The organism is Erwinia papayae (assembly GCF_058241465.1).
In genome coordinates this window covers 921,855-1,844,600 of record NZ_JBZCHT010000013.1, presented here as the reverse complement: position 1 = coordinate 1,844,600, position 922,746 = coordinate 921,855, and the positions used below count along the sequence as shown (strand labels likewise).

Annotated in this window: 826 protein-coding genes, 11 tRNA genes, 6 rRNA genes, 51 pseudogenes and 1 other annotated feature (2 of these 895 running past the window's edge); of the genes and pseudogenes, 333 read left to right on the top strand and 561 right to left on the bottom strand. The window is 52.6% G+C overall.

Translation table 11 applies throughout. From position 1 onward, the window contains the following. The 5 genes and pseudogenes from frdA to AC3RPL_RS24780 all read left to right on the top strand — a co-directional run. On the top strand, nt 1–1,236 hold the 3' portion of the coding sequence (gene frdA, locus AC3RPL_RS24800; protein ID WP_490741922.1) for a fumarate reductase (quinol) flavoprotein subunit. 549 nt of this gene lie to the left of the window's left edge; the window shows 1,236 of its 1,785 coding nt (coding positions 550–1,785); its start codon lies off the left edge, out of view; it ends in the stop codon at nt 1,234–1,236. After that, a pseudogene (locus tag AC3RPL_RS24795) lies at nt 1,229–1,963 on the top strand (succinate dehydrogenase/fumarate reductase iron-sulfur subunit). Before frdA ends, AC3RPL_RS24795 begins: the two are co-directional and overlap by 8 nt. A 10-nt stretch (nt 1,964–1,973) precedes the next feature. After that, entirely contained in the window at nt 1,974–2,378 is a 405-nt protein-coding gene (gene frdC / locus AC3RPL_RS24790) for a fumarate reductase subunit FrdC (RefSeq protein WP_379891137.1), read from the top strand. Continuing rightward, complete coding sequence (gene frdD / locus AC3RPL_RS24785) at nt 2,375–2,728, top strand: fumarate reductase subunit FrdD (RefSeq protein ID WP_490741921.1); 354 nt, start codon at nt 2,375–2,377, stop codon at nt 2,726–2,728. Before frdC ends, frdD begins: the two co-directional genes overlap by 4 nt. 74 nt (nt 2,729–2,802) lie before the next feature. Next, entirely contained in the window at nt 2,803–3,327 is a 525-nt protein-coding gene (locus tag AC3RPL_RS24780) for a lipocalin family protein (protein WP_034939961.1), read from the top strand. Nucleotides 3,328–3,362: 35 nt separating this feature from the next. Here the strand turns inward: AC3RPL_RS24780 and AC3RPL_RS24775 are convergent, their stop codons facing one another. The 3 genes from AC3RPL_RS24775 to efp all read right to left on the bottom strand — a co-directional run bounded on the left by AC3RPL_RS24775 (nt 3,363) and on the right by efp (nt 4,341). Then, entirely contained in the window at nt 3,363–3,497 is a 135-nt protein-coding gene (locus AC3RPL_RS24775; RefSeq protein WP_034939964.1) for an entericidin A/B family lipoprotein, read from the bottom strand. 90 nt (nt 3,498–3,587) lie between these two features. Next, a complete protein-coding gene (locus AC3RPL_RS24770; RefSeq protein WP_071995050.1) occupies nt 3,588–3,719 on the bottom strand; it encodes an entericidin A/B family lipoprotein in 132 nt (43 codons plus the stop codon). Nucleotides 3,720–3,774: 55 nt separating this feature from the next. Beyond that, nucleotides 3,775–4,341 (bottom strand): elongation factor P, encoded by a 567-nt coding sequence (efp, locus tag AC3RPL_RS24765; RefSeq protein ID WP_034939967.1) that lies wholly within the window; start codon nt 4,339–4,341, stop codon nt 3,775–3,777. A 41-nt stretch (nt 4,342–4,382) separates the two neighbouring features. Here efp and epmB point away from each other — a divergent pair, with 41 nt between their 5' ends. Further along, nucleotides 4,383–5,411, top strand: coding sequence for an EF-P beta-lysylation protein EpmB (epmB, locus tag AC3RPL_RS24760; protein WP_490741920.1), 1,029 nt, complete (start codon nt 4,383–4,385; stop codon nt 5,409–5,411). A gap of 87 nt (nt 5,412–5,498) precedes the next feature. Here the strand turns inward: epmB and AC3RPL_RS24755 are convergent, their stop codons facing one another. From AC3RPL_RS24755 to AC3RPL_RS24740, 4 genes are all read right to left on the bottom strand, one after another. Beyond that, nucleotides 5,499–5,849, bottom strand: a complete 351-nt coding sequence (locus AC3RPL_RS24755) for a DUF4156 domain-containing protein (RefSeq protein WP_034940039.1) — start codon at nt 5,847–5,849, stop codon at nt 5,499–5,501. Nucleotides 5,850–6,191: 342 nt separating this feature from the next. Next, complete coding sequence (gene groL / locus AC3RPL_RS24750) at nt 6,192–7,847, bottom strand: chaperonin GroEL (RefSeq protein WP_034939972.1); 1,656 nt, start codon at nt 7,845–7,847, stop codon at nt 6,192–6,194. Nucleotides 7,848–7,893: 46 nt separating this feature from the next. Beyond that, nucleotides 7,894–8,187, bottom strand: coding sequence for a co-chaperone GroES (locus tag AC3RPL_RS24745; RefSeq protein ID WP_016190751.1), 294 nt, complete (start codon nt 8,185–8,187; stop codon nt 7,894–7,896). A 213-nt stretch (nt 8,188–8,400) separates the two neighbouring features. After that, nucleotides 8,401–8,865, bottom strand: coding sequence for an FxsA family protein (locus AC3RPL_RS24740; RefSeq protein WP_034939976.1), 465 nt, complete (start codon nt 8,863–8,865; stop codon nt 8,401–8,403). A gap of 308 nt (nt 8,866–9,173) precedes the next feature. Between AC3RPL_RS24740 and aspA the strand changes: the two are divergent. From aspA to AC3RPL_RS24715, 5 genes and pseudogenes are all read left to right on the top strand, one after another. Then, a pseudogene (aspA, locus tag AC3RPL_RS24735) lies at nt 9,174–10,607 on the top strand (aspartate ammonia-lyase). A 115-nt stretch (nt 10,608–10,722) separates the two neighbouring features. After that, nucleotides 10,723–12,024, top strand: a complete 1,302-nt coding sequence (locus AC3RPL_RS24730; protein WP_490741919.1) for an anaerobic C4-dicarboxylate transporter — start codon at nt 10,723–10,725, stop codon at nt 12,022–12,024. A 177-nt stretch (nt 12,025–12,201) separates the two neighbouring features. Next, nucleotides 12,202–13,944 carry a protein-disulfide reductase DsbD gene (locus AC3RPL_RS24725; protein WP_490741918.1) on the top strand — a complete coding sequence of 581 codons (1,743 nt, stop codon included), beginning with the start codon at nt 12,202–12,204 and terminating at the stop codon, nt 13,942–13,944. Between the two features lie 62 nt (nt 13,945–14,006). Beyond that, nucleotides 14,007–14,585: a division control transcriptional repressor DicD gene (dicD, locus tag AC3RPL_RS24720; RefSeq protein ID WP_490741917.1), complete on the top strand. Its 579-nt coding sequence runs from the start codon at nt 14,007–14,009 to the stop codon at nt 14,583–14,585. Between the two features lie 110 nt (nt 14,586–14,695). After that, nucleotides 14,696–14,771: transfer RNA gene (locus AC3RPL_RS24715), tRNA-Phe, on the top strand. A 195-nt stretch (nt 14,772–14,966) separates the two neighbouring features. Here AC3RPL_RS24715 and AC3RPL_RS24710 read toward each other — a convergent pair. The 12 genes from AC3RPL_RS24710 to AC3RPL_RS24655 all read right to left on the bottom strand — a co-directional run bounded on the left by AC3RPL_RS24710 (nt 14,967) and on the right by AC3RPL_RS24655 (nt 25,290). Beyond that, nucleotides 14,967–15,998, bottom strand: a complete 1,032-nt coding sequence (locus tag AC3RPL_RS24710; protein WP_490741916.1) for a tyrosine-type recombinase/integrase — start codon at nt 15,996–15,998, stop codon at nt 14,967–14,969. 60 nt (nt 15,999–16,058) lie between these two features. Further along, nucleotides 16,059–17,678, bottom strand: coding sequence for a conjugal transfer nickase/helicase domain-containing protein (locus tag AC3RPL_RS24705; protein WP_490741915.1), 1,620 nt, complete (start codon nt 17,676–17,678; stop codon nt 16,059–16,061). Nucleotides 17,679–17,744: 66 nt separating this feature from the next. Then, nucleotides 17,745–19,253 (bottom strand): UvrD-helicase domain-containing protein, encoded by a 1,509-nt coding sequence (locus AC3RPL_RS24700; RefSeq protein WP_126521977.1) that lies wholly within the window; start codon nt 19,251–19,253, stop codon nt 17,745–17,747. Between the two features lie 127 nt (nt 19,254–19,380). Then, nucleotides 19,381–20,064, bottom strand: a complete 684-nt coding sequence (locus AC3RPL_RS24695; RefSeq protein ID WP_490741914.1) for an N-6 DNA methylase — start codon at nt 20,062–20,064, stop codon at nt 19,381–19,383. Nucleotides 20,065–20,171: 107 nt separating this feature from the next. Then, nucleotides 20,172–21,104 (bottom strand): DUF1281 domain-containing protein, encoded by a 933-nt coding sequence (locus AC3RPL_RS24690; protein WP_490741913.1) that lies wholly within the window; start codon nt 21,102–21,104, stop codon nt 20,172–20,174. Between the two features lie 105 nt (nt 21,105–21,209). Continuing rightward, nucleotides 21,210–22,196, bottom strand: coding sequence for an ArdC family protein (locus AC3RPL_RS24685; protein ID WP_490741912.1), 987 nt, complete (start codon nt 22,194–22,196; stop codon nt 21,210–21,212). Between the two features lie 81 nt (nt 22,197–22,277). After that, the gene (locus AC3RPL_RS24680; protein ID WP_029591441.1) at nt 22,278–22,625 is read right to left on the bottom strand and encodes a hypothetical protein; all 348 of its coding nucleotides are present in this window, start codon (nt 22,623–22,625) and stop codon (nt 22,278–22,280) included. Nucleotides 22,626–22,692: 67 nt separating this feature from the next. Next, a complete protein-coding gene (locus tag AC3RPL_RS24675; RefSeq protein WP_159195820.1) occupies nt 22,693–23,295 on the bottom strand; it encodes a DUF3085 domain-containing protein in 603 nt (200 codons plus the stop codon). 75 nt (nt 23,296–23,370) lie between these two features. Next, on the bottom strand, nt 23,371–24,018 hold the full coding sequence (locus AC3RPL_RS24670) for a hypothetical protein (protein ID WP_490741911.1): 648 nt from the start codon (nt 24,016–24,018) through the stop codon (nt 23,371–23,373). Between the two features lie 85 nt (nt 24,019–24,103). Then, nucleotides 24,104–24,469 carry a hypothetical protein gene (locus AC3RPL_RS24665; protein WP_006781400.1) on the bottom strand — a complete coding sequence of 122 codons (366 nt, stop codon included), beginning with the start codon at nt 24,467–24,469 and terminating at the stop codon, nt 24,104–24,106. A gap of 100 nt (nt 24,470–24,569) precedes the next feature. Next, on the bottom strand, nt 24,570–24,929 hold the full coding sequence (locus tag AC3RPL_RS24660) for a hypothetical protein (RefSeq protein WP_054176405.1): 360 nt from the start codon (nt 24,927–24,929) through the stop codon (nt 24,570–24,572). After that, the gene (locus AC3RPL_RS24655; protein WP_490741910.1) at nt 24,922–25,290 is read right to left on the bottom strand and encodes a hypothetical protein; all 369 of its coding nucleotides are present in this window, start codon (nt 25,288–25,290) and stop codon (nt 24,922–24,924) included. The genes AC3RPL_RS24660 and AC3RPL_RS24655 overlap by 8 nt, the downstream gene beginning before the upstream one ends. Before the next feature lie 433 nt (nt 25,291–25,723). Here AC3RPL_RS24655 and AC3RPL_RS24650 point away from each other — a divergent pair, with 433 nt between their 5' ends. After that, nucleotides 25,724–26,341, top strand: a complete 618-nt coding sequence (locus tag AC3RPL_RS24650) for a recombinase family protein (RefSeq protein ID WP_490741909.1) — start codon at nt 25,724–25,726, stop codon at nt 26,339–26,341. A gap of 65 nt (nt 26,342–26,406) precedes the next feature. Here AC3RPL_RS24650 and AC3RPL_RS24645 read toward each other — a convergent pair whose 3' ends face one another. Next, nucleotides 26,407–27,306: an integrase domain-containing protein gene (locus tag AC3RPL_RS24645; RefSeq protein ID WP_490741908.1), complete on the bottom strand. Its 900-nt coding sequence runs from the start codon at nt 27,304–27,306 to the stop codon at nt 26,407–26,409. 985 nt (nt 27,307–28,291) lie between these two features. Between AC3RPL_RS24645 and AC3RPL_RS24640 the strand changes: the two genes are divergently transcribed. Then, nucleotides 28,292–28,948 (top strand): CPBP family intramembrane glutamic endopeptidase, encoded by a 657-nt coding sequence (locus tag AC3RPL_RS24640; protein ID WP_490741907.1) that lies wholly within the window; start codon nt 28,292–28,294, stop codon nt 28,946–28,948. Between the two features lie 62 nt (nt 28,949–29,010). On the opposite strand, the gene AC3RPL_RS24635 is transcribed toward AC3RPL_RS24640, so the two are convergent. The 3 genes and pseudogenes from AC3RPL_RS24635 to umuD form a co-directional block, all read right to left on the bottom strand. Then, complete coding sequence (locus tag AC3RPL_RS24635) at nt 29,011–29,559, bottom strand: hypothetical protein (protein ID WP_490741906.1); 549 nt, start codon at nt 29,557–29,559, stop codon at nt 29,011–29,013. Nucleotides 29,560–29,704: 145 nt separating this feature from the next. Then, nucleotides 29,705–30,975: pseudogene (gene umuC / locus AC3RPL_RS24630) on the bottom strand (translesion error-prone DNA polymerase V subunit UmuC). Nucleotides 30,976–30,977: 2 nt separating this feature from the next. Further along, on the bottom strand, nt 30,978–31,415 hold the full coding sequence (gene umuD, locus AC3RPL_RS24625) for a translesion error-prone DNA polymerase V autoproteolytic subunit (RefSeq protein WP_420701362.1): 438 nt from the start codon (nt 31,413–31,415) through the stop codon (nt 30,978–30,980). Nucleotides 31,416–31,701: 286 nt separating this feature from the next. Here umuD and AC3RPL_RS24620 point away from each other — a divergent pair, with 286 nt between their 5' ends. Then, nucleotides 31,702–32,103, top strand: coding sequence for a hypothetical protein (locus tag AC3RPL_RS24620; protein WP_335226539.1), 402 nt, complete (start codon nt 31,702–31,704; stop codon nt 32,101–32,103). 23 nt (nt 32,104–32,126) lie between these two features. Here the strand turns inward: AC3RPL_RS24620 and AC3RPL_RS24615 are convergent, their stop codons facing one another. From AC3RPL_RS24615 to AC3RPL_RS24595, 5 genes are read right to left on the bottom strand one after another with little or no spacing between them, the layout of a single operon-like run. After that, nucleotides 32,127–33,647: a conjugal transfer protein TraG N-terminal domain-containing protein gene (locus AC3RPL_RS24615; RefSeq protein WP_420701350.1), complete on the bottom strand. Its 1,521-nt coding sequence runs from the start codon at nt 33,645–33,647 to the stop codon at nt 32,127–32,129. A gap of 2 nt (nt 33,648–33,649) precedes the next feature. Beyond that, nucleotides 33,650–33,988 (bottom strand): hypothetical protein, encoded by a 339-nt coding sequence (locus AC3RPL_RS24610; protein ID WP_004115513.1) that lies wholly within the window; start codon nt 33,986–33,988, stop codon nt 33,650–33,652. A gap of 10 nt (nt 33,989–33,998) precedes the next feature. Beyond that, nucleotides 33,999–35,474, bottom strand: a complete 1,476-nt coding sequence (locus AC3RPL_RS24605; protein WP_407207561.1) for an integrating conjugative element protein — start codon at nt 35,472–35,474, stop codon at nt 33,999–34,001. After that, nucleotides 35,474–36,463, bottom strand: a complete 990-nt coding sequence (locus AC3RPL_RS24600) for a TIGR03756 family integrating conjugative element protein (RefSeq protein ID WP_490741905.1) — start codon at nt 36,461–36,463, stop codon at nt 35,474–35,476. The genes AC3RPL_RS24605 and AC3RPL_RS24600 overlap by 1 nt, the downstream gene beginning before the upstream one ends. Next, nucleotides 36,463–36,861, bottom strand: a complete 399-nt coding sequence (locus AC3RPL_RS24595; RefSeq protein WP_490741904.1) for a TIGR03757 family integrating conjugative element protein — start codon at nt 36,859–36,861, stop codon at nt 36,463–36,465. The genes AC3RPL_RS24600 and AC3RPL_RS24595 overlap by 1 nt, the downstream gene beginning before the upstream one ends. Nucleotides 36,862–37,083: 222 nt before the next feature. On the opposite strand from AC3RPL_RS24595, the gene AC3RPL_RS24590 reads away from it, so the two are divergent. Further along, nucleotides 37,084–37,746, top strand: coding sequence for a hypothetical protein (locus tag AC3RPL_RS24590; RefSeq protein ID WP_490741903.1), 663 nt, complete (start codon nt 37,084–37,086; stop codon nt 37,744–37,746). Between the two features lie 123 nt (nt 37,747–37,869). On the opposite strand, the gene AC3RPL_RS24585 is transcribed toward AC3RPL_RS24590, so the two are convergent. Genes AC3RPL_RS24585 through AC3RPL_RS24535 form a run of 11 tightly spaced genes read right to left on the bottom strand, consistent with a single transcriptional unit; the run spans nt 37,870 to nt 46,348 of the window. Beyond that, nucleotides 37,870–38,247 carry an acetyltransferase gene (locus AC3RPL_RS24585; protein ID WP_490741902.1) on the bottom strand — a complete coding sequence of 126 codons (378 nt, stop codon included), beginning with the start codon at nt 38,245–38,247 and terminating at the stop codon, nt 37,870–37,872. Beyond that, entirely contained in the window at nt 38,244–41,084 is a 2,841-nt protein-coding gene (locus tag AC3RPL_RS24580; protein ID WP_490741901.1) for a conjugative transfer ATPase, read from the bottom strand. The genes AC3RPL_RS24585 and AC3RPL_RS24580 overlap by 4 nt, the downstream gene beginning before the upstream one ends. Beyond that, nucleotides 41,084–41,494, bottom strand: a complete 411-nt coding sequence (locus AC3RPL_RS24575) for a TIGR03751 family conjugal transfer lipoprotein (protein WP_006785978.1) — start codon at nt 41,492–41,494, stop codon at nt 41,084–41,086. Before AC3RPL_RS24575 ends, AC3RPL_RS24580 begins: the two co-directional genes overlap by 1 nt. Continuing rightward, nucleotides 41,494–41,862 (bottom strand): hypothetical protein, encoded by a 369-nt coding sequence (locus AC3RPL_RS24570; RefSeq protein ID WP_200091866.1) that lies wholly within the window; start codon nt 41,860–41,862, stop codon nt 41,494–41,496. The genes AC3RPL_RS24575 and AC3RPL_RS24570 overlap by 1 nt, the downstream gene beginning before the upstream one ends. A 10-nt stretch (nt 41,863–41,872) precedes the next feature. Continuing rightward, a complete protein-coding gene (locus tag AC3RPL_RS24565) occupies nt 41,873–43,372 on the bottom strand; it encodes a TIGR03752 family integrating conjugative element protein (protein ID WP_490741900.1) in 1,500 nt (499 codons plus the stop codon). Then, nucleotides 43,362–44,312 (bottom strand): TIGR03749 family integrating conjugative element protein, encoded by a 951-nt coding sequence (locus AC3RPL_RS24560; protein WP_490741899.1) that lies wholly within the window; start codon nt 44,310–44,312, stop codon nt 43,362–43,364. The genes AC3RPL_RS24565 and AC3RPL_RS24560 overlap by 11 nt, the downstream gene beginning before the upstream one ends. Beyond that, nucleotides 44,312–44,971, bottom strand: a complete 660-nt coding sequence (locus AC3RPL_RS24555) for a PFL_4703 family integrating conjugative element protein (RefSeq protein WP_490741898.1) — start codon at nt 44,969–44,971, stop codon at nt 44,312–44,314. The genes AC3RPL_RS24560 and AC3RPL_RS24555 overlap by 1 nt, the downstream gene beginning before the upstream one ends. Beyond that, a complete protein-coding gene (locus AC3RPL_RS24550; protein ID WP_200091859.1) occupies nt 44,968–45,324 on the bottom strand; it encodes a TIGR03750 family conjugal transfer protein in 357 nt (118 codons plus the stop codon). Before AC3RPL_RS24550 ends, AC3RPL_RS24555 begins: the two co-directional genes overlap by 4 nt. Before the next feature lie 12 nt (nt 45,325–45,336). Next, nucleotides 45,337–45,723 carry a TIGR03745 family integrating conjugative element membrane protein gene (locus AC3RPL_RS24545; RefSeq protein WP_490741897.1) on the bottom strand — a complete coding sequence of 129 codons (387 nt, stop codon included), beginning with the start codon at nt 45,721–45,723 and terminating at the stop codon, nt 45,337–45,339. A gap of 35 nt (nt 45,724–45,758) precedes the next feature. Next, the gene (locus AC3RPL_RS24540; protein ID WP_003029734.1) at nt 45,759–46,001 is read right to left on the bottom strand and encodes a TIGR03758 family integrating conjugative element protein; all 243 of its coding nucleotides are present in this window, start codon (nt 45,999–46,001) and stop codon (nt 45,759–45,761) included. After that, entirely contained in the window at nt 46,001–46,348 is a 348-nt protein-coding gene (locus AC3RPL_RS24535; RefSeq protein ID WP_420701330.1) for an integrative conjugative element protein, RAQPRD family, read from the bottom strand. Before AC3RPL_RS24535 ends, AC3RPL_RS24540 begins: the two co-directional genes overlap by 1 nt. Nucleotides 46,349–46,527: 179 nt before the next feature. Here AC3RPL_RS24535 and AC3RPL_RS24530 point away from each other — a divergent pair, with 179 nt between their 5' ends. Then, nucleotides 46,528–46,875 (top strand): FxLYD domain-containing protein, encoded by a 348-nt coding sequence (locus AC3RPL_RS24530; RefSeq protein ID WP_490741896.1) that lies wholly within the window; start codon nt 46,528–46,530, stop codon nt 46,873–46,875. A 96-nt stretch (nt 46,876–46,971) separates the two neighbouring features. On the opposite strand, the pseudogene AC3RPL_RS24525 reads toward AC3RPL_RS24530, so the two are convergent. The 16 genes and pseudogenes from AC3RPL_RS24525 to AC3RPL_RS24450 all read right to left on the bottom strand — a co-directional run bounded on the left by AC3RPL_RS24525 (nt 46,972) and on the right by AC3RPL_RS24450 (nt 59,865). After that, a pseudogene (locus tag AC3RPL_RS24525) lies at nt 46,972–47,730 on the bottom strand (TIGR03747 family integrating conjugative element membrane protein). Then, nucleotides 47,723–49,822 carry a type IV conjugative transfer system coupling protein TraD gene (gene traD, locus AC3RPL_RS24520; RefSeq protein WP_490741895.1) on the bottom strand — a complete coding sequence of 700 codons (2,100 nt, stop codon included), beginning with the start codon at nt 49,820–49,822 and terminating at the stop codon, nt 47,723–47,725. The pseudogene AC3RPL_RS24525 and the gene traD overlap by 8 nt, the downstream one beginning before the upstream one ends. Beyond that, the gene (locus AC3RPL_RS24515) at nt 49,815–50,303 is read right to left on the bottom strand and encodes a hypothetical protein (protein ID WP_420701323.1); all 489 of its coding nucleotides are present in this window, start codon (nt 50,301–50,303) and stop codon (nt 49,815–49,817) included. The genes traD and AC3RPL_RS24515 overlap by 8 nt, the downstream gene beginning before the upstream one ends. Nucleotides 50,304–50,313: 10 nt before the next feature. Continuing rightward, nucleotides 50,314–50,886 (bottom strand): restriction endonuclease, encoded by a 573-nt coding sequence (locus tag AC3RPL_RS24510; protein WP_490741894.1) that lies wholly within the window; start codon nt 50,884–50,886, stop codon nt 50,314–50,316. Then, a complete protein-coding gene (locus AC3RPL_RS24505) occupies nt 50,886–51,419 on the bottom strand; it encodes an integrating conjugative element protein (RefSeq protein ID WP_490741893.1) in 534 nt (177 codons plus the stop codon). Before AC3RPL_RS24505 ends, AC3RPL_RS24510 begins: the two co-directional genes overlap by 1 nt. A 5-nt stretch (nt 51,420–51,424) precedes the next feature. After that, a complete protein-coding gene (locus tag AC3RPL_RS24500; protein WP_490741892.1) occupies nt 51,425–52,060 on the bottom strand; it encodes a lysozyme family protein in 636 nt (211 codons plus the stop codon). After that, complete coding sequence (locus AC3RPL_RS24495; protein WP_490741891.1) at nt 52,039–52,761, bottom strand: TIGR03759 family integrating conjugative element protein; 723 nt, start codon at nt 52,759–52,761, stop codon at nt 52,039–52,041. Before AC3RPL_RS24495 ends, AC3RPL_RS24500 begins: the two co-directional genes overlap by 22 nt. Nucleotides 52,762–52,772: 11 nt before the next feature. Then, the gene (locus AC3RPL_RS24490) at nt 52,773–53,519 is read right to left on the bottom strand and encodes a hypothetical protein (RefSeq protein ID WP_490741890.1); all 747 of its coding nucleotides are present in this window, start codon (nt 53,517–53,519) and stop codon (nt 52,773–52,775) included. After that, nucleotides 53,516–54,180 (bottom strand): annotated as a pseudogene (gene pilL2 / locus AC3RPL_RS24485) (PFGI-1 class ICE element type IV pilus protein PilL2). The gene AC3RPL_RS24490 and the pseudogene pilL2 overlap by 4 nt, the downstream one beginning before the upstream one ends. 136 nt (nt 54,181–54,316) lie before the next feature. After that, nucleotides 54,317–54,565, bottom strand: coding sequence for a DUF2442 domain-containing protein (locus AC3RPL_RS24480; RefSeq protein WP_490741889.1), 249 nt, complete (start codon nt 54,563–54,565; stop codon nt 54,317–54,319). Next, nucleotides 54,549–54,791, bottom strand: a complete 243-nt coding sequence (locus AC3RPL_RS24475) for a DUF4160 domain-containing protein (RefSeq protein WP_016807972.1) — start codon at nt 54,789–54,791, stop codon at nt 54,549–54,551. Before AC3RPL_RS24475 ends, AC3RPL_RS24480 begins: the two co-directional genes overlap by 17 nt. A 64-nt stretch (nt 54,792–54,855) precedes the next feature. Next, complete coding sequence (locus tag AC3RPL_RS24470; RefSeq protein WP_029593101.1) at nt 54,856–55,392, bottom strand: single-stranded DNA-binding protein; 537 nt, start codon at nt 55,390–55,392, stop codon at nt 54,856–54,858. Nucleotides 55,393–55,453: 61 nt separating this feature from the next. After that, the gene (locus AC3RPL_RS24465; RefSeq protein WP_029593102.1) at nt 55,454–55,924 is read right to left on the bottom strand and encodes an STY4534 family ICE replication protein; all 471 of its coding nucleotides are present in this window, start codon (nt 55,922–55,924) and stop codon (nt 55,454–55,456) included. A 634-nt stretch (nt 55,925–56,558) separates the two neighbouring features. Beyond that, nucleotides 56,559–58,568 (bottom strand): DNA topoisomerase III, encoded by a 2,010-nt coding sequence (locus tag AC3RPL_RS24460; protein WP_490741888.1) that lies wholly within the window; start codon nt 58,566–58,568, stop codon nt 56,559–56,561. 15 nt (nt 58,569–58,583) lie between these two features. Then, nucleotides 58,584–59,138 carry a hypothetical protein gene (locus AC3RPL_RS24455; RefSeq protein ID WP_490741887.1) on the bottom strand — a complete coding sequence of 185 codons (555 nt, stop codon included), beginning with the start codon at nt 59,136–59,138 and terminating at the stop codon, nt 58,584–58,586. A 1-nt stretch (nt 59,139) separates the two neighbouring features. Beyond that, the gene (locus AC3RPL_RS24450) at nt 59,140–59,865 is read right to left on the bottom strand and encodes a PFL_4669 family integrating conjugative element protein (protein WP_490741886.1); all 726 of its coding nucleotides are present in this window, start codon (nt 59,863–59,865) and stop codon (nt 59,140–59,142) included. Between the two features lie 68 nt (nt 59,866–59,933). Here AC3RPL_RS24450 and AC3RPL_RS24445 point away from each other — a divergent pair, with 68 nt between their 5' ends. Further along, entirely contained in the window at nt 59,934–60,143 is a 210-nt protein-coding gene (locus tag AC3RPL_RS24445) for a hypothetical protein (protein WP_490741885.1), read from the top strand. Between the two features lie 12 nt (nt 60,144–60,155). Here the strand turns inward: AC3RPL_RS24445 and AC3RPL_RS24440 are convergent, their stop codons facing one another. The 7 genes from AC3RPL_RS24440 to AC3RPL_RS24410 form a co-directional block, all read right to left on the bottom strand. Further along, on the bottom strand, nt 60,156–61,394 hold the full coding sequence (locus AC3RPL_RS24440; protein WP_085519958.1) for an STY4528 family pathogenicity island replication protein: 1,239 nt from the start codon (nt 61,392–61,394) through the stop codon (nt 60,156–60,158). A 99-nt stretch (nt 61,395–61,493) separates the two neighbouring features. Further along, nucleotides 61,494–61,742 (bottom strand): ParE family toxin-like protein, encoded by a 249-nt coding sequence (locus tag AC3RPL_RS24435; RefSeq protein WP_004115572.1) that lies wholly within the window; start codon nt 61,740–61,742, stop codon nt 61,494–61,496. Further along, on the bottom strand, nt 61,739–62,329 hold the full coding sequence (locus AC3RPL_RS24430) for a DUF2857 domain-containing protein (RefSeq protein ID WP_006777722.1): 591 nt from the start codon (nt 62,327–62,329) through the stop codon (nt 61,739–61,741). Before AC3RPL_RS24430 ends, AC3RPL_RS24435 begins: the two co-directional genes overlap by 4 nt. A gap of 6 nt (nt 62,330–62,335) precedes the next feature. Continuing rightward, nucleotides 62,336–63,046, bottom strand: a complete 711-nt coding sequence (locus AC3RPL_RS24425) for a DUF2786 domain-containing protein (protein ID WP_490741884.1) — start codon at nt 63,044–63,046, stop codon at nt 62,336–62,338. Beyond that, entirely contained in the window at nt 63,039–64,739 is a 1,701-nt protein-coding gene (locus tag AC3RPL_RS24420) for a ParB family protein (RefSeq protein WP_490741883.1), read from the bottom strand. The genes AC3RPL_RS24425 and AC3RPL_RS24420 overlap by 8 nt, the downstream gene beginning before the upstream one ends. Then, nucleotides 64,736–66,106: an SPI-7-type island replicative DNA helicase gene (gene dnaB-PI, locus AC3RPL_RS24415; RefSeq protein WP_004115579.1), complete on the bottom strand. Its 1,371-nt coding sequence runs from the start codon at nt 66,104–66,106 to the stop codon at nt 64,736–64,738. Before dnaB-PI ends, AC3RPL_RS24420 begins: the two co-directional genes overlap by 4 nt. Further along, complete coding sequence (locus tag AC3RPL_RS24410) at nt 66,099–66,974, bottom strand: ParA family protein (RefSeq protein ID WP_016807981.1); 876 nt, start codon at nt 66,972–66,974, stop codon at nt 66,099–66,101. The genes dnaB-PI and AC3RPL_RS24410 overlap by 8 nt, the downstream gene beginning before the upstream one ends. Nucleotides 66,975–67,243: 269 nt before the next feature. Between AC3RPL_RS24410 and AC3RPL_RS24405 the strand changes: the two genes are divergently transcribed. Beyond that, a complete protein-coding gene (locus AC3RPL_RS24405; RefSeq protein ID WP_490741882.1) occupies nt 67,244–68,503 on the top strand; it encodes a tyrosine-type recombinase/integrase in 1,260 nt (419 codons plus the stop codon). Between the two features lie 905 nt (nt 68,504–69,408). On the opposite strand, the gene AC3RPL_RS24400 is transcribed toward AC3RPL_RS24405, so the two are convergent. Continuing rightward, nucleotides 69,409–69,630, bottom strand: coding sequence for a helix-turn-helix domain-containing protein (locus AC3RPL_RS24400; protein WP_010301503.1), 222 nt, complete (start codon nt 69,628–69,630; stop codon nt 69,409–69,411). Nucleotides 69,631–69,749: 119 nt separating this feature from the next. Here AC3RPL_RS24400 and AC3RPL_RS24395 point away from each other — a divergent pair, with 119 nt between their 5' ends. Beyond that, nucleotides 69,750–70,010, top strand: a complete 261-nt coding sequence (locus AC3RPL_RS24395; RefSeq protein ID WP_039477842.1) for a helix-turn-helix domain-containing protein — start codon at nt 69,750–69,752, stop codon at nt 70,008–70,010. 102 nt (nt 70,011–70,112) lie between these two features. Further along, nucleotides 70,113–70,403 (top strand): helix-turn-helix domain-containing protein, encoded by a 291-nt coding sequence (locus AC3RPL_RS24390; protein ID WP_490741881.1) that lies wholly within the window; start codon nt 70,113–70,115, stop codon nt 70,401–70,403. Here AC3RPL_RS24390 and AC3RPL_RS24385 read toward each other — a convergent pair. The 10 genes and pseudogenes from AC3RPL_RS24385 to AC3RPL_RS24340 all read right to left on the bottom strand — a co-directional run. Further along, nucleotides 70,304–71,041: a helicase HerA domain-containing protein gene (locus AC3RPL_RS24385; RefSeq protein ID WP_490741880.1), complete on the bottom strand. Its 738-nt coding sequence runs from the start codon at nt 71,039–71,041 to the stop codon at nt 70,304–70,306. The genes AC3RPL_RS24390 and AC3RPL_RS24385 overlap by 100 nt on opposite strands. Before the next feature lie 10 nt (nt 71,042–71,051). After that, entirely contained in the window at nt 71,052–72,065 is a 1,014-nt protein-coding gene (locus AC3RPL_RS24380) for an SIR2 family protein (RefSeq protein ID WP_490741879.1), read from the bottom strand. A 40-nt stretch (nt 72,066–72,105) separates the two neighbouring features. Beyond that, the gene (locus tag AC3RPL_RS24375; protein WP_490741878.1) at nt 72,106–74,136 is read right to left on the bottom strand and encodes an RNA/DNA-binding domain-containing protein; all 2,031 of its coding nucleotides are present in this window, start codon (nt 74,134–74,136) and stop codon (nt 72,106–72,108) included. Between the two features lie 98 nt (nt 74,137–74,234). Further along, nucleotides 74,235–75,383: a DUF3322 domain-containing protein gene (locus tag AC3RPL_RS24370; protein WP_490741877.1), complete on the bottom strand. Its 1,149-nt coding sequence runs from the start codon at nt 75,381–75,383 to the stop codon at nt 74,235–74,237. Between the two features lies 1 nt (nt 75,384). Continuing rightward, nucleotides 75,385–76,740 carry an SbcC/MukB-like Walker B domain-containing protein gene (locus AC3RPL_RS24365; RefSeq protein WP_490742133.1) on the bottom strand — a complete coding sequence of 452 codons (1,356 nt, stop codon included), beginning with the start codon at nt 76,738–76,740 and terminating at the stop codon, nt 75,385–75,387. Nucleotides 76,741–78,321: 1,581 nt separating this feature from the next. Further along, the gene (locus AC3RPL_RS24360) at nt 78,322–78,672 is read right to left on the bottom strand and encodes an ATP-binding protein (protein ID WP_490741876.1); all 351 of its coding nucleotides are present in this window, start codon (nt 78,670–78,672) and stop codon (nt 78,322–78,324) included. Then, nucleotides 78,669–79,418 (bottom strand): DUF4194 domain-containing protein, encoded by a 750-nt coding sequence (locus AC3RPL_RS24355; protein WP_490741875.1) that lies wholly within the window; start codon nt 79,416–79,418, stop codon nt 78,669–78,671. Before AC3RPL_RS24355 ends, AC3RPL_RS24360 begins: the two co-directional genes overlap by 4 nt. A 5-nt stretch (nt 79,419–79,423) precedes the next feature. Then, nucleotides 79,424–80,920, bottom strand: a complete 1,497-nt coding sequence (locus AC3RPL_RS24350) for a DUF3375 domain-containing protein (RefSeq protein WP_490741874.1) — start codon at nt 80,918–80,920, stop codon at nt 79,424–79,426. Between the two features lie 779 nt (nt 80,921–81,699). Beyond that, nucleotides 81,700–82,623, bottom strand: coding sequence for a tyrosine-type recombinase/integrase (locus AC3RPL_RS24345; RefSeq protein ID WP_490742132.1), 924 nt, complete (start codon nt 82,621–82,623; stop codon nt 81,700–81,702). Nucleotides 82,624–82,926: 303 nt separating this feature from the next. Next, nucleotides 82,927–83,061: pseudogene (locus AC3RPL_RS24340) on the bottom strand (hypothetical protein); the annotation flags it as partial. Between the two features lie 372 nt (nt 83,062–83,433). On the opposite strand from AC3RPL_RS24340, the gene AC3RPL_RS24335 reads away from it, so the two are divergent. Together AC3RPL_RS24335 and AC3RPL_RS24330 are read left to right on the top strand one after the other, a co-directional pair. Beyond that, nucleotides 83,434–83,814: a hypothetical protein gene (locus AC3RPL_RS24335; protein ID WP_490741873.1), complete on the top strand. Its 381-nt coding sequence runs from the start codon at nt 83,434–83,436 to the stop codon at nt 83,812–83,814. Nucleotides 83,815–84,304: 490 nt separating this feature from the next. Next, nucleotides 84,305–84,544, top strand: coding sequence for a hypothetical protein (locus tag AC3RPL_RS24330; protein WP_490741872.1), 240 nt, complete (start codon nt 84,305–84,307; stop codon nt 84,542–84,544). A gap of 142 nt (nt 84,545–84,686) precedes the next feature. On the opposite strand, the gene AC3RPL_RS24325 is transcribed toward AC3RPL_RS24330, so the two are convergent. The 6 genes and pseudogenes from AC3RPL_RS24325 to AC3RPL_RS24300 form a co-directional block, all read right to left on the bottom strand. Further along, a complete protein-coding gene (locus AC3RPL_RS24325; protein ID WP_490741871.1) occupies nt 84,687–84,932 on the bottom strand; it encodes a TIGR03758 family integrating conjugative element protein in 246 nt (81 codons plus the stop codon). Continuing rightward, complete coding sequence (locus tag AC3RPL_RS24320; RefSeq protein ID WP_490741869.1) at nt 84,923–85,237, bottom strand: integrative conjugative element protein, RAQPRD family; 315 nt, start codon at nt 85,235–85,237, stop codon at nt 84,923–84,925. The genes AC3RPL_RS24325 and AC3RPL_RS24320 overlap by 10 nt, the downstream gene beginning before the upstream one ends. 460 nt (nt 85,238–85,697) lie before the next feature. Beyond that, nucleotides 85,698–86,022, bottom strand: a pseudogene (locus tag AC3RPL_RS24315) (transposase). A 426-nt stretch (nt 86,023–86,448) separates the two neighbouring features. Next, complete coding sequence (locus tag AC3RPL_RS24310) at nt 86,449–87,948, bottom strand: hypothetical protein (protein WP_490741867.1); 1,500 nt, start codon at nt 87,946–87,948, stop codon at nt 86,449–86,451. A 652-nt stretch (nt 87,949–88,600) separates the two neighbouring features. Beyond that, nucleotides 88,601–89,242, bottom strand: a pseudogene (locus AC3RPL_RS24305) (TIGR03747 family integrating conjugative element membrane protein); the annotation flags it as partial. Beyond that, a pseudogene (locus AC3RPL_RS24300) lies at nt 89,229–89,465 on the bottom strand (type IV conjugative transfer system coupling protein TraD); the annotation flags it as partial. The pseudogenes AC3RPL_RS24300 and AC3RPL_RS24305, both read right to left, overlap by 14 nt. A 55-nt stretch (nt 89,466–89,520) precedes the next feature. Here AC3RPL_RS24300 and AC3RPL_RS24295 point away from each other — a divergent pair. After that, complete coding sequence (locus AC3RPL_RS24295; protein WP_490741866.1) at nt 89,521–89,703, top strand: hypothetical protein; 183 nt, start codon at nt 89,521–89,523, stop codon at nt 89,701–89,703. A gap of 255 nt (nt 89,704–89,958) precedes the next feature. Here AC3RPL_RS24295 and AC3RPL_RS24290 read toward each other — a convergent pair whose 3' ends face one another. Both AC3RPL_RS24290 and AC3RPL_RS24285 read right to left on the bottom strand, forming a co-directional pair. Further along, nucleotides 89,959–90,981: a substrate-binding domain-containing protein gene (locus AC3RPL_RS24290; protein ID WP_490741865.1), complete on the bottom strand. Its 1,023-nt coding sequence runs from the start codon at nt 90,979–90,981 to the stop codon at nt 89,959–89,961. A gap of 10 nt (nt 90,982–90,991) precedes the next feature. After that, the gene (locus AC3RPL_RS24285) at nt 90,992–92,599 is read right to left on the bottom strand and encodes a methyl-accepting chemotaxis protein (RefSeq protein WP_261641152.1); all 1,608 of its coding nucleotides are present in this window, start codon (nt 92,597–92,599) and stop codon (nt 90,992–90,994) included. 275 nt (nt 92,600–92,874) lie between these two features. On the opposite strand from AC3RPL_RS24285, the gene AC3RPL_RS24280 reads away from it, so the two are divergent. Then, nucleotides 92,875–93,186, top strand: coding sequence for a hypothetical protein (locus AC3RPL_RS24280; RefSeq protein WP_490741864.1), 312 nt, complete (start codon nt 92,875–92,877; stop codon nt 93,184–93,186). A gap of 289 nt (nt 93,187–93,475) precedes the next feature. Here AC3RPL_RS24280 and AC3RPL_RS24275 read toward each other — a convergent pair whose 3' ends face one another. After that, nucleotides 93,476–94,873, bottom strand: coding sequence for a VasL domain-containing protein (locus AC3RPL_RS24275; RefSeq protein WP_490741863.1), 1,398 nt, complete (start codon nt 94,871–94,873; stop codon nt 93,476–93,478). A gap of 223 nt (nt 94,874–95,096) precedes the next feature. Between AC3RPL_RS24275 and AC3RPL_RS24270 the strand changes: the two genes are divergently transcribed. Continuing rightward, a complete protein-coding gene (locus AC3RPL_RS24270) occupies nt 95,097–95,369 on the top strand; it encodes an SDR family oxidoreductase (RefSeq protein WP_490742131.1) in 273 nt (90 codons plus the stop codon). A 121-nt stretch (nt 95,370–95,490) separates the two neighbouring features. On the opposite strand, the gene AC3RPL_RS24265 is transcribed toward AC3RPL_RS24270, so the two are convergent. The 5 genes and pseudogenes from AC3RPL_RS24265 to AC3RPL_RS24245 all read right to left on the bottom strand — a co-directional run bounded on the left by AC3RPL_RS24265 (nt 95,491) and on the right by AC3RPL_RS24245 (nt 100,536). Further along, the gene (locus AC3RPL_RS24265) at nt 95,491–96,810 is read right to left on the bottom strand and encodes an NAD(P)/FAD-dependent oxidoreductase (RefSeq protein WP_490741862.1); all 1,320 of its coding nucleotides are present in this window, start codon (nt 96,808–96,810) and stop codon (nt 95,491–95,493) included. A gap of 259 nt (nt 96,811–97,069) precedes the next feature. Beyond that, nucleotides 97,070–97,759: a GntR family transcriptional regulator gene (locus AC3RPL_RS24260; RefSeq protein ID WP_490741861.1), complete on the bottom strand. Its 690-nt coding sequence runs from the start codon at nt 97,757–97,759 to the stop codon at nt 97,070–97,072. Between the two features lie 82 nt (nt 97,760–97,841). Continuing rightward, the gene (locus tag AC3RPL_RS24255) at nt 97,842–98,135 is read right to left on the bottom strand and encodes a hypothetical protein (protein WP_490741860.1); all 294 of its coding nucleotides are present in this window, start codon (nt 98,133–98,135) and stop codon (nt 97,842–97,844) included. Then, nucleotides 98,125–99,624: pseudogene (locus tag AC3RPL_RS24250) on the bottom strand (aldehyde dehydrogenase). The gene AC3RPL_RS24255 and the pseudogene AC3RPL_RS24250 overlap by 11 nt, the downstream one beginning before the upstream one ends. Nucleotides 99,625–99,633: 9 nt before the next feature. Continuing rightward, on the bottom strand, nt 99,634–100,536 hold the full coding sequence (locus AC3RPL_RS24245; RefSeq protein WP_490741858.1) for a dihydrodipicolinate synthase family protein: 903 nt from the start codon (nt 100,534–100,536) through the stop codon (nt 99,634–99,636). Nucleotides 100,537–100,927: 391 nt separating this feature from the next. On the opposite strand from AC3RPL_RS24245, the gene yddG reads away from it, so the two are divergent. Together yddG and AC3RPL_RS24235 are read left to right on the top strand one after the other, a co-directional pair. Further along, entirely contained in the window at nt 100,928–101,830 is a 903-nt protein-coding gene (gene yddG, locus AC3RPL_RS24240; RefSeq protein WP_490741857.1) for an aromatic amino acid DMT transporter YddG, read from the top strand. Nucleotides 101,831–102,117: 287 nt separating this feature from the next. After that, nucleotides 102,118–103,545 carry an MFS transporter gene (locus tag AC3RPL_RS24235; protein WP_490741856.1) on the top strand — a complete coding sequence of 476 codons (1,428 nt, stop codon included), beginning with the start codon at nt 102,118–102,120 and terminating at the stop codon, nt 103,543–103,545. Here AC3RPL_RS24235 and AC3RPL_RS24230 read toward each other — a convergent pair. Next, complete coding sequence (locus AC3RPL_RS24230; RefSeq protein WP_490741855.1) at nt 103,535–104,548, bottom strand: GlxA family transcriptional regulator; 1,014 nt, start codon at nt 104,546–104,548, stop codon at nt 103,535–103,537. The two genes, AC3RPL_RS24235 and AC3RPL_RS24230, sit on opposite strands and share 11 nt — an antisense overlap. 329 nt (nt 104,549–104,877) lie before the next feature. Here AC3RPL_RS24230 and AC3RPL_RS24225 point away from each other — a divergent pair, with 329 nt between their 5' ends. Both AC3RPL_RS24225 and AC3RPL_RS24220 read left to right on the top strand, forming a co-directional pair. Next, nucleotides 104,878–105,150, top strand: a complete 273-nt coding sequence (locus AC3RPL_RS24225; protein ID WP_490741854.1) for a hypothetical protein — start codon at nt 104,878–104,880, stop codon at nt 105,148–105,150. 20 nt (nt 105,151–105,170) lie between these two features. Continuing rightward, nucleotides 105,171–105,644: an NUDIX hydrolase gene (locus tag AC3RPL_RS24220; protein WP_490741853.1), complete on the top strand. Its 474-nt coding sequence runs from the start codon at nt 105,171–105,173 to the stop codon at nt 105,642–105,644. A gap of 277 nt (nt 105,645–105,921) precedes the next feature. On the opposite strand, the gene AC3RPL_RS24215 is transcribed toward AC3RPL_RS24220, so the two are convergent. Further along, the gene (locus AC3RPL_RS24215) at nt 105,922–106,944 is read right to left on the bottom strand and encodes a S66 family peptidase (RefSeq protein ID WP_490741852.1); all 1,023 of its coding nucleotides are present in this window, start codon (nt 106,942–106,944) and stop codon (nt 105,922–105,924) included. A gap of 574 nt (nt 106,945–107,518) precedes the next feature. On the opposite strand from AC3RPL_RS24215, the pseudogene AC3RPL_RS24210 reads away from it, so the two are divergent. From AC3RPL_RS24210 to AC3RPL_RS24180, 7 genes and pseudogenes are all read left to right on the top strand, one after another. Beyond that, nucleotides 107,519–107,653: pseudogene (locus AC3RPL_RS24210) on the top strand (leucine-rich repeat domain-containing protein); the annotation flags it as partial. A gap of 21 nt (nt 107,654–107,674) precedes the next feature. Then, nucleotides 107,675–108,034 carry a hypothetical protein gene (locus AC3RPL_RS24205; protein WP_490741851.1) on the top strand — a complete coding sequence of 120 codons (360 nt, stop codon included), beginning with the start codon at nt 107,675–107,677 and terminating at the stop codon, nt 108,032–108,034. 607 nt (nt 108,035–108,641) lie between these two features. Beyond that, on the top strand, nt 108,642–109,469 hold the full coding sequence (locus AC3RPL_RS24200; RefSeq protein WP_490741850.1) for a winged helix-turn-helix domain-containing protein: 828 nt from the start codon (nt 108,642–108,644) through the stop codon (nt 109,467–109,469). Continuing rightward, nucleotides 109,466–109,924 (top strand): YqeJ family protein, encoded by a 459-nt coding sequence (locus tag AC3RPL_RS24195; protein ID WP_490741849.1) that lies wholly within the window; start codon nt 109,466–109,468, stop codon nt 109,922–109,924. The genes AC3RPL_RS24200 and AC3RPL_RS24195 overlap by 4 nt, the downstream gene beginning before the upstream one ends. Nucleotides 109,925–110,175: 251 nt before the next feature. Then, a complete protein-coding gene (locus tag AC3RPL_RS24190) occupies nt 110,176–110,862 on the top strand; it encodes a DUF1120 domain-containing protein (RefSeq protein WP_490741848.1) in 687 nt (228 codons plus the stop codon). Between the two features lie 247 nt (nt 110,863–111,109). Then, nucleotides 111,110–113,422, top strand: coding sequence for a fimbria/pilus outer membrane usher protein (locus AC3RPL_RS24185; RefSeq protein WP_490741847.1), 2,313 nt, complete (start codon nt 111,110–111,112; stop codon nt 113,420–113,422). Between the two features lie 109 nt (nt 113,423–113,531). After that, entirely contained in the window at nt 113,532–114,098 is a 567-nt protein-coding gene (locus AC3RPL_RS24180; RefSeq protein WP_490742130.1) for a fimbria/pilus periplasmic chaperone, read from the top strand. 113 nt (nt 114,099–114,211) lie between these two features. Here AC3RPL_RS24180 and AC3RPL_RS24175 read toward each other — a convergent pair whose 3' ends face one another. Next, on the bottom strand, nt 114,212–115,201 hold the full coding sequence (locus tag AC3RPL_RS24175; RefSeq protein ID WP_490741846.1) for a tyrosine-type recombinase/integrase: 990 nt from the start codon (nt 115,199–115,201) through the stop codon (nt 114,212–114,214). An 810-nt stretch (nt 115,202–116,011) separates the two neighbouring features. Here AC3RPL_RS24175 and AC3RPL_RS24170 point away from each other — a divergent pair. From AC3RPL_RS24170 to AC3RPL_RS24150, 5 genes are all read left to right on the top strand, one after another. Beyond that, entirely contained in the window at nt 116,012–116,647 is a 636-nt protein-coding gene (locus tag AC3RPL_RS24170; protein ID WP_235192788.1) for a helix-turn-helix domain-containing protein, read from the top strand. Between the two features lie 6 nt (nt 116,648–116,653). Then, complete coding sequence (locus AC3RPL_RS24165; RefSeq protein WP_490741845.1) at nt 116,654–117,517, top strand: queuosine precursor transporter; 864 nt, start codon at nt 116,654–116,656, stop codon at nt 117,515–117,517. 10 nt (nt 117,518–117,527) lie between these two features. Beyond that, entirely contained in the window at nt 117,528–118,364 is an 837-nt protein-coding gene (queF, locus tag AC3RPL_RS24160; RefSeq protein WP_490742129.1) for an NADPH-dependent 7-cyano-7-deazaguanine reductase QueF, read from the top strand. A 146-nt stretch (nt 118,365–118,510) separates the two neighbouring features. Then, nucleotides 118,511–118,798, top strand: a complete 288-nt coding sequence (locus AC3RPL_RS24155; protein WP_034940309.1) for a chorismate mutase — start codon at nt 118,511–118,513, stop codon at nt 118,796–118,798. 180 nt (nt 118,799–118,978) lie between these two features. After that, nucleotides 118,979–119,410: an ASCH domain-containing protein gene (locus tag AC3RPL_RS24150; RefSeq protein ID WP_490741844.1), complete on the top strand. Its 432-nt coding sequence runs from the start codon at nt 118,979–118,981 to the stop codon at nt 119,408–119,410. A 256-nt stretch (nt 119,411–119,666) separates the two neighbouring features. Here AC3RPL_RS24150 and AC3RPL_RS24145 read toward each other — a convergent pair whose 3' ends face one another. Next, nucleotides 119,667–121,211, bottom strand: a complete 1,545-nt coding sequence (locus tag AC3RPL_RS24145; protein WP_490741843.1) for a methyl-accepting chemotaxis protein — start codon at nt 121,209–121,211, stop codon at nt 119,667–119,669. 597 nt (nt 121,212–121,808) lie between these two features. Here AC3RPL_RS24145 and AC3RPL_RS24140 point away from each other — a divergent pair. From AC3RPL_RS24140 to AC3RPL_RS24120, 5 genes are all read left to right on the top strand, one after another. Further along, nucleotides 121,809–122,477 carry a hypothetical protein gene (locus tag AC3RPL_RS24140; RefSeq protein WP_490741842.1) on the top strand — a complete coding sequence of 223 codons (669 nt, stop codon included), beginning with the start codon at nt 121,809–121,811 and terminating at the stop codon, nt 122,475–122,477. 54 nt (nt 122,478–122,531) lie between these two features. Further along, nucleotides 122,532–122,936: a hypothetical protein gene (locus AC3RPL_RS24135; protein ID WP_490741841.1), complete on the top strand. Its 405-nt coding sequence runs from the start codon at nt 122,532–122,534 to the stop codon at nt 122,934–122,936. After that, nucleotides 122,936–124,039 carry a hypothetical protein gene (locus tag AC3RPL_RS24130; protein WP_490741840.1) on the top strand — a complete coding sequence of 368 codons (1,104 nt, stop codon included), beginning with the start codon at nt 122,936–122,938 and terminating at the stop codon, nt 124,037–124,039. Before AC3RPL_RS24135 ends, AC3RPL_RS24130 begins: the two co-directional genes overlap by 1 nt. 50 nt (nt 124,040–124,089) lie before the next feature. Further along, the gene (locus AC3RPL_RS24125; RefSeq protein WP_490741839.1) at nt 124,090–124,584 is read left to right on the top strand and encodes a hypothetical protein; all 495 of its coding nucleotides are present in this window, start codon (nt 124,090–124,092) and stop codon (nt 124,582–124,584) included. 372 nt (nt 124,585–124,956) lie between these two features. Beyond that, nucleotides 124,957–125,751 carry a hypothetical protein gene (locus AC3RPL_RS24120; protein ID WP_490741838.1) on the top strand — a complete coding sequence of 265 codons (795 nt, stop codon included), beginning with the start codon at nt 124,957–124,959 and terminating at the stop codon, nt 125,749–125,751. A gap of 154 nt (nt 125,752–125,905) precedes the next feature. On the opposite strand, the gene AC3RPL_RS24115 is transcribed toward AC3RPL_RS24120, so the two are convergent. After that, nucleotides 125,906–126,331: a cupin domain-containing protein gene (locus AC3RPL_RS24115; RefSeq protein ID WP_490741837.1), complete on the bottom strand. Its 426-nt coding sequence runs from the start codon at nt 126,329–126,331 to the stop codon at nt 125,906–125,908. Between the two features lie 25 nt (nt 126,332–126,356). Further along, nucleotides 126,357–127,544 (bottom strand): cytochrome P450, encoded by a 1,188-nt coding sequence (locus AC3RPL_RS24110; protein WP_490741836.1) that lies wholly within the window; start codon nt 127,542–127,544, stop codon nt 126,357–126,359. Between the two features lie 477 nt (nt 127,545–128,021). Here AC3RPL_RS24110 and AC3RPL_RS24105 point away from each other — a divergent pair, with 477 nt between their 5' ends. Together AC3RPL_RS24105 and AC3RPL_RS24100 are read left to right on the top strand one after the other, a co-directional pair. Next, nucleotides 128,022–128,201 (top strand): hypothetical protein, encoded by a 180-nt coding sequence (locus AC3RPL_RS24105; RefSeq protein ID WP_490741835.1) that lies wholly within the window; start codon nt 128,022–128,024, stop codon nt 128,199–128,201. Between the two features lie 618 nt (nt 128,202–128,819). After that, complete coding sequence (locus AC3RPL_RS24100) at nt 128,820–129,494, top strand: hypothetical protein (protein WP_490741834.1); 675 nt, start codon at nt 128,820–128,822, stop codon at nt 129,492–129,494. A 131-nt stretch (nt 129,495–129,625) separates the two neighbouring features. Here the strand turns inward: AC3RPL_RS24100 and AC3RPL_RS24095 are convergent, their stop codons facing one another. Then, entirely contained in the window at nt 129,626–130,441 is an 816-nt protein-coding gene (locus AC3RPL_RS24095) for a DUF6694 family lipoprotein (RefSeq protein WP_490741833.1), read from the bottom strand. Between the two features lie 272 nt (nt 130,442–130,713). Here AC3RPL_RS24095 and AC3RPL_RS24090 point away from each other — a divergent pair. Continuing rightward, nucleotides 130,714–130,979, top strand: a pseudogene (locus AC3RPL_RS24090) (transposase); the annotation flags it as partial. On the opposite strand, the gene AC3RPL_RS24085 reads toward AC3RPL_RS24090, so the two are convergent. After that, entirely contained in the window at nt 130,958–131,068 is a 111-nt protein-coding gene (locus tag AC3RPL_RS24085; RefSeq protein WP_490742128.1) for a DUF4113 domain-containing protein, read from the bottom strand. The pseudogene AC3RPL_RS24090 and the gene AC3RPL_RS24085 overlap by 22 nt on opposite strands. A gap of 160 nt (nt 131,069–131,228) precedes the next feature. Beyond that, nucleotides 131,229–132,491 carry a hypothetical protein gene (locus AC3RPL_RS24080; protein WP_490741832.1) on the bottom strand — a complete coding sequence of 421 codons (1,263 nt, stop codon included), beginning with the start codon at nt 132,489–132,491 and terminating at the stop codon, nt 131,229–131,231. Nucleotides 132,492–132,676: 185 nt separating this feature from the next. Here AC3RPL_RS24080 and AC3RPL_RS24075 point away from each other — a divergent pair, with 185 nt between their 5' ends. The 4 genes from AC3RPL_RS24075 (at nt 132,677) to gloA (ending at nt 136,065) form a co-directional block, all read left to right on the top strand. Then, entirely contained in the window at nt 132,677–132,865 is a 189-nt protein-coding gene (locus AC3RPL_RS24075) for a hypothetical protein (protein WP_490741831.1), read from the top strand. A 180-nt stretch (nt 132,866–133,045) separates the two neighbouring features. Beyond that, nucleotides 133,046–134,686 carry a methyl-accepting chemotaxis protein gene (locus AC3RPL_RS24070; RefSeq protein WP_490741830.1) on the top strand — a complete coding sequence of 547 codons (1,641 nt, stop codon included), beginning with the start codon at nt 133,046–133,048 and terminating at the stop codon, nt 134,684–134,686. 672 nt (nt 134,687–135,358) lie between these two features. Then, a complete protein-coding gene (locus tag AC3RPL_RS24065) occupies nt 135,359–135,685 on the top strand; it encodes a putative quinol monooxygenase (protein WP_490741829.1) in 327 nt (108 codons plus the stop codon). Then, nucleotides 135,682–136,065 (top strand): lactoylglutathione lyase, encoded by a 384-nt coding sequence (gene gloA, locus AC3RPL_RS24060; RefSeq protein ID WP_490741828.1) that lies wholly within the window; start codon nt 135,682–135,684, stop codon nt 136,063–136,065. The genes AC3RPL_RS24065 and gloA overlap by 4 nt, the downstream gene beginning before the upstream one ends. Before the next feature lie 25 nt (nt 136,066–136,090). Here gloA and AC3RPL_RS24055 read toward each other — a convergent pair whose 3' ends face one another. The 11 genes from AC3RPL_RS24055 to AC3RPL_RS24005 form a co-directional block, all read right to left on the bottom strand. After that, nucleotides 136,091–136,954, bottom strand: coding sequence for a LysR family transcriptional regulator (locus tag AC3RPL_RS24055; RefSeq protein WP_490741827.1), 864 nt, complete (start codon nt 136,952–136,954; stop codon nt 136,091–136,093). Between the two features lie 348 nt (nt 136,955–137,302). Continuing rightward, nucleotides 137,303–137,752: an NUDIX hydrolase gene (locus AC3RPL_RS24050; protein WP_490741826.1), complete on the bottom strand. Its 450-nt coding sequence runs from the start codon at nt 137,750–137,752 to the stop codon at nt 137,303–137,305. Nucleotides 137,753–138,222: 470 nt separating this feature from the next. Further along, the gene (locus AC3RPL_RS24045; protein WP_490742127.1) at nt 138,223–140,127 is read right to left on the bottom strand and encodes a methyl-accepting chemotaxis protein; all 1,905 of its coding nucleotides are present in this window, start codon (nt 140,125–140,127) and stop codon (nt 138,223–138,225) included. Between the two features lie 495 nt (nt 140,128–140,622). After that, nucleotides 140,623–141,414 carry an MBL fold metallo-hydrolase gene (locus AC3RPL_RS24040; RefSeq protein WP_490741825.1) on the bottom strand — a complete coding sequence of 264 codons (792 nt, stop codon included), beginning with the start codon at nt 141,412–141,414 and terminating at the stop codon, nt 140,623–140,625. A 179-nt stretch (nt 141,415–141,593) separates the two neighbouring features. Next, on the bottom strand, nt 141,594–142,019 hold the full coding sequence (locus AC3RPL_RS24035) for a GFA family protein (RefSeq protein ID WP_490741824.1): 426 nt from the start codon (nt 142,017–142,019) through the stop codon (nt 141,594–141,596). Nucleotides 142,020–142,284: 265 nt separating this feature from the next. Next, on the bottom strand, nt 142,285–143,310 hold the full coding sequence (locus AC3RPL_RS24030) for a methionine synthase (RefSeq protein WP_490741823.1): 1,026 nt from the start codon (nt 143,308–143,310) through the stop codon (nt 142,285–142,287). A 26-nt stretch (nt 143,311–143,336) separates the two neighbouring features. Beyond that, nucleotides 143,337–144,320: a DUF1852 domain-containing protein gene (locus AC3RPL_RS24025; protein ID WP_490741822.1), complete on the bottom strand. Its 984-nt coding sequence runs from the start codon at nt 144,318–144,320 to the stop codon at nt 143,337–143,339. A gap of 396 nt (nt 144,321–144,716) precedes the next feature. After that, a complete protein-coding gene (locus AC3RPL_RS24020) occupies nt 144,717–145,886 on the bottom strand; it encodes a Gfo/Idh/MocA family protein (RefSeq protein WP_490741821.1) in 1,170 nt (389 codons plus the stop codon). 11 nt (nt 145,887–145,897) lie between these two features. Continuing rightward, nucleotides 145,898–146,821: a TIM barrel protein gene (locus AC3RPL_RS24015; protein ID WP_490741820.1), complete on the bottom strand. Its 924-nt coding sequence runs from the start codon at nt 146,819–146,821 to the stop codon at nt 145,898–145,900. Continuing rightward, entirely contained in the window at nt 146,818–148,272 is a 1,455-nt protein-coding gene (locus AC3RPL_RS24010) for a sugar porter family MFS transporter (protein WP_490741819.1), read from the bottom strand. Before AC3RPL_RS24010 ends, AC3RPL_RS24015 begins: the two co-directional genes overlap by 4 nt. Nucleotides 148,273–148,439: 167 nt before the next feature. Next, the gene (locus AC3RPL_RS24005; RefSeq protein WP_490741818.1) at nt 148,440–149,459 is read right to left on the bottom strand and encodes a LacI family DNA-binding transcriptional regulator; all 1,020 of its coding nucleotides are present in this window, start codon (nt 149,457–149,459) and stop codon (nt 148,440–148,442) included. Between the two features lie 377 nt (nt 149,460–149,836). Here AC3RPL_RS24005 and fliD point away from each other — a divergent pair, with 377 nt between their 5' ends. Further along, entirely contained in the window at nt 149,837–151,516 is a 1,680-nt protein-coding gene (gene fliD, locus AC3RPL_RS24000; RefSeq protein WP_490741817.1) for a flagellar filament capping protein FliD, read from the top strand. Nucleotides 151,517–151,853: 337 nt separating this feature from the next. Continuing rightward, nucleotides 151,854–153,524: a 2-isopropylmalate synthase gene (leuA, locus tag AC3RPL_RS23995; protein ID WP_490741816.1), complete on the top strand. Its 1,671-nt coding sequence runs from the start codon at nt 151,854–151,856 to the stop codon at nt 153,522–153,524. Here the strand turns inward: leuA (AC3RPL_RS23995) and AC3RPL_RS23990 are convergent. The 7 genes from AC3RPL_RS23990 to AC3RPL_RS23960 form a co-directional block, all read right to left on the bottom strand. Beyond that, nucleotides 153,511–154,275 (bottom strand): AraC family transcriptional regulator, encoded by a 765-nt coding sequence (locus AC3RPL_RS23990; protein ID WP_490741815.1) that lies wholly within the window; start codon nt 154,273–154,275, stop codon nt 153,511–153,513. The genes leuA (AC3RPL_RS23995) and AC3RPL_RS23990 overlap by 14 nt on opposite strands. Before the next feature lie 996 nt (nt 154,276–155,271). Then, a complete protein-coding gene (locus tag AC3RPL_RS23985) occupies nt 155,272–156,450 on the bottom strand; it encodes a type III PLP-dependent enzyme (RefSeq protein ID WP_490741814.1) in 1,179 nt (392 codons plus the stop codon). Next, nucleotides 156,447–158,204 (bottom strand): IucA/IucC family protein, encoded by a 1,758-nt coding sequence (locus AC3RPL_RS23980; protein WP_490741813.1) that lies wholly within the window; start codon nt 158,202–158,204, stop codon nt 156,447–156,449. Before AC3RPL_RS23980 ends, AC3RPL_RS23985 begins: the two co-directional genes overlap by 4 nt. Beyond that, entirely contained in the window at nt 158,179–159,336 is a 1,158-nt protein-coding gene (locus tag AC3RPL_RS23975; protein WP_490741812.1) for an MFS transporter, read from the bottom strand. The genes AC3RPL_RS23980 and AC3RPL_RS23975 overlap by 26 nt, the downstream gene beginning before the upstream one ends. Beyond that, a complete protein-coding gene (locus AC3RPL_RS23970; RefSeq protein ID WP_490741811.1) occupies nt 159,336–161,048 on the bottom strand; it encodes an IucA/IucC family protein in 1,713 nt (570 codons plus the stop codon). Before AC3RPL_RS23970 ends, AC3RPL_RS23975 begins: the two co-directional genes overlap by 1 nt. Beyond that, nucleotides 161,048–162,214, bottom strand: coding sequence for an ATP-grasp domain-containing protein (locus AC3RPL_RS23965; RefSeq protein ID WP_490741810.1), 1,167 nt, complete (start codon nt 162,212–162,214; stop codon nt 161,048–161,050). The genes AC3RPL_RS23970 and AC3RPL_RS23965 overlap by 1 nt, the downstream gene beginning before the upstream one ends. A gap of 24 nt (nt 162,215–162,238) precedes the next feature. Next, on the bottom strand, nt 162,239–163,006 hold the full coding sequence (locus tag AC3RPL_RS23960) for an HpcH/HpaI aldolase family protein (protein ID WP_490741809.1): 768 nt from the start codon (nt 163,004–163,006) through the stop codon (nt 162,239–162,241). Nucleotides 163,007–163,289: 283 nt separating this feature from the next. Here AC3RPL_RS23960 and AC3RPL_RS23955 point away from each other — a divergent pair, with 283 nt between their 5' ends. Beyond that, entirely contained in the window at nt 163,290–164,405 is a 1,116-nt protein-coding gene (locus AC3RPL_RS23955; protein ID WP_490741808.1) for an ABC transporter substrate-binding protein, read from the top strand. 30 nt (nt 164,406–164,435) lie between these two features. Here AC3RPL_RS23955 and AC3RPL_RS23950 read toward each other — a convergent pair whose 3' ends face one another. Together AC3RPL_RS23950 and AC3RPL_RS23945 are read right to left on the bottom strand one after the other, a co-directional pair. Next, nucleotides 164,436–166,502, bottom strand: a complete 2,067-nt coding sequence (locus AC3RPL_RS23950; RefSeq protein WP_490741807.1) for a TonB-dependent receptor family protein — start codon at nt 166,500–166,502, stop codon at nt 164,436–164,438. Between the two features lie 377 nt (nt 166,503–166,879). Then, complete coding sequence (locus AC3RPL_RS23945) at nt 166,880–167,554, bottom strand: GntR family transcriptional regulator (RefSeq protein ID WP_490741806.1); 675 nt, start codon at nt 167,552–167,554, stop codon at nt 166,880–166,882. Nucleotides 167,555–167,961: 407 nt separating this feature from the next. Here AC3RPL_RS23945 and AC3RPL_RS23940 point away from each other — a divergent pair, with 407 nt between their 5' ends. Together AC3RPL_RS23940 and AC3RPL_RS23935 are read left to right on the top strand one after the other, a co-directional pair. Continuing rightward, on the top strand, nt 167,962–168,690 hold the full coding sequence (locus AC3RPL_RS23940; RefSeq protein WP_490741805.1) for a DUF969 domain-containing protein: 729 nt from the start codon (nt 167,962–167,964) through the stop codon (nt 168,688–168,690). Continuing rightward, a complete protein-coding gene (locus tag AC3RPL_RS23935; RefSeq protein WP_490741804.1) occupies nt 168,690–169,703 on the top strand; it encodes a DUF979 domain-containing protein in 1,014 nt (337 codons plus the stop codon). The genes AC3RPL_RS23940 and AC3RPL_RS23935 overlap by 1 nt, the downstream gene beginning before the upstream one ends. A gap of 41 nt (nt 169,704–169,744) precedes the next feature. On the opposite strand, the gene AC3RPL_RS23930 is transcribed toward AC3RPL_RS23935, so the two are convergent. Genes AC3RPL_RS23930 through AC3RPL_RS23905 form a run of 6 tightly spaced genes read right to left on the bottom strand, consistent with a single transcriptional unit; the run spans nt 169,745 to nt 175,668 of the window. Continuing rightward, on the bottom strand, nt 169,745–170,026 hold the full coding sequence (locus AC3RPL_RS23930; RefSeq protein ID WP_490741803.1) for an MFS transporter: 282 nt from the start codon (nt 170,024–170,026) through the stop codon (nt 169,745–169,747). Beyond that, nucleotides 170,023–170,943, bottom strand: coding sequence for an MFS transporter (locus AC3RPL_RS23925; protein ID WP_490741802.1), 921 nt, complete (start codon nt 170,941–170,943; stop codon nt 170,023–170,025). Before AC3RPL_RS23925 ends, AC3RPL_RS23930 begins: the two co-directional genes overlap by 4 nt. A gap of 6 nt (nt 170,944–170,949) precedes the next feature. Next, the gene (locus tag AC3RPL_RS23920) at nt 170,950–172,203 is read right to left on the bottom strand and encodes a glutamate-5-semialdehyde dehydrogenase (RefSeq protein WP_490741801.1); all 1,254 of its coding nucleotides are present in this window, start codon (nt 172,201–172,203) and stop codon (nt 170,950–170,952) included. A 31-nt stretch (nt 172,204–172,234) separates the two neighbouring features. Further along, a complete protein-coding gene (locus AC3RPL_RS23915) occupies nt 172,235–173,530 on the bottom strand; it encodes an ATP-grasp domain-containing protein (protein ID WP_490741800.1) in 1,296 nt (431 codons plus the stop codon). A 4-nt stretch (nt 173,531–173,534) separates the two neighbouring features. Continuing rightward, entirely contained in the window at nt 173,535–174,227 is a 693-nt protein-coding gene (locus AC3RPL_RS23910) for a TauD/TfdA family dioxygenase (RefSeq protein WP_490741799.1), read from the bottom strand. Nucleotides 174,228–174,240: 13 nt separating this feature from the next. Continuing rightward, a complete protein-coding gene (locus AC3RPL_RS23905; protein ID WP_490741798.1) occupies nt 174,241–175,668 on the bottom strand; it encodes a GNAT family N-acetyltransferase in 1,428 nt (475 codons plus the stop codon). Between the two features lie 293 nt (nt 175,669–175,961). Between AC3RPL_RS23905 and AC3RPL_RS23900 the strand changes: the two genes are divergently transcribed. Continuing rightward, a complete protein-coding gene (locus AC3RPL_RS23900) occupies nt 175,962–176,369 on the top strand; it encodes a hypothetical protein (protein WP_490741797.1) in 408 nt (135 codons plus the stop codon). A gap of 82 nt (nt 176,370–176,451) precedes the next feature. On the opposite strand, the gene rcnR is transcribed toward AC3RPL_RS23900, so the two are convergent. Further along, entirely contained in the window at nt 176,452–176,724 is a 273-nt protein-coding gene (gene rcnR, locus AC3RPL_RS23895; protein ID WP_490741796.1) for a Ni(II)/Co(II)-binding transcriptional repressor RcnR, read from the bottom strand. 122 nt (nt 176,725–176,846) lie between these two features. Here rcnR and AC3RPL_RS23890 point away from each other — a divergent pair, with 122 nt between their 5' ends. Then, nucleotides 176,847–177,932, top strand: a complete 1,086-nt coding sequence (locus tag AC3RPL_RS23890; RefSeq protein ID WP_490741795.1) for a nickel/cobalt efflux protein RcnA — start codon at nt 176,847–176,849, stop codon at nt 177,930–177,932. Nucleotides 177,933–177,945: 13 nt separating this feature from the next. Here the strand turns inward: AC3RPL_RS23890 and AC3RPL_RS23885 are convergent. Then, nucleotides 177,946–178,092, bottom strand: a pseudogene (locus AC3RPL_RS23885) (alpha/beta hydrolase); the annotation flags it as partial. A gap of 516 nt (nt 178,093–178,608) precedes the next feature. On the opposite strand from AC3RPL_RS23885, the gene AC3RPL_RS23880 reads away from it, so the two are divergent. The 6 genes from AC3RPL_RS23880 (at nt 178,609) to AC3RPL_RS23855 (ending at nt 184,927) form a co-directional block, all read left to right on the top strand. Beyond that, entirely contained in the window at nt 178,609–179,613 is a 1,005-nt protein-coding gene (locus AC3RPL_RS23880) for an iron ABC transporter substrate-binding protein (protein WP_490741794.1), read from the top strand. Between the two features lie 16 nt (nt 179,614–179,629). Further along, on the top strand, nt 179,630–181,198 hold the full coding sequence (locus AC3RPL_RS23875) for an ABC transporter permease (protein WP_490741793.1): 1,569 nt from the start codon (nt 179,630–179,632) through the stop codon (nt 181,196–181,198). Between the two features lies 1 nt (nt 181,199). Continuing rightward, nucleotides 181,200–182,219 carry an ABC transporter ATP-binding protein gene (locus tag AC3RPL_RS23870; protein ID WP_490741792.1) on the top strand — a complete coding sequence of 340 codons (1,020 nt, stop codon included), beginning with the start codon at nt 181,200–181,202 and terminating at the stop codon, nt 182,217–182,219. A 717-nt stretch (nt 182,220–182,936) separates the two neighbouring features. After that, a complete protein-coding gene (locus tag AC3RPL_RS23865; protein WP_490741791.1) occupies nt 182,937–183,314 on the top strand; it encodes a TetR/AcrR family transcriptional regulator in 378 nt (125 codons plus the stop codon). Nucleotides 183,315–183,386: 72 nt separating this feature from the next. Next, nucleotides 183,387–183,515: a hypothetical protein gene (locus AC3RPL_RS23860; protein ID WP_490741790.1), complete on the top strand. Its 129-nt coding sequence runs from the start codon at nt 183,387–183,389 to the stop codon at nt 183,513–183,515. 302 nt (nt 183,516–183,817) lie between these two features. Beyond that, the gene (locus AC3RPL_RS23855) at nt 183,818–184,927 is read left to right on the top strand and encodes an iron-containing redox enzyme family protein (RefSeq protein WP_490741789.1); all 1,110 of its coding nucleotides are present in this window, start codon (nt 183,818–183,820) and stop codon (nt 184,925–184,927) included. A gap of 108 nt (nt 184,928–185,035) precedes the next feature. On the opposite strand, the gene AC3RPL_RS23850 is transcribed toward AC3RPL_RS23855, so the two are convergent. From AC3RPL_RS23850 to AC3RPL_RS23765, 18 genes are all read right to left on the bottom strand, one after another. Then, on the bottom strand, nt 185,036–185,509 hold the full coding sequence (locus AC3RPL_RS23850; RefSeq protein WP_490741788.1) for an OsmC family protein: 474 nt from the start codon (nt 185,507–185,509) through the stop codon (nt 185,036–185,038). A gap of 20 nt (nt 185,510–185,529) precedes the next feature. Continuing rightward, nucleotides 185,530–186,558 carry a C45 family autoproteolytic acyltransferase/hydrolase gene (locus AC3RPL_RS23845; RefSeq protein WP_490741787.1) on the bottom strand — a complete coding sequence of 343 codons (1,029 nt, stop codon included), beginning with the start codon at nt 186,556–186,558 and terminating at the stop codon, nt 185,530–185,532. Beyond that, nucleotides 186,555–187,166 (bottom strand): GNAT family N-acetyltransferase, encoded by a 612-nt coding sequence (locus AC3RPL_RS23840; RefSeq protein WP_490741786.1) that lies wholly within the window; start codon nt 187,164–187,166, stop codon nt 186,555–186,557. Before AC3RPL_RS23840 ends, AC3RPL_RS23845 begins: the two co-directional genes overlap by 4 nt. A gap of 24 nt (nt 187,167–187,190) precedes the next feature. Continuing rightward, nucleotides 187,191–187,463 (bottom strand): acyl carrier protein, encoded by a 273-nt coding sequence (locus AC3RPL_RS23835; protein WP_034940689.1) that lies wholly within the window; start codon nt 187,461–187,463, stop codon nt 187,191–187,193. Continuing rightward, nucleotides 187,453–188,967 carry an AMP-binding protein gene (locus AC3RPL_RS23830; RefSeq protein WP_490741785.1) on the bottom strand — a complete coding sequence of 505 codons (1,515 nt, stop codon included), beginning with the start codon at nt 188,965–188,967 and terminating at the stop codon, nt 187,453–187,455. The genes AC3RPL_RS23835 and AC3RPL_RS23830 overlap by 11 nt, the downstream gene beginning before the upstream one ends. Further along, entirely contained in the window at nt 188,964–192,218 is a 3,255-nt protein-coding gene (locus AC3RPL_RS23825; RefSeq protein WP_490741784.1) for a non-ribosomal peptide synthetase, read from the bottom strand. Before AC3RPL_RS23825 ends, AC3RPL_RS23830 begins: the two co-directional genes overlap by 4 nt. Next, a complete protein-coding gene (locus AC3RPL_RS23820) occupies nt 192,215–194,446 on the bottom strand; it encodes a class I tRNA ligase family protein (RefSeq protein WP_490741783.1) in 2,232 nt (743 codons plus the stop codon). Before AC3RPL_RS23820 ends, AC3RPL_RS23825 begins: the two co-directional genes overlap by 4 nt. A 2-nt stretch (nt 194,447–194,448) precedes the next feature. Further along, on the bottom strand, nt 194,449–195,504 hold the full coding sequence (locus AC3RPL_RS23815) for an NAD(P)/FAD-dependent oxidoreductase (RefSeq protein WP_490741782.1): 1,056 nt from the start codon (nt 195,502–195,504) through the stop codon (nt 194,449–194,451). A 35-nt stretch (nt 195,505–195,539) separates the two neighbouring features. Continuing rightward, entirely contained in the window at nt 195,540–196,904 is a 1,365-nt protein-coding gene (locus tag AC3RPL_RS23810; RefSeq protein WP_490741781.1) for a lysine N(6)-hydroxylase/L-ornithine N(5)-oxygenase family protein, read from the bottom strand. A 30-nt stretch (nt 196,905–196,934) separates the two neighbouring features. Further along, nucleotides 196,935–198,194: an MFS transporter gene (locus tag AC3RPL_RS23805; protein ID WP_490741780.1), complete on the bottom strand. Its 1,260-nt coding sequence runs from the start codon at nt 198,192–198,194 to the stop codon at nt 196,935–196,937. Next, nucleotides 198,187–199,509: an ATP-grasp domain-containing protein gene (locus AC3RPL_RS23800; RefSeq protein WP_490741779.1), complete on the bottom strand. Its 1,323-nt coding sequence runs from the start codon at nt 199,507–199,509 to the stop codon at nt 198,187–198,189. Before AC3RPL_RS23800 ends, AC3RPL_RS23805 begins: the two co-directional genes overlap by 8 nt. Nucleotides 199,510–199,528: 19 nt before the next feature. After that, nucleotides 199,529–200,668 (bottom strand): cytochrome P450, encoded by a 1,140-nt coding sequence (locus AC3RPL_RS23795; RefSeq protein WP_490741778.1) that lies wholly within the window; start codon nt 200,666–200,668, stop codon nt 199,529–199,531. Then, nucleotides 200,665–201,858, bottom strand: a complete 1,194-nt coding sequence (locus tag AC3RPL_RS23790; protein WP_490741777.1) for an acyl-CoA dehydrogenase family protein — start codon at nt 201,856–201,858, stop codon at nt 200,665–200,667. Before AC3RPL_RS23790 ends, AC3RPL_RS23795 begins: the two co-directional genes overlap by 4 nt. Before the next feature lie 62 nt (nt 201,859–201,920). Continuing rightward, nucleotides 201,921–204,110, bottom strand: coding sequence for an iron-containing redox enzyme family protein (locus tag AC3RPL_RS23785; protein WP_490741776.1), 2,190 nt, complete (start codon nt 204,108–204,110; stop codon nt 201,921–201,923). Next, nucleotides 204,107–205,033, bottom strand: a complete 927-nt coding sequence (locus AC3RPL_RS23780; RefSeq protein WP_490741775.1) for a hypothetical protein — start codon at nt 205,031–205,033, stop codon at nt 204,107–204,109. Before AC3RPL_RS23780 ends, AC3RPL_RS23785 begins: the two co-directional genes overlap by 4 nt. After that, nucleotides 205,033–205,896 carry an isocitrate lyase/PEP mutase family protein gene (locus AC3RPL_RS23775; protein WP_490741774.1) on the bottom strand — a complete coding sequence of 288 codons (864 nt, stop codon included), beginning with the start codon at nt 205,894–205,896 and terminating at the stop codon, nt 205,033–205,035. The genes AC3RPL_RS23780 and AC3RPL_RS23775 overlap by 1 nt, the downstream gene beginning before the upstream one ends. Nucleotides 205,897–205,924: 28 nt before the next feature. Then, entirely contained in the window at nt 205,925–206,551 is a 627-nt protein-coding gene (locus tag AC3RPL_RS23770) for a thioesterase II family protein (RefSeq protein ID WP_490742126.1), read from the bottom strand. 798 nt (nt 206,552–207,349) lie between these two features. Beyond that, nucleotides 207,350–208,399: a LacI family DNA-binding transcriptional regulator gene (locus AC3RPL_RS23765; RefSeq protein ID WP_490741773.1), complete on the bottom strand. Its 1,050-nt coding sequence runs from the start codon at nt 208,397–208,399 to the stop codon at nt 207,350–207,352. A gap of 218 nt (nt 208,400–208,617) precedes the next feature. On the opposite strand from AC3RPL_RS23765, the gene AC3RPL_RS23760 reads away from it, so the two are divergent. The 7 genes from AC3RPL_RS23760 to AC3RPL_RS23730 all read left to right on the top strand — a co-directional run bounded on the left by AC3RPL_RS23760 (nt 208,618) and on the right by AC3RPL_RS23730 (nt 213,413). Next, nucleotides 208,618–209,055 carry a PTS sugar transporter subunit IIA gene (locus AC3RPL_RS23760; protein ID WP_490741772.1) on the top strand — a complete coding sequence of 146 codons (438 nt, stop codon included), beginning with the start codon at nt 208,618–208,620 and terminating at the stop codon, nt 209,053–209,055. Nucleotides 209,056–209,068: 13 nt separating this feature from the next. Continuing rightward, nucleotides 209,069–209,335 (top strand): PTS sugar transporter subunit IIB, encoded by a 267-nt coding sequence (locus AC3RPL_RS23755; RefSeq protein ID WP_261641306.1) that lies wholly within the window; start codon nt 209,069–209,071, stop codon nt 209,333–209,335. Nucleotides 209,336–209,365: 30 nt separating this feature from the next. Beyond that, the gene (gene ulaA / locus AC3RPL_RS23750; protein WP_490741771.1) at nt 209,366–210,628 is read left to right on the top strand and encodes a PTS ascorbate transporter subunit IIC; all 1,263 of its coding nucleotides are present in this window, start codon (nt 209,366–209,368) and stop codon (nt 210,626–210,628) included. 23 nt (nt 210,629–210,651) lie between these two features. Further along, entirely contained in the window at nt 210,652–211,332 is a 681-nt protein-coding gene (gene alsE, locus AC3RPL_RS23745; protein WP_490741770.1) for a D-allulose 6-phosphate 3-epimerase, read from the top strand. 83 nt (nt 211,333–211,415) lie between these two features. Beyond that, complete coding sequence (locus AC3RPL_RS23740; protein WP_490741769.1) at nt 211,416–211,886, top strand: PTS sugar transporter subunit IIA; 471 nt, start codon at nt 211,416–211,418, stop codon at nt 211,884–211,886. A gap of 64 nt (nt 211,887–211,950) precedes the next feature. After that, nucleotides 211,951–212,262 carry a PTS fructose transporter subunit IIB gene (locus tag AC3RPL_RS23735; RefSeq protein ID WP_034940599.1) on the top strand — a complete coding sequence of 104 codons (312 nt, stop codon included), beginning with the start codon at nt 211,951–211,953 and terminating at the stop codon, nt 212,260–212,262. A gap of 44 nt (nt 212,263–212,306) precedes the next feature. After that, complete coding sequence (locus tag AC3RPL_RS23730; RefSeq protein WP_490741768.1) at nt 212,307–213,413, top strand: PTS fructose transporter subunit IIC; 1,107 nt, start codon at nt 212,307–212,309, stop codon at nt 213,411–213,413. Between the two features lie 137 nt (nt 213,414–213,550). On the opposite strand, the gene AC3RPL_RS23725 is transcribed toward AC3RPL_RS23730, so the two are convergent. The 6 genes from AC3RPL_RS23725 to AC3RPL_RS23700 all read right to left on the bottom strand — a co-directional run bounded on the left by AC3RPL_RS23725 (nt 213,551) and on the right by AC3RPL_RS23700 (nt 221,239). Continuing rightward, nucleotides 213,551–214,558: a substrate-binding domain-containing protein gene (locus AC3RPL_RS23725; RefSeq protein ID WP_490741767.1), complete on the bottom strand. Its 1,008-nt coding sequence runs from the start codon at nt 214,556–214,558 to the stop codon at nt 213,551–213,553. A gap of 29 nt (nt 214,559–214,587) precedes the next feature. After that, nucleotides 214,588–215,997 carry a sucrose-6-phosphate hydrolase gene (locus AC3RPL_RS23720; protein WP_490741766.1) on the bottom strand — a complete coding sequence of 470 codons (1,410 nt, stop codon included), beginning with the start codon at nt 215,995–215,997 and terminating at the stop codon, nt 214,588–214,590. Further along, nucleotides 215,997–217,367 carry a sucrose-specific PTS transporter subunit IIBC gene (locus AC3RPL_RS23715; protein ID WP_367167610.1) on the bottom strand — a complete coding sequence of 457 codons (1,371 nt, stop codon included), beginning with the start codon at nt 217,365–217,367 and terminating at the stop codon, nt 215,997–215,999. The genes AC3RPL_RS23720 and AC3RPL_RS23715 overlap by 1 nt, the downstream gene beginning before the upstream one ends. A gap of 193 nt (nt 217,368–217,560) precedes the next feature. After that, nucleotides 217,561–219,141, bottom strand: coding sequence for a carbohydrate porin (locus AC3RPL_RS23710; protein WP_490741765.1), 1,581 nt, complete (start codon nt 219,139–219,141; stop codon nt 217,561–217,563). A 152-nt stretch (nt 219,142–219,293) separates the two neighbouring features. Next, nucleotides 219,294–220,220 carry a fructokinase gene (gene cscK, locus AC3RPL_RS23705; protein ID WP_490741764.1) on the bottom strand — a complete coding sequence of 309 codons (927 nt, stop codon included), beginning with the start codon at nt 220,218–220,220 and terminating at the stop codon, nt 219,294–219,296. 404 nt (nt 220,221–220,624) lie between these two features. After that, nucleotides 220,625–221,239 (bottom strand): FMN-binding negative transcriptional regulator, encoded by a 615-nt coding sequence (locus AC3RPL_RS23700; RefSeq protein WP_490741763.1) that lies wholly within the window; start codon nt 221,237–221,239, stop codon nt 220,625–220,627. 272 nt (nt 221,240–221,511) lie between these two features. Between AC3RPL_RS23700 and AC3RPL_RS23695 the strand changes: the two genes are divergently transcribed. Continuing rightward, nucleotides 221,512–223,422, top strand: coding sequence for a GGDEF domain-containing protein (locus AC3RPL_RS23695; protein WP_490741762.1), 1,911 nt, complete (start codon nt 221,512–221,514; stop codon nt 223,420–223,422). Between the two features lie 118 nt (nt 223,423–223,540). On the opposite strand, the gene AC3RPL_RS23690 is transcribed toward AC3RPL_RS23695, so the two are convergent. After that, nucleotides 223,541–223,960 carry a type III secretion system chaperone gene (locus AC3RPL_RS23690; protein WP_034936486.1) on the bottom strand — a complete coding sequence of 140 codons (420 nt, stop codon included), beginning with the start codon at nt 223,958–223,960 and terminating at the stop codon, nt 223,541–223,543. Between the two features lie 55 nt (nt 223,961–224,015). Further along, entirely contained in the window at nt 224,016–229,691 is a 5,676-nt protein-coding gene (locus tag AC3RPL_RS23685) for an AvrE-family type 3 secretion system effector (RefSeq protein WP_490741761.1), read from the bottom strand. Nucleotides 229,692–229,891: 200 nt separating this feature from the next. Here AC3RPL_RS23685 and AC3RPL_RS23680 point away from each other — a divergent pair, with 200 nt between their 5' ends. Continuing rightward, nucleotides 229,892–231,301 carry a pectate lyase gene (locus AC3RPL_RS23680; RefSeq protein WP_490741760.1) on the top strand — a complete coding sequence of 470 codons (1,410 nt, stop codon included), beginning with the start codon at nt 229,892–229,894 and terminating at the stop codon, nt 231,299–231,301. Next, nucleotides 231,298–231,627: a DNA-binding protein gene (locus AC3RPL_RS23675; protein WP_490741759.1), complete on the top strand. Its 330-nt coding sequence runs from the start codon at nt 231,298–231,300 to the stop codon at nt 231,625–231,627. Before AC3RPL_RS23680 ends, AC3RPL_RS23675 begins: the two co-directional genes overlap by 4 nt. A 125-nt stretch (nt 231,628–231,752) precedes the next feature. Here the strand turns inward: AC3RPL_RS23675 and AC3RPL_RS23670 are convergent, their stop codons facing one another. From AC3RPL_RS23670 to AC3RPL_RS23660, 3 genes are all read right to left on the bottom strand, one after another. After that, nucleotides 231,753–232,991 carry a YopJ family acetyltransferase gene (locus AC3RPL_RS23670; RefSeq protein ID WP_490741758.1) on the bottom strand — a complete coding sequence of 413 codons (1,239 nt, stop codon included), beginning with the start codon at nt 232,989–232,991 and terminating at the stop codon, nt 231,753–231,755. Next, nucleotides 232,988–233,455: a type III secretion system chaperone gene (locus tag AC3RPL_RS23665; RefSeq protein WP_490741757.1), complete on the bottom strand. Its 468-nt coding sequence runs from the start codon at nt 233,453–233,455 to the stop codon at nt 232,988–232,990. The genes AC3RPL_RS23670 and AC3RPL_RS23665 overlap by 4 nt, the downstream gene beginning before the upstream one ends. A 110-nt stretch (nt 233,456–233,565) precedes the next feature. Beyond that, nucleotides 233,566–234,834 (bottom strand): type III secretion protein HrpN, encoded by a 1,269-nt coding sequence (locus tag AC3RPL_RS23660; RefSeq protein WP_490741756.1) that lies wholly within the window; start codon nt 234,832–234,834, stop codon nt 233,566–233,568. A 245-nt stretch (nt 234,835–235,079) separates the two neighbouring features. Here AC3RPL_RS23660 and AC3RPL_RS23655 point away from each other — a divergent pair, with 245 nt between their 5' ends. After that, on the top strand, nt 235,080–235,310 hold the full coding sequence (locus tag AC3RPL_RS23655) for a hypothetical protein (RefSeq protein WP_490741755.1): 231 nt from the start codon (nt 235,080–235,082) through the stop codon (nt 235,308–235,310). A 349-nt stretch (nt 235,311–235,659) separates the two neighbouring features. On the opposite strand, the gene hrpV is transcribed toward AC3RPL_RS23655, so the two are convergent. The 14 genes from hrpV to AC3RPL_RS23585 all read right to left on the bottom strand — a co-directional run bounded on the left by hrpV (nt 235,660) and on the right by AC3RPL_RS23585 (nt 246,010). Beyond that, nucleotides 235,660–236,010: an HrpV family type III secretion system protein gene (gene hrpV / locus AC3RPL_RS23650; RefSeq protein WP_490741754.1), complete on the bottom strand. Its 351-nt coding sequence runs from the start codon at nt 236,008–236,010 to the stop codon at nt 235,660–235,662. After that, the gene (hrpT, locus tag AC3RPL_RS23645; RefSeq protein ID WP_490741753.1) at nt 236,003–236,197 is read right to left on the bottom strand and encodes an HrpT family type III secretion system protein; all 195 of its coding nucleotides are present in this window, start codon (nt 236,195–236,197) and stop codon (nt 236,003–236,005) included. The genes hrpV and hrpT overlap by 8 nt, the downstream gene beginning before the upstream one ends. A gap of 13 nt (nt 236,198–236,210) precedes the next feature. Continuing rightward, entirely contained in the window at nt 236,211–238,250 is a 2,040-nt protein-coding gene (gene sctC, locus AC3RPL_RS23640) for a type III secretion system outer membrane ring subunit SctC (protein ID WP_490741752.1), read from the bottom strand. Further along, a complete protein-coding gene (locus AC3RPL_RS23635; RefSeq protein ID WP_490741751.1) occupies nt 238,243–238,659 on the bottom strand; it encodes a type III secretion system chaperone in 417 nt (138 codons plus the stop codon). Before AC3RPL_RS23635 ends, sctC begins: the two co-directional genes overlap by 8 nt. Nucleotide 238,660: 1 nt before the next feature. Beyond that, on the bottom strand, nt 238,661–238,885 hold the full coding sequence (locus tag AC3RPL_RS23630; RefSeq protein ID WP_034936520.1) for a serine kinase: 225 nt from the start codon (nt 238,883–238,885) through the stop codon (nt 238,661–238,663). 78 nt (nt 238,886–238,963) lie between these two features. Continuing rightward, on the bottom strand, nt 238,964–239,563 hold the full coding sequence (gene sctL / locus AC3RPL_RS23625; protein ID WP_490741750.1) for a type III secretion system stator protein SctL: 600 nt from the start codon (nt 239,561–239,563) through the stop codon (nt 238,964–238,966). Beyond that, entirely contained in the window at nt 239,557–240,147 is a 591-nt protein-coding gene (locus tag AC3RPL_RS23620) for a type III secretion system protein (RefSeq protein ID WP_490741749.1), read from the bottom strand. Before AC3RPL_RS23620 ends, sctL begins: the two co-directional genes overlap by 7 nt. Further along, the gene (sctJ, locus tag AC3RPL_RS23615; RefSeq protein ID WP_034936525.1) at nt 240,140–240,919 is read right to left on the bottom strand and encodes a type III secretion system inner membrane ring lipoprotein SctJ; all 780 of its coding nucleotides are present in this window, start codon (nt 240,917–240,919) and stop codon (nt 240,140–240,142) included. The genes AC3RPL_RS23620 and sctJ overlap by 8 nt, the downstream gene beginning before the upstream one ends. Nucleotides 240,920–240,925: 6 nt before the next feature. Beyond that, complete coding sequence (locus tag AC3RPL_RS23610) at nt 240,926–241,291, bottom strand: EscI/YscI/HrpB family type III secretion system inner rod protein (RefSeq protein ID WP_158150047.1); 366 nt, start codon at nt 241,289–241,291, stop codon at nt 240,926–240,928. 65 nt (nt 241,292–241,356) lie between these two features. Next, nucleotides 241,357–241,593 carry a type III secretion system major pilin HrpA gene (locus AC3RPL_RS23605; RefSeq protein WP_490741748.1) on the bottom strand — a complete coding sequence of 79 codons (237 nt, stop codon included), beginning with the start codon at nt 241,591–241,593 and terminating at the stop codon, nt 241,357–241,359. Between the two features lie 252 nt (nt 241,594–241,845). Next, on the bottom strand, nt 241,846–242,820 hold the full coding sequence (locus AC3RPL_RS23600) for a sigma 54-interacting transcriptional regulator (protein ID WP_034936533.1): 975 nt from the start codon (nt 242,818–242,820) through the stop codon (nt 241,846–241,848). Between the two features lie 361 nt (nt 242,821–243,181). Beyond that, a complete protein-coding gene (locus AC3RPL_RS23595) occupies nt 243,182–243,823 on the bottom strand; it encodes a response regulator (protein ID WP_490741747.1) in 642 nt (213 codons plus the stop codon). Between the two features lie 30 nt (nt 243,824–243,853). Then, nucleotides 243,854–245,314, bottom strand: coding sequence for a PAS domain-containing sensor histidine kinase (locus AC3RPL_RS23590; protein ID WP_490741746.1), 1,461 nt, complete (start codon nt 245,312–245,314; stop codon nt 243,854–243,856). 147 nt (nt 245,315–245,461) lie between these two features. After that, nucleotides 245,462–246,010 (bottom strand): RNA polymerase sigma factor, encoded by a 549-nt coding sequence (locus tag AC3RPL_RS23585; RefSeq protein ID WP_088518175.1) that lies wholly within the window; start codon nt 246,008–246,010, stop codon nt 245,462–245,464. Between the two features lie 278 nt (nt 246,011–246,288). Between AC3RPL_RS23585 and sctW the strand changes: the two genes are divergently transcribed. From sctW to AC3RPL_RS23515, 14 genes are all read left to right on the top strand, one after another. Continuing rightward, nucleotides 246,289–247,452, top strand: a complete 1,164-nt coding sequence (gene sctW / locus AC3RPL_RS23580) for a type III secretion system gatekeeper subunit SctW (RefSeq protein ID WP_261643660.1) — start codon at nt 246,289–246,291, stop codon at nt 247,450–247,452. Beyond that, the gene (gene sctV, locus AC3RPL_RS23575) at nt 247,453–249,606 is read left to right on the top strand and encodes a type III secretion system export apparatus subunit SctV (RefSeq protein WP_490741745.1); all 2,154 of its coding nucleotides are present in this window, start codon (nt 247,453–247,455) and stop codon (nt 249,604–249,606) included. Continuing rightward, nucleotides 249,585–250,511 carry a type III secretion system inner membrane ring subunit SctD gene (sctD, locus tag AC3RPL_RS23570; protein ID WP_490741744.1) on the top strand — a complete coding sequence of 309 codons (927 nt, stop codon included), beginning with the start codon at nt 249,585–249,587 and terminating at the stop codon, nt 250,509–250,511. The genes sctV and sctD overlap by 22 nt, the downstream gene beginning before the upstream one ends. After that, nucleotides 250,505–251,866 carry a type III secretion system ATPase SctN gene (sctN, locus tag AC3RPL_RS23565; protein ID WP_490741743.1) on the top strand — a complete coding sequence of 454 codons (1,362 nt, stop codon included), beginning with the start codon at nt 250,505–250,507 and terminating at the stop codon, nt 251,864–251,866. The genes sctD and sctN overlap by 7 nt, the downstream gene beginning before the upstream one ends. Continuing rightward, a complete protein-coding gene (locus tag AC3RPL_RS23560; protein ID WP_490741742.1) occupies nt 251,853–252,296 on the top strand; it encodes a type III secretion system protein in 444 nt (147 codons plus the stop codon). The genes sctN and AC3RPL_RS23560 overlap by 14 nt, the downstream gene beginning before the upstream one ends. Then, nucleotides 252,293–252,772, top strand: a complete 480-nt coding sequence (locus AC3RPL_RS23555; protein WP_034936554.1) for a type III secretion system HrpP C-terminal domain-containing protein — start codon at nt 252,293–252,295, stop codon at nt 252,770–252,772. The genes AC3RPL_RS23560 and AC3RPL_RS23555 overlap by 4 nt, the downstream gene beginning before the upstream one ends. Then, nucleotides 252,772–253,788 (top strand): type III secretion system cytoplasmic ring protein SctQ, encoded by a 1,017-nt coding sequence (sctQ, locus tag AC3RPL_RS23550; protein WP_490741741.1) that lies wholly within the window; start codon nt 252,772–252,774, stop codon nt 253,786–253,788. Before AC3RPL_RS23555 ends, sctQ begins: the two co-directional genes overlap by 1 nt. Then, on the top strand, nt 253,785–254,438 hold the full coding sequence (gene sctR, locus AC3RPL_RS23545; protein ID WP_034936559.1) for a type III secretion system export apparatus subunit SctR: 654 nt from the start codon (nt 253,785–253,787) through the stop codon (nt 254,436–254,438). The genes sctQ and sctR overlap by 4 nt, the downstream gene beginning before the upstream one ends. 7 nt (nt 254,439–254,445) lie before the next feature. Next, entirely contained in the window at nt 254,446–254,706 is a 261-nt protein-coding gene (gene sctS, locus AC3RPL_RS23540) for a type III secretion system export apparatus subunit SctS (RefSeq protein WP_031590837.1), read from the top strand. A 2-nt stretch (nt 254,707–254,708) separates the two neighbouring features. Then, nucleotides 254,709–255,506 (top strand): type III secretion system export apparatus subunit SctT, encoded by a 798-nt coding sequence (gene sctT / locus AC3RPL_RS23535; protein WP_034936562.1) that lies wholly within the window; start codon nt 254,709–254,711, stop codon nt 255,504–255,506. Between the two features lies 1 nt (nt 255,507). Next, entirely contained in the window at nt 255,508–256,590 is a 1,083-nt protein-coding gene (gene sctU / locus AC3RPL_RS23530; protein ID WP_034936564.1) for a type III secretion system export apparatus subunit SctU, read from the top strand. Between the two features lie 106 nt (nt 256,591–256,696). Then, nucleotides 256,697–257,143, top strand: coding sequence for a GNAT family N-acetyltransferase (locus AC3RPL_RS23525; RefSeq protein WP_490741740.1), 447 nt, complete (start codon nt 256,697–256,699; stop codon nt 257,141–257,143). Nucleotides 257,144–257,272: 129 nt separating this feature from the next. Further along, complete coding sequence (locus AC3RPL_RS23520; RefSeq protein WP_379890984.1) at nt 257,273–257,656, top strand: acyl-CoA thioesterase; 384 nt, start codon at nt 257,273–257,275, stop codon at nt 257,654–257,656. A gap of 293 nt (nt 257,657–257,949) precedes the next feature. Next, nucleotides 257,950–258,192 (top strand): hypothetical protein, encoded by a 243-nt coding sequence (locus AC3RPL_RS23515; protein WP_490741739.1) that lies wholly within the window; start codon nt 257,950–257,952, stop codon nt 258,190–258,192. A 261-nt stretch (nt 258,193–258,453) separates the two neighbouring features. Here AC3RPL_RS23515 and AC3RPL_RS23510 read toward each other — a convergent pair whose 3' ends face one another. Together AC3RPL_RS23510 and AC3RPL_RS23505 are read right to left on the bottom strand one after the other, a co-directional pair. Then, nucleotides 258,454–260,943: a type III effector HrpK domain-containing protein gene (locus tag AC3RPL_RS23510; protein WP_490741738.1), complete on the bottom strand. Its 2,490-nt coding sequence runs from the start codon at nt 260,941–260,943 to the stop codon at nt 258,454–258,456. Between the two features lie 153 nt (nt 260,944–261,096). Continuing rightward, entirely contained in the window at nt 261,097–261,261 is a 165-nt protein-coding gene (locus AC3RPL_RS23505; RefSeq protein ID WP_490741737.1) for a hypothetical protein, read from the bottom strand. Between the two features lie 228 nt (nt 261,262–261,489). On the opposite strand from AC3RPL_RS23505, the gene AC3RPL_RS23500 reads away from it, so the two are divergent. Continuing rightward, nucleotides 261,490–262,686 carry a diguanylate phosphodiesterase gene (locus tag AC3RPL_RS23500; protein WP_490741736.1) on the top strand — a complete coding sequence of 399 codons (1,197 nt, stop codon included), beginning with the start codon at nt 261,490–261,492 and terminating at the stop codon, nt 262,684–262,686. Between the two features lie 69 nt (nt 262,687–262,755). Here AC3RPL_RS23500 and AC3RPL_RS23495 read toward each other — a convergent pair whose 3' ends face one another. The 7 genes from AC3RPL_RS23495 to pdhR form a co-directional block, all read right to left on the bottom strand. After that, nucleotides 262,756–263,010 (bottom strand): biofilm development regulator YmgB/AriR family protein, encoded by a 255-nt coding sequence (locus AC3RPL_RS23495; RefSeq protein ID WP_034936573.1) that lies wholly within the window; start codon nt 263,008–263,010, stop codon nt 262,756–262,758. 57 nt (nt 263,011–263,067) lie between these two features. After that, nucleotides 263,068–263,343 carry a hypothetical protein gene (locus AC3RPL_RS23490; RefSeq protein WP_490741735.1) on the bottom strand — a complete coding sequence of 92 codons (276 nt, stop codon included), beginning with the start codon at nt 263,341–263,343 and terminating at the stop codon, nt 263,068–263,070. A gap of 62 nt (nt 263,344–263,405) precedes the next feature. Next, nucleotides 263,406–263,645 (bottom strand): regulatory protein YcgZ, encoded by a 240-nt coding sequence (gene ycgZ, locus AC3RPL_RS23485; protein WP_034936577.1) that lies wholly within the window; start codon nt 263,643–263,645, stop codon nt 263,406–263,408. A gap of 1,071 nt (nt 263,646–264,716) precedes the next feature. After that, complete coding sequence (gene lpdA, locus AC3RPL_RS23480; RefSeq protein ID WP_490741734.1) at nt 264,717–266,141, bottom strand: dihydrolipoyl dehydrogenase; 1,425 nt, start codon at nt 266,139–266,141, stop codon at nt 264,717–264,719. A 187-nt stretch (nt 266,142–266,328) separates the two neighbouring features. Continuing rightward, nucleotides 266,329–268,209 (bottom strand): pyruvate dehydrogenase complex dihydrolipoyllysine-residue acetyltransferase, encoded by a 1,881-nt coding sequence (aceF, locus tag AC3RPL_RS23475; RefSeq protein WP_490741733.1) that lies wholly within the window; start codon nt 268,207–268,209, stop codon nt 266,329–266,331. Nucleotides 268,210–268,223: 14 nt separating this feature from the next. Beyond that, nucleotides 268,224–270,887: a pyruvate dehydrogenase (acetyl-transferring), homodimeric type gene (gene aceE, locus AC3RPL_RS23470; protein ID WP_490741732.1), complete on the bottom strand. Its 2,664-nt coding sequence runs from the start codon at nt 270,885–270,887 to the stop codon at nt 268,224–268,226. Between the two features lie 151 nt (nt 270,888–271,038). Beyond that, a complete protein-coding gene (pdhR, locus tag AC3RPL_RS23465) occupies nt 271,039–271,803 on the bottom strand; it encodes a pyruvate dehydrogenase complex transcriptional repressor PdhR (RefSeq protein ID WP_034936587.1) in 765 nt (254 codons plus the stop codon). A 360-nt stretch (nt 271,804–272,163) separates the two neighbouring features. Here pdhR and aroP point away from each other — a divergent pair, with 360 nt between their 5' ends. Both aroP and AC3RPL_RS23455 read left to right on the top strand, forming a co-directional pair. Next, nucleotides 272,164–273,519 carry an aromatic amino acid transporter AroP gene (aroP, locus tag AC3RPL_RS23460; RefSeq protein WP_490741731.1) on the top strand — a complete coding sequence of 452 codons (1,356 nt, stop codon included), beginning with the start codon at nt 272,164–272,166 and terminating at the stop codon, nt 273,517–273,519. Between the two features lie 679 nt (nt 273,520–274,198). Beyond that, nucleotides 274,199–274,474, top strand: a complete 276-nt coding sequence (locus AC3RPL_RS23455; RefSeq protein WP_490741730.1) for a hypothetical protein — start codon at nt 274,199–274,201, stop codon at nt 274,472–274,474. Nucleotides 274,475–274,639: 165 nt separating this feature from the next. Here the strand turns inward: AC3RPL_RS23455 and ampE are convergent, their stop codons facing one another. Both ampE and ampD read right to left on the bottom strand, forming a co-directional pair. After that, the gene (gene ampE / locus AC3RPL_RS23450; protein WP_034936589.1) at nt 274,640–275,494 is read right to left on the bottom strand and encodes a beta-lactamase regulator AmpE; all 855 of its coding nucleotides are present in this window, start codon (nt 275,492–275,494) and stop codon (nt 274,640–274,642) included. Beyond that, nucleotides 275,491–276,066 carry a 1,6-anhydro-N-acetylmuramyl-L-alanine amidase AmpD gene (gene ampD / locus AC3RPL_RS23445; protein WP_034936591.1) on the bottom strand — a complete coding sequence of 192 codons (576 nt, stop codon included), beginning with the start codon at nt 276,064–276,066 and terminating at the stop codon, nt 275,491–275,493. Before ampD ends, ampE begins: the two co-directional genes overlap by 4 nt. Before the next feature lie 153 nt (nt 276,067–276,219). Here ampD and nadC point away from each other — a divergent pair, with 153 nt between their 5' ends. From nadC to hofC, 4 genes are all read left to right on the top strand, one after another. Further along, nucleotides 276,220–277,110: a carboxylating nicotinate-nucleotide diphosphorylase gene (nadC, locus tag AC3RPL_RS23440; protein ID WP_490741729.1), complete on the top strand. Its 891-nt coding sequence runs from the start codon at nt 276,220–276,222 to the stop codon at nt 277,108–277,110. 199 nt (nt 277,111–277,309) lie between these two features. Next, nucleotides 277,310–277,762, top strand: coding sequence for a prepilin peptidase-dependent pilin (gene ppdD, locus AC3RPL_RS23435; protein WP_490741728.1), 453 nt, complete (start codon nt 277,310–277,312; stop codon nt 277,760–277,762). Further along, on the top strand, nt 277,762–279,162 hold the full coding sequence (gene gspE, locus AC3RPL_RS23430) for a type II secretion system protein GspE (RefSeq protein WP_490742124.1): 1,401 nt from the start codon (nt 277,762–277,764) through the stop codon (nt 279,160–279,162). Before ppdD ends, gspE begins: the two co-directional genes overlap by 1 nt. Beyond that, nucleotides 279,155–280,354 (top strand): protein transport protein HofC, encoded by a 1,200-nt coding sequence (hofC, locus tag AC3RPL_RS23425; RefSeq protein ID WP_490741727.1) that lies wholly within the window; start codon nt 279,155–279,157, stop codon nt 280,352–280,354. The genes gspE and hofC overlap by 8 nt, the downstream gene beginning before the upstream one ends. A 101-nt stretch (nt 280,355–280,455) precedes the next feature. Here hofC and AC3RPL_RS23420 read toward each other — a convergent pair whose 3' ends face one another. Next, nucleotides 280,456–281,496 carry a GMP reductase gene (locus AC3RPL_RS23420; protein ID WP_490741726.1) on the bottom strand — a complete coding sequence of 347 codons (1,041 nt, stop codon included), beginning with the start codon at nt 281,494–281,496 and terminating at the stop codon, nt 280,456–280,458. 246 nt (nt 281,497–281,742) lie between these two features. On the opposite strand from AC3RPL_RS23420, the gene coaE reads away from it, so the two are divergent. Genes coaE through yacG form a run of 3 tightly spaced genes read left to right on the top strand, consistent with a single transcriptional unit; the run spans nt 281,743 to nt 283,319 of the window. Continuing rightward, on the top strand, nt 281,743–282,354 hold the full coding sequence (coaE, locus tag AC3RPL_RS23415; RefSeq protein ID WP_490741725.1) for a dephospho-CoA kinase: 612 nt from the start codon (nt 281,743–281,745) through the stop codon (nt 282,352–282,354). Nucleotides 282,355–282,358: 4 nt separating this feature from the next. Continuing rightward, a complete protein-coding gene (zapD, locus tag AC3RPL_RS23410; protein WP_490741724.1) occupies nt 282,359–283,102 on the top strand; it encodes a cell division protein ZapD in 744 nt (247 codons plus the stop codon). A 10-nt stretch (nt 283,103–283,112) separates the two neighbouring features. Then, a complete protein-coding gene (yacG, locus tag AC3RPL_RS23405; RefSeq protein ID WP_490741723.1) occupies nt 283,113–283,319 on the top strand; it encodes a DNA gyrase inhibitor YacG in 207 nt (68 codons plus the stop codon). Nucleotides 283,320–283,355: 36 nt separating this feature from the next. Here yacG and mutT read toward each other — a convergent pair whose 3' ends face one another. The 3 genes from mutT to secM all read right to left on the bottom strand — a co-directional run bounded on the left by mutT (nt 283,356) and on the right by secM (nt 287,210). Continuing rightward, nucleotides 283,356–283,751 carry an 8-oxo-dGTP diphosphatase MutT gene (gene mutT, locus AC3RPL_RS23400; protein ID WP_490741722.1) on the bottom strand — a complete coding sequence of 132 codons (396 nt, stop codon included), beginning with the start codon at nt 283,749–283,751 and terminating at the stop codon, nt 283,356–283,358. Nucleotides 283,752–283,929: 178 nt separating this feature from the next. Beyond that, complete coding sequence (secA, locus tag AC3RPL_RS23395; RefSeq protein WP_490741721.1) at nt 283,930–286,635, bottom strand: preprotein translocase subunit SecA; 2,706 nt, start codon at nt 286,633–286,635, stop codon at nt 283,930–283,932. A gap of 68 nt (nt 286,636–286,703) precedes the next feature. After that, the gene (gene secM, locus AC3RPL_RS23390; RefSeq protein WP_490741720.1) at nt 286,704–287,210 is read right to left on the bottom strand and encodes a secA translation cis-regulator SecM; all 507 of its coding nucleotides are present in this window, start codon (nt 287,208–287,210) and stop codon (nt 286,704–286,706) included. 21 nt (nt 287,211–287,231) lie between these two features. On the opposite strand from secM, the gene AC3RPL_RS23385 reads away from it, so the two are divergent. Further along, nucleotides 287,232–287,741, top strand: coding sequence for a DUF721 domain-containing protein (locus AC3RPL_RS23385; protein ID WP_490741719.1), 510 nt, complete (start codon nt 287,232–287,234; stop codon nt 287,739–287,741). Nucleotides 287,742–287,748: 7 nt separating this feature from the next. On the opposite strand, the gene lpxC is transcribed toward AC3RPL_RS23385, so the two are convergent. The 19 genes from lpxC to ilvI form a co-directional block, all read right to left on the bottom strand. Further along, entirely contained in the window at nt 287,749–288,666 is a 918-nt protein-coding gene (gene lpxC / locus AC3RPL_RS23380; RefSeq protein ID WP_034936341.1) for a UDP-3-O-acyl-N-acetylglucosamine deacetylase, read from the bottom strand. A 101-nt stretch (nt 288,667–288,767) separates the two neighbouring features. Then, nucleotides 288,768–289,922 carry a cell division protein FtsZ gene (ftsZ, locus tag AC3RPL_RS23375; RefSeq protein ID WP_034936342.1) on the bottom strand — a complete coding sequence of 385 codons (1,155 nt, stop codon included), beginning with the start codon at nt 289,920–289,922 and terminating at the stop codon, nt 288,768–288,770. Nucleotides 289,923–289,992: 70 nt separating this feature from the next. Continuing rightward, nucleotides 289,993–291,249 (bottom strand): cell division protein FtsA, encoded by a 1,257-nt coding sequence (ftsA, locus tag AC3RPL_RS23370; RefSeq protein WP_490741718.1) that lies wholly within the window; start codon nt 291,247–291,249, stop codon nt 289,993–289,995. Beyond that, on the bottom strand, nt 291,246–292,085 hold the full coding sequence (gene ftsQ / locus AC3RPL_RS23365; RefSeq protein ID WP_490741717.1) for a cell division protein FtsQ: 840 nt from the start codon (nt 292,083–292,085) through the stop codon (nt 291,246–291,248). The genes ftsA and ftsQ overlap by 4 nt, the downstream gene beginning before the upstream one ends. A gap of 1 nt (nt 292,086) precedes the next feature. Continuing rightward, the gene (locus AC3RPL_RS23360) at nt 292,087–293,007 is read right to left on the bottom strand and encodes a D-alanine--D-alanine ligase (RefSeq protein WP_490741716.1); all 921 of its coding nucleotides are present in this window, start codon (nt 293,005–293,007) and stop codon (nt 292,087–292,089) included. After that, entirely contained in the window at nt 293,000–294,475 is a 1,476-nt protein-coding gene (gene murC / locus AC3RPL_RS23355) for a UDP-N-acetylmuramate--L-alanine ligase (RefSeq protein WP_490741715.1), read from the bottom strand. The genes AC3RPL_RS23360 and murC overlap by 8 nt, the downstream gene beginning before the upstream one ends. 182 nt (nt 294,476–294,657) lie before the next feature. Continuing rightward, nucleotides 294,658–295,716: an undecaprenyldiphospho-muramoylpentapeptide beta-N-acetylglucosaminyltransferase gene (murG, locus tag AC3RPL_RS23350; RefSeq protein ID WP_490741714.1), complete on the bottom strand. Its 1,059-nt coding sequence runs from the start codon at nt 295,714–295,716 to the stop codon at nt 294,658–294,660. Then, nucleotides 295,713–296,927, bottom strand: coding sequence for a cell division protein FtsW (ftsW, locus tag AC3RPL_RS23345; protein ID WP_490742123.1), 1,215 nt, complete (start codon nt 296,925–296,927; stop codon nt 295,713–295,715). Before ftsW ends, murG begins: the two co-directional genes overlap by 4 nt. After that, on the bottom strand, nt 296,927–298,243 hold the full coding sequence (murD, locus tag AC3RPL_RS23340) for a UDP-N-acetylmuramoyl-L-alanine--D-glutamate ligase (protein ID WP_490741713.1): 1,317 nt from the start codon (nt 298,241–298,243) through the stop codon (nt 296,927–296,929). The genes ftsW and murD overlap by 1 nt, the downstream gene beginning before the upstream one ends. A 2-nt stretch (nt 298,244–298,245) precedes the next feature. Beyond that, entirely contained in the window at nt 298,246–299,328 is a 1,083-nt protein-coding gene (mraY, locus tag AC3RPL_RS23335) for a phospho-N-acetylmuramoyl-pentapeptide-transferase (RefSeq protein WP_034936358.1), read from the bottom strand. After that, complete coding sequence (murF, locus tag AC3RPL_RS23330; RefSeq protein ID WP_490741712.1) at nt 299,322–300,683, bottom strand: UDP-N-acetylmuramoyl-tripeptide--D-alanyl-D-alanine ligase; 1,362 nt, start codon at nt 300,681–300,683, stop codon at nt 299,322–299,324. Before murF ends, mraY begins: the two co-directional genes overlap by 7 nt. Further along, nucleotides 300,680–302,167 (bottom strand): UDP-N-acetylmuramoyl-L-alanyl-D-glutamate--2,6-diaminopimelate ligase, encoded by a 1,488-nt coding sequence (gene murE / locus AC3RPL_RS23325; RefSeq protein WP_490741711.1) that lies wholly within the window; start codon nt 302,165–302,167, stop codon nt 300,680–300,682. The genes murF and murE overlap by 4 nt, the downstream gene beginning before the upstream one ends. Continuing rightward, nucleotides 302,154–303,926 carry a peptidoglycan glycosyltransferase FtsI gene (locus AC3RPL_RS23320; RefSeq protein WP_490741710.1) on the bottom strand — a complete coding sequence of 591 codons (1,773 nt, stop codon included), beginning with the start codon at nt 303,924–303,926 and terminating at the stop codon, nt 302,154–302,156. Before AC3RPL_RS23320 ends, murE begins: the two co-directional genes overlap by 14 nt. 8 nt (nt 303,927–303,934) lie before the next feature. Continuing rightward, complete coding sequence (ftsL, locus tag AC3RPL_RS23315) at nt 303,935–304,255, bottom strand: cell division protein FtsL (protein ID WP_034936365.1); 321 nt, start codon at nt 304,253–304,255, stop codon at nt 303,935–303,937. After that, the gene (gene rsmH, locus AC3RPL_RS23310) at nt 304,252–305,193 is read right to left on the bottom strand and encodes a 16S rRNA (cytosine(1402)-N(4))-methyltransferase RsmH (RefSeq protein ID WP_490741709.1); all 942 of its coding nucleotides are present in this window, start codon (nt 305,191–305,193) and stop codon (nt 304,252–304,254) included. The genes ftsL and rsmH overlap by 4 nt, the downstream gene beginning before the upstream one ends. Before the next feature lie 2 nt (nt 305,194–305,195). Next, complete coding sequence (gene mraZ, locus AC3RPL_RS23305) at nt 305,196–305,654, bottom strand: division/cell wall cluster transcriptional repressor MraZ (protein WP_490741708.1); 459 nt, start codon at nt 305,652–305,654, stop codon at nt 305,196–305,198. Nucleotides 305,655–306,199: 545 nt separating this feature from the next. After that, on the bottom strand, nt 306,200–307,210 hold the full coding sequence (gene cra / locus AC3RPL_RS23300; RefSeq protein WP_490741707.1) for a catabolite repressor/activator: 1,011 nt from the start codon (nt 307,208–307,210) through the stop codon (nt 306,200–306,202). A gap of 199 nt (nt 307,211–307,409) precedes the next feature. Then, on the bottom strand, nt 307,410–307,901 hold the full coding sequence (gene ilvN / locus AC3RPL_RS23295; RefSeq protein WP_034936372.1) for an acetolactate synthase small subunit: 492 nt from the start codon (nt 307,899–307,901) through the stop codon (nt 307,410–307,412). Nucleotides 307,902–307,903: 2 nt separating this feature from the next. Further along, nucleotides 307,904–309,628, bottom strand: coding sequence for an acetolactate synthase 3 large subunit (ilvI, locus tag AC3RPL_RS23290; protein WP_490741706.1), 1,725 nt, complete (start codon nt 309,626–309,628; stop codon nt 307,904–307,906). 724 nt (nt 309,629–310,352) lie between these two features. On the opposite strand from ilvI, the gene leuL reads away from it, so the two are divergent. From leuL to leuD, 5 genes are all read left to right on the top strand, one after another. Further along, on the top strand, nt 310,353–310,439 hold the full coding sequence (gene leuL / locus AC3RPL_RS23285; RefSeq protein ID WP_490742122.1) for a leu operon leader peptide: 87 nt from the start codon (nt 310,353–310,355) through the stop codon (nt 310,437–310,439). Between the two features lie 90 nt (nt 310,440–310,529). Then, the gene (gene leuA, locus AC3RPL_RS23280) at nt 310,530–312,098 is read left to right on the top strand and encodes a 2-isopropylmalate synthase (RefSeq protein ID WP_490741705.1); all 1,569 of its coding nucleotides are present in this window, start codon (nt 310,530–310,532) and stop codon (nt 312,096–312,098) included. After that, nucleotides 312,098–313,189 carry a 3-isopropylmalate dehydrogenase gene (gene leuB, locus AC3RPL_RS23275; protein ID WP_490741704.1) on the top strand — a complete coding sequence of 364 codons (1,092 nt, stop codon included), beginning with the start codon at nt 312,098–312,100 and terminating at the stop codon, nt 313,187–313,189. The genes leuA (AC3RPL_RS23280) and leuB overlap by 1 nt, the downstream gene beginning before the upstream one ends. 2 nt (nt 313,190–313,191) lie before the next feature. After that, nucleotides 313,192–314,601: a 3-isopropylmalate dehydratase large subunit gene (leuC, locus tag AC3RPL_RS23270; protein ID WP_490741703.1), complete on the top strand. Its 1,410-nt coding sequence runs from the start codon at nt 313,192–313,194 to the stop codon at nt 314,599–314,601. A 9-nt stretch (nt 314,602–314,610) separates the two neighbouring features. Next, nucleotides 314,611–315,216: a 3-isopropylmalate dehydratase small subunit gene (leuD, locus tag AC3RPL_RS23265; protein WP_490741702.1), complete on the top strand. Its 606-nt coding sequence runs from the start codon at nt 314,611–314,613 to the stop codon at nt 315,214–315,216. A gap of 57 nt (nt 315,217–315,273) precedes the next feature. On the opposite strand, the gene AC3RPL_RS23260 is transcribed toward leuD, so the two are convergent. Both AC3RPL_RS23260 and AC3RPL_RS23255 read right to left on the bottom strand, forming a co-directional pair. After that, nucleotides 315,274–316,461, bottom strand: a complete 1,188-nt coding sequence (locus AC3RPL_RS23260) for a multidrug effflux MFS transporter (RefSeq protein ID WP_490741701.1) — start codon at nt 316,459–316,461, stop codon at nt 315,274–315,276. 128 nt (nt 316,462–316,589) lie between these two features. After that, a complete protein-coding gene (locus AC3RPL_RS23255) occupies nt 316,590–317,768 on the bottom strand; it encodes a sugar efflux transporter (protein WP_490741700.1) in 1,179 nt (392 codons plus the stop codon). Between the two features lie 247 nt (nt 317,769–318,015). Between AC3RPL_RS23255 and sgrR the strand changes: the two are divergent. From sgrR to thiQ, 4 genes and pseudogenes are all read left to right on the top strand, one after another. Next, a pseudogene (sgrR, locus tag AC3RPL_RS23250) lies at nt 318,016–319,677 on the top strand (HTH-type transcriptional regulator SgrR). A 320-nt stretch (nt 319,678–319,997) separates the two neighbouring features. Continuing rightward, entirely contained in the window at nt 319,998–320,984 is a 987-nt protein-coding gene (thiB, locus tag AC3RPL_RS23245) for a thiamine ABC transporter substrate binding subunit (protein ID WP_490741699.1), read from the top strand. After that, complete coding sequence (thiP, locus tag AC3RPL_RS23240) at nt 320,960–322,570, top strand: thiamine/thiamine pyrophosphate ABC transporter permease ThiP (RefSeq protein WP_490741698.1); 1,611 nt, start codon at nt 320,960–320,962, stop codon at nt 322,568–322,570. The genes thiB and thiP overlap by 25 nt, the downstream gene beginning before the upstream one ends. Continuing rightward, the gene (gene thiQ, locus AC3RPL_RS23235; protein WP_490741697.1) at nt 322,554–323,255 is read left to right on the top strand and encodes a thiamine ABC transporter ATP-binding protein ThiQ; all 702 of its coding nucleotides are present in this window, start codon (nt 322,554–322,556) and stop codon (nt 323,253–323,255) included. Before thiP ends, thiQ begins: the two co-directional genes overlap by 17 nt. Here the strand turns inward: thiQ and AC3RPL_RS23230 are convergent. Then, entirely contained in the window at nt 323,242–324,009 is a 768-nt protein-coding gene (locus AC3RPL_RS23230) for a DedA family protein (RefSeq protein WP_490742121.1), read from the bottom strand. The two genes, thiQ and AC3RPL_RS23230, sit on opposite strands and share 14 nt — an antisense overlap. 173 nt (nt 324,010–324,182) lie before the next feature. On the opposite strand from AC3RPL_RS23230, the gene polB reads away from it, so the two are divergent. The 3 genes and pseudogenes from polB (at nt 324,183) to rluA (ending at nt 330,384) form a co-directional block, all read left to right on the top strand. After that, a complete protein-coding gene (polB, locus tag AC3RPL_RS23225; RefSeq protein ID WP_490741696.1) occupies nt 324,183–326,543 on the top strand; it encodes a DNA polymerase II in 2,361 nt (786 codons plus the stop codon). 257 nt (nt 326,544–326,800) lie between these two features. Then, nucleotides 326,801–329,691: pseudogene (gene rapA, locus AC3RPL_RS23220) on the top strand (RNA polymerase-associated protein RapA). A 39-nt stretch (nt 329,692–329,730) separates the two neighbouring features. Further along, a complete protein-coding gene (gene rluA, locus AC3RPL_RS23215; RefSeq protein ID WP_490741695.1) occupies nt 329,731–330,384 on the top strand; it encodes a bifunctional tRNA pseudouridine(32) synthase/23S rRNA pseudouridine(746) synthase RluA in 654 nt (217 codons plus the stop codon). Between the two features lie 33 nt (nt 330,385–330,417). On the opposite strand, the gene AC3RPL_RS23210 is transcribed toward rluA, so the two are convergent. The 4 genes from AC3RPL_RS23210 to AC3RPL_RS23195 are packed head-to-tail and all read right to left on the bottom strand — an operon-like array spanning nt 330,418 to nt 334,409. Beyond that, nucleotides 330,418–331,374: a glycyl-radical enzyme activating protein gene (locus AC3RPL_RS23210; RefSeq protein WP_490741694.1), complete on the bottom strand. Its 957-nt coding sequence runs from the start codon at nt 331,372–331,374 to the stop codon at nt 330,418–330,420. Next, nucleotides 331,337–333,718 carry a choline trimethylamine-lyase gene (gene cutC / locus AC3RPL_RS23205; protein ID WP_490741693.1) on the bottom strand — a complete coding sequence of 794 codons (2,382 nt, stop codon included), beginning with the start codon at nt 333,716–333,718 and terminating at the stop codon, nt 331,337–331,339. The genes AC3RPL_RS23210 and cutC overlap by 38 nt, the downstream gene beginning before the upstream one ends. Then, nucleotides 333,715–334,044 (bottom strand): DMT family transporter, encoded by a 330-nt coding sequence (locus AC3RPL_RS23200; RefSeq protein WP_034936404.1) that lies wholly within the window; start codon nt 334,042–334,044, stop codon nt 333,715–333,717. The genes cutC and AC3RPL_RS23200 overlap by 4 nt, the downstream gene beginning before the upstream one ends. Further along, on the bottom strand, nt 334,044–334,409 hold the full coding sequence (locus AC3RPL_RS23195; protein ID WP_490741692.1) for a DMT family transporter: 366 nt from the start codon (nt 334,407–334,409) through the stop codon (nt 334,044–334,046). The genes AC3RPL_RS23200 and AC3RPL_RS23195 overlap by 1 nt, the downstream gene beginning before the upstream one ends. Nucleotides 334,410–334,823: 414 nt before the next feature. On the opposite strand from AC3RPL_RS23195, the gene AC3RPL_RS23190 reads away from it, so the two are divergent. Then, entirely contained in the window at nt 334,824–334,976 is a 153-nt protein-coding gene (locus AC3RPL_RS23190; RefSeq protein ID WP_490742144.1) for a hypothetical protein, read from the top strand. Between the two features lie 489 nt (nt 334,977–335,465). Here AC3RPL_RS23190 and djlA read toward each other — a convergent pair whose 3' ends face one another. Continuing rightward, nucleotides 335,466–336,293 carry a co-chaperone DjlA gene (gene djlA / locus AC3RPL_RS23185; RefSeq protein WP_490741691.1) on the bottom strand — a complete coding sequence of 276 codons (828 nt, stop codon included), beginning with the start codon at nt 336,291–336,293 and terminating at the stop codon, nt 335,466–335,468. A gap of 274 nt (nt 336,294–336,567) precedes the next feature. On the opposite strand from djlA, the gene lptD reads away from it, so the two are divergent. Genes lptD through apaH form a run of 6 tightly spaced genes read left to right on the top strand, consistent with a single transcriptional unit; the run spans nt 336,568 to nt 343,383 of the window. After that, a complete protein-coding gene (lptD, locus tag AC3RPL_RS23180) occupies nt 336,568–338,970 on the top strand; it encodes an LPS assembly protein LptD (protein WP_490741690.1) in 2,403 nt (800 codons plus the stop codon). 54 nt (nt 338,971–339,024) lie between these two features. Then, on the top strand, nt 339,025–340,320 hold the full coding sequence (surA, locus tag AC3RPL_RS23175) for a peptidylprolyl isomerase SurA (protein WP_490741689.1): 1,296 nt from the start codon (nt 339,025–339,027) through the stop codon (nt 340,318–340,320). Next, complete coding sequence (gene pdxA / locus AC3RPL_RS23170) at nt 340,310–341,296, top strand: 4-hydroxythreonine-4-phosphate dehydrogenase PdxA (RefSeq protein ID WP_490741688.1); 987 nt, start codon at nt 340,310–340,312, stop codon at nt 341,294–341,296. Before surA ends, pdxA begins: the two co-directional genes overlap by 11 nt. Further along, nucleotides 341,293–342,120 carry a 16S rRNA (adenine(1518)-N(6)/adenine(1519)-N(6))-dimethyltransferase RsmA gene (gene rsmA / locus AC3RPL_RS23165; RefSeq protein WP_490741687.1) on the top strand — a complete coding sequence of 276 codons (828 nt, stop codon included), beginning with the start codon at nt 341,293–341,295 and terminating at the stop codon, nt 342,118–342,120. The genes pdxA and rsmA overlap by 4 nt, the downstream gene beginning before the upstream one ends. A 4-nt stretch (nt 342,121–342,124) precedes the next feature. Continuing rightward, nucleotides 342,125–342,502 carry a Co2+/Mg2+ efflux facilitator ApaG/CorD gene (gene apaG / locus AC3RPL_RS23160; protein ID WP_490741686.1) on the top strand — a complete coding sequence of 126 codons (378 nt, stop codon included), beginning with the start codon at nt 342,125–342,127 and terminating at the stop codon, nt 342,500–342,502. Nucleotides 342,503–342,552: 50 nt separating this feature from the next. Next, nucleotides 342,553–343,383 (top strand): bis(5'-nucleosyl)-tetraphosphatase (symmetrical) ApaH, encoded by an 831-nt coding sequence (apaH, locus tag AC3RPL_RS23155; protein ID WP_490741685.1) that lies wholly within the window; start codon nt 342,553–342,555, stop codon nt 343,381–343,383. Between the two features lie 124 nt (nt 343,384–343,507). Here the strand turns inward: apaH and folA are convergent, their stop codons facing one another. The 12 genes from folA to ribF form a co-directional block, all read right to left on the bottom strand. Further along, on the bottom strand, nt 343,508–343,987 hold the full coding sequence (folA, locus tag AC3RPL_RS23150) for a type 3 dihydrofolate reductase (protein ID WP_490741684.1): 480 nt from the start codon (nt 343,985–343,987) through the stop codon (nt 343,508–343,510). Between the two features lie 389 nt (nt 343,988–344,376). Then, the gene (carB, locus tag AC3RPL_RS23145; RefSeq protein ID WP_490741683.1) at nt 344,377–347,601 is read right to left on the bottom strand and encodes a carbamoyl-phosphate synthase large subunit; all 3,225 of its coding nucleotides are present in this window, start codon (nt 347,599–347,601) and stop codon (nt 344,377–344,379) included. A gap of 14 nt (nt 347,602–347,615) precedes the next feature. After that, the gene (gene carA, locus AC3RPL_RS23140) at nt 347,616–348,761 is read right to left on the bottom strand and encodes a glutamine-hydrolyzing carbamoyl-phosphate synthase small subunit (RefSeq protein ID WP_490741682.1); all 1,146 of its coding nucleotides are present in this window, start codon (nt 348,759–348,761) and stop codon (nt 347,616–347,618) included. A 463-nt stretch (nt 348,762–349,224) separates the two neighbouring features. Beyond that, nucleotides 349,225–350,046, bottom strand: coding sequence for a 4-hydroxy-tetrahydrodipicolinate reductase (gene dapB, locus AC3RPL_RS23135; protein WP_490741681.1), 822 nt, complete (start codon nt 350,044–350,046; stop codon nt 349,225–349,227). A 234-nt stretch (nt 350,047–350,280) separates the two neighbouring features. After that, complete coding sequence (locus AC3RPL_RS23130) at nt 350,281–350,631, bottom strand: hypothetical protein (protein ID WP_490741680.1); 351 nt, start codon at nt 350,629–350,631, stop codon at nt 350,281–350,283. Nucleotides 350,632–350,743: 112 nt separating this feature from the next. Then, nucleotides 350,744–350,884 (bottom strand): hypothetical protein, encoded by a 141-nt coding sequence (locus tag AC3RPL_RS23125; RefSeq protein WP_490741679.1) that lies wholly within the window; start codon nt 350,882–350,884, stop codon nt 350,744–350,746. 569 nt (nt 350,885–351,453) lie between these two features. Continuing rightward, the gene (locus AC3RPL_RS23120; RefSeq protein ID WP_490741678.1) at nt 351,454–351,708 is read right to left on the bottom strand and encodes a hypothetical protein; all 255 of its coding nucleotides are present in this window, start codon (nt 351,706–351,708) and stop codon (nt 351,454–351,456) included. Between the two features lie 190 nt (nt 351,709–351,898). Further along, nucleotides 351,899–352,852 (bottom strand): 4-hydroxy-3-methylbut-2-enyl diphosphate reductase, encoded by a 954-nt coding sequence (gene ispH, locus AC3RPL_RS23115; RefSeq protein WP_490741677.1) that lies wholly within the window; start codon nt 352,850–352,852, stop codon nt 351,899–351,901. Continuing rightward, nucleotides 352,833–353,303 (bottom strand): FKBP-type peptidyl-prolyl cis-trans isomerase, encoded by a 471-nt coding sequence (gene fkpB / locus AC3RPL_RS23110; RefSeq protein ID WP_034936432.1) that lies wholly within the window; start codon nt 353,301–353,303, stop codon nt 352,833–352,835. Before fkpB ends, ispH begins: the two co-directional genes overlap by 20 nt. A 9-nt stretch (nt 353,304–353,312) precedes the next feature. Next, complete coding sequence (gene lspA, locus AC3RPL_RS23105) at nt 353,313–353,807, bottom strand: signal peptidase II (protein WP_490741676.1); 495 nt, start codon at nt 353,805–353,807, stop codon at nt 353,313–353,315. Next, nucleotides 353,807–356,623 carry an isoleucine--tRNA ligase gene (ileS, locus tag AC3RPL_RS23100; RefSeq protein WP_490741675.1) on the bottom strand — a complete coding sequence of 939 codons (2,817 nt, stop codon included), beginning with the start codon at nt 356,621–356,623 and terminating at the stop codon, nt 353,807–353,809. The genes lspA and ileS overlap by 1 nt, the downstream gene beginning before the upstream one ends. A 30-nt stretch (nt 356,624–356,653) precedes the next feature. Beyond that, entirely contained in the window at nt 356,654–357,592 is a 939-nt protein-coding gene (ribF, locus tag AC3RPL_RS23095) for a bifunctional riboflavin kinase/FAD synthetase (RefSeq protein WP_034936438.1), read from the bottom strand. Between the two features lie 312 nt (nt 357,593–357,904). Between ribF and rpsT the strand changes: the two genes are divergently transcribed. Next, complete coding sequence (gene rpsT / locus AC3RPL_RS23090) at nt 357,905–358,168, top strand: 30S ribosomal protein S20 (RefSeq protein ID WP_034936440.1); 264 nt, start codon at nt 357,905–357,907, stop codon at nt 358,166–358,168. A gap of 149 nt (nt 358,169–358,317) precedes the next feature. Here the strand turns inward: rpsT and nhaA are convergent, their stop codons facing one another. The 4 genes from nhaA to AC3RPL_RS23070 form a co-directional block, all read right to left on the bottom strand. Continuing rightward, nucleotides 358,318–359,478: a Na+/H+ antiporter NhaA gene (gene nhaA, locus AC3RPL_RS23085; RefSeq protein ID WP_490741674.1), complete on the bottom strand. Its 1,161-nt coding sequence runs from the start codon at nt 359,476–359,478 to the stop codon at nt 358,318–358,320. Nucleotides 359,479–359,986: 508 nt separating this feature from the next. After that, on the bottom strand, nt 359,987–361,123 hold the full coding sequence (dnaJ, locus tag AC3RPL_RS23080) for a molecular chaperone DnaJ (protein WP_034936443.1): 1,137 nt from the start codon (nt 361,121–361,123) through the stop codon (nt 359,987–359,989). A gap of 105 nt (nt 361,124–361,228) precedes the next feature. Further along, nucleotides 361,229–363,142 (bottom strand): molecular chaperone DnaK, encoded by a 1,914-nt coding sequence (dnaK, locus tag AC3RPL_RS23075; protein WP_034936444.1) that lies wholly within the window; start codon nt 363,140–363,142, stop codon nt 361,229–361,231. Nucleotides 363,143–363,153: 11 nt separating this feature from the next. Then, nucleotides 363,154–363,360: a hypothetical protein gene (locus AC3RPL_RS23070; protein WP_034936445.1), complete on the bottom strand. Its 207-nt coding sequence runs from the start codon at nt 363,358–363,360 to the stop codon at nt 363,154–363,156. Between the two features lie 102 nt (nt 363,361–363,462). Between AC3RPL_RS23070 and satP the strand changes: the two genes are divergently transcribed. Continuing rightward, a complete protein-coding gene (gene satP, locus AC3RPL_RS23065; RefSeq protein WP_261644260.1) occupies nt 363,463–364,026 on the top strand; it encodes an acetate uptake transporter in 564 nt (187 codons plus the stop codon). Nucleotides 364,027–364,112: 86 nt separating this feature from the next. On the opposite strand, the gene AC3RPL_RS23060 is transcribed toward satP, so the two are convergent. From AC3RPL_RS23060 to tal, 3 genes are all read right to left on the bottom strand, one after another. Beyond that, nucleotides 364,113–365,393: an MFS transporter gene (locus AC3RPL_RS23060; protein WP_490741673.1), complete on the bottom strand. Its 1,281-nt coding sequence runs from the start codon at nt 365,391–365,393 to the stop codon at nt 364,113–364,115. Between the two features lie 222 nt (nt 365,394–365,615). Next, on the bottom strand, nt 365,616–366,200 hold the full coding sequence (gene mog, locus AC3RPL_RS23055) for a molybdopterin adenylyltransferase (protein ID WP_490742120.1): 585 nt from the start codon (nt 366,198–366,200) through the stop codon (nt 365,616–365,618). Between the two features lie 134 nt (nt 366,201–366,334). Next, on the bottom strand, nt 366,335–367,288 hold the full coding sequence (gene tal, locus AC3RPL_RS23050) for a transaldolase (protein WP_367167446.1): 954 nt from the start codon (nt 367,286–367,288) through the stop codon (nt 366,335–366,337). A gap of 254 nt (nt 367,289–367,542) precedes the next feature. Here tal and yaaA point away from each other — a divergent pair, with 254 nt between their 5' ends. Then, nucleotides 367,543–368,319, top strand: a complete 777-nt coding sequence (gene yaaA / locus AC3RPL_RS23045) for a peroxide stress protein YaaA (RefSeq protein ID WP_490741672.1) — start codon at nt 367,543–367,545, stop codon at nt 368,317–368,319. A 46-nt stretch (nt 368,320–368,365) separates the two neighbouring features. On the opposite strand, the gene thrC is transcribed toward yaaA, so the two are convergent. The 3 genes from thrC to thrA are packed head-to-tail and all read right to left on the bottom strand — an operon-like array spanning nt 368,366 to nt 373,050. Beyond that, a complete protein-coding gene (thrC, locus tag AC3RPL_RS23040) occupies nt 368,366–369,652 on the bottom strand; it encodes a threonine synthase (RefSeq protein ID WP_490741671.1) in 1,287 nt (428 codons plus the stop codon). A gap of 3 nt (nt 369,653–369,655) precedes the next feature. Then, entirely contained in the window at nt 369,656–370,585 is a 930-nt protein-coding gene (gene thrB, locus AC3RPL_RS23035; RefSeq protein ID WP_490741670.1) for a homoserine kinase, read from the bottom strand. Nucleotides 370,586–370,587: 2 nt separating this feature from the next. Then, a complete protein-coding gene (gene thrA / locus AC3RPL_RS23030; protein WP_490741669.1) occupies nt 370,588–373,050 on the bottom strand; it encodes a bifunctional aspartate kinase/homoserine dehydrogenase I in 2,463 nt (820 codons plus the stop codon). 24 nt (nt 373,051–373,074) lie between these two features. Continuing rightward, nucleotides 373,075–373,189 (bottom strand) — a sequence feature (Thr leader region). A 1,124-nt stretch (nt 373,190–374,313) separates the two neighbouring features. Here thrA and arcA (AC3RPL_RS23025) point away from each other — a divergent pair. Beyond that, nucleotides 374,314–375,030 (top strand): two-component system response regulator ArcA, encoded by a 717-nt coding sequence (gene arcA / locus AC3RPL_RS23025; protein WP_034936458.1) that lies wholly within the window; start codon nt 374,314–374,316, stop codon nt 375,028–375,030. Nucleotides 375,031–375,080: 50 nt separating this feature from the next. Here the strand turns inward: arcA (AC3RPL_RS23025) and creA are convergent, their stop codons facing one another. Next, nucleotides 375,081–375,554 carry a protein CreA gene (gene creA, locus AC3RPL_RS23020; protein WP_490741668.1) on the bottom strand — a complete coding sequence of 158 codons (474 nt, stop codon included), beginning with the start codon at nt 375,552–375,554 and terminating at the stop codon, nt 375,081–375,083. A 191-nt stretch (nt 375,555–375,745) separates the two neighbouring features. On the opposite strand from creA, the pseudogene robA reads away from it, so the two are divergent. After that, nucleotides 375,746–376,637: pseudogene (gene robA, locus AC3RPL_RS23015) on the top strand (MDR efflux pump AcrAB transcriptional activator RobA). Between the two features lie 58 nt (nt 376,638–376,695). Here the strand turns inward: robA and gpmB are convergent. Further along, complete coding sequence (gene gpmB / locus AC3RPL_RS23010) at nt 376,696–377,343, bottom strand: 2,3-diphosphoglycerate-dependent phosphoglycerate mutase GpmB (RefSeq protein ID WP_490741667.1); 648 nt, start codon at nt 377,341–377,343, stop codon at nt 376,696–376,698. Between the two features lie 51 nt (nt 377,344–377,394). Here gpmB and yjjX point away from each other — a divergent pair, with 51 nt between their 5' ends. Then, entirely contained in the window at nt 377,395–377,937 is a 543-nt protein-coding gene (gene yjjX, locus AC3RPL_RS23005) for an inosine/xanthosine triphosphatase (RefSeq protein WP_261644268.1), read from the top strand. Here yjjX and trpR read toward each other — a convergent pair. Together trpR and sltY are read right to left on the bottom strand one after the other, a co-directional pair. Further along, nucleotides 377,923–378,252, bottom strand: a complete 330-nt coding sequence (gene trpR / locus AC3RPL_RS23000) for a trp operon repressor (RefSeq protein WP_490741666.1) — start codon at nt 378,250–378,252, stop codon at nt 377,923–377,925. The two genes, yjjX and trpR, sit on opposite strands and share 15 nt — an antisense overlap. 53 nt (nt 378,253–378,305) lie before the next feature. Continuing rightward, nucleotides 378,306–380,228 (bottom strand): murein transglycosylase, encoded by a 1,923-nt coding sequence (gene sltY / locus AC3RPL_RS22995; protein ID WP_490741665.1) that lies wholly within the window; start codon nt 380,226–380,228, stop codon nt 378,306–378,308. Nucleotides 380,229–380,478: 250 nt separating this feature from the next. Here sltY and AC3RPL_RS22990 point away from each other — a divergent pair. Both AC3RPL_RS22990 and AC3RPL_RS22985 read left to right on the top strand, forming a co-directional pair. Beyond that, nucleotides 380,479–383,169 (top strand): annotated as a pseudogene (locus AC3RPL_RS22990) (cation-transporting P-type ATPase). Then, a pseudogene (locus AC3RPL_RS22985) lies at nt 383,160–383,471 on the top strand (amidase family protein); the annotation flags it as partial. The pseudogenes AC3RPL_RS22990 and AC3RPL_RS22985, both read left to right, overlap by 10 nt. A 38-nt stretch (nt 383,472–383,509) precedes the next feature. On the opposite strand, the gene AC3RPL_RS22980 reads toward AC3RPL_RS22985, so the two are convergent. The 3 genes from AC3RPL_RS22980 to uxuA form a co-directional block, all read right to left on the bottom strand. Beyond that, nucleotides 383,510–383,755 (bottom strand): hypothetical protein, encoded by a 246-nt coding sequence (locus AC3RPL_RS22980; protein ID WP_490741664.1) that lies wholly within the window; start codon nt 383,753–383,755, stop codon nt 383,510–383,512. Nucleotides 383,756–383,759: 4 nt separating this feature from the next. Then, nucleotides 383,760–385,091, bottom strand: coding sequence for a gluconate:H+ symporter (locus tag AC3RPL_RS22975; RefSeq protein WP_490741663.1), 1,332 nt, complete (start codon nt 385,089–385,091; stop codon nt 383,760–383,762). A gap of 69 nt (nt 385,092–385,160) precedes the next feature. Further along, nucleotides 385,161–386,225 carry a mannonate dehydratase gene (uxuA, locus tag AC3RPL_RS22970; RefSeq protein ID WP_490741662.1) on the bottom strand — a complete coding sequence of 355 codons (1,065 nt, stop codon included), beginning with the start codon at nt 386,223–386,225 and terminating at the stop codon, nt 385,161–385,163. A gap of 272 nt (nt 386,226–386,497) precedes the next feature. On the opposite strand from uxuA, the gene deoR reads away from it, so the two are divergent. Together deoR and ettA are read left to right on the top strand one after the other, a co-directional pair. Further along, nucleotides 386,498–387,262, top strand: coding sequence for a DNA-binding transcriptional repressor DeoR (gene deoR / locus AC3RPL_RS22965; protein ID WP_490741661.1), 765 nt, complete (start codon nt 386,498–386,500; stop codon nt 387,260–387,262). A 203-nt stretch (nt 387,263–387,465) separates the two neighbouring features. After that, complete coding sequence (gene ettA / locus AC3RPL_RS22960; RefSeq protein WP_071995046.1) at nt 387,466–389,133, top strand: energy-dependent translational throttle protein EttA; 1,668 nt, start codon at nt 387,466–387,468, stop codon at nt 389,131–389,133. A gap of 78 nt (nt 389,134–389,211) precedes the next feature. Here the strand turns inward: ettA and AC3RPL_RS22955 are convergent, their stop codons facing one another. Beyond that, entirely contained in the window at nt 389,212–390,108 is an 897-nt protein-coding gene (locus tag AC3RPL_RS22955; protein WP_490742119.1) for a LysR family transcriptional regulator, read from the bottom strand. A 97-nt stretch (nt 390,109–390,205) separates the two neighbouring features. Between AC3RPL_RS22955 and AC3RPL_RS22950 the strand changes: the two genes are divergently transcribed. Continuing rightward, nucleotides 390,206–391,207, top strand: a complete 1,002-nt coding sequence (locus AC3RPL_RS22950) for a zinc-binding alcohol dehydrogenase family protein (protein WP_490741660.1) — start codon at nt 390,206–390,208, stop codon at nt 391,205–391,207. Between the two features lie 17 nt (nt 391,208–391,224). Here AC3RPL_RS22950 and nadR read toward each other — a convergent pair whose 3' ends face one another. The 3 genes from nadR to serB form a co-directional block, all read right to left on the bottom strand. Then, nucleotides 391,225–392,451 carry a multifunctional transcriptional regulator/nicotinamide-nucleotide adenylyltransferase/ribosylnicotinamide kinase NadR gene (gene nadR, locus AC3RPL_RS22945; RefSeq protein ID WP_490741659.1) on the bottom strand — a complete coding sequence of 409 codons (1,227 nt, stop codon included), beginning with the start codon at nt 392,449–392,451 and terminating at the stop codon, nt 391,225–391,227. Between the two features lie 104 nt (nt 392,452–392,555). Next, nucleotides 392,556–393,938, bottom strand: coding sequence for a DNA repair protein RadA (gene radA, locus AC3RPL_RS22940; RefSeq protein WP_490741658.1), 1,383 nt, complete (start codon nt 393,936–393,938; stop codon nt 392,556–392,558). 9 nt (nt 393,939–393,947) lie between these two features. Next, nucleotides 393,948–394,925 carry a phosphoserine phosphatase gene (gene serB, locus AC3RPL_RS22935; RefSeq protein WP_490741657.1) on the bottom strand — a complete coding sequence of 326 codons (978 nt, stop codon included), beginning with the start codon at nt 394,923–394,925 and terminating at the stop codon, nt 393,948–393,950. A gap of 116 nt (nt 394,926–395,041) precedes the next feature. Between serB and AC3RPL_RS22930 the strand changes: the two genes are divergently transcribed. Continuing rightward, nucleotides 395,042–395,710, top strand: a complete 669-nt coding sequence (locus AC3RPL_RS22930) for a YtjB family periplasmic protein (protein ID WP_490741656.1) — start codon at nt 395,042–395,044, stop codon at nt 395,708–395,710. 200 nt (nt 395,711–395,910) lie between these two features. Here the strand turns inward: AC3RPL_RS22930 and yjjJ are convergent, their stop codons facing one another. The 11 genes from yjjJ to AC3RPL_RS22875 all read right to left on the bottom strand — a co-directional run bounded on the left by yjjJ (nt 395,911) and on the right by AC3RPL_RS22875 (nt 407,542). After that, on the bottom strand, nt 395,911–397,242 hold the full coding sequence (gene yjjJ / locus AC3RPL_RS22925; protein WP_490741655.1) for a type II toxin-antitoxin system HipA family toxin YjjJ: 1,332 nt from the start codon (nt 397,240–397,242) through the stop codon (nt 395,911–395,913). Between the two features lie 177 nt (nt 397,243–397,419). Next, nucleotides 397,420–398,139, bottom strand: coding sequence for a purine-nucleoside phosphorylase (gene deoD, locus AC3RPL_RS22920; RefSeq protein ID WP_034939647.1), 720 nt, complete (start codon nt 398,137–398,139; stop codon nt 397,420–397,422). Between the two features lie 39 nt (nt 398,140–398,178). Continuing rightward, nucleotides 398,179–399,402 (bottom strand): phosphopentomutase, encoded by a 1,224-nt coding sequence (gene deoB / locus AC3RPL_RS22915; protein ID WP_034939645.1) that lies wholly within the window; start codon nt 399,400–399,402, stop codon nt 398,179–398,181. A 62-nt stretch (nt 399,403–399,464) separates the two neighbouring features. Further along, nucleotides 399,465–400,787, bottom strand: a complete 1,323-nt coding sequence (gene deoA / locus AC3RPL_RS22910; protein ID WP_490741654.1) for a thymidine phosphorylase — start codon at nt 400,785–400,787, stop codon at nt 399,465–399,467. A gap of 15 nt (nt 400,788–400,802) precedes the next feature. Further along, nucleotides 400,803–401,576, bottom strand: a complete 774-nt coding sequence (gene deoC, locus AC3RPL_RS22905) for a deoxyribose-phosphate aldolase (RefSeq protein WP_490741653.1) — start codon at nt 401,574–401,576, stop codon at nt 400,803–400,805. A gap of 269 nt (nt 401,577–401,845) precedes the next feature. After that, nucleotides 401,846–402,622: a TatD family hydrolase gene (locus AC3RPL_RS22900; RefSeq protein WP_490741652.1), complete on the bottom strand. Its 777-nt coding sequence runs from the start codon at nt 402,620–402,622 to the stop codon at nt 401,846–401,848. Then, nucleotides 402,619–403,671, bottom strand: coding sequence for a patatin-like phospholipase family protein (locus tag AC3RPL_RS22895; RefSeq protein ID WP_490741651.1), 1,053 nt, complete (start codon nt 403,669–403,671; stop codon nt 402,619–402,621). The genes AC3RPL_RS22900 and AC3RPL_RS22895 overlap by 4 nt, the downstream gene beginning before the upstream one ends. A 254-nt stretch (nt 403,672–403,925) precedes the next feature. Continuing rightward, nucleotides 403,926–404,087 carry a DUF1328 domain-containing protein gene (locus AC3RPL_RS22890; protein ID WP_071995045.1) on the bottom strand — a complete coding sequence of 54 codons (162 nt, stop codon included), beginning with the start codon at nt 404,085–404,087 and terminating at the stop codon, nt 403,926–403,928. A 123-nt stretch (nt 404,088–404,210) separates the two neighbouring features. Beyond that, a complete protein-coding gene (gene osmY, locus AC3RPL_RS22885; protein ID WP_490741650.1) occupies nt 404,211–404,825 on the bottom strand; it encodes a molecular chaperone OsmY in 615 nt (204 codons plus the stop codon). 286 nt (nt 404,826–405,111) lie between these two features. Next, nucleotides 405,112–406,701 carry a peptide chain release factor 3 gene (gene prfC, locus AC3RPL_RS22880; protein ID WP_490741649.1) on the bottom strand — a complete coding sequence of 530 codons (1,590 nt, stop codon included), beginning with the start codon at nt 406,699–406,701 and terminating at the stop codon, nt 405,112–405,114. A gap of 208 nt (nt 406,702–406,909) precedes the next feature. After that, nucleotides 406,910–407,542 (bottom strand): DNA-3-methyladenine glycosylase I, encoded by a 633-nt coding sequence (locus AC3RPL_RS22875; protein WP_490741648.1) that lies wholly within the window; start codon nt 407,540–407,542, stop codon nt 406,910–406,912. Nucleotides 407,543–407,706: 164 nt separating this feature from the next. Between AC3RPL_RS22875 and yghU the strand changes: the two are divergent. Next, nucleotides 407,707–408,489 (top strand): annotated as a pseudogene (yghU, locus tag AC3RPL_RS22870) (glutathione-dependent disulfide-bond oxidoreductase); the annotation flags it as partial. A gap of 98 nt (nt 408,490–408,587) precedes the next feature. On the opposite strand, the gene AC3RPL_RS22865 reads toward yghU, so the two are convergent. Further along, the gene (locus AC3RPL_RS22865) at nt 408,588–409,775 is read right to left on the bottom strand and encodes a phenylacetate--CoA ligase family protein (protein ID WP_490741647.1); all 1,188 of its coding nucleotides are present in this window, start codon (nt 409,773–409,775) and stop codon (nt 408,588–408,590) included. Between the two features lie 503 nt (nt 409,776–410,278). Here AC3RPL_RS22865 and AC3RPL_RS22860 point away from each other — a divergent pair. Continuing rightward, entirely contained in the window at nt 410,279–410,710 is a 432-nt protein-coding gene (locus AC3RPL_RS22860) for a GNAT family N-acetyltransferase (RefSeq protein ID WP_490741646.1), read from the top strand. Between the two features lie 633 nt (nt 410,711–411,343). On the opposite strand, the gene AC3RPL_RS22855 is transcribed toward AC3RPL_RS22860, so the two are convergent. The 38 genes and pseudogenes from AC3RPL_RS22855 to AC3RPL_RS22670 form a co-directional block, all read right to left on the bottom strand. After that, nucleotides 411,344–411,718 carry a UCP019853 family protein gene (locus AC3RPL_RS22855; RefSeq protein ID WP_490741645.1) on the bottom strand — a complete coding sequence of 125 codons (375 nt, stop codon included), beginning with the start codon at nt 411,716–411,718 and terminating at the stop codon, nt 411,344–411,346. A gap of 2 nt (nt 411,719–411,720) precedes the next feature. Then, nucleotides 411,721–416,244, bottom strand: a complete 4,524-nt coding sequence (locus tag AC3RPL_RS22850; RefSeq protein ID WP_490741644.1) for an RHS repeat-associated core domain-containing protein — start codon at nt 416,242–416,244, stop codon at nt 411,721–411,723. Between the two features lie 3 nt (nt 416,245–416,247). Then, nucleotides 416,248–416,679, bottom strand: a complete 432-nt coding sequence (locus AC3RPL_RS22845; RefSeq protein ID WP_490741643.1) for a DcrB-related protein — start codon at nt 416,677–416,679, stop codon at nt 416,248–416,250. Next, complete coding sequence (locus tag AC3RPL_RS22840; protein ID WP_490741642.1) at nt 416,676–418,607, bottom strand: type VI secretion system Vgr family protein; 1,932 nt, start codon at nt 418,605–418,607, stop codon at nt 416,676–416,678. The genes AC3RPL_RS22845 and AC3RPL_RS22840 overlap by 4 nt, the downstream gene beginning before the upstream one ends. A 559-nt stretch (nt 418,608–419,166) precedes the next feature. After that, nucleotides 419,167–419,934: a hypothetical protein gene (locus AC3RPL_RS22835; RefSeq protein ID WP_490741641.1), complete on the bottom strand. Its 768-nt coding sequence runs from the start codon at nt 419,932–419,934 to the stop codon at nt 419,167–419,169. A gap of 237 nt (nt 419,935–420,171) precedes the next feature. After that, entirely contained in the window at nt 420,172–421,647 is a 1,476-nt protein-coding gene (locus AC3RPL_RS22830) for a serine/threonine protein kinase (protein ID WP_490741640.1), read from the bottom strand. A gap of 28 nt (nt 421,648–421,675) precedes the next feature. Then, nucleotides 421,676–424,291: pseudogene (gene tssH / locus AC3RPL_RS22825) on the bottom strand (type VI secretion system ATPase TssH). A gap of 135 nt (nt 424,292–424,426) precedes the next feature. Beyond that, complete coding sequence (locus AC3RPL_RS22820) at nt 424,427–424,807, bottom strand: hypothetical protein (protein WP_490741639.1); 381 nt, start codon at nt 424,805–424,807, stop codon at nt 424,427–424,429. Between the two features lies 1 nt (nt 424,808). Further along, nucleotides 424,809–425,564 carry a DUF4225 domain-containing protein gene (locus AC3RPL_RS22815; RefSeq protein ID WP_490741638.1) on the bottom strand — a complete coding sequence of 252 codons (756 nt, stop codon included), beginning with the start codon at nt 425,562–425,564 and terminating at the stop codon, nt 424,809–424,811. Between the two features lie 37 nt (nt 425,565–425,601). Continuing rightward, nucleotides 425,602–426,657 (bottom strand): type VI secretion system baseplate subunit TssG, encoded by a 1,056-nt coding sequence (gene tssG, locus AC3RPL_RS22810; RefSeq protein ID WP_490741637.1) that lies wholly within the window; start codon nt 426,655–426,657, stop codon nt 425,602–425,604. Further along, nucleotides 426,654–428,525 (bottom strand): annotated as a pseudogene (tssF, locus tag AC3RPL_RS22805) (type VI secretion system baseplate subunit TssF). The gene tssG and the pseudogene tssF overlap by 4 nt, the downstream one beginning before the upstream one ends. Before the next feature lie 2 nt (nt 428,526–428,527). Continuing rightward, nucleotides 428,528–429,103: pseudogene (gene tssE, locus AC3RPL_RS22800) on the bottom strand (type VI secretion system baseplate subunit TssE). Continuing rightward, nucleotides 429,096–429,914 (bottom strand): type VI secretion system accessory protein TagJ, encoded by an 819-nt coding sequence (locus AC3RPL_RS22795; protein WP_490741636.1) that lies wholly within the window; start codon nt 429,912–429,914, stop codon nt 429,096–429,098. Before AC3RPL_RS22795 ends, tssE begins: the two are co-directional and overlap by 8 nt. 26 nt (nt 429,915–429,940) lie before the next feature. Further along, nucleotides 429,941–430,996, bottom strand: a complete 1,056-nt coding sequence (locus AC3RPL_RS22790) for a hypothetical protein (RefSeq protein ID WP_490741635.1) — start codon at nt 430,994–430,996, stop codon at nt 429,941–429,943. Between the two features lie 18 nt (nt 430,997–431,014). Then, complete coding sequence (locus AC3RPL_RS22785) at nt 431,015–431,809, bottom strand: PP2C family protein-serine/threonine phosphatase (RefSeq protein ID WP_034939609.1); 795 nt, start codon at nt 431,807–431,809, stop codon at nt 431,015–431,017. Then, nucleotides 431,809–433,680 carry a type VI secretion system-associated FHA domain protein TagH gene (tagH, locus tag AC3RPL_RS22780; protein ID WP_490741634.1) on the bottom strand — a complete coding sequence of 624 codons (1,872 nt, stop codon included), beginning with the start codon at nt 433,678–433,680 and terminating at the stop codon, nt 431,809–431,811. Before tagH ends, AC3RPL_RS22785 begins: the two co-directional genes overlap by 1 nt. 238 nt (nt 433,681–433,918) lie before the next feature. Continuing rightward, nucleotides 433,919–434,320 carry a lysozyme inhibitor LprI family protein gene (locus AC3RPL_RS22775; protein ID WP_490741633.1) on the bottom strand — a complete coding sequence of 134 codons (402 nt, stop codon included), beginning with the start codon at nt 434,318–434,320 and terminating at the stop codon, nt 433,919–433,921. A gap of 166 nt (nt 434,321–434,486) precedes the next feature. Beyond that, entirely contained in the window at nt 434,487–434,975 is a 489-nt protein-coding gene (locus AC3RPL_RS22770) for a hypothetical protein (protein ID WP_490741632.1), read from the bottom strand. A 143-nt stretch (nt 434,976–435,118) separates the two neighbouring features. After that, a complete protein-coding gene (locus AC3RPL_RS22765) occupies nt 435,119–435,514 on the bottom strand; it encodes a hypothetical protein (RefSeq protein WP_490741631.1) in 396 nt (131 codons plus the stop codon). Further along, the gene (locus AC3RPL_RS22760; RefSeq protein ID WP_152542815.1) at nt 435,486–435,788 is read right to left on the bottom strand and encodes a hypothetical protein; all 303 of its coding nucleotides are present in this window, start codon (nt 435,786–435,788) and stop codon (nt 435,486–435,488) included. The genes AC3RPL_RS22765 and AC3RPL_RS22760 overlap by 29 nt, the downstream gene beginning before the upstream one ends. 62 nt (nt 435,789–435,850) lie before the next feature. Then, nucleotides 435,851–436,060, bottom strand: coding sequence for a glycoside hydrolase family protein (locus AC3RPL_RS22755; RefSeq protein WP_490742118.1), 210 nt, complete (start codon nt 436,058–436,060; stop codon nt 435,851–435,853). A 24-nt stretch (nt 436,061–436,084) separates the two neighbouring features. Then, entirely contained in the window at nt 436,085–436,450 is a 366-nt protein-coding gene (locus AC3RPL_RS22750) for a flagellar basal body L-ring protein FlgH (protein WP_490741630.1), read from the bottom strand. A 30-nt stretch (nt 436,451–436,480) separates the two neighbouring features. After that, nucleotides 436,481–437,344, bottom strand: a complete 864-nt coding sequence (locus AC3RPL_RS22745) for a glycoside hydrolase family 73 protein (RefSeq protein ID WP_490741629.1) — start codon at nt 437,342–437,344, stop codon at nt 436,481–436,483. 566 nt (nt 437,345–437,910) lie between these two features. Further along, a complete protein-coding gene (locus AC3RPL_RS22740; protein ID WP_490741628.1) occupies nt 437,911–438,183 on the bottom strand; it encodes a peptidoglycan-binding domain-containing protein in 273 nt (90 codons plus the stop codon). A gap of 88 nt (nt 438,184–438,271) precedes the next feature. Continuing rightward, nucleotides 438,272–438,754, bottom strand: a complete 483-nt coding sequence (locus AC3RPL_RS22735) for an Hcp family type VI secretion system effector (protein WP_490741627.1) — start codon at nt 438,752–438,754, stop codon at nt 438,272–438,274. A gap of 335 nt (nt 438,755–439,089) precedes the next feature. Then, a complete protein-coding gene (locus tag AC3RPL_RS22730) occupies nt 439,090–439,254 on the bottom strand; it encodes a hypothetical protein (RefSeq protein WP_490741626.1) in 165 nt (54 codons plus the stop codon). A gap of 37 nt (nt 439,255–439,291) precedes the next feature. Beyond that, nucleotides 439,292–440,791: a type VI secretion system contractile sheath large subunit gene (gene tssC / locus AC3RPL_RS22725; protein WP_490741625.1), complete on the bottom strand. Its 1,500-nt coding sequence runs from the start codon at nt 440,789–440,791 to the stop codon at nt 439,292–439,294. Between the two features lie 3 nt (nt 440,792–440,794). Then, the gene (gene tssB, locus AC3RPL_RS22720) at nt 440,795–441,319 is read right to left on the bottom strand and encodes a type VI secretion system contractile sheath small subunit (protein ID WP_034939529.1); all 525 of its coding nucleotides are present in this window, start codon (nt 441,317–441,319) and stop codon (nt 440,795–440,797) included. A 47-nt stretch (nt 441,320–441,366) separates the two neighbouring features. Further along, complete coding sequence (tssA, locus tag AC3RPL_RS22715) at nt 441,367–442,386, bottom strand: type VI secretion system protein TssA (protein ID WP_490742117.1); 1,020 nt, start codon at nt 442,384–442,386, stop codon at nt 441,367–441,369. Nucleotides 442,387–442,401: 15 nt separating this feature from the next. Beyond that, on the bottom strand, nt 442,402–443,112 hold the full coding sequence (gene tagF / locus AC3RPL_RS22710) for a type VI secretion system-associated protein TagF (RefSeq protein WP_490741624.1): 711 nt from the start codon (nt 443,110–443,112) through the stop codon (nt 442,402–442,404). Between the two features lie 16 nt (nt 443,113–443,128). Beyond that, nucleotides 443,129–446,749, bottom strand: coding sequence for a type VI secretion system membrane subunit TssM (gene tssM / locus AC3RPL_RS22705; protein WP_490741623.1), 3,621 nt, complete (start codon nt 446,747–446,749; stop codon nt 443,129–443,131). Nucleotides 446,750–446,752: 3 nt separating this feature from the next. Continuing rightward, the gene (locus AC3RPL_RS22700) at nt 446,753–447,961 is read right to left on the bottom strand and encodes a DotU family type VI secretion system protein (protein ID WP_490741622.1); all 1,209 of its coding nucleotides are present in this window, start codon (nt 447,959–447,961) and stop codon (nt 446,753–446,755) included. Nucleotides 447,962–447,978: 17 nt separating this feature from the next. Then, nucleotides 447,979–449,287 (bottom strand): annotated as a pseudogene (gene tssK, locus AC3RPL_RS22695) (type VI secretion system baseplate subunit TssK). A 25-nt stretch (nt 449,288–449,312) separates the two neighbouring features. Further along, a pseudogene (gene tssJ, locus AC3RPL_RS22690) lies at nt 449,313–449,770 on the bottom strand (type VI secretion system lipoprotein TssJ). Between the two features lie 72 nt (nt 449,771–449,842). Next, a pseudogene (locus AC3RPL_RS22685) lies at nt 449,843–450,309 on the bottom strand (SH3 domain-containing protein). 916 nt (nt 450,310–451,225) lie between these two features. Continuing rightward, nucleotides 451,226–451,906 (bottom strand): pyrimidine 5'-nucleotidase, encoded by a 681-nt coding sequence (yjjG, locus tag AC3RPL_RS22680; RefSeq protein WP_490741621.1) that lies wholly within the window; start codon nt 451,904–451,906, stop codon nt 451,226–451,228. 62 nt (nt 451,907–451,968) lie between these two features. Beyond that, entirely contained in the window at nt 451,969–452,409 is a 441-nt protein-coding gene (gene rimI, locus AC3RPL_RS22675; protein WP_490741620.1) for a ribosomal protein S18-alanine N-acetyltransferase, read from the bottom strand. Continuing rightward, complete coding sequence (locus AC3RPL_RS22670; protein WP_490741619.1) at nt 452,354–452,794, bottom strand: DNA polymerase III subunit psi; 441 nt, start codon at nt 452,792–452,794, stop codon at nt 452,354–452,356. Before AC3RPL_RS22670 ends, rimI begins: the two co-directional genes overlap by 56 nt. A gap of 143 nt (nt 452,795–452,937) precedes the next feature. On the opposite strand from AC3RPL_RS22670, the gene rsmC reads away from it, so the two are divergent. Then, a complete protein-coding gene (gene rsmC, locus AC3RPL_RS22665; protein WP_034939505.1) occupies nt 452,938–453,966 on the top strand; it encodes a 16S rRNA (guanine(1207)-N(2))-methyltransferase RsmC in 1,029 nt (342 codons plus the stop codon). 213 nt (nt 453,967–454,179) lie between these two features. Here the strand turns inward: rsmC and AC3RPL_RS22660 are convergent, their stop codons facing one another. Both AC3RPL_RS22660 and AC3RPL_RS22655 read right to left on the bottom strand, forming a co-directional pair. After that, nucleotides 454,180–454,650, bottom strand: a complete 471-nt coding sequence (locus AC3RPL_RS22660) for an RluA family pseudouridine synthase (RefSeq protein ID WP_490741618.1) — start codon at nt 454,648–454,650, stop codon at nt 454,180–454,182. Beyond that, on the bottom strand, nt 454,619–454,837 hold the full coding sequence (locus AC3RPL_RS22655) for a hypothetical protein (protein WP_490741617.1): 219 nt from the start codon (nt 454,835–454,837) through the stop codon (nt 454,619–454,621). Before AC3RPL_RS22655 ends, AC3RPL_RS22660 begins: the two co-directional genes overlap by 32 nt. A 24-nt stretch (nt 454,838–454,861) precedes the next feature. On the opposite strand from AC3RPL_RS22655, the gene AC3RPL_RS22650 reads away from it, so the two are divergent. The 3 genes from AC3RPL_RS22650 to AC3RPL_RS22640 all read left to right on the top strand — a co-directional run bounded on the left by AC3RPL_RS22650 (nt 454,862) and on the right by AC3RPL_RS22640 (nt 455,181). Beyond that, nucleotides 454,862–454,948 (top strand) — tRNA-Leu (locus tag AC3RPL_RS22650). Nucleotides 454,949–454,978: 30 nt separating this feature from the next. Continuing rightward, nucleotides 454,979–455,065 (top strand) — tRNA-Leu (locus AC3RPL_RS22645). A gap of 29 nt (nt 455,066–455,094) precedes the next feature. Then, nucleotides 455,095–455,181 (top strand) — tRNA-Leu (locus AC3RPL_RS22640). 111 nt (nt 455,182–455,292) lie between these two features. Here the strand turns inward: AC3RPL_RS22640 and AC3RPL_RS22635 are convergent. Continuing rightward, complete coding sequence (locus AC3RPL_RS22635) at nt 455,293–455,568, bottom strand: DUF1435 domain-containing protein (protein WP_490741616.1); 276 nt, start codon at nt 455,566–455,568, stop codon at nt 455,293–455,295. A gap of 261 nt (nt 455,569–455,829) precedes the next feature. Between AC3RPL_RS22635 and AC3RPL_RS22630 the strand changes: the two genes are divergently transcribed. From AC3RPL_RS22630 to AC3RPL_RS22620, 3 genes are all read left to right on the top strand, one after another. Continuing rightward, entirely contained in the window at nt 455,830–456,921 is a 1,092-nt protein-coding gene (locus AC3RPL_RS22630) for a GGDEF domain-containing protein (RefSeq protein WP_490741615.1), read from the top strand. A gap of 417 nt (nt 456,922–457,338) precedes the next feature. After that, nucleotides 457,339–458,133 (top strand): siderophore-iron reductase FhuF, encoded by a 795-nt coding sequence (gene fhuF / locus AC3RPL_RS22625; RefSeq protein ID WP_490741614.1) that lies wholly within the window; start codon nt 457,339–457,341, stop codon nt 458,131–458,133. A 71-nt stretch (nt 458,134–458,204) separates the two neighbouring features. Next, a complete protein-coding gene (locus tag AC3RPL_RS22620) occupies nt 458,205–458,672 on the top strand; it encodes a YbaK/EbsC family protein (RefSeq protein ID WP_490741613.1) in 468 nt (155 codons plus the stop codon). 45 nt (nt 458,673–458,717) lie between these two features. Here AC3RPL_RS22620 and AC3RPL_RS22615 read toward each other — a convergent pair whose 3' ends face one another. After that, complete coding sequence (locus AC3RPL_RS22615) at nt 458,718–459,944, bottom strand: MFS transporter (protein WP_490741612.1); 1,227 nt, start codon at nt 459,942–459,944, stop codon at nt 458,718–458,720. A gap of 168 nt (nt 459,945–460,112) precedes the next feature. Here AC3RPL_RS22615 and AC3RPL_RS22610 point away from each other — a divergent pair, with 168 nt between their 5' ends. Together AC3RPL_RS22610 and AC3RPL_RS22605 are read left to right on the top strand one after the other, a co-directional pair. After that, nucleotides 460,113–460,598 (top strand): DUF2946 domain-containing protein, encoded by a 486-nt coding sequence (locus AC3RPL_RS22610; protein WP_490741611.1) that lies wholly within the window; start codon nt 460,113–460,115, stop codon nt 460,596–460,598. Nucleotides 460,599–460,654: 56 nt separating this feature from the next. Beyond that, the gene (locus AC3RPL_RS22605) at nt 460,655–462,106 is read left to right on the top strand and encodes a PepSY-associated TM helix domain-containing protein (protein WP_490741610.1); all 1,452 of its coding nucleotides are present in this window, start codon (nt 460,655–460,657) and stop codon (nt 462,104–462,106) included. A 59-nt stretch (nt 462,107–462,165) separates the two neighbouring features. On the opposite strand, the gene AC3RPL_RS22600 is transcribed toward AC3RPL_RS22605, so the two are convergent. From AC3RPL_RS22600 to AC3RPL_RS22590, 3 genes are read right to left on the bottom strand one after another with little or no spacing between them, the layout of a single operon-like run. Next, nucleotides 462,166–463,149 carry a nucleoside hydrolase gene (locus AC3RPL_RS22600; RefSeq protein WP_490741609.1) on the bottom strand — a complete coding sequence of 328 codons (984 nt, stop codon included), beginning with the start codon at nt 463,147–463,149 and terminating at the stop codon, nt 462,166–462,168. Further along, complete coding sequence (locus tag AC3RPL_RS22595; protein ID WP_490741608.1) at nt 463,146–464,192, bottom strand: LacI family DNA-binding transcriptional regulator; 1,047 nt, start codon at nt 464,190–464,192, stop codon at nt 463,146–463,148. Before AC3RPL_RS22595 ends, AC3RPL_RS22600 begins: the two co-directional genes overlap by 4 nt. A 52-nt stretch (nt 464,193–464,244) precedes the next feature. Continuing rightward, entirely contained in the window at nt 464,245–465,630 is a 1,386-nt protein-coding gene (locus AC3RPL_RS22590; RefSeq protein WP_490741607.1) for an MFS transporter, read from the bottom strand. Nucleotides 465,631–466,330: 700 nt separating this feature from the next. On the opposite strand from AC3RPL_RS22590, the gene AC3RPL_RS22585 reads away from it, so the two are divergent. Next, nucleotides 466,331–466,900: a histidine phosphatase family protein gene (locus AC3RPL_RS22585; protein ID WP_490741606.1), complete on the top strand. Its 570-nt coding sequence runs from the start codon at nt 466,331–466,333 to the stop codon at nt 466,898–466,900. A gap of 256 nt (nt 466,901–467,156) precedes the next feature. Further along, a tRNA-Ile gene (locus AC3RPL_RS22580) sits at nt 467,157–467,233 on the top strand. A gap of 646 nt (nt 467,234–467,879) precedes the next feature. Here the strand turns inward: AC3RPL_RS22580 and AC3RPL_RS22575 are convergent. The 18 genes and pseudogenes from AC3RPL_RS22575 to AC3RPL_RS22490 all read right to left on the bottom strand — a co-directional run bounded on the left by AC3RPL_RS22575 (nt 467,880) and on the right by AC3RPL_RS22490 (nt 480,608). After that, nucleotides 467,880–468,344 carry a DUF943 family protein gene (locus AC3RPL_RS22575; protein ID WP_490741605.1) on the bottom strand — a complete coding sequence of 155 codons (465 nt, stop codon included), beginning with the start codon at nt 468,342–468,344 and terminating at the stop codon, nt 467,880–467,882. Then, a complete protein-coding gene (locus tag AC3RPL_RS22570; RefSeq protein WP_490741604.1) occupies nt 468,334–469,179 on the bottom strand; it encodes a YPO3983 family protein in 846 nt (281 codons plus the stop codon). Before AC3RPL_RS22570 ends, AC3RPL_RS22575 begins: the two co-directional genes overlap by 11 nt. Nucleotides 469,180–469,615: 436 nt before the next feature. Beyond that, on the bottom strand, nt 469,616–469,855 hold the full coding sequence (locus AC3RPL_RS22565; protein ID WP_233592505.1) for a hypothetical protein: 240 nt from the start codon (nt 469,853–469,855) through the stop codon (nt 469,616–469,618). 671 nt (nt 469,856–470,526) lie between these two features. After that, nucleotides 470,527–472,673: pseudogene (locus AC3RPL_RS22560) on the bottom strand (DUF927 domain-containing protein). Between the two features lie 73 nt (nt 472,674–472,746). Beyond that, a pseudogene (locus AC3RPL_RS22555) lies at nt 472,747–472,911 on the bottom strand (hypothetical protein); the annotation flags it as partial. Then, nucleotides 472,908–473,087 (bottom strand): hypothetical protein, encoded by a 180-nt coding sequence (locus AC3RPL_RS22550; protein WP_490741603.1) that lies wholly within the window; start codon nt 473,085–473,087, stop codon nt 472,908–472,910. The gene AC3RPL_RS22550 and the pseudogene AC3RPL_RS22555, both read right to left, overlap by 4 nt. Nucleotides 473,088–473,282: 195 nt before the next feature. Continuing rightward, entirely contained in the window at nt 473,283–473,417 is a 135-nt protein-coding gene (locus tag AC3RPL_RS22545) for a DUF1493 family protein (RefSeq protein WP_490741602.1), read from the bottom strand. A gap of 49 nt (nt 473,418–473,466) precedes the next feature. Next, a pseudogene (locus AC3RPL_RS22540) lies at nt 473,467–473,574 on the bottom strand (DUF1493 family protein); the annotation flags it as partial. Between the two features lie 41 nt (nt 473,575–473,615). After that, nucleotides 473,616–474,074: pseudogene (locus tag AC3RPL_RS22535) on the bottom strand (STM2901 family protein). 444 nt (nt 474,075–474,518) lie between these two features. Then, nucleotides 474,519–475,232, bottom strand: a complete 714-nt coding sequence (locus AC3RPL_RS22530) for a phage tail sheath subtilisin-like domain-containing protein (protein ID WP_490741601.1) — start codon at nt 475,230–475,232, stop codon at nt 474,519–474,521. 120 nt (nt 475,233–475,352) lie between these two features. Further along, nucleotides 475,353–475,664, bottom strand: a complete 312-nt coding sequence (locus AC3RPL_RS22525; protein ID WP_490741600.1) for a DUF1493 family protein — start codon at nt 475,662–475,664, stop codon at nt 475,353–475,355. 275 nt (nt 475,665–475,939) lie between these two features. Next, nucleotides 475,940–476,656: a hypothetical protein gene (locus AC3RPL_RS22520; RefSeq protein WP_490741599.1), complete on the bottom strand. Its 717-nt coding sequence runs from the start codon at nt 476,654–476,656 to the stop codon at nt 475,940–475,942. A 171-nt stretch (nt 476,657–476,827) separates the two neighbouring features. Beyond that, nucleotides 476,828–477,262, bottom strand: a complete 435-nt coding sequence (locus AC3RPL_RS22515) for a tail fiber assembly protein (protein WP_490741598.1) — start codon at nt 477,260–477,262, stop codon at nt 476,828–476,830. Between the two features lies 1 nt (nt 477,263). Then, a complete protein-coding gene (locus AC3RPL_RS22510; RefSeq protein ID WP_490741597.1) occupies nt 477,264–478,289 on the bottom strand; it encodes a phage tail protein in 1,026 nt (341 codons plus the stop codon). Further along, entirely contained in the window at nt 478,286–478,894 is a 609-nt protein-coding gene (locus AC3RPL_RS22505; protein ID WP_490741596.1) for a phage tail protein I, read from the bottom strand. The genes AC3RPL_RS22510 and AC3RPL_RS22505 overlap by 4 nt, the downstream gene beginning before the upstream one ends. Next, complete coding sequence (locus AC3RPL_RS22500) at nt 478,887–479,669, bottom strand: baseplate J/gp47 family protein (protein WP_490741595.1); 783 nt, start codon at nt 479,667–479,669, stop codon at nt 478,887–478,889. The genes AC3RPL_RS22505 and AC3RPL_RS22500 overlap by 8 nt, the downstream gene beginning before the upstream one ends. A 1-nt stretch (nt 479,670) precedes the next feature. Then, on the bottom strand, nt 479,671–480,018 hold the full coding sequence (locus AC3RPL_RS22495) for a GPW/gp25 family protein (protein ID WP_490741594.1): 348 nt from the start codon (nt 480,016–480,018) through the stop codon (nt 479,671–479,673). Further along, complete coding sequence (locus AC3RPL_RS22490; RefSeq protein ID WP_490741593.1) at nt 480,015–480,608, bottom strand: phage baseplate assembly protein V; 594 nt, start codon at nt 480,606–480,608, stop codon at nt 480,015–480,017. The genes AC3RPL_RS22495 and AC3RPL_RS22490 overlap by 4 nt, the downstream gene beginning before the upstream one ends. A gap of 172 nt (nt 480,609–480,780) precedes the next feature. On the opposite strand from AC3RPL_RS22490, the gene AC3RPL_RS22485 reads away from it, so the two are divergent. Further along, nucleotides 480,781–481,155 carry a DUF6232 family protein gene (locus AC3RPL_RS22485; RefSeq protein WP_490741592.1) on the top strand — a complete coding sequence of 125 codons (375 nt, stop codon included), beginning with the start codon at nt 480,781–480,783 and terminating at the stop codon, nt 481,153–481,155. Nucleotides 481,156–481,273: 118 nt separating this feature from the next. After that, nucleotides 481,274–481,885, top strand: coding sequence for a hypothetical protein (locus AC3RPL_RS22480; protein WP_490741591.1), 612 nt, complete (start codon nt 481,274–481,276; stop codon nt 481,883–481,885). 11 nt (nt 481,886–481,896) lie between these two features. Here the strand turns inward: AC3RPL_RS22480 and AC3RPL_RS22475 are convergent, their stop codons facing one another. Further along, a complete protein-coding gene (locus AC3RPL_RS22475; protein ID WP_490742116.1) occupies nt 481,897–482,271 on the bottom strand; it encodes a phage virion morphogenesis protein in 375 nt (124 codons plus the stop codon). 21 nt (nt 482,272–482,292) lie between these two features. Between AC3RPL_RS22475 and AC3RPL_RS22470 the strand changes: the two are divergent. The 3 genes and pseudogenes from AC3RPL_RS22470 to AC3RPL_RS22460 form a co-directional block, all read left to right on the top strand. After that, nucleotides 482,293–483,090, top strand: a pseudogene (locus AC3RPL_RS22470) (McrB family protein); the annotation flags it as partial. Between the two features lie 3 nt (nt 483,091–483,093). Further along, on the top strand, nt 483,094–484,308 hold the full coding sequence (locus tag AC3RPL_RS22465; RefSeq protein WP_490741590.1) for an McrC family protein: 1,215 nt from the start codon (nt 483,094–483,096) through the stop codon (nt 484,306–484,308). A gap of 942 nt (nt 484,309–485,250) precedes the next feature. Then, nucleotides 485,251–485,553 carry a hypothetical protein gene (locus tag AC3RPL_RS22460; protein ID WP_490741589.1) on the top strand — a complete coding sequence of 101 codons (303 nt, stop codon included), beginning with the start codon at nt 485,251–485,253 and terminating at the stop codon, nt 485,551–485,553. A 300-nt stretch (nt 485,554–485,853) separates the two neighbouring features. On the opposite strand, the gene AC3RPL_RS22455 is transcribed toward AC3RPL_RS22460, so the two are convergent. The 7 genes and pseudogenes from AC3RPL_RS22455 to AC3RPL_RS22425 form a co-directional block, all read right to left on the bottom strand. Further along, nucleotides 485,854–486,471, bottom strand: coding sequence for a site-specific integrase (locus AC3RPL_RS22455; protein ID WP_490741588.1), 618 nt, complete (start codon nt 486,469–486,471; stop codon nt 485,854–485,856). A gap of 210 nt (nt 486,472–486,681) precedes the next feature. Next, nucleotides 486,682–487,500, bottom strand: coding sequence for a site-specific recombinase (locus AC3RPL_RS22450; protein ID WP_490742143.1), 819 nt, complete (start codon nt 487,498–487,500; stop codon nt 486,682–486,684). Nucleotides 487,501–487,575: 75 nt separating this feature from the next. Next, a pseudogene (locus AC3RPL_RS22445) lies at nt 487,576–487,749 on the bottom strand (DUF6538 domain-containing protein); the annotation flags it as partial. A gap of 313 nt (nt 487,750–488,062) precedes the next feature. Next, nucleotides 488,063–489,859: a DUF2326 domain-containing protein gene (locus AC3RPL_RS22440; RefSeq protein WP_490741587.1), complete on the bottom strand. Its 1,797-nt coding sequence runs from the start codon at nt 489,857–489,859 to the stop codon at nt 488,063–488,065. After that, a complete protein-coding gene (locus tag AC3RPL_RS22435) occupies nt 489,846–490,094 on the bottom strand; it encodes an ABC-three component system middle component 8 (protein WP_490741586.1) in 249 nt (82 codons plus the stop codon). Before AC3RPL_RS22435 ends, AC3RPL_RS22440 begins: the two co-directional genes overlap by 14 nt. Continuing rightward, nucleotides 490,063–491,043 carry an ABC-three component system protein gene (locus AC3RPL_RS22430; protein WP_490741585.1) on the bottom strand — a complete coding sequence of 327 codons (981 nt, stop codon included), beginning with the start codon at nt 491,041–491,043 and terminating at the stop codon, nt 490,063–490,065. Before AC3RPL_RS22430 ends, AC3RPL_RS22435 begins: the two co-directional genes overlap by 32 nt. A gap of 33 nt (nt 491,044–491,076) precedes the next feature. After that, entirely contained in the window at nt 491,077–491,358 is a 282-nt protein-coding gene (locus AC3RPL_RS22425) for a helix-turn-helix domain-containing protein (protein ID WP_490741584.1), read from the bottom strand. Between the two features lie 1,331 nt (nt 491,359–492,689). Here AC3RPL_RS22425 and AC3RPL_RS22420 point away from each other — a divergent pair. The 4 genes from AC3RPL_RS22420 (at nt 492,690) to AC3RPL_RS22405 (ending at nt 495,439) form a co-directional block, all read left to right on the top strand. Then, entirely contained in the window at nt 492,690–493,568 is an 879-nt protein-coding gene (locus tag AC3RPL_RS22420; RefSeq protein ID WP_490741583.1) for an integrase domain-containing protein, read from the top strand. 2 nt (nt 493,569–493,570) lie between these two features. Continuing rightward, nucleotides 493,571–493,792, top strand: coding sequence for a helix-turn-helix transcriptional regulator (locus AC3RPL_RS22415; RefSeq protein ID WP_490741582.1), 222 nt, complete (start codon nt 493,571–493,573; stop codon nt 493,790–493,792). Beyond that, nucleotides 493,785–494,864: a helicase RepA family protein gene (locus tag AC3RPL_RS22410; RefSeq protein WP_490741581.1), complete on the top strand. Its 1,080-nt coding sequence runs from the start codon at nt 493,785–493,787 to the stop codon at nt 494,862–494,864. Before AC3RPL_RS22415 ends, AC3RPL_RS22410 begins: the two co-directional genes overlap by 8 nt. A 314-nt stretch (nt 494,865–495,178) precedes the next feature. Next, nucleotides 495,179–495,439, top strand: a complete 261-nt coding sequence (locus AC3RPL_RS22405; RefSeq protein ID WP_490741580.1) for a helix-turn-helix transcriptional regulator — start codon at nt 495,179–495,181, stop codon at nt 495,437–495,439. 32 nt (nt 495,440–495,471) lie between these two features. Here AC3RPL_RS22405 and AC3RPL_RS22400 read toward each other — a convergent pair whose 3' ends face one another. Together AC3RPL_RS22400 and AC3RPL_RS22395 are read right to left on the bottom strand one after the other, a co-directional pair. Then, entirely contained in the window at nt 495,472–495,735 is a 264-nt protein-coding gene (locus AC3RPL_RS22400) for a DUF2442 domain-containing protein (protein ID WP_490741579.1), read from the bottom strand. Next, entirely contained in the window at nt 495,704–495,994 is a 291-nt protein-coding gene (locus tag AC3RPL_RS22395) for a helix-turn-helix domain-containing protein (RefSeq protein WP_490741578.1), read from the bottom strand. Before AC3RPL_RS22395 ends, AC3RPL_RS22400 begins: the two co-directional genes overlap by 32 nt. A 119-nt stretch (nt 495,995–496,113) precedes the next feature. On the opposite strand from AC3RPL_RS22395, the gene AC3RPL_RS22390 reads away from it, so the two are divergent. Further along, nucleotides 496,114–496,386: a helix-turn-helix transcriptional regulator gene (locus AC3RPL_RS22390; RefSeq protein ID WP_490741577.1), complete on the top strand. Its 273-nt coding sequence runs from the start codon at nt 496,114–496,116 to the stop codon at nt 496,384–496,386. Nucleotides 496,387–496,468: 82 nt separating this feature from the next. Here the strand turns inward: AC3RPL_RS22390 and AC3RPL_RS22385 are convergent, their stop codons facing one another. The 4 genes from AC3RPL_RS22385 to AC3RPL_RS22370 form a co-directional block, all read right to left on the bottom strand. Next, on the bottom strand, nt 496,469–497,416 hold the full coding sequence (locus AC3RPL_RS22385) for a hypothetical protein (protein ID WP_490741576.1): 948 nt from the start codon (nt 497,414–497,416) through the stop codon (nt 496,469–496,471). 51 nt (nt 497,417–497,467) lie between these two features. Continuing rightward, nucleotides 497,468–498,724, bottom strand: a complete 1,257-nt coding sequence (locus AC3RPL_RS22380; protein ID WP_490741575.1) for a tyrosine-type recombinase/integrase — start codon at nt 498,722–498,724, stop codon at nt 497,468–497,470. A gap of 218 nt (nt 498,725–498,942) precedes the next feature. Beyond that, a tRNA-Leu gene (locus AC3RPL_RS22375) sits at nt 498,943–499,027 on the bottom strand. Between the two features lie 126 nt (nt 499,028–499,153). Beyond that, the gene (locus AC3RPL_RS22370) at nt 499,154–499,402 is read right to left on the bottom strand and encodes a hypothetical protein (protein WP_490741574.1); all 249 of its coding nucleotides are present in this window, start codon (nt 499,400–499,402) and stop codon (nt 499,154–499,156) included. Nucleotides 499,403–499,593: 191 nt separating this feature from the next. Here AC3RPL_RS22370 and AC3RPL_RS22365 point away from each other — a divergent pair, with 191 nt between their 5' ends. Beyond that, nucleotides 499,594–500,091 carry a YjjA family protein gene (locus tag AC3RPL_RS22365; protein WP_034936852.1) on the top strand — a complete coding sequence of 166 codons (498 nt, stop codon included), beginning with the start codon at nt 499,594–499,596 and terminating at the stop codon, nt 500,089–500,091. Between the two features lie 187 nt (nt 500,092–500,278). On the opposite strand, the gene AC3RPL_RS22360 is transcribed toward AC3RPL_RS22365, so the two are convergent. After that, the gene (locus AC3RPL_RS22360; protein ID WP_490741573.1) at nt 500,279–500,899 is read right to left on the bottom strand and encodes a LysE family translocator; all 621 of its coding nucleotides are present in this window, start codon (nt 500,897–500,899) and stop codon (nt 500,279–500,281) included. A gap of 165 nt (nt 500,900–501,064) precedes the next feature. On the opposite strand from AC3RPL_RS22360, the gene AC3RPL_RS22355 reads away from it, so the two are divergent. Further along, nucleotides 501,065–502,579, top strand: a complete 1,515-nt coding sequence (locus AC3RPL_RS22355; protein WP_490741572.1) for an RNA-binding protein — start codon at nt 501,065–501,067, stop codon at nt 502,577–502,579. Nucleotides 502,580–502,601: 22 nt separating this feature from the next. Then, entirely contained in the window at nt 502,602–503,891 is a 1,290-nt protein-coding gene (locus AC3RPL_RS22350; protein ID WP_034936846.1) for a DUF445 domain-containing protein, read from the top strand. A gap of 155 nt (nt 503,892–504,046) precedes the next feature. On the opposite strand, the gene lptG is transcribed toward AC3RPL_RS22350, so the two are convergent. Both lptG and lptF read right to left on the bottom strand, forming a co-directional pair. Next, entirely contained in the window at nt 504,047–505,123 is a 1,077-nt protein-coding gene (gene lptG / locus AC3RPL_RS22345; protein WP_490741570.1) for an LPS export ABC transporter permease LptG, read from the bottom strand. Continuing rightward, the gene (gene lptF, locus AC3RPL_RS22340) at nt 505,123–506,223 is read right to left on the bottom strand and encodes an LPS export ABC transporter permease LptF (protein WP_490741569.1); all 1,101 of its coding nucleotides are present in this window, start codon (nt 506,221–506,223) and stop codon (nt 505,123–505,125) included. The genes lptG and lptF overlap by 1 nt, the downstream gene beginning before the upstream one ends. 286 nt (nt 506,224–506,509) lie before the next feature. On the opposite strand from lptF, the gene pepA reads away from it, so the two are divergent. The 3 genes from pepA to AC3RPL_RS22325 are packed head-to-tail and all read left to right on the top strand — an operon-like array spanning nt 506,510 to nt 511,341. Next, entirely contained in the window at nt 506,510–508,021 is a 1,512-nt protein-coding gene (gene pepA, locus AC3RPL_RS22335) for a leucyl aminopeptidase (RefSeq protein ID WP_034936838.1), read from the top strand. 3 nt (nt 508,022–508,024) lie between these two features. Further along, nucleotides 508,025–508,480 carry a DNA polymerase III subunit chi gene (locus AC3RPL_RS22330; protein WP_034936836.1) on the top strand — a complete coding sequence of 152 codons (456 nt, stop codon included), beginning with the start codon at nt 508,025–508,027 and terminating at the stop codon, nt 508,478–508,480. Nucleotides 508,481–508,485: 5 nt separating this feature from the next. Further along, nucleotides 508,486–511,341 (top strand): valine--tRNA ligase, encoded by a 2,856-nt coding sequence (locus AC3RPL_RS22325; protein ID WP_490741568.1) that lies wholly within the window; start codon nt 508,486–508,488, stop codon nt 511,339–511,341. 62 nt (nt 511,342–511,403) lie between these two features. Here AC3RPL_RS22325 and AC3RPL_RS22320 read toward each other — a convergent pair whose 3' ends face one another. Then, on the bottom strand, nt 511,404–511,964 hold the full coding sequence (locus tag AC3RPL_RS22320) for a hypothetical protein (RefSeq protein WP_490741567.1): 561 nt from the start codon (nt 511,962–511,964) through the stop codon (nt 511,404–511,406). Next, nucleotides 511,906–512,289: a hypothetical protein gene (locus AC3RPL_RS22315; protein WP_490741566.1), complete on the bottom strand. Its 384-nt coding sequence runs from the start codon at nt 512,287–512,289 to the stop codon at nt 511,906–511,908. Before AC3RPL_RS22315 ends, AC3RPL_RS22320 begins: the two co-directional genes overlap by 59 nt. Nucleotides 512,290–512,475: 186 nt before the next feature. Between AC3RPL_RS22315 and AC3RPL_RS22310 the strand changes: the two genes are divergently transcribed. After that, on the top strand, nt 512,476–512,979 hold the full coding sequence (locus AC3RPL_RS22310) for a GNAT family N-acetyltransferase (RefSeq protein WP_490741565.1): 504 nt from the start codon (nt 512,476–512,478) through the stop codon (nt 512,977–512,979). 14 nt (nt 512,980–512,993) lie between these two features. Here AC3RPL_RS22310 and miaE read toward each other — a convergent pair whose 3' ends face one another. Beyond that, entirely contained in the window at nt 512,994–513,764 is a 771-nt protein-coding gene (gene miaE, locus AC3RPL_RS22305; RefSeq protein WP_490741564.1) for a tRNA isopentenyl-2-thiomethyl-A-37 hydroxylase MiaE, read from the bottom strand. Between the two features lie 116 nt (nt 513,765–513,880). Next, nucleotides 513,881–514,297 carry a ribonuclease E inhibitor RraB gene (rraB, locus tag AC3RPL_RS22300; RefSeq protein WP_034936825.1) on the bottom strand — a complete coding sequence of 139 codons (417 nt, stop codon included), beginning with the start codon at nt 514,295–514,297 and terminating at the stop codon, nt 513,881–513,883. Nucleotides 514,298–514,455: 158 nt separating this feature from the next. Here rraB and argF (AC3RPL_RS22295) point away from each other — a divergent pair, with 158 nt between their 5' ends. Then, a complete protein-coding gene (gene argF / locus AC3RPL_RS22295; protein WP_490741563.1) occupies nt 514,456–515,466 on the top strand; it encodes an ornithine carbamoyltransferase in 1,011 nt (336 codons plus the stop codon). Nucleotides 515,467–515,525: 59 nt separating this feature from the next. Here the strand turns inward: argF (AC3RPL_RS22295) and AC3RPL_RS22290 are convergent, their stop codons facing one another. Continuing rightward, the gene (locus tag AC3RPL_RS22290) at nt 515,526–516,959 is read right to left on the bottom strand and encodes an alpha,alpha-trehalose-phosphate synthase (UDP-forming) (RefSeq protein WP_490741562.1); all 1,434 of its coding nucleotides are present in this window, start codon (nt 516,957–516,959) and stop codon (nt 515,526–515,528) included. A gap of 297 nt (nt 516,960–517,256) precedes the next feature. On the opposite strand from AC3RPL_RS22290, the gene kup (AC3RPL_RS22285) reads away from it, so the two are divergent. The 10 genes from kup (AC3RPL_RS22285) to AC3RPL_RS22240 all read left to right on the top strand — a co-directional run bounded on the left by kup (AC3RPL_RS22285) (nt 517,257) and on the right by AC3RPL_RS22240 (nt 529,097). Then, on the top strand, nt 517,257–519,122 hold the full coding sequence (kup, locus tag AC3RPL_RS22285; protein ID WP_490741561.1) for a low affinity potassium transporter Kup: 1,866 nt from the start codon (nt 517,257–517,259) through the stop codon (nt 519,120–519,122). A gap of 648 nt (nt 519,123–519,770) precedes the next feature. Continuing rightward, nucleotides 519,771–520,991 (top strand): arginine deiminase, encoded by a 1,221-nt coding sequence (arcA, locus tag AC3RPL_RS22280; RefSeq protein WP_490741560.1) that lies wholly within the window; start codon nt 519,771–519,773, stop codon nt 520,989–520,991. Nucleotides 520,992–521,006: 15 nt separating this feature from the next. Further along, nucleotides 521,007–521,930 carry a carbamate kinase gene (arcC, locus tag AC3RPL_RS22275; RefSeq protein WP_490741559.1) on the top strand — a complete coding sequence of 308 codons (924 nt, stop codon included), beginning with the start codon at nt 521,007–521,009 and terminating at the stop codon, nt 521,928–521,930. A 14-nt stretch (nt 521,931–521,944) separates the two neighbouring features. Beyond that, nucleotides 521,945–522,949, top strand: a complete 1,005-nt coding sequence (argF, locus tag AC3RPL_RS22270; RefSeq protein WP_490741558.1) for an ornithine carbamoyltransferase — start codon at nt 521,945–521,947, stop codon at nt 522,947–522,949. A 59-nt stretch (nt 522,950–523,008) separates the two neighbouring features. After that, the gene (locus tag AC3RPL_RS22265) at nt 523,009–524,415 is read left to right on the top strand and encodes a YfcC family protein (protein WP_490741557.1); all 1,407 of its coding nucleotides are present in this window, start codon (nt 523,009–523,011) and stop codon (nt 524,413–524,415) included. Between the two features lie 72 nt (nt 524,416–524,487). Continuing rightward, nucleotides 524,488–525,021: an arginine repressor gene (locus tag AC3RPL_RS22260; protein WP_490741556.1), complete on the top strand. Its 534-nt coding sequence runs from the start codon at nt 524,488–524,490 to the stop codon at nt 525,019–525,021. Nucleotides 525,022–525,228: 207 nt separating this feature from the next. Next, nucleotides 525,229–526,164: an aspartate carbamoyltransferase gene (pyrB, locus tag AC3RPL_RS22255; RefSeq protein WP_034936810.1), complete on the top strand. Its 936-nt coding sequence runs from the start codon at nt 525,229–525,231 to the stop codon at nt 526,162–526,164. Between the two features lie 9 nt (nt 526,165–526,173). After that, on the top strand, nt 526,174–526,638 hold the full coding sequence (gene pyrI / locus AC3RPL_RS22250) for an aspartate carbamoyltransferase regulatory subunit (RefSeq protein WP_034936808.1): 465 nt from the start codon (nt 526,174–526,176) through the stop codon (nt 526,636–526,638). 113 nt (nt 526,639–526,751) lie between these two features. Further along, complete coding sequence (gene ridA / locus AC3RPL_RS22245) at nt 526,752–527,138, top strand: 2-iminobutanoate/2-iminopropanoate deaminase (protein ID WP_261643880.1); 387 nt, start codon at nt 526,752–526,754, stop codon at nt 527,136–527,138. 300 nt (nt 527,139–527,438) lie between these two features. Next, nucleotides 527,439–529,097 carry an alpha,alpha-phosphotrehalase gene (locus AC3RPL_RS22240; protein WP_490741555.1) on the top strand — a complete coding sequence of 553 codons (1,659 nt, stop codon included), beginning with the start codon at nt 527,439–527,441 and terminating at the stop codon, nt 529,095–529,097. A 7-nt stretch (nt 529,098–529,104) separates the two neighbouring features. On the opposite strand, the gene AC3RPL_RS22235 is transcribed toward AC3RPL_RS22240, so the two are convergent. Beyond that, nucleotides 529,105–531,681 (bottom strand): DEAD/DEAH box helicase, encoded by a 2,577-nt coding sequence (locus AC3RPL_RS22235; RefSeq protein ID WP_490741554.1) that lies wholly within the window; start codon nt 531,679–531,681, stop codon nt 529,105–529,107. A gap of 269 nt (nt 531,682–531,950) precedes the next feature. Here AC3RPL_RS22235 and nrdD point away from each other — a divergent pair, with 269 nt between their 5' ends. Both nrdD and nrdG read left to right on the top strand, forming a co-directional pair. After that, nucleotides 531,951–534,089 (top strand): anaerobic ribonucleoside-triphosphate reductase, encoded by a 2,139-nt coding sequence (gene nrdD, locus AC3RPL_RS22230; RefSeq protein ID WP_490741553.1) that lies wholly within the window; start codon nt 531,951–531,953, stop codon nt 534,087–534,089. Next, entirely contained in the window at nt 534,086–534,550 is a 465-nt protein-coding gene (gene nrdG, locus AC3RPL_RS22225) for an anaerobic ribonucleoside-triphosphate reductase-activating protein (protein ID WP_490741552.1), read from the top strand. The genes nrdD and nrdG overlap by 4 nt, the downstream gene beginning before the upstream one ends. A 19-nt stretch (nt 534,551–534,569) precedes the next feature. Here the strand turns inward: nrdG and AC3RPL_RS22220 are convergent, their stop codons facing one another. Further along, nucleotides 534,570–534,995 carry a YhbP family protein gene (locus AC3RPL_RS22220; RefSeq protein WP_490741551.1) on the bottom strand — a complete coding sequence of 142 codons (426 nt, stop codon included), beginning with the start codon at nt 534,993–534,995 and terminating at the stop codon, nt 534,570–534,572. Between the two features lie 120 nt (nt 534,996–535,115). Between AC3RPL_RS22220 and AC3RPL_RS22215 the strand changes: the two genes are divergently transcribed. Beyond that, on the top strand, nt 535,116–535,421 hold the full coding sequence (locus tag AC3RPL_RS22215) for a GIY-YIG nuclease family protein (RefSeq protein ID WP_490741550.1): 306 nt from the start codon (nt 535,116–535,118) through the stop codon (nt 535,419–535,421). Here AC3RPL_RS22215 and AC3RPL_RS22210 read toward each other — a convergent pair. Both AC3RPL_RS22210 and ubiT read right to left on the bottom strand, forming a co-directional pair. Further along, complete coding sequence (locus AC3RPL_RS22210) at nt 535,408–535,911, bottom strand: GNAT family N-acetyltransferase (protein ID WP_490741549.1); 504 nt, start codon at nt 535,909–535,911, stop codon at nt 535,408–535,410. The two genes, AC3RPL_RS22215 and AC3RPL_RS22210, sit on opposite strands and share 14 nt — an antisense overlap. Continuing rightward, the gene (ubiT, locus tag AC3RPL_RS22205; protein WP_490741548.1) at nt 535,905–536,429 is read right to left on the bottom strand and encodes a ubiquinone anaerobic biosynthesis accessory factor UbiT; all 525 of its coding nucleotides are present in this window, start codon (nt 536,427–536,429) and stop codon (nt 535,905–535,907) included. The genes AC3RPL_RS22210 and ubiT overlap by 7 nt, the downstream gene beginning before the upstream one ends. 206 nt (nt 536,430–536,635) lie before the next feature. On the opposite strand from ubiT, the gene ubiU reads away from it, so the two are divergent. The 3 genes from ubiU (at nt 536,636) to AC3RPL_RS22190 (ending at nt 539,662) form a co-directional block, all read left to right on the top strand. Next, nucleotides 536,636–537,631: a ubiquinone anaerobic biosynthesis protein UbiU gene (gene ubiU / locus AC3RPL_RS22200; protein ID WP_490741547.1), complete on the top strand. Its 996-nt coding sequence runs from the start codon at nt 536,636–536,638 to the stop codon at nt 537,629–537,631. A gap of 10 nt (nt 537,632–537,641) precedes the next feature. Then, nucleotides 537,642–538,529: a U32 family peptidase gene (locus tag AC3RPL_RS22195; protein ID WP_490741546.1), complete on the top strand. Its 888-nt coding sequence runs from the start codon at nt 537,642–537,644 to the stop codon at nt 538,527–538,529. Between the two features lie 125 nt (nt 538,530–538,654). Further along, nucleotides 538,655–539,662, top strand: coding sequence for a luciferase-like monooxygenase (locus tag AC3RPL_RS22190; protein ID WP_490741545.1), 1,008 nt, complete (start codon nt 538,655–538,657; stop codon nt 539,660–539,662). A 124-nt stretch (nt 539,663–539,786) separates the two neighbouring features. Here the strand turns inward: AC3RPL_RS22190 and AC3RPL_RS22185 are convergent, their stop codons facing one another. The 17 genes from AC3RPL_RS22185 to rlmE all read right to left on the bottom strand — a co-directional run bounded on the left by AC3RPL_RS22185 (nt 539,787) and on the right by rlmE (nt 557,887). Beyond that, the gene (locus AC3RPL_RS22185; protein WP_490741544.1) at nt 539,787–541,673 is read right to left on the bottom strand and encodes a DEAD/DEAH family ATP-dependent RNA helicase; all 1,887 of its coding nucleotides are present in this window, start codon (nt 541,671–541,673) and stop codon (nt 539,787–539,789) included. A 16-nt stretch (nt 541,674–541,689) separates the two neighbouring features. Then, nucleotides 541,690–541,746, bottom strand: a complete 57-nt coding sequence (gene yrbN, locus AC3RPL_RS22180) for a protein YrbN (RefSeq protein ID WP_100229640.1) — start codon at nt 541,744–541,746, stop codon at nt 541,690–541,692. A 104-nt stretch (nt 541,747–541,850) separates the two neighbouring features. Continuing rightward, entirely contained in the window at nt 541,851–542,735 is an 885-nt protein-coding gene (gene nlpI, locus AC3RPL_RS22175; RefSeq protein ID WP_034936781.1) for a lipoprotein NlpI, read from the bottom strand. Nucleotides 542,736–542,866: 131 nt separating this feature from the next. Further along, nucleotides 542,867–544,996 (bottom strand): polyribonucleotide nucleotidyltransferase, encoded by a 2,130-nt coding sequence (gene pnp, locus AC3RPL_RS22170; RefSeq protein ID WP_490741543.1) that lies wholly within the window; start codon nt 544,994–544,996, stop codon nt 542,867–542,869. 303 nt (nt 544,997–545,299) lie between these two features. Next, a complete protein-coding gene (gene rpsO / locus AC3RPL_RS22165) occupies nt 545,300–545,569 on the bottom strand; it encodes a 30S ribosomal protein S15 (protein ID WP_367166939.1) in 270 nt (89 codons plus the stop codon). 108 nt (nt 545,570–545,677) lie between these two features. Continuing rightward, entirely contained in the window at nt 545,678–546,622 is a 945-nt protein-coding gene (truB, locus tag AC3RPL_RS22160) for a tRNA pseudouridine(55) synthase TruB (RefSeq protein ID WP_490741542.1), read from the bottom strand. Next, entirely contained in the window at nt 546,622–547,023 is a 402-nt protein-coding gene (gene rbfA / locus AC3RPL_RS22155; protein WP_034936774.1) for a 30S ribosome-binding factor RbfA, read from the bottom strand. The genes truB and rbfA overlap by 1 nt, the downstream gene beginning before the upstream one ends. 152 nt (nt 547,024–547,175) lie before the next feature. After that, a complete protein-coding gene (infB, locus tag AC3RPL_RS22150) occupies nt 547,176–549,866 on the bottom strand; it encodes a translation initiation factor IF-2 (protein ID WP_034936772.1) in 2,691 nt (896 codons plus the stop codon). A 24-nt stretch (nt 549,867–549,890) separates the two neighbouring features. Beyond that, nucleotides 549,891–551,396: a transcription termination factor NusA gene (gene nusA / locus AC3RPL_RS22145; RefSeq protein WP_034936771.1), complete on the bottom strand. Its 1,506-nt coding sequence runs from the start codon at nt 551,394–551,396 to the stop codon at nt 549,891–549,893. A gap of 24 nt (nt 551,397–551,420) precedes the next feature. Beyond that, nucleotides 551,421–551,873 carry a ribosome maturation factor RimP gene (gene rimP / locus AC3RPL_RS22140; RefSeq protein ID WP_034937370.1) on the bottom strand — a complete coding sequence of 151 codons (453 nt, stop codon included), beginning with the start codon at nt 551,871–551,873 and terminating at the stop codon, nt 551,421–551,423. A 211-nt stretch (nt 551,874–552,084) separates the two neighbouring features. After that, nucleotides 552,085–552,161: transfer RNA gene (locus AC3RPL_RS22135), tRNA-Met, on the bottom strand. A 59-nt stretch (nt 552,162–552,220) separates the two neighbouring features. Further along, nucleotides 552,221–552,307: transfer RNA gene (locus tag AC3RPL_RS22130), tRNA-Leu, on the bottom strand. A 56-nt stretch (nt 552,308–552,363) separates the two neighbouring features. Then, nucleotides 552,364–552,699: a preprotein translocase subunit SecG gene (gene secG, locus AC3RPL_RS22125; protein WP_490741541.1), complete on the bottom strand. Its 336-nt coding sequence runs from the start codon at nt 552,697–552,699 to the stop codon at nt 552,364–552,366. Between the two features lie 294 nt (nt 552,700–552,993). Next, on the bottom strand, nt 552,994–554,328 hold the full coding sequence (glmM, locus tag AC3RPL_RS22120) for a phosphoglucosamine mutase (RefSeq protein ID WP_034936767.1): 1,335 nt from the start codon (nt 554,326–554,328) through the stop codon (nt 552,994–552,996). Between the two features lie 4 nt (nt 554,329–554,332). Next, the gene (gene folP / locus AC3RPL_RS22115) at nt 554,333–555,169 is read right to left on the bottom strand and encodes a dihydropteroate synthase (protein ID WP_490741540.1); all 837 of its coding nucleotides are present in this window, start codon (nt 555,167–555,169) and stop codon (nt 554,333–554,335) included. 101 nt (nt 555,170–555,270) lie between these two features. After that, nucleotides 555,271–557,202: an ATP-dependent zinc metalloprotease FtsH gene (gene ftsH, locus AC3RPL_RS22110; RefSeq protein WP_490741539.1), complete on the bottom strand. Its 1,932-nt coding sequence runs from the start codon at nt 557,200–557,202 to the stop codon at nt 555,271–555,273. Between the two features lie 55 nt (nt 557,203–557,257). Beyond that, on the bottom strand, nt 557,258–557,887 hold the full coding sequence (rlmE, locus tag AC3RPL_RS22105) for a 23S rRNA (uridine(2552)-2'-O)-methyltransferase RlmE (protein ID WP_490741538.1): 630 nt from the start codon (nt 557,885–557,887) through the stop codon (nt 557,258–557,260). Nucleotides 557,888–558,014: 127 nt separating this feature from the next. Here rlmE and yhbY point away from each other — a divergent pair, with 127 nt between their 5' ends. Next, entirely contained in the window at nt 558,015–558,308 is a 294-nt protein-coding gene (yhbY, locus tag AC3RPL_RS22100; RefSeq protein WP_034936755.1) for a ribosome assembly RNA-binding protein YhbY, read from the top strand. Nucleotides 558,309–558,428: 120 nt separating this feature from the next. Here yhbY and greA read toward each other — a convergent pair whose 3' ends face one another. Further along, nucleotides 558,429–558,905, bottom strand: a complete 477-nt coding sequence (gene greA / locus AC3RPL_RS22095; RefSeq protein WP_034936753.1) for a transcription elongation factor GreA — start codon at nt 558,903–558,905, stop codon at nt 558,429–558,431. Nucleotides 558,906–559,154: 249 nt separating this feature from the next. Between greA and dacB the strand changes: the two genes are divergently transcribed. From dacB to pmrB, 3 genes and pseudogenes are all read left to right on the top strand, one after another. Beyond that, entirely contained in the window at nt 559,155–560,588 is a 1,434-nt protein-coding gene (gene dacB / locus AC3RPL_RS22090) for a serine-type D-Ala-D-Ala carboxypeptidase (protein WP_490742115.1), read from the top strand. 5 nt (nt 560,589–560,593) lie between these two features. Further along, nucleotides 560,594–561,256 carry a two-component system response regulator PmrA gene (gene pmrA, locus AC3RPL_RS22085; RefSeq protein WP_490741537.1) on the top strand — a complete coding sequence of 221 codons (663 nt, stop codon included), beginning with the start codon at nt 560,594–560,596 and terminating at the stop codon, nt 561,254–561,256. Continuing rightward, nucleotides 561,253–562,308 (top strand): annotated as a pseudogene (gene pmrB, locus AC3RPL_RS22080) (two-component system sensor histidine kinase PmrB). Before pmrA ends, pmrB begins: the two are co-directional and overlap by 4 nt. Nucleotides 562,309–562,356: 48 nt before the next feature. On the opposite strand, the gene cgtA reads toward pmrB, so the two are convergent. The 3 genes from cgtA to rplU form a co-directional block, all read right to left on the bottom strand. Continuing rightward, complete coding sequence (cgtA, locus tag AC3RPL_RS22075; protein WP_490741536.1) at nt 562,357–563,535, bottom strand: Obg family GTPase CgtA; 1,179 nt, start codon at nt 563,533–563,535, stop codon at nt 562,357–562,359. Between the two features lie 321 nt (nt 563,536–563,856). Then, nucleotides 563,857–564,114 carry a 50S ribosomal protein L27 gene (rpmA, locus tag AC3RPL_RS22070; protein ID WP_490741535.1) on the bottom strand — a complete coding sequence of 86 codons (258 nt, stop codon included), beginning with the start codon at nt 564,112–564,114 and terminating at the stop codon, nt 563,857–563,859. A gap of 15 nt (nt 564,115–564,129) precedes the next feature. After that, nucleotides 564,130–564,441, bottom strand: coding sequence for a 50S ribosomal protein L21 (gene rplU, locus AC3RPL_RS22065; protein WP_034936744.1), 312 nt, complete (start codon nt 564,439–564,441; stop codon nt 564,130–564,132). A gap of 257 nt (nt 564,442–564,698) precedes the next feature. On the opposite strand from rplU, the gene ispB reads away from it, so the two are divergent. Both ispB and AC3RPL_RS22055 read left to right on the top strand, forming a co-directional pair. After that, nucleotides 564,699–565,670: an octaprenyl diphosphate synthase gene (gene ispB / locus AC3RPL_RS22060; protein ID WP_490741534.1), complete on the top strand. Its 972-nt coding sequence runs from the start codon at nt 564,699–564,701 to the stop codon at nt 565,668–565,670. A 227-nt stretch (nt 565,671–565,897) separates the two neighbouring features. Beyond that, nucleotides 565,898–566,158 carry a helix-turn-helix domain-containing protein gene (locus AC3RPL_RS22055; RefSeq protein WP_034937367.1) on the top strand — a complete coding sequence of 87 codons (261 nt, stop codon included), beginning with the start codon at nt 565,898–565,900 and terminating at the stop codon, nt 566,156–566,158. 47 nt (nt 566,159–566,205) lie between these two features. Here the strand turns inward: AC3RPL_RS22055 and murA are convergent, their stop codons facing one another. From murA to mlaF, 7 genes are all read right to left on the bottom strand, one after another. Next, nucleotides 566,206–567,468 carry a UDP-N-acetylglucosamine 1-carboxyvinyltransferase gene (gene murA / locus AC3RPL_RS22050; protein ID WP_490741533.1) on the bottom strand — a complete coding sequence of 421 codons (1,263 nt, stop codon included), beginning with the start codon at nt 567,466–567,468 and terminating at the stop codon, nt 566,206–566,208. A 74-nt stretch (nt 567,469–567,542) separates the two neighbouring features. After that, nucleotides 567,543–567,797, bottom strand: coding sequence for a BolA family iron metabolism protein IbaG (gene ibaG, locus AC3RPL_RS22045; RefSeq protein ID WP_490741532.1), 255 nt, complete (start codon nt 567,795–567,797; stop codon nt 567,543–567,545). 125 nt (nt 567,798–567,922) lie between these two features. Then, entirely contained in the window at nt 567,923–568,219 is a 297-nt protein-coding gene (gene mlaB / locus AC3RPL_RS22040; protein WP_490741531.1) for a lipid asymmetry maintenance protein MlaB, read from the bottom strand. Continuing rightward, complete coding sequence (gene mlaC, locus AC3RPL_RS22035; RefSeq protein ID WP_490742114.1) at nt 568,219–568,854, bottom strand: phospholipid-binding protein MlaC; 636 nt, start codon at nt 568,852–568,854, stop codon at nt 568,219–568,221. Before mlaC ends, mlaB begins: the two co-directional genes overlap by 1 nt. Next, nucleotides 568,854–569,414, bottom strand: a complete 561-nt coding sequence (gene mlaD / locus AC3RPL_RS22030; protein WP_490741530.1) for an outer membrane lipid asymmetry maintenance protein MlaD — start codon at nt 569,412–569,414, stop codon at nt 568,854–568,856. The genes mlaC and mlaD overlap by 1 nt, the downstream gene beginning before the upstream one ends. Before the next feature lie 4 nt (nt 569,415–569,418). Continuing rightward, nucleotides 569,419–570,201 carry a lipid asymmetry maintenance ABC transporter permease subunit MlaE gene (gene mlaE / locus AC3RPL_RS22025; protein WP_490741529.1) on the bottom strand — a complete coding sequence of 261 codons (783 nt, stop codon included), beginning with the start codon at nt 570,199–570,201 and terminating at the stop codon, nt 569,419–569,421. 7 nt (nt 570,202–570,208) lie between these two features. Next, nucleotides 570,209–571,021, bottom strand: coding sequence for a phospholipid ABC transporter ATP-binding protein MlaF (gene mlaF / locus AC3RPL_RS22020; RefSeq protein ID WP_034936733.1), 813 nt, complete (start codon nt 571,019–571,021; stop codon nt 570,209–570,211). Nucleotides 571,022–571,246: 225 nt separating this feature from the next. Here mlaF and AC3RPL_RS22015 point away from each other — a divergent pair. The 11 genes and pseudogenes from AC3RPL_RS22015 (at nt 571,247) to npr (ending at nt 579,320) form a co-directional block, all read left to right on the top strand. Then, nucleotides 571,247–572,226 (top strand): annotated as a pseudogene (locus AC3RPL_RS22015) (calcium/sodium antiporter). A 15-nt stretch (nt 572,227–572,241) separates the two neighbouring features. After that, nucleotides 572,242–573,228 carry an arabinose-5-phosphate isomerase KdsD gene (gene kdsD / locus AC3RPL_RS22010; protein ID WP_034936730.1) on the top strand — a complete coding sequence of 329 codons (987 nt, stop codon included), beginning with the start codon at nt 572,242–572,244 and terminating at the stop codon, nt 573,226–573,228. A gap of 15 nt (nt 573,229–573,243) precedes the next feature. Continuing rightward, nucleotides 573,244–573,810 carry a 3-deoxy-manno-octulosonate-8-phosphatase KdsC gene (gene kdsC, locus AC3RPL_RS22005; RefSeq protein ID WP_490741528.1) on the top strand — a complete coding sequence of 189 codons (567 nt, stop codon included), beginning with the start codon at nt 573,244–573,246 and terminating at the stop codon, nt 573,808–573,810. Continuing rightward, nucleotides 573,807–574,382 (top strand): LPS export ABC transporter periplasmic protein LptC, encoded by a 576-nt coding sequence (gene lptC / locus AC3RPL_RS22000; RefSeq protein ID WP_261643843.1) that lies wholly within the window; start codon nt 573,807–573,809, stop codon nt 574,380–574,382. Before kdsC ends, lptC begins: the two co-directional genes overlap by 4 nt. After that, nucleotides 574,354–574,902 (top strand): lipopolysaccharide ABC transporter substrate-binding protein LptA, encoded by a 549-nt coding sequence (lptA, locus tag AC3RPL_RS21995; RefSeq protein ID WP_034936722.1) that lies wholly within the window; start codon nt 574,354–574,356, stop codon nt 574,900–574,902. Before lptC ends, lptA begins: the two co-directional genes overlap by 29 nt. A gap of 6 nt (nt 574,903–574,908) precedes the next feature. Further along, nucleotides 574,909–575,634, top strand: coding sequence for an LPS export ABC transporter ATP-binding protein (gene lptB, locus AC3RPL_RS21990; protein WP_034936719.1), 726 nt, complete (start codon nt 574,909–574,911; stop codon nt 575,632–575,634). Between the two features lie 47 nt (nt 575,635–575,681). Further along, complete coding sequence (gene rpoN / locus AC3RPL_RS21985; protein WP_261643840.1) at nt 575,682–577,115, top strand: RNA polymerase factor sigma-54; 1,434 nt, start codon at nt 575,682–575,684, stop codon at nt 577,113–577,115. Nucleotides 577,116–577,137: 22 nt separating this feature from the next. After that, on the top strand, nt 577,138–577,425 hold the full coding sequence (gene hpf, locus AC3RPL_RS21980; RefSeq protein WP_034936715.1) for a ribosome hibernation promoting factor: 288 nt from the start codon (nt 577,138–577,140) through the stop codon (nt 577,423–577,425). 205 nt (nt 577,426–577,630) lie between these two features. Next, complete coding sequence (ptsN, locus tag AC3RPL_RS21975) at nt 577,631–578,113, top strand: PTS IIA-like nitrogen regulatory protein PtsN (protein WP_490742113.1); 483 nt, start codon at nt 577,631–577,633, stop codon at nt 578,111–578,113. An 83-nt stretch (nt 578,114–578,196) separates the two neighbouring features. Further along, nucleotides 578,197–579,051: an RNase adapter RapZ gene (gene rapZ / locus AC3RPL_RS21970; protein WP_490741527.1), complete on the top strand. Its 855-nt coding sequence runs from the start codon at nt 578,197–578,199 to the stop codon at nt 579,049–579,051. Further along, a complete protein-coding gene (npr, locus tag AC3RPL_RS21965) occupies nt 579,048–579,320 on the top strand; it encodes a PTS phosphocarrier protein NPr (protein WP_158782055.1) in 273 nt (90 codons plus the stop codon). Before rapZ ends, npr begins: the two co-directional genes overlap by 4 nt. A gap of 45 nt (nt 579,321–579,365) precedes the next feature. Here npr and mtgA read toward each other — a convergent pair whose 3' ends face one another. Both mtgA and arcB read right to left on the bottom strand, forming a co-directional pair. Next, nucleotides 579,366–580,085 carry a monofunctional biosynthetic peptidoglycan transglycosylase gene (gene mtgA / locus AC3RPL_RS21960; protein ID WP_490741526.1) on the bottom strand — a complete coding sequence of 240 codons (720 nt, stop codon included), beginning with the start codon at nt 580,083–580,085 and terminating at the stop codon, nt 579,366–579,368. 871 nt (nt 580,086–580,956) lie between these two features. Next, nucleotides 580,957–583,293, bottom strand: coding sequence for an aerobic respiration two-component sensor histidine kinase ArcB (gene arcB, locus AC3RPL_RS21955; protein WP_490741525.1), 2,337 nt, complete (start codon nt 583,291–583,293; stop codon nt 580,957–580,959). Nucleotides 583,294–584,390: 1,097 nt separating this feature from the next. Between arcB and gltB the strand changes: the two genes are divergently transcribed. Both gltB and AC3RPL_RS21945 read left to right on the top strand, forming a co-directional pair. Continuing rightward, a complete protein-coding gene (gene gltB / locus AC3RPL_RS21950) occupies nt 584,391–588,848 on the top strand; it encodes a glutamate synthase large subunit (protein ID WP_490741524.1) in 4,458 nt (1,485 codons plus the stop codon). Between the two features lie 9 nt (nt 588,849–588,857). Next, the gene (locus AC3RPL_RS21945; RefSeq protein WP_490741523.1) at nt 588,858–590,276 is read left to right on the top strand and encodes a glutamate synthase small subunit; all 1,419 of its coding nucleotides are present in this window, start codon (nt 588,858–588,860) and stop codon (nt 590,274–590,276) included. A gap of 90 nt (nt 590,277–590,366) precedes the next feature. Here the strand turns inward: AC3RPL_RS21945 and sspB are convergent, their stop codons facing one another. The 5 genes from sspB to zapE all read right to left on the bottom strand — a co-directional run bounded on the left by sspB (nt 590,367) and on the right by zapE (nt 594,035). Further along, nucleotides 590,367–590,864 (bottom strand): ClpXP protease specificity-enhancing factor, encoded by a 498-nt coding sequence (gene sspB / locus AC3RPL_RS21940; protein WP_490741522.1) that lies wholly within the window; start codon nt 590,862–590,864, stop codon nt 590,367–590,369. A gap of 5 nt (nt 590,865–590,869) precedes the next feature. Further along, a complete protein-coding gene (gene sspA, locus AC3RPL_RS21935) occupies nt 590,870–591,511 on the bottom strand; it encodes a stringent starvation protein SspA (protein WP_490741521.1) in 642 nt (213 codons plus the stop codon). A gap of 315 nt (nt 591,512–591,826) precedes the next feature. Next, nucleotides 591,827–592,219 carry a 30S ribosomal protein S9 gene (rpsI, locus tag AC3RPL_RS21930; RefSeq protein ID WP_016190582.1) on the bottom strand — a complete coding sequence of 131 codons (393 nt, stop codon included), beginning with the start codon at nt 592,217–592,219 and terminating at the stop codon, nt 591,827–591,829. A gap of 15 nt (nt 592,220–592,234) precedes the next feature. After that, nucleotides 592,235–592,663, bottom strand: a complete 429-nt coding sequence (rplM, locus tag AC3RPL_RS21925; RefSeq protein WP_490741520.1) for a 50S ribosomal protein L13 — start codon at nt 592,661–592,663, stop codon at nt 592,235–592,237. A 244-nt stretch (nt 592,664–592,907) separates the two neighbouring features. Next, nucleotides 592,908–594,035, bottom strand: coding sequence for a cell division protein ZapE (gene zapE, locus AC3RPL_RS21920; protein ID WP_490741519.1), 1,128 nt, complete (start codon nt 594,033–594,035; stop codon nt 592,908–592,910). A 187-nt stretch (nt 594,036–594,222) separates the two neighbouring features. Here zapE and zapG point away from each other — a divergent pair, with 187 nt between their 5' ends. The 3 genes from zapG to degS all read left to right on the top strand — a co-directional run bounded on the left by zapG (nt 594,223) and on the right by degS (nt 597,264). Continuing rightward, the gene (gene zapG / locus AC3RPL_RS21915) at nt 594,223–594,627 is read left to right on the top strand and encodes a Z-ring associated protein ZapG (RefSeq protein ID WP_034936689.1); all 405 of its coding nucleotides are present in this window, start codon (nt 594,223–594,225) and stop codon (nt 594,625–594,627) included. Between the two features lie 122 nt (nt 594,628–594,749). After that, nucleotides 594,750–596,129, top strand: coding sequence for a serine endoprotease DegQ (gene degQ / locus AC3RPL_RS21910; protein WP_490741518.1), 1,380 nt, complete (start codon nt 594,750–594,752; stop codon nt 596,127–596,129). 76 nt (nt 596,130–596,205) lie between these two features. Next, nucleotides 596,206–597,264: an outer membrane-stress sensor serine endopeptidase DegS gene (gene degS, locus AC3RPL_RS21905; RefSeq protein WP_261643822.1), complete on the top strand. Its 1,059-nt coding sequence runs from the start codon at nt 596,206–596,208 to the stop codon at nt 597,262–597,264. Nucleotides 597,265–597,453: 189 nt separating this feature from the next. Here degS and mdh read toward each other — a convergent pair whose 3' ends face one another. Next, complete coding sequence (mdh, locus tag AC3RPL_RS21900) at nt 597,454–598,389, bottom strand: malate dehydrogenase (protein ID WP_490741517.1); 936 nt, start codon at nt 598,387–598,389, stop codon at nt 597,454–597,456. Between the two features lie 439 nt (nt 598,390–598,828). Here mdh and argR point away from each other — a divergent pair, with 439 nt between their 5' ends. The 3 genes and pseudogenes from argR to yhcN (AC3RPL_RS21885) all read left to right on the top strand — a co-directional run bounded on the left by argR (nt 598,829) and on the right by yhcN (AC3RPL_RS21885) (nt 600,856). Continuing rightward, nucleotides 598,829–599,299, top strand: coding sequence for a transcriptional regulator ArgR (gene argR, locus AC3RPL_RS21895; RefSeq protein ID WP_034936680.1), 471 nt, complete (start codon nt 598,829–598,831; stop codon nt 599,297–599,299). A gap of 908 nt (nt 599,300–600,207) precedes the next feature. Further along, a complete protein-coding gene (gene yhcN, locus AC3RPL_RS21890; RefSeq protein WP_034936678.1) occupies nt 600,208–600,471 on the top strand; it encodes a peroxide/acid stress response protein YhcN in 264 nt (87 codons plus the stop codon). A gap of 120 nt (nt 600,472–600,591) precedes the next feature. Further along, nucleotides 600,592–600,856, top strand: a pseudogene (gene yhcN, locus AC3RPL_RS21885) (peroxide/acid stress response protein YhcN). Nucleotides 600,857–600,947: 91 nt separating this feature from the next. Here the strand turns inward: yhcN (AC3RPL_RS21885) and AC3RPL_RS21880 are convergent. The 5 genes and pseudogenes from AC3RPL_RS21880 to aaeX all read right to left on the bottom strand — a co-directional run bounded on the left by AC3RPL_RS21880 (nt 600,948) and on the right by aaeX (nt 605,939). Further along, complete coding sequence (locus AC3RPL_RS21880; RefSeq protein WP_034937359.1) at nt 600,948–601,217, bottom strand: barstar family protein; 270 nt, start codon at nt 601,215–601,217, stop codon at nt 600,948–600,950. 53 nt (nt 601,218–601,270) lie between these two features. Beyond that, nucleotides 601,271–602,722, bottom strand: coding sequence for an NAD-dependent succinate-semialdehyde dehydrogenase (locus AC3RPL_RS21875; RefSeq protein WP_490741516.1), 1,452 nt, complete (start codon nt 602,720–602,722; stop codon nt 601,271–601,273). Nucleotides 602,723–602,842: 120 nt separating this feature from the next. Further along, nucleotides 602,843–604,801 (bottom strand): annotated as a pseudogene (aaeB, locus tag AC3RPL_RS21870) (p-hydroxybenzoic acid efflux pump subunit AaeB). Between the two features lie 4 nt (nt 604,802–604,805). Next, complete coding sequence (aaeA, locus tag AC3RPL_RS21865; protein WP_261643814.1) at nt 604,806–605,738, bottom strand: p-hydroxybenzoic acid efflux pump subunit AaeA; 933 nt, start codon at nt 605,736–605,738, stop codon at nt 604,806–604,808. 7 nt (nt 605,739–605,745) lie between these two features. Continuing rightward, nucleotides 605,746–605,939 (bottom strand): annotated as a pseudogene (gene aaeX / locus AC3RPL_RS21860) (p-hydroxybenzoic acid efflux pump operon protein AaeX). Between the two features lie 271 nt (nt 605,940–606,210). On the opposite strand from aaeX, the gene aaeR reads away from it, so the two are divergent. Next, entirely contained in the window at nt 606,211–607,128 is a 918-nt protein-coding gene (gene aaeR, locus AC3RPL_RS21855) for an HTH-type transcriptional activator AaeR (RefSeq protein WP_034936662.1), read from the top strand. A 33-nt stretch (nt 607,129–607,161) separates the two neighbouring features. On the opposite strand, the gene tldD is transcribed toward aaeR, so the two are convergent. The 8 genes and pseudogenes from tldD to csrD all read right to left on the bottom strand — a co-directional run bounded on the left by tldD (nt 607,162) and on the right by csrD (nt 619,591). Further along, nucleotides 607,162–608,607 (bottom strand): metalloprotease TldD, encoded by a 1,446-nt coding sequence (tldD, locus tag AC3RPL_RS21850; RefSeq protein ID WP_490741515.1) that lies wholly within the window; start codon nt 608,605–608,607, stop codon nt 607,162–607,164. Between the two features lie 194 nt (nt 608,608–608,801). Then, a complete protein-coding gene (gene yhdP / locus AC3RPL_RS21845) occupies nt 608,802–612,602 on the bottom strand; it encodes an AsmA2 domain-containing protein YhdP (protein WP_490741514.1) in 3,801 nt (1,266 codons plus the stop codon). Nucleotides 612,603–612,633: 31 nt separating this feature from the next. Further along, a complete protein-coding gene (gene rng, locus AC3RPL_RS21840; RefSeq protein ID WP_490741513.1) occupies nt 612,634–614,103 on the bottom strand; it encodes a ribonuclease G in 1,470 nt (489 codons plus the stop codon). After that, a pseudogene (locus AC3RPL_RS21835) lies at nt 614,093–614,689 on the bottom strand (Maf family protein). The gene rng and the pseudogene AC3RPL_RS21835 overlap by 11 nt, the downstream one beginning before the upstream one ends. Before the next feature lie 8 nt (nt 614,690–614,697). Next, nucleotides 614,698–615,186 (bottom strand): rod shape-determining protein MreD, encoded by a 489-nt coding sequence (gene mreD, locus AC3RPL_RS21830; protein ID WP_034936653.1) that lies wholly within the window; start codon nt 615,184–615,186, stop codon nt 614,698–614,700. Then, complete coding sequence (mreC, locus tag AC3RPL_RS21825; protein ID WP_261643806.1) at nt 615,183–616,214, bottom strand: rod shape-determining protein MreC; 1,032 nt, start codon at nt 616,212–616,214, stop codon at nt 615,183–615,185. The genes mreD and mreC overlap by 4 nt, the downstream gene beginning before the upstream one ends. Before the next feature lie 71 nt (nt 616,215–616,285). After that, nucleotides 616,286–617,329 (bottom strand): rod shape-determining protein MreB, encoded by a 1,044-nt coding sequence (mreB, locus tag AC3RPL_RS21820; protein ID WP_003855260.1) that lies wholly within the window; start codon nt 617,327–617,329, stop codon nt 616,286–616,288. A gap of 312 nt (nt 617,330–617,641) precedes the next feature. Further along, nucleotides 617,642–619,591: an RNase E specificity factor CsrD gene (gene csrD, locus AC3RPL_RS21815; protein WP_490741512.1), complete on the bottom strand. Its 1,950-nt coding sequence runs from the start codon at nt 619,589–619,591 to the stop codon at nt 617,642–617,644. A 191-nt stretch (nt 619,592–619,782) separates the two neighbouring features. Here csrD and acuI point away from each other — a divergent pair, with 191 nt between their 5' ends. The 18 genes and pseudogenes from acuI to AC3RPL_RS21725 form a co-directional block, all read left to right on the top strand. Further along, nucleotides 619,783–620,757: an acrylyl-CoA reductase (NADPH) gene (gene acuI, locus AC3RPL_RS21810; RefSeq protein ID WP_490741511.1), complete on the top strand. Its 975-nt coding sequence runs from the start codon at nt 619,783–619,785 to the stop codon at nt 620,755–620,757. Between the two features lie 140 nt (nt 620,758–620,897). Next, nucleotides 620,898–621,899 carry a protein-methionine-sulfoxide reductase catalytic subunit MsrP gene (msrP, locus tag AC3RPL_RS21805; protein WP_490741510.1) on the top strand — a complete coding sequence of 334 codons (1,002 nt, stop codon included), beginning with the start codon at nt 620,898–620,900 and terminating at the stop codon, nt 621,897–621,899. Further along, nucleotides 621,899–622,501, top strand: a complete 603-nt coding sequence (gene msrQ / locus AC3RPL_RS21800) for a protein-methionine-sulfoxide reductase heme-binding subunit MsrQ (RefSeq protein ID WP_490741509.1) — start codon at nt 621,899–621,901, stop codon at nt 622,499–622,501. Before msrP ends, msrQ begins: the two co-directional genes overlap by 1 nt. 238 nt (nt 622,502–622,739) lie before the next feature. Beyond that, nucleotides 622,740–623,192, top strand: a complete 453-nt coding sequence (gene aroQ / locus AC3RPL_RS21795) for a type II 3-dehydroquinate dehydratase (protein ID WP_034936644.1) — start codon at nt 622,740–622,742, stop codon at nt 623,190–623,192. A 21-nt stretch (nt 623,193–623,213) separates the two neighbouring features. After that, nucleotides 623,214–623,687: an acetyl-CoA carboxylase biotin carboxyl carrier protein gene (gene accB, locus AC3RPL_RS21790; RefSeq protein WP_034936641.1), complete on the top strand. Its 474-nt coding sequence runs from the start codon at nt 623,214–623,216 to the stop codon at nt 623,685–623,687. An 11-nt stretch (nt 623,688–623,698) separates the two neighbouring features. Beyond that, nucleotides 623,699–625,048: an acetyl-CoA carboxylase biotin carboxylase subunit gene (accC, locus tag AC3RPL_RS21785; RefSeq protein ID WP_034936638.1), complete on the top strand. Its 1,350-nt coding sequence runs from the start codon at nt 623,699–623,701 to the stop codon at nt 625,046–625,048. A 67-nt stretch (nt 625,049–625,115) separates the two neighbouring features. Then, nucleotides 625,116–625,352, top strand: a complete 237-nt coding sequence (locus AC3RPL_RS21780; protein WP_261643798.1) for a YhdT family protein — start codon at nt 625,116–625,118, stop codon at nt 625,350–625,352. Beyond that, nucleotides 625,349–626,803 carry a sodium/pantothenate symporter gene (gene panF, locus AC3RPL_RS21775; protein ID WP_490741508.1) on the top strand — a complete coding sequence of 485 codons (1,455 nt, stop codon included), beginning with the start codon at nt 625,349–625,351 and terminating at the stop codon, nt 626,801–626,803. Before AC3RPL_RS21780 ends, panF begins: the two co-directional genes overlap by 4 nt. A gap of 11 nt (nt 626,804–626,814) precedes the next feature. After that, nucleotides 626,815–627,696, top strand: a complete 882-nt coding sequence (gene prmA, locus AC3RPL_RS21770; protein WP_490741507.1) for a 50S ribosomal protein L11 methyltransferase — start codon at nt 626,815–626,817, stop codon at nt 627,694–627,696. Between the two features lie 141 nt (nt 627,697–627,837). Next, entirely contained in the window at nt 627,838–628,572 is a 735-nt protein-coding gene (locus AC3RPL_RS21765) for a carbonic anhydrase (RefSeq protein ID WP_490741506.1), read from the top strand. 319 nt (nt 628,573–628,891) lie between these two features. Next, nucleotides 628,892–629,857, top strand: a complete 966-nt coding sequence (gene dusB, locus AC3RPL_RS21760; protein ID WP_490741505.1) for a tRNA dihydrouridine synthase DusB — start codon at nt 628,892–628,894, stop codon at nt 629,855–629,857. 24 nt (nt 629,858–629,881) lie between these two features. Then, on the top strand, nt 629,882–630,178 hold the full coding sequence (gene fis / locus AC3RPL_RS21755) for a DNA-binding transcriptional regulator Fis (protein WP_000462905.1): 297 nt from the start codon (nt 629,882–629,884) through the stop codon (nt 630,176–630,178). Nucleotides 630,179–630,559: 381 nt separating this feature from the next. Continuing rightward, nucleotides 630,560–631,480, top strand: a complete 921-nt coding sequence (gene lpxP, locus AC3RPL_RS21750; protein ID WP_490741504.1) for a kdo(2)-lipid IV(A) palmitoleoyltransferase — start codon at nt 630,560–630,562, stop codon at nt 631,478–631,480. A 345-nt stretch (nt 631,481–631,825) separates the two neighbouring features. Beyond that, entirely contained in the window at nt 631,826–632,851 is a 1,026-nt protein-coding gene (locus AC3RPL_RS21745) for an amino acid ABC transporter substrate-binding protein (protein WP_261643790.1), read from the top strand. A 68-nt stretch (nt 632,852–632,919) separates the two neighbouring features. After that, nucleotides 632,920–634,098, top strand: a complete 1,179-nt coding sequence (locus AC3RPL_RS21740; RefSeq protein WP_490741503.1) for an amino acid ABC transporter permease — start codon at nt 632,920–632,922, stop codon at nt 634,096–634,098. A 15-nt stretch (nt 634,099–634,113) separates the two neighbouring features. Then, nucleotides 634,114–635,214, top strand: a complete 1,101-nt coding sequence (locus AC3RPL_RS21735; RefSeq protein WP_367166913.1) for an amino acid ABC transporter permease — start codon at nt 634,114–634,116, stop codon at nt 635,212–635,214. Between the two features lie 8 nt (nt 635,215–635,222). Continuing rightward, nucleotides 635,223–635,987: an amino acid ABC transporter ATP-binding protein gene (locus tag AC3RPL_RS21730; protein WP_276551520.1), complete on the top strand. Its 765-nt coding sequence runs from the start codon at nt 635,223–635,225 to the stop codon at nt 635,985–635,987. A gap of 641 nt (nt 635,988–636,628) precedes the next feature. Next, nucleotides 636,629–636,742: pseudogene (locus AC3RPL_RS21725) on the top strand (molybdopterin-guanine dinucleotide biosynthesis protein B); the annotation flags it as partial. 106 nt (nt 636,743–636,848) lie between these two features. Here the strand turns inward: AC3RPL_RS21725 and rrf (AC3RPL_RS21720) are convergent. The 5 genes from rrf (AC3RPL_RS21720) to AC3RPL_RS21700 all read right to left on the bottom strand — a co-directional run bounded on the left by rrf (AC3RPL_RS21720) (nt 636,849) and on the right by AC3RPL_RS21700 (nt 642,318). After that, nucleotides 636,849–636,964: ribosomal RNA gene (gene rrf, locus AC3RPL_RS21720) — 5S ribosomal RNA — on the bottom strand. A 205-nt stretch (nt 636,965–637,169) separates the two neighbouring features. Then, nucleotides 637,170–640,073 (bottom strand): 23S ribosomal RNA (locus AC3RPL_RS21715). Nucleotides 640,074–640,409: 336 nt separating this feature from the next. Further along, nucleotides 640,410–640,485 (bottom strand) — tRNA-Ala (locus tag AC3RPL_RS21710). Between the two features lie 140 nt (nt 640,486–640,625). Next, nucleotides 640,626–640,702, bottom strand: a tRNA-Ile gene (locus tag AC3RPL_RS21705). A gap of 74 nt (nt 640,703–640,776) precedes the next feature. Then, nucleotides 640,777–642,318 (bottom strand): 16S ribosomal RNA (locus AC3RPL_RS21700). The 16S, 23S and 5S rRNA genes sit together here with 2 tRNA genes alongside, the layout of an rRNA operon. Nucleotides 642,319–642,821: 503 nt before the next feature. On the opposite strand from AC3RPL_RS21700, the gene AC3RPL_RS21695 reads away from it, so the two are divergent. Continuing rightward, a complete protein-coding gene (locus AC3RPL_RS21695; protein WP_490741502.1) occupies nt 642,822–643,376 on the top strand; it encodes a gamma carbonic anhydrase family protein in 555 nt (184 codons plus the stop codon). On the opposite strand, the gene AC3RPL_RS21690 is transcribed toward AC3RPL_RS21695, so the two are convergent. From AC3RPL_RS21690 to dprA, 6 genes are read right to left on the bottom strand one after another with little or no spacing between them, the layout of a single operon-like run. After that, nucleotides 643,352–643,603: a DUF1488 family protein gene (locus AC3RPL_RS21690; protein WP_490741501.1), complete on the bottom strand. Its 252-nt coding sequence runs from the start codon at nt 643,601–643,603 to the stop codon at nt 643,352–643,354. The two genes, AC3RPL_RS21695 and AC3RPL_RS21690, sit on opposite strands and share 25 nt — an antisense overlap. Beyond that, nucleotides 643,600–644,421, bottom strand: coding sequence for a shikimate dehydrogenase (gene aroE, locus AC3RPL_RS21685; RefSeq protein WP_490741500.1), 822 nt, complete (start codon nt 644,419–644,421; stop codon nt 643,600–643,602). Before aroE ends, AC3RPL_RS21690 begins: the two co-directional genes overlap by 4 nt. Before the next feature lie 5 nt (nt 644,422–644,426). Further along, nucleotides 644,427–644,999, bottom strand: a complete 573-nt coding sequence (gene tsaC, locus AC3RPL_RS21680) for an L-threonylcarbamoyladenylate synthase type 1 TsaC (protein WP_490741499.1) — start codon at nt 644,997–644,999, stop codon at nt 644,427–644,429. After that, nucleotides 644,989–645,546, bottom strand: coding sequence for a DNA topoisomerase family protein (locus AC3RPL_RS21675; protein ID WP_490742112.1), 558 nt, complete (start codon nt 645,544–645,546; stop codon nt 644,989–644,991). The genes tsaC and AC3RPL_RS21675 overlap by 11 nt, the downstream gene beginning before the upstream one ends. Before the next feature lie 28 nt (nt 645,547–645,574). Continuing rightward, a complete protein-coding gene (gene smg / locus AC3RPL_RS21670) occupies nt 645,575–646,048 on the bottom strand; it encodes a DUF494 family protein Smg (protein WP_034933355.1) in 474 nt (157 codons plus the stop codon). Next, nucleotides 646,020–647,144 carry a DNA-protecting protein DprA gene (gene dprA, locus AC3RPL_RS21665; RefSeq protein ID WP_490741498.1) on the bottom strand — a complete coding sequence of 375 codons (1,125 nt, stop codon included), beginning with the start codon at nt 647,142–647,144 and terminating at the stop codon, nt 646,020–646,022. Before dprA ends, smg begins: the two co-directional genes overlap by 29 nt. A gap of 117 nt (nt 647,145–647,261) precedes the next feature. Between dprA and def the strand changes: the two genes are divergently transcribed. The 5 genes from def to mscL all read left to right on the top strand — a co-directional run bounded on the left by def (nt 647,262) and on the right by mscL (nt 652,052). Beyond that, nucleotides 647,262–647,771, top strand: coding sequence for a peptide deformylase (def, locus tag AC3RPL_RS21660; protein WP_034933363.1), 510 nt, complete (start codon nt 647,262–647,264; stop codon nt 647,769–647,771). Nucleotides 647,772–647,795: 24 nt separating this feature from the next. After that, entirely contained in the window at nt 647,796–648,737 is a 942-nt protein-coding gene (gene fmt, locus AC3RPL_RS21655; RefSeq protein WP_490741497.1) for a methionyl-tRNA formyltransferase, read from the top strand. Between the two features lie 47 nt (nt 648,738–648,784). Continuing rightward, nucleotides 648,785–650,074, top strand: coding sequence for a 16S rRNA (cytosine(967)-C(5))-methyltransferase RsmB (rsmB, locus tag AC3RPL_RS21650; RefSeq protein ID WP_490741496.1), 1,290 nt, complete (start codon nt 648,785–648,787; stop codon nt 650,072–650,074). A gap of 55 nt (nt 650,075–650,129) precedes the next feature. Further along, nucleotides 650,130–651,506: a Trk system potassium transporter TrkA gene (trkA, locus tag AC3RPL_RS21645; RefSeq protein WP_490741495.1), complete on the top strand. Its 1,377-nt coding sequence runs from the start codon at nt 650,130–650,132 to the stop codon at nt 651,504–651,506. A 129-nt stretch (nt 651,507–651,635) separates the two neighbouring features. After that, nucleotides 651,636–652,052 (top strand): large-conductance mechanosensitive channel protein MscL, encoded by a 417-nt coding sequence (gene mscL / locus AC3RPL_RS21640; RefSeq protein WP_490741494.1) that lies wholly within the window; start codon nt 651,636–651,638, stop codon nt 652,050–652,052. Between the two features lie 70 nt (nt 652,053–652,122). Here mscL and AC3RPL_RS21635 read toward each other — a convergent pair. From AC3RPL_RS21635 to fkpA, 43 genes and pseudogenes are all read right to left on the bottom strand, one after another. Then, nucleotides 652,123–652,311, bottom strand: a pseudogene (locus AC3RPL_RS21635) (alternative ribosome-rescue factor A); the annotation flags it as partial. Between the two features lie 42 nt (nt 652,312–652,353). Beyond that, the gene (zntR, locus tag AC3RPL_RS21630; RefSeq protein WP_490741493.1) at nt 652,354–652,776 is read right to left on the bottom strand and encodes a Zn(2+)-responsive transcriptional regulator; all 423 of its coding nucleotides are present in this window, start codon (nt 652,774–652,776) and stop codon (nt 652,354–652,356) included. Then, complete coding sequence (locus AC3RPL_RS21625; RefSeq protein ID WP_490741492.1) at nt 652,776–653,147, bottom strand: DnaJ family domain-containing protein; 372 nt, start codon at nt 653,145–653,147, stop codon at nt 652,776–652,778. The genes zntR and AC3RPL_RS21625 overlap by 1 nt, the downstream gene beginning before the upstream one ends. Nucleotides 653,148–653,261: 114 nt before the next feature. Next, nucleotides 653,262–653,645, bottom strand: coding sequence for a 50S ribosomal protein L17 (gene rplQ, locus AC3RPL_RS21620; RefSeq protein WP_490741491.1), 384 nt, complete (start codon nt 653,643–653,645; stop codon nt 653,262–653,264). A gap of 40 nt (nt 653,646–653,685) precedes the next feature. Continuing rightward, complete coding sequence (locus AC3RPL_RS21615; RefSeq protein WP_002919219.1) at nt 653,686–654,675, bottom strand: DNA-directed RNA polymerase subunit alpha; 990 nt, start codon at nt 654,673–654,675, stop codon at nt 653,686–653,688. 25 nt (nt 654,676–654,700) lie between these two features. After that, on the bottom strand, nt 654,701–655,321 hold the full coding sequence (gene rpsD, locus AC3RPL_RS21610) for a 30S ribosomal protein S4 (protein WP_004160561.1): 621 nt from the start codon (nt 655,319–655,321) through the stop codon (nt 654,701–654,703). 32 nt (nt 655,322–655,353) lie between these two features. Next, nucleotides 655,354–655,743 carry a 30S ribosomal protein S11 gene (rpsK, locus tag AC3RPL_RS21605; RefSeq protein WP_490741490.1) on the bottom strand — a complete coding sequence of 130 codons (390 nt, stop codon included), beginning with the start codon at nt 655,741–655,743 and terminating at the stop codon, nt 655,354–655,356. A 16-nt stretch (nt 655,744–655,759) separates the two neighbouring features. Further along, complete coding sequence (gene rpsM / locus AC3RPL_RS21600; RefSeq protein ID WP_034940898.1) at nt 655,760–656,116, bottom strand: 30S ribosomal protein S13; 357 nt, start codon at nt 656,114–656,116, stop codon at nt 655,760–655,762. Nucleotides 656,117–656,252: 136 nt separating this feature from the next. Next, nucleotides 656,253–656,369 carry a 50S ribosomal protein L36 gene (gene rpmJ / locus AC3RPL_RS21595; RefSeq protein WP_013204118.1) on the bottom strand — a complete coding sequence of 39 codons (117 nt, stop codon included), beginning with the start codon at nt 656,367–656,369 and terminating at the stop codon, nt 656,253–656,255. Between the two features lie 31 nt (nt 656,370–656,400). Further along, nucleotides 656,401–657,732 carry a preprotein translocase subunit SecY gene (gene secY / locus AC3RPL_RS21590; protein ID WP_124233601.1) on the bottom strand — a complete coding sequence of 444 codons (1,332 nt, stop codon included), beginning with the start codon at nt 657,730–657,732 and terminating at the stop codon, nt 656,401–656,403. Nucleotides 657,733–657,739: 7 nt separating this feature from the next. Next, a complete protein-coding gene (rplO, locus tag AC3RPL_RS21585; protein ID WP_490741489.1) occupies nt 657,740–658,174 on the bottom strand; it encodes a 50S ribosomal protein L15 in 435 nt (144 codons plus the stop codon). 3 nt (nt 658,175–658,177) lie between these two features. Next, entirely contained in the window at nt 658,178–658,357 is a 180-nt protein-coding gene (gene rpmD, locus AC3RPL_RS21580; protein WP_490741488.1) for a 50S ribosomal protein L30, read from the bottom strand. Nucleotides 658,358–658,362: 5 nt separating this feature from the next. Beyond that, entirely contained in the window at nt 658,363–658,863 is a 501-nt protein-coding gene (gene rpsE / locus AC3RPL_RS21575; protein ID WP_004160571.1) for a 30S ribosomal protein S5, read from the bottom strand. A 14-nt stretch (nt 658,864–658,877) separates the two neighbouring features. After that, nucleotides 658,878–659,231 (bottom strand): 50S ribosomal protein L18, encoded by a 354-nt coding sequence (gene rplR, locus AC3RPL_RS21570; protein ID WP_034940890.1) that lies wholly within the window; start codon nt 659,229–659,231, stop codon nt 658,878–658,880. Between the two features lie 9 nt (nt 659,232–659,240). After that, entirely contained in the window at nt 659,241–659,774 is a 534-nt protein-coding gene (gene rplF / locus AC3RPL_RS21565) for a 50S ribosomal protein L6 (RefSeq protein WP_034940888.1), read from the bottom strand. Between the two features lie 11 nt (nt 659,775–659,785). Further along, the gene (rpsH, locus tag AC3RPL_RS21560) at nt 659,786–660,178 is read right to left on the bottom strand and encodes a 30S ribosomal protein S8 (protein ID WP_034940885.1); all 393 of its coding nucleotides are present in this window, start codon (nt 660,176–660,178) and stop codon (nt 659,786–659,788) included. A gap of 31 nt (nt 660,179–660,209) precedes the next feature. Next, a complete protein-coding gene (gene rpsN, locus AC3RPL_RS21555) occupies nt 660,210–660,515 on the bottom strand; it encodes a 30S ribosomal protein S14 (protein ID WP_034940883.1) in 306 nt (101 codons plus the stop codon). A gap of 13 nt (nt 660,516–660,528) precedes the next feature. Next, nucleotides 660,529–661,068, bottom strand: coding sequence for a 50S ribosomal protein L5 (rplE, locus tag AC3RPL_RS21550; protein WP_034940880.1), 540 nt, complete (start codon nt 661,066–661,068; stop codon nt 660,529–660,531). A 14-nt stretch (nt 661,069–661,082) separates the two neighbouring features. Beyond that, nucleotides 661,083–661,397 carry a 50S ribosomal protein L24 gene (gene rplX / locus AC3RPL_RS21545; protein ID WP_024966583.1) on the bottom strand — a complete coding sequence of 105 codons (315 nt, stop codon included), beginning with the start codon at nt 661,395–661,397 and terminating at the stop codon, nt 661,083–661,085. A gap of 10 nt (nt 661,398–661,407) precedes the next feature. Continuing rightward, nucleotides 661,408–661,779, bottom strand: coding sequence for a 50S ribosomal protein L14 (gene rplN / locus AC3RPL_RS21540; protein ID WP_004160583.1), 372 nt, complete (start codon nt 661,777–661,779; stop codon nt 661,408–661,410). A gap of 293 nt (nt 661,780–662,072) precedes the next feature. After that, nucleotides 662,073–663,428 (bottom strand): 8-oxoguanine deaminase, encoded by a 1,356-nt coding sequence (locus tag AC3RPL_RS21535; RefSeq protein WP_490742111.1) that lies wholly within the window; start codon nt 663,426–663,428, stop codon nt 662,073–662,075. Nucleotides 663,429–663,937: 509 nt separating this feature from the next. After that, complete coding sequence (rpsQ, locus tag AC3RPL_RS21530) at nt 663,938–664,192, bottom strand: 30S ribosomal protein S17 (protein ID WP_034940875.1); 255 nt, start codon at nt 664,190–664,192, stop codon at nt 663,938–663,940. Beyond that, nucleotides 664,192–664,383 carry a 50S ribosomal protein L29 gene (rpmC, locus tag AC3RPL_RS21525; protein WP_034940873.1) on the bottom strand — a complete coding sequence of 64 codons (192 nt, stop codon included), beginning with the start codon at nt 664,381–664,383 and terminating at the stop codon, nt 664,192–664,194. Before rpmC ends, rpsQ begins: the two co-directional genes overlap by 1 nt. Then, nucleotides 664,383–664,793, bottom strand: coding sequence for a 50S ribosomal protein L16 (gene rplP / locus AC3RPL_RS21520; protein ID WP_002438716.1), 411 nt, complete (start codon nt 664,791–664,793; stop codon nt 664,383–664,385). The genes rpmC and rplP overlap by 1 nt, the downstream gene beginning before the upstream one ends. Before the next feature lie 12 nt (nt 664,794–664,805). Then, a complete protein-coding gene (gene rpsC, locus AC3RPL_RS21515) occupies nt 664,806–665,504 on the bottom strand; it encodes a 30S ribosomal protein S3 (protein ID WP_034940870.1) in 699 nt (232 codons plus the stop codon). A 17-nt stretch (nt 665,505–665,521) separates the two neighbouring features. After that, the gene (gene rplV / locus AC3RPL_RS21510; RefSeq protein ID WP_000447532.1) at nt 665,522–665,854 is read right to left on the bottom strand and encodes a 50S ribosomal protein L22; all 333 of its coding nucleotides are present in this window, start codon (nt 665,852–665,854) and stop codon (nt 665,522–665,524) included. Between the two features lie 12 nt (nt 665,855–665,866). After that, nucleotides 665,867–666,145, bottom strand: a complete 279-nt coding sequence (gene rpsS / locus AC3RPL_RS21505; protein ID WP_013204132.1) for a 30S ribosomal protein S19 — start codon at nt 666,143–666,145, stop codon at nt 665,867–665,869. Between the two features lie 16 nt (nt 666,146–666,161). Beyond that, nucleotides 666,162–666,983 carry a 50S ribosomal protein L2 gene (gene rplB, locus AC3RPL_RS21500; protein ID WP_034940867.1) on the bottom strand — a complete coding sequence of 274 codons (822 nt, stop codon included), beginning with the start codon at nt 666,981–666,983 and terminating at the stop codon, nt 666,162–666,164. 17 nt (nt 666,984–667,000) lie between these two features. After that, entirely contained in the window at nt 667,001–667,303 is a 303-nt protein-coding gene (gene rplW, locus AC3RPL_RS21495; protein ID WP_034940865.1) for a 50S ribosomal protein L23, read from the bottom strand. Further along, complete coding sequence (rplD, locus tag AC3RPL_RS21490; protein WP_261644486.1) at nt 667,300–667,905, bottom strand: 50S ribosomal protein L4; 606 nt, start codon at nt 667,903–667,905, stop codon at nt 667,300–667,302. Before rplD ends, rplW begins: the two co-directional genes overlap by 4 nt. Nucleotides 667,906–667,915: 10 nt before the next feature. Beyond that, entirely contained in the window at nt 667,916–668,545 is a 630-nt protein-coding gene (gene rplC / locus AC3RPL_RS21485; protein WP_490741487.1) for a 50S ribosomal protein L3, read from the bottom strand. A gap of 32 nt (nt 668,546–668,577) precedes the next feature. Then, nucleotides 668,578–668,889, bottom strand: coding sequence for a 30S ribosomal protein S10 (gene rpsJ / locus AC3RPL_RS21480; RefSeq protein WP_001181005.1), 312 nt, complete (start codon nt 668,887–668,889; stop codon nt 668,578–668,580). A 317-nt stretch (nt 668,890–669,206) separates the two neighbouring features. Then, nucleotides 669,207–669,677 (bottom strand): bacterioferritin, encoded by a 471-nt coding sequence (bfr, locus tag AC3RPL_RS21475; RefSeq protein WP_034940857.1) that lies wholly within the window; start codon nt 669,675–669,677, stop codon nt 669,207–669,209. Nucleotides 669,678–669,761: 84 nt separating this feature from the next. Continuing rightward, entirely contained in the window at nt 669,762–669,956 is a 195-nt protein-coding gene (gene bfd, locus AC3RPL_RS21470; protein ID WP_034940855.1) for a bacterioferritin-associated ferredoxin, read from the bottom strand. A gap of 190 nt (nt 669,957–670,146) precedes the next feature. Continuing rightward, on the bottom strand, nt 670,147–671,331 hold the full coding sequence (gene tuf, locus AC3RPL_RS21465) for an elongation factor Tu (protein WP_490741486.1): 1,185 nt from the start codon (nt 671,329–671,331) through the stop codon (nt 670,147–670,149). Between the two features lie 69 nt (nt 671,332–671,400). After that, nucleotides 671,401–673,515, bottom strand: coding sequence for an elongation factor G (gene fusA / locus AC3RPL_RS21460; protein ID WP_034934819.1), 2,115 nt, complete (start codon nt 673,513–673,515; stop codon nt 671,401–671,403). A gap of 87 nt (nt 673,516–673,602) precedes the next feature. Next, on the bottom strand, nt 673,603–674,073 hold the full coding sequence (gene rpsG, locus AC3RPL_RS21455; RefSeq protein WP_034934820.1) for a 30S ribosomal protein S7: 471 nt from the start codon (nt 674,071–674,073) through the stop codon (nt 673,603–673,605). A 96-nt stretch (nt 674,074–674,169) separates the two neighbouring features. Continuing rightward, on the bottom strand, nt 674,170–674,544 hold the full coding sequence (rpsL, locus tag AC3RPL_RS21450) for a 30S ribosomal protein S12 (RefSeq protein WP_013204141.1): 375 nt from the start codon (nt 674,542–674,544) through the stop codon (nt 674,170–674,172). A gap of 134 nt (nt 674,545–674,678) precedes the next feature. Beyond that, nucleotides 674,679–674,966 (bottom strand): sulfurtransferase complex subunit TusB, encoded by a 288-nt coding sequence (gene tusB, locus AC3RPL_RS21445; RefSeq protein ID WP_490741485.1) that lies wholly within the window; start codon nt 674,964–674,966, stop codon nt 674,679–674,681. Between the two features lie 7 nt (nt 674,967–674,973). Further along, entirely contained in the window at nt 674,974–675,339 is a 366-nt protein-coding gene (tusC, locus tag AC3RPL_RS21440) for a sulfurtransferase complex subunit TusC (protein WP_490742110.1), read from the bottom strand. Next, on the bottom strand, nt 675,333–675,719 hold the full coding sequence (gene tusD, locus AC3RPL_RS21435; protein WP_490741484.1) for a sulfurtransferase complex subunit TusD: 387 nt from the start codon (nt 675,717–675,719) through the stop codon (nt 675,333–675,335). Before tusD ends, tusC begins: the two co-directional genes overlap by 7 nt. Then, on the bottom strand, nt 675,719–676,441 hold the full coding sequence (locus AC3RPL_RS21430; protein ID WP_261642478.1) for a helix-turn-helix transcriptional regulator: 723 nt from the start codon (nt 676,439–676,441) through the stop codon (nt 675,719–675,721). The genes tusD and AC3RPL_RS21430 overlap by 1 nt, the downstream gene beginning before the upstream one ends. Nucleotides 676,442–676,632: 191 nt before the next feature. Beyond that, nucleotides 676,633–677,481: an FKBP-type peptidyl-prolyl cis-trans isomerase gene (gene fkpA / locus AC3RPL_RS21425; RefSeq protein WP_261642479.1), complete on the bottom strand. Its 849-nt coding sequence runs from the start codon at nt 677,479–677,481 to the stop codon at nt 676,633–676,635. A gap of 288 nt (nt 677,482–677,769) precedes the next feature. Between fkpA and AC3RPL_RS21420 the strand changes: the two genes are divergently transcribed. Then, nucleotides 677,770–677,985: a SlyX family protein gene (locus AC3RPL_RS21420; protein WP_034934830.1), complete on the top strand. Its 216-nt coding sequence runs from the start codon at nt 677,770–677,772 to the stop codon at nt 677,983–677,985. Nucleotides 677,986–678,119: 134 nt separating this feature from the next. Here the strand turns inward: AC3RPL_RS21420 and slyD are convergent, their stop codons facing one another. The 4 genes from slyD to kefG form a co-directional block, all read right to left on the bottom strand. Beyond that, complete coding sequence (slyD, locus tag AC3RPL_RS21415) at nt 678,120–678,668, bottom strand: peptidylprolyl isomerase (protein WP_490741483.1); 549 nt, start codon at nt 678,666–678,668, stop codon at nt 678,120–678,122. 137 nt (nt 678,669–678,805) lie between these two features. Then, complete coding sequence (locus tag AC3RPL_RS21410) at nt 678,806–679,006, bottom strand: YheV family putative zinc ribbon protein (protein ID WP_490742109.1); 201 nt, start codon at nt 679,004–679,006, stop codon at nt 678,806–678,808. Between the two features lie 2 nt (nt 679,007–679,008). After that, nucleotides 679,009–680,814: a glutathione-regulated potassium-efflux system protein KefB gene (gene kefB / locus AC3RPL_RS21405; protein ID WP_490741482.1), complete on the bottom strand. Its 1,806-nt coding sequence runs from the start codon at nt 680,812–680,814 to the stop codon at nt 679,009–679,011. After that, a complete protein-coding gene (gene kefG, locus AC3RPL_RS21400; protein WP_034934839.1) occupies nt 680,815–681,366 on the bottom strand; it encodes a glutathione-regulated potassium-efflux system ancillary protein KefG in 552 nt (183 codons plus the stop codon). A gap of 250 nt (nt 681,367–681,616) precedes the next feature. On the opposite strand from kefG, the gene AC3RPL_RS21395 reads away from it, so the two are divergent. Next, the gene (locus AC3RPL_RS21395) at nt 681,617–683,521 is read left to right on the top strand and encodes an ABC transporter ATP-binding protein (RefSeq protein ID WP_490741481.1); all 1,905 of its coding nucleotides are present in this window, start codon (nt 681,617–681,619) and stop codon (nt 683,519–683,521) included. Here AC3RPL_RS21395 and tauD read toward each other — a convergent pair. The 5 genes from tauD to AC3RPL_RS21370 form a co-directional block, all read right to left on the bottom strand. Further along, nucleotides 683,518–684,357 carry a taurine dioxygenase gene (tauD, locus tag AC3RPL_RS21390; protein WP_490741480.1) on the bottom strand — a complete coding sequence of 280 codons (840 nt, stop codon included), beginning with the start codon at nt 684,355–684,357 and terminating at the stop codon, nt 683,518–683,520. The two genes, AC3RPL_RS21395 and tauD, sit on opposite strands and share 4 nt — an antisense overlap. A 2-nt stretch (nt 684,358–684,359) precedes the next feature. Then, the gene (gene tauC / locus AC3RPL_RS21385; protein ID WP_490741479.1) at nt 684,360–685,181 is read right to left on the bottom strand and encodes a taurine ABC transporter permease TauC; all 822 of its coding nucleotides are present in this window, start codon (nt 685,179–685,181) and stop codon (nt 684,360–684,362) included. Continuing rightward, nucleotides 685,178–685,945: a taurine ABC transporter ATP-binding subunit gene (gene tauB, locus AC3RPL_RS21380; protein WP_490741478.1), complete on the bottom strand. Its 768-nt coding sequence runs from the start codon at nt 685,943–685,945 to the stop codon at nt 685,178–685,180. Before tauB ends, tauC begins: the two co-directional genes overlap by 4 nt. An 11-nt stretch (nt 685,946–685,956) precedes the next feature. Beyond that, complete coding sequence (gene tauA, locus AC3RPL_RS21375) at nt 685,957–686,940, bottom strand: taurine ABC transporter substrate-binding protein (RefSeq protein ID WP_490741477.1); 984 nt, start codon at nt 686,938–686,940, stop codon at nt 685,957–685,959. Between the two features lie 183 nt (nt 686,941–687,123). After that, complete coding sequence (locus tag AC3RPL_RS21370; protein WP_490741476.1) at nt 687,124–687,726, bottom strand: LysE family translocator; 603 nt, start codon at nt 687,724–687,726, stop codon at nt 687,124–687,126. Between the two features lie 78 nt (nt 687,727–687,804). Here AC3RPL_RS21370 and AC3RPL_RS21365 point away from each other — a divergent pair, with 78 nt between their 5' ends. The 4 genes and pseudogenes from AC3RPL_RS21365 (at nt 687,805) to AC3RPL_RS21350 (ending at nt 691,675) form a co-directional block, all read left to right on the top strand. Continuing rightward, a complete protein-coding gene (locus tag AC3RPL_RS21365) occupies nt 687,805–688,800 on the top strand; it encodes a hydrolase (RefSeq protein WP_490741475.1) in 996 nt (331 codons plus the stop codon). Between the two features lies 1 nt (nt 688,801). Beyond that, nucleotides 688,802–689,023: a YheU family protein gene (locus AC3RPL_RS21360; protein WP_490741474.1), complete on the top strand. Its 222-nt coding sequence runs from the start codon at nt 688,802–688,804 to the stop codon at nt 689,021–689,023. Between the two features lie 413 nt (nt 689,024–689,436). Continuing rightward, nucleotides 689,437–690,765 (top strand): SH3 domain-containing protein, encoded by a 1,329-nt coding sequence (locus AC3RPL_RS21355; protein ID WP_490742108.1) that lies wholly within the window; start codon nt 689,437–689,439, stop codon nt 690,763–690,765. 92 nt (nt 690,766–690,857) lie between these two features. Continuing rightward, nucleotides 690,858–691,675, top strand: a pseudogene (locus AC3RPL_RS21350) (phosphoribulokinase). A gap of 29 nt (nt 691,676–691,704) precedes the next feature. Here AC3RPL_RS21350 and AC3RPL_RS21345 read toward each other — a convergent pair. Further along, complete coding sequence (locus AC3RPL_RS21345; RefSeq protein WP_490741473.1) at nt 691,705–692,109, bottom strand: OsmC family protein; 405 nt, start codon at nt 692,107–692,109, stop codon at nt 691,705–691,707. Nucleotides 692,110–692,418: 309 nt separating this feature from the next. Between AC3RPL_RS21345 and crp the strand changes: the two genes are divergently transcribed. Next, nucleotides 692,419–693,051: a cAMP-activated global transcriptional regulator CRP gene (gene crp, locus AC3RPL_RS21340; RefSeq protein ID WP_034934863.1), complete on the top strand. Its 633-nt coding sequence runs from the start codon at nt 692,419–692,421 to the stop codon at nt 693,049–693,051. Between the two features lie 55 nt (nt 693,052–693,106). Continuing rightward, the gene (locus AC3RPL_RS21335; RefSeq protein ID WP_490741472.1) at nt 693,107–695,185 is read left to right on the top strand and encodes a YccS/YhfK family putative transporter; all 2,079 of its coding nucleotides are present in this window, start codon (nt 693,107–693,109) and stop codon (nt 695,183–695,185) included. 28 nt (nt 695,186–695,213) lie between these two features. On the opposite strand, the gene argD is transcribed toward AC3RPL_RS21335, so the two are convergent. The 3 genes from argD to ppiA all read right to left on the bottom strand — a co-directional run bounded on the left by argD (nt 695,214) and on the right by ppiA (nt 697,772). Then, nucleotides 695,214–696,434 carry a bifunctional acetylornithine/succinyldiaminopimelate transaminase gene (argD, locus tag AC3RPL_RS21330; protein WP_261642489.1) on the bottom strand — a complete coding sequence of 407 codons (1,221 nt, stop codon included), beginning with the start codon at nt 696,432–696,434 and terminating at the stop codon, nt 695,214–695,216. 84 nt (nt 696,435–696,518) lie between these two features. Beyond that, complete coding sequence (locus AC3RPL_RS21325) at nt 696,519–697,094, bottom strand: aminodeoxychorismate synthase component II (RefSeq protein ID WP_490741471.1); 576 nt, start codon at nt 697,092–697,094, stop codon at nt 696,519–696,521. A 105-nt stretch (nt 697,095–697,199) separates the two neighbouring features. Then, on the bottom strand, nt 697,200–697,772 hold the full coding sequence (ppiA, locus tag AC3RPL_RS21320) for a peptidylprolyl isomerase A (protein ID WP_034934872.1): 573 nt from the start codon (nt 697,770–697,772) through the stop codon (nt 697,200–697,202). A gap of 274 nt (nt 697,773–698,046) precedes the next feature. On the opposite strand from ppiA, the gene tsgA reads away from it, so the two are divergent. After that, nucleotides 698,047–699,231 (top strand): MFS transporter TsgA, encoded by a 1,185-nt coding sequence (gene tsgA, locus AC3RPL_RS21315; protein ID WP_490741470.1) that lies wholly within the window; start codon nt 698,047–698,049, stop codon nt 699,229–699,231. A gap of 40 nt (nt 699,232–699,271) precedes the next feature. On the opposite strand, the gene AC3RPL_RS21310 is transcribed toward tsgA, so the two are convergent. Continuing rightward, nucleotides 699,272–700,552: a cytosine deaminase gene (locus tag AC3RPL_RS21310; RefSeq protein ID WP_490741469.1), complete on the bottom strand. Its 1,281-nt coding sequence runs from the start codon at nt 700,550–700,552 to the stop codon at nt 699,272–699,274. A 241-nt stretch (nt 700,553–700,793) separates the two neighbouring features. On the opposite strand from AC3RPL_RS21310, the gene AC3RPL_RS21305 reads away from it, so the two are divergent. Continuing rightward, nucleotides 700,794–701,234, top strand: coding sequence for a hypothetical protein (locus AC3RPL_RS21305; RefSeq protein ID WP_490741468.1), 441 nt, complete (start codon nt 700,794–700,796; stop codon nt 701,232–701,234). Nucleotides 701,235–701,274: 40 nt separating this feature from the next. Here the strand turns inward: AC3RPL_RS21305 and trpS are convergent, their stop codons facing one another. The 12 genes from trpS to pilM all read right to left on the bottom strand — a co-directional run bounded on the left by trpS (nt 701,275) and on the right by pilM (nt 711,325). Then, entirely contained in the window at nt 701,275–702,279 is a 1,005-nt protein-coding gene (gene trpS / locus AC3RPL_RS21300) for a tryptophan--tRNA ligase (RefSeq protein WP_034934880.1), read from the bottom strand. 5 nt (nt 702,280–702,284) lie between these two features. After that, entirely contained in the window at nt 702,285–702,974 is a 690-nt protein-coding gene (locus tag AC3RPL_RS21295) for a phosphoglycolate phosphatase (protein ID WP_490741467.1), read from the bottom strand. After that, a complete protein-coding gene (gene rpe / locus AC3RPL_RS21290) occupies nt 702,958–703,644 on the bottom strand; it encodes a ribulose-phosphate 3-epimerase (protein ID WP_034934928.1) in 687 nt (228 codons plus the stop codon). The genes AC3RPL_RS21295 and rpe overlap by 17 nt, the downstream gene beginning before the upstream one ends. Before the next feature lie 55 nt (nt 703,645–703,699). Beyond that, nucleotides 703,700–704,521 carry an adenine-specific DNA-methyltransferase gene (gene dam, locus AC3RPL_RS21285; protein WP_490741466.1) on the bottom strand — a complete coding sequence of 274 codons (822 nt, stop codon included), beginning with the start codon at nt 704,519–704,521 and terminating at the stop codon, nt 703,700–703,702. A gap of 125 nt (nt 704,522–704,646) precedes the next feature. Further along, the gene (locus AC3RPL_RS21280) at nt 704,647–705,720 is read right to left on the bottom strand and encodes an SPOR domain-containing protein (RefSeq protein WP_490741465.1); all 1,074 of its coding nucleotides are present in this window, start codon (nt 705,718–705,720) and stop codon (nt 704,647–704,649) included. A gap of 87 nt (nt 705,721–705,807) precedes the next feature. Next, on the bottom strand, nt 705,808–706,896 hold the full coding sequence (gene aroB / locus AC3RPL_RS21275; protein WP_490741464.1) for a 3-dehydroquinate synthase: 1,089 nt from the start codon (nt 706,894–706,896) through the stop codon (nt 705,808–705,810). 49 nt (nt 706,897–706,945) lie between these two features. Further along, nucleotides 706,946–707,467, bottom strand: a complete 522-nt coding sequence (gene aroK / locus AC3RPL_RS21270) for a shikimate kinase AroK (protein WP_034934892.1) — start codon at nt 707,465–707,467, stop codon at nt 706,946–706,948. Nucleotides 707,468–707,852: 385 nt separating this feature from the next. Continuing rightward, nucleotides 707,853–709,109, bottom strand: coding sequence for a DNA uptake porin HofQ (hofQ, locus tag AC3RPL_RS21265; RefSeq protein ID WP_490741463.1), 1,257 nt, complete (start codon nt 709,107–709,109; stop codon nt 707,853–707,855). After that, nucleotides 709,015–709,449 carry a HofP DNA utilization family protein gene (locus AC3RPL_RS21260; protein ID WP_490741462.1) on the bottom strand — a complete coding sequence of 145 codons (435 nt, stop codon included), beginning with the start codon at nt 709,447–709,449 and terminating at the stop codon, nt 709,015–709,017. Before AC3RPL_RS21260 ends, hofQ begins: the two co-directional genes overlap by 95 nt. Further along, nucleotides 709,436–709,939 carry a HofO family protein gene (locus tag AC3RPL_RS21255; RefSeq protein WP_490741461.1) on the bottom strand — a complete coding sequence of 168 codons (504 nt, stop codon included), beginning with the start codon at nt 709,937–709,939 and terminating at the stop codon, nt 709,436–709,438. Before AC3RPL_RS21255 ends, AC3RPL_RS21260 begins: the two co-directional genes overlap by 14 nt. Then, nucleotides 709,929–710,501: a PilN domain-containing protein gene (locus AC3RPL_RS21250; RefSeq protein WP_490741460.1), complete on the bottom strand. Its 573-nt coding sequence runs from the start codon at nt 710,499–710,501 to the stop codon at nt 709,929–709,931. Before AC3RPL_RS21250 ends, AC3RPL_RS21255 begins: the two co-directional genes overlap by 11 nt. Next, nucleotides 710,501–711,325 carry a type IV pilus biogenesis protein PilM gene (gene pilM, locus AC3RPL_RS21245; RefSeq protein ID WP_490741459.1) on the bottom strand — a complete coding sequence of 275 codons (825 nt, stop codon included), beginning with the start codon at nt 711,323–711,325 and terminating at the stop codon, nt 710,501–710,503. The genes AC3RPL_RS21250 and pilM overlap by 1 nt, the downstream gene beginning before the upstream one ends. Before the next feature lie 151 nt (nt 711,326–711,476). Between pilM and mrcA the strand changes: the two genes are divergently transcribed. Continuing rightward, nucleotides 711,477–714,032, top strand: a complete 2,556-nt coding sequence (mrcA, locus tag AC3RPL_RS21240) for a peptidoglycan glycosyltransferase/peptidoglycan DD-transpeptidase MrcA (protein WP_490741458.1) — start codon at nt 711,477–711,479, stop codon at nt 714,030–714,032. Between the two features lie 89 nt (nt 714,033–714,121). Here the strand turns inward: mrcA and nudE are convergent, their stop codons facing one another. Further along, nucleotides 714,122–714,688, bottom strand: a complete 567-nt coding sequence (gene nudE / locus AC3RPL_RS21235; protein WP_261642501.1) for an ADP compounds hydrolase NudE — start codon at nt 714,686–714,688, stop codon at nt 714,122–714,124. 408 nt (nt 714,689–715,096) lie between these two features. On the opposite strand from nudE, the gene AC3RPL_RS21230 reads away from it, so the two are divergent. The 4 genes from AC3RPL_RS21230 (at nt 715,097) to pckA (ending at nt 720,668) form a co-directional block, all read left to right on the top strand. After that, entirely contained in the window at nt 715,097–717,235 is a 2,139-nt protein-coding gene (locus tag AC3RPL_RS21230) for an intracellular growth attenuator family protein (protein ID WP_490741457.1), read from the top strand. A 149-nt stretch (nt 717,236–717,384) separates the two neighbouring features. After that, nucleotides 717,385–717,786, top strand: a complete 402-nt coding sequence (gene hslR, locus AC3RPL_RS21225; RefSeq protein WP_034934909.1) for a ribosome-associated heat shock protein Hsp15 — start codon at nt 717,385–717,387, stop codon at nt 717,784–717,786. 28 nt (nt 717,787–717,814) lie between these two features. Then, the gene (gene hslO, locus AC3RPL_RS21220; protein WP_490741456.1) at nt 717,815–718,693 is read left to right on the top strand and encodes an Hsp33 family molecular chaperone HslO; all 879 of its coding nucleotides are present in this window, start codon (nt 717,815–717,817) and stop codon (nt 718,691–718,693) included. Between the two features lie 361 nt (nt 718,694–719,054). Beyond that, nucleotides 719,055–720,668, top strand: coding sequence for a phosphoenolpyruvate carboxykinase (ATP) (gene pckA, locus AC3RPL_RS21215; protein ID WP_490741455.1), 1,614 nt, complete (start codon nt 719,055–719,057; stop codon nt 720,666–720,668). An 83-nt stretch (nt 720,669–720,751) separates the two neighbouring features. On the opposite strand, the gene AC3RPL_RS21210 is transcribed toward pckA, so the two are convergent. The 3 genes from AC3RPL_RS21210 to ompR all read right to left on the bottom strand — a co-directional run bounded on the left by AC3RPL_RS21210 (nt 720,752) and on the right by ompR (nt 723,512). Continuing rightward, nucleotides 720,752–721,333 carry a hypothetical protein gene (locus tag AC3RPL_RS21210; RefSeq protein ID WP_490741454.1) on the bottom strand — a complete coding sequence of 194 codons (582 nt, stop codon included), beginning with the start codon at nt 721,331–721,333 and terminating at the stop codon, nt 720,752–720,754. A gap of 110 nt (nt 721,334–721,443) precedes the next feature. Further along, nucleotides 721,444–722,796: a two-component system sensor histidine kinase EnvZ gene (gene envZ, locus AC3RPL_RS21205; protein ID WP_490741453.1), complete on the bottom strand. Its 1,353-nt coding sequence runs from the start codon at nt 722,794–722,796 to the stop codon at nt 721,444–721,446. Continuing rightward, nucleotides 722,793–723,512: an osmolarity response regulator transcription factor OmpR gene (gene ompR, locus AC3RPL_RS21200; RefSeq protein ID WP_001157751.1), complete on the bottom strand. Its 720-nt coding sequence runs from the start codon at nt 723,510–723,512 to the stop codon at nt 722,793–722,795. The genes envZ and ompR overlap by 4 nt, the downstream gene beginning before the upstream one ends. A 303-nt stretch (nt 723,513–723,815) precedes the next feature. Here ompR and greB point away from each other — a divergent pair, with 303 nt between their 5' ends. From greB to AC3RPL_RS21175, 5 genes and pseudogenes are all read left to right on the top strand, one after another. Next, complete coding sequence (gene greB, locus AC3RPL_RS21195; protein WP_490741452.1) at nt 723,816–724,295, top strand: transcription elongation factor GreB; 480 nt, start codon at nt 723,816–723,818, stop codon at nt 724,293–724,295. An 81-nt stretch (nt 724,296–724,376) separates the two neighbouring features. Further along, complete coding sequence (locus AC3RPL_RS21190; protein ID WP_490741451.1) at nt 724,377–726,704, top strand: Tex family protein; 2,328 nt, start codon at nt 724,377–724,379, stop codon at nt 726,702–726,704. A 146-nt stretch (nt 726,705–726,850) separates the two neighbouring features. Next, entirely contained in the window at nt 726,851–727,075 is a 225-nt protein-coding gene (gene feoA, locus AC3RPL_RS21185; protein WP_034934919.1) for a ferrous iron transporter A, read from the top strand. Nucleotides 727,076–727,088: 13 nt separating this feature from the next. Next, nucleotides 727,089–729,383: pseudogene (gene feoB / locus AC3RPL_RS21180) on the top strand (Fe(2+) transporter permease subunit FeoB). Between the two features lie 153 nt (nt 729,384–729,536). Further along, nucleotides 729,537–731,242 (top strand): annotated as a pseudogene (locus AC3RPL_RS21175) (alpha-amylase family glycosyl hydrolase). Between the two features lie 39 nt (nt 731,243–731,281). On the opposite strand, the gene AC3RPL_RS21170 reads toward AC3RPL_RS21175, so the two are convergent. Beyond that, nucleotides 731,282–731,551, bottom strand: coding sequence for a YdgH/BhsA/McbA family protein (locus AC3RPL_RS21170; protein ID WP_034934921.1), 270 nt, complete (start codon nt 731,549–731,551; stop codon nt 731,282–731,284). Nucleotides 731,552–731,725: 174 nt separating this feature from the next. Further along, nucleotides 731,726–732,502: a pimeloyl-ACP methyl ester esterase BioH gene (gene bioH / locus AC3RPL_RS21165; RefSeq protein ID WP_490741450.1), complete on the bottom strand. Its 777-nt coding sequence runs from the start codon at nt 732,500–732,502 to the stop codon at nt 731,726–731,728. A 34-nt stretch (nt 732,503–732,536) separates the two neighbouring features. On the opposite strand from bioH, the gene gntX reads away from it, so the two are divergent. Both gntX and nfuA read left to right on the top strand, forming a co-directional pair. Continuing rightward, nucleotides 732,537–733,220 carry a DNA utilization protein GntX gene (gene gntX / locus AC3RPL_RS21160; RefSeq protein ID WP_490741449.1) on the top strand — a complete coding sequence of 228 codons (684 nt, stop codon included), beginning with the start codon at nt 732,537–732,539 and terminating at the stop codon, nt 733,218–733,220. 58 nt (nt 733,221–733,278) lie between these two features. Beyond that, entirely contained in the window at nt 733,279–733,854 is a 576-nt protein-coding gene (nfuA, locus tag AC3RPL_RS21155; RefSeq protein ID WP_034934228.1) for a Fe-S biogenesis protein NfuA, read from the top strand. A gap of 70 nt (nt 733,855–733,924) precedes the next feature. On the opposite strand, the gene malQ is transcribed toward nfuA, so the two are convergent. The 5 genes and pseudogenes from malQ to glpE all read right to left on the bottom strand — a co-directional run bounded on the left by malQ (nt 733,925) and on the right by glpE (nt 740,800). After that, nucleotides 733,925–736,003: a 4-alpha-glucanotransferase gene (gene malQ, locus AC3RPL_RS21150; protein WP_490741448.1), complete on the bottom strand. Its 2,079-nt coding sequence runs from the start codon at nt 736,001–736,003 to the stop codon at nt 733,925–733,927. A gap of 10 nt (nt 736,004–736,013) precedes the next feature. Then, nucleotides 736,014–738,416 (bottom strand): annotated as a pseudogene (gene malP / locus AC3RPL_RS21145) (maltodextrin phosphorylase). Nucleotides 738,417–738,615: 199 nt separating this feature from the next. Then, complete coding sequence (locus tag AC3RPL_RS21140; RefSeq protein ID WP_034934233.1) at nt 738,616–739,374, bottom strand: DeoR/GlpR family transcriptional regulator; 759 nt, start codon at nt 739,372–739,374, stop codon at nt 738,616–738,618. 39 nt (nt 739,375–739,413) lie between these two features. Continuing rightward, entirely contained in the window at nt 739,414–740,232 is an 819-nt protein-coding gene (glpG, locus tag AC3RPL_RS21135; protein WP_490742107.1) for a rhomboid family intramembrane serine protease GlpG, read from the bottom strand. Between the two features lie 238 nt (nt 740,233–740,470). Then, nucleotides 740,471–740,800, bottom strand: coding sequence for a thiosulfate sulfurtransferase GlpE (glpE, locus tag AC3RPL_RS21130; RefSeq protein ID WP_367168288.1), 330 nt, complete (start codon nt 740,798–740,800; stop codon nt 740,471–740,473). 831 nt (nt 740,801–741,631) lie between these two features. Between glpE and glpD the strand changes: the two genes are divergently transcribed. Beyond that, entirely contained in the window at nt 741,632–743,140 is a 1,509-nt protein-coding gene (glpD, locus tag AC3RPL_RS21125; protein ID WP_490741447.1) for a glycerol-3-phosphate dehydrogenase, read from the top strand. 215 nt (nt 743,141–743,355) lie between these two features. Further along, nucleotides 743,356–744,618 carry a PIN-like domain-containing protein gene (locus tag AC3RPL_RS21120; RefSeq protein WP_490741446.1) on the top strand — a complete coding sequence of 421 codons (1,263 nt, stop codon included), beginning with the start codon at nt 743,356–743,358 and terminating at the stop codon, nt 744,616–744,618. A gap of 229 nt (nt 744,619–744,847) precedes the next feature. Here the strand turns inward: AC3RPL_RS21120 and glgP are convergent, their stop codons facing one another. The 6 genes from glgP to asd all read right to left on the bottom strand — a co-directional run bounded on the left by glgP (nt 744,848) and on the right by asd (nt 755,955). Continuing rightward, entirely contained in the window at nt 744,848–747,295 is a 2,448-nt protein-coding gene (gene glgP, locus AC3RPL_RS21115; protein ID WP_261642527.1) for a glycogen phosphorylase, read from the bottom strand. A 21-nt stretch (nt 747,296–747,316) separates the two neighbouring features. Beyond that, nucleotides 747,317–748,750: a glycogen synthase GlgA gene (gene glgA / locus AC3RPL_RS21110; RefSeq protein WP_034934243.1), complete on the bottom strand. Its 1,434-nt coding sequence runs from the start codon at nt 748,748–748,750 to the stop codon at nt 747,317–747,319. An 83-nt stretch (nt 748,751–748,833) separates the two neighbouring features. Beyond that, nucleotides 748,834–750,120 carry a glucose-1-phosphate adenylyltransferase gene (gene glgC / locus AC3RPL_RS21105; RefSeq protein WP_490741445.1) on the bottom strand — a complete coding sequence of 429 codons (1,287 nt, stop codon included), beginning with the start codon at nt 750,118–750,120 and terminating at the stop codon, nt 748,834–748,836. Nucleotides 750,121–750,135: 15 nt separating this feature from the next. Beyond that, nucleotides 750,136–752,118 carry a glycogen debranching protein GlgX gene (glgX, locus tag AC3RPL_RS21100; protein WP_490741444.1) on the bottom strand — a complete coding sequence of 661 codons (1,983 nt, stop codon included), beginning with the start codon at nt 752,116–752,118 and terminating at the stop codon, nt 750,136–750,138. Then, nucleotides 752,115–754,301: a 1,4-alpha-glucan branching enzyme gene (gene glgB, locus AC3RPL_RS21095; RefSeq protein ID WP_490741443.1), complete on the bottom strand. Its 2,187-nt coding sequence runs from the start codon at nt 754,299–754,301 to the stop codon at nt 752,115–752,117. Before glgB ends, glgX begins: the two co-directional genes overlap by 4 nt. Nucleotides 754,302–754,845: 544 nt before the next feature. Next, the gene (gene asd, locus AC3RPL_RS21090) at nt 754,846–755,955 is read right to left on the bottom strand and encodes an aspartate-semialdehyde dehydrogenase (protein WP_490741442.1); all 1,110 of its coding nucleotides are present in this window, start codon (nt 755,953–755,955) and stop codon (nt 754,846–754,848) included. A 378-nt stretch (nt 755,956–756,333) separates the two neighbouring features. Here asd and AC3RPL_RS21085 point away from each other — a divergent pair, with 378 nt between their 5' ends. Beyond that, on the top strand, nt 756,334–756,927 hold the full coding sequence (locus tag AC3RPL_RS21085) for a YhgN family NAAT transporter (protein ID WP_490741441.1): 594 nt from the start codon (nt 756,334–756,336) through the stop codon (nt 756,925–756,927). A 137-nt stretch (nt 756,928–757,064) separates the two neighbouring features. Here the strand turns inward: AC3RPL_RS21085 and gntU are convergent, their stop codons facing one another. From gntU to AC3RPL_RS21065, 4 genes and pseudogenes are all read right to left on the bottom strand, one after another. Next, nucleotides 757,065–758,405, bottom strand: coding sequence for a gluconate transporter (gene gntU, locus AC3RPL_RS21080; RefSeq protein WP_034934252.1), 1,341 nt, complete (start codon nt 758,403–758,405; stop codon nt 757,065–757,067). A gap of 9 nt (nt 758,406–758,414) precedes the next feature. After that, entirely contained in the window at nt 758,415–758,948 is a 534-nt protein-coding gene (gene gntK, locus AC3RPL_RS21075) for a gluconokinase (protein ID WP_490741440.1), read from the bottom strand. 203 nt (nt 758,949–759,151) lie between these two features. After that, nucleotides 759,152–760,147 (bottom strand): annotated as a pseudogene (gntR, locus tag AC3RPL_RS21070) (gluconate operon transcriptional repressor GntR). Nucleotides 760,148–760,236: 89 nt separating this feature from the next. Then, on the bottom strand, nt 760,237–760,932 hold the full coding sequence (locus AC3RPL_RS21065) for a pirin family protein (RefSeq protein WP_490741439.1): 696 nt from the start codon (nt 760,930–760,932) through the stop codon (nt 760,237–760,239). 360 nt (nt 760,933–761,292) lie between these two features. Between AC3RPL_RS21065 and AC3RPL_RS21060 the strand changes: the two genes are divergently transcribed. Further along, the gene (locus AC3RPL_RS21060) at nt 761,293–761,790 is read left to right on the top strand and encodes a GNAT family N-acetyltransferase (protein ID WP_490741438.1); all 498 of its coding nucleotides are present in this window, start codon (nt 761,293–761,295) and stop codon (nt 761,788–761,790) included. Nucleotides 761,791–762,072: 282 nt separating this feature from the next. On the opposite strand, the gene AC3RPL_RS21055 is transcribed toward AC3RPL_RS21060, so the two are convergent. From AC3RPL_RS21055 to AC3RPL_RS21040, 4 genes are all read right to left on the bottom strand, one after another. Further along, complete coding sequence (locus tag AC3RPL_RS21055) at nt 762,073–762,699, bottom strand: AvrPphF family type III effector (protein WP_490741437.1); 627 nt, start codon at nt 762,697–762,699, stop codon at nt 762,073–762,075. A gap of 447 nt (nt 762,700–763,146) precedes the next feature. Further along, nucleotides 763,147–764,889, bottom strand: coding sequence for a gamma-glutamyltransferase (gene ggt, locus AC3RPL_RS21050; RefSeq protein WP_490742106.1), 1,743 nt, complete (start codon nt 764,887–764,889; stop codon nt 763,147–763,149). Nucleotides 764,890–765,547: 658 nt separating this feature from the next. Next, nucleotides 765,548–766,228 carry an AvrPphF family type III effector gene (locus tag AC3RPL_RS21045; RefSeq protein WP_490741436.1) on the bottom strand — a complete coding sequence of 227 codons (681 nt, stop codon included), beginning with the start codon at nt 766,226–766,228 and terminating at the stop codon, nt 765,548–765,550. Between the two features lie 4 nt (nt 766,229–766,232). Continuing rightward, nucleotides 766,233–766,637, bottom strand: coding sequence for a CesT family type III secretion system chaperone (locus AC3RPL_RS21040; RefSeq protein WP_490741435.1), 405 nt, complete (start codon nt 766,635–766,637; stop codon nt 766,233–766,235). 456 nt (nt 766,638–767,093) lie between these two features. Here AC3RPL_RS21040 and AC3RPL_RS21035 point away from each other — a divergent pair, with 456 nt between their 5' ends. After that, nucleotides 767,094–767,390, top strand: a complete 297-nt coding sequence (locus tag AC3RPL_RS21035; RefSeq protein ID WP_490741434.1) for a DUF2756 domain-containing protein — start codon at nt 767,094–767,096, stop codon at nt 767,388–767,390. A 94-nt stretch (nt 767,391–767,484) separates the two neighbouring features. On the opposite strand, the gene ugpQ is transcribed toward AC3RPL_RS21035, so the two are convergent. The 7 genes and pseudogenes from ugpQ to AC3RPL_RS21000 form a co-directional block, all read right to left on the bottom strand. Further along, on the bottom strand, nt 767,485–768,249 hold the full coding sequence (gene ugpQ / locus AC3RPL_RS21030; protein WP_490741433.1) for a glycerophosphodiester phosphodiesterase: 765 nt from the start codon (nt 768,247–768,249) through the stop codon (nt 767,485–767,487). Beyond that, nucleotides 768,246–769,319, bottom strand: a complete 1,074-nt coding sequence (locus AC3RPL_RS21025; protein ID WP_490741432.1) for a sn-glycerol-3-phosphate import ATP-binding protein UgpC — start codon at nt 769,317–769,319, stop codon at nt 768,246–768,248. Before AC3RPL_RS21025 ends, ugpQ begins: the two co-directional genes overlap by 4 nt. Before the next feature lie 3 nt (nt 769,320–769,322). Further along, nucleotides 769,323–770,168: a sn-glycerol-3-phosphate ABC transporter permease UgpE gene (ugpE, locus tag AC3RPL_RS21020; protein WP_367168302.1), complete on the bottom strand. Its 846-nt coding sequence runs from the start codon at nt 770,166–770,168 to the stop codon at nt 769,323–769,325. After that, nucleotides 770,165–771,052 carry a sn-glycerol-3-phosphate ABC transporter permease UgpA gene (ugpA, locus tag AC3RPL_RS21015; protein WP_490741431.1) on the bottom strand — a complete coding sequence of 296 codons (888 nt, stop codon included), beginning with the start codon at nt 771,050–771,052 and terminating at the stop codon, nt 770,165–770,167. The genes ugpE and ugpA overlap by 4 nt, the downstream gene beginning before the upstream one ends. A 71-nt stretch (nt 771,053–771,123) precedes the next feature. Further along, entirely contained in the window at nt 771,124–772,443 is a 1,320-nt protein-coding gene (ugpB, locus tag AC3RPL_RS21010; RefSeq protein WP_490741430.1) for a sn-glycerol-3-phosphate ABC transporter substrate-binding protein UgpB, read from the bottom strand. Between the two features lie 201 nt (nt 772,444–772,644). Further along, nucleotides 772,645–772,992, bottom strand: a complete 348-nt coding sequence (locus AC3RPL_RS21005) for a lysozyme inhibitor LprI family protein (RefSeq protein ID WP_490741429.1) — start codon at nt 772,990–772,992, stop codon at nt 772,645–772,647. A gap of 69 nt (nt 772,993–773,061) precedes the next feature. Then, nucleotides 773,062–773,663 (bottom strand): annotated as a pseudogene (locus AC3RPL_RS21000) (DUF8812 domain-containing protein). Nucleotides 773,664–774,007: 344 nt separating this feature from the next. Here AC3RPL_RS21000 and AC3RPL_RS20995 point away from each other — a divergent pair. Both AC3RPL_RS20995 and AC3RPL_RS20990 read left to right on the top strand, forming a co-directional pair. Then, on the top strand, nt 774,008–774,283 hold the full coding sequence (locus tag AC3RPL_RS20995) for a DUF8812 domain-containing protein (RefSeq protein WP_490741428.1): 276 nt from the start codon (nt 774,008–774,010) through the stop codon (nt 774,281–774,283). A gap of 335 nt (nt 774,284–774,618) precedes the next feature. Next, on the top strand, nt 774,619–774,897 hold the full coding sequence (locus AC3RPL_RS20990; RefSeq protein WP_490741427.1) for a hypothetical protein: 279 nt from the start codon (nt 774,619–774,621) through the stop codon (nt 774,895–774,897). 176 nt (nt 774,898–775,073) lie between these two features. On the opposite strand, the gene livF is transcribed toward AC3RPL_RS20990, so the two are convergent. The 5 genes from livF to AC3RPL_RS20965 all read right to left on the bottom strand — a co-directional run bounded on the left by livF (nt 775,074) and on the right by AC3RPL_RS20965 (nt 779,999). Next, nucleotides 775,074–775,781 carry a high-affinity branched-chain amino acid ABC transporter ATP-binding protein LivF gene (gene livF, locus AC3RPL_RS20985; protein ID WP_490741426.1) on the bottom strand — a complete coding sequence of 236 codons (708 nt, stop codon included), beginning with the start codon at nt 775,779–775,781 and terminating at the stop codon, nt 775,074–775,076. 1 nt (nt 775,782) lies between these two features. Next, nucleotides 775,783–776,550 (bottom strand): high-affinity branched-chain amino acid ABC transporter ATP-binding protein LivG, encoded by a 768-nt coding sequence (gene livG, locus AC3RPL_RS20980; RefSeq protein ID WP_490741425.1) that lies wholly within the window; start codon nt 776,548–776,550, stop codon nt 775,783–775,785. Further along, on the bottom strand, nt 776,547–777,821 hold the full coding sequence (locus AC3RPL_RS20975) for a high-affinity branched-chain amino acid ABC transporter permease LivM (protein WP_490741424.1): 1,275 nt from the start codon (nt 777,819–777,821) through the stop codon (nt 776,547–776,549). Before AC3RPL_RS20975 ends, livG begins: the two co-directional genes overlap by 4 nt. Beyond that, a complete protein-coding gene (gene livH, locus AC3RPL_RS20970) occupies nt 777,818–778,744 on the bottom strand; it encodes a high-affinity branched-chain amino acid ABC transporter permease LivH (protein WP_034934348.1) in 927 nt (308 codons plus the stop codon). Before livH ends, AC3RPL_RS20975 begins: the two co-directional genes overlap by 4 nt. A gap of 139 nt (nt 778,745–778,883) precedes the next feature. After that, on the bottom strand, nt 778,884–779,999 hold the full coding sequence (locus AC3RPL_RS20965; protein WP_034934287.1) for a branched-chain amino acid ABC transporter substrate-binding protein: 1,116 nt from the start codon (nt 779,997–779,999) through the stop codon (nt 778,884–778,886). 385 nt (nt 780,000–780,384) lie between these two features. Between AC3RPL_RS20965 and panM the strand changes: the two genes are divergently transcribed. Next, nucleotides 780,385–780,780: an aspartate 1-decarboxylase autocleavage activator PanM gene (gene panM / locus AC3RPL_RS20960; protein ID WP_490741423.1), complete on the top strand. Its 396-nt coding sequence runs from the start codon at nt 780,385–780,387 to the stop codon at nt 780,778–780,780. Between the two features lie 121 nt (nt 780,781–780,901). Here the strand turns inward: panM and rpoH are convergent, their stop codons facing one another. The 4 genes from rpoH to ftsY form a co-directional block, all read right to left on the bottom strand. Further along, the gene (gene rpoH, locus AC3RPL_RS20955; protein WP_034934291.1) at nt 780,902–781,756 is read right to left on the bottom strand and encodes an RNA polymerase sigma factor RpoH; all 855 of its coding nucleotides are present in this window, start codon (nt 781,754–781,756) and stop codon (nt 780,902–780,904) included. 262 nt (nt 781,757–782,018) lie between these two features. Continuing rightward, entirely contained in the window at nt 782,019–783,011 is a 993-nt protein-coding gene (ftsX, locus tag AC3RPL_RS20950) for a permease-like cell division protein FtsX (RefSeq protein WP_490741422.1), read from the bottom strand. Next, the gene (ftsE, locus tag AC3RPL_RS20945; protein WP_034934294.1) at nt 783,001–783,669 is read right to left on the bottom strand and encodes a cell division ATP-binding protein FtsE; all 669 of its coding nucleotides are present in this window, start codon (nt 783,667–783,669) and stop codon (nt 783,001–783,003) included. The genes ftsX and ftsE overlap by 11 nt, the downstream gene beginning before the upstream one ends. After that, nucleotides 783,656–785,194 carry a signal recognition particle-docking protein FtsY gene (ftsY, locus tag AC3RPL_RS20940; protein WP_490741421.1) on the bottom strand — a complete coding sequence of 513 codons (1,539 nt, stop codon included), beginning with the start codon at nt 785,192–785,194 and terminating at the stop codon, nt 783,656–783,658. Before ftsY ends, ftsE begins: the two co-directional genes overlap by 14 nt. A gap of 165 nt (nt 785,195–785,359) precedes the next feature. On the opposite strand from ftsY, the gene rsmD reads away from it, so the two are divergent. Then, nucleotides 785,360–785,965 (top strand): 16S rRNA (guanine(966)-N(2))-methyltransferase, encoded by a 606-nt coding sequence (gene rsmD / locus AC3RPL_RS20935; RefSeq protein WP_490741420.1) that lies wholly within the window; start codon nt 785,360–785,362, stop codon nt 785,963–785,965. Next, nucleotides 785,955–786,224, top strand: coding sequence for a DUF1145 family protein (locus AC3RPL_RS20930; protein ID WP_034934299.1), 270 nt, complete (start codon nt 785,955–785,957; stop codon nt 786,222–786,224). Before rsmD ends, AC3RPL_RS20930 begins: the two co-directional genes overlap by 11 nt. 61 nt (nt 786,225–786,285) lie before the next feature. On the opposite strand, the gene AC3RPL_RS20925 is transcribed toward AC3RPL_RS20930, so the two are convergent. Continuing rightward, entirely contained in the window at nt 786,286–786,642 is a 357-nt protein-coding gene (locus AC3RPL_RS20925) for a DUF2500 domain-containing protein (protein ID WP_490741419.1), read from the bottom strand. 229 nt (nt 786,643–786,871) lie between these two features. Here AC3RPL_RS20925 and AC3RPL_RS20920 point away from each other — a divergent pair, with 229 nt between their 5' ends. Then, on the top strand, nt 786,872–787,498 hold the full coding sequence (locus AC3RPL_RS20920; protein WP_034934302.1) for a lysoplasmalogenase: 627 nt from the start codon (nt 786,872–786,874) through the stop codon (nt 787,496–787,498). A 93-nt stretch (nt 787,499–787,591) separates the two neighbouring features. Then, the gene (locus AC3RPL_RS20915; RefSeq protein ID WP_490741418.1) at nt 787,592–789,865 is read left to right on the top strand and encodes a zinc/cadmium/mercury/lead-transporting ATPase; all 2,274 of its coding nucleotides are present in this window, start codon (nt 787,592–787,594) and stop codon (nt 789,863–789,865) included. A 312-nt stretch (nt 789,866–790,177) separates the two neighbouring features. Here the strand turns inward: AC3RPL_RS20915 and AC3RPL_RS20910 are convergent, their stop codons facing one another. The 3 genes from AC3RPL_RS20910 to tusA form a co-directional block, all read right to left on the bottom strand. Beyond that, nucleotides 790,178–790,384: a hypothetical protein gene (locus AC3RPL_RS20910; protein WP_490741417.1), complete on the bottom strand. Its 207-nt coding sequence runs from the start codon at nt 790,382–790,384 to the stop codon at nt 790,178–790,180. Between the two features lie 66 nt (nt 790,385–790,450). Beyond that, on the bottom strand, nt 790,451–790,732 hold the full coding sequence (locus tag AC3RPL_RS20905; protein ID WP_490741416.1) for a hypothetical protein: 282 nt from the start codon (nt 790,730–790,732) through the stop codon (nt 790,451–790,453). 257 nt (nt 790,733–790,989) lie between these two features. Beyond that, nucleotides 790,990–791,235 carry a sulfurtransferase TusA gene (tusA, locus tag AC3RPL_RS20900; RefSeq protein ID WP_490741415.1) on the bottom strand — a complete coding sequence of 82 codons (246 nt, stop codon included), beginning with the start codon at nt 791,233–791,235 and terminating at the stop codon, nt 790,990–790,992. A gap of 252 nt (nt 791,236–791,487) precedes the next feature. On the opposite strand from tusA, the gene AC3RPL_RS20895 reads away from it, so the two are divergent. Next, entirely contained in the window at nt 791,488–792,153 is a 666-nt protein-coding gene (locus tag AC3RPL_RS20895; protein WP_490741414.1) for a 7-cyano-7-deazaguanine/7-aminomethyl-7-deazaguanine transporter, read from the top strand. Nucleotides 792,154–792,396: 243 nt separating this feature from the next. Further along, entirely contained in the window at nt 792,397–792,954 is a 558-nt protein-coding gene (locus tag AC3RPL_RS20890) for a DcrB family lipoprotein (RefSeq protein ID WP_490741413.1), read from the top strand. Between the two features lie 106 nt (nt 792,955–793,060). Here AC3RPL_RS20890 and fdhF read toward each other — a convergent pair whose 3' ends face one another. From fdhF to AC3RPL_RS20875, 3 genes are read right to left on the bottom strand one after another with little or no spacing between them, the layout of a single operon-like run. After that, nucleotides 793,061–795,211, bottom strand: a complete 2,151-nt coding sequence (gene fdhF / locus AC3RPL_RS20885; protein WP_490741412.1) for a formate dehydrogenase subunit alpha — start codon at nt 795,209–795,211, stop codon at nt 793,061–793,063. Next, nucleotides 795,204–795,716 carry a 4Fe-4S dicluster domain-containing protein gene (locus AC3RPL_RS20880; RefSeq protein WP_490741411.1) on the bottom strand — a complete coding sequence of 171 codons (513 nt, stop codon included), beginning with the start codon at nt 795,714–795,716 and terminating at the stop codon, nt 795,204–795,206. Before AC3RPL_RS20880 ends, fdhF begins: the two co-directional genes overlap by 8 nt. Then, a complete protein-coding gene (locus tag AC3RPL_RS20875; RefSeq protein WP_490741410.1) occupies nt 795,713–797,650 on the bottom strand; it encodes an FAD-dependent oxidoreductase in 1,938 nt (645 codons plus the stop codon). The genes AC3RPL_RS20880 and AC3RPL_RS20875 overlap by 4 nt, the downstream gene beginning before the upstream one ends. Nucleotides 797,651–798,017: 367 nt before the next feature. On the opposite strand from AC3RPL_RS20875, the gene AC3RPL_RS20870 reads away from it, so the two are divergent. Genes AC3RPL_RS20870 through AC3RPL_RS20860 form a run of 3 tightly spaced genes read left to right on the top strand, consistent with a single transcriptional unit; the run spans nt 798,018 to nt 802,308 of the window. Further along, nucleotides 798,018–801,236 (top strand): molybdopterin cofactor-binding domain-containing protein, encoded by a 3,219-nt coding sequence (locus tag AC3RPL_RS20870; protein ID WP_490741409.1) that lies wholly within the window; start codon nt 798,018–798,020, stop codon nt 801,234–801,236. A gap of 10 nt (nt 801,237–801,246) precedes the next feature. Then, nucleotides 801,247–801,705 carry a (2Fe-2S)-binding protein gene (locus AC3RPL_RS20865; protein ID WP_034934320.1) on the top strand — a complete coding sequence of 153 codons (459 nt, stop codon included), beginning with the start codon at nt 801,247–801,249 and terminating at the stop codon, nt 801,703–801,705. Nucleotides 801,706–801,720: 15 nt separating this feature from the next. Then, complete coding sequence (locus AC3RPL_RS20860) at nt 801,721–802,308, top strand: NTP transferase domain-containing protein (protein WP_490741408.1); 588 nt, start codon at nt 801,721–801,723, stop codon at nt 802,306–802,308. Here the strand turns inward: AC3RPL_RS20860 and AC3RPL_RS20855 are convergent. Continuing rightward, a complete protein-coding gene (locus AC3RPL_RS20855; RefSeq protein ID WP_490741407.1) occupies nt 802,286–804,073 on the bottom strand; it encodes a sigma 54-interacting transcriptional regulator in 1,788 nt (595 codons plus the stop codon). The two genes, AC3RPL_RS20860 and AC3RPL_RS20855, sit on opposite strands and share 23 nt — an antisense overlap. Before the next feature lie 380 nt (nt 804,074–804,453). Between AC3RPL_RS20855 and ygeW the strand changes: the two genes are divergently transcribed. The 5 genes from ygeW to arcC (AC3RPL_RS20830) are packed head-to-tail and all read left to right on the top strand — an operon-like array spanning nt 804,454 to nt 810,457. After that, nucleotides 804,454–805,644, top strand: a complete 1,191-nt coding sequence (ygeW, locus tag AC3RPL_RS20850; protein WP_490741406.1) for a knotted carbamoyltransferase YgeW — start codon at nt 804,454–804,456, stop codon at nt 805,642–805,644. A gap of 13 nt (nt 805,645–805,657) precedes the next feature. Then, complete coding sequence (gene dpaL, locus AC3RPL_RS20845; protein ID WP_490741405.1) at nt 805,658–806,869, top strand: diaminopropionate ammonia-lyase; 1,212 nt, start codon at nt 805,658–805,660, stop codon at nt 806,867–806,869. A 3-nt stretch (nt 806,870–806,872) separates the two neighbouring features. After that, nucleotides 806,873–808,087 carry a YgeY family selenium metabolism-linked hydrolase gene (locus AC3RPL_RS20840; RefSeq protein WP_490741404.1) on the top strand — a complete coding sequence of 405 codons (1,215 nt, stop codon included), beginning with the start codon at nt 806,873–806,875 and terminating at the stop codon, nt 808,085–808,087. Nucleotides 808,088–808,139: 52 nt separating this feature from the next. Further along, nucleotides 808,140–809,528 carry a dihydropyrimidinase gene (gene hydA, locus AC3RPL_RS20835; protein ID WP_490741403.1) on the top strand — a complete coding sequence of 463 codons (1,389 nt, stop codon included), beginning with the start codon at nt 808,140–808,142 and terminating at the stop codon, nt 809,526–809,528. Continuing rightward, the gene (gene arcC, locus AC3RPL_RS20830) at nt 809,525–810,457 is read left to right on the top strand and encodes a carbamate kinase (RefSeq protein ID WP_490741402.1); all 933 of its coding nucleotides are present in this window, start codon (nt 809,525–809,527) and stop codon (nt 810,455–810,457) included. The genes hydA and arcC (AC3RPL_RS20830) overlap by 4 nt, the downstream gene beginning before the upstream one ends. On the opposite strand, the gene AC3RPL_RS20825 is transcribed toward arcC (AC3RPL_RS20830), so the two are convergent. Then, nucleotides 810,444–811,277, bottom strand: coding sequence for an XdhC family protein (locus AC3RPL_RS20825; protein ID WP_490741401.1), 834 nt, complete (start codon nt 811,275–811,277; stop codon nt 810,444–810,446). The two genes, arcC (AC3RPL_RS20830) and AC3RPL_RS20825, sit on opposite strands and share 14 nt — an antisense overlap. A 372-nt stretch (nt 811,278–811,649) precedes the next feature. Here AC3RPL_RS20825 and ygfK point away from each other — a divergent pair, with 372 nt between their 5' ends. The 3 genes from ygfK (at nt 811,650) to AC3RPL_RS20810 (ending at nt 818,032) form a co-directional block, all read left to right on the top strand. Beyond that, a complete protein-coding gene (gene ygfK, locus AC3RPL_RS20820; RefSeq protein WP_490741400.1) occupies nt 811,650–814,757 on the top strand; it encodes a putative selenate reductase subunit YgfK in 3,108 nt (1,035 codons plus the stop codon). A gap of 2 nt (nt 814,758–814,759) precedes the next feature. Continuing rightward, entirely contained in the window at nt 814,760–816,085 is a 1,326-nt protein-coding gene (gene ssnA / locus AC3RPL_RS20815; RefSeq protein WP_490741399.1) for a putative aminohydrolase SsnA, read from the top strand. Between the two features lie 465 nt (nt 816,086–816,550). After that, nucleotides 816,551–818,032 carry a nucleobase:cation symporter-2 family protein gene (locus tag AC3RPL_RS20810; protein WP_490741398.1) on the top strand — a complete coding sequence of 494 codons (1,482 nt, stop codon included), beginning with the start codon at nt 816,551–816,553 and terminating at the stop codon, nt 818,030–818,032. Here AC3RPL_RS20810 and AC3RPL_RS20805 read toward each other — a convergent pair. Then, a complete protein-coding gene (locus AC3RPL_RS20805; RefSeq protein WP_490741397.1) occupies nt 818,026–819,234 on the bottom strand; it encodes an MFS transporter in 1,209 nt (402 codons plus the stop codon). The genes AC3RPL_RS20810 and AC3RPL_RS20805 overlap by 7 nt on opposite strands. Before the next feature lie 160 nt (nt 819,235–819,394). Next, on the bottom strand, nt 819,395–819,724 hold the full coding sequence (locus AC3RPL_RS20800) for a DHCW motif cupin fold protein (protein ID WP_034934338.1): 330 nt from the start codon (nt 819,722–819,724) through the stop codon (nt 819,395–819,397). Nucleotides 819,725–820,150: 426 nt separating this feature from the next. On the opposite strand from AC3RPL_RS20800, the gene proP reads away from it, so the two are divergent. Beyond that, nucleotides 820,151–821,656 (top strand): glycine betaine/L-proline transporter ProP, encoded by a 1,506-nt coding sequence (gene proP, locus AC3RPL_RS20795; protein WP_034934339.1) that lies wholly within the window; start codon nt 820,151–820,153, stop codon nt 821,654–821,656. Nucleotides 821,657–821,782: 126 nt separating this feature from the next. On the opposite strand, the gene AC3RPL_RS20790 is transcribed toward proP, so the two are convergent. The 7 genes and pseudogenes from AC3RPL_RS20790 to AC3RPL_RS20760 form a co-directional block, all read right to left on the bottom strand. Next, nucleotides 821,783–822,910 (bottom strand): ABC transporter substrate-binding protein, encoded by a 1,128-nt coding sequence (locus AC3RPL_RS20790; protein WP_490741396.1) that lies wholly within the window; start codon nt 822,908–822,910, stop codon nt 821,783–821,785. Nucleotides 822,911–822,922: 12 nt separating this feature from the next. Next, nucleotides 822,923–825,058, bottom strand: a pseudogene (locus tag AC3RPL_RS20785) (TonB-dependent siderophore receptor). 196 nt (nt 825,059–825,254) lie between these two features. Beyond that, complete coding sequence (locus AC3RPL_RS20780; protein WP_490741395.1) at nt 825,255–828,563, bottom strand: autotransporter outer membrane beta-barrel domain-containing protein; 3,309 nt, start codon at nt 828,561–828,563, stop codon at nt 825,255–825,257. Nucleotides 828,564–829,488: 925 nt separating this feature from the next. After that, entirely contained in the window at nt 829,489–830,535 is a 1,047-nt protein-coding gene (locus tag AC3RPL_RS20775; RefSeq protein WP_490741394.1) for a hypothetical protein, read from the bottom strand. A 92-nt stretch (nt 830,536–830,627) separates the two neighbouring features. Then, entirely contained in the window at nt 830,628–833,417 is a 2,790-nt protein-coding gene (locus AC3RPL_RS20770; protein ID WP_490741393.1) for an inverse autotransporter beta domain-containing protein, read from the bottom strand. A 718-nt stretch (nt 833,418–834,135) separates the two neighbouring features. After that, nucleotides 834,136–836,232: a ferric-rhodotorulic acid/ferric-coprogen receptor FhuE gene (fhuE, locus tag AC3RPL_RS20765; RefSeq protein WP_490742105.1), complete on the bottom strand. Its 2,097-nt coding sequence runs from the start codon at nt 836,230–836,232 to the stop codon at nt 834,136–834,138. A 498-nt stretch (nt 836,233–836,730) separates the two neighbouring features. Beyond that, nucleotides 836,731–837,915 carry a BaiN/RdsA family NAD(P)/FAD-dependent oxidoreductase gene (locus AC3RPL_RS20760; RefSeq protein WP_490741392.1) on the bottom strand — a complete coding sequence of 395 codons (1,185 nt, stop codon included), beginning with the start codon at nt 837,913–837,915 and terminating at the stop codon, nt 836,731–836,733. Between the two features lie 232 nt (nt 837,916–838,147). Between AC3RPL_RS20760 and pitA the strand changes: the two genes are divergently transcribed. Further along, entirely contained in the window at nt 838,148–839,647 is a 1,500-nt protein-coding gene (pitA, locus tag AC3RPL_RS20755) for an inorganic phosphate transporter PitA (RefSeq protein WP_490741391.1), read from the top strand. Nucleotides 839,648–839,713: 66 nt separating this feature from the next. Here pitA and uspB read toward each other — a convergent pair whose 3' ends face one another. After that, nucleotides 839,714–840,049 carry a universal stress protein UspB gene (gene uspB, locus AC3RPL_RS20750; RefSeq protein WP_490741390.1) on the bottom strand — a complete coding sequence of 112 codons (336 nt, stop codon included), beginning with the start codon at nt 840,047–840,049 and terminating at the stop codon, nt 839,714–839,716. 344 nt (nt 840,050–840,393) lie between these two features. Here uspB and uspA point away from each other — a divergent pair, with 344 nt between their 5' ends. Further along, entirely contained in the window at nt 840,394–840,831 is a 438-nt protein-coding gene (gene uspA, locus AC3RPL_RS20745) for a universal stress protein UspA (RefSeq protein ID WP_034933287.1), read from the top strand. A gap of 156 nt (nt 840,832–840,987) precedes the next feature. Here uspA and rsmJ read toward each other — a convergent pair whose 3' ends face one another. Beyond that, on the bottom strand, nt 840,988–841,743 hold the full coding sequence (gene rsmJ, locus AC3RPL_RS20740; protein ID WP_490741389.1) for a 16S rRNA (guanine(1516)-N(2))-methyltransferase RsmJ: 756 nt from the start codon (nt 841,741–841,743) through the stop codon (nt 840,988–840,990). Beyond that, the gene (gene prlC / locus AC3RPL_RS20735) at nt 841,743–843,788 is read right to left on the bottom strand and encodes an oligopeptidase A (protein WP_490741388.1); all 2,046 of its coding nucleotides are present in this window, start codon (nt 843,786–843,788) and stop codon (nt 841,743–841,745) included. Before prlC ends, rsmJ begins: the two co-directional genes overlap by 1 nt. 179 nt (nt 843,789–843,967) lie before the next feature. On the opposite strand from prlC, the gene AC3RPL_RS20730 reads away from it, so the two are divergent. Together AC3RPL_RS20730 and AC3RPL_RS20725 are read left to right on the top strand one after the other, a co-directional pair. Continuing rightward, nucleotides 843,968–844,792 (top strand): CPBP family intramembrane glutamic endopeptidase, encoded by an 825-nt coding sequence (locus AC3RPL_RS20730; RefSeq protein WP_490741387.1) that lies wholly within the window; start codon nt 843,968–843,970, stop codon nt 844,790–844,792. Between the two features lie 106 nt (nt 844,793–844,898). Continuing rightward, nucleotides 844,899–845,237: pseudogene (locus AC3RPL_RS20725) on the top strand (primase-like DNA-binding domain-containing protein); the annotation flags it as partial. Nucleotides 845,238–845,532: 295 nt separating this feature from the next. On the opposite strand, the gene AC3RPL_RS20720 reads toward AC3RPL_RS20725, so the two are convergent. Then, nucleotides 845,533–845,952, bottom strand: a complete 420-nt coding sequence (locus tag AC3RPL_RS20720) for a hypothetical protein (RefSeq protein ID WP_490741386.1) — start codon at nt 845,950–845,952, stop codon at nt 845,533–845,535. Beyond that, nucleotides 845,949–846,640: pseudogene (locus AC3RPL_RS20715) on the bottom strand (hypothetical protein). Before AC3RPL_RS20715 ends, AC3RPL_RS20720 begins: the two are co-directional and overlap by 4 nt. Before the next feature lie 300 nt (nt 846,641–846,940). Here AC3RPL_RS20715 and AC3RPL_RS20710 point away from each other — a divergent pair. The 6 genes and pseudogenes from AC3RPL_RS20710 to AC3RPL_RS20685 form a co-directional block, all read left to right on the top strand. Further along, nucleotides 846,941–847,288 (top strand): annotated as a pseudogene (locus AC3RPL_RS20710) (hypothetical protein); the annotation flags it as partial. Nucleotides 847,289–847,290: 2 nt separating this feature from the next. Continuing rightward, nucleotides 847,291–847,515 (top strand): annotated as a pseudogene (locus tag AC3RPL_RS20705) (terminase TerL endonuclease subunit); the annotation flags it as partial. 584 nt (nt 847,516–848,099) lie between these two features. Continuing rightward, the gene (locus AC3RPL_RS20700; RefSeq protein WP_490740997.1) at nt 848,100–849,329 is read left to right on the top strand and encodes a tyrosine-type recombinase/integrase; all 1,230 of its coding nucleotides are present in this window, start codon (nt 848,100–848,102) and stop codon (nt 849,327–849,329) included. Further along, complete coding sequence (locus AC3RPL_RS20695) at nt 849,322–850,095, top strand: hypothetical protein (RefSeq protein ID WP_490740996.1); 774 nt, start codon at nt 849,322–849,324, stop codon at nt 850,093–850,095. Before AC3RPL_RS20700 ends, AC3RPL_RS20695 begins: the two co-directional genes overlap by 8 nt. Nucleotides 850,096–850,259: 164 nt before the next feature. Next, a complete protein-coding gene (locus tag AC3RPL_RS20690) occupies nt 850,260–850,562 on the top strand; it encodes a helix-turn-helix transcriptional regulator (RefSeq protein WP_490741385.1) in 303 nt (100 codons plus the stop codon). A 27-nt stretch (nt 850,563–850,589) separates the two neighbouring features. Next, nucleotides 850,590–851,333 (top strand): annotated as a pseudogene (locus AC3RPL_RS20685) (phage antirepressor KilAC domain-containing protein); the annotation flags it as partial. A gap of 330 nt (nt 851,334–851,663) precedes the next feature. On the opposite strand, the gene AC3RPL_RS20680 reads toward AC3RPL_RS20685, so the two are convergent. Further along, nucleotides 851,664–851,846 (bottom strand): DUF3950 domain-containing protein, encoded by a 183-nt coding sequence (locus tag AC3RPL_RS20680; protein ID WP_490740995.1) that lies wholly within the window; start codon nt 851,844–851,846, stop codon nt 851,664–851,666. 145 nt (nt 851,847–851,991) lie between these two features. On the opposite strand from AC3RPL_RS20680, the gene AC3RPL_RS20675 reads away from it, so the two are divergent. The 20 genes from AC3RPL_RS20675 to AC3RPL_RS20580 all read left to right on the top strand — a co-directional run bounded on the left by AC3RPL_RS20675 (nt 851,992) and on the right by AC3RPL_RS20580 (nt 864,626). Next, a complete protein-coding gene (locus tag AC3RPL_RS20675) occupies nt 851,992–852,195 on the top strand; it encodes a host cell division inhibitor Icd-like protein (protein WP_490738512.1) in 204 nt (67 codons plus the stop codon). Further along, the gene (locus tag AC3RPL_RS20670; protein WP_490738513.1) at nt 852,188–852,400 is read left to right on the top strand and encodes a hypothetical protein; all 213 of its coding nucleotides are present in this window, start codon (nt 852,188–852,190) and stop codon (nt 852,398–852,400) included. Before AC3RPL_RS20675 ends, AC3RPL_RS20670 begins: the two co-directional genes overlap by 8 nt. Continuing rightward, nucleotides 852,393–852,701, top strand: coding sequence for a hypothetical protein (locus AC3RPL_RS20665; protein WP_490738514.1), 309 nt, complete (start codon nt 852,393–852,395; stop codon nt 852,699–852,701). The genes AC3RPL_RS20670 and AC3RPL_RS20665 overlap by 8 nt, the downstream gene beginning before the upstream one ends. Beyond that, nucleotides 852,698–853,066, top strand: a complete 369-nt coding sequence (locus tag AC3RPL_RS20660) for a hypothetical protein (protein WP_490738515.1) — start codon at nt 852,698–852,700, stop codon at nt 853,064–853,066. The genes AC3RPL_RS20665 and AC3RPL_RS20660 overlap by 4 nt, the downstream gene beginning before the upstream one ends. Next, complete coding sequence (locus tag AC3RPL_RS20655; protein WP_490738516.1) at nt 853,063–854,835, top strand: DNA primase family protein; 1,773 nt, start codon at nt 853,063–853,065, stop codon at nt 854,833–854,835. Before AC3RPL_RS20660 ends, AC3RPL_RS20655 begins: the two co-directional genes overlap by 4 nt. 379 nt (nt 854,836–855,214) lie before the next feature. Further along, nucleotides 855,215–855,457, top strand: coding sequence for a hypothetical protein (locus tag AC3RPL_RS20650; RefSeq protein WP_490738517.1), 243 nt, complete (start codon nt 855,215–855,217; stop codon nt 855,455–855,457). 84 nt (nt 855,458–855,541) lie between these two features. Continuing rightward, nucleotides 855,542–855,988, top strand: a complete 447-nt coding sequence (locus tag AC3RPL_RS20645; RefSeq protein WP_490738518.1) for an STM2901 family protein — start codon at nt 855,542–855,544, stop codon at nt 855,986–855,988. Then, nucleotides 855,982–856,308 (top strand): DUF1493 family protein, encoded by a 327-nt coding sequence (locus AC3RPL_RS20640; RefSeq protein WP_490738519.1) that lies wholly within the window; start codon nt 855,982–855,984, stop codon nt 856,306–856,308. Before AC3RPL_RS20645 ends, AC3RPL_RS20640 begins: the two co-directional genes overlap by 7 nt. Nucleotides 856,309–856,558: 250 nt before the next feature. Beyond that, nucleotides 856,559–857,731 carry a phage major capsid protein gene (locus tag AC3RPL_RS20635; RefSeq protein WP_490738520.1) on the top strand — a complete coding sequence of 391 codons (1,173 nt, stop codon included), beginning with the start codon at nt 856,559–856,561 and terminating at the stop codon, nt 857,729–857,731. Nucleotides 857,732–857,782: 51 nt separating this feature from the next. Continuing rightward, nucleotides 857,783–858,346 carry an HK97 family phage prohead protease gene (locus tag AC3RPL_RS20630; RefSeq protein WP_490738521.1) on the top strand — a complete coding sequence of 188 codons (564 nt, stop codon included), beginning with the start codon at nt 857,783–857,785 and terminating at the stop codon, nt 858,344–858,346. A 1-nt stretch (nt 858,347) separates the two neighbouring features. Beyond that, complete coding sequence (locus AC3RPL_RS20625; RefSeq protein WP_490740994.1) at nt 858,348–859,562, top strand: phage portal protein; 1,215 nt, start codon at nt 858,348–858,350, stop codon at nt 859,560–859,562. Next, the gene (locus AC3RPL_RS20620; RefSeq protein WP_490738523.1) at nt 859,559–859,894 is read left to right on the top strand and encodes a phage head closure protein; all 336 of its coding nucleotides are present in this window, start codon (nt 859,559–859,561) and stop codon (nt 859,892–859,894) included. The genes AC3RPL_RS20625 and AC3RPL_RS20620 overlap by 4 nt, the downstream gene beginning before the upstream one ends. Further along, nucleotides 859,891–860,193: a head-tail connector protein gene (locus AC3RPL_RS20615; RefSeq protein WP_490738524.1), complete on the top strand. Its 303-nt coding sequence runs from the start codon at nt 859,891–859,893 to the stop codon at nt 860,191–860,193. The genes AC3RPL_RS20620 and AC3RPL_RS20615 overlap by 4 nt, the downstream gene beginning before the upstream one ends. Next, complete coding sequence (locus AC3RPL_RS20610) at nt 860,193–860,630, top strand: HNH endonuclease (protein WP_490738525.1); 438 nt, start codon at nt 860,193–860,195, stop codon at nt 860,628–860,630. Before AC3RPL_RS20615 ends, AC3RPL_RS20610 begins: the two co-directional genes overlap by 1 nt. Before the next feature lie 7 nt (nt 860,631–860,637). Further along, nucleotides 860,638–860,763 carry a hypothetical protein gene (locus AC3RPL_RS20605; protein ID WP_490738526.1) on the top strand — a complete coding sequence of 42 codons (126 nt, stop codon included), beginning with the start codon at nt 860,638–860,640 and terminating at the stop codon, nt 860,761–860,763. 175 nt (nt 860,764–860,938) lie between these two features. Further along, the gene (locus tag AC3RPL_RS20600; RefSeq protein WP_490738527.1) at nt 860,939–861,295 is read left to right on the top strand and encodes a phage terminase small subunit P27 family; all 357 of its coding nucleotides are present in this window, start codon (nt 860,939–860,941) and stop codon (nt 861,293–861,295) included. Continuing rightward, a complete protein-coding gene (locus tag AC3RPL_RS20595; RefSeq protein WP_490738528.1) occupies nt 861,273–862,940 on the top strand; it encodes a terminase large subunit in 1,668 nt (555 codons plus the stop codon). Before AC3RPL_RS20600 ends, AC3RPL_RS20595 begins: the two co-directional genes overlap by 23 nt. Nucleotides 862,941–862,949: 9 nt before the next feature. Next, the gene (locus tag AC3RPL_RS20590) at nt 862,950–863,144 is read left to right on the top strand and encodes a hypothetical protein (protein ID WP_490738529.1); all 195 of its coding nucleotides are present in this window, start codon (nt 862,950–862,952) and stop codon (nt 863,142–863,144) included. A gap of 65 nt (nt 863,145–863,209) precedes the next feature. Next, on the top strand, nt 863,210–863,515 hold the full coding sequence (locus AC3RPL_RS20585) for a DUF1889 family protein (protein WP_490738530.1): 306 nt from the start codon (nt 863,210–863,212) through the stop codon (nt 863,513–863,515). Nucleotides 863,516–863,783: 268 nt separating this feature from the next. After that, a complete protein-coding gene (locus AC3RPL_RS20580; protein WP_490741384.1) occupies nt 863,784–864,626 on the top strand; it encodes a 23S rRNA (adenine(2030)-N(6))-methyltransferase RlmJ in 843 nt (280 codons plus the stop codon). Between the two features lie 40 nt (nt 864,627–864,666). Here the strand turns inward: AC3RPL_RS20580 and rnz are convergent, their stop codons facing one another. Then, nucleotides 864,667–865,581 carry a ribonuclease Z gene (gene rnz / locus AC3RPL_RS20575; RefSeq protein ID WP_490741383.1) on the bottom strand — a complete coding sequence of 305 codons (915 nt, stop codon included), beginning with the start codon at nt 865,579–865,581 and terminating at the stop codon, nt 864,667–864,669. Nucleotides 865,582–865,737: 156 nt separating this feature from the next. Here rnz and gorA point away from each other — a divergent pair, with 156 nt between their 5' ends. From gorA to AC3RPL_RS20560, 3 genes are all read left to right on the top strand, one after another. After that, nucleotides 865,738–867,090, top strand: coding sequence for a glutathione-disulfide reductase (gene gorA / locus AC3RPL_RS20570; RefSeq protein WP_490741382.1), 1,353 nt, complete (start codon nt 865,738–865,740; stop codon nt 867,088–867,090). A 347-nt stretch (nt 867,091–867,437) separates the two neighbouring features. After that, entirely contained in the window at nt 867,438–869,618 is a 2,181-nt protein-coding gene (gene katG, locus AC3RPL_RS20565) for a catalase/peroxidase HPI (protein WP_490741381.1), read from the top strand. A 270-nt stretch (nt 869,619–869,888) separates the two neighbouring features. Then, entirely contained in the window at nt 869,889–870,710 is an 822-nt protein-coding gene (locus AC3RPL_RS20560) for an alpha/beta fold hydrolase (protein WP_490741380.1), read from the top strand. A gap of 116 nt (nt 870,711–870,826) precedes the next feature. Here the strand turns inward: AC3RPL_RS20560 and birA are convergent, their stop codons facing one another. The 6 genes from birA to AC3RPL_RS20530 all read right to left on the bottom strand — a co-directional run bounded on the left by birA (nt 870,827) and on the right by AC3RPL_RS20530 (nt 878,294). Then, nucleotides 870,827–871,792 carry a bifunctional biotin--[acetyl-CoA-carboxylase] ligase/biotin operon repressor BirA gene (gene birA / locus AC3RPL_RS20555; protein ID WP_490741379.1) on the bottom strand — a complete coding sequence of 322 codons (966 nt, stop codon included), beginning with the start codon at nt 871,790–871,792 and terminating at the stop codon, nt 870,827–870,829. Beyond that, complete coding sequence (murB, locus tag AC3RPL_RS20550) at nt 871,789–872,826, bottom strand: UDP-N-acetylmuramate dehydrogenase (protein WP_490741378.1); 1,038 nt, start codon at nt 872,824–872,826, stop codon at nt 871,789–871,791. The genes birA and murB overlap by 4 nt, the downstream gene beginning before the upstream one ends. 176 nt (nt 872,827–873,002) lie before the next feature. Then, nucleotides 873,003–873,118: ribosomal RNA gene (rrf, locus tag AC3RPL_RS20545) — 5S ribosomal RNA — on the bottom strand. 205 nt (nt 873,119–873,323) lie between these two features. Next, a 23S ribosomal RNA gene (locus AC3RPL_RS20540) occupies nt 873,324–876,227 on the bottom strand. A 361-nt stretch (nt 876,228–876,588) separates the two neighbouring features. Beyond that, nucleotides 876,589–876,663: transfer RNA gene (locus AC3RPL_RS20535), tRNA-Glu, on the bottom strand. Nucleotides 876,664–876,752: 89 nt separating this feature from the next. Then, a 16S ribosomal RNA gene (locus AC3RPL_RS20530) occupies nt 876,753–878,294 on the bottom strand. A 506-nt stretch (nt 878,295–878,800) separates the two neighbouring features. Between AC3RPL_RS20530 and mdtD the strand changes: the two genes are divergently transcribed. Then, nucleotides 878,801–880,204, top strand: coding sequence for a multidrug transporter subunit MdtD (mdtD, locus tag AC3RPL_RS20525; RefSeq protein WP_490741377.1), 1,404 nt, complete (start codon nt 878,801–878,803; stop codon nt 880,202–880,204). On the opposite strand, the gene rbsR is transcribed toward mdtD, so the two are convergent. The 9 genes from rbsR to budA all read right to left on the bottom strand — a co-directional run bounded on the left by rbsR (nt 880,201) and on the right by budA (nt 889,583). After that, entirely contained in the window at nt 880,201–881,202 is a 1,002-nt protein-coding gene (gene rbsR, locus AC3RPL_RS20520; protein WP_490741376.1) for a ribose operon transcriptional repressor RbsR, read from the bottom strand. The genes mdtD and rbsR overlap by 4 nt on opposite strands. 3 nt (nt 881,203–881,205) lie before the next feature. Beyond that, nucleotides 881,206–882,135 (bottom strand): ribokinase, encoded by a 930-nt coding sequence (gene rbsK, locus AC3RPL_RS20515; protein ID WP_490741375.1) that lies wholly within the window; start codon nt 882,133–882,135, stop codon nt 881,206–881,208. Between the two features lie 57 nt (nt 882,136–882,192). Then, entirely contained in the window at nt 882,193–883,074 is an 882-nt protein-coding gene (rbsB, locus tag AC3RPL_RS20510) for a ribose ABC transporter substrate-binding protein RbsB (RefSeq protein WP_420842945.1), read from the bottom strand. Nucleotides 883,075–883,096: 22 nt separating this feature from the next. Continuing rightward, nucleotides 883,097–884,065, bottom strand: coding sequence for a ribose ABC transporter permease (gene rbsC, locus AC3RPL_RS20505; RefSeq protein WP_490741374.1), 969 nt, complete (start codon nt 884,063–884,065; stop codon nt 883,097–883,099). A gap of 2 nt (nt 884,066–884,067) precedes the next feature. Then, a complete protein-coding gene (gene rbsA, locus AC3RPL_RS20500) occupies nt 884,068–885,573 on the bottom strand; it encodes a ribose ABC transporter ATP-binding protein RbsA (protein WP_490741373.1) in 1,506 nt (501 codons plus the stop codon). 7 nt (nt 885,574–885,580) lie between these two features. Continuing rightward, entirely contained in the window at nt 885,581–886,000 is a 420-nt protein-coding gene (gene rbsD, locus AC3RPL_RS20495) for a D-ribose pyranase (protein WP_490741372.1), read from the bottom strand. 308 nt (nt 886,001–886,308) lie between these two features. Continuing rightward, the gene (locus AC3RPL_RS20490) at nt 886,309–887,082 is read right to left on the bottom strand and encodes a (S)-acetoin forming diacetyl reductase (protein WP_490741371.1); all 774 of its coding nucleotides are present in this window, start codon (nt 887,080–887,082) and stop codon (nt 886,309–886,311) included. Between the two features lie 21 nt (nt 887,083–887,103). Beyond that, nucleotides 887,104–888,783 carry an acetolactate synthase AlsS gene (alsS, locus tag AC3RPL_RS20485; protein WP_490741370.1) on the bottom strand — a complete coding sequence of 560 codons (1,680 nt, stop codon included), beginning with the start codon at nt 888,781–888,783 and terminating at the stop codon, nt 887,104–887,106. Between the two features lie 17 nt (nt 888,784–888,800). Next, nucleotides 888,801–889,583: an acetolactate decarboxylase gene (budA, locus tag AC3RPL_RS20480; protein WP_490741369.1), complete on the bottom strand. Its 783-nt coding sequence runs from the start codon at nt 889,581–889,583 to the stop codon at nt 888,801–888,803. 105 nt (nt 889,584–889,688) lie between these two features. Here budA and AC3RPL_RS20475 point away from each other — a divergent pair, with 105 nt between their 5' ends. After that, nucleotides 889,689–890,588, top strand: coding sequence for a LysR substrate-binding domain-containing protein (locus tag AC3RPL_RS20475; protein ID WP_490741368.1), 900 nt, complete (start codon nt 889,689–889,691; stop codon nt 890,586–890,588). Here AC3RPL_RS20475 and AC3RPL_RS20470 read toward each other — a convergent pair. Beyond that, nucleotides 890,579–890,977 carry a YgiW/YdeI family stress tolerance OB fold protein gene (locus tag AC3RPL_RS20470; protein WP_261642005.1) on the bottom strand — a complete coding sequence of 133 codons (399 nt, stop codon included), beginning with the start codon at nt 890,975–890,977 and terminating at the stop codon, nt 890,579–890,581. The genes AC3RPL_RS20475 and AC3RPL_RS20470 overlap by 10 nt on opposite strands. 208 nt (nt 890,978–891,185) lie before the next feature. On the opposite strand from AC3RPL_RS20470, the gene qseB reads away from it, so the two are divergent. Both qseB and qseC read left to right on the top strand, forming a co-directional pair. After that, entirely contained in the window at nt 891,186–891,848 is a 663-nt protein-coding gene (gene qseB, locus AC3RPL_RS20465; RefSeq protein ID WP_367167897.1) for a quorum sensing response regulator transcription factor QseB, read from the top strand. Further along, nucleotides 891,845–893,182 (top strand): quorum sensing histidine kinase QseC, encoded by a 1,338-nt coding sequence (gene qseC / locus AC3RPL_RS20460; RefSeq protein ID WP_490741367.1) that lies wholly within the window; start codon nt 891,845–891,847, stop codon nt 893,180–893,182. Before qseB ends, qseC begins: the two co-directional genes overlap by 4 nt. 35 nt (nt 893,183–893,217) lie before the next feature. Here qseC and AC3RPL_RS20455 read toward each other — a convergent pair whose 3' ends face one another. The 3 genes from AC3RPL_RS20455 to kup (AC3RPL_RS20445) all read right to left on the bottom strand — a co-directional run bounded on the left by AC3RPL_RS20455 (nt 893,218) and on the right by kup (AC3RPL_RS20445) (nt 897,202). Beyond that, the gene (locus AC3RPL_RS20455; RefSeq protein ID WP_490741366.1) at nt 893,218–894,771 is read right to left on the bottom strand and encodes a UbiD family decarboxylase; all 1,554 of its coding nucleotides are present in this window, start codon (nt 894,769–894,771) and stop codon (nt 893,218–893,220) included. After that, nucleotides 894,768–895,175, bottom strand: a complete 408-nt coding sequence (locus tag AC3RPL_RS20450; protein WP_490741365.1) for an SRPBCC family protein — start codon at nt 895,173–895,175, stop codon at nt 894,768–894,770. Before AC3RPL_RS20450 ends, AC3RPL_RS20455 begins: the two co-directional genes overlap by 4 nt. Nucleotides 895,176–895,333: 158 nt before the next feature. Beyond that, nucleotides 895,334–897,202 (bottom strand): low affinity potassium transporter Kup, encoded by a 1,869-nt coding sequence (kup, locus tag AC3RPL_RS20445; RefSeq protein ID WP_261653609.1) that lies wholly within the window; start codon nt 897,200–897,202, stop codon nt 895,334–895,336. A 264-nt stretch (nt 897,203–897,466) separates the two neighbouring features. Between kup (AC3RPL_RS20445) and ravA the strand changes: the two genes are divergently transcribed. From ravA to ovoA, 3 genes are all read left to right on the top strand, one after another. Then, the gene (ravA, locus tag AC3RPL_RS20440; RefSeq protein ID WP_490741364.1) at nt 897,467–898,960 is read left to right on the top strand and encodes an ATPase RavA; all 1,494 of its coding nucleotides are present in this window, start codon (nt 897,467–897,469) and stop codon (nt 898,958–898,960) included. Further along, complete coding sequence (gene viaA / locus AC3RPL_RS20435) at nt 898,957–900,420, top strand: ATPase RavA stimulator ViaA (RefSeq protein WP_261653608.1); 1,464 nt, start codon at nt 898,957–898,959, stop codon at nt 900,418–900,420. Before ravA ends, viaA begins: the two co-directional genes overlap by 4 nt. An 83-nt stretch (nt 900,421–900,503) precedes the next feature. Beyond that, nucleotides 900,504–902,648 carry a 5-histidylcysteine sulfoxide synthase gene (gene ovoA, locus AC3RPL_RS20430; RefSeq protein ID WP_490741363.1) on the top strand — a complete coding sequence of 715 codons (2,145 nt, stop codon included), beginning with the start codon at nt 900,504–900,506 and terminating at the stop codon, nt 902,646–902,648. A 127-nt stretch (nt 902,649–902,775) separates the two neighbouring features. Here ovoA and AC3RPL_RS20425 read toward each other — a convergent pair whose 3' ends face one another. The 4 genes from AC3RPL_RS20425 to AC3RPL_RS20410 form a co-directional block, all read right to left on the bottom strand. Then, nucleotides 902,776–904,047, bottom strand: coding sequence for a hypothetical protein (locus AC3RPL_RS20425; protein WP_490741362.1), 1,272 nt, complete (start codon nt 904,045–904,047; stop codon nt 902,776–902,778). After that, nucleotides 904,044–906,473, bottom strand: coding sequence for a TcfC E-set like domain-containing protein (locus AC3RPL_RS20420; protein WP_490741361.1), 2,430 nt, complete (start codon nt 906,471–906,473; stop codon nt 904,044–904,046). The genes AC3RPL_RS20425 and AC3RPL_RS20420 overlap by 4 nt, the downstream gene beginning before the upstream one ends. 60 nt (nt 906,474–906,533) lie before the next feature. Next, on the bottom strand, nt 906,534–907,064 hold the full coding sequence (locus AC3RPL_RS20415) for a CS1 type fimbrial major subunit (protein WP_490741359.1): 531 nt from the start codon (nt 907,062–907,064) through the stop codon (nt 906,534–906,536). Between the two features lie 66 nt (nt 907,065–907,130). Continuing rightward, on the bottom strand, nt 907,131–907,871 hold the full coding sequence (locus AC3RPL_RS20410; RefSeq protein ID WP_490742104.1) for a hypothetical protein: 741 nt from the start codon (nt 907,869–907,871) through the stop codon (nt 907,131–907,133). 512 nt (nt 907,872–908,383) lie between these two features. Here AC3RPL_RS20410 and asnC point away from each other — a divergent pair. From asnC to atpD, 15 genes are all read left to right on the top strand, one after another. Then, nucleotides 908,384–908,845: a transcriptional regulator AsnC gene (asnC, locus tag AC3RPL_RS20405; RefSeq protein ID WP_261641986.1), complete on the top strand. Its 462-nt coding sequence runs from the start codon at nt 908,384–908,386 to the stop codon at nt 908,843–908,845. A gap of 311 nt (nt 908,846–909,156) precedes the next feature. After that, nucleotides 909,157–910,512: an MFS transporter gene (locus tag AC3RPL_RS20400; protein ID WP_490741358.1), complete on the top strand. Its 1,356-nt coding sequence runs from the start codon at nt 909,157–909,159 to the stop codon at nt 910,510–910,512. After that, entirely contained in the window at nt 910,490–911,827 is a 1,338-nt protein-coding gene (locus AC3RPL_RS20395) for an enolase C-terminal domain-like protein (RefSeq protein ID WP_490741357.1), read from the top strand. Before AC3RPL_RS20400 ends, AC3RPL_RS20395 begins: the two co-directional genes overlap by 23 nt. A 9-nt stretch (nt 911,828–911,836) precedes the next feature. After that, nucleotides 911,837–912,952 (top strand): lactonase family protein, encoded by a 1,116-nt coding sequence (locus AC3RPL_RS20390; protein ID WP_490741356.1) that lies wholly within the window; start codon nt 911,837–911,839, stop codon nt 912,950–912,952. Between the two features lie 242 nt (nt 912,953–913,194). Next, nucleotides 913,195–913,638, top strand: coding sequence for an FMN-binding protein MioC (mioC, locus tag AC3RPL_RS20385; RefSeq protein WP_261641980.1), 444 nt, complete (start codon nt 913,195–913,197; stop codon nt 913,636–913,638). Between the two features lie 433 nt (nt 913,639–914,071). After that, complete coding sequence (gene mnmG, locus AC3RPL_RS20380; RefSeq protein ID WP_490741355.1) at nt 914,072–915,961, top strand: tRNA uridine-5-carboxymethylaminomethyl(34) synthesis enzyme MnmG; 1,890 nt, start codon at nt 914,072–914,074, stop codon at nt 915,959–915,961. A gap of 70 nt (nt 915,962–916,031) precedes the next feature. Further along, nucleotides 916,032–916,652 (top strand): 16S rRNA (guanine(527)-N(7))-methyltransferase RsmG, encoded by a 621-nt coding sequence (gene rsmG / locus AC3RPL_RS20375; protein WP_490741354.1) that lies wholly within the window; start codon nt 916,032–916,034, stop codon nt 916,650–916,652. Between the two features lie 829 nt (nt 916,653–917,481). Next, nucleotides 917,482–917,862, top strand: a complete 381-nt coding sequence (gene atpI, locus AC3RPL_RS20370; RefSeq protein WP_490741353.1) for a F0F1 ATP synthase subunit I — start codon at nt 917,482–917,484, stop codon at nt 917,860–917,862. Between the two features lie 8 nt (nt 917,863–917,870). Continuing rightward, nucleotides 917,871–918,683, top strand: coding sequence for a F0F1 ATP synthase subunit A (gene atpB / locus AC3RPL_RS20365; protein ID WP_261641976.1), 813 nt, complete (start codon nt 917,871–917,873; stop codon nt 918,681–918,683). A 49-nt stretch (nt 918,684–918,732) separates the two neighbouring features. After that, complete coding sequence (atpE, locus tag AC3RPL_RS20360) at nt 918,733–918,972, top strand: F0F1 ATP synthase subunit C (protein ID WP_124232358.1); 240 nt, start codon at nt 918,733–918,735, stop codon at nt 918,970–918,972. A gap of 95 nt (nt 918,973–919,067) precedes the next feature. Further along, nucleotides 919,068–919,538 carry a F0F1 ATP synthase subunit B gene (atpF, locus tag AC3RPL_RS20355; RefSeq protein ID WP_490741352.1) on the top strand — a complete coding sequence of 157 codons (471 nt, stop codon included), beginning with the start codon at nt 919,068–919,070 and terminating at the stop codon, nt 919,536–919,538. A gap of 14 nt (nt 919,539–919,552) precedes the next feature. Beyond that, entirely contained in the window at nt 919,553–920,086 is a 534-nt protein-coding gene (gene atpH / locus AC3RPL_RS20350) for a F0F1 ATP synthase subunit delta (RefSeq protein WP_261641972.1), read from the top strand. A gap of 14 nt (nt 920,087–920,100) precedes the next feature. Further along, nucleotides 920,101–921,642 carry a F0F1 ATP synthase subunit alpha gene (atpA, locus tag AC3RPL_RS20345; protein WP_490741351.1) on the top strand — a complete coding sequence of 514 codons (1,542 nt, stop codon included), beginning with the start codon at nt 920,101–920,103 and terminating at the stop codon, nt 921,640–921,642. 54 nt (nt 921,643–921,696) lie between these two features. Further along, nucleotides 921,697–922,566 carry a F0F1 ATP synthase subunit gamma gene (gene atpG / locus AC3RPL_RS20340; RefSeq protein WP_261641969.1) on the top strand — a complete coding sequence of 290 codons (870 nt, stop codon included), beginning with the start codon at nt 921,697–921,699 and terminating at the stop codon, nt 922,564–922,566. Nucleotides 922,567–922,597: 31 nt separating this feature from the next. Continuing rightward, nucleotides 922,598–922,746 carry the beginning of a F0F1 ATP synthase subunit beta gene (atpD, locus tag AC3RPL_RS20335; RefSeq protein WP_261641967.1) on the top strand. The gene runs 1,234 nt beyond the window's last position, so the window shows 149 of its 1,383 coding nt (coding positions 1–149); its start codon is at nt 922,598–922,600; its stop codon lies off the right edge, out of view.

The window sequence follows — 922,746 nt, the reverse complement described above, 5'->3', positions numbered from 1 at the left end:
ATCCATGCGGGCGCGGTGGTACTGGCAACCGGCGGCGCAGGAAGGGTCTATCGCTACAACACCAACGGCGGCATTGTCACCGGGGACGGTATGGGGATGGCTTTACGTCATGGTATTGCGCTTCGTGACATGGAGTTTGTGCAGTATCACCCAACCGGCCTCCCAGGCTCTGGCATTCTGATGACCGAAGGCTGTCGCGGCGAAGGTGGCATCATGGTGAATAAGGACGGCTATCGTTATTTACAGGATTACGGCCTTGGCCCGGAAACGCCTCTCGGCCAACCTAAAAACAAATATATGGAGCTGGGACCAAGGGACAAAGTTTCTCAGGCTTTCTGGCACGAATCGCAAAAGGGACGCACCATCCATACCCCGCGTGGTGAAGTGGTTTATCTTGACCTCCGCCATCTTGGAGAGAAGAAACTACAGGAGCGCCTGCCGTTTATTTGCGAACTGAGTAAAGCCTACGGCGGCGTCGATCCGGTTACCAGCCCCATTCCCATCCGTCCCACAGCACACTACACGATGGGTGGCATCGAAACCGATGCCCGGTGTGAAACCCGAATCTGCGGCCTGTTTGCAGTGGGTGAATGTTCCTCGGTGGGACTGCACGGTGCCAATCGTCTTGGTTCTAATTCGCTGGCTGAACTGGTGGTCTTCGGGCGACTGGCCGGAGAGACTGCCGCCGCACGGGCGCTGGAAAACAACAAAACCGCGACGACCAGCCTGCAAGCCCAGGCCAGAGACTGTGAACGGCGGCTGAAAGGGCTGGTTAACCAGCAGGGGGACGAAAGCTGGTCCCGGCTTCGCGATGAGATGGGCCAGACCATGGAAGAAGGCTGCGGCATCTATCGCACCCCGGAGCTGATGGAAAAAACCATCAATAAACTGGCGGAGCTGAAAGAACGCTTCAGCCGGGTACGCATCAGCGATACTTCAAGCGTTTTCAACACCCAGTTGCTCTACAGCATTGAGCTGGGCCACGGGCTGGATGTCGCTGAATGCATGGCCCATTCTGCCTTCCAGCGTAAAGAGTTCCGTGGCGCGCATCAGCGGCTTGATGAAGGCTGCACACAACGCGACGACACGCATTTTCTCAAACATTCTCTCAGTTTCTTCAATCCACAGGGCGCACCCACCATTGCCTGGGACGAGGTCAATATTACCCGTCTGCCACCGGCAAAACGTGTCTACGGTGCCGAAGCAGAAAGTAAGGAGAGCAGTCAGCATGTCTGAACTACCTCGCTGTAAAATTGAAATCCAGCGCTACAACCCGGAAACAGACAAGGTCCCGCGCAGCGAATTTTTCGATGTGCCGTGGGACGAACAGACCTCACTGCTCGATGCGCTGGGTTATATCAAAGACAATCTGGCGTTTGATCTCTCTTATCGCTGGTCATGCAGGATGGCTATTTGCGGCTCCTGCGGCATGATGGTCGACAACGTGCCGAAGCTGGCCTGTAAGACCTTTTTGCGCCATTACCCGAACGGAATGCGTGTTGAGCCGCTGGCTCACTTTCCAGTCGAACGCGACCTGATCGTCGATATGAGCCGCTTTATTGAGAGTCTGGAAGCCATCAGACCTTATATTATCGGTAGCCATCAGGATGCCAGCCGTGGGCCGGGCAAGCAGACGCCTGCACAAATGGCTAAGTAGCATCAGTTTTCCAGCTGTATCAACTGCGGGCTGTGTTATGCGGCCTGTCCACAGTTTGGCCTGAATCCGGAATTTATTGGCCCTGCGGCCATCACCCTCGCCCACCGCTATAACCTTGACAGCCGCGATCGCGGCAAGCGTCAGCGTATGCCGCTGCTGAACAGCGACAATGGCGTCTGGCCCTGCACCTTTGTCGGCTACTGCTCTGAAGTCTGTCCGAAACACGCCGATCCGGCGGCAGCCATCCAACAGAGCAAAGTTGAAAGTGCCAAAGACTTTATGATTGCAACCCTGAGGCCTCAGTAAGGAGCGCGTGATGACCACCAAACGTAATGCTTATCATCGCCCAATGGCCGCCAGTTGGTGGCAAAAATCGGGCTTTTACCGTTTTTACATGCTACGAGAGGGCACCGCCATTCCGGCGCTGTGGTTCAGCATTGAGCTGATTAGCGGGCTGTTTGCACTTAAGCATGGCGCAGAAAGCTGGCAGGGTTTTGTCACCTTTCTTCAGCACCCGGTGGTACTGCTGCTGAATATCTTCTCGCTGGCGGCGGCACTGCTGCACAGTAAAACCTGGTTTGAGTTGGCACCTAAAGCGGCGGTAATCGTTATTGGTGATAAAAAACTATCGCCGGAACCGATCATTAAAGCGCTGTGGGCAGTAACGATCGTCGTCAGCGTTGTCGTGCTGACCGCGACTTTTCTCCAGGAGGTACGATGAAAACAACCACTACCCGTTCTGATGAACCGCTGTTCTGGGGCCTGTTTGGTGCCGGTGGCATGTGGGCAGCCATCGTTTCTCCGGTGCTGGTGCTGCTTATTGGCGTGCTGCTGCCGCTGGGTGTTGGCAGGCAGGCGCTGAGCTACGAACGTATTCTGGATTTTACCGGGAGCTGGCCGGGCCGGGGGCTGATTTTCCTCGCTATTGTGCTGCCCTTATGGTGCGCGCTCCACCGTCTTCATCACGCCATGCACGATCTGAAAATCCACATCCCGGCTGGCAAATGGGTATTTTACGGACTGGCCGCCATTCTGACCGTCGTTACCGTCATCGGCGTGTTAACCCTGTAAATCTCAGGCGGCACTCCTGCCGCCTGGGTGAAAAACACCTATACTCAGGCTGTTCAATAATAAAGGAATAGCTTATGTCTCTGTGGAAAATGCTGGCCGCAGGCGCTGGCGCACTGCTTTCCGTTGCCTGTAGCACCACCCCGCCGAAAGGCGTCGTCCCCATCGAAGGATTTAACGCCTCGCTCTATCTGGGTAGCTGGTACGAAATCGCCAGGCTCGACCACAGCTTTGAGCGCGGTCTGGAACAGGTGACGGCGACCTACAGCAAGCGCGACGACGGTGGCCTGAAGGTAGTAAATCGTGGCTATAACGTCAAAAAACAGCGCTGGCAGGAAAGCACGGGTAAAGCTTACTTTACGGCATCACCCAGCCGGGCATCACTTAAGGTGTCGTTTTTTGGTCCGTTTTATGGTGGCTACAACGTGATAGCGCTGGACAAAGACTATCAGTATGCACTGGTCTGCGGTCCGAATCGCAATTATCTGTGGATCCTTTCGCGACAGCCACAGCTGCCGGAGCAGGTCAAAGAGCAGCTGCTCACACAGGCCCGACAGGCCGGGTTTGACGTGACTAAATTGATTTGGGTAACACAGAAGTGAGATAACGCCGGTGCGATGAAAGCACCGGCGTTTTGCTACTGAGCGCTGCGCTGAATGGCACGACCACCGGCTGATACATCTTCACCCACACCACGCGTGGTGTTGCAGGCAGTCAGCGCCGATGAGAGCACCAGAACGGAAAAGATAGCCACAATACTTTTCTTCAACATGACAATGTCCTTTTAACCAGAAGTAAGATACAGCAACTAAAGCATAGCTGTAATTTGGTCGGACGCGCACATTGCGTACAGTAAAAGTGTTCAGCTGGCGGCGTGCGAAATAGCACCACCCAGATGCTGAACATCCTCACCAAAGCCATGAAAAGTGTTACAAGCGCTCAGCGCGCTGGAGATCATCATTGCCACTGCGATAAAGAGTATCCGCTTCGTCATCTGCTCAGACCCACATAGCCGTAAAAAGGGCCTGACAACAGGCCCGATCATGCGCTTATTTTACGCGAGAGACATATTCAGCAGAACGGGTGTCAACTTTGATCACTTCGCCAATCTGCACAAACAGGGGCACTTTGACCACGGCACCCGTAGAGAGGGTGGCAGGTTTACCGCCAGTACCAGCGGTGTCCCCTTTCAGACCTGGATCGGTATCCACAACTTCCAGCTCGACGAAGTTGGGCGGCAATACCTGGATAGGCTTACCATTCCACAGGGTCACGATACATTCGGCGTTGTCGAGCAGCCATTTCGCGGCATCACCTACGGTTTTAGCTTCAACAGGGTGCTGCTCGAAAGTTTCAGGATGCATAAAATGGTAGAACTCACCGTCGTTGTACAGGTAGTTCAGGTTGGTATCCACTACGTCAGCACCTTCAGCCGAATCGGTAGACTTAAAGGTCTTCTCAACGCGGGAACCGGTCAGCAGACGACGCATTTTCACACGAGCAAATGCCTGGCCTTTGCCGGGTTTGACGAACTCACTTGATTCGACAGCGTAAGGTTCGCCTTCGAACATGATTTTAAGACCGGGACGGAAATCGTTGCTAGAATAAGTCGCCATAAAGGCCCTCTACAATTTAATACTGGTACTTAGCCAAAAAAATGGCAGACATTGTAACCCTAAACATCCCTTCGCGAGAAGAATGGTTGCATCAACTTGCAGATGTAATCACCGATCCAAATGAATTACTGCAACTTTTAGGCCTCGATTCGCACCCGACGCTGGCGATGGGCAGTGACGCGCGCCGCCTTTTTGCCTTGCGGGTACCACGCGCCTTCGCCGCCAGAATGCAAAAAGGCGATCCACAAGATCCTCTCCTGCTTCAGGTGATCACCGCCCGTGAGGAATTTATTGATGCTCCGGGTTACAGCACCGATCCACTCGATGAGCAGAGCAGCGTTGTGCCGGGTTTGTTACATAAATATCGTAACCGTGCGCTGTTACTGGTTAAAGGCGGCTGCGCCGTTAATTGTCGCTACTGTTTCCGCCGCCATTTTCCTTACTCTGATAACCAGGGCAATAAGCGCAACTGGCATCAGGCGCTGGAGTATATCCGACACCAGCCGGAACTGGATGAGATTATTTTCTCCGGCGGCGATCCGTTAATGGCGAAAGATGCCGAGCTGAGCTGGTTAATAGCTGAACTGGAACAGATCCCACATATTAAGAGACTACGTATTCACAGCAGGCTGCCGGTGGTGATCCCCAGTCGTATCACCTTGTCGCTCTGTGAGCTTCTGGCGCAGTCCCGTCTGCAAGTGCTGCTGGTAACACATATCAACCATGCGCAGGAAATTGATGACGAGCTGAGGGACGCTCTGCAACAGTTAAAACGCGCCGGGGTGACGCTACTGAATCAAAGCGTTCTGCTGCGTGGCATCAACGACCAGGCCAGTATCCTCGCCGCGCTGAGTAATGCCCTCTTTGATGCAGGCGTGCTGCCCTACTACCTGCATGTACTGGATAAAGTACAGGGCGCGGCCCATTTTTGGGTTTCTGATGACGAAGCGCGAAGGATTGTGCGCGAACTGTTAGGGCAGGTTTCTGGCTATCTGGTTCCGAAGCTGGCCAGAGAGATTGGCGGAGAGCCGGCGAAAACGCCGCTCGATTTGCAGTTGCGTCAGGTCTGAACCACGTAAAATTGTGTGCCCGACAATCTGAAGGGGCGAGTGCAGATTGATTCGCCCCTTTAACATCCATTCAGCCTGCCCGGTTTATCACGGGCATTTGTAGACCTGGCCGCTCATTTTGCTGTCCAGCGGTGCGAAGCTTGACCAGATAGTTTGGGTGGGGCTGGTTGCGCCATAAATCACATTACCGCCCATTTCAGCAGCCCGGTTACGCAGGTCATTTGCCGCACCACGTAGGGAGCTGCTTTCACCGCCGCCAGCGCCACTCAACCAGTTACTTTGTGCACCGGTCACATTACCCAGCAACTGACAACCGGCGGCAGGTTGTTTGTCGGTAAAGGTCACTCGCTCTCCCGCAGGACTGAGCGTTTTGGAGCTGCTACAGCCTGCCAGCAGCATCGCCGCGACTGAAACTCCCAGCAAAATGTTAATCCGCATTTTTTTCCCCATTATTATCATCAGAGTTCCTGATCGTACCGAACGTCCCGGTTTTTACGTAAGCATCCATTGCTCAGCCAGCTGTCAGAGTATTATTCAGGTCTGTTATTACGCGCTAACTTAGCGCCAGGCCCACCAGGCTATTTTTTTGCCATTTTGAACCTGGGCAGTGCTCACAATCCTTCCGTACTACCTGTACGCTCCGGTTGTTCCGCGCTGTCCGTCTCCAGAGTGACTACAACAATACACGCCCGTTGGGACAGGCTTTTATACTATTTTCCCCGCAAAAAGAAAAACCCCCTGTCAGAGACAGAGGGTTTGTTCTTAGCAAGGTGGGGGGTATTACATCATGCCGCCCATGCCGCCCATTCCACCCATGCCGCCCATACCACCGCCTGCACCTAAGTCAGGCGCATCGCCTTTCGGCAGTTCGGTGATCATGCATTCAGTGGTGATCATCAGACCCGCAACGGATGCGGCGTATTGCAAAGCAGAACGGGTAACTTTGGTTGGATCCAGGATACCGAAGTCGATCATGTTGCCGTATTCTTCAGTCTGCGCGTTATAGCCGTAGTTGCCTTCGCCCGCTTTAACATTGTTAGCAACAACGGAAGGCTCTTCACCAGCGTTGGAGACGATCTGACGCAGAGGCGCTTCCATCGCACGCAGGGCAACTTTGATCCCCACGTTCTGATCTTCGTTCTGACCGGTCAGGCCTGCCAGCACGGCAGCAACGCGCACCAGCGCAACACCACCACCGGCAACCACGCCTTCTTCAACCGCAGCACGGGTTGCATGCAGAGCATCTTCAACGCGCGCTTTCTTCTCTTTCATTTCAACTTCAGTTGCTGCGCCCACTTTCAGCACGGCCACGCCGCCTGCCAGTTTAGCCACACGCTCCTGCAATTTCTCACGGTCGTAATCAGAAGTTGCCTCTTCAATCTGCTGGCGGATCTGAGTCACACGGCCAGAGATAGTCGCTTCTTCACCCACACCATCGATGATAGTGGTGGTGTCTTTGTTGATCACCACACGTTTAGCCTGGCCCAGGTCTTCCAGGGTGGCTTTTTCCAGTTCCATACCGATCTCTTCAGAGATAACAGTACCGCCAGTCAGTACCGCGATATCCTGAAGCATGGCTTTGCGACGGTCACCGAAACCTGGTGCTTTCACCGCAGCCACTTTCACGATGCCACGCATGGTGTTGACCACCAGCGTTGCCAGTGCTTCGCCTTCAACATCTTCTGCAATAATCAGCAGAGGTTTACCGGCTTTAGCGACCGCTTCCAGTACCGGCAGCATTTCACGGATGTTGGAGATTTTCTTGTCGGCCAGCAGAATGAACGGGCTTTCCAGCTCAACTGCACCGGTTTCAGCTTTGTTGATGAAGTAAGGGGAGAGGTAGCCACGGTCAAACTGCATACCTTCAACCACGTCCAGCTCGTCTTGCAGGCCGGTGCCTTCTTCAACGGTGATAACGCCTTCTTTACCGACTTTCTCCATTGCCTGGGCAATCAGTGTACCCACGCTCTCATCAGAGTTAGCAGAGATGGTGCCCACCTGAGCGATAGCTTTGGAGTCAGAGCAAGGAACAGAAAGTTTTTTCAGTTCTTCAACAGCAGCAACCACAGCTTTGTCGATACCGCGCTTCAAATCCATCGGGTTCATACCCGCAACAACGGCTTTCAGACCTTCGTTAACGATTGACTGAGCCAGAACGGTTGCCGTGGTGGTACCGTCGCCTGCCGCATCGTTGGCTTTAGAAGCAACTTCTTTCACCATCTGTGCGCCCATGTTTTCGAACTTATCTTCCAGCTCGATTTCACGCGCAACAGAAACGCCATCTTTAGTGATGGTAGGTGCACCAAAAGATTTATCCAGCACCACGTTACGGCCTTTCGGGCCAAGGGTCACTTTTACCGCGTCTGCCAGAACATTCACGCCACGCAACATTTTTACGCGAGCGTCATTACCGAATTTTACGTCTTTAGCTGCCATTATAAATATCCCTTAAGTTCTTTTCGTTCAGTGAGTCAGGTGCAAATCAGGCTTCAACAATTGCCAGGATGTCGCTTTCAGAAATGATCAGCACTTCCTGGTTGTCGATTTTCTCAGTTTTCGCACCGTAGCCTTCGTTGAAAATAACGACGTCGCCCACTTTAACGTCCAGTGGTTTGACTTCGCCACTTTCCAGAATGCGACCATTACCCACCGCCAGCACTTCGGCACGAGTTGATTTGCCTGCTGCGGAGCCGGTCAGAACAATGCCACCAGCTGATTTAGATTCCACTTCTTTACGCTTGACGATCACACGGTCGTGCAGTGGACGAATTTTCATTGATAGCTCTCCTTTGAGAAATCCAGATCTGTCTTTTGGGATGAACACCGGGCCTCACTGGCACGGTTTCGTGACGAAAGAGATAGGGACAGTGGCTGGGGCTTTCAAGGGCAAAAAAAGAATTTTTTTTCTTCTGTGTCACAAATGAACAAATATTGCGCACGGCTTCACATTAAAAAACAAAAAGGCGGAAAATTCCGCCTTTGAGATTGTTTACCTGTCATCACGGTTATCGTCGTGTTCAAGGCGTTTCGCATCCTTACGCTCATACTCGCCGTCGACGGTAAAGCCGCTCTCCGCACCGGCACCTTGCCCACCCCGCCAGACCCGCAGATGTGGCATCAGTTTCAATGTCAGATGTCGCTGCACCGGCGGCAACAGCAACAGCAAACCCAACAGGTCGGTGAAAAAGCCGGGAAGCAGCAGGAGAAAGCCGGCCAGAATCAGTGACACGCTTTTGATCATTTCGGCAGCCGGACTCTCGCCCGCTGCCAGCTTCTGCTGCATCAGCATGAAGTTTTTCATGCCCTGCTGTTTTACCAGTGAAATTCCCATGCAGGAGCTGACTATCACCAGCAGCATAGTGACCAGCACACCCAGCACATGTGCAACCTGGATAAAGAGGGTGATCTCAATCCACGCCAGAACAAAAAGCACAATAAACGGTATCAGACGCACCGTATTCTCCTGTCAGTCAGGGCCATTCCGCACGGGGCGTAAGGGCAAAAAAGGATAGTCATACTGCATGAGGTTGGCGCCTGAAAGGCATTTTTCAACCACCGCAGAGGAAATTCATGCCAACAGACTGAAACGGGCTTAACCACATAAGCGGCGACGTTATCGTTACAATTAAGCGAAGATAATCGTGTTCCGAAAATTCAAAATGGATAAAATGTTGCCCCGGCGACCTGTGATCGCTTTGTTCGTGATACCCCACTCGCCCAAAAGCGCTGAAAATGATGAAGGGCATTAATAAGAAGGTTCCCATGGCTAATGACATTCGTATCGAAGAAGACCTGCTAGGTATACGCGAAGTCCCGGCGGATGCTTACTACGGTGTTCATACTCTGCGTGCGATTGAAAACTTCTCTATCAGTAACAGTAAAATCAGTGATATACCCGAATTTGTTCGCGGTATGGTGATGGTCAAGCAGGCGGCTGCTATGGCTAACAAAGAATTAAAAACGCTGCCACGCAACATTGCCAATACCATCATTCAGGCCTGTGAAGAGGTGCTGAACAACGGTAAATGCATGGATCAGTTTCCGGTTGATGTTTATCAGGGGGGGGCAGGAACCTCGGTGAATATGAACACCAATGAGGTGCTGGCAAATATCGGTCTGGAACTGATGGGGCATCAGAAAGGGGAATACCAGTTTCTCAATCCAAATGACCACGTCAATAAATGTCAGTCCACCAACGATGCCTATCCGACCGGATTTCGCATTGCGGTTTACTCATCAATTCTGAAGCTTCTGGATGCGATTGGCCAACTGAGCGAAGGTTTTCAGCGCAAGGCCGTCGAATTTAACACCATCCTGAAAATGGGGCGCACCCAGTTGTAGGATGCCGTGCCGATGACCCTGGGCCAGGAATTTCACGCTTTTAATGTGCTGCTCAATGAAGAGATCAAAAACATTCTGCGCACCGCCGAGCTGCTGCTGGAAGTGAACCTGGGCGCCACCGCCATTGGTACGCGCCTCAACACGCCGGATGGGTATCAGCAACTGGCGGTGAAGAAGCTGGCTGAAGTCAGCAAACTGCCCTGCGTACCGGCGGAAGACCTGATTGAAGCCACGTCAGACTGCGGTGCCTACGTGATGGTGCACAGCGCCCTGAAACGTCTGGCGGTGAAATTGTCCAAAATCTGTAACGACCTGCGCCTGCTCTCTTCCGGGCCGCGTGCGGGTCTGAATGAGATCAATCTGCCGGAACTTCAGGCGGGTTCGTCGATCATGCCTGCCAAGGTGAATCCGGTCGTGCCAGAAGTGGTTAATCAGGTCTGTTTCAAGGTGATTGGCAATGACGTCACCGTGACCATGGCTTCCGAAGCGGGACAGTTGCAGCTTAACGTGATGGAACCGGTTATCGGCCAGGCGATGTTTGAATCCGTGGATATTCTGACCAATGCCTGTAGCAATCTGCTGAATAAATGTGTAGACGGCATCACCGCTAACAAAGCGGTATGTGAAGCCTATGTATTCAATTCTATTGGCATCGTGACCTACCTGAACCCGTATATCGGTCACCATAACGGCGATATCGTAGGCAAGATTTGCGCTGAGACGGGCAAAAGCGTTCGCGAAGTCGTACTGGAACGAGGCCTGCTGACCGAAGCGGAGCTCGATGACATCTTCTCTACCCACAATCTGATGTACCCGGCTTACAAGGCCAGACGTTATACAGATGAAGATGAGTAAATTGACAGGTTGAGCCAACCAGGCACGGGCGTTTTCAGAACGACGTGCCTTTTTTGTGGGCGTTTTCCACATATTTTTAACGGTTAATTAGCAAATACATGCAGGGAGAAAAACTATGGTTGTGCCGCAATTAATTATCGTGCTGGCAGCGATCTATCTTGGGGCCAGACTGGGCGGCATCGGTATCGGCTTTGCGGGGGGCGTGGGCACCTTAATCCTCACGCTGGGTTTCCAGATAAAACCCGGCGTCATCCCCAGTGAGGTGATTGAAATCATCATGGCGGTGATCGCCGCCATTGCTGCGATGCAGGTCGCGGGTGGGATGAATTATCTGGTAAGTCTTGCAGAAGGCCTGCTGCGCAGACACCCGAAGCACATTACCCTTGTCGCACCGTTGGTGACCTATGTCATGACCCTGCTGGCCGGTACAGGCCACACCGCCTTTTCAACCCTCCCGGTGATCGCCGAGGTGGCAAAGGAGCAGGGCGTACGCCCTTCCCGTCCGCTGTCGATCGCGGTGGTTGCGTCACAAATCGCCATTACCGCCTCACCAATTTCTGCTGCGGTGGTGTTTCTTTCCGGCATTCTCGAACCGCGAGGCGTCAGTTATCTGGACCTGCTGGCGGTCGCCATTCCATCAACCATGGTGGCTATTTTTCTTGCCGCACTGGTCACCAACTTTCTTGGTTGCGAGCTGAAAGATGATGCGGTTTATCAGCAGCGTCTGGCGGACGGCGAGACGGTGCTACGCGGCACACAGGATGTTGAACCACAGCCCGGTGCCCGGCGCGCCGTGATGCTGTTCCTGCTGGGTATCGTCGCGGTGGTTCTTTACGCCACCGCCATCAGCAAAAACGTTGGACTCATCGCCAACCCTGTATTGCCGCGCAACGACGCGATTGTGGTGTTTATGCTGACCACCGCCGCCCTGATTTGCCTGTGTTGCAAAGTGGATACCGCCAGGATCCTCTCGGCCAGTACCTTCAAATCCGGTATGAGCGCCTGCATTTGTGTGATGGGTGTGGCCTGGCTGGGGGATACCTTTGTAAAAGCGCACATCAGTGATATCCAACAGGTTGCCGGTGAACTGTTAAGTGATCATCCCTGGATGCTGGCAGTCATCCTGTTTTTTGCTTCCACGCTGCTTTATTCCCAGGCGGCCACCACTCAGGCGCTGATGCCCGCCGCCCTTCTGCTGGGTGTATCGCCCGTGACGGCGGTAGCCTCTTTCGCCGCTGTGTCAGCCCTGTTCGTATTACCTACCTATCCCACGCTGCTGGCAGCAGTCGAAATGGATGATACCGGCTCTACCCGGATTGGAAAATTTGTGTTCAATCACCCGTTTATCGTACCGGGTACGCTGGCCATTGTTCTGTCCGTCGCCTGCGGATTTCTGTTTGGCCACCTGTTTCTGTAAACGTTTAAAGATGAGGCGGTGCGCGCTGTCGTGCGGGTTACATCCTGAAAAACATCATCCGCCGCGCCGTGGTATATTTCCCTGCCGAAGGATGACCCTCTGAGCCATCCAGGGCGGCAGGGCCATATTCCTGCCGCCGGTTTACTCAGTTCAACATGGAGAATGTGGTTAACTGCCATGGCTAAATTCCTGACACTGTCTGTTTTTCTGCTACTGACCACGCTGTTCGGCATCCCGGCTGAAGCCTCGTTTTTTGCCCAAAATAACAACAGTCAATTCATTACTGCCAACCAGGCTTTTGCTTTCGACTTCAATCAGCAGGGCAACCAGCTGACGCTCAGCTGGCAAATTAAACCCGGTTACTACCTTTATCGTCAGCAGTTCAGCATTACCGTCAGGGACGCGCAGCTGGCGGAGTGGAGCCTGCCAGCAGGCAAGCCGCACGAAGATGAATTTTATGGCAAAACGCAGATCTATCCGGAGAGCCTGAAACTGCCCTTTACCCTGCTACAGGCGGCAAAAGGTTCAACCCTTACGGTAAGCTGGCAGGGCTGCGCCGCCGCCGGTTTTTGTTACCCTCCCGAAACCCGCACCCTGCCGTTGAATGAGTTCAGGGCCAGCACGTCGGTTGCTCCTGTCGCGTCCGCTACCGCACAGGACGATACGGCAACCAGGCAGCCGGAGATGCCGCAAAGCGCCCCGGTCGGCAAGCTGCCTTTCTCACCTCTGTGGGCGCTGCTGATTGGCATTGGCGTGGCTTTCACCCCCTGTGTACTGCCGATGTACCCACTGATTTCCGGCATTATTCTTGGAGGTCAACGCGCATATTCTTCAGCCCGACTGTTCGCACTGGCACTGTGCTATGTGCAGGGTATGGCGCTGACTTATACGCTGATGGGGATGATCGTCGCCGCCGCCGGACTGCGCTTTCAGGCTGCATTACAGTCGCCTGTATTACTTACTGGCCTGTCAGTGGTGTTTATTTTGCTGGCGTTGTCGATGTTCGGCCTGTTTACGCTGCAACTGCCCTCATCATTACAGACCCGTTTAACGCTGTGGAGCAACCGCCAGCAGGGCGGCTCTCTCTCCGGCGTGATGATGATGGGTGCGCTGGCTGGCCTGATTTGCTCGCCCTGCACTACCGCACCGCTCAGCGCTATCCTGCTGTATATCGCCCAGAGCGGTAATCTGCTGGCCGGAGCGGGTACTTTATATCTGTACGCACTGGGAATGGGGCTGCCGTTGATTGCGGTTACGCTTTTTGGTCACCGCCTGCTGCCCAAAAGCGGTGCCTGGATGCAGACCATCAAGGAAGGCTTTGGCTTCGTGATCCTCGCCCTGCCGGTTTTCCTGCTGGAGCGGGTTGTTGGCGAACTCTGGGGATTGCGATTGTGGAGTTTCTTAGGCGTGGCTTTTTTCAGCTGGGCATTTATCAGTCTGAAATCGTCCAATGGCTGGCTGCGTCTGGCACAAATCGTCATGCTGACCGCCGCACTGATTGCAGCCCGGCCATTGCAGGACTGGGCTTTTCCGGCATCGGTGAGCACAGCAAAGGTTAATACTCTGAACTTTCGTCCTGTCAGCGATATCAGTCAGCTCTCCCAGGCGTTGCAACAGAGTAATGGCCGCATCACCATGCTCGATCTTTATGCTGACTGGTGTGTTGCCTGTAAAGAGTTTGAAAAGTACACCTTCAGCCAGCCAGACGTACAGACTGCTCTGAAAAACACGCAGCTGCTCCAGGCCAATGTGACCCGCAACAGCGCCCAGGATAGCGCATTGCTGGCGCACCTTCAGGTGCTGGGCCTGCCGACACTGCTGTTTTTTGATGCCAGTGGTAAAGAGATCCCCCAGTCACGGGTAACCGGTTTTATGAATGCTGCCGAATTCAGGCAACATTTGCAGAAACTGACTCGTTAAACGACACTGTGTCAGGTTTTCCGCCGTGAAGACGGAAAAAATGCATTCAGGGGGAGAGTCATTTGCAACGTGAACAGGTACTTGAGCATGCACTGAACGTACTTGAGCAAAATGGCCTGGCCAGCTCAATGTCGTTTGCCATGATGGCCGAAGCCCTGGCATGCCGGGAAGAGGATTTACAGCGTTACTGGCCGGATCGTGAGGCTTTGCTGTATGACGCCCTGCGTTATCACAGCCAGCAAATTGACGTCTGGCGTCGTAAGCTGCTGCTGGACGAAACGTTGAATGCGGGACAAAAACTGTTGGCCCGTTATCAGGTACTGGAAGATGCGGTGCGCAACAATCGCTATCCGGGCTGTCTGTTTATTGCCGCCTGTAGTTTTTTCCCGCAGCCGGATCATCCCATCCATCAGGTCGCCGAACTGCAAAAACGGGCATCGTGGCAATATACCCATGACCTGCTGGCTGAACTGGAGACCGATAACCCCACGCTGGTGACACATCAGATGGAGTTAATCCTTGAAGGCTGTCTGAGCCGTCTGCTGGTGAAACGCAACCTACAGGAAGTGGAGACGGCGCGTGCGCTGGCGGAGGATGTGCTAAGTATTGCACTCTGTCGCAGGAATGGTGCCCTTACCTGAGTCGATTGCCGCGATGATGCATAAAAAGCACTCACTCAGTAGGTATTCCGGTATTTTTTATGACAAAGCCGTTGACGGCGGACGGCCTTTACGGTTTAATGCGCCCCGTTGCCCGGATAGCTCAGTCGGTAGAGCAGGGGATTGAAAATCCCCGTGTCCTTGGTTCGATTCCGAGTCCGGGCACCACTAATTTTGCATCAAAGCACGCTGGTTAAGAGATGAGAACCTTAACGGGCGGTTAATACAGGGGCCGGTCATTACGGAATGTCCTCCGGTGTAGGCGTATCTGCACTGGTTAACGTTTCTGAATCAGTCCCTCAAGTGAGGTAGCCTGTTCGCGCAGGCTCCCTTCTCTCGATCACTGGCAATAATCCCAGTCAATCAGTTTTGTGTCAATAGTTGTAATTCCCTTTCTACACAGAGATCTGTGTGCAGGGACAATTCTTCTTCCAGTGTTTTTCCCACAATGTCCATCTTGAGTTCCACATATTCCATTGTTGTGCTTACGCTACGATGACCCAGTAAATCTTTAACGAGCTGAAGATTCCTTTCCGGTGCTTTCATCAGTTCTGTAGCCAGGGTATGTCTGAAACGGTGCGGCGAAACGGCAAAACCACATTCCTTTGACAGACGGCGAAAAAAGGAGCGGATCTTTTGATGCATCACTGTCACATCATTTCTGTCAAATTTTGCTTTTTTCCCGGCAATGTAAAAACTGACATCGAAGAGGTTATCTTTTGGCCCGGCTCCAGCCTCCGTTGCCCGTGTAAGAAGAAGCTGTAGCCGCAAACGCAGCTGCTTAACAACGGGAACGCGCCATTCCCTGTGCGTTTTACTCCCCTCAAGGCGCAGATCTATATAGCCTTCTGTCAGATTGACGTCCCTGAGCTGAATATGCAGCAGTTGATTTTGCCTCATTCCCGTATATCTGAGCGTATCCAGGACGGTTATCCAGAACCAAGCCGGGTAAAGCGCACTCCGCCCGCCACGTGCGAAAATTTTCCGGTTGGATTCAATTTCAGCCTGCTGCATTATCAGATAAAGGCGGGTTAGCTGAGAGCGGTTTAAAGTCCGTTTTTTCTTTCTGTCCCGCTGTACAGTGCAGTTGTTAAAAGGGTTTTTGCCCGCAGGCAATAAACCACTTTCCATAGCATAGTTATAGAGGGCCCTGAGATGTGCAATTTTATTGTTCCAGGTCTGCGCCGATTGTTGTTTTTCTCTGAGTACATATCGCCGCCATCTTAGAACTTCATGATGAGTAATCATTGATGGGGTTATGTCAGCCCCCGTAAATTTCAGGAACCCCTTTACAACCTTTGCGTAGCTCCATTCTGTTGCAGCGCGCAGGTTTCGGGCGAAGAAGTACTCCTCAAGCAATTCTTCCCATGTCGTATAATGGTTTTTGTCAGACATACAGCATTTCCTTTTTCTAAATCAAGCTGCCCTTAAGGGCCCTCATGGACTGCCCCTCCTTCACAGGAAAGACAGAAGCCCGCTGTCTTCAGGGGAAGACGCTCCTCTGAAAAGGTGTGTAGTCTTGACAAGATATCCACTTACAGGTTTAAACGTGCCTTCTTTGCCAGGAGAGTGGTACAGTTTCGCTTTAATAAAACGCTCTCCCCGGCGTACCTTGTGAATATGCAGCTTCTCAAATTCCATTTGTATGGTATCCCTGCTTAGCTCTGCTCCGCTTTCTCTGATGTAAAGATAAAATATGTCCGGAACCCTGAGAAAGATGAACCCTGCAACTGCATGCGCCCTCGAATCAGGCTGATTAATGTCAATTCGCTTGCTCTTAAGTCCTTCAGAAAGCCACCTGAGAAATTCAGTGCCAGTCTGTTTTTTTATCACTGTTTTTTGTGCGTCAATGTTAATGCTGTGTAAAGGGATGTTATCCTCTACAGCGTGTTCAGGGAAAGAGTCTTCTGCTACTGTCTGATTTATCTCAGGCTTATCAGCATCTGGAAGTAGTTCATTAAGGGGGGAAAATTCTGGCTCATTTTCTGTTCTCGTACTGATTGAAGACTCTTCATCACATGCTTCAGTCCCGGTCATATCAGGCTCTTCAATGGCACTGAAAAGGCTTAGCAGCATCTCTGTATCAGCCTTCTCTGTTTCGTTTGGATCACATTCCGTAATCCCGCCTGCCTTTTCATTGCTGACGAGATTGCTGCCATCAGCCATCGGCACCGGTGCAATAGAAGATGCGAGTTGAATTCCCTGCAAATCTGCAGCTTCTGGCGATGTAGTTTTCAGTGTTGTTTCTACTGACGGTTCTAATTCAATCTCTTGATCAGACGGCGTTTGCGGAACTGAAAGAGCCGGCTCTATGAGGGTGTTAACTTTCTCATTTGCCCCGGATACCTCCAGCGAAGGCGATTCCACCTTTTCGGCAGCTTGCTTCATTAAGCTTCTGATAAGTGGCATCGCCGGATGCTGATTCCATAAGGAACCGGCAAGATTACCCAGAGCTTCGGGATTTTCTGCCAGCCATCCTGTAGCCTCTGCTGGCATAAGTTGTCCGGCTGCCAGCGCTGCAAAAGCTGAAGAGTTGTCAGCTTCACGTAAGCGAAATCGATAAGGTGAGTCCGGAACGGTTATTCCCGGAAGCCAGCGTTTACCGTCAAGCAACTCACCCTCCAGAGACGCCAGGAGCGGCAAATGCCAGAACAGTGCAGACCAGAAAATGACCGCATTCCACATCACGTTTTGCTCTGCCTGCTCTTCTGGCGCAGCGCCGGGTGGAAACATGTATCCTTTGGCCAGTCTGACCGCACAGGTTGTGAACTGCAGCGTAAGGTCCCCGAAGCCGTCTGACTGCGACCACTTTCCCTGCTGTGTTGCCGGCACATTCTGTACCCTGGCCAGTAAGCCATGCAGTGGCGTTATATAAAGCCGGTGATAAACATCCGCCGGAAGTGAGCTGTTTTCCCATATTTGTTGCAGGCAGGTTTTTCTTAACGGACTACGGCACAGCGTATCGACCGTACGCGGAGTGTGGTAGCCGGCAGGTGTGACAACGGATACATGATGTAATGGTTCCGGTTCACCTTTTGAAAACAGAAACCTCAGGGTCCTGATTCTGTCGCGCATGATTTTCTCCTGGTATAGGGCTGCCCAGTGTTGTGACACTCCCCGCGCTTCACCATAAAAAACCAGTTACTCACTCTCAGAAGTTTTTCCCGTTTCTTCGTGCCTGTCGGCGCTCTCTCCATTTCCGGACGGTACGGTTTCGTGCGTCGTCTCGCGGTTTTTCCCGCCTTCATCGCTCAGCCAGCGCATCAGTTCGTTAAGCACAAGCGTTCTTCTGGCCCGGGTGACAGCCACGTACAGCAGGTTAGTCTCATCCTGCCGCTCATCCTGCGAAAGAAGCGGGTCGGTAATGTCAGTAAAATCCTCACTCAGCATTACCACCGGCCATTCCAGCCCTTTGCTGCGGTGTGCGGTTGAAACCGTGACCTGAGCGTCTTTCTCATGGGTTACCACCTGACGGCGCATGATGGCCAGCTTTTGCGGTAGTGGGAAAAAGTCATCGAGCAGACGAATGGCCTGGTTCATCTCCACGTCCTGTGTGGCTTTTGCTATTGAGCAGTATTCATCAAAATCCCGATAGTCCCGGCTGAGGCGCGGGGACTGCATCTTTTCAGGCATATCGGCGGAGAACCAGTACAGGTCTTCCAGCTCCTCTGTTTTGTAGCCTTCAATCCCCCCGACCCAGAAGACATTTTTCTCCATAAGGCTTGCCGTCAGGGCACTGCCGATCACGCCGGATACCGTCCGGCTCAGTACAGCAATATGCTCAGCCCCTGCCGGAAGGCTGCTGACGACAGCATCCTGGCCCCCGTTACCTGTCACGCGCTTTTCCTCTCCGGCACGTTCAAGCAGGATGTTGGCCACACGCGCGACCTCAGGGCCAAACCGAAAACTCGCTGTCAGCCATAACCGGTCTGCCTGCGCCAGCTGCGGGGCACTCAGTGCATTATCTGCCCCGCGAAACCGATATATCTGCTGGTAACGGTCGCCGACCAGAATGACCCGGCAGGGCTGATTCAGTACAAATGCACTGGTCACCGGATTGGCGTCCTGTGCCTCGTCGAAGAGGATGGTGTCCCAGCGTTTTGACAGGTCAGGATGAGAGAGCTGGAACAGTTTAAGGTAGGTGTCGTGCGTGACGGGAAAGACTGAATCAGTACGGCTCATTTCATACCAGAGGATTTGGATTGCCCCCAGAATTTTACCTGCATCGAGACCGTGGCGATCATCCTCAGACGGCAGATGTATCAGCCCCGGTTCGGGGTCAGCACTACAGAGGAACATGTTCAGCCCGCTGAGCGCCAGCCGCGCCAGCGGCCAGTGGCGGGTATTGAGCTTTCTGGCCACATCCGTAATGCGCAGACTGGCTGTCAGCCGGTCACGGAAATGCCTGCCGAAACGGGCCCATGCAAGCTGATGCGACGTTTTACACTCTACGTTATAGGGGAATTTGCGTTCAGCCTCATCCCGCACAGCGCGATTATAGGCGAGGTAAAGCATCTTACTTTCCGGGTTGGCTTCAGCGTAGTTCACTAACGTAGAGGTTTTTCCTGTGCCTGCAAACGCATTTACCACAAGATGATTACCCTTCCATTCGATGATGGCGTTTTGTTCGGCTGTTGTTTTCCAGGTCACGGTGTTCTCCCGCAGCAGCTGATGTGAAAAAAACAGCCTGACAGCGGGAAGCGTTCACTACGATAAAAAACCAGATACCCTGCTTCAGAAATAAAAAACGCTCCCGGCCGGGAGCGTGTGGATGTGATTATGCCGCCTGAAAGTGCCGTGAACTCAGACGAACAGGCCAGCCGCCGAGATAATGCCCGGGTGTGTAAAGTATCCGGCGTCGTTCATTCACCAGGGTATTGCCTACCACCACTTCGCCGGCAATCCCGCACAGGGACAGCTGTATGTATGCCATTCCGGCCGCAAGCGGATCGATATCTGTCGCGGAGACCCACAGATACCGGTGCGGTGGCCACCCCGCTTTTCGCAGAACATCGGCAAATGCCAGTACCATGCAGCCGGCACCGCACGCAGGTTCACTCAGGGTGATGAAGGGTTTGTCACGGAACAGCGCTTCAGTGTCGCCCAGCTGCATGGCCGCCATCATTCTGGCCACGTCCCAGGGCGTGAAAAACTGCCCCCTGTATTTATCACCCAGCTCCAGCTGCATGAAGACGCGGCCTAGGAAGTCCCCGGACGCGTCACCCAGCCCGTTAACAACGTGGGCCAGCAGCTGCGCCATGCGCGTGACGTCCTCCTTTTCGTATCCACCGACTATACGCAAATACTTCTGCTCCCGGGCTTCACTGAAGCAAAGCCGGTTTTCCAGCGCGATGACGCTGCAGCTGATGAAGTCTTCGAACACTTTAAACCGGTGATGATACCGGGCCGTCTGACTGAACAACTTAACAAAGGCTTTTTCGTGGTTAATCATGCCAGGCATGCGTCTTCTCCATAAAAAAGGGAACACGCACCCTGACCAGGGGACGTGTCCCCTGAGGGTAGAAAGCCACGGCATTGCCGTGGCTGGGTTAACGGAGGAACAGGCTTTTACCCCCGGACCTCACGATATGATGCAGGTTCCTGAGCAGGTAACGCTGGCTCATCGCTGACGAGATAAAGCACCTGACCGGGCTGAGACGCGCCGGCCGCACCTTTATGTCCGTCGACATGTTCGCCGCCGTCATAGCAGTCGTAACCGCTGAGCCCGCTCACGGGCTCGCTGTAGCTGTGACGCACCTCGCAGTCAAACACCGCTGAGATTTCCCCGACAACCTCACCTGACGGCGGGAGCCAGGGCGTATCCATCTGCAGCGTAAGACTGTTTGGCGTATGGCGCTGCCAGGTGACATTGTGCCCGGCCGGCCACTCCATGCCGTACTGCCGGCAGTAGAGGCTGGTTGTGGTCGACACACCGGACATCAGCCCCCCGGCCCCGTTCAGCTCTGCAGCCAGACGGGAGGGTATGACGGCCAGCATATCGCAGGGCTGGGAGCGTTCAGGATACTGGCTGAGCCGCTCCCAGGCAGTTGCGGCATCAGACTCATCGCCGGCGCTGACCAGACCAAACCAGTCGGTATACTGTCTGGCAATCAGCTCCGCCATAATCTCACGTGCCGGGCCGGGAATATTCTCCCATTTCAGCGCGCCCAGACCTGACTGGTGATAAAGCCGGTCAATGGCCCGGATGGTTTCCGCATCGAGGACGGCATCCTTCAGCAACAATGCCAGCCAGCTTTCAAACGCCTGATTGGCCGCAGTGGAAAGTCCTGTGCCTGCACGGACCAGCCCCTGACAGGGCGGATACGACGTGGTGCGCACCGGCTTGAGTATCCCCGCCGCGCCGGCCAGAAACAGCTGAATGCTCTGCTGCACGGCGTGGCGGTGACGCGGTACGTCAGTTCCGTTTATCCACTGCAGCATGACATCGATGCAGACGGATTTACCGGTGATTTCCAGGCGGTTATGACACCATTCGGACATAGTTGATACTCCTCTTTCATAAAAAAAAGAGGACACAGCCCCGTGAGGAGCAGTGTCCTCACGGGACGGTGACAGTTACGGAATAACCGTCACCGGATAAGTTAATTACGCCGCCACAGCCTGACTTTCAGGCAGTGCCAGCAGATATTCCGACGCTTCCCGGGCATGCCGGCAGGCGCGGAACAGGGCCTTTTTGTCAGATTTCAGCACCTTCAGCCAGTGGTCCACATAGCTGTCGTGCTGAACCTCACCGAACACGCCGAGCTGGGCACACAAAAACGCGCTGCCCATTTCGGCGATGAGCTCCTCAAAGGCATACACCGGGTCCCCGAACTGCCGGGATGAGGAGGTTATCCCCTCCCGGTTAAGTCGCTTCGCATGACCGGTACTGTGTACCAGCTCATGCAACAGCGTGGACCAGCAGTCCGCCTCCGTAAAAAACTGCTCAGCCATCGGCATCACAATTTCATCCGTCAGCGGGCGATAATAAGCCCGGTTCTGAGGCAGCATCCGGTGTTTAACCCCTGTGGCGTTAAACATCCGGATCACCCTGTTCATCACGTCCGGACAGAGTATGCCGTCCTCATCCACAGTCGGGGGCTGTTCAGGAGAAGCCGCAACCTCTGCCGGCAATCCCTCACACTGCTCAGCGTTGAACAGCTGCAGGGGTTTGAGCATCGGCACGGTTTCCATCAGCGGTTTACCGTCACTGTCATAAAGGCGGTTGCCTTCGCGATCCTCCGCCTGCTTCGTCCAGTCCTTGTAAACCACCGCCAGGGTGGCTTTCTCACCTTTACGCACCTGCCCGCCAGCCTGCTGCGCCTGCCGGTAAGTCATCCAGCGGTTATTGTGAAAACCCTGCTCTTCCGCTGACATCCAGAGAAGCAGGACATTCACGCCGCTGTAGTGACGTCCGGTTGTGGCATTCAGGGGCAGACCGGCCAGACCGCTGCCGGCAGCCGCGCGCCACGGCTTACGCCAGGGCGCGACGCCGTTTTCCAGCGCGACAATAATGCGGTCGGTGATCTGACGATAAAGGTCAGTCTGTTTTGCCGGGCGGCGGCCCGCCTTGTGTGAAGTCGTTTTTTTCATGAGATATACCTTTAATCAGAGGCATACCCCTGCGCCGGCGGGCGCAGAGATACGCCCGTCGACGGGAAATTCAGAAGTCAGTTACCATGCGGCATAAAACCACAGGTATTCATGTTCAAAGTCAAAATCACTGAGCAGGCTTTCCAGCCTGTCACGCAGGGTGAAAACATACTGCAGCCGGCGCTGAAGAAGCGGATTATCCTCATTACCCTCTGTAAATGTCGCAATCGCACAGTCCAGCCTCTCTTTCAGTTGCTGAATATGCTCGCGTGACAGTTCCAGACAGGTCGCGTTTTCCACCTCACCGACATGCTTATCCACCCAGGTAATCAGTGAAAAATCGCGGCTCAGTTCACACACCGGATGATACGGTGCCGGTACTGCGACGATCTGCCGGTGCTGGCTGTAGAGAAAAATATCCAGTCCCATACGGGCCTCCTTCGGTTCAGAAAGAGGCAGGAACCTTTCCGGCAGGAAAAGTCCCTGCCGGGGTGAATTAACGTCCGGTTATTCGCAGCGCACCCTGCGGGGTCACCTGCGATAACCTGGCCTGCAGCCTGCCACAGGCGTTCAGAAAGGTTTGATGATCTTCAGGCTTCGCCCGCTTACAGCTGATGAAGGCCGCCTGCGTCAGCAGACGCACGGCGTTTTCACGCCAGCGGCAGAGTTCATCAGGCCCGACACAGGCACTGAAGTGACAGACTGCACTCGCCAAAAGCTGATCGGCCTTCTGGCGATACTGCGCCACTTTCACCCGGTCAGTCGCTGCGGTGAGCACCTGTATCTGTGTGTCGGTAATCAGGATCCTCAGGTCCGTCCTGCCGGACAGTACAGAGGTGGCGATCGCGTCGCTTATCGTCAGTGATTCAATGAAATCATCGCCGCCGGCAAGCAGGCGCGCCGTGTCGTACCAGTCCTCATTTTTCTGAGGGTGACACCCTGCGGCATACGCAATACGCGGCACCGGATCGTTGCCCTGCCAGGCACCGGTGGCCGGCATCAGATAAACACCCTCATCCTTTGCCAGATGAAGCTGGCCTCCCTGCATGCGGGCGGTCAGCAGGACGTTCGTCAGGTCTTTATTGTCGAAAAAAAGCATGGGGCTCTCCTGTAAAAACGGGAGAGCCGCTCCGTCCGGAGTCATCTCTCCCGACGGGGTTAAAGTCATTACTGTTTAAAACGAGTCAGATGTTTCCGCGACCCGCTTCAGTTCGTACAGATGGAATTCCGCCAGCACGAATGCGTTCCAGTCCTCATTGCTCAGCACCCGCTCACCACCGGAGAGCAGCTGCAGCAGCAGGGAATCAAACGCGCCCTCGCCTACCGGTGTTTTCAGTACCGGCTGAGGCGCGCTCAGCGTCGGTTGCTCAGGCAGGCCGAGATGTTGTTCAATCCAGCGTAACGGTAACGCCCAGCTGCGACCCTCGTCTGAAGAATGTATCCGGAAGCTGTCCGGACACAGGTTATGCAGCAGGACCATCACAACACGCGCAAAGAAATCGCAGGGCTGATGCTGAAAATCCAGCTCCTGGATACTCAGCGTATTGTGGCTGCGCTCCCGCTCAATGGTCATGTTGACCGGCCAGAAACAGCCGCCTGAATCGCCACAGAACGCCATGACATCAGCAACCGGAAACAGGTCAGCCGCGCGGTTAAGCGACGGCAGATACATATTTCCCGGACGCAGACGCACCGGCAATTGCCAGAAGGTTTCTGTTACGGTCAGAACGAAAGCATGCCAGTGACGCAACGGAACCGTGCTGACGTGCTCGATAGTGTAGACAACCGACATGGAAGCCGGGGAAGAAGACAGGTCTTTCATTGATAAATCCTCCGCGAAGAAAAAAAAGGGGGATTTATCCCCCGGACGGGAGTAAATCCCCGTCAGGGTGTGTTCTGTCTGCTGGTTACATCCGTTCGAGAGCCGCTATAGCCCGATCACACCGGGCATCCTGGATACCTTCATCCACGGCCTTCTCCCAGAAGGGCCGGTTAATTTCTTTTCCCAGCTCGTCCAGCGTGAAGAGCAGATTTTTAGACGTATCAGGCAAAGGCGGAATATCGCCTTCCCCAAGTAAAAAGACAAACCAGCCATAAGCTGTGCCGGTCCCAATGATGGAATCTTCCAGAAACGTCAGTTCATTCGGTTCATCCCGGTCCGTATGTAGATCGAGACGCTGAAATGCCCTGATGCTCAGGAGTTCACTCTCAAGCAGGCAAAGCCAGCTGAGCGTGTCCAGTGGAGTTTTAAGCGTATAAACGTCTGTGTGCATGGGTATATCCTCAGGTAAATAACGGGATATTCCCTCCGACGGAGAGATATCCCCGTCAGGGTCCACAACATTTTCGGCCGGCCTTCATCAGCCGATCAGTTCAGTGCCTCTGCTCCTGATACACATATTCAGGATTAAAGCGGAGGCGTTGCAGCACAGCTAACGACAGTGGATCAGCGAAATTTATGCCAGAAACGGCCACGCCATCCAGTATGTCGCCGGCCTTAACCCGGGAAGAATATCCGTAATACTGACACCAGACGCAAAGTTCGGGGTCAGCTGGATCACAATCACCGAGCGGTGCGACAAAAACCTGTTCGCCACAGGAGACGTTATCTCTGAGGATTTCGCCCCGGATGAAAACGCCACTTACGGGGCCATACTGAGCGGGACATACATCCCGTCGCGTCTCAGACATCGACAGAATACGGAAAGTGACATCGTGCAGTGCTTCAGTCATGAGAATGCCCTCCGGAAAGAAAACGATAGCGCAGGTGTGCCAGATGCTGTGCCTGACGGCAGGCATAGAGGTATGCGTTTCGACGACCTGTGATTCCCTCAGGAAAGGAAACCGGCAGGCGGTGAAATACATACTCAGCGCGGTGGCAACCTATACGAACGGTAAGAAAGACGTTAACGCCCTGATCTTTGACAGAAGAGATATGCGCACGGACGGCATAATTGCCCGAGCCGTTGACATACCAGCTGCTGTTGCGATGCAGGTAAATGAAAGATTTCAATCTCCGTACAACTGCGTCAGCAGACTGCTGAAGCTGAGTAAGGAGATGTTCAGGGAAAACCGCAGAAGAGATGACAGACATTGTGTTTCTCCATAAAAAAAGGAAACACCTGCCCGACCGGGAAGTGTTTCCCGTCGGGGAGTCAGAAAAGACAACATTCTGACTGTCTGGTTAGTACAGAAGGAACCTTTATCGTCGCGTCATAGTGCGCTTACATTGACGATATCTGCTCTCAAAGGTGTGCAGATTTACCAAAGTTTGCTCCCTTTCAGGTTGCAGGAGCTTTTTTGTAGCCACCCGAAGGCGATTCTCACAGGCTACTGAACCATTGGTGGTTGCAAAAGCAACGTATAAGCCTGTTCATTTTCAGAGCAAATGGAGCTTATGTCAACTGTGGTATCAAATGGGTATACCTGTAAAATACTGTCCAGTTTATTGACAGAATATAATTAAGTTACTATTCAAATGACACTGACTAAAAGGTGACTATCTTGATGTTACTACCGGAGGGACTTTGTTCATATTTGGATATCTTCGTGCTTCAACTCAGGAACAGGATGCGTTGCGTGCGAAAACGAGGCTCAAGGACTTTGCTCAATTACACAACCATCGCATAGCTGGCTGGTATGTTGAACATGCTTCAGGTGCAGCATTGCACCGACCGGAGCTGATGAGACTGCTTCAGGATACAGAGTCAGGGGATGCGATACTTATAGAACAAGTGGATCGGCTTTCACGCCTGGATGATAATGGCTGGGCATCTTTGAAAAAGATGATTAATGAAAAATCACTTTCAATAATAAGCCTTGACCTGCCTACAAGTCACCTTGCCCTTTCCACATCATCAACAGATGACTTTACCAGTAGTATGCTTCGTGCAGTGAATAATATGATGCTGGACATGTTAGCAGCAATAGCCCGTAAGGATTATGAAGATCGACGCAGAAGACAGATGGAGGGAATTAAAAGCGCCAGGGAAAAGGGGAAATACAGGGGAAGGCTGGCAGACAAGGAAAAACATGAATTAATAAGAACGCTTCGTAAGGAAAATGGAAAGTCAATAAACGAAACGGCAAGACTCGCTGGCGTATCACGTATGACAGTTATCAGAGCATGTAAGGATTCAGATTAGCCTTTAATAAGCCACAGCCCTGATTGTGCTGTGGCGTTACGTCCTGAAGTAAAGTGTAAAAACGTCTATTCTGTTTCCTCACGAAAATAGACCTGTTTGATATACCGCCCCCGGCCATCACCATGCCCTAAATCCATCGACACTAATGCCTCGGCTTCATCACGACTCATTCCATTTTTAATATGATGATTCACAGCATCGCGAGAGTAAGCATAACGTAAACTGTGCGGCGCATTTTTACCATTCATTCCTGCCTCTCTTACAATATTACGGTAGCGATCAATAGCTTTATGCAAAGAGGGTTTATCAATCAGTTTTCCGTTATGTTCACTGACATAATTAATTGCCTTATCAAGAATTGATAAAACTTTTTCGCGATTAAAAACTGTCGTTTCCCTTGGACGTCCGCCTTTAGTCCCGAAAACAACACGGACACGCTCATGATTATTAATCAGTGCCTGCCTCCATGTCTTTAAAGACTTTGCAGACTGAACGGTTTCTTCTGTTCTCAATCCGAGATATCGGGAAAGTTGCACAGCAAGAGCAACGCCTTCATCTTTTCTTTGAGCAAAACTGACCACCGCATTAAGTTTTTCGTCTGTAATAGGAAGTTTAGTTCCATCCCGGTTAGCACCAGAAATTCCGAGCGCCTGATTACTCAGGTTAGTGTGACTGGGATCGGCCAGTTTATTTCTTCCTGCTGACAATAAAACAGAACGGATAGCCGACATCTCATTCTGTAACGTCCTTAGAGACAAATTGTCTGCCTTCCTGCTCTCAATATACTTTTCAATATGGGAAGTTTTAATATGTTTTACGTCCCTGATCTGAATATTCAGTTCAGACAGTCGTTCAGAAAAACGTTCTGCAATTCTTGAACGGTCAGCCACCGTTTTATAACTTCCCCGCCCCTGACGGGCAAGAGTGACGAGTTGTTTGCACAGCTGTTTACTGAATCTGGACATTTCACCCTCTCCAAAGGCATACACGTCCCTCTGCTTGTAGAGAAGCAGACGGATCTGTAGACCAGCAATTCATTCCCCGACGACACGGTTGCTTTTGCGCTTCCTGCGTCTCGACTGGTATCTGTGCATCGGGGCGGCGAATTGTTGAGTTCTTGCGAGGCACCCCAGATCTCTGATCTGTTTGCTGCTTATGCAGAGCTGACTTACGTCAAGCTGCCTCCAACACTACTGCTCGTAGTGTCGCCATCGATACCGAGTCGATTTCCTCCTTACTGATAGTTGAACGTTCAGACGGCTTCCCGTCGTGCTTACGTTGATGTGAAAGTGATTTTAAAACCGTACTGACGCGGGCTACATGTTGGTCAGATGGTAGTAAAACGTTGAAAACCACGTCGTACGTGGGTTGAGACGTTATGCGCTGCGCGCGTCACTTGGTAGTGTCTTCGCCACTTCACAAGTGACGCCGCGCAGCTTCGTGCTCCTAATGCAACTCCGTAAGCGGCCAAATGTACCAAATGGCCTTATACGTCGGTGCAAAAGTCGTACGAAACTCAGGGCGTATCACTGCAAATGAGAAGACGTTGAACTGATGCCGTTCACAGAACGGAAGAGAATTGAAACTGGCAGATTTGCTACACAGTAAACCTTCATCGCCGCGTCATAGTGCGCTTTCATAGACGATATCTGCTTTCAAAGGTGAGCAGATTTGCCACATTTTTCATGTACTCCCTTTCAGGCTTAGAGAGTTTTATTGTGCAGTCACCCGAAGGCGCTCCTCACAGACTGCCGGAACATTGGTGGTCGCAGCTTAAGTGCGACTGTAGCCACCCGAAGGCGCTCATCACAGGCTACAAGAGCATTGGTGGTCGCCAGTGCGACAGTACAACAATTTGATAGTACCAACAGGGAAATACGACGTCAAATGGATGTAGACATCGTTGTTTGGGTGATTAATATGTAGTTTTCTCCGATAAAAGTGGTTGATATGGATATTTTAAAACAACGCCTTATGATTCTGATTTTCGGATTATCTAACTTTTTATTCTTTTATTTATTATTAACCTCCATTGATCTAAATATATTCTTAATGACTAGGCTTAATTTCTCAATATTACATTTGCAGATAACTAAGCCTCTGATGATGCTTTTAATTTTTTTATCCATAACTCACTTATTAAATAACACCTCACTTTACCAAGGATTAACCTGGGGGAAACCTAACAAGCAGTCATTTGTTTTTTTCTTGCTCATAATTATTGCTTACGCTGCTTCATACTACCTTACGCCGAAAGAACCCTTCGTTACAGAATTTACTAAAGGTTTGTCACATGAAATGGCAGCTGTAAAAATCGCAGCCACAATTATTATTTTCCCTCTACTGGAGGAACTGGTTTTCAGAGGAATTATCCTGAGTTCTTTTTTAAACGCCCTTGGTGAAAAGGCGGGCTATATCATCGGTGGGCTGACTGTTTCTGTTTTGTTTGCAGTTATACACACACAGTATTCATTGCCCACCAAAATCCAAATGTTTGCACTTTCATTAATTTTCTGTGGAGCAAGATATCAAAGCAGAGGGCTTCTTTTACCAATTCTACTGCATGCTTTTTGTATCGCGCTTGGCCTATATATTGAGTTAAAATAAACCAACTAAAAAAGGTAGTTGTCATTAACACATAATGATAACTACCTATTCCCGATAAAATATCACTCACCTATAGCCACGGAATGAATTTCCTTCATCAACTTCTGTACGCCAGATCCCGATAGCCTTTCTGCAGATGCCGATGAATATGTTATATAGAGTTTACTCCCATTCCCGTTTTTTTCAATTTCCACATCTAAATGATCGTTATCATTCCAGTCAGAGCCCATTTTATAATAGCTACCAGGTATTGCCTCCCAAACTGGATGTGCATTATCTTCAGCGGCCGCTTTCCATGCCCCGTCATTAGAGCTATTCCGTAAACTATCCAGCTCCTGACTTGACATAAACTTGTAATGTCTTTTTATTCTGGCAGCAGCAGTATCTACATCAACAGCCACAGTATAATTTTTAGACTTGGATTCTTTTTTTAATGACTGAGGTAAATGCATTGGTGTCGTAACATCAGTTGATGGGTTAGAATTTCCCCTCAAAGAGTTCATTATACCTGAAGCACCATCACTTATTTTCTTATTTGTATCTGCTATTTCCTGCATGCTACAGGCTGTGACAAGAGCAGGAATTATTAAAATGGCGGTAAGACTTCTCACGATCCGTATCCTCCAAACATATTTAATAAAAAAGCGGTCAATGAAAAGTACGCTTGACTTATTCACCATGTAACAGACTGTAAACCCTGCCGTATAGAGTTTGTAATGTCAATGGTGCGGTTTCGAGCAAATATAAAAAAGATGATTACCTTACTCTGACAATATCATCCAATCTGGTTGTAAAAGCGGGCGAAAGTCTTTCTCTTCGCATCTTCCAGCCTGTGGCATCACTTTTAATGCCCTGCCCTGCAAACCAGACTGAACCCTTACCAGAGCTGTTAATGCTGTCTATGAGTGTCATTAATTCATCGCTATTACGATGAGGCTGAAGGTCATCAAACAGGGTAAGTTGAGATACTGCCGCGCTGCGAAAATCGGTGAGAATTACACCTGCGCGTTGATAACGATGCCCCGGGATGAATATTGTTTCAAGAGCTCTTACAGCTGCCTTGATGATATCCCGTGAATCCCGGGCCGGAACAGCAAGCTCCGTTACAGCCTGATTTTATAGAACGACTCATTCTCTGCAAAGGGACTGGTACTGATGAACACCGCTACTCGTTTACAAAACTGGTGCTCTGCGCGTAACTTTTCCGCTGCACGTTCGGCATGAGCGCAGACGGCCTGATGGATGCTGAATTCATCTGTAGGTTTTTCTCCAAAGGAGCGGGAGCATATGATTTGCTCCTTTGGAGCTGTAAACTCTTCAAGGCCCAGGCAGGGCGTGCCGTTGAGTTCTCTTACTGTTCGTTCAACAACCACTGAAAATTGCTTACGAATAAATGAAGGAGACAGCTCAGACAGCTGGAGTGCATTGTTAATCCCCATCAACTGCAATTTTTTACCGAGCCGCCGTCCGATACCCCAGACCTCCTCAACTGGTACTAAAGCCATTAACTTACGCTGACGCTGTCTGTCACTGAGATCTACCACACCTCGCGTTGCGGGCCAGCGCTTACTTGCATATTGAGCCAGTTTGGCGAGCGTTTTTGTAGGGCCTATTCCCACTCCCACAGTCAGATGTGTTCTTCGCTTAATCTGATCACGTATCTGGTGGCCAAACACCTCAAGCGATAACAGATTACGCATACCCGTAAGATCACAAAAAGCTTCGTCGATACTGTAAATTTCCACTCGCGGAGTCAGTAACTGCAAAATAGTCATCACTCTGTCTGACATATCAGCATATAAGCTGTAATTACTTGAAAATGCTACAACCCCCTTTCTCTCAGCCTCACGACCAACCTTGAACCAGGGATCGCCCATTTTTAACCCAAGTGATTTTGCTGCTGAGGAGCGGGCTATTATGCAGCCATCGTTATTAGAGAGCACCACCACAGGTTTGCCACGGAGATCGGGTCTGAAAACTGTCTCGCAGGAAGCGTAAAATGAGTTAACATCGACCAGGGCGAACACTGTTAAGCGTCCTTGAACTTGAATGAATGCACAAGATGGCGTACCACACCGAAGACAACTGTTTCGATGTCATCAGTCAGGGGTATTGCTGAATATGCGGGATTAGCTGGCACCAGGGCTGGAGAAGGCAACAACTGCAGTCGTTTACAGGTAAATTCTCCATTTACAGCTGCAATGACAATATCACCGTGCCTGGCCTCACGAATACATTCAACTATTAATAAATCTCCATCTCTGATACCGGCGTTACGCATCGAGTCCCCTTCTGCTCGCACCAAGTAAGTACTTTCTGGATAGCGGATACAAAGGTCATCCAGGGAAAGACGCTTTTCGACATAATCCTGAGCGGGAGAAGGGAAACCACATGAAACCCCATCGCCAAACAACGGAACGCATGCCAGTGATGGATTGCTACCTGTAAGTCTGGCGATCGCCGCCATCATCAAAACCGGTGTGTTGGCTGAATTTTTCTGCGAAGTTTTATCCCAACACATCGTCTGTTCTAAAGGAATCGGCATGGTTCGCCCCTCAAATTATACTGTATATAAAAACAGTATAATGATGCATTTTTAGTGATGACAAGTCGTAACGCATCGGAAAAAATTAACCTGATGATTTTTAGAGAATTTATTAGGTAGCTCTGGGTACTGAAGCAGTAATTAGTAATTGCTCAAAAAATCCGCTATAGTCGCACAATAATTCTCTAACTCAGGACAGGAGCCTAAAATGCATCTGAACCAAGAGGAACGAGCCAGCCGCCGAGGCGAACGTATTGCGTTTTATTGGAAGTTCCTAAAAAGAAACTTCTTCCATTTGAATCATAAGTTTGTCTCATGGGCCACTAACCATAATATGCCCGGCTGGGTTGGAAATATCCCGGCGGTTTTATTATTTTCTCTAGTTATTTTAGCGTTTATATTATGCGGAATGCTTATCGCAGGCTCGGCACTACTTTTGGGAGGGCTAGTTTTTGTTGGCTCAGCTCTCTTATCTAGTTCATCAACAGCTAAGGATATGGATGAAAACAATCCCATATCCGGTCAAAAGCCAACTATGGAATACAGGACTCATGGAGATGCAGGTTCAGGATGGTATGCTTCTGGTATAAAACTTGAAGACGACGACTAAAGCATCAGTCGCCGTCTTATCTCTTATTTTCCTACTTTATTAACAACCAAATTTGCGCCCGCTTCGCCTAACTTCCCTCCTGAGTTTTTGCTTTCAGCCGTACCGCTTACAAAAGCATTGCTTAACGATTGAGCGATATTGACTCCTGCCCATGATAAAGCGCCTAGCCAAACAGCAGGCAGTACGATAAACATCGCTCCCATCACCAGATTCATAATGAGGTCATCTGAGCTGTTCTGCAGTCCCGCCATATTAAAGCGGCTGTGTGTATCTGAACTGTACAACGCTGTCAGGAGCCAGCTGTCGAGCCAGCGCGCCAGTTCCCACCAGAACGTCAGGAAGTTCAGAGCGAATATTACAAAAGTCAGCGTAATAACGGTCTTGAACTCGTAAGCAGCAAACGCCAGGATCAGCGGCAGCATGACATATATTGCCATCAGCAGGATAGCCTGCACCATTGGCAGCGCCTGTCGCATCGCATCGAACGCCGGGAACGCCGCCAGACTGCCGAGAGATGTCCCGCCAATAGCCGCCACGCGTGCCGCTGCATTATCCAGGGTAAAATCGGCGTTGCCGCCATAGCCGGCATACACGTGACCATTCTGTGAGACCGTCAGGCTTTCCGGGCTGACCAGACGACGGATGACGGCTTCCTGATAGTCACTGTCGTTAAAGCCTGACATTTTCATTGCGGCTGAGATACGCAGCCACATATCGGGGTCGGCCTGGTCCTTCACCCGTGCTTTCAGTCCGGTGTCCGCACTGCTCCACCACTCGCTGCAGGTGGGATAGCCTCCTCTTCCGGTATTGGGCCGGCCGCTGTCCCGGCTGTCGGTCCACGGGAACGCAGCCCGGGGCAGTTTGGACTGCAACGAAGGATAATACCGGCTCAGAAATGTACTGCTGCCAATCCATTCGATATCACGCAGCGTGGTTTTGTCCTTTGTCTGGCCCTGATCCTGTTGCTTCCACAGATACAACGCGACCGAATAGCAGTCGTTGGTGAAGTCCTGCAGCTCCTGCGCCAGCGCTTTGTTGTCGATACGCGTATGCTGCACTTCAAAGCGGATCTGACGCATGTCAGGGCGGCAGGGAATGGTCGCCACGGCCGCCTGGGTGACCCCTTTTGAGAGTTTATGAATCAGCACCCACCATACCGGTGCTGCAGCCGTCTGGTCGTTGAGACTGGTGACCACGCCGGCATAGCCGCTTTCATCCGGCGCTTTGGGCGTCCACACACCACAGCTCTTTGCCCGGGTTGTGTCGTACTGCATCGTACTGAGGCTGACATTAATCAGCGGTACGCAGCAGGCGATCATCACCAGGAAGCCGGCATACAGCGCGTTCTCGATACGGGGCAGCGACAGCATCCCCTTGTTGCCTTCATCCTCCCCCTCTTCACGGACCCTGAGCCAGATACCCACCACCTTAAACGCCAGCGGCAGGACAAAAAGGCCGGTGCTCAGCAGGACATTCCACAGACCGTTATTGATCACCCAGCCGAGCAGCGTGAGAAAATACTCAAGATAACTGTTTGTCGTCATCGTCAGACTCCCGGACCGGTAAACATCGCGTACTCACACAACGCGATAAAAAGCACACTGACCACACTGATGCGCAGCAGCGGCCGCCGATATGCCTCCCGGAAGCCCGGCGCATGCCGGATTTTCCAGAGGCCCCAGGCAACCAGCGCATACAGCGCCAGTCGCCACATCAGCCAGCCGTAACGCGTCGACTGCATCCAGCTCCGGAATGCAGCAGCTTCAGTCGGATGTTTCATGGCGGTGTCAGCCATCATCAGTGAGACCACCATGAACAGCGCCATGCAGGCGAGGAAGATGCCGGCACGGGTAAGGACTTTCCTGACAGTCGTTTTATTACGCATCCTTATTCCCTCATTCAGCCGACTGCGGCGCTGCCATCTGGTTGAAGCGACTGTCGGTATTGTCATCAGACTGGGTCTGCGGGTTGGTTTCGACGCGCTGGTTCTCCCTGTCGATAATGGTCAGCACCGAATTACGTGACAGTTCACGCTTCATCTCCATCTCGTTTTTCAGCGCCGCAATTTCCCGATCCAGCGCCTCAATACGCTGGCCGGCGGTATCAATGGCCTTTGGCTGGGCAGCGGCATTCGGCTCCGACATACCGGTGACCATCATGCGACGCATCAGCAGCGCCGTTTCCACCGTGTCAGACATGGCCAGTTCGCCTGCAAGGCGGGCGGTCAGGGCAGCATTATCCGGATCACGCTGCAGGGCTTTTATCACGCCGGCCGTCACCGGCAGCCCGCCTGTTTTCAGCTTCGCCAGATTCGCGGCCGTCGGCTTTTCCGTACCGTTGACGAGCCTGACCAGCTGCTCAGCGTTGGCTTTGGTTGCCTCCTCCAGCAGTGGGGCAAAGCCGGTGCCGGCAACGGTCGTACCGGGCTGGTCATCCGCATCACCGCTGGTACATTCGCTCGCGTTGGCACAGGTGCGCATCGAGCGATCGCCCAGCACCTTCACGGTCATGGCCGCCGCCTCTTCCGCGCTGCCGAATTTAGAGCATGCGCCACCGTTACAGCTGCTTTCGCCGACAGTCGAATCAGAGGTGACAGGTAAACCGTTCATCATGTTGTAGCCGGCAGCAACAAGGTCATGGGTGACACGGATGGCGGGCTGCCCCGCCCCCCCACGTTTCTGACCACCAATCCAGTTGTTGCCCGACGTGCCGGTGACTTTCCGCCCCGCCTCATCTGCACGAACCGCATCAGTATCTCCGCTGTTCACAACAGACTTGTATTCATCCATCATGGCCTGCTGCGTCCAGTTACTGCTGTCGCTGAAGTCCATCATCTTTTTCGCCATGTTCTGGCAGTTGAGTTGCGCCTTGTCGAATGACACATTGGCCTGAAGCACGCCGTTGGTGAGCATGTCATACAGACCGGGGTTGGCCCGCTGAATGACCATCGCCGGCAGACTGGCCACCGCGCCGGTGGCCCCCTGAATCACGTCGCCCATCAGGTTTTTAAAGCCGGATGTGACGCCGTTGAGCTGGTTGCCGACGGTGGTTTTCAGATCAAAATTGCCGCACATCAGGTCACTGCTCCAGCCGGTATTCAGCCCCAGCTTCTGCATATTGCCGCGCGTGGCCGGCTGGGAAATGACCGAGCCGCCGCCAAGGGTGTAGAACAGTTTGTCCGACACCGCACCATCGACGGACTTGCCGTAACCGATGGCGCTGTTGTTCACCTGCGGCAGGGACATGCCGAGGATGGTATTGTCATCATCGGCCGCGTGCGCGGCCGGGAGGACAGTCAGCAGGGAGCCGGTCAGCAGCAGGCTTACGCGAACGGCTGAAAATGAAGGTGATTTTTTCACGGTTTTCCTCATCAGATATCAGTGCTGCCCAGAAATTTCTGCCCGCGCTTTTTGCAGCAGCTGTAGGGCTGCCAGAGCGCAAAGGCTTCATTGTTATCGCTCGCTGCGGTATAGCCCCCGTCCGGGAAGACGGCACATGACTGTGTCATATGGGGGGCCAGCCGCTGCCATTTGTGATTGCGTGTGCCGGTGTTTTCCGTGACCTCGCCCGGTGGCCAGTACCCGTCATGGCGGTTGCCTTTGAGCACCTGATAAACATGGGGCTGCCCGACGCGGGTGATAATGTCTGCCACACGCTGCGCCACCACGGCAGAGGCTTTGTCATCATCGGTCTGGCTGATAAACCCGGAGCGGGGATAGATGTTGCCCCACATATTGGCTGCTGCCTGACTGCCGATTTCCCGCTGGCCAGGCACAAGCGCTTCCGGATACAGGGACTCCGGCACGCCCGTGCGCCAGGCCGCCGAATCCAGCGTGCTCAGGAAGTAAGGCATTAACGGGGTGGCAGCAGTATCACAGGAGTAGCCCGGAATACTGCCGCCAATGAGGGACGTGGCCGGGTGGCCAATCGCATCGGCATACTTGAAACGAACGGCAGACTTGCGCTGACCGGGATTTTTCATGTCGGCCGGATTGGCTCCTCCGGCAGAAACACCGGACAGCCCGCTGGTCACGGCACTCTCCAGCCCGCCGGCGGTCTGGCTGACAAACGCCATTTCCTGCCACGGATTGCCGCCCGGCGCGACATAGGTCGAAACGACTGTCTGAGGAATGAAGTGAGTGACTTTGACCGACGTGCGCACCTTGCAGCCAAAGGGGGTGCAGAACAGCCAGTAACAGATGCCACTCACACGCCAGCTGATACAGTTTTGCGACACGGCGCTGGCAATAATCTGCGCGGTGTTAAGTGCGGCAACAGCCGCTGGCGCGGTTGCCGTACCCAGTACCGTGGCAACCGCCAGCGAACACAGCGTGGTTCTGATGCGGGACGGTTTTGTCATCACTGACCACCTCCCCGGTTACGCAGGGAAGTGGCCATGGCCACATCCGTGGTGCCGTACACCACATCGCGGTCATCAAACACCACCGCCGGCACTTTTTTGATGCCCAGTTCCCAGGCCCGGACCACCTGGCGATAAGAATCATTCAGCTGCAGCTGTTTTTGTTGCCAGGCAGGAGACGCCATAGCCTGCCTGACCTGTGCTTCGGCCTGCTGCGGATCTGCAGGCAGTTCCCCGAACATGTCGGCCTGCAGCTGGTCAGGACCATCAAGAAGGACCACCGGCACGTCCGGCGGCAGGTTAGCCGGCAGATGCTGACTGTCGGTGAAGACGACCGTGCCGGCCAGTACGGATGCCGGCAGCAGAGCCGGCAGGAAAACAAGAGAAGTCAGTTTCATGAATCGGAACTCCGTCAGACTGAATCGCCTGACAGCGTGCCCGTGGCTGTTTATAAAAGCCGCATTAAACTCTATATCCGAACAAAAAAATTAATCATCGAATCTGTAGCATTTGTAGTAAGAAATGAGCACAACCATTTAGCTAATGATATAACTACAGACAGTTAAACTCGGCATAAAATACTAATCTGTAATCAATCAGCTAAATCGCCAGAGGTGATGATGAATATCAGGTATCTGTATGGAAAGGAGAAGATTCTTGGCCCCGTCATCCGCGACGAAGCTCCGATACGACTGTGTGACCTGACGCATTATCCACGCATGGAAAACGAAAAAATGCGCGATAATGAAATGGAAAAAATTTTCACTCCTGATCGTTATCAAGTTGCTATAAAAATTAATGGACGCACCCTTAACCCTGACGATATGACCGCAGATCCCATGTTTACGCTATCTCCTCGCCATTGTTATTGTATATGTTTAAGTAACCGGCAGGATGAGCCAGAACTCTATGCTGCTTTTAAAGCTGATATCTGCATCGCATTCGACGTTGATCTCCTCCAAAAAAGACTTTCTCTTTTAGACCACAGATTGCCGGGGATTGAAATTAAAGGGAAAGATGTGATCTATTACCATCCAGCAACGGCTCCAGGCAGCTTCACTCCTGAAGAGCTTGTTTTTTATAAACCAAATATATTTGCTCATGAAGCAGAGTACAGGATTGCGCTGTTTTATCCTCTGAACAAAACTGGTTTTGCATACGAGGGAGGCGTTTTACCTTTCAAAATGGAAGGTGAATCAATGTTCATGGAAATTTCACATCAGCAAAAAGGATTTATAAGTGAATGCGTTTCGAATGTTATGCAAAATAAATCTTCCTTTTGACCTCGTAATCATTTTTATGCCTTTCTATGATGTTACTTAGCAAAAAAACCGGCCCTGGCGGCCGGTGTGAAATATTGTTATTTTCTTTTTATAATCATGCCCCTGGTGAAGGCAAGTCTCTGGTTACACTTTAAGCCCGTTGATCCACAGCATCAGATACACCAGGTCAGCCGAATCCGGCACCGTTATATACCAGCGCGGATGCGCATACTCCTCTTCCTGGGGCCAGCTCGTCTGTCCCGTCACGGTAATAAGGATGTTCACCGCCTGCTTCAGCTTTCCCTCAAGGTAGATGGCCACGCTGCTGCTGAGTCCCACCCGGTGCGGGTGACAGGTCATTCTGACCGGGCCGGTTAGTCGCTGCCTGAGCATTGCCCGCAGCCTCATAAGGTGCTGATGGGTCGCCGGGAGCACGCCGGGCTCCCCCTGAGGCGACAGGATGAATAGCGCTGAGCCACTGTGCTCATGAATAGTGGGTTCGGGGTACTTCAGTGTCATCATACCGTGGCAGGCTCCTGTTGTTTCTCCGTCAGACCGCGCAGACGGTCCAGATTCAGTGCGACGCGTTTTGCCGCTTCCAGTTCGCTGCAGTGAAATTCATTCATCAGCGCCCGGCGTTCGGCTTTCTCTTCTTTTTCCGTCATGCCCAGTGCCAGGAAGAGACTGGGCGGCACAGCACGAAACAGCGCCTCGATCCGTTTCGCCAGCACCACGCCTTCCGTATAACAGCCCGACAGTTTACTGGCGGAAAGCAGCACTGATTCCTGCTCCGGCGTCAGCGCGCGGAAACGGCTGATGTCTTTAACCTCTTCCGGGGGCATGGTAAGACAAATCCACCATTCCGCCATGTTCAGCATTTTTTCGGCAATATCCGGGTAATCTTTAAGGTTCTGGGTGGCCAGCCACAGCCAGGCACCGAGCTTACGCCACATCTTGACCACCTTGGTCATGTAGGGTGACAGCAGCGGGTTGACCGTGACGATATGCGCCTCATCCACCGTAAAGACAATATCCCGGCCCAGAAACTGGTCACGCTCCGCGATGTTGTTAATCATGTTGGTCATCGAGACCATGGTCAGGGCCATCTGCGCCTCGTAGCCCTCCCGCGCCAGATGCCCCAGGTCAACCAGCGTCACATCCGCTTCCGGCCACAGCGCCCCTTCGCGGTTGAACAGCTCCGCTTCAAAGCTGCCAGCCTGGGTAAACATGCCCAGGGACTCCGCCATTTCCGCCGCTTTCGCCTTGCGCTGGGCATTGCGGACATTGATGACGCCCTCATCGTTGTCAGAGGCAATGTCATACAGCGCCTGTTGCAGGTCAGACGGCAGCATCTGCCGCCCTTCTTTATACGTGGCATGCGCCGCCATCAGCAGCGCCTCACGTATCATCGCCCTGTCTGCACGCTTAAGGTCAGCCTCTTCTTTCGGGTCGCCGCCGGTGATCATCATGCGCGCGGAGATTTCCATTTCACCGAGAATGTCACGCTTGTCATCCTCGCCCTCGTCGTCCGTATCGATATCCGGCAGGTCGCTCTCATCCACGGCCTGGGCGGCCAGGCCTTCTTCCACCAGTTTATGAGCATCAGCAAACGGCGGCAGACTGACGCCGCTCCCGGGTTTAACGCTGATTTTGTTTACCGTCAGCCCGAGGCTGTCAAAGAAATCGGCCAGCAGACCGAACGAGTTCCCGGCCTCCGCAATAAACAGCCGCGGACGGTGGACGGCCATCAGCTGGGAGAGCGCGGCACACAGCGTGGCCGACTTGCCCGCTCCGGTCGGGCCGAACAGCAGCAGATGCGCGTTCTGGGTGCGGTCGAGCTTGTTGAGCGGATCGAATGTCAGGGTATCCCCGCCGCGGTTGAAAAAGCTGAAGCCGGGGTGCCCCGTGCCGGTTTCCCGCCCGGTCACCGGCAAAAGACCGGCCAGGTGCTGAACCCAGGTCAGACGGGTATACCAGTGTTTTTTGTCACTGTCAGGGTCAAAGCACATCGGCAGCGCCCGCAGCCAGCTGTTCAGCGGACCTTCTTCAAATTCCGGACGTACCGGCTGCAGACCGGCCCCGAGCAGCACGGTGGACAGCTCCAGCCGCTTGCGCTTCAGGCTGGTCATGTCATCGCCGCGCAGCAGGAAGGTGATCCCCGCCCGGTACAGCTTGTGCCGGTTGCCCAGGTACTCCTTGACCGTCTTCACATCCTGGCGGACGCGACCCGATTCGGTATTTTCCCCGACCGCATTTTTCGACAGCCGGTTAAACTGCTCTTCAAGCCGGTCCTGGGGCTGGACCACCACGGTCATGCACACCATGGTCCCTTCCGGAAACATATCCATCAGGGCATTAATTTTCTTTTCACCCCGGCTTTTTTCCCCGGTCAGGGTGCCCGGCTCCGGCGGCGTACGCAGTTTTTCCACCGCCACCGCGCAGTGCGGTTTGTTGTCAATCCACCACACGCCGTTTTCCGGATCTGAAACCGGCGGCGTGAACCACAGGGTTTCGGCAAAATCATTGCTGACCGGCACGGTGCCTTCAGGCGTCTCGCGCGGGTCTGCGTAAGCGGCCTGACGATAAAGGGTGGTCTTATCCACCCAGTCCGGTGAGGGATTGAACAGCCGCAGCAGCCAGCCATGCACCTGCAGGCCGTTCTGCCGGGTACAGCGGATCCCCGACCCGCCCAGCGCATTAACGACCCGGTCGCAGACCTGGTTGAGCATCGCCACCGGCGGCATCGGATCCCGGCTTTTTCCCAGCCAGCGATAAATCACCATCCGGGTGCGGCGCTGCTGTCCACGCCACGGCTGGCCGGTAATCAGCGAGTCAGTAAAAAGGCCCTCAGGCCGGGAGATACTGCGAATATGGCGCTCCATTTCACCCAGCCAGGCGTCGGTAAATGCCGTGCGCTGGGCATGCGGTTTGACATACCCGCGCAGCCTGTCGAGGTACGCGTCAGTGTCGTCCTCGTCCTGGCAGAAGAACTGCACGACCCAGGGATTCACGTCATGTTCATCAAAGCTGTCCTGAAGTGCATCCTCAACCGAGTCACGGATCTGCTCCAGACGCTCTTCAGTTCGCCCTTCGGTCGCTACCGGTGTCACATCATAAACGGCCCCCACCGACACGCCGTCATCAAGCAGGAGACACTGCTCTTCATCGAGAAATTCCGCCCAGGGCAGAAAGTCAATGATGGACGGATTGGCGTGATAGACCTTCGCCTCGTCCTGGCGCGTCATTTTTCCCGGGCGTTTCAGCGCCTGGCGGCCATCAACGCCTCCATGAACGGAAATGTCGTCGTCAACCGGCGTCTGCCGGTCGGTGGCTTTGTTACGTGTAAACAGTGAAAGCATTACAGGGCCTCCGTACGCTCGCCAGGCATGGCATACTGCGTCTGGCTGTAGAACGGGAACACGGTGCTGTAACCAGGCACCGGCGTGTTACCGTCGGCCAGATGGGGATACAGGTACATCACCATGTCAGGGTTAGGCAGCCGGGGAAACTGCTGGGTGATTTCGCTTTCCTGAGTCCGGCTGTAGCTGCGGTCGGCCTGCGCGTCCGCCTGCGTTTCGCTGCCCGTCAGCGGGCGTCGCAGCGTGTCGCGGGCCGCCGCAGACTGACGGGAAGTACTGCCTCCCCCGTCCGCACCGTTCCACAGTTCAAGCATGGTGTTATCGCCCGCCGGCAGCATTTCCTCTTTGGAGGTTGAGCAGCCGCTGAGCATCACACAGCTCAGGGCCAGAATGAAAACCGTTCTGTACATTACCGGTATCTCCTTTGTGAGGCGGCCGGATCGTAACCGCCGCAGATGAAAACGAACGCACTGACATTCAGCAGATGACCCAGCTCCCGTAATGTCATACGCGGGCAGTAAAGCCGCCGCGGGATTTTCGGGCTGCGCCACGAAACGGCACAGTCCCGGGCACTGAGCGGCAGGGAGAACCTGCCGATATCCAGTAAAAGCAGACCATCGCGCCAGCGCAGTAAAGGTGCACCTGCTGGCAACAGCGCAACGGGTCGCAGCAACAGAACCGCAGAAGACGCAGGGATCACATCAATATGCCAGCCTGCCCCGTCGCTGAACGTCCAGCACACGGATGAAAGAGGGAAAAACGTTATCTGTCCCGCCATGGCCGTGTACTCAGTCCAGTCCGCCGTTGTCGCTGACGCCACCCGGCAGGGTGAAGTCGTAGCGCACCTTACGGCCCTTATCTTCATAATCAATGGCCAGCTGACGGGTGATATGCACGGCGAGACGGGCACCCGGCGGCACATAAATGGCATCAAACGTCATCCCGTAGCGTTGTTTGATCCAGTCCGTGGTTTCAGACATGCCGCCGGAAATGGCTTTCCCCAGCGCCGCCTGTCCGGCGTCGCCGGTCATGGTGGCGGAAATGCCATTCACGTTGTTCTGCGTGGTGTACTGCCCCTGGCTCATCGCTTCACCGGCCGCACCGGCAGCCGACAGGCCAAAGATGGTGGGCAGGTAGGTGGAGGCATTGGACTTACGTTCGCCGCCAATGCACGGGATGCCGTTTTCATCCGAGATCCAGCCGATACCGCCACCGGTGCCGGTATCCTGTTTAGCCTGAGCGTTATTATTCTGCCCGCCGGCGTTGTTACTGGTGTCTGGTCTGGGAAGGGTGCGCACCGTACCGTCGGAGAAGACAAACGTGACGCTGGTCACCTGGCCGCGCACGCAGGACAGCGTCCAGTCGCCGCTGGCCGTCCCGGAAACAATCGCCCCTTCAACGTCCGGCAGCTCGATACCGTTTGCCGTCAGGTTATCCTTACCGATAAGCACCTTAAACGGGTAAGGATCGGTCACGGTCCCGTTGATGGGGACACGGCCAAGCAGTGCCGTCATGGCCCGGCTGCCGACCAGCGTGGAGTTTTCCGGCAGGGTGTACACCGGCTCAGCGCTCTCTTCCGCGCCTTTTTCATTCGTACGTCCCTTCACTTTCTCCTCATAGGCCGCTTTCTGGCGGGTCAGCTCATTGTCCCCCAGAAACGAGGTCGGGAACTGAGGGGACGCTTTGCCGCTGGCCGCATCCCGCGGATCCGTCTCTTTCTGGTCTGTCGGCGCGACCCACATCATGCCGTCTGCGCCCTGAGACGCCGCCCCGCCAGTGTTGCTGCCCATACCGTCCAGGCCCAGCCCCAGCGGGATATCGCTGTCTGCCGCCTTTTTCTCAGCATCGGGGTGTTGCAGCTTGTCGGTCAGACTCTGGATCTTCGCCGTCAGACTGAGCTGCTCATCCTGCAGCTGTGCCTGGCGTTTGTCGTACTGCTCACGCAGGCCGTTAACGGCCTCATTCACCTGACCTGACACGTCCTGGTTGCGCTTACGCAGGCGCTCGTTCTCCTTCACTAACTCAGCATTCTGTTTATCCAGCGTTTTCTGACGGTCACGCACATCGTTCAGCCGCCCGATGAGCGTGCGCAGCGTGTCCTCCGGCGTGTCGCCTTCCACGCCCAGCGCCTTCAGTTCATCCGGCGAGAGGTTTTTCAGGGAGCCGCTTTGTTTTGCCTGAGGTTGTTCTGCCGGTTCGTTTTTACAGCTTTTAAGCCCCACGGCCAGCCCGGCAATCACCACGGCCGGCACGATAAACTTCACCAGGGCATTAGATTTAATCTGCATGGCGGGCCTCCTGTTTTGCCGTGCGGGCCGCTTTACGCAGCGCAGACGGCTCAGCGATAAATGCGCTCTCCGGACGACCGGCGGTCACCACATACACCGTGGTGGTGTCTTCCGGCGTGCCGGCGTGGCCGACCCAGCGGTGCTGGAAGGTGGCGGACACAAACTGTCCCTGTAGCGCACGCGGATCCAGAACGACTTTACGGCTGCCGGTATTCGTGAGCCTGAGTGCCACCACGCTGCGGTTTGCCACGCCCCAGCCAGCCAGCGGCGTGACCGTTAATGGTTCAGAGGGATACAGCGTGCTGACACGTCGGGGCAGATGAGGATTGACCGGATGAATCCCCGGGACCGCCTCGACCGTACGGGCCGGCGCATAAAGGCTCTGGGCGGCATAGCGGGTCAGCAGCACCGGTATGGGGGCGCTGTAACGGATTTTTTTACGTTTTGCCTGCGTGCCATCATCGCTGCCGGTGGTAGCCGGTGAGCCTGATCCGGAAGCAGCCCGGTCTGCACCACCTGGCTGACCGGCCGCATCGCCGGCGTGACTCAGCGTGCTGACATCACCGCTGTAGACCAGCCGGACCGGTTCGGTCGGCCCTTTTTCACCGGCGGCAATATCAAACAGCAGAACCTCGCCGCTTTCCACATCCTGCAGCTGCACCCGCGTCTGCGGGAAGGCGCTGTCGGCTTTCAGGTAGACGGCCCCGCCGGTGCTCTGCACCCGGAGTTTACCGTTAAGCGCCGGCGGAAAACCGACGCGGACGTTTTTGTCCACAAAGACCACCCGCTCCTGCCCCACCTTCAGGGGGATCTGCAGCGGAATACGCTCCCATTTCATCAGCTCATCTGCGCCGGCAGGACGTGATAACAGTGTCGCCAGAGGCAGCAGGGCGAAGGACAGCGCCATCAGCCCGGCGCGGTAGTGGGGTTTTTTACTCATCACTGAAACACTCCTGACTTCTCCGGTTTAGGTGCAGGCGGTGCCGCCTCCAGACGCTGGGGCACACCGGCATAACAGTCCAGCGCCAGACCGAACGGGTTACGCTCCGCATCGCCTTCCCAGCGCACCACTTTCAGCGGGTAACGCACCAGGGCGCGTTTGACCGGCTCGGCGTGGAAATATTCATCGGCCACCACGTCCAGGCGGGCAATCCAGTGATCGCGATCCTGTACGGTCACGCTCTGTGACTGGTAACCGCGGCCGGGCACCTCATACACCACGCGCACGCGGTCGGTGAGCTCCCCGGCGTCACCGCGTTTCTTTGCATCCGCTTTCAGGAAATCCTGACAGGACGGCGTCAGATACGGCGACAGCGCATTGATTTTGGCGGCATAGTCCACCTCGCCATTTTTCGGCCAGGCATTGAGCTGCTGAAAAATGTAGAACGCAAAGGAGTAGACCGTCGGGGGCGGCACTTCCCACCAGGGACGCGTGCTGCCGGTACGTAAATCCGGCGGGTTATATACGGTCAGCTTGCTGGGTGCCAGCATCCAGCCGGCACAGGTGAATAAAAGGAAAAAGACGAGCACGGCGCAGACGATGCGCAGCGTCTGAATATGCTGGTCGCGGTCTTTTACCGCATGGCGAAAACGGCTCATGAGGATCTCCTGTTTCGTTTCACTGACCAGCCCCGGGCATCCACAATCAGTTTCGGATTGCCCATCCCCAGCCGGCGTTTTTTCGTCTCGAGTCGCTGCCAGAGCCAGTTCTCGGGCTTACCGCGCTTGAGCCTGGCCATCCAGCGACCGCCAAACCAGACCAGCAGCAGAGGCATGACCAGCAGGCCGGTGGGAACGACAACCCAGCCGGCAAGCGGGATAAACGGCAGTGACAGGAGCAGACCCGCACCCGCGCCGGCAAGGGCAGCCAGCCCCATCTCATGGGTGGTGAATCCGCGAAACACCACGGGTTCACTGTTGAGACGGTCAGGTAAAAAACGAATGGTCTGCATCGTCGTGAACTCCTACAGAATGATTTCTGCGGACTTGCCCAGCAGCCAGATAACGGCAACCAGCAGCACCACACCCACCACGATGATGGAGCCAAATTTGGTCCAGGTTGCCCGCTCATTGCGGACTTCCGTGAAGGTATGGACGGCAGCAATCGCGACGTTGATGAAGGCGATGGCTGCCACAACCAGACCACCAATGACCACACCGTCCTGCAGGTAGCCCTTGATCTGACCCATCAGGCCGGTTCCGCCACTGGACTGAGGCGCTTCAACTCTTGGCAAATCCGCAAAGGCCGGCCTGCAGGTGATCCAGCCCAGAATGGCAAGCGTACCGGCGCGGTTCATCGTGCGGCTTGCGAGGCGGCGCAGACGGGCAACAACAGACTCAGATTGATGCATGGAATTAATCTCCTGACGTAACATTAATAATCGGGTTAACTGGCAAACATCCAGATACACACAAGCAACAGCAGCACGGTGCGGACAGCAAAACGCCCCAGGGCCGCGTCCCGCACTTTTGTGTTACTCCAGCCGGTCCAGACATCCGACAGCGCCCACGCGGCCCACAGAAAAAGAAACGCCAGCAGTGCCCCGATGCAGAGCAGATGAAGAATGTTCACATCAAGACTGCCGGAGCCGGCTTTAAACGCGTTCGTTTGTTCGGATGTCATGGGCATCAGGGCCGCTCCCGCCGGTAATTACCGGCCACAAAAGACGGGTCACGCGGTTGCGCGCGGGAGGGCTCCAGATAGCGGTCAATGCCGCTGCGGATGGTGTTGAGATCGGATGTGGCCTGACGGTAATCAAAGAAAAAGCGGCCACGGTCAGCCGGGTCGGCCTGTGCAGCCGCCACGCGGGCCCGCTCAAGCGACGCCTGCACCTGGTCCAGCTGACGCTGAACAGACGCAAGCTCGTCTTTCTCGGATGCCTGTGCAGCAGCTGACGCCAGACAGGTCAGCAGTACCAGGACCGTGATGCCCGGGACACGACGGTTGCGCCGCATGGCCGGACGATTTGAGTTCATACGCACCTCCAGAAGGATTAAGGGGTGCGGACAGGATGCGGAAGAGAGAGCGTCGGGTCAGCGATAAACCCTAAACAGGAATTTCAAAATTAATTGAGGCTCAGTGCCGGTGGCAGGTTTAGCTGTAAATAAGGATTTATTGTGATATTAAGAAAAACTCAACAGAAAACAGAGGGAAAATGAAAATGATGAAAACTGTTCTGAAGGCCGCGTTAATCACGGCACTGGTTACCGGCCCCGTAATTGCTGCTGATGGTACAGGCAAAGTTCAACTTTCTGACCTGCATTTCGCCACAGCAGCAAATGGTATACAGCAAGTAGAAGGCACGGGAACAAACGTGTCAGGCGGGCCTGTGAAGACTGTAATTGTCAAAATCAACTTGCTCCAGAACGGGACAGTGATAGGAAATACGGCAGCGATGGCTGAAAATCTGGAGCCGGGTCAGCAATGGAAAATACAGGCACCCTACGACAGCACAACTATCAAGCCAGACAGCTTTAAAGTGACAGAGCTGCTTGTAAACTGACACTGACACTGACGCGCCAGTAACAGTAGTTTCATGGCTTGTCTGCTGACGGCAGGCGCGCAAAACAAGTTTTGCACGCCTCCGTCCAGCCCTGATTTAAAGATACTTCTTGAATGAAGCCGTGGTCACGGTCACTGCGATCCCCAACAGGACAGCCGCCGGCAACAACAGCAGATTGGGGTAGACTGCAGTGGGCCAGGAGAGATACAGCATGGCGGGCACCACGGCTGCCGGTTTGACCAGCTTTTTGGCATGGTGATAGACAAAGGAGCTCTCGTACCCCGCCCCGTAACGCCGCAAATCACGCCGCCCCAGCCCCTCAACCAGAGCCACCACCACGACCAGCACAAACAGCGGCACGGACAGCACCAGGATGGTGACGCGGACCAGTGTGATAATGCTGATCCAGACCGTGGCCAGCAGGTATTCACGCAGGTAGCCCGCCAGCCAGCCGCTCCAGCTGTTGATTTCCCGGGTGACGGCATTGTCACTGTGCATCTGGTGTGCATACTGCTGACGGACCCAGTCCAGGAAGCCACTGTCCACAAAGGCCCACTGATAGGCAGTGCTCACCCAGCGCACAACCGTCACCTATGGCTCAGACAGCAGCAGGCTGCGGGTGAACTCTGTGGACAGCCACCCCAGCTCGGTGTTCATGACCGCTTCACTGTGCGCCGCCCCGGCTTCCGGCCAGAAGAAGGCGATGCCGATATATTCAATCAGCAGGCTCAGCAGCAGCGAGGACAGCACCACACCCACCAGGGCCCACGGCCAGCCCCAGAGCAGATTATACAGCATGCCGTGTTTGCGCTCCGGCAGCGTTTGCTGCTGTGGGGGACGTTTTACCTCAGCAATTCTCGCCTCCCGTGACCGGCACGTTCAGGACCGGACCGTCCCGCCACCAGGATTCACCGCTGTGATAGCTGCGCCGCATCTCCTCCGCGATTTTCTCAATACTTTCCGGCATCAGCACATCATCAGCATCCCCGGCAGGCAGCGGCATACGGATCTTCCACAGCTGCCCGCCCTCCAGCAGGGCAAACGCCTGCCCTTTCGGCAGCGTCACGATATCAGCCGGCTCCAGCAGCGGGACTTTTACCGTCCCGACGCGGTCCTGGGTGCTTGAGGTGAAGTCCTGGTCTGCATTGACATCGGCCGTGTCCTGGTGCCCGGAGACCAGCGTTTTGGTGTAAATTTCCACCTGCGGCAGCTGCGTGGTCAGCAGCTCGGCGGTGCGGTTTTCCCTGACGCGCAGCATAATCAGGTTATTAAAGTTACCCTGTACCTGGGCTGTTTTGGCCGCATTCCCGATGCGTGCTTCAATATCAGAAGACGTCTGGGTATAGGCCGTCACCTGCATGCCCGCACCGCCCCCCTTGTTGATGAGCGGGATAAACTCATCCCCCATCAGCTCGTTAAACTCATCGCAGTGCAGGTTAATCAGGGACTTCCCTTCTTTCGCGCCCGGCAGGCCCGCATTGATACCGTGTTTATAAATGTGTCCGGCCACGCTCACCAGATCGGCGAACATGGAATTACCGACCGCGCTCGCCACCATGCTGTCGCTGAGCGCATCAAGTCCCACATAGACCACGGCCTTTTTACGGATGATCTGCTCCCAGTCAAAAATGGGCCGTGAGTCATCCATATCAAGATAGTCGGGAGCCAGCAGTTCAGCGGTCTTGCCGGTGGTCAGTTTTTCCAGCAGCGGCAGCAGGGAGGCCACGATTTTGTCAAAGTAAGTGCGGTCATAACGCACCGCTGAGCGCAGCCCGTCGAGGATGGGATCATAGAGCTTCTTGCCTTCTTCTGAACTCAGGGCAACCTCGATGGCCCAGATGCGTAACGCATCCGGCTGTCCCTGCATATTACGGGGCACGTCATCCTCGCCCAGCACCTGCTGATTATTCTCAATCTGCGTCTGCAGCGCCGGCAGTTGCTCATGAATGATTTTCTCGGCGTAGCGGATATAGAGATCGGCGATATTGTTCACGTAGCGCATAATCAGCGTGTAGTCAGGGCGTTCACCCAGGGCGACCAGTGCACGGGCAATAATGTTGACGAACCGCCAGGCAAATTCACGAAAGGCGGCATTATTGCCGTCCCCTGAAAGCTGACCGGCCACGCGTGAAGCCACCTCTGACACGCGACCAAAACGCCCGACGGCATTATAACGGGCTGAAATTTCAGGCCAGCCGAGATGAAAGATATACAGCTCATCCCCGCGCCCGGCCCGGTGAGCCTCTGCCCAGACGCGTTTCATCAGGTCTGCGTCGCCTTTCGGATCAAACACGATGGTGACTTCCCCCCGCCGGATATCCTGTGTGACCAGCAGCTCTGCCAGCCGGGTCTTCCCGACGCGCGTGGTGCCGTACACCACCGTATGGCCAACCCTCTCCCCCAGGGCCAGGGTGACGTCTTTTTCATCGGGCTCGATGCCGTGCAGCGCCGGATTCCCGCCCACTGGCGGCAACGGCCGCACCGGGTTCAGCGGCGTATCAGCACTCAGCAGCTTACCCAGCCAGGGCAGACGATGCTCTGTCAGCATTTCAAGCTGACGCGCGCCCTGATAAAAGCGGTTCGGCTGCAGATAGCGGGCCACTTCCGGGCGCAGCGTATCCTGCAGGCGCTGGGTGTGTTTCTGGGTCCAGCGGAACCCCCGCCCGAGAAACAGACGACGATGGCTGACGGGGATCTGTTTAGTGCTCATAACATAGCGCGGCAGGCGGCGGAGATTGAGGCGGTAGCGAATAATCTTCATCCCCTGATGGGTGCGGGTGACAGCCAGCGCCGCAAACCCGGCCGCAGTGACATAACTGACAGAGGGGGCCAGGGCAACAGCCCAGGGTGCCTGCACACAGACATATGCTGCCATGCCCGACACCACGGCGGTATTCAGCTCCACGGCCGGACGCAACAGGGCTTCAATCACGTAACGGTTACTCATCGCCTGCCTCCTTTTTGAATTTACCGTCGGCCCTGCGGGTATACGTCCCCTTTGCGGAGCCGGCTTCCCTGCAGGACTGAGAGTGATAACGCAGGGCATCCGCCAGTAAGCGCCAGAGCACATACAGGACATTCGACAGAATGAAAAAAATGATCCATACGGCCCGCAATGACAGCAGGTAATTGTTCGCCGCGGTTTCTGTGGAAACGGCAGTGACGGTACAGGCTGCCGGCTTTGCATCAGGCGGAGCCGCATTATCAGGCACCGGGCATTCCTCCCACATGTAATGTCCGGGCGGCGCGGTGCGCCATGCCGTTGCCTCCTTCTGCAACTGGTCGTTCAGGTCACTGACCGGATGGCCGAAAACAAGCCAGGCGAGCAGGTAGACACCGCCGAAAGCAGCAGGCACGAAAACGGCATGACGGAATAAACAGAACACAAGCCACAACGCGTAGCGCAGGCTGTTCAGGAAGATGTGCATAAAAGATTCCTCAGAGATACTGCCGGACGTCCTGACCGGCGAGAATGGCCAGCAGGCGTTGCCCGCTGATGATGCGCAGACGCGGTGACGCCGTGCGAATGGTGCGGCTCATTTTTCCGGTACGGCCCGTGTGGACAAACAGCCCCCGGCGGCCGGACTGCAGGAGAAGCCGGTCGAAGTCCTCAACATGTGCGGGGGAAACAGCACGACTGTACCGTTTGGCCTGGATAAGCCAGTGCTCGCCGTCGATGATGACCTGGCCATCAAGGCCGCCGTCACCGCTGTAAGAGGCATTGCGCACTACGGTCAGTCCCTGACGTTCAAAGGCAGACAGCAACAGCTCTTCAAAGACATAGGGGCTGATTTTGCGCAAATAGGTCAGACGCTGCCCGTCTCCCGGCAGGCTGTTAAGCTTATTCAGTACCCGCCCCGCCGTTGCCCGGTATCGCCGGTGACGGCGGGTGCTGGCTTTCTCACGCCAGCGCAGGTTCAGAAAGGCCATCACCACCAGGAAAAGGACGATCAGTATGACCGCCCCATAAGGGTGTGCCATCAGCAGACCGTTGATATTTGGCGCGCTCATTACGGCTTAACCTGCTGCGTCAGGCCGGTATCGGTGATGAGTACCGGATAATGCGCAATCTGCAGGCGACGGGCCAGCTCGCTCCCGGAAGCCGGGGCCAGGCTGACACCGGGGGCCAGTTCGCGCAGCTCGCGCACGGTATCCATGTCTGTGACGTTGACTATCATCCCGGCCGCATGCTGTTCAGCCAGCGCGCCGGCATTGGCCTTCAGCCAGTCACGGGACAGAGCATCATCCCCGATCAGAAACAACGCCCCAATGCCGGGCAACTGCAGCGGCCGGTCTGCTGTATTCCCCGGGCTCAGTTCAGGTGTGTTAACGGGTAACATACCCGCCATCCCGTCAGCCAGCGGAACACCGTGGCCCGGCTGGCGTGAAGGCTGTACGTCACTGACGCCGGGCATGCCGGGCTGTTTATTAACGGCCTCAAAATACGGCGCAGCATCTTCACCGCCCAGATCAGCAATCACGTTCAGTTCAGCATGGCCGGTCAGGGGAAGGAGGGTAAACAGCAGTAAGGACAGCGTTTTCATCAGGGTTATCTCCCGGGTTCAGTCCAGACGAAGCCTGGATCGGGGGTGAGCGCAGCAACCGAGCGGGGCGCTTCAGCTGCCGGCGCAGAAATGCGGGGTGCAGGGCTGATTTTTGCCAGATGCCCTCTCACAATGGCGCGGTAACGTGCAGCAGGCTGACCACCTGCGGGATGGTGGTAGCAGCCGGCCGCATCCAGCCAGCTGCCTGGCTTACGCGCCCAGCACTCACGCAGAATGGTGGCGGCGGCGTTCAGGTTGGTGTAAGGGTCAAACGCATCCCACGTCGAGGCAAAATGATGACCGTTCCAGCCCAGATTGACCTGGGCAATACCGACATCGATGCGCTTCAGCGGGTGACGCTTCATAAAGACCTGCAGCGCCTGCCAGGCCTGCAGGCGCGTCTCATAGCGATACCCCTTCCCTGCCACATTAATGGTCCAGGGCCATGGCCGCACGCCGCGGGGAAGTTTGCGCGAAGACTCGCTAAGTGATACCGAGTAAAGCGCCTCCGGGGGCACGCCGTGCGCCATGGCCACGCGGACGTAACCCTCCGGCACCGTCTGGTCAGCATGGCCGTCAGGAACGGCCGCCATCAGTATGCCCAGCGCCAGCGCGCCGGTCAGAATGCTGCGATTGCCCATTTACCGTCTCCCGCCTGCTGCAGTAAAACCGGCATCAGGCCGTTACCAAAGCGCATCCACCGGCCGCCGTCGTGGTTAAGCGTGATCTGGCGCTTGCGGACCTTTTCCACGGGAATGTGATGGTCCCGCGCCCAGCTACGCAGGGCATCATCACGGCCCTGGCTGTCAACCAGATAGATGTCCACCGGCCGGTTATCAGCCAGCACGGCAGACAGTTTCGCATCGCAGGTGGCGCAGTCTTTTGACCTAACGAACAGTGCCAGCCGGCCGCCGCTGTCGTGCGCAACGCCGGAAGCGTTCCCCATATTGACCGGCAGTGCGCCCGGATACAGGCGCTGCCAGGCCGCGTTCACCTCACGCTGGAAATCCAGCTCCTTCTGGGTACGGGCAAATTCTTCCTTCACCCACTTTTCCGCAAACTTACGGCGCTCTGCCGGTGTCTGCGCCTCAATACCCAGGGTGGAAAGCGGATCGAGGCCCGGCGACTGGATACCACGGGGGCCCTTCATCAGCTGCTGATACCGCTGATAATCGTCTGCACTCAGTCCCCACTGACCGGCCTGCTGCTGCAGGTTTTGTTGTGCGGAGTCCGCCCGTTGTGTTGATTCCTGCCGGCTGACATCCGTCTGCCCTGATGAGGTCGCGGCCTGGGTCAGGGGACTCAGCAACATGGCGGCTAAAAAGGTATGTTTCAGTTTCATCATTCTCTCCGTTATTCTGCTCTGAGCACGGTCAGGCGGCCGTTAACCCGAAACGTCGCCTCACCATAACCGGCACTCACCAGCGTCCAGCCGGCAACGGTTTCGCCCTCTCCGACCAGGGCCACCTGCGCCAGGCTGCTGTAGCCCCGGGGCGCGATGGCAGCCCAGGACTCTGCCCCCCGCTTCTCCACGCCCGTCAGCACAAAAGGCGCGCTGCGGGCCACGCGGCGGGACGGAGCAGCAAGACGTGTGTCAGCGGGACGGGGCTTTTTTGCAGCAGGCTCAGTTTTTTTGACCGGTGCGGCGGGTGCGGGTGCCGGCTGTGATTTCAGCGCTGTCAGCTGCTCAGTCAGCGCACTCAGGCGGGTTTCCAGCCCCTGCTGGGCGTCCTGAAGGGTTCGCAATGACTGACGCACCACTTCGTCGCTGCCGGCCTGTTTCGCTGCTGCGCTCAGCTCCTGCTGCATCTCACCAAGTTTTTTCCGGGTATCCTGCAGACCGGTTTTGAGCGTGGTCACATCTGACTGCAGGGCCGCCACTGTCTCAACAGAGGCCGCTGTACTGCCCTGAGATTCAAGGCGTGTAAGGCGCTCATCAAGGTTCGATATGCCCAGACTGAAGGCGGTGTAGCCCAGCGCCAGAATGCCGGCCAGCGCCACACCTGCGGCAGCACCCCAGATGAGGCGGCGGCGGGGACGCCAGCTGAATTTTTTACGGGCCGGCGCGGGGTCCGTATGGAAGGGTTGCTGTTCGCTCATTTTCTCAGAAACCCTCCGCTGACAGGTTTAACGGGACGGGCTGGGGAGCGCTGATGGCCGGTTGTGACACGGCTGACGGTGCTGGCACGTACCCGCTGCTGACCGGCGGCGGAAGCTGAGAGACCGGCAGCTGATAGCCGTCGCGCAGGCTGTGGCAGACCACCCGCTGCACATCGTCCACTTCCAGTTGCCAGGCCGGACCGGCCAGGACCTGCAGGGCAGTACGCAGGCGCATAGGGCCCAGCTGGTACTGGACTGCCGGCAATGCCTGGCGGTAAAGCACGCCGTTAGCGGTGCCCGTCGCGCACAGGGAATAACCGGACTGGCGCAGGGCGTAACGCAGCGCATCCGCCACGGTAGGGTGCAGGGATGACGGGATGCGGATATCAATAATTTGGGAAAGAGGGTCGCGCTGGGCTGCCTGCGGATCGGTGCTGACCAGCAGGTAACGATCGTAGCGCACCACCTCCGGCGTCCGCGCGTACTCGTCCGGCGAGACCGGCTGAACGTTGCGGGTGACGGTAGTGCCGGGTGTCGGGTCGGCAGGCGCGCGTTGCTGCAACTTTTGCGGCTGGGAAACACAGCCCGCAAGGAGCAGCAGGGGAAGAACAGTGGCAAGCCTGCCTGGTGAAAATACGTTGTGAGAGGTGTTACGTTTCATCCGGAATTTTCCTGTACAGTGATAAAACAGCCCTCACTGTGCGGAATCGGTCCGGTTTCACTCAATTAACAACTGATTTTCCGTTGATGAAAAAAAACGCCGGCAAAAGCCAGCGTTTTTAACTAATAGCGCGCTGTCAGGCTACTTTATGGGGACGATGGGTCACATCGCCGCGGCCTTCAAGCAAACCCGCAATAGAAATGTCTTCGTCCAGCGCGTCCCAGTGGATACCACGGGGACTCAGATCATAGCTGTTAAGCTGTTCAGTTGAAGCATGCAACAGGCGTGGAAACCATGCCAGCGGCACACCGATGGTACGGGCGTCGTTGAGTTCAACCCACATCGTGGCCTCATCGAAGCTGACCCGTTTAGCTGAAATAGTCATTCCAGGCCTCCAGAAACAATGCTTGGTTATCTTCAACGATCCCCGTCAGTTCTTTCAATACCCGTGAATTAAACCCATCGTTACTGGCCAGTGCCACTGATGGCGTTAACCAGAATTTGGCTTCACTACCTGCTTTCATTACGTGAATGTGTGCAGGTTCGAGCGGGTTACCTTCATTAGAATAAAAAAAGAACCGGAAACCGTTGATCCTCAGTATAACAGGCATGTCAGTTATCCTTAAATGCTGACCGGATTATGTGTAAGTTCAGAGCAACTGCCATAAAGGCTGTTCAGAGTGCATGGATTGCCGATTTTGGTACTCCATACCCGAATCCAATGAACGGTATATCGTCATCGAAATCCATCGGTGGCGCACCGGCACTGCTGCCGGAAGCCTGGCCACTGTGAGTCGGTCCGGAAGGTTGATGAGGCTGGCCCCAGTCATTCCGGGAAGACGTATTCTGACCGCTGCCGGACTGCCGGCCGCCAAGCATCTGCATGGTGCCACCAATATTGACCACCACCTCTGTGGTGTATTTATCCTGGCCGGCCTGATCGGTCCATTTGCGTGTGCGCAGCTGGCCCTCGATGTAAACCTGGGAGCCTTTACGCAGATATTCACCCGCAATTTCTGCCAGCTTGCCGAAAATAACCACCCGGTGCCATTCGGTCACTTCTTTCTGTTCTCCGGACTGCTTATCGCGCCAGCTCTCAGACGTGGCCAGAGAAAGGGTGGCAACTGCACTGCCGTTGGGAATATAACGCACTTCAGGATCCTGGCCGAGATTTCCGACAAGGATAACCTTGTTAACGCCGCGTGAGGACATAATCATTTCTCCTGTAGGGAATAAAAGAAACACCCCGCGAACGGGGTGTGTCAGGTGCGCATCAGAATGAGTTCTCTGCGTAGTTTTGCTGTGCGGCAGAGCCATTCTGCGGCGGCACGGAGTCAGATTTTTCAGTCTTGTAAACCATGTCCTGGCCTATTTTTATCCAGTCCACCTTTATCAGGCGGGCTTTCAGACTGACGCGCTGTTCGCCGGCATGGTCGCCTTTGTTCAGCGTAAATATGTCCGTGGACGGGTTACTCAGGTTAAAGCCCAGCAGGACTTTCTTGTCTTCATCGACGGCTTTCTGGCAGCGGGCGATAAGGCTGGTTGCCTCTTTACCTGCGACAGAAATGTCAAAACGGACGTAGGCCGGATTATCAGTCGGACCACTCAGTGCATTGATTACGCAGCTGAGGAACGAGCCATTCTGATGGTTAACCTGGCGAATGTTGCTGAGATACCCGATGCCTTTGATAGTCAGGTTGAAGTACTCAGATTTTGCAGATGCAGAAGTGTTGTTTGCAGACATGATGTTTTCTCCATGGAGGTAAAAATAGGTACGACGGAGAAACCATCTGCCCTGACGGGAGTGGTTTCCCGTCGGGGTCAGGATCGGTTGAATCCTGAGAGTCTGGTATGTTGAAGGAACCTTCATCGCCGCGTCGTAATGCGCTTGTACAGGCGATATCTGCTTTCAAAGGTGCGCAGATGTACCAAAGTTTGCTCCCTTTCAGGTTACAGGAGCTTTCGCTGTAGCCACCCGAAGGCGATTCTCACAGGCTACTGAATCATTGGTGGTCGTATGAACGACGGTTTAGCACTTTTATAATTAAACCGTCCTCCCGGAATGTCAACGGTCAAAATGGAAAACGTGATCCGTAAAAATAAAAGGGCACCGTTTCCGGTGCCCTGGGGTCAGTGCCTTAACCTGCGGTCGTCTCATCTGTCTCCGGGGAATAATCCCGACGCGGTTTTCACGGAGTGCATGCGTCTTACAGGTCAGTTAGTGTGCAATAACTTCCTGCCAGGCCTGCTGCGGGTAAATCCCGTTAAAGTTTACCTTACAGCACCGTGGCCAGCGGGGCACCTATGCATCAAAGCCTGGCAACAATAGCAGAACCCGCCCCGGGGTTGTACAGTGAAATAGTTCAATACTGCGCGGATTATTCTGTTTTAGCCTTAACCGATGTTTTTTTACGCTTCGCTGCTTTCTTCTTACCTGTACTGATAATTCCCTCACAGTCCGGATAGCGTATGCACCCCCAGAAATCACCATTTTTACCTTTACGTTTACGTGTGGGGCCTTTACATAACGGGCAGGGAGGCGTGACGGGAGCGGTGATTTTCACACTGTCCTGGCGGCCTTTTTCGACAAGGTGACGGGTCCACTGCAGCTGCTTTTGCATAAAGACCGCAAGCGACATTTTCCCCTGCGAAATATCATCCAGTGCCTGCTCCCATAATGCGGTCATGCCCGGGCTCGTCAGCGTTTCCGGCAGGGCCGCAATCAGCTCCCGGGCCATCTGCGTTGAGTGGATGTGCTTCCCTTTTTTCTCCAGATAGTGTCGTTTGAAGAGGGTTTCAAGCACAGCCGCACGCGTCGCCTCTGTGCCCAGACCGGCGTTATCACGCAGCACTTTCTTCAGCTTCGGGTCACTGACGAAACTGGCCGCGTTCTTCATGGCAGCAATCAGCGTCCCCTCCGTGAACGGTTTGGGCGGACTGGTTTTCATATCCTTAACCTCAGAATCGGTGACAGCGCAAATATCCCCTTTTGCCAGCGCCGGCAGCGCCATACTGTCACCGTCGACGTCCTCTTCATCGTCATCTTTTTCAGCCTGAAACAATGACTTCCAGCCCGTCACCACACCGACTTTCCCGCGTGTACGGAACAGCTGGCCACCGATATTGAAAGACGCCTCCGTCACGTCAGATTCCTGCAGCGGAAGGAACTGGGCGAAATAATGCTGGCGTATCAGATGGTAGACCTTCAGCTCATCGGCGCTGAGGCGCGACAAATCAAATGCCTGTCGGGTGGGAATGATGGCATGGTGCGCGGTGATTTTCTTGTCATTCCAGACACGCGAGACAAACTGCCTGTCCAGCTGATTCAGTACCGGGGCCACAGCGGGATCGGATTTTGCCACTGCCGCCAGAACGTCGGGTATTTCCTGCTGCATTGAAGTTGGAAGGAAACCGCAGTCTGTCCGGGGGTAGGTGGTCGCTTTATGGGTTTCGTAAAGTGCCTGAGCAATGGCGAGCACATCATTTGCGCCCATGCCGAATTTTCGGGAACAGACCTGCTGAAGGGTGCCCAGGTCAAAACAGAGCGGCGCAGCCGTTTTCTCCCGCTTCTGGGTCACCTCCAGTACCGTAGTCCTGCCCTGCTGCTGACAAAGCTGTCCCACCGCCCGGGCTGCCTGAGGATTGATGCAACGCTTTTCCTCGTCACAGTACTGCTCAACGGGCACCCAGCCAGCCCGGAACCGGACGCCCTCTTTTTCAATAAGCGCATGTACCTGCCACCAGGGCTTTGGCACGAAGGACGTGATTTCATTATCCCGGTTAACCACCATGGCAAGCGTCGGCGTCTGTACCCGCCCGACGGACAGCACTTCTGACACCCCTGAGTCACGGGCTTTGAGAGTATAAAGGCGGGTCAGGTTCATACCGATGAGCCAGTCAGCCTGGCTACGGCCCTTGCCGGCATCATACAGCAGAGCTGTTTTTTCTCCGGGAAGAATATTGCCCAGTGCTTCCTTCACACTGGCCTCATCCAGGGCTGATAACCAGAGCCGGCGCACCGCGCCACTGTAGTGGCAGTATTCCAGCAGCTCACGCGCGATAACTTCTCCCTCGCGGTCGGCATCGGTGGCGATGACCACCTCAGACGCCTTTTTGAGCAGCTTACTGATAACGGTGAACTGCGATTTTGTCTGATCTTTGACGACCATTTTCCAGGCCTCAGGCAGCACAGGCAGAACATCGGCACGCCATGGCCTGCCATACTGCTCGCCATAGGCTTCAGGGCTGGCAGTTTCGAGTAAATGGCCGACCGCCCAAGTCACAACGATGTTACCGCCGCTGATAAATCCCTGCTCACGCTTGCTGATACCCAGTACGCGGGCAATATCCTTTGCCTGGGAGGGTTTTTCACACAGAAAGAGTTGCATGTGTTGCCTCCCGCATCAGCGTTTTTCACCCGCCGCAACAGCGCGGACATCATTCATCAGCTTCGTGACGCCGGATCCAGCCAGACGCTGTGCTGATGATGAGCGATAGACAACATAGAGCCTGCTGCCGGACCCGTTTTTCTCGATTTCGATATCCAGGTGATCACGTCCGTTCCAGTCGGAGCCCATTTTGTAGTATCTGCCCGGCATGGCATCCCAGACGGGATGCGCATCATCTTCAGCCGCCGCTTTCCAGTCCCCGTCATTTGCGGCCTGCCGCAGTGCCTCAAGCTCCTGCGTGGAGATAAATTTGTAATGGCGCTTCAGGCGGGCCGCCGCGGTATCCACATCGACCGGCACGGAGAACGTTTTATCGACGGACTGCAGGGCCTGTTGCCCCGCCGGGCTCATCAGAGGCATCCCGCCACTTTCTCCGCTGCTGTTGCCGCCCAACGTTTTTGTCAGGTTTGCGGCTGTGTCACTGACCTGTTTATTAATCGCAGCCCAGTCCGTTGTTGCGCATCCGCTCAGTAAAAAGAAGGAGGTGAGGAGGAACACAGGGCGAATCATATCATTCCTCCTCTGCTGTGGTGTTTTTAAGCGGAGGTGAGAACGAAGAACGTTTTTTACCGCTTAACACATCCGGATCAGGTTCGCCATTTCGCTCAATGGCAACAAGCCCTTGCGTGGTTTTTTCTGCAATATCACGGCGAGTCACTGCAAGTGTTCGGTAAGGCTGAATCACGCCATAGACCTGACGAACAGCATGGCCACCATTGTCCAGGATAGCGTCACGTTGCGAACGCGAAATCAGTCCGTAATGAAAAGCCTGGAAAGCTTTCATTGCTAACTGATCATATCCAACCAGAAGCCATACGCACCGGTATCCTAACGGTGAGCGGCTGAAAACGCTGACATTTAACGGCTCGGCTGATTCAACTTCCGAGAGCGTTACCCCTTTGGGTACGGCTGACAATATGGCATCCAGTGAACTGACGTTTTCATTGATTTTAAGTGTTGCTCGTTGCAGGGCTTCTTCGAGCCGTACCAGAGCCATATCGGCATAGGGATTATCTGCCGCTGAGTCTCGGGAAGCATTACCAGCTCGCGCAATGGCTTGCGGCATGCTGATTATTTCAGGCCTCTTTTTTTTCACCCCTGTCTCGTCCGGAGCATCACGTTTCCTGCCCTCCCAAAGCCGGATTGCATAATGTGTATGGAGCAGGATATTAACAGAGGACTGTAGGGCCCCCGCTCGTGAAGCGGTTGTTCCGCCCTTTGTTTTACCATCAGACATGTCTAACGCCTCTCTTTAGTGGGTAATGAGTTTTGACACGCTTGAGATAGTCCGGGCGAGAGGGGTATATGAACAACTTAAAACCAGATCGTCACCGTTACAAATTTGCAGAACCTTCATCTCTTTTATGGCGAAGAAGTATTGCCTGGCTTTCAACCAGTGTTGCCAGTGGCAACAGTGCTTACTTTTTAGCCAGCGTTACCACTGGCAACAGCGCTCACTTTTTAGCCAGCATTTTGCTGGCAAAAGTGCAAGACTTCATGCTCAGCTGCCTGTAAAAATCTGCAATCTCATGAATTTATGATTTTTTCCCGAATTTTCTTCACCAGATCCCTGATATTTTCCTCCGATACCGGGCGGGCAGAGGCGCGTGGTTCGGGTTTCCATTGTTGCTGTTCGGGACGCTGAACTGTTTTTTGCCCGACACTGTCAGATATATCGCCACCCTGACGGGGCGCGTATAACCTGCCCTCACGCGCCTTCTTCATCACGGCCAGCAACCAGCCAACCGGGTTGCTGAGCTGCTGGCGTGCCATCACCTTTTGCAGGCTGAGCAGCACAAGTTGTGCCTGTTCTTCAGGCAGCGCCTGCAGCTGTGCGGTCAGCATGGCAATATCTTCTGCCGGCACAAGTTCATGCAGACTGTCGGGAAGCACAGGTTTACCCGGTACGTACGTATTTTTATTCACACTGTGTGTGATACTACGTACGTAATGGTTCGGTTTCCGAACCCGGTCATAACTGCCTGTTTTTACTGGCAGTACGGATTCCGAACTCAGTGAATTGTTGTATCTTTCTGGGCTGAGTTCGGTATCCGAACCCTGTTTTTTAGCGACGATTCCTGGCCGTTTATGACTGAGTTCGGTTTCCGAACCCGGTGCGGGACAGGGTATTCGGTGATGATGTTTCGCCATCTGGCTGGGCGTCTGTGGGCGGTCCAGACGCGATTCGATCAGCGCAAGATGGCTGCGATAATGGCGCATGGTGGGGTCGTTTTTTATATCGTCGAGCACTTCGCGGGCGGTCTGGCTGATAGTCCGGTTTTTACTCAGGCAGGCATCCGCTACCGTATCAAGGAAGCGGGGGTCGAGCATTTCCGCATCGCTGAACGTCAGGGGCTCATCGTGCTGAGCATAGATATTCCCCCGCACCCGCCCTTTATCATCCCGCACGCGTTTACAGAGGCTGAGCCAGCCGGTTATTCGCAGCATAAGCAGGACGCGGCTTACCGTTTCCCTTGAGGCTTTCCCCTTTCCGGGTGAGGCAAGCTGCAGCTGCAGTTCGTCATAGCTGGGGAAAACCGCCCCCTCATTATTTTGTGCATACAGCCGGATCATCATCCAGCCCATCTTGTCCAGTGGTGACAGCCGCGTGTCGAGCAACAGCCGGCGGGGAATGGAATCATGCACATTTCCGGTAAACAGCAGGCCGTTACGTATCCTGCCATCATCCCGCCGGGGACTGGCCGCAAGTCGGGCATTCATTTTATCCAGCGTATAAGCAATCAGGCTTTCTGCAGGCAGACTCATTATTTTTCCTTTTCGGCCGCCATCACGGCCGTTCTGAACTGTCAGTATGCTTAGTACTGCACCCGCGTACGGGTGCAGGGTAAACAGGCTGTCATGCTGCTATTTCCGTATGGCGCTGTTATAGCGTTCGTGGCTGAGAAGAAGCCATGTCCGGCCTTCGTTGCGACTCAGCAGACGCCAGAACGGGCCGAGATCGATTTTGTAGTAACCGCAGCCTTTCTCATCGAGCCGGGTGTAATTACGCGCCCCCTGCCGGAAACGGCGAACCTGACGTAACGCCTTCTGACAGCATTGCGGCGGCGTACCATGGGGAGCCCGCAGGCCCGGCGCAACCATCCTGTATTTCATGCCGTCTTCCTTACCGGCGTTCGTGCCGGAGAAGGCTGCCGGGTCTTGTGCCAGCCACGGACCGCATGCCAGACCGACGTCAGCGAGACGTTCATCTGTTCTGCAGCCAGCATCATCACGTCCAGCCCGTCAGCACTTTCCGCATCTTCAACGCCGGACTTTTGCCACTGACGCCACAGGGCGGCGTTTTCCTCATCACCCAGTGCGTTACCGCGCCCCGGCCGGACATCGATACCGGCAATACGACGGCGGGCCGCCACGTCCGTACTGGAGAGCCCGAAGTAATTAGCCATCAGTTCAATGGAGCCGCCCAGCGCCAGCGCCCGATCGATACGCTGGAGTCGTTTCTGTTCAGTCCGGGCCTGCTGCAGCATGCGCACCAGATTGCCGTGATTGATGCCCACACTGATGATCGACACCTCACTGCCGGAAAGGTAGTGAAGCTCTTCGAGCGAGAGCCCCTGCAGCATCTGCATTTCCTCGCGGTTCAGTCCCAGCGATTCGCAGCGGCGCAGATAGCCACTTCTGAGATCCATAACCAGCTGCATCAGCAATCCGTTTGCAGCCTGCGATAAACTGTTCATCATTCCCCCTTAATCCTGACGGTAACCAATGGCTGCCGGCCCCCGGCCGCTGACACCCTGATGAAGACGGGCATTTTGTCTGGCTTCATACCCCTGATAACGTGCTGTATCCGCCCCGCGGCAGGCTTTCAGTTCACGGGTTGTGACTGTTTTCATACTGCGGCTTTCCAGCCAGTGGCTCATCACCTGCTCCTCCTCGCTGCTGATGTCAGTCGCCGATATCACCTCACGCACCCCACATACCCAGCCGTCACGAAACTGCTCCGCTCTCGCCCGGCGCGTGGCCAGTTTCAGCCGCTTACTCTGGGATTTGAGATAAGAATTTGTGGCATCTTTCAGCTGGCGCGTGAGTACATCAAAGGCATAGGCTGCTATCTCAGGTTTTTCACTGAATCCGTAAAAGGTTACCGAACGGCGATACCCGGCAGAGGTCTGACGCCATGAATAATAAGCGCGGCAGCCAAAGGCATGACAGACTCCCCAGACAAGGGTCACCATCCATTCCGGAACTTTTTCAGCATCCGAAGGGGCTGTGCGGGAAGACGCCTCCCGCACAGATGTAAGGCCGGCGTCAAGCTCGCTGATACCGTATCTGGCCATCAGCTTCTGGGCACGCTGCAGGGCCAGCCCTGCCTCATGGGCATTACTGTTGCTGCGGCCCAGCTTCAGCAGTTTCCTGATAAGATTCAGCAGTCGCAACTGTCGCTGTGAGTTATTCATCACTGTTATCCTCCCCGTACGTCAGGCCGCGTTGCAGCTCCCGGAGACGTCGCATAACGCGCATCAGGCGCAGCAGTTTCAGAGCATCTTCATCTGTCAGGGCAGGTGCCTCCCCCTCACCCGGTCCGCCGGTGAAAAGCTCCGGCAAACCACAATCCCCTGCCGCAGGATGTAGTGCAGGCGCTTCGCCGGTCAGGCCCAGCAGAAATGCGGCGGCTTCAGAACACACCTCACCTGCCGCGCCATAACCGGCAGACATGTCGTTGTCGCGTTGCGGTAGAATTTCATCTTCGCAGCCAAGGACCTCACCCAGCTCCCATGCCAGACGAAAAGCCGTATTCTGCAGGTGTTCGATATCGTCCTGATGGGCCGGCACATGCCAGATGCTGTCATTACTCACCGGCGCGTCATCCTGCAGGACAACTTCAGGTTCTGGTGTTAAAAGAGAAAGCAGGCCATCCTCCCCATTGTCCTCTTCTCCGCCATTCTCTTCTCCGTACCCATCGGAGAGGGTAACCAGCCCGCTAACATCCCCGCTCTCACCTGAAATAGCCGGCGCGGCACCGTACATATCTGGCTGAACCTCATGCCGGGGGGGCTCATTAATCGGTGTTTCAGAAGGAGAAGACGCATTACCCGGAACGGGCGTTACAGCCCCTCCTGAGACCTCAGGACGTGAACTGGAGACAGGTAGCGGGACGCCTTCACGCTCATCTGAGCCTGTGGTATGCAGGGCGTGATCAGCATTAACAGGCTTGTTTGCGGCGGGAAAGGCAACCGTCTCCGGCTCGCCAAAGTGATGTCTGCGGTTGCGTTCTTTAGGATCGAGTTCCATCATCCAGCGGTCATAGTCCAGTTCCGGATGGGGTAACGCCTGCAGTAAATCACCAATAAATTCATCGCGAAACATCTCCAGAGACCACAGTTCCGGGGAGTTGAAACGGCCACAACACTGGCCAAAAACGTCGCTGAAGGATTTGTCGCCTGTGTCTGAAATCAGGCAAAACTCATCCCACACGCGTTCCGCATCATGCCGGAGCGCCAGCAGTGACGTTATTTGTGGCCTGCCAAGCCCGGACTCAAGCAGGTCTGGGATCCACGGATAAAGATATTTCAGCGCATCTTCCATACGGCTGACTGTTGAGTAATGGACTGGCAAACCTTCACGGGTCAGTAGCTCTGACAACTGACGCAACGAAACCGTCTTTCCCATCTGCTCTTCATATATAGAGCGGGCTTTGTGGATCCCCTGCGCTTTTTCAATAAAACTCAGCTCCCCGCGCACTTCATTCTCTGCCAGATGGCCAATAACACACTGCAGCCGTCCCGGCCACGGCTTAAACAACACATGGACGCGGAAAAACCGGTCTTCTCCGGTTTCCTGCCACAGTTCTGACAGGATCTGATAACGTGTATTACCCCCGTCGCTGAAGATGTACATATCGGGCTCACCATCCGGGTCACGGGTGACTTTGGGCACGGTGTCCAGCCCGCGCGAACGGATGGAAGCCTTGATATCGTCATAACGCGGATTGCGTGATGTTCGCGGATTATCAGGATTCGGGCTTAACTGGTCGAGCGTCAGGACCATGGGCATTTCAGCCGCCGGCATGACGCTGATATTGCCGGCCGCCTGCGACTGGCGTCCGGGCTGCAGCATGGCAGCCCCCACATTAGAACTTTTACGGCTCATGCCTGTTTCCTCCCGCTGCGGTAACCGAAGTCATAGCTGCCTTCCTGAAACTCCGAAAAGAGGGTGTAACGCCCGTCAAATTTGACTTTTACCGTGCCGGTTGGCCCCTGCCGCTGCTTGCCGACAATGATCTCAGCCACCCCGGCATCAGGGGTGCCGGGGTTATAAACCTCATCCCGGTAAATAAACATGATGAGGTCCGCATCCTGCTCCAGCGCACCGGAGTCACGCAGGTCACCATTATTGGGGCGTTTATCGGCCCGCTGCTCCACCAGGCGGTTGAGCTGGGAAAGCGCCAGTACCGGACAGCCCAGCTCTTTACCGAGCGCCTTAAGCGAGCGGGAAATTTCCGCTATTTCCTGCGTGCGGTTTTCCTGCTCGGGGGAGCGGACAAGCTGCAGATAGTCCAGCATGATGAGAGAGGGTCTGCCGTATTTGCGGACATAGCGTCGGGCGCGGGCGCGCAGTGTGGCCGGGGTCTGGTAACTGGTATCATCAATGATCAGACGGTTTTTCCACTCAATAATGCGACCGGTTGCCTCGGACACGCGAGCCCAGTCTTCATCATCCATGTTGCCGCTGCGAAGCCGGGACAGTTCCACCCGGCCTTCCATCGCCAGCAGGCGCATCATCAGCTGCTCTGAGGGCATTTCAAGACTGAACACAAAGACGTGATCGTCAGGTTTTGCGCTCACGGCCGCTGTGCAGGCGGCCATGGCCAGCGACGTTTTCCCCATGGAAGGACGGGCGGCCAGCAGGGCCAGATCGCCGGGCTGGAGACCACAGGTCATCGCGTCCAGTTCACTGAACCCTGTCGGTGTCCCGGTGAGGCCGTCACTGGCGGACATGCTTTCCAGCTGCGTCAGCAGTTTATCCAGCGCCTCGTTAACGCCGGTCTCACTGTTGAGCTGCATGGCTCCCTGTTCGGCAATGTTAAACAACTTACCTTCGGCCGACTCAAGAATGCCCGCCGAGCTGGCTTTCGGGGCCTGCACATCGGAAAGAAGACTGTTACCTACCGTCATCAGCTGCCGCAGGCGGCTTTTCTCCGCCACCACCCCGGCGTAAGCCAGGATATTGGCTGCAGACGGCGTGTTTTTACTCATTTCAGCCAGATAAGCAAAGCCGCCACACTGTTCAAGGTCGCCTCTGTTCTCCAGCCGTTCCGTAATAGTGATGAGATCGAGCGGTAGCCCTTCTCCGGCCAGCTCGGCCATCACGCGAAAGACCATACGGTGCGGCCGGGAAAACAAATCTTCCGGGGAGATTTGCAGTATCACCTCATCCCACCGGTCGTTATCAAGCATTAGTCCGCCCAGTACGGCCTGCTCAGCCTCATAAGAGCAGGGCATCATCATCTCAGACATGACGCACCTCCCGGGTCAGAACGTCACTGAAATGGCTCTGCCACTCGGGGAACAGTTCAGACGCGAGGTCGTGCATGGTGACGGCTGCGGCCGGACCTTTGCGGCGTGTTTTGTATTCCAGACGATGCACGGGCTGCTGCTTGACGTGCCCTAGTTTGAAAATATCCAGCGCCTCGATACGGGTATCGAGTAAACGATAAACGTCACGGTTGCCCAGCGCAGAGGCGTCGTAATGTTTTTCGTTAATGATGGCGGCAAGACCGTCCATTGCTTCACGGTCAAGCAGAGTGTTTTCGATACAGTTGACGAGAATGGAAATATCAGGAAGGCGAATACCGTAATTTTCATAGGTTTTCAGGCGGGTAAGCATATGAAGGGAGCCGCGGATAAATTCACGGACATCCGGAAGGATGGGTTTAACAACGCCCATCACATTACCGGTAGAGGAAAGGAGGGAAAGCTCGGTCATGACGCCTGTTGCGCCTTTCGAATCCACAATAATGACGTCATAACGGTTAAAGAAAGGATGCTGAAGTATGTTACGCAGGCGAAGACGGCCATCTGCAGCGTGGAGCATCGCGGTCGGCAACAGTTCGTCCGGGTCGTTAGAGTAGATGACATCGAGATTTTTTATGGCGGTCTGCGAAATGCATTGCGTATGGTCACTGACCATCTGCATTAACAATTCATAGAGACCGAAAGGGGATTCATGCTCCAGCGCGAAGATACTGCTGGCTGTGGGCTGGGAATAGTCTGCATCCACAAGAAGGGTGTTCAGGCCGGCATCGGCAAGAAAACCGGCAAGGTAAGCAGCAAACGTGGATTTGCCTTCTCCACCTTTGGGAGAGATAACGGGAAGTATTTTCATTTTGCACACTCTTTACAGTATGCAAATACGCCTGTTTACAAACTATTAACTTTGACTCAGGGATTGAAAATCCCCGTGTCCTTGGTTCGATTCCGAGTCCGGGCACCACTATTTAGTTTCATGACGTTCCTATAAGTCCTGAAACGTTAAAAAATCAGTAAGTTAAAGAAACCTGATGGTGCTGAAAAGTTCCGTCAGGTTTTTTGACATCCAGAGTTTTTGGGGGCTTAATGGGGTCTGTTGGTTCGATAAACTCTGGAGCCCCCGCTATGCCCCTCACCGATACCGCCATTCGTAATGCCAAATCTATCGATAAACCTTACAAACTCAGCGACGCTCAGGGTCTGTACCTACTGGTTAAACCCAACGGCTCTAAACTCTGGCAACTCAAGTACCGCTTTGGCGGCAAGGAGAAGAAGCTGGCGTTTGGCGCTTACCCGACTGTCTCGCTGGCAAATGCCCGTAAACTGCGTGAAGAAGCCCGAACTATTCTCAGCGCAGGGGACGATCCCGGCGTAAAAAAACAGCACGACAAACAGGCGAAGAAAAACGGCAATACCTTTGAAGTCATTGCTCGTCAGTGGGTAGCCGCGAACATTCGCTGGAGTGAGGCACACGCCGCCAAAGTCCTTCGTTCACTGGAATTACACGTTTTCCCGCTGATCGGTAAGACCCCCCTTACCGACCTGAAAACCGCCGACTTACTGATCCCGCTGCGGGTAGCGGAGAAAAAGGGCTGTCTGGAAACGGCTGCACGGATACAGCAACGCACGACGGTCATCATGCGTTACGCCGTACAGGAAGGGCTGATTGCCAGCAATCCGGCCAATGATCTCTGCGGCGCTATCACCTCGCCGCCAAAAAACCATTACCCTGCCCTGCCGCTGGAAAAGTTGCCGGAACTGCTGGAAAGAATAGAAGGCTATTCAGGCAGACTGCTAACAAGGTTGGCGGTACAGCTTAATTTACTGATCTTTATCCGCTCCAGTGAATTGCGTTTTGCCCGTTGGACGGGGATCGATCTGGATAACGCCATGTGGACACTTCCCGCACAGCGGGAAGCTATCGCTGGCGTGCGTCACTCAGAGCGCGGCGCAAAAATGAAAACGCCGCATCTGGTGCCGCTGTCAAAACAAGCGGTAACGGTACTGAAGCAGCTAAAACTGTTGTCCGGCAACGGGGAATTACTCTTTCCCGGCGATCACGCTGCCCGTAAGCCAATGAGTGAGAACACCATCAACAAGGCGCTGCGCACAATGGGTTATGACACACAGGTGGATATCTGCGGACATGGCTTCCGCACGATAGCGTGTAGTGCGTTGATTGAATCAGGTCGTTGGTCAAAAGATGCCGTGGAGCGGCAGATGAGCCATCAGGAGCGCAATCACGTTCGCGCCGCCTATATTCACAAAGCGGAACACCTCGACGAACGCACGCAGATGATGCAATGGTGGTCAGATTATCTCGATGCCTGCCAGCATCAATTCATCCCGGCTTATCGCTTTGAGAAGTCGATTAAGGTTGCCTGAGCCAGACTGATATACCTATGGAATAAGTCGCTTCTAATCGAACAGAGGCGGCTTATCTTGTTTCTCTACGCCGCTGTTGTATCAGGGCTGAGGCGGAGCGCAGCAGAGCGAGCACCGAACATCCCTGATACAACAGCGGGATTCTGTCATCATCAAAATTACACGTGTTTAGAGGGACAAGCGATATGACAGGCCGCCCTTGTATGGCTTTTTAATGGATGCGAACAGCAGAAATTAAAAAGTGGCGTGAGGCGAGTAAATTCCATTTCGTAGAAATGGCTAATTTGCGTCGCCCGAACCCACCCGCGAGCGTTTCCCCCAAGGGAAACCGAGCAGGCCGGGGGGAGCCGAATAAATTTTGCCGCCCCAGCGAGCAAAAAGACGCGCCCACGCGTCGGTTTATTTGGGGGGCTTGCCCCGCACACCGTCGTCGCTAAGTCTCCGGCCACAAGCCGGTAGCGAGGCGCGACCAACCCATTTAAAGCAGCGTTTCCCGTTATTTCGCACCGAGCTTGCGAGAAAGAGAAATAACAGGCTAAAACGCGCGTCTTAAAGGGGTTGGTCGCGCGTAGCGTGCGACGGTGTGCCGCCGTTGACCTTGGGGGTTTTGGCGTGGCGTCCAGCCGCGACATTACCCCCATGCGACAGGCAATAAGGGCGTCCAGCCCGCATGAACTGGCGCACGCCGTTTTGTGCCGGGAAATGTATTTTCCGGCACAGGGCTGCATGGCTGCCACCGCATTCGCCTCATGCGCTCGCCGCATATACTTGCCCCATACCATGGGGCGAAGTCACGGGGTGAGAGCATGGGGCGAACAACAAAAGTAAACTGTCGCGCTTCGCTTGCCTTCTCCCGAACCGTTACCGATCTAGTTCGATAACGGTTCGGGAGATCCTGTTTTACTTTAACGATCTTCTGATTTGCGGTAACGGGAAGGCCAGATTTCCGCAGGTGAAACCCCCAGCGCTTCCGCAATCAGCTTTTCCCCTTTCGGCCAGTGTTTTGTTAACGCGTTTGCCAGCGTGGAAGATGCTAATCCCGCTTCTCGGGAAACGGCTGCCAGTGTTGTTCCCTTCTTTCTTAACCCGGCGATGATATCTGCCGGGTGCCAATCCTTATCAATCATCTCCATGATCCTTATTTTGTGGCCTCACATTAAACATCATTTGTTCAGATAGTCTAAACAACAACGATGTTAAGTAATGCTAAACACTAAGTCAATGTATGATCATTGATGGTGTAATGATGCTACCTACTCGTCTCAAAGCCGCCCGACTACGGGCTAATCTAACTCAGGAAAAATTGGGAGTTCTTGCTGGCATTGAAGAAGAAACTGCGCGTTCTCGCGTGTCTCAATATGAAGGAGGGATACATCGTCCAACATTTGAAATGATGTGTGCATTTGCAAAGGTACTTAATGTGCCGGAATGCTACTTTTACACCGTTAACGATGATTTTGCTGAGATGGTTCTGGAGCTTTACCTTAAACATCAGAGTCATTCTTAACGAATACAAATAAATCCCCTCCCTATTGTTCAGGAAGTCTAAGCAATCTACATGTAAAGTAGTGCTAAACATGCTATCAATATCCTTATTGATGGTGCCATCATGTTGCCCATTCGCCTTAAAACGGCTCGTTTACAAGCCAATCTCACTCAAGAAAAGCTAGGCGTACTGGCTGGCATTGAAGAAGCCACTGCACGATCACGCATATCCCAATATGAAAGCGGTATACATCGCCCAACATTTGAGATGATGTGCGCGTTTGCCAAGGTGCTTAATGTGCCAGAGTGTTATTTTTATACGGTTGATGATGATTTTGCTGAGGTTATTTTAAAGTTACATAATGGTGATATGGTCTTATTTTGTTCTACTTCTAAAGGACCTGCAACCTTATAGTGTTTAACACCCTGATAAGAAAGGGGGGAATATTCTCCATGAATATCAAAGACAATACCATTGGCAGATGGCAAACTAGCCATTTGCTCAATAATTTTTGCTGTCGTCCATGACTTGCCAGATCCCGTACTTCCACCAACAAAAGCGTGCCTCTGAAAAAATTTATTCCCATTCAAATACGCAGTAGCATTATCATCAAGCGTATATTTTCCTAACGTTAATGCATTACCCTGACTAGTCGCATTTGAAAGAACTCTCATAAATGCCGTTAATTCTTCCCCTTCAAGAGCAAAACAATTTGCGTCAATTTCTGGAACACTTTCTAAAGTACGACGAAAAACATTATACCTAGCCCCATCTCTATCAAGTAATGTACCGATCAATAAAATTTTACATAGATTCAGTTCATGATCTTCATCTTCAGATGAATCTAATATGTTGTTTATTTTCTTCCTTGTTACTTGTGTTATCAGACCAATTAAATGTTGCCCTGGCCTTGCACTTTGCAAGACAACAAGTCGATTAACCTGGAGCCGTTTTAGATATTCAGGTACTGCCACATCAATGATCACTGTTGTAGTATCAACCGATGCAACCTTACCTAATGCTTGTTCATCCTCAAACTCAAACAATGCCATATCCCCTCCGTTAGCACACCAATTTTAGATATCCTTTTAAGCTCCAATAGTCGTCATCAACAAAAACTGGGCTTGTAGCTTCCGAACTATAAATAACAGATCCTGAATGCCCTTTTCCACATTCTATCGCAAGAAAATTCTTTACTTTTCCACTCAGAAGAAAATCACGAGCAGAATTAGTTAAACCGTGAGTTATTAGTGTAATACAAGCATTCTCTCGCACACATTTTTCAACCAGTTTTTCCTGAATATGCTCATCATTAAATCCAAACCCTATACATAAATACGAAGTCGCATTTCGTATTGCATTGTCGGCTAGGTTAATAATAGTTCTAAAGGGCTCATGATATGTCGCTGAATATTTTTCAATGCCAGGCGTTACAATTTTGGGGATATAATTATCAGGGATTAGATTTAAATGACTATACCCTACGATATCATTTAGTGGGCTGATAAACCAATCCAAGCTACCATGCACCTTCAGGATTTTAACAATTCGATTACATCTAATGTGTTCAATTCCTTTCTGTGTGCGACAAAATCCATGTGAAAAACCCGTGTAGTGATGATGTCCCGCTTGCTCTACTGCATATTCAGCTAATCGGTCATAATTTGTTGTTGTGATATTTATTTCATTCAACGCACTTCTAAAAAGAGAAGAAACTAACTCTGACAATGGAAAGAAGTTTGACTGTTGAATTGACTGATTAAAGACATCAATATCTTGTGGATTTAATAGCTTCCATGTCAGATGAACAACTTGTTCTGTTAAATCTTCTGGTAACCTTACTTCATGTAGTGCTGTTTCAAGATCTTTTCCGTTATTTAGCATCTCAGAAAACTGTTGCCATTTATCTTTAGATGCCCCATCACTACGACTAAGATCTATAGATTGCAATAAATGCGTAGCTAAAGCCCCCATACCTGATAACCCAAATGCAGCAGATGCTCCACTACCTAAAATAATAGTAGGGGCTTGCTGGTAAAAACGCTGTGCCTGTTTTGCGTAATCAAGTTCACTCATATCCCATAAGCACTTATTAAAGATATTACATATCAGTTTTTCAAACAGCACTATACCCCTGCTTCGGGTCATTCTTATACTGCGGAAACGCCAACTTCAGTTCCCCTTGCTCCACCAACCGTTTTAGGTACTGCTGACGCAGCGCATTAGGGTTACGACTAAGGATCTGTCCCAGCGCAGCAACAGAAATATACTGCCCCTGACACACATTCAGGATAACACTCTTCATCAGCGCTTTATCCCCCAGACGCAACTTTTCACGAGGAACCGAAGCTAAAGTAAACAACGAATCCCGGAAAGCCTCGGTGAGATTATCAACATCATCAATATAGGGTCTTTCGATAAAGCGGTTAAGCAAACGTCCATACTCATCCCGGGACGCAGGTTGATCGTCCTCGGCTTTATATGTAGAACTTTCCTCGTTATGTGTGGACCTCTGCTCGTTATATGTGGAGTTACCCTCGTTATGTGTGGACCTCTGCTCGTTATATGCGGAGTTCCCCTCGTTATGTGTGGAGCTCACAACCGCTCCTAACGAGAAAACCTCATCCGGTGTCATGACCGATACGCCGGGCAAAGTGTAATATTTGCTTTTCTGCTCCCCCTCTGCGACCAGAAAACCTTTACTTTCCAGTCGGGGAAGCGTCAGCGTGACTTCGCGGGAGTGCCGTGTTGTTAACTGGCAGGCTCGTTCATGGTTGACCCAGCCTTCAATCGCTGCCGTTGCAACAATCACCTGTTCAAAATCATCAAGCAGATCGAAGGTCTCGCCAAATCGTTGATGCAGGTCATCCAGAACATTCTGCGGGATCAGGCTAGCGGTAGAAAGCTCTAATAGCGTCTGTGCAGGAAACGTTTTTTCCCAAAGTTTGGGGGTTCGCCAGTTAGCCGATTTCCAGCCGCTGAAAATCTTCGGCATCCCTGAACCCGCTTTCTCACCCAGACCAATAAGCAAAAACATCTGGTGTAGCAACCTGTTGCGGCAATCACTGACGCCACCCACAATCACATCCTCCAACGGCAGACGCATCAAGCCGGGATTGCGAAAGCCAAACATATCGGGACGTTTGACGATCAAAATAGAAACCCGGTCGGTAAAATCAGCATGGACCAGCGTGTTGACCAGCGCTTCGCGCAGCGCAATATGTACTGGCGTATCCGTTCTGCGCTGACCCTCTTCAAGAGTAAACGGGACTTTCAGATCGGCGACCAGCTTTTGGTATACCTTGCGATAAAAATCAAGCAGGTTTCCTGACCATGTCCCGTCCGGACATACCCGATCCACCCAACGCAGCTCCGTTTTGGCCTCGGGGCGTTCCTGATAATCCACCATGTAGTTAGGCGCAGCGGCAATAATCGCATCCCATTTACCAAACATGAGAACCCCAGCCAGCGTAATTCCCTCTTTTCCAGTTTCTCTGTCTTTACGCCATCCACCAACCATTTTAAATAGTTCAAACGGCTCGCAGGCCAGATAAGGATGCTGCGGGTTATTTGCCGAAAGCAGATTGCGGTAAACTTTCAGACTGTCCAGATCGATATCGTCCTGAAAGGTGTAGTGTTCAGAAAGCACTTCGTTATCACGGCTGTCGTGGATCTGCTCTGCAAGCATCCGCTTGACGGTGATATCATCACAAAGGCGATCGCCTTCGTGCAGACGTTGATAGGTGTTACCAAATGGGGACTTTTTCAGATGAACCGGCTTTTGTTTGCGCATCGCCTGTGGAATATGGATCGCCAGAACGTCCGTCCCCTGCAAAGAGACCTGTTGCACATCGTTTTCTGATTTCAGCACATTCACGCTAACCCGATCGCGATCGTTTAGCTGATTAAACAGATCGGTTTTTATCTTTTCAGGATCGATAACGCCAACGGGCGTGAACTTGCCTGCCTGCTCTTTTACGCCCAGAACCACCCAGCCACCTCGACCATTAGCCATTGCAGAATAGGTGGGCCAGAAGTCTTTCGGTAACTCGCCTTTGCCGTCTTTCCACCCTGCCAGTTTGAACTCTACCTGTTCCGATTCGACAAGGGTTTGCAGATCTATAATGTCTTTTATTTGCAAAGGCATAGGGGTTCCTCTGGCTGAAAAATATTCGGCTATATGATACCGCATCTACCGAATATCCGGTAGATTGCTAAGGGTACTGACGGATCTTTCAACCTTATTTATAATCCTTTTCGCCACATGACCAGCGCCTCTTCAACTATCCCCGCAGGCAAAAATTCCTGCTCCAGACGACCACGCGGTAAGCAGGTTAAGTAGCGATAAAAATCGATCTCTTCATTAAGCAAGCCATCAGGTATTGCTTGCTGCGCTTTTACCGGTTCAGAAACGGCGCTATGGCTGGCATATTGCTCAAACAACTCACGGTTCATAAGCAGAACATCAAGCGTCGGGCGACAGCGCCTGGCCCTCGCCAGCATCAGTAGCCCCCAGCTATCCATGTCCCCCCAATAGGCAACGCGTTTTTCATCCAGAACAGAGCTGGATAACCATTGCACGTCAAGGCCGCACCCTAAGATCGCGATAGTGTCAGATAATGCTGGAAGTTGATGCAGACACTGTTCATTTTCAATCACCAGAATACGCGACGCGGGCAATGTTGTTTCCGCCAGTTCCGCCGTCGTCACCCGGCATTTTTTAAAAGGGAGCAATCCGGGCGATAGCGGCACAACCAGAACCCAGTGACTGGACTCATCGAAGGCATCAAGAAAGGTCGTTAATCCATGCTCGCTGGCTTCGCCGGAAAAACGCACATCCAGCAGTCGGGTTAATAACGAAATATTATTCTCGATAAATTTGGTATCCACCCCTTGCCCGGAAAACAGCCTTAACGGTAGCCTTTTTGCGCAGCCTGGTTCTAATCGGCAGGCCAGCCTGGCTGCGCTGATGATGTCTTGTGGATCTTTGTGCCGCCAGAGAGAACGATGGCTGACCAACAGCGAATGAAAAATGGGATCGACATGCTCAATAATTCTCTCCAGCAAGCGAAATTCCCGACTCACCGCCGGATCCGCCGCTGCGTTGATCCAGTCAGAAGGTCCATTCAGTATCCAGCGTAACGGCATTAATACTGGCGTGTCGCTCGCCCGATAACTCACCTCTTCCCAATCCACACGCCCAACCGTTACTTGCCGCCATAACTGCACGTGCTGCAAAACGTACTGCGTTTGCTCTGCGAACATTCTGGCGGAAGGTTTGCCAATGGGCAGGCAGAGCGGCCAGCTACTTGGGGGAAGTAAGCGCTCAGCCCGAAGCTTTGTGTTATCCCACTGCCGGGCTAGTTTTTTACGCAGTTCCTCAGGAGAATACATTCTATGCGTTCTCCCGCCGCTGGTAGTGTTGTTCCAGTTCTTCCCAGCTCAGCGAGGCCATATTCGAATCCTGACCGCGCCGGTGGACGACAATCGCCGAGCGAGTATGGTCGCGCAGCAGGCGCATCTCTTTATTAGGAGTGATAAATACCGCATGTAAACCAAACTCTCTAAGCGCGGCAATGATCCTGCCCGCCACGGCATGAGAGCTACGGGAGAAAGCTTCATCAAGGACAATAGTGCCAAACAGCGGATAACGACTCCCCGCAGGGCATAGCGCGTAGCTAAGTGATGCGGTCAGCACGTAAGACGCGATAATCTCTTTTTCTCCACCGCTACCGCCCTGCGAGCCAGTACGCGACTCAATCACATTACCACTCTGGCGATCCATCACCGATACGGCGAACTCCAGACGAAAACGAGGATCCAGCAGCGCCTTCGCACCCAGGGTACGGTTTCGTTCACAGGCATCCCGCAGTTGCGCCACCAGCACCTGTAAGGCCTTATAATGGCTCTCGCCGTTATCATCAACAAACCGGGCGGCATTTAGCTGACGCTGTGCTTTTTCAAGCGTGCGCAGGCTTTCATGGACAACTTTTTTGGTATCCAGACGCAGGTAGCGATCCGGCTGAAAATCAACCCTGAACATGGTTTCATTGAGCTCGCTGAGTCGCGCTTCAATCACCAGCACCTCATGATCGATATGGCTGAGCAGTTGTGTTACGCCGTCGTCAGATGAACGATTCAGATAGTCGAGGAAGCGATTGAGCTTTTCCGGTAGGGCTTCTTCGGTCAGCTCCTGCAAGCGCTGTAAATAGGCAGGGTTATCGTCCAGATCGGCCCCTGCTTCTGCGAGCGCGCCGGTATCCAGACGTTTGGCTTCAGACATACGTTTGGTTAACTCAAGGTTCAGGCGATGCAATACGCCTTCAACCCCCTTAATTTCCTGCTGAATGACCTGCGCATGTTGACGTTCCAGATCCTGAATATCAGGCAGTTGCTCCAGAGTCACTACAGGAAAATGTGACGCGCACAACTCTCGCTCTTCATCCTGCATACCTTGTTGCGCGCTTTGTTCGGCTTTACGTTCTGCGGTCTGGGCTGATTTTAAAGCAGTATCCAGTTTGACCGTCGCTCTACTGGCCGCCTGACGCAGCTTATCAAGTTCAGACTCAACCGTTTGAGCCTCTTCAAGATTGGCTTTCGCCACGCTGGCGTCAGAATCCGGCCGGGTCAAATTGTCCAGTCGTTCCCGGAGTTGTTCCAGTTGGCGCATTGCACCAGGAACGTCAATGCTATCGTAATCAAGCTGCTGAATTTTATGGAACAAAGCCACCCTGTTTTGAAGCTGACTCATCTCACCTTTCACAAATTCCAGTTGCTGGCTTGCGGTTTTAAATTGCTCCTGAAGCGCGGCAATTTCTTTGGCAAGAAAGTTCAGGCGATCGCGGTTATCGAACCCCGTCAGCCAGTCTTCATCAAGGCGCTTCTGATCCTGCTTGTCATAAAAACGCTGCTTACCTGACATTAACCCCTGAACCGTCATAGCATGGGGCATGTCACGCAGCCGTTCAGGGCTGTCAACACAATGCCTGTCGCTTTCCGCCAGTAAGGCTTTGACGGCTTCCCGCCACGGATGCTCTTTCCACAACAGCTTGCGGGTAAAACCATCGTCGAAAAACCGGGCGGGAGAGTGCGGCAATTTGACTTCCAGCAGCCGCACATGCAGACGGTTATTACGCTGATTTATCCAGCGCAACGCTTCCGGTGCCGATTCAGGTGAAACAAGAATACGCAGCCTGTTACTCCCGACAGCGCGCTCAATCGCACCGCGCCACTGCGCCTCTTCCGGTTTAACCTGCATCAGTTCAGCGACGAAAGGTAGTTCAGACTCTTCAACGTTCAGCGCTTTTGCCAGCTCGCTGCGAAACGCCTGATCTTTCGCTGGAAGGTTAGAACCCGGGCGACGCGCAATCTCGGCGCTTTCCGTTTCCCGCTCCCTAAGCTCTGCGCTAATGTTATGGCTGAGCGCACCTTTTTGGTACACCTCGTCTTCTTTTCGCTTTATATCATCAGCAAGCTGCTCACACCAGGCTTTGGCCTCATGTTGGTTCGCCTCCAGCTGTGGTTGGCTCAGGTCAGGCAGTAATCCAAGATTACGGGTCAACTGTTGATACTGGCGCGCCAGCGTTTCTCGTTTACCGAGCGTTTGTTGCCAGTCATTGATGCGCTCATTCAGTTCATCAATATTGGCACCGCCGACCTGGAGGTAGCGTTGCAAACAGTCAGTCACGACCTTTTTCTGCAACTCAAACCGCGATTGGATCTGTTCTTCGCTGGCTTGTGCCTCACCAAGTTCGACCTCAAGACGACTGCCAGTTTCCCGCCAGAGCTGGCTTGCCTGCTGTGCAAACCAGACAGGTAGCAACGATTCCAGCATCTGCCCGTCAGTAAGATGTTGCTGCTGTTCCTGATACTTCGACCAGCTCAGAGCAACAGGTTGTAAAGAGTGCTGTTGTTTACGCGCCGTTTCGAGTTCCTGATGAATCTCAGTCAGAGCATCAAAACTATTGGCCACTTCTGTTGCACGATCGAAGGCGGAATGGTCGTCCAGCACCAGCTCGCGGAAAATCTCATCAATACTGTTGAGCTGTTTTAACCCTGCCGCCCGGTTTAACAACGTAAACGCGTTTTCCCCCACTTCGAAGAAATCCCGCAGGCGAGCCAGGTACTGTTTTTTATTCGGATATGTCCAGATGCCGGTCACTTCCTTTTCCATTTGCCGCAGCAAACGTGTGCCGCCATCATGGTAAACATTCAACCAGTGCTCCAGCGTCTGTCCGGGGTTATCGCTGAATAGCCAAAGCCTTTTCATATCCGTCACGCTGGAGCTGGTGGAATCAAACCACAACAGCGCCCCCAGACGTACCTGTTGCCCTTAGCGCTCCAGCGTAGCGGCAATGCCGGTCACGGTTTTACCCGGTCTGGCAATATGCGATTGGCCTTCACCTCCATCACCGGGGCCGGATACGCCGCGCACGTAGGAGATAAGATCCCTGTCACTTTCATGACCGCCGGTTGAGGCCAGGTTGTAACGGGGATTGGCGCAGAGTAGCGTCATCAAGGCATCGACCAGCGTGGTTTTTCCGCTCCCGGTTGGGCCAATAACGGCAGTCCCTTCATGATGGATTGCGGCCTGATGCAATCCATGAAAACCGCCCCAGTTGAACAACTCGATGTGGGTAAGAATGAAAGATTCCTTCCCAGTCAGACGAACCATCTGATTCATACGTCCTCCTCGCTGCTATCCTTTTCTGACGCGTTATCCGGGGAGGTTTGCCGGGCAATCTGTTCCCGCAGCCATGCCAGTAATGCCTGAAGATTTATCGGATCGGCAAGATGAGCAATAATCGGACGAATCACGATCCGCTCATGCGCATCCGGCGACGTGACCAGCCCATGACCCTTTAATTGATCCAACAGGGTAAGCAACCGGGTACGTTCTTTTGATTCACTCCCCGGATCGCCAAGGTAAATCTGGAGCTGAGGGAGAAGATCGTCGATAGCGATCTGCGCCTGGCTGGCGCCGGTTCCACTTTCTTGCTCCCAGGCAACAAAATGCTGACGCAATATGGCGACTAATAATGATTGTTCCAGATTAAGCCGTTGCCGTCTCACCAGAGGGTGTGACCATTCATCCTGTTCTGGCGTTTCGTCAAGTCTGACTTTGACATACAGCAGACCGCGGATCTCATCAATGCCAATATCCAGATCGAGAGGTTCCAGAATGCAAGTAACCTCTTCAGGGTGAGTCAGTACCACGCGGTACAGATTGGGTTTACTGGCCTCTTCCAGCAGGCCGTATTTGAGCAATTCCTGAGTCGCTTCGCGTATTTTTTTCAGTGTTCGCGTTTCGCTACTGGTTGCATTTTCCTCAACCAATGCTTCGGCAACTTCTTCATCCAACGATGAAGATTCACTGCCTGTATTTGCAGTAACGCTCCGGTTAATCAGTTTGTCAAAAAAGCCCGCCATGCCAACTACTCCCAATCAATATCCATTAATGCCTGACTTTCCAGACCGGTAATGGGCAGATTAAATCGCCAGAGACGACCTTCCCCATCACTAAGTTCAGCAAATTCGCGCTGTGAATCAATAACCTCAATGCCCGCTTCTCTCGCCATGCCAATCCAGACGGCGAACGTTTCGAGATCGTGAGCCGGGGGCAACAACGCCGCCAACTCGGCCAGACCAACGGGACGATTTTCTTTTGCCAGAAGCTGCAACGTTTGCTGAATCAACGCCTCACGATCGAGACCATTGAAAGCATCCCAGAAATCATCACCAATCTGCGTTAAATCCGCCGCATGATTACTGAGATCCAATGTCTGTTCCGCTTCATCGTCCACTTCTTTAAAACGCAAGCGCTCAATAGCAGGGACACCCGTTACTGCCACACCAATGGCAGGAAGCGGAACCTCTTGTTTGCGAATAACCTGGCGCTGCCAATCGAGTTTTAATGCCAGATTCAGAAATTCGTTAAGCAGATGGCCAACACGGTGATGTTCAGCCGCAAGACCCGTTTTCATAAAACCGCGAACATCGCGCTCGCTACGGGCGCGAGCCTGAAGTACGGTTTGCGATTCATCGACCAGGCGTTTAACCAGCCAGCGCAAATCATGACGCTGTAGACGGTTGAGCGCATCAGAAGCAGAAGGATGGCCAAGGATTACGCGCAGTCGCTCGCTCATTGCAGTCAGTTCAGCTGACTGGCGTAGCTGTTGCTGAAAACTGTCGAAGACTCTTCCCTCCGGTGTATTAAGCAGCGCGTCCTGATCGTTTAACAGGCGTTCTACTATATCACCACGGTGATATTGCTCACCGATAATGGATTGCCGAAGCGCACGGTCTGCCTCACACCAGGAATCTTCAACGCGACGAAAGTCAGCCCTCAGGCTGGAAGCTAAATTGAAGAGCTCACGAATATGTTCGACCGCCTGATACGTTTCCAGTACCTCAATATGTCCGGCTTCTGCCTCCTGTAATTCACGTTCCAGCTCGGTAATACGACGACGTAAGGTTGAAACCCGGTTTGCCGGGTTAGGGTTAAGCCGGGTTTCCAGATTTTCAATTTCTCGCTGTACGGTGGACAAACGGGAAGCCGTAGAGGTCATGAAACGATTATCCAACGACTCAACAAACGTAATCGCGACCTCAAGCGCATCGGTGGCGAAGATACGTCCATCCCGTTCGACAATTAAACGCCGTTTTATCAATTCTCGTAGTTCACGGCTGGCCTGAAGAGACGGATTTTCCTGATTAATCTCATACTGTTCCTGGCTCACATGCTCGACAAGAATGCCGGTAAGGGACTGAATCGCTTCCTCAAGAGGGATACCATCATGTGATTTTTCAAACAGCGTTTTCAGGCAACTCAGTATCAGCGGGGAACGACGAGTAGCAAGAAGTATCCAGGCAGGATGCTGGTTTTTCGCTGAAATATAATTTTCCGTACGCTGCCTTGTGTTTTCTTCCATGTAGCAGAGCCTTCAAAATGCTGGTTGAGGTACACAGACTACGATAATTCGCCGATGCGGATTTTTTCTCCAGTAGCCTGCCTTACTTTCTGATTTTTATCACAATATTTTCCCCAGTGACTTTTCTCCATTATCAGAAAAAATCCCGGAATCTGTGTGCTATGAATTCGGGCTAACGCATGAACTGATAACATCTAGTAATAGCTTTACAAGACAGGATGCTGAAAGGCGTGGTGGAAAAATGCGGAAATGGTGTTAACTCCCTACGATAAAAAACAACAACTCTGCTTCATAACAATGGTGAGTTTTATGGTATGGAACAAATCGCGTGTCGTAAGAGTGGGGGAGTGTGTCAATTACACTCCAATTTTTCGTGACAACCATCACAAAAACAAAGCGATTTTTTATGGGGGCCTTAGTGGGGGCGCTGTTTGTGATAAATCTCTACAAAACCAATAATAAACAGCATGTTAATCGTGGATACGATTCCGAGTCCGGCACCACTTCTTCAGAGCCTGTTCGTTAAGGGATGAGATCCTTAACGGGCAAGACAGTGGTCCCCAGCATGATGTTGGTAGTTCACTTACCACACCATTGTTGAACACGGGACTGTAAGTCCGGAGGATGTTCAAGCAGCCTCCGGACTTCTCACATCCATTAAAAATACTTCACGGACGTATTTATCCTCAGATCCTTTCTTTGTCAATCTTTTGTAAAGCGTTATGTCCTTTTTTTTCCGTATTGATAATCATCGACTTAGATTTGACTTAAGATTTATCCTATGCCGCATCCAGCTGTTCAAGCACGCTTCTGACCTTCTCGATATCACTTTCCACATACTGGAGTGTCACCGCCGGCGTCGAGTGTCCCAGCAGATCCTGCGCCATCTTGAGGTTACGTTCAGGCAGACTCATCAGGTTAGTGGCAATCGTATGTCTGAAACGGTGCTGGCTGACCACAAAACCACATTCGTTAGACAGCCTTCTGAAGAAAGCCCTCAGCGGCGGATGATCCATATTCTCACTCACCTCGTTCCGCCGACCGTCAAAGCGGGTGAGATTAAAAAGCTGGTCGTGCATCTTTGCATCGCGCTCAATCGAGAGATTGTAAAGCCTCTCCAGTCCGGGCCGGAGATGCCGGGTGATGGGGACGCGATGCTCCCGGTGATTTTTGGCCCCCTCCGGACGCAGGCTTATCCAGTTATGTTTTAAATTGACGTCGCAGAGCCTGATGTGGAGCAGCTGATTCCGTCTCATGCCTGTCCGGCGAAGAGTGTCCACAACGGTCAACCAGAACAAGGCCGGGCTCAGAGCATTTCTGCGTATTCCCGTTCGCCAGGTATATTCATCGGCAACTCTCGCCTCCATCAGCAAATAAATCCGTTTGATTTGCTCATCGGTCAGCGTTTTTTTGCGTTTAACATCCGGTCGCGCTATCGCGCCATTAAACGGATTATCCCTTGAAGATATAAATCCCTGACTGATGGCAAAATTAAATATTGCCCGCATGTGCGTCAGCTTATTATTCCAGGTGATTTTGGTCAGTCCCTCATCATTAATAACCCGACGCCGCCAGTTCAGTACCATACGTCTGTCCACATTCTCTGGCATAATATTTTCACCAACCCAGGTCGAAAAAGAACGGACACCCTCCTCGCACAGGCAATACCAGGCCTCATCGTCTTCCGCGTCCCATTTTTCCAGCGCCAGCTGACGGGTGATAACCGCTCCGTTCAGGCTGACGATGACCGGCGTGTAACGCACCAGATCACGAATTTCCTGGAGGCAGGTGAGGCGCTCCTGACTGCTCAGCGACTCGTACCATTCGCCTCTCACTGAGCAGCCCGGTACGACGGTTGTCATCTCATCAAGATCGTAGTGATAGCTCATTTCCCGTGTGTCCACCGACATCTGCCAGAGGTTTGAACGCCACAGCGTGCGGGCATGGGCCATAATCTGGCCCCGGCCCAGTCGGAAGCGGCCATAGGTGGCATCCCCCTCCTGATGTGGCGTGCCAAACCGACCAAAATAGCGTTTCACATCCTCATGGGAGGCAAAGCCCCGGCCATCGTCGCGGCAGACAAAGCCTTCGGCGGAGATCTCAACGCTCACCTGTTTCGCGCCGGCATCGACGCTGTTCATGATAAGTTCGATAACCGCCTTGCCGATGGAACCGGCCTGGCTGTAAATGATGTGATGAATAATCTGAGGGCCAGGTTCAAAGGGACAGCGCATGGAAAGACTCCGTTGTGGGGGTTCCGGCGCTATTTTCAGGATATGTGTCTGCGGTTATATAAAGAACTGTGACCGCAGATGTGAAAGAATCTGCAAAATGGTGGGACCGTTAATCGGTGGAAGGCGATTGCGCGTTAAAAAGTGCTGCTGATAAAATTCATTAAACAGCCAGTTGAAAAAAGACTATTCAAAGCTTAACGTTGCAGAGGAATGAATAACTGTTAAGAGTCTGAACTCTTTCTATAAGGCAAATGGAGACTGTAATAAATGGAATTAGGTATGATTGATATTAATCCCGATGAACCAGGTCAGTATTTTAATTTCAGAAATCCCCTGCCATACAACCAGTATTATGCTGTTAAACCACAGTACCATCCTCCATTGGGTGCTCAGCCTGTTGTTGATGATAATACAGGCCTCTGTATTGGCTATACGTTTGCTCAGGCACCAGGGTTATGGCAGGTATATGACTCTGAGGGACGGTTCATCACGCTTGAAGAAACCCCGCTGCAAACACCTCTTATCGATCCTGTAGATAAGAGGCCTGTTGGCATTCGGCGTTTTTCGCCTGTTGCGCAGCGGACGGGCAATACTGGATGTTGTTGCGGGAAAAAAAGTGGGTGTCGTACTGAGTGGAGCAACTCTGAGTATACTCCGTAGCCGCCTTAAAGTCGGCCTGTCTGTGCGTAATCTTAAATTTACTCACAAAACGGCTTCACATATGAGTAACCCTGGCAGATATATTCCTGTCCATATACTGGAAAAAGCAATCAGATATGGGGTTCGCAGTCCTGATGCAAGAAAAGTTGCCGGGCTCATAACTTACCGTATCCGTATGACACGATTGACCAGGGTACAGGTGGGTAACAAGATTGAGTACATCCACAAAGAATATACCTTGCTCGTCGTGGTCAGGGAACGCGACTGGACAATTATGCACTTCCATATCGATTGAGCGACGGGACAATAAATGTTTGAAATAAAGAATGAAGATACTCTCTTTCGCCTCTCATTCATCGAAAGAATTGAAGAACCTTAGGAGCCTCAGGAAGATGTGATAATGTGCTGGCTGGAGATAAATGGTTGCAGCATAAGCCTTCAATGTCAGTGTGAGCTTATACCCTATGATCTTGTAAGTCTGAAAAAAATAATGACGGACTTTTATCAATCACTGTCCGCAAACAAACGACCTGAGCCTGTAAGCTTCTCACCAAGAATGAGTACCTTCACCTGTGGATTTAATGTCATTGGTGGAAGTGATGCTGTGGGGTTCAGCTTCACTGCATCCCCGCAAATCTATGAAAGCTGGAAACTGACGGGAGGCATCATCATTGACCAGTCCTATTTTCCGGCGCTGATCAATGGAATTGAATCGATCCTGACAAACTGAACGCGGGCTCTTTGCCGCCTGCCCCCGCAACCTGCGGCTTACGCAGGCAGCAAACCGCGCTGCCCGCATAACCCACAGGCCCGTTTAACTGCACACCACGCCGCAGGCCACCCGGTCAATCTCCTTCAGCACCCACAGCATATCAGTGGAAAAAGAGAAAGAGGGTCAGAAGCCAGAGCACAATGAGGCGGATAAGCAGTTCGTTGAACTGCCGGAACGTAACGGCTTTGGTAGGCAGGCCACGATAGGCGTGGACCAGTGCCCAGGCACTGAACAGCAGCATAACCACGGCCAGGGTGCCCAGGATCAGGATATTAAGCTGCGCGGGGGTCAGACCGCTGCCGGTGTCCGCACTCCATCCGAAGACCTGAGAATCATTCATCGCCATGCCGGTTCCTCGGCGCGGTAACGCCCGGAGACGGACGAAGGTGCAGCTGGCTGCGCCCGTGAGGGCTCCATATAGGTGGCGATACCCTGCCTCATGGCAGCGATATCATGTGTGGCCTGCTGATAGTCGAAATAAAAGCGGGCATCCTGATTCTGGTTCGCCACCACGCGGGCGCGATCGAGCCCCGCCTGGACCTGATCGAGCTGACGCATCACCAGCGCCAGCTCGTCTTTCTCTGACGCCTGGCACTGTAAGGCGGGCAGCGAGGCCATCAGCAGGATAATAAGGGGTTTACTATGACGCATTCTGCGGCTCTCCCGGATAACTGGTGGTCGGCAGAGTGACGTAAAGCGGCAGGAGTTACAGCAGGAAATTGTTTATGGGGGAATGAAGATAAAGGACATTATGGATAAAATCAGGCGAGATTGGCATTTGCATTCGAAATGAGTCTGGGCTTCCGTTAAGTGCCAGGACGTTACTAACGCAACGGAGAGTTAAAATACGGGTAGCAAGGTCACGTCCTCTTAAAGGGGCTGGCGAGGTAGGGAAAGCGCTGCGCGCCAGAGCAATTACCAATATGCATCCAGATCAATTGTATCGCTCTCTGGTGCAAGTTCTTTCGATAACCTATCAATCTGTATTACTACTGGGGTGTGGAAAGCGGTACCAGATAGTACACATGCACCTGAATGTAGTGATGGTATTAAGGTACGAGATGAGTTATCGAGGTTGTTTAAAGAGTTTTTTAGCAAAAATATATCGTTATCATTGAATACACAGCGCGGGAGACACGTCCGCATCGTACATTTCCTTAAACGTGGCGACGATTTCGCGGGTCGTCATGCTTTTGGCGTACAGGGATAAAATCTTGCGTGATACGCGTCTGGCTTTTCTTTATCAGCTGTGGTTCGAAGGTGTTTTCGCAGTCACGCAGCGTGCTCAGTTCAATCTTACCATCGTCACAAAGTAATGTTTTTGACGAATAGCCATTAAGATCATAAGAAACTGATTTTGTGGAGTTTTCATTGAACACCAGATGGTCAGTTAACTCCGAATTGAGCGCTGTTTCGACGGTAAGCTTCGTCAACATACGGGAAAACTGATCGAGATCGGCTTTGGTTTTAAGGCCTTGAGCCAGTTCAGCCGCAAGGGTTTTGAGTTTTTTTTCGTCCATAATTTGCCTGTCTCCGTATCTGGAGTGAAGATATCAAAAACAGGCAGATATATAACTTAAATTACAGTCTCGGCTGAAACTGAGGTAACGATAATTTTGGCGGTTCCGGCGTAGAAAACCATAATAGTTTAGCCATCCATGCACCAACGCCCATAAATATCACTTACGCGATCGGCAATGAGTACTTTTCGCTCCGCGATCTGCATTATCAACACGTATAACTATACTCGATAATAGAAGTGACTTTAATTAAAAAATCCGCACTGCGATATTTAAATACGCAGCGCAGATCATGATTCATACGTTCGCTGACTTTACCTCTCGCCGAAGATGAGGTGGTATTTAAACTTCATAACCGGTAATGGTAAGATCCAGACTACCTCTTCCGCCATGTGTTATTCCGGTGCTTGTTACGGTGCTCCGAACGCCCTCAAATATATTGCTGCGAAAGAAACTACTATGGACAAGGGAATGGTGATTATCTACGCCACTATCGTTGAAGCTCCCTGCATTATAAAAACTAACACGACTTATCTTTACAAATCGATCATTTCCGTAATCGCGAATGTTAATGGTAATATCCAGGTTGTCACGTCCCTGACCTAACACCATCCGCAAGAAGATTACAACTTCCTCCCTTAACTGCGATACTCTATATGGAATGCTTAGGCTCATTTTACTTTTTATTAATCCATCACCCATAAAAAGAGAATCGCTATTTTCTCTGCGGACAACAAATAACGGATAGTCTGAGGCATTATGAATATTTAATGTCAGAGCCATTTCACGGGTAGGATGTCCTGAGTTTATGGCAGAGGCAATACTCATTGCGGCGGAAGCGAGAGAAATAATACCAGTAATTGCTCCAATGACCGAATAAGGTATCAGGGGGGAATTACCATTTCTTAAGTAACCCGCAAGTGTATCCTGACTGAACGTTCTGGCAGCATTTTCCACCTGGACATTGCGTATATCATACAGTGACTGTAAGTCAACCGGGGATGCCTCATCCATCGATATTAGCGGTATAATCTCCGGTAAAGGAACCAATGGAGGTGTAATATCTGGCATTCGAGGATTAATTGGTGGCGGTGGCTGGACAGGCCGGTCAAGATTAGTTTTGCCTGAAGGTGTAAATACTAATATGTTACTCACGACTTCATTGTTTTGTAAGTTCGAATATTGGGTTCCATAGAAAGCCATACCGAATGAGGCCTCTTTTGACTGACTCCTTCTTCTGTGAGTTGCATACATCAGATCGCTCGCTCCCCATGTTGTGGTGGGGTTAATTCTATCATTATCAACCTGAATGTATTCTATCTGCGTTCTGTTATGTGCCTGACTGGCAAGGCGAACACAAATTTCGATGCGCACTATTTCATTAAAATCAGGTAAGTTATCGGGTGAAACCAGTGTTGGATCGGTACTGATACCAAAAAAGACGAATCGGTGGAGACCACCAATTCTTCGGTTTACCTCAACACGATACTGACATTCCTCCCCGGGAAACAGCGGGCGGACTGCATGAGTAAAAAAAGCCCCTCGGGGTATGCCGACAGCCTGCCTTGGGCTCTGTATTGAAGCCGGAACGAGGATAAGCAGTGAATCATTTTTGAAGGTTAACTGATATGCGGCTCTGCCTGCTTCATGGGTAGGCGTGGGGAAATTAGCTGCCGAAGTACCTAAGCTTACTGATTCTGTAATAAGACCGATAATACTTTCAATAAATGAAAAGTTAAAATTTTCGCCTTGCTGTTGCAGAATTTTCTCAGAATATTTCAATCCGTCTGCAATATCATCACAGGCATCCAGTGAATTCATACCGATTAATAATCCTGACATATTTAATCCTCGTGTATAACAGCAGTGTTAAAATAATAAATAAGATATTAAATCTTTATGGTAAGGCTAATTTTAAGTGGGCGCCGAAAAAATCCACATCCATCGTGATGACATACTTGCCAATCTGCAGTAACTAACAGCTTTGTTGCACTGAGGCAGTATCAGGTAACAGTCTTTTTTTTCTAAGATGTTTCCTGATCATATCCCTGATCCGAAAATCTTTCCGACGCCTCCATTATCCCACCGATGTTATCGCAGCACTGTTGCAAAGTTTGCGAGGCACTGTTGTAAATTTTGCAATGAGGCAGCTTGTTTGTTATTGAAATACCCTAAATTTCAAAGACTCTGCTTAACAGAGGCGTTGGTGCATGGATGGCCAAACCATTATTATTAGGATCAGCTATTCTGAAATGTGTTAACGATGCCGCATAAACACAACGCCAAAAAGCTACACCATATGGCGTTTGTGCATGGATAGCTGAATTACAGCGTCCCCTTACCCACTGTAATTCAGACGGATTTCACCTGCTTACGGACAGAGTGGGGCCGTGCCACCGACAGCAGACGATTCAGAACCACCAACCCGATGGACACCTCTGTCTTCTGTGCCGCAAAACTCCTGGTACACAGGCGGGTTCCGATAAGCGTTTTCCAGCACCCCACCGACCAGCATCGCCGACGGCAGTAAAAACAGATTCGGCCAGACGGCGGTGGGCCAGGCGAGATACAGCATGCAGGGTCCATACAGCGCAGGTTTGATAAAGCGTTTGGCGTGGTGATAGACAAAGCTGGACTCATACCCTGCCCCGTAGCGCCGCAGGTCGCGCCGCACCAGACCATCAACAATGCCGGTGAGGATCACCAGCCCGAACAGCGGCAGACTCAGGAACAGGATCATCACCCGGATAATGAAAATCAGCGCCACCCACACCGTCGCCTGTAAATAGACGCCCAGCCAGCTGACCAGCGAAGCGCCCAGGCCGTTCAACGCGGGGATCAGCCCGGAGCCCTTCTCACTCAGCGCTTTAAATGACTGCATTCACTGGCTGAAGCCGCTGTCCACAAAGAGCCACTGCCAGGCCAGATACATCCAGCGACTGGTGGTCTGCACCGGGGCGGACATCAACAGACTGCGGGTGTAGCCCTCTGACAACCAGTGGCTTTCCGCCAGCATCACCTGATAACTGTGCGACGCACCCGCCTCCGGCCACAGCAGCGTGCCAAAAAAGCCTGACTGACGGGGCTGTGAAGGCGCACGGCGCTGCCTGTCGTTACTCCCCTCATTCTGCGACATTCATCCCTCCGGCATGGCCCACCTCACCGCCTGTCCACCACGTTTCCCCGCTGTGGTAGTTCTTCTCCATATCATCAGCCAGTTGCTTCAGGCTGGCAGGCATATGGAGGTCATCATGACCTGCCGGCAGCGGCATGCGGATTTTCCACAGACGCCCGCCTTCAAGTAGCGCGAATGCCTGCCCTTTGGGCAGATTGATGATGTCAGCGGGGCTTATCATCGGCACTTTAATCAGGCTACCCAAAATTGATGCCTGTAACAGGCAATCCGGCAGGGCGATGCAAACAGCTCTTCTGGAAGATATTGAAAAGTTTTTGCTACTTGAAGGCCAGCTAAACACTGTATTCAGCAACATCTATGGTGAATATTTTGAACCAGCCCTCTGGGGAACAACACCCTGTGATTTTTTAGTACTCGTGCGTGAGAGGGTAAAGCAGGCCATGCAGGGAAAAGGATGTTAACTGACGCGCTAAAAATAGCTGTGACGTGGCTTGTCTGCTGACGGCAGGCGCACAAAACGTGCTTTGTGCGCCTCCGTCCAGCCCCGGCCTGAAGGTCTTTTTCAGGTTATGACGTTAAGTAATTCATCAGCCATTTTATAAGTTTTGCTATTGGTGAGTGAGCACATCCTTCAGCCTCCCCCCCCTTATTTAAGAGACATGCCCTGCCAGGAAAACGTTTGCCGGACGGATAACGGGTAATGAGATTTTTCCGGTTTATTTAGCCCCGAAGCACGCATTCATGCCATCTGCCACTGTCCGACCGGGTACACCTTCAGCAGGCACGCCAGCAATCAGCACGCTACCGGTATTAACAAAACCACTCACTTTTTTTCCATGCCGGGCATAGGCAACGGCAGCATCCACGCCCATTGCAGCCATTGTCAGGGGATATTGCTGAGCAGTAGCGGCCATTTCTCCTCTGGCTATACTTTTGATGGCATCGCACCCGCCGTCAATCGACACTAAAAGCACCGACTTCTCTTTCCCCGCTTCCTTCAGAGCCTGAAAAGCACCGGCCGCCGCCGGTTCGTTGATGGTATAAACAAGGTTGATGTCAGGATGATCTTTCAGGCATCCCGCCATAACATCATGCCCCTGCTGTTTTGCACCCTGGGTACTGCCGGAGCACAAAATTTCTGAGCTTTGTGAAAGCTGATAAGATTCACTCCCTTCCGCCTTCAGCCCAAGACCGTTCATAAAGCCATTATGACGTCTGGCTCCCACCAGATTTCCCTCGGACAAATCCAGCGTGGCAATTTTTAATGGTTGTCCGGGAAATTTATGCGGCATAACGGCCCTGGCATACTGTCCGATAGCTTCTCCTGCCTGGTAGTTATCCGTTCCGAACAGCGCGTCAACGGCACTGGACGGATCGGTTGGCGAGTCGAGAGCAATCACCTGAACGCCTTTTGCCCTCGCCTGCTCAATTGCCGGCACGACGGCTTTTGCGTCACTGGGGGTGATCAACAACGTGGTGGCACCTGCTGCGACCATTGACTCAATTGCAGCCGTTTGCGAGGCGACATCACCGTCTACCTTGCCTGCGGCCGTAAGAAGTTTAATGTTATGAACAGTTGCCCCGAGTTGTGCTCCGGCCTTCATTTTTGCAAAGAAGGGGTTAGCATCGGTTTTAGTAATAAGTCCTACGGTGACAGGCGTTTCAGCAGAGGCGAAAGCCGCCAGCCCCATCTGTAAAGCCATCGCGGTGATAACCCAAATGATACGGTAACGTTTCACGGGAGGCTCCTTAGCTCACAGCTGAAAGAGAGAGAGGTCTGGCACCCGCACGCGATATATCAAAAGCGGCAATTTCCTGAAGCAGAAGTCTGGCCTGCCCTTCAAGGTTTGCGGTGGCCGCACTGCTTTCTTCGACCAGCGCCGCATTCTGCTGAGTGGCTTCATCCATTTGTATAACGGCTTTATTGACCTGCTCAATCCCGGTATGTTGCTCCCTGGAGGCTACGGTAATTTCCGCCATCAGCGTGGTCACACTGTTCACGGCATTGACGATTTCAGACATAGTGCTACCCGCGTTGCTCACCAGTCCGGAACCTGTACTCACCCGAAGCACAGAATCATCTATCAGGGATTTTATCTCTTTCGCTGCGAGGGCACTGCGTTGCGCCAGATTCCGAACCTCACCGGCAACCACCGCAAATCCCCTGCCCTGCTCACCAGCGCGCGCCGCCTCAACCGCCGCATTGAGTGCCAGAATATTGGTCTGAAATGCGATGCCCTCAATGACGTTGATAATCTGTGTTATTTGTCCGGAACTACTGGCTATGTCCTGCATGGTAGTCACCACCCGCGCCACCACCTCACCACCGCGCTGTGCGGTCTGAGATGCCCCGGTGGCCCTGTCATTGCCTTCCTGCGCACTCGCAGCGTTATTTTTTACCGTAGCCGTCAGCTGCTCCATACTGGCAGAGGTCTGCTCTAACGCCGATGCCTGAGCTTCAGTCCGACGACTGAGATCTTCATTCCCCTGATTAATTTCTTCCGCTGCTTTTAGAATATTCTCAGCTGAGTTCGCGACCTGGCTAATCAGTTGAGCCAGATTGTTTTGCATCATTCCTAATGCAGCAAGAACGCTTCCCTCAGGTGCCTGAGTCGCATTGGGGACAGGATTCAGATCGCCATCAGCAATACGTTGAACAACCTCTTTAAGCGTTGCGGGTTCTTCACCCAGCGCACGAAGTAGCGTTCGTATAATTATCCATCCGAGTAGTACTGAGGTGATTAGCGCTGCCAGGCTGACAAAAATAAACACCAGCCGCGTAGCCAGGTAGGTTTTCTGCGCACTCTCCAGTCTTTTAACTGACTGCTGTTTGCTGTAATCCAGATAACCGTCAGCAGCCTTGATAAGCATCTGTAGCCCAGGCCGCAGCTCACGGTTTAGCCTGTCGATCGCCTCAGCTTTTTTCTCTTCCAGAGCCAGAGAAATGATATGCCCTGCGACAGGACGGTATACCTTTTCAGCTTCAACGATAGAATTAACAAAGTTTCTGTCATTTTCTGTGGTATCCGCCTGAGAATTGACAGCCTGTTCCAACTGTTGAGTTGCAGCCACCATTCGTGCTTCTGCACCTGCAACCAGCTCCTTGCCTGCCACAATATCGGCAGGCTCACTGACCAGAACCAGTCCGTATATTTCGAGCGAGTTAGTTTTTACATCGCCCAGAATGGCATTCACCAGACTTTCTCTGGCCGAAACCTGTTCAACATGGTTTCTGAATGTATCGTTTGCACCGACAAGCGCCCTGACCGCCAGACATGCTATCAGAAGAACCATAACGACAAGGGATGCAAATCCCACTGTAAGCTGTGTACGTACAGATGCCCGGCTGAATTTCATGATTATCTTTCCCGTGCTGCAACGTGGATTTTTCGCAAAAAAAAGCAATGCCCTTCAGGCTACAGGTTAATATCGGCGGTTTATGGCGGGAACTTTATAACGCAGCAGGTTAAAAAATGATCGGCGTGATACAGATGGCAAATTAAAGATCCGTTCTTGTTGCAGCTCAGTGTTTATTGAGCAAACCCCTGGGAATCTTCCATTTAATCTAATAATTCTCCCTCCTGGGTAAGTTGTGCGAGGGGGGAAGTAAACAGCCTCTGTCTGGAGCATTTATGAAACTGCACAAAATAGATTCTGTGTTAATCGCATTGATTTTCATCGTGATATCCCCCTTTTATTTGACGGCTAAGGCTGATGACACTGCAAACAGCACTTCAACGGAACAACCTGTATTGCCACATGCCAGCAAAGATGGGGCAAACGGCAATGGTAATCATGCAGGAAACGGTGGAAAAGGCGGAGTTCCAGGCGCAGGCACAAAGGGTGGCAACGGCGGAAATGGAGGTAAAGGAGGAGACTCCGCCGCTGATGGTTCAGGAGGAAATGGCGGCGCAGGAGGAGCCGGTGGCAATGGTGGCGACTAAGTTAAGGCTATTTTTTTAATCCCTCTGGTGCTGAAGATATCCGGTTGTTTGCAGCCGGATGGCAGCTATTGCCGCGTTGACCTGTTCCTGGGATGCCACGTGGCTGGCAGGCCAGGAACGGTTTTATCAGCTGGCTGAGACCTTCTGACAACCTGTTTACTCAGGCAACGCTCTGCAACCAGCGTCAGCCAGCACCAATGTAAGGTCTGAGCATCACGGCAGCCCTGTTACAAACACTGTTAACAGACAGAGGCAAAACATCGGATCAGGATACTTTCACTGTGGCGTTTTAACACGATGAGGAATGAGGGTAACAGGCCTGCTGACCTGAAGTCACCCTCAGATAGCTGGTGATAAGCTGCTTCAAATGCTGCTCTGTCAGCATTTTTTGCGTAGAGGGGATCATCACTGGATTTTCCTGTATATTCATCTGCCGTAGCTGTTCTTCAACCGGCACGGTTTTACTGAATGACTGGGTTGCAGCAAACACCTGTGTTTTCAGCTCGCTGACGGTTATGTACCTTCCTTTCTGCCCATCCAGTGCATTCAGCTGGTTTGTCAGCTCCTGTAGTCTGAGCATCCCTTCGTGCCAGCCGTTCATTACATCCGCAGACAGTGCTGATGCATTTATCTGTTGCTGCCACTGTTGTATCAGAAGCTTAGCCTGATCCGGCCACAGTGCTTTTGCCTGTTCTGCGAGCTTTCTGGCGTAGGTGATATTCCAGCCAGCAGGTAACTTTTCCAGCCGGATAAGCTGCTGCTGTGTCCGGGCGATAAAGTCCTTTGGCAACCGGGCCTGCTGACGTAACGCATCTGACTCTTCTGCTGTGAGAGGTGCAGGTAATGGTGCCAGTGAAGCTGCAAGCTGAGTCTGTAGCGGATCAGGCCGGTTGAGGAGATGCCAGCCCGATACTGCAAAGGCACTTATCATCAGCATGGTACAGATCCCGGCTGCGAAGGATTTCCACTTTTTTACCGGAGCAGGCATTGCCGCCAATACTTCTGCATGCGCCTGACGCGGTGGCTGCGCAACGTACACCCACTTCACTGCGCTGTCAGGCGGACTACCAGCAAGGTCCCTCATGGGTGCTGTCGTATCATTTATCACGCTGGCAGGCAACACAACACCAGACTGAATGTCCGGCCCGGTGCTAGTTGTGTCATCGCTGTTTTTCAGCCGAACGGCATTGTTGTGCACCAGGGTACGCAATGTATCAAGCTGGCTGAGATGTTTAAGCTCCAGACGCTGTAATACCGCTGCCAGGCTGGTAAGCAGTTGCTCCGCCCGATACAACTGATTGAGGTCGTTGTCATTGAGCGGGAGCGAGCGCATCCGTTGCTGCAAACGCTGGCTCAGACTGCTGAGGATTGCCATGCGGGCATGTACCGACTGCGGCCAGAGTGCACTCCACTGATGGTTTATCAGGGCCTCCAGTATCGCCAGAACTTCATTAAGCCCGAACAATCCGGCCAGATGCGAACGTGCCAGGGTATACCAGGCTGCTGTCTGTAGCTCCACGCCATTTTGTTCGAAGAGAGAAAGGCAGAGTTTTTCAGCATGATGCCAGTTCACATCCGGACGCGCCGGATGTTTCAGCTTACTCAGTTCTTCACGCAGGGCAGCATAATCAGCCAGCTTGCGCGGGTCAGCACCGGTTTTCAGTTGTCGGGAAGGGGTGTCATTCATGACAGGTTATCGCTCCGGGGGGCGCGGGTCTGATCATCTCCAGTATGGCCGGGCATATGATGCCAGCGTTACCTCCTGAGCAGGATCACGCCCTGGCCTGGACACCGACAGAAGAATTACTCAGTCTGCCGTTTTTACAAGCTGATGCCGTTCCTGATACCCTGGTCGCTTATATGATTGCCAGGCGTGCAAACCATCTCCGGGTACAGGCGTCTGCTATCAGCTGGGGCGCCAGGGGGCGCGAGTCAACTCAATCAGCCCTGGCATTATCGTCACCCCGCTGGCAAAACATGAACTTGATTCAGAAATTGGTGATATTTATCGCGCAATGGTCGAGGCCTCACCCACTGGACGCATGGCTCCCCCGGAAGAAATTGCCGTGGCCGCCTCTTTCTTACTCGGTGCAGATGCGGGATTCATTACCGGTAGCGATCTGCTGATTGACGGTGGCGTTATTGCCGCAATGCGCGCGGGTAGACTGCAAACGCCAGGCTGATGCAAGGTCGCAGAATAAATGAAGCGGGTAACAAAAAAGCGCCTTCTGTTATCCCCGCGCAGTGGCGGGGCGATAGCATCGGCTTTGTTGCTGTGATCACTCCTGCTTTCAGTGACAAACACTACAATTCCAGCCCTGCACGATATTGTCCCCATTTCAGCACCGAGTTTACGCCGACCGACAAAAACGGCTGCGGCGGCGTTTTATTTGGCCCCGGAGACGCGCGGAGAAAATTGATTAACTCATTGTTTTCACCGGCAATCATATCCGCCAGCAGTTTACCGGTGGCCGTGCCGCGTGTGATCCCCAGCCCGTTACAGCACAGCGCCCCGTAGACGTTCGGTGCCAGCTGGCCGAAGAAGCCTTCGTGATTTTCTGACAGGCAGATTGCCCCACTCCAGGAGTATTCAAAATCGACATGATTGAGCGTTGGGAAGCGCCGCTCAAAGGACTTGCGATGTCTGGCAATAAAGCTCTTCAGATGATAGTCACGCGGGCGGCCATCCGGGTGGAAACTAAAACTGTTGCGCACCAGAATGCGGTTATCGACAGTGCGACGAACGGTGCTGCCAAACGGATGCGCGGGAATCACCCCCCACACCGGCTTGCCGCCGAGAAAAGCGTGCTCATCGCCAGTCAGAGGACGAGTCAGACTGCCGTACAGGAAGGTTGGCAACAAACGCCCGCGCAGGAAACCAAAGTGTGATGCGAAAGCGTTATTCGCCAGGATCAGCTTATCAGCGGTAATGCTGCCTTTATCATGCACCAGCGTCACTCTGTCGCCATAATGAATGGCGGTGATCGGCGTGTACTCGTAGAGCGTTACGTTTGAAGGCAGGCTGTTTGCCAGCCCTTTCACCAACGCTGAAGGCTGGAGCAGGATAGTGCCCGGAATATAAAGCGCCTGCTTATAGTAGGCAGTGCCGATATGATCAGGCAGATCCCTGCCTGCAATCATCTGCGTTTCACGACCTACCTTCTCCAGCCCACGTCGGTAGGCCTCCAGAATCGCCACCCCTTTTTCACCTACCGCCGCCTGGTATTTACCGGACTCGGACATCTGACACTCTATGCCGTGTTCCCTGACGATAGCGCGCAGATAGTTCTGACCCAGGGTGTTGAGCTTAAAAATCAGGCTGGCGGTTTTCACATCGCCAATGTAGTCCTTTGCCCCAATATCGTGCGGCACATCGATAGCAAAGCCCGCATTGCGTCCGGAAGGGCCGTACCCGACCTCCTGCGCCTCAACCAGCACGATTTCATCGTCGGGGAAGTGATGCGCCATCTGACGGGCAGCGGCAAGACCGGTCAGCCCGGCACCAACAATGACCCAGCGAGCATGTTTTTGCCCGACATGGGCGGGATGCGGAGTGCGCGATGGACTGGTGTGATACCACCCTGGCAGGGCGTCATCAGCAGGAAGTGAAGTGATCTTTTGCACGTTAGTTTACTCCGGTACGCTGCCATTTTTACTGTTGTTTGCTTGTGCTTTTCCACGCGAAAAGCGTTGCCGGAATGATGTTAGCCAGGATGAAAAAAAGGAATATGTGATGAATATCTAATGTATACAACAAGTATAAATTTAGTTAATTTTATGTTAAAAAAGGCGAGCGAAAGCCCCCGTACGAGCGGCGACAGGATGTGTTCTGGTGCAGAAATGACCTGCCAGCGGACGCCGGCAGGCGTACCCTCAGGCGAGGTTATTCAGATGACCGGACAGGGTCATCCGCTTTAAGTCCTTCAGGGGCAATAAATATCTCCATGTTCTCCCGCGACAGCGACCAGTGTTCAAAAACCAGCTCCACCACCGCCTGCTCGTCACGTGCTTCCAGTGCGGCGATAAACGCATCGTGATGATCGGCCGCCAGCGCCAGACGCCGCGCCATGTCATCATTCTGCGGTCGAAAAAAAGTGTGGCCTATGCGACAGTGGTCAATCAGCAAACGGCCAAGGCTCGGCTGCAAATAGGGGTTTGCCGCCATCTCTCCCATAATTTCGTGAAAGCGGTTATTTTCCAGCGCCAGCGCTTCTGCGTCCTTGCTGAGCATCGCTTTGCGAAAGCGCTTTTGCGTCTCTTTCAGCCCCTTTAACTGGGCTGGCTTGTAATGCTGTACCGCCAGTCGTCCAGTGGCCGCGTAAACCATTGGGGCCACCAGGAAGAAATTACGCAGTGTCGCATGGCTCAGGGGGATCACCCGGACACCACGCTTTACAACAATCTCAAGGTATCCTTCACCAGCCAGGCGCTGAAAGACTTCGCGCACCGGCGTCCGTGACAACCCGTATTGCGCGGTCAGACTGGCTTCATCCAGCAGCTCATCCGGAGCCAGTTCCATCGTTAAAATGTGTCGCTTGAGATCCTCATACAGCGCTGCCTTCCCCGTTCTCATTACCGCCTCCTGAATGTCGACCTGATATGCTGCTTAACCTACAGATAAAGGTGTACTACAGCAAAAATATCAGGCGCAGGGATCACGCTCTGCACATCTCTCTGGCGGTCTGGTAAATCATTATCAGGACGGGTTCCACATCCCGGTCGGGCGGATGGCGCAGTATTTCTCCGCGCAGCCAGACAATTTCACTGCTGGCGCGCTGCTGAAAAGCGGCATTTTGCCCGGCATTTTTCAGCCACTTCATAATAAAGGCGTTTTTCTGCCGCCCCGAAGCAATGCGTCCCTGCTTTCTTCTGATACTCAACGCCGCCAGAAGACAGAAATAGAAATGCGTTCTGTCTTCCAGGTCGTCAAAGAGGACTTCAGGCGTCATCTTCAGCAACATCAATCCAGATGGTCTTCAGTTCGGTGTACTGGTCGAGCGCGAACACCGATTTATCACGCCCGCCAAAGCCGGACTGCTTATAGCCGCCAAAAGGCGTTGTTGCATCGCCTTCACCAAAGCAGTTGACGGTGACAGTGCCGGCGCGAACAGCGCGCGATACGCGAATGGCACGACTGAGTTTGCCGGTATAGACCGACGCAGCCAGCCCATAAGGGGTGTCGTTCGCCAGGGCAATGGCTTCGGCTTCGGTTTTAAAAGGGGTGACACAGAGCACCGGTCCGAAAATCTCCTCCCTGAACAGGGCGCTTTCAGGCATGACGTCATCGATAATCGTTGGTTGCACGTAAGCGCCCCGCTCCGAGTTGCCGCCATGTAGCACCCGCAGCCCCTCCTGACGCGCTATGTCGAGGTAACCACTCACCTTACTGAAGTGTTCCGGCGAAACCATCGCGCCAAGCCGGTTGTTCGGGTCGAGTGGATCGCCCATCTTCCAGTCGCCAATCTGCTTTGCCATCTCCGCCAGCAACGCCTCTTTCACCCCTTCCTGCACCAGCAAACGTGAGGTGGCAGAGCAGTTCTCGCCCATGTTCCAGAAAGCACCGTTAAGCACATGTCCGGCTACTGCGGCTAAATCATCGGCATCGTTAAACACCAGCGCCGGGTTTTTTCCGCCGCATTCCAGCACCACCTTTTTAAGATTGGACTCCGCCGCGTAGTGCAGGAAACGACGTCCGGTGGCCGTGGAGCCGGTGAAGCTGACCATATCAATATCCGGATGCAAACCAATCGGTTCGCCCACCTCTTTCCCGGTTCCGGTGACAACATTCAGTACGCCCGCAGGCACTCCCGCAGCAAACGCCAGTTCCGCCACGCGCAGCGAGGTCAGCGAGGTCTGCTCTGCTGGCTTCACCACCAATTAACAGCCTGCCGCCAGCGCGGGGCCAATTTTCCAGGCGAGCATCAGCAGCGGAAAATTCCAGGGCAGGACGCAGCCCACCACCCCAACAGGCTCACGCACCACCAGCGCCAGAGCGTGACCTGCTAGTGCCGTATGATCGTAAAACTTGTCGATGGCTTCCGCGTGCCATTTCAGTACATGGATAGTCTCCGGCACGTCCACCGCCAGACATTCACTGACCGGTTTACCGCTGTCGAGGCTTTCCAGCACCGCCAGTGACTCAAGCTCCTGCTCCATCAGCGCCGCCAGCTTAAGCAGCACAGCTTTACGTTCCCCAGGAGCTCGCTTGCTCCAGCTGCCTGATTCAAAGGCCTTACGTGCCGCGCTCACTGCCGTGTAAACGTCGGAGGCATCACAGGCCGCAATATTGACGATTGCCTCACCGGTAGCCGGGTTGCGGGTCGTCAGCGTTTTACCGTTAACAGCGGCAGCAAAACGACCGTTAATAAACGCCTTGTCAGGAAACGAAAGATCATGCGCAAGGCGCGTGACGTCATTAAGCGTCTGAAGCTGTTTCATTCTGCCCCCTTATCCTTCTGTGACCTTAGCCACGTTGCGTTTTACATCGGCAATCGTCGCTTTCAGTTGGGCTTTCTCTTCTTCATTCAGGCCGTGCAGCGGCGCACGAACCTGACCGCAGCTCAGGCCATTCAGCTCACAGCCATAGCGGATGGACTGCACAAATTTGCCACCATCAAGGAAATTCATCAGCGGCATCATCGCAGCCATGATCTTACGTCCCTTTTCGAAGTCCTTTTCCACCACGCAGGCTTCATACAGCGCCACATGTTCGCGTGGAATAAAGTTTGAACCGGCACACACCCAGCTACGCGCTCCCCACGCGAAGAACTCCAGCGCCTGGTCATCCCAGCCGCAGGAAAGTGCAATATTGGGGAATTTGCAGGCCAGCAGATGCAAATTATTGAAATCAACCGAGCTTTCTTTAATGGCGACCACGTTTGACGAGCGACTCACCTGCTGAAAGTAGGTTTCACCCATTGAGATCCCCATCCGGCCCGGATAGTTGTAAAGCATGATCGGCAGCTGCGCGGCTTTATCTATCGTCAGCGCATGATGGGCGTTTTCCAGTTCGGTGGGCAGCGCGTAGGGCGGTGAAGTGACCAGGATCGCATCGGCTTTGATTTCGCGCGAATGCTTCGCGTAGTCCACCGCGTCTTCAGTGCGGATGGCCCCCGTACCGACGATCAGCGGCAGACGGTTGCCAATCACCTGACGCGCATGTTCAGCAAGTGCCTTACGCTCTTCCGGGCTCTGGGCATAGTATTCTCCCGTCGAACCGCCAATAATGATGCCGTGCACACGGCCTTCAATCAGGGACTCCAGTACATCGGCAAAGCGAGCGAAATCAATGCTGCCATCGGCTGCGTAAGGGGTAATTGCGGGGGTGTAGATACCATCAAATGTCAACACGATAACCTCCAGGGAAATTCACAACCATCAGTGTCTGTTCAGCAGCCCGGCAGACTGCGATTTGTTAAAAATTTGCACACAGAGGCGAAAGAGGTCAATGGGTGAATATTTTTTGTATACATTAAAAATACAACGCAAGGACTGCTAAATAGTAAATTCCTACATACATGTTAAATTTAATTATTTAAAATCAATTAATTAAAAATAATCCATTCGGTATTAATTTCCTGGATGATTTAAGATAGCGATCACATTCCGGAATTATTGCCTCAAAAGACGTATTTACAGCGTCCATGCGCAGGCATAGTTTTAAGGCGATATTTAACCAGTTATTAACAGTTCCACAGCCGATGAGCCGGTGGTTAACAACATTCAGACAGAGGTGCAGGGTATGCCCCAGAAGAAAGCGACACTCATCGGACTGATAGCTATCCTGTTGTGGAGCGCAATCGTTGGGTTAATCAAAAGCGTGAGCGAAGGCTTTGGCCCGGTAGCAGGCGCTGCGTTGATTTACACCTGTATCGCCATTCTGCTGCTGTTCACCGTTGGCTTTCCGAAGCTGCGGCAGTTTCCGTCAGGCTACCTGTTTTTCGGCAGCCTCCTGTTTGTGAGTTACGAACTCTGTCTGTCGCTGTCGCTTGGTTTCACCCACTCGGGCCGTCAGGCAATCGAAGTTGGAATGGTAAATTATCTCTGGCCTGCGATGACAATTTTGCTGGCGGTGGTGGTCAACCGCCAGAAGACCAGCCCGCTTATTATTCCGGGAATGCTGTTATCCGTGGCGGGAATATGTCTGGTGCTGGGCGGCGAGCGGGGTTTCTCATTTAATGAGATGACCAGCAATATAATGGAAAATCCGCTCAGCTTCGGCCTCGCATTGAGTGGCGCTGTTATTTGGGCAATCTATTGCGTGGTGACAAAAATTATTGCCAAAGGGAATAATGGCATCACGCTGTTCTTTATTTTAACCGCCCTGACATTATGGATAAAATATCTGACATCCCCGCAGCCAGACTTTGTTCTCTCCTGGCATACATGGCTTAGCCTGGCGCTGGCTGCCATTGCCATGGGCTTTGGCTACGCGGCATGGAATGTGGGTATTTTACATGGCAATGTGACCGTGCTGGCTGCCGCCTCCTATTTTATTCCCATTATCTCGGCGCTGCTGGCGGCCTTTATCCTGAACTCGCATCTGACGCTCTCATTCTGGCAGGGCACTGCGATGGTGAGCCTGGGCTCGCTGATCTGTTGGTGGTCTACCCGCAGCATAGCGCCAAAAAATTACCGGCAATAAATCAAAGTAAGTAAATACCAGATAATAAAAACATCTTACCCGCCTGCCCTGTACCAGAGGAGTCGTTGTTATGAATCAGCAGAAATAACAGAAATTACTCTCTATTGATTTTTCGGCATCGCTTTATCTGCTCTGGATAATGCTCTGACGATCTTACCTGACCTATATTAATTCCGTGATCGTTAAATTAACGGTATGGGTTTCGTCTGCCTGCAATACGCCTTTGTGGCTAATAAGGCCGGTTACCCCTGTTAATTTAACATCATCGGGGAAAGACAGGAGTTATCATGTCAAATACGCTTTCTGTAGAAGACCTTCCACTTAACCGCTTCCATCGATTGCTGACCGTGCGTTCAGGCGGGGGATCTTTTGTCGACGGTTATGTGCTGAGTATCATCGGCATCGCCATGATGCAGGTTTCCCCTACCCTGGGCCTCAACGCATTCTGGCAGGGCCTGATTGCCGCTTCGGCATTAATCGGCATCTTCTTCGGCGGCTTTATTGGCGGTGCGTTAACTGACCGTCTTGGGCGACGCCTGCTTTATTTCGTTGGCCCGACCCTGTTCATTTTCTGCTCACTGGCGCAATACTGGGTGCAGAGCGGCGAAATGCTGTTTGCCCTGCGCTTTATGAATGGCGTGGCGGTGGGGATTGAATATCCGGTAGCCACCGCCTTCCTGGTGGAGTTTTTGCCGAAGAAAAATCGCGGGCCCTGTCTCGCCACGCTCACCATCTTATGGTTCGCGGGAGCCGCCGCAGCTTATCTGACCGGTGAAACGATTCTCAATGTTGCCGGCCCTGGCGCCTGGCGTCTGACACTGGCCAGCACTGCCGTCATTGGCATCCTGCTGTTCATTGTGCGTATGGGCACCCCGGAGTCCCCACGCTGGTTGATGAGCAAGGGCCGCCACGCTGAGGCCGAAGCCATTATCCGCCGCGTTTACGGCCCGGAGTTTGGCCTGGACAATCTGCCGGTTCAGACCGAGAGCAAAAATCTCTCCTTTGCCAACCTGCTCCATTCCGGCTACGGCAGGCGCATGGCATTTGTCACGGTCTTCTGGACCTGCTCCGTCATTCCGGTATTTGCGGTCTACGCCTTTGCGCCCAAAGTGCTGGATGCGCTACATCTGAGCGGCCGCTGGGCTTCCTGGGGTTCGGTAAGCATCACCCTGCTGTTCGTGATCGGCTGCATTATTGCCACCCGCCTGATCAATACCCTGGGGCGTCGTAAGCTACTGCTGCACAGCTTCCTGTGGTCTGGTCTGGCACTGCTACTGTTAGGTTTGCTGCGTGACGGCCCCTCTTTGTTGATCCTGCTGATGTTTGGACTGTACGCGCTGTTTATTGGCGGTGCTCAGGTGTTGCAGTTGGTCTATCCGAACGAGATTTTCCCAACGGAGATCCGCGCCGGTGCGGTGGGCGTGGGCACCTCGCTGTCGCGTATTGGTGCGGCGGTGGGGACATGGCTGGTGCCCGTTTCTTTGCAAAATATCGGCATCGGCCCGACGATGTATATTGCAGCGGCAATTACCTTCTTTGGTCTGGCCGTCTCCTGGTTGCTGGCCCCGGAAACCAACGCCCGTAGCCTGGAAGATGCCTCTTCGCTGGATGACCAGCCACCAGCGGAAAAAGCCGCTGTACGAACGGTGCTGCCCAAACGACACAGTCTGTGGGATGAAAAGGGCGACGGGATGTCGCCCTTCTCTATTCCCTGACCAGCTTTTCGACTTCCCTGCGCCGTTTACGAAATGAGCTGGGCGTTTCGCCATACTGTTTGCGAAACCATGAAATCAGATGTGATGCATCTGAAAATCCGGTCGCGCTGGCGATGGCATTGATGCTGTTACCTGAATCCGCCATCAGCCTGCGCGCCTGCTCAAGGCGCATATTGCGCCAGTAAACAGACGCCGAATGGCCGGTGCAGCGGGTAAACATCAGATTCAACTGGCGGAAGGTCGCACCGGCAAAATCCGCGACTTCCGCCAGGGGGATCGGTGAATCAAGATGGTCTTTCATAAAGCCAATCACTTTACTGACCAGCGCATTTTCATAGACGGCGGGCGCGTTGAGGGTGCCTCGCTGCTTAGCCTTGCCTGCGCGTTGCGGAGTATCGTCAACCAACAGATATTTCAGCACTTTTTGCGAGCGCACCGCCCCGCAGTGCTGGCGAATCAAATCCGCAGCCAGATCAATCGCCGTCCCCCCCGGGCAGGAGATGATCCCGCCATCTTTTATATAGGTTTTGTCGATAACCGGAATGGCTTGCGGAAAACGCATACGAAATTCATCGCGGGTGGTGAAGTGGATAGCGCAGTAGCGCCCATCCAGCAGGCCGGCGTTTCCCACCACAAATGCCCCGCTACACAGGGTGATGATCGGGATATTTCGCGCATGCAGTTCACGCAGCGCCTGCAACAACCATTCTGGCGGATCCCGCGTCTCTTCAAGCAACCCGCCCGCCACGATGAAGTAGTCCCAGGATTTAGTGAAATCCAGCGTTGCCGTGGGTGAAACGGGCAATCCACAGCTGGCGATAACCGGCCGGTCATCACAGGTCATCCACTCCCAGCGGCAAAAAATCTGTCGGCTGGAGAAAGATTCGTCCGCCGCAAAGCGCAAAGACTCCACCAGCCCGGCGACAGAGGCAAGCGTGAACTGACGCATCAGCAAAAAGCCAATCGTTAAATCGGGTTTTGGCTCAGGGTGATTTATCGGCATTCATCGGGCTCCTTTCGTCCATTCGACATGTCCGGCAGGCTTTTCAGTTGGTTGCTCTGCTGTGTATGCGCCGCTGGGTAAACATCTTTCTGGCAGGCCTGTTCAGACTTCTGGCTTCAGGATGCGTCGCGCAAAATTACCTTCAATGGGCACCGTCAGTCATCACAGTGGCGGCTAACGCCCCTTGTGCATTAAAGCTGTTCAGGCTGTTTTAAGGCACTGAAGTAACATCTGATAAAAATCTGGTTGCCTGATTTTTGTTAAAGAGGTTAATTTATTTAATGGTTTATTACTAACTTGAAAACAATTTTCTGTCACAAAGAGGCAAAATGAAAAAAATCTCAGCCCTGCTCACTCTGCTTGCCTGCGGCTTTTCAGGAATGTCATGGGCTGGTGAAGCTCACGTCTGCCATTCACCGGCCGTTGCCACCAATTCAGCCGCTGCGATGCTGAGCGACAACACGGTATTTAATTGTGGTGAAAAGATAAGCGGAACCCTACCGCAGCTTGCCGCCCAGGGGTGGATCATCGTTCAGCAAACCGATCAGGTGGCTATCACCGATCCATCCTGGGTCTACGCTCAGTTAATTATCAGAAAATAAGCCGCACTCAGGGAGGTTTTTTGCGTACCCGTCCGTCATCGCGATTGATCATTTTTACTCCTGAGCATCGGGTTTTACTCTTTCATTTCTGCCATGAAGGTGATGCCCTGAGCGGCAAATCATACTGGGCAACGCCGGGCGGAGGGCTGGAGGATAACGAAACCTTTGAACAGGCCGCATTACGCGAGTTACGTGAAGAAACCGGGCTGATAAGACAGTCCGCAGGTCGGCAAATCGCCAGCAGAAGCTTTACCATGACCCTGCCTGACGGCGAAACCGTACAGGCAGATGAACGTTTTTTTATCATTCAGGCAGAAACCACTGAAACCTCCCTTTCAGGCTGGAGTGAAAATGAGCAGCAGGTGATTCGCGCTCTGCACTGGTGGTCTCTGGAGGAGCTGGTCATATCTGAGGAAACGATATTTCCCCGTGAGTTGCTTATTGAAATTATCAGCAGGCGGCCTGACCAACATCCGCATCAGCCCGCTCCATAAGAATGGCCTGACCAAAAGCAACGCAGGCTTCAGGCGTTACAGTCAGCAACGATATAACTCTTTGCCTGCAAAGCAAATACTCACCACCGCCGATAAGGCGGAAGAAGGCTGGCTTATCCCTGACCAGTCTTTATGAAATGGCCGTGGCGCGAAGGTTATGCAGAGACGCCAGCAGAATCGCTGACTGAAAGGCCCCCCTGCGCGGCATGGACATCGCCAGCGGGATCGGACCGTAATCTGTAAACCGGCCCAGTGTCATGCTGATGAATAAACCCCGTCAACGCAGGTATTGCCCGGTGACGGCAACGGTGCACTGGTCGAAATCAATGCACAACCGGACACCAAGGGGAAGAGTCAGCATAGGATGAGTGTGGCAACAGTCGAAACCATCAACCAGGGGCAAAGGCTTATCTGCCAGAACTTCATATAAAACGTCTGAAGGTTGCCGCCCGCTCCCTTCATCATTAAAGCGCTCGTGTTTACCTGAAATAATTGCACTGACTTTATCAAATATGCCGTTCAGCTTGAGCATAGAGAATGAACGCTCAACCGTCGCGATGTCTTTCAGACTGTCTTCGATAAATAATATATCGCCGTGCCGGATCTCAGGCATCCACGGGCTTCCCATAATTCCGGAAAGCGTATTAAGATTCCCGCCAATTACCCGCCCTTCGATTCTGCCCTTTCCGGCAAAACGACAGGTATTATCACAAAGTATTTTGGGCCTGACGGGTTCAACGGTGTCCCAGTTCAGCCGCTCATCCGTCCATTTTTCTGGCAAAGTGTAATGACGGGTTGCCGAATGAGGTTGCATCAGCATTTCATAAAAAGAGTGCCAGGTTTGATCCACTAACGGCGGAAATTCACCAAAAGACGCGACCAGCGCCGGACCATAAAAGGTAATTAACCCTGTTCTGGCGTAAATCCCTGCCAGCAGAGCGGTCGCATCAGAGTAGCCAATGATAATTTTAGGATCTTCCATCAGCGTCTTATAGTCGAGATATGGCAGGAGTGAATTACTGTTACTGCCCCCAATAGTGGACATGATGCAACGCACCTCAGGATCGCGAATCAGCGCGTTCAGCTCTTCAGCACGTTCTTTAATCGAACCTGAACGATAAAAGTCTGACCGGCCTGTCAGGCTACCCGCTTTGAGCCGGAAGCCCTTCTTTTCAAGAAACGATTTTGCGCGGTTAAAGCGGTTAGGGGCGGTCACTGTCACCGGGGATGATGGAGAGAAAAAACCGATCGTATCGCCAACGCTCAAAGCCGTGGACAACAGGGGTTGCCTGAAAGACATCTGTTTTCACCTCACCGTTGAATAAATTGTACAGACCCTGTAATGGCGTTCAGGGTAGTGAATATAAGTACAGGCTCCGGGCAAAACTGTCACTGCCCGTGTTGATACTGATAAGTATTTAATAATGCCCTTAATATTGGCAACGGATCATTGCCAGCCACAATCAACACCCCCACCACTCCCGCTGACGCCCGTCCTGCTACTTCGCCTGACATGCAGACATGGGAGAAAACAGCAGCGTTTTTCAGCCCTGGGCACCGGTCTGAAGCGCGCGAATGCATCCGCAAAATTTGTCACCCACCGGCAGATACAACGCCAGAACAGGTGGTCAACAGGTTTGCACAACTCAGGACCCTTGCCTGGCCAGGATGCAGAGAAAATATTCAGTCCGGACGGCATGGGGAGAATCACTTCTGTATTCCCGACGCCGACAGCAGGGAAATCCTGTCGTTAACCCTCGACAGTAACGATATCTGTAACGTTACCTGCGAAGTTCATGACCTCAATGAGGTCAGACAACATGAAGGAGAAGACGTAGAACACACATCATGGGGCAGAAGATCTCTCCACGGCAGATGTCCACGCTATAAAAACGCCACAGACTGCTGAAAATTATGAGGCCATCTGGTCAGCATGGGAAAGGAGTGCACCGCCTGAAGAAGCGAAAGACCGCGCTGCAGCATCGAAGCTAATGCGCCAGTGTCTGTAATCCCGCTCCACTCAATTTAAATTGCGTAACTTAAATATTTCTGTCCTGCCCGAGCATTTACCGCCATTTATTCAGGTATTAATCATCCATGAACTCCCACAGCCCCACCTGACGCGCCTGTCGCAGGGGCTGAAGGCGCTGTGGTTTAGAGGCACTAAACTGAGCCACCTGCCGCCACTACCACAGGGAATAAGGGATGTGATGCCTGACGGTGTGCCATTGCTCAGCCTGCCGGAGATGACCCTGGCCCCCGGCTATGCGGGCCCGAGGATAGAATTCCCTATGGCAGATCCTGACGTCAACCTGGAGCCCAGGGCACGGGACCTGGCAGTGGCAGACTGGCTGAAGCCCTGGATGTATCGGTGGCTGATGGCTGGCTGATACCCGACAGGGAGGGAACGTCTTTTGCCATGGCACCCGAGGATAACGCCATGCTAAGCCTGCCTGAGCTTAAACCGCCCAATTTCCGTTATGCATTCAGGCAAAATAAAAAACGCGTTTACCAGAATAAAGAGAGAATAAGAGCCTGTCCCGGCAGGTGTTATTGTCGCAGTCAGTCGGGACACGGACACGGACAGCGCGCAGAAACCGGAGCGGGGAGCGGACACGGACCAGGTGAGAATTTCGGGCACTGCCCGGGGTCAAAATGGCAGATAAACAGCCCTGATGGGCCTGGCTCTGAGTAAATGTTTATTTTACCCGACTAACGTAGCTGCGCCCGGGTAACAATTAAAAGGCGGCAAAGAATAAGCATCATCACGCTTTTCACGCCGGTGCGATTGACATGTTATGCACCCTGGAAACTTTTGTATAAAAGATGATTTTATTGGAAACTTTGTTACAATGGATAACATATTGATTCGCATGGCGATCTTTCAATAAACCTTTCCACATCATACTATTAAAAGTATAACTTACAGAGCATATAAAGCCATTATCGCAATAATGCTTCTTAAAAAATCCAGAAGATTGTAGTGAGGAGATATTCGTGAGCAGAAGAATAATGGTTAATAATATCGTCTGTTTTGAGCCAGAAAAAAAGAAAATCTCCGGAAAAAATGGAACATACTCTCTTAGTGCCTCGGCTGCATTATGTTTCGAACTGCTGCTGAATAATGCAGGAAACCTGGTATCCCATCAGGAATTTTATGAATACGCATGGCGACGGTTTGGCATGGAACCCACATCAACCTCTCTGTATCAAAATATCTCCACCCTGCGTAGCGCACTTAAAAAGTCAGGACTGACCACAGACATTATAAGAACAATGCCGCGCAGAGGATTTCTCCTCTCTCCGTTGACCGAGATAGTCAGAGAGCAACCAAAGAGCAATGAAAACACCGGGAAAGAAACGCAAGAAATTGCCGTTATGAAAAATAATGATGTCGCCATCACACCGGAATCATCGGTGAATGAAATCATCACTGAAAAAATGTCACCACCTGTAAAACCCTCCTCAGACAGAGCAAAAAAAAATGGCATAACGATGTTAATAACAGCCTTTGCCGGCGTTATGGTAGGCGGTTCATTCTTTTTCATAAAAAACGAACCCCAGGAAAAAAACCTGTTCACATCCGAAGCCATTAGTTTTTCAGGGTGCAAAATATTTACTAACAGAGATTCTGTTATCAATAAAGAGAAGGTGGTCAGCATCGCCTCAGCACAGGAATTACAATGCAACAAAACGCCTTATATCTATATGACCAGCTATAAGTACTCGGACAGACTCTCTCTCATTCTCTGTCAGCAACCGTTAAATGGCGAACACAATGCAAATTGTCATTCCCTGTATTACATAAAGAGCTTTCGCAAATGAAAAAGATAATAATTTTTCTTGTATTTTCTTTGGTGACATATTTCTGTTTCTTCGTTAAAAATCAATCCAGGCCAGAGGGTGAGTGTAAGGCTGAGATATCTTTTATAAAAGGAAATGAGCGTATGAATATCGTGTCATTTCAGAATCTTGATTCAGGTCAGGGAACCATATCCATCTCAGGAGTACTTTACAACGGCAAGAAGATCTCAGGATATCTGAGTAAAACAGTAAATTTCACCTATAAAAAGAACGGCGACAATTACCTTGTCAGATCAGATTTAATTCTCAACTCTCCTCAGATGACGCTGACCCCGGATGTTGAGAAGAGATGGTTACCCGATTTTTTCATTACCAAAGGACAATCACTCCTCTGGAAGATAAAGCATTTAAATAACAGGTCATGGCTGGTCTATTCTGAAACAGTACCGCTCTACTTACGTGAAAAAAACCAATAATCCCGCAACATACCATTTAAACAAAAAGTGCATTACACAATGCACTTTCACAAAACCTCTTAAAATCTCTTAAATCACAGTAGAAAACCAATCAATTTATTGATTTTTAACAACTTTTTTAACAGAAAAGATTTAATGAATTTTGATATTTATTAAGTCACACCTTATCGATTTTAAAGGTATCTTCTTTCCCGTTCCAGGCCGACCTGGCTTGTGTTCATTAGTTATATATTCAGATAAAGGAAGAAGACGTGTCTTTTAAAAAATTAGTGCTGATTTTTGGCTTCACCAGTAGTTCACTGTTATCCCATTCTGTCATGGCGGGAATGGATATTAACGTACATGGTATTATTGCTCCGAATGCCTGCACAGCAAATATTGTCGGAGGTGATGGACTGGATTGGGGTATTATGCAACATGAAAACCTCAAACAGACTTCGATTAATAATTTCCAGGCAAAACAGGTGACATTGCAGGTGAGTTGCCCATCTAATCAGAGCGTTGCTTTTTGGGCGACCGATCCTAATGAAAATAGCGCGATGGTTGGTGAGAACACTGACGGCAGAACTGGCCACGCTGATGCCAGCCGTATTTTTGGTCTGGGCATGGATCCGGTAACCGGAAATAAACTGGGTAACTTTACTCTCAACCCGGTTTCATCGACAGTGGATGGTGTCACTAACAGTACATCATTTGGCTATCAGAATGGTGGCGCGCACAATGGGACCTCATTTAGTAAAGTATTAAATGCAAACTGGAGTTATAAAAAAACAGAGGACTGGACGCCCTGGGACGAAACAAAAAATACGCCTTCAGCAGGAAAATCCTTCTCATGGGTATTTGACGTCGAGCCTCAACTTAACCGTGGGGATATGATCACTAACGCGCAACAAGTTGACTGGCAGGGAACTGCGCAGGTAAACGTGCGTTACTTCTGATTTAATACTTAAAGCCTGCCCCACCAGGCGTTATTGTCGCAGCCAGTCTGGACACGGACAGCGCGCAGAAACCGGAACGTACACGGAGTACGTGAGGATTTCGAGCATTGACCGGGATCAAATTGGCAAGTAAATAGCCCTGATGGGCCAGGATCTTAGAGTTGCAGCAGGCATCTCAATATGAGGTGCCTGGTTTTTTATGCGTAAAATATATTCTTTTTTTATTATATGCTCTCTGCTTTTCGCAATGACACCCGCGCTCAGTAAGCAGCTGAAGTTTGACCCAAACCTGATGTCGGCAAATGGCATCAGTGACATACAGCTTGATAACGCACTCAATCAACACGTATTACCTCAGGGTGATACCCAGGCGGAAATTTACATTAACGATCATTTTATCTCATCGGATAAAATATCATCAGTCAATGGAAAAGTAGTTTATTCAGATCTTTTTAAATCGAAGTCAGGCATAAAAAAAAGTCAATGGCGACGCTATAAAAAGACAGCTAACGGAAAATATTTCGTTCTCAACCCGGAAGTAAAGGAAGATTTCGACCGTAGCGATAATTCCTTACGTATTCAGATCCCGGTGACATATCTGATTAATCCTGACGGCAAGATGAGAACCAGCGGAGGCACCGGTGCGTTTATTAACTATAACACCTATGCATATCGGTTCTCCGGTTCTTCTGATGCACTTGAAAGCACCAATACAGAATATGAAGCTGGATTGAATATGAACAATACTATTTTACGATCCCACGGTTCTTACAGCTCATTTCGCAGCCGTGGCATTAATACGTCTGTAAACAGAGTACGTGATGGCTATATCGAGCGTAACGTTGCCAGCGTGAAAATTCGCGCTGGCCGAACCATGGTCAGTGATGGTGGATTTGGCACCGGTTATATTGATGGTGCCGTAATATCCTCTGCTGAGGGAAACGCCACGGCATTTGTTAATTTTACTTACGACACTGCGGAAGTTCTGCTGGTTGAATTCTGGCAGAACAATCTGTTGCTGTATAAACAGATGATTCAGAAAGGACATGCTGAACTGCGCAATATCCCGGTCTCCGGTTTTACTGGCGATGTCATGGTGTTAATTAAACGAAACGGTCAGATAGTGGATTCACGGGTGATTTCCCGTGGACAAATTACCACGGTGCGCGAGGGAGTGACTGGCTATTATGCTTTCGCCGGGCGGACAGCAACGGCAAGACGCAGCCTGGTCAGCGGTGCTGGTTTCAGCAAATACTTCAGCAAAAATATCAGCCCATCCGTTGCCCTCGTTTCGGCGTCAAAATACCGGGGGATCACGGTTAATAACACAACGTTAAACGGTAATTTCCGCTCTGCAAGCTGGCTGAGCGCCGTGCAGAATGAAAAAAATCAGAAGGGCCTGAGCCTGAATGTCACGGCCAGCTATAAAAATACCAGCCTGACTTACACACGCAACAGCCGTCATTTCAGCTACATCGATCAGGCGCTGATGGGCAGCTACAGCGCACAACAAAGCAGTATCGGCCTGAGCCAGACGCTGCAATTGCCAAAAGGGATAACGGGCAGTCTTTCACTGACACACTATCGTTTTTATAACGCCCCCAGTCAGGATTCACTGTCAGCGAGTATGAGTATACCGGTGGCTAAAGCCTCATTGGGTATGGGGGTTTCCTGGATGTCCCTCGCTCCCGGACATGCCCGGACAGACAAACTAAGCGTTAATCTGACCCTCAGCGTTCCGCTCAGTCTCAGAAACCGCAGCGTCAACTGGCGAAGCCAGTACTACAGATATGGTGAAAGAACACGTCTTTCCAATTCAGTAAGCGCTTCGGTTACCGACAATTACAGGCTTACTGCCAGTCAGATGCGCACGTCGGGATCGGGACGTTCAGAGACATACACGCTGGATAATGCCGTCACGACACCCTACACAACGGCGGATATTTCCCTGTCTCAGGGCAAAGAGGCGGGCGAGTCATCGCGGACTACAGCGGCTTATTTATCCGGTGCAGTAGCAATAAGTAAGGAAGGGGTTGTCTTTTCGCCAGGCCGCATTGGCGATACATGGGCGGTGGTTAATACCGGCGTTCATCATTTTCTCAATGTCACCTCACTGCAAAGCAGCTCGGTGACTAATCATGATGGTAAAGCCATTATCAGTCCCGTGGCAGAGCAGAGAGGCGACTTTATACGGGTAAATCCTGAAGGGCTGCCATCAGGGGTTATCATTAAAAACAACGTCAGAGAATTTTCTGCCGCTCACGGTTCAGTATCATATTTTAATTTTGACGCATCGAAAAATAGTTCATTGCTGATGAAGTGGAATCAAATGCCTGGCTGGGTCAATCAGAGCGATCTCTTTTACAATAAGAAAGGAAAATTAATTGCCCGATTTATTGATAAAAAAATTCTTCTGATTAATGAAGAAGATATTAAACTTCTGCAAGGAGAGGGAATGTCCTCCCCCAGCAGAACAGACACCACGTGTAAAATTTCAACCAAAAACATTCACAAAAAGGAGGACATAATTAATGTCAACTTTATCTGTAGTCACGCGTAATATTGTCATTTTTATTTTTATCGCATCGGGTCTGATAAACTTCGCCAGTGCAGAAATATTGCCTTCCTCTTCAGCCGTGCTGATTAAGTCAGGAAGTCAGTAGTCCACAATTGACATAAAAAACAATGGAAACAAAAGCGTTCTTCTTTACAGTAAAATCAGTCGACTACCCGATGATAATCTGGCGGGAGGCACGCTTTATACCGAACCACAGGCCATTGTGATGGCACCAGGTGATACTCAGAGCATCCGGGTTATTTATCGCACAAACACCCCTGATGCCGTTGAGCACATCGCCAGGGTTATTTTTACCGGCCTGCCACCGCAGGACGAAGTCAGCGAGGGAAAGGTAAAAATCCTCGTAGGACAGGATCTTCCGGTAGTGATCAATGTTCGGAAGGACCTGAAACAAAAAGATGTGTGGGAGCAGATAAAATACCGTACAGAGGCGAATCGTTTGTGCATGTATAATCCCACGGCTAAGGTTTTCCGCTTTTCACCCAATTTAAAAACTGATGAAAAAAATATTCAGATTACCTTCAGAAAACCCTATGCACTACCCGGAGAAGAATTGTGTGCTGAGACGACGCATTCACTCGCGCATGGAATGCATCTGAATATAACCAGCGTGAGTGATTATAATTATCTGTTAAAAACCAATAAGGTCATCCTGTGATTTTTAACGTCTGAAAATTTTTCTCCGGCCATCGTCAACATCACCCTCCGCCAAACGGGTTGCATCATGCAGACCGCTGGCGGGGCAATAAGTCAGGATGGCCTGACAAAAGATCACCCGCCGTTAGCTCTTTTTGCCGGTTTATCAACATATAACGACAGATCCTGTGCCAGCGTTCGGGCAGTAATCTCCCTGTTTACCGTCGTATTGCTGGTACTGCTGTGGTTGGGTAGCTCCTTTACCAGATGCAGATTACGCTCGGGGGATTTCAGTAGCGTGTGTCCTAACCGATGTGGTGTGACAAAAAATCCACATTCGTTTGACAGCCGTCTGAAAAAAGAACGTAGCGGTTGCAGCGAAGGAATAGAGGTAAGTTTTTCATGGTCACAGGGCATGGTAACAAAACGTTCGTAGTGAAACAGCCTGTCGCTAAGGGTTGCACCGCTGGCCTGTGCCCTGTCGATCAGCACCTTCAGCTGTGGCCGCAGATGACTGACAATTGGAAATGTCCACTCACGGCAGGTTTTACTGCCCTGTATGCTGAGTTCAATCGCACCTTCATTCATGCGAACATCCTTCAGGCGAATATGCAGAAGCTGATTCTGACGCATTCCGGTGAAGCGCAGCGTGTCGAGCACAATCCTCCAGTACCAGACCGGATACAGCGCGCAATTAGGGAGATCGCCCGCAGCACGTTTTTCCGCATCTTCAAACTGTTGCATGACAAGTGCAACGCGCGTCATCTGAGTGTCTGACAGCGTGTCTCTGATTTTCTCTGGCGATTTGACAGCAGTGCTGTTGAAAGGATTATCTTCAGAATCAATTAATTGCTGCCTGATCCAGAAATTGTACAATGCGCGCAGATAAGCAACTTTGTTATTCCATGTCTGTAAAGAAGCCCCCTGCTCCTCCAGCTCATGGTGTCGCCATGCCAGAACATCACATCGGGTTATATCCTGAGGCCCGCAAATCACTCCCGCATATTTTCTGAAATTATCGACAACCTTCACGTAGCTTAATTCAGTCTGCTCTTTCAGTTGCTTATGGAGAAAATATTTTTCCATAAGCAACTGCCAGCAACCATCAGCATTATCTCCGTTCATTCAGATTCCTTCCTTAATTTAAAATACAGCCTGATTTAACAAACGCCCGGGCAGATTCCTCAGGCGATAACGATGGCGGGCCTGCACGGCAATATCGCTGACCAATAACGGCGCAACACCGTAATCATGTATCTATGTCCAACGATGTTTTTATACGGCGGAAAATTTAGCGTCATCTTGCATTACTCATCAGAGCTTCAGGCTGAGACGTCGAAGATAAAGGCAATGGAAAACGTCATTTATCCTGATGCATTCAGGAAACTTGCCCCAAAACAGTAACGCGGTGAGTTGCTTACGCGTTGGCAAGTGAAATGAAACCTGTGGTTAATTCCACCTGTAAAATTTCCCTGATGCTGGCAAATGAGCTGCTGGCAATAAGCGTTAAAATTCTACGAAGCACGGCTCTCTGACCGGCTTTCTATTCTTCAGAAAAATCCTGACGCTTTGAGAAGTCAGGTAATATCGGCGCATTGATGTTTATTGCATAACAAATAATCTGTTGGTAAGCCTGATCATTAATTTTTGTTGTCAGATGGCCCTGTTCAGTCTCAGATTTGCCTGGTGTTGCCAAACATTTCCGTAAAACGACGCCAAAACTGTAATTTAACTAATGCATAATAGTCAACGAAAAAGTATACAAAAAAAGCTACAAAAACGTTAACTTATTGCATAATTAATTGTTTTTAAACACCTTATAAGAGTTGTAAAAAGAAACAAATCGCTTCTGCATATGTAAGCAACCCGGCGTTAAACTGGCCTGAAAATGAAATTTATGATATTTTTCGCATATGTTAAATTTGTGAACCACGAATGATGAAGACCTCAGGCATAAAAAGAAAAAGCAATATAATTAATAACATAGAGTATCTCATCAGAAAAACCGGCGAGAACAAGACTTCACTGGCACTCCATTCTGGTGTGACCAGAACCACGCTGTATAAGATCCTTGAAGGGAAAGTGAACAATGTTCAGAATTCCACTATCACCAGAATCGCAGATTTTTTCGGCGTTCAGTGCGATGTGATCGAACATTATGACATTGAAGAACTGGACAAAGTGGACAGTACCTTGTCAGTGGTGGGTAATCGTAATCCCGCCGCAGTCCCGATGATCCCTCAGTCACAATTGCTGCCCAGCATGGATATGCGCATAGGTCAGTTAGTGACACAATATCCGGTGACCTGGGCTTTTGAGGACGGTGCTAACTTAATAGCATTAGTTGTTGAGCAGGAAATACAAAAAACTTTTTTCCCTGGTGATATTCTCATCTTAAAACGCTACAGCACGCTTCAGGATAAACAGCCTTGCCTTTTTTATAATCCAGGTAAGGGTTTATATATCAGAGAACCTCATCACGCCAGACAGGAAATAGCTTTTTCCAGTGTTAACGACAAGTTAATTGGCACAATTATAGAAGAACGACTTCCTGAAAACATTACTGAGTAATAAATCATGGAAAAAAACAAGAAATACAAGCTACTTGGATTCAGCAGAATGACAGAATCGATAAAGGCTAATACTATGGTGCTGTCTACAGGTAAACACATCTCTCTGCCAATACAGGAACTGGAGAGTAGCGATATCTCAGAAGATCTTAACCGACACGAAATTAAAGAAATGTACAGAAGGCTATACGGCAAAAGTGATTTAGTCACAGCATACGATATGAAGGATCGCCAGGACAGATCATGGTTCGCCTATCAGTTAATCAGTCTCAGCCTGGCGGTGATCTATATATTCTGCACCATAACGGGTATTAAACCCGTAAACATAGGATTTCTCGATATTGTTGCGCCACCTGCCATATTTCTGTATCCATTGACTTTTATTCTTGTTGACATACTGAACGAATTTTATGGCCTGCGACTTGCGCGTCGGGCCATTTTTATATCTTTATTTACCAATATCCTGTTTGTCTGCGGTTTACTGGTTACTTCAGCACTACCCGGCATCAGTGAATGGGGCCTTGGAAAAGCCTATACTGAAATCGTTGACAGTATTGCAGCAGTATTGATTGCCTCTTCTCTGGCCTACGTCATTTCAGAAAATGCCAACTCCTGGTTGCTGTGCAAAATTAAAGAAATGACCAATTCACGCTGGCTTTTTATCCGGGTTTTGACCAGTTCCGTTGTAGCTGTAGCGCTGGACAGCGTTATATTTTGCACCCTGGCCTTTTATAACACATTGAGTTTTGACATTATAAAAACCATTATTCTTTCTCAGTTTTTCATTAAGATGACCTATGCCGTAATTGGTGTTTTCCCGATTTACGGAACTCGCTACCTTTTCAGAAAATATATCAACAAAAACATTTAAGGAATTTGATATGAATCCCGAAAATATTACTTTACTGGGAACAAAAACAGAATATATACAACATTATACACCCAGTATACTGGAGGCTATTCCTCGCAGCCTTAACCGGGAAGAAATTGGCATTAAAGACAATGTCCCTCTCCCTTTTTCAGGCACCGACCTCTGGACGGCATGGGAAATATCCTGGCTTAATGACAAAGGTAAACCGGTTGTTGCCATTGGCGAGTTTTTTATCCCGGCCAGCAGTCCCGATCTGATAGAGTCAAAATCATTTAAACTTTATCTTAACAGTTTTAATCAGAGCCGGTTCCCGGATGCTGAGCATGTTTCGGCGTTGATGAAAAAAGATCTTTCTGACGTTGCGGGTGCCCCGGTAGAATTAAAACTCTATACAGACATCAACAGTTATAATAATCACATAACGAACTTACCCGGTGAGTCGCTGGACGGCCTGGATATTGCCATTGAAAATTACGAATTCGATGCTTCTTTATTAAAAGGAAGCACCTCACCTTCTGGTGAAATAGTATCTGAAACGCTGCATTCAGACCTGCTGAAATCTAACTGCCTGGTGACTAATCAACCTGACTGGGGAAGTGTCATTATTCGTTATGAAGGTTGCAAAATAGACCGGGAAAAACTGCTGCGTTACATTATCTCGTTCAGAAATCACAATGAATTTCATGAGCAGTGCGTTGAGCGTATCTACAGCGACATAATGCTATATTGTCAGCCCACTAAGCTTACCGTATTTGCCCGCTACACTCGTCGTGGAGGATTAGATATTAATCCTTTCAGAAGTAACTGTGAACAGAACCTGCTGTCAGCCCGCTTAGTGCGTCAGTAAAAAATAATGCCACTGATTTTCAGCCAGTGGCATTTTTATATTTAATGAAGGTTAAAAATGGCAGGTAAACCAGCCCTGATGGGCCTGGCTTTTATTGCAAGAGTAGCCTTGATGGATTGCGTATGTGCTGATTAAGGAAATCAAAAATGACATTTTCATCCATTGAAGAAGTAAGAAAGCGTATCGACCAGATCGACAGCCGACTGGTTGAAACCATCGCTGAGCGAGCTGAATGTGTTAAAGCCGCCGCCGCTTTTAAAACTGACCATACAGCAGTTCGTGCGCCTGACCGGGTCGAGCAGGTGATTAATAAGGTCCGTGGTAAAGCCACTGAAGCAGGCGTGCCGGAAATCATTATTGAAAAAGTCTGGCGGGCGATGATCGATGCATTTATCGAATATGAGCTTGAACAGCACGACAGATTGAAACAGTAACAACAGCAGGTTCCCTTCAACCGCAACTAAAAGTTGCTCAGTGCCTTCTGTTTATTTCAGCATGACGGGCCTGGTTTCTGCATGGATGGTGGTGTACGAAGCGCCCGGAGCGGTAACGATTAATCCCTGCATCATGATGGCAATTGGGCGCTTAACCATACAATTCAGGCGGACTTAGTGATGAACATTATCGATAACTTAAAAGTTAAATATCCCGGTGCCAGTGCATGGTCATTTGGCGATACGTCAGAGATGGCTGATGCGCTGGCTGAGCGGGTTGTTAAAGGAATGAAAACGGCTACCTGTGGTTCACTGTCATCATTTCAACGTGAAGATGAATCATCTGCTATTGGCAGTTACTGCATTATTCTTGACGGCAGGGACCAGCCTGTGTGTGTCATCAGGATTATTTCAATACGCATAGTCCGCTTCTGTGAAGTAGATGAAGCACACGCACAGAAGGAAGGCGAAGGAGATCTCAGCCTCAGGTACTGGAGAGAAAGTCACAAAGAATTTTTCCAGAGAGAGGGAACCTACGATGAAACAATGGAACTGGTGGCGGAAGAATTTGAGTTGATCGAGATACTTCAGGAGCTGCATAGTCGCGCCTGACGCCCGACCTTATCATTTTGCGATAATCTGCATCGTCAGGATCTCAGTGCGAGGAATTGCATAAGCGATGTGCGGTATTGTCTGCTCCAAATTTCAGGCTGTAGCAACTCAGTTGGGTACAGCGGAAACAGGGCCATCAGGAAATCTCTTATGGCCCTGTGGTTGCAGACGTTGGCTGCGAAAAATTAACCCGGAAAGAAGTGTAATAACGCCTTAAATCTGGCGCAGATATTTGTCCCGCTCAGGCATCAGGCTCTCAGAGACGAAAGATTTCCACCATACCTCGCAGAGAATGCGCCTGTTCGGAGAGGGACTGAGAGGCAGAGGATGACTCCTCAACCAGCGCCGCATTATTTTGCGTGACGCCGTCCATCTGACTGACCGCCACGCTGACCTGCGAGATCCCCTGCATCTGCTCACTGGAGGCCAGCGCAATTTCGTCCATTGCGCCCGCCAGCTCCCCTACCATTCTGGTGATTTTAATAATGCTGGCCCCGGTGCCGCTGGCGACGGTAACGCCAGTTTCAACCTGCATCACCGCTTCCTCTATCAATGTTTTGATATCTTTAGCCGCCACGGCGCTGCGCTGGGCAAGGGTACGCACTTCACCCGCCACCACGGCAAAGCCACGTCCTCCTTCCCCGGCGCGGGCAGCCTCGACCGCTGCATTCAGTGCCAGAATGTTAGTCTGAAAAGCGATGCTCTCTATAACGCTGGTGATATCACGAATTTTTGCGGCACTGCCTGAAATGCTGTTCATCGTCACCGTCATTCTTTCAACATCACTCTCGCCACTGTGAGCAAGTGTCGCGGTACTGCGGGCTGAATCCGCCGTCTGGCGGGCACCGCTGGTATTATTCCGCACCGTGGCGGTCAGCTGCTCCATGCTGGCTGCGGTTTCCTGTAATGCAGCTGCCTGCTGTTCAGTACGCGAAGAGAGCTCGGTATTGCCCCGCGCGATTTCATCGGCGGCCAGCGCAACAGAAGCGGCAGTATCTTTGATTTGCGACACCAGCTGGCGCAGACGGTTCTGCATGACGTCGAGCGAGGCCAGCAGACTGGTGGTGTCACCCTTTTTCAGTGATACGGCGGTGGCCAGATTACCTTCAGCAATAGCTGCGGCAAGATGCTGCGCCTGAGACAGCTCCCCTCCTAACTGACGCATTAATATGCGGATAGTGAACAAACAGGTCCCGGCAGCAACCAGGATGGAGATGACCACCAATACGGTAAGCTCCAGCGTCGTTCTGCTGGTTTTCACACTATTTTCAGCCACGGTATCCTGGCTGAGCTTTTTTTCGACCCCGGTCAGTTCGTTCAACGCATCAAGCAGCGCAAACTGCGCGGGACGAGCCGTGACCATCAGATAAGACGTTGCCTGCGCCATCTGATTATCCATACCCAGCTTTCCTGCGGTCATCAGCGTGCTCATCGCCGCATCTTCTGCTGCCAGAACGCGGTCAAGGGCATGTTTACCCTGAGGAGAGACGTTTTCGGACATACTCGCCACCAGCTGCTGGCGCATTTTTTCATAAGACAGCTTCTGAGCCTGAAGCCGGTCCCACTCCGTTTTCATCTGCACCGGATTGGAGAGAAGAACCAGATTCCTCACCGCGATAGCCATATCTCTGACGCTGCTTCGCATATCCAGCACCAGCGTGAAACGCTTCATCTTGACGTTGACAGCATCATCCATTCCATCCCTTGCCTGATGAAGGGCATGAAGAGCGATCCCGGCGCATAAAGCAAACAGCAAAATAAGCAGGCCAAAGCCTGCCGTAAGACGGGTAGATATTTTCATTTTTGAAGGCCTTTGTGATAGTAAGCAGAAGTAATATCGGCAGCAAAAAGGCACATCAGAGACACAGCCCAGCTGTTTTTTTATAAAACAGAATTTTAAGCTATAAAACGCAGCTGTATCAGTCTGTTAGAAATTGTGTAACCTCAGGTTACGGTGTCAGGCTGTGGGACATGAGGTTGACCGATTTAAACGCTACAAAAAGTTCTTGCAGCGTTTTAAAAGAAGAAATTCTTCCGACGGTGAATAAAATATTCATCTGTACGGGTAAACAACGAAAAAACTATTCTTAAACTTCTTTGATACGGGAAAGGTAAATATTTCTTCACCTTTTGCCGATAACAAAATAGCATGCAGCTAAAGCTATACATCCCATAACAATGCCCCCAAAAGTGAGAAGAGGTAATGTCTCCCTTTGCGGGAACCCACTATCCAGCAGTATTCCTGACCCATGGGTCATTTCTGACTTACCCATAAAAAAATTTCGAAAAACCAATACAACATAATGCTCAGTCGCAGGCAGACAAGATGGGAAATAACAGTTATATCATTCAGGAAAACCTTCTTTCTTTACGAAGAAGCCTCCTGGCAGGAAACGAGATGGTAACCACTGAAATGGTTCCTCTTATCAATTCGCTTAAAGAGCACATACAAATTGCAGGGCTTGCGATCAATGGAACGCATGAGATTTGCGTTGTTCTGAACCGGTTCGATTCGTCGTTGAGTGTCATCAAGACCAGCATCGTGACCCTCGAAGGCATTCCGGGTCTGGACGTTGTCATTCCTGAATTAAGAACAATGCTGGGTCTGGCCGAAAAATTCCTCTCACCGCTTAAAAACACGTTGAGTACCCTGGACAATGATTTGCTGAAACCCGCCGACACACTTTTTCGAAAATTGCAGCAAGCCACCTCCACTCTGGATAACGCTTTATGTGAATTCTCACGCCATGTGCCTGAATATATTCATGCAATTAACTCCCTGTCAGCACTCACCAATGTCCTTAAGCTGTTTGAAGGATTTGCCGGTTCTGCCGCCGGAGAGGGACCGGTCGATAAGATTGAACGCGAGATTGCCGTGGCTATGGAAACGGCACACAAGAATATTGAGGCTGTCTGTGCTCTGGTGAAAAACGCCGTGTTGACAGGTAAAGATCTACTGGGAAGCCTGAGCGGACTAATGTCGCTTGCCCCGCAAATAACCAGCGTTCTTGACACAATTAAATCCGCAGTGGGATGGGTTTTACCGATTGCCGATGAAATAGCATAAGTTGAAGATGCTATTGCCCCTCTCAAGTTTATTCTCGACTCGGTCAGCTATGTGGTGAAAGTATTAATTGAGGAACCCGTTCAGAAGCTTTTAGATTTCCTGGGTCTTGAAGATAAACTGGAAGCTTTAACGGCGGAATTACTTAATGCATTAACCGGACCCGTCGATTTTCTCAAAAAGATAAAAGAACTTTTACCCACAGATTTGATTGAAAACGCTCTCGCAACAATCGGTGAAAAATGCACTGCGGCAATTTCCAGTGGCCTTCAGGAAGCCAGTCAGGCCATAACACCCTTTCTGTTGAACAACACAGAGTCATGGCGAGCAACCCTGAGCAAACTAACACATGATTGTATTGGTGTGGATATTGATAAAAATGGCAGGCTGGCGCTAAAAAGCTGGAGCGCTCCGGGGCTCGCGTCTGTTATGCCGCTTCAACCTGCACAAGGCTCTTTGTAATGGACGACTTAGTCACTATGCCATTACCCCTGCCCCGCATGGAGATGGAAAATAATGCTCAACGTTTTATTCAGTTACAAAGGGAGATGACAGATTATACCGTCAGGTTAATTTCTGAATGTGCTGAGGTAGAAATGCAGTCCCGAATATTCGGTGATGCAGCCACGCTGGTTGATGCCATACAGCAAATACTGCGATTTTTGGCGAAACTGAAGCTCATTCGATTGCAGACACGGGAGATCATTCACGGCCTTGAGATAAGCACCAACCATTTCCTGTCGCTTTTCCGTTCATTAAATGAATTTATTGAACATGCTTTCGTTGAGATAAAACAGTCGCTTGAGCTGCCGGTTGCCCATGCTGACTGTCACAGCCAGCTAGAAATTATCCGCGAGCGCGCATACCACTATTCAGTGCTCACGTTCGCTTTAGCGCATCCCTCACCGGGTGAGGATATGCATCAGGACCCCAGAATTACTCAGCTCCGGGATGACGCAAAGAAACTCAATGCTGAACAAAATGCATGGTGGGAACTTTATCAGCAAAGTAGCCAGGGCATCGCCATTCTGGAGAAAACAGCTGAAGCATTTTTAGCGGCAACAGAAGCTGTTGCAAAAAGTATGGGTGAAACCCGCCATCTGGCTGCACACTTTACATCCGTCCGCTCCGATCTGTGCCAGCATCTTTGTGCCATGGCGCTGTGTCTTGATTCGCTCGACACGGTTCTGTCTGCCCTTGGTATCAAGCTTACTCAGACCACGCCGTACAATGTTGATCCCTCTTCGCATACGGAAATGAACATCAATCCGCAGACAAATGAAACCGAACCGCATGCTGGCTGTGCAACGTCTGAGGATAATCAGGCTTCACAACCGGATGATGAAACTCGCTTTCTGGTTGAGCTTTTTACCAGGACTATTTCCACGGTATTGGATCTGGCATTACGGGGGCTGATCAATCATGCAACCTGTTCCGTCGCCAATTCACTTGCGCTTCTTAAATTGACCGCTGCGGAATACGCACTGAATCTGAACAATCTGAACCAAATCATTAATACGGCTGCCAGCCGCCCCATTCCTGATTTATCTGTTATGCCACGATAAACAGGCGACTTGTTACCCCAACCCCGTATACCAGCATAAGGATGACCACAATGAGTGAAACACAGGATCAAAACCCTGATACTTCTGCACCCTCTGAAAATGAAATACATCATTCGCAGTTAAATCAGTCAAAAATTATCGTTGACTCCATAGCCATTGTGCTGCGCTTGTCTGCGAATACAGCTTTACCTCAGATTAAAGACGCAAACGCGAGGGAGAACGTGGCGGCCATTATTCAGGGAATCGACAACTTTCTTGTGGCATTATCAAAAAGCTGCTCAGATGGAATGCAGACCCCCTCATTACTCAACGAAATTAAGGTGATGGATAATGCCCCCCTTATGGCCTGGACAGCACCTGTCGCCGGAGGTGGCGACTCTTTTGGTAAAACAATTTCTGAGATGAAGGAGCAGCTGATCCCCCTGCTTCTGATATTAAGTAAAAATATTATTAAACTGGATGATATTCGGGTAAAAGCGCTGTTCCAGGCCCTTGGCACGTTCACCACGGTTGCATCAGATAAAAATGTAAAAACGACTAATTAATCAGGCGTTCTCCCTTCACTCGCCCTAAAAGTTGTATTTACTTTGCTTTGCCAGCAGTAACTCAGGTAATAAAACAAACACGGCAACATTAATTACCCATGTTGCCGTGATTTCTTCTGGATTCATTGCGACATTCCGGCAGATTTACCGGGAAGTCAGTCACGCCAACTAAACAACAGCAGTACGCCCGTTGCAGCCTGCCACAAACCACAGCCCTCTTTCTTTATCACCATGCCCTGATGTGACCGATAAACTGATTTCTGAACATCGCTACTATTCATCACCCCGAAAACTGTTAACAAAGGCTCAAGTTTCCACGGGACGTTCCGATAATGATATTGCTTTTTTTTTACTCACTAAAGGGAGTGTCAAATGAGTAGCATCAGTACAACGGGCATGGCTCAGAGTGATGTTTTTAGCAAGCCAGTCAATACCGCCACATCCCTCGTTCTCTCTGAAGAAAAAATCAGCCAGATCAAGGCGGGAGAAACACCAGCAATCCAACTGAGTCAGGAGGCAACAGAAAAAAGTCAGAAAGCGCTGTTGCAGTCGAGAAACAGCATCATCGCCCTGACAAAAAGCCAGACCAATGCCGTCACCAACGATGTCGACACCTTCTTCTCAGGGATGCTGACCCACTCAACAGCGTCGTCAGCCGATATGGGCGGGCTTATTTCTGAAGCGCTTCAGACACCAGGCGGTTCCGGCAACTCCACGACCAATTCAATGGATCTGTCGCTTACCCAGGCAAAGCTGAACTATCTGGTTGAGAAATTTGTTCCTGCTGACTATCAGGCTGCAACCCGATCTGAAATCAACAATTACGTCACCACCAAAGCGACCGCGCAGGATGAAATATTAAAAGATATGACCAGCAGATCGCTGGCCATCGCACAGCAGTATGGCGATCAGGATGGGGTGAAAAACTTCAGTCAACAGCTGGATTTACTCAGCTCAGGCCAGCAAGAAACTCAGACTGAACGCAGCGCTATGCTGTCACTGACCAACAGCACCTCCAACAGTTCATCATGGTTTTCAGGTTTGCATCAGATGGTAAATGCGAACGACGATGCAGATTTTTTTAAAAGCATCGAATCCTCCCATATTACTCAGCTCCAGCAGCAGTGGGAAAAATTTACCAGTATGGTGAACAGCTTTTCTTCATGACGGTTGAAAATGGCAGGCTTCCTGCGACCGGGTTAATGCTTTTCAGTGACGACATAACCCGGCAGCTGAAGCCTGAAGTGACCGTGCAATAATATTTCCAGCTTCGCCGTGCTGAAACCGCTGCTGCCCGAACGAGCGAAATCAGGCCTGTCGGTTAGTTAAGTGACTTTGCACTCAGCACATCCCGATCCAGATCGGGCAACATCACCACCCCTTCCGGGTCGCAGGCATCGGTTCTGGCAATCACCACCGTCGCGCTGGCGTCTGTGGCATTGTAAGGAAGATGAGGAAGGTCAGCAGGGATATATAAAAAACTGCCTTCCGGCACCTCCAGATCGTGTTCCAGCTGTTCACCAAAGCGCACGCCGGTGGTGCCGCTGATGGCATAGATGGCGGTTTCATGGTGTTCATGTTTATGCGCCTTGCCCTGTGAACGGGCGGGGATAGTGGCAAGTTGCATATGGATGCCGACGGCACCGGTCGTCTGGCGGGACACGCCCGGCTGATAAAACAGCGCCTGTGGCCCGACGGAACCCGGTTGCGGTGTGACAAGACGACATGCGGTTTTTGTTTCTGGCATGATCCTTCTCCTTTTTATCTGATGTTTACCAGCTGACCGGCAACGCGCTGACACCACGCAGGTTTGCCCGCTGGTTGCGGCAAATGCCCTTTTTTATCAGCCGCATTTCCGGCAGGCGGGTCAGCAACACCTCCAGCGCAACCTCCATCTCGGCCAGCGCCAGCCGGTATCCCATACAGTGATGAATACCGCCGCCAAAAGAGAGGCAGCGCCCTTCCCGACGGCGGATGTTCAGCCTGTCCGGCATCGGGAACACCTCCGAATCATGGTTGGCGGCTCCCAGGCTGAGAAAAAGGCTGGTTCCACGAGGTATCAGCTGGCCTGCCAGCTCAATATCCTCATGCGCCGAGCGATAGAGCATCTGCACGGAGCTGTCGTAGCGCAGGCATTCCGTAATGGCGGCCGGTATCAGTGTGTGGTCCTGCTTCAGCTGTTCCAGCTGCTCAGGGTTGTCGTGCAGGGCCATCACCGTGTTGCACAGCATGTTTGAGGTGGTTTCATGCCCGGCAATAAACAACAAAATAACGTTGGCAATAATTTCATCGTCATCCAGCCTGTCGCCGTCGTTTCCGCTGCGCAGGAAAAGCGATACCAGGTCACTGGCGGTGCTGCCACGCCGGGAAATAATCAGCGTGCTGAAATAGTCTTCCAGTGCGGTGAACGCATCTTCGGCCTTCAGCAGGTCTTGCTGAGTGATCTGCGGGTCGAAGAGTCTGACCAGCGCAGATGCCGCGCCACCCAGTCTGGCCGCATCTGACTCCGGCACGTCCAGCATCCGGCAGATAATGCGCACCGGAAGCGGGAATGCAAACTCCTGAGCGAGGTCGCAGCCGTGGCGATCAATGAAGGAATCGACCAGTTCATTTGCCACCGTCAGGGCCATCTCCCTTAGCGGCTGGATCTCTTTGGTGCTGAAGGACTTCATCACCAGTCCTCTCAGTCGGGTATGTTCCGGCGGGTTCAGAACAAGAAACATTTTGCTCATGCCGCGAAATACCGGACGTGCAGCCGCTTCTTCGCCAAAACGCAGCCGGACGCTGGCCATGTAGTTTTTACCTGCCCGCCGATCGTTCAGCAGAGCATCCACCACGGCGTGGCTGCCGCTGATGATGTTTTCTCCGCTGCGGATCAGCGGCCCCTGTTGATGGAGCTTGCTGTACAGCGGAAAAGGATTTTCACAATAATCCGGGTTCATCAGTTCACTCAGCTGCATACCTTATCTCCAGATAATGCGCGACCGCGGGATGGTTGCCATAAAGAAAGTACTTCGATCATTTTTAACAAAATTCGTTACCATTATGTTATTCCGTCACTGTGCCACTGTTGAATAAGCGGCGATCAGAAGCGAAACATCAGCCAGTCTCACTAATAAAGAATGGAATTAACTTACACAAAAAAAATCACACAATGTGATTATTTTGTTTTCAGAATGTAAATTTTGATGTCGTGAACCAGGTGGCAGATTAAGAGGGCGTCTGGCGAAAAACAGCTGTAAGACTCAACGTCGGCTATGACCATCAGGAATACCTTCCAGCCCTTTACGACAGGTGATACATCATTTTCTTTAAAGATTTCTCTTTTACAGCCGTTACTTATAGCTGCAAGTGATTTGCATGGAATGAATACGCTCATCAGTCATCAGTCTGAGGGCGGTAGCATGTTGCTGATTTGACTTTTTACGGAGGAATGTATGGCATTACATCATTATAAATCTAAAGCCGCCCACCTGGCGGTAATGGCAGAGCTGGCATGGCGTGAATACAATGTGGCTATGCCGGAAATTGATATTGGTGACGATATATTCGCAGTTAAAGATTCGTCCGGGAACATGTGGAGATTACAGGTAAAATACAGCCAGGCAAAAAACTAAAGAAAGGATACTCAGGAACCTTTGGCGTGAGGCATGACCAACTTGTAAAACCAACCTCTCCAGAACTTTACTATGTTTTTGTTATAAAAAAAGAGTGTGGAAACTGGTTTTATTTAATCCTTCCCAGATTAACATTAGAAACTCATTTCACAAGCAATGGATTCGGCCATAGCTTCTTAAATAAAATCCTTAATAAAACATTCATAAATTTTCATATATTTTTCAATGATAATGGAGAAGTTAGTTACAGTACGGGGTCTAAGAAGAAATTTTTAACCACTCATCTTAATAACTGGGCCCAAATACCAGTCATTTAATCTTCATAAAAAAGAATATAATCACCTGTCAACCGAAAAAAGGACGCTGGCAACAGCAATTTTTCTGATGGCAGAATTAAAAAAACCACAGGTGTAAACGCTGTATTTCATCTACTCACCTTATCTTTTCAGGTGAACAATAACTGGCAGATATACAACTAAAATTAACTGAGGATGTTTACAGAAAAACCTCAGATTACCTCTGGCATTTACGATATTTATCATCAATCAATCCATACTATAAGCAGTTGAATTAAATATATCCCTCATCACAATTCAGGCCAATGGAATAGCAATAAACATGAACAGATTAGTCATTACAGGTGTATTATCTTTAGCATTTTTGACCGGCTGCGCAGGGAAAAACAATGCACACAAAGTGCAGGCCGCCAGTGGCAGCACGCTGGACGTCTCCAGTACTTTTGTATCCACAGATATGAACAATAATCTTTACCCGGATATAAAACTTCGCGTGGTATCACCTGTCACCACCGGTGCTTTGGTGGGGCTGTCAGTAATGACAGCGGTTCTGGGCGGAGGGATCGGTAGTGCTACATTCGACAAGAACCAGTATAAGGGCACATCAGTAGACACGATGCCGGAGCCGACATCCGGCTATTTTTCACCGCGAGCGGAAGTAAAAATTAAACACTGGCTGGACAAAAATGGTAATGGATATGTCTGGACCCAGCCGCTGTATATTGCGGCCGCGCAATGGTCACTGATTTATACCGATATGTCGGCCAGTAACAGCAACTATGATTTAACCTGGCGGCTGGTATTTTATAAACGTCCGGAAGGCGGAAATATACTGAGTGCATATATAATATCAGAGTGTTCGCCGACCCACGTCACCGCGCCGTTAAATGACTGGAAGGCCAACAATTACGCCAGAGTGACGCTGGAAACGCAAAAGATGATGGACAGCTGCCTTCTTGAGCTGGAAAACCAGCTGCCACGATTGTTAAAAAAATAACGCCGATCGCTGCCTGCCCTGATGATATGGGCAGGCAGGATAGCGGCTGGTGCTACATCATGAGGCCCTGCTGCCACGGCTTAACAGCTGAAGGGCGTCTCACTCATTGACCTTCCGCTGGCTCCCTGGCATCAGGGGGTTGCACCGGGATACTGCCCTTTTAGTTCCGCAAGGCGACTGGCATCACGTTCAGTAAAGTCAGCATCGCCAAATATCTGGTTTCCCTGGGGATCATCTATACGGATAACTGTAACCGTAAAGACGGCATCTGCCGGTGCCTTAACATTGCCCCAGTCAGACAAGGGACTGGGCGCGAGACTCCAGTCAGCTTTCTCTCCCGGTTCCAGACCACCAAGAATTTGATAGCTAAAGGTGTCTGTGTACCATGGCACCTGACGACCCGGGCTGGAAATTACGCCACGGAAATCGGCGCGGGAAACGGATTCAGACGTGCCATTCTCTACGCTCAGCGCAATAACAGGCTGGATGTTGCCATATTTTTTTTTCTCAAAATAAAAACGCGAGCGTGTGACCGCGAAAGCCTCAAGCTGTTTCAGGTTTGCCTGTGCATTAGCCTGTTTTTGTTCAAGCTCTGCGATTTCCTGGAGGGCCTGTGCCTTTTCTTTTTCAGCCCGTTCCTTGCGGATCATCTCAGCGTAGTTGATGACTTCCTGGCCGGTTTTTCCTGACAGGTCGCTTTTCATTTGCGCTTCAACACCCGCAGTGTTGTTCGTCATCCCCGCCTGCACGAGGTCTTTAACGTTCAGGTGGCTGAAAGCTACCACCTTAAGTGCATCATCATAAGATGCGCGCTTGTCTTCAGGCAGTGATTCTCTGACCTTTTGAACAGAGGACTTCATGCTCTCATCACTGGACGTATCAATTTTTGGCTGGTCACAGCCACTGAGCACCAATGTCACTGCCAGCGCGACCCAAACTTTTCTCATAACCATCCTTTACTCGTAACACTGCGGCAGGACGAATCCTAAACGCCACCAGAAATATTTGGAAGTATTTTGCGATAAAAAGATAAGAGAAAGTTTCAAAAAATTAACGCAGCCCAATGACTCTGGCTTTGCTGGATGCGCCTGGCCGACTGCAAACAGCCAGCAATAACGACAGAGTAGTTAATCATTATGCTGAACCCGTGGTCTGCCTGCCATTGATTAGTACACCGTGGTATGAGTAATGTCTTCACAAACCACATGAGGACATCCCCATGAAGAAGCGGTTTCCGACGAACAGATCATCAGTATTCTCCACGAGGCCGAAGCCGGGCTTTCAGCCCGGGAACTCTGCCGCAAACATGCCATTTCAGACGTTACCTTCTATACCTGGCACAAGAGGCCTGGCGACATTGAAGTCCCCGAAGTGAAGCAGCTCCAGTCGCCTGAAGAGGATAACGCCCGCCTCAGGAAGCTATGCTGGATAAGGAGGCCGCTTCAGGTGGCAGCAGTCGTCGTCTACGCTGGCGAGAGCATTTTACGCCTTATGGTCCAGGCGTTATCTACTCCCTGGCCCGCAAGCCAGACTGAGCCTTTACATGATTTATTAATATTATTGATGGCCCCCATTAAAGTATCGAAGTCAGAGAGAGCGAGATGCTCGCTGAACATATCCAACAGCGTGATACCTGAGCTGTAAAAATCGCCCAGTATGATTCCCGCCCGGGCCTACTGGTAACCATCTTTCCAGATGTGGTCGAGTACCTTCCTTGCGAGCTGTAGAATGCTATTACTCATCATCACCAAATAAATCAAAATCATCCTCCTGAAGTTTATCATCCGTTTTTTTTGCTTCATCATAATTAGCAATTTTTTTGTTTAGCTCTACTATTGCTGAGGTTATCTTTTCCTCAAATTTTCCATTTTTATAATTATCGCACCATTTCTTAAGATCATCTAATAAAAATAAAGGACCAATATTTACTTTTTCTGTTAAATTTAAAAATAGATCACTTTCAGCTTTCATAGCATCAAAATATTTGTTTTTATCGTCTTTTCTTTTCCCCAGCTTTATTTCAATTGCTGTTTTTTCATTTTTTATCTTGTCAATTATTTCATTGCGAGAAGATGTAAAATTTTCCCATTTTTTTATGAGCTCTGGATTACCAAGGAATTCACCTAATTGATTCTCGGAATTAACAGGAAGGGTTTTTGCGTTTTTAACAAAACCATCGAAAGCTGCTCCACTTTGAATTCCACTGCCAATGTATTTTGTGTAATCGACTCCAACTGTTCGCAAGGCTTTTACGAAAGTCTCTAATTCTGGTTTTTCAAAAAAGTCATTTAAATTTTCAGGGGAAGCCCTGAGTGTAATTTCTTGCTCCTGGCCCGCCATTGTATCTGGTGCTGAAAATGCTATTTTTTTATTTTTAATATTCTGTACAGTGCTATGAGCAACGACTCCTTTATATCCTTCACTTTTTGCCTTTAATGCAAATAATACCGCAACCTCAGCGGAAGGTGTGGTCGGTGTGTTACGCGCACTACCATCACTCCCTTTGTAAAGACTACCATCTACTAATGAAGTACCACGATATAATCTCTTTTTTTCTAACTCTGCTGAATATGGATTTGGCGGTAGTTGTTTCTTTTTCAGGATTTGTTCATAAATAATCTTAAGTGCCTTAACCCATTGTTCTTTATCATCTCCTTCCAAAACATCTTTGGGTATACAATTGATATATTCATTAAACTTAGCCTCCGCTTCGAAAGTGCTCAATTCATGTTTGTCTTCTGTTTCTTCCTCTTCTGACTCGCTTAGATGACCCTCACCATGAGAAACAAGTTGAATCGGAGCAGTTAAATCAGAATGGTTATTGATGTTTGCAATATTATTATTTTGAACTATATCTTCTCTCCCTCCGTTGTTTCGTAAAACAGATTGATGCCTACTATCTTCAAGGTAAAATCCTTGCTGACCGCTGTTATTATTTTTAGCAATAGAATTAGCATCTGACGTACTTTTATTCTGTTTAACTCTGTATTTATACATAAGCGTATCCTCATGTTAGGTGTCAAATCATTGGAGATGAATAGATGAACTGCGGCAGATCCATCTGGAAGATGATATAAACAGCATAAAGTTAACCAACGCTTTTTACCACTGAGTATTCAGTACCACCGCCAAAACTCACCTTTCATTTTCTCCCAGAACAGAATTGTGGACCGGGGACCAGATTGAACAAAATTGACTGCCTGCTACGCATCACCAGTGAAGGTGTAAGCGTCATGCTGGGCGACAGTGAGGCGGCACAACGGCCCTCCTGGCTTTTTGGCGCTTCACTTCGGTGCCTGACCGACGTTATACGATCACGATGGACGGGTAAAAAAGCTTTTCGCTATGGTGCGTGCGTTGAACCGAAATAATGACATTCCCAGCTGTAGAAGCCCCCAAAAACGATTTGTGAACTTTTTATGACAGTTGCCGATAGTAATGATACCGCGACCAAACTGCGGCAGTTCTAATCAGCACTTCCTTTTTTACTCGGAAGCTTCTCTGCGTCAGCAATGCGTATCACTGCTGATGCCTCACAGGATGGGTTCACTATGGGCAATATCAGAATCGGAGTTAGGCTTGGTGCCGCCTTTGGCTTTATGGCGCTGTTAGTTATTTTTATGGTGTTGATTGGAATCGTTAAAGCCAACTCTCTCGGCAGTGCAACTAATGAAATATCCGGTGGCCTCTACAGTAAAGCTTCGGCATCTCAGGCGCTGCGTTATTACATTTCAGATATGAGTCGGCTTACCATAAGTGCAATCCTTCTCCAGGACAGATCACTGAAAGAAAAAGCCATTAGTGATTACCGTAGTGAAGAACAGGAAGTCAGAAATCTGATTGCCAGTCTGAAAAAGCAGGTCAACTCACCGACGGGTCTGGAAATATTTTCCCGTCTCCGGGAACGAGCCGATCTTTTTCTGCCTTTCATTGATGAAGTCGCGGTACTTGCACAGCAAGGGAAAAATGATGAAGCCGTACATTTACTTTTCGGTTCACGTCATCAGACACAGGTCGACTTTTTAGATTCGTTAAAGGCGCTTCAGGAGCATCAGGAGGCGCGCATGATCGGCGCAGCTGAAAAGGCGCGGGAAGACAATTCCGACACCCTGCTCATACTTACGATTGCCGGCGTTATTGCTGTAATGCTTGCTGTTATATCCGCAGTGATTATCACAAGAAGCATCACTCGTCCGCTTAAGGCAGCAGTTGAAGCGGCAGTACGTGTCTCCAGGGGTGACCTGAGTATTGCCGTTGCTACAAACCGCAAGGATGAAACAGGCATACTGCTGGCCGCTATCCGTGATATGCAGGACTCGCTGGTAAACACGGTCAGTCAGGTAAGAAGTAATGCGGAAAGCGTTGCTTCAGCCAGTACCCAGATTGCACAGGGAAATGTTGACCTTTCTCAGCGGACAGAAGAGCAGGCCAGTGCGCTTGAACAGACGGCCGCGACCATGACACAACTGGGCATGACCGTGAAAAATAATGCTGAAAATGCACGTCAGGCGGCGCATCTGGCGGTGAATGTGCGCGATGTTGCCAACAAAGGCAGCAGTGCCACTCATGACATAACCGGGACAATGAAATCCATCAGCGAAAGTTCCGCTCGTATCGCTGAAATTACCGCCGTTATAGACGGTATTGCTTTTCAGACCAACATTCTTGCGCTTAATGCCGCTGTTGAAGCGGCCAGGGCAGGCGAGCATGGTCGTGGTTTTGCCGTCGTGGCGAGTGAAGTCAGGTCACTGGCGCAACGCAGTGCAAGTGCTTCCGGCGAAATTCGACAGCTGATTGAGTCAAATGCGAAGAGTGTTGAACAGGGTAACGGACTGGTGGTGCATGCTTCGGAGACGATGGCAGGTATCTTGTCTGCGGTGAGCAAACTCACCGATACGGTTGAGGAAATTACGTCAGCCAGCGCAGAGCAGGCGCGTGGTATTGAGCAGGTCGGTATTGCCGTGACGCAAATGGACAGCACAACACAGCAAAATGCTTCTCTGGTCGAAGAATCAGTATCCGCAGCAGCGAGCCTTAAGGATCAGGCTGAACGACTTCTCCAGGTTGTCTCCGTGTTCAGACTGGACTCACATGCTGTCCCTGCAATGCCGGTTACGTCCCTTGCTCTGTCTCGTCCCCTGGATATGAAAATCAGTTCAGCCGCGGCAGATGGTGGCTGGACCAATTTTTGATCACTGCACCGCGCCACAGCCTGTGGCGCGGCCTGGAAGTAACTTACCCGCGCGGTTGACCGGCCTGTCCGCTTTTCGCTCACGGCAGACCTTTTCTGATGCAACAGTCCGCTTTGTGTCAGTAGCGGACGTTACTAACTTTAATTAACTTGTATCGAGTTTACTGACCCATCTCCTGATACATATATCTGGAATTTACAGTCAGCATCGCGATAGCTTATCCATTTTTCTGGGCAAAAAGCAGCAGGTTCTATTGTTCACTGGAATAATTTTAAAGTCTTTTGATAAGTATTGTTTATCATTTTTCTGATTTTTTGTCGCCCGAAACAGACCGGTTCATTTCAGTCTGAGTGGGCGTATCGCCACAGTCGACCGTAATTGCCTGTGAATATGGTAAAAAAGTAACCCAACGAATTTATTCTTAGAAAATTATTTGGGCTTCGCGCACTAAATCACTTCGTATTTTAAAATGTAAGTATTACTTTTACCAGGTAGAATGCTTGCCAGTCATATCATCTATTGCATTGAAGAGAATAGTTAATTTTCTCAAGCGAGAACCCACTAAATTAAAATGGAACTTTTTGTTAATGCTGGGCTAAATATTAGTTAGTTTACCTATGGGGAAGCATAAGTAGAATGCGCTAACAATTTCACTAAAGATGGAAATTTTATATGGCATACCATGTTCTGGTTAAGTTTACCGTCCCGCAGGAAAACCGAAATACTTTTATTCTTGCAGGGCAAATTGACGCCTGTGACTCGCTAAAAAATGAGCCAGGGACGTTACAGTTTGAAATATTAGAAGATGAAACTAATCGCTCTGTTATTTATTTCCACGAGGTTTATCAGAGCAAAAAAGACTTTGAAGTTCACTGTCGCGGGCAAGCTTTTAAGATTTTCTTCGATGCTATTTCTGAATACTGCCCAGCTCCAGAATTTCTGTGTAAGGGTGTTCGTTTGACATGGAGAAAACCACAAATTGAAGGTATTACTAAATGAGAATTTTACACACAATGCTAAGATGTACAAACATTCAGGCATCCCTCGATTTCTACTGTAACGTGCTAAAAATGAGAGAACTCAGACGTGAGGAATTTCCTGACGGAAAATTCTCCCTGGTATATCTTGGTTACGGTGATGAAGCCTCCGTTTCTGTGCTGGAACTAACATATAACTGGGATACCAGCAGTTATGAAAAAGGAGGCGGTTATGGGCATATGGCGATTGGCTCTCAGAACATCAAGGATATTTGCGTTGAAGCTTCACAGCTTGGTTACAAAGTTGTCAGGCCAGCGGGACCAATGAAACTGAACCCCTCTCTTATCATTGCTTTTATAGAAGATCCAGACGGTTATTTGGTTGAACTTATTCAAGAATAGCCCTATTACCTATAGTCAGGGCGCTTTAAAAGCGCACCTGACCCGAAACATTCTTCATGAAACTCATCGTCAATTTTGAAAGCGAACTCTTCCTCCAGATAAAATATAAATCGCTAGTCTCTTTTATCATATCTGTGTGAAAATTAAAGTCTTCAACATTTTTAATGTTATTTCTAAAGCTTTCCGGAATAAATGCACACCCAAGATCCCTTTTTATACAGCTTAGCATAACCGGGTATGATTCAAACTCCATCATTATTCTGGGCTTCATGCCGGTAGAACAGATCCAGTTATCCACCTGATTTCTGTAAAAACAGTTATCTCCAAAAACGTACAGTTCACGTTCACTTAAAGTATCCTGAGATATCGTAGATAATTTTGATGAAGTGACCAGCATAAGATTTTCTTTAAACGCTAACATACTTTCCATTAAAGGGTGCTGGACCGGGCCGTCAGAAATTATTATGTCCATAGAACCCTCTAATAATGCATTTTCTAAATCAAAAGATTGACCTGTTCTGACATTAAATGCTACACTTGGCATCATTTCGCGGCATGCAGCAATCAAGTCTGGAAGCTGGTTACTTAACGCAGCATCCAGAGCACCTATGTTCAGGGTGCCTTTCTCAGAGTCAGAGGAAAATATCGACACCGTATGATCATGCAGTTCTATAATTTTTTTAGATTTTTCATAAAGGAGCCGTCCTTCAGGAGTGACATAAATACGGTTCTTTTCTCTGTAAAACAGCTCCACGCCTAAAAACCTTTCTAACTCTTTAATTCTGATGGTTATATTTGCAGCAACGCAATGGCATCTTGCGGCGGCCATTGCAATTGATTTTTCCTCAACTACTGCGCAGAAATAGACTATCTGAGATATTTTTAGCATGCGTTATTACATCCAATAAAATCATAATGAATATTGTAGATTATGACTCAAATACTAATTTTCAATCTGTACTGAGAGTATGCCATATTAACCCTTTCGAAAGACCCGCAGTCGGCATGGATTCGCTCATTATTTAGCTGCGTGGCCTCTATAGTCGGCAGACTTTATCGTAAGGAACCTGGTTCACTGTTCGCTCAAGCGGGTCGTTCGCAGTCTTAAGTTCGGTTATCGCTCATAGCGAACCCTGCCCTAAGTGCATGTCCGCTTCGTGCCAGAAGTGTATGCTAATGAATTACCGGCTTTAACTGTCTGACATCAGGAATCTTATAATTTAATTTATTCAAAAGGTTAGACCAAATACCCGGAGAGTATATCGATGATTAAATCGTGGGGAAAGATAGTTTGGTTCGTATCTCTAAGCTCTTCTAATGTCCACCAGTTGTGATTTTGAATGACGCTCTTTTCATTATCACTCCATCCCGAGCAGTCGATATCTGTCTTTTCCGCATGGATTATAAAAAAACGTTCTTCAGCAAGAACTGTCTCCCCATCAGGCAGCTGCATGGGAAAGGTTCGGGATGCAGCCACCGCTCCAGCAGAATCTCTTTTTAACCCGGTTTCTTCCTGCAACTCCCGTAGTGCGGCCTGTTCAAAGGATTCGTTCAATTCAAGCCCACCGCCGGGAGTCGCCCAGTATGACATGCCGCTTAAGGCGTCATTTTTATGAGAAAAATTAAACAGCAAAACATCGTTTTCAGGCGAAAGGATGATTAACCGGGATGATGGGCGAGTACGCATAAAGTTTCCTTCTGTACAGCATAAAGCTGATTTCCGTCTCACTAATTAAACATAAATAGCCGCCTGAATCGTTCAGTCCGATCTCTCACGTTTAGTTTGTTGAGCATTCGCTCTGATATGACAGCGTCTGCTATTCGCTCATAGCGGACTTTGCCTGATAAACATGTCCGCTATTTGCCCTTAAGCAGACGTTGCCAGGCTTACTGCGCGTTGATCACAGGAGGCGGGTCATTTTGAGGTAAATGGCCAGGTCAGAGTTTCTTAACTTCAGGATGGCGGTTGTAAGAAGTGCTCTCGTGCTCATGGATTAACCAGTCAACTGCTATTCCCGTTACTGTCAACGTTGGCAATTAAGCAGAAGCCTGACTTTTCAGCAAATAAATCACTCTTACACTGCATTTACCGGTAAGTGAGGCCGCTGGCGCGGCCTGTGATAATATCATCCGGAGCATATTTCAGCTCCTGTCACCTCAGAATGACTGCCAGTTTTCCGTTGAAGAGTGCGAGAGAGCCGCAACCGGTTTTTGCAGTTTTTTGATGGCAGCCGGTGGCACAGATGACACCAGAACAGATTTCGTTTTGAAGAACGCCACCGCCTGCTCCAGACGTCCGGCTTCTTCCTGAAGAGATCCTGCCGCTGCGGCTGACTGCTCAACCAGTGCGGCATTTTGCTGCGTGGTGGTATCCATTTCAGTCATCGCCTGACTGACCTGACCGATCCCCCGGTTTTGCTCATCGGAAGCGGTGGCGATTTCTTTCATCACCTCATTAACCTGAGCCACCGCATTAATGATGGATTGCATGGTTTTACCCGCATTTTCAACCTGTGCAGCGCCGGTATTGACCTGTCCGACAGACTCCTGAATAAGCCCTTCTATTTCCTTTGCAGCCGTTGCACTCCGCTGTGCCAGATTTCTGACTTCACCTGCGACGACGGCAAAACCTCTTCCATCTTCGCCCGCTCTGGCTGCTTCAACGGCGGCATTCAGCGCCAGAATATTGGTCTGAAAAGCGATGCCATTAATTACCTGGGTTATTTCAGAAATGCGTGAGGAGCTTTTCCTGATTTCTTCCATCGTATTAACCACCCCGCTGACAACCTGACCGCCTTGGGTGGCCTGCGATGATGCTTCTCCGGCCAGCTTGCTGGCACAAATCGCATTCTCGCTGTTAAGTTTTACCGTTGAGGTCAGTTGCTCAATACTGGCCGCTGTCTGCACAACCGCAGCAGCCTGCTGTTCTGTACGCGATGATAAATCTTCATTTCCCATCGCGATTTCTGAGGCGGCGCTGTTGACGTTCGACACGCCGTTGCGGACGTTACTGATTATTTCTTCAAGCTTAATCCTCATATCATCAAAAGCCTGCATCAACAACCCCAGCTCATCTTTGCGATCGCTTACCGTGGTCGGCGTCAGGTCGCCCTCAGAGATCCTGCGTGCCATGCTGAGCGTTTGCGACAACGGCCGCTTGATACTCAGGGTTATGCGCCAGGCAAATAAAACGCTGATGATGACGGCCAGTAACGACAGAGAGCCAATTTTAATCTGCGCCATTTTGATAAAATCAGAAGATATTTTCTTTTGATAATCAAACATTTTTGCCAGAGAGGCGTCAAAATCCTCACCCCGGCCTACCAGCGTTTTTGCCGCCGTATGATGCGCAGACCAGAGCGTTTCAAAGGGAGAAACTGAAGACAAAACCTTATCAATAATGTTAAGGGCCGATGAGGTGATTTCGGATAACGCCGGGTTTTTAGCCTCTTCAAGCATCACCGCCGTTTTTCTGGCATCGCCAAGGGCGGTGTTCAGCGCGGCTCTGCTGTTATCTTCCGGGACTTTGGTAAAAGCCAGGAGCAGTAGATTGACTTCTTTAAGCTGTGACGACAAACGCTCCAGTAAAGAGGAGGTATCAGCCGCCAGCGTTCCGCCTTCAACAACCGAATCCATGCTTTTTGCAAGACTGAGATACGGCAGTTGCTGCAAAGAGGCGGCCATTGCCATCATGCGCTGCATATAATCAACCAAGATGTTTCTTTGCGTTCCATAGCTGTTCATCGCTTCTTCAATGCCTTTAAGAAACGTATTTCCCTCTGAATCCCATTTAAACTGCGCCAGCTTATCGTACTGACTTCTCAGCTGTTTTAGCGCCTCGGCATTTTTATCAGCATACTGCTGCTCATTGGTGTACTGATACAGGGTGCGATTAAGGCGGGCCGTGCCAAATGTGCTGTTCATCTCGATGGTAAGACTTCGTCTTGCCGAGTTATCCTGAATGGTGTCAAGACAACCTGATGCAACCAGCGCCGTAATGATAAGGGCACCAATTACCACGAAAAAACCCACACCGAGTTTGGAGCCCACCTTAAAATTCATGAAATAACTGTTAAGTTTCAGATGATTCATTTTCATAACCCTATAATTTTAAATCATTTAAATTCTCTGCTTAAGATTTATCGATCCCGCTCATCATAGTTATCGGCATTAACTGGAAATCATTAAAATAATTTACAAATAACGGGCGTTTTAATTCAGAGGGTTTCTAACCTCTTCAAATGCCTGAGATCAGACCAGATGGATTTTAAAAATGCAGGTGATGTGGTTGCTAAAGGCTTCATACCCCAACACATCACTGCTTATTTGATGCTGACAACGTTCTGAGGAAGGTGCATGTTTTTTTATCAGAGAACACCCGCAGCAGCCGCTGCCACGATGTCATGTTGCGCACTAGGAATATCAGTGGGGGTGACCAGAACCTCAGCTTCACGCTCAGGGTCGTATCGGATAGCAGGTACGGGGCCCAGCAGCCACACGCCGGAAGCGGAGATTAACCTGCTACATTACCGGTAGCAGGTCATAGATATTCAGCGTTTATCTGAGACAGGAAATGTACTTTTCGCCTGAACGACGCACAATATCATCAGCATTTTCAGTGACATCATCGCCTTCAAACGCACCGTAGAGTTTCTTAAATTTCACCGAACTCAGCCGCCGGGTAATCTCGCTGACGGTTGTCGCTGGTAACGGCAGTAAATTGGGGTAGCTCCACATAAAAGAGACACCACGGGCGCCAGGGGTGACCTGGATGATATCGCCGGAAAGCACCTCGCCATCATCTCGCGCCCAGTGCAGTACACAACCACCGTCAAAGTGTCCACCAACTCGTATCACCCGCACGTCACGAGTCAGCTGGAGGGTGTCACCCTGCCAGAACGTTATCCAGCGGCTGTCGCGCATTACCCACTGGCTGTCACTGGCATGAAGATAAATCGGGGCGTTAAATTCTTCAGCCCAGTCCTGCATGGTGGTGTAGTAGTGAGGATGCGATATGGCGATAGCCTTCAGCCCGCCCAGGGACGTTATCAGCATTTTCGTGGCGTCGTCGAGCGTGGCAATGCAGTCCCACAGTATGTTGCCCTGCGGGGTGCGCAGGATAAAAGCGCGCTGACCAATTGCAAAATCAGGCACGGTACTGATGCTGAAGAGTGAGTCGTTATGCTGCTTCCACTTATTGGTGTGCGTAGCACACAGGGCGTCATAAGTGACCCATTCCTGCCCGGTCGCGGGAACATACTGCCGTTCGTCTTCACAGATGTTGCAGTGCTCTGGAGGGGTATCGGTTGTTTCAAAGGATGTGCCGCAGGTTTTGCATAAAGTGATCATTACGTCCTCTTCATTCTTACGCTTAAGCCAGCCGCGCGGGAATGCTGCGCGCCGTCAGGGCTGCGTATTTGATAATAAACACAGTCAGCCTGGCACACCGATACGTAAGGATGTGCACGTGAGTGCTACGACTACTTATCCCTCGTGGTGATTGTCAGCATCCACCACCGCAGCATGGTTTAAGATATACCCAGCTGCTTTAACAGCGATGCCAGCGAGGCTACCGGACCGCCATGATCCTCAGCCGAACGCGTTTTATCCCAGGGCATCGCATCGTCCGTGCAAAAATCGCCGACACACTCCATCTCAACAGCGTCATTCAGCAGGCCAACCGGCAGCCATAGATAAGGCAGGTTACGTAAGCTGTTTGGCACGGTCGAGCCGCACAATGAGCAGAAATCAGTGCGATAACCCGATGGTCGGCTCCATGAGGTGATGTTGCCCTCTCCTTTCATCCAGCAAAAATCATCACGCTTTACCAGCGTAGCCAGGTTATACCCCACGCCACTCTGCTTCCTGCACAGCGAACAGTGACAGCGGTAAAACTTCTGCGGTTTAACGTACAGGTCAAACTCCACCGCGCCACACAAACACGAGCCTTTCATTTGCATTACTCCGGGAACAGTTCAGACGCCCTCGCCGACCATAGCATTTGTTTGCGCGGTTAACAGCGGCATTCAATCGGGAAAGTTATTTGCATGAACATCGCAGAACAGAATAACGAGGTGGGGTGTGCGGTGAAAGTGTAGGTGGTGATTAATCAATGATTACTGCCGTATCGCCGGTCACTCAGTACACCAGGAAATGAAAAGGGTTGGTGATTAACCTTATCGCCAACCCGGACTACGTTGTTAAATCTGAGGGAATGACTCAGCCAAGCTCTTTTCGCACGATTTCGGCACCGCCACTTAATGCCTTCAGTTTGCCCATAGCGACATGACGCGGCAGCGGGATCATGCCGCAGTTAGTGCAGGGATAAAGCTTGTCGGCGTCAACAAACTGAAGCGCTTTACGAAGTGTGTTGGCGACCTCTTCCGGCGTCTCGATGGTATTGGTTGCCACATCAATCGCGCCAACCATCACTTTTTTCCCGCGAATCAGTTCAATCAGATCCATCGGAACATGCGAGTTCTGACATTCCAGTGAGACAATATCGATATTGGATTTTTGCAGTTTAGGAAAAATCTCTTCATATTGCCGCCACTCGGTGCCGAGCGTTTTTTTCCAGTCGGTATTGGCTTTAATGCCATAACCGTAGCAAATATGCACCGCCGTTTCGCACTTCAGCCCTTCAATGGCTCTTTCCAGCGTGGCGATGCCCCAGTCATTCACTTCATCAAAGAAAACGTTAAATGCCGGCTCATCAAACTGGATAATATCCACACCGGCAGCTTCCAATTCTTTGGCTTCCTGATTAAGGATCTTTGCGAATTCCCAGGCCAGTTTTTCACGGCTTTTATAGTGGCCGTCATACAGAGTATCGATCATCGTCATAGGCCCCGGCAGCGCCCATTTAATCGGCTGGCTGGTCTGTTGACGTAAAAAGCGGGCATCGTCGACAAACACCGGTTTCTGGCGAGCCACCTCGGCAAATACAGTAGGCACGCTGGCCTCATAGCGATCGCGAATTTTAACAATTTCACGTTTTTCAAAATCGACGCCGCTCAGGTGCTCAATAAAGGTGGTGACAAAATGCTGGCGTGTCTGCTCACCGTCACTAACGATATCAATCCCCGCCCGCAGCTGATCGTCCAGGCACAGACGCAGCGCATCCAGCTTGCCGTCGGTTAATTCTCTGTCCTGCAATTTCCAGGGTGACCAGAGTGTTTCAGGTTGTGCAAGCCACGAGGGTTTAGGTAAGCTGCCGGCAGTTGATGTGGGTAATAACTTCTTCATAACGAATAACCTTGTATTTTGTTTAATCAAAGAACGGCATTAGCAGACCATTGCTCAAGAACAGTTTGGTAAGGTTTAATAAAGTGCTCTTCAGTAAACTTCCCCTGCTCGACGGCTAAGCGACTACGCTCTTCGCGATCATAGACAATCTGAGTTAAAGAATAATCCTGGTAATTCAGGCTGGGCTGATAGCATTTTCCTGCGGCAGAATTGGCATTATAAATTTCAGGACGATAGATCTTCTGAAATGTCTCCATCGTGCTGATCGTAGCGATAAGTTCAAGGTTGGTGTAATCGTTAAGCAGATCGCCAACAAAATAAAATGCCAGAGGCGCAACGCTACCCTGCGGCATAAAATATCGAGCCTGAAGACCCATTTTATTAAAGTAGTGATCGGTCAGCGAAGACTCATCCTGTTGATATTCAACGCCCAGTACAGGATGTTCGTTACCGGTCCGGCGATAGGTATTTTTACTTGAAACGCTCAGACAGATAACCGGTGATTTTTTAAAGTTGTCCTGATAGGCATCTGACGTGATAAAGCGCTTAAATATATTGCCATGCAAATCGCCAAAATCATCTGGCGTACTGAAACCGGATTTATTTTTATTATGCTCAGACAACAACACGCTGAAATCATAATCGCGAACGTATGAAGAGAAGTTATTCCCCACGATACCTTCAATCTGTTGACTGGTTTTATGATCAACAATATTGGTTTTTAAGATCTCAATGACCGGAAAGCTGTCACTTTTGCCGTCACCTGCAATATTTAATTCAACCGAAATGATTTCCAGCCGGACAGAGTAACGATCCGCTTTGGGGTTATCCCAGTTTGCTAAGGCGTTGAAACGATTATCAATCATCGTCAGCGCATTGCGCAGGTTTTCCTGACGTTTTTCACCGCGGGCCAGATTAGCAAAGTTGGTAGTGATGCGCGTATTTTTGGACGGATTATAGTTTTCGTCGAAACACAGGCTCTTAACAGTAAAAGTAAACGCTTTAGTCATTGTAATCCGGCACCCTAATTTTTGATGTAAATCCTGAATCTGCTGACTGGCTGACAGAAGTTTCAAGGTTTAATTTCTCAGCTCATCTTTAACAATTCTTCATGTTATCTATAGTTGGTAACATTGAACGCCAGTCAGTAACATTGCACATGTTATGCCTGAGTCATCGCCTGAAAAAAAGTGATTTAATTTCACTGAACATGAAAAAAATTCATGTTCAGTGGGAGAGATGGATGCAGAACTGTGACAGAGATCCCGATGTGTGAGGCCTGATGCCGGTATAGCCTTGCTTTATGACACGAGGCACCCACGGGAGAGCGATTCGTTGTTGTTAAAGATGCTGCCACAGCTGCAGTGGCTTTACCAAATAAAATGGCGCCAAAAACCGCCAACGGTTCAGCAATCAACCCATACTGCCCCACCGTCGGCAGAACGCACGCAATTTTCCACCCAGCGAACCCCGGCCAGACCTGACTGTGCGTCCGGATACCAGAAATCAGCCAGGAAGTCCGTATCCCCCCGGTCTGTCGCAGCCATAGCCAGCGCAAAACGGCGATAAAGATTTGACCAGGCTTCGAACAACCCTTCCGCATGTCCCCCGCCAATACGGTCATCGGCAAGTGCCTGAGCACTGAGGTAACTCATACCACGCTCAAGAATACGCACCGGCTCACCCTGAACTTCATAACGCAACTGGTTTGGCTGCTCATCCCACCACTCAATACTGGCTTTCGAACCGACAATACGTACTTTCTGACCATGCATCGAAGCGCAGTTGACCGCCGACACCCACATGCTACCTACCGCACCGTTGTCATACTCCATCAGCACATAGGCATTATCCTCCAGCGGAGCACGACTTTTTACAAAACTCTGCCGTGAGCACAACAGGCGTTTCAGGCGGAGCTGCGGGGCCATGGTTTCAGCAATAAACAGAGGATGGGTAGCCAGATCGCCCAAAACGTATCCCGGTCCCGCGAAAAGGGGATCCACCCGCCAGCGGGTACTGGAATTATTTTGTTCGACTGCCTGATGATGAAAGCCGTGTGAAAACTGCATATTGACAATACGTATCTCACCCAGCAAACCTTCAGCAATCATCTCCCTCGCCTGATGGATAAGCTGATGACCGGCATAGCCATAGGTCACACCGATGATTTTATTTTTCTCAGCGCTGAGGCGAAACAGCAACTCCGCTTCTTCCGTGGTGAAGCACAGTGGTTTTTCGCATATCACATGCAGACCGGCCTCCAGCGCCGCGCGACAAATAGCGAAGTGGGTACTATTGGGTGTGGCGATGGACACCGCCTGAATACCATCGTCTCGCAGGCTTTCCGCAGCAAACATACTCTGGTAATCGGCATAGCAGCGCCCGACGGGCAGGCCCAGCGCCGTACCAAATGCCTGACCACGCCCGGCATCAATATCAAAGGCACCGGCCACCAGGCTAAAAACGCTGTCGCGCAGCGCCGCCGAGCGATGAATATAACCAATCTGACTGGTGCCGCCGCCGCCGACCATGCCCCAGCGCAGTGAATGTTCAAGAGGTTTAATACCGTTAATCATCTTGTTCTCCCTTAAAAACCGACCGATTGCAGATAGTGAAGACTTGCCGTGACATCGCGCAGACTGGTGTCGGCATGACGCGGATCCCTTTCCTGTTCGATAGTGACCCATCCCTGATAATTACGTTGCTGAATAAAATCCCGGATTTTCGGGTAGTCAATTGCCCCGCAACCCAGCGGACACATCACGCCTCTGGCACAGGCAGAGAAAAAATCCACTTCGCCTTCAATCACTTCCCGCCAGACCGACGGATTGATGTCCTTGAAGTGCAGATAATCGATCCGCTCCCAGTACCTGTCGAAGGTGGTAATCGGGTCCATGCCAGAGTAATAAAGATGCCCGGTATCCAGGCAAAGACCGGCGACCGTATGCGGTATATCCGCCACCAGCTTTTCCAGCTCATCAGCAAACTCAATACAGCCTCCGGCGTGGGGATGAATAACCGGGCGAACACCGTACTCTTTCCAGGCTATTTCACTGAGAACCACAATATGCTCGATCATCGCCCGCCATTGTTCTGCCGGAAGACGGGGAGAACGTTGCGGCTGACCAGCAAGCGCAGCCCGTTGCGGGTTACCAAAATCAATTATCACCAGGTAGGGTGGCGGCTGATCACTACCATGAATTTTCTCCGCAGTCGGCACGGCGTTGAGATTGCGGCAAATACGGTGGGTCAACTCAACCATCGCCGGGAAATTCTCTTCGCTGACCAAATCATCAAAAATCGTCCCCGCCACCAGCGAAAGGTCATGCTGCCTTAACGCAGCGGTTAATTGATCCGCCTGCACCGGCAGGTATCCCCACGGACCCAGCTCAATACTTCGGTAGCCCGCCTGCGCCGCTTCCAGCAGCACCTTCTGCCACGGCGGGAGATAAGGATTGTTAACATCATCAACACCCCAGCTACAGGGCGCACTGGCAACAGATACAGTCATAGGGTTTTCTCTTCAGATTTAACGAGGGAAGACTTCTCTTTACGGCTGGTCAGTGCAAAACGTTCAGCCACCAGCTGTTCCATTTTTTCCAGCGAAACACCTTTTGTTTCTGGCACATACCGACGGACAAACCACCAGGAAATCAGCGAGCAGAATGCAAAAATCAGCAAAGGAAAACCGCCGCCAAAGTGCGCCATCAGCCAGGGATTCTCATTCATCATCGGAAAACTCTGGCTGACCAGAAAATTGGATATCCACATGGCGCTGATGGAAAGCCCCATGCCCACAGCCCGCAGACGATTAGGGAAAATTTCGCCGATAACGGTCCACACCACCTGCGCCCAGGTCGCCCCGAATATCAGCATGAAACCAAACAGCCCGACGACAGAAGCGACGCCCTTAATGCCGCAATAAAAAGAGATAAAAGTCATCACCAGACAGAGTGCGGCTCCCCACGAACCCACCGACAGCAGGATTTTACGGCCAACCCGGTCAATCAGCGCCATGCCCACCATCACGCCAATAAACTGCATTACCGCCAGCCAGATGGTCATAAACATCGCCTCCTGCATACTGCCGGTGACATTTCTCAGCAGGGAAGGTCCAAAATACTGGATGACATTAATGCCGGTCAGCTGGTTGAAAATGGCCAGGCCAATTCCGACTACCAGAAAAATCATATTACGTTTATTAAAACGAATTTTTTCAGTGGGTTGTGGGTTCGGCCGCTCAGAGGCGCATAAGGAATCTTTAATTTCCTTCAGCACATTTTTTGCGTGAGCCTGACTGGAAATTCGGGTCAGCGTTTTCAGGGCGAGGCCATCATTACCAGCCATCACGTTCCAGCGCGGAGACTCCGGAATAAAGCTGATAAAAATAAAGAAAAGAAAGCAAGGAACGAATGCGGAGCCCAGCATCCAGCGCCAGCCGGTATCATTCAGCCAGCTGGCAGCGGCGTCTCTGGCAATCAGATAATTGGTCAGCAGCACCAACACCTGACCACCCACGCAGCAAATCATATGCATGGTCATCGCCCTTCCCCGGTAATCTTTCGGGGCCACTTCGGCGATATAGACCGGTGAAACCACCGACGCCATCCCGATACCCACTCCGCCAATGATGCGAAACACCACGAACAGCTCAAAAGTCGGTGCGAGAGAGGTTCCGATTACCGAGACAAGGAAAAGCACGGCGGTGAGGAGAAGCGTTTTTTTACGTCCGTAGCGGTCTGCAATCTGGCCGGCAATCAGACATCCCAGAACGCATCCGATAATGACATTCGACACAGCCCATCCGGTCTGGGCTGCGGAGAGTTGATAATGGTGGCTTAGCGGTTCAATCGCACCGGAAATAACCGACGAGTCATAGCCGAGCAGCAGCCCACCCAGGGCAGCGACGCAGCAGATAAACATAACGTAAGCGATATTATGGCGTTGATGAGAAACTGGCATGACAGCCCCCTACATTGAAAGTGCAGGCAGTATCAAACAAATATTTCGTCCGTCACAATAATGAAATTTTCATTCTTTGATAGAGATCATGAATTTTTTTGATCATTGAATGATATTTTTCTATCATTTTTTTTGCCATCAGCTTCACCACTGTGACCTGTACCTGTTCAGATATTTTCGCGAGTGACCAGGTCAAACGGCACGGTGATATGCAGCGCATTGCTGTCGTCAGAAGGGGTATTGATCATCAGGTGAATGATTTTTTCGGCCATGAAATCAATCCGATGCCTTATCATAACCGTAATATGTCCGGCAATAAGCGCCAGTTCATCACCAATAACCGGACCGTGGCATAACAGTTTTATCTGCCGCCGGTCACTTTCCTGTATCGCTTTGATAACCCCTTCAATTCCGCCGCACGGAGCGTAGATCATGGCCAGATTGCTGTTATCCGCCAGCAGCTGCCGGGTCACGGCATAGCCACCGTCAACGCTTTCATAGGTCATCGAAGGTTCAGACACCACGTAGTCACATTGCTTTTCGCGCAGATAAGAACGAAAACTGATTTCGCAACTTTCCTGACAGTTAAAACGATGATCGCCAATCAGCACACCAATCACATCCCCTGCCGCCAGCAGATTGTCGGCAAACCATCCGGCCGTCCTTCCCGCCTTCTGATTATCAAGGCCGATATACCCGGATAGTCCACAGGGCGAGAGGTTGGAAAAAAGCGCGTAAACCGCCACCCCGGCGGCGGTGATTTTTTTAATCGTGTGGCGGATTAACGGATGGTCAAGCGCAACCAGCCCGATAACATCCACGCGTTCGGCCAGCGCTTCCAGAGACACCACCATGCTCTGCACATCGTGAATATCAAGCCAGACAAACTCCGGTTGCTCCTGAACAGAGTCACCAGCCACGCGGGTTATTTGCTCTGCAAGCGACTGATAAAATGAATACTCCTTCGAAAGCAAAATAAACCCGGTGCGCACGGCAGATTTTGCCGGTTTTGCTTCGTAGGCCATCATCGTCAGCAGCTCTTCACGGTATCCCAGCTGTTCCGCAGCCTTCAGCACCCGTTCACGGGTTTCGCGTCGTACTGGTGCGCGGCCATTCAGCACCCGATCCACCGTTGCCACACCGACTCCGGCAGCTTTTGCCACGCCAGCCATAGAGATTTTTTTCATTGCCCTGACCTTAAATGATAGATAGCTATCATTATCATGCATATCACTGGGTAGCGATGCAAATCCGCTACGCCTGCGCCAACTTAACGGCCATTTCCCACTCCTGAAAAGCTTCAGGCAGACACGCCGTCATTTTCAGCAGTCTTCATCGATGGCAAAAGTTTTATTGACTCTCCCTTACAAAAAATACATTAATATTTCTTTATATTTACAAAAAGTGAGCAACTGCAAACACCCTCAATGCCACTGCGCCTTGCTCAGATAAGCAAAAATTGATTTGCGTTTATAACGCAAATTTTTACTGAAGTTCTCTCTGGTCATGCCGATAAGTTCAACTGCTACTAACTTCCTGTGTACAAAAACAACGAGGAAACATTATGAGCACAATATCATCGCTACCGGTCTCATCTGCGCTAAGCAGTTCGGCATTATCTGCCGCCACCGCAACCCCCTCTGTTGCTGATGATTCATCAACGCAAGCCGCAGCAACGGCGACCACATCGTCAGATGACTCGGCAGCAACCTCCACCACAACGACGCCCTCATCCTCCGGCACGACGTCATCGGCAACCCCCACCACGGCGACTACCACCTCAGAAAGTTCAACTACCGATTCCGGCACCACTGACAGCGGTATGAGTATGCTGGATGTCGGCTCGGGGCTGGATCTGAGCGGGATGCTCGACAAGCTTGAGGAGACGGAAAAGGCCGCGCTGACGCCTGTCACCCAGCAGCAGCAGTCCTGGACCGCAAAGCTGAGCGGTTATGGACAGCTGAAAAGTTCGCTGGAGACATTTCAGACCGCGAACCAGAAACTGACCGACCCTACGCTGTTCAACGCCACCAAAGCTGACAGCTCCAGCTCCGCCATCAGCACCACCACCACGGCAGGCGCTCAGGAAGGGAAATACAGCGTCAGCGTGTCACAACTTGCCCAGTCGCAAACCCTGACCTCCGGGATTGCGAAAGATACTGACGCGAAACTGGGTGACAGCGGCGTTGACAGCCGCACACTCACCATCACGCTGGCTGATGGTTCACACAAAGATATCAAGTTGAGCAGCGACCAGACCTCCATGTCCGGTATGCAGGATGCCATTAACCACGCCGATGCCGGGGTCACCGCCAGCGTGGTGAAAGTGGCGGATGGCAGCTATCGTCTGTCACTGACCGCCAGTGAAACGGGAACCTCCCACGCCATTACCTCGGTCAGTGCCGACGGAGACGACAAACTGGAAAAGTTTATTGGCTTCAGCGCGGGCGGTGGGGGCCTGAGCGAAAGTGTTAAAGCGCAGAATGCAAAACTCAGCGTGAATAATATTGATGTGGAAAGCAGTTCAAACTCCGTCAGCGACGCGCTGCCTGGGGTTACGCTGGATCTCAATGCCGTCACCTCAGGCAGTCAGACCGTTACCGTTTCCACCGACACAGACAGCGCAGAGCAGGCGGTCAGCGACTGGGTGGATGCCTATAACGCTCAGGTGGACACCTCTGCCAGCCTGACAAAATCAGCGGCGGCGGATGCCAGTGACAGCGATACCACCCAGTCTTCATCTGAAGACAGCAGCAACGGCCCGTTAGTGGGTGACGGCACCGTACGTACCATTCAACGCCAGCTCCAGAATGCCCTGACGGACAGCTCAGGATCGGATTCACTCCAGTCGTTGATCCAGGTCGGCATCACCACCGACCCGATGACCGGCAAGCTGAAGCTGGACAAGGATGCCTTGCATACCGCAATAACAGAAAGCCCGGAAGACGTCAGCAATCTGTTTGCCGGTAATGGCAAGAGCACCGGCACGGCAACCAGCATCGCCACACAGCTCACCAGCGCCCTTTCTGAGAACGGTTCGCTGGGAAATGCACAAAGTGCGGCAAGTAGCCGTCTTAGCACACTGCAACAGAGATACAGCGAGCAAAGCCAGCGCATCGACAACACGCTGGAACGCTATAAAAAGCAGTTCACTCAGCTGGACAGTGTGATAAGCCAGTTAAACAGTACCAGTTCTTTCCTGACGCAGCAGTTCAGCGCAACGCAGTCCGAGAGCACAAAATAGCCAGTTCAAAGGGCCTGATTGCAGGCCCTTTTCTTCCGCTACGACGAATAATTATCCTCACCTGGCCAGACGAAAGTCAGTCAGCCCCTTACAATCAGTCATTGCGCTGATATCCGCGATGCATTGCCACTCAGCAGCATCTGGCCCGTTAGAACCCCGCACTCTCTTACCAAAGGCACAGCACGTTTGCGTTTAAAATACCGACCGTCTGTTTTTTGCCGCCATAAGCCGGTTATTTTCGATTTTGTCACTTTTGCGTAATCGGTTGTCAGATATCGGTGAGCGCTGCCGCCCGGGTTTGCATAACACTGTCGATTCCCACTACAAGGAGTCCGGCATGTTAAACACCCCGTCGTCAAAATATAAAGCACACCCTCCCATTAACCTTGAGGGGCGTAAATGGCCTGACCGCACGCTGACCCGCCCGCCGCGCTGGCTGTCAACCGATCTGCGTGACGGTAATCAGGCGCTGGCGGAACCGATGGATGTGGCACGTAAACTGAAATTCTGGGAGCTGCTGATTGAGTGTGGATTTAAAGAGATCGAAGTCGCCTTTCCTTCCGCGTCGCAGACGGATTTTAACTTTGTCCGGCGGCTGATTGAGGAACAGCGCATTCCGCAGGATGTCACCATTCAGGTGCTGACCCCGGCGCGGGAAGATTTAATTACCCGCACCTTTGAAGCCTTACAAGGCGTCGGCCGCGCAACCGTCCATTTATATAACGCAACGGCACCTCTGTTCAGGGAGGTGGTGTTCCGCCAGACGCGGGAAGAGATCGTCCAGCTTGCTGCCAATGCCGCAAAACACATTCGCCGCTTAGCGGCTGAGGCTACGGAAACCGCCTGGACATTTCAGTACTCGCCCGAAACATTCTGTTTTACCGAGCCGGATTTTGCCTTACAGATAGCAGAAGCCGTAGCTGAAGTCTGGCAGCCCGGACCTGAGCGTCCGATGATTATCAATCTTCCGGCAACGGTCGAAGTCAGTATGCCGAATATTTATGCCGATCAGATTGAACATTTTTGTCGCCATTTTTCCCGCCGCGAACAGGTTAGTATCAGCGTGCATCCGCACAACGATCGCGGCACCGGCATTGCCTGTGCCGAACTGGCGATGCTGGCGGGGGCCGATCGCGTCGAAGGCTGTCTGTTTGGTAACGGCGAGCGCACCGGAAATGTCTGCCTGGTCACCCTGGCGATGAATCTTTACACCCAGGGGATCGCCCCCGGACTCGATTTCAGCCAGATGAAAAAAGTGGTGGAGCGGGTGGAAGAGTGTAACCAGCTGCCGGTCGCGCCGCGTCATCCCTATGCCGGAGAGCTGGTGTTCACGGCATTCTCCGGCTCTCACCAGGATGCGATCAAAAAAGGCTTTGCCGCCCGAGAGCGCTCATCCGATCCCTTCTGGCAAATCCCTTATCTGCCGCTCGATCCTGCCGATATTGGTTGCAGCTATGAGGCGGTGATCCGCGTCAACAGTCAGTCGGGTAAAAGCGGGCCGGCGTGGCTGCTGGAACAGAATCACGGCCTGCATCTGCCCCGTCAGCTGCAACAGGCCTTTAGCCAGCTGCTTCAGAACCGCGCGGATGCAGAAGGTAAAGAGATGTCGCAAATGGCCGTCTGGAACCTGTTCCGCGAAGCATACGGGCTGGTTGACCTGCCCCCGTTAAGCCTGACGCAATACAGCTGCACCAACCTGCCCGGCGAGCGCACCACGCTGACTGCCGAACTGATTTATCAGCAAAGAAGTCTGCATCTGCAAGGGTCAGGAAACGGTTTTCTCTCCGCAGCGCTGAGCGCGCTGTGTCGTGAGCTGAAAACCGATATGGAAATTGAGAGCTATCAGGAGCATACGCTGGGTAAACGCAGCGACAGCCGTTCTGTCGCCTATGTCTGCTGTCGTAACCGTGCCGGCGAATGCGGTTGGGGAGTCAGCATTGACAGCGATATCACCCGCGCTTCGCTCCAGGCGATGCTCAATGCCGCCGCACACTTCATGACGCCCTGAAGTAATCACCGGGCGAAACCCCCATCACCCGGCGAAACATGGCGCTGAACGCCCCGGGATTGGCATAGCCTGAATCCAGCGCCACCTGGGTCACCTGCTCGCCCTGCGCCAGACGCGTCAGGGCCAGCAGCAGACGGGCACGACGGACCCATTCACTGAACTGCATACCGGTTTGCTGATAAAAATGGCGGTTGAGCGTTCTGCCACTGACACAGACCTGACTGGCCGCGTTCGCCACGCTCCACTCCTGATGCGGGGCCTGCCGCACGGCGTCACACAGCTGTCTCAGTCGCTCTGAAACCGGTTCAGGCAAACTGAACGGCAGCGTATTCATCAAACGGATCTCATCAAGGATAAGTTCATAAATACGTTCCGCCCGACTACCGGATGAATACTCCGCGGGCAGATCCAGCGAGCTGACAATCAGCTCCCTTAACAGCGCGCTGATTGCCACCACCTGGCAGACCACCGGCAGATCTGCCCTGGCCAGCGGCTCAACAAACAGCACTCTGGCCTTAACTTCACCCACGATGTGCAGAGCATGAGGCGTATCTGAGGGTATCCACACCCCACGCGAGGGGGGCACCACCCAGATACCCTGCCGGGTCTCCAGGCGAACCACGCCACTTAGGGTATGAATTAACTGGGCGCAACTGTGCGTATGCCAGCTTTCATAATCCCCATGCTGATAATCATGCGCTAAGGGGATCAGGGGGCGATGGGAGAAATCAAAATCGCGTTGTCTTGTCACAGGTTATCTTCATTGCAGGCTGAGTAAGTAAGACACGTATGCTGGCATACAGGCTACCGTTATTCTTTTGACTGTGATTTTCAAATAAGCTCTGAAGATCGATGATAATAATCATTATAAATTAACCACCATAAAAAATAAATTATTTACATAACAAAAAAAAGAAAATAAAAAAACACCCTGATATTCTGATTTGAATCTGGAGAATTTTTTTCTGGTTTTTATCATTTTTTGACAGCATGAAAATATAAAAATAATCAGGGAAGATTAACCAGGGATGAAAAATGGCTGACAAACCGGGATATCATTCTTCCCTGTTGCATTTCAACCGCAAAGGAAAAGTTATTCATACAGAATAAATCTTCCTTTTTATCCTCAATATATAAATTCATGGGGAGAATTTACCATGCCCATCTCTGATACATCTGCACAGGAACATAATAAAGTTGCAGAACCTGATACGGCAATTGATCTGTTAAATTCAGACTTCGATAACAGATATATTATCAGCAACATGCATTCAGACAACAAGGGTGTTTATGGGATATATAACAAAATTTAAAAAGAATATTTTTGAATGACGAAACTTTTTCATCATCTGAAGGACTCACTCAGACTATTATTCATGAAATAACTCACTCAGTAGATACTGAAGATTACCTTTATTTTGACGTGAATTTGAAAATCAGGAAAAAGTATATCGGTCTGAAAAATAGATACTTGATCAATATGTATCAGCTATGATGCATGATACAAGTGCAGCAAGGATTTTTTCAACTTCCGCAGCAAAGCACCCTCTGAAGGACGACTTTATTAAAAATAACCTGATCTCAAAATCCTGAGCAGCTGGCTGATTGGGCTCAGCCGTTGGCTCAAGCTAAAAACCTGAAACAGGCGATGAAACTCACCTGATTACGGCACAATAAAAGGTATCCCCTCAGTCACCCCCTTGCAGGAAAGCAAGCGATGCCCGATGCATCGCCTGCTTCCATTACCTCACTTCAGCCAGAACATTTCAGGCGGTGAATGCATCAGGAAATTCTGGTGCGAAATATTCCATGCATAGGCTCCGGCAAGGCTGAACACCAGCCAGTCACCCGGTGCCAGCGCCGTAACCGGCTGCTGACGTGCCAGCACATCTTTCGGCGTACAGAGCTGGCCGACCAGCGTCACCTGTTGCCCGCTAATCCAGGGTGTGTTCTGCTCTCGCCGCAGTACGCTGAACGGATGGTTGTGACTCTGCGCCGCAGGCGTACGAAAGTGATGCGTGCCGCCGCGCCCGATAGCAAACCACTCCCCGAGGTTTTTCTTGATGTCCAGCACTTCCATCACATACCAGCCACACGGCGCGGTAATGTAGCGCCCACATTCAAAACGCAGCGTCCAGCCACGGGCCTGGCTCTGCTGAGTGATATCCGGCAGGCGCTGACAGAAAGCGGCCCAGTCAAAATGCTTCTCAGGGTCAAGGTAGTTGATCCCTATCCCACCGCCGACGTTGATTAAATCCACCGACAGCGACCAGCGCTGGCACCAGTCCTGCACCTTGTCCAGATAGAGCCGAATCAGGGCCAGATGATTATCCACATCCAGCTGATGTGACATCAGATGGAAGTGAAAGCCGCGCAGTTCAATCAATGGCGATGCGGCAATCTCCTGCAATGCGGCGGGCAACTCCAGCTCATCCAGACCAAAAGGCGTCGGTTTTCCGCCCATCATCAGGTGGGTGCCGCTGATGCCATCCAGTGCAATATTCATGCGCAGCAGCACCGCCACGCGGCGGTTTTCCTGTTGGGTAATGGCCGTCAGACGGCGCAGTTCCGTCAGGCTTTCAACATGCAGGGTGACCACCCCGCACTCTACTGCCTGGCGCAGTTCGCTCTCCATTTTACCCGGACCGCCGAAGATCAGCGGCTTATCGGGCACCTGCTGCCGCAGCCAGGCAAGCTCGCCGCCAGAGGCGGCTTCGAAGCCGTCAACAAACTCGCTCAGCGTGTGCAGCACCGCCGCTTCCGGATTGGCTTTAGCGGCATAGTACAGCTCACACCCTGCCGGTAGCGCACTGCGCATCTGCCGGATGTGCTGAGCCAGCGCGCTCAGATCGTAAACATAGGCACAAAAGGGTTCTGTGCGCTGTTGCTGCAACTGTTGCAGCGTCTCAAGTACCTGCGGCGTCACCGGGCGCTCCTCATTGGGTGTTGCATCATGGTGTAATCCGCATGTCGATCAGCCTGCTGCAACAAACGGATTTTCAGGTTGTTTTTCGACGGTATCGCGCCACCTGCCAGCATCGCGGCGATCTCCGGCTGATGCTGCCAGCGGGCCAGCTGAGTCGCCAGCCGATCCCACAGCTGCTGCTCCAGCTGACGATCGCCATCCGCCAGGCGGAACAGCACTTCTGACAGATGGTTGATAAACAGGCAGTAGGCAACGCGCCGCCAGCCCTGCTCACGGCTGTACCAGACAGACTGACGTGCCCGTTCCGACATCATCGCCAGATCCCCGGCTGACCAGCGTTCGGTGGTCAGCTTGGTGCCTTCCAGATCGCGTATCCAGATATCAGTCGGCAGCTCGCCGTTCATCGCCAGCAGCACATTTTGCAGATGCGGCTCAAACACCAGACCGTCGGTGAAGAAGGCATCCAGTACGCCAGGCAATAACACCGCCAGATAATGCTCCAGCCACAGCAGACTGGCCTGCTGCATGGTCAAGCCGCGCGCCGCACCGAGCTGTGAAATAACCGCCTGCAACGGGCTGTTGCCCTGATGGTCGAGAGCAAAGAGTGCCGCAGCCAGCCACGGCTGCTCATCGCGCAGGTTGTCGCGATAGAGGATGCCGAAACATTCCTGAAGATGGCGCACCTCATCCGCTTCCCCCTCCTCAGCAATGGCCGAGAAATCGAGGCTGCTGGCGGCGGGTTCACGCATAATGTGGAAACCTGGCGCACTGGCTTCCAGCCGGGCGAAATGGCGTTCCAGCAAGGCATTAAGCGCCACGGCGCTCTCCAGTTCGTACCAGGCATTTTTACGCACGCAGTTAGTCAGGCGCACATGAATGGAGAGCTTCAGGAAATACGGCAGCGACGCCAGGTACAGCGTCCGCACCGAAGAGGTCGCGGCAAAATCCGGCCCTACCTGCCCCAGCGGGGTGATCAGCCCGGCACGCAGCGCGCGCTGATAAACCGGTGAGCCGGTAATATGGCGCACCTCCCACGGATGGCACGGATAGCAGTCTGCGCCCTGCAACTGCGCCAGCACGGCGGAAACCGGCGCATCGCCGCTGACCTGCAACAGCGAAGGGTCAATGCGGAACCAGTACAGCGGAAAACGCGCCGAGACTTCCGGCGAACAGGCCAGCAGCGCTTCCGGCGTCACCCCCTGACGGCTTTTCGGGCTGGGATGCATCGGATGCCCCCACAGCAGGCTCTCTTCACTGCGAATATAACGATGTTCAGCCGTAGCGTGCGGCAGATGCGAAATAAATGACGCCATCACCTGTACGCTGTTTTCAATCTGATCCATCAGTTCAAGGTCCGGCAACTGACCGGTCTGGCGCACCATATCCCCGACCAGAAACGCCATCGCTTCGCTACAGCGCACCGCCCGCCACGGACGACCAAACTGCTTCACAAAGGGCGTACCGATAAAATCACCGCGCCCCAACAGGCTCCAGCGTTGCGCCCGAATAGCCAGCAGCGTACCCTCTGCCCCCCCGAATTCCAGCAGCACCACCTCGCCGGAGACCATCCGACTGGCGAGCGACAGCGGAATATTTCCCTGGCGTACCAGGCTGATGCTGCCTGCCGGACGGGCGAATTCACGGATATAGCAGTTCAGCAGCGCCGTCAGACCGGCAAATTCCGCCTGTTCCCGCTCTGGCGAGACTTTTGGCGTCAGCAGCGGATGTTTACGAACCGCGAGTGATACGGACATAACCTGATCCTCGTAAAGGTGAAGTAACAAAGATTAACGCGGCACAGAGAGCCGCAAAGGCAGACGCCAGCCAGGGCGTCTGCAAAGAGAAATGCACCACCAGCCAGCCTGCGCTGGTTCCGGCGGCAACCCCGGCCCATTTACCGGCAGCATCAATCTGACCAAACTGCTTACCGGCGCTGTGCTGACGGATCCGGTCACTGAGCATCTGATTCGCACCGCTGTAGGCCAGCAACATCCCCAGGCCAAACAGCGTTCGCGCCATCAGCAACGCGGCCTCCCCGGCCAGCTGCGTGTGCCACAGAGCAGACACGGCCATCAGCACCGTGCCCGGCAGGAAGTACAATGCGCGTCCCGCCAGCCGGTGCCACAGGGGTAACAGCAGCAGATAGATAAGGTGCGGCCAGCTGTAAAACACGCCAATTAACAGTTCCTGATGCAGCCAGCGGGCGGCATACGGCAGGAAATAGGGAAAGGTCACCACCATCGCGAAGTTAAACAGAAACTGCATTGCCCACAGATCCCGCAGCAGGTTTCTGCCCGCACCCACAGCGGCGGGAGCGGCTTTTTTGACCGTGACCTCATCAGCAGGCAGGCACAGGCTGAACAGCAATCCACACAGCGGCAGCAACGCCAGTCCCAGCCATAACCGCTGGCCGATGTGCGGAAACAGCATCAGAATTACGCCCATCAGCGGTGGAGCACTCAACAGCGCCAGCCTGGCTGAAAACTGCGTCCAGTTCAGCGCCTTCGCCAGCTCATCGCCGCGCAGATGAACCGACAGATAACCGTTGGCCGCCGCCAGCGTGCCACCTGCCAGGCCCTGCATCGCCAGCGCCACCATCAGCCAGGGTAGCGAAGGTGCCGCACCGGCAAGAAGAAACGCCAGCGTCAGCCCCACCAGCGCACGCTGGAGTGACAGCCGTCTGCCATAACGGTCGGCAAAGCGTCCCCACCAGGCCGAGGAGAGTGCAGTCATCACCGCCGGTAAGCTGAACAGCACGCCGGCCCACAGGCTTTGTTCTCCGATACCAAACGCCGTCAGTAAACGCGGCAGATAGAGCGGCACGCCCAGCACGGTAAACGCCGCCAGAAAGTGGCAGGCGAGCACCACCAGCAGCGTGCTGCGCATCAGCCGTTCCCCCGCCGCAGAAAGTTCGGCCCGCTTTGTCCATAGAACTTGTTGATATCCGCCGCGCCGGAAGCCTCTTTACTCAGCAGGCTGCCGCTCAGCAACAGGTATTTCACCGGCTGAGTGGGCGATGCAAACAGCTGCTGCCGGGCAAAGTCGGTAGCCACACCTTCCCGTTCCAGCTGCGTCAGGCTGTTCTCCAGCGCCGTGCGCAGCGTCTGATACGCCGCTTCTCTCTCCAGCAGTTTCGCTGCCGCCAGACTCTCCAGCACCGCCGCCAGACAGAGCTGAAGGGTGATGGTGATAAACATTTGTGCCAGCGCCAGGTCGTCCTGCACGCTGATTCGCGGATCGCGCAGTTGATCAACACGCGCGGCCAGCGACGGACAGGCGGTTTTGAAGCGCTCAGGCAGCAGGCGGGCGGCATCATTATCTTTCATCACCAGCGTCAGCGGTTCACCGGGTGTCAGACTCAGCACCGCATTTTGCTGGTTCGATTCCAGCGCAATGCCGAAGCGCAGCCACAGCATCAGATGCACATCGGCCATCAGCTGGCAGTATTCACGCCACCAGCTGGCAGCATCCGGCATCCCCGACTGTTGCAGCAATGACGCCAGCAGCAGACGTCCGTCCGGCAGGCGGCTGCCCAGCGCCGCCACCGGTAGCAGTGTTTCACCCGGGCGCGGGGCGGCATAGCGACGCAGCAGAAAGGCCAGCTGTTTATCCTCGGCAACATGCCCGCAGAAACGCTCGTCAACGTGACGATATTTCCCGCGCAGCAGCGGCTCCTGCTCACCGATCGCAGACAGCACTTCGGCAAACCACTGGCCGTCATATAGCGTGGAAGCTTTGATCAGACGGATATTCTTCTGTCCGAGGGTGCGCATACTCAGCGGCACCTTAAGGTGATCGGCAGGATGGTCCGCCAGCTGTACGGTGCGCACCGACAGCGTCGGATAAACCTCAAGCCACGATGCAGGCGCAATCACCGCTCCGGCAGGCAGCGCGGTGAGATGAGGCAGGGTCAGTGGATGCACCGGGACCAGCTCATAATCGGCCTGCATCCCGGCATCCAGTCCCACCTGCTGCGGCTGCGGCCACCATGTGGGTCTGGCGTCGGGCGCGGTCAGCCGCAGTTGCTCGCGCGACAGCGCCACCCAGCGCAGGCGGAACGGCTGGCAGAACTCCGGCGCGTACTGGCGCAGATCGGCCTCGCTGAAGCCAAACTTGGCGCGGGCGGTAGGGTAATAAGGATGATCGAGAAAGCTCGCCAGCTGATCGGCATGACGCAGTCGCTCGCCCCAATTCATTTCCGCTGGCGTACGCATTAACCTTGCCTGTTGCTGGACAAAGGCCGCCGCGCACAGCTCCCCCTGCGCCACTGCGGCATCCGCCTCTTCTTTATAGGTGGCAAACAGCTGACGGGTTTCCTCCTGCCCGTCGGGCATCAGCGCCGCCAGCCAGGCGGCGTAGCCTCTCTGCGGCTGCCATCCGGTGGCGGTTTCCACTTCCCAGCGCGGATGCAGCGCCTGCCAGTGCTGCATGTAGTCGCTGGCCGACACCGCCAGCCGCAGTTTTTGTCGGGCGGTCTGATAAATCAGCCAGCACTGCTGTTGCTCTTTAAGGATATGACCATTGCTGACCAGGCCGCTGACGTCTTCACGCAGACAGGCGTTAATAATGCGTAAGGTGATGTAATCCTGCTGGTCCATCAGGCAATCTCCCAGTTCAGCGTCGCCAGAGTACGGGTGCTGAGTTGCTCAAGCTGAACAGCATCGCAGGCTTCGAAATAGAGCACGCCAAGATAGTCTTTATTGGAGCAGGTCAGCTCAAGGCGTTCGCCCTGCGCTTTCAGCGCACGGTAGCGCAGGCCTGGCGCATCGGCAGGTTGCGGAGCCTGGCGCAGGATGCCGTTCTGTTCGGCCACCAGGTAGTGGATCAATGCTTCACCCACCGCCGGTTTGACCGGTGGCAACGGCTCGCCGAGATGCAGGCGCAGTATGGGCAGAAACCAGCCTTCCGGCAGCAGACGATCCAGCAGCATTTCGCGGCCATCTCCGATACTGCGGTAGTTGATCTCCACCAGCACCGGTCCCGCGTCCGTGACAATAAATTCGCTGTGGCAGACACCAAAACCCACGCCGAAATCGCGCAGCTGGGCCAGTGCCTGCTGCTTCCAGCGCGTGCTGTGCTCGCCCGCCCAACGCGCGGCGGTTTCAATAAAATGGGGCGGTGCGGAGAGTTCAACATCAAAGCCGCCCACCGCCACCAGCTCATTACCATCCCCCAGCGTCTCCAGGGTAAACAGTGGGCCGCTCATAAAGGCTTCCACCAGCAGCGTCTGACGTGATGGCAGCGAGGCCAGGTAGCGCTGACAGCTGGCAAGATCCTCCACCAGCCGCACATCCATTGAAGCCACGCCCTGGCCGGGTTTGATCACCACCGGCCACGGCCAGTCCGCCTGGGGTTGTGCGTCGGGCAGCAACTGCGTTGACCATACCGACGGTAATCCCTGCGCCTGCAACCGCTGGCGCATCCGCCACTTCTCTTTTGCCGCGTAGCAAATCTGCCAGTTTTTCGCCGGCAGCCCCAGCGCAGTGGCGGCAATCGCCGTCGCGGTTTGCAAATGGTCGCTGTTGGAGAACAGCGCGGCAGGGGTAATCCCCCATTCGGTCAGGGTGTCGAGGATCGACAGCGGATTGAACACCTCGCACTCAATCACATGGATGCTGTCATCCAGCAGCTGATTGTGCGCCATTGCATGGTCGGTGAGCAGCACCACCGGGTAACCCAGACGTTGTGCAGCGGGAATGAAACCTTCGGTCACCGCCGCATTAACGACGTGACTGACTATCACATAAGGCTTGTTATTAAGCATGTGCATACCTGTAGTAGGGAGAGTTCAGAGAGACTGGAGATCGGTCAAACGTTGTTTCAGGGTGCGGAATAAAAATCCCCGGTCTTCGCCGCATAACCAACAGTCAATCCCCTGGCTGTGCCAGTAGCGCTGCTGTTCCGGCGTTCGGGGATTGGCGCAGAAGGTTTTCCCTGCGGCCTGGCAACGAGCGGCGAGTAAACGAATTTGTGCCTCGACATCGGGATGCGACGGCTGCGGGCCGAGCTGCATACTCATCGCCAGATCCAGCGCCCCCTCCATTACCATCGTCACCTGCGCAATACGCAGCATCGCCTCAATGGACTCAATGCCCTGCGGCGTCTCGATCATCGGCACCAGCCACAGCTTTTCATTCGCCTGGCGGATGTAGTCACCAAGCGGCAGCGTGCCGAAACCGGTCACGCTACCGCCGGTAATGCCGCGTTTACCCAGCGGCGGAAAGAACATCGCATCGCGCAGCGCGCTTATCTGCTCTGCACTTTCCGCCCGTGACAGCACGATGCCGTGCGCCCCCATATCCAGAATGCGCCCGGCGCGGGGAATATCATCAACGGTAATACGCACCAGCGGAGTGCAGCCGTGAAGCTGTGCCAGCTGAATGCACTGACTGAGCAGGGTTTCATGATGTGGCAAATGTTCAAGATCCAGCAGGACGAAGTCATATCCTGCGGTGGCGATCATTTCGACAATGATGGGGTGCGGAACAGAGTTAAGGATGCCAAATAATCCTGATGCAGAGTGGCGACGCTCTCCCGGCGAGGTGTACGAAATCATACAAAATCCTGTTAGTTAATACTTATCATTTACATTATCATTACGATTATGCTGAAGTTTTTCAAATGATTTGACAAGCATTGTTAAATATTTTCAATAAGGAATTGTTAACAAATCGCCGTAAGCTGTGAAACCGGCTGAATAAATGACGTGAATATCGCGCTGAATTTATGGATTTTTTTGCTAAACACTGATGATTTAAACGTCATGCTGGCAAAAAATAACAGACGAAAATGATTAAATAAATTTTTACACCAGGATTATTCGGAAAGAGAAAAGATTAATGAAATGTAAATGGCCTGTGCTGTTCCTTATCCTGTTATGCCCACTGTTTGCTCTGGCACAAGCCATTAACGTGACCGATCTTGCCGGGCGCAACGTCACCCTGAAAGCCCCCGCCACGCGCATCATTCTGGCCGACAGCCGGATGCTGCTGCCGATGAGCCTGTTGCACCCCGGTGATGCACTGAAAGGCGTTGTGGCCTGGGATGATTCACTGCGAACCCGCGCCCCGGATATGGGACGCTATTTTTCCCGACAATTCCCGCAGTTAAACGCCATTCCGGTGTTTATCAATCCCTATCGCAGCACGTTCAACGTCGAGCAGGCGACCACGCTGAAACCGGATTTAATTGTGTTTGATATCGGCATAGTGGCGAAACTGCGCGGCGAAGGGACGCTGGCACTGCTGGAGAAAAGCGGTATTCCGCTGGTGTTTATTGATTTCCGCCAGAAGCCGTTAACCAACGCGCCGGTCAGTCTGCGCCTGCTGGGAGCGGTGACGGGTGAAACGGCCAATGCCGAACGCTTTATTGCACGCTGGCAACAGCTGCTGCAACGCACCCAACAGCGGGTGGCGAAAATCCCACCAGCGAGCTGGCCCGGCGTGGTGTTTGAGAACCATGCCGGGATGAACGGCATGAATTGCTGCGCGGTTTTTGGTGCTGACAGTTTTGGCGAATTTATCCCGGCGGCAGGAGGACGCAACCTGATGGCGGATAAAGTACCGCCACAGGGGGCGGAGGTCAGTGCAGAACTGCTGATCGTCGCCCGACCGGACGTCTGGCTGATGAGCGGCGCAGACTGGAGCCAGCGCGGTTCGCCCTCGCAGGCGGTGCCGCTCGGCTACGAAGCAACGCGCCAGAGCACCCTGCCGCGTTTGCAGGCGCTGATGCAGCGCCCGGTGGTCAGCGTCCTGCCGGTGGCGAGCAGCTCACGGGTGATGGCGATTTACCACCAGTTCTATGACAGTCCTTTTAACGTGGTGGCGCTGGAAGCGATGGCAAAGCTGTTCCATCCACAGCAGTTCAGTGACGTTGATCCCCAGGCTGACCTGGAAGCGTTATACCGCGATTACGTGAAAACGCCTTACAGCGGGCTGTTTTTCGTCCAGCCATAAAGGAAGACATCGGCCAACTCATCGTCACAATCAGAACTTCAGGCTGACCCCGGCGGTAACCGAACGTCCCGGCGCGGGCTGACGTCCCCATGGGCTGGTATCCACGCCGCGGAACCAGTAATCACGGTTAAAGAGGTTATTAACTCCCAGATAACCATTCAGCACGGTGCGGCCAGAATTATACAGATCGCGGCTGACCTGCGCGTTCCACACCCAGTAAGACGGCATCTGACCGACCGAACCGTTACTGTTTTCCGCCACCGTGTTGGCCGCATCCGCAAAGGATTTACTGAAGTAATACCCCGCCAGCGAGAAGGTGGTGTCGCGCCATTCGTAGCTGCCATCAAGCGTAAGCTGTGTACGCGAGGCATAGGGCACCTCTTTGCCACTGTTGACGCCGTTGCGCTGCTCTGCCTGGAGGTATGCGTAGCCCGCATGCAGCTTCAGACCTTCCACCGCCTGCGGACTCCAGAAGCCTTCCAGTTCAGCACCCTGATGTCGGGTACGACCAATGTTGAGATAACTGTCTGACACGCTGTCGTAAGAAATCTGATCTTTATAATCAATGCGATACAAACCAGCGTGCAGGCTGAGGTTCTCCGCCGGGGTATAACGCACGCCGCTTTCGTAGTTCCACGCCAGTTCTGAACTGACATCGCCGCCTTTAACAATCTGCGTCACCTGCACCGGGCGCAGGCTTTTCTGCATATCGGCATAGAGGAACCACTCCGGCGTCAGCTGATAGCCCACGGTCAAACCGGGCAGCCACTGCGTATCGGGTGCGCTGGTGCGTTGCCCGGTCTTTTTGTCGCTATATTTTTCGCTGACGTTCTCGTAACGCATCCCCGGCGTGATGGTCAGCTTGTCATCAATCAGTTTAATGGCGTTGCTGACATAGCCCGCCCAGGCCTTATCGTCAAAGCTCCAGTCGCGCGTCACGCTGGTCGCGCCAGTCGCCAGCGTCTGCTGGCTTACCTGATAATCCACTTTCTCGCTGACGAAACGGCCACCAATAATCCACTGCTGATTGACGCTGTCGCCATTGATATCCAGGCTGATTCGCGGCTCCGTGCCCCACACTTTGAAATTTCGCGGCGAGTTCTGCACGATATCGGCCGGTAACGCCGGATTAAAGCTCTGCCCCGGTACTTTACTCATCCCCACCTGAAATTCACGGTCTGACTGATGGCCAAAAAATGTCCAGTTGAATTCGGCCGAATCAATAAAACCGAGCGAACCCAGCAGCTGGTCATAAACCATGCTGTAGCGATTGGTGTGACCATCAAAATCGTCGTAAGGGCGGGTGCTCTGTCGGCGGTTGCTGAGGTAATCCGCCGTGGAGAGGGCACCGGCCAGATCGGCATGGGCGTTGTAGTGCTGATAAGAGAGGTTTAAGGTGGTGTTTTCGTTGATGTTCCACAGACCACGCAGCCGGAAATTTTCAACTTTACTGTCACTGTTTTCGCGGAAAGAGCTGCCTTTGACCTGGTTGGCTTCGACCTGAAGCCCGAAATCATCATTCAGCATCCCGCCGGTGCGCAGATAAGTGTCCCAGAGGTTGCGACCTTTACCGTAAAAGGTGGCGCGTTCGGCAATTTCGTTTTCCCACTTCACCGGTATGGGTTTGCTGATCAGATTAATCACGCCACCGACGTTATTCGGGCCGTACTGCACCGCCGCCCCACCCCGCACTACGTCAATGCGGTCAATAGTGGAAAAAGTCACCGGAAACAGCGACATCCCTTCCTGCCCGTAGGGGGCTAATACCAGCGGAATACCGTCTTCCAGGATTTGCGCGCGACCGCTGCGGCTGTCATACAGACCGCGCACGGCAATTTGCGGCAGTACGCCGGTGCCGGTTTCATCCTGAATTTTCACCCCTGGCACACGCTGTAGCGCATCATCCACGGTGCGGTTGGCACCTTTTGCCAGCTGATCGTTACTGATAACGGTACGGCTTCCGGCCCAGGTTTTGACCTCTTCGGCACGCGAATCACCGAGAATGTTGCCGGTCACCACCATGTTCTCTTCCGCTGCATAACTGAATTTTCCGGCCAGAATGACGGCCAGCGCTACGGCTACTTTAGTGCGTTTCATTGTCGACCCTGCATGACAGTGTAAGTTTTTTGTAATGATTGTGATAAATATTATCATTATCAAATACAACTTAACATTGCTTATCGGCAGGTAAATGAGTGACAAGCGACTAATCATGCTCACTTTTTTTGTCAGTATGCAGAGTATTGAACTGTTCGGCCTGAGTAAAACCCGCCCCGCCGTGGGTGCAGGGCATAATCATCACGGCAGCAGGCGGGATATTTGTTCAAATTTCATGAAATAAAAGGTGAGTTTTTTTGAAGAAAAACCGTCAGTTTTGCCGAAGGGCACCCTGGTCAGGCAGATGAAGATTCCGGTTCAACGCCGGGCAGGATATGCCACTCTGGCGGCCGACCATTTTCGTCGTCATCATTCCCTCACCCATCCCCGTCCCGGCGGGCAAAGGAGGCCAGCAGCACACGTTCGGATCTGTCGAGATACTCCTGAAGCATCCGGGCGGCTTCAGCGGCCTGCCCGGCTTCAACCAGCGATAACAACGCATTATTCATGCCGATAAAGGGAAAATGCAGATGCTCCGCATCGTTCAGCAGTCCGAATGCCAGACGCAACTCGGCCAGAATATGGCGGTAGAAGTCGCTTAGCCTCTGGCTGTCTGCCAGCTCCACGATGGCGCGATGAAAGGCCATATTTGCCGAACCCACTCCATCCCAGTCCTGTTTTTCTCCGCAGATCAGCGCTTCTTCAACGGCCTGTCGCATCAGCCTGACGGCCGGATGCCCTGGCCAGGCGCTGGCAACGGACTGGCATTCAATCATTTTGCGTACGCGATAAATATCGATAATGCGCATCATATCCGGCGTACTGACGAAAACACCGCGATTTGGGCGGTATTCCAGCAGTCTTTCCAGCGTCAGCATGCGGAAGGCCTCCCGCAGGGTATTTCTTGAAACCGCCAGTTTTTCACTCAACTGAGCTTCGGACAGACGCTGACCGGGGCGCAGCTGGCCCAAAGTAATCTGTTGCCGCAATCTTAGTGCCACACTCTCACTCAGGGAAAGCGCGTTATCTGATGCTGTTTTATCCGTTGCCATTCTCTCTGGCCTTGTTAACTGTTGATTCTGCCGTGAATAGTCACACAACTTTCACAACAGGGAAAGGCAGCGCCAGCATCAACCTGGCAGGCTTTTCCACCTTCCCATTCGCTTCGCCAGCGGTTTGCACCATAACAGGGAAAGCAGGCCCGACAACTCACCAGCATGGTGCATGTTTTTGCTGATTGCACCGGCCCGCGATAATCAATGAACAATCCTTAACAGGTTTTGCAGCAGCAGCTGATTATTGTTCAACAATTTTGTTAATTCTGCTGCGACAGTGATATTGACCGCTGTTGCGCTGGCACAGGTTTTGCTTAATAAACAGGCAACGCGTGCCGCAGCGGGAACGCGGCAGGCAACAATTGATCGAGGCTCAAAGCGGCCCGCTTTTAACCGGAGTGACTATGAACGAAGCAGTAAATTACTGGCCGCTAAGCGGAATTTTGGTGATTGTGGTGGGATTCCTGTGTCGCCTCAATCCGGTGCTGGTGGTGGTTATCGCCGGGATTGCTACCGGAGTCAGCGCCAGTATGCCGGTAAACCTGATTCTGGAAAATCTGGGATCGGGGTTCCTCAACACACGAAATCTGGCGCTGATCATTGTTTTGCCGCTGGTGGTCATTGGGCTGCTTGAAAGGCACGGACTGAAACACTGGGCGCAGATGTGGATTTCACGGATCCGCTCCGCCAGCGCCGGAAAATTGCTGACGGTTTATCTGCTGGTGCGCGAACTGGCGGCGGCGGCAGGGCTGACCAGCCTCGGCGGTCATCCGCAGATGGTGCGGCCAATGCTGGCTCCAATGGCAGAAGGCGCGGCGGAGAATTTTCATGGCGAACTCCCCGGTGACATCCGCATGAAGCTGCGTGCAATGGCTGCGGCGACAGACAACGTCGGCCTGTTCTTCGGTGAAGATATCTTCGTGGCCTTTGGCGGCGTGCTGTTTATGCATAACTTTATGGAACAGAGCGCCGGAATTCAGACCGAACCACTGCACATTGCCCTGTGGGGCCTGCCGACGGCCATTTGTGCTTTTATCATTCATGCCGTGCGCCTTCGTCGTCTGGACAAACGCATTGCCGCTGAACTGGGCACACTCAACAGCAATGCGCTGAAAGAAAAAGGAATATGCTAATGTTTCAGCAACAATATCTGAATGACCTGGCGGCACTCCTGTTACTGGTGGTCGCCATCATGTCCTGGCGCGACAGGGCCAATCCGCGCCGTCTCACCACCGGTCTGTTCTGGGGGCTGTATGCGCTGGTTTTCGCCATCGGAGACTGGACAAATCAGCTGGCGGCCCACCTGACCGGGGCAGAAAACGCCGCCAGCGCGGTGAACATCACCACCGGGGGGATTGTTATCGTCATGGCGCTGATTGCCGGGCTGGGCGGTGTCAAAATGGGCAGCTATCACACCCGTACGGATCAGCAACAGCGGGCCAGCGCCGCGCGTCTGCGCAACCGTCTTTTTCTTCCTGCGCTGGCTATCCCGGTGATTACCGTGCTGGGCATCCTTGCCTTCAATAATATTGCCGGCCTGCAACAATGGCTTTTCGGCGAAGGGAATCACGCCACCCTGGTCACGCTGTTTTCTATGTCGCTGGGTTGTATTGTCGGCTGGCTGATTGCCATCGCGCTGACCAGGGAGTCACCGGCACAATCGGTGCAGGAAGGACGTCGCCTGCTGGATGCTATTGGTTGGGCATTTATCCTGCCGCAAATCCTCGCGACTCTTGGCCTGCTGTTTGCCAAAGCCGGAGTGGGCACCGCCATCGCCCACCTTGTCGAGAGCTGGCTGGCAGTGGATAACCGGCTGGGGGCGGTGGTGCTCTATGTGCTCGGTATGGCGCTGCTCACCATGATTATGGGCAATGCCTTTGCCGCATTTCCGATTATTACCGCCGGGGTGGGTATTCCGATACTGATTCAGCATCTGGGGGCAAATCCGGCGGTGGTTGCCGCTATCGGGATGTTTTCTGGCTATTGCGGCACCCTGATGACGCCGATGGCCGCCAACTTCAATCTCGTCCCTGCCAGGCTGCTGGAGTTACCGGATCGTAATGCGGTGATTAAAGCCCAGACGCCGACAGGACTGATGCTGCTGCTGGTGAACATTGTTCTGCTGTGGGTTCTCGCCTTCCTGTAATGTACCGCGATGGGGCTGTCCGCAGGCAGAGCGCCCCACGCTCAGGCATTCTGACGGTAGTCAGCCTGTTGGCCGTTAACCCACTGCACCAGCAGCACGGCAAATCCGAGGGCGGACAGCACGGAAAACAAGGCGTTCACCCCGGCGTATTGCAGCAGAAATCCGCCCAGCAGCGGGGAAACCGCTGTCCCCAGGTACGCCATATTGGAGATGCCAAAAGTAATGCCCCGCTTACCGGCAGGCGCAAGCAGATCGGTGGCGATATTCAGCGTCGGCATGACGATTATCTCTCCCAGCGTTAACAGCAGGGTCGAGAAGATCATCTGCCACGCAGAACGGGTATCAGAGAAGAGAAAAGCCAGCTGGACAAGGTCAGTAAGAAGGTTCCGCTCACTATCCGGGTGGTTATTCCACTGCTGCGCATCAGCCACATCACCGGCTTCTGTAGCAGAATTACGCCCGCCGCATTGGCAATAAAAACCATTGCGGTGATTTCACCGGGATTAATGAGATTACTGAGATTGATATACTGAATCAGCGTGGTATCGAACACAGCGTAAATCAGCATCACAATAAAGTTGCAGAGCACAAAAACGGTAAATTTTTTATGCCGGAGCATAAAAGCAAACGCCTGCCAGAAGTTCTCTTCAGGCAAATCTCTTTCCGTTTTAAAGCGCCAGTCTGCGCCAAAAATCATCAGCAGCAGATAGATAAAATAGATAAAGGCCGTGGCATACATGATCGTTTCGCGATGATGGTTTGCCGCCAGAAGACCGGGTATCGGACCCAGCGCGCTGCCAATATTGATAATGTAATAGCGCAGATACTGTACCCGGGCTTTGCTCTCTGCATCACTCAGCATATCGCCAATCAGCGATTTGCTGCTGGATTCAATCAGCGCACGCCCGGCAGAAAGAAAGCATATGGCAACAATACAGGCGGTAAGAGAAGCGACCGCGCCCATCAGGATAAAGCTGATAATACTGATCAACAGCCCAAAGCAGATCACCGGATTCCTGCCTGACCTGTCCGAGTGATAGCCAAGAAAAATACTGACCGCCACACCAGACAAACTGGCGACAAAAAATATCGCCCCGACCATAAACAGGCTGACATGCAGGGTGTTATGCAGATAAAGAGAGAGAAAAGGCCACACCATAAAATAACCAATGCGGCTTAAAAACGTCCCGGTCAGCATTATTTTGATAGTGGGATTCAGGGAGTCCGTACTGAAAAGCATACTGTTTTAGTCTCTTATTAAACCATCACCCGACACGCGGTATTTATAGGTACAAAGCTGCTCAAGCCCCACCGGGCCTCGCGCATGAAGTTTTCCCGTCGCGATACCGATCTCCATGCCAAAGCCAAATTCGCCCCCGTCGGCAAACTGTGAGGAGACGTTGTGCATCACAATGCCGCTGTCAATGCAGCGCATAAATTTTTCTGCGGCGGATTTTTCTGCGGTAATGATGGCATCGGTGTGATGAGAGCCGAAATGATTAATATGCTCAACCGCCGCGTCAAGATTCTCCACTATTTTGCAACTCAACCGCATATCGAGGTACTCCATCCCCCAGTCACTCTCGTCGGCAGGCAGGATACGGGGATCGATAGTCATAATCTGTTCATCGCCTTTGATAATACAACCGGCGGCGATTAACGCGGTAATCAGCGCATGGGTGTACTCATCCGGCCAGCGTTTATCAATCAGCAGGGTTTCCATCGCGCCGCATATTCCGGGGCGACGGGCCTTGGCATTAACCGCCACTTTGATGGCCATGTCGGGCGTTGCAGCAGCATGAATATAGGTGTGACAGATACCATCCAGATGGCTGAAAACAGGGATGTGCGTATTATCCCGCACAAATTCAATCAGCCCCCGCCCTCCGCGCGGAATAATCACATCAATATAGCCTTCAGCTTTCAGCAGCTGAGACACTTTTTCACGCTGGTCAGAATTGATTAAATTCACACAGCCTGGGTGGATATGATGTATTTCGAGCGCTTTTGCGATCAGATGATAAAACGCCAGCGAGGTATTCAGCGCCTCTTTGCCCCCCCGTAAAATAACCGCATTGCGCGACTTGAGGCACAATACGGCAGCATCGACGGTCACGTTTGGCCGGGACTCATAAATCATCGCTATTACGCCGAAAGGACAGGCGACTTTTTCAATAAACAGACCATTCGGTTGCTGACCCGCAGACAGCACCCTGCCTGCCGGAGCAGGCATCTGTGCCACTTCCAGCACGGAAAGGGCAAGAGATTGCAGGCGCGACGTATTCAGCGTCAGCCGGTCAACTAAGGCCTGCGGAGACTTTGCCTGCTCAGCCTGTTGAATATCCTGCTGATTGGCAGCCAGCAATGTATCGGCTTCGCTCAGCATCAGCCGCGACAGCGTCCTGATAGCCTCATTAATTTGCTCATCCGGGTAATCCTGCAAAATTAATGCGGCCTGCCGGGCCTCCGTTGCCAAGGAAATAACGTCACTGCCTGTCATCACTGCCTCCGGGAATACTGATGGCGCAGATTCAGTTCTCAACCGTGTCGATACGGATTAAAGCGCTGAACCGGTTGACCGTCTCCTCAAGCGCAGCAAAATCCTCAGCCTGGAAAAGGACGTGGAGTGTGCTGCGGGTTGCCAGAGGGGCGCGATATGCAATGTCGCCAATATTGTCATAGATCTGATGCTCCACATAGTGCGGATCGCTGACAAAGAGGTTTTCACCATGGATCGCGGTGATCCTGCCCTGCTTCTGCGGAAACACCAGGCAGGTAATGACAGGACGTGCTGTTTTACGCGGGATATTAACCTCTTCGCGCATGGCGATAGCGATCTGCACCTCAATAAAATCAATGCCGGTTGAGGCAAGCAGAGAGTTATAGATGGCGGAGCCGCCCATTCTGACGCCAAATTCAATCAGTTTGATTTCATTCGCCAGCGTTCGGAATTCCGTATGCAACACATAAGCGCCAGCGCCCAGTGCCCGATGAATAGCCGAAACATAGGCTTTCGCCTGCTGTTGCAGCGCCTGTGGGATGCGGGTGGGGGTACTGAAGCAGACCTCTTCAAAGTGCGGGCCATTATTCGGCAACGGCTTATCATGAATAGCCAGCACCTCAACCTCGCCGTTGAAATAGACACTTTCAACGCTGATTTCGCCAACCCGGTAAGGCAGCCTGGTAGCAAAAAGTACCTCGCCGCCAATAATCTCCTCAACAATGAAGGGATATTCCCCTGAGAAGGTTTCTTTAAACTGCGAATCTCTGGAGAAGAGCGACACGGCATCGTCACTGAGTTGCGCAAAATCACTGACCAGCGATGGGTAATCATCATATCGCCTGACCAGCGATGAGCCGCTACCGATTAACGGCTTGGCAATCACCGGAAAGGTCAGTCGGGCAGCGTCGGTGATATTCTCCGAGGTCACCTGAACAAAATCGGGTACGGGGATCCCCAGTTCTCTGGAGAAAGCGCGCATGTTGTATTTGTTTCTCCCCACTTCCACCGCTTTCAGCGAGGGACCGGGCAGATTAAAGTGCGCACAAAGCTTTTGCTGCAACGGCAAAAAGGGTTCTGAAACATTGAGAATACCATCGGGTTGAAAGGTCGGCCCGAGAGTGCTGAGAATGGTATCGAGGTTTTCCGCGCTGTTTTCGATGGTGACGGAATAAGCCTGATGGGCAAACCTTTCGATATAATTTTTCGCCTCAACCTTTGCATATAAAATGGTGACATTATATTTATCTTTCAGGCTGTTAATTTTTCGCAGATGCGATAAACGACTGGCACTGTGTACATATAAAACCAGCAGATTTTTCTTCATTTCATCAGTCCTCTACCAGCCATACCCGGCGAAGTTCGCGATTATAATTACTGTATCCGCTACGTGAATGGACCAGTCTGAAATTATCCCAGATCAGCAGCGCATTTTTCTTCCAGGCAATTTTTATCGCGTTCGCATTAATAAATGTCATCAACTCGTCACGCAGGTCTGAAAAATCCGCTAACGCCGAATAATCCATACAGGTGTAAGAGAATCTGACCAGTGGCGTGCCGTCAGGCGCATGGCTGAGGAAAGGATGCCAGGCCTCTTTACCAATATTCTCCTCCTGGAGCCCCGCCGTGGAAAAATAGCGTAATGGAATATTCTCCAGCTCTTTCTTTTTGCCAGCAGGGATCATATCGAAAAATGGCATGAGATTACTGAGCCAGGTAAAACCTTCACCTTCATTACCTGGCTCTTTACACCACAAGGCTAAATAGCGTGGCGGCAGAGAGTTATATTCATAACACTCCGTATGCGGCATCAGCTCTTTGTTATTTTTTGAATGATAGGTATTTTCGAATCGTTTCTCAGCCTTGATACTCCAGACCAGCTGGTTATCGTACTGAGGAACAATTTTCCCCACATCCTGTACCACAGATAAAAATTCATCCTCAGTTCTGATGTCATTAATATAAACATAGCCTGTACTGATTAAGGCATTTTTCAATGCCTTCTTTTCTGCGTGGAGTGTCATGGTTTATGGGTCCTTAATTAGTCAACCAGACGCGCTTCAGCTCACGATTTCTGTCCTCAAATGCGGTACGCGAATGCACCAGCCGCTGGTTATCCCAGATGAGAAATGAATTCTTTTTCCAGTCGATACTCAGATGCTCTTTTTCAAATTTAGCCACCAGCTTATCGCCAATCTTTTCTACATCCGGTGAACAGTTCTCCACACAGTTACGACTGAATCTGATCAGCGGATTTTTGCCCTCGCTCTGCTCGGAGACAATCGGATGCAACGCTTTTTTACCCAACGCACTGGACTGAATACCGGAGCTGGAAACGAAGTTAATCTGCTCCTCAGTCAGTACTTTCTTCTCTTCTGTTGACAGTTCCTCAAAGAAAGAGAGCACGTCCAGCAGGGTGGTCTGGCCGCCGCCACATTCAGACGGCGTCACACACCACAGCGATAAATATTTTGGTGGTAATCCGGGATACTCATAGCATTCGGTATGCGGGCTCAATTTTTTGGTATTCAGAGAGTGGTAATGATTATCAAATTCCGGCTTTGGCCGAATAGACCAGACAAGGTTGCCATCATACTGTGGCAGCAGCTTGCCAAATTCCTGAGAAAAATAAAGGTGGTCAAATCCATCAGGCAGATCCTGAATAAACAGATAGCCTTTTTCAGCCAGCTCATTTTTAAAACCAGCGATTTCATTTTTGCTGTAGCCGTGATCTGTAAACATATTACCTCCAGTCAGAACAGATGTATAATTACGGGTTTTTGTTAATATCTCAGATTTAATGACTTCATTAAGATGAATATTACGACTCAGATTATTTTTGTAAAAAACGGACGAACTGATTATCTCTTCCGGATTATTGACCTCAATACTGAGCAGGCAGGTCACATCGCGCTCGGCACAGCTCTGTGCATTTTTATTTGCACCGCATCGACAGCATGTTGCAAAGGCCTGGCTGTCCCTGCCTCGCAAATAGCTGTAGGAAACCGGCAGCATATTAAATTTAATGCCTGACTTTAATGACTTCGACGTCTGATCTTTTTTAATTTTTGTTGAGGAAACAACTTGAAGACCCAGCTGTTTCGCCATAGTTAACATCGTCGACTTCAGCCGGGAATAAATACCCTTGCCGCGATATTCCCGGTCAATCCACGCACTGCTTATTTCGGCATAATTTGCCGACAGCCTGATTAAACTGACGGCCCCCACCAGCCGGTCAGCACAATAAGCGACCAGCAATCTGCCAGATAAAATACACCCGATAAAGTGACTGATGGGACGGCTTAACATATCGGCTTCCAGCGTACTCTCAATCGCCAGGCGTGTGGCGATATCGTGCAGACATGCCTTATCCTCAGGATCGGGCAGGAAAATGATAATATTTTCTTCAGGAAATGAATCAGCCGTAACCGGATAGTGCTCACAGGACATGGGACTGGTTTCCATTATCAGTTTTTCTTAATTCTTATTCTTTCATCCTGAATGTGAACAAAATGCCTTTCAAGTCAAATAATATTCCGCTGCGAAAAGCGCAACAGAAACAATATGCAACTTAATGAAATTTATTTGCTTTATTGTTTTTTTTGTTGTTTTTTTAAGATAATACTCAGGGAGAGCCTGATGGCAGCAGACAAATTAAACATAAGAATAAAGAATGTATTACGTAACCTGATGATATTTGTCATCGGGAAAAAGTATGACTCTTTTACATAAGCCTGAATTGAGTATTGGAATAACGGATGCGTATGCTTTACCCCGCAGGTAAAACCGGGCCTGCCAACCGTTCGGGCGGCATACCGTTTGTCGTCAGTCAAACTGAGAGAGAAATGATGAAAAAAGGCCTTATTGTTACTATCTGTAGTCTGTTACTGCTACCTGCGCTGGCCTCTGCGGCAGGCTGGCCGCCGGAAAGTGGTGCCAGAGTGCCGGGAAACGCACTGGAATACCCGACAAAACTGGAAGCGCTGAATCAGTCGCTGGAAAAACTGCTCAACGGTGGGGCAAAGATTGTCTCGGCCTCCCTCGGCAACGACGGCCCGGTGGTTATCCTTAACAACAAAAAGCAGTCGGTGATTTGTCTGGTGAAAGGCGCTGGCAGCGGGTCCGATCAGAACGTGGCAACCTCTCGCTGCTACGCCATGAACTGAATAAAAAAGCCCGGAAACATTCTGTCTCCGGGCCTGCCAGCGCCATATCTTTTGCCAGCTGAGCAGCGTCCTGTGGTCGGGCCTATTTGATGTAGGAGTCCAGCACCTTCAGTATCACCGCCAGATCCGCCTCGCGCTTTGCCCTCTCCTCTTCGTGAACAATATGCTCGGTCAGGTGCCCTTTGATCACCTCACGCATCAGGCCATTCACCGCACCACGAATCGCCGCAATCTGCTGCAATACCGCCGCACATTCATGGGGTTCATCCAGCATTTTTGTCAGGGCAGAAACCTGTCCCTGAATCTTATTTGCACGGGATTTCAGCTTCTGTTTATCACGAACGGTATGCGACATCTGCCACCCCATCGCCATAAATTCCGGAGGGAGATTATAACCATCGCATCTACTGGGGGGTAGTATTTTGTACTGGGGGGGAGTACCATCATTCGCTCCTGTAACTGTTGAGAATTATTCCTGTGAGCGACTTTTCAACCCTCCTCCAGCAGGGTAATGCGTGGTTTTTCATTCCCGGGGCGATCCTGCTGGGTGCCCTGCATGGGCTGGAGCCAGGTCATTCCAAGACCATGATGGCGGCATTTATCATCGCCATAAAAGGAAGCGTACGTCAGGCGGTGATGCTGGGGCTGGCCGCCACACTCTCTCACACCGCTGTCGTCTGGCTGATTGCTTTCGGCGGCATGTATATCAGCAATCGCTTTACCGCTGAATCCGCAGAGCCGTGGTTGCAGCTGATTTCCGCAGCCATCGTGCTTGGTACTGCGCTATGGATGTTCCGCACGGCCTGGCAGGATGAGAAAAACGCGCGTAAAGCGAGGCAGGAAACCGTGCAGCTGCGGTCCGACGAGAAGCTGATCGATACCGGTCACGGCAGAGTGGCGCTCTCCATCACCGGACAACCGCAGCAGGCACACTGGCATCTGCGGGTGTTATCCGGCAATCGCTGGCAGGCTGGCGAGGTATCACTGACGGCACGCTGCGGAAACGGCCCCTTTTCGCGGATTTTTAATTTTATCGACCACGGCGATTATCTGGAATCGGAACACCCGGTTCCCGAACCCCATAACATTAATGCCCGGCTTTCACTGGGCCATCGCGGTCACGTGCATGATTACGATGTGGTATTTGGTGAGTCGCATAATTCCGGTCCGGCAGCCGCAGAGGAGTACCAGGATGCCCACCAGCTGGCCCATGCCAGTGAGATTAAACGACGCTTTGATGGTAGAGCGGTGTCGAACGCGCAGATCCTGTTATTCGGCCTGACCGGCGGGCTGATCCCCTGCCCTGCGGCCATTACCGTGCTGTTGATTTGTTTGCAGCTGAAAGCGCTGGTGTTAGGTGCAACGATGGTGTTCTGTTTCAGCATCGGTCTGGCCCTGACGCTGGTGGCCGTCGGCGTGGGTGCCGCCCTCAGCGTGCGCAGGGTCGCTCACTGGCGCGGTTTCGATGCCATCGCCAGAAAAGCACCGCTGTTTTCCAGCCTGCTGATTGCCGCCGTGGGGCTGTATATGGGCCTCCACGGCTGGCTGGCTTTAACTCACTGACCTCTCAGGCGGATTACGGCGTTTTGCCGTAAAACTGCGTCAGTTTATCGACAGCCTGATCGACATAAGGCTGTTTCCAGTAAGTCTGAATATGGGTCGCGCCAGGGATCAGAAACAGCTCTTTGTCTTTGGCGTTGACCGCTTTTTTAAACGCATTGTCGTGTTAAAAAATTAAAGCAATAATACTGCCTTCGTCGAAGCACGGTTTTGCTGAACAATGAAAATCCCGCCTGATAAAATCTGCTATTGCGGTGATTTTTCAAAAAGGTAAATCAGTCATAAGGCCAGGAAAATAAACCAGAAGCCAGACAGTGTTATTAAAAAAAAAAGAACAAAGGAATATTTTATTTTTACTTTTCACGGATAAAAACCTGATATCAGCAGGGATAAAGAAATAACCAGCGGGCGTCATCATAACCTCACCAATAACAAAAAATCAGCAGCCAGCATACTTGTTTTTTAATATTAAGGTTATCTTAATCTTTGTCATAAAATTCTGCGCACCCGCCCCGCTCACGGATAAAGTAAAGCGATAAAGCCGGTCACCTTGCTGATACTCTGAACTCTGCAAATAAGAATAATTTTCGTTATCATTCTGATGCTTTTATATTAAATTGTCGCTGCTTTGAAGAATGGCTGTAACAAACTTGAATTGTCTTCTGAACAGGATGATGACATGAAACACTTTTCGCTTAAATCCCTTGTGCTTGCAGGTCTGTTTTCTTCTTTAACGTTATCTGCCCACGCCGCCGATGACACGCTGGTTATTTATAATGCGCAGCATGAAAATCTGGTGCAGTCATGGGTTGATGGCTTCACACATGACACCGGCATCAAAGTCACCCTGCGTAATGGCAGCGACAGCGAGCTGGCTAACCAGTTGGTGCAGGAAGGTAAAGCCTCGCCTGCCGACGTTTTTCTGACCGAGAACTCACCATCAATGGTGCTGGTGGATAATGCGGGCCTGTTCGCCCCACTGGAGAGCAACACGCTGGCGCAGGTGGATAAAGCGTACCGTCCTGCTCATGGCCGCTGGACAGGCATCGCCGCCCGCAGCACGGTGTTTGCTTATAACCCGGCGAAACTGAGCGATGCTCAGCTGCCACATTCGATCATGGATCTGGCAAAACCAGAATGGAAAGGCCGCTGGGCGGCATCCCCGACCGGGGCAGATTTCCAGGCCATTGTCAGCGCGATGCTGGCGCTGAAAGGCGAAAAAGCCACCCTTGACTGGCTCAAAGCGATGAAAACTAACGCGGTGCCTTACAAAGGCAACAGCACGGTGCTGAAGGCGATCAATGCCGGTCAGATCGACGGCGGAATCATTTATCACTACTACCGCTTTGTTGATCAGGCAAAAACCGGCGAAAACAGTAAAAATACCGCACTGCACTACTTCGGTCATCGCGATGCCGGTGCCTTCGTCAGCATCTCTGGCGGCGGCGTGCTGGCTTCCAGCAAACATGCCAAAGAGGCGCAGCAGTTCGTTAACTGGATAACCGGTAAAGCGGGTCAGCAACTGCTGAAAACCAACGATGCCTTTGAGTATGCGGTCGGTAAAAATGCGGCCTCCAATCCAAAACTGGTGCCGCTGAAGGATCTGAATGCCCCGGCAGTAGAGCCGTCGTCGCCCAACAATAAGAAAGTCATTGAATTAATGACCGAAGCCGGATTGCTGTAACAACGGAACTTTGTGGATGCAAAATCCTGCTTTTCATACGCCACCCGCAGGTGGCGTTAAGGCCCGCACGCCGGGCCTTTTGCTTATATTGCTGGCGGTGGTGATAACCCTGTGTTCACTACTGCCGCTGGCATTTGTCACCCAGGTTACCTTCAGCAGCGGCTGGCAGACCATCCGCACCCTGCTGTTTCGCCCGCGCGTGGCGGAACTGATGCTCAATACCACGCTGCTTAACCTCTGCACTCTGCCGCTTAATATTGCCGCAGGCACAGGACTGGCCTGGCTGACCGAGCGCACCGCCCTGCCGGGACGCCGGCTCTGGTCCCTGCTGTGCACCGCCCCGCTGGGCGTACCGGCGTTTATCCAGAGCTACGCCTGGATAAGCGTGCAACCCGCGATGTCCGGCCTGAGCGCGGCCGTCTTTCTCTCGCTGCTGGCCTACTTTCCCTTTATCTATCTTCCGGCAGCGGCGGTACTGCGGCGGCTCGATCCTGAACTGGAATATGTCGCAGCCTCGCTGGGCCTGACGCCGCTGGCGGTATTTTTCCGGGTGATCCTGCCGCAGATGAAGCTGGCGATCCTGGGGGGCGTGCTGCTGACTGTGCTGCACCTGCTGGCGGAATACGGGCTTTTCGCATTGATCCGCTTCGATTCTTTTACCACCGCCATTTTTGATCAGTTTCAGTCCACCTTTAACGGCCCCGCCGCCAACATGCTGGCAGGCGTGCTGACGCTGACCTGCCTGCTGTTTCTGCTGCTTGATATTAAAGTACGGGGGAAAACCCGCTATACGCGGGTCGGTGCAGGTGTACCGCAGCGGCAAAGACCAAAACCGCTGACGCTGCCGGTGAAGGTGGTGTGTACGCTGCTGCCGCTGACGCTGGTGGTACTGTCGCTCGGCGTGCCGCTGCTGTCACTGCTGCGCTGGCTGTGGCTGGGCGGAGTGGACGTGTGGCAACAGCCTGCTCTGTGGCGCGCTTTCCAACAGACATTAACCCTGGCGGTTACCGGTGCGGCGCTGACCACCGCCTGTGCCTTTCCACTCGCCTGGCTGTCGGTGCGCTATCCACAGCCGGTGTTTCGACTGATGGAGAGCTGCAACTACCTGACTGGCTCACTACCGGGGCTGGTAATAGCGCTGGCGCTGGTGACCTTCACCCTGCAACTTGCGCCGCCGCTGTATCAGACCGCCTTCACCCTGCTGCTGGCCTATGTGCTGCTGTATCTGCCCCGTGCGCTGATAAGTTTACGCGCCGGTATTGCTCAGGCTCCGGCCGAGCTGGAGAACGTCGCCGCCAGCCTGGGGCAGCCCCCGTTTCGGGTGCTGTGGCGGGTCACGCTGCGCCTGATTGCGCCAGCCGCCGCCTCCGGCGCGGCGCTGACCTTTATTGGTATTGCCAGTGAGCTGACCGCCACCCTGCTGCTCTCTCCGCTCGGCACCCGCACGCTGGCCAGCGGCTTCTGGTCACTGACCAGTGAAATCGACTACGTGGCCGCCTCGCCTTATGCGCTGCTGTTGATTCTGCTTTCACTTCCTTTAACCAGCCTGCTTTATCGTCAGGCTGGCCGCGCCGCAGGAATATAATATGTTAACGATCAAGGGATTAAATAAGTCCTGGCAGGGGACATCGGTGCTGCATGACGTGCAGTTAACGGTTGCGCCTGCTAACCGCACAGTAATTGTCGGCCCGTCCGGTTCAGGCAAATCGACCCTGCTGAAACTGATTGCGGGTTTTGAGCTGCCCGACAGCGGAGAGATTATTTTCGATAAGCGGTCGCTGACCGCTGGCCGGGTGCCGGTGCCTGCCCATCAGCGCGGCATTGGCTACGTCCCACAGGACGGCATGTTATTTCCTCATCTGACGGTGCGGGACAATATCGCTTTCGGCCTGCAAGGGCCGAAGTCCGGGCAGGATAGTACGGTGGCGGCCCTGCTGGAGAAGGTATCGCTGGCCTCCCACTTCGCACAACGCTGGCCGTATGAACTCTCCGGCGGGCAGCAGCAGCGCGTGGCGCTGGCCAGGGCGCTGGCGTTAAAACCACGGCTGATGCTGCTGGATGAACCCTTCTCCGCGCTGGATACCGGACTGCGGGCCGCCACCCGCGATGCGGTGAAGCAGATCCTCAGCGAAGCGGGCATTGCCTGCATTCTGGTGACGCACGATCAGGGAGAGGCGCTCTCCTTTGCCCAACAGCTGGCGGTAATGGAAGCGGGTCGCCTGATGCAGACCGGCCATCCGCGTGAACTTTATCACTACCCGGTGAATGAACAGACCGCCAGACTGCTGGGTGAGGCGGTGATCCTGCCGCTGCGCCAGCGACAGCAGGGTTACTGGTGTGCGCTGGGCGAGGTGACCCCGTTACGCAAGCCCGTCAGCGACAGCGCGCGCATTATGCTGCGCCCGGAGCAACTGAGCATAAGTGTCAGCCAGCAACCAACAGGCATCCTGTTGCAGGATTTCGCCTTTGCCGGGGACCGCTCACTGCTGACGGTTTATCTGGAGGAGGAGAAACAACAGCTGACGTTGCAGACGGCTTCCTCACAATGGCTGACGCCCGGCTGCTGGCTGCGACTTGAGGTACGCGAGGCGGTTCATCTGCTGTAACGGCCGCAGCTGCCGGGCTGCGGTGACAGAGATTGCCCTGATTTACTGGTTATCAGGTGCAGACGCGTTCGTTCCAACTGTCGCGATAAGTAATATTTCCCTCTGTCTACTTCCAGCTAATCGCCTCATAACGCAATTCAAGCGTTTTCAGCTGGATGGATGAGAATGTTTTTATCCAGAGTCAGCTTCATGCAATGGCGCAAAAAAGTATCAGCCCTTTTTGTGTCGTTAAAACTGAGCGCCCCCGACGGATTAGCAGCCGGGTTTCTGCCTGAGCGGATATTCGCGCGGCACCGACCCTGAAACAGGGTTATTGCGCGCACCGACCATGCCCGCATTTTGTGCAGCTGGCGCTTTGTAACATCTTCGCTATCCCTTCTGCTGTTAAACAATCAGGCAGGTTTGACCAGGGTAAAACAGCGACATTTTAAGCCTGCCAGATAACGAGGTAACGGCCGATTTTCGCCACTTGCCACAGATTATGCTGCTATCAGGCGTCATCTGCCTGCGGATAAAAATATCAGCTGGCAGCAAGCGGTTGCCGGGCGTTTTGTAACTAAAATTTAAATAATCGCGCTCAGCTGTTTTTTCAATACGCCAGTATACTTTTTACAATATATTCATTTAGTTACACTTGCAGTGCCAATATTTTTATCCATAAAATGCACATATGATATAATAAAAAGTTGGTATTTCAGTTTTATTACAGGCCGTCAGATGAAAGCAAAGCTACAAAATATTATCGATTCGTCAATGGTGCTTTTTAACCGCGAAGGCTATCAGTCTTCTACCATTGATAAGATTGCTGAAACATCTGGCGTTTCAAAAATGACCTTTTACCGTTATTTCCCGGATAAAGAGTCATTGATTAAAACCATTCTCGAAATAAAACATCAGCAGTTTATTAACGAACTGAAAGAAATTACCGAAGCAGAGACGGAAACCAAAGATAAACTTTTTTCTATCTTTAAATATTATAACAGCTGGTTCTATACCCCCGAATTTAACGGCTGCATGTTTAACCGGGTGGTTGTTGAATTTGGTGACAGCTCGGCGGTATTAAAAGAAATTAATATTAAATTCAGGGCCGATTAACAGGCGCTGATTTATGAGATTCTCTGTCAGTGCCTTAATCCTGAACCTGCCAGCCGCGTCTCCTTCACCATTATGATGCTGATTGATGGCGCTATCGCGGCCAGCCAGTCAGAGGGCATCGCTAATATTGAAAATTCCCCGGCACTTACTGCCTGGTCCACCACCAAAGCGCTGATTTTTTCAGAGGGCGGCGTCATTTAATTAAGCGGAAACAGCCGCGTTATTCTCCCTTCACAATGGCCTGTATCAGGGCCATTTTGCATTTTTCAGATTGACATAGCCTTAATCTGAAAACCATCAAATTGCAATCTGTTGTCATCTTAAAGCTGACAAAAAGATGTTAGATTCCGCTCACTCATCCCGATACAGCCTGTAATTTAATAACAGGTAAAGGGAAAATTCCTGTCAGAACAGGGGCTGAGTCAACGCGTTATTTTATAAAAACCTTCGGTGATATTTATATCCTGTCAAACAGCCATCGCCGCTTATATAAGGCCACGCCAATGAATATACACACGCAACAGGTCATCAATACACTGTGCCTGGACGAACACGATCAATTACCGCTGGCGGATATTATTCACGCTCTGGCCTGTGAAGATAATTTACCTGCCGTTTATCAGCATTATCCCCGGCTGGCAGAAAAACTGTCGGCGCAGGTGGCAGAGACGCTGAAGCTGGCACTAACCGGGCAGAATGCCGCTGCCCGGCGGGATATGCAGCTGGCGCTGTTTATCCTTTATCAGTCACACCTGGCCGAGCCGCTCTCGGCGCAGAGTCGCAATCAGTTCGATCCCCTGCTTATTCAGCTGCGCCAGACGCTGGAATCCGCCTGGCTGGAAAATGAAATCAACGCAGCCGCCATCCCGCTTCCGGATCTTTGTGTGGAGAATATGGTGGCGGAATTAACCGCCTTATGGTCCGCTCATCCCACGGCCCGTCATCCCCTGTTTGATTTCCTGGCCAGCGAGGCCAACGAAACCCAAATCAATTACTTTTTTAAAAGCGACAGCGCGCTGAATTTATTATTTTTCGATCTGGTGGCCATGACGCTGGTGGGGTCGTTTCCGGAGACGCGGGCTGAAATCAGCCATAACCTGTGGGATGAAATTGGTCAGGGCAGCAATGAGTTCACCCATGTCAATCTGTATAAAAACCTGCTGGAGCGACGCGGCATCGCCCTGCCCGATGACCATTTCACCCATCTGTATGAGTGGCAGGGGCTGGCCGGATATAACCTGTTTATGGCCGCAGGGGTGACGCGCCAGCACTATTATAAACTGACCGGCATGATGGCGATGACCGAACTGCTGGATCCGTCTCAGTATGAAAAGCTGGTGGTGGGATGTAAGCGTATCGGGTTGAGCGACAGGGATATCCATTACTACTCAGAGCACATCAGCGTTGACGTGGCCCATGCCGATGGCTGGCTGAACAATGTGATCGTGCCGGTTTGCGCCAGACACCCCGCCGCAATGGCAGAAATCTACAACGGGGCAATACTGCGACTGCAAACCTGTCAGCACTACTACGATTATCTGCTGGCGAAGCTCCGTTCGCTGTCAGCGCACACCACCTCTGAGGTTGCGCTGTCAGGCACGGCGGCCCGCTAACAGCACCGCGCCGGACCTAACGGCGGCGCAGGATAAAAACAGGCGCAGAGCGTGATGGCGAAGCCAGCAACCCTGCGCCTGCTGATAACCCGCTAACGCCGCGCCGCCTCAGGCCGACGGCTGGTGGTGAAAGGTGGCGTTGATGCTGATGGCAAACGCCAGCGAATTAGCAATGTAGCACTTGCTGTGGGCCAGCTCATGCAGCGACAACGCCAGCTCTGCATCATCCCCTTCCTTCAGCGTCACCTCTGGCCGAAGCTCTGCCGAGACAAATTTCCCGCTTTTTTCATTCATCGTCGCCACCGGTTTGTCGCTGTATTTCACCACGCACAGACCGGCATCGGCGCAGAGATGCAGATACCACAGCTGGTGGCAGGCAGAAATAGAAGCCAGCAGCAGCTCCTCCGGATTCCAGCAGCTTTCTTTGCCCAGAAAAGCCGGGTCGGCGGAACCGTTCAGCGTTTTCCCCGCCGTACCGTTGACCACAAATTCCCGCGTGTAGGATCGATAATCACGGGTGCCGACCCCAAGATTTCCCTGCCACTCCAGCGCGACCTGATAATGATGCAGTTTTTCAGCCATGTTGTTCTCCAGCAGCCAGATTAAAGAGAGAAAGAGTGTGTGGCAGAAAGCGCCGGATTACCAGCCCGCAGCAGCATCCGGCCCTGTTGCGGCAGTAGCACCACTGCCGCCACGGTGCGTTCGCGACGAATATCGCCATTATCCGCCACGCACACCGGCGGCGTACTGAACAGCCCAAAGCATCCCTCATCATCGATGGTCGGCTGCTGTAAAAATGCCCTGGTCTGATTCAGCCGCAGCTGTGAGGAGTTGCGCGCAAAGATATTGATCGCATCCTGCGCGATAAAATCAGCGTGGAGAAAATGGTTGGTATGGGCGGTCACCGCGCCCTGCTCCACCACACGCAGCTGATTATCGAGGCTCTCGACGCAGACTGCCCGCTGTGCATCGCACAGGGTGAAGGATCGCGAGCTGGAAAGAGGCAACGCGGCCAGCGCTTCCAGCGCCTCGCCCACATTCGCGCAGCTATCCAGCAGATGACGGATTGCCAGATAAGGCGGGATCCCCTCCTGCCAGCGTCCGCCCAGCACCATGTTCAGCCCGACAGCAAGCCCGCAACTGTTCATCCCCAGATAGCCCAGCAGCCCGGCGAAACTCAGCACCAGCGCATGTCGTTGCGGGGTATGCACATGCAGGACGCGAATAAAATCATCCAGATTGCCGTTGAGATCGACCGTCTGCGCCAGCAGCGGCTCACTTTTCAGCGACGCCAGCGTTGAGCAGTCCCCACCGGTGGTGATGCGGTTATAGCCCAGCACCTCGCGCCGCAGTTGCAGCAGCCAGGCCACATCGGCAGACAATCCCGCCCCCACCGCCAGCCCCTCAATTTCCGCCGCCATCTCCGGCAGCCAGCGGCTGACCAGCGTCCGGTAAGCGGCTATCTTCTCGCCGAGCGCCGCCAGCGACAGCGGCCTGTCACTCAGCGGTTGCAGACGGCACAGCCCGTCAGCGACAAACTGTTGCAGCGCAGCGCGGCACTGTTCACCATGCTGAATGCCCCGCGTCAGGGCATCGCCTTCCAGCCGGATCAGGAAATGATCGGCACTCATTTTGCTCCAGCCTGTAAAGCGGGCTGAGCGGCCTGCAACATCGCTTTCACCCCCGGCCATTCGTGCGCCAGCACGCTGTAAAAGATCGCGTCGCGGCGGCGGTTGTCCGGCATAAAGTTAAAGCTGCGCAGCGTGCCCTCTTCCGTCGCGCCAATCCCGCGCAGTCCGGCGCGGGCGCGGGTGTTCAGCACGTCGGTTTTGAACTCCACCCGAATCGCCTTCAGCGTTTCAAAGGCGTGCGCCATCAGCAGATATTTTGCCTGGCGGTTGATGCCCGTGCCGCGAAACGCCTCGCCCAGCCACGACCAGCCAATCTCCAGTCGCGCTTCCTGCTCCAGCATACTGCCGATGCTCATGCTACCGGCTATCTGTCCGCTGGCCTTATCAATCACCGCGAACACCGCCCGGCTGCCCGCCGCCTGATCGCGCAGCATGGCGTTAAAAAACGTCTCAAACTGCGCATCGTTATCGACGCGAAAGACAAAATATTGCCAAATCTGTCCGTCACGGGCCAGCTCACGCATCGCCTGCCTGTCGTCTTCCTGTACTGCTCTTAACAGCACCCGCTCATTCTGCAAGGTGGCGGAGGCTTTCTGGTTCCAGCTCATCTGTTCTGTCCTCTGGCTCGGCGTTTATTGGGCAAGTTGTTTATTCAGGATCCGACAGACATCGGCCAGGCTGTGCATGTTCGCCAGATCCTCTTCGGTAAGGCAGCCCAGACCGATCGCCATCTCATTACAGAGTGAGGTAATGAACAGGATTTTATTCAGCGACGTCAGCCCGTAAGCCTCACGCATATTCAGCGCCGGGTCGAGTTCATCGGCGCTCACCGGCGTCAGCAGCGTGGCAGAAAGCTGCCTGCGGGCGGTCAGTTCCAGTGGAGAGAGGGCAGTTTCAGTGTGCATATGCATTTTCCTTAACAGAGGTGACAAGTTGTTGCTGATAGCGCTCAAAAATCATTTTACGCAGAGGTTTGAACTGAGAAGTGAGCAGGCCGTTTTCGATACTGAAGGGTTCTGCGGCAATAATGTAACGGGCCACGTATTCATCTTTTTCCGCCGCCGCGTTAGCGTTGGAAACCCAGCGGGCGATCTGTTCCGCGTCGACGTTGGCGTTGACAGGTGAGATAACCGCCACCAGATCGGTCTGCTGCGGGCTGAAAATCACACATTCGGCAATCGCCTCGCTGTTTTTCAGCCGCGCCTCAATCGGCTGCACATCAATCTTTTTACCGTTATCCAGCACGATGACGTTATCGGCACGGCCTTTAATATAGAGATAGCCGTCCTCATCGACCCAGCCCAAATCGCCGGTGCGCACGCCGCCGTCGGCGGTAAACATCTTCTCCGTCGCGCCGGGCTGGGCATACAGATAGCGGGTATTCACCGGATGGAGGCTGTGCACGATAATCGCGCCTTCGCTGTCAATCTCCACCCGCTTCTCCGGCAGCACCTGTCCGACGCTGCCCGGCCGGCTGGCCCCCGGATAATTTTTGCTGACGATACAGGTTTCGTTCATGCCGTAGCCTTCATACAGCGGCAGTCCGAGCTGATGGAAAAGCCGCACTGTGGCCGGATCGGCAGGGGCAGATCCGGTCCACAGGTAGCGGATCTTACTGCCAAACAGTTTTTTGCCCTGCGCGGTCATCGCTGCCAGCTCTCCCTGCTGCTCGATATGGCGACGCGCCGCGTCAAAGAACGCCGGCACGCCCATCACCACGGTCGGCTCCAGCTGCGGCATCACGATAAAGGCCGACTGGAAATTGGTGAGGATGGTGTCATGACCGTATTTCAGCGCCGAGTAAATCCAGTAGCGCTGTTGCAACAGCGACAGCGGCAGGAACACCAGCAGGCTGTCCTGTGGACCGTGTTCAAACAGGGTCTGCACGTCGCGCAGGGAAGAGTCGATGCTGCCAACGGTGGCCGCCAGCCCCTTTGGCACGCCGGTGGAACCGGAGGTGAATTTTACCGTGGTGGTCTCTTCATCGGCATAGCCGACCGGCGGCAACTCTGCCTGTTGCCAGTCGGGAAAAAGCGATATGTCACTCAACGGGCGCAGGATGCTGCGGTCCGCGCCCAGCGGTTTATCGGTATACAGCCATTTCAGCTGGTAGCGTGCTGCCAGCTCGGGGGTGGCCTCGAATTTTGCCGGATCGAATCCGGCGGTGCGGACTTTAATCCGCAGGGCCGCCAGGTCCAGCAACACCCACTCCAGGCAGTTGTCGGCAAGAATGCCCAGCGTATCTCCGGCGCGAATGCCCTGCTCCAGCAGGCCATTCGCCACCTGCCCGGCCATCTGGTAAAGCTGCGTCAGTGGGATAGCTCTGCGGCCACTCAGGGTGGCGACAATCAGATTTCCGCCCTGACTGGGCGGATGATTAACAATGTCATTAATCAGGGAGCGACTCATAAACGGTTTCCTTGTGTGGCGATGTGTGCGGCCATCGCCTGCACCGTATTGAACTGATAGACCGACTCCAGCGGCAGCGAGACGCCGAAGGTTTTACGTACCTGGGTAAGAATGCGTAACGCACTCAGCGAGTTACCACCGGCGCTGAAGAAATCGTGGGTTTTCTCCACCCGGCCTGTCGGCAACACCGCCTGCCAGATCCCTTGCAACTGGTTTTCAATGGCGCTGTGCTGCCCGTCGTCAGCGGCAGGTTGCGCAGGCTCTGCGGCCAGCGGCAGCAGGCTCAGCGCCTTGCGATCGACCTTCAGGTTGCGGTTCAGCGGCAGCGCCGGATGCCAGCAGAAACGTGACGGGATCATATAATCCGGCAACTGCTGACTGAGCGCCTGACGCATCCGCGCCGGGTCCGGCGCGCGGTTATCCCCCACCAGATGGGCCACCAGAATATCGCCGCTGTCGCTTTTCGCCGCCACCACGGCAGCCTCGCTGATGCCCGCTTGTTTTACCAGCGCGGCCTCCACCTCGCCCGCTTCGATGCGATAGCCGTTCACCTTGATTTGCAAATCCACCCGGCCAAGGATCTCAATATTGCCGTCCGGCAGATAGCGCCCCAGATCGCCGGTACGGAAGTAACGTGGCTGCTCGCCTGCTGCCTCAATATAGCGTTCTGCGGTCCGCACCGGATCGCGCCAGTAACCCGGCGTGATGCCCGCGCCGCTGGCGAGGATTTCACCGGCCACCCAGTCAGGGCAGGGTGTTCCCTGTGGGGAAGCAATCAGGCACTGATTGTTAGCATTGGGTCGGCCATAGGGAATGGCATCCCTGGCGCAGTCTTCCGCTACGATCGCATGGCAGATATTCCAGATGGTGGTTTCAGTCGGGCCGCCGAGCGACCACTGTTCAATCTCCGGCTGCTGCGCCATGATCGCCGCAGGCAGATCCGGCGGGATACGATCGCCGCTCATCATCAGCAGTCGCAGCGATGATGGCATGGCATCCGCGTGATCGTGCATCATCCGCACAATGGCCGGGACCGAGTTCCACACGCTGACGCGGTATTCCCGACAGAGCTGCGCCCAGTGTTCCGGGTCGCCGCTACGGTCGGCATCCGGGAAAACCAGTGCGGCCCCGGCCGACAATGCGCCAAACAGATCCCATACCGAGAGATCAAAATTGAATGCGCTGATGGCAAAAAAGCGATCCTGCGGCTGAATAGCGAAACGCCGCTGGCAGTCATCCACCAGGTTAACCACGTTGCGATGGGTGACCATCACGCCCTTTGGCTGGCCGGTGGTGCCGGAGGTATAGAGCACATAGGCGAGATCGTCCGCTGAAGCCTCCACGTCACGCGGTGGCAGGGTGAAGGTTGCAGGCAGCGGCGCACGCAGATCAAACTGCGGCAGCTCACACGTCAGATCAACGTTGGTCAGCACCATGCTGACCTCGCCGTCCTGCAACATATAGTCACGCCGGGCGGCGGGCAGGTGGGCATCAATCGGCAGATAGGCCGCGCCCGCCAGCACAATCGCCAGGATGCCGATGACCTGCTCCGGCGAGCGTTCTGCCACCAGGCCCACCAGCGTGTTGCGTTGCACGCCCTGGGATTTCAGCCATTGCGCGGCTTCGGCCACCCGGTTGTACAGTTCGCCATAGCCGATCTGCCTGTCCAGCGTACAGAGCGCCAGCGCGTCAGGCTGCCGACGCGCCCGCTGGACAAAATCATCGCCCAGCAGACGCGCAGCCAGCGGCGTATCCGTGGCGTTGACCGCCGCGCGACGCTGGCGCTGATCGTCCGGCAGTAGATCAAACTGTTGCTGCTGCCAGCTGTGGGGCTGACAAAGCAATTCGAGCATCCGCTGGTAACCGGCGGCCAGCGCGCTGAGGAAACCGGCCGGGAAGGCGGACTCCACGCCGTCAAGACGGATAACCAGCGCACCATGCTGTTCAAAAACAAAAACATCCAGCAGCACCTGCGGGGTCTGGCTGAGGCTGAAAACTTCCTCGCCAAACAGCGTCAGCGCATCGCCGCTCACCCCTTCCATTGCGCCCAGCGTGCAGTTAAAGGTACAGGGCATACGGGCGGCAGCCAGCCCGCGCTGACGCGCCAGCTCCTGCATCACCTCAATGGCGGAAAAATGGCGATTATCGACATCCTGATGCAGGCGACGTTGCAGCGCCCGCGCCCGCTCAGGGAAGGTCAGCTGCTGCTCACGCGCGACTTCCAGCAGCAACGGCGCGGAAAAGGGGCCGACGGTGCGAAACGCCTGCGGGTGGATCGGACGACGCTCTGACACGGTGACATTCAGGGTGAAATGATCCCCGGCTCCCCAGCCAGAGAGCGTCTCGGCGTACGCCGCCATCAGCACCGTGGCCGGGGTTAGCTGCTGCGCACGGATCTGCGCCTGCAATCCCTGCCACGCCTGCGCCGTCAGCGACACCACCCGCTGGCTGAAACGCGCCGGTCCACTGGCGCTTTTCACCGCCTGCGGCAGCTCCGGGGCGGGCGGCAGCGTCGGGATCCGCGCCAGCCAGTAATCGCGTGAACGCTGCCAGGCGGCATTACCACGCTCCTTTTGCAACGCGTCGATATGTCGGTCAAAAGCCAGATAGTCAGCAGGCGCAACCTCGCCCTGATAGTGCTGGTGCCAGTGGTGAAACAGCAGAAACATGCTGATGCCATCGACAATCATCCCGTCGTGATTGATATACAGCACCATCTGCTCATCGCTCAGCAAAGCCAGGGAAACCTGCAACAGCGGGCCTTCCGGCGACAGCATCAGGTGGGATTTCTCTTCACGCAGCCGCGCCCGCTCGGCCTGCTGTTGCGGCCCGGTCAGCCCGCGCAGATCATGACGGACAATGCTCAGCGTCTCGTCGCTGATAAACTGGGCGTTATCGTCAACAATGCGCAGGCGCAGCGCGGGCTGCTCTGCCACCACCTGTTGCAGGGCCTGCTCCAGCCGCTCCGGCTGCCAGCACCCTTCCACCTCATGATAAACCTGATTCGCCACGCCACCGCCGTCAAACAGCGGCGAACGTCCGCGATAATAAGCCTGCTGGAGCGCGGTCAGCGGGAAGCTGGCCGCACGCTGACCCAGCCACGTCAGCAGCTCCGCTTTGTGCTCGCGCAGCTGCGCCACCAGCTCAGGGGCGATATTCTGCGTCGCCCCTTCCAGTTTCAGATTACCTTCCAGCAGGCTGATTTTCAGACCGGCCTGTTCAACCTGCCGTAACAGTTCAGCGGGGGTCATGCTGTTACTCCCTTCGCCGCCGTGGTCTGCTGGCGTTCAGCTTCACGGGCAACGTCGCCCAGCGGCTGCTCCAGCAGGAACGCCAGCGGGATATCCGCCTGCAATTCATTGAGCAGATAGTATTGCAGCGTCACCGCCATCAGCGAGGTCGCGCCCAGCTCAGCCAGCCGCTGTGACGGCTCAGGGGCGGCGTTGGGCAACAGCGTGACCAGCTTCTCCTTCAGCCATGCCCAGTGCTGCGGTTCCTGAGGCGCGTTGCCGTCGCTGAAAAAAGTGACCTGATGCAGGGTGATGGCGTTGCCCGGCGTGACGATCGCCGCCTGCTGCGGCCAGCGGCTGGCCGCTTCATTACCCAGCGCCGCTGCCAGACGGCTGGCAAAACGCGGCATCAGCGGCTGCGCAAGGCCCGACAGCAATTGGGCGGCCGCCAGCTCCAGCGCCAGCGAGGTGCGGTACTCATCTTTCCAGCCCGCAATGCCCGCCAGCCGCTGCTGGCTGCGGGAGAAGGTCAGGGTGTCCTGCACCAGGTTTTTCAGCTGCTGTGCCGCACGGCGCAGCGAGAAGCCATCGGCGTTCAGCGCGTCGGTGGTCTGTTGCAGATGACCATTCAGCTGCGCCCAGAAGGCCACCTGCTCTTTGGTCCAGGTCCCGGCGTCCGGTGCCTGACCGGCAAACAGCCTGGCGGTGCGTTCTCCCAGGTCATGCAGCCAGGTCTGCCACTGGCCGATTAAGGTCTGGCTCAGCTCCTGCTGATAAGCCGCCAGCTGGAAATTGGTCCGCTCCTGCTCAGGGCGGGTCAGACTGAGATAAAAGCGCACCGCATCGACGCTCTGCGGGGTGAGGATCTCTTTGCCCCATACCGCGTGACGGCGGCTGGTGGAGAATTTTTTCCCCTCCAGCAGGTAGAACTCATTGTGGTGATAGTCGATATCCGGTTGCCAGTCCGGGTAAGCCAGCTGATAGAGCACCGGATAGAGAATGCTGTGATAGAAGCTGTTGTCATAGCCGAAAAAGTGGACGATTTTCCAGCTGGCGTCCGGCTGGTCCGCTTTCCGCGGCTGGTTGACCTTTTTCCCCAGCTGTTCGATGTCCCACAGGAAGCCGTAGCTCATCTCCGGCCACACCCAGATAACCTGGCCTTCGCCTTCAGCCTCTGCCGGGGAGATCCCCCAGCTGGCCGGATGAGAAACCGGCACGTCCAGCGACGCACGGCTGAACACCCGCTGCGCCAGCTCGCGCATTCTCGCCGGGACGCGCCCCACTTTATGGTGCTGCGCCACCGTGGCAGCAAACTGATGCAGCGGCAGCATATAGCGTTTTACCGCACGGTTTTCCGGTGGCTGCTGACTGGCTTTGGTGATCGGCGCACCGAGGTCGGTGACCACGTTCGGCTCGCCGCACTCTTCACAGATATTGCCGTTGGTGGCGTTGCCACAGCCCGGACAGGCACCGGCCACATCCACTTCATACAGATAGTTGCCGTTCTCCCTGTCGCACAGCGCCGGTGCGTCACGCAGCTGCACCTCACCGCTCGCCACCAGGCGGCTGAAAAAGTGCTGTGCGCCTTCGGCATAGCCTTCGGCGTCGTTGGTCACCGTGTAGTGATCCAGCTCGATATCCATCATGCTCAGGGTCTGGCGAATTTCCCGTGAGTAGTGGCTCGCCACTTCCGCCGGGGTTTTGCCTTCGCGATGAGCCAGCGCCACCACATAGCTCTGAAAATCATCCGAGCCGGTCATATGCCAGGCCGGATTCCCCAACAGCCGCTGATAGCGCACAAAGGCATCCGCCCCCAGATACGGGCCGGAGAGGTGGCCGAGATGCAGGTCGCCGTTGGGCGTAGGCGGCGTGGAGAAGACGAACTGCGGGCGCTGCGGGTTCTGACGTTCCTGTGAGGCGCTCGAACGGGCGGCACTGGCGGCATCGCGGCGGTACTGTAAAAAGAACACCAGGTCCGTCTCGCCGCTGTTTTCCAGCACGTGAGATTCAAAGGGGGCAAACTGCGCCACGCTACCGGCTTTCACCGCATGGCGATGACCATCAACCAGCAGCGTGCCTTCACCGCTGACAATCACGAACATCTCGGTTTCATCGTGCTGGTGGCTGGCGGAGCGCTCGCCCGGTGCCACCCGGCCCCAGCCGGCGGGGAAATCCAGTCCGCCAAGATGACTGATGTCAATGTCAAACATCCGCGCCATTTCCGCATTTTCTAAATGATGAATCACCATGTTTATTTCTCCAGTCCTGACAGATTTGGAAGCAGATTGATTACGTCGGCGGCGATAGCCGGTGCCAGCCGGTAGCCGGAGCCGTTGCAGCCTGCGGCGAAAATGACCCCGTCATCGGCGCGGAAAACCGCCGGTTCGCTGTTGGGGCTGTAGGCGTCACAAAATACCCGGCCATCGTGAATCTGGTCGGCCAGCGCCGGGGCATATTTCGCCAGCGTTTCACGGGCGTTCGCGAGATCGGCAGAGTTCAGCGGCCCGACGGTTTCCGGGTTGACATCCCACTCTTTGCAGGTGTAGCTGAACAGCCACTGTTTGCGGTGATGGCAGGGCAGCAAAAAGGCGTCCTCTTCGTCGAAAACGGTAAGCGCAGCCTGCTTATCGGGCTGAACGTTGATGTGCGCCGCGACGATTTTTTTCACCCGCAGACCGCTGGCGGCGAGGGCATTGCGGCACAGCGGATGGGCAATCCACGGCCCTGGCACCACAATCGCCTGCCGCGCCTGCACGTTTACCCCGGACCACAATGACAGCCGGTAGCCGTCATCCTCACGCCCAATGGCCTCCACTTCCGTTCCTTCGAGGTAGTCCACCCGATTACGCAGCTGCTGCATATAGTGATTCACCAGCGCAAAGACATTGGCATAATTCGCCCCACTGCCTTTCAGCACCTGTAAATTGCCACCACCCGTGGCGCTGAGATCAATAAACTCGCTGCGGCATTTTTCAGTCTGATTAAATGCCACCAGCGGCAGATATCTTTTTTCCACCTGTGGACGATTGCCCGCGTCGGTAATTAATTCCATTTCCAGCGGATATATTGGCGCGCCTTCTGATATCTGCTGCTGATAATAATGGTGACTGTCGTGTGACATTTTTCTGACCCGCTCACTATTGCCTCGCGGAAAATGCACGCCCGCAGAATAAAAAGAGGCACCGGCACCCGAAAGTCTTTTATCAATAATTGAAATCTTTAACGCCGGGTATTTATTTAAAAGCTCTCTGGCGATGGTGGACCCAAGGATACCCCCACCGACAATAGCGATGTCATATTTCAACATGATGTTACGTTCCCAGGATGAGGCTTCGGCTTAACTCAGAAAGTGTGTGATATTCGCTTCCACTCTTTTTCATCAAAATCAATCTTCAGGTTTTCCAGCGTGCTGTTTTCCGCTGGCGGTGCCCAGTCGATAAAAGAAGGATGTTGATGAGCAGGATATTCGCCACACAGGCGGCCCATAATACGTTGCGCCCGCCATGCGTTCAGGCTGAGATTTAAATCCGGCAGGCCACGCTGTCCGCGAACCGCATTCTGCACGAAAATATTATTCTCTTTCGGCCCGTCCCACTGCACGGCAAAGTCTTCATCCACCACAAATTCCTCTTTTTCACGGTGGATACGATCGGAGAGCGTGCCGAGAAAATGTTTTTCCGTTGGCGCATAGCCGGTGGCCCAGACAATCACATCCGCTTCCTGCGTCTCCACCCCGGCGGAATCAAGGTGGCTGTACTCCACCAGCCAGCCGTTATTGGCGGTCGGCCTGACATTGCTGACCGAACGGCTGGTCTGCATGGCAATCTGCATCTTGCCTGGGGTAATGAAGTTCAGGCTGTAGAGCTTCTGATAAATCTGCCGCAGGGTGGACTCAGAAATGCCGTCGGAGGTCAGAATATTTTCCCGGTTGGTTCGCTGGCGCAGGTGTAACGGCAGCTTGTTGAAATAGTCTGAATAGCTGGGCATATAAAAGTCATTGGTGAAGGTCGAGTCATCAATGGGGAAGAAATTACGCCGCCGTGAAATCCAGTGGATGCTGGCCGGTCTTTCGCTGTCCGCTTTTGACAGCAGATCGAGAAACACTTCGGCACCCGACTGCCCGCCGCCAATCACCGTCACCCGTTTCCCGGCCACGCGGCTGTTTCTTTGCATGTACTGGCTGACATGGAATTGTGTCTGACCGATTTGTGCGGCGGCGAACTCCGGCACCCAGGGACGGGTGCCAACGCCGATGGCAATATTGTCGGCGGTCAGCTCTCTTTTATCGGTAACAATGCGGAATACCCGGTCAAAATCAATATTCAGCACCTTTTCACCAAACAGGACATTTTCATTTTTCTCTGCCGCCCAGGCTAAATAATTACGAAATTCCCGCCGGGGAATTTCATCAAACTGGGCATTAAGAAAATGATAAATACGCCCCTTCTCATGCAGATAAGCCAGAAAGGTAAATTTATTTGTGGGATCGGTCAGCGTGCTGAGATCTTTAAATAACGAAACCTGTAAGGTCGCGCCGTCAATCATTTGATCATCATGCCAGGAAAAAGCATTTTTTCCGTCGAGGAAAAGATTCTTTATTTCCGGTTTGCCATGCAGCAGTGACGCCAGGCTTAAATTGGCCGGTCCCGCACCAATTCCCAACAGCGTAAAATGTGACTGTACATCTTTTTTGCGCGATCCGGTCATGTTGTGTCCTTAATACAGAGTCAAAGATTATTATTCAGTAACCTTGCTTGCATCGATATTTTCAGTGCCATGCTGACGTTTAGTGGTAACGGTCTCCGTAGCGTAATAACCGCAAACGACTGCGGCGAAGAATGAACCGAGCGAAATAACCGGCCAGATACCGGTGCCAAGCTGCAAATAAAGCCAGCCGCCGACCACCGGACCTACCGCAATGCCCATGCTGAACATAAAGTGAAAACTGCCAAGGTAGTGCGCTTTAAGATGTTTCGGACCGGCATTGGCGGGGAAGGCAAAGAACGCCGGTCCGGAGATGATCTCGCCCAGCGACCAGACCAGCGTGCCAACGATCAGCGCCGCCGGGCCAATCGGCACGGCATAGAAGGCCACGCCGCTGCCAATCAGCGCAAATCCCAGCGCCAGCATCTTACGGCGGGCATAGTTCTGGGTAATTTTGGTGATTAACAGTTCAAAGCAGATAACGATAATGCCGTTCAGCGATACCGCCAGGGTGTACCAGAACAGGCCAATTTTCTGATCTTCCACATACATCGGCAGCGTGGTGATGTACTGCACGAACACCGCCGAGTGGCAGAGCGTCGCCAGTAAAAACAGCACAAAGCGGCGATCCGTCAGCACTTCCCGGTAGCCCCCGGCATGCGGCGTGGCAGTGATGTCGTCGTCACTCTGGCTGCGGCTTTTACCCGGCAGGGTCAGCATCGCCAGCAGCGCATAAAGTCCGGCGATGATCGCCTCGCCCCAGAACAGCCAGGTAAAGCTTTCGCCACCCCAGTGATAAAGGGCATAGCCAATCAGCGGTGCGCCGGTGGCCCCCAGGTTCAGTCCCAGGCGATAGATAGCAAAAATCATCGTCTGACGCTCCGCCGGGGTCTGCTGCGACAGCAGCGCCGACGAGGCCGGGCGAAACAGCTGGGCGCAAAGGCTGGCCAGCGCCACCACCAGCAGGATGGCGACAAAATTGTGCAGATAGAGCAGTGCGGCGGTCAGCACCGCCGTGGCCCCCATACTGATCATGCTGGCGGTGCGCGTTCCCAGCCGTTCGCTGAGGCTGCCGCCAATCAGCGCGCCGGTCACCGCCCCCAGACCATAAATGAACAACGCCACAATGGTCTGCTGATGGGAGTAGCCCAGTGAGATCAGAAACAGCACGATAAAGATCTGCAAAAAACCGGACAGACGGTTAATCATCACGCCAAACAGGATCACCTTTGATGATAAAGGGCTTTGCGCGAAGGTTTCCCACACGCCGGGCGTGGCGGAATGATCAGTCATGATTTTCCTCAATATCCAGGGTGATGGTGGCGCTGACTTCCGCTTCCAGCCTGTCGAGGTCGGCCTCGCAGCTGGCGTCAATAAAGAAGGTGACCGCACGGTCATCGGAAGAGCGCAGAGGGGTCAGCAGCTCGCCGCGCTTTTTATGCACAAATACCGCCCGCAGCGCGGGTGCGTCCTGCGGCTGGCCGGGCGCGATCTCAGGCCAGGTCTGGTTATCTTCAATCCAGCTGACCTCAACACCCGGCCAGCGCAGTTGCACATCTTTCAGCACGCCCGGACGGTGCTCCAGATAGACCTGCCGTGCCACGCGGTTGGCCGCCGGATAGCGTGCCTGCTCGCCCAGCATGATGCTGAGAATGGCCGACTCCAGCGGTTGTCCGCAGGCCAGACGGTAGAGCGGCAGAATGCCATCCCCCGGCGTACGGGCAGCAATTTCCATCAGGTACGGTTTGCCGTCGCTGGCAAGACGCCATTCGGAGTGAGCAATACCATTGCGAAAATCCAGTTTATTCAGCACCTGCCGCGCCGCACGCAGCAGCAGTGCATTTTCCGCGCCCGATCCGGGCACGGTGTGCGCCAGCTCAACAAAGGTGTTGCTGTGTTTATCGGTGGTGACTTTGTGGGTGACGGAAGAAAAAATAATATCCCCCTCCTGCACCAGCGACTCCACCGAGTACTCCTGCCCTTTCACCCGCTGTTCCAGCAGCAGGGTTTCATAATCCGGATAGTCCACCAGCGCGGCACGGGCCTGCTGTGCGTTATCAACCGAAATCACCCCGGATGAAGAGTGGCGGGTCGCCGGTTTGATAATCAGCGGCCACGGCAGGGAGTGCCAGTCAATCTCGTGGCGTTTTTCCGGGGCCACCACCTGTGACAGTGGGCTGAACTGTCCCAGGTAGAAGCGTTGCAGATATTTGCTGCGGCAGACGCGGGTGGCGCGCAGGCCGGGGCTGCGCAGGCCCAGCGCATCGGCAACGATGCCGGTCGGCTCAACCAGGGTTTCCCCCACCGCGAACGCGCCCACGATCTGATACTGCTGCTGCCACTGTTGCAGCGCGGCAATCACGCTGGGATTAAAGGAGGCTTCCCGGTCCAGCGCGCCCTGCACATAGGCAATATCGGCAATCAGCGCGGTGGCGCTCTGGCGGTCATTACGCGCCGCCTCGGCATCCTGGCGATAAGATGTCGGCGTGATCACCAGCACCGCGATTTCTCGCTTCGCCAGTTCACGCAGATAGAGCGAGTTGCGGCAAATGACCCAGAATGCGCCGGTCAGCACAAAAGCGCGGGGCAAAACTTTTTCAACGTTCATAAACAAACCTTGTCAGCCGTTAAACAGTGAGTTCAGGAATACGGGCATTGCCGGATGGCCGGTAACCGGTGCAGCGCAGCGTGGCGATGCTCCTGTCGTTATGAGCCCGTAGCGCGTCAATAAAACCGCTGGCAATAGTCACCGCCAGCGCCTGCCCCGGACAGCGATGACGTCCGTGGCTGAAGGTGAAGCAGCGGCTGTCGGCACGCTGGGGGATAAATTCATCAGCCTGCGGGTTTGCCTGCGGGTCGCGGTTGGCGGCCGCCAGCAGCAGCAATACCGCGTCGCCACGGGCAATCTCTGCACCCCGCCAGCTGAAAGGTTCAGCGGCAAAGCGGCGGGTGTTCTGAATGGGCGCATCAAAGCGCGCCACCTCGCCGATAAAGGCCTCCGGCGACGACGCGCTGAACGCCTGCGGCCAGCGCTGTGCCGCCAGCAGGGCGTTGCCGATAAGCCCCGCCGTGGCATCCCAGGTTTGTGACAGCAGGCCAATACCGTTGGCAATCAACGCCGCCTGATGCGGCCACTGGTCGGCCAGCGCCGCCTGCAACAGCGCGGTGAGCAACGAGCCCTCGCTGGCCTGCTCCAGCTGGCGGGCAAAGCGCGTCAACAGCTGCTCTGCCGCCCGACTGGCGCGCGCGCACTGCTCGGCGCTGGCCGTGGCAGGAATACAGAGCACAAATTCAGCGATCAGCGCGGTCATTTCCGGCAGCGCGTGGTCGGTAAAGCCGCAGAGCGCAGCCACCACCGTGGCCGGAACCGTGAACAGCAGGGTGTCTATCTCGTCGTGCTGACGCAGGCGGCTTAAGGTGGTATCAAAAGCCAGCTGGCGCACGCGTGGCATATCGCGGGTGCTCAGCGCCTGCACGATGATGCTTTTCAGCCGCTGCTGGTGCTCACCTTCACGCATGCGTACCAGATTGCCAAACACCTCTCCGGCGGCGGTGCCGACCAGGGCGGCCGGAACCGGTTCGGCCAGCGGTCGTACCTGAAGCTGCGGGGCTTCCAGCATCGCGGTAACCGATTGGGCATCGGCGGCGACCCACAGCTTCAGCTGCGAATCGAAATAAAAGGGCTTCTCGCGGGTTAACGCGCCGTACCAGCTGTACGGGTCGGCATGCCGGATAGCGCTGAGCGGATTTAACGGCGTGCTGCTCATTGCAGATCCTCCCGTTGCTGAAGGCGATGGCTGTCCAGCGCCGAGGCAATGTTCATCAGCAGCGCCTCTGACGCGCCCTCGTAGATGCGCAACGGACGGATCTGGCGATAGAGGCGTTCCATCTGGCTGTCTGCCACCACGCCCGCCGCGCCGAGCAGTTGCAGCGCCACATCGACGATGCGGCTGGCCTGCTCGGTAGCAAAGTGTTTTGCCATCGCCGAGCTTTTACCGAAGCGCGCATCACCCTGATCCAGCTGCCAGGCCGCGTGGGCGGTCATCAGCGTTGCCGCCGACAGGGTGATCTCCATTTTTGCCAGCGACGCTTTGACCAGCTGTAAATCAAGCAGCCGTCCCTGATAGATTTTCCGGCGCGAGGCGTGGCGCAGCGCGATATCCGCCGCCCGCCGGGCGAAACCGACGGCGGCGCTGGCGACCGTCATGCGAAACCTGTCGAGAATATCCAGCGCAATAATGAATCCCTGGCCTGCCCCGCCCAGCCGGTTTTCCACCGGTACCGGCACCTGGTCAAAATGGAGGTCGGCCCAGGCGCGCGGGGCGATGGCTTCCAGCGGGCGGGTCCGGATGCCCGGCAGCGCGGCATCAACGATAAAGGCGCTCAGCCCCAGCGGGCCGGGGCCTTCCCCCGTTCGGGCGATGACAATCAGGCAGTCAGCAATGTCGCCCTGGGCGATCCACGCCTTGTCGCCGCTGAGGAGAAAATGGTCGCCGTCACGTTCTGCACGCAGCGCCACGGCGGCCACATCCGATCCGGCTTCCGGTTCCGAAAGGGCAAACGCCCCGGCGTATTCGCCGCTGGCCAGCCTGGGCAGATAGCGCTGGCGCTGCGCCTCGTTGCCAAAACGGCGGATGACGCTGCCGCTGAGGCTCTGAATCGACCAGGCAAAATCGAGCAGATCGTGATGGTAAGCCAGCGTCTGGCGAAACAGACAGGCGCTGCGCGCATCGGCGGCCAGACTCGGTTCAGGGCCACTCAGATGTGCCAGCCAGCCCGCATGGCCCAGTAATTTCAGCAGATGTCTGCCCTGCCCGGCGGCATTTTCGCCGCCCGCTGGCGACGCCAGCGATTGTTGCTGACACCAGCTGTCCAGCGCCCTGACCTGCGCAATATGTTCCGGCTGATAAAAAGGCAGCGTCAGCATCGCCGCATCGTGACTGAATAGTTGACTCATAGAACAGCCCTGTCTCCATGCCGCGGCCTGAAGGCAGCGGCGGTTAATGTCGTGGCAGTGATTCAGATCAGTAGTTCGCTGTAATCGGTATTCTCAGCGACTTTTGCGGCGTTCGCCGTTTGCAGATCGGTTTCCAGCCAGAAGGCAAAGGAGGCATAACCGCGCCAGATGCGACGCCAGCGCTGCTGAAGCTCTTCCGCGCTGAGGCCCGGTTTACAGTCATCCAGATAATCAATAATCAGATCCACCGCCTGCCGTGAGTGACCGGCAGAAAAGTTATCAATGGTCAGGTGGGCTTCTTCATAGATGGTGTCGAAGCCGTGGCGGCGAAGCTTTTGAATCTCATGCATACGCATTTCGCCCAGCCCCAGCATTTCAATGCCGAGGTTATAGCCCAGCAGCTCCTCATAAAAGGTGTCCGGGAACTGCGACATCGCCAGCTGATGCAGGGAGAAATCGTAGATATCGGGCAGTTCATCCTGCTGGCAAAAGGCCTCGTCGCGAATGTGTGGCAGGGTGATATCCATGCTTTTCAGCACCCGCAGGATCAGGGTGATATGGTTTTTTTCATACTCCCCCAGCCCCATCTCGTCGGCGTAGATCGCCAGCATTTTGCCGTCTGCCCGTCGGTGGTTGCGCAGGGTGCCGCCAAAGCGATGCGCCCAGGCTCCGTCGATCATGCTGCCCAGTGCCATCAGTTTCTGGCCGAACAGCACGCTTTCGCGGTCGGGGATCTCGGTCAGCCGCTGATAAGGCTGCACCAGTTTTTCCCAGTAGATTTTTTCCATCCGCGCCAGCAGCGCCTCCGGGCTGTAACTGAAGTAGCTGGCGTCGGTATAGCGCCCGCCGCTACCGGTGGTGAACAGCACCTCTGCCTGTTGCAGCGTCTGTTCAACCCGCTCTTTCAGCAGCGCCAGATGGCTGGCGAAATGTTCAATATTGACCAGGCGATAAAACAGCTGGCGCGCGTCCGGCAGCTCCGCGCTTTGCCACACCACCCGCGCCTCCAGTGAGGTGGCACGGCAGCGGTGCAGCCAGCCTGCCGCCTGTTCACTGCCCGGCTGCGGAAAGTGGCTCAGCCGCACCTCATCACCAGGCGTTGAACCGGCGATCCAGCGCGCCATGACCGCCGCTTCCTGTGGGCTGAAGATGCCAAACATCGAGCCACCGAAACGCACCGCTTTCTGGAAACTGCATTCGCCCTGCCCTGATGGCGACTGGCGCAGATAAGGCGAGGCGCGCAGCGCGCGTAAAAAGTCGGCCATCTCAAAGGATTCATCTTCCGGCCACTCGGCCAGGCTGCGTTTCTCCAGACGAATACGCTGATGCTGCCTGCCCGCCAGCGGCAGATGACGACTGACAATTTCCGCCATGCGGTCATCCGGGGTGCGTCGGGCCAGCTGGCTTTTCAGCTCCAGCAGCATCTCGCTGTGCGCCAGCTCCAGCTCCACCGCCTGCGCCAGCGCCCTGAACATCCTTTTTTCACTCTGTGCGCCCGCCGCATCGTCGCGGCAATGGCGCAGAAAGGTGTCCAGCAGCCGGTCGAGCTCCGCCTGAGCAATGGGCGCTGGCAGGCCGAGCATCTGGTCGTCAAATCCCAGGCTGTAATAAGCGTAATGAAAGGCCACCACTTCCGGCAGATGGCTGGCCGACAGGCGGGAGAGCGCCAGCCAGAAAGCCGCCTGCCAGGCGGTCAGCTCAACGCTGCCCAGCGTGGCGACAATGCCTGCGGTATAGACTTCCGGAATGGCGATGCCCATCTCTGCAAACTGCCGGTAACGCTGCTTTTGCTGGCTGTCGGCAATTTCGCCCTCGCCTTTCAGGGCAAAGTTTTGCCCGCTGAGCAGACAGACCACTTCAGCCGGTTCGGTGGCGGGCTCGGAAACGTAATCCAGCCAGCATCCGGCGGTCAGCGACAGTAAGGCGCGTTGACGCAGGATCTGTTTGCCCTCTTCCCCCGCCACCTGCTTAAGCTGCTCTGCGCGCTGGCTGAGGGTGGCTTTTGCCGTGGCAAGATAAGCATGCAGCGTGGCGGCGGTGGGTGCCTCGGATCGCGTGGCAAACAGTGTTTCCAGCAGTTGCAGGGCTAACAGCTGCTGCGATTCGCTCTCGATATCCCCGGCAAAAATCCTGTAGAGCGCGCTGGCGGAACCCTGTTGCAGCCAGGCATCCAGCGTGCTTTTGGCCTGTGGAGAAAAATGGAAGCTCAGATCTGGCAGTGCTGTGGTGCTGTCCACGATGGCCGTAGTCACTCTTCTCTCCTTTTTTGCAGCAGAACGGCGGCGCGTGCGCCGGGAATACTGGCCGCCAGCTGGAAAATCCCCTGTTCAGGCAGCAGTTGGCGGCGGATGGCGTCAGTCAGGTTGATTAGCGGATCGGCAGAGAAACAGTGACCGATGCGTACAATATTGTCGGTAAACAGCTGTTGCTCTGTGTAGCCTGCCTGGCGTTCTTTTAAATTGCATAACGGTAAGAAGACATTGGTGTGAAACAGGCGGCTGACGTCAGCCAGGGTTATCTGCGTGTCGCGGAACAGCTGCTGATTGACGGCTGTAGCCAGCGCGGATGACAAGCCTTCAGGAATAAGCCTCAGGTCCTGCTGCTCCGCGCTGGCAAGAATATCGAAGCCGGGCCGGGGATCGTCGTGGCGCACCACCAGGCAACTGGCCGCGCCATCGGAAAACAGGGCAAAGTTTTCCAGCCGCTGCGCCGGATCCTCCATGCAGTCGCTGGCGACAAGCAGGATCTGTCTGGACTGCCCGCTGGCGATCCGCGCCTCAGCCAGCCGCAGGCCTTTCAGCAGGTTGGTGCAGCGGCCCAGGGTTACGCCAATGATTTCAGCATGATGTAGCGCCAGCGCATCCGCAAAGTCGCACAGCAGGCGGGTCTGCTGGTTGGCATCGGCGGGCAGCGACGAACTGCAAAAAATCACCGTATCCACCTGCTGTGCGGGGGTATCCGCCAGGGTTTTGCGGACGCTCGCCACCGCCAGCTGTATAAAAGAAGAGGTGGCCTGATGCACCGTTCCCCAGCCCCAGACCTGCGGCAGCGCAGGCAGCGAAAACGCCGTCGCGCGTTGCTGCCAGTCGGGGATCTGTTCGTAACTGAGGGGCTGTTCACCCAGCTGATAATCGGGGGCCACTATTCTGGCCTGGACGCATGGATGCTGAGCCATCACAGCTTTCCTTCTGTCAGCAGTTTCGCCACGTCAAAATAGCCAATGGCGTTGTCGAGGAAGTGACAGCTACCACCCTGCTGAAGCTCCTGCAAGGCAGAGAAAAAGCCACCCAGAGCGGCACGCGACAGGGCTGAGCCAAGACTGACCCGCGAGACGCCAAGCGCAAACAGCTCGGCGACCGTCAGACGGTTTCCCGCCCCCAGCAGCACGTTAACCGGCACATCCACCGCCCGGCAGACGGCTTTTATTGACTCCGCATCCGGCAGGGCCGGGGCGTAAACCACGTCAGCGCCCGCTCTGGCATAAGCCTGCAACCGGCTGATGGTGTCCTGCAAATCGTGAACGCCATAGAGGAAGTTTTCTGCGCGCGCGGTGAGGGTAAAGGGGAATGAGAGGCTTCTGGCTGCGTCAACCGCCGCTTCAACGCGCATCACCGAGCGGGCAAAGTCACGGATTGGCTGCTGCTCATCGCCGGAGTAATCCTCAATGGAGCAACCCACCGCGCCGGTGGCGGCAGCAGCACGGATATTGTTGCTGATGCCATCAGCATCGGCGGCAAAGCCATCTTCCAGATCGACAGAGAGCGGCAGGCTGCTAATGCTGGCGATCTGCGCGGCGTTGTCAAGGGTTTCCGCCAGCGTCACCGCCGCAGTACGATCGAGTTTGCCAAGGGAAAAAGCCAGACCGGCACTGGTGGTGCCCAGCGCGTGAAAGCCTGCTTTTTCCATTAATATTGCCGTGCCGCGATCCCAGGGATTGGGCATAACAAAAGGTGCGCCATCGCCGTGCAGGCGTTTAAATTTCTCACCTTTTATTTTTTGTGCAGTGATTAACTGACTCGTCTCATTATTGACAGTCATGGTTATATCCCGAAAATTTATTAAGGCGTTAAATAATCAGCGTCTGTGGTGTGCGCGCAGCAACCTGAGCGGTCACGCAATGTTTAATCACATCCGTCACCGATTGAGGATGCTGATTAAAATAAAAATGGTCACCCGGAACAATAAACGGGCTGAAGCTTCCCGATGTGACAGTGCGCCACTGTGCGGCGGCCTCCGGCGAGACATGTGGATCATCCTCACCCACCAGCGCATACAACGGCAGGGAGAGCCGTTGTTCAGGACGATACTGATAGCGGCCAATCAGCTCGAAGTCCTTTCTCAGCCTTCTCAGAAACAGGCTGATAAATTCCTCGCTGGCGGCCAGTTTTTCGTCCACGCCATTGAAAAAAACCATCTCTCTGGCGAATGTCTCGTCGCTCATGGCGTTCATTTTCACCACTCTGGCAGACGGGATGCTGGCCGGGGCCGCGCTGCCTGAGACGATTAACCCACGAGCGGACGTTTTCACTTTACCGGCCACTTCAAAAGCCAACACTGCGCCCATACTGTGACCAAACAGGTAGTAATCATCACAGTTAAGGCTGTCAATTTGCTGTGCAATTTCCGTTGTCAGGCTGTCAACAGAAACGGGATAAGGGGCTCGCCGAAGCGACGTCCTGTGCCTGGCAAACAGATGGCGTTCAGACAGACATCAGATAAAAGAAATTTCTGCCACTGCAAATAATCTTCTGCATTACCCCCGGCGTGAGAAAAGCAAAAAATTTGCGGAAGAGAGGGATTCCCTGTCGGACTTTTTTTGAACAAAACGTGATCTTTCATGAATCATCCTGTTCATAAATAATTGTGAATATTTTGTTTCAAAACCCTCCAGATTTGTTAACCAAATTATCACCGGGCTTTTTTTTCGTCAACACTAATTACATTTTTATCCTATGCCGTATCGTAAAAATGTTTGCTAAAAAGCGCAAAAAAGAATCATATTTTAAATAACAAAAAAAATAATACTCGAATATCAATGCTTTATAAGAATACCCATTCCAGGCATCAAAAATATCTCAAATCTTTAACTGTCCACCTCTGCTGAATTGTACTTGTTAGTACACTATTAATTTCTCTTTGGCATTAGCCCGGATGATAGGTGCAGGGGGAGGATACAAAGCCCATGCTAATGGTTAAACCGTGAGCAGAAATGCTGAGTGCGCGAAAAATGCTCAAAAAACAGGCTTGTGATTATTTTTAATGTCGCAAACGGGCGAGCGCTTCACGGCTACAGCCACCGCTCTGCTACTGAAAGAAAATAAAGAAAACGCAGAGAGGTGACAGAAAGATGAAAGTTTCGCCTGAGCGAATAATTGCGGTTACGTCAGAATAATGAAATTAAGAAAATGATGTTCTTCACGGCGATAATCATCATTCTGCAATAAATAACGGTATCGCCCGGCTTAAAAGGCGAACAGGAAATGACAGAAATTTAACGGGAGGTGCTTGCTCTGACGTTGAGTATTGACGGTATTTCAATGTATTTTTCACCCGGCATATCATTAAGAAGATCAAGCAGCGCTTTTCCTGCTCTGATCCCGGTTTCACGCCAGGGAAACTCAACGCTGGTCAGGGAGGGGGAGCAGACCATCGATAACGCCCCGCCGCCTAAACTGGCAACAGCCAGGGTGTGGGGAATTTTTATTCCCGCGCTGTGACAGGCCATCATACAGCCACAGACCATCTCATCCGAGGTACAAATTAACGCGTCCAGGTCATCCCAGGTAATCATCATATCGCGGAAAATATTCACCCCGGTGGTGATGGTGGATGGCAAATGGGTGGTCACAACCCGGTGTGGAGAGCGATTAAGCGCCAGCATCGCCGTATTCCAGCCGCTTAATACCTGGCGAAACATCGTATTGTTCGCGGGGGTACAGAGCAAGGCAATGTTTTTCAATGAGGCGTCGGCCAGATGGGTAACCAGCTTTTGCATCGCCCTGCCGTAATCAACACCAACACTTAAACCAATGGCTTCGCGATTTAACGCGCCAATATCAAGTATTGGCACATCAACATTCGACAGCAGCTGGGTACAACTTTCGATGGTGTCAGTATTGAACTGAACGATGGCGGCCGGATTGTAGGCGAGGATTTTTTCAAAGGTTTTTTGTTCGCTTTGCCCGTCATGGCCTGACTCCATAAACATCATGGTATAGCCGCGTGCGGGCAGGAGCGTTTGCAACGCTTCAGACACCGTCAAAAAACCGGGCGAAGAGAACGACGGGGTGACAACCAGAATAAGATCGGAGTGCACCGAAGCAAGATTACGTGCCTGAAGGTTAGGTACATAGCCCAGTTGAGTTACCGCCGCATCAATGCGGTTGCGCAGTTCAGGGTTCACTTTTTCAGGCATTCTTAATGCGCGTGAAACCGTCATGGCACTGACGCCAACGAACTCCGCCACTTCGCTGAGAGTAATCTTGCCCGTTCCCTTACGACGTTTTTCTTTCGGGTTATCATCTGCGTCTGTAATCTGCACAAAAATATCCAACCATTTGAAAAATAGTAAAATAGTAAAAGGTCATCTGTGATTTGTATTATAACTTAACACAGCCCAGGTGTATGCACAGCGGGCATTTTGTTAGCGGTAACGCGATTTTTAACATTTTTTCGTGTTAGCGCTAACTTGAGGGTTTGATCACGGTTGTGTTTTATCTGGCTGTTTATAGTTGCCCCTGTTGAGGTTATGGGGGAAATATGATTAGCGACTGGTTAACACTCGATAAAATAAGGGTTATCGACGCCATTGATCACTGGAGAAAGGCAGTTCTGCTTTGCGCAGAACCGTTGCTGGCACAAGGTTATGTGACCCCGGATTATATTGCAGCGATTTTTACAAGCCATGAAAAATCGGGTCCCTATTATGTATTAGCGCCGGGTTTAGCCATGCCACATGCCCGGCCGGAGCAGGGTGCGGTCAGGAATGGCTTGTCACTGCTTCATATCAGAGAGGGCGTCTCCTTTTCATCTGCTGATAATGACCCGATCTATGTGGTAATAATGCTTTGTGCTGTTTCCGGAGAGGAACATATCACCATGATCAGCGCGCTGGCAGAGATATTCAGTGATGAAGCCAGGTTAAATCAATTGTTAAACGCAGCCGACATTAATGCCATTCAGGCAGCCATTAACTGAAAGGAACAATCTGATGAAAAAAGTACTGATCGTATGTGGTAATGGTTTGGGCAGCAGTTTTATTGTTGAAATGAATGTAAAGAAAATCCTTAAAGAGCTTAATAAAGAAGCGGAGGTTAATCATACCGATATGACTTCGGCAAAAAGCGAAACCGCCGATATTATTCTCAGCGCAAAGGATATTGCTGAACACCTCAGCGGCCATTGCGCAAAAGTTTATGGCTTAAGCAACCTGCTGGACAATAATAAAATAAAAGAAATTTTAATAGAAAATATCTGAGCAACCCCTGTCTGATTGATGGAGTTTATTATGCTTCAGTTTATTATTTACGATGTACTGGGGACACCGGCGATTCTGGTCGGCCTGTTTTCGCTGATAGGCTTATTATTGCAAAAAAAGAGGGTGTCAGATGTTATTTCCGGCACGCTGAAAACCATCATGGGTTTTGTTATTCTGACGGCTGGCGCAGGGATTATCGCCACGACCTTAACCGTCTTCAGCCAGTTATTTGAACACTCCTTTCATATTCAGGGCGTTGTGCCTAATACTGATGCCATGGCGGCGCTGGCGCAGAAAAATTACGGTACAGCAACCGCGATGATTATGGTGCTGGGGATGCTGGTGAATATCGTCCTGGCACGATTAACCCCACTGAAATACATCTTTCTGACCGGACACCATACCCTCTATATGGCGGCGATGCTGGCGGTGATCCTGTCGGTAGGTGGACTATCGACGTTCTGGGTTGTCGCTGTCGGCGCAGTGGTTCTGGGCGCCATGATGGTGATTTCTCCTGCCATTTTGCAGCCATTTACCCGAAAAATTACCAACTCTGACGATCTTGCTCTGGGCCATTTTGGCTCCACCGGTTATCTGCTTTCCGCGCTCATTGGCAAAGTGACAGGTAAGGGAAGCCCGTCTGTTGAAGAAGTGAAAGTGCCTGCCTGTCTGAATTTTCTGCGTGATTCGTCCGTCGCTATCGCGCTAACCATGATGGTTCTTTTCCTCGTGCTGGTGTGCGCGGCGGGCAAATCCTTTGTGGAGGGGACGCTGAGCGCAGGTCAGAACTACATTATCTTCGCCATTATCCAGTCCCTCACCTTTGCCGCAGGCGTCTACATCATTCTGGCCGGCGTGCGCATGGTGATTGCCGAGATCGTTCCGGCTTTTAAAGGTATTGCTGACAAATTGGTGAAAGATGCGAAACCTGCGCTGGACTGCCCGACAGTCTTTCCCTTTGCCCCCAACGCGGTGATCGTCGGGCTTCTCGCCAGCTTTACGGCAGGGCTGGTCAGTATGTTCCTCTGCCCGCTGTTCGGTTTAAGCGTCATTGTGCCGGGTCTGGTTCCCCACTTCTTTTGCGGTGCAACGGCAGGGGTTTACGGCAACATCACCGGCGGACGTCGCGGTGCCGTTACCGGGGCCTTTGCCCACGGCCTGCTTATTTCGTTCCTGCCTGCCATCCTTCTGCCGATGATGGGCGATATGGGGCTGGCTTCCACCACCTTTGGTGACGCTGACTTCGGCGTCGCAGGGATCATTCTGAGTCATGTCATTGCATTTTTTTACTAACGGATTTGCATCGGAGGTCGTCGATGGACGCTAAATTTTCACCCTCATTAATGTGTATGGATTTGACACTGTTTAAAGAACAAATCACCGCCATGAATAACAAAGCGGATTTTTATCATGTCGATATTATGGATGGAAGTTACGTGCGTAATATCACTCTCTCGCCTTTTTTTATTGAGCATCTGAAAAAAATCACCACCGTACCGATTGATGTCCATCTGATGGTGGATCATCCGGAAGATATTATTCCCCTGTGTCTTGATGCCGGGGCTGACATTATCAGTTTCCACCCGGAGACAGCAAACAATAAGATATTCCGGCTGCTTAACCAGATCAGGGATGCGGGCAAAAAATGCGGTGTAGTGCTTAACCCGGCGACCCCGGCAGAAAGTATTACCGAATATGCGCATTTACTGGACAAGGTTACCGTCATGTCGGTTGACCCCGGTTATGCAGGGCAAAAATTTATTCCAGAATCCCTGAATAAAATAAAGAAGCTCATCTCTATGCGCGAAAAGCAGGGTTACCATTACCTGACGGAAATTGACGGCTCATGTAATGAAAAAACCTTCGGGCAGATTGCTGCATCCGGTGTGGATGTCTTTATCGTAGGCACCTCCGGCCTGTTTTCGTTAGATGCTGATGTCAGCCGGGCATGGGATAAGATGACAGATATTTTCTCTCGTGAAACGGTTGCCGCATAACATTTTATTTATACCTCAGAGCCTGGCCCACCAGGCGTGATGGGCCAGGCTTTTAATTTTCCCCTACGCTAACGAAGGTAACTATGGATATTTCGCAGGTACTGAATGTAAAAAACATCAAGCTAGAGATGACGGCGAAAAGCAAAGAAGAAGCCATTGAAGAGTTGACGGATTTACTGGTGCTGAATGGCGTGGTTGTTAATAAGGATGACTTTATTCGGGATGTCTGGCTGCGTGAGGAGCAGGGTTCCACCGGATTCGAAAATCATATTGCCATCCCGCACGGAAAATCGTCGGGCGTCGCCCATACCGCACTGGCCGTCGGACGTACTCGACATAAAATCCCCTGGGAAACGCTGGACGGCAGCGATGTTCGCTGCATTATTTTATTTGCCGTCTGTCTGGTCGACCAAAATACCACGCATATTCGTTTATTATCACAGGTTTCAGCGTCGCTGGCAGATGAGGAAATAGTTGCCAGACTGCTGGAAGTCAACGAGCCGCAAAAAATTATTGATATATTTAACGCACAATCTGAAGGCATGAGCGCGTAATACCGATCGACGTGACCATTATATGGCAGCGTTAAATATATCTGAGAAATAACGGAGAATAATGATGAATATTGTCGGCGTTACCGCCTGTACGGTGGGGATTGCTCACACCTATATTGCACAAAAGAAAATTGAAATGGCGGCAAAAAAAGCCGGGCATAATGTGAAAATTGAAACTCAGGGGACCATTGGCATTGAAAATCCCTTAACGGAGGAGGAAATTGCCCAGGCAGATATTGTGCTGTTAGCGGCTGATGTGAAAGTTTCCGGAGAAGAAAGATTCCTTGGCAAGAAAATAGTTAAAGTCTCAACGGAAACGGCGGTGAAATCGCCCAATAAACTTATTCAAAAGCTCAGTGAAATAGTGACGTCATAACCGCTCACCGATGCTTATCCGCTATAAATTAAAGGGTATAATTTATGAAGATAAAAGAAATATGGAAGGCAGCCAATCCCAAAGGTCATCTGCTGACCGCTATTTCATTTCTGATTCCGATTGTCTGCGGGGCCGGTTTTATTATTGCCATCGGCATGGGGCTGGGCGGTACGGTTCAGGATACGTTAGTCGCCGGGCAGTTTGATTTGTGGCAGGCGTTAGCCACGATGGGCGCTAAGGCACTCGGCCTTCTGCCGGTGGTTATTGCCGTCGGAATTTCCGGCTCGATTGCCGGTAAGCCCGGTATCGCGCCGGGTTTCGTTACCGGGCTGGCGGCAAATGCCATCAGCGCAGGGTTTATCGGCGGCATGATCGGTGGCTATCTTTCCGGCTATATGGCGCTGGCGGTGATTAAAAACATCAGGGTTCAGGACTGGGCCAGGGGCCTGATGCCGACGCTGATTGTTCCCTTTTTTGCTTCCATTATCAGCTGCCTGGTAATGGTCTATATCATCGGTACGCCGATTGGTCTGTTTACCGATGCCCTGACCTCGTTCCTGCGAAATATGGGCACCTCATCCAGTCTGGTTTTAGGGGCGGTTATTGGGGCTTTGTGTATTGTTGATTTTGGCGGACCACTCAATAAAACCTGCTTCGCCTTCGTCCTGACATTGCAGGCACAGGGGATCAATGAGCCGATTACGGCGCTTCAGTTAGTTAACACGGCAACACCGATCGGTTTCGGGCTGGCGTATTTTATTGGCAAGCTGCTGCGAAAAAATATTTATCATCGCGAAGAGATCGAAACCTTAAAGTCGGCCGTTCCTATGGGGATCGTGAATATTGTTGAAGGATCTATCCCGGTGGTGATGAATGATATCGTTCGCGGTATTTCTGCTGCCGCTATCGGTGGGGCTTGTGGTGGCGCTGTCACCATGATCTATGGTGCTGACGCCACGGTTCCTTTTGGTGGCGTGTTGATGATCCCAACCATGTCGCATCCGCTGGCGGGTATGATGGCACTGCTGGTTAATATTGTGGTAACGGGCACCGTTTATGCCGTTATTAAAAAAGACGTTCCACGCGATGTTGTTTTAAATAACGATAACGAAGAGGAAGACATCGATCTGGATGATATTAAAATAAGCTGAACATATTTAAAAACCAGGGCATATAAGAGCCTGTGCCACCAGGCTCTGAAAGAGACGGCAATAACCAAAAGCGCCTCTTTCCGTCACAACGTCAATAAATGGCTATCCGCATAACCCGCTGAAAGCATGGGTGCTGCCTATTCCGAACGGTAGCGCAGCGTTGCAGGCAGGCTGATTTGTTTTTCGGCTGGCTCCTCGCCCTGAATCAGCTGGGTCAGCATGGTGAAACACTCCTGCGCCAGACGCGGGACGTTCTGCTCGACGGTATCGATATTCAGCGAGAGGGAATCATACAGATAGTGATCGTCAAAGCTGGCAATATGTGTGTCGCTTGCCAGCAGATGGTGCTGGCTCATATAACGCAGCACCCCTTCCAGCAAACCACAGGCGGCGGTGAACAGCGCTTTCGGCGGCCGTCCCAGTCTGGCGCAAAGCGCGGCAAACATCTCATAGCCACTGCCGGGATGGTAGTTGCCGTGAATGATCCACTCGGGGCTGGTCGTCACCCCTGCCCGTTCAAGCCCCAGCATAAAGCCTGCCAGGCGATCCCGGGTCGGTGACAGGCGCGATTGCCCACCAAGAAAGTAGATTTCATCGGGATATTTGCGTGCCAGCCGTTCCACCAGATCGGCGGTGGGCGGCACCGAGTCAGTGACCACCAGCGGCAGCTGCGTATCGTTCATATAGCGGTCAAACAGCACCACCGGCAGTTGCTCACTCAGTTTCACATAGTCGCTGTCGTTGAGCATACTGGAGGCGACAATCAGCCCGTCTACCTGCCGCGCCACCAGGTTGTTGACCACCACCATTTCCTGCCCGGCGTTTTCATCGGTGCAGGCGATCAGCAGTTGCAGGCCCGCTTCGCGACACAATGTTTCCAGTTCGTGAGAGAAAACGGCAAAACCGTAGTTGGTGATTTCCGGCACCACCAGTCCCAGCGTATGGCTGCGATCATCACGCAGCAAACGGGCATGGATACTGGGCTGATAATGATTCTGCCGGGCAACGGTCATCACGCGTTCACGCGTCTCTTTAGCCACCCGCAGCTCTTTACCGCGACCGTTCAGTACCAGGCTGGCCGTGGCTTTCGACACCCCGGCCAGCGCAGCAATATCAGTAATGGTAACTCGCCTGGTTTTTTTCACGACGTCACATCGGTTAGTGAAACAGACACTTATTCTCCCATGCAGCGGCGTAACGACCAGTAGCGGGCCCGGACTTCTGCACTGCCACTCAGACGGAGATGCGCCGGTTGTGTCGGGAAGTAGCGGCTGCTCATCACCCCTTCGCCCCCGTTGATAAAGATCTCAACGCTGGAGTGGTCACAAAGAATTTGCAGACTCTGTGCCGCACCACACCAGTAGCGATACTGCCATTGGTTGGTTTCCAGACTGCGGCGACCAAGGCGCAGCTGATCCTGATGCCACTCCAGTACCAGCGTGTCGGCAAAATTAAGCGTCACCCCGGCCTCACCTTCCAGCAGCAGTTCCAGACGCTGTGCAGCAATGGATGGCGCAGCATCAGCGGAACCGCTGTAGTGTTGCTCCTCTTCGCGCAGCGCCTGCAACTCCACCACCGGCTGCTGATACAACCGGCCATTGCGTGAGCTGAGTTCGCGCAGGCAGGTCATCTGATGGATCCAGCCATGCTCAGTGGTCGGCTGGAGCATCTCTTCACCGTCGGGTACGCCCATCCAGCCCACCAGCAGGCGGCGGCCATCGTCGCTCAACGTGGTCTGCGGGGCATAAAATTCAAAGCCCGCGTCCAGCTCGTGGAATTCACCGTGCTGATAGCTGACCTGATGGTAATCCAGCGTGCCGCTGAGATAGGCACTGGCATGAACATTAAGGAAACGCTTCTCCTCACGGGTGATGCCCTGCGGACAGCAGATCAGATAGGTGCTGTCGCCAAGGGTGAACATATCCGGGCACTCCCACATATACCCGCTGTCACCCAGACCGCCCAGTCCGCTGCCTGCAATCTCGCCCAGGTTATGCCAGCTGTGCAGATCGTCTGACTGCAACAGCAGCACCTTGCCCTGTAACTGGTGGTCCTGCGCCGCCAGCACCATAAACCAGTGCTCGCCGTGCTTCCAGACTTTGGGATCGCGCACATGGCCGGTGTAACCCGCCGGTAGCGGGATAACCGGACCAAGCTTCTTAAAACCACCCTTGCGGTTCTGTACCGCCAGACACTGCCAGGCGGTACGACTGCCGTCGTTAAATTTAACGTTGCCGGTGTAGATCAACGTCAGCACGCCGTTGTTATCCACCGCGCTACCGGAGTAGCAGCCGCTACGGTCATATTTCTGCTCCGGCAGCAGCGCAATCGGCTCGTGCTGCCAGTGCAGCAGGTCCGCTGAGCTCCAGTGGCCCCAGCTTTTGTGCAGGTGCTGACAGCCGAGAGCATTCCACTGATAAAACAGATGGTAACGACCGTCAAACTGGATGAAGCCATTCGGGTCGTTAAGCAGTCCTGTTACCGGCGCAAGGTGCCAGCCAGGGTAGTGGCTGTCTTTACTTGCCACCGGTTGGCCCTTCATCACCGCCTGTAAAAAGGCGGTCAGAAGTGTTGAAGAAGACATTATTCAGAATCCGTTTTGTATTTAAGCAGGTAAGAAACTACGAAGGCGATGCTGAAGGCAATCACCATGCCAATCACATAATTAAGCAGTGAACTGGCCTGCACAATCGCCATGCCCGGTAAACCGGTCAGTCCGACGGCAGTCATATAGACGTGCACCGATACCACCCAGGCCCCCCCTACCGCACCGCCCACCAGGCCAGCGATAAAAGGTTTCATAAAGCGCAGGTTGATACCAAAAATCGCCGCTTCGGTGATACCTAACAGGCAGGAGAGCGCAGACGGCAGGGCTATCGCCTTGATTTTGACATCTTTGCTTTTCAGCCACACCGCCAGACAGGCTCCACCCTGCGCCACGTTAGCCATTGCCCAGATCGGCAGCAGGAAGTTCACGCCAATAGATGGATTCCCCAACAGCCCGGCTTCGATGGCGTGGAAGCTGTGATGCACGCCGGTGATCACAATCACCGAATAGAGGCCGCCAAACAACAATCCGGCCAGCCAGCCAGCATGGGCAATCAGCGTGCTGAGCACCATTGAGATACCATCACCCAACATGCGTCCCGCCGGACCGATGACCAGCAAGGCGACAAAGCCGGAAATGATCACCGTCAGGAAGGGGGTGAGGATCAGGTCCAGCGCATCGGGGATCACGCGTCGCAGCTGTTTCTCCAGCAGGCTCATAAACCAGACCGCCAGCAACACCGGGAATACCGTGCCCTGATAACCGATCATCGCCACTTCGATACCAAAGAAGTTCATGGTATGGAAGCCAGCCGCCACGCCCCAGGCGTTGGTCAGCGCCGGATGGGTGAGAATACCGCCGAGCGTCGCGCCCAGATAGGGGTTGCCGCCAAACTCACGCGCCGCGGTAAATCCAATCAGGATGGGCAGAATAATAAACGCCGCCGAGCTGCACATATCCAGCATGATATAGAGCGCGTTATCGGCATGAACCCAGCCGTAGGTTTTGATCATCCCCAGCAGGCCCATCAGCAGGCCGGAGGCGACGATAGCCGGAATGATCGGCACAAAAATATTCGACAGGGTGCGGGCGATACGCTGGAACGGATTCAGCTTGCGGGCGGCGATATCGGCGGCTTCCGACTTGCTCGACTCACCTATCCCCGCCTCTTTGATAAATGCAGCATGGACTTTATTGACCACGCCGGTGCCGAAAATGACCTGCAACTGTCCGGCATTGCGAAAACAGCCTTTTACGCCGTCGATTTTACCAATGGCATCCGTATCCGCTTTGGCGTCATCCACCAGCACCAGGCGCAAACGCGTGGCACAGTGAGCCGCGCTGGCGATGTTCTCCCTGCCTCCCAGTAATGGCAGCAGCGACCGGGAAATTTGTACAAAATCCATCATAACCTCTGTCTTATTGTCTTTGAGCCTGTCTCACCAGGCGTCATTGTTGCAGGTGGTACGGAGCGGCATAACGCTGGCGTGCGCGGGCGTTGTGTCGCTCCGATACGGGCAGATGAACCCGCCGCTGAAACTGGCGGTCAGCTACCCTGAGAGAACCGGATCGACTCTGGCCCCTCATGGGGCCAGTGCATCAGAACCAGGTTTCCATCTGGACACCGAAGTTCCATTCACCGCCGGCCTTGAAGCCGTTGCTGCCGAAGGCATCATCACCCGCGTAGTTGTCCAGGCGGTGATCCCAGTCCATCCAGGTGGCAAACAGTCGGATTTCAGGACGCTTCAGGAAGTCGCCCACGTCGCCCGCTTTCAGCGTTGGCGCGACGGTGAACTTATAGAAGCTGCCGCTGACCGCGTTGCGGTTGTTATAACCTTCCGGACGCAGGTCCATATACTGATAGCTGCCTTCGTACTGCATCTCGAAGTTCTGATTAATTTCCTGAATCAGGCGCAGGTTGGCGGTGGCCCACTGATAGCTGTCGCCTTTCACGTAGCGATCCTGGCTGGTTTGCGCCAGCACCGCCGGTGCGATATGCCAGCCGCCACCCAGCGGGGTGATGCCGTAAGTTGCCAGAAGCCAGGTGTCGGCTTCCGGCAGCAACGCCCCGTCAGAACCGACGGATTTCACTTCCGCACCCAGACCATGACCATAAAGCAGCGCGGTTTTTGACAGACCTTCGCGCAGGCCATAGAAGCTGTCGTTATGCAGGCCAACCAGCGCGTGAACGCCCTCATTTGCCGCATCGCTTTTCACTTTATTGCCTTCGAGATCGAGGCGGTCATCGTTATCTTTCGCCCGCATACCGCTGACCATTACCTGCAACGGACCGTAGAAGTTATTCGAGGTCAGAATGTAATTCTGCGCCGTGTTCTCGCTGTTTTCGATATCACCGAAGGTGCGGCCATAGACAGACAGGTTACTGTGTCCCTGATCGCTCCATTTCATATCGTAGATACCGGCACCGGTTCCGGCGAGGAACACCACATCGGAGTCAAGCCAGTGGATATCAAAGTTATCGCGGTCAAAACGTTTACCGGCCCAGACGGTGGAGTCCTTGAATGCGCCGGTAAAGGTCGGCAGATGACCGAGTTCAGCAAAAGCCTGGCGTACGTTGAGCGAACTGCTGTCGGCAGTCCAGTCGTTGTAGGTGCGCTGCCCGTCGGCCATCATCACCTTAAAGCGCGTGGTCGCGCCGTTAGCCAGCGTCTGCTTATGCTCAAGGTTCATTTCAACGTAGGTGTCCGGCTCGTTGCCCAGACGACCAACATGTCCACCGGTTTCACCCGCCGGAGTCATAGTCGGGCCACCCTGGGTTTTCGCCGCCGAGCTGTTCATCAGCAGACCGGAGCGAGCGTAGCCGTGGAATTCAAACCCTTCGTCAGCTGACTTTTGTGCCACCTGAGTGGCTTTTGGCTCAGCCTCAGTCACCGCTGGCTGAGGCCGGTTAGCCTGCTGTTCAAGCCGTGCGGTGCGCTGCTCGACCTGAACGGTGGACGTCTGATTCTGCTGCTGCGCAGCGGTCAGTTTTTGCGCCTGTTTTTCCGCAGCTTTCGCCCGGCTTTCCGCCACGTCAGCGCGGTGCTCAGCGGCCTCAAGGCGCTTTTCCATCGCGGCGAGGCGGGTTTCAATACGGCTCATATCAGAGGCCGCCCATACCGGGCTGGCCGCAGACATCAGACCAACAGTTACAGCAACAGCAAGCGTGCTTTTTTTCATTGTTTTGCATCCCTGGAGAGGAAAGGCTATCGTCACATTATTTTTGCTAAACCGGTTTAGGCGCACATCATAATCACGAGTAATTTCTTCCCGCAATGAAATTTGCTAAACCGACTTAGTGATTGTGAGACAGCTCGCAAAACGAAGCGGGATCAGCCCAGTTGCTCTTCCAGTTGCTGACGATAGGGCAGTGCGGTCATCGCCCCTTTGGCGGTGGTAGCCAGTGCGCCACAGATTTGTGCGCTGCCTAAGCGGGCAGCCAGCTGCGGTTCATTTTCTGGCAGACCATGCTGCGCCAGCCCCCACAGCAGCCCGGCGACAAAGGCATCTCCCGCGCCGGTGGTATCCACGCTGACGACCGGCAGCGTCGGATAGTGGTGAATCTCGCCGTTGTGCCACGCTTTCACTCCAGCTCTGCCCTGGGTCAGCATCAGCAGACGGATACTGAATTTTTCCGCCAGTTGCCGCAGGCTGTCGTCAGTTTCCGCAGAGCCACTGATAAACGTCAGCTCCTCTTCCGACAGTTTCACCACGTCGGCCAGTTGCAGCGCCTGATGCAGGCAGTGCCGCAGTAAAGTGGGGTCGGCCCACAGATCGTGCCGGATGTTCGGATCAAAGCTGACGTTGCCGCCTGCGGCTTTGACCTGCTCCATCGCGGTCAGGGTGGTGGAGCGCGAGGGTTCCGCCGCCAGCGCTATCGAGCAGCAGTGCAGCCACTCACCGGGCTGAAACGCCGGCAGATCCGCCTGTTCAATAAACAGGTCGGCCCCCGGACGCACCATAAAGGTAAATGAGCGCTCACCTTCTTCATCCAGCGCCACCACCACCGTGGAGGTGCGCTGCGCCGCATCCGCCCGCATAAAGGCGATATCCACCTGCTCGTCGGCCAGCGTCTGACGCATAAAGTGACCAAAGGGATCGTCACCCACCCGGCCAATAAAGCCACTGTTTCCCTGCAATCTGGCAATGCCCACTGCCACATTGGCGGGCGCACCGCCCGGACATTGCAGTAAACGTCCCTGCCCTTCTGGTATCAGATCCACCACGGCATCACCCAGGCACCATACCCGCACTGACATGACATATCTCCTGAATCAGATTTTGCTAAATCGGTTTAGCATTTTAGGTTTTCGATTATGCCTGTCTTCATCCCTACGGAAAAGTTTTATGTGTGAAAAATATGAAGGCGGTTCCATCCCGTCAGCAAATAAACGGCACAGAATGCGCCCTGGCTGGAGCGGGGAAATGGCTGATGGCATATTTCGTGACAGCACGGGTTCATCCGCTACGCGGTGAGGTGTAACGGTATCGGTGGCTGCTGAGCCACACCCGCAAGCTGTGCATGTCAGGATGACAGATACCGTTGAATAGCACCCCGGTTTGTAGAATTTAAACAGGCAATATCTGGCCAGTAAGCGTAAGACTGCGCTTTCGACCTGGCACATCCTGTGCTGGTAATGCGGCCACAGGATGCCGCATAAGGTTACTCGCCCGTGCCCTTCGCGTGTTTCAGCATATATTCCGCCAGCGCCCGGGCATCAGGGTGAGAGCTGTTCTGCAAACCTCTGAGCGTCCCTCTCTGGTCTGCGACCGGGCGGTGCTGTCCCAGCTTCTCCTTTGCCTCGAGCCTGCTGATATCCAGGCTGAAACCGACTATGCCCGCCAGCTGCCGTTGCCAGAATGCTTCCGGCATCAACTGCGGATGGTTTTGCAGCTCCGGCTCATAATGCTTAACCAGTTTCTGCATCATGGCTGCCAGCTCGCTGTCAGTGAGTTTCACCACCATCCCGTAACAGTGGATGGCGACATAGTTCCACGTCGGCACCGCCTGCTCAGTCTGATACCAGGTGGGCGATATGTAACTGTGCGGCCCCTGAAAACAGACCAGCACCTGCTGCCCTTCCAGTTCACGCCACTGCGCGTTGGCTTTTGCCAGATGAAAGTAAAGCCGGCCCTGTGGCCCTTCATCTCTTACCAGCAGAAAAGGCAGGTGGCTGGCTGCCAGCGAAGACGAAACCAGCATGGCAAAACCATTTTGCTCAAAATATTGGTAAATCTTATCGTTATCTTTCATCTTCATTGCTTCAGGGATATACATCTTTCGCTCCGGCAGGGACAGAAATTATCTCTCTGCATCATAACGATAAAATGCCTGCCGTGGGGGGGCTGCATCCCCTGTCTGGCAAACATGATGCCAGTGCGCCCCGGCACCCGGTCGGTTTTCAGCAACGACAAACTGCCACCCCGGCTAAAGATATAGCGCCCCTGACCGATAATTAATCGATATAACAACTCAACGATGGTTACTGACCAGATTTAACGTTAATTATTTCTATTTTGTCAGTTTTTTATGTTGCAAGGGGGAGTGAATTGATTAGTTTTCTGAAAGGCAAGACGGTAGCCAGTCAGGCCCTGCTGCTGGCCGCACTCCGCACCACTCTCGTTGTGGCGGTGGTGGGGTCTATTTCCTATTATTTTGATTACTCCACCATTCTTAAATCCAGCCAGACCCAGCTGTTAATATCGACTCAGCAGAAGATTTTCCGCGAAAGTCTTCCTTTTCAGGAAATTATCCAGACGGAAAAAAACTTCCTCGAAGAGTTTAAATATTTATATCATGAAGATAATAAAATTATAAATTACGAAAACTATTCCCAGGAGATATTCGTTAAACACGAAGATAACTCCTGGACCCAGAATGATAAAATGTATGGCGGCCATATTTTACCCGGCGGTCAATATATCTATGGCACCTCAGCTACCTATGCACCGGATATACAACCTGATGCAGATACGCGAAAACGGTTTGTGCTGGCCTATTTATTATCCCACAAATATGGCATGGTATTAAAAGACCGCTTTTTAAATTTTTACGGCGTGGTCCCTGAAAAAGGATTTACTATTTTTCAGAAAGAAGATATTGCCAAAGCCTTTCACTATTCCGGTGCTGATGCGCTGGATCTCTCTGGCTACGAATTTTACAGCAGAGGCTTTAAACAGAAAGGTGAGGATACTATCTTCACCAGCATCTATTACGATTATTCCAACAAAGCCTGGATGACCACCATTGCCACACCCGATACGCCTTCCGCAGATGGGAAGCATAAAATGATGGCCTGCGTCGATCTGCTGTTAACCAATTTAATGAAGAGAACCTCAGAGCCGGAAATCAAAGGCACTCGCAGTACCATTTTTGAAGTGACCCCGCAGGGAAAACTGATATCGGATGACAAATATCAAAAAGAGATCTTCTCCAGCCAGGGCTCGGCATCAATAAAATCACTGAAAATTGAGGATTATTATCCGCTTATCAACGCCACGCTGAATAACAAATCGGGCAAGGTCAGATTACTCAATTTAAAAAATGAGATTGTTGCGGTAGGGCAAATCCCCTCCACCCCGTGGGCCATTGCGGTACATTATCCAAAATCATTACTGTACACCGAAGTATTATTCAATATTAAGGTGATTATTTATCTGGCGATGACCACTCTGGCACTGGAGTTGATTATTCTCTCCAGCGTGTTAAAAAATAAAATAACCATACCGTTAAATAACCTGATTGAGCTCTCTTCAAGGGTGGTGCCTTCAGGAAAAGTCAGCCATTTTGCCAGTAAAAGAGATCATAAGGATGAGATTGAGCGGCTGCAATATGCCTATATTGACATGATGGACAGGGTTAAAAAATCGCAGGAATCGCTGGAAGAAAAAATTAATGAAAGAACTAAAGAGCTTGAGAAAGCCAATCAGGAGCTGTTCGTTATTTCTCATACCGATCCATTAACCAAAATCGGCAACCGCCGTTACTTCTTTAATCAGGGCGAAGGTTTATTATTAAAGCTGGGCGAGATAAAAGACCGGATACTGCTGGCGGTAATCGATTTTGACTTTTTCAAAAAATATAATGACTTCTACGGTCATCCCCAGGGAGATGAATGCCTGAGAATAGTCGCCAATATTCTTGCTGAAAATATCGAGGCCGAAACAGATATTCTCGCCAGAATCGGCGGCGAAGAGTTTGCGCTGATAAAAACCGTTTCGAATGAACGGGAAGCAGAGGAACAGATCAAAACACTCTGTGATTCCGTCGCGGCAAAGGCCATCCCGCACACCGCCTCAGAAACCGGTATCGTGACCATCAGTATCGGCTATGTGACAGAGAGTTACAGCAAAAACACCACGCTGGATTCACTGGTTTCAAGAGCCGATCGCGCGCTGTATGTCGCCAAAAACTCAGGCAGAAACACCGCGGTTAATTTCAGCAATATTAAGGAAGAATAATCTGTTGCTGCACACGGCAAAGCGCCTGGCGTGAGCCATTAACTAAAAGCTGAAAGGCCACAGCGCTGAACAGGCGGGGCCGGGATATATTTTCCCCGCTCCGCCTGTTCAGACAGCCTCAGGCCGCGCTGCGTCCGCCGATCTGCCCGATAAACTCGCGCACTTCAGCCGCCTGTTCGATAAAGCCGCTGACCACATGGCTGAAGGTGGCCTCATCAAGCTGCGTCAGCGCCTGCTGGAAGCAGAGACGCACTTTGTACTGCTCATCCATCGCCAGCCAGCAGCCCCGCATTGCGGCCATCTCAAAGTTCAGCTGCAACAACAGCGGATAGAGCGTCAGCGAGGACTGCGGATCGGTCTCAGTTAACTGACAGTGAATCAGCAGGCTGTCACTCTGTTCCGGCACCTCCAGCACTGCAGCTTCCTGCCCCTGAGCATCGTACAGGGCGCAGACCCCATCCTTCAGATGCAATGGCGTTTTGCAGCCCGCTGAGAAGTACTGTAAAAATTTTTCCACCTGCCGTTGTGATGCTGTCATCCTCTCGCTCCTTAATTCTCTGTTTAACGGTCTGCCCGGCGACGATTAACGGCGGTCAGCTTTTCATTTCAAACCCTTCTTTTCTCAGCTCAGAGAGAGCCGATGCCACTTCCGGATTGGCTTTAGCAATTTCTCCCTCAAGCGTGAAGCGCCGTGGCGTGTCCTGGTCCTGACCGTATTTGAAGTTAATGGTGCCGATATTGCGTTCCATACTGACGCCCGCGCTGTTGCTGGCGCCCAGTAACAGCGTCGGCGTGTTGAATCCTTCACTTTTGGTGACATTCTGGCTGACGCTGATTGAGCGGATGCGCAGGTTATTACGATCCTGGAACAGCAGCCCCAGCTCCTCGCGCCCTACTTTACCGTCAAGAATGGCTTTTTCCGTCTGATCGCGCAGGCCATCCTTCAGCTCCATCGAGACGCTGGCGCTACTGAACGGCGTGTTTTGCAACTGTTTGATCAACCCCTTCAGTACCGGATCGTTATCCATCATCGCGCTCAGACGGGTAGCATTAGTGGGTGGCAGGGCCGCGTTAAAATGCTGCTTCAGCATATCCACAATACCGTTCTCATCCAGCCGGGACAGATTGCTGTAAGAAGTACTGTGCCTGGCCGAGCCCAATCCCATCACGTTGGTTTCAGCAGCCTGCTGACGCAGTACCAGCTGTTCCAGGTTGCGTACCGCCTCATATCTGTCGTCACCGATGACCTTATTGCGGGTAAAATGGCGGTGTAACTCGCTCAGTTGCTTTGAGGGTTCAGGGTTTTCCTGTTTTTTCAGGTCGGCCAGCAGTTTGGTGCTCTCGCTGTCCTTGAAATGTTTGCCCAGCGTGGAGGTCAGCTCGCTGATATCGTTGCTGGTTACCGGATCGGCCTGCTTCATCTCCACGCTGATGCTTTGGGTGGTGCTGTTATCCATCGCCAGCGACACCGCCACGTTGGTCGAGGTAAAGGCCGGGAAAGTCCCGACCGATTTAGCCGGCTCTTTGGTGGCGTTGCCGGTGACCTTACCGTCATGAGTAAAACCGTGGGCGACCCCCACACTGAAGGTGAGGTTGGCCCCGACGTTGGCCGAGTTAAGGAAAGTCGCACGGTTGTCACTGGCCGCGACCGTGCTGCCAAACTCGTCTTTTTGCGTACTGCGTTCGCGTCTGGCGGTCATCAGGTTAGCCGAACCGCTTACCCCGGTGGAAACACGGGCGGTTACACCGTCAGGTTTTGCGCCGTCGTTGGTGATGTTAATCCCGGCACGCAAATCGAAAGCCGCTGAGGTATCGACGTTGAACACCAGTTTGGTGCCCTGCTTCATCTGATGCTCAATCCCTTTTTTCATCAGCTCGGTCGGCGTCAGCGTGCCGTGCGTCAGGCCATGCAGAAAATCAGGCAGCTCTTCTTCGGTCAGTTTGAAATTCAGACTGTTTTGCAGCGTCCCCTGGATGTTACTGCTGATGCTGCCGCCGATACGAAAATCCGGGCTGATCTTATGTTTTTTGCTCAGCCAGTCGCTGGCGTTTTCGGCGGTGGTTTTTTTGCCGGTCATGTAGGGCATCAAATCGTGGCCGGTGGCGACAGAGATGGTGCCGGTGGCCCCGCCGTCACGACCAAAGGTGACGTCCAGTCCGCCGCTGGTGCGGCCAAAGCTCAGGTTATAAGCCCTGTCCAGGGTGATCCCAGCGCCGGGCACAATCGGCACCGGGATTTTGTTCAGCGTCGGTACAAAAGCGGTGCTGAGGCTGCCGCCGTAGGCACGGCTGAAACTAATGCTCTCGCCGCCGTCCAGCGACAACAGCGTGTCTTTTAATTTTTTCTCCAGCTGAGCGTTGCCCTGGGTGTCCAGCACGGTGCGGGTGGTCAGGTTGACGCCGTGGTGCTCTTTCTTAAAGGCGTTGATAAAGGCTTTCACCGCATCGTAATTGGCCTCCAGCGGTGCGTTATGGCTGAAGCCCATGTCGGTAAACTGCTTAATCGGGTTAGCGCCATACTGCTTTTCACGCAGGGTATCGAACTGCTGACGTAACTGCTTGATCTGGCCGGGATCGGGCTGATGTCCTGATACCAGTGCCGCCTTATCCGCCAGCTGATGCAGATCGCCTATGGTAACGGTATCCAGAATCAGCCGCGATTTGGTGAGGGATGTTTCGTCGTTGGGATCGCGCTGACGTCCCATCGGTACGTCACCTTTCTGGTGACTCATGTTCACCCCGGCTTTGACGAAGTGGCTGAGCAGCGTTTGCAGCTTACTTTCTGGTGACGGCGCGGCTGAGCTGACCGCTTTTTCTAACGCTTTACTGAGGTCGCGCCCCGAACGGTTAACGTTGAAGCTCTGTATCACCGCCTTGCTGGCTGAGGGTTTAAACTCTTCGTTAATCTGACCGTTACTTTTCAACACCCCCTGATGCTGTCCCAGTTCGGTGGCCGAGCGAACGGCACTGTGCTCCAGCTCTTCACGGAACCGCTTCATATCATTCAGCAAGGCCGCACCGTGCTCACCTAAATCCAGCGCTTCCATTTTGCTGTGCAAATCCATTTGCGTGCCGCTGTTACGCACGTTGTGCGCTTCCAGCTGCTTAATCAGTGCGCCCTGCATTTCGTAAACTGAGCCCAGACCACGCCGTCCCTGCCAGTTGTGCTGCATATTGTAGGCCGCATTTTTGATCGGACGCGGCGTCGCCATGGTTGGATTGAAAATATAGGCGCGCACCCGATCGGTGAATTTACTGGTGATTTTGCGGTTTTCCATCCCGGTCTGCCCGCCGACCTGCGCGGTAAGCTGCATGTTCACGCCGGTTCCGGGGATCAGGCGGCCTTTGAGGCCCTGATTTAAGCGGGCAAATACCTGTTCCGAACCACGCTGGCCGACTTCCAGCGGCGCAGGCTCTGGTGCGGTATGCGCGTGCCACTCACCCTCCCGCAACTGATGCAGGGTGCCGTCGGTCATGGTGGCGACCGGTTGGTTTTCATGGTCCATTTCCAGGCGTTCCAGCTCACTTTCACTGTGCGGCATCGCCAGTTTTTGCCAGCTGCCGCCAGCTTCGCCGCTCTGCCACTGCTCACGCGGTTGATGGAAAATCTCGCCGTCGTGGTTTACGGCGTAAAGATTCTGCTGATGATCGACGTGAATATCCTTCAGGGTGCCGGTGATTCCTTCACGGCTGAGGGTTTGCGCCGGCCGCGCCAGTTGCTGGGTGCCAGGCTTAATCTGGAATGAGCGAATATCGCCTTTTTCCGACAGCGCCAGGTATTTATTCACCCCAATCACCGCCATCGCCTGAGCTTTATCGGCTTTATCCAGCCCCTGAAGGGCGCTTCCCGGCTCCGGCTTGTTGCGTACATGCGGCAGCGTAAAGAAGTTGTCTTTGCCCTGACTGAAGGAGGAGGTGCTCTGGTTAATATCCAGCCGCTTGACCTCACCCTCTTTGAGAATATATGCCGCGCCGTCCAGCCCTTTTTTCAGCTGCTGACAGTCTGATTCTGCGGCGGTCCAGCCTTTGGTCAACTGGTCGAAGTAGTGAACCTTCCCTTCCTGAAGCGTCAGGCTGCCTTCACGCCCCATATTGAGAATCTGGTGCGGTTCCGGGTTAACATTTTGCAGGCCAAGATGGCTGTTGATCACCAGCGTGTCGCTGAGGTTCCAGCCCGCATGGAACTGGTGATCGTCGCCCAACGGGCAGGCGTGCTGCTGCCTGAAGTTATCTTTCACCAGCGCATTCAACTGACCGTGATTGTCAGTGAAAAAGCCTTCAATACGGTGGTCATGTCCGAAATGCTGTTTGAGCACCTTTTGTGACATGCTCTTCATCGGCAGCTCGTTATCCCTGACCTGCGACAGTACGCCGCTGTAGAGTTTGCCCTCGCTATCGGCGGCGTACAGCTTGCCATTGCTGATACCAATCAATTGGGTTTCCAGATGCGGTTCACCGCGCTTCAGCATCTGCATGGTATCGGCAAGATGCAGGCTGAACTGGACACGCTCTTCCGGAGAAGCACTGGACGACGGCATCAGACAGATATGATGCGGGCTCTCAGTATCGGTCAATACGGCCACCTGCCCATGCTCACTGACGGCAAAGGATTTGATCTTATCGACGAATTTTTCGGAGGTATGGTTATCGGACAGGTTGTGTAACGTCCGGCTGTCCTGCACCGCATAGAGTTTGCCATCGGCCTGACGGGAAAGCTGGCCGTGCGACTCTTTGCCGGCGGTTTGCCAGGTGCCAATTTCCGGATTGAGAATATGGATCTTATCGTCATGCAGACGAATCGACTCTCCTTGCGGTTTCGCCCCGCCTGCCGGGTGCTGCCAGACGCCGCTGAGCAGGGATCGGTGAACATCGCCCGGCTGATTGACGCTCAGCTTATTCTTGCCGTCAGTACCGATGCTGATCTGAATTTTGCCGTTGTTATTTTCCAGACTGACTGGCGTATCGCCAACCTGCGCCAGCTTTGTCCTGATAGCAGAGGACTGGCTGTTATGCAGCACGCTGTAGCCGCTCTCGTGACTTTTGATATCAAACAGCCGCCCCTGCTTGTCCAACAGCAGATGCTGGCGACCATCGCTGCTGGCCGAATGGGCCAGATAGTGCTGATCCTCTTTACCCAGCGTTTGTGACAGTAACGTATTGATCGCCGGAGAATTGCTGGCGGCCAGCTGCAATTTACCGTTCGTCAGCGTCATGCCCAGTGGGGCGATGGGAGTGGTAGACAGCTTCGACGGTCCCTGCAGGGACGACGGTTTTATGCTGCTTTCCGTTTCCAACATACTCTCGGCAATCGGGGACAGGGTTGGCTGGAACTTACGGGATATTGGCGTTGGTACACCCAGCCGCGGCGGCTGCGTGGGGTTTTCCCGCTCGCGTGCCAGTCGCTGTTGATTCAGTTGCTCAAACTCACTGTCGTCATCTTCCTCGGTAATTTCTGAGGTGCCGGAAGGGGTGGCGGCAGTGGGCTGATGCGCTTCAATCTGCTGGTGGTGGCCATGACCGTGTGTTTCACCCGCACCGTGTGTCGTTTCGGGACTGCCTGGCGGCGTGGGTGGCAGCTCTTCGATTTCATGGTGACTACCGGGAATATGGGCCGTAGTCGGAGGGGAAAGCGGCTCTTCTTCAATCTCGTGGTGACTGACAGGGATATTGACCGGCGTCTGGCTGGCCGTGGTGGAAGAAGGCTGGTTGATTCTGCTCAGCATGTTCTGGCGCATCTGGCTGAAGTTTTGCAACTGTTGGTGCTTCAGATGCGTCGGCACGCTGTCGCTGTGGCCCTCTTTTACCATCGGCCGACCGTTCATATCCCCCAGGCTGTTGCGTTTCACACCACCGGAACGGGTCAGACGCGCGGCGGCGGGCGGCGCGGCGGTTTCAGGCTCATCTTCTGCCTGAGGCTCTGCCAGTAAATCCCCCAGGGTGGGACGTCGGCTGCGGCCAGCTTCGGGAGGTGCCGCGCTGGAGGTGGCGGTCTGTGCTGAGGTTTTCTCAGACTTTTTAAACCCGAACATGCTTTTCAGGCTGAACGATTTTTTCTGCTGGCGACCGGCGCTTTTGCCATCCTGCCCTGCGGGTTGTTGATGGACATCGGGCAGCTTTCCACGATTTTTACCATCGGTCGCCAGCGACCCGGCAGCGGCCTGCGGCGTACTGCTGCTGCCCTGTTGCAGCGCAGCGCCCTTTCCGGTTTTTTTCTGCTCAACGTTCTGTACTACGGATTTCTGTTCAGTTCCATGTAATCTCAACTTCATGACCTGCCCCCGTCCAACATCCCGCGTAAAACATTAATGAAAGTTATGTAGCGAGCTAAAGCCAAAGGTTCCCGCCAGAAGTAAAAAAACCCTGCCTTTACCGCACAAAATGAGGAACCTCAGAGACGCGCGTCCCACTCAACACTGGCAGCCGACGCTGCATGTTCTCGGGTAGTTAACCTTCAAAAAGGGGAAAATCCATGTCAACTCTGACACTTAACAGCGCTATCCCGTACTCACTGGGGCATTTGCAGCCCGGAGAGAACCACGGGCTTTCCACCGGTAATAACGCAAGTTCCTCCCAGGGCCAGCAGCCCTTTGATCAACAAACCATTGAACAGATGGCTCAGCTGTTGGCGGAGCTGTTAAAGCCCCTGCTCTCCTCCCAGAGCGGTGATTCCTCCAGTGATGCTAATGGGACCAGTCCGCTATCCGGGCTGGGTAACACCGGCGGGACCAGTGGCGCATCGGGCAACAGTCTGCTCTCCGGCCTGGGTGGCGCTGGTGGCCTGTCGGGCCAGAACGGCAGCGTCAGTGGCACATCACAGGATGACAGTCAGTCAACGCTGAATGATATGAGCAGCAACGGGCTGGATCAGAGCCTCAGTTCTGACGGTCAGGGCGGCGGTAATATCAGCGATAATCCGTTACTGAAAGCGTTACTGAAGCTTATCGCTCAGATGATGGATGGCATGAATGGCCAGTTTGGTCAGCCGGACGGCAGTGACGATTCATCTTCTTCCGGCGGCGGCACCTCGCTGGCGGATGGCTCGGGTGGCGGAGGATCGGCCGGCAGCTTTCCTTTTAGCGGTACTTCACTTGCCGATGGCTCTGGCGGCGGATTCTCTCCCAGCGCCTCAACGGTTTCCAGCGGTCAGGGTGGCACTTCGCTGCTTTCCGGCAATCCTGCTGTGGGTTCCACCACGCACACCCCGGTCAGCGATCAGGCCGATCCGCTGGGTAGCGCAGGCACCGGCGCAGCGCAGGATGTGGGCTTCCCCACCGCCAGCACCAAACCCAACGTGGTGCATGACACCATCGTCGTTCCAGCGGGCCAGGTATTTGATGGTAAAGGGCAGACCTTCACCGCCGGGAAAGAACTGGGCGATGGCAGCCAGTCCGAAAGCCAGAAACCGCTGTTCAAACTGGAAGATGGTGCCAGCCTGAAAAACGTGGTGATCGGTGATAACGGCGCAGATGGTATTCATCTGTACGGTGATGCCAAAATCGATAATCTGCATGTCACCAATGTTGGCGAGGATGCGATTACCGTGAAGGCCAATAAAGAGGGCAAGAAATCCAAGGTTGAAATCAGCAACAGCACCTTCCAGAACGCTTCAGATAAAATTCTGCAACTGAATGCGGATACCGACCTGACCGTTAACAATGTGAAAGCGAAAGATTTTGGCACCTTCGTCCGCACCAACGGCGGTCAGCAGGGCGACTGGGATCTGAATCTGAGCCATATCAGCGCGCAGAACGGCAAGTTCTCCTTTGTGAAAAGCGACAGCGAAGGGCTGAACGTCAATACCAGTGATGTCTCACTGGACAACGTTAAAAACCACTACAAGGTTCCGGCATCAGCGAAACTGACGGCGGTGGCATCATGATGACCTCTCAACAGCAACGCCCGGTCACTCGCTGGGTGGAGGTGGTGGATAATCAGCAACGTCTTACCCCGGCGCAGTATCAGGCCTTTCAGCAGGCGATTGCTCAGGTGAAGGAGCGGCTGCATCAGGTGTTGAGTCGTCCGACGCCGCAACGTCAGGGCCGCTTTGAGCTGAGCGCGTTTGTTGACAGTCTGCACGCCGATTTTCTGCACGGTGAGCAAGGCGCTGCCACGGACGTGGGCCAGACCGCCTGGTGGATCACCCGTTATCTGGCCGACCGGCTGCTGGAGCTGCAACAGTTAGAACAGGCACGCAGCAGGATGTAGTTGTGCCAGTGCGTCGGTCAGAGCCGACGCACTGGCATTATTCATGCGCCAATAAAAAAGCACCGGGAGTCACTCCGGTGCTTTTTTTACATCAAAAGTCAGGACGTCTGACCGACTTTCTGCGACTACTTTTTGCCTCTTTGCGCCGCCAGAAACTCACCGGCTCGCGCGATTTCCTGAAAGCGGAAGCCTTCAATCGAGGTGCTGTAGGCTTTATCAAAGCGCTGTGCACGGTAGGCCAGATTGCGGTGCAGCAGGGTTTCGGCATGCAGGCCGCCTTTGTCTTTCGAGACAATATCATTCTCACGCGGACCACCCTCGACATGAGATTTTGACTGCGCATGTTTAATGAACTCTGACGGTATGGGCACCTTTGATTCACCGGCATGCAGACGTGCAGTGTATTCATCATGGTGCTTATAGAGTTTCAGCGCATTATTTAACGCAAACATGGCGCAGTCCCATGATGAGGCCTGAACGATGTGACCTACCATCTTTACATTGGCCCCTTTTAATCCATGTTCAAGCCCCACCTTCATCGGTTCCATCATATGAGGCAGCGCAGACTCGACACAGATGATCGACGGGCGATGACCGGGGCGTAACTGCACATCCATCGCGATATGGTGATCCGGCATGCCTCTGCCTGGTGGAACGACCACGCGCATATTCTTCGGCTCTTTACTGCTCCAGACTTCTTTATTTTGTTCTTTGATCGCTTTGAAACACTCGTCCGGCCCCTTAAAGACATGCAGATTCAACCCCGGATGACGGGCATTCTCCGCATCGGCAATCAGCGGCAACATTTTTTTATCCATCCGGGTAAGCATCGCATCGGCACCGGCGTTTTCATTAACCAGGTTGGTCGCCATTTTGGCGTATTCATAGAGATCTTTATTCAGCTTCTTCAGCTGCGGCAGGTTAACGCTATTCATCTTCTGTTGAAGACGGTCCGGTGTTCTTTCCGGTTTTTCCGGCAGGGGGTCGTTACGCGACATTTTTACTGAAGCCTGCATCATGTCGTGGAACTGTGCCAGCTCGGTATTCTCACGACGGCCGCCCTGGCGAATCAGGCCCATTGATGGACCCGCCGATGAGCTGGCCTGACCTGCGGAGTGCGCCGACGAACTGCTGCCCTCGCCACGATGCCGGGAGGAGGCGCGAGCGTGCTCAGGCGTACTGGGCGTGGAACTGGCATTGTAACGGGTATCGTTGGACAGCGTAGCGTTCTGTCGCTGTAATCGTCCGGCCCGGCCTGCCGGTAACGGTGATGCAAGGGGGGATGCGAGAGGTGACGCCGTCGGGGTGCGTTCGGGCGTTCGGGTCGCGCTTTTATTACCGGTTATAGCACGAAAAATATTCATCGGATTTTCCCCGCCATATTCAAGGTTAATCCCTGTTGTGGCAGCATACGCGGGGCCGAAGATGACTCAGCCGTGCTGTGCAGTAACTTGTTTTGCCACACTTTTGCCACCTCAATCATCTGCACGCAGGCACTGACAAAGCTGGCTTCCTCCACTGAAGGCAGTTGAAAACGCTGAAACAGCAGCAGTTCGTCTTTCTCCTGATCCAGACCAAAGGCTGCTCCATCGCTGGTGCCGTAATGAAACAGATTGGCAGCCAGAATATCGGCTAACAGAACGCTGCCCTGTGCCGCAGAGAGTGAACCCACGTTGAGATAAACAAACAGCCAGTTCTGCTGTTCCATATACTCCAGTGTCATCTCAAGCGTGTTCACTTTCAGGCAGCAAAGTTGATTGGCATCCAGCGACAGTGAACCTGTCTCCAGACGTCTTGCCAGTGCGCCCAGTAAATCTTGTATTATCATGACCGTCCTCCACGGGTTAGCCTGATGTAATGCCCGGAATCAACTGGAGCTTTACAGCCGTTAACCCAATAAGGGAGGCGGACAGGCAGCACCTGCCCGCCCTGCGCAACTTATGCCGCGCTCAGTTTGCCCAGTGCCATATTGTTGATGGCATCACCGGCCAGCATCGCATCAATACCCAGCGACGCACCGCCTGCACCGCGTGCCTGGAGGTTAGTGTTGCCGGTATCGCCCGCCATCGCACTTTTGATCATGCCTTTGGCTTTGCTGAACTGCTCCATGCTGGATGGCGTCATACCGTCATCATCCGGCTTGCTCAGTGCTTCTGCCCAGGATTTGGTGTCGGTTTTGGCTTCTGAACCGGCACTTTTCTGGTACTGAGGTTTACCGAAGATTTCAGGATACTGGTCCATAAACTGACCGACTTCCTTCGCCATTCCACGATCTTCTTTGTTAACGAAACAACGGGTGCTGCTGTCGCTGTGCGTACCGATGTTGTTCAGCGCTTCGATACCCGCTTTCATACCGACACCGGTTCCCACCACATTGCCCAGCAGCTGGAAGTCAGCCGGACCGCTCAGGCTTTGCAGAGTCTTACCGCCCAGGCCGTTACCGCCACCCAGACTGTTACCCATGCTCTGGCTCAGGCCGCCACCCATCAGGGCAGTCAGTGCATCGGTAACGCCTTTGTTATAGGCATTTTGTTCTTCGGTGGTTGGCTGGCTACCGGTGCTGCTGCCCGATGATGAGCCATCCTGATCGCCAAACATGCTCTGCATGATTTCAGCGAAGATTTTCATTAACTGTTCCATCGGGCTCATGCCAGAACTGGAGTCAGAACCGGAAGTGGAGCTGTCGCCAGAGGAGGTTGGATCCAGACCCAGCGCCTGATCCAGTGCAGAACCCAGGTTCGATCCAGTATTGCCGCCCAGCGTTGAACCAGCGGTACCACCCAGCGTTGAGCCGAGCGATCCACCCACGGTCGCGCCCAGAGGCCCACCCAGCGCGCCGCCAGCAACGGTGCCTAAAACACCGCCCAGCGTGCTGCCCAGTTCACCACCCGCAGCAGTACCCAGACCGCCGCCCAGACCACCCAGACCGCCACCGAAACCGCCATTTGAACTGCTACCAGAGCCATTACCCAGCAGGCTGCTCAGACCACCGCCGCCCATGATGCTCATCATCATCATCATGCCGGTAAGCATACCTGCCAGCTGATTAATAGTGTCATTCTGGCTGTTACCGCCCAGACCCGGTGAAGAGTTCGAGCTTAATCCTGCATTCTGCAAACTTGTACCCAGCAACCCGTTGCTACCACCTGCACCACCGACGTTGAATTGCATCGTGGTCGCTCCCAGCGGACTTGTATTCAGACTCATACCATCTTCCTCTGTGAATTAATGAAAATTTACCCTGCGGACGAAGCACCTGATGCGTGCCATGCCAAAGCCTCTATTGAGTGCCGTGACAGCGGTGGCGGTTCCTCTGCAATGCGAAAAAATAAGCGATGGCGCAGGGACAGGAGCTGCCCACAAATCATTGATGTGTTTAAGTAAGATAAGACTGACCCGCGCATCAGGACTGTCCGTCAGGGGTTAATCGGGCTGAAATTGCGGCAGGATCCGTGTGGCTGAGTGATTATCTGAATGATTTTTATACCATTACCCTGGTGCTTTTCTGTCGCCTTTTAGCGCGAGGGCACTATGGTTATTCTTTGCCGGATTACCCGATGTCAGACATTCCGCACAGTGATACGGCCACATCGTCAGGCACCGCCATCACCCATTTTGCCTCTGCTCGCGACGCCCTGCTGGTCAGGCTGGCGCGACATGCTGCCTGCGACGAACAAAAATAAAATTCTGCTTGCTTTTTCTGTTCAAAAAAATAGCTTCGTCCCTTGTCCCGGGACAAGGGACAGGGCACTGAGGTAATATATGAAAGGTCAAGATATTATATTGTTGTTAAAACTGGTGTCGCTTGAACGCCATGAAAAAACGCTGAGCGGAAGTGAAGCGCTAAGGCCACTACCAGAAGTATGACAGGACTGGGAGAAGCATACTTAAAATCATACCTGAAGGCTCTGGTTTAAGTCTGACTATCGATTCAGATTGCGACAACTTGTTTCTTGCGGAATAAACGTATGCAGGATAATTGAAATAATTATCCCCAGACGCCTGTTAAATCCACGCGATTAAAAAAGCGCCTCAACCCGCCAGCTCGATGCCCGCCAGATTAAACAACTGCGCTATTTGCTGCCTGTCGTCTGCCGACGCTTCATCAAGTTGCCGCCAGCAGGAGAGATTTCGGTCAGCGTTAACACAGAGGTAGCAGCCATCATAACGCTCAGGCAGCTGCGCCCGACGGCGCAGCAGGCGTTGAAAAAGTCCGGACGGCAGGTGGGTCGGTTGCAGGTTGAGCATCACTTCCCGTCCACGCTCACCGCACAACACCAGCAGCTCCACCCCCTGTTGCACCGGCCAGCGACAGTTCTGGCGCAGTTGCAACAGGCTGAGCAGGGCCGCTAACGAGCCGACCTGCGGGCACGAATTACTCATTCACCGTGACCTGAGTAAAATCGGCCACGCCATTACGTAACTCTGGCTGCCACCAGATAACCAGCTGATGGGAAGCAGACTGTAGGCGGCAGTCCACGGAGGTACAGGACAATCCGTTATCCTGACGTTTGGCACAGCCGGTCAGCAGTAGCGCCAGACCCAGCAGGACGAAAGAGGCTTTTTTCATGATGTTCCTCTGCTCAGCGGCTGATTAAAGATTGACGTGATTCAGTCAACACGCGGTTTGGATTAAGTGCCATATACACCTCTGCCGATTGGCCCGGAGCCAGTGAACTGCGCGGCCATACCGCCACCGCCATCGTTCGTTTGCTGGCACAGTTGGACTCGTCAAAGCGCAACGGTTTGTTAGTGATATTGCGCACCACGCCCACGCTCAGTTGCACACTGCCGTTGGCCCCGGTGTACCACTGCGCACGGGAGTTATCGAACAGCAGCCCCGGCACTTTCTGGCAGACTTCACTTAAACGCGGCCCATACAGCTGCGACTGGAAACCGGCAGGCGTCTGGCGTTCGGCCAGGTCGCGCATGGCGTTCTCCACCACGTCGTGCAGATTGACATTGCTGTGACGGCGCTCGACACGCTCCATTGCATCGCTCAGTTGCTGACGATTATCGGCAGTCACATAGCGCGTTGGATCGGTCTGATCGCCAATCAGACGCGGCGTCAGAATAAATAAGCGCTGACGCTGGGAAATCTCATGGCGGGTCGAGGTAAGGAGTTTGCCGATCCACGGAATATCGCCCAACAACGGAATGCGCTGGCTACGATCGCCGCTCTCTTCCACATGGAAGCCACCCAGCACCAGCGCACGGTTTTCGCTGATCAGCGCCTGGGTGCTGACCGTGCCGCGTTTCACGCCGGTGGCCTGACCGTCGCTGTTGGTTTCCACATGACCATCTTCAATATCGATCATCAGCTGAATACTGTTGTGCCCGCTGCTTCCCACCGCGCGCGGCGTGACCTGAAGACTGGTGCCCGCCGTCACCGGCTGAATATCCGCCACGCGCTCACCGGTAGCGGTGATGTAAGCGGTCTGGCTGAAGTCAATCACTGCGGGCTGGTTTTCCAGCGTCAGCACCGAGGGATTCGCCACAATCGATGCGTTACCGTCCCCTTCCAGCGCCTGAATATCGGCAAAGAAGCGTTTGAAATCGCTGACAAACAGCGTGCCGCTGCCGGACATCAGCGAGGTGCCGCCGGTAACGCCACCCAGCGTCGCCTGCCAGTTCGCCTCCAGACGGTTCAGTGCGGTACGGTCGATATCAAGGATTACCGCATCGATTTCCACCAGATTCTGCGGCACGTCGATTTTGGCAATCAGCTGAGCATACTCATCGCGACGCTTGTCATCATCACGGATCAACAGCGCATTGTTACGCACGTCCGCCGAGATGCGGCCGCTGAGATCGTCAATGCTGCTGCCCCCGCTGTCCCGGTCAGACGGGCGGCTGGTGCCGTTGGTACGGCTGGAAAGGCGCGCCAGCAGTGACTGGGTGTTCTGCATCATTGCGTTGTTGTCAGGCACGCCGATACTGCCCTCAACGCCGCTGGCGCTGGTCGGTGCAGCCCGCTTGCCGTTCATCAGCTCGTTGAGCATGGTGGCCACACCGGGGATCACCAGCGTCTGATCGCGGTAATGAATGGTCCTGTCGGCCACCGAGGCATATTTCAGTGGGAAGGTCATCACTTTACGCCGGTCTTCTTTTTTCTCGCGCTGCTCACTGAAGCGCTTGACCAGCTCAAGATACTGCGGCGGTCCGGTGACCAGCACCACACCGTCATCCGGCAGCTCTCCCCAGCCAAAACGCGGGTCCAGCAGGCCGATGCCGCTCAGCGCCTGTTTGATATCAGGGGCAGCATCCGGCGAGATCTCCAGACGTTCTGAGCTTTGCTCATCCTGGGCACTGACATACAGAGTGTTGTTGTAGACGAACCACTGAAAACGGTGTTCCAGCGCCAGACGATCCAGAAAGGCGCTGGCGTTATCGGCGCGGATCTTGCCATTGACTTCGGTATCTTCGACGTTGCCCAACTGTAAATCGACACCGTGCCCGCTGGCAAAATCCTGAAGTACGGTGGATAACGGCGTGTGGTAGGCAGAATAGGCGTAGGACTGTTCTTTCCAGTCGGAGGGGGCCTGTGCCCCAGCCTGATGGGATACGCACAGCATTAATAACGCGCCCAGCAAAAGCCCGCGCGATTTAATCTTATCAACCATGGTTTCCCCTTGGTAAAAATGCCAGGCTGTGCAAGGGCACTGCGCCATGGGTTGCTGCTTTTTTTCGCTGCTGTTGCAGCATGGTTTGCCAGACGTCACGCTGATTCAGCAATGACTCCAGCTGTTCACACACCGCATCAGCATCAGCCTCGCGGAGGCTTAACACTAGTACCAGACTATTATCCTGTAAAGCAAGCGCAGCGGCATCGCGACCGAAATATCGCAGCGCCGGGGCTGTCAGCTGTAAAGCCCGCGCCAGAAAGGCCTCATCCAGCGGCGCAGTGACCGTCAGTTCGGCCAGTGCAAACAGCTGCCCTCCCCGTTGCTGCAACCAGAGGGTGCCCTCATCCACCACTAACCGCTGGTCTTCGCCAGGATTGTCCAGCCAGTGTTGCGCCCACTGCTGCAATTCAGTTGATCTCGTTAATGATGGCTTTCGCCAGCCCGTGCTTTACCGTCAGCTCCTGGCTGGCAGCCCAGCTGGCGTTGGACAATCCCATGCTGGCCTCAAAAAAAGCGAAACTGTCAGCCTGACTGTATCCCTCACTGGCATTCATGGTGGCATCGTCGAGTTGGTTTTGCGCCCGGTCAAACTGGCTGTCCAGACGGTGTTGCAGCGCACTGAGTGATGACATAGTTAAACTCTCTTATTGAGTGGACCTGTCATTGAGTGGCGTGGCGCGCGCGCGGGTTCCGTAGTGAAGCGAAGATTTTTACAGCAATGCTGACTCGCTTTGAGGCGGGAGCAACTGGCGTACCGCCTGCTGCCAGTCGAGGTGTAATTCACCCTGTGCGGTGACCAGTTTCAGGCTGTCAGCGGCAAGGGTTTCATCCGGTTGCAGTTGCCAGCTGAGATGGGAATGCGTGGCTAACCAGTCAGCAATCGGCTGTTGTTGTGACGGGTGACAGCAGAGGCTGGCCTGCTCGGCCTGCATTTTGTCGCGCAGCAGCTGCCGTAACAGCGCGCTGAGCCGCTGGGGTTCGGGCACCTCGGTCAGAAGCTGTCCCAGCGCCTGCGCCAGCACGCCGTCCATCACCGCCAGTACCTCTGATTCAATCTGCTGTTGCTGCTGCCGCCAGTCCGCTAACAGGCTGTCGGCCTGCTGCCAGAAATCCTGTTCAGCGCGCTGCTGTGCGCGCAGCTTACAGGCTTCCGCCTCCTGTTCAGCGGCGGCGAGGATCGCCTCTGCCTGCTGCTGTGCCTGCCGCAGAATATCCTCGCCCTGCTGCTGTATCACCAGCATGGCCTGCGAAATCACCGGGGCCAAATCGTCAGCGCCATTCAGCAGGGTGATTCTTTTGCGCGTCAACATAGTGGCTCCTGTGAGGCATACCATAAAACCGCCTGCCAGAGCGGTAACAGACGCGGCGGGAAGGCGTCAGGCTGTGGAAGCGATTCCATTCTGCGCACCTGCTCCGCCGGGAAAGCCAGCCGCATCCGTGGCCAGCTGCCCGGACCAGCGCGTAAACGCAGCAGCCACAGGCCGTTAATATCGCCGTCGTTAACCGGTAAACCTTCGGCTTCCGTCAGCCAGAGTCCTGGGCGCATCGCCTGAGCGATACGGCGGCACCAGCGTTGTTGCTCCGGCAACAGCAGCGCCTGGGTACAATCCCGCCAGCACACTTCTGCCGCCAGCCGCAGTGCCAGCTGGCGCTGTGCCTCCGGAAGATCCCGCCACGCCAGCAGTTCGTTGTCCGGCGCACTGACCACCGGACTCAGTTGCAGCTGCTGACAGATAACAGGATGGTGAGTCCGGGCCAGCGCCGCCAGGCGGGTATCATCCAGTTGATAAAATTCTGCCTGACGCCAGCTGGCATCGGCGCTCAGCCAGCATTCGATGCACCACCAGCGCAGCCAGCGCAGGGCGGCTTCATCGACCGGAGGCATTTCACTCATCTTGCGCTTCCGACTGCGACTTCTTGCCCTGACGAAGGCGTTTCAGATGCGGCCAGCCGAATACCCCGGCCACCACCAGCAGGATCAGCCCGCCAATCATGCCGCTCAGCCAGCTCAGTTGGGCAGAGCGCTCTGGCGTGACCATAAACGGGCCGAAAGAGACTTCCGGCGGCTTATCCTGATAGGTTTCAGCCGGAACAAAGACAATCGCCAGATCTTTGTCTGCCCGTCCTGCCAGTCCGGGCAGGCTGCTGGCGACCATCTGCCGGATACGAGGCTCGATCACATCGGGATCGAGGTCCGGACGGTATTTAATAAACACTGCCGCACTGGCGGGTTGCACTGGCTCACCCGGCGCGACGCGCTCCGGCAACACCACATGCACCCTGGCAACAATCACCCCGTCAATCTGACTGAGGGTGGCTTCCACTTCCTGCGACAGGGCATAAATGTAACGTGCCCGCTCTTCCAGCGGCGTGGAGATAACACCGTTTTTCTGGAACACTTCGCCCAGATTGGTACGCGCCGGACGTGGCAGACCAGCAGCGTCCAGAATATGCACGGCGCGGTTTAATTCAGCGGCATCCACCAGCACGGTGATCCCGTCTTTGTTGGTACGTTTTTCAGCCTGGATGTGATAACGCCCCAGCTCCGCCGCAACTTCGTTGGCGTCGTTTTCTGTCAGGCCGTGATTCAACTCGACCTGGTCATTACAGCCGAGCAACAGGAATACCGGCAGTAAGAGCAGTAACTTGAAAGATAATTTAGCCATAGGGAGTTACTGCAAGTTGGTGAGTTTTTCCAGACTCTGGACGCCTTTGCCAACCAGTTTTGCGTTGAGCAGGCTTTCCAGATAGTAGGAGGACAATGTACGGTTAGCATCCATCACAGTGCGGGAATCCAGACTGCGCGACGCTTTCGCCAGTGCCCTGTCAGCCTGATTAGACTGGCCGCTGGCCGCATCTGTCAGACTGGTGAGTTTGTTAATCCAGGATTGGTTGTCCTGGGTGTCCGCCTTTTTTTCAGGCGCCTGTAATGCTGCGCTGAACCAGGAAGCATCTGCCGTGTTGCCGGCAACAGAACTGAGGTCATTATCCCCGGTACTGATGGCTAAAGAGGGGGCGTTTCCGCTATTGATTTTCATGGCTCGTCCTCATCGTCAGCAAAAAAAACCGGGCGAAGGTGCTATACCTGCCGCCCGGTCACAAATCAGAACTGAATGGCTTTCGAGGCGTTGTGACCAGAGTTGATCTCTTTAGTCGCGGAGTCCATTTTTCCATCTAGGATAGAGTTCTGAGTATCCAGCTTCATTTTTGAAGCCTGAGCATTAGCAGAATCAGTCAGTGAACTGCCCATTGCATTTTCCAGCGTTTTCGATGCTGAAGAGCTTGCTCTAGTCAGTGAACTTCCGCCGAGGGTGGTAAAGCTGCTAAGAAGACCGCTCATATTAATCTCTCCAATTGTTTAGGTTTTTTTGTGCCCTGGAACATCACACAATGTTCGTATATTAGGTGGAGAGACGTCTGTATCGGTTCCAGGCTGGTGCCAGTTTTTTTCATTTTTTTTTGCGTTATTTTCACAACCTGCGTTGGCGGTGCAGTTTAACTGCCTTTTTCCCGCAGAATGGGGAGCGCACACGTTTGCTTATACGGGGATTTTCCGCCGACCCGGAGCGTTCCGGGCCGATGGAACAGGAGGTTATTGGGCGATAATGCGGTTGGTGGCGACGTTGAGTAGTTTAATGCGGTGATAGAGCGTGCGTAACGGCATCCCCAGCTCCTGGGCTGCATCATCAATGCTGTGACCATGGCGTACCAGACAGTCGTGGATCAGACTTTTTTCGATACGGCGCATCATCTCTTTCAGCTGTGGCCGCTGCTGATCGCCTTCGCCGGGGAGGTTAAGTGGCGGTAATCCCAGCGCGAAACGCTCAGCGGCCGCTTTCAGCTCACGGATATTGCCCGGCCAGCTGTAGCTGAGCAGCGACTCGTAGTGCTCCTGGGTCAGTTCCGGCGGAATGCATTGCAAGGCACAGGCCGCTTTGTCGGTGAACTGCCGGAACAGCGGGATGATCATTTCAATGCGTGAACGCAGTGGCTGTAACTGAATATTGACCGTATTGAGGCGGAAGTAGAGGTCGCGGCGGAAGGTGCCCCGCTCAACCAGTGTGAGTAATGGCGTCTGGGTTGCGACAATAACCCGCATGTCCACCGGCGTAAAACGGGTGCCACCCAGACGCTCAACGCCACGGTTTTCCAGTACGCGCAACATTTTGGCCTGTAACGACAGGGGCATACTGTCGATTTCATCGAGGAACAGAATGCCGTTATTCGCTTCTTCAACATAGCCTGCACGCGCCTGTCCTGCGCCAGTATAAGCACCGTTGTTGATACCAAAAAGCTCACTTTCCGCCAGCGTTTCCGGTATTGCCGCGCAGTTAACCGCTACCAGTTTTCCGGGGCAGCCAGAAAGTTGGTGAATTTTTCGTGCCAGAGTGTCTTTGCCGGTGCCGGTTTCCCCCTCCAGGACTAAATCAATTTTCAGCGGCGCAACGGTTTTAATCATCGCCGCCAGCGAATCGTGGATATCAATGGGTTGCTCTTCTGTCAAAGAGATGTGCTCCCCCTGTTCCGGCCATGACCGAAACGAGTGCTCACTATTCCTGGTATTCATAAAAAGTTACCCCTGCCCTATCCATTATTTTATTTAACGTCACTCACATTCACAGCAATGTTACAGTTATTGTATCGGTAACAATTAATTACAATTGCGACCTTATTATTTACTGTCAGCTTACACTGCCAGATAAGAATGGCCCATGCTAACGTTAAGAAACCATCATCATATGCTGAAGATTAAGTAAGGGATTTTCAGGGTTTCGGGTAGGGATCGCCTTACTTCTGGTCAGTAAAATGGTAGCGCTTACACACCGCAGCCATTTTATTGATTTGAAAAATAAGGAGATTTTTTTTGCGATTCTGAAGAGAATGAACAGCTACGACAGGTACTACCAGACAGCAATATAGGAGCAATCCTACGCGATCAGTCGGTGACTGATAGCATATTTCACGATATCGGCATTGGTGGTGAACATCATTTTGTCCATTAAGCGCGATTTATGGGTGCTGACGGTTTTGTTGCTGATGGCCAGTGCCTCAGCGATGTGGTTCACCCCTTCGCCGCGTGCCAGCATCAACATAATCTGCATCTCGCGCGCCGTCAGGCGCTCGTGCAGCACTTCGCCTGCCTGGGTGTATTCATCAAAGACAATCTGCTCGGCCAGTACATGGTCGATAAAACGCTGTCCACGCGCCACGCGATGGATGGCCGCCAGCAGCGTCTCGGGATCATTGTCTTTGGTGATATAGCCCAGCGCACCGCATTTCAGTACCCGGCGCGCAATTTGTGGTTCGCTGTACATAGTCAGAATTAAAATGGGCAGCTTGGGATATTGCAGGTGGATACGGGTGATCAAATCCTCACCACATAATCCAGGCATACTCATGTCCAGCAGCAGTAAATCAACCTGCTCACTGCGCAGGCCTTCCATCACCTGCGTGCCATTGCCCGCTTCAGCCACCACCACCAGACATTCGTCCAGCGAAAATATTTGTTTCAGCCCCTCACGCATGATGACATGGTCATCCACTACCATCAGGCGAATATTATTATCCATTGTACGATTCCAAATCCTCAATATTAGTGGTCACCTGTGGTTCAGTGGAATAGTCAGCGTTACCCTCGTCCCCACGGATGGGTGACTCTCAATTTCCACATTGCCCCCAAGCATCCGGCCCCGTTCTCTCATACCCATCAGGCCAAACGCATTGTCTTTACACTGATCGCAGTCAAAACCACGACCGTTGTCACGCACCGTCAACACCACGGAATTCGTGTGGCGAACAATCAGGATGATCACCTCGCTGGCCTGCGCGTGACGCGAAATGTTGGTCAGGGATTCCTGCGCCACACGAAAGGCCGCCGTCGCCTGCTCGTCATTCAGCCTTACTTCCTGTTCCGGGGCGATAAGCCGGCAGCAGCAGCCCATATGGCGGCTGATAAACTCATCACGCAGCCACTCCAGCGCCGGGGTCAGTCCCATATCCAGCACGTTTGGCCGCAGCCGCGTAGCAACGTTACGCACCACCTGAATGGTTTTATCCGCCAGCCCCATCAGATGCACCACCCGCTCATGCAGCAGCGGATTGTCCTTGCTGAACTGAATACGCAGCAGTGAAATGCCCATCCTCAGCGAGGTCAGATGTTGTCCCAGCTCATCATGGATCTCACGCGCGATGCGTTTACGTTCCTCTTCGCGGGAGACTTCACGCTGTCTGGCGAGCAGCCGCAGACGCATATGCGAATCTTCCAGCTTCTTCTCGGCATAATGAATTGCGGTGATATCGCGGCCAACCACCATCACCGACACCAGATTGCCGTGCTGGTCAAATTCAGGCACACAACGGGTATGGTTAATCACGGTTCCGCCAGTAAGTGGACTGTCGGACTCAACCAGTTCCCCCTCAGCCTCAATTTGCGTACTGACCACCTCTTTAATCAGACGTTCGATATGTCCGACACAGGAGAGATCCCCCAGCAGTTCACGCAGGCTGCGCCCGCGTAACTCTTCGGCCGACAGATGCAGATGACGCAATGCGGCCGGATTGGCGTACTGACATTTCAAATCGGTGTCAAAACGCACCACCATATCGGGTGAGTTCTCCACCAGAACGCGGAATTCCTGTTCCCGTACATGAGCCATCTGCTCAAGATGTTTGCGCTCTCTGATATCCTTTACCACGCACATGCTGTAATTGCTCTCTTCATAAACAAAAGGATTGGAACTGACCTCAACCGCGATCATCTCGCCTTGTTTGCTTTTGTGATAGGTTTCGAAGGTGAATGATCTGCCGCCGCTCTGTTCCCGCACCCGCTTCCACATGGCGAAGATATCGTCGATGGTCCATGCCGGATCAATATCGGAGACGGTCATATTCAGCAATTCTTCGTTGCTGTAGCCAAGCATGCGGCACGATTCATCATTGACGTAAAAGAAGCGGGTATCACTGTCTATCAGATAGACCGCGTCTCGTACCATGTTCAGTGCAAACTCGACCAATTTGAGCGGTTCATCACTGGTTTTTAAATGTCGCTCGGAAAATTGCATCTCGTCTCCTTTAAGTAAACATCGTTTACCCGTACTGGCGGCACATCTGCACGCAGGCAGAGTGACATCGAGTGAGTGTCCGGACAGCACAACAGGACACGCTGCAAATCACTTTACGATTTAGTGGATTTTTCGTCCATCCTGCTTTCAGGAAAATACTGACTGTTTTAACGATACGCGCACCCGCGACAGGCGCGAACGTACCGTACCAATGGGAATGTTCAAATCTTCGGCGATATCCTGATAGCTGCCGTCCTTCTCCACCAGCATACTCAGCAGGTGGCGGGTATCTTCCGGCAATACGGCAATCGAATTCAGCGTGGAGTTCAGGATGCGTTGATGTTCGGTGATCTGGCTGGGATCGTCGCCATGCGCCAGCACAATATCATCTTCCAGCTCGTCATAGCGCGGGCGGCCGGATTGCATCCGGAAATGGTTGCGCACTAAATTCAGGGCAATGCCAAACACCCAGGTTTCTGGCCGCGAGGCACCGGCAAACTTGTCACGATTACGAAACACTTCCAGCCAGGTCATCTGTACCAGATCTTCTGCATCTTCCCGGTGGGAAACACGCTTACGGATAAAATGGTGTACGCGTCGGCCATGCTCACGAAAAATCCGCTCCCAGTCGATGTTCATCGGAACAACATTATTGACTGACAACTGTTCGGTGTTCTGCAAGTGAATTTCTGACATAACAAGCTCCGTTACTTTACCCATTGATGCCCCAGCGGCTCAATGGCTATAGCAAGGCCTGTGCCAGGCGAAAAATAATTTATAATTAATTGAGATTATTAAATTATTTATTTTCACCCTGTCATTTTCTGGCAATTTCTTGCCAGGGATGTCGGGGGGAATTTGCAACTCTTTGCAAAGCCCGGTTTGGACTTTTTAAGAAGGCAAAATCATCAGGGAACCGCAGCGCCAATCACGCCACACACTTGCAACAGCTCTCATATTTGAGGTTCGCCAGGATGAAAATTGCTCCCGTTATACCCGGCATTCAACCGACGCTGCCGGTAGCCGCCAGCGTGGTGGATGATGTTCTGCCGCCGGTCAGTATTGCGCCCTCATCGGCGGGTGCATCATCACGTATGCCCACCTCTCCGCTGGAAGACTCGATGGAAGAAGTCTCGATGACCTTCGCGGAACACGTTGAGCGTAAAAGCAAGGCGTTGAATCAGCGGAAAGTGGTGGCACAGCCGGGTAGCCGGGCAATGCAACATATTGAACGCATTGAGAAGTTAGACGAGCTGATGAAGCTGCTGGAGCACCCGCAGCATGCCCAGCTGGAAACCCTGAATCAGAAGATGCAGACCCTGTTGCAACGCTCGCCCTCTCCGCATCTGGATGAGCTGCTGGAAGCCGCAGGCCATGACCCTGTGCGCTGTGACGTGGTGTTACGTCACACCCTGGTCCAGGCGCAGCGGGCGCAAAACACCGAACTGGCCAGCAGCGCAGTACAGAGTCTGGAGATGCTGCATAAGGAAAAAGGCGCCGAAGTCAGCGCCGGGCTGAATACCGCCAGCGCCATTGCCAGTTTCAGTACCGATCCGACCCAGAAACAGGCCATGCGCCAGCTCTACTATCAAACCATTGTCCACCTGCAATCAGGTAACGCGATGCTGGATGCGCTGCTGAACAGCTTTGGCAGCGTGCACTTTAATCAGGGATTACGCACCTTACAGCGCGCCTTGTCGGACGATCTTGCCGCGCGCAGTTCTTCCATCCCACGACGCGCGCTGCAAAAAATCCTCGCCAGCCTTCAGGATGCGGGCAATATCAGCCAGACGCTGACCGCCAGCAAAATTTTGCTCAAACGGCTGGGCGGCAAGCTGCCGGACGTCAACTTCAGCCCGTTGGAGCTGACCCGCCGCCTGCTGAATCTGAGCGGCAACGGTGCTTACCTGCGCGATCTGCAAAACCTCTCGCGCGATGTGGCCGGTCAGCAACCCCATCACCAGGTGCTGTTTCTTAGCGGGCTGGTGCCGCTGGTCTACCACCTGCCGCTGGGACTGTGGCGGGATGATAAAAGTAAAAACCGCCAGATGGCGTTAAATCTGCTGCGCACGGTGATCAGCGAATACGCTGCACATGAGCCGCGCGCCACTCTGTCACAACCCAGGGCGGCGTTATAAATGAGTTCTCTGTTTGTCTGGCTGAACCGTCTCGCCATCAGTGCGATGCAGCGCTCGGAAGTAGTGGGTGCCACCATTGTCATGTCGATTGTCTTCATGATGATCATCCCGCTGCCTACCGGCCTGATCGACGTGCTGATCGCGCTGAATATCTGCATTTCCTCGCTGCTGATCGTGCTGGCGATGTATCTGCCGAAACCGCTGGCCTTCTCGACGTTTCCGTCGGTGCTGCTGTTAACCACCATGTTCCGCCTGGCGCTGTCGATCTCCACCACCCGACAGATTCTGCTGCAACAGGATGCCGGTCATATTGTTGAAGCCTTTGGTAATTTCGTGGTTGGCGGCAATCTGGCGGTCGGTCTGGTTATCTTTTTAATCCTGACCGTGGTGAACTTTCTGGTGATCACCAAGGGCTCGGAGCGTGTGGCAGAAGTGGCCGCGCGTTTCACCCTTGATGCGATGCCGGGCAAACAGATGTCGATTGACAGTGACCTGCGTGCAGGACTGATTGAAGCGCACCAGGCGCGTCAGCGCAGGGAAAACCTGGCAAAAGAGAGCCAGCTGTTTGGTGCGATGGATGGCGCCATGAAGTTTGTCAAAGGGGATGCGATTGCCGGGCTGGTGATTGTGTTTATCAATATGATCGGCGGCTTCGCTATTGGCGTGCTGCAAAATGGCATGGACGCCAGCGCGGCGATGCATATCTACTCGGTACTGACCATCGGTGACGGCCTGATCGCCCAGATCCCGGCGCTGCTTATCTCACTGACCGCCGGGATGATCATCACCCGCGTGTCGGCTGACGGTCAGCAGGTGGATGCCAACATTGGTCGCGAAATTGCCGAGCAGCTGACCAGCCAGCCGAAGGCCTGGATTATGTCTGCCGCCGGGATGCTGGGCTTTGCCCTGCTGCCCGGCATGCCCACGGCGGTCTTTATTGTGATTAGTGCCGTGGCGCTCGGCAGCGGTTTGTTTCAGCTGTGGCGCACCAAACAGGAAACCACCCAGCAGGAGGCCAGCCAGCGCCAGGCGCAGCAGCTGGCCCCGGAGGAGAACGGTAATCAGGATTTGCGTCGCTTTAACCCGACCCGCGTCTATCTGTTGCAGTTCAGTCAGAGCCATCAGAACAGTGAAGCGTCCACGGCACTGATCCAGAATATCCGTCGGCTGCGTAACCGGCTGGTTTACCACTTTGGCTTTACCCTGCCCAGCTTCGACATTGAATTCTCGCCGATGCTGGCTGATGACGAATTCCGCTTCTGCGTTTATGAAATCCCGCTGGTCACCGCCACCTTTGCCGTTGAACATCTGGCGGTAAGAAAAAACAGCTTTGACGCCTGGCTCAGTGAACAGGCTGACGGTGCTGAGCATCCCATGATGCAGGGCGTGGCGGAGCGCGATGAAACGCACTGGTGCTGGCTGCCGCCTGACCATCCGCTGCTGCAACAGGATGACCAGCGGATGTGGAACGCCAGCGACCTGATTATGCTGCGCATGGAGCAGGCGATTCATCAGAGTGGATCGCAATTTATCGGCTTGCAGGAGAGCAAATCGATCCTCAACTGGCTGGAGAGCGAACAGCCGGAGCTGGCGCAGGAGCTGCAACGTATTATGCCGCTGTCGCGTTTTGCCGCCGTACTGCAACGGCTGGCCTCCGAACGCATGCCATTGCGTTCCGTGCGAACCATTGCGGAAACGCTGATCGAGCACGGCCAGCATGAGCGTGACAGCGCTGCGCTGACCGATTTCGTACGTATCGCACTGAAAGAACATATCTGCCACCAGTATCTGCAACCCAACGGGCTGGATGTCTGGCTGCTGACCCCGGAAACCGAAGAGCTGCTGCGTGACTCCCTGCGCCAGGCCCAGAGCGAAACCTTCTTCTCGCTGGCCCAGGATTACGGCATCAGCCTGCTGCATCAGATGCGCCAGGCCTTCCCGGCTTATGACAATAATCAGGCGCTGATCCTTGTCGCCCAGGATTTACGCAGCCCGCTGCGCGCGCTGCTGAAAGATGAGTTCCACGCCGTGCCGGTCCTGTCCTTTGCGGAATTAACCAGTAATGTTGCCATCAATGTGCTGGGACGGCTCGATTTACAACAGTCACCGCCAGACCTCCAGGAAAATGACTCATGCATGAATTACGCGTACTGACCGGGCTGCATCGCGGTGCAGCGTTGCCCCTGAGTGGCGAACAATGGTGGATAGGTGCCGCAGAGGATGCCGATCTGGCCCTGTACGACCCGGGGATCAAAGATCGCCACTGCCAGCTTCTTAAAACCGTGCAAGGCTGGGTGGTAAAGGCACTGGAGGGACCGCTGAACGACAATGAAGGCCAGCGGTGTGAAGAACTGAGCAACCTGCAACCGGGGACGGCTTTCGCCATCGGCCATATCTGGCTGAGCATCGTCAGCGCCGCCACGCCGTGGCCGGAAGAAGCCAGTGAGCCGCTAGCGGCAGAAGAAGCCCCGGTGCTGGCTGAACCGGCGGTAACGGCCGCTGCGGAGACCGCCCCGGCGGTGGTGACGCAGGAGAAAGAGCCGCTGCCGTTCTGGGCAAAAGTGATTTATGCGGTGCTGATCCTGCTGCTGGTGATGATGCTGGGAAGCTGGCTGCTGAACGCCAGCGTGGCCTCGCCTTCTGCGCCCCCTGCCCCGGGTAAACCGCAGCTGAACAGCGTGGGGCGCACGCGGCAGATCATCAACAGCATGCTGCTGGATCGCGGGCTGGAAAAACAGGTTGCTGTCGCTTCGGACAACAATAGCCTGACGTTAAGCGGCAACCTCTCCGACGACGATAATCAGCGTCTGCAACGCATAATGCGCACCTTCTATCACCACTATGATGTACGCCTGGCCATTCATAACAAGGCCAGCACCGTCAGCGCAAAACTGCCGTTTAACATCGTGCAGATCACCAGCGGCACACACGCCAATATCGTCACCGACGGCGGCCAGCGCATATTTATTGGCGATGAAGTTGACCAGCTGCGCCTGGTGGCGATTAACAGCGACAGCATTGAATTTGCCGGACGCGAAAACATCAGGGTGAAGTGGTAATGAGCGCGCTACGCCAGCAGCTGGCGCAGTGGGAAGAGCAGCAGCAGCGCCTTGGTCGCTATGCGCCGGTCAGGCGCTACGGTCGGGTGACCGGCATCAGCGGGATCCTGATCGAATGCAGCCTGCCCGATGCGCGCATTGGCGATCTGTGCCGTATCCTGCGCAGCGACGGCGGCAGCGTCCTCTCTGAGATTGTCGGTTTCAGCCCGCAGAAAATTCTGCTGTCGGCGCTGGGCGCGCTGGACGGTATTTCTCAGGGGGCGATCATTATTCCGCTCTATCTGCCGCACAGTATCTGCGTCAGCGACCAGCTGCTGGGCAGCGTGTTGGATGGCTTTGGTCGGGCGCTGGAGCCAGGCGGATGCAGCGCGTTTGCCGAACCGGGCAGCGCGGTCCGGTCGGTGCCGGTGCTGAACGATGCCCCGCCGCCTACCGAACGCCCACGCATCGACACCCCGCTACCGACCGGGCTGCGCGCCATTGACGGGCTGCTGACTATCGGTACGGGGCAGCGGGTAGGCATTTTCGCCGGGGCGGGCTGTGGTAAAACCACCCTGCTGGCAGAGCTGGCGCGTAACACGCCGTGCGATGCCATTGTTTTCGGACTGATTGGCGAACGTGGCCGTGAACTGCGCGAATTTCTCGATCACGAGCTGGATGATGAGCTGCGCAGTCGCACCGTGCTGCTGTGCGCCACCTCTGACCGCAGCAGTATGGAGCGCGCCAGAGCCGCGTTTACCGCCACTGCGATTGCCGAAGCGTTTCGTGCCGAAGGCAAAAGCGTGCTGCTGATTGTCGACTCCCTGACCCGTTTTGCCCGCGCCCAGCGCGAGATTGGCCTTGCTCTTGGCGAACCGCCGGGACGTGGCGGGCTGCCCCCGTCGGTTTACACCCTGCTGCCACGGCTGGTGGAGCGGGCGGGACAGACCCGCCAGGGGGCCATTACCGCGCTCTATTCGGTGCTGATTGAGCAGGACTCGATGAACGATCCGGTGGCTGATGAAGTCCGCTCGCTGATTGACGGCCATATCGTGCTCAGCCGCCGCCTGGCTGAACGTAACCACTACCCCGCCATTGATATCCTTGCCAGCCTCAGCCGAACCATGAGCAACGTGGTGGACCGCGAGCATATGATGCAGGCCGGACGTATTCGCAGCCTGATGGCGGCCTATAAGCAGGTGGAGATGCTGATCCGACTGGGAGAGTATCAGCCGGGCAACGACATCCTGACCGATGCCGCCGTCAATGCTAACGACGTGATTAATCACTATCTGCGCCAGTCAATGCGCGCCCCCGACCCGTTAGAACATATTCTCAGTCAACTTGCCGAGGTCAGCGCCCATGCCCCTGATTGAAGATGAGCTGGAACAACAGGACAGCCAGCTGGAAAGCCTGCAACAGGCGCTGAATGTGCTGATGCCAATCCGCCGCCAGCGTCTGAGTCGTGCGCAACGCCAGCAACGTCAGCATCAGACACGGCTGGCCGAGGCGCAGGCACAGCAGCAGGCAGAAGAAGAACAGCTGGTGCAGGACCAGCAGCACTATCAGTTGCAACGCGAACGCCTGCAACAGCAGCAATCCTCAAGGGAAAAACTGACCCGCCATGTCAACAATGAGCTGAGCGCCTTACAGGCGGTGGGTCAGCAGCAGCAGCAGTGTCAGCAGGCGGAACAGAGCTGTCATCAGGCCGCTTATGCGCTGGAACAGGCGACAGAATGGACGCGTGAGCAGCAAAAAGCGGTAGAGAAGCTGGAATATTTATCGGAACACCTGGAGGACGCGTGAAGAATACCAATACAACGGGATACCCGGACCGGGTGCCATCCCCTCAGCGCCAGGCTCAGCCGGATGAGCGCTATCGCGAGCGTATCCCGGCAACCCGCCTGCGTCAGCAGGAAAGCAGAGAGTCGCTGAGCGCGCTGGGTTCGCTGTTTTTTGCCAGCACCACCGAATTTATGCCTGAGCACCAGACGGTACAGGATGAAGCCCCCTCGCCGGACTGGCAGCAGCTGCACGAGGAGTTGCACGAGCGCATCGCCAACAATGCCGACGAGGATTGCGCCTTTACGCTGCTGTTGCCGGAGGCCGGTGAAGTCGATGTCACGCTGGCCCGTGGTCAACCGGCGGGCTGGGAGATTTCACTGCGTTTTTCGCCGCAGGTCTGGCGTCAGTGGCAGCGCCGGGAAATCCTCTGTCGCCGTCAGTTAAGTCAGTCGCTTAACGCCCCGGTACGGCTGAAAATTGAGCAGGGAAGCGCATAATGAGTGAGGTCACCCGGCTGCATTTTCCCCGTTTCACCCGCACGGCGGTCCGCTCACAGAACCTGCTGGCACGCGCGCACTGCTTTCCTTTCACTCTCGGTGACGAAGCCGGTGAGCTGTATCTGCTGCCGGGCGAGGCATCATCCCCGGCAACCTTCAGCCACTGGCGCTGTGCGCTGGGCCACTTTTCGCTGGCAGACGCCACACCGGTGCTTAATCTACTGTCGCTGTCGCCTTTCAGCGCCCTGCACAGCCTCTGCGCTGAGGATGAATGGCAGACAATATTATTTAATCAGTACCTCAGTCCGGAACTGGCGCGCTTATTTGGCGACATAACAGTAAGTGACGTGCAGGAACAGCATGAATTATGCGCCAGACTTCATGTCCGGCTGGGTGAGCGTCATGCAGAGTGCCCGCTACAGCTAAGCCATTCAGGGCTGGCACACTGGCTGAAGCAACCCGGCTGGCAGAAGAGCCACAGCACGCTGCCAGATACGCTGGTTTACAGCCAGCAGCTGGTTCTGGGGCGCATTACCCTGCATACGCCGCAGTTGCAGGCGTTGAGCGCAGGCGATGTGCTGGTTCCTCCGGTCAGCTATTTCACCCCGGAAGGTCAGGGCAGCCTGATCCTCGCCGGGCAGCAGTTACACGGCGAATTGCAGTTGCCTCACCACTTTTTGCTTACTCATATGGAGAGTACCGCCTTGGATCCTTATGCTGCTGATGAATTTGACGCTGTGTCCCAGCCTGAAACGCTTACCACCGATGAGAATACGCAGCTGGCCTCGCTGCCGCTGTCGCTGGAAGTGCGCTGTGGCCGTACCCGACTGACGCTGGGCGAACTGCAACAGTTACAGGCAGGCAGCGTACTGACGCTTGATAATGTGACGCCCGGCGAGGCCGGTTTGTACCACGGCGATACGCTGATCGCACACGGTGAGCTGGTGGATGTGGAAGGCCATCTTGGATTACAACTGACCCGGCTGCTGCTGACCTCGCAGCAGGAGGCCGGATGAATACCGAACAGTTCGATCCGATGACCTTTGCCCTGTTCCTTGGGGCATTGTCACTGATCCCGATGCTGATGATCGTCTGCACCTGCTTTTTGAAAATCTCGATGGTGCTGTTGATCACCCGCAATGCGATCGGTGTGCAGCAGGTGCCGCCGAACATGGCGCTGTATGGCATTGCGTTGGCGGCAACGCTGTTTGTGATGGCCCCGGTATTTAACCAGATGCAGCATCAGTTCAGCCAGGCTCCCGCCGATTTATCCAGTATGGATAACCTGAAAACCAGCGTCACCAACGGGGTGGCCCCGTTGCAGAAATTTATGACCCACAATACCGATCCGGACATCCTGATCCATTTGCAGGAAAACAGCGTGCGGATGTGGCCGAAAGAGATGTCGGACAACGTCAGCAAAGACAATCTGCTGCTGGTGATCCCGGCCTTCGTGCTGTCGGAATTGCAGGCCGGATTTAAAATCGGGTTCCTGATCTATATCCCGTTTATCGTTATCGACCTGATTGTCTCTAACGTACTGCTGGCACTGGGTATGCAGATGGTGGCCCCGATGACCCTGTCGCTGCCGCTGAAGATGCTGCTGTTTGTGTTGATTAATGGCTGGACCCGCCTGCTGGACGGCTTATTTTACAGTTACCTCTGAGGCAAGCATGGAAATACTGAATCTGTTCAAACAGGCGATGCTGCTGGTGGTACTGCTCTCCGCTCCGCCGCTGCTGGTGGCGGTGATTGTCGGGGTGCTGGTGTCATTGTTACAGGCGGTGATGCAGTTGCAGGATCAGACCCTGCCCTTTGCCATTAAGCTGGTGGCAGTGGGCATCGCGCTGGCGCTGAGCGGCCGCTGGATCGGCGTTGAGCTGCTTGAACTGGCCCAGCAGGCCTTCGCCATGATCCCACAGACCGGGGCATAGCAATGGCTAACGATGCCATCCACACCCTCTATCAATACCTGTTTGCCCTGACGCTGGGCACCGCGCGCATCTACCCCTGTCTGATTCTGGTTCCGGTATTTTCATTCAATATCCTGAAAGGCATGGTGCGCACCGGCGTAGTGCTGGCGCTGGCGCTGGTTCCGGCGCTGGGTTTACAGGCGCAGCTGGCGGTGCAGATGCCTGACTGGCCGCAGCTGATCGCGTTGATCCTGAAAGAGGTGGTGATTGGTATCCTGCTGGGGCTGATTATCGGGATGCCCTTCTGGCTGTTTCAGTCGGTGGGGGCACTGTTCGATAACCAGCGTGGCGCCCTGATTGGTGGCCAGCTCAACCCGGCGCTGGGCAGCGATGTCACCCCGCTCGGCCTGCTGCTGCAACAGACGCTGATTTTGCTGCTGATCCTTGGCGCGGGTTTAAGCGGCGTCACCCAGATTATCTGGGACAGCTACCGTATCTGGCCGGTGATGCAGTGGTTGCCGTTACCGCATCAACAGGGATTTGAGCAGTATCTGAGCCTGCTGGCCGACACCTTCAGCCATATCATCATTTACGCCGGCCCGCTGGTGGCGCTGCTGCTGATGTTGGATTTCAGTATCGCCATCCTCAGCCTCTACAGCCCGCAGTTGCAGGCGTTTGTGCTGTCCGTTCCGGCGAAATGCCTGGTCGGCCTGCTGTTTTTTGTGCTGTATATCCCCACGCTGAATGCGCTGGGAGAGGGACGTCTGGAACTGCTGCCCGATCTGAGCAAGATGATGCCACTGCTGCTGGGAGGTCATTAGCATGTCGGAAAAAACGGAAAAACCCACGGCGAAAAAGCTTCAGGATGCGCGTCGTAAAGGTCAGGTTCCGCAAAGTCAGGACGTTCCCAAACTGCTGATTTGCGCCGGGGTGGTGGAAACGGTGCTGGCGCTGGATGACGTCGGGATGCAGAAGCTCCAGGCACTGATGATGTTGCCGCTTGCACGCCTTAATCAACCTTTTGAGCTGGCGCTGAATGAAGTGGTCGGCAGCGCGCTGGTGCTGGTTGCCACCTTTTGCGGCCTGACGGTGGCGGTGGCGGCGCTGCTGCGTATTATCGGCGGCTGGGTGCAGTACGGCCCCCTGTTTGCCCCGGAAGCGCTGAAGCCCGATTTCAACCGACTTAACCCGATCAATCAGTTCAAGCAGATGTTTTCGGTTAAAAAACTCACCGATATGCTGAACAGCATCCTTAAAGCAGCCGCCATCTGTACCATTTTCTATCTGGTGCTGACGCCGGATCTCGAATCCCTTTCCCGGCTGGCTTACGGCGATCTGGACAGCTTCTGGCCTGCGGTAGAGGTGATGCTGACCCGCGTGTCACGTCAGACGCTGATGACGCTGCTGGTGCTGACCATGCTGGACTTTGGCCTGCAAAAATATTTTTTCCTCAAGCAGCAGCGGATGAGCCATCAGGATATTCGTGACGAGCACAAACAGTCCGAGGGCGATCCGCATATGAAAGGCCACCGTCATGCGGTAGCGCATGAGTTGCTGAACGCCCCGGCGGCCCCGGTAAAAAGCAAACCGGTCGAGGAGGCCGACCTGCTGCTGGTCAACCCCACCCACTATGCGGTGGCGCTCTATTACCGTCCGGAGCTGACGCCGCTGCCGCGCATTATCTGTAAAGGCGAGGATGGGGATGCCAAAGCGCTGATCGCCAGGGCGCAGAAAGCCAATATCCCGGTGATCCGCTTTATCTGGCTGGCACGAACGCTTTATCGTTCTGAGGAAGGCCAGATGATCCCCCGTCATACGTTGCAGGCGGTGGCGCAGGTTTATCGGGTGCTGCGTGAGCTGGACGATCAGATAACCGATGAGGTGATCGAGCTGGAAGCGGAATAGCGGGAACTTTTGTCTGTCGTACACCACCTATATGCTGAATGAGTCGGGCAGAGAGCCTGAAACATGCCGGGTCAAACCACAGCATATTGTGTAAGGAACATGGCCAATGAATATGATAATGACCGCCACACCCCACCCTGACGATGTTAATCAAATCCGCCAGAAACTGATGGCGTTCAATGCACAACATGTTGATGTTGGGCAGATAAAAGATATCGCCGTTTTTCTCAATGACGCTGAAGGCAACAAAATCGCCGGCCTGCTCGCCGTCACCTGGGGGAACTGGATGCATATTCATTTTTTGTGGGTCGATGAGGCGCTGCGCAGAACCGGTCATGGGGCCAGGCTGTTTCAGGCCGCCGAGCAGGAAGCTATCGTACGTGGCTGTCAGCGCGTTTGTGTCGATACCTTCAGTTTTCAGGCGCGGGAGTTCTATGAGAAGCAGGGCTACCGGCTGCAAATGACGCTGGAGCAGATGCCGCAGCATCATCGCCAGCATTATCTGGTTAAGCAGCTGGACGCTGCCAGCTGTGCGCTTTCCACCACGAATTAATCGCATCCGGACGCAGTCAGTGTGAAAACGGGTAGCGCGCAGGAACCGCAGCGTACATGCAGTACGTGAGGACTCCCGGCACTGCCCGGAGTCAGAATGACAAGAAAACCAGCCTGAGGGACAGGAACTATGTTTTGCAAACACTACACCGTCGACCCAAACCATGTTGATTTTCAGGGCGTGGTCGATGGTCTTTACTACCCGTTCTATCTGGAATGGGCACGCCATGCTTATATGGCTGAAGCGCTGGGACTGGATCTTGAAGAGGAATTTAAACAGGGGCGTATTCATATGCTGCTGGAGTATACCCTCAGCTTCAAAAAAAGCCTGAAGGCAGGTGACGAGCTGGTGGTGACCTGTCAGCCGGTAAAAAACGAAAAACGCAGCCGGGTGAATTTTTTCCAGCAGATTCTGGTTAACGATGTGGTGTATGCCGAAGCAACCTTTACCGCTACCTGTCTGACCAATGGCCGCCCCGGCGTTCCTGCCAGCCTTGCGGCTATCCTCGAATAATCTGTACTGTATACGGGCGCATCCGCGCCTGTATTCATCGTGAAAGATCAGCCAGTCATTAAGCCACGCTACCATTCTAATCCTTGCATTCAGGCCGTCATACAGCACTACGCTCTCTGAGTTTACCCGGCGATCTCACCCCGGTTTTGTCATTCCGTCCGGCATAGCAAAATTCAGACTCCCCTTGACTGAAAGCCTGTTTTTATCGGTTTTTGATATTTTTCCTCGCCGTTTTTTATCAAAGTTAATTTTCATAAAAAAAATGCTTACCAACTCGATAACCAGGAGATTTTATGAAAATAGCGAATTATTTATGCGCACATTTATTTCACAGTAGCAAGGCTGCTTTAAGGCTGACAATGACTGATACAAAATACCTTCCCATGGCGGAAGACATTATTTCAATAAAAAACCAGCATGCACACAAGCGACTTATGAAAGAAGGGGGCAGTGCAAATAAATACTTCAGGTTAAATTATAAAATCATGAAATATGAAAGTTTTTTGGAAAAAAAATTCATATATTACTCACGGTAGTAATGCCAGAAATGAAGAGATCGCTTTTGTCGATAAAGTCACAGGGGAGACGGTAATAAAAAAGAAATTTTATATTAACCACCAGGCTGATCAGGGTATTTCACCGCAGAGTTACAGAAATTTCAGTTCAAATAATTAAAGCATTTTTAGTTGCATGAAAAACATGGATGCGCCACAGCGATGTGCAAAAAATATAACGTATAAAAGACGTTAAGTTATTGCACATTGACTGTGGATCATATGTCAGATGTACCAGACATTTTAGTGCGCTTTCGGAATACCAAACTGATCCAGTACCGGATCAACGTTATGATCAAAGCGCTTCTGCTCTTTGTGCTTATTGACCGCGCTGACGATAGAACTGATGCCAAAACCAATCGCTATCGCGCCATCAACCACCCAGCCCACCGGACCGGCTGCGGCACCAATGGTGCTGGCTGCGGCCATCGCCGTGCCTTCTCCGGCAACCATCCCGACCGCACGTCCGGCCGCCATACCCGCCATACGACCAAAGCTGGCGGTGGCTTCGCGCCCGGTGCTCTTCAACGCAGTATCCACGCCCAGTTTAGCCAGTTCGCTACTGCCATGGACACCGTCGTAGATCGCTTTCGCGGCCCCGGCTTTGTTGCCGCTTGCCAGCATGCTGGATACGGAGAACAGCCCGGCCACCCCGGCTGCGCTGCTCATGCCGGTTTTCATCAGCCCTTTCATGCCGGTAGCGGGACCATCTTTATTCAGCGCTTTGTCTACTGAACTCAGCATCTCTTTACCGCTCATTTTTTTCACATCGCCAGAGAGCAGGCCAGCCTGCTTCAGAGTTTTCAGCATAGCCACTCCTCTCTTACCCACCTTCAGTGAATCCATTACCGCTTCGGTATAGCCGTCCTGCTTCAGGTTCGTCACTTCCTTTGGCAGAACCGATTCATACAGTGATTTTTTCATATCGGAGAGCTGAAGGATTTGCTGGGCATCGGCATGTTTGCCCTTGATGTTGTCTTTGACGTAGCCGCCCTGAGCAATCTGTTGCTGAAAAGAGGTGTTCAGTTGCTCGCTCAGCCCCGGTTGTCTGGCCACCACCTCTTTCGCCGTCGGCACGCTGTCACCACGCAGTGAATGCTGCAAACTCAGTTCATCTGTCAGCCCCTGAAGTGCATCGCTGTAATCCGGCGCAGACTTTTTATCCTTCTGTCCCGCCTGAATGCGCTGCATGTCGTCGCTGAGGGTTTTGCCTGAGGCCACCTCGCCATAACGCTGATCGAGCGCCTGACGCAGTCCCTTATCACCGTTAATCAGCGCTTTGCTCTGGGCCGGAACCGCCTTGTTCAGATAGGTATTCACCGCCGGATCTTTTTGTAGCTGATCGATCTTTTCGTTCAGTGCCTGTTCTGTTTTTGTGGTGTTGCGCAGGCTGCGCCCGGCCTGCACCGTTTTCAACGTCTGTTGCAGCTTAACCATCACCGCCGCTTTTTCTGCACCACTGTATTTATCAGGGTGGTCAAACACATCTTTATTCAGCCGACTGGTGTCAACATTGGCAGTGGCATTTACCAACGCCGCCTGATTGATCAACTGGGCAAAATCGCCCCCGTTGGTGGGTGCCTGTTTTTTAATCCAGTTATCAATATTTTTATTGCTGAAGCGACTGTCAGGACCGTGCTCGGCCAGTTTCTTTCCGGTGACACCGCCCTGATCAAGCTCGGCAAGCAGCCCAGGCGAGGAGAAACTGCGGGCAGCCTGACGCAGGGAACCGGACAGCCCTGGATTCTGTTTCACCAGGTTATTCAGGTCGTCAGCCGACATATCCTTACCGGCTTTACCGTTTTCCAGTCCCGCCACCCGCAATATTGGGCCATTGGCACGCAGCATTGCCGCCTCTGCCACCATCTGGCGGGAGCCTTCATCGGCATTCGGGTTCTTTTTCAGGTAGTCGGAAATGTCTTTATCCGCGGCATCCTGCGCTTTGTTCATCCGTGAAATAAAGCCTTTGTAATCGTCTTTGGTGACTTTGCCGTCCGGATTATCGCCATGTTTACCTGCATCAATGGCGTTTTTCAGCGCCGGATTGGCATCGATATAGGCCTGTGCCCGCTGCGCATCCGGGCCGCCGTCCAGTACCATTTGCGCGGCGGCCATCGGACGATTGAGCTCCTTTTCTGCCTGCAAACGTTGATCGGCTGGCAGGTTAGCCACCATCGGCTCCCATTTTTTCAGTTTATCCGGGGAGGAGAGCGGTGAGTTATCAAGAAAATCTCCCGAATGGTCCGCGCTGGCGACCTGACCTGAGGCCGAAGTCGTCTGCCCGCTGGTGGGTGCTACCGGCGCAGATACCGTTGAGGTCGGCTGGGCGGCTGCCGCCGCCGTGGCTGTCGGCGCTTCGTCGGTTGAACCTGCGGCGGTGGTGGTCGGCGCTGTGCCCGTGGTGCTGCCCGCGACAGCACCTGCTGACGGATTCGCAGTGCTGGTTGTCTGGCTGGTTTTGCCGGGCGCCGCAGGGGTACTGCCCTGCGGCGATTGTCTCAGAGCGGCAGGTGCTTTCGCTGCATCCCCTCTTTGCGCCACAACTGCCTGCAAAATAGAGCGGATCATCCCGGAAAGAGTTAACGCAACCGCAACATCCTGCTGCATTCCAGGCATAGCGCCAAACTGGATATTCTGACCCGCTGGCGTTTTAACCGCCGTCTGCTGCGAGGTTGTTTCAGGCGAAATAAGTGAGTTCTGACTGAATGATGATGGTGTTGACGAAACGCGCATGCTGACTTCCCCCAATAAAAAGGCCGTGTCGCTTACCACGGCGACAAAATTTCTTTACCGGGTTTATGTTGCCTGCTGTGAGACTGGGTTCCCGAAAAAATCTCATTCTGCTCTTTCCGGGACTTTATGCTGTGCCTGACTCAGGTTGTGGATTTAATAACCAGCCGGGCCGTTATTCATACTGGCCTGTCGCCACCCTGTTGGCATCGAGTGGCTTTCCGCCAGCGTATCCTGAAGCCGGAGAGTGATAAGTGATTCTGCTGCGTGACGGAAAGCGTTGCCGACTGTCGGAGAGCGGAGATGATGATTTAATGTCATGCTAAGTCCGGCGAAAAGTGAAAATTCTGGCCCCCATAGGTACACAGGGCACAGGGTCCGCTTAGCGCCAGCAAATTGTTCAAAAAAAATAATAACTTCACGTTAGTAACATGTTGATAAATATCACCATTTACCTTTTCTTCGGCCATATTTTAATTTCCCGGCACCATGTTCTGTATGCAGATTTAATGGTACTGTGAGCGCACGCCTGAATAACCGGAACGTCAGATGCTCACCACCCTGATTTATCGCAGCCATATTTCCGATTTTGTTCCCGTCAAAACCCTGCCCGCCATGGTTGAGGCAGCCAGTTTGCTCAATGCCTCTCATGATGTGACAGGTATTTTGCTGTTTAACGGCACCCATTTTTTCCAGCTGCTTGAAGGGCCGGAGGAGGGAGTGCTGGCGATTTATCGGCGCATTTGCAACGATCCCCGCCACCATAATGTGGTTGAGTTGTTGCGTGACTTTGCGCCTTCCCGGCGCTTTGGCAATGCCGGCATGGCGCTGTTTGATCTGCGTGAGCATCACCCTTCTTCCGTGCTTGAAGCCGTGCTGGATAAAGGAACATCGAGATATCGCCTGACTTATGACGACCGCGCACTGAAATTCCTGAGCACCTTTGTCGAGTCGCGGGAAAAGGAAAATTATTATGAGGTGCAATCGGCGGATCTGTGGGAATTCATTTCTGAGCAGCCGGATGACGAAGCGCACCTTACGGCGTCGATCCCCAAAGAGATAGCGCTGCATCCGGTGGTCGATCCGCTTGCCAGGCAGATCACTGCGCTGACGGTCAGTGCCCTGCGGGTTGAAGAACATGGTCAAACAGGCAATGAGCTGTATCAGGCTGATTTTGCGGCGCTGAAACAGGCGTTAGCAACAGCAGGAAAAATCTGTCCGACCGACACCACGCTTCATGTCAGTCTGTTGCCGATGACGCTGGTGGTTATTCCTGAGGCGGTACAGGCTATCGTTGCGGAGATTAAAGCCGCTGGTCTTGTTCCGGAGCAGGTGATGATTGGGGTGAGTGAAACCCGAGTTATTTCGCAGCTGGATACCTTTTCTGACGCCGTACGCGCACTGAAGGCCGCAGGTATCAGCCTTTCACTGGATAATTTCGGCAGTGGTCCGGCGGGGCTTTCACTGCTGACCCGTATCCAGCCAGACCGTATCAGCATTGACGCCAGTATTACCTGTAACGTTCATCACAGTGGCCCGAAGCAGGCGGTAGTACAGGCGATTGTCAGATGTTGTTCGGCGCTGGAAATTTCGGTGATGGTCACAGGTATCACCCGGGCAGAAGAGTGGATGTGGCTGGAAGCCACCGGGATTATTCACTTCCAGGGTGCCCTTTTCAGCGCTGATAACGCGCATTCTCCCTTAGCTGTCGCCTGGCCGGAGTATCGCGAACAGCCTGAGGCATAGACGTACGGCCGTTGCATGGTGTTCTGCATAGCGCAAGCGGGCTGCATTCGCTCGCAGAACACCCTGCGTTCAGAGATCCGGATTGCCCTGCGCGCAGCCGACCACCAGTTTCAGGCAGCTTCTGAGCAGTTCGAGATCGGCAGGATCGGTTGCGCTGTCCAGCTCACCGATCAGATAAATGATCAGGGTTTTACTGGTGATCTTTCCTTTCTGCGCCAGCAGCATTTTAATAATTTTTCCCAGAATTTCCTTTTCTGCTGCGTACTGATCACCGGCGGCCATGATGCAGCCGTGGATTTCTGTTGTAGAGGTTATCTGTTGCATGACTGTGTGTTCTCAGGATCTGTATTTTTTATAATCAGTCAGTTATCTGACGAAAGATCAATGTTTTATTGGTGCGGAAAGGTTAGCGGACATGCCAATCACGTTTTCCATCTCCAGGGTGATGCTGCTGGAAGTACCACGTGAGATCATCCCGGCTTTGACTTCCTCAATAGCCATCATCACTATGCGCGGATCGCTGTTACCAGCTTCCAGCATGGCCTGTAGCTTTTTGAGCAGCGAACTCCATGAAATGGCCTTATCCCCGGCCAGTAACTCCATTACGGCTTCGCCGATAAGGATGTCACAGAGTTTCTCGTCATCACTGTTTTTCATAACCTTTCTCTTAACGCCGTCCCGCTTGCCTGAGCGACGGGATTAAAACCTGTACTGCCGGATTACTTACGGAAAAGCAAATTAAACAGCTCGTGATAATGACGCTCTTCTTCCGGACCTGATGCCAGTTCAAAGCGTTTAAGCAGCTTACAGCAGATGGCTTTACGGTTAAGATTTTGACCTGCACGCAAAATCTCAACAACAATCGAACCCAACGTTTCCTGCTGTGAAGGCAATGAGACCTTACTGAAGTAAGCGGCAATATCGCTGGCAGAACTTGGAATACTGGTCGTCTGGCGAATAAATAGTTCCGGTTGTTTATAAAGTGATCGGTTGGTGTGAGATAAAGTTATACAAAACAGATTCTTTTGTACAGGAATTTCTGAAATTAATCACGCAAGTTACCTTATTTATATTATTTTTATTATATTTCATACAGTTAGATGAAGATAAAAATGGGAGCCTTGCTGGAAAAAGTGATACAAACATCCTCTTGCATCGGTTTTCATTGAAGAAGAGTCTGGCCAGACACCAGTATGCCATGGTGTGATCAGTGAGGACACGGACCGTGCCCATCACCAAAAGGAAAAGGTAGTAGATGAGGATAGTTAGTACTGCCCGCAGCCGAATGGTCAGCGAAATAGCCTGATGTCCAGGCCCTTAATGATTTATTTCACTTTTGGAAATAAGATAGCTGTTCACTTCGCTAAGTGAACATTCCTCATTTGATGCATCACTTTCAGTGATCACCTGCCAGCTGTTACCCTTTTTATCGTGAAAAATAAACCGATAGATTTGTGTATATGTATCGTTATTTTTTTCTCAGATGGCGGACGTTTTACTTTCGTCAAGGCGGATTATCCCGACAACACCCGTATTTTTTAACCAGACTTCAGCCATATTCATCGGCCAGGAATGATAGTCTGGTATTTTTGCCATTAAGAAAAATGGAATAAAAAAGAGGATCAAAGCCAAGCTTTTTATTTTTATCTGATCACCTCAACTTCGCGATCGCCACTGCTCCATATGGACTGCCTGATGTTAAATGGCATAATTATGCAACCATTTGATGCCATACCGGGATGTTTTGCGCTTTCACCATGAATCAGCAAGCCAGCCCTGCCATACATAATATTTCCATGAGCGGGTTGCAACGACCCGTCCATTTCAACTTAACTTTCCTGAGCTTTGTTGATATATCCAGGGCATATTTCATCCTTAAATACGCATATATAAAATCCCGGAGGCAGGCTACGCCGACTTTATAACCTGTGAAACAGATTTCGCCAGATAGCAATAAAAAACTGCACCTTAATTTGTTGGTCAGCCAACATTTAAGATGCAGTTTCGTTCAAGTAAGCTTATTGCTTAATTTATTTTTTCTTCGCTTTTGCGTTTGGCAGGTCGGTGATACTGCCTTCGAAGATTTCTGCCGCCAGACCGACGGATTCGTGCAGCGTCGGGTGCGCATGGATGGTCAGCGCGATATCTTCAGCATCACAACCCATCTCGATGGCCAGGCCAATTTCACCCAGCAGCTCGCCACCGTTGGTGCCAACAATCGCACCACCAATCACCCGATGAGACTCTTTGTCGAAAATCAGCTTGGTCATGCCGTCAGCACAATCGGAAGCGATAGCACGGCCTGATGCCGCCCACGGGAAGGTGGCCGTCTCGTAACTGATGCCTTTCTCTTTCGCTTCTTTCTCGGTCAGACCAACCCATGCCACTTCCGGCTCGGTGTAAGCAATAGATGGAATGACTTTCGGATCGAAGTAGTGTTTTTTACCGGAAATGACTTCAGCGGCAACGTGGCCTTCATGCACGCCTTTGTGTGCCAGCATCGGTTGGCCGACGATATCGCCAATAGCAAAAATGTGCGGCACGTTGGTACGCATCTGTTTGTCGACACGGATAAAACCACGGTCATCGACTTCAACGCCCGCTTTGCCCGCATCCAGACCTTTACCATTTGGCACGCGACCAATCGCCACCAGCACCGCATCATAACGCTGAGGCTCAGTTGGCGCTTTTTTGCCTTCCATGCTGACATAGATACCGTCTTCTTTTGCTTCAACGGCGGTCACTTTGGTTTCCAGCATCAGGTTGAACTGCTTGCTGATGCGTTTGGTGAACACTTTCACTACGTCTTTGTCGGCAGCCGGGATAACCTGGTCAAACATTTCGACCACATCAATCTCCGATCCCAGCGCATGATAAACGGTGCCCATTTCCAAACCGATAATACCGCCGCCCATTACCAGCAGGCGCTCCGGCACTTCTTTCAGCTCCAGCGCATCGGTGGAGTCCCAGACGCGGGGATCGTCATGCGGGATAAAGGGCAGCTGAATCGGACGGGAACCGGCTGCAATAATCGCATTGTCGAAGTTGATGGTAGTGGCACCGTTCTCACCTTCCACCACCAGGGTGTTGGCTCCGGTAAATTTACCCAGGCCAGTGACGACTTTCACTTTGCGGCCCTTCGCCATCCCCGCCAGACCGCCGGTCAGCTGGGTGATAACTTTTTCTTTCCAGCTACGAATTTTGGTGATGTCGGTCTGCGGCTTACCAAACACGATGCCGTGTTCTTCCAGCGCTTTAGCCTCTTCAATCACTTTTGCCACGTGCAACAGTGCTTTGGAAGGGATACAGCCTACGTTCAGACAAACCCCACCCAGGGTGCTGAAACGCTCAACGATGACGGTCTCAAGACCTAAATCAGCAGCGCGGAAGGCTGCGGAATAGCCTGCGGGACCTGCCCCAAGTACCACGACCTTAGTTTTAATTTCAGTACTCATCATGACCTCTTAGTTAACTGGGGGATGCCCCTCCCCCGGTTCGTATTCAGGGCAAGAGTTTACAGAATTGTTAACAGACTGCAAACAGCCTGGTTGCCCTGATTACCCGTATCCTGATCCATATCAGATTAACGTCACCGCTAAAGCCAATATGCGAGAAGGCCGGCATAAGCCGGCCTTGTTGCTGTTACATCACCAGACGGCGGATATCCGCCATGATGGTGGCAATATAAGCCGCAAAACGCGCACCCGCCGCGCCATCAATCACCCGATGGTCAAAGGAGAGTGACAGCGGCAGCATCAGGCGAGGAACAAACTCTTTACCGTTCCACACCGGCTCCATCGCCGATTTGGAGACGCCAAGAATTGCCACTTCCGGTGCGTTAACGATAGGCGTAAACGACGTCCCGCCAATGCCGCCCAGGCTGGAGATGGTGAAACAGCCACCCTGCATATCACCAGCGGTCAGTTTGCCATCACGCGCTTTCTTCGAAATCACCGCCAGTTCGTTGGACAGCTCAACAATGCCTTTCTTGTTGACGTCTTTGAACACCGGAACCACCAGACCGTTTGGCGTATCGACTGCCACGCCAATGTTGATGTATTTCTTCAGCGTCAGCTTCTGGCCATCTTCAGACAGGGAGCTGTTAAAGCGTGGGAACTCTTCCAACGCTTTGGCCGCCGCCTTCATGATGAACACCAGCGGCGTGATTTTCAGATCCTGCTTCTTCTTCGCCGCTTCGTCATTCTGCTGCTTACGGAAAGCTTCAACGTCAGTGATATCGGCTTTATCGTGCTGGGTAACATGTGGGATCACCACCCAGTTACGGCTGAGGTTGGCACCAGAAATTTTCTGGATGCGCCCCATTTCAACTTCTTCAATTTCACCAAACTTGCTGAAGTCAACTTTCGGCCACGGCAGCATGCCTGGCAGACCGCCGCCGCTTGCCGCTGCGGGCGCAGTCTCTGCGCGTTTTACCGCATCTTTAACATAAGCCTGAACGTCTTCTTTCAGGATACGACCTTTACGGCCGGTGCCTTTCACCTTCGCCAGGTTGACGCCAAATTCGCGGGCCAGACGGCGGATAACCGGAGTGGCATGGACGTAAGCGTCGTTTTCAGCGAACTCGCCTTTTGCTTCCGCTTTCGCCGGGGCAGCCTTCGCTTCCTGTTTCGGTGCAGGGGCAGGTGCCGCTTCTTTCTTCCCGGCTGGTGCTGCTGCCGGAGCCGCGCCTTCCACCTCAAAGACCATAATCAGCGAGCCGGTGCTGACTTTGTCGCCGGTAGCAATTTTGATCTCTTTTACCGTCCCGGCAAAGGGCGCCGGCACTTCCATTGACGCCTTGTCACCTTCAACGGTGATCAGCGACTGCTCAGCAGCCACTTTATCGCCCACTTTCACCATCACTTCGGTGACTTCGACTTCGTCGCCGCCGATATCCGGGACCTGAACCTCTTTCACGCCGCTGGCCGCTGCCGGTGCAGCTTCTTCTTTCGCTTCCGGCGCAGTTTCTGAAGTCGACGAGGAACCTGCCGTTTCGAAGATCATAATCAGCGAACCGGTGCTGACTTTGTCGCCGGTGGCGATTTTGATCTCTTTCACTTTACCGGCGAACGGCGCAGGCACTTCCATCGAGGCTTTGTCGCCTTCCACGGTGATCAGTGACTGCTCGGCTTCGACGGTGTCACCGGGTTTAACCAGGATCTCCGTGACTTCCACTTCGTCACCGCCAATGTCCGGCACGTTAACTTCTTTACTTTCTGCTTTGCCCGCCGCAGCCGGTTTCGCTTCTTCTTTTTTCTCTTCGGCTTTAGCCAGTGCCGCAGCGGCACCGTCAGCAGATTCAAAAATCATAATCAGTGAGCCGGTTTCCACTTTGTCACCGGTCGCGATTTTGATCTCTTTAACCACACCAGCTTCTGGCGAAGGGACTTCCATTGAAGCCTTGTCGCCTTCCACGGTGATCAGTGACTGTTCCGCTTCAATCTTGTCGCCGACCTTGACCAGGATTTCGGTGACTTCCACTTCGTCTGCACCGATATCCGGTACCTTGATTTCGATAGCCATTAATCTCTTACCTCTTATGCCAGACGTGGGTTGACTTTATCGGCATCGATATTGAATTTGGTGATGGCTTCCGCAACCACTTTTTTATCGATCTCACCACGTTTAGCCAGTTCACCCAGCGCCGCAACCACTACGTAAGATGCATCCACTTCAAAGTGGTGACGCAGGTTTTCACGGCTGTCCGAACGACCAAAACCATCCGTGCCCAGCACGCGGTACTCGCTGGCTGGCATGAAGGTACGGATCTGCTCGGCAAACAGTTTCATATAGTCGGTTGACGCCACGGCCGGTGCATCGCTCATCACCTGAGCAACGTATGGCACACGCGGTGCTTCTGTCGGGTGCAGCATGTTCCAGCGCTCACAGTCCTGACCATCACGGGCCAGTTCGGTGAAAGAGGTCACGCTGTAGACATCAGAGCCAACACCGTAGTCTTTCGCCAGGATCTGCGCCGCATCACGGACATGACGCAGGATGGAACCTGAGCCCAGCAGCTGCACTTTGCCTTTGCTGCCTTCAACCGTTTCCAGCTTGTAGATACCCTTACGGATACCCTCTTCCGCACCCTGCGGCATCGCAGGCATGTGGTAGTTTTCGTTCAGCGTGGTGATGTAGTAGTAAACGTTTTCCTGCGCTTCACCGTACATACGAACCAGACCGTCATGCATGATCACCGCCACTTCGTAGGCATAGGCCGGATCGTAAGAGATGCAGTTAGGAATAGTCAGCGACTGAATGTGGCTGTGACCATCTTCGTGCTGCAAGCCTTCACCGTTCAGCGTGGTACGTCCGGAGGTGCCGCCAACCAGGAAGCCGCGCGCCTGCTGGTCGCCTGCCGCCCAGCAGAGATCGCCAATACGCTGGAATCCGAACATCGAATAGTAGATGTAGAACGGGATCATCGGCAGGTTGTTGGTGCTGTAAGACGTCGCCGCCGCCAGCCAGGATGCGCCCGCACCCAGCTCGTTGATCCCTTCCTGAAGGATCTGGCCTTTCTCGTCTTCTTTGTAGTAAGCCACCTGCTCACGGTCCTGCGGGGTGTACTGCTGGCCGTTCGGGCTGTAGATACCAATCTGACGGAACAGACCTTCCATACCAAAGGTACGCGCTTCGTCAGCGATGATCGGCACCAGGCGATCTTTGATCGACGGGTTCTTCAGCATCACGTTCAGTGCACGCACAAAGGCGATAGTGGTGGAGATCTCTTTGTTCTGTTCATCCAGCAGCTGACGGAAATCTTCCAGCGCTGGCATCTCTAACTTCTCGCTGAAGTTGGGCTGGCGGGTTGGCAGGTAGCCACCCAGCTTCTCGCGCTGGCCGTGCAGGTATTTGTACTCTTCGGACTCTTTTTCGAAAGTCACATAAGGCAGATTTTCAATGTCGGCATCCTCTACCGGCACGTTGAAACGATCACGGATATAGCGCACGCCATCCATGTTCATTTTCTTCACCTGGTGAGCAATGTTTTTACCTTCTGCGGTGTCGCCCATACCATAACCTTTGATGGTATGCGCCAGAATCACCACCGGCTTACCTTTGGTGTCCTGGGCTTTTTTCAGCGCCGCGTAGATTTTCTTCGGATCGTGACCGCCACGGTTCAGCGCCCAAATCTCGTCGTCGGACATATCTTTCACCAGCGCAGCGGTTTCCGGATATTTACCGAAGAAGTGCTCACGCACATAAGCACCATCGCGTGATTTAAAGGTCTGGTAGTCGCCGTCAACGGTTTCGTTCATCAGCTGGACAAGCTTGCCGCTGGTATCTTTACGCAACAGCTCATCCCAGCGAGCGCCCCAGATCACCTTGATCACTTCCCAACCCGCGCCACCGAAGATGCCTTCGAGTTCGTTGATGATTTTACCGTTGCCGGTTACAGGTCCATCCAGACGTTGCAGGTTACAGTTGATAATGAAGACCAGGTTATCCAGTTTTTCACGGGTGGCGATAGTGATCGCCCCTTTGGATTCCGGTTCGTCCATTTCACCGTCGCCGAGGAAGGCATAAACGGTCTGCTGTGAGGTATCTTTCAGACCACGGTGTTCCAGATATTTCAGGAATTTTGCCTGATAGATTGCACCCAACGGACCGAGGCCCATAGAAACGGTCGGAAACTGCCAGAATTCAGGCATCAGTTTAGGATGCGGGTAAGAAGACAGCCCTTTGCCGTGAACTTCCTGACGGAAGTTGTTCATCTGCTCTTCAGTCAGACGTCCTTCCAGGAAGGCACGCGCATACACACCTGGCGAGATATGGCCCTGGAAGTAAACCAGATCGCCACCGTCTTTTTCGCTACGTGCGCGGAAGAAGTGGTTAAAACAGACTTCATAAACGGTTGCAGAAGACTGGAAGGAGGACATGTGGCCACCCAGTTCCAGGTCTTTTTTTGAGGCCCGCAACACGGTCATAATCGCGTTCCAGCGGATCGCAGAGCGAATGCGGCGTTCCAGTGAAGTATTGCCCGGATAGTCCGGCTCATCTTCAACGGCAATGGTGTTGATGTAGTTGCCAGCTCCAGTGCCTGCCGCTACTTTCACGCCACCTTTGCGTGCTTCGCTCAACACCTGGTCAATCAGGAACTGCGCACGCTCAACACCTTCTTCACGGATGACCGATTCGATCGCCTGTAGCCAGTCGCGGGTTTCGATCGGATCCACGTCATTATGTAGACGTTCTGACATGGGGGGATTCCTTATCTGTGTCTGATTCATTGAATTATCTGGAGCCTGTCTCTCTGGACTCTGCGTTGCAAAGCTCAGGGAGACAGGCCCATCGTTATACCCAACCTGCTGACGTGAATGACCTCAGTGGCGATTGGGCCAGGTTGCCGCGTTATTCCTCACGTTGTTGTAAACGCCGTAAGGAGCGCTCTCTGCGGCTCTGCTCCCGACTTCTGTCGAGCAGTATTTCCTCAATAAACGCCAGGTGACGGTGTGAGGCTTCGCGCGCCTGTTCAGGTTCGCGTGCCACTATCGCCTCAAAAATACTGGCGCGGTGACCGCTCACTTTCGCCAGCATTTCGCGGCGCGAGTAGAGCAATTCAAAATTCTGACGGACGTTTCTCTCAAGCATCGGTCCCATTGAACGGAGCAGATGCAGCAGCACCACATTATGCGCTGCTTCTGTGACGGCAATCTGATACTGCATTACCGCATCGGCTTCTGCGTCCAGATCGCCACTGTCCTGTGCCGCCTGAATCTGCACGTGGCAATGACGAATGCGTTCGATATCCTCTTCTGTACCGCGCAATGCCGCATAGTAAGCAGCCACACCTTCCAGCGCGTGGCGCGTTTCCAGCAGATCGAACTGAGTTTCAGGATGACAGGCCAGCAGCTCCACCAGCGGATCGCTGACGCTCTGCCACAAACTTTTCTGCACAAAGGTGCCGCCGCCCTGACGGCGCAGCAGCAGACCTTTAGCTTCCAGACGCTGAATGGCTTCACGCAGCGAAGGGCGGGAAACATCAAACTGTTTAGCCAGTTCACGCTCAGGGAGTAACTTTTCACCCGGACGCAGCGTCCCTTCCATAATCAGGGACTCAAGCTGTTGCTCGATGGCGTCGGATAGCTTTGGTTGGCGGATTTTGCTGTAGGCCATCATCCCTTCTTTATAAATGCGGATGCCTGAGTTAATTGGTAATACCAATTACATAAAGGTGCCCGTAAACTAACAAAGTATTCACCTCATGTCTATATGGCTGGCGGCCAAAAGTGAACGCCTGTCTCGTTTTAGTGCCTTAACCACGATGGCTGCACGCTGTTTTTTTCACCACTTCCACGCACAAAAATAGAAAGCGAGTGCATTGCGCAGCGCTTATCACTATTCTGGATGAGAAGATAGTATCACCCACTTTTTCTCGCCCTTATTACTGTACATATTTCGGTACAGCCAGGGATTACAGCGCCTGGCTAAGGCGCATCCTGAGTTAAAACAATAACGAAACCATGGGGTTTAGATATGGAACAACAGCACGGCGAAACGCTGAAGCGCGGGCTTAAAAACCGCCATATTCAGCTGATCGCATTAGGGGGTGCCGTCGGTACCGGCCTGTTTCTGGGAATTGCTGACACTATTAAAATGGCCGGTCCATCTGTTCTTCTGGGCTACGCTATCGGCGGTTTTATCGCTTTTATGATTATGCGCCAGCTGGGTGAAATGGTGGTTGAGGAGCCGGTGGCCGGTTCGTTCAGTCACTTTGCCTATAAATACTGGGGCAATTTTGCCGGGTTTGCCTCCGGCTGGAACTACTGGATCCTCTATGTGCTGGTGGCGATGGCGGAACTGACTGCCGTAGGCAAGTATATCCAGTACTGGTATCCGGATATTCCTACCTGGGTGTCGGCGGCGGTCTTTTTTCTGCTGATTAACGCTATCAATCTCACCAACGTAAAAGTCTACGGTGAGATGGAATTCTGGTTCGCTATTATCAAGGTTGTCGCCGTAATCGGCATGATCGTTTTTGGCGCCTGGCTGTTGTTTGGTGGTCATGCCGGTCCTGATGCCAGCGTGTCTAACCTCTGGAACAAGGGCGGATTTTTCCCGAACGGCGTCTCAGGCATGGTGATGGCGCTGGCAGTGATCATGTTTTCCTTTGGTGGTCTTGAACTGGTCGGTATTACCGCTGCCGAAGCGGATAATCCGGAAAAAAGCATTCCTAAAGCCACTAATCAGGTGCTGTTTCGTATTTTGATTTTCTATATTGGCTCTCTGACTATCCTGCTGTCGCTTTACCCCTGGACTAAAGTGATCGGCGGAGCCAGCCCGTTTGAGATGATTTTCCACGACCTTGGCGACAGCCTGGTGGCGAATGCGCTGAATGTGGTGATCCTGACCGCGGCCCTCTCGGTTTATAACAGCTGCGTTTACTGCAACAGCCGGATGTTATTCGGTCTGGCGCAGCAGGGTAACGGCCCGAAATCGCTGATGAAAGTTGACCGTCGTGGCGTGCCGGTGGTGGCCATCGGCGTTTCTGCTGCGGCAACCGCCATCTGCGTACTGATCAACTATCTGATGCCGGGTGAAGCCTTTGGCCTGCTGATGGCGCTGGTGGTTTCGGCGTTGGTGATTAACTGGGCGATGATCAGCCTGGCTCACCTGAAATTCCGTCGTAAGAAAGATCAGCAGGGCGTGCAGACACGTTTTAAAGCGCTGTTTTATCCTGCCGGTAACTGGATTTGCCTGCTGTTCCTCGCGGCAATTCTGGTGATTATGGCCATGACGCCAGGTATGGCAATCTCCGTCTGGCTGATCCCGGTCTGGCTGGTGATTCTGGCCGTTGGCTACGCGATTAAAAATCAGACGCAAAAGGCATGATGCACCAGGCCATGTCTCTGGCAGCCAGCTGACGGCAAGCTATCGCAGCTGGCCTGATGTATAAAAGTGGATCCGTAATGTTATTTTAAATTACGGATCCTCTCCGGCAGTTCTATGTTGAACGATTCTTTCCGATTCACCTCAGTCACCACTTTCACTTCCCCCACTACGTTTAAACGCAGGCTTATTTATCTGCTGTGATTATTTCATTTAACCGTCCGCCAGCATTAATCATGCAGTGATAGCTGATTTAATCTTCAGCAAAAAAAGGTTTTTCAATGATCGCAGTAGCCAGAAAAAACATCACCTTTATTGTTTAACACAGATGCTATTACCTGGCTTAATAATCAGGAAATATTAAAGCCTCTCAGTAATCCTGCTGACGATGAAGATACATATCTGTTACCCGCATTCCCTGACGGGCCTGCCATACCTGGCTGGCAATATGTCATAAATCGCAGAAAGCACCCACAGCGGCATGACATATAATACATCACTAATCTTTTTAATAAATAACCCTGAAAACTCCAGTTAATGATAAATATCTGAAACAATTTGATTCTGTTAGATTGATTTGCCACAATAAAAAGAAAAATTAAAAAATAAATGAATTGCGAAAATTCAAAAATCCATTCTAAGATCGCCGCGCTCACTTTGAGCATTAATAAGGAAATTAATAATGAGAGAACTCTCCATACAGGAAGTCGAAATGGTCAGCGGTTCAGGTGTCATTCGTGATACCACCAACTGGGTTGGCGGAGTCGCAGGTGATTTTATTGCCAGATCTATAGGCAGTCTGGTCACTGTTCCGGTGATTTCCACCATAGTTTCAGGCATTGCAGGCCCTGTCGGTAAACAAATTGGTTCACTGATTGGGGATGCCATTGGCGCGCTGATTGAAACCATTTTCGGCATAACAGACAGCAGCACAGACAGTAGTGAAACAGCAGCCTGACAGGGTTGTTGATATAAAAGGAGTATCCTGCCTGATGGCGGGATACTCCCTCAGATTAACCGGTTGAGAGGTCAAACCAACCACCACAGCAGTTGACGCTCACAGCATCTTTGTCATATCAGAACATTTGCTGTCCGGCAAATAACCAGCCTGAAAGGCGAAATCTCAGACCAGGGTACCGTAAATCGTCAGCAGCGCTACCACCACCACCACTACCAGCGAAACCTTCTTTGCCAGCGTTACCGCAACCTGCGGGGTGACGACCTTATCGCTGTGCGGATCGCGGGCCAGAGAGAACTGTGCCAGCGTGGTCAACACCTGATACTGCGGGGTGTGCCTGTCACCGAGCGAGGCGAACCAGGCAGGAAGCGCACGCTCACCGTGCCCAAGTAAGGCGTAGGCCACCCCGACCAGACGAACCGGTAGCCAGTCGATAATATGAAGCAGCGCATCCACGCCGGACTGAGAACGCTGTAATGGAGTGTGATGACGTGCCAGCCAGCTCTGCCATGCACGCAGAAAAGCATAGCCCACCAGCAGCACCGGGCCCCAGCTCCCTCCGACCACAAACCAGAACAGCGGCGCGAGATAAAACCGGTAGTTAATCCACAGCAGTGCATTTTGTAACTCACGCAGATATTCACGTTCGTCACACTCTACTGGCAGACCGTGGATTAGCGTCAGTTCCTCTGCCATCGCCGTGTGGGCGGCGATGTCATTATGACTGGCCGCCTTAAGATAGGCGTGATAATGCAACCTGACAGAACCCGCACCGATACATAACAACCCCACCATAATCCAGAAAATCAGCATGGGCAGACCAAAAAACAGCCCTCTCAACGCCAGCAGGCAAAGAGCGGTTATTGCCATCATCAGTAGCAACATAGTGATGGTGTGCATCAGGGAAAAGCGTTTACCTCTGCGAAAAAAACCAGACAAATGATGATCCAGCTGCCAGTGCTCTCCCATTTTGAACAGGCGTTCCCAACCTAATACCAGTAACAAACTAAAAAGTGTCATGCCTGTTGCTCCTGCGGTGAACCGTCTCCAGTCTCGTCCAGCGCCGACCGTAATCGAACCCAGTCGAATGCCGGGCCGGGATCGGTTTTCCTGCCCGGCGCAATATCACTGTGTCCAGTAATATTCCCGACAGGAAGCGGATAGTGACGGGCCAGCAGGCGGGCTATCTTTTCCAGCGTCTGATACTGCGCATCGGTGTAGGGCAAGGTATCCGTACCTTCCAGTTCGATACCAATGGAGAAATCATTACAGGCTTCGCGTCCCTGATAACAGGAGACCCCGGCATGCCATGCCCGCAGGTGAAAAGGGACATACTGGATAATTTCACCGTCGCGACGAATCAGACAATGTGCAGAAACGCGCAGATGGGCGATTCTGGCAAAATAGGGATCGGCAGCGGGATCGAGAGTGCCGGTAAACAGGGCATCAATCCACGGGCCGCCAAACTCACCCGGTGGCAGGCTAATATTGTGAATAACCAGCAGCGAGGGCATTTCATTTTCTGGTCGTTCGTTAAAGTGCGGGGATGGAACCTGCTTAACACCGGTTATCCAGCCTGATTGCAGCTGCATGCTCTGCTCTCCTTTGGGAAATATTTTTCAGAGTAGCATGATTCGTTGTTTCGCAAAGCAGATTGCATAAACGCTGAACAGCGCTGGCTGGCAAGCGGCAGGTAAACAGGCTAGCATAGCCGCACTCTCTATCCGACCTTTCGGAGTTTGATTATGACAACCCGTCGCTACGATCCGGACAGCCGCAGGAGCGCTCTGCTCAGACGCATCGAGGATGATATCCCGCCCGGCGTGGCTCAGGCCCTGCGTGAAGATTTAGGTGGCGAAGTAAACCCGGCCAATGATATCACCGCCAGTCTGCTACCCGCCGATACCTCTTCTCATGCCGTGGTTATTACCCGTGAACCGGGCATTTTTTGTGGTAAACGTTGGGTGGAAGAGGTGTTCATCCAGTTGGGAAACAAAACCCGGATCGGCTGGCACGTTGACGATGGCGACGGCATTGTGGCCGGGCAAACATTGTTTGAGGTCAGTGGCCCGGCCGCGCTGATCCTGACTGCGGAACGCACGGCTCTTAACTTCGTGCAGACACTTTCTGGCGTGGCGACCGAGGTCAGTCGCTACATGGCTCTTTTACAGGGAACAGGCACCCAACTGCTGGATACCCGCAAAACCCTGCCGGGACTGCGCACTGCGCTAAAGTATGCCGTGATGTGCGGCGGCGGCGGCAACCATCGCCTGGGTTTGTCCGATGCTTATCTGATCAAAGAAAACCATATCATCGCCACCGGTTCGATCCGCCAGGCGGTAGAAAAAGCCAACTGGCAGCATCCGGATGTACCTGTAGAGGTGGAGGTGGAGTCACTGGATGAACTGGAACAGGCCATTGCAGCAGGAGCGGATATCATCATGCTGGATAATTTCAGCGTTGAGCAAATGCGCGAAGCCGTTAAGCTGACCGCCGGTCGGGCGCTGCTGGAGGTTTCCGGCAATGTTACCGATCACACTCTGCGTATCTTTGCCGAAACGGGTGTCGACTACATCTCTGTTGGCGCACTGACCAAACATGTTCGAGCTCTTGATCTGTCGATGCGTTTTCGCTGAATCCTCAACGCCATCAGTCTGCTGATGGCGTGCTGCCATTTTCTCTTCGCTTTTTGCGACCTTCGCTGCATCACCTCTGCACCCTTATGCAACGGGCTGAATATCTTTCGCGTCGTGCTGGAAAACGGTTTTTAGCTGCTGGCACTGGCCGGTTTCCGGCGATACCTTGCCAGGCTCTTAATCAGCAAGGAGCTAAGCCATGAAGATGCAGCAAGGATTTACCCTGATTGAACTGATGATTGTCATTGCCATTATTGCCATCCTCAGTGCTATCGGGCTCCCCGCTTATCAGAACTACCTGCAAAAAGCCGCGCTGACAGACATGTTACAGACAGCCATGCCGTTCAAAACCGCCGTGGAAATTTGTGCGATTGAACTGGGCAGCACCAGCAACTGCACCGCTGGCAGCAATGGGGTCCCAACAGGGAAAGCCTCCCGTTACGTCTCGTCGGTGGCAACACAGGCAGGGAGCATAACGCTGGTCGGCCAGCAGAGTCTGAGCGGACTGACGGTTAATCTGAAGCCCATGTGGGATCAGGCAGAAGGCATGATTAGCTGGCAGCGAAGCTGTAACAGCTCTCAGACCACGCTTAAGGCGGCCTGTGAAGCAGTGTTCCGCTTTGATGATGATGCCGGTGGAGAAACATTATGATTTCCGAGGCTTCGCGACGAGCTGTCGGCAACATTTGCCAGCAGAACCAGGCGGTGATGCTGGAATTCACCCCGCAGCGACTGAGTATTGCTGCCTTGGGCCCCCTCAGTCCGGAGGCAATGACGGCGCTGCGCTTTGCTGCCCATGGCAACATGCATGTTCAGTACTGGCCCCCGGCACGGCTTGAGCAATTTCGTCAGCAGCAAAATGCCACTATCAATGGACAGACTGAAGCGGCAATAAACAGCAAAGAAACGGTGATAGAACGCGTTGATGACCTGCTGTTTCTGGCAATTCAGCAACGTGCCTCTGATATTCATATTGAACCCCAGGCGGATGGTCTGCGGATCCGCTTCAGGGTGGATGGCGTGTTACAGCCCGTCCCCACCTTAAACACGGATAACAGTTCCGCCCTGTTGGCGCGGCTGAAAATCCTCGCCAGTCTTGATATCACCGAGCGACGAATGCCGCAGGATGGACAGTTCATGCTGACGCTGAAAGGAAAATCGGCGTCGTTCCGGCTGTCAACAATACCGGTGCAGGCGGGCGAAAAAGCCGTTATCCGGCTATTGCAGAATGAGATGCAGTCTGTAGCGCTGGAAAACCTCGGGATGTCGCGGCGATCGCTCAGGCGTTTTCGTCATGCGCTCGCTCAGCCACAGGGGCTGATCCTGGTCACCGGACCAACCGGTAGCGGGAAAACCTTTACGCTTTACAGCGGACTCAGTTCGCTGAATCAACCTGGCCGAAATGTTTGCAGCGTGGAAGATCCCATTGAGATCCCGCTTGCCGGCATCAATCAAACTCAGATCCAGCCAAAAACAGGGCTGGATTTCAACCGGGTGCTGCGTGCACTGCTGCGTCAGGACCCTGACGTCGTTATGATTGGTGAGATCCGTGACGGTGAAACGGCCGAAATAGCCATTAAAGCCGCACAAACGGGCCATCTGGTTCTGTCCACGCTGCATACCAACTCCCCCGTTGAAACCATAACCCGGCTTGGACAGATTGGTATTCCCGGTTATTTGCTGGCTTCAGCGTTGAAACTGGTGATTGCACAGCGTCTGGTACGCCGCCTTTGCCCCCACTGTCGCGAACCTGCGGAAACTCTCGCCCATTTTCCACAAGGCCTGTGGCCTGGCACGGTGCAAAACTGGCGCGCGGTTGGTTGTTCACGCTGTTACTCCGGCTATTACGGGCGTCTGGCGCTGTTTGAGCTACTTACCATTACGGCTCCTTTGCAAAATGCTATTGCCGCAGGATGTTCCCAGGAAAAACTGTTGCTGCTTATACGGCAACAGGGGACCAATACGCTTTTTGTCGAAGGTCTGCACGCTGTCAATCGTGGTGATACCACTCTTGCTGAACTGAATCGTATTGCAGGGAGTGAAGATGGCTGACCTGATGCTGTTCCGCTGGCAGGGGACAGACGAAGATGGCAGGTTACTCCAGGGTGGGTTTTTCTGCCGTCACCGCCAGGAAGCAATGGAGAAACTGGTGGCGCAGCAGGTGGTTCCCCTGAAACTGACTGGCGGTCGTCGCTACCGTTCCAGCGACTGGCGATGGCAGGATAAAATCCGTTTCTTCCGGCAAATGGCTGTGTTACTCAGGGCCGGTATGTCTCTCTCTGCCTGTCTGAAAATGGCCAGCGATGGCCACAGTGATACGGCCTGGCAGGCTTTGCTTGACCACCTGCGGCAACGCATCAGCGATGGAATACCCTTTTCCGCTGCGTTGTCGGAATGGCCCGGCATTTTTCCTGCACTTTTTCCTGCTCTGATGCAGGTAGGTGAACTGACCGGGCGTCTGGATGAGTGTTGTATACAGCTGGCGCAGCAGCAGGAGCGGCAGCAGCAGTTGCATAAAAAAGTGACAAAGGCATTGCGCTATCCGCTGATGGTACTGGCACTTGCCCTGCTGGTGAGTACGGGAATGCTGGTGTTTGTTCTGCCAGAATTTGTGGCGGTCTATCATACGTTTGATGCTCCCCTGCCCTGGTTCACGGCTGCGGTGATCTCCTTGTCAGAATCTCTGGAACACCATGCTGCGCTCCTGTTGCCGGTAGCCTTAATTTTTTATACAGCCGGTCGCTGGCAATACCGGCGCTCACCTGACTGGCAGCAAAAATGCCAGCTAATCGTGCTGAAACTTCCCCTTGCCGGAGAATTAGTTCGTGGAGGGCAGCTCAGCAGAATATTTACGACGCTGGCACTGACGCAGCAGGCTGGACTGACGCTATTGCAAAGTTTACAGGCGGTTGAGAAAACGCTGCATCAGAAGCTGTGGCAAAAAGCAGTAGCTGAGCTGCAAGAGCATATCTCTGCGGGCTATCCTCTTTGTCAGGCTCTGGCAGGACACCGTTTGTTCCCCCCGCTCTGCTATCAGTTGATCAAAACAGGCGAGGAAGCAGGTTCACTGGATATGATGTTGTCCAGGCTGGGAGAACTTTATGAAAACATCACCCACGATCTGGCGGATAGCCTGGCCGCTGCACTGGAACCGGTGATGATGGTGGTGACGGGTATTATCGTTGGTGCGCTGGTGGTGGCAATGTATCTGCCCATTTTCAATCTGGGTAACGCGCTGGGATGAAAACTGCCGCACCAGGCAGCAGAAAAAATCTCGTCAGTGCTGACTCAGCACCGTGTTAAAGGCCCACTCAGCATGATACAAAGTGGGCGAATGGCAGATATCTAACGGTTAAACACCTGATTTTCCTGCTCTGCAACCCGTATAAAAGTGGTTCGTTTGGTCAGTTCTTTCAGACGCTCGGCCCCGACATAAGTACAGACCGAACGCAGGCCGCCCAGAATATCTCTGGCAGTATGCTCCACCGGGCCTCTTAGCGGCAGCTTAACGGTTTTACCCTCTGCTGCACGATATTCCGCGACGCCGCCGACATGAAGCTTCATCGCCGATTCAGAACTCATGCCATAAAACAGCATAAACTGTTCGCCGTTTTCTTCGACCACACTACCTTCACACTCATCGTGGGCAGCCAGCATACCGCCAAGCATAACAAAATCAGCGCCTCCGCCAAATGCTTTAGCCACATCTCCGGGTACCGAACAGCCGCCGTCACTAACGATCTGCCCGCCCAACCCATGCGCGGCGTCAGCACATTCAATCACCGCAGAAAGCTGGGGATACCCCACGCCAGTTTTTACTCGGGTGGTACAGACCGATCCGGGACCAATACCCACTTTGACAATATCAGCACCGGAAAGGATAAGCTCTTCGACCATCTCGCCAGTGACCACATTACCAGCACAGATAGTCTTTCCCGGACAAGCTTCACGAGCTCGCTTAAGAAAGCTGACGAAATGCTCGGAATAGCCATTGGCCACGTCGATACAGATAAAATTCAACATTGGCGACAATGCGAGGATCTGCTGTAGCTTGATAAAATCTGCATCAGAGGTTCCGGTAGACACCATCACATGTTTCAGTACAACCGAAGGAACACGGCCGATAAATGCCTGCCACTGTGCCACGCTGTAATGCTTATGAACAGCGGTCAGCAGATCAAATGACGCCAACGCTTCTGCCATGCTGAATGTGCCAACGGTATCCATATTCGCGGCAATAATTGGTACACCTGACCAGTCAAGACCGGAATGTTTGAAGGTAAACCGGCGTGCCAGTTCAACCTGTGAGCGGCTTTGTAGCGTAGAGCGCTTTGGCCGAATCAGAACATCTTTAAAGCCTAACTTAATATCTTCTTCAATACGCATAAATCCCTTCCTGGTTGATGGCGTAAATCTTAAGATTGGACGCTGCTGCCAGCAGCCGTGACGCTATCATACGCGGTAAAAACAGCCCGACAAGACTGCGAAAACAGTTTTATTTACGCTACAATTCTTCAGGTTTATCTGACACTCATTGATATGAATAAAGCCTCATTTTTATCGCTGCCTCAGGCCGTTCGGTGGCGGTAAAACATGAGGATTTTCATTGCAAAATCATATGATAAGAGGGTTATGCATTATATTGTGGCGTTAACTGGCGGAATAGGCAGTGGAAAGTCCACTATTGCCCATGCTTTTGCCAGGCGAGGCATAGATATCGTTGATGCCGATCTGATTGCCCGTCAGGTTGTGGAACCCGGACAACCTGCTCTTGCCGCGATTGCTGCTAAGTTTGGCGCTCATCTGTTACAACAGGATGGCACACTGGACCGTGCAGCATTGCGGCAACGTATTTTTGCCTGTCCGGCTGATAAAACCTGGCTGAACGCCCTGTTGCACCCGCTGATCCAGGCCGAGACTCGCCGTCAGCTGGCACTGACTCAATCCGAATGGTGTTTGTGGGTCGTGCCGTTGTTAGTAGAAAATAACTTACAGCATCTGGCAAACAGGGTGCTGGTTGTGGATGTTGATCGCGATACTCAGCTGGCGCGCACCATCAACCGCGACGGTATCAGCCGCGAACAGGCTGAACATATTCTGGCTGCACAGGCAACGCGTGAACAGCGACTAGCCGTGGCCGACGACATCATTGATAACAGCGGCCTGCCTGATGACATAGCCGCACACGTTGCTCTGTTGGACCAGCGCTATCGCCAGCTGGCCAGAGCAACAGACCAGGACTAACAGCATGAGCATAAGCGTTTTATTTGAGCATCCCCTGAATGAAAAAATGCGCACCTGGCTGCGAATTGAGTTTTTGATCAATCAGTTAGATCAGAGCAGGCATATAACTGATTCTCTCAGCGCGCTGACTTTTTTTCGCAATACGACAGAGCTGTTAGATGTGTTTGAACGTGGTGAGCTTCGCACCGAAATTGTTAAAGAACTGGACAGGCAGCAACAAAAACTGCGCTTGTGGTGCGAAGTACCCGGTGTGGACCGGGAACTTATTACAAGTCTGGGTAAGGATCTGAACGCCTGCGCCACTGTGCTGATGGCCGCTCCGCGTATGGGTCAGTTGCTGCGTGAAGATCGCCTGATTGCGCTGGTACGCCAGCGCCTGAGCATCCCCGGAGGCTGCTGTAGTTTTGACTTACCCACATTGCATATCTGGCTGCACATTGCGCAGGAGGTCCGGGATGCACAGGTCAACCTGTGGATGGATTCGCTGGCCCCCATTGGTGACTCGTTGAAGTTAATCCTTAATCTGATTCGACAGTCCGGTGAGTTCCACCTCCAGACCAGCCTGAATGGCTTCTTCCAGGATAACGCCGAAGGAGCAGACTTGCTACGCCTGCAGCTGGCGCTTGACGACTCGCTTTACCCTCAGGTTTCAGGTCATAAGAGCCGCTATGCTATTCGTTTTTTGCCACTCGACAGCGAACGTGGCGTGGTCCCGGCACGTCTCGATTTTCAACTCGCCTGCTGCTAAGGTTTTGCCGATGAATGAAGAAGTGACGATAGTTAACTGCCCAACCTGTTCAACCAGAGTAATCTGGGACGAACAGAGCCCATTTCGGCCTTTTTGCAGCAAACGTTGCCAGCTGATTGACCTTGGGGAATGGGCAAACGAAGAGAAGCGGATTGCCAGCGAAAGCGAGCATTCAGAGAGCGATGACTGGAGCGAACAGCTCAGGCTGAATGGTTGATTCACGCCCGCCCTGTTTAAGCAGCGAGCGGGGGAATTAACGCGCCTCTTTTATCAGTCGGGCAACAATCGGTATGTTAGCAGGTGGGAATTCAGTGGCGACTAAATCTCGTTGTGCCACCCAACGCTGAGGTTGCCCTTCGCGTCCCCAGGGTTCTCCCTGCCACTCTTCCACGATAAAAAAGTGCAACGTGACCTGAAGTTGACTGTCTGCATGTTCTGAGCGGTCCCAGGCAACAGCACTCACCACCTCAATCCCTGTCTCCTCGTGCAGTTCACGTTTTAGTGCCTGCTCTGGTGTTTCACCCGCTTCGATTTTTCCGCCAGGGAATTCCCACATGTTGCCCATATGAGAGCTTGCAGAACGTTTAGCCAGAAAGATGTTCTGATCTTTATCACGAATTATGCCCACGGCTACTTGCAGATGCTTCATTTACTTCTCTCTCTGAGTACAACAGACCATGTCACTATTCCAGCGTTACAGCCGGATAACAAGCCAGAATTATCCTTTGCCAGCAGATGTAAAACATAACGCTTCGGAACCTGCTGTTATGCTGGCAATAAAAAAGGCCGGGAATATCCCCAGCCCTTTTTTACTTTAAGCGTAATGATTATGCCAGACGCCCATGACACTGCTTATATTTCTTACCTGAACCGCAAGGACAGGGATCGTTACGGCCAATTTTACGTTCTCCACCCTGTTCTGCCAGGGCCGCAGCTGCTTCTGTTTCAGAGTCCACGTGACTTAATTGCTGCTGCTGGGCCAGACGTTCAGCTTCTTCACGACGCTGTTCTTCCATCGCTTCCACTTCTTCCGGCATACGCACCTGAACTTTACTCAGGGTGCTAATCACTTCATATTTCAGTGATTCCAGCATTGCTGCAAACATGGCAAAAGATTCGCGTTTGTACTCTTGTTTAGGATCTTTCTGCGCATAACCACGCAGGTGGATACCCTGCCGCAGATAGTCCATCGCCGCCAGATGCTCTTTCCACAGGCTGTCCAGCGTTTGCAGCATCACGCCTTTTTCGAAGTTGCGCATCATCTCAATGCCGACAACTTCTTCTTTTTGCTGATACTGCTCTTTTGCCTGCTCCATAATGCGCTCACGCAAGGTTTCTTCGTGCAGCTCTGGCTCTTTGTCCAGCCATTCAGCAATTGGCAATTGCAGGTCAAAGTCGTTATTCAGACGCTCCTGCAAACCTGGCACATCCCACATTTCCTCCAGCGACTGCGGTGGAATATAGCTGTCGATGGTGGATTTAAACACGTCCTCACGGATGCTGATAATGGTTTCAGATACATCGGAAACGTCCAGCAATTCATTACGCTGTGTATAGATTGCACGGCGTTGATCGTTAGCCACATCATCATATTCCAGCAACTGCTTACGGATATCAAAGTTGCGGCTCTCAACCTTGCGTTGAGCATTGGCAATCGCCTTGGTCACCCACGGATGTTCGATAGCTTCACCAGGTTTCATCCCCAGTTTCCGCATCATATTGGTAACGCGATCTGAAGCAAAAATACGCATCAGGGCATCTTCCATCGACAGATAGAAACGGGAAGAACCGTTATCACCCTGGCGACCAGAGCGGCCTCGCAGCTGGTTATCAATGCGTCGTGATTCATGACGCTCAGTACCAATAATGTGCAGACCACCAGAAGCAAGCACCGCATCATGGCGAACTTTCCAGGCACTCTTGATAGCGTCAATCTGCTCGTCTGTTGGGTCTTCCAGTTCAGCGATCTCTGCCTGCCAGCTGCCACCCAACACGATATCCGTACCGCGACCTGCCATATTGGTGGCAATAGTGACAGCGGCGGGCTGACCCGCCTGGGCAACGATATCCGCTTCGCGGGCATGGAATTTAGCGTTCAGTACCGCATGTTTGATACCAGCACGAGTCAGCTCGGCAGAAACAACTTCAGATTTCTCAATGGAGATGGTGCCCACCAGTATGGGCTGACCGTTGGCGGTACGCTCTTTGATATCTTCAATGATCGCATCAATCTTCTCTTTTTCAGTCATATAGACCAAATCCGGTAGATCTTTACGCACCATCGGGCGGTTGGTAGGGACGACAATGGTTTCCAGTTTGTAAATCGAGCTGAATTCAAACGCCTCGGTGTCAGCCGTACCGGTCATCCCGGCCAGTTTGTTGTAAAGGCGGAAGTAGTTCTGGAAGGTAATGGAAGCCAGCGTCTGGTTTTCGTTCTGAATTTCCACACCTTCTTTTGCTTCCACCGCCTGATGCAAACCATCTGACCAGCGACGCCCCTGCATGGTACGGCCTGTGTGCTCATCAACAATGATCACCTCACCGTCTTTCACGATGTAATCCACGTCGCGGGTAAAGAGCACATGCGCACGCAAGGCCGCGGTGACGTGGTGCATCATCATGATATTGGCCGGGGAATAGAGCGATTCGCCCTCTTCCATGATGCCTTCACTGACCAACAGCTCTTCAATGGCGACCAGACCACGTTCAGTCAGATGCACCTGCCGGGCTTTCTCATCGACAGAGAAATGTCCTTCTCCCTGGAAAGTATCAGAGTCTTCTTTTTCCTGGCGAATCAGGCCCGGAATGATTTTGTTAACTTTGATATATAAACCTGAACTGTCTTCTGCCGGGCCAGAAATAATCAGCGGCGTACGGGCTTCATCTATCAGAATCGAGTCCACTTCATCCACCAGCGCATAGTTCAACTTGCGCTGTACACGCTCTTCCGGACTGAAGGCCATATTGTCGCGCAGGTAGTCAAAACCATATTCGTTGTTCGTACCGTAAGTGATGTCCGCAGCATAAGCTTCGCGCTTGGCTGGCGCGGGCATGCCAGGCAGGTTGATACCTATAGTCAGGCCGAGAAATTCAAACAATCCACGGTTGTTTTCAGCATCGCGCTGGGCAAGATAGTCGTTCACGGTGACCACATGGACGCCTTTACCACTCAATGCATTAAGGTAGGCAGGAAGCGTTGCCGTCAACGTTTTACCTTCACCGGTGCGCATTTCCGCAATGCAGCGATCGTTCAGCACCATGCCGCCCAGTAACTGGACATCAAAGTGACGCATCCCAAAAACGCGTTTGCTGGCCTCGCGAACGGTGGCAAAGGCTTCAGGGATCAGATTTTCAAGCACTCCCCCCTTTTCCAGCCGGGCACGAAATTCACTGGTTTTCGCTTTCAGTTCGTCATCGGACAGTTTTTCAAAGTCCGGTTCCATTTTGTTGATCTGATCAACGACTTTACGCATGCGGCGCAGCGTACGATCGTTACTGCTACCAAAAATTTTTGTTAATACTTTTATGAACATAGTTGATAAATTCTCTCAGCCACCGCATCAGCGGTGAAGCACTAAACTTTGGGTACATGAACAAAATCTTACGACAGGAGGCAGGCAGGTCCGGCACGAATGCCCTCAACCTGTGCCAGCCAGAGGCCAGTCTGCCAGACAGGTTTGATGGCAAGCTGATGAGGCTCAGTCTGGCGAATGATCGCAGGCGGTCTTTCTTCATGAGTCAGCAACGCATTGAGCGTGTCCAACAACGCAAGCTTTTGCACTTCCAGCGGTGTGCTCTGCTCAGTAGTTGGCTGATTTGCAGGCGTCAGGGAAAAAGAAAGGTGGCGGATAACAGTGCGAATAGCATGCTGATGCCAGTAGTCAACGACTGGGTTTTGCCGGCGAACACTCTCCTGGAGCAGCGCGAGGCGATCGACATGTACGCCAAAGCTGATATTCAGACTGCGGGAATGCGTATCTGCTAAAGTTGGCTGATCGCCACCAGCAACGTAGGGCAGACCAAAACTCGCCGCGACCATCCCCAACAGGAGATGCGGCCAGAAATAACGTCTGCCAAATTGTCGCCAACGATTTAGAATACCGATCACTGTTTTCCGCCGGAGCCTGCCATGCGCGATAGTCGCCCGCAATCAATTGAGAATTTATTCGAAGCAACAGAGGGCAAAGGAATGCTGGAATCCATTCAGCAAAGAGCGGTTGTGCTGAATAAGTTAAACCGTGCTGTGCAGGGTATTCTCCCTGCACAGCTGCATCCCTGGTGCCGCGTGGCGAATTTTCGCCAGGGTATTCTGGTGCTCGAAACGGCTAATGCCAACTGGATGATGCGTTTACGCTATGAGCAATCCAGCCTGCTGTCAGCTTTACGAGCGCAAATATTACCATCATTAACGGCAATCGACATCAGGATAAATCCATCGTTAGCCGCAAAAGGGCATGAAAACGTATATCAAAGCGACAAACAGTCTGATGAACCTGTAGCAGGGCGTAAGCTGAGTGAACAGAGTGCAGAAATGTTGAGGGAGATTGCCAGCAGAAGTCCGGAAAAACTGAAGAGAATTATAGAACGACTGGCTTCACTGGCCGGAGAGAGTACCAGCTCAACCAGTCGTAATAAATGATTCTGGCTTATGCCAGAACCAGGTCAGGTGCTCTGAAGGTAACTGGCAGTTCAGCTTCGTCTTCGAAGGTTGCCCATTCCCAGGCTTCCTGTTTAGCCAGCACGGCCTGCAACAGCTTGTTATTCAAAGCGTGGCCCGATTTGAACGCGGTAAATGCACCAATGATGTTATGACCACACATAAACAGGTCACCAATAGCATCCAGCATTTTATGACGAACAAATTCGTCTTCAAAGCGTAAGCCATCTTCATTAAGTACACGATAATCATCTACCACGATGGCACAGTCAAAACTACCACCAAGGCACAGTCCACGGGACTGCAACGCTTCGATATCACGCATAAAGCCAAAAGTACGGGCGCGGCTAATCTGACGTGCAAAGGATTCAGCAGAAAAGTCCATTCTGTAGCGTTGCGAACTGGAATCAATCGCCGGATGGTTAAAGTCGATTGTAAAATCCAACGTAAAACCATTATGCGGAGAGAGTTCAGCCCATTTGTCGCCATCTTCAACCCTGACAGGTTTTTTGATACGCACAAATTTTTTCGCGCTGTTCAGTTCTTCAATGCCTGCATCCATCAGCAGATAAATAAAGGGGGCTGCGCTGCCGTCCATAATAGGAATTTCAGGCGCGTTCACTTCCACCACGATATTATCAATGCCAAGACCTGCCAGTGCTGCATTCAGATGCTCGACCGTTGAAATACGCACGTCATGCTCATTAACCAGGCAAGTACAGAGCATGGTATCACGTACGGATTTAGCATCTGCCGGAAAATCAACCGGGGGATTCAAGTCAGTGCGGCGATAGATGACCCCGGTATTAGCCGGCGCAGGGCGTAGTGTCAGCGTGACTTTTTTGCCGGTATGCAAACCGACACCAGTCGTCTGAACGATACGTTTTAATGTCCGTTGTTTGATCATCGCTTTATCTCGCAAAATTACTCATCCGACCGCCAGTATATCTTACCAGCGGGCCAACACTTTAGCACAAAGAGCGGAGAATCCCAATTCTCAGGTAATTCTTAGTCCGCCTGCTTGCGCAGGAAGGCCGGAATATCCAGATAGTCAGGCTCTTTGTTTGATTGTGCACCCTGATCGTTAACCACCTTCGCCGCAGGTTTCTGCTCCTGAGGTAATGGAGTCATACCATGCTGCTGATAGCGATGGTCCATCACCGGCTGGCTCTGCTGCTTATTGGTCACCAGCGTGATTTCCGGACGTTTGTCCATGCCAATACCCGTAGCAACCACAGTAACCCGCAGCTCATCATTCATTTCCGGGTCCAGTGAAGTCCCGATAACTACAGTTGCATTGTCAGAAGCAAACGCGCGGATGGTGTTACCTACCGTTTCGAACTCATCCAGACGCAGGTCAAAACCAGCGGTGATGTTAACCAGAACACCACGAGCGCCAGACAGATCGATGTCTTCCAACAGTGGGCTGGAAATCGCCATTTCAGCCGCTTCTTCAGCACGATCTTCGCCACATGCGACGCCGGAACCCATCATGGCATAACCCATTTCAGACATTACCGTGCGGACGTCTGCAAAGTCGACGTTCATCAGACCAGGACGGGTGATCAGCTCCGCGATGCCCTGTACCGCGCCTTTCAGTACGTCGTTGGCCGCGCCAAACGCATCCAGCAGAGAGATACCACGACCCAATACTTTAAGCAGTTTGTCGTTAGGAATAGTGATCAGAGAATCCACATGCCTTGAGAGCTCGGCAATACCCTGCTCAGCAAAAGCCATGCGCTTTTTACCTTCGAAATTAAAAGGCTTGGTGACAACCGCAACCGTCAGGATACCTAAATCCTTCGCCACTTCTGCCACGACTGGCGCAGCACCTGTACCCGTACCACCGCCCATGCCGGCCGCGATAAACACCATGTCTGCACCTTCCAGTGCCTGACGCAGTGCTTCACGGTCTTCTTCAGCAGAATTGCGGCCCACTTCCGGGTTTGCACCGGCACCCAGACCTTTGGTGATCCCGTTGCCGATCTGGATAGTCTGGCCCACTGCTGTTTTACGCAATGCCTGGGCATCGGTATTAACAGCAAAGAATTCCACGCCTTCGATGCGCTCACGCACCATATGCTCTACGGCATTGCCGCCGCCGCCGCCGACGCCGATGACTTTAATCACCGCGTCATTGGTCAATTCCATAGGTTCAAACATAGTTTCTCTCCGTTATGTGCCTGTCGCCTGGAGATCATAAAAAAATCGGGCATGATCCCCTTTTTCAAAATCAAAATTCTTTTCTCAGCCAGCTGTTGATTCGTTTAAACCAGTTGCCCACTGAGACTCTTTTTTCTACATCTGCCTCACCGCTAAGATGAGACTCTTTTCCGTAGTGCAGTAAGCCAACCGCTGTTGAGTAGTATGGCTCCTGCGCGTAATCCGTTAATCCGGTAATGTTAAGCGGTTGTCCGATACGCACCTGGGTATGAAACACCCGCTGAGCACACGCCGCCAGGCCTTCAATCTGTGCCGCGCCGCCGGTCAGAACAATGCCAGCGGCCAGATGATGCTTTACGCCCTGCTGACGCAGTTGTTCCTGCAATTGCAGAATCTCGTCGTTCACCAGATTCAGAAGTTCGGTATAGCGAGGTTCTATCACCTCAGCCAGGGTCTGGCGCTGCAAACTTCTGGGGGGACGGCCCCCTACACTTGGCACTTCGACATTTTCGTCTTTACCAACGATAGAACCCAACGCGCAACCATGACGGACTTTGATTGCTTCGGCATCCGTTGGCGGTGTACCAAAAGCATAGGCAATATCGCTGGTCACCACATTGCCGGCATACGGGATCACTTTGGTATGGCGCAATGCTCCGCCAGTATAAACCGCAATATCCATGGTGCCGCCGCCAACATCAACCACGCAGACGCCCAGTTCACGTTCATCTTCCGTCAACACGGCAAGGCTTGCAGCCAGTCCGGCAAAAATGAGTTGGTCAACTTTCAGGCCACATCGTTCAACGGCTTTGACAATGTTTTTTGCCATATCGTTGTGGCAGGTGATCAGGTGCACTTTTGCCTGCATCCTGACGCCGGACAGACCAACAGGATTCTTAATCCCTTCCTGATAATCAATCGCATACTCTTGTGGAATGACATGCAGGATGCGGTGTTCATCACGCACACGAACGGATTTCGCCGTGTGAACGACATTTTCCACATCTTCCTGGGTCACTTCCTCTTCGGAAATAGGAACCATCCCTATTTCGTTCTGACAACTGATGTGTTTGCCAGATAATGCAAGGTATACCGACGAAATCTGGCAATCGGCCATCAACTCTGCCTGATCGATGGCCCTTTGCACGCACTTCACGACGGATTCCAGATCGTTTACACCGCCTTTATCCATCCCACGGGAAGGACAGCTGCCCACGCCGATAATGTTAACCATGCCATCGGGCAGAATTTCTCCTACTAAAGCGGCGACTTTTGCCGTGCCGATTTCGAGTCCAACTACCAGTTTTCTGTCCGTCGCCTTGATCATTGTTGTTTAACCTGTACCTGATTCTGTTGCTTGTTACCGTCAGCGTTCTGGATGAGTGGCGCCGCCCAACCTACTGCCGCACCGGCGTCATATCGTAGATCAACGTAACTGACACGTTTGTTTTCCGTCTGCGCCTGCTGCTGCAGCGTTGGGTTCAACTGAATAAAGCGTTGCAATCGCTTCATATCATCATTACGCCCTAACTCCAGACGAACGTCGTCTGATAGCACCAGTTGCCACGAACGCCGGGCGGTCATGGACGCTGCCTTCAGCTTAAATTTGCTGGCCGCCAGTAAATCACTCATCTGGTGATATCCGGTCAATACTTCTGATTCGCTGCCCTCCGGGCCATAAAGCCCAGGCATCGCTTCTTTACCGATAAAACTGGCTGGCACACTGAAGGATTTTCCCTGTGCATCAACCATATGCAGATCATTCCAGCGTGCGACCGGCACATATTCGACCAGATGAATTTTTAATTCGTCAGGCCACTGCTTACGCACACTCACCTGCTGGATCAACGGCAGGCGCTCAATCTGCTGCTGAATAACATCCACGTTCTGCGACATGAATGTACCGGGCGGCCCCAATGACAGAATCGCCTGGCGAATATCATCATGGCTGGTGTAATGCATCTGTCCTGTTACCACCAGCCTCGACAATGGCAAACGGGATGCATCATTCATCCACTTCACCACCACCAAACCTCCGGCCAGCATGACACCTAACACCAGCATCAGAAAAATGATGCCTGCCAGCCGCGTACCGTTACTTCGTCCTGAGCCCGCTTTTTTTTGCGCTTCACGGTTGCGAACATTCATTGCCGCCTGAGACATATCAGTCGGCCAGCTCCAGAATGCGGACAACAAGTTGCGAGAAGCTCATCCCCGCCTGCTTAGCCGCCATTGGCACCAGACTGTGGCTGGTCATGCCCGGCGACGTATTCACTTCCAGCAGGTAAAATGCGCCATCACCGCCCATCATCACATCAACGCGGCCCCAGCCAGTGCAACCCAGTGCCCGCCATGCCTTTAATACTATTTCGCTCAGTTCAGCTTCTTTTTCCACCGAAAGGCCACTTGGGCAGAAGTACTGAGTATCGTCAGAAAAGTATTTTGCTTCATAGTCATAGAACTCTGACGCTACCTGAATTTTGATTGAGGGCAGGATATCGTCGCCAATCACGCCAACGGTGTATTCAGGGCCACTGAGAAACGCTTCAACCAGCACTTCGTCATCGTGACGAAACGCTTCATCAAGTGCAGCCTCAAGGGCATCGGCCTGATTCACACGAGATATACCGACGCTGGAGCCTTCACTGCTCGGCTTAACAAACAGCGGCAGGCCCAACGCAGCGATTTGCGCCTGTGTTTCCGGGCTCAGGCCCACATCCCTCTGCTTACGGGTAATCGCCACATACGGCGAAACCGGCAGGCCACAGCCCTGCCAGAGATATTTGGTGCGCAGCTTGTCCATAGTGATCGCGGAAGCCATCACACCGCTGCCGGTGTAGGGGAGAGAAAGAAACTCCAGCACACCCTGCAGCGTACCGTCCTCACCGCCACGCCCATGCAGCGCGATAAAGGCTTTATTGAAGCCCTCTTCTTTCAGGCGTGATACCGGAAAGTCGCGGGTATCCACCGCATGCGCATCGATGCCTGCTTCTTTCAGACCCGCCAGCACGGCGTTTCCTGACATCAATGACACATCACGTTCGGCAGAGGTGCCACCCAGCAAAACTGCAACTTTATCAGCCATGATGATCCCCTTCATTGCCCTGCGGTTGTAACTTTTGATCGGCCAGCTTGCGGGCAATACGCCCAACGTTACCCGCCCCCTGGATCAGGATTAAATCGTTGCCATTCAGTTTTGGTGCCAGCATCTCCAGCACCGCATCATGGTCTGAAACCAGTATCGGATCGACCTTGCCTCGCCCCCGAATGGTTCGGCATAGCGAACGGCTGTCTGCGCCTGGTATCGGCGTTTCACCGGCAGAATAAACATCCAGCAGCAACAGCACGTCAACCTGCGACAGGACGTTGGCAAAATAATCATAAAGATCGCGGGTGCGGGTATAACGATGCGGCTGGAAAACCATCACCAACTGACGGTCCGGCCACCCGGCACGTGCAGCTTTAATAGTCGCATCCACTTCAGTTGGATGATGACCATAATCATCAACCAGCATCGCCGTACCTTCTGTCCCGTTGACGTCCTGCAACGGAAACTCACCGAGGAAGTCAAAACGACGGCCAGTTCCCTGAAAACTCTCCAGTGCACTGAGGATCTCATCATCATCAATGCCTTCTTCCGTCGCTACTGCCACCGCAGCTGCCGCGTTCAACGCGTTATGTCGGCCAGGCGCATTCAGCGTCACCCGCATTAACGGTTTGTCGTGACGGGCCAGGGTGAAGTGTCCCTGAGCGCCATGCTGCTCGTAGCTGGCGATACGCACGTCTGCGTCTTCACTGAAGCCATAAGTCGTAATCTGCCTGCCAATACGTGGGATCAAATCGCGAATCACCGCATCGTCAACGCATAGCACGGCACGACCATAAAATGGCAGATTGTGCAGGAAGTTAATAAACGTCTGCTTCAGGTTCTCAAAGTCACCCTGATAGGTATCCATGTGATCGGCTTCAATGTTGGTGACAATCGCCACCATCGGCTGCAAATGCAAAAATGAGGCATCGCTCTCGTCCGCCTCTGCAATCAGATAACGGCTGCTGCCCAGCCGCGCATGTGTACCTGCCGCTTTAACCAGACCGCCATTCACAAAGGTCGGATCAAGCCCACCTTCCGCGTAAATGCTGGAAACCATCGCCGTGGTGGTGGTTTTACCATGCGTCCCTGCCACCGCAATGCCATGCCGAAAACGCATCAGCTCGGCCAGCATTTCTGCCCGACGGATTACCGGGATACGCGCCTCACGAGCCGCGATAATTTCCGGGTTATCCTGTGAAACCGCCGTAGAGACCACCACCACGCTGGCGTCACTGACATTTTCAGGACGATGGTTGAAATAGATAGTCGCCCCGAGATTAGTCAAATGACGGGTCACCGCATTCGGTGCCAGATCTGAACCACTGATTTCATACCCTTCATTGGCCAACACTTCGGCAATACCGCCCATGCCAGCACCGCCGATGCCGACAAAGTGAATGTGCCGAACGCGACGCATCTCGGGCACGATAGAACGCAGTTTTGCCAGTTGTTGTGTATTCATCTCTTCTGCCTGTCGGTATCCCTTAACCTTTCTCCTTGCCGGAAGTTCAGCTGACTTAAGGCCTCTGTTACTCAGTTAAGTTAGTAACGGGCTAAGTTGCCGTTTTCCTGCAACAGGAAATTCATCGGGATACATCTTGTATAACCATTCGGGGTCGGCCAGGCCAACCCGCTCTGTTCTGTTTACAGCGCGGCTCTGACTACTTCCGCTGCAACCCGTTCGGTTGCGTCAGGGATAGCCACCGCCCGTGCTTTTTCTGCCATGTTCAGTAACGCTGGACGATCCCATCCGGCCAGCGTTTCCGCCACAACCTCCGCAGTAAACTGCGGTTGTTCGTAAATTTTTGCTGCACCCGCTTTTTCCAGCGGCAGTGCATTCCAGTACTGTTGGCGATCTTTATGTTGGAATGGCACAAAGATAGCGGGTAAACCAGCAGCGGCCACCTCACTGACTGTCAGTGCCCCAGAGCGACAGACCACCACATCAGCCCAGGCGTAAGCCGCCGCCATATCGTCAATAAATTCTGTCACCTTATGTCCGGGCAGGTTCAGTTGCTGATAAGCCTGGTTAAGGCTCCCGGCAGCCCCTTTCCCTGACTGGTGCCATAAGTTGATTTTGTCACCCAGCTTAGCTGCAACCTGTGGCATGGTCTGGTTAAGCACCCGGGCACCCTGGCTCCCCCCCACCACCAGAACCCGAATCGGACCGGTGCGGCCAGCCAGACGCACTTCAGGCAGGGGCAGCGCCAGCACGTCGGTTCTGACCGGGTTCCCCACCACTTCTGCATCCGGGAAAGCGCCAGGAAAGGCCTGCATGACTTTTTTGGCTATTCTGGCAAGCCATTTGTTGGTTAACCCGGCGATGCCGTTCTGCTCATGCAGTACCACCGGCACCCCACTGCTCCAGGCTGCCAGACCGCCGGGACCCGATACATAGCCGCCCATGCCCAGCACCACATCGGGCTGCCAGCGCCTGATGATAGCTCTGGCCTGACATACCGCGCTGAAAATGCGCCAGGGGGCGGCGATTAATGCTTTTAATCCTTTGCCACGCAGACCGCTGATACGAATAAATTCAATATCTATCCCGTGCTTAGGAACCAGATCGGCTTCCATGCGATCCGCCGTGCCCAGCCAGCGCACCTGCCAGCCCTGAGCCATTAACTGGTGTGCCACAGCCAGGCCGGGAAAAACATGGCCTCCCGTGCCACCGGCCATCACCATCAGCCGTTTGCCTTTCATCGGCCGCTCCGTGTAAACGCCTGGGCTTTCGCCAGACGTGTTTCATAATCGATACGCAGTAAAAATACGATGGCTGTCGACATAATAATCAGACTGGAACCACCATAACTGATTAAAGGTAACGTCAGGCCTTTAGTCGGCAACATCCCAGCAGCCGCCCCGACATTAACCAGCGCCTGGAAGCTGAACCAGACGCCGATAGAGCAACCCAGAAAACCGGAAAAACGTTGGTCGATTTCCAGTGCGCGACGGCCAATGGACATCGCACGAAAAGCGACGAAGAATACCATCAGCAGCGCCAAAACCACACCGATATAACCCAGTTCTTCCCCGATAATGGAAAAGATAAAGTCGGTGTGTGCTTCCGGAAGATACTCCAGTTTTTGTACCGAATTGCCCAGCCCCTGCCCCCAGAATTCACCCCGTCCAAAAGCCATCAACGACTGCGTCAGCTGATAACCGCTGCCGAAGGGATCTTCCCAGGGGTTCCAGAAAGAGGTGACACGACGCATACGATAAGGCTCGGCGACGATCAGCAGACAGACGGCAAATATTCCGGAGCCGATAATCGCCAGAAACTGCCATAATTTTGCCCCTGCGAGAAACAGCATCGCCAGGGTAGTAACAAACAGTACCACCACGGTGCCTAAATCGGGCTGGGCCAGCAGCAGAACTGCCAGTACCACCATCACGCCCATCGGCTTACAGAATCCCCAAAAGTTGTTACGCACCTCATCTACCTTGCGCACCAGATAACTGGCGAGATAGCAGAACAGCGACAACTTAGAAAGTTCAGCAGGCTGGATGCGCAATGGTCCGAGTGCAATCCAGCGGGATGCACCGTTAACCGAGCTACCCACCACCAACACAATCAACAACATGACAATGGTTACCAGCAACATGATGTTGCTGTAGCGCTGCCAGAAATCCATTGGCACACGCAGCGTAACCAGCGAAATGCCCAACGCCAGCGCGATATAGAATGCATCGCGCTTGGCAAAATAGAAGGGATCGTCCGACAGACGCTGCCCGACGGGCATTGAGGCGGAGGTCACCATCACGAAACCAATAATCGCCAGCCCCAACGTCAGCCACAGCAGCGTGCGGTCGTAAAGCACCATTGAGGTCGCATCATTTTCACGCGACCCCATCACCCACTCTTTCAGGCGGTCAGACAGTCCGCCAGCAAGGCTCAGGCCTGGTATGCGTATCATCCCAGCTCCTTAGCGAGTTGCGTAAACACATCGCCGCGTTGCTCGAAGTTTTTGAACTGATCCAGGCTGGCGCAGGCCGGAGAAAGCAAAACAATATCGCCAGGCTGAACTTTTGCTGCAATCTGCGCCATCGCCTCTGCCATGGTTTCAGTTTGCACCGCTTTTTGCGGGGAAAGCTCAGCCAGCTCGGCGCCGTCGCGACCGAAGCAGTAAAGCTGCACGTTTGCAGCCTGCACGTATTGACTCAGCGGCGTGAAGTCAGCCGATTTACCGTCTCCGCCCAGCAGCAGCCAGAGTGTGCCTGACAGCTGTAATCCGCTTAGTGCTGCTTCGGTGCTACCCACATTGGTTGCTTTCGAATCATTAATCCAGCGCACACCATTATTTTCATGCGCAAGCTGGAAACGATGAGCCAGGCCGGTAAAAGTGGTCAACGCCTTCAGACTGGAGGTGCGCGGCAACCCGACAGCATCAGCCAGTGCAAGGGCAGCCAGCGCGTTGGTGTAATTATGCTGCCCGACCAGCGTCATCTCATCAGTATTGAGCACTTTCTCGCCATTGACTCTCAGCCAGATAGTGCCCTGCTGACGGTTAAGATGATAATCACCGACATCCACACCATAACTGACGCAGCGTTTATCCGCGCCACGAACGGGCATAGTCATCGCGTCATCGGCATTGACCACACAGACCCTGGCCTGCTCGTAAATACGCAGTTTTGCTGCCCGATACTGCTGCATGCCCAACGGATAGCGATCCATGTGATCTTCAGTGACGTTAAGAATTGTTGCTGCTGCGGCCTTCAGGCTGGAGGTGGTTTCCAACTGGAAACTGGAAAGCTCCAGCACATACAGCTGTGCCTGTTGTTCCAGCAGCATCAGCGCAGGCAGACCAATATTACCGCCCACACCAACCTGCCAGCCGGCGGCTTTCGCCATCTCGCCCACCAGCGTCGTCACCGTACTCTTACCGTTTGAGCCGGTAATGGCGACAACCGGAGCCTGAGCTTCGCGGCAAAACAGTTCTATATCACCGATGATTTCAACCCCGGCATCGGCGGCATCCATCAGCGAAGGATGCGCAAGCGACATCCCCGGACTGGCTATAATCAGGTCGGCAGCGAGCAGCCAGCGGTCGTTAAGTGAACCCAGCCAGCACTCCACACTATTGGGCAGCTTGTTCAGCCCTGGCGGCACGACACGGGTATCCATCACACGTGGTGTTACGCCACGTGCTAAAAAGAAATCAACACAGGAGAGACCGGTCAGCCCCAACCCGATGATGACGACTTTTTTACCCTGATAGTCAGCCATAGTTACCGTACCTTCAGCGTTGCAAGGCCAATCAGCACCAGCATCAGTGAAATGATCCAGAAGCGCACAATCACCCTGGGTTCAGGCCAGCCTTTCAGTTCGTAATGATGATGGATTGGAGCCATGCGGAAAATGCGCTGACCACGCAGTTTGAAGGAACCCACCTGTAAAACCACCGACAGGGTTTCCACCACAAAGACGCCGCCCATGATCACCAGCAAAAATTCCTGACGCAGCAGGACGGCGATGGTCCCGAGGGCCCCCCCGAGCGCCAGCGAGCCGACGTCGCCCATGAATACCTGTGCCGGATAGGTGTTGAACCACAAAAAGCCAAGGCCGGCACCGACAATAGCGGTGCAGACAATCACCAGTTCGCCCGCGTGGCGCAGATAGGGAATATGCAGATATTCAGCAAATTTCACGTTACCCGTAGCCCAGGCCACTAATGCAAAACCCGCCGCGACAAATACGGTAGGCATGATAGCAAGGCCATCAAGGCCATCGGTCAGGTTAACTGCGTTGCCGGTGCCGACAATAACGAAATAGGCTAATACCACATAGAACAAGCCCAGTTGCGGCATGATGTCTTTGAAGAACGGCACCACCAGCTGGGTGGCAGGCGTATCATAACCTGCTGCGTATAGCGCAAATGCCACCCCCAGCGAGATAACCGACATCCAGAAATACTTCCAGCGCGCAATCAGCCCCTTCGTATCTTTGCGTACCACCTTGCGGTAATCATCGATAAAACCAATGATGCCAAAGCCGATCAGTACAAACAGCACACACCAGACATAAGGGTTTGAGGGATAGGCCCACATCAGCACGGAAACGGTGATGGAAAACAGGATCATAATCCCGCCCATCGTTGGTGTGCCGCGTTTGCTGAAATGTGACTCAGGACCGTCGTTACGCACCACCTGACCAAAAGACATCTCCTGGAGACGGGCAATCATGCGCGGGCCCATCCATAAAGAGATGAACAGTGCTGTCAGCAGGCTGACGATGGCCCTGAACGTCAGATACGAAAAGACGTTAAAGCCAGAATATAAAGCGACCAAATGTTCGGCCAGCCAGACTAACATGTACCTTTCTCCTGTAAGCTTTGTACCACCTGCTCCATGGCAGCACTACGTGAACCTTTGACCAGAATGGTGATTGAGGCGTGTTGAGACAGCAGTGCCCTGAGTCGGGCGGTCAGCGCGGTTTTATCATTAAAGTGCTCGCCGACTCCGCTGGCATCGCTGAGCAATTGACTTAATATCCCCACGCTCAGAACTTTATCCAGCCCTGCCAGACGTGCAGCCTCTCCCACCTGGCGGTGGCATGCTTCAGCTTCATCGCCCAGTTCGGCCATATCACCCACAACCATCACCCGGTAGCCTGGCATTTCAGCCAGCACCTGCGCTGCCGCCGTCATGGATCCCACATTGGCATTGTAACTGTCATCCAGCAGCAGCTTGCCCTGCGCCAGCTGCACGGGAAAAAGACGGCCTGCAACGGCTTTCAGACTGGACAAGCCCTGCCGGATAGCGCTGAGTGGCGCACCGACGGATAGAGCCAGCGCCGCTGCCGCCAGTGCGTTGGCCACATTGTGTCGTCCCGGCAACGGCAACTGGACGGTGATACGTCCGGCTGGCGTGGTCATCACAAATTGCGTACCCTCGCCGTTTACCGCAATCTCACTGGCATTAAACTCACAGTCGGCATTTGCTTTCGCAGAGAAACGCCAGACATGCTTGTCATGCAACATGCTCTGCCAGTGTGGCCAGTCATGACTGTCAGCATTGATAATCGCCGTACCATCAGCAGGCAAACCCTGAAAAATTTCGCCTTTTGCTTTCGCCACGCCAGCCAGCGAGCCAAACCCTTCCAGATGAGCTGCCGCAAGATTATTCACCAGGGCGGCCTCAGGGCGGGCAAGGTCCGTCGTCCAGGCGATTTCCCCCTGATGATTAGCACCCAGTTCAATCACTGCATACTGATGATGTGCCGTCAGGCGCAGTAAAGTCAGAGGTACACCGATATCGTTATTCAGGTTCCCGGCGGTATAAAGGGTTTCACCGCATTCGCGAAGGATAGCGGCAGTCATCTCTTTTACTGAGGTTTTGCCTGAGGATCCGGTCAGCGCAACCACCCTGGCCGTCGATTGCCGACGAACCCAGCCCGCCAGTTGTCCCAGTGCGATGCGGGTATCCGCTACCACCACCTGAGGCACGGCAATGGGTAAGTGCTTGCTGACTAATGCAGCGGTGGCACCGGCGGTCAGGGCATCAGCAATGAAGTCATGCGCATCAAAACGTTCGCCTTTCAGAGCAATGAACAGGCAACCCGCGCTGACCTTACGTGTGTCAGTGGTCACTTCAGCAAAAGTCAGGTTGCCACCGAAGAGCTCGCCACCGGTCAGTTCTGCCAGAGTTTGTAGTGAAAGCGCAATCATGCCACCACCCCCAGCAATCCGGCGACGGTCAGCCGATCGGAATAGTCCAGACGCTGGTTGCCGATAATCTGATAATCTTCATGACCTTTGCCAGCCACCAGCACAATATCACCCTCCTGCGCCTGCATGACGGTGTGAGTAACCGCTTGTACACGGCCCGGCATCACGCGGGCACGCCCTGCGTCCAGCAGGCCAGTGAGCACATCGGCCACGATAGCCGCCGGATCTTCGCTGCGTGGATTGTCATCGGTGATCACCACCACATCGGAAAACTGTTCGGCAATGGCCCCCATCAATGGACGCTTACCTTTGTCACGATCGCCACCACAACCAAATACGCACCAGAGTTGCCCGTTGCAGTGCAGACGTGCAGCGGATAGCGCTTTTTCCAGGGCATCCGGTGTATGAGCATAATCAACCACCACGGTTGGCTTGCCTGGCGCAGTAAATACTTCCATTCGCCCTGTCACCGGTTGCAGATGGTTACTGGTAGCAATCAGCGCAGCGAGGGGATAACCCAGAGCGAGCAGCGTCGCCAGCGCAATCAGCAGATTGCTGACGTTAAATGCCCCCATCAGGCGGCTCTCGATAACGCCCGGCCCCCAACTGGAGTTGAATTCTATCGTTGCGCCATTGTCATGGAAATTGACATCTGTGGCTGTCAGCCAGCGGCCACGACAGCCCGGCTGGAGACGGTTTTCCATACTCACCGCCACGGCATCAGGCAGCTTTTGCAGCCAGCGGAAGCCGGTTTCATCATCCGCATTGATAATTGTCTGACCGATCTGATGTTCAGAAAACAGTAGCCATTTGGCATTTTCATAGCGGGTCATATCGCCGTGGTAATCCAGATGATCACGACTGAGATTAGTAAAGGCGGCGGCGGCAAAGGGTAACGCAGCAACACGATGCTGCACGAGGCCGTGGGAAGAGACCTCCATTGCTGCCAGCGTAGCCCCCTGTTCGACCAGGGTGCTTAACGTATGCTGAACGTCAACCGCTGAACCGGTGGTATTTTCGGCCGGGGCCAGATGACCATACAGACCATTCCCCACCGTGCCCATCACGGCTCCCGTCTCGCCCAGCAATTGCGCCCACTGGGCGAGCAGTTGCGTGGTTGTGGTCTTGCCGTTAGTACCGGTGACACCAACCAGACGTAATTTTTCTGCGGGTTGTTGATAAAAACGCCCCGCCAACGCAGAGAGACGCTGAGCAAGCTGAGTCAGGTAAATGACCGGCACGCCATGTACTTCTTTAATTTCACCGTCCTGCGCTTCACCTTCTGCTTCAGCAATGATCGCCGCCACGCCCTGAGCAACAGCCTGCGGAATAAAACGACGCCCATCCACCGCGTGGCCTTTTATCGCCACAAACAGATCGCCAGACGCTGCCAGTCGGCTGTCCAGTATCATTTCACGCAGCAGCCGTTCCGGCGCATCAGCCACCCACGGAGCCAGTAAGTTGCGCAGATTACGATCTGTCACTTGAAGCCTCACTTCTGTTTTGTACTATCTCGTTTTTATCACCCTGAGGCGCTGGCAGCGGCAGTGCATCAGGTTCAATGTTCATCGTGCGTAAAACGCCGCCCATAATGGCGCCAAATACCGGGGCAGAAACGGCACCGCCATAATATTTGCCTGCCTGAGGATCGTTAATTACCACCACTAACGCAAAACGAGGGCGGCTCGCCGGGGCCACACCAGCGGTATAGGCAATATATTTGTTAACGTATTTACCGTCCGGGCCGACTTTCTTGGCCGTACCGGTTTTAATCGCGATGCGATAGCCTTTAATCGCCGCCTTCACCCCGCCGCCGCCGGGCAATGCCACGCTTTCCATCATGTGCATCACCGTGCGCACCACGTCTTCAGAAAAAACGCGCTGCCCTGCTACGGGAGGATCGACTTTAGTGATCGACAGCGGGCGATACATGCCATAGCTGCCTATCGTTGCGTAGACTCGCGCTAACTGTAACGGTGTTACCATCAGCCCGTAGCCAAAAGAGAAGGTGGCCCTCTCTATGTCAGACCACCGTTGTTTTTGAGGATATAAGCCACTACTTTCTCCGACCAACCCCAAATTGGTCGCCTTACCCAGTCCAAAGTGCGTGTAAGTTTCTACCAGCGCTGAGGACGGCATCGCTAACGCCAGCCTGGAAACGCCGACGTTACTCGATTTTTGCAAAACCCCGGTCAGGGTCAACTCATTGTAACGGGCCACGTCTTTGATTTCGTGACCATTAATCCGGTATGGAACGGTATTCAGCACGCTGTTTTCTTTTACCACACCACGCTGTAACGCGGTCATCACTACCATCGGTTTTACCGTAGAACCCGGCTCAAAGATGTCAGTGATCGCCCGGTTCCGCATCACATCTTTGGTGGTGTTGGTCAGGTTATTGGGGTTGTAGGCCGGACTATTGGCCATCGCCAGCACTTCACCGGTATTCACATCCACCAGCACCGCCGTACCGGATTCTGCTTTATTAAAAGCCACGGCATTGTTCAGTTCGCGATATACCAACGCCTGTAAGCGCTCATCGATACTCAGCGCAAGGTTATGGGCCGCACGGCTGTCAACAGAAGAGATATCTTCAATCACCCGACCATTGCGATCGCGGCGTACGGTGCGCTCACCCGGCTGTCCGGTCAGCCATTTGTCAAAGCTTTTTTCAACGCCTTCAATGCCCTGGCCATCAATGTTGGTAAAGCCAATCAGGTGCGAGGTTACCTGCCCGGCCGGGTAGTAACGCCGTGACTCTTCACGCAGATTGATACCGGGAAGCTTAAGCTTTTTAACGTAATCACCAATGGCAGGATTGACCTGACGGGCAAGATAAACAAAGCGGCCTTTGGGATTGGCATTGACCCGTGCTGCCAGTTGATCAAGAGGAATGGAGAGGGCATCTGACAGTGCTTTCCAGCGGCTGTCCAGCGTGATCCCCCCCTTGTCGTGAAGTTCTTTCGGATCGGCCCAGACTGCATTGACAGGGACGCTGACCGCCAGAGGACGTCCGGCACGGTCGGTAATCATCCCGCGTGAAGTGGGTACAGCCTGTACACGCAAGGAGCGCATATCGCCTTCACGAACCAGCTTATCGGGATTAATAATCTGCAAATAGGCGACACGCGCCAGCAATCCCAGTAACGCCAGCAGGATGCAGCCACAAAGCAACGCAAAACGCCAGCTGACAAAGCTGGCCTGATTTTCCGGGCGTTTTAACTTCATGGCGACAATTTTCATTCAGTCTCTTATGGCTGTACCACTATATTTTCCTGCGATGGATCAACATGCTGCATTTGCAGTTTCTCCGTCGCCGTTCTCTCTACCCGGCTGTGATCGCCAAGGGCATTCTCTTCCAGAATCAGATTTCGCCATTCAATATCCAGCGCATCACGCTCCAGCACCAGTTGCTCACGCTGTGCGGTCAGCAAACGGGTTTTGTGCGCGGTGGTGACCACCAGAACCGACGAAACCAACACCGCTACCGCCAGGATGACCGGAATCTTGCCGTGACGCAGCAAATCGCTGGCAATAACACCGGGTAAACTGTGACGCTCATTGCCAATCATGACGCGGTCCTTTCAGCTATACGCAACACCGAGCTACGCGCTCTGGGATTTTCTGCCACTTCTGCATCACCGGGCATCATTTTGCCTGCCACTTTCAGCTGCCGACCGCCTAACTGGCTGAGCTGCGCTTCGGTCATCGGCAAGCCTGCCGGTACTTGTGGACCGCGGCTTTGTTCACGCATAAAGCGTTTCACAATGCGATCTTCCAGCGAGTGAAAGCTGATCACCGACAAACGTCCTGAAGGTGCCAGCGCCGTCAGCGCCCCTTGCAGAGCCTGTTCAATCTCTTCCAGCTCACTGTTAATCCAGATACGAATCGCCTGGAAACTGCGGGTCGCCGGGTGCTTAAATTTGTCCTTCACCGGCGTGGCGTTGTAAATCACTTCCGCCAGCTCTTTCGTACGTGTCATCGGCTGCTCGCGGTTACGCTGCACAATGGCATGAGCGATACGTTTGGCAAATCGCTCCTCTCCGAAGGTTTTCAGTACAAAAGCAATATCGTGCTCTTCGGCCTTGAGTAACCACTCCGCAGCCGATAATCCTTTAGTCGGATCCATACGCATATCCAGCGGTCCGTCACGCATAAACGAAAAACCGCGCTCTGCGTCATCCAGCTGTGGCGAGGAAACCCCCAAATCCAGCAAAATGCCAGCCACTTTCCCGGTCAGTCCGCGCGCTTCTACATAGTCAGCCAGCGCGGAAAAAGGGCCATGAATAATGGTAAAGCGTGGATCGGTAATTTCAGCAGCGGCGGCAATCGCTTGCGGATCGCGGTCAATAGCATAAAGCCGACCCTGTTCTCCCAGCTTTGCCAGAATCAAACGTGAATGGCCACCCCGGCCAAAAGTGCCATCGATGTAGATGCCGTCGGGTTGAATATTGAGCGCGTTAACTGCCTCGTCCAACAGCACCGTGGTATGTTTAAAATTTTCCTGCATAGCTATAACGACAAGTCCTGCAAACGCTCAGATAACGGTTCCTGAGTCGACTGCTCTGCGTCAATATCTTCCCTGACTTGTTGATACCAGGTCTGTTCATCCCACAATTCAAGTTTATTGAACTGCCCAACCAGCATCACTTCTTTGCTCAGTCTGGCGTGCTGGCGCAGCGTGTTCGCTACCAGCAGTCGACCAGCATTATCCATCTGACATTCACTGGCATGTCCAAGCAACAGGCGCTGAACACGGCGCTCTGCGGGGTTCATGCTGGATAAACGAGCCAGTTTGCGCTCAATAATTTCCCATTCAGGCAGGGTGTAAAGCAGCAGGCATGGCTGGTGGAGGTCAATGGTGCACACCATTTGCCCCTGTGATTCCCCGATCAGCGTTTCGCGATAGCGCGTAGGTACGGCAAGCCGCCCCTTGCTGTCGAGATTGACTAACGTTGCTCCACGGAACATGCCAGCCTCACCCTCCAGTTACCCTCTTTCACCACTTTCCACCACAAATTCCCACCAAAGGAGTTTACGGAGCGAAGGAAAACATTGTCAAGCCGCAGCAGGCGTCGAATAGGATTATTTCTTAACAGGTAAAAACGCAGATAAGTTTTAAAAACTACGATTTACCAGGGAGTTTAAAAATAAACTAATGAATAGTGACAGGAATTTCTGTGGGAATTTAACATTGCTCAAAAATATGCCAGTTTTTCGCTACAAAAATTTTCAGCCTTACTCTACGTCGCGGGAGGCATTTTAAGGTATTTCCTAACAAAATCCCAGTCTGGCCGCGTTACGTCAGGCCTTGCCTCACAGGCTGCCCATGCAATTACCGTCATTCTGACGATTTATATATATAAAGTCAGGGCGCTGAACCTTTACTTTTATTTACTCATTTCAGAAAAAATTAATGCCAGCAATTGAAGATATTTATCAGCATCTTCTGGCAGATAAAAAAGAGGAGAGTTAAAAAAGGCAGATGGGATTATCTGCCTTTTTTAAGTAAATGATTAACTGTCGTGACGACTTAATCGGCCGCGATGATAAAGGTTGCGGCGAATGCGGGTTAAACCGGGTTTTGGTTTACGTGGTTCATCCAGACTGGCCAGCACCAGCTCAAGTACCCGCTCCGCCACGTCGCGATGGCGTTGCCCTACTGCCAGTACAGGACATTCAAGAAAGTCCAGCAGCTCATGATCGCCAAAGGTGGCAATAGCCAGATCCGTTGGCAGACGGCCTTCACGACGGAGAGCGACATCCATTACCCCCTGAAGCAGTCCGAAAGAAGTGGTGAACAACGCATCGGGCATCGGATTATTTTCCAGCCAGCTTTCAAATCTGGCCGCAGCGGCACTCCGTTCGAAACTGTTGGCATAGATAAATTCAATCTTACGGGTGTCATCCTTCCATGCCTGGCGGAAGCCCATTTCGCGTAAAAAGCTTACCGACAGCTCAGGCAACGCCCCTAAGAAAAGCACGCTTTCAACCGCCTGCTTACTCAGCTCCGCCGCCAGCATCTCTGAGTCGTCCTGGTCGGCACCCACCACACTGGTGAAATGTTCACGGTCCAGCGCGCGATCTAAAGCGATAATCGGCAATGGATCGTTGATCCAGCGCTGATAGAAAGGATGCTCTGGTGGCAGCGACGTGGAAACAATAATGGCATCAACCTGCCGTTGCAGCAGATGTTCAACGCAACGCATTTCGTTATCAGGCTGATCTTCCGAGCAGGCGATCAGTAGCTGATAGCCGCGTTGACGCGCCTGCCGCTCAAGATAATTAGCAATGCGGGTATAACTTGTATTCTCCAGGTCCGGAATCACAAGCCCAATCGAACGCGTTCGGCCGGCACGCAGACCTGCGGCAACCGCATTAGGATGGTAGTTATGCTCTCGCACCACTGCCATCACCTTCTCAACAGTTTTGTCGCTGACACGATACTGCCGCGCTTTACCATTAATAACGTAGCTGGCCGTCGTGCGCGATACACCGGCAAGGCGCGCAATTTCATCCAGTTTCACATTAAACTCCACGCTGGCACCGCGAAGGCGCAAAAAAATAGCCACGTTTTGGCTATGGATAAGTCATTTATTACATCTAACAGTAGATCAGATTGGTGAGCAACTGCTTTTATTTCTGGGCGGGGCTTTTCCAGCAAAAATAAAAAAAACCCGGCATTACGCCGGGTTAGCAGGGGTCAATGACAATCACCCGCAGGAATTATCGCATAATGCGATCGCCCCTGGAGACGCCAACAATTCCTGAACGGGCAACTTCAACAATTTCTGCCACTTCACGCACGGTATTTAAAAAGGCGTCGAGTTTGTCGCTGGTGCCAGCCAGCTGAACCGTATAAAGCGACGGAGTAACATCCACTATCTGACCACGGAAGATTTCTGCACTGCGCTTCACCTCTTCGCGACCATACCCCGTGGCCTGAATTTTCACCAACATGACTTCGCGTTCAACAAAGGCTCCCTGCCCCAGTTCGCTGACACGCAGCACGTCGACCAGTTTGTGCAGTTGCTTTTCGATCTGTTCCAGCACCTTTTGATCGCCGACGGTCTGAATCGTCATCCGCGACAAGGTCGGATCGTCAGTAGGGGCGACCGTTAAGCTTTCAATGTTATAGCCGCGCTGAGAAAACAGCCCCACAACGCGCGATAATGCGCCGGATTCGTTTTCCAGCAGTACCGATAAAACACGACGCATAATTAAGTCCTCTCCGTTTTGCTCAACCACATTTCGTCCATTCCACCGCCACGAATTTGCATAGGGTATACGTGCTCGGTGCCATCAACATTCACATCCACAAAGACCAGCCGCCCTTTGCCTAATGCTTCCAGCGCCTCGGTCAGCTTTGCCTCCAGTTCATGTGGATGGTCAATGCCGATACCAACATGGCCATAGGCCTCCGCCAGACGGACAAAATCAGGCAGAGATTGCATGTAGGATTGCGAATGACGCCCGGAATAAATCATGTCCTGCCATTGTTTAACCATGCCGAGGAAACGGTTGTTCAGGCTCAGCACCAGCACCGGAAGGTCATACTGTAACGCCGTGGAAAGCTCCTGAATGTTCATCTGGATACTGCCATCGCCGGTGACACAAATCACCGTTTCTTCCGGCAGTGCCAGCTTAACGCCAAGCGCGGCAGGCAGACCAAACCCCATCGTGCCCAGACCACCCGAGTTAATCCAACGACGCGGCTTATCAAACTGATAATAGAGTGCAGCAAACATCTGGTGTTGTCCGACATCGGAAGTCACATACGCTTCACCTTTGGTCAGACGCCAGATGGTTTCAATTACCGCCTGCGGTTTAATCTTCTCGCTGGTCTGGTCCCAGGCCAGACAATGGCGTGCGCGCCACTGTTCGATGCTCTGCCACCAGTCACGCAGGCTGTCATAGTCCTGCTCCTTTTCACCCTGAGCCAGCAGTTCAAGCATCTGGTTCAGAACCTGCTTAGCATCCCCGACGATCGGAACATCTGCGGATACCGTTTTGGAAATTGACGTCGGATCGATATCAATATGCAATACGGTCGCGTTCGGGCAATATTTCGCCAGATTATTGGTGGTACGGTCATCAAATCGTACGCCGACAGCGAAAATGACATCAGCGTTGTGCATGGTCATGTTGGCTTCATAGGTGCCATGCATCCCCAACATCCCTACACACTGACGGTGCGACCCCGGAAAACCGCCCAGCCCCATCAGGGAGCAGGCCACCGGCAAGTTCAGCTGTTCAGCAATCTGGCGCAGCTCATCGTGGCAGGCCGCATTGATCACGCCGCCCCCGGCATAAATGACCGGTTTTTTTGCCGCAAGAAGCGTTTGCAGAGCGCGCTTAATCTGGCCTTTATGCCCCTGAGTGGTGGGGTTGTATGAACGCATACTGACTGACTCAGGCCAGGCATAAGGCAATTTGCTGGCAGGATTCATCACATCTTTTGGCAGATCGATCACCACCGGCCCGGGGCGACCGCTGGAAGCCAGCCAGAACGCTTTTTTCATCACGGTAGGAATGTCTTCGGCCTTTTTGACCATAAAACTGTGTTTCACTACCGGACGCGAAATACCCACCATGTCGCATTCCTGAAAGGCGTCATAGCCAATCAGCGTCGAGGGCACCTGCCCGGAGAGCACCACCATCGGCACTGAATCCATATAGGCAGTAGCAATCCCGGTAATCGCATTGGTCGCGCCAGGGCCAGAGGTAACCAGTACCACGCCCACTTCACCGGTTGAACGGGAATAACCATCCGCCATGTGCACCGCGCCCTGCTCATGACGGACCAGCACATGGTCAATACCGCCGACGGTTTGCAATGCATCATAGATATCGAGGACGGCCCCGCCGGGGTAGCCGAATACATGTTTAACTCCCTGGTCGATCAACGATCGAACGACCATCTCGGCTCCTGATAACATCTCCATTTTTGCCTCCAGGCTTTAACTTTAAGGTGCTGAGTTATCTGGCAGCACACCCTGTGGTTTACAGAAACAGGGTGCCGCCCGGATAAGGTCAAAACCAGTATTTAGTATCGGTAGGAAATCGTTTGCAAAAACCGTGCAGCAGACTGCACACCGGTATTTTGATTTTTTATGACCAGTACCATAACCGCAGACAACTTAGCAGGCAAACGGCATTCCCTATCCCGGTCTCTGCTGACGGGCAGCAAGGTACTGCTCATCATAGGAACTTAACGACAATTACACTGACCCCCCGGCGAAAGAAAAGCGCTTTCTACTAATGAAGGAAATATTTTCAGTGTGATCGTTTTGTTATAAAAACAAACTCGCAGACAAATTAAGTCAGGATGTTTTAATATTGTCGCCATTTTGGTTTTATATGCTGCATTTTTTCACAAAAAAAGAACAAGCCACTCACTCCAGGTGATTATTATTCTGGATAATTTATAAGTTTTACCTATATAACAGACTGATTAAAATAACTTTTATCCATTATACCGGGGACATTGACCTTTTTTTTACCGGTGATTTTCAGCGACGTTTTTACTGCTTTCTTTTGTTCTGCAACACCTCCGGGGACCAGCATTATTTTCCTTTGTGACTACGCAATAACCTCACAGCGGCAGTTGACATCGCCCCCCGGTTTCAAGTATCAATATTGGACAGAAAATTTTTAAGGTCTGATTCAATGATTCGTACCACCTACCTCCTCGGTCTACTACTACTAAACGCCTCTTTTGTGCGCGGTATACTTGTGGGCGGAGTGAATCACTGATTCAGGCTTGCAAAGCAAAAAAACCCGCGCCAGTCGCGGGTTTTTTTATGTCCGCAATCAGGGCAAAGCAAACACGACAAGGGATACACAATGAGCCAACAAGTCATTATTTTCGATACCACTCTGCGTGACGGCGAGCAGGCATTGCAGGCCAGCCTGAGTGTCAAAGAGAAATTGCAGATAGCGCTGGCGCTGGAGCGTATGGGCGTTGACGTGATGGAGGTCGGATTCCCCATCTCCTCTCCCGGCGACTTCGAATCAGTGCAAACCATTGCCCGTCAGATTAAAAACAGCCGTGTCTGCGCCCTGGCCCGCTGCGTTGAAAAAGATATTGATGCGGCTTACGAGTCGCTGAAAGTGGCTGATGCCTACCGCATCCACACCTTTCTGGCGACCTCGCCCATGCACATCGCCACCAAACTGAAAAGTACGTTGCCGGAAGTGATCGAACGGGCGACGACGATGATCAAACGCGCGCGCAATTACACCAACGATGTGGAATTTTCCTGTGAAGATGGTGGACGCACCCCCATCGACGATTTGTGCCGCGTGGTGGAAGCCGCAATCAATGCCGGAGCCACCACCATCAACATTCCGGATACCGTCGGCTATACGCTGCCCGGTGAGTACAGCAACATCTTCGCTCAGTTACGCAACCGCGTACCCAACATCGACAAAGCCATCCTTTCGGTACATACCCATGACGATCTGGGCATGGCGGTGGGTAATGCTCTGGCGGCAGTGCAGGCTGGCGCACGTCAGGTAGAGGGAACCCTGAACGGCCTGGGCGAGCGTGCAGGAAACTGTGCACTGGAAGAAGTGATTATGGCGATCAAGGTGCGTAACCAGTTGATGGGTGTGCACACCAACATTAATCACCACGAAATCTATCGCACCAGCCAGACAGTCAGCCAGATTTGCAACATGCCCATCCCGGCCAACAAAGCCGTGGTCGGCACCGGGGCCTTCGCCCACTCGTCCGGTATTCATCAGGACGGCGTGCTGAAGAACCGTGAAAACTACGAAATCATGACCCCGGAATCAATTGGCCTGAACCAGATACAGCTGAATCTGACCTCCCGTTCTGGCCGTGCTGCGGTAAAACATCGCATGGATGAGATGGGTTACAAAGAGGACGATTACAGCCTGGATGCGTTGTACGACGCTTTCCTGAAACTGGCGGACAAAAAAGGCCAGGTGTTCGACTACGATCTGGAAGCGCTGGCCTTTATCAACAAACAGAACGAAGACCCGGAATACTTCCGTCTGGATTATTTCAGCGTACAGTCCGGCTCCAGCGTGATGGCGACCGCCTCTGTCAAACTGGGTTGCGGTGAAGAGGTCAAAGCCGTAGCGGCAACAGGCAATGGCCCGGTTGACGCGGTATATCAGGCGATTAACCGCATTACCGATTTTGATGCCGAGCTGGTGAAATATCAGCTGACCGCCAAAGGCCACGGCAAAGACGCGCTGGGCCAGGTGGATATTGTGGTTAATTACAATGGCCGTAAATTTCATGGCGTCGGTCTGGCCACGGATATCGTCGAATCCTCCGCCAAAGCGATGATCAATGCGCTCAATAACATCTGGCGCGCCCGTCAGGTTGAGCAGGAACTGCAACGCAAATCAAAAACCAAAGACCAGAAGGAAACGGTGTAATGAACTCCAGGACTTATCATATTGCAGTATTACCCGGCGATGGCATCGGACCGGAAGTGATGGCGCAGGCAGGCAAAGTACTTGATGCGGTGCGCCAGCGTTTCGGTATGCGCATCACCACCAGTGAATACGATGTGGGCGGCGCGGCCATCGATCGCCACGGAGAGCCCCTGCCCCCGGCAACCATCGCCGGATGCGAGCAGGCCGATGCCATTCTGTTTGGCTCGGTGGGTGGACCGAAATGGGAGCATCTGCCTCCCGCCGAACAGCCAGAGCGCGGTGCGCTGCTGCCTTTGCGCAAACACTTTAAACTGTTCAGCAACCTGCGTCCGGCCAGTCTGCATCAGGGGCTGGAAGCCTTCTGCCCGCTGCGCAGCGATATCGCCGCCAGAGGGTTTGATATCCTGGTGGTGCGTGAGCTGACCGGGGGCATCTATTTCGGTCAGCCAAAAGGGCGTGAAGGCAGCGGTCAGCATGAACGCGCTTTTGATACCGAGGTTTACCACCGCTTTGAAATCGAACGCATCGCCCGTATCGCCTTTGAATCAGCCCGTAAACGTCGTAAAAAAGTCACCTCTGTCGACAAAGCCAACGTATTGCAGTCCTCAATCCTGTGGCGGCAGATTGTTAACGAAGTCGCGGCCGATTATCCGGATGTTGAGCTCAGCCATATGTACATCGACAACGCCACCATGCAGTTGATCAAAGAGCCTTCGCAGTTCGACGTGATGCTCTGCTCCAACCTGTTTGGCGACATACTTTCTGACGAATGCGCGATGATCACCGGCTCGATGGGTATGCTGCCTTCCGCCAGCCTTAACGAACAGGGTTTTGGTCTGTTTGAACCTGCCGGTGGCTCGGCCCCGGATATCGCCGGAAAAAACATCGCCAATCCGATTGCGCAAATCCTGTCGCTGTCGCTGCTGTTGCGCTTCAGTCTGGATGCAGCCGACGCTGCGGATGCGATTGAACAGGCGGTCAGCCGCGCGCTGGCAGAAGGCTATCGCACGGGTGACCTGGCGGGTGGCGGTAGCGCAACCACCACCGAAGAAATGGGCTCGATTATTGCCCGATTTATCAGCGAAACCTGATTATGAAAACATTATACGAGAAGCTGTTTGATGCCCATCTGGTACATGAAGCACCGGCAGAAACGCCGCTGCTGTACATTGACCGGCACCTGGTTCATGAAGTGACCTCGGCACAGGCTTTTGATGGCCTGCGGGCGCACGGACGCCCGGTGCGCCAGCCGTCTAAAACCTTCGCCACCATGGACCACAATGTCTCGACGCAAACCCGTGACATTAATGCCAGTGGCGAGATGGCCCGAATTCAGATGTCGCTGTTAATCAACAACTGTAAAGAGTTTGGCGTCACCCTGTACGATCTCCAGAACCCTAATCAGGGCATCGTCCATGTTATCGGACCAGAACTGGGTTTATCGCTGCCGGGCATGACCATTGTCTGCGGCGATTCACACACCTCCACCCACGGTGCCCTTGGCGCGCTGGCATTTGGTATTGGCACTTCAGAAGTGGAGCATGTTCTGGCCACACAGACGCTGAAACAGTCCCGCGCCAGAACCATGAAGGTTGAAGTTACCGGCCAGGTCGCGCCGGGCATCACGGCGAAAGATATCGCCCTCGCGGTGATCGGTAAAACCGGCAGCGGCGGCGGTAACGGCCATGTGGTGGAATTCTGCGGTCCGGCGATTGAGCAGCTGAGCATGGAAGGTCGGATGACCGTCTGCAATATGGCGATTGAACTGGGCGCAAAAGCAGGCCTGATTGCGCCGGACGACACCACATTTAACTACATCAAAGGCCGCAAGTTTGCCCCTCAGGGTGAAGCCTGGGAGCAGGCGGTGGCTTACTGGCGCACGCTGAAATCCGACAGCGATGCAAAATTCGATAAAGTGGTGACCCTTGACGCTGCGGATATCGCGCCGCAGGTCACCTGGGGAACCAACCCCGGGCAGGTGATTGCCGTTGACCAGCTTATTCCCGATCCGGCCTCTTTCAGCGATCCGGTGGAACGTGCCTCGGCTGAAAAAGCACTGGCCTATATGGATCTCAGGCCCGGAATCCGGCTGACCGAGGTCAGGATTGATAAAGTGTTTATCGGTTCCTGTACCAATTCCCGCATCGAAGACCTGCGGGCAGCAGCAGCGGTAGTCAAAGGGCAGAAAATTGCCACGGGCGTCCAGGCCTGGGTCGTGCCGGGCTCCGGTGCGGTGAAAGCACAGGCTGAAGCGGAAGGGCTGGATAAAATCTTTCTGGAAGCAGGATTCGAATGGCGTCTGCCCGGCTGTTCGATGTGTCTGGCGATGAATAACGATCGCCTCAGCCCCGGCGAACGCTGTGCCTCCACCAGCAATCGAAACTTTGAAGGTCGTCAGGGTCGCGGTGGACGAACCCATCTGCTCAGTCCGGCAATGGCAGCCGCTGCGGCAATAGCGGGTCACTTTGCCGATATCCGTCAACAGGCCGTAACGCCTCATTAAGGAGCCAGCATGGCGAAGAAATTTACCCGGCATACCGGCATCGTGGTGCCGATCGATACGGCAAACGTCGATACCGATGCGATCATTCCAAAACAGTTTTTGCAGATGGTGACCCGCACCGGCTTTGGCCGCAACCTGTTTTATGACTGGCGTTACAGTGATGCCGAAGGCCAGATCCCCAATGCGGATTTTGTCCTCAACCAGCCTGCCTTTCGCGGTGCCAGTATCATGCTTACCCGCGAAAACTTTGGCTGTGGTTCTTCCCGTGAACATGCCCCCTGGGCGTTGACCGACTATGGTATTCAGGCGATTATCGGCAGCGATTTCGCCGATATATTCAGCAATAACGCATTCAACAATCAGCTTCTGCTGGTGACGCTGAGTGAAGCCGATGTTGACCAGCTGTTCAGGATGGTTGCAGCACAGCCAGGGATCAGTTTCACGGTGGATCTGGAGAATCAGCAGGTGCTCGCCGGGGAACAGCGCTATGGCTTCGCCATTGACAGCTTTCGCCGTCACTGCCTGCTCAACGGGCTGGACAACATTGGCCTCACCTTGCAGCACGATACGCAGATTAGCGACTACGAGCAGAAACAGCCGCTCTTCTTACGCTAATGGCACCAGTAACACAGCGCCATTGAGAAACGCAGCCTGAGTGAAGGGCTGTTTTGGTCAGAGCTGCCGCGAAGCGCCCACCTGAGTGGCAACGGCTGTTCTGACGGCGAGATAACACGCCAGCGCCAGCAGATAGCCGCCCAGTAGCACCACGCTCATCGACACGCCGGATGTGCCTCCGATGCCGGTCAGCGGGGCACTCACGCCGCCCATCGCAAACATCAGCATCCCCATCCACGCGGACGCCGTGCCCGAACTTTCGCCCTGGCGCTGCATGGCAACCGAGCTTGCCAGCGTGCAAATTCCGCTGTTGATCGACACGGTAAAAAACAGCACCGCAATGATCAGCCACAGCGGCCCCTGCAATAAAAAGGTCAGCAGCAGCAACAGGGCAAAAATAACCGCCAGCGGTAAAGCGGCGCTTAACACGGCAGATTCTCCCCACTTCACGGAGACCCTGGCCAGCAGCAAAGAAAAAATCACCAGCCCGACACCGTTAACAGCAAAGGTGCAACTGTATTGCAGCGCAGAAAGCTGCCAGGCCTGCTGAAAGATATAAGATGACGCGCCAATATAGGCAAACAGCCCCGCCATCATAAAACCCTGTAACAGGCATAACAGCATAAAGGTACGATCGCCAAACACACTGCCAGAGCCAGACGATGCTGTGGCGTTGCGAGGCCCGGAGCGGGTTTCCGGCAGTACTCGCCACGCCAGCAGCAACAGCAGCGCACCGGCAACCGCCAGAGAGATAAACAGTCCCCGCCAGCTGGTGATACTCAGTTGCAGGCCGCCCAGAACCGGTGCCACAACAGGCGCAATGCCATTAATGGTCATCAGCAAAGCAAAAAAACGGGTCAATGCGGTGCCATCATAAAGATCGCGGGCAATAGCGCGCGACAAAACCGCGCCACCGGCCCCGGCCACTCCCTGAAAGAATCGCGCGGCGATCAGCTGCGCCATGTCATCAGTCCAGGCACACCATAACGACGCCAGACAAAACAGCAGCAGCGAAACCAGCAACGGTATTTTTCTGCCGATTCGGTCACTCAACGGCCCGAAAACAAATTGCCCCACCCCCAGCCCTGCCAGCGCGGCGGTCAGCGTCAGCTGTCCGGAAGCGGTGGAGGTATTCAACTGACGGGTGAGTTCGGGTAAGGAAGAGAGATAAAAATCCGTGCACAACGGCCCCAGCGCCGTCAACGCGCCGAGCATCAGCGCATAGCTAAACCTGCCTGTTTTCATAATCAATCCATCCTGAAATGAGAGCGCTCATTCTTATCACTTTCGTTTAACGGGTCAATTAACCACCAGCCGCATCCCTGCCTGCTGACTTTATTTTTACAGGGTGATAACGCTATCCCTCGATTTCCTTAAACGTCCTTAACTTTGGCCGTCATCACCAGTGCCGCAACCGCCAGCAAAAATGCCGCCCAGTAGACCGATATATGCCCAAAGCTTTCTGCCAGCGCCCCCTGAAGCACCCCGGCGAGGATCACCCCGGTGGAAATACTGTTGGTAAACAGGGTGGTTGCCGCACCCGGTCTGGAGGGCATCAGATCCTGGAACCAGAGCATACCGATTCCCGCCACAATGCCGATGAATACCGCATTAAAAATCTGCATCGCCATTAATGCCGCCCGCGAATGGAACAGCACCAGACTGAGATAAAACAGCACGCCCGCTACCGATGCCAGCAGCATCATTCTGCGTTTACCAAAACGTTTAACGTAATGCCCGGCCAGCAGCATCGCCGGGATCTCCAGTCCGGCAGCCACCCCCATCAACAGGCCAGCCAGACGGTCCGGCAACCCCAGCACGCTACTGATATAGATAGGCATATCAATGATATACATGGTATTGCAGGTCCACATCAGCAGGGAAGCGAGAAACAGCAGTCTGACATCCCGATTTTTCCAGCCGCCGATTTCGGTAATCGCCACGTCTGCCGGTTGCACCACCCTGGGCACCGAGGGCAGCGCGAACCAGATTAGCGCCATACACACCACGAACAGCCCGGCGGCGATAACAAACATGATGGTAAAACCGTAGTTCAGCGCCAGAGCAAAAGAGAGGGGCGGGCCGATAACCCAGGCCAGCGATAGCTGAGCGCGCATCACTGAGCTGAACATCACCACTTCACGCGCGGAACTGTCGGCATATTCCCGCGCCAGCGCAAAAATTTGCGGCATCGCCACGCTGGCCAGTGCCGCCAGCACCACCCCGGCAGTAATCAGCGTCAGATAGTGACGATTAAAAGCAAACAGCAGCGCATTGCCCACCGCCATCAGGCAACAAAACAGGATTAGCATACGTCTGTCGCCCTGGTTATCTGACCGCTTTGCCAGCAGAAAGCTGACCACAATGCCGGCGACCGCGTTGATGGTGTAAAACAGCCCTACCCAGAATGGACGAACCGCGACCTCACGGGTGAGAAACAGACTCAGCGTCGGTGCCTGCAACGCGCCCGCCACCCCCACCATAAAGGACACGGCCATAAAGGCGAGGTAGATTGGGTTAATGCGGCGGCGACGCGATAAAAGCGATTTCATACTGATCCTTCAACAAAGAGGTCACGGTGGCGGACTGGCAACAAACAGCAAGCATAGAAGAAAACCCGCGCCAATGAAAAAAGCCAGCGGCTGAACGCCCGCTGGCTGGTGAAGTCGCACCATACTCAGATTCAAATAATGTCAGAGCGCCATTCAAAGAATGCCTCCCGCTCTTTCATCGTCGGCTATTATTCACCTAATATAGGGCAGCAAAAACAGACAACCTTTTAATGAGGGTTCCCCTTTTATGTCCTCTTCCCGCCTGCAACAGCAATTTATCCGGCTCTGGCAGAGCTGCGAAGGTCAGTCACAACAGACCACGCTCAACGATTTGGCCCTCAGGCTGAGCTGCTCACGACGTCATATGCGTAACCTGTTAAATGCCATGCAGCAACAGGGCTGGCTGGAATGGCAGGCAGAAGCCGGGCGCAGTAAGCGTTCACAGTTAACCTTCCTCTACACCGGGCTGGCCCTGCAACAACAACGGGCGGAAGATCTGCTGGAACAGGATCGAATTGATCAGCTGGTCCAGCTGGTTGGCGATAAAAATACCGTGCGTCAGATGCTAATCTCCCGTCTGGGACGCAGCTTTCGTCAGGGCAAACATATTCTGCGCGTCCTCTATTACCGCTCACTGCTTAATCTGTTGCCGGGAACGCCGCTCAGGCGCTCAGAAACCCACCTGGCGCGGCAGATTTTCAGCGGGCTGACCCGGATAAATGAGGAAAATGGGGAAATCGAAGCGGACATCGCCCATCACTGGCAGCAGATTACGCCACGGCACTGGCGCTTTTTTTTACGTCCGGCAATCCATTTTCATCATGGTCGTGAGCTGGAGATGGCCGATGTGATTGCCACGCTGGAAAGGCTGAAAAGCCAACAGGCCTGTGCCAATCTGCAACAGATCTCCTCATCTGCGCCCTGGACGCTGGATATCCATCTGCATCAGCCAGACAACTGGCTTCCGTGGATGATGGGCAGCGTCAACAGCATGATCCTGCCGAAAGAGTGGCCATTTATGGCTGACTTTGCCCGCCAGCCCGTTGGCACCGGCCCGTACGAAGTGGTACGCAATCAGCAGACCCAGTTACGCATCCAGGCGTTCGATGACTATTTTGGCTACCGGGCGTTGGTCGATGAAGTCAACATCTGGGTGCTGCCAGAGATCAGCGAAGAGCTGGTCTGGGCCGGGGTAAAACTCCAGGGGGGCAGTGTGGACGAAAAATCAGAAGAGAGCAGACTGGAAGAAGGATGCTATTTTCTGTTGTTCGATCAGCGTTCAGCTTTGGGCCGCCACGAGCAGGTGCGTCGCTGGGTAAGCATGATAGCCAACCCGATAGCCCTGCTCAGCCAGACCGGCACGGGGTATCAGCGCTACTGGTTTCCCGCCTGGGGTCTGCTGCCACGCTGGCATCACCGCCGCGATATGACCCTGACAGAAAAACCGGACTCCCTTACCTCACTGACGCTCACCTGGTATCACGATCATATCGAATATCAGGCTATTGCTGAGGCGCTGAGGCCGCTGCTGGCCGCCCAGGGCGTAACCCTGAAAACCCGCCAGGTGGATTATGCCAGCTGGCATCGTGGCGACGCTGAAAGCGACATCTGGCTGGGCAGTGCCAATTTCACCCTACCACTGGAATTCTCCCTGTTTGCCCTGCTGTACGAAATCCCGCTGGTGCATCACTGCGTAGCTATAGACTGGGAAAAAGACGCTCAGCAGTGGCGTTAACAGACTCTCCCGCTGGCCGACTGGAGCAAAGCGCTGGTTGAAACTTACAGCCTGCATCCGCTGTTCCATCACTGGCTGCTGCTGGAGGGCGAGCGCAGTATGCGCGGTGTCAGAATGAATACGCTGGGCTGGTTTGACTTTAAATCAGCCTGGTTTGCCCCGCCCGAAGGATGATGCTTTCGCTGTTGCGCGGAAATCACTAGAATAGGCCCGTTCTCAACGGGGTGCGAAAAAACCAGGGCAATAACCGGCCCGTGACACAGGCAGTCAGTAACAGAAAGGCAGTGCACAGAACCGCAGCATACTGGCTGATACGGATACTGAGCGATGCCCGACCTTATACGGATACTGAGCGATGCCCGACCTTAGCCGACGCCACGCGTTTTTTTCGCTGAGACAGACCCGTCGAACCTGATCCGGCTAATACCGGCGTAGGGATTTGAGAGTTGTGCCTGCTCAGATCATGCGTCCTCACCATCACCAAGGAACGCAACGTGCTAAAGAAAGTCCTTCCCCTGCTTGTTTTATGCTCTCTCCCTGCTTTTGCTGAAAAACCCACGCTGACCGTCTACACCTATGATTCCTTCTCCGCCGACTGGGGACCCGGACCGGCGATTAAAAAGGCCTTTGAAGCCAGCTGTGACTGCCAGCTGAAATACGTCGCGCTGGAAGATGGGGTTTCCCTGCTTAACCGCCTGCGGCTGGAAGGGAAAAACAGCAAGGCTGACGTGGTGCTGGGGCTGGATAACAACCTGCTGGATGCGGCTGAAAAAACCGGCCTGTTCGCGCCCGCGGGGGTCGATACCCACAGCCTCACCGTACCCGGAGGCTGGAAAGATCACACCTTTGTGCCTTACGACTATGGCTGGTTCGCCTTTGTTTATGACAAAACCCGGCTGCAAAACCCGCCGTCCAGTCTGAAGGAGCTGGTAGAGAGCAATCGCCCGTTAAAAATCATCTACGAAGATCCGCGCACCAGCACCCCGGGACTGGGCCTGCTGCTGTGGATGCAAAAAGTTTACGGTGACCAGGCCGCTTCGGCATGGCAGAAACTGGCGGCAAAAACCGTCACCGTGACTAAAGGCTGGAGTGAAGCTTACGGGCTGTTCCTGAAAGGGGAAGCCGATATGGTGCTGAGTTACACCACCTCCCCGGCTTATCATCTGATTGAGGAAAAAAAATCGCAGTACGCCGCCGCCAACTTCAGCGAAGGACACTATTTACAGGTGGAAGTTGCCGGTCAGCTGAAATCCAGCAAGCAGCCACAGCTGGCGCAGAAGTTCATGCAGTTTATGCTGGATAAACCTTTTCAGGACGCTATCCCGACCGGCAACTGGATGTATCCGGTGGTAAAAGGGACGCTGCCCGCCGGTTTTGAGACGCTGACGGTGCCCGCCACCTCGCTCCAGTTCACGCCGCAGGACGTCGCCAGCCATCGCAGTCAGTGGATCAGTGCATGGCAACGCGCCGTCAGCCGCTGAGTAAAGCCACCTTAGTGCCAGGCATTATTGCCGCTACGCTGCTGGTCAGCGTGGCGTTGCTGGCCTTTGGCACGCTGTGGCACCACGCTCCCGCTGATGGACAAATGGCCCTCTGGCAGGATGATTATGTCTGGCACCTGTTAGCTTTCTCATTGCAGCAGGCGTTGTTGTCCACCGCGCTGGCGGTGCTACCGGCGATCCCGCTTGCCAGAGCGCTGTATCGCCGCCGCTTCCGGGGGCGAACCACCCTGCTCCGGCTGTGCGCCATGACCCTGGTGCTCCCGGTGCTGGTGGTAATTTTCGGCATCCTCACAGTTTATGGCCGCAGCGGCTGGCTGGCCGACCTCTGCGCCCTGTTGGGCGTGAACTACACCTTCACGCCCTATGGTCTGCGTGGCATTCTGCTGGCCCACGTCTTCTTTAATCTGCCACTGGCGGCGCGGTTGCTGTTGCAGACGCTGGAACAGATCCCTGGTGAACAGCGCCAGCTGGCGGCACAGCTGGGAATGCGCGGCTGGAACCACTTTCGTATCGTCGAATGGCCGTGGCTGCGACGGCAGATCCTGCCCACCGCCGCGCTGATTTTTATGTTGTGCTTTGCCAGCTTTGCCACGGTATTAGCCCTCGGCGGCGGCCCGAAAGCCACCACCCTCGAACTGGCCATTTTTCAGGCGCTGAGTTTTGATTTCGATGCAGGTCGCGCAGCCCTGCTGGCGCTGCTGCAAATGACCTGTTGTCTTGGACTGGTGATGCTCAGCCAGAGACTGAGTAAGGCCCTGCCCTCCGGGAGCGCCAGCATCAGCGGCTGGCGTAATCCTGAAGACAGCCTGCCTGCCAGAATCAGCGACTGTCTGTTAATCATTCTTGCCCTGCTGTTGCTGCTACCGCCGCTGCTGGCGGTGGTGGCACAGGGCATCAACCGGGGCTTACCGCAGGTGTTGCAGCAGCCTGCACTCTGGCAGGCCACCTTTACCTCGCTGCGGGTGGCGGTGGCAGCAGGTATCCTCTGCGTGATCCTGACGGTGATGCTGCTGTGGAGCAGCCGTGAACTGCGCCTGCATCAACGGCTGTGGATGGGTCAGGCGCTGGAGCTGAGCGGAATGTTAATCCTCGCCATGCCCGGCATCGTGCTGGCTACCGGCTTTTTTCTGCTGCTGAATGACACCACCGGCCTGCCACAATCGGCTGAGGGCATCGTGATTTTTACCAATGCGCTGATGGCCGTGCCTTATGCAATGAAAGTTCTGGAAAACCCACTGCGGGACAGCGCCGCACGCTACAACCTCCTGTGCCTGTCGCTGAATATTCGCGGCTGGAACCGGCTGCAACTGATCGAGCTGCGGGCGCTGAAGCGCCCGTTGACTCAGGCACTGGCTTTTTCCTGTGTGCTGTCGGTCAGCGATTTCGGCGCGGTAGCGCTGTTTGGTAATGAAGATTTCCGTACCCTGCCGTTCTGGCTGTATCAGCAGATCGGTGCTTATCGCAGTGATGACGGTGCAGTGACAGCGCTGCTGTTATTGCTGCTCTGTTTTCTGCTGTTTACGCTGATTGAAAAACTGCCGGAGCGCCATGCTGACACTGAGTAACCTGACCTGGAACGACAGCCCCCTTTCGATGTGCTTTTCTCTCAAGGTCGCGGCGGGTGAGAGAGTGGCAATTCTCGGTCCGAGCGGCGCGGGTAAAAGCACCCTGCTGAGCCTGATTGCCGGATTTCTGCCCGCAGACAGTGGCGGTCTGTGGCTGAACGGTGAGGATCACCGCACGACGCCCCCGGCCAGACGCCCGGTATCGATGCTGTTTCAGGAGAACAATCTTTTTCCGCATCTGACGGTGGCGCAGAATATTGGCCTGGGATTGCATCCGGGTCTGCGGCTGGATGCGGAGCAAAAGCAGGCGTTAAACATCATCGCACGCCGCGTTGGCTTACAGGACTACCTGACACGTCTGCCTGCCCAGCTGTCTGGTGGGCAGCGGCAGCGAATCGCGCTGGCCCGCTGCCTGGTGCGCAGGCAACCCCTGCTGCTGCTTGATGAGCCTTTTTCCGCGCTGGACCCGGCGCTACGCCAGGAGATGCTACAGCTGGTCAACGAGGTCTGTGCGGAGCGTGATATCACCCTGTTGATGGTTTCCCACCACATAGAGGATGCCGCACGCATTACGCCGCGTAGCACGGTGATTGTTGACGGTCAGGTGTTCTGGGATGGCAGTACGGCAGCATTGATGCAGGGCGACGTTGCCGCCGCCAGGGTGTTGGGCATTACTGCCCGATAAAGACTTTCCACAACAGCTGACGGAACAGCGGCATCATCGGATGGAACTGGATAGCGATAAAGCCTGCCATCGCCACCGTCATCATCAGCGGTGCCAGCCAACGCAGACGGGTGGCAGGCAGATATGGCGTTGCCCAGTCGGAGGTTTTTTTCGCCCGCAGCCACCGCCAGCAGAGCCAACAGCCCAGCCAGACCAGCAGCGCCACCGCCAGCAGCAGCCAGCGAAACATCGCGCTGTTGGTGTCTTTCGGCACGTCAATGGCTACCCCAGCCAGAATCCCCGGCAGCAGATAGAGCGGCGGCCAGAGCAGACAGCCAATGATATTCGGGGGAATAAACTTTTTCACCGGCAGTTCAAGCATCCCCGCCACCAGCGGGATCAGCGGGCGGGTAGGTCCGACAAAACGCCCGACAATAATGGTGAACATACTGTGCTGATGCAGGGCGTGTTCCGTTTTATCCATCAGCGCCTGATGTTTTTTAATAAACGACCAGCGATGCAACGGTCCTTTAAACTGCCAGCCGATAAAGTAAGAAATCCAGTCGCCCAGCAGACAACCCAGCGTGCCCGCCAGCCAGGCCGGATAAAGCCCGATCTGCCCACTGCCGATCAGCGCGCCAAATGACGCCATCAACACCGTGCCAGGCAACAGCAATCCCACCAGCGCCAGCGACTCAAAAAAGGTAATCAACCCGACGGCCAGCAGCGACCAGGCAACGGACTGGGTAATAAGATGTTGCAGCCAGGCTTCCATACTTTCCACACTGTTTTTTTCAGGAAAGCGGATTGTCCAGAGCCTCCCGGAGTCCGTCAAGTGCTGTTTTGTACAGAAGTGTCTTGCGCGCTGATGGCGGCGGTATCACAGGATAAGCACTGTATAAATAAACATGCTATTATCAGAGCTTATCAGCTCAACAGGAACGTAAGGTGAACGACGCACGCGCAGGCTTTCTGTTAACCCGCCACTGGCGGGATACCCCATCCGGCACCGAAGTGGTGCTGTGGCTGGCGACCGATACCGGTCCACAGCGGGTGGTGCTGCCTGTGCAGGAGTCGGTGGCGTTCATCCCGCAGGAGGCGTTGCCGCAGGCTGAAGCGCTGCTGAAGCAGGAGCGTCACTACCGGCTGGTGCCACTGGAGCTGAAAGATTTTCGCCGACGTCCGGTTGCCGCGCTCTATTGCAGGCAGTACCGCCAGTTACTGAAGCTGGAAAAGCTGCTGCGTGAGCAGGGTGTGATGGTGTACGAGGCCGATATCCGACCACCTGACCGCTTTCTGATGGAACGCTACATCACCTCACCGGTGTGGTTCAGCGGCCAGCCTGCCGGTAACAGTCTGCTCAATACCCGTGTTAAGCCGCATCCTGACTATCGTCCGCCGCTGAAGTGGGTATCGCTGGATATTGAAACCACCCGTCACGGTGAGCTGTACTGCATCGGACTGGAAGGCTGCGGTCAGCGCGATGTTTATATGCTTGGCCCGGAGAATGGCGATGCCAGCGGGCTGGACTTCAACCTGGAATACGTCGCCAGTCGGCCACTGCTGCTGGAAAAACTGAATGCCTGGTTTGCGCAGCACGACCCGGACGTACTTATTGGCTGGAACGTGGTGCAGTTCGATCTGCGGATGCTGCAAAAACATGCGGACCGCTACGCCATCCCGCTGCGGTTAGGACGTAATAACGAGGTGCTGGAGTGGCGCGAACACGGCTTCAAACCCGGCGTATTCTTTGCCCAGGCCACCGGACGGCTGATTATTGATGGCATAGAAGCGCTGAAATCCGCCTTCTGGAACTTTGACTCCTTCAGCCTGGAGGCCGTTTCGCGCCAGCTGCTGGGCGAAGGCAAAGCCATCGATAATCCGTGGGACAGAATGCAGGAGATAGACCAGCGTTTTGCCGAAGACAAACCCGCGCTGGCGCGCTACAACCTGAAGGACTGCGAGCTGGTCACCCGCATCTTCCATCACACCGAGCTGATGCCCTTTCTGTTGGAACGGGCAACGGTAACCGGGCTGGCAGCCGACAGGCACGGCGGCTCGGTCGCTGCCTTCAGCCACCTTTATCTGCCCAGAATGCATCGCGCTGGCTATGTCGCGCCGGGACTGGGGGAAATCGCCCCGGAGGCCAGCCCTGGCGGCTATGTCATGGATTCGCGCCCTGGCCTGTATGACTCGGTGCTGGTGCTGGACTACAAAAGCCTCTATCCCTCGATTATCCGTACCTTCCTGATCGACCCCGTTGGGCTGATTGAAGGCATCGCCCATCCTGATGACGCGGATTCGGTCAGCGGCTTTCGCGGCGCACGATTCTCACGCCGCCGACACTGCCTGCCGGAGATCGTCAGCCAAATCTGGCAGGGACGCGAAGCGGCCAAAAAACAGGGTAACCGGCCGCTCTCCCAGGCACTGAAAATTATCATGAATGCCTTTTATGGCGTGTTGGGCACCAGCGCCTGCCGCTTTTTCGATCCCCGGCTGGCCTCATCGATCACCCTGCGCGGCCATGAGATTATGCGCCAGACGCGAGAGCTGGTAGAAGCCGAAGGCTACGACGTGATTTATGGCGACACCGACTCCACCTTTGTCTGGCTGAAAACACCGCATGATGAGCCGTCCGCTGCCGCCATTGGCCGCACTCTGGTCGCAAAGGTTAACCAGTGGTGGCGCGAACATCTTCAGCAGCAATACGGCCTTGAAAGCGCGCTGGAGCTGGAATATGAGACCCATTTTTGCCGTTTCCTGATGCCGACAATACGCGGTGCCGAGCAGGGCAGTAAAAAGCGCTACGCCGGACTGATCCGTGAAGGAAACAGTGAACGCATGGTATTTAAAGGCCTGGAAACCGTGCGTACCGACTGGACGCCGCTGGCGCAACATTTTCAGCAGACGCTCTACCTGAAGATCTTCAAAAATCAGCCTTATCAGGAGTATATCCGCGAGACGGTGCGTCAGTTGCTGGACGGCGAACTTGACAGCCAGCTGACCTACAGCAAAAGGCTGTGGCGCCCGCTGGACGATTACCAACGCAACGTGCCACCGCATGTCAGAGCCGCGCGCATTGCCGATGAGCAAAACCACAAGCTGGGCCGCCCGTTGCTGTATCAGAACGGCGGGAAGATTCGCTACGTGATCGCCACCAGCGGGCCGGAACCACTGGAAGCACGGATTACGCCGCTGGACTACGATCACTACCTGACAAAGCAGTTACAGCCGGTGGCGGAAGGGATACTTCCTTTTCTTGAAGATGACTTTGCAGCACTGGTGACCGGACAATTGGGGCTTTTTTGACAGGTGACGAATCTCTTTCCTTCCAGTACCATAGCGCCCTTTCTGATTGACTGAATTATTTTGCCGGGCCTTTATACCCAAAGTAATTCGGGTTGCAGGAAGGCGGCAAGCGAGTAAATCCCCGGGAGCTTACTCAGGTAAGTGACCGGGGTGAGCTCGTGCAGCCAACGCACCTGCAACGTGAAGTATGAAGGGTAATCGCCTGGCTGAAGTGCTTTTGCCTGTACCCACCACAAAGAGAACCGAGCCAAATATCTATGCCTTTTACCCTTGGTCAACGCTGGATCAGCGATACGGAAAGCGAACTGGGACTGGGAACCGTGGTCGCCATCGACACACGCATGGTCACCCTGCTTTTTCCTGCTACCGGTGAAAACCGACTCTATGCAAAAAATGACTCTCCCATTACCCGCGTGATGTTCAATCCGGGGGACACCATCACCAGTCATGAAGGCTGGCAGATGGAGGTCAGCGATGTTAACAGCAACAACGGGCTGATGACCTACACCGGCACCCGACTGGATACCGGCGAAACTGACGTGGTGCTGCGTGAGGTGATGCTCGACAGCAAGCTGGTATTCAGTAAGCCGCAGGACCGTCTGTTCGCCGGCCAGCTGGATCGTATGGATCGCTTCGCCCTGCGCTTCCGCGCCCGCAAATACCAGAGCGAACAGTATCATCTGGCGACCAGCGGCCTGCGTGGGATGCGCACCAGCTACACATCGCCCACGACGTCGGTCGCCGTCATGCGCCGCGCGTCCTGCTGGCGGATGAAGTTGGCCTGGGGAAAACCATTGAAGCCGGGATGATCATTCATCAGCAGTTGCTGGCGGGACGTGCAGAGCGGGTGCTGATAATTGTGCCGGAAACCCTGCAACACCAGTGGCTGGTGGAGATGCTGCGCCGCTTTAATCTGCATTTCGCGCTGTTTGATGATGACCGCTATGCCCAGGCCCAGCTCGACAGTGACAACGCCTTCGAAACAGAACAGCTGGTTATCTGCTCGCTCGACTTTGTGCGCCGTAACAAGCAGCGGCTGGAAAAACTGGCTGATGCCGCCTGGGACCTGATGATCGTTGACGAAGCGCATCACCTTGCATGGCAGGAAGGTCAGCCGGGTCGTGAATATCAGGTGATTGAACAGCTGGCAGAGCAGATCCCCGGCGTACTGCTGTTAACCGCCACGCCTGAACAGCTGGGTATGGAGAGCCATTTTGCCCGTCTGCGCCTGCTCGATCCCAGTCGTTTCCATGATTTTGCTGCCTTTGTCGAAGAACAACAGCATTTCCGTCCGATTGCCGATGCGGTTGCCACGCTGCTGGCTGACCAGGCCATCACGCAGCAGGAGATGAACATGCTTAACGACCTGGTCGGAGAGCAGGACATCGAACCGCTGTTGCAAACGGCGAATGGCGAGGGCGACAACAAGCTGGCGGCGCGTCAGGAACTGATCGCAATGCTGATGGATCGCCACGGCACCAGCCGCGTCCTGTTCCGCAATACCCGTAACGGCGTGAAAGGTTTTCCACGGCGTGAACTGCATCAGATCCGTCTGCCGCTGCCGACGCAGTACCAGACCGCAATCAAAGTCTCCGGCATTATGGCCGCGCGTAAGAGCGCCGATGAACGTGCGCGGGACATGCTCTATCCGGAGCAGATTTATCAGGAGTTTGAAGGCGACAGCGGCACCTGGTGGAACTTCGATCCGCGCGTCGAATGGCTGATGGGCTTTCTCACCAGCCACCGGGCCGACAAGATCCTGGTGATCTGCGCCAAAGCCGCGACCGCACTGCAACTCGAACAGGTGCTGCGTGAACGTGAAGGTATCCACGCCGCCGTGTTCCATGAGGGTTTGTCAATTATCGAACGCGACCGCGCCGCCGCCTGGTTTGCTTCAGAGGAAAACGGCGCACAGGTGCTGCTCTGTTCAGAAATCGGTTCCGAAGGCCGCAACTTCCAGTTTGCCAGCCAGATGGTGATGTTCGATCTGCCCGCCAATCCGGATCTGCTGGAGCAACGTATTGGCCGTCTGGATCGCATCGGCCAGGCGCACGATATTCAAATCCATGTGCCGTATCTGGAAAAAACCGCCCAGGCGGTCCTGCTGCGCTGGTATCACGAAGGGCTGGATGCCTTTGAACACACCTGTCCTACCGGCCGTACAGTGTATGACAAAGTCAGTGCGCAACTGACCGGCTATCTGGCCGCGCCGGAGAGTACGGATGGACTGGATCACTTTATCAGCGAGTGTCGTCAACAGCATGACGACCTGAAAAATCAGTTGGAACAGGGGCGGGACCGTCTGCTGGAACTGAACTCCAACGGTGGCGAAAAAGCGCAGGCGCTGGCAGAGCAGATAGCGGAACAGGACAACCATATAGAGCTGGTTAACTTTGCGCTGAACCTGTTCGATATCGTCGGCATTAATCAGGAAGATCGCAGTGATAACCTGATTGTCCTGACGCCGGGCGATCATATGCTGGTGCCGGACTTTCCCGGCCTGCCGGAAGATGGCTGCACCATCACCTTTGATCGCGGCCAGGCGCTTTCGCGGGAAGATGCGCAGTATATTACCTGGGAGCATCCGATCATCCGTAACGGGCTGGATCTGATCCTCTCCGGCGATACCGGCAGCTGTGCTCTCTCCCTGCTGAAGAACAAAGCGCTGCCGGTCGGCACCCTGCTGCTGGAGCTGATCTGGGTGGTGGAGGCGCAGGCCCCCAGACATCTGCAACTGACCCGCTTCCTGCCGCCGACGCCGGTACGGATGCTGGTTGACAGAAAAGGCACCAATCTGGCTGAAAAAGTGGAATTCGAAAGCTTCAACCGCCAGCTGAATGCCGTCAACCGCCACACCGGCAGCAAACTGGTGAACGCAGTTCAGCAGGATGTGCACGCGATCCTGCAACTGTCAGAAGAACAGGCCGCCGCCGAAGCCCGTAAGGTGATTGACCGCGCCCGCCAGCAGGCTGACGAGAAACTGAGTGCAGAACTGTTACGTCTGGACGCATTGCGCGCCGTCAATCCCAACATCCGTCAGGATGAAATCGACGCGCTGGAAAACAATCGTGAGCAGGTCCTGCTGGCGCTGAACGAGGCAGGCTGGCGACTCGATGCCCTGCGCCTGATTGTCGTCACTCATCAGTAATATCCACGGGGCGGTGAATCCGCCCCTACAGGCAGAAAGATGGAACCCTATAACCCACCGCAGGAACCCTGGCTACATATTCTGTATCAGGACCAGCATATTATCGTGGTCAATAAGCCCAGTGGACTGCTCTCGGTTCCTGGCAGGCTGGCAGAACACAGCGACAGCGTGATGAGCCGCATCCAGCGCGATTTTCCCGCTGCGGAATCCGTTCACCGGCTGGATATGGCCACCAGCGGGGTGATCGTGGTGGCGCTGACCAAAGGCGCAGAGCGTGAACTTAAACGGCAGTTTCGCGAACGGGAACCGCAGAAGACCTACGTGGCAAGAGTCTGGGGACATCCGGCACAGGAAAAGGGGCTTATCGATCTGCCGCTGATTTGCGACTGGCCGAACCGGCCAAAACAGAAGGTCTGTTTTGAAACCGGTAAAGCCGCGCAAACCGAGTATCAGGTGCTGGAGTACGCCGCCGATAACAGCGCACGGCTACAGCTGAAGCCCCTTACCGGCCGCTCTCATCAGCTCAGGGTTCATCTGCTGGCGCTGGGGCATCCTATTCTTGGCGATAACTTCTATGCCCATGAACAGGCCAGAATGATGGCTTCCCGCCTGCAACTCCATGCCGAAGTACTGACCATCACCCATCCCAGCTTTCAGTCCGCAATGACCTTTCGTCAGCCCGCAGACTTTTAAGTGCGGGCGACAGCCATCGTCGGTCATCGGGGCTTATCCAATACAGTGCGACAGCGTGGTGGTCGGCAGACCGTGCTGCCGGGCAATCGCGGCCATCAGCGCCACCTGTGGCTTACCGTGATCCGGATGCAGTTGCTCATAGCGGCACTCCCTGCCGGACAGCTCATATTTGCGATTGCCAAAGTTATGGTAGGGCAGCAGATCAATCATGCGGAAACTGCTGTGTCCCTGCACTATCCCGGCAATCATCGCCATCATCTTCTGCGCCTCTTCTTCACTGTCGTTCACCTCGGAAATGACCGGAATACGGATATGCAGCGGAATATCCTGCGAAAGCAGCTTCTTCAGATTAATCAGAATGCGGTGATTACTGACGCCGGTGTAGCGTTGATGCCGTGTTTCATCCGCAAGCTTGATATCAAACAGCACCAGCTGGCTCAGCTCACAGGCCCGCCATAACGCAGACCAGGAGGCAAAACCAGAGGTTTCCACCGCGGTATGGATGCCTTCCTGCCTGGCGAGTTGCAACAGCGCGCGAGAAAACTCCGGCTGCAACGCCATCTCACCGCCGCTGAGGGTCATCCCGCCGCCAGAGGTACGGTAGTAAAGCTCGTCAGCCAGCACCGTGCGCATCACGTCATCAACGCTGAGCTGACGCCCGACATGGCGGATCGCCGCCGCCGGGCAGGCATATTCCGCTGGCCAGGCGCCCCGTCCGACGTGCCCGGCCTTATCGGCAGGCCCCCGACCGGGACACGCCTGCCAGCAGGACGCTTTTGCACAGCGGGCACGGTCAAAAAACAGTTCCGTTTCCCTCGCCAGACTTTCCGGATTGGCACACCAGGCGCACTTCATCTGGCATCCTTTCAAAAACACCACGGTGCGCACGCCGGGACCGTCATGCAGCGAGAAACGTTGCAGGTTAAACACCGTGCCCGTCGGCGTGGTAGACTCAGAACCGCTCAAGCTGGGTGCGGCTGATAATTTCATCCTGAACCTCACGACTGAGTTCGACAAAAAAGGCGCTGTACCCGGCCACCCTGATCATCAGATTACGGTACTGCTGCGGATCCTGCTGAGCCTTACGCAGCGTTTCATCATCAACGTAGCTGAACTGCATCTGTGCGTTGCCCAACATGCTGGCACTGCGCAGCAGGGTGATCAGCCCCTGTTCGCCTTCCGGCGTGTCGAGAATGCCATGCAATAACTTGAAGTTATGCACCATGCCAATTTCCATCTCTTCAACGTTGATGCGACCAACAGAGTTGATAATGGCGGTGGGTCCGGCAAAGTCAGTCTGTTGCGATGGGCTGATGCCGTCCGCCAGCGGCATTCCGGCAAGACGCCCACTGGGTAGCGCACCGGTCACCAATCCGAACGGGGTATTGTTGGAAATCGACAGGGTGCCGTGGGTAAAGGGACCATACAGCATCTGGTACTGACGATGCTCATTTTCGGTGAAACGGATCAGATCGCGTGCGATGACGTCAACGTCCTCAACATCGTTGCCAAATTTCACCACGTTCAGACAGGCCAGGTGCAGTTGCTGATGACCGTCAAAATTATCCCGCAATGCCTGAGCCATCTGCTCCAGCGTAACCTGCTGCCGTCGCCAGACCAACTCATGCATCACCATCATTGAGTTGGCATAATCCGCCATGCCGGTCCAGATCAGTCCCGGACCGTTATTAATCATCGCGCCGCCCTGCATCACCTCTTTACCCTGCGCCATACACCCTTCCAGCAGGCAGGAGATAAAAGGTTTTGGTGCCAGACTTTTATGTAGTTTCTGCACCAGCAGCGTGGCTCTGGCCGCCTGCTGAACGATATGGCTGAGCTGCTGCCTGACCGCAGACTCGAAAGCTTCATAGCTGGTCAGCTGGTGCAGTTCACCGGTTTGCGGGCCAGCCTGCGAACCGGTGGCGGTTTTGCCATTGTTCAGCGCCAGTTCGATGGCACAGGTGAAGGTGGTGTAACCCACGGAGGTCCATTGATAGATACGGCCTGCACGCTGTGGCTCGACACAGCCCATCAGGCAGTAGTCGCGGGCATCGTCATAATCAAACCCTTTACGCAGCATCATTTTGATATGGGCATCATCAAAATGGCAGGCGGGGAAACCAATCCCGGCGCGAACCACCTCGACAATTTTGCGCATAAACGGCTGTGGCGACTGGTTGTGAATACGCACGGCAAGGCTTGGCTGATAAATTTTCAGCTTACGCGAGCAGTCCATAATCAGCAGGGAGAGTGGATTGGTTGCGTCTCCGCCTTCACGTTTTTGTCCCCCCACCACCAGGTTAACGAAAGGCTGATAACCGGCGAAGTACATCGCGGAGGCGGCGCTGCAAATCCACATGCATTCCGACATCTTGATCATCCAGCAGTACAGCAGCTCTTCCGCCTGTTCGAGCGTCAGTACGCCTGAAGCCAGATCGGCCTCCAGCAGCGGCCAGAGATATTGATCAACGCGCCCCAGCGAAATGCCGGTCTGATTCTCTTCCAGAATAAACAGCGACTGCGCAAACCAGATAGCCTGTAAAGCCTCGTGAAAGCTTTGCGGTGGCTGCTCGGGAACGCGGCGGCAAATGGCCGCCAGATTTTCCAGCTCGGCTTTACGCTGTGCTGAGGTTTCCTGCTGCGCCAGCTGGTCGGCATAGTCGGCATAGCGATGGGCATAATCCGTCACGCCCTGGCAGGTTTCGATAATGGCCTGATAAAAGTACTGTTTTTCCTGATCTTCTGCACAGGTTGCAGAGAGCTGGCACAGCGCCTCTTCTGCCTCTTTACGCACGCCTCCCAGCCCTTTTTGCAACAAAATGATGTCATAGCCGGGACAGGTATCGCCGCCGCCATTCTGGGTTTTAATGCTCAGATCACAGATGCCATCGCGGGTGCTCCATTCCCACAGCCCGGCATGGCGCAGCTGTGTTTCCGCCATTTCATCCAGAGAACGCCCCTGCCAGAAGGGAAAGATCTCTTCACGCAGTTCGCGCTTGACCTCTTCGCTGATTTGATAAGGGTCCTGAGTACGCGTTGACATGGTTTCCAGCTCATCAGCCACCCAGCGCCAGGCAATTTCAGGCGAGATTTCTCCGCCACGCGCCGCCCCGGCGGGATGACTGATGATCAGCTCCTGCTCACCAATGACCAGCGGGGCAATCTGACAGGCACGGCGAAATGCCATCGCGCGCAATAACAAAACCGGCATTCCAGGGTAACGACGATAAATTTCGGTTACCGCTCTGGCACGGGAGGCAGAAATAAAAGGCTTAGCCTGTAAATAACGCTCACGCAGGGCGGAAATTCTTGGAAGAAGCGTCTCATTTGTCATTTAAATACTCCCATCGTAATACAACCAGTGACAATTAAAAGGATGCCTGTGAGGGTGTACTTCCCTGTTTTCTGCCGAAAAAAAATCATCCCTGCGATATTAACCATTGCAATGCCCAGACCGGACCATAAGGCGTAAGTCAGCCCCACCGACAGAGCAGTCATCGCTCTGGAAAGTGAAAAGAAACAGAGAAAATAAATCGTCAGGACGGCAAGGGTTATTCCTGCCCGACGAAAATCATTGGTTTTAGGTAACAGACTGGTAGCAATAACTTCGGTAATTATTGCCACCGATAACCAGGCAAAACCAGATAAGGCAACAGGCATTAACTGTTCTCCTCTGCCGTATTTTCATTTAACTCATCTCTGGCCAGTAAATTAATGACCAGCACACCCGTAATAATCAGTAATATCCCGCACAGCCCCCCCGGATGAACGCCTTTGCCAGACAGGAAAAAATTAATCAGCGATGTCGCTACAATGCCGATGCCCGCCCAGAGTGAATAAGCCAGGCCAATGGGGATCTTTTTTAACGAAAGCGTCAGCAAATAATATGAACAAAAATAAGCGGCCAGCGCACCTGACGCAGGGATCCATTTCGTCATACCACTGGATAAGCCCAGCAATGTGGTAGCGATGATTTCGGTTATGATGGCCAGTATCAGGAACCTGCTGTATTTATCATTAGTCATATAAGTTCACCGATTTCAGAACAGCTTATTAACAATGAATTAAAATCATGGGGCAGTTATCTTGCGGCAGACTATACAGCCCAGCTTCTCAATCACACCTAAACCGCTCACGCATTTACCTGACTATTAAAAATAGTCTTATTTAAAAGAGGTATTGATCATGCTGACCATCTTAATGATCGTCTTCATGGTGGAAGAAAAAAAGACGCTACCTCAGTAAGAGAGTTTATTATTTCCTGGTACACCCTGATATTAAAAAACCGTTTTTTCAAATGGATAAGATGACAGGTAAGACTCTTTAATCTGATAAAAATTATTAATTTTTGCGTCACGAGAAAGAACTATTTATAGTTTTCCGACTTGAGATAACGGTGGCAGGAAAGCCACTTTAACGAAAACAGGGATGAAGAAAATATGGCTCGTCACATCGCCCCCGGATACTGCGTGGTGAAACGCCCCGGCACGCTGGATTATCAGGCACGGGAACTGTTCATGGACAGCCGCTCCCCGGCGGCCCATCTGTTTATGACCCTTGTCGATATATTTGTTGATTACTCCGGGCAATAAAAAATGAAATCTGTCGTAATGTTTTTTGCTATTATTCCTCTCGTTTTTATTACCTGCATTTTATTGTATGGATTAAACCGTAAAAGTTATCATTGCTTACTAAGTAAATTACAAAAAGAAAATATTACATTCCGCCTTTTTATTTTTATCATTCAAATATGGGCTTCATGGGCGCGCCTGTAATGGCTTATTTATTTTCAGGGTTGAAGCGCAAAAGAAAATTAATATTTATCAACAAAAACAGCACATTGTACAAATTTTCGGATAAAAAAATCTTATTGATAAGATTATGCCTTTTTATTACACATTTTTGACGGGTACAGGCTTTGCAATTCTTATTTGCTTTATGGGCCTGATAATAAATTTGACGCACCCAAATACTGCTTACCCCCGCCGCACAGTGAATATCACGAGTATCCCAGAATGGGACCACGTCCTGGTGATTAAGCCTGATAAAGGGAGACGCGCTCCCTTATCAGCATCAGCGTCCTACTTAAAACCTTTCTCACGTTTGATCAGGTCATATGCAGCCTGGATATTTTGTGCCTTCTGCTTGGCCATTTCCATCATCTGCGGAGGCAGACCTTTGGCGACCAGTTTATCCGGATGGTGCTCGCTCATCAGCTTGCGGTAAGCCCGCTTGATGGTTGCCGCATCGTCACTGCTTTTCACGCCCAGCACGCTACAGGCATCTTCCAGCGTCGGTCCACGCTGACCAGCATTGAATCCCCCCTGAGAACCGGCATTCCTCCACGATTGACCTTCGCCACCAAATTGCTGACCGCTTTCCATCATTCGCAGAAACTGATCAAACTGCATGCGGGAGATGCCCAGCTCTTCAGCGATGACATACAGTACCTGGCGCTCATTGGGATGCAGTGAACCATCCGCAAACGCAGCCTGGATCTGAATTTCCAGAAACATCCTAATCAGATCGAAACGGCCGAAGCAGGCACTGCGCAGCTCCTGCAATTTACTGCGCAGCGGGTAGTCGCCCTCTTTACCTTCACGAAAAGCGCGTTGTGCAGAGGATCGCGCTTCACCATGCAATTGCATACGATCCATCAGCAAGGACGCCATCTGGATATCAGCATCGGTCACCCGGCCTTTCGATTTCGTCAGGTGCCCCATAACCTCAAAGGTGGTGCGAAAAAACAGTGTCTGCCGGACCTGCTGATTAGCAAAATATCCCTGCCCTTTGACTGTCCGCACCTTGTCAAACAGGTGACCAATCAGCAGGCCGAACGCTAATCCCCAAAAACCCGTACCGCTTAATAACCCCAGTACCAGCCCGATAACTTTTCCCCAATAGCGCATATACTCCTCAATTCGCCATGCTGAAGGCTAAAAATTGCATTATCATACCCGTCATTTATCCCAGAGCCTAACGGCAACGCGGCCAGACCATCAGGCGTTACCTGACATATTTCAGATTTACAGGCAACCGGCAACTGCCCGAACTCACCTGAAGCTTACTAAAGTAAGTGACTGAGCGGAGTAAGGGAAGCCGACATGTCTGCAATTTGCAAGATGAAAGGTATAGCACTGGCGCAACGCTGTTGAGTACGTTAGTCTCTGACCGTTTGTCGGCATGATGCTTGCTATCACGGAATTTTCGATACCGCGTATGAAAAAACGATTACCTACTCTGCTGGCCACACTGATTGGTTCAGCACTTTACAGCCAGCAGGGTCTGGCCGACGACCTCGCATCGCAGTGTATGCTGGGTGTGCCAAACTACACCCGTCCCCTTGTGCAGGGGAAAAATACCAACGATCTGCCGGTAACGATTAACGCGGACAAGGCACAAGGCAATTATCCCGATAATGCGGTGTTTACCGGCAACGTGGATATTCAGCAAGGCAATGGGCGTCTTCAGTCTGATGAAGTGCAATTACACCAGAAACAGCCGCCGGGCGAGACCACGCCGGTACGTACCGTCGATGCGCTGGGTAATGTGCATTACGACGATAATCAGGTAGTGTTGAAGGGACCGAAAGGCTGGTCCAACCTCAACACCAAAGATACCAACGTCTGGAATGGTAGCTATCAGATGGTGGGACGTCAGGGGCGAGGCACCGCCGATCAGATGAAGTTGCGCGGCCAGAACCGCTACACCATCCTGGAGAACGGCACCTTTACCTCCTGCCTGCCCGGCGATAACAGCTGGAGCGTCGCGGGAACGGAGGTTATCGAAGATCGCGATGAGCAGGTGGCAGAAATCTGGAACGCGCGCTTTAAAATTGGCAAAGTGCCGGTGCTTTACAGCCCTTACTTACAGCTGCCGATCGGCGATCGACGCCGCTCAGGTTTCCTGATTCCCAATGCCAAGTACGGTAGTTCTAACGGCTTTGAATTCATACTGCCTTATTACTGGAACATCGCGCCGCAGGTTGACGCCACTATCACGCCGCATTACATGAGTAATCGTGGTACGCAGTTGCAGAATGAATTCCGCTACCTGACCCAGGCTGGTGTCGGTCTGATGGAGTTTGACTACATGCCATCTGACGACCAGTTCACCAAAGATGCCGCGGCGCGTAACATCACCAATGCTGATGATTCCGACCGCTGGATGTTTACCTGGAAACATGCCGGGGTCTACGATCAGAACTGGCGCTTTAACGTTGACTACACCAAAGTCAGTGATGTTTATTACTTCACCGATCTTGACTCGCCATACGCCAGCTCCACCGATGGCTATGTCACGCAGAAATTCAGCGTAGGCTATGCGGATACAAACTGGGATGCGACGCTGTCGACCAAGCAGTTCCAGATTTTCTCCACGCAAACCAGCAACGACGTTTATCGTGCTGAGCCGCAGTTTGATTTCAACTATTACCAGAATGATGTCGGCCCGTTTGACACCCATCTGTATGCTCAGGCGGTCAAATTTACCAACGTTAATGAGAAGTACCCGGATGCCACCCGTCTGCATCTGGAGCCCACCATTAATCTGCCGATGTCCAACCGCTGGGGTAGCCTGAATACCGAAGCCAAACTGCTGGCGACCCATTACCAACAGGATGAGATTGATTACTGGAATCAGAACGTCGATACCAGCAAAGTGAACCAGCTGAAAAGCACGGTCAACCGGGTGATGCCGCAGTTTAAAGTCGACGGTAAAATGGTGTTTGACCGCGATATGGACTGGTCACCAGGCTACACCCAGACGCTGGAGCCACGTTTGCAGTATCTGTATGTGCCTTATCGCGACCAGAGTAGTATTCGCGCTTACGACTCCACCCTGTTGCAAAGCGACTACACCGGTTTGTTCCGTGACCGCACTTACAGCGGCCTGGACCGTATCGCTTCCGCTAATCAAATCACCACCGGTGTGTCCACCCGAATATTTGATAACGATCTGGTTGAACGTTTTAACGCATCCGTTGGTCAAATCTACTCGTTTACCCCATCCCGAACCGGTCTTGAAACGGCTGACTCGGACGATCGTGGCAGTATTGAGTGGGCGGGAGACACGTTCTGGAAAATCAGCGATCGCTGGAACGCACGCGGCGGGGTTCAGTACGATACCCGGCTGAATGCCGTTTCACAGGGAAATGCGGTGCTGGAATACCGTCGTGATGCAGACCGTCTGGTGCAGCTGAATTATCGCTATACCAGCCCGGAGTACATTCAGCAGACGTTAAGCCAGATCACCAATCCAGGTTATCAGCAGGGGATTTCGCAGGTAGGCGCGACCGCCAGCTGGCCAATTGCTGATGCCTGGGCAGTCGTGGGCGCATGGTATTACGATACCAAAGCCAAACAGCCTGCCGATCAGCTGCTTGGCTTACAGTACAGCTCATGCTGCTATGCCATCCGTCTGGGGTACGAGCGTAAAATCACCAGTTGGGACAGCACTAACAGTACAAGTCACTACGACAACAAAATCTCGTTCAACATTGAGCTACGTGGCCTGAGCCCGTCTTATAGTCTGGGTTCAGGTGAAATGCTGCGTCAGGGCATTCTGCCTTATCAGCGCTCTTTCTGATGTTGTGATAATTCGTTTGTAAACCCGCTGAGCGGACAGAAGAATGGAAAAAGTATGAAGAACTGGAGAATGCTGATCCTTAGTGCGGCGCTGACAGCCAGCACCGCATTTGCAGCGCCACAGGTAGTTGATAAAGTTGCCGCCGTGGTTAATAACGGCGTGGTCCTGGAGAGCGACGTAGACGGCATGATGCAGTCAGTCAAAAGTCAGGCCCAGGAGGGTGGTCAGCAGCTTCCTGACGACAAAACGCTGCGCCATCAAATTGTTGAACGTCTGGTAATGGACAACATTCTGTTGCAGATGGCCAAACAGGGCGGTATCCAGATTCAGGACGCACAGGTCGACCAGGCGATTGCTAACATTGCTCAGCAAAACAAAATGACCGTCGATCAGCTCCGCAGCCGTCTGGCTTATGATGGTATGAACTATGCCACCTACCGCGAGCAGATCCGCAAAGAGATGACCATTGCCGAAGTGCGCAACAATGAAGTGCGCCGTCGCATCACCATCCTGCCGCAGGAAGTGGACTCGCTGGCTAAACAGGTTTCTTCTCAGAACAGCGAAGCGGCCGAACTGAACCTCAGTCATATCCTGTTGCCGCTGCCTGAGAATCCGACGCAGCAGCAGGTGGACGATCAGGAAAAGCTGGCTAATCAGCTGGTCAGCGAAGCAAAAAATGGCGGTGATTTCGGCAAACTGGCTATTACCTACTCGGCCGATCCGCAGGCGCTGAAAGGCGGCAACATGGGCTGGGGCCGTATCCAGGAGCTGCCGTCGCTGTTTGCACAGGCGCTGATTACCGCCAAAAAGGGCGATATCATTGGTCCAATTCGCTCCGGCGTTGGTTTTCATATTCTGAAAGTGAATGACATTCGTGGTGATAACCAGAGCATCTCGGTAACGGAAGTTCATGCCCGGCATATTCTGCTGAAGCCTTCACCCGTGATGACCGACGACCAGGCGCGTCAGAAGCTGGAGCAGGTTGCGGCAGATATCAACAGCGGCAAAACCACCTTTGCGCAGGCCGCGAAAAATATCTCAGAAGATCCGGGCTCGGCTAACCAGGGCGGCGATCTGGGCTGGAGTTCACCAGAAGTGTTCGATCCGGCGTTCCGCGATGCGTTGCTGAAGCTGAAAAAAGGCCAGATGAGCGGTCCGGTCCACTCCTCCTTCGGCTGGCATCTGATCCAGATGATGGATACACGCCAGGTGGATAAAACTGACGCAGCGCAGAAAGAGCGGGCTTATCGTCTGCTGTTCAATCGTAAGTTTGCAGAAGAAGCACAAACCTGGATGCAGGAACAGCGTGCCTCAGCCTATGTGAAAATTCTGGATGGCAATGCTCAGTAATCAGCGCGTCGTCATCACCAGCGGCGAACCTGCCGGAATAGGCCCTGACGTCACCGTACAACTGGCCCAGCATGACTGGCCGGTTGAACTGGTGGTTTGTGCCAATCCGGCGGTGCTGCTGGAGCGGGCCGCCGCGCTGGGATTACCGCTGGCGCTGCGGCAGTATCAGCCGGGCAGTACCGCACAACCCCAGGCGGCAGGTACGCTGACGCTGCTGCCGGTTGCCAGCGCGCAACCGGTCCGGCCCGGTGTGCTCTGCGTCGAAAACAGCCATTATGTGCTGGAGACGCTGACCACCGCCTGCGATGGTTGCCTCAGCGGCGAATTTGCCGCGTTGATTACCGGCCCGGTGCATAAAGGGGTGATCAACGATGCCGGTATCCCCTTCAGTGGTCACACCGAGTTTTTTGCAGAACGCGCCGGGTGTGCACGCGTGGTGATGATGCTTGCCACCGAAGCGTTACGGGTGGCGCTGGCAACCACGCATTTACCGTTAAAAGATGTCTCAGCCGCTATCACTCGCGACAGCCTGCGCGAAGTCATCGACATTCTCCATACCGATCTGCGCACTAAATTTGGCCTGGCTGAACCACATATTTTTGTCTGTGGCCTCAATCCTCATGCCGGAGAAGGCGGTCATATGGGGCGGGAAGAGATCGATGTGATAATTCCTCTGCTGGATGAACTGCGGCAGCGCGGTATGCGGCTGACAGGGCCCTTACCGGCAGATACCCTGTTCCAGCCCAAATATCTGCAACAGGCAGATGCGGTTCTGGCGATGTATCACGATCAGGGACTGCCAGTACTGAAATATCAGGGCTTTGGCCGGGCAGTCAATATCACCCTCGGCCTGCCTTTTATCCGCACCTCAGTCGACCACGGCACCGCCTTAGATCTGGCAGGCCTGGGGCAGGCTGATGCGGGCAGCTTTATTACGGCGCTTAATCTCGCCATCACCATGATCTCAACTCAATGAATAATCGCGTCCATCTGGGCCACTTTGCCCGCAAACGTTTCGGCCAGAACTTTCTGAACGATCAATACATTATTGACAGCATTGTCTCCGCCATTCATCCACAGCCCGGCGAGGCGGTAGTGGAAATCGGGCCCGGTCTGGGCGCGCTGACCGAACCGGTTGGTGAGCGACTGGAGAGCATGACGGTTATCGAACTTGATCGTGATCTGGCCGCCCGCTTGCAGACTCACCCTTTTCTCGGGCCGAAGCTGACTATTTTTCAGCAGGATGCGATGACCTTTAATTTCGCGGAACTTGCCGCTGAAAAAGGCCAGTCTCTGCGCGTTTTTGGTAACCTGCCCTACAACATCTCCACCCCGCTGATGTTTCACCTTTTCAGCTATACTGATGCGATTCGTGACATGCATTTCATGTTGCAAAAAGAGGTGGTTAACCGCCTTGTCGCCGGGCCAGGCAGTAAAGCCTATGGACGCCTGACGGTGATGGCACAGTATTACTGTCAGGTGATCCCGGTGCTGGAAGTGCCGCCTGAATCCTTCACCCCGGCACCTAAAGTGGATTCAGCAGTGGTACGGTTGGTGCCCCATGCCAGGCTGCCCCACCCGGTTAAGGATATTCGTATGCTGAGCAGGATCACGACCGAAGCCTTTGGTAAACGTCGTAAAACGCTGCGCAACAGCCTCGGCCATTTTTTCTCGCCTGAGGCATTACAGCAGATGAATATCGACCCGACATTGCGGGCCGAAAACATCTCTGTCGCGCAATATTGTCAACTGGCAAACTGGCTGGCTGAGCACCCTCAGCCATCGTCGCAGGAGAACTGATACCATGGCCGATACGCCCCGGATTTGTATTCAGGTGCAGAGCGCCTGGGTCCCGTCACAGTCGGCACCGGAAGATGATCGTTACGTTTTTGCTTATACCATCACCATCCGCAATCCGGGGCGCACCCCCGTGCAACTGATCAGCCGATACTGGCTGATCACCAACGGCAATGGCCGCGAGACGGAAGTTCAGGGCGAAGGGGTGATCGGTGAGCAGCCACATATCCCACCAGGCGGCGAGTTTCAGTATACCAGCGGTGCCATTCTGGAAACCCCGATGGGCACCATGCAGGGCCACTACGAGATGCTTGACAGCGAAGGCGAAGCTTTCCAGGTGGCGATTCCGGTGTTCCGACTGGCCATTCCCAGCCAGATTCATTAATTCATCTTCCACGCCAGGCTCCGCAGGCCCGGCGTGTTTCGGACAGATTTATGAGTACTTATCTGATTGGCGACGTTCACGGTTGCTACGACGAATTGCAATCTCTGCTGAAGCAGGTTGCCTTCGACCCTGCACAGGATACCCTGTGGCTTACCGGCGATTTGGTCGCCCGTGGCCCGGATTCGCTGGACGTTCTGCGCTTTGTTCGCTCGCTCGGCGATGCTGCGCGCATGGTGCTGGGAAATCACGATTTGCATTTGCTGGCGGTATTTGCCGGCATCAGTCGCAACAAACCTAAAGATCGCCTCACGTCCCTGCTCCAGGCGGAAGACGTTGACGAGCTGATCAACTGGCTGCGACGTCAGCCACTGTTGCAGGTGGATGATGAGAAAAAGCTGGTGATGGCGCATGCCGGGATCACCCCGCAGTGGAATCTGGAAACGGCACGTGGCTGCGCCCGTGAAGTAGAGGCCGTGCTTGCCAGCGATACCTATCCGCTGTTTCTTGATGCCATGTACGGCGACATGCCCAATAACTGGAGTACATCGCTGAGTGGCCTGGCCCGTCTGCGATTCAGCACCAACGCGCTGACCAGAATGCGTTACTGCTTTCCGGGTGGTCAGCTGGATATGATCTGCAAAGATACGCCTGATTCCGCTCCTCCGCCCTTAAAGCCCTGGTTTGCGATCCCCGGCCCTGTCGCCCGTGACCACACCATTGTATTTGGTCACTGGGCTTCTCTGGAAGGCAAAGGCACTCCGGAAGGAATCCTGGCACTGGATACCGGCTGCTGTTGGGGCGGGACGTTGACTATGCTGCGCTGGGAGGACCAGACATGGTTCCACCAACCTTCCGTGCTGGAAAAATCCGACCAGCAGTAAACTCGTGCCGGACCTCTCTCCACTGAGAGATGCTGAACGGCATAAAAAAACATCCCGTGCGACCAGGTACGGGATGTTTTTATTTATGCGGGATGACAGGGCTTACCGGTATGAAACCCGTCCGTTAGCGACGATCCAGAATTTCCCAGAAACAGCTGTGACTGTTTTGCTGGTCCGCATCACGGAACTCGCTGAAAACAGACTGCCATTCATCCGGTTCATAATCCGGGAAGCTGGTATCACCTTCAACTTCAGCATCAATATGCGTCAGATAGAGTCGGTCAGCCTGTGGCAGGAGCTGTTCATAAATACGGCCACCGCCAATGATCATAATCTCTTCCACTTCGCCGGCAGCACGTAACGCTTCATCCACAGAGGTGACCCAGGTAACGGCGGCGTCAGAACCGGGTGAACTGCTGATAACAATATTCAAACGGTCAGGCAGAGGACGTCCAATCGATTCGAAGGTGCGACGCCCCATAATCACGGGCTTATTCAGCGTATGTCGTTTGAACCACGCCAGGTCTGCGGGCAGGTGCCAGGGCATGGCATTTTCCATCCCAATTATGCGGTCGGCCGCCATGGCCACAATAAGGCTTATCATCTGATGATACTCAACAGGGTGTAAAATTGGCGTCATCATACGGAAAGGTGAAAGTTTCGTCGATAGCTAAGCCGGGTGAAGTGCGTAAAGGTTTTTAAACGAAAAGTATAATGCGGTATCAAGCTCCATCAGGCTTTAAAGCTCCCTGCCCTTATATCCCACATTCGTTCATTCCGTAAAAGAGAAAGAATAATAGTGCCGGAGATTTCTATCATCATAAAACGTTGCAAGAATGCTCTTGGTTTGGCTGTTTGAGCAACAGGCCCCCAGGAACCAGGCGATATCCTGGCTGTCACCAGTTTCACGCTGCGTCTCCAGATTGCAGGCGATTGCGGTCAACCAGACAAAAAAATCCCCGCCTGAGCGGGGATAATCTTTCCTGTGGGATATTAACCCTTAATCTGCGCGTGCATTTCCTGAACCGAAATCACCTGCTCAGTAGGATCGGCATTTAATGACATCGCCGTGGCAAAACCGCCGTTCAGGGTGGTGTCATAATGCACTTTGTACTGAAGTGCGCTGCGGCGAATAAGTTTGGAATCTTCGATCGCCTGCCGCCCTGCCGTGGTGTTGACAATATAGGCATACTCACCATTCTTCAGCCGGTCCTGAATGTGCGGACGTCCCTCATGCACTTTGTTAACCAGCCGTGGATTGATGCCCGCTTCACCCAGCACCACAGCCGTGCCGTGAGTGGCATCCAGTTCAAAGCCCAGTTTTTGCAGTTTGGCTGCCAGATCGACGATGCGCTTTTTGTCACCTTCACGTACCGACAGTAAAGCACGACCACTTTTTTTCATGTTGCTCTGCGCACCGAGCATCGCTTTACCGAAGGCTTCTGCGAAGGTACGCCCCACGCCCATCACTTCTCCGGTCGAACGCATTTCTGGACCGAGGATAGGATCCACGCCCTGGAATTTATTAAACGGCAGTACCACTTCCTTCACCGAGTAATAAGGCGGAATAACCTCTTGTGTCACGCCCTGAGCAGCCAGTGATTTACCGGCCATCACGCGAGCAGCCACTTTCGCCAGCGGCACGCCCGTTGCCTTGGAAACGAAGGGGACGGTACGTGCGGCGCGTGGGTTCACCTCAATCAGGTAAACTTCATTATCCTTCACCGCAAACTGCACGTTCATCAAACCACGTACGCAAAGCTCGAAGGCCAGTTTCTCCACCTGTTGACGCATCACATCCTGAATCTCTTTGCTCAGGGTATATGCTGGCAAAGAACACGCAGAGTCGCCGGAGTGAACGCCAGCCTGCTCGATATGCTCCATGATGCCGCCAATCAGCACTCGCTCACCGTCACAAATTGCATCGACGTCCACTTCCACCGCATCATCAAGGAAACGATCCAGCAGCACGGGTGCATCGTTCGACACCGAGACCGCAGTGTGGAAATAACGTTTCAGATCGATTTCATCATAAACAATTTCCATCGCACGACCACCCAGCACGTAGGACGGACGCACCACCAGCGGATAACCAATGGTTGCGGCTTTTTCCACTGCCTGTTCCAGTGCGGTGACGGTGGCATTGGCCGGCTGCTTCAGACCCAGACGCTCAACGGCCTGCTGGAAGCGCTCACGATCTTCCGCACGATCAATGGCATCCGGGCTGGTGCCAATAACCGGAACACCTGCCGCTTCCAGTTCACGAGCCAGTTTCAGCGGCGTCTGGCCGCCATATTGCACGATAACCCCTTTAGGTTTCTCGATCCGCACAATTTCCAGCACGTCTTCCAGCGTGACCGGCTCAAAGTAGAGGCGGTCTGAGGTGTCATAATCGGTTGAAACCGTCTCCGGATTACAGTTAACCATAATGGTTTCAAAACCATCTTCACGCAGGGCCAGCGAGGCATGGACGCAGCAGTAGTCGAATTCAATCCCCTGACCAATGCGGTTTGGACCACCGCCCAGCACCATCACTTTGTCACGGTCCTGATTTGGATTCGCTTCGCACTCTTCATCATAGGTTGAGTACATATAGGCGGTGTCAGTAGAGAATTCTGCCGCGCAGGTATCCACGCGCTTGTAGACCGGGTGAAGCTGATACTGCTCGCGCAGCTTACGCACTTCCGACTCAGCAATGCCCGCCAGCTTCGCCAGACGGGCATCGGCAAAGCCTTTACGCTTCAGGGTCCGCAGGAAATCAGCGGTCAGACCGTTAATCCCCTGATGGGCAACCTGTGACTCCAGCTGCATCAGTTCTTCAATCTGCACGAGGAACCAACGATCGATGTTGGTCAGGCTGAATACGGCATCCACTGACATCCCCGCCCGGAAAGCATCGGCCACGTACCAGATACGATCCGAACCGGCATCTTTCAGCTCACGACGGATGATGGTCATCGCTTCGGCATCATTCAGACAGACTTTCGGATCAAAACCATGCGCTCCCACTTCGAGGCCGCGCAGCGCTTTCTGCATCGACTCCTGAAGCGTGCGGCCAATCGCCATGACTTCACCCACCGATTTCATCTGGGTGGTCAGGCGGTCATTTGCACCAGCGAATTTCTCAAAGTTAAAGCGAGGAATTTTGGTGACAACATAATCGATAGATGGCTCAAACGAGGCTGGCGTGCGTCCGCCGGTAATATCGTTCATCAGCTCATCCAGCGTGTAACCTACCGCCAGTTTGGCTGCAATTTTCGCAATCGGGAAACCCGTCGCCTTTGAAGCCAGCGCAGAGGAACGTGATACGCGAGGGTTCATCTCAATGATAATCAGACGACCATTTTCCGGGTTAACCGAAAACTGAACGTTGGAACCGCCGGTTTCCACACCAATTTCACGCAGTACCGCCATTGAGGCGTTACGCATGATTTGATATTCCTTGTCGGTCAGCGTCTGTGCAGGTGCCACGGTGATCGAATCACCGGTATGGATGCCCATCGCATCGAAGTTTTCGATTGAGCAAACAATGATGCAGTTGTCATTGCGATCGCGCACCACTTCCATTTCATACTCTTTCCAGCCAATCAGCGATTCATCAATTAACAGCTCATTGGTTGGCGACAGATCCAGGCCGCGCTCGCAAATCTCTTCAAACTCTTCACGGTTATAAGCGATACCGCCACCGGTCCCGCCCATGGTGAAGGAAGGGCGAATAATGCACGGAAAACCAACATCCTCCGCCACTTTCAGCGCTTCTTCCATATTGTGGGCAATGCCAGAGCGGGCAGTTTCCAGGCCAATTTTCTTCATCGCTTTATCAAAGCGCTGGCGATCTTCTGCCTTATCGATGGCATCAGCGGTGGCACCTATCATCGCCACGCCAAACTCCGCCAGCACGACGCGGCGTTCCAGTTCCAGCGCGCAGTTCAGTGCGGTCTGACCGCCCATCGTCGGCAGAACCGCGTCCGGGCGCTCTTTTTCGATAATTTTGCGGACCACTTCCCAGTGGATTGGCTCGATATACGTCGCATCGGCCATCTCCGGGTCGGTCATGATAGTCGCCGGGTTGGAGTTGACCAGAATAACGCGGTAACCCTCTTCACGCAGAGCTTTACAGGCCTGTGCGCCAGAGTAGTCAAATTCACAGGCCTGGCCGATAACGATCGGGCCAGCGCCAAGGATCAGGATACTTTTTATGTCGGTACGTTTTGGCATTTTCTCGCTCCTGATTATTTTGCGTCAGCACGGTAGGCAGTGATCAGTTCGATAAAGTGATCGAACAAGGGGGCGGCATCATGCGGGCCGGGACTGGCTTCAGGATGCCCCTGAAAACTGAACGCCGCTTTATCAGTTCGATGAATCCCCTGTACCGTATGGTCGAACAATGAAGTGTGTGTCACCCGCAGATTGTCAGGTAAATTGTTGTCATCCACGGCGAAGCCATGGTTCTGCGCGGTGATCATCACCGTGTTGTTATCCAGATCTTTCACCGGATGGTTGCCACCATGATGTCCCAGCTTCATCTTGACCGTTTTAGCGCCGCTGGCCAGTGCGAGCAGCTGGTGCCCCAGGCAGATACCAAATAGCGGCACATCCGTTTCCAGTAATGTCTTAATGGCGGTAATCGCGTAATCACAGGGTTCCGGATCGCCGGGTCCGTTAGAAAGGAAGACCCCATCCGGATTAAGTTTCAGCACGTCTTCTGCTGAAGTTTGTGCCGGAACCACCGTCAGGCGACAGCCACGATCTACCAGCATACGCAGGATATTGCGCTTTACGCCGTAGTCATAAGCCACCACATGGTAAGGCAGCTCTACCTCACTTTTCGGCGAGGGTAAACCTTCCAGTTGCCAGCTTCCCTGCAACCAGCTGTAGGTTTCTTTTGTTGCCACTTCTTTTGCCAGATCCATTCCTTTCAGCCCGGGAAATGCCTGTGCTTTTTGCAGCGCCAGTGCGGCATCCGGCGCATCTCCGGCAATGATACAACCGTTTTGTGCGCCTTTTTCGCGCAACAGACGAGTTAACTTACGAGTATCGATATCGGCAATAGCGACAATGTTGTGACGTTCCAGATAAGCTGACAACCCTTCTTCACTGCGGAAGTTGCTGGTTATCAGCGGCAGATCGCGAATAACCAGCCCCTGAGCATGTACCTGGGAAGATTCTTCGTCTGCGGAGTTGGTGCCGACATTGCCGATATGAGGATAAGTAAGAGTAACAATCTGGCGAGAATAGGAAGGATCAGTGAGGATTTCTTGATAACCGGTCATCGACGTGTTGAAAACTACTTCCCCCACTGCCGACCCTGTAGCCCCGATGGCCCGACCGTGGAATTGGGTTCCGTCTTCCAGAACCAATAGCGCTGACTTAATCAAAACGTCCTCCAGAGAATAAACAGTCACAATATTTGCATATTAATTCAAAACAAAGCGATGAATCAATGCAAAAACCGCCTGACTGCTCGATTTTTGGCAAATTGCGCGCATTCTAATGATCGCCCCTGACCTTGTCCAGTGCGCATCAGATTTTTTCTTTCTTTTTTAGACAACTGACTGGAATTTCGGATGATTTACTCTGAAAACAACAACTATCCAGCTCATTTAAGCGATTGCACTCAGGATTGAGTTTGCGGGTGGCAAAAAAACACCATAAAAGTGGACCAGATGGTAAAAATTAGCATTTGAACGAAAAAAAAAGATGAAAAAACAGAAAAATATCATCCAGACATCATAAAAACAGTGAAACCATTAAAATACAGAGTAAAAAAAGGCAATAAAATTATTGCCATTACAATCAATATATTGAGATTTAAAAAACCACATCACAATGGTTATGAAATTATAAATCGTCCAAATTAAGCACATTTCTCATGTCAAAAAGTCCATTTTTTTGCGCTTTTACCCATACAGCGGCTTTCACAGCACCTTTTGCAAAAGTCATGCGACTTGAAGCCTTGTGAGTTATCTCAACTCGCTCGCCAATATCTGCAAATATCGCCGTATGTTCACCGACGATGTCTCCTGCCCGTACAGTCGCAAAACCGATGGTTTCTGCTTTACGTTCGCCGGTGTGCCCTTCACGCGTGTAGACGGCGTGCTCGTTCAGTTCCCAGTCCATTGCATCTGCAATCGCTTCCCCCATCGCCAGTGCCGTACCGGAAGGCGCATCCACCTTATGACGATGGTGCGCTTCGATTATCTCTATATCCGCATATTCGCCCATAACTCTGGCGGTTTTTTCCAGCAGCTTCAGCACCAGATTGACACCGACACTAAAGTTAGCTGCAAAAACGATAGCAATATCTTTAGAGGCTGCGCTGATTTCCGCCTTTCCTGCCTGATCGAAACCGGTGGTGCCAATCACCATCGCTTTATGATGCTGGCGACAGAAAGCCAGATACTCCAGAGTTCCTTCCGGACGTGTGAAGTCAATCAGCACATCAAAATCATCCACTACCGCACTCAGGCTACTGTTTACTCTGACGTCAAGTACTCCGGTGCCAGCCAGTTCACCGGCATCCACTCCCACCAGCGAGGAACCTTCGCGAACCAGCGCAGCCCCCAGACACACACCCTCTGCCTCGCAGGCGGCCTGAATAAGTTGACGTCCCATGCGTCCCGCTGCGCCAACGATGGCAAGGCGGATCTGTGCTTCTTTCATAATGAATCCCTTAATTCTGTGCATGCAAAACGCACTCAGGTTAACCAGCTGTTAAACAGTGCGCCACAATAAAAACCGGTAATAAGAATTTTATGTCAGTCAGACCAGATTATCAGTAAATTCAATCGCTCTGTGACGTGAAGATGCATGGTCTTGTATCAGAAAAAAAATGTAGCCACAGCATCGGCTGTGGCTACATTGATTATTTTGTAAAAAAAGTGCGGATACTTTTTCTTATGATGCCTGGCTCAGAATAACCGCTGACAACACGGCTCCCGTGCCGACGCCAACACCGAAACCGATGCTTGCTGCACTGATTGCACCTACTACCAGTACGGTCGTGACTACCGCAGCAGTCACCGCTGTGGCTACTGCGGCAGCAGCGATCGCAGCAGCGCCGACCACAGCCGCCCCGACTGCGGCACCCACCGCAGCTGAACCGGCCGCAATAGCAGCGACTGCCGCCGTGCCTGCTGCTGCCGCACCGATTCCCAATGCCACACATCCGGCAATCGCTAAGCTGATACCACCATCATAAAAACCGCCGCTGACCTGGTTGGACTCACACAGTGTCAATTCCCTCATAAGAGCTCCTTTCTAAACGCCTTTTGTAGCTGGAGGATCAGCTTGAAGAATTAGCAGCAGACTCAACGAGGGAACTGGTATCGGTATCAGAACTGCTGTCAGCCAGCAGAGACTAAATATAGGTGATCAGGGCACTGCCCCCTAAAACCACAGCTGTGGTAAGCAGAGCGCCTGCTACAGCCCCCACCAGACCCAGCGTAATAAAGATACCGCCACTTACTTCATTAATTTCGTTGTTCTTTAATTCTCTCATTATACTTTCCTTATATTGATAATTATTCCTGTGATAGTCCCTACACAACGCCGACTTAAAACTAATTAAAAATAGAAAATCAGTTCAGCTGCTGGTAGTGATGTGAACGCTATCATTGAAAAAAACACATCAACATTAATTTTGATACATTACTAACAATAAAAACATGCATGCATCCTGTTTATTCCTGTAAAAAACACTTGAACCCCCGATGTATTAACGACAGAAGTGCAGTTTCCCGTTTTATTTCAACAACCAGGATAAAATTGGAAAATTGATGTTTGAGAATCATTAGCAACCAGAGAAAACCTGATACTCAGTAAAAAGAAAGAACAGATATATTCATTTTTCAATGTTTGTTTTAATCATGAAAAATGATAATTAAAGTCTCATTAACTTTTGCTTAAAATCGCTCTTTTCAAATTTTTAAATAACACAATGTTGCTCCTGAGCAACCTTCAGACGTGTTTTTTCGCCGAATACAAGCTGGCGAAGAGGTTGAAATTTTACAGAAAAAAACGCGACACAAAAATATTGTGCCGCGTTTGTCGTTTTGGATAAAACCAGAGTTACGCTGTTGTATCTGAGCCGGCAGCAGATTGCACTATTCCCAGAATGATTGCCACCCCAGAGAGCGCTGTACCGACGATACCTGCCGCCATGGCGATAAAGCCCAGGCCAAGTGTTGGTACACCCAGGACAGCACCGCCTACAATTACCGGAATGGAAACAAGCAGACCAACTGCGCCCGCTGCAAGCAGACTGTTACTTTCTACAGCAGCGCCGCTGACACAACTGACTTCATGGAAGGTTAATTCTCTCATTATTAAGTTCCTTTTAAAAAAATGGTAATATCTACCTTAATAAAAGATGAAAAATGATTATTTGTTTAAATAAGCCATCCTGACAAGGTAGATTGATGCATAATGTAAATGCTCAGAAATATTAACCCAACAAATAAAGTAATTCTACTGTCGAAAGAATAACCCGGCTTAAAATCTACCGGGCGAAGGTTCAGGTGATGGTTTTAATATCGACGCGCAATTCTTTTGGTACTTCGAAGACGATATTTTCCTCGCGCCCAATCAGCTCAATTGCAACTTCACCACCCAGTTCACGCAGACGCTGAATCACCTCCTGCACCAGCACATCTGGCGCAGATGCTCCCGCCGTCACGCCAACGCAGTTCACGCCCTTGATCCACTCTTCCTGAATATCATCAGCAGAGTCGATCAACTTAGCCAGTTTACCTGCGCGCTGGGCCAGTTCCGCCAGACGATTAGAGTTGGATGAGTTGCGGGAACCCACCACCAGAACGACATCCGCGTCTTTCGCCAGAGTGCGTACTGCTTCCTGACGATTCGTGGTGGCATAGCAGATATCATCTTTACGCGGGCCAATGATCTTTGGAAAACGCTGACGCAGGGCATCAATAACTTCTGAAGTATCATCCACCGACAACGTCGTCTGGGTCATAAAGCACAGGTTATCTTCATCCCTGACCTGCAATTTATCAACGTCTGCCGGAGATTCAACCAGATACATTCCCCCTTTGGGATTGCTGTACTGGCCCATTGTGCCTTCCACTTCAGGATGTCCCGCATGACCAATCAGAATCGCTTCTGTGCCTTTACGGCTGGCGCGCGCCACTTCCATATGCACTTTTGTCACCAGTGGACAGGTCGCATCAAACAACATCGTCAAATCACGAGCCCGGGCTTCAGCCCGCACCGCCTGTGAAACACCATGCGCAGAGAAAATCAGAATTGAGCTGTCCGGAACCTCAGCGATATCTTCAATAAAGACGGCTCCGCGCTCACGCAGACTGTTCACGACATAGCGGTTGTGCACCACTTCATGGCGCACGTAGATTGGGGCACCATACATTTCCAGCGCCCGTTCCACGATGCTGATAGCGCGATCGACACCGGCACAAAAGCCACGTGGGTTAGCCAACAGAATTTGCATTGGTCGCCTCCAGTACCGGATTTATCTCCAGCACTTCAACATCAAAGTGAATCGTCTGTCCAGCCAGCGGGTGATTAAAATCTACGGTTATCGAATCACCGGAAATCTCGCGGATCACCCCAGGCATTTCATTACCATCCATACCGCTGAACAGCATAATCGCCCCAACCTCCGGCTCGCCTGCCTGGGTAAAATCACGGCGCGAAAAATACTGGATCAAATCAGGGCTGGCCATGCCGAAAGCCGATTCCGGCGGCAGGGAAAAGGCTTTTTTATCGCCAGTTTTCAAGCCAGTCAGCTCGGCCTCCAGACCTGATGACAGGCTGCCATCACCCAGACTGAACAGCGCTGGTTTGCCGTTGGTGCGTGTGGACTCCGCCGTTGAACCGTCGGACAGCTTCAGGGTGAAATGTACTAATACCGCACTGTCAGACTGTACCGAATCAGTCATAGCTGGCCCTTATTTAGCGTGCTTAGTGGCAGGAGCAAGAAAGCCCTCCAGAACAATCAGCGCGGCGCCCACACAGATGCCGCAGTCAGCGATATTAAAGGTGGCGAAATGCCAGCCACCGATATAAAAATCTATGAAATCAACCACAAAGCCATGATAAGCCCTGTCAAACAGATTGCCCAGTGCGCCGCCGATGATCAGCGCATAGGCGATATTATTCAGCTTCTTGCTGGCTTCACTGCGGTACATCATCACCAGCAATGCCACCACGATGGCCACCGCAATTCCGGCAAAGAACCAGCGCTGCCAGCCCCCTTTATCTGCCAGAAAGCTGAAGGCCGCACCGTAATTGTGCGCATAGAAAAAATTGATAAACGGCATTATTGACATCGATTCGTGCAGCATCAGTGTGTTCATGATCCACTGCTTACTGAAGAAGTCGATGGCAATCACCACCAGCACCAGCCACAGCCAGCGCAATCCGGTTGAGAATAAAGGCTTCATTATGCAAACTTACGCTGTTCACCAGCGCCCGCTATGTTGGTAGCACAACGTCCGCAGACGTCCGGATGTTCGGTACTCTGACCGATATCAGTAGTGTAATGCCAGCAGCGCGGGCATTTCTCACCTTCGGCTTTGTGCAGCGCAATTTTCAGACCTTTTACCAGCTCACTCTGCTGAGCTTCTTCTGTCGCCAGTGCATAATCGGCCACCTGCGCCCCTGACGTCAGCAATACGAAGCGCAGTTCATCGCCCAGGCTGGTCAGTTTTTCCGCCAGAGCAGCATCAGCATAAAGTGTGACCGTTGCTTCAAGAGAGCCACCTACGCGTTTGTCCGCACGTGCCTGCTCTATCACCTTATTCACTTCACCACGCACTTTCAGCAGTTCAGCCCAGAAGCTGTCATTCATTGCTTCATTTTCTGCCAGACCAAACAAGCCGTCATACCACTCTTCAGTGAAGACATACTTAGTGCGTTGCCCAGGAAGCTCATTCCAGATTTCATCAGCCGTGAACGACAGGACGGGCACCATCCAGCGTACCAGCGCTTCCGCAATATGGTAGAGCGCAGTCTGGCAACTGCGACGCGCCAGGCCATCAGCTTTCGCGGTGTACTGACGATCTTTGATGATATCCAGATAGAATGAACCCATCTCAATCGAACAGAATTGCATCAGTCGCTGAACAACTTCATGAAAGTCATACCGGCTGTAAGAATCGACAATATCTTGCTGCGCAGCCTGGGCACAGCCTACTGCCCAACGATCCAACACCACCATCTCTTCAGCTGTCACGCTGTCCGTTTCCGGGTTGAAACCGTTCAGGTTCGCCAGCAGAAAACGGGCGGTATTACGGATACGACGATAGGCGTCAGCGGCACGTTTGAGGATCTCATCAGACACGGCCATCTCGCCGGAGTAGTCGGTCGATGCTACCCACAGACGCAGGATGTCTCCTCCCAGTTTGTTCATCACATCCTGAGGCGAGACCGTGTTACCAATGGATTTGGACATTTTGCGTCCCTGACCATCCACGGTAAATCCATGTGTCAGTACCTGGCGGTAAGGCGCTTTACCTTTCATGGCGGTCGAAATCATCAGCGAGGACATAAACCAACCACGATGCTGGTCTGAGCCTTCCAGATACATATCCGGAGCATGGCCGCCAAATTCCGGACGCGCATCGACTACCGAATAGCTGGTTGACCCGGAGTCAAACCATACATCCAGGGTATCGGGAACTTTAATGTAGTTTTCCGCATCTGCACCCATCAGCTCGCTGGCATCCAGATCCCACCAGGCCTGAATACCGTCCTGCTCAACGCGTAGAGCGACTTTCTCCATCAGCGCCAGAGTATCAGGGTGGAGCTCTTCGGTCTCTTTATGCACGAACAGCGCCATAGGTACGCCCCAGGTGCGCTGACGTGAAATACACCAGTCAGGACGGTTAGCCACCATCGATTCAATACGCGCCTGGCCCCAGTCCGGAATCCACTGCACGCCTTTGATCTCCTGTAACGACTGCTGACGCAAACCTTTTTGATCCATGCTGATAAACCACTGTGGCGTGGCACGGAAGATGATAGGCGTTTTGTGACGCCAGCAGTGTGGGTAGCTGTGCAGCAGTTTTTCAACGTGCAACAGCGCACCTTTTTCACGCAGGAGATCGACCATCATGTCATTTGCTTTCAGAACGTTGACGCCATCAAGCGTGGGCCAGGTTCCCGGCAGATAGTTGCCATCAGGGCCAACCGGATTCGCCGCTTCAATCCCGTACTTCTGGCAGATAACATAGTCATCGGGACCGTGGGCAGGCGCAGTGTGCACCGCACCAGTACCCGCTTCCAGCGTCACATGTTCACCCAGTATGACCAGAGACGTCAGGTCAAGAAACGGATGCCTGAAGCCCATCAGTTCCAGCGCGGCGCCTTTCGCTTCACCGAGCACCTGCCATTCGCTAATCCCGGCACGTTTCATCACGCTGGCAACCAGCTCTTTCGCCAGGATTAATGCCCGACCGTTAATCTGTACCAGTTGATAGTCAAAGTCCGGATGCAGAGAAATAGCCCGGTTGGCAGGCATGGTCCACGGCGTGGTGGTCCAGATAACCAGCGAGACGGGCCCATCAACCTTGTCAGCACCAAATCTGGCCGCCACCGCCTCGCGGTCAACCGCATTGAACATCACATCAATTGACGGTGAAGTTTTGTCGTAATATTCAACCTCCGCCTCAGCCAGTGCTGAGCGGCAGTCAAGACACCAGTGCACCGGCTTGGCACCTTTATGCAGGTGACCATTACCGATGATTTTTCCTAACGCACGAATAATGTTGGCTTCGGTTTTGAAATCCATGGTCAGATAAGGGCGATCCCAGTCGCCCAGCACGCCCAGACGGATAAAATCTTTCTTCTGGCCTTCAACCTGCTCAGCAGCATAGTTGCGGCAGGCTTCGCGAAACTCAGCCGCCGTGACCTTCTCGCCCGGTTTGCCGATCATCTGTTCAACTTTATGCTCAATGGGCAGACCGTGGCAGTCCCAGCCGGGAACGTAAGGCGAGTCAAAACCTGCCATGCCTTTAGACTTAACGATAATGTCTTTCAGAATCTTGTTAACTGAGTGACCGATATGAATGCTGCCATTGGCATAAGGAGGGCCATCGTGCAGGATGAAGGTTTTTTTCCCTTTTTTGGCTGCACGAATGAGGCCGTAAAGATTGTCATCATACCAGCGCTGCAACATTCCCGGTTCGCGTTTGGCCAGATCGCCACGCATCGGGAACCCGGTTTCCGGCAAATTCAGGGTAGATTTATAGTCACTCATCAGCTTCTCGATTCCGTATTTCGCTTCTGTTTAAAGCGGTGTATCCAACCCAAAAAAGTGTCGGGCCGTCACCACATCTTTAGCAATTTGCTCTTTCAACGCATCCAGTGAGGAAAAGCGCTGCTCGTTTCGTATTTTTTTGCGGAGCACCACATCTATATGGCGACCGTACAGATCCATTGCAACATCCAGCAGATGAACCTCCAGCTGTTGACGCATACCGGACACCGTTGGACGGGTACCAATATTCGCCACGCCTGGGACCGGCCCCTCGCCAGCAATAAACACCTCAACGGCATAAACGCCTTTAACTGGCGAGACATAGCGCCTGAGCGGTAGATTAGCCGTGGGGAAACCGATGGTTCTGCCCAGTGCATCACCATGCACCACCCGGCCTGAAATGCTGAATGGATGACCCAGCAGCGTGGCTGCCAGTGTCAAATCGTCTGCCGCCAGCGCCTGGCGAACTGCCGTGCTACTAATGCGTTTGCCATCCTCACAGAAGGTCTGGGTGCTGATCACATCAAAGCCATATTCGGCACCGGCTTGCTGTAATAGCAGGAAATCGCCCTCGCGACCCGCACCAAAACGGAAATCATCCCCTACCGCGAGAAATCTGACGCCAAGTTTGTTAACCAGCAGATCGGCAATAAAACTTTGTGCCGACTGTGCGGCAAAACGCCCGTCAAAGCGGACACAGAGCACCGCATCAACACCCGCTTCGCTGAGATAACGTACTTTTTCACGCAGGCGCGTCAGACGCGGCGGGGCTTTGCCAGCTGCAAAAAGTTCCAGCGGCTGCGGTTCAAACAACATCACCACCACCGGCAGTTCACGCCGACGCCCTTCCTCGCACAGCCGGGCCAGTAACGCCTGATGACCACGATGTACGCCATCGAAATTACCAATGGTCAGTACGCAGCCGCGATGCTGCTCCCTGAGATTATGTATGCCGCGGATAAACTTCATGGCTGGCTCAAATTTATGGAAATCGGCGGATTATACCTTGTACAGCGATGAAGGTTAACCCACGAATGAGGCTTTAAGTAGTTCCTGATGGCTTTTTCCGCCTGGCGCGGATGAACCAGCGGCAGAGATTTTTATTGTGAATAAGCTGTATTCATCCGGATGAAGCTGGTAGAATCTTGCGCCATCGAAACGTAATCAGGTGCTGTTGTAACAACGGCGCTTATTTGCACAAATCCATTGACAACCTCAGGCGAAAGAGGCATATTCCTCGGCCTTTGTATTGTCCTTACAGAACTATTTGGGAGTTGGACCTTGGCTAATATCAAATCAGCTAAGAAACGCGCCGTAACGTCTGAGAAGCGTCGTAAGCACAACGCTAGCCGTCGTTCAATGATGCGTACTTTTATCAAGAAAGTATATGCAGCTATCGCTACTGGTGATAAAGCAGCTGCACAGACTGCATTTAACGAAATGCAGCCAATTGTGGATCGCCAGGCAGCTAAAGGCCTGATTCACAAGAACAAAGCGGCTCGTCATAAAGCGAACCTGACTGCACAGATTAACAAACTGGCCTAATCGCCCCGCTGTTAATACCGTGTTAAAAAGAAACCGCCTGAGGCGGTTTTTTTTTGCTTTCAATAATGCCCCAGCGCAGCTATGCCTGATAACCACGCTGGGGCAGCCGGGCCCCCGACTGCCATCTGTTCCGGCAGCCGCCCCCTGCTTTAGCGCAGTTTTATCCTTAACAGCGTGTAGCCCACCACGGCGGACACCACAGAACCAGTAAGAATGCCCAGTTTTGCCAGTCTGACCATCTCCAGATGAGCCGCATCGAAGGCCAGGGATGCGATAAATATCGACATGGTAAAACCGATACCGCACAGCACCCCAATAGCAGCAATGTCCCGCATACGTGTACTTTCCGGCAATGCTGCAATACGCAACTTCACCGCCAGCCAACAGATCAGGGTGATACCCAGCGGCTTACCGATAAACAGCCCCAGAATGATCCCTAACGGCACCGCCGACGCCAGCCCGCTCAGCGAAACGCCCGCCAACGAGACGCCTGCATTTGCAAAAGCAAACAAAGGCAGAATTACCCAACTAACCCAGGGTGCCAGACTGTGAGCCAGATGGATCGCTGGCGAGTGCCCATTTTGCTTCTCCAGAGGGATGAAGAAGCCCACAATCACCCCGGCCAACGTCGCATGTACACCCGATTTTAGCACCGCCACCCACAGTACCATCCCCACCAACATATACACCGTAATACTGCGTACCCCAAAACGGTTCAGCAGGGCCAGTAACAGCACGGCTCCGGCGGCAACAGTCAGCGCCAACATCGACAGATGCTGGGTATAAAAGAAGGCAATAATCAGGATTGCGCCCAGGTCATCAATCACTGCCAGCGCCATCAAAAACATTTTCAAAGCAGGGGGGACACGGCTACCCAACAGGGCCAGAATGCCCAGCGCAAAAGCGATATCCGTCGCAGTCGGGATAGCCCAACCATGAACAGCCAACGGATCGCTGTGATTGAGCAGCGCGAAAATCGCCCCTGGGGCAATCATTCCTCCCACTGCGGCAATTAACGGAAACATCGCCCGTTCACGGGTGGCTAGAGAGCCGGAAATCAGCTCATGCTTAACTTCTAATCCAATCATTAAAAAGAACAGCGCCATCAGCGCATCATTGATCCACAACAGCAGGTCTTTGCTGATATCCAGCGATCCGAAGCGGAATTCCACCGGCATATTGAGGATTGCCTGATATGTCTGTTGCGTCGCCGCACTGTTTGCCAGAAACATCGCCACCATCGCCGCGATGATCAATACCACACCACCAGTGGCCTCATTCTTAAGTATCCGCTTAAGCGCTAATTTCATTAAAACCTTTCCTGGAACAGAGATGACATTACAGCAGAGCCGGCATACGTACTCTCACTGCGCGTAAAACAGTTGATACCCTGAGTAGCCCCTGTCGTTTTCTGATAAATGGTTGAACGCATACTGAATTGTTCTGAGAACAGAAAGACAACAGAGCAGCCTGTAAAGATCGTTAAAAAGCAGGCTTGCAGGGGATTGTATCGCACAGCGCGCTGCTGATACGTTTAAAAATCCTCTTTACCCGGCAGCTTTACATATTATGGCAGGCTAACGCTGAGGAGAATCACAACCGCGTAACAGGGTGCAGGCAGAAATCTGTCCTGATGGCAGTAATATTGATTGTCCCCGGCTTGGGATGCATTTTTAAAAATCTGAACTGACCGACGGCGACCTTAACCGGATTGATAAAGCCTGAATAAATCACTTAATCCGTCTGGCAGACGGCTGTTAATTAAGCAATAAAAAACGGGCAGCGCTCAGGCTGCCCGTTGTGATTGATCTTCCAGACTTAGCGGGTTAAATCGTCGAAAAACTTCTTCACGCCGTCAAAGAAGCTTTTTGAACGGGGGCTGTTTTTCTCACCGGCTGGCCCACCAAAACTCTCTTCCAGCTCACGCAGCAGTGACTTCTGTTTGTCGCTCAGACTGACCGGCGTTTCCACCACCACGCGACACAACAAATCGCCCTGTGCGCCACCACGTACGGATTTCACGCCCTTGCCGCGCATACGGAACAACTTGCCGGTCTGGGTTTCGGAAGGCACTTTCAGCTTCACCCGACCGTCGAGGGTAGGCACTTCAATTTCGCCGCCCAACGCCGCCATCGCAAAGTTAATCGGCACTTCGCAGTACAGATTGTTCTCTTCACGTTCAAAGATAGGGTGCTTGCGCACTGAAACCTGAACGTAGAGATCGCCCGCAGGTGCCCCATGCTCACCCGCTTCACCCTCGCCACTCAGGCGAATGCGATCGCCAGTGTCGACGCCCGCAGGAATTTTCACTGACAGCGTTTTGGATTTCTCCACGCGCCCGTGCCCATGACATGCCGTGCAGGGATCTTTGATTACCGAGCCACGGCCATGACAGGTTGGACAAGCCTGTTGCACGGTAAAGAAGCCCTGACGCATCTGTACCTGACCCTGACCATGACAGGTCGGGCAGGTCTGCGGCTGAGTACCCGGTTTTGAACCGCTGCCGTGACATTTATCACACTCTTCCAGCGTAGGAATACGGATCTCTTTGGACACGCCGCGAACAGCTTCTTCAAGCGTCAGCTCCATGTTGTAGCGTAAATCGGCCCCGCGCGCGGCGCGCTGTTGACGGCGGCCTCCGCCAAAAATGTCACCGAACACGTCGCCAAAGATATCGCTGAAATCAGCTCCACCGCCGCCAAAACCACCACCACCGCCCATGCCGCCCTGTTCAAAGGCTGCATGACCGTACTGATCGTAGGCCGCACGCTTTTGCGCATCGGTCAGGATCTCATAGGCTTCTTTAATCTCTTTAAATTTGGCTTCGGATTCTTTGTCACCTGGATTACGGTCAGGATGAAATTTCATCGCCAGGCGTTTGTAGGCCTTTTTGATTTCACGCTCTTCCGCTGAGCGGGAAACGCCCAAAATCTCGTAATAGTCTTTCTTCGCCATTCTGGTGTCCTGCCCTTAACATACGTGAACGGGCGTAGAGAAACTCCTACGCCCGTGGGTTTAATCAGCGTTCTGTAACAGAGCGCCATGCCCTGTCAGGGGCGATTATTTTTTGTTGTCTTTTACTTCTTCAAATTCAGCGTCGACAACATCGTCATCTTTCTTCGCAGAAGCATCGGTGGCATCAGCTGCGCCGCCAGCAGCCTGCTGCTGAGCAAACTCCATCAGCTTGCTGGATACCTGCATCAGCGCCTGCATTTTCGCTTCAATTTCGGCTTTATCTTCACCTTTCAGCGCGGTATTCAGCTCGGTCAGGGCAGCCTCGATAGGTGCCTTGTCGTCTGCCGGCAGTTTGTCACCGGCTTCGTCCAGCTGCTTACGGGTGCTATGCGACAGATGATCGGCCTGGTTACGGATCTGAACCAGCTCTTCGAACTTACGGTCAGATTCGGCATTGGCTTCTGCGTCACGGACCATTTTTTCGATTTCATCGTCATTCAGACCAGAAGAAGCCTTGATGGTGATCTTCTGCTCTTTACCGCTGTTCTTATCTTTCGCAGAAACATGCAGGATACCATCGGCATCAATGTCAAAAGTGACTTCAATTTGTGGCATACCGCGAGGTGCCGCCTGGATACCGTCGAGGTTAAACTGCCCCAGAGATTTGTTATCTGCCGCGCGCTTACGCTCACCCTGCACCACATGGATGGTCACCGCCGACTGATTGTCTTCCGCAGTCGAGAACACCTGGCTGTGTTTGGTTGGGATGGTGGTGTTCTTGCTGATCAGCGAGGTCATCACGCCACCCATAGTTTCAATACCCAGCGAAAGCGGTGTGACATCCAGCAGCAGCACGTCCTTCACATCACCGGCCAGTACGCCACCCTGCACCGCAGCACCAACGGCAACGGCTTCATCCGGGTTAACGTCTTTACGCGGCTCTTTGCCAAAGAATTCAGCAACTTTCGCCTGAACCATTGGCATACGAGTCTGACCACCTACCAGGATGACGTCATTGATGTCAGAAACTGACAGGCCCGCATCCTGCAACGCCACTTTCAGCGGCTCGATAGAACGGGTAACCAGATCTTCAACCAGAGACTCCAGCTTGGCGCGAGTCACTTTGATATTCAGGTGCTTAGGTCCTGTTGCATCGGCAGTAATGTACGGCAGATTGACGTCGGTCTGCTGAGCGGAAGAAAGCTCGATTTTCGCTTTTTCTGCGGCTTCTTTCAGACGCTGCATCGCCAGCGGATCGTTGTGCAGATCGATACCCTGATCTTTCTTAAATTCCGCAACCAGGTAGTTGATCATGCGGCTGTCGAAGTCTTCACCACCAAGATGGGTGTCACCGTTGGTTGCCAGCACTTCGAAGGTTTTCTCGCCGTCAACTTCGTCGATTTCGATAATAGAGATATCGAAAGTACCACCACCCAGATCGTAAACCGCGATGGTGCGGTTGCCCTGGCCTTTATCCATACCGTAAGCCAGTGCGGCAGCGGTCGGTTCGTTAATGATACGTTTGACATCCAGACCCGCAATACGACCGGCATCTTTGGTTGCCTGACGTTGCGCATCGTTAAAATAAGCCGGGACGGTAATAACCGCTTCAGTTACCGGCTCACCCAGGTAATCTTCCGCCGTTTTCTTCATCTTTTTCAGCACTTCAGCGGAAATCTGCGGCGGTGCCATTTTCTGGCCCTTCACATCAATCCAGGCATCACCGTTGTCGGAACCAGCAATTTTATAAGGCATGATTTTGATATCACGCTGGACTTCTTCATCCTGGAAGCGGCGACCAATCAGGCGCTTGATCGCAAACAGGGTATTCTGTGGGTTAGTCACGGCCTGACGTTTAGCAGGCTGACCGACCAGTGTTTCACCATCCTGGGTGTAAGCAATAATGGAAGGCGTGGTACGATCGCCTTCAGCATTCTCCAGCACACGCGCCTTGCCACCATCCATGATTGCTACACAAGAGTTAGTCGTACCCAGGTCAATACCAATAATCTTACCCATCTGAACATCTCCTACTTAAATTCATTATCAATCAGGTTATGCACACTTAATGCGGTCTGTTTTTGTCGTTTCAACTGCCGACACCGCGTTTTTTTTCCGGGTACATATCCTCGGATGCCAGATAAGATGGGGCCATCATTAACAGCATCAAGGGGCGGGATAAAAAAAATTTTGAATTTATCGCTCTCCAGATCATTGTTTACCGTCAGTTGGCTCATTATCATGCCGCGCACACTGACAAAGCAGGCCTGGTTCTTGCTGACGACCCGGTATGAAGTGTCTTAATTTTTGCCATTTATCTTTGATATTACGGAGAATTTATGCATTCCAATACGCTGGCAAATCCGGGGCCTCTGGGGCTGATGGGGTTTGGCATGACCACGGTTTTACTGAATCTGCATAATGCAGGTTTTTTTCCGCTGACCGCCGCCATCCTGAGTATGGGAATATTTTTTGGCGGCCTGGCACAAATTATTGCGGGCCTGCTGGAATATAAGAAAGGCAACACTTTTGGCCTGACGGCTTTTATCTCTTATGGCTGTTTCTGGCTGAGCCTGGTGGGGATTATCGTACTGCCTGAAATGGGACTGGCACAACCCACGGATGCCACTATGCTCGGCGTCTATCTGGCGCTGTGGGGTATCTTCACCCTGTTTATGTTCTTCGGCACACTCAAAGCAAACCGTGCATTGCAATTTGTCTTTGCCAGCCTGACAGTGCTGTTCTTCCTGTTGGCCTGGGGCAATATCGCGGGTAATCACAGCGTAGTGATCTTTGCCGGTTTCGAGGGAATTATCTGCGGTGCCAGCGCCATTTATCTGGCTATGGCTGAAGTGATTAACGAACAACTGGGACGCCGGGTGTTGCCAACCGGTGAAAGATAACAGCAGTCCCGCTCTTCACCACCGCAGGAAGGTTTAAAGCAGTCCCGGACTTTTCAACGTCGATGCTGTCCGGGACTGCTTTTTGTTCATACCGTAACCGCAACGTCGCGCTTCAGCCAGATCCCCAACAGCACCCCCAGAGCAGAGAGCGTCAGGACATAAAAAGCCGGTGCCAGTGGCGTTATCGCCATAATTAATGTGACCAGAATCGGCGTTAAGCCGCCAAAGATGGCATAGGCGAGATTGTAGGAAAATGAGATCCCGGTGAAACGCACCTGAGCCGGAAAAGCACGCACCATCACATAAGGCACTGCCCCGACCACACCGACGCTGAATCCCACCAACCCATAGCAGGCCATCAGCCTCTGCGGATGTTCACCCACCGTGCGATAAAATATCCAGCTGCATACGGCCAGAAACAGGCTACCGAAAATAAAGGTTTTACTGGCACCAAAACGATCGGCGGCCAGTCCTGCGCAGATACAACCGGCGATCAAGGTGACCGTCGCCAGGCTGTTAGCCTGAAGAGCCTGCGTGGTGGCGATACCATACACTTTTTGCAACCAGACGGGCGTCATCAGGATCACCACCACAATGCCAGCGGATAACTGCCAGGTCAGCAGCATAGAGATAGCAACGGCTCTTTTATGGTTGAGCACCACCGCTTTCAACGGCAGTTCAGCAGCCAGCGCTTTGCGGGCCGCCAGTTCTGTAAAGACCGGTGTTTCCTGTAGCCAGCGCCGCAGCCAGAGGGCCAGCAGACCAAAAGCGCCGCCCAGTAAAAAGGGAATGCGCCATGCGCCTTCGGCCACACCGGTCGGGCCAAAAGTTTTATTGATTAAGGTTGCCACCACCGAACCCAGTAAAATGCCGACGGTCAGCCCTGCCGTTAAGGTTCCGCAGGCGAAGCCGGTTCGGTTCTCCGGCACATGTTCGGCAACAAAAACCCAGGCACCCGGCACTTCCCCCCCCACCGCTGCCCCCTGCAACATGCGTAACAGCAGCAGCAAAACCGGTGCGGCCACACCCAGCGTGGCGTAATCAGGCAGTAACCCCATCGCCAGCGTAGGCAGCGCCATTAACAGAATGCTCAGGCTGAACATCTTCTTACGCCCTTTGCTGTCGCCGAAATGCGCCATGATAATTCCACCCAATGGACGGGCAAGATAACCGGCCGCAAAGATCGCAAAAGTCTGTAACTGGCGCAGCCAGTCAGGAATATCCGCAGGAAAGAACAGATCGCCAATTACCGCAGCAAAGAAGACAAAAATAATAAAATCGTAGAACTCAAGCGCGCCACCCAGCGCGGCCAGAGAGAGGGTTTTATAATCCTGCCGGGTTAACCGGCTCGCAGGGGTTGGACGCATAATTTTTCAGGCCAGTTCGCAAATGAAAGGGAGAAAATATCATAAGAAAACAGGCAGCGTTATCTGCTGGAGCGGAATATTCAGCCGACAGGTGACTGAATCACTGTTTCTTTTTTCATTGCACAGTTAAATCGACGCCGGTCCGACCTGTAAAAGAGTGGAAACAGCATTTAATCTGCCTCCAGAGCAGAGAATGGGAGGTTATATCTGAAGCGGCGCTTTCTAACTTTCTGAATGATGTCTGGCGCTTTTGGGGCGAAATGCGGCGACCACTTCGTTATGCGTCTCCACGTAAGGCCCATCCAGCAGCTGGATACAGTAAGGAATGCTGGCAAAAATGCCCTGCACCTGCACCCCGCCATCATCTTTCAACCCTTCCAGCGTCTCTTTTATCGACTTCGGCTGCCCCGGCAGATTCACCACCAGCGACTGCTTACGGATCACCCCAACCTGACGGGAGAGGATCGCCGTCGGGACAAAGTTGAGGCTAATCTGTCGCATCTGCTCACCAAAACCCGGCATCTCACGGTCGGCTATAGCTATCGTCGCATCCGGAGTGACATCACGTCGGGATGGGCCGGTTCCTCCGGTCGTCAGCACCAGGTGGCAGAACAGCTCATCCACCAGTTCACAGATTGCCTGTTCAATCATCGGTTGCTCATCCGGCACCAGACGCTTTTCAATCACAAACGGTGAAGCCAGCGCCTGAGTCAGCCACGTTTCCAGGGCAGGCAAACCTGCGTCCTGATAGATGCCATTCGCGGCGCGATCGGAAACGGAAACTAACCCTATTCGTAATGTGTTCATCATATCATCGCTGTGGTAGTGGCCACCGCTGGCTGGCGGGTGCGGGGGATTAGGGGATAAAAGAAGCATAAACATTGCAATGCGGGATGTACAGCGAGGGGATGAGTGGCCGGTTGACCCGGCCACATTGCGGATTACAGCAGATCAGCGATCATTTTATCCAGTTTGCCCTGGTCGATGGCAAAGTTACGGATACCCTGAGCCAGTTTGTCCACCGCCATCGGATCCTGGTTGTGCTGCCAGAGGAACTCAGACTCGGTCATTTTTGCCGGACGCGCTTTTACTTCACCAGACCAGGAGAGTTTACGCTCCAGGGCACCTTCGCTCTCCGCCAGTTCTTTCAGCAGGCCAGGAGAGATAGTCAGACGATCGCAACCTGCCAGCTCAATGATTTCACCCACGTTGCGGAAGCTGGCTCCCATGACCACCGTCTCGTAACCGTGCTGCTTGTAGTATTTGTAGATTTCAGAAACGGATACCACGCCCGGATCTTCGTGCGGGGCGTACTCTTTCTTGTCAGTATTGGCTTTGTACCAGTCCAGAATACGACCCACAAACGGGGAGATCAGATAAACACCCGCTTCGGCACAGGCGCGAGCCTGGGCAAAGGAGAACAGCAGGGTCAGATTACAGTTAATGCCTTCTTTTTCCAGCTGCTCTGCCGCACGAATGCCCTGCCAGGTGGAAGCCAGTTTAATCAGAATACGATCATTGCTGACGCCAGCATCGTTATACAGCTTAATCAGCGAACGTGCTTTATTGATGCTGCCTTCGGTGTCGTAAGAGAGACGGGCATCCACTTCAGTAGAGATACGACCAGGCACCAGCTTGAGAATTTCCAGACCGATGTTTACCGCCAGTTTGTCGGCCGCATACTGAATCTGCTCTTCCTTGTTGCTGCTCTGGTTACGTGCCCAGGCAACCGCTTCGTCAATCAGCTTACGGTATTCAGGGATCTGGGCGGCGCTAAGAATCAAAGAGGGATTAGTGGTGGCATCTTGAGGCTGGTACAGCTTCATTGCGGCAATATCGCCGGTATCGGCAACAACGGTAGTGAGTTGACGCAGGGAAGTCAGTTTGTCCGTCATGGTTGTCATTCTCATCAGCTAGAGTTATCGGGTTCTGGAAAATCTCTGCCACGGATGATATCACGCACCATCTGCCATGCAAGGTAAGCTTGCCGCCAGGCCACTGAGTGCTAAATTGTGCAGTCATACCCATCCGTAAAGGCGGGAATAAGTTCCAGCAATGGCAGTAATCAGCCGCATCAGCACACTTTTTTTGCTACATTACCGCCCTGCCCACTTTTGCCTTCTCTGGCGTAATTATTCAGGAGCCTGATATGTTGCTAGTTATTTCTCCGGCAAAAACGCTGGATTTCGAAAGCGAGCTGGCCACCCAACGCTTTACCCAGCCCGGCCTGCTGGATGACGCCAGAAAACTGATTGAAATCGCACGTAAACTGACGCCAGCGCAGCTTGGCAAACTGATGAGTATCAGCGACAAACTGGCCGATTTAAACGTTGGCCGTTTCCAGAACTGGCAGCGCCCTTTCACTCCTGATAATGCACGCCAGGCCATTCTGGCCTTCAAAGGTGATGTCTACACCGGCCTGCAGGCGGAAACCTTCAAAGAAAAGGATTTTGACTTTGCCCAGCAGCATCTGCGTATGCTCTCTGGCCTGTATGGCCTGCTGCGCCCACTGGATCTGATGCAACCCTATCGTCTGGAGATGGGCATTAAACTGGCGAATCCGGCAGGAAAAGATCTTTACAGCTTCTGGGGTGAGCGGCTGACCGAGGGGCTGAATGCGGCTCTGGCTGAACAGGGCGACGATATTCTGATTAACCTGGCCTCAGATGAGTATTTTAAAGCCGTCCAGCCGAAGAAGTTACAGGGCCGCATTATCAAACCAGTGTTCCTCGACGAGAAAAATGGCAGCTGGAAGGTGATCAGCTTTCACGCCAAGAAAGCACGTGGCCTGATGAGCCGTTACATTATCGAAAACCGCCTCACTAAACCTGCGCAACTGAAAAAGTTTGCGGTGCAGGGCTACGCTTTTACCGCTGAAGAAAGCAGTGAGGATGAACTGGTATTTAAACGCCCGGAGATGAAATAAATTTAACGCGGAAAAAGCCCTGACCAGAAAGTCAGGGCCGAAGGGATTATTTTTTCAGCAAAAACGCCCGCAGTTCTGCAAAATCTGCCGCCATATTGTGCGACAGCAACGGCAGCGCCGCCCGCTCAGCTAACGCCTCTGGCAAAGGCAGCGATTGTCCGAGAATCGCTTCCACGCTCTCTTTAAACTTCGCCGGATGCGCCGTGCCGAGGAACAGCCCAAACTCCCCTTCCTGCAACTGGTCGCGCAGCAAACGATAAGCGATAGCGGCATGAGGCTCAGAAATATACCCCAGATCCGCCAGCTCGCGCATGGTTGCCTCGGTGGTTTTATCATCCACCGCGCCATAGCCAAGGTCGTTCAGACGCCAGGTTTTACGGCGGAAAATCTCTTCAACACGTGGCCAGTTGTTCGGCTGGCTGACATCCATTGCATTTGACAGCGTGGCAACGGTCGCCGCTGGCTGCCACTCTCCACCGGACAGAAAGCGCGGGACGGTGTCGTTAGCATTGGTCGCAGCGATGAACCGTTTCACCGGCAGACCGAGAGTTTTCGCTAACAGACCTGCCGTCAGATCGCCAAAGTTACCGCTGGGTACGGAGACAACCAGCTGATTACGTTTTTCCTGCGGCAGCTGCGCCACGGCTTCGAAGTAGTAGCAGATCTGTGCCAGTAAACGGCTGATATTGATCGAATTAGCGGAATTAAGACCAATGGCTTTTTTCAGTGGCTCATCGTCAAAAGCCTGTTTAACCAGTGCCTGACAGGCATCAAAATCGCCATCAACAGCGATAGTCTGGATATTTCCACCCAACGTACAGAACAGCTTTTCCTGCAACGGGCTGATTTTTCCCTGAGGATAGAGAATAACCACCCGCACGTTCTCCATGCCGTAAAAGGCATGCGCCACGGCAGCCCCGGTATCACCGGAGGTGGCGGTCAGAATAGTGATTTTCTCATCGGCGCCGCTGACATACGACAACATCTGCGCCATGAAGCGACCGCCGAAATCTTTGAATGCCAGCGTCGGGCCGTGGAACAGCTCCAGCGAGGAGATATCGTCAGTGACTTTCACCACCGGGGCCGGAAAGGCAAATGCACTTTTCAGGCGCTCATGCAGCTGATGTGGCGCAATTTCGTCGCCGATAAAAGCAGACAGAATTTTGCAGCTACGGCTGACAAAATCCATTTCGAGCATCTCATCAATATCGGTCAGCTCAAATTCTGGCAGCTCAAGCGGGAAAAACAGCCCCTGCTGTTTACCCAGACCCTGTTTAACCGCCTGTGAGAAGCTCACCTGCTCGTTATGATCCTTAAGATTATACAGTTTCATACGTTATCCCAGTTTACGTGCGCCTGCCGTGTCAATGCGGCAAATATGAACGAAGCCTTCATCGTTTTGCAGATAGTGCTGGCGCAGCCAGTCTGCCATACGTTCAGCCGTCTGCGGACAATCAGAGACGGCAAACAGTGTCGGGCCAGAGCCAGAAATTCCACAGGCCAGCGCACCAATATCTTTCAGCTCCTTACGGGCTTGCGCAAATCCCGGTAAAAGCTTAGTGCGATATGGCTCAGCAATCACATCCTGCATCAGCTTCGCCGCCAGCTGCGGCTGTTGTGTGTGGCAGGCATGAATAAATCCGCCCAGATAGCGGCCATGCCGGATGATATCTTCTTTACGGTATTGCGCAGGCAGAATCGCCCGGGCCTCCGCCGTGGAAACTTTGATTCCGGGATAGGCCATCACCCACAGCCACTGGTCGAATCCCGGTACTGACTGACTGATGATACCGTTTTCTTCCAGCATCAACTGAATACCGCCAAGGAAGCAGGGCGCAACATTGTCATAATGCACACTGCCGGAAATACGTCCCTCCAGCTCCCCCATCAACGCCAGTAGCCGGGTGTCATCCAGAGGTTTACCGCAGTATTCGTTCATCGCCATCAGTGCGGCCACCACCGAGCAGGCGCTGGAACCCAACCCGGAACCAATCGGCATATTCTTCTCCAGCGTCATCGCCACCGGAACATGTTGACCCGTCACCTCACAAAAACGATCCCAGCACTGCCAGACGATGTTCTCCTGCGGGCTGGCTGGCAGCTTACTGACAAAGCGCCCCTCGTTACGCAGGCTAAATTCAGAGGCAGCTTCGACGGTGACGCAGTCACCCAGTAAAGTACCGTCTACCGGCGACACCGCCGCACCCAGCACATCAAAGCCTACGCTGACATTGCCAATTGAGGCAGGGGCATAAATCTTGACCATTATTAAACTCCCAACTTCCATGACAAGGTGCGCAGCAGATCGGCAAACACGCCAGCAGCGGTGACATCATTGCCTGCACCGTAACCGCGCAGTACCAGCGGAATAGGCTGGTAGTAGCGGCTGTAGAAAGCCAGTGCATTCTCACCGTTTTTCACTTTATACAGGGGATCGTTGCCATCCACGGCGGCAATTTTAACCTGACAGTGCCCCCCCTCTGCAATTGCGCCGACAAAACGCAGTACTTTACCCTGTTCTGCGGCGAGGGCAACGCGGGAAGCAAAGGCATCATCCAGCTCCGGCAGGCGGGACATGAACTCCTCAACATTATCTATTGCCGTGAATTCATCCGGGAGCACCTTTTCAATCTCAATATCACTCAGCTCCAGCTGATAACCGGCTTCACGGGCCAGGATCAGCAGCTTGCGCGCCACGTCCAGGCCGGAGAGATCTTCCCGAGGATCCGGTTCGGTAAAACCCATCTCGCGCGCCATTTTGGTGGCATCCGACAGCGAGACACCTTCATCAAGTTTGCCGAAAATAAATGACAGCGAACCGGAAAGGATCCCGGAGAAACGCAGCAGTTCATCACCGGCATTCAGCAGATTTTGCAGGTTCTCGATCACCGGTAATCCGGCCCCCACGTTGGCATCGTAAAGAAATTTACGCCGCGATTTTTCAGCCGCCTTGCGCATCTGCTGGTAATAGTGCCAGGAGGAGGTGTTAGCCTTTTTATTCGGGGTGACCACATGAAAGCCATCGGTAAGAAAATCCACATACTGATCGGCTACAGACTGGCTGGAAGTACAATCGACAATCACCGGATTGAGCAGATGATACTCTTTAACCAGACGATTCAGGCGCTGCAAATTGAAAGGTTCTTTCGCCTCTTGCAGCGCTTCTTTCCAGTTATCCAGCGCAATGCCGTGGACATTGGTCAGCAGCGCGCGCGAGTTGGCAATGCCACACACCCGCAGATCAATATGCTTATTTTTCAGCCATGCCTGTTGGCGATGTAACTGATCGATCAACGCCGCGCCGACACCACCCACGCCGATAACAAAGACTTCAATCACCTGATCGGTAGCAAACAACATCTGATGCACCACACGCACGCCGGTAGTGGCATCATCGTTATTCACTACCACGGAAATGGAGCGTTCCGATGAACCCTGCGCAATCGCTACGATATTGATATTGGCGCGCGCCAGCGCTGAAAAGAATTTCGCCGAAATGCCGCGTAAGGTGCGCATACCATCGCCGACCACCGAAATTACCGCCAGATTTTCCATCACATCCAGCGGCTCCAGCAGGCCATCTTTCAGCTCCAGATAGAATTCATCTTCCAGCACGCGACGGGCGCGCAGCAGATCGCTTTGCGGCACACAGAAGCTGATGCTGTATTCTGAAGAGGACTGCGTAATCAGCACCACGGAAATGCCGCTGCGTGACATCGCCGCAAACACGCGGGCAGCCATGCCAATCATCCCTTTCATCCCCGGCCCGGAGACGTTAAACATCGCCATATTATTGAGATTGGTGATCCCCTTAACCGGCGTATCCGCATCGCTGGCATCACCGCCGATCAGCGTTCCGGGTGCCTGAGGGTTAGCGGTGTTTTTAATCAGACAAGGGATCTGAAACTGAGCAATTGGCGAGATAGTCCGGGGATGCAGTACCTTAGCGCCAAAATAAGAAAGCTCCATCGCTTCCTGATAAGACATCGACTTGAGCAGTCTGGCATCCGGAACCTGGCGCGGATCGCAGGTATAAACCCCGTCCACATCGGTCCAGATTTCACAACAATCGGCGCGCAGACAGGCGGCGAGAACGGCGGCAGAATAGTCAGAACCGTTACGTCCCAATACCACCAGCTCACCTTTATCATTACCTGCGGTGAAGCCTGCCATCAGAATCATGTTCTGTGCGGGGATCTGACTGGCAACAATACGGCGGGTAGATTCTGCAATATCCACGGTGGACTCCAGATAGTGCCCCACCGCCAGTAATTTTTCGACGGGATTAATGACGCTGACCCCATAACCCCGTGCCTGTAGCACCCCTTCCATAATCGCGATGGAGAGCTTTTCACCCCGGCAAATAATCGCCGCATTCACGCTATCCGGGCACTGACCCAGCAGGCTGATGCCGTGCAAAACCTGTTTAAGCTGGGCAAACTCCTGGTCAACCACCCCTTGCAGCCGAGGGTGTTCAAACCCCGGTTGGGCATCGGCCAGCCCCTGCAACAAGGCAGCAAAAATCTGCTCTGCCTCGCTGACATGCGCTGCGGCATCCTGACCGTTAATAGTCTTCTCAATCATTGCTACCAGATGGTTGGTGATTTTCGCTGGCGCGGACAATACGGTAGCAACCTGTCCCTGCTTCGCATTACTTTCCAGAATATCAGCCAAACGCAAGAATCGTTCTGCGTTGGCCTCTGAGGTTCCACCGAATTTCAGCACTCGCATTTTAAGCTCTCCTGAATTTTTGCCGAAAAAAAAGCCCGCACTGTTCAGGTGCGGGCTTTTTTATTTTCTCTGTATGCGTCAGCCCGCACCGTTACCTGTGGTAATGGTGGTGATAATAATGATGGTTGTCATCGGGCTGTCTGTACGCATGGTAGATTTATCTGTCTGTGAATTCTGTCGCTGACCAGAAGTAAAGCAAACGTCAGGCTAAGTCAATTTTTTTTATCGTTACAGGGTCGATTGCCACATCATGTGCCCACCAGGGATTCAGGGAAAAAACAGATCTGATCGCGTGTTGATCCGGCCATTCGATAGCGTTTTTTCCTGCGTTTAAAAAAATATCCAGATTTTCTCACCAGAACTTTTTTTGCGGAGATAACCGATACTGGTTGCCGGCCACTGACTTATTTTTTCTTCCGGCAGGCATTTTCCAATCCTTCACGTGATGTCATCACCGCTCTTCAAGTGCCGACTGGTACAGTCCCTCAGAGGAGAATCGACCACCGACATCATCTCCGCCAGCACAATGACCAACCACGTGCGGTAATAGTAGGTTTGATGTTCACCAACAAAGGTCAGTTAATAACCATTATTCATTCATCACTCTTTGTCGCATGAGTTAAATGCCATGTTGAGTTAACGGTCTGAGCAAATAAATGAACAGTTTTACGCCATATGAACAAATTCCTTTAACAGTAAAACGGCCCGTCATAAAAATGAAAAACAATCAATAAATTTAACATATTCATAACACGCTAAAATCGTTAATATAAATATATTTGAAAGCTATGACATTATTTCTCTTAAATCAGAGATAAAGGCATTTATCTTTCTATAATCTTATTCTCTTCAATCAATTAAGAAATGTTAAATACCTGGTCTACTCCAGTCAATTACAGGGCCAATGATTAGAGGGCAGATAATCAACTTTGTGAGCTAAGCTGGCATTTTGATAAGAGTTTTTCATCTGCCTGTTAACGTGCTACAATTGATTTGATATAAGTCAATTAAGTCTTATTTATTGCCTGTTACACCAACCTTGTGCTGTTATGTTGCTGTTAATGACGTTAGGATATACGCCATTTTTCATCTTGACGTGACGGGCAGGCTATTGTTGGTTTACACAACGCCACCCAGTCTTTGATAGCTCTGGAACATATTCTGTACAGCTGTAGCGAGTCACAAATTTCATGCCTGTTTGCATCAGGAAGTTATCAGCTGTATGTCCCATATCGTTTTGTTGGCAATTTAGGTAGCGAACACATGCAGACCCCGCACATACTTATCGTTGAAGACGAATTAGTTACTCGTAATACTCTCAAAAGTATTTTTGAGGCCGAAGGCTACATGGTTTATGAAGCTACGGATGGCGCAGAGATGCATCAGGTTCTGACGGAGAATGACGTCAACCTGGTAATTATGGATATCAATCTGCCCGGAAAAAACGGGCTGCTGCTGGCGCGTGAATTGCGTGAACAAGCTAATGTCGCACTGATGTTTCTGACAGGTCGTGATAACGAAGTTGATAAAATTCTCGGTCTGGAAATTGGTGCAGACGATTACATAACCAAACCGTTTAATCCGCGTGAGCTGACAATACGCGCCCGTAATTTGCTGTCCCGCACCATGAATCTTGCTCCACAGAGTGAAGAACGTAAACTGGTTGAAAGCTATCGCTTTAACGGTTGGGAGCTGGATATTAACAGCCGCTCACTGATCAGTCCTCAGGGTGAGCAATACAAGCTACCGCGCAGCGAGTTCCGCGCGATGCTGCACTTCTGTGAAAATCCGGGCAAAATTCAGACCCGCGCAGACCTGTTAAAAAAGATGACGGGCCGCGAGCTTAAACCTCACGACCGTACCGTAGATGTCACCATCCGTCGTATTCGTAAGCATTTTGAGTCAACGCCGGATACGCCGGAAATTATCGCCACCATTCACGGCGAAGGTTACCGTTTTTGTGGCGATCTTCAGGACTGATCGGGTCAGCGCAATAAAAAGGGCCGACAGCGGCCCTTTTTATTTTCAGATTATTTATTCCATGGCATGATTGGCACGGCACTCAGCGCATTCTTTGGCGATCCATCCACGACTTTATCAGAATAACTCAGATAAATTAACGCGTTACGTTTTTTATCGTAAAACCGTACCACTTGCAGCTTTTTGAAAACCAGTGAAGTTCGCTTACGAAATACCACTTCACCTTCTGCCTTACCCTGAGCTATCTTGTCGCTGAGTTGCACCGGGCCAACCTGCTGACAAGAGATCGCTGCGTCTGAGGTATCTTCAGCCAGTCCCAGCCCTCCTTTGATGCCACCGGTTTTAGCCCTGCTGATGTAGCAGGTGACATTACTGACGTCCGGATCGTCGAACGCCTCGACAACGATCTTATGGTCCGGACCAAATACTTTAAATACCGTATCGACAGAACCGACCACCTCTGCGTGGGCGGAAAGGGACGAGATAATTACAGACGTGACTATTAACAATTTTTTTATTGTCATAGAGTTACCGTTGCTAAGAAAATAGATGAAATTGTAAGTTATTACTTTCACTCTCCGTCGGGTCGACAGCACATACCCCAGGTTTGACACGCAATTTATAGCACAAATACCCGGCTGGAATGGATTGCGTAGTAAAGACTGGTGTGAAATTGTTTCCCCCGGCTTCAATTTAAACAGGATGAGGACGATTTATGGATCAAGCCGGTATCATTCGCGATTTGCTGGCCTGGCTTGAAAGCCACCTTGACCAGCCACTTTCACTGGACAACGTGGCGGCCAAGGCGGGCTATTCAAAATGGCATTTACAAAGAATGTTCAAGGAAGTCACCGATCACGCTATTGGTGCATACATTCGCGGCACGTCGCCTGTCAAAAGCGGCCGTAGCGCTTCGTCTGACCAGCCGCCCGATTCTGGATATCGCCTTGCAGTACCGTTTTGACTCGCAACAGACATTTACCCGCGCCTTTAAAAAACAGTTCAATCTGACACCGGCATATTATCGCCGCGCATCAGACTGGAACGCTTTTGGGCTACGTCCACCTATCAGGTTAGGTGAATTTAGCGTGCCTGAGCCGCGTTACGTTACCCTGCCGGAAATGGTGCTGACCGGGCAGACGCAGAGCTACACCTGTACTCTGGAACAAATATCCAGCTTCCGTGATGAAATGCGCCTGCATTTCTGGCGACAGTTTTTGACCGAAACCGATATGATCCCACCGGTGTTGTACGGTCTGCATCAGTCACGTCCCAGCATGGAAAAAGACGACGAGCAGGAAATCCTCTACACCACCGCAGTCCCTGCCGAACAGCTTTCGCAGCCAATGCCAGCTACGCAGACGGTGTTGCTGGAGGGGGGAGAGTATGTCCAGTTCACCTATCAGGGGCCACGAACTGGCTTACAGGAGTTTATCCTGCTGCTTTACGGTACCTGCATGCCAACACTACAGCTGACACGCCGCCACGGGCAGGATATCGAACGTTTTTACACCCACGGCGGCAAGAAACGTGCTGAACCCCCGACGGAAATACGCTGTGAATATCTGATTCCCATCCGTCCGGTAAACGACGCGAAATCGGCCTGATACCTCCGCCAAATCGCCCCGGCAGGGTGACAAAGCACTCACCCTGCCAGCAATCATCTCAGCGTTGCAGTTCATCAAGTGCGGGAAGATCCAGATGTGACACATCGCCAGCCGTTTCAACCACCCAACCTGAAGCCAGCCAGCCGCTGTGCTGGTGATCGACGCGAGAAATCGAACAGTTACGCAACCGTAAACGGCGTTCGGCATGCGCCGGTAACCCCAGCATGATACTGATCAGCACACCCAGCGCCATACCGTGACTGACCAGCAACGGCAGACTTCCGGCGGGCAGATGCAAACAGGCGTTAAGCGCCTCGTGCATTCTTGCAGCCAGCTCCGCCATTGACTCACCTTCGGGAATGCGACCATTTTCCGTGCCATCCACCAGCGTTTTACGCCAGCTCTCTTCCTCTGCGCTCAGCGACTCCAGCGCTCTCTGTTCAAGCACCCCCATATTTAACTCACGCAGCCGAGGGTCAAGCCGCACCTCGCAGCCACAGGCATCGGCGATAATGGCTGCGGTACGCTGCGTACGCCCCAGGTCGCTGGAAATAATATGGGTGATACCGAGGTGTTTCATGCGCTCAGCAACCTGATATGCCTGCTGCTCTCCCTTTTCCGTCAGAGCGCTGTCTGACTGTCCCTGAAGGCGACGCGCTGCATTCCAGACCGTCTCTCCGTGGCGAACAAGATAAACCTGTAACATGACTTTTTTCCGTTATACTGCGACAAATTTGCGTAGAAGGTTCAGATAATTATGTACCATGTCGTCGCTGCCACCAGCAATCCAGCCAAAATTAACGCCATCTCTCAGGCATTCAGCGATATTTTCGGAGAAGGATCCTGCCATATCGAGGGGGTGGTGGTCGACAGCGGCGTCGCTCTGCAACCGCTCAGCAACACAGAAACACGAACCGGCGCACGTCAGCGGGTAATGAACGCCCGACAAGTCAGGCCGGAGGCGGATTTCTGGGTAGCAATTGAAGCCGGTATCGAAGAGGACACGGCCTTCGCCTGGATAGTGGTGGAAAACCACCGCCTGCGCGGCGAATCACGTTCTGCCAGTTTTACCCTGCCTGCCGCCGTGATGAAAGGCATTCGTGCCGGACGTGAACTGGGTGAGGAGATGGCGCGTCTGACCGGCATTGAGAATATCAAACAGCAGGGCGGCGCTATTGGCATATTTACCGCCGGAAAACTGACCCGCACCAGCGTTTACCATCAGGCGCTTATTCTGGCCCTCTGCCCGTTCCATAACGCTGTCTATCAGCAGGACGACGCCCCGTCAATCCTGCCCTGAGCTATCCAGTAACTGCGCCGCCAACCACGCCTTCAGTGCCGGCGGCGCACTTTTCAGGCTGTTGGATCCACGGGTAATGGTCGCGATGCCCACCCCCAGATCGTTTTTTAGCTCACGCTGGCTGAGTTCACCACGCATTAACTCTTCAACAATGCGCAGACGCGTGCCCAGGGCTTCACGCTCATCAGGGGTGGTCATCAGTTGGAGCAACGGCAGATGCAGATCGTTGAGGCAGGCATGTTGCAGCAGCGCCACAAAACGCTGCCACTCTTCGTTGTGCGGTTCTGTAGTAACGGGGGCTGAAGATTCGCTCATGTACGGTCCATACTCATTGACTAGTACAACAGCATATCACAGCCCCCGTCGAATCAGTAGTGACGCTGCCACTCACTGTCAGACAGGATTTTGTCTGGTTTCCCCATAAAATGGCGGTAGTAAACGTCGTAGGCCAGTACGTTTTTAACGTAGCCACGCGTTTCCGAGAACGGAATGGTTTCGATAAACGCCACCGGGTCCAGACGCCCTGCGCTGTTGCCAAGCCAGGTTCTGACGCGTGACGGTCCCGCATTATAGGCTACCGACGAGAAAATACGGTTCTGACCAAACTGCTGATAAACCGACTCCAGATACTGAGTACCAACCTGAATATTGGTTTCCGCATCCAGCAGCTGGCTGCTGTTGCTGTATCCCGCCAGGCTGTAGAGCTTCACCGTGTGTTGCGCGGTGGCAGGCATCACCTGCATCAGGCCGGAAGCGCCAACCGGTGACCGGGCTTTTGGATTCCACGCGCTCTCCTGACGGGCAATCGCCATGGCATAGCTGACCGGAATCGCCTTTCCGGCAGTGTAGCGATTGAACTGATCCTGCCAGGCCAGCGGGAAACGCTCCTGCAAACTGTTCCATAATTTGCCGGTAATGGTCGCCTGAACGCTCAGGTCCCACCAGTTTTGCTCAGCAGCATAGCGCGCCAGCTGCTGTTGCTGACTGGTAGTTTTACTGCCTACCAGATAGCTCCACTCCGAGCGGGCCAGGTTATCCATCCCCCAGTACATCAGCTCACGCACCCGGGCAATTTCCGGCCCCTGAATCAGACTGCCTTCCGGCTCCGGCGCTTTGTCCACCTGCATCTTGTAGTCAACGCCAAGGCGCTGCGCAGCCACCATCGGATAGAAGCCGCGCTCCTGCATCAGCCTGCGCAGGATCTTTTCCGCTTCCTCACTGCGCCCCTGCGCCATCAGCAGGTCGGCCTGCCAGTATTGCCACTCATCTTTCTGTTTAGCTTCCACCGGCAGGCGGGCGATCCAGGTATTCAGGCCGTGTCGGTCGTTATTACCGAGTGACATTCTCACCCGACGTTCAATCAGCGAGGTAGAATCACTGCGCATCACCACATTGTCACGCCAGCGGGCCTGTTCCGGGGTGATATCGTTCCCCATCAGACGCCAGGCAACGGCTTCATTCAGTTCCTGCTCGTCCTGCTCCGTCATCTTTTGCAGACGGACCAGTGACGGGATCAGCATCCGCGCATTCTCAGCGTTATCCCGCGCAACCCGGGCAAAAGCCAGCGACGTCGCCTGGCGGGTAAAATCCGTCGGGCCGACATTACGGGCGAAGGCTTCAACATTTTGCGGGTTATTCTGCAAATCTGTTACCGCATCGGCAATGGTCTGATAATCAGCAGGCAGCTGTTTTGCCAGAGAATTCACCAGGCTGGCGTTGCCCTCTTTCATCGCCAGACGGATGCGTTCCAAGGTAGTAATGGGGGTCTGCTCGCCCGCCGCCTGCCAGACGCTGAACAGTTTTTCGCATGTGGCCGGGGTGGCCGTTCCACGCAACCAGATAGCTTTGGCGCCATCCCAGGCGACCTGCTGCTGACCGGTCGCCCATTTGGCGTAATACCAGTTACAACGGGCCGCAACCGGTTCGGGGGCTTCCGGGCTGAACACCAGTAAACCACGCCAGTCCTGGCGCCGTGCCAGCTCATTAACAAAGCGAGCAGAGAGAGAACGCACCGGGGGTAAAGTCGGGTATTTTTTGATGAAGTCTTTGACCACAAACCCGCTCTCCTGATCCAGATCCTGGGTCAGCTGGCGATATTCAAGGTAGGGATAAAGCGGGTAGTCACGCAGCGTCGGCATCAGTTGCGCGACGGTATCCATCTGATTGCTGTCCCAGGCCTGCCTGGCCTGCAAATAGCGACCGCGCTGGGCATCCAGCGAATCCGCCTGAACCGAAGCGGTAACGACACTTAAACACACACCCGCCATCCACAACTGCCACTTGTCCACCATGACTTTCCCCACGTTAAACCCTCAATTATCCAGTTGCCCTGGCCTCATGCTACCGGGACTCAGCCGATACGGCTATGTTCAGCACCAATATTTACGCAACCATCCCTCTCTAAACTGCCATTAAACCAGCAGCATATTGTGAAATGAGTCTGCTCAATTGCTGGAAACGATCAATAAGCGCTTTGTATACCTCCTTCAGCATAGACCGCATTAATCAACACTGAATCAAATGCTTGCTGAAGGAATATTTATGTCGCGACTGACGCCAGACCCCACAGACCAGATAGACTGGTATCGTTATGACAGCGCAACCGTGCTGAAGCGGTTAAAAAGTACACCCGGCGGCCTGTCTGCCACAGAAGCGCAACGACGCTTCACCACGCATGGTCCGAACCGATTGCCGCAACGCCCGGCAAAAAGCGCCCTGCTACGCTTTCTGGCCCATTTTAACGACGTACTGATGTACGTACTACTGGCTGCTGCGCTGTTGACCGCCGTTATGGGCCACTGGCTGGATACTGCCGTCATCCTCGGCGTGGCGTTGATTAATGGACTGATTGGCTTTGTACAGGAAAACAACGCTGAAAAATCACTGAAAAGCATTGAGAGCATGTTGCCCGCCATGGCCCAGGTGATGCGTGACAACCAGATTCAGACGCTTGACGCCAGCCAGCTGGTGCCGGGGGATATTGTCATTCTGCGTGCAGGGGATCGTATCCCGGCGGATTTACGTCTGATTGAAGCCCACAATCTGCAAGTGGAAGAGGCGATCCTGACCGGCGAATCCACCGCCATCATCAAACAGACCGGGGCAATTGACACCGAAGTGATGCCTGGCGATCGCGATAATCTGGCCTTTTCCGGCACCACCGTCAGTTCAGGCAGCGGCACCGGGGTTGTCATTGCCACCGGGGCTGACACCGAACTGGGCCAGATCAACCATATGATGGCTGACATCCAGCCACAGCGTACGCCGTTACTGGTGCAGATGGATAAACTGGGCCACACCATCTTCCTCAGCATTCTGGTGATGATGGCCGCGCTGTTTATCTTCTCACTGCTGTTACGCGACATGCCGATGGGCGAGCTGCTGCTGTCACTGATTGGGCTGGCCGTGGCGGCAGTGCCGTAAGGACTGCCCGCTATCATCTCGATTATCCTGTCGTTTGGCGTCCAGGCGATGGCGCGTAAGCGGGCAATTATCCGCAAACTGCCCACCGTCGAAACCCTGGGTGCGATGACCGTAATATGCAGTGACAAAACCGGGACGCTGACCATGAATGAAATGACGGTGAAAGCCGTGCTGCTGGTCGGCGGCAATCTGCGGGTCGAAGGTAACAGCTATTGTCCCGAGGGCGGTTTTCTTACTGAGGACGGGAGAGCGGTGGATCCCGCTGCCCACCCGCTGCTCACTCGCTTTTTGCGCAACGTTGACCTGTGTAATGAAAGTGCGCTGATCCGGGATGCGAAGGGACACTGGGACATTACCGGTGGCCCTACCGCCGGGGCGCTGAAAGTGCTGGCAGCAAAAGGCCGGTTGCCAGAGCAGGTGACACAGTTAAAAGATAAAATCCCTTTTGATTCAGCCTGGAAATACATGGCAACGCATCATCAGATTGCCGGTGAAGAGCGTATCATCGTCACCGGCGCGCCGGACGTGCTGTTGAAGTTGTGCCAACACCAGCTGACACCTGAAGGTATCACACCGCTGGATTACCAATACTGGCAGGAGGAGATCGACCGCTACGCCCGCGAAGGTCTGCGCATGGTCGCCAGCGCCTGCAAACCGACAGAGGACAACCAGCCCGCACTGAGCCACCCATGCCTGCAAAGCGGCCTGATCTTCTGCGGCATCGCCGCGATGATGGACCCTCCGCGCCCGGAAGCCGTGCAGGCGATAGCCGAGTGCCACCAGGCCGGTATCCGGGTAAAGATGATCACCGGCGATCATCAGGAAACCGCCATGGCGATAGGCAGGATGCTGGGCATCGGTGACGGCCGTAACGCGCTTACCGGTTATCAGCTGGAGCACATGACCGACGGCGAACTGGCCAGCGCTGCCGCGCGTTATGACATTTTCGCCCGCACCAGCCCGCAACATAAGCTGCGACTGGTTAAAGCGCTACAGGATCGGGGCGAAGTAGTGGGGATGACCGGCGACGGGGTCAACGATGCCCCGGCCCTGAAACAGGCGGATGTCGGCATTGCAATGGGCATCAAAGGGACGGAGGTCACCAAAGAAGCCGCCGATATGATCCTGACCGATGACAACTTCGCCACTATCGCCAACGCGGTGAAGGAAGGCCGCCGCGTCTGGGATAACCTGAAAAAAACCATCCTGTTTATTATGCCAACCAGTCTGGCGCAGGGCCTGCTGATTGTAATTGCCATACTGATGGGCAACCTGCTGCCATTGACGCCGGTGCAAATCCTGTGGATGAATATGGCTACCTCTGCCACCCTCTCTTTCGGATTAGTGTTTGAAAAAGCGGATAAAAACGTGATGCGCCGCGCGCCGCGGGATGTCAGAAAACCGGTAATGGACGCCAGGGCACTCTGGCGGGTAGGTTTTGTCGGCATACTGATTGCGCTCAGCGCTTTTATGCTGGAAGCCTGGCTGCAATCCCGTGGCTACAGCGTTGAATTTATTCGTACCGTACTGTTACAAACGCTGGTCACCGCCCAGTGGGTATACATGCTGAACTGCCGGGATAACAGGCACTTCTCGCTCAACCGTGGGCTGCTGCAAAACCGGGGGATGTGGCTGGTGACGGGTGTACTGGTGCTGCTGCAACTGGCGATTATCTGCCTGCCATTTATGAACAGCCTGTTCGGCACCGTCCCGCTGCCGCTGAGCTGGTGGCTGATCCCCCTCGCGGTCGGAGCCGTGCTGTTCCTGATTGTTGAGATGGAAAAACGGCTGACCCGCCTCTGGCGGTAAGCATAATCATCCCGTCACTGCCGCTGTTTGGCGTGCCCTTTGCCGTCAAAGACAATATTGAAGTGGCGGGCGGGCTGACCACCGCCGCCTGTCCGGCGTTCACCTATCAGGCCGCAGTGGATGCCTCTGCCGTCGCCAGACTCAAGACCGCAGGCGCAGTGCTGATGGGGCTGGCACATTTTTCCAGGGAGCAGGCCAGACAGATGCCGGAGGAGATCTGGCAACTGTTCACGATGCTGAAAGAGATGAAACAGCGGCGCGGCGGCGATCTTTCCGGTGGACAGCAGCAGACGCTGGTAATAGCTCCCCTGCGATAATCAACGCTGGCAGGTGGAGAGCATTAATTTTTTCGCCCCCTGGCTGCTTCACCGGAATTGAGCAGGCTAGCTTTAACCCGAATCATCGCTCTGTTAAACAGAACTCTCTGTTGCCATGGCGGGCGATAACAGACGCTGGGATCGCCAATCCTTCCTGCGCACAACTGCGAACCCCATACTCTCACCACATCCGTAGCGTCGATGCTTTCGACGCCAGCGAAAACCATGTGGTGATAACCACTATTCTTATCACCACTGCTTTTAAACACAGAATTAAACCAGCCCACTCAGCGCAATAACCGCAAGTAAACCGATCACGGAATTAATCAATTCTAATAATCCCCAGGTTTTGAAGGTATCCTTCATCGATATACCAAACGTCTCCTTAAATAGCAGAAAACCGCCATCATACATCAGCGTAATGGTATTGCTGCCGCAGGCCACGGCCAGCACCATCAGTGCCGGATTGAGATGAAAAGCGTCGATCATCGGAGCCACAATACCCGCAGAGGTGATCGCCGCCACCGCTCCCTGCCCGGTCAGGATGCGAATAATCGCGGTAATGATCCACGCGATGATAAACGGTGACAAGCTGACACCACTCATCACCTCGACAATATGGTCGCCTACCCCGGATTCAATAATCACCTGCTTAATAATGCCACCGGCACTGATCACAAACAGCACGTTGGCAATACGCGAAATAGCATCACTGACGCTGTGTGAAATATCGCGGGTTGTAATGCCACGACGTAAGCCAAGAAACCAGATGGCAGCCATAGTGGCCAACAGCATACTGATTTCGGCACTACCCAGAAAATCACACAGCTGACCGGATCTGGATGTTTTGCCCATGATCGGTTTAACAATTGACGCCACGATCATTAATACCGCCGGGATCAGCGGGATCATCATGCTGATAAAAAAAGAGGGTAACTTTTCTGCGGGTTTTTCATCGACGGGTTTAATCATCGAATTCAGAGGGATGCGGGAAATTCCCGGTAGCAATCGGGGCAGCAAAATACCCGCACAGAACAGAGAAGGGATCAGAACAATTGCACCATAAATATAGACCTGCACAATATCGGCATTGAAGACCCCCACCAGCGCGACCGGCCCAGGCTGAGGGGGAAACAGGCTATGTCCCATCGTGGCACCTACCACCGTTGGGACAACCAGCTTCATATAGGGAATATTGGCTTTTTTAGCAATATTCATCACCAGCGGCATGGCAATCAGAAAAGCGACCTCATAAAACATCGCAATACCAAATACCACACCGATAAACATTAAACCGACCGGAAGAAACCGCGTACCGCATTTTTTGATGACGGTGTCAGCAATCTGCTGGCTGGCTCCTGAGTCGGTCATGAATTTACCAATAATTGCACCGAAGATAATAATTAGTGCCAGATGCCCCATAATACTACCCAGTCCTTGCTGGACAATGGGTACTATTTTATTAACGGGGATACCTTCCATGATGGCAATAAAAATACCTGCAATCAGCAAAGCAAAAATATTATGAACTTTAAATCTGAGATTAAGTAAAATAAGCAGAGCTATCCCTACCAGCACCCAGAAAAGAGCAATAAAAGGTGTCATATCATTCCCTGTATGAAAGTATTATTCAGTGATGGCAAACAACAATGCCGCTGCCTGCCACGCGCTTTTTCAGTTATGTTGTAAGGCTTCCCACAGCCCCAGCAAATAGGTCACCCCTAACGCCCGGTCATACAGACCATAGCCGGGACGGCCGGTTTCTCCCCAGATAAAACGTCCGTGATCCGGGCGAATATAACCGTCAAAACCGTTGTCATACAGCGCCTTCATCACCCGAAACATATCCAGCGAACCATATTGCGTGGGGTGTGCGCACTCATAAAAATCCTTATCCTGGATCAGCTTGATGTTACGCACATGGGCAAAAGGAATGCGTTTACGTCGGGTAAATTCAGCCAGAATGGCATACACATCGTTATCAGGATCTTCGGCGATCGACCCGGTACACAGGGTAATACCGTTAGCCTCTGAATCCACCGCCCGACATATCCAGTCAAGATCGTCACGGTTCTTCACGATACGCGGCAGGCCAAAAATGGAATAAGGCGGATCGTCAGGATGGATGGCCATTTTAATGCCCACCTCTTCACAGACCGGGATCACCGCCCGCAGAAAATAAGCCAGATTGTCACGCAGCTTTGTTTCATCCACATCCTGATAGCGGGCAAAAAGCTCTTTAACTTTCGCCAGTCGCTCCGGTTCCCAGCCCGGCAGCGCAAAGCCGTTGGCACTCTCCAGCACCTCCTGCACCACCTCTTCCAGGCTCTTATCAATACCCTTTTTCTCAAAAGCCATGGTCAGCGAACCATCGGGCAGCACGTAGTTCATGTCGGTCTTCATCCAGTCGAACACCGGCATAAAGTTATAACAGATGACTTTGATACCCTGTTTCGCCAGGTTACGAATGGTTTGCTGATAATTTGCAATATAGCGATCGCGCGAGGCGCAGCCGATTTTGATGTCATCATGAATATTGACGCTCTCGATCACTTCCATTTGCAGACCGGCCTGATGAGCAAAGCCCACCAGCTGCGTAATTTTATCTTCCGGCCAGACCTCGCCGACCGGCACATCGTACAGCGCCCCGACCACGCCTTCGACACCGGGCACCTGCCGCATATGCTCCAGAGGGATACGGTCTTCCTCTGGTCCAAACCAACGCATTGTAAATTGCATAGTCATTATCCTGAGCTGAAAAAGTCGCCCTTAAACTACCATACTAGTATTAAAAACGTCGATTGATGAACCTTGCGGGAATTGATCGTCGTCACAGTTATCTGCCTGTCAGCGGTAACCCTGATTGCAACAGCCATGCTGCAACCTGCCGGGCCGTTTGCGGCAGCGCAATTTTTGCGGTTAAGATGCATTCCCTGCCTGACGTACGCAACGCCTTCAATTGTGGCTGGTTTCCGGCAGGAACCGCTATCAATCAATCAGGAAGCAGAAAGATGGAAACCCGTCGCGATGAACGCATAAAAAAACTGGCGCTCGCGCTGCAACGCACCGACAAAATCCACCTCAGAGAGGCGGCCCAACTGCTGAGCGTCTCTGAGATGACCATCCGTCGCGATCTTAGTGAGACAGGTGCCGTGGTGTCACTCCTTGGCGGCTATATTGTCAGCAGTGCAAAAAACAGTCACGGACACTATTTTGTTTCCGAGAAGCAAACGCACAATGTGGAGAAGAAGCGCCGGCTGGGCCAGCTGGCCGCCACCTTAATCGACCCCGGCGACACGGTGTTTTTTGACTGCGGCACCACCCTGCCGTGGATGATTGATGCCATTGACGATCGCCTGGAATTTGTCGCGGTCTGCTGCGCGATGAATACCTTTCTGGCGTTGAAAGAGAAGCCCGCCTGCCAGGTGTTTCTTAACGGCGGCGAATTTCACAGTGACAATGCGGTTTTCACGCCGCTGGGCCAGGGCTCCGTGCTGGACAATCTTTGTCCGGACAAAGCCTTTATCTCTGCGGCGGGTATTGATGCCGATCAGGGCGCAACCTGTTACAACCTTAACGAGCTGGCGATGAAACATCAGGCCCTGCTGCGCGCACGACAAAAAATTCTGGTGGCTGACAGCAGCAAATTTGGCAAGGTGCTGCCTGTGCGGATTGGCGATCTCGACCTTTTTACCCGATTTGTCAGCGATGAAGCCGCGCCCGCAGCGCTCAGCCTGCGCTTGCAGCAATCCGGCGTGGTTCATCAACATCTTTGAACCACTGAGGCAGCCACCCGTCCGTTCGACTTTTTCCCAGCTCACCGCTTAGCGGCGGCAAACACAAATGGCCTGGTTATCCTGCGGTCATCACGTTCTGCGACTGTGATTACCTGGTGAAACCAGCTAAACTTCGTCCCCTGAGTGGGTAACAGATGCCCCGGTTTACATCTTATTATCAGACAGCAAGAGGCTTATCCTACGTGGCTCAATTCGTCTACAGTATGCATCGCGTCGGCAAGGTGGTTCCGCCGAAACGCCATATCCTGAAAAATATCTCCCTGAGCTTTTTTCCCGGTGCCAAAATCGGCGTACTGGGTCTGAATGGCGCAGGGAAATCCACCCTGCTGCGCATCATGGCCGGTATCGACAAGGATATCGAAGGGGAAGCGCGCCCGCAGCCCGGCATTAAAATCGGCTACCTGCCGCAGGAGCCGCAGCTTAACCTTGAACACACCGTGCGTGAGTCGGTGGAAGAAGCGCTGGCCGAAGTGGTGGGCGCGCTGAAGCGTCTGGATGAAGTGTATGCACTTTATGCCGAAGAGGACGCCGATTTCGATAAGCTGGCGGCTGAACAGGGACGGCTGGAAGAGATTATTCAGGCGCACGATGGCCACAACCTCAATACCCAGCTGGAGCGTGCCGCCGACGCGCTGCGCCTGCCGGACTGGGAGGCTAAAATTGCCAATCTTTCCGGTGGTGAACGTCGTCGCGTTGCGCTGTGCCGTCTGCTGTTGGAAAAACCCGATATGCTGCTGCTCGACGAACCGACCAACCACCTGGATGCAGAATCCGTGGCGTGGCTGGAGCGCTTCCTGCACGACTTTGAAGGGACTGTAGTAGCTATCACCCACGACCGTTACTTCCTGGATAATGTGGCAGGCTGGATCCTGGAGCTGGACCGTGGCGAGGGGATCCCGTGGGAGGGTAACTACTCCTCCTGGCTGGAACAGAAAGATGCCCGTCTGGCGCAGGAAGCCTCCAGCGAAGCGGCCCGCCGTAAATCCATCGAGAAAGAGCTGGAGTGGGTTCGTCAGGGCACCAAAGGCCGTCAGTCAAAAGGCAAGGCCCGCCTGGCACGCTTTGAAGAACTTAACAGCACCGAATATCAGAAGCGTAACGAAACCAACGAACTGTTTATTCCACCGGGCGCGCGTCTGGGTGACAAAGTGGTGGAAGTCAGCAACCTGCGTAAGTCCTATGGTGACCGCGTACTGATTGACGATCTCTCCTTTTCCGTGCCGAAAGGTGCGATTGTCGGGATTATCGGCCCTAACGGCGCGGGTAAATCCACGCTGTTCCGCATGATGTCAGGCCAGGAACAGCCGGATTCCGGCAGCATTGTGCTGGGTGAAACCGTCAAACTGGCGTCGGTCGATCAGTTCCGTGACAGCATGGACAACGGCAAAACCGTCTGGGAAGAGGTGTCCGGCGGGCAGGACATCATGCGCATCGGCACCACTGAAATGCCAAGCCGTGCCTACGTCGGGCGCTTTAACTTCAAAGGCGTCGATCAGGGCAAGCGCGTGGGTGAACTCTCCGGTGGTGAGCGTGGTCGTCTGCACCTGGCGAAACTGTTGCAGGTTGGCGGCAACATGCTGCTGCTTGATGAACCGACCAACGACCTGGACATTGAAACCCTGCGCGCGCTGGAAAACGCCCTGCTGGAGTTTCCGGGCTGTGCGATGGTTATCTCGCATGACCGCTGGTTCCTTGACCGTATCGCCACCCACATCCTCGACTACCAGGATGAGGGCAAAATCGAATTTTTCGAAGGAAACTTTACCGAATACGAAGAGTATAAGAAGCGTACGCTGGGGGCCGATGCCCTGGAGCCAAAACGTATTAAATACAAACGTATGATTAAGTAACCTATCCGGCGGGAGAGCTTCTCCCGCCTTTTTTCATCCTTTGTGCCTTCACTGATGCCCTTTCCCCACATCCTGCACTTATTGATAAAATTCCCGCAGTATCGGTGACTGCATAGCATAATCAATAAAACTGATCAGCGCAGGCGAGTTAAGCTTACGACTGGGGTAAACCAGCCAGAGTTCATTGCCGCCTACCGTCCACTCCGGCAACACCTCCACCAGCTTTTTCTCTGACAGCAGCTCATCACTGAGAAAGCGCGGCAACAGGGTAATGCCTCCGTCTTTCAGCGCACATTCACGGGCATAAACCAGATTATTGGTCATATGGATGGACGGCAGCAGCCAGCGAAAATACTCTTCTCCCTTTTTCAACAGCCACTCGCCCCATGCCTGATGAGCAATGCAGTGATGTTCTGCCAGCTGCTGTGGATGCGTAATCGGCGGATACTTAGCCAGATAGTCGGCAGAGGCCACCAGTAGCCGTTCGCTGTAGCCAATTCGCCGCCCAATCAGCGATGAGTCCTGCGGTTCACCGGTGCGCAGGGCGATATCATAACCATCCTGCACCAGGTCCTGCATCTCATCAGAAACTGCCACCTCCAGCGTGACATCCGGATAAGCCTGCTGAAAAGCGGCGTTAAGCCTTGCCAGCAGCGTCGCCCCAATCCCCGCTGGGGAAGTGATACGTAACCGGCCACTGGGATTATCCCGCAGGCGCTCAATTGCCATCGCGGCTCTTTCACTGGCCTGCAACATCTCCTGGCAATGCACCAGGTAGCGCTCTCCGGCAAAGGTCAGGTTTAGCTGGCGGGTGGTGCGATTAAGCAGGCGGAGCCCCAGCGCCTGTTCAAGCTGGCTGATGCGCTGGCTGACGCTGGATTTCGGCAACTCAGCCCGTCGGGCAGCACCGGTAAAACTGCCGCACTCAACCACCAGCGCGAAGAGCGCCATATCCTGGAGTTGTTTAAACATTATTGTTCACCTGAAACGAACACTTAGTTAGTCATTATACGGATTATCAGCGGTCCGCTGAGGTTCTACACTGAATAACACACCTCAAAGGAGATACGCTATGACAATCAAAGCAATTGCTGTTAATCCAGAAAAACCGGAGCAATTTTTTGAATTTCAAGCAAAAAATTGCATTCCAGGCGACTACGATCTGCGGGTGGAAGTGCGCGCAGCCTCGGTCAATCCGGTGGATACCAAAGTGCACAAGGGTGTACAAAAGAGTGGTCTGCAACAGCCGCGTATTCTGGGTTGGGATGCCAGCGGCGTGGTACTGGAAGTGGGCAGTAAAGTCAGTGATTTCAGGCCTGGCGACGAAGTTTACTATGCGGGGGACATCACCCGTCCGGGCAGTAACAGCAGCCAGCAATTAGTGGATGCGCGCATCGTCAGCCACAAACCCACCTCGCTGAACTGGGCAGAGGCAGCGGCCATCCCGCTGACCGCGCTCACCGCGTGGGAAGGGTTGTTTGACCGGCTGCATATCGACCAGGCTGAGGAAGGCAAAACCTTACTGATCGTCGGCGGTGCGGGCGGGGTTGGCTCGCTGGCCATTCCTTTCGCCCGGCTGCACAGCAAGGTCACCATCATCGCCACCGCATCGCGTCCCGACTCAGCACAATGGTGTAAGGATCGTGGAGCTGACATGGTGATTGATTACAAAGATATGCCCGCAGAGCTGGAGAAACACGGCCTGAAACAGGTGGATTATATTTTTTGTCTGAATGATACCGATGGCCACTGGGAGACGATGGCAAAGTTGATTGCCCCACAGGGACATATCTGCACCATCGTGGAAAATGAGCATCCCCTGAATATGGAACAGATGAAGCTGAAAAGCGCCTCACTGCATTTTGAATTTATGTTCACCCGCAGTATGTTCACCACGCCGGATATCAGCCGTCAGGGTGACATTCTGCATCAGACCGCGACACTGCTGGACGAAGGGAAAATCACGACATCGCTCAGTAAAACGCTGCACGGACTGAGCGTGGAAAACCTGACTGAAGCGCACCGCCTGGTACTGGACGGCCATATGCGAGGTAAGGTGGTGGTCACATACTGACCGTCAACGGGGGCGATTCACGCCCCCAACATCTCTTTCACCAGATCGACACAGCGCAGAAAACGCGCGTCGTAGTTGTCCTGCTCAACATGCTGATAAGTGATGTTATTTTCCTCCAGCATCGACACCAGCAATGCCTGAAACTCTTTGCGATCCACCGAGCTGCCCAGGCTGCGCAGGCCGTCAGCCACCCACGGCACATTGTTCTCTACCAGGATCACCAGGTCGAAACGATACTCGTCGATCAGCGCCTGTACGAAAGGATGCTCACGGCCTTCATATTTTTTACAGAAAGCCTGTGTGGTGACAAAGTCAGTATCGATAAAGGCCACTTTGTTGGCATATTTTACTGCAAAATCAATATACTGCGCCTGACCCAGCGCGATTTTGTCATAGTCGGAATATTGCAGCGCCATCTCGTCGCCGCCCAGATGGGAGAAGACATAATCACGGCCAAACTCCCATGCGCTGGTGGTGTTGAAAATGTTAGCCAGCTTGTTGACCAACGTTGATTTACCGCTCGACTCACCGCCAAGGATCGCCACCGTGCGCACAAAGAACGGCTTCACTTCGGTCGGAATATATTCCCAGTAACGGAACGGATCCTGGCGGATCTGCGTACCGCTGATATTCATAAATGAGCGCTTCGGATCGATCAGCACCGTATCAATCCCCAGATGCTGCTGGTACTGCGGTGCGTCCGGCTCTTCGCTGGTATAAACCCGGTTCGGTACGATGCCGTGATTCAGCATAAATTCGTTAATGCCACGGCTCCAGACATCCCAGCCGTGCGGATATGGCTCCATCCCTTCTTCATTGAAAGCATGGATACGAATGTTCTTCTGATATTTGAAGGTTTGCAGCAGCCAGCGCAGGCGATCGCTCACCGTCGGCTGCTGTGACATGGCGCTGTCTTCAAACAGCTTACGGTCGCGTGATTCATCGTAGCCCATGACGATATGCAGCTCATCCACCTGGCTACAGGCGCGCTGGATCAGATAAATATGGCCGGTGTGCAACGGATAAAATTTGCCAAAAACCACGCCAACCGTTTTTTCCCGACGCGGAAATTCCAGCCCAAGAAAACGGTGTAGGGCTTCCAGCTTTTTCGCGCTGGGGCTTTTAATTTTGGCGTTCAGCAACTGGCTGAGATAGCCCTTGGTCATGTCACTGGCATCAGCCACCTGCTGCAAGGTGCAGCCCTGCTGGCGAATCGCGTTTTTCAGGTACTCAAAAGACGACATCAGATGCCTCCTGCATAAAGGGCGAATAAATTTTAGTTATGTGATGATGTTACGTCAAATCAGCGGCATAACCGAAGGCACAGCATCTCTTACTACTGGAACCCTTAAAGCTCATCCAGAACAGAAAGGGCATCGGCCAGCTTCTTCACCCCGTATACCTTCATATTTTCCGGCATTTTCTTTGGTACATTGGCCGCAGGCACAATCGCCCGGCGAAAGCCATGTTTCGCTGCCTCAGAAATGCGCTCCTGGCCGCTGGGCACCGGCCTGATTTCGCCGGCCAGCCCGACCTCACCAAATACCACCAGGTCCTGAGGTAAAGGACGATCACGCAGGCTGGAAACCATCGACAGCATCAGCGCCAGATCGGCGCTGGTTTCGCTAACCTTCACGCCGCCAACCACGTTAACAAAAACATCCTGATCCGCCATTTGCAGACCGCCATGCCGGTGCAGCACCGCCAGCAGGATCGCCAGGCGGTTCTGTTCCAGCCCGACCGCCACGCGCCTCGGATTACCCATCATCGAATGGTCAACCAGCGCCTGAATCTCCACCAGCAGCGGTCGCGTTCCTTCCCACAGCACCATTACCGAGCTACCGGAGGTGATCTCCTCACCACGGCTTAAGAAGATGGCGGAAGGATTGTTGACCTCGCGCAGGCCCTGCTCGGTCATAGCAAACACCCCCAGCTCATTGACCGCCCCAAAACGGTTTTTATGGCTGCGCAGGGTACGGAAGCGGGAATCGGCATCACCATCCAGCAGCACCGAGCAGTCAATGCAGTGCTCCAGCACCTTGGGACCCGCCAGCGAACCATCTTTGCTCACATGCCCCACCATCACTATGGCCACGCCGCGCGTCTTGGCAAAGCGGGTCAGATAAGCGGCGGTTTCACGCACCTGCGCCACGCTGCCGGGAGATGACTGGATATCCGCCATGTGCATCACCTGGATGGAATCAATCACCATCAGCTTCGGCTGTTCCTGTTCGGCAATCAGGCAGATCTGCTCAATGCTGGTTTCCGACAGCATATTGAGATTTTCTGTCGGCAGGCCCAGCCGATGCGCGCGCATTGCCACCTGTTGCAGCGACTCTTCGCCGGTGACGTAAAGGGTTTTCATTCCTTCGGCCAGTTTGCACAGGGTTTGCAACAGCAGAGTACTTTTGCCCGCGCCGGGGTTTCCGCCGATCAGAATCGCACTGCCAGGCACCACACCGCCGCCTAACACCCGGTCGAACTCTTTAAAACCGGTGCTGAAACGGGGCATCGCCTCAAGGCTGACCTCTGACAGCTTCTGCACCCGACTGACACCGGCACTGCCGGCATAGCCCGAAAGCCGCTCGTTACGTGCCGCTGCGGGCGAAGCCGCCAGCCGTACCTCGGTGATGGTATTCCAGGCGTGACAGGCACTGCACTGCCCCTGCCAGCGAGGATAATCTGCGCCGCATTCGTTACAGACAAAGGCGCGTTTTGCCGCTTTGGCCAAAGCTACCCCTTAACGCTCTTCGTGGATCAGGCTGCCGCTGAGGATACAGAGCACCCCCATTAAATCGGCATGACGGATAATAACTTCAGTTTTTTCATTCACTTTCGGTTTGGCGTGATAGGCGATACCCAGCGCAGCAGCCTGAATCATCAGCAAATCATTCGCGCCGTCGCCAATCGCCACCGTTTGCTCCGGGGCTATCTCAAAGCTTTCGGCCAGCTTTTGCAGGGTATCCGCTTTATACTGCGCATCGACGATATCACCCAGCACCTCTCCGGTCAGTTTGCCATCGCGGATTTCCAGCTGATTCGCCACCACGGCAGACAGGTGCAGGGTATCGCGCAGATATTCCGCAAAATAAGTAAAGCCGCCAGAGGCGATGGCCACATGCCAGCCCAGCGCATGGAGTTTTTGCACCAGCGAAACCAGCCCCGGCATCAGCGGCAGACGGTCGCGCACCTGTTTCAGAATACCGGCATCGGCATCTTTCAGCGTCGCCACGCGCTCACGCAGACTGGCGGCAAAATCCAGCTCGCCCCGCATCGCCCGCTCGGTGACATCTGCCACCCGGTCACCGCTGCCCGCCAGGCGAGCAATCTCATCGATGCACTCGATTTCAATGGCGGTGGAGTCCATATCCATCACCAGCAGACCGGGCGTTTTCAGGTGAGGAATGTGTCCCAGCGGGGCCACGTCCAGACCCGCCTCATGCGCCAGACGGGTTGCCTGCGGCGTCAGCGAACCGGCCAGCCGCACCACATGATAATCTTCCACCTGCCAGGCGCTGACGATCACCAGCGCGGCACCCAACTGATGCTGTAACGCCGTGAGACTGCTTTTATCCAGCCTGCGCCCGTACAGCAGCCAGCCAGTATGACCGGCGCGGTAGTCCAGCGGCATCACTTCATCCCCGCTGAGAGAAAGGGGTAAAACCGGCCAGAGTGAGATATCGGATGGCAGGTCGCACCAGGTCAGACTATTAGGCATTACAGCTCCTGTAAGGACATTTTAACCACGCAAGAGGCTACCCTGTCAGGCCCGCTTCTGGCAACATAAAGCGTCAATACGGACGGCGGTTCGACCATATTTTGTGAAGGATAAAGATGGCAAAGGCCAAACTAAAATTTCGTCTGCACCGCACGGCAATCGTCTTAATCTGCCTGGCTCTGCTGGTGGTGCTGATGCAGGGTGCCTCCTGGTTCAGCCTGGGTCACCAGATGGCGCGCTCCGGGCAGGTGGAGGAACTCGCCCGTACCCTGACCCGCCAGGTGGCGTTCAGCCTGACGCCGCTGATGGAAAACGGTGACGATAACCGGCAGAAAATCGAAGACATCCTCAGCCAGTTAACCCACGACAGCCGCATTCTGGATGCATCGGTTTATGACGACAATGGTGCGCTGCTGGCGCACAGCGGCGAGACGATAGGCGTGCGTGACCGGCTGGCGCTGGATGGTCAGCGGGCCGGCAGCTACTTTAACCATCAACTGGTTGAACCGCTGAACAGCCCTGAAGGGCCACGTGGTTTTCTGCGCGTCACGCTGGATACCCACGTTCTGGTGACGGAATCCCGCCAGGTAGACAACACCACCAACATTCTGCGGCTGATGATGTTGCTGGCGCTGGCGATTGGCATCATCCTCAGCCGGACCTTACTGCGTAACCGCCGCACCCGCTGGCAGCAATCCCCCTTCCTGCTGACGGCGAACAAACCGGTGCAGGAAGATAACGCCGACAGTAGCGAGACGCCCGCCGACCGCCAGGAAAAACCGTAACCCAGCGCCCTTCGCCGTTACTGGTACAGACGACCAGCACGGCGCGAAGAACAGCAGCGCTCACGCGGCAAATGAAGCGCCTGCGCGCTGCGCCCGACATGACTAATAAATCAGCCTTCAGCTTTGACCATCGGCTCATCGCCCGCACGTTATGCGCCATTTGAGGATAACGGACAGCGTGGCAGATCAAACCGTTGCGCTCAGGCCATCCGCTCAATTTGCGGTAACAGCGCCTTCAGCGTCTGCAGCATATCGCCCGCCAGTTGCCGGAACCCCTCACTCCACGCGTCTGAATCAGCAATGGTTTGCCAGTAACGTTGCGCCAGCGGCATCGCCTGTCGCCAGAGGGTTCCGGACACGCTGGCATCCAGCGCAATGACCGGCACCGTATCGCGCATGAACCCCGCGCTGTTGGGGGCCAGGCTCATCGGCAGCATGTCATACGCCGGGGTCAGGGTCAGCCGGGGCGACGTGGGGAAAAAGGCCAGATTGCCGCTGTGCATATCGCCATTGGCGGTCAGGCGGCCAAACGCCCATTGTAGCGTTCCGCGCGCTGCATCCTCGGACGAGATTTTTTTCTGCGCCAGCAGCGCCTGCAACGCCTGAGGCCAGCGCTGTTGCGCACCATAAAACTCTGCCTGCACTGCTTCAAGAGACACCAGCCCGCGCCTGCCGTGCGCACCTGCACGGTCAAAACGCACCACTTCAAGGAACACCTGACCACTTTCCAGCGTGGTGATACTGGCCCTGGCCGCAGCCATTCCCGCCCCGGCCAATAGCTGTAATGCCAGTGCTTCCGCTTTTAACAAATCACACCAGCGCTGGCTGTTATCGTTACGCTGTGCTGGCGTGAATTTCACCAGCAGATGCGCATTTTCACCTGAGTGCTGTTCGGCATAACAGGTGAATTTAGGCTGCTCTCCCCCGGCTGACGATCCAATTTCTTCCCCTGCCAGCACCTTCTGAGCCAGCAGAGGCCAGGCTTCGGCCTTTTCCTGCCGGGTCACAGGCTCTGGCTCCGGCTGTTGCAGCCAACGCTGATAACTTTGCTGACCCGCCAGCCAGTTGCCTGAAAGGTCGCTGCCGTATGAGGTCAGCGCCATCAGCAGATGCTCATCACTCCACTGGCGAACATCTTCCGGCAGGTCAAGCTGCCGCGCGCACTCCCGCCCCCACGCCCTGCCGAGGAAGCCCTGTGGTCGCATGTCACTGAGATACCACGGCATGCCCGCGAAATGTTGCCAGCTGCCATCACGCTGCTGCACAACGCAGCTGCCCGCAGGCCAGACGCTGTAAAGCTGCCCGGCGCGATTTGCCCGCCCCTGTTCATCCACCTGCCACAACGGAAAGCTGCTTTCGCCCCGCAATGGACGTAGCAGCGCATAACGTGTGGCACGGGCACGTCCATATTTCAGCACCTGTGGCTGAGCTGAAATCAGTCGCGAGAGCGTAGCCTGACTGACGCCCAGACGGGCCATCAGTGCAGCCGCATCCATCGGGCCTTGCAGTAACAGTGCGTCGATATCACTCATTCTGAATAGTTATATGAATAGATTCATGAATAGATAATTACCATCTATTTTTATGAAAAAAAAGAAAAATTCATACAGATGCAGTCAAATAATGAATAGATAGCAGGAAGGATTTGGTGACGAGGCTGAAAACAGCTGACCGGCAGGCACCGGTCAGCAAAATCGATAACGGTCAAATCAGGCTTTGTCGCCCAGCAGCACCGACTCCAGCGCGATTTCGATCATCTCGCTGAAGGTGGTCTGGCGCTCTGCGGCGGTGGTCTGTTCGCCGCTGCGGATATGATCGGAAACGGTACAGATGGCTAACGCTTTGGCCCCAAATTCTGCCGCCACGCCGTAGATCCCGGCCGCTTCCATTTCCACGCCCAGAATGCCGTATTTCTCCATCACATCGAACATCTGCGGGTCCGGAGAGTAGAACAGATCGGCAGAAAAGAGATTGCCCACCCGCGCCTGAACGCCCAGCGCTTTCGCCGCGTCTACGGCGTTGCGCACCATATCAAAATCCGCAATGGCGGCAAAATCATGATCTTTGAAACGCATCCGGTTCACTTTTGAATCGGTGGATGCGCCCATGCCAATCACCACATCACGCAGTTTCACATCGGCACGCACCGCGCCACAGGAGCCAACGCGGATAATCTTTTTGACGCCGAATTCGGTAATCAGCTCTTTGGCGTAAATTGAGCAGGAAGGAATGCCCATACCGTGGCCCATCACCGAAATTTTACGGCCTTTGTAAGTACCGGTGTAACCCAGCATCCCGCGCACATTGTTGACCTCTACCGCGTCCTGCAAAAAGGTTTCCGCAATGTGCTTAGCCCGCAGCGGATCGCCCGGCATCAGTACCACGTCAGCGAAGTCACCCATTTCAGCGTTAATATGAGGCGTTGCCATGTTTTATCCTTTTCTTATCTGGTCAGTAAATTGCGCTGATTACAGCATACTTTTGCCATATTCCATCGGGGTCAGGCCAAAATAGTTAGCCACCGTCTGGCCAATGTCCGCAAAGGTGTCACGATGCCCCAGCGAACCCGGCGCGATCCCCGGTCCGTAAATCAGCACCGGAATATGCTCACGGGTATGTTCGGTTCCCGGCCAGGTCGGGTCGCAACCGTGATCGGCGGTGAGGATCAGCATATCGCCCTCTTTCACCAGTGCCATCAGCTCCGGCAGACGGCGGTCAAACAGCTCCAGTCCGCCCGCGTAACCTGCCACGTCGCGGCGGTGTCCCCAGGTGGAGTCAAAATCAACGAAGTTGGTAAAGACAATGCTGTTATCCGCCGCCGTTTTCATCTCTGCAAGGGTGGCGTCAAACAGCGCATCCAGCCCGGTGGCCTTCACTTTTTTGCTGATACCCACATTGGCGTAGATATCGGCAATCTTACCAACGGCAATCACCTCACCCTGTTTTTCATCCACCAGCTTTTTCAGGATGGTAGGCGATGGCGGTTCCACGGCCAGATCGTGGCGATTTCCCGTACGCTCAAACTGCCCGGCTTTCGCACCGGTGAACGGACGCGCAATCACCCGACCGATGTTATAGCCGCCTTCGGTCAGGGCTTCACGGGCGATTTCACACAGCTGGTAAAGCCTCTCCAGGCCAAACGTCTCTTCGTGACAGGCAATCTGGAATACGGAGTCAGCGGAGGTATAGAAAATCGGCTTGCCGCTTTGCATATGTTCTTCGCCAAGCTGGTCGAGGATCACCGTACCAGAAGAGTGGCAGTTGCCCAGATATCCCGGCAGGTCAGCTTTTTCCACCAGCTCATCCAGAAGCGCCTGCGGGAAGCTGTTCTCTTTGTCGGTGAAATAACCCCAGTCGAACAGCACCGGCACACCGGCAATTTCCCAGTGGCCCGATGGCGTGTCCTTGCCCGATGACAGCTCGCTGGCAAAGGCATACGCGCCGGTGATTTCAGCCGCTTCATCCAGCCCCGGCGGAAATTTCCCGCTGGACTCTTGCGCCGCTTTACCTAATCCCAGCGCGGTCAGATTGGGCAGATGCAGCGGCCCCTTACGTCCTTTATCGGCCTCACCGTTGAAGCACGCCTGCGCAATGTGCCCCAGGGTATCCGCACCCGCATCACCGAATTTATCAGCGTCTTTGCTGTACCCGATTCCGAAAGAATCAAGCACCATAATGAATGCACGTTTCATTCTCGTCTCCTGCGTGTTGAACGCGATGAGCATAAATTTTATCGATCGGAACAGTATGCCGTTTATCCGGCAATTCGGCGACAGATAACTGGCATGACCGGCGGCGCACTCTCACCAACGGTGACAGCCCGTTTCAGCGCGGCGGCGGCCTCCTGCCAGCCAGATTCCGTCGCCGCGTGGATCACCGCCAGCGGGCGCTGGTGATCAACATAGTCACCCAGCTGCACCATCTCACTGAAGCCAACGCTATAATCGATCATATCACTGGCACGGCGGCGTCCACCGCCTAATGCCACCACCGCCATCCCCAGCGCGCGGGTGTCCATCGTGCTGACAAACCCGGCGTTATCGGCATACACCGCTTTACTGAGGGTCGCTGCGGGCAGATATCTATCGATGTTTTCGACAAAGTCCGCCGGACCTTGCTGCGCGCTGACCATCTGCGAAAACACCTCAACGGCACGCCCGTTATCCAGCGCGGCCTGAAGCTTCGTCATCGCCTGCGGGATGTTTGCCGCCAGCCCGCCGGATACCAGCATTTCCGCACTCAGCGCCAGCGTGACCTCCAGCAGACGCGGATTACGGTACTCGCCGGTGAGGAAACGCACCGCTTCCCCCACCTCCAGCGCATTACCGGCGCTGGAAGCCAGCATCTGATTCATGTCGGTCAGCAGCGCGGTGGTTTTGCAACCCGCGCCATTGGCCACGCCGACAATCGCCTCCGCCAGCAGAGTGGACTGCGCAACGGTGGGCATAAAGGCACCGCTGCCCACTTTGACATCCATCACCAGCGCATCCAGACCTTCCGCCAGCTTTTTGGCAAGGATTGAAGCTGTTATAAGCGGGATGGAATCGACGGTCGCGGTGATATCGCGGGTGGCATAGAAACGCTTATCCGCCGGGGCCAGCGAGTTGGTCTGGCCGATAATGGCAACGCCTACCTCGCGGATAATACGACGGAACGTTTCATCGTCCGGAAAAATAGCAAAACCGGGGATCGCTTCCAGCTTATCCAGCGTGCCGCCGGTGTGACCCAGCCCGCGCCCGGAGATCATCGGAACATAGCCGCCACAGGCCGCCACCATCGGTCCCAGCATCAGCGAGGTAACGTCGCCCACCCCGCCCGTGGAGTGTTTATCCACCACCGGGCCGTGAAGATTCATCCCCTGCCAGTTAAGCACCGAGCCGGAGTCGCGCATTGCCATCGTCAGCGCCACCCGCTCAGCCAGCGTCATATCGTGGAAGTAGATGGTCATCGCCAGCGCCGCGATTTGCCCCTCCGAGACTGAGTTATCGCGAACGCCGTTGATGAAAAAGCGAATTTCTTCTTCGCTCAGCGCCTGACCATCTCTTTTCTTACGGATAATTTCTTGCGGCAGGAACACGTTTCCTCCTGACCTTTAATAGGCTGAATCACTTTTCGCGTCGGAAAAACCCGCCGCATTTAACAGGCTGGCCAGCAGGCTGGATGCCCCGAAACGGAAATGACGCGCATCGGCCCAATCGCTGCCGAGAATCTCGTCAGCCAGCTTCAGATACAGGGCTGCATCTTCCGCCGTTTTCACCCCGCCCGCAGGCTTGAAGCCCACCTGATGGCGGACGCCTTTATCGGCAATCACCCGCAGCATAATTTCCGCCGCTTCCGGCGTGGCGTTGACCGGCACCTTGCCGGTTGAGGTTTTGATAAAATCCGCACCCGCCTCAATCGCCACGTCGGCCGCCTGACGAATAAGCTCAGCGGTTTTCAGTTCGCCGGTTTCAATAATGACTTTCAGCAATACGCCCGCATCGGCGCACGCCTCTTTACAGGCGCTAACCAGGTCATAGCCCACCTCTTCATTACCCGCCATCAATGCCCGATAAGGAAACACCACATCCACTTCATCGGCACCGTAAGCAATGGCGGCATGGGTTTCCGCCAGCGCAATATCAATATCATCGTTGCCGTGAGGAAAATTGGTCACGGTGGCGATGCGGATCTCCGGCGTACCCTGTTCATGCAGGGCTTTACGGGCAACGGGAATAAAACGGGGATAGATACAGATAGCGGCAGTATTGCCTGCCGGAGATTTCGCCTGACGGCATAACGCGATGACTTTTTCATCCGTATCATCATCGTTCAGCGTGGTCAGGTCCATCAGGTGCAGCGCACGGATGGCAGTTGAGTCAGTCATAATGCTCTCCACAGAAGAATGTTAAAATAATAACAGTCTATGCGGACTGCTAACTGTGATTAGTTTCACATGCATAATAGTGTCGTTGCAGTATTTGTATATTGAAAGCGATCATTATCACAGAATTTTGCGATACGGGCGGGTGTCCGGTCATTAAGTGGTGAAAACAACGGCAGCAACAGAATGTGATTATTGTAACATCCGCCGCGGCTACCACGTCTGGAAATGCATGACGTCCCTGCCCCCCAGTACGGGATGACCAACCCCGGCTAAATGCCAAACACCCGGCGGGTATTTTCACGCAGCGTTTCGGCTATCTCCTGCGGGGATTCAGGACGGATTTCACACAGGCTTTGCCACACCACCCGCACTCTCTCCGGACGGTTCGGCTCTCCCTGAAAACCCTGCACGGGCATGTCCGGAGCATCCGTTTCCAGTAGCAACGCGCTTAACGGCAGGCGGGCTATGGCATGGCGGGTTTTACTGGCGCGAGGATAGGTGATGGTGCCGCCCACACCAATGGCATAGCCCGCCCGGATAAAAGCCAGCGCCTGTTGCTCACTACCGGCAAAACCGTGTACCACGCCACGCCGTGGCAGAGAGAATTTACGCAGCGCCATCGCCAGCTTATCGTGGGTACGGCGGGAGTGGAGGATTACCGGCAGATCGTAATCCCGCGCCAGCCGCAGCTGTGCATCCAGCGCAGCCAGCTGTTTGTCGAACTGAGGGTCAGCGATAAACAGATCCAGCCCTATCTCGCCAATCGCCACCAGCTTTTGCGGGCGTTGCTTCAGGTAATCTTCCAGCCGTTGCAGAGAGAAATCATCATATTCCGCCATCGCCATCGGATGCGTACCCAGCGCGGCATAAAGCGGTGGCCAGCGGTCAGCCAGCGCCATCACCCCGGCAAAACGACTGGCAGCCACACCAACCACAATAATTTTTTCCACCCCCGCTGCGGCAGCCAGCCGCAGACTTTCAGCTTCATCGCCGCTGAAGGGCGCGAAATCAAAGTGGCAATGGGTATCAACAAAACCAGCATTCATGCCAGCGATCCTTCATTGTAATCCGCATCGTTATCCGCCAGCGTGCCGGGCATGTTCACCGTGCGCTCAGGCTCATTAGCCACCGGCGTGGCTGGCACCACCGCTTGTCGGCTAAGCTGCAAACGGTTTTCCTGCAACCACTGGCCTGCCGTCGCCAGAAAATAGCGCCCACAGCGGCGGCCCAGATGATAATCCTTGTTCAGTGACGCTACCCGACTGCCCAGCGCCATGCTGGCCAGCGGCTGCGGCGGGAAAATTTCAATAATAGTCAGATCGCCGGGAGGATTTTCGATAAATTCCTGCGTCTGGCGATAGCTCTCCTCATGCAGATGCATGACATTCATCAGCGGCTGCAAGGCACCGTCGCTCAGCCAGCGTTCGAGGCGTTTCAGCCATTGCGGCGTGTAGGTCATTTGCGACGGCACGGTGCGGATCACCACAATGGTTTCGGCACCGCGTCGGGCCGCTTCTCTGACCGGAATCGCATCGCTGATCCCCCCATCCAGATAGCTGATGCCTTCAAGAAAGACACCCGGACGATACATTCCCGGAATGGCACTGGAGGCTTTGATGATGTTTAACCAGTTTGCCGCCGTTGGCGCAAAATAGCCCGGCGAGTAGTCATCACTGCGGCAGGCACACATATAAAATTCCCGGCCAGAAGAGAACATCTTCTCTCCTGCCGCCATCGCCAGCGGAAACTCTTTCGCCGTGATATCCACCAGCCAGTCGAGATCGATCAGATGTCCGCCCCGCACAAAACGCAGGGGGTTAAAGAACAGTTTGCTGGTGGTATAGCGGGTGATCACCCGGCGGGCATAGCCAGGCTGCCCACAGATGTAGGCCGAGAGGTTTTGCGCCCCGGCAGAGGTGCCCATCAGCAGGTCAAAAGGGTTAAAGTCAGCCCGCTGAAACTCATCCAGTACGCCAGCAGTGAAGATCCCACGCTGACCACCCCCTTCGCAGACCAGCGCCAGTTTACCCGGACGAAAAGGCGTGAACGCCAGTGGCGCAATATTGCCAGGGGTTATCGGGATATAGTGACCCAAAATCAGTCTCCTGCGGGGGGATGAATGAGATGAGAATAACCCCAATTGGCTGAAACTGTTTGCTCATCGCAGCGGTTAATTATTGTCATTATGTTGCAGAAAATAGTACGCGGGAGGGTGACAGCAATACAGCGAAGGTTAATGCAGGCGGCAGCAGGTATGAAATAACAAAACGGGAGCACAAGGCTCCCGTTGGCGAACTCTACCGGCCAGCCAGAAATTGTGGCATAACCGGTTGTATTAAAGGACGATAACTAGAGTTTCTTCCTGCCAGTGAACAGGCTGATCAGGAAGATGATGATACCGACCACAAATACGACTTTAGCGGCCCATGCAGCCGTACCGGCCAGACCACCAAAACCCAGTGCTGCGGCAATCAGCGCGATAATCAGAAAAATAATACCCCAACGAAACATAAGCCTCTCCTCACCAATTTTAAAAACAGACCTGCTTGTGTTATTAACTCAGGCCCTCAGGGGGCCTGGTTTTATCGTATTCAGTACTGTTGAGGGCCGCGACTGCAACGACCCACGTCGGCATTACGGTTTAACAGTGATATCGTTTTTCACACTTTTCACGCCTTCAATGGCTTTGGCGATGCCTTCCGCACGGTCGGACTGTGCCTGGGTTTTCACCGTACCGGAGAGCTGAACCACACCGTTGGTGGTTTCAACTTTCACATTCCGTGATGGCACGATGTCATCTGCTAACAGTTTAGCCTTAATTTTACCGGTCGTTGAGGTATCTCCGGCATAGCCGCTTACGCTGGCTTTGGTGCTGTCTTTAACGTGAAGTTTGTCACTGACAGATTTAACGCCTTCAACTTTTTTTGCTGCGGCAACGGCCAGCTCTGCCTGGTCCTGAGAAGGAACAAAACCGCTCAGCGTTACCACGCCATCATGGGTTTTCACCGAGATATCGGAGCTTTTGATCGCGTCGTTATCTACCAGGGCCGCTTTGACTTTAGCCGTCACGCCGCTGTCATCCATGTAACCACCGACTTTTTTCATCGAGCTGTCGATTTTGGCACCTGCACTGTCTGTGGTGCTTTGCGTCGTGGTCGTCGCCGTCTCATCTGCCAGCGCGTAGCCGGTCATCAGCGCAGAACCAACCAGTACAGCCGTAAGCGTTTTTGCAATGTTAGTCTTTTTCATGGCATTTCCTTTTTCATGTTATTGCACTCACAACTGTGAGCTGTCAGCCACAAACGGCGTGGCTGTAGTGGAAAGACGTCGCAGCAATCTCTGCCGCATATTTTGCGTCCGGTAGAAATAAAGATAGACGCTAATTGGCATTTCACCGTTTTTTATGGTTGATATGATGGATAAATAGTCAGAACACAGTTTTTTTAAGAGGAGTCTGCAAGCAGGTCTGCGAGGGAAGAGTAAAGAAAAGCGATGCACCGGGCATCGCTTTGAAGTGTAGTTTAAATCTGGCCTGTCAGTGTTCGCGGGTTTTACGAAATACCACGTCAGGATAGCGTTCCTGAGTGATATTCAGATTCACTATGGTCGGGGCGATATAGGTCAGATTATCGCCGCCATCCAGTGCCAGGTTAATTTCATTTTTGCGCTGGAATTCATCGAATTTCTTCGCGTCGTTGCACTCCACCCAGCGGGCAGTCGAGACGTTGATCGCTTCGTAGATAGCTTCAACGTTGTACTCACTCTTCAGGCGGGCCACTACCACATCGAACTGCAACACCCCCACCGCACCCACGATCAGGTCGTTATTGTGCACCGGGCGAAACACCTGGACGGCCCCCTCTTCAGAGAGCTGCACCAGCCCTTTCAGCAGCTGTTTCTGCTTCAGCGGATCGCGCAGGCGGATCCTGCGGAACAGTTCCGGGGCGAAGTTCGGGATACCTGTGAACTTCATGTTTTCGCCCTGGGTAAAGGTGTCGCCAATCTGGATGGTGCCGTGGTTGTGCAGCCCGATGATGTCGCCCGGGTAAGCCTCTTCAACGTGAGAACGGTCGCCCGCCATAAAGGTCAGCGCGTCGCTGATCACCACATCTTTGCCGAGACGAACCTGGCGCAGCTTCATCCCTTTTTCATACTTACCGGACACCACGCGCATAAACGCCACGCGGTCACGGTGTTTCGGGTCCATATTCGCCTGAATTTTGAACACAAAGCCGGTGAATTTCTCATCGGCGGCGGTAACCGTACGTAAATCGGTGTTGCGCGGCATCGGGGATGGCGCCCACTCCACCAGACCGTCCAGCATATGGTCAACGCCGAAGTTACCCAACGCGGTGCCAAAGAACACCGGTGTCAGTTGCCCGGCCAGGAACAGTTCTTTATCGAACTCATGGGATGCGCCCTGCACCAGCTCCAGCTCTTCACGCAGCTGCGCGGCCAGATCGTCGCCCACCGCCTTCTCCAGCTCTGGATTATCCAGACCTTTTACCACCCTTACCTGCTGGATGGTATGGCCCATCCCGGTCTGATAAAGATAGGTTTCATCTTTATACAGGTGATAAACCCCTTTGAACTGTTTGCCGCAACCGATGGGCCAGGTCACCGGCGCACACGCAATTTTCAGTTCGCTTTCCACTTCATCCAGCACTTCCATCGGGTCACGGATATCGCGGTCAAGCTTGTTCATAAAGGTGAGAATTGGCGTATCACGCAGCCGGGTCACTTCCATCAGCTTACGGGTACGATCTTCAACGCCTTTCGCCGCGTCAATGACCATCAGACAGCAGTCAACCGCCGTCAGGGTGCGGTAGGTATCCTCTGAGAAGTCTTCGTGGCCTGGGGTATCCAGCAGGTTGACCAGGCATTCACGGTAAGGGAACTGCATTACCGAGGTGGTAATGGAGATGCCACGCTGCTTCTCCATTTCCATCCAGTCCGATTTAGCATGTTGGCTGGAGCCACGGCCTTTCACCGTTCCGGCAGTCTGGATAGCCTGCCCGAACAGCAACACCTTTTCGGTGATGGTGGTTTTACCGGCATCCGGGTGGGAGATAATGGCAAAAGTGCGGCGACGAGCCACCTCCTGCATAAAGGGTGCGTTTGTCATGAAAAGAACTCTGTCTGGTGCCGTGCCGCCATTACGCCGCCGCGCAGTGGCCTCACAGGCAATTAATCATCAATGGCCGGCATTTTCACCGATCCGGGCGCTATAAACAATCCGCAACGCCGTTCAATACACAATAACAACCTGTGTCGGGTTTCCATATTTTTACACTGGCCAGGCCTCTTGATGTGACAGCAATAATAAATTCAGTTCAGCGTGGACGAATCAACTGCGCCCGCGCGTTTTCACAGACTTCACGGCAATGGCAGCCGGTGAGATGGTCGTTAATCAATCCGAGTGCCTGCATCAGCGAATAGCAGGTTACCGGTCCCACCCAGCTCCAGCCACGTTTCTTTAACGCTTTGGACATACTTATCGCCTCGGGCGAGGTTTTGGCATTGCGCCACCACGCCAGATCCACCGTGGCAGGACGCTGGCCTGGCTGTGGTTCAAACTGCCAGAACCAGGTCGCCAGCGAACCGGCTTCCGCCACCAGCTCAACCGCCCGACGGGCATTGTTGATTGCCGAGAGGATCTTTGCACGGTTGCGCACAATGCTGCTGTCTGCCATCAACTGCTCAACCTGCTGGTCACCGAACTGCGCCACCCGGTGGAAATCAAAATCGCAAAAAGCGCGGCGAAAACTGTCCCGCTTACGGTATATCAGCTGCCATGACATGCCGGAATGAAACCCTTCGAGGCAGACTTTCTCAAACAATCGCCGGTCATCCACCACCGGCCTGCCCCACTCCTGATCATGGTAATGCGGCATTGAAGGCTGCCAGTAGCAGCATATTTCCCCCTGCTCACTGAGGATCAGTCCGGTCTGGCTCTGTTCATCCATTTGATTTGCTCCACATCAGGGCGGCAGGATTGCTCTGTAAAGATAAACGCGACACGGCTGCCGATGCTATACCTGACATCCAATGTAACAAGCGCGTTTGGTTTTTCACGGCAATCGACGCTACCTTTATTTCAGCGCCTGCATACTAAAAGGAAACTTCATTTATGAGCAATAATGACTACCAGCCAGCAAAAGTCTGGAGTGAAAACAAAGGCCACGGCGGCACCTGGGGCAGCATCAATCGTCCGACCGCCGGTCCGCGTCATCAGACGACGCTGCCGGTTGGCACACATCCTTTACAGCTTTATTCGCTGGGCACGCCTAACGGTCAGAAAGTCACCATTCTGCTGGAGGAGTTGCTGGCGCTGAACGTGCGCGAAGCACAATACGATGCCCATCTGATCCGCATCGGTGAAGGCGATCAGTTTGGCTCCGGCTTTGTGGACATCAACCCAAATTCGAAAATTCCGGCGCTGCTGGATGTCTCCACCACCCCCGCCACCCGCGTGTTTGAGTCCGGGGCTATCCTGCTTTATCTGGCGGAGAAGTATGGTCACTTCCTGCCGAAAGAGGCGGCCGGGCGCACCGAAACGCTGAACTGGCTGTTCTGGTTACAGGGCTCTGCGCCTTACCTTGGCGGCGGATTTGGCCATTTTTATCACTACGCGCCGGTAAAAATTGAGTACGCCATTGACCGCTTTACCATGGAAGCTAAACGTCAGCTTGATGTGCTAAACAGGCAGTTGAGCGAGCATCGTTACATTGCAGGCGAAGAGTACACCATTGCCGATATCGCTATCTGGCCTTGGTTTGGTGGACTGGTGAAAGGGGAACTTTATAATGCGGCAGAGTTTCTCGACGTGGGGTCTTATCAAAACGTTCAACGCTGGGCAGATGAAATTGCTCTGCGTCCGGCCGTCCAGCGTGGCCGGATGGTGAATCGCAGCTAAAACATGCAGCATCCAATCAGATCGGCAGGCTCAGTCATCAGGGGATGCCGCTTTTATGAACTGCACCCGCCTGACTCAGAAGCCAGGCGGTTTTTTTAGCTTCTGCGGTCAATGATGTAGAGCATTTTACCGCGTTCAGACACCGCGTAATCTCTGGCATCCTTCGCCACCACCGACACGCTGCCCTGTGCTTTTTGATAGGCTTCGTTAATATCCGGAATGGCAGCAATCGCGGCTTCAATCCGCTGACGTTCGTCTTCACTGACCTCAGTTGCCGGTACGAAAACGGTCACCAGTTCCTTGCTTTCATCGGTAACGGACAGATGGATCTGAATTTCCAGGCTGCGGTCCAGCGTCTGTTTTATTGCCTGCTGGATAATGCTGAGGCCAATCAGATTGCCCATAAAGTTAAAGCTCATATCCTCTCGCTGGATATCGCTGACGAAAATTTTGTCATCTCGCTGTGACAGCGTTGCGGTGTCACCCAGTCGGTAACGCAGCAACGGCGTGAAGTTCTCACGCGTCAGCGAGGTGATCAGGATGCTGTCCCCTTCCTTTTCAATAAAGTATTTATTGGACAAAAATTCATATTCCGTATGGCTGGCGTTGGCGGTAAAGCCGAGGATCCCGCCTTCGGAACTGCCATAAACGCCGACCAGGGAAACCTGTTCCCCAAAGGCATCGCGGATGATTTTTTTCTGGAATGTTTTTAGTCCTTCACCGTTGAAGACGATTTTTTCGACGGGAACATGCACGCCATGTTGTTGCATCGCATCAATAAATTGCAGGATGGTGGAGGGGACACCGAGCAGCACGTTGAGTTTGATCTCTTTCAGTGCCTCGAAGTGGCTGCGGGTCAGCAGTGTGATATCGCCAACAGACACCACATGCGCACCGCAGTTACCGGCCATCATGGTGGTGATATTGTTCAGCGCGGAAAAAAGGTTAATGGTGAACAGGTTAGCGCAGCGGTCACCGGGTTGGATAAAACCATTACTACGAAAAACATTGGAGCGGGAGCTGTCTTCATCAACTTCACAGTCGTAGTAGTAGTAGCAACGTTTCAGGTTGCCGCTGGTGCCACTGGTGAAGCCAATCAGGCAGTTACGTTTATTTTCCGCCACACAGCGTTCGGTCTGTGCCGTAAAACCGTCTTTATCCATGACCGGCACCCATTTTCTGAAATCCTGATAGGTGAAGCCTCTCAGATCGGCATCCTGGTGCGTTTCTGCCACAATTCCAGCTACTCTCAGCCATTCCTTTTCTACATCGTAGGCACTCATGATAGTTCCTCTATAGCCCATTTTTTGATTACCTGTAAGGCTTACCCAACCGCCAGCGATGACAGGCGGGTGAAGCGTGAGCTATGAGTATCAAAACAAGAATAACGGTTCCTTATAATATAAATCAGATTAATGAATGACAGTTATAATAAGCCGGATGAACATCGCCAAAAGCACTGCTGCGTGGGTATGTGCAGAAATCCGGCACGGCAGAACAGCTGCTTTGCACCGCACTAAATGTATAAAGGATAGTAAGCTTCGCTCTAATTCACCCGGCGTCCAAAGCGTTATCAGGTAAGTTTTTCTCAATATTAAGCAAGGAGGGAAGAGGGCTGGGGTAGCAGAAAAGAATCACAAAATGTGGTGGCCTACTGATGCACCCAGACTGATTTTCAGTGTGACTGTATGCCTGTTAACTATCTGAATTTTTGTCTGAAGCAGACACAGCCTTAAAAATTATATAACCTGCATAGACTTCCAGCCGACTCTGCCGACAAGATTTTATGATAACAAGCTTTGATATTATTCCTGCCACCACAGACGACGCGCCAATGCTGGCAGATATACGCGTTGAGGCTATGCGTCCGAGTCTCGAAGCGTTGAACAGATTTGACCCTGTACGCGCTCGCCAACGATTTCTTTCCGGCTTTGCAAAACAGGAAACCTTTATTATCTGTTGTCAGAATGAGGTGATTGGATTTTATGTCCTGCGGGACTATGTGGATCATCTTTATTTAGATCATTTATATCTTAAAAATAAATTTCAGGGGAAGGGATTTGGAAGAAAGGTTATTGAACACATCCAGAACGTTGCCGTTAATGCTGATAAAGCCATTAAACTGATAGCCCTGAAAAAAAGCCCGGCTAATGATTTCTATATCTCTGCGGGGTTTAATTTTGAGCAAGCGGAAGGTGTGGATAATCACTACATATGACAGATGAATAAAGCTTAAATTCGGGCTATCACAAATGTTTGCCTGCTGCACGAAAAAATTTCCAGCATTACTGATTCCATTCCCGAATTTATCGGCGATTCGGCCGGGTTTATGAACTGCTTCAGGACCGTAAATCTAATTTTTTACCTCTTTTAATGCCCCAGAAGCAGACACCATAGCTCATCCAGCGATGACCATAACTCTCGTCCGTGGTGATGCAAATCTTTCGCCAACCGCTTTCAACAATCCCTTTTCACCACTTACTGTCAGCGTCTTCAGCGGCAGACGCTCATTTTCTGCTATGAACCTGGAACAATAACTGTGCTGTCTCCCAAGGTGATGTATCAATCTCATTCATCACTGCTCAAGTCTTGCTGTTCAGCTTATCTTCTAGCCGTACATTTAATGTTACCATGATGCCTTTTCCGCGATTAGTAAAAAGCCACCTTCATAAAAGGTGGCTTTGATTGCACACCATAGGATGTACTAAAGGCCGAAAAAATAAGACATTGCCTGGTCTGTAACTCTCAAAACCAAAACCTACAGGTAATGACGTCCACAAGACGTGCTTTTAAGCTGGCAATAAAAAATCCGGACATAATTAGTATGATCTCCGACTTTTTTAAAACGACTCTATAAAAATGAGATACTGACTCTATCTGGCTTAAGGGCTACATATTTAGAATTTAGAAACGAAAATTCTTCTATAAAAATTTCGTCCTGAAAAACAACACCATCAGTTATCAATTTATCGCCAGACAAGAAGCCAACTATTTCATAAGAAAATGTCTCACCTACTCTCTCAAAGGATAGATGCATACTGTCTGCCTCATCCAGCAACTCATCATCAAGGAAAGACAAATTAATCTCTACTAAATATGTATTTCCTTCAATTAATGGATATGGAGCACTGTCGATAAAGCAATATATTTCCTTTTCTCCCAGAGATAAAAAAGCCTCCTCTTCAATATCATCACTCAACGATATTAATTTAGCATAATATTTCATATTTATAATCCATCCGCATCTCTAGAAACAATCTTCAGAACAGTATCTTTTGCGTCTCCATTAAGAGTTTTCCAGATATCCTTTCCACTTTTAGTATGTATTGTTGTTATGTAACCTTGCGAGTTAGTGCCAACAAAACCTATTTTTTTTGCACCTTTAGATGTATTACTCATATAGGAAACATACCCAGTTCTTAACTCTCCTTTATAAACATACTGAACTTTATACCCATCCTTAATTATGTCACGCCCTATATTTAAGTACTCTTGTTCAGTCTCCGCTCTAAATTCACCAACATGTTTATTAAAGTGAGAAGTCAATTTATCTTTATCTGCAAATTCAGAACACCTCATCAACCCCAGCGGATCCACCCAAGTCAGCGGGTCTCCGACATACGCATAGGTATTCAACCCCCCCGCCAGCCCTATCGGGTCAGGCTGCGTATAGCGCCCGCCCGCCGGGTCGTAATAGCGGAATAAATTGTAATGAAGCCCCGTCTCCCTGTCCAGGTACTGCCCCTGGAAGCGCAGATTCTGACGCACCTGCCGTAAGTCCGCTGAAGCCGACGAGGTCTCCCGCTCCGTCACACCCCAGGTCGAGAAGCTCCCCCGCCACACCACCCCGCCCGACTCGTCCGTCAGCCGCTGCGGCAGGCCGTTCAGCCCGGTGTGATACCAGTACGTTGTGGCGCTCTCACCCAGCGTATCAACCCGCGCCAGCGGCTCCCAGCCGCCCTCCGCGTACAGGTACTGCGTGCTGCGCTCCGGCGTCGCGCTGCTGCTTTCTCCCACCATCTGCAACCCGCTCCACAGGAAGCGCACCGTCTCGCTTTCGCCCCCGTGCCGATGCAGAATTTTATGCGTCCGCCGCCCCAGCGCATCGTAACGGTAACTTACCTGCTGATACTCCGCATCACCGGCAAAACGCACCGATGACACCCGCTGCTCGTCGTCGTAGCTGAACCACTGCTCCGGCGCGTCCGCCGCGCTCTTCCGCCACGCCACACGACCAAAACCGTCATACGACCACCGCGCCCCCTTCAGACGCTGCAACAGATTCTGCCACACCGTCTGCCCCGGCGCCTCGGTACGGTTGCCCGCGCCGTCCCAGCTGAAATGCTCATCGCCGCCGCCGTGCACCGCCCGCGTCACCTGGCCCGCCGCATCATAGCCAAAACGCTGCCGCCGTGACCATTCCATCTGCTCACTGGCCGGGTCGCGCTGGCTCTCCTGCATCACCTGATCCAGCCGGTCCCAGTTGTAACGGCGTTCAAAAACGATGCCGTTGCGCTGGTCGCTGCCGCTGCTGCGCGATACCACCCGACCCACCGCATCATAACCGGTCTGCTGGCTCAGCGGCCCCTGGCTCCGCACCCGCTCACGGTGCAGCCGGTCGCGCTGAAAGCCCGCTATCTCCCGCAGCTGACCGCCATGACGCAGGTTAATCTGCATCAGATGCCCGGTGCCGTAGCGCAGAAAACTCAGCTCGCGGCCGTCCGGCAGGACGCTGGCACTCAGGTTACCCAGCGCATCATAGCGATGCGACAGCACTCCGCCGTCGTTCTCTTCGCGGATAAGATTCCCCGCCCGGTCGCGGGTAAAACGCAGCATCTCCGCCTGCGGCGCGGCCCCGCCCTCCGACCCTGCACGCTGCCACGCCGCCAGCGTCATCTTCCTGACCTCAACCCTGTCCGCCTGATAGTGATATTCGGTGCGGTGCAACGCGGTGACTTTCGCCGTCAGCCGGTCCAGCACGTCACATTCATAGCCGGTTTGCAGCGGCGCTGGCGCGTCCGTCGCCATCAGCGGATGCTGCGTCACTTCGGCGATCCGCCCCAGCCGGTCATAGCGGTAGTCTTTACGCCGTCCCGCCCAGTCGCTCTGCGCCAGTAAGCGTCGCCCGTTGTCCCACTCAAATCCCCAGCGATCGCCATTGGGGTTAGTAATCTGCGTCAGCCGCCCTGCCCGGTCGTAGCGGTAGCGCGTCATCTGTCCGGCCGGGTCGGTTTCGCTGACCACCTGCCCCCTGGCGTTGTGCGTCACCTTACGCTCGGAAAAGCCGTCGCTGTTCTCCCCCGCCAGCCTGCCCGCCCGGTCGTAGTCATAGCGCGTTTCGCGCCCGTCCGCACGGATCACCGCCTCCAGCCGCCCCGCCGGACTCCACCGCCAGCGCGTGGTGCCGCCCTCCGCATCGGTGGCACCCGTCAGGCGGCCCGCGTCGTCATACTGCCGGTGGCTCTGATAGCCCGCGCAGTCCTCCTCGCGCCGTATCTGTCCCCGTTCGTTCCACCAGAAGCGATGCGTGTTCTCCAGCGCGTCGGTTCGCGTCAGCAGGTCGCCCTGACTGCTCCAGCTGAAGCGCGTGACGCTGCCCAACGGATCGGTCACCGCCACCACATCCCCGGCGGCGTTGTAGTGATATTCCCAGACCGCCCCGTCCGCCAGCACTTCCTTCAGCGGAAAGGCATAAGAGGGATGCCAGGTGGTCAGCGTGGTCTGGCCCGCCGGATCGCGCACCATCGTCAGCCTGCCGCGCTCGTCGTAGCCGTACTCCCACACCCGGTCGCCCGGCGCGTGGATGGCCATCAGCAGATCGGCCTGCGCCGCCCAGCGGTAAGACCAGCGGGCACCGTACATGTCGGTCCAGGCCGTGGGGCGCCCCAGCTCATCCCAGTCGTGCTGCGTACTGCCGCCGGACAGGCAGGTCACCGTCGCGCTGCGCGCCTGTTCATTGGCATCAATGACCCAGTGCTCCAGGCAGCGTGCTTTCTCGTCAAAGACCCGGAACTCCGTCACCCGCCAGTGGCGGGGATCAACCGACGGCTGCCAGTCGTACTCCACCCGCAGCCCGCCCGCGTAGCTGTGCGACGCCATCAGGTCGCTGGCGCGGTCCCAGCCGAAGCGTCGGGTTTCCACGCCGTCAGCGTCATGCACCGCCGTCAGCTGCCCCTGCGGGCTGTAGTCGTAACGCACCAGCAGACGCCGCTCATCCCCCACCTGCTGATGCACCGCCGCCAGCCGTCCGTGCCGCGGCTCATAGCTCAGCCACACCGCCAGCGCTTCGTTATCACCGGCGATACTTTCCAGCTGTCCCGCCGCGTTCCAGCCAAAGTGCTGGCAGTTCTCGTGGCGATCGTAAATGCGGGTAATGCGCCATTCCCCCTCGCGCGTCGGGTCGGCCTCGTACAGGTGGAATTCGCCCCCGGCGGTCTGCATCAGCATCACGCCCTGAAGGCTGTAACAGAGGGTGAAGCCCTCTTCATCAAAGTGCACCACGTCACCCGGCACAACTTCGCCCAGCCCCAGCAGCTGACCGCTGAGGTCGCGCCAGAAAAACGCCGTCACGCCCCTGTCATCGCGGGTGCGGATCAGGCGCGTTTCAAACGGCAGCATCCAGCCGGTGCCCAGCAGGCCATCGGCCGGGTTGCGGCTGTGATAAACGCGCTGCCAGTACAGCGGGATGCGGTCTTCCAGTACGAAGTCCAGCTCCTCCTCGCCGGCAAGAAATTTGGCCCCGGTGGCGTAGTGAACCGGGAAGACGCTCTGCACCGCCTCCGCCGCAATGCCCCCGGCCACCTCGCTGCCCACCACCGAGCCGAGGCTACAGGCGATTTGCTTCAGCGCCCGACGCGAGGCGATGCGGCTGAACAGCTGTTCCACCAGCTTCGCCCCCTGCTTCGCCGCACCGCCGCCCAGCAACCCGCCCACCAGGCCGCCGACAAAGTACGCCAGCGCGTTTTTCCCGCTGCGGATGTCGCGCACCACCACGCTGTCCCCGCCGATGTTGACGCGCGGGTTTTCCGCCACCTCGATTTTCGCCTCGCAGGTGCTGCGGTCGACGTTGCGCGCCGCCGGGTGGCCGTTGATCAGCACTTTTTTCGAGCCTTCCGCGAGGAAGTTGGCGTTCTCCGCCATGTGCCCTTTACTGCACTCCACGGTGTCTTTATCGGCCGGCGTGGCCCGGGGGCTGGCGCTGGCTACCGTTGGCTGCACCATGTCGTCATACAGACGGGTGAAAAAGTGCTTCACCGACTGGCCGTCAATCTGGCTGACTTTATCCGCCAGCGCGCTGGCCGTGGCGCCGGGATGGCTGACCGCGCTGGCGATACCCGCCGCCATCGCCAGCGCGATATCGACAAAGCCCGGCTCCGCATACGCGGCGGGGTTATTCAGCCAGTCGCTGTCAACGGTGCCCGCCGCGCGGGCGGCCCGTTTGCCCATAATATGAACGTTGTCAGAGCCACTGGAAATGATGGCATCCGGTGGCCCGCGCATACCCAGGGTGTCGAGCAGGCCGTCTACCGCCTCCCCCGCCATATTGCCCAGCTTTTCCGGGATGCCGGAGATCATCGCCCCCGCAAACAGGGCGACGCCGACGGCAATACCGACGCCGGTGCTGGAGATCATGCCGGCCCCCAGCAGGATGCCGCCATAAATAGCGCCCTCCACCAGCCCGCTGACAAAATCAACCAGTATGGAACTGTGGACAAGCGGGTCATGTTCGCGGGCAGCGGTCAGTGAGGACATAATTCAGGCCTCCCGTGACGCGGCGGGAATGAAGCCGTCTTTAATCTGCTGCCAGACCGCCAGCGAGGCGGCATCAAAGCTGGCTGCGCGGCTGAAGGTCAGCGCCATCAGGTGCGTGGCGGTCATCAGCACCAGCAGTTTTTGCACCACCAGCACCCCCTGGTTTTCGAAACGCATCGCCACTTCCCTTGCGGGAATGCCACCAAACTGCGTATCTTCCGGCGCTTCCGCTGAAAATTTCTTCATATCGCGTTTTACTTTCGCCAGCTGCTGTTGCAGATACGCCTCCTGCTGCCCGGCCTCGACTTCCCAGGCGCGGGTCACCACCAGCGTGGATCGCGTGGCGGGCAGGCGCAGCAGGGTGACACTCTGATCCTGCACCGCTTCCGGCAGGGCCAGTGCGCCTTCTGATAACGGAAAACTGATGGCTGTCATGTACTGCTTCCTCCATCCTTAAAGGTATTGTTTACGGCGCTGGTAATCTGGGCCGGGGTGGGCTCTGCGGGTGGTGGCGTTGCCGGGGTACTGATATTGAGATCCAGCGTGCCGCCGGTATTGATTTGCCCCTGCGAGGTGGCATTAATTTCGAAGTTTTTACATTGCAGCGAGATGGTGCCGTTGTTGTTAAGCGTCATCACGCTGTCACCGGCAACCAGACGGATCCCCTGTGCGGAAGAGTGCACAATCGCCCCCTGGACTTTCATCACGTAATCGCCGCCCACCAGTTCGTTACGGGACCACTGCGTTTGCTGATCGTAACTGCCGCTGACCGTGCTGTTATACGATTTTTCTATCGCGATGGTCTGATTGCCGCCCACCGAGCGGGTTTCATCGTTCTTGACGTGGGTGTCCATGTTCTTCTGCGCCTGGATCCACAGCTGCTCCTCACCCGCCTTGTCCTCAAAGCGCAGCGCGTTCGCCGTCTCCGACGAACCGTCCTTGCTCCGGCTCAGAAACCCCATCTGCGTCGCCGCTGCCGGCAGCGCCCACGGCGGCATATTCCCGTCGTTGTACACCCGCCCCGTCACGATGGGTCGGTCCGGGTCGCCGTTGATAAAGTCAACAACCACCTCATCCCCCACCCGCGGGATTTGCACACCGCCGAATCCCTGGCCCGCCCACGCGCTTGACACCCGCACCCAGCACGAGCTCGTGTCGTCACCCTTCGCCAGACGGTCCCAGTGGAACTTCACCTTGATGCGCCCGTATTTGTCCGTCCAGATTGACTCCCCCTTCGGGCCCACCACCTTCGCCGTCTGCGGGCCGTGCGTCCTCGGCCACGCCGTCTCCGGCGGCGTTCGGTACGTCACCGTCGACGGAATAACCGCAAAACCAATGCTGTGCCGCGTGCTCCCCTCGCTGCCCGTCGCGTAGCTGTTCTCCTCGAAGTCGTAGGTCGCCTCCGTCGTCAGATACTCGCCGTTGTCGCTGAAGAACGGCGCGTTGCTCAGCGTGAAGGTGTTGCCCGGCGCCAGGCCAATCGCCGTCCCCGTCCCGCTTATCTGCTGGTGCTCCACCTGCCACACCTCCTGACGGATTTTCGCGTAAAACTCACCGTGGTCGTGCTCCACAAAACGTCCCGGCCAGTCGTACACGTCTATCTGCCCCGGCGACGGCGACGCCGGGTTCTGCCGCGCCTGTAACATCCACGCGTTCGGCTTGCGGAAGTCGTAGTCGTCCGTGCTGTAAATTCCCGGCGTCACCTGGTCACGCAGTTCCCACAGGCTGATGCCCTCTTCGCTGGTGCTCCCGCCCGACGGCGTCACGTGATACGGAATGCTCTCGTACCCCGCAAACGGCTGGTGCTGCTGCGCGCTGTCCATCAGCACCAGCGTGTGTTTGTCCTGCTCGTGACGGAAGAAGAAGTAAATCCCCTCCAGCTCCATCAGCCGCCGGATAAAATCGAAGCTGCTCTCCTGGTACTGTACGCAGTACTCCCACACCCGGTAGCTCCCCGTCAGCCGGTCCTCCACGCTCACGTTGTACTCGCCCAGCAGCGTCTTCACCGTCGCCGGTATCGTCTGGCTCTGGAAAATACGCAGGTTGCGGTCACGCTTCATCGGCCACACGTCCGGCTCCATCACCACGCTGTACACCGCGTAGCGCGTCCCGTTCAGCTCCTGACTGTGCACACCCACCCGGGTGATTTTGCCGTTCAGCCAGCGCGTGCCTCCCGACAGCAGGCCCTGCGTCGGGATGGCCACGCTTATCGGCTGGCCCAGCAGCGATTTACGGTCAATGCGCGCGTCGGTGCTCAGCAGCTGCACGGTGATTTCAAAGGCCTCGGACAGCGCCTCGCGGCCGTTCAGTTTCCAGAACAGCAGGCCGTCTGTCGGCAGATGTACGGTGATACGTGAGAACATAGTCATTTCCTGGACTGGCTGAACCGGCAGCGTCATATCTGACGGACAGATAAACAGAGTGTTGAAAATAAGGTCATTGCTGTTTTTTTAATTAAATAATATTAAGAGCCTGTCCCGCCAGGCGTTATTATCGCAGCCAGTCCGGACACTGACAGCGCAGAAACCAGAGCGTAAACGGTTTAATAATTTGCAGTTCATTTTCCCGCAATTTTATTTACTTGAAAATCATTAAGAAGAGATACTTTGCAAAGTCATTTAAACACTTCACCAGACGATGGCGAAAACACCTCACAAAAAATTCAAGGCGTTGCGGCTACAGGTAAATCCGGCCTGCACCTTTGCTATTCTGCCAGATAATTAATGAAAGACATCTGCAATGATGGCATCCGTTCTGTAATGGCTTTGCCATAAAAATAATCAACCGGACAAAAAATAAAAAATATCTAAAATTGCATCGTTATAAAAAACTGGATTTTATCCAAGTTTAATTATTGCATATTGCTGTGTACCTGGTATTTCTGAAGCACGTCTTAAAATAAAGCACCTGTTAATTTCGAGCTTAACTTTCCGCTGCTATAGTTAAAGGCATCCAGTGGTCGCCAGCGTCCGAATTAAACGGGTTTCCCTCTGCATTGTAGATTTCTATCGATTGAGGCGTGACCGATTCTCTGGTCATCAGTCCCCTGCCTTCTGCCATATCCTGTTCCAGATGGTTGATGACACTGCGCTTTACCCTGAGCACCCGGCAATGTATCGCTCCGCCATGATGCCCGGTGTAATCGGGGTAACAGGTGGCCGCATTCTTTGATTCAAAAAAATAAATATGATTAGCCGTTTCCTTTTCCTCAATCGCGTATTCCAGCCGGACAATTTCTCTGGCAAACCGGCACAAATCATGCTGTGGGTTGCGCTTTAATAAGTCACTCGCTAACTCGCCTGAACGCTGTCTTAGCTGCGAAAAGTTCATGGCCGGTGTTGTCCCGGCAACTTTAGTAAAGTGTTGCTCGTAAAAATGCGTTTCAAAGTTGCTGAGAAATATATAAGCATCATCTCGCTCCAGACTGTCATTCAGCGAAATACCTGTGAACATATAATTTTTATTTTCAATTTGTTCTTTGCTGTAGCCATTTTTTAGCGCGCGGGAAAACGGCACGGTGAGTTTTGACTGAACTTTCGCTTCTAAATTTTTGTCACCTTCACTGGCGAAAGCACCTTCTCGCCGGGCAACCGATGTTCCCGACGAGCGTGCGGCGGGCACCAGACCTTGTGTTTTAATATAGTCAAATGCAACACGTCGTTTAGTAATATGGTAAACGTACTCATTCATTAGTTATTACCTTATCAGTTATGAAATTAACCTGGTTAGGGCGATAGCTCACCGGCGGTGATGACCGCTTTATTGTCACAGCTGAGATCGGTTTCGTCTGCCGGGCAGATCAGACGGAAAACCCTATACTGATTTATTTCCTGACGTGTGCCGCCACAATATTGTGGCGAAAATAATTTCACTGCGGCGCCTGATATCGCCGCAGCTATCTTTTTAGTGATTATTACGCCCGGTCATCTAGCTTTGTGGATTGAGCAGCCACACGCCTTCTTTATCGACGGTAATGCTCTGCTCACGGGTATGGCCGTTGTTGCTGATGCTGAAGCGGTAATCACCCGGCGGCAGTTGCAACATCGCAAAACCGTTGGGTGCCGGGACCAGCGCCTGTGGGCTGCCATTCATCGCCACGTCATCACCGGGTTGCAGGCGGATATACACCTGGGCGACCGGGGCTGGCGGCGGCGGGGCGGCGGCCGGTTCACTGTGCTGCGTTGTCGCGGGGTCAGAGGTGGCGCTGGCCGTCGCGGTTGGCGGCGGTGTGGCGACCGGCGTGGACGTCGCCGCGTTGGATGCAGACGCACTTTGTTCAGGCGTGGTGGCGGCGCTTTGTGCTGGCGTATCGCTGCCACCACCGGCAATCATTGCCCCAACGCCAACGCCCACCAGCACCCCGGCGGCAATCAGCCCGGGCACCAGGAAACGCTTCAGCGGCGTGACCGGCGATGTCGCCGTTGCGGTGTCGGCCTCAGCCCCGACCGGCACCAGCATGGTGCCCGGCCCGCTGACCTTCACTTCGTGGATCTCGTTGATATCGGTCGGTGACAGCTCCATCAGCGCCGCCAGCTGATCGACCGTCTGTGGACGATCTTCCGGTTGCAGTTGCAGCGCCTGATCGATGGCATGCAGCAGTGGCAGCGAGTAACCCGCCGGGCGCAGTTTCACCAGCGGCTGATAGTTATCTTCAATACTGCGCACCACGCTGACCGGCGGTGGAGAGCCGACAATCAGCGTGTGCAGCACCGCGCCCAGCGCATAGATATCGGTCCAGGTTCCCTGCTCGCTCTCGTTGTCGTCACTGTACTGCTCAATCGGCGCAAAACCCGGCTTGAGCATGGTTTCAGTTTCGTCAGAAAGATTGCCAATCGCCTTACGCGCCGAACCAAAGTCCAGCAGCACCGGCACGCCGTTCTCCTGGATCTGGATGTTATCCAGCGAGATATCGCGGTGCAGATATCCTTCCTGATGGATGGTGTTGATGGCACCAAACAGCGGCGGCAGCAGGCAGCGGATCCAGGCTTCGCTGATCATTTCCGGGCGGCTGAGATGCAGCTGCGACAGCGTGGTCCCGGTGTAGAATGCGGTGCCCATATAGGCGGTGTCGTTCTGCACCCAGAAACGCAGGACGTGCAGCAGGTTAGGATGGTTAAAACGGGCCAGCAGCCGCGCTTCCTGAATAAAGCTGTTCAGCCCGGCGTGAAACGTTTTGCTGAAGCGTTCGCTGCGCAGCACCAGGGTTAGATCATCGCTGCGCACCGCAAGCGACGCAGGCATAAACTCTTTGATAGCAATAGTGCGCTCAAGCTGATGGTCCCAGGCCCGGTAGACTATGCCAAAGCCGCCGCCACCAATCACTTCCCTGATTTCAAACTCGTTAAAGCGGTAACCCACCGGCAAAGCGTTGGGGATCGTCCGCGGAGTATCGTGTTCTGACATAATGGACAACTCTCTGATAGTGATGGCGTTAAGCCTCAAACTGACACTGGAATTCACCCTGGTGCAGGGTCACACGCAGGCGGCGATACTGCTCATCGCGCGCGCTGGCGCTGAGCAGCATCTGGCTCATTTGCGGCAGCAGGGTATTGGTAAGAATGGCATCGACCATACGGCCACCGGATTCGACCTCGGTGCAGCGCTGCACGATCTGCGCGATCACGCTGTCGTCCACCTCGGAGATGATGCCGTGATTTTGCTCCAGGCGAACCTGAATGCGTTTCAGTTGCAGGCGCACGATGCTGGCCAGCATCTCGTCGCTGAGCGGATAGTAAGGCACCACCAGCAGACGGCCTAACAATGCGGGCGGAAACACCTCCAGCAACGGGGGACGCAACGCCGTCGCCAGCGCCTCCGGTTCCGGGATCAGATCCGGATCGGCACACATGGCGCTGATCAACTGGGTTCCCACGTTGGACGTCAGGATAATCAGCGTGTTACGGAAATCGATATGCCGTCCTTCACCATCTTCCATCCAGCCTTTATCGAACACCTGGAAGAAGATCTCATGCACATCCGGGTGCGCCTTTTCGATCTCATCCAGCAGCACCACGCTGTAAGGGCGACGACGCACCGCTTCCGTCAGCACGCCGCCTTCACCATAGCCGACATAGCCCGGAGGCGCGCCCTTCAGCGTGGACACGGTATGCGCTTCCTGAAACTCGCTCATATTGATGGTGATGATATTTTGTTCGCCGCCGTAGAGGGTTTCCGCCAGCGCCAGCGCGGTTTCCGTTTTACCCACGCCGGACGGCCCGCAGAGCATAAAGACCCCCACCGGCTTGTTGGGATCGTCCAGCCGTGCGCGAGACGTCCGCACCCTTTTGGCAATCAGATCCAGCCCGTGACGCTGACCGATTACCCGCTCATTCAGCGTATCAGCCAGTTTCAGCACGGCGTCGATTTCGTTTTTCACCATGCGGCCCAGCGGGATGCCGGTCCAGTCAGAGACGACGGCCGCTACCACGTTGGCATCCACGGCGGCAAACAGCAGCGGCGCTTCACCCTGTAACGTTTTCAGCTGCTGCTGGCGGTCGGCCAGGGCCTGATGGAGAGCGACCACCTCTGCATCTTCGTTATCATGCAGCTGGGCACGCAGGCTGATTATCTCATCCACCAGTGTGCGTTCGGCCTGCCAGCGGGCGCTCAGCTCGTCGCGCTGTTGCGCCAGCTCCGCCAGCTGCCTGTCCAGTTTTTCCACCCGATCCGCATCGCCAATCGCCACTCAGGCTTCACGTCCGGCGATCTCTTTCTCAATCTCCAGCGCGTGGATACGGTGCAGGCAATCCTCCAGCTGGGGCGGCTGCGCGCTCTGGCTGACCGCGACGCGGGCGCAGGCGGTATCCAGCAACGCCACGGCTTTATCCGGCAGCTGACGGGCGGGAATGTAGCGGTGCGACAGCTTCACGGCGGCGGCTACCGCTGCATCGAGCAGCAGCACCCGGTGATGTTTTTCCAGCGGGCTGACGGTGCTGCGCAGCATCAGCAGCGCTTTTTCTTCGTCCGGCTCCGCCACCTGAACAGTCTGGAAACGACGCGTCAGTGCAGGATCTTTCTCGATATACTTTTTGTATTCGGCCCAGGTGGTCGCCCCGATGGTGCGCAGTTGGCCCCGCGCCAGCGCAGGCTTCAGCAGGTTGGCAGCGTCGCCGGTTCCCTGTTGTCCACCGGCCCCGACCAGGGTGTGAATTTCGTCGATAAACAGAATGATCGGCGTCGGGCTGGACTGGACTTCGTTGATCAGCGCCTGAAGACGCGCCTCAAATTCCCCTTTCATCCCGGCACCCGCCTGCAACATGCCGATGTCCAGCAGCCACAGTTGGACATTTTGCAGCGGCTCCGGCACATCGCCCGCCGCCAGGCGCAGGGCCAGCCCCTCCACCACCGCCGTTTTCCCCACGCCCGCTTCACCGGTCAGCAGCGGGTTGTTCTGACGGCGACGCATCAGAATATCGACCATCTGGCGGATCTCTTCGTCGCGTCCTGCCACCGGGTCAATTTTGCCTTCACGGGCGCGGGCGGTCAGGTCCTGGGCATATTGCGCCAGCGTGCCTTTCTGCTGCGGCATCAATGCCTGGCTGTCGGTCGGCGCTGAAGTGACCTGCTGTGCCTCTTTGCTGTTAGCGAGGATGCTGTCGAACTGTTCCAGCAGCGTATCGGTGTTGATACGGCCAAACTCAGCAGAAATGCCTTTCAGCAGGTTAGCGAGGTTAAAGGTTTTCAGCATCCCGGCCAGCAGATGGCCGCCACGGATCTGCTGTACGCCAAACTTCAGCGAGCCATACACCCAGGCACGCTCCACCGCGCTGTCGATATGTTCCGACAAGTCAGATACCGCACTGGCCCCACGCGGCAGGCGATCCAGCGCGGCGGTCATATCCCTCGTCAGCGCCGTTTCATCCAGTGAAAAATAGCGGATCAGCTGTTGTAGATCGCCGTCCTGATGCTGCATCAGCTGATGCAGCCAGTGCACCAGCTCAACATAAGGGTTGCCACGCAGCTTACAAAAGGCGGTGGCACTTTCCAGCGAGGTAAATAACAGCGTATCCAGTTTGCCGAATAACACGGCACGGCTGATCTCTGACATGGTTTTTCTCAGTGGTAGTGATGCTGTTGATAAAAGGGGATACCCCATCAGGTCGGATATGTCCGGCTGACGGGGCAAAGCCTGAGGGAAGCAAATTTAAAACCTGGACTGCCAGGCTGTTAATTAAAGGCAATACTATTCTGGTGTTGTCGTGTCGTACGGGTTTTCACTGTTTTCTTTGGTTTCTGTTTTCTTTGCCGTTATCGCTTTCCACTCAGCCATAAACAGCGTATAGACAAGAAAAAATGCAATGGCGGAGTAACGAACGGCGACTTCATCATTCCATGCGGGATAATTAAAAAAGTGATAAAGGCCATCCACACCATTTACAGCGAGACGCAGTTGAATGAAGGCAAATATATAAACAACCAGGGTTTTAACCACAGACTTACCGCGAAAATGTAGATATTTCCCTGAACTAAGCAGATACAAGGGAATAAGCAGCAACAGAGATACAATAAAATAACCCAGTGTGACCAGCCAGCTACTGTCGGTTATGGTGACTTCGCTGTACATTTTATTTCCTCCCTACTGAATAAATATCCGTTAATGTATTCACATCTCCGAGTATTTCTGCGCGAAGAGGAATCGCCCCCATTTCCTTCCAGCCGCGAATATAGTCCGTATTAATATGTCTGAAGAGGCGAAAGGTATCGGCTCTTAAAACCGACCTTGTCAGGCCATAGCCGGATAAACTGATATCAACAATGCCGTAAGCCATATCCGCCTGATTATCGCTGTATCCCAGTTGCCGGGCTATTGCACGATAAGCCTGTCGCGTGTAGCCCGCCAGGCCCTTGCGGTACAGCAGATAATAACCGTTTTCATAAACATTATTGATTCCATGAACCGCCAGTGGCGCACCGTATGCCGCACAAAGACTACCCAAAGAAGCGGCACAGATACCAAACCCGCCAAAAACCTGAATTCCTCCACCGACAAATCCAACCTGTTTAAGCACCAGCTTTGTCAGTCGGCCCGCCTGCTGCTTCTCTACCGCAGCATACTGCACTATGCTGCCTGCCATCAGCTGGAACTGCTGCTGACGCAGATACGCCGTCTCTTCATTAAGGATTTTCACCGCGCCGCCTGGCGACATACAGTTGCTGCTGACCTCGCGGGTAATGCCGTTAATTAATGCGTTAATCTCGTTGAAAAAATCACTTCGTGACCGCCCGGAAGGCAGATAGCGATAGGCTGTAGCGTTGCTGACTTCATGCAGTTGCTTAATCGCTCTCTGTAAATCCTCGTTTCTGACCGTTGCAGTAAACATGACATCTCCCTGTTATGTTTATTAAAAAAGCAACGCATCATATCCCGATACGCTCTGCCGGTTCCGGGCTGAAGATCAAATCTTTCCGCGGCTGCGGCTGCGCCGGACTGCCCAGCCAGCTGCTGTATCCCAGCCGCGCTGCCCCCCCGAGGGTGACGCCTTTAACCTCTTCCGCCGCCAGCGTCAGGCGAACATCCCAGACAAACTCGATACCCAGATACTGCCGCACCCAGTCGCGTAGCTGCTCCGCCCACGGCTGTCCGGGCAGAAAACGGTTGTAGCTCTCCAACGACAGCGGCCCCAGCTCAATACGGAATTTGTGCTGCACATCGCGCACCGCCACGCCCAGAAAGGCCGATTCCCCCAGTCTGGGCATCCCTCTGCCTGCTCCCAGTCGCGCACGTTCCCGCGTGTCCACCGGCTGCCAGTGCGGCAGGTTTTCCACAAGCGTCACCGGCACCCTGAAGTAATGGCTGAGGATCTTCTGTAGCCCTTCCGCATCGCGCCCGTGGCGGGTCAGATGCCCTGCCACCGCGTAGCGCGCATGGTCACTCAGGCTGCCTTTTTCCAGCTGACCGGGCTGCCCCATGCCGATCAGGCTGGCAAGGTAGCGTTCGAAATGGTGATTATCTTCCCTGTCCAGTGAAACCGTAGGCTGCGCATCGGCCCAGGCGCGGTAAAACAGCAGCGTCAGACGATGATGAAACAGGTCGGCAAAAGCGGTAAGACTGTTGTCCTGATGATGATAGATCCGTTCACGGGCATATTCGGTCAGATGGGTCGGCAGCGGGCCATTAGGGCCAAACAGCCCAAAACTGGTGATAGTGACCTCATGCAGCGGGCTGTCTTCACGCTCTGCCGCTGCCGCCAGCGTGGAGGGCGCGAAGGCCAGCGACGGTGCCTGGCCGATACGCAACGGCTCATAACGCGGCAAGGGCGCACGCCCCAGCGGATAACGCTCGCCGCCCTGGGCGTCCAGCTTGCGCAACAGTTGGAACAGATCGTAACGCCACGGTGCCTGCACCACACCGGGCCAGAAGCTGTCAGGCAGCCGGTGCAGCGCCCGCACCACCAGACTGGTCTCTTCACTCATATCAGCGCCCTTTTCCCCATGCGCGGCGGCCAGTAACCCACCTCACCGCGCTGCTGGCTGGTCAGCGTCATTTCGGTAAAGGTGTTCATCGCCACCAGTCGGGAAAATACCCGCTCCAGCACGCTGCCCAGCAGCCACGGGCTGGAGCCGGAGAACGCCTGCTCATCCACGTTCAGCTCAATACCGATGCCACGGGCAAAAACCACCGGGCCGGGTTCCGGCACGCGGCGATATACCGCTTTCAGCTGACAGTGGCGAATGCCCTCAATCTGTCTGGCCACCGGCGCTTCCGCCAGGTTGGCGTACAACCCCAGTAGCTGACGCAGAGCCGATGCCCCCTGGCCGTCATCCCCGTCCATCAGGCTGAGATAGTTCATTTGCAGATGACTGACCAGCCGCCAGGTGGTCAGCCCCTCTGCCAGCGCGGTACGCGGCGGCGTCGGCCCTTTACGCAGCTTAAGCTCACCGACCGGCACGGAGTCCGGCATCAGGAAATTGCCCTGGTCCTGTTGCAGCAACATCAGCGGCAGATCGCGGCTGGTACACATCACCTCCGCCGTCAGATGGCGCAGTTCGTTGTCCCACGGGGAATGGCGCTCATCCACCAGCGAAAGGAACACTTCAGAGCCGATATAGCCGGTGCGCGTCCCAAAGCGCTGGGCATGTTCAGACAGCGTGCGCTGTTCACGACGTAGCTAGAAATAGGCACCGTAATCCCCTTCGTCGCGGCTGAAAGTGCTCCAGAACGGACGGAACAGCTGTTCCCCCTTGCCGCCGCTGGCATACAGCTTGCGGACCGAGAAAATTTCGTAGTCCAGTGGGCGGATGTTATCCACCACCAGATGGTATTCATGCAGGCTGTCGCTGATTTTCTGCCGCTCCGCTACCTTCGGAAACAGGTTAATCACCGGGGTACAGTGCAGCGCCAGATGGCTTTTATCCACCACCCGCTCCAGCGCCGCATCGACCTTATCCAGCAGCAGCACAATTTCAAAAGCTTTCACGCCCGGCGCACATTTGCCGGGCAGCTCAGCCAGCTGGTTGATGCTGATAAACTGGAAGCGGGCCGGAAAAGCAAAATACTCCTGCAACAGACGGTAGCCGTCAAAGTTGCGCAGATCGTCCGGCAGCATCGCCTGATCCGCAGCAAACCCTTCCTGCTTCAGGGCCTCATCACCCAGCACCATCCGCTGGGGATGCGCTTCCACGGTCTGACAGAAACTGCCAACCGTGTGCTGCATAATCAGCTCCAGCAGTTGCTGGGCCTGGATATCCGGACCGCTGAGGAAAAACATCAGCTGGTCAAAGGTAAGATGGCTCAGCGCCACGTCGTTAAAACACTCCAGACGGATGCGCAGCGCGCTGACTGCCCCCCGTTGCGCCAGCCCCAGTGGGCTGAGCGGAATATCCGCCGGAACGCCGCCCAGCTCAACATGGCTGATGCGCAGCGGCTGCAACATCACATCGTGAGCGGTGGTGTAACTACAGGTGACGCCGCTTTTCTTCAACGTCTGGCTGTCCATCATGGTGCCTCGCGGCACCAGAAAGCCGCTGCTGATGTCGCCTTTTTTGCTGTCCGGATGCAGCTCGGCAATCGCCATCGACGGCGTGGGTGCCAGGTAATTAGGGGCGATCATCTCCAGCAGGCGCTGGGAGAAGCGCGGAAACTCCGCATCCATTTTCAGCTGCACGCGGGAGGTCAGAAAAGCGAATCCCTCCATCAGCCGCTCGACATACGGGTCGGCCACTTCAATGCCGCGCATCCCCAGTCGTCCGGCGACTTTCGGATAGCGTCCGGCAAACTCAGCGCCCATCTCGCGCAGGTACGCCAGTTCGCGGTTGTAATATTCGAGCAGTTTGCTGTCCATAATTACCCTACGTCTTTCAGCTCAAAATGGCCGTTTTCCAGGTCCAGCTCGGTGCGGAACATGAACTCCAGCGGATAAGGCACGCACCACAGCCGCCCCTTGATTTCAATCGACAGCACGTTGTGCAGGTTTAACGCGCTGGTATCCGACACGCAGCGCACCTGCAACCCGGCGGGCAGGATGCGCGGTTCAAAATGCAGAATCGACGCCGTCAGCTTGCGCTGGATATCGTGCCATTCAATATCTGACATGCGCTGACCGGCCAGCGGTGCCACGCCGAAGTTGTAAGCCGAACGCTGGACGTGCGGAAACGGCTGTAAGTCCTGCTGCGCTTCGTTGTTGATGCTGTTAAACAGTCACTGCAAATCACGCAGCACGTTGCGACGCAGGGTGCTGTGGGAAATCACCGTGTTGCTGACCGACTCCTGCTGCTTATCCGGCGCGTTATCCGTCAGCCGGTCCAGCAGCGAGGGCTGCATTTTGTCGCGGGCATTCAGCGCATCCTGCCTGCTGCGATGGCGATAGCCGCCACGCAGCAGTTCGCTACCCTGTTGCTGCGGATCAAAATCTTTACTCATGGGTCGGTTCCGCAAACGTTAACAGTTCCAGCGTCAGCAGCGAGAACTCACCCTCCTCGCTCAGCCAGGTTTTCTGACCGTGACCGGTAAACTGTTCGCCTGCGGTGTCCAGCGGCGTCCATTCGGTGACGCTGGCCAGCCGGAAGGTGTCGGGCGCATCCTGCCCGAACGGATAGCGCACCGGCAGCTGACAGACCTGTTCACTGCCGTCAATCAATCTGACCAGCGTGTGACGCCAGACCAGATCGGTGACGCTGGCCGGAGCCTGAAAACGCAGCTCGCTGATGGCGGCGAAAGGCAGCCAGGTGTAATGACCGTTCACCATCAGCTCGCACACCGGCCCCAGCCTGCCGTCGCCATCCATCAGCCAGGCCACCGCCTGCTCGCCGTTTTCCAGTTTAATCTGGCCCGGATTGAGGTCGGCAGCGTCGAAAGCCTCAGCCCGCAGAGTGGCCGCCTGCTGACTGTCGCAGGCGGCATCGGCCTTCAGAGCGCTGAGCAGCTTTTCCGCCCAGCTGAATGCGTCGCCGGGCATACGTGGCTGGCCCTGCCCCGCGAACACCGCCGCGCGCTGAATTTCGCCCTGTACGGCCTGCTCCAGCAGGGTCACGGTGGGCTGCGCCTGCGGTTTCAGAGCCAGCCATGACTTGAGCTGCGTGGCGGCTCGGGTCCAGTTGCCCGCCAGACACAGCAGCTGCACAAAGGTTGCCCGCAGGTCGGCATCCGCCGGACGGCTTTTGATCTCGTTTTCCACCCGGCTCAGCGTCTCCGCCAGTGAAGCTCCGGACATCAGTTGGTTAAGAGAGTACACAGGCTTTCCTTTTACGGTCGGAAGAACTAGTTAAAGGTGCGGAACGAACCGGCAGCCGGGTCTTTCAGCTGCGGATGCAGCGCTTCAACCAGCCGGAAAGAGAGATTGTCCGGATTAATCAGATACGGCGACCAGACCTTACGCACTTCATCCAGACGCGCTTTCAGCGTGCTCTGGTCGCTGGCTTCCTGCTGACTGATCTGCACCACCAGGATGCCGCTGGCACGCCAGCCGTTCATCTGCGGAGCGAAAGAGACCACCATCCAGCTCTGTGGCGATTTCTCATCGGCCAGCACCATACGTTCGTTATTCACCGTGGTGATCTGCACCTCAGAACCGGTTGCTTTACTGCTGAGGCCGGAAACCGGGAAGCCTTGCAGGAAGGTCACGGCGACGTTTTTACTGCCACTTTTTCCCATCTGGGTCAGCTCGCTTTCACCGCTCAACCAGCCGTCGCTGCCGCAGCTCACCCCACCTTTCGCCGGAACAAACAGGGCGCTGACCTGGCCGTTATTCTGCCAGTAAGTGCGGAAGTGGCAGCCGTCCATCAGGCTGAACTGGGTCCAGGGCGTGGTGTCCGCCGGTGGCGAAAGATCTTCTGCTTTCACGACCGGGGCGGGTGCCGGTGCGCTGACCGGTGCCTGCGCCGCACTGCCCGTCGCCGCTGGCGTCTGACTGGCCGAGTTGACCGCTGGCTGAGCAGGCGGGGTGGCTGGGGTAGCCGCCGCCGTTGGCTCTACCTTCACCGCCCACGCCTGCGCTTTGCTGGCGCTACCATGAGCCAGCGCGCTGCCGCTGCTGTCGTTCAGCTGCCAGTGGATAACATTCAGCGTCTTACACTGTTTTTCCAGCACGCTGCCAACGCGCGGCAGGAAGTTTTTCAGCACGCCGGGGTTTTTATTGCCGTTTGCCACGATGCGCAGCGGCAGCTCCGGCGCACACCAACTGGCCGGTGAATTGTTTTTGATGTTATCGATCCAGATATCCAGTTTCAGCGAGGGAGAAGACACCACGCGGTAATCCTGCGCCCAGGCGCTGGACGCGACGAGCAGTGAGAGCGCACCTGATAGCCAATATTTCATAAAAGTCCTTGAAGGCGGTTAATCACGAAGAGGGAAAAACTGCGCCGCTTCCGACAGCGAATGCAGCAGCGTGGTGTCCTGCGGATCGCCCACCCAGACGGCGACCGCACTGTAGTTGTCCTGGCTTGCCTGCGATTGCAGATCGTTTTTGCGGATCACCTGCTGCATCAGCGTCAGCCATTCATCCGGGGTGTTGACCATATGCAGAGACTGCTGCATATGCTCATGCGACAGGCCATGCCAGAAGCCGTCGGTACAGAGCAGAAAGGCATCGCCATCCTCAATCGGCACCACATCGCTGTAGCTGGCGTCGCGTTCTTCATCCCCCATCCCCAGCGCAAAATAGAGCAGATTGCCGTTGATCCCTTCGGTCTGGTGACCGGCATCTTTCATCTGCTGCACCAGGCTGTGATCGGTGGTGACATGGTAGAGATAGCCGCGCCGGAACAGATACAGGCGGCTGTCGCCCGCATGCGCCCAGTAGGCCAGCTCGTAGTCCCGGTCGATAAACAGGCTGACCATCGTGGTGCCCATGCGTTTGTAGTCGCTGAGCGCTTTCTGCTGGCGGCGAATGGCGCTGTTGGCATCGTTGACATACTGACGAATACGCTGAGCGTCCAGATGCTGCTCACCGTCGAAACGCTCAAGGATGGTGTTGCGCGCCAGTTCCGCCGCAACCTCGCCACCCGGCAATCCCGCCACACCGTCACAGACCACGAAGCAGGCCGATCGCTCGCCGATGCTCTCGCCGGTCTGGTCCTGGTTACTTTCGCGGGCTCCCTGATTAGACATAGAGGCAATGGTGATATTCATCATTCTTCCGATCTGATTTGAGAGTCTTTGTACTGATTCACTTCCATATCGTAGGCATGCAGGAATGCCTCACCAAACAGGGTATGGAAGTCATCTTCGATTTCACCGGCGGTTTCACCGTAGCGTTTGGTGAAGTGTTCCCACAGCGCGGCTTTGCGGCTGCCGGGCAGAGACAGACGCGAGGTAATGCCCTCCTGTCTGGCTTCCTCTTCCAGCTGCTGCGGGTTAAAGGATTGCAGCATCGAGGCGATAATGGCGCGGATACCGGCGATCATCCCCAGCTGGTGGGCCTGTAGATCCACCAGCGCATCACGCACCGACTGCTTCGGCGGCATAAAGCCCGGCATGCGGCTGCCAAACATCTGCATCAGCACCGATTTACCGGAAGGCAGCAATTTGAACGGGTTGTTGGCCTCATCGAGGATCACCGTCATTTCGGCCTTCACTCCACGCTTAAGAATCGAGCGGGAGGAGAGCAGCGCCACGGTGCCCTGCGAAAACATACTGAGCATCTGTCCCAGTTCCTGCATGGTATCGCTGTCGAAACGCGGCGTGGGTTGCAGATCGTTCAGCCCCATGCCGCTAATCAGCGCGTCCAGCAACTCACCGTCCAGCGTTTCGCCCGCCGAGGGGGCGGTGCTGCCCTGCTGCAAGGTGCTGTTGGACACCGGATCGATACGCAGACGGCCCTTCGGCGGCGGCGTGGTGCTGCGGGCTACCGCCTGCGGCGTCGGCAAGGTGATACCGCCGTAATCCGGCTGTGGTGCTGGGGTATCGGCTACCGTTCTCTCAGGCGGTGGCGTCCCGGAGCCACCGGGCGGTGAGGCGGCAGGCGGTTCGTCGAACAGCGGTGACTGCGCCAGTGCGTCTGGCTGCGCGGCAAACAGCGGTGAGCTGGCAAGATCCGCATCACCCTGCTTTTCACCAAAAAGGTCGAAATCGCTGTCCGGCCCGGCAGCAGGCGGAACGGCGGGTTTTTCAGGCTGTGGTCGGGCAGCGTCAGGCTGTGGCGTCGCGGCGTTTTGCGGCAGATCCATCGGGGTTAAGGGAACGGCATTACCCATCAGCAGCCCCAGGGGATCGTCGCTGTTCACCTGAGCAGGTTTGCTGCCGCCACCAAACAGCGCCAGCGGATCCATCTCATCCTTCGCGTCAGGCGCGGTTTTGGCTGCGGGTTGCTGCATCAAGGTGCTGGGGGTGCTGTCATCAAAAATGCTGTCACTGTTGAACAGGTTGTCATTATTGAACAGCGCATCAGGCTGCGGCTGGCGGCGATCAAGGTTAAGCGAATCGGTTTTCCCGGAAAACTGTGCCAGCGGATCGACCGGATTACGATCCGGGGCCGGGGCGTCGGTCAGCGGGTTGGCACTGCTTTGCATCGGTTTACTGCGGCTGGAGAGGCTGTCGCTGATCGAGAACTCCTCCGCCAGGCTGTCCCAGATTTCACTGGGGATCGCCGCCGGTGCCGAAGGGGCAGCAGGGGCAGGCTGCGGTGGCGACTGCGGGGCGACGGGACGGGCAACCGCAGCCGGACGCGCTACCGGCGGAGCGGCAGAGTTCAGCTCGCTGACCTGCAAACGATAATCGTCAATACTGAGGATATCGCCCTCCTGCAAATCCACCTGCCGTCCCCGCTCCAGTGGAATATCATTCAGGTGCACCAGCGTCACGTTGCCACGGTTGGTGATGCGGCACTCGCCATCCGCCGTAATATGCACAATCGCCTGTAACCGGGAAATTGTGCGGTCATCGTCTGGCAACACCAGATTATTATCCACGCCGCGGCCAATGGTGCCGCCCGGCGGCTGGAAATCGCAGCTGCTTTGCGGCGGCTGATGGCCGGGCTTATTCGCTATTATCGTAAATCGCATAACGTTTTCCTGATAACGGAGGGGGTGCAGAAGTCAGAGCCTGTACCAGCAGGCGTCAAGGCGCAGGCGATTATCAGCCTGTACCCGCATCGCGGGCGCTGCCCGCAGTCGGACTGGCAAATAAAAAACCCACCCGCATAGCAGGTGGCATTAACAGCACCCGACGAGGTGGATGAGATGTTGTGAAATATTCCCGGGCTGCGGGAAGAAAACAAAGCTGCGCGGCACCGTCCAGCGGTTAACCGTAAGGCATCTCTTTAAACTGGGCGATACGCTGTTTATCCAGCTTATTGATACATTCACTGAACAGGCTGAGCCAGGCGTTGCTGTTTTTATCTGCCACGCTGGCTTCCATTTCACACTGGCCTTCGCGGTATTTCAGCCAGTTGCGTTGCGTATCCAGCAGCATTTGCAGCTGCTGTTTCACCACCTTGTCATCATAGCTGTACTCTTCGACCGTGCGCTGCTTGGCCGCCAGATACTCGCTGTTCAGCACCTTTTCGGTGGCCTCTTTGTTATTTACAAAGCATTCATCAACGGCCCAGCTGATGGTTTTTTTACTGCAATCCTCCTGCGCCTGTACGGCCAGAGCGGTGAACAGCAGTGCGAATGCCATAAAGAAGGAAGAAAATTTTTTCATTGTATAAATGATGATTATCGGTGACAGATTTTTAATTTTTTTCACGAGCGTAGCCAGAATAAGTTGAATGCTGTTTTTTTGTCAGGACTTTTTATCTGCAACCTGAATATGACGGAAATAAACAGAGATTATTAGTTATGGTAATAATCTCAGCTTATGAAATAAATCAGGGCTGCTCACTCAGTTTCTTTTTCAATTCTTTGATGGTCTTCGCGCCGGAAGAACCCACCTCTGTAGTTAACGCTTTATCGATTTCAATATCACTGGTGGTGCGGTCTACAGAAAAAATGATCGCTTCATCGGCGGTGGCACTGGGCGATGCAGCCAGATAGATAACGGCAATTTTAATGGCGGGATCCTTGTTGCTGGAGACGATCCCCACAGATTTCGTCTCGTTGCACACTTCCGCTTCCCAGTCGTCAAAACCAATGGTTGGGATCACCGTTTTCACCGTCGGCTTTTTCTCTGACCAGCCAACAAAGCAGACGTTACCATCATGTGCGTTGAAACCCTTACCAGTGATAAAGTCACCCATTTTTTTACCCTCAACAACCACAGAGAAACTCTGGCTGTTGAGTGGTACAGCACCGTTAATGTTGTGTTTAATCGCTTCGTTGTAGAGAGACTTTTGGTAAGGGCTGACATTTAAAGCCATAAGGGACGTTTTGGCCGCAGAACAGAATGATAAAAAAATGAGTAATGATATTAATGCTCTTTTCATTGAAATCTCGCGTTATCAGGCATGGAAATTATGCCATCGGCTCAATTTTCAGAGCTATTTTTCTTGAATCAGAAAAATCACTCCATCTTCCCCGTATCTGTAGAGAGCAGTTTATTACCCTTAAACACATTCAAATTCCAGCTAACAAAGTCATTGGTAAGCAGTGAGTATTTATATAAGCCGTTTTTAAACTCATAACCACGAAAATCGCAGGTAGCAGGACAGTTTATATTTACCGTTTTTCCTTTCAGGGTGATGCCACTTCCTGTTTTCTTGTTTTTAGAAGCGAATGTTACATTCTCACAAGAGACAAAGCCTTCGGGGCAATGTCCGGTTATGGTGATGATAAATCGCTCCCCATCGAATACTTCAGTGCTTTCGGCATTTGCGCTGGCATTCAGACAAATGCCAGCGATTAGGAAAACAACAAGCGAGAGCAAAATCTTAATTGATGCTCCCCTCATCCATGCCAATAACTTTATCTCCTTTCATAATTGAAAGGGACCATACATTTTTATACTGCTGGTTACTCAATATGGTATAGCTGTAGTCACCATTTTTGTAACGATAGCCGCGAAAATTACAAACACCGGGGCAATCTGTGTTAACAGTCTCGCCCTTTAATACGATACTTTTACCGCTTTTTTTACTCTTTGACTCAAAGACAATATTGTCACAGGTCATTTCACCCTCTTCGCAGTTGCTGGTTATTTTTACCTGGTATTTTTTACCATCGAACACTTCCACACTTTGTTCGGCATACGCGGCAGATGAAATGACTAACAGACTAAAACACACAATGAGAAGTTTCATGATTTGATATAAATACATTTATGAAATACATCTAATTCGGACTGATGCCTTTTAATTAATCCCTTCATAATTGCACCATGACTGTATGCAAATTTCTTCCATGAAGTATCCAGATCTTCATTTAACAGACCATTTATCACTTTCAGAACGGGAGAACCCCTAAAACCTTTAGATGGTGACTGGACTCCAACATTGTATGCAAAAATAACCAGGATGATTAAACTGACGTATTACTTTGCTGGTGGCAACAAAGACAGGTTACCGCTGTCAGGATCTTCCTTATCACTGAGCATCTGTTTTGTTTTTTGGTCAACATACACGCTAAAAAGACGATGCTGCACCTGCACATCCCCCGGACAATGACCGCCATGTTTCTCCATAACATCGACCAAATCCATGCCCTTCTCAGCATTTTCAGTGAAAAGATAGTCAGTACAGCCGGGGTTACTGACCAGTTTCTCTTTCTCAACGGTCATCCTGACTTGCTTAACCACCGGGTTGAGGTCAGGTGCAGAGGTTGCGCCAGCACAACCTGTCATCAACAGTAATGAGGCGATCAGGCAACCTCTCAATCTGGAATTTACCAGGCTGTTCATTTTATTTTTCCTTATCACTATTGGCCTTTTTTACTGATGTAAAGCATTCTGGAAACTTGCAGGGGTCGACACCTGTGGTGAATCGTAATCTTTCAAACCATTAACACGGATGATGGTCAAAATTTTATGTTCATATTTAGGATCGGTAGCATAGCCCGCTTTCACCACTTCATGAATAAACTTTTCCGGATCGTTGCTGTATGAGAAAGCAACGCGGTAGCGACGATTAGTAGCGAGAAAGCGTCCGTAATCATCAGCAGACTGCTCCAGCGTGTCGTAGGAGCGGAAACCGTCCTGAATGACTGTCGATTTGCCACCATATACTTCGTGAGTGGTGACATTGATCGATTTTCCTTCAGGTGATTTACCCTTAACTCCGAAGAAAATATTGCCTGGAGCATGTGTGCCCCACATTGATTCCAGCGCTCCCTGGGCCAGAGTCACCGCAATGGGTACTCCCCAACGTGATTTCACATTTATTGCCGCAGGTAAAGCACGGTTAAACCAGGCAATTTTATGGTTTGCCGGTCGCTGGGCCGCCCTTTTTTTCAGCAGCTCTGCCGCCGCACTATCAGGCTCAATACGGTTGGCCAGGGATGCAGCAGACTGAGGTGCGGTCGGGGTGCGCTGGGGTACCGAAGTGGACGAGTTATTCAGCTTACGTTGCGTAGGGCCATTAATATTGACCACACCATCGGCATGAGACATATGCACTTGATTACGCTGAAATTCCTCTATTCTTGCCTGAGTTTTAGGGCCAAATTTACCATCTTCATGCAAAATAGTGCTATGACTTTCACAGGCTGCGCGATTTAATAATTGCTGAACTTTCCGCACATCTTCAGCATGGTTTGGCTGGCCGGAACCGACTGCCGCAGTTAATGTCCAACGCATAATATTTTCCTTTACTGAATTAATCAGAGAAAGGTTAACAGATTAAATACAGACCAGTCTCTGCCCGTTTTGCTTTGTGCATCAATACATCTGATTTAAAGAATCATAATCTCAATGAAAAAAACAACCAATGCAATAAGTAATAAAAACAAAACAGCAAACAGAATAAAAATAGCACGAAAAAATTATATAGCTTTAATATCAACTGTATCTCCGCCAGTGCACTGGTTATGCAAAAGGCAGATTTCTTCATGTACAAACACACTTTTTTGATACATTCTGATAGTTTCAAGAAATATATGGTTTTTTGATAAATCGAAAAAATGAAGGAGTAGAAGTGGGTAAGGAAATCTGACTCAAGATCACACCATTTAAATTAAAACAGAAAAAATATATTTTATTTATTTAAAAAAACTGCGTAGTTACTGGAATTAATTAAAACAATAATAAGAAATAAGTTTTTCCATTTTTATAGAAGCTTATCCATTGTATAATCAGAACCAGAGCTATCTGTTACACTTCCAAAATAGCCGTTTGGGGTGGCGCCAGCCAGACAGCCTCTCACTTCATGCACTTTTACTGTTTTGATAAAGTGGCTTAAACTCAGCAATATCTTTTATATTAATTTTTACCGTCAGCCTGAATAATTTGACGACCTTTTGCTGAAATTCTTTTATTCGCTCAATCGTTCTCGGTCCGATTTTTCCATCAACGCTCAGTTCGATACCAGGTGTCGTTATGAGCTTATTACTGTTCAACAAGGATTGAACAGTTTGTACATCTCGAAATTTATTAGGCTGACCAATACCTGGAGCCTGACTTATTTTTATAGTGCTCATATAAGACTGCCCTTTATCATTGCTAAATCTTAGCTAAGCCCCACTAATTACTATTAGTAAGCCTCCTCATTAACGAGGAGGCTTGCAATTACGCTTCTTTATTCTCTTTAACATTCCAGCCAGCGGTGCTCTCTGCACCTTTACCGCCGGAAGAACTCTGTTCCCAGTACTGCTGTTTCACTTTAGAGGCCTGGAATGAGTAGGTCATGCCCAGCGTGTCGCCGTTGCTGGAACCGTTGTAGTTAACGGTGGTGACCAGCACGTCTTCCAGCGTGATGCGCGCGTACTCAACCTGAGTGCCGCCGGCTTTGCACACTGACACTTCAACTTTCGCCATATGTTTACCACTGGCGCAGTTTTTCAGGATTGCCGTCACTGACTTGTCGATCAGCGCATTGACATGCAGGTCATTAAAATTAACTTTGCCAGCACCGCCGCCGCCGCCAACCGCCATATTACCTGGCTGAGATGCGCCCCAGGAGAAAGAAGTAATATCTGTCCAGCCGGTGTGGTTTGAGTCTTTAGACTCGCCGGTCACACCGTCAACCTTCATAAACATATCAATAGCCATAATTATCCACTCTTCATTAGTTAACAATTTGCTTAAGGGAAAGCACTGATATGGCAAACAGGAAAGCATGGGGCTGAATAAAACAGTCCATATTTTACCTCTGCCTTGCTCCTGAATATCGCTCGCTACAAGGATGATTCAGAGAGTACGCAGAGGTGTTCATTGGTGAACACCTCTGCGGATTAATAGCGAATAAATAAATTCGCCTTATTTAATGCGAGAGTAAGCCGGAAGAAATAAATCATCTCCGACACCAGAGAATAAAAATATTTTTTAATGATGCGCGATCCGTTTTAAAACGGGTAATTTATAAACGGATCGTTATCAGTGTGATATTACAGACCACAATAATCGCAATAAGGCGCGGGTTCCAAATCCTGTTCAGAATCAATCCGGAAGTTATCCACGCACTCATCGCAGAGCGTCATTAACGGAAATTCCTCATCGTTGGTATCACCATTAACATCACCTTCCACGGTGTAGACATTCAGACGTCGCATCAGCCGTTGCTCCTTTATTCATCACCGATCTGAAAACTCAGACGTTATCCGCTTTCAGCGATGGCAGTTTGGAAACCAGACGCAGCGATACGGTCAGACCTTCCAGCTGGTAGTGCGGACGCAGGAAGAATTTGGCCGCGTAATAACCCGGGTTGTCCTCGATCTCTTCCACCTGCACTTCCGCTGAGGCCAGCGGCTTGCGGGATTTGGTTTCCTGCGAGGAGTTAGCCGGGTCGCCATCGACATAGTTCATCACCCAGTCGTTCAGCCAGCGTTCCATTTCGTCACGCTCGCGGAAGGAGCCGATCTTGTCGCGCACGATGCACTTCAGGTAGTGCGCAAAGCGGCAGCAGGCGAACAGGTACGGCAGGCGCGAGGCCAGACGGGCGTTGGCCGTGGCGTCCGGGTCGTGGTACTCCGCCGGTTTCTGCAACGACTGCGCACCAATAAAGGCGGCGAAGTCAGAGTTTTTACGGTGCACCAGCGGCATAAAGCCGTTTTTCGCCAGTTCCGCTTCGCGACGATCGCTGATGGCGATTTCGGTCGGGCATTTCATATCCACGCCACCGTCGTCGCTTGGGAAGGTGTGGCAGGGCAGATTTTCTACCGCACCGCCCGACTCCACGCCACGGATCGAGGTACACCAGCCGTACTCTTTAAATGAGCGGTTGATGTTGGCCGCCATCGCATAGGCCGCGTTGGTCCAGGTGTAGTTGCTGTGGTTAGCGCCGTCGGTTTCTTCTTCAAAATCAAAGCTGTCAACCGGATTGCTGCGAATGCCGTACGGCAGACGAGCAAGGAAACGCGGCATCACCAGCCCCAGATAACGGGCATCTTCCGACTCACGCAGACTGCGCCATGCGGCGTATTCGCTGTTCTGGAAAATTTTGGTGAGGTCGCGTGGGTTTGCCAGCTCCTGCCAGGATTCCATCTGCATCACGCCCGGCCCGGTGCCGGTGATAAACGGACAGTGAGAGGCCGCGGCAATCCGCGCCATCTCACCCAGCAGCTCAACGTCCTGCGGGCTGTGGTCGAAGTAGTAATCGCCCACCAGGCAGCCAAATGGCTCGCCGCCGAACTGGCCGTACTCTTCTTCGTAGATTTTCTTGAAGATCGGGCTTTGATCCCAGCCCACCCCTTTGTAACGCTTCAGGGTGCGGCCCAGTTCCTGCTTGGAGATGCTCATAAAGCAGATTTTCAGCATCTCGTCGGTTTCGGTGTTATTCACCAGGTAGCTCAGGCCACGCCATGCGCCTTCCAGTTTCTGGAAATCATCATGGTGAATAATTTCGTTAACCTGCTTAGAGAGCTTTTCGTCAATCTCTGCGATCAGCGCCTGAATGGTGCGATAAGCGTCGTTAGAGACGGTAACGGTGTTTTCCAGCGCCTGCTGTGCCAGGGTTTTTACCGCACTTTCCACCGCCGAGCGGGCAGAGTCGGTTTTGGGACGGAACTCTTTGTTCAGCAGCGCGCTGAATTCATCCTGCGCCCAGCCCTGCTGTTCCTGCGGCTGTTGCTGTTGTGATGGGTTGCTCATCGGTTACTCCTCCTCACCTTTGGCCGCGTCTTCCTGTTTTGGCAGATGGCTCAGTGATTTAAGCAGCGTCGGATCCTGAAGGATTTTAGAGATCAGCTCTTCCGCCCCGTTTTTGCCGTCCATATAGGTCAGCAGGTTGGAAAGCTGGGTGCGGGCATCCAACAGCTTGCTTAACGGCTCAACGTTGCGGGCCACCGCGTCCGGAGAGAAGTCTTCCATGCTGTTAAAGGTGAGATCGACATTCAGACGACCTTCGCCGGTCAGGGTGTTATCCGCCTGAAACGCCACGCGCGGCTTGAGGGATTTCATCCGCTCGTCGAAATTGTCGATATCAATTTCAAGGAATTTACGTTCGTCAACGGATGGCAGCCCTTCAACCGGCTTGCCAACCAGGTCGGCCAGCACGCCCATCACAAACGGCAGCTGGATTTTGCGTTCCGCACCATAGATCTCCACGTCATACTCGATCTGTACACGCGGTGCGCGGTTACGGGCGATGAATTTTTGCCCACTGGATTTGCCTGCCATGCTGTTCTCCGAAGTCAGGTGAGGTGTGTGTCAGTAAACGCGGCGGCTCAGTTGTCGCGGCGTCCGAAAATGTTTTCCAGTTGATGGACGCCGTCAGGCGCGAGGTCGCGGATAATGTCCATAAAGTCCATTTCAATCATCCGTTGTACGCGGTCAATCATCAGCGGAGCCGGATGGCTTGGCTCGTGCTGCACAAAGTACTGCTTTACTTCTTCCAGCATCAGCTGAGCATCGGCCCGTGATGTCGGTTTAACGCTGCGCCAGTCGGCTTCTTTCTGGACTACCGGCCGGGGTGCCGGTGCCTCTGCACTGCTGGCCTCTGGCTGGGCAGATAAGGTCGGGATCAGGCTGCTCAGGTCGGTCGCTTCGCAGGATGCGGCAATGATATTGACCATCTTCAGCAGCTGTTCCATCTCCGGTACGCCGCTTTCACCCAGCTGTTCGGTCAGGGTTTCGCGAATAGTTTGTAACCGCTCACTTATACTGATGATTGCCGCAATGCCGGGCTGTTCGCCGCGTGCCAGCTCATCGGTCAGACGGGCGCGACCGCCGGGAAATTCCGGACACTCGGTTTTACTGCCGTCCAGCAATGCACTGGCGTCACGCAGTGACAGCTGGTCAGAAGCACTGCGCAGTAACGGAGCCTGCCGCACCGCAGATGTGAGCGCTGACTTATCTCCCAGCGCCGCCAGCGCATTAATACGGTAGAAGGGGTCGCGTTCTCCGTCCTCTTCCAGCAGCGGCCACAGCGGTTCCCAATAGAGCAACAGCGATTGCTGAATCAGTTGCAGGCCGCTGGCGTAGCCGGGCAACCCGCGCAGCTGGGTCCAGGCGCGGGTCAGCACCAGCATCACCCGTAAATCCTTGCTGCGACTCAGCAGGTCAAGGGCCAGCCGCTCCACTTTGTTCCAGTCCGCCGGTTCAGCGGGGATGATAGTGTCGCCAAACTGCTGCTCCGCTTTACCCGCGCTGGCCTGTTCCATCGCCATGTAATCGGCGTCATATTCCAGATTTTCACCGCAGGGGTGTTCACTGCTGACGGGCGCAAGTAACGCATCAATATTCATGGTGTTCATGCTCAGTTACTCAAACATCGGTGGATAAAGGCCATGACGTCCGGGTTTGGCACCCGCAGCCGGGAAGAACAGCATTGAGAACAGCTGGCTGGTGAAGTTGCCGCTGTGCACGTGGGTGTAAAGCGGATAGCCATCGGTCTGATTGGTCCACCAGAAACTGCTGTACTGTTGCGGATCAAAGCTGTCCGCCACCTGCGGCCAGCTGAGGGTGACAGGCCGGTCAGCGTGACCAATCACATCCAGAATGTCAGATGACACCTCCTGCTCCGGCACCACCGGCGGCGCGATGCTGAGCAGCATCTGGTCGAGCTGCTCCGCAGAGTAGTTGTTGCGCACCGCGTGCAGCAGGCTGCGGCCCAGCTGCTGATACCACTCGCCCGCCAGCGCCAGCCGCGACCAGCTCCAGTTCTGCGGTGAGAAGGTCAGCAGCGCGCAAACCGGATACTGTCGCCCGACGTTGTCACGCGCCGGAAGCAGGCAGCCCATCTGCACCAACTGACTACCCAGCATAGGCGGCACCACAAAATTCCACACTGGCGCATTGCTGAACTGCTTTTCATTTTCCGGATGCTGCGGCTCGTTTTTCTGCCAGTTAAGCAGTCCTACCTGAAACCACTGGGTCCACTGCTGCCAGAGCGTTTCAGGAAAACGTCGCTTAAGGAAATCACCGGCACTGGGTAATTTCCCGTACCAGCCAATCGCAGGTGTCTGGCTCATCATCATTTCCTTGCGGTTAGGGGCATGAGAACCCAGGAAGCTGGAACGGATTACGGATGCTGTTTGGCGTGAACTCCAGCGTCACACGGTGACCGTTAACGTTGAAAGCCGCCAGACGGCTCAGGCTGCTGCTGCCCGCTGACAGCTGCGCACGGTCGAAGAAACGGTTTAACGCCCAGGCACCGTTGGTCACCAGCGTCGCTGTGGTGCCGTCAGCCAGCCCCAGCTGCATACGGACCTGACTGGTGCCGCCCGGTCCCGGCCAGCTCACCAGCTGGACCGCCTGCGGTCCGTGGCTGTAACGCAGCTGCTGGCCGTCCACATCCAGCGTCATGGTCAGAATATTATTGTCCATTTCACGGGTGCGGACGGTGACGCGGAATGACGGCGTGGTCGCGCCGTTGGCGAAGAAGGCATCGCGGATGCTTTGTGCCTGCTGGAACGGACGCAGCACGCTTTCGCCGCCCGGCAGGGTTTTGCCATCAATCCCCGGCGTAAAGCGCCAGTTGGCCTGCGTGGTATCGACTTTGTTAGCCAGATTGTCACGGAAGAAGCTGTCCATCAGGCCAGTGCCCGGCGCGAACATGCGGGCGAGGTCGTCCGGGGTGACTTCTGAACGCCCGGCGCGCGACAGCGGGTAGCGACCGGCAATCGCCTGCCGACAGAAGCTGCCCACTTCAACGTTAATGCGCTTGCGCACGTTGTCGAGATCGCGCAGGCGGGTATCGCTGCTGGCCCCCACCGCCATACTGGTAAACATGTTCTGCAATGAGCCTGGCAGCCGTCCGGCGCTGGCCTGCAGGCGGCTGATAGAGTCACCGGCCGGTGGCGGCATCCCGCTGTTGGCCGCATCCTGTACCGCAGTCAGGTAGCGATAGAGATCGTCGATTTGCTTGAGAAAATCATCAAAGGCGATGGTTTTTCCACCCTTGTCCAGCGGCTGTGCCAGCTCAATAATCGGCGCGAAGTGAGCCGTTACTGACTGTTCCGGCGTTTGCTGTTGCTGGCTGGCGGCGGTTGCCGCCTGGCTGGAGTGGAACAGTGCCGCCAGCGTGCTGCTGGCACTGCTGTCAGAGGCGCTCTCTTTTTTCTGCGCTTTGTCATCCACCGGCACCGTTTTATCCAGCACCAGGTAGTGGCTGAGATTAATCACCAGCTTACGCAGCGGCGAATTGGTACTGGAAAGCAGCCGCGCCGCGTTGATGCGCTGGGAGAGATCGGCGCTGCTGTTCAGGGTGATATCCTGCAACAGGCTGTCCCACTGCCGCATGTAATCCGCCATATACAGCTGGCGCACCGCAAGGTCGGTCTGTTGCTTGTTCTCACCCTGCACCTGGCCGCCCAGCACCCACTGGTCATCGTCATGCAGCGAGGCGGTTACCGCCGCGATGTTTTTGTCGAAGCTGCCCCAGTAGCCCTCCGGCGTGAATAATCCCGGAATGCCGTCACCGATGGATTTACCGCTTTTACGGGAGAACACCAGTTCGCTTTGCGGGCCACCCAGTGACGCCAGCGACACCGACTTCAGGCTGTCGTCGTGTTCCAGCAGGCGCTTCAGGCGTCCGTAAACGCGCTGCGACAGCGGCATCTGATTAATCAGCGCCTGCTCGCGCTTTACCAGGTTGTCGTCCCTGGCATACGGCGAGGCCTGGATCTGGGTTTCCAGCAGTTGCATCAGGTGCCAGTCCAGCTGTTTGATCTGCGCCGAGGTGATGTTCTGCGGCTGATTGCGCTGAATGTTGAGCATCACCCAGGCATGCAGAAATTTACCGTCGTAGTGCTTCGGCTGATAGAGCATCTGATACGCCTTCAGCGCCTCATAGCTGTAATCGGCGTCGCTGCCGTTGTCATTGCGCAGCCAGGTGGTGATTAACTGCGCCACCTGCGGCATCAGCAACTGCTTTAGCGATTTCTGGTACAGCGTCATGCTGGCGTCGCTGACTTCAGTGCCGCGATACAGCCCCATACGGCGGGTTATCGGCGGGTCGTTAACGTCAAAATCTTCGCTCTCCGGCAGGGCAAGCACACCGTTGAGAAACGGCAACAGCGCGTAAAGATCGGTCAGACTGTTAGCCTGCAACGCCTTGCTTAACCCGGTGACTTTGGGCACTTTGCCCTCGACTTCAGCCAGGTAGCTTTTGTTGTTGCCAAAGCTGGTCACCCACAGCAGACCGGCAATCACCAGCGCAGCAAGCAGTGCCAGATAGCCCGACCAGAGCACCGCACGGTTGCGCAGCTCCCACCAGCGGTTACTGCCTGCCAGGCCAGCCTCCTGAAAGATGACGTTTTGCAGCAGATCCTTCAGGAAGAAACTCTGCCCTTTATTTGCCGGGATGGGGGACGCTTTATTGACGTTGTCCCAGGCTTCGCTGTGACTGCCTTCATCCTGCGGCAGTTGCAGCGCACGGCTCAGTTCGCCCATTACCCGGTCAAACGGCAGCCCTTCCTGCGTGCCGCTGGCAAAGTAAATGCCACGCGGTGAGAACTGCGTTTCAAAGTTGGAACGGGCAAATACCGTCTCCAGATAGTCAGCCAGCAGGGTGCGCAGCGCGGCGAACTCCTGAGGAAACAGGAAGCTTTCCGCACGGGCTTTACCATCGCTTTCCTGCAACAGGGTGTCGGGCAGACCGGCATCCAGCCGCTGCTGAAGCAGCGCGTACTCCTGGGTGAAGGCGCTTTGCAGATCGAAATCGGCATGTTTTGACCGCTCCCACGGGAAGGTAAATCCCCACACCTGGTCGCGCTGCGCCTTGTCGAATTTCGCGAAGTAAGCCCGGAAGCCTTTCAGCAGGTCGGTTTTGGTGACCAGTACATAAACCGGGAAGCGGATGCCTAACTGCTCGTGCAGTTCCATCAGACGTTGACGCAGCAACAGCGCCTGCTGGCGCGATGCTTCCGCCGACTGACTCAGCAGGTCGGAGACACTGACGGTGACAATCACGCCGTTAATCGGCTGGCGACCACGGTATTTACGCAGCAACCCGATAAAGTTGTTCCACTCGCTGGCGTCCTGCTGCTGTTCGCTTTCCTGGGTGGTGTAGCGACCAGCCGTATCCAGCAGCACCGCTTCGTTGGTAAACCACCAGTCGCAGTTGCGCGTGCCGCCGATACCTCTCAGCGCCGCTTTACCAAAGCGTTCCGCCAGCGGGAACTGCAATCCGGAATTAACCAGCGCGGTGGTTTTCCCTGCACCCGGCGCACCGATAATGACGTACCAGGGCAGCTGGTAGAGGTACTGACGGCTGAAGCGCTGGGTCCAGCGACGGTTACCGGCGCGGCTGAAGTGCGCCTTTTTCAGCATCTCTGCCGCTTCGGTAAAGCGCTCGGCCAGCACCCTGTCTTCATTGGTCAGCCGCTTGCGATCGTTATCGCCACCCTCTTCCGGCGCATTTTTCAGGCTGCCCATCAGTTTGCGGTTAAGCCAGGCGTTGTACAGGCGCGGCACCAGATTGCTCAGTCCCCAGGCGATGTAAAGCAGCGCAATACTGATCTGGCGGTTGACTTCCGGCTCCAGCGGACGGGAATCAACAATCGAGAAGACCGGCCCAATCACCCAGATGATGAACGAAAGCGCGGTGATGCCAACAAAGCCCCACAGCAACCGGTTGGTCATGATGGCAAAGAGAATATTCATCATCCGTTAATTTCCTTGCTGCACGTTCAGTTCTGCACGGGTGTTCTGCGGCGAAACCAGCAGCGTGATATCCACACGGCGGTTGCGGGCACGATTTTCAGCCGTGGTGTTTGGCACCAGCGGATTGGTTTCGCCCCGGCCTTCGGCTTTCACGCGTTGCGGCTGGCTGAGATGCTGTTGCAGACGTTCCTGAACAGACTGGGCGCGGGCCAGCGACAGCTCGTAGTTAGAGGCGAAACGCGCGCTGCGAATCGGCACATTATCGCTATAGCCAATCACCAGAATGCGGCCACTGACGTTGTTCATCGCCTGAGCCACGCGATCCAGCACCTCTTCATAGCGTCCACGCACGGCGGTTGAACCGGAGGTGAACAGGCCATCGCCTTTCAGCGTCACCACGCTTTGATCCGCTTCGTCTTTCACCGATACCAGTCCCTGTTCGATTTCCGGGCGCAGGAAGCCTTTCAGATTCAGTGCCGCAGGCGCTGGTGGCGCGGGGTTCTGGATGGTCACTTCCGGCAGAGGCATCTGCCAGACCGAGGCCAGCACCGGGCGGGTGGCATCGCCCAGTCGCCAGTTGAGCAGGATATAAAACAGGCAGGCCCACAGCGGCACCACCGGACGCCATAGCTTGCGGGTAACCGGGTGGTCTTCAGGATGGGGAGAGAGCGGCGGGGCATAGCCGCCACGCACCGAACGGATCATCTGTAGCAGGCGCTGCTTGATGGTTTCCAGCTGTGAACGCCCGTTGTCCAGCACCCGGTAGCGACCTTCAAAACCCAGTTGCAGGCAGTAGTTAATCAGTTCCAGCAGAACAATCTGCTCGCGGGGGTTTTGTGACAGGCGGGCCAGCAGCTGAAAGAACTTCTCGCCGCCCCAGGTTTCGTTGTGAAAGGTGACCAGCAGGCCCTGCCCCGGCCAGACGCCACGGCTGCCCCACGGGGTCAGCGCCGCCGCTTCATCCAGTGCGGTGCACAGGCAGTAGCGAGCGCCAATGATCACTTCATAGGGCAGACCGGCGCGCTGACAGTTCATTTCAAACTGGCGCATTTCGTCAATCAGCCGCTGACGCAAGCCGCCCGGATCGGCATGGGTCACCGAGTGGCGAATTTGTGGAATGGCGTTAAGTAAGGCGTTTGCCGCCGCAACCAGCGGGTTGTTGCTGCTGGCACCTGAAAAGATGTCACCCTGCGGGGTGGCCTGTCGTTCCTGCATGATCCTCGCTCCCTGCGTCAGGCTGAGTGACTACGAATGGCCCAGAACTCCATCGCCAGACCGGGAAAATCTCCGGCCAGATGGAGCGCAAAGGTGCCGGACTTTTCCATCTCCTGCCACAGCTCGCTGCCCTTCTCTAATTCGAAGTAGCTGTAACCGGCATGCCAGGGGATTTGCGGCGGCGCGACCGGCATGGCGCGCAGCACCATCCCCGGCAGCTGAAGCTGAACCAGATCGCGGATTTTGGTCACCGGGGCCACTTTCATCTGCGCCGGGAAGTGAGTCTGGAGGGCTTCACCCGGTACATTGGCGCGCACCATTGCGCTGTCCGGCACAGTCGCCACATTCAGGCCGTGCGAACGTTCGGTCAGCGGCAACTGGATAGCATTCTCTTCCAGTACCTGCGACAGGCCCTGACGCAGCATCAGCATCAGTTTGCCAAAGCACCAGGCCAGCTCGTCATGGTCATAGACCGGCAGACTGCCGTCCGGAAAACGTTGTGGCGTCCAGGTCGTCAGTTCACTGGCAAAGGCCAGCCAGCTGGCGAACAGCTGTTCAGGATGCAACAACGGCACATTTTTCAGATGGCTGACCTGGCCGAAATGGTGGTTAATCAGCGCCAGCAGCATAAAGTCCGTGACATCGGCGGTATTAAAGCGTCCGGGCTGTTGCAGGCGCTGACCAATCTGCTGACTGCGCTGCTCAAGCAGGCCCAGCATGTCGCTGAGGTATTCATACAGCTGAGGATGCGCGACGCTGTTCAGCATCGGCGGAATATAGCTGCCGTCGAGACGCACCTTAACGGTCGCCATCGCGGTCCATTCAGCAGACAGGTCGCTTTCCAGCATTAAGCGCAGGCGCAGCTTGCCGAACTGCACCGCCGCCTGGCCGACAGAAAGTGCGTTGCAATCATCCACTTCCTGCTCGAAGGTGATGTAGCGAGTCAGCGGCTTCGCTGAAGATGACATCTTCGCGGCCATTGCGCCGCGCAGGCAGCGCCAGCACCACTTTTTCCGCCCCCTGATTATCAGGGATTGCCAGCGGCGGCGGCCCGTTACGCGCATCGCGGAATGAGAACCCGTTACGCGCATCGCGGAATGAGAAGAAGGTGCCATCAGGCAGCAGGCCACTGGCCGAGCTGAGGGCAATTTTGCCCTGGCGCAGCATCGCTTCGTCTATTTCGTAATCCAGAAAGCCCCACAGCCAAGGGCGCATAGCCATTCCCCAGCTGCGCAGCAGACTTTGTTGATAGCTCTCTGACTGCTGGAAATGGTGTGGGCGCAGAAACATGCCCTCGGTCCAGACCACTTTATCTGCTTTATTCATAATGGCTTCCGTTTTCAGGCTGGAATCATTCGTTGACGGCGCGTAACCCGCTGATGTCAGCAATGATGTCGGCTTTCAGTTCGTCCGGTGAGCTTTGCCAGATTTGATAAAAATGGCCTTCATCGGGGACGGGCAGAGGCAGGGAAAGTCGCCACTTTTTACCATCGAGAGACTGATATTCTGCAAGAATCCCGATATAGCGTGCCTCGGGGGTGGTTTGTCCCTTCAGGGCTTTATTAAGCTGTCCTGGCATCAGGAAGAACTGATCGCTGTTCAGCAGTTGCCACCCAGTAATCCGGCAGCGTTGTTCTGCAATGAATAGAAATCAGCAGACATGAAATCGGCGTCCGACTTAAGCAATAACACCCGCACCTTCAGCGGCGCGGCATCATTAACCTGCGGATGAGCCCGGAACACCAGGCTGTAGTGCGTGGGCACACTGTGTGAAGAAGATCCACAACCGGACAGCAGAGCAAATGCCATCAGGAAAAGCGCCTGAATACTCAGGCGCAAATAACGTTGTCTGTTCATATTGATGCGGCCATTAGCGCGTTATCAGTTGATGATCCAGGTTCCGTTGTTGCTGTTCTGGCAGGTTTTTTCGCGCTGGTACGAACGCGTTTACGACGTGAATCCGCTTTCACGGTTTTGTCGTAAAGGTCGCTTTTCACTACCGCCCGCATTGGTACATAACCCAGCAGCTGCTCCTGTCCCTGGTCTGCAATAGCGAACCAGTTGTTCTCAACCGTACCCAGCACGGTGTAGGACTTGCTGTTTTCCAGGTAGCTGACCACTTTGCCGCCGAAGTCAGGACGGGTCATCACCGAGGCGTTATACAAGGCGCGATACTCTTCATTTACCGGCGTAAATGACGTTGGCGGCTGTATCGCATGGCGATAGGTCAGTTTTACACCATCAACGGTGCTGGAGACGATTGTGTCGTCTGTTATTGGCTTGGGGGGTGCCTTACATCCGGCAACCGTTAAAACAAACAGCAGGCTTAATGCGATTCGAATTTTCACCATGATCCTCATGAAGTTTTATCAAATAAAAGACGCAAAACGGTCCGGAGAGTAGTTATTAACAAAAAGAGAGATATCCTGGCCGGTTGGCCCGTCAGGCACAGCAGAAGGAAATACTGAAACGCGCCAGGCAGAGCTGGTGTGGTACAGAGAGCAAAAATCTCATGCCGCCCACACTATTCTTCAGCACTGAATAATGTGCTAAACCATTTATTGCTACAGAAAAAGTACCCGGCAGAGATGATTCAGCAGGTGAAAAATCAGAAACCACGACCTGCAACGCCGCAGAAAGTTAAAAACTCTGCCTGCAATCGCCCCGCCGGTTCCTGGCTGTCAGCCGCCATAAGATCTGAAAAGAACCAAAAAAATCAATCCTGTTCAAACTGCCGCCAGAGTAGAACTGAATGCCGAACAGACAGCAATTTAAATAAAAAACTTTAATATAAACAATGCATTATTTCAGAATATCTGACCATAGCTACCGCACGAGCCTGAGTTCAGTCACCCGACCCGTAACTAAGGTTACAGTTTAATATGAAATTTTCGGCAATTTTACAACACCACTCCAATTATTCAACGATGCACACTTCACGCCTTAATTGTTCAGATACTCTTATGTTAAGGAAATAAGGTAAATTAGTCGGCAATGGCCCGGCGCATCCAGGAACATTCTGAGTTTTATCGTTTAATTTTGTAATTTTATGCTTATTAAGGTAAATCTTATTAACCTTTAATAACCAAATATTATATACCTGCCGGCAAAAATGGACCTGAATTAGCTGAAAAACCTGGGCAATATTTTTGAGTTCTGAATTTTCAGAATAAAATATCGTGGTGAGAGGGATTGTTGGTGCAGCGATATACACAAAATGTAACCGCTGCGATATTGACAGATAAAAAGCTGAAAAGAGCAAACTTAAGAAATGAGAATCTCTTGCAGCGCCGCCAGGGAAGGCACCTGCCAGGTGGGCTGGACACCTTCGGGTAACGGACGGTTGTCCACATTCAGCCAGCAGGTGGCCAGCCCCGATCTTATCCCGCCAAGAATGTCTGAATCCGGATTATCTCCCACCATCAGTACTCTCGACCGTGGCGGATTCGCCATTTTCTCCAGCGCGTGGTCGAAAATGGCCGGATGCGGCTTGGCGTACCCCACCTCTTCAGAGATGACCAGCAAATCAAAATAGTGCAGAAAACCGGTACGTTGCAGTCGGGCCTGTTGCAGTGCGGTAAAGCCGTTGGTGATGATCCCCATTTTTACCCTGCCCTTCAATGCATGGAGTAAATCCGGCGCGCCAGCCAGCGGCAGACAGATTTCTGACATTGCCGCCAGATAACCGGCATTGAGCTGGTGAGGGGTGACATTCAGTTTCTCTCCCCAGCGGACAAAACGCCGGGTCTGTAGCTGCTGCGCGGTGATGGTGCCGTTCTGATACTCCACCCACAGCGGTTTATTAATTGCCTGGTACTCTTCGAAATCATGGACGGAAAAGGTCACACCATATTGCTGAAAAAGAAGCTGTAAACCGGCCAGCGCATCAAAATGGAACAGCGTGTCGTCAGCATCGAATAAAATCCAGTCCCAGTCTTGCAACATTATTGCTATACCTTATCAGTTCACAGGGTGCAGGTGGCGCGCTTGTACTGAACGCGGTCATTTCAGAGGGTGAGCGCCATAATGATGGCATCTTCTTTACCCGTCGCCGCAGGATAATAGTTGCGGCGTACGGAAACCTGGTTAAAGTCCAGCTGTTCGTAAAGCGCAATGGCCGGACGATTGGAGGCCCGCACCTCCAGCCACAGCGTCTGAATATTGCGTGCCGTCAGGGCATTAATCAAAAACTGCAACAGTTCCTGACCAATGCCGCGCCGTTGAAAGTCCGGATCCACCGCCAGGTTAAACAACGTGGCTTCATCCAGCACCAGTTGGGTGATGGCAAAGGCCGCCATTTTGTCTCCCACATCCAGCCGGTAATTGAGATAACGCTCGCCCTGATTGCTGCTCAGTGTTTTCTCACTCCACGGAAAGGCGTGGCTGCGCTGTTCAATCACCAGAGCGCGTTGCAGGTCGCCCGACGTCAGTAAAGAAATTTGATTCATAATTGCAAATTTGTTGCCAGAGTGCGCGCCTGGCACTCGCGTTGTGAGAAAGCTCCGCCAGTTGCGGCGAAGCAATGTGGGAACCATCGGCGGTTACCGGGGCAGACAGCCCCAGGCACCAGCTGACACAATCAGTATTATCAGGCAGCATCGCCCGTTGCTCCGGCGTCAGAACCATCACCTGATGCTCATCAAGCAGCATGGCCTTCAGCACATCGCTGATAAAGGGGTCGTTCAGCGCCGGCGGCGTTTCGGCCACGATCAGCAGGCGTGTCTGTTCACTCAGGGTGATGGAAACCTCGCCCTGTAAGGCACGCGGACGGCGCAGCGTATACTGCGTTATGCCCATTTGCTGTAATAACCAGTCACGTCTGGAAGACATCATATTCCCGTCGGGCCGCTTGATTGCGGCGCTATGCTAACAAACCTCATCTCTCTGCGCCAACTACCCCGGGGTCGGAGTGACTTCCGGCTGCAACGCCGGTTAATTCAGGTATACTCCCCGTTCTGATTCAGAAGGAGCCACCGATGTCTGCTTTTACCCCGGCCAGTGAAGTCATACTGCGTCACAGTGATGAGTTTATTCAACGCCGCGTACTCTTTGCCGGCGATTTGCAGGACGACCTGCCCGCCCAACTGGATACCGCGCTGAGTCGGGTGCATACCCAGCAGTATCATCACTGGCAGCTACTGAGCCGCACACTGGGAGAAAATGCTCACTACGGCCTGCTGGCGACGCCGGAAATGGTCGCGGAGTGCGATACCCTGATCTACTTCTGGCCCAAAAATAAGCCGGAAGCACAGTTCCAGCTGGAAAATTTGCTCGCCCTGCTGCCCACTGGCTGCGACCTGTTCGTGGTGGGAGAAAATCGCAGCGGCGTGCGCAGCGCAGAACCGATGGTTGCAGAATGGAGCACGCTGAATAAAATCGACAGCGCCCGCCGCTGCGGCCTTTATTATGGTCGTCTTGATAAAAAACCGCTGTTTGATGTGCAGGCATGGTGGGCTGACTATCCGCTGGGGGATCTGACGGTGAAAACCCTGCCTGGTGTGTTCAGTCGCGATGGTCTGGATGTTGGCAGTCAACTGCTGCTCTCCACCCTGAAACCGCACACTAAAGGGAAGGTGCTGGATGTCGGCTGTGGCGCAGGCGTGCTGTCTGCCATGCTGGCACGTTTCTCCCCGAAAGTTCGCCTGACGATGACCGATGTCAGCGCCGCCGCCGTTGAGGCCAGTAAAGCCACGCTGGCCGCCAATGGTCTGGAGGGGGAGGTTTTTGCCAGCAATGTTTATTCCGGGGTGAACGGTCGCTATGACATGATTATATCCAACCCACCGTTTCATGATGGGATGCAAACCAGCCTGGAAGCCGCTCAGCAGCTGATTCGTGGCGCGGCTAAGCATCTTAATATCGGTGGTGAACTGCGCATCGTCGCCAACGCTTTCCTCCCTTATCCACAGGTGCTGGATGAAACCTTCGGCAGCCACGAAGTGCTGGTGCAGAATGGGCGCTTCAAGGTGTATCGCGCGGTCTGGTCGCGAGCGGCAAAACGTTAAACGTCTGTTTTACTGAAATACGCCGCCGCTGAAGGGATACCAGCTGGTGTTTCTGACTCCAGCACTGTTTCACCCGTGTGGTGAGATTCAGGGGCGGTCAGGAAGAGAAACAATGCCTGTCAGGTAGAGTTGACAGGCATTCACTTTTCCGGACTCATAAGCATGGCTTTTTTAGCCGATCACAACGGAATGACCTTCCGCAAACTCAGCCTGTTAATCCCAGGCATGTACAGGGGCCATGTCCCAGTCTTTAATCCGGTACTCTTTTTTGCCGAATGTCACCTTTATTAACTCAAGATCACCCTGCGGATTTTCAGGTAATGCCATCCCTGTATTCGAACAGTCGCTGGTAGTGACACGAGTTATTCTATTTTTAATCAGATGCTTGTGATCAGGCTTAATAATCTGATTCTCGCAACAGGGTTTCAATTCATCGGGCACCGTTTTGAAGACTGTTGCCGTTACAGAACTGCTTATCGGTGACGAGATATACCTCTCCTCAGGCTTACAGGTGCCTCTTCTGTTCATATGAACAACTGCATTGTATGATTTCACTATCTTTCGCAGAAAACGACTTTCCCCAAATCGGCTCAGACTTTTGTCTTTTTTCGCAACCACAGCGTCAGATCTATGATCCGCGGACAGAGCCGCATTACGCACTCCAATACACTCCAGCAATTTCATAATCACTCCCGATATATTGAAAAAACCACCATAGCGAGGCGAAGATATTTTTTATATCAAAATAAGGTTTTCCCGGGCAGTTAACGTTTTTTGTCTCTGGCGCTTTTTGCAGCGATTGCCGCACCAGCGTTAAATAACTGTTGACCTGTTGGGGAAAATCTCTAGAATGCGCCTCCGTGGTGGTCATACAACACTGTTGTACTGACGGCGGGCGAAGGTGGCGGAATTGGTAGACGCGCTAGCTTCAGGTGTTAGTGTCCTTACGGACGTGAGGGTTCAAGTCCCTCTCTTCGCACCAAACCACGTTGTTCATATCGCACAGCACTGCGCGAAGGTGGCGGAATTGGTAGACGCGCTAGCTTCAGGTGTTAGTGTCTTAACGGACGTGAGGGTTCAAGTCCCTCTCTTCGCACCAATGCGGTGATATGAGCAGATCAACAAGACGCGAAGGTGGCGGAATTGGTAGACGCGCTAGCTTCAGGTGTTAGTGTCTTAACGGACGTGAGGGTTCAAGTCCCTCTCTTCGCACCATGTTGATCGCCATTCATTCACTCTATTTTGAGCCAGCCCCCGTAGAATTCTTTTGTTCCACCACGACTGAAATGTCACTCTGCTTTTTGCCATAAGCCTGTCATAAAACGCTTATAACACAGAAAAATTGACTGAGATTGCCGCCATCCCTGACGCCACGGCCAGACAGGAAGGCAGAAGCAGATAATGACGCGAACGTTGGTTAAACAGCATAGCGATGGTCGCCAGTAAGGCACATACCATCATGGTACGCCACGCGGTGAAAGAGAGATCCAGCAGCAGAATCGGCGGTACTACCAGACAGGGAAGCACCACTCCCCAGGCGCTATCCAGCCGCTTTACTAAACTTTCATATCCCCGCCAGAGTATTACTTTTGTTGTCAGCATCAGCCAATCCCACACCATTTTAAATGATAATGATTCCCAATATCATAATGTAATAATTCTCATCTTGCAGCAAAAATCGTTATCATGCTGTTGAAAAATTAAACCTTCTGGTGACAGTAAAGTTATTAAGTGATAAATTGAGTCAGTCCGAAATTAAATAAATTTAAAATAATAACTACATTAAACTATTACAGGAATAAAAAAGAACGGTAATTCTGTTAATCACCGTGCATTATTCAGGGCAGTAACGAGTAGAGAATAATGAAATTACAAAGCTATGATGAATTGCTTAACAGCAGGCACAGGCTCTCGCTGATGCTATTTCTTTTTTTAAATGCAGCAACCTCTTTATTTTGTTTATGCAGCGATATGAAAAAAATCGCCTTCAGCTATATTACACCTACACTGATCCTGGCCGTGTTCAGTTCCGGATTATTGCTCTGGATATTTTTAAGGCCTAAAGGTGAATTTCCGGTATTAAATATTGTATCGTTATTAACCGGATTACTTTGGGTGTGGCAAATTGTCGCGAAGTACCAGTTAGTGTTTTATTTTGACAGCAGTTTTCTGATGCTCAGTCTGATTGGCGTATTTTTTATCAGCGTTATCGCTCTGGGTAATCATTTACCCGCTTTTTGTCTGCATATAGCGCCCTCTTCGGTGGCGGTGCTGTTGTTGGATCACGGGCAGAATATCCTGATGATCCTGTTTACTATCGCTCTGCCATTAATCGGCGTGACGCTGCATCAGCTGATGCAACACCGTGGCGATACTTTTACCCGCCGCCTGGTCCACGAGCTGTATGCAGATAAAGAAAAGTACAGTGGACTCAGTATGATTGATCCTCTGACCGGCCTGTATAACCGTCGCGGACTGAAGAACCGGCTGGAAAATATTCCCGACACCGGCAATCACTTTGTACTGTTGTTGGATATCGATCATTTCAAAGCCTATAACGATAATTACGGTCATGCGATGGGCGATCAGGCGCTGGCCAGAGTGTCAGCAGCTATCCGTGATGCGGTGCGTTCGCGTGATGTGGTCACGCGCTATGGCGGTGAGGAGTTTCTGGTGCTGATGACCAATATTAATGAATCAATAGCCCACAAGCTGGCGGAACGGATACGCCAGTCGGTTCTCGATCTGGAAATTCCCCATCGTTTTAATGACCGGGTTGCCACCCACGTAACGGTCAGCGCGGGTTACGCACAGATGAAAGCTACAGATTTCGACAGCGCGCTGGCTAACGCCGACCGGGCGCTTTATCTGGCAAAAAATCGTGGGCGCAATACTATTTTATCCTACCGGGATATTGTGAAAAGCGGGTTGAGTCAGCCAGCAGATACCCTTTGAGCCATTAACAGATGAAGCTGGCCGAATTATTAAATGAATTTACTATTTATACTTAATCCAAATTACCGCAAAAATGCCCCGAACTATTATTTTTTCTAATAAACCTGAGCATGACATTACTGAATTAAATGCTCCTGCGGTAGCGTTTAAATAATTTCTCCACGTCTTAAAGCGCGTCAAATCCGCGGTAAATTCATTTTCGTCTGAAGCTGATAATCTTTTTTCTCCACCAGGAAGGCAGCTCGCAGCAATCAAAAAAATAATCCTGTTTTTATGCCACTACAGTAAATGAGAACGGCAGACTTTCGCGGCCGTCGACCATACCCTCTGCCAGACGCTTGTCTGTCCGCTCCCCCTCAGATAGAATCAAGAACGATTATCATTTGTTTTTGCACTTCCATTCAAACTGGATACCCTATGACCACCACTGTTCGTCAGGCATCTGAGTATGGTTCACACCCGCTGATTTTTATGCACAGCAACCGCCCGCTGGCAGCCTCGTTGCGGGCGTTATTCAGTGAACATCGTGCTTATTTCCTTGATTCGATCAGGCTTGGTGAACAGCCCCCCGCTGGCAGTATGACTCTCAGCGCCTGGTCCTCAACAGAAAATTTCGCCAGGCTCAACGCGCGCTACGGTGATTATATGTACCGCGAACAGCCGCAGATGGAACGTGAAAACAAGCCGTTACAGTCACTCTGGGCGCAGTGGTATCTAGGCCTGGTGATGCCGCCAATGATCATGGCGCTGCTGCTGGAAACACGTGCGCTGGATATCTCTCCGCAACATTGCCAGGTCGAGTTCAGCGAGACGGGCCGCCCTGCCGTTTTCTGGTTTGATGTGCGCGAGGATGAAACAGCGCGTTACCTGTCACCGCGACAGCGTGTTGACCGCCTGATTCAGCGCCATCTGATCCCGGTGGTCAATGGCATTGCACAGCATGACGGCATTAACGGCAAACTTATCTGGAGCAATACCGGCTTTGCTCTCCACTGGTTTCTGGGTGAACTGGCTCCACTCACGGGTGAGCCGCTGCGCCAGGAACTGGAGCAGGCTTATTTCTTCTCGCGCACCCTGCTGGATGGTTCCGACAATCCGTTCTTTCGCACCATGCTGCCCCGTGACGGCGAGATGCAGCGCCGCACCTGCTGCCAGCGTTACCGCCTGCCCAACGTTCAGCGTTGTGGCAATTGCACCCTTAATCCACTCTGATCCCTCGTCTTCCCGTTTACAGTCAGCCGACTCTGTGGCAGCTTAAGCCGTTCTGAAAAAGGGAGATAAGCATGAGCCTGGAGTCAGTACGGCAGTTCTTTGCCGAACACGCCCCTGAAATTGGCATTATTGAACTGGCGGAAAGCACCGCCACCATCGAGCTTGCCGCCCGCGCGCATCACGTGAAACCGGGGCAAATCGCCAAAACGTTATCGTTGAAGGTCAAAGAGCGCGTCATCCTGATTGTTACCCGGGGCGATGCCCGCCTCGACAACCGCAAGCTGAAAGAGATGCTGGGCTGTAAAGCCAGGATGCTGAGTACCGATGAGGTGGTTAACTGGACCGGACATCCCGTTGGCGGCGTTTGCCCGTTCGGTCTGGAAAACCCATTGCAGGTGTTTTGTGACGTCTCGCTGCGGGATTTTGCTGAAGTGCTGCCCGCCGCCGGATCGATTAACAGCGCGGTGCGAATCTCACCGGAACAGCTGGCGAAACTGACGTCCGCCAGTTGGGTGGATGTCTGCCAGCTACCGGGCTGACGCACAGGAAAAGCGGATCGCCCGGATCCGCTTTCAGTTATTCCCTCAGTGAGAAGCTTTCTCTGCCTCACTGCCAGATGAAATTGCCACGCCCCTCGTCTCCCGCCCGAAGGCCACCAGCAGAGTGATTAATATCGCCACGGTCCCGGCGACGATCGCCATCGCCAGGCCGTAGTTATTGCCGTGCGCTTCGGCAATGTGTGATTGCAGCGAGGCATTCACTGAAGCAATCAGGTTTCCTAACTGGTAGACAAAACCAGGCAGCACAGCACGGGTGTTCGCCGGGACCAGCTCGGTCAGATAAGTGGGCACCACGCCCCATGCGCCCTGCACCATAAACTGCATCAGAAATGCGCCCAACCCGATAGTGAAGGAGCCGGAGGAGAATGCCCACAGCGGTAGCACCGGCAGGGCCAGCAACGCGGCAATCATTATCGCTTTTTTACGTCCAATTTTTTCCGACAGCGTGCCGAAGAATACCCCGCCCAGCATGGCGGCCACGTTATAGCAGATGGCGATAATGCTCACCGTATGTGGCGTGAAACCGTGCTGTACCTTCAGGAAGGTCGGATAGAGGTCCTGAGTACCGTGGCTGAAAAAGTTAAAGCAGGCCATCAGTAATACCAGAAAGAGGCACAGTTTCCACTGGCTGCGCAGTACCGGCATCAGCGCCACGCTCTCTTTGCGCTCTCTCGCCGCCAGCCATACCGGAGACTCCGGCACTTTAAACCAGATGTAAGGCAACAGGAAAATCGGGAGTGCGCCGATCAGGAACATGCCACGCCAGCCCACGGTGCTGTAGAACAGGCCGAAAATGATCGAAGCCAGCAGATAGCCCGCCGGATAACCTGCCTGGAAGAAGCCGGACATCATCCCGCGTGAACGATCCGGAATGGTTTCCATTGCCAGCGATGAGGCCACGCCCCAGATGCCCCCCATGGCAATGCCATAGATAACCCTGAAGGCCAGAAATGTCCCCAGCGTGGGCGACCATGCCGAGAGCAGCTCAAACAGGGAAAACGTTACGATATTCACCATCAGGATCGGCCTGCGGCCATATTTTTCAGCCAGACGGCCAAACAGCAGCGCGCCAATCGGTCGAACGGCCAGCGTCAGCATAATGGCGATGGAGACGTCGGAAATTTCCGTGTGAAAATTTGCCGCAATATCACTCAGAACAAAAACCAGTATAAAAAAGTCGAACGCATCCAGCATCCAGCTGGCAAAACTGGCGAAGGCCACATTGCGCTGGGTAGAAGTCCAGTTGAACATAGGGATTATCCTGTCTTACAGCGTGCGGGAGCCACAGCGGTGGGTTAGTAAAATGTTAACCATTTGTTTATAGCATGCTTACAGAAAGCTATCCTGGTGGATTTGTGACCCTTCACTTCAGCCTGTAAGCAGCTGTTTCTGAACTCTCGCTACATTCAGGCCCCTTTTTTGCTACAATCGCGCTCTTTCTGTGCTGACGAGGATCTTCAGGACTTGTCGCTGTTCGCCCTGCACCGCTCCCCAAACCGCTACGCGGCCTGGGCCGGTCTGCTGGCCATGCTGCTGATTTTTATCGCCCCGGTTATTTCCAAATCACTGGAGATGACACCTGCCCGGCATATGGCGATGATGATGAATATGCCTGGTATGGCGATGCACGATATGCCCGGTATGACCACGGATGACGATGTCATGGCCGCCGGAGACACGCAGAAGGCGTCACATTCTCCCCTGTCAGTGATGGATGACAGTGCCTGCGGTTACTGTCTGCTGCTGGTACACCTGCCGCTGGCGCTGACCAGTCTGCCACCGCTGTGGTCCGTGCTACAGGCCGCCAGCCTGCATGCGGTTCCCCTGTTCAGCCCGGTTATCAGGCGCTTTATTCCCACCTTCTTCCGTCCCCGCGCACCACCCGCATCGAGCCGCGTGATCTGAAAAAATAGTGCTGTTATCACCTGCTCAATGCCTGAACACAGGCGGATGGAACCATTATGTCGGAAAAAATCCTGGCGCGGCCTGCCCGTGCCGCTCAGACAGGTAGCGCGCTGTTGCCGCTGCTGCGCCGTCTGCATTTCTATATTGGCCTGTTTATCGCGCCTTTTATCTTTATCGCCGCGCTGACCGGTACGCTGTATGTCCTCACACCGCAGCTGGAAAATGCGCTTTATGCTGACCAGCTGTTTACCCCGGCCAGCGGGCCTGCCAGGCCCCTTGCCGCGCAGATTACCGTGGCTGAACAATTTATCGGACCCGACGCAAAAATTGCGGCGGTGCGACCTGCTCCCACCCCAGGTGAAACCACCAGGGTGATGTTTACCACCGCAACATCAGGCCCGTCGGAAACCACCGCCGTCTTTATCGCCCCGGATACCCTGCAGGTTCGTGGACAGCTGGATGTTTATGGCACCAGCGGCATTCTGCCGTTACGTACCTGGCTGGACTATCTGCATCGCAATCTGCTGCTGGGCGATGTCGGCAGAAATTACAGCGAACTGGCCGCCAGCTGGCTGTGGGTAGCTGCGCTGGGGGGCGTACTGCTGTGGGCCACCAGCCGCTCGCCGCGCAGAGTCCGATCCGGCAAAGCCTTACGTGGCCAGCAGATACTGCGCCACCGCTACTGGCACAGTACGCTGGGCTTATTACTGCTGCTGGGACTGAATTTTTTCTCCGCCACCGGGCTGACCTGGTCACGCTGGGCCGGAGATAATATCGCCGCCATGCGGGCGCATTTTGGCTGGCAGACACCGGTGGTCAATACCGCACTTACCGCCGGACAACCTGCTGCTACCGACCCGATGCCCGGTATGGTGATGGCCGCACCGCACCCGGCGGACGAACATCAGCAGCACAAAATGTCAGGGATGATGCCCCATAACCCGGCGGTCAGCGTGCAGCCTGCGCAGTTTGACAGGGTGCTGAAAGCGGCGCGTGATGCCGGGATTAATGCCGCTAAAATTGAGATCCGCCCGGCATGGCAGCCAGACAAAGCCTGGACGGTGAGTGAAATCGATCGTCGCTGGCCCACCCATGTGGACAGCGTGGCGGTTGATCCGCAACGTTTTCAGGTGGTGGATAAAGTGGAGTTCGCCCACTATGGCATGCTGGCAAAGCTCACCCGCTGGGGGATTGATGCACATATGGGGGTGCTGTTCGGCCTGGCTAACCAGCTGCTGCTGGCTTTTTTTGGCGTGGGGCTGTGCGTGATGATCGTGCTGGGTTATCGCCTGTGGTGGCTGCGCCGCCCCACCCGCGGACAGACTCTCCACCCGGCAGACACGCTGTGCTACTGCTGGCAGCAGCTCTCGCTCAGCGCCCGTTTCTTGCTACTGGTGTTGACCGTAACCCTCGCGGTCAGCCTGCCGTTGATGGGGATCAGTCTGCTGGCATTGCTGCTGGTTGATATCGTGCGCTGGTACCAGGCAAGGAAGTCTGTCGCCGCCTGAGTCGTAATGGGGTGGCAACGCCACCCCCGAATTTAACCAGCGGCCCGTCCGGCAAGCGGTCAGGGCGGATTTTTCAGCGCCTGCTCCAGCATCGTTAACAGCAACGGGTTATCCACCGTCTTCAGCACCTGCACCCGGCTCCCCGCAGGCTCCCCAACCGCCACATCAACGCGCAGCGGCGGTCGAAATCGCCAGGCTTTACCGCGTGTCATTCCCGGCCGCACTTCGACATCAACATAATAGTCAGCCGCCGTCGCCACCTGAGGATTGATCAGCCAGGCGACCACCAGCGCATCATGGATCCAGCAACCTGGTATATTACGGGTCTGCATTGAGTATTCGAGCCAGGGTCGCAGAGTTTCACAGACATAGCTGGCAAGCCAGCCGTCAATGCTGGCAAAACGCTGCAAATCCTGCCGGGTCAGCATCGTTTGCGTAGTGACATCCATCGGCACCAGCGTAATCCGCGCTCCGCTGGTCAGCACCTGCTGCGCCGCCTCCGGATCAAGCCCGAAGTTAGTGTCCTTGATATAGTCATCCAGGGTAAACACCCCGCCCATAATGACGATTTCCTGTACCGCTGCGATCATCGCCGGATAGCGCGCTATCGCCAGCGCCACGTTGGTCAGCGGCCCGATAGCCACCAGGGTTATCTCCCCTGGATTGTCACAAATCAGTTGACCAATGGCATCCGCCGCCGCCAGAGAGGGAGCCTGGCGAACCTGTGGCGATGCCACGTCCCGCCACAGATGGGCCAGATTTGCAGCATAAACGCGATTATCCAGCGCCTCCCGCCACGGCTGAGCGGGTTCAACCAGCGCCTGTTCGGCCCCCTGGTATACCGGCACCGTCAGGTTTCCCTGCGTCACCAGCGCCATTGCCACATTGAAACCGATATCACTGGGGGTGTTGCCTGCCACGGTGGTGATCAGCTCCAGCGAGATATCAGGCGATCCCAGTGCCAGCGCCAGTGCCAGCCCGTCATCCACATTCGCTCCGGTGATACCGTTTCCGGGATCGCAATCAATAATCACTCTTCTCATCTGGTTTTTCGTATTCCGGGTTCATTGTTCTGTAACAGGCAGCCGCAGGACTCCCCCTGCTGAAACTGATGAGCAAACTCACTCAGTTGCCCTTCACTTTCTCCCGCTGACAGCATCGCAATCGCCTGGCGAGCCATCGCCTCTACCGGCTGACGCACCGTGGTCAGTGAAGGCACATAAAATGCTGATTGCTCCGTGCCGTTAAAACAGACCAGCGCAACCTGTCCCGGTACGCTGATACCCTGCTCTGCCAGCGCCCGTATGCATCCTGTCGCCTGCGCCTCATTGCTGACAAACAGCGCACGAGGCATTTTTTCACCCGCCAGCATGGTTCTCGCCGCCTGATAGCCCCCTTCGCGCGTGTACAGGGTCGGGAAAATCCACTGTGGCCGCTCGGTTATCCCGAACTCAGCCAGCGCCTGACGCCAGCCGGCAAGACGATCCTGGGTGTTTAACATCGCCAGTGGCCCGCAGATAATCCCGACATCCTGATAACCGTGGCTGAGCAGATGGGCGCTCACCTGATAAGCCGCCGCCCGCTCATCAACCCCCAGAATATGAACGTTCAGCGCCGGATCAACACGCTCCAGCATCACCAGCGGGGTGCCACTGGCCTGGATCACCTCAATAAAGGGATGGCGATCGACGCTGTTATAAAACAGGCCATCCACCTGCTGACTGAGCAGGTTATTGATCAGCTCAAGTTCGCGCTGGCGGCTGTCTCCGGCATCCCCCAACAACATCACCATGCCACTTTTTAGCGCTTCCTGCTGCAATGCATGAGCAAAGGAGGCAATAAACGCATTGGAGATATTTGGCACCACCAGCCCCAGCGTTTTGCTGGTTCCGGAAGCCAGCGCGCGGGCAACCTGGTTTGGCCGGTAGCCTGTTTTTTTAATGGCGTCCAGCACGCGAAGCCGCGTTGCCTGAGCAACCGGCCTTGGCCCCTGGTTGATCACGTAGCTGACCACCGCAACGGACGTTCCGGCTTCTCTGGCCACATCGGCTCTGGTGGCACGATGACGACTTATTTTTGTCAACATGCCACCTGAAAAGCAGTGAGCCAGCACAGCCGCTGGCGGGATCGGGTGATAATCAAATGGCATCCTCCGGCAAATTAAGATCGCGGCCACGGGTTTCCGGCGCGACAAAGGTGGTCAGAAAACCAGTCAATGCCATCAGCGCAAAGTAGCAGGCAATCGGCCACCAGTGACCGCTCCAGGAGAGCAGCGCGGCCGCCGCCAGTGGCGCTGTGCCGCCCGAGAGGATCGAGCCAAGCTCTTTTGCCGTCGCCATTTTGGTGTAGCGGTGAGTCACCCCGAACATCTCCACGCCCCACGCGGCCTGCACACCATAGATCCCCAGTGAGGCTAACCCCATTCCCGTCACAATGGTCGGTATCACAATCAGCGGCTCTCGCGAGTCCAGCAGCATAAATGCAGGGAAGGCATAGAGTATCAGCAGCAGACAGAACCAGCGGTAGGTGATACGACGACCAAAGCGGTCAGAAAGCCAGCCAGCAAAAGGAATTATCAGAAAGCCCAACACTGAGGCGATGAACACGGCGCTGGTCGCCACAGATTTGTCCACGGCCAGCACTTTAACCACGTAGCCAATGATAAACCCCTGCGCCAGATAAGAGGGTCCGTTTTCACCAATGCGCAAACCCACCATAATCAGAAACGCCCGACTGCGTTGCAGCAGGCTGCGTTCAGCCTGCTGCCGTGGCGCAGGGCTTGTTGGCGAGTTGCGTTGGGCAAGGAGCTCCGCTTTCTGGCGCTCAAAAACCGGCGTTTCGCGCAGATGGCGACGTATCCATAGTGCAACCAGCGCAATCAGCGAGCTGCACAGAAAGGGCACACGCCAGCCCCACGCCTGCAACTGCTGAGGGTCCATTTGCACTACCGCCAGCCAGACCAGTGAGGCCACCAGCGTTCCGCTGTTGGAACCCAGAGCAATGATCGAGGAAACCAGGCCACGTTTTTCGGCAGGCGCATACTCGCCCAGCATCACCGTACCACCTGACAGCTCCGCCCCTGCGCCAAACCCCTGGCTGAATCGCAGTAGCACCAGACAGGCAGGCGCCCACAATCCAATGGAGGCATAGCTGGGGATCAGCCCAATCAGGGTGGTCGACGCGCCCATCAGGATGATGGTGCTGAACATCACCACCTTGCGGCCTTTACGGTCGCCCAGCCAGCCGAAGAACAGAGCGCCAATCGGGCGGGCGATAAACCCGACCGACCAGGTGGCAAAGCTTGCAAGCAGTGCCATCGCCGGGCTGGCCTGGGGAAAGAACACATCATCAAAGATAATGCCGGCGGCCAGACCATAGAGTGCAAAATCCGCATACTCCATTGCCGTACCCAGCCAGCAGGAGAGTGTTGCCCGCCAGAATTCGCTGCGTCCCTGAGGAGTGGCAAACCGCTCATCGGCTGCTGAGCGTGAAAGGTCCGGCTGGATTGATTGTTGTGTGGACATAAAAAATCCCATGGTAAAAGACGTGCTTATTTCGCTCTGCGCGGGCCTGGTCAGCCAGGAAACTGCACCGCTGAGAACGTTCTTTTGCTGATGCCAGGCTGAAAGATCGGTAACAGGTTCCCTGGTGTTGGGATGTTCTGCTCGTTTCCCGTTCGCTGGTTTGATAACCAGTCGTATTCATCACCTGAAACGAAGACAGCCTGCTGACCAACAGAAAACCGCATCTGATGTCGAATCCGCAAAATCTACCCGCGTAGAAAATGAACCGGAGAACGATAAGCGGCCATACCCGCCCTGAAGGTGCGCTGCGTTATTGGCATAAAAATTATTTAAATACTCTTTTCGTACAGATAGTTAATTCCTTAACAACCCGGAAAAACGCCATACGATCTTTGTTGGTCATGCAGGACCGATTTTTTAATCAGCTTTACACTGGCTCTGGCGGCAATCATCTGAACAGCTTAATGTGTCAGCAGTATGACGATGTCTTCCCGTGTGATGGCTTCAGCAGCATAAGAGCCTGTGCCACCGGGCGTTATTGTCGCAGCCGGTCCGGACACGGACAGCGCGCAGAAACCTGAGCACGAGAGGATTTCGGGCACTGCCCGGATTCAGAATGGCAGATAAACCAGCCCTGATGGGCCAGGCTCTGAGTGCACTTTATCGTCGTGGCGTAGACCGGGCTTAACGGAGAAAGGTAATGACCATCATCCTGATGCGGCATGGCAAACCTGCTCATTTTTCCTCTGGCTGGTTGCCTGCGCGGGCAATGAAGCAGTGGTGCGCATCCTATGATTTGTCGCTGGTCGAAGAGGCTGCGCCGGAGAGAAGCGCACGGATTGCCGCTGCCGCAGATTATATCGTTTCCAGTCCTTTACCTCGTGCCTGTTCATCAATGCGGAAATTAGGGCTGGAGGCAAGCCTGGTGGATGGATTGTTTCGTGAAGTCTCCCTGCCGGAGATGGCGTTGAGCTGCCCCGCTTTTCCCGCAGCCTTCTGGCTTTCTCTGCTTCGGGCACTGTGGTTTTGCGGTTATTCAGGCCAGGTGGAGTCTTATCGACAGGCACAACGGCGCGCGAAACAGGCAGCCGAACGACTGATTGCATTGTCCTGCCACGGCAATGTCCTGCTGGTGGGACATGGGATTATGAATAAAATGATCGCCCGCCAGTTGCGTAAAGAGGGCTGGCTGGCAGAGAAACACGCCAGTAGCCGCCACTGGAGCACAGCTATTTATCACCCTCCATTGATTCCGTCACAGGTTGAATAGTCTCAGGATCAATAAAAGCGCCGCCTGAGATGGCAACCCAGACGACCACCGGCTGCTCAGCGCCGCGCCTGAAAGATGGCACGTTGTTTAGTTGCTTTTCGGGCTTGTGCGTTATGAGATGTGAAGAAAGGTGTGAACAGCCAGAAAGTATTGTTAATCAAACAGTTCCAAATAAAACTCAACTGCCTGAAAAACAATCAACCGGTAGCGAATCGCTGGATCGCTGTGACAAGTTCCTTTATAATCCCGCGCCACAGGCCCCTTAGCTCAGTTGGTTAGAGCACGCGACTCATAATCGCTTGGTCGCTGGTTCAAGTCCAGCAGGGGCCACCAGATTTATCAAGGGCTTACGTGAAAACGCAGGCTCTTTTGTTTTTTCGGGGATATGCTGGGGATATTTTCAAACGGTAAACATGGTGCATTATGATTGTTTGTTGGCCTCGCCGGTTTGCCTTAAGATCCCCCTCTGGACGAAGCCAACCGGTGAAATGCCGCCCTTCCGGAGGGTAGCCTGCCGCATTGGCGCTGATAGTGCCTGGCCAGTTTATCCAACATTTCCTCAGAAACGCGCGGATACTTCATCCTGATCCCTTCTCTCAGAATCTTGCACATGATGCCTCTCATGATCCGTTCTCCTGGGTCAGATTGTTTGCCTGAATGTATCTTGCATGGGGTGTTTTCAAAATACAGCATACGGGCACGATAAAAACCTCATGTTGTGCATGAGTCAGTTATTTTGCGCTCACGTAGCGATACGGGTAAACCTCACTCTACCCTCCCGGTCCTGCTGCGGTTCACGTGCGCGTATAGATGCAAAGAAAACCTTCAACGCGCGCGTAGTGATGCCTGGAAAATCTTGAAGGAGGGTAGACAGAGTGGTATCTCGTTGTACTGACGACCTGTATATCCTGGCTTTGTATCTACTCTGGATGCCGGTAAGGCTGCTTCTACCGGGTTAGCCTAAATCAGATAAGCGGTTTCATTCGAGTTTCACTTTTACAACTTCTCCATTTCCTTTTAACTGATAGATTTCGCTGTCAGTGGTAAACGAAATTCCCATATTCCGACTTTTATCTACTGAAAAAACTCTATTTTTATCAATGCAGTTTTCAGGTGGTTTCATATCCACGAAGCAACGCCGGTCATATTTTTCTTCTTGCTTATAACCGTCACCAAATAACCAGAAAATAATAGTAAAATCACCGTCTTTTTCAGGCTTCGGAATGTTGTACTTTTCTTTTATTATCTCCTTGTTTTTTATCCACCAGTTTATTTTCCCTTTGTCACTATAAGGGAAATTTTTTACTAAAACTGAACTATGACTGCCATCAATATGAACTGCAACGATTTCCACCGGACGTACTGACATCCAGATAATGTAAGGTAGCAGAGCGAAACCAATCAAAAGAAGGCTGTAGAGCGTTTTCTTACTTCTAATTTTCATTACGTTCTCCGAAAATTTCAATTGTGGCTTCCATGTTCGTCATGAAAGGTTTAAAACCAAAATGATTATAACGTTGGAGCACAAACCAGATACGAAAAAAATGGAACTGGTTGAACTTAAACTTCAAAATATCATCATCATCCAGCCCAAAATGATCCTGGATTTTGTAATGCGCAACTGCCCGGTAGTAGTCATTCCCGAGATGAAGTGATTTTATGGTAATTTGAGTTGCCCAGGTATCGTGAACGGTAATACCCATGCCATTAAATTTATCCTGTAATCTGTCAAACTTAGGAAGTCTCCCATCAAGTACTGCCTCTCTTAATTTTTCTTTTTTGTTTTCAGGGTAGCTTTTGGTAGTCCAGTCGATATTGCCTTTAAAAGCCTTTTGTAATAACAATCGAGTACTGTTTTCACTCGATCTATCATTCATGATCTGTTCACTCAATGCCCTGTCCAAAGACATATCCCGAAAAGGTGTGCCGTTACCGTACTGCATATGGGTAATCATTCTTTCAATCAGGTGTCTGTATGGCCCGTAAGTGGCAAATGGTCGGGACAGGTGGCGGAATTCATCAAACAGAATACTGGCGCACTTCTGGCGGGTGATTTTCTCTCCTGTACCACGGGAGCCATGAAACATCGACTGTGGCTGGCTGAACGGGGTGATTTTTGTCAGTGTGTAAGGATTTGCCCTGGTGGAAACGTCCACCAGATGATAATACGTTTTCAGTTGTGTCTCCGTTAAGTCGCCATAACGCATATCTTTAGCGCCGTAGTCATCCATCCATTTCTGAGTTTTAAAAATAGTACAGGGGAATTGTAGAGCTGACACGATATCGCTTCCTTGTGTGTATTGGTCCAGGAGGTTATTTGCAGAGTGAGAAATCATACCCTGCTTAAACTGTCTGTAAATGTCCGGTATCAGGTTGGGCGAGGAAATTAAGAATTTCGCCCAATTTTAGAAGAGGCTGATAGCTAAAGGCTCACACCTGAAACCCCGGCTATGTATATGGACAGTCTGCAAATATTTGTGTACCACTCAGCCGGTTCAGTATGTGCGGCAGGCTTGGGACGCGCCCGGATCGCTGCTCCTGCCGCAGTTTCAAATTATGATTATTATCGGAATTAAATTTCTAATTTGGCGGGTATAAAAATTTGATGTGCAGGGCAGGGCCATACTGAAACATAAAACGGGTAGAGCTACCCGGAGGACTGACCTTCCACAACTTTTCTGAAGGTCAGTACAAGGTTTTGAAGGTTATTTATACTTAACTGCGATGTTCTGTCAGAGTATTTTCCCCCTCATCCATTTTTTGTCTCAGAAGTTCTACCCGCTCCATCATTACCCATGTAAGACAATCCCGCGCGGTAGTGTTGGTTAGTTCGGTTATGGCAAATACAAGAGCACGGCACTGATCCAGTAATTCAGGCTCAGAGATATCCGTTGCGGTAAACATGCCATCATCAAGGAAGGTTAAAAACCCGGAAGAAGTTTTTTCGGTATCCATACCAGTAATCTCACTTTGAAGTTTAGAACCTCACCAGACCACTGCTAAATGGGGTGGTGAGGCGTAGCAGGGTTAGCAGACCGGTCAAAGCGAAACCCGGCGAGCGCGAGCGCTCCCCTACCACGCCCCACCATAATTGGGCGTGACTTGTCCTTTACGGGTACAGAAACCGCTGAATATTTAGCGGTAATCCCGCGCTTTGCTTCAGGCTGCTAAACCTGGTCGCCCACGTTGGAGCAGCGAGGCGAGAATAACGCCGACCAGTATTAGCTGGCAAGAAATAATGATTAACCGGCGGCTGGTTAGTGGTAACACATTTCAATTTGCGGCTGGATGCAGAAGGGAAAACGGGATTATAGCTATATAAAACGACTTATCCCACCTGTCCCACTTGTCCCAAATGCCATAACTAAATGATTTAACTGAAAGTGCTTTTTACTTCTGGGATAAGTTGCCCTGATTTTGGGACAAGTTGACCTGTTTTCGACCTGTCCCGGCCACCAGCAGAGGCGAACTTATCCCAGAATAGCCCTGACTTATCCCAAAACGCCCCCAACCTGTCCCACTTTCATCCCAGAAATAAGCATTCATACACTTTAAAAACAATAATTTAATCTTTTATATATACCTCCGGGACAAGTGGGATAAGTCGTTTTACGCGCACGTGTAAGCTATTCGGGTGTGCTTTCTTCCGATCCCGGTGCAAACAGCAGAACGTATGCCCAGGGCCTGGCATTATTCAGGTGCTTCAGGCGCGGCGTTCTTATCTGCCAGTTTTTACCGCTGGTGGTTTTTTTTGAGCATTCCGGCTTCATGGAATATCCGTGCGGTGGCGGCTTTGTTGTGGCTCCCGGCGACATACTTTTTAAACGGTGCGGGCAGCACGTAGAAGAGCAATGGATCATCGTATTGTTCACCGTTATCGCGATATCCCATCAGTTCGGGGAGCGGTAAATCTCGCGGGTCATAATTCAGCGGAGCAAACCGGCTCATACCAAAGGCATTAAGAAATGCTGCGGCCTGCTCAACAATCTGCTGGTGCTCTTTGTTGCCGGTGCCAAATTCGGCCACCCAGGCATTAAAGCTGTGCTGAACGGCATCCCGGCAGGCCTGCGCATCCCAGCCGGTAATATGGTCTGCCAGCAGCAATGCAACCTCCATCACGGCAAAGCGTTCTCCGACGCGGTGAACCTGTTCCCCGTAACTTTCAGGGATAAGACCGCGCCAGCGTGCCCGTGCAGCACCTGCGGCCTCCTGAGCCTCCTGAGCCTCCTGCTGATGGTCGGCAAGCCAGCGCACCCATTCACGCCCCGCCGCACCGTGGTGTAGCGCCCACGCATCACGAAGGGCATCGCCATGGGCCTTGCCCGATGGCAGGCCGTGAAACACCGTGGCCTTTTCAGAGGAACGTTAAGCAGGCGCACCAGTTGCCCCGCTTTGGGCCTGATACCCTGGCTCAACAGATAGGTTTCAATGTCCATTTCCCCGGTGCTTATGGCAACGGTGCGCCAGCGTTTTAACTCCCGGTTGCCACCGTCTTTTGCACCCTGTAGTTTTCCTGAACCGTTGAACAGCGTGTAAGCCGAGGTGGCTACTGATTTGGGGTCTGCTCCCTGTCCAACTTCATCCAGCGCCAGCAGACCGTCATGGTGTGCCTGTGCTTCATTAGCGATACCCAGCGCCGTGCCGTACCACGTCAGGCGCAACATCTCCGGGTTTCCGTAAAGGCTGCTGGCAAAATACTGGCCGTGGTGGTTTTACCGGCACTGGACTGCTGGAAGAAATGCACGCCGAACCCGTCAGCCCCCACCAGTCCGATTATCGAAGCCGCCAGCACAGCGGCAACGCCCAGCATCATCGACGGATTGCCCGCCACCAGCGCGGCGACATTTTCACGCCAGCTCTGTGCGGTTCCCGCCACGGTATGACCGGACGCCGTGGCGCTGCGTCCGTGGAAAATCACGCGCTTTTCACTGTCGCCGATAATTTCCCCGTCTGGCATGACGTAAACGCCGTGCTGCCACCCGGACAGGGTGGCAGCGTTCCACAGCTTCCCGTTGTCGCTGTCCGTAAGATGGTCGGCAAGAATGGCGCGAAGATGGTTTTTGGCCGTGACGCGCAGTCCCCGATTGCTCAGACGCGACCAGCCCTCACGATTGCCGATATCACCCGCTGCGATAGCTTCAGTACGTTTCGGACGGTTGCCGGGTGGCTGCCAGCGCAAAACAACAAAATCGGTACCGTCACCCACGCCGGTCCCCAGCACGTCCACCCTGCCGCATAACCATTGGCCGGGGCGCTGAAGCTCTCCGGATTTATCAATGTTGGGCATGACCCAGTACAGCCCACCAGCGCGGGCCTCCACGCGAGGGGCCAACTCGTCCAGCGGCGCACAATTGCCGGTTGCTTTGCGCATATCGTCAACCAGGCTTTCGCCGCGTCCGGACTGCTCACGCACCCTAGCTAAATATTCCCGCCAGTCCTCCGGCTGCCGGTCGGTTATTCCCCTGTACAGCGCTGCATCCTGCACCCCGGCCAGCGCCAGCTTTTCGCCAATGGCGTTAATCATGATCGGCTCAATCTCGCCCGCCAGATAAACGCGGGCAGCGCGGCGGCCTTTGTCGATAATGCGGAGGTTATCCAGCTCCGCCAGCTGCTTTGGCCCCAGATAAATCGGCGGGAGGGTGTCTCAGGCAATCTTTTTGCTGTAATCCTCCTCCCACGCGCTGGCGTGGCTGTGTGCATCAGCCCCGGCAAAAGTAACCGCCTCGGTGAATTTATCTTTTGGCAGTTGCTTAACGTTCGGTGCCGATTTCATCGCGCAACACTCCGCATTACCGCTGGCGTCCTGCCGGTTATGGTGGCCGTTCTCAGTAATCCCCCTGAGCGGGCAGCGCGGCTAAATCTTCAGAGAACTGGCGAGCGGAAATGCCCCACATGCCGATCTCGTCATAAATCTTAATTTCTGCCGGGCCACCCGCTTTAGCCTGGATTGAATACCACTGTTTAAGGACCGCGCCACCAGCCTGCGCCCTGACTGGGTAACTGTATTTCATGCCCACGCCCCCAGCGAGTTTTTATGCCAGTACAGAACGCCGCTGCGAACAATCTGTCCTTTTGTGGGAACAGGCATTTCAGGATGGTTCTTGCGAACGAACTCCTGGTACTCCCGAATTTTTTCTAACGTGGCGTCGTCCAAGTGGACGGTTGCGCCTTTCTTTGATTTAGCCATCTGTTGATACCTCAATAACTGGATTAATGAACAGTATCAATCCATTTAAATGGTAAATTAAATAATATTAACCATAAAAATTGTTAAAACAGAAACGCGCATAAAAAATCCGGACTGCTCCGGCCTGGGTGCCTCTCCTTAAGGACAAGGCATACATGAGTAAAGATAATCTACCGTGTTGTTCAGAAAGCGTTATCAGTCATAAAGCCAGCGGCCCACTTTGGCAGACTCGGCAAACATACGTACTGTCAACGGTTTTTCGCAGAAGATTGATTTCGTCCTGAATAACGCGGCGTTTAAACAACCTTGTAAATAATGGTTTATGAACAACAGGGTAATATTCCTCAATATTCATCGACGATATATCCACACCGAATTTGCTGCTGTAATCGTCAATTGCATAGGGAAGTTCGTCCAGTTCAGCGTAATCCTGTAAGACTGTATCTATTTCAAGAGGAATTCTGCCAGATTTCAATGATACTGGCATTGAAAGCTCATCTCTGAAGAAATTGAGGACATCACTTTCCGTTACCATATTTTGTCGTCACCTCTGGCAATGGAGTTATATTTTGTTACTGTGTTAAATGTTATCTGAACTAAGTCGTAAGAAAGAATAACCCACCCAACAACAGGAATAGCGCGACCAACAAAAGTACTCACTTTGTGAGTCATAATGACCTTTAGCTTATGGGGTGGATATCCACCAACGATAGACGGTCATTCTTTTCCCCAGGGAAATTTAGCATTTCCGAAAAGTTTTCGCGCTCCGCGAGAAACATATGCAGTTCCGGGTGTTGCTCCGGCAAATTTACCCCTTGTTGAGGAAATATTCAGTCCTGCAACAATCGCCACAATGGCACCAAAATCTTTCACCCCAAGTTGATCAGCAACCTGTTCGCAAAAAATCATAAAAAGCATTTCACTTGCGCTCAGATTTGGTCTGCCAGCATAGAAATATGTTCCGTTAAGTTGTTCAACCGTATCCATACATGCTCCTTGCTAATGATTTACCCCCATCTTAGATCACTCAGGTCCAGGAGGCACAGGTAAATTGCATTTAATCTCACTCATTCAGGAATGTGTTTAACGGCACTCAAACAAAAATAAAACACAGAAAAATAAAATTTATTCGTTTAAGTGTCTACCTGTCTACCGCACTAATTAACTGATTTATAATTGATTACTCTCAGCAGTAGACACGGTAGACACTTAAACCAGTTATTTTAATTTTTTACGTCTGTATCAGGTAGCCCTGAAGCAGCAGGGAGCCAACCGTCAGCATCGTCACCCAGCAGAATGTTAGAAATGGTTCTGCCCTTATCTGCCCCTCTGGTGCACTGCTTACGCTTGTACTCTTTGCCGTACTCAGACATCGCCCCCGGCATAACCGGCCAGGCAACCAGCCCGATTGCGCCCAGCCCCCCACCAGAATCAGCCCCGCCGTGGCGGCTTTGGCACGCCGTTCACGCCGACGTTGGACAGGGTTTTATGCCAGCCGGTGTCATTGTCGATTTTTGCGCGCAGGCCAAGTGCCCGCGCCGTGGCGTAAGCGGTTTCCGAGGCGTTGGCAGTGGTGTTCCAGGCGATAAAGTCCGGCCAGATAACCATGATTTCGCGCTGGCTGAAGTTGTCGCGGTACTTTCTCGCCTCCGATACGGTTTTGCAGTTCCACGCCGAGACGTAGCAGAAGGCGCGGAGCTGCTGCGCGATGCTGGCAAGCGCGGTCGCCACCTCCAGCGAGTCGAGCCCCGGCACGCCGAGAATGCGCGGCTTAACGTCCAGCTGGCTCTGCGCGTTTAACAGCGCCTTCATGCCGGTGTACTGGCCGTTCTCGTCGGTGGTGCCGATAAGATTGGAAATGGTTTCGGCATCGGTTGCGCCTTCGGCCACGCGCACCACCACGGTGACAGGCTTTGACTGGTCAGCAATCGCCTGAAGGGATGCGGACAGCGTGCCTTTGGTTCCGGCCTTACCGATGGCGGATAACACACTGGTCAGCAGTACCGGGGTATTGAGGGGAAACGTAGTCGCGTCCGCATCGTCGGCGGTACAGACCAGCCCGACAATAGCGGTCGAAACGGTGGAAATGGTGCGCGTGCCGTCGTTGATTTCGACGACGCGGACACCGTGATGATAATCAGACATCTGAAGCACTCCGTTAAATGGGTGTGCTCAGAGTGTCAGGTCAGGCGGGACGGTGCATGTGATTGGGGTTTGCTGAGGGCTTGCCGGACAAATACAAATCAGACCATCAGCGTGACATTATCAGTAAAGCCAGCGCCCTGCTTCAGCAGAGGCTATCAGCATCTCAACGGTTAACGGTGCAGGTTGATGATGGTCGGTACGCATAAACTTTGGCAGAATCGCATTGGGCAAAAACCGAATGCCTTCATTTGGGAAATATTTCCTGAAGTCGAAAGCAGCCATATCAACGTGAAGTGATTCCGCATACTCTTCCAAAAAATCGCTGGCGTCTTCAGGCAGAACGCCATTTTTACCCGAACTCAGGGAAGTGTCATCTGACATTTCCCAAAAATGTTTAGTAATCAGGCGGCGAACGCTTTTAGCTTTACTCATACCCAGTGCCACCCTTTTAGCCTGTGATTAATGTTTAGCGTTAATTTTTAATCTAAAGGATTACAGGAACACTCACTCAAATCACTTTCTTTTAGATTTAAATTGTATTTTATTAAATACCTTAACGCTTAACACAAAAACCACAGCAATAGTGATCAACAGCAGCCTCCCCCAATACTCTGGAAAAAAAACCACATAAAACGTTCCCGCAACGATCACTAATAACACTGGAATATAATCAATAGCGATATTTAATATAGATTTAATTATGAATCTCACTTTATACCATCCAGCAGATTGATAATATCTTGTTCAGTTGGGGATGTTTTCCCGCTTAACTTCATATTGAAAGATATTATAACTTTTTCAATATAGATATATAGCATTTCAAGATTATTTCTGTACAGAGCCTGATAAAAAAAAGGATTGGATGCACGTAAGCGCCGGGCAGCCATAGCCGATTTTTGTACTTTTCCATAAAACCCAAACCCGGACAGGGCTATGTAGCTGCTGCTATTTATCGCCGTCCTGACCGCCATAGATATTGGTGCTGCTTCTGCGATCCCTTTAGCCATTGCATACGATATAGCCAGCTTGGTAACTTTAGATGACTTACTGTTAGCCGCCAGGCCAGCAATGGTCATTACCTTTTTTTGTATCGGTGAGTCAGAACTTTCAATTTTTTCCGAATCCTGATCGCGTAAGAGATAGGCGGTGTAAAGCTGAAACATATCCAAAAAGACATCTCTTCGTTTATATGCTTCATAAACAGAAAGAAACATCCTTTTATCTTCCTGATTTAGCTCTTTGCAAACATCGCTATATTTATCTGTAAGGCATGAACTACGCCATGAAAGCCGCTCTGTTCCAAAATATATATCACTAAGATTTTCTCTCGCTGCATTACCAACGCCTTGTAAACCCTTAGTAAAGGCATTGGCGATATTTTTATCTGCGGTAATTTTTAATTTCAAATATTGAGACAGTAACATTCATTATCATCCTTAATTAATGGCGATTTATCATACAGAACTGTAATCGAAAGGAAAACCTGATAATTGGCACTCACCCTTTAAAAACCTCAAGTTTAGCTTAAGGTTCACTGTTTCCACCAGAACCCTGAGCACATCAGACGAAGAGGTGCGAGGCCAATACGGAAGCGTTTATCTGAAAGGTTTTTCCGGCCACGCAATATCCCCTTCAGCGGTATCCACCGTGTTCAGCGCCTGGATATATTTCATCCACGCAATCAGGCGGGTTTTGTCCTCCGCACTGATAATATCGAGCTGTAATTCCGTCTGCCACAGGCTGATTGTCGCCTGTGCCTGTGCCTGTGCCAGTAACACCGCCTTTTGCTGTTCGGCCAGCGCGGTGCGTTGCGCCGGGGTTAACGCCGGTTCGTCTTCCCACACCGGGCGACCACCCGCCACGCCCAGCCGCTGGCCGTCGGGCGGGATTTGCTTCCAGTAGCTGGCCGCTTCGGCCTCCGTGGCCGGTACGGCATCCGACAGCCAGGTATCATCGTTGTAGGTGCCGTCGTCCTTCCATTCCGACGGAATAAAGGATTTCAGCGAAGGCGAGAAATAAGCAAGGGTCATATCAGTATCCTGATGCGATTACAAAACCGGAATACGCCCCGGCCACGCCGTTAACGCGCAGATTAAAATTAGTCAGCGTTTTCGGGCTGGGGTCGGTGACATCATCAAAGGAGATGGTCGGGGAATCGGTGCCGCTGACGTCGGTCCGGTGGCACATTCCCCATGCGGTCAGCCGCCCGCCGGGGAACGGGGTCGGGTAGGTCCAGGCATAACTCCCCGCTGAGCCGGATTTGATTCTGGCCCACTGCACGATTAATCCGCCGGGCACATCAGGAATGCGCACATAATCGTTGTCTGAAAACGGCCCTTTCCTGAACAGCCCCGCCACCGCCGCGACGCTGGGCAGCAGGTTTGCTGCCGTTCCCGTCACCATCTGCGCGGGGGTTGCCACGCCCATCTTTGCCGCGTCTTTCAGGCCGAGGTTATCCAGCGCCGTCCCGGCCAGCCCGGCGTCTTTAATTTCCGCCAGCGCGCTGGCGATTTGCAGATACTGCGCGTGGGGACTGACGGCGGCGAGGTGCGCGGCCAGCGCCCTGTCGGTGTATGACTTCACCTCAATCGCCGCGTTATCCACGTACTGCCGCGTTGCCAGCACCACCGACGGGTCAATCTTCAGCGTCACCGCGCTGGTGCTGTTGACGATGAGTATCATGCGCACCGTCTGCGTTCGACCGCTGCCCTCCTGCAACTGCGGCTTGTAGGTTTCCGCGCAGTTTGCCACCGCAATCAGCACGCCGTCGGCGTCAAACAGGCCGATTTCACGTATCCAGAAACCGCCTTCGCTCTCAGGGATAATTTGCTCTGCAATTATCTGGCTGCTGTTGGCGGCGTCCACCGTCAGCGCGTTCAGCGGGGCGCGGCGCTTTTCCCCGGCAAGCTTTGTCTGTGCCGCATCCGGCGTGGGCAATGTCCCGCCGCCGTCACCCACGGCCATGTCGGTGATTTGTAACTTTGTTCCCAGCGCGGCGGCGTTCGCCAGCCTGGCCGCGCCCAGGCTGGTCAGCAGGGCAAAATATTTTGTGCTCATGGTGTCACTTCCGTCAGGTCGATAAGATGCACCGCCGCGCCGGTCCAGCCCGGCCCGCTGACGGTGATGATTTCAGGGGTATAAGGGTAAACGGTCAGTTCGTCGCCGCTGTAGCAGGCGGCGGCAACCGGCAGCGCGCCGCTGGCGTCGAGGTTAATCGACAGGCCGACAAGGTGGCGGCTGCACGGCTTCGCGTCCGCTATCAGCCGTTCCAGCTCCTGATACATTTCTTCAGTAATGCCGGTATCCAGCACGACCACTTCCAGACGAAAGGTGCCGGGTGCATCGCCGGTCTTCCACCATTCCACCAGGCGAATAAGATAGCCGAGCGGCTCCACCACTCGCCTGATGGAGCCGGACGTGCCTTTGTGCCTGTGTACGTACTGCGAGGCTTTCACCACGGCGCGCTTCGTTGACTCGCTCCAGCCCGCATCCCAGCGGTCAACCGACCACGCCCAGGCCAGATACGGCAGCAGCGCAACCGGGCAGTTATCCGCACTCCACAGCCGACGCAGCGGGACCGGCAGGGTTTCAATCACCGCGCAGGCTTCAGCGGCGGCAACCTCCAGCGCCGACGAGCCGACCGGCAACAGGCGATCACTCATCAGCGCCCCCGACGGTAATCAACCAGCCGGTGCAGTACGCCGCCTGAGTTTTGTCCAGCACCACGTCGGCGGCAGGTTCGGCAAGCTCCACGCGCTGCACGCCTTCCACATGCAGCACCGCGTCCACGGCATAATCCACGATGGCGGCAGACTGCACCGTTACCCGGTCGGCCACCGGGCGCACGTCCTCGTCATTGAGCGCTGCATCCACCACCGCCAGCAGGTCAGCAGCGGCCACGCCGTTGCCCTCACGCGATAACACGGTAATGGTGACGCAGGCGGGCGACGGGCTGACAGCCGACGCATCGGCCACGCGACCGTCGGCGCTTCTGGCGTGATACTCGTAAGCCCCGGTCGGCCCGGCCACGCTCAGCCCTTCAAAGGCGGCGGCGATACGCACGCGATAATCATCGTCGCTTTCCATCACGGCGGCGACAGGCGGGATCGCGGTATCGTCTGCGGCGGTCAGCGTCAGGCGCGGCACCCCATTATTTGCGCCGAGCTGGTCCAGATCGTCCGCCAGCGCATACGCCACCATGACCGCCTGTGCCGCCTCGTTGATGCGCTGACGCAGGATCACCTCGCGATACGCATTCTCTTCCAGCAGCTTTACCACCGGTTCGGATTCCAGCGCCAGCGTGCGGGCGATGGCGTCCTGCTGGTCCGCCGGATACAGCGAAATCAGCGTGGCCTTGCGTTCCGCCAGCAGGGTTTCATAGTCCGGCGTTTCCACCACGTCGGGCGCGGGGAGCTGGCTTAAATCAATGGTTGCCATATCAGCTCACAGGGACGGTTAAGGATAAATCCTGCGCGGTGTCGGTGCGGGTGCCGGTGAGTTCCACCACCATGCCGCCGTCAAAGGCAGATTCGTATGTAATGCCGGTCAGCTTTACGCGGGGTTCCCACTGCAAAATCGCCATGTAGCAGGCCGACATCATCTGCAGGCGCAGGGCCGCGTTCTGCGGCTGGTCGATAAGCGCGGATAAAAGCGAACCATAATCACGCCGCATAACGCGGGAACCCAACGGCGTCAGCAGAATGTCGCGCACCGACTGGCGGATATGGTCAAGGTCGGTCAGCGCTTCGCCGCTGTCGCGGCTCATGCCGGAATATCTGGCGCTCATGATTGCGGCCCTGCTGAGAGGTCGCCGCCGGACTTCACGCCGCCGTGTTTGTGGGAATGCACGACCACGCCGTTAGAGGTGAAGCTGCCGCCGCCGTGCTGAATATCGCCTTTCATCGTGCCGCCGCCGGTCACCTCCAGCGTGGCGGTTTTCAGCAGGGCAGAACATTCGACTTCCGGCGAGTCCAGCAGGATTTTTACCGCCGCCTGAATGGTGGCGGTCTGAATGCCGGTTGCCTTCAGCGCACCGCTGGCAGGCTCATATTCAATCACCGCGCCGTCGGGGAATGACCAGTGCAGTGCATCAGCCGACGCCGACGGGGCGGGGTTTTTATCAGAGAACACGCCCGGCAGCACAAAGCCGGTGTCCAGTTCACCGCCCAGGCACAAAACCAGCACCTGTTCGCCGACCGATGGCGCATTCCATGAACGGGTGCGACCGGCACGGGCGGTCAGCCAGTGCAGCCAGGCAGTAGTGTTATTGCCGGTGTCCACGCGGCACAGCCCGTCGTCAAGGTTGACGGCGGACACACTGCCGATGCGGATCAGGTTGCGCAGCAGGCGCAGGATGTCGGGGATTTGTGAGTTCATGCAGCAAGAATGTCCTGGCATGATCAGTAATACCATTTACTACAGCTCGTCTGTGCATCAACGGGCAACCTGCAAAAAAATGTGGTTTCAGGGATTTACCAAAAATTAAATTTTGTTAATGTATCTTTCTACATGCAGTAAACCATGAATAACAAAAAAACGGGAATTACTAATGGAAGAAGTTGAGTTCTATAACGATGGTAGTGTGAGCGTTACCAGCGCTCGTTTTCGCGTTGGATCAAGCACCTATGCCATGCAGGGGGTGACATCGGTTAAGCGTGGACATCAACCTGCCAATAAGTTGCCTGCTGTAATAATTGGGCTGGTAGGCTTAGTTATGATGCTTGTAGCCGATCAGCTGGGAGTTAAAGCCTTTGGTGGCCTAATGCTTATTGCCGGTATTGCCTTGTTTGTAACATTAAAACCAGAGTACAGCGTCTATCTCAATAGCGCATCTGGTGAAAGCCAGGCATTACAAAGCAAAGATCGTGCTCACATAGACAAAGTAATTGATGCTCTGAATCAGTCGATAGTACATCGTGGATAATTTTTGAACCAGGGGTAAACATACCCCTTCAATGTAAAAAAATAATACCTCGCCCTATCAATTATTAAACCCATCCATTTAAAAATCAGAATTTATTTTATTAATCAGAGGGTATTTTATGACTTGGACAGAATGTATTAATAACCTGAAGGATATTATTGTGATTGCCGCATCGTCAACTGGCGCTATAGTTGCATGGAGAGGATTGAATACATGGAAAAGACAACTAAACGGCCAGTCAGATTATACTCTTGCAAAAGATCTTCTTATTAATATTTACAGATACCGAGATGCTTTATTCTTTGTTCGAAATCCACTAATGACAAACTCTGAGTTAAAATTACCTGAAGACAAGGAAGGGAAAAACATAATGTATAATGAACAAAGATACTTAAGTATTTTACATGCTTATGAGAAAAGATGGAATTCAATGCTTGAACATCGTGCAAAGCTACAAGTTAGCATCGCAGAAACTGAAGCTCTGTGGGAATCTGAAATTTCTATAAAGCTAAATGAACTATTTCATCTCGAATCTGATATTTTAACGCATGTCAATTATTACCTTGAATCAATAAACCCTTCAATTGATGATAAAGAATTTAGTAGAAATGAATGTGATATGGGCGTGCTCTATGATTCGATGAATAACGATACTGACCAATTTAGATTGAAGTTCAAAACGGCATTAGCGCCTATTGAGGACAATCTTAGAAAAAAAATGCAGAGATAATTTCTCGTGGTTTAGAATTTAATCAAGGCACTAATTATCATATTTTCAATTTGTTCCTGATCTTTTTTTACAACACCTAACAACGGCCTTTCCTCATACCTTACCTCTTTCCCTCCACGGGCTGGCCGGTCGCGCAGCCCGTAATGATGCACGCGGGCCATGCGCTGTACGTTACCGGTAAACTCCACCACCACGTCGTCGGCGCTGCCTTTCGCCTTCAGATATTTAGCCGTGCGCAGCTTCGCAAACATCTCCCGCTTAACCCGGCCTGTCTTGTTACGGGCGGCGGACCTGCGCGGCTTAAACGGCGTGCCGTCCGGTGCCTGCTGGCGCTTAATATTCTGCTGCTGACCGGCGCGCAGGCGCTTTGCAATATTGCGGGCCATCTCCTTGCGTGCCGCCGGGGAGAGGTTGTCCGTCCAGAGCTGGACAAAGAGAGTGGTGAATTAAGCTACTCGCCACAAGATGGCGTATTCCGCCGTATCTGTCAGCGTGCCGAAGCCGATCCTGAACATCACTACGCTATCTTTATTGATGAAATTAACCGTGGCAACGTGGCGAAAATTTTTGGCGAGTTGATCACTCTGATTGAAACCGACAAACGCACCAGCGGCGATAAAGGCATGCGCATTACGCTGCCCTATTCTCGCGCGCCATTTGGCGTGCCTGAAAATCTGGATATTTACGGCACAATGAACACCGCTGACCGTTCCATTGCACTACTGGATACCGCTTTACGTCGTCGTTTCCGTTTTAAGGAACTGATGCCGGACAGTAGCAAAATTGCTGGCTCAGACGGTGCGGGAAATATCGTTGATGAAGATGGCAATCAGATTAACCTGCGTAGATTGCTGGATGCGATGAATCACCGAATCCGTTTTCTTCTCAGCCGGGATCTCATGCTAGGCCATGCTTACCTTTGCCCGGTTGCTAACCTCACACAGCTAAAAACGGTTTTCCTGAATCAGTTTATTCCGCTACTGCAGGAATACTTTTATGAGGACTGGCACAAAATCCAGCTGGTGTTCCGCGATATCGACGCCACCGGCAAGTTGGTGGAGGATCCACTGATCGGTCATGTTAAGTTGAGCAGTAGAGATGTTTTCGGCTTTACCCATGATGACTTTGACGAGGTCGTTGAATACCGTGTTTCAACTGCCCAGGAAATTACGCCCGACTCGATTCGCAAAATTTACGAGGATTAAACCGTGGCGGAAATATTGTCGGTTATTGAATATAGCTCGCTGCCGATTATTGCAGAAAGAACTATTGCTCAGTACGCGCTGGGCATTCATCATGCCCGCTTGCTGGAAAAGCTGGCGCCAAATCTGCCTGCCAGCACCTTTAGCTGGGGCCACCAATCTGTTCGTTTTGCACAATTTTGCGGCGTAATACAGCTTGATGATTTAACCCTGGAAATCCTGCCTAAGATACATGGTAAAGAAGAAAGGCCTGAATCATGCCGTACAGCATTAGTGCAGATGCTGTATTCCGCCCGAATCATGCGTACACATAAAGGGGCGCAGGCAGGTATCAATACTCAGCAACTTAGTCTGCTGGATATTTTTATCCAGCACTTTTGCCATGATTTGCATACGCAGATCCTTCAGGGCAAGTTACGCAATTATATAGAACAGGAAGAAAACCTGTCAGTAATGCGTGGCCGCCTGGTTATCCCACAACATGTCCGGCACAACTTAGTTCATAAAGAACGTCTTTATTGTCGCTTCGACGAGTTTAGCGAAGACATGCTGTTAAATCAGATACTCCGCTTTACCCTACGCCTGCTAATACCCTGGACACGCTCCGACAAAACCAAAAAACAGTTAACCGAACTGTTAATGCATTTTAATGGCATTAGTGATGCACCCATCACTTTGCAATCATTCAAGTTACTTAAAAACGATCGCATTACCCAGCGTTTTCAGCCTGTACTTGAACAGTGTCGATTGTTTATTGCTGCAGTTAAGCCGGATGTATTAGCAGGCAGCACGCCACTGTTTTCATTGCTGTTTGATATGAATCGCCTGTTTGAAGCATGGGTAGCAGAAAAGTTGAAGCCTTGGGCCCACCAGCAAGGCTGGCATCTTCGTACACAGGGCCCACGAAAATATCTGGCTATGCGTGATGGCGATTCCCCACAGTTTCAATTACGCCCGGATATTGCACTTGTTGATGATAACGGCGTTCCACAACTGATCGCGGATACCAAGTGGAAATTACTGAATGAAACAGATCAAAAACTCGGTGTTTCAAGCAGCGATATGTATCAGCTGTATGCCTACGCAGGGCGCTATTTGGTACCCCACTTGCAGCTGATTTATCCAGCACAAGCGGGCTTACTTGCTCACTACGGCTTAACGTTACAGGGAATTAACACATCTAAACTGGCAATAAAAACTGTAGCCATTGAGAATGGCTAAAATCTTTGATTGGTTTCTACATTAAATACAGGCAGCTAATCATTGCATCAAAGTACTTTATACACAGGCAAGCGCACCAATCTTAATGAGCATAATTACTGATGGAAAAAATCATAAAGATAACCTTTCCTAGATTTTTAATGAAAAAATAAAAGTCTGATCTTATAAAAAAGGTGGTTAGTTATGTTGCATTCACCAAGATTTAAAGGCTGGAACGCCTTAACAATCTAAGACTTACTCGTCGCATATCGTAAAGCTAAAGCTGACTGCTTTTTTGAAAATGTTTTTCCAACCGCTATTAAGTTTGCGGAATACGAGCAGGATTTACTGAAAAATCTCATGCAGTTGTTAAAGGAACTTAAGGATAGGTCAGGCTTTTTGGAAAATGCATCTGGGCTGAGAAAAATTTAAGCCAGATGTAATCTGACAGAGACCTGGATAAATAACCGGTAACTGTCAGATCAGGTCTGAGCTAATACAGCGCCAGAAGGAGGGATATGAAGCAGCAAAAGCAGCAGGCCGCATTGCCGGGCGTGGTAAGAGCGCCACCATTAATAGAGAAGCCGTAAAAGCTGATTTATTCGCGGGTTTATCAATACGTAAGGCTGCTGAAAAGCATGGGATCAGCACTAAAACTGTTATGAATATCAAAGCAGAATGAACATTCATCTACTCAACACGACTGGGCAACGCGATGAATCTACCTGACTCACTTCTGAATTAAAAAATTGCTGTTTGAGAAAACAGAGAAGTGAGAACTTCAAGATAAAGCAGCCGGAAAAGTTGCTGTGAAAAAGTTAATATCTTAGGTTTTTCGCCCCCTCCCGGAGGGTTACCAGTCATCGATCAGGGTTTGAAATGAACCGAACCTTATATTTTTAAAATCAGTCGATTACAGAGCTATCATAGACACAATAATGCTAGCAGCGAAGGTGATGACGTATGTTGTGGACAATCCTCAAAGGAATACCGGGCGCACTGAAAGCTGTGTTTAGCCTATCCAAATACCTGCGGAACTACTTCGGGATAAAGAAAGCTGCACCGCGAACATTCACCATCGGAACCAAAACAGAGGCCGGCTCAATTAAATACTCAACGGGCACGGTTGTATCGATCAACTTGTGGAAAGTCATTATCGACGGCTATCAGGTAGATGACCCGGTAACAGAGCACGGCACCTTTTCTATAACGCTACACTCAATTCAGGGTGTGTCATATCACCCGGACACGCATGAAACTCGATAAGATGGCACTGTCATTTTTTCATCTGCTCAAGCAACGTAATTGCCTCACAGAGTTCTTGAGGTTCACAATTCAGTTCATCACACCAAGCTGCACATACCATGAGACACGCACTCTCATAGCAATACTCATCCTTAAGGCATGTTCTAAAATTTGCACCGATGGCGTCGAGAACAATAACGCTGATAGGCATGACAGCCCCCTTTTTCAATGACTCCGCTACTCCTGACGAGCAGCACAAAAAATGACGCTGCAAGCCAAGGGTAGCGTAACCAGCAGACCCTTTTAGGGCATAAGTGATGGTTAGCTTTTAGACTTATTGCCTACCCCTCTCTTCATACGAAGTGCATCAGTAAGCGCACCAAGTCCGTCAGAAATGATGAACAGTGCAATGGGCGGCAACCTGAAATCAAGCAATTCAATTACAGGTGTAATGTGGGCCGGAACCATATCTTTACTGTAGCGGCCAGTAGTTTCATTCTCACCACGCACATGTCCTAAAATCTGCGCTCTTATTTCAGGACTAACGTTATGTGCTTTTAAAGCTGTTACAGCAGTATGCCGGAATGAATGAAAGCTTTGCTTTCTATCCCTCGAAACACCAAGACGATTTGCCAGCAATGACTCATTAAACCAACTAGAAACGGGTCTACCGTAACCTTTGGTGAGATGAGGTTTAAGCTCTGGGAATACCCGGTTGTAGCCCATTTTTTTAAGCGTATTGATGTATTCTACCAGACCAAGCTCTGGCAACTTAGGATGGATAGGGATTTTACGACGAGAATTAACAGTTTTGAGTTTTTTACCAACTTCCTCATCATCTTCAATATTGAAATAGTAAACACCATTATCTTCAACTATGTCTGCTAATGACATCTGGGCGATCTCATTGACTCTCGCACCGCTGAACAGACCAATCAAAGGCGCCTAGTAGTGGAAAGGCCGATATTGATGAAATCGACCCTTGGAGTTGCGCTCAGCAGTGCCGCTCAAAAACCACGATTGAGAAAAAATGTCCCAAAGCCTTTTCTCATCAAATGGATCAGCCAACTCCTGATCCATTATTGTTTTAGGTTTGTTTGGAAGAAAGTTGTCATAAGGCGAACGGATGAAGATCCCGGCACCCAAAGCCTATTTGATTGAGACGAAAACGCCACTAAGATATTTTCTGACTGAGTCATCAGTCATTAAAGGAAGACCTTTAACGTCATAAATTTCAATCAGTTGTTCAATGTTATCCACATTATACTTGGCCTTAACCAAGTTACGTTGAGCCGGAATGAGGCGTAATTTACTTTCAAACTCATAAAAGAAATCACAGTCAACCTTCTCTAAACGCTCATCTCCCATGACTTCAATCAAAAAAGCAAAGTAGTCTCTAGTGCCTTGTAATGCGCTTTCAGTAACTTTTCCCTTCTTGCGGAATTCAATATGCCGCTCGCAAAGCCACGATAATGTGCGAGCATAGTATTTACGATGAACATACTCATTGACGGGTTCTGGCGGGAGCATAGATGCAGGCGCTGCTGGTGGGGGGCATTTAGAAAGCCAATCGCTTCGAAGACTTTCAGCATGGACTTTATTGATCAACAGGTTTTCAGGTGTAATTTTTACCGCTGGGATATCAAAAAACCATGTTGCAGCACCAGTAGCGCGGAACGCTGCTTCATCTTCAGAAGAGCCAAATGCAATGAGAGAGCGCAGAGTGTGTATTGTGTTAAAATGGCGAAACAAGCCATCGGCAATATCCTCTATTCCCAACGCTTTTGCGCTATCAACTATGTGGCCACCTGTAGAAGGGTCAATCTCAACATCGTGGATATTTTTAACATAGTATCCCCGTTGTTTAACTGAACGCCAAAATACTGGGAGATTGCGATTGATGAGAGTTTGCACTAAGTGATTAACCGTCAAGCCAATTGCCTGCGAGAAATCAGCTATAGAGATCATACCCACGCCTACTGTTAACGGAGCACTGTGGCTCAGAGATCGATGGTCCATTTGTTCATACTCAAGAAGAACCTGGTGCCAGACAGACAATAGCTTAGCCGCTCTCTGTTTTGCTTCAGACAGGACATTTGTGCTTGTTGATGTGTGAATCTCACACTGCCCGGCATATCGACGAAAACGGTGCGGAACGCTTATGCGAACAACGTAGATACCGTTGTTTCTTCGATACAGGTTTGTTGATGGAGACATCGCCTCGTGCTACCTCTTTGTAAGAGAGTAAGCGCGATAAAAGGAGTGCGTGATATTTTCCCGAGTTAAATCATAACTTTAAGCTAGTCATGGTGCGAAGGCCGGACTCGATGAAAATTGTAATTAGTTAAAAAACAAACCAATTATGTCCTACATAAATTAAACTGACCACCAAAATGACCACCATTGAGCTATGCGGTATAGAATCTCGGCATACATACTGGAATTACCACTGCTAAAAAAGACCAAGTTCAGCGAATAACTTGCTGTAAAGCAATATTAGCCTGCAAAGATTTCTACGCTTGTGAACAAATTACCATCCCCTTAACTTGAAGAGACGACCATGATCTCCCTCGTCATGCAGTGTTAAGACAATTTCATCAGCAGTAAATACAGGAAAACTGTCTTCTGGACGTACAGGCAAATCCGAGTCGATCAATGTTATGACCGGCTGCAATCCTAGATCTGCATAGCGACGCACAACCGTCAGCAAATTCTCTTTCTTGCGGTCATCCAGCGATTCCAGTACCCCATCGTGGTACACGAAGCGCGGAAACTTCTCGTTTAAATGCGCTCGCAATACAGCCATATCGAAGGCAACACATAGCAGTTTGCGATAGGTGTGCCCTAAGTCAGCACTAGTGGCATTGCCCGATCCATCAAGAATCTCAGCTTTAAACTCTAAATGTCCAGCTTGATTGGGAGCCACACTCAACAAGGCCTTACGGTCAATAACTTCCTCAACAATATCACTGAAGTAAACCCGGATCGAAGAAAACAGGCTTTCCGGATCAGAGTTCTGTTTCTCCACATTTGCTTCAATCTTTACCTGCAAATGGCCACATTCTTCCGTTAAGAATCGAATCTCCGTACGTAGCTCCTGAAGGCGATGCAGATGACCTCGTTGGTGTTCCAGCGATGTAATGTCTGCACGCAACGTCACCATCTCATCAGAGAGTTGCTTGTATTTGCTGAAAACATCTGTTCCACTCAGAAAGGAGAGCATCTCAGAACGTTTTTTCCCCATAGCATTCAATTCTGCATTCACCCGCTTCAACTCGCCCTCGATCTCCGTAAACTCCTCTTGGAGATAGCCCCGGCGCTCGTCTGTGATTGCCCGATTGAAGGCAATCAACTGCTGAAAATCCTTTTTGATTTGTCCCTCGAAAAGCACGCCCGCCTCACTAAACAGTCGTTGCGCTTCATCAGGGCTGAATAGGATTTGATCATCCTGTAAAGATGCCTGTACTTTCTTTTTATTTTGGCTTAAGGAATAGCGTTCAGCGTTCAGCGCAGCAATGCGTCCATCGACTTCATCAACCACCTTCTTGGTATGATCTTTGTCTTGTGCACGAAAGTCGAAAGCGTCCAGTAAAGCCTGTTTCTTGTCCGCATCCTTCTGCTTGAGAAGGAGGATACCTTCGATTTTGCTAATGTCCTCAACCGAACCGCCCAATTCTTTTTTAATGGTTTGAGCGATATCTTGTTTCTTGGATAATTCCTGCTCCTTCGAATAGTGCTCGGTAACAAGCTTGGCATCAAAGCCCAGCATGTGGGCAAGATACGGCTTCCAATCAGCATGTCTGGAAGCAAACTTTCGCAATTGGAATACCTCACGGAAATCCTCTTGAGACCGCAGAAGATAAGCAAGCTCCTTGCGGTATGACCAAGGCTTGAGCGCACGCCAATCAAGTAGACCATCAAGTAGTTCACGTGCACGCTCGAATGGGACATCGTAGTGATCCCATTCCGCAAGTGGCAACGCCGACAAGTCCTGATGGCCTGCCTCATGCCGCTTGAAACCGATCTTTGTCGCATCCTTCACACTACGCCGGATTGTGACAAAGGAAGCATCTTCCAATTCCACTTCAAGGAAGAAAATAAATCCTTCGAACAATTCAGGGTGTTTGAACAGAAAGAACTTAGGATCTTTTCCCGACAGAAAGACGAAGTCGAGAAGACGCCCTAGCGTAGTCTTGCCAAGATTGTGGGTATCCTTGTTTTTGTTCTCCGGCAAACGGATTTCAGCCACAACAACGTTCAACCCAGAAACGAAGTCCACAGGCTCGAACGTGTCCGGCTTGTTAGAATAGAGTTTAGACAGTTTCATTTGGTCCCACGTATTCCACTGCGTCCGTTTTGGGGCGATATTCAATCAGCCCCATCAGATAAAGAAAATTGAGTGCAGGCAGGAAAAGCACATCTCCCCCCACGACGTTCTTCTTAGCATATTTTCTCAACATATCGTATTCATCAACACGACGATCCTTAAGTCTTGATAAAAGCAGCAACGATACATTGATGACTGTGCGATCAGGATGCGAGTGTTTGGTTGGCCGTAGCATCTCCCACCTCCCCGATGTCACAGTTCCAATACATATAGAAAAGCACTGCTCGAGTCAGCCGCTTGTGTGCATGCTGCCGAAGAACCGGGTCGCGGTTGAACAATAGATCTACTAAATACTCCATAACTGCATCAAAGGATTGGTAATCCTTGCGTTTGGCAATGATTTTGAGCTGAAACTCATCAACTACGGATTCGTACATGCGAAGCAATTCGATATTTTCCGGTGCAGCCAGAAAAGTACGAATTTGCACAGTTTCTTTTAGGTACTTGCGTCGTAACGCCTTCGCATACTCTTCCGTCATGTTGTTGAGTGCATTTTTTTGTTCATAAGTCACGCGTACAGTGGGTGGATCGTCAAGTATCTCCGTCAGGCCACCCTTTTGACGTGCAAGCGCCTGAACAACCTCTGCTAGATCATCGGGGCTTACGATTAACGGAGAGTCTACAGCATCCAGCTTCGCTTCCTGTGCCACCTCCGGGAAGTGTTTCATTAACAGTTCCAGTTGTTCCAAGCCACAGAGATATATCGACGCAGCAGGTATGTCGCATTGGGTCGCTATATGGTCGCGAATTTCTGTTTCCGAGTTACCAGTGAGTCGACGGTTCGCAAAAAGCATATAGTGGTCGAGTTGCTTGGCGTCGCGCAGTTTCTTAATGCGCGGAACCTCTTTGCCAATCACCGTGTTATTACTGGAATTGCTGTAAAAGTCCAATTCCGAAAAGCTACGATTGTACCCATTGGTATGTTTGGCCTGTACGATCACCGTTCCCACCCAAGGAGCTGCCTTACTGGGGTGCAATTCCGCAGTGCCGACAAATTTCGCATCACGCCCACCATCTGGCCCCTTTGCAAACCCCTGAACAGCGATTCCGAGTAAGCGTTGACACAAGAGCACAATCAGAACCTCGAAATGATCGTCGCTTAAATCCTCATAGGCAAACTTCATTATCCCTATCCCCTTTATCCTGGAACAATTGCTTCACGCTACCGTTATGCATGCCAAATGAGTACGTCGCGCGGGCTGCACTACGATTTCTACACGCTGATCCAGCGACACTAGTGCCTGCATCAACCGTTCCAGCGAAATGTTCTGTAATTTGTAGCGGCGTACCTGCGATACTTTAGGCTGTGTCATACCCGTGATCGCCGCTGTCTCGGTCTGACTCAGGCCTCGTTGGTCGATTAACTCATTGAACTTGAGAGCGAGCGCAACCTTAGTCGAAAGTTCTTCGGCATCGCCAAAGCTCAAATTCTGCAACATGTTATCAGTGCCTTAAGAATGGTTACCATGCCTCATCGCTTATCTCCAGCTCACCTCGCAACGAGTAAGCACAATCATTAATCAGTTCTCGAAAATTCCAAATCTGGCGACAACATAGCAATGCTCAACTTAGTTTTTCTCGGGATCACATACACTGCATCGCGCTCATACCTTTCAATACGTTAATTCAGAACTCATTTGCCGTCTTCAAGTAACCGCTTCAATACATTAACTTGTGTTTCTGTACCATGATTATATCCGTTCGGATATGAATCACAAGAAACCAAATTGTTACTACAATGGCATGAAAATTTCATTTTTTCAGACAGACGCTTTCGTATAAGTCGTGTAATAACGGATACAAACACCCCAAGTTAATATTCTTTTCTTGAGATGCAAAGCTCTTGATATCAAATTTTTTTTGCCGTATTTTTAACCACGCACACACGCTGTCAACGACAGCCAGCCAATGTTTCCAGTATCAGGATGATACGAGTGACCTGTGAGAAACGCCTTCGGGTGGTCACGAGCCAAAGTCATATGGAATGGAGTGTGGTCTGAGACTGACGCCTTAGGGCGGCCACAAAGAAAGTTGTCGTAACCTGAAAGACAACGCTGGACGCGGTAAACCTGCTCACCTTTGAAAGCAGGCATCGTCAACAAAAACGCACCTATGACGTGACGATAAAGGTTCGTTAAACTTAAGAGACGGCTAATAACGAGCGTTTCCTCGCCGATCGGCATTATCTGTAAAGAATGCTGTATTCGGTCTTCTCCTCAGTGAATGAGTTGCTGCAAGCAAGGCTACATCTTTTGCCTGCGATGACAGCAGTATCATCACCCGCTTAACGACAGGTACATCCCGTACTGACGGGTTTTCTGTACCTTAATTCTGACTCGTATTAAACGCTGCTGGCTGCGCCTTGCTATGCCGTCAGGCATCTGCATGCGCCTGCCCTGCTGCGCGCGAATACGTGGCGTCACTTTTTGCGTGTTAACGCATGAAAGTGACGCCACAGCACAAAGCTGCCTCAACCGTGTAGGAAAGCAACCTCACTTAACGACTCATGAATCTGACACACCAGTTCGGATGCCGAACTGTTCACTTTTACAGGAGATTTGAACCGATACCGAGGCAGGCCAATGGCCTGAGGGGATAACCTGCAATCGCAGGAGGCTGCACAGAGTGCATTACCGACGCCCCGCAATACCTCAACCGCTGCCCGCTCTGGCGCACAGGTATCGTTCAAGGCAGGTCAATAATGATTGTTTCTGCCATTAAACCCACGCGCCAGAGAAATACAGCTCGTTGAAATTGTTAGAGGTTTGCTATGAGTAAATTAAGTCGTGAAATGAAAATGCTGGCTAAGCAAGTCGGCGGCAGCTTTAAAACCGTTCATGATCGTACCCGTATTATTGACCGATTTTGTCGCCATCTGATGGCGCTGAATATCCAGGTTCGGGATGTTCAGCATCTGAAAGCTAAACATATCGAAAGCTATATTGCTGACCGCCAGGCAACGGGGATTGCGGTTCGAACGCTTCATAATGATATGTCAGCATTGCGCACAGTGTTTCGTCTGGCAGGCAGGGAAAAGCTCGTTACATCAACACGTTTAACAAATAAAGCATTGGGATTAAGTGGAACAAGCCGTGCAGGTACTAAATTAGCAATCCCGGATGAGCGATTTCAGGCAGTATTGCAAAGCGCGCAACAGCATGACCAGGGACTTGCCTGTACCCTTCAACTTGCCCGGTTACTGGGACTACGCTCACAGGAAGCCGTGCAATGCGCCAGTTCGCTTAATACGTGGAAAAAGCAGCTTGAGCGTAATCAATCAACTCTCACCATTGTTTTTGGCACCAAAGGCGGTAGGCCGCGTGAAACACGAATCCTCGACCATAACGCTGTACAGCAGGCAGTAAATGACGCCCTGCTGATTGCCAAAACACGTAACGGTAAATTGATCGACAAGCCTGATTTAAAAACCGCCATGAACTTCTGGCGCTCTCATACCACGCGGTTAGGGCTGACTGGCCACTATTCCCCGCACAGCCTGCGCTACGCATGGGCGCAGGATGCTATTCGTTATTACCTGTCAGAAGGATTTTCCCGCAGTGAAGCCAGGGCACTGACGTCAATGGATCTCGGTCACGGTGATGGTCGGGGCCGTTACGTTGAGCGCGTCTACACCAGGAAGGAGGACTGACGATGACAAATTTCAGGCTATTACGCTTATCAGAAGTAATGGAAAGAACCGGCTTCAGGAAATCATGGATTTATCTTCTGATTAGCCAGGGCAATTTTCCTCCAGCAGTCAAAATTGGTTCCCGCTCCGTGGCATGGCTGGAAAGCGAAGTGAATGACTGGATTGCTGAACGTATCAGCAAACGCGAGGAAATACAGCAAGTGGGGAAGCGAAACGATGAGTAAATCCGTAACCGATACCGAAGCAGAATTTAAAACCTCGCTTCCTCTGCGCAAAGGTTCTGACGGCTTTGACACCCAACAGGACTATCTGATTAAGGGGTATTTGCCAGCCTCGTCCGTCGCCAGCGCTTACGGTGCCAGTGGCTCTTATAAATCCTTCCTTGCGGTATCATGGGGATGTCATATCGCCACTGGCAAGCCGTGGGCCGGTAAACCGGTCACGCAAGGAGATGTTATTTATGTTGTTGGTGAAGGTGGGATCGGCGTTCCTCGCCGTATCCGGGCATGGGAACAGACACTTAACGGCGGCAGCCCGATTGATGCGCTTTATCGCATCGATTGCCCGGTCTTTCCTGCCAGCCCGGAGAGCGTACAACAGGTGATACAGGCCGCCAGAGATGTTAAGGCCGCAACCGGTATGCCGATCCGCCTGATCATTCTGGATACCCTCGCCCGCTGCTTCGGTGGCTCAGACGAGAACGCCGCTAAAGACATGGGCGCATTTATTCAGGGATGCGACTATATCAAAGCGGCCACACAGGCTACGGTGCTGATCATTCACCATTCCGGCAAAGATCAGGATAAAGGCGCGCGCGGCTCCAGCGCATTCCGGGCGGCACTGGACGTGGAGTTTAACGTGCGCCGTGAAGGTGACGGTGGTGCGTTGATACTCAGTTGCACCAAGATGAAAGATGCCGAAGAGCCACCACGTCGTGCTTATGACCTGCATTCCATCGATTTATACGTGGATGATGATGGCGATCGGATCACTTCGCTGGTGCTGAACGATGAAGGCCGTGAAGTCAGGGAAAATGAAGCTACCAGCGACTCTGATTTGATCGGCATTTCGCGGCTGACGGAAAATCATTTTGCCCTATGGCAGGCCATTCGTTCGCGCACGGCCAGCGGCGATAGCTGCACCCGCGCATTAGTCAGGGACGATATGAAAGCGATGGGATTTGATGTATCCAAAAAGTTTACCCGCTGGCTGGATAAACTGAAAAAGGATGGTCTGATCACATTGGATGGCGAGCACATTATGCCATTGCCGCATCGCCACAAAATGGGGGATTAAGCGGGGGAAGTGGGGGTAAACGGATATTTGGTCATCCTGTCCGGTATTTTCCCCCACCTCCCGTCTGTCTATACGCGCAAAGTGGGGGAATGGTTTAACTTACTAATAAACAATCACTTTTTGCATAATGATAAAAATCACGTGGGGGAGAGCGTGATCCATCACCAAATGGGGGGAATGTGGGGGATTATTTTCTGACTTTCCCCCATTAAGGACTAGGCAAACATACACATCAACAACTAAGTATTACTTAGTATATTTTTAACAAGCGCAGATGAGAATCATGACAGGACAAGTTAGAAATCAGGATTCTTATGCTACCTCATCGCTTAAAAGCCGCCCGTTTGAAGGCTGGTCTGTCGCAAGAACGGTTAGGGATTCTTGCCGGGATAGATGAAGCGACGGCCAGTGCTCGTATGAATCAATATGAGCGCGGTATACACACGCCGGACTTTGAACTGGCCTGCCGGTTAGCATCGGTTATGAATATTCCCGCCTGCTATTTTTATACGGTAGAGGACGATCTGGCGGAAGCAATACTGGAATATGCGAATAGTCGTCAGTCCGGAATCTAACCGATATATGAACCCATACCGCATATCGTCATTTACCGATTAGTCATATCTCTGATTGCCCCCGCATAAAGCGCTTCAATATTGATATCCTCATCAATTTCGTCCCAATGTATGCCACCGCCATGGTTAAGGGTGAAATTACCTCTCTGTTCAGCCGTAGCGCATTCGAGGCGCGGGAAGTTTTTGAGTGGAATATTTAGTAGCGCTTTTCCATTCACTTGTACATGCAGGTATTCACTTGAAAAATAAACAGTTACTGTCGATTTATCCAGCAATGGATTGCTCATCTTTTTCATTCAATTTTTTCCTTATGCGTATTTTTCTGTCCAGTAGCACACCTGAATCATCAAAATAACGGCTGGGCCAGATTTCCGCAGGATGCACGTCCAGCGCCGTGGCCACAAGCCATTCTCCTTTTGGCCATGGGCGAGAAAGCACATTGGCGAGTGTTGAAGAACTAAGCCCCGCAGAACGCGATAGCGCGGCCAACGTAGTGCCTTTCTTACGTAAGGCGGCGATGATATCTGCATGATGCCAGTCATGATGTGATGTCATACCTTTCTCCATTAAAGTTCCCAAGTAACCACACACACCAAATACTAAGTATTACTTAGTATATTTTCAAGACACACAGATGAGAAACGCGGCAAGTCACGCAAGAAATCAGGATTCTCATGTTACCTCATCGCTTAAAAACCGCACGTTTAAAGGCTGGCCTGTCGCAGGAACGGTTAGGGATTCTTGCCGGAATCGATGAAGCAACAGCTAGTGCCCGAATGAATCAATATGAGCGCGGTATACACACGCCAGAATTTGAACTTGCCTGTCGGTTGGCATCGGTACTACACGTTCCGGCTTGTTATTCTTATGCGGTGGAAGACGATCTGGCAGAAATGATTCTTGGGTATTCTGAATCGTGGAAAAATCAGCAACATAAGACGTATTAGCTCCAGCCCCCCTCGATAAGGGTCTGGAGCGGTATAAAGGTAGATGCGCAGATAAGTATTCCTTAAGTATCTGTGAAACTCTTCATTCTTTGAACCATTTAGGCATATTTGATTGACTTACAGACACACGTTTTAATGAGTCTTGGTTTTTATCATCTTTAATACAATTAATTTCTTCAAATCCCCACTTCCCATCACGATTAGAGAAATAGACTGTGTATTTATCTGTATTAAATCCAAAATAGTGCTCTGTTGAATCACTAATATTCAAGGAGCCGCACGTTGCAGAAGTACGCCATTCACTACTTGTAGCCCAATCAAGCACGACTACTACAAAATTCTCAGCCCAGCGAGGTACAGCAAACAGCAGTAATGATGTTAACATGATGACTCCAAAAATAGTCATCAACTGATGCCCTTTTAGTTTATTTGATACTAACAGAAAAATACCGTATGAAACCGGCTGTAAAAACATGAAAAAATAAATAGCAAAAAAAGCAAATTTCCATCCAAACTCAAGCAACGGAGAATCACTTATATCCATATTACTCATTTGCATAAAATAGCTAGCCGCATATGTACTTGTAATGAAATACAATAAGGATACACCACTGACAAACACAATTTTCAGCTTACTAAAAATAATATTATTTCCACGCTCAAGGTCATAAAAGGTAAAAACACCGCTAATAACGACAAATATAATAAATGCCAGAATAAACCATCTCGCAAGCCATACAAGGCCAATGTTTAGTAAGAACAAAGATGATAAAAAGAATAGCCAAGCTATTAATGATAGCCCTCCTGAAATCTTCTTGACAAGTTTGTCATTATTAAAATAAACAAAATAATATATTATTCTTCTAAAGTCATCCTTTTTATAAAAACAAACAACCACCGTCAAAAAAAGAAAAAACAAAATAAATATTTTTTTAAAAATGAATTCGTGCCCAACAAGAAAAATATTAGTAATTAAAAATAATGATAGGGATATATAAAGAAAATATGTCTTTATCTTATCGAATAGCATAGCATTTCATCCATAAAATAATTTCAGGTTAAAATTATGTGCATATAAAACTCATCTCCCCCTAAACTCATACGGCACCACATACTCCTCCCGATTCGCATCCAGATAATCCGCCCACCATTGCAGCATCAACCGCCGCTCTTCGATATGTTCAGCTTTATGGATATAAGCCGCCCGCACGCCATTGCGCTCCTGATGACTCATCTGCCGCTCGACCGCATCCCGCGACCACTGCCCGGACTCAACCAGGGCGCTACAGGCCATCGTGCGGAAACCATGCCCGCACAATTCGGTTGTGGTGTCATATCCCATAACCCGCAGCGCATTATTGACGGTGTTTTCACTCATCGGTTTAGTCGGGCGACGATCGCCGGGGAATATCAGTTCGCGACCTCCGCTGATGACCTTAATTTCTTTCAGCAGTGCCAAAGCCTGGCGGGAGAGCGGCACTAAGTGCTCAGTGCGCATTTTCGCCCCGCGCTGAGAATGCTTTACACCGGGGATCGCTTCACGTTCAGCCGGTATCGTCCACATAGCACGTTTAAAGTCGATCTCGGTCCAGCGGGCAAAACGTAGTTCACTGGAACGGATAAAGACGCACAGCGTGAACTTTAAGGCCAGGGTGGTTAATGCCCGCCCTTTATAGCTTTCAATCCTTGCCAGAAAATCCGGTAGCTTATCCAGCTTCAATGCCGGGCGATGGGTTGCCTTCAGCGGCGCTATCGCCCCGGAGAGATCCTGAGCAGGATTACGCTCTATCAGATCGTTCTGCACCGCATAGCGCATAATATCGGTCACCCGCTGACGTAGCCGTGACGCTAAATCGAGATGGCCGTTTTGCTCCACGGCTTTCAGTGGTTCCAGTAAATCTTTGGTTTTCAGATCCGCAATGTGGCGATGCCCTATCGCTGACAAGATATTACGCTCCATATCGCGCCATACCCGTCCGGCATGGGTTTCTGACCAGCGGTTTTGACTGATGCTGCGATGCCAGTCTTTCGCCACTTTCTCAAAGGTAATCAGCGCGGCCTGAGACTCTTCTTTCTCCTCCACCCGTTTTTCCGCCGGGTTGATGCCATCGGCAAGCAGCAACCGCACCTCATCGCGCTTTTCTCTGGCCTTCGCCAGCGAGATAAGAGGATAAGCGCCAAAAGCGATGCGGCTTTCCTTACCTTCGAAACGATACTTGAGATACCAGCGCTTAGAGCCGCCAGGGCTTATCAACAGATACAGACCATGTGCATCCGCGAGTTTGTAAGCTTTCTCGCGAGGCTTAGCGGTGCGGGCTACAACGTCTGTCAGAGCCATAATTGGGGGTCAACTCTTAATCGAAGTGAACTGACCCTCATCTTGACCCCCAAAACATCTGGCTGTCAATGGACGAAAAAAGACCAACATGGATAAGACAGGTAAATCAGAGAATGGGCAGATAAGTAAAAATTACTTATTTAACAATGAAATATGGACATAAATGGAAGATTATGGACATAAAAAAAGCCACCCTAAGGTGACTGATTTTTCCACAATGGTGCCGAAGGCCGGACTCGAACCGGCACGTATTTCTACGGTTGATTTTGAATCAACTGCGTCTACCGATTTCGCCACTTCGGCACTGAAGGGTATGCGAAAAACGTTGAGGATTATACCTTTGCAACCTGTTTCCGCAACCATTATCCTCCGCTGAGGGTGCAACTGCTGAAAAAAGCGCCGTATGCACAGCTACACTGATAAACGCGGCTATTTACTTCCCATTGCATCACCCCGCAAAGGCTCTCCAATGTTGGCTATCAGGCTGACTCCCTGCCAGGCTTCGTACTGACTATCACCTGGCTTTCGGGCTACCTGGCTACCAACCTGCCTGCCTGCCTGCCTGCCTGCCTGCCTGCCTGCCTGCCACCTGAAAATACCACCATCAAAACACCCTGCCTCAGCCGATTTTCGCATTACAAAAGCAGCGCGATCCTGCGCCACGCCCTGACTGGTCACTCATGTTCTGAAAACCAGACTGAGGCAAAAATCCTGAAAAGATTGCTGCCCAGGATTACTCCCAAAGTATTACTCACGGCATAACCATGCAGACAGTTGGGGAACTCAACGGGGAGCGGACAGTCGGAGTGTAGAGATCGGTGTAGGATGGAAATACGCTGAGCAAAAATAACGTCATAAAGGGTGCAGATATGAAAGCAGCAAATAAGCTAATTCTGGCTTTAACGGTTTCTTCTTTATTTACTGGTTCAGCGCTGGCCGCCAGCTGGCAGGATCAACTCAGTAGCGCTGCCAGTTCGCTGAGTCAGAACTCCACCGCTAATGCATCTACCAGCCAGACGGGCAACTCTGTGAGCGCCCTGACCGGCCTGCTTAACGGGGGCAACCAGTCGCTTAGTGCCAGCAGCATGACCAATGCGGCTGGCGTGTTGCAATATTGTGTACAGAACAATGTGGTGGATAACAACGTCAGCTCGGTAAAAGACCAGTTGATCAGTAAGCTGGGCCTGACCGATACGCAAAAAGCGCAGGATACCACCGATTATAAACAGGGCCTGATGGGACTGCTGAATACCGGTAACAATCAGCAGGTAAATCTCAGCAGCCTGGGCAATACCGCGCTCGGTAAGAAAGTGAAAACCAAAGCCTGCGATCTGGTTCTGAAACAGGGCAAGCAATTTATCTCTTAATCCCAGCCGACTAAGCAGACAACGTCGCCTCACAGAGAGGCGGCATTTTATTGCCATCACCAAACAGCATCCGGTAAGCGCCATTTCCTGATATCGAGGCTGCCTCAACGTCCAGGCGTTCATCAGCCTTCATCGGCCTTTAAGATCTTCAGTCCTTGCTGCGCGGGGCGCGGGGATAACAGAACTTTTACTTCACGATCAGCCGGATCCCCAGTAATGCCATCACGCTGCCGCCCAGCCGGTCAAACATCGCTTTATAACGCAGATAAGTATTACGCGGTCCACTTGACGAAAGCGCATAAGCAACAAAGGCATACCATAGTCCGTCCACCAACATCGAGATAACCGGCAACGAAACATACATTACTGTACTGATGTGCGGCGGCAGCAACGCGGCAAAGATACCAGCAAACACCACGGCGGTTTTGGGGTTGCTTACCTGCGTACCAAATGCGGTCAGAAAAGCACGCTGAAAACTCTGACCGGTCGCGCTCCCCTGGGTCATTAACAGCGGCTGTTTCGCGCCGCGAAACATTCTGAATGCCATCCAAAGCAAGTAAAGTCCTCCGACGGTCTTCAGTGCCAGCCACAGCCAGGGAACAGCCGACAGCAAAGTATGCAGGCCCAACAATGCAACCAGCGAGATAATAAACGAACCTGCCGCCATGCCCACAGCGGCACCCATCCCGGCGCGACGGGCAGAGGCCATCGCGGTGCGCGCAACCAGAATAAAGCTTGGGCCCGGACTGATTGCACCCAAAATCAATGCGCCGAATATTGTCGCTAATGCAATAATGTTTGCTTCCATTTTTTACCCCTCGCCAAAAATTAAATAAATTACAGCATTTCTCCCTTTATTCCATCCCGTACTCTTCGCAGATCCCGCTTGTAGCGGCCACGGTTTGCATCTGCGACGGGCAGCCTGCATTATCAGTCGCTGCCAAACGTTAATTTTTTCTTCTGTGAGAAAACGATGCAAAAGGATTTAACCGAGCTGTTGATCGAACGTGATGCGCAGCAGCATAAAGCCGAGCTGGAAAAGCTGCGGGAAGAGAATCAACGCCTGCTCCAGCAGGTCAGTGACAAAATCGACAATGCCAAAGCGGAAATTACCGAAAGCGCCATTACCAAAACAATGGCGGTGCTCAATCATACCCGCGCCTGGCTGCTGGCTATCGTCAGTGCGCTGGCAGTGACGCTGGCGGTAATTGGCTTTGTCGGGGTGAATGGTCTGATCAGACAGCTGACGATTTATTACACTGACACCATACATAACTGGCTGCGCTTTGATGACGGCAGCAGCGACAGCCATAAGATACTGGATAATCTGCGTACCAGCGCCCTGCTGGACTCGCTGAGCATACGCTATGCCCGCGATAAAACCCGCGGCGGTCTTTCACGGCCAGAGTTAAATGATGCCGAAAAGCAGCGACTGATGTCGATTATCCTCAATCCCACATCAGATGATTATCAGTTTCGGGATGCGCTGAACCTGATTATCGCCAGCCGGGGAATCTTTGGCAGAGTGATGGCCGACGATACCGGCAAAAAAATCGCCGGGATCCTCGCCAGTAACGATTACAACAATGATAAGAAAGTTAACGTGCTTGAGGCGATGAGTAGTGAGCGCGCTCTTTTTCCCTTCTCACTGGAAATGCTTAACAGTACCAATCCCAGATATGATGAAAATATCCTGATGAAAGCGTTTGCCAACGTTAAACAGTTTGATGACAAACGCGCCCGTCAGTTTGCCGAACAGAATCTGACGCGTTTTGAATCGCCCTATAATCGGATTGAGCTGGCAAAGTATCTGATTGAAATCGATGCAGACAGCAACGCAGTCAACGCGTTGATTGCTGAACTTAAACAGCAGAAAAGTGAACTCTGGCAGGGAAATGATAAAACACTGATCTTTGCCCGTATCGAGCACAACCTGAAAGCCACGCCGCCAGACGTATCTGCGCTGGCCGCGATGATGGATGCACAAATCGATAACGGGTTAGCCCTGAACATTTCCAGTTACACTCAGGGAAAACCCCGGTTGTACCTTGAACTGGATCATCACAGCGAGTTTTTTTCCCAACCCGAAAAACTGATGGGTAATCCTCAACTGGTGGATGCCATTGTTAAACATCAGCAGGTCAGCGCTGCGCGTCTGCAAAAAGTCAGCGACTTCCTCCAGACCCGCGATCGCGGCACATGGATAACCACGCTGATGATGAAGCCTGCGGCGGATACGCTGATAACGCTGGATAACGGTCAACAGCTTGCTGGCCGGGAAGTTCGCGATACCGTCTGGCTGCGGGTGGAGAAAATAGCCGGAGAGCCGTCGTTGATCGCCACCTGGCGTGACCAAAGCGGCCGGGTGGGCGAAGGCACCATTCGTGGCCTCGCCGGTGGCGAACTGGCCAGTTACTATATCGATTACAACACTGAGCAGTTGAGAAACTATACCTGGTCGGATGACAGTGATTACTGGCAGCTATAAAGAGTAATAACAGGAAGCGCTGATGAATAAAGAAACCGAACTGGCGAGGGCGAAACGCCTCCCGCTGCTATTGCTGTGCGGTGCAGCGATGGTTTTTATCGTCACCGTGCTTTGTCCGCTGTGGTTTCCGCCCAGTGCCTGGATAAGCGCGTTGAAGGCCATCTCTGAGGCGGCGATGGTTGGCGCTCTGGCCGACTGGTTTGCCGTCAGCGCCCTGTTTCGTCGGGTGCCAATCCCGCTCGCCGGTCGCCATACGGCGATCATCCCCCGTAACAAGGATCGCATTGCCGATAATCTTGCGCTGTTTGTACAGGATAAATTTCTTAATACCGACGCGCTGTTAACGTTGATCCGCCGCCACGATCCGGCACAGATGGTGGCCAGCTGGCTGAGCATGCCAGCCAATGCAGCAACATTCAGCAGCTACCTGCTGAAAATGGTCCGCGGATTTCTGGATCTGGCTGATGACCAGAGGATCCAGTCTTTTATGCGCCGGGCCATCCACAAAGCCATTGATAAAGTCGATCTCTCCCAGTCAACGGCGATGGTGCTGGAGAGCCTGACCAAAAATAACCGTCATCAGGCGCTGCTTGACGATGCCATCCGGCAGTTACTGCATCTGGTCAACAAACCAGGTACGCATGAGTTTATCGCCCGACAGGTGGTCGAGTGGCTGAAACGCGAACATCCGCTGAAAGAGAAAATGCTGCCTACTGAATGGCTGGGAGAAAAGAGTGCGGGGCTGGCCGCTAACGCCGTTAAGTCGATCCTTAATGATATAGAGCAGGATGGCACACATGAGTTGCGGCAGGGCTTTAACCGCGCGGTGCAGCGACTGATCGCCCGGCTGCGTGACGATCCGGAGATGCAGTTAAAAGCAGAAGAGATCAAAAGTTGGCTGAAAGAGGATACTGCGCTGAATACCTACATCAGTCAGCTGTGGGGTGATCTGCGCAGCTGGCTGAAGATGGACCTCGAAAGGCCGGATTCGGTGCTCCACGCCAGGGTCAGCGCCGCCGGACAATGGCTGGGAGAGACGCTGATGCAGGATACACAACTGCGTCATTCGCTCAATCAGCATCTGGAAGAGGCGGCAACCCGTGCGGCACCAGAGTTTTCGGCTTTTCTCAGCGGTCATATTAGTGACACGGTAAAAAGCTGGGACGCCCGGGATATGTCGCACCAAGTCGAACTGAATATTGGTAAGGATCTGCAACGTATTCGCATCAACGGCACGGTAGTTGGCGGGGTCATCGGACTCATTCTGTATCTGCTTTCGCTGTTACCGCAGTTTCTGGAAACATGGCGCTGACGCTAATACGGCGATGACGGATGCCTGCCGCGAGAAAAGCCGCTGCAAAAAGTAAAAAAGCCCCATTCACAGAAGGAGGCTTTTTTTGCACCAGGCAGAGATTGCGCGCAGTAAGCTGAGGTTACCGACGCCAGCACCCTGTCAACAATGGCTGCTTAGCGGCGCTTTAACAGCATATAAATACTGAGTATGAAAAACGCCGCACTGGGTAACAACGCGCCCAGCACGGGCGGGATGTTATAGACCAGGCTCAACGGGCCAAAAATCTGATCCAGCACGTAAAACAGGAAGCCAAAGCTGATGCCGGTAATCACCCTCATCCCCATTGACACGCTGCGCAGCGGTCCGAAAATAAAAGAGAGCGCCATCAGCATCATCACCGCGACGGAAAGCGGCTGGAAGATTTTACTCCACATGTTTAACTGATAACGACCTGACACCTGGCCGCTCTGCTTGAGGTATTTGCTGTAGTTGTAAAGACCGCTGATTGACAGCGAGTCCGGGTCCAGCGACACCACGCCAAGTTTGTCCGGGGTCAGCGTGGTTTTCCATTCACCGCTCAGCGTCTGGTTGCCGGTGACCTGTTTCGGATCGGTCAGCACCGACTCATCCACTTCTGATAAATCCCACAGCTTTTTGTCAGCATTGTATTTTGCCGTCGCAGCATAACGAACGGATTGCAGACGACGCTGCTGATTGAAGCTGTAGATACTGACGCCGCCCAGCTCATTATTGTCTTTTAAGCGCTCGATAAAGATAAAGTTATCGCCATCCTTCGCCCACAGGCCATTCTGCGTGGAGAGCAATGACCCTCCCACCAGCTGCTGCGCACGATAGCTGCGCGCCATCTGCTCGCCCTGCGGCGCGACGAACTCGCCGATAGCCATGGTCAGCAACACCAGCGGAATAGCGGTTTTCATTACCGATGCAGCAATTTGCATACGGGTAAATCCCGACGCCTGCATCACCACCAGCTCACTGCGCTGGGCGAGCATTCCCAGTCCCAGCAAGGCCCCCAGCAACGCCGCCATCGGGAAAAATATCTCAATATCCTTCGGCACGCTGAGAATGGTGTAAAGTCCGGCACCCAACGCGGTGTAATCACCCTGCCCCGTTTTGCGCAGCTGATCGACAAACTTGATGATGCCGGAGAGTGACACCAGCATAAACAGCGTTGCCATGATGGTGTTGAAAATCGTTTTGCCAATATAGCGGTCGAGTACGCCAAACATCAGACGGAACCTCCCTTACTGAAGCGGGCGCGGATACGCCGCAGCGGCACGGTATCCCACAAATTCAGTGCTACCGCCAGCGCCAGATACGCCAGGTTCACCACCCACATCCAGACCGCCGGATCAAGGCGTCCTTTTGCGCCACTGGAGCGCAACGAACTTTGCAGCAGGAAGAAAATCAGGTACAGCAGCATCGCGGGTAGCATCGACAATACGCGCCCCTGACGCGGATTGACCACACTCAGCGGCACCACCATCAACGCCATCACCAGCACCGAGAAGATAAGAGTAAACCGCCAGTGCAGCTCGCTGATAAATTCGGGATTCTGAGAATGACGCAGTGCGCCAAACCCCATCTGCTGGGCATCATTTGGATCCAGCACCACTTCCTGATGACCAATAATCGCCCGATAGTTTTCAAAATCGGTAATGCGGAAGTCGCGCAGCATGGCCGTCCCTTCGAAGCGGGTTCCCTTATCCAGGGTCACAATCTGCGAGCCGTCTGCCCGTTGGGTCATATGACCTTTGTCAGCCAGCACCACCGAGGGTCGGGCATTGCCTTTGGGACGCAGCTGAGCAAGGAACACATTGCCAAAAGCATTCCCTTTAACATTTTCAATAAACATTACCGACTGACCATCGCCAGATTGCTGAAACTGACCGGCAGCCAGCGCAGCCGCGCCCGGGTTTGCCTTGGCGTTTTTGGTCACCTCATTCTGATAACGTGCTGACCAGGGGCCAAGCCAGGCCACATTGGCCGCCGCCACCACCGCAGTGAACAGCATCAGCACCATCGCGGCTTTGACCAGCACCGCTTTGCTTAGCCCACAGGCATGCATCACGGTGATTTCACTCTCGGTGTAGAGCCGCCCTAAGGTCATTAAAATGGCTAAAAACAGGCTGAGTGGCAAAATGAGTTGGGCCATGTCAGAAATGCCCAGACCCAGTAATGTCAGAACTAAATTTGTCGGAATCTCGCCGTCTGCCGCCGCACCTAAAATCCTGACTAACTTCTGACAAAAGAAGATCAGTAGCAGGATAAACAGGATAGCCAGCTGACTTTTGAGGGTTTCCCGAACCAGATATCTAATGATGATCACGCTGAGTACGCCTGTGAAAACTTGTCTTTTTGCAGGAAAATCGCTAATTTCATCGCTTATACGCCATTTTTATCATTGATGGCCACGGTCATAACTCAATCAGTATGACAATAATCGTGTTCTGGTGATGTAAAAAATTATTTTATCCAACCCGGATTAAGGGTCATCACCAAAACGAAATCTGATGCCCGTTATGCTAACAGCGTGTTGCCCGGCAACATGCGGTCAACAAGCGCTACATTCTAGCGGCAGCCAACGCCGTTGTCTTTAAGATTCAGGAGAGTGCATGGAGTTCAGTGTAAAAAGCGGTAGTCCGGAGAAACAGCGCAGTGCCTGCATCGTGGTTGGCGTGTTTGAACCGCGCAGGTTGTCACCGATTGCTGAACAACTGGATAAAATCAGCGATGGCTATATCAGCGCCCTGCTGCGCCGTGGTGAACTGGAAGGCAAAGTCGGTCAGACCCTGCTGCTGCATCATGTACCAAACATCCTCTCTGAGCGGATTTTGCTCATCGGATGCGGTAAAGAACGTGAACTGGATGAACGCCAGTACAAACAGGTCATTCAGAAAACTATCAACACCCTTAATGATACCGGTTCAATGGAAGCCGTCTGCTTTCTCACAGAGCTGCACGTCAAAGGCCGTAACACCTACTGGAAAGTCCGCCAGGCGGTGGAAACCTCGAAAGAGACGCTTTACAGCTTCGATCAACTGAAAAGCAATAAAGTCGAACCCCGTCGCCCACTGCGAAAAATGGTGTTCAACGTGCCGACCCGACGGGAACTGACCAGCGGTGAGCGTGCCATTCAGCACGGTCTGGCGATTGCCGCAGGCGTTAAGGCAGCGAAAGATCTTGGCAACATGCCACCCAACATTTGTAATGCGGCCTATCTGGCTTCGCAGGCGCGTCAGCTGGCGGATACCTGGAGTAAAAACATTACCACCAGGGTAATCGGCGAACAGCAGATGAAAGAGCTGGGTATGAATGCCTATCTTGCCGTCGGCCAGGGCTCACAGAATGAATCCCTGATGTCGGTGATTGAATACAAAGGCAGCCCGGATGCAGAAAGCAAACCGATCGTGCTGGTTGGTAAAGGGGTAACCTTTGACTCCGGCGGTATCTCCATCAAGCCCGGCGAAGCGATGGACGAGATGAAATACGACATGTGCGGCGCGGCTTCAGTTTATGGCGTGATGCGTATGGTTGCCGAACTGAACCTGCCGCTGAATGTGGTGGGCGTGCTGGCAGGCTGTGAAAATATGCCTGGCGGACGGGCGTATCGTCCGGGTGATGTGCTGACCACCCTGTCCGGGCAGACGGTAGAAGTACTGAATACCGATGCAGAGGGTCGCCTGGTGCTGTGCGATGCACTGACTTATGTTGAGCGCTTTGATCCGGAGGTGGTGATCGATATCGCCACGCTGACCGGTGCCTGCGTGATTGCCCTCGGCCATCATGTCAGCGGACTGATGTCGAACCACAACCCGCTGGCGCATGAGCTCATCGGCGCTTCTGAGCAGGCTGGCGATCGCGCGTGGCGTCTGCCGATGTCGGACGAATATCAGGAGCAACTGGATTCGAATTTTGCCGATATGGCCAACATAGGTGGCCGTCCTGGTGGGGCGATTACCGCTGCCTGCTTCCTGGCGCGCTTTACCCGCAAATATAACTGGGCACATCTGGACATTGCCGGAACGGCCTGGCGCTCTGGCAAGGCCAAAGGTGCCACCGGGCGTCCTGTGGCCCTGCTGTCGCAGTTCCTGCTGAATCGCGCCGGTCTGAACGGCGACGATTAATCCATGAAGAACGCCACCTTCTGGCTGATAGAAACCGATACGCCGGTTGATGGGCTCAGCGCCCTTGAGGCGCTGGTGTGTCACCTGGCTGAGGTAAACTGGCGCGAGGGGAAACGCGTACTGATAGCCTGCGAAGATGAAGCGCAGGCTGTACGACTGGATGAAGCGCTGTGGCAGCGTCCGGCCAATGCCTTTGTACCGCATAATCTTGCCGGGGAAGGCCCGGCATTTGGCGCGCCGGTCGAGCTGGCCTGGCCGCAGCGCCGGGGCAATGCGCCACGTGATTTGCTGATCAGCCTGCTACCGCAGTTTGCAGATTTTGCCACCGCTTTCCATGAAGTGATAGACTTCGTGCCCTATGAAGAATCTTTGAAACAGCTGGCGCGCGACCGCTACAAAGCGTATCGCAGCGTTGGATTCCACTTGAATACGGCAACGCCGACGCCCCCAACGACATAGCAGAAATGGAAAAGACATATAACCCGCAAGATATCGAGCAGCCGCTTTACGAGCACTGGGAACAGCAGGGCTGGTTCAGACCTAATGGCGACACCAGCCAGGAAAGCTTCTGCATTATGATCCCGCCGCCAAACGTCACCGGCAGCTTGCATATGGGTCACGCCTTCCAGCAGACCATTATGGATACCCTGATCCGCTACCAGCGTATGCAGGGAAAAAACACCCTGTGGCAGGCGGGGACCGACCATGCGGGGATCGCCACTCAGATGGTGGTTGAGCGTAAGATCGCAGCCGAAGAGGGCAAAACGCGCAAGGACTATGGCCGCGATGCGTTTATTGAAAAAATCTGGCAGTGGAAGGCCGAATCTGGCGGCACCATTACCCGTCAGATGCGTCGTCTGGGCAACTCCGTGGACTGGGAGCGTGAACGCTTCACCATGGATGAGGGCCTGTCCAACGCCGTCAAAGAAGTCTTTGTGCGTCTGTACAAAGAAAACCTGATTTACCGTGGCAAACGTCTGGTGAACTGGGATCCTAAACTGCGTACCGCCATCTCCGATCTGGAAGTGGAAAACCGTGAGTCGAAAGGCTCAATGTGGCACATCCGTTATCCTCTGGCCGACGGCGCGATCACCGCCGACGGTAAAGATTACCTGGTGGTGGCGACAACCCGCCCCGAAACCGTACTGGGTGATACCGGCGTGGCGGTTAACCCGGAAGATCCGCGCTATAAAGATCTGATTGGCAAGTTTGTGCTGTTGCCGTTGGTTAACCGTCGCATTCCGATTGTGGGTGACGAGCATGCCGATATGGAAAAAGGCACCGGCTGCGTGAAAATCACCCCGGCGCACGACTTCAACGACTATGAAGTAGGCCGCCGCCATCGCCTGCCGATGATCAACATGCTGACCTTTGACGGTGATATCCGTGAAACCGCGCAGGTTTTCGACAGCAACGGTGAAGAGTCTGACGTTTACGACGCGGCTATCCCGACTGCGTTCCAGAAACTTGAGCGTTTTGCCGCGCGCAAAGCCATCGTCGCGGCGGTTGACGAACTGGGCCTGCTGGAAGAGGTGAAACCTCACGATTTAACCGTGCCATATGGCGATCGCGGCGGCGTGGTCATTGAGCCGATGCTGACCGACCAGTGGTATGTCCGCACGGCTCCGCTGGCTAAAGTTGCCGTTGAAGCCGTTGAGCAGGGCGAGATTCAGTTTGTCCCTAAACAGTATGAAAACATGTATTTCTCCTGGATGCGCGACATCCAGGACTGGTGTATTTCTCGCCAGCTGTGGTGGGGTCACCGCATCCCGGCCTGGTACGATGCCGAAGGCAATGTTTACGTTGGCCGAAGCGAAGACGAAGTCCGTGCAGAAAATAATCTGGCTGCCGATGTGGCGTTGAACCAGGATGAAGACGTGCTGGATACCTGGTTCTCCTCCGGCCTGTGGACCTTCTCCACGCTCGGCTGGCCGGAGAATACCGAAGCGCTACGTACCTTCCACCCCACCAGCGTGCTGGTCAGCGGCTTCGATATTATCTTTTTCTGGATTGCCCGCATGATCATGCTGACCATGCACTTCATCAAAGATGAAGATGGCAAACCTCAGGTGCCGTTCAAAACCGTCTACATGACCGGTTTGATCCGTGATGAGGAAGGCCAGAAGATGTCGAAATCGAAAGGTAACGTCATCGATCCGCTGGACATGGTTGACGGTATTTCGCTGGAAGACCTGCTGGAGAAACGTACCGGCAATATGATGCAGCCACAGCTGGCGGAAAAAATCCGCAAGCGTACCGAGAAGCAGTTTCCAAATGGTATTGAACCGCATGGTACTGATGCCCTGCGCTTCACGCTGGCGGCGCTGGCCTCCACCGGTCGCGACATCAACTGGGACATGAAGCGGCTGGAAGGCTACCGTAATTTTTGCAACAAGCTGTGGAATGCCAGTCGCTTTGTGCTGATGAATACTGAAGGCCAGGATTGTGGGCAGAATGGCGGCGAGAAGGTATTCTCGCTGGCCGATCGCTGGATCCGTGCGGAATTCAACCAGACGGTGAAGGCATATCGTGACGCTCTCGACAGCTACCGTTTTGATATGGCCGCCAACATTCTGTATGAATTTACCTGGAATCAGTTCTGTGACTGGTATCTGGAGCTGACCAAGCCGGTGATGAACGGTGGCAGCGAAGCCGAACTGCGCGGTACACGCAACACGCTGGTTGACGTGCTGGAAGCTCTGTTGCGTCTGGCTCATCCGATTATTCCCTTTATCACCGAAACCATCTGGCAGCGCGTCAAAGCACTGAAAAACATCCAGGCTGAAACTATTATGCTGCAACCAATGCCGGCATATGATGCAGCCAGCGTGGATGAGGCAGCGCTGAGCGATACGGAATGGTTGAAACAGGCCATCGTCGCAGTACGTAATATCCGGGCGGAGATGAACCTCTCCCCGGCTAAACCGTTAGATGTGTTGTTGCGCAGTGCGAGTGATACGGTTGTTAATCGCGTTACTGCCAACCACAGCTTCCTTAAATCGCAGGCCCGTCTGGAAAGCATTACCTGCCTGGCTGCGGATGATAAGGGGCCGGTATCCGTTACCAAAATTATCGACGGCGCTGAACTGCTGATCCCGATGGCGGGCCTAGTCGATAAAACCGCCGAGCTGGAGCGGCTGGCAAAAGAGGTGGCGAAGCTGGAAGTGGAAATCAGCAAGATTGAAAGCAAGCTTTCCAATGAAGGATTTGTCTCCCGCGCTCCGGCTGATGTTGTGGCAAAAGAGCGCGAACGCATGAGCGGTCTGGAACAGGCAAAAGTAAAACTGATTGAACAGCAGGCAGTGATTGCCGCGCTGTAAGCAGTAGTAAACTGCGATAAAGCCCGTTGAGCTTACTCAACGGGCTTTTTTTATCGGCCCGGTTAGTATGTACTGTGCTGTGCCTGACGGCTGCTGGTGCTGACCGGTTTGAATATACTGGCTATCCTTCCCCATATTCTCGCAATAACAGGCAGACAACCTTTTGTTGATTTGCCTGAGCTTTTTTTGCGCACATCTGGCGTATTCCGCATGCCGGCAATCCCTGATCGTTTATTTTTGTTTTCGCCTGGTTTTGGCTCTGTCAGGCGGTCCTCATTACGGAGAGGGGTAAAATATATTTTTGTTAAATTCGGGCCTGACAACAATATAATCCTTATTTCTGGAGGCCTCAATATCAAAAAATGAAGGTGCTTTGTTAATATCCAACATGCCCATACTTCAATGACTTCACCCTCATTTCCGCCCGGGGATGTTAACTGCTGAGGCGTTCTCAGCGCATATTTTCTGGCATATCCCAAATTCCCTGAAACATAAAACCCCTCACCATTAACATTATTTTTAAGTTGCTGCTCACCCGGTTCATAATCATCCCTGAGCCCTTCATTAATAATGACGTTGTGCCATCTTTTTCCTGGTGCCGTGCCCTCCAGGAAACTGGGCAACTTTTATATTTTTCGTATCTGAGCCATTTATCCCTCTTTCACTGACCACACACTTAAACTTTGGAATAAAATATTTTTCAGCCTTTTTTTCTTGCTTTAACTCTTTTTCAGAGCATTGCCCTAGTGCACTTTCTGCACTCTGAAAAATGTTATAGTCAATTATTTTACTATTTATTCCAATACCTGAAACTTTCACTGCACTGGATAAGTATTTTCTCACCGGATTATGGATTAGCCTTGCATTTTCGCCCTCTTTTTTACTGATATGATTAATATCATTCATATAACTCCCGGTTTGCTCACCACTCACTTTAATTGCCGTCATTTATTTCCTGGATAATAAAACTGATGACACTGTATCACGGCATTAAATCAGTGGATTTCAAAATTCATTTTTTCAGAGCGAACAGGGCAGCGTTTCCACAGAGAAATTTATATTCTGGTGATAATTGCAACTTCATTGACCAGATGTTATTACATCTGCCATGCAATCAGACAGTGACAGATTATTATGACTCCGATCCCTTCAGCGAAAACAGAGATTCGCCTTATACAACCCGCCGACGATTGCCATATTGCCCGCGTCATTCGCGATGTTTCGGCCGAGTTTGGTCTTACCGCTGACAAAGGCTTTACCGTGGCCGATCCTGACCTTGATCGCTTGTTCGAACTCTACAGTGCCCCTGACAGCGCTTACTGGGTTATTGAGCACGATGGCGTCGTCGTCGGTGGTGGCGGCGTGGCTCCGCTGCTGTGCAGTGAGGCTGACGTCTGTGAACTGCAAAAAATGTACTTTATGCCGGTAATACGCGGAATGGGTATCGCCAGGAATCTGGCTGTGCAGGCGATGGCGTTTGCCCGCCAGCGGGGCTATAAACGCTGCTACCTGGAAACCACAGCCTCCCTGACGCGAGCAATCCGCCTGTATGAGCATCTTGGCTTTGAACATATCGACGCGCCGATGGGCTGCACCGGACACGTCGATTGCGAAGTACGGATGTTGCGACGGTTATAACCACAGCAGACAGACTACTGCAAGCACCAGGCGGGCACACCGCTGTGAAAACGCAGCTCGTTATCTGGATCGTTAATCAGCCTGGCTTCCGTCTCACCAATCTTTCTTATCCGCTGAGAAAGATCGCCACCAGCAATCTGCGCCGCCAGCGCCAGATAATCCTGATAATGGCGCGCTTCGGAGCGCAACAGCGAAATATAAAAAGCCGCCAGCTCGTTATCCAGATACGGAGCAAGGCTGGCAAACCGCTCACAGGATCGTGCTTCAATGTAAGCACCGCAAATCAGCTTATCCACCAGCGTTTGCGGCTCATGCGTGGTGACTTCTGCCAGCAGGCCTCTGGCATAACGACTGGCGGTGATTTTGACATAGGGAATACTTCTCGCCTGCATAATCTCCATGACCTGATAAAAGTGATGCAATTCCTCTTTTATCAGCAGCACCATTTTGTCCACCAGCGCATCGCCATAGCTGATTTCAGTGCGACTGACGATCATTTTTGACAAGCTTTTGTGCTCCGCAAGAAAAGCCAGATCGGCATCGCGGCTGTGAACAAACTGCTCCCAGGGTTTAAGCCAGGCAAGCAGTGCATTACCGCTTTCCTCATCGGCAACGTATTTGCGGATCAGCCACATTGCGGTCTGTGCTGCTTTCAGTTCACAAACCAGATGATCGGTTAATAACAGTGGGAGATTTTCCGGCTTACGTGCCTCATCAATCCACGCCTGGGGCGTGCGGCACAGTAAAAAGGCGTGGACAGGAGCCAGCAGGCGATCGGTATTCATGCGCTCAACGATTCCGTTGCAAATGCGGGATTAACAGGTCTGTTCAGCAGCCGGGACAGACTTTGTCCCGGCACGAGGGGGAAAACGGACATTTTCCTGGTTGATCTTGTCCTGACTCAGTGACGAACCCCGTTGTCATCCTCATCTTCCGGAAAGTCGTCCTCTTCATCTTCGGCATCCGGGTCTTCGAAGTAGGTTCCCCAGCCGTCGTAATCAACATTAAATTTACTTACCAGACTGACTAACTGTTCAACCTGTGCGTCAATCAACTCTGCCTTCAGCGCCGATTCGCTCAGGATATCGCAGCACATCACTTTGCTGCCGTCTTCCAGCTCCAGCTCTTCCGGCTCCGTCACTTCATAGCCCAGTTTAAATGCTTCCACCGCCGCTTTCTCCAGCGCATCGAAGCTGGGACAGGAGAAGTGATGTTCGATGGTGTAGAGCGCATCCGGGTCACTGCCATCTTCCAGCAGCTCTTCAATAATCAGTCGCGTCTCTTCCTGCTGCTCTTCCAGCAATGCTTTATTTGCCATGATCCGTTCCTCAGTATGTGGCATCTCATGCAAGTATTTTCCCACAGTGCCCTTCGCGCCACTACCTTTATCCAAAAGTTTCTGTAACGCAGGGTTGAAAATGCATATTCATACGGTTAAATTGAATTTAAATTCACAAAATCTTACCGGAGCACTTCATGAGTCAGTTCTGTCAACGCCATTTTCTCAGGCTGCTGGATTTCACCCCCGCGGAAATCACCGCCCTGCTGGCACTGGCCGCCACGCTGAAAACAGAGAAGAAAAAAGGTCAGGAAACACAATACCTGAAAGGTAAAAACATCGCGCTCATCTTCGAAAAAGACTCGACCCGTACCCGTTGCTCTTTCGAAGTTGCCGCTTACGATCAGGGTGCCAACGTGACTTATCTTGGCCCGAGCGGCAGCCAGATTGGACATAAAGAGTCCATGAAAGACACCGCCCGCGTGCTGGGCCGGATGTACGATGGTATTCAGTATCGCGGTCATGGTCAGGAGCTGGTTGAATCGCTGGCACAACATGCGGGCGTGCCGGTGTGGAATGGCCTGACCAATGAATTTCATCCTACCCAGTTGCTGGCCGATTTGCTGACCATGCAGGAACACCTGCCCGGAAAAGCTTTCAACGAAATGGTCTTTGCCTATGCAGGGGACGCCCATAACAACATGGGTAATACCATGCTGGAAGCCGCTGCCCTGATGGGATTTGATCTGCGCCTGGTGGCGCCAAAAGGCTGCTGGCCGGATGCCAGCCTGGTGGCTGAATGTCGCAAGGCGGCAGAGAAAACCGGCGGTAAAATCACCCTGACCGAGGATATTGCCGAAGGCGTGAACGGCGCAGATTTTATCTATACCGATGTGTGGGTGTCGATGGGCGAACCGAAAGAGGTCTGGCAGGAGCGTATTGCCCTGTTACGGCCCTATCAGGTAAACAGCGCAATGCTGGCGCTGACCGGCAATCCCCAGGTGAAATTCCTTCACTGCCTGCCGGCTTTCCACGACGACCAGACCACGCTGGGCCAGCAGATGGCAGAGCAGTACGATTTGCACGGCGGGATGGAAGTCACGGATGACGTGTTTGAATCTGCCCACAGCGTGGTGTTCGACCAGGCGGAAAACCGTCTGCACACCATTAAAGCCGTAATGGTGGCCACGCTCTCCGGCCAGCATTAATCCTCGCCTGTGCCCCCTGGTATCGACCTGCCGGTTTCCCGGCAGGTGACGGGCGGTGGCTAATATCTGATACGGTGCGTAAAGCAGGAGGAGAGCGCCATTCCTCCGCTCAGTGGCACCGCCGCCTCGCTTTCAATAGTCTCCAGGGCGGTAAGAAAAGATGCAGCCCACCAGTGGCAGTCCCAACGCTTAATACCTGCCATCAGCCGGGCATGCATTTTTTTACGTTCGCTGAGCGATAAATGCAGCGCGGTGTGAATCGCGTCGGCAATGGCGTCAGGATCGTAAGGATTAACGATAATGGCACCGTCCATATGCTCTGATGCCCCGGCAAACTGCGACAGTATCAGCACGCCCGGGTTGGCCGGATCCTGTAGCGCAACATACATTTTTGCCATCAGGCTCATCCCGGCGATTAACGGCGTCACCACCGCCACCCTTGAAGCACGATAGATACCGGCCTGTTCTTCGCGGCTGTACTGTCGGGTGAGAAAGTTCACCGGATACCAGTCCAGCGTGCCTTTCACCCCATTGAGCTCACCGCACAGCGTTTCCAGCTCATGGCTCATTTCCGCAGCCCGATGAGAATACCCCGCCGACGGAGAGGCCAGCTGAAGCAGCATAATGTTGCCCACGTACTCCTGATGTCGCCGCAGCAGGACCTCCATCGCGCTGATGCGATAAGGAAGCCCGGCGCTGTCATCAAGATGGCCTCCGCTGAGCACGGTATTTTCCGGCAGGGTTTTCCGGCACTCCTGCTCCGTCACCGTGCAGCCAGCGGTATGGCTGAGTGAATCGACATCGTCCAGGTCGATGCCCACCGGAAAAACGCCGGTGGTGATGATCCGGCCAAAGATACGAAAACAGGTGGCGCCCAGCCGCTCGGTACGAAATTCGCTCTCGACCCACAGTAGAAAATTTTTCATATCCTGTAAGGTCTGAAAACCTATCACATCGCAGCACAGCAGTGACTCAGCCAGCCAGCGCCAGTCCGGAATGGCTTCAAATCCCTGACCGGCAGGAAATGGCTGATGAAAGAAAAATCCCGTCCGGTTAGTCAGACCGGCATGACGAATAAGCTGAATGCAGGGGATCAGGTGGTAATCCTGCACCCAGATAACATCATCAGGCATGGCGTATTCAGCTATCGCCAGGGCATAAGCTTCGTTGAGTTTTCGGTATTGTGTCAGACCAGGCTGGCTGAAGCGTGCCAGGTCCGGACGCTGATGAAATACGGGCCATAGTCCTTTATGGACATAACTCATATAACCCTCCTGCAATTCCGCCTGACTGAGAGGAAAGGTCAGTGAGTCATAATCCTGACCACTGCTGAAGGTAAATTCTCGCGGCGTATCAGATGACACCTCTGCGGTTTTGCCATCCCAACCAATCCATAAACTCAAACCATAACGACGGCTCAGTATGCTTTTATACAGGGCTGAAAGCGTGGAGGGATGAGACATATTATGAGAAACCAGAATCAAACCTGACATAACCTTTTCCTGATAACGCCTTCCCTGCCGGATGCAGAGAAACGGGTTGTAGTGGTACTGCTGACGCGGTTCATTAAACGGCTTCGGATATAAAAAAAGCGTAAAAATATCAAGCGGGGAAGTAAAAAAACTGCTTAATAATGTTATCGTTCTGAAAGTAACTGGCACGGTAAATGTTGCAGACTTGCGATTTGGCATTAACTTTAAACCGACAGACACGCATGCCCTGTACTGCCCGCGCTGGTTTTTTTTGGGCTGTTCTGGCTCACGATAACTCACGGATAAAACGCATCTCTTATGACTTCAAAAAAACAGTCGCTTCCTGTAGCCATGCTGGCCGCAGCGGGCATCGTGTTTGGTGACATTGGCACCAGTCCGCTCTATACGCTGAAGGAGTGTCTTTCGATTCTGCCAGCCGGTGGCGTAACAGAAACGGCGATAATGGGCTTTCTTTCTCTGATTTTCTGGGGACTGACGCTGATCGTTACGGTCAAGTATGTCTGTTTTGTGATGCGGGCTGATATCGATGGCGAAGGCGGTATCCTGACCCTGATGTCGCTGGCGCGTCAAAGCGTCAAAGGGCGCGCCGTCCATCTGGTGGTGCTGGCCGGACTGACCGGCGGCGCTTTCTTTTATGGCGACGGCGTGATCACCCCGGCAATTTCGGTGATGTCCGCTATTGAGGGGATCGAAGTGGTCGCCCCGGCGCTGGACCGCTTTATTGTGCCACTTTCCGTGGTTATTCTCGCGCTGCTGTTCATTATTCAGAAGCACGGCACCGAGCGGGTCAGCCGCGTTTTCGGACCGGTGATGCTGGTATGGTTCGTCACGCTGGCGGTACTGGGGATAAGAGGGATCATGATGAATCCGGGCGTGCTGCATGCGCTGAATCCGGCCTTTGCGCTGGAGTTTCTGCTCAGTCATAAAGCACTCTCCTTTGCCGCGCTGGGGATGGTCGTGCTGGCCGTTACCGGAGCTGAAGCGCTGTACGCCGACATGGGGCATCTGGGGAAAACGCCCATCAGAATGGCGTGGCTGGTTATCGCCATGCCCTCGCTGATACTGAATTATTTTGGTCAGGGAGCCCTGGTACTCGCCACGCCGGATGCGGTTAAAAATCCCTTTTATCTGCTGGCACCCGGCTGGGCGCAAATCCCGCTTATTGTGCTCTCCACGCTGGCAACAGTGATAGCCGCGCAGTCGATTATCACCGGCGTTTACACCCTCACCCACCAGGCGATACGGCAGGGTTTTCTGCCGCCGATGCGCATCGTTTACACCTCGTCCACCGAATCCGGCCAGATTTATATCCCGGTGGTTAACTGGCTGTTGTTTGTCGCCGTCACGCTGATCATTTTTGCTTTCGAAAGCTCCTCGGCGCTCTCTGCGGCTTACGGCATTGTGGTCACCGGAACGATGGTACTGACCGCATTCCTGACCGGCATTGTGGCGTTCAGAAACTGGAAGTGGCCCCTGCCCGTGGCGCTCCTTTTCCTGCTCTGTATGCTGGTTATCGATGTCACGCTGTTCGGTGCGAACCTGATTAAACTCCTTTCAGGTGGCTGGGTGCCGGTGATGCTGGCAATGGTGATGCTGGTGCTGATGTTGATCTGGAGCAGTGAGCGCTCACGGCTTATCCGCCGTCTCAGTGACGATCCTGAAGGCCTCAGAGCAATGATTAACTCACTGGAAGCCTCGCCGCCAAAACGGGTGGAAGGCACCGCTATTTTTCTGACCAAAAAAGTCAGTGAGATCCCGCAGGCGCTGTTGCATAACCTGAAACACAATCGGGTCATGCACGAACGCATCGTCCTGTTGCATATCCGCACCACCGACAAACCGAGGGAATACAATCAGAACCGTATCGCTCTGCAACAACTCTCACCAACTTTCTGGCAGGTGACCGCCTCCTACGGCTGGCATGAGGTGCCTGCCATGCAGGAGATCCTCCACCTTTGTGGGCTACAGGGATTTGGTTGCACGGTGAATGAAGCCTCATTTTTCACTTCTCACGATACGCTGGTAATGAAAAAGCGCCGGGGCCTGTCACGGCTTAAGGGCGGAATTTTCCATTTCTTCCAGCACAACGCGCTGCGGGCACATGAGCAGTTTATGATCCCGCCTAATCGGGTCATTGAGCTGGGCGGTCAGAAAGAGTTCTGATGCTAACGGTCCGGTTGCCTGATGCCAGCCGGACCGTAGAAGGGATATTGACCGGCAAACCTGCCGTTTTTCAGCGAGATTCATAATTATTCTGTTTTTAATCCGGATGGCAAAAAAAATCAAAAATAGTTATTCATCATTAATACATACCCTCAGCAACCCCCTTTCAACCCGCTTATTTAATTTCATGATTTACAGAAACAAAAAATAAAAACCTCAGTTTGATCACGAAAATAAAACCCGGCAAAAAAGCAGACAAAAGAATAAATATCTTAGCTTTATAAAATAATCTGAAATAAAAATTCACCCTGATAAAACCATCAATCAAAGCCCGCCATAAAAGCAATATAAAACAGCAGGATAATAATTATTACTTTCTTTTATTGTCAGCATCGGAAAAGTATCTTGAAAAATAAATCATCTTAACGAGTTAAATATTCACTTCAATTAAAAAGAAAATAATAAAAACAATGACCATCATCAATTCAGGGTTGGTTTAATAAACCCCTGTTTTTTTATGTGACATATTTCACGTTCAATATTCGGATGAAAATTATTATTCCTGCGCAAACACAATGCTAATGGCGTGCTCTTAATCAAAAGATTGAGTCACGGTGAGCGATTAATGCTTAAAGCAGGTAATTCAATATGAAAAAACATTTTGTTGGCTCAGAAATAGGCCAGCTTCGTTCAGTGTTACTGCATCGGCCCCATTTAAGCCTGAAAAGGCTGACGCCTTCCAACTGCCAGTCTCTGCTGTTTGACGATGTGTTATCGGTAGAAAAGGCCGGGGAAGAGCACGACATATTTTCACAAACGCTACGGCAGCAGGGCGTTGAAGTTTTGTTGTTAACCGATTTGCTGTCCGAAACCCTGGCTAACGCGGAGGCAAAAAGCTGGCTACTCGACCAACAGGTTTCTGATTATACCCTTGGCCCCTCTTTTGCTGCCGATATCCGTGGCTGGCTGGCGGGAGTCGCTGACAGTCAGCTGGCCCACTATCTTTCCGGCGGCCTGACCTATGATGAAATCCCCCCGGCATTCAGCAATATGGCGATTGATCTGCACGCGCCGGATGATTTCATTATGGCACCGCTGCCCAATCATCTGTTCACCCGCGACACCTCCTGCTGGATTTATAACGGCGTCTCCATTAACCCGATGGCGAAAACCGCTCGTCAGCGGGAAACCAACAATCTGCGGACCATCTACCGCTGGCATCCCGCTTTTCAGCAGGATGATTTCATTCACTATTTCAACGATGAAACCACCAACTATCAGCAGGCGACCCTGGAAGGCGGGGATGTACTGGTGCTGGGCAACGGCGCGGTGATGATTGGCATGTCGGAACGCACCACCTCCTGCGGTATTGAGTTTCTGGCCCGCTCACTGTTTCAGCATCAGCAGGCCAGCAGGGTCATCGCCATCGAGTTGCCCAGACACCGCGCCTGTATGCACCTTGATACGGTAATGACGCAACTCGACCACGATATTTTCTCTGTCTATCCGCAGGTGATTGACCGCAACACCCGCAGCTGGACGCTCACCAGCGACGGGCACGGCGGCCTGATCCGTAAAGAGGAAAGCAGCGTGATGCAGGCCATTGAGCACGCACTCAATCTCGATCATCTGCGGCTGATTACCACCGGCGGCGACCGCTTTGAAGCCGAACGTGAACAGTGGAACGATGCCAATAATGTGCTGACGGTGCGTCCGGGCGTGGTGATTGGCTATGAGCGCAATATCTGGACCAATGAGAAATATGACAAAGCAGGGGTTACCGTGCTGGCCATCCCCGGTAACGAACTGGGCAGAGGGCGCGGCGGAGCACGCTGCATGAGCTGTCCACTGGAACGCGACGGACTGTAAACAGAGGGATAAACAATGAGCAAACCATTACTGGTGGTGGCGCTGGGGGGCAATGCCTTGCTGAAACGCGGGGAACCGCTGGAAGCGGATATCCAACGTCGGAATATTGAACAGGCAGCCAGGGCAATTGCCACCCTGACTGCCGAATGGCGGATCGTTCTGGTGCACGGCAACGGGCCACAGGTCGGTCTGCTGGCCGTGCAGAACAGCAGTTGCGATCTGACGTCTCCCTGGCCACTGGACATTCTGGTGGCAGAAACCCAGGGGATGATCGGCTATCTGCTGCAACAGGCGCTGCGCAATTATCTGCCGGGAGCGCAAATCAGTACGCTGCTTACCCAGGTCGAAATTAGCCCAAACGATGCCGCATTTCGTAATCCGACCAAATACATCGGCCCGGTTTACTCGCCGCAGCAGGCACAGCAGGTAGCCGCTGAACAGGGGTGGACGATGAAAGCCGATGGTGAGTTTGTCCGTCGGGTGGTTCCCTCCCCCATGCCGGTCAGGATCGTAGAAGATCAGGCAATTCTGGCACTGACCGAACGGGGTCATCTGGTTATCTGCAACGGTGGTGGCGGTATTCCCGTAACAGGTAACTCACAGGGGCAATTCAGTGGCGTCGAGGCGGTGATTGATAAGGATCTTTCCGCCGCGCTGTTGGCGACGCAGCTTTCCGCTGACGCACTGCTGATCCTCACCGATGCGGATGCCGTCTATCTCGACTGGGGAAAACCTGACAGTCGTGCGCTGCGCCAGGTCACACCGGCCGACCTGCAGGGCATGACGTTTGACGCCGGATCGATGGGACCCAAAGTCGCCGCAGCCTGTGAATTTGTCACGCAATGCGCAGGGAGAGCCGGTATTGGCTCTCTGGCCGATGCCACCGACATTCTGAGTGGCCGTAAAGGCACGCTTATCACCAGCAGTTCAATGCATTAAAAAAAGGAACCACTATGTCTGTTTCACTGCATAACCGTCATTTTCTGAAGCTGCTGGATTTTACCCGGCAGGAGATCCAGTACCTGCTCGATCTCTCTTTCTCACTGAAAAAAGCCAAATACAGCGATAACGAGCAGCAAAAGCTGGTCGGCAAAAACATTGCGCTGATCTTCGAGAAAACCTCCACCCGCACCCGCTGTGCCTTTGAAGTCGCCGCCTTCGATCAGGGTGCGCAGGTGACTTACCTTGGCCCCAGCGGTTCACAGATTGGTCATAAAGAGTCAATGAAAGATACCGCCCGCGTGTTAGGCAGAATGTACGACGGTATTGAGTATCGTGGTTTTGGTCAGCAAATCGTGGAAGAGCTGGCCGCCTTTGCCGGTGTGCCGGTGTGGAACGGACTGACCGACGAATTCCATCCGACGCAGATCCTCGCCGATCTGATGACCATGCTGGAGCACGCACCCGGTAAACAACTGCATCAGATAGCCTTTGCTTACCTTGGCGATGCCCGCAACAACATGGGCAACTCCCTGATGGTTGGCGCGGCAAAAATGGGGATGGATATCCGTCTGGTGGCCCCCCAATCCTTCTGGCCTGATGAAGAACTGGTGGCCCGTTGTCGGCAACTGGCGAAGGAGAGCGGTGCCAGAATTGTGCTGACCGAGGATGTGGAAGAAGGCGTTGCCGGGGTCGATTTCCTCTATACCGATGTCTGGGTGTCAATGGGAGAAAGCAAGGACGCCTGGGCTGAGCGTGTGGCGCTGATGAAGCCCTATCAGGTCAACCAGGCGGTGCTGAAAGCCACGCAAAATCCCCAGGTAAAATTTATGCATTGCCTGCCAGCCTTTCATAACGAGCACACCCGGACCGGACGTGAAATCGAAATAGCCTATGGGCTGAAAGGCCTTGAAGTCACCGACGAGGTGTTCGAATCCCCGCATTCGATTGTCTTTGATGAGGCAGAAAACCGTATGCACACCATTAAGGCAGTGATGGTCGCCACCCTGGGTGTGTAAAAGAGGCTGCCACCCCCGGCACTGGTGGGTGGCATGTTAACGACAAAGGACGAGACGTTATGCATAAATTCAGCTTTCCTTCGGCGTATACCATTTTGCTGGTGCTGATTGTGGTGGTCGCCGGGCTGACGTGGATTATTCCTGCCGGACAGTACCAGATGGAGATGAATACCGCGCTCAATCAGGCTGTCCCCGTTGCCGGAACCTGGCACCCAACGCCGCCTCAGCCGCAAGGGCTGGTAGCCATCGTGCTGGCACCGGGTGATGGATTCTATAACCACCAGACCAACCAGGCCGGGGCGATTGATGTTGCACTGTTCATTCTGGTGATTGGCGGCTTTCTGGCAGTAGTCACTAAAACCGGGGCGATCGATGCGGGTATCGGGCGTGTGATGCTGCGCCTGCGCGGTAAAGAAGAGTGGATGATCCCGATTCTGATGGCGCTTTTTGCCGCAGGCGGCACCATTTATGGCATGACGGAAGAGTCACTGCCTTTTTATTCACTGATGGTGCCGGTGATGCTGGCTGCGGGTTTCGATGCCGTGGTGGCCGCCGCCGTGGTGATGCTGGGTGCCGGGATCGGCACCCTGGGATCGACAATCAACCCCTTCGCCACGGTGATTGCCTCTAATGCCGCAGGGATCTCCTTTACCGCCGGTACGGGGCTTAGGTTGATCATTCTGCTGGTCGGCTGGCTTATTTGCGTCAGTTGGGTGATGCGCTATGCCATTCGCGTGCGTAACTCTCCGGCCCGCTCGATCGTGGCCGATTTGCATGAGGAACACCGCGCCTTTTTTCTGCGAGGCCAGGCTGACGGTGCAATGCCAGCGTTCACCCCGCTGCGTAAAACAATCCTGCTGCTGTTTGCCATCGCCTTCGCCATTATGATCTACGGTGTCGCCGTGCAGGGATGGTGGATGGCCCAGATTTCTGGCGTGTTTCTGGTGGCAGCCATCGTTATTGGTCTGATTGCCCGGATGAGCGAAAAAGAGCTGACCAGCACCTTTATTGAAGGTGCCAGGGATCTGCTGGGCGTGGCGCTGATTATTGGTATTGCGCGCGGCATCGTGGTGGTAATGGATAACGGTATGATCACCCATACGGTGCTGCACTTTGCTGAAAAGATCGTCTCTGGCCTCTCTTCCGTGGGCTTTATCAGCGTGGTGTTTCTGCTTGAGGGCGTGTTGTCGTTTCTGGTGCCGTCATCGTCCGGCCTGGCGGTACTGACCATGCCGATTCTCGCCCCGCTGGCCGACTTTGCCAGCCTCAATCGTGACCTGGTGGTCACCGCCTATCAGTCAGCTTCCGGCCTGGTAAATCTGATTACCCCCACCTCTGCGGTGGTGATGGGCGGGCTGGCCATTGCCCGGGTGCCTTACATACGGTGGGTGAAGTGGGTAGCCCCGCTGTTATTGATCCTGCTGGTGCTGTTGCTGGCGGTGATTGGTGCCGGGGCCGCGTTATAACCTCATCATTCGACGAACTTTATTTACTGACCACGGCCTTATCCCCCACCCACCACAGCGTAGTATAAAGCGATGGTTAAAAAATCTACGGCAACACTTGAGAAAGAACAACAGCAGCTGGCGCTGTGCCGCCAGCTAATCGACAACCACCGGTTTCACAGTCAGCAGGAGATCAGGCAGGCGCTTCGCCAACACGGCTACCGTGATATCAGCCAGTCAACGGTATCAAAGCTGTTGACGCTGCTTGACGTGATAAAAATCGCCGATGCCAGAGGAGAAAAAATCTACATGCTCAATCCGGTGCTACAGGTTAAACCGGATGCCGTCAGCCCGCTGTCTGCGATGATCATCAGCGCTGACTATAACCAGCACTTCGTTATTGTGCAGGTTATTGCCGGCTATGCCCGCGCCGTAGCGAGGGTCATTGAGCAAAGCGAGTTGGCGGAGATTCTGGGGATAGTGGCAACCAATAACAGCGTCTGGATTGCCCCACGCTGCCATCAGTTAACCCGCCAGCTGCATCGTCAGATTCTGAACGTGTTGAACCCCGCCAGCCCTGAAGAGGAACGCCATTTTACCTCTGGCTGGCAGGAGATTGCGCCTTGAAGTCAGGGCTAAAGCGCGTATAATTGCGCCCGTTTGCCGGGAGGAACTATGTTGTTAAACAGTGCTGAAATGCTTGCCCAGACACGCCTTTGTACCGGCGGGCAGCACCGTTTTTCCTTACCTGGTATCGTCGATCTTAAAAAAAAGCCCCTCAGTTGAGGGGCTTTTTTTGTCCGTTGACCAGTCACGGGGCTGAGGAGAAAGAAGATGGCTAACCCGCTCTACAAGAAACATATTATCTCGATTAACGATCTTGACCGTGCAGAGCTGGAGCTGGTGCTACGCACCGCTGCCAGTCTGAAGGCCAGACCACGACCGGAGTTACTGAAGCATACCGTGGTGGCAAGCTGCTTCTTTGAAGCCTCAACCCGTACCCGCCTCTCTTTCGAAACCGCCATGCATCGTCTTGGTGCTTCCGTCGTGGGCTTTGCCGACGGCAGCAACACCTCGCTGGGTAAGAAAGGCGAAACGCTGGCCGACACTATTTCTGTTATCGGTACTTATGTCGATGCCATTGTCATGCGCCATCCGCAGGAAGGCGCTGCCAGGCTGGCGACAGAATTCTCCGCAGGAGTACCGATTCTGAATGCCGGAGATGGTGCCAACCAGCATCCCACCCAAACCCTGCTCGACCTGTTTACCATTCAGGAAACCCAGGGGCGTCTGAACAATCTGAACATCGCCATGGTTGGCGATCTGAAATATGGCCGTACCGTGCACTCTCTGGCTCAGGCACTGGCGAAGTTTGACGGTAATCGTTTTATGTTTATTGCGCCAGATGCGCTGGCGATGCCCGCCTACATCACCGATATGCTGGATGAGAAAGGCATCAGCTGGAGCCGACACGACAGCATTGAAGAGGTGATCCCCCAGGTAGACATTCTGTATATGACCCGCGTTCAGAAAGAGCGTCTTGACCCGTCAGAATATGCCAATGTTAAAGCGCAGTTTATTCTGCGTGCCGCCGACCTGGCCGGTGCCCGCGAGCAGATGAAGGTGCTGCATCCACTGCCGCGTATTGATGAAATCACGCCAGACGTTGATAAAACCCCTCATGCCTGGTATTTCCAGCAGGCGGGCAACGGTATCTACGCACGCCAGGCCCTGCTGGCTTTAGTGCTGTCCAGCGAACTGGCTCTGTAAGGAGGAATGATGTCACACGATAATAAATTGCAGGTGGAAGCGATTAAACGCGGCACGGTAATTGACCATATTCCGGCGCAAATCGGCTTTAAACTGCTGTCACTGTTTCGCCTGACCGAGACGGATCAACGTATTACCATCGGTCTGAATCTGCCCTCCGGCGAAATGGGACGCAAAGATCTGATCAAGATCGAAAATACCTTTCTGACTGACGATCAGATCAATCAGCTGGCGGTATATGCTCCCCACGCCACGGTTAATCGCATTGATAATTACGATGTGGTCGGCAAAATCGCCCCCACGTTGCCGGATAATATTGACCGCGTGCTGACCTGCCCGAACAGCAACTGTATCAGTCGTAGCGAGCCGGTAAACTCCAGCTTTGCGGTGAAAAAGCGTAATGATGACGTGCACTTAAAGTGCAAATACTGCGAGAAAGAGTTTGCTCACCATGTGGTGCTGGCGAACTGGTAATCAAGACCGGGCGGCTTATAATGGGCCGGATTCGGGGTGGATAAGAGCCTGCCTCTGCAGGCATAATCGGCATTTACTCATCCCATTCATTCCCACGTTATCATGGAGAAACTATGTCCCGCGAAATCAGCACGAAAAATGCCCCGGCTGCTATTGGTCCCTACGTTCAGGGTGTTGACCTGGGCAGCATGATTATCACCTCTGGTCAGATTCCGGTCGATCCTGTCACTGGCAACGTGGCCGATGACGTGACGGCTCAGGCTCGCCAGTCGCTCGCCAATGTTAAAGCCATTGTGGAAGCCGCAGGGCTGAAAGTGGGCGATATCGTTAAGACCACGGTTTTCGTCAAGGATTTAAACGACTTCGCCACCGTAAATGCGGCCTATGAAGCCTTCTTTACGGAACATGACGCCAGCTTCCCGGCCCGTTCCTGTGTGGAAGTGGCGCGTCTGCCAAAAGATGTCAAAATCGAAATCGAAGCTATCGCCATCCGTCGTTAAGACCCATACCTCTCCCCGGTGTGGGAGAGGTATGATTGCGGTTAAGTCACAGGTTCTTATCAACGCCCCTCCCCCATTGACAAATTTTTTCACTTTCTCAGTCACTCAGACCATTTCACCCTGGCCGTTAATGGCTAACCTTAGTAAGAGCTGAACGCACAGGCCTGAACAGTTCGCACCGGTGTACCACACCAGGCGTCTCTGTGGCGCTGGAGATAAACCAGCCTGACCGGACTGGCTCTGAAAAGAAAAACCGTCTTATAGCTGCAAAACTTTTCACCTGATAATCAGGACTGAGCAATGACTAAAACTCCACCGTGGTGGCAAAACGGCGTTATTTATCAAATTTATCCCAGGAGCTTTCAGGATACCTCCGGAAACGGCACCGGCGATCTTGCCGGGGTTATCCTGCATCTTGATTACCTTAAAGAGCTGGGCGTGGATGCTATCTGGCTGACACCTTTCTATATCTCCCCGCAGGTGGATAACGGCTATGACGTGGCGAACTATACCGCTATTGACCCGCAATTTGGCACCCTGGCCGACTTTGATAACCTGGTGGAAGAGACGCACAGGCGCGGGATGCGGCTGATTCTGGACATGGTGTTCAATCACAGCTCAACCCAGCATCACTGGTTTCATGAGGCACTGGATCCCACCAGCCCCTACCGCTCTTACTATATCTGGCGCGACGCGAGGCCAGACGGCCCACCCAATAACTGGTTGTCGAAATTCGGCGGCAGCGCCTGGCGCTGGCACCCCGAAAGCGGCCAGTACTATATGCACCTGTGGGCGCCGGAGCAGGCCGATCTCAACTGGGAGAATGAGAGCCTGCGCGCAGAGCTGAAACAGATTGTGAACTTCTGGGCAGATCGTGGCATCGACGGGTTGCGCCTGGACGTGGTGAATCTGGTCTCCAAGCCACAGGATTTTCCTGACGATCCCGGCGGCGACGGCTTACGGTTTTATACCGACGGACCACGCATTCATCAATTTATGCAGGAGATGAGCCGCGATGTCTTTCGCCCACGTAAGCTGATGACGGTCGGTGAAATGTCTTCTGCCACGCTGGAACACTGCCAGCGTTACGGCAATCTGAACGGCGAAGAGCTGTCGATGGTGTTCAGTTTCGATCACGTTGAGGTGGATTTTTATCAGGGGCAGAAATGGACCCTGACCCCGTTAGATCTGGTGGCGCAAAAAGCAATTTTTAGCCACTGGCAGAAGGGAATGTACAATCAGGCATGGAATGCGCTGTTCTGGTGTAATCACGATCAACCACGGGTGGTGTCCCGCTGGGGAGATGAGGGGGAATATCGCGTTAAGTCGGCCAAAATGCTGGCAATGGTTCTGCACGGTATGCAGGGGACACCCTATATTTTTCAGGGCGAGGAGCTGGGGATGACCAATCCGCACTTTACCCGCATCATCGACTACCGGGATATTGAAAGCCATAACATGTATGCAGAATTACGTTCGCAGGGGCGCGACAGTGATAATTTACTGGCCATCCTTGCCAGTAAATCGCGCGATAACGGTCGCACCCCTATGCCCTGGCACGCCGGTGAGAATGGCGGTTTTACCACCGGCACCCCGTGGATTGGCATGTGCGATAATCTGGAAACGGTCAATGCTGAAGCCGCTCTGGCTGACAAAAACTCGGTTTTTTACACCTATCAACAGCTCATTCAGTTACGCAAGCGCTATACGATTCTCACCTGGGGGGACTACCTCGATCTGCTGCCAGACCACGCTTATCTGTGGTGCTATTGCCGCCGCCATAACGATGAAACACTGGTGGTGGCCGCCAATTTCAGTGGGGATACGCAGGTCTGGCATCCCCCCGCTTACAGTGGTCACTGGGAGGTGCTGGCGGGTAATTATCCCGACACCCATGTCACGCCGGGCGAGGTGATGTTACGTCCCTGGGAGGCTGTCTGGTGGTATCAGAAGCAATGAGCCGCGCTTACAGCGGCTCGAACAGCATGGCGAGATCTTCACTGCTGAACAGGGTGGCATCTCCCAGTTCATCCTGCAAAATGCCATCCGCCAGCTCGGCTTTCTGCTGCTGAAGCGCCACGATTTTTTCTTCAATGCTGCCAGCCGCGATCAGTTTATAAACGAAGACCGGCTTATCCTGCCCAAGCCGCCAGGCCCGGTCTGTCGCCTGATTTTCAGCAGCCGGGTTCCACCAGGGATCGTAGTGGATCACCGTATCAGCCGCCGTCAGGTTCAGCCCCACGCCTCCGGCTTTCAGGCTAATCAGGAATACCGGCACCTCACCATCCTGGAAACGCTGTACCGGGGTAGTGCGATCGCGTGTGCTGCCGGTCAGGGTGACAAACGGGATGCCCGACTTTTGCAGTTCACCGGCAATCAGCGCCAGCATTGAGGTGAACTGAGAGAAAATCAGAATACGGCGATCTTCTGCCAGCAGATCGCTGAGCATTTCGCGCAGCAGCGCCAGTTTGGCGGAGGAGTGCATTTTTCGTGCACTGTCACTGTTGACCAGCCGGGGATCGCAACAGATTTGCCGCAGTTTTAGCAGCGCATCCAGCACCAGCAGATGGCTACGGCCTGCGCCCTGCTGTTCCACCGCCAGCCTGACCCGATCCTGCATAGCGCTGCGCACCGCTTCATACAGTTCCAGCTGCGCGCCTTCCAGTCGGACAGAACGGACAATGGTGTTTTTGGGCGGTAGCTCTTTTGCCACATCCTGCTTACGCCGTCGCAGCATAAATGGTCGCACCAGCCTTGCCAGCAACGCACGGCGCACCCGATCGCCGTTACGCTCAATCGGAATACGCCACTCATGGGTAAATTGCTTTTCATTACCCAGAAACCCCGGCAGCAGAAAGTCAAACTGCGACCACAGTTCACCAAGATGATTTTCCAGTGGCGTACCGGTAAGACAGAGCCGGTGCCGGGCTTTCAGCGAGCGGATCACCGAAGAGGCGCGGGAGGCGCTGTTTTTTACATACTGCGCTTCATCAAGGATTAACAGATGATAGCTGTGACTGAGCAACTGCGGCTGGTCGCGCCATAACAGAGAGTAGGTTGTCAGCACCACATCGTGCTGTTCAATCTGGTCGTAGAAATCTTTGCGCTGCGAACCGGTCAGGGCCAGCACCCGCAAATCCGGAGCGAAACGGCCGGCCTCCTGCGTCCAGTTGTAAACCAGCGTAGTGGGCACCACAATCAGCGCTGGACGATCCAGCCTTCCGGCTTCTTTTTCCAGCAGCAGATGAGCCAGCGTCTGAATAGTTTTTCCTAATCCCATATCATCAGCCAGTACGCCGCACAGGTTTTGCGCGCGTAAAAACTGCATCCAGTTCAGCCCATGCTGCTGGTAATCGCGCAGTTGCGCCTTTAACCCCTGTGGCGGATTTACCGCTGTCAGCCCCTCTCGGTTGCCTGACAGGCTGGCCAGCTGATAAGCCCCGCTGTCTACCTGAAACTGCCAGTCTCCACTTTCACTCAGTGCGGTGAGTCTGCCTGCTTCACAGGGGGCGATGCGCAATGGCCCGACGGCATTTACAGACAGTCGGTCAACCAGGTTTCCCACCACATTTTTAAGATGGTCTGCCGTAATATGCAGCCGCTCATCGCGATCGCTGCGCAGCTCAATGATTTCCCGATCCGGAATGACCGATAGATCGCCGGAAAGCCAGCGCCGATCCCTCTGCAACAGCCCGGCCAGCAACGGTTGCAAATCAATCCTGCGCTGCCCTACGCTGAGATCCAGCGCCAGATCAAACCAGCCGTCATTGCTCTGCACCACGCGCCCATCGATACCGGCGATATCAATCACATTCCAGGTAAAGTCATCCTCCATGCTGACCTGCCAGCCACGCTCAGCGAATTGTGGCAGCGCCAGACGAATGAAATCACGCCACTGCGCGGGAGATTCCGGCACGAAGATGGCAGGCGGCAACGGCGCGGTTGCCGGGGTGTAGATATGTCCTGAAGAGAGGGTTTGTAAACCGGCCGCATTGATCTCATTCAGCCAGTTTTGCTCCTGTTGATACTGCCGTTCAATATGGAAAAGCTGGCCCCGATCATCAGTGAAGTGTTCACCCTCACTGCCCGCCGCGACGCGGACGCCAGCATAATCAAAGTGCACGGCAGCGAAGTCCAGGCGCTTCTGTCGGTGACCATAGTGTCCAAAGCCGCTGACAAATTTTGTGCGGGTTTCCAGGCGCATGATCGGAACGGGATTAACAGAAAGTGTTTTTGCCACAGGCGCTGGCGTCTGAACTGCGGACTGCCGTTGCAGATGAGCCAGCATGACTGCTGCCACATGACGGCAATTATTTCTGACCGGACAGGTGCATTCGCCGCTGGCATGGAGCTGCCCTTGTGGCAGGCTGAAATGCACCATCACCTGAAAAGGTTCAATCTGTCTTCCGGGAACCTCCCCGGTTAACAGATTATTTTGCCACTGAATATTCTGCGCTTTTTCGACCAGCCCTTTCGCCCTGGCAACGCTTCGCGCACCAATCCAGCGGCTGACCTGTTTTTCATTGTACGTCACAGAAGGCATCTGAAAATATCCCGGAATAATCAGAGCAAAGGCGTAAGTGCTCTGCATAACAGGCCATGATAGGGAACCCGCTGCCGGGAATGCAACCTTGAGACGTGGAGTAGCAGACAAAAAAATTACCGCCAGCCTGGCTGATTAAGTTTGCAGCACCGTTTTTCAATCTTTGTTCAGGGTCAATAAACTGGTGGTTATATCAGGCGAAAACACAATATATAGCGTTTAATATCCACCTCACGTTCTACATATAGTTTTCCGCCCGGAGAGTAATAATGGTTTCAATGGTCATTAAGCGAGATGGCTGCACAGTCACCTTTGATGAAGCACGAATTCTGGATGCGATTAAAGGCGCAGCCCGGGCAGCTGAAATTAACGATAATGATTATTGCGCTCAGGTGACCAGCCAGATTTGCCGGCAGTTACAGACGCAGCAACGGCTTGATATCCATGATATTCAGAACGCGGTAGAAAATACACTGATGGCCGGGCGCTATCCTGAACTGGCGCGAACTTACATCGAATATCGTCATGACCGGGATATCGCACGTGAACTGCGAGGCAAACTGAATAAGGAGATTCAGGGACTGGTTGAACAGACCAACCCGGCTCTGTTGCATGAGAGTGCGAATAAAGACAGCAAGGTGATCCCTACCCAGCGCGATCTGCTGGCTGGCATTGTGGCCAAACATTATGCCACCCAGCATATGTTGCCACGCGATGTGGTCAGAGCACATGAGCGTGGAGAAATCCACTATCACGATCTCGATTATTCGCCGTTTTTCCCGATGTTCAACTGCATGCTAATCGACCTGAAAGGCATGCTCACTCACGGTTTTAAAATGGGCAACGCAGAAATTGAGCCGCCCAGGTCAATCTCGACGGCCACAGCGGTAACCGCGCAGATCATCGCCCAGGTTGCCAGCCATATCTACGGCGGCACAACCATTAACCGTATTGATGAAGTGCTGTCGCCTTTTGTGGATGCCAGTCTGGAGAAGCACCGTCAGACCGCACAAAAATGGCAGATTGTCGATGCTGAAGCTTACGCCCGCGCTAGTACCGAGAAAGAGTGTTTTGATGCATTCCAGTCGCTGGAGTATGAGGTCAATACGCTGCACACGGCCAATGGACAGACGCCATTTGTCACTTTTGGTTTTGGCCTTGGCACCAGTTGGTCTGCGCGCCTGGTACAACAATCTGTTTTGCGTAACCGCATTGCCGGTCTGGGCAAAAATCATAAAACAGCGGTGTTCCCGAAGCTGGTGTTCGCTATTAAAGAAGGTCTGAACCGATCTCCGGGCGACTGCAATTACGACATCAAACAGCTGGCGCTGGAGTGTGCCAGTAAAAGGATGTATCCCGATATCCTTAACTATGAGCAGGTGGTCAGGGTCACAGGCTCATTTAAGACGCCGATGGGTTGCCGCAGTTTCCTTGGACCATGGGAAGAAAATGGCAGGCTGGTGCACGAAGGCCGCAATAATATTGGGGTGATCAGTATTAATCTGCCCCGTCTCGCGCTGGAGGCCAGAGGCGATGAAGCGGCATTCTGGCATCGTCTTGATCAGCGCCTGCTGCTGGCGAAGAAAGCACTGATGACCCGCATTGCCCGGCTGGAAAATATTAAAGCCCGCGTCGCCCCCATTCTTTATATGGAAGGTGCCTGCGGCGTTCGGTTACAAGCTGATGATAATGTGGCGGAGATTTTTCGTCATGGCCGTGCTTCCATTTCACTCGGCTATATCGGTATTCATGAAACCATCAATGCGCTCTACGGCAGTAAAACCCATCTGTATGATGACCCGATACGACGGGAAAAGGCGCTGGCTATAGTCGGTCATCTGCGTCAGGCGGTGGATGCCTGGAAAGAGGAGACCGGTTATGGCTTCAGCCTGTACAGTACGCCCAGCGAAAATCTCTGCGATCGTTTCTGTCGGCTGGATACCGCCGAGTTTGGCGTGATCAGTGGCGTAACGGATAAAGGTTACTACACCAACAGCTTCAATCTGGATGTGGAGAAGAAGGTGAATCCCTATGACAAAATCGACTTTGAGGCGGCTTATCCTCCTCTCGCCAACGGCGGCTTTATCTGTTACGGGGAATATCCGAATATCCAGCACAATCTGAAGGCACTGGAAGATGTCTGGGATTACAGCTACAGCCGTGTCCCCTATTACGGCACTAATACACCGATTGATGAGTGCTACGACTGCGGTTTTACCGGTGAATTTTCCTGTACCAGCAAGGGTTTTACCTGCCCGAAATGTGGCAATCACGAACCATCAAGAGTTTCTGTTACCCGCAGAGTGTGCGGCTATCTGGGTAGTCCTGATGCTCGTCCGTTCAATGCCGGTAAGCAGGAAGAGGTGAAACGCCGTGTTAAACATATGGCGACCGGACAACTGGAGTGAATATTCATCAGTATTATCCGGTGGATATTGTTAACGGGCCGGGCACACGCTGCACGCTGTTTGTTGCGGGTTGTGAACATCGGTGTATCGGCTGCTATAACCAGCGAACCTGGCGACTTTCGTCAGGTTTTCCCTTTACCATTCAGCAGGAAGAACAGCTGATTGCCGATCTCAATGACACGCGCATCCCTCGTCAGGGATTGTCACTATCGGGCGGCGATCCGTTGCATCCGGCCAACGTGGCCGATGTGCTGAGGTTAGTGAAACGAGTTCGGCGCCACTGTCCGGGTAAGGATATCTGGCTGTGGACAGGTTACCGGCTGGAGGAACTGAGTGCATCACAGCAGGCTGTTGCTGAGATAATCAATGTGCTGGTGGACGGGCAGTTTATCCAGGCGCTGAAAGATCCTTCGCTACTCTGGCGCGGGAGCAGCAACCAGGTCATTCACTATCTGCGCTAGCGCTCAACCAAAGGTTTGTTTATCGCTGCCAGTGCAATTTCTTGCCAAATCCCAGCGTATTATCGGTCATTTTCAGTTCGTCGATTTGTATCTCCCACAAGGGTGCCGACACTTTTATCGCCACCGGAAAACGTTTGACGTAAGCTTTGTGCGCCAGCGCCTGGGCTTCCCCCTCCAGCAGCCGGATCCTGCCAGAGTACTGCACACCTTTTATCAGCAGGACACTTTTCGGCTGGCCATTGATGGTGCCGGCCACCTGCGATTCAGCAGCAAACTGCTCACCGTGTCGGGTGGTCTTTTCCGTCATGATCCAGAACACTACCGCTTGTGGATCAAAAATGTAAAAACAGTTGGCGCACCATACGGGTGTCCCGCCACAGACCGAGAGAACGTGCTGTTTCTGCAGATAACGGGCAATAGCAGCAAGAGGCTGAGTATCAGTCATCTTTATCTTCCTGAAAAATAGTCATTATTTTGTTATCTGCTCTCATGACTAAATGAAAAAGCGTGGTGGCTGGCTGAGCTGGTAGAATTGACAGGTCATGCTACAGGCGAACGGCTTTATATGAAAAATCACGGTGAGGCGCAATGGCGTCTTTATATTCTGCGCACAGCCAGCGGGCTGCTTTACACCGGCATTACCAACGATATTGACCGCCGCTTTAACCAGCACCAAAACGGTAAAGGGGCGAAAGCACTGCGCGGTAAAGGTCCGCTGGAACTGCTGTTTCATTGTGAAGCGGGCGATCGCGCCAACGCGTCAAAACTGGAGTATCAGGTAAAACAGCTCCCGCGGCTGGATAAAATCAGGCTGATTACTCATCAGCCTGTTTCTCTCGCCCTGTGGCTTGATACGCTTAAAAAAGGTTGAACGGAGCGGAATATTCAATATCCCCTTCGGCACCAACTAATGCGTTATCAGCAAGCTTATAAACCTGAAAAGCCTTTTCAGTTCCCGGCCAGCGGCAGCGAAGCTGATTGCCCGCGGCCGAAACAAATCCGTAACGGCCGTAGAAATTTTCGTCTCCTACCACCACCACAGCCGCGTAACCAAATTCATTAAGTGCATCCAGCCCTTCGTAAATCAGCTGTTTACCCAGTTCCTGCCCGCGGACGCGCTGATCCACAGCCAGGGGAGCCAGACCAACCCACTGATAATCTTCACCATTCAGCGTTACCGGACTGAATGCTGCGTAGCCCAGAACCTGACCTTCATCATCGGTTGCTACTACCCCGAGTGTCAGCAATCCATCCTCGCGCAGTTGCTGAACAAGCTCCGCCTCTGCCGCGGTTGCAAAACAACGTCGCAATAAACTGTCGATGCTGACAGCATCGACGCCAATTTCCGTACGAATTAACATGATGCACCTGCGCGATTCACTCTGGAAGTCGCGTCCTCAGTCAGCCCCACCTCAATAAGGTCAGCCAGTTGCATAAGTCCGGTGCGCATTAACACCGGCATAAATTCCAGCTCAACAGAATCCATCAGATTTTTCACCTCAAGACCCAGCTCCGTATCGCCCTCAATAACCAGACGACGCTGGAAAAACAAGGTATCAGGATCCAGCCTGCGCGCCGCCACCAACAGAAGATCGTTTGCATCGCCACGAAACCATACATCCGCTTCGCTACGGTCTTCCACCCGTAATTTTCCCTGCTCTACTGTGGTTGTCCAGCGCAGCCCAAGGTCCCGAATCTCTGTGCCAAACCAGCGCCCCTGGAGGAAGTTTAACTCACCTTCAGCTAAAGCATGATGAAATTGCCAGTTCAGAAGCTGTTGCAGGCCATAACGTTTCACGGCAAAAGGGGCACATCTTAGCGGAAAGCGCAAAAACTGTGGGCCTCCAAGTACTAACCGGGTGCGTAACTGGTTCAACACTTTTTCACTCCTTATGAACAAACTTCGGCTATTTTGCCACAATGACCAGATGTATCGGCGCACTGGATCAACAAAGTGAAGGAACGCCGGTGCGCTGGCAGCGCATTCGTTTCCCATCAATACGCCAATAACTGCCTTAAATCAAAAATTGTCATCGCCAGCCTCACTACACTGAACGGCACTTCTGTTGATCCGGAAATCGTTATATGGAACTGCTCTGTCCCGCTGGCAACCTGCCGGCGTTGAAAGCGGCGATTGAAAATGGTGCAGACGCTGTTTATATCGGTCTGAAAGATGACACTAATGCCCGCCACTTTGCCGGACTGAATTTTACCGAAAAGCGTCTGGAAGAAGCCGCCAGATATGCTCATCAGCACAGACGCAAGCTACACGTTGCGATTAACACTTTTGCCCACCCTGATGGTTACTCACGCTGGGAACGGGCGGTGGATATGGCCGCCTCGGCCGGTGTGGATGCGCTGATCCTCGCCGATATTGCCATGCTGGATAATGCCGCCAGTCGCTATCCTCAGATTGAGCGACACGTTTCAGTGCAGGCCTCTGCGACCAATACTGAAGCAGCAAAATTTTATCAACGTAACTTCGATGTCGCCCGTATTGTCCTGCCACGCGTCCTGTCCATTCACCAGGTTCGTCAGCTTTCACAGGCGACTACCGTTCCTCTGGAAGTTTTCGCCTTTGGCAGCCTTTGCATTATGGCGGAAGGACGCTGCTACCTCTCTTCCTACCTGACCGGTGAATCACCCAATACCGTAGGAGCATGTTCGCCCGCCCGATTTGTTCGCTGGCAACAAACCACAAACGGACTGGAGTCGAGGCTGAATGAAGTGCTGATCGATCGTTATGACGGTGATGAAAATGCAGGTTATCCCACGCTCTGTAAAGGTCGTTATAAAGTGGCAGAACAGCGTTATCACGCCCTTGAGGAGCCCACCAGCCTCAATACGCTGCAACTGTTGCCAGAGCTGATGGCAGCAAATATTGCATCGGTAAAAATTGAGGGGCGCCAGCGGAGTCCGGCCTACGTTGGCCAGGTGGCAAAAATCTGGCGACAGGCCATCGAGCATTGCAAAGCCAGTCCCGAGCACTTCGTGGCGCAGCAGAACTGGATGAACGCGCTGAGTGCGTTAAGTGAAGGGACGCAGACGACGCTGGGTGCGTACCATCGTGAATGGCAGTAGGAAAATCGACATGAAATATTCATTGGGTCCGGTCCTCTGGTACTGGCAGAAAGAAACGTTGCAGGATTTTTATGACGCGGCAGCAGGCAGCAGCGCTGAGATTATCTATCTGGGAGAAACAGTGTGCAGCAGGCGACGGGCAACAAAATTTTCGGACTGGATGGCAATAGCAAAAGATCTCCGCGCCGCAGGTAAACAGGTGGTATTAAGTACGCTGGCGCTGGTGCAGTCCGCTTCTGAACTGACCGAACTGAAACGCTTTGTAGACAACGGCGAATTTCTGATCGAAGCCAATGACATGGGCACAGTCAATATGGCTGCTGAAACTGGCGTGCCGTTCATTGCCGGCCATGCGCTGAACTGCTACAACGCCATGGCGTTAAAAATTTTGCTCAAGATGGGGATGATGCGCTGGTGTATGCCGGTTGAGCTGTCACGTGACTGGCTGTCAGATTTACTGAACCAGTGTGATCAGTTAAAAATTCGCGGGCGGTTTGAGGTGGAAGTGCTTAGCTACGGTTATCTGCCTCTGGCGCTTTCCGCTCGCTGCTTTACCGCAAGATCGGAAAATCGTAGTAAGGATGACTGCCAGACCTGTTGTATTAATTATCCCCACGGCAGATCTCTGCTCTCGCAGGAAGATCAGCAGGTATTTGTACTGAATGGTATCCAGACGATGAGCGGCTACTGCTACAACCTGGGAAACGATCTGTCTTCCATGCATGGTCTGGTCGATATTGTGCGTTTTTCACCGCAGGGCAGTGAAACTCTGGCGCTGATAAATGCCTTTCGTAAGAATGAAACCGGACTTGCACCACTCCCTCTGGTGGCACAGAAGCAGTGTAACGGCTACTGGCGGCAGATTGCAGGTCTGGAACTCATCAACACAACCGGATAATGGTGGCAATACTATCCGGAAAATTAAATTCAAAAAGTGCTGTAAACGGTCAATCTTGATAATCTGCTATCACTTAGGCTTTGAAGCTGTTCTGGCGCGAATGCCCCACGGATAAGTGAGCAATTATGTCTGATTCCATAAAGATCCCCCTGTCTGTACTTGATTTGGCCCCCGTTCCAGCCGGAGCGGATGCACCTGAGGCATTTCACACCTCACTGGCGCTGGCAAGGCAGGCTGAAAAACTGGGTTTTAATCGTTACTGGCTGGCTGAACACCATAATATGACTGGTATTGCCAGCGCCGCCACTGCGGTTCTTATCGGCTATCTGGCAGCAAATACAACCACACTGCATCTGGGTTCTGGCGGCGTAATGTTACCAAACCATTCCCCCCTGGTTATTGCTGAACAATACGGCACGCTGGAGTCCCTTTACCCGGGACGAATCGATCTTGGGATTGGACGCGCCCCAGGCACCGATCAGCAAACCATGATGGCCTTACGTCGTCATATGGCCGGACATATCGACAACTTTCCCGCCGATGTCCAGCAGCTCATTAACTGGTTCGACGCTGAACAAAGTTCTGCTCCTGCGGTTCAGCCTGTACCAGGTCTGAGACTGAAAATTCCTCTCTGGTTACTTGGTTCAAGCCTTTACAGCGCGCATCTCGCGGCACAAATGGGCCTGCCATTTGCCTTTGCATCGCATTTTGCACCTGATTTGCTGATGGAAGCTTTGCATATTTATCGGGAAAAATTTGTCCCTTCGCCACGGCTTGAAAAACCTTATGCCATGGTATGCGTCAACGTGGTCGCAGCCGATAATGAAAATGAGGCAAAATTCCTCTTCACCTCAATGCAGCAGCAGTTTGTTAATCTTCGTCGCGGCAAACCAGGGCCATTACCTGCGCCTGTGGAAAATATGGACAGCTTCTGGTCACCTTCGGAACGATATGGCATCCAAAATGCGTTAAGTATGTCACTGGTCGGCGACAGGGAGAAGGTTCGCCAGGGCCTGGCTTCATTAATTCGTGAAACCGGGGCAGATGAAATTATGATTAACGGCCAGATCTTTGACCAGCAGGCTCGTCTTCACTCCTTTGCGCTGGCAATGGCTGCACACCCGTCGTTGTAAACAAATCGTGCCATCCTCTGGCTTTAGCAATAAAAAAACCCGCTATGCGGTCAGCACAGCGGGTTCTTGAGCGGATATGAAGTCCGTTAACTCAGTAACGGGCCCCCATCAGTTGTTACAACAATTACGCATCACGACGACGGCCTGGTGCGCCACCGTCTTCACGGCGACGGCTGCCACCGTCACGGCTGAATCCACCGCCACGACGTTCACCACCACGATCGTTGCTGAAACGACGGCCACCTTCAGAACGGCCACCTTCACGACCACCGCCAAAGCCGCCACGGCGCTCACCACCACGGCGTTCACCACCGCGATCGTTGTTGTGAGGCTGTGCATCACCAATCAACTGCATGTTCATCGGCTTATTCAGGATCCGCGTGCGGGTGAAATGTTGCAAAATATCACCAGGCATACCTTTTGGCAGCTCGATAGTTGAGTGTGTGCCAAACAGCTTGATGTTACCGATATAACGGCTGCTGATATCACCTTCGTTAGCAATAGCGCCAACAATGTGACGAACTTCCACGCCGTCATCGCGGCCAACTTCAATACGGTAAACTTCCATATCCCCAACATCGCGACGTTCACGGCGTGGTCGGTCGCCATCACGGCTGTCCCGAGGACCACGGTCTGAACGATCGCCACGACGATCATCACGTTCTTTGAACTCGCGACGAGGACGCGGTGCAGGATCAGCAGGGACAATCAGAGGACGTTCACCCTGAGCCATTTTCAGCAGAGCGGCGGCCAGCGTTTCCATATCCAGTTCTTCGCCCGGCTGCATTTTGCTCAGCAGAGCACGGTACTGATCCAGATCGCTACTTTCCAGCTGCTGTTGAACTTTGGCTGCAAATTTAGCCAGACGACGCTCACCCAGCAGTTCTGCATTTGGCAGTTCAACTTCGGGGATGGTCAGCTTCATTGTGCGTTCGATGTTGCGCAGCAAACGACGCTCGCGGTTTTCTACGAACAACAGGGCACGACCCGCACGACCCGCACGGCCAGTACGACCTATACGGTGAACATAGGATTCTGCATCCATTGGAATGTCATAGTTAACAACCAGACTGATACGTTCAACATCCAGACCACGGGCCGCAACATCTGTGGCGATAAGGATGTCCAGACGACCATCTTTCAGACGCTCCAGCGTCTGCTCGCGCAGAGCCTGGTTCATATCACCGTTCAGTGCCGCACTGTTGTAACCGCTGCGCTCAAGTGCTTCGGCTACTTCCAGGGTGGCATTTTTGGTACGAACAAAGATAATTGCTGCATCAAAGTCTTCCGCCTCAAGGAACCGCACCAGCGCATCAGTCTTACGACCATAGGCAGTCCAGTAACTCTGGCTGATATCAGGGCGGGTAGTCAGACTCGACTGAATACGCACTTCCTGAGGATCTTTCATAAAACGTTTAGTAATACGACGGATCGCTTCCGGCATTGTCGCCGAGAAGAGCGCAGTCTGATGACCATCCGGGATCTGCGCCATGATGGTTTCAACGTCTTCAATGAAGCCCATACGCAGCATCTCATCGGCCTCATCCAGCACCAGACCACGCAGGTTAGAAAGATCTAAAGTACCGCGTTTCAGGTGGTCAAGCAGACGGCCAGGAGTACCCACCACAACCTGTGGACCCTGACGCAAAGCGCGCAGCTGGACGTCATAACGCTGGCCGCCATAAAGGGCAACCACATTAAGACCGCGCATGTGTTTAGAGAATTCGGTTACTGCTTCAGCAACCTGAACTGCCAGCTCACGGGTTGGTGCAAGCACCAGGATCTGTGGAGCCTTAACAGTAGGATCAATATTGTTTAATAACGGCAGGGAAAAGGCCGCTGTTTTGCCACTCCCGGTCTGTGCCATACCCAACACATCACGACCCGCCAGCAGATGAGGAATACACTCAGCCTGAATAGGGGATGGCTTAACATAGCCCATGCCGTTCAGTGATTCGAGAATGTCGGCGTTCAGGCCAAGGTCAGCAAAAGTAGTTTGAATATCAGTCATGTAGTACGTGTGCCTCTTAGATTGCGGCGGCCAGTCTACATAACTCGTCGTGAAAATTTTCAGTCATTTTCATCAAAAAGTGTGAACCGGCTCATATTAGTGGTTTCGACGAACAAAAAGGCCTTCATCCGCTAAGATGATGACTTTTAGAAAATTCGGGCAATAAAAGTTCGTCAGCTATTGCTGGTCAGATTCTGATAAATCGTCTTGTGTCTGGCCGAGTAGCGCCAGCTCCAACAATGCATACCGGTGCTCAACAAAGTTGTGAACATTGTTGGCTACCGTCAGCTTGAACAACGCTTCTGCGTTATCCTTCTCCCCCAGACTCAGGTAGTGTTTACCTAAATAGAAGTTGGTTTCACTGAGATGTTCAGCGAGCGAGGTGTTATCCGTTGCGTCCGCCTTGAGACGTTCCATCAGCTTGCTTTCGCTAATGTTGCCCAGGTAGAACTCGACAATATTCCATCCCCATTGGTCCCTGACCGCTTTATCGTAACGCTGTTGGAGCGCTATAACTGCCTTATTGGCATCGATCTCTCGTTCATCGAGATAAAGCCACAGGCTGCGGAAAGGATCGTTAGGATCGTCTTGATAAAACGCCAGCAGATCATCTTGCGCTAATTTGAACCTGCCACCGTAATACAGGGCAATACCACGATTCAAATGCGCGTAATTGTAAGTTGGATCAAGCTCAAGTACAGAATCAAACGCTTCATAGGCAGCATCAAAATTGCCTGCCTGCGTTAAATATATACCTAAATAATTGAAAACTTCAGGCATATCAGGTCTGACAGATAACGCTTGTGAAAAATCATTTCGCGCCAGTGCCCTCAGACCGAGACTATCATACAACACTCCGCGCTCATATAACAGCTGTGCGCGTTCATCATCGGTAAGAGCACGACTGGCAAGAATTTGTTCCATACGCGCCAGAATAACTTCCTGTTGCAGGGTTGGCTGTAACGGAACAGCCAGAACCTCGTTCTTACGCCAATCCGAGTTGCTGCATCCTGCCAGCATGATAGCTGTCGCAACGAAACACCAGCGCAAAAAAGGCTTCATTTCCCACTCCCGAATACAAACAATGGGATGAAATCCATTCATCCGCCTGTCGTGCACAAGGTGTCGTCCTGCCCTCGCGATGAAACCGTTCTCCATGGAGCTGCCATGGAGAACTCATGGTCTGATGTAACTTATTCTGCTTCAGGACCAGTCGCAGTTGCCGCTTCAGGCTCAGCCTGCACGGTGGCTTCTTTGATGCTCAGGCGAACACGGCCCTGGCGATCAACTTCCAGCACTTTAACTGGTACTTCCTGACCCATTTGCAGATAGTCAGTCACTTTCTCTACACGCTTGTCAGCGATTTGCGAAATATGCACCAGACCTTCTTTACCGCCACCGATTGCCACAAAGGCACCAAAGTCTACGATGCGGGTCACTTTACCGTTATAAATGCGGCCCACTTCGATTTCAGCGGTAATTTCTTCGATGCGACGGATAGCAAATTTCGCTTTGTCGCCATCGGTAGCGGCAATTTTCACCGTACCGTCATCTTCAATTTCAATAGTGGTGCCGGTTTCCTCAGTCAGCGCCCGAATGACTGAACCGCCTTTACCAATCACGTCTTTAATTTTGTCCGGACTGATTTTGATGGTATGGATGCGTGGCGCAAACTCAGAGATATCACCACGTGGCGTACTGATAGCCTGTTCCATAACACCGAGAATGTGCAGACGCGCACCTTTGGCCTGATTCAGGGCTACCTGCATGATTTCACGGGTAATGCCCTCAATTTTAATATCCATTTGCAGCGCAGAGATACCTTCACGGCTACCCGCCACTTTGAAGTCCATATCGCCCAGGTGATCTTCATCACCGAGGATATCGGACAACACCACAAAGTTGTCACCTTCTTTCACCAGCCCCATCGCGATACCGGCTACAGCAGCTTTGATTGGCACACCTGCGTCCATCAAAGCCAGAGAAGCACCACAAACGGACGCCATTGAAGATGAACCGTTTGACTCAGTGATCTCGGACACCACACGCACGGTGTACGGGAAGGCATCACCCTTCGGCATCACCGCTAACACGCCACGCTTAGCCAGGCGCCCGTGACCAATTTCACGACGCTTAGGCGAACCCACCATGCCGGTTTCACCAACAGAATAAGGAGGGAAATTATAATGGAAGAGGAAGCTATCGGTGCGCTCACCCATCAGCTCATCCAGACTTTGCGCATCGCGGGCGGTTCCCAGCGTTGCCGTTACCAGTGCCTGAGTTTCACCACGCGTAAACAGCGCGGAACCGTGAGTACGTGGCAACACGCCGGTACGCACATCCAGACCACGGATCATATCTTTTTCACGACCATCGATACGCGGTTCACCACGCAGGATGCGGCTGCGCACCACACTCTTTTCAAGGCTGTGAAGAATATCGCCGATTTCAGCTTCATCCAGCGCTGCATCTTCAGCCAGCAGTGCCGCAGTCACTTCTGATTTAACGACATCTACCTGCGCATAACGCTCTTGCTTTTCAGTGATGCGGTAGGCGTCGCTCAGACGGGATTCTGCCAGAGCAGAGATACGTGAATGCAACGATTCATTGACGGCTTCAGGTTGCCAGTCCCAACGAGGTTTACCCGCTTCGGCGACAAGTGCATTGATGTTTTCAATCACCACCTGCTGTTGATCGTGACCAAACACGACCGCACCCAGCATCTGATCTTCACTCAGCAATTCAGCTTCAGATTCAACCATCAGCACAGCGCCCTGCGTTCCCGCCACCACCAGATCAAGCTTACTTTCCAGCAGCTCATCTGAGGTTGGATTCAGCACATACTGGTCGTTAATATAACCCACACGAGCCGAGCCGATTGGGCCATTAAAAGGAATACCTGACAAACTCAGTGCCGCAGAAGCACCAATCATAGCCACGATATCAGGATTCACCTGTGGGTTGACTGAAACCACAGTGGCAATGACCTGTACCTCATTCACAAATCCTTCCGGGAACAGTGGACGAACAGGGCGATCGATCAAACGCGCGGTGAGTGTTTCACCTTCACTTGGACGACCTTCACGACGGAAGAAACTCCCCGGAATACGACCGGCTGCGTATGTACGTTCCTGATAGTTTACCGTAAGAGGAAAAAAGTCCTGGCCGGGTTTAGCTTTTTTCTGACCGACAACGGTAACGAACACGGCAGTGTCATCCATACTTACCATTACGGCGGCTGTTGCCTGGCGAGCCATCATACCGGTCTCAAGGGTAACGGTATGCTGACCATACTGGAATTTTTTAACGATCGGGTTCAGCAAAATTTTGTCCTTAACGTCATGGCAAGGCACTGACCCTGCCGTGGATTTCAAATCCTCATCTGCATCCTCGCGACTAATGACAACCCTTAATCCCCATCCGGGACAAAGCCTCTCATTAGCCGCGCGAATCTCTGCAACTGAAGATCACACTGAGCAACAATACAATAGTTTGACCTGGATTGCTGCCGACTGCCTGAAAAAAGGGGCCATAAAGGCCCCTTTTTAACGAAACTCGCACGAATCTGTCTGATTGCCCGTATTCCCTATCAGAATACACGTAAAGGCCTGACTGATTCTTAAGACTTAGCGACGCAGACCCAGACGCTCGATCAGGCTGGTGTAACGTGCAACATCTTTACGCTTCAGGTAATCCAGCAGCTTACGACGCTGGGAAACCATACGCAGCAGACCGCGACGGCTGTGGTGATCTTTCTTGTGCTCAGAGAAGTGACCTTGCAGGTGGTTAATCTGAGCAGTCAGCAGAGCAACCTGAACTTCGGTAGAACCACTGTCGTTTGCGTCACGGCCAAAATCCGCAATGATTTGTGCCTTAGTTTCAACACTTAGAGACATTATTCAACTCCAAATTTTAAGATAAATGTACAGGTGCCGATCTCTAATTCAGCAACCCAGCGTTAAAGCCGCGCCATTCTACTCTTAGCAACACGCTTACGCAAATGACTACTCGGAATATTCTACAACCAGGCGACGTGGCGCAACCCGACCATCATCAATGATCTCAGCCATACCGATAAACTTATGATCGGAGCCTTCAGTAACACGAACCAAACCTTTGGCTGGCACATGAGGCACTTGCACAGGTTGCCCCTGTTTAAAATAAGCCGCAGCCGCATTCAACAGGTTAACTTCAGGATAAGCTGCTGCCGGACTGTCCAGAGGCATCAGAAGTGGGTCAAGTAAATCAGCAGCAGGGCGCTCGCTGCGCAGTGCTTCTTCGTTCAACGTGACGAGCTGTTCAAGAGTAACCATGCCAGCAATCGGGTATGTGGCAACCTGTAAACGACGAAGGTAGGTGACATGTGCGCCACAGCCAAGCATCTCACCCAAATCATCGGTGATGGTGCGAATGTAAGTACCCTTTGAGCAGTGAATTTCCAGCTCCAGTTCATTGCCTTCCCAGCGAATGAACTTCAACTCATAGACCACGATGCTCCGGGGCTCACGTGGAACGTCAATTCCCTCACGCGCGTACTCATACAATTTTCGGCCCTGATACTTCAGCGCTGAGTACATTGACGGCACCTGCTGCGTTTCACCACGGAAACGATCAATTGCGTCGTCAAGCTGTTGTTGTGTGAAGTTTAGCGGGCGCTCACTGATGATTTGACCATCAGCATCAGAAGTATCGGTGCGCTGTCCCAGCCGGGCAATTACCCGGTAACGTTTATCTGAATCAAGCAGATAGCGGGAAAATTTAGTGGCCTCACCCAGACAAATCGGCAACATGCCGGTAGCCAGCGGATCAAGTGCACCGGTATGCCCGGCACGATTGGCACTGAACAGACGTTTGACCTTCTGCAACGCATCATTGGAGGAAAGTCCCTGAGGCTTATCCAGTAACAATACGCCATGCACATCGCGACCACGACGACGAGGACGACTCATTACTCCTCCTGGTCTTCTTCCGCAGAACCACGGCGCTCAGCATCGCTTTTTACCACGTTAGTCACAAGGTTAGACATGCGCATCCCTTCAACCAGCGAGTTATCGTAAAAGAAGGTGAGTTCAGGCACGATTCGCAAGCGCATTGCTTTGCCCAACAACGTGCGGATATAACCAGAAGCATCGCCCAGTGCACGTAAACCTGCTTTGATAGCATCTTCATCTTTGTCATTCAAAAAGGTGACAAACACTTTGGCATAGGCAAGATCGCGGGAAACATCAACACCAGAGACGGTAACCATCATTCCCAGTCGTGGGTCTTTAATCTCGCGTTGTAAAATAATAGCGATCTCTTTCTGCAATTCCTGGGAAACACGCTGTGGACGACCAAATTCTTTCGCCATAATTATTCTCTCCAAATTAAGGCTTTATCCCACCTTTACTCGTGAGACCGTCGTAGAACAATCATTCGTAATCAGGGTGGAAGATAAATTGGTGGGATATTACAGTGGGAGGCCCAGTGGGCCTCCCAACTCAGTCACGTTTAAAGCGGCAATCAGGCGATAGTGCGCTGGATCTCAATAATTTCGAATACTTCGATCATATCGCCAACGCGCACGTCGTTGTAGTTTTTCACGCCGATACCACACTCCATGCCGTTGCGAACTTCGTTAACATCATCTTTGAAGCGACGCAGGGATTCCAGCTCGCCTTCATAGATAACAACGTTGTCGCGAAGAACACGAATCGGGTTGTGACGCTTAATATTGCCTTCCGTTACCATACAGCCGGCGATAGCACCAAATTTCGGTGATTTGAACACATCACGCACCTCAGCCAGGCCAATAATCTGCTGCTTGTACTCTGGTGCCAGCATACCGCTCATTGCCTGCTTAACTTCGTCTATCAGGTTATAGATGACAGAGTAGTAACGCAGATCCAGGCTCTCTGAATCAATCACGCGACGGGCAGACGCATCAGCACGTACGTTGAACCCAACGAGGATTGCATTGGATGCCGCCGCCAGAGTGGCATCGGTCTCGGTGATCCCACCCACGCCGGAACCAACAATTTTGACTTTGACTTCGTCGGTAGAAAGCTTCAACAGTGAGTCAGAGATAGCCTCAACAGAGCCCTGAACATCAGCTTTCAGCACGATGTTGAGTTCAGAAACTTCGCCTTCAGCCATGTTGGCAAACATGTTTTCCAACTTGGATTTCTGCTGACGCGCGAGTTTAACTTCACGGAATTTACCCTGACGATACAACGCCACTTCACGGGCTTTTTTCTCGTCACGAACCACTGTCGCTTCATCACCCGCAGCAGGAACGCCTGACAGGCCGAGAATTTCCACCGGAATTGACGGGCCAGCTTCCAGCACTTCACGCCCCAGTTCATCACGCATCGCACGAACACGGCCGTATTCAAAGCCGCACAATACGATATCGCCTTTGTTGAGCGTACCTTCGCGGACCAGCACCGTAGCAACCGGACCACGACCTTTATCAAGGAAGGATTCGATTACCACACCGCTTGCCATACCCTGGCGCACAGCGGTCAGTTCCAGAACTTCAGCCTGCAACAGAATAGCGTTTAACAATTCATCTATCCCGGTACCCGCTTTCGCAGAGACGCTGACGAACATGTTCTCACCGCCCCACTCTTCCGGGATGATGCCATACTGAGTCAGTTCATTTTTAACGCGATCGGGATCTGCTTCTGGCTTATCGATTTTGTTAACAGCAACGACAACCGGCACTTTCGCCGCTTTAGCATGCTGGATAGCTTCGATAGTCTGTGGCATTACGCCATCATCGGCTGCGACCACCAGAATAACGATGTCCGTTGCCTGAGCACCACGAGCACGCATTGCGGTAAAAGCAGCATGGCCCGGGGTATCCAGGAACGTGATCATCCCATTGTCAGTTTCAACGTGGTAAGCACCAATATGCTGGGTGATACCACCCGCTTCGCCAGAGGCCACTTTGGTAGAACGGATGTAATCCAGCAGGGACGTTTTACCGTGGTCAACGTGGCCCATAATGGTCACAACCGGCGCGCGGGACTCCATTGCTGCGTCGGTGTCACGATCGCTCATTACCGCTTCTTCCAACTCATTCTCACGGCGCAGCGTCACTTTGTGACCCATCTCTTCTGCCACCAGTTGAGCTGTCTCCTGATCAATCACCTGATTAATGGTGGCCATAGCCCCCATTTTCATCATGACTTTGATGACCTGGGAGCCTTTCACCGCCATTTTATTGGCAAGTTCGGCAACGGTAATAGTTTCACCGATAATCACGTCGCGGTTAACCGCCTGAACAGGCTTGTTGAAACCCTGCTGCAATGCGCTCGGCTTACGCTTACCGCCTTTGCCGCCACGGAATTGCGCACGCGCTTCTTCACGGTCGGTTTTGGCTTCAGAGTGTTTGTTACCTTTCTTCTGACGCGGTGCTTTTGCCGGACGCGCAGCGCGTGAACGACGATCGCCTTCAACCTGCGCGTCGTTTTCATCTTCTGCCTGACGGGCGTGCGAAGACGTGGTCACATGATAGTCGGATGTGTCTTCCACTTCTTTCTCCGCCTCAGCCCACTCGGACCCTTTTTCTTCCGCCATTTTACGGGCTTCTTCAGCTACGCGTTTGGCATCTTCTTCAATCTTACGACGCGCTTCCTGTTCAGCCTTGTGCTTGAGTTCAGCAGCTTCAGCTTCCCGTCGGGCTTTTTCAGATTGGTTTGCCCGGGCCATTTCGTCAGTATGTTGATTGCTCACTTTGTCTTTTTCCGCTGCTTCGCGTTTGGCTTTTTCAGCTGCCTCACGTTTAGCCTGCTCCTCGGCTTCACGCTTCGCTTTATCCTGAGCTTCGCGCTGGGCTTTGTCTTCAGCCTCGCGACGAGCCTGTTCTTCCGCTTCACGCTGTGCCTGCTCTTCTGCTTCCGCTTGTTCAGCTTCAGCAGCGTCACCTTTTACATAAGTGCGTTTTTTGCGGACTTCAATTTGCACCGATTTACTTTTACCCCCGGTGCCTGGAATATTCAAGGTACTGCGCGTTTTGCGCTGCAAAGTCAGCTTACCAGAACCGCCATTTTGGGCACGGTTCAAATGGGTAAGAAGGGTCTCTTTTTCCTGCTGTGTCACAGAGTCTGTGGCAGACTTGCGGATCCCTGCATCAGCGAATTGCTGTACCAGGCGTTCTACCGGAGTCTGAATTTCTGCGGCCAGCGATTTTACGGTTACATCTGTCATGCTGTTCCTTCCTGCTACAGTTTGTTATGCGTCGTCACCGAACCAACAGATATTTCTGGCAGCCATAATTAGCTCCCCAGCCTGCTCATCGCTCAGGCCCTCAATATCTGACAGGTCGTCAACACCCTGCTCGGCAAGATCTTCCAGCGTACAAACGCCCATCGCTGCCAGCTTAAATGCCAGTTCACGATCCAGACCTTCCAGATTAAGCAAATCATCTGCCGGCAGGTTTGTGCCCTGACTCTCTGCTTTTTCCAGAGCAAGTGTGGTTAACGCATTTTTTGCACGATCACGCAGCGCTTCAATGGTCTCTTCATCCAGACCGTCAATTTCAAGCAGCTCGTTAATCGGAACGTAAGCCAGCTCTTCAAGAGAAGAGAAGCCCTCTTCAACCAGAACGGTCGCAAAATCCTCATCAATATCAAGATGACGGGTAAAGACATCGATGGCTGCATGAGCTTCAGCCTGATGCTTGGCCTGTAGATCGTCTACCGTCATCACATTCAGTTCCCAGCCGCTTAGCTGCGCCGCGAGACGAACGTTTTGACCATTTCGGCCAATCGCCTGGGCCAGATTTCCGGCTTCGACAGCGATATCCATCGTGTGGTTATCTTCATCAACCACAATAGAGGCGACATCTGCCGGGGCCATGGCATTGATCACAAACTGTGCCGGATTATCGTCCCATAACACGATGTCAATACGTTCGCCACCCAACTCACTGGAAACCGCCTGAACACGCGCACCACGCATACCCACGCAAGCGCCGACCGGATCAATACGCTTATCATTGGTTTTCACCGCGATTTTAGCTCGTGAACCTGGATCACGCGCCGCAGCTTTGATTTCAAGCACCTCTTCCGCGATTTCCGGTACTTCGATACGAAACAGTTCAATCAGCATTTCGGGTTTAGAACGGCTGACAAAGAGCTGTGCACCGCGAGCTTCAGGGCGCACGGCATAAAGTACCCCACGAATACGGTCGCCCGGACGGAAGTTTTCACGCGGCAGCATATCTTCGCGGATAATGACTGCTTCAGCGTTGGTACTTGAACCATCGTTTGGCCGAACTTCGAGGGAAATATTATCGCGGTTAACCTTCTTCACCACGCCGGTGATGATTTCACCTTCCTGCTCACGGAACTGATCGACCACCATCGCACGCTCGGCTTCGCGCACTTTCTGGACAATCACCTGTTTGGCAGTCTGCGTGGTGATACGATCAAAGGTCACCGACTCAATCTGATCTTCAACAAACTCACCCGCATTCAGCGATTCATCTTCAAAACGCGCAGCTTCAAGGGTGATTTCACGGGTTGGCATAGTGACTTCATCAACAATCAGCCAGCGACGGAAGGTTTCAAAATCACCACTTTTGCGGTCAATGCTGACACGCACATCGATTTCCTGCTCGTATTTCTTTTTGGTTGCCGTGGCCAGTGCACTCTCCAGTGCCTCGAAAATCTTCTCGCGCGGGAGGGATTTCTCGTTAGATACGGCCTCGACTACAGCTAAGATTTCTTTGTTCATCCTGGTATGCCTCAATCCGAACTTTTAAAAGTGGGGAACCAGGTTCGCCTTCTGGATATTGCTCAGCGCGAACACTTCGTCGTTACCCTCAACGGCAACCGTAATCATCTCACCCTCGACTGATTTGATGATCCCCTGCCATTTGCGGCGGTTCTGCACGGCCATGCGTAACACCAGGCTCACTTCTTCACCGGTAAATCGTGCATAATGCTCTGCGGTAAAGAGTGGGCGGTCAAGGCCTGGTGAGGAGACTTCAAGGTTGTAAGCTACGGTGATGGGATCCTCAACATCAAACACGGCACTGACCTGGTGACTGACATCAGCGCAATCGTCAACAGTGATGCCATTTTCACTATCAATATAGATGCGCAACGTAGAAGTGCGGCCGCGTACAAATTCAATACCGACCAGTTCAAAGCCTAACGCTTCTACCGGTGCTGAAATCAGCTCTGTTAATTTTTGCTCTAATGTGGACAATCCCACCCCCAAGACATAAAAAAAGGGCTTAATAGCCCAGTTTACTGTTTCCTGATAACAAAAAACCCCGAAAATTCGGGGCTTTATGCGACTGGACCCTGTACGCCATAAATGGCGGTTCGGCACAATCCAGAAGAATTTTTTTCAAAACCCGCTGTCAGTGCCTCTGATGATGCACACAGTATATTTGAAAAATAACTCTAAGGGAAAGTGGTTGCGGGGGCCGGATTTGAACCGACGACCTTCGGGTTATGAGCCCGACGAGCTACCAGGCTGCTCCACCCCGCGTCCGAAAACGTGGCAAATACTACGCCAAACTTGTAAAAAATACAAGCAATACTGAGATTTGGTACCGAGGACGGGACTTGAACCCGTAAGCCCATGCGGGCACTACCACCTCAAGGTAGCGTGTCTACCAATTCCACCACCACGGCACTAAAGATTGCGACTTTTTTTATTCTGTCGCGCCGAATATAACAACATTAACAACTTACTGCGGGATATCGCTACCCGGCGTAGCCGGTTTTGCAGGCTGGCTCTGCTGCTGAGATTGCGCAGGCTGAGTCAGATTTTCCCACTCGCTTCCTTTCTGAGTTTTGTTGCTGTTGATGTTACCCAGAATCAGACTGATGATGAAGAACAACGTCGCCAGCACAGCGGTCATACGGGTCATAAAGTTACCTGAACCGTTAGAACCAAACAGTGTTGCCGAGGAGCCAGCACCAAATGACGCGCCCATATCAGCGCCTTTACCTTGTTGCAGCATAATCAGACCAACCAGGTCGATGGCTACAATAAGGAAAACTACCAAAAGAGCTTCGTACATAATTCAACCTGTTCCTTGCGCGAGACTCGCACATCAAAAGCTTCAAACCAACCAGCAGGTAGTATCACTACCCTTCCGAAGCGGGTGTGAATACTAACCAAAGCAGCCTGCCCACGCAAGGGCAATTTATCACCCTGAGGTTATTTGCAGAAAAAAACAGCAAAAGTCACGGATAAAGATGGAAAATGCTGATAAATCAGACAATCACGGCTGCCCAGGCATCCCTGCACACACTTCAGCTCATCCATCAGCTTTAAAGATAAAGCGGAGCCAGCAACTCCGGTGATCACTGTGTTAAACGGCCTTGACGGCGTCGGCAATACGATGTGCCAGTGCCGTCACCTGATCTTCATTCTCGCCTTCAACCATTACCCGGATTAAAGGCTCCGTACCTGATTTTCTCAGCAACACGCGACCACGACCGTGCAGTTCTTTCTCAACCTCGGATGTCACCGCTTTGACCTGCTCATCTTCCAGGGGATCGGTTTCACCGCTGAAGCGAACATTCACCAGTATTTGTGGCAGCAGTTTCATCCCGCTACACAAGTCATGCAGGCTCATATGATTACGTACCATCGCAGTAAGTACCTGCAAACCAGCTACTATGCCATCTCCGGTAGTAGTCTTATCAAGCAGGATGACATGCCCGGAGTTTTCCGCCCCGAGACGCCAGCCTTTTTCCTGCATTTTTTCTAAAACATAACGATCGCCGACTTTTGCTCTGGCAAAAGGAATTCCCAACTGCTTCAGTGCCAGTTCCAGCCCCATGTTGCTCATCAATGTGCCCACGACGCCGCCACGTAACTGCCCCTGACGCAGACCTTCACGGGCGATGATGTAAAGAATCTGATCGCCATCCACTTTGCAACCAAGGTGGTCCACCATCATGATGCGGTCACCATCACCGTCATAAGCCAGACCAATATCTGCCTTTTCTGCCAGCACTCGCGCCTGAAGTTGACGAACATCTGTTGCACCACATTCTTTATTGATGTTCATACCATCAGGGTGGACACCCAGCGTAATGACCGTGGCTCCCAGTTCGCGCAGCACATTTGGCGCGATATGATAGGTTGCACCATTTGCACAATCCACGACGATCTTCAGCCCATTCAGGCTCAGTTCGCCAGGAAATGTGCCTTTACAGAACTCAATATAGCGACCTGCGGCATCAACAATACGACTGGCACGACCAAGTTCAGCAGACTCCACGCAGGTAATCGGCTTTTCCATTTCTGCCTCAATCGCTTCCTCAACATCGTCAGGTAACTTGGTGCCTTCAATCGAGAAAAATTTAATACCATTGTCATCAAAAGGATTGTGTGAAGCGGAAATAACGATCCCGGCTTCAGCCCGAAAAGTACGGGTCAGATAGGCAATAGCTGGCGTAGGCATCGGTCCGGTAAAAGCTGCTGATAAGCCAGCCGCCGCCAAACCAGCCTCCAGAGCCGACTCCAACATGTAACCTGAGATACGCGTATCCTTGCCAATAATGATTTTTTTTGAGCCGTTTCTTGCCAGCACCTTGCCCGCCGCCCAGCCCAACTTCAGCACAAAATCAGGCGTAATTGGCGATTCGCCCACTTTTCCACGAATGCCATCGGTACCAAAATACTTACGGTTGCTCATAGGATTACTCTTCCTTTGCTGACAATGTTGCTTCGACGACGCGCATGGCCTCGACGGTTTCTTTAACATCATGGACACGCAGAATATGCGCACCTTGCATAGCGGCAATCACCGCGCAGGCCAGACTCCCAGTCAGACGCTGAGATGGGCCGACGTTTAACAACTGGCCTATCATGCTTTTGCGTGACATTCCGACCAGCAGAGGCATACCAAAACGATGAAAATCAGCAAGGTGGGCCAGCAGCTGATAATTGTGTCTCAGATTCTTACCGAAACCAAATCCAGGGTCGAGCAGCAACCGATCTTTTTTAATTCCTGCGGCCTCACAGCGCGCAATGTGCTCGATGAAAAATGCCTCAACATCCTGTAAAAAATGCTGATAATGCGGTGACTGCTGCATAGTTCGTGGCTCGCCCTGCATATGCATCAGGCAGACCGGCAGGCCACTGGCCGCTGTAGCCTCCAGCGCTCCTGGCTCCTGCAATGAACGGATGTCGTTAATCAGATGCGCTCCCGCATGAGCAGCCTCGCGAATCACTTCGGCTTTAGATGTATCTACTGAAATCCACACTTCAAAGCGTTGCGCAATTGCTTCCACTACCGGGATCACCCGCTCCAGTTCCTGCTGCACACTGACCTCTTCCGCACCGGGACGCGTGGACTCGCCACCAATATCGATGATGGTCGCGCCTGCATTAATCATGGAATTAGTATGTGTAACAGCCTGAATTAAGTCGTTATGCCTGCCGCCATCAGAGAACGAATCCGGAGTTACATTCAATATACCCATCACATGAGGATGGGATAAATCGAGCACGGAGTCTCTGGCATGAAGTTTCATAACGTTGTCTCTCCTGACAGATTTACGAATCATATTCAGTTGTCGTGGATATAAAAAACCCCGGTCAGCGCCGGGGTTCAGGGGGACGATGGCAGGATAACTTATTTATCGCCCAGCTGTTCTGACATGGTATTGCCTGGATTTGGCGTACGCGGTTCATCTACCGGGCGCGGAGCCTTTGGTGTACCGTTGCTGTCAGAATTATTAGTGCCAGGATCTTCCCAACCTGCTGGCGGACGCACTTCGCGGCGCGCCATCAGGTCGTCAATCTGCGGCGCATCGATGGTTTCATACTTCATCAGCGCATCTTTCATTGCATGAAGTATGTCCATGTTTTCGTTCAGAATGCGACGGGCACGCTGGTAGTTACCTTCTACCAGTGACTTCACTTCCTGATCAATGATACGAGCAGTTTCATCAGACATATGTTTTGCTTTAGCTACAGAACGTCCAAGGAAAACTTCACCTTCTTCTTCTGCATAAAGCAACGGCCCCAGTTTTTCTGAGAAGCCCCATTGCGTAACCATGTTACGTGCAATTGAGGTTGCTACTTTGATGTCGTTAGAGGCACCGGTGGAAACATGTTCAACACCGTAAATGATCTCTTCAGCAAGGCGACCACCATAGAGGGTGGAAATCTGACTTTCCAGTTTCTGACGACTGGCGCTGATGGCATCACCCTCAGGCAGGAAGAAGGTCACCCCCAGGGCACGACCACGCGGAATGATGGTAACTTTATGCACAGGATCATGCTCCGGTACCAGCCGACCAATGATCGCATGGCCCGCTTCGTGAAAAGCGGTGGACTCTTTCTGTGCCTCAGTCATCACCATAGAGCGCCTTTCGGCTCCCATCATGATCTTGTCTTTCGCCTTCTCAAACTCAACCATCGATACCACACCACGATTACCACGAGCAGCAAACAACGCCGCTTCGTTCACCAGGTTTGCCAGATCGGCCCCGGAAAAACCTGGCGTGCCGCGCGCAATGATTGCTGCATCAATATCTGTTGCCAGAGGGACGCGACGCATATGCACTTTCAGAATTTGCTCACGTCCACGTACGTCAGGCAAACCGACTACGACCTGGCGGTCAAAACGGCCCGGACGCAGCAGTGCAGGGTCGAGTACATCCGGACGGTTAGTCGCGGCGATAACGATGATGCCCTCATTACCTTCAAAACCATCCATCTCGACCAGCATCTGATTCAGAGTCTGCTCACGCTCGTCGTGACCACCACCCAGACCAGCACCACGTTGCCGACCAACCGCATCAATTTCATCGATAAAGATGATACAAGGCGCTGCTTTTTTGGCTTGTTCGAACATGTCACGAACACGAGAAGCACCGACGCCGACAAACATCTCAACAAAGTCAGAACCTGAAATGGTGAAGAAAGGCACTTTTGCTTCACCTGCGATGGCTTTTGCCAACAACGTTTTACCCGTACCAGGAGGGCCAACCATCAGCACGCCTTTCGGAATTTTACCACCCAGCTTCTGAAAACGGCTTGGCTCACGCAGGTATTCAACCAGTTCACCAACTTCCTCTTTGGCTTCATCACAGCCTGCCACATCTGCAAAAGTCGTTTTGATCTGATCTTCCGTCAACATGCGGGCTTTGCTTTTGCCAAAGGACATCGCTCCCTTGCCACCACCGCCCTGCATCTGGCGCATGAAGAATATCCAGACACCAATCAACAACAGCATCGGGAACCATGAGATGAAGATTGAAGCCAACAGGCTTGGTTCTTCAGGTGGTTCACCCACTACTTTTACGTTTTTGGTCAACAGGTTATCGAGCAACTTGGGATCGTTGACGGGGATATAGGTCGTGTATCGATTGCTATCTTTTTTGGTAACGTTGATTTCACGTCCGTTGATACGAGCCTCGCGGACCTGATCCTGATTAACTTCAGACAGGAAAGTTGAGTAATCAACCCTACGGCCATTCGACTCGCTGGGTCCGAAACTCTGGAAAACCGACATCAGCACAACTGCGATGACTAACCAAAGAATCAGGTTTTTCGCCATGTCACTCAAGGGATTAACCTCATATTACAACTGTGTTAACAGACAGCGTAGGGTACTATAGTTTGCGCCCTGTCGCTACAATGTACACTTCACGCGAACGAGAGCGCGAAGAATCCGGCTTACGAATTTTCACTTTCGTAAACAGGGAGCGAATTTCCCGGAGGTAATCTTCAAAGCCATCTCCCTGAAACACTTTCACTAAAAAACTACCGCCAGGTGCCAGTACATCCCGACACATCTCCAGCGCAAGCTCAACCAAATACATTGACCTTGGAATATCCACCTCAGGCGTCCCGGTCATATTTGGTGCCATATCAGACATCACTACCTGAATTTTGTCTTCTCCGAGACGGTCCATCAGTGCTTTCAGCACCAGTTCATCACGAAAATCACCCTGTAGGAAATCGACACCAACGATAGGATCCATCGGCAGGATATCACAGGCAATGACGCGACCTTTATTGCCAATCTGCGTCACCACATATTGCGACCAGCCCCCGGGCGCTGCGCCGAGGTCAACCACCGTCATTCCCGGCCTGAAGAGCTTATCGCCCTGCTGTATTTCATCAAGTTTAAACCAGGCACGAGAGCGCAGCCCTTTTTTCTGTGCCTCGAGCACATATTTATCGCTAAAGTGTTCCTGAAGCCAGCGGCTGGAACTGGCCGAACGCTTTTTACCAGTCATACAATTTCCAACTTTGATTCAACGTATGCGATAAATAAACCGCGCAAATCAGCACACCGATTTGGTGATACACCGGAGATGGCGGTGGAATGACCCGTTTTCAATCCCAATGTAAGTAAAAAATACGATGAATCTGAGTACCAAACAAAAACAGCACCTGAAAGGACTGGCCCATCCGCTGAAGCCCGTCGTAATGCTGGGTAACAACGGCCTGACCGAAGGAGTGCTGGCCGAAATTGAACAAGCGCTGGAACATCACGAGTTGATCAAGGTAAAAATTGCTACCGAAGACCGTGAGACTAAAAGCCTCATAGTTGACGCTATTGTGCGTGAAACCAAAGCCGCTAACGTACAGGTCATCGGCAAAACACTGGTGCTGTTCCGTCCGTCAAAAGAAGGGAAAATAGCCCTCCCTCGCTGAATTCGGAAACATTTCTGAAAATCAGCCAGCAGAAGTTGCCATGCTCCTTATCCTTATAAAAGGCCGTCTGACGGCCTTTTCTTTTCTTTACAATCTTCTGAACTCAATTACCGCCTTTGTTCAGAGATATTCAACCTTAAGAATCTCGTACTCTACGTCACCACCCGGCGTTTTGATCACCGTGACGTCGTCCACCTCTTTTCCGATCAAACCTCGCGCCATCGGTGAGTTAACGGAAATCAGATTTTGTTTGAAGTCAGCTTCGTCATCGCCAACGATGCGATAGGTCGACTCTTCATCGGTGTCCAGATTCAATACGGTCACAGTCGAACCGAAAATGATGCGGCCATTCGCATTCATTTTAGTGACATCTATTACCTGTGCATTAGACAGCTTGGCTTCAATTTCCTGAATCCGGCCCTCACAGAATCCCTGCTCTTCACGCGCAGCGTGATATTCGGCATTCTCTTTTAAATCACCATGCTCACGTGCTTCAGCAATTGAGGCAATAATTCTGGGGCGTTTAATGGTTTTCAGCTCTTCCAGCTCTTCGCGCAGTCTTTCCGCGCCCCTTAACGTCATCGGAATCTGATTCATCTCAATACCTCGTTAACTCTGTCCTGTGCAAAATTTCGTCATCCTGACAGTCAGATGCAGAAAAAGCGTTCTGCGGCGCTTGCTACTGAATTACAAACAAAATAACCCCGACCCGAAGGTATGCCTCAGGGTCTGAAGGTTTTGCATTTTGATACGTATTTTACCGCAGAGTTCATGGTGGGTCATCGTTTACTTTCCACCTTGAAGCACCGTAGTATGACAACATCACCTGCCAGTAAACGCGAGATTATGCGATTTTCACCATTTATAACCGGCCTGGCCTGCGCATTTATGCTAAATGCACAGGCCGCACAGGTCGAAGATTACACCCAGTATCTGCCAGATGGCGCCAATCTGACACTGATTGTCCAAAAAATAGGTGCAAGCACACCCTCCATTGATTATCACAGCAAACAGATGGCCCTTCCGGCCAGTACCATGAAGGTGATCACCGCACTGGCAGCACTGCTGCAACTGGGACCAGATTACCGATTTCACACCCAGCTGGAAAGTAAGGGGAGCATCAGCGATGGAACGTTGAAAGGCGATCTTGTCGCACGATTTGGCGGCGATCCCACCCTGACCCGGCAGGATTTACGTAATATGGTGGCAAATCTTAAAAAACAGGGTATCCAGCATATTCAGGGAAATCTGGTCATTGATACCTCCATTTTTGCCAGCCACGATAAAGCACCGGGCTGGCCCTGGAATGACCTGACACAATGCTTCAGCGCGCCTCCTGCTGCGGCAATTGTCGACCGTAACTGTTTTTCGGTATCGCTGTACAGTGCGCCTAATCCGGGCGACAAAGCTTTTATCCGGGTTGCGTCTTACTATCCGGTCAACATGTTCAGTGAAGTGCGCACTCTGGCTCGGGGTTCATCAGAAGCGCAGTATTGTGAACTGGATGTGATGCCTGGCGAGCTGAATCGCTTTACATTAACGGGCTGTATGACTCAACGCTCTGAACCCCTTCCGCTGGCTTTTGCTATCCAGGATGGGGCCAGCTATGCAGGCGCTCTGCTGAAAGCAGAGTTACAGGATGCAGGTATCGATTATTCAGGTCATCTTCTACGCCAGACGCAGGTCACCACGCCTGCCACCGCGCTGGCTGCAACGCAGTCCGCTCCCCTGCACGATTTGCTGAAAATTATGTTGAAGAAGTCGGACAACATGATTGCCGACACCGTTTTCCGCACTATCGGTCATGAACGCTTTGGAGTACCGGGTACCTGGCGCGCTGGTTCTGATGCCGTACGTCAGATTCTGCGACAGAAAGCAAATGTCGATTTGGGTAACAGTATCCAGGTGGATGGTTCAGGTTTGTCACGCCATGATTTGCTTTCACCTGCTACTATGATGCAGGTGTTGCAATACATTGCAAAAAACGATCAACAATTAAACTTTATCTCCATGTTGCCACTTGCGGGTTATGACGGCACCTTACGTTATCGGGGTGGTCTGCACGAAGCTGGCGTGGATGGCAAAGTGTCAGCCAAAACAGGTTCACTACAAGGCGTCTATAACCTTGCCGGCTTCATGACCACCGCCAGTGGCCAGCGCGTGGCTTTTGTTCAGTATCTTTCTGGCTATGCGGTTCCGCCGCAGGATCAGAAACAGCGCCGTATTCCGTTGGTTCGCTTTGAAAGCCGACTCTATAAGGATGTTTACCAAAACAACTGACAACAATGAAATTACTGATTGTGGAAGATGACGCGCTCTTACTGGGCGGGCTGGTTCAGGCACTAACCAGTGAGGGCTACGCCGTGGACACAGCAACAAAAGGATCAGAAGCATGTGCCCTGTTGGACAGTGGGCAATATAGTCTGATCGTGCTTGATCTGGGGCTGCCGGATGTTGATGGTGGCGATCTGCTACGTCAGTGGCGCAAAGCCCATATCGATCTACCGGTGTTAATTCTCACCGCCCGCGACGCTTTAGAGGATCGGGTAGAAGGTCTGGATGCGGGAGCCGATGATTATCTGGTGAAGCCTTTTGCTCTTGTTGAGTTAAAAGCCAGGGTGCGGGCTTTGATTCGTCGCTATCAGGGGCACAGTGATAATTTGCTGCAACAGGGGGATATTTCGCTCAATCTCTCCTCACGGCAGGTTTATCTCGACAATCAGCCGCTTGAAATTACTCCAAAAGAGTTTGCCTTGCTAACCCGTTTACTGATGCGTATCGGCCAGACGGTGCATCGTGAAACTTTACAGCAGGACCTTTACAGTTGGCAGGATGATACCGGCTCTAATACGCTGGAAGTTCACATTCATAACCTACGGCGCAAACTGGGCAAAGATCGTATCCGAACCGTCCGTGGTGTGGGATATCGTCTGGAAGAACGCGCGTGAACAGTATGCGTCGGCGCTTGCTGATTATGCTGGCGCTGATCCTGCTCACCTGCCAGTTAATGAGCGCCGCCTGGCTGTGGCATGAAAGTCGTGAGCAGATAGGTTTTCTGGTTAACGAAACGCTTTCAGCTCACGCACGCAATGAACGGGTTGAAGGAGAGATACGCGAAGCGATCGCCTCTCTGCTGCTGCCCTCGCTGGTGATGGTTTGCTTAACGCTGTTACTGTCATTCTGGGCGATAAGCTGGATTATTCGTCCACTTCGCTCACTGCAAACAAGCCTGTCAGAGCGTTCAGCTGATAATCTGACGCCACTGCCACATTTTTCCGATATGACTTAGATAGCAGCAGTAACAGGTGCAATGAATCAGCTTTTGGGCAGGCTGGAACACACGTTGCAACAGGAGCGGCTGTTTACCGCCGATGCCGCTCATGAGCTCCGTACCCCGCTTGCCGGACTGCGTCTGCATCTGGAACTGCTTGAGCAACAGGGTGTCCCACAGGGAAAAATGTTGGTTGAGCGAATTGATCAACTGATGCATGTCATTGAGCAGTTGCTGATGCTGTCGCGGGCCGGTCAGGCGCTGGCAGGGGGCCATTATCAGATCGTTAGCTGGTATGCCGTATTTGCCCCCTTGCAGGTTGAAATGGTCGAAATGCTGGCCTTACGCAATCAGACGCTCGAAGAGCCCGGCAATATGACCCCCAGCATCCAGGGAGATGCCGTATTACTGCGATTAATGTTGCGTAATCTGCTGGAGAATGCCTCCCGCTACAGTCCGGAAGGAAGCCATATCAGTCTGATTGTGCAGACAGAACAAGGTGGCAGTAGTTTTACCGTGCGGGATGAAGGACCGGGGATCGCTCCCTCAGCGACGCAGGATCTGACCAAAGCATTTCGCCGCATGGATCAGCGCTATGGTGGAAGTGGGCTGGGATTAAATATTGTGCAGAGGATCGCTCAGCTTCACCACGGCGAATTACGTTTGCATAATCGCCAGGACCGTAGCGGCCTCAATGCAACCTGCTGGCTACCCGCAAAGATTAACTGAACTGCAATGGCGATCAAAAAGGGACACCGATTGTGTCCCTTTACTGTATCAACGCTGGTAGATGATTTCGACGCCTTCGTCGTCGTCCTCGTCCCATTCATCATCCCAGTCGTCATCATCTTCTACCGACTGTTCAGCTTCTTCAAGTTGCTGACGATGATAGTCATCCCACATAAATTCCACTTTCTCAGGCTGCTTCTGCGCCTCTTCCGCTTCTTTGGGATTGGCATTAAGGAAAGCCATGACATCCCAACAAAGAGGAGTTACACCAGCACGATTAGCTGCTGAGATCAGATAGTATTTATCACTCCAGCCTAACGCCTCGGCAATAGCTTTAGCCCGCGATTCAGCTTCAGTCTGATCCAACAGATCGACTTTGTTGAATACCAGCCAGCGTGGCTTATTGAACAACTTTTCACTGTATTTTTTCAGCTCCGCCAGAATAATATGGGCATTTTCCACCGGGTCAGATTCGTCAATCGGTGCCAGATCAATGGTATGCAGTAATACCCGGCAACGTTCAAGATGCTTCAGGAACCGAATGCCTAAACCCGCCCCTTCTGAAGCCCCCTCTATCAAACCAGGGATATCCGCCACAACAAAACTTTGCTCGCTGTCCATCCGTACCACACCCAGGCTGGGTGCCAGAGTGGTAAAAGGATAGTCTGCCACTTTAGGCCGGGCGGCAGAAACAGCTCTGATAAAAGTGGACTTACCCGCATTGGGCAGTCCCAGCATCCCTACGTCTGCCAGCAACAGCAATTCAAGCTGGAGGTCTCGTTTTTCACCCGGCGTCCCCATCGTTTTCTGACGTGGCGTACGGTTCACCGAGGATTTAAAACGGCTGTTACCCAGGCCATGCCAGCCGCCTTTGGCCACCATCTGTAGCTGACCATGACTCATCATGTCGCCCAGCGTTTCACCTGTGCCCTGGTCGATAACCCGGGTGCCAACCGGAACTTTGATGATAATGTCCTGACCGCGTTTGCCGGTGCAGTCACGACTCTGACCATTCTGACCACGTTCAGCACGAAAAGACTTTTCAAAGCGATAGTCGATCAGCGTGTTCAGGTTTTCGTCGGCCTGGACATAAACATCACCGCCATCACCGCCATCACCGCCATCCGGACCGCCTTTAGGAATATATTTCTCACGACGGAAGCTGACGCAGCCATTACCACCATCGCCCGCAGCAACGAGGATCGTCGCTTCATCAACAAACTTCATGTTACTTCTCCGTAAATCATCTTTCCGCCCCGCTTTGCTATGCAGGTACGGCATGAGCCGTCGGGGCAGACCAGCGGTCTGATGACGGTAGCAAGGTGTCTGGTTCCGCAAAATTAATTTGCATTGCATCCCTGAAGGGACGATATCAAAACATCCTGCAACTGAATATAAAGTGTACAGCAAAAAAGAAATTGCCGTGAATCTGCCGACCCCAGGGCCAACAAATCAAAATGCAGAATGTAAAAAGCCCCGCAATCATAGCGGGGCTTCATGATTCGCTGCTGAAAGCGGTATCAGCTACCGCCTTCCGACACGAAAACCTTACTCAACAACGATGCTGATGTATTTACGGTTATTCGGGCCTTTTACTTCAAACAGGACCTTGCCGTTTGCAGTTGCAAACAGTGTGTGGTCACGGCCACAGCCTACGTTGTTGCCCGCGTGGAATTTGGTTCCGCGCTGACGAACGATGATGCTGCCTGCCAGTACTGATTCACCACCAAAACGCTTAACACCCAGGCGTTTTGCATTGGAGTCGCGACCATTTCGTGTGGAGCCGCCAGCCTTTTTGTGTGCCATTTGTCAGATCTCCTCTTAGGCGCTGATGCCAGTGATCTTCACATCAGTGAACCACTGACGGTGACCCTGCTGCTTACGGTAGTGTTTACGACGACGAAACTTAACAATTTTAACTTTCTCGCCGCGACCATGAGCAACGATTTCTGCCTTGATCACGCCACCTGAAACTAAAGGCGCGCCAATAGTCACGTCTTCACCGTTAGCAATCATCAGAACCTGGTCGAATTCAATCGTTTCGCCGGTTGCGATATCCAGCTTTTCCAGGCGAACGGTCTGACCTTCGCTTACTCGGTGTTGTTTACCACCACTTTGGAAAACCGCGTACATATAAACTCCGCTTTCGCGCTTGCCATCCTAGTTTCAGGCTGCGCTATAAATATTCACAATAGGGCGCGAATTCTACGCAAGTTCACAGGCAATGACAAGGGGCTGTTGCAGGGTATTGCAGAAAAAAAACGCAAAGCGTATGCAAACGTTTCTCCGCCGGGATTTTCAAGTACAATCTGTTATACATTAGTCATTGCCGCAGGTACGGGTAAAGACGCTTATCATAGCAGCATACTGAGCAATAGCTGAACAGACTGATGAACTTAGAACAGATAAACGAACTCACCGCACAGGATATGGCGGACGTCAATGCAACAATACTTGAACAGCTGAATTCTGAGGTATCCCTCATCAATCAGTTGGGTTACTACATTATTAGCGGCGGGGGAAAACGTATTCGCCCGATGATCGCCGTTTTAGCCGCTCGCGCGCTCAACTATTCAGGAAAACAACACGTTACAGTTGCTGCCCTGATCGAATTCATTCATACAGCAACTCTGCTGCATGATGATGTGGTTGATGAGTCAGATATGCGTCGGGGTAAAGCAACCGCTAATGCGACTTTTGGTAACGCGGAAAGCGTTCTGGTTGGGGACTTTATTTATACCCGGGCATTTCAGATGATGACCAGCCTGGGTTCTCTGCGCGTGCTCGCATTGATGTCTGAAGCCGTAAACGTGATTGCCGAAGGTGAAGTGCTGCAACTGATGAACTGCAATGACCCCGATATCAGCGAAGAGAGTTACATGCGGGTCATCTACAGTAAAACTGCGCGATTGTTTGAGGCCGCAGCTCAATCTTCTGCAATTCTTGCCTCAGCGACTTCAGAACAGGAAAAAGCTTTGCAGGATTATGGACGATTTATTGGAACTGCTTTCCAGTTAATCGATGATTTGTTGGATTACAGTGCGGATGGCAAAACTCTCGGTAAAAATGTCGGCGATGACCTGAGCGAAGGCAAGCCAACGTTGCCACTCCTCCACGCCATGCGCAACGGTACCGCAGAGCAGGCAGCAATGATTCGCGGCGCAATTGAACGGGGAAATGGTCGCCATTTACTTGAGCCGGTATTAGATGCGATGCATCAGTGTGGTTCACTCATCTGGACACGCCGTGCAGCTGAACAGGAAGCGGATAAAGCTATCGCGGCGCTTAAGGTATTGCCCGAGTCGCCCTGGCGCAGCGCACTTGAAGCGCTGGCGCACATGTCAGTGCAACGCCAATTCTGATACGCAATCTCACCAGGCGCGGAAAACCCGCGCTCTTCTTTTGCGATGATGTTGATGCATAATCCCGTCACCTGAACATCCGGGCTTAATTTGCTTTGCAAATTACCCTGTTACGTTTCACGCCTTTTGCGTAATGCCACACAAAATCAGCCCGACATCAAGAAAGTATTGGAAATAACTGGAGTGTTATTGCTATAAAATGTCCTGCGTACATGGAGGACGAACTGATGCTTCAAAAGAAAAAAGACTGGCATAATGCCGACATCATTGCAGGTTTGCGCAAACAGGGCACCACGCTGGCTGCCTTATCTCGTGAGGCAGGGTTGAGTTCTTCAACGCTGGCCAATGCTTTGTTCCGCCCCTGGCCAAAAGGAGAGTGGCTTATTGCTGATGCGTTAATGATTCATCCCGCCGAAATCTGGCCGAGTCGTTACTACGATCCAGTAAACCACAGCCTGATAGATCGCAAACGATTAATCAGAGCATGAAAAAAGGCCGGTAGTATTCAGACTACCGGCCTTATTTATCCTGGGGATTACTCTTCGCCGTTTACACGCTCAATATTGGCACCCAGTGCCTTCAGCTTGTCTTCGATATGCTCATAGCCACGATCAATATGATAAATACGATCAACGATAGTTGTGCCTTCAGCAATACATCCTGCCAGCACCAGACTGGCTGAAGCGCGTAAATCCGTCGCCATAACTTGCGCACCAGAGAGTTTTTCCACTCCATGGCAAATCGCCGTATTGCTTTCCAACTCAGCATGTGCACCCATGCGAATAAGCTCAGGTATATGCATGAAACGGTTTTCAAAGATGGTTTCAGTAATGACACCGGTCCCTTCCGCAACCAGATTCAACAGGCTGAACTGTGCCTGCATATCGGTAGGGAAACCAGGATGTGGTGCGGTGCGGAAATTAACCGCTTTTGGACGCTTACCGTGCATGTCCAGACTAATCCAGTCCGGTCCCAGTTCGATATCTGCTCCCGCCTCGCGCAGTTTTGCCAGCACGGCATCCAGCGTATCAGGTTGCGTTGAGCGACAAACCACCCTTCCGCCGGAAATTGCCGCAGCAATCAGGAAAGTTCCGGTTTCAATGCGATCGGGAAGGACACGGTAAACACCGCCACCCAGCCGCTCGACGCCTTCGATGGTGATACGGTCACTGCCAGCACCGCTGATTTTCGCCCCCAACGTGTTAAGAAAATTTGCAGTATCAACAATTTCCGGCTCGCGTGCAGCCTTCTCAATAATCGTGGTGCCCGTTGCCAGCGTTGCAGCACTCATGATGGTTACAGTCGCACCCACGCTGACCTTGTCCATCACGATATGCGCCCCCTTCAGACGTCCATCAACAGAGGCTTTGACATAGCCCTCCTCCAGTCTGATTTCAGCACCGAGTTGCTCAAGGCCAGTGATATGCAGGTCAACCGGGCGAGCGCCTATAGCACAGCCACCAGGCAGGGAAACCTGCCCCTGGCCAAAACGCGCCACCAGCGGGCCAAGCGCCCAGATTGATGCACGCATGGTTTTGACCAACTCATAAGGCGCGCAGTAAATATTGACGTCGCTGGCATCCAGATGCACTGACCCATTGCGGTCCACCTTCACCCCCAGCTGGCTGAGCAGTTTCATGGTGGTATCAATGTCCTTCAGTTTTGGGACATTCTGAATCTCGACAGGATCGGACGCCAACAGAGCAGCGAACAGGATCGGCAGCGCAGCGTTTTTTGCGCCAGAGATTGTAACTTCCCCGCTTAAACGGGTTGGACCCTGCACACGAAATTTATCCATTGCACCAGTTCTCTTTGATCAAACCTAAATTTCTGTCCACACGCCATCATCTGACGCCGGACACAACCCACCGCTCAAAAGCCGTTTAGCTTACGATCGCGCGCCCATTCGTCAGGGGTGTATGTTTTGATTGATACCGCATGAATACGGTTATCAGCGATGTAAGTCATCAACGGTGCATAGACCGTTTGTTGCTTTTTAACACGGCTGAGTTCACCAAACAGTTCGCCTACGGCTATCACCTGAAAGTGGCTACCATCGCCGGTAACATGAGCTTCCTGTAAGGGTAATGCACTCATCAGCACAGATTGAATTTCACTGGTTTCCATAACGCTTCAGAATTCACTTAATGATTAACAAGGCACACATCTTAGTGGAAAGTGCCGCTATCTTAAACAAACAAAAAAAGCCCCGGACAACGCAGGGGCTTATTTTATAAGCGACTCACCGTTTGTCAGTTACGGGAGATAATGATTTGCTGAAGGTTGTACAGTGAAATCAGCGTACGAAGCTTATCGGTAATCCCGGTGAACAGCAGCGTTTTTCCCTGATGCAAGGCTATCTGCCGCAAATGGACAAGTAGTGCCAGCCCGGCAGTGTCCACCCTTTCTAACGCTGAGACATCAATAGTATCAACCTGTTTCATGACCGATTCACGTTGATCCCACAATGCCATTAATGTCTGTCGCTCAAGTTCTCCGGAAAGAAGCAGTTGATGCGACTCTACGCGCCAGTTAAGTTGATCGCGCATTACCGTTGCTTATCCAGTTTGATTGGCTGATTAGCATAAGATTTCAGCAGTTCTGTTAATCCATTCACCCCTTTCAGGCGCAAAACATCGCTCCATTCGTTCTGTTTGGTGGTGATCATGCTCACGCCCTCAGCAATCATGTCGTAAGCCTGCCAGTCACCCGTACGGGTGTTTTTCCGCCACTGAAAATCAAGGCGAACCGGTGGACGACCATTTGGATCAATGATGGTCACACGAATAGCGATGATGCTGGCGTCAGCGTAGGGCTGCTCAGGCGCGATTTGATACGTCTGGCCATTGTAAAGCGCCAGCGCCTGGCCATAGGCCTGAGCCAGATAGTCGCCAAAAGCATTGAAATAAGCTTCCCGTTGCGCTGGCGTCGCTTCACGATAGTAGCGCCCCAGTACCAGAGCGCCGGCATACTTTGTCTGAACATAAGGCAACAACTCTTCACGAACAATCTGGCGTAAATAATCAGGATTTTGTTTGATCTTAGGTTGCTCATTTTTAAGGCGGGTAAAGGTTTTAGCTGCCGCTTCATTCATCAGCTGATAAGGATTGGTTTGATCAGCCGCTGCATTAACCGCAATCGGTGCAATAACCAGCATCGCGGCCATCAGGAAACGTTTAAACATCATTTGCCCTCTTCTGAGTGAGTCGTTGCGGTCGGCGCAGATTGTGCATTTGTTTCAGGTGCCGCCGCCGAAGCGTTTTTGTTATCACTGGCGTTGCCACTCTTGTACAGGAACTGGCCAATCAGGTCCTCAAGAACCATCGCTGATTTGGTATCCCGCAATGTGCTGCCATCCTTAAGCATAGACGTTCCCATTTCCGGATCGTCAAAGCCGACATTCAACGCCAGAAATTGCTCGCCCAACAGACCTGAAGTTCTGATCGCCAGTGAGCTGGTATCCGGCAGTTGATTGTATTTGTCATTAATATTCATCGTGACGCGAGGCGAATACGTTTTGCTGTCCAGCTCTATATCGGTGACCCGACCAATCACCACACCACCGATTTTCACTGGCGAGCCGGTTTTCAATCCGCCAATGTTGTCGAAGGTGGCATACAAACGCCAGGTCGGCTCACTGCCTGACAATTTGAGATCGGCCACCCGCAGGCAGAGGAAAAGCGCAGCACAGAGTGCAAGTATTAAAAATGCGCCCACCCAAATTTCACTTTTTTTCGTTTGCATTGCTTCAATTCCCAAACATCAGTGCTGTCAGCACAAAATCTAAACCGAGTACCGCCAGAGAAGCGTGTACCACTGTGCGCGTCGTAGCCCGACTGATCCCCTCTGAAGTTGGGATCGCATCATAGCCATTGAAAAGAGCAATCCAGCTGACGGTAACAGCGAAAACAGCACTCTTGATTACACAGTTAATGATATCAGTTCGTACATCGACGGCATTTTGCATGGCAGACCAGAAGAAACCGCTATCAATCCCTTTCCAGCTGACGCCAACAACCGCCCCGCCAAGGATACCGACGGCAACAAAGATTAACGTCAGCAATGGCATACTGATAAAACCAGCCCAGAAGCGCGGTGAAATAATCCTGCGCAGAGGATCGACAGCCATCATTTCCATGCTGGAAAGTTGTTCCGTCGCTTTCATCAGGCCAATCTCAGCGGTCAGCGCCGATCCCGCCCTGCCTGCGAACAGCAGTGCGGTCACCACCGGTCCCAACTCACGCAGCAGAGATAACGCCACCAACATGCCAAGACTGCTTTCCGCACCATAAGTGTTTAACACGAGGTAACCTTGTAACCCCAACACCATCCCAATAAACAGGCCGGAAACAACAATGATTAACAGCGACAGCACGCCGATGCTGTACAGTTGTTTAACTAATAGCGGCGCATGCTTACGAAAATGCGGTACGCCCAACAGCGAGTGAAAAAGCATTAATCCTGCACGACCAAAGGATGCACAGGTATTGATTGCCTTGCGTCCCACCAATGCCAGTCCTGATAAAAACATCAGTCAATTAACTCCCTGAGCCGGTTAAATCTTGCAGATAGTCTCCTGCGGGGAAACGAAATGGCACCGGGCCGTCAGCGATGCCATCAATAAACTGACGTACCCTTGCATCCTGATTCTCACGCAACGCTTTCGCCGTACCCTGAGCAATAACCTTCTGTCCGGCAATGATATAGGCATAGTCAGCAATACTCAGCACTTCCGGTACGTCGTGGGAAACCACGATGCAGGTCATGCCAAGAGCATGATTCAGCTCGTCAATCAGCTTAACTAGCACCCCCATCGTAATCGGATCCTGACCCACAAAGGGTTCATCGAACATGATTAGCTCGGGTTCAAGCGCAATGGCTCGCGCCAACGCGGCCCGTCGTGCCATGCCACCTGACAGTTCTGACGGTTTTAACTGCGCTGCGCCACGAAGTCCGACGGCCTCCAGTTTCATCATTACCGTGCTGTGCAGTAGCTCAGGTGACAACTGCGTATGCTCACGCAGAGGCCAGGCGACGTTATCAAAGACGTTGAGATCAGTAAATAAGGCACCGGACTGAAAAAGCATGCTCATTTTCTTGCGCGCTTCGTACAATCCGGAACGAGAAAGGCTGGGAATATTCTCGCCGTTAAACCAGATTTCACCGTGGTCTGGCCGCAGTTGACCGCCGATCAGACGTAATAACGTGGTTTTACCAATGCCTGAAGGCCCCATAATGGCCGTTACCTTCCCTCTGGGTACCGTCAGCGAGATGTTATCAAATACCGGCCGATCGCCACGGGAAAAACTGACCCCGCGAACATCCACCAAATTCACCTCCGTCTGCCCCATAGTCACCTCTTATCCTCTTTTTCAGGCATAAAATTTTCTCCGATGGTATCGCATATGCGTACATCCAGGACACTTTTACAGAAACTTACCCTGAAGACGTGGCTAAAGTTGGCATAAGTTTTACTTTTTGCTTTCAGATCGTCAAAATCAGCGCATTCTTTTGCGCTCTTACCTCAGATGTCGCGCCAGACCAACCGACGATTATATCCGATCAAAGGACATTACATGCTCGTAGCTACAGCACTATTCATTATCGGTTTGGTCCTGCTGGTATATGGTGCAGATCGTCTGGTGTTCAGCGCTGCCATTCTTTGCCGTGCTTCAGGCATTCCACCGCTGATTATCGGCATGACCGTAGTGGGCATTGGCACCTCACTGCCTGAACTGATTGTCTCTTTCTCTGCGGCCACGCACGGACAGATGGATATTGCTGTTGGTACAGCGATAGGTTCGAATATTACGAATATTCTGTTAATTCTCGGAGGAGCTGCCCTGCTTCATCCATTGACAGTGCATTCAAATTTAATCCGCCGCGAGCTGCCGCTGATGCTGCTGGTCACTCTGCTGTGCGGCGTGATGCTGTTCGATAACAACCTGAGTCGCAATAACGGACTGGCGCTGATCACTATCGCAGTCATTTACCTGCTTTTTATTATCAAAATCGCCCGTAAAGCCGAGCGCGATAACAATGATGCTCTCACGCGTGAGCAGCTGGCCGAACTGCCACGGGATGATGTGGGCAATACGGTAGCGTTTCTCTGGCTGGCGGTGGCGTTGATTATTCTGCCAATGTCGACGCGGATGGTGATCGACAACGCAACGGTCATTGCAGATTTCTTTGGTATCAGCGAACTGGTTATCGGGCTGACAATTATCTCGGTTGGCACCAGCCTGCCTGAACTGGCAACGGTAATCGCAGGTGCCCTGAAAGGTGAAGACGATATTGCCGTGGGAAATTTGATCGGCTCCAATATCTACAATATCGCGATTGTTCTGGGCATCCCCGCCGTGGTTCATCCGGGAAGTGTCGATATGCATGCTTTCGCCCGTGACTATTGGGTGATGCTGGGCGTCAGTGCGCTGTTCACCCTTATTTGCCTTCAACGCAGCCGCCGTATTGGACGGGTAGCCGGTGCCATACTGTTGAGCGGCTTTATAGCTGGGTCACTGTACTCTACTGGCAGCCCTCGGCCACCTTCTGGTAAAAGGATTAAAAAATTATGTCACCAGTTATCCCTGAGCCTGGTTTTGATTTTCAACAGGCGGGAAAAGAGGTTCTGAATACAGAACGTGAAGGTCTGGAACAGCTCGATCAATACATCAATGCTGACTTTACGGAAACCTGTAAGCGTATCTACAGCTGCATGGGTAAAGTCGTGGTGATGGGGATGGGTAAATCCGGTCATATCGGTAAAAAAATGGCGGCTACCTTTGCCAGTACTGGCACTCCCGCTTTTTTTGTTCATCCGGCAGAAGCGAGCCACGGCGATCTGGGCATGGTGAGCGCCGGTGATATTGTAATTGCCATCTCTAACTCTGGTGAATCTTCTGAGATTCTGGCGCTGATCCCTGTGCTGAAGCGTTTGCAGGTATCACTCATTTGCATGACCAGTCGGCCAGAGAGCGCAATGGGCCGGGCCGCTGATATTCATCTGTGTGTTAAAGTCCCACAGGAAGCCTGTCCGCTTGGGCTGGCACCGACCACCAGCACAACGGCCATGCTGGTAATGGGGGATGCTCTGGCTGTCGCACTGTTGAAAGCGCGTGGCTTTACCGCTGAAGACTTTGCTCTGTCTCATCCTGGCGGGGCGCTGGGCCGTAAACTCCTGCTAACCGTGAATGATATTATGCACAGCGGCGATGAGATTCCTCACGTCAGTCGGGATGCTTCTCTGCGCGACGCACTGCTGGAAATTACCCGAAAAAATATGGGGATGACGGTGATCTGTGACGATTTGATGAAGATCGAGGGTATCTTTACCGATGGTGATTTACGTCGCGTCTTTGATATGGGTATTGATATTCAGCAGGCCAGCATTGCCAGCGTCATGACTACAGGGGGTATTCGCGTCCGGCCTAATACCCTGGCGGTGGATGCTCTGAATCTGATGCAAAGCCGTAACATTACCGCGTTGATGGTCGCAAACGGCGACGTTCTGCTCGGTGTGGTGCATATGCATGACATGTTGCGTGCAGGTGTGGTTTAACAAGGAATAAGATCAATGAGCACAGCTGCAAACTGGATTGAAACTTGCTACGGCAAAGTCAGTAAAGAGGTAATGAGCCGCGCCAGCCGGATCAACCTGCTGATTTGCGACGTTGACGGGGTAATGTCTGACGGCGTGATCTATCAGGGTAATAATGGCGAAGAACTAAAAGCGTTTAATGTCCGGGATGGGTATGGCATACGTTGTCTACTGACCTCTGGCGTGGAAGTCGCTATTATCACTGGTCGTAACGCAAAGTTGCTGGTTGACCGCTGTGCGACGCTGGGAATTACGCATCTTTACCAGGGCCAGTCTGATAAGATTCTGGCCTTCCGCGAACTTCTGGATAAACTGTCACTTCAGCCCGAGCAAGTGGCTTATATTGGTGATGATTTGATCGACTGGCCGGTAATGGAACAGGTAGGGCTGAGTGTGGCGGTGGCAGATGCCCACCCGGTACTTGTTCCGCGTGCTGACTATGTCACGCGCATTGCAGGCGGTCGCGGCGCAGTGCGCGAAATTTGCGATCTGATACTGATCGCGCAGGGTAAGTTTGATGAGGCCAAAGGGCAGTCTGTATGAGTAAAACAAGGCGTTGGATTACGCTGTTGCTGGCCCTGGTGGCTATCGTGCTTATTGGCTGGAATCTGGCTGATAACGACAACAGCGCCGCACCCGCAGCGGGAAACGGCCAGGAACCAACCTACACCAGCCAGTCATCGAATACCGTGGTTTATAACCCGCAGGGAGCCCTGAACTATAAGCTCGTGTCAGACAAAGTGACTTATTTTTCCCTTGATGGGGTAAGTTGGTTCGATAACCCAATCATGACCACCTACGATGAGAATAAAATTCCCACCTGGTCAGTGCGCTCTGACAAAGCGAAGTTGACCAATGATCGCATGCTGTATCTTTACGGCCATGTTGAGGTCAACAGCCTGACTCAGGATGCCCAACTGCAAAGAATCAAAACCGATAATGCAGTCGTCAACCTTGTCACTCAGGATGTCACTTCAGAAGATCAGGTGACGCTATATGGCACCAGCTTTAACTCTACCGGCATGAAAATGCGCGGGAATTTACGCAACAAAACTGCCGAGTTGATTGAAAAGGTCAAAACCTCCTATGAAATTCAAAATGCAAAACAACCTTAAGTTTTTGACACTCGGCCTGCTGTTGGCTGCCAGCCTGCCAGCTCTCGCACTGACCGGAGACTCAGATAAACCGGTCAATGTGGATTCCGAAAACCAGGCGCTGGATATGCAGGGTAATGTAGCTACCTTCACCGGCAACGTTATCGTCACCCAGGGTTCGATTAAAATTACCGCTGACAAAGTGGTGGTTACCCGTCCGGGCGGAGACAGTAAAAAAACGATTGTTGACGCTTACGGTAATCCCGCCACTTTTTATCAAATGCAGGATAACGGTAAACCCGTTAAAGGCCACGCCCTGAAAATGCATTATGAACTGGCAACAGACTTTGTTGAGCTGACCGGCAATGCCTATCTTGAACAGCTCGACAGCAATGTTAAAGGCGATCGGATTACCTATCTGGTTAAAGAGCAGAAAATGCAGGCCTATGGCAACACCGGCAAGCGTGTCACTACCGTTCTGGTTCCTTCACAGTTGCAGGATAAAGGTAACCCGTCCACTGGACAGAAAAAGAGTAACTAATCAGCTATGGCAACGTTAATTGCAGAAAATCTGGCGAAAGCCTACAAAGGCCGCCGTGTGGTCGAAGATGTCAGCCTGCAAGTTCATTCCGGCGAAATTGTTGGTCTTCTTGGACCCAACGGCGCAGGCAAGACCACGACTTTCTATATGGTGGTGGGGATAGTACCCCGCGATGCCGGTCGCATCATCATTGATGAAGAAGATATCAGCATACTGCCACTGCATGCCCGCGCCCGACGGGGTATTGGTTATTTGCCTCAGGAAGCCTCCATCTTCCGTCGCCTGAGCGTGTTTGACAACCTGATGGCGGTACTGCAAATTCGTGACGACCTGACGCCAGAACAACGTGAAGATCGCGCTAATGAGTTAATGGATGAGTTCCATATCAGTCACCTGCGCAACAGCATGGGACAGGCGCTTTCTGGAGGTGAGCGGCGACGGGTAGAGATCGCCCGGGCGCTGGCAGCCAATCCGAAATTTATCCTGCTGGATGAGCCTTTTGCGGGTGTTGACCCGATTTCGGTTATTGATATCAAAAAAATTATCGAGCATCTTCGTGACAGTGGATTAGGCGTACTCATTACCGACCACAACGTGCGCGAAACGCTGGCAGTCTGTGAGCGCGCTTATATTGTCAGTCAGGGACATCTGATTGCCCATGGTTCGCCAGAACAAATTCTGGAAGATGAACAAGTTAAACGAGTCTACCTGGGCGAAGAGTTCAGACTCTGATAAGGTGTTAAACCCGGTAAGATTTTTGAGGAATTTCTATTCTGAATATGAAGCAAGGTTTGCAACTCAGGCTTAGCCAACAGCTTGCCATGACGCCACAACTGCAACAGGCCATTCGTCTGCTGCAACTCTCTACGCTTGAACTACAGCAGGAAATTCAGCTGGCGCTGGAAAGCAATCCGTTGCTAGAGCAAACCGACATTCATGAGGAAGTCGACTCGCGAGAATACGAGGAAAAAGAAGCGCTGGATACGCGTGAGGCTTTGGAACAAAAGGATATGCCGGAAGAGTTACCTCTGGACGCCACCTGGGACGAAATTTATACCGCGGGAACTCCTTCCGGAACCGGAACCGATTATCACGATGATGAACTCCCCGTTTATCAGGGAGAAACCACCCAAACGTTGCAGGATTATCTGACGTGGCAGGTGGATTTGACGCCTTTTACTGATACCGATCGCGCCATCGCGACGTCCATCGTTGATGCGGTAGACGACACCGGTTATCTGACGGTGTCTCTGGAAGAGATTCTGGAAAGCATTGGCAATGAAGAGTTGACGCTGGATGAGGTTGAAGCCGTTCTTAAACGTATGCAGCGTTTTGACCCGGTTGGTGTCTGTGCCCGCGATCTGCGTGACTGCCTGCTGGTCCAGCTCTCCCAGTTTGCAGAAGACCTGCCCTTTCTCAAAGAAGCACGGCTGATTGTCAGCGCCCATCTCGATTTACTGGCCAATCATGATTTCCGTAGCCTGATGCGTGTCACGCGGCTGAAAGAAGATGTGCTGAAAAACGCCATGCAACTCATCCAGTCGCTCGACCCCCGCCCAGGCCAGTCGATCAATACCAGCGAACCTGAGTATGTTATTCCTGATGTGCTGGTGCGTAAGGTCGGTACACGCTGGACGGTCGATCTGAACACGGACAGCGTCCCCCGACTGAAGATCAATCAGCACTATGCATCGTTAGGCGGTTCAGGTCGCAATGATAACGACAGCCAGTTTATTCGCAGCAACTTGCAAGAGGCAAAGTGGCTGATTAAAAGCCTGGAAAGCCGCAATGATACGCTGTTGAAAGTGACCCGTTGCATTGTCGATCAGCAACAGGCCTTCTTTGAGCAGGGGGAAGAATTCATGCGCCCGATGGTACTGGCAGACATCGCCAGTGCGGTGGATATGCATGAATCCACCATTTCACGTGTTACCACGCAAAAGTATTTGCACAGCCCACGTGGTATTTTTGAACTGAAATATTTTTTCTCCAGCCACGTCAATACGGAAGGGGGTGGTGAAGCCTCTTCAACCGCGATTCGTGCTCTGGTGAAAAAATTAATCTCGGCGGAGAATCCCGCCAAACCGCTTAGTGACAGTAAGCTGACGACTCTGCTTTCCGAGCAGGGAATTATGGTGGCACGGCGAACCGTCGCAAAGTATCGAGAGTCTTTATCCATTCCGCCATCAAACCAACGTAAACAACTGGTCTGAACGCACAGATAAGGAAAAGCGTATGCAACTCAACATCACCGGACAAAATGTAGAAATCACTGAACCTTTAAGGGAGTTTGTCACGGCTAAATTTGCCAAACTGGAGCAGTATTTTGACCGGATAAACCAGGTGTATATAGTGCTTAAGGTTGAGAAAGTGACCCAAATCGCTGACGCAACCCTGCATGTTAACGGCGGCGAGTTGCATGCCACCTCCGAAGAGAAAGATATGTATGCAGCAATCGACGGTTTGATTGACAAGCTGACCCGACAGCTGAATAAACATAAAGACAAGTTGAAACAGCATTAAATTTCACTCAGCAATTGAATATTTTTTCGCCACCCTTATTTAATAAGAACGTGACGTAAGATGTGTCGGCTCGTACTCTTCTCCTGGAGTACGAGCCGTTGATCAATAAGGCATGAGCAGTCGACCGATGGCAGGCATGGTTCCCCGGGGAACACCTAAAGTCCGCTATCTTGCAGGCGAAGATAAACACGTAAGTGAAACTATGATGAACAATGACTTAACACTGGAACTGAGCTCGGTACTGAGCGTGTCCTGTACCCGCAATGGCGTACATTGCCAGAGTAAAAAGCGGGCGCTGGAGATTATCAGCGAGTTAGCAGCCAAACAGCTGAATCTTCCGCACCAGACCATTTTCGAAGCAATCCTGACTCGGGAGCGGATGGGCAGTACCGGTATCGGCAATGGTATCGCTATTCCACACGGTAAGCTGGTGGAAGACACGTTGCGCGCCGTCGGCGTCTTTATTCGCCTCGATCAGCCCGTCGCTTTTGATGCCATTGATAATCAACCAGTCGATTTGCTGTTTGCACTGTTGGTGCCTGCCGATCAGTGTAAAACGCATTTACACACTCTTTCCCTGGTGGCTAAACGGCTGGCGGATAAAACGGTTTGCCGCCGGTTGCGTGCGGCACAGAGTGATGAAGAACTTTTCGGGATCATGGCAGAGAGCCCCGAAGAGAATCACTAGTCCTGCCGGACAGGCTAAGGCATTAAGAACATGACCCGGATCGCTGCTACCCCCCGTAAACCGGCCAATCAGGAGAATAAGTCATGGTGCTGATGATCGTCAGTGGTCGATCGGGTTCTGGCAAATCAGTTGCGTTGCGTGCACTGGAAGATATGGGCTTTTATTGCGTGGACAATCTGCCCGTAGTACTGCTGCCGGAGTTGGCAAATTCTCTGGCAGAGCGCAACATTTCAGCCGCAGTCAGCATTGATGTGCGCAACATGCCAGAATCACCAGAAGTATTCGAAAAAGCACTTACCAGTCTGCCGGAGAGCTTCTCTCCTCAGCTGCTGTTTCTGGACGCCGATCGCAATACCCTGATACGTCGCTACAGTGACACACGGCGCTTGCACCCTCTGTCGAGTAAAAACCTCTCACTGGAAAGTGCCATTGATGAAGAAAACGATCTGCTGGAACCTTTACGTTCAAGAGCAGACCTGATTGTTGATACTTCTGAAATGTCGGTCCACGAACTGGCTGAAATGCTACGCACACCTCTGCTGGGGAAACGTGAACGTGAGCTGACCATGGTCTTCGAGTCATTCGGTTTTAAACATGGTATTCCAATTGATGCTGATTACGTCTTCGACGTTCGTTTTCTTCCTAATCCACACTGGGATCCGAAGCTACGGCCAATGACCGGACTGGATCGGCCTGTAGCCGCATTTCTTGATCGCCATACTGAAGTACATAATTTTATTTATCAGACCCGTAGCTATCTTGAGCTGTGGTTGCCGATGCTGGAAACTAACAATCGTAGCTACCTCACCGTTGCCATAGGCTGTACCGGAGGTAAGCACCGTTCGGTTTACATTGCCGAACAGCTGGCAGAATACTTTCGTTCGCGCGGTAAAAACGTCCAGTCCCGCCATCGTACCCTGGAAAAACGCAAATCATGACAGTCAGACAAACCGTTGAGATTAAGAACAAGCTGGGAATGCATGCACGCCCGGCGATGAAGCTCTTTGAACTGGTTCAGAGCTTTGATGCAGAAGTATTATTAAGAAATGAAAGCGGTACTGAGGCCGAAGCCAGTAGCGTTATCGCCCTGCTGATGCTGGACTCAGCAAAAGGGGGGCATATTGAAATTGAAGCTACAGGTCCCGAGGAAGAAAAAGCGCTGACTGCGGTCATTGAGCTTTTCAATGCCGGTTTCGACGAGGATTAACGCATCAGGCCAGGAGAGTTCGCTCTCATCTTGGCCTGTGTGGCGTTAACGCAAGTTATGTTGTTGCAGAAAGCCTTCGCCACCCAGCTGACGCATTTGTCGTAAAATCCACTGCTGTCGCTGCCGGACATAGGCTGAAGGTGCATCAGCCCTGAAACGGATCGGATTGGGCAATACTGCGGCAAGCAGAGCCGCCTCTGACATGGTCAGACGGCTTGCCGGTTTATGAAAATAGCGCTGCGAGGCCTCTTCCACCCCAAAAACACCTTTACCAAACTCGGCCACGTTCAGATACACCGTCAGAATCCTTCTCTTGGTCCATACCGTTTCAATCCCCACGGTCAGCCCCGCTTCCAGACCTTTACGTATCCAGCTCCGCCCATCCCACAAAAACATGTTTTTCGCAGTCTGCTGTGACAACGTCGATGCACCTCTCATCCGGCCACCATCATTATCCAGCACGGTCTGAATCGCCTGAACATCAAATCCCCAATGTTCGGGGAATTTCTGGTCTTCTGCCGCTATCACCGCAAGTGGCATCCACGGCGCAATGTCGTCCATCCCAACCCAGTCGGAGTGAGCCACATAGCCAAAATCGCCTCTGAACCAGGCTGTAAGCTGCCGCTCGGCCATCACGGCTGAAAAAGGTACCGGAAGAAAAGAAAAAAGTAGAATTGCAGCTATCCACAATCCGGTAATGCTGAGTAAGGCTTTAAACACGACTTTTTTAACTTGCTGTAAGATTCCGCTCTTACGCTGCTTCATAGATTTGTATCCATAACATTCTTAATCATTTCAGAAGCCATTTATCGTCCCCAGTCTTCCCAAATTGCAGGTTAACGTATCCGGTAAATGTTCTCAAAACCACTTTTTAAACCTTTGTGGTTCCAGGAAAAAATAAATGCCTCAACAGCTTCAACCACTTCCGTTCATCAGGAATCGGTTCCATCCGCTAAACAAGCCAGATTGACCGGAAAGAGGTATTACCAGCAACCGGAAAATGTAAAAACCTATAGATTCACAAATCTAATGCATTACACCTTCTGGCTTTTGCAAAATTAATCTTATCGCCCATATATCACCCAGGGTAAGCAGTTATCAGGCTTTTTACAGCGGATCTCAGCAGCTAATTTGAACATTAATAGCTGACCATGGTTCTGGTAAAAACGATTCTTAAAATCTTGTCATCCGGCTTTTTTCACTTCATTGCGAATCATTTTTCGTCAGAGACCTTAATCTCATAAAAAAATATGTTTTACAGACAGTTAAATATTGCCTTTTGACAGTGAATTTTATTCAGCATTACTGCTAGCGATCATTTCAGCGCGTAATGAAAACCTGTTAACCTGACAGGGCTGTAAAACGCCAAAACAGAACATTTATTGACCAATACAGCGTATAAATTCATTCCGTGCTTGACTGTGTCATCAAATTAATGTTTTCTGTCTGGAAACGCTGCTCAACATCACACATTTTAATGAATCTGGTAACATGTGATGTGAGATTTGCTAAGGTAGTTCCTGAGCGTTTTAACCAATACCTTGCCTGTGCTTTTTTACACTCTTATCAGAATAGCGCAGGTTACCCTTTTCCCTGGTGTTGGCGCAGTATTCGCGCACCCCGGCTTCGGTCGGGGTCATTTTTTTTGTGAAGCTGTAACCCATTCCCGTAACACTTCCACATCATGCCGCCAGTCCTGCTTTAGCTCCTCAATCCATTCCTGGACATTATCCCACCAGGCCGGTAGTTCCGGACTTTGAATCTGTTTCGCCAGTTGTTGCAAATGCACCAATCCTACCGAACCCGCCGCGCCTTTGATTTTGTGTCCTTCTTCGGTAATGCCTTTCTGATCTCGCGCCATCATATTGGAATCCAGAACGGCGAGATAACCCGGCATCATCTGCTCAAATATTGTCAGGCTCTGGTGAATCAGTTCAGGCCCTACCAGCTCGATGTAGTCCTCCAGCATGGTGATATCGAGCAGCTGGCTTTTCTTCTCGTACAGTTGATGCTCCTGAGTCTGTTCATCACCTTGCTGATAGTCCCAGTATTTTTGAATTATTGCCGTTAGTGCAGGTACAGCAAGGGGCTTGCTTAATACGTCGTCCATGCCCGCTTCGAGATACTCTTTCTTGTCTTTAAGCACATTGGCCGTCAGTGCTATGAGCGGCGGCAATTGCTGACCGGCATAACGTTGATGAATTTCGCGCGCGACCTCCAGTCCGCTCATATCAGGCAATTGAATATCCAGCAGCACCAGGTCAAATTCAGCGGGATCAAACAGGGTGAGAGCCTCCTCACCGGTCATCGCCACTTCAACGCTGTTACCCAGCTTTTCAAGTACCGAGCTCGCTACCACTACATTCAGTTCGATGTCTTCGACCAGAAGAACATGCAACGCGGGGAGCGGTAACTCATCAATGGGTTGCTGCTCTTCATCCTGCTGTGCCAACCGTGGTGCCATAACGGTTAATGTAAAACAGGAACCGGCACCGGGTGCGCTGCGTACCGTGATGTCGCCACCCATCCCTTGTGCCAGCCGCTTCGAAACGGCCAGGCCAATGCCGGTGCCGGTCGCAGGTTTGCCACCGCGCTGGTCTTTAACCTGATAATACATGGCAAAAATCTTATCCTGCTCGTCCTGCGGAATGCCCATTCCGGAATCTTCAACGTCGAACCGCAGGCATCCATCCGGCTGGTAGCAGACGCGCACCACCACACTGCCCTGCTGAGTAAACTTCACCGCGTTACCAATCAGGTTCCACAAAATTTGTCGCAACCGCGTGCCGTCGGTGACGACGGTATTGGGTAAAGGCAGTTCAGGTTGCAACATAAACGTCAGACCTTTTGGCTGCACCAGCAGGCCGGACAGGTTTTCCAAATCAGCAAGGAAACCAGTAAAATCGACAGGCTGATTATCCAGTTGCACTTTACGTCGTTCAATTTTGTCCATTTCAATAACATCATTAAAAATATTCCCCAGCGTGATGGCCGAGACGTGAATCGTTTTAAGATATTTTAATTGTTCAGCATTCAGATCGGTGTCCAGCAGAATACGACTCAAACCCACAATGCCGTTAAGAGGCGTACGAAGCTCGTGGCTGATCGTTGAGATAAAAGTGGTCTTTTCCCTGCTGGCATTCTCCAGCGCGTCCTGGTAGCGCTTACGCTCCGTAATATCGCGTCCAAATCCCATCAGGCCGCTTCGTTTGCCTACCCGGTCGTAGTAAGGCACTTTACGGATTTCGAAGCAGGCCTTTCTGCCATCCGGATATTGCAGCCACTGCTCATAGGTCAGCGACACATTGTGACGAAAAACTTTTTCATCCGTTTCCAGGACTTTATTCGCGCCTTCCTGGTCATAAACATCACGCGGTGTCAGGCCAATCAGTTGTTTCTCACTCTTCCCTGTTAACAGCTCCATCGCGCGATTGCAGCCGGAAAATTGTTGGTCAATATTGCGGTAAAACACCAGATCCGGCGAAGCATCAAGGAATGAACGTAAAAAAGAGGACTGCTGTTCCAGTTCAATCTGCGCCTGCTCACGCCTCTCCATTTCTTCGGTCAGCTTATCAAGCACTTGCAGGCGAGCCTTTTCAGCCCTGATGCGGTCGGCAATTTCCTGATTAAGTTGTGTAATATTGCCTTTCATCTGCTGATTGAGTTCCAGGTCACGATGGCGCATCTCCTCAAGCTTATCCACCAGCCGCGAAAGGCGCTGTCGGGACTCTTCCAGTTGCTCCACCACCACGGAAAGAAAATAGACCGCCCACGGCGTAATCAGCAGACCAAAAAACACCGAACGAACCATGTCGATGCTCTCCACATGGCCGCGCAGCACCATGGTCACCGCCATTTGCACGATCATTGCCAGCACCACCAGCGCCGAAGCCAGCAACAGAGAAAAACGTACCAGGCCCAGTTTCACCATCAGATCAACGTAATACTGGGCTAACAAACGAATTTGTTTCATAAAAAATTCCTTCCAGACCGGTAAATTTAATCATACCGTAAAAGCGCTGAAGACCAACGCGGGCAGTTACAGCGTTGTCACGCACTGGAATAGTGCAGAGACAACAGACAATCAGTGATTAAGCGGACAACCGCCTGCTGGAAATATCAGTCCGGGGATAGTGAGCGAAGGCAGCCCGAAAAATAAGGGAGTAATTCTTTTCCGTACCAACAGCCGAAAGTGCTGTTAAAAAGTGTCTGCAACCAGGATTATCAGCAGAAAACCACAGGCTGCTCTTTTTGCCATATTAATCATTGAAGCCGCACCACGCCTTAATTCATTAAGCGATGGCGGTTGATACCATGCAACTGGCTGTCAGCAGACTTTCTGCTGTACAGATTAAGCAAAACCAGCAGAGGATAATATTCAGTCACTGCATAACCAAAGCTGTGATTGTATTGGCACGAATTCTTTCCTGCTTCAGGTTTTTCATAACGATAAACATTATGGCAATTGTCACTCAATGCAATTGAAATGAATAAAAATTCATAAAAAATGAAATTAAAACCATATTCAGGGTGATTAATTTTACTAATAATGCAAGCCACTGCGATTCAAATGAGACAACTGCTAAAAAACAGTTTATTTCAGCGCTTAAGATACCCTTTACAGAGTATTATGCTATCAATATCCCCGGAACCAGCATGGTGCAGAGATTTGTCGCCTGCACTACAGTGAGACAGCTCACAGTTTTCCAGCCCACCCCGGCAGGGTAACAGTAAGAAAAAATGCCACTAAAACCATATTAATCATATAGATAAACGATAATAAGCACATAAAAGCCTCCTCAGGAATGCTATTTGACCTGAGTACGCTTTCCCGATAAGTTGGAAATCCGCTGGAAGCTTTCTGGATGGGTGTTCCACCCGTCATATTTATGCAGTTATTGAGATTCCCTCTGTAGCAAGTTCTCAACGCTTGTGACACCGATGCTAACGGCCAGACGTGAGGGCGACATAATAGGTGAGCAGTAAGCTCAGAACCTGTCGCTATGCCCTTACTGCGCCTGTCGTTCGTCGGAGCAGGGGATCTCCCAGAGCCTGGGGAGGTTCACTGATATGTTGTACGATAAATCCCTTGAAAAGGATAACTGTGGTTTCGGCCTGATCGCCCACATAGAAGGCGAACCCAGCCACAAAGTGGTGCGCACCGCCATCCACGCACTGGCCCGAATGCAGCACCGTGGCGCAATCCTTGCTGACGGCAAGACCGGTGACGGCTGCGGGCTTTTATTACAAAAACCCGACCGTTTTTTCCGCGTAGTTGCACAAGAGCGCGGCTGGCGGCTGGCGAAAAATTATGCGGTGGGAATGTTATTCCTCAATCGGGATGACGCACTGGCCCGTGAAAGCCGCCGCATTGTTGAAGAAGAAGTATTGCGTGAAACCCTGTCCGTGGTTGGCTGGCGTGAAGTTCCCATCAATCAGGATGTGCTGGGTGAAATCGCCCTCTCCTCAATGCCACGCATTGAACAACTTTTTATCAATGCTCCGGCAGGCTGGCGTCCCCGTGATATGGAACGCCGCCTGTATATGGCACGTCGCCGTATTGAAAAACGCATTGAAGATAAAGAGTTTTATGTTTGCAGCTTTTCGAATCAGGTGAACATTTATAAAGGTCTGTGTATGCCGGCGGATCTGCCGCGCTTTTACCTGGATCTGGCCGATCTTCGTCTGGAATCAGCCATTTGTCTGTTCCACCAGCGTTTTTCTACCAATACCGTACCGCGCTGGCCGCTGGCACAACCCTTCCGTTATATGGCACACAACGGTGAAATCAACACCATTGCCGGTAACCGCCAGTGGGCTAAAGCACGAGCCTACAAATTCCGCACCCCGTTGATCCCTGATTTGCAGGATGCGGCACCGTTCGTGAATGAAACCGGATCTGACTCCAGCTCAATGGATAACATGCTGGAGCTGTTCCTGAGCGGCGGAATGGATCTTATCCGTGCCATGCGCCTGCTGGTGCCACCGGCATGGCAAAACAATCCGGATATGGATCCGGAGCTGCGTGACTTCTTCGACTTTAACTCCATGCACATGGAGCCGTGGGATGGCCCGGCGGGCATCGTAATGTCAGACGGCCGCTATGCTGCCTGTAACCTTGATCGTAATGGTCTGCGTCCGGCACGTTATGTCATTACAAAAGACAAATTGATTACCTGTGCTTCCGAAGTGGGCATTTGGGACTATCAACCCGATGAGGTAATGGAAAAAGGCCGTGTCGGTCCTGGCGAACTGATGGTGATCGATACTCGTGCGGGCCGGATTCTGCACTCAGCTGAAACCGATAACGATCTGAAAAGTCGCCACCCTTACAAAGAGTGGATGGAGAAAAACGTCCGTCGACTGGTACCATTTGAAAATCTGTCAGACGATCAGATGGGTAGCCGGGAAATGGATGACGATCTGCTGGCAACCTTCCAGAAGCAGTTTGGCTACAGTAGCGAAGAGCTTGACTCGATCATCCGTGTGCTTGGCGAGAATGGTCAGGAAGCCGTGGGCTCAATGGGCGACGACACGCCTTTCGCCGTACTTTCCAGCCGTCCACGCGTAATCTATGACTATTTCCGCCAGCAGTTCGCTCAGGTAACTAACCCACCGATCGATCCGCTGCGTGAAGCACATGTTATGTCGCTGGCGACCAGCATCGGCCGTGAAATGAACGTGTTCTGCGAGGTAGAAGGCCAGGCGCATCGACTGAGCTTCAAATCGCCAATCCTGCTCTATTCAGATTTCAGACAGCTGACGACGCAGGAAGAAGAATTTTATCGTGCTGATACGCTCGACTGTACTTTTGATCCAACCGAATCCTCGTTGAAAGAGACCATTCTGTTGCTTTGCGACCAGGCTGAACAGCTGGTACGTAATGGCACCGTGTTGCTGGTGCTATCGGATCGTGCAATCAGCCCTCAGCGCCTGCCAGTTCCGGCACCCATGATGGTCGGTGCCATTCAGACCCGGCTGGTCGATAAGAGCCTGCGTTGTGATGCCAACATTATCGTTGAAACCGCAAGCGCCCGCGATCCTCATCATTTTGCCGTACTGCTCGGCTTTGGCGCGACCGCCATCTACCCTTATCTGGCCTACGAATCACTGGCGAAAATGGCGGATGGTGGGGTGATCAATAAAGATTATCGCAGCCTGATGTTGAATTATCGCAACGGCATTAATAAAGGCCTCTACAAAATTATGTCGAAGATGGGGATCTCCACCATCGCGTCATATCGCTGCTCGAAACTGTTTGAAGCGGTGGGCCTGCATCGTGACGTCTCTGACCTGTGCTTCCAGGGTGTGGTAAGCCGCATCGGCGGGGCTAACTATGCTGACTTCCAGCAGGACCTGATCAATCTGTCGCGTCGTGCGTGGCTACAGCGCAAACCGCTGGATCAGGGCGGTCTGCTGAAGTACGTGCATGGCGGTGAATATCATGCTTACAACCCGGATGTGGTGGGGACATTACAAAAAGCGGTGAACAGCGGAGAGTACAGCGACTATCAGCAGTACGCCCGGCTGGTCAACGAACGTCCGGTCGCCGCCCTTCGCGATCTGCTGGCGGTAACGCCATCCGGCGATGCCATCAGCATTAATGATGTTGAGCCAGCCAGCGAGCTGTATAAGCGTTTCGATACTGCGGCCATGTCGATTGGTGCGCTCAGTCCGGAAGCACATGAATCTCTGGCCGAAGCGATGAACGGCCTGGGAGGGTTCTCTAACTCAGGAGAAGGCGGAGAAGATCCCGCCCGCTACGGCACAAATAAAGTGTCCCGCATCAAGCAGGTTGCCTCTGGTCGTTTTGGCGTAACGCCAGCCTACCTGGTCAATGCTGACGTGATCCAGATTAAAGTGGCTCAGGGGGCAAAACCGGGTGAAGGTGGCCAGCTGCCAGGCGATAAAGTGACACCTTACATCGCTAAATTGCGCTATTCCGTCCCCGGCGTAACGCTAATTTCACCGCCACCACATCATGATATCTACTCGATTGAGGATCTGGCCCAGCTGATTTTTGACCTCAAACAGGTCAATCCGAAGGCGATGATTTCTGTCAAATTAGTTTCCGAGCCAGGCGTTGGTACCATTGCCACGGGCGTGGCAAAAGCCTATGCGGATCTGATTACTATCGCTGGCTATGACGGCGGCACCGGTGCCAGCCCACTCAGCTCGGTCAAATATGCAGGTTGTCCGTGGGAACTCGGTCTGGTTGAAACACAGCAGGCACTGGTCGCTAATGGCCTGCGTCACAAGATTCGTCTGCAGGTAGACGGCGGCCTGAAAACCGGACGCGACATTATTAAAGCCGCCATTCTTGGTGCTGAAAGTTTCGGTTTTGGTACGGGTCCGATGGTTGCGCTCGGTTGCAAATATCTTCGTATCTGTCATCTGAACAACTGTGCAACCGGGGTCGCAACTCAGGATGAAAAACTGCGTAAGAACCACTACCACGGTCTGCCTTATCGCGTGACCAACTACTTTGAGTTCATCGCCCGTGAAACCCGCGAGATCATGGCTGAACTGGGCGTGAAGCGCCTGGTTGACCTGATTGGCCGTACCGACCTGCTGACCGAACTGGACGGCTTTACCGCCCGGCAGCAGAGTCTGGATCTCTCTGCGCTGTTAAAAACCGCAGAGCCGATGGCGGGTAAAACCGTGCACTGTACCGAGAATAACCCACCATTTGACCAGGCGGTGTTGAACAAAGCACTTCTGGACCAGGCGATGCCGTTTGTGGAAGCGAAACAAAGCAAGACGTTTTACTTTGATATTCGCAACACCGACCGCTCAGTAGGTGCGACGCTTTCAGGTGCTATTGCCCTCCTTCACGGCGATCAGGGGCTGGCATCTGACCCGATTAAAGCTCACTTCAGTGGCACAGCGGGTCAAAGCTTTGGCGTGTGGAATGCGGGTGGCGTCGAGCTTACGCTGACTGGCGATGCGAATGACTACGTGGGCAAAGGTATGGCAGGCGGTATGCTGGCGGTACGTCCTCCAGTGGGATCGGCCTTCCGTAGCCACGAAGCCACTATTATTGGCAACACCTGCCTGTACGGAGCAACCGGCGGTAAGCTGTTTGCTGCGGGCCGTGCGGGTGAACGCTTCGCGGTTCGTAATTCCGGAGCGATTACTGTGGTAGAAGGTATCGGTGATAACGGTTGTGAATATATGACCGGCGGTATTGTCTGCGTGCTGGGCAAAACCGGCGTTAATTTTGGCGCAGGAATGACCGGTGGTTTCGCTTACGTCCTTGATGAAGACGGTGAATTCCTTAAACGTGTTAATCCGGAACTGGTTGAAGTGCTGAGTGTTGACGATCTGGCGATTCACGAAGAGCATCTGCGTGGTCTGATCACCGAACACGTTCACCACACCGGCTCATCCCGTGGCGAAGAGATTCTGGCGAACTGGCCTGCCTGGTCGTCTAAATTCGCACTGGTTAAACCGAAGTCCAGTGATGTGAAGGCATTATTGGGTCACCGTAGTCGTTCCGCAGCGGAGCTGCGGGTGCAGGCGCAGTAAGAGGTCACGATGAGTCAAAATGTATATCAATTTGTCGATTTGCAGCGTGTCGACCCACCTAAAAAACCGCTCAAGATCCGCAAAATTGAATTTGTGGAAATTTACGAGCCGTTTTCTGAAAGCCAGGCTCAGGCACAGGCCGATCGTTGTCTTGCCTGTGGTAACCCTTACTGCGAGTGGAAATGTCCGGTCCATAACTACATTCCTGACTGGCTGAAACTGGCCAATGAAGGGCGGATCATTGAAGCGGCAGAGCTGTCACACCAGACCAACAGCCTGCCGGAAGTGTGCGGACGAGTCTGCCCTCAGGACCGTCTGTGTGAAGGTTCCTGTACGCTAAATGCAGAGTTTGGCGCGGTGACTATCGGCAATATTGAGCGCTATATCAATGACAAGGCCCTCGAAATGGGCTGGAAACCTAACCTCGATGGTATTAAGCCAACCGGTAAACGTGTGGCCATTATCGGCGCAGGTCCTGCTGGTCTTGCCTGTGCCGATGTGCTGACCCGCAACGGTGTGAAAGCCGTGATCTACGATCGCCATCCTGAAATTGGCGGTCTGCTGACCTTCGGCATTCCGGCCTTCAAGCTGGAAAAAGAGGTGATGACCAAACGCCGCGAGATCTTCTCTGGTATGGGCATTGAGTTCAATCTGAATACCGAAGTGGGCCGGGACGTGCAGATGAGTGACCTGCTGACAGATTTTGATGCCGTGTTCCTCGGCGTCGGAACCTATCAGTCAATGCAGGGTGGGCTTGAAAATGAGGAGGCAGACGGCGTTTATGACGCCCTGCCATTCCTGATTGCCAATACCAAACACACGATGGGTTTTTCCCACTCAGCAGAAGAGCCATACATTTCGATGAATGCGAAGCGCGTGGTGGTGCTCGGCGGAGGTGATACCGCTATGGACTGTGTGCGCACTTCGGTTCGTCAGGGAGCCACTCACGTCACCTGTGCTTATCGGCGTGATGAGGAAAATATGCCAGGTTCACGACGTGAAGTAAAAAATGCGCGTGAAGAAGGGGTGGAGTTCCAGTTCAATGTGCAGCCGCTGGGAATTGAAATTAACGGCAATGGACGCGTTTCCGGGGTGAAAATGGCCCGCACCCAGATGGGCCAGCCCGATGCAAATGGCCGTCGGCGTGCCGAAATCATTGCAGGCTCAGAACATGTTGTGCCAGCCGATGCGGTGGTGATGGCGTTCGGATTCCGTCCACACGCGATGCCGTGGCTGGAACAGCATAGCGTCGAACTTGATTCACAGGGCCGTATCATCGCGCCTGAAGGCAGTGAGAATGCTTTTCAGACCAGTAATCCAAAAATCTTCGCCGGTGGTGATGCCGTACGCGGTTCCGATCTGGTTGTTACCGCAATAGCGGAAGGACGAAAAGCAGCAGAAGGGATTATGGACTGGCTGGAAGTCTGAAAGAGAGTCAGGGGTTATTAAGCATAAAAAAGCTCCGTATATTACGGAGCTTTTTTTAGCCGGAAAAAACGTCGCGACCAGTTGGCAATGCTATTTCACAACACGCAGTGCCGGACGTCCACCACGTGGTGGAGGCTCGTCGCCGGGACCATCATCATCAGGCTCGCTGTCATCGGGACGATCACCGTCAATCACCGACATCATCGACTCTGTTGATCCATCCGGCTGTGAGGATGGGTACTCTTCTCCGGCATTTTCATAGACCGGCTCGGGTTCGAACATCGTCCCTGCACCGTTTTCTCTGGCATAAATCGCCATAACAGCAGCCAGAGGTACAGTAACCTGACGCGGCACACCACCGAAACGGGCGTTGAAGGTAACTTCATCATTACCCAGTTGCAGATCGCCTACGGCTCGCGGGGCGATATTTAATACGATCTGACCATCCCGCGCGTACTCCAGCGGCACCATCACACCAGGCAAATTGATGTCCACCACAAGGTGAGGTGTCAGCTGATTGTCCAGCAGCCAGTCATAGAGCGCCCGGAGCAGATAAGGACGGCGGGCAGTAAGTTCAGATATTTCCATCTTAATCAGCCCCGCGTTTGCAGGCGCATTTCACGTTCCGCTTCAGTCAGGGAAGCCAGGAAGGAATCACGCTCAAAGACACGTGTCATATATCCTTTAAGCTCTTTCGAACCCGCACCGTTCAGTTCGATACCCAACTGTGGCAAACGCCAGAGCAAAGGAGCAAGGTAGCAGTCCACGAGGCTAAACTCTTCACTCATAAAGAACGGAGTACGTGAGAACAGTGGCGCTATCGCCAGCAGCTCTTCCCGAAGCTGTTTGCGTGCAACTTCTGCTTCCTGAGCAGTGCCATTTTCAACTTTACGCATCAGGCTGTACCAGTCCTGCTCAACACGGTGCATCATTAAACGACTTTCCCCACGGGCAACCGGATAGACAGGCATCAGTGGGGGATGCGGAAAACGCTCATCGAGGTATTCCATAATGATACGAGATTCGTACAGCGTCAGTTCACGATCAACCAGCGTCGGGACAGTACGGTACGGATTGAGGTCGATCAGATCCTGAGGCAGATTGTCCATTTCTACCTGCTCGATCTCTACGCTAACTCCTTTTTCCGCCAGGACAATACGCACCTGATGGCTAAAAATGTCAGTCGGACCAGAAAACAGCGTCATTACCGAACGTTTGTTGGCAGCGACAGCCATGTAAACCTCCAAGTTTATCCAGAAAATTACTACGCAAGCCCGTCATGAGATGACGGTGTGCTTAATAAAAGCCATTAACAGAGACGAGTCCCGAATCCATCTTCACAGGCAGACTCATATCAATGCCCTGCAATGCGGGCGCAAAGTGACAGCCAGTTTACCAGATTTTAAACAACTTGTGGGGGCAGGAATGAGGATTTGCCGCGAAAATGGCCAGAGTTGTCGTGATCTTACGGCTTGCTCAGAAGCCGAAAAGAAAAAGCCCGGTGCTGACACCGGGCTTTTCGATAATTGATGCTGCCGAAGCAGTATAAATTAACGTTTGGAGAACTGTGGACGGCGACGTGCTTTACGCAGACCCACTTTCTTACGTTCAACCTGACGAGCGTCACGAGTAACGAAGCCAGCTTTACGCAGTTCGCCACGCAGAGATTCGTCGTACTCCATCAGAGCGCGGGTGATACCGTGACGGATCGCACCAGCCTGACCAGAGATACCACCACCTTTAACAGTGACGTACAGATCAAATTTACCAACCATATCCAGCAATTCCAGCGGCTGACGAACTACCATGCGGGCAGTTTCACGACCGAAGTACTGTTCCAGAGAACGTTGGTTAATAACGATATTACCACTGCCCGGCTTGATAAAGACGCGAGCGGTAGAGCTTTTGCGGCGACCAGTGCCGTAGTTTTGATTCTCAGCCATTGCCTGTAATCCCGATTAAATGTCAAGAACTTTCGGTTGCTGTGCCGCATGGTTGTGCTCATTGCCCGCGTAAACTTTCAGTTTACGGTACATAGCACGACCCAGCGGGCCTTTTGGCAGCATGCCTTTAACCGCGATTTCAATCACACGCTCAGGACGGCGAGCAATCATCTCTTCGAAGGTCGCTTGCTTAATACCACCGATGTGGCCGGTGTGATGGTAATAAATCTTATCGTTACGCTTGTTACCTGTCACAGCAACTTTGTCAGCGTTAAGAACGATAATGTAATCACCGGTGTCAACATGCGGAGTATATTCCGCTTTGTGCTTACCGCGCAGGCGACGAGCCAGTTCAGTCGCTAAACGACCTAAAGTTTTGCCTGCCGCGTCAACAACATACCAGTCACGTTGTACGGTTTCTGGCTTAGCTGTAAAAGTTTTCATCTAAAAGCTTACCCAAATATTAGTTACACGTTGGTGAAAACCCAAAAGCTTGAATAAACGGTTGAGGCTCACACGACCATCTTGACCAGTAAGCCACCCCCTCGGATAGCGTTACCGGAACACAAAGAGTTTTAGGAAAGAAACCTTTGTTGTAACGTGGGGTCGCAAGATTATAGAGAAGTCGCTCACAAAGCGCGACCCCTTTTTTCAATAAAATCTTTCCCCATCCGCTGTTTTTTTCATCTCAGGGCAAATGGGGCAACTTCAGGTACTCTTCGCTCTGCATCTCCTGCAATCGCGAAACACAACGCTGATATTCGAACCTGAGTTTTGTCCCCTGATAAATTTCATAAAGCGACGCCTCAGCAGAAACCACCAGCTTGACATGCCGTTCGTAAAACTCATCCACTAATGCCAGAAAACGTCTGGCCTGATCTTCAGTTTTATAGATCATCACCGGCACATCAAACAGCAGTACGCTATGGAAACGTCGGGAGAGTTCAATGTAGTCATGCTGACTACGGCCTTCACCACATAAAGTTTTGAACTCCATCGCTACCACGCCATCGGCTACGCCCAGCGTGGGCAACGTGCGATGGTTAATATCCAACTGAGGTTTGTCGGTGCGCTTCTTACCACTGAGGGCAGTGAACATCCTTTCCATTTCCTGCGACGTCGTCTGGTTCAGCGGCATCATCCATAAGTGGGCCGAGGTTAAAGTGCGTAAGCGGTAATCAATCCCGGCATCGACATTCATCACCTCACAATGTTGTTTGATTAGCGCTATGGCGGGCAAAAAACGTGCACGCTGTAAACCATTGCGATACAACTCATCTGGCGGAATATTAGAGGTGGCCACCAGGGTTATTCCTCTGGCAAACAGCGCCTCCATCAAGGTACCAAGCAGCATCGCATCAGTAATATCCGAAACAAAAAACTCATCGAAGCACAGCAGATCGGTTTCACTTTTGAAACGATCTGCCACAATTTGCAGAGGGTCGCTTTGACCCTGTAATGCGGTGAGTTCCTGATGAACACGTAACATAAAGCGGTGAAAGTGTAGCCGCTGCTTACGCTCTCCAGGAATTGACTGAAAAAACATATCCATCAGCCAGGTTTTGCCTCGCCCCACGCCTCCCCACATATACAGGCCGCGAACTGGCGTCAGCTCTCGCTCTTTTCCTTTGCCAATCAGCTTATTTAATTTGCCAAAAAGCCCTGTTCCTGAAGAAGGGGCGACAGGCGTAAGGCGGGTCAGGCTCTGGTATATGTTATCCAGTCGGCTGACCGCTGCATGTTGAACATCGTCGGGTTGATATTCACCACTTTCCAGCGTCTTTTGATAAAGCGCCAGAGGAGACATCGTTTGCATAATTTATTCACATTCCCTGAAATATTTGGAACGTCAGGTGGTTAATTGTCGAAAAAAAGGCCGTTCCACACTAAGCGATACAGCCGCAGGATTCCACTTCCATCAGATTAGCGGTTATAGTGACTCACAGTGAACTGGCAACAGCCAGGTGACCCTACGGAACAACGAAGACAACACGGGAGTTATTATGACCTGGGAATACGCGCTTATTGGTTTAGTAGTTGGATTGGTTATCGGCGCGCTGGTAATGCGTTTTGGTAACAGAAAGCTGCGTGAACAGAGAAGCATGCAATACGAGCTAGAAAAAACCAAAGCTGAGCTGGCGGACTATCGTGAAGAGTTAACCAGCCATTTTGCTCAAAGCGCCGAGCTGCTCGACAACATGGCGCGAGATTACCGCCAGCTTTATCAGCATATGGCGAAAGGTTCGAATGACCTGTTACCCAATCTACCAGGTGAGAAAAACCCCTTTGCTTACCAGTTGACTGAATCTGAAGCCGATAACGATCAGGCTCCTGTACAGATGCCTCGTGATTATCCCGACAGTGCATCTGGCTTGCTGCGTGGCGAAAGACGCTCGCACGATAAATAAGATGGGTTAACGAAAATCCGGTACTTTTGCGCCGCTGGTCCAGTGCCAGACACTGTGCCAGCAGGCATCCGTCAGTCATTACAGTTTTGTCCCCCCTTACATGTAGCGAGAGCGGCCTGGCAATGAAGAAAAAATCATTACTGTTAAGCGCATTAGCATTGAGTACCGGCCTGAATCTGGCCGTCGCACCCGTGGCAATGGCTACGCTTCCCGCACAAATTCAGGGACAACCGATGCCAAGTCTGGCTCCGATGCTGGAAAAAGTGCTGCCCGCCGTGGTCAGTGTCCATGTGGAAGGGACTCAGACTCAGGCTCAGGCCCAGGATATCCCGGAGCCGCTAAAACGCTTCTTTGGTCAGCAGGGACAAAGTGGTGAAGAAGCGCAACCGCAACCTTTTGAAGGCCTGGCTTCTGGCGTGATAATCAATGCTGACAAAGGTTATATTCTGACCAACAACCATGTCATCAGTGGGGCAGATAAAATCAGCGTTCAGCTAAGTGATGGCCGTGAATTTGATGCCAAATTGATTGGGCACGATCAGCAGACGGATATTGCATTGATCCAGATAAGCGGTGCCAAAAACCTGATACAGGTGAAAATTGCCGATTCAGACCAGTTGAAAGTGGGAGATTTTGCCGTTGCCATCGGCAACCCTTTCGGACTGGGGCAGACTGCCACCTCAGGCATTATCTCCGCTCTGGGACGCAGCGGCCTGAATCTGGAAGGGCTGGAGAACTTTATTCAGACTGATGCCGCAATTAACCGGGGTAACTCCGGTGGTGCTCTGGTCAACCTTAACGGTGAGCTGATCGGCATTAATACCGCCATACTTGCCTCTTCAGGCGGTAACATCGGTATTGGTTTTGCCATTCCGGGTAATATGGCAATGAATCTGGCTCAGCAATTGATTGATTTTGGCGAGGTAAAGCGCGGCCAGTTGGGTATTAAGGGCACTGAAATGACCGCAGAAATGGCGAAGACCTTTAAGGTCGATGCACAGCGCGGTGCTTTTGTTAACGAAGTGCTCCCTGGCTCTGCGGCAGCTAAAGCCGGCATAAAAGCAGGCGATATCATTACCAGCCTTGATGACAAACCTGTTGAAAGCTTTGCCGCATTAAGAGTGAAAATTGGCACCACCGCACCAGGTAAAGATGTCCGGGTCGGTCTGTTACGTGAAAGTAAGCCGCTGACAGTCACCGTCAGACTGGATGCCAGCACTCAGACCGCCACCACTCTTGAAGAGATAGCACCGGCACTTCAGGGCGCAACGTTGAGCGATGGTGCCGCGAAGGACGGCACTAAAGGAGTCAGTGTGGATACCGTTGATAAATCCACCCCAGCTGAGCAATCCGGGCTGCAAAAAGGGGATGTCATTGTGGGCCTGAACCGCTCTCCTGTCGGAAATCTGGCCGAACTGCGTAAACTTCTGGAAGCAAAACCACCGCTGATGGCATTAAATATTATTCGCGGCGATCAAAACATCTATCTGCTTTTACGCTAAATCATCAAGCGGACACCTGCGTGTCCGCTTAACTCATGTTATCCTGCCCGTGTTCATTCACTCACCGTTTAAAGCCATGATCCCTAAACTATTGCGTTCAGTGCTAATTGGCCTGGTTGTGGCAGGCATTTTGCTGATTACCGTTCCGGCATTGCGAATTGGCAACGATTTTTTTTCGCACAAAGATGGCAGCCAGGATCAGATGCCTGTCAGTTATAACCCGGCGGTAAGACGTGCAGCGCCAGCAGTAGTGAATGTTTACAATCGTAGTGCTAATGCCTCTGCTGAAAATCTGGAAATTCGCACGCTCGGTTCCGGCGTCATTATGGATAATCGGGGCTACATTCTCACCAACAGGCATGTGATCAACGATGCCGATCAGATCATCGTCGCACTTCAGGACGGACGGATTTTTGAAGCTATGCTGGTGGGGTCAGACAGCCTGACTGACCTGGCAGTGCTGAAAATCACCGCGTCTGGTCTGCCCGTCATCCCAATCAATGCCAAACGCACCGCACACATTGGTGATCTGGTAATGGCAATCGGCAACCCTTATAACATTGGTCAGACCGTGACCCAGGGCATTATCAGTGCGACGGGGCGTGTGGGTCTCAGCCCTTCCCGGTATCAGAATTTCCTGCAAACTGACGCCTCGATCAACAAAGGTAATTCAGGTGGTGCATTGATTAACTCGTTGGGAGAACTGATGGGCATTAACACGCTCTCGTTCGACAAGAGTAATGACGGTGAAACACCAGAAGGAATCGGGTTCGCGATCCCTACCGCGCTGGCGGTGAAGATCATGGATAAATTGATTCGTGATGGCCGGGTGATCCGCGGCTTTATTGGTATTAGTGGTCGCGAGATCCCACAAATGCACCGGCAAAATGCCAGTCTGGACCATACCCAGGGGATTATCGTCACCAACGTTGCGCAGGGAGGGCCTGCGGCAAAAGCCGGATTACAGGTCAATGATGTAATTACCTACGTAAATCATAAGCCTGCCGTTTCAGCGCTTGAAACCATGGATCAGGTTGCTGAAATTCGTCCGGGGACGGTTATCGAACTGGAAATTATTCGTAACGATCGAAAAATGACCCTGCCGGTAACCGTACTGGAATACCCGGCAAGTTAGAGTCTGGCCCACCAGGCGTTATTGTCGCAGCCAGTCTGGGCACGGACAGTGCGCAGAAACGGGAGCGCACACTGATTACGTGAGGATTTCGGGCACCGCCCGGGTTTAAAATGGCAAGTAAATCAGCCCTGATGGGCCTGGCTCTTAATGTTCAGATACGGGCCAGAGTACATCTGGCCCGATGCCAACTTACTTCACGAAATCTTCGCCCAGCTTGATATCTTTTTTCAGCGTATCCAGCATCCCGTCCAGCGATTGCTGCTCATAAGCGCTCAGAGTACCCAGTGGTTTTCGTTCAACAATGCCATTTTTGCCGAGCAGCAGCGGCTGCGAGAAGAAACGAGCGTGCTCACCGTCCCCTTCAACATAAGCACATTCAACAACATTGCTCTCGCCACTCAGCGCTCGTACCAGCGCGAGGCCGAACTGAGCGGCAGCCTGGCCCATTGACAGTGTGGCTGAACCCCCACCCGCTTTCGCCTCTACCACTTCCGTGCCGGCATTCTGAATTCGCTTCGTCAGTTCTGCTACCTCGCGCTCGTTGAGGCTGATGCCGGGGATTTGCGACAATAGTGGCAAAATCGTCACGCCAGAGTGACCACCAACAACTGGTACATTCAAATTTGCCGGATTTTTACCTTTCAGTTCAGCCACAAAAGTATTTGAGCGGATGATATCCAGAGTGGTAACACCGAACAGCTTGTTTTTATCGTAGACACCCGCTTTTTTCAGCACTTCTGCCGCAATGGCAACAGTGGTGTTGACCGGGTTAGTGATAATACCAATCAATGCCTTAGGGCAGGTGCTGGCGACCTGTTCAATCAGGTTACGAACGATACCCGCATTAACATTAAACAGATCAGACCGGTCCATGCCAGGTTTACGCGCCACGCCTGCTGATATCAACACCACATCAGCCCCCTGTAACGCCGGGGTGGCATCTTCACCACTAAAACCATTAATTTTCACTGCGGTAGGGATATGACTCAAATCGACGGCAACGCCGGGAGTAACAGGAGCAATATCATACAGGGAGAGTTCTGAACCTGCCGGAAGCTGTGTTTTCAGCAGAAGTGCGAGAGCCTGGCCAATACCGCCGGCTGCGCCGAGAACTGCAACTTTCATCTTTAACTCCTTATTATAGTAAACATTAATTGCCGGGGATCCATCTGGTTACGAACACAAACAACCTGAATGGTGGTGCTGAAAGAATTCATTCCGTATGACGTAAGGCGCAGCGCACCGAATGAAGTAAGGAGATTGCGCATTATGTCAGGAGGAAAGCACCGTTCATAGCAGCATGCAAACAACGCGCATTTTGGCGTTACATTACACCCACAGCACTTATCAATACAATATCAACTGTATAACATATCGTTCACTTTTCCAGCATTGTAAGGTCATGGCGCATAATTGTTTTTTGCCTTAAATTTTGTCAGACTGCCACTCCCGATGCTATGGATAGCAGCACATCAGTTCATGTTTGCATAAAAATTCACTTGATTGCATAATGATGCAGCACCTCGCCGGGAGTACCCTTTTTCTCATTTCTAGTGGATATCTCATGCGCAACCCTTCAAAACAAGAAGACCTGATCAAAGCCTTCAAGGCCCTGTTAAAAGAAGAAAAATTTAGTTCTCAGGGAGAAATTGTTACGGCACTGGTAGAACAGGGCTTTGAGAACATTAACCAGTCAAAAGTTTCACGCATGTTGACAAAATTTGGTGCCGTGCGTACGCGAAACGCAAAAATGGAAATGGTCTACTGTCTGCCAGCGGAGTTGGGCGTACCAACCACAACCAGCCCGCTTAAAAACCTGGTGCTGGATATTGATCACAACGATGCGCTGATTGTTATCCATACCAGTCCGGGGGCAGCACAGTTGATCGCCAGGATGCTGGATTCACTGGGTAAGCCGGAAGGTATCCTTGGCACAATTGCAGGTGACGATACAATATTTATCACCCCCGCACGCCATATTAATGTTCGTAAGTTACTTGATTCGATTCTTATTTTATTTGAACAAGAATTATAAGTCAGGGCGTAGTGAGCCGCTCATCATTTATTCAGGTATCATGTCTGCCGTTCTTTTAATTTAAATGTTGATATTTCAGGCAGGCACAAGCTTCATATTTAAGGCCAGAGCATTAAACTTATGCTTCGCGAAGACGCCCGTGATATATTCAGTCAGCCGCTGTAGAACAATGATTCAGCCAGCTTAACCGGTCATCACTGCACGGCGAAAGATATTCCAGTTCGGTGTTAAGATAATTTACTGTTGTTTTGTGACTGAGTAAATAATCAGCCAGATACTGTTATGCCACTTAATTATTTAGCTAATATTATTAGTCAATATACAGACCATTAGTATTTATTGTTGAAGGGATATTCTGTACGGCAATAATTGCGTTGCCTGTCCTTTTATTTAATATGCCGTGTGTCCCTCACCGTTCTCTTTTTGATTACAGTAGTTTCATCAATACAACCTCTCCTTCGCTCTCTGAAGGTTTTTGACGGAAACCATATCAGCTCATCTTTACAGTACTTATGATCTGTTAAGCAAACCCTGTGTGTACTGAAATCGGGGAATTCGCGTCCTGCCTCACTGGAATATGGTCAGACAAATGAAAATTTTTGGTGTCTCTGGTTGATAATCAGCCACCGGGAAAGATTAGCTAATAACATACCCCCAACAGTGAGTTGTTATGCGCACAAATGGCTAAGGTTTAATTTCCTCATTATTTACATGCAGTTAACAACGATGTACGGAGTAATAAGTTTTTATTATAACTAAAAGTTATTAAAAACACACCAATTGCTTATGTATCTTGATAAAATATTATTAGCAAGCTATTAATTTTTGTCGTTATCAGATCTATACTTCTTTCCGTGACGTAAATCACACTTCATAAAAAGATAAAAATCAATGACGAGGAAAAATTTATGAACATTAAAACTACCATCGCGACATTTAGCGTTCTCTCTGCTCTGTCTTTTGGCGCTCTGGCAGCTAATTCTGTTAATGCTGAACAGGCGCAAAATATGCAATCTCTGGGCACGATTAGCGTCAGTGGAGTCAGCGCCTCACCGATGGACATCCGCGCACAGCTGGATCAAAAAGCTGAAGCTCAGGGTGCCAGTGCTTATCGTGTAATTGAGGCTTACAACAACGGCAATTATCACGCCACCGCTGAGCTGTATAAATAATTGTTATTATTTCCGGCAATATTGACGTTGCATCTGTCCTGACAAAAATGGCAACCCCAAGAATAATAAAAGTTTCTTAGCCCTTTCGGTTGCCCCCCTTTTCTTTCTGGAGCATATATTATGAAATTCACAATCGCTGTACTCAGTCTGGCCTCTGTTCTTACTTTTGGTGCAAATGCAGCAAATCTGGTGACAACTCAGCAGGTAGAAAATGAAAATCTGCAATCTGTTGGCACAAATTAGTGTCAGCGGCATTGCTGGTGCCCCTACCGACATCCGTCAGCAGCTTTCACAAAAAGCAGACGAGCAGGGCGCAAAAGCTTATCGGGTCATTGAGGCTTACAATAACGGCAACTACCACGCTACCGCTGAATTGTATAAATAAGCGAGCAACGCCCCGACTCTTCCTCGTCAGCAGACCCGGTCTGTCTTTGACGGCCCTCTGGCCCCGCGATGCGGGGCTTTTTACGTTTGCCCTAGCGGATGTTGAAACGGAGCTTTCCTTCCAGCTCCTCCTCTGCCTCATCGAAGAGTAAAATCAATGCGCCGTATCGTCTTTTCTGTCCGCTGCCAAGATGGATAAACTCAATTTCCACAGGTAAGTGCATGAATTCCGAGGTAATGGCATCCCACAGACTGTCCAGATCGTTAACTTTTCCACCGGGCAGCGCAAAACGCTCACTGAACTGACGATAGAAATGCATCTGATCAACAATTTCGTCAAAATCAAAGATCTCTGTTCTCATACTGGCCGCTCCATAAGGCAAACGGTCAGGCAGCATTAACGCCACCCGGTGAGTTATAATCCCCCGATATGCAGGGCTTTCACTTCCATAAACTCTTCCAACCCCAACACCGACCTTTCACGGCCCAGCCCGGATTCCTTCACACCGCCAAACGGAGCCAGTTCTGTTGAAACAGCACATTCATTGATGCCGACCATTCCGCTCTCCAGAGCAGCAGCAACCCGAAAAACACGTTGCAGATTCTGCGTGTAGAAGTAGGCGGCCAGCCCAAACTCGGTATCGTTAGCCCGACGGATCACTTCATCTTCGTCATCAAAGCGGAAGCAGGCTGCCACTGGTCCAAATGTCTCTTCCTGCGACAGCTTCATTTTTTCGTTCGCCTCCGCGATTACCGTGGGTTGCCAGAAATTGCCCCCAAGCTTATGGGGCGCACCACCAACGAGAATTTTCCCGCCATTCGCTACGGCATCCTGCACATGTTCCGCCACTTTCTTCACCGCAAAGGCTTCAATCAGGGGGCCAACCACCACCCCTTCTTCTGTACCGTTACCCACTTTAAGTTTGCCCACCTCTTCAGCCAGCTGGTTAACAAACTGGTCATAGACGGCATTATGAACATAGAAGCGGTTAACGCTGACACAGACCTGCCCGGCATTACGAAACTTATTGGCAACCGCCCCTTTGACGGCAGCATCAATATCCGCATCATCAAACACGATGTAAGGTGCATTGCCCCCAAGCTCCATTGATACTTTCTTCATGGTGTCAGCGGCGTTACGCATCAGCAATTTTCCTACCTGAGTGGAACCGGTAAAGGAAATTTTTCTGACCGCCGGACTGTTCATAATTGTTTCGCTGATCGCCTGAGTATCACCGGCAACAGCGTTGAGTACCCCGTCCGGTACGCCCGCTTTTTTCGCCAGTGACAGCAGCGCGAAAGCCGAAAGTGGCGTGTTGTTAGCGGGCTTGATGATGCCGGTACAGCCCGCCGCAAGTGCAGGACCCAGCTTGCGGGTCAGCATCGCCATCGGAAAATTCCAAGGCGTGATGGCCGCAACCACACCTATCGGCTCACGGGTAGCGAGGATCCGCGAGCCCGGTTTTGCCGGAGGAATGATCTCTCCGTTGGCGCGTTTTGCCTGCTCAGCAAACCATTGAATAAAACTGGCGGCATATTCCACTTCGCCTTCAGCTTCTTTCACTGGTTTACCCTGCTCTGCGGTCATCAGCCTGCCCAGCCACGCTTTGTTTTCAATAATTAACTGATACCAGCGATAAAGAATTTCACTGCGCTCTTTTGCCGTTTTCGCCCGCCAGGCAGGAAACGCCTTAACAGCGGCATCAATGGCTTGTTTTGTCTCGCCTTTGCCTGCGCGGGCTACCTGAGCAATGACCTCGTTGGTGGCAGGATTCAGTACGTCAAAAGTCGCGGAGCAGTGTTGCCACTGCCCGCCCGCGAGATAGCCGGTCTGGAATAATTCGTTGTCCTGAAGGGAGTGACTCATTGTTTTCTCCTGCATTGTTTGCCCGATGCGGTAAGTATAGATGGCAGCCATGATGACTGTATGAATCCGCAGAACGGTGTCAGCAAAAGTTATGCTGACATCAGGATGATGAGTTATTCGTCAGATACGAATAAGGGTGTTCTGATATTTCTTCAGCATCGTGGCAAGCCGCTGTACCGGTTCGGTGACGCTGAGAGGCGCATCGTAATATCGCAATTTTTCCTGGTAGGTCTCCAGCTCAGCTAATAAGCGTTCAAAGTATTCACGTCGCTTGGCATCACTTCTGGCGGCTATCACATGGTCGGCGGTATGCCGAAGTTGCTTATGAAACGCAGAGAGATCGCCGTTAACTGGAATATCAGCATTACGCAGGCGCTGATGACCAATAATCAGCGTCAATGCAATACGAAATTTATCAACGTCGCCCGGAAACATGTTCAGCAGCATAAACAGCTGATGGTAGAGGGCTGGCAGATGGTTTTCGCGTCGCCGTGCCTGATTAGTGGTCATCGCCGACACCGCCGCGTACATAAAGCGATTAAGCAGCGTTCTGCCGGTACGGGCCTTACTGTTATCACGGATTAACAGAATCACCAATATTGCCAGAAAACAGCCGATGGCCTGACGAAGAGCGCTGTCGAGAAATGAACTAACTTTAAAGGTCATTGGATTATCAAGGGTAATAATATTGAGGGTCCCCACCAGTGCGCCAAGCGTACCAATCTGCCGACGCTGGATAAGGATCCCGCCAATAAAAGCCATCACCCCCAGTGCAATACATAGCAACAGCATACTTTGCTGGGTCGCAGGCATGATCACCATGTAATAAAGCGATCCCAGTGGAATCGCGACGATCATGCCGTAGAGAAAATCCTTTGCCATCATCAATGGATTCGGCATACGCATCGCCAGAGCGGTGATCACCGCGATCATCACCATCGCCCCGCTGCCAGACGTCCAGCCGCTCCACAGCCAGAACAGTGAACCGGTCGCCGTCGCGGCAAAGGTACGAAGCCCGTTGATCAGCGCATGACGCGATTCGGCGGAGCGCATTTTAACCACCGGTTCGGCAATAAGAATCTCTTCTTCAATACGGCTGATACTGCTGTTGGTATGAATACCTTTCAACAACAACAGATAACGCGTGGCTGCTCCCACCCAGTTGCCGATAGTCACCGGGGTATTTCTGCTGCCGCTGGCGGTGATAACCCTGCGCATGATTTTCATCCGCTTATGAATATCGCCGATGCTCCCTACCGGTTTCTCAAAGAACAGATGAAACTGCGGCGGAATATATTCCTGCCGGGTATTCTGAATCAGAAAGGTTTCACAGGCCTAGGTGATAAGGGTCAGCGACAGGGTGTTGAGCGCGCGCATACGCCGGTCGATCTTCTGCCAACGGCCCGACTCCATCATCAGATGGCTGCGCATCACATTCAGTGCAGTAGTACGCCGCACCAGTCCGGTCCAGACTTTATCCACCTCTTCTTTATCACCATGAGCCACGCAAAGCTGCATCAGCTTATACTGCTCCACCAGCAACGCGTCAATTTCACGATCGATATCCTGTTTAACTGAACGGGGGGAAAACAGCATATCGGCGAGGATAGCGCAAACAATGCCAATGATAATTTCGCTACAGCGTTCGACGGCAAACTGAGGGGCCAGCAAAACCGAGCCATTCGCGTTCACACTGACCACTATAATTAATGCGGTATACCCTGCCAGTCCCAGTGCATAGGAGTTTTCGACTTTAATCAGCGAAGAGAGCCAGACGCAGAAGCCCGCCCAGGTACAACACAATAACAGCATCAGCGCAGGCGCGCGGATAGTGGCAATCATGATTGCCAGAGCGGCAATACAACCAAGAAAGGTGCCAATAATACGCAACATACCGCGATGGCGTAATGCCCCGGAAAAAGGATCGCCACCGGCCGCAAACGCAGTCCCACCCGCCACAATACAGGCGGTCATCACCGCCCAGCGCGGCGTTTCCAGATTAAAGTGGAAACCAACCAGCAGCGCCAGCAGGATGGCAAAGGTCAGCTTGGCCGGGAATCGTAGACGATGCAGTTGCATGGGCTTAACCAAACTCACGCAGACGCTGCATTAACTTCATTAGCGGCGGCATCTGTTCAGGCTGACGGTCCTGTGCGCCGGTTACCACTACCGTTGCCGTGGTGCCCGCAGGGTAAAGATTGCCCTGTTGCTGATCAAGACGTATGCGAATCGGTACGCGTTGAGCAAGACGTACCCATTCAAGGTTAGAGTCAATTGTCGCCATACCCTTGCTGTCAACGGTGCTGCTGCTGTTAGTAACACCGGCAGCGATGCTGTCTACCGTACCGTGCAGCACCCGCGTACTTCCCAACGGGGTGATTTCCACCCTGAAGCCAGGGCGCACCCCATGCAGCTTGGTTTCTTCCATATAGGCCTGTACATAAAAAGTATGCTGCTGAACCAGCGCTACGGCGGTAGAACCTCGGGTGATAAATTCACCACGATAAACATTAAGATTGGTAACCCAGCCATCTGCCGGTGCTTTAACGACGGTACGATCCAGATCCAGTTTCGCCGTGTCGCGGGTGGCAACCGCCTTTGCCAGCTGATGTTCACTGGTCTGATAGTCATTATTTGCCTGGTCAATCGCCTCGCGGGACATGGCAGATACCCCCAGTTTATTGCGTCGGGAAGCCTCTCGCCGCTTCTCATTCAGCAACGCCTGGTAGTATGCGACATCCGCTTCAGCTTCATTGAGTGCCTGCTGATAGCGCGGCTGGTCGACAACAAAAAGCACCTGGTCTTTTTTTACCAGCTGATTATCCCGCACGCGCACATCAGAAATCAGGCCGCTGACATCCGGAGCAATTGCCACCACGTCAGCAGTAAATTTAGCGTCACGGGTCCAGGGTGACTCGGTGTAAAACACCCACGCCCTGAAAATAACGATAACAGCAAGAATGACCAGAATGATGGTGATGGCGAATCGGGAGATTTTTCTAGTTAGCGCTTTCACTGTGACCTCAGACAAACAATCGGGAAACCAGGTAGAACAGACAGCACCACAGTGCTGTATTAAACAATGCGGGGTGCCAGACCTCCCGGTAGGGGTCAGCAACCGACGCACCAACCAGAACAACATTAGTGACACAATAATTTCGAAAAATATGGGCGGGAACGAAAGCCCGAATATCACAATAACCGGGAGTACACTCATTTCTTATCCTTGTCAGTACCTGACCGGGCAACCTCTACGTCGAACGCAACTGCCCCTGTGACAGGGTGGCCGTTGGTTTACATGTTGATAATGGAATAACCGACTGGCCGTCTTACTCATCATCACGACGCCTGATGAATAATAGCGTAATCTGCACGGCTTTTTGATGTGTTGAGCAGCAAAGGATTTATCCGGACGCACTATAGTAACGCGGTTGACTATGTGTTATCTACTGAATGTGATCTAAATCACTTTTAAGCCAGGGTTAATAATGGAAAGACTTAAGGGGATGTCCGTTTTCGCGCGCGTCGTTGAATTGGGATCATTCACCGCAGCGGCCAGTCAGATGCAGATGAGCGTATCAGCCGTCAGTCAGATTGTCGCCAGACTGGAAAATGAGCTACAGGTTAAACTGTTAAACCGCAGCACCCGAAGTATCGGTCTGACTGAAGCAGGTAAAATCTACTATCAGGGCTGTCGCCGGATGTTGTCAGAGGCACAGCAGGTTCATGAGCAGCTCTGGGCTTTCAACAACACGCCGGTCGGCACGCTGCGGATCGGCAGCTCCTCAACCATGGCGCAGAATGTGCTGGCAACGATAACGGCAGAAATGTTGCGGGAGTATCCGGGACTGACGGTCAATCTGGTCACCGGTATACCGGCCCCGGACCTGATTGCCGACGGGCTGGATTTGGTGATCCGCGTGGGTGCTCTTCAGGATTCCAGTCTGTTCTCGCGGCGACTGGGGGCGATGCCAATGGTGGTTTGTGCGGCCAAAAGCTATCTCAGCCAATACGGAATGCCCGAAAAACCGGGCGATATCAGCAATTTTTCCTGGCTGGAATACAGTGTGCGGCCGGATAACGATTTTGAGTTAACCGCCCCTGAAGGCATCTCCACCCGCTTGTCGCCGAAGGGGCGCTTTGCCACCAATGATTCACAGACGTTGATCCGCTGGCTGGTTGCTGGCTGTGGTATTGCCTATGTGCCGCTGATGTGGGTAACAGATGAGATCAATGCCGGAAAAATCGAGATTTTGTTTGCCCACTACCATTCAACTCCCCGCCCGGTTTACGCAGTTTATACCCAGAAGGACAAACTGCCCCTTAAGGTGGAAGTGTGTATTAACTATCTGACTGAGTATTTTGACAAGGTTGCCGAGATATATCAGGAGTTTCGGGCAGGGTAAGCGGGGCGTCTGGCGCCCCGTGAAGACAACGGTTCAGGCTGTGCCGCCAACCGTCAGTTTATCCAGTTTAAGCGTTGGCTGGCCGACACCTACTGGCAGGCTCTGGCCTTCTTTACCGCAGACACCGACGCCTTTGTCCAGCGCAAGATCGTTACCCACCATGGAGATTTGCTGCATCGCTTCGATGCCGGAGCCAATCAGCGTCGCGCCTTTTACCGGTTTAGTCACTTTCCCTTTCTCAATCAGGTAAGCCTCTGAAGTGGAAAAGACAAATTTGCCGGAGGTGATATCGACCTGACCTCCGCCGAAATTCGGCGCGTATAAGCCATATTCCACGCTTTCAATAATGTCCTGCGGCGTGGATTTACCTGCCAGCATGTAGGTGTTGGTCATTCTGGGCATTGGCAGATGGGCATAAGACTCACGACGACCATTCCCCGTGGGGCTAACCCCCATCAGTCGGGCATTGAGCTTGTCCTGCATATAACCTTTCAAAACACCGTTTTCGATCAGTACGTTGTATTGTCCGGGCACACCTTCGTCGTCAATAGCCAGAGAGCCGCGCAGCCCGTCAAGAGTGCCATCATCGACAACGGTACAAAGTTCAGAGGCCACCTGTTGCCCAAGCTGCCCACTAAACACCGAAGTCCCACGCCGGTTGAAATCACCTTCCAGTCCATGTCCTACCGCTTCATGCAGCAGAACGCCGGGCCAGCCGGCCCCCAGCACCACCGGCAGCGTACCGGCCGGTGCGGCAACCGCGCTCAGATTAACCAACGCCATGCGAACGGCTTCCCGCGCCCAGGCTTCAGCCCGAATTTCTCCTGATTCGTCAGCCAAGAAGAATTCATAGCCGAAACGGCCACCGCCACCGCTGGAACCCCGCTCACGCTTACCGTCTTCTTCTACCTGAACACTGACTGAGAGCCGGACCAGCGGACGGACATCTGCCGCCAGCGTACCGTCGGTCGCAGCGACCAGCACCATCTCATAAACGCCACTGAGGCTGGCACTCACTTCCTGTACTCGCTTATCAGCCGCACGGGCCGCAGTATCGACCCGATGCAACAGCGCAATTTTCTCTTCGCGGGAAAGGCTTTGTAATGGATCGACCGTCGAATAAAGTTGACGATTGATTACCGCCCCAAGCACATGTGACTTCCCGTCGCCCTGCTCACGCACGATGCTGCGGGCAGCATTCGCACTCTGGGTAAGGGCCGCCAGCGTTATCTGGTCGGCATAAGCGAAACCGGTTTTCTCGCCGCTGACGGCGCGAACACCGACTCCCTGATCAATATTCCATGAGCCGTCTTTAATAATGCGATCTTCCAGTACCCAGGATTCATGAAAGCTGGACTGAAAGTAAAGATCGGCATAGTCGAGCTTACGCTCAGACAGCTGACCAAGAAGGGAAAAGAGATTGGCTTGATTAATGTTGTTAGCAGTCAGTAACTGCTCACTTACCAGATTCAGACTCATGTATTCTCGCTCTGTTGGGAGGAGCCAGCCACAACTGGCAACGCACGCCTTTAGTCATACTGTTTCGGCTGGCACCAGGAAGCGTGAACTTCCTTACTGCCCACCCGCTCAGGATAATTGCACCCCGCAAACACGCCAGTAACATCGGGTATGACGGATATACAGCCTGCGGCAATTCTCCGTTGACGTCAAATTCACTTCGCACTCTTCTCACGTGGCTTACGCAGTACTTCATCAATTTTTGGTTTATCGATGGGACCGGAAATATGGTAGCGCAACACGGAAATCTTGTTCCACAGCGGCCCCAGCACTTTACTGGCGGCAAACACCGCTGCTCCCACCACCGGATTCACCGCAAAAGCTGCCGCTACGCCCACAGTGGCTGAAATTTCTGGCGCAACCACCGCTTCCATATTGAGTTCACGTCTGACCAGATCAATTTTTCCCTGCATAGCAATGTCAGCTTCAAGGCCATCCACCAGCAGATTATCAGTATGCATTACCCCTTTATCAATCCAGGCAGTACCGTTAATCGAGTCGTAATAGAACCCCTGACTGAAGGTATCAGTAAAATCGAGGCGTAACTTACGCAACAGCGCATCGACACTGACCAGACGCAGCAGCTGCGCGGCGCGCCCCGTATTCACATCGGCAATCTGACCAGCCCCCAGGTGGGATTTCAGTACCCCACTCAACGTGGATTCAGAAGGTTGCCAGGGTGTTGACTGCCAGTGCAGGTCGTAATTGATATCAAAAGGTGAATCCCGCAGCGGGGTACTCATGCCAAACCAGTCCACGGCGTCGTTAATTTTTTTCCCGCTCAGAACGCCTTTGACTGCCGTGCGCTGTGCTCCAGGGCGATTGACCCACTCTCCTGCCAGGGTCAGACGGGCGCTGCCGGTATCAACAAGACCATTTTGTAGCGTCAGCGTGTCGCCGCTGTGGGTCAGATTGCCCTGTATCCGCCCGAAATTCTGCCCCCGTAACCAACACTGTTCACAGGTGAGATTGAGCGCAGTCCAGCTGCGGAAATCAACTGAAGTCTCCGCTGGCGGCAGAGAAGAGGCATTTTCACCACTGGACCACTGTGGGTTGTAATAAAGATAGTTGAGATGCGCCAACCAGGCTGAATGCGCGTTCATCTGTAACTGCCCGGCAATCTCCTTCCCTGTTACCTTGTTCTGCATATCTCCGGCGACCGTCTGATTCACAGTGGCATTGAGGTCATGCCACTGCTGTCCGCCTAAGGTCAGTGCCGGCGTCCGCAGGGTGATTTCACCCGGTAACCAGGCGCGGCTTTTAGCACTCCGATCGCTGCCAGCTGCGCCTCCCAGCAGAGCAAGCCAGGCCTCTCCATCAAGCGGTGGCAGATTAAGGACCATGCCGTTCGATTCAGGTAATGCCGGGATACGGGAGGCATCGTTCTCCCAGATGCCCCGATCAACGCGCAGTTGCTTACCCAGCAGCCACTGGCTGTTAAAACGGTGACTGCCACCAACAACGCCACTCAGGTTAAAGGTATGTAGATTGCCTTTGGCGCTGATTTTAACCGGCAGAGCGGCTCCTTTTTTCTTCTCCAGCGGTTCTGGTAAGTGACTGCTTACATCCGTTAAGTCCCCGCTAAGGGTTACCTGATAGTCGGCTCCACCGCCGTGAGGCAGATTAACTGACACGTTACTTTGCCAACCTGCGCTGCCATTCAGTTTTTCGCGAACAGCAACAGGGACCACATTCATATCACCGGGTCGCCAGTTACCTTCTAAATCAACCCCGATCTGATAGTTTTTTTCACCTTCCTGAGTGTTAAAACTGACGTTGACCGGCTGACCAAACCAGCTGCCCGTAAGCGGCCCACTTTGCAGATTGCCATTGTCATAGGTAAAACGCCCGGCAAGCTGTTTAATCGTGCTGTTAAGCGGCTTTATAAACAGCTGATTGTTTTTGAGATTAACATCACCTGTGGCCCTGACCTGTTCACCATCAAGCGGGATATTAAGATGCAAGTGACCACTTACATCTCCACTAACCTGGAGTTCATCCAGTGCTGCACCCAGCGTATCCTTCAGCGGTGTCTGGTTGAAATAGCTGCCGACGTCCGTCCCTGCACCACTGATATCGCCATCAATGATCAGCTTTTCTTTCAGGTAGTCCGGAATCACTGCTGAAATATTTTTGCCCTGCACATCACCTAATCTGGTGCGTTCGGCTTTCATGAACAGCCCATCATTAACAAAGTCCAGGTTAATATCCTGGTTCTCAAGATCGGGCCAGCCAGGCTGGAACTGATAGGTTGCCTGTTTCAGAGGCACAAAGACCTGAAACAGCCCCTCGTTGTTTTTGAATGGGAACAAGTGCGGATTACCGGCAAAAATCAACGAGGCATTCTGCACCTGCCCCCCTTTAATCGCGCCACTAAGATAGTTAACCAGCGTGGTGCCCATCAGCGGCTCAGGAAAATAGCGCCAGGCATCTCCTGCGTCAGTGACGTTAATTCCAGCCAGAATATTCAGTACTGGCTCACTGTCTTCACTTTGTGACCAGTTGAAATCACCTCTGCCCCACAATGAACGTGCCCGAACGTCAAGGTTATGACCGGCCAGTTTCAGGTGATTAGCGTCGTATTGCCAGTTGAGCGCGCCGCTGGCCTGCTGGATTTCCAGCGGAGCACGAAACATGTCGCCGTAGGGCAGGCTGGCGTTTTTAAGCGTAAAGTCCAGCTGCCCGTCAGCCATACTGCCACTGGCAGAGCCATTGAGATGTTCCATGCCTGGCAACAGCTCCCAGTGCTGCCAGCCCAGATCTTTCCAGCGAGCCTGAAAGCGGCTTTTCTCCGGTTGCTGAACCGGAACATCCACTGCCAGCGACTGAATCTGTCCACGCGGTTGCAGGGAACGCCAGTTATCCAACAGCCCGGGAGACAATCTGGAAAAGAGCGGGATAAGCGCGTCCAGACGCTCCAGTTGCAGGTTCGTCGCACGAACACGCACTTCCTGCTGATGATCCGGGCCAGGCAACAGGCTGTCTTCCGGCAGCCACAACAGCGAAAACATGCCTTCAGGCCAGGGCTGTCCATCGGTAATAAGATTGGTTTGCGGCACGTCAACACGCCAGCCACCATTGAATCGGGCGATATGGGCAGTAAGAGGCTTGATGGTTAGCTGGTGGGATTGCTTATCACCCTGCCACTGGGCTTTCCCTTCAGAGAGTGCGATATCACCATCATAAATATCGCCCTCTTTCAGACTCAGCCAGCCAGCGAGGCTGAAACGGGCACTTTTCAGTGAGGTATTGTCGCGCATCCACTGCCCCAGCCAGGGTTTCAAATCGACATCATCTGCCCGCATCCATGCCCGGCCAGTATCCAGATAGCCGCTGGTATCACTGAGATCAAGACGAACCTGAACCACCCCATGTTGTCCCGTAAAGCTGGACAGGCTGACCAACCCCTCAGCCCGGTGACGATTTTTTTCATTCAACCAGGTGAGCTGTGGAATATCCAGCCTGGCCCGCTGACCGGAGGGCGTGACGAAACTTATCTGGCTCTCGCGCAGATCAAAATGGTCAAACTGGCGGAGGAAAAGATCGCTCAACTGGCCCGGCCTGAGTTGCATTTTATTGTTGCTCTCAGCAAACAGCGGGGTGTTGGTTTCCAGATTGAGGTTGTAAAAAACAAGATTGCGAAACTGCCAGCGAAAATGCAGTAGCGACTGCCAGACATCCAACGCCAGCGTCACCCGACCAACGTTCAGTTCACCCTGGTCATTTAAACCGATACGGATGTTTTTGATATCCAGTACCGGACCGAAGTTTTCCCATTTTCCGTTCAGCTCACTGAACTGCACCGGCACACCGGCCACCTGAGAAGCCCGCTGCTGAATGCTTTCGCGCCAGCTGTTCATGTGCGGCATGACCAGGCGCAGACCACTGACCAGCAACGCGATAATAACCACAATGCCTGTTGCAGTGAGTAGCAGGATCCCCGGCAATCGCCTCACAAACTTCTCCTTGCCTTGCGCCACTCCTGGATCACATCATAACCACGTCGAACTGCTCCTGAGTATAGAGCGGTTCGATTTGCACTTTCACCTGCTTACCAACGAAAATTTCCACTTCCGCCAGCGCATGGGACTCATCGGTTTTCAGCGCTTCCCCCACGGCAGGAGAAACATAAACCAGAAAGCGATCTGAATCATAAGCATGATGAACCCGGACAATTTCACGCATGATCTCATAGCAGACGGTTTCCACGGTTTTCAGCGTTCCACGACCTTTACAGACCGGGCAGTCCTGACAGAGGACATGTTCAATACTCTCCCGCGTGCGCTTGCGCGTCATCTCCACCAAACCCAGCGCTGAGAAACCACTGATCCCGGTTTTCACCCGATCTTTGCTCAATGCCTGTTCCAGGGAGTGCAGTACCCGCCGCCGGTGATCTTCATTATTCATATCAATAAAGTCGATAATGATAATTCCACCCAGATTGCGCAGCCGCAACTGACGGGCAATCGCCTGCGTCGCCTCGATATTGGTATTAAAGATGGTTTCGTCGAGATTACGATGACCAACAAACGCCCCGGTATTGATGTCAATGGTGGTCATCGCCTCGGTCTGGTCGATGATCAGATATCCGCCGGATTTCAGTTCAACTTTACGATCCAGGGAGCGCTGAATCTCATTCTCAACATCAAACAGATCAAAAACAGGCTGCCTGCCGGTATACAACTCCAGTCTTGCGGTCATCTCCGGGATATATTCACTGGTAAACTCCACCAGATGCTCATAAGTCAGTCGCGAGTCGATGCGGATACGATCCAACGCCGCGCCAGCAAAATCGCGTAAAATGCGTTGCGACAACGCGACTTCTCCGTACAAACGGCAGCGGGTCTGATTGCGTTTTTTACGCTCAATCACTTTGGTCCAAAGTCGCTTAAGGAAAGCCGCATCAGAGGCCAGCTCCCGCTCGCCAACGCCTTCAGCTGCCGTCCGGATGATATATCCACCCAGATCGTCGCAGTAAGATGCCACTACCGCCTTCAGACGCTCACGTTCAGTTTCACTTTCAATACGCTGCGATACACCAACATGCGAAGCACCCGGCATAAACACCAGATAGCGGGATGGCAGAGTGATGTCGGTGGTCAGCCTGGCACCTTTGATGCCCAGCGGATCTTTTACCACCTGTACCATCAGGTCCTGCCCCTGACGCACCAGTTCGGAGATATCACGCACGGAAAAATTTTTTCGCTCATCGCCAGCCACGCATTCGGTATGCGGCACGATATCTGATGCATGCAAAAACGCGGCCTTCTCGAGGCCAATATCAACAAAAGCAGCCTGCATTCCGGGCAACACCCGGCTTACCCGGCCTTTATAGATGTTGCCGACAATGCCTCTGCGCGCTTCGCGCTCGATATGGATTTCCTGCAAAATACCGCCATCGATTAAAGCAACGCGCGTTTCAGATGGGGTGATGTTAACCAGCAATTCAGCGGTCATGATGTTCTTCCTTCACCTCACGCAGCGACTGGAAATGGCTGAAAAGCTCCGCCGTTTCAACCAGAGGAAGTCCAACCACCGCGTGATAGCTTCCGTTAATTTTTCTGACGAAGTTTCCGCCGTACCCCTGGATGCCATAAGCACCCGCCTTATCCATGGGCTCACCGCTGGCGACATAGCGGGCAATGTCTTCGCCAGACAGTGTCCGGAATGTCACCTCGGTAATAACCAGACAATCCAGTAAGTGCTGACGGTCTGCCAGCGCCACGGCCGTCATCACCAGATGCGTCTGGCCCGAAAGTTTAGCTAACATTTCGACGGCTGCCTGCTCGTCTGCCGGTTTTTCCAGTACGTCGTTGTTCAGCACTACAATGGTGTCCGCCCCCAGCACCGGCAAATCGTACTCTGCGACGGCTACGCCAGCCCGTGCTTTTTCACGCGCAAGACGTCAGACATAGACTTCAGCGGGTTCATCAGGACGTTTTGTTTCTTCGATTTGCGTACTCAGTGGCGCGAAACAGAAGCCAAGCTGCGTTAACAATTCACGGCGGCGAGGAGAACCGGAGGCCAGATAGAGGGAAACCATAGTCTTCCTTATTGAACAGCAAACTGACGGCGAATTTTTCTCATCAGCAAGAACAGCCAGGGCCACAGAATACCGTCTATTAAGCTGCTCCAGAAAATTTCTGGTCGGAACGAGACATTAATCACTAAAAACTGGGCCCAGAAAACGATGACATCCATTGCCAGCGACAGAACCATCACCATCAACGCCTGCTGCCAGAGCGCCAGATTGCGAAACAGCTGAAATTTGAAGGCCACAAGATAGGCAACAATGCTGAATGCCAGCGCCCGCACACCCAGCGTGGAGCCTGAGATCAGATCCATTATAGAACCCATCAGGAAGCCCGTACCAACATTCACACGGTGTGGTAACGCCAGCACCCAGTAAATCAATATGAGTAGCAACCATGATGGCCTGAACATAAACAGCTGGTCAGGCCAGGGCATGATTTGCAGCACCAGTGCAACCAGGAATGACAGCCAGATAACCCAACGCCCGTGGCTGCGATAACTGGTCAAGGCTGGCCTCTGCGAGACGCTGGCGCGGACTGGGCGGTAGCCGGAGCCGCACCTGCGCTGGAAGGATTCACTGTGGCAGAGTTTTCAGGTGCCGGTGGTCCCATGATTTCACTGGCAGCAGGCAGAACCTGCGGCATCATCTGCATCAGACGTTCGTTGGCCACGCGATGCACCTCATTTGGTGCCAGTGCTGGCATGGTGCCATTACGATCGGCCCCCCACAGCAGCAGCAGGTAGCGCAGGCGCTGTAAACCCGCGGTGGGACGTGCCTGAATCACGGTATAAGCACGTTGCGTGTCCAGCTTAACGCTGGATACCACGCCGACGGGATAGCCTTCCGGGAAACGCCCACCAAGGCCAGAGGTAACCAGCACATCTCCCGGGCGAATATCGGTGTTTCCTGGCAGATGCTCCAGCTGAAGATCTTCCGCACAGCCATTGCCCGCAGCAATCACACGAATGTCGTTGCGCAGCACCTGGATAGGTAACGCATGGGAGGAGTCACAAATCAGCATAACCCGACTGGTAATTTTACCCACGGCAACCACCTGCCCTACCACCCCTTTATCGCTGATGACCGGCTGACCTTCATACACACCGTTCAGACTGCCTTTGTCGATCACGACCTGATCGGTATAAGGGTCGGTGCCAGTGGAGATAACCTGCGTCACCATTTTGTGCTCGTCCTGACGTAACGGTGAACCCAGTAATTCGCGCAGCCGGGCATTCTCCTGCTTGAATTGCCCTGTCAGCAGCAGTTCACTGTTTTTCAACATCAGTTCACGATGTAACGCTTTGTTTTCCAACTCAAGCTGCTGGCGTGAGGCCAGTGTTTCAGAAACACTGTCCAGAACCTGACGTGGCCCATTGGCAAGAAAATAGAAAGGACTGACCGCCGTATCCATATAAGTGCGAATCTGGCTGAAAGCGCCCAGCCGGCTGTCGGCGATAATTACTGCTATCGCCACCACAACCGCTAAAAACAAACGTAGTTGCAGAGAAGGGCCTCTGCTGAAGATCGGCTTCATAAATTCGGCGTATTCCTCGACATCTTAAAAAAGGAGCGCAGAGAGGTGATTCCACACTCCTTTGTGGCAGATTATTCTTCGCTGAACAAATCGCCGCCGTGCATGTCGATCATTTCCAGGGCTTTTCCGCCACCGCGCGCCACACAGGTCAACGGATCTTCTGCCACCACAACCGGGATCCCGGTCTCTTCCATCAGCAGGCGATCCAGGTTACGCAGTAATGCACCGCCACCGGTCAACACCATGCCGCGTTCAGAGATATCAGATGCCAGTTCTGGCGGGCACTGTTCCAGCGCCACCATCACCGCGCTGACGATACCGGTCAACGGCTCCTGAAGAGCTTCGAGAATTTCATTGGAGTTCAGCGTAAAACCACGAGGCACACCTTCCGCCAGGTTTCGGCCGCGTACTTCAATTTCACGCACTTCGTCGCCTGGGTAAGCCGAGCCAATTTCGTGCTTAATTCGTTCCGCGGTCGCTTCGCCAATCAGTGAGCCATAGTTGCGGCGCACGTAATTGATAATGGCCTCATCAAAACGATCGCCACCAATTCGCACAGAGGAGGAATAAACCACGCCGTTGAGGGAGATGACCGCCACTTCAGTCGTGCCGCCACCAATATCCACCACCATCGAACCTGTTGCTTCAGATACCGGCAGACCGGCACCAATCGCTGCGGCCATCGGTTCTTCAATCAGGAACACTTCACGTGCGCCAGCACCCTGGGCTGATTCACGAATTGCACGGCGCTCAACCTGAGTGGCACCAACGGGTACACATACCAGCACACGCGGGCTTGGACGCATGAAGCTGTTGCTGTGAACCTGCTTAATAAAGTGCTGGAGCATTTTTTCAGTGACGAAAAAATCAGCGATCACACCATCTTTCATTGGACGGATAGCGGCAATATTGCCTGGAGTACGGCCCAGCATCTGTTTGGCGTCATGACCGACAGCCGCTACACTTTTTGGGGAACCGGCACGATCCTGACGGATAGCAACAACGGAGGGCTCATTAAGAACAATGCCCTGTCCTTTCACATAAATGAGGGTATTGGCTGTACCCAGGTCGATGGACAAGTCGTTGGAAAACATGCCTCGGAATTTTTTAAACATACTGAAGGATAATCCTGCTAGCTGGGGGCGGATGATAAAATCCGCTTACTTTACCAACCACACGAAGCAGCGACAAGGCGCAAAAACAGTCTGCTTCGGTGAAAAATCACGCTGTGTCCCGCTTCATTTACCGGTCCACTGAGAGCAATAAAAGCACCTGAATTCAGGCTCCCTGCTCCGACATTAAGGCCGATATACGAACACAACGCACACAAAATCTTACATTCCCCGGTCTTACTGGTTGACCCGGTTAATCATTGCCGGCACCACAGCCGCGCGGCTATTCTACGTGAAATCCAGCTTAACGGCAGACTAAACTCTGTATCTTTGCGAAAATTTTTTAACATCACTGTTAAGAAGTTCAGAAGGAGCAAAATAATCGCCCTGACCGCCTTCAACGCCCAGTTCAGCCAGCGTCTGCCATTGCGCCCCCGTCTTGACGCCTGCGGCAAAAACCCGCGTTGTCGTTCCTTTACAACTCTCCAGCAGGCTTTGCACAAAAAGCTGGTTTTCAGTACGCCGTTCGATATTACGAACCAGCCCCGGATGCAACTTAATCAGTTCCACCTCATACTGCGTAATGTAGCCAGTGCTGACTACCGTTAGTCCCGCCTGACTTATCGCAATTCGACAACCAAATCCTTTCAGCAAACGAAAAGCACTCCCCAGGCGATTGATGTGTTGACAAACATCAGCTTCCGCAAGTTCAAATAAAATGCAATTTCTTTGCGATTTAGTGTATTGCAGCAGCATATCGCGTAGCCAACACTGAAAAGGGCGTTGTAACAGTGAGTCTGGAGTTAATGGAATGGCCAGTGTCTCACCAGGCCAGAGTGGCAACAGCGCCAGAATACGGCTAACCAGCTGGCGGTCGTAGCCCTCCGCCATGCCCAACTGCTGAACAAAGGGCAAATATTCGGCCGATGACACTTCTTTTTCGCCGTCAAAGATTCGGGGCATCATTTCGCGATGGTGGACGTCACCTTTACAGGTGACCGCGGGTTTTTGGTATAAACGTGGTCCCCCACGCTGGAGCGTATTCTCCAGCAACGTTCGCCACTTCACACTCCCCCGGCTGCGATCCTGCTGGGGGACTTCGCCCACCGACCAGTTATTTCCGCCTGAAAGGGTCGCATGGCGCGTCGCCAGCTCCACACTTTCCATTACCTGTTGCGTGCTCTGACCGCTGTGCCAGCCGCTGATACCGATATGAATCATGTCCTCGCGGTCCAACATTCGCGTTGGCGGCAATGCATCCACCGCATGGATCAGCTGCGAGGCGATGCCGTCGGCATCTTTCAGACTACGGTGTGGCAGTAATACGGCAAAATCGCTGCGAAAATAGCGCGCCAACAGCGCACCGGGGTAGCGCATGACAAATGTGGAAAGCAGATTGACCAAATCAAAAAGGTAGTCTTTGGTCTGGCTGTTCCCCCAGTTATCTCGCAGGGTGTCAAAATCGGGCAGGCGAATCATCATCACCATACCGTGCGCGCCGGCACCTTCAGTGTCTTCCAGCATAGTGGACAGCTGGTTATCGAAGAACATACGGTTATTCAGCCCGGTTTTTGCGTCTTTAGCGGCAAAAGCGCGAATCAGCGTATCAATACGGTTGCGCTGTTCGCCAGCTTCTTGCAGATCTGCTAACAGCAGATCGATAGCACTGCTGGCTTTCGGAGGCCATTCATGTACGCTGCCCTGACGTACAGAGCCTCTCTCCCCTTTCAGCACCAGGCTGGCACGCGACTCCAGATGCTCCATCCCCTGCAGCTGGTTGTACAGCCAGCGGTGGGTCACCAACAGAATCAGAATCAGGCTGCTGACGATAAAAATAACGATGGTAAAAATGGAGGCACCGACGAAAGAGCTGAGCCATGTTTTCGTGGTATCGACCCAGACAATCTGAAGTGTAAAGCCGGAATGCTGCTCAAGCCTGATTTCCGTCTGACGATATTTGTTCGGCTCATCCTCTATCACCGCATCCTGATGGTGAGCAAACTCCAGACGTTTCTGGCCGTTTTCAAGGAAAGTAACCCGGAGGATTTGCAGTGGCCCCATTACCTGAGGTAGCCAGGCAACCATCTGCTCGGGTGTTTCAGCCACCAGGGCGGCATCAATATCTTCCGCCATAGTCTGCAATCGGTGCTCAGCACGTTGATCGCTGAGGTAGAAGAAGCTGATTACACAGCCCACCAGCGTCAGTAACATCGCCAGCGCACTGAGAAGCGTAATCATTGCTGAAAGTTTTGTGGTTAATCGCATCCCTGTGCTCTTGGACAGTTAAAGAGAGTTCATTAATCGCTGAAACAACTTAATGACCAATACCTGCGGGTGAAAATAACATATCCTCATATACTATTTCGTCACAGATTTCAGAATAGTGATACGTGTCAGGAGTATAGTGTGCTCAGATTTTAATTATACTCTCAGGTGCTATTTTTCAGGAGATTCTCATGCAAGCTCTTGTTATTGAACAGACTGAAGGAAAAACTCTTGCGTCCGTGAAAACGCTGAACGCCGATACGCTCCCGCCGGGCGATGTGCTGGTTGATATCGACTGGTCGAGCATTAATTACAAAGATGCCATGGCGATCACCGGTCAGGGGAAAATTATCCGCCAGTTCCCGATGATTCCGGGGATCGATTTCGCCGGTAAGGTTCATCACAGCGATGATAACCGCTTTCACGTCGGACAAAATGTGCTGCTGACCGGATGGGGCGTCGGAGAGAATCACTGGGGTGGACTAGCGGAACAGGCCCGGGTGAAAGCCGACTGGCTGGTCCCCTTGCCGGAGGGGCTTGATGGCCGTAAGGCCATGATTATCGGTACCGCAGGCCTGACCGCCATGCTCTGCGTCATGGCGTTGGAAGAAGGGGGAATTACGCCCGACAGCGGGGAAGTGGTGGTCACCGGGGCCAGCGGCGGCGTCGGAAGTACTGCCGTGGCACTACTGAGCGCACTTGGCTACCGGGTTGCTGCGGTCAGTGGCCGCGCCTCCACCCATGATTACCTGCGCCAGCTGGGGGCGGGTGAAATTCTGCCTCGCAGTGCTTTCAGCGATTCTCGTCCGCTGGAAAAACAGCGCTGGGCGGGTGCTGTAGATACCGTTGGCGATAAGGTGCTGGCCAGCGTACTGGCGCAGATGAACTATTCCGGGGTGGTGGCGGCCTGCGGTCTGGCGGGTGGATTCGCGCTCCCGGCAACGGTAATGCCTTTTATTTTGCGCAATGTACGTCTGCAAGGGGTGGACTCTGTTAATGCCCCAATGCCTCGCCGGGTTGAGGCCTGGCAAAGACTGAGCGCTGTCCTGCCAGAGACTTTTTACCAACTGGCTACCCGTGAAGTCTCGCTGGCTGAAGCGGCTGAAAGCGCGCTGAAGCTTATCAACAACGATGCAACTGGCCGGATGCTGGTTAAAATCCGCTAACTCTTCGCCTCTGCCACTGGCAGGGGCGATCTTCCCTCTCCTTAAACAAACGCCACTTTTTTTGCTGCCTGACCTGGCTGAATGTCCGCTCTTTGCGCATGCTGAAAGCTGCAAAGAAGCAATTTGTGGAGAAAAACCTGATGAAGTCTGTCAATAAGCTGACTGAAAACGATGTCACCCCAGAAAGCGTTTTTAACGCCCAACGCCGGCAAATCCTGAAAGCGCTGGGAATCAGTGCCGCATCCCTCTCTTTTCCTTCTGCTCAGGCCGGTGTGCTGTCATGGTTCAAAGGAAACGATCGTCCGAAGGCGGCCTCCGGCAAATCACTCAACTTTTCCAGTCCCGCACAGTATCAGGCTACATTGCCGCTGACACCGGAAGATAAAGTCACGGGCTACAACAATTTTTACGAATTTGGACTGGATAAGGCAGACCCGGCAGCCAATGCCGGTACGTTGAAAACCCGCGACTGGAAAATTGAGATCACAGGAGAAGTTGCGAAGCCTTTAACGCTGAATATGGACGATATTTACCAACGCTTTCCGCTGGAGCAGCGCATCTATCGCATGCGCTGCGTGGAAGCCTGGTCAATGGTCGTACCCTGGATTGGTTTCGAACTTGGACAATTGCTGCGGGCAGCCGAACCCACCAGCAATGCGCGCTATGTCGCCTTCCAGACTGTTTATGCTCCGGATGAGATGCCAGGCCAGAAAGATCGCTTTATTGGCGGCGGGATTGATTACCCCTACGTCGAAGGCTTACGTCTGGACGAGGCAATGCATCCCCTCACCCTGCTGACCACCGGGGTTTATGGCAAAGCGCTGCCGCCGCAAAATGGCGCACCAATCCGCCTTACCGTGCCCTGGAAATATGGCTTTAAGGGGATTAAATCTATCGTCAAAATCACGCTGGTAAAGGATATGCCACCCACCACCTGGAACCAGCTGGCGGCTAATGAGTATGGATTCTATGGCAACGTCAACCCACATGTTGATCATCCACGCTGGTCGCAGGCGACAGAGCGTTTTATCGGCGCGGGCGGCATCCTGGATGTGAAACGCCAGCCCACACTGCTGTTTAATGGCTATGCACAACAGGTTGCTTCGCTCTATCACGGTCTGGATCTGCGGGAGAATTTCTGATGTATCGCCTGACCGTTAAACAGATTACCGGCCTGAAAATTGTGCTTCATCTGGCGGGCTTTTTACCGCTCTTCTGGCTGTTCTTTGCCATCGATCAGAACATGCTCAGCGCCGATCCGGCAAAAGATATCCAGCATTTTACCGGCAGAATGGCACTAAAATTTCTGCTGGGCACCCTGTTAGTGACGCCGCTGGCCCGCTACGGAAAACAGCCGTTGCTCATCCGTGTTCGCCGCCTGCTCGGGCTGTGGTGCTTTGCCTGGGCCACACTGCATCTGCTCAGCTATTCTCTGCTGGAGCTTGGCATCAGTAATCTTGCTTTGCTCGGCTCGGAACTGGTTACACGTCCCTATCTGACACTGGGTATCATCAGCTGGTTCATTTTGTTATTACTGGCCCTGACCTCCTTCCGGCAGGCACAAATAAAGCTGGGCAAACGCTGGCAAACATTACACAGCACGCTGTACATTGTGCTGATTCTCGCCCCCATTCATTATCTCTGGTCGGTTAAGATCTTCTCTCCTCAGCCGTGGATTTACGCCACCATTGCTTTCATCCTGCTGGCATGGAGATATAAAAAGTTTCGGCAGTGGTGGCGCTAAGGTCATCAGGACGAATTCTGTTGTATGCCGCGATGGTGCTACCCATTCCGGTCATAAAGACCCAGGGTGGATAATCTTCGCTGATAAGACCAGTATTTAGCTGCGAATTGCCACGAAATCGTTATAATGCCCGGCGTTGAAACGGCTGAGAGCCCAAATTTCATCGTTAAAGGTGACAAATGGCTTTTGGCATTGTATTTTGTGCGATGATTCAATTATCGCAGGAGATAGCAGCAAGATGGCTGAAAATTTTCATATCCTTCTCCTGAATGGTCCCAACCTGAATCTTTTGGGTAGCCGTGAACCAGAGAAATATGGGAAAACGACCCTGGCAGAGATCGTTAGCGACTTAACATCGCAGGCTGACGCGCTCAAGGTGAAGCTGAGTCATCTCCAGTCCAATGCGGAGTATGCGTTGATTGACCGCATTCATGAAGCAAAAGGTAACGTCGATTATATCGTCATTAACCCGGCAGCTTTCACCCATACCAGCGTAGCACTTCGTGATGCTCTGCTTGCAGTCAGCATCCCGTTTATTGAAGTGCATCTGTCGAACGTGCATGCACGTGAGCCATTTCGCCATCATTCTTATCTTTCTGATATTGCCGCTGGAGTCATCTGTGGCCTTGGTGCCGATGGTTATTCCTGGGCTTTACAGACAGCTGTGAAACGCCTGTCACAATCTAATTAAACAGAGTACGGAACCACACTCATGGATATTCGTAAGATTAAAAAACTGATCGAACTGGTTGAAGAATCCGGTATTGCTGAACTGGAAATCTCTGAAGGTGAAGAGTCCGTTCGCATCAGTCGCTCTCCGGTTAACACTGGTTATCCGATGATGCAACAAGCCTATGCAGCACCAATGATGCAGCAGCAACCCGCACTGGCTACCGCCGTTGCACCAGCCACCACACCTGCCATGGAAGCCCCTGCGGCTGCCGAGATCAGTGGTCACATCGTACGTTCACCAATGGTCGGTACTTTCTACCGTACACCAAGCCCTGACGCGAAAGCGTTTGTTGAAGTCGGGCAGAAAGTGAATGCCGGCGATACCCTGTGCATCGTTGAAGCGATGAAAATGATGAACCAGATCGAAGCCGATAAATCCGGCGTAGTAAAAGCGATCCTGGTCGAAAGCGGTCAGCCAGTTGAATTTGACGAGCCGCTGGTAGTCATCGAATAACGAGGCGAACCATGCTGGATAAAATTGTTATAGCTAACCGTGGCGAGATTGCGCTGCGTATTTTACGTGCCTGTAAAGAGCTGGGCATTAAAACTGTTGCCGTGCACTCCAGCGCGGACCGTGATTTAAAACATGTTCTGCTGGCAGATGAGACCGTTTGTATCGGCCCTGCTCAGTCAGTAAAAAGCTACCTGAATATCCCTGCGATTATTTCAGCCGCTGAGATAACCGGAGCAGTAGCTATCCATCCGGGTTACGGTTTCCTCTCTGAGAATGCCGATTTTGCCGAACAGGTTGAGCGTTCAGGCTTTATATTTATTGGCCCCAAAGCTGAAACTATTCGCCTGATGGGGGACAAAGTTTCCGCCATCACCGCGATGAAGAAAAGCGGTGTGCCAACCGTTCCGGGTTCTGACGGCTCGCTGGGCGAAGACATGGAAAAAAACCGTGCCATTGCCCAACGTATCGGCTATCCGGTAATTATCAAAGCCTCTGGCGGCGGCGGCGGTCGCGGTATGCGCGTGGTCCGGGGTGATAAAGATCTTGAGCAATCCATCAACATGACGAAAGCGGAAGCCAAAGCGGCTTTCAATAACGACATGGTGTATATGGAAAAATACCTGGAAAATCCGCGTCACATCGAAATTCAGGTACTGGCTGACGGTCAGGGAAATGCCATTTATCTGGCCGAACGCGACTGTTCAATGCAGCGTCGTCACCAGAAAGTGGTGGAAGAAGCGCCAGCGCCAGGCATCACCCCGGAAATGCGCCGTTTCATTGGTGAGCGTTGTTCAAAAGCCTGTATTGAAATCGGCTATCGCGGCGCAGGTACTTTTGAATTTCTGTTTGAAAACGGTGAGTTCTATTTCATTGAAATGAATACCCGTATTCAGGTTGAACATCCGGTCACCGAGATGATTACCGGTGTGGATCTGATCAAAGAGCAACTGCGCATCGCTGCTGGTCAGCCGCTGTCGATCAAACAGGAAGATGTGGTGATCCGTGGTCATGCGGTGGAGTGCCGTATCAACGCCGAAGATCCCAACACTTTCCTGCCAAGCCCCGGCAAGATCACCCGCTTCCATGCACCCGGTGGTTTTGGCGTGCGCTGGGAATCGCATATTTACGCAGGCTACGCTGTACCTCCGTATTATGACTCAATGATTGGTAAGCTGATCACTTATGGCGACACCCGTGAGGTGGCTATTGCCCGCATGAAAAATGCGCTGGCTGAGCTGATCATCGACGGCATCAAGGTTAACGTTGAGCTACAGATGAAGATTATGACCGATGAAAATTTCCAGCGTGGTGGTACTAATATCCACTATCTGGAGAAAAAACTTGGTCTTCAGGAAACCTGATCCGATTGTGTGGACAAAAAGGCCGGTATCACCGGCCTTTTTCTTTGCTTGTCTCTGAGGTTACGCGATGGATAAACGTTTCGTTCAGGCGCACCGTGAAGCCCGCTGGTCATTCGGCCTGGCCGTAGCCTATCTCGCTGCATGGGCGCTGATGGCGATACTTCCCGGTAATGAAACCGGCCCGACAGGCCTGCCACACTGGTTTGAAATGGCATGTCTGCTGGTTCCGGCGCTGTTTATTTTTCTCTGCTGGTTGATGGTAAAGCAAATATTTCGCGATATTCCACTGGAGGATGACAAGTGAATACGCAGATCATTCTGCCGTTGATTGCCTACCTGCTGTTAATCGCGGGTCTTTCCGTTTATGCCATGCGAAAACGACGCAACGGCACTTTTCTGATGGAATATTTTCTTGGCAGTCGCTCAATGGGTGGCTTTGTACTGGCTATGACGTTGACCACCACCTATATCAGCGCCAGCTCGTTTATCGGCGGACCGGGCGCAGCTTATAAGTATGGGCTGGGCTGGGTACTGTTATCTATGGTTCAGGTGCCTGCGGTCTGGCTTTCTCTGGGGGTTCTCGGCAAAAAGTTTGCTATTCTCGCCCGCCGCTATCATGCCTTAACCTTGAACGATATGCTGTTCGCCCGCTATCACAGTCCCTTTCTGGTATGGTTTGCCAGTATCAGTTTATTGTTAGCCTTCACAGGCGCAATGACCGTTCAGTTCATTGGTGGCGCTCGCCTGCTGGAAACTGCCGCAGGTATTCCCTACAGCACCGGCTTATTGATCTTTGGTTGTAGTATCGCGCTCTACACCTCTTTTGGTGGTTTCCGGGCCAGCGTAATGAATGATGCCATGCAGGGCATAGTGATGCTGGTAGGAACCTTCCTGCTACTCTTTGCAGTAATCCACGCAGCCGGAGGTATGCACAGTGCAGTGGATAAGCTCCAGCACATCAACCCTCAGCTGATTTCACCCAGTGGAATGGATAATATTCTCAGCCCAACTTTTCTGGCTTCGTTCTCGGTACTGGTGTGCTTTGGCGTGGTGGGTCTGCCTCATACTGCCGTGCGTTGTATCTCATATAAAGACAGTAAAGCCCTGCATCGTGGCATCATTGTGGGAACGATAGTGGTTACCGTGCTGATGTTTGGAATGCACCTGTCCGGCGCTTTAGGCAGAGCGGTGATACCGGATTTGACCATCCCTGATTTGGTGATCCCAACATTAATGATCCATGTGCTACCGCCAGTCGCCGCCGGGATCTTCCTGGCCGCGCCGATGTCAGCGATTATGTCGACGGTCAATGCCAAGCTGTTACAATCCTCTGCCACCATCGTCAAAGATCTCTTTCTGCGGGTGCGCCCCCAACATGCAGACAATGAACCACTGCTGAAAAAAATCTCGGCGGCCACCACCCTGGTCCTCTGTCTGATGCTGATACTGGCCGCCTGGCATCCCCCGGAGATGATCATCTGGTTAAATTTACTGGCATTCGGTGGCCTGGAAGTGGTTTTTTTGTGGCCGCTGGTGCTGGGATTGTACTGGGAGAAGGCCAATGCCACGGGGGCACTCTGGAGTATGATAAGCGGTGCCGCTTGCTATATGCTGCTTGCGCTGTTTTCACTGCAACTGTTGGGCTTCCACCCTATCGTGCCGTCACTGCTATTAAGCCTGATTGCTTTTGTGACGGGTAACCGTTTTGGCCGGACCAGGCAGTCCCCCCCCCCGGCCTCCACTCTGATTAATTAAAGAGAATCGCAATGCCCTGGATACAAATGAAAATCAACACAACTGGCGCTCAGGCAGAAGAACTGGGCGACGCGCTGATCGAACACGGGGCTGTTTCGGTCACTTTTCAGGATACACACGACAATCCGGTTTTCGAGCCATTACCGGGCGAAACACGTCTGTGGGGCGATACGGATGTGATTGGACTTTTCGATGCCGAAACAGATATGCCGGAGATTGTCGCCGCGCTGGAAAACCGTCCGTTACCCGGCAAGGGTTTTCGCCACAAAATAGAACAAATTGAAGACAAAGACTGGGAACGTGAATGGATGGATAACTTTCATCCCATGCGTTTTGGCCAGCGTCTGTGGATTTGCCCAAGCTGGCGGGATGTCCCGGACCCACAGGCGGTCAATGTGATGCTGGACCCCGGTCTGGCTTTTGGCACCGGCACACATCCCACTACTGCGCTTTGCCTTGCCTGGTTAGATAGCCTGGACCTGACAGGTAAAACCGTTATCGATTTTGGCTGTGGTTCAGGCATTCTCGCTATTGCTGCACTAAAACTGGGTGCATCTGCCGCGATCGGTATCGATATTGATCCACAGGCTATTCAGGCCAGCCGCGATAATGCGACGCGCAATGGCGTGTCGGAACGTCTGTCTCTCTATCTCCCCCACCAACAACCTGACAACCTCAGTGCGGATGTGGTGGTGGCGAATATCCTCGCCGGGCCGCTGCGTGAACTGGCTCCTTTGATCAGTGTTCTGCCAGTGAGCAGCGGACATCTTGGCCTGTCAGGCGTACTGGCTACTCAGGCCAGTAGCGTATGCGAAGCTTATGCAGAAAAGTTCGTTCTGGACGCGGTTGCAGAGAAAGAAGAGTGGTGCCGAATCACCGGTATTCGTCACTGAGTCCCCCTGCATCGACTTTTCTTCTCCGCATGACAAGCTGCTATGCCGGGCAAATAAATAGCATTACAATCAGCAGGTCTTTACTGGTCTGACCGGGCCGGCACCAGGAGCGGTGTCGGCAATACAAGGAAATAAGGGATTATGAAAATTCAATCATCACTACTGCTGCTTTCCATAGCTGCGTTCACGTCATCCGCCTTTGCCGCATCCCACTGGTCGTATGAGGGGCAGCAATCGCCGGAACACTGGGGAAAACTGAGCGAAGAATTCCGTATCTGTCATGAAGGCCAGTATCAGTCTCCAATTGATATCACCCACGTCATTCACGGCAATTTGCCCGACCTTCAAATTCAGTTCCACACGGATACCGAAACTATTGTTAACAATGGCCATACCATCATGGTAACGGTCAGAGACAATGATAATTTTCTGCTGGATGACAAAAAATTCATTCTTAAGCAGTTTCATTTTCATACCCCAAGTGAGAACCACATCAAGGGAAAAGCTTTTCCACTTGAAGCCCATTTTGTTCATGCTAATGACAGCAATGAGTTGGCTGTTCTCGCCGTGATGTTTGAAGAAGGTGAAGAGAATCAGGCGCTGAATCCCCTTATCGCCGCCTTTCCGACCAGAGAAGATCATGTGGAAGTGCTCAAACAGGAAATCGATCTGACGAAGTTACTGCCATCAGATCAAGGCTATTATCGGTTTAGCGGCTCGCTGACCATGCCACCCTGCACTGAAGGCATTCGCTGGCTGCTGATGAAACAACCGGTGACCTTGTCCAGGGCCCAGCTCGAAAAGTTTCAGGCCGCGTTAAAGCACGCCAATAACCGTCCCGTGCAGGCGTTACACGGAAGAATGATAGTTGACTGAAGCTTCAGCACCTGAGGTTGAAAGCAGACGTTAAAATCTTTTCTTCAGGCGGCTTAAGAGGGACAGATGTCCCGTTTTTTGTGCGATGCCCCGGAATTTATGTTGCTAAGTTGCTTACAAAAAAAGAAAAACACCTGCACTTCACGCGGCTGTAATATCTCAACACACTGTTTATTAAGCATATTTATAGAAATCCTGAAGAGAGCCGCTGCTTTCATTGCTCTGTGAGGAACAATTGTTCAAAGTTTGGCCTTTCATCTTCTCTAAAAAATGCGTAATATACTCCGCCTTGCGGACACACTATGGTCACTTTTTTTTCATGCGGATAGGAAATCACCAGCTTCGTAATCGCCTGATTGCAGCGCCAATGGCCGGGATAACTGACAGACCTTTCCGGACACTTTGTTATGCAATGGGTGCTGGTATGACCGTATCTGAGATGCTGTCGTCTAATCCTGAAGTCTGGGCCAGCGACAAATCCCGACTGCGTATGGTTCACAGCGAAGAGCCTGGTATTCGTACTGTGCAAATCGCCGGTTGTGACCCCGAAGAGATGGCAAATGCCGCCCGCCTTAATGCTTCATCAGGCGCGCAGGTGATTGACATTAATATGGGATGTCCGGCTAAAAAGGTGAATCGTAAGATGGCGGGTTCTGCCCTGCTGCAATACCCCGAACTGGTGAAGTCTATTCTCTCCACGGTGGTTAATGCGGTAGATGTCCCGGTTACTCTGAAAATTCGCACCGGCTGGAACATGGACAACCGCAATTGTGTTGATATTGCCCAATTGGCTGAGCGTTGTGGCATTCAGGCCCTGACCATTCACGGACGCACACGCGCGTGTTTGTTCAACGGCGAAGCTGAATACGACAGCATTCGGACAGTTAAGCAGAACGTTTCCATTCCCGTCATCGCGAATGGAGACATTACTGACCCGCATAAAGCCAGAGCCGTACTTGACTATACGGGGGCTGATGCCCTGATGATAGGACGTGCGGCTCAGGGAAGACCGTGGATCTTCCGGGAAATCCAGCACTATCTGGACACTGGGGAGCTGCTGGCACCGATGCCACTGGCTGAGGTTAAGCGCTTGCTCATCGGGCATTTACGGGAACTGCACGACTTTTATGGTCACAGCAAAGGATACCGTATTGCCCGGAAGCACGTATCCTGGTATCTCCAGGAGCACGCCCCAAACGACCAGTTTCGGCGCACATTCAACGCCATTGAGGATGCCAGCGAACAGCTGGAGGCGTTGGAGGCATACTTCGAAAAACTTGCGTAATAGAAATAAAGAGCTGACAGAACTATGTTCGAACAACGCGTAAATTCTGACGTACTGACCGTTTCAACCGTTAACTCCCAGGATCAGGTAACCCAAAAGCCTCTGCGTGACTCGGTCAAACAGGCACTGAAGAACTATTTTGCTCAACTGAATGGTCAGGATGTGAATGACCTCTATGAGCTGGTTTTGGCTGAAGTGGAACAGCCTCTGTTGGACATGGTGATGCAATACACCCGTGGCAACCAGACACGAGCAGCCCTGATGATGGGGATCAACCGCGGTACACTGCGTAAGAAACTTAAAAAATACGGCATGAACTGATAATCATCATGTTTTTGATAAATAAGGCGCTTTTACTTAAAGCGCCTTTTTTTATTCAGCTATCTGACTGTTTGCATCAAGGCAGATAACTGAGGACTTTTTTTGGCAAGGGCTTGCGTTAAGGCAATCCACATATCAATAGCGAACAGTAATCATACTGTTAGTTACAAAACAGGGTGTTGTACTGTCAGGTATTCGGCTTCATATTACCCGTAAATCTGAGCAGGGCTTTAACATCACAGGGTAGAAAGAAGTGTTTTGATTGTGTAAATACGCAATGTGGATGCTAACTTACTGCCAGAAATATTGTCACACCCTCCGTATCGCGATGAACTTCGTTCTCAATGCGTTACACATCCCTTGTACGCAACAGAGAAAAATATGAAGGCTTCGCCCCGTTTTAACCGTAGTTTCCTGCACCCAAAATATTGGATTACCTGGTCTGGCCTTGTGTTCCTGTTTTTACTGGTCCAGCTTCCTTTTCCCGTGCTGCAAAAATTGGGCACATGGATGGGACGTACTTCAATGTTTTTCCTGAAGCGCCGCATTCGTATAACCCGGCGCAATCTTGAACTTTGCTTTCCGGATATGCCGGCAGAACAACTGGAGTGGCGTATCGCCCGCAACTTTGAGTCACTGGGCATGGGGCTTCTGGAAACGGGTATGGCCTGGTTCTGGTCGGATCGCCGGGTGAAACGCTGGTTCACTGTTAATGGATTACACAATCTTAAGGCGGCGCAGCAGGATGGGCGTGGCGCACTGGTTATCGGCGTACACTTTATGTCACTTGAACTGGGTGGCAGGGCGATGGGGCTTTGTCAGCCTATGATGGCCATGTATCGTCCACATAATAATAAGTTAATGGAGTGGGTACAGACCAAAGGTCGTATGCGCTCTAATAAAGCGATGATTAACCGACGTGACCTGCGTGGCATGGTACAAGCCCTTAAACAGGGAGAAGCTGTCTGGTTTGCCCCCGATCAGGATTACGGTCCTAAAGGCAGCGTGTTTGCTCCCCTTTTTGCTGTGCCACAGGCTGCAACTACCAGCGGTACATGGATGATTGCTCGTATGGCTAAACCAGCAATGGCCACAGTCGTGCTCATTCGTAACGAAAATGGCAGCGGCTACGAGTTAGTTATACAACCTGAACTCAAAGATTATCCTTTAGGTGATGAACAGCAGGCTGCCACCTATATGAACAGGGTTATTGAACGCGAAATTATGCGCGCCCCTGACCAATATATGTGGTTACATCGCAGGTTTAAGACCCGTCCGGAAGGCGCTAACTCACTTTACTGATTAAACATCCCCTTCTCTTAAACCCGCCTGTGAGAATGCAGACGGGTTAATTCCAGAAATAATACCTTTTCACATCCCACCAATGCCACAGGCAATGCTTTGATATAGTGAATTCACCTGCACTATTTTTGAACATTCATCACAATTATGCACTTTTTTGGGGCGATATATTGTTCAAACAATCGGAATACTTCTAAATATTAGTAACCTCATATAACAAATTCAGGGATCTGCAATTCTGGCATCAGCTTTGCAATGAGGTGGATGGCATACGCCACAGACAGGAAAAGTGCACCACAGTGTGCGCTAAACATAACAAAACGAATTTGCCACACAGGATGCTTTATGAAAAAAATGATGCTCTCCACTTTGGTTGCCGCTGCAACTCTGTTTGCTGTTGCTAATCAGGCGCATGCCGGTACCACACTGGATGCCATTAAAAAGAAAGGCTTTGTGCAATGCGGTATCAGTGATGGTCTGCCAGGCTTCTCTTTTGCTGATGCCAGCGGCAAATTCAGTGGTATTGATGTGGATGTCTGCCGCGCGGCGGCAGCGGCTGTATTTGGCGATGCGACAAAAGTGAAATACACCCCGCTGACGGCGAAAGAGCGTTTCACCGCATTGCAGTCAGGTGAAGTAGATATCCTTTCACGTAATACAACCTGGACATCCTCCCGTGACGCCGGAATGGGCTTTATGTTTGCTGGCGTAAACTATTACGACGGCATTGGCTTCCTGACACATAAAAAAGCGGGCCTGAAAAGTGCAAAAGAGCTTGATGGCGCAACCGTTTGCATACAGGCAGGTACCGATACTGAGCTGAATGTGGCTGACTACTTTAAAGCCAACAACATGCAATACACGCCAGTGACCTTTGACCGCTCTGATGAATCCGCTAAAGCACTGGATACCGGTCGTTGTGACACCCTGGCTTCCGATCAGTCACAGCTTTACGCTCTGCGTATTAAACTGGGCAAACCTGATGAATTCATCGTCCTGCCAGAAGTAATCTCAAAAGAACCGCTGGGCCCGGTTGTCCGTCGTGGTGATGATGACTGGTTTACCATTGTGAAATGGTCACTGTTTGCCATGCTGAACGCAGAAGAGATGGGAATTACTTCTCAAAATGTTGACCAGCTGGCGGCCAAACCGTCAAACCCTGATATGGCACACCTGCTGGGATCAGAGGGTGATTTCGGTAAAGACCTGAAGCTTGATAACAAATGGGCTTACAACATCGTTAAGCAAGTCGGCAACTATCAGGAAGTGTTTGACCGCAACGTCGGTAAAGACAGCCAGCTGAAAATTGCCCGTGGTCAGAACGCGCTTTGGAACAAGGGCGGCATCCAGTACGCTCCGCCAGTACGTTAATTCCCACCTTTAACAGGGCACCGGTGCGCCGGTGCCTTCGTCAGAATTTTCGTTACTGAGGTTTCAACATGTCTCATCGCACTACCGTGAAAAGGGATTTTTCATTCAGCAATCCTGCGGTGCGCGCCTGGCTTTACCAGATCATTGCGATTGTCGCTGTAGTCGGCATTGTGGGGTATTTAATTCACAATACTCTCATCAATCTGGCCAGCCGCGGCATTACTTCCGGTTTTGGTTTCCTTGAACGTAGCGCCGGGTTTGGTATCGTTCAGCACCTGATTGACTACAGCGAGGGGGATACCTACGCTCGTGTGTTTCTGGTCGGACTGACAAATACCCTGCTGGTTTCGGCTCTTTGTATTGTTTTTGCTTCTTTCCTTGGCTTTTTTATCGGTCTTGCTCGTTTGTCAGGTAACTGGCTGTTGCGCAAAATCTCTAATATCTATATCGAAACCTTCCGCAATATTCCGCCGTTACTGCAAATTTTCTTCTGGTATTTTGCTGTATTGCGTAATCTGCCTGGTCCACGTCAGGCACTAAATGCGTTCGATTTAGCCTTTGTCAGTAACCGGGGGCTCTACATTCCCTGGCCACAGTATGCTCAAGGTACCTGGCCATTCGTCATTGCATTGTTACTGGCTGTAGCCGGTACGGTCGCACTTTTACGTTTCAATCGTTCTCACCAGTTGAAAACAGGGCAACTTAAGCGAAGCTGGCCTGCATCTCTGGCCATGCTGATTGCATTTCCATTGGTTGCCTACCTGCTCTCGGGCGCGGCGATGCATTGGGACGTGCCCCAGCTTCGTGGTTTTAATTTCCGTGGCGGATTTGTTCTGATTCCGGAACTGGCTGCATTAACCCTCGCGTTGTCGATTTATACATCTTCATTTATCGCAGAAGTGATCCGCTCCGGCATTCAGTCTGTTTCACACGGGCAGCATGAGGCGGCACGTTCACTCGGCCTGCCGAATCCGGTGACACTGCGTCAGGTGATTATTCCGCAGGCGATGAGGGTAATTATTCCACCATTAACCAGCCAGTATCTGAACATTGTGAAAAACTCTTCGCTGGCGGCAGCGATTGGTTATCCGGATATGGTTTCATTGTTTGCCGGTACAGTACTGAATCAGACCGGTCAGGCCATCGAAACCATAGCAATCACCATGGGTGTTTATCTGGTTATCAGCCTGTTGATTTCGCTGTTAATGAATATTTATAACCGCAAAATCCGCCTGATTGAGCGCTAAGAGAACGAGATTATTATGACTTTAGCTACTCATGAAACCCCACAGCAGCAGACAAATGCGCTATCGCGTGCCGTCCGGTGGGCAAGAAAAAATCTGTTCTCAAGCTGGGGTAACACGCTGCTGACGCTGTTCTGTCTGTGGGTTATCTGGAGCGTGATCCCTCCTGCGCTGAACTGGTTGTTGTTCCAGGCCAACTGGATTGGATCTACACGTGCCGACTGTACTAAAGAAGGGGCGTGCTGGGTATTTATCCACGCCAGATTTGGCCAGTTTATGTACGGCCTTTATCCACATGAGCTTCGCTGGCGTATCAACCTCGCGCTGGTTATTGGCCTGGTTTCCATTGTGCCGATGTTCCTGAGCAAGCTACCACGCCGTGGCCTCTATATTGCCCTCTGGGCAGTAGCCTATCCGGTCACTGTCTGGTTACTGCTGTATGGCGGTTTCTTTGGACTTGAGCGCGTGGAGACTCGCCAGTGGGGTGGGCTGACGCTGACATTGATTATCGCGTCAGTGGGAATTGCCGGTGCTCTGCCGCTCGGGATTTTACTCGCGCTCGGCAGGCGTTCCACTATGCCGGTGGTACGCTCATTATCAGTGGTATTCATTGAGTTCTGGCGCGGTGTCCCATTGATTACCGTCCTGTTCATGTCTTCAGTGATGTTGCCACTGTTTATGTCCGAAGGAAGTAGTATCGATAAGCTTATTCGCGCACTGGTCGGGGTTATCCTGTTCCAGTCGGCTTATGTGGCAGAGGTAGTACGCGGCGGTCTTCAGGCGCTGCCAAAAGGTCAGTACGAAGCAGCAGAATCGCTGGCGCTGGGGTACTGGAAAACACAGGGGTTGGTGATTCTGCCCCAGGCACTGAAACTGGTCATACCCGGCCTGGTAAATACCATCATTGCCCTGTTTAAAGATACCAGCCTGGTGATTATTATCGGGCTGTTTGATCTGTTCAGCAGTGTGCAACAGGCTACGGTTGACCCTGCCTGGCTTGGAATGTCAACCGAGGGCTATGTTTTTGCCGCTATGGTTTACTGGATTTTTTGTTTTAGCATGTCGCGCTACAGCCAGTATCTGGAGAAGCGTTTTCACACCGGGCGTACACCGCACTGAGGCTTAAAATGACACAATCACTGATTAAACAATCCGACGACGCGATGATGATTACGCTCGAAAACGTGAACAAATGGTATGGCCAGTTCCACGTGTTGAAAGACATCAATTTGCAAGTAAAACCGCGTGAACGTATCGTTCTCTGTGGCCCTTCCGGGTCGGGCAAATCAACTACTATTCGCTGTATTAACCATCTGGAAGAGCATCAACAAGGACGCATTGTGGTGGACGGCATACATCTTAATGATGATCTGCGCAACATTGAGCGTGTTCGTACGGAAGTAGGGATGGTGTTCCAGCATTTCAATCTGTTTCCACATCTCAGCGTGTTGCAAAACTGCACCCTCGCGCCAATCTGGGTACGTAAAACGCCTAAGAAGGAAGCAGAAGAGCTGGCGATGCATTATCTGCAACGCGTACGTATAGCCGAGCACGCGCATAAGTTTCCCGGTCAGCTTTCCGGTGGCCAACAGCAGCGCGTTGCTATTGCACGTTCACTGTGTATGAAACCCAAAATCATGTTATTTGATGAACCAACATCAGCACTTGATCCTGAAATGGTTAAAGAAGTACTGGATACCATGATTGGCCTGGCTGAAGATGGGATGACCATGCTTTGTGTAACCCACGAGATGGGGTTCGCCCGTACGGTGGCCGATCGGGTGATCTTTATGGATCGCGGAGAGATTGTCGAACAGGCAGCACCTCAGGAATTCTTCTCTAATCCTCAGTCAGAACGCACTCGTACATTTCTTTCCCAGGTTATTCACTGAGTTTTTAAAATTCTTACTTACACTCTCTTCAAGCCCTGGCCATCCAGGGCTTTTTTCTCAGGTCTCCGCCTCTCAACGCCCGGAATACACTTTCCAGCTTTGTATGGGATCGTTTCAGTTAGTTATGTTGATAGCTGGCAATAAATTGATCCAGCGCTACGGGGATGAATTAATCACAATAGCATAACAAAGCGCCTGCATATTTCCGGCAATTGCCCGCTTGGGAGATCCCCAAATATTATTTCGCTGCCAGAATCAGGACTGATTAGCTGACTCAAACTGATCTTTGCTTTTGCAACCCATGACTGTTCTAAGCAAAGAGTGAGATCGGGATTTACACCGGTATGAAGTATGGAGGTTTGCTGCATTCAGGGAGCCCTGGCTTCACCCACTGTTAGACTTGAGAGACGGGACTGATGATATATATAGCTGATGTGTAGATCGTTTTTTCATCTGATCGATCACCAGGACTTATTTTCACATCTTCAGGGGAAAATGTTGTCTGAATGAGGTTTGTCTCTGAAAAACTGGGGATTTTCTCTGACAGCAGGGGGGATGGTAATAAGGCGGGATATCTGGGCAAGAAACGAAAGGAACGTGGCTGGCAGGCGTGTACAGGGGCGGTGCCGGGCCGGTGACGTACTGCCGGACAGGCCAGCGACCGTAGCATCCCGGTGACGTGCCCCCTGCTGGATCTCAATGACCCGCCGCAGATTGCTGATTTTATTGCCGCATGGCTGCGCACCCGGCGCTGAGGTCTTCAGAGGTAAAAGTCGGCCCGGGAGGGGGTATCCGCTTTTTTTATTGGGGAAAAACGCAAAAAACCCCGGCCTTACGGTCGGGGTCTTCGCTTTAGTTGATGCCTGGCAGTTCCCTACTCTCGCATGGGGAGACCCCACACTACCATCGGCGCTACGGCGTTTCACTTCTGAGTTCGGCATGGGGTCAGGTGGGACCACCGCGCTACGGCCGCCAGGCAAATCTTGGTGCACAAAACGCTTCTTTTGCCCTGATACCGCGTTGCCTGCGCTCGTAAAGTCAGTCGCATACTTATGTATGCTCTTTCCTTTCCTTCGCCTGCCGCCTTCTCTCAGCACAAAATCTCACGTTCCCTGCAAATTACTTATCCGTCACAAGCTGAAAATTATTCACTGTCTCTCAACAGAACGCCTCTGGCGTTGTAAGGTTAAGCCTCTCGGGTCATTAGTACCGGTCAGCTCAACGCATCGCTGCGCTTACACATCCGGCCTATCAACGTCGTCGTCTTCAACGTCCCTTCGGGTGGCTTAAAGCCACAGGGAGAACTCATCTCGGGGCAAGTTTCGCGCTTAGATGCTTTCAGCGCTTATCTTTTCCGCACTTAGCTACCGGGCAGTGCCACTGGCGTGACAACCCGAACACCAGCGGTGCGTTCACTCCGGTCCTCTCGTACTGGGAGCAAACCCCCTCAATTCTCCAGCGCCCACGGCAGATAGGGACCGAACTGTCTCACGACGTTCTAAACCCAGCTCGCGTACCACTTTAAACGGCGAACAGCCGTACCCTTGGGACCTGCTTCAGCCCCAGGATGTGATGAGCCGACATCGAGGTGCCAAACACCGCCGTCGATATGAACTCTTGGGCGGTATCAGCCTGTTATCCCCGGAGTACCTTTTATCCGTTGAGCGATGGCCCTTCCATTCAGAACCACCGGATCACTATGACCTGCTTTCGCACCTGCTCGCGCCGTCACGCTCGCAGTCAAGCTGGCTTATGCCATTGCACTAACCTCCTGATGTCCGACCAGGATTAGCCAACCTTCGTGCTCCTCCGTTACGCTTTGGGAGGAGACCGCCCCAGTCAAACTACCCACCAGACACTGTCCCCGCGCCGGATCACGGCGCAAGGTTAGAACGCCAAACGTTAAAGGGTGGTATTTCAAGGATGGCTCCGCGCAGACTGGCGTCCACGCTTCAAAGCCTCCCACCTATCCTGCACATCAAGGCTCAGCGTTCAGTGTCAAGCTGTAGTAAAGGTTCACGGGGTCTTTCCGTCTTGCCGCGGGTACACTGCATCTTCACAGCGAGTTCAATTTCACTGAGTCCCGGGTGGAGACAGCCTGGCCATCATTACGCCATTCGTGCAGGTCGGAACTTACCCGACAAGGAATTTCGCTACCTTAGGACCGTTATAGTTACGGCCGCCGTTTACCGGGGCTTCGATCAGGAGCTTCTGGTTACCCATAACCCCATCAATTAACCTTCCGGCACCGGGCAGGCGTCACACCGTATACGTCCACTTTCGTGTTTGCACAGTGCTGTGTTTTTAATAAACAGTTGCAGCCAGCTGGTATCTTCGACTGGCCTCGGCTCGGGGAGCAAGTCCCTCCACCTACGCGCCAGCGTGCCTTCTCCCGAAGTTACGGCACCATTTTGCCTAGTTCCTTCACCCGGGTTCTCTCAAGCGCCTTGGTATTCTCTACCTGACCACCTGTGTCGGTTTCGGGTACGATTTCGTGTTGCCTGATGCTTAGAGGCTTTTCCTGGAAGCAGGGCATCTGTCACTTCAGCACCGTGGTGCCTCGTCATCACGCCTCAGCCTTGATTTTCCGGATTTGCCTGGAAAACCAGCCTACACGCTTAAACCGGGACGACCGTCGCCCGGCTGACACAGCCTTCTCCGTCCCCCCTTCGCAGCAACACCAAGTACGGGAATATTAACCCGTTTCCCATCGACTACGCCTTTCGGCCTCGCCTTAGGGGTCGACTCACCCTGCCCCGATTAACGTTGGACAGGAACCCTTGGTCTTCCGGCGAGCGGGCTTTTCACCCGCTTTATCGTTACTTATGTCAGCATTCGCACTTCTGATACCTCCAGCAGCCCTCACAGGCCACCTTCGCAGGCTTACAGAACGCTCCCCTACCCAACAACGCTTGCGCGCCGCTGCCGCAGCTTCGGTGCATGGTTTAGCCCCGTTACATCTTCCGCGCAGGCCGACTCGACCAGTGAGCTATTACGCTTTCTTTAAATGATGGCTGCTTCTAAGCCAACATCCTGGCTGTCTGGGCCTTCCCACATCGTTTCCCACTTAACCATGACTTTGGGACCTTAGCTGGCGGTCTGGGTTGTTTCCCTCTTCACGACGGACGTTAGCACCCGCCGTGTGTCTCCCGTGATAACATTCTCCGGTATTCGCAGTTTGCATCGGATCGGTAAGCCGGGATGGCCCCCTGGCCGAAACAGTGCTCTACCCCCGGAGATGAGTTCACGAGGCGCTACCTAAATAGCTTTCGGGGAGAACCAGCTATCTCCCGGTTTGATTGGCCTTTCACCCCCAGCCACAGGTCATCCGCTGATTTTTCAACATCAGTCGGTTCGGTCCTCCAGTTAGTGTTACCCAACCTTCAACCTGCCCATGGCTAGATCACCGGGTTTCGGGTCTGTACCCTGCAACTTAACGCCCGGTTAAGACTCGGTTTCCCTTCGGCTCCCCTATACGGTTAACCTTGCTACAGAATACAAGTCGCTGACCCATTATACAAAAGGTACGCAGTCACACCACGAAGGTGCTCCCACTGCTTGTACGTACACGGTTTCAGGTTCTGTTTCACTCCCCTCGCCGGGGTTCTTTTCGCCTTTCCCTCACGGTACTGGTTCACTATCGGTCAGTCAGGAGTATTTAGCCTTGGAGGATGGTCCCCCCATATTCAGACAGGATACCACGTGTCCCGCCCTACTCTTCGAACTCACGACCTGTGCCTCTTCGTGTACGGGAGTATCACCCTGTATCCTGCGACTTTCCAGACGCTTCCACTGATGCACAAGCCGATGATGGTTCCGGGCTCCTCCCCGTTCGCTCGCCGCTACTGGGGGAATCTCGGTTGATTTCTTTTCCTCGGGGTACTTAGATGTTTCAGTTCCCCCGGTTCGCCTTGCAGCACTATGTATTCATGCTGCAATGATGCACTGAGTGCACCGGGTTTCCCCATTCGGGTATCGTCGGGTATCGCGGTTCATATCACCTTACCGACGCTTATCGCAGATTAGCACGCCCTTCATCGCCTCTGACTGCCAGGGCATCCACCGTGTACGCTTAGTCACTTAACCTCACAACCCACAGGCGTCCTTTCTTCTGGTTTCGTAACGACTGCGCGTCGTCATGGCCGCGTTATGCAGTGCTTGCAGTGCTCATGGACATCAGTCCACTCCGCCCTGCTGCGCGCTGACGCCTTGCCACGACCTTGCTCGTTCGTTACTCCGACAGAGTCACGCTGCATGTTGTAAGCATTTGAGAGACCCGAACATGTCGTTATGCCATTCTTATTACGGAGAATGACCACAACATGTCGTTTCAAATTTTCAGCTTGTTCCGGATTGTTAAAGAGCATAATACGTCGCAGCACACCGTTTCCGGCATGCTCTGACGTACTGTTGACAACTGCATGGTGGAGCTAAGCGGGATCGAACCGCTGACCTCCTGCGTGCAAGGCAGGCGCTCTCCCAGCTGAGCTATAGCCCCATACAGTGTGCAGAGACCGTCTACTACCACTCAGCTTTTCTCCCGATTGAGAAAGGCAATTTTTTCTCAGGCAAGGCGTGGCGATGCGAAGCATAGTTTGCTATGCGAGTTATCGTCACAACGCGGCATGAGGGAAAATCTGGTAGGCCTGAGTGGACTTGAACCACCGACCTCACCCTTATCAGGGGTGCGCTCTAACCACCTGAGCTACAAGCCTGTAGAGGTTTTTTCTGCTCGTTACTTTTCTATCAGACAATCTGTGTGAGCACTGCACGGGAAGGTATCTTCAGGTAAGGAGGTGATCCAACCGCAGGTTCCCCTACGGTTACCTTGTTACGACTTCACCCCAGTCATGAATCACAAAGTGGTAAGCGCCCTCCCGAAGGTTAAGCTACCTACTTCTTTTGCAACCCACTCCCATGGTGTGACGGGCGGTGTGTACAAGGCCCGGGAACGTATTCACCGTGGCATTCTGATCCACGATTACTAGCGATTCCGACTTCACGGAGTCGAGTTGCAGACTCCGATCCGGACTACGACGCACTTTATGAGGTCCGCTTGCTCTCGCGAGGTCGCTTCTCTTTGTATGCGCCATTGTAGCACGTGTGTAGCCCTGGCCGTAAGGGCCATGATGACTTGACGTCATCCCCACCTTCCTCCGGTTTATCACCGGCAGTCTCCTTTGAGTTCCCGGCCGAACCGATGGCAACAAAGGATAAGGGTTGCGCTCGTTGCGGGACTTAACCCAACATTTCACAACACGAGCTGACGACAGCCATGCAGCACCTGTCTCACGGTTCCCGAAGGCACAACCCCATCTCTGAGGTCTTCCGTGGATGTCAAGGCCAGGTAAGGTTCTTCGCGTTGCATCGAATTAAACCACATGCTCCACCGCTTGTGCGGGCCCCCGTCAATTCATTTGAGTTTTAACCTTGCGGCCGTACTCCCCAGGCGGTCGATTTAACGCGTTAGCTACGGAAGCCACGCCTCAAGGGCACAACCTCCAAATCGACATCGTTTACGGCGTGGACTACCAGGGTATCTAATCCTGTTTGCTCCCCACGCTTTCGCACCTGAGCGTCAGTCTTTGTCCAGGGGGCCGCCTTCGCCACCGGTATTCCTCCAGATCTCTACGCATTTCACCGCTACACCTGGAATTCTACCCCCCTCTACAAGACTCAAGCCTGCCAGTTTCAAATGCAGTTCCCAGGTTAAGCCCGGGGATTTCACATCTGACTTAACAGACCGCCTGCGTGCGCTTTACGCCCAGTAATTCCGATTAACGCTTGCACCCTCCGTATTACCGCGGCTGCTGGCACGGAGTTAGCCGGTGCTTCTTCTGCGGGTAACGTCAATGAATGAAGTTATTAACTCCACTCCCTTCCTCCCCGCTGAAAGTACTTTACAACCCGAAGGCCTTCTTCATACACGCGGCATGGCTGCATCAGGCTTGCGCCCATTGTGCAATATTCCCCACTGCTGCCTCCCGTAGGAGTCTGGACCGTGTCTCAGTTCCAGTGTGGCTGGTCATCCTCTCAGACCAGCTAGGGATCGTCGCCTTGGTGAGCCGTTACCTCACCAACTAGCTAATCCCATCTGGGCACATCCGATGGTGTGAGGCCCGAAGGTCCCCCACTTTGGTCTTGCGACGTTATGCGGTATTAGCTACCGTTTCCAGTAGTTATCCCCCTCCATCGGGCAGTTTCCCAGACATTACTCACCCGTCCGCCACTCGTCACCCGGGGAGCAAGCTCCCCTGTGCTACCGTTCGACTTGCATGTGTTAGGCCTGCCGCCAGCGTTCAATCTGAGCCATGATCAAACTCTTCAATTAAAAGTCTGATTTGCTTCAACTCGTGAAGCGGTGCTCAGGAAAAACCGTAATGAATTACGTGTTCACTCTGAGGCTTGATATTTTTTTGCATCCTAAGATGCGGATATCAATCCTGTGAGTGCCCACACAGATTGTCTGATAAATTGTTAAAGAGCGGTGCAACCGGCAGCGCTGCTGCTGTTGCGAGGTGGCGTATATTACGCTCTCCTCCTTCAGAGTCAACTTCTTTTTTAAGAGGTTTTCTCCGGCGGCTCAGCGTTGCTGAACCTCCTGACCCGCCGGCTTCTCAGCCGCTGTTCCGTGTCAGTGGTGGCGCATTATAGGGATCTATTTTAAGAGAACAAGCCTTTTTTCGATCTTTCTTATTCATTGATTGATTTTCATTCATATTGCAGAAATACCAGACGATCTCCACAAAATATCTGCCTGTTTATCAGCAGATATTGATCACCATTCCCATCCGGCACTACGCTTAGGCATTCTTTCTTATAGCTGAGGTAGTTATGACCCGAAATATACGTCGATATAAAGATGCTTACCCACAGCAAGGTCAGAGAGTGATGATTGATGAATCCAGCGTTGTGGTTGGCAATGTATGGTTAGACGATGATGTAAGTATCTGGCCACTGGTTGCTATTCGCGGTGATGTAAATCGGGTAGTTATTGGTAAACGTAGCAATATCCAGGACGGTAGTGTTCTTCACGTTACCCATAAATCGGCAGCTAACCCTGAAGGTAATCCGCTTCTTATTGGTGAAGATGTAACTGTCGGGCATAAAGCCATGCTACATGGTTGTACAATCGGCAACCGTGTTCTGGTCGGAATGGGATCTATTCTGCTGGATGGGGTGATAATTGAGGATGATGTAATGGTTGGTGCCGGGAGCCTGGTTCCTCCTGGTAAGCAACTGAAAAGTGGCTTTCTTTATTTAGGTAGTCCGGTAAAACAGGTACGCCCGCTAACAGAAGAAGAAATCAAAAACCTGCTCCGTTCATCAGACAATTATGTCGGCTGGAAAAATGACTATCTTGCTCAGGAAAGCCAGAACCTTCCCTGATCATCATCATGACCTGCCTTGATCATCGATTCAGCTTCATCCTCCAGATCCCAACGATGCTGACGGAAAAGATCTAATACCGTTCCTTTACTACCAAAACGGTGGATCACTGATTCGCCGCTGATCAAGCAAATGACCTGGAAACCATCTACCAGAGCAGGGAAGCAGATCGCTTTGAGAACATCATCCCACTCCTCCAGATCAGGAAACTGAACAGACTGATTCATGCGCTAAGCTCTGCCTTAAGAATCGCAATTGTCGGGGTGATATCAGGAAGCTGGCCATGCCACAAAAAGAAAGAATGGGCAGCCTGTCCCACCAGCATTCCCAGACCATCCGCCAGTTGGGTGGCACCGTGCTGCCTGCACCAACTGAGAAAGGGTGTCAGACCAGCCAGATAAAACATGTCATAACAGCGTGTTTGCTGATTAATCAATGCAGGAGGCAGCACGGGAACATCTCCGCTCACACCGCTGGATGTCGCATTGATAATTAAATCAAAGCACTTCCCCTCCAGTTGCTCCAGCGCACAGGCATGAATTGCACCAGCTTGCTGAAAAAAATCCGCCAGTTTTTTGGCTTTGTGAGAGGTCCTGTTAGTAATGGTCAGGGAACAGCCAAAAGAGAGTAATGGCAGGATCACACCGCGTGATGCTCCACCCGCCCCGACAAGCAGGATCCGATCGTTCGGCTTGATCAACTTCAGTCTTTGAAGATCGGTTAGCAGGCCAATTCCATCGGTGTTATCCCCAAGCAGGCGACCATCCTCCAGCTTCTTGAGGGTATTTACAGCACCTGCGGCAGATGCACGTGGCGTGAGTTCATCCACCAGCTCATAAGCCTTTTCTTTAAAAGGCAAAGTCACATTGGCGCCACCTCCCTCTCCAGCAAGGAAATCCGTTATTGATTCGGCAAAAGCATCAATCGGAGCACAGATGCGGCCATAAGGATGAATGATTCCCATCTGCTCTGCGAACAACTGATGGATGCGCGGAGACTTACTGTGATTGATCGGATTACCGAACACCGCAAATTTTCGAGTCATTATGGTTATCCCTGACGGATGAGTTTGCCAGTTAAAGCATCACGAATTTCTGACGGATTGATACGTCCTCCTGTTTCTGCCAGCAAAACCGGGAACGTTTCGCCAAACTGCTGGTGAACTTCTGCCGCAGTTCGACATGGAGGTAACGTCGTAAGATTGGCACTGGTTGATACCAGAGGTTTATTCACTGACAGGCAAAGCCGCCTGACCTCAGGATGGTCACTGACTCTGACAGCCAGTGAATCAAAGCTACCGGTTAGCCAGCGAGGTGTCGTTGATCGGGCAGGTACAACCCATGTCACCGGACCAGGCCAACGAGAGAACATACGCGCCTTCTGTTTTTCAGAAAGTAGTTCGTCGTTAAGATAGGGCTGCAATTGCTGGTAATTTGCAGCAATCAGGATGAGTCCTTTTTCAACAGGACGTTGCTTTAACGCCAGCAGAGCCATTACGGCTGTCTCGCTGTCAGGATCGCACCCCAGACCAAACACAGCCTCAGTGGGATAGGCAATAACGTTTCCTTTCCTGAGTTGCGCCACACATAAATCGAAAGAACCTGACAGAAACTCATTCTTCACTGCTATTTCCTGCTATGACTGGCTTTCCACAGGCCTTACTGGCGCAATATCGCCTGGCTCCGTGCGCCGTTTTTTTTTCAATTAAAAGTGGGTAATGACAAAATTCACACTCACCTTCTACAGGGTTGAAATTACAGACAAACTGGCAGTCCGGATACCTGTCACAGGCGTGGAACGTTTTGCCGTAGCGTGAGCGACGCTGAACAAGTTGGCCCTTATGACATTGCGGGCAGGCAATTGTGGTTTCGTCAGGCTTGTCAATCAGCTCAGTATGCTCACATTCAGGGTAGTTGCTACAGGCTATAAACATTCCGTAGCGCCCCTGGCGAAGAACCAGTACCGCCTCGCATTGCGGGCAGTGATGCCCATCCAGAGCCTTAACAATATGACCTTCAACCTGATTTTTTAACGGACGATTAAAGTCACATTCGGGGTAATTTGAACATCCAAGGAAAGCGCCATGTTTCCCCGAGCGAATTACTAATTCTGCCCCACAGTGGGGGCAGGGTTCACCTTTTCGCACAGAAAAAAGCGCTGTTTTATTCATAACCTTCGTACATGCACGAGAAAAATCCTCAGTGCACTGTTCCTTCATTGACGTCGAAAAGTAGCTCTTCCATCTGCTGATAAGCGTTTTCACATCCGGGGATGTTAAATAACACCATCAGCACAACCCATTTAAGATCTTCAAGATCAAACTCAAGGGTATCCAGCGCCATGATACGTTCAATAACCATTTCACGGGTTTCCAGATTTAGTACCTGGATTTGCTCCAGGAACAAAATAAAACCACGGCAATTGGCATCCAGACGCTGACTCTCTTCCTCGGTGTAGATACGCATTGATAATGGATCGGTAGCTAACAAAATCGGGGCGACAAGGCCGTCCTGATAATCAGCCAGCTTTTCCAGCCAGTTCAACGCATTATATATATCTTCACGATGAAAACCGGCATCGGTTAGATCATCAGTTAATTTATTCTGGTCAACCCGCATTTCTGCTTCGTTGTGGATATACGTTTCAAACAAGTACATTAGTACGTCGAACATGGCTTGCCCTCCTCAATCGAACATAGCCGCCGGGTACAGCTGCGATCCACCCTGCTAACTTCAACTCAAGCAGCTTAGCTACGATGGTTGGCACAGGTTGGCCGGCACGTTCAGCGACGACGTCAACAGGTGTAACCTCATCTCCTACGTTAGCCAACACATCAGCAAATGGCAATGGAGTATTGTCCTGCGAAGCAGAATATATTGTTGATTCTTGTGTAACAGATAGCCATTTCAGGTCACTCTGTAATTGTTCGAGGATAGAATTGGGGTGCGCGGTAAGTAAAGCACCCTGCTGGATAAGCCAGTGCGTCCCTTCGCTCCCGGAATTACCAATTGCTCCAGGAACAGCATAGACATCGCGATTCTGCTCTAACGCCAGTCTGGCGGTGATTAGTGAACCGCTTTTTAAGCCCGCCTCAATTACCAGTACCCCCAGGCTAAGACCACTGATTATTCGGTTACGGTGCGGAAAATTTCGGGACAGTGGCGGCGCTGAAAGCGGAAACTCAGAAACTAATGCGCCACCACTGGCGATAATTTCCTGAGCCAGCAAACTATGCTGCCGTGGATAAATATGATGTAAGCCACATCCCATAACTGCCAGCGTTTTTCCTCCAACCTCCAACGCACCGCGATGAGCAACACCATCAATACCCGCCGCCAAACCACTGGTAATCGTGATGCCATTCAGTGCAAGGGCTTGTGCAAAATAGTTCCCCCAGTTACGGCCATAATGAGAACAATTCCGACTCCCAACAATGGCTATCTGCGGTGAAACCAGCAATTCAGGATCCCCCTGCACAAAGAGGAGAGTGGGATAATCGGAGATGGCTTTCAGGCGCTCCGGATAGAAGGGACTGTTAAAAGCCAGCAGATGATTTTTGGGGTATTCAAGCCAGCCAAGCGTCGCCTGAATCGTTGCCTCATCACGTTGTAAGAAACCTTGTATCTGCCCGGCATCCAATCCTGAAAACTTCAGCGCATCCTCTACCTGAATACCTGGCTGCTCAAAGGCATGAATAATATCGGTATACTGCTGCGCTTTTAATCCCCTGACGGCTGACAGGCGCAGCCAAATCTCTGCTGACGTCATTAAACAATCCTTGTGATGACCTTCCCCAACATAGCGGCAATGCTGTCAATCACCGACTGAAATGTCTACAATGGGAAGAATAATTCTCTCATCCCCTGAACACAGATCTGGAAAGTTATGTCAGTTTTGCAGGTATTACATTTTCCCGACGATCGTTTACGCATCGTTGCCAGGCCAGTAAAAGAAGTGAATGGCGAAATTCAGCGTATCGTTGATGATATGTTTGAAACGATGTACGCCGAAGAGGGTATTGGACTGGCGGCAACCCAGGTCGATATTCACCAACGTATTATCGTGATTGACGTTTCTGAAAATCGCGATGAACGACTGGTTTTAATCAATCCGGAAATGCTTGAAAAAAGCGGAGAAACCGGTATTGAAGAAGGTTGCCTCTCTATTCCTGAGCAGCGTGCGCTGGTCCCTCGCTCTGAAAAAGTTAAAATTCGGGCACTGGATCGCGACGGTAACAGCTATCAGCTGGAAGCAGACGGACTGCTGGCTATCTGCATTCAACATGAAATGGATCATCTGGTTGGTAAGCTCTTCATTGATTATCTTTCACCAATGAAGCGCCAGCGAATTCGCCAGAAACTGGAAAAACTTTACCGCCAAAACGCTCGCGACTGATGAGCCTCCAGATAAGGGAATTTCGTGTCCAAGCTGAACATTATCTTCGCCGGTACGCCTGATTTTGCAGCGCGTCATCTCGATGCGCTATTGTCATCTGGTTATAACCTGGTAGGCGTATTTACTCAACCTGACCGCCCGGCTGGCCGTGGCAACAAAGTGACCGCCAGCCCGGTTAAGCAACTGGCAGAGCAGCACAACCTCCCCATTTTCCAGCCTCAATCTTTGCGTCCGGAAGAAAATCAGCAGTTAATTGCCAGTCTCAAAGCCGATGTTATGGTTGTCGTTGCTTACGGACTGATTCTCCCCGCACCAGTACTGACCATGCCAAAACTTGGATGTATTAATGTACATGGTTCACTGCTGCCAAAATGGCGCGGAGCAGCACCCATTCAACGTGCATTATGGGCGGGAGATACTAAAACCGGCGTGACTGTTATGCAGATGGACGTGGGGCTGGATACCGGTGATATGCTGTATAAACTGTCCTGTCCAATTGAAGCCGAAGATACCAGTGCCACTTTGTACAATAAACTGGCTGAACTTGGTCCTGTCGGAATGCTGGCCACACTGGAACAACTCGCTTGCGGAACGGCAAAGCCAGAGGTTCAGGATGAAACCCTGGTTAGCTATGCAGAAAAACTCAGTAAAGAAGAAGCAAAGCTGGACTGGTCACTCTCCGCTATACAGTCAGAACGCTGCATTCGTGCGTTTAACCCCTGGCCTGTTAGCTACTTCACTATCGAAGGTGAGCCGATTAAAGTGTGGAAGGCCTCAGTGATGCCTCATGTTGATGCTCAACCAGGTGAAGTATTGCAAGCAGATAAGCGCGGTATTCAGGTGGCAACGGGTGAGGGTGTCCTGTTACTTGAAGAGTTGCAGCCAGCCGGTAAAAAAGCCATGAAGGCCCAGGATCTACTAAATTCCAGACGTGACTGGTTCATCCCTGGCAATATTCTTGCCTGATATTTTGCCCGTCAGCCTGACGGGCGAATTTTGACTTGCGATTGCTAATGAAAAAAAATTTAAACCTGCGTGCTCTGGCTGCCCAGACTATTGAAAAAGTCGTTGAACAAGGCCAGTCATTAAGTAACGTGCTTCCTGCCTCACAAAAAGCGCTATCTGAAAAAGACTCGGCTTTGTTACAGGAGCTTTGCTATGGCACGCTTCGTACATTGCCACAGCTGGAATGGATCATCGGGCAGTTGATAGCACGGCCGATGACCGGCAAGCAACGCGACATTCACTTTCTGATCATGACGGGACTCTATCAGCTGATCTTCACCCGCATTCCAGCCCATGCCGCACTGGCTGAAACAGTGGAAGGGGCGATTACCCTCAGACGTCCACAGTTAAAAGGCCTGATCAACGGCGTACTACGTCAGTTTCAGCGTAAGCAGGAGGAACTGATGCAGGCGATGAACAGTGGCGATCAGCAGTACCTTCATCCGCAATGGTTGCTGGCTCGACTGAAACGCGCCTGGCCGGAGGAGTGGCAAAAAATTGTTGCTGCCAATAATCAGCGGCCCCCAATGTGGTTGCGTGTGAATCGTCAGCATCACAGCCGCGATAGCTGGCTTGAGATACTGCAAAAAGAAGGGAAAACGGCTGAACCTCACCCCGAACATCCCGATGCCCTCCGGTTGGAAACCCCCTGTGCGGTTTCTCAGCTACCCGGCTTTGATAAAGGTTGGGTGACGGTACAGGATGCATCAGCACAGGGTTGTCTGGCACTCCTCGCACCTCAGGATCATGAGTTTATACTCGATCTGTGCGCTGCTCCAGGCGGGAAAACAACGCATATTCTTGAAGCTGCCCCCCAAGCCAGGGTGATGGCTGTCGATATTGATGCTCAGCGGCTGACACGAATCAACGAAAATCTTCAGCGCCTGCATATGAGCGCAGAGGTAAAACTCGGAGATGGGACTACACCAGAAAAATGGTGTGGTAACGCGCAATTTGATCGCATTTTGCTGGATGCACCCTGTTCAGCCACAGGCGTGATTCGCCGCCATCCCGATATAAAATGGCTGCGTCGCGATCGCGATATAACCGAGCTTGCAGCTCTCCAGCAGCAGATTCTTGATGCTGTCTGGCCGCACCTGAAGTCCGGCGGTGTTTTGCTGTATGCAACCTGCTCAGTCCTACCAGAAGAGAATCATCTGCAAATTGCCGCTTTTTTGAAGCGCCATAGCAACGCCAGGCTTGAGAATATGGGCACCATTGACCAACCGGGTAAGCAGGTATTTCCTGATCCTCTGGGTGGTGATGGTTTTTATTACGCAAAACTGACTAAAAGTTAAATGCCAGGTCGGTCTGACCGACCCCATCTGACCCTTAACAGCAGACTGAAGCCCAATGAAAATAATTATTCTTGGAGCCGGCCAGGTTGGCGGCACGCTCGCTGAAAACCTCGTGGGTGAAAACAACGACATAACTGTAGTCGACACAAATGGCATTCGCCTGCGTCAGCTACAGGATAAATTCGATCTACGTGTCGTTCAGGGACATGGTTCTCACCCCAGAGTACTACGTGAAGCGGGTGCTGAAGACGCTGACATGCTGGTTGCAGTGACCAGTTCAGATGAAACCAATATGGTAGCCTGTCAGGTCGCCTACTCCTTATTCAACACGCCTAATCGTATTGCCCGTATCCGGGCGCCGGATTATATCCGTGATGCGGAAAAACTTTTTATTCCTGAAGCTGTTCCTATTGATCACCTGATCTCACCTGAACAACTGGTGATTGATAATATCTACCGACTTATCGAATATCCCGGTGCGCTACAGGTCGTAAATTTTGCAGAAGGCAAAGTCAGCCTGGCTGTCGTTAAAGCGTATTATGGTGGGCCTCTGGTAGGGAATGCTCTTTCAATCATGCGCGAACATATGCCGCATATTGAAACTCGTGTTGCTGCTATTTTTCGTCAGGATCGCCCTATTCGTCCACAAGGTTCAACCATTGTGGAAGCAGGTGATGAAGTCTTCTTTATTGCCGCCAGTCAACACATCAGGGCAGTAATGAGTGAGTATCAACGCCTTGAGAAACCGTACAAACGCATCATGATTGTTGGTGGTGGTAATATTGGTTCAGGCCTGGCTCAGCGGCTGGAAAAAAATTACAGCGTTAAATTAATCGAACGGGACCAGCAACGCGCCGCTGAGTTGGCTGAAGTTCTGCAAAATACAATTGTATTTTATGGCGATGCTTCCGATCAGGAACTTCTCGCAGAAGAGCATATTGATCAGATCGATCTGTTTATCGCGATTACCAACGATGATGAAGCCAATATTATGTCTGCAATGCTGGCTAAAAAGATGGGTGCCAAAAAAGTCATGATGCTGATCCAGCGTAAAGCTTATGTTGACCTCGTTCAGGGAAGCGTAATCGATATTGCGATTTCGCCACAGCAGGCGACAATTTCTGCACTGCTGGGGCATGTCCGCAAAGCGGATATTGTAGGGGTATCCTCATTACGTCGTGGGGTTGCAGAAGCCATTGAGGCGATTGCGCATGGTGATGAAACGACTTCTCGGGTAGTGGGCAGGCAGATCGAAGATATTAAACTTCCTCCGGGAACCATCATCGGTGCGGTGGTGCGTGGAGATGATGTATTGATAGCCAACAGCAATCTGCGCATTGAACAAGGCGATCACGTAATTATGTTTCTTACTGATAAAAAGTTCGTTCCGGACGTTGAACGCCTTTTTCAACCCAGTCCCTTCTTCCTTTAAATCAGCCTGCGATGGCGTTGAATACGTACCGTTGATAAAAGGACACACTACAGAATTTATTAACAATTGCCATGGCAAAAGTGCTGTCGTTTGTTAGACTTAAAAATTGGCACAGGAAAGGAGATAATAATGAGTTTATTGAAAGAGTTTCGCGATTTTGCAATGCGAGGTAATGTTGTTGATTTGGCAGTCGGTGTCATCATCGGCGCTGCTTTTGGAAAAATTGTATCCTCTCTGGTGGCAAACATAATTATGCCGCCACTGGGATTATTGATAGGTGGTGTCGATTTCAAATCATTCAGTTGGGTCTTAAAACCTGCTGAAGGTGATACTCCTGCCGTAGTAATGCAATACGGTGTATTTATTCAGACTATTTTTGATTTCGTTATTGTCGCATTTGCCATTTTTATGGCGGTTAAATTGATGAACAAACTTTATAAAAGAAAAGAAGTAGAAAAACCGGTACCAAAACCGACCGCAGAAGAGCTGCTGTTGACTGAAATACGTGATTTACTCAAGCAACAGCAAAACAACGGCCAGCTTTGATTTTCCAGATAAGCCGCACATGTGAATAAGCTCTAACATTTATATTAGCGGATGATGCATTTTTATTGAGAAAGCCAGTGGTAAAGGTGTCTTTACCACTGGCCTCCCGGCTGTCCTGCCTGACGTGCTTGTCTTTACGTCGATAACATCCCTTCCCTTTTTTATTCACTTCTACCCGGCCTCTGAACAACGGATCATGCAGTAGTGCCTCCAGCGCATTGTCCCGAATAATACCTTTCTTATGTTGATATATAGCCATGATGGATTCCTTTGAGTGAATGTTACAATGAATGCAAAAAAATTAATCAGTTGGTAATGCAATTTCCCCTTTTTCAAGAGCTTCGAGAATCGAACATGAAACACTACTATGTGCCGTGCCACAACAAGCATCATTCAACATGCTAAGCGTTCGATGCATATGTTGTAATTCTGCAATCCTTCTTTCAACTTCCAGGAGTCGTGCCTGAACGATATTTTTGGATTCCTGGCAGGTATGATGCTCAGGATCTACACGAATTGACAATAGCTCCCGAATAGCTTCAAGACTAAAACCCAGTTGTCTGCCATAGCGGATGAATTTAAGCCGCTGTAGATCGTTTTGGCTGTAAAGACGAAAACCACCCTCAGAGCGAATTTCGTGATCCATCATCTGCTGCTTTTCGTAGTAACGAATAGTATCGGGCGTGACGTCTGCAAGCTTTGCCAACTGGCCTATTTTGTACATTACTCTTCTCCATTAAAACGATGATGAAAACAGGGGGCGTATTCACTTTGTAAAAAATCAGTACTCATACCCGCCTGCTGGAGTTTTATTTTAAGCAGAGTTAAACGTTTAGATAGCAGATCATATTGTTGATCTCGAGGATCCACTTGTGTTAGTAGCTCATTCAGGCTAATTGCTTCCCGGCGCATCTCAAGTTCCGGGGGAAGAAAACCTGAATTTTTCATCAACCGATATGCTGCCCGTAATTCAACAGGCACATGACTATCATCATCGAGCTTAAGCCTTTTACCTTTGCCATCAAGGTTATCAAATTCACCGTTTTTCTGAGCCTCGGTAATAAACTGCTCTGCCAGTTGATCAATCAACCACATAGCAACCTCAGGAAAGTAATGGAAGAAAACAGCATAGCGCGTAGAGGAAAGAAGGGAAAATTCAGACGTAAAAAAACCGGGCAAGCCCGGTTTTTTTAAAGCGCTACAGAATTACTATGCGGCAGCTTCTGCTTGAGCTTCTGGACGATCAACCAGCTCGATGTAAGCCATCGGAGCGTTGTCACCAGCGCGGAAGCCACACTTCAGAATGCGAGTGTAACCACCGGCACGGCTCGCGAAACGCGGGCCCAGCTCGTTAAACAGTTTTGCCACGATCTCGTTATCACGAGTGCGGGCGAATGCCAGACGACGATTAGCTACGCTGTCGGTCTTGGCAAGAGTAATCAGCGGCTCAACTACACGACGCAGCTCTTTTGCTTTTGGCAGGGTCGTCTTGATGATCTCATGACGAACCAAAGAGCCAGCCATGTTGCGGAACATAGCCTGACGATGGCTGCTGTTGCGATTCAGTTGACGACCACTCTTACGATGGCGCATGACCTTATCCTTCTCAGTGAAACCTTAACCTGTGATCGGGTTATTCATCAGCAATGCTAGCGGGCGGCCAGTTTTCCAGGCGCATGCCCAGAGACAGTCCACGAGAAGCCAACACATCTTTAATCTCGGTAAGAGATTTTTTACCAAGGTTAGGCGTTTTAAGTAGCTCAACCTCTGTGCGCTGTACCAGATCACCGATGTAGTGGATAGCTTCTGCCTTAAGGCAGTTAGCAGAGCGGACAGTCAATTCCAGATCGTCAACAGGGCGCAGCAGGATCGGATCGAATTCTGGTTTCTCTTCTTTCACTTCCGGCTGACGTACATCACGTAAATCAACGAAAGCTTCAAGTTGTTCTGCCAGGATGGTTGCCGCACGGCGGATCGCTTCTTCAGGATCGATAGTGCCGTTGGTTTCCATTTCGATGACCAGCTTGTCCAGGTCAGTACGCTGTTCTACACGCGCTGCTTCAACATTGTAGGCAATACGCTCTACAGGGCTGTAGCAGGCGTCGACTAACAGACGACCGATCGGGCGCTCATCTTCTTCCGAATGAATTCGGGCAGAAGCCGGCACATAACCACGACCACGCTGAACTTTGATACGCATGCTGATAGCCGCGTTTTCATCAGTCAGGTGACAGATCACGTGCTGAGGCTTGACGATTTCAACATCACCATCATGGGTGATGTCGGCTGCAGTCACAGGGCCAATGCCAGATTTATTCAGAGTAAGAATAACTTCATCTTTCCCCTGAACTCTTACCGCCAGCCCTTTCAGGTTGAGCAGGATTTCCAGGATATCTTCCTGTACGCCCTCTTTGGTGCTGTACTCATGCAGTACACCATCAATTTCAACCTCGGTCACCGCGCAACCCGGCATTGATGAAAGCAGAATACGGCGCAGTGCGTTACCAAGAGTATGGCCAAAGCCACGCTCTAAAGGCTCAAGGGTCACCTTGGCGTGCGTCGAACTCACTTGCTCGATATCTACCAGGCGCGGTTTTAGAAACTCTGTCACAGAACCCTGCATTGTGTCCTCTCTTTGGTACTAAGCTTTACTTAGAGTAAAGCTCGACGATCAGGTGTTCGTTAATGTCCGCAGACAGATCGGTACGTTCAGGAATACGCTTGAACACACCTTCCATCTTAGTTGCATCAACTTCCAGCCAGGTTGGCTTTTCACGCTGTTCAGCCAGCTCCAGAGCGGCTTTCACGCGAGACTGCTTTTTGGCTTTCTCACGGATGCTAACAACGTCATTCGGAGTTACCTGATAAGAAGCGATGCTAACAACGCGGCCATTTACCATAATAGATTTATGGCTAACCAGCTGACGTGCTTCTGCACGAGTGGCACCAAAGCCCATACGATAGACTACGTTATCCAGACGACCTTCCAGCAGAGCTAACAGGTTTTCACCGGTGTTGCCTTTCAGACGTGCAGCTTCTTTATAATAGTTACGGAACTGACGCTCCAGAACGCCGTAGATACGACGAACTTTTTGCTTTTCACGCAACTGTACACCATAGTCAGACAGACGTGGCTTGCGCGCACCGTGCTGACCAGGAGCTTGTTCAATCTTACACTTGGTATCAATCGCCCGAACGCCAGACTTCAGGAAGAGGTCTGTACCTTCACGACGGCTCAGCTTGAGCTTAGGACCCAAATATCTTGCCATTTTCTTTCTCCAACATTCCTAAAAAACGAGCGTTATACGCGACGTTTTTTCGGCGGACGACAACCGTTGTGAGGGATCGGAGTCACATCAGTAATGTTCGTGATGCGAAAACCAGCAGCATTCAGAGCACGAATCGTAGATTCGCGGCCTGGACCTGGACCCTTAACCATAACTTCCAGATTCTTAATACCGTATTCTTTCACGGCGTCAGCACAGCGCTCAGCAGTAACCTGAGCTGCGAACGGAGTGGACTTACGAGAACCACGGAAACCGGAACCACCGGCTGTTGCCCAACCCAGCGCATTACCCTGACGATCGGTAATAGTTACGATGGTGTTGTTGAAAGATGCATGGACATGAGCCACGCCATCAGAGACTTGCTTTCTTACACGCTTACGTGCACGAACTGGTGCCTTTGCCATTATTCAATCACCCCGATTATTTCTTGATCGGTTTACGCGGACCCTTACGGGTACGTGCGTTGGTCTTGGTACGCTGACCGCGCACTGGAAGACCACGACGATGACGCAAACCACGATAGCAACCAAGGTCCATCAGACGCTTGATGCTCAGGGTGACTTCACGACGCAAATCGCCTTCAACAACAAATTTTGCAACTGCATCACGCAGAAGGTCGATTTGTTCTTCAGACAGCTCACTGATCTTAACATTTTCAGCGATACCCGTTGATGCACAGATAGCCTGTGAACGGGTTTTGCCGATACCGAAAATAGCAGTTAATGCAATTACGGTATGTTTATGATCAGGAATGTTAATGCCTGCTATACGGGCCACTATGCACTCCTATTTAATTACTAATGCGTCCCATGCCGAAAAGCCCGTTTTCAGGATACTCAAATGGAAACGCACAGACATACAAAAGATTGGCTGGCTAATCTAGCCAGCTCAACCCGACTTTGCAAGAAAAATATTAGCCCTGGCGCTGTTTGTGCTTAGGCTCGGCGCTGCAAATAACACGAACGACGCCTTCACGACGAACGATTTTGCAGTTACGACATAATTTCTTGACGGAAGCACGAACTTTCATTTTTACTCTCCGTAACTTCACAAGCGCCTGATTACCGGCCGTAGCCTTTCAGGTTTGCTTTTTTCAATGCAGACTCGTACTGACTGGACATCATCAGAGTTTGCACTTGAGCCATAAAGTCCATGATGACAACGACTACGATCAGCAGTGATGTACCACCAAAGTAGAACGGAACTTTCATCGCATCACGCATGAACTCCGGGATCAGGCAGATAAAGGTTATGTAAAGCGCACCGACCAAAGTCAGGCGGGTCATAACTTTATCAATATACTTCGCCGTCTGTTCTCCCGGACGAATACCTGGTACAAATGCACCAGACTTCTTCAGGTTATCTGCTGTTTCACGCGGATTGAAAACCAATGCCGTATAAAAGAAACAGAAGAAGATGATTGCAGTCGCATAGAGTAACACATAAAGCGGTTGTCCGGGCTGCAAATACATTGAAATAGTTGTCAGCCAGTTCCAGCCCGTTCCGCCCCCAAACCATGATGCAATGGTTGCAGGGAACAGAATGATGCTCGAAGCGAAGATTGCCGGGATGACCCCAGCCATATTCACTTTCAAGGGTAAATGTGTGCTCTGTGCAGCATAGACACGACGGCCTTGCTGACGTTTCGCATAGTTCACCACAATGCGGCGTTGACCACGCTCTACGAAAACAACGAAGAAGGTCACTGCAAATACGAGAACTGCAACCAACAGTAACAGGAGGAAGTGCAGGTCGCCTTGCCGTGCTTGCTCGATGGTATGGCCAATGGCCGGCGGCAAACCCGCAACAATACCCGCGAAGATAATGATTGAGATACCGTTACCGATACCTCGCTCAGTAATCTGTTCACCCAGCCACATCAGAAACATTGTTCCGGTCACCAGGCTTACAACAGCGGTAAAGTAGAAGGCAAAGCCTGGATTTAACACCAGGCCTTGCATTCCAGGCATATTCGGCAAACCGGTAGCAATACCGATTGACTGAAAAATACCCAGCACCAGAGTACCGTAACGGGTGTACTGACTAATCTTACGACGGCCAGCCTCCCCTTCTTTCTTTATTTCTGCCAACGCGGGATGAACCACCGTCAGCAGCTGGATAATAATGGATGCCGAGATGTACGGCATGATTCCCAGGGCAAAGATAGAAGCACGGCTCAGTGCACCACCAGAGAACATATTAAACATTTCAATGATGGTACCACGCTGTTGCTCAAGCAGTTTGGCAAGTACAGTGGCATCGATACCAGGGATTGGAATAAAAGAACCAATGCGGAAAACAATCAGCGCACCAATCACAAACAGAAGTCTGCGTTTCAGTTCGCCAAATCCACCTTTGGCACTTTGAAAATCTAATCCCGGTTGCTTAGCCATCTGCTACTTATTCCTCAATTTTACCGCCAGCAGCTTCGATTGCAGCACGAGCGCCTTTAGTGACACGCAGGCCGCGAATCGTTACCGGCACAGAGACTTCGCCAGAAAGAATAACTTTAGCGAATTCAATCTGAATACCGATAATGTTGGCTGCTTTCAGCGTGTTCAGGTCGACAATACCGCCCTCAACTTTCGCCACGTCAGACAGACGCACTTCTGTGGTGACTGCTGCTTTGCGAGAGGTGAAACCAAACTTCGGCAGACGACGGTACAAAGGCATCTGACCACCTTCGAACCCGCGACGTACGCCACCGCCAGAACGAGAGTTCTGACCTTTGTGACCACGACCACCGGTTTTACCGAGGCCAGAACCAATACCACGACCCAAACGTTTAGGTGCGTGTTTAGACCCTTCGGCCGGAGACAGAGTATTTAAACGCATCTGTTACTCCCCCACTTTAACCATATAGGAAATCGCGTTAACCATACCGCGTACAGCTGGCGTATCTTCACGCTCTACGGTGTGGTTAATACGACGCAGACCCAGGCCAAGCAGCGTTGCCTTGTGTTTTGGCAAACGACCGATGGAACTACGGGTTTGAGTGATTTTAATAGTCTTAGCCATGGTCATTACCCCAGAATGTCTTCAACGGATTTGCCACGTTTAGCAGCGACCATTTCTGGGGAATTCATGTTGGCCAGGCCATCCAGAGTTGCACGAACCACGTTAATTGGGTTTGTGGAACCGTAGGCTTTAGCCAGAACGTTATGAACCCCAGCAACTTCCAGTACGGCGCGCATCGCACCGCCGGCAATGATACCGGTACCTTCGGAAGCTGGCTGCATGAACACACGAGATCCTGTATGAACACCTTTAACAGGGTGCTGCAGGGTACCGTTGTTCAACGCAACATTGATCATATTGCGACGAGCTTTTTCCATCGCTTTCTGGATCGCTGCTGGAACTTCACGCGCTTTACCGTAACCAAAACCGATGCGACCGTTACCATCACCTACCACTGTCAGCGCAGTGAAGGAGAAAATACGACCACCTTTAACGGTTTTCGATACGCGATTTACCGCGATCAGCTTTTCCTGCAGTTCGCCAGCTTGTTTTTCGATGTGTGCCATCTTACACCTCTACCTTAGAACTGTAGGCCAGCTTCACGGGCAGCATCTGCCAGTGCCTGGACACGACCATGATATTGGAAACCAGAGCGATCGAAAGAAACACCAGTGATGCCTTTTTCGATTGCGCGCTGAGCAACTGCTTTACCAACAGCAGCAGCAGCATCTTTGTTTCCGGTGTACTTCAGTTGCTCATTGATTGCTTTCTCTACTGTAGAAGCAGCAACGAGAACTTCGGAACCATTAGGTGCAATTACCTGTGCGTAAATATGACGCGGGGTACGATGTACCACCAGGCGAGTTGCACCCAGCTCCTTGAGCTTGCGGCGTGCGCGGGTCGCACGACGGATACGAGCAGATTTCTTATCCATAGTGTTACCTTACTTCTTCTTAGCCTCTTTGGTACGCACGACTTCGTCGGCGTAACGAACACCCTTGCCTTTATAAGGCTCAGGACGACGGTAGGCGCGTAAATCAGCTGCTACCTGACCAATCAGCTGCTTATCAGCGCCTTTGAGCACGATTTCAGTCTGAGTTGGACATTCAGCAGTAATTCCCGCTGGCAGCGCATGGTCAACAGGGTGAGAGAAGCCAAGAGCCAGACTCACTGAGTTGCCTTTTACTGCTGCACGATAACCTACACCAACCAGCTGCAGCTTCTTAGAGAAGCCTTCGGTAACACCGATAACCATACTGTTCAACAGCGCACGAGTAGTACCAGCCTGCGCCCATCCATCCGGGAAACCTTCGCGAGGAGCGAAAGTCAGGACGTTGTCAGCAAACTTAACTTCCACAGCAGCGTTGATAGTACGAGTCAGCTCGCCGTTTTTACCTTTAATCGTAATAACCTGACCGTTGAGTTTTACCTCTACGCCGGCAGGAATGACGACAGGTGCTTTAGCAACACGAGACATTCTTTCCTCCGTTAAGCTACGTAGCAGATAATTTCGCCACCAAGACCAGCCTGGCGCGCTGCACGATCGGTCATAACACCTTTAGAGGTAGAAATAACAGCAATACCCAGTCCAGCCATAACTTTTGGCAGTTCGTCTTTGCGTTTATAGATACGCAGACCTGGACGGCTTACACGCTGAATGCTTTCTACCACAGCCTTGCCCTGGAAATACTTAAGAGTCAGTTCCAGTTCTGGCTTGATGTCGCCTTCAATTTTAAATTCTTCAATATAACCTTCTTCCTTCAGCACGTTGGCAATTGCCACTTTCAGCTTGGAGGAAGGCATGGTGACCGCAACTTTGTTCGCGGCCTGACCGTTACGGATACGGGTCAGCATATCCGCGATCGGATCTTGCATGCTCATCTGTCTTTACTCCCGTGATTCAATTGGTAATTTACCAGCTAGCCTTTTTCAAGCCAGGCACTTCACCGCGCATGGCGGCTTCACGCAGCTTAATACGGCTCAACCCGAATTTGCCCACATAACCATGTGGACGGCCAGTTTGGCGGCAGCGTTTACGCTGACGGGACGGGCTGGAATCACGCGGCAGAGTTTGCAGCTTGAGAACAGCATTCCAACGTTCTTCGTCGGAAGAGTTCACACCAGAGATGATAGCCTTCAATTCCTCGCGTTTAGCGCGGTATTTTTCAGCCAGTTTTACGCGAACAACTTCGCGTGCTTTCATTGATTGCTTTGCCATCAGTAACCCTGCCTTACTTGCGGAACGGGAAGTCAAAGGCAGTCAGCAGAGCACGGCCTTCATCATCAGATTTCGCAGTAGTGGTAATGGTAATATCCAAACCACGAACGCGATCGACTTTGTCATAGTCGATTTCTGGGAAGATGATCTGCTCACGAACGCCCATGCTGTAATTACCACGACCATCGAATGACTTAGCGGACAAGCCACGGAAGTCACGAATACGAGGAACAGCAATAGAGATCAGACGCTCAAAGAACTCCCACATGCGTTCGCCACGCAGAGTCACTTTACAGCCGATCGGATAGCCCTGACGGATTTTGAAGCCTGCAACTGATTTGCGTGCTTTGGTGATAAACGGCTTTTGACCAGAGATTGCTGCCAGGTCAGCTGCTGCATTATCCAGCAGTTTTTTGTCAGCGATCGCTTCACCAACACCCATGTTCAGGGTGATCTTCTCGACCCGAGGGACTTGCATGACAGAATTGTAGTTAAACTCGGTCATGAGTTTTTTAACTACTTCGTCTTTGTAGTAATCATGCAGTTTCGCCATCGTACTACTCCAAATTACTTGATAGTTTCGCTGTTAGATTTGAAAAAACGGACTTTTTTGCCGTCTTCGAATCTAAAGCCTACACGGTCAGCCTTGCCGGTGGCACTGTTGTAAAGCGCAACGTTGGAAACCTGAATAGCAGCTTCTTTTTCAACGATGCCGCCTGGTTGGTTCAGGGCCGGAACCGGCTTCTGATGTTTCTTAACCAGGTTGATACCTTCAACAATGACCTTGCCAGAAGACAGGACATTTTTAACTTTACCGCGCTTACCTTTATCTTTACCGGTCAGCACGATAACTTCGTCATCGCGACGGATTTTAGCTGCCATTTTTCGCTCCTTAGAGTACTTCTGGTGCCAGAGAGATAATTTTCATGAACTTTTCAGTACGAAGTTCACGAGTTACCGGCCCAAAAATACGCGTTCCGATAGGCTGCTCACTGTTATTGTTTAAAATAACGCATGCATTACCATCGAAGCGAATGACAGAACCGTCCGGGCGACGAACACCCTTCCTGGTGCGCACCACTACCGCTTTCAGCACATCACCTTTTTTAACCTTACCGCGAGGAATTGCTTCCTTGATGGTAATTTTGATGATATCGCCTACGCCTGCGTAGCGACGGTGCGAGCCACCCAGAACCTTGATACACATTACGCGACGTGCACCGGAGTTGTCGGCGACGTTCAGCATAGTCTGTTCTTGGATCATTTTAGTGCTCCGCTAATGTCAACTACTACTTCGGGACCTGATTCAGGTCGTATGAAAGCCCCATTATTGAGGGCGCAGTATTATAACACCGCATCTCGCATATGGGTAGAAAAAATAAACGGCTAATTATTAAACCGACATTTGTCCCTCCGGGAAGAGGGACGCGACATTCTAAGGAATTGTTCATCCTGTAGCAATCGTAATATGCACACTTTTTCAGCCGGGCTCGAGAGCTTACTGTCAACAGTATCCAGGACGAAAATTAAATGACAATTTTGATGAATAACAGTGGGTTAATCGTACAGGGTGGCAGCCAGCTGATTATGTCGTTCAATCAGCACCGGTAAATCGATGCCTGTTAGCTGGCCTTCTCTTACCTTAACTTTGCCATTGATAATGTTGTAAGCCACCTGTCCGGGATTACAGAATACCAGCGCAGCAACCGGATCATGAACGGCGCCAGCCATACCCGGTTTATTTAAATTAAATACGGCAATATCTGCCACCATCCCGACTTCAAGCGCACCCACATCATCACGATTGAGCACTTTAGCGCCTCCCCGTGTCGCTATTTCCAGCGCCTGCCTTGCCGTCATTGCATCAGGGCCAAAGCCTACCCGCTGCAACAGCATCGCCTGGCGGACTTCCGCTATCATATCTGAGGTATCATTTGAAGCTGAGCCATCCACACCTATTGCCACATGCAAACCAGCGTCCAGCATTTTGCGGACCGGGGCAATACCTGAAGCCAGTCGCATATTCGAGCATGGACAATGTGCTACTCCCGTTCCAGTCCGTGAGAATAGTTCGATGCCATAGTCATCAAGTTTTACGCAATGTGCATGCCAGACGTCATGCCCTGTCCAGCCTAAATCTTCAACGTATTGTGCAGGTGTACGGTTAAACTTTTCCCTGCTGTAACGAATATCGTTGTCATTCTCTGCGAGGTGTGTGTGCATTGAAACCTGATAATGACGGGCCAGCGTGGCGGATTCTTTCATCAAATTCTGGCTGACGGAAAATGGTGAACAGGGAGCCACGACCAGACGCAGCATTGAACCGTGGTTCGCATCATGATAACGCTCAATAACACGCTGGGTATCTTCCAGGATGTCACTTTCTTTCTCTACCAGAGAGTCTGGCGGCAAACCTCCCTGTGACTGCCCTAAGCTCATGCTTCCACGACTGGGATGAAAACGCATTCCCATTTCTTTTGCTGCATCAATACTGTCATCAAGACGACACCCTCCGGGGTATAAATAGAGATGATCGCTGGTAGTGGTACAGCCTGAGAGGATCAGCTCGGCCATCGACATCTTAGTCGAAATGCGAATCATCTCCTGGGTCATCTTTTGCCAGATGGGATAAAGGTTGCTGATCCATTTAAATAATTCACCATCCTGAGCCGGGGGAATGACGCGTGTCAGACTCTGATACATGTGATGGTGTGTGTTGATTAAGCCAGGTATGACGATATGTCCCTTAAGATTAATCACCTCATCAGCGGTTTGCGGTAATTCTTCTGTTTTTCCAACGGCCGCAATTTTGTTGTCTCTGATCAGGATACTTCCATTCCTGATTTCCCTTTTTTCGCTGTCCATAGTGACAATCACATCCGCGTTTTTGAGCAACAGGGTGCGGCCAGGCACCAATAAATCTGTTGCTGGAGCAAAGGTCTTAGTAGCAGCGATTAATTGTGATGACGCAGCAAGTAGAAGAACAGATAACAACATCCGGCGAGTACGATCGGGTGTATCTTTAGTCATATAAATCATCCATGTTTAAAACTCGCAGCCAGTGAAAAGCGGCAGTCCTGAAATCCGATGAGAATCTTATTCTTAAGATAAACAGCCAGACGTGATCCGTATCAAACACACTGTGACTAAGACACCTGAGAGCGCAAAAAGCATCAGATAAATTAATGCATTGAGTTTAGAGGGGCTGAAAAATGATATGTAAAACGCGCCGTGAAAGCGGATATCAATTCTATTAAGGACAACATAGTTCCAGTTTTGGAAAATCAGTCTTATCAGTCAGTTCATGTTCGATTATGGTGGAATCAGAGCCTGAAACAGGTCACACGCGCACCACACCGCATTCATCAGGCAATAAAAAGCCCCCGACAGGCGGAGGCTTTTACAGAGAAAAGAACTCTTTATTACAGAATCGCTTTCTCTACAACGCGAACCAGAGTCCAGGACTTCGTTCTGGACAGTGGACGGCATTCACGGATTTCTACCTTGTCGCCAATTCCACATTCATTGTTCTCGTCATGTACGTGCAGTTTGGTCGTACGCTTGATGAACTTCCCGTAAATAGGGTGTTTAACGAAACGTTCGATAGCAACAACAATGGATTTCTCCATTTTGTCGCTGGTCACACGACCTTGCAGAGTACGGATTTTATCGGTCATTACGCACCCGCCTTCTCAGTCAGTAAAGTCTTAACGCGTGCAACATCACGGCGTACCTGCTTCAACAGATGAGTCTGTTGCAGCTGGCCAGATGCTGCCTGCATGCGCAGATTAAACTGCTCACGCAGCAGGTTAAGCAGCTCAGTGTTCAGCTCTTCAACACTTTTTTCACGCAGCTCATTTGCTTTCATTACATCACCGTCTTAGTTACAAAGGTGGTTTTGATAGGCAGTTTTGCTGCTGCCAGCTTGAATGCTTCACGGGCCAGCTCTTCCGGAACACCGTCCATTTCATACAGGACTTTACCTGGCTGGATCAAGGCAACCCAATACTCTACGTTACCTTTACCTTTACCCATACGCACTTCCAGCGGCTTCTCGGTAATTGGTTTGTCCGGGAATACACGGATCCAAATTTTACCTTGACGCTTAACTGCACGGGTCATAGCACGACGTGCTGCTTCGATCTGACGAGCAGTCAGACGACCACGGCCAACAGCTTTCAGACCGAAAGTACCGAAGCTAACATCCGTACCCTGCGCCAGACCACGGTTGCGGCCTTTGTGCACTTTACGGAATTTCGTACGCTTTGGTTGTAACATCAGCGACTCTCCTTACTTACGGCCTTTACGCTGCTGCTTTTTAGGTTGAGCAGCCGGTTCCGGTTGTTCAACAGCAGCCATACCACCCAGGATCTCACCTTTGAAGATCCATACCTTAACGCCGATTACACCATAAGTGGTGTGCGCTTCTGAGGTGTTGTAGTCAATGTCAGCACGCAGAGTGTGCAACGGCACACGGCCTTCGCGATACCATTCGGTACGTGCGATTTCAGCACCACCCAGACGGCCACTAACTTCAACTTTGATCCCTTTAGCGCCCAGACGCATTGCGTTCTGAACAGCACGCTTCATTGCACGACGGAACATCACGCGACGCTCCAGCTGTGAAGTGATGCTGTCAGCAACCAACTTAGAGTCCATTTCCGGTTTACGGACTTCGGCGATATTGATCTGTGCAGGAACACCAGCGATATCCGCTACGCCCTTGCGCAGTTTTTCTACGTCTTCACCTTTTTTACCGATAACGATACCCGGACGAGCGGTGTAAACAGTTACACGGATGCTCTTGGCCGGACGCTCGATAACGATACGAGATACAGACGCTTTAGCCAGTTCCTTCATCAGGTACTGACGAACTTTAAAATCGCTGTCCAGGTTGTCAGCGAATTCTTTGGTATTGGCGAACCAGGTAGAGTTCCAGGGTTTAACAATACCCAGGCGAATACCATTAGGATGTACTTTCTGACCCATTGCTAGTCTCCAGAGTCTCAGCGATCGGACACAACCACAGTAATGTGGCTGGTGCGCTTCAGGATGCGATCTGCACGACCTTTTGCACGCGGCATAATGCGCTTCATGCTTGGGCCTTCGTCGACGAAGATTTTCGTCACTTTCAGATCATCAATGTCAGCGCCATCGTTGTGTTCGGCGTTAGCAATGGCAGATTCCAGAACTTTTTTAACCAGTACAGCCGCTTTCTTATTGGTGTAGGTCAAAATATCCAGAGCCTGCGACACTTTCTTACCGCGTACAAGATCCGCTACCAGTCGAACCTTCTGGGCAGAAGAACGAGCGTGGCGATGTTTAGCGATAGTTTCCATCTCTTCCTCCTGTTAGCGTTTCTTGGCTTTCTTATCAGCTGTGTGACCGCGATAAGTACGAGTCGGTGCAAATTCACCCAATTTGTGTCCGACCATTTCGTCGGAAACAAAGACAGGAACGTGCTGACGACCATTATGGACAGCGATGGTCAAACCGATCATGTTAGGGAAGATCGTTGAACGACGGGACCAGGTGCGCAAAGGCTTCTTGTCTCCGCTTTCCACCGCTTTCTCTACCTTCTTCAGCAAGTGCAGGTCAATAAAAGGACCTTTCTTGAGAGAACGTGGCATGGCTTATCCTCTAAAATTATTTGCTACGGCGACGCACGATAAATTTATCAGTACGCTTGTTGCTACGGGTCTTCTTACCTTTGGTCTGAACGCCCCACGGAGTTACCGGGTGCTTACCAAAGTTACGACCTTCACCACCACCGTGTGGGTGATCGACTGGGTTCATCGCAGTACCGCGAACGGTAGGACGAACACCACGCCAACGAGCAGCACCAGCTTTACCCAGAACGCGCAGCATGTGCTCAGCGTTACCGACTTCGCCCAGTGTCGCGCGGCAGTCAGATTCGACTTTACGCATTTCACCAGAACGCAGACGCAGGGTAACGTAGGAACCTTCACGCGCAACGATCTGCACGTAAGCACCTGCTGAGCGGGCAATCTGACCGCCTTTACCTGGTTTCATTTCTACGTTATGTACGGTAGAACCTACTGGAATGTTACGCATTGGCAGGGTGTTACCTGCTTTAATCGCAGCATCGACACCAGACTGAATCTGGTCACCAGCTTTCAGGCCTTTAGGGGCCAGGATGTAACGGCGCTCGCCGTCTTTGTACAGAACCAGCGCGATATTCGCGGAACGGTTCGGATCGTACTCAAGACGTTCAACGGTTGCCGGGATACCATCTTTGTTGCGTTTGAAGTCAACAATACGGTAAGCCTGCTTATGACCACCACCGATATGACGGGTAGTGATGCGACCATTGTTGTTACGGCCACCGGATTTGCTGTTTTTCTCAACCAGCGGGGCAAAAGGTTTGCCCTTGTGCAACTCTGGGTTCACCACTTTTACTACGTGACGACGACCCGGAGATGTCGGTTTACATTTAACAACTGCCATTGTTCTTCTCCTCCGACTTACTCAGCGCCGCCGACGAAGTCCAGATTCTGGCCTTCTTTCAGGGTGACGTAAGCTTTTTTCCAGTCGTTACGACGACCAATACGCTGCCCATGACGCTTCACTTTCCCTTTAACAACCAGGGTGTTTACGTCTTTTACTTCCACTTCGAAAAGCTTCTGTACAGCGGCTTTGATTTCTGCCTTGGTCGCGTCTTTAGCAACTTTGAGAACGATGGTGTTAGTTTTTTCCATCGCAGCAGACGCTTTTTCAGATACGTGCGGCGCGCGCAGTACTTTCAGCAGACGTTCTTCACGGATCATGCCAGCATCTCCTCAACTTGCTTAACTGCATCAGCAGTCATAACGACTTTGTCGAAGGCGATCAGGCTAACTGGATCGATACCGGCTGCATCACGTACATCAACCTTGTACAGGTTGCGGGCGGCCAGGAACAGATTCTCTTCCAGTTCACCAGTGATAATCAGCACGTCTTCCAGCGCCATGTCTTTCAGTTTCTCTACCAGCAACTTAGTTTTAGGTGCTTCCAGAGAAAACTTCTCGACAACGATCAGACGATCTTGACGTACCAGTTCGGACAGAATGCTTTTCAGCGCGCCGCGGTACATCTTTTTGTTTACTTTTTGACTGTGGTCCTGTGGACGAGCAGCAAAGGTCACACCACCGCTACGCCAGATCGGGCTCTTAACAGAACCTGAACGTGCACGGCCGGTACCTTTCTGGCGCCATGGTTTTTTGCCAGAGCCAGTAACTTCAGCACGCGTTTTCTGAGCACGGGTACCTTGACGGGCACCTGCTGCATAAGCAACAACAACCTGATGTACCAGCGCTTCGTTAAAATCACGACCGAAGGTAGTTTCGGAAACAGTCAGCGCGCTTTGCGCGTCTTTCAATACTAATTCCATTGCTATCCCCTTACGCCTTCACAGCTGGTTTAACGATCAGGTCGCTACCGGTAGCACCGGGAACTGCACCTTTAACCAGCAGCAGGTTGCGCTCAGCGTCAACACGTACTACATCCAAGCTCTGAACGGTTACGCGTTCATTACCCAGCTGGCCTGCCATTTTCTTGCCTTTAAACACTTTGCCCGGAGTCTGGTTCTGACCGATAGAACCCGGAACACGGTGAGACAAGGAGTTACCGTGGGTTGCATCCTGAGTACGGAAGTTCCAGCGCTTAACAGTACCGGCAAAACCTTTACCTTTAGATGTTCCAGTCACGTCAACTTTTTTCACGTCAGCGAAAATATCAACGCTAATGCTCTGACCTACTGCGAATTCGTCACCTTCAGCGGTACGGAATTCCCAAAGACCACGGCCAGCTTCAACACCAGCTTTAGCAAAATGACCTGCTTCTGGCTTGGTAACGCGGTTAGCTTTTTTAGCACCGGCAGTTACCTGGATAGCAGTGTAACCGTCGTTTTCCAGGCTCTTAACCTGAGTTACGCGGTTTGCTTCAATTTCGATCACGGTTACTGGGATTGAAACGCCATCTTCAGTGAAGATACGAGTCATGCCCACTTTTTTACCGACTAAACCAATCATTGTTTCAACCTCTCAATCGCTCAATGACCTGATTAACCCAGGCTGATCTGCACGTCTACACCGGCAGCCAGATCCAGACGCATCAGAGCATCAACCGTTTTTTCAGTTGGCTCAACGATGTCAACCAGACGCTTGTGAGTGCGAATCTCATACTGATCGCGCGCGTCTTTATTAACGTGCGGGGAGATCAGAACGGTAAAGCGCTCTTTGCGGGTCGGCAGCGGGATAGGACCACGTACCTGCGCACCAGTGCGCTTGGCAGTCTCTACGATTTCCGCAGTTGATTGATCGATCAGACGATGATCAAACGCTTTAAGACGGATACGGATTCTTTGGTTCTGCATGAGACCAGAGCTCCAATTATTTATAAACGAAAAAAATTACTACCCGCACCCATTACGATTGATGGGGGAGTGTAATCGTCTGTACATAACTCCCCGATTGGGAGTATTGTCAGGCTGGCTTTGACACCCGCCTGCGGTTCATATCGAACCGGGCCGTCATTTCTGACAAGCCCGCGCATTATACGTACATACCAAGGTAATGCAACTGGTTTATCAGGAGATGGGGATAGAACTGCAAAGTCTTCGGGGTGAGGGAGCCGCTGAAAGCCTTTATCAGCGGCATAAAGTAAGCGGGAAGATTATCGGTGCCCTGCCCGCTATGATTTGATTTGTGATTGCAGGTAATTCTGAATGCCAATTTTGCCTATCAAATCCAGCTCCGTCTCGAGGAAATCGATATGGTGTTCTTCATCTTCCAGAATAACAATCATCATATCCCGGCTGACATAATCATGGACTTTGTCGGCATAATCGATGGCCTCACGCAAATCTCTGGCTCCCTCAAGTTCCAGCGCCAGATCTGACTTCAGCATCTCTTCTACATCTTCACCAATGCGTAAGCGCCCCAAATCCTGGAGATTGGGAATGCCCTCAAGAAATAAAATACGTTCAATATATTTATCCGCATGTTTCATTTCATCGATCGATTCGTGGTACTCGACGTCATTCAGGCGCATCAGTCCCCAGTTTTTGAACATTCGCGCATGCAGAAAATACTGGTTGATAGCAACCAGTTCATTACCAAGCAATTTATTTAAATGATTAATGATCTTTGCATCGCCTTTCATTTCGCATCCTCCGCTGCCCGTTGATCTGAGCGTAGACGCGGAATAGGGGAAGTCAAAAAAACATCATTAACTGAAGGGAGATAATCAGGCGATCTCTTTATATTGCGGAGTGTGTTTTAGTTCTTCATCCATGATATCACGTGCAGCACGAATACATTTGCCGCACTGTTTACCTACTGGCACCAGCTGGCGCAATTGCTGAACAGACCTGGGCTGATAGCGCCGAACGGCTTCACGGATTGTTTTGTCACTCACTGCGTTGCACAAACAGATGTACATATCATTACTCCGATACAATTCCTGAATGATATTCTAAATACGAATTGTTTTTATTTCAATCCGCATTTATTTCGCCATCTGACTGTCTGAAGCGTTTACTTTATGATGCCAGGATATTTTCATGAAAAAAAAGAGCACCGAAGTGCTCTTTTTTATTCTGGCGAATTACCGCCAGTAAGGTTATCAATAATTAAGCGATAACTTTAGCAACAACGCCCGCACCAACAGTACGTCCGCCTTCACGGATTGCGAAACGCAGACCGTCGTCCATTGCGATTGGGTGGATCAGCGTAACCACCATTTTGATGTTATCGCCTGGCATTACCATTTCAACGCCTTCTGGCAGTTCAATGGTACCGGTCACGTCAGTAGTACGGAAGTAGAACTGTGGACGGTAGCCTTTAAAGAACGGAGTATGACGGCCGCCTTCATCTTTGGACAGAATATAAACTTCTGACTCGAATTTGATGTGTGGATTGATGGAGCTTGGCTCAGCCAGTACCTGACCACGCTGGATATCTTCACGCTTGATACCACGCAGCAGGATACCGCAGTTCTCACCAGCACGGCCTTCGTCCAGCAGCTTGCGGAACATTTCAACGCCGGTACAGGTTGATTTCACAGTATCTTTGATACCAACGATTTCAACTTCTTCACCCACTTTAACGATGCCGCGCTCAACACGACCGGTCACAACGGTACCACGGCCGGAGATGGAGAACACGTCTTCGATTGGCAGCAGGAACGGCTTGTCAATAGCACGCTCTGGTTCCGGGATGTAGTTATCCAGGTGGCCCGCCAGCTCGATGATTTTGGCTTCCCACTCTGCGTCACCTTCCAGCGCTTTCAGCGCGGAACCGTGAACGATTGGGGTGTCGTCGCCCGGGAATTCGTACTGAGACAGCAGATCACGCACTTCCATCTCAACCAGTTCCAGCAGCTCTTCGTCATCAACCATGTCACATTTGTTCAGGAACACGATGATGTAAGGAACGCCTACCTGACGACCCAGCAGGATGTGCTCACGGGTCTGCGGCATTGGGCCGTCAGTCGCAGCAACAACCAGAATCGCACCGTCCATCTGCGCAGCACCGGTGATCATGTTTTTCACATAGTCGGCGTGGCCCGGGCAGTCAACGTGAGCGTAGTGACGGGTTGGGGTGTCATACTCAACGTGAGAGGTGTTGATGGTGATACCACGTGCTTTTTCTTCTGGTGCGTTATCGATCTGATCGAATGCACGAGCAGAACCACCGTAGGTTTTAGCCAGAACGGTAGTGATAGCTGCGGTCAGGGTAGTTTTACCGTGGTCAACGTGGCCGATAGTACCAACGTTGACATGCGGTTTGGAACGTTCAAATTTTTCTTTTGCCACGACGATATTCCTTACTTTCTGTGCTCTTCCTGTGGAAAGGAGAGCACGGGATCAATTGATTAAACCCGATTATTTACCACGGGCTTCAATAACAGCCTGAGCAACGTTGTTTGGCGCATCATCGTACTTCAGGAATTCCATGGAGTAAGATGCACGACCTTTAGTGATAGAACGCAGCTGAGTTGCATATCCAAACATCTCGGACAGCGGAACTTCGGCGTGAATCACATTACCTGTCACGTTCGATTCCTGACCGCGCAGCGTACCACGACGACGGCTAAGGTCACCGATAACGTCACCGGTGTTCTCTTCAGGTGTTTCAACTTCAACCTTCATGATTGGCTCAAGCAGCACAGGTTTTGCTTTCTTAAAACCATCTTTAAAGGCGATAGATGCTGCCAGTTTAAACGCCAGCTCAGAGGAGTCAACGTCATGGTAAGAACCAAAGTGCAGACGAACACCCAGATCCACAACTGGATAACCAGCCAAAGGACCTGATTTCAGCTGCTCCTGGATACCTTTATCAACCGCAGGGATGTATTCACCAGGAATCACACCACCTTTGATATCGTTGACAAATTCGTACCCTTTCGGATTCGAACCTGGCTCCAGCGGGTACATATCAATAATAACATGACCATACTGACCACGACCACCAGACTGCTTGGCGTGTTTACCTTCAATATCAGTTACTTTCGCACGAATCGCTTCACGATAAGCTACCTGTGGTTTACCCACGTTAGCTTCAACGTTGAACTCACGCTTCATACGGTCAACGATGATATCAAGGTGCAATTCACCCATACCAGCGATGATAGTCTGGTTAGATTCTTCATCAGTCCATACGCGGAAAGACGGGTCCTCTTTAGCCAGACGACCCAGAGCCAGACCCATTTTTTCCTGGTCAGCTTTGGTTTTCGGCTCAACGGCGATAGAGATAACTGGCTCTGGGAATTCCATACGCTCCAGAATGATGACGTTATCCGGATCACACAAAGTATCACCAGTGGTCACGTCTTTCAGACCGATAGCAGCAGCGATATCCCCTGCACGAACTTCTTTGATCTCTTCACGTTTGTTCGCATGCATCTGTACGATACGACCAAAACGCTCACGAGCCGCTTTCACCGAGTTCAGTACGGTATCACCAGAGTTAACCACACCGGAATAAACGCGGAAGAACGTCAGGTTACCCACAAACGGGTCGGTTGCGATTTTAAACGCCAGTGCAGAGAACGGCTCATCATCAGTTGCATGACGCTCAGCCGGAGTATCTTTACCATCGTCCAGGATACCATTGATCGCAGGAACATCGGTTGGTGCCGGCAGGTATTCAACTACCGCATCCAGCATTGCCTGAACACCTTTGTTCTTAAACGCAGAACCACAGGTAACCAGAATGATTTCGTTGTTCAGAACGCGCTGACGCAGAGCAGTTTTGATCTCTTCTTCAGTCAGTTCTTCACCGCCCAGATATTTCTCCATCAGCTCTTCAGACGCTTCAGCTGCGGATTCAATCAGGTTCTGGTGCCATTCTTCAGCCAGCGCCTGCATATCAGCTGGAATATCTTCGTATTCGAAGGTTACGCCCTGGTCGGCGTCGTTCCAGTTGATTGCTTTCATTTTCACCAGGTCAACGACGCCGGTGAATTTTTCTTCTGCACCAATTGCCAACTGCAATGGAACAGGGTTAGCGCCCAGACGGGATTTAATCTGACCAACCACTTTCAGGAAGTTCGCACCCATACGGTCCATTTTGTTAACGAACGCGATACGTGGAACTTTGTATTTGTTTGCCTGACGCCATACAGTCTCAGACTGTGGCTGAACACCACCAACCGCACAGTAAACCATTACTGCGCCGTCGAGAACACGCATAGAACGCTCAACTTCGATGGTGAAGTCAACGTGTCCGGGGGTGTCGATGATGTTTACGCGGTGCGGCTCGAACTGCTTAGCCATACCAGACCAGAAAGCCGTAGTCGCTGCGGAGGTGATAGTAATACCACGCTCCTGCTCCTGCGCCATCCAGTCCATGGTGGCTGCGCCGTCATGAACTTCACCGATTTTGTGGTTTACACCGGTGTAGAACAGAATACGTTCAGTCGTCGTCGTCTTACCGGCGTCGATGTGAGCACTGATACCGATATTACGATAGCGTGCAATGGGTGTTGTACGAGCCATTTGATTCCTCTGATTCTCGGACGTTCAAAGTTAAATCCCGGCGGGGTTAACTGAACGCCCGCCGGGTTAATAACAACTACAAAGCTGTTACCAGCGGTAGTGAGCGAACGCCTTGTTGGCTTCGGCCATACGGTGAACGTCTTCACGTTTCTTCACTGCGGTACCTTTGTTCTCGGCCGCATCAGAAAGTTCGTTCGCCAGGCGCAGAGCCATAGATTTATCACCGCGTTTACGAGCAGCTTCAACGATCCAGCGCATTGCCAGAGCATTGCGACGAACCGGACGGACTTCAACTGGTACCTGATAAGTAGAACCACCAACGCGACGGGATTTAACTTCCACGGTTGGGCGGACGTTGTCCAGAGCTACTTCAAATGCTTCCAGTTCACTTTTACCAGCACGCTGAGCCAGGGTCTCAAGTGCGGTATAAACGATGGATTCAGCAGTAGATTTTTTACCATCTACCATCAGGATATTTACAAATTTAGCCAGCAGCTCTGATCCAAACTTAGGATCTGGCAGGATTTTACGCTGACCAATTACGCGACGACGTGGCATGGAAATACTCCGTTGTTAATTCAGGATTGTCCAAAACTCTACGAGTTTATTATGACATTTAAGATAAAACGTTTGGCCTTACTTAACGGAGAACCATTAAGCCTTTGGCTTCTTCACGCCGTACTTGGAGCGTGACTGCTTACGGTCTTTAACACCTGAGCAGTCCAGCGCGCCACGGACGGTGTGGTAACGCACACCTGGCAGGTCTTTAACACGACCGCCACGGATCAGGATCACGGAGTGCTCCTGAAGGTTATGACCTTCACCGCCGATATAGGAGGTGACTTCAAAACCATTGGTTAAACGAACACGGCAAACTTTACGCAGCGCTGAGTTCGGTTTTTTAGGGGTAGTAGTATATACGCGAGTACATACACCACGTTTCTGCGGGCAGGCTTCCAGCGCTGGCACGTTGCTCTTTGCAACTTTGCGTGCGCGTGGTTTGCGAACCAGCTGGTTAACTGTTGCCATTAAATAGCTCCTGGGATTTGCTTTTGCTTCGTAAACACGTGATAAATCGCCTCGTGGTATAACGAGGACGCGGAATTTTAGGGCTGAGCAGAAAAGGTGTCAAGAAATAACCAGGATATCGTCCTGTTACCAGGTTACCAGGTTACCAGTTGTGGATGTTTTACCGTCAGCGCAACGAAATCAGTATAGCCTACCTGCGTTATGCTGGCTGAAATTTGAGCAGAAAGGCCACGTGCCAGAACATCATCACGCAGCACATACAGGGAAACTGGGACACCGATCAGACGCCCCAGCGCCTGAGAGCCTTCCATCGCCGCTACCACCCCATCCTGTATCAACAACACATCGTCCCCTGAGGCTAGCATTCGCATCAGCGCATCGAAATCGCACTTAAAAGGAGAATGTAAAATGAGATGCAGCATGAATCCCTCAGAAGGTAATAATCCGGTCACAGCGATCAAGCTCTGCACGTAACGCAGCCGGAGAAAGGACATTTACCGGTAGTACTCTTTTGCCTTCAGCTGGCAGACCACGTTCTGACAGTGAAGCCGCGCAGACATAGAGATCATCAATATCATACAAAGGCAAAACGCCAAACGTCGCCGCATAATGGCGCGCCAGTATCCGTTCAGGCTGCTGCTCGGGAATAAGTTGTAATACGCCATCACTGACAAAGAAAAGCGCGATTTTTTCACTGAGAGCAGAAATGGCCAGAGCCGCATCCAGCCCTTCCCTACCGGCGCTGCTGCCATGAGGAGCCTGGGTAAAAATAATTGCGACACGATTCATCAGAATTGCACCAGACGGTCACAGCTTAATGCTGCCTCAGCCAGCGCGCCCAGCCCGGTCAGCTGAAAGCCCTGCCCAAGATTATCCGCAGGCAGGCCGAGATTTTTCGCTTCCTGCTGGTCGGTCACTCCCCGACGCAATGCCGCCGCAACACAAACATTAAGCGCCACACCGTGCTCCTGATGCAGCTGTTGCCAGCCTTGCGTCAGATTAAATTCATCGCTGGCGGGGGAAACCAGCGAGCTGGCATTGAGCACCCCTTCACGGTAAAAAAACACGCTGTCCAGGTGATGACCTTCAGCCAGTAAGGCCTGAGCAAACAAAAATGCGCTGCTTGCCTGCTGGGTGCCACAGGCGGGGCCGGTTACCAGCAAAGTAAAATGCATCAACGATCATGCCCCTGAATATCCCCATTCTTGAACTGACGAATGTAGAGATAAACCGTGTGCTTGGAAATATTAAGCCGGTCAGCTACCTGATTGATGGCATCCTTAATATCGAAAATGCCCTTCTCATGCAGATTAAACACAATCTGGCGATTTTTGGCGTTATTGGAGACATTGCGATCGCCGCTGACTTCCTCAATGGTGAACTCAAGGGTCTGCATCACCAGATCTTCAACCGACGAGGCGAAGTTCACCATCGAAGGGACTTCCTGAGTTTCCGGCGGCATAAAGGTTGCCATAATCTGCGAGAACGGTACATCCAGGTTCATATTAATGCACAACAGCCCAATAACCCGCTGTTTACCATTACGAATTGCAATGGTAACTGATTTCATCAACACGCCGCTTTTGGCACGGGTAAAATAAGCTTTCGAGACATTGCTGTCCGCCCCTCTCATTTCGTGCAACATCCGCAGAGCCATATCCGTAATTGGCGAACCGATTTTACGCCCGGTATGTTCGCCATTAGCAATACGCACGGCGGAGCGTTTCAAATCTTCCAGGGAATGAAGAACGATTTCACAATGGGTGCCAATCAGCATAGCGAGGCCATCGACCACCGCTTCATAAGATTGCAGGATATCTAAGTCAGTTTGCTCGAAGGGACGCTGATCCAGTAATTCCAGATCGGTCATATCACCGGTAAATAGTGAACCAGACATTAAGACACCACCCTTGAAAAGAACCTGACGCACTGTGTCAGGAGAGACGTGTTCAGATGAAAATACGCGGAGGGTAGTCTAGCAAATATCGCAAAGGCATGTCCTGACCTTTGTAAGGAATTAGAGTGAGCAGTAAAGGCTGGAAGAAGAATGGAAATGACACCGCCACTAAGAAGTGGCGGTGAAAAGGCTTATTTAGCCTGAGTCGCTGCGGGCGCTTCAGCCGGTTTCTCAGCGTTAGCATCGGCTTTTGCAGCAGGCTTAATGTCAAGCAGCTCGACATCAAAGACCAGCGTGGAGTTCGCCGGAATACCCGGAACGCCATTCTTGCCGTAAGCCAACTGCGGTGGGATGACCAGCTTAATCTTGCCACCTTTTTTCACGTGCTTCAGACCTTCGGTCCAACCGGGAATAACACCGTCAAGACGGAAAGAGAGTGGTTCACCACGCGTGTAAGAGTTATCAAACTCAGTACCATCGATCAGCGTGCCTTTATAGTTAACGACAACCGTATCGCTATCCGTTGGGGCCTTGCCAGTACCTTCTTTCTCTACCTGATAAAGCAAGCCAGATTCCGTTTTCTTCACGCCTTTTTCTTTGGCGAATTTAGTAGCAAAAGCGTCACCTTTCTCAGTGTTTTCTTTGGCATCTTTTTCCATCTTGGCCTGTGCAGCACTTTTCACACGGCCTTCAAACGCCTGAAGGGTCTGCTCAATTTCCTGGTCAGAGAGTTTACTCTTACCAGCAAAAGCATCCTGAACACCGGAGATCAGCTGCTGTTTATCCAGCGTGATACCCAGTTTTTCCTGTTCTTTCAGAGAGTTTTCCATGTAGCGACCGAGCGAAGCGCCCAGTGCATAAGCGGATTGTTGATCCTCAGTTTTAAACGCAGCATTTTTGGGTGCCGCCGCTGGCTGAGGTGCCTGCTCTGTTGGTGCGGCAGCAGGGGCGGCGGCAGTTTCAGCAGCTAAAACCTGCGGGGCATTCAGCGCAGCGGCAAGGGTGGTGGCTAACAGTGTGACTTTAAATATTGATTTCATCCATTTCTCCAAAACCGAAGCCTCACACCTCGGAAATCATTGACAGATCGGGGTCTGTACTATAACTACAAAACTGCACAATTTCGCAATGAAAGCTAAGTAACTTACGACCGTATGTCCACCCGAAAGTTTCACCACAGACATGCAGACGCCTGACTCTTTTTTCAAGTGCCGCCAGAAATTAACCTGAACATTTCTGTTTCCTGCCCTGCTTTCCCGTTAGAATCAGGAAGATTCTGCCACTGTCAGAACCCGTGGCAGTCACCAGCAATCACCTGAGGAAAAACTATGCAGCACCTGTTTGAACAACGCCTGGAAATGCTGGAAAGTCGACTGGCGTTTCAGGAGCACACCATTGAAGAGCTGAATCAGACGGTAATTCACCATGAACTGGAGATGTCCCGCCTGCGTGAGCAGATGCGACTGCTTACCGATAAGCTGAAATCGGTTGCCCCTTCCATGATTGCTTCACAGTCAGAAGAGACGCCCCCTCCGCACTACTGATTTGATTAAAAGAATGGGGAATTCACCGCTAATCGGTCGGACTTTTCTTCAGCTCGCGGCCCCTCTACCCGCCCGGACAAACAGGCAAAAATAAGGCCACCGCAAGGGTAGCCTCATTGAAATCCACAGAAAATTTAGTGGCTGCAACCACAGCCACCGGTGCCACATCCACCCTTACCATGCTCATGGTCGTGGTCATGATCGTGGTGATGGTCGTGTTCGCCATGGACATGACCGTGGGCCAGTTCTTCCGCCGTAGCTTCGCGAACAGCCACCACTTCGACGTTGAAATTCAGATTCTGCCCAGCCAGGGTGTGATTACCATCAACCACTACATGGTCATCTTCCACTTCGGTGATTTCAACCGGCACCGGCCCCTGATCGGTTTCCGCCAGGAAGCGCATTCCCACCTGCAACTCATCAACGCCCATAAAAACGTCTTTTGGTACGCGCTGAACCAGATTGTCATCATACTGGCCATAAGCGTCATCGGCGGTGATATTCACTTCGAACTTGTCACCCGCCTCATGATTTTCCAGGGCTTTTTCAAGGCCGGCAATCAGGGAACCATGACCGTGCAGATAGTCCAGCGGTGCGCTCACCGGAGACTCATCAACCAACACACCATCTTCTGTACGTACTTGGTATGCCAGGCTGACCACCAGGTCTTTTGCTACTTTCATGATTACTCCTAAACCGTTGAGAGCCTGAGCTCTTGCAGGCCAGCCAAATGCTGACCTTAAGAGCTTTAAATTGCGTCGATTGTAATAAATTTCAACGCTGCTGTACGGTAAAGCTTAAAAAAAGCTGCGCGATAACGCTACTCAGGATGGAAAATTCCTATGACCTGTTCATTTTCCCGCACCTCATCACGGACATGTTTATCCGCTTCACGCATCTGGTGGCCGCACTTAACACATTCAACCACATCAATATTATTTTCTTTCCACAGTGCCAGAGTATCTTTTGCCTGACATTTCGGGCAGGTCGCACCTGCGATAAATCTTTTACGCATTTTGATTCCTATTCAAACTCATCCCAGCCGCCAAACTGCCGTTTTTCATGGCGCATCTCTGCCTGAAAAATGTCCTCCAGTTCGCGACGCGCCTCTTTCACCCGTGAAATTTGCTGGCTGTCAGAATGGTTAGGCATCAGCTCACGCAGCATACGCATATCCAGACGGCGAAAATGCTGCTGGGCGCGGAAAGCCTGGTGTGGATGCATACCTAACGTCATCAGCGTCTTACGCCCCAGTTCCAGCGCACTGGAGAAGGTCTCACGCGAGAACTGCGCCACCCCAGCCTGAATCAGCTCATGAGCTTCCACACGACCTCTGGCCCGGGCAAGAATCTGAAGATGCGGAAAATGATGCTGGCACAGATAAACAATTTCCATCGCATCCTCCGGACCATTACAGGTAATAACTATCGACTGCGCGGTTTCCGCACCAGCAGCACGCAACAGTTCCAGTTCGGTTGCATCGCCGTAATAAACTTTATAACCATATTTACGCATCAGACTGACCGCACTGATATCCCGCTCCAGTACCGTAATCCGCTTCTCGTTCGCCATCAGCAAACGCGCCACCACCTGACCAAAACGCCCAAACCCGACCACGATCACTTCAGGTTTATCATCCTCAACGAAAGGCTTCTCATCAGGCTCATCGCTGTCGTTAAAGCGACTTGCCAGAATCCGATCAATGCCCTGCATCAGCAATGGCGTAGTCATCATTGACAGCGTCACCGTCACCAGCAACAGCGGCATCTGATCGCCATGAAACAGCTTCGCCGATGATGCTGCCGAAAACAGCACAAAAGCGAACTCGCCTCCCTGGCTCAGTACGCCGGAAAATTGCAGGCGCTCAGAACTACGCAGACCAAACAGACGAGAGAGCGAATAGAGAACCGTACCCTTAATCGCCACCAGCGCCACAACACCGACCAGAATTTCGATGATATGGGTGTAGAGCACGCCAAGGTTCAGCGCCATCCCCACTGAGATAAAGAACAGGCCGAGCAGCAATCCTTTAAACGGGTCAATGGCTATCTCCAGTTCGTGGCGATACTCACTCTCTGCCAGCAGGATCCCGGCGATAAAGGTGCCCAGCGCCATCGAAAGCCCCAACGCATCCATAAACAATGCGGAGCCCAATACCAGCAGCAAAGCAGCAGCGGTAAAGACTTCACGCACGCCGGATGCCGCGATAAAACGGAAAATAGGTCGCAACAGATAGCGGCTACCAACCAACATACCGGCAAAGGCCAGTACCTTCATGCCGATGGTCATCCAGTCAGTATGACCACTGTCACCTCCGGCCAACAGCGGAACCAGAGCCAGAGCAGGGATCACTGCGAGGTCCTGGAACAACAGTACCGAAAACCCCAACTGGCCCGATTCGTTACGGTTCATTCCCTTATCGCGCATCAGCTGTAGCGCCATCGCGGTGGACGACATCGCCAGTCCGATGCCACCGATCACTGCCGCCTGCCACGAAAAATTCGTCAGCCATAATAGTCCACCGAGGATCGCCGCGCTGAGCAGAGCCTGCGCGGCACCGACGCCAAAGATGGAGCGTCGCAACTGCCACAGCTTTGCCGGGTTCAGCTCCAGCCCAATGATAAACATCAGGAACACCACACCCAGTTCCGAGAAGTGCAGGATCTCATCGACATCACTGATAAAGCCAAGTCCCCACGGCCCGATAGCAATACCGGCCAGCAGATAGCCCAACACGGCACCAATCCCCAGCCTTGCCGCCAGTGGCACCGCGATCACTGCCGCAAAAAGATACACCACGCCTGCCGTCAGCAGCGTTTGCCCTTCCATTCAGAGCCCTCCGGGCAGTTGCGGCGATGCCAGCCAGTCACCATAGGCACGCGCAAAATTTTTCATTACTTCTGGCGGCTGCCGCCGTGCAAGATAAATGATCATCGGTGTCAGCCAGTGCATGCGGCATAGCTGAGCGGTCAGTTCAAAAGGACGCATGATTTCCGACATCGGATAGCGATTAAGCCCATCCTGATGATAGGCCGCTTCAGGCTCACCGGTGGTGATCACACTCCGCCAGTATTTCCCCTCCAGCACGTTGCCATCAGGACCACTGGCAAACCCGCGTGACAAGACGCGATCCAGCCACTCTTTCAGCAATGCAGGGCAACTGTAGGTATACAGCGGATGCTGAAAAACAATCACCTGATGCTCACGAAGCAACTGCTGCTCGCGATGGATATCAATAAAAAAGTCCGGGTAGTGCGCATACAGATCATGTACGGTCACATTTGGCAGATCCTTTGCCGGTTGCAGCAACACCCGGTTAGCGATTGAGTCCTGTGATTCAGGATGTGCATAGAGCAACAAAACATTGGGCTGCTGCGACATGATTCCTCTCCAAATCGTCGTCATAACGGGGAAATTCCGCTACCATGCCCGACGCAGCGGAATAGTGCATTCCGCAAAGCAATTACGATGATTTAATTTAACATATACCCTGAATAATTCGTATTGCAGCGAGGCGACAGGCGAAGGGAACCCGGAGAGCTGGCTCAGCTAAGGGATTCGGGAGACTGAACGCAGTCAGCGCATCTGCAACCTGAAGTATGACGGATATATTCTGACTATTACGGCGCTTATGATTATCTTCTCCTCGTTACAAATACGACGCGGCGTCCGCGTGCTGCTGGACAACGCCACCGCCACGATCAATCCCGGCCAGAAAGTTGGACTGGTTGGGAAAAATGGCTGTGGCAAATCGACCCTGCTGTCGTTGCTCAAGCACGAGATAAGCGCCGACGGCGGTAGTGCTCATTATCCAGGCAACTGGTCGCTGGCCTGGGTTAACCAGGAGACGCCCGCGCTGGCCATGCCCGCCATTGAATACGTTATCGATGGCGATCGTGAATTTCGTCAGCTGGAATCCGATCTCACTCATGCTAACGACATTGATAATGGTCATGCCATCGCCACACTGCATGGCAAGCTGGACGCTATCCAGGCATGGACGATGCAATCCCGCGCAGCCAGTTTGCTTCATGGTCTGGGCTTTTCGCAGGAGCAGCTGACACGCCCGGTCAGTGACTTTTCCGGCGGCTGGCGAATGCGTCTTAACCTGGCACAGGCGCTGATATGCCGCTCAGATCTGTTGCTGCTTGATGAACCCACCAACCATCTTGATCTTGACGCGGTGATCTGGCTGGAACGTTGGTTGAAAAGCTATCAGGGCACATTGATTCTGATTTCCCATGACCGCGATTTTCTCGACCCGGTGGTGGATAAAATTCTGCATATTGAGCAGCAGTCAATGTTCGAATACACCGGCAATTACAGCGCCTTTGAGGTGCAGCGGGCGACCAAACTGGCGCAACAGCAGTCGATGTATGAAAACCAGCAGACCAAAGTGGCGCACCTGCAAAGCTTTATTGACCGCTTTAAGGCGAAAGCCAGCAAAGCCAAACAGGCGCAAAGCCGGATTAAAATGCTGGAACGTATGGAACTGATCGCGCCTGCACATGTTGATAATCCTTTTACCTTCAGCTTTCGTGCCCCGGAAAGCCTGCCCAATCCATTGCTGAACATGGAAAAAGTGAGCGCAGGCTATGGTGAGCGCATCATCCTGAATTCCATCAAACTGAATCTGGTGCCAGGCTCAAGGATTGGTTTGCTGGGCCGCAATGGCGCGGGCAAATCGACGCTGATTAAAATGCTGGCCGGTGAACTGACCCCGCTAAAAGGCGATATTGGCCTGGCGAAAGGCATCAGGCTGGGTTACTTCGCCCAGCATCAGCTGGAATTTTTACGCGCCGATGAATCACCGTTACAACATCTGGCCCGCCTTGCGCCTCAGGTGCTGGAACAGCAGCTACGGGATTATCTGGGCGGCTTTGGTTTTCAGGGCGATAAGGTGACTGAAAATACCGAACGTTTTTCCGGCGGTGAAAAAGCGCGGCTGGTGCTGGCATTGATTGTCTGGCAGCGCCCCAACCTGCTGCTGCTGGATGAACCAACCAACCACCTCGATCTGGATATGCGTCAGGCATTAACCGAGGCGCTGATCGACTTTGAAGGCGCACTGGTGGTGGTTTCGCACGATCGCCACCTGCTGCGCTCCACCACTGACGATCTTTATCTGGTCCACGATGGCAAGGTCGAGGCCTTTGATGGCGACCTGGAAGATTACCAGCGCTGGCTGAGCGAACTACAAAAACAGCAGGTCAGCAGCACAGATGTCAAAACAGATAACGCCAACAGTGCTCAGGCGAGAAAAGATCAAAAACGTCGTGAAGCAGAATTGCGCACACAAACGCAACCTCTGCGTAAACAGATTGAGAAGCTCGAAAAGCAGATGGAGAAACTGAACAGCCAGCTGACCGCCGCCGAAGAAAAACTGGCGGATGCGGAGATTTACGACCAAAAGCGCAAGGCCGATCTCACTGCCGCACTGAAGCAGCAGGCTGAGACAAAATCCGCGCTGGAAGAGTGTGAAATGGCCTGGCTGGATGCGCAGGAGCAGCTGGAAGCGATGCTCCAGGCCACTTAAAACGGCTTATCACCAAGTATCGTCGCGCGGTGCATAATGCGCCGCGCTGGCAAATAATCGGCGTTAGCGTAGTGCTGCGTCACCCGGTTGTCCCAGATAGCCAGATCGTTTTCCTGCCAGCGCCAGCGCACCTGGAATTCTGGCTTAGTAATATGGGCAAACAGAAAGGCCAGCAATGCCTCACTCTCTTTCTGCTTCAGGCCAGCGATGCGTGTGGTAAATCCTTCGTTCACAAACAGTGCCAGTCTGCCGCTTACCGGATGAGTCCGCACCACCGGATGCAACACCGGTGGATTCTTCTCTACCGCCACTTTCCAGCGGGCGTGTTCTTCTTCACTGTCACGGTATTTGAATTCCTGGAATGATTTGGTGAAGTCGTGCTCCGCTTTTAATCCGCTCAGTAACACCTTAAACGGTTCAGACAACGCATCGTAAGCTGCGACGCCACTGGCCCACAGCGTATCACCACCGTTTTTCGGCAACTGTTTCGCAGCGAGGATGGCACCGGCCGGAGGCGTGGCGATAAAGGTGACATCGGTATGCCAGTTATCACTGTCGGGGGGATTATCGTTGTGCGTATCCAGTACAATAATCTCTTCCACATCAGGGGCGTGAGGGTATACCGGATGGATATGCAGATCGCCAAAACGCGCGGCCAGCGCCCGCTGCTGCTGCGGGGTGATCGGCTGATCCCGGACGAACAGCACCTGATGGCGGATCAACGCATGATATAGCTGTTCAAACTGGGCGTCGCTCAGCGGCCGACTCAGATTAATATCAGCGACCTGCGCTCCAATATTCGGGCCAAGTGGGGTGATAGTCAGACGTTCGTTCATCACTATTCTCCGTGCCAGGGGGTTAAGCGACGTTGCAACGTGCGCAACATCAGTTCCAGTGTGAAGGCAATCAGGGCAATCACCGCGATGCCAGCCAGTACCACATCTGTTGCCAGAAACTCTCCGGCCGACTGCACCATAAAGCCCAGCCCACGGGTGGCAGCAATCAGTTCAGCCGCCACCAGCGTTGACCAGCCAACGCCAAGGCCAATACGGATACCGGTAAGAATTTCCGGCAGCGCACCGGGCAGGATCACCAACCACAATAGCTGCCAGCGATCGGCACCCAGTGACTGCGCTGCCCTGATACGCACCAACCTGGCGCTTTTCACACCCGCCAGGGTCGACAGAGCAACTGGTGCAAAAATCGCCAGATAAATCAGCAGGATTTTGGAGGTTTCACCAATACCAAACCAGATAACCATTAAAGGTAAATACGCCAGCGGCGGCACCGGACGGTACAGCTCAATCAGCGGGTCAAGAATACCGCGCACCGTGGCATTCAGTCCTATCAGAATACCCACCGGTACCCCGAGAATGATTGCCGCCAACAGCGCGATGAGGATCCGCCCGAGGCTGGCGGACAGGTGCTGCCATAATGTGGCATTCATAAATCCCTGCGGGCCGGCAATGACCACCAGTTGATGAAACACCTGTTGTGGCGGCGGCAGAAACAGCGGCGCAATCAGATGAAGCGCCGTAATCACCCACCATGCTGCCAGCAATACCAGCAGGGTGGCGATACTGAATGTCAGCTGGCGACGCAATGGCCAGCGCCACCGCTGACGCGAGGTAAGGTTTTTTTCGGCTGATAACAGGCTCATAAGAAGACCTCACGCTGTCGGAAGACCCGGCTTAATACATATTCGCGTTGGGCAATAAACGCAGGATCGGACTTAATAACCCGACAGGACTCTCCGGCGGCATAGCGGCGACCAAAATCCAGTTTGATCCGTTCAGTAATGCGCCCCGGCCCCGGCGACAAAAGAATTAATTCACTGGCGAGAAATACCGCTTCTTCAATATCGTGGGTGATCAATAAAACCGGCCTGTTCTCCTCATACCACAGGCTCAACAGCAGCTCCTGCATCTGTTCCCGGGTAAAAGCGTCCAGTGCGCCAAATGGCTCATCCAGTAGCAACAGCGGTGGCCGGGTCAGCAGCGCTCTGGCAATGCCGACCCGCTGACGCATTCCGCCTGAAAGCTGCCAGATAAATTTTTTTTCCGCACCGGCAAGTCCGACTTTCTTCAGCATCTGACGGGCTGCCTCCCTGCGCGGTTCTTTCGCCACACCGGCAAGTTGCAGACCCAACGCCACATTGTCCACGACGTTACGCCACGGTAGCAGGCCTTCGTGCTGAAACACCACGCCGCGCTCTGCGCCAGGCCCGGTAACGGTTTTGCCATCCAGCGTAATGCTGCCGGACTGCACCGGAAGAAAACCGGCGATCAGATTCAACAACGTGGTTTTCCCACAGCCTGACGGGCCCAGCAGCACAACCAGTTCTCCGGCTGCGATCCTAAGGTTAATGCCATCAAGCGCAAGATGGCGCTCATAACGGGCGCTGAGATGTGAGACAACAAGCAAAATGCCTCCGACTAATGAGCAAGGGGTTTAACAAACCGGTCAGTGACATAGCTGCTGTAATCGGTGGCAACCTGTGGCACTTTCCCCTGCTGTTGCAGAAACCGCGCGGTATCTAAAATCGCCTTATTAACCGGCTGAGACAGTTGCTCTACCTGCTGCGCGGCGGTCAGGTAACGATTACCTTTTACCAGCTCAGCAACCTGCGATTCCGGCACCCCGCTGAGACGTGACAGCTTGCTGAGGTTGTCACTGTTTTCGAGCCACTGCTGCGGGTTATCGAGATAGCTTTTCTGCACCGCCAGCGCACTGCGTGCAAAAGCAGTCACCACTTCCGGGTGTTGCCTGGCAAAATCTTTACGCACCACCCAGACATCGAGCGTCGGTGAGCCCCATTGTGCCACTTGAGCAGAGTCGGTCAGGACATGGCCCTGTTTTTCCAGCTCACTGACTGCCGGAGCCCAGACATAAGCACCGTCGATATCCCCTCTCTGCCAGGCAGCCACAATCGCCGGTGGTTGCAGATTGATAATTTGCAGCCGATCGGGGGCGATTCCCCAGTGCTTCAGAGCAGCAAGCAGGCTGTAATGCGTGGTGGAGATAAAAGGTACGGCGATACGTTTACCGATCAGATCCTGAGGCGTGTTGATGCCTTTTTTCACCACCAGCGCCTCGGAAGTGCCAAGTTGCGAAGCCAGCAGAAACACCTCAATCGGCACCTGCTGACTTGCAGCAACGGCCAGCGGGCTGGAACCGATATTACCGATTTGCACATCGCCAGATGCCAGCGCCCTGACCACGCCAGAACCGCTGTCGAACTTGCGCCAGTCCACTTTCGCACCACTCTCTTTAGCAAAGGTATTATCAGCCTGGGCGACCTTTGCTGGCTCCGCTGACGTCTGATAAGCAATGGTGATATCCACCGCTTTGCTACTGGAGGAGGAAGCAAGAAGTAAAAGCATTACAGCGATGGAAGAATGGCTGAATTTACCCGCCATAACACAGCTCCGGTTGTCTTTATCTGAGGATTAATCTCCTCTTTGTAACCGGGAACTATTTTGGCAATAAAGTAATTAAAAATTATCTTTTATATTTTTATCTGCTTAGAAGAAAAGTACCTGACTTTAGCTGAAAAACAGAAAACCACCGCCAGACGGTGGTTTGTATCCTGCTGACAATGGTTAATGCCAGATCAGTAGCACGCAGACGGCGGTCAGAATGCCCATGGAGAGATTAAAAATTTTCCAGGCACGACGACTGGCAAGAATTCGTCCAATCAGCGTTCCGAAACTCAGCCAGATTACACCGGACAGAAGGTTAACGAGCATCATCGCAAAACTGATCGCCACCACCGAATCCCGCCAGGCATCGCCCGACAGGCTGAAGCTGGCTACCGCTCCCAACGCCATAAGCCAGGCTTTGGGATTAATGAGCTGGAGCAACCCGCCCTGCCAAAATGGCACGGGGCGCTTTGGAGGCTCACCGGTTTGCAGTTTTTCATATTTCGCGCTGGCAATTTTCCATGCCAGCCAGAGAAGATAGAGACTTCCGGCAATTTTCAGAAACAGATGAAGGGCAGGATAAAGCAGGATCAATCCACCAATGCCGGAGGCTGCAATAAGCAGCATGACCTGCATACCGGTCATAATCCCTGCCAGCAACCACAGCGAACGCAGGAAGCCAAAATTGGCACCAGAGGCGGTAAGTAACATATTATTGGGGCCAGGGGTTATTGCAGCCACCCAGAGAAAGCCCAGCATCGATAAAAATAAACTCAGTTCCATATGAATCGGGTGCTCCTCACCGCTGACCAGAATCGAACCTGATGAAGCTAACAACGTGACAGGGATCAGACAAGCATTTTGAAGATCAATTTTAATCCACAGCCCTCTGATTTTCAGCCCATAACAGGGTTCAGTAACCCACACCTGCAAACCATGCTGCCCCGGTTAATACGCCGTCGTATGTATCTGCAACCGCACTGGCAACGCCTGACGCTTCCTGACAGCGATTTTGTTGACCTCGCGTGGAGTGAAAATCCGGCACATGCCAGACATAAGCCCCGGGTGGTGCTGTTCCATGGCCTTGAAGGCAGTGTCAGCAGTCCCTATGCGCATGGCCTGCTGCATGCCTGCCAGCAACGAGGATGGCTGGGGGTAGTGATGCATTTTCGCGGTTGTAGCGGCGAGCCGAACCGGCTGCACCGGATTTACCATTCAGGCGAGACCAGCGATGCCTCCTTTTTTCTGCAATGGCTTCGGGAGCAATGGGGGACGGTGCCAACCGCCGCCGTAGGCTTTTCACTGGGTGGCAATATGCTTAGCTTTCTGATGGGAGAGCAGGGGAACGCCTGTCTGTTGGATGCCGGCGTGGTGGTTTCTGCTCCGCTGATGCTGGAGCCATGCAGTCTGCGGCTGGAGCATGGATTTTCCCGCGTCTATCAGCGCTATTTGCTGAATTTGCTCAAAAAAAATGCCGAACGTAAACTGATTGCCTGGCCTGGCACACTCCCTGTGGATATGTCACAACTGAAAGCGTTGAAGACGCTGCGAAGTTTTGACGATGCCATCACCGCCAGAGCACACGGCTTCAGGGATGCAGGCGATTACTATCGCCGCTGTAGCGCCATGCCATTGTTGCCTGCTGTGTGTAAACCTTTACTGATTATTCATGCGCAAGACGATCCTTTTATGAGTGAAGAGATCATCCCTGATCCAGAGAGGCTGCCAGCCTGCGTCGAGTATCAATTGACCCGTTATGGTGGTCATGTGGGATTTGTCAGCGGAACCCCGCTCAAACCGCAAATGTGGCTGGAACAACGCATTCCGCAATGGCTTTCAACCTGGCTGGACAATTAATATGATTATTCCCTGGCAAGAACTGGAAACAGAAACGCTTAATAACCTGATTGAATCCTTTGTGCTGCGTGAAGGGACCGATTACGGTGAACACGAACGTTCTCTGGCGCAGAAAGTCGAGGACGTTCGTCGACAGCTCAGTCATGGGGAAGCCGTACTGGTGTGGTCAGAGCTGTATGAAACAGTGAATATCATGCGTCGGGATCAATTCAGTCAAATTTAAAATCTCCGATCGGACAGCACAATACATTTTCAATAAAACCCCCAAAAATAATTAATTTACCCAAAAAAAATCCGTTAATAAACCTATTAACACCCCATTACCCCTGTAATTTTAATAAAAAATATGCATACTATTTCCTTTATCTACAGGTGAACCATAGATATTTGATTACAATAAGCATCAAAAAATTAAAACTTTAAATAAAAAATCAACAACAACTAAAAATAAAAGACAGAAAAACCACAGGATTATTGTTTAAGTAAAAACCAATACCTTTATCAAAAACAAGGAACTACACACATGAATATCAAAACAATAATTATATTCTCTTGCATTCTTGCAGGTTGTCATTCTGCATCACACGGACGTCAGAATGCGTTGAATCAATCTGAAATTGGTTCAGGAGAAAAAACATTAAAAGAAAAAAAATTATTGATCAGACCAGGTCTGTTTTTCCATTATCTAATTATTCACAAGACATCAACAAATGGATTCCATCTAATTCACCAGATTATAATCGTCCGGTAATAAGCATTGAATCACAACAACACCATTTTACTGAATTAAAGAAAAAATATTTTGGTACCGGGCTGAGCGATCGTTCCCCGTGGAATGAAACTTACACCCGGACACTACCGATTGAAGCACAGCTTATTATTCATAAGGATATTGAAAAATGGTTATCCGGCACAGCGGAGTCATACGGCCTGAACTTTAAAAAACTGCCTTTAAGCAGCAAGAATGCAATCAGAATAAATGCCAATGTTACTGTTCCCGATAATACTGCAGGACGTGCTATTACAGTCAGAGAAACACTGATCAGAATCCTGCCCACTATCGACCCGATCTTTAATGACCCCAGGCTGGCCGGCGAAGGGTATCCTTTTGATAACCTGCAAATGTCAGCCATACGTGCCGGAACCCCGCTGTATATTCTGACATCCAGTCAGGATAAAGCCTGGAAATTTATTTTCTCTCCAACTGTTATGGGATGGGTAAAAAGTGATGATATTGCCAACGTTGATGATACATTTGTCTCCAGTTGGGTTGCATCAGCACAACAACAGCTTGGCGCGTTTATAAAAGAGCCCGTTTCTGTCACTTATGGTAACAGATTTTATTTTACCGCCCGTCCCGGAACAATTTTGCCAATGCGCAAAGAATCAGGGAGTGTCCTTGTCGCCATTCCGGTAAAACAAACTGATGGCAGCGCACAGATAAAATGGCTTCCCAGCCAAAAAGAAGATGTCGTCACCATGCCGTTAATCATGACACCCAACCATATCGCTAACCTGATTAATTCAATGCAGGGCAAACCTTACGGCTGGGGGAATTTTAATTTTCATAATGACTGTTCCGCCGAACTTCGTAGCCTGATGATGCCATTTGGCCTTTTTTTGCCCAGGAATTCAGCCGCACAGGCAAAGTTCGGCAAAATGGTGGATCTGAGTCATCAGGATGTGAATTCACGGATAAGTTATCTGGCTGAACACGGAAAACCGTTTACCACATTGATACATGTGGACGGGCATATAATGCTGTATATCGGTAATACCTCTCTTAACGGAAAAGTTGTCCCAATGACCTATCAAAATATTTGGGGATTGCATACGCAAAAAGTGGAAGGCAGAAGTATTATTGGTAGTTCCGTATTTTTCCCTCTGCTGGCAACCTACCCGGAAAATACCAATCTTTTGTCTCCGGCAGCCAAACCCCTGTTCAGCCTGAGCTTCATTGAATAATCTCTCTCACCCGCTTCGGATTGAAGGGAAGATGACACAAAGCAACAAAACGTGATAACAATGGCGGGTCCATATGCACAAGGAACCCGTTTATGTCTGCTAAACATCCGGTGATCGCCGTGACCGGCTCCAGCGGAGCCGGAACTACCACCACCAGTCGCGCCTTCCGCAAGATATTTCAGCAGTTGAACCTGCATGCTGCTGAAGTAGAAGGAGACAGCTTTCACCGGTATACCCGACCAGAAATGGATATGGCTATTCGTAAGGCACGGGACCTGGGTCGTCATATCAGTTATTTTGGGCCTGAAGCCAATGACTTTGCGCTACTGGAACAGACCTTCAGACAATATGGCGAAAGCGGAAACGGCCAGTCACGCAAATATCTGCATACCTACGATGAAGCCGTGCCCTGGAATCAGGTTCCCGGCACCTTCACGCCCTGGCAGCCGTTGCCGGAACCTACCGATGTGCTGTTTTATGAAGGGCTGCACGGCGGCGTGGTGCCGATTGTTAACCTTGAATGGATACAGAAACTGGTACGCGATACCAGTGAACGTGGTCATTCCCGCGAAGCGGTGATGGATTCTGTCGTGCGCTCAATGGAAGATTACATTAATTTTATCACCCCACAATTCTCCCGCACTCACCTCAACTTTCAGCGGGTGCCAACCGTTGATACCTCAAATCCGTTTGCTGCCCGCTCCATTCCGTCGCTGGACGAAAGCTTTGTGGTTATTCATTTTCAGGCGCTGGAAGATATCGATTTCCCTTATCTGCTGACCATGCTTCAGGGCTCGTTTATTTCCCGCATCAATACCCTGGTGGTGCCTGGCGGTAAAATGGGGCTGGCATGGAGCTGATCATGGTGCCGTTAGTCAAACGATTGATGGAAGGCAAAAAAATAGAGTAGCGCCCTGCATTGACAGGGCGACATTGCGCTTAGCGCGCAACCACCTCGTAACTGTGGGTAATGGTGACACCCTTACCCAGCATCAGAGCCACGGAGCAGTATTTTTCAGCCGAAAGATCGACTGCCCGTGAGACAGCTTTATCACTTAGCTCATCACCGGTAACGATAAAGTGCAGATTAATATGGGTAAGCAATCGGGGAGCCTCTTCCCGCCGCTCTGACGTGAGCTTCACTTCGCAATCTTTTACGTCATGGCGGCCTTTTTGCAAAATTGACACCACGTCAATAGCGCTGCATCCACCTGCCGCCATCAGTACCATCTCCATCGGGCTGGGCGCTTTATCTCCGGAGTTGCCATCCATCAGTATCTGATGCCCTGAAGAGGATTCGCCTAAAAAGGTCAGCCCTTCCACCCACTTGACTCGTGCCTGCATGTCAATGCTCCTAATTCATTCAATTAACTCCAGATTACGCTTAAGCCATAAAAACGGCAATCCGACAAACTTCCCACTATGCTGAATAAAGAGAACAGAAGACACTGGTGCAAAGCTATGCTACAAAAAGACTGTAAAATTTTCGTCAGTACTCTACAAATCATGACGAAACGGAATGACATAACGAGCCAGGCTTTGAGCTAAGGCCAGAAAAAATTTCCTGACAGGGTAACGCTTCAGTATTTCATCGCCTGACAGGGAATTCTGCCCCTGAATTTAAGGCACGATAACAACAGAGGATAACAGCGAATGGTTCTCGGCAAACCGCAAACAGACCCGACACTTGAATGGTTCCTGTCACATTGCCATATTCATAAGTATCCATCCAAAAGCACGCTGATTCATCAGGGTGAAAAAGCGGAAACGCTCTACTACATTGTCAAAGGCGCGGTAGCGGTGCTTATCAAGGATGAAGAAGGCAAGGAGATGATCCTCTCTTATCTTAATCAGGGTGATTTTATTGGCGAACTTGGCCTGTTCGAAGAAGGTCAGGAACGTAGTGCGTGGGTTCGGGCAAAAACCGCCTGTGAAGTTGCTGAAATTTCGTATAAAAAATTCCGTCAGCTGATTCAGGTTAATCCGGAAATTCTGATGCGCCTTTCTTCGCAAATGGCGCGCCGCCTGCAAGTAACATCAGAGAAAGTAGGTAATTTAGCGTTTCTTGATGTCACCGGCCGCATCGCCCAGACACTGCTTAATCTGGCCAAACAGCCAGATGCCATGACTCACCCGGACGGTATGCAGATTAAGATTACCCGTCAGGAGATCGGTCAGATCGTTGGCTGCTCACGTGAAACAGTGGGCCGTATCCTGAAAATGTTGGAAGATCAGAATCTGATTTCAGCGCATGGGAAAACCATCGTGGTTTATGGCACACGCTAAACGACTCTGCTCCACGGCGTAACAGTTTTGTTGCGCCTTTTATCGGTAGGGAGCCATGTGGCGTAGAATCATTTATCACCCCGAAGTTAATTACGCATTACGCCAGACAATGGTGCTCTGTCTGCCCGTCGCTGTCGGATGGCTGACGGGCTACCTGCAAAACGGATTACTCTTCTCTCTGGTTCCTGCCTGCTGCAACATTGCTGGCCTGGATACTCCCCACAAACGTTTTTTCAAACGTCTGACCGTTGGCGGCAGCCTCTTTGCCTTTAGTAGCTTTCTTATCCAGTATCTCGGCGAACAGCAGATTCCCCTGCCCGCCATCCTGTTTGTGATGGCCATGTTGCTGGGTGTCACCGGAGAAATCAGTCCACTGCACGGCCGGTTGTTACCCGGTTCGTTGATTGCCGCTATTTTCACTCTCAGTCTTGCCGGCAGAATGCCCATCTGGCAGCCCCCTGTGCTCTATATACTGGGCACCGTCTGGTATGGTGTTTTCAACTGGTTCTGGTTCTGGCTGTGGAAAGAGCAGCCGATGCGGGAAACATTGAGCCTGATGTATCGTGAGCTGGCTGATTATTGCGAGGCAAAATATTCTTTGCTGACAAAGCTAACCGATCCGGAAAAGGCCCTGCCGCCACTGCTTACCCGCCAGCAAAAAGCGGTGGATTTGATCACCACCTGCTATCAGCAGATGCATATGCTAGCCGCCAATAATCACAATCATCATAAACGGCTGACCCGCGCCTTTCAGGTAGCGCTGGATTTACAGGAGCACATTTCCGTCAGCCTGCACCAGCCGACAGAGGTGCAAAAACTGGTAGAACAAAGCCACGCTGAAGCAGTGATCCGCTGGAATGCCCGAACGATTGCCGCCCGGCTACGCAGGCTGGCAGACGACATTCTTTATCATCGGTTACCTGAACGCTTTACTATGGATAAGCAGTTGCAGGCACTGGCAAAAATTGCCCGTCAGCATCCGGATAATCCGGTCGGCAACTTCTGTTATTACCATTTCAGCCGTATTGCGCGCGTGCTGCGTACTCAGCGCCCTCTTTATCAGCGCGACCTGATGGCGGACCGTCAGCGCAGGTTGCCACTGCTGCCCGCGATAAAAAGCTATCTCTCACTGAAGTCTTCGGCGCTGCGTACCGCCGCCCGTTTCGCGGTGATGCTGAGTTTTGCCAGTTCGCTGGCGCTGTTTTTTGATTTGCCTAAACCGTACTGGATACTGATGACGGTGATGTTTGTCAGTCAGAATGGCTACAGTGCCACCAGGGTGAGAATTCAGCACCGGGCGCTTGGCACCTTTGCCGGGCTGGTCATCGCTGCCATTACCCTGCGGCTGCATGCCCCGGAATCTCTGGTGCTGTTGACCATGCTGGCAATCACCCTGATCAGCTATTTGTTTATCCGTAAATTTTATGGCTGGGCTATGGTTGGGTTTACGGTCACGGCGGTATATTCCCTGCAACTCCTGTCGCTGAATGGCGCAGATTTTTTACTACCACGCCTGATGGACACGCTGATGGGATGCCTGATTGCCTTTGGCGGCATGGTCTGGCTGTGGCCACAGTGGCAAAGTGGCCTGTTGCGGCAGAATGCCCATGATGCGCTGGGCGCTTACCAGGATGCGCTGCAAATGCTGCTGGGTAGCGAGGAGCAACCAGAGAAGCTGGCATACCAACGGATTAAAGTTAATCAGGCCCATAATGCGCTGTTTAACTCTCTCAACCAGGCAATGCAGGAACCGGGATTCAATACCCGTTATCTTGCCGATATGAAATTATGGGTTACGCACAGCCAGTTCATCGTTGAGCATATTAATGCCATGACTATTCTCGCCAGGGAACATACCATGTTGACGCCATCGTTGGCGGAAGGCTATTTACAGCGATGTGAAATCGCCCTACAGCGCTGTCAACAACGACTGGAATATGATGGCCCTGGCCAGGAAACCGACATCATGGAAGCGAAAACTGAACGCCCACAGGGGGCGGTGACTATTCTGGAAAGGCATGTTCAGCGAATTCTGGGACATCTTAACGTGCTGCACACTATCTCATCACTGGCGTGGGCTAATCGCCCACATCATGGTCGCTGGCTGTCACGGCGTTTAAGAAAAACGGCCTGATTACGCAGGCCGTTTTGAAGGGGGAGCTTTAAGCAGACAACTGTTTTGTAACCGCCGCCGCAAAACGCGCCATTCCCTCTTCGATATCTGCCGGTTCAATCACCAGCGAGGGGGCAAAACGGATAACATCGGTCCCGGCATTGAGGATCATCACGCCTTCTGCGGCAGCGGCATTGAGAATATCACGCGCCTTACCGGCATATTGCGGTTTCAAAGCAGCACCAATCAGCAGCCCTTTCCCCCGGATCTCACTGAACACATCCAGACTGGCATCGATTGCCTTCAACGCATTCACAAACATCTGGCGGCGAATTTCCACGCCGTTCAGTACTTCTGCGGTATTGATCACGTCAAGCGCCGCTTCGGCTACGGCACAGGCCAGCGGATTGCCGCCATAGGTCGTACCATGCACACCTGGCGACATGGTGGAGGCAATCTCATTCGTCGTCAGCATCGCACTAACGGGAAAACCGCCGCCTAACGCTTTCGCCGTGGTCAGAATATCGGGCACCACGCCGTAATGTTCATATGCGAACAGCTTCCCACTACGCCCCATACCGCTTTGCACTTCGTCCATCACCAGCAACGCCTGATGCTCATCACACAGCTGACGCAGCCCCTGCATAAACGCTTCAGTTGCCGGGATGATGCCACCCTCGCCCTGAATCGGCTCAACCACAATCGCACAGGTATGATCGTCAATGACCGCTTTCACCGCATCCAGATTGTTAAACGGGACATGGACAATATCAGCAGGTTTAGGACCAAAACCATCAGAATATTTCGGCTGACCACCAACGGAAACCGTAAAAAATGTGCGTCCATGAAAGGCGTTATGGAAAGCGATAATTTTGCTTTTATAAGGCGAGTGACGTTTGGCAGCATAGTAACGCGCCAGCTTGAAAGCCGCTTCATTGGCTTCTCCACCAGAATTGGCAAAGAAAACGCGATCGGCAAAGGTCGCAGCAATCAGCTTGCTGGCAAGGCGCAGGGCGGGTTCGTTGGTGAAGACGTTACTGGTGTGCCACAGGGTTTCGCCCTGGGTTTTCAAAGCATCAACCAGTGCCGGATGGCAGTGCCCCAGTGCAGTCACTGCAATGCCGCCAGAGAAATCGATATACTCTTTACCCTGTTGATCCCAGACCCGGCTACCCTTGCCTTTTACCGGCACAAATTGTGCTGGTGCATAAACAGGCAAAATCACCTCATCAAACGTCTTCCGCGTTACCGCTAGTTTGTCCGCTGCCATTGACGACCTCATTTTTATACATTACCGAAAATGTGAAATTATAGTCATAAAATATGCATAAAAAATCAATTCAGAGCAACTATTTTACTGCCGCAAAAAATTCTCCAGCAGTTGATGCCCCTGCTCACTAAGAATGCTTTCCGGATGAAACTGAACCCCCTGCACGGGAAGATGCCGGTGACAAAATCCCATAATCTCATCAGGTTGAGCATCACGCATCGACCATGCAGTGATATCAAATTCTGTTGGGAGAGAGTCCTTCTCAACAATCAGCGAATGATAACGTGTCACCGTCAGCGGATGCTTCAGGCCCCGGAAAACACCACCATCATTGTGCTCAATCGCGGAAGTCTTGCCATGCATCACTTCCCGCGCCCGCACCACTCGTGCACCAAATGCCTGAGCTATAGCCTGATGTCCCAGACATACGCCGAGGATCGGCAACTTTCCGGCAAAGGTCATAATTGCCGCCAGCGAAATTCCAGCCTCATCGGGTGTGCAGGGTCCGGGGGAAATCACCAGGTGATCCGGGCGCAGAGCAGCAATATCTCCCAAAGTCAGCGCATCATTCCGCCGAACCTCGACCTCTTCTCCAAGCTCACAAAAATACTGATAGAGATTCCAGGTGAAAGAGTCGTAATTATCAATTAATAACAGCATTGATGCTCCACATGGGAATAGGGGGCACGGTTCTTTACGGAAGTGACCAGCGGGGTGATGACTATATCGCAACAACAACGATGCATAGCCCGCCCCGCAGGAAGGTTAAGGCAGCACTTTAGCGGAGAGGATCACCACCGGCTTCACCGGTACATTCTGGTAAGGGCCGACGTTCTGCGAAGGAACCTGAGAAATCTTATCCGCAACGTCCTGTCCTTTCACGACTTTACCAAATACGGCATAGCCAAAGTCACGCTGACCATGATCGAGGAAAGCGTTATCAGCCACATTAATAAAGAACTGGCTGGTAGCACTGTCCTTGTCTGCGGTACGCGCCATAGCGATGGTGCCGCGTTTATTCAACAAACCGTTATCCGCTTCATTTTTGATTGGCGCATTCGTCGTTTTTTGCTGCATATCGGTGGTAAAGCCACCGCCCTGCACCATAAAACCAGGAATAACACGGTGGAAGGTGGTGTTGTTATAGAAACCACTATTAACGTAATCGACGAAGTTTTTAACCGAAACCGGGGCTTTCTGATTATTAAGCTCAAGCTCAATATTACCGGCAGAGGTAGTCAGGAGCACATGCGTGTCTCCTTTCGCAGCCAGCGCAGAAAAGGAGAGCGTGGAGAGAGCAAACACGGTAGCAACCGCTGTTAACGTACGTTTTAGCATGAAAAATTCCTTACTAAGGGCGACAAGCCAAAAAAACCATATTGATTGTAAAGAGGCCCTTATCAACGCGCCAGCGTTTTACTTTTATTTACCTGCTGAGCTTTAAAAAAGGGCCGGCTTCCCTCAGTGGGAAAAGGTGATTTACATCACAAATTCAATGCATATGAAACAGAATATTTCATTATTTATTTATGCCGATCACGAAAATCGTTACACTGCCGACGCTTACCGTGGGCGTCCGCCTCACGATCCTTCAGACTCACAGGCATCCACTATGACTAATCGCGATCGAATTGGGCTTACCTGGATCAGTTTCTTTTCCTACGCACTTACTGGCGCGGTCGTCATTGTGACTGGCATGGTGCTGGAAAATATTGCTGATTATTTTCACCTGCCAGTCGCGCAGATGAGTAATACCTTTACCTTTCTCAACGCGGGTATCCTCGCAGCCGTGTTTCTGAATGCCTGGCTGATGGAAATTATTCCCCTTAAACGCCAGCTGATATTTGGCTTTGTCCTGATGGTGCTGGCGGTGCTGGGCCTGATGACCAGCCACAGCCTGAGCGTTTTTTCTCTCAGTATGTTCGTGCTGGGCGTGGTCAGTGGCATCACCATGTCGATTGGTACATTCCTGATTACTCATCTGTATCAGGGACGTCAGCGCGGGTCGCGCCTGCTGTTTACCGATTCCTTTTTCAGTATGGCCGGTACTATTTTCCCTGTCATTGCCGCCGCTCTGCTGGCGCGTGCGCTGCCGTGGTACTGGGTTTATGTCTGCATCGGGGTGATCTATGTCGCGATCTTTGTGCTGGCACTGTGCTTTGAATTCCCGGTTCTGGGTAAGCAGGCGGTAACGCAGCAGACGGCGGAAAAAGAAAAATGGGGCGTTGGTGTCCTGCTGCTGTCGGTGGCGGCGCTCTGTTATATCCTGGGACAGCTGGGCTTTATTGGCTGGGTGCCACAATATGCCACCAAAAATATGGCAATGGACCTGGGCCAGGCAGGTGGGCTGGTCGGCAACTTCTGGACCTCTTACATGATAGGAATGTGGGCATTCAGTGCCATCCTGCGCTTTTTTGACCCACAGCGCATCGTTACCCTGCTGGCCCTGCTTTCCACCTTATTGATGTACTGGTTTATCAGCACCACCGATGCCACGATGCTGAAGTGGATCATGATAAGCCTGGGTTTTTGCTCCAGTGCTATTTACACCACCATTATTACCCTTGGCTCACTACAAACCCGGATTTCTTCACCCAAACTGGTGAACTTTATTCTGACTTGTGGAACGGTCGGTACGATGCTGACCTTCATGGTTACCGGTCCGATCGTTGAAAGAGGGGGCCCGCACGCCGCTCTTTTCACCGCCAACGGCCTGTATGCGGTGGTATTTATCATGTGTCTGCTGCTCGGTTTTGTCAGCAAACACAGGCTGCATGGTAAGAACGCGGCTCACTAAAGAGTGATGCGGGCAGGCCATCCCGGTCTGCCCGCAGTCATCACCGTTTGAAATTGACCCGTTCGCTTTCATCAAGATAAATGCGGGTTTCTGCCGGTTGAGTTTCCGCAATGACCCGTCCATTACGCACTGACCAGCGCACCGGCACCTGACGGCGTAGCGCATCAAAACCGCTCTCGGCGGGGAGAATGATCAGACTGGCGCGATTGCCGGTCTGGGTGCCGTAGTCATGCAGTTGTAGCGTTCTGGCACTGTGAGTAGTAATCAGCTTTATCCCCTCATCCAACTGACCATAGCCCATTAACTGACAGACATGCAGCCCCATATGCAGCACCTGTAACATGTTGGCGGTGCCCAGTGGATACCAGGGATCGAAGACATCATCATGGCCGAAACAGACGTTAATATCGGCCTCCAGCATCTCTTTCACCCGGGTGATACCGCGGCGTTTAGGATAGGTGTCAAAACGGCCTTGCAGATGAATATTCACCAGCGGATTGGCGACGAAGTTAATGCCCGCAAGTTTCAGCAGGCGGAACAAGCGTGATGTGTAAGCGCCATTATAGGAGTGCATCGCCGTAGTGTGGCTGGCGGTGACGCGTGCCCCCATTTTTTCACGTAAAGCCAGCGCAGCGACCGTCTCAACGAACCGCGATTGTTCATCGTCAATCTCATCGCAGTGGACATCCACCATACGCTGATATTTCTGCGCCAGGGCGAAGGTTTTATGTAACGATTCGACGCCATATTCGCGGGTGAACTCAAAATGAGGTATAGCCCCAACCACATCGGCACCCAGCTTCAGCGCCTCCTCCAGCAACACCTCACCATCCGGATAGGAGAGAATGCCCTCCTGAGGAAAAGCCACAATCTGGATATCCACCCACGGCGCCATCTCCTCTTTTACTTCCAGCATTGCCCGCAGTGCGGTCAGCGTTGGGTCGGAGACATCAACATGCGTGCGGACATACTGGATACCGTTCGCTATCTGCCATTTAAGCGTCTGCCGGGCGCGTTTTTTTACGTCATCATGGCTTAACAGCGCCTTGCGTTCTGCCCAGCGCTCAATGCCTTCAAACAGCGTTCCCGATTCGTTCCAGGCCGGATCACCCGCGGTTTGCGTGGTATCCAGGTGAATATGTGGTTCGATAAATGGCGGAAATGCCAGACCACCTTCCGCATCCAGCGCATCATCTGTCGCCGCATTTTGTGGTTGAGGAGAAATTGAGCTGAACACGCCATCGCGAATTCCGATTTGCCAGAGTCCCTCGCGCCACGGCAAACGAACGTGATTAATCCATTTTAAATTAACAGCCTGCATGGAAACGCTCCTCAATATCAGTGGTATCTGTTAACCATACCACCGATTTCCGCTGCTGCACGGAAGATTGCTGCCCCTGAGTCCCTGAACATCTGCCAATGCAGTAGCAACCGCCAGGCAGGCACAACCGGCGAAAGCAGAATCGGGCAAAAAACACTGTCATAAACCAACCGCAAGGTTATATATCGCGACGGCATTCTTATCTATACTGATTTTTTACCCGATATCTGAAGGAATTAGCATGAAACGCCTGTGGTTTGCTGTGTTGCTGACTGGAGTCAGCCAGTTAAGTTGTGCCGCCGCGCTGGACTACTCTGCATTACAAGGGCGCTGGCAGGTTAAGGCCGTGCAGGTTAATGGCGACGGCATTCAGGCGGTAGTGGAAAATGACCCTCAGTATATGGGCGCAGAGGTGACTTTCTCAGCGTATAAAATCATCTGGACCAAAGGAACCAAAGATCGGGCCATCGATCCGGCAATCGATAATTGCACCGGTCAGCCCACTCTGACACCTGCCGACCATAACGATCCTGAGATGGGTTATCGGGTAGCAAATGGATTTAATGTGGTATGCGGTAAGCAGCCGTGGGGACCGGGTGCCGTGGTTACCGTACCGGTCAGAAATACCATGACGCTTTACTGGTATGACGGAGCAATTCTGACCATGAAAAAGACAAAATAACCAGAAGCAGAATCTCTCTCCTTCTGGTCATATCTGATGGTTATGGCTGGGCAACAAATCCCACAGCAGCATAGACTTTGCTCAAGGTTTCCTGGGCCTGTGCCCGCGCTTTAGCAGCCCCTTCGCGCATCACCTGCTGAAGAAACGCTTCGTCATTACGGTAACGGTGGTAACGTTCCTGTAACTCCGTCAACATGCCGGAAACCGCTTCCGCCACGGCCCCTTTCAGGTGACCATACATCTGGCCTTCAAACTGTTTCTCCAGCTCCGGAATGCTCTGCCCCGTCACCCCGGAGAGAATATCCAGCAAATTAGATACGCCAGCCTTCTGCCTGATGTCGTAACGGACCACCGGCGGCTCGTCACCATCTGTCATGGCACGCTTGATTTTCTTTACCACTGATTTTGGATCTTCCAGCAGACCAATGACGTTATTACGGTTGTCATCAGACTTGGACATCTTTTTGGTTGGCTCCAGCAGTGACATGACACGGGCACCGGATTTGGGGATAAACGGCTCAGGGATCTTAAATACCTCACCGTAAAGGGCATTAAAGCGTGACGCCACGTCACGGCTCAGCTCCAGATGCTGCTTCTGATCTTCGCCAACCGGTACCTGAGTGGTCTGATACAACAAAATATCAGCCGCCATTAACACCGGATAATCAAACAGACCGGCGTTAATGTTCTCTTCATAGCGCGCTGACTTGTCCTTAAACTGCGTCATGCGGCTCAGCTCACCAAAGTAGGTGTAGCAGTTAAGAACCCAGCTCAGCTGAGCGTGCTCAGGGACGTGTGACTGAACAAAAATAGTGCTCTTCTCAGGATCGATACCGCAAGCCAGATAGAGCGCCAGCGTGTCCAGCGTCGCCTTGCGCAATGCAGCCGGATCCTGGCGCACGGTAATTGCGTGTAAATCGACGATGCAGTAAATACAGTCGTAATCATCCTGCATGCTGACCCACTGACGCAGCGCACCCATATAATTACCGATGGTCAGTTCGCCTGAGGGCTGTGCGCCGCTAAATACGATGGGTTTGCTCATGAGTTTCATCCTGGTAATGACAGCCCGAGTGCGGGCAACAAATCTTTAAAATGATCGAGTACAAGGTCCGGCTGCGAACTGGCAATTGGCTCGCCGTAGTTGTAGCCAAAAGTCATGCCCACACAGGGGCAGCCTGCCGAGCGGGCAGCGAGAATATCATTGCGGGAATCACCGACAAACAGCAGCTCATGCGGCAACAAGCCAAGTTTACCCAGCACCAGGAATAATGGCGCAGGGTGTGGTTTCTTTGCCACCACATCATCACCGCCCAAAATCAGCGAGAAGTGGTTTTCAATCCCCAGTGAAATCAGCAGGGGTTGGATAAAGGCGGTTGGCTTGTTGGTGACTATTGCCAGAGGCAAACCACTGGCAGCGAGCGCTGCAAGGCTTTCCTTCACTTCAGGAAACAACCTGCTGCCCGTTTCAACCGTGCGGGCGTAATGCTTATCAAACAACGCACGAACTTCACGTAACTGCTCGTCCCCTGGCGGATGCCCAAGCGCCCAGTGCAAAGCGCGCTCCATCATAATATCGGCACCATTGCCAATCCAGGTTGCAACCCGCGCAACACCGGCAGCAGGTAAACCAGTATCAGTCAGCGCAGCATCTACAGCACTGGTCAGACCCGGCGCGCTGTCAACCAGCGTCCCGTCGAGGTCGAAAGCAACTCCGCGAATGTCAGTGAAATGATCCATGACGTGATTTCTCCAGTTCGGTGCGCATGTCTTCGATTACTTTTTTGTAATCGGACTGACCAAATATTGCTGAACCGGCGACAAACATATCGGCACCTGCCGCTGCAATCTCAGCAATGTTATCCACTTTAACACCGCCATCCACCTCCAGACGGATATCGTAGCCGCTGCGGTCGATAAGCTGCCGGGCCTTACGCAGCTTGTCCAGCGTCGCCGGAATAAAAGACTGGCCGCCGAAACCCGGATTAACGGACATCAGCAGAATCACGTCAATTTTATCCATGACATAATCCAGATAGCTGAGCGACGTCGCCGGGTTGAATACCAGTCCCGCTTTGCATCCGTGCTCTTTAATCAGTTGTAGCGAACGATCAACATGTTCAGAAGCTTCAGGATGAAAAGTGATATAGCTGGCACCCGCTTTTGCAAAGTCAGGAATCAAACGGTCAACCGGCTTCACCATAAGATGCACATCAATCGGGGCAGTAATACCGTAATCACGCAGTGCTTTCAGCACCATCGGCCCCATTGTCAGATTGGGAACATAGTGATTATCCATCACGTCGAAATGTACTACGTCACCACCCGCTGCCAGAGCTTTGGCGGTGTCTTCACCCAGGCGGGCAAAGTCAGCAGACAAAATTGATGGGGCAAGTAAAAACTGTTTCATCCATTTCTCCCAGTTAAGCGCGCCTGTGAAGCCAGGCACGAACTGCATTTGAGGTTCAGCCGCCTTCAAACAGTGCTAACAGCTCCTGGACCTGGGTGCGGCCACTGCCATTGCGGCTGATTGAACGCCGGGCCTTAATCTGATGTAGCTGTTGCGCAGCCTGATACCATTCACGGGTCATCGGCGTGTCGTGATTGGAGATCAGCACCGGAATGCGGCTTTCTCGCGCCAGTTTCTCCGCCAGCTCGGCCAGATGTTGCTGCTGCCACAAGCTGAAGCTGTTGGTGTGATAAGCAGTAAAATTCGCCGTAGCCGACAGCGGCGCATAAGGGGGATCGCAGTACACCACCGCCCCTTGCTGCGCCCTGCTCAGGGTAACATCGTATGATTCACAGACAAAGGTTGCACTCTGCGAGCGTTCAGCAAACCAGTAAAGTTCTTCTTCAGGGAAATAAGGCTTGTGATAACGGCCAAACGGCACGTTGAATTCACCGCTCAGGTTGTAACGACAAAGCCCGTTGTAGCAGTGACGATTGAGATACAAGAACAGCACCGCACGGCGAAAAGCATCGCTACACTGATTAAACTCTTTCCTGCACAAATAATAGAACTCCGCGTTGTTGCTTTCACGGGTAAAAAGCTCACGGGCACTGACGACAAAGTGGTCAACGCGGGTTTTGACGATGTTATAGAGATTGATCAGGTCACTGTTAATATCGGCCAGCACGTAGCGCGGAAAGCGAGTGTTGAGAAACACCGATCCCGCACCAACAAAAGGCTCTATCAGACAGTCTCCTTCAGGCAGGTAACGTTGGATATCATCAAGCAGTGGGAATTTACCCCCTGCCCACTTCAAAAAAGCGCGATTTTTTTTCATGCCGTCGTTTTAGTACAGTTACTCTTCTGGCTGCGGTCATACCAACAGCATATCTGCGCTTTGGATGGTCAGGCCCAACCGTTCAGGCCTGACTTTCATCACTGGCCGAATAAATCCGGCCTCGGTTAGTTTGTTGCTTCTTTCCTGACCTGGCTGACTGGTTTCACCCACGGATTTTGCGCCCGAACTTCAGCTGGCAACGAGGCAACCGCACGTTTGGCGTCGGCTGGCGTCGCGTATGAACCACTCACCAACACAAACCAGGGTTGACCATTACGCGTAGTTTTATACACGTGATAGCTGCTCAGATTCTGTTTTTTCGCCCATGCATTCAGTGATTCAGAACGGGAAGCGCTGCTCAGCTGCAAAGTATAGCTCCCTGCGGGCACCGACGTGGAAGCCGTTTTTGCCGGGCTGGCTGCCACATGTGGTTTACTCTCTTTCACCGGCTGAGAAACGGCAGGCTTATGAGTGGTAGCCGGTTTGTTCTGATGCTGAGCCACAGGATGCGGCGATGTCTGCCGCGGCTGGCTGGGGCTGGCCGTCGGCCTGGCACTGGCAGCAGGATGCGAGCCTGGCACTACCGTTGCCGGAGTGGTCGGCAAGGAGCTGGCATTATCCTGAGAACCTTGCGCCGCATTATCAACCTGGCCTTGCTGACTGCTTAAAGCACTGTTGAGATCGCCAGGCAATTCAACGCGTTGCTGATTGGCTGGCGTCTGCACGGGAGCCGCCTGAGTCGGCGTTGGCGAGACAGCAGGTGCGCTCAGTTCCTGAGGGTTATTGCCAGTTTGCGGCGACCCGGACTGGCCGCTGATTGACGACGAACCAGAAAGATCGATACTTTTATCGCCGCCATTACCAGACGCGGCAGACGGAGAAGCGGGCTGCTGTGTAGCTGGCTGGCCACTCATTGAAGACGAAGCGGAGAGATCGATATTTTTATCGCCACCGCTGCCTGAATTCGCTGGCTGGGAAGAGGTCGGCTGCTGTGCAGACTGCGGGTTGCTGGTGCCCGTAGTGTTTAAGGCCGAACCAATACCGATGACCAAAAGCAGCAAAACCAGAATACCAATCCCCATCATCATATGCTGACGGGAAACGGGCACTTTAGGGGCGGAAGACGCCTTGCGGGACCGCTGTGGACGGCGATCGCTGGTATCTGGTTTTAACTCGTCTTCCGGTTTGAACTCGTCCATTCAACCTCCTCCAGTAGATCGGATATGCCGCCCCACACCCTGTGAGCAGCGGTTGCTTCATCAATTAAATCCGGGCCACAGACAGCCTCAGCTTTGCTGACAATCGTTAATGGCAGCCAGAACCGTATCATGCCCGACACCGCTTCGCACTTCCGCTTTGCCGATGGCCACGGGCAGAACCAGACGCAGCTCACCTGCCAGCACTTTTTTATCGCGCATCATATGGGGCAGATACGCTTCTGCTGCCATACTTTCCGGCCCGGTGACAGGTAATCCGGCACGCAGCAACAGCGCAATAATCCGCTGCGTCTCATGTGCCCCAAACTGATTCAGGCGCTCTGCGGTGCGGGCCGCCATGACCATACCTGCCGCCACCGCTTCGCCGTGTAACCAGTTTCCGTAGCCCATGTGTGCTTCAATAGCGTGACCATAAGTGTGACCAAGATTCAGTAGCGCGCGTTGCCCCATTTCACGTTCATCTGCGGCCACCACCTCTGCTTTAAGTTCACAGCAACGGCGAATACAGTAAGCCATCGCGTTACTGTCGAGCGCCAGCAACGCGTCAAGATTGTTTTCCAGCCAGTGAAAAAATTCGCCGTCCAGAATAATGCCGTATTTGATGACCTCTGCCAGTCCTGAAGCCAGCTCACGACGTGGAAGGGTATTCAGACAATTGATGTCGATTACCACCGAAGCTGGCTGGTAAAACGCACCAATCATGTTCTTGCCAAGAGGATGATTGACGGCAGTCTTGCCGCCAACGGAGGAGTCAACCTGGGACAACAGCGTGGTGGGAACCTGGATAAACCGTACGCCCCGCTGGTAGCTGGCAGCAGCAAAACCCGTCAGATCCCCGATGACTCCACCGCCCAGGGCAACCAGCGTGGTATCGCGACCGTGTGGTCTTTCCAGCAGCGCGGTGAAAACCTGATCCATTACCGCCAGAGTTTTATACTGTTCGCCATCGGGCAGGACCACCTGATCGACGCGAACGCCAGCACTTTCCAGTTGCTGACGCAGGGCGTCAAGATAGACAGGCGCCAGCGTCTGGTTAGTGACCAGCATCGCTCTGTCACCCGCCTTCAACGGCCAAAAAGATGCCGGATCGTTAAACAGTCCGGCAGCAATAGTAATGGGGTAACTACGCTCCCCCAAAGTGACGGTAACCTTCTCCATGAAGCGTATCACCTTAATGACTTTGGCCCGCAGGCGCGGTGAGCCTGATTCAGCTCTTCTCTAACATGTTAATGATCTGATTAGCGACCACTTTCGCACTCTGATCATCGGTGCGAATAGTGACGTCAGCGATCTCTTCATACAACGGGTTGCGCTCATCTGCCAGCGCTTCCAGCACTTCACGCGGAGGAGAATCCACCTGTAACAAAGGGCGCTTTTTATCACGCTGAGTACGTGCCAGTTGCTTTTCGATTGTGGTTTCCAGATAGACCACGACACCACGTGCAGAAAGACGATTACGAGTTTCACGGGATTTTACAGAACCACCACCGGTGGCCAGCACAATGCCCTGCTTTTCGGTGAGTTCATTGATGATTTTTTCTTCGCGATCGCGAAAGCCTTCTTCGCCTTCGACGTCGAACACCCAACCCACATCCGCTCCGGTACGTCGCTCAATTTCTTGATCAGAATCGAAAAATTCCATATTGAGTTGCTGAGCTAACTGACGCCCAATAGTGCTTTTGCCGGCACCCATAGGCCCAACCAGAAAGATATTGCGTTTCTCTGCCATTTTTTTGGTATTACTAAGACAATTCGTTAATGATACCCCGTCCAACCGGACAGGACATGAACTGAAACCTCATGAGCGATAGTGCGAGAGTCAGACGAAAATTATCTCAACACTGAGGGTGTTTTGGCAACCGATTAAATTGACCTTGCCCATCGCGCACACGCCAGGCGCGTTTCATTATGTTAATTGCCAGCCCGATATTACTGCACCGGCTGCGCTGTTTACGCACGATAAAGAGTGGATAAAGTACCTCCGCGAAACCAGAACCGTGCTTCAAAATCAAAATCGCTAAACCTTGTAAGCTAATTCCGCTCTTGCGTCAAACGCATATGGTTGCATTCAGCCAAAAAAGCCACGGGCGACTCAGTTTGTGCCAAAAAAAGCATTATTGCTCACCGATCAAGCGGGGAGTGATGAAGATCACCAGTTCCCGTCTTTTATGCGCGGAGGTCGAATGGCGAAACAACGTCCCCAGCAGCGGCAAATCGCCCAGCAACGGTACTTTGCTTTGCCCCTGAGTGTTCTGCCGCTGAAAAATCCCCCCCAGCGCCAGCGTCTGACCATCTTTTACCGTCACCTGGGTCTGGATCTCCTGCTTATCAATGGCAATGTATTCACCTTCACCACTGCTGACGGTGCTCCCCGGCAGATTCTGGCTGATATGCAACTTCAACAATATCCGCCCATTCGGTTGCACCACCGGCGTGACTTCCATCCCGAGCACCGCTTCTTTAAATTCCACCGATGTGCTGCCATTGCTGCCACTGGCGACTTCATAGGGAATTTCGGTGCCCTGCTTGATGCTGGCAGTTTGTTGATGTGAGGTGAACAGACTGGGACTGGCAATGATCTCCAGCTTGTTTTCCTGCTCCAGCGCACTCAGTTCCAGATCCAGCAATCGTCCGTTCAGCCGGGCCACGGATACGCCTGCGGTCAGCGCAGGGCTGGTTGCAGCCAAATCCACCCTTAGCTGGCTGGCCCGCAGCGCTTTGTTGACCTGCTCATCCCCGCTCAGCCCCCAACTCACGCCAAGTTCGCGCAGGCTGTCTTCGCTGATAGTGACAATGTGTGCCGCCAGCTCGACCTGCTCCAGTGGCTGATCAAGCGCTGTAATCCAGCGACGAGTCTCCTCCAGGGCGGCCTGGGTATCGCGCAGCAGCAGACTGTTGGTACGCGTATCAACAGTGATGCTACCGCGCGACGTCATCAGTTTTTCCCGCTCCGCCTCCAGACTGGCGCGAACGGTTGTCGCATCAGCGTAGCGCAACGTTAACGCAAGGGTATGCAAAGGAAGCGTATTTTCCTGCTGTTGATGGCGCAAAACCTGTTGATGCTCTTTTTCCTGCTGCCAACTTTGCGGCCAGACCAGCAGGATATTATCTTCGCGTTCGATACTCAGATTTCCCATGCGCGCCACCAGTTTCAGCGCCTGCTGCCACGGCACATTCTGTAAGCGGACAGATAATTCCCCTTCCACACCCGGTGCAACCACCAGATTTAACTGCTGATAATCCGCCAGCGCCTGAAGAACCTGGCCCACGGGAGCCTCATCGAACGCCAGAGACAACCCGGTGGGGCTGGCGCGCTGCGGAAAGAGCGCCATCATCAGTAACAGCGGCAGAATTGCCTTTATCCCTGGCATAGATATCTCCTTTTAATGTCATACGCAGCACGGTGACACAGCCCTGCATACTGGCAAGGGTAAGACCACGCGCATCCACCTGCGACAGTTGCCATTGATTTCCTGGCGACTGCTGCCTTGCCCATAGTTTTCCCCTGCCCTCTGGTGAAACCAGCCATGCACGATAGTCATCTGGCTGGCCAACTATGCCCCGCAACTGCCAGGGAGGAGCAGCAGGTTGCACGTTGAGACAATCTGCCTCCTGCGGCGGCTGAAAAGGATCGCGTTCAGACTGGCCTGCGGGTGAAAACAGCAGGCTGAAGAGTAGTAAGTTGTACCGCCATCGATTAAAAATCATCATTCAGCACCAGTGACAATTTAACGGACAGCAATCCCTCCTGCTCCCTGAGCATAAATCCTGTCAGCATAACGCCTGCTGACAAACTGCGCAGGTATTGCAGCACAGCCTGAAACTCCGGCCAGCGAAGCCGCATTGTCAGTTCACCGCCCTGATTATCTGGCCGCCACGCCTCCAGCGTGCCGCCTGAAGAGGAGATCAGTCCGTCCAGTGAGAATGCCGGACGCTTAACAGATAATAATGCCTGTTGTAGCTGCACCAGTTCAGACTCAAGCAGGAGTAATGGAGGTTGGCGCAGCAGACGTCGCAACATCGCCTGGTTACGTGCTGAATGTTGTCGTTGAGTTGCGCTGAGTTCATCAGCCTGATGCAGCACGGGCCGCATTCCTCCCAGCCACAGAGCGGTTAACACCAGAGTGCCGGACAGCGAAAGGTGCAAAATCCGCATCCATAAAGGAAGATACAGCCAGCCGATAAGCACGTTACGAATCATGCTGCTCCTCCAGAATTTCAGATGCCTTCGCAGTATCAGCACGCAGTACAGCTTGCAGACTGAACTGAATAATCCCCTGCTGACTACGACTCAGTTTGCCTGTCTGCACCCGGCTGAATAAGGGCATTTGCAACAGCTGTGCCCGGAGTGCCTGGACGTCCGTCATCTTCAGGCAAAAGCCTTTCAGGTTGAGGTATTGCGCATTTTTGTTCAGCTCACTCAGCCACATGGTTTCAGGCAATTGTCTGGCCAGCTCAGCAGTAAAGTCAGCCCATTCACCCGTTTGCTGCTGCCGTCGCTGCTGTAGCCTTAACTGCTGCTGAAGTACTCCCCGCTGTCGAATCAGTTCTTCAGCCCTGGCTTCGATGACCTTCAGTTGCTGACCTGATTGCAACTGCCTTTCTACAACCTGCCTCAGCCTGGCGTTGATCGATTGCTGCCCGACGACTGGCAGCAAGATGGTGAGAAATACCGCCAACATAAGCAGTAAAACCAGCGACCAGCGATGTAACCTGGCGCTGAAGCGTCGGGCACGCCACGGCAAAAGATTGACCCAGACCATCAGCAATCTCCCGGCCGCAGCGCCAGTCCGGCTGCCAGCGTAAATGCGCCCGCATTAAGCGGTAACGGAGGTTGTCTGTGGACAAAAGCATTCAGCGGATCGAGCCACTGCGCGCTTTCTGGCAGGGAGGTCTCCATGATGGCGCTGTAATAAAATAAGGAGATGTCTGGCAGGTGTGCCTGACGTAAGGCGTTAAAATCCGGCGCTTCTTCCAGTGAACACCAGCCCCATCCCTGCTGATGCAGAGGGCAAAACCATAACCAGTGATCGTGCAGCCGATGGATCAGCGCAGCTTGTGAATCGAGCCGCATATTTTTCGCCAGAGCAAAGAGCGCAGCTGGCGTCAGCTCCAGTACCTGGGGTTTTAATCTGGCTTCATGCAGACAGTTGAGCCAACTTTGCAACGCATCACGCCGGGTGGCCGTGAGCCACAACTGCCCGCCATCCGCTGTCGGCTGACGGTAATCAATCTTCAACGTTTCAGGTTCAACCGGAAAAACACGTCTCGCGGCGGCGGCAATGTAACTTTCGCGCTCTGGTTCGCGTAATTGCTGGTGAGGCAAGGCAATCTGACGCTGCAATACCAGTTGAGGCGGAAAACCCACTCTTAGCGAAACGCCACCGGGAAGTTGCCTGCGCCAGCGCTGTAATACGAGTTGGATCACCCCGGAACGTTGCAGCCTGCCATGGGTTAACGTATCGTGCGGCAGCGCATGTTGCCACCAGTGGCGTAGTTGCCATCCGTGGCGACGCCGCTGGATGCCCACTGCGCAAAGTTGTCCGTTCTGGATATCCAGGCCGACTTGCCATGTCTGAAATGCCATTTATCGCGATCTCCGTATCGTCAATGCCAGAAATTGCCATGCCCGGAATTATTTGTGTCAGAAATTGAGGTATCCAGGCGTCTGGCTTGCCTTTATACTACCGCGCGATTGTTTATAAACTGTCCAGGCGACTCAAAATGGAAAATATCAGGTGAAGTTCGTAAAGTATTTTTTGATCCTTGCAGTGTGTTGCATTTTACTGGGAGCAGGCTCGATCTATGGTCTTTACAAATACATAGAGCCTCAACTACCCGATGTGACCACGCTGAAAGATGTACGGCTGCAAACGCCAATGCAGGTTTACAGCGCAGATAACGAGCTGATTGCCCAGTATGGTGAAAAACGCCGTATTCCGCTGAAATTACAGCAAATTCCGCCGGAGATGGTTAAAGCCTTTATTGCCACGGAAGACAGCCGTTTTTATGAGCACCATGGCGTTGATCCTATTGGTATTTTCCGTGCCGCGAGCATTGCGATGGTTTCCGGTCGCGCTTCACAGGGAGCCAGTACGATTACGCAGCAGCTGGCGCGAAACTTCTTCCTGAGCCCTGAACGTACGTTGATGCGTAAAATCAAGGAGGCCTTCCTCGCCATCCGTATTGAACAGATGATGAGCAAGGATGAAATCCTTGAGCTCTACCTGAATAAGATCTATCTCGGCTACCGCGCTTACGGCGTAGGCGCTGCGGCACAGGTCTATTTTGGTAAGAATGTCGATCAGCTGTCACTGAGTGAGATGGCGATGATTGCCGGTCTGCCAAAAGCGCCGTCAACCTTTAACCCGCTCTACTCTCACGAACGTGCGCTTTCGCGTCGTAATGTGGTGCTCAGTCGCATGCTGGATCAGCATTACATCACCCAGTCACAGTTCGATGAGGCGCGCAACTCACCGCTGGTCGCCAACTATCATGCGCCAGTTATTGCTTTCTCTGCGCCTTATCTTACCGAAATGGTGCGTCAGGAAATGGTCAAACGTTATGGTGACAATGCCTATAACGATGGCTTTAAAGTGACCACCACCATTACCCGTAAATTACAGTTGGCAGCGCAGAAATCCGTCCAGGATAACGTGATCAGCTACGACATGCGTCATGGCTACCGCGGTCCGGCAAACGTGTTGTGGAAACTCGGCCAGCGTCCCTGGGAACAAACAGAGATTCTGAAGTCATTAAAAGCGCTGCCGGTGTACGGCCCGCTATTCCCGGCTGTTGTGACGGAAGCTGACAGCGACAGGGCCACCGTGTTAATGCGTGACGGCAGCAATGTGACACTGGATATTGCAGGTGTACGCTGGGCGCGTCCATATAAGTCAGACACGATGCAAGGTCGTACGCCCAGAACGGTGAGTGAGGTAGTGCAACCTGGTCAGCAGATTTGGGTGCGTCAGTTTGACAATGGCTGGTGGTTAAGTCAGGTTCCCGATGTTAACTCATCGCTGGTTTCTCTCGATCCACATAACGGGGCTGTCCTCGCTCTGGTCGGTGGGTTCGATTTTAATCAGAGCAAATTTAACCGCGCCACTCAGGCACTGCGTCAGGTGGGGTCAAATATCAAACCTTTCCTGTATACGGCGGCAATGGATCGTGGCCTGACCCTGGCTTCGATACTTAATGATGTGCCAATTTCCCGCTGGGATGCTGGCGCGGGTGCCGACTGGCGTCCTAAAAACTCGCCTCCCACCTATGATGGACCTATTCGCCTGCGTCAGGGGCTTGGTCAGTCTAAAAACGTGGTAATGGTTCGTGCCATGCGGGCGATGGGTGTCGATTATGCCGCAGAGTATCTGCAACGATTTGGCTTCCCGGCACAAAATATCGTGCATACTGAATCGCTGGCACTGGGCTCCGCTTCTTTTACACCATTGCAGATGGTTCGCGGCTATTCAGTGATGGCGAATGGCGGATTCCTGGTTGACCCCTACTTCATCAGCAAAATTGAGAATGAGCAAGGTATTACGCTGTTTGAAGTGAAACCTAAAGTTGCCTGCGCGGAATGTAATCTGCCGGTGATTTATGGTGAGACTAAAAAAGCGGTCGCCATGAATGAAGACAGCGTGGAGAATCCCTCTGTTTCTCAGGAAGGCCGGAACGTTGCCGTTCCTCAGCCCCAACTGGAGCAGGTGAGTCGGCAGCAGGCACAGCAGGATGGTGAGCAACAATATGCGCCACATGTGATTAACACCCCGCTCTCCTTCCTGATTAAGAGCGCCCTGAACTCCAATATCTTCGGCGAACCGGGCTGGATGGGTACGGGCTGGCGTGCCGGTCGTGATTTGAAACGTAACGATATTGGTGGCAAAACCGGAACAACTAACAGCTCGAAAGATGCCTGGTTCTCCGGTTATGGCCCAGGTGTGGTTACATCAGTGTGGATTGGTTTTGACGATCACCGCAGGGATCTGGGAAGAACCACCGCAGCCGGAGTCATCAAAGATCAGATCTCCGGCTATGAAGGGGGGGCAAAAAGCGCTCAACCTGCCTGGGATGACTATATGAAAGTCGCCCTCGATGGCGTGCCTCTTCAGCCACTAACGCCACCAGAGGGCGTGGTAACGGTAAATATTGACCGCAGTACCGGCAAACTGGCTAACGGCGGAGGTAATACACGTCAGGAATACTTTATTAACGGCACTCAGCCAACGGAATATTCCGTGCATGACGTGGGCACTACGCTGATGGATAACGGACAAAGTCACGAACTGTTCTGACATTTTGCTTCCTGATTTGTCCTGAAGCGAAAAAAGGGATGAGGCAATAATGGCCCATCCCTTTTTCTTTGGCCGAAACAGTTACGAAATCAGTAGCTCAGTCTTCCCTGCCTGACCAGCCACTCCCTGACCAGAAACAGGGCACTGACGTTACGCGCTTCACGAAAATCAGGCTCCTGCAATAAAGCCAGCAGATTATTCAGCGGCCAGCGACGTTGCGGCAGCGGCTCTGGTTCATCGCCTTCCAGTTGCTCCTCATATAATTCTTCAGCGACCAGGATATTCATTTTGCTGGAAAAGTAGGAGGGAGCCAGCGTCAGCTGCCCCAGTACTTCCAGTTTCCCTGCACCAAATCCTGCCTCTTCTTTCAGTTCACGGTTCGCCGCTTCGAAAGGGGTTTCTCCAGGATCAATCAATCCTTTAGGAAAACCCAGCTCATAACTTTCCAGCGCTACTGCGTACTCCTGGATCAGAATCAGATGATCGCCAATGATGGGAACAATCATCACCGCCTCACGACCAGAAGGTTTCATCCGCTCATAGACTCGCCTGGCACCGTTGCTGAACTCCAGATCGACCGACTCAACGGTAAAAAGGCGTGAACGCGCGGCAGTTTCAATATTCAGGATTTTGGGTTTCTGTAACTGTCTGGTCATAGGGACCCCAGGGAAAAGCTAAAAAAATGAGCACGATAGCCCGCTGAGCACAATGTATTTAACGATGATATCTTCATCACGAACCAGCCGCACGGGAAAATCCATCATTACATAAATCCACTTACATACTTATAACAAATCAGTTACTTAAGGGGTTAATTTTTCATAAAAAGTCAATGAATGACAATTAAAATAGGATTATGCCGATACTGATATTCTGCACAGATTGTTAGTATGATCGACATAACTCATATATAGTTATTCTAATTTTATGATTTTGTGCGCTATTTTAGTACACACAGTAGATTGCCAGCTCCGTCTGAACCCGTCACAATGCAATAATTCATCTTTTAAGGCAGGCATTCTCCAGCAGAGCTACGGGAGCAAAGTGGCAGGAATGAGGGTTGCATGAGCGCAATAGTCATCATATTGGTTGTGATGCTGGCCTGTTCGCTCGGAGCAGGTTGTTTCTTTTGGTACGCTATGCGGCATCGTCCGCCGTTGGCGAAACCACTGCCATTTATCAGTCCCCCCTTTCGCAAGCTCAACAACGATGAGCGTCAGGCTGTCGAGAGCTATATCGACTCGCTGGAAAAACACCGTAAGAACGTCATCCCCAGTGGCACCAGCGCGACAGCCGATCACCTGGTATTAAATGCGCAGAGCAGCAATGTTTATCCCGTTATCCGCTCAATTACTCGTTACGGGCTGTCAACTGATGATCCCAATAAATGGCGTTACTACCTCGACGCCGTTGAGGTTCATCTGCCCCCTCTTTGGGAGCAGTACATCACCGATGAAAACTTTGTCGAGCTGATCAAAACACAAAGTATTCCTCTGGTGATTTCTCTTAACGGGCACTCCCTCGTCAATTACGTCCATGAACAGCCGACGTTACCGCCCGTGGTCAGACCGGCGGCGCAGAAAGCGTCGATCAGGAAAGAAGAAAGCGAAAATATCGAGCTGCTTAAAGTGCGTACTGAAACGCCCGAAGAGTATGCTCTTCATCGTCCTGATGGCACCCGTGAAGCTTTTGCCATTAATTTTGCCCTCTTATTACTGTTTTTCAGTCTGACCGGCCCGATTGTCCTGATGACCTGGCTGGTCATCGCAGCAATCATCATCATTCTGATTAGTTGCTGGAGTCTCTGGCGTCGCCCGCGCGAAAAGGATTTACGGGAGATTCATTGTCTGCGAGGCGCCCCGAAACGTTGGGGATTATTTGGTGAATCTAATCAGGGACAGGTGAGTAATATTTCTCTGGGTATTATCGATCTTATCTACCCTGCTCACTGGCAGCCCTATGTCACAAGCGATCTGGGACAATCGACAGAGGTGGATATCTATCTCAGCCGTCACGTTGTTCGCCAGGGTCGTTTTTTATCGCTTCAGGATGAGGTGCGTAACTTCCCGATTCAGCGCTGGAGAAAAAACATGGTGCTGGCGGCAGGTTCTCTTCTGGTGCTGTTGCTGCTGATTAGCTGGATCCCACTGAGTATGCCACTGAAACTGAGTATGGCGTGGTTAAAAGGTACTGAGAGCGTACAGGTACACTCCGTCAATGATTTGGAGTCTGTACCACTTCGCGTCGGTGACAGCCTGAAGGTTAACGGTGAGGGGATGTGTTCCATCCCGACAACCTATCAGGGCAATCGCTCTTATGCCTTTATGCCGTTTGACTGCTCGGCGGTTTACTGGAATAACGCAGCTCCCCTGCCCCAGCCCCAGTCGGACATTATTGACAAAGCGACCGCGCTGCTGACCACCACCAGCCAACAGCTTCATCCCCAGAACAATACCGATCAGAAGCTTAACCCTCAGCTTGCCACCGCTATTCAGAAGTCAGGAATGATCCTGCTGGATGACTTCTCTGACATTGTGATGAAAACCCAGGATCTGTGTAGCCAGGAGCAGGATTGTGTCAGACTGAAAAATGCTCTGGTTAATCTTGGCAACGCAAAAGACTGGGATGCGCTGGTTCATAAGGCTGACTCTGGGGCACTGAATGGTATGAATGTGCTGCTGCGCCCTGTCAGCGCAGAGGCTCTGGATAATCTGGTCAACACGGCCACATCATCGTTCTTCTATCGGGAAACACGACGTGCAGCGGAGGCCCTCAACAGTCCCCCTCCCGGTGGATTTGTGATCCTGAGTGATGAAGGCAGACAGTTAGTCAGCCAGCCTGCTCCCAGCGTCTCCCTGTTTGATTACAACGCGCCCGAACAATGGCCGGAGCTGCAACGTCTTGCCAGTATGTTGCTGCACACGCCCTTCTCTGCCAGCGGCATCGTGACCAATATCAGTACCGATGCCAATGGTACCCGACATATTGCCCTGCACAGTGAACCGGACGCGTTCACCCTGAGTCGCTACCTTGGCAACAGTCTGCTGCTGCTGATTACCGCCCTGAGTTTTATCATTAACAGCCTGCTGGCATTAAAACGTATTCACCGCAACCGCGTTCGCACCAGCGCCATCCAGAATTATTACGATAAATGCTTCAGCCCAACGCTAAGCGGCAATGAGGACATTCGTCCCCTGTTCTGAGCCTGTCAGTTTTATGCTATTTTTAAGACTGACATGGCTACCTGTCTTCTCAAAGACACCTCCGATTGCCTCTGTGGTTAACTCCTGAAACACACCCTTGATTTATGGTTCACAACCCATACATAGGAAGTTTCCTGAAAGGAGCAGCGATGAAAGCAAAAGACGGTGAAGCAATACGGCTTGATAAATGGCTGTGGGCCGCACGCTTTTATAAAACCCGCTCAATTGCCCGTGAAATGATTGAGGGCGGTAAAGTCCACTACAACGGTCAGCGCAGCAAGCCGGGAAAAATCGTCGAGTTGCAGGCCCTGCTGACATTACGCCAGGGAAACGATGAACGAACGGTGATTGTTCAGTCGATTAGCGATCAGCGTCGACCGGCAGCAGAAGCGCAGCTGATGTACAGTGAAACGGCTGAAAGCATTGAGAAACGTGAAAAAATAGCGCTGGCACGTAAAATGAACGCCCTTAGCATGCCGCATCCTGACAGGCGTCCGGATAAAAAAGAACGACGCGATTTACTAAAATTTAAAAATGCTGGCGAAGAGTGACAGCTCCCCGCCTTTACGAGAGAGAATCATGGCTCATCAAGACCAAATGCACCGTTACCTGTTCGAAAACTACGCCGTTCGTGGTGAACTGGTTACCGTATCCAACACCTGGCAGGAAATGATTGACGGCCACGACTATCCACAACCTGTCCGGCAAGTGCTGGGCGAACTGTTGGTCGCCACCAGTCTGCTGACTGCCACGCTGAAATTTGACGGCGATATCACCGTGCAGTTACAGGGAGATGGTCCGCTGACGCTGGCGGTGATCAACGGAAATAATCAACAGCAAATGCGCGGAGTGGCGCGTTTTCAGGGTGATATTGCCGTCGGCAGCAGCCTGAAACAGATGGTGGGTAATGGTTATCTGGTGATTACCATTACCCCCACGGACGGCGAACGTTATCAGGGCGTGGTCGGTCTCGAAGGCGAAACCCTGGCTGAATGTCTGGAAGACTACTTTATGCGTTCAGAACAGCTGCCAACCCGGCTGTTTATCCGCACTGGTGATATCGAAGGTAAAGCCGGTGCGGCAGGTATTTTGTTGCAGGTTCTGCCCGCACAGGACCCCAATCCGGACGATTTTACCCATCTGGCCACGTTGACCGAAACCATTAAAACCGAAGAATTGCTTGGGCTACCGGCTAATGACGTCCTGTGGCGCCTCTATCATCAGGAAGAAGTGACCGTTTTTGATCCCCAGCAAGTCAGCTTCCACTGCACCTGTTCTCAGGAACGCTGTGCTGAAGCACTGCGCACACTGCCAGAAGAAGAAGTTGACCAGATTATTGCCGGGGATGGTCAGATCGATATGCACTGCGACTATTGTGGCAATCATTATATTTTTGATGCCGTCGATATTGCCGCCGTTCGCAATGACTCGGCGGCCGGTAACAATCAGGTCCATTAATATTTTCACGTCATCCGCTCCCGAAAACAGCTGATGACGTGATTCTTCCTTTCTGGATATTCCCACCCAACTTATTGTCCTGATGAGTTTTTGCTCGCTAACAGTGTACTCAGGAAAACCATTTTGCTTCTGGTGCAAGTGCCTGTAGCGACAGAATAATCCGATAAGATTAAGACCTGCTTACAGATTCACGCGCCGCCTCTCATTTTTGCTGCTTAATTCTTTCCCTTCCGTTACGGAAGTGTAAACTGCGCGCGATCGTGCTCCCGGCCTGCTGACAGGCTGGCGTGGCAACACCGTTAACAGAGCGCACTCTCAATTAAACTCAGTGGCAAAACAGAGCCGAGAAAGGAGCAGTACTATGCGTGACCTGACCCCGCAGGACCTCGTCGCTTATGGCATCACGGATACGGTTGAAATTATCCATAATCCTGATTTCGACACCCTCAGGCAGGAAGAAACCCGCCCGGAATTAACCGGTTATGAGCGTGGTATCATCACTCAATCCGGCGCTGTCGCCGTGGATACCGGTATTTTCACTGGTCGTTCTCCGAAAGATAAATACATTGTCCGTGATGACACCACCAGGGATACGCTGTGGTGGAACGATCAGGGTAAAGGTAAGAACGACAACCAACCGTTGTCTCAGGAAACATGGCTGCAACTTAAATCACTGGTCACTACACAGCTATCCCACAAGCGCCTGTTTGTGGTTGATGCCTGGTGTGGCGCCAATCCGGATAGCCGTCTCTGTGTACGCTTTATCACCGAAGTGGCCTGGCAGGCCCATTTCGTTAAAAACATGTTTATCCAACCCGATGCAGAGGCACTCAATACCTTCGAACCCGATTTTGTGGTGATGAACGGTGCCAAATGTACCAATCCCCACTGGCAGCAGCAGGGGCTGCATTCGGAGAATTTTGTTGCATTCAATCTGACTGAGCGCATCCAGCTGATTGGTGGCACCTGGTACGGCGGCGAGATGAAAAAAGGCCTGTTCGCCATTATGAACTATCTGCTGCCGCTGAAAGGCATTGCCGCAATGCACTGCTCTGCCAACGTCGGCACGGCAGGTGACGTGGCAGTCTTTTTTGGTCTCTCCGGCACGGGGAAAACCACCCTGTCAACCGACCCACTGCGTAAGCTTATCGGTGACGATGAGCATGGCTGGGATGATGATGGCGTATTTAACTTTGAAGGGGGCTGCTACGCCAAAACCATCAAACTGTCTGAACAGGCAGAGCCGGAAATCTATCGCGCAATCCGCCACAATGCCCTGCTGGAAAACGTGGTGGTGAGAGCCGATGGTTCGGTTGACTACGATGATGGCAGCAAGACTGAAAATACCCGTGTTTCTTATCCCATCGACCATATCGACAATATAGTGAAACCCGTGTCGAAAGCCGGTCATGCGCGAAAAGTTATTTTCCTTACCGCCGATGCCTTCGGCGTGCTGCCGCCGGTTTCACGGCTGACGCCTGACCAGACACAGTATCATTTCCTGTCGGGCTTCACGGCCAAACTGGCGGGAACCGAACGTGGCGTAACCGAGCCCACACCAACCTTTTCAGCCTGCTTTGGCGCGGCATTTTTAACGCTGCATCCAACCCAATATGCAGAAGTGCTGGTAAAACGTATGGCGGCGGCGGGTGCAGAGGCTTATCTGGTCAATACAGGCTGGAACGGCAGTGGCAAACGCATCTCCCTTAAGGATACCAGGGCAATTATTAATGCCATCCTCAAGGGCGATATGACTAACGCGGAAACGATCACGCTGCCGGTGTTCAATCTTGCAATGCCCACGTCCCTGCCAGGGGTGGACAGTGCGATCCTCGATCCCCGTAACACTTATGCGAATGCGTCGGAATGGCAACAGAAAGCAGAAGATCTGGCGAAGCTGTTTATCACTAATTTTGATAAATACACCGATAACGCGGCGGGTAAAGCACTGGTATCAGCAGGGCCGCAAATTTAATCACGCGTAACTGATAAAGAAAAAGCGTCATCGCACTATGGGATGACGCTTTATCATTGAGCATCTGTATGACACGTTCAGCCTTATGACAACGAATTCAGGCTGCTGATGCTGTCAGCGTCACCATCGTTACCCTCAATATATATTCTTACTATATCGCTACTCAACCTGACTGATTTTTTGCTGGTGTCAGTAAGGTCATTTAACTGATTGGACTGCTGCTCCTCATTTCGTACAAACGCTAACTTCTCCAGCACGGTATCTGTCCGGGCAGGCGGCTTTTGCTCGAAGGCTATCACCTTATCTGACGCATTATCTGTCGCAAGGGCGCGACTTTGCTCAGACACTGCTAATTCAGGCGGCGCTTTTTCTGCCATTGAGGGCACTCCCAGCACGGTGGAGTTCATCTCCCTGTCAGTTTTTCCCTGCATTTGTTTCCACAGAGACACTGTGGATTGACGTGGCGCGTTGTCTCTCGTTAAGGGCAATCTCGGCAGTGGACTGCTCACTCTCAGCCAATCTGTTGCCCTCATATACCAATCTGGTTGATTGGAAACCCGCTTAACATTTTGAACAAATGAATCGGCCTTATTCACATAAGAAGGTGTGGGCCTGGAGGAATAAGTGATGCCGGACAAAGAATTTTCAACAGAAGAAATCGACAAGATAAAAACCCTCATGGCTAAATTTGAAGATTTTATCTTGCTGATTTTATTCTTCTTTCAAAAAACGCTGCCACTGAAGGGATTGGCGTGCAGATTTACACGCCAGAATGCTAACTTGTCGTCGTCATCACGGAGACTTCAGCCGCAGGCAGCGGCAGATAAGCGCGGATACGCAAACCACCGCGCTCACTTTCGCCCACTTCAAGTGTTCCCTGATGAGCATCAATAATACGCTGCACAATCACCAGTCCTAATCCGGTGCCACTGGTGCTTCGGGCACTGTCACCACGCACAAAAGGCTGAAACAGATGTTTCAACTGGTCCGGCGCAATCCCCGGCCCGTCATCTTCTACCTGGAACCAGGCCCGCTCCAGCTCACTGCCGCTGCTGACCTTGATCCAGCCATTACCGTAACGTGCAGCGTTCACCACCATATTGGCCGCCGCCCGCTTAATCGAGAGCGGATTAATATCCAGCATCAGTTCCGCAGGCATCACCGCATTTTCAATTTCACGCTCATAGCCACTCTCGGCCGCCACCACTTCGCCCAGTACCCCATTGAGATCGGCACGTTCGGTTTGCATCTCCTGACCGGTGCGCAAATAGTCAATGAACTGCTCAATAATGGCGTTGCACTCCTCGATATCTTTATTAATCGACTCGGCCAGATATCCATCCTCCTGCGACATCATCTCTGTCGCCAGGCGGATGCGTGTTAGCGGTGTACGCAAGTCATGGCTGACGCCCGCCATCAGCAGCGTCCGGTCATCAGCCAGCTGTTTAACCCCGGCAGCCATCTGGTTAAAAGCTCGGGTGACTGAACGTACCTCAGAAGCCCCGTATTCCCGCAGCGGCGGCGGGATAATGCCTTTTCCCACCTGCAATGCAGCATGTTCCAGCTCCACCAGTGGACGGTTCTGGATGCGTATAAACAGCCAGGCACCGCCAATCGCCAGCAGCATAATCGCCAGCGTATAACGAAACAGTGGGGAGAAGTCTCCCTGATGGATTTCCGTCAGCGGCACACGCACCCAGATATCGGGTGACAACCAGGTTTTCAGCCAGACCACCGGGGAGTTTTTATTCACCTCCACACGGACATCCGTTGGCCCGCCCAGTTGCTGCGCCATCTGCTGACTGAGAAATTCATAATGCTGCGCCCAGCGCAGCCCGCTCTCTTCCGCCGCCGCATTGGTATACAGCGAAATGCCCAGCTCGCGATAAATCTCACGGCGAAAAGCTGGAGGAACTTCAAGCTGCGTTCCATCTTCCAGCTGCAACCGATCGGTCATCAGCATCCGCACTTCGTAAGCCAGCACTTTGTTGAACTGCTGAAGACTGGGCAGAATGGCGAAGTTCAGCACCACCAGATAGGTGGTGACCAGACTGACAAACAGCAGGGTCACAATCAGCAATAAGGTGCGGGCAAACGAACTGCGCGGAGAGAAGCGGATCCGCCTCATGCCTTGCTACCGTCCGGTACAAACACATAGCCCAGGCCCCAGACGGTCTGGATATAGCGTGGATGCGCAGGATCTTCTTCCACCATGCGGCGCAGACGGGAGATTTGCACGTCAATCGAGCGCTCCATAGCACTGTACTCACGGCCACGGGCCAGATTCATCAGCTTGTCACGAGAGAGCGGCTCACGCGGGTGGCTGACCAGCGCTTTCAGTACCGCGAACTCACCGCTGGTCAGTGGCATCGGCTCGTCTTCACGGAACATTTCACGCGTTCCCAGATTCAGCTTGAACTTACCGAAAGCAATCACCGCTTCTTCCTGCGAAGGCGCACCCGGCAGCTCATTCGCCTGACGACGCAGCACAGCACGAATACGCGCCAGCAACTCACGTGGATTAAACGGTTTAGGGATATAGTCATCGGCACCGATTTCCAGCCCGACAATACGGTCAACTTCTTCGCCTTTCGCCGTCACCATAATGATCGGCATTGGGTTGCTCTGACTGCGCAGACGGCGGCAAATCGACAGCCCATCTTCACCAGGAAGCATCAAATCCAGCACCATCAGGTGAAAGGATTCACGGGTCAGCAGACGGTCCATCTGCTCGGCATTCGCCACGCTGCGCACCTGAAACCCCTGTTCGGTCAGATAACGCTCCAGCAACGCACGCAAACGCATGTCGTCATCCACCACCAGAATTTTGTAGTTTTCTTGCATTTCGATACTCCCAAAGGCGCTATTGCCTGAGCCAATATTTTTAAAAAAGATGCCTGAATGTAACAGTCAATAATGGTTTATATTCTAGCCGAAATTGTTACAAAGCATATTAAACAGCAGCTTATCTTTAATTTCAGAGGAAAAACCTGCGTTGACACGCAGAAATTCAGCTTACCTTTTCGACGAATAGTGATGACAAACAATCGGTAACGAGAGACAGAAAAAATGCCGAACGGATTTGCATCGCCGCACGTCAGACAACAAAATATCGCCAGCCTGAAAAACAGAGAAAGGGTAGAAGCAATGAAAACCAAACTGATCACCCGCGAAGGTTACGACAAGCTGAAGCAGGAGCTGGACTTTCTCTGGCGTGAAGAGCGGCCGGAAGTCACTAAAAAGGTCACCTGGGCCGCCAGCCTTGGCGACCGCAGCGAAAATGCCGACTACCAGTACAACAAAAAGCGCCTGCGCGAAATTGACCGCCGCGTGCGTTATCTGACCAAATGCCTTGAGCAGTTGCGCATTGTTGATTACTCGCCGCAGCAGGATGGTCGGGTGTTTTTTGGGGCCTGGGTGGAAGTGGAAAATGACGACGGCGAGCTGAAACGCTTTCGCATTGTGGGCTACGACGAGATTTTTGGCCGCAAGGATTACATCTCAATCGACTCACCGATGGCCCGCGCGCTGCTGAAAAAAGCCACCGGCGATGTGGCCACCGTGCATACTCCGGCGGGTGAAACCACCTGGTATGTGAATGAAATCGATTACGTTAAACCCTCCTGAACGGCGGAGCCTGCCCGATTGCTGGTAATTATCGCCCGCAATCCGTATAACTGTCCGCTGTTCTTAGCTACCAAGTAACCAATGATGAAAGATTCGCTGAGCCACATAATTGCAAGTGAGTTGCAGGCACGCGCAGAACAGGTTGATGCTGCCGTTCGTCTGCTGGATGAAGGCAATACCGTGCCGTTTATCGCCCGCTACCGGAAAGAAGTCACCGGCGGGCTGGACGATACCCAGTTGCGTCAGCTGGAAACCCGCCTGGGTTACCTGCGGGAACTGGAAGAGCGCCGCCACTCCATTCTTAAGTCCATCGAAGACCAGGGCAAGCTCAGCGATGAGCTGGCAGAGGCTATCCGCAGCACCCTGAGTAAAACCGAACTGGAAGACCTCTACCTGCCTTATAAACCGAAGCGTCGTACCCGCGGTCAGATAGCCATCGAAGCCGGGCTGGAACCTCTGGCAGATACGCTGTGGCAGGAGCCTGCCAACGATCCGGAACAGTTGGCACTGGGTTATATCAATGCAGAAAAAGGCGTGGCGGACAGCAAGGCGGCCCTGGATGGTGCCCGTTATATTCTGATGGAGCGCTTCGCTGAAGATGCCACCCTGCTGGCAAAAGTGCGCGAGTATCTGTCAAAAAATGCCCACCTGGTTTCCCGCGTGCTGGAGGGGAAAGAAGAAGAAGGTGCCAAGTTCCGCGATTACTTCGATCATCACGAGCCGCTCTCTTCCGTGCCCTCACACCGCGCGCTGGCGATGTTTCGGGGCCGCAACGAAGGGGTATTGCAGCTGTCGCTGAATGCCGATCCCCAGTTCGACGAACCGCCGCGTGAAAGCTACGGCGAACAGATTATCGCTGAGCATCTTAACCTGCGGCTGAACAATGCGCCGGCAGATGGCTGGCGCAAAGCGGTGGTCAGCTGGACGTGGCGCATAAAGGTGCTGCTGCATCTGGAAACCGAGCTGATGAGCAGTATGCGCGAACGGGCAGAAGATGAAGCGATTAACGTCTTTGCCCGCAACCTGCATGATCTGCTGATGGCCGCCCCGGCGGGGATGCGCGCCACCATGGGTCTTGATCCCGGCCTGCGCACCGGCGTAAAAGTAGCGGTGGTCGATGCCACCGGCAAGCTGGTCGCTACCGATACCATTTATCCTCACACCGGTCAGGCAGCGAAAGCGGCCAGCGCGGTGGCTGCGCTTTGTAGCAAACACCAGGTTGAACTGGTGGCGATTGGCAACGGCACTGCCTCACGTGAGACGGAACGCTTCTTCCTTGATGTGCAAAAGCAGTTTCCGCAGGTGCAGGCCCAGAAGGTGATTGTCAGTGAGGCAGGCGCATCCGTCTACTCTGCGTCTGAACTGGCCGCGCTGGAGTTCCCGGACCTCGACGTGTCATTGCGCGGGGCGGTTTCCATCGCGCGTCGCCTACAGGATCCCCTGTCTGAGCTGGTGAAAATCGATCCCAAATCAATCGGGGTCGGCCAGTATCAGCATGATGTCAGCCAGAGCCAGCTGGCGAAGAAGCTGGATGCCGTAGTGGAAGACTGCGTTAACGGCGTGGGGGTGGATCTGAATACCGCCTCAGTCCCGCTGCTGACGCGCGTTGCGGGCCTGAGCAAAATGATCGCACAGAACATTGTCAGCTGGCGCGATGAACATGGGCGTTTTCAGGATCGTCAGCAACTGCTGAAAGTCAGCCGTCTGGGTCCAAAAGCCTTTGAACAATGCGCCGGTTTTCTGCGTATCAATCACGGCGATAATCCGCTGGATGCCTCAACCGTGCACCCGGAGGCCTATCCGGTGGTAGAGCGTATCCTGACCGCTACCCGGCAGGCGCTTGATGAACTAATGGGAAACCCTGCTGAACTGCGTAATCTGCGCGCCGTGGACTTTACCGACGAACGCTTTGGTGTCCCTACCGTCAGCGATATCATTAAAGAGCTGGAGAAGCCGGGGCGCGATCCACGTCCGGAGTTCAAAACCGCACAGTTCGCTGAAGGTATTGAAACCATGAACGACCTGCTTCCCGGCATGGTTCTGGAAGGCGCTGTCACTAACGTCACCAATTTTGGCGCTTTTGTCGATATAGGCGTACATCAGGATGGTCTGGTGCACATCTCGTCTCTCTCCGACAAGTTTGTTGACGATCCACATAAAGTGGTCAAAGCAGGCGACATCGTGAAGGTAAAGGTGATGGAAGTCGATCTTCAGCGTAAGCGTATTGCCCTGACCATGCGTCTGGATGAGCAACCCGGTGAAACCGCCGCCCGCCGCAGTGGCAATGCCAGCCCTCGCGATAACGGCCGCCCGGCACCGAACAAAGCACGTCCACGTCCCGTGGCTCAGAGCGCCGGAAACAGCGCAATGGGCGATGCGCTGGCCGCCGCCTTCGGCAAAAAACGTTAACTGCCGTCAGAGCGGATCGCCCGATCCGCTCATTTTTCGTTCACTGAGTAAATTTGTTCTGTATCAATAAGAGCAATAATCATTCTCATTACAATACCCAACGTTGACAATAATGGTGCGCAATTGCATCGAATGGGTAATTATTTATGCAATATATTCCAGGGCAAGACTATCAAATCCTGAGCTACTCTCCGGACGTCAGCACCGCCTTCCGGCAAAAGCTACTCTCTCTCGGCCTGCTTCCGGGTGCCATATTCAAAGTCAGACGCATAGCCCCGTTGGGCGATCCTGTGCAGATTGAAACGCGCCGCTTCAGTCTGATGCTGCGCAAGAAAGACCTCTCATTCCTGCAAATCGCCCTTCCTGACTAATGTGAGCCTCATCATGAACAGATTAACTATCGGGCTGATTGGTAACCCCAATTCCGGTAAAACCACCCTGTTTAATCAACTGACAGGAGCCAGACAGCATGTCGGCAACTGGGCAGGGGTCACCGTTGAACGCAAATCAGGTCGCTTTACTACCCCGCAGCATCAGGTTGAACTGGTCGATTTGCCTGGCACTTACTCGCTGACCACCATTTCGCAGCAAACCTCGCTGGACGAACAGATTGCCTGCCATTTTATGTTAAGTGGGGAAGCATCGCTGATCATCAACGTGGTCGATGCCAGCAATCTGGAGCGCAACCTCTACCTGACATTACAACTGCTGGAGTTGGGCATTCCCTGTATCGTCGCGCTGAATATGCTGGATATTGCACGCAGCCAGCATATTCACATCGACGTTGCACTGCTTGCTGAAAAACTTGGCTGCCCGGTGATCCCATTAATTTCTAACCGGGGAAGCGGACTGAGCGAGCTCCGGCAAGCCATTGATGACCACCCCGGCGTTGCCGGTCATTTCGCCCTGGCCTGGCCACCTTCTGTAGAAGAGAAGGTATCGCAGCTGACCGCTGCAATGCCACAAAGCGACTCCGCGCGGCAACGCCGCTGGCTGGCATTGCAAACGCTGGAGGGGGATATTTTTTGTCGCGCACAATGTGGCGAAGCCGCCTCCCGGCTCTCCGGCGTTGAGACCTGCCCGCTGGAGATCGCCCATACCCGCTATCAGGCAATTGATACTCTTTGCCAACAGACAACCGCCATGCAGCAGGCGACGCCCCATCGTCTCTCTGCTCGGCTGGACGCGCTGGTACTGAATCGCTGGCTGGGATTTCCGATATTCCTGGCTGTGATGTATTTGATGTTCTTCTTTGCCATCAATATGGGCGGCGCGTTACAACCGCTGTTTGAGATAAGCTCCACCGCAATATTTGTGCATGGCGTGCAGTGGCTGGGCGCAACGCTGCATTTTCCCGGCGTGGTGACGCTGTTTCTGGCACAGGGAATTGGCGGCGGCATCACCACCGTCATGCCGCTGATCCCGCAAATTGGCCTGATGTATCTGTTTCTGTCGATGATGGAAGACTCCGGCTACATGGCCCGTGCGGCCTTCGTGGTTGACAGGCTGATGCAGGCGCTGGGCTTGCCGGGCAAATCGTTTGTCCCGCTGATTGTCGGTTTTGGTTGCAACGTCCCGGCGGTGATGGGATCGCGTACGCTTGATACCCCGCGTGAGCGACTGATCACCATCCTGATGTCGCCCTTTATGTCCTGTGGTGCCCGGCTGGCGATTTTTGCGGTCTTTGCCTCGGCCTTTTTTGGTCAATACGGTGCTCTGGTCGTCTTCAGCCTCTACCTGCTGGGCATTGCCGCAGCCATTTTTACCGGCCTGCTGTTGAAAAATACCCTGCTACGCGGCGAAGCCTCGCCATTTGTGATGGAGCTACCCACCTGGCACATTCCGCATATGAAGAGCCTGCTGTTACAGAGCTGGCAGCGCCTGAAAAGCTTTGTCTTCAGAGCAGGTAAAGTGATTGTGGTGGTCAGCATGTTTATTGGCGCGCTGAACAGCTTCTCTTTTAATGGTCAGGCTGTTTCCAATATCAATGATTCAGCACTGGCCAGCGTCAGCCGCCAGTTAACTCCGCTTCTCAGCCCGATGGGGGTGGAACAAAATAACTGGCAGGCTACGGTTGGCCTGATCACCGGCGCAATGGCTAAAGAAGTGGTGGTGGGGACGCTGAACACCTTGTATACCGCTCAGGCCCTGCATGAAGAGGAATTTAACCTAAGTGAATACAGCCTGTTCAATGAATTACAGGATGCGTTGAGCCAGACCTAGGACAGCCTGAAAAGCACCTTCAGCCTCAGCGTGCTGCTCCATCCTATCGACGCCAGCAAAGGCGACGGTGAAATGGCGGGTGGGCCAATGGGGGTGATGCACAGCAAATTCGGCAGCGATGCTGCGGCTTACAGCTATCTGATTTTTGTGCTGCTGTATGTGCCCTGTGTTTCTGTGATGGGCGCAGTCGCCAGGGAAAGTGGCCGTCGCTGGATGCTGTTCTCCATTCTGTGGGGACTGAACCTGGCTTATTCACTGGCTACGCTGTTCTATCAGCTTGCCACCTTCAACAGTCACCCGCTGTCTGCCTCAGTAACGATGGCAGCGGTAGTCGTCTTTAATCTGCTGGTATGGCTGCTGTTGCAGACCATTCATCTGCCAGCGGAGCGTCTGGTGGTCAGAACGGTGACGGCTAAAAGTTGTGCCAACTGCGGAAAAAGTGGCCGCTGCCACTGACCGATGCTTACCCACAGGCAGGGTGTCGTCACCGTACACCCTGCGCCGGTCAGCCCCTCTGCGGGCTGCCTGCTCAGGTTGCGATTTCGCGCTGACAGGCTACAGTGAAAGTTCAGCTGGCTGATAAAAGATGCGACGATGAACTGTGTCAATATGGATGTTATCAATCAGTTACTTGATAAGATTTATGAAAATGCCTTCCCCGCTGACGCTCTGGCAGCGCTGACGCACTCTCTCAGACAGGCTCGTGCCGCACTCAGCCACCCGCGTAAACCCCACTGGGATGAAAAAGATGTGATCCTGATTAGCTATGCCGATCAGTTTCGCGAAAGTGGCATTCCCACGCTACAGACCTTCTCGCGCTTTTATCAGCGACATTTTCAGTCCACTTTCAATCTGGTCCATCTGCTGCCTTTCTGTCCCTGGTCATCCGACGACGGTTTCTCGGTCATTGATTATCATCAGGTCAGTGCCCCCTGCGGTCAGTGGACGGACGTGGCGGAATTACATCAGCACACGCGGCTGATGTTTGATTTTGTCTGCAACCATATCTCTGCGCACAGCGCCTGGTTTCAACATTTTCTCGCCGGTGATACCGGCTGGGATGATTTTTTCATCAGCGTGGAACCGTCCACCGACCTCAGTGACGTCACCCGGCCTCGTATCACGCCACTGTTGACCCCGTTTAAGATGGCCAGCGGCGAGACAAAATTTATCTGGACCACCTTCAGCGCCGACCAGATCGACCTCAACTATGCCAGTCCGGCGGTGCTGCTGAAAATGACAGAGGTGCTGCTCGACTACCTGGTAAAAGGCGCAGACTACGTGCGGCTTGATGCGGCGGGCTATATGTGGAAAACCCCCGGCACCCCCTGTATCCATCTGGAGAAAACCCACCTGCTGGTCAAACTGTTTCGCGCCATTGCCAATGAGGTGGCACCCGGTACGGTGATCATTACCGAAACCAACGTGCCGCACAGGGAAAACATCGGCTATCTGGGCAACGGTGGCGATGAGGCGCAGATGATTTATCAGTTCTCTCTGCCACCACTGGTGCTGCACGCCATTCATTACGGGCAGGCAAACGCCCTGAAACAGTGGGCCAACGCACTGCCCGCCAGCAAACGAACCACCAGCTGGTTTAACTTTCTCGCCTCGCATGATGGCATTGGCCTGAACCCGCTGCGCGGTATTCTGCCAGAAAGCGAGATAGCCTCGCTGGTCAGCGATCTGGTGGCAGAAGGGGCGTTGGTTTCTTATAAAAATAATGGTGACGGCACCACACCAGCCCTTACGAAATTAACGTCACTTACCTGGATGCGCTGAATAAAAAAGACGATGACGACGAAACGCGGCTGCAACGTTTTATGCTGGCTCACGCGCTGTTGCTGGCATTTCCCGGCGTCCCGGCGGTATACGTGCAAAGTATCCTTGGATCACGTAACGATCTGGCAGGCGTAAAAGAAGCCGGTCATCACCGGGCGATTAACCGGCAGAAATATCCGCTCAGTGAGATCGAAGCAGAGCTGAACGATGTCACCAGCCTGCGACATAACATTTTTCAGCAACTCAGCCAGCTGATTCAGTTACGCAGGCAACAGGCCGCCTTTCACCCCGACAATCCGATGGTTGTGCTGGAAAGCGATAACGCCCTGCTGGTGATACAGCGCCGCTCGGAACGGCAGCAACTGCTGTGCATTTTTAATCTGAGTAACAAAGTCATGACTTACACCCTGCCGGATGCCGTTGGCTGGCGCAGTGTTATCGACGGGAGGCGGATTGCAGGTAATCAGTCACTGACGCTGACGCCGCTGGGCTGGATGTGGCTGGAATTGTGCGAAGGAGATGAAGCACGCTAACTCAGGACAGGCAGGGTTTCCCCCGCCTGTTGAAGCAAATTATTTATATACGTCGGCAACGGCGCTGAACTTACCGTGTTCGCGACCGGCGATCACCAGGAAGTATTTGCCGCCTTTCTCATCAGCCAGTTTTGACAGCGCATGCCGTGCATCCATTGGAGAGGTGGTTTCAGCAGTGGTGTTTACCGTACCAATTTTCTCCAGTTTCAATTTTTTCACTTCTTCTTTGGTCACTTCTTTTGCCGCCAGCGCACCAAAAGAAACCGTTCCTGCCAGAAGACCAATAACCACAGCTTGAATCATTTTCATCAAAGACACTCCTCGTTGATTTTGTTTCCGGGGATAAGCAGCCGCTTGATGAGATTACAGGGAGAAATTGATGCCCGACTCCCTGGACAGCTCAGAGGTAAAAAAGGTTAGCGACCCTGCTTACCTGAATAATTATTACTGGTTATTGCCAATCCGCCAGTTTTTGGCAGAAATTTATTGCAAAATTTTACCAGGAAAATCAATCAGTTTTTGGCAAAACGCCTCAGGATGAGAAATAAAGGGCGCATGAGCCGCTTTTTCAATCACCAGCGACTCACTGGCCGGCCACTGTGTATCCAGCAGTGCGGCAACAGTGCGCGGCACCAGCCCATCCAGCGCCCCGTAAATCCGCAGCAAGGGCACCTGTACGGCGCTTATCTCTGCCCGCAGATCGACGGTACGCAATATGTCGAGCCCGCCGTCCAGCACCTGAATGTCAGGAGCCGGAAGCGACAGCACCACATTTTTGAGCAGACGAGCATCCTGACGTGCCGTTTCACTGCCCAGGGTTTGCAGGGCGAGGAAACGCTCAACGGTACGCTGGAAATCCTCGCTCAGTTGCTGTTGAAAAGCCTTCAGTGTCTCCGGTTTGATTCCCGGCCAGCCGTTACCGGCAGCAAAACAGGGAGAAGACGCCACGGTGATCAGGCCACTGACCCGCTGCGGATGAAGCAATGCCATCTGGCTGGCGACCAGCCCGCCCAGCGACCAGCCCAACCACAGCGCTCTGGCTGGTGCCTGCGGCAGTAGCGTCGCCACCATCTCATTCAGGCTTAGCGCCGGAACCCCCTGGCTGCGACCATAGCCTGGCAGATCCACCAGATGCAGACGAAAATGCGGGCTGAGTCGATCAATGATGTTATGCCAGACTTCTGCATTCAGTCCCCAGCCGTGCAGCATCACAATATCGCAATCGCCCCTGCCTGTTGTCTGCCAGTAAAGCTGAGTCATCCGGTAATATCCTGTTTTTGCCATGGAGGCCGCTATGCTATCAATGCCCACCACCTGTTGGCTATGCCGGATGCCCGTTGCCCTGCCTGTGCACGGCATTTGCAGTTTATGCCTGCGTCAGCTTCCCACTGTGCCGCCCTGTTGCCCCCGCTGCGGGTTGCCATCGCTACACATCCGCCAGCCATGCGGCCGCTGCCAGCTGAAGCCCCCCGCCTGGCAACGGATGATTTTCGTTAGCGGCTGGCAACCTCCGCTGCGCGACTGGGTCACACAGCTGAAATTTTATGGCACGACCGCACTCTCGGTGATGCTTGCGCGGCTGCTTCTGCTAACCTGGTTAGCTGCACGCCGTAATTTTATGCTGGAGAAGCCCGATCTGTTGCTCTGCGTACCGCTGCATCGCCAGCGTGCCTGGCAGCGCGGCTACAATCAGATGGACGATATTACCCGGTATCTTTCGCGCTGGATCGGCTGCCGTTATGCCGCCGCCGGCTTAACCCGTCAGCGGAAGACCCATATTCAGCACAGCCTGCCAGCCAGTGCGAGAAGAAGGAACCTGCGCGGGGCGTTCAGGGTTGAAACCGGGGTCAACGGACGGCATATCGCACTGACCGATGATGTGATTACCACCGGCAGTACCGTGGGAGAAATCAGCCGCATTCTGCTGGCCGAAGGCGCCGCCAGCGTGCAGGTATGGAGCCTGTGCCGAACCTTGTAGAGCGTCGGTGATGGGCGTATTATAACCAGGTAAATTAGTCAACTATTGAGCAATCGCCATGATCCGAATTACAGACTCTGCGCAAGAGCACTTCGCAAAACTGCTGTCGAAACAGGAAGAGGGCACCCAGATCCGCGTATTCGTTATCAATCCGGGTACGCCAACTGCCGAGTGCGGCGTCTCCTACTGCCCACCCGATGCGGTAGAAGCTACCGATACCGAACTGAAGTTCGATAAGCTGTCTGCCTTTGTTGACGAACTGAGCGCGCCTTATCTGGAAGAGGCTGAAATTGATTTCGTCACCGACAATCTCGGCTCTCAGCTGACGTTGAAAGCCCCTAACGCCAAGATGCGTAAGGTCAGTGATGACGCGCCGCTGATCGAGCGCGTTGAATACCAGTTACAGGCGCAGATCAACCCTCAGCTCGCCAGCCACGGCGGCAAAGTATCGCTGATGGAAATTACCGATGACGGTTTCGCCATTCTGCAATTTGGCGGCGGCTGCAACGGCTGTTCGATGGTCGATGTGACGCTGAAAGAAGGCATCGAAAAAGAGCTGCTGGCCGCTTTTCCGGAGCTGAAAGGCGTGCGCGATCTGACCGAGCATCAGCGCGGCGAGCACTCTTTCTACTGAATCCTGCCAGAAAGCGCCCGGCGGGCTCATTTCCACCGGGCATCGCTGACTCCTCTGCCGCTCTCGTCGTTTATTTCTGCTGTGGTTTACGTCGTCGGTTAAGATCTTTAATCAACCGGTTGATGCGCCTGTCGGCGAACATCTCCTCCAGAGTAGTACCCAGTTTTCGCCGCCAGTTGGGATACTCATTGGTCGTGCCAGGCACGTTAACCGGCTGTGCCATATCCAGCCAGTCCTCCGGTTGCAGGCCGAGCAGCGCGCTGTTGCTGTCGGCAATAAACCGCTGCATGGCGCGATTCAGTTCCGGCGTCATCTTCATCAGCCCGGCGTTTTTACCGCTGCTTTTTGGCAGACAGTGATACTGATGCAGCGCGTTGAGCAGCGCCTGCTTTTGCCTTGCCCTGTCCTGATACAGCGAGGCGAGGATCGCCCGGTCGGGATAAACTCCCAGCGTCTCTCCCAGCGATAAATCGCCCGCACTCCAGAAGCCGCGTAGCGTGGGCAGATCGTGGGTGGTGGCGCTGGCCATTGACTGGCGCGGCCAGGCAGAAGGGGAACGGTAACGATCCATATTTTCCTGTTCAAAATAGAGCACCTTCCATGAATAGATCCCGCTGTCACGCAGCTTCGCCACGATCTCTGTCGGCACGGTTCCCAGGTCCTCGCCAATCACCATGCAGTGGTTGCGCTGACTTTCCAGCGCGAGGATGGCCAGCAGATCGTCCACCGGATAGTAGACGTAGGCTCCGTAGTTGGCGGTTTCCCCTCTGGGTATCCACCACAGGCGCAGCATCGACATAACGTGGTCGATGCGCAGCGCACCGCAACTGGCCATATTGGCCCGCAGCAGGTCGATAAATGGCTGCCATCCCCGTGCCGCCATCACGTGCGGATCGGCAGGCGGCAGTCCCCAGTTCTGTCCCTGCGGCCCCAGAATATCCGGCGGCGCGCCGACCGATGCCTGCATACAATACAGCTCGCGGTCACACCAGGTTTCCGCGCCACCTTCCGCCACGCCGACGGCGAGATCGCGATAGAGGCCCAGCGGCATCGCCAGCTGTTGGCTGAGTTGCCAGCACTGATCAAACTGCCGACTGGCGAGCCATTGCAGCCACAGCCAGAAATGCACTTCCTCTTCATGCTGTTGGCAGAACTGCTGCACCTGCTGACTGTGCACATCCTGCAACGCCTGCGGCCACACCGGCCAGCCCCAGCGATTCGCATCCTCGCTCAGCATCTTACCGTGCAGGGCATCAAAGGCTCCCTGCCAGAACAGACTGGCACCGCCCCGGCTGATAAAAGCATCAAAACTGGCACGATCCGCATCGTCACTCTCCCGCAGGCTGAACTGCTGCCAGGCAAAACGCAGCCCCTGCATCTTCAGTCCGGCAACCAGCGAGTAATCGATCCACTCGCTCTCTCGGGCCTGTTGCAGTCGCCGCTGCGTGTTTTTTTGCTGCCACCAGCGCTGGGCCGCTTTACTCAGCTGAAAATCCGCCACGGCCGCCACGTCGATATACAGTACGTTCAGCCAGCGGCGCGAAGAGGGGCTGTAAGGGCTGGCATTCTCCGGGCTGGCCGGATAGAGCGAATGCAAAGGGTTCAGACCAATAAATGATCCCCCGCGTGCGGCAACTTCTTTGACCAGTTGCCTGAGATCGCTGAAGTCGCCCATCCCCCAGTTCGTGTCGGAACGGACGGTGTAGAGCTGTACGCAGCTGCCCCACAGTTTTTCTCCCTGCAACAGCGGTGCTGGCTCATAGCAGCGCGCCGGGGCCACAATAATCCGGCACGGCCAACGTTTACTGGCCTGAGACAGATGCAGTTGATGGTAGCCCAGCGGCAGCCTGGCAGGCAGCGCGATAGCTTCACCTGCGCTGACCACGCCGCTGTATTCCCGACCGTTTTCGGTCACCAGTTGCCACTGATAGTCGCCCTTGCCTGCCACCTTCAGCTGTAATGAGCGCTTCTGCAAAAAGACTTTACAGGGTGACAGCGGTGCGGCTTTTCCTTTTGGCGCTGGCGACATCGCCGCCAGCAGACGCTGGCGGATTGCACTGTCGATCTCTTCGGTTTCTCCCCGCGCGTTGATGTACTTAGCGGCAATGCCCGCTGCGGCCGCGGCCTGTTCGAACTTTTTACTCTCCATATGCCCCTCCTCAGCGCCGTGCCTGCCAGATCCGCTGCTGATAGTCACGAATGGAGCGGTCAGAACTGAACATGCCGCTGCGGGCGGTATTGAGGATCGCCGCCCGTGTCCAGGCCTCTTTATCGCGCCAGAGCGCCTCAACACGTTTTTGCGCTGCCAGATAGCTGGCAAAATCCGCCAGCACCAGCCAGGGATCGCCGCCTTTACCAAAGCTGTTCAGCATCATCTCAAAAGCCTGTTTATCGCCACCGCTGAAGAATCCTTTTTCCAGCTCTTTCAGAATGGCATCCAGATGCTTATCTTTTTTCCGCACTTTCAGTGGGTCATAGCCTTTGGCCTTCAGCGCTTTCACTTCATCCACGGTGTGACCAAAGATAAAAATATTCTCCTCACCCACCTGTTCAGCGATCTCGACGTTGGCGCCATCAAGGGTGCCGATGGTCAGCGCGCCGTTCAGCGCCAGCTTCATATTTCCGGTGCCAGAGGCTTCATAACCTGCCGTGGAAATCTGCTCGGACAAATCAGCCGCAGGGATCATCAGTTCCGCCGCCGTAATGCGGTAATCCGGAATAAACACCACCTTGAGTTTGCCGCCGATAGTGGCGTCGTTATTGATTTTCTCGGCCACCTTATTGATGGCGTAGATAATGTTTTTTGCCAGGTAGTAGCCGGGGGCGGCTTTAGCGCCAAACAGGAAGACGCGCGGCACCATCTCCATCTGTGGGTTATCGCGCAGTTGTTTATAGCAGGAGAGAATATGCAGCAGGCCAAGATGCTGACGCTTATATTCATGCAGGCGCTTAATCTGCACGTCAAAAATGGCGTCCGGATTAACTTTGATACCGGTCAGATGGTCGATGTAGTCTGCCAGCCGTGCCTTGTTGTCATGCTTAATCTGCCGGAAACGCTGACGAAACGCCGCATCCTCCGCATAAGGCTCCAGCCCTTTCAACGCATCCAGATGGTTTACCCACTCCACCTTCAGCGTGTCGTCAATCAGCCCGGAGAGCACAGGATTGCACTGCCTGAGCCAGCGGCGCGGCGTGATGCCATTGGTCACGTTATGGAACTTGCCGGGCCACAGCTGGTGATATTCCGGGAACAGATCCTTCACCACCAGATCGGAATGCAGTGCGGCCACGCCGTTAACCGCAAAGCCGCTGACCACGCACAGGTTAGCCATGCGCAGCTGATGGTCATAAAGCACCGCCAGCTTTTCCCACTTCGCCTCATCGCCCGGCCAGTGTTTATCAACCACCTTTTTAAAGCGCTTGTTGATCTCTTTAACAATCATGTAGTGGCGCGGCAGCAGTGAACGCACCAGCTTCTGGTCCCAGCGCTCCAGCGCTTCCGGCATCAGGGTGTGGTTGGTGTAGGCAAAGGTTTTACTGGTGATGGCCCAGGCCGCATCCCAGCCCATCTGGTGCTCGTCCAGCAGAACGCGCAGCATCTCCGGGATAGCGATAGTAGGATGGGTGTCGTTAAGTTGGATCACCTCATAGTCCGGCAGCTCACTGATTTTTCTTCCGGCAAGATGATGCCGCCGCAAAATATCGGCAACGGAACAGGCACACTGAAAGTATTGCTGCATCAGCCGCAGCTGCTTGCCCTGCTGATGGTTATCATTGGGATAAAGCACCTTAGTCAGTTTTGCCGCGTCAATTCCCTGCTGCTCAGACTGAAGGAATTTACCGTCATTAAACAGGGTCAGATTAAAAGGCTCAGTATGGGTGGCCTGCCACAGCCGCAAAGGCTGAGCGACACCATTCTGGTAACCAGTGACCGGCAAATCCCAGGCCTCACCTCGCAGGGTGAATGCGGGATGCCAGATAAATCCCCCCGCATCGTTTTTGACCACCTTACCGCCAAACCCTACTGTCACATCCAGCGCGGCGTTGTGGCGAAACCACGGATAGCGCTCACGATGCCAGTCATCCGGTGCTTCGCGCTACTGGCCGTGGTCGAATGACTGACGAAACAGGCCGTACTGGTAGTTCAGTCCATAGCCGATAGCAGACTGCCCTACCGTTGCCATCGAATCGAGGAAGCAGGCCGCCAGCCGTCCCAGACCTCCGTTACCCAACGCCGGATCCACTTCTTCTTCCAGCAGCTCACTCAGATCCACCTGATGCTCAGCCAGCGCGGCTTTGACGTCGTTGAACCAGCCCAGATTCATCAGGTTGTTGCCGGTCAGCCTGCCGATCAGAAACTCCATTGAGATGTAATTTACGTGCCGCTGCTTCTTTGCCGGTTTTGCTACCGGCATGGCTGCCAGCAGTTCGGCCAGCGCACCGCTCAGCGAATGCCACCATTGATGGCGGGTCATTTCACTGGCGTCAGACAAACCAAGATGCTGCCACTGGCGCGTCAGCGCCGCCTCAAAACGTGCCAGATTAAATTTCTGCTGCGACATACCACTTCCTTCTGCAAGGGGAAAAGGGAATTGCAAACGGGCCGGAACTTACAGTTAAGACCTGAACAGAAAAAAATGCTCATATTGCAGGGAGATAAAATTCAGCCCACCCGGATCGGGCTGAATTTATGTCGGAGAAAGTAGCGAGGAGAGGTCCTGCAAACAAATAATGGATGAAAAGGCGATATCAGCGCGCCTTTCAGCACAGTTCCAGATGGACCTCATGTTGTTCGATGGTTTTTAGTACGCCCGGTGGCGGCATTCCGTCGGTGAACAGATAATCTATCAGGCTCATATTGCCCAGGTTGACCATCGCATTGCGGCCAAACTTTGAGTGGTCGGCCACCAGCATCACACAGCGGGAATTCTCAATAATCGCCCGTTTGGTGCGAACTTCATGGTAATCAAAGTCCAGCAGCGAGCCATCCATATCGATACCGCTGATGCCAAGAATGCCGTAATCAAGGCGGAACTGAGAGATGTAGTCGAGGGTCGCCTCGCCCATAATGCCCCCGTCACGGGTACGCACCTCACCTCCGGCAACAATCAGGCTGAAATCGGGTTTGGACATCAGCAACATCGCCACGTTGAGATTGTTGGTGACGATCCGCAAATTATTGTGATTAAGCAGCGCATGGGCGACGGCTTCCGGGGTGGTGCCGATATCTATAAACAGCGAGGCACCATCGGGGATCTGACTGGCAACACGCTGCGCTATGCGGGCCTTTTCCGCCGACCACATCATCTTGCGATCCTGCCAGGCCGTATTTTCTGAAGTGGATGGCAGCGCAGCGCCGCCGTGATGCCGCTGTATTTTATTCTGATCGGCCAGATCGTTGAGGTCACGGCGAATAGTTTGCGGGCTGACGGTAAAATGGTCCACCAGCTCTTCGGTACTGACATATCCCTGACGACGCACTAAATCGATAATGGCGTCATGACGTTGCGTTTGCTTCACAAAACTCTCCTGTTTGCCCTGTCCCTGCCAGTATTACGGTCAGGATTTTCTCTGCCGGGTATCAACAAAAGCCATCGCCAGCCCCACCAAAAGACCGGTGACATGCGCCGCGTTGGCAACAGAGAGCCCGAACCAGCCCATATAACCGATAATCAGCCAGATAATGGCAAAGGCCATTAACCCGCGCTCCAGGTAGATACCGCTGGCCGGATCGCGCTCGCCGCGCAGCCAGGCATAGCCCATCAGCGCATAGACCGCGCCAGACAGGCCACCAAACATGACGCCGCTGAATTTTGCCTGCATCCAGCCGCTTAGCAGGGCAGAGATCAGCATGATCACAAACAGCTTACCGCTGCCGAGACGCTTTTCGATGGCGCCACCAAGATACCACCACCACAGCAAATTAAAGACCAGATGCAGCAGTGAAAAGTGCAGCAGCGCGTGGGAGAACCAGCGCCACAGCTGAAAATGCTGCGAGGCGTCCGGCCACGCCAGCCAGCTCATCACCGTCTGATAGCCGGTGAGTTGCATCAGGATAAAGACCACAATGCAGGCAACCATCACCGTCAGCGTCAACGGCCCTGCCCGCTCACGGATGTTGCTCATCAGCGAGGTGCGTTGATACTGAATACCGCTACGGGTAGTGCCAGAGTGCCAGCTCGCCGCCTGATAACGGGGATGGTTTGGTTCCCGGATAAACTGACTAAGTTCGTTTTCGACCAGATTCACTTTCGAATCATCATCCAGCCATAACGTGTAAGGATTTTCACCTTCAATCCGTAGCTTAACGGCCTTAGTCAGCATGTAATCAACAAAGGCCTGCGCCATGCGGGGATTAGAAAACTCAGTAATGCGCATCATCGCTTTCGGAAGTCCCTGGAAATAAAAGCTGTCAGTATATACCGCAAATGAGTTATGCCGACGGAAAGTTAAACTGAACCGTGACGGTCGCAAGCGCTGCGCCACAGGCGCTTATACCCAAAATGGTTCGCGTTGCAGCAAGGTGGCCGGCGCGTCACTCCCCGCAAGCTCACTCAGGTAAGTGACCGGGGGCGCGCTCGTGAGGCCAGTGCGTCTGAAGCGTATAAATGGCGGCTTATGGCATCCCTGACTCAACCTGCTGCGGAAACTGCGCTCGCCAGGCCTCAAAACCGCCGTCAACGCTGTAAACCTGCTCAAAACCCTGCGTCAGCAAATACTGTGCGGCGCTTTTGCTGCTGTTGCCGTGATAACACATCACCAGCACGGGCGTGCCCGGGTCAGCCTCGCTGATAAACCGGCCCAGCGAGTCATTGCTCAGATGAAAAGCGCTGCTGGCATGCGCCATACCAAAGCTTTGCGCATCACGAATATCTACCAGCACCGCCTCATCGTCTGCCAGCCTGGCCTGCGCCTGTTCCACGCTGATGCACTCAAATTGTTCCATGCTCAGTACTCTTTAAGAAAGGGAGACCATTGTATCGCGAACCTGGCTGACAATAACCAGACAAACCATAAGGTTAACAGTTTTTCCTGCCTGACGGCAGCGAAGTTATATGGCGTTAATCATGTCAGGTTTTTACAAAGGAAAGCTGACGACCCAGCTTTGGTGGGTATGCTCTGAGCTGATGATGCTATCGCCACCCGAAAATGGTTATGTAAAGTTGTAGACAACCTGCACAATGACGGTTTTTTCACCATGCAGAGTGCCAACATAAACAGATTCCTGGGGATCGGTTCTGCGCCAACAGACAGACTCAAAGTCACATTCAGCACGCCGGTATCCGGTGGACGCCAGATAATCTTCTGTATTTGAACCCACGGCCAGGCACAGGTGAGAGCAACAGTAATAACCGCACCACCAAATACCGTCAGTGACTTACGCACAGGGTAATGCCCCTGTCTGAATTTCGATTGAATGACAAATCCGCAACGATCCCTCAGTCATGCCGGGTTGTGGGGAAAGCGCGTCGGCCAACCCATCCCACTCGTCGCGGTCACCAAGGCCCGATTTCCGAACTCCCCTGCATCATCAGCAGGTTACAGCCAGACTAACCCTTACACAGGCCAGATGTTTTACCCCGATACAGGTCAAAAAAGTCAGCTGTCGCATTGAGCAACTTCGTTGCTGGCTGGCCTGTTATGCCTGCGGATATGTTATCTGGATCACGCATAAATGTTTTTATTTGGTTAACGCTAGCATCGCTCCGGGTTTCCGATTATCATTATGCTCGAAAACGAACATTTAAGAACTATTCCGAACATCGGAGGAGATGACGTGGAAACCAAAGATCTGATCGTAATCGGCGGCGGTATCAACGGCGCAGGTATTGCGGCTGATGCCGCAGGACGCGGCCTGTCTGTGCTGATGCTGGAAGCGCAGGATTTGGCCTGCGCGACTTCTTCTGCCAGCTCAAAGCTTATCCACGGTGGCTTACGTTACCTGGAACATTACGAATTCCGGCTGGTCAGCGAGGCGCTGGCCGAACGCGAAGTGCTGTTAAAGATGGCACCCCATATTGCTTTCCCGATGCGCTTTCGCCTGCCACACCGCCCGCATCTGCGTCCGGCATGGATGATCCGCATTGGGCTGTTTATGTACGACCATCTGGGGAAACGCACCAGCCTGCCGGGGAGTAAAGGTTTGCGTTTTGGCGCAGATTCAGTGCTTAAACCTGAGATTGTGCGCGGATTCGAATATTCTGACTGCTGGGTGGATGATGCGCGTCTGGTGGTGCTTAATGCCCAGGAAGTGGAAAAGCGCGGCGGCGAAGTGCGCACCCGTACCAGAGTGACCCGCGCACGGCGTGAAAACGGTCTGTGGACGGTGGAAGCTGAAGATATTGACAGTGGCAAAACCTTTACCTGGCAGGCCAGAGGTCTGGTTAACGCAGCAGGTCCATGGGTTAAGCAGCTGTTTGACGACGGCCTGCAACTGAAGTCTCCTTACGGCATCCGCCTGATCAAAGGCAGCCACATTGTGGTGCCGCGTGTGCATCATCAGAAGCAGGCTTACATTCTGCAAAACGAAGACAACCGTATTGTGTTTGTTATCCCATGGATGGATGAGTTTTCGATTATCGGCACCACCGACGTGGAGTACAAAGGCGATCCGAAAAACGTCCATATTGATGAGAAAGAAACCGCCTATCTGCTGAAGGTTTACAATAACCACTTTAAAAAGACGCTCAGCGAGCAGGACATCGTCTGGTCTTACTCCGGCGTGCGCCCGCTGTGTGATGATGAGTCAGATTCACCGCAGGCAATCACCCGCGATTACACGCTCGATGTTCGCGATGATAACGGTCAGGCTCCGCTGCTTTCCGTCTTCGGCGGCAAGCTGACCACCTACCGTAAACTGGCTGAACATGCGCTGGAAAAGCTGGCGAAGTACTATCCCAAAGCCGGCCCGGCCTGGACGAAGACCTGCGTGTTGCCGGGCGGAGATATTGCCGGTAGCAGTGAAGATTACGCCGCCAGCCTGCGCCGCCGCCGCCCTTTTATCACTGAAGCGATGGCGCGACACTATGCCCGGACTTACGGCAGCAACAGCGAGCTGATTCTTAAAGAGGCGAAAAGCCTGGAAGATCTGGGCGAACTCTTTGGTCACCATTTCTATGAGGCCGAGCTGCGCTATCTGGTGGAAAATGAGTGGGTACGCGAAACGGACGATGCGATATGGCGTCGCACCAAAGAAGGTATGTGGCTGAATGAGGCCCAGCGAACACGCGTGGGTGAGTGGCTGGCTGAACACGGTAAAAAACCGTCACTGTCACTGGCTTCGTGAGCCGCTTGATTATTTGAAAATAAAAACAGGGCGATGTATCGCCCTTTTTTATTGCTGACATCCTGCATAAAAAAACTGAGTAATGCTGTCAAACGCATTCCTTTTTAGTCTGAGCGCATAATTTTCTCTAAACCCTCTGGCGTACCCTGAATTTTTTTATAACAATGCTACTATTCTGTTAAATTAAATTATTCTCGCTCGTTTAAGAGGAAAAAATGAAAGAAAAATTTTCTGGTTTCTATGGCATTGATGAAATTCGTGAAAAAGAAATCTGGTCAGCAAAAAATACCGTCTTCATATTTGATACGAATACATTACTCACATTGTATCGTTGTGAAAAAAACACCCGGAATATTTTTTTCAGTCGTTGGGAAGAAATCAAAGAAAGAGTGTGGCTTCCATTTCATATCTGCCTGGAATTTCAGCGCAACCGTCTTAATGCAATCAAAGCCCATGTGACCGAACTTGACAATATTGGCAGTGAGACAAAATCACGCGTAATAAATGCCGTTAATCCAGAAACCTTCGAAAAAAAACTCATCGAGACTATAAAACGTTATCCGGAACTTCAGAGTGAATTTGAAGCAATGAGAAATGAGTTTGAAGAAAGAATCACGAAATTTGTCGAAAACAATATAAAAAACAGGATTGATGAAGCTGATTTTTTTACCCACCACGATACTATTCGGGACAAAATTGAGCTCCTGACAGGCGATCGAACAGGAGACGAACCTTCTGGTGAACATATAAAAAAACTCTCAGAGTCTGGCCTGAAAAGGTACAAAAACAAAATACCGCCTGGCTTTGAAGATGAAAAAGAAAAAAAAGAGGAAACCTTCCACTATAAAGGAACAGAATACTTCTCGAAGTTTGGTGACTGGTATATATGGAGTGAAATTCTCGAACTTGTTGCCCGAGATAAAAAGGAAGGTGTCATTTTTGTATCTAATGACCTGAAAGAAGATTGGATATATCGTGTTGCAGGTAAAAAAAGAGGTCCCCTGGAATCGCTTCGCACCGAACTTAGTGAAAAAGGAGGGGGTACCAGCTTGTTGCTTTACTCGACTTCAGGTTTCCTCGAAAAAAGCAATTATCATCTTTCTGGTGATAAAGTTGATGAACAGACAATAAATAACATGAAGCTGGCTGAAGATAGCACCAGCCGCCATCTGTCCGCCCATCGTAAAAAATCCGAAGAGGGAAGCGATTTTGCAGATCTGTATTTCGTGTACAATAAAAAAGAATTGCCCACACTAAACAGTGAAGAGTTGGATACCTGGATGAATATTGTTTTAACAGGCATTTCTTATAAAAAAGGTCTGGATCTTATCAGACGTCAGATAGGTGAATTCGATAAGGTAATCTCACACAGTGAAGTTCCACAAGTAAGGAAAATCAGATTTACATTTGCTTTATTAAAATTAAAAAAAATAGAGAGTAATTTATTATCAGAGTTGGGAGAGCCTGAAGAATTTTAAATCCGCACTTAAACTGGCAATCAGTAGTTAACCGTTATTGCACCCTCGATATATGATCGTATACGGGGGTGTTTATATCAATACAGCGTGAATTAATAGATGATTATTAATTCCCTGCATAATAAACTTGTTCAGGTTTTATACCTCCATTTTAATATGTAATGCATCAAAAAATATAAGGCCATGCCGTAAAATTAGAAATTCTTTACGGCACAGCCTTTAAACGCTACTACAAACGCACCGGCTTAATGGCCCAGATATCGTCGGCGTACTCCTGAATAGTGCGGTCAGAAGAGAAGTATCCCATATTGGCAATATTCAACAGCGCACGCCGCGTCCACTCTTCCGGCTGGCGATAGAGTTCATCCACTTTGTCCTGGGTATCCACGTAGCTGCGGTAGTCAGCCAGCAGCTGATAGTGGTCACCCAGATTCACCAGGGAATCAAAGATATTACGGTAACGACCCGGTTCCTGTGGGCTGAAGGCACCCGTGGCGATCTGCGTCAACGCCTGATGCAGTTCCGCATCCTGTTCGTAGAACGTATGCGCGCTGTAACCGTCACGGCGCAGCGCCTCGACCTCTGGCGTGGTGTTGCCGAAAATAAAGATATTCTCTTCTCCGACATGCTCGCGCATCTCCACGTTCGCTCCATCCAGCGTGCCGATGGTCAGCGCACCGTTAAGGGCAAACTTCATGTTGCTGGTCCCGGAAGCTTCCGTGCCCGCCAGCGAGATCTGTTCAGAGAGATCCGCCGCCGGAATGATGATCTGCGCCAGGCTTACGCTGTAGTTCGGAATAAATACCACCTTGAGCTTATTCTTTACCTGTGGATCGCTGTTGATCACCGTGGCGACATCATTGATCAGATGAATAATATGCTTGGCCATGTAATAGGCCGAGGCCGCCTTACCGGCAAAAATATTCACCCTTGGCACCCAGTTCGCCTGCGGATCGGCTTTGATGCGGTTGTAACGGGTGATCACATGCAGCACGTTCAGCAACTGACGTTTGTATTCATGGATGCGTTTAATCTGCACGTCGAACAGTGCATGGGGGTCGATAACGATATCCATCTTCTGGCCGATGTACTCCGCCAGCCGCTTCTTATTGCGTAACTTGGAATCACTGATTCTGGTCAGAAAACTGGGGTAGTCGATATGCTGTTTCAGCTCATCCAGCTGACTGAGCTCGGTACGCCAGGTACGACCGATAGTGTCGTCGAGCACCTCTGACAGCGACGGGTTCGCCAGCGCCAGCCAGCGGCGCGGCGTAACACCATTGGTTTTATTACTGAACCGCCCCGGAAACAGCGCGGCAAAATCGGCAAACAACGATTGCACCATCAGATTGGAGTGCAGTTCAGAAACGCCGTTCACCTTGTGACTGACCACCACCGCCAGCCACGCCATGCGCACCTGCCGCCCGTTGTTCTCATCGATAATCGAAATCCGTGATAACAGTTCCCAGTCATCCGGGTGGTAATCCTGAATCGTTTTCAGGAAGTAGTCATTGATATCGAAAATAATTTGCAAGTGACGAGGCAGGATCTTGCCGATCATATCCACCGGCCAAGTTTCCAGCGCCTCCTGCATCAGCGTGTGGTTAGTGTAGGAGAAGACCTGGCAGGTGACTTCGAAAGCGTCATCCCAGGTGTATTTGTGCTCGTCAATCAGCAAGCGCATCAGCTCCGGAATGGCCAGTACCGGATGCGTATCGTTGAGATGGATCGCTATTTTTTCGGCCAGATTTTCGAAGGTATGATGCATAATCCAGTGGCGGTTGAGGATATCCTGCACCGTCGCCGATACGAGGAAATACTCCTGGCGCAGACGCAGCTCTCGCCCCGAATAGGTTGAGTCATCGGGATAAAGTACCCTTGAGACGTTTTCCGAATGGTTTTTATCCTCCACCGCCGCGAAATAATCCCCCTGGTTAAACTTGCCGAGGTTTATTTCATTACTGGCCTGTGCTCCCCACAGCCGCAGTGTATTGGTGGCGTCAGTATCAAAACCGGGGATAATCTGGTCATAGGCCGTCGCCAGCACCTCCTCCGTTTCCAGCCAGCGCGAACGAACGCCCTCCTGCTGGATACGTCCACCGAAACGTACCTTGTAACGGGTGGTAAAGCGCTGGAATTCCCAGGGGTTACCGTATTCCAGCCAGTAATCCGGTGACTCCGCCTGTTGTCCGTCGATAATATTCTGTTTGAACATGCCGTAATCGTAGCGGATTCCGTAGCCGCGTCCCGGTAGCCCCAGTGTGGCAAGCGAGTCGAGAAAACAGGCCGCCAGACGCCCCAGGCCACCGTTACCCAGGCCAGGATCGCACTCTTCTTCAATCAGCTCTTCCAGATCGAAACCCATTTCGTCCAGTGCGGCACTGGCATCCTCATAAAGGCCGATGGCCAGCAGGGCATTAGACAACGTCCGCCCGACCAGAAACTCCATCGACAGATAGTAAACCTGGCGCACATCCTGCGACAATTGCGCCCGATTAGAACGCAGCCAGCGCTCCACCACCCGGTCACGTACTGCCAGCAGGGTGGCGTTCAGCCATTCATGTTTGTTGGCAATGGAAGGATCTTTACCAAGGGTAAACATCAGTTTATAGGCAATCGAGTTCTTCAGCGCGTCCACACTCAACGTGGGCGCGTTATAGGAGAAAGGTGCGTTCATATCAAATTTCCCATTTCCTGATTACAACAGACGTTGATAGAGATCGCGGTAGGCCACAGCGGCCACCTGCCAGCTAAAATCCATCGCCATTGCCTGACGCTGAACGTAGCGCCACAATGACGGACGGGACCACAGAACAAAGGTACGACGGATAGCGCGCAGCAGCGACCAGGCATTGCTGTCCTCGAAGACAAAACCACTGGCAATGCCATCTGCCAGATTTTCCAGCGAGCTGTCGCTGACCGTATCGGCCAGACCGCCGGTGCGGCGGACCAGCGGCAGGGTGCCGTATTTCAGGCCATAGAGCTGAGTCAGTCCACATGGCTCAAAGCGGCTGGGAACCATAATCACATCCGCGCCACCCATAATGCGGTGGGAGAATGCTTCGTGATAACCAATCTGCACCCCCACCTGGCCCGGATATTCGGCGGCGGCAGCCAGAAAACCCTGCTGCAATACCGCATCCCCGGCGCCAAGTAGTACCAGCTGCCCGCCCTGTTCCAGCAGGCCGGGCAGCGCTTCGAGGACCAAATCCAGGCCTTTCTGTCGGGTCAGACGACTGACCACCGCAAACACCGGCACCTTTTCATCAATTTTCAGGCCCATCGCGATTTGCAGCTGGCGCTTGTTGTCCTGTTTCGCTTCCAGTACGTCGCGGTTGTAACGCGACGTCAGCAGCAGGTCATTCTCCGGATCCCAGATAGCCGGATCGACGCCGTTGAGCACCCCGGTCAGCCTGCCTTCCAGCTGGCGCTGCTTTAACAGGTCTTCCATGCCGTAGCCGTACTCCGGCAGGGTAATTTCACGCGCATAGGTCGGGCTGACTGCCGTGATGTGATCGGCATAAAACAGCCCGGCCTTCAGGTAGGAGATCTGGTTATAGAACTCCAGGCCGTACATATTGAAAAACGACCACGGCAGCTGGATCTGCTCCATGTGATGGGCAGAGAACAGTCCCTGGTACGCCAGATTGTGCACGGTAAACACCGACTTTGCCGGACGTCCTCTGGCCGCCAGATAGGCACAGGTCAGGCCGGCATGCCAGTCATGCGCATGGACCACTTCCGGCCGCCAGAAGGTATCCAGCCCGCAGGCTATTTCACATCCCATCCATCCCAACAACGCAAAACGCAGGTAGTTATCGGTGTAGGCAAACTGTGATTCATCGTGGTACGGGCTGCCGGGTCGGTCATACAGCCCCGGCGCATCAATCAGGTAAATCCCCACGCCATCGTATTGCCCGTAGTGCAGCTCGACATAACCTGCAAACGTTTGCAGTCTCGCCACTACCTGTACATCAGGAATGCCTTTTTTCAGGTCGGGAAACGCCGGGATCAGCACCCGGGTATCCACACCTTCTGCAATCTGTGCAGCCGGTAATGCTCCAACAACATCAGCAAGCCCGCCCGTTTTAAGCAGCGGGAAAATTTCTGAACAGACATGTAACACCTGCATTATCGGCTCCTTCATTACGTTCTGACACGTTCCTCAGCATCAAACAGTTGTGTCTCTCTCTGACCGTGCTAACAGTTAAGCGATCAGCTGCGCCAGCCCAGCTTCGCCAGCATGGTGCGCGTGACCAACACAATCCCCTCCTCCGAACGGTAAAACCGGCGCGCATCGTCTTCGGGATTTTCTCCGATTACCGTCCCTTCAGGCAGCTCACAGGCACGGTCAATCACGCAGCGGCGCAGGCGACATGAGCGCCCCACCACCACATCCGGCGAGAGAACAGAGGATTCGATATTGCAAAAGGAGTTGATCCGTACTCGTGAAAACAGCACAGAGTTCACCACCACCGAGCCGGAAATAATGCAACCTCCCGACACCAGCGAGTTCATGGTCATACCGTGACTACCCGATCGATCCTGGACGAATTTTGCCGGTGGCAGTGGCTCCATGTAGGTCCGAATCGGCCAGTTACGATCGTACATATCCAGCTCTGGCGTGACCGACGCCAGGTCGAGATTCGCTTTCCAGTAGGCTTCCAGCGTACCCACATCGCGCCAGTAAGGTGGTGAGCTGTAATCGCCCTGCACACAGGAGAGGCTGAACGAATGGGCCAGCGCCTCGCCGGTCGCTACCACCTTTGGCAGAATGTCCTGGCCGAAATCGTGTTTCGACTGCGTAACGGAAAGATCCTCTTCCAACAGCTGATAAAGATAGTCAGCGTTGAAAACGTAAATTCCCATACTGGCGAGTGCCTGGGTTTCATCACCGGGCATGTGCGGCGGGCTGGCCGGTTTTTCGAGGAAATCCACCACCCGGTTCTGCTCATTCACCGCCATCACGCCAAAAGCGCTGGCTTCGGCAATCGGCACCGGCAGACAGGCAATCGTACAGCTCGCGCCGTTTTCCACGTGGTCCAGCAACATGCGCGAATAGTCCATTTTGTAGATATGGTCGCCCGCCAGGATGACGATGTATTTCGCCCGGTAACGTCGGATGATATCCAGATTCTGCGTCACGGCATCCGCCGTACCGCGATACCAGTGCTCACCGGACAGGCGCTGCTGAGCGGGCAATAAATCGACAAATTCGTTCATCTCTTCATTCAGGAAGGACCAGCCGCGCTGAATATGTTGTACCAGCGTGTGCGACTGGTACTGAGTGATCACCGCTATCCTGCGGATGCCAGAGTTGAGGCAGTTCGACAGGGCAAAATCGATAATGCGAAACTTGCCGCCAAAATGAACAGCGGGCTTGGCACGTTTGGCGGTTAAGTCTTTCAGCCGGGTTCCGCGCCCACCGGCCAGAATCAGGGCCACGGTTTGCGTCGGCAATTGTCTGGCCAGCATCAACGCATCGTTCTTATCTGCAACCATCTCTGACTCCCGTTATTATTGTTCGCGAAACACGCACACACCGTGTGCGGGTCCATGCCAGACAGTGACTGAAATCGGGTTGTCGTCCCCGGCAAAGGGCGGAACGGCGTACCACTGGCCTGCGGGCAGGACCAGGTCGCTCACTTCTTCGGTGGCGTTGAGGGTGATAAGCCAGCGACCGGACAGCCGGATCTGTAAACGATGAGCACCCTGTTGCCACGCCGCCGGGTCGAGAGGCTGTCCGTTGGCGTCAAGCCATTCAACGTTGCCATCACCTGGCTGCCACCAGCGGTCTGAGGTTAACGCCGGGATAGTCTGGCGCAGGTGGATCAGCGCAGCAGTAAAGGCAAACAGTCCGCTGTCATTGTGCTGCCAGTCCAGCCAGCTCAGTTCGTTATCCTGGCAGTAAGCATTGTTGTTGCCATGCTGGCTGTGTCCGTGCTCATCACCGGCCAGTAACATCGGCGTCCCCTGCGCCAGCAGTAGAGTGGTAAGCAGCGCATGAACGCTGCGGCGGCGGTGCTCTACGATCAGCAGTGAGGCCTGCAATCCTTCGACACCGTGGTTGTGACTGAAATTGCTGTTGTGACCATCGCGGTTGTCCTCGCCGTTGGCCTCGTTATGCTTGCGGTTAAAACTGACCAGATCGCGCAGAGTGAAGCCATCGTGCGCGGTAATCAGGTTAATGCTGGCAGAAGGCAGGCGATCCTGCTGCCGGAACAGATCGCTGGAAGCGGCAAAACGTCTGGCAAATTCACCGTTGGTGATGTCACCATGCAGCCACCAACGCCGCGTCACATCACGAAAGTGATCGTTCCATTCCGCAAACCCCGCCGGGAAGTTACCCACCTGATACCCCTCCGGCCCGATATCCCACGGCTCGGCGATCATTTTGCATTGTGACAACAGCGGGTCGGCCTCAATGGCCCGAAAAAGCGCAGAATCACGCTGATACTCCGGCGTGCGGCCCATCACGGTTGCCAGGTCAAAGCGGAAGCCGTCAACGTGGCACTCCTCAACCCAGTAGCGCAGGCAGTCCAGCGTCCAGCGCATCGCCACCGGATGACTGAGATTCAGGGTGTTGCCGCAGCCGGTCCAGTTCTCGTTCCCCCCATGGCTATCCAGCCAGTAGTAACTTTTGTTGTCCACGCCACGGTTAGCCAGCGTCGGACCGGTTTCCTCCAGTTCCGCGGTGTGATTGAACACAACGTCGAGGAGCACTTCGATTCCCGCCGCGTGCAGGGCTTTAACCGCCTGCTGGAACTCATTACGCGGATGGACGCCGTCAACGCCGGAGGCATAGCGGCTGTGCAGCGCAAAAGGCGCAAGCGGGTTGTAACCCCAGTAATTGGTCAGCCCCAGCCGCAGCAGACGTGGCTCGTCAGCGAAGCAGGCCACCGGCAGCAGTTCCAGACTGGTAATACCTAACCGTTTGAAGTAGTCGATCATCACCGGGTGACCCAGCGCCGCATAGGTTCCGCGGATTTCCGGCGGAATCGCGGGATGACGTCGGGTCAGGCCACGGACGTGGGCTTCATAAATAACCGTTTTCCCCCAGGGTACGCGGGGCGGCTGGTCATCTTCCCAGTCAAAATCATCGGCCAGCACCACACTTTTTGGTGCAACCGCCGCACTGTCGGTGGTATCCCGCTCCGTTTCGCCACACTGAAAACGGGGATCGTCAGTGACCTCACCGTCCACCTCGCGGGCACAGGGGTCCACCAGCAATTTACAGGGATTGAAGCGGTGCCCGGCCTGCGGCTGCCACGGACCATGCACCCGGTAACCGTAGCGCTGCCCTGGTTTTATCGCCGCCAGCCAGCCGTGCCAGATGCCCTCCGTGCAGGCGGGCAAATCGAGTCGGGTTTCCTGCCCCTGATGATCAAACAGACACAGCTCCACCCGCTCCGCATGGGGCGAAAACAGGGTAAAGTTGACGCCTTTGCCATCATAAAGCGCACCTGCCGGGGTGGGTTTACCTGCCTGGAGCGGGCTCATTTTGCCTCCCTGACCAGCCAGACCGTTGCCAGCGGCGGCAGGGTAACGGTAAGAGAGTGCTCGCGGTTGTGGCTGGGTTGCGCCTGTGTCTGGATTGCAGCGAGATTACCCGCGTTGCTGCCGTGATAATGACCGGAGTCAGTATTCAGCACTTCCTGCCAGCGACCTGGCTGGCTGACGCCAAAGCGGTAATCCGGACGAGGAACCGGGGTAAAATTACTGGCGACAATCACCTCATTGCCTTCACGGTCACGGCGCACAAAGACAAATACCGAATTATCAAAATCGTCCACCACCAGCCATTCGAAGCCAGACTGATCGAAATCGAGCTGCCAGAGCGGGGCGTGCTGACGATAAGTGTGGTTAAGGTCTCGCACCAGGCGTTGCACGCCGTGATGCCAGTTGTCTTCCCCTTCCAGCAAATGCCAGTCGAGGCTGATGTCGTGGTTCCACTCTTTGCCCTGAGCAAATTCATTGCCCATAAACAGCAATTTTTTGCCGGGGAAGCCAAACATCCAGCCGTAGTAAGCGCGCAGGTTGGCAAACTTCTGCCAGGCATCACCGGGCATCCGATCAAGGATTGATCGCTTGCCATATACCACTTCATCGTGCGACAGCGGCAGGACAAAATTTTCTGTTGAGTTGTACAACATGCCGAAGGTCAGCTTGTTGTGATGGTGTTTGCGGTAGACCGGGTCCAGCTTCATGTAGTCCAGGGTGTCATGCATCCAGCCCAGATTCCATTTGTACCAGAAGCCCAGCCCACCGGTTTCGGGTGGCCGCGACACGCCAGGAAAGTCCGTTGACTCTTCGGCAATGGTCACCGATCCCGGTGCCATATGGCCCAGCGTAAGATTGGTATAGCGCAGGAAAGCAATGGCTTCGAGATTCTCCCGTCCACCGAAATGGTTCGGGATCCACTCCCCCTGCTTGCGGCTGTAGTCGCGATAGATCATCGAGGCCACCGCGTCCACGCGCAGGCCATCAATACCGAAGCGCTCAATCCAGTAGAGCGCGTTGCCTGCCAGATAGTTGCTGACTTCACGGCGGCCAAAATTATAAATCAGCGTGTTCCAGTCCTGGTGATACCCTTCGCGCGGGTCGCCGTGCTCATAGAGTTCAGTGCCGTCGAATTTCTCCAGACCAAAATCATCGGCCGGGAAATGACCAGGAACCCAGTCCAGTAGCACGTTCAGACCGGCCTGATGGGCAACGGCAATAAAATTGCGAAACTCATCGCGGGTGCCAAAACGCCGGGTTGGGGCATACATGCCGGTGGGCTGATAGCCCCAACTGCCATCAAAGGGATGTTCATTAATTGGCATCAGTTCCAGATGGGTGAAGCCCATCTCTTTGGCATAGGGCACCAGCTGCTCTGCCAGTTCCTTATAGCTGAGCCAGAAATTGTTATCGGTATGACGCCGCCAGGAGCCCAGATGCACCTCATAAATCGAGATGGGCGCATCAAAATCATTGGCACGCTGGCGCTCTTCAGACATGGGCGTTTTTGGCGGCAGGCCACAAATCATCGAGGCACTTTCCGGTCGCATCTGCGCCTCAAAGGCGTAGGGATCGGATTTCAGCCGCAGCTGGCCGTGAGCATCAATAATTTCAAATTTGTACAGCTGGCCCTGAACCGCACCGGGAACAAACAGTTCCCACACGCCAATTTCCTGTCGAAAGCGCATCGGATGACGGCGGCCATCCCAGAAGTTGAAGTCACCCACCACCGATACCCGGCGAGCATTGGGAGCCCATACGGCAAAACGGGTGCCGATAACGCCATCGATGACATCAGCATGGGCACCCATCGTCTCCCATGGGCGTTGGTGGGTGCCTTCAGCCAGCAGCCAGCTGTCCATTTCTGCCAGTAGCGGACCGAAACGGTAAGCATCATCAATCAGATTCTGCTGGCCGTGCCAGGTGACGGCCAGCTGATAGCGAAACATTTTTTTACGGCGCGGCACCACACCCTGGAAAAAACCGCGAGAATCGAGGCATTCGAGCTGTGCGCATTTGCGCCCGGTGTTAGTTTCAATCACCCAGACTTCGGTGGCGTCGGGCAGCAGCGCCCGCACTTCCAGACCGTTTTCAGTCTGATGCATACCGAGGAGTGAAAATGGATCTGCAAAATAGCCGGAAATTAAAGTATCGATCAGCCGGCGATCAGTAAGCTCTGACATGTCTGTCTTCCCGTGATGGTTGGCAGGCGATTCGCTCAGGCCGGAGTGGCGAGGAATGAACTGCTCTTCATTGAGCCAAAAAAATTACGCTGTTTTAAGCATAGCCAGGGTGCAACTAAAGCCAGCAAAGAATGGTGAAAAATAGCGTTTAACAGCGAAATTTTTTTGTCTTCAGAGACAAATAGCGGGAAACAGAGCAAACGGGGCTTGTTATTGATATGTAAAATCAATGTAACTGCAAGTGAGGGTTAACAGATGGTTAATTTTAACGCAGAGAGTGTAGCCTGTAGTATTGCTGGCGGGATAAAGATTTGCAGTAATGATCGCTTCATCAGTTTTTTTGCCGGGTGATTCGCGATAGAGAACACAGAAAAAATGTCCGAAAATCTCCGTGCATTAAGAACAGCCTGCCAGACTGAGCGCTCTTAATTACAGAGAAGATTTTTTGCTCGCCAAAAAATTTTTAGTTATGGAATGTCAGATTCGACAAGATAATTCCGGGAAAATTTTTTGGTGCCTTCTGTTGATGAAGGCACCATTAATTTTAGTCCACCAAAAGACGCAGCATCCGACGCAGCGGCTCCGCAGCCCCCCATAACAGCTGGTCACCCACGGTGAAAGCGGAGAGATATTCCGGCCCCATATTCAGCTTACGCAGACGACCTACCGGCGTTTTCAACGTGCCGGTCACCGCTGCCGGTGTCAGCTCACGCATGGTCAGCTCACGATCGTTTGGCACTACGTTAACCCACTCATTGTGCGCAGCCAGCAACTGTTCGATGTCAGCCAGCGGAACGTCTTTTTTCAGCTTCAGAGTAAAGGCCTGACTATGGCAACGCAGGGCACCGACGCGCACACACAAACCATCTACCGGGATCAGTGCAGCAGGTTGCAGAATTTTGTTGGTTTCTGCCTGCCCTTTCCACTCTTCACGACTCTGTCCGTTTTCCAGCTGCTTGTCGATCCACGGGATCAGACTGCCTGCCAGCGGAACGCCAAAGTTATCAACAGGCAGAACCCCTTCACGGCTCATCGAGGTCACTTTACGTTCAATATCCAGGATGGCGGAGGCCGGATTTTGCAGCTCCTGGGCGACATGGTCATGCAGCATACCCATCTGGCTGAGCAGTTCGCGCATATGACGCGCGCCGCCACCGGATGCCGCCTGATAGGTGGCAACCGAAACCCACTCGATCAGATCGCTGGCGAACAGCCCGCCCAATGACATCAGCATCAGACTGACGGTACAGTTGCCCCCGGCGAAGGTTTTAATGCCCTTCTCCAGCCCCTGACGAATAACCTGATGATTAACCGGATCGAGAATGATCAGCGCATCCTCTTTCATACGCAGCGTGGACGCCGCATCGATCCAGTATCCCTGCCAGCCAGCTGCCCGCAGTTTTGGATAAATTTCAGTGGTATAGTCACCGCCCTGACAGGTGATGATAATATCCAGCGCCTTCAGGGCATCAAGATTATACGCATCCTGCAACGTACCCGCAGACTTACCGGCAAATGCCGGGGCAGCCTGGCCGTGTTGAGATGTGGAGAAGAACACCGGGCGGATAACGTCAAAATCACGCTCTTCCACCATACGCTGCATCAGCACGGAACCCACCATGCCGCGCCAACCGATAAGCCCTACAGTTTTCATGTTGTACCTGCTCCAGATTCCCTTCAGGGCCACGCTGTCTTGCGACACTGTTCGCACTCCGTATCAGTATCGGGTACGCTGCGGCAAAGCCAACTGGCGGCGTCGGTGATGTCTGGCCTGTTAAAATGAATGTAATGAAGATCTGCCATACCTTACAAAATGCTGAAAAAGTGGCAAGTGAATTAAATCGATGAGCGGTAAATTTTTAGCAATGCTGCTTATACCCAAAATAATTCGGGTTGCAGGAAGGTGCCCAGCGAGTAAATCCCCGGCGCTTACTCTGCCAGGTGACTGGCAGTGCGCTCATGCAGCCAGCGCACCTGCAATCGGAAGGGTAGATAACGTGCAACAACTCGGGTTAACAAGAGAAGAATAACGATGACTGAAATGATCTCTGCAACAATATTATTGTTGTTAATTATGGATCCCCTCGGCAATTTGCCGATTTTTATGTCAGTTTTAAAGCATCTGGAGCCGAAACGCCGCCGGGTGGTGCTGATCCGCGAAATGTTGATCGCGTTAGTGATTATGCTGCTGTTTCTGTTCGCCGGTGAAAAAATTCTCGCCTTTCTCAATCTGCGCACGGAGACGGTATCGATTTCCGGCGGGGTGATCCTGTTTCTGATCGCCATCAAAATGATTTTTCCCTCGCACGAAAGCAGTAGCAGCGGTCTTTCTGCCGGTGAGGAGCCATTTCTGGTGCCTCTGGCCATACCGCTGGTGGCCGGACCTTCGCTGCTTGCGACATTAATGCTGCTGTCGCATCAGTATCCGGACCAGATGTCGCACCTGGTTGGCGCATTGCTGATTGCCTGGGGCACAACGGTGGTGGTGCTGCTGCTGTCAGGATTGTTCCTGCGTCTGCTGGGCGAAAAGGGGATGAATGCGCTGGAGCGGCTGATGGGTTTAATCCTGATTATGCTGGCAACACAGATGTTCCTCGACGGCGTGCGGGCCTATCTGAAATTCTGAACAGGATTTCTGTGGTTCGCTCAGTTGAACCACAGAAGTCGACAGAGTAAGGCAGCAGCTTTAGCCGGTAAAAAACGTGATTTCGCCGCACTGAAATCACGCCATTGCTTTGCCAGTCATGGCCTGAAACCACAGCTTCAGGAGAGCAGTTCGAACGCAATCATGCCGATAATCGCGCCGGTGGTGCCGAGAATCGTTTCCATCATGGTCCAGGTTTTCAGCGTCTCGCCTTCGGTTGCGCCGGTAAAGCGGCCAAACAACCAGAAACCCGCGTCGTTGACATGGCTGAAAATAATTGAGCCACCTGCAATACAGAGTGACAGCGCCGCCATCTGCGCGCCAGAGTAGTGCAGCGGCTCAATCACCGGCATGATCAGACCCACCGCCGTCAGACAGGCTACCGTCGCCGATCCCTGAATGATGCGCACCGCTCCCGCCAGAATAAAGCACGACAGCGCTACCGGCAGGCCGGCTCCGGTCAGCGCATTGCCCAGCGCCGGGCCCACTCCTGAATCCACCAGCACCTGTTTGAACACGCCGCCTGCGCCGATCACCAACAGGATAATCCCCGCAGGCTGCAACGCACTGCCGCAGATCTTCATTACCCGATCTTTATCCATCCCCTGACGGTATGCCAGGCCATAGATCGCCAGCAGGCAGGCCAGCAGAATGGCGATAAACGGATGACCAATAAACTCCAACCACGCATACAGCGTGCTGCCCTCGGGGGTAAAACGCGCACCGATGGTTTTCAGCCCGACCAGCACCAGCGGGAACAGGATTAGCGAAAGACTGAAACCAAATGACGGTAATTTGTGCTCGTCAAACTCCGGATGAGAGGTGTCGGCAGGCAGGGTGAATTTAACGTGGCGGCTGATAAAACTTCCCCACAGCGGGCCGGCAATCAGCATTCCCGGAATAGCGGCACAGGCTCCCAGCAGGATCATCCAGCCGAAATCCACATGCATCTGAGACGCCAGTAACATGGGTGCAGGGCCTGGCAGCAGGAAGGCGGCAGAGGCAGCCACCCCGGCAAACAGCGGGATCACCAGCTTCACCAGGTTGCCTTTGGTGCGCCGCGCCACGGCGAAAGCAATGCTGATCAGCAGCACCACCGCGACTTCGAAAAACAGCGGCAGCGCACAAATCAAACCGGCAATGCCCATCGCATAGTGCGCCCGGCTTTCACCAAAGGTTTTCAGCATTTTTATCGCTATCTGATCCACCGCGCCGGTTTCATGCAGAATTTTACCGAACATCGCGCCCAGCGCGACAACGATAGCCAGAAAGCCTAACGTGCCTCCCATGCCTTTCTGCATGGTATCGGCAATTTTATCCAGCGGCATGCCGGAGAACACCCCGGCACCGACAGAGACTAACATCAGTGCCACAAAGGCGTGCATACGCGCCTTCATAACCAGAAACAGCAGCAGTAATACGGAACCCGCCGCCGTTAACACCAGTGTTGCAGTAGCCATATACCCAACTTATTTTTTTGTTGTCTTTTCGATAGCAGAAATGGTGGCCGCCACGACCTGATCCAGCGTCTGATTAATATCTACCACCAGCACGTCGTTTTCGTCGCTGCCCGGTTCTTCCAGCGTATCAAACTGTGTGACCAGCATTTGCGGCTTAAAGAAGTGTCCTTTGCGCGCGCGAAGGCGGGTCTCGATGGTGGCAAAATCGCCTTTCATATAGATAAAACGCAGATTTTCATTGCCTTTTCGCAGGCTGTCCCGGTAGCGTTTTCTCAGCGCAGAGCAGACGATCAGCGAGACCTCATTGGTGCGCTGCATGGCAAAAGCCGCATCGTTTATCGCCTGAAGCCAGGGCTTACGATCGTCATCGTTCAACGGATGCCCTTCCGACATTTTTTCAATATTGGCGCGAGGATGCAGAAAATCGCCATCGATAAATGCCGCTTTAAGCTGGTGTGCCACCGCGCTGGCTACGGCAGATTTACCGCTACCCGAGACACCCATCAGGACAAACACATGATGAGACGAAGAGGATGCTTTCATATTGTTGCTCCAGTCTGGCGGTCAGCGACCTTGCCTTTCAGTGTTAGCGGAATGTTATCGGTAACATTGTCTGGAGGCCTGGCCGCTATGGCAACAGCTGGCCGGAAAAAAGCTGCTAAATGTGAGAGGGTTCAAAAAAATGACTGTTTCAGAACATGAGAGCACAGAGAGTTAAAGCCGCCAGACGTTGCGGATACGAAAAATCAGATGCTGCCCCCCTCCGAGATGCTGAAACCCACATCAATTTGCTGTGAACCACTCTGCTCGCCACGGATCCTCGCCAGCAACAGCGCCGCAGCCTCACGGCCCATTCTCTCACGCGGGGTCAGTACCGTTGCCAGCCGTGGGGTCACCACCTGAGTAATATCATGACCATGAAATCCGGCTATCGCCATCTCTTCAGGTATGCGCAGCCCCTGGCGCTGACATTCAAACATGGCACCGACAGCCAGGTCATCATTGGTACAAAACAGGCTGTCGGTGTCCGGATAACGGCGTTGTGCTTCCAGCAGCAGGGTGATGCCAAGGCTGAATGACGAAGCATCTTCCATCATCACGCTGCGAGGCTCCAGTCCGGCTTCGCGCATGGCCATTTCATAGCCCTGATATTTCAGCAGGGTGCGCTCATCCAGTCTGGCACCAAGATAAACTGTCCGACGGTGTCCTTTCTGCACAATGGCGCGGGTCATCTGACGCGCCGCTTCGACATTATCAAAGCCAACGGCCAGATCGAGACAGGGCGAAACGCAGTCCATCATCTCCAGTACCGGGATCCCGGCGGTCTCAATCATGCGTAAGCTGGCAGGCGTATGGGTGCGCTCAGTGAGGATCAGCCCGTCAATGTTCCATCCCAGCAACGAGCGCATTTGCAGCTCCTCTTTTTCCGCGCTGTAACCAAAATGGCCCAGCATGGTCTGATAGCCCGCCGCGTCGGTGATGCTTTCGATACCGCGCAGTACATCAGCAAACACCTGGTTAGTCAGCGACGGTAACAGCACGCCAATCGCACGGCTGGTGGCATTAGAGAGGATATCGGGCGCACGATTAGGGATGTAGCCCAGTTCATCCAATGCCGCAGCAATGCGGCTTTGCAGGGCAACAGATACCTAGCCGGGATTGCGCAGATAGCGGCTGACGGTCATCTTGGTGATGCCGACACGATCGGCAACGTCCTGTAGCACCGGTCTTTTTTTCTTCATTATTTTATGAAAGTCAGGGGGAGATGGCAGGAGTGTAACAAAAATGGTGTGGAAACGGTGAAGGGTGCAGCAAAGTGCACCCAACGACCTCAGACAGGGGGCAAATCGAACAGCAGAATTTCCGCATCGCTCTCAGCAACGATGGCGAGACTGGGCTGGTCCCAGACCGCGAAAGCATCGCTACGTGACGCCTGCTCACCATTAAGGCTGATGTTTCCTTTTACCACCTGGATCCAGACCCGGCGGCCCGCATCAACCTGCACATCCCCTTTCTCGCCCTGTTTCAGCGCCCAACGCGATAAGGTCATATCCTGAAAGACCTGAAGCGACCCGTCACGGGCATCCGGCGACAGCACCAGCTGACGCCCCTGCACCTGGTCGAAGCGGCGCTGTGCATAACGTGGTGCCAGACCGGTTTTTTCCGGGATAATCCAGATTTGATACAGATGCAGCGGCACATCCTTGCTGGCATTGTATTCAGAGTGACGCACGCCGGTTCCCGCGCTCATAATCTGAAACTCACCGGCCGGGATCTGCTCTTTGTTGCCCATGCTGTCCTGATGCTCCACCGTGCCGGAGAGCACATAAGTGAGGATCTCCATATCTTTGTGCGGATGGGTGCCAAAGCCCTGCCCTGCATCGATCACATCTTCGTTAATCACCCGCAGCGCTGAAAAGCCCATAAAACTGGCATCATAATAATCTGCAAAGGAAAAGGTGTGCCAACTGTCCAGCCAGCCATGGTTAGCATGGCCGCGCTCTTCTGCTTTACGTAAATAAATCATCTGCAATCCTCCTCAACATGTGTGTCCAGTCTGAACCGCTTGTGATCCGGATGATAGTGGAGAAAATTGTCTCCTCTGTTCAAAATATTCGATGAGAAAAGCGAAGGATAATCAGTGTGGCAGATGCCGGTAAACGCAGGGCAAAAAAAAGCCAGCACCTGTGCTGGCTAAATAATACTGGAAGCAATGTGAGCAATGTCGTGCTTTCCTGACAGGCCCGTGAAGTCCTCGCCGGGAAAGCACGACAATAATAATCATTATCATTCGCACTTGTAAAGTTTTTCCGGGGAATTTTTTTCTTGAATTAAAACTGAAAACCCCTGATGTTGAAGAGGATTATTAACCATATGGAGAGAGAAGATGAATGAGATCGTAATCCGTCACGCTGCCCCGGAAGATGCCAGCGACCTGCATCGCATCCTCAGCCAGCCGGAGACTTATGCCAATACGCTACAGATCCCTCACCCCTCTCTGTCACTCACTCATTCACGTCTGGCGGAGCTACAACCGGGTAAACAACGGCTGGTGGCCTGTATTGACGAGGTGGTGGTCGGCGATCTGGCCCTGGAGGTTAACAGCCGCGCCCGTCGTCGCCATACCGCCTCTTTTGGCATCTGCGTGGACAGCAACTACCGTCAGCGCGGCGTGGCCAGTGCGCTGATGCAGGAAATGGTCAGCTTGTGCGATAACTGGCTTTCCGTGACGCGCATTGAGCTGACGGTGTTTGCCGATAATCAACCGGCCATCCGGCTCTATCAGCGTTTTGGTTTTGAAAGCGAAGGGCTGGCTCGCCGCCATGCAATGCGTGACGGCCAGCTGGTGGATACGCTGTATATGGCCAGACTAAAAGAATCATAATCAGGAAAGGGTGTGGTAACAGTAAAATGTGAAGCACCCTGTTATTTTTCGTCCAGAACATTACGCGCATTTTTTATCAGTCAGTCAATTCGCAAACCATTTATTTCTCTTTATAAAAAATCAATATTCATCATGCAGAACTAGCTAATGACTCTTACCGGCAGCATCATTTGAAAAAATATATCCATATTTTTATGAAATACGATATGTGGTAAATATCCACAACTGAAGATACAGGTCAATAACACTTTCCAAAGCTGGATTTTATCTGGCTTAAGAACATTAATCTCCCAATACGCGAACAGGTACTTTTTTCCCTGCGGGCAGGGTGACAATCAATGCGGTGGCTGTCTCGCCATTGCTGGCAGCGGCAGTAACATCGGTGTAAGCCTTACCACCCCTTTCGAGGAAATCACCAAGCCGCATCTCTACGGCAACATGACCGTTTCGGGTATACTTGCCGATCGCACTCCTTGCATCAGAACCGGCCATCACGTTTAAAGAAGGGTGCGGCAAATCTGAAGCAGGTATCTGTTTTGGCAAATAGGCACGCGAATCGTCCGCTGGCAAATTATAAGCCTGTAAAAAATGATTGCTTGTCAGCTCTTCGGGCTGTTCAATCCATGCTCCGGAATTGGGATTACCCGCCATCTTGCCATTTTTAACAAATTTTTTATCGGTCGTTCTGTACAGCGGGGTTTCTGAATCCAGATCGAATTTAGACATTGGATCATGACAGTCGAGAAACTCATTTCTCGACTGCTCAGAAAGTTGATGTATCGAGGTGATAGCCTGCCCTCCGGCATAACCGATCGGGGATGATGGTCCGGAAGAATAAGACTCATGTCGGGGACTGACAGGCGGACTGTATACGTAGTGGGAACCACCGGAACTACAAATATTACCCATGATTTAACTCCTTACTTAATTATCGAATATTGAATTGCTTTTTATCTTTTTCGCTATCACAGCTAAATTTTTAAATACTAAAAGCACACCTCATTTTCATGATTTTTATCAGGATAATGATGGCATGTCTTAATTTTTTACCCATCTGTAGACCAGATGCAGAATGATTTTTCTATCCCTTCAATTTCGATGAATAAGTGTGATATTTGCGCATTCAGTTCCATCAACAGGCTGAATAAATAGATTATTGTGTTATGGCGTGAGGGATTGTTACGAAGATATCAGTCGTCTGACGGAATGAGTCAGTTGATTATGCTGTGAATGAATGCAATAGCGGCACGGTAAACCCGTGCTGCACTCCCTACACCGGACGATTGATCGATGGCAAGTAGGGCCCCTGAACAGACAGGCGCGGTCGACAAATCACCGACCACACCTGTACGGCCGCTAATAACCGGCGGTCAGATCATCAATCGTTCTGGGATCGGAGGCGCCGTAAAGGGTGCCATCCGGACCGATCATAATGCTCTGCGTACTGCCCATCGCAGGCAGCACTTTTACATGCTGACCTTTCGCTTCCAGCAGCTTCAGGGTATCCGGGCTGAACCCTTTTTCCACCCGTAGCTGGTCTGGCAACCACTGATGATGGAAACGCGGCGCGGCGGTCGCTTCCGCAATATTCATGCCGTAATCAATACTGTTCACGACCATTTGCAGCACGGTGGTAATAATCCGGCTACCACCAGGGCTACCCGTCACCAACCAGGTTTTGCCATCTTTCGCCACAATCGTGGGTGACATAGAAGAGAGCGGACGTTTGTAAGGCTGTACCGCATTGGCTTCGCCTCCCACCAGACCATAGACGTTTGGCGTGCCCGGCTTGGCGGAGAAGTCATCCATCTCGTTATTCATCAGAATACCGCTGTTCCCCGCCACGATGCCGCTGCCAAAGTTGGTGTTCAGCGTGTAGGTGACCGCAACCGCATTACCCTGCTTATCCACCACCGAGAAATGGGTGGTCTGATTACTTTCGTAAGGTGCAAGCTTGCCTGGCTTGATCTCCGCGGAAGGACGGGCCTTATTGATATCAATCTGCTGTGCCAGAGATTTCGCATAAGCTTTGCTGGTCAGCGCCTGTACCGGCACCTTCACAAAATCGGGATCGCCCAGATATTCGGAACGGTCGGCATAGGCATATTTTTCTGCTTCCGCTGTCACCTGCATCGCATCGGCGCTACCAAAGCCCATTTTTGCCAGATCGAAGTTCTCAAGAATATTGAGGATCTGCACAATGTGGATCCCGCCGGAAGACGGAGGCGGCATGGAGTAAACCTCATAGCCACGGTAGCTGCCGCTAACCGGTTTGCGCTCCACGGCTTTGTAGTTAGCCATATCCGCTTTATCAATCAACCCGCCGTTGGCCGCCATCTCTTTGGCAATCTGCTCAGCAATCGCCCCTTTGTAGAAAGCATCCGGTCCCTGCTTCGCAATCAGCGTCAGGCTGTGCGCCAGATTACGCTGTACCAGCTTTTCCCCGCGCAGGTAAGGCGTTCCATCCGGCTTAAAGAAAATGGCTTTACTGTTGTCATGGCTGAGCAGGACTTCCTTACCATAGACCTTCAGATCGTCGGCCAGCGACTCGTTGACCACAATCCCTTTGTCAGCCAGCCTGATCGCCGGTGCAATCAGCTTACTGAGCGGTAAGGTGCCATATTCTTTGTTTGCCAGTGCAAAGCCCGCCACCGTGCCGGGTACGCCGGAAGCCAGATGCGAGGTGAGAGATTTTTTGCTGTCGGCGTTGCCATGAGCATCGAGGAACATATCGCGGCTGGCTCGGGTTGGGGCCATTTCGCGAAAATCAATTGAGGTGGTATGGCCTGACGCGGTGCGGATCATCATAAAGCCGCCACCGCCAAGGTTTCCGGCCTGCGGATGCGTTACCGCCAGCGCGTAACCGACCGCCACTGCGGCATCCACCGCGTTGCCACCCTGTTTCAGGATCTCCACGCCGACCTGCGTGGCGGTAGCATCGACCGATGCCACCATGCCGTGCTGCTCCTTCACCGGATGAAAGGTATCGGCACCGACGCCATATGATACCGGTGGTGCCGCCTGGGCCGCCACTGCGCCCTGCCAGCACAACAATCCGGCCATTACGGGCCCGGCAATCCGCGCTATCTGTCCTGTCATTTTCACCTCTTGTTATCTCCTGAATCCCTCTGATTACAGGAAGTCCTTCACAGTCAGTAAGCCCCATCAGAAAGAATATGATGAGGGCGTCAAAGCCCGTCCTTGCAGTACGGAACAGGATGAATCGTTTACGTTTATTTACCGTTAATCAGTGTGTATGAAATGTTAAAAATAAAAAAGACTTCAGTCAGAACAAATTCAGATAGGTTGATCTTCCGGCAGTTGTTCCCGATAGCCTGTGCGGCAGTGTATCCCCCGACTCATAGCAGTTGCAGGCTCACCCGTTGACGACAGGCTGATAGCATCAGTCACGGAAAACATCATCCCTGCCAATACAGTTTCGGCGTCACCCAGCCAGAGCGAGGCTGTGATAATGATAAGTTTGTGTGATAACAGCTTGAATTGTCTCTGATGTGGCAAACATAAGGCTATGTCCGGATGCTGACACCAGCACAAAAATGGTCAGCAAGGCGGTTGAAGGGAAGGGTTATTTATCAAAAGGGAAAGATCAGGAACATTATTGCGCAGGAAAAATCATGATAGTGGGCATACACACACTCCACCATCATGACAGGCAACAAAATACAGGTTCACAAGGGCAATAAACAGCAGCGTGATTTCCGCTGTTAAGCCAGCCAGTAATAAGAAAGTACTAATCTCAGACTATTTTTACCGGCACTTTTTGCCCTTCTGGCAGAGTGACCAGCAGTGGGGCCGTGGAAGTACCGTTTCCTGCGGCTGAAGAATAGTCCAGATAAACCTTCCCACCACGGTCAAGGAAATCCCCCAGCCTCATTTTGGTAGTTACGCGTGAATCATGACCACTAGCATAACGTGTTACTGAGCCAAGTGCGCCAGGACCAACCATGACATTTAAAGAAGGCACACCTAAATTATGGGCGCTCTCTCTTCTTGGCAGATAGGCCCGCGCTTCGTTCGGACGGAAACCATTACTTTCCGCATATGGGTTAGGCATCAATTCCTCATGCATCTTAATTAATGCGCCGGAATGAGGGTTACCCGCCATCATCCCGTCCTCATCCACATAGCAGCGGTCAGTCGTTCTGTAAACCGGCGTATTTTTGTTCAATCCAAATTTTTTCATTGGATCATGATTGTTAAGGAATTTTTTTCTTTCTTTGCTGGAAAGCTGATAAACGGAGGTCAGCCTTTCACCGCCACCGCTGCCGGATGCTCTCGAATGCGAGGGTGTATGACGAACTGGCGTTGACTGCGCGGAGCTGTTGTAGGCAGGCGTTGACTGGCCTGAAGCATACCGGTGACTCGACTGAGGACTGTAAACATGATGAGATCCGGAGGAACCGCATACGTTACCCATGACTTTATTCCTTATTCTGAAAGTTAAACTGTTTTTTAATACCGCTGGCTGTTTTCACTGTGTTTTCGAAAATCCTCCTCATTTCAACATTATCAACTTCGATTAATGGCACTCTGGTATGCAGCACACCCGTATTTTCATCATCGATTCCCAGCGTCAGAAAAGGCTTTCTGAAGCTGAATAGATTGAGGGAAAGTAATTCTGCTAATGTTTCTTTTTTTAATTCGGGGCAGCTGCCAAATTCAGCCAGGAAATAAACCCATCGGGAGTCATCCTGATAAACTTTGATTGATATATTGTTTTCAAAAGTGAAGCAATACACCTCGTCGTCGTGATTTTTTTCTTCAAATGGCGCTACGCCATAGTCCTTAACCAGCCCGTCAATAAGGCGGTCAAATGCGTTTTTCATAAAATCTCTCCAGTTTTATCTTCAGTGTGAGTGTCTTAATTCCCGGCCCGGTTCCAGTGGAAAATGCTGCAACGGCTTACCGCGCAGGCAACACAAAAAACAGCACAGGGAATTAACAGAGAAAAGGATTTTTCCGCCGCAACACCATCCGGATAAATAATCATTTATTACAATAATTTAAAAATATCTTCTGTCGCGTGTGACACACGGGAGGGAATGGTGCTTTCTGCCTTTTTGGCACAACTTTTTTTACTTTAACGCCATTTAATTAGCGTCGTTGGCAATAGTTTTGCCAGTTTATTCTGCCGTATTGTTGTCACTGATTCTTATTTGCATTGACATGGTTGGATATAAACAGAAAGTGAGGAGTGCGTCACCCAGCAAATTCAGATAACAGGTAGATTTATTAAACAGAAATTTGCATAAACTGTCGCAACCACAAAAGGAGAACACGTTATGAAATGGTTACTTATTTTTGCCGCGCTGGCCCCTCTCAGTGGAATGGCTAATATGCTGAATAACAGTAATGAGCCGAATCAACCGGGCTACAATCCCAGTACCCAACGTCTGCAACAGCGGATGCTGAGCCAGCAGTCACAACAAAAACTGAAGCTGCAACAGGATCAGCAGCGGCAGAGCCAGGATCTTCAGCGAAAAGTGCAGGAACAGCGCGACAGCGCCGCTCAGCAGGTCCTTAAATCACAGCCGGGTAACCAGCCACCGGTGGTGCAACAAAACAGTACCCGGCAATAAGCGAAGTCGCTGTGTTAATACGTAGAGGTAGTTAGTCGCTTCCTTTTACGGCAGCGCTATAACCATGTGGCCCAGGGAAGGGCCAGAAACAGTATCAGGCCTGTTTAACCTGGCTGGCGGCAAAATCCGGCTCGAGCAGGTCGATGCGATCGGTACAGATGGCATCAACGCCCCAGTCGAGCAATTGTTTCGCCCTCTCCGGCGTATTCACCGTATAAACCAGAATCCGCAGTCCTGCCGCCTTAACCTCGGCCACCCGTGCCCGGGTCAGAATTTTATGGTTGAAGTGAACCGAGACGCACGCCAGCTTTTCAGTAATGTCTCGCCAGTCGTCATGCCATTCATGCAATAACATGCCGCGAGGCAATTCAGGTGCCGCCTTCATCGCCGCATCCAGCGCGGTGAAAGAGAAGGATGAGAGCAGCGGAGCCGTTTCACCCTGCCACAGCTGCCGTGCGGCCAGCGCCACCGTCCGACCGGTTTCTGCTTCCAGTCCGGTGGTGGGCTTGATCTCAATGTTGACCATCATCTGATAGCCTGCACAACGTGCGGCCACCTGGGAAAGCAGCGGCAATGGCTCTCCGCTAAATGCATTGCTGTACCAACTACCGGCATCCAGTTGCAGCAGTTTTTCCCACGGCAGTTCACCGGCAATCCCCCAGCCGTTACTGGTTCTGTCGAGGGTGTCGTCGTGTAGCAGGAAGATTTCACCATCCAGCGACAGCTTGACGTCAAATTCAACCATTTTGTGCCCCAGTTTCGCCCCGGTATCGATACCGGCCAGCGTGTTTTCCGGGGCCAGTTTGCCACCACCGCGATGGGCGACAATGGCAGGATAAGGCCAGCTTTTCTCAGTCATTCAAGACGATGTCCATTTTGAGTATCAAAAAAGTGTAGTGCGTCTGCCGGAAGATGCAGCCACAGCGTGCTGCCGGGCGCAGGTCGCTCAACGTGCGGTAGCCGCACCACCACATTGCTGCCGCCCCATTTTCCATGAGCCAGATTATCCGCGCCCAGCAGTTCCAGGGTTTCCACCACCAGCGGTAGACCGCCCGACTGTCGGTCAGAAAGCTTAATATGCTCCGGACGGATCCCCAGGGTCAACGTCCGGCCAGCCCATTCAGCTTTAACCTGCGGCAGCGGAACCGCGAAATCACCGCTCAGCGTCAGCAGCTGGCCCGCATCGTTCAGCCTGCCATCCAGCAGGTTCATCGACGGCGCGCCAATAAAGCTGGCGACAAAACGGGTGGCCGGTCGCTCATAGATCTCAACCGGCGTCCCTGATTGCTCCAGCACACCGTTGTTCATCACCATCACCCGCTGCGCCAGGGTCATGGCTTCCACCTGATCATGGGTGACGTACAGACTGGTGGTCTTCAGGCGGCGATGCAACTGCTGAAGCTCAAGACGCATCTGTACGCGCAGACGGGCATCAAGGTTAGAGAGTGGCTCATCAAACAGAAAGACCGCAGGTTCACGCACAATGGCACGCCCCATTGCCACGCGCTGTCGCTGTCCACCGGACAGCTCTCGCGGGCGGCGATGCAGCAATGCTTCCAGTTCGAGGCTTTTGGCCACCTCCTGTACGCGCTGGCGAATATACTCCCTGCCCATACCGCGAATCTTCAGCCCCCAGGCCATGTTCTGTTCCACACTCATATGCGGATAGAGCGCGTAATTCTGAAACACCATAGCGATGCCGCGATCTTTCGGCTCCAGCGTGGTGACCCGCTGGCGATCAATCCAGATATCACCGCTGCTGACCTGCTCCAGTCCTGCCACCATGCGCAGCAGGGTGGATTTTCCGCAGCCGGACGGCCCGACGATCACCATAAATTCCCCATCAGCCACGCTGATGTTAAGCGTTTGAATAATATTATTTTTTCCGTCATACGACTTGGTGACTGCCTGAAATTTTATCCCTGCCATATCTTATTTCTCGCTCTCTACCAGTCCGCGCACAAAAGCGCGCTGCATCACTAAAACAATCACCACCGGCGGCAACAGGGTCAGCAGCATAGCCGCCATCACCAGATTCCATTGCGTCGACCCGTCACCGCTGCCGATCATGCTGCGAATACCTGCCACCGCCGTGCCCAGTGACGCATCATTGATAATTAGCAGCGGCCACATGTACTGGTTCCAGCCATAGATAAATGTAATGACGAACAGCGCGGCCAGGTTGGTCTTTGACAGCGGCAGGACGATTTCGCAAAAGAAACGCATCGGGCTGGCCCCGTCGATACGTGCCGCTTCAACCAGTTCGTCTGGCAGGGTCATAAAAAACTGGCGAAACAGAAAAGTCGCCGTGGCGGAGGCCATCAACGGCAGGGTCAACCCGCTGTAGCTGTCCAGCATGTTGAGCCGGGAAACCACTTCCACCGTGGGGAAAATACGCACTTCCACCGGCAGCATCAGGGTGATAAAAATCATCCAGAAAAACAGTCCACGCAGCGGGAAGCGAAACCACACCAGCGCGAAAGCGGAAAGGATGGATACCACTATTTTCCCGCTGGTGATGCTCAGCGCCATGATGGCACTGTTGAGCAGCATCAGGCCAAAGGGCGCGCCATTTTGCGCCACGCCGTGTTGCCAGATGGCGGTGATGTTGCTCCACAAATAGCGGCCAGGGATCAACGTCATGGGCACCTGAAACACCTCGCTATTACTCAGCGTGGCCGCGACAAAGGCAACCCACAATGGGAACAGCACCGTCAGTATCCCCAGCACCAGCATGATATGACTGAAAATATCCAGCCCGCGTCGGTTTTCAATCATTGGTAACGCACCCTTTTTTCAACGTAGCGGAACTGGACAACCGTCAGAATAATCACCAGTACCATCAGCACCACTGACTGCGCCGAGGATGAGGAGAGACCCAGACCCGCGAAGCCCTCGCGATAAATTTTATAAATCAGGGTGGTGGTCGACTGCACCGGGCCGCCGCCGGTTGCCGCATCAATCACCGGGAAGGTGTCAAAGAAGGCGTAAACCACATTCACGACCATCAGAAAGAAGCCAACTGGCGTTATCAGCGGCAGTGACAGCTGGAAAAAGCGGCGTACCGGACCGGCACCATCAATGGCAGCCGCTTCGATAAGTGATTTTGGGATCGACTGGAGTGCGGCAAAGAAAAACAGAAAGTTGTAGCTCATCTGTTGCCAGACCGAAGCCAGCACCACCAACAGCATCGCCTGCCCGCTGTTCTGGGCGTGATTCCAGCTGTAGCCCGCCTGTGCCAGGAAATGGGTAATCAATCCCTGGCCGGGGCTGAACAGAAACATCCACAGTACGGCGGCGACAGCAGGAGCAACCGCATAAGGCAGTAAAAACAGCGTCTGATAAAGGCGTTTCAGGCGCAGGACATAGTCGACCAGCGCGGCAAAAAACAACGAAATCACCAGTCCCACCATCGTCACCAGCCCGCTGAACACCAGGGTTGTGCGAAAGGAGTCGAGATAGTATTGATCGTCGGTCAGGCGCAGGAAGTTTTCCAGACCCACGAAGCTGCTGGACAGGCCAAAAGGATCGACACTTTGCACCGAATACCACAATGCTTCTCCGGCGGGCCAGAGAAAAAAGACCAGGGTAATCAGCAGCTGCGGCAACATCAGCAGATAAGGCAGCCAGCGTGAACGAAAAACGGGGCGGGAAGAAGACATAACGGGCACTCTTAACGGCCGACGGCACCCCCTGCCCCGGCGAACAGGTCGCAGGGGCAGGAGATCCGGGCTTACTGTTTCACCGATTGTTGAAAACGACGCAGCAGCAGATTGCCACGGCTCACCGCGTTATCCAGCGCGACCTGAGGCGTCAGCGATCCCGTCCAGACCCCTTCCAGCTCCTCATCTATTACCGCGCGAATCTGCGGCATGTTGCCCAGACGCATTCCTTTGGTGAACGGCAACGGCGGCTTGTTCAGCATCTGGCGGGTGGCGGTATCCGCACCAGGATTCTTATCATAGAAGCCCTGTTGACGGGTCAGCTGATATGCCGCCGTCGTGACGGGCAGATAGCCGGTTTTTTGGTGCCATTCTGCGGCAATCTCAGGCCGGGCGAGGAACTGCATAAATTCAGCTACCCCTTTGTAGGTCGCCGCATCTTTACCCTTAAATACCCAAAGGCTGGCACCGCCAATCAGCGCATTTTGCGGCGCATTTGGCACGCTGGCATCGTAAGGCATCATTCCCACGCCATAGTTGAATCTGGCGTAGTGACGGATATCTGCCAGCGAACCGGAAGAGGCGGTGGTGATGCCGCAGTCGCCGTTGTAGAACTTGGCAGTGGACTTATCCTTGCGGCCAAAGTAGGTGAAATCCCCTTTTTTATTCATATCGGCCAGCATCTGGATATGGCGGACCTGAACCGGCTGATTGAACTCCAGCACTGCATCGGTGCCGTCAAAGCCATTGTTTCTGGTCGCCACCGGCAGACCATGCCAGGCGCTGAAGTTTTCGATCTGGATCCAGCCCTGCCAGCCGCTGGCATAACCGCATTTCATACCGGCTTTGCGCAAGGCTGCGGCATTGCTCTGAAGTTCCTGCCAGGTTTTGGGAGGCTGGTCAGGATTCAGTCCGGCCTTTTTGAAGGCGTCTTTGTTGTAATACAGCACCGGCGTAGAGCTGTTGAACGGCTGTGAAATCAAATGACCGCTGGCATCGCTGTAATAGCCTGCGACGGTCGGGACAAACTGAGATTCATCAAGACTGATGCCCGCGTTTTTGAATACCTCATGCACCGGCACAATCGCTTTTGAAGCCATCATGGTGGCGGTGCCGACTTCATAAACCTGAAGAATAGCGGGCGCTCTACCGGCACGCACTGCGGCGATGCCACCGGCCAGGCTTTGCTCGTAGTTGCCTTTATAGGTCGGTACAACTTTGTAATCCGGGTGAGTGTCATTAAAGCGTTTCGCCAGGGAATCGACTTCCACGCCCAGCTCGCCCTCCATAGAGTGCCAGAATGGGATCTCGGTGACCGCCAGCGCGTGGCTGCTGAAAGTCAGCCCTAAGAGGGCAGCGAGTGTGGTTTTGCGCAGTAAGAAGGATGTCATGTCGGTTTCCTGTACCCGGTGTTGTTCGCGCGCAAGGGCGCAATATTGTCCGGCAAGCAACATGACATGTAAAAATGACGGAAAAATAGCAGGTCTGTGACAGTGATATGACATGCGGATGACGGAGCGCATCGCCGTCATTAAGCGGGTGGGTGAATGTGCGGGTATACCGCTGTCGCTAAACGCTCCTTTTCGCCTTAATTATTCGAAATCATACGTTTTGTAGAAATCAATTCTTTGCCGGTAAAAATTAATCATGCACTGGCTGTAAATTCCCTGATAAGCGGGCGAGTCTTTAATCAGCTGGCTTGCAAAGGCAAAACATTCATTTCTGATATAACCGTCATGGAATTTTTTCGCTTTACTGATTCCATTTATAACGTCGTCATAATTTATAAAATCTTTTTTGTTTAAGTTGATGTTTTTAATAAAAGCAGTGTATGCATTATTATATTCTATTTTCTTTTCCATTTCTGAAGAGTGTAAACAGGCAGACACTTTTTTAACAGGTGAAATATTCAGATAGCGCTTACTATCATCGTTTTGCATGATAAGATCTGAGGATAATACCGGGAAAGACATTATCGAAAAAATAAAGATAATGACTAAATATTTCATTTATCGTTTATCTCTTAGTGCATCTAATCTTCTTATATAACGATCCTGACCATAACGATTATTAATCTTATTTAAAACACTTATATCATTATTGATCTTATTTTCCTGAAAGTAGGAAATATAACTTTTCGTCATAGCCCCCTGATACAGCATATCAACGAAGACTTCTCGCAGTTCCGGCGTGAGGTTATTCCAGCTAACAGAGCCTTGTTTGCGCCACGAATTGTAGAAACGCATGGCATTGTGAACGTACTCTGGATATACAATTTCAAACAATCTTAATTGCTGAACTTCAGTTATTTCCTTAATTGAATTTCGATTGATCCTGACAAAATCGCTAGCCAGACAGTGAGTTATTTTGGCACCTCCTGCTATTTTTTCAGCCTGCTCTTTTGGAATACCTGCCATCAAAAGCTTGTGTAATACCTCGCTTTTGTACGATTTACAAAATCATACCCACGACCATTAGTTACTCCTGATCTGTTATTAATACAATCATCCATGTTACCTGGCCAGTGAATCTTACGTGAATAGTATCTGCTACCACGAAAATTATTACCTTCTGCTCTGAACGTTAACAATCCTTCTTTTGGCTCCAGCATAGCCTGTCTTCCCTGCTGTATTTCACCATCAAGCGCAACGCCAGGACCTTATACACCTTTAGTTATTTGATATGTAATCTCAATCACCGAATGGTTTTTTCCTTGTTAAAAAAATTTTTTTACAGGTAATTTTTTGCTTATAGAAATTGTGATGAAAATAAACATAAACTTTGCTGTAACGGCAAAGACACTTTATTTTAAATAAGGAGTTGATGAAAATGGGACCACAGAAAGGACTGTTCACTTTCAGGGCCGACGGTAATAATATATCAAAAAACCGCTATTATTCCCGAAAAATACACTGACCAGGGAACACCTCCTGGTGCAGTGCTTATGGCTCCGGTGTGACTATCGGACGTGGTTATGATATGAAGTATAGATCTTCTGCCGAAATAATACATGATTTGACTTACTCTGGAATACCATATAAACATGCTGTACAGATTGTAGAAGGCGCGAAAAAGAGTCATTGCAGCGCAGATAAATTTGTAAAAAACCATGTAAATTTAATTGATGAAATAACTGAATTGCAGCAGGTCAGGCTTTTTGAAATCACCTATCGTAGATATATCAGTGAGTCCATCTCTTTTTACGTAAAGTATAAAAAAATGATTCAGTAAGCTGGGACAAACTGGATCAAACGCTTAAAGATATTTTTATCGACATGAAATATCAGTGTGCACTGGATTTTAGAATGGTTCCGATTTTCGGATTAAATAATAATAAAATCATTAAATTAATAAAAAGTAAAAATTCACTGTCAGACCATGAGGCAGCAAGAGGTCGTATTCAGTATATTCAGCAGGGCATCAGAAAATGAAGAAAATTACGCAGATATGGCTGATGATGATTTTTTTTCACCAGTGCCGGTTCAACATCAGCTGAAAATAATAATGTTGCTAATTCCACTCACTGCCAGAAACTTATCCACTCAGTGGAAGTCATGGATTGCCTGATGGATACCTCAAGTGAATTGAAAATTGAATATAATCATTCATTCGACGAATTTATAAAAAAGATAAATGCTCCGGATAAAAAACCTTATGACCGGTCGCAATTAACACAAAAAGTGCGAAAAGCAAAAAATGGATGGGATCTTTATCTGAAAAACGAATGTGAGGCTGAAGCCCTTGTTTATGAAAAGGACAGCGTGGGCTACATCACTACTTACCATGAGTGTTTAAGTGTAAAACTAAGAGACAGAATTTCTTATTACAGAAACAATCAGTATTAACAGAGCATTTAGCCAGCAACAGACTGATTGACCTGCAATCCGACAGGGTATCACTGAGCAATGTTCTCACTACATTAATGTGGGTCAGCCAGCTACACCTGTTCGATGGTGATATGTGGTGAACACCAGCAGCCGACGAAAATCCGGAGCCAGAAACCGGCCCCGGACGTGAAGTACTATCCCCCCAGATAAGCGCTGCGCACCGCTTCATTCGCCAGCAGCGCATCACCGGTATCTTCCAGCACCACATGACCGTTTTCCAGCACGTAGCCACGGTCGGCCAGTTTCAGTGCCTGGTTGGCGTTCTGCTCAACCAGGAAAATGGTCATCCCCTCCTGGCGCAGCTGCTCAATGGTGTCAAAAATCTGCTGGATAATAATCGGCGCAAGCCCCAGCGATGGCTCATCCAGCAGCAATAAACGCGGTTGACTCATCAGCGCACGGCCTATTGCCAGCATCTGTTGTTCGCCACCGGACATGGTGCCGGCACGCTGCACCCGACGCTCGTAAAGACGTGGAAACAGCTCGTAAACATCTTTGATGCGCGTCTGATACTGCTGCCGATCGGCAAAGAAACCGCCCATTGCCAGGTTCTCTTCCACCGTCATGCGGGAAAATACCCGCCGACCTTCCGGAACAATGGCGATCGCCTCGCGCATGATACGCGCCGTTTGCCAGTCGGTTATCACTTTGCCGTCAAAGCTGATGGTGCCTTCGCTGGCGCGTGGCTCACCACAAAGCGTACCAAGAATGGTGGTTTTTCCGGCACCGTTGGCACCAATCAGCGTCACTATTTCACCCTGATTGATATGCAGGCTGACGTTATGCAGCGCCTGAATCTTGCCGTAATGCGCGCTGACATTTTGCAGAGAGAGCATGGTCATCTTATGCCTCCCCTAAATAGGCGCGGATCACATCCGGATTGTTACGGATAGCCTCCGGTGTGCCCTGAGCCAGCGGCGTTCCCTGATTAACCACATAAATGCGGTCTGAAATACCCATGACCAGTTTCATATCGTGTTCAATTAGCAATACCGAGACGTTATGTTCGCCTCTCAGTTCAGCGATCAACTCATCCAGTTCGTGCGTCTCTTTCGGGTTAAGCCCCGCCGCCGGTTCGTCCAGCATCAGGATCTCTGGCTGGGTTACCATGCACCGGGCAATCTCCAGACGACGCTGCTGCCCGTAGGCCAGATTACCCGCCTGACGATTGGCAAGCTCCAACAGGCCCACACGCTGCAACCAGCTGGCAGCCCTGTCAAGCGCTTCACTTTCTGCTTTACGGAACCCCGGAGTTTTCAGCAATCCGGCGAACACGCCACTTTTCAGATGCTGATGCTGTGCCACTAACAGGTTTTCAATCACCGTCATTTCACGGAACAGACGGACATGCTGGAAGGTGCGCACAATGCCCATGCGGGCAATTTTCTGGCCTGGCAATCCTGCCAGCTGCCGATCGCGCAGTGTGATGCTGCCACCCGTCAGGCGATAGAAACCGGTCAGACAGTTAAACACCGTCGTTTTACCTGCACCGTTTGGTCCGATCAGCGAAACAATTTCCCGCTCTCTTAATTCCAGCTCAACGTTGTTAACGGCGAGCAGGCCGCCAAAGCGCATCATCAGGCCATTTACGGCCAGTAAAGGCTGGATCATGGCTGCTCTCCTTTTTCCACATCTTTCAGCTTCAGATGCGGACGTTTCATCGGCAACAGTCCCTGTGGCCGCCAGATCATCATCAGCACCATCAGGGCACCTAGCACTAACATGCTGTATTCATTCAGATCGCGCATCAGCTCGCGGGAAACCACCAGCAGAATGGCGGCAAGGATCACCGCAAACTGCGATCCCATGCCGCCCAGAACAATAATCGCCAGCACAAATGCCGACTCAGCAAAGGTGAAGGATTCCGGGCTGACGAAGCCCTGACGCGCGGCAAAAAGAGATCCGGCAAAACCGGCAAAGGCCGCACTGATGGTGAATGCTGTCAGCTTGATGCGGGTAGGGCTGAGGCCAAGCGAACGGCAGGCAATCTCATCTTCACGCAGTGCTTCCCAGGCCCGACCCAACGGCATACGCAGCAGACGATTGATCACAAACAGGGTGACCACCACCAGCAACAACGCCACCATGTAGAGGAATATGATGCGATCGCTGGGGTTATAGGCCAGACCAAAGAAGTTACTGAAGGTATCCCAGCCGCCGTCACGCACGCTGCGGTTAAATTCCAGGCCAAACAGCGACGGTTTCGGGATCTGGCTGATGCCGTTCGGACCGCCAGTGATATCCGTGTTATTCAGCAACAGAATTCGGACAATCTCACCAAAGCCCAGGGTCACAATCGCCAGATAGTCTCCGCGCAGGCGCAGTACCGGAAAGCCCAGTAGCAAACCAAACAACGCCGCCACCAGACCGGCCAGCGGCAAACACTGCCAGAAACCCAGACCGTAATAGTGATTCAGCAAGGCAAAGGTATAAGCGCCAATGGCATAGAATCCGCCGTAGCCCAGCACCAGCAGACCGGAAAGCCCGACCACCACATTCAGACCCAGGCCCAGCATCACGTAGATGAGCGTCAGCGTGGCAATGTCCACCGTGCCGCGAGAAACCAGGAAGGGCCAGATGACAGCAGCGATAACCAGCGCCAGCAGCAGCATTTTTTGCTTTAACGTCGAACCATCAATTCCCGGCAAAACCATCGCCGGACCAGAGATCCCCTTCAGACTGCGCTGTAACAGAGGCCGCAACAGCTGGAAAATAAATACCACCGCGCAGCCGCCCGCAATCCAGTTCCAGCGAACACTGCCCGCGTTGTGAACCACCAGCTGCGTTCCGTCCAGATTCAGACGCATTCCCATAAAGAATGCCGCCAGCACCAGCAGCATCAGCGCTGAGGCGACGGCGTTAAGCAGGTTGAGATGTTTCATACTTTCTCAACCTCCGGACGACCAAGAATACCGGTAGGCATTACCAGCAACACCACGATCAGCAACGCAAAAGAAACCACATCTTTGTATTCGGTGCTTAAGTATGCCGACGTCAGCGCTTCGGCAATACCAAGGATCAGACCGCCCAGCATCGCCCCCGGAATGCTGCCGATGCCGCCCAGAACCGCAGCGGTAAAGGCTTTCATTCCGGCCATAAAACCGATATAGGGATTAATGACACCGTAGAACTGACCCAGCAGTACGCCCGCCACCGCTGCCATCGCTGCACCAATCACAAAGGTCAGCGAGATAACGCGATCGGTATTGATGCCCAGCAGGCTGGCCATTTTCAGATCTTCAGCACAGGCACGACAGGCGCGGCCCATACGGGAATAACGAATAAACAGCGTCAGTGCCAGCATGGCAAGGAATGTTACCGACCAGATAACAATCTGCATGGTGGAAATTGTGGCAGCAAAACCATTACTGACGGCCAGCGTCCAGCGCCCGGTAATCAGACCTGGCAGGGCTAAATCACGCGATCCCTGCGTCAGGCTGACGTAGTTTTGCAGAAAAATTGACATACCGATGGCGGAGATAAGTGCAATCAGGCGTTTGGAAGAACGTACCGGCTTATAGGCCACACGCTCAATACTCCAGCCGTATGCGCTGGCAATGACGATCGCAGCGATAAAACCAGCACCCACCAGCATCCAGCTGACGTCGATACCGATCATCATCAGCCCGGCGATCACCATAAAGGAGACATAGCTGCCGATCATATATACCTCGCCGTGAGCGAAGTTGATCATGCCAATAATGCCGTACACCATCGTGTAGCCAATGGCGATCAACGCGTAGGTGCTACCCAACGTCACACCATTGAACATTTGTTGCAGAAAATAGAGAAACTGCTCGGACATACCTGATACCTTACTTCTTGCCACCCTGGCGGTGAGTAACATGTTGTTTATCCTGAAAACTGCTTCAGAGAATAACCACATGGGAAACGGTGAACATCGTGTAAAACGGGCGACATTGACGTCGCCCGGGCTGATTTTATTATTTCACTGCGGAAGACGACCCATCGGCATGCCATTTGAAAATACCGAACTCAAACCCTTTCAGATCACCTTTATTGTCCCAGCTCAGATCGCCCATCACCGTCGGTACAGGCGCGCCCTCTTTCAGGTTTTTAGCGATATCTGCTGGCTCGGCGCTTTTACTGCGCTCCATTCCGGTGGTCAGCGCCTGTAATGCCGCATAGGTGGTCCAGACAAACGGCCCGGTTGAATCAAGCTTCTTCGCCTTCAATGCATCAACAACGGGTTTATTGGCAGGAACCTGGTCATAACGCTTCGGCAGGGTGACCAGCATCCCTTCAGAGGCCGCTCCGGCGATATTAGACAGTGAGGAATTGCCCACGCCTTCCGGGCCCATAAACTGGGTTTTCAGGCCCGCAGCACGAGACTGACGCAGGATCTGGCCCATCTCCGGGTAGTAGCCGCCAAAATAAACGAAGTCGATATTTTCTTTTTTCAGACGTGCGACCAGCGTAGAAAAATCTTTATCGCCCGCGGTGATACCTTCAAACATCACCACATTGCCGCCAGATTTTTTCAGGCTGTCCTGCACAGAACGCGCCAGGCCTTCACCGTACTGCTGTTTGTCATGAATGACCGCAATGCGCTGCGGTTTGATTTCGCTGAGAATGTATTTCGCGGCAGTAGGGCCCTGATCGGAGTCCAGCCCGGTGGTACGCATGATCATTTTGTAGCCACGGGTAGTCAGATTGGCATTGGTGGCCGCAGGGGTGATCATCAGCACGCCTTCGTCTTCGTAGATATCAGAAGCAGGCTGGGTGGAAGATGAACAAAGATGACCAATAACGTAGCGAATACCATCGTTAATGACTTTGTTAGCAACGGCAACCGCCTGTTTTGGATCGCAGGCATCATCGTATTCCACGCCGACCAGTTTGTCGCCGTTAACACCGCCTTTAGCATTGATATCTGCAATTGCCTGCTTCGCACCGGTAAATTCCATATCACCATATTGTGCAACCGGACCAGACATCGCGCCCACAATGGCAACTTTGATGTCTTTCGCGATGGCTGCATGGCTCAGCGCCATCGCCACGCAACCAGCCAGCAATGCGCTACCTTTACTGATTTTCATCCTGAGTACCCCATCTGTTGTGTTTGTACTTATCTTCAGCCGTGTCCCGCAGAAAACGCTTTCGATAGAAAGGGTTAGCGGGGTTTATTATGAGTTTTAGCAATAAGGCTTTAAAATTCAGGTTATTAAACAGGAATTTTCTTCTGTAAATCAACTGACATATTGATAAATAGTCGTTTGCGGCAGGATAATTCTCTAATATTAACGCAGCATTATGGAGCGATTTTACAGCGAAATATGCTGGTTATTAGCCAGGCAATTAGTGTTTATCTTCAGATTTAATCATTCAGAACACAGATTGCTTTGTTTTCGCACAAAAAAGTTCCGCGTCTGTACAGGGCTAAATTCGCTACAATATGCCTTTCGCTTTTCTCCGGTATCAAACATGAAACTGACCATCATCAGACTGCAACATTTTTCCGCCCAGGATCGTCTCGATCTGGCTAAAATCTGGCCCGATGCCGATCTGCTGAATATGCAAGAGGCGCTGAACGAACAGCATCGACTGTACGCTGCAAAATTCAATGAGCGTCTGCTTGCTGCGGTTATCGTGATGATAAAAGGCAATTCAGCAGAAATGCAGGATTTTATGGTGCGTGAGGTGACACGTCGCAGGGGGGTAGGAAAATACCTGCTGGAGGAGGTTATGGCACAGAATGGAGAGATCCACCGCTGGTGGATTGCTGATACCAACTGCAACGAAAGCGATGCAGCAACCGCTTTTATGCAGGCGGCGGGATTTAAAACCGAGGCAGGTGGCTGGGCCTGGCAGCAAAACTGAATCACGCGTTGCTTTAAAGCGGATCCTGCTCACTGGCGGCTGTGACTTCGCCACGGTACAGACCAGAACGTCAGAAACAGAAAGGGCGACCTCTGGTCGCCCCGTTTTTTACTACCGCCGCTTATGCTTCTATAGCAACACGCAGTTTCTTCATCGCGTTCTTTTCAAGCTGTCGCACACGCTCAGCAGAGACGCCGTATTTATCAGCAAGTTCCTGCAAGGTGGTTTTATTCTCTTCATCAAGCCAGCGGGCGCGGATAATATCCTGGCTACGTTCGTCAAGCCCCTGCATTGCATCGCTCAGCTTATCTGCTGCGTGACTGTCCCAGTTATCATCTTCAATACCACCAGCAAAATCAGAGGACTTATCCTGCAAATAGAGCATCGGAGCCATGGAGCGGCCTTCGCCTTCATCGTCAGGCGTCGGATCAAAGGTCATATCCTGAGCCGCCATCCGCGATTCCATCTCCAACACGTCTTTACTGGTTACTCCCAGTTCACGGGCCACCATTTCCACTTCATCCTGGTTGAACCAGCCCAGACGCTGTTTGGCTTTACGCAGGTTGAAGAACAGCTTGCGCTGAGCCTTGGTGGTCGCCACCTTAACAATACGCCAGTTACGTAAAACGTATTCATGGATCTCGGCTTTGATCCAGTGGACGGCGAAGGAGACCAGACGCACACCTACTTCCGGATTAAAACGGCGCACCGCTTTCATCAGGCCAATGTTACCTTCCTGAATCAGATCGGCCTGCGGAAGTCCGTAGCCGGAGTAGTTACGAGCGACATGAACAACAAAGCGCAGGTGAGACAGAATCAGCGTTTTGGCTGCTTCCAGATCGCCCTGGTAATGCAGCCGTTCAGCCAGCGCTTTTTCCTCTTCTGCCGTCAGCACAGGCCGGGCATTGGCTGCCCGGATATAAGAATCCAGGTTACCTAAAGGAGCAATAGCTAAAGTTTGCATTTCTTTGGTCATTCAAACCCTCTCTGTATTAAGCAATGTTGCCACGCATTTCCCTGCACGACCGGTAAGACTACGCGAATGGCAGGAAGAAGTGAAAGCAATCTGTGCTGAATTCGACTACAAAGTTATCCACAAGTTCATTATTACGGGTGGATATTTTACACACAATCTGAGGCAGGGAAAATATCTGAAGACATAATGAAGAGATGGCATTCCTCTGCGACACAGTGCTGTGTAACAGAGGAATAGTATATCAAAAGATATGAATAAAGGATTACTGCGGCGTAAATCGACGTAAATGTTGCACCGTGGCCAGCCACGCGGCAATCCAGCCAATCATTGCAGAAACCAACAGCAGCAGCAGGCTTTCGTCCCAGGCCAGGCCTTGTAAACGGAAAGTGGTGCCAAACACCGCCGCAACCTGGGTGACGACCGACTCCAGACGGAATACCAGTACCTCAGACAAGACCAGCGAGAGCAGCGCCCCGGCGAAGCCCAGCAGTGCGCCGCCATAGAGGAAGGGACGCAGGATAAAACCATCCGTTGCCCCAATCAGTTTCTGCACATTAATGGTATCGCGGCGGGCAAAAATGCTGAGGCGCACGCTGTTGCCAATAACCAGAAACACCGCAACGATCATCAACACGCCAATCATTGCTGCCACCTGCCCCACCAACCCAGTCAGCGCAGCCAGACGGGCAAACCAGCTGTCGTCCATCTTCACTTCATCCACACCTTGAGTTTTCGCCACCCGCTCTCGCAGGTTATTCATGGTGTCAGAATTCTGAAAATTCAGTTTGGGTGTAATGATCGCCACCGCAGGCAGTGGGTTCTGCTCCAGCATATCCATTGCACCGCCAAAGCCCGACCAGTTACGGAATTCACCCATCGCTTCTTCACGCGAGAGGTAATTCACTTTTTCCACTCCCTCTTCTTTCTTAAGCTGCGCCACGACGTTTTCTGCTGCATCATCGTCCAGCGTTTTGCTCAGATAAACCGTCAACTGCGGGGCCGGATACCACTGCTCCGCTGCCTGACTGACGTTTTTCCAGACCATGAAGCAGACGCTGGGCAGCGTCAGGGAAATGGCAATGACCATCACCGTCAGCAGCGTTGCCAGTGGCTGACGCCACATGTCAGAAAGCGCACCTCGCAGCGCATAGCGCCACTGCTCCTGCCAGCCCCCTTTCAACGCTTTGCTTTTAGAAGGCTGCTTTTGTCTGGCCGCTTTCGGTGCCGCCGGCCGTTTATTACGTTTATTTACCACCCAGGCCTCCATGCAGATGTCCCTGATTAAGCGTCATCAGACGATAGTTGCGCCGGGCGATCAACGCCTGATCATGGGTCGCCATCAGTACCGTAACGCCAACGCGGTTAAACTCTTCAAACAGACGCAGGATCTCTTCGGACAGCGCGTCATCGAGGTTGCCAGTGGGTTCATCTGCCAGCAATACCGTAGGTTTATTCACTACCGCACGAGCGATTCCCACCCGCTGCTGTTCACCCCCGGAAAGCTGAATGGGAAAACTTTTCGCTTTATCCAGCAACCCTACTTTATCCAGCGCCGCCGAGACGCGACGACGTATATCCTCACCGCTGGCACCGGCAATAATCAGTGGGATAGCGACGTTGTCGTAGACTGAGCGATCCATCAGCAGATGATGGTCCTGAAAAATCATCCCTATCTGTCGGCGCAGGAAGGGCACCTCACTGTTTTTCAGGCGGCTGATGTCATGGCCGCTGAACCAGATACGCCCGGCGCTGGGGCGTTCAATGCCACAAATTAGCTTCAGCAGGGTGCTTTTTCCGGCCCCGGAATGTCCGGTCAGAAACGCCATTTCGCCAGGTTGCAAATGAAACTCCACCCCCTGAAGCGCTTGCCGACCGCCAAGATAAGCCTTACTGACCTGTTCAAAGCGAATCATGCGCATTATCCTCTCGGGCAAAAAGTGCCTCTATAAAATCGTCAGCCTTAAACGAACGCAGATCGTCGATACCTTCACCCACGCCGATATAGCGAATGGGGATGCCGAACTGATCGGCAACCGAGAAGATTACGCCACCTTTCGCGGTGCCATCCAGTTTGGTCAGGGTGATACCGGTCAGACCCACCGCCTCATGGAACAACTTCGTCTGGCTGATAGCATTCTGTCCGGTGCTGGCGTCGATGGTCAGCATCACTTCGTGGGGAGCCTGGTCATCCAGCTTTTTCATCACACGGGTGATTTTTTTCAGCTCTTCCATCAGATGCGATTTGTTTTGCAGGCGGCCAGCGGTGTCGGCAATCAACACATCCACCTGACGCGCTTTTGCTGCCTGTATGGCATCAAAAATGACCGAAGCTGAATCCGCGCCGGTATGCTGAGCAACCACCGGAATGTTGTTGCGTTGTCCCCAAACCTGCAATTGCTCGACGGCAGCGGCACGGAAAGTGTCTCCGGCCGCCAGCATCACTGATTTACCTTCTGCCTGATACTGTCTGGCGAGCTTGCCGATGGTAGTGGTTTTACCCACCCCATTAACCCCCACCATCAGGATGACGAACGGCGTTTTGCCGCTCACCTCCAGGGGAGCCTCTACCTTAGCCAGAATTTCTGACATCTCCTGCTTCAGCAGGCCATAAAGGGCTTCGGCATCACGCAGCTGTTTGCGGCTTGCCTGCTGGGTAAGATGAGTAATGATACGCCGGGTGGTTTCCACCCCAACATCAGCTATCAGCAGCTGTTCTTCCAGTTCGTCGAAGAGGTCGTCGTCGATTTTTTTACCACGAAACAGCCCGATAAATCCGGAACCGAGGTTCTGACGGGTTTTAACCAGGCTACGTTTGAGGCGGGCGAAGAAGCCCTCTTTGGTCGGACGCTGCTGCTCTGCTGTTTCGCTAACCAGTACTGCTGCCGGTTCGTCGATATCAATCTGTTCCCCGGAAGTCAGAACCGTAGTTTGCTGTTCTGTCGGCAGGTATGAGCTGTCAGGCTCAGTGACAGCCTCCTCATCCGGTATTAACTGCGGGGTGGGCTGGCTCACCTCCACCGCGGCTTCAGAAGGATGTTCCTCTGACGCTTTTTCGGTTGCAGTGGCTTCCTCTGACAGTGTTGCGGCAGGCGTTGTCTGAGCGTCATCGGTCTGCGCAGGCAACGGTGTGACCGCTTTTAATTGCTCAGGCGGCGTTTCCACCCGCTCTTCGACCTGTTCGGAAACGCTATTCGGTTGGTCAGCGTCAGCATCGACATGCGGCTGTCTGAGTGGTTCACGATTAGCGATCTCTTCAGCCGGTGCTGACTCATCGGTGCGCCGTTCGGTTTCAGCGCTGGCGGGCGTGGTGGCGTCTGTGAGTTGTGCCGCATCGGACTGTTGCTGCTCTGACGTCTCTTTCTTTTCTTCCTGCGACGTTGCTTCATCACGCCCTAATCCCAGCCAGGAAAAAAAGCCACGTTTTTTATTTTTTGCCATGGTACAACCACACTCCTCGCGGGGAAAAAATCGTCAGGTCTCTGAAAATCATCTCAATCGCTAAGTCTAACACTTTACGGCTGGCGCAACACAGCACCCTTTTTACGTTTCCTCCGCACGGAGCGCGCGTTAAACTATGCAACAAATTATTAAGAGCTCAGCAGCATGACGAAAAAAAACCGCAATGGTGGCCCGGGTCAAATCCGCATTATTGGTGGCCTGTGGCGCGGCAGAAAACTCCCGGTTCCTGACAGCGCCGGACTAAGACCCACCACCGACCGCGTTCGTGAGACGCTGTTTAACTGGCTGGCGGCAGATATTCAGGGCGCACGTTGCCTCGATTGTTTTGCCGGTAGCGGCGCGCTGGGATTGGAAGCGCTGTCGCGTCACGCGGCTTCAGCCACCCTGCTGGAGCTGGAAAGACCGGTTGCGCAACAACTGGAAAAAAATCTGACAACCCTGGGTGCCACCACCGGCAAGGTTATTAATACCAACACGCTGCAATATCTGGCTCAGCCGGGTGAACCTTACGATTTGGTGTTTATCGATCCCCCGTTTCGTAAAGGTCTGCTGGAACAAACCCTGTCACAGCTTGAGTCTGGTGGATGGCTGTCGGATCAGGCGCTTATCTACGTAGAAAGCGAAGTGGAAAACGGTATACCGACGGTGCCTGGCCGCTGGCAGCTGCACCGTGAAAAGGTTGCCGGACAGGTCGCGTATCGTTTGTACGTGCGCCACGCCTCAGAAAAGGAGCAACAGCATGCTGATTAATCTGGGAAGGCTGTTAATGGTCTTCGTCTGGGCTTTTTTGCTGCTCAATCTGGTTCATCCGTTTCCCAAACCCCTGAAATATTTTGTTGATGTTGCGTTGTTTTTTATGGTGGTTATGCACGGACTGCAACTGGTGCTGATGCGCGCCACGCAGCCCAAAACAGGGCCAAAATTAAGCCCTTTAACGCAAACCAAAATCTTCTTTTTTGGCGTCTTTGAACTGCTGGCCTGGCAGAAAAAAAACCTGCCGAAACAGTAGCTGCTGAGAAAAACCTGCCGAAAAAAGGGGAAATGTGGCGCTCTTTTTTCGGCAGACTTCCTTACTGGTTAACAGGGCTGAACGAGATAAACCGCGTTCCCTGGAGCTGTAATTTCCCCCTTGCCCCTTCATCAATCTGCTGATAATCACGCTTTGTTAAAACCAGCCTGAAATCTCCCGCGCCATTCAGCGGGTGAAACCAGGCTTCATAGCGCATCTCCTCGACGGGGATTACATCCCGCTGGCGGGAGCGGTGATTCGATACCGGTGTTTCCCTTCTTGCCTTGACTTCCACCGGCAGTGAACGAACCGGGGATGCATCGTTGACCGCCACTTCCCGGCGCTGCCTGATAAACTGGCGCGTTGCCAGGATGGCAATAACCGCCAGGATGGCTAAGAACAAAAATGGTGGTTTCATACAGTATCTCTTAGGTCTTATCGGATAAAAAATGTCGGTTTGACCGATTGGCAACAGCCAGCTTACCGGGAAAATTTCTGATTTTCAGCCCGCAATCGCCGTGAGTTGCCAGGCTCACACTTTGTATAACGAAGGTATTTGCTGCTTTCAGAAGCCCCCCACTGTCACTTCCCTGCGGCCTGACCTAGACTTAGCCGGGAATTGTGCATCGAAAACAAAGGGACAGATTATGATTTGGTCATTTCTGGCAGTATTTTTTTCCGGCTGGCTGTATGTGGACGCTTCCTATCGCGGACCACAGTGGCAACGCTGGGTTTTTAAACCAGTTACCTTACTGCTGCTGCTGGCCTGGGCATGGCAGGCACCGGTTCTGAACACCTCCGATTACCTGATTCTGTTTGGCCTGCTGGCTACCCTGGTGGGGGATGCCCTGACGCTGCTACCAAACCGGCGGATGCTTTATGCTGTGGGCGCATTTTTCCTCTCACATCTGCTGTACACCCTCTATTTTGCCAGTCATATGACCCTGACCTTTTTCTGGCCGATTCCACTGGCGCTGCTGGTCATTGGGATACTGTTAATCGGCGCGCTCTGGAATAAGCTGGAGGAATTACGCTGGCCGGTCTGTACTTTTATCGGTATGACGTTGCTGATGACCTGGCTGGCGACCGAGCAATATTTTTTCCGTCCAAACGCTTACAGCTTTTCGCTGATGGCAGGCACTTCATTGCTGCTGTTAGCTAATATCATCTGGTATCTCACCCACTACCGCCGCCGCTTTACTTCTGACAGCGCCATTATTGCCGCCTGCTACTTCGCCGGTCATTTTATGATTGTGCGGGCACTTTATCTCTGACCAGCATTCAGGCCTTGACTCTGGAGTTGACTCCAGAGTGTAAGATAGCGCGGTGGCAGGCTCTCGTCCTGCCCGGATTTATCAGGAGGCCTAATGCACCAGCACTCTTCGTCATGTTCCTGTGGTATTCACCACGCCAGCCGTCAGCCAGGCGGCCACGGTAAACCGCGGCCGGTTATCCGCACCTTAACCGCAATCAACACCGCCGTTCCTGAAAGCAGCTGCTGTGGCGATGCCACTTGTGGTTCTCCACAGCGTCCCACAGAAGAGAGCAACCAGGCTTCAGCCCTGCCCACATGGCGCTGGCAAATCAGCGGAATGGACTGCCCGTCCTGTGCCAGAAAGATTGAAAATGCCGTCAGTCAGGTAACTTCTGTGGTGTCGGTAAAGGTGTTGTTTACCACCGAAAAACTGGTCGTGAACGCAACGCAGGATGTCTCCCGGCAGGTCGAGCTGGCCGTGCAGGGCGCAGGATTCAGCCTGAGACGCAGTCACGCCCGACCATCCGTCGGACAGAAAACTACTTTCTGGCAGGACAACGGTTTCCTGATGGCAACCGTTATCCTGATGTCTGCCAGCTGGCTGATTGAGCAATTCAGTCCGCAGGCCGGAAAAGTTGCTTTTATTCTCTCCACATTGACCGGTGTCTGGCCTGTTGCCCGCAGCGCTTTTCGCCTGATGAAAAGCGGAACTCCCTTTGCTATCGAAACGCTAATGACTGTGGCAGCCATCGGTGCACTGTTTATTGGCGCTACCGCAGAAGCCGCTATGGTACTGCTGCTGTTTATGCTGGGTGAACGCCTGGAGTCTTTTGCCGCCCGGCGTGCACGTCGGGGCATTACCGCCCTGATGGCACTGCAACCCGATGAGGCGGTGCGTATTAAAGATGGCAGGCGCGAAACCCTTGCTTTAAGCGCACTCCAACCCGGCGATATTATTGAGGTTGCCGCTGGCGCTCGTTTACCAGCCGATGCCAGTCTGATGGCCGCGTGGGCCAGTTTTGATGAAAGTGCCCTGACCGGCGAATCGGTGCCCGTTGAACGCCAGCAGGGAGAGGTGATTGCCGCAGGCAGTCTGAGCGTTGACCAGCAGGTCAGGCTTAAAGTGGTTTCCCGGCCGGGTGAGAGCGCGATTGATCGCATTCTGCATCTGATTGAAGAAGCAGAATCACACCGTGCTCCGGTTGAGCGATTCCTCGATCGGTTCAGCCGCATTTACACCCCCGTTATCATGTTTCTGGCGCTGTTGGTTGCCGTGATCCCCCCGCTTATTTTCGCTGGCGAGTGGCAAATATGGATCTACAAAGGGCTGACGCTGCTGCTGATTGGTTGCCCTTGTGCGCTGGTTATCTCCACACCGGCTGCAATCACCTCCGGACTGGCTGCCGCCTCGCGTCGCGGCGTGCTGATTAAAGGCGGTGCCACGCTGGAAAGTCTGAATGCAATCCGCACACTGGCATTTGATAAAACCGGCACGCTAACCGAAGGCAGACCCGAGGTCACGACCATTATCAGTCTGAACGAAGAAACTGAAGATGAATTGCTGGTGAAGGCGGCCGCCACGGAGCAGGGTTCTTCGCATCCGCTGGCAAAAGCCATTGTTGCACTTGCCACCCGCCGACAGCTCACTGTTCCGGCAGCAGACTCCCAGATAACACTCCCTGGCAAAGGAGTTGAGGCAATAGTAAATGGTTACTCACTTTTGATCAGCACCCCCAAAAATGTGGCGCAAAATTGCCTGACAATTTCACTCTCTGCTCAGATTGCCAGTCTGGAAGATGCCGGAAATACCGTCGTGGTGATGCTGGAAAATGGTCGCCCGATTGCCCTGCTCAGTCTGCGCGATACGCTCAGAAAAGAAGCGGCGGCGGCATTGCAGGCGTTGCGTAAACTGAGGATAAAGTCGGTGATGCTGACCGGGGACAATCCCCGGGCTGCCGCAGCTATCGCCGACGAGCTGGAGACAGACTATCGTGCTGGTTTACTGCCTGCGGATAAGGTCGCGGCCATCGCCGAACTCCGCCAGCAGGGTTCGGTTGCCATGGTCGGTGATGGAATTAACGACGCACCTGCGATGAAGGCCGCCACTATCGGCATCGCGATGGGCAGCGGCAGCGACGTGGCGCTGGAAACGGCAGATGCTGCCCTGACCCACAATAACCTGATGGGTCTGGCGACAATGATCCGCCTGTCCCGTGCAACCCACGCCAACATCCGGCAGAATATTGCCCTGGCACTGACCCTGAAAGGCGTGTTTCTGGTAACCACGCTTCTGGGATTCACTGGCCTGTGGCTGGCCGTACTGGCCGACTCTGGCGCAACGGCACTGGTGACAGCTAATGCACTCCGCTTGTTAAGTAAGCGCTAACTATGGTGACTTACTGGCAGATTTTTTTGTAGATTGAACATGGGGAGTCGCTGGCGATCGGCCGCTGTATTAAGACGATCGCCATTAATATGAAGACAGTTATGCAGAATTATTTACAGGGTCGCAGAATCACTTACTGACTTTCTCTTTTGCCATTGCATCAAGTCTGTCAAAGAATCGGAAGCAGATCTTAAAAACGTCCTTTCTGGCCGTATGCAGATTTTTATCCTGTTCGACTTCCTCAAACATATCGTCAAGCTTATCAACTATCCTGCGCATACTTTCTTCGAGGTAATAATTTTTATTACTTTTTTAATCTATATAGTCATTATTTTTTTTAGCATATGCCTCTAACTCACATCCCAGATCTACTGCTTTTTTCCTTAAAGCATCAAGTTTCAGATAATTGTCTGTTTTCGGTGGAAAAGAAGATTTTTGATTTTTTTCAATGCCCGACTCAAACCTGGTGGCTGATATTTCTTCGCTGAGTCTTTCTGTTTTCCCTGATGGCTTTCTCAAGTCACTTATTATCTGATTTTTTGGGATTGGCTGGCAGGATTGGATTATTTTTCTTTTCAGTATTGCTCATATTTTTTCAGGAGGAGCAGGGTGACTGCTTTTATCCCTTATAACATAGTTTTTCAGTCGTTTACCATTAACACTGATGAGCTGCGAGAAGCTGGATGCATAAATTTTACGCTGCCCTTCAGGCTTTGGCTGTAAATTCATTTCGTTATGACTCAGAGACACTCGCTCGAATTTAGCAACTAAATTTTTAACAACGCCTTTTTCTGGCAAATGAGCTGCTTCAGTAACATTAATTACATTTACTGTTCCTGCACAAACATTAGCATTATTTGAAATCATGATTTACTCCTTTTTTTTATTTTTTTATTCTATTGAGATAAAAAATTCATGATATAAAAAAACGCTTACTGCCATCAAATCAGGATTAAAGACGGTAGAGGCTCAGACATTTATTTTGTTTTTACAGACATAGGTTTTTATTAAATTTTATTTCAGAGAAACATCGTTAATCACAATCAAATCGATAAGCTGGCTGAAGCGATAAGTTAATAAGAAACTCAACGCAGCCAACTTATTTTTACAGCCCTTTCTTAATTTTACAGCCCTTTCTTAAGCAAATATCGATAGGGTACTTCATCTGTGGCCTGCGCCAGCAGCGTATGCTCCATAAAACGGCAAAAACCCGGAATGTCGCGTGTGGTGGCAGGATCATCGGCAATGACCAGTAAGGTCTCGCCGTCCTGCATGTGGCGCACCGCTTTACGTACCAACATAACCGGCTCCGGACACCGTAAGCCAAGCGTTTCCAGCGTTTGGTCGGGATTAGCGAACAGATCGCTCATAAGATTCTCACCTGAAGAAACAACGCGGGTCATTTTACCCGGCGTGTGGGGATGTGCAAGCAGACTGGCTGTTGTTTTAAATGTCACACAAATGTCAGTTAATAAGGGTTATCAGGAAGCGCGATGGCGGTAACGTTTGCGCTAAAATTAACCATTGCATTAGCAGACTGTTTCGGTAATATGCCGCGCAATCGCCCGGGCGAGATAATTATTTTTGGGTTCCCTCACCCCATTATTCAAAAAGGTCACATCATGATTTCTTTCTCTTCACGCCAGCGCATGCAAGCGTTGGTCTGGCTGTCGTTATTTCATGTGCTGGTGATCACTTCCAGCAACTATCTGGTACAGCTGCCGGTCTCCATTTTTGGCCTGCACACCACCTGGGGGGCGTTCAGCTTTCCGTTTATTTTTCTCGCTACCGATTTAACCGTGCGGATTTTTGGTGCGCCGCTGGCCCGTCGCATTATCCTGCTGGTGATGGTTCCGGCACTGTTTATCTCATACGTTATCTCTGCGCTGTTTTATCAGGGCCAGTGGCAGGGTTTTGCTGCTCTGAACGTGGTTAACCTGTTTGTCGCCCGTATCGCCTGTGCCAGTTTTATGGCTTATGCACTGGGTCAGATTCTGGATGTGCATGTATTTAATCGCCTGCGCAAGCTGCCGCAGTGGTGGATAGCACCCGCCTCAGCCATGTTTCTGGGGAATATCAGTGATACGCTGGCCTTCTTCTTTATCGCCTTTTACAAAAGCATCGATCTGTTTATGGCACAGAACTGGGTGGAAATCGCACTGGTAGACTACAGCTTTAAGGTGATTATCTGCATGCTGTTTTTCCTGCCTGCTTATGGCGTGCTGTTAAATACCGTACTCAGACGACTGGCCGAAAAACCTGCCGGTGCCAGAGTTAATTTCGGCTGAAACCTGCTGACCTTTTAAGCTGCCTTGCCCCCCCGGTAAGGCAGTTTTTTGCCACGTTATCTCCGCTTTCTTCAGTTCTTACCCGCTAAATTGTGCCTCAGTCAGAGCAAAACCTCGCCATTAAAAACGGTGTCTGAAAAGACGTTAAGCACCTACACTACAAAGCGTCAGTTGCTTTTAACCGCTGATTACTATTCTATGAGTGGCAGTAACAGGTACACGACTAAGGTAAAAGAGAGAACAATGCGTAACTTACTAAAATATGCTGGCATCGGTTTACTGGTGGTTGGACTGACCGCCTGTGACGGCAAAAATGATAAAGCCGCAGCCGATGGCAATGGCAGCAGTAGCAGCCAGAGTGGTCAGACAGTGACCCTGATGGACGGCAAAATGAGTTTCTCCCTGCCATCCGGCATGTCCGATCAGAGTGGTAAACTGGGTACGCAGGCTAACAATATGCACGTCTACGCCGATGCCTCCGGCCAGAAAGCCATTATTGTGATTGAAGGGGACACAAGCAGCGAAGGGCTGGATATGCTGTCGAAACGTCTGGAACAGCAGCAGCGCAGCCGCGATCCGCAGTTGCAAGTGGTCACTAACAAAGCCATTGACCTGAAAGGTCAGCCTGCTCAGCAGCTGGACTCGGTGATTTCAGCAAAAAATCAGTCATCCTGGTCTTCAGTGGTGCTGGCAAAAGTTGACAACAAATTGCTGACGTTGCAAATCACCCTCCCTGCGGATAATCAACAACAGTCTCAGACTGAAGCTGAAAATATCATCAACACCATCACGCTTAAATAGCCTTCTGGCCCCTTGTCGTCAGGGGCCGTTTTCACCCCTACCGGACCGGCACAGCTTCGCCTTGCTTTATCATCGTCAGCTCTCCGATCCGGGCTAAGGGTTCACTTCAACTCAGTGGTTCCGCAGCCTCAGCCAGACGCTGTCTCAGCTGCTGATAACGTTGGGCAACATGCTGTTCTGCCCATTTTTTGTCGGCGATTTTTTCTAGTTTCACCGCGCAATATTTGTATTCCGGGGTTTTTGATATGGGGTCGAGGCTGTCGATTGTCAGCTCATTGCAGGCACCAATCCACCACTGATAGGTCATATAAACGGCCCCCTGATTGGTACGGTCGCTCACTTCTGCCCTGCTGATCACCTTGCCACGTCTTGATACCACCCACACCAGCTCACCATCACTGACAGAAAGTTGCCGCGCATCCTCAGTGTTAATCTGCACCCGGCCAGGTTCATCCGCCTGCGCGCTCAGCGCATGGCAATTGCCCGTCATTGAACGACAGCTGTAGTGTCCAACTTCCCGCACGGTGCAGAGCACCAGTGGCCACGCCTCATCGACCGGTTCAACGGGTGGCCGCCAGTCGCAGGCAAACAGCAGCCCTTTACCAGAGGGGCGATGAAAGCGATTGCCCTGGTAAAGAAACGGCGTCCCCGGATGGGATTCATCCGGACAGGGCCACTGCACATAGCCGAAGCCAGCCATTTTTTCCCAGGTCACACCGGCGTAAAGAGGACAAAGAGAACGCAGTTCATTCCAAATGGCTTCATTGTTTTCATACTGCATCGGGTAGCCCATCGCCTGCGCCATCCGGCTGATGATCTCCCAGTCGGGGAGCACATCACCCTCGGGCTCGACGGCTTTATAAAAACGCTGGAAGCCGCGATCGGCGCTGGTATAAACCCCTTCATGCTCCCCCCAACTGGTCGCAGGCAGGATAACATCAGCCATTTCTGCGGTTTTGGTCATAAAAATATCCTGCACGATAACCAGGTCCAGCTTTGCCATCGCTTTACGCATTAGCGCCAAATCGGGTTCGGTTTGTAGTGGGTCCTCGCCCATTATCCAGTAGGCATGCAGTTTATTCTCCATCGCCAGATGGGCAACATCAGTGATGCTGTGACCGACTTTATCGCTAAGCGATTTGACTCCCCAGGCGGCAGCAAATTTCTCACGGACCTGCGGATCGCTGACCGACTGGTAGCCAGGAAAAACGTTGGGCAACGCGCCCATATCACAAGCTCCCTGCACGTTATTCTGCCCGCGTACCGGTCCGACGCCCACGCCGGGTCGCCCAAGGTTGCCGGTGGCCAGCGCCAGACTGGACAGCCCTTTTACCACATCAACACCCTGGCCCCATTGCGTCACCCCCATTCCCCAGAGGATGGTGGCATTTTTCACCCCCGCGAAAAGTCGCATTGCCTGGCGTACCAGTTGCGGCGCAATCCCCGTGATCTCACAGACCGATTCAGGGGTATAACGCTGCACCACCTCCTGCCACGCCTCTCTTCCTTCGGTGTGCTCTCGCAGGAAAGCCTCGTTACACAATCCCTCATTAATCAATACGTTAGCAAATGCATTAACCAGAGCCATGTTGCTGCCATTTTTCAGCGGCAGCCACAGATCGGCAAGACGAGCGCTTTCGATATAGCGGGGGTCGCAGACGATGATTTTTGCGCCTTTTTGCTTCGCCCTGACGATACGTCTTGCCACAATTGGATGGGAATCCGCCGCGTTATAACCGAAGATCAGCAGGCAATCGCTGTTTTCGATATCGCCGATCGAGTTGCTCATCGCACCATTGCCCAGCGTGGTTTGCAGTCTGGCAACGGAAGGTCCGTGGCAGACCCGTGCGCAGCAGTCGATGTTGTTGGTACCCAGCACTGCCCGGACAAATTTCTGCATGACATAGTTGGTTTCATTGCCGGGTCCCCGGGATGATCCGGTGACCATGATGCTTTCAGCCCCATAGCGGGCCTTGATCTTTTTCAGGCGTGAACTGGCGAAGTCGATGGCCTCCTGCCAACTGACGGCCTCAAAGGGATCGCCCCGACGACGACGGATGGCAGGATGTTTCAACCGTGGCGTCAGCAGGCGGGTGTTATTCAGGAACTCCCAGCCATAATAGCCTTTCAGACAGAGTTCGCCCTCGTTGGTAACGCCGGGTGCGCCCTTTGCGGTGACAACCTTACCCTGCTCAACGTGCAGTTCAATTTTGCAACCACAGCCACAGTAGGGGCAAACCGTAATGACCTTATCCATTGATCCATTCCTCCTGAAAAAGCATCTGGCTTCCTGAGGCAGTCTGCCGCTGTCGCTGCTGCCGCAGCTGGCTCAGTTCATCCGAGGTCACACGCGTTAGCGCACCGGTTGGACAAACGCTGACGCAGGCCGATCCGCTGCTCTGCCCGGCGCAGAGGTCACATTTAATCACCTGCGGATGGCCCCCTGTGCTGACGATTTCAATCTCACCGAACGGGCAGGCAATCATGCAGCTTTTGCAGTCGATACAGCGCTCACTGACAATTTCAACGGCCTGCTCACCCTGTTGTAGGGCAGCCACCGGGCAGGCCGCGACACAGGGGGCATTTCTACACTGTTTGCACATTACCGGCGTACTGACTGCATTCTGTTTCACCACCCTGAGACGCGGAAAATAGTCCTGTGATGTCACCGCAACCGTTCCGGCATGGACCACGGCGCAGGCCACTTCACAGGTGTGGCAGCCGATGCATTTCATGGTGGTCGCCAGAATAAAATGGCTCATGCGTTTCTCTCCCTGAGTGGCTGCCGGTCAAACATCGCGATGATTTCCTCCGCACTGCGACGCCCCTGGGCCATCGCTGTCACCACCAGATCGGCCCCATGCACCGCATCCCCGGCGGCAAAAACTTTAGGATTATGCGTTTGTGTGGAAGCCCCCTGTTCGCCAGTCTTAACCAATCCCCAACGGTCAAAACGGACTCCGTGCCCGGCCAGCCAGGGCATCTCGTGTGCCTGAAAACCAAACGCCAGGATCAGTGCATCCGCCTCAAGCACAAATTCTGAACCCGCCAGCGGCTGTGGCCTGCGGCGTCCGTCACTGCCGGGTTCTCCTGGCACAGTGCGAATCAGACCAATACCACTGAAGCGCCCGTTTTCATCCAGCTGGAGATATTGCGGTTGCAGGTTGAACATAAATTCCACCCCCTCTTCCCGCGCATTGACGACCTCTTTTCTCGAGCCGGGCATACTCTGCTCATCGCGACGGTAAGCACATATCACCTGACTGGCCTGCTGACGTATGGCGGTCCTCAGGCAATCCATCGCCGTATCCCCGCCGCCCAGCACCACCACGCGCTTATCCCGCAACGAAATGCAGGGATATTGTGGATCTTCATCAAATGCCATAATTTGCCGGGTATTGGCGATCAGATAAGGCAGAGCCTGAATGACGCCCGGCGCATCTTCATGCTCCAGTCCCGCTTTCATCAACCCATAAGTTCCGACGCCAAGGAACACCGCATCATATTCATCCAGCAACCGATCAAAGCTGATATCCCGGCCAATTTCGCAATTAAGCCGAAACTCAATCCCCATCTCGTTGAAGATCGCACGTCGGTTAACCATCAGCTGCTTATCCAGCTTGAAGGAAGGGATGCCGAAGGTCAGCAGGCCACCGATCTCCGGATGACGGTCATAGACCACCGCCTGAACGCCACGGCGGGTCAGAATATCTGCACACCCCAGTCCGGCGGGTCCAGCGCCGATAATCGCCACACGCTGCTGGCGAGGCGTGACGTCCCCCACCGAAGGACGCCAGCCCTGCGCCAGAGCCTGGTCGGTAATGTAACGCTCAATATTGCCAATGGTCACGGCCCCTGCCTTGCCATTCAGCGTACAGGCCCCCTCACAGAGGCGATCCTGTGGACAGACACGGCCACAAATTTCCGGCAGGCTGCTGGTCTGGTGAGAGAGTTCGGCGGCTTCAATAATCCGACCTTCACCTGCCAGGCGTATCCAGTCAGGAATGGCGTTATGCAGTGGGCAGGTCCAGCCGCACCAGGCCTGCTGTGCACAATAAAGGCACCGTTCCGTCTCATAGGCCACCTGCGCCTCGTTCAGCCCCAGATAAATTTCATCGAAATGTTGCTTACGCCGTTCTGCTGTAAGCCTGACTGCCCCGCGCCGTGGGGGCTTATCCAGCAGCTGCCGCCCTTTTCCGTTGGTGGGCAGGGAAGGCGTGATGCCTGTTGCACTGCGCGTCTGCCGCTGTTGGCGCTGACGCTGAAGCGCAGCTTCATCCATCAGTTGTAGCGCACCTGTCGGGCAGATGCTGACGCAAGCGGGCTTATCTGCTTCAGTGTGCTGGCAGAGATCGCACTTCATCATCAGACCCGTTGCGGGAAGCTCCTCAATGGCGCCGAAAGGGCAAGCCAACAGGCAATTTTTACAGCCAATACATTTATCTTCTGTCAGCTGGACGCTTTGCTGCTGGTAAGCCAGCGCGCCGGTGGGACAACTTGCCACACAGGGCGAGTTGTTACAGTGGCGGCAGGTCAACGGCACCTGTGTGGCTGCTGAACTGACCAGATGAATACGGGGACGAAACTGACTGCGACTGGCGGGCCAGCGAGACTGATTATGCGTAAGCACACATGCCACTTCGCAGGCATGACAACCGATACACTCTGTGGGATTAGCAATGACAAAGCGGTTCATTTTTTATCCTTTTTTATGCAGCCCCGATCACTCCAGCCCACCGCTATGCAAAATGTGGACAGCTTTGCCTGAACCACGCTGGCAATCGCTGGAAATGTGATGCAACTTGCATTATTACCCGACCTCTCAGCCTGCCGGGATTATCCTTGTAACCAACAGGGATATTCTACTTCTCACTTTGATAAGACAAGTGTCAAAGTGAAAAGCCAGTAAAGATTGAGCCATTTCTCGCCGCCGTTTTTTTCTTCCCACCCCACCCTTTTTCAATCCCGGCTCACAACTTATTCATTAACCACCCCTTTTTTCTGACTCTGGCATATCCCTTGCTTTGTCGTGGCGACAGGAGCACATCAGGAGAAATGGCCCAATGAGTACCATTCTGATTGGAAGTGAAGTGGCGCGTGTTGATGGACTGGCAAAGGTAAAAGGCAGCGCAATTTACGGCGACGACCTGGTGCTGAAGAACATGCTTTATGGCGTCTGTCGCTATACGGATATCGCGGCTGGCTTCATTGAAAAGCTTGATTTAACCGGGGCGGAACAGGTGCCCGGTGTGGTGAAAATCGCCACCTTCGCCGACATCCCCGGAGAAACGCACATCGGTGTGGTCATCCCCGACTATCCGCCCATTATTGACCGGGAAATAGCCTTTCGTGGCGACGTCATTGCGGTTATTGCCGCCGAAACCCAGGAAGCCGCCTGCCTTGCGGCAGAGAAAATCAAAATCGTTTATCGTCCCCTCACCCCGCTGACATCAGTAAGAGAAGCCCTCTCGCCAGGCGCACGTCTGATCCATAGCGACAGAGAAAACAACATTATTAATCATCATCATACGGTGAAAGGTGATATCGAAGCGGGATTTTCCGCCTCATGTCATGTCTTTGAACGGGATTATGAGGTGGGTTTTCAGGAGCACGGCTATATAGAACCCGAATCCATTACCGCTGCCATTGATGCTAACGACAGCATTATGACCCTCTATGGCTCAGTTCAAAATGCCCATCGGGTCAGGGGGATGGTCGCCAGATATCTTGGGTTACCTCAGGCGAAAGTTAACGTCAGACGCTCGGTACTGGGCGGTTCTTTCGGCGGCAAAGACGATATTATCGATCATCTCGCCTGCCGCGCGGCGTTGCTGGCGCAGCTTACCGGCCGGCCGGTTAAGATGACTTACAATCGCGAGCAGTCAATGCGCGAGAGTTATAAACGCCATCCCTATCTGATGCACTATAAAATCGGCCTTGATGACCAGGCGCGAATTCAAGCCATAAAGATTGATATTCTCGCTGACGGCGGCAGCTATGCAGGTCAGACGGTGTTTGTCACCTGGCGCAGCTCAGTTCAGGCCGCCGGACCTTATAACATTCCCAATGTTCGGGTCGATGTCACCGGGGTCTACACCAATAACAATTACACTTCTGCCTATCGTGGTTTTGGCGCACCTCAGGTTATTTTTGCCAATGAGTCACTGATGGATGAGGTGGCAGAACAGCTCGGGATATCCCCGATTGAACTTCGGATGCGCAACGCCCTGCAACAGGGTGATACCAGCATGGCAGGGCAGGTATTCAGTGAACATCGGGTTTCCGCACAACAGGTGCTGCAAACCGCCATCGACGGCACCGACTTCATCGCCAAAAGAGAACATTACCGGCGGCTTAACCGCCAGAATGGCCCGGTTAAATACGGTATCGGGCTGGCACTAAGCCATCGCGGCTGTTCTTTAGGTGCCGAAGGTCTGGATGCCTCTTCTGCCCTGATTCAGGTAAATGCAGATGGCAGTGTGAATATCTCCACATCCGTTTCCGAAAATGGTCAGGGGCTGGCTACCACCATGTCAATGATTGCCGGGGAAGCATTCGGTCTCAGCCTCGACAGAATCACCTTTACCGATCCTGCTACGGCAATGATTGCTGACGGTGGCTCTACGGTCGCCTCACGCGGAACCCTGATGGGCGGGCAGGCCATTCTCAGCGCAGCAAACAAAATCAAGCAGCGAATGGCTGACGCGATTGCGGAAAAGCTTGGGGCCACGGGCATTGCGGATCTGGTCTGGGAAAATGGCAAGGTCTTCAATCGCCTTCAGCCCTATAACCGGCTGGATTTTCATCAGGTAGTGGAAATGACCAAAGCGACCGGTGCCAATCTCTCGGCCTATGGCTGGCATGTGGCACCGGATATTCACTGGGATGAAGAGAAGGGCTGCGGCAGCCCCTATTTTACCTGGGTTTATGGCTGTCAGGTGGCCGACATTGCGGTCGACACCCGCACAGGAAAAATCAGCTTCAATCAGATTACGGCGGTTCACGATGTTGGCAAGGTGATCAACAAAGTGGGATTCGAAGGCCAGGTCTGCGGCGGTGTGGTTCAGGGGATGATCGGCTATGGCATGCTGGAAGAGTTCAATATTGAGCTGGGGGAAGTGAAATCAGAAAACTTTGACACCTACCTGCTGCCGACCATTAAAGATGTCCCTGAAATCAATATTATCCCGGTGGAGAATCACGATAAAGCAGGCCCTTACGGGGGCAAAGTGATTGGCGAACCGGTGCTGGAGCTGGGTGGCGCAGCGCTGAATAATGCGGTCTGTTTTGCACTGGAACGCCGGAATTACGTGCTGCCATTAACACTTGAGCAGGTAAAACTGGGCTATGCGCTGAAAAAGCCCGTTCGTCAAAGTGAACTGATGGCCGAATCCGGCGAGAAAAAGCAGGTTTTACGCATTAACACACTGCAACTGACTCGTGCCACAACGCTGGCGGAAGCGCTGCTGGCACTGCAAAAGCAGGATGCCAGGCCGCTGGCGGGCGGCACAGATGTGCTGGTGCAGGCCCGGCTGAAAAATACACCGATTCCGCTGGTGGATATCTCCGCAATCAGCGAAATTCAGCAAACAGAGATGCAGGGAGAGGCTGTGGTCATTGGCGCGGCGGTCTGCTTCAGCGATCTTACTGCTAATCCATTAATTAAAAAGTACTACCCACTGCTGACCACCGCCTGCAATACCATTGGTTCATTGCAGCTGCGTAACCGGGCGACTATTGGCGGCAATGTGGTTAACGCCGCACCCTGTGCAGATTCCGTACCGCCGTTAATCATCTATGATGCCGAAGTGCGGCTGGCAACCCTCAATGGCACCCGGCAGCTACCGCTGGCAGAATTTATTACCGCTGGCTATCAGACTCAGCTTCAGCCCGGCGAATTGCTGACTCATTTCATTCTCCCGCTGCCTGAATCCTGCCCGCAGATGCAGCAGCGTTACCTGCAACTGGGCCGCAGAAATGCACTTAACATTACCCGCCAAAGCTTTACCGGGCAGTTTTCGTTTAATCCTGCGGGGATTCTGACCCGCTGCCGCCTGGTTGATGGCGCACTGATGAGCCATCCTCAGCGGCTGATTGCCGTGGAAAAGATCATTACCGGAAGAAAACTCACTGACGCCGTGATTGAGGAAGGGGTAAAAGCGCTGGAAGCGATGCTGGAGGCCGCTATCGGTAAGCGCTGGTCTGCCGCCTATAAAATTCCGGTGGCAGCAGCAATGCTGCACCAGATGCTGGAAGAAGCACGGGAAGAACAGGCTCTCTAAGGAAAGGCTAATGAACCTTATCACACTGAAAGTAAATGGTATTTTAGTACAGCGCGAGGTGGATGATAATCGTCGCCTGCTCGATTTTTTGCGTGAAGATTTACAGCTCACCGGCAGTAAGGAAGGCTGCTCGGTGGGTGAATGCGGTGCCTGTACGGTGATAGTGAATGGCAAATCAGTCTGTTCCTGTTTAATGCTGGCAGCGCAGTGTGACGGCGCAGAAATTACCACCATCGAGGCACTGGATGCTGACCCGGTGGGCCGTAAATTACAGCAGTCATTTGTCCGACACGGCGGCGTGCAGTGCGGCTTTTGTACGCCAGGTGTGTTGATGAGTGCGAAAGCCTTACTGGATAAAAATCCTGCCCCGGATGATGACGCTTTATGTGAGGCGCTGGAGGGAAACCTGTGCCGCTGCACCGGTTATCAACCGATTATCAAATCCATTAAAGCGGTGCTGAAGGCTTAAAACGGACTGACAGAGATGAAAGAGTGTGTGGTGCTGGCTGCCGGGCTGTCGACCCGCATGGGCAGTTGGAAAATGATGCTTCCCTGGAAGAACGGCACCGTGCTGGATGGTACGATTGCCTCCGCACTGTCCTTCTGCGACCGGGTAATACTGGTCACCGGCTATCGGGCTGACGAGCTTCGGCAGCGATACGCCGGTCATCATGGCGTCCGTCTTTGCCACAATCCTTACTTCACCGGGGGGATGTTCTCTTCCGTGCGCTGCGGCGTGGCTGCGCTAAGCGGTGAACGTTTCTTTCTGATTCCCGGGGATATGCCCGCTGTCGATCCGCAGGTTTACTCCCTGCTGTGGCATTACCCTTCCTGCGGCTGCATTCAGCCCTGCCACAATGGCGGCAGAGGGCATCCGGTTTTACTGCCAGCCGCACTGCGGGAAATCATTTTATCCGCTCCGGCAGAGAGTAACCTCCGTCAGCTGATTGAGGCATACGGTTGTGAAAGCGTGGCGGTAAACAGCCAGACCATCCATTGCGATCTGGACACACCGGAACAGTATCAGCAGCTGCTGAAGGCCAGCGCTGTCAGACAAGCCCGTACTTCTTGATTTTTCGGTACAGGGTAGCCAGGCCAATGCCCAGTTCATCAGCGGCCTGTTTTTTATTGTTGTTGCAGCGATGCAGTACCTCTTCAATGGTACTTTTTTCCATCGTTCTAAGGCTGACCTGACCATTCTGTTCTGGCAGCTCACTGACGAGGGGATAAGCAGTTTGCGTGGCTGTGAGCTGTGGTTGCGGCGCGCACGAAGTATGAAACACCGGCGGCAGCAGCGAACTGTCGATCATGCCGCCATCCGGTACAATATTGATCAGATATTCGACAAGATTGCTCAGCTCCCGCACATTACCCGGCCAGCTATGACGCTGTAACAGGCGCAATACCTCAGGGCTGATCCCCGGCCAGGTACAGTTGATACGGCGAGTATGCAGGCTGAGAAAATAGTGTAACAACAGTTCCACATCCCCTTCCCGCTCACGTAGCGGCGGTATAAAAAGAGGGATTACATTAAGACGATAATAGAGGTCTTCCCGGAAACGGCCTGTGCTGATGGCCTGTTCCAGATGCTGATGCGTTGCTGAAATGATGCGAATATCAACCGGCACAGGCCGGTTACTGCCCACCGGCTGGACTTCGCGACTTTCAATTGCCCGCAGTAATCGGGCTTGCAGACCGAGAGGCATATCGCCAATCTCATCCAGAAACAGCGTACCACCGTTGGCCGACAGAATCAGTCCTGGCCGTCCACCGGGCGCTGCGCCGGTAAAGGCCCCTTTCACGTAGCCAAACAGCTCACTTTCAAGCAAATTTTCGGGTATCGCCGCACAGTTAATTGCCACAAACGGCTGGTCATGACGCCTGCTGAAACGATGGATGGCGCGCGCAACCACCTCCTTCCCTGTTCCGCTTTCGCCAGAAATTAATACGCTCGACGGACTCGGAGCCACCCGCGTTACCAGCCGCTTAAGCTTTTTCATGGGTACAGATTGCCCAATCAGCTGTTCAATACCGGGTAACTCTTCATTATTTTCCGCCGGGACGGATGTGGCAGTCTGATGAAATGCCAGTAAAAAAAGCGACCGTCCTTCAGAACGATGTAGCTGCCCGGTCAGAATAAGTTGTTGATGGGGCAGTGTGACAATATGCTGATGATGTCCTTCCGGGCTGATTTTTTGCCAAATTTGCGGTTTGATATCCAGCATCAATCCGGTGACGTTGCTTTCGGACAGCTGCAACATATTCCGTGCGCGGGAATTAATAAACGTCACCCTGCCAGCGTCATCCCGCACAATAACCCCCTGGTCCATCCTCTCAATCATCGTCAGCCACAGCGCTTCACTTTTTGACTGGCGACGAGGCGTGCTGGCCAGATTCGTCACCATCAGCCGGGAAACATGACGGATATATTGCAAAAACATATCCACGTTTTCGCTCAGCCGCTGATGTTGTTTTTGATCCACCGCAATCAGGCTGATCACCCCAAGACAGCGTTGGGGCGACATAATGGGAACGCCAAGAAACGCCCGTTCTTTGCACTCTTCCCGCTGTTCACAGGCTTTGCAAAGTGAGTTGAAGCGCGAATCGATAACCGCCACTTCCTGCTGATTCTCAATGACCGCCCGCAGCAACCGGGTGTTACTTTTCGGCACAAAACCGAACCTGTCGCCATAACTCCCGGTCCCGGCGATGCGAATTAAACGGTGATCAACAACTTCCACCTCCAGTTGCAGCACGCCTGCCAGCAAGCTACAAAAATTCTGAATGATGCCCTGGATAGCCATCATGGCTGAAGGGACTTCAGGTGTCGCAGTCATTTGCTTCCTCTCTAATCCATTAGTTGCTCATCACGTCAGAGGCGCTCGTCTTTCTCATTTTGAGAACTTAACTTCATTTTCTCATTATGAGCTTCAGATTCGCGCCACAACTCAGCCACCCCTGCCATTTCCCACCCGATCTCTACGCCGGTTCAACAGGCCGTAACCCTGATCGGAGACAAGCTACATTTTTTTTCCTGATTTATCAGCCCGCTTTCAGAGCAGCATCACATTTCATCATTCAGGCCCGTTCACAAATACTGATTGGCACAAAAGTTGATATTGCTCTGGCAGAAATGACCTTCTCCCCATCACAGAGGGTCTCTCCGGGGCCTGAACCTGCAAGAAGGGGGCCTCTTTATCATAAGGAACCTCACAGAATGGAAGAGATAACCACGCTTTTGCATGCTATCCGCCAGAAAAAATCTGCCCTGCATAGCAAGGATTTCCTGCTGACATGGGAGCAAACCGGTGAAGAACTGGAGCAGGTACTGGAGATTGCCGCTGCGTTGAAGCATCTGCGTGAAAAAAACATCGACACCAGGGTATTTAACAATGGCCTTGGTATTTCCGTTTTCCGCGATAATTCAACCCGAACCCGTTTTTCCTTCGCCTCAGCGCTGAATCTGCTGGGATTAACTCAGCAGGATCTGGATGAGGGAAAATCGCAGATCGCCCACGGCGAAACGGTGCGCGAAACCGCCAATATGATCTCCTTTTGCGCGGATGCCATTGGTATTCGCGATGATATGTACCTCGGGGCCGGTAACGCTTATATGCGTGAAGTCGGAGAGGCACTGGATGACGGCTTTCAACAAGGGGTATTGCCACAACGCCCAGCGCTGGTGAATCTGCAATGTGATATCGATCACCCCACCCAGTCGATGGCCGATCTCGCCTGGCTGAAAGAACACTTCGGCGGGCTGCAAAATCTCAGGGGCAAGAAAATCGCCATGACCTGGGCCTACTCCCCCAGCTACGGCAAACCCCTCTCCGTCCCTCAGGGCATTATCGGCCTGATGACCCGCTTCGGTATGGACGTCACTCTGGCACATCCGCAAGGCTATGACCTGATCCCGGAAGTGCTGGAGGTCGCCCGCCGGAACGCCAGCGCATCTGGCGGGCAATTCCGTCAGGTCAATACGATGGAAGAGGCGTTTCACGATGCCGACATTGTTTATCCCAAATCCTGGGCACCCTGGCAGGTGATGCAACAGCGCACCACCCTGCTGCGTAATCAGGATCATGCCGGACTGAAAACCCTTGAGCAGGCATGCCTGCAACAAAACGCACGCCATCAGGACTGGCACTGCACCGAAGATATGATGAAACTCACCCGCGACGGCCATGCGTTATATATGCACTGCCTGCCCGCCGACATCACCGGCCTGTCCTGCAAAGCGGGAGAGGTGGAAGCCAGTGTCTTTGAACGCTATCGCATCGCCACCTACAAAGAAGCCAGTTGGAAGCCGTGGATTATCGCGGCAATGATCCTCGCACGGAAATTTGCCGATCCGGCAACCGTACTGGGACAGCGTCTGCGTGATGCGCAGCCCCGCATCAAAATTTGAAGGGGAAAACGTTATGTCATCGTTCCGTTCGGCCATGCAGATTATCAGTAACGAACACTTTGCTCCTCGTTGTTCGCCGCTGTTCAGCCGTGAGTCAGCCAGAGAAGCCCGCGCCTTCCACCGCACCCTCTCTGGCTATCAGCCAACACCACTTCACTCGCTGCCCGCCTTCGCCGCAGCGCTGGGCGTTGAGAATGTATTAGTCAAAGACGAGTCGAAACGATTCGGACTCAACGCGTTCAAGATGTTAGGGGGCGCATGGGCCATCGCCCGCCTGCTTTGTGAAGAGTATCAGCTGGATATTCATCACTTCTCTTTCGAATCGTTCCGTCAGCAGCATCCGCAACCACTGACCTTTACCTCCACCACCGACGGTAATCATGGCCGGGGCGTGGCTTGGGCAGCCAGAGAACTGGGGCAGCGTGCGGTGATCTTCATGCCGAAAGGCTCATCGGCCGCCCGCGTTGGTCATATCACCGATTTGGGTGCCGAATGCATTGTTACCGATATGAACTATGACGATACCGTCAGATTAACCATGCGCACCGCGCAGGAGAAAGGCTGGAAAGTGGTGCAGGACACCGCCTGGGAGGGCTACACCCAGGTTCCCACCTGGATTATGCAGGGGTATGCCACGCTGGCCGATGAGGCAGTGGAACAGATGAAAGCCATGGAGATTCCTCACCCCACGCATGTGTTTTTGCAGGCAGGAGTGGGGGCGATGGCGGCCGGTGTGCTGGGTTACCTGAGTGATGTCTTTGGTGCAGGAAAATTGCACGCGGTGGTGGTGGAGCCGGATAAAGCCGACTGTCTGTTTCGCTCGGCACAACAGGGAAAAATGGTCAATGTTCAGGGCGAAATGAACACCATTATGGCCGGTCTGGCCTGTGGGGAACCGAATCCGCTGGGCTGGCCGCTGCTGCGAGACTGCGTCCAGCACTTTATCTCCTGTGACGATCGCGTCGCCGCTCTGGGAATGCGGGTGCTGGGCAATCCGCTGGCAGAGGATCCCCGCATTGTCTCCGGCGAATCAGGCGCAGCGGGGATGGGGGTCCTGGCAGCGATACTTTGCCACCCCCAACGCGGCGAATGGATGGAGAAACTGAAACTCACCCCCGACTCGCGCGTGTTACTACTGAGCAGCGAAGGCGATACCGATCCCGAACATTATCGGGAAGTGGTGTGGGAAGGAAAATTTGGAATTAATCAGCAACGACAGGAGTAGCAGATGAGCAGGCCAATCCCTTATGACCAGATCCTTAAACTGGCCAGAAAATATCAGCCGGATATGACACGTTTTTTGCGCGATATGATCGCCATCCCCAGTGAAAGCTGTGATGAAAAACGGGTTATTGCACGTATTAAGCAGGAGATGGAAAAGGTCGGATTTGATCGGGTAGAAATCGATCCGATGGGCAATATTCTGGGCTATGTAGGCCACGGTCCTCGTCTGCTGGCAATGGACGGCCATATCGATACCGTTGGCGTGGGCAATCTCAAAAACTGGCATTTTGATCCCTATGAAGGCATGGAAACCGACGAGTTGATTGGGGGACGCGGTGCCTCTGACCAGGAAGGCGGCATGGCGGCAATGGTCTATGCCGGAAAGATTATTAAGGAGCTGGGTCTGGAAGATGAGTACACCCTGCTTATCACCGGCACGGTTCAGGAAGAGGACTGTGACGGTCTGTGCTGGCAGTACATTATTGAGCAGATGAAGATTCGCCCCGAGTTTGTCATCAGCACTGAGCCTACCGACTGCCAGATTTATCGCGGTCATCGTGGCCGGATGGAAATCCGCGTTGAGGTGCAGGGCGTGAGCTGTCACGGTTCTGCTCCTGAACGGGGCGACAACGCCATCTTTAAAATGGCACCGGTGCTGATGGAATTGCAGTCGCTGGCGGGCAGACTCGGTAATGATGAGTTTCTGGGTAAGGGTACGCTGACGGTTTCAGAAATTTTCTTCACCTCACCCAGCCGTTGTGCGGTGGCCGACAGCTGCGCCGTCTCTATCGATCGCCGTCTGACGTGGGGTGAAACCTGGGAAGTGGCACTGGATGAGATCCGCGCTCTGCCCGCGGTCAAAGCGGCGCAAGCCGACGTCTCACTCTATCATTACGAACGCGCCTCATGGACCGGGCTGGTCTACCCCACAGAATGTTACTTCCCTACCTGGAAAGTGGAAGAAGACCATTTCACCGTAAAAACCCTGCGTGAAGCCTATCGTGGGTTATTTAATCGCGAGCCGGTCGTTGATAAATGGACCTTCTCGACCAATGGCGTCTCAATTATGGGCCGTCATGGCATTCCTGTGATTGGCTTTGGTCCGGGTAAAGAACCTGAAGCCCACGCGCCTGATGAAAAAACCTGGAAAGAGCACCTGGTCACCTGCGCTGCGCTGTATGCCGCCACGCCACTGGCCTGGATGCAACAGACGAAATAGTCGCCCGTTCTGATGTCGGCGCTCTGCGCTGAGCGCCGAAGGGAGAAAGACCATGAGAACGTTAATTAAAGGCGGCACGCTGGTGGATGAGTCAGGGGAGTACCAGCAGGATATGCTGATTGAGTTGGGTAAAATTGCTCGCCGCCATCCAGATATCGCTGTCAGTGACGATATGCAGGTCATTGATGCCCGTGGTCTGCTGGTGATGCCCGGTGGCGTTGATGTACACACTCACTTCAATATTGATGTGGGCATCGCCAGGAGTTGTGATGATTTTTTTACCGGAACCCGGGCAGCCGCCTGTGGCGGGACCACCACTATCGTTGACCATATGGGGTTTGGGCCAACGGGTTGCACCCTGCACCATCAGCTGGAGAAATATCATCAGGACGCCAGATCGGCGGTAATCGACTACAGCTTTCACGGCGTTATTCAGCATGTCAACGAGGAGATTATCGAAGAAATACCCGCAATGGTTCATGACGAGGGGATCAGCAGCTTCAAATTTTATCTCACCTACAGCCATTTTCTGCATGATGCGGAAATACTTCAGGTACTGCAAAAACTGGGCGATACCGGGGCGCTGGCAACCGTGCATGCGGAAAATGATGCCGCTATCCGGTGGCGACTGAGCGAATGCAGAAAGCAGCACCGTCTGGCCCCCATCTGGCACGCGCACAGCCGCCCATCCGCCTGCGAAGCAGAAGCGATAGCCAGAACCATTAATCTCGCCCGACTGGCAGGGGATGCACCACTGTACATTGTCCACCTCTCTAACGGGCTGGGACTGGAATATACAAGGCTGGCCAGAAATGCCGGACAACCGGTTTGGGTGGAAACCTGCCCTCAGTATCTGCTTCTGGATATGAACTGTTATCTGCGCCCGGACGGTCTGAAATTTATGCTCAGCCCGCCGCTTCGTCCCCGTGCCGAACTGGATAAGCTGTGGGTGGGGATTGCAGATGGCAGCATTGATACCGTTGCCACCGATCACTGCAACTTTCCGTTCTCGCAACGCCAGCAAATGGCCTCGGAAGACTTTACCTGTTGCCCTAACGGGTTACCAGGCGTGGAAAACCGACTGGCTCTGCTGTTCTCTGAGGCGGTGATGACCGGGCGCATCAGCCGCTCGCGTTTCGTTGCCCTGACCAGCAGCAACCCAGCCAGACTGTTTGGATTATGGCCGGAGAAAGGCAGCCTGCTGCCCGGCTCTGATGCCGACCTGGTGCTGTTTGATATCGACAAAAATCAGACTATCCATCACCACCAACTGCACGACAATGGCGACTACTCTCCGTGGGAAGGCTTCCGCTGTCAGGGGTGGCCAACGATGACCCTGTCGCGCGGCGAAATCGTCTGCCGCCAGGGTCAGTTTACCGGCCACGCCGGACATGGTCAGTTTATCGCAAGAAAACCATTTATTAACAGGATGTTACCATGAAGAAAAGAATCGTACTGGCGCTGGGGGGGAACGCTCTTGGCGAAGGCCTTTCCGGCCAGATGGAGGCGGTCAGAACCACGGCAGAAACCATCGCCGGGCTGGTGGCAGAAGGACATGAGCTGGTGATAACCCATGGCAACGGGCCGCAGGTGGGCATGATAAATCAGGCATTTGCCGCAGCTGCCCATACCTCTGTTCATGCTCCCGTCCTGCCGATGTCGGTCTGCGTCGCGTTAAGTCAGGGCTACATCGGCTATGACTTACAGAATGCTCTGCGGGAGGCGCTGAGAAATCGCGGGATAAATAAAAATGTGGTATCGCTCATTACTCAGGTGCGGGTGGATGAGCAGGATCCGGCATTTCTTCAGCCTGATAAACCCATTGGTGCGTTTCTCAGCCCGCAGGCAGCGGAAAAACAGCGTAAGCAGGGATTTGTTCTGCGGGAGGATGCTGGAAGGGGCTGGCGGCGTGTCGTCGCTTCGCCCAAACCTCAGGAGATCATTGAAGCGCCTGCGGTCACCGCGCTGCTGGCCGCCGGGCAGATTGCCATTGTCGCGGGTGGTGGAGGCATTCCGGTTATCGCCGAAGGCAATCACCTGCGTGGTGCCAGCGCGGTAATCGATAAAGACTGGGCCAGCGCGGTGCTGGCAAGTGATATCAATGCCGATATGCTGATCATTCTTACCGCCGTGGAAAAGGTGGCGATTAACTTCAACACGCCGCAACAGCAGTGGCTCGACAGCCTGACGCCACAGGAGGCGCACCGCCTGACAGCCTTACAACAGTTTGCCGCTGGCTCGATGCTGCCAAAAGTTGCAGCGGCTGCGTATTTTGCTGAATCCCGCCCTGGTCGCCGAGCATTAATTACTTTACTTGCCAGAGCCAGAGAGGGCATTGCAGGTCTGACCGGAACCCTCATTCAGCAGTAGCGTTGCAGCCAGTCTGCGTTGGCAATGACCCGGCAGCCCCGCTGCCGCCACAACAGCGCTGACTACGCCGGTGGCAGATAATTTCAGCCAGGATACTGACGGCGATCTCTTCCGGCGTCTCCGCATTGATATCCATACCCACCGGTGAATGCAGTTTTTGCAGCAAGAGATCGTCTGCCCCCTGACTGATTAGCAACTGTCGAAAATGCTGAGCCTTCTTGCGGCTTGCCAGCAGCCCAAGATAGCAACAGGGCAGCCAGAGCATTTGTTCAAGGACCTCGCGATCCTGATGATTAGTGGCAATCACCACATAACTGTTCTCTTTAAGCGGCAATGTGGCAATGATAGTGCTGTAGTTGTCTCCTGCGACGCGCTGGCAGGTAGTCGGCAGCTGCGGATGACGAAGATTTTCTTCCCAGGGATCGGCAATGATCACCTCATAACCCAGCGGCAGCGCTGCCTGAGCCAGTGCACGATTGACGTGTCCGGCACCGAGTAAAAAGAGCGCCGGGCGGCTGGAGTAAACAGCAATATGCACCGTCATCGCCCCGCCACAATCTGCGCCTACCGCATGATCGCCCTGACGCGCCAGTTGGCCATGAAACAGTCTTGCCTGCCCTTCGGCCAGCGCCTCCAGCGCCTGCTCCATCACCAGATTTTCCATCTTTCCTCCACCGATGGTCCCGGCCGTTTCGCCATTTTCTGCCACCAGCATACTGGCCGAATGACGTGGCGTTGAGCCGCGACTCTCAATGATGTGGATCAGGGCGAAGGCAACATTTTCTTTTTCCAGCCGACAGGCTACGGCGAACAGGCTCATGGCAAACATCCTCTGATTAATGTCACCGTCAGTTGATGCAACCTGTATGCCGGTTTTAAACCTCATGCCCATGACACGAATCACAAAAAATCGCCGCTATTTCTCATATTGAGCGAGAAATTTATTAATTTGCGAAAAATGAGGTTTTTTCCCGCTCCGGGTCAGTAACTAAATGATTTTCATTATCAAATACCCACTGTCTGGCCGGTTACCGTTCTGGGGAGTGCGAATAGCATCACGAAATATAATGAAAATAGTCCATCACTAAAGCTCTGGCGCAGTTGTTGCTAAAGCCCTGCGGTAAGTCACACCCGGGACGGTAAGCGCGTTTCAGTACCGGGTATCCGCAAGCAGCACAAAGGAGCAATGTGTATGGGTGACATAATGCGTCCCATCCCTTTCGACGCCCTTCTGACACGAATCTGCGCCGAATATCAGGAAAATCAGTCGGTGTTTGGCATACCTGAACAGGCATTTTATTCCCGCAGCCCATCGCGTCAGATAGCCTGTTTCGGCCGGCGATGCGATACGCCTTTGGGGCCAGCCGCCGGGCCACACACCCAGCTGGCGCAGAATATCATTGTGGCATGGCTGACAGGAGGCAGTTTTATCGAACTGAAAACGGTACAAATTCTGGACCGTCTTGAGTTGGATAAACCCTGTATCGACGCCAGCGACGAGGCCTGGAACACCGAATGGTCTACCGAATTCACGCTGGAAAAGGCCCATGACGAATACCTGAAAGCCTGGATGGTATTGCATCTGTTGGAAGAGATTTTTACTCCCAGACATCACGGCCAGTCGCGCTCTTTTATTTTTAATATGAGCGTTGGCTATGATTTAAAAGGCATTCAGCAACTCAGGATGCAGCAGTTTATTGATCAGATGGTGGATACCCGCAACAATCCGAAATTCGCCCGCTACCAGCAGGCGTTAGCAGACTTTATCGCCCGGGGTGATTACAGGTTACTGGCGAAAGCTGACCGCTCCGCGTTACAGAGCCTTCCCGCCCGTATTTCGTCAGAGATGGTTAACAGTGTCACTCTGTCAACGATGCATGGCTGCCCTCCGGACGAAATCGAATCGATTTGCCGCTATATGCTCACCGAGAAAAAACTGCACACCTGTGTGAAGCTTAATCCCACACTGCTGGGCTACCAGCGGGTCAGAGAGATCCTCGACGGCAATGGTTTTGACTATATCTCGCTGAATGAAGCATCCTTCAGCCACGATCTGCAACTGACGCAGGCGCTGGCAATGCTGGAGCGTCTGATTGCGCTGGGGAAAAAGCAGCAACTGAGCTTCGGCGTCAAACTGACCAATACGCTTGGGGCGCGTAATCATAAGCGGCGACTACCCGGTGAAGAGATGTATATGTCAGGCCGCGCACTTTATCCCCTGTCGATCAATGTGGCGGCAGTACTTTCTGAACATTTTGACGGTAAATTGCCCATTTCTTACTCCGGTGGGGCAAGTCAGTTCAACATTGCCGACATTTTCGCTACCGGTATTCAGCCCATTACCATGGCCACCGACCTGTTGAAACCCGGCGGCTATCTGCGCATGAAAAACTGCGCGGAACGGCTGGACGGCAGTGAGGGTTGGGACAGCCATCAGATTGATGTGGTGCGCCTGCGGGCGCTGGCTGAGCAGGCGTTGAAAGCTGACTGGGCGCAAAAAGAGTGGAAAAGCCGTGACGAGATTGATACCGGTGCCAGCCTGCCTCTCACTGACTGCTATGTGGCACCCTGCGTCACTGCCTGCGCCATCCATCAGGACATCCCCGAATATCTGCGTCTGGCAGGAGAAGGGCGTTACACCGATGCGCTTGAGCTGATTTATCAGCGCAACGCGTTGCCCGCGATCACCGGGCATATCTGCGATCATCAGTGTCAGAACAACTGCACCAGGCTTGATTATGAAAATGCGCTGAATATCCGGCGCATAAAAAAAATCACGCTGGAAAAAGGCTGGCAGGGCTACCGGCAGCGCTGGCATAAGCCCGCCGGTTCCGGCAACAGACACCCGGTTGCGGTACTGGGTGCCGGACCTGCTGGCCTGGCGGCAGGATATTTCCTTGCCAGAGCGGGGCATCCGGTCACTCTGTTTGAACGCGAGGAGAGTGCTGGCGGCGTGGTCAAAAATATCGTGCCGCAGTTTCGCATCCCGGCTGAGCTTATCCACCATGACATCAACTTTATTAGCGAGCACGGTGTGAAATTTGTTTACAACTGTGCCCCTGATCTGACCATCGCCTCATTGCGCAGGCAGGGCTTCTCCTCAATCTGTATCGCTGTTGGGGCCGGCAAGAGTAACCGCCTGCAACTGTCGGGTTCAGGTGTTAAGCCACTCAAGTCTTTCGAATTTCTCCGACGTTTTAATCGCAATCAGCTGGCAGGAGAGGTGCGGGGAGAGGTGGCCGTGGTGGGAGCCGGAAATACCGCAATGGACTGCGCCCGTGCTGCCCGTCGCGTACCCGGCGTCAACAGCGTCACCATCATCTACCGACGTGAACACCGGGATATGCCTGCCTGGCCGGAGGAGATTAACGCTGCCAGACAGGAAGGTGTGGGCTTTGAAACTCTGCTCAGCCCGGAAGGATTTGACCACGCAGGCCAGTTGGTGATGAGAGTGATGAAACCGGGTGAACCGGACAGCCAGGGACGCCGCCGTCCGCTGGCAACAGAACAAACTCGCTCTCGGTATTTTGACGCGGTGATTACCGCCACCGGTGAACAAGCGGATACCGACCTGTTGCAGAGGCTGGGGCTGGAAATGGCCGCAGACGGATATCCCTCGGTTAACCCTCAGACACTGGAAACCAGCGTGCCAGGTGTGTTTCTGATTGGCGATGTACAAACCGGTCCGGCCTCTGTCGTCTCTGCTATCGGCAGCGCCCGCAAGGCAGCCGATACCATTCTCAGACGGGAAAATATTCGTGGAAGCAATGACGATAAACGCTGGCTTAACAGCAATCCTGCTGCCATCTGGGCCCGTAAAGGCACTGTCGCTGTCCGCCAGATTGCCTGTGACGACGGTGAAGCCTTTGCCCGACAGGAAGCCGCCCGCTGCCTGGAATGTCACTACGTCTGCGCTAAATGTGTCGATGTTTGCCCAAACCGGGCCAACGTAGCGCTTTCCGTACCGGGTTTCCAGAACCCTCAGCAGATCCTGCATCTTGATGCCTTATGTAACGAATGTGGCAACTGCGCACAGTTCTGCCCGTGGCAGGGTAAACCCTATAAAGACAAAGTGACCGTGTTCAGCTTGCAGGAAGATTTTAATAACAGCAGCAATCCGGGTTTTCTGGTGAAAGAGTCGGCGGTGCAAATCCGGCTGAAAGACCGCACCTGGCAGCTGGAGCTCGGTTCCGAGGGAGAGATCGCCGGTGACCTGCCGGAAGAACTGACCAGCATGGCGCAGATTATTCGCTATACCCATCAACATCATCACTATCTGCTGGGCAGCGTGGAGGAATGACCATGATTTTGTTAGAAAACTGTACCGCAGTTCAATTTTCACCCTGCCAGATCGATCATGGCATCGATATTGTTATTGAAAACGACCGCATCGTGGCTACCGGTGCGCATCTCCGCCCGCATTACCCCCAGGCGACCGTCAGAGAGATGCAGCAGCGCCTGGTGATGCCGGGGCTGGTCTGCGCCCATAACCATTTCTATTCCGGCCTGTCTCGTGGCGTGCTGGCCCCCATTCCGCCCTGCCCGGATTTTATCTCCACACTTAAACATCTGTGGTGGCGGTTGGATCGTGCTCTTGATGAAGAATCGCTCTACTACAGCGGGCTGATATGCTCACTGGAGGCGATCCGCCACGGCTGCACTGCGGTAATCGATCACCATGCCTCACCCTCGTTAATTAAAGGTTCACTGGCTATTCTGCGTCAGGGTTTTATCAGAGCAGGATTACGCGGAATGACCTGTTTTGAAACCACCGATCGTAACGCGGGCCTGCAAGAGCTGGAAGCCGGAGTGGAAGAGAATGTGGCTTTCGCCAGCCTGATTGACAGTGAGCGTGCCACCAGCCAGCAGGCACCGTTGGTGGAGGCGCATCTGGGGGCACATGCTCCGTTTACCGTGCCGGATGCGGGACTGGAAATGTTACGCGAGGCCAGAAAAATTACCGGGCGCGGGCTGCATATTCATGTTGCGGAAGACAAATATGACGTGTCCCACAGTCATGATAAATATGGCCAGGACCCCATAGTGCGGTTGGATCAGTTTGACCTGCTGGATGAAAAAACCCTTATTGCTCATGCTTTGTGGCTTTCTGCGGATGAAGTCGCACTGCTCAACCAGCGGGGAGCCGCCCTGGTACACAACGCCCGTTCCAATATGAATAATCATGTTGGCTACAATCACCATCTTGCTGAGTATCAGCTGGCCACACTGGGGACTGACGGTATTGGTGCCGATATGTTTGAGGAGCTTAAGTTCGCGTATTTCAAACACCGGGATGCCGGAGGGAAGCTGTGGCCGGACAGTTTTCTGCAAATGTTGTATAACGGCAACCACATTCTGGAGCGGAATTTTGCCCGGCCGTTTGGCCGACTGGCGGCAGGCTACACTGCCGACCTGACCATCTGTGATTATCTCTCCCCCACGCCGTTACAGGCAGAAAATCTGCCTGGTCATCTGGCGTTTGGACTGACCAGCACTGCCGTTCACAGCGTGATGGTCGCGGGTCGTATGGTATATGAAGACCGTCAGTTTACTTTTGACGTCGCGCCGCTGTATGCCGAAGCCCGTAAAGCCGCGCAGCGTCTCTGGCAGAAAATGGCCACGCTGTGAAAATGGATCGGCGTCAGGCCGGTGGCCCCTTCTTTATCTGCCCTGAATAATTCGAGTTGCAGGGCGGCGGCGAGGCGATAAATCTCCAGCAGAGTAGATCAGTACCTGGCTGGGGGAGTGAGAAAAGCCCGGGTGCCTGCGACTTAAATTATGACAGCTATCGCTGAAATTCTGCGCTTTCTCAGTTTGATAAGTGGGAAATGATAATGAGAGGTGAGCGGCCCGTAGCGGATTTCCTTGATATCCGTTAAGCCACTGACACAGCTGTTGCTCCAGAGATGGCGTGATCCTGCTTCCAGTTTTCATTCTCTTTTTGTCGGCAAGCCACAGACTGGCACAACTTAAGCATTCTCCATTCGCGCCAGGCACTGCCCGGAAGCAGACCTGGCGTAATCAGGGAGGTTTAACACCTTCGAATCGTAGCCGGGAATGCCATTCCCACGGCCGTAATGGAGAAATCTGACCATGAATGTTTCAGTATCCCCCTCGCATCTTTCCCCTTCATCAACACTTCCCGTCGATGAGCTGCTGCCAATTGGACTGATGATGCTCTATGGCCTTCAGCATGTACTGGTGATGTACGCCGGGGCGGTGGCTGTGCCGCTGGTGGTTGGCTCCGCACTGGGCATGAGTAATGACCAGATCGTGCTGCTGATCAGCAGCGATCTCTTCGTCTGCGGTGCCGCCACGCTGCTGCAAACGCTGGGTATCGGCAAATGGCTGGGTTGTCGCCTGCCGGTGGTCCAGGGCTGTACTTTTGCGGCATTGATCCCGATGGTGTTAATTGGCCGAGAGTATGGCATGGGCGGCATCAGCGGGGCAGTGATGGTCGCGGGGGTATTTGCCCTTATCTGTGCACCGTGGATCAGCAAGCTGGTACGCTTTTTTCCTAAAGTGGTGATGGGGTCGATAGTCGCCCTGATCGGCCTGTCGATTATGCCCGTAGCCGGAGGCTGGATAGGCGGCGGCAACAGTGATATGCAGGGTTTTGGCAATCTGATGGCTCTGTCGCTGGCTGCGTTAACGCTGGTCATCATCCTGAATATTTACACATTTGCCTCCGGGCTGGTTAAAAATATAGCCGTGCTGATTGGCCTGATCATCGGTTCTGCTGTCTGGTACGTTGTGGACACGCTGGACTTCAGCCAGGTGGCGGCTACCCCCTGGCTCAATTTGCCTGTCCCGATGCGCTTTGCCTCACCGGAATTCCATCTTCTGCCGATTCTGCTGCTGACCATGGTGATGGTCGTCGTGATGGTAGAAACTATGTCATCGATGATGGCAACCGGCGAAATTGTGGGTCGCAAGGCCGATGCCACCACACTGAAAAAAGGACTGCTGGCCTGCGGTCTGGCAACCCTGTGCGGCAGCTTTTTCAACCTGTTTCCCTATGCGGCATTTGCCCAGAACGTGGGGCTGATCAGCCTGACCGGGGTACGCAGCCGCTTTGTGGTCGCCTGTTCCGGCATCATTCTGATCCTGATGGGATTGTTCGCAAAACTGGCGGCGCTGGTGGTGATAATACCTAAACCGGTCCTCGGCGGTGCGGGTGTGGTGATGTTTGGTATGGTTGCCGTCTCCGGCATTCGTACGCTGGGACAGGTTAATTATCGTAATAATAATAACGGGATGGTGGTGGCCCTGACGCTGGGACTGGGACTGATGCCGGTGCTGGTTCCCCAGCTATTTGCTCAGCTACCGGAGCTGGCAAAAATGTTCCTGCACAGCGGTATCACGCTGGGCACCTGTGTGGCTATCGTCGCTAATCTGATCCTGAACGGCAAAGGTAAATGGATGAGCAAAGGAACCGAGTGCACTACCTGCGAGCCTGACCCCCATCCGGGGGAGAATGAATCCACCGCCGCACGCCGTGTGGCGGTGAAAACCGTGCGGGTCTGGCTGCTATTAAGGCGGGCCAGGGCGGCGGCGCAGGAGAAAAATCAGTAGGCCGTCTCACTCTGTTTCAGCCTGCGGTAGACATTTAAGGTTAGCACCGTCGCCAGACAGACCAGCAGGCCGCTGAGCAGATAGATCACCGGAACGCCAAACCAGCTCATTACCAGCCCCGCCAGCGGGCCGGTAATGCCCAGCGAAAGATCCATAAATGCCGTGTAGGTCGCCAGGGCGCTTCCCTGGTTCTGTGGCGGCACGGCTTTGACCGCCACCACACCCACCGCCGGAAAGACCAGAGAAAAACCGGCTCCGGTGAGAAAAGCGCCCAGTTTCGCCATCCAGGGATCCACCGATCCCCAGACCAGAAACAGACCAACAGCCTCAACGGCAAAACAGACGATAGCAACAGGCAGTCCACCATAGCGGTTAATGGCATTGGGAAAAAGCAGGCGGGTGCCGACAAAAGCACCACTGAATAACGTCAGCGCCCAGGCGGCACCTTCCCACCCTTTTTCCTGATAAAACAGCGTGATGAATGTCGCTATTACGCCAAATCCGGCTGAGCCCATCGCGAGGAGCAGACCAAAATTCCATACTTTGCCCAGTACCGCACGAAAAGGTAGCGGCTGCCCTTTGCTGCTTTTCACCGCAGCCCTGGTCAGCGCCGTCAGTATCGCCACCAGCGCGATAGCAATGATGAGGCCGGATAACAACAACAGCCCACCCCAGCGATAAATTGCCACGCCCACTGGCGCACCTATGGCCATAGCGCCGTAGGTGAAAATGCCATTCCAGGAAATAACCCGACCTATATGCAACGAGCCGACCACACCGACGCCCCACAGGGTTGCTCCCGTACCGGCCAGGCTCTGGCCAAAGCCCAGAATAACCCTGCCAAGGCACAGCAATAGCAGGCTGAGCACCGGTAGCCCTGCACTCAACGCCGCCAGCGCATAACAAAGCCCACTAAGCAGGCAGCCGCAAAGGCCGACAATCACCACCTTTTTGGGCCCCCAGAGATCGGTAAGCCGCCCGGCATGAGGCCGGCTGAGCAGAGTGGCAAAATATTGCAGGCTGACGACCAGTCCGGCCCAGAATGCGCCGTAACCCATCGCATCATGTACATAGCCAGGCAGTACCGCCAGTGGCAGGCCGATGGTCAGGTAGCTGGCAAAATTGAAAATGACTACGGACATAATGCGCAGATTTAAGCGTAAACCGCTCGGAGCGAGTTCCGTTGCAGGTTGCTCAGGCATGAAAATCAACACCTTCAGAAGAACAGGAATTTTTACTATAACCCGATTTTAAACAAGATGTTCGCTGTGCTGGCTGCCGGGATGACAATAACAAAGAAAACGAGCCGGGCATCTTGCTTATGCCTGTAGCCTCCCGGAAAAGCCAGGCGCTTTCAGACCGTCAATCAACAATAAACAGCTGTGCACCACTGTCAGTCCAAGAGCGGTGCGCCTCGGCATTATCTGCCACCTGATAGCTCATACCGGCGGTCAGTGTGAAGACACGGCCATCATCCAGTTCTGTATGCAGTTCGCCAGACAGGCACAGCAAAATATGGCCTTTGGAGCACCAATGGTCGGCTCTGTATCCCGCAGAATATTCAACCATTCTGACGCGAACTTCGCCGAAATTCTGCGTTTTCCAGAAGGCTTTGCCACTTTCTCCGGGATGTTCGGTCACTGCCAGCGCTGACCATGCGGTGGTGCCAAACGGAATATCAGTCATCTTCATCACGTATTGCCTTCGTCAGAGGGATTTCAGGCAACATAACAGCCGAAAATCATTTTGTATCGTTTTTATCTTTCGTGAGCTTCCTGCCGGCACAGCCACCGCAGAAGGAAAATGGGGTCTGTCCGCTAACCCATTATTTTTTACGTTTCTTCCCGCAAGCAAAGCCCAAAAAAGAGCTTATCTTTACATGTTTTATGCACAGGTTGCCTGAAGTGGTTTAAGGCATAAATTATGTTACATCTCAAAGAGACGATATACTTAGCACAGACGGATATCTGCTCAGGCAGGCAACTGCCCGCAATACTCCGCTGGCTGTAGGAGAAAAGATATCTACACCATCCGTACCATTTCGCCAGACGCAGCACCTTTTTTTCTGGTGAACGGGAATGTTCTGGTTGAAAAACAATTAATTACAGGGTGTTTTATATGAAGCTACGTAGGAAGCGTGTTAAGCCAATCGGCTTAAAAGACGTAACGATCATTGATGATGCCAGGTTACGCAAAGCAATTACCGCCGCATCATTAGGTAACGCCATGGAGTGGTTCGACTTCGGCGTTTACGGTTTCGTGGCCTATGCACTGGGCCAGGTATTCTTCCCCGGAGCCGATCCCAGCGTGCAGATGATTGCCGCACTGGCCACCTTCTCTGTTCCCTTTTTGATCCGCCCGCTTGGCGGCGTATTTTTTGGCGCACTGGGTGACAAATATGGTCGCCAGAAGATCCTCTCCATTACCATTATTATTATGTCGGTCAGTACCTTCTGTATTGGTCTGATACCGTCGCATGCCTCAATAGGCATCTGGGCACCCGTACTGCTGCTGCTGTGTAAGATGGCGCAGGGCTTCTCGGTTGGTGGTGAATATACCGGCGCATCGATTTTTGTCGCAGAATACTCGCCTGACCGTAAACGCGGGTTTATGGGCAGCTGGCTCGATTTTGGTTCTATTGCCGGTTTCGTTCTGGGTGCGGGTCTGGTGGTATTAATTTCCACCGTGGTGGGCGAAGCGAAGTTTCTTGAGTGGGGCTGGCGCATCCCGTTTTTTGTCGCGCTGCCGCTCGGTATTATCGGCCTCTATTTGCGCCACGCGCTGGAAGAAACACCCGCTTTCCAACAGCATGTGGACAAGCTGGAGCAGGGCGACCGGGAAGGCCTGAGCGATGGCCCCAAAGTCTCCTTTAAAGAGATCGCCAGTAAACACTGGAAAAGTCTGCTGGCCTGTATTGGCCTGGTGATTTCCACTAACGTCACTTACTACATGCTGCTGACGTACATGCCAAGCTATCTGTCACATAATCTGCATTATTCCGAAGATCACGGCGTGCTGATTATTATTGCCATCATGATTGGGATGCTGTTTGTGCAACCGGTTATGGGGCTGATGAGCGATAAATTTGGTCGTCGTCCATTTGTGATTGTCGGCAGTATCGCCCTGCTGGTGCTGTCGATCCCCTGCTTTATGCTGATCAACAGTAATGTGATGGGGCTGATTTTTGCCGGGCTGCTGGTTCTGGCCGTGGTGCTGAACTGTTTTACCGGCGTAATGGCTTCTTCGCTTCCGGCGATGTTTCCGACGCATATTCGCTACAGTGCGCTGGCCAGCGCCTTCAACATTTCGATTCTGGTAGCCGGTCTGACGCCCACTCTGGCAGCATGGCTGGTGGAGACGACCACCGACCTTTATATGCCAGCCTACTACCTGATGGTGGTGGCGGTTATCGGTCTGGTCACCGGGATCATGATGAAGGAAACGGCCAATAAGCCACTGCGCGGTGCCACGCCTGCCGCTTCCGATATCACCGAAGCGAAGGAGCTGTTACAGGAGCATCACGATAATATTGAGAGCAAGATTGAAGAGATCAGCACACAGATTGCTGAGCTGGAAGAGAAGCGTAAGCATCTGATCAATCAGCATCCTCATATTAACGACTGACACCGACGGCAAAAATAAGCCCGCGTTGATGGCCTGACCTCATCGACGCGGGCTTTACTCTGTTGAGCAGGTGTTAACCTGACCGAGTTTATTGATACGGCAGGATGCAAAATGTCGCTGTAGCCGCTATTGCCTGCCTGGTGGCTGTTCCAGATGACTGGTCTCCATCCCCGTCCAGTAAGTTCCCGTCTCCGCAACAGGCAGAAATTCCTGATTCATCTGTCGCAGGGTTTTCGCCGGATCGAGATCGCGGAACAACCGTGGATGGAAAGCTTTGGCAAAAATTTCCACATCCAGCAGATGCCACGGGCTCATATAGAAATTGTGCCATACCGCCAGAGCCTTACCGTTACGAATAGCCGGTAACGATGAGAGCATGGTTTCACGTTGCAGTGCCTGAGCAAAACTCTGCTGTGCCTGCTGTGCGTTAACCTGTGGACCAAGTTGCAACTGTCCCGACTGCTCAGGTCCTGCCATGCCAGTGACAATTAACACCTGAGGATTTGCCGCGATCACCGCCTCCGGCGAAATTTGTCCAAAGACGCTGGCAAAACGCCCCGCTGCAATATTGTCGCCCCCAGCAAAGGCCAGCAAATCGGCCAGATTACCGTGTCCAACCGTGGTACAGCACACTTCCCTGCGGCCGATGTGCAACTGCAACATCACGCTGGGACGATGTGGTTTTGCCTGCTGCAAACGATCGCGGATCAGATTCATATGCTGCTGATAAAACGCGATAAACCGCTGCGCTTTCACCTGATCATTGAGGACTTCACCCAGAATTCTCAGGCTCGGCACGGTGTTCTTTAGCTGGTCAACGCGGGTATCGATGTAGATAACCGGGATCCCCGCCTCGGTCAGCTGTTGCTGAAAACTGTCATGGTTACTCGCCTGTTTGGCATACACCGGCAGAATAACCAGGTCAGGACGCAGCGCGATCACCTTTTCCACACTGATTTGCGCGTAGTTAGCTTTGCCGACGATCGGGATCTTTTTGATCTCGGGGAATGCGGTGCTGTAGCGATCCCAGGTCTGGCTGTCCAGCCGTTGCAGATCGCCCGGCCAGCCTACCACCCGTTTGACCGGGTTTCCTTCTTCCACCAGCGCAAGGGTATAAATCATTCTGCCCTCGCCCACCACTATCCTTTGCGGGTTGTCCGGGACTTCCACCGTGCGTTGCAGAATATCAGTAACCGTTTTTGCCGGTGCCACGCTGCTGACCATCAGCAGCGCAAAGATCAGTGCTTTTTTCATCCTTTTCTCCGGTCAGAAATCGACGGCGGCCTGTAGATAAACAACGCGAGGTTCACCTTCGCTGACGCGGAGGTTACCGGCACTGGATTCGTAATACTCTTTGTTGAACAGATTATCGATGTTCAGCTTAAGCTGGGTATGTTTGCCCACCAGCTGGCTGTCCCAGGCAACAAAAGCGTCGGCTACGGTGTAGTCGGGCATGGTGAAGCTGTTTTCAGGATCGCCTGCCCGACTGCCCACATAGCGGCCACCGCCGCCCACGCGCAGTTCGCCCGGTAGCCAGGAGAAACGCAGGGTATGGCTCAGATAGAGGCTGGCCATATTGGTTGGCGCATTAACCAGACGGTTACCTACGTTTTCAGGATTAACATCGTCCTCAACGATTTTGGTTTTGTCGTAGCTGTAGTTGGCGATCAGGTTCCAGTCTTTGGTCAGCTCACCGTTGATCTCCACTTCCGCCCCACTGGAACGTGCCTTTGGAATATTACGCGTTACACCATTGATGTAGACCGACATATCTTTTTCATCAATGCGATACAGCGCCAGAGTGGCTGAGAGTGCAGGCACAACCTGCCATTTCGCCCCCACTTCCCAGGTGGTGCCTTTTTCGGTGGATGCCACGTTGCCATCGTCATCGGTTTCTGTTGACGGGGTAAACGAACGACTGTAGCTACCATACAGTGAGACGTCAGGCAGGACTTTATACACCAGCCCCATCTGCGGCAGGAAGGCGTCTCCACGATCGTTCAGTGATGAAGTAGGATTCACAAATCCGTAGCTGCTGGTCTGGGTGTAACGCTGATAGCGCCCGCCCAGCACGGCGATCCATTTATCGGTCAGATGAATGCTGTCTTTGGCAAAGACAGAGCGGCTGTAAAGATTGGTGCGTACATTGCTCAGGCTGTCCGTATAGGTGCTGCTGCTGACTATCGGTTCTTCATCATATACCGGGTCATACATATTAAAGGTTTTCGACACCTTGCCACGGTAAGAGTAAGCCTTGTAGGTTTCGTTTTGCTCGTAATCCACGCCGAGCATCACATCATGCTGCATACCTCAGATTTCCGGGCTGCCGCCGATATCCCATGACAGGTAAGTTGTCTGATGGTTAAAACCACGGTTGGCATCCGCGCGGCGGGAAACGATCCCGGTGGTGGTATCTATTGCCGTAGCGCGAACTTCATTACTGTCGTAACGGCGCTGCATCCAGGCATAGTTGAAATGAGTATCCCAGGTGTCATCCAGCTTCCAGGCGAAGTTGAAGTTCAGGCGCTTATTTTTCCCCCAGGCGTGGTTGGCATGATCGTCAAGGCGCTGGTTATAGGGGACATTTACCGGGTTGTTGTTAATAAACGCGGTGCCACGGTCATACGGAATATCGTATTTGTACTCCACGTAGCTGAGGTTAAACGAGGCTTTTTCACCAAACCAGCTGAGTGAAGGAGCAAGCAGCGTATGATCATTTACGCCGAAATTGCGCCAGTAATCTTCACGTTGCCGTTCGGCAATCATCCGAAAAGCGAACCCATTGCCCAGCGGACCGGTCACATCAACAGTACCCGTACCGCCGCCGAAGCTACTGGTTCCTCCGCTGATGTGGGTGTTCCACTCGTACTGTGGTTTTTTACTGACCAGGTTAATGACCCCGCCCGGATTAAGGATGCCGTATAGCAGCGAAGCCGAACCTTTCAGCACTTCCACATGATCAATGGTGGAATCCATTGACAACCCCTGGTTGCTGCGCACCCCGTCGAGGAAGGTTGAACCATCTGAATTCGCGCCAAACCCGCGCTTAACAAAGCCATCTTCTGTTCCACCCAGCGTATTTCCCTGGGTCACACCGCTGACAAATTTCACCGCATCGTTAACGGTTTTGACCTGGTAATCTTCGATCACCTGTGGCGTGACAACGCTGACTGACTGGGGGATCTCATTTCGAGGCGTAGCCGTTCGCGTGGCGATAGTGGCCGAGTCCTGGCTGTAGCTGCCGCCAGTGCCGGGTTGATCGGCAGTGACGGTCAGAGTTTGATCTTTAACCGCGTCTGCCGCTAATGCGCCGCTGCTGCTGAGCAGGGAGGCAAAAATAACCGACTGGGTTTTTCCACTGAGGCGATAAAAAGTGACAAAACGAGTAAATGGCGAGTTCATATGTTAGTAAACAGGTAGTTTTTTGTTCGCGAATGATAATCAGTTTCATTGGCGTTATCAATTTGACTACCGGCGTATTTTCGTCACTACTACATTTTGATTATTTTATTCACAGATGACGATCATTGCCTTAAACAATGACCGCAGGATAAAGAAGGAAAGGGCTTACAACATGCTGTGCTGCAAGCCTTTTTTATCAAAAATGATACTTAATGCCGAGGTTACCGTTATAGCCTTCCAGACCTTTTCCCATGCTGCGCAAGTAACTGGCTTCAGCATAAACACTCAGCTGGCCGGTGACTTTACCAGCAATCCCTAAACCGGTTTGCCAGTACCCCTTGCTGATATCCGGCCTGAACGTTTGATCGTCAAGGATCATTCCCGGCGTTTTACCCAGCTGGCGAACGATATCTGCTTTCACGTAGGGCTGAACTCTGGTTGCATCATAAAACAGTCGCGCACCCAGTCGGGCCTGTCCTGTCGTGATGTTCTGATCTTTCATTTTCACCCCGCTGGCATAGCCCTGACTGATGTTCATGTACTGCCCAATCAGTTGAAACTGCGGCTCAATGCTTAGCTGCTGGTAAACACTAAAAGGCTTGCCCACTTCAGCCGAGAGCAGGGCGCTGTAGCTGTCCATCTTCGCCCTGGTCAGACTGGTAAAGCGGTTGCTGTAGCGGGTTATCTGCCCCACCGTATCCAGATAGCTACCGTCATCGTGCCATGCGGTGAAATAACCTCCCACGCCATAAGCCGTGGTTTCCGTCTTACCGACATAAGCAGAGAGACCTTCACGAAGCGTTCGGGCATTATCACGGTTACCGCTGCGGATGCGCCCCAGAGTGAGCATCGGCCCGGCTTTAATATGCCAGTCACTCGCCAGATCTTTTTGCATCACATCACCGCCTAACTGCACAAAAGCGCTGTTAACGTTGTAAGCATAACGCCCTGCTGCATAGCGATCGTGACGACCCCAGGTTCTTCCCCAGACTGCGCTCCCATGTTGGTAAGCCCCCAGGCGGGTATGATAATTTCCGGCTGACTGAAAACCGTAAGCGGCATTCAGATACGGCGCCATCATGTAGCCAGCAATTTCCGGACGCCAGGTAGTCACGCTTTCATCTGCTGCCGAGTCTGTCGTGTCATCAGTTGTGTCTGGCGTTTCCGGATCAACCGGAATTTCCGGATCAACCGGAATATATGAAGATTGCAGATACCAGCTGTTGTCACCCACCTTGTTGACAAAGTATTCATACAGTCCGGCAACCACGCTCCCCTTCTGAGTAAAACTGGCTGAGGTGGCATCTCCGGCAACCTTAACCAGTAAAATCCCGGCATTAGTTAACGCACCCAGGCCATTCTGATTGAGCACCGTCAGGCTGAAATCACCGGTCGCATTGCCGTTCACCAGGATTTGATCGGTGGGGGAGTCGTCATCTCCTGCTTCGGTACGCAGGACAAACTCGCCGGAACCAGAAAGATCGCCGGTTACCGTCAGCGTGCTGAAACCACTGGCACTGTTAAAGGTGACCAGACCATCCTGTTGCAGGTCAACGACGGTCGAGTCACCACTCATTACCCAGCGGCTGGTACTGTCCAGAGAGAGCAGGCTGACACTTTGAGTCACACCTGACAGCAGGGAGTTATCGCTCAGGGATAAGCTAATCACCTCCTCTTCGCTGTCCGCGATAACATCGCCCAGCAACGAGACATTACCAGAGGCATTGACCGTTACCGTTGAATGGGTCTGGGTTCCATCGCTTGCTTCCGTTGCCGAAGCCTGAAGCGCCACACCATCGCCGCCGGTAATCACCGTCCCGTTTTGCAATGTCAGTTCAAGATCGCTTCCCTGTACAAGCACGCCCGTAGACTGCTCACTGGTCAGGGTAACATTGTCTAATGTGACGGTATTTTGCTGCCCGTCCGCCTGACCGCTGGCCAGTAACCCGACCGCCAGACCGGTAGTGGTCAGTTGACTATTGCTGATATTCAATGTCGAGAGGGACGTTTGCAATGCTGCGGCATCCGCACCCACCGTGCTGACCGTCACTCCGTCGGCAGTGATAGTAGAGGCCTGTTGTGCAGACAATCCGGTACTCTGATCGCCTGTAGTAGTGAGGGTGGAATTAAGCAGTGTAATGGTGCCGCCATTCAGAGCCTGCGCGCCAGATGATGCCCTGCCGCTGGTCGTCGCGGTAATGTTTTCTGCGGTGACGACACTGTTTTCTCCGCTGCTGAGAATCGCTGCCGCATTTGCCCCGGAGGTACTGATAACAGAGTCGGTAGCGGTCAGAGTGCCCGCAGTCATGGCAACAAGACCATAGCCACCATTGCCGGTGGTGGTGACGGTGGAGTCGCTCAACACCAGATTTCCGCCACGCGCAACAGCGCCATAGCTGTATGTACCGGTGGTGCTGATAGTCAAACCGCTGCCTTCCGCCTGGCTTTCGGTGTAGTAACCATAACTGTAATTGCCGGACGTGCTCAGCGTACTGTCTTTGATGACAGCCGAGCCGCTCTGGATATCCACTGCATGTGAGCTGGTTCCACTGGTAACAAAACGGGTATCAGACGCCTCCAGCGAGGAAGTGGCATAGGATAACCAGACGCCATGTGCAGCAATACCTGTTGTCTGATAGCTTCCTCCCTGAATCGTGGCAGAGGAACTGACATTGACATCCAACGCATAGCCATAACTTCCGTTGGTCGACACGTCGACATTGGTTAATGTTGCGCTGCCGCCCATCAGCCTGATGCCGGTATAGGCGGCAGTGACGCTGCTGTCAGTCAGGGTCAGCGTGCTCCCTGTTCCACCAAGAATGGCCGGCATCGATGTCGCACTTGAATCGACCGTCAACTGGGTGGCAGTTAACGAGCTGTTATATACGGCTATCGCATTTCCGCCGTTTATGCTGGTCTGATCGATCTCGACGTTATTCAACGTGGCGCTGGCCACACCGGAAGTCCCTGAGAGATAAAGTGCTGACGAACTGGTACCACTGGCGGTCATCTGCACATTTTCCGCTTCCAGTGTGCCGCCCGACATATACAGCACGTAAGCTGATGCGCCACTGGTGGAAATATCCGCATCCGTCAGTGACAAACTGGAACTATTTGACTGGATGGCATTACTGCCATATCCCGAGGTACTGATTGACCCACCATTCATAATCAGTGAGCTGTTCTGATAGAGGTAGACGCCATAGGCGCTGATGCCTTCAGATGATAGCGTGGCATCGTTGAGGGTCAGTCCCGCCTGCTCCCTGATATGAGCAACATAGGTGCTGTCCGCCGTGGTGGAAAAAGAGAGATCGGAGTCAGTAATAAGCTGGCTGTTTGCCCCGGCAGCATACAGCGGAATAGTGGTATCCGTAGAGTGATATCCCTCGGTGACTTCCACCGTTGTTCCGTCAGTTACACTCCAGTTTTGATCGGCCAGAGCGCTGAAAGGAAAAAGTGTTAACGTCAGAACATTGAGAGCAAAAGGCCGTATATAAATAGCCATGGTGATTCCTTCAGTTGCTTTCCATAAAAATTAAATATGATGCTACTGTGGTGACAAGATGTGATTTGAGAAAAAAAACCAAAATGTTAAAAACAACTACTGGAAAAAAATTCTTATAATGAAGTTGTAAAAAATAAAATAACAATACCTCCATTCATGATTCAACTCGTTAACTCATCTCAAAGGAGATTATGACAAAGTTAAGAATGAGTGAAGGCTTTTAATTAGCTTTAATTCGAATTAATCAGAAAGACACTACTTAAAACCAACCAGAAAAACAACAAATATAATTCAGGTACAAAAAAAATAAAGTAACAGGAAAAAGTAAAAAAATTCCTTATCAGAAGGAGACATTGATTAGACCGGCCACAGACTCCGTAAGAGTCACTCTCTGCCCGATGATATTTGAATTAAAAGGAATCATAATCTGTTAATAATGAGATACGCAGAGTTGTTATTTAATGGTGTTAATAACATAAAAAAATCATTAAATCCCAATAACAAATGAAAAATATTCTTACTGATGTCACAAAATCACTGTCAAATAACAAGGATCTATCCTTACGCTGATATTTTTTCGATGTAATAATTTCAGCTACATTTTTTTGGACATCAAAACGGCCAAAATCATCGCTAAGTCCGTTGTCATAACACAACGCTTTCACCTTTGTTACCAGCGGTAATTTCCTTTATTCTATTCTGCTTCGTATTCGTAATAAGGGCATCCCGCCCTGATATGGCGATAAGTTTCGCACCCGGGAAAAAGCAGGGAAAACAGCAAAATTTTGGCAGGGACGACATCTGACCACTTCAAAAAAAACGGATGTGGAGAATGTCATGTGACATTCTCCGAATATCCTGATAAGGGCAGCATACGCGGGGGCCAGTATGCCTGCCACTAGCGGTGGTTTTCTGGGACAGATAATTAGTTGGTACTGATTTCCTGAACATCTACGGTGAATGGGATTGAGCTGGTAATATTCTCGGCCCCCTCTTCAGAAAAAAGCCATGCTGGCTGGTATAAGGAGAGTGACGTCAGATGTGGTGTGACCTCAATCGGTATTTTCACTGCTGAAGATCCAGATGTGAAAGGAATGTCTGTTTCCACGCCAATGTCTGGCAGAAGATCTTTACCATTCATCCTCAGCGCCAGCCTCAGGTTTTCTTTGTTGGTGGCGAAATACTTATCACTACCTGTTAAGCGACTACCTTTAGGCGTTATCTTTGTGGTTACCGTATGAATATAATTCAGTACTTCAGCATTAGGACTGGTACACACCACATTTACCCCCAACCCGTTTTGAGCGGTTTGCGTAGCCTGGCCGTTGAAAATACTGTCGGTCTGGAAACCCGTCAGGTTAATATCTGTAGCCGCTGTGCCAGTGCAGTTCACGGAACCAATATTCATCCATCCGGTAATGGAAATATTGTAATTTTCTGTAAATTTATTTAAGCCACCTACACCATCCAGCTGAAAGATGGTTAATTCATAAACGTCTTCGGTACTGATTTCCCCGGTTCTTACCAAATAAACCTGAAAAGTCATGTTGCGTGACGGTGCAGGTGTGACATTGCCGACCGTCCATCCGGTATCAACTTTACCGTCATCCACACTGCTATTAGTATCAAAAGTGCCCAAATCCTTGCCATCAAAAATAAGACCCAGTTTTAGCCCGGATGGCAGCTTTTCAGAACCTCTTTTTGGAAAAGGATATATATAAACATTTTCGGTCCTGCCACTCGCTAACTCAGATCGGCAACTGATATCTCTGCTGAATACTTTTGACTGCCAAACTTTTTCACCAATACCTTTATCACCAAGATAAGCAAGTACATTTATCTGGTCTTTGTCCTGTACGGAGCTTGTATTTGTTCCCAGGTAACAAACCAACGCAAAGGCATTGGAGGAGGTCGCACAATAAGTGAATATAAGACACATAAAGATAAATACAGCGCGAACTTTCTTTTTCATCGAATTATTTCCACCTGAATTCAGGGGCATTTTGCCCCATGTCATGATTATTAACTGGCCTCCATGCCACTTTGCTAACTACACCGGAGTCTTTATTGTCCTACTACAATATTAAGCGTGCTCTTATAAACGCCGATATCTTCAGCTTTCAGGTTGTCCACTTCTTTACCATCAACCAATACAAATACCTGTCCATTCCTTGCCTGTTCAGACGTAAATAATGCTGAATAAACACCATTAACTTCAGTGATATCTGAGATGTGGGCACCGCTAATTCCAGTGCTACTAAATGTAATGGCAGCACCTGTAACCGGATTATCGTTTTTGTCCCTTGCAATAACTGAAAGGGCGATTGCGTCTTTACCATCGGAGGAGATGATATTCTTGTCTATCGAAAATGTTGAATGTGTAGCATCAACTTCACCGGCTACAAACGTTATCTGTGCCGATATAGCATGACCGTTGGTTGTCGCCGTCACGTTATAATGACCACTAACACGGCTGGTGGCAGTAAAGGTTGCGGTACCCTCTTTAGAAGTCCGCACGCTGGCGGAAGAAAGCTCAACTCCACTATCAGCGTTCAGAGATACTTCACGATCTGCTATTGGATTGTTATTGGCATCGGTGACTGTAACGGTCAATTGGTTGGCTGCCTCACCATTTGCAACAGCGTTGTTGGCTGTAACTTCCAGCCCGCTGGTCAATGCTGTGGCATCATCAGCAACAAAGGTGACATCAACGCTTTTACCTTCCTGTTCACCAACACGTGCGGTGATTTTACGCACACCTGCTCTTATATGAGTAAGATCGACCGTCACTTCGCCTTTTTCGTCAGCTAATAACGATTGTACAGGGATCTCGTCGCTGTCTGCGGTGAAAGTGACTTGCTGCTCCGGTACAAGATTGCCCTGGGCGTCTTTCACTACCGCTTTAAGCTGGTTAATGTCCTTACCGTTAGCGGACGCATTGTCTTTCACTACCGTAAGGCTGGCTATCTGTGCTGTCACGCTATCCGCGACAATGTCTACGGCGGCGCTGGAAAAGGTTACTCCACGTGCAGCAGGGGTGATGGTGATCGCCTGTGCCAGCTTTCCTGCGGTCAGGGTTGCAGTATATTGACCCGCGTTTTGACGTTTAAATGCTGAAAGTACGGCACCGGACGTTTCCATCTCTTCAAGATTCCCAATATCGATTTCTTCTTCCTGAATATCGACAGGGTTACCCTGGCTGTCTTTCACCGTCAGCGTCAGTATTTGCTGTGACTTACCATCGGCAGGCAGTGAACTTTGCGGAGGTGTCAGAGAACTTTCGGCAAGACTGACGGCCGCTTCAGTTACCGTTACCTGGGTTTCCGCCTTGCGGGAAGCATTTCCTTTATCATCAATGGCGACACCGCTGATAACATAATTATTGATTGCGTTCGGTCCATATTTATAGTCCGGTAAGATAATGCTGTAGTCGTCAGGTCCGTTAGCAATAATCTTTCCACCGTTGGCAATTAACGTAGTTGCAGACCAGTCAATGCGTGCCAGAGGATATTTTGTATTTACAGAAACGTTGAGGCTTTTTTGCTCTCCAGCGTAGCCTTTAATTAAACTGGCCGTTTTTAATTTTATGACCTCATTTTTACGATATTCCAGCACGATGTTATTATTGCGATCGACTAAATCATATCTGCTGCCAGCAAGACTGCGCATTGCAGCTACCCGAGAACTGTCGATCTGATGTTTCCATGGCACACCCAGCTGATAATTAAGTTGCGCGCCAATATGATTATTGCTCATATCTTTACTACCCTGACGCCTTTCAGTGCTCAGTGTAAGTAAAGGAAAAGGTGTGAGCGTGATACCTGCAGTTAAAGCATGCGGATTTTTCTGCCGATTATCTTTGCCAAATAGCGCAACTTCGTTACCATAATATTTTTCATAATTCAGCTTAGTCCCCAGATGCGGCATAGCTGGCAACCAGGCTTCAGTGCGAATATCCCAGCCGTTTGCCGGGCGTTCTTTGTAGTCTTCAAAGTCAGGAGAGTTTTTCCAGTTGGTCAACCCGTAATAGCCATTGCTACTCAACTTGATAAAATCACGCCAGTATTCTATGCCAATACCAGAACGGGCATGGCTGCGAGACAAATCATAATCAAGGAAAGTATTAATACCAGCCATAAAGCTATCTGCAAAATGGCGTATACCCAGGCCCAGGTTAGCCTGCGCACGATCATCAGTGCGATGGATACTACCCTGGGTAAAAATCAGCTGCTTTTGCTGGTCCCGCAAAGGTAATAACAAATCCAGCTGGGAGTTTTTTAGCGACAGGTTTTTATCAGTATCCAGCTGAACACGAGCCGTTCCATAGCTGCCCAGCCATTGCTGAATTTCAGCATTTACTTTGCTGGTAGCCATACCTCTCGCCAGCGCGGCAGCGGCTTTACTATCAGGATTGCTGGCCACGAAAGAGCCTGCCTGACTGGCAAAACCGGCGATTTTTGCTTCCTTCTCACGGTTTGCTTCTTCTGATGTAACACCATCGTGCTGCCAGTTTACCGATGGCAGCGGCGCTAAGGGAACGTCCAGTTCATCACCCGGCTTCAGGTGATCGAAACCATTGGAAAATGTCCTTAACTGATTGAGCCTACGCAGGGCATCCAGACTCATATTGTATTTCTGTGCGACAGTCTGCACAGTTTCTGATTCTTTTAGTACATAGACATGCGTTGCCATGGTGGATGAATCGGCGGAATGCGCCAGAAAGCGATTACCGGATTGCGCGGCAGCTAACGGTGATATTACCGAGCCGGCAACAGGAAAAGCACACTGCACGGCGATATTTACCCAGGCAACGCGTTGATACCATTTATTATATATTCTGGTTCTGTTTTTCAATATATCTCCCCCCCCCCAGGTTATGATAATTTTGATAAAATGTTGAATTTATTTTTTGCATATGAAGCCACCATTAATAATAGATCTTTACTCAACACCAGCTCTCTGATAAAGGGAAACCACCACCTTATACGGAAAAAATAAATACCCCACCCACAGACGAAATGATTGAATCACCGCATCAATAAAGTATTTATCTGAAGCTAAAAGTGCATTAAAAAAAATAACAAAGAATCCTGTTGCGGTAGAAGATAGCCAGAAAAAATAATAATTGAAACAAATAAAATAAAAAAACACTACCTGTTTTATTATCGTTTACCATTCCCTTTAAGTGCATATTTCTACGCCACTGGTTGTTACTTAAGCAGAAATAAACTTAAGAAAGGCAGCAATTCATGAAGATTTTTAATTAAATTTAGCGCCAAAAATTAATTAAAAATTAAGGCCAGACCTTAAGTAAAACTTCAGAATAATTTCACTTTCTTATTTATTGTATAAATAACATTTTAAAATAGCATAGCAGTTTCTACAGAGAATAGCTCAGCACAAACTGCTCAGCTTGCTAACAAAATATTTACACCTGTTCGCGTTACAGGTTCTTTTATTATTTGTTAATCAGGGGGAAAGTCAGATGTCTGTTTTTTATTTAACCACAGAAGATTTACCGCAGACAGGAGCAAAAAAATGCCCCACCATGGGGGCATTTCATGTAGAGAAGTCAGAAGCGGTAATTGGCCGAAACAGAAATATTACGTGGTTCACCGTAAACGGTATTTCTGCCGACATTAATATTGTAGGTTTTATCAAACAGATTGTTCAGATTCGCCTGGAGAGAAAGCTGTCTGGTCAGTTGATAACGGCTGAACAGATCGACCAGAGCATAGCTGCCCTGCTCTGCATACAGCGTGCTGGCTCCATCCGGTCCGGCAACGTTATCCCAGGTATGCGTCTGCCAGTTGATACCACCGCCCACCGTCAGATCCGGCAGCACCGGCAGGCGATAGCTGCTGTAAAGTTTTACCTTGGTGCGTGGCTGAGTTGGATTGAGCGCCGCATCTTCTCCGTCCCGCGCAACATAACGTGTGGCACCAAAGGTCATTTGCAGGTTATCCGTTACCGCGCCGTTAATTTCGAACTCCACGCCCTTGCTGACCGTGCCATTCTGCTCATACCAGGCATAGTCAGTACTTCCCGGCACCAGCGCGTAATCCGTTGCTCCCAGATGATCCTGCTCAATACGGAACACCGCCAACGAGGCAGTGACCCGGCTGTTCATCCAGTCACCTTTGACTCCGGTTTCATAGCTTTTGCCGGTAACCGGAGAGAGCCAGGCACCGCTGGCATTGCGATAAGTCTGCGGCTTAAAGATGGAGGTATAGCTTGCATAAGCAGACCAGGTGTCATCAATGTCATACACCAGACCCGCATAGGGCGTGATGTTATTTTTCTCCATATTCTGCGTCAGCGTATCAGCCTGGTAACGGGTGTAACGTGCGCCCAGAATCAGGTGTAGGGGATCGGCCAGCGAAATGCGGGTGGCCATGTAAGCTGACTTCTGATGAATCGTATTATCCTGTGACAGCGTCTGCTCGTCCCAGTCTGGCTCAGGATAGTTACCCCAGTCGTTAAAATCGCCGACATCAGCAGAGGTAAAACTGGTAGAAGCGCTGAAATAACGATCGTTCTGACGGATGTAGCTGATGCCGGTCATCAGTTCATGCTGACGACCAAACAGGGTATAAGCGCCATCAATCCTCGCATCAACCGCGTTTTCTTTGCGCTTCGCCGTGTTGTAGCCCGTGCCACCCAACAGGTCATAACCGGCATACGGACCAACGCCAATGCCGGTGGTTTTATCGAAGTAACCGTCTATATACAGCAGCTTACTGTCCATAGTCGCTTCGGTGTGGCTGCCACTCAGCGTCAGCTGCCAGCCGTTAGTAAAGTCCTGTTTCAGGCTGGCAAAAACTTTCTTCGAATTGCTGTTGTTATAAGCCCAGTCAGGCGAAAGATTAGTACTGCGATCATAATGCGTTTTACTGCCATCCAGATAGAACGTTGGCAACCCACCCCAGGTTGCGCCCTGAATGTTAGTCTCCTCATAGTCATAACCGACAGACAGCGTGGTGGCATCGGTCAGGTCGGCATCCACCACACCGTAAAGAAACTTTTTCTGGGTATGATAGTGATCAAGCCAGCTGTCGCCGTCCTGATAACCCGCCACTACCCGGCCCCGCACCTGCCCGGATTCAGTCAGCGGCGCAGAGAGATCGGCAACATAGCGTTGCGTATTCCAGCTACCGTAACTGGCCGAGAGATTGCCCACAAATTCTTTGCTGTCAGCATGTTTGCGGATCATATTGACTGAGGCTGCCGGGCTGCCTGCACCGGTCATTAAACCGGTGGCTCCGCGCACCACCTCAACCCGTTCATAGATAGCCGTGTCAGCCTGCGTATCACCAATGTTCCACTGGGGATCGATCAATATCGGGAAACCATCGATTTGGTAGTTATCGATCATAAAGCCGCGTGAATAAAAATTGCTGCGGTTTGCCCCGGAGTTAAATTCACTGATACCGGTGGTATTTTTCAGGACGTCATTCAGGGTTTGCAGTTGCTGATCCTGCATACGCTGTTTGGTGATCACGCTGATGGACTGAGGCGTGTCGCGGGCGGTCAGTGCCATGCCAGTGGAAGCGCGGGTGACGGGGGTTTTGTAGTCGGTATCAGTCGTGCTGCCGGTGCTGCCAGCCGTGGCATCAACCACCAGTTCAGGCTCTTTCTGCGTGGTATCGGCTGCGTGGGCCGCAGATATCTACAATGCGCTGATGATCATCACCGTCAGTACAGAGAGCGGAGCGTTGGCAGAGAGGGAGGCAGCATGGCGATGTCCCCTGATATGACAAGGCGCAAAAAACATTATTTACCCTCAAAAGATTATATTTTTGATTTACTGACCGGGTACTTATCTGAAGCATCAAATTCAGAGCACACTTTTCCCCGCCAGCGCAACCGCCACGCTGGCGACCGGGCATAGCGTCAGTAGCTCTCTCAGGGATTAACAACCCGCAACGGAAGCTGCCGGTCCTTTCAGATAAGAAAGTGAATGAGAACTATAATCATTTTGATTAGCAATGTAAATGAAATGTATTGAACCTTTTCGGCATTTTGCTGCCGCGAGATTTACACTGCCGTTATCCCCTCAATAAGCCTGACAAAGTGATATTTCAGCGGCCAGCACGAGCGGGGTGGTTACGGCCTTAAGGTATGGTTAAGGGAGAGATAACGGCGTGATTGTCAGCCGGTAAAGAAACTACAAAGCCTGCCCGCAGGCCCAAGCGGAGCTCCACGCCCACTGAAAGTTGTATCCTCCCAGCCAGCCAGTGACATCCACCACCTCACCAATAAAGTACAACCCTGGCACCTCCCGTGCCTCCATCGTCTTAGAAGAGAGCGCATGCGTATCCACCCCACCTAATGTCACCTCGGCGGTGCGATAACCTTCGGTCCCCCCGGGTTGCACCTGCCAGTTGTGCAGTGACGCCACCAGCTCGTTTTGCTGGCTGCTGTTAAGTTGTTTCAGCGTACATGCCGGTAATTTGCCTAACTGTTGCAGGCACTCGGCCAGACTACGTGGCAACACTTTCGCCAGCGTGTTCTTCAGGCTTTGATTAGGATGTACTTTGCGCTCATCAGTAATCAGGCTGTCCAGACAACGCGCCGCTGAGAGATTAATGGTAATGATTTCGCCCGGCTGCCAGTAGCTGGAAATTTGCAGCACCGCCGGGCCGGATAAGCCTCGATGGGTGAACAGCAGCGCTTCCTTAAATGTCGTGCCATCTTCAGCCGTCAGAATGGAGGGCACAGCGACACCGGACAGGCTTTGTAATTGTTCCAGCAGCGGTTTATGCAGTGTGAAAGGCACCAGCCCGGCACGGGTCGGCAAAACCTTCAGACCAAACTGTTCGGCTATTTTGTAGCCAAAAGGTGACGCTCCCAGCCCCGGCATGGAGAGCCCACCGGACGCTATCACCAGCTTTTCAGCCTGCACCACACCGCTATTCAGTTCGACGGTGTAACCCGCATCGTCTCGCATCACGTTCAGTACCTGGCTGCGCAGACGCAGCGTCACCTTAGCGGCCTCACACTCTTTCAGTAGCAGGTCGACAATCTGCTGCGCGGAGTCATCACAAAACAGTTGTCCCAGGGTTTTTTCATGCCAGGCAATGCGATGACGGTTAACCAGGTCGATAAAATCCCACTGGGTATAGCGCGCCAGCGCGGATTTACAAAAATGGGGATTGTTTGAGAGGTAAGCGGCAGGTTCGGTATACAGGTTGGTAAAGTTACAGCGCCCGCCCCCGGACATCAGAATCTTTCGTCCTGCCTTTTTGCCGTTATCGATCAGTAAAATACGTTTACCCCGCAGCCCCGCCTGAGCCGCGCAGAACAGGCCAGCCGCACCCGCACCAATGATGATAACGTCAAATTTTTCCACTGCCCGCTCCAGCCACCGCTCAAAAACGGTGATTGTAGTGATTAGAACGCACTGATACCAGACTCGCCAGGGGGCCAGATGTGAAACATCTGACTTTTTTAAGCCGCTTAAACGGGCAATTTGTTCTTAATGACACCCTGATGTCAAAAAAAGTCTATATTTCACTTTCCCCTGATGCAGTTTCTCGCGGATAATGCGCCGCGTTCATGTCCTCCAAAATGGCGTAACGCTTATGCTACATCTGTTTGCTGGTCTTGATTACCATACCGGCCTGTTACTGGTCCTTGCTCTGATGTTTGTTTTGTTCTACGAAGCCATTAATGGTTTCCATGACACGGCTAACGCAGTGGCCACGGTGATTTATACCCGCGCTATGCGATCGCAACTGGCGGTGGTGATGGCCGGGGTGTTTAACTTCTTCGGGGTATTGTTGGGCGGGCTGAGCGTGGCTTACGCTATCGTTCATTTGCTCCCAACCGATCTGTTGCTCAATGTCGGATCGGCCCATGGGCTGGCGATGGTCTTTTCCATGCTGCTGGCGGCAATTATCTGGAATCTCGGCACCTGGTATTTCGGTCTGCCAGCATCCAGTTCTCACACGCTTATCGGGGCAATCATCGGCATTGGCCTCACCAACGCCCTGCTTACCGGCACCTCGGTGGTGGATGCACTCAATATCCCAAAAATGATCGGCATCCTGTTGTCGCTGGTGATTTCTCCGGTAGTTGGCCTGATGATCGCCGGTCTTCTGGTGTTTATCCTGCGTCGCTACTGGAGTGGCAATAAAAAACGTCGCCGCATTCACATGACGCCTGCGGAACGTGAAAAAATTGACGGTAAGAAAAAACCGCCATTCTGGACCCGGATCGCCCTGATTGTCTCAGCGATTGGCGTGAGCTATTCCCACGGCGCGAATGATGGTCAGAAAGGTATCGGTCTGATTATGTTAGTGCTGATCGGTGTGGCACCAGCAGGTTTCGTGGTGAACATGAATGCCTCCGGTTATGACATCACCCGCACCCGCGACGCGGTGAACCATCTTGAACAGTACTATCAGCAGCACGCAGATTCACTGACGCACATTGTGCAGATGGCCCCGCCGGTTGTGCCAACGCCGGAACAAAGCGCCGCAACGCCAAAGGAGTTCCACTGCGATGCGTCGCGGGCGATGCCTGCCATCCAGCATGCTCAGGGTCTGCTGAATAACCTGCAAAGTTACGATGCGCTCAACGTTGAACAACGCAGTCAACTGCGTCGTCTGATGATGTGTATTTCTGATACGGCGGATAAAGTGGCGAAGCTGCCAGGAACCTCCAGCGATGACCAACGTTTCCTCGGTAAGCTGAAAGGCGACTTGTTGAATACCATCGAGTATGCGCCAGTATGGATCATCATCGCGGTGGCCTTAGCGCTGTCACTGGGAACCATGGTGGGCTGGCGCCGTGTCGCCACCACCATCGGCGAGAAAATCGGCAAGAAAGGCATGACCTACGCACAGGGGATGTCTGCCCAGATGACCGCCGCCGTCTCAATAGGCATTGCCAGCTATACCGGGATGCCGGTCTCCACGACGCACGTGCTTTCATCTTCTGTCGCCGGGACAATGCTGGTTGATGGCGGAGGGGTACAGGGACGCACGGTGAAGAATATCCTGCTGGCATGGGTGTTTACCCTGCCCGTCTCAATTCTGTTATCCGGTGTGCTGTACTGGATTGCACTGAAGTTTGTCTGAGCATGAGTTGCTGTCAATAAAAAAGGGTGGGACTGGTTCCCACCCTTTTCACTTTCTGCGGTTTATTCAATGCCAGAAAAGTAAACCTGCGAGGCTGACCAGCACCAGTCCACAGAGTGCGCTGCTGAGAATAAACTGCCCGCGCACACGCTCACAGCGACGAATAAATTCATCATCATGATGATCGCGATAACGCTGTAACCAGATATAGCGCACCAACCTTACCTGCTTGCCCGGCTGCCCATGTGAAGTAAAAAATCCCGCTCCATCAACATACTGATACAGCAAAGGATCGCACCCGCGAAGCACCACCAGTAATGCGCGCAAAGAGGAAAAATAACGCGCCATGTTCACCAGACAAACGATACACAAAGCCCAAAAAAGCGCGGTAGTGCTAATCATCTCTCCTCCAGGTAGCGCGAAGGCCGTTAGCGCAGGAATTATCTTCACTTTTCAGTGTAGGAGATCAGTTTAAAATTTTTCCAGCGATGTTCTCTGTGACTTTATTAAAAAGAGAAAAATTCAATTTGATCCGCTTCGCAAAGGCCATACGCGGCAGACTCATGGGCTAACAATTCGGGCTATACTGGATCGCATTAAGAAAAGCGTCACCAGCCAGCCCACTGTACAGGCATTGAAAAATCCCGCCAATCTTCAACATTACAAAGGATTTCAATGTGTTATGATAGCAACAAGACAAGATTGTCTTGCGGTGACCTGCCGCAACAAATGGAAGGAGTAGCGTTATGTCTTACAAGCACATTCTGATTGCCGTCGATCTTTCACCGGAAAGTAAGCTGCTGGTCGCTAAGGCAGTTTCCATCGCCCGCCCCTATGATGCCAGAGTTTCGTTGATTCACGTGGATGTAAACTATTCTGATCTCTACACCGGATTAATCGATGTTAATCTGGGCGATATGCAGAAGCGCATTTCTGAAGAAACTCACTCAGCTTTAACAGAGCTCTCCACCAGCGCAGGGTATCCGGTGTCAGAAACCCTGAGCGGCAGTGGCGATCTTGGTCAGGTGCTGGTTGATGCCATTAAACAGTACGATGTGGATCTGGTCGTGTGCGGGCATCATCAGGACTTCTGGAGCAAACTGATGTCATCAGCCCGCCAGCTTATTAATACTGTCCACGTTGATATGTTGATTGTGCCCCTGCGCGATGAGGAAGATCAGTAAGTTCTGGCTTTACGATTTTCTGCCCCGATATGTCAAACTGCGGCAGCTCTGAATCAGAAGCGATGTACCTTAAAAAACGCCCCCCCTGTGACAGATAAATGTCCGGCCCGGGGGGGACGTTTACTTTACCGCTCCAGTCCCTTGAAAAGCTGGCTTTTACTCGCCGTCCAGTGGCGGATAGATATCAAAACGGTGACTTTTTGTCACCACCGCAGAGCGGGTCTCTACGCCAGCCAGCGGCGGGGCATAATCTGGCCGCTTCACCACCACCCGTTTTTTTGCCAGCCTGCGGGCCGGGGCCAGTAAGCCATCGGCATCATCATCTGCGCCAACCAGTGTCTGGAACACCCGCATCTCTTTCTTTACCAATGCACTTTTCTGCTTATGTGGGTACATAGGGTCGAGATAGACCACGTCGGGCCTGTCGCTGAACTCACTCAGCGCCGCCAGGCTGGAAGCATGGATTAACGTTAACCGCTCACGCAGCCAGCCGCCAATTTCGGCATCCTGATAGCCCCGCTGTAAGCCATCGTCAAGCAACGCAGCCACCACCGGATGACGTTCCAGCATCCGGACACGACACCCCAGCGAAGCCAGCACAAAGGCATCGCGTCCCAGCCCCGCTGTGGCATCAACGACTGCCGGTAGAAAACTGCCTTTAACACCTACCGCTTTTGCCACCGCCTCACCACGACCGCCGCCAAAACGTCGGCGATGGGCCATCGCGCCTGCCACAAAATCCACAAAGATGCCGCCGAGCTTTGGCTCATCACGCTTACGCAGCTCCAGGTGGGTGGGCGTCATCACCAGAGCCATTGACGCACTGTCAGCATGGTGCAACTGCCAGCGGGACGCCAAAACAGAAAAGGCGTCGTCGCCGACGCCTGTCTCATCAATAAAACAAATTTCCACTAAACCTGTTCCTGAATACCGTAGTGATCCAGCATCGCATCCAGCTGCGGTTCACGCCCCCGGAAGCGCCGGAACAGCGCCATTGGTTCTTCAGACCCCCCGCGAGTCAGGATGTTATCCAGGAAGGACTGACCGGTTTCACGGTTAAAAATCCCGTCATCTTTGAAGCGCGAATACGCATCAGCGGCCAGTACGTCGGCCCACAGGTAGCTGTAATAGCCAGCCGCATAGCCACCCGCAAAAATATGGCTGAAGGCATGGGGGAAACGCCCCCACGACGGCCCCGGAACCACCGCCACCTGCTTTTTAATCTCCTGCAACATCTCAAGAATTTGCGCACCTTTCGCCGGATCAAACTCGGCGTGTAAGCGGAAGTCAAACAGACCAAATTCCAGCTGACGCAGGATAAACAGCGCCGCCTGATAGTTTTTTGCCGCCAGCATTTTATCCAGCAGTGCCTGCGGCAGGGGCTCACCCGTTTCATAATGTCCGGAGATAAATGCCAGCGCTTCCGGTTCCCAGCACCAGTTTTCCATAAACTGGCTTGGCAGCTCGACCGCATCCCACGGCACACCGTTAATGCCAGACACGCCAGGCGTTTCAATGCGGGTCAGCATATGGTGCAGGCCATGACCAAATTCGTGGAACAGGGTGGTCACTTCATTGTGAGTAAACAGCGCCGATTTACCTGCCAGTGGGCGGTTGAAGTTACAGGTCAGATAAGCCACCGGTTTTTGCAGTGATCCATCCGCCTTACGCATCTGACCAACACAGTCATCCATCCACGCCCCGCCGCGTTTGTGCTCGCGAGCATAGAGATCCAGATAGAAGCTGCCACGCAGTTCACCGCTTTCATCAAACAGGTCGAAGAAGCGCACATCCGGATGATAAACATCCACATCTTTGCGCTCCTGAGCGGTAATGCCATAAATACGTTTCACCACTTCGAACAGGCCACTGAGCGCGCGCTCTTCCGGGAAGTAAGGCCGTAGCTGTTCGTCATTAATGGTGTAGAGGTGCTGCTTCTGTTTCTCGCCGTAATAGGTCAGGTCCCAGGGTTGCAGCTCATCGACACCGTGCTCTTTCTTCGCAAAAGCGCGTAACTGCTGCAACTCTTTCTCAGCCTGTGGTCGCGCGCGCTGCGCCAGGTCGGTCAGAAAACCGGTCACCTGCTCCACATTTTCAGCCATTTTGGTCGCCAGCGACTTATCAGCATAAGAGGCAAAGCCCAGCAATTGCGCCAGCTCATGACGCAGTGCCAGTTCTTCAGCCATCACCTCGCTGTTATCCCACTTGCCCGCATTCGGCCCCTGATCGGAGGCGCGCGTGGAATAGGCGCGATACAACTCTTCACGCAGCGCGGGGGTATCGCAATAGGTCATCACCGGCAGATAGCTGGGAATATCCAGCGTCAGCAGCCAGCCCTGTTGTTCTTTCGCCTCAGCCTGCGCTTTTGCCGCCGCCAGCGCGCTTTCCGGCAGGCCAGACAGTTCGCTTTCATCAGCGATCAGCTTGCTCCAGCCCATAGTGGCATCCAGCACGTTATTGCTGTATTTCGAACCCAGTTCAGAGAGGCGCGCCGCTATTTCACCATAGCGCTTCTGCTTCTCCGGTGACAGGCCAATCCCGGACAGCTCAAAATCACGCAGCGAGTTATCAACCGCTTTTTTCTGCGCGAGACTCAGACCTTCATAGCTGTGCTCTTTCAGGTTACGGTACGCCTGATACAATCCCTCATGCTGCCCCACCCAGGTGCTGTATTCCGACAACAGGGGCAGCGTCTGCTCGTAAGCTTCACGCAGCTCCGGACTGTTTTTAACCGAATTCAGATGGCTGACAGGCGAGAACAGACGTCCCAGACGATCGTCCACTTCTGCCAACGGCTGCACCAGACTCTCCCACGTATAAGGCGCGCCCTTTGCCACCGCCGTTTCAACCGCCGCACGGCAGTCTTCCAGGGCTTTGGTTACGGCAGGCACAACATGTTCTGGTTTAATGGCGGAAAAAGGCGGGAGGGTGAAAGATGTCAGTAACGGGTTGGTCATAGCGCAGTCCTTGTTCATGATAGGTTTGAAGCGCGGTTAAACGCACGATTACGTTAACATGAGGCTAAGTGTAGCGAAAATCAAGGCAGGGCAGCGCGCTTGCCTGAGAGGCCGCCTGGTAGCATACTTTTTCCGCCGCTATGTTGGTATGACTGTTTATTTCACAGGGAGCGTTCACTATGTGGTATCTGTTAGCCGCCTCATTATTCTTTTTACCGTTTCACCTGCGCATATCACTGGCTCTGCTGGCAATGACGCTGGCCGTTGGGATTTTCAACCATACGCTACAACTGCCAGGTCTGGTGGCACTGGCAGGGCTGGCGGCGGTGGCAATTTATCGTGTGAAGGCCAGTGAGCACTCTGTGGCGGGCAGGGCAGCGGAGTTTATTCTGGTCGCCGCATCGCTGGCACTGATGCTGCATCTGGTTCCTGGATTCAACAACCATCAGGTTGTGCAGGCGGTAAAAGTCGGGCCAGAAAGTGCGCCGTTCAGCTTCTGGTACAATCTGGACAAAGCGCTGATCCCTTTCCTGCTGCTGGCCTGCATGCCAACCCTGCTCAGACGCCCAGCCGTTTCTCCCGCCAATTCGCTGTGGTGGCTGGTACTGCTGCTGGCGATGCCGATGTTGTTGCTGGTCGCCACGCTTTCAGGCGGGCTGCGCGTGGAGCTTCACGCCCCTGAGTGGCTGGGTTCATTTATGCTGGCCAATCTGTTCTTTGTCTCGCTGGCAGAAGAAGCCCTGTTCCGTGGCTATATTCAGCAACGACTCAGCCAGTTGATGGGCAATATCTGGGGATTATTGCTTGCAGCACTGTTGTTCGGTCTGGCGCATATTGCCGGTGGCCCGCTACTGGTATTTTTTGCCACCCTCAGCGGGATCATTTACGGCCTCGCCTGGCTGTGGAGCGGACGAGTCTGGCTGGCTGCGCTGGTCCATTTTTGCTTTAACCTGCTGCATTTGCTGTTTTTTACCTACCCTGTCTGGCAGCACCACCCGGCATAACAGACGATCTTATCGTGCGGACGGGTGCCTGTCCGCCACCTTTACCGCCCGACCTCTCTGCCTGCGGCAAATCGTGCCGATTTGTTCAGTTGCTTTCAGCCCATCCATATTGTTTGAGCAGCAGAAATCAGAGGAGGCATTAGCCATTAAGCGTGAGGGTGATTCGCTGGTGGATTTCTGTGGGTATCTGCTGGCCTCAGTAGAGTGTGACGGCATGTTTATTGGCAATGCTTCTGTAGTGCCATTCAGCCCCCGGAAATACCTTTACCATGCTTATCTGTCGTACATGCAGAGTAATGACCTGAACAAGCCGGTGTCATTAACCCGCTTTGGATCGGATATGCCTGGGGCTATGGCCGAGTACGGGAAAGAGTATCCCAGGAAGAAAAGCACCAGGGGGAATATGCGCTCCAACATTAGCCTGAACAGTGATGCTGACGAGTGACTCCCTCTGGCAGCAGTGCTTGAAAATTAAAGTAATTAAATAAGTCTCCCCTACTATCCACCTCAAGGAATAAAACATTAAGTTAATGGGGAGACTTTAATAATAACTCTCCACTCACTGTCCACCTCTCCACTTTTTAACAAAAGAAGAGGGTGGAGGGTCAGAGAGGAGACTTACGGAGAGTTAAAAAATAACTGACCACCACTTAATTATCTGATAAAAAATAATAAAAACTCAAAAGTGGAGAGGTGGACAGTTAAACGCATAAACTTTATTTTTCCTGATTTACTGTTGCTCAGTATGTTGCTTTCGAAAGACCAACTTCATTCGTTTCTCTGTTGACCCATAGATAGTAGCTGGAGGACGCTGAGCTATTTTTTTCCCAATGTTCGCTATCACCTTCTTTTACTGCAAAGTGATAACCTAGCGTTGCAAGGTACGGTTTCAGAGATGATGAATCAGTGGTTTTACGAAAAATAATTGTACTCTGTTCTGCTGCTGAGCCATCGCGGGCCTGGTATTTGAAATAATAATCATGGCTGATACGAGGGGCTTTTTTAATATCACTGTCCGTGATTATATGATATAAAATGGAGTCGCTTTGATTGTATCCTTCCCCCCTTTCGGCTTTAGATTGAATGCTACAAGTGGTTAGCTCAATTGCTACAAGCAGGATTAACAGAATGCCCAATATTCTGAAGATTACTTTTCTCATGGTATGCTAAACCCCCGGTATTCGTTCAGGATAGAGGCTTTATCAATGATGCGAACAATACCTGATCTGAAGTCAGTGAAGGGTGTTATTGCGGTCATAAAGCCTGGAAGGTTCGCTTTGTAGGGGGTCAGTGGAACATTTTCTATTGGAGGATCTGGAAACAATAAAGGCTTAAAACCTTTGTTCTTGAAATTACCTATAGGGCCATAGTGATCCCAGCGCCTTAGAGCTGCTTCTTTGCTGACTGGTTGGATCATATTGATATAATTCATCGGGCGTACCACGCTGTAAAAGCCCAGTGGATCGGACACGAGGTCTTCACCACTGAACCCACTATCGGTGTACCAGCTAAACTAGGGCTGAGCCTGCCAGTTTCCGAAAAGGACGGCGGTGCGCATAACCATGGCAAGAAGAATACTGTGTATCTCATGCTGAGAGCGGCCTCGCTTGATATTCCAGCCAATATAACGCCCCGTGGCAAACTTTCCGGCCCGCATGATCTGTTCGTACTGAACCAGATAATAAGGTTTACGGCTCATCTCTCCCTGCGGAATTTGGATAGCGTTCTGGTAATGTCACCACCTAGAGCATGTCCAGGGTCTATCCAACCAGGTAGCTCTGTATACATCAATCCGGTCACACCTTTTCTGTACTCGCTTGGATCGATAATCTCACTTCGTTTGCTCATTTCCTTATGATTATTCCATCGGACAATTTAATAAAATATTGCTTAACTTGTTAAGTCACGTATTTTTCCTGCTCACTGTATCAAATTTTGTAAATTATCCGTACCCATGATTACCCGTGTTTACCCCCGTCTCTGATGGGGGTTTTCTTTCTGTTTTTCATCTATATCCTGATGTGTGGCACTCAGACGTGAGCCGTCAGGTTTGCCTCGCTCCTGACATAGCGTTCCTCACTACTGACGGCCTCCCCATTCCCGGACTGGTTTCACGTCTCAACACTTATCGTTACGAGAAACCACAACATGAAAAAATTGCTTGAAATTCGCCAGGCGAAAGCCGCCCTCAAAACCCGGATGCGCTCCATCATGGATAAAGCCACTGAGGAAAAACGCAACCTGAACGCCGACGAGGGTAAGCAGTTCGACAAACTCCGCGCCCAGGCCGAAACCCATGATACTGAAATGTCCCGTCTTGAAGTGCTGGCCGATGAAGAACGCAACGAACCCGGCAAACCGGTCAGCGGAAAAAATGATAAATCCCGTCCGTTTGGCACGCTGGAGAAAATGGTTGTCGATAGCGTCCGGTCTGATGACCTGATTGATTTGATTTACAAGCTGAAAGTGAAATACCGCAAAAATGCCGTATGGGTATCCGTCACAACTGCGATCCGGTTCTGGCCTGGACGATTGGTAACGTGGTGATGGAGTCTGACGCCAACGCCAATATCAAGCCAAACAAAAAGAAATCGGCCAACAAGATAGATCCGGCGATAGCGGGATTAATGGCGTTCGGCACCTGGCAGGTAGAGCATGAAAATTTCAGCTTTGATGTGTCAGAGGCCCATAAGCAGCGCCTGGCAACTCTTACCGGGATTTGAGGATTATCCATGCCGCACAAAAACATTGCTGAAGCACTGGCCGGAGCCATGCGTGAGGATGGCTGCGAGCTGGGCAGCACGGACCGCACAGCGCCACAGGGCAGACCGTGAACGTTCAGCCAGCAGCCCATACACATGGAACCAAACCCACCAGTCCCCGCCGCTGATAATGGTACAGGTGGTACAGCAAAACCGCCAAAAGCCCCGATTTGTTCTCATGCTTTCAGCCCATCCGGCGAGCATCCCTGATATAATCCTCCGCCTCAAAGGGTTCTCATGCTTTTTCCTGCATCCGTTGCTGTGCGTCGTTCTGTGGGGTAATTCGTGGGCAATCATTATAGTAAATTGATTACCATCAATCAGAGCCTTGTAAAATCAACAGGATAAATAAGAATGCTCAGCTATCGACACGATTTTCATTTCTGGTTTTAATGCTTTCTCATGCTTACCTAGTTTGTATGTTTATCAATAAGTTAACCTCAAAACCACACTGTATATTGTTCCAGTGTTTTTTGACGTTTGCGCAGTTATGCGGCAAACTGTGGGGTAATCGGTGGGGTAACGAAAACGGTTAAGAACTGAAGATGGCAACGTCAATCAATCGGCTCAGTGACAAAAAGTTACGTGCTTTACTTGGCGTACCAGCGGAGAGGCTTACAAAGATTTCTGACGGTGCCGGATTGATGGTGCGCGTCACGAAAGCGGGATCAATCACCTGGCTGTATAAATATCGCCTGGGTGGCCGTGAGACAGAGGCAAAACTGGCAACACTTGGCCGTTATCCCGATCTGAGTCTGGCAAAGGCGCGTGAAATGCGTGACCAGTGCCGCCAGTGGCTGGCAGAAGGGCGTGATCCGCAACGTATGCTAAAGCTTGACAGGCAAACCACGTTAAAGCCCGTCACGGTGAAAGATGCCATAGATTACTGGCTCACTCAGTATGTCGATGGGAATCTGGTTAATGATGTTCGATACCGCGAGCGATTTGATAATCACATCTTCCCCCACATTGGCGATATGGCACTCTCAGACTGCGAAACGCATCACTGGCTTACCTGCCTTGCCCGAACAAAGAAAACAGCCCCAAGCATTGCCGGAATGCTTCTACAGATGTCACAGCAGGCATTTAAATTTTGCCGTGTTCGCCGCTATGCGGTTAGTCACGTTCTGGACGGGTTAACAATGCAGGATATAGGCGTCAAAGTTAATCGCCGCAAGCGCGTTCTATCCAGTCGTGAATTGCGCGATCTACTTGCCGCCCTGAATACAGATTTCTTTGCGCCTTATTATCAAAATATCGTTTATTTGCTGCTGGTGTTTGGTGCCAGAACGGTAGAGCTGAGACTTTCAACACCCGGCGAATGGGATTTAAAAGACCGGCTCTGGACAGTGCCAGAGAACCACAGTAAAACCGGAGAGAAAATTATCAGGCCGATACCTGACAAACTGATGCCGTTGATTACCCAACTTCTGGAAGAAAATAAACGAAGTGGTTACCTGCTGGGCGAGCTGAAGAAAAACACCGCCGTTAGCCAGGTGGGAGCATACATAGCGCACAGGCTTGATCACGCTGAGCACTGGCGACTTCATGACTTGCGCCGCACCTTTTCAACCGGAATGAATGATTTAGGCATACCGCCACACATCGTTGAATTGCTTCTGGGGCACTCGCTGGGCGGGGTAATGGCCGTGTACAACCGTAGTCAATACCTGCCCGAAAAACTGGATGCACTGAATAAATGGGTTGAACGTCTCGATGTTCTGGCCGGTAATCACAGAAACGTAGTATTACTTAAGGCTGGTGGAGATGAATAACTATCCTGATTATGTTCACGATGAAATGATAAGATATTATGAGTCTGAACTTATTAATATTGGTGAATGTAAGGACATAGCGGGTAAGTTAATTTTTGATGAGCGAATGTCTTTCGTCTGGAGCGCACTTTCAAAAAGAGCCAATTCTAAGGAAATGCCATACTTTTTCTTTGCGAGTCTGACAGAGAAGATAGAATTGTTAAATAAAGGCCCTTGTGAATGGGATTTAATAACCCATAGAAACAAGATGGCTAAGCTAAAAAGGATTTCTGAACTTTCCAGGCTGCTCTCGTTGGAGATTGAGGGTACGCCAGTTGACATTTCAGTCACATCTTTCATGAATCATAGGGTTTTCGTTCGAAGTTTCCAAGATAAGTGGGAAGGCAATGATAGATTAAAAATGATGAATTTTACCCTTGAAAAATATTGCTCAGAAGGAAATGGCTTTTACTTTGATAAAACTGAAAACGATTTAGGAATTTCAAATGTATGGAGTTCTGTTGGAGTAAATGGGCCGCATGTAAGCTCTGTTCTTGATTCGTTGAGCAGAAAGGCCGCAGAATATAGCCCAGCATCGGTAATAAAAAGAAAAGGTGACAATCCCGAAAAGACTTATTTTGTCAGGTCTTTAAGTGATTTTTTCAAAGACTTTTTTGGTGAGTCTCTATATAACATCACAGCCGTTATAAGCAGCATTTTTCTCAACATTGAAATTGATATCGAGACAGTGGTCAGCATTACAAAGTCAGGTAAGCCATTGGCGTAAAACCATATGAAAACCCCTGTTTTATGCCAATGTTGCTTAATCGACATAAGAATCGCTTTTTGTGCCAATGATGTATAAATAGCGATTTATAGAGGTTTAGCGCAAATTACATAATCATTTTTGACACTGCACAATCTCCATAACACCAAAACGGAGAAGTAAACATGTCAAATAATGCACCTGCGCAAGCTCAACAATTTACCCCCCCGACTCCTGAGCAACGCCGCACTATTCTCAATGAGTACGCTTTCAAATACGACAAGCGCATTCGTGAGGATGAGTGCGTGGAAATCACCAGCCTTTCCCGATCTACCCGCTGGAAGATGGAGCAGGAAGGCCGCTTTCCCGCACGCTGTCACTTTGGTCGAAATAGCTGTGCTTGGCTCCTTTCTGATGTTCTCTGGTGGGTACGTAATCCACCGGCAGTAAATAACGTCAACAACCCATACAGCCGCAAATCGGCTTAAGGGGGCACTATGCAGAATTTAAATCAATTGGTACCCATCCATCGTGGAAACATTGGCGGCGAGATTGCATCCCTCGCCAGCGCCAAAAAGCTGCATGCCTTTCTGGAGGTTGGCCGCGACTTCACTACATGGATTAAGGGACGCGTCAACCAATACGGATTTACAGCGGGTGTGGATTTCATAGTTGTGGAAAATTTGAGCTCCCCCGTTTCGGGGAGCGCAAAATATCGCCAACAGCTTGAACATGATTACCTGATCACCACAGATATGGGTAAAGAACTGGCAATGGTTGAGCGCAACGATAAGGGCAGAGAGGTTCGCCGGTATTTCATCAACTGCGAACGACAAGCGAAGGCCGCTGCTATTCCTCAGTCACTTCCCGAAGCATTGCGCCTCGCCGCTGATATGGCAGAGAAAGCCACGCGCCTTGAAATCCAGTTGCAGGAGACAGCACCAAAAGCTGATTTCGTTGACCGGTTCGTAAATGCCTCTGGAAGCATGGGATTCAGGGAAGCGGCAAAACTTCTGAACATCAAAGAGACTTTGTTGCGCCGCTTCCTGATTGATAAAGGGATCATGTATGCGCTGGCAGGAAAATTGACACCTTACGCCCATCACATCGAGTCCGGGCGCTTTACTGTCAAAACTGGCGAGAACATGACTAATGGGCATGCATTCATCCAAGCGAAATTTACGCCAAAAGGTATTCAGTGGATGGCTAAAAAACTTTTTGAGGCTGGGATGCTGGGAGGTCGAAATGCGGGAGCCTAATAAAACAAAGGCGACCTTGCAGGGTCGCCAGTGGAGCAGAACAGAATTAACTCAGGGCCAGGATAGCACACTGATCATTCTGGTCAATCCTGATATAGCTGCTAATTCGAGCGAAGTCCAAGCGCCAAAAATGGCGTTAGCCTGCCGGGAGGGATGCTCAGATGTGAGCAACGGTCAGCCGTTTGGCTCTGTGCCAACAAGCTTCTCACAGGTTGGGCGCAACAAATCATGTTCTTTACTCCCACACACTAAATGTGAGGAAGAACAGGATTTAAAGATAATAAGCGCGATTATTACTGCGGCTAACACCAAGACTATTTTTTTCATTACTTATCCCTTTGGTTCGATGCCTAAATTGCGGAGCTTGTCCCGGCAAGCCTCTTTAACCCAGGCGCTAAATTGTCCGGGGCCAGCTTCTGAATCAATTTGCTGTAAAAGTGAGTCTTCGAAGCGGATATTTTTCTTTGTGCTGCCTGAACGTTCGAAAGCAGATTTGGTAATTTTATCTTGCACTGGTACGTACCGGTATTATAGGATGAAACCCAATGGTACGTACCACGATGTTTTTGTGCAACCATTAAATACAGCGAAGCCCGGAAGTGTTACCAGCACTAACGGGCCTCTAACCACCACCGTTAGAACAAGTAACGAGGCAGCTATGAAAGATCATACCACACACCCGCAAGGGCGGCATTTCTACACCTGGCGCTTTCTGGCACTTAACCGTCACGATAAGAACGCCACACTGTGCCGCCTGTCCGTTGAGGCTCCCACAGAACGCGAAGCCCGCCGCATTCTGGCACCACACTTCATCCTCTCGCTGGCTGCACGTTTGCCGCTTCAGGAGGTGCACCATGTCTAATCGCACAGTAGCCCAAAACCATCACTACAAGCTGGCCTGCACCGCCATGCATCATATAAACGCCCTGCTGATAGCTGTAGAGCAGCACGGCATTGAAATGGATAGCGGGGATGTTCTTGCAGCAATTGGCGGTATTCAGGCTATTGCCATAAACGTGAGTAGATCACTGGAGAAGCTTGGAGATATGGAGGTGAAGCATGGCTGATATGCATGGTATGCAAAAGCTCATCAACACTTATTACAACATCACCAGTAATGATGCTAAAGATGTGCTGAGGTTGGCGGAAGAGGCTGAAGATACGCTTTGTTCTGGCATTGTTGCCATCGGTGATCTGATGCATCACGCCTCTGAAAATAGTGATTATGGCGAAAATTCAATGCGTTCTGACATGTTCAATATTGGCTTGTTACTGCGGTGCCTGGGTAATTTTCAGGCTGCTATTGGCACTACCATTGAGAACTGTAAGCACTCTATCAGCCAGGCCAAAAGGGAGAAGCGCCAATGATCAGCAATGTAAAATTTAATGAGCTGTCTGGTCGTGTTGATTCTTTGCTTCAGCGTGTGGATGAACTTGACTCAAAAATTAAATCGCTGGTGGCTACACAGGGTGGTGAAATTCCGCCTGGCATGTCCCCTGTATCAACACTTGCGGCTGAATATGGTATTTCGACGAAGAAAGCTGAGGAGCTGGCACAGAACACCGGCGTGATGATAGTTAAACACAAAGCTGGTGGCTATCTGGTCCACGATGAGAAGTTCAGGGAGGCGGCACGGCTTGTACTTAAAGCGGCCAAACGTAAATATGGTTCGGCGTACTGGTATCACCCACTGATTGGCAAATTCCAGATGAGCGGGGGGATACCGAAATGACAGATACCGCAATCACGCATGAAGAAATGTCTGATGCGCTGTTCACCTGCGTTTACAGCTGGATAAATGGTCACGTACTGGACAAAAAAGAAACGGTGGCCGCAGCAGCGCGGCACAAGGATAAATCCACGCCATACGGCGCACTGGCGCAACGCCTGAAGGGCTTTGTGGTTGGTGCCGGGGTTACCTATGAGGAACTGAGCGAAAACGGCCTGTTGATGACCGACAAAGCCGCGCAGAAGAAAAACCGTATAGAGCTGGTGGCCGATCTGATTGGCAATGACGGTGTTAAAGCTGTTCTGACCGATTCCAGTCGGATCAACCGGGTATTCCCACCTGAAAAACCGGAGAAGAAAAAGAAACGTGTGGCTGATGCGGCCACATCTTCTCTGGCGCATATGGGACCAAGCCAGCGAGGGGAGGTGTTACTTAGTCACTATGATGGCCTTCTGTCGCTTCATGATGATTCAAATACCGTTCATCACTACACCGGAATTCTGTGGCAACCGCTGAACGATAAGGAACTGACGCGGGAGATGGCCGCTATTTTCATTGAGGCAGATGTACCCTATTCGATGCCAACCGCGAGGAACGCCGTTGATACGATGAAGCTGAGTCTGCCACTTATGGGGATCACTGCCCGTAATCTGATTGGTTTTCGCAACGGGGTTTTTGATACCCGGTCTGGGGTTTTCAGGGAACACAACCGGGAAGACTGGCTGCTGATCGCCAGTGATGTGGATTTTGTGCCGCAGCAGGATGGCGAGACACTGGAGAGCCATGCCCCGGCGTTCTGGAAGTGGCTGACCTGGGCAACCGGAGGCAACAGCCGTAAAGCGGATCGTGTTCTGGCCGCACTTTATATGGTTATGGCCAACCGCTTTGACTGGCAGTTGTTTCTTGAGGTTACCGGGGCTGGTGGCAGTGGTAAGAGCGTCATGGCTGAGATTTGCACCATGCTTGCAGGCAAGGCCAATACCGTATCGGCCAGCATGAAAGCACTGGAGGAACCGAGGGAAAGAGCGCTTGTCGTGGGCTACTCATTAATCATTATGCCGGACATGACGCGCTATGCAGGTGACGGCGCAGGCATCAAGGCGATCACTGGCGGTGATAAGGTGGCTATCGATCCGAAACATAAAGCTCCCTATTCCACCCGTATCCCTGCGGTGATTCTGGCCGTAAACAATAACGCTATGACGTTCAGTGACCGTAGCGGCGGCATATCCCGGCGCAGGGTGATATTCAACTTCTCACAGGTGGTGCCTGAGAACGAGCGTGATCCGCTGCTGACGGAGAAAATAGAGTCAGAGCTTCCGGTTATCATTCGCCATATGCTCACCCGGTTTGCTGATCAGTCAGAGGCAAAGCGTTTACTGTTTGAGCAGCAGAAGTCCGAAGAAGCGCTGGCTATCAAGCGTGAGGGAGATTCCCTGGTGGACTTCTGCGGCTATCTGATGGCTATGGTTGAGTGCGAGGGAATGATTGTGGGCAATGCTGAAATGGTGCCGTTCAGTCCGAGGCGTTACCTCTACCACTCCTATCTGGCGTATATGTCCGCGCATGGCCTGGGCAAGCCTGTTTCCCTGACGCGCTTCGGTACGGATATGCCGGGGGCAATGTCTGAGTACGGCAAAGAGTACAAGCGTAAGCAGTGCACCAGAGGGGCCGATAAGGGCAGAACCATTTCCAATATTCTGCTGGGTGACGATGCTGACGGCTGGCTCCCTGCTGCCTCAGGACTCCCCGATACAGATGTAAAAAATTAAAATAACTGGTTTAAGTGTCTACCGTGTCTACTGATGAAAATAATCATCTATAAATCAGTTAATTAGTACGGTAGACAGTTGGTAGACACTAAGGGTTAAAGTGTCTACCGTGTCTACTTTTTGATTGTTTTATATACAAAAGGTAGAGAGTCGGTAGACAGTAGTAGACACTTAAAAGGTCAACTCCCTACCACTTAACCTACTGAATTAAATGTAAAATATCGCTGCGGTAGACAGGTAGACACTTAAACGCATAAATTTTATTTTTCTGTGTTTTATTTTTTGTTTAAGCACCGTCAAACGCTTCCTGAATGAGAGGGAATAACGTTTGTGAAAAACCTGTACCAGCAACAACTGGCCCTTTAACCGGAGTTTTAAAATGCCAAAAACGCTTAAAGAAATTCGTGACCATTATGATCACTACGGTATCACCGACATTCCGACAATGGACTTACCTCACTATCAGCAGGTGCTGGCTGATGGCGCTTTCTTCTGGATAGATCACCATGATTTTGTGAGAAGCACTTTTTCTGAGGAAATCTTCGCCACAAACCGTGAACAGCTTGATGCGCTGATAGCCCACCTTCAGAAGTACAGGGAAAAGATGCAGGGGCAGGGTTGAAGCCTTTGCCAAAAAAAGCATTTGACCTGTCCCAACTGTAACAAAGTGATCTAAGATAGGCTAAATCATTAGCAAGGAGCATGTATGGATACGGTTGAAGAACTTAACGGGACGTACTTCTATAACGGTATTCCCAACCTTTCTGCGGGAGAATTATTCTTCTGGGTATTTCTGGATAAAATTGATGAGCAATACGGCATACATGATTTAGTCGCTGTCAGCAGCATTATCCTTGGGTTACCCTTACTGAAAACTCGTGCTAAGCCGGGTGCGGCAACCAAAGGGACTTCGATAGCCTCTAAAATGTCCCGTCAGTATCTTGATATACATTTGCCATTCAGGCTTCCCACTATCACGAATAAAAGCATTAAACTTTTAAAACCCATGTATGTGAATAACCTGGGGGCATTTGTTGGAAGAACGGTGCCGGTAGTCGGCTGGCTACTACTCGCGAATGATTTCGCCCAAATCACATTTAAAACGATGACCACTTATAATCGTATAGTTCGAGATGGTGATAAAGTATGGTAACTGAAAATGAGGTCCTCACTTTTTTTCAGGATGAGTTGCCCATATTAGGCTTGCTTCCAACTAAAAGTAATGCTGTGGGAATGGATGATATTCTTCAGGAATACACGGAACAAGAAGATCTATTTCCTACTCTTGATAAGTTCGGGCATCATTTCGGTATTGATTTATCTGCAATGGATATGAACAAATATTATCCGTGGGTTACGCCCTGGTTCTTCCGCAAGTGGTTTACCAGTAAACCTCTTAAACAAGAAAAGAAACCGCTCACGGTCAGGATGTTTGCTGAATCAGCCGAAGCGGGGCGCTGGCTTTATGACTGAGCAGTTAGATAAATAATTTTGTAAATTATTCGTACCCATGTTTACCCGTGATTACCCCTGTCTCTGACGGGGGTTTTCTTTATATTTTTCATGTATATCTTGAAAAGTGGCACTCAGACGTGAGCCGCCACTGGCCGTTAAATCAAGCTGTAGCGAGTGCAGCCTGTGGGATGCAGAAAAAGATTTAGCGGCCTCCCTATTCCCGGACTGGTTTCACGTCTCAACATTTAACGTTACGAGAAACCACGACATGAAAAAATTGCTTGAACTCCGCCAGGAGAAAACCGCCCTCAAAACCCGGATGCGCTCCATCATGGATAAAGCCACTGAGGAAAAACGCAACCTGAACGCTGACGAGGGTAAACAGTTTGATGAACTCCGCGCCAGAGCAGAATCCCTTGATACTGATATTTCCCGCCTTGAAGCGTTGGCCGATGAAGAACGCAATCAGCCGGGTAAGCCAGTGGACGGTAAAAAAGTCTCTAACGACGAGCTGCGTCACTACATCCTGACAGGCGAAACCCGCGCCCTTTCCACTGCGGTTGGCTCCGATGGCGGCTATACCGTTATTCCCGATCTCGACAAAGAGATTATGCGCCAGCTGACCGATGATTCCGTGATGCGTCAGATCGCCACCGTGAAGACCACCAGCAGCAATGAATATAAAAAGATGGTATCCGTGGGCGGTGCAGTAGTGAATCACGGCGAAGAAGGTGTGGCCCGTACCGAAACCAGTACGCCAAAGCTGGAAGAAGTAAGCATTAAGCTGTTCCCGATCTATGCCTATCCGAAGACCACCCAGGAAATTCTGGACTTCAGCGATGTGGATATTCTGGGCTGGCTGTCATCTGAAATCAGCGACACCTTCACCGAAACCGAAGAAACCGACCTGCTGACCGGAGACGGGGCTAAAAAGTCCAAAGGCTTCCTGTCCTATCCCCGCGCGGCCACTGGCGACAAAACCCGCCCGTTCGGTACGCTGGAGAAAATGGAGACTGCCGGAGCCTCGCCCGTTGCTGACGAGCTGATCGACCTGTTGTTTAAGCTGAAGGCCAAATACCGCAAAAATGCCGTATGGGTGATGAACTCCAGTTCAGCCGCTGCCCTTCAAAAGCTGAAGAACGGTAACGGTGACTACATCTGGCGTGATCGTCTGACTGAGGGTTCCCCTGATCTGCTGCTGGGCCGTCCGGTTTACTACCTTGAAAACATGAGCGATGCAGCAGCAGGCGAACCGGTGCTGGCCGTGGGCGACTTCAGGCGCGGTTACTACATCGTGGATCACACTACCGGAGTGCGTACCCGCCCGGACAACATTACCGAACCGGGGTTCTACAAGGTGCACACCGATAAATACCTGGGCGGCGGGCTGGTGGACTCCAACGCCATCAAGGTACTGGAAATTCCGGGTTCAGGTTCCTGATCCGATGATTCAGGGGCTGCGGCCCCTTTCCTGCCTTCTGGAGTCTGACCCATGAAAAATAATGATTTTGAAATCCGCACCTCTGAACTGAGCGCCGCCGATAAAAAGCTGGTGGGCTATGCCGTCCGTTACAACAGCCTGTCAGAGGTTATCTGGGACGAGTTTGTAGAACAGTTCGCACCCGGTGCCTTTGCGGCCAGTCTCGCCAGCGGTACTGACTGCCGCGCACTGTACGAACATGATTATACCCAGCTGCTGGGGCGCACCACGTCCGGCACTCTGATCCTCACCGAAGACAATACCGGACTGCGCTTTGAGCTGACGCCACCCGATACTCAGCTGGGCCGCGATGTGCTTACGCTGGTGGAGCGTGGCGATATCTCCGGAATGTCCTTCGGCTTCAGAGCGCTCAATGAGGAATGGAACGTTGCCGCCTCGCCCTATGTCCGCACCGTGACCGCCGCCGAGCTGCGGGAGATCACCGTCACCAGTATGCCCGCCTACACAGAGAGCAGTGTGGAGATCGCCCGCCGTTCTCTCTTGTCACAGCATCCTTCGCTGGCTGGCCTGAGTCTGGACATGCGCCGCCGTCAGGCCGAACTGGCGGGGTTGTGATATGTGGCCTTTTCGCAGAAAAGACGAGCAGCGGAGCATGACCATTGATGAGTTTCTGGCGATGGCAGGGATTCCCAATACCGGTTCAGGCGAATACGTGTCTGCGGGTACAGCGGAGTCTCTGCCTGCGGTGATGAATGCCGTGGCGGTAATCAGTGAGGCCGTGGCAACAATGCCCTGCTATCTGTATAAAGTCCGTAATGATAAAGGCCGTGAAGCGCGTGAATGGCTGGACGGTCACCCGGTGGATCACCTGTTGAACGAAGCGCCCAACGACTGCCAGACCGCCTACCAGTTCAAACGTACCATGATGCGCCACTGCCTGCTGAACGGTAACGCCTACGCGGTGATCCAATGGGGCCGTGATGGACAACCGCAATCATTATATCCGTATGTACCCGGCGCAGTGGTGCCGGAGCGCATTGCCGAACATCGCTATAAATACACCATTACCGAACCCTACAGCGGCACGGTGCGCACCTATCTACAGGAAGAAATCCTGCATCTGCGTTATGCCACGGACGATGGATTTCTGGGCCGTTCGCCGATCACCATCTGCCGGGAAACGCTGGGTCTTGGTCTTGCCCAGCAGCGGCACGGGGCCAGCATCATGAAAGATGGCATGATGGCAGCGGGTATCGTCAAATCAAAGGACTGGCTGGATAGTGTGAAGGGCAAGCAGGCGCTGGACGCACTGGAGCGTTACAAAGGTGCGAAGAACGCCGGAAAAACACCCATCCTCGAAGGTGGCATGGAGTACGAACAGCTTGGCATGAGCAATCAGGATGCCGAATGGCTGGCCTCCCGACGCTTCACGATTGAAGACATTGCCCGCATGTTCAACGTGTCGCCAATCTTCCTTCAGGAATACGGCAACAGCACCTACAGCAATTTCAGTGAGGCCAGCCGTGCCTTTCTTACAATAACCATGCGTCCGTGGCTTGCCAACTTTGAGCAGCAGATTAAATCCTCCCTGCTGGTGGCCTCGCCCGTTCCCGGCATCCGGTATCAGATGGAATTCGACTCTGCCGATCTTCTCCGCGCCACACCTACCGATCGTTATGCCACCTATGAGAAAGGCATTAAGTCCGGCGTGATGTGTCCTAACGAAGCCCGCGAACGCGAAGGGATGCCCCCACGTGAAGGTGGTGACGAGTTCAGCCAGGCATGGAAACAGGAGTTCAGCGTGAAGAAGTCCGGGGAGGCTGAACAGTGAGAGCCGGAACCATGCGTCACCGCGTGACCATTCAGAATTTCAAGTCAAAGCGCCTGCCGTCCGGGCAGATTCAGCAGGTATGGACAGACACTGCCACCGTATGGGCCGAGGTGAAAGGCGTGAGCGGGCATGAGGTTATCGCCAGCGGTGCGGAAAAATCAGAGGTCACCTTTCGCATGTGGATACGCTACCGGGCCGATGTGACCAGCGCCAGCAGGATACTCTGGCAGCAGAAAGGCCAGACCAGACAGGGTTATGCCGTGGTGTCAGCCCTGCCGGATGAAAAGAACACGCGGCTTGAACTGTTATGCAAAGGAGGCGTTAAGCCATGAGTGAACTGATCACGCTGGCAGAGGCAAAGCTGCACTGCCGCATTGATGATGACTATGAAGACACGCTGATTGAGGCCTATATCACCGCCGCGCTTGAGGTCTGTCAGAAGCATATCGGCAAACGCTTTGACACCGAGCCGCCGCAGATTGCTTTCAATCCTGCCCTGAAGGTGGGCTGCATGATGTACGTCTCACAGCTGTATGAATACCGCACCACTATCAGTGAAGTGGAAACCAGCGAAGTATCGATGGCTATATCCGCGCTGTGGTCAGTCTATCGCGATGTGGGAGTGTACTGATGCCGTGGCAACCCTTACGCCGCTGTAGTGAGGCTGGCTGTAATGTCCGGGTGAAGTCAGGCAAATGCGATACCCATAAGCGGGCGGCATCCAGACAGCAGAACGCCAGACGAGACGGACGCCGTGAACGGGGATATACGCCTGAATGGGATAAGTATCGACTGGTCTTTCTGAAGGCTAACCCGTTATGTGTTCACTGCCTCCGTCTGAACATCTATACGGCTGCAACCATTGTTGATCACATCATCCCTATTGAAGGTGGCGATGATGTGCTGTTCTGGCCTGCCAGCAATCATCAGCCGCTATGTCATTCCTGTCACTCCCGCAAGACCACAACCACAGACCCGGTGACCAAGCAGCAGCGTAAGGCAGGTAAGTACCGTGAGCAGGAAGAAGCCGCACGTCACCGTAACGACTGGATGTATACCCATGACTGAGCAGGAGATGAGGCAGCTTGTGGCCGCACTGACCCGCAGCCGTGAGCAGTTCACCCGCAGACAGCACGCCAGCCCGCGCAGGCGAACGTCAGAGCGTGATCGTGATATTCGGGAGGCGATACGCAACCGCTGACCGTTCAGGAGTGAAATGATTGCAGATGCAACTATATCAATGAGAACGATTATCATCGGGAGGGTGGGGGTGTCCGGCATGACAACACCCTGACCCGGTGGCACCACCCGCTCCCTCAAATTTTTACGCGCGGCATTTTTTTTAACAGCAGAAAGTCACAGGGAAACAACAAATTATGGCAAGACCCCCAAAACCGCCCATCTATCTGGATGATATTGCGGTACAGCAGTGGAAGGCAAAGTCTAAGCAGCTGGCGGATCGTGGTGATCTGACGCCTGCCGACTGGAACAGCCTGGAATTGTATTGCGTCAACTACTCAATGTACCGGAAGGCTGTTGAAGATATTGCCCAGCGCGGGTTTTCTGTTGAGGGTTCCCGGGGTGCCACCACCAGTAATCCGGCCCTGAAGGCGAAATCAGATGCTGAAAAAATCATGATAAAAATGTCGGCACTGCTGGGCTTTGACCCGGTAAGCCGTAACCGGACACCTGTTAACGTGGAAAAGAAAGATGGACTGTCAGCCCTGGAATAAGTACGCCAGCGACATTAAAAGTGGTGTAATTCCGGCCTGTAAACGGGTTAAACAGGCAGTGGAACGGTATTTTTCAGACCTGAAAGACCCCCGTTATACATTTGACGTTGAGAATGTTGAGCGGTTTATAGCGTTTTCAGCCTTCTGTCCGCACGTCAAAGGCCCGCTGCGCGGCCAGCCGATTATGCTGGAACCGTGGCAGCAGTTCGCTTTTGCCTGCCTGCTGGGCTTCCGGGTGAAAGCAACCGGACGCCGGAAATACAAGAGCGCCTATATTCAGGTGCCGCGCAAGAACGCTAAATCCACCGTGGCCGCAATGCTGGCTAACTGGTTTCTGGTGATGGAGCACGGGCAGCAGGATATTTACACCGCCGCCGTGAGCCGGGATCAGGCCCGTATCGTGTTCGACGATGCCCGCCAGATGTGCCTGTTATCAAAGCCGCTGAAAAAACGCCTGACCATTCAGCAGCATAAAATGATTTACGCGAAGTCCAACAGCCTGCTCAGGCCACTGGCGGCCAAAGCAGCGACCATCGAAGGGACTAACCCCAGCCTGGCGATTGTGGACGAGTACCACCTGCACCCGGATAACGGCGTTTACTCCGCGCTTGAGCTGGGCATGGGCGCACGGCCCGAGGGTATTCTGTTCGCCATTACCACCGCAGGCAGCAACGTGGTATCAGCCTGTAAGCAGCATTACGATTACTGTTGCCAGATACTGGCCGGAGAGGAAACTAACGAATCACTGTTTGCCCTGATTTACGAGCTGGATGACGAAAGCGAGATAGACTCCCCGGCGTTGTGGATAAAGGCCAATCCCAATCTGGATATTTCCGTTGACGGTGCGGCGCTGGCTGACACCATCCAGAAGGCCAGAGGCATTCCCTCGCAGTGGGTTGAAATGCTTACAAAGCGTTTTAATATCTGGTGCCAGGGTGCCACGCCGTGGATGGGGTCCGGCGCATGGGACGCCTGCAAGGACGATTACAGCGAGTCTGACCTGGCCGGAATGGAGTGTTACGCCGGGCTTGACCTGTCATCTACCGGAGACATTACCAGCGTCTGCTATGCGTTCCCGTCTGACCGGAAAATCCGGCTGCTGACCCGCCACTACCTGCCAGAAGCGCAGCTGAACAACGTAGCCAATAAAAATCGCGCCATTTACCGCCAGTGGGCTAAATCGGGCTGGATACGCACCACGCCGGGTGACTGCATCGACTATGACCGCATCCGTGACGATATTCTGCGTGATGCTGAGGTGTTTGGAATAAAGCTGGTAGGCTTCGATACCTGGAACGCCACGCACTTACGCACCCAGCTACAGGGCGCGGGCCTCGACGTGGAGCCGTTCCCGCAGACCTATCTGAAGTTCAGCCCGGTAGCGAAGTCGCTGGAGGTGTTCGTAAACCGCAGGGTTATACGGCACAACGGCGATCCGGTTCTGGCCTGGGCGATTGGTAACGTGGTGATGGAGTCTGACGCCAACGCGAACATTAAGCCGAACAAAAAGAAATCGGCCAACAAGATAGACCCGGCGATAGCGGGATTAATGGCGTTCGGCACATGGCAGGCCGAGCATGAAGATTTCAGCTTTGATATGTCCGAGGCCCATAAGCAGCGCCTGGCAACTTTTACCGGGATTTGAGGATTATCCATGCCGCACAAAAACATTGCTGAAGCACTGGCCGGAGCCATGCGGGAGGATGGCTGCGAGCTGGACTGCACAGACCGCCTGATTATCCGGCAAACCCTCTACCGTGCACTGACCGCACAGCGCCGCAGGGCAGACCGTGAGCGTTCAGCCAGCAAAACTTATATCTGGCGTAAACCTTCACCACGAAGAAAGTAGGGATTTCTGTATGTTCTTTGTGCTAATTTATTAGACGTTTAGATTAATTACAGGAGGTTACCAGTATGAATCCGATACTGGAAAAGGCATTAGAACATTTAAACGTTATCAATAATTCATCGGCAGGAATGCTTGCTCATCCACTGGATGAGAGCAGAACAAAAGAAATGCTGAAATTCCTGAAAAGCGAAGGTGTTCCCTTTAACCATAGTGATATTTTAGAATGGGCGCGTTCGAAAGGATGGGCAGAGCGAAACTCGAAAGAACTTGCTGACCTTGCCGAAAGAACAGGGGCTGGTGGACGTGTGGTAATTAAATACCCTGGGCGGCTTGGTGATAAAATCACCTCAGAGTTACGAGCCATGAAGTAAGTTTTAGATCATATTAAACAGGTCGCTTTTGCGGCCTTTTTTATGTTCGAAGTTACCCGGCTACGGTATACACAGCAGCGATTTGTTCCCATGCTTTCAGCCCATTCAGCAACCATCCCTGATATAATCCCCTGCTTCAAAATGTTCTCATGCTTTTTCCTGCATCCGTTGCTGTGCGCCGTTCTGTGGGGTAATCCGTGGGGTAATATTTGTAATTATTTGATTCAATACAAATTAAAACCATTTAAATTCAACAGGATATTTAAAAATGCTCAGCTATCGACACAGTTTTCATGCCGGTAACCATGCCGATGTACTCAAGCACACGGTTCAGAGCCTGATCATTGATGCGCTCAACGAGAAAGAGAAATCGTTCCTTTATCTTGATACCCATGCCGGTGCCGGACGCTACCAGTTGAGCGGCGAACATGCTGAACGTACAGGTGAATATCTGGAAGGTATTGCCCGTATCTGGCAGCAGGATGATTTACCGGCAGAGCTGGCCAGCTATATTTCCTGCATCAAGGCTTTGAATCCGGGCGGCAGATTGCGTTATTACCCCGGTTCACCGCTGATTGCGCGTCATTTGCTGCGGGCTGGCGATAAACTGAATCTGACCGAGCTGCACCCGAGTGATTATCCGCTGCTGCGTAATGAATTCCAGAAAGATGAACGCGCCCGCACCGAGCGTGCAGACGGCTACCAGCAGTTAAAATCAAAACTACCGCCACCCTCACGCCGGGGCCTGATACTGATCGACCCGCCCTATGAAATGAAAAGCGACTATCAGGCGGTCGTGAAGGGTATTCAGGAAGGCTATAAACGTTTTGGCACCGGCACCTATGCATTGTGGTATCCGGTGGTATTGCGCCAGCAGATTAAGCGTCTGTTTGCCGATCTGCAAGCCACCGGCATCCGTCGTATTTTGCAGATCGAACTGGCGGTGCTGCCTGACAGCGATCGGCGCGGCATGACCGCATCGGGCATGGTGGTGATTAACCCACCATGGAAACTGGAGCAGCAGATGAATAATGTGTTGCCGTGGCTGCATAAGCATTTGGTACCCGGCGGCACCGGGCACACTAAAGTCAGCTGGATTGTACCGGAGTAATCTTTGCTGCCGGGTAACGCTCCCGGCAGCTTCTGTGGCGTTATAAGCTGAAGAGCGAAAAATCGTGCGCCATCTCTGTTTGCGGGAAAATCTGCCGACACTCTGCCAGTAACCGTTCATCATCCTCGCGCAGATAACGCGAACTGAGGTGCGTCACAATCAGCCTTTTCGCTCCGGCCTGTTTTGCCACCGTCGCAGCCTGCACGGTGGAAGAGTGTCCGCGTCCATTGGCTTTTTCTTCCATTGCCACCTCCAGGGTGGCTTCATGTACCACCACATCGGCGTTGTCAGCCAGTTCAGCTGCGGCAGCTGTCGGGCCGGTATCGCCAAAAATCGCCAGCGTCAGCCCCTTAACCGATGGCCCCAGATAGTGGCGGCCATCGACAACCCGGCCATCCTGCATCGTCACCGTTTTGCCTCGCTTAAGCTGCTGGAAAAGGTGGCCTGGTTTGATGCCATCAGCCAGCAGACGCGCAGCATCAAGCCTTCCCGGCTTATCATGCTGTTCAATACGAAAGCCATAGCATTCGACCGGATGGGTCAGCGGAAAGGCTGTTACACGGAAGTGCTCATCGTTGAAGACTTCTCCGGCAGTAATTTCCACAATCTCCAGCGGAAAGCAGAGCCAGGAACCGCTGAGACTGAGGGTGGTTTCCACAAAGGCTTTAATCCCCGGCGGTCCATAAAGCGTGATGGGATCTTTGTTGCCACTCATTGACCGGCTGGTCAGCAATCCCGGCAGGCCAAAAACATGGTCACCATGCAGATGGGTAATAAAAATTTTCTCCAGCCTGGCTGGCTTGACCGGACTGCGCATTATCTGATGCTGCGTGCCTTCCCCACAGTCGAACAACCAACTGCCACCGCGCGCTGGCGGTAGATTTAAGGCAATACTGGTGACATTACGCAGGCGGCTCGGTGTGCCTGCGCCGGTTCCTAAAAATAACAGTTCCATCCGTCTTCCCTCTGCGCGTTGCTTAGCAAGCCCCGATTATTACCGATTTTTCTGCACTCCGCCCTATCGCAATCATAGGTGCAATCTTTGCGGGATGGACCCGAGTAACGCTACACTAACGCCAGTTTACTTCACCGACTTATTGGAACATTCCCGATGACCAGACATTATGACTACCTTGCTATTGGTGGCGGCAGCGGCGGCATCGCCTCTGTAAATCGCGCTGCCATGTATGGACAAAAGTGCGCGCTGATCGAGGCAAAAGATCTGGGCGGTACCTGCGTGAATGTCGGATGTGTGCCGAAAAAAGTAATGTGGCATGCAGCGCAAATTGCTGAAGCAATCCATCAGTACGGCCCGGACTACGGTTTTGATACCACCGTAAACAGCTTCAACTGCAATACGCTGGTTAAAAATCGTAGCGCCTACATTGACCGCATCCATACCTCTTATGACAACGTGTTAGGCAAAAATAAGGTTGAGGTGATCAAAGGTTTCGCCCGCTTTATTGATGCACACACCGTGGAAGTTAACGGTGAGAAGATCACTGCGGACCACATTCTGATTGCCACCGGTGGCCGTCCCAGCCAGCCTTCAGTGCCTGGTGCAGAATACGGTATCGATTCTGACGGCTTTTTCGAGCTGGATGCCCTGCCGAAACGCACCGCCGTGGTGGGCGCTGGTTACATCGCGGTTGAAATTGCGGGCGTGGTCAACGCTCTGGGTTCTGAAACTCATCTGTTCGTGCGCAAACATGCCCCATTGCGTTCTTTCGATCCGTTGATCGTTGAAACGCTGGTTGAGGTGATGAACACCGAAGGCCCAACGCTGCACACCGAGTCTGTGCCAAAGGCGGTAATCAAAAATGCCGATGGCAGCCTGACTCTGCAACTGGAAAACGGTAAAGAGCAGACCGTTGATTGCCTGGTATGGGCGATTGGTCGCGAACCGGCGACTGATAATCTGAACCTGGAAGCGACCGGTGTAAAGCTGAATGAAAAAGGCTATATCAACGTCGATAAATATCAGAATACCAGCGTCGCGGGCATTTACGCGGTGGGTGATAACACTGGCGCAGTCGAATTGACTCCGGTCGCGGTGGCAGCGGGTCGTCGCCTGTCTGAACGCCTGTTTAATAACAAACCGGAAGAGCACCTGGATTACAGCAACGTCCCCACCGTGGTCTTCAGCCATCCTCCAATTGGTACTGTTGGCCTGAGCGAACCCGAAGCCCGTGAGCAATACGGGGATGACCAGGTAAAAGTGTATAAATCCGCTTTCACCGCCATGTATACCGCTGTGACGCAGCATCGCCAGCCGTGCCGTATGAAGCTGGTTTGCGTCGGAAAAGATGAGAAAATTGTCGGTATTCACGGTATCGGTTACGGTATGGATGAGATGTTGCAGGGCTTTGCGGTGGCGCTGAAAATGGGCGCAACCAAAAAAGATTTCGACAATACCGTAGCGATTCACCCGACTGGTGCGGAAGAATTTGTCACCATGCGCTGATTCAGCTTCTCGCCCGCAATCATGCTGATTGCAGTTCTCGCCGGTTACGCAGCGCATGTTAATGCGCGCTTAACAGGGACGCAGAGAGAATTTTCAGTCACACCGGGGCCCATAATCAGGGCCCTTTTTTTCGTCCCGCCCAATCATGCCGTTCAAAGCAACGAGTTGCATATTGACCTACGCTTATCAGCGGAAGCAATGTCATGCCCTGACCGTCACGTCCCGTAATCCTCGACAAAATGAAAGGAATTAACTATCACACCCGTAGTTTTATACAGGTAGGACTTATCCGGAAAGGCATTTATCGTACCAAGACATCAGAACATCTTAAAAAATGGAGCTTATTCATGAGTACGCCAACCGATTCACAAGACACCTCCGCTGCGGGAAAATGCCCCTTTCATCAGGGCAAACAGGAACAGCATGCGGGTGGCGGCACGACCAGCCGTGACTGGTGGCCCAATCAATTACGCGTGGACCTGCTCAATCAACACTCTGAACGTTCTAATCCGCTGGGCAAAGGTTTTAACTATCGTCAGGAGTTCAGCAAGCTTGACTATTTCGCGCTGAAAGGCGATCTCAAAGCACTGCTGACTGATTCTCAACCGTGGTGGCCAGCCGACTGGGGCAGCTATATCGGTCTTTTCATCCGTATGGCCTGGCACAGTGCGGGGACCTACCGTTCTGTCGATGGCCGTGGCGGCTCCGGACGCGGTCAGCAGCGCTTTGCGCCATTAAACTCATGGCCGGATAACGTCAGCCTTGATAAGGCCCGCCGCTTGCTATGGCCGGTCAAACAGAAGTATGGTCAGAAAATTTCCTGGGCTGACCTCTATATTCTGGCGGGTAACGTGGCGCTGGAAAGTGCCGGTTTTCGCACCTTCGGTTTTGGTGCCGGGCGCGAAGACGTCTGGGAGCCGGATATGGATGTGGACTGGGGAAGTGAAAAAACCTGGCTGGAGCATCGCCATCCTGAATCTCTGGCCCAGGCTCCGTTGGGTGCCACCGAAATGGGTCTGATTTATGTTAACCCTGAAGGGCCTGAACACAGCGGCGATCCTGCTTCAGCAGCCCCGGCGATTCGGGCGACCTTCGGCAATATGGGTATGGATGATGAGGAGATTGTTGCTCTGATTGCAGGTGGTCATACGCTGGGTAAAACTCACGGTGCTGGCGAAACCAGTCATGTCGGAGCCGATCCGGAAGCCGCCTCGATTGAATCACAAGGCTTCGGCTGGTCAAGCACGCATGGAAGTGGCTCAGGCGCAGATGCCATCACTTCTGGTCTGGAAGTGGTATGGTCACAAACACCGACGCAGTGGAGCAATTACTTTTTCGAAAACCTGTTCAAATATGAGTGGGTGCAGACACGTAGTCCGGCGGGAGCCATTCAGTTTGAGGCGGTTAATGCTGAAGAAATTATTCCCGATCCATTCGATAAGGCTAAAAAACGTAAACCAACCATGTTGGTTACCGACCTGACATTACGTTTCGATCCGGAATTCGAAAAAATTTCCCGTCGTTTTCTTAACAACCCACAGGCGTTTAACGAAGCGTTCGCCCGCGCCTGGTACAAGCTGACTCACAGAGATATGGGACCTCTGGCTCGCTATATTGGACCGGAAGTGCCGAAAGAAGCGTTAATCTGGCAGGATCCGCTGCCGCAGGCGGTTCATCATCCTGACAATGCAGATATTGACAATCTGAAAACGGCTATCGCGCAATCCGATCTGTCCGTCAGCGAAATGGTTTCTGTTGCCTGGGCGTCAGCGTCCACTTTCCGGGGTGGTGACAAACGTGGCGGTGCAAATGGTGCCAGACTGGCGCTGGCACCACAACGCGACTGGCCGGTGAATGCAAATGTGGCGCGTGCGGTGTCCGTCTTGCAGGGCATCCAGCAGGCATCCGGCAAAGCTTCGCTGGCTGATATTATCGTGCTGGCGGGTGTGGTTGGCGTTGAGAAAGCCGCGCAGGCCGCGGGGGTTAACATTTCCGTTCCTTTCGCGGCAGGACGTGTAGATGCAAGCCAGGATCAAACCGATATTGATCTCTTCGAACTGCTTAATCCAGCTGCTGATGGCTTCCGCAGCTATCGTCGCGTCTTCAATAGTGCTTCTACCGAGGAGTTGCTGATTGATAAAGCGCAGCAGCTTACGCTGACCGCACCTGAACTGACCGCCCTGATTGGTGGCCTGCGCGTTCTTGGCGCTAATTTTGACGGCAGCCAGCATGGTGTGTTCACGCAAAGCGCGGGCATACTCAGCAACGACTTTTTCGTTAATCTGCTGGATATGGGTAATGAATGGAAAGCGACCGGCAGCAGCAACGAGATTTTTGAAGGACGCGATCGACTCACCGGGGAGGTGAAATTTACCGCTACCCGCGCAGATCTGGTATTTGGATCTAACGCAGTGCTGCGTTCCGTGGCGGAAGTTTACGCCAGCAGTGATGCCAAAGAGAAGTTCGTTACTGACTTCGTGGCGGCATGGAACAAGGTAATGAATCTGGATCGTTTCGATTTGGCGTAACGTTCACCGGGAGGGGCCTCTCGCCCCTCCTGACTTATCAGCCTGTCACCTGCACAAAGCGGCCACTGCCCCCACGTGATATCATGATCACCCCATTCTCGATAATCCCCCGCTGAAATCTCTCCCTGTTTCGAAAATACCTTGGTTAACAAAAAGATAAACAAGCGCCACTTATGCCTTGCATGAGGTGTAACTCTTTCTGATATCTCTTTTTTCTTCAGGGAAGCTATGGTTAACAAACACGGCATGACCTGATCTGAGGAAAAGAACATGAGTACATTTACGGCGCAGGATGGTACACAGATTTATTTTAAAGACTGGGGCAAAGGGAAACCTGTACTTTTCAGCCACGGCTGGCCCCTGGATGCGGATATGTGGGAGAGCCAGATGTATTTCCTGGCAGAACGCGGCTTTCGGGTGATCGCTACGGACCGCCGTGGTTTTGGTCGTTCAGATCAACCGTGGCAAGGTTATGATTACGATACTTTTGCTTCAGACATTAATGACCTGTTGCAGCACCTTGATCTGCGGGATGTCACTCTGGTGGGCTTTTCTATGGGCGGTGGCGACGTCAGCCGCTATATCGGGAAGTATGGTACAGACCGGGTGACCAGCCTGGTGCTGCTGGGCGCAGTCACACCCCTGTTTATAAAAACGGACGATCACCCTGAAGGCGTTGATAAATCGGTATTTGACGACATTAAGCGCGGTTTACTTAAAGATCGCGCCCAGTTTATCAGTGACTTTGCCACACCATTTTACGGTACGAATCAGGGCATGTCGGTTTCTGCCGGCGTGCTGACACAGACGCTGAATATGGCCTTGCTGGCTTCCCTTAAGGGAACACTTGAGTGTGTCACCGCATTTTCTGAAACCGATTTTCGGCCCGATATGGCGAAAATCACCGTTCCAACGTTGATAATCCATGGCAGTAACGATCAGGTGGTGCCCTTCGAAGCCACGGGCAAGCTGGCCGCTAAAATGATTAAGCACTCTCAGTTAAAAATTTATGACGGTGCGCCGCACGGTTTTGCCGTGACCCATCAACAGCAGTTGAACGAGGATCTGCTGGCCTTTCTTAACTCTCTGTAATCAAAATGAAAAAAAGGGGCCGCCGCCCCTTTTATGCGCATCTGGAATGAAAGTCTGGCTGTTTTTTAAAGATTCCGCACCGATGACGGAAAAAATGAAGGCAGCGCAGGGGATCGTTACTTATCCTGCGGACGCAGCGAGATTTCTCCCCCTACCCATGATTTCACGATGCCATCCTGCTCCAGTAGTAATCCACCCTGCTGATCGATGCCTCTGGCAATGCCAGGGATTTCACGGTCGCCTATCAGTAACTTCACCGGACGATCGATAAAATTATCCAGCGCTCTCCAGCGGTCAATAAACGGAGCCAGTCCCTCACTTTCGAACAATGTCAGCGACTGGCGCATTTTGTTTACCAGCCTGGCAGTCAGCAGGTTGCGGTCGATATCAACACCCGCTTCATGCAGGTTAATCCATCCCTGATTGACGATAGTCGTATCCGGCGAGCGCATCGCCAGGTTAATGCCTGTTCCCATCACGATTTGCGCCGCGTCGCCCGTTTTCCCCGTTAGTTCTACCAGGATACCCGCCAGTTTACGATCGTGCAGATAGAGGTCATTTGGCCATTTTACCCGTACATCACTGGCCCCTGACTCCTGTAATACTTCGGCGGTGACAATGCCAATCACCAGGCTCAATCCCATCGCGGCAACGGGGCCATGCTCCAGACGCCAGTACATCGAAAGATAGAGGTTGGAGCCAAAGGGTGAAAACCACTGCCTGCCGCGGCGGCCCCTTCCTGCCTGCTGATATTCAGCAACACAGGCATCTCCGGATTGCAATTGATCCATTCTATCCAGCAGATACTGGTTGGTGGAATCAATCACCGGTATTACGGCCAGGCGACCATCAACCAGCCGCGCAGTAATCGTTTCTTCATCCAGCAATTGGATCGGCGCTGGCAAACTGTAGCCTTTCCCCACCACGGTAAACACATCTATGCCCCAGTCTTTCAGGGTCTGAATATGTTTATTGATTGCAGCCCGGCTCATGCCCAGCTGTTCACCCAACTGCTCGCCCGAATGAAACTCGCCATCCGCTAACAGCCTGATTAATGCCAGAGGAACGATATTCGCTTTCATGAAATTACCTTAACCGCATCCTTTTCTCCTGTAGCACCAATAAAGCGTACTTCAGGCTCAAGCCAGACGTTAAATTTGCTACCAACGCGCTGTCGCACCTCATGTGCCAGCGCTACAATATCGCCACTGCTGGCCTGTTGCTGGTTGATCAGAACCAGCGCCTGCTGCCGATGCACGGCAGCTCCTCCCACACAAAATCCTTTCAGGTTACAACGATCAATCAGCCAGCCAGCCGCCAGTTTGACAGTGCCATCAGCCTGAGGATAAAGCGGAGCGTCAGGATAATTTTTTAACAAAGAATCAGCAAAAGCCGCATCAACAACCGGGTTTTTGAAAAAACTGCCGGCATTTCCAGTGATACGAGGGTCGGGCAATTTACTGCTGCGCATATGACAGACGGTATCGAAAATCTGCTGTGCCGTAATCGTGGTCGGATCAGATTTACTGAGTTCACCGTAAGTCATCACCGGTTGCCACGCTTTTTTCAGCTTAAGTCCGACGGCAATAATGGCATAGCCTGTCTGGTAGTGATGCTTGAATATGCTGTCGCGATAACCAAACTGACACTCTTCCGCTGACAAACGCCGCGTTTCACCACAGGTAAGTTTCAGCACATCAACATATTCACAGACAGTTTTCAGTTCCACACCATAAGCGCCAATATTCTGGATCGGTGCGGAGCCAACACAGCCAGGAATCATTGCCAGATTCTCTAAACCGGAGAAACCATTTTCCAATGAGTACTGCACCAGATTATGCCAGTTTTCACCGGATGCTACGTGCAAATGCCAGGCCTCATCGCTCTCTTCAACGCGGATACCTTTCAGACGATTCACAATCACAACACCGTGAAAATCTTCCAGAAAAAGAATATTACTCCCCTCTCCGAGCAAAAGAGCAGGCTGCTGATTCTTCTGGCTGGTTTGCCAGGCATTAATCAGCTCAGCGGTGGTTTCGGCCACCACAATTTGTTCCGCTTTGACATCGAGATTGAAGGTATTAAAGGGTTTCAGAGAGGGGGACTGGCTGGACATCAGATGGCCTTAACAAATTTGACTGCCGCCAGTTTACCTGATCGATCGGCCAGTAAGGCTTATTTTTTTACATCTTCAGAGGTAAAAGTCGGCCCGGGAAGGGGTATCCGCTTTTTTTATTGGGGAAAAACGCAAAAAACCCCGGCCTTACGGTCGGGGTCTTCGCTTTAGTTGATGCCTGGCAGTTCCCTACTCTCGCATGGGGAGACCCCACACTACCATCGGCGCTACGGCGTTTCACTTCTGAGTTCGGCATGGGGTCAGGTGGGACCACCGCGCTACGGCCGCCAGGCAAATCTTGGTGCACAAAACGCTTCTTTTGCCCTGATACCGCGTTGCCTGCGCTCGTAAAGTCAGTCGCATACTTATGTATGCTCTTTCCTTTCCTTCGCCTGCCGCCTTCTCTCAGCACAAAATCTCACGTTCCCTGCAAATTACTTATCCGTCACAAGCTGAAAATTATTCACTGTCTCTCAACAGAACGCCTCTGGCGTTGTAAGGTTAAGCCTCTCGGGTCATTAGTACCGGTCAGCTCAACGCATCGCTGCGCTTACACATCCGGCCTATCAACGTCGTCGTCTTCAACGTCCCTTCGGGTGGCTTAAAGCCACAGGGAGAACTCATCTCGGGGCAAGTTTCGCGCTTAGATGCTTTCAGCGCTTATCTTTTCCGCACTTAGCTACCGGGCAGTGCCACTGGCGTGACAACCCGAACACCAGCGGTGCGTTCACTCCGGTCCTCTCGTACTGGGAGCAAACCCCCTCAATTCTCCAGCGCCCACGGCAGATAGGGACCGAACTGTCTCACGACGTTCTAAACCCAGCTCGCGTACCACTTTAAACGGCGAACAGCCGTACCCTTGGGACCTGCTTCAGCCCCAGGATGTGATGAGCCGACATCGAGGTGCCAAACACCGCCGTCGATATGAACTCTTGGGCGGTATCAGCCTGTTATCCCCGGAGTACCTTTTATCCGTTGAGCGATGGCCCTTCCATTCAGAACCACCGGATCACTATGACCTGCTTTCGCACCTGCTCGCGCCGTCACGCTCGCAGTCAAGCTGGCTTATGCCATTGCACTAACCTCCTGATGTCCGACCAGGATTAGCCAACCTTCGTGCTCCTCCGTTACGCTTTGGGAGGAGACCGCCCCAGTCAAACTACCCACCAGACACTGTCCCCGCGCCGGATCACGGCGCAAGGTTAGAACGCCAAACGTTAAAGGGTGGTATTTCAAGGATGGCTCCGCGCAGACTGGCGTCCACGCTTCAAAGCCTCCCACCTATCCTGCACATCAAGGCTCAGCGTTCAGTGTCAAGCTGTAGTAAAGGTTCACGGGGTCTTTCCGTCTTGCCGCGGGTACACTGCATCTTCACAGCGAGTTCAATTTCACTGAGTCCCGGGTGGAGACAGCCTGGCCATCATTACGCCATTCGTGCAGGTCGGAACTTACCCGACAAGGAATTTCGCTACCTTAGGACCGTTATAGTTACGGCCGCCGTTTACCGGGGCTTCGATCAGGAGCTTCTGGTTACCCATAACCCCATCAATTAACCTTCCGGCACCGGGCAGGCGTCACACCGTATACGTCCACTTTCGTGTTTGCACAGTGCTGTGTTTTTAATAAACAGTTGCAGCCAGCTGGTATCTTCGACTGGCCTCGGCTCGGGGAGCAAGTCCCTCCACCTACGCGCCAGCGTGCCTTCTCCCGAAGTTACGGCACCATTTTGCCTAGTTCCTTCACCCGGGTTCTCTCAAGCGCCTTGGTATTCTCTACCTGACCACCTGTGTCGGTTTCGGGTACGATTTCGTGTTGCCTGATGCTTAGAGGCTTTTCCTGGAAGCAGGGCATCTGTCACTTCAGCACCGTGGTGCCTCGTCATCACGCCTCAGCCTTGATTTTCCGGATTTGCCTGGAAAACCAGCCTACACGCTTAAACCGGGACGACCGTCGCCCGGCTGACACAGCCTTCTCCGTCCCCCCTTCGCAGCAACACCAAGTACGGGAATATTAACCCGTTTCCCATCGACTACGCCTTTCGGCCTCGCCTTAGGGGTCGACTCACCCTGCCCCGATTAACGTTGTACAGGAACCCTTGGTCTTCCGGCGAGCGGGCTTTTCACCCGCTTTATCGTTACTTATGTCAGCATTCGCACTTCTGATACCTCCAGCAGCCCTCACAGGCCACCTTCGCAGGCTTACAGAACGCTCCCCTACCCAACAACGCTTGCGCGCCGCTGCCGCAGCTTCGGTGCATGGTTTAGCCCCGTTACATCTTCCGCGCAGGCCGACTCGACCAGTGAGCTATTACGCTTTCTTTAAATGATGGCTGCTTCTAAGCCAACATCCTGGCTGTCTGGGCCTTCCCACATCGTTTCCCACTTAACCATGACTTTGGGACCTTAGCTGGCGGTCTGGGTTGTTTCCCTCTTCACGACGGACGTTAGCACCCGCCGTGTGTCTCCCGTGATAACATTCTCCGGTATTCGCAGTTTGCATCGGATCGGTAAGCCGGGATGGCCCCCTGGCCGAAACAGTGCTCTACCCCCGGAGATGAGTTCACGAGGCGCTACCTAAATAGCTTTCGGGGAGAACCAGCTATCTCCCGGTTTGATTGGCCTTTCACCCCCAGCCACAGGTCATCCGCTGATTTTTCAACATCAGTCGGTTCGGTCCTCCAGTTAGTGTTACCCAACCTTCAACCTGCCCATGGCTAGATCACCGGGTTTCGGGTCTGTACCCTGCAACTTAACGCCCGGTTAAGACTCGGTTTCCCTTCGGCTCCCCTATACGGTTAACCTTGCTACAGAATACAAGTCGCTGACCCATTATACAAAAGGTACGCAGTCACACCACGAAGGTGCTCCCACTGCTTGTACGTACACGGTTTCAGGTTCTGTTTCACTCCCCTCGCCGGGGTTCTTTTCGCCTTTCCCTCACGGTACTGGTTCACTATCGGTCAGTCAGGAGTATTTAGCCTTGGAGGATGGTCCCCCCATATTCAGACAGGATACCACGTGTCCCGCCCTACTCTTCGAACTCACGACCTGTGCCTCTTCGTGTACGGGAGTATCACCCTGTATCCTGCGACTTTCCAGACGCTTCCACTGATGCACAAGCCGATGATGGTTCCGGGCTCCTCCCCGTTCGCTCGCCGCTACTGGGGGAATCTCGGTTGATTTCTTTTCCTCGGGGTACTTAGATGTTTCAGTTCCCCCGGTTCGCCTTGCAGCACTATGTATTCATGCTGCAATGATGCACTGAGTGCACCGGGTTTCCCCATTCGGGTATCGTCGGGTATCGCGGTTCATATCACCTTACCGACGCTTATCGCAGATTAGCACGCCCTTCATCGCCTCTGACTGCCAGGGCATCCACCGTGTACGCTTAGTCACTTAACCTCACAACCCACAGGCGTCCTTTCTTCTGGTTTCGTAACGACTGCGCGTCGTCATGGCCGCGTTATGCAGTGCTTGCAGTGCTCATGGACATCAGTCCACTCCGCCCTGCTGCGCGCTGACGCCTTGCCACGACCTTGCTCGTTCGTTACTCCGACAGAGTCACGCTGCATGTTGTAAGCATTTGAGAGACCCGAACATGTCGTCATGCCATTCTTATTACGGAGAATGACCACAACATGTCGTTTCAAATTTTCAGCTTGTTCCGGATTGTTAAAGAGCATGTATCTCATAACCGATTCACCTTGCGGTAAATCAGCTCTGAGATACGGGCGGAGACATCTTTCACCTGTCACCAGGCAGGTGGCGTCCCCTAGGGGATTCGAACCCCTGTTGCCGCCGTGAAAGGGCGGAGTCCTAACCGCTAGACGAAGGGGACACAAAGGTGTCTCGACTTCGCAGCCGTCCTGCTCATTACTTTTCTATCAGACAATCTGTGTGAGCACTGCACGGGAAGGTATCTTCAGGTAAGGAGGTGATCCAACCGCAGGTTCCCCTACGGTTACCTTGTTACGACTTCACCCCAGTCATGAATCACAAAGTGGTAAGCGCCCTCCCGAAGGTTAAGCTACCTACTTCTTTTGCAACCCACTCCCATGGTGTGACGGGCGGTGTGTACAAGGCCCGGGAACGTATTCACCGTGGCATTCTGATCCACGATTACTAGCGATTCCGACTTCACGGAGTCGAGTTGCAGACTCCGATCCGGACTACGACGCACTTTATGAGGTCCGCTTGCTCTCGCGAGGTCGCTTCTCTTTGTATGCGCCATTGTAGCACGTGTGTAGCCCTGGCCGTAAGGGCCATGATGACTTGACGTCATCCCCACCTTCCTCCGGTTTATCACCGGCAGTCTCCTTTGAGTTCCCGGCCGAACCGATGGCAACAAAGGATAAGGGTTGCGCTCGTTGCGGGACTTAACCCAACATTTCACAACACGAGCTGACGACAGCCATGCAGCACCTGTCTCACGGTTCCCGAAGGCACAACCCCATCTCTGGGGTCTTCCGTGGATGTCAAGGCCAGGTAAGGTTCTTCGCGTTGCATCGAATTAAACCACATGCTCCACCGCTTGTGCGGGCCCCCGTCAATTCATTTGAGTTTTAACCTTGCGGCCGTACTCCCCAGGCGGTCGATTTAACGCGTTAGCTACGGAAGCCACGCCTCAAGGGCACAACCTCCAAATCGACATCGTTTACGGCGTGGACTACCAGGGTATCTAATCCTGTTTGCTCCCCACGCTTTCGCACCTGAGCGTCAGTCTTTGTCCAGGGGGCCGCCTTCGCCACCGGTATTCCTCCAGATCTCTACGCATTTCACCGCTACACCTGGAATTCTACCCCCCTCTACAAGACTCAAGCCTGCCAGTTTCAAATGCAGTTCCCAGGTTAAGCCCGGGGATTTCACATCTGACTTAACAGACCGCCTGCGTGCGCTTTACGCCCAGTAATTCCGATTAACGCTTGCACCCTCCGTATTACCGCGGCTGCTGGCACGGAGTTAGCCGGTGCTTCTTCTGCGGGTAACGTCAATGAATGAAGTTATTAACTCCACTCCCTTCCTCCCCGCTGAAAGTACTTTACAACCCGAAGGCCTTCTTCATACACGCGGCATGGCTGCATCAGGCTTGCGCCCATTGTGCAATATTCCCCACTGCTGCCTCCCGTAGGAGTCTGGACCGTGTCTCAGTTCCAGTGTGGCTGGTCATCCTCTCAGACCAGCTAGGGATCGTCGCCTTGGTGAGCCGTTACCTCACCAACTAGCTAATCCCATCTGGGCACATCCGATGGTGTGAGGCCCGAAGGTCCCCCACTTTGGTCTTGCGACGTTATGCGGTATTAGCTACCGTTTCCAGTAGTTATCCCCCTCCATCGGGCAGTTTCCCAGACATTACTCACCCGTCCGCCACTCGTCACCCGGGGAGCAAGCTCCCCTGTGCTACCGTTCGACTTGCATGTGTTAGGCCTGCCGCCAGCGTTCAATCTGAGCCATGATCAAACTCTTCAATTAAAAGTCTGATTTGCTTCAACTCGTGAAGCGGTGCTCAGGAAAAACCGTAATGAATTACGTGTTCACTCTGAGGCTTGATATTTTTTTGCATCCTAAGATGCGGATATCAATCCTGTGAGTGCCCACACAGATTGTCTGATAAATTGTTAAAGAGCGGTGCAACATATTCTCGTGTGGCGCGGGGTGCATATACTATGCATTTCCGCCTTAGAGTCAAGTATTTTATCACTTTTCTCTTACTTTCACGATGACGTTTGCGTCGTTGTTCCGTGTCAGTGGAGGCGCATTATAGGGAGTTCCTGACGCCTGACAAGTATTAATTTTAAAAAAAACATCGTTAGCTTCTTTTTTCATCTTTGGGTTAAAAAACCACCACCCATCGGCTGTTTTCACAGCAAATTCGCTACTGAAACCCTCTTTGGGCATCACGATATCTGCTCTCGCGGTGCTATTCTTTATTACTTGCAGTTCACAACTGCTACGCTAATCACCAAAAAGGATGCCAAATGATAAAATCCGCGCGCAGTATGGCCGGACTTCCATGGATTGCCGCCATGGCTTTCTTTATGCAGGCACTCGATGCGACAATACTTAACACCGCGCTTCCCGCTATTGCGAACAGCCTCAACCGCTCTCCCCTTGCAATGCAATCCGCCGTTATCAGCTACACACTGACTGTTGCCATGCTTATTCCGGTTAGCGGCTGGCTGGCAGACCGTTTCGGCACACGAAAAATATTTATCATTGCCGTCAGCCTTTTTACTCTTGGTTCGCTGGCCTGCGCGCTGTCAGGATCGCTGGCCATGCTGGTTGTCTTTCGCGTTGTGCAGGGCATTGGCGGAGCCATGATGATGCCGGTAGCCAGACTGGCGCTGTTACGAGCTTATCCACGCAGTGAGCTACTGCCCGTGCTCAATTTTGTCACTATGCCGGGATTGATTGGCCCGGTGCTGGGTCCAATGCTCGGTGGCGTTCTGGTTACCTGGGCCACCTGGCACTGGATTTTCCTGATCAATATTCCTATGGGCGTTATGGGGATTATTTATGCTCGCAAATATATGCCGGATTTCACCACCCCCAGACGCCGCTTTGACCTGCCCGGGTTTTTGCTGTTTGGTTTTGGCCTGGTCTTACTCTCCAGTGGGATAGAGTTATTTGGTGAGAAAATTGTATCCACCAGCATTGCACTGGCCGTAACCGCAGGCGGCATCCTTCTGCTTCTTATCTACATAGTGCACGCGCGGCATCACGCTGCTCCACTGATTCCACTACCGATGTTCAAAACCCGCACTTTCTCCGTAGGCATACTGGGTAATATCGCCTCGCGTCTTGGCACCGGTTGTGTCCCCTTCCTGATGCCATTGATGCTTCAGATTGGCTTTGGCTATTCCGCTATTCTGGCTGGCTGCATGATGGCCCCCACCGCCGTTGGATCTCTACTGGCGAAGTCAACGGTAACGCAGGTATTGCGCTGGCTGGGTTACAGAAAAACACTGGTATGGATCAGCGTGATAATTGGTGCGTTAATTGCCAGTTTTGCGTTGCAAACGCCCGCGATGGGACTGCCGGTATTGCTACTGCCCCTGTTTATTCTGGGCATGGCGATGTCGACTCAATTTACCGCAATGAACACCATTACCCTGGCAGACCTGAACGAAAGTAACGCCAGTAGCGGTAACAGTATGCTGGCGGTCACGCAACAGCTGGCGATTAGTTTTGGCGTGGCGGTGAGTGCCGCAGTATTACGTTTCTATGAGAACTTTGACGCATCAACCGTACAGCAATTTCACGCCACCTTCCTGACGATGGGCGTGGTGACGGCGATTTCCGGGCTGGTGTTTATGCTGCTGAAACCCGGCGATGGTCGCCATCTGATTACCAACCGGGAAAAACGCCAAAGGCGGCATTAAATTTCCGCTACTGAGCCGCGCTCGATTAGCTCCGGCGTCAGAACCAGCAGCTGCTGACTGCCGCCGGGTTCATTCAGACGATGAATTAACGTATCGATGGCCAGCTCCCCCAGCTCATCCTTCGGCTGATGAATGGTGGTGAGCGGTGGGGTCATATAGCGGGCCAGTTCGATATCATCATAACCCATCACCGCCATGTCCCGCCCTACTACCAGACCCGCCTGATACAGCGCATGGTAAACCCCAACCGCCATAGCATCGTTACTGGTGAAAACAGCCTGAGGCAGGGGATTGAGCACAAGCAGCTCATTCATTGCGTGATAGCCTCCCTCAAATTCAAAGTCACCACTGACCACATAGCCCGGCAGAATGGGAAGGCCCGCCGTTTTCATTGCCTGTTGAAAACCTTCGAGGCGCAGTCGGGCTGGCGTCTTGTCCTGTGGACCGGCAATGCAGGCAATTCGCCTGTAGCCACGCGAAATAAGATATCGGGTAGCCATTTCGCCACCCAGCAGCGAATTATCCTGAATGATGTCACTGCCGCCATCGAAAGGTGACCAGTCCATCATCACTGAAGGTATGGAAGGATAGCGACCAAGGAGCTCTGTCGGGGGTATGTGGCTTTCGGTACACATAATTAACAGGCCATCGACGCGTTTTTGCAGTAACGTTTCCAGACTGCGATGCAGGCGATCTTCATCGCCTTCGGTGTTACAGAGCACCAGACTGTAGCCGCGTTCATAGCAGCTACGTTCAACCCCACGCACCACCTCAGAATAGAAGGGATTACTGCTGGCAGTCAGCAGCATGCCAATGGTTCTGGTCTGATTAAGTTTCAGGCTGCGGGCCAGGGCGGAAGGGGCATAGTTCAGTTGCGTGATTGCTGCGTTAATTTTTTCGCGCACCGCGTCGCTGACAAAACGGTTGTTATTGATGACGTGGGAAACCGTTGAGGTTGATACACCAGCAAGTCGCGCCACATCTTTCATTGTTGCCACAGACTACCCCTGCTGCTGCAAAAAGTTGTCGGTTTCATTGCGCCAGGGCACGGAAGGCTGTGCGCCGGATCGGGTAACAGCAATGGCTGCCGCCGCATGAGCAAAACGCACCGCCTGTTCGACAGGCTTATCTTCCAGCAGGGCAGTGATCAGCGCCCCATTAAAGGTATCTCCGGCGGCGATGGTATCCACAGCCTGAACCTTAAAACCGGCAATACGTTGCCCCTTACCCTGTTCGCTCAGCCAAACGCCACGGCTTCCCAAGGTAATCAAAACGCTGGGGATGCCCTTTTCATGCAGCAGATGAGCTGCCCGCGCCGCATCTTCATCAGATTCGATATGCACGCCGGTGAGAATTTCCGCTTCGGTTTCATTTGGCGTAATCATATCCACCAGCGCTAACAGCTCATCGGAGAGTGGCGTTGCCGGAGCCGGGTTGAGGATAACCCGGGTCTGATGCTGTCGGGCGATTTTTGCCGCAGCCAGAACGCTATCCAGGGGGGACTCGAGTTGCATTAACAATGCCGCAGCCTCAGCGATCGTCTGTTTATGTTTTGCCACCCGTTCCGGCGTCAGTGCCCCATTCGCTCCGGCATGAATCGCAATACTGTTTTCACCGTCCTCATTAACGAAGATCAGCGCCACCCCCGTAGATTCACCGGGCACAACCTCCACCGGCGAGACATCGATGTGGTCTTTCATCAGCTGTTGACGTATCCGCTCACCGATATCGTCGTCACCCACACAGGCGATAAAAGCGATATCAGCGCCGCTACGCCCAGCTGCCACCGCCTGATTGGCCCCTTTTCCACCAAAAGCAACCTGATAATGGTTACCGACAACCGTTTCACCAGGGCGCGGAAAGCGGGACAGGTTGAGAATGTGATCTGCGTTAATACTGCCAAGAACGGCCAGCTTTCCGGTTTTTTTCATCAGGGAATCATCCAAAAAAAGGCACCACCTGTGAAAGGTGGTGCGGGGCATACTGCATTATTTGGTCACCAGTTTCAGATCAACCGGGTTGATCGCCTGTACTTTCTGGCCTTTCAGTACCTTATCAGCGGCATCCACGCCAATAACGCCAATTTTCTCAGGCTGTTGCGCCACTGTCGCCGCCAGTTTGCCGCCTTCAACTGCTTTCACGCCATCTGCTGTGCCATCAAAACCCACCACAAGGACATCAGATTTACCGGCGGTTTGCAAAGCACGCATTGCTCCCAACGCCATCTCATCATTCTGCGCAAATACTGCCTGCACATCCGGATGGGCAGTTAACAGATTCTGCATGACGTTCAGACCTTTAGTCCGGTCGAAATCTGCTGGCTGACTGGCAAGGATGACAAATTTATGCGCATCCGCAGCGGTTTTAAAACCTTCGCCGCGCTCACGGGCTGCTGAGGTTCCGGCAATACCAGACAGCTCAATGATTTTGGCATTATCACCCAGCTTTTTGGCAATAAAATCACCCGCCATTTTGCCGCCAAAGCGGTTATCTGAGGCAACATGGCTGGCAACCACGCCCTGTGCGGCCTTACGGTCAAGAGTGATAACCGGAATGTTGGCCTGATTTGCCATTTTCACCGCGTTGCCCACCGAGTCAGAATCGGTCGGGTTGATCAGCAGCAACTTGGTGCCACGCACCGTCAGATCCTGCACGTTAGCCAGCTCTTTCGCCGGATTATTCTGCGAATCCAGCACCACCAGGTTATAGCCCAGCTTGTCGGCTTCTTTTTGTGCACCGTCTTTCAGCGAGACGAAGAACGGATTATTCAGGGTTGAAACCACCAGAGCGATAGTATCTTTTGCCATAGCACTGGCGCTCAACGTGGCGCCGAGCAGAACGGCAAGGGCTGTCAGTTTGGTCATTTTCATCATCAGTTCCTGTAGGGGAGAGTTATTTACTACTTTTGTTATCTACCAGTACCGCCAGCAAAATCACCACCGCTTTGACGATCATTTGGTAGTAAGACGAAACGCCGAGCAGGTTAAGGCCGTTATTAAGAAAACCAAGAATCAACGCCCCAATCAGCGTGCCCATAATGCGGCCTTTACCACCCGCAAGGCTGGTGCCGCCCAGCACCACTGCCGCGATGGCATCCAGTTCATAGCCCGTTCCTGCGGTTGGCTGCGCAGAAGAAAGGCGGGCAACCTCAATGGTTCCGGCCAGCGCGGCCAACATGCCACACAGCGCATAAACGGTAATTTTGACCCGGCTGACGCTGATACCCGACAAACGCGTCGCGGCTTCATTGCCGCCCAGCGCATAGATATAACGACCGAGGCGGGTGTGATGCAGCATGTACCAGGCAAGCGCAAATACCACTGCCATCAGCCAGACCGGTGTGGGGATGCCCAGCGGACGGCCAATACCAAACCAGCCCAACAGGTCGGCATTGTCATTAAACCCGGTGTTAACCGGGCTGCCGTTGGTGTAAACCATGGTGACGCCGCGTAACAGCAACATCATCACCAGGGTGGCGATAAACGCCTGCACCCTGCCTTTTGCCACGATAGTACCGGTCACGGCTCCGATCGCGGCACCCAGTGCCAGTGACGCCGCCACCGCCACCAGCGCGTTCACCTCCATCCCCACCAGCGATGCTGCCACCGCGCCGGTCAGCGCCAGTAATGATCCCACAGACAGATCGATACCGGAGGTCAGGATCACCAGCGTCATTCCCACCGCCATAATCGCGTTGACCGAAGTCTGTTGCAGGATGTTGAACATATTGTTCAGGGTAAAGAAATTTGGGCTCATGCCAGAGACGATGGCAATCAGCACGATCAGCGCAATCAGTGACTTTTGTTCCAGCAGCCAGGCTTTGCTGAAAAAACGGCCGCTCTGAAGAGTTTGAGTACTCATTGTTATGCCAGCTCCACGCTATGTTGCTTACCGACTGCCGCCGCCATCAGAACTTCCTGCGAGGCCTGTTCAATTGGAAAATCGCCGCTCAGACTGCCTTCATGCATAACCAGCACACGGTCACTCATGCCCAGCACTTCAGGCATTTCTGAAGAGACAAGAATGATGCTGAGCCCTTCCTCTTTAAACTGATTAATTAACTGGTAAATTTCTTTCTTTGCTCCCACGTCCACCCCGCGCGTTGGCTCATCGAGGATCAACACCTTTGGCCGGGTCATCAGTCCACGCGCGATAGCAATTTTTTGCTGATTACCGCCCGATAACAGCCCAATCGGCTGATTCATCGACGGCGTTTTAACCTTGAAAAGTTTAATAAAATCACCCACCGCCAGCTGTTCTTCAGCGTGTTTCAGCCGGCCACCGCCGTGGCTGAAATAGTCCAGCGCGGTGAGAGACATGTTCTCTTTTACCGACATGCCCAGCACCAGGCCGTCACGTTTGCGATCTTCCGAGATATAAACGATGCCGTTTCGCAATCCCTCTTCCGGAGAACGGATAACCACCGGTTTCCCGTCAAGGATGACGCTGCCATCCGTACGCGGCAATGCGCCGTACAGCACCTTCATCAGCTCCGTCCGCCCTGCTCCCATCAGGCCAGCCACCCCAAGAATTTCACCCTTGCGCAGGGTAAAACTCACCTTATCGACGCCAGGCCCGGCGAGATTTTCAACCCGCAGACGCACTTCGCCAGGCTGCTTATCCAGGCGGGGATACTGCTCCTCCAGTTTGCGACCGACCATCATCTCAATCAGCGAATCTTCATCAAGGGTGCTGACTTCACGTTCGGCAATAAATTGCCCGTCACGGAAAACCGTAACGTCATCGCAAATTTCAAAAATTTCTTTCATCCGGTGCGAGATATAGACAATTCCGCAGCCCTGCGCTTTCAGCTCACGGATCACCGTAAACAGCGACGCTGTTTCGGTATCGGTCAGCGCATCGGTGGGTTCATCCATCACAATCACTTTCGATTCGAAGCTCAGCACTTTGGCAATTTCCACCATCTGCTGATCGCCAATCGACAGATCCCCCACCAGCTTGTGGCTGCTGAAACGCAGATTGAGCCTTTTCAGCAGGCGATCCGCTTCGGCATACATTTTTTTCCACTGGATACCTCCCAGACCGTTCACAAACTCGCGACCCAGAAAGATATTTTCCGCGACGCTGAGCTGTGGGATCAGGTTCAGCTCCTGATGGATAATACCAATCCCGGCCTCCTGAGAAGCTTTTGGACCGTTAAAGCTGACCTCGTTACCCAGCCAGCTGATCGAACCGGCATCACGACTGTAAATGCCGGTCATCACTTTCATCATGGTGGATTTCCCGGCACCGTTTTCGCCCACCAGCGCCATCACACGGCCTGGATAGACGGCCAGCGCCGCACCGGAGAGCGCTTTCACGCCGGGAAACGATTTATCAATACCCTGTAATTGTAAAAGTGGTTGCATGGTGGCCTCAGAAGGTCACGCCAGCACGCAGGATGATGTTCGCATAGGGGGAACACTCCCCACTGCGAATCACCGCCTGGCTGCGCTGAGTTTGCTGTTTAAACTGATGGTGGCTGACATACTCAACAGCAATGCTGTTTCCCTGATGTTGTTGCAGTAAATCGAGCAGAGCGAGTAAATCGCGGTGGAGCTGCGGATTATGGGTTTTGATCTCTTCCGCCATCGCGGCACTTTCCACCTGCATTTCTGCGGTCACCGCCTGCACCACCTGCATAAAGCTGGGAATACCCTTTGTCAGCGCCAGATCAACACGCTGTGGTCCGCCCGGAATGGGCAGCCCCGCATCGCCAATCACCAGGCTGTCGGTATGCCCCAGGCGCGCAACCAGTAACGAAATATCAGAATTCAGTAAGGTGCCTTTTTTCATTGTTCACTCCCCAGCGAAACGTTTCGCTACTCGGCAGTGTAGGAAATCACCAACGGAAAACAACGGTCAAGAGATGAAACTGTGATCGCCATCGAAACGTTTCGCTCACGCCAGTAAGCCACGCTTTTCGCTTGATAAGACGAGGGGGAGGAGAAGTAAGCGCATCCTTTCACAGAAGGCGGGGTTGATGGCCGGCAAAAATAATCGCTGAGCCGTTCAGCCATAGTTGAAGACGAAGAGAACAAAGCCGGGCGCTTTGAATCCGCAAATCAGCAAGCTGGCCGGAAGATCCGGCCAGTTGCGGGAGATCAGTTAAAGACCATACCGCCATCAATCAGCAGTGACTGACCGGTCATATAACTGGAATCCGGTCCGGCAAGGTATGAGACACAGGCCGCCACATCCTCTGGCTCAGAAAGACGGCCCAGGGTAATGCGTTTGGCAAATTCCGCCGTGCCATAGCCCAGAGGTTTACCTGCCGCTTCTGAAACCTGCCTGTCGATCTCTTCCCACATTGGTGTTTTAACAATGCCAGGGCAGTAGGCATTGACGGTAATGCCCGCCGGAGCAAGATCGCGGGCGGCAGTTTGCGTCAGGCCGCGCACGGCAAATTTGCTGGAGCTGTAAACCGCCAGCTCCGGATTACCGACATGTCCCGCCTGCGAGCAGGCATTGATAATCTTCCCGCCGTGACCTTCAGCCTTGAAGGCTTTAATCGCCGCCTGCATTCCCCAAATCACACCTTTAATGTTGATATCGTAAACTTTATCAACCATTTCCTCGGTGATCTCTTCAATGGGCGTCGTCGGGGCAACGCCCGCGTTATTAACGATCACATCAAATCCACCCAGCTCTTTGCGTGCCTGTTCGACAACGGCAAAAACCTGGTCGCGCTTTGAGACATCCACGGTAACGGCCAGCGCTTTACCGCCGCCGGTGACGATTTCATCCGCCACCTGACGTGCCGTCTGGCTGTTGTAATCTGCTACCGCAACGGCAAAACCGTCTTTCGCCAGGCGCAGGGCAATCGCTTTACCAATGCCCTGGCCGCCGCCGGTCACTAATGCTACTTTCGCTTTCATTTTCCACTCCCTGTACGGTTATTACAGAATCTGACTGAGATGTAACTGGCCCATCAGCATCGGGTTATCGGCGTAGTCCACCGGCACCGCAACCACTGCGGGGCCCTGTACATCCATCGCTTTACGCAGTGTGGGTTCCAGCTCAGCCGCACTGTTCACCGCAAACCCCGCAGCACCGAATGCCTCGGCATAGGCTTTAAAATCAACCGGACCGAATTTGACCCCTGATACCCGCTGGTATTTCTTCTCTTCCTGCATCGCCACCATGTTGTAAGCCTCATCCACCCAGATGATATGCAGGATATTGGCTTTCAGCCTGACCGCCGTTTCCAGCTCCATACTGGACTGAAGAAAACCGCCGTCACCCGAAACCGACACCACTTTGCGCCCCGGGTCCACCAGCCAGGCACCTATCGCCCACGGCAGAGCCACTCCCATGGTTTGCTGCCCGTTGGAGATCATCACCTGGCGGGCACGAAAGCTGTAAAGATAACGGGCAATCCAGATATGGAAGCTACCCATATCCACCGTCAGGGTGACATCGCTGTTAATAATATCCTGCATAGCCCGGACGATACGCAGCGGATGCAGGGCAAACTGATTGAGATTTTTCCCCTGCAATGACAGCAGCTGTCGCTGTTGCTGGCGATCTTCGAGAATGGCCGCACTCTGCGCGCTGAGCGGCAAAAACGTATTAATCTGCGCCGCCAGCTTGTCGATGGTTGCCGCAATATCTCCCACCAGTTCGGCATCCGGCAGATAGCAGTTATCGGTATCCGCTGGCAGCACATCGATATGGACCAGCGTGGCATGACCGCTGTTCCACATTGCCGGTTCGTACTCCACCGGGCTGTAACCAATGGTGATAATCAGGTCGGCCTGACGCAGCAGCCGGTCACCCGCCTGGTTGTTAAAAAGCCCCACCCGACCGGCAAAACGCGGAAAATGTTCCTGCCTGATTGCACCGGCCGCCTGATAAGTACTGGTCACCGGGATATGACTGCGGCTGAGCAGACGATGGATTGCATCGCTGTTCGCCGGTTGACTGGCCATCAGCCCCAGCAGCAGCACCGGGTTTTTCGCCTGAGCAATCTGCCTGGCAACGGCGTCAATCGCCGTATCCGGTGCCGCTCCGAGCGCCACCTGTCCCTTACAGGTAAGCAGGTGGCCGCTGGCTGGCTGATCGACAATATCCTGCGGCAGACTGACAAATGCGCCACCGCCGCGCCCCTGTTCTGCATGGCGGAACGCATTGGACACCACTTCCGCCAGGGCATTGGAGTCCGTCACCTCCACGGCATATTTGGTGACCGGGCGAAACATCGCAACGGTATCCATGCTCTGATGCACCTGCTTGGCGCTGTCGGCACGCTTCACCGCGCCACCGAGAGCCACCACGGGATCGCCTTCGGTAGTGGCAGTGGCCATGCCGGTGATCAGATTGGAGCAACCCGGCCCGGAAGTGACTAACGCCACGCCGGCGTTGCCGGTCAGTCGACCTACCGCCGCAGCCATAAAGGCAGCGTTGGCTTCATGGCGTACCGGGATGGTCTTGATCGTTGAATCCAGCAGCGAATCGAAGACCTTATCGATTTTCGCGCCAGGAATACCAAACACCTGTTTTACGCCCTGAGCTTCAAGCTGAGCGACAACCAGATCAGCGCCGTGCAGCCAGAGTTGGGTATCAGTTGGGTTTTTCATCTTTTGACTCCTCAGGCTTAGCTTTCAACGGAACGGATGGCTGAATCGAGATCTTCAGGATTGAGGTCAGCTTGCAGGAAATCGCGGTCAGCAGGCAGATCGACCACCAGCTGGCTGATTTCACCAAAAGTCAGCACCCCTTCTTCCAGTTGGTAGTCAAGCAGATGGCCGCCGCCCTGGCGGTCATCGGTAATAAAATGCTCGTGATAACCCGCCACATTAATCCCCTGCATATACTGCGGGGTGCGGAAACCAATCAGCACGCCGTTACGCTGGTTAAAGTGAAAAACGGGCTGATGGCCCAGCACCTCCGGCATTGAGCGGTAAGGACGGTGCTGACAGGGGACGGTGCGGGTCTGCGCCGCCGAGAAGCGACCATCAATGCGCAAAGCACAGAACAGGTTATCGGAGGTCACCTGGTCGTCGATCACCTGATGAATCTCCTGCCGACTGGCGGGCGAGGTGAAATGATGGCGGTACTGCGGCCTGAAAAAAGTCATGACTGCAAAAGGCGTTTTTTGCTGTGGATTCGCTTCTCTGGCGCTGCCATCAGAACGCAGCTGATAAACCTCGCTGTCGAAAGCAATCAGCTCACCATCCAGTTGATTGAACGTACCCAGACCAAAATCACCTTTTTTCAGCAGATCAGCCACGGTAACGCGCCCTTCGTACACCCCGCTGAGCAGCGCGCTCATCAGAGAGGTCTGATAGATAACGCTCTCTGGTTTGTGCTGGCGAAGAGCAGTGACGGTGGAGATCAGCTGTTTCTCACATAAACAATCAGTTGCAGAATGTTTCATCGTCTACCTCGCGAGTGAAAAAGTTAAGAACTATTAACCTGATGTTGACTCGATTCAGTAACGAAGACCAATATAGAAAGACCCGCTCTTTGAGACGTATTCGATATGGATCTCCGACATCTGCGATATTTCGTTGCCGTTGCGCAAACCCACAATTTTACGCGTGCGGCTGAAATGCTGAATATTTCCCAACCCCCGTTAAGCCAGCAGATACTTCGTCTGGAACGGGAAATTGGTACACCGTTATTGAAAAGGCTGACACGGGGCGTAGAGCTGACGGCAGCAGGGGAAGCGTTTTATCACGATGCCTGTCAGATTCTGGAGCTGACCGCTCAGGCCCTGGAAAAAGCCAGGGGCATTGCTCGGGGGCTTAGCGGTCAGATGTCACTGGGGTTTGCCAGTTCAGTGGCATTTCACGCAAAGGTATTTACGCTGCTGCGTGATTTTCAGGCACGTTACCCGGAAATGGAGTTGTTGACGCGCGAGGAGAATATGGCCGCACTGATGCAGGATTTACAGGATGGATTGCTGGATGCAGCCTTTGTGCGTCTTCCCTGTGAGAGTAGCAAGGCTTTTAACCTGATGGTCATTGCCAGCGAGAAAATGCAGGTGGCGTTGCCGGCAGGTCATGCTCTGGCGGGGCAGCCACGCCTCTCTCTGGCGCAGCTGTCCGGTGAACAACTGATAATGTTTCCACGCGAGGTAGCGCCCAGCCTATATGAGCTGGTGCTGGGTGCCTGCCTGCGGGCTGGCTTTCAGCCGCACAAGGGCCAGCAGTCACCACAAATTTCCTCTTCGCTGAGTATGGTTGCCGCTGGATTCGGCTTTGCTATCGTGCCGCAATCGGTATGCTGTATCAGTCATCCTGGCGTCACCTTTCATCAGATTGATGACGCTGCACTCAGTTCCGATATTGCGCTGGCCTGGCACCGGATCAATCGCTCACCGGCAGTGATGCATCTGATCGCAATGCTGAAAAATCCGGCGGATAATCCTTACCCCTGAATTTTACGGATCTGTTTCACGTCCAGTTCTGTCGAATTAAAATTTTTGTCCAGTTTGCCCTGCACCTCAACGTGATCCGTTGGGGTGACGTTCTGACCTTCCCAACGTTTATGGTCAATTTCAACCTTCATCGTGCCGGTGGCATCGCGGAAAATATAGTCATCATCGCCCACGCGCTGTTCAATATTGCCACGCAGGGTCACCCAGGCGTCATCGGCCATATCCTGAGCCTGTTTTACGGTGCTCAGCGCGCTGTTGCCCGCCACAAACCCTCCTTTCTGTGCTGAAGCAGCAGGTGCGCCCGGCCCGCTGAAACCTCCGGTCTGGGCAGCCAGAACCGGCGTGGAAACCAGAGCAAAAATAGCCAGTAAAGCAGCAGTCTTTTTCATTTTATGTTCCTTTTTTCAATGGAATGATTTACCAGGTACATTCTGTTCGGGAGGCATTACAGCAAAAAGTTCTTAACGGGATCTTAACGGCGGCATCCGGCACGATTTTTTTTATTATTTTGTCGAAAACACGTCATTTCCGTCGAACGTGCTGTACAAAAAGCAATGTGGTTCCGTATAAAGCCGTTAATTACAGAGGATATTTATCATGCGCATTTTAGTCATTGAAGACGACAGGCTGATTGGTGACGGTATCCGCGCCGGACTGATCAAAATGGGTTTCAGCGTCGACTGGTTTACCGAAGGTAAGGCGGGAAAACAGGCGCTGGGCGCGGCTCCCTACGATGCGGTGGTGCTGGATCTCAGCCTGCCCGGTATGGATGGCCTGGAGATCCTGCGTCAGTGGCGGCAGCAGGGGCACGATGAACCGGTGCTGATCCTGACGGCAAGAGATGCGCTGGAGCAGCGGGTCAGCGGCCTGCAACAAGGTGCTGATGACTACCTCTGTAAACCCTTCGCCCTCAGTGAGGTTGCCGCGCGCCTTCAGGCGCTGATCCGCCGACGTCATGGTCAGCTGTTGCCCCGTCTCAGTCACGGCAACGTGGTGATGGAAACCAGCTCACATACGGTGACGCTGGAAGGACAACCTCTGGCGCTGAAGGCCCGAGAGCTGGCATTGCTGGAGCTGTTTCTGCTGAATGCAGGCCGGGTACTGACCCGCGCTCAACTGGAAGAAAAGCTCTACGGCTGGGATGATGATGTTTCCAGTAATGCGGTCGAAGTACATATTCACCATCTGCGTAAAAAGCTGGGGAGTCAGTTTATTCGTACGGTACACGGCGTGGGCTACACGTTGGGAGAACCCCAATGAGTTTACGTCTGCGGCTGATGCTGGGCTTTATCCTGCTGTCGCTGATTGGCTGGGGTACGGCGGCCATCGGTTCCTGGTGGCAGACCAGACACAATATTAACAAGCTGTTTGATACGCAGCAGATGTTGTTTGCCACGCGCCTGGCGACAATGAATCCGGAACAGCTGAGCCAGCAGCCAGTGACGCTGCCAAAAAGCAAAAAAATACTCCGCCATCATCGCGGTAATCAGGATGATGATGCGCTGGCTTTTGCCGTCTTTACCCGTGACGGCAGGATGGTGCTCAACGATGGCGACAATGGTAAAGACTTTCAGTTCCAATACCGGCGCGACGGTTTTACCGATGGCAAATTAAAAGGTGACGATGACCTGTGGCGGCTGGTGTGGCTCAGTACGCCGGACAAACGTTATCTGGTGGTGGTCGGTCAGGAGTGGGAATACCGTGACGATATGACGCGGGATATCGTCCAGACCAGCCTGATCCCCTGGTTAATCGCGCTGCCGCTGATGATTTTACTGCTGCTGTGGCTGATTACCTGCGAGCTGAAACCACTAAAAAAAATCACTCAGCAGCTTCGCCAGCGATCGCCTGACGACGACTCACCGCTGATTGAAAAGCGGGTGCCGCAGGAAGTCCGCCCTCTTATGGAGGAGCTGAATGCGCTGTTTGCCCGCATCGGTGAAATGTTGGTACGGGAAAGGCGTTTCACTTCCGACGCCGCACATGAACTGAGAAGTCCGCTGGCGGCACTGAAAGTGCAGACCGAAGTGGCACAGCTGGCGCACGACGATGCCGGCTTACGCCATCATGCCCTCAGTCAGCTGGATGAGGGGATTGACCGGGCAGCGCGGCTGGTGGATCAGTTGCTGACGCTCTCCCGACTGGAAAGTGGCGAACAGCTGGATCAACAACCGGTGGATCTGGCGTCACTTTTACAGCAGTCGATGGTGGAGCAGTATCAGAAAGCGCGGACAGCCGGTGTGGAGATCATGCTCAGTGCGCCGGACGTGCCGGTAATCCGCCCCGGCAATGCGCTGTTGCTGTCACTGCTGATCCGCAACCTGCTGGATAACGCCATCCGTTACAGCCAGACCGGCAGCAGAGTTGAACTGAAGCTGACCCACAACGGAATGATGGTGATGGATGATGGCCAGGGCGTCAGTGAGGAGGCGTTGCCAAGAATCGGCGAGCGATTCTGGCGGCCACCGGGGCAGGAAAAAAATGGCAGCGGCCTTGGCCTGTCTATCGTTAGTCAGGTCGCCAGACTTCACGGGATGCGGGTGCAATTTGCTAACCGCGAGGAAGGCGGGTTCGCTGTCCGTATCAACTGGTAACCACAGCCTGGCCTTAAGGCCAGGCTTGGTGCCGCTTATTTCACGCCATCCGGAAACAGCGAAGGTGCCCACAGGCTGGGATCAACATCCTTAAATGCAGCACGGACAAAGTGCGGCTTAAGATGATAAGGCACGGTGCAATCGAAAATCGTCTTACAGGTGGTGCCTTTATCCGGCAGACGTGGGTTATAGAGCGGCGATTGCGAGGGATCCAGCACATGGCCGGTCACACCGGGAACAAAAATGGTATCCATATCCCCCTGATAGCGGGTCTGCATCGCCCAGAGCACGTCATCGCTGTCGAACAAATCCACATCCTCATCCACCAGAATGACATTTTTCAGCTCGCGATAAACGGCCAGCGCAATCAGCGCCGCCTGACGCGCGTTACCGTCATCAGCGCTGTTGCGTTTGCTCAGTTGCAGGACAGCCAGAAATTTCCCACCTCCGGCACTGTGCGCATAGACGTTTTTTAACAGTCCGGGCAGCGCATCTTCCAGCGCGCAATAGATGCTGGCTTCGGTCGGAATGCCCGCCAGACTGACATGCTCTTCACCCGGCCCCACCAGGGTTTGCAGTATGGGATTTTTCCGCGTGGTAATGGCTTTAACCTTGATTACCGGCAGTGAAGGATTGGCATCACCGGTATAGCCGGGAAACTCCGGCATGGCTTTACCGGTATTACTGTGTTGATCTTCCGCAACGCGCACATCAGGCAGAATCACCCCCTCGATAATGATTTCCGCTTTAGCAATGGCTTTTTGCGGCACGGTCAGGCATTCCACAAGCTCAACCGGCTTACCGCGCAAACCACCGGCAACACACAGCTCGTCAAAGCCAAACGGCGTGGTGGGCGCTTCAAATTCGGCACTGATATAAATCGCCGGGTCCAGCCCCATGTTGACAGAGACAGCCAGCGGTTCACCCCGTGCCTCCGCTTTGCGTCGGAAAGCATCAATATGTCTGCCTGGCGCAAAAAAGATAGAAAGCTCGTCTTTACCCTGGACGCACAGGCGATGGATGGTGACATCAACATTTTTTCTGTCATCCGGATCGCTACCTAATACCAGCCCCATACAAAAATAGGGTCCGGCATCCTCGCTGGTATTGGTGGGCGCAGGCAGGATTTTACGCAGGTCGAAATCGCTGTCTTCAGCACGGTAAACGACTTCCTGACAGGGCGCGGGTTTATCGCCAATGTCCACAGGCGGAATCACCGCTCTTACCGCCCTTCCCATCTGCATGCTCAGTTGACGTTTTGGCGCTCCCAGTAAATGACTCACCCGCTCGCGGCTGGCGAGCAGGCCCACCAGCACTCTGGCATCGTCAAATCCCTTAAGCTTATTGAACATCATCGCAGGACCAATACGCGTTGGCCGCATCACCGTGCCGCCCGCGCCCACATGGCGGTAAACACCTGCCAGCTCTGCATTGGCATCGATTTCACGATCGGTTTCCAGAAATTGTCCGGGCAGGGTTTTAATCAGTTCAACAGCCGAGCGCAAATCATCAACAGCAGGCACATCCCAGCCGAGAGGATGAGGATCGCCGGATTTAATAACTTCATATTTAATCGCGTTTTTTTTCATTTCCCTGTCTCCCCGCTTTCCACCAGGGATTTCAGGTTATGCAATGCGCCAGCCCAGTGGGTATTGCACAATGGCAGATGGGGATCGTCTTCACTCCACTCGCCATCGGTGAGCGTCACCAGGGTGCCCTTATCTGACGCTTTGAGAGAAATATGCAAACGCTTGCCGACCGAGTTGCCGGGGCCTTTAATGCAAATTTGCTGGATATCGTGGGGAGGCGAGAGGTTTTCCGTGCACCAGCCAAAATCCAGGCCCTTTTCAGTAAGCAGGTGAAATTCTTTGCCTGGGGCAATTTCACCCGTGACCCGGCCTTTATGCCAGGCAACCATTATATTAACTTGAGTCAGCGCCTGATAAACCTTCTCGCAAGAGGCATCGATCTCAATCGCATGACAGAGCTTCATAACCCAATCTCCTTTTAACAAGTCCCTTGTAGCCTGATGGCTGCAAGCTAAGTACTGCTTTTAAGCCTTAGCACACACGCCCACACTCAGAGTATGGTTTTGGTGGGGAAATGTAAGAAAATGTTATGAACAGGGCCAGCAAAAACTGGCCCCGACGGTCAGATTTCGACCTGAGTTCCCAGCTCAATCACGCGGTTAGGGGGGATTTCAAACTGATCGGGGGCACGCAGAGCATTTTTCTGCAACATCAGGAACAGCTTACCGCGCAGCCGCAGATACCAAGGACGTTTGCCAATAATCAGCGACTCGTGGGACATAAAGAACGAGGTTTCCATCATCCGGCAGTTCAATCCTTCCAGGCCGCAGCGGTGGAAAATCTCCTCCATATTTGGCGTTTCCCGCCAGCCGTAGTTTGCCACTACCCGCCAGAAGGTGGGCGAAAGCTGTTCAATCGTCACCCGACGAACGTTATGCACATAAGGCGCATCTTCCGTGCGCAGGGTCAGCAGCACCACGCGCTCATGCAGCACTTTGTTATGTTTCAGGTTATGCAACATAGCAAATGGGATGACGTTCAGCGCACGGGACATATAAACGGCGGTGCCGGGTACGCGCACCGGCGGAGATTTCTCCAGCGAAGCAATCATTGCCTCCAGCGAGTTGCCATGCTCATGCATCCGGCGCAGCAGGCGAAAACGTTCGCTTTTCCAGGTGGTCATGACGATAAACATCATCAGCGCCAGCGTCAGAGGCAGCCAGCCGCCTGAGAAAACTTTTACCAGGTTCGCCGAGAAGAGAGAAACATCGATGCACAGCATAACCACGAGGATCAGCAGCACCAGATAACGATTCCAGCGCCAGTTATTAATCGCCACCGTCGAACACAAAATTGCCGTCAGCACCATGGTTCCGGTCACTGCAATACCGTATGCGGCCGCCAGATTGCTGGAGTGTTTAAAGCCGACGATCACGATAACCACCGAGAAAAATAGCAGCCAGTTAATCACCGGAATATAAATCTGGCCGGACTCTTCTTCAGAAGTATGCACAATACGCATCGGCGGCAGATATCCCAGCCGAACCGCCTGGCGGGTCAAAGAGAAGACACCGGAAATCACCGCCTGCGATGCAATAACCGTCGCCAGGGTCGCAAGGACAAGCATCGGAATCAGCGCCCACTCCGGTGCCAGCAGAAAAAACGGGTTTTTAATCGCCTGTGGATTTTTCAGCAGCAGCGCGCCCTGCCCAAAGTAGTTCAGCACCAGCGACGGCACCACCACCGTAAACCAGGCAAGGCGAATCGGCAGTTTACCAAAATGCCCCATGTCGGCATAAAGCGCTTCCACTCCGGTGATAGCCAGTACTACCGCTCCCAAAGCAAAGAAGGAAACCTGCTTGTATTCAAAGAAGAAATGCATCGCCCAGTACGGATTGAGCGCCTGAAGCACCATCGGGTTAGCGATAATGCCGCGCGCACCCAGCACTGCCAGCACAATAAACCACAGCAGCATGACCGGCGCAAACAGCTTGCCCACAATGCCGGTGCCGTGTTTCTGAATAATAAATAACAGGGTCAGCACGGCGATCGCCAGCGGCACGATATAAGCATCCAGATTGGGCGCGGCGATCTCCAGCCCCTCAATGGCTGAAAGCACGGAAACTGCGGGGGTAATCACCACCTCGCCATAGAAAAAACTGCCGCCAATCAGCCCCATAATCACCAGCACCGCGGTTGCCCTGGCACCCGTATTACGCCCGGCCAGCGACATCAGCGTCAGGATCCCGCCCTCTCCGGCGTTGTCAGCACGCATCACATAACTGATATATTTCAGCGAGACAACCAACACCAGTAGCCAGAATATCAGTGAAAGAAAGCCAAATACCGCATCATGCTCGACACCAAAACCAAACTGCCCGGAGAGGCATTCCCGCAAGGTATACAACGGACTGGTGCCAATATCACCATACACCACGCCAATAGCGGCTAAGGTGACAGTACCAAGTGACTGCTTTTTTTCAGAACTCATAAACTAATCTTTTGTTGGGGCTGAAAATGACCGGATTGCCTGACGCCAGGCAGGCCGTCAAAAAGCGCACAGTATGCACGAATCATTACGAATACCTATCTTTAATTAGGTTAGCAAATAAAACTTCGCTGGCCTGCGTCACCGTTTGAGAAGAAAAAAGCTGACTCTTATCAGCGCTTTCAAGCATCATAAACAGTAGTATTATCGCTTACCAGTTAACCTGTCGGGCAGGGGATCCCTGTCAAAAAGGATGAATGATTAATTATGTCCCAGCCCCACTTACTTGCGGAAAGAATCGCTCGCCTCAGTAATGCGTTAGAAAAGGGACTCTATGAAAGGCATCATGCCATTCGCCTCTGCCTGCTGGCGGCGCTGAGCGGTGAAAGCGTTTTTCTGCTTGGGCCGCCGGGTATTGCCAAAAGCCTGATAGCCCGCCGGTTGAAATTCGCTTTCCAGCATTCCCGCGCCTTTGAATATCTGATGACCCGCTTCTCCACCCCGGAAGAGGTGTTTGGCCCCCTGTCCATCCAGGCGTTGAAAGACGAAGGACGCTATCAGCGCCTGACCAGAGGCTATCTGCCCGACGCAGAGATTGTCTTTCTTGATGAGATCTGGAAAGCCGGTCCGGCAATTCTTAATACGCTGTTAACCGCCATCAATGAACGTCGTTTCCGTAACGGTGACGTGGAAGAAAAAATCCCCATGCGGCTGCTGGTTACCGCCTCTAACGAGCTGCCGGAAGCCGAAAGCGGCCTGGAAGCGCTGTATGACCGTATGTTGATCCGCCTGTGGCTGGATAATGTCCATGAAAAGCAGAACTTCAAAAGCATGCTTACCCATCAGCAGGACGACAGTAATCCGGTGACAGAATCGCTGTGTATCAGCGATGAAGAGTATGAACAGTGGCAAAAAGGCATTGCCCAGGTGGCCCTGCCGGATGATGTTTTTGAACTGATCTTCCTTCTGCGCCAGCAGCTGGAAGGCCAGCCTGAAGCACCTTATATCTCTGACCGCCGCTGGAAAAAGGCCATTCATCTGTTGCAGGCCTGCGCCTTTTACAGTGGCCGCAGCGCCATCGCCCCCATCGATCTGATCCTGCTGAAAGACTGCCTGTGGCATGACGTGGCCTCGATGAAGCTGCTTGATCGTGAAATCGATAATCTGATTACGCTTCAGGCCTGGCAGCAGCAGCCGATGCAGATCAGGCTGCAACAGATTGCTTCACGCCGCATCGCGCTTCAGCAGGAAAAAAGCGTGGCACAGGCCGTCCGGCTGGAAAAGCATGGCGGTATGTTCAGTCGCAAACCGCACTACGACCTGCCCGCCACGCTGGCCGATGACACCCTGACGCTGATGCTACAGAAACCCCTGATGTTGCACGATATGCAGGTCACGCATCTGGTTATTAGCCGCGAACCGCTACTGCACTGGCTGCAAAAAGGCGGCGAGATCCGCGGCAAACTGAACGGTATCGGTTTTGCTCAGTCGCTGGATCTGCACGTTGATGGCAACGACTGCCTCACCGTGCGCGATGTCAGCCTCCAGTCTTCACGGCTGATGCTCCCCGGTAGCCCGCAGATCAACGATCTGCCGGCAGAGATTGTGCAGGCCCTGGATGAGGTGGAAAGTCAGTTACATCATCAACGCACGCTGTTCAGCCAGTATCAGCGCTGCCTGTTTATCAGCGATGACTGGCTGGCAAGAATTGAAGAGAGCTTGCAACAGGTTGCAGAACAGCTAAAGCAGGCGCGTAAGTGATTTCGCTTGATACGCTGAGCGCCTTTCTGGCGATAAGCGAAAACGACCTGATTGAAGAGCTGATGCTGGCCCTGCTGGTCAGCCCACAGCTGGCGGTCTTCTTTGAACAGTTCCCCGGCCTGAAAAAAGCGCTGATGCAGGACCTGCCTCGCTGGAAAACCCGCATCCAGCAACAGTTTAAAACCACGCCCGTGCCAGAGGATATGGCCGGTGAGTTTGCTCTTTTTCAGCAGTGCCAGCCACTCAGCCTGTCGGCATTCTGCCTGAAGCTGCCTGAAGTGATGCTTTACCTGCAACAGCATCACTCTCCCTTTGCCGAAAAAGCGCAGGATCTGTTGGCAAATATCACCCCCGCTTACGCGCTCAGCGAACCACAGCAGATCCTGTTTCTGCAACGCTGGCGGCTGAGCCTGACGCTGCAAACCGTCTCCCTTAACCAGCAACTGCTGGACGAGGAGCGGGAAGCGCTGCTGGCTGAACTGCAACAGCGGCTGGCAATGAGCGGGCAGTTGGTTCCGGTGCTGTCGGATGACAACGAGGCCGCCGCCGGTCGCCTGTGGGATCTGAGCAGCAGCCCGCTTCAGCACAGCGACTATCAGCTGATTGTGGAATACGGTGATTTCCTGGCGCAGCAGCCGATGTTGCAAAAGCTGGCTGAACAGCTGGGACGCAGCCGCGAGGCCAAAGCGGTGCTGGCGGAAAACGCGCCGCTGGAAGCCTTTCACCAGTTAGTGCGCGAACCTGCCAGCGTGCCGGAGGAGGTTGACGGGCTGCATCAGAGTGATGATGTCCTGCGTCTGCTGCCCTCCGAGCTGGCCACGCTGGGAATCAGTTCGCTGGAGATGGAATTTTACCGGCGACTGGTGGAAAAACGGCTGGTCACCTATCGCCTGCAGGGCGAAGCCTGGCACGAAAAAGTGACGCAGCGCCCGGTCAGCCACCAGCAGCATGACCAGCAGCCACGAGGGCCATTTATCGTCTGTGTGGATACCTCCGGATCGATGGGCGGTTTTAATGAACGCTGTGCCAAAGCTTTTTGCCTGGCCCTGTTAAAGGTGGCGCTGGCCGATAACCGCCGCTGCTACATTATGTTGTTCGCCCATCAGGTGGTCGGCTACGAGCTGACCGCCGCCGACGGCATTGCCCAGGCCGTTCGCTTCCTCAGCCAGCGCTTTCGCGGCGGAACCGATCTGGCCGCCTGTCTGGATGCGGTATTAACCCGGCTTGCCACGCCACAATGGAATGATGCCGATGCGGTAATCATCTCTGACTTTATCGCCCAGCGCCTGCCGGATGAGGTGGTAAAAAAGGTTAAACAGCATCAGTCAGCACAGCAGCAGCGCTTCCATGCCGTTGCGCTGTCCGATCATGGAAAACCGGCCATTATGCGCATCTTCAATCATATCTGGCGCTTCGATACCGGGCTGAAAAGCCGTCTGCTTCGCCGCTGGCAACGATAGTTTTCTTTAGCAACAATGTGGCAATGCTTGTTTGCTATAGTCATAATATCGTTTTCAGCTTACAAGCAGACTAGGAGCAACACGTGGCAACAGCATCGCAAACTTTAGCATCAGGCCTTCCCGCACCCACCAAAACCCTGCTGCTCAGCGGCGGCAGTGCAGAACAAAAACGCCAGCAGCTTCTGAACTATTTCACCCAAACCTGGACGCTGTATGAGAGCCTGTTCGACTGCCTGGCGGATGAAAAAGGGTATTACAACAAAGCTATCCCGCTGCGCCACCCACTGGTGTTCTATTTCGGCCACACCGCGACCTTTTATGTTAACAAGCTGATGTCTGGCGGACTGATTGCTGAGCGCATCGATGCCGGTATTGAAGCCATGATGGCGATTGGCGTGGATGAGATGAGCTGGGACGATCTTGATACCAGCCATTACCCGTGGCCGACGTTGGGCGAACTGCGTGATTATCGCGGCAAGGTTCGCTCGCTGGTCGAGAAGGTGATCAAAGAGATGCCGCTGACGCTGCCCATCACCTGGGACAGTCCGGCATGGGTGATCCTGATGGGCATCGAACATGAGCGTATCCATCTGGAAACCTCCAGCGTGCTGATCCGGCAACTGCCGCTGGCGTGGGTGAAACCACAGCCACACTGGCCAGCCTGCCCTGACGCCCGCCACGATCGCGCATCGGTCCCTCATAACAAGCTGGTAGCGGTTGACGGCGCACGCGTGACGCAGGGGAAAACCGACGATACCTATGGCTGGGATAACGAATATGGCATCCAGGTCAGCGAGGTAAAACCCTTTAAAGCCAGCCAGATGCTGGCGAGTAATGCCGAATATTTTGAATTTATCAGCGCGGGGGGGTATCAGGACGATCGCTGGTGGGACGAGGAAGGTCTGGGCTGGCGTAATTTCGCCCAGGCAACCATGCCGACCTTCTGGGTGGGCGCAGTGGCGCAGCCCGGGCAACTAAAACTGCGTCTGATGACGGAAGAAGTGCCCATGCCGTGGGACTGGCCGGTGGAAGTCAATCAGCTGGAAGCCGCTGCTTTTTGCCGCTGGAAGGCCGACGACAGCGGTAAATCTGTCCAGTTACCGAGCGAGGCGGAATGGTTGCTGCTGCGTGAACAGCTGGACGGTGACCAGCCTGACTGGCAGGCAGCGCCAGGCAACATTAATCTGGCCTGGTGGGCTTCATCCTGTCCGGTCGATCGTTTCGCGCAGGGCAACTTTTTTGACCTTATTGGTAACGTCTGGCAGTGGACCACCACGCCGATTAACGGCCTGGAAGGCTTTAAAGTTCATCCTTTATATGATGATTTTTCCACGCCAACGTTTGATGGCAAACATGCGCTGATTAAAGGCGGTAGCTGGATTTCCACCGGCAATGAAGCTTTAAAATCATCACGTTATGCGTTTCGTCGCCACTTCTTTCAACATGCGGGCTTTCGTTACGTGGTTTCCGCTCATCAGGAGAAGATGTCAACCAATCCTTATGAAACCGACAGCATGGTGTCGCAGTATCTTGACTTCCAGTACGGCCCGTCCTGCTTTGGCGTGACTAACTATGCCTGCGCGCTGGTGGAGATTGCCTGCCGGATGACCCCTGAACGAGGGCGGGCGCTGGATATCGGTTGCGCTACCGGCCGCGCCAGCTTCGAACTGGCCCGCCACTTTGAGCAGGTTGTCGGCATGGACTATTCGGCTCGCTTTATTGATGTGGCGCTCCAGCTGACCAACGGTGAAGATTTCCGCTATGTGGCGCAGGAAGAGGGGGATCTGGTTGAATATCGTCAGATACGCCTGAAAGATTTTGATCTGGGCACGGAGCAGGCCAGCCGCATTCAGTTTGTGCAGGGCGATGCCTGTAACCTGAAGCCTCAGCAGGATCGCTACGATCTGGTACTGGCGGCCAACCTGATCGACCGACTGCGCCAGCCAAAACGCTTTTTGCAGGATATCACCAGAATGCTTAATTCCGGCGGCATACTGATGTTGTCATCGCCTTATACCTGGCTTGAAGAGTTTACGCCGAAAGAAAACTGGCTGGGCGGCATTCGGGAAAATGGCGAAGCGCTGACCACTTATCAGGCGTTGCAGCGCCTGCTGGCGGCCGATTTCGAAGAGGTTGCCGCCCCCCAGGATGTGCCTTTTGTTATCCGCGAGACGGCACGAAAATATCAACATACCGTGGCGCAGCTGACCGTCTGGCGTAAGCGCTGAGCCTGATCGGCGGACAGGTGCAGGATAATTCCAGTAACTGCACCACAAATCATTTCACTGCTGCTTTGTGACGATAGGTGGTGGGTGGCCCGTCCGGGCCACCCACCACTGCCTGGCATTTTCTGACTTAATAAATTTCCGGATCAAAAATCACCGTCACCGCGCCGCGATAAGTATCCGGCCGCGTTTTCAGCATGGTATCCACGTCGCGCTGGCTGACCAGAAAATCGATGCTGCCCGCTTTGTTTTCCCCATAGCTTCTGGTTAAAAACACGTTTCTCGTCAGATCGCGACCCTGCGCCAGCCGCCTTTTTACCACCGTGGCCCCCGTTGACTGGTCGACAATATTATCCGGCAGCGTCAGCAGGCTCTGCACCGGCACCACCTGCGAGGGATTGTTGTCGCTTCTCAGACCACAATCCTCGCCACTTTGCTGTTCGCATTGCAGATAGACCGTGAACGCGCCCGAGCTGGAGAGCCGGAAGTTGCTTCTGCCACTCAGCTGCGGCGTAACCCGGGTGACCATCCAGCGTTCCCAGCTGGCTTTACCTTCTTCTTCCGTACAGTTTCGCCCCAACGCGCAGGGTTGCAGGGAGACTTTCTGGTCATCAGCGGTGGTGGTGAGTTTTAATTCGTGGTTGACGGAAAGGGTGAAGTTAATGGTGAGCTCATTGTCGCTGGCCTGATAATTATCGCCAAAATCAAAATCGCCGCCAGGGCCGATAGTTAATGGCAACTGACCTGTATAAACTCCTGCCGACAATGTAAGAGGATTTGGAGTAGCAATGTCATAGGCAATACTGAGCTGTTCTATTGGGTTCAAATAATTGACGCCCTGATCGTCGCGATCAACTGTTGAACGAACATAGCATGCGTTATCTCCTTGCGGAAAACGCCATGCAAAATGCATCCATGGTCGGGATCCGCCCGCCCCCCAGGGCTGGGCAGCTGTTGAACATGGAGAAATCGCAATGCCAAGATGACTTCTACCTTCCCAGGTAGTATTTGAGCCAGAATATACATATCGAGCAGAGAAAATGCTGACTCTGAATTTTACCGTTGTTACCGTATTATCTGAGTCATTTCTGACTACAACAGTTCTCCAGCCGGAAGGCATTTTATAGTAAATGCCATTTCTCGGTTCTGCATAAGCCATAATTGGCAATGTTCTCGTCAGTGTAAAAGGTAATGCAATACTGAAAATATTATTATTTCTGCAATCATTTGCAAAAATAGAGCAATAGCCACCCTGCGGCGTGGTATTGGTAAACGCATTATTTTCCGGATTCTCAGTCGATGGTGTAAAACTTGCCGTAATATCCATGCTGGCCGCCATCGCCGACAGGCTTCCGACCAGCAGCAGCGAAGCTGCCACTATTCTTTTGATTAAAATCATCATTGCCTCTCTGCTGTACTGGTCGTCCGGCACGGCACTGCGTTGATAAACTGCACTTTTTTATCATCGCCCAGCCCCGCCGGTAATTCACACTGCATCTCTGGCTGCCCGTTTTCCGCTCTGACGATCAGTTTTCTGTTTGCCACGCCAGAGTCCAGCGTCAGCACCCCTTCAGGATTGATCACCCCACCAGAAACATCGCTGCTGACATAACGGTTTTTCAGCACCCTGCCCTCTCCGTCCTGCAACATGCCAACAATGGTGAAGGTTTTAACCGCTTTCACCTTGATATATTTCACGCTTCCCCGGCGCATCTGCATACTGTCACTCGGCGGAAAGACCTGCACGCTTTCGCCGCCGCTGGCGCTGAATTGCACCGTATCTTTTTTCCACAGTTCCGCCGGAACGATATTCCGCCCGGCCTTCAGCCGCGTCTCGGCCATACTGCCTGAGGCCACTATGCCGGTGCTGCTATCATCGCTATCCACGTCGACAATCAGCGCCGATTCCATACTGCGGCTGTTACTGCCATTTACCGAAGCGACTTTGCCGCCCCCCAACACCAGCACCTGGCTCAGATTTCCTCCGGCGGTGTTTGAACGCCCCTGGGTATTGTGCTGCACATAGCCATCGCCGCTGACATACGGCGTATCCACGGCGGCATTACCGCTGATAACGGTATTCTGCGGGCTGTATGACACGCCACCGCCCAGTGTACGAATGCCACTGTCATTGGCTGGCTGCCATTGATAACTCAGGCTGGAGTAACCCTGGTTCTGGTTCATACCGGTTTCCGCAGAAATGATATGACGGGCCGCAGGAGCCAGAGAGACGCTGATCCCAAATGACACGCCACGGTCACGACGGTGATCGTTAAAACCTGGACGATCATAGCCGGTTACCCTGACATTCATGTCACGCCCCGCCAGTGTCGCCAACGTGGTCACCGACACATCGCCTCCTGGCCCCTGACGCCATGCGGTATCCATATATTGCCCGTTGACGATAAGGGTGGTTGACCAGGGAAGTCGCAATGATAAAGAGGATCCCCAGGTATCGCCCTGCTGACGATTTGAGGTTCTGTGGCCGTAAATGTCAGTAGTGGTTGAACGCCAGAAAAGACTGGCCGATCCGCCACCGGAAATATTGCGGTAGTAACGAATATCGGTTGCGTGGCTGGACTGATACTCCATATCCCCCATTGTGTACTGGGCAAAAATCGAATCGTTCGGTGAAAGGGTGATATTGGCTCGTGTCCGCAGCTGGTGATCTTTATCTGTTGCCGCCCCACTGATCCCCAGAATGGCGCGTGGATGGGCCAGCACATCCACGCCACCGCCCACGGCATAAGGATTATCTTCCCGAATACGGGCACTCCCGCTGGCCAGTGTTCTGCGCTGACCGCTCCACAGATTCATACGCCAACGCCGGTCAGGATTACTCCAGCCCTGAGGCTTATAGATCTGCGCCTGCTGGGTATCAACCGTCTGCCCATTTTCGATAATTTTGATGGTGATATCGTAAATTCCCCCCGGCAACTGTCGCGTATCCAGTGCCTGGATACCGGCCTGTAGCTGCTGGGTATGAATAAGCCTGCCGTCCCGCCAGACCTCAGCAATCGATTGATTCCTTCCCGTTACCCAGACCGGCCACGCACTGACGCTGTCGGTACTGGCAAGCAGTGCATCAGAGGTCCCCCACATGGCTCCGACAACGGTGTCATAACCAAAACCGGCCGTCTGCACGTTGCCGGTATCACTGTCAGGAGTGAAAAAACCCAGGCGGACATAACTGCCCTGGAGCTCTTTTTGCGTGAACAATTCATACAGACTCGAACTGCTGTAACGATAACGTCCGTCCGTGCCGGAAGACTGAAAGGACGCTTTCTGGCTCCAGCCCGCAAGGGAAGAAATAAGCGAGGAGTTTATTCCCCAACTGCGCGAGGACGCCGTGTTAGTGGCTGACAGGTCGTTGTACATAATGACTCCGCCAGGCGTTTCCTCCGGCAGAGAGATATAGTTAGTGGCTACCCGGGATTTCTCATACTGTGAGGTGTAAAGCTTCAGTACGGAGTTATCAAGCCGGTACTCCACGGCCATCAGCCCGGACGGGCAGTTGCTGGTGCATTTCCCGATGGATACCCCCTGTTGCAGCAGACGGCTCCACTGCGACCTCTTCTCGGGGTCGATCTCCTGCACCTCGTTGATCGTCCGTAACAGCTGGACATCGCCATTCTCTTTAAGCGATATCGCAGCATCAAACAGTCGGCTATCGTTCAGATATACCTGAACAATAAGTTCGGAATCGTAAAAATAGCGTTTGAAATCTTCAGGTAAGCCACGCATGTTGGCGGCCAGCGTCATATCCGCAGCTGTCGCTATGGTGGTCATCAGCGGTAACAAGGTAATAATAAGCAGGCTTTTTTTCATAAAAAAAAGCCGCCACAATTTTGCAGCGGCCTCCAACAGGTTACAGGATAATTCTTTCTGTTAAGAAGATGGCAGTGTGATTACCGGCTCAAAGATCATTGCCACGCTACCGGTGAATACACCATTCACATCTAACGCTTTGTCATCAGCCTGAGAAATTTTCAGCGCGGTACGTCCACCTGCTTTGGCAGCATCAACGCTGACAACCGTAGTAGCCGCATTGCTAAGGGCAACGTTATTGAAGGATACCGCCAGTGGAATAACGTCTGTGCCATTGGACAGCTGTGGTTTACCGTCTGTATTCAGATTACCCGTCAGAGTCGCCTGAATAGCGCCAGCGGTATTTTTGTACTGGAACTGTTTTTCAAAAACCTGGAGCTTACTGGTTGCAATGTCGTACCCCATATCCTGAGTCTGAGTAATCCAGCCAGCATCCACCGGAATCACCTGGAAACTGTCGGATGGAACGGTTGCCGTCAGATTAATGGTATAACTCTGACTTTCGGCAGCATGAGCGACAGTACCACCCAATGCCACGCAGGATAAAATGGCTACGGCCAGAGATTTTTTCATAATGGAAAAATTACGCATAATATAAATAATTCCTCAATGGTTAAAATTAATTAATAATTCACGAATTTATGGTATTCCGAGATATTAATAGCTAAGCATTTTTTTATTATTTCCCTCTATCAGAGTGAAATTTGTTTTATACCCGGTCTTTCTTTCAACTGCCTTTGTTCTGCCGGGAAGAACAAATTCACGAGTCACACTTCCGCAATCTGTATTTGCCGATTTACATTGTCGGATGTTATCCAGAGACACAGTGGCATTACCGTTATTTCTGATAGTGACAGAACCTGGTGCATTGGCCTCAATCACAGTGTTAAATACCGGTTTTTCTGGTTGAACAATTACTACTGTGCCATATCCAGTGAGCACATTAAGACCAGCATGAAGTGTGTTTTTGCGATATTCATTCATCGCATTTTTATCAAGACCAAAACTGTCATCACCTTCTGGCATAACGGGTGTAAACCTGACGCGAAAATATTTTTCCTGAATACGTTCACCCGGCCACAGAATACGAACGGTCTGAAAACCGGCAGGAGGAATAATCAGACGCTGTGGCGTAACAATAAGCCTGTCCTGTTCGAGTTTGCTATCCGACACCTCTTTCTGCGGTTTCTCATCCAGTTTATCTTTACTGCCCGGATGTATTTCAAGCAGCTCAACGCGAACAAATGCCGTGGAGTCGCCGGTATTATAGATACGCTTGGTTGTACTCTGCGTACCTGGCGTCAGGACATCATACATGCTACCTATGCCAATTACGGGTGCTGCAATCGCTGAAAAAACTGTAAAAGAAGCAATTAAGCAGCTTATTTTCATAAGCATGCAGGATTTTATTTTCAACATTTCATTACCTCAGAATGAATGAATTCATCAGTACAAAAAATAAATTTAAAGTCCTTTTCATCCCTTTCAAATAATAAAATAAATAATCATTAACAAGCTGTATTTTACGAAGATGGTATATTTATAAATTCCAGTAGTAAAGGAATATTATTATTGAAAATTGCAGGCATTTGAGAATTAAAAACCATTGTTGACTTAATGTTCCCTCTTATTATTATATTTAACTGATATTTACCTATTGCGGATCATAAGCTTAAATAAAAAATGAAAGCAATTTACCTTTTGCATATACTTCTTTATATTTATCATTTAACAAAAAACGTTATAAATTAACCTCAGTTTTTTAGTGTTTATTAATATTTATTTTCAATCTGAATAGATAACAAAGAGGCTTTCAGGCTGATGTATGTTATTTTTTCGATTGCCTCTTCCCCTTCTTTGCTGCACATTATCCAACCATTAACAGAAGCACTGACAAATCCGGAGGCTGTATGGCCGATAATCTGCAACCCGACGAGCTTGATCGCGGCATTCTTAACGCGCTGCTCACCAATGCACGAACCGCCTATGCCGAACTGGCGAAGCAGTTCAATGTCAGCCCCGGCACTATTCATGTGCGCGTTGAGAAGATGAGACAGGCAGGAATTATTAAAGGTACACGAGTGGAGATCGACCCCAGGCAGCTCGGTTACGATGTTTGCTGCTTTATCGGCATTATCCTGAAGAGTGCCAAAGATTACCCCTCTGCGCTGGCCCGGCTAGAGAGTCTGGATGAAGTGGTGGAAGCCTATTACACCACTGGCCATTACAGCATTTTTATTAAAGTGATGTGCCGCTCAATAGATGCGCTACAGCAGGTCCTGATTAACAAGATCCAGACCATTGATGAAATCCAGTCGACAGAAACGTTAATTTCTTTGCAAAACCCGATTCTGCGCACCATTAAGCCCTGAATCGCCTGCAATACCTGAGCCTCAGAATTCCCTTCATCCCCCGAACAGCGCATGGGCCGGTCAAAAGCGCCCGCTGGTTTTCATCCTTATCCCGGAGTCGTCTTTTGTGAGCCGCAACTTATGCTTACCCGCTTTCCTGATATGCCTCAGCGCACACTTCCAGATTAAATTTTTTGTCGCGAAATAAGCTAACAATATGAATTTATTGGAATGTTGTGTAATTGCCCAATTGCTCTCTGGCAAACACACATAGCGACACTTCCGGGCGGTGCGTATATCTGGAGCGTTGCTCATAACCCAGGAGATGATGCATGACGGCTCAACAATACTCTGAATTATCAGCAGACAATGAGGCGCATATCGCCTCTGCTATCGGTAAGTTTTTCCGACGCATTATTCCAATGCTGGCACTGATGCTGATCGTCAATCAAATTGACCGCGCTAATATCGGTTTTATTAAAGCTGAATTGCAAACCGACGCCGGTATCAGCGCGGCAGCCTTCGGATTAGGTGCCGGTCTGTTTTTTATCGGCTATGCGCTGTTTGAAGTTCCCAGCAATATGATGCTGAAAAAAGTCGGTGCCCGCATCTGGCTTACGCGCATTATGATTACCTGGGGCGCGGTGGTGATCCTGACCGGCTTTGTCAGCACGCCGTTACACTTCTATCTGTTGCGTTTCCTGCTGGGTGTGGCAGAAGCAGGCTTCTTTCCCGGCGTGCTGTTTTATTTCCGTCAGTGGGTACCCAATGCCTGGCGTGGACGCGCCACGGCAATGGTACTGAGCGCCACGGCCAGCGCCTTTCTGTTTTCCGGACCGCTGACCGGCGCGATTTTGATGCTGCATGATGTCGGCGGACTGGCGGGATGGAAATGGGTGATGTTCCTTGAAGGGGGAGGCTCAATCATCATTGGTCTGCTGGCGGCGCTGGTGCTGGTGTCAAAACCAGAGGGCGCGAAATGGCTCAGCGCTGAGGAGCAGCAGGCGCTCATCCAACAACTGGCATCAGAGGATGCGGCCAGAGAGGAGCATACCTTAACGCACGGTCGTTGGGGATTACTGAAGGACCGCAACCTGCTGCTTTACTGCCTGATCTTTTTCACCATGACCATGACCGGCTATACGCTGGTTTTCTGGCTGCCACAGATCATTCAGCGTATTCAGGGTTTCAACAGCTTCGAAAGCGGGCTGCTGACTGCCGTCCCCTGGTTGTGCGCCATCGTTGCCTTATTTCTGTCAGGCAAAACCACTGACCGCTATCGCCACAAGCTGGATAAAGGCCTGGGTGTCGCCATGTTGATCGCCGCCTGTGGCACCTTTATGGCGACAATGGGCACGCCCTGGTTTGGTTTCTTCGCGATGATCGTCGCCTGTATCGGTTCAAAAATCAGCGCGGCTTTCTTCTGGCCGATGCCGCAAAGTGAGCTACCCGCATCAATCGCCGCACCGGGCATCGCATTGATCAACTCTGTGGGTAATCTGGGCGGTTTCTTCGCACCCACCGTATTTGGTTATCTTGAAATGCAAACCGGCAGTACTGCCGGTGGACTTTACGCCCTGACCACGGTGTCGGTGATCACTGGTATCTGGTTACTGCTGCGCCGCAAACCTGTTCCCCCTGCTTTCGGTCAAACGGAGAAAATTCATGTCAGACAGTCCAGTCATTAAATCGATGCGCATCGTGCCGGTTGCCGGTTACGACAGTATGTTGCTGAATATCGGCGGAGCACATAATTGTTACTTTACCCGTATTCTGGTGATTCTGACCGATTCAACCGGGCAGTCCGGCGTGGGGGAAACGCCATGCCATGCGTCCACTTTGCAGTTGCTGGAAACATTTCGTCCCTTAATTGAAGGCAGTTCGCTGCTTCGGCTCAATGCCACAATAAGCCAGCTGTTTGCCAGCGATGCGCGTCAGCAGCAGACGGCACATACCAACGATATTCATATACCTCAGATGAACCCGGAGAAGTTCTACAACGCCGCCGCCGCGATTGAAGCCGCGTTGCTGGATTTACAGGGAAAATTCCTCAACCTGCCGGTGGCTGATCTGCTTGCCAGCGGCAGACAGCGTGACCGTATTCCTGTACTTGGCTACCTGTTCTACATCGCTGATCGCCGTTTAACCAACATGAACTATCGCTCAGGCGAGCAGGATGGCTGGTTCCGTCTGCGCCATGAAGAAGCGATGGACAGCGCTGCGGTGGTGAGACTGGCAGAAGCGGCTGTCGAACAATATGGCTTCCGTGATTTTAAGCTGAAAGGTGGCGTCCATGCGGGTGAAGTGGAAGTGGAAACGGTTGAAGCACTGCTGGCGCGCTTTCCGCAGGCGCGCGTAACCGTCGATCCTAATGCCAGCTGGTCGCTGGATGAGGCTATTCACTGGGGCAAGCGGCTGGCCGGTAAAATTCCTTATCTGGAAGATCCCTGTGGTGCAGAACAGGGTTATTCCGGACGTGAAACTCTGGCTGAATTCCGTCGCGCCACGGGTATCCCGGTGGCGACCAATATGATTGCTAACGACTGGCGGCAGCTTAATCACGCTCTGCAGCTTAATGCCATCGACATTCCGCTGGCCGATCCGCATTTCTGGACCATGCGTAATGCGAATGTGGTGGCGCAGCTGTGCAATGAATGGGGACTGACTACCGGTTGTCATTCCAATAACCATTTTGATATCTCGCTGGCGATGGTGGCACACCTCGGCGCGGCTGCTCCGGGAGAGCGTCAGACCGCATTTGATACCCACTGGATTTGGCAGGATGGTCAGCAGTTGACGCGCCAGCCGCCGCAAATTCGCGATGGCTATCTGGAACTGCCGCAGGGTCCGGGACTGGGTATTGAACTGGATATGGACAAAGTCGAACAGGCCCATGCGCTGTATCACTCTTTACCGGATAAAAATCGTAATGATGCGCTCGGGATGCAGTTTATCATTGATAACTGGCGCTTTGACGCCAAACGTCCGGCTTTGTTGCGATAGGAGACAGGCATGAGTAAACACATCTGCACAGCGACGTTGCTGGCAGCAATGGTCGTGAGTACGCCGCTAATGGCAAAAACCTTCGTTTACGTTTCAGAAGCTGACGATGGCACCATTGCACGTTATTCGCTTGATGAACAAACCGGTGCCTTACAGCTGTTGGGACACACTCAGGCCGGAGGAAAAGTTATGCCAATGACGCTCAGTGCCTCGCATCAACAATTGTACACTGCGATTCGCAGTAAGCCGCTGAAGCTGGTGAGCTGGCGCATCGACAGCCAGACCGGCGATCTGACAAAGCAGAGTGAGGTTGCTGCGGCAGCGAGCTATCCCTGGATCACGACGGATAAACAGGGCCGCTTTCTGCTTGGCGCATCCTATGATGGTGATGTGGTGGACGTTTATCATCTGGCGCAGGATGGCAACATGGTTGTGCCGCCGGTCAGCCGCTACAAAACTGGCCATGCCGCCCATTCGGTGGTTGTTGATGCCACAGGAAAAACGGCCTATGTCGGCAATCTTGGTACCGATCGCGTATTGCAATTGAAACTGAGCGATCGGGGCCAGCTGGCGGCACTGGGCAGAGGCTATATCAACACCGCTGCGGAAAACGGCCCGCGCCATTCAGTGCTGTCACCGGACAACCGTTATCTGTACAACCTCGGAGAAATGGGGGGCGTCATCACCCAGTTCCTGCGCAAGGCCGATGGGGAGCTGGAGAAGGTCGCAGAAACACAAAATGCCGTCGCCACGCAGTATCACCTTGCACATGGCCGCGAACGCACCTCTGACTACAGCGACACCACGCCGCGGATCTGGGCAGCGGACATTCAGATAACGCCGGATGGTCACTTCCTCTACGTTACAGAACGCACCAGCAGTACAGTGACTGGCTATCGGGTTAATCAGCAGGACGGCAAACTGACGCTGGCAGGCAGCTGGCCGGTAGAAAAACAGCCACGCAGCATCGCCATCAGCCCTGACGGGCGCTGGCTGATTGCCAGCGGCGAGAAAAGTGCGGTCACCGGAAGTTATGCCATCGACCGGCAGAACGGATCGCTTAAACGCGTCGGGGAAGCACCCGCAGGTCGCGACGCTAACTGGGTGACCATCGTCAGCAATTAATTTGCGGTGATGGCGCAGGGAAGCGCCATGGAAGGTAAAACCGTTAACCCGCCGCACTCATTTAACTCCCCCATAAGATCAGGGACGATAAAATTTTCGTCTCAGGTTTATTTTGTTGCGAGTCAGTCTGAATACCCCGTTTTATCAACCGCCACTTCTTCTTAATACCCTTAATTATCCACAGGTAGATCCCAGGCTACTCACAGCGTACAATGTCCGCCTTTACAAAACAGGGATCTCACATGGCCGACGTAACCTTGATCACCGGAAGCACTTTGGGCAGCGCAGAGTACGTTGCTGAGATGCTGTCAGAAAAGTTAGAAGAGGCAGGATTTTCAACAGAGCTGCTGCATGGTCCTGAACTTGACGAGCTGAAGACTGAAGGAACCTGGCTGGTGGTCACCTCCACCCATGGCGCTGGCGACCTCCCGGATAATCTGCAACCCCTTTTCGACAGCATCGAAGAGAGTGAGCCTGATCTGAGCCAGGTGCGTTATGGTGCCATCGGCATTGGTAACCGGGAGTACGATCTGTTTTGCGGGGCAATAGATAAGATGGATCGTCTGCTGACGGCCTGTGGCGCAAAACGTCTTGGCGATCGTCTTGATATTGACGTTCTCGAGCATGAGATCCCGGAAGATCCCGCTGAAGCCTGGCTGGAAAGTTGGAAAACCCTGCTCAACTGATGAAAAAAGAATGCAGGATCCGCCGTTAAGCCTCAGGGTTTTGTAAATAATGTTGAAATCTGCTCATTTTAACGGCAATCAATTGTGGATAACTCAGCTACTAACCCGGTAATAACCGGTTGTTATCCCAATAATAACCTTCAGACTTCGGATCGCATGTGGATAACATAGCCTTTTGATCCCAGCTTATACGGTACAGGATCACCGATCTTTCACAGCTAATGATCTTGCTTAATCTGATGATCGTAATGAAGAAAAAAGGCTTATCCACAGAGATCGTCGATCCTAATAGAAGATCATATAAAGAGATCTTTAAATAAAAAAGATCTTCTTTTTAATACACACCAGGCCCTGCGCTTTTACCTTCTGACAAAGTTAAGTAGAATCCTCGTCCCGGACATCTCCCAATCGCACAACCTCGAGGTGCAGTACCATGTTTTATCCAGATCCTTTTGACGTCATCGTGATCGGTGGTGGTCATGCGGGCACGGAAGCCGCAATGGCGGCAGCCCGAATGGGTCAGCAAACGCTGCTCTTAACCCATAACATTGATACGCTTGGACAAATGTCCTGTAATCCCGCTATCGGTGGTATTGGCAAGGGTCATCTGGTTAAAGAAGTGGACGCGCTGGGTGGATTGATGGCGCAGGCTATTGACCAGGCGGGTATTCAGTTCAGGATACTAAACGCCAGCAAAGGCCCGGCGGTACGTGCAACCCGTGCCCAGGCCGACAGGGTGCTTTACCGTCAGGCCGTGCGTACTGCGTTGGAGAATCAGCCCAACCTGATGATCTTCCAGCAGGCCGTTGAGGATCTGATTGTTGAGAACGAGCGTGTAGTGGGAGCCGTCACGCAGATGGGCCTGAAATTTCGGGCAAAAGCGGTTGTTCTGACCGTTGGTACTTTCCTTGACGGTAAAATTCATATCGGAATGGATAATTACAGTGGTGGTCGTGCAGGCGATCCACCTTCCATTCCGCTGGCCCGTCGTCTGCGCGAGTTACCATTACGTGTCAGTCGGTTAAAGACCGGTACACCCCCTCGTATTGATGCCAGAACCATCGATTTTAGCGTACTGGCACCACAGCACGGTGATAACCCTCTGCCCGTTTTCTCGTTTATGGGAAATGCCACTCAGCATCCGCAGCAGGTGCCTTGCTATATCACTTACACCAATGAGAAAACGCATCAGGTTATTCGCGATAATCTCGATCGTAGTCCAATGTATGCCGGAGTGATTGAAGGGATTGGTCCCCGCTATTGTCCGTCTATTGAAGACAAAGTGATGCGCTTTGCCGATCGCAATGCTCACCAGATCTTTCTTGAACCGGAAGGACTGACCAGTAATGAGATCTACCCGAACGGAATCTCCACCAGTCTGCCGTTTGATCTACAGATGCAGATTGTTCGCTCTATGCAAGGCATGGAGAATGCGAAGATCGTCCGTCCGGGTTATGCCATCGAATATGATTTTTTCGATCCCCGCGATCTTAAACCCACGCTGGAAAGCAAATTTATTCAGGGTCTGTTCTTTGCCGGACAGATCAACGGTACAACAGGTTATGAAGAGGCCGCCGCACAAGGGCTGCTGGCAGGGCTGAATGCAGGGCGTCTCTCAGCGGAGAAAGAGAGTTGGGCTCCACGTCGCGATCAGGCTTATCTTGGTGTTCTGGTGGACGATCTCTGTACTCTGGGAACAAAAGAACCCTATCGCATGTTTACCTCAAGGGCAGAATATCGCCTGATGTTGCGTGAAGATAATGCCGATTTGCGTCTGACCGAAGCGGGTCGTGAACTGGGGCTGGTAGATGATGCCCGCTGGGCGCGCTATAACGAAAAACTGGAAAGTATTGAGCAGGAGCGCCAGCGTCTTCGTGATATCTGGGTTCATCCAAAATCCGAACTGGTGGCGGAGGTCAACGGTGTGTTGAGCGCTCCACTGACCAAAGAAGCGAATGGAGAAGATCTGCTCCGTCGTCCGGAGATGACTTACCAACAGCTGATGACGCTGAGCACCTTTGCGCCTGCTCTCAGTGACTCCCAGGCGGCAGAGCAGGTCGAGATCCAGGTGAAGTATGAAGGCTATATCGCCCGCCAGCAGGAAGAGATTAACCGGCAGTTACGCAACGAAAATACTCTGTTGCCAGCCGATCTTGATTATCGTCAGGTCAGTGGCCTGTCGAATGAGGTGATCGCTAAACTCAACGATCATAAGCCAGGCTCTATTGGTCAGGCTTCCCGCATCTCGGGGATAACCCCTGCGGCTATATCTATTTTATTGATCTGGCTAAAAAAACAGGGACTACTGCGTAAGAGTGCCTGACAGCCGAATGTCAGGCTTTTCCTTAGGGGAGCTGGGTTCTCCCCTTCTGCAACCATCACCGGAAGTTATTGTGATTACTAAACTTTCTGCCCTGCTGAAACAGGCTGCCATATCACTGTCCGATCAGCAGATTAGTCAGCTGGTGGGTTATGTGGCCCTACTGCATAAATGGAACAAGGCTTATAACCTGACCTCGGTGCGCGATCCTGAGCAGATGCTGGTACGCCACATACTTGACAGCATTGTGGTGGAACCGCATCTGTTGGGCGAACGTTTTATTGATGTGGGCACGGGGCCGGGCCTGCCTGGTGTACCCTTAGCTATCGTGCGCCCTGATGCTCATTTCACCTTGCTGGATAGTCTGGGAAAACGCATCCGTTTTTTAAAGCAGGTACAGCATGAGTTACAACTCAGCAATATCACTCCGGTACAAAGTCGTGTAGAAGATTTTTCGGCTGAACCTGCTTTTGATGGGGTGATTAGCCGGGCATTCGCCTCACTTCACGATATGCTCAACTGGTGCCACCATTTGCCAGCCAGACAGGGACGGTTCTATGCGCTTAAAGGGGTGATACCGGAAGATGAAATCGCCAATCTGCCTGAGGCATTCACCCTCGATCGCGTGGAGAAATTGTCGGTTCCGCAGCTGGACGGTGAACGTCATCTGGTGATAATTAATCCGCCTGCCTGAGCGATGGCAGAAGCAGGAATAACACTGCCTGCAGACAGCATCAGTAACCCTGATTCTTACCGGATTTAAGCAACCCTGCGGGTAGTAAGTGCTTAATGCTATTGCAATTTAGTAAGATAATGTGACTATTTTAGCTGGCAACAAAGTCACTGTGTCATTCCAGGTAAGATGCTGTCTGAAAAGTAGGCTTTTGTGCTTTTTTCTACAGTTATTTTTGGCTGGCGTTATGTTCACAGAAAGTTAAAACAGTGGACTGAAATCCCCGGACATGATTTTTTGAATTTAACTTCGTTTTTACATTTAATTATCATTAATGTCACTATTTCCCGCCATTATCTCCGTTTAAATAGTCACGCAGGGAAATATATCCTGATGATAAATCGGGGTAAGTATTAAAGCACAAATGAGTAAATAGCAGTCACGTATGTCAATATGCACACAAAAATGAAAATAAAGGTCATTTTTAAAGTTATTCATCCTAATATTATGATAAATAATGATTTTAATTTAGAGTAAATTACTAAAGTCAGATTATTCTTAGCTCTGTATAGTGCATTATATTGTCGAATTGTGATCTTCAGCACGCTTTAATCGCTGCATTTCCGGACCTTTGCCGTAAATTTTCCACTGATTACGGCTATGCGCAGTTTTCAAAACAAGCCTCGCGAAAGAAATTTAAATAATTGTTCACCTTTTCGCTACTTATCCATTGAAATCGCAGGGGCGCACCGTATAATTTGCTCGTTTTTTGCTGCTTGACTCAAAAGGGCAAAGGACGTTTTATACGACACGCGACATCCCCACTAAAGGGCAGGAGAGTTTCAGCGTCATGTCAGTGTCCCTTTACAGAGTAAAATTTGCCCGAACCGTGCTGCTACTTCAGTTGGTGACCTTTGGCGTAATCGGCGCGCTGTTTGCCCTTAAAGATCTGACCTGGGGCTTGTCTGCATTTGTAGGTGGACTGGCAGGCTGGCTGCCAAATGTGTTGTTTATGATTTTTGCCTGGCGCCACAGGGCAGGACATGAAGTAACGGGGCGACTTGCCTGGACTTTTGCGATGGGTGAAGCGCTTAAAGTCTTCGTTACTGTTTTTGTCCTCATCGTGGCGCTCGGTATGTTTAAGGCGGCGTTTGTGCCGCTTGTACTGACCTGGTTATCGGTGCTGGTGGTGCAAATCATCGCGCCGGCTGTAATTAACAACAAAGGGTAATAGGCATCATGGCAGGAGAAATCTCTACGCCGCAGGAATACATAGGTCATCATCTGAAAAACCTTCAGCTTGATCTGCGTACCTTCGAGCTGGTGAATCCGCACGACGCTCCGTCGTTCTGGGTACTTAATATTGACTCCATGTTTTTCTCTGTGGTGCTGGGACTGGTGTTCCTGGTGCTGTTTCGCAAAGTTGCGAAATCAGCCACCAGCGGCGTGCCAGGAAAACTACAGGCGGTTGTCGAACTGGTTATTGGCTTCGTTGATGCCAACGTTCGCGACATGTATCACGGCAAAAGTAAACTTATCGCCCCGCTCGCTCTGACGATTTTTGTCTGGGTCTTCCTTATGAACTTTATGGATTTACTGCCTATTGATCTGCTGCCAACTATCGGTGAGCACTACCTGGGCTTACCGGCGTTGCGTGTGGTGCCTTCTGCGGACGTGAACATCACCCTGTCGATGGCGCTTGGCGTATTTATTTTGATTCTGTTCTACAGCATCAAGATGAAAGGCATTGGTGGCTTTACTAAAGAGCTGACTTTGCAACCCTTCAATCATCCGATTTTTATTCCGATCAACCTGATTCTTGAAGGTGTGAGCCTGCTGTCCAAACCTGTTTCTCTTGGTTTGCGACTGTTCGGGAACATGTATGCGGGTGAATTGATTTTTATCCTGATTGCCGGCTTGTTGCCGTGGTGGTCACAGTGGGTTCTGAATGTGCCATGGGCCATTTTCCACATCCTGATCATTTCGCTACAGGCTTTCATTTTCATGGTCTTAACGATTGTCTATCTGTCGATGGCATCTGAAGAACACTGATTTTTTATCAACACTACTGCGTTATAACTGAAATAAACTGGAGACTGTCATGGAAAACCTGAATGTGGATCTGCTGTACATGGCTGCCGCTGTGATGATGGGCTTAGCGGCAATCGGTGCTGCTATTGGTATCGGCATTCTTGGAGGTAAATTCCTGGAAGGTGCTGCACGTCAACCTGACCTGATTCCTCTGCTGCGTACACAGTTCTTTGTTGTTATGGGTCTGGTGGATGCTATTCCAATGATCGCTGTTGGTCTGGGTCTGTACGTGATGTTTGCTGTAGCGTAACCCGATGGTTCATCGTTGGGCTTTATGTTTGGCGATGAACGGTTTCTGCCGGGTTTAGCGGCAGAGAAAGTTAACTTAACAAGAGGCATTGTGCTGTGAACATTAACGCAACAATCCTCGGCCAGGCTATCGCGTTCATCCTGTTTGTCGCATTCTGCATGAAGTACGTATGGCCGCCGTTAATGGCAGCTGTCGAAAAGCGCCAGAAAGAAGTTGCTGAAGGCCTTGCTTCCGCTGAACGTGCCAAAAAGGATTTGGATCTCGCGCAGGCTAATGTGACCGATCAGCTGAACAAAGCGAAAGAAGAAGCTCAGGTTATCATCGAACAGGCTAACAAACGCCGTTCGCAAATCCTGGACGAAGCGAAAACTGAGGCTGAGCAGGAGCGTAACAAGATCGTCACTCAGGCGCAGGCTGAAATTGAAGCCGAACGCAAGCGTGCCCATGAAGAGTTACGTTCGCGCGTCGCGATGCTGGCTATTGCCGGGGCCGAGAAAATTATTGAACGTTCCGTAGATGAAGCTGCTAACAGCGACATCGTCGATAAACTGGTCGCTGAACTGTAAGGAGGGAGGGGCTGATGTCTGAATTTACTACTGTAGCTCGCCCCTACGCCAAAGCAGCTTTTGACTTTGCTGTTGAGCATCAGAATGTCGATAGCTGGCAGCAGATGCTGGCGTTCGCTGCTGAGGTAGCCAGTAATGAACAGGTAGCAGAACTTCTTTCCGGCGCGCTTGCGCCGGAAGCGTTGTCTGCACAGTTTATTGCTATCTGCGGCGAGCAACTGGACGAAGCTGGTCAGAACCTGATTAAGGTGATGGCTGAAAACAAACGTTTACCAGCACTGAAGGATGTTCTGGCACAGTTTATCGAGCTCCGCGCCGCACATGATGCGACCGCAGATGTCGAGGTAATCTCTTCCACAACATTGAGTGACGAACAGCTGACTAAAATCAGCGCCGCTATGGAAAAACGTCTGTCACGCAAAGTTAAGCTGAATTGCAAAATTGATAAGTCTGTAATGGCAGGCGTAATCATCCGTGCGGGTGATATGGTCATTGATGGCAGCGTTCGCGGTCGTCTTGAGCGTCTTGCAGACGCCTTGCAGTCTTAAGGGGACTGGAGCATATGCAACTGAATTCCACCGAAATCAGCGAACTGATCAAGCAGCGCATTGCTCAGTTCAATGTCGTGAGCGAAGCTCACAATGAAGGTACTATTGTTTCTGTCAGTGACGGTATCATCCGCGTAAACGGCCTGGCCGATGTTATGCAGGGTGAGATGATCTCACTGCCAGGCAACCGTTATGCAATCGCACTGAACCTGGAGCGCGACTCTGTTGGTGCAGTGGTGATGGGCCCCTACGCTGACCTTGCCGAAGGCATGAAGGTCAAGTGTACTGGTCGTATTCTGGAAGTGCCGGTTGGCCGTGGCCTGCTGGGTCGCGTAGTGAACACGCTTGGTGCCCCCATTGATGGTAAAGGCGCTCTCGACAACGATGGTTTCTCGCCAATCGAAGTGATTGCACCGGGTGTTATCGACAGGCAGTCCGTAGATCAGCCTGTTCAGACGGGTTACAAGGCCGTCGATGCGATGATTCCAATCGGTCGTGGTCAGCGTGAATTGATTATCGGTGACCGTCAGACTGGTAAAACCGCGATGGCTATCGATGCCATCATCAACCAGCGCGATTCCGGCATCAAGTGTGTGTATGTGGCTATCGGTCAGAAAGCCTCTACTATCGCTAACGTGGTGCGTAAACTGGAAGAACACAACGCACTGGCTAACACCATCGTTGTTGTCGCCACTGCTTCTGAGTCTGCCGCGTTGCAATATCTGGCTCCTTATGCAGGTTGCGCGATGGGTGAGTACTTCCGTGATCGTGGTGAAGATGCGCTGATTGTTTACGATGACCTGTCTAAACAGGCTGTTGCATACCGTCAGGTTTCTCTGTTGCTGCGTCGTCCGCCAGGCCGTGAAGCTTTCCCTGGTGATGTGTTCTATCTCCACTCCCGTCTGCTGGAACGTGCTTCCCGCGTGAGCGCCGACTACGTTGAGCGTTTTACCAATGGTGAAGTGAAAGGTAAAACCGGTTCACTGACTGCGCTGCCGATTATCGAAACTCAGGCTGGTGACGTTTCCGCGTTCGTTCCGACTAACGTAATTTCGATTACCGATGGTCAGATCTTCCTGGAAACCAACCTGTTTAACTCCGGTATTCGTCCTGCGGTTAACCCTGGTATTTCGGTATCCCGTGTGGGTGGTGCTGCGCAGAGCAAGATCATCAAGAAACTGTCCGGTGGTATCCGTACTGCTCTGGCGCAGTATCGTGAACTGGCTGCGTTCTCTCAGTTTGCTTCCGATCTGGATGAAGCCACTCGTAAACAGTTGAGCCACGGTCAGAAAGTGACCGAGCTGCTGAAGCAAAAACAGTATGCCCCTATGTCTGTTGCACAGCAGGGTCTGGTGCTGTTTGCGGCCGAGCGCGGCTTCCTGAATGATGTCGAACTGGCGAAAATCGGCAGTTTCGAGACGGCTCTGCTGGCCTTTGCTGAACGTGACCACGCCGAGCTGATGGCTGAAATCAACCAGTCTGGTAACTACAACAACGATATCGAAGAGAAGCTGAAAGGCCTCCTCGAAACGTTTAAGAAAATCCAGTCCTGGTAATGTCTGGCGGCTTGTCCTTTAAGGGACAGGCCGCAAGGCTTTGAGGAGAAGCTTATGGCCGGCGCAAAAGAGATACGTAGTAAGATCGCAAGCGTTCAGAATACGCAGAAGATCACCAGTGCGATGGAAATGGTCGCCGCCTCCAAAATGCGTAAATCGCAGGAACGTATGGCGGCCAGCCGTCCTTATGCAGAAACCATGCGCAAAGTGATTGGTCACATTGCGTTAGGGAATCTGGAGTACAAACACCCTTACCTGGATGAGCGTGACGTAAAGCGCGTTGGCTATCTGGTCGTGTCAACCGACCGTGGGCTTTGTGGTGGTTTGAACATTAACCTGTTCAAAAAATTGCTGGCTGATATGAAAGGCTGGTCTGATAAAGGCGTCGAGAGCGATCTGGCGATTATTGGTTCCAAAGGCCTGTCATTTTTCAGCTCTGTCGGTGGCAACGTGGTTGCCCAGGTTACCGGCATGGGGGATAAACCCGCGCTGTCTGATCTGATTGGCCCGGTAAAAGTGATGCTACAGGCCTACGACGAAGGGCGTATTGATAAGCTCTATGTAGTCAGTAACAAATTTATCAACACCATGTCCCAGTCTCCACAAATTGTCCAGTTGCTGCCGTTACCGCCAGCTGATGAAGACGAAGGCGTGGTGAAAAAAAGCACCTGGGATTACCTGTACGAACCGGATCCGAAAGCGTTGCTGGACACACTACTGCGTCGCTACGTCGAGTCTCAGGTTTACCAGGGTGTTGTGGAAAACCTGGCCAGCGAACAGGCCGCACGTATGGTGGCGATGAAAGCTGCAACCGACAACGGCGGAAACCTGATCAAAGAGTTGCAGTTGGTATACAACAAGGCTCGTCAGGCCAGCATCACCCAGGAACTTACCGAGATTGTCGGTGGTGCCTCCGCGGTTTAACCAGGTTAAATGATTAGGTAGAGGATTCAAGATGGCTACTGGAAAGATTGTCCAGGTAATCGGCGCCGTGGTGGACGTCGAGTTCCCTCAGGACGCAGTACCACAAGTGTACAGCGCCCTTGAGGTTCAAAATGGTGATGCCCGTCTGGTGCTGGAAGTGCAGCAGCAGCTGGGTGGTGG

What these genes read in the sequence shown, in the direction of transcription:
- frdC (WP_379891137.1), top strand. Translation starts at nt 1,974, where the DNA reads ATGACCACCAAACGTAATGCTTATCATCGCCCAATGGCCGCCAGTTGG.
- frdD (WP_490741921.1), top strand. Translation starts at nt 2,375, where the DNA reads ATGAAAACAACCACTACCCGTTCTGATGAACCGCTGTTCTGGGGCCTG.
- AC3RPL_RS24780 (WP_034939961.1), top strand. Translation starts at nt 2,803, where the DNA reads ATGTCTCTGTGGAAAATGCTGGCCGCAGGCGCTGGCGCACTGCTTTCC.
- AC3RPL_RS24775 (WP_034939964.1), bottom strand. Translation starts at nt 3,497, where the DNA reads ATGTTGAAGAAAAGTATTGTGGCTATCTTTTCCGTTCTGGTGCTCTCA.
- AC3RPL_RS24770 (WP_071995050.1), bottom strand. Translation starts at nt 3,719, where the DNA reads ATGACGAAGCGGATACTCTTTATCGCAGTGGCAATGATGATCTCCAGC.
- efp (WP_034939967.1), bottom strand. Translation starts at nt 4,341, where the DNA reads ATGGCGACTTATTCTAGCAACGATTTCCGTCCCGGTCTTAAAATCATG.
- epmB (WP_490741920.1), top strand. Translation starts at nt 4,383, where the DNA reads ATGGCAGACATTGTAACCCTAAACATCCCTTCGCGAGAAGAATGGTTG.
- AC3RPL_RS24755 (WP_034940039.1), bottom strand. Translation starts at nt 5,849, where the DNA reads ATGCGGATTAACATTTTGCTGGGAGTTTCAGTCGCGGCGATGCTGCTG.
- groL (WP_034939972.1), bottom strand. Translation starts at nt 7,847, where the DNA reads ATGGCAGCTAAAGACGTAAAATTCGGTAATGACGCTCGCGTAAAAATG.
- AC3RPL_RS24745 (WP_016190751.1), bottom strand. Translation starts at nt 8,187, where the DNA reads ATGAAAATTCGTCCACTGCACGACCGTGTGATCGTCAAGCGTAAAGAA.
- AC3RPL_RS24730 (WP_490741919.1), top strand. Translation starts at nt 10,723, where the DNA reads ATGGTTGTGCCGCAATTAATTATCGTGCTGGCAGCGATCTATCTTGGG.
- AC3RPL_RS24725 (WP_490741918.1), top strand. Translation starts at nt 12,202, where the DNA reads ATGGCTAAATTCCTGACACTGTCTGTTTTTCTGCTACTGACCACGCTG.
- AC3RPL_RS24710 (WP_490741916.1), bottom strand. Translation starts at nt 15,998, where the DNA reads ATGTCTGACAAAAACCATTATACGACATGGGAAGAATTGCTTGAGGAG.
- AC3RPL_RS24705 (WP_490741915.1), bottom strand. Translation starts at nt 17,678, where the DNA reads ATGCGCGACAGAATCAGGACCCTGAGGTTTCTGTTTTCAAAAGGTGAA.
- AC3RPL_RS24695 (WP_490741914.1), bottom strand. Translation starts at nt 20,064, where the DNA reads ATGCCTGGCATGATTAACCACGAAAAAGCCTTTGTTAAGTTGTTCAGT.
- AC3RPL_RS24690 (WP_490741913.1), bottom strand. Translation starts at nt 21,104, where the DNA reads ATGTCCGAATGGTGTCATAACCGCCTGGAAATCACCGGTAAATCCGTC.
- AC3RPL_RS24685 (WP_490741912.1), bottom strand. Translation starts at nt 22,196, where the DNA reads ATGAAAAAAACGACTTCACACAAGGCGGGCCGCCGCCCGGCAAAACAG.
- AC3RPL_RS24680 (WP_029591441.1), bottom strand. Translation starts at nt 22,625, where the DNA reads ATGGGACTGGATATTTTTCTCTACAGCCAGCACCGGCAGATCGTCGCA.
- AC3RPL_RS24675 (WP_159195820.1), bottom strand. Translation starts at nt 23,295, where the DNA reads ATGCTTTTTTTCGACAATAAAGACCTGACGAACGTCCTGCTGACCGCC.
- AC3RPL_RS24670 (WP_490741911.1), bottom strand. Translation starts at nt 24,018, where the DNA reads ATGAAAGACCTGTCTTCTTCCCCGGCTTCCATGTCGGTTGTCTACACT.
- AC3RPL_RS24665 (WP_006781400.1), bottom strand. Translation starts at nt 24,469, where the DNA reads ATGCACACAGACGTTTATACGCTTAAAACTCCACTGGACACGCTCAGC.
- AC3RPL_RS24660 (WP_054176405.1), bottom strand. Translation starts at nt 24,929, where the DNA reads ATGACTGAAGCACTGCACGATGTCACTTTCCGTATTCTGTCGATGTCT.
- AC3RPL_RS24655 (WP_490741910.1), bottom strand. Translation starts at nt 25,290, where the DNA reads ATGTCTGTCATCTCTTCTGCGGTTTTCCCTGAACATCTCCTTACTCAG.
- AC3RPL_RS24645 (WP_490741908.1), bottom strand. Translation starts at nt 27,306, where the DNA reads ATGTCCAGATTCAGTAAACAGCTGTGCAAACAACTCGTCACTCTTGCC.
- AC3RPL_RS24640 (WP_490741907.1), top strand. Translation starts at nt 28,292, where the DNA reads ATGGATATTTTAAAACAACGCCTTATGATTCTGATTTTCGGATTATCT.
- umuD (WP_420701362.1), bottom strand. Translation starts at nt 31,415, where the DNA reads ATGGCGGCGATCGCCAGACTTACAGGTAGCAATCCATCACTGGCATGC.
- AC3RPL_RS24620 (WP_335226539.1), top strand. Translation starts at nt 31,702, where the DNA reads ATGCATCTGAACCAAGAGGAACGAGCCAGCCGCCGAGGCGAACGTATT.
- AC3RPL_RS24615 (WP_420701350.1), bottom strand. Translation starts at nt 33,647, where the DNA reads ATGACGACAAACAGTTATCTTGAGTATTTTCTCACGCTGCTCGGCTGG.
- AC3RPL_RS24610 (WP_004115513.1), bottom strand. Translation starts at nt 33,988, where the DNA reads ATGCGTAATAAAACGACTGTCAGGAAAGTCCTTACCCGTGCCGGCATC.
- AC3RPL_RS24605 (WP_407207561.1), bottom strand. Translation starts at nt 35,474, where the DNA reads ATGAGGAAAACCGTGAAAAAATCACCTTCATTTTCAGCCGTTCGCGTA.
- AC3RPL_RS24600 (WP_490741905.1), bottom strand. Translation starts at nt 36,463, where the DNA reads ATGACAAAACCGTCCCGCATCAGAACCACGCTGTGTTCGCTGGCGGTT.
- AC3RPL_RS24595 (WP_490741904.1), bottom strand. Translation starts at nt 36,861, where the DNA reads ATGAAACTGACTTCTCTTGTTTTCCTGCCGGCTCTGCTGCCGGCATCC.
- AC3RPL_RS24590 (WP_490741903.1), top strand. Translation starts at nt 37,084, where the DNA reads ATGAATATCAGGTATCTGTATGGAAAGGAGAAGATTCTTGGCCCCGTC.
- AC3RPL_RS24585 (WP_490741902.1), bottom strand. Translation starts at nt 38,247, where the DNA reads ATGATGACACTGAAGTACCCCGAACCCACTATTCATGAGCACAGTGGC.
- AC3RPL_RS24580 (WP_490741901.1), bottom strand. Translation starts at nt 41,084, where the DNA reads ATGCTTTCACTGTTTACACGTAACAAAGCCACCGACCGGCAGACGCCG.
- AC3RPL_RS24575 (WP_006785978.1), bottom strand. Translation starts at nt 41,494, where the DNA reads ATGTACAGAACGGTTTTCATTCTGGCCCTGAGCTGTGTGATGCTCAGC.
- AC3RPL_RS24570 (WP_200091866.1), bottom strand. Translation starts at nt 41,862, where the DNA reads ATGGCGGGACAGATAACGTTTTTCCCTCTTTCATCCGTGTGCTGGACG.
- AC3RPL_RS24565 (WP_490741900.1), bottom strand. Translation starts at nt 43,372, where the DNA reads ATGCAGATTAAATCTAATGCCCTGGTGAAGTTTATCGTGCCGGCCGTG.
- AC3RPL_RS24560 (WP_490741899.1), bottom strand. Translation starts at nt 44,312, where the DNA reads ATGAGTAAAAAACCCCACTACCGCGCCGGGCTGATGGCGCTGTCCTTC.
- AC3RPL_RS24555 (WP_490741898.1), bottom strand. Translation starts at nt 44,971, where the DNA reads ATGAGCCGTTTTCGCCATGCGGTAAAAGACCGCGACCAGCATATTCAG.
- AC3RPL_RS24550 (WP_200091859.1), bottom strand. Translation starts at nt 45,324, where the DNA reads ATGCAGACCATTCGTTTTTTACCTGACCGTCTCAACAGTGAACCCGTG.
- AC3RPL_RS24545 (WP_490741897.1), bottom strand. Translation starts at nt 45,723, where the DNA reads ATGCATCAATCTGAGTCTGTTGTTGCCCGTCTGCGCCGCCTCGCAAGC.
- AC3RPL_RS24540 (WP_003029734.1), bottom strand. Translation starts at nt 46,001, where the DNA reads ATGCCCATGACATCCGAACAAACGAACGCGTTTAAAGCCGGCTCCGGC.
- AC3RPL_RS24535 (WP_420701330.1), bottom strand. Translation starts at nt 46,348, where the DNA reads ATGAACTCAAATCGTCCGGCCATGCGGCGCAACCGTCGTGTCCCGGGC.
- AC3RPL_RS24530 (WP_490741896.1), top strand. Translation starts at nt 46,528, where the DNA reads ATGAAAATGATGAAAACTGTTCTGAAGGCCGCGTTAATCACGGCACTG.
- traD (WP_490741895.1), bottom strand. Translation starts at nt 49,822, where the DNA reads ATGAGTAACCGTTACGTGATTGAAGCCCTGTTGCGTCCGGCCGTGGAG.
- AC3RPL_RS24515 (WP_420701323.1), bottom strand. Translation starts at nt 50,303, where the DNA reads ATGCACATCTTCCTGAACAGCCTGCGCTACGCGTTGTGGCTTGTGTTC.
- AC3RPL_RS24510 (WP_490741894.1), bottom strand. Translation starts at nt 50,886, where the DNA reads ATGAGCGCGCCAAATATCAACGGTCTGCTGATGGCACACCCTTATGGG.
- AC3RPL_RS24505 (WP_490741893.1), bottom strand. Translation starts at nt 51,419, where the DNA reads ATGAAAACGCTGTCCTTACTGCTGTTTACCCTCCTTCCCCTGACCGGC.
- AC3RPL_RS24500 (WP_490741892.1), bottom strand. Translation starts at nt 52,060, where the DNA reads ATGGGCAATCGCAGCATTCTGACCGGCGCGCTGGCGCTGGGCATACTG.
- AC3RPL_RS24495 (WP_490741891.1), bottom strand. Translation starts at nt 52,761, where the DNA reads ATGAAACTGAAACATACCTTTTTAGCCGCCATGTTGCTGAGTCCCCTG.
- AC3RPL_RS24490 (WP_490741890.1), bottom strand. Translation starts at nt 53,519, where the DNA reads ATGAGCGAACAGCAACCCTTCCATACGGACCCCGCGCCGGCCCGTAAA.
- AC3RPL_RS24480 (WP_490741889.1), bottom strand. Translation starts at nt 54,565, where the DNA reads ATGACTATTTCAGCTAAACGGGTCAGCTTCGATGAGGCCACGATGTGG.
- AC3RPL_RS24475 (WP_016807972.1), bottom strand. Translation starts at nt 54,791, where the DNA reads ATGCCTGTTATACTGAGGATCAACGGTTTCCGGTTCTTTTTTTATTCT.
- AC3RPL_RS24470 (WP_029593101.1), bottom strand. Translation starts at nt 55,392, where the DNA reads ATGTCCTCACGCGGCGTTAACAAGGTTATCCTTGTCGGAAATCTCGGC.
- AC3RPL_RS24465 (WP_029593102.1), bottom strand. Translation starts at nt 55,924, where the DNA reads ATGTCTGCAAACAACACTTCTGCATCTGCAAAATCTGAGTACTTCAAC.
- AC3RPL_RS24460 (WP_490741888.1), bottom strand. Translation starts at nt 58,568, where the DNA reads ATGCAACTCTTTCTGTGTGAAAAACCCTCCCAGGCAAAGGATATTGCC.
- AC3RPL_RS24455 (WP_490741887.1), bottom strand. Translation starts at nt 59,138, where the DNA reads ATGATTCGCCCTGTGTTCCTCCTCACCTCCTTCTTTTTACTGAGCGGA.
- AC3RPL_RS24450 (WP_490741886.1), bottom strand. Translation starts at nt 59,865, where the DNA reads ATGTCTGATGGTAAAACAAAGGGCGGAACAACCGCTTCACGAGCGGGG.
- AC3RPL_RS24445 (WP_490741885.1), top strand. Translation starts at nt 59,934, where the DNA reads ATGAACAACTTAAAACCAGATCGTCACCGTTACAAATTTGCAGAACCT.
- AC3RPL_RS24440 (WP_085519958.1), bottom strand. Translation starts at nt 61,394, where the DNA reads ATGAGTCTGCCTGCAGAAAGCCTGATTGCTTATACGCTGGATAAAATG.
- AC3RPL_RS24435 (WP_004115572.1), bottom strand. Translation starts at nt 61,742, where the DNA reads ATGAAATACAGGATGGTTGCGCCGGGCCTGCGGGCTCCCCATGGTACG.
- AC3RPL_RS24430 (WP_006777722.1), bottom strand. Translation starts at nt 62,329, where the DNA reads ATGATGAACAGTTTATCGCAGGCTGCAAACGGATTGCTGATGCAGCTG.
- AC3RPL_RS24425 (WP_490741884.1), bottom strand. Translation starts at nt 63,046, where the DNA reads ATGAATAACTCACAGCGACAGTTGCGACTGCTGAATCTTATCAGGAAA.
- AC3RPL_RS24420 (WP_490741883.1), bottom strand. Translation starts at nt 64,739, where the DNA reads ATGAGCCGTAAAAGTTCTAATGTGGGGGCTGCCATGCTGCAGCCCGGA.
- dnaB-PI (WP_004115579.1), bottom strand. Translation starts at nt 66,106, where the DNA reads ATGTCTGAGATGATGATGCCCTGCTCTTATGAGGCTGAGCAGGCCGTA.
- AC3RPL_RS24410 (WP_016807981.1), bottom strand. Translation starts at nt 66,974, where the DNA reads ATGAAAATACTTCCCGTTATCTCTCCCAAAGGTGGAGAAGGCAAATCC.
- AC3RPL_RS24405 (WP_490741882.1), top strand. Translation starts at nt 67,244, where the DNA reads ATGCCCCTCACCGATACCGCCATTCGTAATGCCAAATCTATCGATAAA.
- AC3RPL_RS24400 (WP_010301503.1), bottom strand. Translation starts at nt 69,630, where the DNA reads ATGATTGATAAGGATTGGCACCCGGCAGATATCATCGCCGGGTTAAGA.
- AC3RPL_RS24395 (WP_039477842.1), top strand. Translation starts at nt 69,750, where the DNA reads ATGCTACCTACTCGTCTCAAAGCCGCCCGACTACGGGCTAATCTAACT.
- AC3RPL_RS24390 (WP_490741881.1), top strand. Translation starts at nt 70,113, where the DNA reads ATGTTGCCCATTCGCCTTAAAACGGCTCGTTTACAAGCCAATCTCACT.
- AC3RPL_RS24385 (WP_490741880.1), bottom strand. Translation starts at nt 71,041, where the DNA reads ATGGCATTGTTTGAGTTTGAGGATGAACAAGCATTAGGTAAGGTTGCA.
- AC3RPL_RS24380 (WP_490741879.1), bottom strand. Translation starts at nt 72,065, where the DNA reads ATGAGTGAACTTGATTACGCAAAACAGGCACAGCGTTTTTACCAGCAA.
- AC3RPL_RS24375 (WP_490741878.1), bottom strand. Translation starts at nt 74,136, where the DNA reads ATGCCTTTGCAAATAAAAGACATTATAGATCTGCAAACCCTTGTCGAA.
- AC3RPL_RS24370 (WP_490741877.1), bottom strand. Translation starts at nt 75,383, where the DNA reads ATGTATTCTCCTGAGGAACTGCGTAAAAAACTAGCCCGGCAGTGGGAT.
- AC3RPL_RS24365 (WP_490742133.1), bottom strand. Translation starts at nt 76,740, where the DNA reads ATGAGTCAGCTTCAAAACAGGGTGGCTTTGTTCCATAAAATTCAGCAG.
- AC3RPL_RS24360 (WP_490741876.1), bottom strand. Translation starts at nt 78,672, where the DNA reads ATGAATCAGATGGTTCGTCTGACTGGGAAGGAATCTTTCATTCTTACC.
- AC3RPL_RS24355 (WP_490741875.1), bottom strand. Translation starts at nt 79,418, where the DNA reads ATGGCGGGCTTTTTTGACAAACTGATTAACCGGAGCGTTACTGCAAAT.
- AC3RPL_RS24350 (WP_490741874.1), bottom strand. Translation starts at nt 80,920, where the DNA reads ATGGAAGAAAACACAAGGCAGCGTACGGAAAATTATATTTCAGCGAAA.
- AC3RPL_RS24335 (WP_490741873.1), top strand. Translation starts at nt 83,434, where the DNA reads ATGATTGATATTAATCCCGATGAACCAGGTCAGTATTTTAATTTCAGA.
- AC3RPL_RS24330 (WP_490741872.1), top strand. Translation starts at nt 84,305, where the DNA reads ATGACGGACTTTTATCAATCACTGTCCGCAAACAAACGACCTGAGCCT.
- AC3RPL_RS24325 (WP_490741871.1), bottom strand. Translation starts at nt 84,932, where the DNA reads ATGGCGATGAATGATTCTCAGGTCTTCGGATGGAGTGCGGACACCGGC.
- AC3RPL_RS24320 (WP_490741869.1), bottom strand. Translation starts at nt 85,237, where the DNA reads ATGCGTCATAGTAAACCCCTTATTATCCTGCTGATGGCCTCGCTGCCC.
- AC3RPL_RS24310 (WP_490741867.1), bottom strand. Translation starts at nt 87,948, where the DNA reads ATGTCAGGATTATTAATCGGTATGAATTCACTGGATGCCTGTGATGAT.
- AC3RPL_RS24295 (WP_490741866.1), top strand. Translation starts at nt 89,521, where the DNA reads ATGCAAACAGCTCTTCTGGAAGATATTGAAAAGTTTTTGCTACTTGAA.
- AC3RPL_RS24285 (WP_261641152.1), bottom strand. Translation starts at nt 92,599, where the DNA reads ATGAAATTCAGCCGGGCATCTGTACGTACACAGCTTACAGTGGGATTT.
- AC3RPL_RS24280 (WP_490741864.1), top strand. Translation starts at nt 92,875, where the DNA reads ATGAAACTGCACAAAATAGATTCTGTGTTAATCGCATTGATTTTCATC.
- AC3RPL_RS24275 (WP_490741863.1), bottom strand. Translation starts at nt 94,873, where the DNA reads ATGAATGACACCCCTTCCCGACAACTGAAAACCGGTGCTGACCCGCGC.
- AC3RPL_RS24260 (WP_490741861.1), bottom strand. Translation starts at nt 97,759, where the DNA reads ATGAGAACGGGGAAGGCAGCGCTGTATGAGGATCTCAAGCGACACATT.
- AC3RPL_RS24255 (WP_490741860.1), bottom strand. Translation starts at nt 98,135, where the DNA reads ATGACGCCTGAAGTCCTCTTTGACGACCTGGAAGACAGAACGCATTTC.
- yddG (WP_490741857.1), top strand. Translation starts at nt 100,928, where the DNA reads ATGCCCCAGAAGAAAGCGACACTCATCGGACTGATAGCTATCCTGTTG.
- AC3RPL_RS24235 (WP_490741856.1), top strand. Translation starts at nt 102,118, where the DNA reads ATGTCAAATACGCTTTCTGTAGAAGACCTTCCACTTAACCGCTTCCAT.
- AC3RPL_RS24230 (WP_490741855.1), bottom strand. Translation starts at nt 104,548, where the DNA reads ATGCCGATAAATCACCCTGAGCCAAAACCCGATTTAACGATTGGCTTT.
- AC3RPL_RS24225 (WP_490741854.1), top strand. Translation starts at nt 104,878, where the DNA reads ATGAAAAAAATCTCAGCCCTGCTCACTCTGCTTGCCTGCGGCTTTTCA.
- AC3RPL_RS24215 (WP_490741852.1), bottom strand. Translation starts at nt 106,944, where the DNA reads ATGTCTTTCAGGCAACCCCTGTTGTCCACGGCTTTGAGCGTTGGCGAT.
- AC3RPL_RS24195 (WP_490741849.1), top strand. Translation starts at nt 109,466, where the DNA reads ATGAAAAAGATAATAATTTTTCTTGTATTTTCTTTGGTGACATATTTC.
- AC3RPL_RS24185 (WP_490741847.1), top strand. Translation starts at nt 111,110, where the DNA reads ATGACACCCGCGCTCAGTAAGCAGCTGAAGTTTGACCCAAACCTGATG.
- AC3RPL_RS24175 (WP_490741846.1), bottom strand. Translation starts at nt 115,201, where the DNA reads ATGAACGGAGATAATGCTGATGGTTGCTGGCAGTTGCTTATGGAAAAA.
- AC3RPL_RS24170 (WP_235192788.1), top strand. Translation starts at nt 116,012, where the DNA reads ATGATGAAGACCTCAGGCATAAAAAGAAAAAGCAATATAATTAATAAC.
- AC3RPL_RS24165 (WP_490741845.1), top strand. Translation starts at nt 116,654, where the DNA reads ATGGAAAAAAACAAGAAATACAAGCTACTTGGATTCAGCAGAATGACA.
- queF (WP_490742129.1), top strand. Translation starts at nt 117,528, where the DNA reads ATGAATCCCGAAAATATTACTTTACTGGGAACAAAAACAGAATATATA.
- AC3RPL_RS24155 (WP_034940309.1), top strand. Translation starts at nt 118,511, where the DNA reads ATGACATTTTCATCCATTGAAGAAGTAAGAAAGCGTATCGACCAGATC.
- AC3RPL_RS24150 (WP_490741844.1), top strand. Translation starts at nt 118,979, where the DNA reads ATGAACATTATCGATAACTTAAAAGTTAAATATCCCGGTGCCAGTGCA.
- AC3RPL_RS24145 (WP_490741843.1), bottom strand. Translation starts at nt 121,211, where the DNA reads ATGAAAATATCTACCCGTCTTACGGCAGGCTTTGGCCTGCTTATTTTG.
- AC3RPL_RS24140 (WP_490741842.1), top strand. Translation starts at nt 121,809, where the DNA reads ATGGTAACCACTGAAATGGTTCCTCTTATCAATTCGCTTAAAGAGCAC.
- AC3RPL_RS24130 (WP_490741840.1), top strand. Translation starts at nt 122,936, where the DNA reads ATGGACGACTTAGTCACTATGCCATTACCCCTGCCCCGCATGGAGATG.
- AC3RPL_RS24125 (WP_490741839.1), top strand. Translation starts at nt 124,090, where the DNA reads ATGAGTGAAACACAGGATCAAAACCCTGATACTTCTGCACCCTCTGAA.
- AC3RPL_RS24120 (WP_490741838.1), top strand. Translation starts at nt 124,957, where the DNA reads ATGAGTAGCATCAGTACAACGGGCATGGCTCAGAGTGATGTTTTTAGC.
- AC3RPL_RS24115 (WP_490741837.1), bottom strand. Translation starts at nt 126,331, where the DNA reads ATGCCAGAAACAAAAACCGCATGTCGTCTTGTCACACCGCAACCGGGT.
- AC3RPL_RS24110 (WP_490741836.1), bottom strand. Translation starts at nt 127,544, where the DNA reads ATGCAGCTGAGTGAACTGATGAACCCGGATTATTGTGAAAATCCTTTT.
- AC3RPL_RS24105 (WP_490741835.1), top strand. Translation starts at nt 128,022, where the DNA reads ATGGCATTACATCATTATAAATCTAAAGCCGCCCACCTGGCGGTAATG.
- AC3RPL_RS24100 (WP_490741834.1), top strand. Translation starts at nt 128,820, where the DNA reads ATGAACAGATTAGTCATTACAGGTGTATTATCTTTAGCATTTTTGACC.
- AC3RPL_RS24095 (WP_490741833.1), bottom strand. Translation starts at nt 130,441, where the DNA reads ATGAGAAAAGTTTGGGTCGCGCTGGCAGTGACATTGGTGCTCAGTGGC.
- AC3RPL_RS24085 (WP_490742128.1), bottom strand. Translation starts at nt 131,068, where the DNA reads ATGGGGGCCATCAATAATATTAATAAATCATGTAAAGGCTCAGTCTGG.
- AC3RPL_RS24080 (WP_490741832.1), bottom strand. Translation starts at nt 132,491, where the DNA reads ATGTATAAATACAGAGTTAAACAGAATAAAAGTACGTCAGATGCTAAT.
- AC3RPL_RS24070 (WP_490741830.1), top strand. Translation starts at nt 133,046, where the DNA reads ATGGGCAATATCAGAATCGGAGTTAGGCTTGGTGCCGCCTTTGGCTTT.
- AC3RPL_RS24065 (WP_490741829.1), top strand. Translation starts at nt 135,359, where the DNA reads ATGGCATACCATGTTCTGGTTAAGTTTACCGTCCCGCAGGAAAACCGA.
- gloA (WP_490741828.1), top strand. Translation starts at nt 135,682, where the DNA reads ATGAGAATTTTACACACAATGCTAAGATGTACAAACATTCAGGCATCC.
- AC3RPL_RS24055 (WP_490741827.1), bottom strand. Translation starts at nt 136,954, where the DNA reads ATGCTAAAAATATCTCAGATAGTCTATTTCTGCGCAGTAGTTGAGGAA.
- AC3RPL_RS24050 (WP_490741826.1), bottom strand. Translation starts at nt 137,752, where the DNA reads ATGCGTACTCGCCCATCATCCCGGTTAATCATCCTTTCGCCTGAAAAC.
- AC3RPL_RS24045 (WP_490742127.1), bottom strand. Translation starts at nt 140,127, where the DNA reads ATGAATTTTAAGGTGGGCTCCAAACTCGGTGTGGGTTTTTTCGTGGTA.
- AC3RPL_RS24040 (WP_490741825.1), bottom strand. Translation starts at nt 141,414, where the DNA reads ATGATCACTTTATGCAAAACCTGCGGCACATCCTTTGAAACAACCGAT.
- AC3RPL_RS24035 (WP_490741824.1), bottom strand. Translation starts at nt 142,019, where the DNA reads ATGAAAGGCTCGTGTTTGTGTGGCGCGGTGGAGTTTGACCTGTACGTT.
- AC3RPL_RS24030 (WP_490741823.1), bottom strand. Translation starts at nt 143,310, where the DNA reads ATGAAGAAGTTATTACCCACATCAACTGCCGGCAGCTTACCTAAACCC.
- AC3RPL_RS24025 (WP_490741822.1), bottom strand. Translation starts at nt 144,320, where the DNA reads ATGACTAAAGCGTTTACTTTTACTGTTAAGAGCCTGTGTTTCGACGAA.
- AC3RPL_RS24020 (WP_490741821.1), bottom strand. Translation starts at nt 145,886, where the DNA reads ATGATTAACGGTATTAAACCTCTTGAACATTCACTGCGCTGGGGCATG.
- AC3RPL_RS24015 (WP_490741820.1), bottom strand. Translation starts at nt 146,821, where the DNA reads ATGACTGTATCTGTTGCCAGTGCGCCCTGTAGCTGGGGTGTTGATGAT.
- AC3RPL_RS24010 (WP_490741819.1), bottom strand. Translation starts at nt 148,272, where the DNA reads ATGCCAGTTTCTCATCAACGCCATAATATCGCTTACGTTATGTTTATC.
- AC3RPL_RS24005 (WP_490741818.1), bottom strand. Translation starts at nt 149,459, where the DNA reads ATGAAAAAAATCTCTATGGCTGGCGTGGCAAAAGCTGCCGGAGTCGGT.
- fliD (WP_490741817.1), top strand. Translation starts at nt 149,837, where the DNA reads ATGAGCACAATATCATCGCTACCGGTCTCATCTGCGCTAAGCAGTTCG.
- leuA (WP_490741816.1), top strand. Translation starts at nt 151,854, where the DNA reads ATGTTAAACACCCCGTCGTCAAAATATAAAGCACACCCTCCCATTAAC.
- AC3RPL_RS23980 (WP_490741813.1), bottom strand. Translation starts at nt 158,204, where the DNA reads ATGTCCGTATCACTCGCGGTTCGTAAACATCCGCTGCTGACGCCAAAA.
- AC3RPL_RS23975 (WP_490741812.1), bottom strand. Translation starts at nt 159,336, where the DNA reads ATGCGCAGCACGCTGCTGGTGGTGCTCGCCTGCCACTTTCTGGCGGCG.
- AC3RPL_RS23970 (WP_490741811.1), bottom strand. Translation starts at nt 161,048, where the DNA reads ATGGACCAGCAGGATTACATCACCTTACGCATTATTAACGCCTGTCTG.
- AC3RPL_RS23965 (WP_490741810.1), bottom strand. Translation starts at nt 162,214, where the DNA reads ATGCTTAATAACAAGCCTTATGTGATAGTCAGTCACGTCGTTAATGCG.
- AC3RPL_RS23960 (WP_490741809.1), bottom strand. Translation starts at nt 163,006, where the DNA reads ATGATTTCGTACACCTCGCCGGGAGAGCGTCGCCACTCTGCATCAGGA.
- AC3RPL_RS23955 (WP_490741808.1), top strand. Translation starts at nt 163,290, where the DNA reads ATGAAATGTAAATGGCCTGTGCTGTTCCTTATCCTGTTATGCCCACTG.
- AC3RPL_RS23950 (WP_490741807.1), bottom strand. Translation starts at nt 166,502, where the DNA reads ATGAAACGCACTAAAGTAGCCGTAGCGCTGGCCGTCATTCTGGCCGGA.
- AC3RPL_RS23945 (WP_490741806.1), bottom strand. Translation starts at nt 167,554, where the DNA reads ATGGCAACGGATAAAACAGCATCAGATAACGCGCTTTCCCTGAGTGAG.
- AC3RPL_RS23940 (WP_490741805.1), top strand. Translation starts at nt 167,962, where the DNA reads ATGAACGAAGCAGTAAATTACTGGCCGCTAAGCGGAATTTTGGTGATT.
- AC3RPL_RS23935 (WP_490741804.1), top strand. Translation starts at nt 168,690, where the DNA reads ATGTTTCAGCAACAATATCTGAATGACCTGGCGGCACTCCTGTTACTG.
- AC3RPL_RS23930 (WP_490741803.1), bottom strand. Translation starts at nt 170,026, where the DNA reads ATGATCTTCTCGACCCTGCTGTTAACGCTGGGAGAGATAATCGTCATG.
- AC3RPL_RS23925 (WP_490741802.1), bottom strand. Translation starts at nt 170,943, where the DNA reads ATGCTTTTCAGTACGGACTCCCTGAATCCCACTATCAAAATAATGCTG.
- AC3RPL_RS23920 (WP_490741801.1), bottom strand. Translation starts at nt 172,203, where the DNA reads ATGACAGGCAGTGACGTTATTTCCTTGGCAACGGAGGCCCGGCAGGCC.
- AC3RPL_RS23915 (WP_490741800.1), bottom strand. Translation starts at nt 173,530, where the DNA reads ATGAAGAAAAATCTGCTGGTTTTATATGTACACAGTGCCAGTCGTTTA.
- AC3RPL_RS23910 (WP_490741799.1), bottom strand. Translation starts at nt 174,227, where the DNA reads ATGACACTCCACGCAGAAAAGAAGGCATTGAAAAATGCCTTAATCAGT.
- AC3RPL_RS23905 (WP_490741798.1), bottom strand. Translation starts at nt 175,668, where the DNA reads ATGGAAACCAGTCCCATGTCCTGTGAGCACTATCCGGTTACGGCTGAT.
- AC3RPL_RS23900 (WP_490741797.1), top strand. Translation starts at nt 175,962, where the DNA reads ATGCGTATGCTTTACCCCGCAGGTAAAACCGGGCCTGCCAACCGTTCG.
- rcnR (WP_490741796.1), bottom strand. Translation starts at nt 176,724, where the DNA reads ATGTCGCATACCGTTCGTGATAAACAGAAGCTGAAATCCCGTGCAAAT.
- AC3RPL_RS23880 (WP_490741794.1), top strand. Translation starts at nt 178,609, where the DNA reads ATGAAACACTTTTCGCTTAAATCCCTTGTGCTTGCAGGTCTGTTTTCT.
- AC3RPL_RS23875 (WP_490741793.1), top strand. Translation starts at nt 179,630, where the DNA reads ATGCAAAATCCTGCTTTTCATACGCCACCCGCAGGTGGCGTTAAGGCC.
- AC3RPL_RS23870 (WP_490741792.1), top strand. Translation starts at nt 181,200, where the DNA reads ATGTTAACGATCAAGGGATTAAATAAGTCCTGGCAGGGGACATCGGTG.
- AC3RPL_RS23865 (WP_490741791.1), top strand. Translation starts at nt 182,937, where the DNA reads ATGAAAGCAAAGCTACAAAATATTATCGATTCGTCAATGGTGCTTTTT.
- AC3RPL_RS23860 (WP_490741790.1), top strand. Translation starts at nt 183,387, where the DNA reads ATGATGCTGATTGATGGCGCTATCGCGGCCAGCCAGTCAGAGGGCATC.
- AC3RPL_RS23855 (WP_490741789.1), top strand. Translation starts at nt 183,818, where the DNA reads ATGAATATACACACGCAACAGGTCATCAATACACTGTGCCTGGACGAA.
- AC3RPL_RS23850 (WP_490741788.1), bottom strand. Translation starts at nt 185,509, where the DNA reads ATGGCTGAAAAACTGCATCATTATCAGGTCGCGCTGGAGTGGCAGGGA.
- AC3RPL_RS23845 (WP_490741787.1), bottom strand. Translation starts at nt 186,558, where the DNA reads ATGAGTGCCGATCATTTCCTGATCCGGCTGGAAGGCGATGCCCTGACG.
- AC3RPL_RS23840 (WP_490741786.1), bottom strand. Translation starts at nt 187,166, where the DNA reads ATGAGCTGGAACCAGAAAGCCTCCGCCACCTTGCAGAATGAGCGGGTG.
- AC3RPL_RS23835 (WP_034940689.1), bottom strand. Translation starts at nt 187,463, where the DNA reads ATGCACACTGAAACTGCCCTCTCTCCACTGGAACTGACCGCCCGCAGG.
- AC3RPL_RS23830 (WP_490741785.1), bottom strand. Translation starts at nt 188,967, where the DNA reads ATGAGTCGCTCCCTGATTAATGACATTGTTAATCATCCGCCCAGTCAG.
- AC3RPL_RS23825 (WP_490741784.1), bottom strand. Translation starts at nt 192,218, where the DNA reads ATGACCCCCGCTGAACTGTTACGGCAGGTTGAACAGGCCGGTCTGAAA.
- AC3RPL_RS23820 (WP_490741783.1), bottom strand. Translation starts at nt 194,446, where the DNA reads ATGGTGATTCATCATTTAGAAAATGCGGAAATGGCGCGGATGTTTGAC.
- AC3RPL_RS23815 (WP_490741782.1), bottom strand. Translation starts at nt 195,504, where the DNA reads ATGTTGAAATATGACATCGCTATTGTCGGTGGGGGTATCCTTGGGTCC.
- AC3RPL_RS23810 (WP_490741781.1), bottom strand. Translation starts at nt 196,904, where the DNA reads ATGACCGGATCGCGCAAAAAAGATGTACAGTCACATTTTACGCTGTTG.
- AC3RPL_RS23805 (WP_490741780.1), bottom strand. Translation starts at nt 198,194, where the DNA reads ATGACTGATCATTCCGCCACGCCCGGCGTGTGGGAAACCTTCGCGCAA.
- AC3RPL_RS23800 (WP_490741779.1), bottom strand. Translation starts at nt 199,509, where the DNA reads ATGAACGTTGAAAAAGTTTTGCCCCGCGCTTTTGTGCTGACCGGCGCA.
- AC3RPL_RS23795 (WP_490741778.1), bottom strand. Translation starts at nt 200,668, where the DNA reads ATGAGCAGCACGCCGTTAAATCCGCTCAGCGCTATCCGGCATGCCGAC.
- AC3RPL_RS23790 (WP_490741777.1), bottom strand. Translation starts at nt 201,858, where the DNA reads ATGAGTCAACTATTCAGTCACGATGCGGCGATGCTGACGCTGCCTTTT.
- AC3RPL_RS23780 (WP_490741775.1), bottom strand. Translation starts at nt 205,033, where the DNA reads ATGGCTCAGCATCCATGCGTCCAGGCCAGAATAGTGGCCCCCGATTAT.
- AC3RPL_RS23775 (WP_490741774.1), bottom strand. Translation starts at nt 205,896, where the DNA reads ATGACTGTCAATAATGAGACGAGTCAGTTAATCACTGCACAAAAAATA.
- AC3RPL_RS23760 (WP_490741772.1), top strand. Translation starts at nt 208,618, where the DNA reads ATGATTAGCGACTGGTTAACACTCGATAAAATAAGGGTTATCGACGCC.
- AC3RPL_RS23755 (WP_261641306.1), top strand. Translation starts at nt 209,069, where the DNA reads ATGAAAAAAGTACTGATCGTATGTGGTAATGGTTTGGGCAGCAGTTTT.
- ulaA (WP_490741771.1), top strand. Translation starts at nt 209,366, where the DNA reads ATGCTTCAGTTTATTATTTACGATGTACTGGGGACACCGGCGATTCTG.
- alsE (WP_490741770.1), top strand. Translation starts at nt 210,652, where the DNA reads ATGGACGCTAAATTTTCACCCTCATTAATGTGTATGGATTTGACACTG.
- AC3RPL_RS23740 (WP_490741769.1), top strand. Translation starts at nt 211,416, where the DNA reads ATGGATATTTCGCAGGTACTGAATGTAAAAAACATCAAGCTAGAGATG.
- AC3RPL_RS23735 (WP_034940599.1), top strand. Translation starts at nt 211,951, where the DNA reads ATGAATATTGTCGGCGTTACCGCCTGTACGGTGGGGATTGCTCACACC.
- AC3RPL_RS23730 (WP_490741768.1), top strand. Translation starts at nt 212,307, where the DNA reads ATGAAGATAAAAGAAATATGGAAGGCAGCCAATCCCAAAGGTCATCTG.
- AC3RPL_RS23720 (WP_490741766.1), bottom strand. Translation starts at nt 215,997, where the DNA reads ATGTCTTCTTCAACACTTCTGACCGCCTTTTTACAGGCGGTGATGAAG.
- AC3RPL_RS23715 (WP_367167610.1), bottom strand. Translation starts at nt 217,367, where the DNA reads ATGGATTTTGTACAAATTTCCCGGTCGCTGCTGCCATTACTGGGAGGC.
- AC3RPL_RS23710 (WP_490741765.1), bottom strand. Translation starts at nt 219,141, where the DNA reads ATGAAAAAAAGCACGCTTGCTGTTGCTGTAACTGTTGGTCTGATGTCT.
- cscK (WP_490741764.1), bottom strand. Translation starts at nt 220,220, where the DNA reads ATGTCAGTGCGGGTATGGTGCCTGGGTGATGCCGTGGTGGATCTGATA.
- AC3RPL_RS23700 (WP_490741763.1), bottom strand. Translation starts at nt 221,239, where the DNA reads ATGTATATCCCTGAAGCAATGAAGATGAAAGATAACGATAAGATTTAC.
- AC3RPL_RS23690 (WP_034936486.1), bottom strand. Translation starts at nt 223,960, where the DNA reads ATGACAGCATCACAACGGCAGGTGGAAAAATTTTTACAGTACTTCTCA.
- AC3RPL_RS23685 (WP_490741761.1), bottom strand. Translation starts at nt 229,691, where the DNA reads ATGAAGTTGAGATTACATGGAACTGAACAGAAATCCGTAGTACAGAAC.
- AC3RPL_RS23680 (WP_490741760.1), top strand. Translation starts at nt 229,892, where the DNA reads ATGTCAACTCTGACACTTAACAGCGCTATCCCGTACTCACTGGGGCAT.
- AC3RPL_RS23675 (WP_490741759.1), top strand. Translation starts at nt 231,298, where the DNA reads ATGATGACCTCTCAACAGCAACGCCCGGTCACTCGCTGGGTGGAGGTG.
- AC3RPL_RS23670 (WP_490741758.1), bottom strand. Translation starts at nt 232,991, where the DNA reads ATGAATATTTTTCGTGCTATAACCGGTAATAAAAGCGCGACCCGAACG.
- AC3RPL_RS23665 (WP_490741757.1), bottom strand. Translation starts at nt 233,455, where the DNA reads ATGATAATACAAGATTTACTGGGCGCACTGGCAAGACGTCTGGAGACA.
- AC3RPL_RS23660 (WP_490741756.1), bottom strand. Translation starts at nt 234,834, where the DNA reads ATGAGTCTGAATACAAGTCCGCTGGGAGCGACCACGATGCAATTCAAC.
- hrpV (WP_490741754.1), bottom strand. Translation starts at nt 236,010, where the DNA reads ATGAGTAATTCGTGCCCGCAGGTCGGCTCGTTAGCGGCCCTGCTCAGC.
- hrpT (WP_490741753.1), bottom strand. Translation starts at nt 236,197, where the DNA reads ATGAAAAAAGCCTCTTTCGTCCTGCTGGGTCTGGCGCTACTGCTGACC.
- sctC (WP_490741752.1), bottom strand. Translation starts at nt 238,250, where the DNA reads ATGGTTGATAAGATTAAATCGCGCGGGCTTTTGCTGGGCGCGTTATTA.
- AC3RPL_RS23630 (WP_034936520.1), bottom strand. Translation starts at nt 238,885, where the DNA reads ATGTCATCACTCAGTGCGCTGCAACACCGTCTGGACAGCCAGTTTGAC.
- sctL (WP_490741750.1), bottom strand. Translation starts at nt 239,563, where the DNA reads ATGTTGACGCGCAAAAGAATCACCCTGCTGAATGGCGCTGACGATTTG.
- AC3RPL_RS23620 (WP_490741749.1), bottom strand. Translation starts at nt 240,147, where the DNA reads ATGAGTGAAATGCCTCCGGTCGATGAAGCCGCCCTGCGCTGGCTGCGC.
- sctJ (WP_034936525.1), bottom strand. Translation starts at nt 240,919, where the DNA reads ATGGCTAAATTATCTTTCAAGTTACTGCTCTTACTGCCGGTATTCCTG.
- AC3RPL_RS23610 (WP_158150047.1), bottom strand. Translation starts at nt 241,291, where the DNA reads ATGAAAATCAATAGCGGAAACGCCCCCTCTTTAGCCATCAGTACCGGG.
- AC3RPL_RS23605 (WP_490741748.1), bottom strand. Translation starts at nt 241,593, where the DNA reads ATGAGCGGTCTTCTTAGCAGCTTTACCACCCTCGGCGGAAGTTCACTG.
- AC3RPL_RS23600 (WP_034936533.1), bottom strand. Translation starts at nt 242,820, where the DNA reads ATGAATACCAGGAATAGTGAGCACTCGTTTCGGTCATGGCCGGAACAG.
- AC3RPL_RS23595 (WP_490741747.1), bottom strand. Translation starts at nt 243,823, where the DNA reads ATGGATAATAATATTCGCCTGATGGTAGTGGATGACCATGTCATCATG.
- AC3RPL_RS23590 (WP_490741746.1), bottom strand. Translation starts at nt 245,314, where the DNA reads ATGCAATTTTCCGAGCGACATTTAAAAACCAGTGATGAACCGCTCAAA.
- AC3RPL_RS23585 (WP_088518175.1), bottom strand. Translation starts at nt 246,010, where the DNA reads ATGTCAGAAATTCACTTGCAGAACACCGAACAGTTGTCAGTCAATAAT.
- sctW (WP_261643660.1), top strand. Translation starts at nt 246,289, where the DNA reads ATGAAAATTGCTCCCGTTATACCCGGCATTCAACCGACGCTGCCGGTA.
- sctV (WP_490741745.1), top strand. Translation starts at nt 247,453, where the DNA reads ATGAGTTCTCTGTTTGTCTGGCTGAACCGTCTCGCCATCAGTGCGATG.
- sctD (WP_490741744.1), top strand. Translation starts at nt 249,585, where the DNA reads ATGCATGAATTACGCGTACTGACCGGGCTGCATCGCGGTGCAGCGTTG.
- AC3RPL_RS23560 (WP_490741742.1), top strand. Translation starts at nt 251,853, where the DNA reads ATGCCCCTGATTGAAGATGAGCTGGAACAACAGGACAGCCAGCTGGAA.
- sctQ (WP_490741741.1), top strand. Translation starts at nt 252,772, where the DNA reads ATGAGTGAGGTCACCCGGCTGCATTTTCCCCGTTTCACCCGCACGGCG.
- sctR (WP_034936559.1), top strand. Translation starts at nt 253,785, where the DNA reads ATGAATACCGAACAGTTCGATCCGATGACCTTTGCCCTGTTCCTTGGG.
- sctS (WP_031590837.1), top strand. Translation starts at nt 254,446, where the DNA reads ATGGAAATACTGAATCTGTTCAAACAGGCGATGCTGCTGGTGGTACTG.
- sctT (WP_034936562.1), top strand. Translation starts at nt 254,709, where the DNA reads ATGGCTAACGATGCCATCCACACCCTCTATCAATACCTGTTTGCCCTG.
- sctU (WP_034936564.1), top strand. Translation starts at nt 255,508, where the DNA reads ATGTCGGAAAAAACGGAAAAACCCACGGCGAAAAAGCTTCAGGATGCG.
- AC3RPL_RS23525 (WP_490741740.1), top strand. Translation starts at nt 256,697, where the DNA reads ATGAATATGATAATGACCGCCACACCCCACCCTGACGATGTTAATCAA.
- AC3RPL_RS23520 (WP_379890984.1), top strand. Translation starts at nt 257,273, where the DNA reads ATGTTTTGCAAACACTACACCGTCGACCCAAACCATGTTGATTTTCAG.
- AC3RPL_RS23515 (WP_490741739.1), top strand. Translation starts at nt 257,950, where the DNA reads ATGAAAATAGCGAATTATTTATGCGCACATTTATTTCACAGTAGCAAG.
- AC3RPL_RS23510 (WP_490741738.1), bottom strand. Translation starts at nt 260,943, where the DNA reads ATGCGCGTTTCGTCAACACCATCATCATTCAGTCAGAACTCACTTATT.
- AC3RPL_RS23505 (WP_490741737.1), bottom strand. Translation starts at nt 261,261, where the DNA reads ATGACATTAAATCATCATCTCCGCTCTCCGACAGTCGGCAACGCTTTC.
- AC3RPL_RS23500 (WP_490741736.1), top strand. Translation starts at nt 261,490, where the DNA reads ATGCTCACCACCCTGATTTATCGCAGCCATATTTCCGATTTTGTTCCC.
- AC3RPL_RS23495 (WP_034936573.1), bottom strand. Translation starts at nt 263,010, where the DNA reads ATGCAACAGATAACCTCTACAACAGAAATCCACGGCTGCATCATGGCC.
- AC3RPL_RS23490 (WP_490741735.1), bottom strand. Translation starts at nt 263,343, where the DNA reads ATGAAAAACAGTGATGACGAGAAACTCTGTGACATCCTTATCGGCGAA.
- lpdA (WP_490741734.1), bottom strand. Translation starts at nt 266,141, where the DNA reads ATGAGTACTGAAATTAAAACTAAGGTCGTGGTACTTGGGGCAGGTCCC.
- aceF (WP_490741733.1), bottom strand. Translation starts at nt 268,209, where the DNA reads ATGGCTATCGAAATCAAGGTACCGGATATCGGTGCAGACGAAGTGGAA.
- aceE (WP_490741732.1), bottom strand. Translation starts at nt 270,887, where the DNA reads ATGTCAGAACGTCTACATAATGACGTGGATCCGATCGAAACCCGCGAC.
- pdhR (WP_034936587.1), bottom strand. Translation starts at nt 271,803, where the DNA reads ATGGCCTACAGCAAAATCCGCCAACCAAAGCTATCCGACGCCATCGAG.
- aroP (WP_490741731.1), top strand. Translation starts at nt 272,164, where the DNA reads ATGGAACAACAGCACGGCGAAACGCTGAAGCGCGGGCTTAAAAACCGC.
- AC3RPL_RS23455 (WP_490741730.1), top strand. Translation starts at nt 274,199, where the DNA reads ATGAGAGAACTCTCCATACAGGAAGTCGAAATGGTCAGCGGTTCAGGT.
- ampE (WP_034936589.1), bottom strand. Translation starts at nt 275,494, where the DNA reads ATGACACTTTTTAGTTTGTTACTGGTATTAGGTTGGGAACGCCTGTTC.
- ampD (WP_034936591.1), bottom strand. Translation starts at nt 276,066, where the DNA reads ATGCAGCTGCAATCAGGCTGGATAACCGGTGTTAAGCAGGTTCCATCC.
- nadC (WP_490741729.1), top strand. Translation starts at nt 276,220, where the DNA reads ATGACAACCCGTCGCTACGATCCGGACAGCCGCAGGAGCGCTCTGCTC.
- ppdD (WP_490741728.1), top strand. Translation starts at nt 277,310, where the DNA reads ATGAAGATGCAGCAAGGATTTACCCTGATTGAACTGATGATTGTCATT.
- hofC (WP_490741727.1), top strand. Translation starts at nt 279,155, where the DNA reads ATGGCTGACCTGATGCTGTTCCGCTGGCAGGGGACAGACGAAGATGGC.
- AC3RPL_RS23420 (WP_490741726.1), bottom strand. Translation starts at nt 281,496, where the DNA reads ATGCGTATTGAAGAAGATATTAAGTTAGGCTTTAAAGATGTTCTGATT.
- coaE (WP_490741725.1), top strand. Translation starts at nt 281,743, where the DNA reads ATGCATTATATTGTGGCGTTAACTGGCGGAATAGGCAGTGGAAAGTCC.
- zapD (WP_490741724.1), top strand. Translation starts at nt 282,359, where the DNA reads ATGAGCATAAGCGTTTTATTTGAGCATCCCCTGAATGAAAAAATGCGC.
- yacG (WP_490741723.1), top strand. Translation starts at nt 283,113, where the DNA reads ATGAATGAAGAAGTGACGATAGTTAACTGCCCAACCTGTTCAACCAGA.
- mutT (WP_490741722.1), bottom strand. Translation starts at nt 283,751, where the DNA reads ATGAAGCATCTGCAAGTAGCCGTGGGCATAATTCGTGATAAAGATCAG.
- secA (WP_490741721.1), bottom strand. Translation starts at nt 286,635, where the DNA reads ATGTTCATAAAAGTATTAACAAAAATTTTTGGTAGCAGTAACGATCGT.
- AC3RPL_RS23385 (WP_490741719.1), top strand. Translation starts at nt 287,232, where the DNA reads ATGCGCGATAGTCGCCCGCAATCAATTGAGAATTTATTCGAAGCAACA.
- lpxC (WP_034936341.1), bottom strand. Translation starts at nt 288,666, where the DNA reads ATGATCAAACAACGGACATTAAAACGTATCGTTCAGACGACTGGTGTC.
- ftsZ (WP_034936342.1), bottom strand. Translation starts at nt 289,922, where the DNA reads ATGTTTGAACCTATGGAATTGACCAATGACGCGGTGATTAAAGTCATC.
- ftsA (WP_490741718.1), bottom strand. Translation starts at nt 291,249, where the DNA reads ATGATCAAGGCGACGGACAGAAAACTGGTAGTTGGACTCGAAATCGGC.
- ftsQ (WP_490741717.1), bottom strand. Translation starts at nt 292,085, where the DNA reads ATGTCTCAGGCGGCAATGAATGTTCGCAACCGTGAAGCGCAAAAAAAA.
- AC3RPL_RS23360 (WP_490741716.1), bottom strand. Translation starts at nt 293,007, where the DNA reads ATGGCTGATAAAGTTGCAGTTTTGCTGGGTGGCACCTCTGCCGAACGT.
- murC (WP_490741715.1), bottom strand. Translation starts at nt 294,475, where the DNA reads ATGAATACACAACAACTGGCAAAACTGCGTTCTATCGTGCCCGAGATG.
- murG (WP_490741714.1), bottom strand. Translation starts at nt 295,716, where the DNA reads ATGAAAGGCAAACGGCTGATGGTGATGGCCGGTGGCACGGGAGGCCAT.
- murD (WP_490741713.1), bottom strand. Translation starts at nt 298,243, where the DNA reads ATGGCTGACTATCAGGGTAAAAAAGTCGTCATCATCGGGTTGGGGCTG.
- mraY (WP_034936358.1), bottom strand. Translation starts at nt 299,328, where the DNA reads ATGTTAGTCTGGCTGGCCGAACATTTGGTCGCTTTATATTCTGGCTTT.
- murF (WP_490741712.1), bottom strand. Translation starts at nt 300,683, where the DNA reads ATGATTGCGCTTTCACTACAAACTCTGGCAGAACTGACCGGTGGCGAG.
- AC3RPL_RS23320 (WP_490741710.1), bottom strand. Translation starts at nt 303,926, where the DNA reads ATGAAAATTGTCGCCATGAAGTTAAAACGCCCGGAAAATCAGGCCAGC.
- ftsL (WP_034936365.1), bottom strand. Translation starts at nt 304,255, where the DNA reads ATGATTGGCAATGAGCGTCACAGTTTACCCGGTGTTATTGCCAGCGAT.
- rsmH (WP_490741709.1), bottom strand. Translation starts at nt 305,193, where the DNA reads ATGCAGGAAAATTTTAAACATACCACGGTGCTGTTGGACGAGGCAGTT.
- mraZ (WP_490741708.1), bottom strand. Translation starts at nt 305,654, where the DNA reads ATGTTCCGTGGAGCAACGTTAGTCAATCTCGACAGCAAGGGGCGGCTT.
- ilvN (WP_034936372.1), bottom strand. Translation starts at nt 307,901, where the DNA reads ATGCGTCGTGTTTTATCGGTACTGCTGGAAAACGAATCCGGCGCATTA.
- ilvI (WP_490741706.1), bottom strand. Translation starts at nt 309,628, where the DNA reads ATGGAGATGTTATCAGGAGCCGAGATGGTCGTTCGATCGTTGATCGAC.
- leuL (WP_490742122.1), top strand. Translation starts at nt 310,353, where the DNA reads ATGATTCGTACCACCTACCTCCTCGGTCTACTACTACTAAACGCCTCT.
- leuA (WP_490741705.1), top strand. Translation starts at nt 310,530, where the DNA reads ATGAGCCAACAAGTCATTATTTTCGATACCACTCTGCGTGACGGCGAG.
- leuB (WP_490741704.1), top strand. Translation starts at nt 312,098, where the DNA reads ATGAACTCCAGGACTTATCATATTGCAGTATTACCCGGCGATGGCATC.
- leuC (WP_490741703.1), top strand. Translation starts at nt 313,192, where the DNA reads ATGAAAACATTATACGAGAAGCTGTTTGATGCCCATCTGGTACATGAA.
- leuD (WP_490741702.1), top strand. Translation starts at nt 314,611, where the DNA reads ATGGCGAAGAAATTTACCCGGCATACCGGCATCGTGGTGCCGATCGAT.
- AC3RPL_RS23260 (WP_490741701.1), bottom strand. Translation starts at nt 316,461, where the DNA reads ATGAAAACAGGCAGGTTTAGCTATGCGCTGATGCTCGGCGCGTTGACG.
- AC3RPL_RS23255 (WP_490741700.1), bottom strand. Translation starts at nt 317,768, where the DNA reads ATGAAATCGCTTTTATCGCGTCGCCGCCGCATTAACCCAATCTACCTC.
- thiP (WP_490741698.1), top strand. Translation starts at nt 320,960, where the DNA reads ATGGCAACGCGCCGTCAGCCGCTGAGTAAAGCCACCTTAGTGCCAGGC.
- thiQ (WP_490741697.1), top strand. Translation starts at nt 322,554, where the DNA reads ATGCTGACACTGAGTAACCTGACCTGGAACGACAGCCCCCTTTCGATG.
- AC3RPL_RS23230 (WP_490742121.1), bottom strand. Translation starts at nt 324,009, where the DNA reads ATGGAAGCCTGGCTGCAACATCTTATTACCCAGTCCGTTGCCTGGTCG.
- rluA (WP_490741695.1), top strand. Translation starts at nt 329,731, where the DNA reads ATGGAACCCTATAACCCACCGCAGGAACCCTGGCTACATATTCTGTAT.
- AC3RPL_RS23210 (WP_490741694.1), bottom strand. Translation starts at nt 331,374, where the DNA reads ATGAAATTATCAGCCGCACCCAGCTTGAGCGGTTCTGAGTCTACCACG.
- cutC (WP_490741693.1), bottom strand. Translation starts at nt 333,718, where the DNA reads ATGACAAATGAGACGCTTCTTCCAAGAATTTCCGCCCTGCGTGAGCGT.
- AC3RPL_RS23200 (WP_034936404.1), bottom strand. Translation starts at nt 334,044, where the DNA reads ATGCCTGTTGCCTTATCTGGTTTTGCCTGGTTATCGGTGGCAATAATT.
- AC3RPL_RS23195 (WP_490741692.1), bottom strand. Translation starts at nt 334,409, where the DNA reads ATGACTAATGATAAATACAGCAGGTTCCTGATACTGGCCATCATAACC.
- AC3RPL_RS23190 (WP_490742144.1), top strand. Translation starts at nt 334,824, where the DNA reads ATGGCTCGTCACATCGCCCCCGGATACTGCGTGGTGAAACGCCCCGGC.
- djlA (WP_490741691.1), bottom strand. Translation starts at nt 336,293, where the DNA reads ATGCGCTATTGGGGAAAAGTTATCGGGCTGGTACTGGGGTTATTAAGC.
- lptD (WP_490741690.1), top strand. Translation starts at nt 336,568, where the DNA reads ATGATGCTTGCTATCACGGAATTTTCGATACCGCGTATGAAAAAACGA.
- surA (WP_490741689.1), top strand. Translation starts at nt 339,025, where the DNA reads ATGAAGAACTGGAGAATGCTGATCCTTAGTGCGGCGCTGACAGCCAGC.
- pdxA (WP_490741688.1), top strand. Translation starts at nt 340,310, where the DNA reads ATGCTCAGTAATCAGCGCGTCGTCATCACCAGCGGCGAACCTGCCGGA.
- rsmA (WP_490741687.1), top strand. Translation starts at nt 341,293, where the DNA reads ATGAATAATCGCGTCCATCTGGGCCACTTTGCCCGCAAACGTTTCGGC.
- apaG (WP_490741686.1), top strand. Translation starts at nt 342,125, where the DNA reads ATGGCCGATACGCCCCGGATTTGTATTCAGGTGCAGAGCGCCTGGGTC.
- apaH (WP_490741685.1), top strand. Translation starts at nt 342,553, where the DNA reads ATGAGTACTTATCTGATTGGCGACGTTCACGGTTGCTACGACGAATTG.
- folA (WP_490741684.1), bottom strand. Translation starts at nt 343,987, where the DNA reads ATGATAAGCCTTATTGTGGCCATGGCGGCCGACCGCATAATTGGGATG.
- carB (WP_490741683.1), bottom strand. Translation starts at nt 347,601, where the DNA reads ATGCCAAAACGTACCGACATAAAAAGTATCCTGATCCTTGGCGCTGGC.
- dapB (WP_490741681.1), bottom strand. Translation starts at nt 350,046, where the DNA reads ATGAAAGAAGCACAGATCCGCCTTGCCATCGTTGGCGCAGCGGGACGC.
- AC3RPL_RS23130 (WP_490741680.1), bottom strand. Translation starts at nt 350,631, where the DNA reads ATGAGGGAATTGACACTGTGTGAGTCCAACCAGGTCAGCGGCGGTTTT.
- AC3RPL_RS23125 (WP_490741679.1), bottom strand. Translation starts at nt 350,884, where the DNA reads ATGAGAGAATTAAAGAACAACGAAATTAATGAAGTAAGTGGCGGTATC.
- AC3RPL_RS23120 (WP_490741678.1), bottom strand. Translation starts at nt 351,708, where the DNA reads ATGAGAGAATTAACCTTCCATGAAGTCAGTTGTGTCAGCGGCGCTGCT.
- ispH (WP_490741677.1), bottom strand. Translation starts at nt 352,852, where the DNA reads ATGCAAATTCTGTTGGCTAACCCACGTGGCTTTTGTGCCGGTGTCGAT.
- fkpB (WP_034936432.1), bottom strand. Translation starts at nt 353,303, where the DNA reads ATGACTGATTCGGTACAGTCTGACAGTGCGGTATTAGTACATTTCACC.
- lspA (WP_490741676.1), bottom strand. Translation starts at nt 353,807, where the DNA reads ATGAAGCCTTTATTCTCAACCGGATTGCGCTGGCTGTGGCTGGTGCTG.
- ileS (WP_490741675.1), bottom strand. Translation starts at nt 356,623, where the DNA reads ATGAGTGACTATAAATCTACCCTGAATTTGCCGGAAACCGGGTTCCCG.
- ribF (WP_034936438.1), bottom strand. Translation starts at nt 357,592, where the DNA reads ATGAAGTTTATCCGCGGCATACATAATCTCAGGGAGCAGCATCGCGGC.
- nhaA (WP_490741674.1), bottom strand. Translation starts at nt 359,478, where the DNA reads ATGAAATTAGCGCTTAAGCGGATACTTAAGAATGAGGCCACTGGTGGT.
- dnaJ (WP_034936443.1), bottom strand. Translation starts at nt 361,123, where the DNA reads ATGGCGAAGAAAGACTATTACGAGATTTTGGGCGTTTCCCGCTCAGCG.
- dnaK (WP_034936444.1), bottom strand. Translation starts at nt 363,142, where the DNA reads ATGGGTAAGATTATTGGTATTGACCTGGGTACGACTAACTCTTGTGTA.
- AC3RPL_RS23070 (WP_034936445.1), bottom strand. Translation starts at nt 363,360, where the DNA reads ATGAGCCAACTGACGGTAAACAATGATCTGGAGAGCGATAAATTCAAA.
- satP (WP_261644260.1), top strand. Translation starts at nt 363,463, where the DNA reads ATGCATTCCAATACGCTGGCAAATCCGGGGCCTCTGGGGCTGATGGGG.
- AC3RPL_RS23060 (WP_490741673.1), bottom strand. Translation starts at nt 365,393, where the DNA reads ATGCGTCCAACCCCTGCGAGCCGGTTAACCCGGCAGGATTATAAAACC.
- mog (WP_490742120.1), bottom strand. Translation starts at nt 366,200, where the DNA reads ATGAACACATTACGAATAGGGTTAGTTTCCGTTTCCGATCGCGCCGCG.
- tal (WP_367167446.1), bottom strand. Translation starts at nt 367,288, where the DNA reads ATGACGGACAAACTGACTTCCCTGCGTCAACTCACTACCGTTGTTGCC.
- yaaA (WP_490741672.1), top strand. Translation starts at nt 367,543, where the DNA reads ATGTTGCTAGTTATTTCTCCGGCAAAAACGCTGGATTTCGAAAGCGAG.
- thrC (WP_490741671.1), bottom strand. Translation starts at nt 369,652, where the DNA reads ATGAAACTGTATAATCTTAAGGATCATAACGAGCAGGTGAGCTTCTCA.
- thrB (WP_490741670.1), bottom strand. Translation starts at nt 370,585, where the DNA reads ATGGTCAAGATTTATGCCCCTGCCTCAATTGGCAATGTCAGCGTAGGC.
- thrA (WP_490741669.1), bottom strand. Translation starts at nt 373,050, where the DNA reads ATGCGAGTGCTGAAATTCGGTGGAACCTCAGAGGCCAACGCAGAACGA.
- arcA (WP_034936458.1), top strand. Translation starts at nt 374,314, where the DNA reads ATGCAGACCCCGCACATACTTATCGTTGAAGACGAATTAGTTACTCGT.
- creA (WP_490741668.1), bottom strand. Translation starts at nt 375,554, where the DNA reads ATGACAATAAAAAAATTGTTAATAGTCACGTCTGTAATTATCTCGTCC.
- gpmB (WP_490741667.1), bottom strand. Translation starts at nt 377,343, where the DNA reads ATGTTACAGGTTTATCTTGTTCGCCACGGAGAGACGGTCTGGAATGCA.
- yjjX (WP_261644268.1), top strand. Translation starts at nt 377,395, where the DNA reads ATGTACCATGTCGTCGCTGCCACCAGCAATCCAGCCAAAATTAACGCC.
- trpR (WP_490741666.1), bottom strand. Translation starts at nt 378,252, where the DNA reads ATGAGCGAATCTTCAGCCCCCGTTACTACAGAACCGCACAACGAAGAG.
- sltY (WP_490741665.1), bottom strand. Translation starts at nt 380,228, where the DNA reads ATGGTGGACAAGTGGCAGTTGTGGATGGCGGGTGTGTGTTTAAGTGTC.
- AC3RPL_RS22975 (WP_490741663.1), bottom strand. Translation starts at nt 385,091, where the DNA reads ATGACACCTTTTATTGCTCTTTTCTGGGTGCTGGTAGGGATAGCTCTG.
- uxuA (WP_490741662.1), bottom strand. Translation starts at nt 386,225, where the DNA reads ATGCAATTTACAATGCGTTGGTTTGGACCAGAGGAAGACCGTATCCCT.
- deoR (WP_490741661.1), top strand. Translation starts at nt 386,498, where the DNA reads ATGGAAACCCGTCGCGATGAACGCATAAAAAAACTGGCGCTCGCGCTG.
- AC3RPL_RS22950 (WP_490741660.1), top strand. Translation starts at nt 390,206, where the DNA reads ATGACAATCAAAGCAATTGCTGTTAATCCAGAAAAACCGGAGCAATTT.
- nadR (WP_490741659.1), bottom strand. Translation starts at nt 392,451, where the DNA reads ATGTCGTCTTTTGAGTACCTGAAAAACGCGATTCGCCAGCAGGGCTGC.
- serB (WP_490741657.1), bottom strand. Translation starts at nt 394,925, where the DNA reads ATGCCTAATAGTCTGACCTGGTGCGACCTGCCATCCGATATCTCACTC.
- AC3RPL_RS22930 (WP_490741656.1), top strand. Translation starts at nt 395,042, where the DNA reads ATGGCAAAGGCCAAACTAAAATTTCGTCTGCACCGCACGGCAATCGTC.
- yjjJ (WP_490741655.1), bottom strand. Translation starts at nt 397,242, where the DNA reads ATGAGTGATATCGACGCACTGTTACTGCAAGGCCCGATGGATGCGGCT.
- deoD (WP_034939647.1), bottom strand. Translation starts at nt 398,139, where the DNA reads ATGGCAACGCCTCATATTAACGCTGAAATGGGTGACTTCGCTGACGTG.
- deoB (WP_034939645.1), bottom strand. Translation starts at nt 399,402, where the DNA reads ATGAAACGTGCATTCATTATGGTGCTTGATTCTTTCGGAATCGGGTAC.
- deoC (WP_490741653.1), bottom strand. Translation starts at nt 401,576, where the DNA reads ATGACTGACTCAACTGCCATCCGTGCGCTGCACCTGATGGACCTGACC.
- AC3RPL_RS22900 (WP_490741652.1), bottom strand. Translation starts at nt 402,622, where the DNA reads ATGAATGCTGGTTTTGTTGATACCCATTGCCACTTTGATTTCGCGCCC.
- AC3RPL_RS22890 (WP_071995045.1), bottom strand. Translation starts at nt 404,087, where the DNA reads ATGTTTCGTTGGGGTATTATTTTTCTGATTATCGCGCTGATTGCCGCA.
- osmY (WP_490741650.1), bottom strand. Translation starts at nt 404,825, where the DNA reads ATGAAAAAGACTAACATTGCAAAAACGCTTACGGCTGTACTGGTTGGT.
- prfC (WP_490741649.1), bottom strand. Translation starts at nt 406,701, where the DNA reads ATGACAAACGCACCCTTTATGCAGGAGGTGGCTCGTCGCCGCACTTTT.
- AC3RPL_RS22875 (WP_490741648.1), bottom strand. Translation starts at nt 407,542, where the DNA reads ATGGATGAACAGAGCCAGACCGGACTGATCCTCAGTGAGCAGGGGGAA.
- AC3RPL_RS22865 (WP_490741647.1), bottom strand. Translation starts at nt 409,775, where the DNA reads ATGAGTGCCTACGATGTAGAAAAGGAATGGCTGAGAGTAGCTGGAATT.
- AC3RPL_RS22860 (WP_490741646.1), top strand. Translation starts at nt 410,279, where the DNA reads ATGATAACAAGCTTTGATATTATTCCTGCCACCACAGACGACGCGCCA.
- AC3RPL_RS22855 (WP_490741645.1), bottom strand. Translation starts at nt 411,718, where the DNA reads ATGAAATATTATGCTAAATTAATATCGTTGAGTGATGATATTGAAGAG.
- AC3RPL_RS22850 (WP_490741644.1), bottom strand. Translation starts at nt 416,244, where the DNA reads ATGTCCTCACTGACCGCTGCCCGCGAACATGACCCGCTTGTCCACAGT.
- AC3RPL_RS22845 (WP_490741643.1), bottom strand. Translation starts at nt 416,679, where the DNA reads ATGACAGCCATCAGTTTTCCGTTATCAGAAGGCGCACTGGCCCTGCCG.
- AC3RPL_RS22840 (WP_490741642.1), bottom strand. Translation starts at nt 418,607, where the DNA reads ATGTTCTCACGTATCACCGTACATCTGCCGACAGACGGCCTGCTGTTC.
- AC3RPL_RS22835 (WP_490741641.1), bottom strand. Translation starts at nt 419,934, where the DNA reads ATGAATGAGTACGTTTACCATATTACTAAACGACGTGTTGCATTTGAC.
- AC3RPL_RS22830 (WP_490741640.1), bottom strand. Translation starts at nt 421,647, where the DNA reads ATGTCAGAACACGATACTCCGCGGACGATCCCCAACGCTTTGCCGGTG.
- AC3RPL_RS22820 (WP_490741639.1), bottom strand. Translation starts at nt 424,807, where the DNA reads ATGTACAGCGAAGTCACCATAACCGACAGTAGCTGGCTGGTCACACTG.
- AC3RPL_RS22815 (WP_490741638.1), bottom strand. Translation starts at nt 425,564, where the DNA reads ATGTTTACTGCAACGGTCAGAAACGAGGATTTACAGAGAGCGATTAAG.
- tssG (WP_490741637.1), bottom strand. Translation starts at nt 426,657, where the DNA reads ATGAGTGAAGAGACCAGTCTGGTGGTGCGGGCGCTGCACCGGCTGCCT.
- AC3RPL_RS22790 (WP_490741635.1), bottom strand. Translation starts at nt 430,996, where the DNA reads ATGAAATATTGGCTATCAGGTGCGCTCTCACTGCTCGTCGCGTCCAGC.
- AC3RPL_RS22785 (WP_034939609.1), bottom strand. Translation starts at nt 431,809, where the DNA reads ATGAATATCACCATTGCCTCTATGTCTAATCAGGGAGCCCGCGAAAGT.
- tagH (WP_490741634.1), bottom strand. Translation starts at nt 433,680, where the DNA reads ATGCGATTTACGATAATAGCGAATAAGCCCGGCCATCAGCCGCCGCAA.
- AC3RPL_RS22775 (WP_490741633.1), bottom strand. Translation starts at nt 434,320, where the DNA reads ATGAAAAAATTTTCTTCCTTCTTTATGGCATTCGCACTGCTGTTCACC.
- AC3RPL_RS22770 (WP_490741632.1), bottom strand. Translation starts at nt 434,975, where the DNA reads ATGGCTTTAAATGTCAGCCCTTACCAAAAGTCTCTCTACAACGAAGCG.
- AC3RPL_RS22750 (WP_490741630.1), bottom strand. Translation starts at nt 436,450, where the DNA reads ATGAACAGCCTGGTAAATTCCAGATTGAGAGGTTGCCTGATCGCCTCA.
- AC3RPL_RS22745 (WP_490741629.1), bottom strand. Translation starts at nt 437,344, where the DNA reads ATGCGTTGGACATTAACTGCGGCAGTCGGTTCCGGCCAGCCAAACCAT.
- AC3RPL_RS22740 (WP_490741628.1), bottom strand. Translation starts at nt 438,183, where the DNA reads ATGAGCACTATAAAAATAAGTCAGGCTCCAGGTATTGGTCAGCCTAAT.
- AC3RPL_RS22735 (WP_490741627.1), bottom strand. Translation starts at nt 438,754, where the DNA reads ATGGCTATTGATATGTTTATGAAGGTTGACGGTGTGACCGGCGAGTCT.
- AC3RPL_RS22730 (WP_490741626.1), bottom strand. Translation starts at nt 439,254, where the DNA reads ATGCGACGTCTGAATGTCTACACCGTGGAAGGTGATGTTAATGGTGAT.
- tssC (WP_490741625.1), bottom strand. Translation starts at nt 440,791, where the DNA reads ATGAGCAACCCATCACAACAGCAACAGCCGCAGGAACAGCAGGGCTGG.
- tssB (WP_034939529.1), bottom strand. Translation starts at nt 441,319, where the DNA reads ATGGCAGGCAAATCCAGTGGGCAAAAATTCATCGCCCGTAACCGCGCA.
- tssA (WP_490742117.1), bottom strand. Translation starts at nt 442,386, where the DNA reads ATGAATATTGATGCGTTACTTGCGCCCGTCAGCAGTGAACACCCCTGC.
- tagF (WP_490741624.1), bottom strand. Translation starts at nt 443,112, where the DNA reads ATGAGCCAGACACCTGCGATTGGCTGGTACGGGAAATTACCCAGTGCC.
- tssM (WP_490741623.1), bottom strand. Translation starts at nt 446,749, where the DNA reads ATGATGAATATTCTCTTTGCCATCATGACCAACCGGTTGCTGTGGGGC.
- AC3RPL_RS22700 (WP_490741622.1), bottom strand. Translation starts at nt 447,961, where the DNA reads ATGCAGGAACGACAGGCCACCCCGCAGGGTGACATCTTTTCAGGTGCC.
- yjjG (WP_490741621.1), bottom strand. Translation starts at nt 451,906, where the DNA reads ATGTTGCAAGACTGGGACTGGATTTTATTCGATGCTGACGACACGCTG.
- rimI (WP_490741620.1), bottom strand. Translation starts at nt 452,409, where the DNA reads ATGAATCAAATTTCTTTACTGACGTCGGGCGACCTGCAACGCGCTCTG.
- AC3RPL_RS22670 (WP_490741619.1), bottom strand. Translation starts at nt 452,794, where the DNA reads ATGATGTCTTCCAGACGTGACTGGTTATTACAGCAAATGGGCATAACG.
- rsmC (WP_034939505.1), top strand. Translation starts at nt 452,938, where the DNA reads ATGTCTGCTTTTACCCCGGCCAGTGAAGTCATACTGCGTCACAGTGAT.
- AC3RPL_RS22660 (WP_490741618.1), bottom strand. Translation starts at nt 454,650, where the DNA reads ATGAAATTGCTGGAGTGTATTGGAGTGCGTAATGCGGCTCTGTCCGCG.
- AC3RPL_RS22655 (WP_490741617.1), bottom strand. Translation starts at nt 454,837, where the DNA reads ATGACCACCACGGAGGCGCATTCTAGAGATTTTCCCCAACAGGTCAAC.
- AC3RPL_RS22635 (WP_490741616.1), bottom strand. Translation starts at nt 455,568, where the DNA reads ATGCTGACAACAAAAGTAATACTCTGGCGGGGATATGAAAGTTTAGTA.
- AC3RPL_RS22630 (WP_490741615.1), top strand. Translation starts at nt 455,830, where the DNA reads ATGAAATTACAAAGCTATGATGAATTGCTTAACAGCAGGCACAGGCTC.
- fhuF (WP_490741614.1), top strand. Translation starts at nt 457,339, where the DNA reads ATGACCACCACTGTTCGTCAGGCATCTGAGTATGGTTCACACCCGCTG.
- AC3RPL_RS22620 (WP_490741613.1), top strand. Translation starts at nt 458,205, where the DNA reads ATGAGCCTGGAGTCAGTACGGCAGTTCTTTGCCGAACACGCCCCTGAA.
- AC3RPL_RS22615 (WP_490741612.1), bottom strand. Translation starts at nt 459,944, where the DNA reads ATGTTCAACTGGACTTCTACCCAGCGCAATGTGGCCTTCGCCAGTTTT.
- AC3RPL_RS22605 (WP_490741610.1), top strand. Translation starts at nt 460,655, where the DNA reads ATGTCGGAAAAAATCCTGGCGCGGCCTGCCCGTGCCGCTCAGACAGGT.
- AC3RPL_RS22600 (WP_490741609.1), bottom strand. Translation starts at nt 463,149, where the DNA reads ATGAGAAGAGTGATTATTGATTGCGATCCCGGAAACGGTATCACCGGA.
- AC3RPL_RS22595 (WP_490741608.1), bottom strand. Translation starts at nt 464,192, where the DNA reads ATGTTGACAAAAATAAGTCGTCATCGTGCCACCAGAGCCGATGTGGCC.
- AC3RPL_RS22590 (WP_490741607.1), bottom strand. Translation starts at nt 465,630, where the DNA reads ATGTCCACACAACAATCAATCCAGCCGGACCTTTCACGCTCAGCAGCC.
- AC3RPL_RS22585 (WP_490741606.1), top strand. Translation starts at nt 466,331, where the DNA reads ATGACCATCATCCTGATGCGGCATGGCAAACCTGCTCATTTTTCCTCT.
- AC3RPL_RS22575 (WP_490741605.1), bottom strand. Translation starts at nt 468,344, where the DNA reads ATGAAAATTAGAAGTAAGAAAACGCTCTACAGCCTTCTTTTGATTGGT.
- AC3RPL_RS22565 (WP_233592505.1), bottom strand. Translation starts at nt 469,855, where the DNA reads ATGGATACCGAAAAAACTTCTTCCGGGTTTTTAACCTTCCTTGATGAT.
- AC3RPL_RS22550 (WP_490741603.1), bottom strand. Translation starts at nt 473,087, where the DNA reads ATGGCTAAATCAAAGAAAGGCGCAACCGTCCACTTGGACGACGCCACG.
- AC3RPL_RS22530 (WP_490741601.1), bottom strand. Translation starts at nt 475,232, where the DNA reads ATGTCTGATTATCATCACGGTGTCCGCGTCGTCGAAATCAACGACGGC.
- AC3RPL_RS22525 (WP_490741600.1), bottom strand. Translation starts at nt 475,664, where the DNA reads ATGAGTAAAGCTAAAAGCGTTCGCCGCCTGATTACTAAACATTTTTGG.
- AC3RPL_RS22520 (WP_490741599.1), bottom strand. Translation starts at nt 476,656, where the DNA reads ATGTTACTGTCTCAATATTTGAAATTAAAAATTACCGCAGATAAAAAT.
- AC3RPL_RS22515 (WP_490741598.1), bottom strand. Translation starts at nt 477,262, where the DNA reads ATGACCCTTGCTTATTTCTCGCCTTCGCTGAAATCCTTTATTCCGTCG.
- AC3RPL_RS22510 (WP_490741597.1), bottom strand. Translation starts at nt 478,289, where the DNA reads ATGAGCACAAAATATTTTGCCCTGCTGACCAGCCTGGGCGCGGCCAGG.
- AC3RPL_RS22505 (WP_490741596.1), bottom strand. Translation starts at nt 478,894, where the DNA reads ATGAGTGATCGCCTGTTGCCGGTCGGCTCGTCGGCGCTGGAGGTTGCC.
- AC3RPL_RS22500 (WP_490741595.1), bottom strand. Translation starts at nt 479,669, where the DNA reads ATGGCAACCATTGATTTAAGCCAGCTCCCCGCGCCCGACGTGGTGGAA.
- AC3RPL_RS22495 (WP_490741594.1), bottom strand. Translation starts at nt 480,018, where the DNA reads ATGAGCGCCAGATATTCCGGCATGAGCCGCGACAGCGGCGAAGCGCTG.
- AC3RPL_RS22490 (WP_490741593.1), bottom strand. Translation starts at nt 480,608, where the DNA reads ATGAACTCACAAATCCCCGACATCCTGCGCCTGCTGCGCAACCTGATC.
- AC3RPL_RS22485 (WP_490741592.1), top strand. Translation starts at nt 480,781, where the DNA reads ATGGAAGAAGTTGAGTTCTATAACGATGGTAGTGTGAGCGTTACCAGC.
- AC3RPL_RS22480 (WP_490741591.1), top strand. Translation starts at nt 481,274, where the DNA reads ATGACTTGGACAGAATGTATTAATAACCTGAAGGATATTATTGTGATT.
- AC3RPL_RS22475 (WP_490742116.1), bottom strand. Translation starts at nt 482,271, where the DNA reads ATGGCCCGCAATATTGCAAAGCGCCTGCGCGCCGGTCAGCAGCAGAAT.
- AC3RPL_RS22460 (WP_490741589.1), top strand. Translation starts at nt 485,251, where the DNA reads ATGTTGTGGACAATCCTCAAAGGAATACCGGGCGCACTGAAAGCTGTG.
- AC3RPL_RS22450 (WP_490742143.1), bottom strand. Translation starts at nt 487,500, where the DNA reads ATGATCTCTATAGCTGATTTCTCGCAGGCAATTGGCTTGACGGTTAAT.
- AC3RPL_RS22440 (WP_490741587.1), bottom strand. Translation starts at nt 489,859, where the DNA reads ATGAAACTGTCTAAACTCTATTCTAACAAGCCGGACACGTTCGAGCCT.
- AC3RPL_RS22435 (WP_490741586.1), bottom strand. Translation starts at nt 490,094, where the DNA reads ATGCTACGGCCAACCAAACACTCGCATCCTGATCGCACAGTCATCAAT.
- AC3RPL_RS22430 (WP_490741585.1), bottom strand. Translation starts at nt 491,043, where the DNA reads ATGAAGTTTGCCTATGAGGATTTAAGCGACGATCATTTCGAGGTTCTG.
- AC3RPL_RS22425 (WP_490741584.1), bottom strand. Translation starts at nt 491,358, where the DNA reads ATGTTGCAGAATTTGAGCTTTGGCGATGCCGAAGAACTTTCGACTAAG.
- AC3RPL_RS22420 (WP_490741583.1), top strand. Translation starts at nt 492,690, where the DNA reads ATGAGTAAATTAAGTCGTGAAATGAAAATGCTGGCTAAGCAAGTCGGC.
- AC3RPL_RS22415 (WP_490741582.1), top strand. Translation starts at nt 493,571, where the DNA reads ATGACAAATTTCAGGCTATTACGCTTATCAGAAGTAATGGAAAGAACC.
- AC3RPL_RS22410 (WP_490741581.1), top strand. Translation starts at nt 493,785, where the DNA reads ATGAGTAAATCCGTAACCGATACCGAAGCAGAATTTAAAACCTCGCTT.
- AC3RPL_RS22405 (WP_490741580.1), top strand. Translation starts at nt 495,179, where the DNA reads ATGCTACCTCATCGCTTAAAAGCCGCCCGTTTGAAGGCTGGTCTGTCG.
- AC3RPL_RS22400 (WP_490741579.1), bottom strand. Translation starts at nt 495,735, where the DNA reads ATGAAAAAGATGAGCAATCCATTGCTGGATAAATCGACAGTAACTGTT.
- AC3RPL_RS22395 (WP_490741578.1), bottom strand. Translation starts at nt 495,994, where the DNA reads ATGACATCACATCATGACTGGCATCATGCAGATATCATCGCCGCCTTA.
- AC3RPL_RS22390 (WP_490741577.1), top strand. Translation starts at nt 496,114, where the DNA reads ATGTTACCTCATCGCTTAAAAACCGCACGTTTAAAGGCTGGCCTGTCG.
- AC3RPL_RS22385 (WP_490741576.1), bottom strand. Translation starts at nt 497,416, where the DNA reads ATGCTATTCGATAAGATAAAGACATATTTTCTTTATATATCCCTATCA.
- AC3RPL_RS22380 (WP_490741575.1), bottom strand. Translation starts at nt 498,724, where the DNA reads ATGGCTCTGACAGACGTTGTAGCCCGCACCGCTAAGCCTCGCGAGAAA.
- AC3RPL_RS22365 (WP_034936852.1), top strand. Translation starts at nt 499,594, where the DNA reads ATGAAAGCAGCAAATAAGCTAATTCTGGCTTTAACGGTTTCTTCTTTA.
- AC3RPL_RS22360 (WP_490741573.1), bottom strand. Translation starts at nt 500,899, where the DNA reads ATGGAAGCAAACATTATTGCATTAGCGACAATATTCGGCGCATTGATT.
- AC3RPL_RS22355 (WP_490741572.1), top strand. Translation starts at nt 501,065, where the DNA reads ATGCAAAAGGATTTAACCGAGCTGTTGATCGAACGTGATGCGCAGCAG.
- AC3RPL_RS22350 (WP_034936846.1), top strand. Translation starts at nt 502,602, where the DNA reads ATGAATAAAGAAACCGAACTGGCGAGGGCGAAACGCCTCCCGCTGCTA.
- lptG (WP_490741570.1), bottom strand. Translation starts at nt 505,123, where the DNA reads ATGTTTGGCGTACTCGACCGCTATATTGGCAAAACGATTTTCAACACC.
- pepA (WP_034936838.1), top strand. Translation starts at nt 506,510, where the DNA reads ATGGAGTTCAGTGTAAAAAGCGGTAGTCCGGAGAAACAGCGCAGTGCC.
- AC3RPL_RS22330 (WP_034936836.1), top strand. Translation starts at nt 508,025, where the DNA reads ATGAAGAACGCCACCTTCTGGCTGATAGAAACCGATACGCCGGTTGAT.
- AC3RPL_RS22325 (WP_490741568.1), top strand. Translation starts at nt 508,486, where the DNA reads ATGGAAAAGACATATAACCCGCAAGATATCGAGCAGCCGCTTTACGAG.
- AC3RPL_RS22315 (WP_490741566.1), bottom strand. Translation starts at nt 512,289, where the DNA reads ATGACGGCAATTAAAGTGAGTGGTGAGCAAACCGGGAGTTATATGAAT.
- AC3RPL_RS22310 (WP_490741565.1), top strand. Translation starts at nt 512,476, where the DNA reads ATGACTCCGATCCCTTCAGCGAAAACAGAGATTCGCCTTATACAACCC.
- miaE (WP_490741564.1), bottom strand. Translation starts at nt 513,764, where the DNA reads ATGAATACCGATCGCCTGCTGGCTCCTGTCCACGCCTTTTTACTGTGC.
- rraB (WP_034936825.1), bottom strand. Translation starts at nt 514,297, where the DNA reads ATGGCAAATAAAGCATTGCTGGAAGAGCAGCAGGAAGAGACGCGACTG.
- argF (WP_490741563.1), top strand. Translation starts at nt 514,456, where the DNA reads ATGAGTCAGTTCTGTCAACGCCATTTTCTCAGGCTGCTGGATTTCACC.
- AC3RPL_RS22290 (WP_490741562.1), bottom strand. Translation starts at nt 516,959, where the DNA reads ATGTCAGGTTTGATTCTGGTTTCTCATAATATGTCTCATCCCTCCACG.
- kup (WP_490741561.1), top strand. Translation starts at nt 517,257, where the DNA reads ATGACTTCAAAAAAACAGTCGCTTCCTGTAGCCATGCTGGCCGCAGCG.
- arcA (WP_490741560.1), top strand. Translation starts at nt 519,771, where the DNA reads ATGAAAAAACATTTTGTTGGCTCAGAAATAGGCCAGCTTCGTTCAGTG.
- arcC (WP_490741559.1), top strand. Translation starts at nt 521,007, where the DNA reads ATGAGCAAACCATTACTGGTGGTGGCGCTGGGGGGCAATGCCTTGCTG.
- argF (WP_490741558.1), top strand. Translation starts at nt 521,945, where the DNA reads ATGTCTGTTTCACTGCATAACCGTCATTTTCTGAAGCTGCTGGATTTT.
- AC3RPL_RS22265 (WP_490741557.1), top strand. Translation starts at nt 523,009, where the DNA reads ATGCATAAATTCAGCTTTCCTTCGGCGTATACCATTTTGCTGGTGCTG.
- AC3RPL_RS22260 (WP_490741556.1), top strand. Translation starts at nt 524,488, where the DNA reads ATGGTTAAAAAATCTACGGCAACACTTGAGAAAGAACAACAGCAGCTG.
- pyrB (WP_034936810.1), top strand. Translation starts at nt 525,229, where the DNA reads ATGGCTAACCCGCTCTACAAGAAACATATTATCTCGATTAACGATCTT.
- pyrI (WP_034936808.1), top strand. Translation starts at nt 526,174, where the DNA reads ATGTCACACGATAATAAATTGCAGGTGGAAGCGATTAAACGCGGCACG.
- ridA (WP_261643880.1), top strand. Translation starts at nt 526,752, where the DNA reads ATGTCCCGCGAAATCAGCACGAAAAATGCCCCGGCTGCTATTGGTCCC.
- AC3RPL_RS22240 (WP_490741555.1), top strand. Translation starts at nt 527,439, where the DNA reads ATGACTAAAACTCCACCGTGGTGGCAAAACGGCGTTATTTATCAAATT.
- AC3RPL_RS22235 (WP_490741554.1), bottom strand. Translation starts at nt 531,681, where the DNA reads ATGCCTTCTGTGACGTACAATGAAAAACAGGTCAGCCGCTGGATTGGT.
- nrdD (WP_490741553.1), top strand. Translation starts at nt 531,951, where the DNA reads ATGGTTTCAATGGTCATTAAGCGAGATGGCTGCACAGTCACCTTTGAT.
- AC3RPL_RS22220 (WP_490741551.1), bottom strand. Translation starts at nt 534,995, where the DNA reads ATGACTGATACTCAGCCTCTTGCTGCTATTGCCCGTTATCTGCAGAAA.
- AC3RPL_RS22215 (WP_490741550.1), top strand. Translation starts at nt 535,116, where the DNA reads ATGAAAAATCACGGTGAGGCGCAATGGCGTCTTTATATTCTGCGCACA.
- AC3RPL_RS22210 (WP_490741549.1), bottom strand. Translation starts at nt 535,911, where the DNA reads ATGTTAATTCGTACGGAAATTGGCGTCGATGCTGTCAGCATCGACAGT.
- ubiU (WP_490741547.1), top strand. Translation starts at nt 536,636, where the DNA reads ATGGAACTGCTCTGTCCCGCTGGCAACCTGCCGGCGTTGAAAGCGGCG.
- AC3RPL_RS22195 (WP_490741546.1), top strand. Translation starts at nt 537,642, where the DNA reads ATGAAATATTCATTGGGTCCGGTCCTCTGGTACTGGCAGAAAGAAACG.
- AC3RPL_RS22190 (WP_490741545.1), top strand. Translation starts at nt 538,655, where the DNA reads ATGTCTGATTCCATAAAGATCCCCCTGTCTGTACTTGATTTGGCCCCC.
- AC3RPL_RS22185 (WP_490741544.1), bottom strand. Translation starts at nt 541,673, where the DNA reads ATGACTGATATTCAAACTACTTTTGCTGACCTTGGCCTGAACGCCGAC.
- nlpI (WP_034936781.1), bottom strand. Translation starts at nt 542,735, where the DNA reads ATGAAGCCTTTTTTGCGCTGGTGTTTCGTTGCGACAGCTATCATGCTG.
- rpsO (WP_367166939.1), bottom strand. Translation starts at nt 545,569, where the DNA reads ATGTCTCTAAGTGTTGAAACTAAGGCACAAATCATTGCGGATTTTGGC.
- truB (WP_490741542.1), bottom strand. Translation starts at nt 546,622, where the DNA reads ATGAGTCGTCCTCGTCGTCGTGGTCGCGATGTGCATGGCGTATTGTTA.
- rbfA (WP_034936774.1), bottom strand. Translation starts at nt 547,023, where the DNA reads ATGGCGAAAGAATTTGGTCGTCCACAGCGTGTTTCCCAGGAATTGCAG.
- infB (WP_034936772.1), bottom strand. Translation starts at nt 549,866, where the DNA reads ATGACAGATGTAACCGTAAAATCGCTGGCCGCAGAAATTCAGACTCCG.
- nusA (WP_034936771.1), bottom strand. Translation starts at nt 551,396, where the DNA reads ATGAACAAAGAAATCTTAGCTGTAGTCGAGGCCGTATCTAACGAGAAA.
- secG (WP_490741541.1), bottom strand. Translation starts at nt 552,699, where the DNA reads ATGTACGAAGCTCTTTTGGTAGTTTTCCTTATTGTAGCCATCGACCTG.
- glmM (WP_034936767.1), bottom strand. Translation starts at nt 554,328, where the DNA reads ATGAGCAACCGTAAGTATTTTGGTACCGATGGCATTCGTGGAAAAGTG.
- folP (WP_490741540.1), bottom strand. Translation starts at nt 555,169, where the DNA reads ATGAAACTTCATGCCAGAGACTCCGTGCTCGATTTATCCCATCCTCAT.
- ftsH (WP_490741539.1), bottom strand. Translation starts at nt 557,202, where the DNA reads ATGGCGAAAAACCTGATTCTTTGGTTAGTCATCGCAGTTGTGCTGATG.
- rlmE (WP_490741538.1), bottom strand. Translation starts at nt 557,887, where the DNA reads ATGACTGGTAAAAAGCGTTCGGCCAGTTCCAGCCGCTGGCTTCAGGAA.
- yhbY (WP_034936755.1), top strand. Translation starts at nt 558,015, where the DNA reads ATGAATCTGAGTACCAAACAAAAACAGCACCTGAAAGGACTGGCCCAT.
- greA (WP_034936753.1), bottom strand. Translation starts at nt 558,905, where the DNA reads ATGAATCAGATTCCGATGACGTTAAGGGGCGCGGAAAGACTGCGCGAA.
- dacB (WP_490742115.1), top strand. Translation starts at nt 559,155, where the DNA reads ATGCGATTTTCACCATTTATAACCGGCCTGGCCTGCGCATTTATGCTA.
- pmrA (WP_490741537.1), top strand. Translation starts at nt 560,594, where the DNA reads ATGAAATTACTGATTGTGGAAGATGACGCGCTCTTACTGGGCGGGCTG.
- cgtA (WP_490741536.1), bottom strand. Translation starts at nt 563,535, where the DNA reads ATGAAGTTTGTTGATGAAGCGACGATCCTCGTTGCTGCGGGCGATGGT.
- rpmA (WP_490741535.1), bottom strand. Translation starts at nt 564,114, where the DNA reads ATGGCACACAAAAAGGCTGGCGGCTCCACACGAAATGGTCGCGACTCC.
- rplU (WP_034936744.1), bottom strand. Translation starts at nt 564,441, where the DNA reads ATGTACGCGGTTTTCCAAAGTGGTGGTAAACAACACCGAGTAAGCGAA.
- ispB (WP_490741534.1), top strand. Translation starts at nt 564,699, where the DNA reads ATGAACTTAGAACAGATAAACGAACTCACCGCACAGGATATGGCGGAC.
- AC3RPL_RS22055 (WP_034937367.1), top strand. Translation starts at nt 565,898, where the DNA reads ATGCTTCAAAAGAAAAAAGACTGGCATAATGCCGACATCATTGCAGGT.
- murA (WP_490741533.1), bottom strand. Translation starts at nt 567,468, where the DNA reads ATGGATAAATTTCGTGTGCAGGGTCCAACCCGTTTAAGCGGGGAAGTT.
- ibaG (WP_490741532.1), bottom strand. Translation starts at nt 567,797, where the DNA reads ATGGAAACCAGTGAAATTCAATCTGTGCTGATGAGTGCATTACCCTTA.
- mlaB (WP_490741531.1), bottom strand. Translation starts at nt 568,219, where the DNA reads ATGCGCGATCAACTTAACTGGCGCGTAGAGTCGCATCAACTGCTTCTT.
- mlaC (WP_490742114.1), bottom strand. Translation starts at nt 568,854, where the DNA reads ATGTTTAAACGTTTCCTGATGGCCGCGATGCTGGTTATTGCACCGATT.
- mlaD (WP_490741530.1), bottom strand. Translation starts at nt 569,414, where the DNA reads ATGCAAACGAAAAAAAGTGAAATTTGGGTGGGCGCATTTTTAATACTT.
- mlaE (WP_490741529.1), bottom strand. Translation starts at nt 570,201, where the DNA reads ATGTTTTTATCAGGACTGGCATTGGTGGGACGCAAGGCAATCAATACC.
- mlaF (WP_034936733.1), bottom strand. Translation starts at nt 571,021, where the DNA reads ATGGGGCAGACGGAGGTGAATTTGGTGGATGTTCGCGGGGTCAGTTTT.
- kdsD (WP_034936730.1), top strand. Translation starts at nt 572,242, where the DNA reads ATGTCACCAGTTATCCCTGAGCCTGGTTTTGATTTTCAACAGGCGGGA.
- kdsC (WP_490741528.1), top strand. Translation starts at nt 573,244, where the DNA reads ATGAGCACAGCTGCAAACTGGATTGAAACTTGCTACGGCAAAGTCAGT.
- lptC (WP_261643843.1), top strand. Translation starts at nt 573,807, where the DNA reads ATGAGTAAAACAAGGCGTTGGATTACGCTGTTGCTGGCCCTGGTGGCT.
- lptA (WP_034936722.1), top strand. Translation starts at nt 574,354, where the DNA reads ATGAAATTCAAAATGCAAAACAACCTTAAGTTTTTGACACTCGGCCTG.
- lptB (WP_034936719.1), top strand. Translation starts at nt 574,909, where the DNA reads ATGGCAACGTTAATTGCAGAAAATCTGGCGAAAGCCTACAAAGGCCGC.
- rpoN (WP_261643840.1), top strand. Translation starts at nt 575,682, where the DNA reads ATGAAGCAAGGTTTGCAACTCAGGCTTAGCCAACAGCTTGCCATGACG.
- hpf (WP_034936715.1), top strand. Translation starts at nt 577,138, where the DNA reads ATGCAACTCAACATCACCGGACAAAATGTAGAAATCACTGAACCTTTA.
- ptsN (WP_490742113.1), top strand. Translation starts at nt 577,631, where the DNA reads ATGAACAATGACTTAACACTGGAACTGAGCTCGGTACTGAGCGTGTCC.
- rapZ (WP_490741527.1), top strand. Translation starts at nt 578,197, where the DNA reads ATGGTGCTGATGATCGTCAGTGGTCGATCGGGTTCTGGCAAATCAGTT.
- npr (WP_158782055.1), top strand. Translation starts at nt 579,048, where the DNA reads ATGACAGTCAGACAAACCGTTGAGATTAAGAACAAGCTGGGAATGCAT.
- mtgA (WP_490741526.1), bottom strand. Translation starts at nt 580,085, where the DNA reads ATGAAGCAGCGTAAGAGCGGAATCTTACAGCAAGTTAAAAAAGTCGTG.
- arcB (WP_490741525.1), bottom strand. Translation starts at nt 583,293, where the DNA reads ATGAAACAAATTCGTTTGTTAGCCCAGTATTACGTTGATCTGATGGTG.
- gltB (WP_490741524.1), top strand. Translation starts at nt 584,391, where the DNA reads ATGTTGTACGATAAATCCCTTGAAAAGGATAACTGTGGTTTCGGCCTG.
- AC3RPL_RS21945 (WP_490741523.1), top strand. Translation starts at nt 588,858, where the DNA reads ATGAGTCAAAATGTATATCAATTTGTCGATTTGCAGCGTGTCGACCCA.
- sspB (WP_490741522.1), bottom strand. Translation starts at nt 590,864, where the DNA reads ATGGAAATATCTGAACTTACTGCCCGCCGTCCTTATCTGCTCCGGGCG.
- sspA (WP_490741521.1), bottom strand. Translation starts at nt 591,511, where the DNA reads ATGGCTGTCGCTGCCAACAAACGTTCGGTAATGACGCTGTTTTCTGGT.
- rpsI (WP_016190582.1), bottom strand. Translation starts at nt 592,219, where the DNA reads ATGGCTGAGAATCAAAACTACGGCACTGGTCGCCGCAAAAGCTCTACC.
- rplM (WP_490741520.1), bottom strand. Translation starts at nt 592,663, where the DNA reads ATGAAAACTTTTACAGCTAAGCCAGAAACCGTACAACGTGACTGGTAT.
- zapE (WP_490741519.1), bottom strand. Translation starts at nt 594,035, where the DNA reads ATGCAAACGATGTCTCCTCTGGCGCTTTATCAAAAGACGCTGGAAAGT.
- zapG (WP_034936689.1), top strand. Translation starts at nt 594,223, where the DNA reads ATGACCTGGGAATACGCGCTTATTGGTTTAGTAGTTGGATTGGTTATC.
- degQ (WP_490741518.1), top strand. Translation starts at nt 594,750, where the DNA reads ATGAAGAAAAAATCATTACTGTTAAGCGCATTAGCATTGAGTACCGGC.
- degS (WP_261643822.1), top strand. Translation starts at nt 596,206, where the DNA reads ATGATCCCTAAACTATTGCGTTCAGTGCTAATTGGCCTGGTTGTGGCA.
- mdh (WP_490741517.1), bottom strand. Translation starts at nt 598,389, where the DNA reads ATGAAAGTTGCAGTTCTCGGCGCAGCCGGCGGTATTGGCCAGGCTCTC.
- argR (WP_034936680.1), top strand. Translation starts at nt 598,829, where the DNA reads ATGCGCAACCCTTCAAAACAAGAAGACCTGATCAAAGCCTTCAAGGCC.
- yhcN (WP_034936678.1), top strand. Translation starts at nt 600,208, where the DNA reads ATGAACATTAAAACTACCATCGCGACATTTAGCGTTCTCTCTGCTCTG.
- AC3RPL_RS21880 (WP_034937359.1), bottom strand. Translation starts at nt 601,217, where the DNA reads ATGAGAACAGAGATCTTTGATTTTGACGAAATTGTTGATCAGATGCAT.
- AC3RPL_RS21875 (WP_490741516.1), bottom strand. Translation starts at nt 602,722, where the DNA reads ATGAGTCACTCCCTTCAGGACAACGAATTATTCCAGACCGGCTATCTC.
- aaeR (WP_034936662.1), top strand. Translation starts at nt 606,211, where the DNA reads ATGGAAAGACTTAAGGGGATGTCCGTTTTCGCGCGCGTCGTTGAATTG.
- tldD (WP_490741515.1), bottom strand. Translation starts at nt 608,607, where the DNA reads ATGAGTCTGAATCTGGTAAGTGAGCAGTTACTGACTGCTAACAACATT.
- rng (WP_490741513.1), bottom strand. Translation starts at nt 614,103, where the DNA reads ATGACCGCTGAATTGCTGGTTAACATCACCCCATCTGAAACGCGCGTT.
- mreC (WP_261643806.1), bottom strand. Translation starts at nt 616,214, where the DNA reads ATGAAGCCGATCTTCAGCAGAGGCCCTTCTCTGCAACTACGTTTGTTT.
- mreB (WP_003855260.1), bottom strand. Translation starts at nt 617,329, where the DNA reads ATGTTTAAAAAATTCCGAGGCATGTTTTCCAACGACTTGTCCATCGAC.
- csrD (WP_490741512.1), bottom strand. Translation starts at nt 619,591, where the DNA reads ATGCGATTAACCACAAAACTTTCAGCAATGATTACGCTTCTCAGTGCG.
- acuI (WP_490741511.1), top strand. Translation starts at nt 619,783, where the DNA reads ATGCAAGCTCTTGTTATTGAACAGACTGAAGGAAAAACTCTTGCGTCC.
- msrP (WP_490741510.1), top strand. Translation starts at nt 620,898, where the DNA reads ATGAAGTCTGTCAATAAGCTGACTGAAAACGATGTCACCCCAGAAAGC.
- msrQ (WP_490741509.1), top strand. Translation starts at nt 621,899, where the DNA reads ATGTATCGCCTGACCGTTAAACAGATTACCGGCCTGAAAATTGTGCTT.
- aroQ (WP_034936644.1), top strand. Translation starts at nt 622,740, where the DNA reads ATGGCTGAAAATTTTCATATCCTTCTCCTGAATGGTCCCAACCTGAAT.
- accB (WP_034936641.1), top strand. Translation starts at nt 623,214, where the DNA reads ATGGATATTCGTAAGATTAAAAAACTGATCGAACTGGTTGAAGAATCC.
- accC (WP_034936638.1), top strand. Translation starts at nt 623,699, where the DNA reads ATGCTGGATAAAATTGTTATAGCTAACCGTGGCGAGATTGCGCTGCGT.
- AC3RPL_RS21780 (WP_261643798.1), top strand. Translation starts at nt 625,116, where the DNA reads ATGGATAAACGTTTCGTTCAGGCGCACCGTGAAGCCCGCTGGTCATTC.
- prmA (WP_490741507.1), top strand. Translation starts at nt 626,815, where the DNA reads ATGCCCTGGATACAAATGAAAATCAACACAACTGGCGCTCAGGCAGAA.
- AC3RPL_RS21765 (WP_490741506.1), top strand. Translation starts at nt 627,838, where the DNA reads ATGAAAATTCAATCATCACTACTGCTGCTTTCCATAGCTGCGTTCACG.
- dusB (WP_490741505.1), top strand. Translation starts at nt 628,892, where the DNA reads ATGCGGATAGGAAATCACCAGCTTCGTAATCGCCTGATTGCAGCGCCA.
- fis (WP_000462905.1), top strand. Translation starts at nt 629,882, where the DNA reads ATGTTCGAACAACGCGTAAATTCTGACGTACTGACCGTTTCAACCGTT.
- lpxP (WP_490741504.1), top strand. Translation starts at nt 630,560, where the DNA reads ATGAAGGCTTCGCCCCGTTTTAACCGTAGTTTCCTGCACCCAAAATAT.
- AC3RPL_RS21745 (WP_261643790.1), top strand. Translation starts at nt 631,826, where the DNA reads ATGAAAAAAATGATGCTCTCCACTTTGGTTGCCGCTGCAACTCTGTTT.
- AC3RPL_RS21740 (WP_490741503.1), top strand. Translation starts at nt 632,920, where the DNA reads ATGTCTCATCGCACTACCGTGAAAAGGGATTTTTCATTCAGCAATCCT.
- AC3RPL_RS21735 (WP_367166913.1), top strand. Translation starts at nt 634,114, where the DNA reads ATGACTTTAGCTACTCATGAAACCCCACAGCAGCAGACAAATGCGCTA.
- AC3RPL_RS21730 (WP_276551520.1), top strand. Translation starts at nt 635,223, where the DNA reads ATGACACAATCACTGATTAAACAATCCGACGACGCGATGATGATTACG.
- AC3RPL_RS21695 (WP_490741502.1), top strand. Translation starts at nt 642,822, where the DNA reads ATGACCCGAAATATACGTCGATATAAAGATGCTTACCCACAGCAAGGT.
- AC3RPL_RS21690 (WP_490741501.1), bottom strand. Translation starts at nt 643,603, where the DNA reads ATGAATCAGTCTGTTCAGTTTCCTGATCTGGAGGAGTGGGATGATGTT.
- aroE (WP_490741500.1), bottom strand. Translation starts at nt 644,421, where the DNA reads ATGACTCGAAAATTTGCGGTGTTCGGTAATCCGATCAATCACAGTAAG.
- AC3RPL_RS21675 (WP_490742112.1), bottom strand. Translation starts at nt 645,546, where the DNA reads ATGAATAAAACAGCGCTTTTTTCTGTGCGAAAAGGTGAACCCTGCCCC.
- smg (WP_034933355.1), bottom strand. Translation starts at nt 646,048, where the DNA reads ATGTTCGACGTACTAATGTACTTGTTTGAAACGTATATCCACAACGAA.
- dprA (WP_490741498.1), bottom strand. Translation starts at nt 647,144, where the DNA reads ATGACGTCAGCAGAGATTTGGCTGCGCCTGTCAGCCGTCAGGGGATTA.
- def (WP_034933363.1), top strand. Translation starts at nt 647,262, where the DNA reads ATGTCAGTTTTGCAGGTATTACATTTTCCCGACGATCGTTTACGCATC.
- rsmB (WP_490741496.1), top strand. Translation starts at nt 648,785, where the DNA reads ATGAAAAAAAATTTAAACCTGCGTGCTCTGGCTGCCCAGACTATTGAA.
- trkA (WP_490741495.1), top strand. Translation starts at nt 650,130, where the DNA reads ATGAAAATAATTATTCTTGGAGCCGGCCAGGTTGGCGGCACGCTCGCT.
- mscL (WP_490741494.1), top strand. Translation starts at nt 651,636, where the DNA reads ATGAGTTTATTGAAAGAGTTTCGCGATTTTGCAATGCGAGGTAATGTT.
- zntR (WP_490741493.1), bottom strand. Translation starts at nt 652,776, where the DNA reads ATGTACAAAATAGGCCAGTTGGCAAAGCTTGCAGACGTCACGCCCGAT.
- AC3RPL_RS21625 (WP_490741492.1), bottom strand. Translation starts at nt 653,147, where the DNA reads ATGTGGTTGATTGATCAACTGGCAGAGCAGTTTATTACCGAGGCTCAG.
- rplQ (WP_490741491.1), bottom strand. Translation starts at nt 653,645, where the DNA reads ATGCGCCATCGTAAGAGTGGTCGTCAACTGAATCGCAACAGCAGCCAT.
- AC3RPL_RS21615 (WP_002919219.1), bottom strand. Translation starts at nt 654,675, where the DNA reads ATGCAGGGTTCTGTGACAGAGTTTCTAAAACCGCGCCTGGTAGATATC.
- rpsD (WP_004160561.1), bottom strand. Translation starts at nt 655,321, where the DNA reads ATGGCAAGATATTTGGGTCCTAAGCTCAAGCTGAGCCGTCGTGAAGGT.
- rpsK (WP_490741490.1), bottom strand. Translation starts at nt 655,743, where the DNA reads ATGGCAAAGGCACCAGTTCGTGCACGTAAGCGTGTAAGAAAGCAAGTC.
- rpmJ (WP_013204118.1), bottom strand. Translation starts at nt 656,369, where the DNA reads ATGAAAGTTCGTGCTTCCGTCAAGAAATTATGTCGTAACTGCAAAATC.
- secY (WP_124233601.1), bottom strand. Translation starts at nt 657,732, where the DNA reads ATGGCTAAGCAACCGGGATTAGATTTTCAAAGTGCCAAAGGTGGATTT.
- rplO (WP_490741489.1), bottom strand. Translation starts at nt 658,174, where the DNA reads ATGCGTTTAAATACTCTGTCTCCGGCCGAAGGGTCTAAACACGCACCT.
- rpmD (WP_490741488.1), bottom strand. Translation starts at nt 658,357, where the DNA reads ATGGCTAAGACTATTAAAATCACTCAAACCCGTAGTTCCATCGGTCGT.
- rpsE (WP_004160571.1), bottom strand. Translation starts at nt 658,863, where the DNA reads ATGGCACACATCGAAAAACAAGCTGGCGAACTGCAGGAAAAGCTGATC.
- rplR (WP_034940890.1), bottom strand. Translation starts at nt 659,231, where the DNA reads ATGGATAAGAAATCTGCTCGTATCCGTCGTGCGACCCGCGCACGCCGC.
- rplF (WP_034940888.1), bottom strand. Translation starts at nt 659,774, where the DNA reads ATGTCTCGTGTTGCTAAAGCACCTGTCGTCATTCCTGCCGGCGTAGAG.
- rpsH (WP_034940885.1), bottom strand. Translation starts at nt 660,178, where the DNA reads ATGAGCATGCAAGATCCGATCGCGGATATGCTGACCCGTATCCGTAAC.
- rpsN (WP_034940883.1), bottom strand. Translation starts at nt 660,515, where the DNA reads ATGGCAAAGCAATCAATGAAAGCACGCGAAGTTGTTCGCGTAAAACTG.
- rplE (WP_034940880.1), bottom strand. Translation starts at nt 661,068, where the DNA reads ATGGCGAAACTGCATGATTACTACAAAGACGAAGTAGTTAAAAAACTC.
- rplX (WP_024966583.1), bottom strand. Translation starts at nt 661,397, where the DNA reads ATGGCAGCTAAAATCCGTCGCGATGACGAAGTTATCGTGCTGACCGGT.
- rplN (WP_004160583.1), bottom strand. Translation starts at nt 661,779, where the DNA reads ATGATCCAAGAACAGACTATGCTGAACGTCGCCGACAACTCCGGTGCA.
- rpsQ (WP_034940875.1), bottom strand. Translation starts at nt 664,192, where the DNA reads ATGACCGATAAAATCCGTACTCTGCAAGGTCGTGTGACCAGCGACAAA.
- rpmC (WP_034940873.1), bottom strand. Translation starts at nt 664,383, where the DNA reads ATGAAAGCAAATGAGCTGCGTGAAAAAAGTGTTGAAGAGCTGAACACT.
- rplP (WP_002438716.1), bottom strand. Translation starts at nt 664,793, where the DNA reads ATGTTACAACCAAAGCGTACGAAATTCCGTAAAGTGCACAAAGGCCGC.
- rpsC (WP_034940870.1), bottom strand. Translation starts at nt 665,504, where the DNA reads ATGGGTCAGAAAGTACATCCTAATGGTATTCGCCTGGGTATTGTTAAA.
- rplV (WP_000447532.1), bottom strand. Translation starts at nt 665,854, where the DNA reads ATGGAAACTATCGCTAAACATCGCCACGCTCGTTCTTCTGCCCAGAAG.
- rpsS (WP_013204132.1), bottom strand. Translation starts at nt 666,145, where the DNA reads ATGCCACGTTCTCTCAAGAAAGGTCCTTTTATTGACCTGCACTTGCTG.
- rplB (WP_034940867.1), bottom strand. Translation starts at nt 666,983, where the DNA reads ATGGCAGTTGTTAAATGTAAACCGACATCTCCGGGTCGTCGTCACGTA.
- rplW (WP_034940865.1), bottom strand. Translation starts at nt 667,303, where the DNA reads ATGATCCGTGAAGAACGTCTGCTGAAAGTACTGCGCGCGCCGCACGTA.
- rplD (WP_261644486.1), bottom strand. Translation starts at nt 667,905, where the DNA reads ATGGAATTAGTATTGAAAGACGCGCAAAGCGCGCTGACTGTTTCCGAA.
- rplC (WP_490741487.1), bottom strand. Translation starts at nt 668,545, where the DNA reads ATGATTGGTTTAGTCGGTAAAAAAGTGGGCATGACTCGTATCTTCACT.
- rpsJ (WP_001181005.1), bottom strand. Translation starts at nt 668,889, where the DNA reads ATGCAGAACCAAAGAATCCGTATCCGTCTTAAAGCGTTTGATCATCGT.
- bfr (WP_034940857.1), bottom strand. Translation starts at nt 669,677, where the DNA reads ATGAAAGGCGATGCAAAGATCATTAATCATTTAAATAAATTGCTTGGT.
- bfd (WP_034940855.1), bottom strand. Translation starts at nt 669,956, where the DNA reads ATGTACATCTGTTTGTGCAACGCAGTGAGTGACAAAACAATCCGTGAA.
- fusA (WP_034934819.1), bottom strand. Translation starts at nt 673,515, where the DNA reads ATGGCTCGTACAACACCCATTGCACGCTATCGTAATATCGGTATCAGT.
- rpsG (WP_034934820.1), bottom strand. Translation starts at nt 674,073, where the DNA reads ATGCCACGTCGTCGCGTAATTGGTCAGCGTAAAATCCTGCCAGATCCT.
- rpsL (WP_013204141.1), bottom strand. Translation starts at nt 674,544, where the DNA reads ATGGCAACAGTTAACCAGCTGGTTCGCAAACCACGCGCACGCAAAGTT.
- tusB (WP_490741485.1), bottom strand. Translation starts at nt 674,966, where the DNA reads ATGCTGCATCTCATTTTACATTCTCCTTTTAAGTGCGATTTCGATGCG.
- tusD (WP_490741484.1), bottom strand. Translation starts at nt 675,719, where the DNA reads ATGCATTTTACTTTGCTGGTAACCGGCCCCGCCTGTGGCACCCAGCAG.
- AC3RPL_RS21430 (WP_261642478.1), bottom strand. Translation starts at nt 676,441, where the DNA reads ATGTCTGGTTCACTATTTACCGGTGATATGACCGATCTGGAATTACTG.
- fkpA (WP_261642479.1), bottom strand. Translation starts at nt 677,481, where the DNA reads ATGAAATCAATATTTAAAGTCACACTGTTAGCCACCACCCTTGCCGCT.
- AC3RPL_RS21420 (WP_034934830.1), top strand. Translation starts at nt 677,770, where the DNA reads ATGCAGCACCTGTTTGAACAACGCCTGGAAATGCTGGAAAGTCGACTG.
- slyD (WP_490741483.1), bottom strand. Translation starts at nt 678,668, where the DNA reads ATGAAAGTAGCAAAAGACCTGGTGGTCAGCCTGGCATACCAAGTACGT.
- kefB (WP_490741482.1), bottom strand. Translation starts at nt 680,814, where the DNA reads ATGGAAGGGCAAACGCTGCTGACGGCAGGCGTGGTGTATCTTTTTGCG.
- kefG (WP_034934839.1), bottom strand. Translation starts at nt 681,366, where the DNA reads ATGTCGCAGCAGCCCAATGTTTTGTTGCTCTATGCACATCCTGAATCA.
- AC3RPL_RS21395 (WP_490741481.1), top strand. Translation starts at nt 681,617, where the DNA reads ATGATTATCTTCTCCTCGTTACAAATACGACGCGGCGTCCGCGTGCTG.
- tauD (WP_490741480.1), bottom strand. Translation starts at nt 684,357, where the DNA reads ATGAACGAACGTCTGACTATCACCCCACTTGGCCCGAATATTGGAGCG.
- tauC (WP_490741479.1), bottom strand. Translation starts at nt 685,181, where the DNA reads ATGAGCCTGTTATCAGCCGAAAAAAACCTTACCTCGCGTCAGCGGTGG.
- tauA (WP_490741477.1), bottom strand. Translation starts at nt 686,940, where the DNA reads ATGGCGGGTAAATTCAGCCATTCTTCCATCGCTGTAATGCTTTTACTT.
- AC3RPL_RS21370 (WP_490741476.1), bottom strand. Translation starts at nt 687,726, where the DNA reads ATGGAACTGAGTTTATTTTTATCGATGCTGGGCTTTCTCTGGGTGGCT.
- AC3RPL_RS21360 (WP_490741474.1), top strand. Translation starts at nt 688,802, where the DNA reads ATGATTATTCCCTGGCAAGAACTGGAAACAGAAACGCTTAATAACCTG.
- AC3RPL_RS21345 (WP_490741473.1), bottom strand. Translation starts at nt 692,109, where the DNA reads ATGCAGGCACGAGTCAAGTGGGTGGAAGGGCTGACCTTTTTAGGCGAA.
- crp (WP_034934863.1), top strand. Translation starts at nt 692,419, where the DNA reads ATGGTTCTCGGCAAACCGCAAACAGACCCGACACTTGAATGGTTCCTG.
- AC3RPL_RS21335 (WP_490741472.1), top strand. Translation starts at nt 693,107, where the DNA reads ATGTGGCGTAGAATCATTTATCACCCCGAAGTTAATTACGCATTACGC.
- argD (WP_261642489.1), bottom strand. Translation starts at nt 696,434, where the DNA reads ATGGCAGCGGACAAACTAGCGGTAACGCGGAAGACGTTTGATGAGGTG.
- AC3RPL_RS21325 (WP_490741471.1), bottom strand. Translation starts at nt 697,094, where the DNA reads ATGCTGTTATTAATTGATAATTACGACTCTTTCACCTGGAATCTCTAT.
- ppiA (WP_034934872.1), bottom strand. Translation starts at nt 697,772, where the DNA reads ATGCTAAAACGTACGTTAACAGCGGTTGCTACCGTGTTTGCTCTCTCC.
- tsgA (WP_490741470.1), top strand. Translation starts at nt 698,047, where the DNA reads ATGACTAATCGCGATCGAATTGGGCTTACCTGGATCAGTTTCTTTTCC.
- AC3RPL_RS21310 (WP_490741469.1), bottom strand. Translation starts at nt 700,552, where the DNA reads ATGCAGGCTGTTAATTTAAAATGGATTAATCACGTTCGTTTGCCGTGG.
- AC3RPL_RS21305 (WP_490741468.1), top strand. Translation starts at nt 700,794, where the DNA reads ATGAAACGCCTGTGGTTTGCTGTGTTGCTGACTGGAGTCAGCCAGTTA.
- trpS (WP_034934880.1), bottom strand. Translation starts at nt 702,279, where the DNA reads ATGAGCAAACCCATCGTATTTAGCGGCGCACAGCCCTCAGGCGAACTG.
- AC3RPL_RS21295 (WP_490741467.1), bottom strand. Translation starts at nt 702,974, where the DNA reads ATGGATCATTTCACTGACATTCGCGGAGTTGCTTTCGACCTCGACGGG.
- rpe (WP_034934928.1), bottom strand. Translation starts at nt 703,644, where the DNA reads ATGAAACAGTTTTTACTTGCCCCATCAATTTTGTCTGCTGACTTTGCC.
- dam (WP_490741466.1), bottom strand. Translation starts at nt 704,521, where the DNA reads ATGAAAAAAAATCGCGCTTTTTTGAAGTGGGCAGGGGGTAAATTCCCA.
- AC3RPL_RS21280 (WP_490741465.1), bottom strand. Translation starts at nt 705,720, where the DNA reads ATGGACGAGTTCAAACCGGAAGACGAGTTAAAACCAGATACCAGCGAT.
- aroB (WP_490741464.1), bottom strand. Translation starts at nt 706,896, where the DNA reads ATGGAGAAGGTTACCGTCACTTTGGGGGAGCGTAGTTACCCCATTACT.
- aroK (WP_034934892.1), bottom strand. Translation starts at nt 707,467, where the DNA reads ATGGCAGAGAAACGCAATATCTTTCTGGTTGGGCCTATGGGTGCCGGC.
- hofQ (WP_490741463.1), bottom strand. Translation starts at nt 709,109, where the DNA reads ATGCCAGGGATAAAGGCAATTCTGCCGCTGTTACTGATGATGGCGCTC.
- AC3RPL_RS21260 (WP_490741462.1), bottom strand. Translation starts at nt 709,449, where the DNA reads ATGATGATTTTTAATCGATGGCGGTACAACTTACTACTCTTCAGCCTG.
- AC3RPL_RS21255 (WP_490741461.1), bottom strand. Translation starts at nt 709,939, where the DNA reads ATGATTCGTAACGTGCTTATCGGCTGGCTGTATCTTCCTTTATGGATG.
- AC3RPL_RS21250 (WP_490741460.1), bottom strand. Translation starts at nt 710,501, where the DNA reads ATGGTCTGGGTCAATCTTTTGCCGTGGCGTGCCCGACGCTTCAGCGCC.
- pilM (WP_490741459.1), bottom strand. Translation starts at nt 711,325, where the DNA reads ATGGCATTTCAGACATGGCAAGTCGGCCTGGATATCCAGAACGGACAA.
- nudE (WP_261642501.1), bottom strand. Translation starts at nt 714,688, where the DNA reads ATGACCAGACAGTTACAGAAACCCAAAATCCTGAATATTGAAACTGCC.
- AC3RPL_RS21230 (WP_490741457.1), top strand. Translation starts at nt 715,097, where the DNA reads ATGAGCGCAATAGTCATCATATTGGTTGTGATGCTGGCCTGTTCGCTC.
- hslR (WP_034934909.1), top strand. Translation starts at nt 717,385, where the DNA reads ATGAAAGCAAAAGACGGTGAAGCAATACGGCTTGATAAATGGCTGTGG.
- hslO (WP_490741456.1), top strand. Translation starts at nt 717,815, where the DNA reads ATGGCTCATCAAGACCAAATGCACCGTTACCTGTTCGAAAACTACGCC.
- pckA (WP_490741455.1), top strand. Translation starts at nt 719,055, where the DNA reads ATGCGTGACCTGACCCCGCAGGACCTCGTCGCTTATGGCATCACGGAT.
- envZ (WP_490741453.1), bottom strand. Translation starts at nt 722,796, where the DNA reads ATGAGGCGGATCCGCTTCTCTCCGCGCAGTTCGTTTGCCCGCACCTTA.
- ompR (WP_001157751.1), bottom strand. Translation starts at nt 723,512, where the DNA reads ATGCAAGAAAACTACAAAATTCTGGTGGTGGATGACGACATGCGTTTG.
- greB (WP_490741452.1), top strand. Translation starts at nt 723,816, where the DNA reads ATGAAAACCAAACTGATCACCCGCGAAGGTTACGACAAGCTGAAGCAG.
- AC3RPL_RS21190 (WP_490741451.1), top strand. Translation starts at nt 724,377, where the DNA reads ATGATGAAAGATTCGCTGAGCCACATAATTGCAAGTGAGTTGCAGGCA.
- feoA (WP_034934919.1), top strand. Translation starts at nt 726,851, where the DNA reads ATGCAATATATTCCAGGGCAAGACTATCAAATCCTGAGCTACTCTCCG.
- AC3RPL_RS21170 (WP_034934921.1), bottom strand. Translation starts at nt 731,551, where the DNA reads ATGAAAATGATTCAAGCTGTGGTTATTGGTCTTCTGGCAGGAACGGTT.
- bioH (WP_490741450.1), bottom strand. Translation starts at nt 732,502, where the DNA reads ATGACTCAGCTTTACTGGCAGACAACAGGCAGGGGCGATTGCGATATT.
- gntX (WP_490741449.1), top strand. Translation starts at nt 732,537, where the DNA reads ATGCTATCAATGCCCACCACCTGTTGGCTATGCCGGATGCCCGTTGCC.
- nfuA (WP_034934228.1), top strand. Translation starts at nt 733,279, where the DNA reads ATGATCCGAATTACAGACTCTGCGCAAGAGCACTTCGCAAAACTGCTG.
- malQ (WP_490741448.1), bottom strand. Translation starts at nt 736,003, where the DNA reads ATGGAGAGTAAAAAGTTCGAACAGGCCGCGGCCGCAGCGGGCATTGCC.
- glpG (WP_490742107.1), bottom strand. Translation starts at nt 740,232, where the DNA reads ATGCGCATTACTGAGTTTTCTAATCCCCGCATGGCGCAGGCCTTTGTT.
- glpE (WP_367168288.1), bottom strand. Translation starts at nt 740,800, where the DNA reads ATGGAACAATTTGAGTGCATCAGCGTGGAACAGGCGCAGGCCAGGCTG.
- AC3RPL_RS21120 (WP_490741446.1), top strand. Translation starts at nt 743,356, where the DNA reads ATGAAAGAAAAATTTTCTGGTTTCTATGGCATTGATGAAATTCGTGAA.
- glgP (WP_261642527.1), bottom strand. Translation starts at nt 747,295, where the DNA reads ATGAACGCACCTTTCTCCTATAACGCGCCCACGTTGAGTGTGGACGCG.
- glgA (WP_034934243.1), bottom strand. Translation starts at nt 748,750, where the DNA reads ATGCAGGTGTTACATGTCTGTTCAGAAATTTTCCCGCTGCTTAAAACG.
- glgC (WP_490741445.1), bottom strand. Translation starts at nt 750,120, where the DNA reads ATGGTTGCAGATAAGAACGATGCGTTGATGCTGGCCAGACAATTGCCG.
- glgX (WP_490741444.1), bottom strand. Translation starts at nt 752,118, where the DNA reads ATGAGCCCGCTCCAGGCAGGTAAACCCACCCCGGCAGGTGCGCTTTAT.
- glgB (WP_490741443.1), bottom strand. Translation starts at nt 754,301, where the DNA reads ATGTCAGAGCTTACTGATCGCCGGCTGATCGATACTTTAATTTCCGGC.
- asd (WP_490741442.1), bottom strand. Translation starts at nt 755,955, where the DNA reads ATGAAAACTGTAGGGCTTATCGGTTGGCGCGGCATGGTGGGTTCCGTG.
- AC3RPL_RS21085 (WP_490741441.1), top strand. Translation starts at nt 756,334, where the DNA reads ATGACTGAAATGATCTCTGCAACAATATTATTGTTGTTAATTATGGAT.
- gntU (WP_034934252.1), bottom strand. Translation starts at nt 758,405, where the DNA reads ATGGCTACTGCAACACTGGTGTTAACGGCGGCGGGTTCCGTATTACTG.
- gntK (WP_490741440.1), bottom strand. Translation starts at nt 758,948, where the DNA reads ATGAAAGCATCCTCTTCGTCTCATCATGTGTTTGTCCTGATGGGTGTC.
- AC3RPL_RS21065 (WP_490741439.1), bottom strand. Translation starts at nt 760,932, where the DNA reads ATGATTTATTTACGTAAAGCAGAAGAGCGCGGCCATGCTAACCATGGC.
- AC3RPL_RS21060 (WP_490741438.1), top strand. Translation starts at nt 761,293, where the DNA reads ATGAATGAGATCGTAATCCGTCACGCTGCCCCGGAAGATGCCAGCGAC.
- AC3RPL_RS21055 (WP_490741437.1), bottom strand. Translation starts at nt 762,699, where the DNA reads ATGGGTAATATTTGTAGTTCCGGTGGTTCCCACTACGTATACAGTCCG.
- ggt (WP_490742106.1), bottom strand. Translation starts at nt 764,889, where the DNA reads ATGACAGGACAGATAGCGCGGATTGCCGGGCCCGTAATGGCCGGATTG.
- AC3RPL_RS21045 (WP_490741436.1), bottom strand. Translation starts at nt 766,228, where the DNA reads ATGGGTAACGTATGCGGTTCCTCCGGATCTCATCATGTTTACAGTCCT.
- AC3RPL_RS21040 (WP_490741435.1), bottom strand. Translation starts at nt 766,637, where the DNA reads ATGAAAAACGCATTTGACCGCCTTATTGACGGGCTGGTTAAGGACTAT.
- AC3RPL_RS21035 (WP_490741434.1), top strand. Translation starts at nt 767,094, where the DNA reads ATGAAATGGTTACTTATTTTTGCCGCGCTGGCCCCTCTCAGTGGAATG.
- ugpQ (WP_490741433.1), bottom strand. Translation starts at nt 768,249, where the DNA reads ATGACTGAGAAAAGCTGGCCTTATCCTGCCATTGTCGCCCATCGCGGT.
- AC3RPL_RS21025 (WP_490741432.1), bottom strand. Translation starts at nt 769,319, where the DNA reads ATGGCAGGGATAAAATTTCAGGCAGTCACCAAGTCGTATGACGGAAAA.
- ugpE (WP_367168302.1), bottom strand. Translation starts at nt 770,168, where the DNA reads ATGATTGAAAACCGACGCGGGCTGGATATTTTCAGTCATATCATGCTG.
- ugpA (WP_490741431.1), bottom strand. Translation starts at nt 771,052, where the DNA reads ATGTCTTCTTCCCGCCCCGTTTTTCGTTCACGCTGGCTGCCTTATCTG.
- ugpB (WP_490741430.1), bottom strand. Translation starts at nt 772,443, where the DNA reads ATGACATCCTTCTTACTGCGCAAAACCACACTCGCTGCCCTCTTAGGG.
- AC3RPL_RS21005 (WP_490741429.1), bottom strand. Translation starts at nt 772,992, where the DNA reads ATGCAAAACGATGATAGTAAGCGCTATCTGAATATTTCACCTGTTAAA.
- AC3RPL_RS20990 (WP_490741427.1), top strand. Translation starts at nt 774,619, where the DNA reads ATGGATACCTCAAGTGAATTGAAAATTGAATATAATCATTCATTCGAC.
- livF (WP_490741426.1), bottom strand. Translation starts at nt 775,781, where the DNA reads ATGACCATGCTCTCTCTGCAAAATGTCAGCGCGCATTACGGCAAGATT.
- livG (WP_490741425.1), bottom strand. Translation starts at nt 776,550, where the DNA reads ATGATCCAGCCTTTACTGGCCGTAAATGGCCTGATGATGCGCTTTGGC.
- AC3RPL_RS20975 (WP_490741424.1), bottom strand. Translation starts at nt 777,821, where the DNA reads ATGAAACATCTCAACCTGCTTAACGCCGTCGCCTCAGCGCTGATGCTG.
- livH (WP_034934348.1), bottom strand. Translation starts at nt 778,744, where the DNA reads ATGTCCGAGCAGTTTCTCTATTTTCTGCAACAAATGTTCAATGGTGTG.
- AC3RPL_RS20965 (WP_034934287.1), bottom strand. Translation starts at nt 779,999, where the DNA reads ATGAAAATCAGTAAAGGTAGCGCATTGCTGGCTGGTTGCGTGGCGATG.
- panM (WP_490741423.1), top strand. Translation starts at nt 780,385, where the DNA reads ATGAAACTGACCATCATCAGACTGCAACATTTTTCCGCCCAGGATCGT.
- rpoH (WP_034934291.1), bottom strand. Translation starts at nt 781,756, where the DNA reads ATGACCAAAGAAATGCAAACTTTAGCTATTGCTCCTTTAGGTAACCTG.
- ftsE (WP_034934294.1), bottom strand. Translation starts at nt 783,669, where the DNA reads ATGATTCGCTTTGAACAGGTCAGTAAGGCTTATCTTGGCGGTCGGCAA.
- ftsY (WP_490741421.1), bottom strand. Translation starts at nt 785,194, where the DNA reads ATGGCAAAAAATAAAAAACGTGGCTTTTTTTCCTGGCTGGGATTAGGG.
- rsmD (WP_490741420.1), top strand. Translation starts at nt 785,360, where the DNA reads ATGACGAAAAAAAACCGCAATGGTGGCCCGGGTCAAATCCGCATTATT.
- AC3RPL_RS20930 (WP_034934299.1), top strand. Translation starts at nt 785,955, where the DNA reads ATGCTGATTAATCTGGGAAGGCTGTTAATGGTCTTCGTCTGGGCTTTT.
- AC3RPL_RS20925 (WP_490741419.1), bottom strand. Translation starts at nt 786,642, where the DNA reads ATGAAACCACCATTTTTGTTCTTAGCCATCCTGGCGGTTATTGCCATC.
- AC3RPL_RS20920 (WP_034934302.1), top strand. Translation starts at nt 786,872, where the DNA reads ATGATTTGGTCATTTCTGGCAGTATTTTTTTCCGGCTGGCTGTATGTG.
- AC3RPL_RS20915 (WP_490741418.1), top strand. Translation starts at nt 787,592, where the DNA reads ATGCACCAGCACTCTTCGTCATGTTCCTGTGGTATTCACCACGCCAGC.
- AC3RPL_RS20905 (WP_490741416.1), bottom strand. Translation starts at nt 790,732, where the DNA reads ATGATTTCAAATAATGCTAATGTTTGTGCAGGAACAGTAAATGTAATT.
- tusA (WP_490741415.1), bottom strand. Translation starts at nt 791,235, where the DNA reads ATGAGCGATCTGTTCGCTAATCCCGACCAAACGCTGGAAACGCTTGGC.
- AC3RPL_RS20895 (WP_490741414.1), top strand. Translation starts at nt 791,488, where the DNA reads ATGATTTCTTTCTCTTCACGCCAGCGCATGCAAGCGTTGGTCTGGCTG.
- AC3RPL_RS20890 (WP_490741413.1), top strand. Translation starts at nt 792,397, where the DNA reads ATGCGTAACTTACTAAAATATGCTGGCATCGGTTTACTGGTGGTTGGA.
- fdhF (WP_490741412.1), bottom strand. Translation starts at nt 795,211, where the DNA reads ATGGATAAGGTCATTACGGTTTGCCCCTACTGTGGCTGTGGTTGCAAA.
- AC3RPL_RS20880 (WP_490741411.1), bottom strand. Translation starts at nt 795,716, where the DNA reads ATGAGCCATTTTATTCTGGCGACCACCATGAAATGCATCGGCTGCCAC.
- AC3RPL_RS20875 (WP_490741410.1), bottom strand. Translation starts at nt 797,650, where the DNA reads ATGAACCGCTTTGTCATTGCTAATCCCACAGAGTGTATCGGTTGTCAT.
- AC3RPL_RS20870 (WP_490741409.1), top strand. Translation starts at nt 798,018, where the DNA reads ATGAGTACCATTCTGATTGGAAGTGAAGTGGCGCGTGTTGATGGACTG.
- AC3RPL_RS20865 (WP_034934320.1), top strand. Translation starts at nt 801,247, where the DNA reads ATGAACCTTATCACACTGAAAGTAAATGGTATTTTAGTACAGCGCGAG.
- AC3RPL_RS20860 (WP_490741408.1), top strand. Translation starts at nt 801,721, where the DNA reads ATGAAAGAGTGTGTGGTGCTGGCTGCCGGGCTGTCGACCCGCATGGGC.
- AC3RPL_RS20855 (WP_490741407.1), bottom strand. Translation starts at nt 804,073, where the DNA reads ATGACTGCGACACCTGAAGTCCCTTCAGCCATGATGGCTATCCAGGGC.
- ygeW (WP_490741406.1), top strand. Translation starts at nt 804,454, where the DNA reads ATGGAAGAGATAACCACGCTTTTGCATGCTATCCGCCAGAAAAAATCT.
- dpaL (WP_490741405.1), top strand. Translation starts at nt 805,658, where the DNA reads ATGTCATCGTTCCGTTCGGCCATGCAGATTATCAGTAACGAACACTTT.
- AC3RPL_RS20840 (WP_490741404.1), top strand. Translation starts at nt 806,873, where the DNA reads ATGAGCAGGCCAATCCCTTATGACCAGATCCTTAAACTGGCCAGAAAA.
- hydA (WP_490741403.1), top strand. Translation starts at nt 808,140, where the DNA reads ATGAGAACGTTAATTAAAGGCGGCACGCTGGTGGATGAGTCAGGGGAG.
- arcC (WP_490741402.1), top strand. Translation starts at nt 809,525, where the DNA reads ATGAAGAAAAGAATCGTACTGGCGCTGGGGGGGAACGCTCTTGGCGAA.
- AC3RPL_RS20825 (WP_490741401.1), bottom strand. Translation starts at nt 811,277, where the DNA reads ATGAGCCTGTTCGCCGTAGCCTGTCGGCTGGAAAAAGAAAATGTTGCC.
- ygfK (WP_490741400.1), top strand. Translation starts at nt 811,650, where the DNA reads ATGGGTGACATAATGCGTCCCATCCCTTTCGACGCCCTTCTGACACGA.
- ssnA (WP_490741399.1), top strand. Translation starts at nt 814,760, where the DNA reads ATGATTTTGTTAGAAAACTGTACCGCAGTTCAATTTTCACCCTGCCAG.
- AC3RPL_RS20810 (WP_490741398.1), top strand. Translation starts at nt 816,551, where the DNA reads ATGAATGTTTCAGTATCCCCCTCGCATCTTTCCCCTTCATCAACACTT.
- AC3RPL_RS20805 (WP_490741397.1), bottom strand. Translation starts at nt 819,234, where the DNA reads ATGCCTGAGCAACCTGCAACGGAACTCGCTCCGAGCGGTTTACGCTTA.
- AC3RPL_RS20800 (WP_034934338.1), bottom strand. Translation starts at nt 819,724, where the DNA reads ATGAAGATGACTGATATTCCGTTTGGCACCACCGCATGGTCAGCGCTG.
- proP (WP_034934339.1), top strand. Translation starts at nt 820,151, where the DNA reads ATGAAGCTACGTAGGAAGCGTGTTAAGCCAATCGGCTTAAAAGACGTA.
- AC3RPL_RS20790 (WP_490741396.1), bottom strand. Translation starts at nt 822,910, where the DNA reads ATGAAAAAAGCACTGATCTTTGCGCTGCTGATGGTCAGCAGCGTGGCA.
- AC3RPL_RS20780 (WP_490741395.1), bottom strand. Translation starts at nt 828,563, where the DNA reads ATGGCTATTTATATACGGCCTTTTGCTCTCAATGTTCTGACGTTAACA.
- AC3RPL_RS20775 (WP_490741394.1), bottom strand. Translation starts at nt 830,535, where the DNA reads ATGAAAAAGAAAGTTCGCGCTGTATTTATCTTTATGTGTCTTATATTC.
- pitA (WP_490741391.1), top strand. Translation starts at nt 838,148, where the DNA reads ATGCTACATCTGTTTGCTGGTCTTGATTACCATACCGGCCTGTTACTG.
- uspB (WP_490741390.1), bottom strand. Translation starts at nt 840,049, where the DNA reads ATGATTAGCACTACCGCGCTTTTTTGGGCTTTGTGTATCGTTTGTCTG.
- uspA (WP_034933287.1), top strand. Translation starts at nt 840,394, where the DNA reads ATGTCTTACAAGCACATTCTGATTGCCGTCGATCTTTCACCGGAAAGT.
- prlC (WP_490741388.1), bottom strand. Translation starts at nt 843,788, where the DNA reads ATGACCAACCCGTTACTGACATCTTTCACCCTCCCGCCTTTTTCCGCC.
- AC3RPL_RS20730 (WP_490741387.1), top strand. Translation starts at nt 843,968, where the DNA reads ATGTGGTATCTGTTAGCCGCCTCATTATTCTTTTTACCGTTTCACCTG.
- AC3RPL_RS20720 (WP_490741386.1), bottom strand. Translation starts at nt 845,952, where the DNA reads ATGAGAAAAGTAATCTTCAGAATATTGGGCATTCTGTTAATCCTGCTT.
- AC3RPL_RS20700 (WP_490740997.1), top strand. Translation starts at nt 848,100, where the DNA reads ATGGCAACGTCAATCAATCGGCTCAGTGACAAAAAGTTACGTGCTTTA.
- AC3RPL_RS20695 (WP_490740996.1), top strand. Translation starts at nt 849,322, where the DNA reads ATGAATAACTATCCTGATTATGTTCACGATGAAATGATAAGATATTAT.
- AC3RPL_RS20690 (WP_490741385.1), top strand. Translation starts at nt 850,260, where the DNA reads ATGTCAAATAATGCACCTGCGCAAGCTCAACAATTTACCCCCCCGACT.
- AC3RPL_RS20675 (WP_490738512.1), top strand. Translation starts at nt 851,992, where the DNA reads ATGAAAGATCATACCACACACCCGCAAGGGCGGCATTTCTACACCTGG.
- AC3RPL_RS20670 (WP_490738513.1), top strand. Translation starts at nt 852,188, where the DNA reads ATGTCTAATCGCACAGTAGCCCAAAACCATCACTACAAGCTGGCCTGC.
- AC3RPL_RS20665 (WP_490738514.1), top strand. Translation starts at nt 852,393, where the DNA reads ATGGCTGATATGCATGGTATGCAAAAGCTCATCAACACTTATTACAAC.
- AC3RPL_RS20660 (WP_490738515.1), top strand. Translation starts at nt 852,698, where the DNA reads ATGATCAGCAATGTAAAATTTAATGAGCTGTCTGGTCGTGTTGATTCT.
- AC3RPL_RS20655 (WP_490738516.1), top strand. Translation starts at nt 853,063, where the DNA reads ATGACAGATACCGCAATCACGCATGAAGAAATGTCTGATGCGCTGTTC.
- AC3RPL_RS20650 (WP_490738517.1), top strand. Translation starts at nt 855,215, where the DNA reads ATGCCAAAAACGCTTAAAGAAATTCGTGACCATTATGATCACTACGGT.
- AC3RPL_RS20645 (WP_490738518.1), top strand. Translation starts at nt 855,542, where the DNA reads ATGGATACGGTTGAAGAACTTAACGGGACGTACTTCTATAACGGTATT.
- AC3RPL_RS20640 (WP_490738519.1), top strand. Translation starts at nt 855,982, where the DNA reads ATGGTAACTGAAAATGAGGTCCTCACTTTTTTTCAGGATGAGTTGCCC.
- AC3RPL_RS20635 (WP_490738520.1), top strand. Translation starts at nt 856,559, where the DNA reads ATGAAAAAATTGCTTGAACTCCGCCAGGAGAAAACCGCCCTCAAAACC.
- AC3RPL_RS20630 (WP_490738521.1), top strand. Translation starts at nt 857,783, where the DNA reads ATGAAAAATAATGATTTTGAAATCCGCACCTCTGAACTGAGCGCCGCC.
- AC3RPL_RS20625 (WP_490740994.1), top strand. Translation starts at nt 858,348, where the DNA reads ATGTGGCCTTTTCGCAGAAAAGACGAGCAGCGGAGCATGACCATTGAT.
- AC3RPL_RS20615 (WP_490738524.1), top strand. Translation starts at nt 859,891, where the DNA reads ATGAGTGAACTGATCACGCTGGCAGAGGCAAAGCTGCACTGCCGCATT.
- AC3RPL_RS20610 (WP_490738525.1), top strand. Translation starts at nt 860,193, where the DNA reads ATGCCGTGGCAACCCTTACGCCGCTGTAGTGAGGCTGGCTGTAATGTC.
- AC3RPL_RS20605 (WP_490738526.1), top strand. Translation starts at nt 860,638, where the DNA reads ATGAGGCAGCTTGTGGCCGCACTGACCCGCAGCCGTGAGCAGTTCACC.
- AC3RPL_RS20600 (WP_490738527.1), top strand. Translation starts at nt 860,939, where the DNA reads ATGGCAAGACCCCCAAAACCGCCCATCTATCTGGATGATATTGCGGTA.
- AC3RPL_RS20595 (WP_490738528.1), top strand. Translation starts at nt 861,273, where the DNA reads ATGGACTGTCAGCCCTGGAATAAGTACGCCAGCGACATTAAAAGTGGT.
- AC3RPL_RS20590 (WP_490738529.1), top strand. Translation starts at nt 862,950, where the DNA reads ATGCCGCACAAAAACATTGCTGAAGCACTGGCCGGAGCCATGCGGGAG.
- AC3RPL_RS20585 (WP_490738530.1), top strand. Translation starts at nt 863,210, where the DNA reads ATGAATCCGATACTGGAAAAGGCATTAGAACATTTAAACGTTATCAAT.
- AC3RPL_RS20580 (WP_490741384.1), top strand. Translation starts at nt 863,784, where the DNA reads ATGCTCAGCTATCGACACAGTTTTCATGCCGGTAACCATGCCGATGTA.
- rnz (WP_490741383.1), bottom strand. Translation starts at nt 865,581, where the DNA reads ATGGAACTGTTATTTTTAGGAACCGGCGCAGGCACACCGAGCCGCCTG.
- gorA (WP_490741382.1), top strand. Translation starts at nt 865,738, where the DNA reads ATGACCAGACATTATGACTACCTTGCTATTGGTGGCGGCAGCGGCGGC.
- katG (WP_490741381.1), top strand. Translation starts at nt 867,438, where the DNA reads ATGAGTACGCCAACCGATTCACAAGACACCTCCGCTGCGGGAAAATGC.
- AC3RPL_RS20560 (WP_490741380.1), top strand. Translation starts at nt 869,889, where the DNA reads ATGAGTACATTTACGGCGCAGGATGGTACACAGATTTATTTTAAAGAC.
- birA (WP_490741379.1), bottom strand. Translation starts at nt 871,792, where the DNA reads ATGAAAGCGAATATCGTTCCTCTGGCATTAATCAGGCTGTTAGCGGAT.
- murB (WP_490741378.1), bottom strand. Translation starts at nt 872,826, where the DNA reads ATGTCCAGCCAGTCCCCCTCTCTGAAACCCTTTAATACCTTCAATCTC.
- mdtD (WP_490741377.1), top strand. Translation starts at nt 878,801, where the DNA reads ATGATAAAATCCGCGCGCAGTATGGCCGGACTTCCATGGATTGCCGCC.
- rbsK (WP_490741375.1), bottom strand. Translation starts at nt 882,135, where the DNA reads ATGAAAAAAACCGGAAAGCTGGCCGTTCTTGGCAGTATTAACGCAGAT.
- rbsB (WP_420842945.1), bottom strand. Translation starts at nt 883,074, where the DNA reads ATGAAAATGACCAAACTGACAGCCCTTGCCGTTCTGCTCGGCGCCACG.
- rbsC (WP_490741374.1), bottom strand. Translation starts at nt 884,065, where the DNA reads ATGAGTACTCAAACTCTTCAGAGCGGCCGTTTTTTCAGCAAAGCCTGG.
- rbsA (WP_490741373.1), bottom strand. Translation starts at nt 885,573, where the DNA reads ATGCAACCACTTTTACAATTACAGGGTATTGATAAATCGTTTCCCGGC.
- rbsD (WP_490741372.1), bottom strand. Translation starts at nt 886,000, where the DNA reads ATGAAAAAAGGCACCTTACTGAATTCTGATATTTCGTTACTGGTTGCG.
- AC3RPL_RS20490 (WP_490741371.1), bottom strand. Translation starts at nt 887,082, where the DNA reads ATGAAAGCGAAAGTAGCATTAGTGACCGGCGGCGGCCAGGGCATTGGT.
- alsS (WP_490741370.1), bottom strand. Translation starts at nt 888,783, where the DNA reads ATGAAAAACCCAACTGATACCCAACTCTGGCTGCACGGCGCTGATCTG.
- budA (WP_490741369.1), bottom strand. Translation starts at nt 889,583, where the DNA reads ATGAAACATTCTGCAACTGATTGTTTATGTGAGAAACAGCTGATCTCC.
- AC3RPL_RS20475 (WP_490741368.1), top strand. Translation starts at nt 889,689, where the DNA reads ATGGATCTCCGACATCTGCGATATTTCGTTGCCGTTGCGCAAACCCAC.
- AC3RPL_RS20470 (WP_261642005.1), bottom strand. Translation starts at nt 890,977, where the DNA reads ATGAAAAAGACTGCTGCTTTACTGGCTATTTTTGCTCTGGTTTCCACG.
- qseB (WP_367167897.1), top strand. Translation starts at nt 891,186, where the DNA reads ATGCGCATTTTAGTCATTGAAGACGACAGGCTGATTGGTGACGGTATC.
- qseC (WP_490741367.1), top strand. Translation starts at nt 891,845, where the DNA reads ATGAGTTTACGTCTGCGGCTGATGCTGGGCTTTATCCTGCTGTCGCTG.
- AC3RPL_RS20455 (WP_490741366.1), bottom strand. Translation starts at nt 894,771, where the DNA reads ATGAAAAAAAACGCGATTAAATATGAAGTTATTAAATCCGGCGATCCT.
- AC3RPL_RS20450 (WP_490741365.1), bottom strand. Translation starts at nt 895,175, where the DNA reads ATGAAGCTCTGTCATGCGATTGAGATCGATGCCTCTTGCGAGAAGGTT.
- kup (WP_261653609.1), bottom strand. Translation starts at nt 897,202, where the DNA reads ATGAGTTCTGAAAAAAAGCAGTCACTTGGTACTGTCACCTTAGCCGCT.
- ravA (WP_490741364.1), top strand. Translation starts at nt 897,467, where the DNA reads ATGTCCCAGCCCCACTTACTTGCGGAAAGAATCGCTCGCCTCAGTAAT.
- AC3RPL_RS20425 (WP_490741362.1), bottom strand. Translation starts at nt 904,047, where the DNA reads ATGATGATTTTAATCAAAAGAATAGTGGCAGCTTCGCTGCTGCTGGTC.
- AC3RPL_RS20420 (WP_490741361.1), bottom strand. Translation starts at nt 906,473, where the DNA reads ATGAAAAAAAGCCTGCTTATTATTACCTTGTTACCGCTGATGACCACC.
- AC3RPL_RS20415 (WP_490741359.1), bottom strand. Translation starts at nt 907,064, where the DNA reads ATGCGTAATTTTTCCATTATGAAAAAATCTCTGGCCGTAGCCATTTTA.
- AC3RPL_RS20410 (WP_490742104.1), bottom strand. Translation starts at nt 907,871, where the DNA reads ATGCTTATGAAAATAAGCTGCTTAATTGCTTCTTTTACAGTTTTTTCA.
- asnC (WP_261641986.1), top strand. Translation starts at nt 908,384, where the DNA reads ATGGCCGATAATCTGCAACCCGACGAGCTTGATCGCGGCATTCTTAAC.
- AC3RPL_RS20400 (WP_490741358.1), top strand. Translation starts at nt 909,157, where the DNA reads ATGACGGCTCAACAATACTCTGAATTATCAGCAGACAATGAGGCGCAT.
- AC3RPL_RS20395 (WP_490741357.1), top strand. Translation starts at nt 910,490, where the DNA reads ATGTCAGACAGTCCAGTCATTAAATCGATGCGCATCGTGCCGGTTGCC.
- AC3RPL_RS20390 (WP_490741356.1), top strand. Translation starts at nt 911,837, where the DNA reads ATGAGTAAACACATCTGCACAGCGACGTTGCTGGCAGCAATGGTCGTG.
- mioC (WP_261641980.1), top strand. Translation starts at nt 913,195, where the DNA reads ATGGCCGACGTAACCTTGATCACCGGAAGCACTTTGGGCAGCGCAGAG.
- mnmG (WP_490741355.1), top strand. Translation starts at nt 914,072, where the DNA reads ATGTTTTATCCAGATCCTTTTGACGTCATCGTGATCGGTGGTGGTCAT.
- atpI (WP_490741353.1), top strand. Translation starts at nt 917,482, where the DNA reads ATGTCAGTGTCCCTTTACAGAGTAAAATTTGCCCGAACCGTGCTGCTA.
- atpB (WP_261641976.1), top strand. Translation starts at nt 917,871, where the DNA reads ATGGCAGGAGAAATCTCTACGCCGCAGGAATACATAGGTCATCATCTG.
- atpE (WP_124232358.1), top strand. Translation starts at nt 918,733, where the DNA reads ATGGAAAACCTGAATGTGGATCTGCTGTACATGGCTGCCGCTGTGATG.
- atpH (WP_261641972.1), top strand. Translation starts at nt 919,553, where the DNA reads ATGTCTGAATTTACTACTGTAGCTCGCCCCTACGCCAAAGCAGCTTTT.
- atpA (WP_490741351.1), top strand. Translation starts at nt 920,101, where the DNA reads ATGCAACTGAATTCCACCGAAATCAGCGAACTGATCAAGCAGCGCATT.
- atpG (WP_261641969.1), top strand. Translation starts at nt 921,697, where the DNA reads ATGGCCGGCGCAAAAGAGATACGTAGTAAGATCGCAAGCGTTCAGAAT.